654 protein-coding genes, 10 tRNA genes, 7 pseudogenes and 2 riboswitches (1 of these 673 only partly in view) are annotated in these 756,172 nt (G+C 63.7%); of the genes and pseudogenes, 338 read left to right on the top strand and 333 right to left on the bottom strand.

The window, feature by feature from the left end; translation table 11 throughout:
* The coding region (locus PCA20602_RS25800; RefSeq protein WP_217432350.1) for a hypothetical protein at nucleotides 1-217 on the bottom strand (217 nt) is incomplete at its 3' end.
* A gap of 503 nt (nucleotides 218-720) precedes the next feature.
* Between PCA20602_RS25800 and PCA20602_RS03595 the strand changes: the two genes are divergently transcribed.
* Nucleotides 721-1,506, top strand: a complete 786-nt coding sequence (locus PCA20602_RS03595; RefSeq protein ID WP_174980751.1) for a DUF3047 domain-containing protein — start codon at nucleotides 721-723, stop codon at nucleotides 1,504-1,506.
* A gap of 85 nt (nucleotides 1,507-1,591) precedes the next feature.
* Here PCA20602_RS03595 and PCA20602_RS03590 read toward each other — a convergent pair whose 3' ends face one another.
* Nucleotides 1,592-2,788 carry a M20 aminoacylase family protein gene (locus tag PCA20602_RS03590; RefSeq protein ID WP_150719959.1) on the bottom strand — a complete coding sequence of 399 codons (1,197 nt, stop codon included), beginning with the start codon at nucleotides 2,786-2,788 and terminating at the stop codon, nucleotides 1,592-1,594.
* Nucleotides 2,789-3,001: 213 nt separating this feature from the next.
* On the opposite strand from PCA20602_RS03590, the gene PCA20602_RS03585 reads away from it, so the two are divergent.
* Both PCA20602_RS03585 and PCA20602_RS03580 read left to right on the top strand, forming a co-directional pair.
* Nucleotides 3,002-5,077 (top strand): molybdopterin-containing oxidoreductase family protein, encoded by a 2,076-nt coding sequence (locus PCA20602_RS03585; protein WP_150719958.1) that lies wholly within the window; start codon nucleotides 3,002-3,004, stop codon nucleotides 5,075-5,077.
* 55 nt (nucleotides 5,078-5,132) lie between these two features.
* On the top strand, nucleotides 5,133-6,248 hold the full coding sequence (locus tag PCA20602_RS03580; RefSeq protein ID WP_150720030.1) for an aminopeptidase: 1,116 nt from the start codon (nucleotides 5,133-5,135) through the stop codon (nucleotides 6,246-6,248).
* A 317-nt stretch (nucleotides 6,249-6,565) separates the two neighbouring features.
* On the opposite strand, the gene PCA20602_RS03575 is transcribed toward PCA20602_RS03580, so the two are convergent.
* Nucleotides 6,566-7,045: a MarR family winged helix-turn-helix transcriptional regulator gene (locus PCA20602_RS03575; protein WP_150719957.1), complete on the bottom strand. Its 480-nt coding sequence runs from the start codon at nucleotides 7,043-7,045 to the stop codon at nucleotides 6,566-6,568.
* A gap of 376 nt (nucleotides 7,046-7,421) precedes the next feature.
* A complete protein-coding gene (locus tag PCA20602_RS03570; protein ID WP_150719956.1) occupies nucleotides 7,422-8,567 on the bottom strand; it encodes a porin in 1,146 nt (381 codons plus the stop codon).
* Between the two features lie 318 nt (nucleotides 8,568-8,885).
* On the opposite strand from PCA20602_RS03570, the gene coq7 reads away from it, so the two are divergent.
* From coq7 to lpxC, 17 genes are all read left to right on the top strand, one after another.
* The gene (gene coq7 / locus PCA20602_RS03565) at nucleotides 8,886-9,533 is read left to right on the top strand and encodes a 2-polyprenyl-3-methyl-6-methoxy-1,4-benzoquinone monooxygenase (protein ID WP_150719955.1); all 648 of its coding nucleotides are present in this window, start codon (nucleotides 8,886-8,888) and stop codon (nucleotides 9,531-9,533) included.
* A gap of 416 nt (nucleotides 9,534-9,949) precedes the next feature.
* Nucleotides 9,950-10,378, top strand: coding sequence for a division/cell wall cluster transcriptional repressor MraZ (gene mraZ / locus PCA20602_RS03560; RefSeq protein ID WP_010806918.1), 429 nt, complete (start codon nucleotides 9,950-9,952; stop codon nucleotides 10,376-10,378).
* Nucleotides 10,379-10,400: 22 nt separating this feature from the next.
* Complete coding sequence (gene rsmH / locus PCA20602_RS03555; RefSeq protein ID WP_069340936.1) at nucleotides 10,401-11,354, top strand: 16S rRNA (cytosine(1402)-N(4))-methyltransferase RsmH; 954 nt, start codon at nucleotides 10,401-10,403, stop codon at nucleotides 11,352-11,354.
* Nucleotides 11,351-11,695: a cell division protein FtsL gene (ftsL, locus tag PCA20602_RS03550; RefSeq protein WP_150719954.1), complete on the top strand. Its 345-nt coding sequence runs from the start codon at nucleotides 11,351-11,353 to the stop codon at nucleotides 11,693-11,695. The genes rsmH and ftsL overlap by 4 nt, the downstream gene beginning before the upstream one ends.
* Complete coding sequence (locus PCA20602_RS03545) at nucleotides 11,692-13,467, top strand: peptidoglycan D,D-transpeptidase FtsI family protein (protein WP_150719953.1); 1,776 nt, start codon at nucleotides 11,692-11,694, stop codon at nucleotides 13,465-13,467. The genes ftsL and PCA20602_RS03545 overlap by 4 nt, the downstream gene beginning before the upstream one ends.
* A 32-nt stretch (nucleotides 13,468-13,499) precedes the next feature.
* Nucleotides 13,500-15,038: a UDP-N-acetylmuramoyl-L-alanyl-D-glutamate--2,6-diaminopimelate ligase gene (locus PCA20602_RS03540; protein WP_150720029.1), complete on the top strand. Its 1,539-nt coding sequence runs from the start codon at nucleotides 13,500-13,502 to the stop codon at nucleotides 15,036-15,038.
* Complete coding sequence (locus PCA20602_RS03535) at nucleotides 15,035-16,468, top strand: UDP-N-acetylmuramoyl-tripeptide--D-alanyl-D-alanine ligase (RefSeq protein ID WP_246181995.1); 1,434 nt, start codon at nucleotides 15,035-15,037, stop codon at nucleotides 16,466-16,468. The genes PCA20602_RS03540 and PCA20602_RS03535 overlap by 4 nt, the downstream gene beginning before the upstream one ends.
* Before the next feature lie 15 nt (nucleotides 16,469-16,483).
* Entirely contained in the window at nucleotides 16,484-17,653 is a 1,170-nt protein-coding gene (mraY, locus tag PCA20602_RS03530) for a phospho-N-acetylmuramoyl-pentapeptide-transferase (RefSeq protein ID WP_044457166.1), read from the top strand.
* Between the two features lie 202 nt (nucleotides 17,654-17,855).
* Nucleotides 17,856-19,382, top strand: a complete 1,527-nt coding sequence (gene murD, locus PCA20602_RS03525; protein ID WP_150719952.1) for a UDP-N-acetylmuramoyl-L-alanine--D-glutamate ligase — start codon at nucleotides 17,856-17,858, stop codon at nucleotides 19,380-19,382.
* A complete protein-coding gene (gene ftsW, locus PCA20602_RS03520; protein ID WP_150719951.1) occupies nucleotides 19,379-20,647 on the top strand; it encodes a putative lipid II flippase FtsW in 1,269 nt (422 codons plus the stop codon). Before murD ends, ftsW begins: the two co-directional genes overlap by 4 nt.
* Nucleotides 20,644-21,747: an undecaprenyldiphospho-muramoylpentapeptide beta-N-acetylglucosaminyltransferase gene (gene murG, locus PCA20602_RS03515; protein WP_174980749.1), complete on the top strand. Its 1,104-nt coding sequence runs from the start codon at nucleotides 20,644-20,646 to the stop codon at nucleotides 21,745-21,747. The genes ftsW and murG overlap by 4 nt, the downstream gene beginning before the upstream one ends.
* 1 nt (nucleotide 21,748) lies before the next feature.
* A complete protein-coding gene (murC, locus tag PCA20602_RS03510) occupies nucleotides 21,749-23,158 on the top strand; it encodes a UDP-N-acetylmuramate--L-alanine ligase (protein ID WP_150719950.1) in 1,410 nt (469 codons plus the stop codon).
* 1 nt (nucleotide 23,159) lies between these two features.
* Entirely contained in the window at nucleotides 23,160-24,143 is a 984-nt protein-coding gene (locus tag PCA20602_RS03505) for a D-alanine--D-alanine ligase (RefSeq protein ID WP_150719949.1), read from the top strand.
* Between the two features lie 60 nt (nucleotides 24,144-24,203).
* Nucleotides 24,204-25,037 carry a cell division protein FtsQ/DivIB gene (locus PCA20602_RS03500; protein WP_150719948.1) on the top strand — a complete coding sequence of 278 codons (834 nt, stop codon included), beginning with the start codon at nucleotides 24,204-24,206 and terminating at the stop codon, nucleotides 25,035-25,037.
* A 22-nt stretch (nucleotides 25,038-25,059) separates the two neighbouring features.
* The gene (gene ftsA, locus PCA20602_RS03495; protein ID WP_150719947.1) at nucleotides 25,060-26,292 is read left to right on the top strand and encodes a cell division protein FtsA; all 1,233 of its coding nucleotides are present in this window, start codon (nucleotides 25,060-25,062) and stop codon (nucleotides 26,290-26,292) included.
* 128 nt (nucleotides 26,293-26,420) lie between these two features.
* The gene (ftsZ, locus tag PCA20602_RS03490) at nucleotides 26,421-27,611 is read left to right on the top strand and encodes a cell division protein FtsZ (RefSeq protein ID WP_150719946.1); all 1,191 of its coding nucleotides are present in this window, start codon (nucleotides 26,421-26,423) and stop codon (nucleotides 27,609-27,611) included.
* A gap of 556 nt (nucleotides 27,612-28,167) precedes the next feature.
* Nucleotides 28,168-29,082: a UDP-3-O-acyl-N-acetylglucosamine deacetylase gene (gene lpxC / locus PCA20602_RS03485; RefSeq protein WP_150719945.1), complete on the top strand. Its 915-nt coding sequence runs from the start codon at nucleotides 28,168-28,170 to the stop codon at nucleotides 29,080-29,082.
* Nucleotides 29,083-29,310: 228 nt separating this feature from the next.
* Here the strand turns inward: lpxC and PCA20602_RS03480 are convergent, their stop codons facing one another.
* The gene (locus PCA20602_RS03480) at nucleotides 29,311-29,778 is read right to left on the bottom strand and encodes a DciA family protein (protein ID WP_170836184.1); all 468 of its coding nucleotides are present in this window, start codon (nucleotides 29,776-29,778) and stop codon (nucleotides 29,311-29,313) included.
* A gap of 304 nt (nucleotides 29,779-30,082) precedes the next feature.
* On the opposite strand from PCA20602_RS03480, the gene secA reads away from it, so the two are divergent.
* From secA to PCA20602_RS03460, 4 genes are all read left to right on the top strand, one after another.
* Nucleotides 30,083-32,884, top strand: a complete 2,802-nt coding sequence (gene secA / locus PCA20602_RS03475) for a preprotein translocase subunit SecA (RefSeq protein WP_150719943.1) — start codon at nucleotides 30,083-30,085, stop codon at nucleotides 32,882-32,884.
* A 204-nt stretch (nucleotides 32,885-33,088) separates the two neighbouring features.
* Entirely contained in the window at nucleotides 33,089-34,318 is a 1,230-nt protein-coding gene (argJ, locus tag PCA20602_RS03470) for a bifunctional glutamate N-acetyltransferase/amino-acid acetyltransferase ArgJ (RefSeq protein WP_150719942.1), read from the top strand.
* A gap of 247 nt (nucleotides 34,319-34,565) precedes the next feature.
* Nucleotides 34,566-35,450, top strand: coding sequence for an ATP-binding protein (locus PCA20602_RS03465; protein WP_150719941.1), 885 nt, complete (start codon nucleotides 34,566-34,568; stop codon nucleotides 35,448-35,450).
* An 87-nt stretch (nucleotides 35,451-35,537) separates the two neighbouring features.
* Nucleotides 35,538-35,972: an NUDIX domain-containing protein gene (locus PCA20602_RS03460; protein WP_069340949.1), complete on the top strand. Its 435-nt coding sequence runs from the start codon at nucleotides 35,538-35,540 to the stop codon at nucleotides 35,970-35,972.
* Between the two features lie 224 nt (nucleotides 35,973-36,196).
* Here the strand turns inward: PCA20602_RS03460 and yacG are convergent, their stop codons facing one another.
* From yacG to PCA20602_RS03425, 7 genes are all read right to left on the bottom strand, one after another.
* Complete coding sequence (yacG, locus tag PCA20602_RS03455) at nucleotides 36,197-36,391, bottom strand: DNA gyrase inhibitor YacG (RefSeq protein ID WP_069340950.1); 195 nt, start codon at nucleotides 36,389-36,391, stop codon at nucleotides 36,197-36,199.
* A gap of 4 nt (nucleotides 36,392-36,395) precedes the next feature.
* Entirely contained in the window at nucleotides 36,396-37,151 is a 756-nt protein-coding gene (zapD, locus tag PCA20602_RS03450) for a cell division protein ZapD (RefSeq protein WP_069340951.1), read from the bottom strand.
* Between the two features lie 86 nt (nucleotides 37,152-37,237).
* Nucleotides 37,238-37,852, bottom strand: coding sequence for a dephospho-CoA kinase (coaE, locus tag PCA20602_RS03445; protein ID WP_150719940.1), 615 nt, complete (start codon nucleotides 37,850-37,852; stop codon nucleotides 37,238-37,240).
* Nucleotides 37,849-38,730 (bottom strand): prepilin peptidase, encoded by an 882-nt coding sequence (locus PCA20602_RS03440; RefSeq protein WP_150719939.1) that lies wholly within the window; start codon nucleotides 38,728-38,730, stop codon nucleotides 37,849-37,851. Before PCA20602_RS03440 ends, coaE begins: the two co-directional genes overlap by 4 nt.
* Nucleotides 38,727-39,953, bottom strand: coding sequence for a type II secretion system F family protein (locus PCA20602_RS03435; protein WP_150719938.1), 1,227 nt, complete (start codon nucleotides 39,951-39,953; stop codon nucleotides 38,727-38,729). The genes PCA20602_RS03440 and PCA20602_RS03435 overlap by 4 nt, the downstream gene beginning before the upstream one ends.
* A 195-nt stretch (nucleotides 39,954-40,148) precedes the next feature.
* Nucleotides 40,149-41,381: a GspE/PulE family protein gene (locus PCA20602_RS03430; protein ID WP_150719937.1), complete on the bottom strand. Its 1,233-nt coding sequence runs from the start codon at nucleotides 41,379-41,381 to the stop codon at nucleotides 40,149-40,151.
* A gap of 141 nt (nucleotides 41,382-41,522) precedes the next feature.
* Nucleotides 41,523-42,728, bottom strand: a complete 1,206-nt coding sequence (locus tag PCA20602_RS03425; RefSeq protein ID WP_246181994.1) for an HlyC/CorC family transporter — start codon at nucleotides 42,726-42,728, stop codon at nucleotides 41,523-41,525.
* Between PCA20602_RS03425 and PCA20602_RS25895 the strand changes: the two genes are divergently transcribed.
* A complete protein-coding gene (locus tag PCA20602_RS25895) occupies nucleotides 42,715-42,909 on the top strand; it encodes a hypothetical protein (protein ID WP_246181993.1) in 195 nt (64 codons plus the stop codon). The genes PCA20602_RS03425 and PCA20602_RS25895 overlap by 14 nt on opposite strands.
* Nucleotides 42,910-43,078: 169 nt before the next feature.
* Here the strand turns inward: PCA20602_RS25895 and PCA20602_RS03420 are convergent.
* A tRNA-Pro gene (locus tag PCA20602_RS03420) sits at nucleotides 43,079-43,155 on the bottom strand.
* A gap of 19 nt (nucleotides 43,156-43,174) precedes the next feature.
* The gene (locus PCA20602_RS03415) at nucleotides 43,175-44,104 is read right to left on the bottom strand and encodes a polyprenyl synthetase family protein (protein WP_240493455.1); all 930 of its coding nucleotides are present in this window, start codon (nucleotides 44,102-44,104) and stop codon (nucleotides 43,175-43,177) included.
* A gap of 327 nt (nucleotides 44,105-44,431) precedes the next feature.
* Between PCA20602_RS03415 and rplU the strand changes: the two genes are divergently transcribed.
* From rplU to proB, 4 genes are all read left to right on the top strand, one after another.
* Nucleotides 44,432-44,743, top strand: a complete 312-nt coding sequence (gene rplU, locus PCA20602_RS03410; RefSeq protein ID WP_010803930.1) for a 50S ribosomal protein L21 — start codon at nucleotides 44,432-44,434, stop codon at nucleotides 44,741-44,743.
* Between the two features lie 28 nt (nucleotides 44,744-44,771).
* Entirely contained in the window at nucleotides 44,772-45,032 is a 261-nt protein-coding gene (rpmA, locus tag PCA20602_RS03405; RefSeq protein ID WP_010803931.1) for a 50S ribosomal protein L27, read from the top strand.
* Between the two features lie 151 nt (nucleotides 45,033-45,183).
* Nucleotides 45,184-46,314, top strand: coding sequence for an Obg family GTPase CgtA (gene cgtA / locus PCA20602_RS03400; RefSeq protein ID WP_150719935.1), 1,131 nt, complete (start codon nucleotides 45,184-45,186; stop codon nucleotides 46,312-46,314).
* 175 nt (nucleotides 46,315-46,489) lie between these two features.
* Nucleotides 46,490-47,623, top strand: a complete 1,134-nt coding sequence (gene proB, locus PCA20602_RS03395; RefSeq protein ID WP_069340958.1) for a glutamate 5-kinase — start codon at nucleotides 46,490-46,492, stop codon at nucleotides 47,621-47,623.
* 141 nt (nucleotides 47,624-47,764) lie between these two features.
* Here proB and PCA20602_RS03390 read toward each other — a convergent pair whose 3' ends face one another.
* The gene (locus PCA20602_RS03390; protein WP_150719934.1) at nucleotides 47,765-48,340 is read right to left on the bottom strand and encodes a CNP1-like family protein; all 576 of its coding nucleotides are present in this window, start codon (nucleotides 48,338-48,340) and stop codon (nucleotides 47,765-47,767) included.
* Nucleotides 48,341-48,425: 85 nt separating this feature from the next.
* Nucleotides 48,426-49,133, bottom strand: a complete 708-nt coding sequence (locus PCA20602_RS03385) for an RNA pyrophosphohydrolase (protein WP_246181992.1) — start codon at nucleotides 49,131-49,133, stop codon at nucleotides 48,426-48,428.
* A gap of 237 nt (nucleotides 49,134-49,370) precedes the next feature.
* Here PCA20602_RS03385 and PCA20602_RS03375 point away from each other — a divergent pair, with 237 nt between their 5' ends.
* On the top strand, nucleotides 49,371-51,110 hold the full coding sequence (locus PCA20602_RS03375; protein ID WP_150719932.1) for a proline--tRNA ligase: 1,740 nt from the start codon (nucleotides 49,371-49,373) through the stop codon (nucleotides 51,108-51,110).
* Between the two features lie 189 nt (nucleotides 51,111-51,299).
* Here the strand turns inward: PCA20602_RS03375 and PCA20602_RS03370 are convergent, their stop codons facing one another.
* Together PCA20602_RS03370 and ffh are read right to left on the bottom strand one after the other, a co-directional pair.
* On the bottom strand, nucleotides 51,300-51,848 hold the full coding sequence (locus PCA20602_RS03370) for a hypoxanthine-guanine phosphoribosyltransferase (RefSeq protein WP_150670846.1): 549 nt from the start codon (nucleotides 51,846-51,848) through the stop codon (nucleotides 51,300-51,302).
* A gap of 59 nt (nucleotides 51,849-51,907) precedes the next feature.
* The gene (ffh, locus tag PCA20602_RS03365) at nucleotides 51,908-53,272 is read right to left on the bottom strand and encodes a signal recognition particle protein (RefSeq protein ID WP_069340961.1); all 1,365 of its coding nucleotides are present in this window, start codon (nucleotides 53,270-53,272) and stop codon (nucleotides 51,908-51,910) included.
* A 111-nt stretch (nucleotides 53,273-53,383) separates the two neighbouring features.
* Here ffh and PCA20602_RS03360 point away from each other — a divergent pair, with 111 nt between their 5' ends.
* From PCA20602_RS03360 to PCA20602_RS03340, 5 genes are all read left to right on the top strand, one after another.
* Nucleotides 53,384-54,268 (top strand): cytochrome C assembly family protein, encoded by an 885-nt coding sequence (locus tag PCA20602_RS03360; RefSeq protein ID WP_150719931.1) that lies wholly within the window; start codon nucleotides 53,384-53,386, stop codon nucleotides 54,266-54,268.
* 6 nt (nucleotides 54,269-54,274) lie between these two features.
* On the top strand, nucleotides 54,275-54,586 hold the full coding sequence (locus PCA20602_RS03355; RefSeq protein WP_069340963.1) for a PP0621 family protein: 312 nt from the start codon (nucleotides 54,275-54,277) through the stop codon (nucleotides 54,584-54,586).
* 228 nt (nucleotides 54,587-54,814) lie between these two features.
* Nucleotides 54,815-55,327 carry a DUF1269 domain-containing protein gene (locus PCA20602_RS03350; RefSeq protein ID WP_150720026.1) on the top strand — a complete coding sequence of 171 codons (513 nt, stop codon included), beginning with the start codon at nucleotides 54,815-54,817 and terminating at the stop codon, nucleotides 55,325-55,327.
* A gap of 548 nt (nucleotides 55,328-55,875) precedes the next feature.
* The gene (ampD, locus tag PCA20602_RS03345) at nucleotides 55,876-56,505 is read left to right on the top strand and encodes a 1,6-anhydro-N-acetylmuramyl-L-alanine amidase AmpD (RefSeq protein ID WP_150719930.1); all 630 of its coding nucleotides are present in this window, start codon (nucleotides 55,876-55,878) and stop codon (nucleotides 56,503-56,505) included.
* Nucleotides 56,506-56,907: 402 nt separating this feature from the next.
* Entirely contained in the window at nucleotides 56,908-59,859 is a 2,952-nt protein-coding gene (locus PCA20602_RS03340) for a ribonucleoside-diphosphate reductase subunit alpha (protein ID WP_150719929.1), read from the top strand.
* A 154-nt stretch (nucleotides 59,860-60,013) separates the two neighbouring features.
* Here the strand turns inward: PCA20602_RS03340 and PCA20602_RS03335 are convergent, their stop codons facing one another.
* Entirely contained in the window at nucleotides 60,014-61,003 is a 990-nt protein-coding gene (locus PCA20602_RS03335; protein ID WP_174980747.1) for an aldose 1-epimerase, read from the bottom strand.
* Nucleotides 61,004-61,570: 567 nt separating this feature from the next.
* Here PCA20602_RS03335 and PCA20602_RS03330 point away from each other — a divergent pair.
* From PCA20602_RS03330 to PCA20602_RS03320, 3 genes are all read left to right on the top strand, one after another.
* Nucleotides 61,571-62,713 carry a ribonucleotide-diphosphate reductase subunit beta gene (locus PCA20602_RS03330; RefSeq protein ID WP_069340969.1) on the top strand — a complete coding sequence of 381 codons (1,143 nt, stop codon included), beginning with the start codon at nucleotides 61,571-61,573 and terminating at the stop codon, nucleotides 62,711-62,713.
* Nucleotides 62,714-63,101: 388 nt separating this feature from the next.
* The gene (locus PCA20602_RS03325; RefSeq protein WP_150719927.1) at nucleotides 63,102-63,407 is read left to right on the top strand and encodes a hypothetical protein; all 306 of its coding nucleotides are present in this window, start codon (nucleotides 63,102-63,104) and stop codon (nucleotides 63,405-63,407) included.
* 23 nt (nucleotides 63,408-63,430) lie between these two features.
* Nucleotides 63,431-64,102: a histone H1-like DNA-binding protein gene (locus PCA20602_RS03320; protein WP_150719926.1), complete on the top strand. Its 672-nt coding sequence runs from the start codon at nucleotides 63,431-63,433 to the stop codon at nucleotides 64,100-64,102.
* Between the two features lie 295 nt (nucleotides 64,103-64,397).
* On the opposite strand, the gene PCA20602_RS03315 is transcribed toward PCA20602_RS03320, so the two are convergent.
* The 10 genes from PCA20602_RS03315 to PCA20602_RS03270 all read right to left on the bottom strand — a co-directional run bounded on the left by PCA20602_RS03315 (nucleotide 64,398) and on the right by PCA20602_RS03270 (nucleotide 72,651).
* Nucleotides 64,398-64,877 (bottom strand): outer membrane lipoprotein, encoded by a 480-nt coding sequence (locus tag PCA20602_RS03315; protein WP_069340971.1) that lies wholly within the window; start codon nucleotides 64,875-64,877, stop codon nucleotides 64,398-64,400.
* Nucleotides 64,878-64,896: 19 nt separating this feature from the next.
* Nucleotides 64,897-65,832, bottom strand: coding sequence for a carbohydrate kinase family protein (locus PCA20602_RS03310; RefSeq protein ID WP_069340972.1), 936 nt, complete (start codon nucleotides 65,830-65,832; stop codon nucleotides 64,897-64,899).
* A gap of 259 nt (nucleotides 65,833-66,091) precedes the next feature.
* Nucleotides 66,092-66,592, bottom strand: a complete 501-nt coding sequence (gene tpx / locus PCA20602_RS03305) for a thiol peroxidase (RefSeq protein WP_069340973.1) — start codon at nucleotides 66,590-66,592, stop codon at nucleotides 66,092-66,094.
* 32 nt (nucleotides 66,593-66,624) lie between these two features.
* Complete coding sequence (locus PCA20602_RS03300) at nucleotides 66,625-67,788, bottom strand: DUF3426 domain-containing protein (protein ID WP_150719925.1); 1,164 nt, start codon at nucleotides 67,786-67,788, stop codon at nucleotides 66,625-66,627.
* Between the two features lie 65 nt (nucleotides 67,789-67,853).
* Nucleotides 67,854-68,747 carry a 50S ribosomal protein L11 methyltransferase gene (gene prmA / locus PCA20602_RS03295; protein ID WP_150719924.1) on the bottom strand — a complete coding sequence of 298 codons (894 nt, stop codon included), beginning with the start codon at nucleotides 68,745-68,747 and terminating at the stop codon, nucleotides 67,854-67,856.
* A gap of 28 nt (nucleotides 68,748-68,775) precedes the next feature.
* A complete protein-coding gene (gene accC / locus PCA20602_RS03290; protein WP_069340976.1) occupies nucleotides 68,776-70,137 on the bottom strand; it encodes an acetyl-CoA carboxylase biotin carboxylase subunit in 1,362 nt (453 codons plus the stop codon).
* Between the two features lie 97 nt (nucleotides 70,138-70,234).
* Entirely contained in the window at nucleotides 70,235-70,693 is a 459-nt protein-coding gene (accB, locus tag PCA20602_RS03285) for an acetyl-CoA carboxylase biotin carboxyl carrier protein (RefSeq protein ID WP_069340977.1), read from the bottom strand.
* 73 nt (nucleotides 70,694-70,766) lie between these two features.
* Nucleotides 70,767-71,213 carry a type II 3-dehydroquinate dehydratase gene (gene aroQ / locus PCA20602_RS03280; protein ID WP_069340978.1) on the bottom strand — a complete coding sequence of 149 codons (447 nt, stop codon included), beginning with the start codon at nucleotides 71,211-71,213 and terminating at the stop codon, nucleotides 70,767-70,769.
* Nucleotides 71,214-71,346: 133 nt separating this feature from the next.
* Nucleotides 71,347-71,871, bottom strand: coding sequence for a TlpA family protein disulfide reductase (locus PCA20602_RS03275; RefSeq protein WP_150719923.1), 525 nt, complete (start codon nucleotides 71,869-71,871; stop codon nucleotides 71,347-71,349).
* Between the two features lie 132 nt (nucleotides 71,872-72,003).
* Nucleotides 72,004-72,651, bottom strand: coding sequence for a UDP-N-acetylmuramate--alanine ligase (locus PCA20602_RS03270; protein WP_150719922.1), 648 nt, complete (start codon nucleotides 72,649-72,651; stop codon nucleotides 72,004-72,006).
* Nucleotides 72,652-72,794: 143 nt separating this feature from the next.
* Between PCA20602_RS03270 and mpl the strand changes: the two genes are divergently transcribed.
* The 7 genes from mpl to mtgA all read left to right on the top strand — a co-directional run bounded on the left by mpl (nucleotide 72,795) and on the right by mtgA (nucleotide 80,847).
* Nucleotides 72,795-74,177: a UDP-N-acetylmuramate:L-alanyl-gamma-D-glutamyl-meso-diaminopimelate ligase gene (gene mpl, locus PCA20602_RS03265; protein WP_150719921.1), complete on the top strand. Its 1,383-nt coding sequence runs from the start codon at nucleotides 72,795-72,797 to the stop codon at nucleotides 74,175-74,177.
* 42 nt (nucleotides 74,178-74,219) lie between these two features.
* On the top strand, nucleotides 74,220-74,831 hold the full coding sequence (locus PCA20602_RS03260; RefSeq protein ID WP_150719920.1) for a YqiA/YcfP family alpha/beta fold hydrolase: 612 nt from the start codon (nucleotides 74,220-74,222) through the stop codon (nucleotides 74,829-74,831).
* A gap of 77 nt (nucleotides 74,832-74,908) precedes the next feature.
* Nucleotides 74,909-77,101: a ribonuclease catalytic domain-containing protein gene (locus PCA20602_RS03255; RefSeq protein ID WP_150719919.1), complete on the top strand. Its 2,193-nt coding sequence runs from the start codon at nucleotides 74,909-74,911 to the stop codon at nucleotides 77,099-77,101.
* Nucleotides 77,095-78,054: an energy transducer TonB gene (locus tag PCA20602_RS03250; RefSeq protein WP_246181991.1), complete on the top strand. Its 960-nt coding sequence runs from the start codon at nucleotides 77,095-77,097 to the stop codon at nucleotides 78,052-78,054. Before PCA20602_RS03255 ends, PCA20602_RS03250 begins: the two co-directional genes overlap by 7 nt.
* Before the next feature lie 163 nt (nucleotides 78,055-78,217).
* A complete protein-coding gene (gene lpxO / locus PCA20602_RS03245) occupies nucleotides 78,218-79,114 on the top strand; it encodes a lipid A hydroxylase LpxO (RefSeq protein ID WP_150719918.1) in 897 nt (298 codons plus the stop codon).
* Nucleotides 79,115-79,206: 92 nt separating this feature from the next.
* Nucleotides 79,207-80,079, top strand: coding sequence for a shikimate dehydrogenase (gene aroE / locus PCA20602_RS03240; RefSeq protein WP_425495632.1), 873 nt, complete (start codon nucleotides 79,207-79,209; stop codon nucleotides 80,077-80,079).
* A gap of 9 nt (nucleotides 80,080-80,088) precedes the next feature.
* On the top strand, nucleotides 80,089-80,847 hold the full coding sequence (mtgA, locus tag PCA20602_RS03235) for a monofunctional biosynthetic peptidoglycan transglycosylase (RefSeq protein ID WP_150719916.1): 759 nt from the start codon (nucleotides 80,089-80,091) through the stop codon (nucleotides 80,845-80,847).
* Here the strand turns inward: mtgA and PCA20602_RS03230 are convergent, their stop codons facing one another.
* Nucleotides 80,848-81,723, bottom strand: a complete 876-nt coding sequence (locus tag PCA20602_RS03230) for a mechanosensitive ion channel family protein (RefSeq protein ID WP_150719915.1) — start codon at nucleotides 81,721-81,723, stop codon at nucleotides 80,848-80,850.
* Between the two features lie 367 nt (nucleotides 81,724-82,090).
* Between PCA20602_RS03230 and corA the strand changes: the two genes are divergently transcribed.
* A complete protein-coding gene (gene corA, locus PCA20602_RS03225) occupies nucleotides 82,091-83,053 on the top strand; it encodes a magnesium/cobalt transporter CorA (protein WP_150719914.1) in 963 nt (320 codons plus the stop codon).
* Between the two features lie 203 nt (nucleotides 83,054-83,256).
* The gene (gene pyrF, locus PCA20602_RS03220; protein ID WP_150719913.1) at nucleotides 83,257-84,069 is read left to right on the top strand and encodes an orotidine-5'-phosphate decarboxylase; all 813 of its coding nucleotides are present in this window, start codon (nucleotides 83,257-83,259) and stop codon (nucleotides 84,067-84,069) included.
* A gap of 216 nt (nucleotides 84,070-84,285) precedes the next feature.
* Here the strand turns inward: pyrF and PCA20602_RS03215 are convergent, their stop codons facing one another.
* From PCA20602_RS03215 to thiL, 3 genes are all read right to left on the bottom strand, one after another.
* A complete protein-coding gene (locus tag PCA20602_RS03215; RefSeq protein WP_069340990.1) occupies nucleotides 84,286-84,789 on the bottom strand; it encodes a CinA family protein in 504 nt (167 codons plus the stop codon).
* 154 nt (nucleotides 84,790-84,943) lie between these two features.
* The gene (locus tag PCA20602_RS03210; RefSeq protein ID WP_150719912.1) at nucleotides 84,944-85,465 is read right to left on the bottom strand and encodes a phosphatidylglycerophosphatase A family protein; all 522 of its coding nucleotides are present in this window, start codon (nucleotides 85,463-85,465) and stop codon (nucleotides 84,944-84,946) included.
* Nucleotides 85,462-86,466, bottom strand: a complete 1,005-nt coding sequence (thiL, locus tag PCA20602_RS03205; protein WP_150719911.1) for a thiamine-phosphate kinase — start codon at nucleotides 86,464-86,466, stop codon at nucleotides 85,462-85,464. Before thiL ends, PCA20602_RS03210 begins: the two co-directional genes overlap by 4 nt.
* A 348-nt stretch (nucleotides 86,467-86,814) precedes the next feature.
* Between thiL and PCA20602_RS03200 the strand changes: the two genes are divergently transcribed.
* The 3 genes from PCA20602_RS03200 (at nucleotide 86,815) to PCA20602_RS03190 (ending at nucleotide 90,373) form a co-directional block, all read left to right on the top strand.
* Entirely contained in the window at nucleotides 86,815-89,118 is a 2,304-nt protein-coding gene (locus tag PCA20602_RS03200; protein WP_150719910.1) for an NADP-dependent malic enzyme, read from the top strand.
* 303 nt (nucleotides 89,119-89,421) lie between these two features.
* Nucleotides 89,422-89,817 carry a guanyl-specific ribonuclease gene (locus PCA20602_RS03195; protein WP_083253663.1) on the top strand — a complete coding sequence of 132 codons (396 nt, stop codon included), beginning with the start codon at nucleotides 89,422-89,424 and terminating at the stop codon, nucleotides 89,815-89,817.
* Nucleotides 89,818-89,866: 49 nt separating this feature from the next.
* Nucleotides 89,867-90,373 (top strand): barstar family protein, encoded by a 507-nt coding sequence (locus PCA20602_RS03190; protein ID WP_425495631.1) that lies wholly within the window; start codon nucleotides 89,867-89,869, stop codon nucleotides 90,371-90,373.
* 181 nt (nucleotides 90,374-90,554) lie between these two features.
* Here PCA20602_RS03190 and PCA20602_RS03185 read toward each other — a convergent pair whose 3' ends face one another.
* The 4 genes from PCA20602_RS03185 to PCA20602_RS03170 all read right to left on the bottom strand — a co-directional run bounded on the left by PCA20602_RS03185 (nucleotide 90,555) and on the right by PCA20602_RS03170 (nucleotide 93,359).
* Nucleotides 90,555-91,187: a YidB family protein gene (locus PCA20602_RS03185; RefSeq protein WP_150719909.1), complete on the bottom strand. Its 633-nt coding sequence runs from the start codon at nucleotides 91,185-91,187 to the stop codon at nucleotides 90,555-90,557.
* A 49-nt stretch (nucleotides 91,188-91,236) separates the two neighbouring features.
* Entirely contained in the window at nucleotides 91,237-91,974 is a 738-nt protein-coding gene (locus tag PCA20602_RS03180) for a 16S rRNA (uracil(1498)-N(3))-methyltransferase (RefSeq protein ID WP_150719908.1), read from the bottom strand.
* Nucleotides 91,975-92,062: 88 nt separating this feature from the next.
* Nucleotides 92,063-92,485, bottom strand: a complete 423-nt coding sequence (locus tag PCA20602_RS03175; RefSeq protein ID WP_069340996.1) for a VOC family protein — start codon at nucleotides 92,483-92,485, stop codon at nucleotides 92,063-92,065.
* A 145-nt stretch (nucleotides 92,486-92,630) separates the two neighbouring features.
* Nucleotides 92,631-93,359 carry a spermine/spermidine synthase domain-containing protein gene (locus PCA20602_RS03170; protein ID WP_281354620.1) on the bottom strand — a complete coding sequence of 243 codons (729 nt, stop codon included), beginning with the start codon at nucleotides 93,357-93,359 and terminating at the stop codon, nucleotides 92,631-92,633.
* Between the two features lie 422 nt (nucleotides 93,360-93,781).
* Here PCA20602_RS03170 and tkt point away from each other — a divergent pair, with 422 nt between their 5' ends.
* Both tkt and gap read left to right on the top strand, forming a co-directional pair.
* Nucleotides 93,782-95,794 carry a transketolase gene (gene tkt / locus PCA20602_RS03165; protein WP_150719906.1) on the top strand — a complete coding sequence of 671 codons (2,013 nt, stop codon included), beginning with the start codon at nucleotides 93,782-93,784 and terminating at the stop codon, nucleotides 95,792-95,794.
* Nucleotides 95,795-95,822: 28 nt separating this feature from the next.
* Entirely contained in the window at nucleotides 95,823-96,833 is a 1,011-nt protein-coding gene (gene gap, locus PCA20602_RS03160; RefSeq protein ID WP_044457102.1) for a type I glyceraldehyde-3-phosphate dehydrogenase, read from the top strand.
* A gap of 85 nt (nucleotides 96,834-96,918) precedes the next feature.
* Here the strand turns inward: gap and PCA20602_RS03155 are convergent, their stop codons facing one another.
* The gene (locus PCA20602_RS03155; RefSeq protein WP_150719905.1) at nucleotides 96,919-97,782 is read right to left on the bottom strand and encodes a GumC domain-containing protein; all 864 of its coding nucleotides are present in this window, start codon (nucleotides 97,780-97,782) and stop codon (nucleotides 96,919-96,921) included.
* A gap of 167 nt (nucleotides 97,783-97,949) precedes the next feature.
* The gene (fur, locus tag PCA20602_RS03150) at nucleotides 97,950-98,381 is read right to left on the bottom strand and encodes a ferric iron uptake transcriptional regulator (protein ID WP_039393197.1); all 432 of its coding nucleotides are present in this window, start codon (nucleotides 98,379-98,381) and stop codon (nucleotides 97,950-97,952) included.
* Between the two features lie 164 nt (nucleotides 98,382-98,545).
* Here fur and PCA20602_RS03145 point away from each other — a divergent pair, with 164 nt between their 5' ends.
* The 11 genes from PCA20602_RS03145 (at nucleotide 98,546) to PCA20602_RS03095 (ending at nucleotide 112,367) form a co-directional block, all read left to right on the top strand.
* The gene (locus tag PCA20602_RS03145) at nucleotides 98,546-99,259 is read left to right on the top strand and encodes an outer membrane protein assembly factor BamE (protein ID WP_150719904.1); all 714 of its coding nucleotides are present in this window, start codon (nucleotides 98,546-98,548) and stop codon (nucleotides 99,257-99,259) included.
* A 62-nt stretch (nucleotides 99,260-99,321) separates the two neighbouring features.
* Nucleotides 99,322-100,119, top strand: a complete 798-nt coding sequence (gene dapB / locus PCA20602_RS03140) for a 4-hydroxy-tetrahydrodipicolinate reductase (RefSeq protein ID WP_150720024.1) — start codon at nucleotides 99,322-99,324, stop codon at nucleotides 100,117-100,119.
* 372 nt (nucleotides 100,120-100,491) lie between these two features.
* Nucleotides 100,492-103,083 carry a leucine--tRNA ligase gene (gene leuS / locus PCA20602_RS03135; protein WP_150719903.1) on the top strand — a complete coding sequence of 864 codons (2,592 nt, stop codon included), beginning with the start codon at nucleotides 100,492-100,494 and terminating at the stop codon, nucleotides 103,081-103,083.
* Between the two features lie 124 nt (nucleotides 103,084-103,207).
* Nucleotides 103,208-103,723, top strand: coding sequence for an LPS-assembly lipoprotein LptE (locus tag PCA20602_RS03130; protein WP_174980744.1), 516 nt, complete (start codon nucleotides 103,208-103,210; stop codon nucleotides 103,721-103,723).
* Between the two features lie 57 nt (nucleotides 103,724-103,780).
* The gene (gene holA, locus PCA20602_RS03125) at nucleotides 103,781-104,860 is read left to right on the top strand and encodes a DNA polymerase III subunit delta (RefSeq protein WP_150719901.1); all 1,080 of its coding nucleotides are present in this window, start codon (nucleotides 103,781-103,783) and stop codon (nucleotides 104,858-104,860) included.
* Nucleotides 104,861-105,073: 213 nt separating this feature from the next.
* On the top strand, nucleotides 105,074-106,342 hold the full coding sequence (locus PCA20602_RS03120) for a glutamate-5-semialdehyde dehydrogenase (RefSeq protein WP_150719900.1): 1,269 nt from the start codon (nucleotides 105,074-105,076) through the stop codon (nucleotides 106,340-106,342).
* Nucleotides 106,343-106,432: 90 nt separating this feature from the next.
* Entirely contained in the window at nucleotides 106,433-107,068 is a 636-nt protein-coding gene (locus PCA20602_RS03115) for a HutD/Ves family protein (protein WP_150719899.1), read from the top strand.
* A 303-nt stretch (nucleotides 107,069-107,371) separates the two neighbouring features.
* Nucleotides 107,372-108,313, top strand: a complete 942-nt coding sequence (locus PCA20602_RS03110) for an AraC family transcriptional regulator (protein ID WP_150719898.1) — start codon at nucleotides 107,372-107,374, stop codon at nucleotides 108,311-108,313.
* Nucleotides 108,314-108,467: 154 nt separating this feature from the next.
* The gene (locus PCA20602_RS03105) at nucleotides 108,468-108,911 is read left to right on the top strand and encodes a (2Fe-2S)-binding protein (RefSeq protein ID WP_150719897.1); all 444 of its coding nucleotides are present in this window, start codon (nucleotides 108,468-108,470) and stop codon (nucleotides 108,909-108,911) included.
* 7 nt (nucleotides 108,912-108,918) lie between these two features.
* Complete coding sequence (locus PCA20602_RS03100) at nucleotides 108,919-111,171, top strand: molybdopterin cofactor-binding domain-containing protein (RefSeq protein WP_150720023.1); 2,253 nt, start codon at nucleotides 108,919-108,921, stop codon at nucleotides 111,169-111,171.
* Nucleotides 111,172-111,299: 128 nt separating this feature from the next.
* Nucleotides 111,300-112,367, top strand: coding sequence for a porin (locus tag PCA20602_RS03095; protein WP_150719896.1), 1,068 nt, complete (start codon nucleotides 111,300-111,302; stop codon nucleotides 112,365-112,367).
* 257 nt (nucleotides 112,368-112,624) lie between these two features.
* Here the strand turns inward: PCA20602_RS03095 and purH are convergent, their stop codons facing one another.
* The 7 genes from purH to PCA20602_RS03060 form a co-directional block, all read right to left on the bottom strand.
* Entirely contained in the window at nucleotides 112,625-114,190 is a 1,566-nt protein-coding gene (purH, locus tag PCA20602_RS03090) for a bifunctional phosphoribosylaminoimidazolecarboxamide formyltransferase/IMP cyclohydrolase (RefSeq protein ID WP_150719895.1), read from the bottom strand.
* A gap of 75 nt (nucleotides 114,191-114,265) precedes the next feature.
* Nucleotides 114,266-114,499: a Fis family transcriptional regulator gene (locus tag PCA20602_RS03085; protein WP_039393174.1), complete on the bottom strand. Its 234-nt coding sequence runs from the start codon at nucleotides 114,497-114,499 to the stop codon at nucleotides 114,266-114,268.
* Nucleotides 114,496-115,524 (bottom strand): tRNA dihydrouridine synthase DusB, encoded by a 1,029-nt coding sequence (gene dusB, locus PCA20602_RS03080; protein ID WP_083253654.1) that lies wholly within the window; start codon nucleotides 115,522-115,524, stop codon nucleotides 114,496-114,498. The genes PCA20602_RS03085 and dusB overlap by 4 nt, the downstream gene beginning before the upstream one ends.
* Before the next feature lie 120 nt (nucleotides 115,525-115,644).
* Nucleotides 115,645-116,991 (bottom strand): UbiH/UbiF/VisC/COQ6 family ubiquinone biosynthesis hydroxylase, encoded by a 1,347-nt coding sequence (locus tag PCA20602_RS03075; RefSeq protein WP_150720022.1) that lies wholly within the window; start codon nucleotides 116,989-116,991, stop codon nucleotides 115,645-115,647.
* 43 nt (nucleotides 116,992-117,034) lie between these two features.
* On the bottom strand, nucleotides 117,035-118,366 hold the full coding sequence (locus PCA20602_RS03070; RefSeq protein WP_150719894.1) for an aminopeptidase P N-terminal domain-containing protein: 1,332 nt from the start codon (nucleotides 118,364-118,366) through the stop codon (nucleotides 117,035-117,037).
* Between the two features lie 72 nt (nucleotides 118,367-118,438).
* Nucleotides 118,439-119,179 (bottom strand): N-acetylmuramate alpha-1-phosphate uridylyltransferase MurU, encoded by a 741-nt coding sequence (gene murU, locus PCA20602_RS03065; RefSeq protein WP_150719893.1) that lies wholly within the window; start codon nucleotides 119,177-119,179, stop codon nucleotides 118,439-118,441.
* A 10-nt stretch (nucleotides 119,180-119,189) separates the two neighbouring features.
* Nucleotides 119,190-120,275 (bottom strand): aminoglycoside phosphotransferase family protein, encoded by a 1,086-nt coding sequence (locus tag PCA20602_RS03060; protein ID WP_150719892.1) that lies wholly within the window; start codon nucleotides 120,273-120,275, stop codon nucleotides 119,190-119,192.
* Nucleotides 120,276-120,438: 163 nt separating this feature from the next.
* On the opposite strand from PCA20602_RS03060, the gene PCA20602_RS03055 reads away from it, so the two are divergent.
* The 4 genes from PCA20602_RS03055 to rsmA are packed head-to-tail and all read left to right on the top strand — an operon-like array spanning nucleotide 120,439 to nucleotide 126,161.
* Nucleotides 120,439-122,802, top strand: a complete 2,364-nt coding sequence (locus PCA20602_RS03055; protein WP_174980742.1) for an LPS-assembly protein LptD — start codon at nucleotides 120,439-120,441, stop codon at nucleotides 122,800-122,802.
* Nucleotides 122,795-124,171, top strand: a complete 1,377-nt coding sequence (locus PCA20602_RS03050; protein ID WP_150719890.1) for a peptidylprolyl isomerase — start codon at nucleotides 122,795-122,797, stop codon at nucleotides 124,169-124,171. The genes PCA20602_RS03055 and PCA20602_RS03050 overlap by 8 nt, the downstream gene beginning before the upstream one ends.
* Before the next feature lie 42 nt (nucleotides 124,172-124,213).
* Nucleotides 124,214-125,311, top strand: coding sequence for a 4-hydroxythreonine-4-phosphate dehydrogenase PdxA (gene pdxA, locus PCA20602_RS03045; RefSeq protein ID WP_150719889.1), 1,098 nt, complete (start codon nucleotides 124,214-124,216; stop codon nucleotides 125,309-125,311).
* A gap of 16 nt (nucleotides 125,312-125,327) precedes the next feature.
* Complete coding sequence (gene rsmA, locus PCA20602_RS03040; RefSeq protein WP_150719888.1) at nucleotides 125,328-126,161, top strand: 16S rRNA (adenine(1518)-N(6)/adenine(1519)-N(6))-dimethyltransferase RsmA; 834 nt, start codon at nucleotides 125,328-125,330, stop codon at nucleotides 126,159-126,161.
* Here the strand turns inward: rsmA and PCA20602_RS03035 are convergent.
* Nucleotides 126,136-127,026 carry a DMT family transporter gene (locus PCA20602_RS03035; protein ID WP_150719887.1) on the bottom strand — a complete coding sequence of 297 codons (891 nt, stop codon included), beginning with the start codon at nucleotides 127,024-127,026 and terminating at the stop codon, nucleotides 126,136-126,138. The two genes, rsmA and PCA20602_RS03035, sit on opposite strands and share 26 nt — an antisense overlap.
* 284 nt (nucleotides 127,027-127,310) lie before the next feature.
* On the opposite strand from PCA20602_RS03035, the gene PCA20602_RS03030 reads away from it, so the two are divergent.
* Nucleotides 127,311-127,754, top strand: coding sequence for a rubredoxin (locus tag PCA20602_RS03030; protein ID WP_150719886.1), 444 nt, complete (start codon nucleotides 127,311-127,313; stop codon nucleotides 127,752-127,754).
* Between the two features lie 171 nt (nucleotides 127,755-127,925).
* Here the strand turns inward: PCA20602_RS03030 and gloA are convergent, their stop codons facing one another.
* From gloA to PCA20602_RS02955, 15 genes are all read right to left on the bottom strand, one after another.
* A complete protein-coding gene (gene gloA, locus PCA20602_RS03025) occupies nucleotides 127,926-128,327 on the bottom strand; it encodes a lactoylglutathione lyase (RefSeq protein ID WP_150719885.1) in 402 nt (133 codons plus the stop codon).
* A gap of 133 nt (nucleotides 128,328-128,460) precedes the next feature.
* Complete coding sequence (locus tag PCA20602_RS03020) at nucleotides 128,461-129,354, bottom strand: M48 family metallopeptidase (protein ID WP_174980770.1); 894 nt, start codon at nucleotides 129,352-129,354, stop codon at nucleotides 128,461-128,463.
* 114 nt (nucleotides 129,355-129,468) lie between these two features.
* Entirely contained in the window at nucleotides 129,469-130,263 is a 795-nt protein-coding gene (locus PCA20602_RS03015) for a lysophospholipid acyltransferase family protein (RefSeq protein WP_150719884.1), read from the bottom strand.
* An 81-nt stretch (nucleotides 130,264-130,344) separates the two neighbouring features.
* On the bottom strand, nucleotides 130,345-130,929 hold the full coding sequence (gene gmhB, locus PCA20602_RS03010) for a D-glycero-beta-D-manno-heptose 1,7-bisphosphate 7-phosphatase (protein WP_150719883.1): 585 nt from the start codon (nucleotides 130,927-130,929) through the stop codon (nucleotides 130,345-130,347).
* Between the two features lie 27 nt (nucleotides 130,930-130,956).
* Entirely contained in the window at nucleotides 130,957-133,077 is a 2,121-nt protein-coding gene (gene glyS, locus PCA20602_RS03005; protein WP_150719882.1) for a glycine--tRNA ligase subunit beta, read from the bottom strand.
* Nucleotides 133,074-134,012, bottom strand: a complete 939-nt coding sequence (gene glyQ, locus PCA20602_RS03000) for a glycine--tRNA ligase subunit alpha (RefSeq protein WP_069341019.1) — start codon at nucleotides 134,010-134,012, stop codon at nucleotides 133,074-133,076. Before glyQ ends, glyS begins: the two co-directional genes overlap by 4 nt.
* 216 nt (nucleotides 134,013-134,228) lie before the next feature.
* On the bottom strand, nucleotides 134,229-135,785 hold the full coding sequence (lnt, locus tag PCA20602_RS02995; RefSeq protein ID WP_150719881.1) for an apolipoprotein N-acyltransferase: 1,557 nt from the start codon (nucleotides 135,783-135,785) through the stop codon (nucleotides 134,229-134,231).
* Nucleotides 135,786-135,802: 17 nt separating this feature from the next.
* Nucleotides 135,803-136,678 (bottom strand): CorC family transporter, encoded by an 876-nt coding sequence (locus PCA20602_RS02990; RefSeq protein ID WP_150719880.1) that lies wholly within the window; start codon nucleotides 136,676-136,678, stop codon nucleotides 135,803-135,805.
* Between the two features lie 172 nt (nucleotides 136,679-136,850).
* Complete coding sequence (locus PCA20602_RS02985) at nucleotides 136,851-137,546, bottom strand: gamma-glutamylcyclotransferase (RefSeq protein ID WP_150719879.1); 696 nt, start codon at nucleotides 137,544-137,546, stop codon at nucleotides 136,851-136,853.
* A gap of 56 nt (nucleotides 137,547-137,602) precedes the next feature.
* Nucleotides 137,603-138,106, bottom strand: coding sequence for an rRNA maturation RNase YbeY (gene ybeY / locus PCA20602_RS02980; protein ID WP_150719878.1), 504 nt, complete (start codon nucleotides 138,104-138,106; stop codon nucleotides 137,603-137,605).
* Nucleotides 138,103-139,188, bottom strand: a complete 1,086-nt coding sequence (locus PCA20602_RS25890) for a PhoH family protein (protein ID WP_343031976.1) — start codon at nucleotides 139,186-139,188, stop codon at nucleotides 138,103-138,105. The genes ybeY and PCA20602_RS25890 overlap by 4 nt, the downstream gene beginning before the upstream one ends.
* 108 nt (nucleotides 139,189-139,296) lie before the next feature.
* Nucleotides 139,297-140,640, bottom strand: a complete 1,344-nt coding sequence (gene miaB / locus PCA20602_RS02970) for a tRNA (N6-isopentenyl adenosine(37)-C2)-methylthiotransferase MiaB (protein ID WP_069342463.1) — start codon at nucleotides 140,638-140,640, stop codon at nucleotides 139,297-139,299.
* Between the two features lie 193 nt (nucleotides 140,641-140,833).
* A complete protein-coding gene (locus PCA20602_RS02965) occupies nucleotides 140,834-141,814 on the bottom strand; it encodes a metal ABC transporter substrate-binding protein (RefSeq protein ID WP_150719877.1) in 981 nt (326 codons plus the stop codon).
* Between the two features lie 11 nt (nucleotides 141,815-141,825).
* On the bottom strand, nucleotides 141,826-142,689 hold the full coding sequence (locus PCA20602_RS02960) for a metal ABC transporter permease (RefSeq protein ID WP_150719876.1): 864 nt from the start codon (nucleotides 142,687-142,689) through the stop codon (nucleotides 141,826-141,828).
* Entirely contained in the window at nucleotides 142,686-143,486 is an 801-nt protein-coding gene (locus PCA20602_RS02955; RefSeq protein ID WP_174980740.1) for a metal ABC transporter ATP-binding protein, read from the bottom strand. Before PCA20602_RS02955 ends, PCA20602_RS02960 begins: the two co-directional genes overlap by 4 nt.
* Before the next feature lie 1,085 nt (nucleotides 143,487-144,571).
* On the opposite strand from PCA20602_RS02955, the gene PCA20602_RS02950 reads away from it, so the two are divergent.
* From PCA20602_RS02950 to PCA20602_RS02935, 4 genes are read left to right on the top strand one after another with little or no spacing between them, the layout of a single operon-like run.
* Entirely contained in the window at nucleotides 144,572-146,494 is a 1,923-nt protein-coding gene (locus PCA20602_RS02950; protein WP_069342466.1) for a PrkA family serine protein kinase, read from the top strand.
* Nucleotides 146,495-146,512: 18 nt separating this feature from the next.
* Complete coding sequence (locus PCA20602_RS02945; RefSeq protein WP_150719874.1) at nucleotides 146,513-147,775, top strand: YeaH/YhbH family protein; 1,263 nt, start codon at nucleotides 146,513-146,515, stop codon at nucleotides 147,773-147,775.
* Between the two features lie 35 nt (nucleotides 147,776-147,810).
* Nucleotides 147,811-149,355, top strand: a complete 1,545-nt coding sequence (locus PCA20602_RS02940) for a SpoVR family protein (protein WP_150719873.1) — start codon at nucleotides 147,811-147,813, stop codon at nucleotides 149,353-149,355.
* A 30-nt stretch (nucleotides 149,356-149,385) separates the two neighbouring features.
* Nucleotides 149,386-149,802 carry a VOC family protein gene (locus tag PCA20602_RS02935; RefSeq protein ID WP_150719872.1) on the top strand — a complete coding sequence of 139 codons (417 nt, stop codon included), beginning with the start codon at nucleotides 149,386-149,388 and terminating at the stop codon, nucleotides 149,800-149,802.
* Between the two features lie 3 nt (nucleotides 149,803-149,805).
* On the opposite strand, the gene PCA20602_RS02930 is transcribed toward PCA20602_RS02935, so the two are convergent.
* On the bottom strand, nucleotides 149,806-151,173 hold the full coding sequence (locus PCA20602_RS02930) for a GGDEF domain-containing protein (protein ID WP_174980738.1): 1,368 nt from the start codon (nucleotides 151,171-151,173) through the stop codon (nucleotides 149,806-149,808).
* A gap of 916 nt (nucleotides 151,174-152,089) precedes the next feature.
* Here PCA20602_RS02930 and PCA20602_RS02925 point away from each other — a divergent pair.
* From PCA20602_RS02925 to PCA20602_RS02905, 5 genes are all read left to right on the top strand, one after another.
* Nucleotides 152,090-152,824 carry an ABC transporter permease gene (locus tag PCA20602_RS02925; protein ID WP_174980729.1) on the top strand — a complete coding sequence of 245 codons (735 nt, stop codon included), beginning with the start codon at nucleotides 152,090-152,092 and terminating at the stop codon, nucleotides 152,822-152,824.
* 21 nt (nucleotides 152,825-152,845) lie between these two features.
* Complete coding sequence (locus tag PCA20602_RS02920; RefSeq protein WP_150719870.1) at nucleotides 152,846-153,766, top strand: glycine betaine ABC transporter substrate-binding protein; 921 nt, start codon at nucleotides 152,846-152,848, stop codon at nucleotides 153,764-153,766.
* Nucleotides 153,767-153,811: 45 nt separating this feature from the next.
* Entirely contained in the window at nucleotides 153,812-154,459 is a 648-nt protein-coding gene (locus PCA20602_RS02915; protein ID WP_069342473.1) for an ABC transporter permease, read from the top strand.
* On the top strand, nucleotides 154,456-155,655 hold the full coding sequence (locus PCA20602_RS02910; RefSeq protein WP_150719869.1) for an osmoprotectant ABC transporter ATP-binding protein OsmV: 1,200 nt from the start codon (nucleotides 154,456-154,458) through the stop codon (nucleotides 155,653-155,655). The genes PCA20602_RS02915 and PCA20602_RS02910 overlap by 4 nt, the downstream gene beginning before the upstream one ends.
* 251 nt (nucleotides 155,656-155,906) lie before the next feature.
* Complete coding sequence (locus PCA20602_RS02905; RefSeq protein WP_150719868.1) at nucleotides 155,907-157,145, top strand: mechanosensitive ion channel family protein; 1,239 nt, start codon at nucleotides 155,907-155,909, stop codon at nucleotides 157,143-157,145.
* 51 nt (nucleotides 157,146-157,196) lie between these two features.
* On the opposite strand, the gene PCA20602_RS02900 is transcribed toward PCA20602_RS02905, so the two are convergent.
* The 3 genes from PCA20602_RS02900 to PCA20602_RS02890 all read right to left on the bottom strand — a co-directional run bounded on the left by PCA20602_RS02900 (nucleotide 157,197) and on the right by PCA20602_RS02890 (nucleotide 160,990).
* Nucleotides 157,197-157,757: a hypothetical protein gene (locus PCA20602_RS02900; protein WP_150719867.1), complete on the bottom strand. Its 561-nt coding sequence runs from the start codon at nucleotides 157,755-157,757 to the stop codon at nucleotides 157,197-157,199.
* Between the two features lie 587 nt (nucleotides 157,758-158,344).
* Nucleotides 158,345-159,469 (bottom strand): alkene reductase, encoded by a 1,125-nt coding sequence (locus tag PCA20602_RS02895; RefSeq protein ID WP_150719866.1) that lies wholly within the window; start codon nucleotides 159,467-159,469, stop codon nucleotides 158,345-158,347.
* A 234-nt stretch (nucleotides 159,470-159,703) separates the two neighbouring features.
* Complete coding sequence (locus PCA20602_RS02890; RefSeq protein WP_150719865.1) at nucleotides 159,704-160,990, bottom strand: MFS transporter; 1,287 nt, start codon at nucleotides 160,988-160,990, stop codon at nucleotides 159,704-159,706.
* 259 nt (nucleotides 160,991-161,249) lie between these two features.
* Between PCA20602_RS02890 and PCA20602_RS02885 the strand changes: the two genes are divergently transcribed.
* A complete protein-coding gene (locus PCA20602_RS02885; RefSeq protein ID WP_150719864.1) occupies nucleotides 161,250-161,894 on the top strand; it encodes a TetR/AcrR family transcriptional regulator in 645 nt (214 codons plus the stop codon).
* Nucleotides 161,895-161,962: 68 nt separating this feature from the next.
* Here the strand turns inward: PCA20602_RS02885 and PCA20602_RS02880 are convergent, their stop codons facing one another.
* Both PCA20602_RS02880 and PCA20602_RS02875 read right to left on the bottom strand, forming a co-directional pair.
* Nucleotides 161,963-163,573 (bottom strand): methyl-accepting chemotaxis protein, encoded by a 1,611-nt coding sequence (locus tag PCA20602_RS02880; protein WP_150719863.1) that lies wholly within the window; start codon nucleotides 163,571-163,573, stop codon nucleotides 161,963-161,965.
* A 326-nt stretch (nucleotides 163,574-163,899) separates the two neighbouring features.
* Entirely contained in the window at nucleotides 163,900-164,490 is a 591-nt protein-coding gene (locus tag PCA20602_RS02875) for a helix-turn-helix domain-containing protein (protein ID WP_174980727.1), read from the bottom strand.
* Between the two features lie 249 nt (nucleotides 164,491-164,739).
* On the opposite strand from PCA20602_RS02875, the gene kbl reads away from it, so the two are divergent.
* Both kbl and PCA20602_RS02865 read left to right on the top strand, forming a co-directional pair.
* Complete coding sequence (gene kbl / locus PCA20602_RS02870) at nucleotides 164,740-165,957, top strand: glycine C-acetyltransferase (RefSeq protein WP_069342481.1); 1,218 nt, start codon at nucleotides 164,740-164,742, stop codon at nucleotides 165,955-165,957.
* Nucleotides 165,958-165,959: 2 nt separating this feature from the next.
* Complete coding sequence (locus tag PCA20602_RS02865; RefSeq protein WP_150719862.1) at nucleotides 165,960-166,937, top strand: NAD-dependent epimerase/dehydratase family protein; 978 nt, start codon at nucleotides 165,960-165,962, stop codon at nucleotides 166,935-166,937.
* Nucleotides 166,938-166,988: 51 nt separating this feature from the next.
* Here PCA20602_RS02865 and PCA20602_RS25510 read toward each other — a convergent pair whose 3' ends face one another.
* On the bottom strand, nucleotides 166,989-167,132 hold the full coding sequence (locus PCA20602_RS25510; protein ID WP_170836233.1) for a hypothetical protein: 144 nt from the start codon (nucleotides 167,130-167,132) through the stop codon (nucleotides 166,989-166,991).
* 467 nt (nucleotides 167,133-167,599) lie between these two features.
* Here PCA20602_RS25510 and PCA20602_RS02860 point away from each other — a divergent pair, with 467 nt between their 5' ends.
* Nucleotides 167,600-168,499, top strand: coding sequence for a hypothetical protein (locus PCA20602_RS02860; RefSeq protein ID WP_150719861.1), 900 nt, complete (start codon nucleotides 167,600-167,602; stop codon nucleotides 168,497-168,499).
* Between the two features lie 140 nt (nucleotides 168,500-168,639).
* Here the strand turns inward: PCA20602_RS02860 and PCA20602_RS02855 are convergent, their stop codons facing one another.
* Entirely contained in the window at nucleotides 168,640-169,965 is a 1,326-nt protein-coding gene (locus tag PCA20602_RS02855; protein WP_069342485.1) for an ABC transporter ATP-binding protein, read from the bottom strand.
* A gap of 10 nt (nucleotides 169,966-169,975) precedes the next feature.
* Nucleotides 169,976-171,715 carry an ABC transporter permease gene (locus tag PCA20602_RS02850; RefSeq protein WP_150719860.1) on the bottom strand — a complete coding sequence of 580 codons (1,740 nt, stop codon included), beginning with the start codon at nucleotides 171,713-171,715 and terminating at the stop codon, nucleotides 169,976-169,978.
* Between the two features lie 598 nt (nucleotides 171,716-172,313).
* Between PCA20602_RS02850 and PCA20602_RS02845 the strand changes: the two genes are divergently transcribed.
* Nucleotides 172,314-173,924, top strand: coding sequence for a tetratricopeptide repeat protein (locus PCA20602_RS02845; RefSeq protein ID WP_174980725.1), 1,611 nt, complete (start codon nucleotides 172,314-172,316; stop codon nucleotides 173,922-173,924).
* A gap of 133 nt (nucleotides 173,925-174,057) precedes the next feature.
* On the opposite strand, the gene PCA20602_RS02840 is transcribed toward PCA20602_RS02845, so the two are convergent.
* Together PCA20602_RS02840 and PCA20602_RS02835 are read right to left on the bottom strand one after the other, a co-directional pair.
* Nucleotides 174,058-175,125 carry an AI-2E family transporter gene (locus tag PCA20602_RS02840; RefSeq protein WP_150719858.1) on the bottom strand — a complete coding sequence of 356 codons (1,068 nt, stop codon included), beginning with the start codon at nucleotides 175,123-175,125 and terminating at the stop codon, nucleotides 174,058-174,060.
* Nucleotides 175,126-175,195: 70 nt separating this feature from the next.
* Nucleotides 175,196-176,086, bottom strand: a complete 891-nt coding sequence (locus PCA20602_RS02835) for a LysR family transcriptional regulator (RefSeq protein ID WP_150719857.1) — start codon at nucleotides 176,084-176,086, stop codon at nucleotides 175,196-175,198.
* 200 nt (nucleotides 176,087-176,286) lie between these two features.
* Between PCA20602_RS02835 and PCA20602_RS02830 the strand changes: the two genes are divergently transcribed.
* Nucleotides 176,287-177,069, top strand: a complete 783-nt coding sequence (locus tag PCA20602_RS02830; RefSeq protein WP_150719856.1) for a TerC family protein — start codon at nucleotides 176,287-176,289, stop codon at nucleotides 177,067-177,069.
* 345 nt (nucleotides 177,070-177,414) lie between these two features.
* Complete coding sequence (locus PCA20602_RS02825; RefSeq protein ID WP_150719855.1) at nucleotides 177,415-177,783, top strand: TFIIB-type zinc ribbon-containing protein; 369 nt, start codon at nucleotides 177,415-177,417, stop codon at nucleotides 177,781-177,783.
* Between the two features lie 853 nt (nucleotides 177,784-178,636).
* Here the strand turns inward: PCA20602_RS02825 and PCA20602_RS02820 are convergent.
* Nucleotides 178,637-179,593 carry a LysR family transcriptional regulator gene (locus tag PCA20602_RS02820; RefSeq protein ID WP_150719854.1) on the bottom strand — a complete coding sequence of 319 codons (957 nt, stop codon included), beginning with the start codon at nucleotides 179,591-179,593 and terminating at the stop codon, nucleotides 178,637-178,639.
* A gap of 357 nt (nucleotides 179,594-179,950) precedes the next feature.
* Between PCA20602_RS02820 and PCA20602_RS02815 the strand changes: the two genes are divergently transcribed.
* The 4 genes and pseudogenes from PCA20602_RS02815 to PCA20602_RS26325 all read left to right on the top strand — a co-directional run.
* Nucleotides 179,951-181,387, top strand: coding sequence for an NAD-dependent succinate-semialdehyde dehydrogenase (locus tag PCA20602_RS02815; RefSeq protein WP_150719853.1), 1,437 nt, complete (start codon nucleotides 179,951-179,953; stop codon nucleotides 181,385-181,387).
* 13 nt (nucleotides 181,388-181,400) lie between these two features.
* Nucleotides 181,401-181,730: a carboxymuconolactone decarboxylase family protein gene (locus PCA20602_RS02810; protein WP_150719852.1), complete on the top strand. Its 330-nt coding sequence runs from the start codon at nucleotides 181,401-181,403 to the stop codon at nucleotides 181,728-181,730.
* A gap of 14 nt (nucleotides 181,731-181,744) precedes the next feature.
* Nucleotides 181,745-182,731, top strand: coding sequence for an NAD(P)H-quinone oxidoreductase (locus PCA20602_RS02805; RefSeq protein ID WP_150719851.1), 987 nt, complete (start codon nucleotides 181,745-181,747; stop codon nucleotides 182,729-182,731).
* A gap of 218 nt (nucleotides 182,732-182,949) precedes the next feature.
* Nucleotides 182,950-183,101 (top strand): annotated as a pseudogene (locus PCA20602_RS26325) (IS30 family transposase); the annotation flags it as partial.
* Between the two features lie 78 nt (nucleotides 183,102-183,179).
* On the opposite strand, the gene PCA20602_RS02800 reads toward PCA20602_RS26325, so the two are convergent.
* From PCA20602_RS02800 to PCA20602_RS02790, 3 genes are read right to left on the bottom strand one after another with little or no spacing between them, the layout of a single operon-like run.
* On the bottom strand, nucleotides 183,180-184,040 hold the full coding sequence (locus tag PCA20602_RS02800) for an SMP-30/gluconolactonase/LRE family protein (RefSeq protein ID WP_150719850.1): 861 nt from the start codon (nucleotides 184,038-184,040) through the stop codon (nucleotides 183,180-183,182).
* 39 nt (nucleotides 184,041-184,079) lie between these two features.
* A complete protein-coding gene (locus PCA20602_RS02795; RefSeq protein WP_150719849.1) occupies nucleotides 184,080-184,553 on the bottom strand; it encodes a DMT family transporter in 474 nt (157 codons plus the stop codon).
* A gap of 11 nt (nucleotides 184,554-184,564) precedes the next feature.
* Nucleotides 184,565-185,965, bottom strand: a complete 1,401-nt coding sequence (locus PCA20602_RS02790; RefSeq protein WP_150719848.1) for an amidohydrolase family protein — start codon at nucleotides 185,963-185,965, stop codon at nucleotides 184,565-184,567.
* A 143-nt stretch (nucleotides 185,966-186,108) separates the two neighbouring features.
* Here PCA20602_RS02790 and PCA20602_RS02785 point away from each other — a divergent pair, with 143 nt between their 5' ends.
* Nucleotides 186,109-187,011 carry a LysR family transcriptional regulator gene (locus PCA20602_RS02785; RefSeq protein ID WP_150719847.1) on the top strand — a complete coding sequence of 301 codons (903 nt, stop codon included), beginning with the start codon at nucleotides 186,109-186,111 and terminating at the stop codon, nucleotides 187,009-187,011.
* 129 nt (nucleotides 187,012-187,140) lie between these two features.
* On the opposite strand, the pseudogene PCA20602_RS25885 reads toward PCA20602_RS02785, so the two are convergent.
* The 5 genes and pseudogenes from PCA20602_RS25885 to PCA20602_RS02755 form a co-directional block, all read right to left on the bottom strand.
* Nucleotides 187,141-187,266, bottom strand: a pseudogene (locus PCA20602_RS25885) (site-specific integrase); the annotation flags it as partial.
* A gap of 144 nt (nucleotides 187,267-187,410) precedes the next feature.
* Nucleotides 187,411-187,487 (bottom strand) — tRNA-Met (locus PCA20602_RS02770).
* Nucleotides 187,488-187,688: 201 nt separating this feature from the next.
* The gene (locus PCA20602_RS02765) at nucleotides 187,689-189,347 is read right to left on the bottom strand and encodes an MFS transporter (protein WP_150719846.1); all 1,659 of its coding nucleotides are present in this window, start codon (nucleotides 189,345-189,347) and stop codon (nucleotides 187,689-187,691) included.
* A 171-nt stretch (nucleotides 189,348-189,518) separates the two neighbouring features.
* Nucleotides 189,519-191,132: a sensor histidine kinase gene (locus PCA20602_RS02760; RefSeq protein WP_150719845.1), complete on the bottom strand. Its 1,614-nt coding sequence runs from the start codon at nucleotides 191,130-191,132 to the stop codon at nucleotides 189,519-189,521.
* A 152-nt stretch (nucleotides 191,133-191,284) separates the two neighbouring features.
* Nucleotides 191,285-191,974, bottom strand: a complete 690-nt coding sequence (locus PCA20602_RS02755; protein WP_044457047.1) for a response regulator — start codon at nucleotides 191,972-191,974, stop codon at nucleotides 191,285-191,287.
* A gap of 202 nt (nucleotides 191,975-192,176) precedes the next feature.
* On the opposite strand from PCA20602_RS02755, the gene recA reads away from it, so the two are divergent.
* From recA to PCA20602_RS02715, 8 genes are all read left to right on the top strand, one after another.
* Complete coding sequence (gene recA / locus PCA20602_RS02750) at nucleotides 192,177-193,241, top strand: recombinase RecA (protein WP_069342508.1); 1,065 nt, start codon at nucleotides 192,177-192,179, stop codon at nucleotides 193,239-193,241.
* 272 nt (nucleotides 193,242-193,513) lie between these two features.
* Entirely contained in the window at nucleotides 193,514-194,059 is a 546-nt protein-coding gene (recX, locus tag PCA20602_RS02745; RefSeq protein WP_150719844.1) for a recombination regulator RecX, read from the top strand.
* A gap of 309 nt (nucleotides 194,060-194,368) precedes the next feature.
* The gene (locus tag PCA20602_RS02740; protein ID WP_150720018.1) at nucleotides 194,369-195,055 is read left to right on the top strand and encodes a DUF2889 domain-containing protein; all 687 of its coding nucleotides are present in this window, start codon (nucleotides 194,369-194,371) and stop codon (nucleotides 195,053-195,055) included.
* On the top strand, nucleotides 195,052-196,218 hold the full coding sequence (sucC, locus tag PCA20602_RS02735; RefSeq protein WP_150719843.1) for an ADP-forming succinate--CoA ligase subunit beta: 1,167 nt from the start codon (nucleotides 195,052-195,054) through the stop codon (nucleotides 196,216-196,218). Before PCA20602_RS02740 ends, sucC begins: the two co-directional genes overlap by 4 nt.
* Before the next feature lie 84 nt (nucleotides 196,219-196,302).
* Nucleotides 196,303-197,184, top strand: a complete 882-nt coding sequence (sucD, locus tag PCA20602_RS02730; RefSeq protein WP_069342512.1) for a succinate--CoA ligase subunit alpha — start codon at nucleotides 196,303-196,305, stop codon at nucleotides 197,182-197,184.
* 179 nt (nucleotides 197,185-197,363) lie between these two features.
* Nucleotides 197,364-198,092, top strand: coding sequence for a TerC family protein (locus PCA20602_RS02725; protein ID WP_150719842.1), 729 nt, complete (start codon nucleotides 197,364-197,366; stop codon nucleotides 198,090-198,092).
* A 271-nt stretch (nucleotides 198,093-198,363) separates the two neighbouring features.
* A complete protein-coding gene (locus PCA20602_RS02720) occupies nucleotides 198,364-198,885 on the top strand; it encodes a pilin (RefSeq protein WP_150719841.1) in 522 nt (173 codons plus the stop codon).
* A gap of 208 nt (nucleotides 198,886-199,093) precedes the next feature.
* On the top strand, nucleotides 199,094-200,890 hold the full coding sequence (locus tag PCA20602_RS02715) for an O-antigen ligase family protein (RefSeq protein WP_174980723.1): 1,797 nt from the start codon (nucleotides 199,094-199,096) through the stop codon (nucleotides 200,888-200,890).
* A 166-nt stretch (nucleotides 200,891-201,056) separates the two neighbouring features.
* On the opposite strand, the gene thiD is transcribed toward PCA20602_RS02715, so the two are convergent.
* Complete coding sequence (gene thiD, locus PCA20602_RS02710; protein ID WP_150719839.1) at nucleotides 201,057-201,893, bottom strand: bifunctional hydroxymethylpyrimidine kinase/phosphomethylpyrimidine kinase; 837 nt, start codon at nucleotides 201,891-201,893, stop codon at nucleotides 201,057-201,059.
* A 213-nt stretch (nucleotides 201,894-202,106) separates the two neighbouring features.
* On the opposite strand from thiD, the gene PCA20602_RS02705 reads away from it, so the two are divergent.
* From PCA20602_RS02705 to PCA20602_RS02675, 7 genes and pseudogenes are all read left to right on the top strand, one after another.
* Nucleotides 202,107-202,277 carry a rubredoxin gene (locus PCA20602_RS02705; protein WP_006400971.1) on the top strand — a complete coding sequence of 57 codons (171 nt, stop codon included), beginning with the start codon at nucleotides 202,107-202,109 and terminating at the stop codon, nucleotides 202,275-202,277.
* Between the two features lie 30 nt (nucleotides 202,278-202,307).
* Nucleotides 202,308-203,717 carry a hypothetical protein gene (locus tag PCA20602_RS02700; protein WP_150719838.1) on the top strand — a complete coding sequence of 470 codons (1,410 nt, stop codon included), beginning with the start codon at nucleotides 202,308-202,310 and terminating at the stop codon, nucleotides 203,715-203,717.
* A 177-nt stretch (nucleotides 203,718-203,894) separates the two neighbouring features.
* Nucleotides 203,895-204,464 carry a YqgE/AlgH family protein gene (locus tag PCA20602_RS02695; RefSeq protein WP_069342517.1) on the top strand — a complete coding sequence of 190 codons (570 nt, stop codon included), beginning with the start codon at nucleotides 203,895-203,897 and terminating at the stop codon, nucleotides 204,462-204,464.
* Nucleotides 204,461-204,889 carry a Holliday junction resolvase RuvX gene (gene ruvX / locus PCA20602_RS02690; RefSeq protein WP_150719837.1) on the top strand — a complete coding sequence of 143 codons (429 nt, stop codon included), beginning with the start codon at nucleotides 204,461-204,463 and terminating at the stop codon, nucleotides 204,887-204,889. Before PCA20602_RS02695 ends, ruvX begins: the two co-directional genes overlap by 4 nt.
* A 68-nt stretch (nucleotides 204,890-204,957) precedes the next feature.
* Nucleotides 204,958-205,911: pseudogene (locus PCA20602_RS02685) on the top strand (aspartate carbamoyltransferase catalytic subunit); the annotation flags it as partial.
* Between the two features lie 7 nt (nucleotides 205,912-205,918).
* Nucleotides 205,919-207,187, top strand: a complete 1,269-nt coding sequence (locus PCA20602_RS02680) for a dihydroorotase (RefSeq protein ID WP_150719835.1) — start codon at nucleotides 205,919-205,921, stop codon at nucleotides 207,185-207,187.
* 12 nt (nucleotides 207,188-207,199) lie between these two features.
* Nucleotides 207,200-208,030, top strand: a complete 831-nt coding sequence (locus tag PCA20602_RS02675; protein WP_150719834.1) for a lysophospholipid acyltransferase family protein — start codon at nucleotides 207,200-207,202, stop codon at nucleotides 208,028-208,030.
* Nucleotides 208,031-208,051: 21 nt separating this feature from the next.
* On the opposite strand, the gene PCA20602_RS02670 is transcribed toward PCA20602_RS02675, so the two are convergent.
* The 7 genes from PCA20602_RS02670 to PCA20602_RS02640 all read right to left on the bottom strand — a co-directional run bounded on the left by PCA20602_RS02670 (nucleotide 208,052) and on the right by PCA20602_RS02640 (nucleotide 216,097).
* Entirely contained in the window at nucleotides 208,052-209,122 is a 1,071-nt protein-coding gene (locus PCA20602_RS02670; RefSeq protein WP_343031973.1) for a symmetrical bis(5'-nucleosyl)-tetraphosphatase, read from the bottom strand.
* A complete protein-coding gene (locus PCA20602_RS02665; RefSeq protein WP_069342523.1) occupies nucleotides 209,119-210,210 on the bottom strand; it encodes an MraY family glycosyltransferase in 1,092 nt (363 codons plus the stop codon). Before PCA20602_RS02665 ends, PCA20602_RS02670 begins: the two co-directional genes overlap by 4 nt.
* A 55-nt stretch (nucleotides 210,211-210,265) precedes the next feature.
* Nucleotides 210,266-211,360 (bottom strand): MraY family glycosyltransferase, encoded by a 1,095-nt coding sequence (locus PCA20602_RS02660; protein ID WP_150719833.1) that lies wholly within the window; start codon nucleotides 211,358-211,360, stop codon nucleotides 210,266-210,268.
* A gap of 67 nt (nucleotides 211,361-211,427) precedes the next feature.
* The gene (locus PCA20602_RS02655) at nucleotides 211,428-212,570 is read right to left on the bottom strand and encodes a glycosyltransferase family 4 protein (RefSeq protein WP_246181988.1); all 1,143 of its coding nucleotides are present in this window, start codon (nucleotides 212,568-212,570) and stop codon (nucleotides 211,428-211,430) included.
* Between the two features lie 5 nt (nucleotides 212,571-212,575).
* Nucleotides 212,576-213,730 (bottom strand): glycosyltransferase, encoded by a 1,155-nt coding sequence (locus tag PCA20602_RS02650; protein ID WP_150719832.1) that lies wholly within the window; start codon nucleotides 213,728-213,730, stop codon nucleotides 212,576-212,578.
* Nucleotides 213,727-214,866, bottom strand: coding sequence for a glycosyltransferase family 4 protein (locus PCA20602_RS02645; protein WP_150719831.1), 1,140 nt, complete (start codon nucleotides 214,864-214,866; stop codon nucleotides 213,727-213,729). Before PCA20602_RS02645 ends, PCA20602_RS02650 begins: the two co-directional genes overlap by 4 nt.
* A 4-nt stretch (nucleotides 214,867-214,870) precedes the next feature.
* A complete protein-coding gene (locus PCA20602_RS02640) occupies nucleotides 214,871-216,097 on the bottom strand; it encodes an oligosaccharide flippase family protein (RefSeq protein ID WP_150719830.1) in 1,227 nt (408 codons plus the stop codon).
* Nucleotides 216,098-216,424: 327 nt separating this feature from the next.
* Between PCA20602_RS02640 and PCA20602_RS02635 the strand changes: the two genes are divergently transcribed.
* The 4 genes from PCA20602_RS02635 (at nucleotide 216,425) to waaA (ending at nucleotide 221,190) form a co-directional block, all read left to right on the top strand.
* Nucleotides 216,425-217,822 carry a phosphomannomutase/phosphoglucomutase gene (locus tag PCA20602_RS02635; protein WP_150719829.1) on the top strand — a complete coding sequence of 466 codons (1,398 nt, stop codon included), beginning with the start codon at nucleotides 216,425-216,427 and terminating at the stop codon, nucleotides 217,820-217,822.
* Nucleotides 217,823-217,975: 153 nt separating this feature from the next.
* Nucleotides 217,976-218,935 carry a lipopolysaccharide heptosyltransferase I gene (gene waaC / locus PCA20602_RS02630; RefSeq protein WP_246182008.1) on the top strand — a complete coding sequence of 320 codons (960 nt, stop codon included), beginning with the start codon at nucleotides 217,976-217,978 and terminating at the stop codon, nucleotides 218,933-218,935.
* 5 nt (nucleotides 218,936-218,940) lie between these two features.
* On the top strand, nucleotides 218,941-219,876 hold the full coding sequence (gene kdoO, locus PCA20602_RS02625; protein WP_150719827.1) for a Kdo hydroxylase KdoO: 936 nt from the start codon (nucleotides 218,941-218,943) through the stop codon (nucleotides 219,874-219,876).
* A gap of 3 nt (nucleotides 219,877-219,879) precedes the next feature.
* The gene (waaA, locus tag PCA20602_RS02620) at nucleotides 219,880-221,190 is read left to right on the top strand and encodes a lipid IV(A) 3-deoxy-D-manno-octulosonic acid transferase (protein WP_174980766.1); all 1,311 of its coding nucleotides are present in this window, start codon (nucleotides 219,880-219,882) and stop codon (nucleotides 221,188-221,190) included.
* Between the two features lie 124 nt (nucleotides 221,191-221,314).
* Here waaA and PCA20602_RS02615 read toward each other — a convergent pair whose 3' ends face one another.
* The 4 genes from PCA20602_RS02615 to PCA20602_RS02600 all read right to left on the bottom strand — a co-directional run bounded on the left by PCA20602_RS02615 (nucleotide 221,315) and on the right by PCA20602_RS02600 (nucleotide 224,892).
* The gene (locus PCA20602_RS02615) at nucleotides 221,315-222,796 is read right to left on the bottom strand and encodes a TolC family outer membrane protein (protein ID WP_246181987.1); all 1,482 of its coding nucleotides are present in this window, start codon (nucleotides 222,794-222,796) and stop codon (nucleotides 221,315-221,317) included.
* A gap of 63 nt (nucleotides 222,797-222,859) precedes the next feature.
* The gene (locus PCA20602_RS02610; protein ID WP_150719825.1) at nucleotides 222,860-223,183 is read right to left on the bottom strand and encodes a rhodanese-like domain-containing protein; all 324 of its coding nucleotides are present in this window, start codon (nucleotides 223,181-223,183) and stop codon (nucleotides 222,860-222,862) included.
* 148 nt (nucleotides 223,184-223,331) lie between these two features.
* Nucleotides 223,332-224,000 (bottom strand): protein-L-isoaspartate O-methyltransferase family protein, encoded by a 669-nt coding sequence (locus PCA20602_RS02605; RefSeq protein ID WP_150719824.1) that lies wholly within the window; start codon nucleotides 223,998-224,000, stop codon nucleotides 223,332-223,334.
* 160 nt (nucleotides 224,001-224,160) lie between these two features.
* Nucleotides 224,161-224,892 (bottom strand): TetR/AcrR family transcriptional regulator, encoded by a 732-nt coding sequence (locus PCA20602_RS02600; protein ID WP_150719823.1) that lies wholly within the window; start codon nucleotides 224,890-224,892, stop codon nucleotides 224,161-224,163.
* Between the two features lie 97 nt (nucleotides 224,893-224,989).
* Between PCA20602_RS02600 and PCA20602_RS02595 the strand changes: the two genes are divergently transcribed.
* The 4 genes from PCA20602_RS02595 to PCA20602_RS02580 all read left to right on the top strand — a co-directional run bounded on the left by PCA20602_RS02595 (nucleotide 224,990) and on the right by PCA20602_RS02580 (nucleotide 227,863).
* Nucleotides 224,990-225,772 (top strand): SDR family NAD(P)-dependent oxidoreductase, encoded by a 783-nt coding sequence (locus PCA20602_RS02595; RefSeq protein WP_150719822.1) that lies wholly within the window; start codon nucleotides 224,990-224,992, stop codon nucleotides 225,770-225,772.
* 140 nt (nucleotides 225,773-225,912) lie between these two features.
* Nucleotides 225,913-226,176, top strand: a complete 264-nt coding sequence (locus PCA20602_RS02590) for a YkgJ family cysteine cluster protein (protein WP_069342546.1) — start codon at nucleotides 225,913-225,915, stop codon at nucleotides 226,174-226,176.
* 243 nt (nucleotides 226,177-226,419) lie between these two features.
* Nucleotides 226,420-226,950, top strand: a complete 531-nt coding sequence (locus tag PCA20602_RS02585) for a DUF1439 domain-containing protein (RefSeq protein ID WP_246181986.1) — start codon at nucleotides 226,420-226,422, stop codon at nucleotides 226,948-226,950.
* Nucleotides 226,951-227,020: 70 nt separating this feature from the next.
* The gene (locus PCA20602_RS02580; protein ID WP_150719820.1) at nucleotides 227,021-227,863 is read left to right on the top strand and encodes an undecaprenyl-diphosphate phosphatase; all 843 of its coding nucleotides are present in this window, start codon (nucleotides 227,021-227,023) and stop codon (nucleotides 227,861-227,863) included.
* Nucleotides 227,864-227,952: 89 nt separating this feature from the next.
* On the opposite strand, the gene trmB is transcribed toward PCA20602_RS02580, so the two are convergent.
* From trmB to PCA20602_RS02540, 8 genes are all read right to left on the bottom strand, one after another.
* Nucleotides 227,953-228,777 (bottom strand): tRNA (guanosine(46)-N7)-methyltransferase TrmB, encoded by an 825-nt coding sequence (gene trmB, locus PCA20602_RS02575; RefSeq protein ID WP_150719819.1) that lies wholly within the window; start codon nucleotides 228,775-228,777, stop codon nucleotides 227,953-227,955.
* Nucleotides 228,778-228,994: 217 nt separating this feature from the next.
* Nucleotides 228,995-229,810 carry a DUF2894 domain-containing protein gene (locus PCA20602_RS02570; RefSeq protein ID WP_174980722.1) on the bottom strand — a complete coding sequence of 272 codons (816 nt, stop codon included), beginning with the start codon at nucleotides 229,808-229,810 and terminating at the stop codon, nucleotides 228,995-228,997.
* Nucleotides 229,811-229,943: 133 nt separating this feature from the next.
* Nucleotides 229,944-230,609, bottom strand: coding sequence for an OmpA family protein (locus tag PCA20602_RS02565; protein WP_150719817.1), 666 nt, complete (start codon nucleotides 230,607-230,609; stop codon nucleotides 229,944-229,946).
* Nucleotides 230,606-233,656, bottom strand: a complete 3,051-nt coding sequence (locus PCA20602_RS02560; RefSeq protein WP_150719816.1) for a DUF802 domain-containing protein — start codon at nucleotides 233,654-233,656, stop codon at nucleotides 230,606-230,608. The genes PCA20602_RS02565 and PCA20602_RS02560 overlap by 4 nt, the downstream gene beginning before the upstream one ends.
* Nucleotides 233,637-234,443 (bottom strand): DUF3348 domain-containing protein, encoded by an 807-nt coding sequence (locus tag PCA20602_RS02555; RefSeq protein ID WP_069342538.1) that lies wholly within the window; start codon nucleotides 234,441-234,443, stop codon nucleotides 233,637-233,639. The genes PCA20602_RS02560 and PCA20602_RS02555 overlap by 20 nt, the downstream gene beginning before the upstream one ends.
* Nucleotides 234,444-235,259: 816 nt before the next feature.
* Nucleotides 235,260-236,459: an MFS transporter gene (locus PCA20602_RS02550; RefSeq protein ID WP_246181985.1), complete on the bottom strand. Its 1,200-nt coding sequence runs from the start codon at nucleotides 236,457-236,459 to the stop codon at nucleotides 235,260-235,262.
* 128 nt (nucleotides 236,460-236,587) lie between these two features.
* A complete protein-coding gene (locus tag PCA20602_RS02545) occupies nucleotides 236,588-237,169 on the bottom strand; it encodes a TetR/AcrR family transcriptional regulator (protein ID WP_150719815.1) in 582 nt (193 codons plus the stop codon).
* Nucleotides 237,170-237,386: 217 nt separating this feature from the next.
* Complete coding sequence (locus PCA20602_RS02540; RefSeq protein ID WP_150719814.1) at nucleotides 237,387-237,962, bottom strand: TetR/AcrR family transcriptional regulator; 576 nt, start codon at nucleotides 237,960-237,962, stop codon at nucleotides 237,387-237,389.
* A gap of 97 nt (nucleotides 237,963-238,059) precedes the next feature.
* On the opposite strand from PCA20602_RS02540, the gene PCA20602_RS02535 reads away from it, so the two are divergent.
* Nucleotides 238,060-238,527 carry a nuclear transport factor 2 family protein gene (locus PCA20602_RS02535; RefSeq protein WP_069344679.1) on the top strand — a complete coding sequence of 156 codons (468 nt, stop codon included), beginning with the start codon at nucleotides 238,060-238,062 and terminating at the stop codon, nucleotides 238,525-238,527.
* A 178-nt stretch (nucleotides 238,528-238,705) separates the two neighbouring features.
* On the opposite strand, the gene PCA20602_RS02530 is transcribed toward PCA20602_RS02535, so the two are convergent.
* Nucleotides 238,706-238,779 (bottom strand) — tRNA-Gly (locus PCA20602_RS02530).
* A 134-nt stretch (nucleotides 238,780-238,913) separates the two neighbouring features.
* Entirely contained in the window at nucleotides 238,914-239,789 is an 876-nt protein-coding gene (locus tag PCA20602_RS02525) for a hypothetical protein (protein WP_150719813.1), read from the bottom strand.
* 894 nt (nucleotides 239,790-240,683) lie between these two features.
* Here PCA20602_RS02525 and PCA20602_RS02520 point away from each other — a divergent pair.
* Entirely contained in the window at nucleotides 240,684-241,778 is a 1,095-nt protein-coding gene (locus PCA20602_RS02520; protein ID WP_150719812.1) for a diguanylate cyclase, read from the top strand.
* Nucleotides 241,779-241,958: 180 nt separating this feature from the next.
* Here the strand turns inward: PCA20602_RS02520 and PCA20602_RS02515 are convergent, their stop codons facing one another.
* The 4 genes from PCA20602_RS02515 to PCA20602_RS02500 form a co-directional block, all read right to left on the bottom strand.
* Entirely contained in the window at nucleotides 241,959-244,982 is a 3,024-nt protein-coding gene (locus tag PCA20602_RS02515) for an autotransporter family protein (RefSeq protein WP_150719811.1), read from the bottom strand.
* A gap of 223 nt (nucleotides 244,983-245,205) precedes the next feature.
* Complete coding sequence (locus PCA20602_RS02510; protein ID WP_150719810.1) at nucleotides 245,206-245,820, bottom strand: pyridoxamine 5'-phosphate oxidase family protein; 615 nt, start codon at nucleotides 245,818-245,820, stop codon at nucleotides 245,206-245,208.
* A gap of 193 nt (nucleotides 245,821-246,013) precedes the next feature.
* On the bottom strand, nucleotides 246,014-246,340 hold the full coding sequence (locus PCA20602_RS02505; protein ID WP_069344265.1) for a DMT family transporter: 327 nt from the start codon (nucleotides 246,338-246,340) through the stop codon (nucleotides 246,014-246,016).
* Between the two features lie 4 nt (nucleotides 246,341-246,344).
* Nucleotides 246,345-246,995: a glutathione S-transferase family protein gene (locus PCA20602_RS02500; protein ID WP_150719809.1), complete on the bottom strand. Its 651-nt coding sequence runs from the start codon at nucleotides 246,993-246,995 to the stop codon at nucleotides 246,345-246,347.
* A 135-nt stretch (nucleotides 246,996-247,130) separates the two neighbouring features.
* Here PCA20602_RS02500 and PCA20602_RS02495 point away from each other — a divergent pair, with 135 nt between their 5' ends.
* A complete protein-coding gene (locus tag PCA20602_RS02495) occupies nucleotides 247,131-248,348 on the top strand; it encodes a transketolase-like TK C-terminal-containing protein (RefSeq protein ID WP_150719808.1) in 1,218 nt (405 codons plus the stop codon).
* Between the two features lie 39 nt (nucleotides 248,349-248,387).
* Here PCA20602_RS02495 and PCA20602_RS02490 read toward each other — a convergent pair whose 3' ends face one another.
* The gene (locus PCA20602_RS02490) at nucleotides 248,388-248,849 is read right to left on the bottom strand and encodes a MarR family winged helix-turn-helix transcriptional regulator (protein WP_150719807.1); all 462 of its coding nucleotides are present in this window, start codon (nucleotides 248,847-248,849) and stop codon (nucleotides 248,388-248,390) included.
* 138 nt (nucleotides 248,850-248,987) lie between these two features.
* Here PCA20602_RS02490 and aceE point away from each other — a divergent pair, with 138 nt between their 5' ends.
* Nucleotides 248,988-251,666, top strand: a complete 2,679-nt coding sequence (aceE, locus tag PCA20602_RS02485) for a pyruvate dehydrogenase (acetyl-transferring), homodimeric type (RefSeq protein ID WP_150719806.1) — start codon at nucleotides 248,988-248,990, stop codon at nucleotides 251,664-251,666.
* Between the two features lie 178 nt (nucleotides 251,667-251,844).
* On the opposite strand, the gene PCA20602_RS02480 is transcribed toward aceE, so the two are convergent.
* Both PCA20602_RS02480 and PCA20602_RS02475 read right to left on the bottom strand, forming a co-directional pair.
* Nucleotides 251,845-252,471 (bottom strand): LysE family translocator, encoded by a 627-nt coding sequence (locus PCA20602_RS02480; RefSeq protein WP_150719805.1) that lies wholly within the window; start codon nucleotides 252,469-252,471, stop codon nucleotides 251,845-251,847.
* A gap of 143 nt (nucleotides 252,472-252,614) precedes the next feature.
* The gene (locus PCA20602_RS02475) at nucleotides 252,615-253,391 is read right to left on the bottom strand and encodes an NAD(P)H-dependent oxidoreductase (RefSeq protein WP_150719804.1); all 777 of its coding nucleotides are present in this window, start codon (nucleotides 253,389-253,391) and stop codon (nucleotides 252,615-252,617) included.
* A gap of 145 nt (nucleotides 253,392-253,536) precedes the next feature.
* Here PCA20602_RS02475 and PCA20602_RS02470 point away from each other — a divergent pair, with 145 nt between their 5' ends.
* From PCA20602_RS02470 to PCA20602_RS02460, 3 genes are all read left to right on the top strand, one after another.
* Complete coding sequence (locus PCA20602_RS02470; protein WP_150719803.1) at nucleotides 253,537-254,430, top strand: LysR family transcriptional regulator; 894 nt, start codon at nucleotides 253,537-253,539, stop codon at nucleotides 254,428-254,430.
* 74 nt (nucleotides 254,431-254,504) lie between these two features.
* Nucleotides 254,505-254,879 (top strand): hypothetical protein, encoded by a 375-nt coding sequence (locus PCA20602_RS02465; protein ID WP_150719802.1) that lies wholly within the window; start codon nucleotides 254,505-254,507, stop codon nucleotides 254,877-254,879.
* A complete protein-coding gene (locus tag PCA20602_RS02460) occupies nucleotides 254,876-255,070 on the top strand; it encodes a helix-turn-helix transcriptional regulator (RefSeq protein ID WP_150719801.1) in 195 nt (64 codons plus the stop codon). The genes PCA20602_RS02465 and PCA20602_RS02460 overlap by 4 nt, the downstream gene beginning before the upstream one ends.
* On the opposite strand, the gene zapE is transcribed toward PCA20602_RS02460, so the two are convergent.
* Nucleotides 255,054-256,097 (bottom strand): cell division protein ZapE, encoded by a 1,044-nt coding sequence (gene zapE, locus PCA20602_RS02455; RefSeq protein WP_150719800.1) that lies wholly within the window; start codon nucleotides 256,095-256,097, stop codon nucleotides 255,054-255,056. The genes PCA20602_RS02460 and zapE overlap by 17 nt on opposite strands.
* A 378-nt stretch (nucleotides 256,098-256,475) precedes the next feature.
* Here zapE and PCA20602_RS02450 point away from each other — a divergent pair, with 378 nt between their 5' ends.
* Together PCA20602_RS02450 and PCA20602_RS02445 are read left to right on the top strand one after the other, a co-directional pair.
* Nucleotides 256,476-257,018, top strand: coding sequence for a glyoxalase superfamily protein (locus tag PCA20602_RS02450; protein WP_150719799.1), 543 nt, complete (start codon nucleotides 256,476-256,478; stop codon nucleotides 257,016-257,018).
* Between the two features lie 115 nt (nucleotides 257,019-257,133).
* Nucleotides 257,134-258,000: an arylamine N-acetyltransferase family protein gene (locus PCA20602_RS02445; RefSeq protein WP_150719798.1), complete on the top strand. Its 867-nt coding sequence runs from the start codon at nucleotides 257,134-257,136 to the stop codon at nucleotides 257,998-258,000.
* Between the two features lie 72 nt (nucleotides 258,001-258,072).
* On the opposite strand, the gene PCA20602_RS02440 is transcribed toward PCA20602_RS02445, so the two are convergent.
* Nucleotides 258,073-259,299, bottom strand: a complete 1,227-nt coding sequence (locus PCA20602_RS02440) for an MFS transporter (RefSeq protein WP_150719797.1) — start codon at nucleotides 259,297-259,299, stop codon at nucleotides 258,073-258,075.
* A gap of 98 nt (nucleotides 259,300-259,397) precedes the next feature.
* Here PCA20602_RS02440 and PCA20602_RS02435 point away from each other — a divergent pair, with 98 nt between their 5' ends.
* Nucleotides 259,398-260,393, top strand: coding sequence for a LysR family transcriptional regulator (locus PCA20602_RS02435; RefSeq protein ID WP_217432348.1), 996 nt, complete (start codon nucleotides 259,398-259,400; stop codon nucleotides 260,391-260,393).
* Between the two features lie 49 nt (nucleotides 260,394-260,442).
* On the opposite strand, the gene PCA20602_RS02430 is transcribed toward PCA20602_RS02435, so the two are convergent.
* A complete protein-coding gene (locus PCA20602_RS02430; protein WP_150719796.1) occupies nucleotides 260,443-261,432 on the bottom strand; it encodes a LysR family transcriptional regulator in 990 nt (329 codons plus the stop codon).
* A gap of 158 nt (nucleotides 261,433-261,590) precedes the next feature.
* Here PCA20602_RS02430 and PCA20602_RS02425 point away from each other — a divergent pair, with 158 nt between their 5' ends.
* The 7 genes from PCA20602_RS02425 (at nucleotide 261,591) to PCA20602_RS25505 (ending at nucleotide 268,504) form a co-directional block, all read left to right on the top strand.
* Nucleotides 261,591-262,829, top strand: coding sequence for an ABC transporter substrate-binding protein (locus PCA20602_RS02425; protein ID WP_150719795.1), 1,239 nt, complete (start codon nucleotides 261,591-261,593; stop codon nucleotides 262,827-262,829).
* 63 nt (nucleotides 262,830-262,892) lie between these two features.
* Entirely contained in the window at nucleotides 262,893-264,392 is a 1,500-nt protein-coding gene (locus tag PCA20602_RS02420) for a CoA-acylating methylmalonate-semialdehyde dehydrogenase (protein ID WP_150719794.1), read from the top strand.
* A 43-nt stretch (nucleotides 264,393-264,435) separates the two neighbouring features.
* Nucleotides 264,436-265,365, top strand: coding sequence for a 3-hydroxyisobutyrate dehydrogenase (gene mmsB, locus PCA20602_RS02415; protein ID WP_150719793.1), 930 nt, complete (start codon nucleotides 264,436-264,438; stop codon nucleotides 265,363-265,365).
* A 241-nt stretch (nucleotides 265,366-265,606) separates the two neighbouring features.
* On the top strand, nucleotides 265,607-266,518 hold the full coding sequence (locus PCA20602_RS02410) for a bestrophin family protein (protein WP_150719792.1): 912 nt from the start codon (nucleotides 265,607-265,609) through the stop codon (nucleotides 266,516-266,518).
* Between the two features lie 55 nt (nucleotides 266,519-266,573).
* Nucleotides 266,574-266,930 (top strand): ArsR/SmtB family transcription factor, encoded by a 357-nt coding sequence (locus tag PCA20602_RS02405; protein WP_150719791.1) that lies wholly within the window; start codon nucleotides 266,574-266,576, stop codon nucleotides 266,928-266,930.
* Complete coding sequence (locus PCA20602_RS02400; RefSeq protein ID WP_150719790.1) at nucleotides 266,914-267,861, top strand: SRPBCC family protein; 948 nt, start codon at nucleotides 266,914-266,916, stop codon at nucleotides 267,859-267,861. The genes PCA20602_RS02405 and PCA20602_RS02400 overlap by 17 nt, the downstream gene beginning before the upstream one ends.
* A gap of 232 nt (nucleotides 267,862-268,093) precedes the next feature.
* On the top strand, nucleotides 268,094-268,504 hold the full coding sequence (locus PCA20602_RS25505) for a DUF4148 domain-containing protein (protein ID WP_174980714.1): 411 nt from the start codon (nucleotides 268,094-268,096) through the stop codon (nucleotides 268,502-268,504).
* A 150-nt stretch (nucleotides 268,505-268,654) separates the two neighbouring features.
* Here the strand turns inward: PCA20602_RS25505 and PCA20602_RS02390 are convergent, their stop codons facing one another.
* Both PCA20602_RS02390 and PCA20602_RS02385 read right to left on the bottom strand, forming a co-directional pair.
* Complete coding sequence (locus PCA20602_RS02390; protein ID WP_150719788.1) at nucleotides 268,655-269,557, bottom strand: ferritin-like domain-containing protein; 903 nt, start codon at nucleotides 269,555-269,557, stop codon at nucleotides 268,655-268,657.
* Nucleotides 269,558-269,683: 126 nt separating this feature from the next.
* Nucleotides 269,684-271,021 carry a TIGR00366 family protein gene (locus tag PCA20602_RS02385; protein WP_425495630.1) on the bottom strand — a complete coding sequence of 446 codons (1,338 nt, stop codon included), beginning with the start codon at nucleotides 271,019-271,021 and terminating at the stop codon, nucleotides 269,684-269,686.
* Nucleotides 271,022-271,261: 240 nt separating this feature from the next.
* Between PCA20602_RS02385 and PCA20602_RS02380 the strand changes: the two genes are divergently transcribed.
* Nucleotides 271,262-271,687 (top strand): hypothetical protein, encoded by a 426-nt coding sequence (locus tag PCA20602_RS02380; RefSeq protein ID WP_150719786.1) that lies wholly within the window; start codon nucleotides 271,262-271,264, stop codon nucleotides 271,685-271,687.
* Nucleotides 271,688-271,779: 92 nt separating this feature from the next.
* Here the strand turns inward: PCA20602_RS02380 and kefC are convergent, their stop codons facing one another.
* Nucleotides 271,780-273,708 (bottom strand): glutathione-regulated potassium-efflux system protein KefC, encoded by a 1,929-nt coding sequence (gene kefC, locus PCA20602_RS02375; RefSeq protein WP_246181984.1) that lies wholly within the window; start codon nucleotides 273,706-273,708, stop codon nucleotides 271,780-271,782.
* Nucleotides 273,708-274,448, bottom strand: a complete 741-nt coding sequence (kefF, locus tag PCA20602_RS02370) for a glutathione-regulated potassium-efflux system oxidoreductase KefF (RefSeq protein WP_150719785.1) — start codon at nucleotides 274,446-274,448, stop codon at nucleotides 273,708-273,710. Before kefF ends, kefC begins: the two co-directional genes overlap by 1 nt.
* Before the next feature lie 326 nt (nucleotides 274,449-274,774).
* On the opposite strand from kefF, the gene PCA20602_RS02365 reads away from it, so the two are divergent.
* Nucleotides 274,775-275,068 carry a hypothetical protein gene (locus PCA20602_RS02365; protein ID WP_150719784.1) on the top strand — a complete coding sequence of 98 codons (294 nt, stop codon included), beginning with the start codon at nucleotides 274,775-274,777 and terminating at the stop codon, nucleotides 275,066-275,068.
* 90 nt (nucleotides 275,069-275,158) lie between these two features.
* Here PCA20602_RS02365 and PCA20602_RS02360 read toward each other — a convergent pair whose 3' ends face one another.
* The 5 genes from PCA20602_RS02360 to PCA20602_RS02340 form a co-directional block, all read right to left on the bottom strand.
* A complete protein-coding gene (locus tag PCA20602_RS02360) occupies nucleotides 275,159-275,617 on the bottom strand; it encodes a cupin domain-containing protein (protein ID WP_150719783.1) in 459 nt (152 codons plus the stop codon).
* Between the two features lie 283 nt (nucleotides 275,618-275,900).
* Entirely contained in the window at nucleotides 275,901-277,310 is a 1,410-nt protein-coding gene (gene bcaP / locus PCA20602_RS02355; RefSeq protein ID WP_150719782.1) for a branched-chain amino acid transporter BcaP, read from the bottom strand.
* A 750-nt stretch (nucleotides 277,311-278,060) separates the two neighbouring features.
* Entirely contained in the window at nucleotides 278,061-278,837 is a 777-nt protein-coding gene (locus PCA20602_RS02350; protein ID WP_246181983.1) for an SH3 domain-containing protein, read from the bottom strand.
* Between the two features lie 169 nt (nucleotides 278,838-279,006).
* Nucleotides 279,007-280,113: an S-(hydroxymethyl)glutathione dehydrogenase/class III alcohol dehydrogenase gene (locus tag PCA20602_RS02345; protein WP_010805175.1), complete on the bottom strand. Its 1,107-nt coding sequence runs from the start codon at nucleotides 280,111-280,113 to the stop codon at nucleotides 279,007-279,009.
* Nucleotides 280,114-280,358: 245 nt separating this feature from the next.
* Nucleotides 280,359-282,080 carry a putative bifunctional diguanylate cyclase/phosphodiesterase gene (locus tag PCA20602_RS02340; RefSeq protein ID WP_150719781.1) on the bottom strand — a complete coding sequence of 574 codons (1,722 nt, stop codon included), beginning with the start codon at nucleotides 282,078-282,080 and terminating at the stop codon, nucleotides 280,359-280,361.
* 496 nt (nucleotides 282,081-282,576) lie between these two features.
* Between PCA20602_RS02340 and yfiR the strand changes: the two genes are divergently transcribed.
* The 4 genes from yfiR to PCA20602_RS02320 all read left to right on the top strand — a co-directional run bounded on the left by yfiR (nucleotide 282,577) and on the right by PCA20602_RS02320 (nucleotide 286,829).
* On the top strand, nucleotides 282,577-283,107 hold the full coding sequence (yfiR, locus tag PCA20602_RS02335; protein ID WP_217432346.1) for a regulatory sequestration protein YfiR: 531 nt from the start codon (nucleotides 282,577-282,579) through the stop codon (nucleotides 283,105-283,107).
* Nucleotides 283,104-284,540, top strand: a complete 1,437-nt coding sequence (gene dgcN, locus PCA20602_RS02330) for a diguanylate cyclase DgcN/YfiN (RefSeq protein ID WP_246181982.1) — start codon at nucleotides 283,104-283,106, stop codon at nucleotides 284,538-284,540. The genes yfiR and dgcN overlap by 4 nt, the downstream gene beginning before the upstream one ends.
* A 78-nt stretch (nucleotides 284,541-284,618) precedes the next feature.
* On the top strand, nucleotides 284,619-285,239 hold the full coding sequence (gene yfiB / locus PCA20602_RS02325; protein WP_343031968.1) for an outer membrane lipoprotein YfiB: 621 nt from the start codon (nucleotides 284,619-284,621) through the stop codon (nucleotides 285,237-285,239).
* A 168-nt stretch (nucleotides 285,240-285,407) separates the two neighbouring features.
* Nucleotides 285,408-286,829: an SGNH/GDSL hydrolase family protein gene (locus tag PCA20602_RS02320; protein WP_246181981.1), complete on the top strand. Its 1,422-nt coding sequence runs from the start codon at nucleotides 285,408-285,410 to the stop codon at nucleotides 286,827-286,829.
* A gap of 39 nt (nucleotides 286,830-286,868) precedes the next feature.
* Here PCA20602_RS02320 and PCA20602_RS02315 read toward each other — a convergent pair whose 3' ends face one another.
* Entirely contained in the window at nucleotides 286,869-287,540 is a 672-nt protein-coding gene (locus PCA20602_RS02315; RefSeq protein ID WP_150719780.1) for a 2-hydroxychromene-2-carboxylate isomerase, read from the bottom strand.
* A gap of 244 nt (nucleotides 287,541-287,784) precedes the next feature.
* On the opposite strand from PCA20602_RS02315, the gene PCA20602_RS02310 reads away from it, so the two are divergent.
* The gene (locus PCA20602_RS02310; RefSeq protein ID WP_069342216.1) at nucleotides 287,785-288,846 is read left to right on the top strand and encodes a YeiH family protein; all 1,062 of its coding nucleotides are present in this window, start codon (nucleotides 287,785-287,787) and stop codon (nucleotides 288,844-288,846) included.
* A gap of 339 nt (nucleotides 288,847-289,185) precedes the next feature.
* Here PCA20602_RS02310 and PCA20602_RS02305 read toward each other — a convergent pair whose 3' ends face one another.
* The 4 genes from PCA20602_RS02305 to PCA20602_RS02290 form a co-directional block, all read right to left on the bottom strand.
* Nucleotides 289,186-290,079 carry a glycosyltransferase family 2 protein gene (locus PCA20602_RS02305; protein ID WP_150719779.1) on the bottom strand — a complete coding sequence of 298 codons (894 nt, stop codon included), beginning with the start codon at nucleotides 290,077-290,079 and terminating at the stop codon, nucleotides 289,186-289,188.
* Nucleotides 290,080-290,095: 16 nt separating this feature from the next.
* Entirely contained in the window at nucleotides 290,096-291,400 is a 1,305-nt protein-coding gene (locus tag PCA20602_RS02300) for an O-antigen ligase family protein (RefSeq protein WP_174980711.1), read from the bottom strand.
* A gap of 138 nt (nucleotides 291,401-291,538) precedes the next feature.
* Entirely contained in the window at nucleotides 291,539-291,889 is a 351-nt protein-coding gene (locus PCA20602_RS02295) for a hypothetical protein (protein ID WP_069342220.1), read from the bottom strand.
* A 58-nt stretch (nucleotides 291,890-291,947) separates the two neighbouring features.
* Nucleotides 291,948-292,160 carry a hypothetical protein gene (locus tag PCA20602_RS02290; protein WP_069342221.1) on the bottom strand — a complete coding sequence of 71 codons (213 nt, stop codon included), beginning with the start codon at nucleotides 292,158-292,160 and terminating at the stop codon, nucleotides 291,948-291,950.
* Between the two features lie 306 nt (nucleotides 292,161-292,466).
* On the opposite strand from PCA20602_RS02290, the gene PCA20602_RS02285 reads away from it, so the two are divergent.
* From PCA20602_RS02285 to PCA20602_RS02275, 3 genes are all read left to right on the top strand, one after another.
* Nucleotides 292,467-293,420, top strand: coding sequence for a LysR family transcriptional regulator (locus PCA20602_RS02285; RefSeq protein ID WP_069342222.1), 954 nt, complete (start codon nucleotides 292,467-292,469; stop codon nucleotides 293,418-293,420).
* 226 nt (nucleotides 293,421-293,646) lie between these two features.
* Nucleotides 293,647-294,300: a DUF4286 family protein gene (locus PCA20602_RS02280; RefSeq protein WP_150719777.1), complete on the top strand. Its 654-nt coding sequence runs from the start codon at nucleotides 293,647-293,649 to the stop codon at nucleotides 294,298-294,300.
* A gap of 75 nt (nucleotides 294,301-294,375) precedes the next feature.
* A complete protein-coding gene (locus PCA20602_RS02275) occupies nucleotides 294,376-295,728 on the top strand; it encodes an MFS transporter (protein ID WP_150719776.1) in 1,353 nt (450 codons plus the stop codon).
* A 25-nt stretch (nucleotides 295,729-295,753) separates the two neighbouring features.
* Here PCA20602_RS02275 and PCA20602_RS02270 read toward each other — a convergent pair whose 3' ends face one another.
* The 4 genes from PCA20602_RS02270 to PCA20602_RS02255 form a co-directional block, all read right to left on the bottom strand.
* Nucleotides 295,754-298,612, bottom strand: coding sequence for a hybrid sensor histidine kinase/response regulator (locus PCA20602_RS02270; RefSeq protein ID WP_150719775.1), 2,859 nt, complete (start codon nucleotides 298,610-298,612; stop codon nucleotides 295,754-295,756).
* Nucleotides 298,609-299,400, bottom strand: coding sequence for a response regulator transcription factor (locus PCA20602_RS02265; RefSeq protein WP_246182007.1), 792 nt, complete (start codon nucleotides 299,398-299,400; stop codon nucleotides 298,609-298,611). The genes PCA20602_RS02270 and PCA20602_RS02265 overlap by 4 nt, the downstream gene beginning before the upstream one ends.
* Nucleotides 299,401-299,863: 463 nt before the next feature.
* A complete protein-coding gene (locus PCA20602_RS02260; protein ID WP_069342225.1) occupies nucleotides 299,864-301,165 on the bottom strand; it encodes a UDP-N-acetylglucosamine 1-carboxyvinyltransferase in 1,302 nt (433 codons plus the stop codon).
* A 120-nt stretch (nucleotides 301,166-301,285) separates the two neighbouring features.
* Nucleotides 301,286-302,071, bottom strand: coding sequence for a GntR family transcriptional regulator (locus PCA20602_RS02255; RefSeq protein WP_246181980.1), 786 nt, complete (start codon nucleotides 302,069-302,071; stop codon nucleotides 301,286-301,288).
* 427 nt (nucleotides 302,072-302,498) lie between these two features.
* On the opposite strand from PCA20602_RS02255, the gene PCA20602_RS02250 reads away from it, so the two are divergent.
* Genes PCA20602_RS02250 through PCA20602_RS02235 form a run of 4 tightly spaced genes read left to right on the top strand, consistent with a single transcriptional unit; the run spans nucleotide 302,499 to nucleotide 306,743 of the window.
* Nucleotides 302,499-302,756 carry a DUF3311 domain-containing protein gene (locus PCA20602_RS02250; protein ID WP_150719773.1) on the top strand — a complete coding sequence of 86 codons (258 nt, stop codon included), beginning with the start codon at nucleotides 302,499-302,501 and terminating at the stop codon, nucleotides 302,754-302,756.
* Nucleotides 302,753-304,228 carry a sodium:solute symporter family protein gene (locus PCA20602_RS02245; protein WP_150719772.1) on the top strand — a complete coding sequence of 492 codons (1,476 nt, stop codon included), beginning with the start codon at nucleotides 302,753-302,755 and terminating at the stop codon, nucleotides 304,226-304,228. The genes PCA20602_RS02250 and PCA20602_RS02245 overlap by 4 nt, the downstream gene beginning before the upstream one ends.
* Nucleotides 304,225-305,442 (top strand): amidohydrolase family protein, encoded by a 1,218-nt coding sequence (locus PCA20602_RS02240; protein ID WP_150719771.1) that lies wholly within the window; start codon nucleotides 304,225-304,227, stop codon nucleotides 305,440-305,442. Before PCA20602_RS02245 ends, PCA20602_RS02240 begins: the two co-directional genes overlap by 4 nt.
* Nucleotides 305,439-306,743 carry an MFS transporter gene (locus PCA20602_RS02235; RefSeq protein WP_150719770.1) on the top strand — a complete coding sequence of 435 codons (1,305 nt, stop codon included), beginning with the start codon at nucleotides 305,439-305,441 and terminating at the stop codon, nucleotides 306,741-306,743. Before PCA20602_RS02240 ends, PCA20602_RS02235 begins: the two co-directional genes overlap by 4 nt.
* A 360-nt stretch (nucleotides 306,744-307,103) precedes the next feature.
* Here PCA20602_RS02235 and PCA20602_RS02230 read toward each other — a convergent pair whose 3' ends face one another.
* A complete protein-coding gene (locus tag PCA20602_RS02230; RefSeq protein ID WP_150719769.1) occupies nucleotides 307,104-307,316 on the bottom strand; it encodes a hypothetical protein in 213 nt (70 codons plus the stop codon).
* On the opposite strand from PCA20602_RS02230, the gene PCA20602_RS02225 reads away from it, so the two are divergent.
* Both PCA20602_RS02225 and PCA20602_RS02220 read left to right on the top strand, forming a co-directional pair.
* Complete coding sequence (locus tag PCA20602_RS02225; protein WP_150719768.1) at nucleotides 307,315-308,103, top strand: alpha/beta hydrolase family protein; 789 nt, start codon at nucleotides 307,315-307,317, stop codon at nucleotides 308,101-308,103. The genes PCA20602_RS02230 and PCA20602_RS02225 overlap by 2 nt on opposite strands.
* A gap of 8 nt (nucleotides 308,104-308,111) precedes the next feature.
* Entirely contained in the window at nucleotides 308,112-309,683 is a 1,572-nt protein-coding gene (locus PCA20602_RS02220; RefSeq protein WP_150719767.1) for an MATE family efflux transporter, read from the top strand.
* Nucleotides 309,684-309,699: 16 nt separating this feature from the next.
* Here the strand turns inward: PCA20602_RS02220 and PCA20602_RS02215 are convergent, their stop codons facing one another.
* Nucleotides 309,700-310,602 (bottom strand): LysR family transcriptional regulator, encoded by a 903-nt coding sequence (locus PCA20602_RS02215; protein WP_246181979.1) that lies wholly within the window; start codon nucleotides 310,600-310,602, stop codon nucleotides 309,700-309,702.
* A gap of 297 nt (nucleotides 310,603-310,899) precedes the next feature.
* Here PCA20602_RS02215 and PCA20602_RS02210 point away from each other — a divergent pair, with 297 nt between their 5' ends.
* The 3 genes from PCA20602_RS02210 to mdoH all read left to right on the top strand — a co-directional run bounded on the left by PCA20602_RS02210 (nucleotide 310,900) and on the right by mdoH (nucleotide 316,182).
* A complete protein-coding gene (locus tag PCA20602_RS02210; protein WP_150719765.1) occupies nucleotides 310,900-311,559 on the top strand; it encodes a LysE family translocator in 660 nt (219 codons plus the stop codon).
* Nucleotides 311,560-311,926: 367 nt separating this feature from the next.
* Nucleotides 311,927-313,480: a glucan biosynthesis protein G gene (locus PCA20602_RS02205; RefSeq protein WP_425495635.1), complete on the top strand. Its 1,554-nt coding sequence runs from the start codon at nucleotides 311,927-311,929 to the stop codon at nucleotides 313,478-313,480.
* A 137-nt stretch (nucleotides 313,481-313,617) separates the two neighbouring features.
* A complete protein-coding gene (gene mdoH, locus PCA20602_RS02200; RefSeq protein ID WP_174980761.1) occupies nucleotides 313,618-316,182 on the top strand; it encodes a glucans biosynthesis glucosyltransferase MdoH in 2,565 nt (854 codons plus the stop codon).
* A gap of 165 nt (nucleotides 316,183-316,347) precedes the next feature.
* On the opposite strand, the gene PCA20602_RS02195 is transcribed toward mdoH, so the two are convergent.
* The gene (locus PCA20602_RS02195; RefSeq protein WP_343031986.1) at nucleotides 316,348-317,070 is read right to left on the bottom strand and encodes a peptidoglycan DD-metalloendopeptidase family protein; all 723 of its coding nucleotides are present in this window, start codon (nucleotides 317,068-317,070) and stop codon (nucleotides 316,348-316,350) included.
* Nucleotides 317,071-317,666: 596 nt separating this feature from the next.
* On the opposite strand from PCA20602_RS02195, the gene PCA20602_RS02190 reads away from it, so the two are divergent.
* The 3 genes from PCA20602_RS02190 to PCA20602_RS02180 all read left to right on the top strand — a co-directional run bounded on the left by PCA20602_RS02190 (nucleotide 317,667) and on the right by PCA20602_RS02180 (nucleotide 319,857).
* Nucleotides 317,667-317,870: a cold-shock protein gene (locus tag PCA20602_RS02190; RefSeq protein ID WP_044456973.1), complete on the top strand. Its 204-nt coding sequence runs from the start codon at nucleotides 317,667-317,669 to the stop codon at nucleotides 317,868-317,870.
* Between the two features lie 268 nt (nucleotides 317,871-318,138).
* Nucleotides 318,139-318,777 (top strand): LysE family translocator, encoded by a 639-nt coding sequence (locus tag PCA20602_RS02185; protein ID WP_069342236.1) that lies wholly within the window; start codon nucleotides 318,139-318,141, stop codon nucleotides 318,775-318,777.
* Between the two features lie 312 nt (nucleotides 318,778-319,089).
* Nucleotides 319,090-319,857 (top strand): flagellar brake protein, encoded by a 768-nt coding sequence (locus tag PCA20602_RS02180; RefSeq protein WP_174980709.1) that lies wholly within the window; start codon nucleotides 319,090-319,092, stop codon nucleotides 319,855-319,857.
* A gap of 130 nt (nucleotides 319,858-319,987) precedes the next feature.
* Here PCA20602_RS02180 and PCA20602_RS02175 read toward each other — a convergent pair whose 3' ends face one another.
* The 8 genes from PCA20602_RS02175 to PCA20602_RS02140 all read right to left on the bottom strand — a co-directional run bounded on the left by PCA20602_RS02175 (nucleotide 319,988) and on the right by PCA20602_RS02140 (nucleotide 329,372).
* Nucleotides 319,988-321,109, bottom strand: coding sequence for a helix-turn-helix transcriptional regulator (locus PCA20602_RS02175; protein ID WP_150719762.1), 1,122 nt, complete (start codon nucleotides 321,107-321,109; stop codon nucleotides 319,988-319,990).
* Nucleotides 321,110-321,270: 161 nt separating this feature from the next.
* Nucleotides 321,271-322,629, bottom strand: coding sequence for a hemolysin family protein (locus tag PCA20602_RS02170; RefSeq protein ID WP_150719761.1), 1,359 nt, complete (start codon nucleotides 322,627-322,629; stop codon nucleotides 321,271-321,273).
* Nucleotides 322,630-322,732: 103 nt separating this feature from the next.
* Nucleotides 322,733-323,680 (bottom strand): LysR family transcriptional regulator, encoded by a 948-nt coding sequence (locus PCA20602_RS02165; protein ID WP_150719760.1) that lies wholly within the window; start codon nucleotides 323,678-323,680, stop codon nucleotides 322,733-322,735.
* Nucleotides 323,681-323,767: 87 nt separating this feature from the next.
* Nucleotides 323,768-324,595, bottom strand: a complete 828-nt coding sequence (locus PCA20602_RS02160) for a dioxygenase family protein (RefSeq protein ID WP_150719759.1) — start codon at nucleotides 324,593-324,595, stop codon at nucleotides 323,768-323,770.
* A 134-nt stretch (nucleotides 324,596-324,729) separates the two neighbouring features.
* Nucleotides 324,730-325,134: a DoxX family protein gene (locus PCA20602_RS02155; protein WP_069342242.1), complete on the bottom strand. Its 405-nt coding sequence runs from the start codon at nucleotides 325,132-325,134 to the stop codon at nucleotides 324,730-324,732.
* Nucleotides 325,135-325,353: 219 nt separating this feature from the next.
* Entirely contained in the window at nucleotides 325,354-326,622 is a 1,269-nt protein-coding gene (glcF, locus tag PCA20602_RS02150) for a glycolate oxidase subunit GlcF (RefSeq protein WP_150719758.1), read from the bottom strand.
* Nucleotides 326,623-326,640: 18 nt separating this feature from the next.
* Complete coding sequence (gene glcE, locus PCA20602_RS02145; protein ID WP_150719757.1) at nucleotides 326,641-327,831, bottom strand: glycolate oxidase subunit GlcE; 1,191 nt, start codon at nucleotides 327,829-327,831, stop codon at nucleotides 326,641-326,643.
* Nucleotides 327,831-329,372, bottom strand: coding sequence for an FAD-linked oxidase C-terminal domain-containing protein (locus tag PCA20602_RS02140; protein WP_150719756.1), 1,542 nt, complete (start codon nucleotides 329,370-329,372; stop codon nucleotides 327,831-327,833). The genes glcE (PCA20602_RS02145) and PCA20602_RS02140 overlap by 1 nt, the downstream gene beginning before the upstream one ends.
* A gap of 335 nt (nucleotides 329,373-329,707) precedes the next feature.
* Here PCA20602_RS02140 and PCA20602_RS02135 point away from each other — a divergent pair, with 335 nt between their 5' ends.
* A complete protein-coding gene (locus tag PCA20602_RS02135; RefSeq protein ID WP_174980707.1) occupies nucleotides 329,708-330,538 on the top strand; it encodes a FadR/GntR family transcriptional regulator in 831 nt (276 codons plus the stop codon).
* Between the two features lie 1,007 nt (nucleotides 330,539-331,545).
* The gene (gene oxlT / locus PCA20602_RS02130) at nucleotides 331,546-332,874 is read left to right on the top strand and encodes an oxalate/formate MFS antiporter (RefSeq protein ID WP_150719754.1); all 1,329 of its coding nucleotides are present in this window, start codon (nucleotides 331,546-331,548) and stop codon (nucleotides 332,872-332,874) included.
* A gap of 270 nt (nucleotides 332,875-333,144) precedes the next feature.
* Here oxlT and PCA20602_RS02125 read toward each other — a convergent pair.
* The 3 genes from PCA20602_RS02125 to fdxA all read right to left on the bottom strand — a co-directional run bounded on the left by PCA20602_RS02125 (nucleotide 333,145) and on the right by fdxA (nucleotide 333,812).
* Nucleotides 333,145-333,220, bottom strand: a tRNA-Asn gene (locus PCA20602_RS02125).
* Between the two features lie 86 nt (nucleotides 333,221-333,306).
* Nucleotides 333,307-333,382, bottom strand: a tRNA-Asn gene (locus PCA20602_RS02120).
* Between the two features lie 106 nt (nucleotides 333,383-333,488).
* The gene (fdxA, locus tag PCA20602_RS02115; RefSeq protein ID WP_150719753.1) at nucleotides 333,489-333,812 is read right to left on the bottom strand and encodes a ferredoxin FdxA; all 324 of its coding nucleotides are present in this window, start codon (nucleotides 333,810-333,812) and stop codon (nucleotides 333,489-333,491) included.
* Between the two features lie 320 nt (nucleotides 333,813-334,132).
* Between fdxA and pncB the strand changes: the two genes are divergently transcribed.
* From pncB to PCA20602_RS02090, 5 genes are all read left to right on the top strand, one after another.
* Nucleotides 334,133-335,338: a nicotinate phosphoribosyltransferase gene (pncB, locus tag PCA20602_RS02110; protein ID WP_150719752.1), complete on the top strand. Its 1,206-nt coding sequence runs from the start codon at nucleotides 334,133-334,135 to the stop codon at nucleotides 335,336-335,338.
* A gap of 191 nt (nucleotides 335,339-335,529) precedes the next feature.
* Entirely contained in the window at nucleotides 335,530-336,192 is a 663-nt protein-coding gene (locus PCA20602_RS02105) for a LutC/YkgG family protein (RefSeq protein ID WP_150719751.1), read from the top strand.
* 236 nt (nucleotides 336,193-336,428) lie between these two features.
* Nucleotides 336,429-337,847 carry a sodium:proton antiporter gene (locus tag PCA20602_RS02100; RefSeq protein ID WP_150719750.1) on the top strand — a complete coding sequence of 473 codons (1,419 nt, stop codon included), beginning with the start codon at nucleotides 336,429-336,431 and terminating at the stop codon, nucleotides 337,845-337,847.
* A gap of 38 nt (nucleotides 337,848-337,885) precedes the next feature.
* Nucleotides 337,886-338,878: a 2-hydroxyacid dehydrogenase gene (locus tag PCA20602_RS02095; protein WP_150720004.1), complete on the top strand. Its 993-nt coding sequence runs from the start codon at nucleotides 337,886-337,888 to the stop codon at nucleotides 338,876-338,878.
* Nucleotides 338,879-338,949: 71 nt separating this feature from the next.
* Nucleotides 338,950-340,413 carry a DNA recombination protein RmuC gene (locus PCA20602_RS02090; protein ID WP_150719749.1) on the top strand — a complete coding sequence of 488 codons (1,464 nt, stop codon included), beginning with the start codon at nucleotides 338,950-338,952 and terminating at the stop codon, nucleotides 340,411-340,413.
* 107 nt (nucleotides 340,414-340,520) lie between these two features.
* Here PCA20602_RS02090 and PCA20602_RS02085 read toward each other — a convergent pair whose 3' ends face one another.
* The 7 genes from PCA20602_RS02085 to PCA20602_RS02055 form a co-directional block, all read right to left on the bottom strand.
* Nucleotides 340,521-341,015, bottom strand: coding sequence for a GNAT family N-acetyltransferase (locus tag PCA20602_RS02085; protein WP_150719748.1), 495 nt, complete (start codon nucleotides 341,013-341,015; stop codon nucleotides 340,521-340,523).
* 114 nt (nucleotides 341,016-341,129) lie between these two features.
* Nucleotides 341,130-341,414 carry a hypothetical protein gene (locus PCA20602_RS02080; protein WP_039401268.1) on the bottom strand — a complete coding sequence of 95 codons (285 nt, stop codon included), beginning with the start codon at nucleotides 341,412-341,414 and terminating at the stop codon, nucleotides 341,130-341,132.
* Between the two features lie 150 nt (nucleotides 341,415-341,564).
* A complete protein-coding gene (gene moeA / locus PCA20602_RS02075; RefSeq protein ID WP_150719747.1) occupies nucleotides 341,565-342,848 on the bottom strand; it encodes a molybdopterin molybdotransferase MoeA in 1,284 nt (427 codons plus the stop codon).
* Between the two features lie 102 nt (nucleotides 342,849-342,950).
* Entirely contained in the window at nucleotides 342,951-343,589 is a 639-nt protein-coding gene (gene mobA / locus PCA20602_RS02070) for a molybdenum cofactor guanylyltransferase MobA (protein WP_150719746.1), read from the bottom strand.
* 9 nt (nucleotides 343,590-343,598) lie between these two features.
* Nucleotides 343,599-344,417 carry a hypothetical protein gene (locus PCA20602_RS02065; RefSeq protein ID WP_150719745.1) on the bottom strand — a complete coding sequence of 273 codons (819 nt, stop codon included), beginning with the start codon at nucleotides 344,415-344,417 and terminating at the stop codon, nucleotides 343,599-343,601.
* 220 nt (nucleotides 344,418-344,637) lie between these two features.
* Nucleotides 344,638-345,765 (bottom strand): GTP 3',8-cyclase MoaA, encoded by a 1,128-nt coding sequence (gene moaA / locus PCA20602_RS02060; RefSeq protein WP_150719744.1) that lies wholly within the window; start codon nucleotides 345,763-345,765, stop codon nucleotides 344,638-344,640.
* Nucleotides 345,766-346,009: 244 nt separating this feature from the next.
* The gene (locus tag PCA20602_RS02055) at nucleotides 346,010-349,309 is read right to left on the bottom strand and encodes an Rne/Rng family ribonuclease (RefSeq protein WP_150719743.1); all 3,300 of its coding nucleotides are present in this window, start codon (nucleotides 349,307-349,309) and stop codon (nucleotides 346,010-346,012) included.
* A gap of 91 nt (nucleotides 349,310-349,400) precedes the next feature.
* Here PCA20602_RS02055 and PCA20602_RS02050 point away from each other — a divergent pair, with 91 nt between their 5' ends.
* From PCA20602_RS02050 to PCA20602_RS02030, 5 genes are all read left to right on the top strand, one after another.
* A complete protein-coding gene (locus PCA20602_RS02050) occupies nucleotides 349,401-349,688 on the top strand; it encodes a hypothetical protein (protein ID WP_139133187.1) in 288 nt (95 codons plus the stop codon).
* A 243-nt stretch (nucleotides 349,689-349,931) separates the two neighbouring features.
* Complete coding sequence (locus tag PCA20602_RS02045; RefSeq protein WP_069342256.1) at nucleotides 349,932-350,936, top strand: RluA family pseudouridine synthase; 1,005 nt, start codon at nucleotides 349,932-349,934, stop codon at nucleotides 350,934-350,936.
* Nucleotides 350,923-351,585 carry an HAD family hydrolase gene (locus PCA20602_RS02040; RefSeq protein ID WP_150719742.1) on the top strand — a complete coding sequence of 221 codons (663 nt, stop codon included), beginning with the start codon at nucleotides 350,923-350,925 and terminating at the stop codon, nucleotides 351,583-351,585. The genes PCA20602_RS02045 and PCA20602_RS02040 overlap by 14 nt, the downstream gene beginning before the upstream one ends.
* A complete protein-coding gene (locus PCA20602_RS02035) occupies nucleotides 351,582-351,989 on the top strand; it encodes a Rieske (2Fe-2S) protein (RefSeq protein ID WP_150719741.1) in 408 nt (135 codons plus the stop codon). Before PCA20602_RS02040 ends, PCA20602_RS02035 begins: the two co-directional genes overlap by 4 nt.
* A gap of 59 nt (nucleotides 351,990-352,048) precedes the next feature.
* Nucleotides 352,049-353,101: a S49 family peptidase gene (locus tag PCA20602_RS02030; protein WP_150719740.1), complete on the top strand. Its 1,053-nt coding sequence runs from the start codon at nucleotides 352,049-352,051 to the stop codon at nucleotides 353,099-353,101.
* 104 nt (nucleotides 353,102-353,205) lie between these two features.
* Here PCA20602_RS02030 and PCA20602_RS02025 read toward each other — a convergent pair whose 3' ends face one another.
* A complete protein-coding gene (locus tag PCA20602_RS02025; protein WP_150719739.1) occupies nucleotides 353,206-353,922 on the bottom strand; it encodes an SAM-dependent methyltransferase in 717 nt (238 codons plus the stop codon).
* Nucleotides 353,919-354,539: a Maf-like protein gene (locus PCA20602_RS02020; protein WP_150719738.1), complete on the bottom strand. Its 621-nt coding sequence runs from the start codon at nucleotides 354,537-354,539 to the stop codon at nucleotides 353,919-353,921. Before PCA20602_RS02020 ends, PCA20602_RS02025 begins: the two co-directional genes overlap by 4 nt.
* A gap of 177 nt (nucleotides 354,540-354,716) precedes the next feature.
* Between PCA20602_RS02020 and PCA20602_RS02015 the strand changes: the two genes are divergently transcribed.
* From PCA20602_RS02015 to nagZ, 21 genes and pseudogenes are all read left to right on the top strand, one after another.
* Nucleotides 354,717-355,319 carry a DUF177 domain-containing protein gene (locus tag PCA20602_RS02015; RefSeq protein WP_150719737.1) on the top strand — a complete coding sequence of 201 codons (603 nt, stop codon included), beginning with the start codon at nucleotides 354,717-354,719 and terminating at the stop codon, nucleotides 355,317-355,319.
* A gap of 128 nt (nucleotides 355,320-355,447) precedes the next feature.
* Nucleotides 355,448-355,627, top strand: a complete 180-nt coding sequence (gene rpmF, locus PCA20602_RS02010; protein ID WP_023594409.1) for a 50S ribosomal protein L32 — start codon at nucleotides 355,448-355,450, stop codon at nucleotides 355,625-355,627.
* Between the two features lie 118 nt (nucleotides 355,628-355,745).
* Nucleotides 355,746-356,798 carry a phosphate acyltransferase PlsX gene (plsX, locus tag PCA20602_RS02005; protein ID WP_069342291.1) on the top strand — a complete coding sequence of 351 codons (1,053 nt, stop codon included), beginning with the start codon at nucleotides 355,746-355,748 and terminating at the stop codon, nucleotides 356,796-356,798.
* A gap of 37 nt (nucleotides 356,799-356,835) precedes the next feature.
* Complete coding sequence (locus PCA20602_RS02000) at nucleotides 356,836-357,822, top strand: beta-ketoacyl-ACP synthase III (protein WP_150719736.1); 987 nt, start codon at nucleotides 356,836-356,838, stop codon at nucleotides 357,820-357,822.
* Between the two features lie 139 nt (nucleotides 357,823-357,961).
* Nucleotides 357,962-358,891, top strand: a complete 930-nt coding sequence (gene fabD, locus PCA20602_RS01995; protein WP_150719735.1) for an ACP S-malonyltransferase — start codon at nucleotides 357,962-357,964, stop codon at nucleotides 358,889-358,891.
* 23 nt (nucleotides 358,892-358,914) lie between these two features.
* Nucleotides 358,915-359,664 carry a 3-oxoacyl-ACP reductase FabG gene (gene fabG, locus PCA20602_RS01990; protein ID WP_150719734.1) on the top strand — a complete coding sequence of 250 codons (750 nt, stop codon included), beginning with the start codon at nucleotides 358,915-358,917 and terminating at the stop codon, nucleotides 359,662-359,664.
* 135 nt (nucleotides 359,665-359,799) lie between these two features.
* A complete protein-coding gene (gene acpP, locus PCA20602_RS01985; RefSeq protein WP_069342266.1) occupies nucleotides 359,800-360,039 on the top strand; it encodes an acyl carrier protein in 240 nt (79 codons plus the stop codon).
* Nucleotides 360,040-360,183: 144 nt separating this feature from the next.
* Nucleotides 360,184-361,422, top strand: a complete 1,239-nt coding sequence (fabF, locus tag PCA20602_RS01980) for a beta-ketoacyl-ACP synthase II (protein ID WP_150719733.1) — start codon at nucleotides 360,184-360,186, stop codon at nucleotides 361,420-361,422.
* A gap of 168 nt (nucleotides 361,423-361,590) precedes the next feature.
* Nucleotides 361,591-362,190 (top strand): RNA polymerase sigma factor RpoE, encoded by a 600-nt coding sequence (rpoE, locus tag PCA20602_RS01975; protein WP_010805230.1) that lies wholly within the window; start codon nucleotides 361,591-361,593, stop codon nucleotides 362,188-362,190.
* 38 nt (nucleotides 362,191-362,228) lie between these two features.
* A complete protein-coding gene (locus tag PCA20602_RS01970; RefSeq protein WP_242558286.1) occupies nucleotides 362,229-362,921 on the top strand; it encodes a sigma-E factor negative regulatory protein in 693 nt (230 codons plus the stop codon).
* Nucleotides 362,922-363,980 carry a MucB/RseB C-terminal domain-containing protein gene (locus tag PCA20602_RS01965; protein ID WP_150719731.1) on the top strand — a complete coding sequence of 353 codons (1,059 nt, stop codon included), beginning with the start codon at nucleotides 362,922-362,924 and terminating at the stop codon, nucleotides 363,978-363,980.
* A gap of 130 nt (nucleotides 363,981-364,110) precedes the next feature.
* A complete protein-coding gene (locus PCA20602_RS01960; protein ID WP_150719730.1) occupies nucleotides 364,111-365,622 on the top strand; it encodes a DegQ family serine endoprotease in 1,512 nt (503 codons plus the stop codon).
* Nucleotides 365,623-365,630: 8 nt separating this feature from the next.
* A complete protein-coding gene (locus tag PCA20602_RS01955; RefSeq protein WP_150719729.1) occupies nucleotides 365,631-365,876 on the top strand; it encodes a glutaredoxin family protein in 246 nt (81 codons plus the stop codon).
* Nucleotides 365,877-366,108: 232 nt separating this feature from the next.
* Nucleotides 366,109-367,914: a translation elongation factor 4 gene (gene lepA, locus PCA20602_RS01950; RefSeq protein WP_150719728.1), complete on the top strand. Its 1,806-nt coding sequence runs from the start codon at nucleotides 366,109-366,111 to the stop codon at nucleotides 367,912-367,914.
* 18 nt (nucleotides 367,915-367,932) lie between these two features.
* The gene (lepB, locus tag PCA20602_RS01945; protein WP_150719727.1) at nucleotides 367,933-368,847 is read left to right on the top strand and encodes a signal peptidase I; all 915 of its coding nucleotides are present in this window, start codon (nucleotides 367,933-367,935) and stop codon (nucleotides 368,845-368,847) included.
* A 275-nt stretch (nucleotides 368,848-369,122) separates the two neighbouring features.
* A pseudogene (rnc, locus tag PCA20602_RS01940) lies at nucleotides 369,123-370,175 on the top strand (ribonuclease III); the annotation flags it as partial.
* 58 nt (nucleotides 370,176-370,233) lie between these two features.
* Nucleotides 370,234-371,127, top strand: coding sequence for a GTPase Era (gene era / locus PCA20602_RS01935; protein WP_069342273.1), 894 nt, complete (start codon nucleotides 370,234-370,236; stop codon nucleotides 371,125-371,127).
* Nucleotides 371,114-372,115, top strand: a complete 1,002-nt coding sequence (gene recO, locus PCA20602_RS01930) for a DNA repair protein RecO (RefSeq protein ID WP_343031965.1) — start codon at nucleotides 371,114-371,116, stop codon at nucleotides 372,113-372,115. Before era ends, recO begins: the two co-directional genes overlap by 14 nt.
* Nucleotides 372,112-372,873 carry a pyridoxine 5'-phosphate synthase gene (pdxJ, locus tag PCA20602_RS01925; RefSeq protein WP_150719724.1) on the top strand — a complete coding sequence of 254 codons (762 nt, stop codon included), beginning with the start codon at nucleotides 372,112-372,114 and terminating at the stop codon, nucleotides 372,871-372,873. The genes recO and pdxJ overlap by 4 nt, the downstream gene beginning before the upstream one ends.
* A 179-nt stretch (nucleotides 372,874-373,052) precedes the next feature.
* Complete coding sequence (gene acpS, locus PCA20602_RS01920) at nucleotides 373,053-373,505, top strand: holo-ACP synthase (RefSeq protein WP_150720003.1); 453 nt, start codon at nucleotides 373,053-373,055, stop codon at nucleotides 373,503-373,505.
* Nucleotides 373,505-374,539 (top strand): beta-N-acetylhexosaminidase, encoded by a 1,035-nt coding sequence (gene nagZ / locus PCA20602_RS01915; protein WP_150719723.1) that lies wholly within the window; start codon nucleotides 373,505-373,507, stop codon nucleotides 374,537-374,539. The genes acpS and nagZ overlap by 1 nt, the downstream gene beginning before the upstream one ends.
* Nucleotides 374,540-374,652: 113 nt before the next feature.
* On the opposite strand, the gene efp is transcribed toward nagZ, so the two are convergent.
* Entirely contained in the window at nucleotides 374,653-375,210 is a 558-nt protein-coding gene (efp, locus tag PCA20602_RS01910) for an elongation factor P (protein WP_069342277.1), read from the bottom strand.
* Nucleotides 375,211-375,350: 140 nt separating this feature from the next.
* On the bottom strand, nucleotides 375,351-376,583 hold the full coding sequence (gene earP / locus PCA20602_RS01905; protein WP_150719722.1) for an elongation factor P maturation arginine rhamnosyltransferase EarP: 1,233 nt from the start codon (nucleotides 376,581-376,583) through the stop codon (nucleotides 375,351-375,353).
* A gap of 546 nt (nucleotides 376,584-377,129) precedes the next feature.
* On the opposite strand from earP, the gene uvrC reads away from it, so the two are divergent.
* Nucleotides 377,130-379,235 carry an excinuclease ABC subunit UvrC gene (gene uvrC, locus PCA20602_RS01900; protein WP_150720002.1) on the top strand — a complete coding sequence of 702 codons (2,106 nt, stop codon included), beginning with the start codon at nucleotides 377,130-377,132 and terminating at the stop codon, nucleotides 379,233-379,235.
* Between the two features lie 159 nt (nucleotides 379,236-379,394).
* On the opposite strand, the gene kch is transcribed toward uvrC, so the two are convergent.
* Nucleotides 379,395-380,633, bottom strand: a complete 1,239-nt coding sequence (kch, locus tag PCA20602_RS01895) for a voltage-gated potassium channel protein (protein ID WP_246181975.1) — start codon at nucleotides 380,631-380,633, stop codon at nucleotides 379,395-379,397.
* Nucleotides 380,634-380,809: 176 nt separating this feature from the next.
* Here kch and pgsA point away from each other — a divergent pair, with 176 nt between their 5' ends.
* The 6 genes from pgsA to PCA20602_RS01865 all read left to right on the top strand — a co-directional run bounded on the left by pgsA (nucleotide 380,810) and on the right by PCA20602_RS01865 (nucleotide 383,532).
* Nucleotides 380,810-381,403, top strand: a complete 594-nt coding sequence (gene pgsA, locus PCA20602_RS01890; protein ID WP_150668652.1) for a CDP-diacylglycerol--glycerol-3-phosphate 3-phosphatidyltransferase — start codon at nucleotides 380,810-380,812, stop codon at nucleotides 381,401-381,403.
* 188 nt (nucleotides 381,404-381,591) lie between these two features.
* Nucleotides 381,592-381,667: transfer RNA gene (locus tag PCA20602_RS01885), tRNA-Gly, on the top strand.
* A gap of 49 nt (nucleotides 381,668-381,716) precedes the next feature.
* Nucleotides 381,717-381,792: transfer RNA gene (locus PCA20602_RS01880), tRNA-Gly, on the top strand.
* 116 nt (nucleotides 381,793-381,908) lie between these two features.
* A tRNA-Cys gene (locus PCA20602_RS01875) sits at nucleotides 381,909-381,982 on the top strand.
* 257 nt (nucleotides 381,983-382,239) lie between these two features.
* A complete protein-coding gene (locus tag PCA20602_RS01870) occupies nucleotides 382,240-382,791 on the top strand; it encodes a helix-turn-helix domain-containing protein (protein WP_150719721.1) in 552 nt (183 codons plus the stop codon).
* A 141-nt stretch (nucleotides 382,792-382,932) separates the two neighbouring features.
* The gene (locus tag PCA20602_RS01865; RefSeq protein ID WP_150719720.1) at nucleotides 382,933-383,532 is read left to right on the top strand and encodes an HD domain-containing protein; all 600 of its coding nucleotides are present in this window, start codon (nucleotides 382,933-382,935) and stop codon (nucleotides 383,530-383,532) included.
* A gap of 124 nt (nucleotides 383,533-383,656) precedes the next feature.
* Here PCA20602_RS01865 and PCA20602_RS01860 read toward each other — a convergent pair whose 3' ends face one another.
* Both PCA20602_RS01860 and PCA20602_RS01855 read right to left on the bottom strand, forming a co-directional pair.
* Nucleotides 383,657-384,355, bottom strand: coding sequence for a GNAT family N-acetyltransferase (locus tag PCA20602_RS01860; RefSeq protein WP_150719719.1), 699 nt, complete (start codon nucleotides 384,353-384,355; stop codon nucleotides 383,657-383,659).
* 38 nt (nucleotides 384,356-384,393) lie between these two features.
* The gene (locus PCA20602_RS01855) at nucleotides 384,394-384,819 is read right to left on the bottom strand and encodes an MAPEG family protein (RefSeq protein ID WP_150719718.1); all 426 of its coding nucleotides are present in this window, start codon (nucleotides 384,817-384,819) and stop codon (nucleotides 384,394-384,396) included.
* A gap of 100 nt (nucleotides 384,820-384,919) precedes the next feature.
* Here PCA20602_RS01855 and PCA20602_RS01850 point away from each other — a divergent pair, with 100 nt between their 5' ends.
* Both PCA20602_RS01850 and PCA20602_RS01845 read left to right on the top strand, forming a co-directional pair.
* Nucleotides 384,920-385,876 carry a GlxA family transcriptional regulator gene (locus PCA20602_RS01850; protein ID WP_150719717.1) on the top strand — a complete coding sequence of 319 codons (957 nt, stop codon included), beginning with the start codon at nucleotides 384,920-384,922 and terminating at the stop codon, nucleotides 385,874-385,876.
* Nucleotides 385,877-386,077: 201 nt separating this feature from the next.
* Nucleotides 386,078-386,410 (top strand): antibiotic biosynthesis monooxygenase family protein, encoded by a 333-nt coding sequence (locus PCA20602_RS01845; protein WP_069344444.1) that lies wholly within the window; start codon nucleotides 386,078-386,080, stop codon nucleotides 386,408-386,410.
* 24 nt (nucleotides 386,411-386,434) lie between these two features.
* Here the strand turns inward: PCA20602_RS01845 and PCA20602_RS01840 are convergent, their stop codons facing one another.
* Both PCA20602_RS01840 and PCA20602_RS01835 read right to left on the bottom strand, forming a co-directional pair.
* A complete protein-coding gene (locus PCA20602_RS01840) occupies nucleotides 386,435-387,397 on the bottom strand; it encodes an alpha/beta hydrolase family protein (protein ID WP_150719716.1) in 963 nt (320 codons plus the stop codon).
* Nucleotides 387,398-387,572: 175 nt separating this feature from the next.
* The gene (locus PCA20602_RS01835; RefSeq protein ID WP_217432344.1) at nucleotides 387,573-388,427 is read right to left on the bottom strand and encodes an AraC family transcriptional regulator; all 855 of its coding nucleotides are present in this window, start codon (nucleotides 388,425-388,427) and stop codon (nucleotides 387,573-387,575) included.
* A gap of 91 nt (nucleotides 388,428-388,518) precedes the next feature.
* Between PCA20602_RS01835 and PCA20602_RS01830 the strand changes: the two genes are divergently transcribed.
* Nucleotides 388,519-389,208, top strand: coding sequence for a pyridoxamine 5'-phosphate oxidase family protein (locus tag PCA20602_RS01830; RefSeq protein WP_150719715.1), 690 nt, complete (start codon nucleotides 388,519-388,521; stop codon nucleotides 389,206-389,208).
* A 50-nt stretch (nucleotides 389,209-389,258) separates the two neighbouring features.
* Here the strand turns inward: PCA20602_RS01830 and PCA20602_RS01825 are convergent, their stop codons facing one another.
* The 3 genes from PCA20602_RS01825 to PCA20602_RS01815 form a co-directional block, all read right to left on the bottom strand.
* Entirely contained in the window at nucleotides 389,259-390,005 is a 747-nt protein-coding gene (locus tag PCA20602_RS01825; RefSeq protein WP_083254233.1) for a FadR/GntR family transcriptional regulator, read from the bottom strand.
* A gap of 246 nt (nucleotides 390,006-390,251) precedes the next feature.
* Complete coding sequence (locus PCA20602_RS01820; protein ID WP_246181974.1) at nucleotides 390,252-391,424, bottom strand: porin; 1,173 nt, start codon at nucleotides 391,422-391,424, stop codon at nucleotides 390,252-390,254.
* Between the two features lie 278 nt (nucleotides 391,425-391,702).
* Complete coding sequence (locus PCA20602_RS01815; RefSeq protein WP_150719714.1) at nucleotides 391,703-392,977, bottom strand: glucarate dehydratase family protein; 1,275 nt, start codon at nucleotides 392,975-392,977, stop codon at nucleotides 391,703-391,705.
* Between the two features lie 403 nt (nucleotides 392,978-393,380).
* Here PCA20602_RS01815 and PCA20602_RS01810 point away from each other — a divergent pair, with 403 nt between their 5' ends.
* From PCA20602_RS01810 to PCA20602_RS01765, 10 genes are all read left to right on the top strand, one after another.
* Nucleotides 393,381-394,484, top strand: coding sequence for an ABC transporter substrate-binding protein (locus PCA20602_RS01810; protein ID WP_150719713.1), 1,104 nt, complete (start codon nucleotides 393,381-393,383; stop codon nucleotides 394,482-394,484).
* Between the two features lie 10 nt (nucleotides 394,485-394,494).
* Nucleotides 394,495-395,589 carry an ABC transporter ATP-binding protein gene (locus PCA20602_RS01805; RefSeq protein ID WP_150719712.1) on the top strand — a complete coding sequence of 365 codons (1,095 nt, stop codon included), beginning with the start codon at nucleotides 394,495-394,497 and terminating at the stop codon, nucleotides 395,587-395,589.
* The gene (locus PCA20602_RS01800; protein WP_150719711.1) at nucleotides 395,586-396,476 is read left to right on the top strand and encodes an ABC transporter permease; all 891 of its coding nucleotides are present in this window, start codon (nucleotides 395,586-395,588) and stop codon (nucleotides 396,474-396,476) included. Before PCA20602_RS01805 ends, PCA20602_RS01800 begins: the two co-directional genes overlap by 4 nt.
* A gap of 53 nt (nucleotides 396,477-396,529) precedes the next feature.
* Entirely contained in the window at nucleotides 396,530-397,429 is a 900-nt protein-coding gene (locus tag PCA20602_RS01795; RefSeq protein ID WP_425495634.1) for an ABC transporter permease, read from the top strand.
* Nucleotides 397,430-397,650: 221 nt separating this feature from the next.
* Complete coding sequence (locus PCA20602_RS01790; RefSeq protein WP_150719709.1) at nucleotides 397,651-398,037, top strand: DUF4148 domain-containing protein; 387 nt, start codon at nucleotides 397,651-397,653, stop codon at nucleotides 398,035-398,037.
* A 120-nt stretch (nucleotides 398,038-398,157) separates the two neighbouring features.
* Nucleotides 398,158-399,507 (top strand): TolC family protein, encoded by a 1,350-nt coding sequence (locus PCA20602_RS01785; protein ID WP_150719708.1) that lies wholly within the window; start codon nucleotides 398,158-398,160, stop codon nucleotides 399,505-399,507.
* 9 nt (nucleotides 399,508-399,516) lie between these two features.
* A complete protein-coding gene (locus PCA20602_RS01780; RefSeq protein WP_246181973.1) occupies nucleotides 399,517-400,815 on the top strand; it encodes an efflux RND transporter periplasmic adaptor subunit in 1,299 nt (432 codons plus the stop codon).
* Between the two features lie 18 nt (nucleotides 400,816-400,833).
* Entirely contained in the window at nucleotides 400,834-404,001 is a 3,168-nt protein-coding gene (locus PCA20602_RS01775) for an efflux RND transporter permease subunit (RefSeq protein ID WP_150719707.1), read from the top strand.
* Nucleotides 404,002-404,025: 24 nt separating this feature from the next.
* Nucleotides 404,026-404,709 carry a heavy metal response regulator transcription factor gene (locus tag PCA20602_RS01770; protein ID WP_150719706.1) on the top strand — a complete coding sequence of 228 codons (684 nt, stop codon included), beginning with the start codon at nucleotides 404,026-404,028 and terminating at the stop codon, nucleotides 404,707-404,709.
* The gene (locus tag PCA20602_RS01765; protein WP_150719705.1) at nucleotides 404,706-406,169 is read left to right on the top strand and encodes a heavy metal sensor histidine kinase; all 1,464 of its coding nucleotides are present in this window, start codon (nucleotides 404,706-404,708) and stop codon (nucleotides 406,167-406,169) included. The genes PCA20602_RS01770 and PCA20602_RS01765 overlap by 4 nt, the downstream gene beginning before the upstream one ends.
* Before the next feature lie 30 nt (nucleotides 406,170-406,199).
* Here the strand turns inward: PCA20602_RS01765 and PCA20602_RS01760 are convergent, their stop codons facing one another.
* Nucleotides 406,200-407,897 carry a methyl-accepting chemotaxis protein gene (locus PCA20602_RS01760; protein WP_343031963.1) on the bottom strand — a complete coding sequence of 566 codons (1,698 nt, stop codon included), beginning with the start codon at nucleotides 407,895-407,897 and terminating at the stop codon, nucleotides 406,200-406,202.
* Between the two features lie 433 nt (nucleotides 407,898-408,330).
* On the opposite strand from PCA20602_RS01760, the gene PCA20602_RS01755 reads away from it, so the two are divergent.
* The 3 genes from PCA20602_RS01755 (at nucleotide 408,331) to PCA20602_RS01745 (ending at nucleotide 410,496) form a co-directional block, all read left to right on the top strand.
* A complete protein-coding gene (locus PCA20602_RS01755) occupies nucleotides 408,331-408,723 on the top strand; it encodes a COG4315 family predicted lipoprotein (protein ID WP_083253935.1) in 393 nt (130 codons plus the stop codon).
* Nucleotides 408,724-408,922: 199 nt separating this feature from the next.
* The gene (locus PCA20602_RS01750; protein ID WP_069342779.1) at nucleotides 408,923-409,504 is read left to right on the top strand and encodes an RNA polymerase sigma factor; all 582 of its coding nucleotides are present in this window, start codon (nucleotides 408,923-408,925) and stop codon (nucleotides 409,502-409,504) included.
* Complete coding sequence (locus tag PCA20602_RS01745; RefSeq protein WP_150719703.1) at nucleotides 409,504-410,496, top strand: anti-sigma factor family protein; 993 nt, start codon at nucleotides 409,504-409,506, stop codon at nucleotides 410,494-410,496. The genes PCA20602_RS01750 and PCA20602_RS01745 overlap by 1 nt, the downstream gene beginning before the upstream one ends.
* Nucleotides 410,497-410,590: 94 nt before the next feature.
* Here PCA20602_RS01745 and PCA20602_RS01740 read toward each other — a convergent pair whose 3' ends face one another.
* Together PCA20602_RS01740 and kdgD are read right to left on the bottom strand one after the other, a co-directional pair.
* Nucleotides 410,591-412,165, bottom strand: coding sequence for an aldehyde dehydrogenase (NADP(+)) (locus PCA20602_RS01740; protein ID WP_150719702.1), 1,575 nt, complete (start codon nucleotides 412,163-412,165; stop codon nucleotides 410,591-410,593).
* A gap of 11 nt (nucleotides 412,166-412,176) precedes the next feature.
* A complete protein-coding gene (kdgD, locus tag PCA20602_RS01735; RefSeq protein WP_150719701.1) occupies nucleotides 412,177-413,088 on the bottom strand; it encodes a 5-dehydro-4-deoxyglucarate dehydratase in 912 nt (303 codons plus the stop codon).
* Nucleotides 413,089-413,475: 387 nt separating this feature from the next.
* On the opposite strand from kdgD, the gene garD reads away from it, so the two are divergent.
* The gene (gene garD / locus PCA20602_RS01730; RefSeq protein WP_246181972.1) at nucleotides 413,476-415,074 is read left to right on the top strand and encodes a galactarate dehydratase; all 1,599 of its coding nucleotides are present in this window, start codon (nucleotides 413,476-413,478) and stop codon (nucleotides 415,072-415,074) included.
* Between the two features lie 56 nt (nucleotides 415,075-415,130).
* On the opposite strand, the gene PCA20602_RS01725 is transcribed toward garD, so the two are convergent.
* Nucleotides 415,131-415,607 (bottom strand): nitrate reductase associated protein, encoded by a 477-nt coding sequence (locus PCA20602_RS01725; protein WP_150719700.1) that lies wholly within the window; start codon nucleotides 415,605-415,607, stop codon nucleotides 415,131-415,133.
* A 603-nt stretch (nucleotides 415,608-416,210) separates the two neighbouring features.
* On the opposite strand from PCA20602_RS01725, the gene PCA20602_RS25500 reads away from it, so the two are divergent.
* The 3 genes from PCA20602_RS25500 (at nucleotide 416,211) to PCA20602_RS01715 (ending at nucleotide 418,414) form a co-directional block, all read left to right on the top strand.
* Complete coding sequence (locus tag PCA20602_RS25500) at nucleotides 416,211-416,387, top strand: hypothetical protein (protein WP_174980705.1); 177 nt, start codon at nucleotides 416,211-416,213, stop codon at nucleotides 416,385-416,387.
* Entirely contained in the window at nucleotides 416,384-417,376 is a 993-nt protein-coding gene (locus PCA20602_RS01720; RefSeq protein ID WP_150719699.1) for a hypothetical protein, read from the top strand. The genes PCA20602_RS25500 and PCA20602_RS01720 overlap by 4 nt, the downstream gene beginning before the upstream one ends.
* A 144-nt stretch (nucleotides 417,377-417,520) precedes the next feature.
* On the top strand, nucleotides 417,521-418,414 hold the full coding sequence (locus PCA20602_RS01715) for a DMT family transporter (RefSeq protein WP_150719698.1): 894 nt from the start codon (nucleotides 417,521-417,523) through the stop codon (nucleotides 418,412-418,414).
* Nucleotides 418,415-418,521: 107 nt separating this feature from the next.
* On the opposite strand, the gene PCA20602_RS01710 is transcribed toward PCA20602_RS01715, so the two are convergent.
* The 6 genes from PCA20602_RS01710 to PCA20602_RS01685 form a co-directional block, all read right to left on the bottom strand.
* Nucleotides 418,522-419,349 (bottom strand): DUF4088 family protein, encoded by an 828-nt coding sequence (locus PCA20602_RS01710; protein WP_069342770.1) that lies wholly within the window; start codon nucleotides 419,347-419,349, stop codon nucleotides 418,522-418,524.
* A gap of 475 nt (nucleotides 419,350-419,824) precedes the next feature.
* Nucleotides 419,825-420,814 (bottom strand): L-histidine N(alpha)-methyltransferase, encoded by a 990-nt coding sequence (gene egtD / locus PCA20602_RS01705; RefSeq protein ID WP_150719697.1) that lies wholly within the window; start codon nucleotides 420,812-420,814, stop codon nucleotides 419,825-419,827.
* On the bottom strand, nucleotides 420,814-422,184 hold the full coding sequence (gene egtB, locus PCA20602_RS01700; RefSeq protein ID WP_150719696.1) for an ergothioneine biosynthesis protein EgtB: 1,371 nt from the start codon (nucleotides 422,182-422,184) through the stop codon (nucleotides 420,814-420,816). The genes egtD and egtB overlap by 1 nt, the downstream gene beginning before the upstream one ends.
* Before the next feature lie 160 nt (nucleotides 422,185-422,344).
* Entirely contained in the window at nucleotides 422,345-422,869 is a 525-nt protein-coding gene (locus PCA20602_RS01695; RefSeq protein ID WP_150719695.1) for a chromate transporter, read from the bottom strand.
* A gap of 22 nt (nucleotides 422,870-422,891) precedes the next feature.
* Complete coding sequence (locus PCA20602_RS01690) at nucleotides 422,892-423,575, bottom strand: chromate transporter (protein WP_150719694.1); 684 nt, start codon at nucleotides 423,573-423,575, stop codon at nucleotides 422,892-422,894.
* On the bottom strand, nucleotides 423,572-423,781 hold the full coding sequence (locus PCA20602_RS01685) for a hypothetical protein (protein ID WP_139133237.1): 210 nt from the start codon (nucleotides 423,779-423,781) through the stop codon (nucleotides 423,572-423,574). The genes PCA20602_RS01690 and PCA20602_RS01685 overlap by 4 nt, the downstream gene beginning before the upstream one ends.
* Nucleotides 423,782-423,874: 93 nt before the next feature.
* Between PCA20602_RS01685 and PCA20602_RS01680 the strand changes: the two genes are divergently transcribed.
* Nucleotides 423,875-423,959 (top strand) — tRNA-Leu (locus tag PCA20602_RS01680).
* A 134-nt stretch (nucleotides 423,960-424,093) separates the two neighbouring features.
* On the opposite strand, the gene PCA20602_RS01675 is transcribed toward PCA20602_RS01680, so the two are convergent.
* Nucleotides 424,094-424,744 (bottom strand): hypothetical protein, encoded by a 651-nt coding sequence (locus PCA20602_RS01675; RefSeq protein ID WP_150719693.1) that lies wholly within the window; start codon nucleotides 424,742-424,744, stop codon nucleotides 424,094-424,096.
* Between the two features lie 220 nt (nucleotides 424,745-424,964).
* The gene (locus tag PCA20602_RS01670) at nucleotides 424,965-425,876 is read right to left on the bottom strand and encodes an alpha/beta fold hydrolase (RefSeq protein WP_150719692.1); all 912 of its coding nucleotides are present in this window, start codon (nucleotides 425,874-425,876) and stop codon (nucleotides 424,965-424,967) included.
* A gap of 416 nt (nucleotides 425,877-426,292) precedes the next feature.
* Here PCA20602_RS01670 and PCA20602_RS01665 point away from each other — a divergent pair, with 416 nt between their 5' ends.
* Entirely contained in the window at nucleotides 426,293-426,916 is a 624-nt protein-coding gene (locus PCA20602_RS01665) for a superoxide dismutase (protein ID WP_217432354.1), read from the top strand.
* A gap of 833 nt (nucleotides 426,917-427,749) precedes the next feature.
* Nucleotides 427,750-429,237 carry a SulP family inorganic anion transporter gene (locus PCA20602_RS01660; RefSeq protein ID WP_150719691.1) on the top strand — a complete coding sequence of 496 codons (1,488 nt, stop codon included), beginning with the start codon at nucleotides 427,750-427,752 and terminating at the stop codon, nucleotides 429,235-429,237.
* A gap of 27 nt (nucleotides 429,238-429,264) precedes the next feature.
* Here PCA20602_RS01660 and PCA20602_RS01655 read toward each other — a convergent pair whose 3' ends face one another.
* The 5 genes from PCA20602_RS01655 to PCA20602_RS01635 form a co-directional block, all read right to left on the bottom strand.
* The gene (locus PCA20602_RS01655) at nucleotides 429,265-429,696 is read right to left on the bottom strand and encodes a c-type cytochrome (protein WP_246181971.1); all 432 of its coding nucleotides are present in this window, start codon (nucleotides 429,694-429,696) and stop codon (nucleotides 429,265-429,267) included.
* A gap of 158 nt (nucleotides 429,697-429,854) precedes the next feature.
* Complete coding sequence (locus PCA20602_RS01650; protein ID WP_150719690.1) at nucleotides 429,855-430,652, bottom strand: transporter substrate-binding domain-containing protein; 798 nt, start codon at nucleotides 430,650-430,652, stop codon at nucleotides 429,855-429,857.
* A 64-nt stretch (nucleotides 430,653-430,716) separates the two neighbouring features.
* Nucleotides 430,717-431,445, bottom strand: a complete 729-nt coding sequence (locus PCA20602_RS01645) for an amino acid ABC transporter ATP-binding protein (RefSeq protein WP_150719689.1) — start codon at nucleotides 431,443-431,445, stop codon at nucleotides 430,717-430,719.
* The gene (locus tag PCA20602_RS01640; RefSeq protein WP_039401077.1) at nucleotides 431,429-432,082 is read right to left on the bottom strand and encodes an amino acid ABC transporter permease; all 654 of its coding nucleotides are present in this window, start codon (nucleotides 432,080-432,082) and stop codon (nucleotides 431,429-431,431) included. The genes PCA20602_RS01645 and PCA20602_RS01640 overlap by 17 nt, the downstream gene beginning before the upstream one ends.
* Complete coding sequence (locus tag PCA20602_RS01635) at nucleotides 432,079-432,867, bottom strand: amino acid ABC transporter permease (RefSeq protein WP_150719688.1); 789 nt, start codon at nucleotides 432,865-432,867, stop codon at nucleotides 432,079-432,081. Before PCA20602_RS01635 ends, PCA20602_RS01640 begins: the two co-directional genes overlap by 4 nt.
* 429 nt (nucleotides 432,868-433,296) lie before the next feature.
* On the opposite strand from PCA20602_RS01635, the gene PCA20602_RS01630 reads away from it, so the two are divergent.
* The 6 genes from PCA20602_RS01630 (at nucleotide 433,297) to ubiA (ending at nucleotide 438,613) form a co-directional block, all read left to right on the top strand.
* On the top strand, nucleotides 433,297-433,758 hold the full coding sequence (locus PCA20602_RS01630; RefSeq protein ID WP_150719687.1) for an Lrp/AsnC family transcriptional regulator: 462 nt from the start codon (nucleotides 433,297-433,299) through the stop codon (nucleotides 433,756-433,758).
* 201 nt (nucleotides 433,759-433,959) lie between these two features.
* Nucleotides 433,960-434,589 (top strand): iron transporter, encoded by a 630-nt coding sequence (locus PCA20602_RS01625; protein WP_150719686.1) that lies wholly within the window; start codon nucleotides 433,960-433,962, stop codon nucleotides 434,587-434,589.
* Nucleotides 434,590-434,685: 96 nt separating this feature from the next.
* The gene (locus tag PCA20602_RS01620) at nucleotides 434,686-435,009 is read left to right on the top strand and encodes a cupredoxin domain-containing protein (protein WP_242559053.1); all 324 of its coding nucleotides are present in this window, start codon (nucleotides 434,686-434,688) and stop codon (nucleotides 435,007-435,009) included.
* Nucleotides 435,010-435,073: 64 nt separating this feature from the next.
* Entirely contained in the window at nucleotides 435,074-435,910 is an 837-nt protein-coding gene (locus PCA20602_RS01615; RefSeq protein ID WP_150719684.1) for an FTR1 family iron permease, read from the top strand.
* Between the two features lie 175 nt (nucleotides 435,911-436,085).
* Nucleotides 436,086-437,480 carry a 4Fe-4S binding protein gene (locus tag PCA20602_RS01610; protein ID WP_174980702.1) on the top strand — a complete coding sequence of 465 codons (1,395 nt, stop codon included), beginning with the start codon at nucleotides 436,086-436,088 and terminating at the stop codon, nucleotides 437,478-437,480.
* 260 nt (nucleotides 437,481-437,740) lie between these two features.
* The gene (gene ubiA / locus PCA20602_RS01605; protein ID WP_069342705.1) at nucleotides 437,741-438,613 is read left to right on the top strand and encodes a 4-hydroxybenzoate octaprenyltransferase; all 873 of its coding nucleotides are present in this window, start codon (nucleotides 437,741-437,743) and stop codon (nucleotides 438,611-438,613) included.
* A 50-nt stretch (nucleotides 438,614-438,663) separates the two neighbouring features.
* Here ubiA and PCA20602_RS01600 read toward each other — a convergent pair whose 3' ends face one another.
* From PCA20602_RS01600 to PCA20602_RS01585, 4 genes and pseudogenes are all read right to left on the bottom strand, one after another.
* Nucleotides 438,664-439,572 carry an N-acetylmuramoyl-L-alanine amidase gene (locus PCA20602_RS01600; RefSeq protein WP_150719683.1) on the bottom strand — a complete coding sequence of 303 codons (909 nt, stop codon included), beginning with the start codon at nucleotides 439,570-439,572 and terminating at the stop codon, nucleotides 438,664-438,666.
* Between the two features lie 184 nt (nucleotides 439,573-439,756).
* Nucleotides 439,757-440,242, bottom strand: a pseudogene (locus tag PCA20602_RS01595) (peptidoglycan-binding domain-containing protein); the annotation flags it as partial.
* Nucleotides 440,236-441,048: a pyrroline-5-carboxylate reductase gene (proC, locus tag PCA20602_RS01590; RefSeq protein ID WP_150719682.1), complete on the bottom strand. Its 813-nt coding sequence runs from the start codon at nucleotides 441,046-441,048 to the stop codon at nucleotides 440,236-440,238. The gene proC and the pseudogene PCA20602_RS01595, both read right to left, overlap by 7 nt.
* Before the next feature lie 133 nt (nucleotides 441,049-441,181).
* Nucleotides 441,182-441,895: a YggS family pyridoxal phosphate-dependent enzyme gene (locus PCA20602_RS01585; RefSeq protein ID WP_150719681.1), complete on the bottom strand. Its 714-nt coding sequence runs from the start codon at nucleotides 441,893-441,895 to the stop codon at nucleotides 441,182-441,184.
* A gap of 397 nt (nucleotides 441,896-442,292) precedes the next feature.
* On the opposite strand from PCA20602_RS01585, the gene PCA20602_RS01580 reads away from it, so the two are divergent.
* Entirely contained in the window at nucleotides 442,293-442,796 is a 504-nt protein-coding gene (locus tag PCA20602_RS01580) for a glutathione peroxidase (protein ID WP_150719680.1), read from the top strand.
* 132 nt (nucleotides 442,797-442,928) lie between these two features.
* On the opposite strand, the gene PCA20602_RS01575 is transcribed toward PCA20602_RS01580, so the two are convergent.
* Nucleotides 442,929-443,384, bottom strand: coding sequence for a hypothetical protein (locus PCA20602_RS01575; protein WP_150719679.1), 456 nt, complete (start codon nucleotides 443,382-443,384; stop codon nucleotides 442,929-442,931).
* Between the two features lie 177 nt (nucleotides 443,385-443,561).
* Between PCA20602_RS01575 and PCA20602_RS01570 the strand changes: the two genes are divergently transcribed.
* The gene (locus PCA20602_RS01570) at nucleotides 443,562-445,127 is read left to right on the top strand and encodes an aminotransferase-like domain-containing protein (RefSeq protein ID WP_246181970.1); all 1,566 of its coding nucleotides are present in this window, start codon (nucleotides 443,562-443,564) and stop codon (nucleotides 445,125-445,127) included.
* A gap of 104 nt (nucleotides 445,128-445,231) precedes the next feature.
* Here PCA20602_RS01570 and glcE (PCA20602_RS01565) read toward each other — a convergent pair whose 3' ends face one another.
* From glcE (PCA20602_RS01565) to PCA20602_RS01550, 4 genes are read right to left on the bottom strand one after another with little or no spacing between them, the layout of a single operon-like run.
* Nucleotides 445,232-446,314 (bottom strand): glycolate oxidase subunit GlcE, encoded by a 1,083-nt coding sequence (gene glcE, locus PCA20602_RS01565; protein ID WP_150719678.1) that lies wholly within the window; start codon nucleotides 446,312-446,314, stop codon nucleotides 445,232-445,234.
* Nucleotides 446,314-447,183 carry an ion transporter gene (locus PCA20602_RS01560; protein WP_150719677.1) on the bottom strand — a complete coding sequence of 290 codons (870 nt, stop codon included), beginning with the start codon at nucleotides 447,181-447,183 and terminating at the stop codon, nucleotides 446,314-446,316. Before PCA20602_RS01560 ends, glcE (PCA20602_RS01565) begins: the two co-directional genes overlap by 1 nt.
* 1 nt (nucleotide 447,184) lies before the next feature.
* The gene (locus tag PCA20602_RS01555; protein ID WP_246181969.1) at nucleotides 447,185-448,786 is read right to left on the bottom strand and encodes an FAD-linked oxidase C-terminal domain-containing protein; all 1,602 of its coding nucleotides are present in this window, start codon (nucleotides 448,784-448,786) and stop codon (nucleotides 447,185-447,187) included.
* 7 nt (nucleotides 448,787-448,793) lie between these two features.
* Nucleotides 448,794-450,215: an FAD-binding oxidoreductase gene (locus PCA20602_RS01550; protein ID WP_150719676.1), complete on the bottom strand. Its 1,422-nt coding sequence runs from the start codon at nucleotides 450,213-450,215 to the stop codon at nucleotides 448,794-448,796.
* Between the two features lie 307 nt (nucleotides 450,216-450,522).
* Here PCA20602_RS01550 and PCA20602_RS01545 point away from each other — a divergent pair, with 307 nt between their 5' ends.
* Complete coding sequence (locus tag PCA20602_RS01545; RefSeq protein ID WP_150719675.1) at nucleotides 450,523-451,101, top strand: cob(I)yrinic acid a,c-diamide adenosyltransferase; 579 nt, start codon at nucleotides 450,523-450,525, stop codon at nucleotides 451,099-451,101.
* A gap of 106 nt (nucleotides 451,102-451,207) precedes the next feature.
* Here PCA20602_RS01545 and aroG read toward each other — a convergent pair whose 3' ends face one another.
* The 4 genes from aroG to PCA20602_RS01525 form a co-directional block, all read right to left on the bottom strand.
* The gene (gene aroG, locus PCA20602_RS01540; RefSeq protein WP_069344375.1) at nucleotides 451,208-452,281 is read right to left on the bottom strand and encodes a 3-deoxy-7-phosphoheptulonate synthase AroG; all 1,074 of its coding nucleotides are present in this window, start codon (nucleotides 452,279-452,281) and stop codon (nucleotides 451,208-451,210) included.
* A 465-nt stretch (nucleotides 452,282-452,746) separates the two neighbouring features.
* On the bottom strand, nucleotides 452,747-454,207 hold the full coding sequence (tldD, locus tag PCA20602_RS01535) for a metalloprotease TldD (RefSeq protein ID WP_150719674.1): 1,461 nt from the start codon (nucleotides 454,205-454,207) through the stop codon (nucleotides 452,747-452,749).
* A gap of 85 nt (nucleotides 454,208-454,292) precedes the next feature.
* Nucleotides 454,293-455,150: a carbon-nitrogen hydrolase family protein gene (locus tag PCA20602_RS01530; RefSeq protein ID WP_150719673.1), complete on the bottom strand. Its 858-nt coding sequence runs from the start codon at nucleotides 455,148-455,150 to the stop codon at nucleotides 454,293-454,295.
* Between the two features lie 95 nt (nucleotides 455,151-455,245).
* Nucleotides 455,246-459,724: a YhdP family phospholipid transporter gene (locus PCA20602_RS01525; RefSeq protein ID WP_174980700.1), complete on the bottom strand. Its 4,479-nt coding sequence runs from the start codon at nucleotides 459,722-459,724 to the stop codon at nucleotides 455,246-455,248.
* Nucleotides 459,725-459,895: 171 nt separating this feature from the next.
* Between PCA20602_RS01525 and glnE the strand changes: the two genes are divergently transcribed.
* Complete coding sequence (glnE, locus tag PCA20602_RS01515; protein WP_150719671.1) at nucleotides 459,896-462,772, top strand: bifunctional [glutamate--ammonia ligase]-adenylyl-L-tyrosine phosphorylase/[glutamate--ammonia-ligase] adenylyltransferase; 2,877 nt, start codon at nucleotides 459,896-459,898, stop codon at nucleotides 462,770-462,772.
* A 9-nt stretch (nucleotides 462,773-462,781) separates the two neighbouring features.
* Here glnE and recN read toward each other — a convergent pair whose 3' ends face one another.
* Both recN and PCA20602_RS01505 read right to left on the bottom strand, forming a co-directional pair.
* A complete protein-coding gene (recN, locus tag PCA20602_RS01510) occupies nucleotides 462,782-464,446 on the bottom strand; it encodes a DNA repair protein RecN (protein ID WP_150719670.1) in 1,665 nt (554 codons plus the stop codon).
* Nucleotides 464,447-464,469: 23 nt separating this feature from the next.
* Complete coding sequence (locus PCA20602_RS01505) at nucleotides 464,470-465,378, bottom strand: NAD kinase (RefSeq protein ID WP_150719669.1); 909 nt, start codon at nucleotides 465,376-465,378, stop codon at nucleotides 464,470-464,472.
* A 117-nt stretch (nucleotides 465,379-465,495) separates the two neighbouring features.
* Between PCA20602_RS01505 and hrcA the strand changes: the two genes are divergently transcribed.
* The 4 genes from hrcA to PCA20602_RS01485 all read left to right on the top strand — a co-directional run bounded on the left by hrcA (nucleotide 465,496) and on the right by PCA20602_RS01485 (nucleotide 471,058).
* Nucleotides 465,496-466,524 carry a heat-inducible transcriptional repressor HrcA gene (gene hrcA / locus PCA20602_RS01500; protein ID WP_150719668.1) on the top strand — a complete coding sequence of 343 codons (1,029 nt, stop codon included), beginning with the start codon at nucleotides 465,496-465,498 and terminating at the stop codon, nucleotides 466,522-466,524.
* A gap of 221 nt (nucleotides 466,525-466,745) precedes the next feature.
* Nucleotides 466,746-469,295 carry a DUF6600 domain-containing protein gene (locus PCA20602_RS01495; RefSeq protein WP_174980698.1) on the top strand — a complete coding sequence of 850 codons (2,550 nt, stop codon included), beginning with the start codon at nucleotides 466,746-466,748 and terminating at the stop codon, nucleotides 469,293-469,295.
* A gap of 174 nt (nucleotides 469,296-469,469) precedes the next feature.
* Entirely contained in the window at nucleotides 469,470-470,660 is a 1,191-nt protein-coding gene (gene hemH / locus PCA20602_RS01490; protein ID WP_150719666.1) for a ferrochelatase, read from the top strand.
* Nucleotides 470,657-471,058, top strand: a complete 402-nt coding sequence (locus tag PCA20602_RS01485; RefSeq protein WP_069342011.1) for an RNA-binding S4 domain-containing protein — start codon at nucleotides 470,657-470,659, stop codon at nucleotides 471,056-471,058. Before hemH ends, PCA20602_RS01485 begins: the two co-directional genes overlap by 4 nt.
* Nucleotides 471,059-471,298: 240 nt before the next feature.
* Here the strand turns inward: PCA20602_RS01485 and PCA20602_RS01480 are convergent, their stop codons facing one another.
* Nucleotides 471,299-471,493, bottom strand: a complete 195-nt coding sequence (locus tag PCA20602_RS01480; protein ID WP_343031960.1) for a hypothetical protein — start codon at nucleotides 471,491-471,493, stop codon at nucleotides 471,299-471,301.
* A gap of 359 nt (nucleotides 471,494-471,852) precedes the next feature.
* Between PCA20602_RS01480 and grpE the strand changes: the two genes are divergently transcribed.
* The 5 genes from grpE (at nucleotide 471,853) to PCA20602_RS01455 (ending at nucleotide 478,389) form a co-directional block, all read left to right on the top strand.
* The gene (gene grpE, locus PCA20602_RS01475) at nucleotides 471,853-472,398 is read left to right on the top strand and encodes a nucleotide exchange factor GrpE (protein ID WP_069342009.1); all 546 of its coding nucleotides are present in this window, start codon (nucleotides 471,853-471,855) and stop codon (nucleotides 472,396-472,398) included.
* 203 nt (nucleotides 472,399-472,601) lie between these two features.
* A complete protein-coding gene (locus PCA20602_RS01470; protein WP_150719665.1) occupies nucleotides 472,602-473,030 on the top strand; it encodes a thioredoxin family protein in 429 nt (142 codons plus the stop codon).
* A 96-nt stretch (nucleotides 473,031-473,126) separates the two neighbouring features.
* Entirely contained in the window at nucleotides 473,127-475,052 is a 1,926-nt protein-coding gene (gene dnaK / locus PCA20602_RS01465; RefSeq protein ID WP_150719664.1) for a molecular chaperone DnaK, read from the top strand.
* Between the two features lie 126 nt (nucleotides 475,053-475,178).
* Nucleotides 475,179-476,324: a molecular chaperone DnaJ gene (gene dnaJ / locus PCA20602_RS01460; RefSeq protein WP_150719663.1), complete on the top strand. Its 1,146-nt coding sequence runs from the start codon at nucleotides 475,179-475,181 to the stop codon at nucleotides 476,322-476,324.
* 4 nt (nucleotides 476,325-476,328) lie between these two features.
* Entirely contained in the window at nucleotides 476,329-478,389 is a 2,061-nt protein-coding gene (locus PCA20602_RS01455) for a chorismate-binding protein (RefSeq protein WP_150719662.1), read from the top strand.
* 133 nt (nucleotides 478,390-478,522) lie between these two features.
* On the opposite strand, the gene PCA20602_RS01450 is transcribed toward PCA20602_RS01455, so the two are convergent.
* The 3 genes from PCA20602_RS01450 to PCA20602_RS01440 all read right to left on the bottom strand — a co-directional run bounded on the left by PCA20602_RS01450 (nucleotide 478,523) and on the right by PCA20602_RS01440 (nucleotide 481,373).
* A complete protein-coding gene (locus PCA20602_RS01450) occupies nucleotides 478,523-479,551 on the bottom strand; it encodes an ABC transporter substrate-binding protein (RefSeq protein WP_150719661.1) in 1,029 nt (342 codons plus the stop codon).
* Between the two features lie 104 nt (nucleotides 479,552-479,655).
* Nucleotides 479,656-480,516 carry an ABC transporter permease gene (locus PCA20602_RS01445; protein WP_139133167.1) on the bottom strand — a complete coding sequence of 287 codons (861 nt, stop codon included), beginning with the start codon at nucleotides 480,514-480,516 and terminating at the stop codon, nucleotides 479,656-479,658.
* Nucleotides 480,517-480,608: 92 nt separating this feature from the next.
* Nucleotides 480,609-481,373: an ABC transporter ATP-binding protein gene (locus PCA20602_RS01440; protein WP_174980755.1), complete on the bottom strand. Its 765-nt coding sequence runs from the start codon at nucleotides 481,371-481,373 to the stop codon at nucleotides 480,609-480,611.
* A gap of 339 nt (nucleotides 481,374-481,712) precedes the next feature.
* On the opposite strand from PCA20602_RS01440, the gene PCA20602_RS01435 reads away from it, so the two are divergent.
* Both PCA20602_RS01435 and PCA20602_RS01430 read left to right on the top strand, forming a co-directional pair.
* Nucleotides 481,713-482,375 carry a response regulator transcription factor gene (locus PCA20602_RS01435; RefSeq protein ID WP_150719659.1) on the top strand — a complete coding sequence of 221 codons (663 nt, stop codon included), beginning with the start codon at nucleotides 481,713-481,715 and terminating at the stop codon, nucleotides 482,373-482,375.
* Nucleotides 482,372-483,751 (top strand): sensor histidine kinase, encoded by a 1,380-nt coding sequence (locus PCA20602_RS01430; protein WP_150719658.1) that lies wholly within the window; start codon nucleotides 482,372-482,374, stop codon nucleotides 483,749-483,751. Before PCA20602_RS01435 ends, PCA20602_RS01430 begins: the two co-directional genes overlap by 4 nt.
* A 69-nt stretch (nucleotides 483,752-483,820) precedes the next feature.
* Here the strand turns inward: PCA20602_RS01430 and panB are convergent, their stop codons facing one another.
* The 6 genes from panB to hda all read right to left on the bottom strand — a co-directional run bounded on the left by panB (nucleotide 483,821) and on the right by hda (nucleotide 488,974).
* Entirely contained in the window at nucleotides 483,821-484,639 is an 819-nt protein-coding gene (gene panB, locus PCA20602_RS01425; RefSeq protein ID WP_150719657.1) for a 3-methyl-2-oxobutanoate hydroxymethyltransferase, read from the bottom strand.
* A gap of 120 nt (nucleotides 484,640-484,759) precedes the next feature.
* A complete protein-coding gene (locus PCA20602_RS01420; RefSeq protein ID WP_150719656.1) occupies nucleotides 484,760-485,416 on the bottom strand; it encodes a deoxynucleoside kinase in 657 nt (218 codons plus the stop codon).
* Nucleotides 485,413-485,925, bottom strand: coding sequence for a 2-amino-4-hydroxy-6-hydroxymethyldihydropteridine diphosphokinase (gene folK / locus PCA20602_RS01415; RefSeq protein WP_150719655.1), 513 nt, complete (start codon nucleotides 485,923-485,925; stop codon nucleotides 485,413-485,415). Before folK ends, PCA20602_RS01420 begins: the two co-directional genes overlap by 4 nt.
* Nucleotides 485,925-487,472: a polynucleotide adenylyltransferase PcnB gene (gene pcnB, locus PCA20602_RS01410; RefSeq protein ID WP_150719654.1), complete on the bottom strand. Its 1,548-nt coding sequence runs from the start codon at nucleotides 487,470-487,472 to the stop codon at nucleotides 485,925-485,927. Before pcnB ends, folK begins: the two co-directional genes overlap by 1 nt.
* Nucleotides 487,469-488,149: a histidinol-phosphatase gene (locus tag PCA20602_RS01405; protein ID WP_150719653.1), complete on the bottom strand. Its 681-nt coding sequence runs from the start codon at nucleotides 488,147-488,149 to the stop codon at nucleotides 487,469-487,471. Before PCA20602_RS01405 ends, pcnB begins: the two co-directional genes overlap by 4 nt.
* 105 nt (nucleotides 488,150-488,254) lie before the next feature.
* Nucleotides 488,255-488,974 (bottom strand): DnaA regulatory inactivator Hda, encoded by a 720-nt coding sequence (hda, locus tag PCA20602_RS01400; protein WP_069341994.1) that lies wholly within the window; start codon nucleotides 488,972-488,974, stop codon nucleotides 488,255-488,257.
* 146 nt (nucleotides 488,975-489,120) lie between these two features.
* Between hda and purM the strand changes: the two genes are divergently transcribed.
* Complete coding sequence (purM, locus tag PCA20602_RS01395; protein WP_150719652.1) at nucleotides 489,121-490,167, top strand: phosphoribosylformylglycinamidine cyclo-ligase; 1,047 nt, start codon at nucleotides 489,121-489,123, stop codon at nucleotides 490,165-490,167.
* Nucleotides 490,168-490,516: 349 nt separating this feature from the next.
* Here the strand turns inward: purM and PCA20602_RS01390 are convergent, their stop codons facing one another.
* A complete protein-coding gene (locus PCA20602_RS01390; protein ID WP_150719990.1) occupies nucleotides 490,517-492,079 on the bottom strand; it encodes an MFS transporter in 1,563 nt (520 codons plus the stop codon).
* A 290-nt stretch (nucleotides 492,080-492,369) separates the two neighbouring features.
* Here PCA20602_RS01390 and PCA20602_RS01385 point away from each other — a divergent pair, with 290 nt between their 5' ends.
* Nucleotides 492,370-493,251, top strand: coding sequence for a LysR family transcriptional regulator (locus PCA20602_RS01385; RefSeq protein ID WP_150719989.1), 882 nt, complete (start codon nucleotides 492,370-492,372; stop codon nucleotides 493,249-493,251).
* 47 nt (nucleotides 493,252-493,298) lie between these two features.
* On the opposite strand, the gene PCA20602_RS01380 is transcribed toward PCA20602_RS01385, so the two are convergent.
* The 9 genes from PCA20602_RS01380 to mutL form a co-directional block, all read right to left on the bottom strand.
* On the bottom strand, nucleotides 493,299-494,213 hold the full coding sequence (locus tag PCA20602_RS01380) for a LysR substrate-binding domain-containing protein (RefSeq protein WP_150719651.1): 915 nt from the start codon (nucleotides 494,211-494,213) through the stop codon (nucleotides 493,299-493,301).
* A 166-nt stretch (nucleotides 494,214-494,379) separates the two neighbouring features.
* On the bottom strand, nucleotides 494,380-495,621 hold the full coding sequence (locus tag PCA20602_RS01375) for a metal-dependent hydrolase family protein (RefSeq protein ID WP_150719650.1): 1,242 nt from the start codon (nucleotides 495,619-495,621) through the stop codon (nucleotides 494,380-494,382).
* A gap of 59 nt (nucleotides 495,622-495,680) precedes the next feature.
* A complete protein-coding gene (locus PCA20602_RS01370) occupies nucleotides 495,681-496,877 on the bottom strand; it encodes a M24 family metallopeptidase (RefSeq protein ID WP_150719649.1) in 1,197 nt (398 codons plus the stop codon).
* Nucleotides 496,878-496,936: 59 nt separating this feature from the next.
* The gene (locus PCA20602_RS01365; RefSeq protein WP_150719648.1) at nucleotides 496,937-497,860 is read right to left on the bottom strand and encodes an ABC transporter permease; all 924 of its coding nucleotides are present in this window, start codon (nucleotides 497,858-497,860) and stop codon (nucleotides 496,937-496,939) included.
* A 35-nt stretch (nucleotides 497,861-497,895) separates the two neighbouring features.
* On the bottom strand, nucleotides 497,896-498,960 hold the full coding sequence (locus tag PCA20602_RS01360; RefSeq protein WP_150719647.1) for an extracellular solute-binding protein: 1,065 nt from the start codon (nucleotides 498,958-498,960) through the stop codon (nucleotides 497,896-497,898).
* Between the two features lie 105 nt (nucleotides 498,961-499,065).
* Complete coding sequence (locus PCA20602_RS01355) at nucleotides 499,066-500,127, bottom strand: ABC transporter ATP-binding protein (protein ID WP_150719646.1); 1,062 nt, start codon at nucleotides 500,125-500,127, stop codon at nucleotides 499,066-499,068.
* A 1-nt stretch (nucleotide 500,128) separates the two neighbouring features.
* Nucleotides 500,129-500,989: an ABC transporter permease gene (locus PCA20602_RS01350; protein WP_425495633.1), complete on the bottom strand. Its 861-nt coding sequence runs from the start codon at nucleotides 500,987-500,989 to the stop codon at nucleotides 500,129-500,131.
* 341 nt (nucleotides 500,990-501,330) lie between these two features.
* Complete coding sequence (miaA, locus tag PCA20602_RS01345; RefSeq protein ID WP_150719645.1) at nucleotides 501,331-502,278, bottom strand: tRNA (adenosine(37)-N6)-dimethylallyltransferase MiaA; 948 nt, start codon at nucleotides 502,276-502,278, stop codon at nucleotides 501,331-501,333.
* Nucleotides 502,279-502,285: 7 nt separating this feature from the next.
* Complete coding sequence (mutL, locus tag PCA20602_RS01340; RefSeq protein ID WP_425495629.1) at nucleotides 502,286-504,394, bottom strand: DNA mismatch repair endonuclease MutL; 2,109 nt, start codon at nucleotides 504,392-504,394, stop codon at nucleotides 502,286-502,288.
* Between the two features lie 347 nt (nucleotides 504,395-504,741).
* On the opposite strand from mutL, the gene PCA20602_RS01335 reads away from it, so the two are divergent.
* Nucleotides 504,742-505,413 (top strand): VTT domain-containing protein, encoded by a 672-nt coding sequence (locus PCA20602_RS01335; RefSeq protein WP_069341982.1) that lies wholly within the window; start codon nucleotides 504,742-504,744, stop codon nucleotides 505,411-505,413.
* A gap of 134 nt (nucleotides 505,414-505,547) precedes the next feature.
* Here PCA20602_RS01335 and PCA20602_RS01330 read toward each other — a convergent pair whose 3' ends face one another.
* Together PCA20602_RS01330 and tsaE are read right to left on the bottom strand one after the other, a co-directional pair.
* On the bottom strand, nucleotides 505,548-507,023 hold the full coding sequence (locus tag PCA20602_RS01330) for an N-acetylmuramoyl-L-alanine amidase (RefSeq protein ID WP_246181968.1): 1,476 nt from the start codon (nucleotides 507,021-507,023) through the stop codon (nucleotides 505,548-505,550).
* The gene (gene tsaE, locus PCA20602_RS01325) at nucleotides 507,017-507,550 is read right to left on the bottom strand and encodes a tRNA (adenosine(37)-N6)-threonylcarbamoyltransferase complex ATPase subunit type 1 TsaE (protein WP_150719643.1); all 534 of its coding nucleotides are present in this window, start codon (nucleotides 507,548-507,550) and stop codon (nucleotides 507,017-507,019) included. Before tsaE ends, PCA20602_RS01330 begins: the two co-directional genes overlap by 7 nt.
* Nucleotides 507,551-507,558: 8 nt before the next feature.
* On the opposite strand from tsaE, the gene queG reads away from it, so the two are divergent.
* Together queG and xerD are read left to right on the top strand one after the other, a co-directional pair.
* A complete protein-coding gene (gene queG / locus PCA20602_RS01320; RefSeq protein WP_150719642.1) occupies nucleotides 507,559-508,869 on the top strand; it encodes a tRNA epoxyqueuosine(34) reductase QueG in 1,311 nt (436 codons plus the stop codon).
* A complete protein-coding gene (gene xerD, locus PCA20602_RS01315) occupies nucleotides 508,836-509,768 on the top strand; it encodes a site-specific tyrosine recombinase XerD (protein WP_150719641.1) in 933 nt (310 codons plus the stop codon). Before queG ends, xerD begins: the two co-directional genes overlap by 34 nt.
* Before the next feature lie 43 nt (nucleotides 509,769-509,811).
* On the opposite strand, the gene PCA20602_RS01310 is transcribed toward xerD, so the two are convergent.
* Nucleotides 509,812-511,386, bottom strand: a complete 1,575-nt coding sequence (locus PCA20602_RS01310) for a class I adenylate-forming enzyme family protein (RefSeq protein WP_150719640.1) — start codon at nucleotides 511,384-511,386, stop codon at nucleotides 509,812-509,814.
* Between the two features lie 146 nt (nucleotides 511,387-511,532).
* Here PCA20602_RS01310 and PCA20602_RS01305 point away from each other — a divergent pair, with 146 nt between their 5' ends.
* The 5 genes from PCA20602_RS01305 (at nucleotide 511,533) to PCA20602_RS01285 (ending at nucleotide 517,839) form a co-directional block, all read left to right on the top strand.
* Entirely contained in the window at nucleotides 511,533-512,021 is a 489-nt protein-coding gene (locus tag PCA20602_RS01305) for an aminoacyl-tRNA deacylase (protein ID WP_150719639.1), read from the top strand.
* Between the two features lie 396 nt (nucleotides 512,022-512,417).
* Complete coding sequence (locus PCA20602_RS01300; RefSeq protein ID WP_174980696.1) at nucleotides 512,418-513,116, top strand: fimbrial protein TcfA; 699 nt, start codon at nucleotides 512,418-512,420, stop codon at nucleotides 513,114-513,116.
* A gap of 85 nt (nucleotides 513,117-513,201) precedes the next feature.
* Nucleotides 513,202-513,714, top strand: a complete 513-nt coding sequence (locus PCA20602_RS01295) for a CS1 type fimbrial major subunit (protein WP_150719637.1) — start codon at nucleotides 513,202-513,204, stop codon at nucleotides 513,712-513,714.
* Between the two features lie 85 nt (nucleotides 513,715-513,799).
* A complete protein-coding gene (locus PCA20602_RS01290) occupies nucleotides 513,800-516,625 on the top strand; it encodes a TcfC E-set like domain-containing protein (RefSeq protein WP_150719636.1) in 2,826 nt (941 codons plus the stop codon).
* Between the two features lie 62 nt (nucleotides 516,626-516,687).
* The gene (locus tag PCA20602_RS01285) at nucleotides 516,688-517,839 is read left to right on the top strand and encodes a CfaE/CblD family pilus tip adhesin (RefSeq protein ID WP_174980694.1); all 1,152 of its coding nucleotides are present in this window, start codon (nucleotides 516,688-516,690) and stop codon (nucleotides 517,837-517,839) included.
* Here the strand turns inward: PCA20602_RS01285 and PCA20602_RS01280 are convergent.
* Nucleotides 517,788-518,738 carry a response regulator gene (locus PCA20602_RS01280; RefSeq protein ID WP_150719634.1) on the bottom strand — a complete coding sequence of 317 codons (951 nt, stop codon included), beginning with the start codon at nucleotides 518,736-518,738 and terminating at the stop codon, nucleotides 517,788-517,790. The two genes, PCA20602_RS01285 and PCA20602_RS01280, sit on opposite strands and share 52 nt — an antisense overlap.
* Nucleotides 518,739-518,765: 27 nt before the next feature.
* Between PCA20602_RS01280 and plsY the strand changes: the two genes are divergently transcribed.
* Nucleotides 518,766-519,368 carry a glycerol-3-phosphate 1-O-acyltransferase PlsY gene (gene plsY, locus PCA20602_RS01275; protein ID WP_150719633.1) on the top strand — a complete coding sequence of 201 codons (603 nt, stop codon included), beginning with the start codon at nucleotides 518,766-518,768 and terminating at the stop codon, nucleotides 519,366-519,368.
* A 119-nt stretch (nucleotides 519,369-519,487) separates the two neighbouring features.
* On the opposite strand, the gene PCA20602_RS01270 is transcribed toward plsY, so the two are convergent.
* Complete coding sequence (locus PCA20602_RS01270) at nucleotides 519,488-519,973, bottom strand: YajQ family cyclic di-GMP-binding protein (RefSeq protein ID WP_069341971.1); 486 nt, start codon at nucleotides 519,971-519,973, stop codon at nucleotides 519,488-519,490.
* 261 nt (nucleotides 519,974-520,234) lie between these two features.
* Here PCA20602_RS01270 and murB point away from each other — a divergent pair, with 261 nt between their 5' ends.
* Nucleotides 520,235-521,260 carry a UDP-N-acetylmuramate dehydrogenase gene (gene murB, locus PCA20602_RS01265; protein ID WP_150719632.1) on the top strand — a complete coding sequence of 342 codons (1,026 nt, stop codon included), beginning with the start codon at nucleotides 520,235-520,237 and terminating at the stop codon, nucleotides 521,258-521,260.
* On the opposite strand, the gene PCA20602_RS01260 is transcribed toward murB, so the two are convergent.
* The 3 genes from PCA20602_RS01260 to argF all read right to left on the bottom strand — a co-directional run bounded on the left by PCA20602_RS01260 (nucleotide 521,261) and on the right by argF (nucleotide 524,354).
* Nucleotides 521,261-522,664: a patatin-like phospholipase family protein gene (locus PCA20602_RS01260; protein WP_343031959.1), complete on the bottom strand. Its 1,404-nt coding sequence runs from the start codon at nucleotides 522,662-522,664 to the stop codon at nucleotides 521,261-521,263. It lies immediately after the preceding gene.
* Nucleotides 522,665-522,751: 87 nt separating this feature from the next.
* A complete protein-coding gene (gene ppnP, locus PCA20602_RS01255; RefSeq protein ID WP_069341969.1) occupies nucleotides 522,752-523,075 on the bottom strand; it encodes a pyrimidine/purine nucleoside phosphorylase in 324 nt (107 codons plus the stop codon).
* A gap of 352 nt (nucleotides 523,076-523,427) precedes the next feature.
* Nucleotides 523,428-524,354, bottom strand: coding sequence for an ornithine carbamoyltransferase (argF, locus tag PCA20602_RS01250; RefSeq protein ID WP_150719631.1), 927 nt, complete (start codon nucleotides 524,352-524,354; stop codon nucleotides 523,428-523,430).
* 373 nt (nucleotides 524,355-524,727) lie between these two features.
* Here argF and PCA20602_RS01245 point away from each other — a divergent pair, with 373 nt between their 5' ends.
* The gene (locus PCA20602_RS01245; protein ID WP_069341968.1) at nucleotides 524,728-525,042 is read left to right on the top strand and encodes a DUF3579 domain-containing protein; all 315 of its coding nucleotides are present in this window, start codon (nucleotides 524,728-524,730) and stop codon (nucleotides 525,040-525,042) included.
* Between the two features lie 313 nt (nucleotides 525,043-525,355).
* Here PCA20602_RS01245 and rpsT read toward each other — a convergent pair whose 3' ends face one another.
* Nucleotides 525,356-525,628, bottom strand: coding sequence for a 30S ribosomal protein S20 (gene rpsT / locus PCA20602_RS01240; RefSeq protein WP_069341967.1), 273 nt, complete (start codon nucleotides 525,626-525,628; stop codon nucleotides 525,356-525,358).
* 179 nt (nucleotides 525,629-525,807) lie between these two features.
* On the opposite strand from rpsT, the gene murJ reads away from it, so the two are divergent.
* Together murJ and PCA20602_RS01230 are read left to right on the top strand one after the other, a co-directional pair.
* Nucleotides 525,808-527,361, top strand: coding sequence for a murein biosynthesis integral membrane protein MurJ (gene murJ / locus PCA20602_RS01235; RefSeq protein WP_150719630.1), 1,554 nt, complete (start codon nucleotides 525,808-525,810; stop codon nucleotides 527,359-527,361).
* A gap of 53 nt (nucleotides 527,362-527,414) precedes the next feature.
* Complete coding sequence (locus PCA20602_RS01230; protein WP_069341965.1) at nucleotides 527,415-528,281, top strand: SirB1 family protein; 867 nt, start codon at nucleotides 527,415-527,417, stop codon at nucleotides 528,279-528,281.
* Between the two features lie 146 nt (nucleotides 528,282-528,427).
* Here PCA20602_RS01230 and PCA20602_RS01225 read toward each other — a convergent pair whose 3' ends face one another.
* The 8 genes from PCA20602_RS01225 to PCA20602_RS01190 all read right to left on the bottom strand — a co-directional run bounded on the left by PCA20602_RS01225 (nucleotide 528,428) and on the right by PCA20602_RS01190 (nucleotide 534,160).
* Nucleotides 528,428-528,922: an Mpo1 family 2-hydroxy fatty acid dioxygenase gene (locus PCA20602_RS01225; RefSeq protein WP_150719629.1), complete on the bottom strand. Its 495-nt coding sequence runs from the start codon at nucleotides 528,920-528,922 to the stop codon at nucleotides 528,428-528,430.
* A gap of 204 nt (nucleotides 528,923-529,126) precedes the next feature.
* Entirely contained in the window at nucleotides 529,127-529,885 is a 759-nt protein-coding gene (locus tag PCA20602_RS01220) for an SDR family NAD(P)-dependent oxidoreductase (protein WP_069341963.1), read from the bottom strand.
* Between the two features lie 170 nt (nucleotides 529,886-530,055).
* Complete coding sequence (gene adk, locus PCA20602_RS01215; protein WP_150719628.1) at nucleotides 530,056-530,721, bottom strand: adenylate kinase; 666 nt, start codon at nucleotides 530,719-530,721, stop codon at nucleotides 530,056-530,058.
* Between the two features lie 320 nt (nucleotides 530,722-531,041).
* On the bottom strand, nucleotides 531,042-531,833 hold the full coding sequence (kdsB, locus tag PCA20602_RS01210; protein ID WP_150719627.1) for a 3-deoxy-manno-octulosonate cytidylyltransferase: 792 nt from the start codon (nucleotides 531,831-531,833) through the stop codon (nucleotides 531,042-531,044).
* A complete protein-coding gene (locus PCA20602_RS01205; protein ID WP_150719626.1) occupies nucleotides 531,830-532,036 on the bottom strand; it encodes a Trm112 family protein in 207 nt (68 codons plus the stop codon). Before PCA20602_RS01205 ends, kdsB begins: the two co-directional genes overlap by 4 nt.
* Nucleotides 532,017-533,033: a tetraacyldisaccharide 4'-kinase gene (gene lpxK, locus PCA20602_RS01200; RefSeq protein ID WP_150719985.1), complete on the bottom strand. Its 1,017-nt coding sequence runs from the start codon at nucleotides 533,031-533,033 to the stop codon at nucleotides 532,017-532,019. The genes PCA20602_RS01205 and lpxK overlap by 20 nt, the downstream gene beginning before the upstream one ends.
* Nucleotides 533,034-533,083: 50 nt before the next feature.
* Nucleotides 533,084-533,530, bottom strand: a complete 447-nt coding sequence (locus tag PCA20602_RS01195; protein WP_069341959.1) for an ExbD/TolR family protein — start codon at nucleotides 533,528-533,530, stop codon at nucleotides 533,084-533,086.
* Between the two features lie 15 nt (nucleotides 533,531-533,545).
* Complete coding sequence (locus tag PCA20602_RS01190) at nucleotides 533,546-534,160, bottom strand: MotA/TolQ/ExbB proton channel family protein (RefSeq protein ID WP_150719625.1); 615 nt, start codon at nucleotides 534,158-534,160, stop codon at nucleotides 533,546-533,548.
* 447 nt (nucleotides 534,161-534,607) lie between these two features.
* Between PCA20602_RS01190 and xseA the strand changes: the two genes are divergently transcribed.
* From xseA to PCA20602_RS01175, 3 genes are all read left to right on the top strand, one after another.
* Nucleotides 534,608-535,981, top strand: coding sequence for an exodeoxyribonuclease VII large subunit (gene xseA, locus PCA20602_RS01185; protein ID WP_150719624.1), 1,374 nt, complete (start codon nucleotides 534,608-534,610; stop codon nucleotides 535,979-535,981).
* Nucleotides 535,982-536,182: 201 nt separating this feature from the next.
* On the top strand, nucleotides 536,183-536,761 hold the full coding sequence (gene sodB / locus PCA20602_RS01180; RefSeq protein ID WP_150719623.1) for a superoxide dismutase [Fe]: 579 nt from the start codon (nucleotides 536,183-536,185) through the stop codon (nucleotides 536,759-536,761).
* A 425-nt stretch (nucleotides 536,762-537,186) separates the two neighbouring features.
* Nucleotides 537,187-537,780 carry an HD-GYP domain-containing protein gene (locus PCA20602_RS01175; RefSeq protein ID WP_174980692.1) on the top strand — a complete coding sequence of 198 codons (594 nt, stop codon included), beginning with the start codon at nucleotides 537,187-537,189 and terminating at the stop codon, nucleotides 537,778-537,780.
* Between the two features lie 44 nt (nucleotides 537,781-537,824).
* On the opposite strand, the gene PCA20602_RS01170 is transcribed toward PCA20602_RS01175, so the two are convergent.
* From PCA20602_RS01170 to PCA20602_RS01155, 4 genes are all read right to left on the bottom strand, one after another.
* Nucleotides 537,825-538,304 (bottom strand): DUF192 domain-containing protein, encoded by a 480-nt coding sequence (locus PCA20602_RS01170; RefSeq protein ID WP_425495628.1) that lies wholly within the window; start codon nucleotides 538,302-538,304, stop codon nucleotides 537,825-537,827.
* A gap of 192 nt (nucleotides 538,305-538,496) precedes the next feature.
* On the bottom strand, nucleotides 538,497-538,700 hold the full coding sequence (locus PCA20602_RS01165; protein ID WP_069341954.1) for a hypothetical protein: 204 nt from the start codon (nucleotides 538,698-538,700) through the stop codon (nucleotides 538,497-538,499).
* Nucleotides 538,701-538,827: 127 nt separating this feature from the next.
* The gene (locus tag PCA20602_RS01160) at nucleotides 538,828-539,076 is read right to left on the bottom strand and encodes a hypothetical protein (RefSeq protein ID WP_150719621.1); all 249 of its coding nucleotides are present in this window, start codon (nucleotides 539,074-539,076) and stop codon (nucleotides 538,828-538,830) included.
* Between the two features lie 52 nt (nucleotides 539,077-539,128).
* Nucleotides 539,129-539,719 carry a pseudouridine synthase gene (locus PCA20602_RS01155; protein ID WP_150719620.1) on the bottom strand — a complete coding sequence of 197 codons (591 nt, stop codon included), beginning with the start codon at nucleotides 539,717-539,719 and terminating at the stop codon, nucleotides 539,129-539,131.
* Nucleotides 539,720-539,887: 168 nt separating this feature from the next.
* Between PCA20602_RS01155 and icd the strand changes: the two genes are divergently transcribed.
* Nucleotides 539,888-541,141, top strand: coding sequence for an NADP-dependent isocitrate dehydrogenase (gene icd / locus PCA20602_RS01150; RefSeq protein ID WP_150719619.1), 1,254 nt, complete (start codon nucleotides 539,888-539,890; stop codon nucleotides 541,139-541,141).
* Nucleotides 541,142-541,873: 732 nt separating this feature from the next.
* Here the strand turns inward: icd and PCA20602_RS01145 are convergent.
* Both PCA20602_RS01145 and PCA20602_RS01140 read right to left on the bottom strand, forming a co-directional pair.
* Nucleotides 541,874-542,302 carry a hypothetical protein gene (locus PCA20602_RS01145; RefSeq protein WP_150719618.1) on the bottom strand — a complete coding sequence of 143 codons (429 nt, stop codon included), beginning with the start codon at nucleotides 542,300-542,302 and terminating at the stop codon, nucleotides 541,874-541,876.
* 209 nt (nucleotides 542,303-542,511) lie between these two features.
* Nucleotides 542,512-543,456 carry a LysR family transcriptional regulator gene (locus PCA20602_RS01140; protein ID WP_150719617.1) on the bottom strand — a complete coding sequence of 315 codons (945 nt, stop codon included), beginning with the start codon at nucleotides 543,454-543,456 and terminating at the stop codon, nucleotides 542,512-542,514.
* A 108-nt stretch (nucleotides 543,457-543,564) separates the two neighbouring features.
* On the opposite strand from PCA20602_RS01140, the gene PCA20602_RS01135 reads away from it, so the two are divergent.
* Together PCA20602_RS01135 and PCA20602_RS01130 are read left to right on the top strand one after the other, a co-directional pair.
* On the top strand, nucleotides 543,565-544,308 hold the full coding sequence (locus PCA20602_RS01135; protein WP_150719616.1) for an SDR family oxidoreductase: 744 nt from the start codon (nucleotides 543,565-543,567) through the stop codon (nucleotides 544,306-544,308).
* A 342-nt stretch (nucleotides 544,309-544,650) separates the two neighbouring features.
* Nucleotides 544,651-545,766, top strand: coding sequence for a glycosyltransferase family protein (locus PCA20602_RS01130; protein WP_150719615.1), 1,116 nt, complete (start codon nucleotides 544,651-544,653; stop codon nucleotides 545,764-545,766).
* Nucleotides 545,767-545,779: 13 nt separating this feature from the next.
* On the opposite strand, the gene PCA20602_RS01125 is transcribed toward PCA20602_RS01130, so the two are convergent.
* Nucleotides 545,780-546,724 carry a LysR family transcriptional regulator gene (locus tag PCA20602_RS01125; RefSeq protein ID WP_150719614.1) on the bottom strand — a complete coding sequence of 315 codons (945 nt, stop codon included), beginning with the start codon at nucleotides 546,722-546,724 and terminating at the stop codon, nucleotides 545,780-545,782.
* A gap of 191 nt (nucleotides 546,725-546,915) precedes the next feature.
* Between PCA20602_RS01125 and PCA20602_RS01120 the strand changes: the two genes are divergently transcribed.
* The 4 genes from PCA20602_RS01120 to PCA20602_RS01105 all read left to right on the top strand — a co-directional run bounded on the left by PCA20602_RS01120 (nucleotide 546,916) and on the right by PCA20602_RS01105 (nucleotide 550,222).
* The gene (locus PCA20602_RS01120) at nucleotides 546,916-547,980 is read left to right on the top strand and encodes an FAD-binding oxidoreductase (RefSeq protein ID WP_150719613.1); all 1,065 of its coding nucleotides are present in this window, start codon (nucleotides 546,916-546,918) and stop codon (nucleotides 547,978-547,980) included.
* 203 nt (nucleotides 547,981-548,183) lie between these two features.
* Nucleotides 548,184-549,380: an aromatic ring-hydroxylating dioxygenase subunit alpha gene (locus PCA20602_RS01115; RefSeq protein ID WP_150719983.1), complete on the top strand. Its 1,197-nt coding sequence runs from the start codon at nucleotides 548,184-548,186 to the stop codon at nucleotides 549,378-549,380.
* Nucleotides 549,381-549,412: 32 nt separating this feature from the next.
* On the top strand, nucleotides 549,413-549,895 hold the full coding sequence (locus PCA20602_RS01110) for an aromatic-ring-hydroxylating dioxygenase subunit beta (RefSeq protein WP_150719612.1): 483 nt from the start codon (nucleotides 549,413-549,415) through the stop codon (nucleotides 549,893-549,895).
* A 12-nt stretch (nucleotides 549,896-549,907) separates the two neighbouring features.
* Nucleotides 549,908-550,222 (top strand): non-heme iron oxygenase ferredoxin subunit, encoded by a 315-nt coding sequence (locus PCA20602_RS01105; RefSeq protein ID WP_150719611.1) that lies wholly within the window; start codon nucleotides 549,908-549,910, stop codon nucleotides 550,220-550,222.
* A 605-nt stretch (nucleotides 550,223-550,827) separates the two neighbouring features.
* Here the strand turns inward: PCA20602_RS01105 and PCA20602_RS01100 are convergent.
* Nucleotides 550,828-551,034, bottom strand: a complete 207-nt coding sequence (locus PCA20602_RS01100) for a cold-shock protein (RefSeq protein ID WP_069341940.1) — start codon at nucleotides 551,032-551,034, stop codon at nucleotides 550,828-550,830.
* Nucleotides 551,035-551,475: 441 nt separating this feature from the next.
* On the opposite strand from PCA20602_RS01100, the gene clpS reads away from it, so the two are divergent.
* Both clpS and clpA read left to right on the top strand, forming a co-directional pair.
* Nucleotides 551,476-551,790: an ATP-dependent Clp protease adapter ClpS gene (clpS, locus tag PCA20602_RS01095; RefSeq protein WP_010807118.1), complete on the top strand. Its 315-nt coding sequence runs from the start codon at nucleotides 551,476-551,478 to the stop codon at nucleotides 551,788-551,790.
* Nucleotides 551,787-554,084 (top strand): ATP-dependent Clp protease ATP-binding subunit ClpA, encoded by a 2,298-nt coding sequence (gene clpA / locus PCA20602_RS01090; RefSeq protein WP_069341939.1) that lies wholly within the window; start codon nucleotides 551,787-551,789, stop codon nucleotides 554,082-554,084. Before clpS ends, clpA begins: the two co-directional genes overlap by 4 nt.
* An 84-nt stretch (nucleotides 554,085-554,168) precedes the next feature.
* On the opposite strand, the gene dut is transcribed toward clpA, so the two are convergent.
* From dut to PCA20602_RS01055, 7 genes are all read right to left on the bottom strand, one after another.
* The gene (gene dut, locus PCA20602_RS01085) at nucleotides 554,169-554,615 is read right to left on the bottom strand and encodes a dUTP diphosphatase (RefSeq protein ID WP_150719610.1); all 447 of its coding nucleotides are present in this window, start codon (nucleotides 554,613-554,615) and stop codon (nucleotides 554,169-554,171) included.
* Nucleotides 554,616-554,676: 61 nt separating this feature from the next.
* Nucleotides 554,677-555,732 carry an LLM class flavin-dependent oxidoreductase gene (locus tag PCA20602_RS01080; RefSeq protein ID WP_150719609.1) on the bottom strand — a complete coding sequence of 352 codons (1,056 nt, stop codon included), beginning with the start codon at nucleotides 555,730-555,732 and terminating at the stop codon, nucleotides 554,677-554,679.
* A 69-nt stretch (nucleotides 555,733-555,801) separates the two neighbouring features.
* Entirely contained in the window at nucleotides 555,802-557,022 is a 1,221-nt protein-coding gene (locus PCA20602_RS01075; RefSeq protein WP_150719608.1) for an MFS transporter, read from the bottom strand.
* 309 nt (nucleotides 557,023-557,331) lie between these two features.
* Nucleotides 557,332-558,546: a bifunctional phosphopantothenoylcysteine decarboxylase/phosphopantothenate--cysteine ligase CoaBC gene (gene coaBC, locus PCA20602_RS01070; protein WP_150719607.1), complete on the bottom strand. Its 1,215-nt coding sequence runs from the start codon at nucleotides 558,544-558,546 to the stop codon at nucleotides 557,332-557,334.
* 119 nt (nucleotides 558,547-558,665) lie between these two features.
* Entirely contained in the window at nucleotides 558,666-559,217 is a 552-nt protein-coding gene (gene lspA, locus PCA20602_RS01065) for a signal peptidase II (protein WP_069341934.1), read from the bottom strand.
* Nucleotides 559,217-562,054, bottom strand: coding sequence for an isoleucine--tRNA ligase (ileS, locus tag PCA20602_RS01060; RefSeq protein ID WP_150719606.1), 2,838 nt, complete (start codon nucleotides 562,052-562,054; stop codon nucleotides 559,217-559,219). The genes lspA and ileS overlap by 1 nt, the downstream gene beginning before the upstream one ends.
* Nucleotides 562,055-562,213: 159 nt before the next feature.
* Complete coding sequence (locus tag PCA20602_RS01055; RefSeq protein ID WP_150719605.1) at nucleotides 562,214-563,206, bottom strand: bifunctional riboflavin kinase/FAD synthetase; 993 nt, start codon at nucleotides 563,204-563,206, stop codon at nucleotides 562,214-562,216.
* A 218-nt stretch (nucleotides 563,207-563,424) separates the two neighbouring features.
* Here PCA20602_RS01055 and purN point away from each other — a divergent pair, with 218 nt between their 5' ends.
* The 6 genes from purN (at nucleotide 563,425) to nadC (ending at nucleotide 570,734) form a co-directional block, all read left to right on the top strand.
* The gene (gene purN, locus PCA20602_RS01050) at nucleotides 563,425-564,084 is read left to right on the top strand and encodes a phosphoribosylglycinamide formyltransferase (protein WP_150719604.1); all 660 of its coding nucleotides are present in this window, start codon (nucleotides 563,425-563,427) and stop codon (nucleotides 564,082-564,084) included.
* 185 nt (nucleotides 564,085-564,269) lie between these two features.
* Nucleotides 564,270-565,550 carry an RsmB/NOP family class I SAM-dependent RNA methyltransferase gene (locus tag PCA20602_RS01045; RefSeq protein WP_150719982.1) on the top strand — a complete coding sequence of 427 codons (1,281 nt, stop codon included), beginning with the start codon at nucleotides 564,270-564,272 and terminating at the stop codon, nucleotides 565,548-565,550.
* Nucleotides 565,551-565,641: 91 nt separating this feature from the next.
* Nucleotides 565,642-567,078 (top strand): mechanosensitive ion channel family protein, encoded by a 1,437-nt coding sequence (locus tag PCA20602_RS01040; protein ID WP_174980688.1) that lies wholly within the window; start codon nucleotides 565,642-565,644, stop codon nucleotides 567,076-567,078.
* Between the two features lie 328 nt (nucleotides 567,079-567,406).
* Nucleotides 567,407-568,603, top strand: a complete 1,197-nt coding sequence (locus PCA20602_RS01035) for a DesA family fatty acid desaturase (protein WP_150719602.1) — start codon at nucleotides 567,407-567,409, stop codon at nucleotides 568,601-568,603.
* 95 nt (nucleotides 568,604-568,698) lie between these two features.
* A complete protein-coding gene (gene nadA, locus PCA20602_RS01030; protein ID WP_150719601.1) occupies nucleotides 568,699-569,832 on the top strand; it encodes a quinolinate synthase NadA in 1,134 nt (377 codons plus the stop codon).
* Nucleotides 569,832-570,734: a carboxylating nicotinate-nucleotide diphosphorylase gene (gene nadC / locus PCA20602_RS01025; protein WP_242559002.1), complete on the top strand. Its 903-nt coding sequence runs from the start codon at nucleotides 569,832-569,834 to the stop codon at nucleotides 570,732-570,734. Before nadA ends, nadC begins: the two co-directional genes overlap by 1 nt.
* A 100-nt stretch (nucleotides 570,735-570,834) precedes the next feature.
* On the opposite strand, the gene nadB is transcribed toward nadC, so the two are convergent.
* From nadB to radC, 4 genes are all read right to left on the bottom strand, one after another.
* Entirely contained in the window at nucleotides 570,835-572,439 is a 1,605-nt protein-coding gene (gene nadB / locus PCA20602_RS01020) for an L-aspartate oxidase (protein ID WP_150719600.1), read from the bottom strand.
* Nucleotides 572,440-572,682: 243 nt separating this feature from the next.
* Nucleotides 572,683-572,850 (bottom strand): 50S ribosomal protein L33, encoded by a 168-nt coding sequence (gene rpmG, locus PCA20602_RS01015; protein WP_010807102.1) that lies wholly within the window; start codon nucleotides 572,848-572,850, stop codon nucleotides 572,683-572,685.
* A gap of 16 nt (nucleotides 572,851-572,866) precedes the next feature.
* Complete coding sequence (rpmB, locus tag PCA20602_RS01010; RefSeq protein WP_039400832.1) at nucleotides 572,867-573,100, bottom strand: 50S ribosomal protein L28; 234 nt, start codon at nucleotides 573,098-573,100, stop codon at nucleotides 572,867-572,869.
* Between the two features lie 281 nt (nucleotides 573,101-573,381).
* Complete coding sequence (gene radC / locus PCA20602_RS01005) at nucleotides 573,382-574,056, bottom strand: RadC family protein (RefSeq protein WP_069341925.1); 675 nt, start codon at nucleotides 574,054-574,056, stop codon at nucleotides 573,382-573,384.
* 161 nt (nucleotides 574,057-574,217) lie between these two features.
* Between radC and PCA20602_RS01000 the strand changes: the two genes are divergently transcribed.
* The 7 genes from PCA20602_RS01000 (at nucleotide 574,218) to PCA20602_RS00970 (ending at nucleotide 581,534) form a co-directional block, all read left to right on the top strand.
* Nucleotides 574,218-574,673 (top strand): FKBP-type peptidyl-prolyl cis-trans isomerase, encoded by a 456-nt coding sequence (locus PCA20602_RS01000; protein WP_150719599.1) that lies wholly within the window; start codon nucleotides 574,218-574,220, stop codon nucleotides 574,671-574,673.
* An 8-nt stretch (nucleotides 574,674-574,681) separates the two neighbouring features.
* A complete protein-coding gene (gene ispH / locus PCA20602_RS00995; protein WP_150719598.1) occupies nucleotides 574,682-575,656 on the top strand; it encodes a 4-hydroxy-3-methylbut-2-enyl diphosphate reductase in 975 nt (324 codons plus the stop codon).
* 849 nt (nucleotides 575,657-576,505) lie between these two features.
* A complete protein-coding gene (locus tag PCA20602_RS00990; protein ID WP_150719597.1) occupies nucleotides 576,506-577,714 on the top strand; it encodes a branched-chain amino acid ABC transporter substrate-binding protein in 1,209 nt (402 codons plus the stop codon).
* Nucleotides 577,715-577,926: 212 nt separating this feature from the next.
* A complete protein-coding gene (locus PCA20602_RS00985; RefSeq protein WP_150719596.1) occupies nucleotides 577,927-578,877 on the top strand; it encodes a branched-chain amino acid ABC transporter permease in 951 nt (316 codons plus the stop codon).
* A gap of 18 nt (nucleotides 578,878-578,895) precedes the next feature.
* Nucleotides 578,896-580,026 (top strand): ABC transporter permease subunit, encoded by a 1,131-nt coding sequence (locus tag PCA20602_RS00980; protein WP_246181965.1) that lies wholly within the window; start codon nucleotides 578,896-578,898, stop codon nucleotides 580,024-580,026.
* A 21-nt stretch (nucleotides 580,027-580,047) separates the two neighbouring features.
* A complete protein-coding gene (locus PCA20602_RS00975; RefSeq protein WP_150719595.1) occupies nucleotides 580,048-580,821 on the top strand; it encodes an ABC transporter ATP-binding protein in 774 nt (257 codons plus the stop codon).
* On the top strand, nucleotides 580,821-581,534 hold the full coding sequence (locus tag PCA20602_RS00970) for an ABC transporter ATP-binding protein (RefSeq protein WP_150719594.1): 714 nt from the start codon (nucleotides 580,821-580,823) through the stop codon (nucleotides 581,532-581,534). The genes PCA20602_RS00975 and PCA20602_RS00970 overlap by 1 nt, the downstream gene beginning before the upstream one ends.
* A 216-nt stretch (nucleotides 581,535-581,750) precedes the next feature.
* On the opposite strand, the gene PCA20602_RS00965 is transcribed toward PCA20602_RS00970, so the two are convergent.
* The 4 genes from PCA20602_RS00965 to PCA20602_RS00950 form a co-directional block, all read right to left on the bottom strand.
* Nucleotides 581,751-582,230 (bottom strand): GNAT family acetyltransferase, encoded by a 480-nt coding sequence (locus PCA20602_RS00965; protein ID WP_150719593.1) that lies wholly within the window; start codon nucleotides 582,228-582,230, stop codon nucleotides 581,751-581,753.
* On the bottom strand, nucleotides 582,227-582,724 hold the full coding sequence (locus PCA20602_RS00960) for a GNAT family N-acetyltransferase (RefSeq protein ID WP_150719592.1): 498 nt from the start codon (nucleotides 582,722-582,724) through the stop codon (nucleotides 582,227-582,229). Before PCA20602_RS00960 ends, PCA20602_RS00965 begins: the two co-directional genes overlap by 4 nt.
* 122 nt (nucleotides 582,725-582,846) lie before the next feature.
* Nucleotides 582,847-584,127, bottom strand: coding sequence for an acetylornithine transaminase (locus tag PCA20602_RS00955; protein WP_150719591.1), 1,281 nt, complete (start codon nucleotides 584,125-584,127; stop codon nucleotides 582,847-582,849).
* A gap of 325 nt (nucleotides 584,128-584,452) precedes the next feature.
* The gene (locus tag PCA20602_RS00950; RefSeq protein ID WP_150719590.1) at nucleotides 584,453-585,487 is read right to left on the bottom strand and encodes a CDP-6-deoxy-delta-3,4-glucoseen reductase; all 1,035 of its coding nucleotides are present in this window, start codon (nucleotides 585,485-585,487) and stop codon (nucleotides 584,453-584,455) included.
* Between the two features lie 81 nt (nucleotides 585,488-585,568).
* On the opposite strand from PCA20602_RS00950, the gene PCA20602_RS00945 reads away from it, so the two are divergent.
* A complete protein-coding gene (locus tag PCA20602_RS00945) occupies nucleotides 585,569-586,609 on the top strand; it encodes a Rossmann-fold NAD(P)-binding domain-containing protein (RefSeq protein WP_246181964.1) in 1,041 nt (346 codons plus the stop codon).
* Here PCA20602_RS00945 and PCA20602_RS00940 read toward each other — a convergent pair.
* The 3 genes from PCA20602_RS00940 to macA form a co-directional block, all read right to left on the bottom strand.
* Entirely contained in the window at nucleotides 586,572-588,032 is a 1,461-nt protein-coding gene (locus PCA20602_RS00940) for an efflux transporter outer membrane subunit (RefSeq protein WP_174980686.1), read from the bottom strand. The two genes, PCA20602_RS00945 and PCA20602_RS00940, sit on opposite strands and share 38 nt — an antisense overlap.
* A gap of 196 nt (nucleotides 588,033-588,228) precedes the next feature.
* On the bottom strand, nucleotides 588,229-590,370 hold the full coding sequence (locus tag PCA20602_RS26140; protein ID WP_150719587.1) for a MacB family efflux pump subunit: 2,142 nt from the start codon (nucleotides 590,368-590,370) through the stop codon (nucleotides 588,229-588,231).
* Nucleotides 590,367-591,554: a macrolide transporter subunit MacA gene (gene macA / locus PCA20602_RS00930; protein ID WP_150719586.1), complete on the bottom strand. Its 1,188-nt coding sequence runs from the start codon at nucleotides 591,552-591,554 to the stop codon at nucleotides 590,367-590,369. The genes PCA20602_RS26140 and macA overlap by 4 nt, the downstream gene beginning before the upstream one ends.
* Nucleotides 591,555-592,206: 652 nt before the next feature.
* Between macA and PCA20602_RS00925 the strand changes: the two genes are divergently transcribed.
* Genes PCA20602_RS00925 through PCA20602_RS00915 form a run of 3 tightly spaced genes read left to right on the top strand, consistent with a single transcriptional unit; the run spans nucleotide 592,207 to nucleotide 594,625 of the window.
* Nucleotides 592,207-592,428, top strand: coding sequence for a hypothetical protein (locus tag PCA20602_RS00925; protein WP_069341568.1), 222 nt, complete (start codon nucleotides 592,207-592,209; stop codon nucleotides 592,426-592,428).
* Between the two features lie 17 nt (nucleotides 592,429-592,445).
* Entirely contained in the window at nucleotides 592,446-593,303 is an 858-nt protein-coding gene (locus PCA20602_RS00920; RefSeq protein WP_150719585.1) for a response regulator, read from the top strand.
* Nucleotides 593,300-594,625, top strand: coding sequence for an ATP-binding protein (locus PCA20602_RS00915; protein WP_150719584.1), 1,326 nt, complete (start codon nucleotides 593,300-593,302; stop codon nucleotides 594,623-594,625). Before PCA20602_RS00920 ends, PCA20602_RS00915 begins: the two co-directional genes overlap by 4 nt.
* Here PCA20602_RS00915 and ppk2 read toward each other — a convergent pair.
* Nucleotides 594,619-595,539, bottom strand: a complete 921-nt coding sequence (gene ppk2 / locus PCA20602_RS00910; RefSeq protein WP_069341569.1) for a polyphosphate kinase 2 — start codon at nucleotides 595,537-595,539, stop codon at nucleotides 594,619-594,621. The genes PCA20602_RS00915 and ppk2 overlap by 7 nt on opposite strands.
* Nucleotides 595,540-595,877: 338 nt before the next feature.
* Here ppk2 and PCA20602_RS00905 point away from each other — a divergent pair, with 338 nt between their 5' ends.
* Complete coding sequence (locus PCA20602_RS00905; RefSeq protein ID WP_150719979.1) at nucleotides 595,878-596,894, top strand: transporter; 1,017 nt, start codon at nucleotides 595,878-595,880, stop codon at nucleotides 596,892-596,894.
* A 92-nt stretch (nucleotides 596,895-596,986) separates the two neighbouring features.
* Here the strand turns inward: PCA20602_RS00905 and PCA20602_RS00900 are convergent, their stop codons facing one another.
* From PCA20602_RS00900 to leuC, 3 genes are all read right to left on the bottom strand, one after another.
* The gene (locus tag PCA20602_RS00900; protein WP_150719583.1) at nucleotides 596,987-598,327 is read right to left on the bottom strand and encodes a 2-hydroxycarboxylate transporter family protein; all 1,341 of its coding nucleotides are present in this window, start codon (nucleotides 598,325-598,327) and stop codon (nucleotides 596,987-596,989) included.
* A 128-nt stretch (nucleotides 598,328-598,455) separates the two neighbouring features.
* Nucleotides 598,456-599,094: a 3-isopropylmalate dehydratase small subunit gene (gene leuD / locus PCA20602_RS00895; protein WP_150719582.1), complete on the bottom strand. Its 639-nt coding sequence runs from the start codon at nucleotides 599,092-599,094 to the stop codon at nucleotides 598,456-598,458.
* On the bottom strand, nucleotides 599,087-600,499 hold the full coding sequence (gene leuC, locus PCA20602_RS00890; protein ID WP_150719581.1) for a 3-isopropylmalate dehydratase large subunit: 1,413 nt from the start codon (nucleotides 600,497-600,499) through the stop codon (nucleotides 599,087-599,089). Before leuC ends, leuD begins: the two co-directional genes overlap by 8 nt.
* 126 nt (nucleotides 600,500-600,625) lie before the next feature.
* Here leuC and PCA20602_RS00885 point away from each other — a divergent pair, with 126 nt between their 5' ends.
* Together PCA20602_RS00885 and PCA20602_RS00880 are read left to right on the top strand one after the other, a co-directional pair.
* Nucleotides 600,626-601,546, top strand: coding sequence for a LysR family transcriptional regulator (locus tag PCA20602_RS00885; RefSeq protein ID WP_150719580.1), 921 nt, complete (start codon nucleotides 600,626-600,628; stop codon nucleotides 601,544-601,546).
* 456 nt (nucleotides 601,547-602,002) lie between these two features.
* Nucleotides 602,003-604,195: a putative bifunctional diguanylate cyclase/phosphodiesterase gene (locus PCA20602_RS00880; protein ID WP_150719579.1), complete on the top strand. Its 2,193-nt coding sequence runs from the start codon at nucleotides 602,003-602,005 to the stop codon at nucleotides 604,193-604,195.
* Between the two features lie 81 nt (nucleotides 604,196-604,276).
* Here the strand turns inward: PCA20602_RS00880 and PCA20602_RS00875 are convergent, their stop codons facing one another.
* The 3 genes from PCA20602_RS00875 to PCA20602_RS00865 all read right to left on the bottom strand — a co-directional run bounded on the left by PCA20602_RS00875 (nucleotide 604,277) and on the right by PCA20602_RS00865 (nucleotide 606,298).
* Nucleotides 604,277-604,693, bottom strand: coding sequence for a VOC family protein (locus PCA20602_RS00875; RefSeq protein WP_150719978.1), 417 nt, complete (start codon nucleotides 604,691-604,693; stop codon nucleotides 604,277-604,279).
* A 14-nt stretch (nucleotides 604,694-604,707) separates the two neighbouring features.
* Entirely contained in the window at nucleotides 604,708-605,232 is a 525-nt protein-coding gene (locus PCA20602_RS00870; RefSeq protein WP_150719578.1) for a helix-turn-helix transcriptional regulator, read from the bottom strand.
* A 139-nt stretch (nucleotides 605,233-605,371) separates the two neighbouring features.
* A complete protein-coding gene (locus PCA20602_RS00865) occupies nucleotides 605,372-606,298 on the bottom strand; it encodes an MBL fold metallo-hydrolase (protein ID WP_217432342.1) in 927 nt (308 codons plus the stop codon).
* Nucleotides 606,299-606,562: 264 nt separating this feature from the next.
* Here PCA20602_RS00865 and PCA20602_RS00860 point away from each other — a divergent pair, with 264 nt between their 5' ends.
* Nucleotides 606,563-607,174, top strand: coding sequence for a TetR/AcrR family transcriptional regulator (locus PCA20602_RS00860; protein WP_150719576.1), 612 nt, complete (start codon nucleotides 606,563-606,565; stop codon nucleotides 607,172-607,174).
* 87 nt (nucleotides 607,175-607,261) lie between these two features.
* A complete protein-coding gene (locus PCA20602_RS00855; RefSeq protein WP_150719575.1) occupies nucleotides 607,262-608,383 on the top strand; it encodes a 3-deoxy-7-phosphoheptulonate synthase in 1,122 nt (373 codons plus the stop codon).
* Between the two features lie 91 nt (nucleotides 608,384-608,474).
* On the opposite strand, the gene PCA20602_RS00850 is transcribed toward PCA20602_RS00855, so the two are convergent.
* Nucleotides 608,475-609,752, bottom strand: a complete 1,278-nt coding sequence (locus PCA20602_RS00850; RefSeq protein WP_150719574.1) for an autotransporter strand-loop-strand O-heptosyltransferase — start codon at nucleotides 609,750-609,752, stop codon at nucleotides 608,475-608,477.
* 144 nt (nucleotides 609,753-609,896) lie between these two features.
* Nucleotides 609,897-610,874, bottom strand: coding sequence for a LysR family transcriptional regulator (locus tag PCA20602_RS00845; RefSeq protein WP_150719977.1), 978 nt, complete (start codon nucleotides 610,872-610,874; stop codon nucleotides 609,897-609,899).
* 213 nt (nucleotides 610,875-611,087) lie between these two features.
* On the opposite strand from PCA20602_RS00845, the gene PCA20602_RS00840 reads away from it, so the two are divergent.
* On the top strand, nucleotides 611,088-613,376 hold the full coding sequence (locus tag PCA20602_RS00840; RefSeq protein WP_069341581.1) for an NADP-dependent malic enzyme: 2,289 nt from the start codon (nucleotides 611,088-611,090) through the stop codon (nucleotides 613,374-613,376).
* A gap of 142 nt (nucleotides 613,377-613,518) precedes the next feature.
* Here the strand turns inward: PCA20602_RS00840 and PCA20602_RS00835 are convergent.
* From PCA20602_RS00835 to PCA20602_RS00815, 5 genes and pseudogenes are all read right to left on the bottom strand, one after another.
* A pseudogene (locus PCA20602_RS00835) lies at nucleotides 613,519-614,253 on the bottom strand (amino acid ABC transporter permease); the annotation flags it as partial.
* Between the two features lie 86 nt (nucleotides 614,254-614,339).
* On the bottom strand, nucleotides 614,340-615,062 hold the full coding sequence (locus tag PCA20602_RS00830) for an amino acid ABC transporter permease (protein ID WP_150719572.1): 723 nt from the start codon (nucleotides 615,060-615,062) through the stop codon (nucleotides 614,340-614,342).
* 165 nt (nucleotides 615,063-615,227) lie between these two features.
* Nucleotides 615,228-616,124: an ABC transporter substrate-binding protein gene (locus PCA20602_RS00825; RefSeq protein WP_150719571.1), complete on the bottom strand. Its 897-nt coding sequence runs from the start codon at nucleotides 616,122-616,124 to the stop codon at nucleotides 615,228-615,230.
* Nucleotides 616,125-616,413: 289 nt separating this feature from the next.
* Nucleotides 616,414-616,785, bottom strand: a complete 372-nt coding sequence (locus PCA20602_RS00820) for a YXWGXW repeat-containing protein (RefSeq protein ID WP_150719570.1) — start codon at nucleotides 616,783-616,785, stop codon at nucleotides 616,414-616,416.
* Nucleotides 616,786-616,992: 207 nt separating this feature from the next.
* Complete coding sequence (locus PCA20602_RS00815; RefSeq protein ID WP_150719569.1) at nucleotides 616,993-617,394, bottom strand: tautomerase family protein; 402 nt, start codon at nucleotides 617,392-617,394, stop codon at nucleotides 616,993-616,995.
* A gap of 120 nt (nucleotides 617,395-617,514) precedes the next feature.
* Here PCA20602_RS00815 and PCA20602_RS00810 point away from each other — a divergent pair, with 120 nt between their 5' ends.
* Nucleotides 617,515-618,420, top strand: a complete 906-nt coding sequence (locus tag PCA20602_RS00810; RefSeq protein ID WP_246181962.1) for a LysR family transcriptional regulator — start codon at nucleotides 617,515-617,517, stop codon at nucleotides 618,418-618,420.
* On the opposite strand, the gene PCA20602_RS00805 is transcribed toward PCA20602_RS00810, so the two are convergent.
* Entirely contained in the window at nucleotides 618,407-619,276 is an 870-nt protein-coding gene (locus tag PCA20602_RS00805) for an MBL fold metallo-hydrolase (RefSeq protein WP_150719567.1), read from the bottom strand. The genes PCA20602_RS00810 and PCA20602_RS00805 overlap by 14 nt on opposite strands.
* A gap of 151 nt (nucleotides 619,277-619,427) precedes the next feature.
* Between PCA20602_RS00805 and PCA20602_RS00800 the strand changes: the two genes are divergently transcribed.
* The 3 genes from PCA20602_RS00800 (at nucleotide 619,428) to PCA20602_RS00790 (ending at nucleotide 620,768) form a co-directional block, all read left to right on the top strand.
* Nucleotides 619,428-619,808 (top strand): ArsR/SmtB family transcription factor, encoded by a 381-nt coding sequence (locus PCA20602_RS00800; RefSeq protein WP_150719566.1) that lies wholly within the window; start codon nucleotides 619,428-619,430, stop codon nucleotides 619,806-619,808.
* Between the two features lie 79 nt (nucleotides 619,809-619,887).
* Entirely contained in the window at nucleotides 619,888-620,334 is a 447-nt protein-coding gene (locus PCA20602_RS00795; protein WP_150719565.1) for a YeeE/YedE family protein, read from the top strand.
* Nucleotides 620,331-620,768: a DUF6691 family protein gene (locus PCA20602_RS00790; RefSeq protein ID WP_150719564.1), complete on the top strand. Its 438-nt coding sequence runs from the start codon at nucleotides 620,331-620,333 to the stop codon at nucleotides 620,766-620,768. Before PCA20602_RS00795 ends, PCA20602_RS00790 begins: the two co-directional genes overlap by 4 nt.
* A 44-nt stretch (nucleotides 620,769-620,812) precedes the next feature.
* On the opposite strand, the gene PCA20602_RS00785 is transcribed toward PCA20602_RS00790, so the two are convergent.
* On the bottom strand, nucleotides 620,813-622,147 hold the full coding sequence (locus PCA20602_RS00785; RefSeq protein ID WP_246182002.1) for an MFS transporter: 1,335 nt from the start codon (nucleotides 622,145-622,147) through the stop codon (nucleotides 620,813-620,815).
* A gap of 310 nt (nucleotides 622,148-622,457) precedes the next feature.
* Nucleotides 622,458-623,057, bottom strand: coding sequence for a GNAT family N-acetyltransferase (locus PCA20602_RS00775; protein ID WP_246181961.1), 600 nt, complete (start codon nucleotides 623,055-623,057; stop codon nucleotides 622,458-622,460).
* Nucleotides 623,058-623,950: 893 nt separating this feature from the next.
* Here PCA20602_RS00775 and PCA20602_RS00770 point away from each other — a divergent pair.
* Nucleotides 623,951-624,241 (top strand): H-NS histone family protein, encoded by a 291-nt coding sequence (locus PCA20602_RS00770; RefSeq protein WP_069341589.1) that lies wholly within the window; start codon nucleotides 623,951-623,953, stop codon nucleotides 624,239-624,241.
* Between the two features lie 337 nt (nucleotides 624,242-624,578).
* Here the strand turns inward: PCA20602_RS00770 and PCA20602_RS00765 are convergent, their stop codons facing one another.
* Together PCA20602_RS00765 and PCA20602_RS00760 are read right to left on the bottom strand one after the other, a co-directional pair.
* Nucleotides 624,579-625,853 (bottom strand): ATP-binding protein, encoded by a 1,275-nt coding sequence (locus tag PCA20602_RS00765; RefSeq protein ID WP_069341590.1) that lies wholly within the window; start codon nucleotides 625,851-625,853, stop codon nucleotides 624,579-624,581.
* Nucleotides 625,854-625,932: 79 nt separating this feature from the next.
* A complete protein-coding gene (locus tag PCA20602_RS00760) occupies nucleotides 625,933-626,652 on the bottom strand; it encodes a response regulator (RefSeq protein ID WP_069341591.1) in 720 nt (239 codons plus the stop codon).
* Between the two features lie 612 nt (nucleotides 626,653-627,264).
* On the opposite strand from PCA20602_RS00760, the gene PCA20602_RS00755 reads away from it, so the two are divergent.
* From PCA20602_RS00755 to PCA20602_RS00735, 5 genes are all read left to right on the top strand, one after another.
* On the top strand, nucleotides 627,265-628,626 hold the full coding sequence (locus PCA20602_RS00755; protein WP_246181960.1) for an MdtA/MuxA family multidrug efflux RND transporter periplasmic adaptor subunit: 1,362 nt from the start codon (nucleotides 627,265-627,267) through the stop codon (nucleotides 628,624-628,626).
* A gap of 113 nt (nucleotides 628,627-628,739) precedes the next feature.
* Entirely contained in the window at nucleotides 628,740-631,934 is a 3,195-nt protein-coding gene (locus tag PCA20602_RS00750) for an MdtB/MuxB family multidrug efflux RND transporter permease subunit (RefSeq protein ID WP_150719561.1), read from the top strand.
* Nucleotides 631,931-635,095: a multidrug efflux RND transporter permease subunit gene (locus PCA20602_RS00745; RefSeq protein ID WP_150719560.1), complete on the top strand. Its 3,165-nt coding sequence runs from the start codon at nucleotides 631,931-631,933 to the stop codon at nucleotides 635,093-635,095. Before PCA20602_RS00750 ends, PCA20602_RS00745 begins: the two co-directional genes overlap by 4 nt.
* 193 nt (nucleotides 635,096-635,288) lie before the next feature.
* A complete protein-coding gene (locus PCA20602_RS00740) occupies nucleotides 635,289-636,803 on the top strand; it encodes an efflux transporter outer membrane subunit (protein WP_246181959.1) in 1,515 nt (504 codons plus the stop codon).
* 421 nt (nucleotides 636,804-637,224) lie between these two features.
* The gene (locus PCA20602_RS00735) at nucleotides 637,225-637,863 is read left to right on the top strand and encodes a response regulator (protein WP_069341595.1); all 639 of its coding nucleotides are present in this window, start codon (nucleotides 637,225-637,227) and stop codon (nucleotides 637,861-637,863) included.
* 91 nt (nucleotides 637,864-637,954) lie between these two features.
* Here the strand turns inward: PCA20602_RS00735 and PCA20602_RS00730 are convergent, their stop codons facing one another.
* A complete protein-coding gene (locus PCA20602_RS00730) occupies nucleotides 637,955-640,177 on the bottom strand; it encodes an FUSC family protein (RefSeq protein WP_069341596.1) in 2,223 nt (740 codons plus the stop codon).
* Nucleotides 640,178-640,431: 254 nt separating this feature from the next.
* On the opposite strand from PCA20602_RS00730, the gene recC reads away from it, so the two are divergent.
* Genes recC through PCA20602_RS00715 form a run of 3 tightly spaced genes read left to right on the top strand, consistent with a single transcriptional unit; the run spans nucleotide 640,432 to nucleotide 649,993 of the window.
* Nucleotides 640,432-643,848: an exodeoxyribonuclease V subunit gamma gene (gene recC, locus PCA20602_RS00725; RefSeq protein WP_150719559.1), complete on the top strand. Its 3,417-nt coding sequence runs from the start codon at nucleotides 640,432-640,434 to the stop codon at nucleotides 643,846-643,848.
* Nucleotides 643,845-647,759: an exodeoxyribonuclease V subunit beta gene (gene recB, locus PCA20602_RS00720; protein ID WP_150719558.1), complete on the top strand. Its 3,915-nt coding sequence runs from the start codon at nucleotides 643,845-643,847 to the stop codon at nucleotides 647,757-647,759. Before recC ends, recB begins: the two co-directional genes overlap by 4 nt.
* Complete coding sequence (locus tag PCA20602_RS00715; protein WP_150719557.1) at nucleotides 647,756-649,993, top strand: AAA family ATPase; 2,238 nt, start codon at nucleotides 647,756-647,758, stop codon at nucleotides 649,991-649,993. The genes recB and PCA20602_RS00715 overlap by 4 nt, the downstream gene beginning before the upstream one ends.
* On the opposite strand, the gene paeA is transcribed toward PCA20602_RS00715, so the two are convergent.
* Nucleotides 649,965-651,380 (bottom strand): polyamine export protein PaeA, encoded by a 1,416-nt coding sequence (gene paeA, locus PCA20602_RS00710; RefSeq protein ID WP_150719556.1) that lies wholly within the window; start codon nucleotides 651,378-651,380, stop codon nucleotides 649,965-649,967. The two genes, PCA20602_RS00715 and paeA, sit on opposite strands and share 29 nt — an antisense overlap.
* A 476-nt stretch (nucleotides 651,381-651,856) precedes the next feature.
* On the opposite strand from paeA, the gene PCA20602_RS00705 reads away from it, so the two are divergent.
* Nucleotides 651,857-653,008, top strand: a complete 1,152-nt coding sequence (locus tag PCA20602_RS00705; RefSeq protein WP_174980682.1) for a hypothetical protein — start codon at nucleotides 651,857-651,859, stop codon at nucleotides 653,006-653,008.
* Nucleotides 653,009-653,143: 135 nt separating this feature from the next.
* Here PCA20602_RS00705 and thiC read toward each other — a convergent pair whose 3' ends face one another.
* Both thiC and PCA20602_RS00695 read right to left on the bottom strand, forming a co-directional pair.
* Nucleotides 653,144-655,060, bottom strand: a complete 1,917-nt coding sequence (gene thiC, locus PCA20602_RS00700; RefSeq protein WP_150719554.1) for a phosphomethylpyrimidine synthase ThiC — start codon at nucleotides 655,058-655,060, stop codon at nucleotides 653,144-653,146.
* Between the two features lie 73 nt (nucleotides 655,061-655,133).
* Nucleotides 655,134-655,232: riboswitch (TPP riboswitch) on the bottom strand.
* Between the two features lie 194 nt (nucleotides 655,233-655,426).
* Nucleotides 655,427-657,118 carry a hypothetical protein gene (locus tag PCA20602_RS00695; protein WP_150719553.1) on the bottom strand — a complete coding sequence of 564 codons (1,692 nt, stop codon included), beginning with the start codon at nucleotides 657,116-657,118 and terminating at the stop codon, nucleotides 655,427-655,429.
* A gap of 220 nt (nucleotides 657,119-657,338) precedes the next feature.
* Between PCA20602_RS00695 and blaOXA the strand changes: the two genes are divergently transcribed.
* Nucleotides 657,339-658,199, top strand: coding sequence for an OXA-62 family carbapenem-hydrolyzing class D beta-lactamase (gene blaOXA / locus PCA20602_RS00690; protein ID WP_150719552.1), 861 nt, complete (start codon nucleotides 657,339-657,341; stop codon nucleotides 658,197-658,199).
* Between the two features lie 134 nt (nucleotides 658,200-658,333).
* Here the strand turns inward: blaOXA and wrbA are convergent, their stop codons facing one another.
* The 3 genes from wrbA to PCA20602_RS00675 all read right to left on the bottom strand — a co-directional run bounded on the left by wrbA (nucleotide 658,334) and on the right by PCA20602_RS00675 (nucleotide 660,486).
* Nucleotides 658,334-658,966 carry an NAD(P)H:quinone oxidoreductase gene (wrbA, locus tag PCA20602_RS00685; RefSeq protein ID WP_150719551.1) on the bottom strand — a complete coding sequence of 211 codons (633 nt, stop codon included), beginning with the start codon at nucleotides 658,964-658,966 and terminating at the stop codon, nucleotides 658,334-658,336.
* 152 nt (nucleotides 658,967-659,118) lie between these two features.
* Nucleotides 659,119-659,412, bottom strand: coding sequence for a hypothetical protein (locus PCA20602_RS00680; RefSeq protein WP_069341604.1), 294 nt, complete (start codon nucleotides 659,410-659,412; stop codon nucleotides 659,119-659,121).
* A 138-nt stretch (nucleotides 659,413-659,550) separates the two neighbouring features.
* Nucleotides 659,551-660,486 carry a LysR family transcriptional regulator gene (locus tag PCA20602_RS00675; protein WP_150719550.1) on the bottom strand — a complete coding sequence of 312 codons (936 nt, stop codon included), beginning with the start codon at nucleotides 660,484-660,486 and terminating at the stop codon, nucleotides 659,551-659,553.
* A 234-nt stretch (nucleotides 660,487-660,720) separates the two neighbouring features.
* Here PCA20602_RS00675 and PCA20602_RS00670 point away from each other — a divergent pair, with 234 nt between their 5' ends.
* Nucleotides 660,721-661,797, top strand: coding sequence for a bile acid:sodium symporter family protein (locus PCA20602_RS00670; protein WP_150719549.1), 1,077 nt, complete (start codon nucleotides 660,721-660,723; stop codon nucleotides 661,795-661,797).
* A 274-nt stretch (nucleotides 661,798-662,071) separates the two neighbouring features.
* Nucleotides 662,072-663,565: a DEAD/DEAH box helicase gene (locus tag PCA20602_RS00665; protein ID WP_150719548.1), complete on the top strand. Its 1,494-nt coding sequence runs from the start codon at nucleotides 662,072-662,074 to the stop codon at nucleotides 663,563-663,565.
* Between the two features lie 203 nt (nucleotides 663,566-663,768).
* On the opposite strand, the gene gluQRS is transcribed toward PCA20602_RS00665, so the two are convergent.
* From gluQRS to PCA20602_RS00650, 3 genes are all read right to left on the bottom strand, one after another.
* Nucleotides 663,769-664,827, bottom strand: coding sequence for a tRNA glutamyl-Q(34) synthetase GluQRS (gene gluQRS / locus PCA20602_RS00660; protein ID WP_150719547.1), 1,059 nt, complete (start codon nucleotides 664,825-664,827; stop codon nucleotides 663,769-663,771).
* The gene (locus PCA20602_RS00655; RefSeq protein WP_150719546.1) at nucleotides 664,755-665,642 is read right to left on the bottom strand and encodes a sulfurtransferase; all 888 of its coding nucleotides are present in this window, start codon (nucleotides 665,640-665,642) and stop codon (nucleotides 664,755-664,757) included. Before PCA20602_RS00655 ends, gluQRS begins: the two co-directional genes overlap by 73 nt.
* A gap of 153 nt (nucleotides 665,643-665,795) precedes the next feature.
* A complete protein-coding gene (locus PCA20602_RS00650) occupies nucleotides 665,796-667,250 on the bottom strand; it encodes an anthrax toxin-like adenylyl cyclase domain-containing protein (protein WP_174980680.1) in 1,455 nt (484 codons plus the stop codon).
* A gap of 228 nt (nucleotides 667,251-667,478) precedes the next feature.
* On the opposite strand from PCA20602_RS00650, the gene dnaE reads away from it, so the two are divergent.
* The gene (gene dnaE / locus PCA20602_RS00645; RefSeq protein WP_150719974.1) at nucleotides 667,479-671,072 is read left to right on the top strand and encodes a DNA polymerase III subunit alpha; all 3,594 of its coding nucleotides are present in this window, start codon (nucleotides 667,479-667,481) and stop codon (nucleotides 671,070-671,072) included.
* Between the two features lie 74 nt (nucleotides 671,073-671,146).
* On the top strand, nucleotides 671,147-671,998 hold the full coding sequence (locus PCA20602_RS00640; RefSeq protein ID WP_150719544.1) for a glycosyltransferase family 2 protein: 852 nt from the start codon (nucleotides 671,147-671,149) through the stop codon (nucleotides 671,996-671,998).
* Between the two features lie 109 nt (nucleotides 671,999-672,107).
* On the opposite strand, the gene PCA20602_RS00635 is transcribed toward PCA20602_RS00640, so the two are convergent.
* Complete coding sequence (locus PCA20602_RS00635; RefSeq protein WP_425495627.1) at nucleotides 672,108-672,869, bottom strand: glycosyltransferase family 2 protein; 762 nt, start codon at nucleotides 672,867-672,869, stop codon at nucleotides 672,108-672,110.
* Between the two features lie 112 nt (nucleotides 672,870-672,981).
* Entirely contained in the window at nucleotides 672,982-674,793 is a 1,812-nt protein-coding gene (gene recQ / locus PCA20602_RS00630) for a DNA helicase RecQ (RefSeq protein WP_150719543.1), read from the bottom strand.
* 163 nt (nucleotides 674,794-674,956) lie between these two features.
* Between recQ and msbA the strand changes: the two genes are divergently transcribed.
* From msbA to rfbC, 5 genes are all read left to right on the top strand, one after another.
* Nucleotides 674,957-676,708, top strand: a complete 1,752-nt coding sequence (gene msbA / locus PCA20602_RS00625; protein ID WP_150719542.1) for a lipid A export permease/ATP-binding protein MsbA — start codon at nucleotides 674,957-674,959, stop codon at nucleotides 676,706-676,708.
* Nucleotides 676,709-676,821: 113 nt separating this feature from the next.
* On the top strand, nucleotides 676,822-677,406 hold the full coding sequence (locus PCA20602_RS00620) for a peroxidase-related enzyme (protein ID WP_174980678.1): 585 nt from the start codon (nucleotides 676,822-676,824) through the stop codon (nucleotides 677,404-677,406).
* Between the two features lie 28 nt (nucleotides 677,407-677,434).
* Nucleotides 677,435-678,499 carry a dTDP-glucose 4,6-dehydratase gene (gene rfbB / locus PCA20602_RS00615; protein ID WP_150719540.1) on the top strand — a complete coding sequence of 355 codons (1,065 nt, stop codon included), beginning with the start codon at nucleotides 677,435-677,437 and terminating at the stop codon, nucleotides 678,497-678,499.
* Between the two features lie 7 nt (nucleotides 678,500-678,506).
* Nucleotides 678,507-679,394 (top strand): glucose-1-phosphate thymidylyltransferase RfbA, encoded by an 888-nt coding sequence (gene rfbA / locus PCA20602_RS00610; RefSeq protein WP_150719539.1) that lies wholly within the window; start codon nucleotides 678,507-678,509, stop codon nucleotides 679,392-679,394.
* Between the two features lie 13 nt (nucleotides 679,395-679,407).
* Nucleotides 679,408-679,956, top strand: a complete 549-nt coding sequence (rfbC, locus tag PCA20602_RS00605; RefSeq protein ID WP_150719538.1) for a dTDP-4-dehydrorhamnose 3,5-epimerase — start codon at nucleotides 679,408-679,410, stop codon at nucleotides 679,954-679,956.
* On the opposite strand, the gene PCA20602_RS00600 is transcribed toward rfbC, so the two are convergent.
* The 3 genes from PCA20602_RS00600 to gcvA all read right to left on the bottom strand — a co-directional run bounded on the left by PCA20602_RS00600 (nucleotide 679,931) and on the right by gcvA (nucleotide 683,616).
* A complete protein-coding gene (locus PCA20602_RS00600; protein ID WP_150719537.1) occupies nucleotides 679,931-681,193 on the bottom strand; it encodes a cation diffusion facilitator family transporter in 1,263 nt (420 codons plus the stop codon). The two genes, rfbC and PCA20602_RS00600, sit on opposite strands and share 26 nt — an antisense overlap.
* 185 nt (nucleotides 681,194-681,378) lie before the next feature.
* A complete protein-coding gene (locus PCA20602_RS00595) occupies nucleotides 681,379-682,491 on the bottom strand; it encodes a methyl-accepting chemotaxis protein (protein WP_150719536.1) in 1,113 nt (370 codons plus the stop codon).
* A gap of 210 nt (nucleotides 682,492-682,701) precedes the next feature.
* Complete coding sequence (gcvA, locus tag PCA20602_RS00590; protein WP_150719535.1) at nucleotides 682,702-683,616, bottom strand: transcriptional regulator GcvA; 915 nt, start codon at nucleotides 683,614-683,616, stop codon at nucleotides 682,702-682,704.
* A gap of 118 nt (nucleotides 683,617-683,734) precedes the next feature.
* Between gcvA and PCA20602_RS00585 the strand changes: the two genes are divergently transcribed.
* Nucleotides 683,735-684,199, top strand: a complete 465-nt coding sequence (locus tag PCA20602_RS00585) for a RidA family protein (RefSeq protein ID WP_150719534.1) — start codon at nucleotides 683,735-683,737, stop codon at nucleotides 684,197-684,199.
* Nucleotides 684,200-684,290: 91 nt separating this feature from the next.
* Here the strand turns inward: PCA20602_RS00585 and rng are convergent, their stop codons facing one another.
* From rng to PCA20602_RS00515, 14 genes are all read right to left on the bottom strand, one after another.
* Nucleotides 684,291-685,760, bottom strand: a complete 1,470-nt coding sequence (gene rng, locus PCA20602_RS00580; protein WP_069341619.1) for a ribonuclease G — start codon at nucleotides 685,758-685,760, stop codon at nucleotides 684,291-684,293.
* A 40-nt stretch (nucleotides 685,761-685,800) separates the two neighbouring features.
* Nucleotides 685,801-686,400: a Maf family protein gene (locus PCA20602_RS00575; protein WP_150719533.1), complete on the bottom strand. Its 600-nt coding sequence runs from the start codon at nucleotides 686,398-686,400 to the stop codon at nucleotides 685,801-685,803.
* Between the two features lie 166 nt (nucleotides 686,401-686,566).
* Nucleotides 686,567-687,352, bottom strand: coding sequence for a glycerophosphodiester phosphodiesterase (gene ugpQ / locus PCA20602_RS00570; RefSeq protein ID WP_069341621.1), 786 nt, complete (start codon nucleotides 687,350-687,352; stop codon nucleotides 686,567-686,569).
* Nucleotides 687,349-688,443 carry a sn-glycerol-3-phosphate import ATP-binding protein UgpC gene (locus PCA20602_RS00565; RefSeq protein ID WP_150719532.1) on the bottom strand — a complete coding sequence of 365 codons (1,095 nt, stop codon included), beginning with the start codon at nucleotides 688,441-688,443 and terminating at the stop codon, nucleotides 687,349-687,351. The genes ugpQ and PCA20602_RS00565 overlap by 4 nt, the downstream gene beginning before the upstream one ends.
* 2 nt (nucleotides 688,444-688,445) lie before the next feature.
* Nucleotides 688,446-689,291, bottom strand: a complete 846-nt coding sequence (ugpE, locus tag PCA20602_RS00560; RefSeq protein ID WP_069341623.1) for a sn-glycerol-3-phosphate ABC transporter permease UgpE — start codon at nucleotides 689,289-689,291, stop codon at nucleotides 688,446-688,448.
* The gene (gene ugpA, locus PCA20602_RS00555; RefSeq protein ID WP_150719531.1) at nucleotides 689,288-690,184 is read right to left on the bottom strand and encodes a sn-glycerol-3-phosphate ABC transporter permease UgpA; all 897 of its coding nucleotides are present in this window, start codon (nucleotides 690,182-690,184) and stop codon (nucleotides 689,288-689,290) included. The genes ugpE and ugpA overlap by 4 nt, the downstream gene beginning before the upstream one ends.
* A 136-nt stretch (nucleotides 690,185-690,320) precedes the next feature.
* A complete protein-coding gene (ugpB, locus tag PCA20602_RS00550; RefSeq protein ID WP_150719530.1) occupies nucleotides 690,321-691,652 on the bottom strand; it encodes a sn-glycerol-3-phosphate ABC transporter substrate-binding protein UgpB in 1,332 nt (443 codons plus the stop codon).
* Between the two features lie 347 nt (nucleotides 691,653-691,999).
* Complete coding sequence (rlmH, locus tag PCA20602_RS00545; protein WP_069341626.1) at nucleotides 692,000-692,470, bottom strand: 23S rRNA (pseudouridine(1915)-N(3))-methyltransferase RlmH; 471 nt, start codon at nucleotides 692,468-692,470, stop codon at nucleotides 692,000-692,002.
* Between the two features lie 35 nt (nucleotides 692,471-692,505).
* A complete protein-coding gene (gene rsfS / locus PCA20602_RS00540; protein ID WP_150719529.1) occupies nucleotides 692,506-692,952 on the bottom strand; it encodes a ribosome silencing factor in 447 nt (148 codons plus the stop codon).
* A 63-nt stretch (nucleotides 692,953-693,015) separates the two neighbouring features.
* A complete protein-coding gene (locus tag PCA20602_RS00535; protein WP_150719528.1) occupies nucleotides 693,016-693,801 on the bottom strand; it encodes a nicotinate-nucleotide adenylyltransferase in 786 nt (261 codons plus the stop codon).
* A 13-nt stretch (nucleotides 693,802-693,814) separates the two neighbouring features.
* Nucleotides 693,815-694,750 (bottom strand): oxygen-dependent coproporphyrinogen oxidase, encoded by a 936-nt coding sequence (gene hemF, locus PCA20602_RS00530; protein WP_150719527.1) that lies wholly within the window; start codon nucleotides 694,748-694,750, stop codon nucleotides 693,815-693,817.
* Nucleotides 694,751-694,996: 246 nt separating this feature from the next.
* Complete coding sequence (locus tag PCA20602_RS00525; RefSeq protein WP_150719526.1) at nucleotides 694,997-695,896, bottom strand: mechanosensitive ion channel family protein; 900 nt, start codon at nucleotides 695,894-695,896, stop codon at nucleotides 694,997-694,999.
* Nucleotides 695,897-696,209: 313 nt separating this feature from the next.
* Nucleotides 696,210-697,487 carry a phosphoribosylamine--glycine ligase gene (purD, locus tag PCA20602_RS00520; protein WP_150719525.1) on the bottom strand — a complete coding sequence of 426 codons (1,278 nt, stop codon included), beginning with the start codon at nucleotides 697,485-697,487 and terminating at the stop codon, nucleotides 696,210-696,212.
* A gap of 1 nt (nucleotide 697,488) precedes the next feature.
* Nucleotides 697,489-698,214 (bottom strand): YebC/PmpR family DNA-binding transcriptional regulator, encoded by a 726-nt coding sequence (locus PCA20602_RS00515; protein WP_069341631.1) that lies wholly within the window; start codon nucleotides 698,212-698,214, stop codon nucleotides 697,489-697,491.
* Between the two features lie 466 nt (nucleotides 698,215-698,680).
* Here PCA20602_RS00515 and PCA20602_RS00510 point away from each other — a divergent pair, with 466 nt between their 5' ends.
* Nucleotides 698,681-700,141: a helicase HerA-like domain-containing protein gene (locus tag PCA20602_RS00510; RefSeq protein WP_246182000.1), complete on the top strand. Its 1,461-nt coding sequence runs from the start codon at nucleotides 698,681-698,683 to the stop codon at nucleotides 700,139-700,141.
* 152 nt (nucleotides 700,142-700,293) lie between these two features.
* Nucleotides 700,294-701,211: a DMT family transporter gene (locus PCA20602_RS00505; RefSeq protein WP_150719523.1), complete on the top strand. Its 918-nt coding sequence runs from the start codon at nucleotides 700,294-700,296 to the stop codon at nucleotides 701,209-701,211.
* 130 nt (nucleotides 701,212-701,341) lie between these two features.
* Here PCA20602_RS00505 and upp read toward each other — a convergent pair whose 3' ends face one another.
* The gene (gene upp / locus PCA20602_RS00500; RefSeq protein WP_069341546.1) at nucleotides 701,342-701,992 is read right to left on the bottom strand and encodes a uracil phosphoribosyltransferase; all 651 of its coding nucleotides are present in this window, start codon (nucleotides 701,990-701,992) and stop codon (nucleotides 701,342-701,344) included.
* 228 nt (nucleotides 701,993-702,220) lie between these two features.
* On the opposite strand from upp, the gene PCA20602_RS00495 reads away from it, so the two are divergent.
* The 3 genes from PCA20602_RS00495 to PCA20602_RS00485 all read left to right on the top strand — a co-directional run bounded on the left by PCA20602_RS00495 (nucleotide 702,221) and on the right by PCA20602_RS00485 (nucleotide 704,544).
* Nucleotides 702,221-703,000, top strand: coding sequence for an SDR family oxidoreductase (locus PCA20602_RS00495; protein ID WP_150719522.1), 780 nt, complete (start codon nucleotides 702,221-702,223; stop codon nucleotides 702,998-703,000).
* Between the two features lie 90 nt (nucleotides 703,001-703,090).
* Entirely contained in the window at nucleotides 703,091-703,504 is a 414-nt protein-coding gene (locus tag PCA20602_RS00490) for a methylglyoxal synthase (RefSeq protein ID WP_150719521.1), read from the top strand.
* 65 nt (nucleotides 703,505-703,569) lie between these two features.
* On the top strand, nucleotides 703,570-704,544 hold the full coding sequence (locus PCA20602_RS00485; RefSeq protein WP_150719520.1) for a quinone oxidoreductase family protein: 975 nt from the start codon (nucleotides 703,570-703,572) through the stop codon (nucleotides 704,542-704,544).
* A gap of 105 nt (nucleotides 704,545-704,649) precedes the next feature.
* On the opposite strand, the gene PCA20602_RS00480 is transcribed toward PCA20602_RS00485, so the two are convergent.
* Nucleotides 704,650-704,931: a YkvA family protein gene (locus PCA20602_RS00480; RefSeq protein ID WP_069341542.1), complete on the bottom strand. Its 282-nt coding sequence runs from the start codon at nucleotides 704,929-704,931 to the stop codon at nucleotides 704,650-704,652.
* Between the two features lie 593 nt (nucleotides 704,932-705,524).
* Here PCA20602_RS00480 and PCA20602_RS00475 point away from each other — a divergent pair.
* Nucleotides 705,525-706,832, top strand: a complete 1,308-nt coding sequence (locus tag PCA20602_RS00475; protein WP_425495626.1) for a gamma-glutamyl-gamma-aminobutyrate hydrolase family protein — start codon at nucleotides 705,525-705,527, stop codon at nucleotides 706,830-706,832.
* Nucleotides 706,833-706,928: 96 nt separating this feature from the next.
* Here the strand turns inward: PCA20602_RS00475 and PCA20602_RS00470 are convergent, their stop codons facing one another.
* Nucleotides 706,929-708,092: a porin gene (locus tag PCA20602_RS00470; protein ID WP_150719518.1), complete on the bottom strand. Its 1,164-nt coding sequence runs from the start codon at nucleotides 708,090-708,092 to the stop codon at nucleotides 706,929-706,931.
* Nucleotides 708,093-708,941: 849 nt separating this feature from the next.
* Nucleotides 708,942-710,078 carry a sigma-54-dependent Fis family transcriptional regulator gene (locus PCA20602_RS00465; protein WP_174980753.1) on the bottom strand — a complete coding sequence of 379 codons (1,137 nt, stop codon included), beginning with the start codon at nucleotides 710,076-710,078 and terminating at the stop codon, nucleotides 708,942-708,944.
* Between the two features lie 377 nt (nucleotides 710,079-710,455).
* On the opposite strand from PCA20602_RS00465, the gene PCA20602_RS00460 reads away from it, so the two are divergent.
* Nucleotides 710,456-711,400, top strand: coding sequence for a LysR family transcriptional regulator (locus PCA20602_RS00460; RefSeq protein WP_069341538.1), 945 nt, complete (start codon nucleotides 710,456-710,458; stop codon nucleotides 711,398-711,400).
* A gap of 75 nt (nucleotides 711,401-711,475) precedes the next feature.
* On the opposite strand, the gene PCA20602_RS00455 is transcribed toward PCA20602_RS00460, so the two are convergent.
* The 3 genes from PCA20602_RS00455 to PCA20602_RS00445 all read right to left on the bottom strand — a co-directional run bounded on the left by PCA20602_RS00455 (nucleotide 711,476) and on the right by PCA20602_RS00445 (nucleotide 715,232).
* Entirely contained in the window at nucleotides 711,476-712,231 is a 756-nt protein-coding gene (locus PCA20602_RS00455; RefSeq protein ID WP_150719517.1) for an SDR family NAD(P)-dependent oxidoreductase, read from the bottom strand.
* A gap of 103 nt (nucleotides 712,232-712,334) precedes the next feature.
* Nucleotides 712,335-714,197 carry a TRAP transporter large permease gene (locus PCA20602_RS00450; RefSeq protein ID WP_246181999.1) on the bottom strand — a complete coding sequence of 621 codons (1,863 nt, stop codon included), beginning with the start codon at nucleotides 714,195-714,197 and terminating at the stop codon, nucleotides 712,335-712,337.
* 15 nt (nucleotides 714,198-714,212) lie between these two features.
* Complete coding sequence (locus PCA20602_RS00445) at nucleotides 714,213-715,232, bottom strand: TRAP transporter substrate-binding protein (protein WP_150719515.1); 1,020 nt, start codon at nucleotides 715,230-715,232, stop codon at nucleotides 714,213-714,215.
* A gap of 715 nt (nucleotides 715,233-715,947) precedes the next feature.
* On the opposite strand from PCA20602_RS00445, the gene PCA20602_RS00440 reads away from it, so the two are divergent.
* From PCA20602_RS00440 to PCA20602_RS00425, 4 genes are read left to right on the top strand one after another with little or no spacing between them, the layout of a single operon-like run.
* Nucleotides 715,948-717,114: an acetyl-CoA acetyltransferase gene (locus tag PCA20602_RS00440; RefSeq protein WP_150719514.1), complete on the top strand. Its 1,167-nt coding sequence runs from the start codon at nucleotides 715,948-715,950 to the stop codon at nucleotides 717,112-717,114.
* A gap of 20 nt (nucleotides 717,115-717,134) precedes the next feature.
* Nucleotides 717,135-718,712 carry an acyl-CoA synthetase gene (locus tag PCA20602_RS00435; RefSeq protein ID WP_150719513.1) on the top strand — a complete coding sequence of 526 codons (1,578 nt, stop codon included), beginning with the start codon at nucleotides 717,135-717,137 and terminating at the stop codon, nucleotides 718,710-718,712.
* Complete coding sequence (locus PCA20602_RS00430; RefSeq protein ID WP_246181956.1) at nucleotides 718,709-719,245, top strand: PPC domain-containing DNA-binding protein; 537 nt, start codon at nucleotides 718,709-718,711, stop codon at nucleotides 719,243-719,245. The genes PCA20602_RS00435 and PCA20602_RS00430 overlap by 4 nt, the downstream gene beginning before the upstream one ends.
* Complete coding sequence (locus tag PCA20602_RS00425; protein WP_069341532.1) at nucleotides 719,242-719,655, top strand: PPC domain-containing DNA-binding protein; 414 nt, start codon at nucleotides 719,242-719,244, stop codon at nucleotides 719,653-719,655. Before PCA20602_RS00430 ends, PCA20602_RS00425 begins: the two co-directional genes overlap by 4 nt.
* Nucleotides 719,656-719,767: 112 nt before the next feature.
* Here PCA20602_RS00425 and PCA20602_RS00420 read toward each other — a convergent pair whose 3' ends face one another.
* Nucleotides 719,768-720,538, bottom strand: a complete 771-nt coding sequence (locus PCA20602_RS00420) for an alpha/beta fold hydrolase (protein WP_150719512.1) — start codon at nucleotides 720,536-720,538, stop codon at nucleotides 719,768-719,770.
* Nucleotides 720,539-720,640: 102 nt separating this feature from the next.
* On the opposite strand from PCA20602_RS00420, the gene PCA20602_RS00415 reads away from it, so the two are divergent.
* Nucleotides 720,641-721,417: an AraC family transcriptional regulator gene (locus tag PCA20602_RS00415; protein ID WP_150719511.1), complete on the top strand. Its 777-nt coding sequence runs from the start codon at nucleotides 720,641-720,643 to the stop codon at nucleotides 721,415-721,417.
* A 118-nt stretch (nucleotides 721,418-721,535) separates the two neighbouring features.
* Here the strand turns inward: PCA20602_RS00415 and alaC are convergent, their stop codons facing one another.
* Nucleotides 721,536-722,753 carry an alanine transaminase gene (gene alaC, locus PCA20602_RS00410; protein WP_069341529.1) on the bottom strand — a complete coding sequence of 406 codons (1,218 nt, stop codon included), beginning with the start codon at nucleotides 722,751-722,753 and terminating at the stop codon, nucleotides 721,536-721,538.
* A gap of 184 nt (nucleotides 722,754-722,937) precedes the next feature.
* Between alaC and PCA20602_RS00405 the strand changes: the two genes are divergently transcribed.
* Entirely contained in the window at nucleotides 722,938-723,267 is a 330-nt protein-coding gene (locus PCA20602_RS00405) for a DMT family transporter (RefSeq protein WP_150719510.1), read from the top strand.
* On the opposite strand, the gene rocD is transcribed toward PCA20602_RS00405, so the two are convergent.
* Nucleotides 723,215-724,468, bottom strand: a complete 1,254-nt coding sequence (gene rocD, locus PCA20602_RS00400) for an ornithine--oxo-acid transaminase (RefSeq protein ID WP_174980676.1) — start codon at nucleotides 724,466-724,468, stop codon at nucleotides 723,215-723,217. The genes PCA20602_RS00405 and rocD overlap by 53 nt on opposite strands.
* Before the next feature lie 194 nt (nucleotides 724,469-724,662).
* On the opposite strand from rocD, the gene PCA20602_RS00395 reads away from it, so the two are divergent.
* A tRNA-Arg gene (locus tag PCA20602_RS00395) sits at nucleotides 724,663-724,739 on the top strand.
* Between the two features lie 45 nt (nucleotides 724,740-724,784).
* On the opposite strand, the gene PCA20602_RS00390 is transcribed toward PCA20602_RS00395, so the two are convergent.
* The 3 genes from PCA20602_RS00390 to PCA20602_RS00380 form a co-directional block, all read right to left on the bottom strand.
* Entirely contained in the window at nucleotides 724,785-726,371 is a 1,587-nt protein-coding gene (locus PCA20602_RS00390) for an MDR family MFS transporter (protein WP_150719508.1), read from the bottom strand.
* A complete protein-coding gene (locus PCA20602_RS00385; RefSeq protein WP_150719507.1) occupies nucleotides 726,368-727,489 on the bottom strand; it encodes an HlyD family secretion protein in 1,122 nt (373 codons plus the stop codon). The genes PCA20602_RS00390 and PCA20602_RS00385 overlap by 4 nt, the downstream gene beginning before the upstream one ends.
* A gap of 84 nt (nucleotides 727,490-727,573) precedes the next feature.
* Nucleotides 727,574-729,103, bottom strand: coding sequence for an efflux transporter outer membrane subunit (locus tag PCA20602_RS00380; protein WP_246181955.1), 1,530 nt, complete (start codon nucleotides 729,101-729,103; stop codon nucleotides 727,574-727,576).
* A 243-nt stretch (nucleotides 729,104-729,346) separates the two neighbouring features.
* On the opposite strand from PCA20602_RS00380, the gene PCA20602_RS00375 reads away from it, so the two are divergent.
* The 3 genes from PCA20602_RS00375 (at nucleotide 729,347) to PCA20602_RS00365 (ending at nucleotide 732,312) form a co-directional block, all read left to right on the top strand.
* Nucleotides 729,347-730,135 (top strand): AraC family transcriptional regulator, encoded by a 789-nt coding sequence (locus PCA20602_RS00375; RefSeq protein ID WP_150719505.1) that lies wholly within the window; start codon nucleotides 729,347-729,349, stop codon nucleotides 730,133-730,135.
* A gap of 99 nt (nucleotides 730,136-730,234) precedes the next feature.
* Entirely contained in the window at nucleotides 730,235-731,116 is an 882-nt protein-coding gene (locus PCA20602_RS00370) for an RNA polymerase sigma-70 factor (protein WP_150719504.1), read from the top strand.
* Between the two features lie 146 nt (nucleotides 731,117-731,262).
* Nucleotides 731,263-732,312: a LysR family transcriptional regulator gene (locus PCA20602_RS00365; protein WP_246181954.1), complete on the top strand. Its 1,050-nt coding sequence runs from the start codon at nucleotides 731,263-731,265 to the stop codon at nucleotides 732,310-732,312.
* Between the two features lie 73 nt (nucleotides 732,313-732,385).
* Here PCA20602_RS00365 and PCA20602_RS00360 read toward each other — a convergent pair whose 3' ends face one another.
* Together PCA20602_RS00360 and PCA20602_RS00355 are read right to left on the bottom strand one after the other, a co-directional pair.
* On the bottom strand, nucleotides 732,386-732,865 hold the full coding sequence (locus tag PCA20602_RS00360) for a carboxymuconolactone decarboxylase family protein (RefSeq protein WP_150719503.1): 480 nt from the start codon (nucleotides 732,863-732,865) through the stop codon (nucleotides 732,386-732,388).
* A 194-nt stretch (nucleotides 732,866-733,059) separates the two neighbouring features.
* Complete coding sequence (locus tag PCA20602_RS00355) at nucleotides 733,060-733,293, bottom strand: hypothetical protein (protein WP_150719502.1); 234 nt, start codon at nucleotides 733,291-733,293, stop codon at nucleotides 733,060-733,062.
* Between PCA20602_RS00355 and PCA20602_RS00350 the strand changes: the two genes are divergently transcribed.
* Together PCA20602_RS00350 and PCA20602_RS00345 are read left to right on the top strand one after the other, a co-directional pair.
* Complete coding sequence (locus PCA20602_RS00350; RefSeq protein WP_150719501.1) at nucleotides 733,281-733,910, top strand: alpha/beta fold hydrolase; 630 nt, start codon at nucleotides 733,281-733,283, stop codon at nucleotides 733,908-733,910. The two genes, PCA20602_RS00355 and PCA20602_RS00350, sit on opposite strands and share 13 nt — an antisense overlap.
* Nucleotides 733,897-734,517, top strand: coding sequence for a cysteine hydrolase family protein (locus PCA20602_RS00345; RefSeq protein ID WP_425495625.1), 621 nt, complete (start codon nucleotides 733,897-733,899; stop codon nucleotides 734,515-734,517). Before PCA20602_RS00350 ends, PCA20602_RS00345 begins: the two co-directional genes overlap by 14 nt.
* Nucleotides 734,518-734,729: 212 nt before the next feature.
* Here the strand turns inward: PCA20602_RS00345 and bluB are convergent, their stop codons facing one another.
* The 5 genes and pseudogenes from bluB to cobA all read right to left on the bottom strand — a co-directional run.
* Nucleotides 734,730-735,413, bottom strand: coding sequence for a 5,6-dimethylbenzimidazole synthase (bluB, locus tag PCA20602_RS00340; protein WP_150719500.1), 684 nt, complete (start codon nucleotides 735,411-735,413; stop codon nucleotides 734,730-734,732).
* Nucleotides 735,397-736,710, bottom strand: a complete 1,314-nt coding sequence (locus tag PCA20602_RS00335; RefSeq protein WP_150719499.1) for a cobyrinic acid a,c-diamide synthase CobB — start codon at nucleotides 736,708-736,710, stop codon at nucleotides 735,397-735,399. The genes bluB and PCA20602_RS00335 overlap by 17 nt, the downstream gene beginning before the upstream one ends.
* Nucleotides 736,711-736,712: 2 nt before the next feature.
* Nucleotides 736,713-737,315: a cob(I)yrinic acid a,c-diamide adenosyltransferase gene (cobO, locus tag PCA20602_RS00330; RefSeq protein ID WP_069341508.1), complete on the bottom strand. Its 603-nt coding sequence runs from the start codon at nucleotides 737,313-737,315 to the stop codon at nucleotides 736,713-736,715.
* Nucleotides 737,302-737,808 carry a cobalamin biosynthesis protein gene (locus PCA20602_RS26255; protein WP_343031983.1) on the bottom strand — a complete coding sequence of 169 codons (507 nt, stop codon included), beginning with the start codon at nucleotides 737,806-737,808 and terminating at the stop codon, nucleotides 737,302-737,304. The genes cobO and PCA20602_RS26255 overlap by 14 nt, the downstream gene beginning before the upstream one ends.
* Nucleotides 737,806-738,528: pseudogene (cobA, locus tag PCA20602_RS26250) on the bottom strand (uroporphyrinogen-III C-methyltransferase); the annotation flags it as partial. The pseudogene cobA and the gene PCA20602_RS26255, both read right to left, overlap by 3 nt.
* A gap of 397 nt (nucleotides 738,529-738,925) precedes the next feature.
* Nucleotides 738,926-739,210, top strand: a riboswitch (cobalamin riboswitch).
* Nucleotides 739,211-739,403: 193 nt separating this feature from the next.
* On the opposite strand from cobA, the gene cobW reads away from it, so the two are divergent.
* The 5 genes from cobW (at nucleotide 739,404) to PCA20602_RS00300 (ending at nucleotide 747,240) form a co-directional block, all read left to right on the top strand.
* The gene (gene cobW, locus PCA20602_RS00320; RefSeq protein WP_281354613.1) at nucleotides 739,404-740,498 is read left to right on the top strand and encodes a cobalamin biosynthesis protein CobW; all 1,095 of its coding nucleotides are present in this window, start codon (nucleotides 739,404-739,406) and stop codon (nucleotides 740,496-740,498) included.
* A gap of 18 nt (nucleotides 740,499-740,516) precedes the next feature.
* Nucleotides 740,517-744,341, top strand: coding sequence for a cobaltochelatase subunit CobN (gene cobN, locus PCA20602_RS00315; protein WP_150719496.1), 3,825 nt, complete (start codon nucleotides 740,517-740,519; stop codon nucleotides 744,339-744,341).
* Nucleotides 744,342-744,379: 38 nt separating this feature from the next.
* Nucleotides 744,380-745,432 carry a magnesium chelatase ATPase subunit I gene (locus PCA20602_RS00310; RefSeq protein ID WP_150719495.1) on the top strand — a complete coding sequence of 351 codons (1,053 nt, stop codon included), beginning with the start codon at nucleotides 744,380-744,382 and terminating at the stop codon, nucleotides 745,430-745,432.
* A gap of 98 nt (nucleotides 745,433-745,530) precedes the next feature.
* Nucleotides 745,531-746,139: a vWA domain-containing protein gene (locus PCA20602_RS00305; protein ID WP_150719494.1), complete on the top strand. Its 609-nt coding sequence runs from the start codon at nucleotides 745,531-745,533 to the stop codon at nucleotides 746,137-746,139.
* 45 nt (nucleotides 746,140-746,184) lie between these two features.
* Nucleotides 746,185-747,240, top strand: a complete 1,056-nt coding sequence (locus tag PCA20602_RS00300; RefSeq protein WP_174980674.1) for a HoxN/HupN/NixA family nickel/cobalt transporter — start codon at nucleotides 746,185-746,187, stop codon at nucleotides 747,238-747,240.
* 82 nt (nucleotides 747,241-747,322) lie between these two features.
* On the opposite strand, the gene cobJ is transcribed toward PCA20602_RS00300, so the two are convergent.
* From cobJ to cobG, 4 genes are read right to left on the bottom strand one after another with little or no spacing between them, the layout of a single operon-like run.
* A complete protein-coding gene (gene cobJ, locus PCA20602_RS00295) occupies nucleotides 747,323-749,080 on the bottom strand; it encodes a precorrin-3B C(17)-methyltransferase (RefSeq protein ID WP_246181953.1) in 1,758 nt (585 codons plus the stop codon).
* A complete protein-coding gene (locus PCA20602_RS00290) occupies nucleotides 749,077-749,808 on the bottom strand; it encodes a precorrin-2 C(20)-methyltransferase (RefSeq protein ID WP_425495624.1) in 732 nt (243 codons plus the stop codon). The genes cobJ and PCA20602_RS00290 overlap by 4 nt, the downstream gene beginning before the upstream one ends.
* A complete protein-coding gene (locus PCA20602_RS00285; RefSeq protein WP_150719491.1) occupies nucleotides 749,808-750,434 on the bottom strand; it encodes a precorrin-8X methylmutase in 627 nt (208 codons plus the stop codon). Before PCA20602_RS00285 ends, PCA20602_RS00290 begins: the two co-directional genes overlap by 1 nt.
* Nucleotides 750,431-751,846: a precorrin-3B synthase gene (gene cobG / locus PCA20602_RS00280; protein WP_246181952.1), complete on the bottom strand. Its 1,416-nt coding sequence runs from the start codon at nucleotides 751,844-751,846 to the stop codon at nucleotides 750,431-750,433. The genes PCA20602_RS00285 and cobG overlap by 4 nt, the downstream gene beginning before the upstream one ends.
* A 261-nt stretch (nucleotides 751,847-752,107) precedes the next feature.
* On the opposite strand from cobG, the gene cbiE reads away from it, so the two are divergent.
* From cbiE to cobF, 4 genes are read left to right on the top strand one after another with little or no spacing between them, the layout of a single operon-like run.
* Nucleotides 752,108-753,346 (top strand): precorrin-6y C5,15-methyltransferase (decarboxylating) subunit CbiE, encoded by a 1,239-nt coding sequence (gene cbiE, locus PCA20602_RS00275; RefSeq protein WP_150719967.1) that lies wholly within the window; start codon nucleotides 752,108-752,110, stop codon nucleotides 753,344-753,346.
* Nucleotides 753,346-754,098: a cobalt-precorrin-6A reductase gene (locus PCA20602_RS00270; RefSeq protein WP_150719966.1), complete on the top strand. Its 753-nt coding sequence runs from the start codon at nucleotides 753,346-753,348 to the stop codon at nucleotides 754,096-754,098. Before cbiE ends, PCA20602_RS00270 begins: the two co-directional genes overlap by 1 nt.
* 14 nt (nucleotides 754,099-754,112) lie before the next feature.
* On the top strand, nucleotides 754,113-754,871 hold the full coding sequence (cobM, locus tag PCA20602_RS00265; protein WP_150719489.1) for a precorrin-4 C(11)-methyltransferase: 759 nt from the start codon (nucleotides 754,113-754,115) through the stop codon (nucleotides 754,869-754,871).
* Nucleotides 754,868-755,635, top strand: a complete 768-nt coding sequence (gene cobF / locus PCA20602_RS00260) for a precorrin-6A synthase (deacetylating) (protein WP_150719488.1) — start codon at nucleotides 754,868-754,870, stop codon at nucleotides 755,633-755,635. Before cobM ends, cobF begins: the two co-directional genes overlap by 4 nt.
* A gap of 3 nt (nucleotides 755,636-755,638) precedes the next feature.
* On the opposite strand, the gene PCA20602_RS00255 is transcribed toward cobF, so the two are convergent.
* Nucleotides 755,639-756,172 carry the 3' portion of an alpha/beta hydrolase gene (locus tag PCA20602_RS00255; RefSeq protein ID WP_150719487.1) on the bottom strand. 333 nt of this gene lie beyond the right edge of the window, so the window shows 534 of its 867 coding nt (coding positions 334-867); the start codon falls outside the window, past its right edge; its stop codon occupies nucleotides 755,639-755,641.

Below are 756,172 nucleotides of genomic sequence, written 5' to 3'. Positions count from 1 at the left end.
GACCGTGAAACGACTCCACGCCGATGATAGTGCGGATACCCGTGTGAAAGTAGGTAATCGTCAGGCTCCCCTTAAAACCCCTTGTAGCCAAAGCTGCAAGGGGTTTTTGCTTTACCCCCTCGCTTTGCATCCAAGCTTTACGTCCAGCTTTACATCCAAGCTTTGCATCAACGTGCTTAATCGAGGCTGAATCGATGCTTGGCGGCAGCCAGTCCACTGTCAAATGCCATCTATACACCGCTTCCGCTGTTCAGCCGATAGCTCGAAGACGATGCCCGGATCGGCGCCGTTTGTGCCCCAATCACTTTCCAGCGGTTATGTGACGCATGCCTGTGTGTCGAGACGACTTCCGCGCTTGGCGTGCACTGACTGCTGGCTGGTCTCAGAGGCGTTGCCACACAGCTTTCGAAAGCGGACTACGCATTTTGTTGTCATGCGATTTGTGCCCGATTAGGCAAACTGCGTTCGCTGCAGGCCGATTTCTTCAATTCCCCTCCTGTTTTTTGTTTCACGAAGCTTAGGGCTCATTGCACGGCATTGAGCATCGTCCATATCGCTACGTTGTTGCAATCTCATCACGGAGTGAAATTCCGGGTGGATGGACACCGACTTCTCGCTTAGGATTCGACCACGGGGTTAGTGGCAGTTCGAGGAGCAAAACGGGTGGGGATTCAGTATCGGGGGAAGCGTCAGGTGAGCTGGCGTGTAGGGATGGCATGCATGAGTGCCGTCGTTATCAGCTTGGTTGTTGCTGGATGCGCTTCGCAGCGGGCACCTACCACTGGCGAGTCAACGGCGTTGGTGCCGGCGCATCGCGAGGAAATCGCTCCGCTTTCAGCCGAAGTGAATTCGGACGGACTTCCGCCGCATTGGGAAACCTATCTCGTCACGCGAAATAAGCGGCTGACTCACTACGAGCAAACCACCGATAGCAATGGCATCGCAGTGATCCGGGCGACGGTAGACGCGTCAGCATCCGGTATTGCTCAGAAGCTGGATATTCCCGTATATCCGGGAGCGAAGCTGAGCTGGCGCTGGCGTGCAGATGCAATGCCGGTCAACGCAGACATTCGGACGAAACGTTTTGACGATGCCCCTGTACGCATCGCTCTCGCGTTCGACGGTGACCCAGGCAAACTCACCATGCAGGATCACATGCACCGTGAGTTGGCGCGTATGGTGAGCGGACGCGAATTACCCTTTGCAACCTTGATGTACACGTGGGATGGTGATGCGCTCGCTGCCAACGAGGTGATCCCAAATCCATATACAGGCAGGATTCGCTCCATCGTCGTCGAACGCGGCAACGGTAATCTCGGAACGTGGCAAACGTATTCCCGAGATATTGCCAAGGACTATGAGAAGGCGTTCGGCGAGCCACCGGGACGTTTGATCGGTATCGCCATCATGAGCGATGGCGACAACACACAATCCAGGTTCACTGCCTGGTACGGCGACATTCACCTCGAGACTGACGGCATTCCAACGACAACCGCCGCCAAATAAGGTCGTGCGTCTTCTAAAACGAAAAAGCCGGCAATTATGATTTGCCGGCTTTTTTCCTGATTCCGATGCTTCGGATCAACAGCGCTTACTTATGGCGTGCGAAGTAGGTTTCGACCAGTTTCGCCCAATAAGTCCCTCCAAGCGGCAGCAAATCATCGTTGAAATCGTAGCTGGCGTTGTGAAGATTGCAGGGGCCGAGGCCATGACCGGTGTCCCGGTGTGTTCCGTCGCCGTTACCAATGAAGACATAGGCGCCGGGCTTCTCCAGCAGCATGAACGAGAAGTCTTCGGCGCCCATCGTCGGCTCGACCTTGTCGTTCACATTCTCATTGCCCACCACCTGACGCATCACATCGGCGCAAAGTGCGGCCATCGCGGGCTCGTTGATGGTCGGAGGATAGTTACGGTGGAACTCGATCTCTGCCGAACAACCCAGCCCTTTCGCGACGAACTCGGAGACCTCGCGAAGCCGGCGTTCGATCAGGTCCAGGACCTCGATGGAAAACGTGCGAATCGTGCCACCCAGCCATGCGATGTCGGGGACCACGTTCGTGGTGTCGCCTGCATGGATCTGCGTAATGGAAAGCACGGCGGCGTCGATGGGACGCTTATTGCGCGTAATGATGCTCTGAAGCGCCTGAGCGACCTGAACGGCGGCAATAACCGGGTCGATCCCTGCATTCGGGATGCCCGCATGCGTACCCTTGCCACGAATCGTAATCTTGAATTCGTTACTCGACGCCATCATCGGCCCAGGAGTCACGGCGAACGTTCCGGTCGGAACGCCCGGCCAGTTGTGCATGCCGAACACGGCCTCCATCGGGAAACGCTCGAACAAACCGTCTCTGATCATTTCGCGCGCGCCGCCACCACCTTCTTCTGCGGGCTGGAAAATCAGATAAACGGTGCCGTCGAAATTTCGATGCTTTTGAAGATATTGCGCCGCAGCAAGCAACATTGCGGTGTGCCCATCGTGGCCGCAAGCGTGCATCTTGCCTTCGTGTTTCGACGCGTGCTCGAACGTATTGGCTTCGTGGATCGGCAAGGCATCCATATCGGCGCGCAGGCCAATCGCGCGGTCGCTGTTGCCGTTCTTGATGATGCCGACAACGCCGGTCTTACCGAGGCCGCGATGGATGGGAATGCCCCATTGCGTGAGCGTTTCAGCGACTACGTCTGACGTGCGCTTCTCTTCGAAGCAAAGTTCCGGGTGTGCGTGAATATCGCGTCGGATGGTCTGGATTTCGCCGCGTGCGGCGTCGATTTCTGGAATGAGCTTCATGACGGGGTTTCCTGCTGAGCGCAATGGCTCATCTTACCCCCTAATGGCAGGTCTGGCATCTTGCTCGGAATTGTCCGAACGCCCCGTCGGATGGGGCTGAAAAATGTCCGAAGTCCCCGTGTGGCGGGGCAGCCCGCGAACGAACGTAATACAATATCGCCAGCGTCGCACTATTGCCAGACGCTGAAATTCGGTAGAGAGAGGAGTAGTTTGATGACGACCAATACCCACGTCGTTCGGGCCGCGTGCCCGCATGACTGCCCGGACACGTGCGCACTGCATGTGACGGTGGAAAATGGCGTTGCGATCAAGGTACAGGGTGATCCTGACCATCCGACGACCAAGGGTGTCCTGTGCACGAAAGTCTCTCGTTATACCGAACGTACTTATCACCCGGATCGTTTGCTGCATCCGCTCAAGCGTGTCGGACCGAAAGGTAGCGGGCAATTCGTCCGTGTGAGCTGGGATGAGGCGCTGGACGAGATCGCCAAGCGGTTGAGCGCCATTGCTGCGCGCGAACCCGAGGCGATCTTGCCGTACAGCTACGCCGGCACGATGGGATTCGTTCAGGGCGAATCGATGGCGGCACGGTTTTTCAACAAGGTGGGGGCGTCAGACCTCGATCGTACGATTTGCGCGAGTGCCGGTGCGGCGGGGTTGCGATACACCTATGGCGCTGGCGTAGGGATGCACGTCGAACATTTCGCCGATAGCAAACTGATTCTGATCTGGGGCAGCAATCCGATTACGTCGAGTGTGCATTTCTGGGCCACTGCTCAGGAAGCCAAGCGCCGTGGTGCCAAGCTGATCGCCATCGATCCCTATCGATCGCTGACGGCAGAGAAGTGTCACCAGCACATTGCCTTGTTGCCTGGTACGGATGCCGCACTTGCCTTGGGCATGATGCACGTCCTCATTGCCGAAGACCTCGTCGATCACGAATACATTGCGCGGCACACGATCGGTTACGCCGAGTTGAAAGATCGTGTGCGTCGCTATACGCCCGATCGCGTTGCTGAGATTTGTGGCATCAGCGCAGAGACGATTACGACACTCGCCCGCGAGTATGCGAGTGCGAAACCCGCTGCGATCCGTCTGAACTATGGCATGCAGCGCGCCAAGGGCGGCGGCCAGGCGACGCGTGCGGTAGCCTGTCTGCCGGCACTGGTTGGTGCCTGGAGAGACCCGGCGGGCGGGCTGTTGATGTCGTCGTCCGGGTATGCGCCCGTCGATGCCGTGGCGCAGGCGCGTCCTGATCTGCGGCCGCGACAGGATAAGGCGGCTCGCGTCGTCAACATGAGTGCGATTGGCGACGCGCTTTGCCACGCAGGCGATGAAACCTTCGGGCCGAAGATCGAGGCACTGGTGGTCTACAACAGCAACCCGGTGGCCGTTGCCCCCGAGTCGGGCAAGGTCGCCGCAGGGTTTGGCCGCGAGGATCTCTTCACCGTCGTGTTGGAGCATTTCCAGACGGACACCGCAGATTACGCCGACTTCGTGCTGCCCGCCACGACGCAGCTCGAACATCTGGATATTCACAAAGCCTACGGTCATACCTATCTGTTGGCCAACAATCCGGCGATCGCTCCGCTCGGCGAAGCGAAACCCAATTCGGAGATATTCCGTTTGCTGGCCAAGCAGATGGGATGGACGGAGGCGTGCTTCTCCGACACCGACGATCAACTCGCCGCGCAATCGATTCGTTGGAGCGATGCCCGCATGGCCGGTAGTGACTGGGAGACACTCAAGCGTGATGGCTGGGTACGCTACGACTTGCCGGAAGCACCGTTTGCCAACGGTGAGTTCTATACGCCGTCCGGTAAGTGCGAGTTTTACTCCGAGCGCATGTTGCAGGAGGGCCTGGATCCTCTGCCGGATTGGGTGCCGCCGTACGAGTCGGTTGCCAGTAATCCCGAGCTGGCATCACGCTATCCGCTCGCCATGATCTCGCCGCCTGCGCGCAATTTCCTGAATTCAAGCTTCGTGAATGTCGATAGCCTGCGTTCATCGGTTGGGGAGCCGACGCTGGACATCCACCCTGCGGATGCCGCGATACGAGGCATCGAAGACGGTGTCGGTGTGCGTATTTTCAACGATCGGGGCACATTGAACGCAAAAGCGCGCGTGACGGAGAAGGCGCGCGAAGGTGTCGTGGTCGGTCTGTCGATCTGGTGGAAGAAGCTGGCGCCGGATGGAAAAAATGCCAACGAGGTCACGAGTCAGCAACTGACCGACCTTGGGCGCGCGCCTACGTTTTACGACTGTCTGGTCGAGGTTGTGCCGGCCTGAGGTTTGGCTGGAATCCCCCATCGCTGAGGAGCCTACTATGCCGTTCTCGCTTGCGATGCTCCTCACGTTCGCGCAGCGAGTCGCTGGTCGCAGCGTTGTCACCAGCGTAGTGATCGCGCTTTCGGGGTGCGGGCAGGTTGGCTATTACGCGCAGTCGATCAATGGACACTTCACTGTGCTGCATGACGCGCAGCCGGTATCCGAATTGCTTGCCGATCCGGCCATCGATTCGCGTCTGCGTTCGCGACTGATCGAGGCGGAGCAGATTCGCAGCTACGCGGTATCGGCGTTGGGAGAGCCCGACAACGGGAGCTACCGGAGCTACGCCGACCTCAAGCGGCCATTCGTGGTGTACAACGTGTTCGCGGCGCCCGCATTGTCGTTGAAGCTTCACGAGTCATGCTTACTGGTTGTCGGATGTGTCGAGTATCGCGGCTACTATTCGCGCGAATCCGCCGAGGCGTATGCAGCGGAGCTGCATCGCGATGGTTGGGAGACGTTCGTCGCGGGCATTCCCGCCTACTCGACGCTCGGCTATTTCGACGATCCGCTGCTGAACACATTTATCTATCTTCCCCGGGCCGAAGTTGCGCGCATGATTTTCCACGAGCTGGCGCACCAGATCCTGTTCGTTCGTGGCGATACCGCATTCAACGAGTCGTTTGCGGTGACGGTGGAGACGGTTGGTGTGGGTCGTTGGCTCGCAACGCATCCCGATGCTGCGATGGAGTATGAGCGATACGATGCGCATCGCAGGGAGTTCCGCAAGCTGGTGGATAGCTATCGAAAACGCCTTGAGGAGGTGTACGCCAGCACACTGCCGGATGCCGGGAAAGCGGAGCGCAAAGAGGCGCTATTTGCCCGCATGCGCACTGACTACGACGCGCTGAAAGTGTCTTGGGGCGGATATCAGGGCTTCGACCGTTGGTTCGCCACAGATCTGAACAACGCCAAGATCGGATCATTCGCAACGTATAACCAGTGGGTGCCGGCGTTCATGGCGCTGCTCGTGAAGGAGCAGGATGACCTGCCGAAGTTTTATGCGGCGGTAAAGGCGATGTCGAAGCGTCCTGAAGCGGAACGACGCGCCGCTCTCGTTGCACTCGATGCAACCCCGGCGGCCGCGATGGCGCGGCAGATACTGGATGCGCCGATGCGAGCGGGGCGCTAGCGGATGGGGCGGCGCCGGGCTCCAAGGTAACCGGCCGAGCGATGTGATACCGCGGTTAAATGGGCGCGATGTGGCGCGATATCAACCAGAATTGACGTTGCGCTGGAGGGTAATATGCGCTGCCTCACCGTGAAAACGAGTGTCAATGACAGCCGAAGCGACCTATTGCCCATGCTCTCTGGCTATGACTTGCCGCTTTGCATCTGACAACGTCAACATCCTCGTGTCATCCGGCGGCTTCATGATGTGCGTCTAATGCGCACGGCATCCATCGTTAGCTGAGCAGTTCGACGCCGATGCACAGATCCCGGATCTCGTCAGGCAATCACCGACTTCAGATCTCCGAGCAGTGCGTAGAGCTGTTGGCGTTGCGCCTCAGGCAGTTGTCCCAGGCGTGCCTCAATCCATCCTTCATGCGCGCGCGCCATGTTGGAGAAGGCTTTCTTGCCTCGTGGCGTCAATTTGATCAGAAAGGCGCGTCGATCATTGACGACCGTCTCGCGGGTCACCCAGCCTTCCTTTTCCAACTGATCCGTAATGCCGGTCACATTGCCCCCGGTCACCATCATCCGCTTGCTCAATTCCCCCATCTTCAGCCCTTCCGGGTGGCGATCCAATTGTGCGAGCAGATCGAAGCGCGGCAACGTGCAATCGAACTCCTGACGCAGGCGAGAGCGGATATCTGTTTCGATCATGTTGGCGCAGGTGAGTAGCCGCAGCCAGAGACGCAGCGCATCGTGCTCACGGTCGTGGGCTCGCGTTTCAAGATCGAGAGAGTCGGAGTCTGCGAGGCTCATGGTCGGCGGGGGAAAAAATTTACAGTATGGAAATTTTAGGTTTGAAATAAACGCACGGTCAAGCTGGAGGAGTTACTGGGGAACGATGGCGGAGAAAAGCAGAGGTGCAGAAGCGCACGCGAACATTCATGTTCATCCGTCCGCTATGCCGATGGGAGTCGCATCTTCAGGTCGACACCTCAGACCAATTTCTACGCCGATGGCGACATCGGTAGTCCGTGAGCCACGCTTCCCAATTGGGGTGCTGTTGCACCGACGTTGACGGTTTCGACTTGTCGGGAACCAGTCATAAGACCGCATAGAGGGAGCCCGAACAATAAAAAAGGGCACCCGAAGGTGCCCTTTTGCCAAAGCCTAAGTGACGGAAACTGTCAGCTTAGAACTTGTGACGGATACCGGCCGTGACTGCCACTTGATTCGTGCCGGTCGAGAACGGTTGGTTGGCCAGTGCTGCACCGCCCGGAGCGTCGTTGTTAGCATGTTGCCAGTTGACCACGAAGTACGTGTCCGTGCGCTTCGACAGGAAGTAGTCGACGCCAGCGTTGACTTGGTGGTACTTCGGCGACAGGCTGCCAGCTGCTTGGTTCAGCGTCGACCAAGTGTACGTGTACGACAAGCCCAGTTGCAGTGCCGGCGTCAGCATGTACTTGGCGTTGGCTTCGACGTTGTCGAACTTCCAGCTACCACCCGAGATGTAGTTGTACGCGCTGTGGCTGTACACGAGGCCAATCGTTGCCGGGCCGAAGGCGTACGAACCGCCAGCCGAAGCAATCCAAGCCTTATCGGTAGCGTTGCCGTTGAACGCCATCACTGCGTTCGCGTCAGCCGTCGTCAGAACACCCGAGCCGTTGCTGCTACCCGGCGACGACAGGTACAAGTAACCAGCGCCGAGGCTCAGAGGGCCGTTGGCGTAACCCAGGCCGACCGACCATGCGCGGTTGTTAGCGAAACCCGTGCCGTTACCCGTGTTGGATTGGTTCGAGAAACCATACAGAGCGCCGGCGCTGAGGCCGTTGTAGTTCACGCTCGTGTACTTCACCGAATTGTTGATACGGAACGAGTTGTTCAGGTTGTCGTTATCGAACGGGTGAGCGCCCATGTTGGCGCCCCACTGGCTACCCGAAGCGAACGGACCAACGAAGTCAACCACGGAGTCATACTGACGACCGATCGTGACCGTACCAGCCGTTGCGCTGCTGAGGCCAACGTAGGCTTGACGACCAAACATGCGGCCGTTTTGGCCCAGCGTGCCCGAACCCAGGTTGAAGCCGTTTTCCAAGACGAAGATTGCCTTCAGGCCGCCACCGAGGTCTTCAGCACCCTTCAGGCCCCAACGCGAACCTTGCAGGTTGCCATTGCTGAACTTGAAGTTCTTCGAAGCGGTGTTGCCGCCGAGCGTGCCTTCCTTGCTGTTGTAGGTCAGGCCAGCGTCGATGATACCGTACAGGGTCACGCTGCTTTGAGCGTGAGCAGCGCCAGCGAATGCGCCGAGCACACCCAGAGCGAGAAGCGACTTTTTCATTGAGTGATCTCCAAAGGATTGTGAGATTTGTTTAACAAGGTCACTAGTGATAACGTCCTTGCTAATCAACTTCGCGAGAAGTTGGACGTAATGTAACAAATTCACTTTAGGCGGCAAAGGAAAAGGCCGGTTTTACGCGGGTTTGCGACGGGTTTTGTTTCGTTTACGCAACATCCCGGAAACCGGCGTCTGGCGGGGATTTCGCGCGTTTGCGCCCGCGCAAGGCACGCCGGATAAAGGGGCGTATCATCGGCGGCGGACGCGAAAGAATCGTCCAGCGTTCCACATAGTGAAAGATTCAAGCGAGTTGAAAGTACGATGTTCTCCGACAGTCTGATTTCCGAACTTGACCGTGGCCTGCGTGCCATCGCAGGTGTCACCCAAGCCTCCCGTCCGACCCCCTTAGCGGCGCCCTCTATAAATAGTGAAGCTTCCGTTGGGGACGATGCGTTGACGCCGGAGGAGCGTCGTCACGTTGCCGGGCTGATGCGGGTCAACCACGTCGGTGAGGTGTGTGCGCAGGCGTTGTATCAGGCGCAGAAGCTGGCGACGAAGCGTCCGGAGCTACGCACGGCGTTTGAACATGCGGGCAAGGAGGAGGAGGACCACCTCGCGTGGACGGCGCACCGTCTGTCGGAACTGGGTTCGCGCCCGAGCCTGCTCAACCCGCTCTGGTATGCCGGCGCGTTCGCCATCGGTTTCGTGGCAGGCAAATGCGGTGATAAGGTCAGTCTCGGCTTCATGTCGGAGACTGAGCGCCAGGTGGAGCATCACCTCGATAGCCATCTCGACGATCTGCCCCCACACGATCTGCGCTCGCGCGCCATCGTCGATCAGATGCGTCTCGACGAGATCGAACACGGTCAGGCCGCCCGCGACGCCGGAGGCATCGAACTTCCCGCGCCGGTGCAGCGCGTCATGCGCGCTGCGGCCAAGGTCATGACCACGACCGCCTACTATATATAGAGCGTTAATCAGCCCCCCGAACGACCCCCACCTCCGAATCGACTTCCCTTCGCGTAGCTCACGCCAGCCCTGTGTGTAAGGGGGTGGCACGGCGTGAGCGCGCACTACCCGGTATCGATAGTGATTTCGGGCCTCCTGCGAGGCGACGCCCAAAATATGAGGTTCCACTTTCACTATCGCACTTATGTCATTAATTTTCCTGACAAAATTCCGTTTTGCTGCTTTAGGAAAGTGAGCTAAGTCATTGTTCTGTCTACCAAATTGCCCCCTAAAAACGGGTGAAACGCTTGACCGGCCATACACTCTCCTCTAAAGTGGGAAATAGTGTGAGAAAGTGTATTTTTGTGTGGCGTACGGCACAAAATCTTTCTCTTTCGGCATGACGGGCAGGCGGACGAAACCTCACGGGAGCGCACGTGTTTCAGGGAGCCTCGGCACTTTCACTGGATGCAAAGGGACGGATGTCGATTCCGGCCCGGCATCGTGACGTGCTTCAGGGCGACGCTGAAGGCAAGGTGACGATCACCAAGCACCCCGACGGATGTCTGCTGCTGTTTCCGCGTCCCGAATGGGAGATCTTTCGCGGCAAGATCGCCGCACTGCCGATGGACGCGCACTGGTGGCGACGCATCTTTCTGGGCAACGCAGCCGACGTCGAGATGGATTCGGCGGGCCGTGTCCTGGTGGCGCCCGAATTGCGCGCGGCTGCGGGCATGGACAAGGAAGTCATGCTGCTGGGCATGGGCAGTCATTTTGAACTCTGGGATGCCGCAACCTATGCCGCCAAGGAACAGGCGGCGATGGCGCAAGGCATGCCGGAGGCACTGAAGAACTTCACTTTTTGACAGATCAGGTGGTCCGACGAGCATGGCGCACGCGGTGGAAACGGTAATGCAGCACCGCACGGTCCTGCTAGAGGAGGCCGTGGATGCCTTGCTGTGGCGCGACGATGGCGTATACGTCGACGGCACATTCGGCCGCGGCGGGCACAGTCGCAGGCTGCTCGAGCGGCTGGGCGACAAGGGCAGGCTGATCGCGTTCGACAAGGACCCTCAAGCGATCGCGGAGGCGGCAAAAATTGCCGATCCGCGATTTTCGATTGAGCACGACAGCTTCGCGACGTTGCGCGAGGCGATGGCCCGGCGCGGTATCGAGAAGGTGTCGGGTGTTTTGCTGGACCTGGGTGTCTCGTCGCCGCAGTTCGACGACCCCGCACGCGGATTCAGTTTTCGTTTCGACGGCCCGCTCGACATGCGCATGGATCCCACGCGCGGCGAGTCGGCTGCCGACTGGCTGGCCCGGGCAACGCTGGAAGAAATGACGGAGGTCATCAAGGACTATGGGGAAGAACGGTTTGCTTTTCAGATTGCAAAGGCGCTTGTTGCTCGCCGGGCAGACGCCGACCGCCTCGGGCCTCTCGTCAGTACACGCGAGCTTGCCGCGATCGTGGCTGGCGCCGTCAAGACCCGTGAGAAGGGCAAGGACCCGGCAACACGTACCTTTCAGGCTCTACGGATTCACGTCAATCAAGAGCTTGCGGACCTGCAGATAGCACTGGATGTGGCGGCCGATGTCCTCGAAACGGGAGGCAGACTCGTGGCGATCAGCTTTCATTCGCTGGAAGACCGTATCGTGAAGCGCTTCATGCAAGCGCGCTCGAGCGCGCCGGCGGTGGATCGTCGCGTGCCTTTGCGCGCCCACGAAATTCCGGTGCCGCCGTTCAAGGCCGGTCGCAAGATCAAGCCCTCCGCCGCCGAGGTGGAGGCGAACCCGCGTTCGCGCTCGGCGATCATGCGGGTCATGGAGCGGGTGTCGTCATGAGCCGGCTCAATATTCTTCTGCTCGCGCTGCTCATCGGCTGCGCGCTCTCCCTGATCAATGCGCAGTACCGCGCCCGCGGCACGTTCGTCGAACTGAACCGCGAGCAGGCGCTCGAGCATCAGTTGCTTCAGGACTGGGATCGTCTCCAGTACGAGCAAAGCGCACAGAGCAAGAGCGCCCGGATCGAGAGCGTGGCCCGCAGCGACCTGAAGATGCAGGCCGTCTCGCCGGGCCGCACGCAGTATCTGTCCGCGCCGGCCGGTAGCTCGGGTGCGATGGTGGACGTGCCGGTGCCGACCGCGAGCGCCGCATCCGCCCCTGCGAGTGGAGGCCGCCGATGAGTCGCCGCAAGGACGCCAAGGCCAAGACCAAGGATGTGCAGTTCTCTGCCAGCCCGGTCCTGTCCGTGCGTCTGCCGATGTGGCGCTCGAAGATGCTCGTCTTCGTGATCTTCGGCGCGTTCGCGTCGCTGGTCGCGCGTGCCTTCTGGATTCAGGGTCCGGGCAATGCCTTCTACCAACGTCAGGGCGAGAGCCGTTACGAACGCACACTGGAGATGTCCGCCACGCGCGGCAAAGTGTTCGACCGTAACGGACAGGTGCTTGCCACCAGTCTGCCCGTCAAGGCGATCTGGGCGATTCCGGAAGACGTGCCCGACGACGTGTCGGCCGAGCAGGTGCGCAAGCTCTCGCGTCTGCTCGAGATGAGCGAGCCGGATCTGCGTCGCAAGTTCAATCAGGAAAAGAGCTTCGTCTACGTGAAGCGTCAGGTCCTGCCGGACGTGGCGAAGCAGGTGGCCGATCTCGACATTCCGGGCGTGTATCAGCGCAAGGAGTACAAGCGCTTCTATCCGGAAGGCGAGATCGCGGCGCACGTTGTCGGTTTCACGAACGTCGAGGACATCGGTCAGGAAGGCGTCGAGTTGTCGATGCAGAAGGATCTGGCCGCAACGCCGGGCAGCCGCCGGGTGATCAAGGATCGCCTCGGCCGCGTGGTCGAGGATCTCGACATTCTGGCCCAGCCGCGCGACGGCCACGACATCACGCTCTCGATCGACAGCAAGATCCAGTTCCTCGCCTACAGCGAACTCAAGGACGCCATCGAGCGTACCGGTGCCAAAGCCGGTAGCGCCGTGGTGCTCGACGTGCGCACGGGTGAAGTGCTCGCACTCGTCAATCTGCCGACGTACAACCCCAACAACCGTACCAATCTGACTGGCGCGCAACTGCGCAACCGCGTCATCACCGATACCTTCGAGCCCGGCTCGATCATGAAGCCGATCACCATCGCTGCGGCGATCGAAAACGGCTACGTGAAGCCGACGTCGACGGTGATGACCACGGGCCGCGCCAACTTCTTCGGCGCAAACATCACGGACACCCACGACTACGGTCTGTTGACGGTGGCCGGCGTCATCCAGAAGTCGAGCAACATCGGTACCGCGAAGATCGCGTTGCAGATGAAGCCGCAGGAAATGTGGGACATGTTCACTAGCGTCGGCCTCGGTCAGGCGCCGAAGCTCGGGTTCCCGGGCGCGGTGGCGGGACGTCTGCGCCCGGCCAAGAGCTGGCGCCCGATCGAGCAGGCGACGATGGGGTACGGCTACGGTCTGTCGGCGTCGCTGATCCAGCTGGCGCGCGCTTACACGGTCTTTGCGCATGACGGCGAGTTGCTGCCCATTTCCATCTACAAGACGGATGGCAGCGTCGTGAAGGGCACGCCGGTGATCTCGCCGGCCACTGCACGTGAAGTGCGCAAGATGCTGGAAATGGTGACGTCGCCGGGCGGCACTGCCACGCGCGCCCAGGTCATCGGCTATCGCGTCGGTGGCAAGACCGGCACGGCGTACAAGCAGTCGGGCAAGGGATACGACAAGAGCAAGTACCGCGCATCGTTTGTCGGCATGGCGCCGATGTCCGAGCCGCGCATCATCGTCGCCGTGACACTCGACGAACCGGGCCGTGGCTCGCACTACGGTGGCGTAGCCGCCGGTCCGGCGTTCGCTTCGATCGTGGGCGGCACGCTGCGTGCATTGAACGTGGTGCCGGATTCGCCGGTGACCAAGCTCGTCGTGAGTGACAAGGTGGAGGAGAGCGAGCCATGGGCACCGTGACCCCGACGCCGGGTAATCCCGTGACGATCTCCATGATCGCCGATGCCACCGACCGCGCCACGCTCGCGCAGGCGTGGGACTGGCTGCGCCGCACGGTGCCGGCGGGAGCCACGCTGCATGCGGATAGCCGTCGCGTTACGGCGGGCGACGTGTTCATGGCGTACGCCGTCAAAGGTGCCGACAGCCGCGGTTTCATTGCCGATGCCGTCGAACGTGGCGCCGCGGCCGTGCTCTGGCAGAGCGACGACTTTACGTGGCCGGCGCAACTGACCAGCCTCGCCAACGTGCCCCAATTCGGCGTGCCGCGTCTCGACTGGCTTGCCGGTCCGCTGGCGGCGCTGTGGTACGGCGAGCCGAGCGTCGGCATGACGATGCTGGGCGTGACGGGCACCAACGGCAAGACGTCGTGCAGCCAGTGGCTGGCGCAATTGCTGACGAAGACGAGCGTCCGTAGCGCCGTGATCGGCACGCTGGGCAGCGGTTTCCCGGGTCATCTCACGGTGACGGGCTTCACGACGCCGGATGCCGTTCAGTTGCAACGCAGCCTCGACGATCTGCGCGCGCAAGGCGCTGCGGCGGTCGCGATGGAAGTGTCGTCGCACGGTTTGTATCAGGGCCGCGTCAACGGGGTAACGTTCGACGTCGCCGTGTTCACCAATCTGACGCAGGACCACCTCGACTACCACGGCACGATGGCCGAGTACGAGGCCGCGAAAACGCGTCTGTTCGATTGGCCGGGGCTGAAGGCTGCCGTGATCAATCGTGACGACGCGATGGGACAACGCCTGCTCGCACGTCTGGCCGGGAAGACGCCGGTCTTCGAGTACGGCATTCACGGCATCGCCACGTCGAAGCATGGCAACCGCGTGTTGCGTGCCGAAGAGATTCGGGCGACCACTGCCGGTACGCGCTTCACGTTGCACATCGACGACCAGAGTCAGCAAGTCACGGTGCCGTTGATCGGTGAGTTCAACATCAGCAACGCGCTGGCGGTGCTGGGTGCGGCGCTGGCCGCCGGTGTGGCGCAGGACGCCGCGATCGCAGGACTCGCAACGCTCGCGCCCGTCTCCGGTCGGATGGAACAGATCGGACAGCCGGGGCAGCCGCTGGTCGTGATCGACTACGCGCATACGCCCGATGCACTCGACAAGACGCTTGCCGCGCTGCGGCCGGTGACCGAGGCGCGTGGCGGCAAGCTCGTCTGCGTGTTCGGTTGCGGTGGCGATCGGGATGCTGGCAAGCGTCCGCAGATGGGCACGGTAGCCGAGCGTCTGGCAGACGCGATCGTGCTCACGAGCGACAACCCGCGCACCGAGGTGCCGGCCGAGATCATGGCGCAGATCGCCGCCGGGCTGACGCAGCCCGATGCGGCGCGTCGCATCGAAGACCGCGCCAGTGCGATTCTTCAGGCGGTGCGCGGTGCGCAACCGGCCGACGTCGTGCTCATCGCGGGCAAGGGTCACGAAAGTACACAGGAAATCATGGGTAAGAAGCGGCCGTTCTCCGATCAGGAACACGCACGTCTGGCACTCGCAGCGCGCGCGACTACGGTACGCGGAGGTGGCGAATGACGCAGACGCCGACGTCGATGATGTCGCCGATGTGGCACCTCGGCGACGCCAACGCCGCCGTGGCCGACTCGCAAGTGGTCGGGGCGCCGTCGACGGCGTTCACGCGCATCGTGACCGATAGCCGCTCGGTGCAGCCGGGCGATCTGTTCGTGGCGCTCAAGGGCGAGCGCTTCGATGCGCACGATTTCCTGGCCGATGTGGCGCGCGCGGGCGCTGCCGCCGTGGTGGCCACCCGTGTGCCGGAAGGCTTCGAGACGCCGGCGCTGATCGTGCCGGATACCCGCATCGCGCTGGGCCAACTGGCGGGCGCATGGCGCCGTCGCTTCGCGATTCCCGTGGTGGCCGTGACCGGCAGCAACGGCAAGACGACCGTCAAGGAAATGATCTCGGCGATTTTTGCCGAGGCGGTGGGCGCGGATGCGCGTCTGGCAACCGCGGGCAACTTCAACAACGATATCGGCCTGCCGCTCACGCTGTTCCGTCTGAAGGATGGCGACAAGCTGGCCGTGCTCGAACTCGGCATGAACCACCCGGGCGAAACCGCGTATCTCGCGAAGATCGCTCAGCCGACGGTGGCCGTCATCAATAACGCACAGCGCGAACATCAGGAATTCATGGTGAGCGTGGCGGCGGTGGCCGAGGAGCATTCGGCCGTGCTGGCGGCGCTGAGTGCCGACGGCGTGGCGGTCTTTCCCGCAGAGAGCGAATTCGCGCCGATGTGGCGTGAGGTGGCGGGCAAGCGTCGCGTGCTGGACTTCGCGCTCGACGCGCGCGCTGCGGTCTCTGGACGCTACGACGTGGCAACGCGCGTGCTGCGCGTGACGTCGCCGGCCGGCGAGTTTTCGCTCACGTTGCCGCTGCTCGGCGAACACAACGCACGTAACGCGCTGGCCGCGATTGCGTGCGCATTGGGCGCGCATGTCGACATCGGTTCGATCGTGCGGGCACTTGAGGCGTTTTCGGCCGTCAAAGGCCGTCTCCAGGTGTCGACGCTCTCGAAGGGACCGCTCGCAGGTGTCACGTTGATCGACGACACCTATAATGCGAACCCCGATTCTGTACGGGCCGCGATCGACGTACTCGCTCAAACCCCTGCGCCGCGCGTTCTGGTGCTTGGCGATATGGGCGAAGTCGGCGACAACGGCCCGGCATTCCATCGCGAGGTGGGCGAATACGCCGCACAGCGCGGTATCGATCGTCTGCTGGCGTTGGGTGAACAGACGCCGGCCAGCGTCGCTGCGTTCGGCGACGGCGGCGAACATTTTTCGGATGTGACCGATGTCGCGCCGCTCGTGGGCAGGTTGAACGCCACGTTGAGTGCACCGGCCACGGTGTTGGTGAAGGGAAGCCGCTTCATGCGGATGGAGCGCGTGCTGGAACAGTTGCGCGCGACGACGGAAAGCGGGGGCGGCGACGCCCCGGCCAAGTGATAAAGGATTGATGGAATGTTGCTGACGTTGGCGCAATGGCTGCAAGCGGATGCGAGCTATTTGCGCGTGTTCAACTACCTGACGTTTCGGGCCGTGATGGCAAGCCTCACGGCGCTGGTGATCGGGCTCTCGTTCGGGCCGATGGTCATTCGCAAGCTCGCCGAAATGAAGGTGGGCCAGGCCGTGCGTACCGACGGACCGCAGACTCACCTCGTGAAGTCGGGGACGCCCACGATGGGCGGTGTGCTGATTCTCATCGGCATTACCGTCGCGACGCTGCTCTGGGCGGATCTGAGCAACCGTTTCATCTGGATCGTGCTGCTGGTGACGCTGGGCTTCGGCATCATCGGCTGGATCGACGATTACCGGAAGGTCGTCTACAAGGACCCGCGCGGCATGTCGTCGCGCGAAAAGTATTTCTGGCAGTCGATCATCGGTTTGTTCGCCGCGATTTATCTGGCGTTCTCGGTGTCCGAGACGAGCAACCTGAAGGTTTTCGAGCTGTTCATCAGTTGGGTGCGCAACGGCTTTCCGCTCGATCTGCCGCCGAAAGCGGACTTCATCGTGCCGTTCTTCAAGACGATGAGCTACCCGCTGGGCGTGTTCGGCTTCATCGCGCTGACCTACTTTGTCATCGTAGGCTCGTCCAACGCCGTTAACCTCACCGACGGCCTCGACGGCCTGGTGATCATGCCGGTCGTGCTCGTGGGCGCGGCGCTCGGCGTGTTCGCCTACGTGATGGGCAACGTCGTGTACTCGAAGTACCTGCTGTTTCCCCACATACCGGGCGCGGGCGAGTTGCTCGTGTTCTGTTCGGCGATGTCGGGCGCGGGGTTGGCGTTCCTATGGTTTAACACGCATCCGGCACAGGTCTTCATGGGCGACGTGGGCGCGCTGGCGCTTGGCGGCGCGCTTGGCACCGTGGCTGTCATCGTGCGTCAGGAAGTCGTGCTGTTCGTGATGGGCGGCGTGTTCGTTGCAGAGACCATTTCGGTGATGCTGCAAGTCACGTGGTTCAAGTACACGAAGAAGCGGTTTGGTGAAGGAAGGCGCATTTTCAAGATGGCGCCGCTGCATCACCACTTCGAATTGTCGGGATGGAAGGAAACGCAGGTGGTGGTCCGCTTCTGGATCATCACGCTGATGCTGGTGCTGATCGGGCTATCGACGCTGAAACTGCGTTGACATGTCGAGGTGCCGGGGTGCCGAGGTTCTGGCAAACGGCAAGTCGATAGAGATGGACAGAGAGCGACATCGCGCACCGCGAAGTCGCTTTCGCGCAAAGTTGGACTAAAGGTAGGGCCGCTCGCGCCGATAGCAGTAGATCGGTGTCATTGAAGCGATGCATTCGTAGGTTGTTTGAATCGACAAAAAAGGAAAGAGCGACGTGTTCGGCGAGAAGTTTGGTGAATCCTGGCAACCGCGTGTCCTGATCCTGGGTCTGGGAGAGTCCGGCCTGGCGATGGCGCGTTGGTGCGCGCGTTACGGCTGCCGAGTCCGGGCGGCCGACACGCGTTTTGCTTCGTCGGATACACCGCCGAACCTTGTGACGTTGCGCATCGATGCGCCGCAGGCCGAGTTCGTGGGTGGCCCGCTCGCCGACCAGATCGACACGTTGCTCGCCGATATCGAACTCATCGGTATCAGCCCGGGGTTGTCGCCGCTCGCGCCCGATGTGGCGGCGCTGCTGGCCGTTGCCGCCGAGCGCGGCATTCCGGTGTGGGGCGAGATCGAGTTCTTCGCGCAGGCGCTGCGTCACATGCAGACGACGAGCGGCTACGCGCCGAAGGTGCTCGCGATTACCGGCACCAACGGCAAGACCACGACCACCAGCCTGACGGGCCTGCTGTGCCGACGCGCCGGCAAACGCACGGCCGTGGCGGGCAATATCAGCCCGTCGGCGCTCGACCGTCTGAGCGAGTGCATTACCGATGCCACACTGCCCGACGTCTGGGTGCTCGAACTCTCCAGCTTCCAGTTGGAGACGACGCATTCTCTCGCGCCCGACGCCGCAGCGATTCTCAATATCACGCAAGACCATCTGGACTGGCATGGCGACATGGACGCCTATGCCAACGCCAAGGCGCGCATTTTCGGTGAGAACACGGTGCGTGTGCTCAATCGCGACGATGCGCGCGTGATCGCCTTCGCATCGCCCGAGGCCAATGTCGTGACCTTCGGCACGGGCAAGCCCGACGCCGTCGGCGACTTCGGCCTCGAGATGGAAGGGGGCATGTCGTGGCTGGTCGAGGGCTACACGCGCGACGACGCGCCGCCCGCCCCGAAGCGTCGCAAGGCAGGCACGCCGGAAGCGACGGTCGAGGTGCTGGGCAAGCGCCTGATGCCGGCCGACGCGCTGCGCATTCGTGGCCAGCACAACGCAGTGAACGCTCTGGCGGCGCTCGCACTCGCCCGTGCGATCGATCTGCCGCTCGCCAAGCTGCTGCACGGTCTGCGCGAATACCCGGGCGAGCCGCACCGCGTGCAGCTCATCGCCACGATCAACGAAGTCGAGTTCTACGACGACAGCAAGGGCACGAACGTCGGGGCCACGGTCGCGGCGATCACCGGGCTGGAGAAGACGCTGGTCCTGATCGTCGGTGGCGACGGCAAGGGGCAGGATTTCTTGCCGCTGGCCAATCCCGTCGCCCATCATGCGCGCGCCGTGCTGCTGATCGGCCGCGACGCGCCGTTGTTGCGTGAAGCGCTGACGGATTCGGGCGTCGATCTGATCGACGCCCCGACGCTCGAAGACGCCACGCGCGAAGCCGCACGTCTGGCGCAGCCCGGCGACGCCGTGCTGCTCTCGCCGGCCTGCGCGAGCTTCGACATGTTCCGCAACTACGAACATCGCGCACAAGTGTTTCGCGACACCGTGGTTGATCTGGCCGCCGACGCGGGGGTGATGCTATGAACCGTATCAAGTCGTTCTTCAGCAAGAAGCGTCAGGCCGGTTTCGCCGGCGCCGGCAAGGCCACCACGCCGGGCGCCGCGACGACGGCCGCGAGCCGCACGCTCGGCAGCATCAAGCCGACGCGCTCACGCATGCTCGAATACGATCACGCTCTCGTGTGGGTGGTGATCTCGTTGCTGTCGCTCGGCCTGATCATGGTGTATTCGGCGTCGGTCGCGCTGCCGGACTCGCCCAAGTACAGCGGCTATTCGACGTACCACTTCCTCGGCCGTCACATCGTGTCGCTGACGATCGGTCTGGTCGCGGCCATCATCACGTTCCGGATTCCGGTCAAGACGATGGACCGGCTCGCGCCCAAGCTCTTCCTGCTGGCGTTGCTGCTGCTGGTGATCGTGCTGATCCCGCACGTGGGCAAGGGCGTGAACGGCTCGAAGCGCTGGATTCCGTTCGGCGTGCTCAACCTTCAGCCGTCGGAAATCATGAAGCTCGCGGTCACGCTGTACGCCGCGAACTACACCGTGCGCAAGCAGGAATTCATGCAGAGCTTCGGCAAGGGCTTCCTGCCGATGGGGATCGCCGTGGTGTTCGTCGGCATGTTGCTGCTGCTCGAACCGGACATGGGCGCGTTCATGGTCGTGGCGGCCATCGCGATGGGCATTCTGTTCCTCGGGGGCGTGAACGGTCGACTCTTCGGCGGGCTGGCGCTCACGGCGGTCGGCACGTTCGCGCTGCTGATCTGGCTGTCACCGTGGCGACGCGAGCGGATTTTCGCGTACCTCGATCCATGGCGCGAAGACTACGCGCTGGGCAAGGCCTATCAGTTGACGCACTCGCTCATTGCGTTCGGACGCGGCGAATGGACCGGTGTCGGACTCGGCGGCAGCATCGAAAAGCTGCATTACCTGCCTGAAGCGCATACCGACTTCATCCTCGCGGTGATCGGCGAGGAGTTCGGCTTCGTCGGCGTGCTGGTCGTCATCCTGCTGTTCTACTGGCTGGTGCGTCGCGCGTTCGAAATCGGACGTCAGGCACTGGCGCTCGAACGCACGTTTGCCGGGCTGCTGGCCAAAGGCGTTGGCGTGTGGCTCGGGGCGCAGACCTTCATCAACATGGGCGTGAATCTGGGCCTGCTGCCGACCAAGGGGCTGACGTTGCCGCTGGTGAGCTACGGCGGCTCGGGCATCTTGCTCAACTGTATTGCCGTGGCGATCCTGCTGCGGGTGGATTACGAAAACCGCGTGCTGATGCGGGGAGGAAAAGTATGACCGAGCGCGCTACCGCGATGCCGGCACCGGAAACGAAGACACGCACGCTGCTGGTCATGGCCGGCGGCACGGGCGGTCACGTCTTCCCGGGGCTCGCGGTCGCCAACTTCCTGCGCGTGCAGGGTTGGCGCGTGGTCTGGCTCGGTAATCCGACCGGCATGGAAGCGACGCTCGTGCCGAAGTACGACATTCCGATGGAGTTCGTGAAGTTCGGCGGGCTGCGTGGCAAGGGGCTGCTCACGAAGCTGCTGCTGCCGCTCAATCTGCTGCGCGCGTTCTGGCAGAGCCTTGGCGCCGTGCGTCGTGCCAAGCCGAACGTGGTGCTAGGCATGGGCGGCTACATCACGTTCCCGGCGGGGATGATGGCGTCGCTGCTGGGGCGTCCGCTGGTGCTGCACGAACAGAACTCGGTCGCCGGCATGGCGAACAAGGTGCTCGCCCGCGTGGCGGACAAGGTACTGCTGGCGTTCCCCGACACCATTGCGGGGGGCGAGTGGGTCGGCAATCCGATTCGTGCGGACTTCGACGAGATGGCGTCGCCGGCCGAGCGCTACAACGCGCGTACCGGTGCGCTGCGCATTCTGGTCGTCGGCGGGAGCCTGGGCGCCACGGTACTCAACGAGATCGTGCCGAAGGCGCTGGCGAAGTTGCCGCGCGAGGAGCGTCCGCAGGTCACGCATCAGGCGGGCGTCAAACATATTCAGACGTTGCAGGCGAATTACGCCGCAGCGGGGGTGACGGTCGAAGCGGTGCCGTTCATCGACAACATGGTCGCGGCTTATGCCGGGGCGGATCTGGTGATCTGCCGGGCGGGTGCGATGACGGTGGCCGAAGTGGCTGCGGCGGGTGTGGCGGCGCTGTTCGTGCCGTTCCCGCATGCGGTCGACGACCACCAGACCACGAATGCGCGTTTCCTCGCCGACAAGGGCGCGGCAACGCTGATCGATCAGCGCGAGCTGTCGGTCGAGACCCTGGCCGAGTGGCTGCGCCGTCAGACGCGCGAATCGCTGCTCGCGATGGGAGAGAAAGCCAGGGCGCTCGCCAAGCCGGACGCCACCGAACAAGTGGCGCGCGTGTGCGCGGCTCTGGCCAAGGATTGAAATGAAACACATCGTCAAACATATTCACTTCGTCGGCATTGGCGGCTCGGGCATGAGCGGCATTGCCGAGGTGTTGCTCAACCTGGGATATCAGGTGAGCGGCTCCGATCTCGGCGACAACGCGGTGACGCAACGCCTCGCCAGCCTTGGCGCGCGCATCGCACGCGGCCATGCCGCAGGAAACATCGAAGGCGCGGACGCCATCGTTGTGTCCACCGCCATCACGGCAGATAACCCGGAAGTGCTCGCGGGCCGTGCCCGTCAGATTCCGATCGTGCCCCGTGCGCTGATGCTCGCGGAGCTCATGCGTCTGAAGCAGGGCGTGGCCATTGCGGGAACGCACGGCAAGACGACCACGACGAGTCTCGTCGCCAGCGTGCTGGCACAGGGCGGGCTCGATCCGACGTTCGTGATCGGCGGCCGACTGAACAGTGCCGGTGCGAACGCCAAACTGGGCACGGGCGATTTCATCGTGGTCGAGGCAGACGAATCGGACGCCTCGTTCCTGAACCTGAATCCGGTCATCGAAGTCATTACGAACATCGATGCGGATCACATGGATACGTACGGGCATGATTTCGCCCGCCTGAAGCAGTCGTTCGTGGCGTTCACGCAGCGTCTGCCGTTCTACGGGATCGCCGTGTTGTGCGTGGACGATCCGAACGTGCGCGAGATTCTGCCGTTCGTCTCGAAGCCGATCGTGCGTTACGGCCTGTCGGAAGACGCACAGGTGCGAGCCATCGACGTGCGCGCCGATGCCGGTCAGATGCGCTTCACGGTGCTGCGCCAGTTCGGCGCGGGCGCCGCGCCGCTCGACATCACGCTCAATCTGCCGGGCGAGCACAACGTGCGCAACGCGCTGGCCGCGATTGCGATTGCGACCGAACTCGAAGTGCCGGATGCCGCGATCGCGCAGGCGCTGGCGGAATTTAACGGCGTAGGTCGACGTTTTCAGCGGTATGGCGAGATCGCCCTGCCGAAGGCAAGCGGTGCGGGCACGTTCACGCTGATCGACGACTACGGTCATCACCCGGTCGAGATGGCGGCAACGCTTGCAGCGGCGCGTGGCGCGTTCCCGGGACGTCGCATCGTGCTGGCCTTCCAGCCGCATCGCTACACGCGCACGCGCGATTGCTTCGAGGACTTCGTGAAAGTGCTCTCGGATGCGGACGCCGTGGTGCTCGGCGAAGTCTATTCGGCCGGCGAGGCGCCCATCGTGGCGGCCGACGGTCGTGCACTGTCGCGCGCACTGCGCGTGGCCGGCAAGGTCGAACCGGTTTTCGTGGAAGACGTTGCGCAATTGCCCGACGCCATTCTGCAAGTCGCCCGTGCGGGTGACGTTGTGATCACCATGGGTGCCGGCTCCATCGGCGCGGTGCCCGGCAAGTTGCAAGTTCAGCAAGGAGTTTGACGTGAGTGCTTTCGATCCGAAACGTTTCGGCAAGGTTGGCGTCCTGATGGGCGGGCGCTCGGCCGAGCGTCAGATCTCGCTGATTTCGGGCAACGGCGTGCTCGACGCGCTGCGCTCGCGCGGCGTGGACGCACACGCGTTCGATACCGGCATGCACGACCTCGCGGCGCTTGCCGCGCAGAAGTTCGATCGCGTGTTCATCGCGCTGCATGGCCGTTATGGCGAAGACGGCACGATGCAAGGCGCGCTGGAGCATCTGGGCATTCCTTACACCGGCAGTGGCGTGTTGGCTTCCGCGCTGGCGATGGACAAGGAGATGACCAAGCGCATCTGGATCAACGAAGGGCTGCCGACGCCGCGCTTCGCGATGCTGCACGCCGACACCGATTTCGACGCCGTCGCGCGCGATCTCGGTCTGCCGCTCATCGTCAAGCCGTCGCGCGAAGGCTCGACCATCGGTTTGACGAAGGTCACGGAAGCGTCGCAACTGAAGGCGGCGTTCGAGAAGGCGGTAGCGCTCGATCCGGACGTGCTCGCCGAAGAATTCATCGATGGCGACGAGCTGACCGTGCCGGTGCTCGGTATGGGCACCAGGGGCGCGAATGCCGCCCGTTCGTTGCCGGTGATCCGTATCGTCGCACCGGACGCGAACTACGACTACCAGAACAAGTATTTCAAGGACGACACGCGCTACGAGTGCCCGCCGCCGTTGTCGGTATCCCTGCAAGAGGAAGTGCAGCGCCTCGTGTTGCGCGCCTACCTCGTGCTGGGCTGCCGTGGCTGGGCCCGTGCCGACGTGATGCTGCGCAAGCGCGACAACAAGCCGTACCTGTTGGAGATCAATACGTCGCCGGGCATGACCGGTCACTCGCTGGTGCCGATTTCGGCGCGTGCGGCGGGCCTGTCCTACGAAGACCTGGTGGTTGAAATTCTGGCAACTGCGACGCTCGATCTGCATCCGAACGCGCAGTGGAAGCCCGAGTAAATAAACCGAGCACAACATTGAACGCGTTGAAGAACGCCCTGATACGGAAAGCAAATCGCCATGTGGCACAACGTACGCCTGCTCAACGCCATCGCGAGTGCGCTCGTCGCACTCGTCGTGCTGGCGGCGCTCGCGGCGGGCGGGCATTGGCTGATTCAGCGTCCGATCTTCACGCTCAAGGCCATTCAGATCGATGGGGATGTGTCGCACATCAACGGTCCGACCTTGCGCGCGAATGCGGTCTCGCGACTGAAGGGCAATTTCTTCACGATCGATCTGGATGCCACGCGAGCGGCGTTCGAGGCGGTGCCCTGGGTGCGTCATGCGAGCGTGCGCCGGGTCTGGCCGAACCAGCTCGCCGTGACGATCGAGGAATACAAACCGCTGGCCACGTGGAACGACGGCCGTCTGGTGAGTGTGGACGGCGAACTGTTCGCCGCCAACCTGGCGGAAGCCGAGGACGAGGGCAAGCTGCCGGAGTTCGCGGGGCCGCCGGGCAGCGAGAAGGATGTAACGGCGCGGTACTACGACTTCGTGAAGTGGTTCGCGCCGCTGAATATGAAACCCGAGGCGGTCACGCTGTCGAATCGTTACGCCTGGGGCGTGCGACTCGCAGGGGGCGTGCAACTGGCGCTGGGACGGGAACGAAACCCCGAGACCCTCGCCACGCGCAGCCGACGCTTCGTACAGGCGTATCCGCAGGTAGCGGCACGCTGGGGGAATCAGATCGAGTATGCCGATCTGCGGTACCCGAACGGTTTTGCAGTGCGTGCCGCGGGCATGCGTTTCTTGAGCGAAGAACAGGCCAAGAAGCTAGCCGCGACACCCGTGCAAAAGCGGGATTCGCAGAAGCCGGCAGCGAAACCTGCCGCGCCGGTAAAGCGAAGCCAGTGAGACTTCAGGACTTACACACGCTATGAGCAAAGATTACAAGGATCTGTTGGTCGCCCTCGATATCGGCACGTCGAAAGTCGTGGCGGTGGTGGCCGAGCTGCGCCCTGAAGGCCGCTATGAAGTGATCGGCCTCGGCCAGAGTGAATCGCGCGGCCTGAAAAAGGGCGTCGTGGTGAACATCGAGGCCACGGTGCAGTCCATTCAGCGTGCGCTCGAAGAAGCCGAGCTGATGGCCGACTGCAAGATCACCAACGTCTTCACCGGGATCGCCGGCAGCCATATCCGCAGCTTCAATTCGAGCGGCATGGTGGCGATCAAGGACAAGGAAGTGACGCAGGCCGATGTGGCGCGCGTCATCGAGACGGCCAAGGCGATCAACATCCCGACCGACCAGCAGGTGCTGCACATCCTCACGCAGGAATTCATCATCGACGGTCAGGAAGATGTGCGCGAGCCGATCGGCATGAGCGGCATCCGTCTCGAAGTGAAGGTGCATATCGTGACCGGCGCCGTGTCGGCTGCGCAGAACATCGTGAAGTGCGTGCGCCGTTGTGGCCTCGAAGTGAACGATCTGATCCTGCAACCGCTCGCATCGAGCATCGCGGTACTCACGGAAGACGAAAAGGAACTGGGCGTGGTGCTGATCGACATCGGCGGCGGCACGACCGATATCGCGATCTTCAGCGAGGGGGCGATCCGTCATACGGCCGTGATTCCGATCGCGGGCGACCAGATCACGAGCGACATCGCCATGGCGGTTCGCACGCCGACGCCGGACGCAGAAGACATCAAGATTCAGCACGGTATCGCCAAGCAGTCACTGGCCGATCCGGACGAAATGATCGAAGTGCCGGGACTCGGCGAGCGCGGTCCGCGCACGCTGTCGCGTCAGGCGCTGGCGGCGGTGATCGAGCCGCGCGTCGAAGAATTGTTCTCGCTCGTGCAGCAGGTGGTGCGCGAGTCGGGATACGAAGAATTGCTGTCCTCGGGCATCGTGCTCACCGGCGGCGCGGCAATGATGCCGGGCATGGTCGAGCTGGGGGAGGACATCTTCCTCAAGCCGGTGCGCATCGGTGTGCCGGAGTACGCAGGCGGTCTTGCCGACGTGGTGCGCAGCCCGCGCTACGCCACGGCGATGGGGCTGCTGCTCGAAGGACGTTCCCAGCGCATGCGCGGCCGTAAGGTCGCCGTGCAGTCGGGGCAGGCGAATCAGGTCTGGACGCGTATGCGTGACTGGTTCTTCAGCAATTTCTGACGTGGTTTTGAAAAGTCGTTTTGATGAGTTTTTGAGGGGTGTGGATCTGGTGTTGAAAACATGCGCGGCTTACCCGAGCCGCATGTGACCCGCAGTACCGGATCTGCTTTTAATTCACTGGAGGCGCTATGAACTTTGAAATGTTGGAAACGGAAACCAACGGCACCATCATCAAGGTGGTGGGTGTTGGTGGCGCTGGCGGCAATGCTGTCCAGCACATGATCAACCGTGGTGTGCAAGGCGTGGAATTCATCGCCATGAACACCGACGCTCAGGCCCTGGCCCGCTCGCAGGCCAGCGTGAACATCCAGCTCGGCAAGACCGGTCTGGGTGCTGGCGCGAAGCCGGAAATGGGCCGTGCTGCCGCTGATGAAGCGCGTGAGCGCGTGACCGACGCCCTGCGTGGCGCGCACATGGTGTTCATCACCGCCGGCATGGGGGGCGGTACGGGCACGGGCGCAGCACCGATCGTGGCGCAGATCGCCAAGGAAATGGGCATTCTGACCGTCGGCGTGGTGTCGAAGCCGTTCGAGTTCGAAGGCGGCAAGCGTATGCGTGTGGCCGAGACGGGCGCGCAGGAACTGGAAGACAACGTCGATTCGCTGATCGTCGTGCTCAATGACAAGCTGTTCGAAGTCATGGGCGACGATGCGGAAATGGACAAGTGCTTCCAGTGCGCCGACGACGTGCTGCATAACGCTGTGGCCGGCATCGCCGAAATCATCAACGTCGACGGTCTCGTGAACGTCGACTTTGAAGACGTGAAGACGGTGATGGGCGAGCAGGGCAAGGCGATGATGGGTACGGCTACGGTGGCGGGTGTCGATCGTGCGCGCCTGGCCGCAGAGCAAGCCGTGGCAAGCCCGCTGCTCGAAGGCGTGGACCTGTCGGGCGCACGTGGCGTGCTGGTCAACATCACGTCATCGCGTTCGCTGCGTCTGTCGGAAACGCGTGAAGTGATGAACACCATCAAGAGCTACGCCGCCGAAGACGCGACCGTGATTTTCGGTGCCGTATACGACGACAATATGGGCGATGCACTGCGCGTGACCGTCGTCGCAACGGGCCTCGGCCGTGCTGTGGCCAAGAAGGCTGCTGCACCGATGACGCTGCTCAAGACCGGTACCGACAACATGCCGATCGCGACCGGTCACGTGCCGAACGTCGGTCAGGCCGCCGGTACGGACTACGGCGCGCTCGATACGCCGGCCGTGTGGCGCAGCACGCGCGAGACCGCAGCTTCGCACGTTGCAGCGTTGCAGGAAAAGGGTGTCGACACGTACGACATTCCGGCCTTCCTGCGCAAGCAAGCCGACTGACAGGGTTGCGCGGGCCGAGTGCCAGTGCTCGGCGCCGCTGCACCTTGGGAATCGCGAGACCTACGCAGGTCGTCGTGAGGATTCGCCGTCGCTCCCCCTACCATGCCTTGTGGCGTGGGGAAGGCGTGCCTCGGTACGAGTCCGGAACGACGATACGGCAAGGTTGTGATGTGCGTAGATGCCTTGTGGCTGCGACAACCAGAGTCGCAAGAGGTATCGATGCATCACAGATGACGGGCGCTACGGGTAAGCGTTCGTGATCCCGGACCCGGTCTCGCGGATCTGTCCCCCGACTGCTGCGGCTTGCCTCCGTCGCGGCGGCCGGGGTGCCCCGAACAAGATTCGACGCGCAGGTCTCTGGCCTGACGTCTAAGATGGAAAATGCTTTTTTCGCGAATAGGTTATTTCGTATCGCGGTATAGGCGGAGACAGACCGATGGGGCAACATCCGGAATGTTTAGTAACGAAGCGTTGTGTTTGTGGCACAGCGACGAAGGCGCCGATCTGATATAATTCGATCTATGATCCCTAGCGTCTGATAGTTTTAATAAATAGCATGCTTAAGCAGCGCACACTCAAATCCATCGCCAAGACAGTCGGCATCGGCTTGCACTCCGGTCGCAAGGTCGAGTTGTCACTGCGTCCGGCGCCGCCCGACACGGGCATCGTCTTCTGCCGTACCGATCTGAATCCTCCTGTGGAGATTCCGGCGTCGGCGATGGCGATCGGCGACACGCGTCTCGCGTCGGTGTTGCAGAAGGATGGTGCGCGGGTGTCCACGGTGGAACACCTGATGTCGGCATGCGCAGGGCTGGGTATCGACAATCTGTATGTCGACGTGACGGCCGAAGAGATTCCGATCATGGACGGCAGCGCAGCGACGTTCGTCTTCCTGATCCAGTCGGCAGGCATCGAAGAGCAGCCTGCGGCCAAGAAATTCATCCGTGTGACGAAGCCTGTCGAGATTCGCGACGGCGACAAGCTGGCGCGTCTCGAGCCGTACGACGGCTTCAAGCTCAAGTTCACCATCGACTTCCGTCATCCGGCAGTCGATCGCACGGGCCAGGCGCTCGAGATCGATTTCGCCGATACGTCCTACGCGAAGGAAATTGCGCGGGCGCGTACGTTCGGTTTCGCTCACGAAGTCGAAATGCTGCGTGAACTGGGGCTGGCACGCGGCGGCAGCATGGACAATGCGATCGTGCTCGACGAGTACCGCATCCTGAATAACGACGGCCTGCGCTACGACGACGAGTTTGTGAAACACAAGATGCTCGACGCCATCGGCGATCTGTACGTCATCGGGCACTCGTTGCTGGCGTCCTACACGGCTTACAAGTCGGGGCACGGTCTGAACAACCAGTTGCTGCGCGAGCTTCTCGCGCAGAAAGCCTACGAGATCGTGACGTTCGAGCGTGCGGAAGACGCACCGCGCGGCTTCCAGTTCGAACCGCAGACGCAGTTCGCGTAAGTTACGCAAATGCTGCGGAACGCCTGATCGAAGGCGACGCGGATGTAACAAAAAGAAAGCGCCGGTCATCCGGCGCTTTTTTATTTGACGCACGAGAGATATCGGCGTCCGAAAAAGCGGTTCGGCGATATCGACGTTAATTCGGCGTTCGCGGACAGTGCCGGTCATCGTCTTCGATGATCCGCCGGATGAGACCGGGCGTTAGCAATGGATGGCGCGATCCGGGGATCAGGGCTTGCGCGTACCGCCGTAAGAGTGGCGCGCGACGAGGCGGGCGAGGGCGTCGCGAAGCGGGGATGGCTCCAGCGAATCGCGCAGATCACGCAGGCTCACGAGCCCTTGTCGGGACAGATGCGCCTCCTTGGGCGGCTTCTGTGGCTCAGGCGCGGCAATGCTCACGCGAATCCTGATAGTCCGGATGAGCCATCCGCGCGTGGCGAGCCCCTCGATCAGCGATGGGGTCTGCTGACGCAGGCGGGCGGCGAGCGCATTATTTGACACGAGAAAGACCAGTGCCCCTTCGCGCGGCGGCGCAAGCCTGACACTGCTGGAAAGTGCGGCGGGCAACAGCGCATGGACGTCGCGCTCCAGCCGTCCGAGTTGTTCGGCGGCGACCAGCAGCGAACCGGCACCGTCGGATGCGGACAGCAGGTCGGTCAGAGGGCGGGCAACGCGGGGCGCTTTGGGTCGTTTCATATGATGAGACAGAGGTCGCCGCATATTTTACCCCGCGATCGGGCGTCGCCTCCCGCCGGCTTCCGAAAACACCGGTTTGTCGAGGTCGGGCGCCGCCGGGGCGTGCCACGACAGCATGCTAGAATCCATTTTTCAGTACAGGTATCGAACCGGCGTGCGGCCAGAGTGCCAAACACGGTGACCCGCAGCGCGCAGACGCCGCGGGCGGATCGTCACTCATGGGGCACGGCTCCGGGGTGAGGGATTCGTCCGTCGACCGACCGCGCGATTGCGAACGACATTTGCCGCCCTAACCAGTGATCCGATGATTCCCGGTCTTCTTAAAAAAGTATTTGGCAGCCGCAACCAGCGGCTCATCAAGCAGTACCAGAAAACCGTCGCGGCGATCAACGCCCTCGAGCCGCAGATCGCCCAGCTGAGCGATGAGCAACTGCGCGGCAAGACCGAGGAATTCAAGCAACGTATCGCCCAGGGGGCGAGCGTGGATTCGTTGCTCGTCGAAGCCTTTGCCGTCTGCCGTGAGGCGGGCAAGCGCGTGCTCAAGATGCGCCACTTCGACGTTCAGCTCATCGGCGGTATGGTGCTGCACTACGGCAAGATCGCCGAAATGCGCACGGGCGAGGGCAAGACGCTCGTCGCCACGCTGCCCGCCTATCTGAACGCGCTCTCGGGCAAGGGCGTGCACGTCGTGACCGTCAACGATTACCTGGCGCAGCGCGACGCCGAGTGGATGGCGCGGCTGTACAACTTCCTCGGCCTGTCGGTGGGTATCAACCTGTCGCAGATGCCGCATGACCAGAAGCAGTCTGCCTACGCCGCGGACATCACGTACGGTACGAACAACGAGTTCGGCTTCGACTACCTGCGTGACAACATGGTCTACGAGACCGATCAGCGGGTACAACGCACGCTCAATTACGCCATCGTCGACGAAGTGGACTCGATCCTGATCGACGAAGCGCGTACGCCGCTGATCATCTCGGGGCAGGCCGAAGATCACACCGAGCTGTACGTAAAGATGGATCGCCTTCCGGCGATGCTGGAGCGTCAGATCGGTGAAGAGAAGGCCGACGGGACGGGTGTCGAAGTGCCGGGCGACTACACGCTCGACGAGAAGGGCCGTCAGGTCTTCCTGACCGAGCGCGGCCACGAGAAGGCCGAGCAACTGCTCGCCGAGTGGGGCATGATCGCCGAGGGCGACAGCCTCTACGCACCGCAGAACATCACGCTGATGCACCACGTGTACGCCGCACTGCGCGCGCACACGCTGTTCCACAAGGACCAGCACTACGTGGTGCAGAACGACGAGATCGTCATCGTCGACGAATTCACCGGTCGTCTGATGGCCGGCCGTCGCTGGTCCGAAGGCCTGCATCAGGCCGTGGAAGCGAAGGAACACGTCAAGATCCAGCACGAGAACCAGACGCTCGCCTCGATCACGTTCCAGAACTACTTCCGTATGTACGCCAAGCTCTCGGGCATGACGGGTACGGCAGATACCGAAGCGTTCGAATTCAACGAAATCTACCGTCTCGAGACGGTGGTGATCCCGACGAACCGTGTGCCCAAGCGCATCGACCGTCAGGATCAGATCTACAAGACGGCCAAGGAAAAATACGACGCGGTCATCAAGGACATCCGCGAATGCGTGGAGCGTGGCCAGCCGGTGCTGGTGGGCACGACCTCGATCGAAACGTCCGAATATCTCTCGCAACTGCTCACGCGCGAAAAGCTGCCGCACCAGGTGCTCAACGCCAAGCAGCACCAGCGCGAAGCCGAGATCGTGGCGCAGGCCGGTCGTCCGGGCGTGATCACCATCGCGACCAACATGGCCGGTCGCGGTACCGACATCGTGCTGGGCGGCAATGTCGAGAAGCAATCGAGCTTCATCGAAGCCGACGAGTCGCTGGCCGAGGCCGACAAGGAAGCGCGCATCAAGCAATTGCAGGACGAGTGGCAAGGGCTGCACGAGCAGGTGAAGACCGCTGGCGGTCTGCACATCATCGGCACTGAGCGTCACGAGTCGCGTCGTATCGACAACCAGTTGCGCGGCCGTTCGGGCCGTCAGGGCGATCCGGGTTCGTCGCGCTTCTATCTGTCGCTGGAAGATCCCCTGCTGCGCATTTTCGCCGGCGACCGCGTTCGCGCGATCATGGATCGCCTGAAGATGCCGGAAGGCGAAGCCATCGAAGCCGGTATCGTCACGCGCTCGATCGAGTCGGCGCAGCGCAAGGTCGAAGCCCGTAACTTCGACGTGCGTAAGCAACTGCTGGAGTACGACGACGTTGCCAACGATCAGCGCAAGGTGATCTATCAGCAACGTAACGAACTGCTCGAAGCGCAGGACGTCTCGGAAACGATCGCGGGCATGCGTCAAAGCGTGTTCGAAGATATCGTGCGCAACTACGTGCCGGCCGGTACGGTGGAAGAGCAGTGGGATCTGAAGGGGCTGGAGACGACGCTGCGCGAAGAGTGGCAGCTCGACCTGCCGCTGCAATCGCGCATCGAAGGCACGGAAGAGATCGACGACGAGGACATCCTCAAGGAAGTGATGGACGCGGCCGAAGCGTCGTACAACGCGAAGGTCGAGCTGGTCGGACGCGAGTCGTTCTCCGGTTTCGAGCGCTCGGTCATGCTGCAAAGCGTGGATTCGAACTGGCGCGAGCATCTGGCGGCGCTGGATCACCTGCGTCAGGGTATCCATCTGCGCGGCTACGCACAGAAGAATCCGAAGCAGGAATACAAGCGCGAAGCGTTCGAACTGTTCGCGCAGTTGCTCGAGACCATCAAGCTGGAAGTCACGCGCGTCATCATGAACGTGCGCATCCAGTCGCAGGAAGAGCTTGAGCAGGCGACGGAATCATCGCTCGACGACAACGCCGGCGGTCTGGTCAACATCGAGTTCAAGCACGATGAGCTGGAAACCGTGGGCGGCGAAGGCGAGGTCGACGAGGACGCCGGTCGCCCGGTGGTCGCGGCGCTCGGGCAGGCTGCGGCAGCTGCCGGTGCCGCAGGCGGCGACTTCCTGCCGAAGGTCGGACGTAACGACCCGTGCCCGTGCGGCAGTGGCAAGAAATTCAAGCACTGCCACGGCAAACTGTCTTAAGATGTGAAGTGATCGATGCGGCGCCGACTTATGATCGGCGCCGCGTCGTTTATAGCGCCGGTTTTCGAAGCGTTTTGCAGCGTTTCACGACATTTCGCAATCCAGTCGAACCGGCCGCACCGATCAACCGCCGCCCCGGCGGGCTGTCGTGCCGACATCGCCAGGGCGGGAGCTGCAACCCTTACCTCTCGCGGGCGAACCCTCATGGCCGTCAATTTCCCCTCGATCGAAGCCTCCCAACTGCATGCCGTCCCGGGCGTGGAACTGGGCTGGGCCGAAGCCAATATCCGCAAACCGAACCGCAAGGACGTGCTGGTCATGCGACTGGCCGCCGGTAGCACGGTATCGGGCGTGTTCACGACGAACCGCTTCTGCGCCGCGCCGGTTACGGTGTGCAAGGAGCATCTGGCGGCCAAGGCCGGCATTCGCGCGCTCGTCGTCAACACGGGTAACGCCAACGCCGGCACCGGCGAACCCGGCATGCTCGCTACGCGCGCGACGTGCGACGCGCTGGCCAAGCTGCTGTCCGTCTCGTCCAACCAGATCCTGCCGTTCTCGACGGGCGTGATTCTCGAACCGCTGCCGGTCGATCGCCTGGTCGCCGGTCTGCCGCAGGCCATTGGCAATCTGGCGCCCGCCCATTGGTTCGAAGCCGCGCAGTCGATCATGACGACCGACACGCTGCCGAAGGCGGCCTCGCGTCAGCTCGTGATCGATGGTCAGACGATCGTGCTCACCGGCATCAGCAAGGGGGCGGGCATGATCAAGCCGAACATGGCGACCATGCTCGGCTTCGTCGGTACCAATGCCCGCGTGGCGCAGCCGGTGCTCGACGCACTGGTGAAATACGTTGCAGACCGCTCGTTCAATGCCATCACCATCGATGGCGATACGTCGACCAACGACTCGTTCATCGTGGCCGCCACGGGCCAGACCGAACTGCCGGAAATCGCGAGCACCGACACCCCGGCGTTCGCTGCTTTCCGCGATGCGCTGCTGTCGATCTCGCAGGAGTTGGCCCAGCTCATCGTGCGCGATGGCGAAGGCGCGACCAAGTTCATCACCGTGACGGTCGAAGGTGGCCGTGACGTGGCCGAGTGCCGCCAGATCGCGTACGCCATCGGCCATTCGCCGCTGGTGAAGACGGCGTTTTTCGCGTCCGATCCGAATCTGGGCCGCATTCTGGCCGCCATCGGCTATGCGGGCGTGAACGATCTCGACGTCAGCAAGATCGACCTCTATCTGGACGACGTGCTGGTCGCCCGCGCTGGCGGCCGCAATGCCGACTATCGTGAGGAAGACGGTCAGCGCGTAATGAAGCAAAGCGAAATTACGGTACGCGTGGTGCTCGGTCGCGGCGACGCGGCAGCAACGCTGTGGACGTGCGATCTCTCGCACGACTACGTGAGCATCAACGCGGATTACCGTTCCTGAGACCCGACGCGGCGGCCCGGATCGAGTGAGCATCCCACCGGATGCGAAGGGCCGTCGGCGCAGCGACGGATGTCTGACCGGCATCCACCCTGCGCCGGTAGACGTGGGTGCCCGATGGCACAGGCATATCGATATCGGGCGCATCGCCAGCCGGTGGCAAAAGCACCGGGGTGCACAGCGAAGGGAAACGACAACACCTCGAAGCATCGACACGAGCGCCCGATAGCGGCGCGGGGATTTCGAAGCAATGGACAAACTGGAACAGTTCCTGACGCGCGCTGAAGGCGTGCTGGCCCGGCTGGAGGCGATGCTGCCCCCGGCTGCCCCCGAAATCGACTGGAGCGTCGCGACGGCGTTCCGCTGGCGCAAGAAGCAGGGACGCGGTTTCCTGCAACCGGTCGCGCACGTCTCCAACATTACGCTGGGCGACCTTCAGAACATCGAGCGTCAGAAGGCGCTGATCGAGCAGAACACGCGTCAGTTCGTGCGTGGCGAGCCGGCCAACAATGTGCTGCTCACCGGCGCACGCGGTACCGGCAAGTCGTCACTGATCAAGGCATGCCTGAATCAGTACGCGTCGGAAGGACTGCGTCTCATTGAAGTCGACAAGGACGATCTGACCGATCTGGGCGACATCGTCGACCTGATCTCGCAGCGCCCGGAGCGCTTCGTCGTGTTCTGCGACGACCTGTCGTTCGAGGACGGCGAGTCGGGTTATAAGGCGCTGAAGGTTGCGCTCGACGGTTCGGTGGCCGCGCAGTCGGACAACGTGCTGATCTATGCGACGTCCAACCGTCGTCACCTGTTGCCCGAGTACATGAAGGACAACGAGAGCTATCGCCACACCGAAGACGGTGAGATTCATCCGGGCGAAGTGATCGAAGAGAAGATCTCCCTGTCCGAGCGCTTCGGGCTGTGGGTGAGCTTCTATCCGTTCAAGCAGGACGATTACCTGACGATCGTCAGCCACTGGTTGCAGCACTTCGGCGTGCCGGCGGACCAGACGGAAAGTGCGCGTCAGGAAGCGCTGATCTGGGCGTTGGAGCGGGGGTCGCGCTCGGGCCGGGTCGCGTTCCAGTTTGCTCGCGACTGGGCCGGCAAGCAGCGTGGGGCGTCGTCGCAGGCGTCGTAACGATAGGGACGGTGTGGCGTTCGGGGCGCGATGGCGCTGCCCGGGCGCCGTCCGTCCGAGTGGGAAATTCCGTAGGCGTGTAGTGATATGACAGACTCGAATCGAATGGCGCCGGATGGGCGTCCCGTCACGGAAGTGGCCGTAGGTGTGATGGTGCGCCCGGACGGCGCGGTGCTGCTCGGCCAGCGTCCTGCAGGCAAGCCGTATGCCGGCTACTGGGAGTTTCCGGGCGGGAAGCTGGAGGCCGGTGAGTCGGTGGCGGCGGCGCTGGCGCGCGAGCTGCACGAGGAACTGGGCGTGACGGTCGAGCGCTGCGCACCGTGGCGTGTGCTGGAGCACGATTATCCGCACGCCTACGTCCGTCTGCATTTCTGCAAGGTGACGGCATGGCAGGGCGAGCCGCATGGCAAGGAAGGTCAGGCGCTGGCGTGGGAGCACCCGCCGGTGAGCGTCGAGCCGTTGCTGCCGGCGGCGCTGCCCCCGCTGACGTGGCTTGCCGAGGAGTTGGCCGCGCGCCCCTGACGAGAGCACGCTGCGAGCGCTGCCGTTTGGCGAGCGCATGAAAAATGCCGCTTCGATGTCTACCGAAGCGGCATTTTTGTTTTTCCGGCTCGACGGGATCCGAGCTTGATGTCACTGACGATGGATTGTTCGGCGCCGTCGCCGTCGCCGTCGCCGTCTGTCGGCCCGGCATCGCGTAAAGCGTTCGATCGGTACTTCGGGACTTTGAGACTTCGATGCGTCGATCAGCGTTGGGTCGGATCGAGCGGCGATTCCTGAGACGGATCTTCCGGCGACTCGGCCGGGATCGTGTATTTCTCCGCGGCCCACGCGCCCATGTCGATCTGCTTACAGCGCTCCGAGCAGAACGGACGGAATTTGGACTTCGGCTCCCAGGCAACTTTCTTGCCGCAGGTCGGACAGTTGACGACGCTCGTCATGGTCTTACAGATTGCAGAGGGTGAGCAGGAACGGTACGTCGCTGTCGACCGGACGCGGCTTCAGATCACCGTCCTGCGTCGTGAAGCGTACCCACAGCATGTACTTGTTGGCGCTCGCTTCCGGAATCACGCGGAGGTCGGCCGCGACACGCACCTGCATCAGTTGATACACGCGCCCGGTGAGCATCTGCTGGTAGCTGCCCTGTTGTGCCATCGCCTTGCTGGCGTGGCCGGACTCGCGTGCCAGCCCCAGCACGATCGCGATGGCGTCGCGAATCGGGAAGAGCGGTCCGATCCACTTATCGATATCGTGACGACGCTGCTCGGCGTCGTTATGACGCCAGGCGTAATACGACGGCAGATCGAAACGGCAGGTACCCCCGGGGATCACCGAGCGGCTGCGAATGCTCGCGAGCCATTCGTTGTCGTTCAGGTGCTGACCGGGTTTGCCGGGAATCTGATTGAGGTTCGCGATGGCCAGCTCGACTTCGCCGATGAATTGTTCGAGCGCGTCGGAGGCGATATCAGGGTTGCCGCGATAGGTCTGGAGCGTCTGACGTTGGCGGTCGAGTTCCTTGACCAGCTCGTTCTTCAGATCGGTGCGACCCGCGATGTCGGCAATCTCGAACATCGTGATCAGGGCCGCATGATGATCGAGCGGCTGATCCTGTCCCACGAAAAAGGCAAAGCGCCCGAACAGCTCTTCTAGCCGAAGCAGCGTGCGAATGCGTTCGTTGAGCGGATATTCGTACAGGATCAAGCGCGTTGGCCCAAAAGTTGGCGCTTTTCAGCGTAATGGCGACATTCTAATGCGGGAATCTGTCGGGTGGCAACGCGAGCGGGCGCTCATTCGCCTCCCGAGCGCGTCGCCAGTTGGAGATAGGTGGCGTGCAAACGGTCGACTTGGGGCGCGAGCGGGGCGTGCTGCACGTCGTTGTCGATCACGTCGTCCGCCACGGCAAGCCGCTGGGCGCGCGAGGCCTGACGCGCCATGATCGCCTGCACCTGCTCACGCGTGAACCGGTTTCGGGACATGACACGCGCGATCTGCGTCTCCTGCGTGCAGTCGACGACCAATATCCGCTGCACACGCTCGCGCCAGGTGCCGGATTCAACCAGCAACGGCACTACGAAAATCAGATAGGGCCCTTGGGCTTCGGCCGCAGCGCGCTCGCATTCCGTGCGGATCAGCGGATGGGTAATTGCCTCCAAACGCGCTTTCGCGGCGTCGTCCGTGAAGACGGCTTCTCGCATACGTGCCCGGTCGAGCGAGCCGTCCGGCGCCACGAAGGCGTCGCCGAACTCGCGCCGTATAGCGGGCATGGCCGCGCCCCCCGGTGCAGTGATGCTGTGCGCAATGGCATCGGTGTCGATGATGGCGATGCCGTGCGTGGCAAACAGATTGGCGACGGTCGTCTTGCCGCTACCGATGCCGCCGGTCAGGCCGATGGCGTAAGTCATGGAGTTCCTCCGATCCAGAGCATCAGGCCGTCGCCGCCGAAGAGCGTGACGATACCTGCGGCGGCGAGAAACGCGCCGAAAGGAAACATCTGATCGCTGCGCAGGCGCCCCGTCAGCCACGCACTGCCGGCAACCACGATGGCAAGGACGCACGCGACGAGCAGAATCTGAGGCAGCGCCGTCCAGCCGAACCAGGCACCCAACGCCGCATAAAGCTTGAAGTCGCCGAAACCCATACCTTCGCGACGACGTATCCACCAATAGACCCAATACATCGCCCACAGGCTCATATACCCGGCTGCCGCACCGATGACGGCGGCAGGCAGCGCAGCGAACCAATGGCCGAGGTTGCAAAGCAGGCCGGTCCACAGTAGCGGCAGCGTCAGGATATCGGGCAAAAGTTGCGTGTCGTGATCGATGTACGCGAGCGCGACGAGCGTCCAGACAAGACCGAGTGCACCCACGCTTTGCCATGTCGGACCGAACCGCCATGAGATGGCGACGCTGAGTGCGCCGGTGAGCAACGCGAGTTGCCAGCGACGTGGCGGCGGCGCGTCCGTCGCCAATATGGGCAGGTCGGTCGCACTGATGCCCGACAGGGTGGCGGCGGGCGAGAGCGCAATCGGCGTCGTCTGGCGTGTGGCGTGAGGTGCTGGTGCCGCCGGTGCTGCCGGTGATAGGGACTCCGACGCCTCGGCGGCCTGAAGCTCTTCGAGCCAGGCGCGTTCGATCGCCGACGGCACGCGTCGCACGACGACGTCGAGCATTAACCCGGCAAGCATGCCGGTGATGGCGAATAGCGCGAGACGCCAGTGAGGGGCCAGTTGCGCGAGCCAATCGACGAGAAGGAATTCAGCGTAGCCATCGAGCGCGTTCATGCGACACCGTATCCGAGTTGGAACATCGGCAGATACATCGCGAGGACCATACCGCCGATCAGCAGGCCGAGAAACGTAATCATCATGGGTTCGAGCGTCGCGCAGGTACTGACCAGCGCCTGCGAAGCTTCCTCGTCGAGCAGGCCGGCGGCCTGGTTGAGCATGCGCCCGAGTGTACCCGATTCCTCCCCGATGCCGGCCAGTTGTGCCACGGCCAGCGGCCAGCGCCCATCGGCTTCGAGCGACGTTGCCAGACGCGCTCCCCGGGTGACCTGGCGGTGCACCGCATGTGCGGCTTCCTGCATGACGAGGCTGCCGCAGGCGCTTGCCGCGGCATCCATGGCATCCGGCAACGCGACACCGGCGTCAAGCAGCGTGCCCAGTGTCCTCGCCCATCGGGCGGCGCTCATCATCCGCACGATGTTGCCCACCCCCGGCAACCGCAATATCAGACGGTCTCGCCGGCGTCGCATACGCAGGCTTCTCCGAAGCGTGGCGGCGATGGCTAGACCCGCTGCGCCAGTGCAGGCCAGTATCCACGGGCCGCTCGTTAGCGACGCGCGTGAAAGATCGATCAGCGCGCGAGTCAGCGGTGGCAACGGCACGCCCCCGCCGGCGGCACTGGCGAACAGACGCTCGAATTCCGGAATCACCCATTGCAGCAACGCGATCACGACGGCCACCGCCACGACCAGTACCGTGAGCGGATAGGCAAGGGCGCGTTGTAGTTTGTCCCGCACGCTTTGCGCGTGATCGTAATGGGCACTCAGACGCATCAACGTTTGGCCAAGCTGCCCGCTCAGTTCGCCGGCGGCGATCAGTTGACAATCGACGCCGCTGAAGCGTCGGCTGGCGCGCGCCATCGCTTGCGCCAACGGGTGGCCCAGCGCGACGTCCTGTGCGATGCCGGACGCCAGCCGCTTGAGGCCTCGCGTGTGTGCGCCGCGTGCCAGCACGTTGAGCGCAGCCGTCAGCGGGACGCCCGCACCCAGCAGCGTCGCCAGCCGACGCACGAAGTCCGTAGCGTCGGACGACCGGGTGCGTGCCGCCGGCGCGTGACGGCGTCCCGGTCCCAGGTGCGTGATCGTCACCTGCGGGTACTGCTGCCGAAGCGCGAGTCGGGCAGTCGCTTCGCCGTGTGCGACGATATCGCCGCGTTGTGAGCGCCCGTCGGCGTCTCGTCCCTGCCAGTGCCAGCGACGTGGTGGCATCAATTGAGACATTCGGCACGCTCGATTCGATGGCTTGGGGAGATCGTTCGACGCCGGGAAAGGCGATGCATAGACCGCTTTGGACGAGCGCCATCCGATGACGCAAAGGTAGATACCTGTCGATGGAAATCGTCATCGAGGTGCATTCGCGTGAGTTGTTCACGCACAAACCGGAACGCATCGGCAGAAACATTCGGTGACGCAGCATCAGGCGGGAGTCGTCGCATCGACATCCTCCTCGCTGATGGTTCCTGTTTGCGCATGCCACAGCCCGGCTTCGCGCAGTGTCATGATCCCCTCGCTTTGCGCCTGCGCCGCCAGTTCGTGAGGACTACGTGCCTGAGCGATGTTGATGGCTTGTGTGGCACTGATCGGCATCACCTGGAAGGCGCCGATGCGCCCGGCGAAGCCGCTGCCGTGACAGCGCATGCACGATCGGTTGTTGCGCTCGATGTCGCTTGCCGCTGCGCGAGGTTCACAGCCGGCAGGGCATCTTCGCCGGAGCAGGCGCTGTGCGCTGATGAGCAGGAGCGTCGACGAGAGGTTGAACGGCGCAACGCCGAGGTCGAAGAGCCGCGCGAGTGTGCTCGGTGCGTCGTTCGCATGCACGGTTGCGAAAACCAGATGCCCGGTCTGTGCGGCCTGTACGGCAATCTGGGCCGTTAGCGCGTCGCGAATCTCACCGACGACGAGGACGTCCGGATCCTGACGGAGAAAGGCGCGCAGCGCGGTCGCGAAGTCGAGTCCGGCGCGTTCGTTCAGATTGACCTGTGTGATGCCCGGTAGACGGATTTCCACCGGGTCTTCGATGGTCACGATATTGCGTGACGCGTTGTTGAGCCGTCGCAGGCAACTGTACAGCGAGACGGTCTTGCCGCTGCCGGTCGGCCCCGTCAGCAGAATCATGCCGTGCGGCCGCGAGATTGCCTGCGTCAGTGCGAGATACTGCTTCGGCGTGTAGCCGAGGCCTTCCAGCGCCAGTGGTACCTTGGCGCCGTCAAGCAGTCGCACCACGAGTTTTTCCCCGTAGAGCGTGGGCAGCGCACTCACGCGACACTCCACCGGCTCTCCCGCTTCACGCCACACCATGCGCCCATCTTGCGGCAATCGCTTTTGTGCGATGTCCAGATTCGCCAGGACTTTCAGTCGCGACACCAGCATGTCGCGCCACGCGAGCGGCACCTCGCAGTGTTCTTGCAGGTAACCGTCGATGCGTAGCCGAACGCGAAAGCGTTGCGCCATCGGTTCGAAATGAACGTCGGAAGCACCTGCGCGAATCGCGTCGTTCAGGATTTGCTCAAGGCATTGCAGTGGCGTCTCGCCCTTGGGAGACGCATGAGGCGCGCCGGAAGATGACGTTGTCGAGACGAAGGGAGACGTCGTTGCCGACGACGTGCCATCAACGGATGGGGCAGGGAGTGGGGCGGTGGATTGCGACATGACGGGGTTCTGCGAGAGCTGCGTGAAGCTTCAGTCTCGCCATAACCCCGGCATCGCTCAATCGGAATAACCCGAAAAATGGAGGGGTGTGACCGGCAGTGATCGAGAACGACATCGTCGATTCACTGCGATCGCAAATCGTCAGTCGTGATGGGCGGCGCGCGGCCCCGGTTTGAACAACCGGACCGTTTTGATCGCCTGGTTGTCGATCTGCACGATCTCCATACGCAGGCCTTCGATTTCAAGGCTGACGGCCGCTTCCGGAATCTCGCGCAGCACTTCGAGAATGAGGCCATTGAGTGTCTTCGGCCCATCGGTCGGCAGATGCAATCCGAGCCGGCGGTTCAGGTCTCGCAGACCGACGCCGCCGCCGACCAGACATTCGCCGTCGGACGTCCAGCCCGAGCGGCTGCCACCGGTGCCCGGCACGCTCGTCGTGAACTCGCCGATGAGTTCCTCGATGATGTCCTCGGTCGTTACCAGCCCTTCGACTTCGCCGTACTCGTTGACGACCAGCCCCACGCGACGCTGATTCTCCTGGAAGTACTGCAACTGACGCAGCGCAGGCGTGTCGCTCGGAATGAAGTACGGATCGACGAGCAGCGCACGCAACGTATCGACGGAAAGATCGTCCGGATGACGCAGCGCGGACAACGTACGACGCACCGGCAAGATGCCGATGATGCGATCGATGTCGCCGTCATACACTGGCAACTTGTTGTGATAGCAGGTCTCAAGTTGCGTGAGGATGGTGTCGAGCGGGGCCGAGATGTCGAGCGCTTCGATGCGCGCGCGCGGCACCATCACGTCGTCGACAGCGATGTTCTCGAGATCGAGCAGGTTGAGCAGCACGCTACGCGGCTTGGTCGGCATGTAGTTGCCGGCTTCGAGCACGATGGTGCGCAACTCTTCGGTCGTCAGCCGGGCCTCGCTTGCCGCGCGACGCGTATCGATGCGCAGCACGCGCAGCATCCCGCGCACGAACGTATTGAGCACCCACACGAGCGGCGTCGCCGCGACTACGATGGGTTTGAGCGGCGTGCTGACCGACAGGGCGATGCGTTCCGGATACGTTGCGCCGACGATCTTCGGGCCGATCTCCGCGAAGATGATGATGAGCAGCGCAATCATCGCTGTCGCGATGGAGAGCGTGATGGCGTCGTTGCCGAAGTAGCGCACCGCGATCGACGTGGTGAGCACCGGCACGACGGTATTGATGACGTTATTGCCGACGAGAATCGTCGAGAGCAGGTCTTCCGTGCGGGAGAGCAGACCTTGCGTCGATCGGGCGCCGGAGACGTTCATGCGCACCAGATGCTTCAGGCGATGGCGGTTGAGCGCCATCATGCTCGTCTCCGAGATGGAAAAGAATCCCGAGCAGACGATCAGGAAGGCGACGGCGCAAATCTGCGCCCATAAGGGCAAGGCGTCCAAGCTTTTCGGTGCGCGAAGCGCGGCGGTGGCAATGAGTCGCCACTATAGCAGAGGGGATGTGGGGGCCCGTTTCGATGCCTGCCCCGATGCGTGATCGACGTAAGCACACCGTGGCGGATAGTGCAGGATGACGGGAATGGGCCGGAGTCCCAAGCGTTGAGTAAGAGGCAGGGGAATTTTGCGGCGGAAATAGCGGCAGAAATAAAAAAACCGACGGACATGTCCGTCGGTTTTTTTGCTTTGCATATGAGCAAAGTAAATCCTGGTCGGGGTGAGAGGATTCGAACCTCCGGCCTCTACGTCCCGAACGTAGCGCTCTACCAGGCTAAGCTACACCCCGCTTCGATACTGCTACTTCGCTAAGTGCGTCGCGCTATCGAGTAAGAACATAATTCTAGCAGGCTATTTTTGTAATGGGAAGAGGGGAGTGCAGAAATTATTTGAGCGGCTGCATCTGCTTCTTCTTTCGCGCGTGCCAGCGTGTAGTCGAGGGCGCCCGTGCGCGTGATTGCTGCGAGGATCGGTTCGAACTTGTCGGTGCCGCCATTCTCGATCGCTTCGCGCACGAGGGCACGTTCGGCTTCGGTGCCGTGCTGAAGCACGTGAATCAGCGGCAGCGTCGGCTTGCCTTCGCGCAGATCATCACCGGCGTTCTTGCCCATGGCATCGGTGTCGCCAGCGTAGTCCAGCCAGTCGTCCATCAACTGGAAGGCTGTGCCCAGACGTCCACCATATTCACGAACGGCAGCTTCGGTCTGTGCATCCGCATTCGCGAGCACGGCGGCGAGTTGCGTCGCCGCTTCGAACAGCGTGGCCGTCTTGTATTTGATCACTTGCAGGTAACGTGCCTCGTCCACATCGGGATCGTGCATGTTCAGCAGTTGCAGCACCTCGCCTTCGGCGATCACATTGGTGGCGCGCGCCAGAATCTGCATCACGCGCATGTTGTCCACGCTCACCATCATTTCGAAGGAGCGCGAATACAGAAAGTCGCCGACCAGGACCGACGCCGCGTTACCGAACAGCGCATTGGCCGTCTGCTTGCCGCGACGCAGATCGGATTCGTCGACCACATCGTCGTGCAGCAGCGTTGAGGTGTGGATGAATTCAATGACTGCGGCCAGCTCGAAGCGCGCTGGCGAGCTCACGCCCAGCGCGCCGGACACCAGCAACAGCAATGCCGGGCGTAGCCGTTTGCCGCCCGAATTGATGATGTACTCCGAGATCTGATTGATCAGGACCACCTCGGAGGCCAGCCGGTGGCGGATAAGCTGGTCGACGGCACGCATGTCGTCGGCGATGGCGGCCAGTACGTTCTGGGAAGAAGTCGAAGCAGTCAAGACGAGGCTCGGGTGAGGAAAAATTCGCCCCAAATTATATAGTGGGTGCGGCCACTTTCGGGCACCAGAGCCGCGGAATGACTGGCGTCACGGAAGTCTTTGACGCAAAAGGAGAAAGTCTGTATAATTCCCCGTTTTCGTGCGCGCATTCGTTGCGCCGGGTCCGAAAATACTTCGGTATGACGGCCCGCAGCGGTGCGATCGGCCGGTAAGTCGTGTCCTTTCGGGACCCTCGGTCTGCACGGAAATTCTCTTGTTTATGAGTGAGGTTCAACAATGTACGCGGTCATAAAAACCGGCGGTAAGCAATATAAGGTTGCTGCTGGCGAAAAGCTCAAAGTAGAACAGATACCGGCTGACATTGGCGCTGAAATCACCATCGACCAGGTTCTCGCCGTTGGCGAGGGCGAATCGATTAAGTTCGGTGCGCCGTTGGTCAGTGGGGCTTCCGTCAAGGCTACCGTTATCGCCCAGGGTCGTCACCCCAAGGTGAAGATTTTCAAGATGCGCCGTCGCAAGCACTACCAAAAGCGTCAAGGCCATCGCCAAAACTACACCGAGCTGCGCATCGACAGCATCAACGGCTAATCGATCGAGCTAGGTAAGGAGTTAAGTCATGGCACACAAAAAAGCAGGCGGATCGTCCCGTAACGGCCGCGATTCCGAGTCGAAGCGCCTCGGCGTGAAGGTGTACGGCGGTCAGGCAATCCTGGCTGGCGGCATCATCGTTCGCCAACGCGGTACTCGTATGCATGCTGGCGAAAACGTCGGCATCGGTAAGGACCACACGCTGTTTGCACTGGCCGACGGCCACGTGCAGTTCGCCGTCAAGGGCGCAGCGAAGAAGCAAGTGGTTAGCGTGGTGCCGGCAGCGTAAGCTAAGCCTTTTGCCACCAAAAGGCTCCGCTCTCATGCGGGGCCTTTTTTGTTTGTCCCGCCAGTGTGCAGCGCATCAGTCGCGCCCGGGGTGGGGCAGTGAACAGTATTCTGGATCGTCTGCGGACGGTCGTTAAGCGGGGCGGACCCACATGAAATTCATTGACGCAGCACGAATCGAGGTGATCGCCGGGGACGGCGGCAACGGCTCGGCATCGATGCGCCGTGAGAAATTCGTGCCGTTCGGCGGACCGGACGGCGGCGACGGCGGTCGCGGCGGCAGCGTGCTCGCCGTGGCGGATCGCAACATCAACACCCTGATCGACTACCGTTATTCGAAAAAGCATCTGGCGAAGGACGGTGAGCGCGGTCGCGGTTCGGATTGCTACGGCAAGGGCGGTGACGATATCACCCTGCGTATGCCGGTCGGCACCATCATCTCCGATATGGACACTGGCGAGACCATCGCCGATCTGACCGAGCACGGTCAGGAAGTTGTCCTCGCGCAAGGGGGGGCGGGCGGTCTGGGTAACATCCATTTCAAGTCGAGCACGAACCGCGCGCCCCGTCAGACGACGCCGGGCAAGCCCGGTGAGCGCCGTATGCTCCAGCTCGAGCTGAAAGTGCTCGCGGACGTCGGCCTGCTCGGCATGCCCAATGCGGGCAAATCGACGTTCATCTCTTCGGTGTCGAACGCGCGTCCGAAGATTGCGGATTATCCGTTTACGACGCTACACCCCAATCTGGGGGTCGTGCGTACTGCGCCGGGCCGTAGCTTCGTGATCGCTGACATTCCGGGCCTGATCGAAGGCGCTGCCGAAGGGGCGGGCCTCGGTCACCAGTTCCTGCGTCACTTGCAGCGTACTGGCCTGTTGCTGCACATCGTGGATATCGCGCCGTTCGACGAGGGCGTTGATCCGGTGGCGGATGCCAAGGCCATTGTTCTCGAGCTACAGAAATACGACGAAACGTTGTTCCAGAAGCCGCGCTGGCTGGTGCTCAACAAGGTCGACATGCTGCCGGAAGAGGAGCGTGCCGAGCGTGTGGCGGACTTCAAGAAGCGCTATGGCTGGGAGGGTCCGACGTTCGAAATCTCCGCATTGACCGGCGAAGGCTGCGAGAAGCTGTGCCTGGAGGTGCAGGAGTATTTGTATCAGCAACGTGGCGCCGTCGAAGAAGCGATTGAAGACGCGGCTGCCGACCCGCGTTTCCGCGCGGGTAGTGCTGCCCCTGCTGCCGTCGAAGCGCCACAAACCCCAACGGACGACGCGCCAAAGGCGTAAACTCCGTATCACTCAAACGCTGGCACCGTCGCGCCATGGACAACGTCCATCGCGCCCAGGCGCCAGCGATCCGGCCGCAGCGGCCAAATGAGCGACGACCGGCGCCCCGCGCCATCCATGTCTTCCTCGCCCGCAGCAGCCCCGTCTTCCCAATACCTCCGGAGAGTTCAGGTCCATGCGTTCGGTCATCGCCGATGCCAAGCGGCTCGTGGTGAAAGTGGGCTCCAGTCTCGTGACCAACGACGGTCGCGGGCTGGATGATGTCGCCATTGCGCGTTGGGCGCAGCAGATCGCCGCGCTGCGGCACGGGGGCGACGGGCGACCGCCAAAGCAGGTCGTGCTCGTGAGCTCGGGCGCGATTGCCGAGGGGATGCAGCGTCTGGGGTGGGCGCGCCGCCCGAAGGCCATCGACGAACTGCAGGCCGCCGCTGCCGTGGGGCAGATGGGGCTCGCGCAGGTGTACGAAACCCGCTTCGCCGAGCATGGCGTACGCACGGCGCAGATTCTGCTCACGCATGCCGATCTGGCCGATCGCGAACGCTATCTGAACGCCCGCACGACGTTGCTTACGCTGCTGCGTCTGGGCGTGGTGCCGATCATCAACGAGAACGACACGGTCGTGACCGACGAAATCAAGTTCGGCGACAACGACACGCTCGGCGCGCTCGTCACGAACCTGATCGACGGCGATGCGCTGGTCATCCTCACCGATCAGTCGGGGCTCTACACCGCCGATCCGCGCAAGCATCCCGACGCCGAGTTCGTTCACGAGGCCGAGGCGGGAGACGAGCGTCTCGAAGCCATGGCTGGCGGCGCCGGCACCAACATCGGCCGGGGCGGCATGCTCACCAAGATTCTCGCGGCCAAGCGCGCGGCGACGAGTGGAGCGCATACCGTAATCGCGTCGGGGCGGGAAGCCGACGTGCTCGTGCGTCTGGCCGGCGGCGAAGCCATCGGCACGCAACTGGTGGCGCGCACGGCCGTGCTGACGGCTCGCAAGCAGTGGATGGCCGACCATCTGCAAGTGCGCGGTCGTGTCGTGATCGACGCGGGCGCGTGCAAGAAGTTGATGGAAGAGGGCAAGAGCCTGCTGCCGATCGGCGTCATCGACGTGGAAGGCACCTTCGCGCGTGGCGAGGTCATCGCCTGTGTCGACGAGGCGGGTCATGAGGTCGCGCGCGGCCTGTCGAATTACAGCGCGTCCGAGACGCGACTCATTCGCCGTCACCCAAGCAGCGATATCGAGCAGGTGCTGGGGTTTGCGAACGAGCCGGAACTGATCCATCGCGACAACCTGATTCTGCGCTGAGACCGATACAGCCTCCTTGCAGAGGCGGGACAGCCAGAGACAAAAAACGCCGGCACGTGATTCGTGACCGGCGTTTTTTTCATCGCGAAGGTCGCAGCGGCATCAGCGTTTTCACGCTGGCGCGGCCTGCTCTGCAAGGCATCAACGATAGGCGGCAGGCGTCGTCGGATAGCGCAGGTTCTGCACGATGTCCTTGGCGGTGCCGTACGGTGTCTTGTCCTGGCAGAGGAAGTCGCGGAACAGGATGCCCTGATAGGCGGTCGCGCCATACGGGCGGATCGGGCGCCATTCGCTGTTGCGCGCCGGGGCCCAGGTGCCGTCAGGACGGCCGGTGGCGTACAGACGCGATTCGAACGACGAGCAGTGGATGCCTTCGTACGACACGTTGCGCGCCCCTTCCTTGCTGCGGATGACGGCGACGTAGCGGACCACGCCGTCGTCGCGGGTGACCTCGACGGACTTCGCGTCGATGGCGTAATCGAGGGTGGCATTGGGCAGCGTGGAGAAGCTGATCAGATCGGCATCCTTCGGTGCTTCGGTCGGGAGCTTGTATTCCGCTTCCTTCCACTTGCCCTTGGCGGCCTCTTGTTGCGCCATGTATTCGTCAAAGTCCTGAACGGGCTGCGACGTGCTGCTGCAAGCGGCGATCAGCGCGAGGGCGGCCAGGGAAACGAGCGTGACCAGGCGCGGGGCGCGGCGGGCAAAGGAAGGACGCATGGGAATGGGGTCGAGGAATCAAAAAAAAGCGGGCGCGGGCATCATGCCCGCGTCCGGTGTTGTGACAGGCCGGCGGCCGTCCGGTTCAGTGCTCCCGGCGGTGGTGACGGTCGGCATGGTTCGCCGTATCCGCCGTATCTGCGGTATCCGTCGTGCCTGTGCCGTCCGCACCATCGGATATCGCAGACGCGTCGCCGCAGTCACCGCTGCCGAAGCCGCCTTCCTGCTCATGCAACGCATCCGTGGCGCCCGGCGGCATTTCGCCCACACGTGCCCCGGCTCTCGGAAACCGGCGCCGGTCCTGCTGAGCGCGTGCGGCGGTGCGTCGCAGATAACGCGAGAGTTCGTTCAGCGCGAGCTGATACACCTCGCGCTTGAACTCGATCACCGCGTCGAGCGGCACCCAGTATTCGTTCCAGCGCCAGGCGTCGAACTCCGGATGATCGGTTGCACGCAAGCAGATATCGCAGTCGCGCCCGACCATGCGCAGCAGGAACCAGATCTGCTTCTGGCCCCGGTAATGTCCGCGCACTTCGCGTTTGATGAACTTGTCCGGCACCTCATAACGCAGCCAGTCGCGTGTGCGACCGATGATTTTGACGTGTTCTGGCTTTAGCCCGGTTTCCTCGTGCAATTCTCGGAACATGGCCTGTTCGGGCGTTTCGCCGTACTTGATGCCGCCTTGCGGGAACTGCCAGGAGTGCTCGCCCAGCCGCTTGCCCCAGAACACTTCATTGCGTGCGTTTAAGAGGATGATGCCGACGTTCGGGCGAAAGCCTTCACGGTCCAGCATACAACCACCCTTGAATCCTTTAAAATTGCTTCGATTATAAACAGATAATCACCGGCGCGGCGGCCGGCGGCGGCTCGGGTAACCGGGGCGGCGCGTATGGCCGGCGGGAGTCTCAGGGGCTGCGAAGACGTCACGCTACCGTCTCGGTACCATCTCGTTACGCGCCCGGCCCTGCTTTGGCGCAGCCGACCGAACCGCCGCGTGCGCCGTTGACCCTAATTTTTCCCGGAAATCTGCATGAAAGCCTCTCGTTTCTTCTTCGGCACCCTCAAGGAAGCCCCCGCCGACGCCGAAATCGTCAGCCACAAGCTGATGATGCGTGCCGGCATGATTCGCCGCGTCGCCGGCGGTATCTACGATTACCTGCCGATCGGCCTGCGCTCGATCCGCAAGGTCGAAGCCATCGTCCGTGAAGAAATGAACCGCGCGGGTGCGCTGGAGTTGCTCATGCCGGCCGTGCAGCCGGCGGAACTGTGGCAGGAGTCGGGTCGCTGGGTGAAGTACGGCCCGGAGCTGCTGCGTCTGAAGGATCGTCACGACCGTGAATTCGTCGTCGGGCCGACCCACGAGGAAGTGGTGACGGACATCGCACGCCGCGAGATCAAGAGCTATCGTCAACTGCCGGTGAACTTCTATCAGGTGCAGACGAAGTTCCGCGACGAGATCCGTCCGCGTTTCGGCGTGATGCGTGGCCGCGAATTCATCATGAAGGACGCCTACTCGTTCGACAAGGATCGCGCGGGTCTGGAAGTGTCCTATCAGAAGATGTTCGACGCCTATGTGCGCATCTTCACGCGACTGGGTCTGGAGTTCCGCGCAGTCGTGGCCGATAACGGTTCCATCGGCGGCTCGGGCTCGCACGAGTTCCACGTGATCGCCGAGACCGGTGAAGACGCCATCGCTTACTGCCCGACGTCGGACTATGCCGCCAACGTCGAAATGGCCGAAGCGCTCGCCCCGCAAGGCGAGCGTGCCGCGCCTGCCGAGGCCATGACCAAGACCGCCACGCCGGGCAAGGCCAAGTGCGAAGCCGTCGCGGAACTGCTCTCGATTCCGCTCACGCGCACCGTCAAGTCGATCGTCCTCGCGACGGACGACGAGAAGGCCGGCACCACCGTCTGGCTGCTGCTGCTGCGCGGCGATCACGATCTGAACGAGATCAAGGCGAGCAAGGTGCCGGGTCTGGCCGAGATGCGTTTTGCCAGCGAAGCCGAGATCGTCGAATGGTTCGGCACGCCGCCGGGCTACCTCGGCCCGATCGGCACGAAGAAGCCGGTGAAGCTCGTGGTCGACCGCACCGTTGCGAAGATGAGCGACTTCGTCGTGGGCGCGAACGAGACGGACTTCCACATCACCGGTGTGAACTGGGGCCGCGATCTGCCGGAACCGGAAATCGTCTTCGACCTGCGCGACATCGTGCCGGGCGACGCGTCGCCGGACGGCAAGGGCGAGATCGCGCTGTGCCGCGGTATCGAAGTCGGCCACGTGTTCCAACTGGGCACGAAGTACTCCGACGCCATGAACGCCACGTTCCTCGACGAAACGGGCAAACCGGCGCCGATGGAAATGGGCTGCTACGGCATTGGCATCACGCGCATTCTCGGCGCAGCCATCGAGCAGAACTTCGACGATCGCGGCATCATCTGGCCGGAAGCGATTGCCCCGTTCGAAGTGGTGCTGTGCCCGATGGGCTACGACCGCAGCGACGCCGTGCGTGCCGCCGCCGACAAGCTGTACGAAGATCTGGTGGCCGCCGGTATCGACGTGATTCTGGACGATCGTGGCGAGCGTCCGGGCGTGATGTTTGCCGACTGGGAACTGATCGGCGTGCCGCACCGCGTGGTGATCGGCGACCGTGGCCTGAAGGAAGGCAAGATCGAGTATCAGGGTCGTCGCGACACGGAAGCGCAGTTGCTCGACGCCGCGACCGTGGCAGAAGTTGTCACCGGCAAGGTGCGCGCTGCCAAGGCGATCTGAGTGGGACGTGCGCTGCCGGTCGATCCGGCCGGCGGTGCACGGAACGGCGACACCGTGCGTGTGACGGCCGCCGGGTAATCAAAGAAAAGGGACCTCGATGAGGTCCCCTTTTCATTGGGCGCGGGAGATTGCCCCCCCCCGGCGCCAATGCAGACATCCCGAAACGCTTGCCGGGATGTCGCGCCCCGATCAGCGAGCCGTCGTCAGCGCGCGGATCGCAGGTAGATTGCGCCAGTAACCCTTGGCGTCCATGCCGCAGCCGAAGACGTAGCGATCCGGCACGGTGAAGCCACAGAAATCCGGATGTGACGGCTTTTCCTTCGTCAGGATCTTCTCGCACAGCACGGCGCTGTAGAACTTCGACGCGCCCATCTCCAGAATCCGGTCGCGAATTGCGGCCATGGTGGCGCCTTCGTCCAGAATGTCGTCGAGCACGAGCACCACGCGGTCACGCACCGAGTCGCGCGGCGCGACGCGCCACTGCATGGCGCCACCGGTAGTGGTGTTGTTGTAGCGGGAGAGGTGGATGTAGTCGAATTCGAGCGGGAAATCGAGTCGCGGCAGGAGCATGCCGGTAAAGACGGCTGCGCCGCCCATGACCGACAGCACCATCGGAAATTCGTCGCCAATGGCTTCCTTGATGGCCTTGGCCATCGTGTCGACGCAGCGGTTGACCTCGTCGGCGGAGACGATTTCTTCGGAATTACGGAATACTTCGAGGGCTTCTTCGCGGTTCATATGGGGCGACCCTGTGGAACGGTGGTGCGGGGGATTCGCTAAATGCGGCCCGGAGTATATCAGCGCATGCCGGGCATCATGCCCTTCATGCTGCGCATCATCTTCATCATGCCACCGCCTTTGAGTTTCTTCATCATGGTGCGCATCTGGTCGTACTGATTGAGCATGCGGTTGACTTCCTGCACCTGAACGCCCGCACCGGCGGCAATGCGGCGTTTGCGGCTCGCCTTGATCAGCTCGGGCTTGGCGCGTTCGGCGGGCGTCATCGAGTTGATGATGCCTTCCATGCGGCGCACCTGCTTCTCGGCCTGATCCATGTTCGTCTGGCTGGCGGCAGCCTGGAACTGCGCCGGCAGCTTGTCCATGAGCGAGGACAGGCCGCCCATCTTCTTCATCTGGCCGATCTGCGCCTTGAAGTCGTTCAGATCGAAATCGCCGCCTTTCTTGACCTTGTCGGCGAGCTTCTGTGCGGCCTGAACGTCGACACCGCGCTGCGCTTCCTCGACGAGCGCGAGAATGTCGCCCATGCCGAGAATCCGGTTCGCCATGCGATCCGGGTGGAAGACTTCGAGGCCGTCGAGCTTTTCGCCGACGCCCACGAACTTGATCGGCTTGCCGGTGATGTGACGCACCGACAGCGCGGCACCGCCACGCGAATCGCCGTCGAGCTTGGTGAGCACTACGCCGGTGAGCGGCAGGGCGTCGTTGAAGGCGCGGGCGGTGTTGACGGCGTCCTGACCCAGCATGGCGTCGACGACGAACAACGTTTCGATCGGTTTCAGCTCGGCGTGCAGGGCGCTGATTTCCTGCATCATCGCTTCGTCGATACCCAGACGGCCGGCCGTGTCGACGAGCAGCACTTCGTGGTGATGGCGACGCGCCCAGTCCACGGCGGCGCGGGCGATGTCGACCGGCTTCTGATCGGGTTGCGACGGGAAGAAGTCGGCGTCGACCTGTTTGGTCACCGTCTCCAGCTGGGCGATAGCGGCCGGGCGGTAGACGTCGGTGGAGACCGTGAGGACTTTCTTCTTCTGGGCGCGCAGCAGCTTGGCGAGCTTACCGACGGTGGTCGTCTTGCCGGCGCCTTGCAGACCGGCCATCAGGATGATGGCGGGCGGGGTGGTGGCCAGATTGAGTTCGGCGGCGCGACCTTCGTAGTCGCCGCCCATGAGGGCCGTCAGTTCGCGTTGCACCACGCCGACGAGGGCCTGACCGGGCGAAAGGCTGGAAATGACTTCCTCACCGAGGGCCTTTTCCTTCACCTTGGCGATGAAATCGCGTACCACGGGCAGGGCGACGTCGGCCTCGAGCAGGGCGAGACGGACTTCGCGCAGCATTTCCTGCGTGTTGGCCTCGGTCAGCCGGGCTTCGCCGCGCAGCGTCTTGACGACTTTGGCCAGGCGCGTAGTGAGATTGTCGAGCATGAAACGTATCCTGTAAGACCTGAAGCGGCCTTGGTTGCCCGCCCATCGGCCGGGGACGGCGGATGGCAAGCACGGCAGCGCGCCCCTCATGGGCTGGTGTAAACTTCAAACATGACTATTTTACTGTATGCGCTGACCGCCATCCTCTACGCCGGGTTGGCGGTTTGTTCGTGGCAAGGTTACCGGCGCGACGCCGCGCTCGCTCTCGCGGGCGGCGTGGTCGCGCCTGCACCGGTCACGGGCACGCCCTCGCGCTGGCCGATGCAGCTTTCGCTGTTCGCCGCGCTGCTGCTGCACGGGGTGTTGCTGCATCAGACCATCTTCCGCGCGGACAGCATGCACTTCGGTTTTGCGTACATGCTCTCGGCCATGTTGTGGCTCTCGGTCGGCATCTACTGGATCGAAAGCTTCTTCTTCCCGCTCGACAGCCTGCGACTGATGGTCACACCCGTGGCCGCGGTTGCCTGCCTGTTACCGGCGATTTTCCCGGACGTGCGCATTCTCGGCTTTGCGGCGGAACCGATTTTCAAGGCGCACTTCATCATCGCGAACATGGCCTACGGGCTGTTTGCGCTGGCGGCGCTGCACGCGTTGCTGATGCTCTATGCCGAGCGTCAGTTGCATCCGTCGCGCAGCCATGACGCGAACGGCTGGCTGTCGCGCTGGCTCGAAACGCTGCCGCCGCTGCTCACGATGGAGAAGCTGCTATTCCGGCTGATCGGCGCAGGGTTCGTGCTGCTCACGCTGACGCTCATCTCGGGCGTGATGTTCTCCGAGGCGCTCTTCGGGCGCGCGGTGCGCATCGATCACAAGACCGTGTTCGCGGTGGTGTCGTGGCTGATGTTCGGCGCGGTGCTGCTCGGACGGCATTTTTATGGGTGGCGCGGTAAGGTCGCGCTGCGTTGGGTTCTGGCGTCGTTCGTGGCGCTGTTGCTGGCGTATGTCGGTTCTCGCTTCGTGCTTGAGGTGGTGCTGCATCGCATGACGGAGACTTGAAGCGCGATGCGCAATATCCTGCTGTTACTGTTGCTCTTGATTGCCGGGACGTGGTGGATGCGCCACAACGAGCGCAAGCGCATGGAGCGCCCCGAGCGGAATGAACGCAACGAACGTGACGAGCGCATGCGCACGTCGCCCGGTAGCGGGGGCCGCACCACGGCGCGTCAGTCGTTGCCGCCGGCCGAGCGCATGGTGCGTTGCAGCGAGTGCGATACCTATCTTCCCGAGAGCGAATCGCTCGCCGGCCCCGGCGACAAGCACTTTTGCAGCGCCGCGCATCGCGACGCCCATCTCGCGCGCGAACACCGCGCCTGATCCCGGCTGCGCGGGCGCACCGCGCAGCGATACCGCTCAGGTGCGCCACCGCGCGCATCGCGGTCGTCTTCCGTTCCTTGCTATCGTGTGCCGGCCGATGCCCAATCGGCCGCGTCGGCTTGCGCATGACTGTCGCATGCACTAAAACACAGTTACCTACCCCATCTAGAAGATCAACAACAAACAGGCGGCAAATCGGGGACGACGACAGGAGGGCGCAATATGCTAATGCGCAGACGGATGTATTTCCTTCTTCCCGATCTGGCGAGTGCGCAGCGCACGATGAGCGACTTGTTGCTCGCGCGGATCGAGGAACGTCACATCCACTTCATGGCGCGTGACGAAATGGACCTGGAGGGACTGCACGAGGCTAACCTGCTACAGACTTCCGATATCGTGCGCGGCGCCGAAGCCGGGCTCGTGATCGGTGGCTTCTGTGGTCTGGCAGTCGGTGCAGTCGCCGCGTTTTTCCCCATCGTGGGCACGCGTCCCCAGTGGGAACTGATGATCGTGACGGCGCCTCTCGGTGCGCTGTTCGGTGCCTGGGTGTCGAGCATGATCGGCGTGTCGGTGCCGAACTCGCGTCTCAAAGCGTTTCGTGAACCGCTGGAGCGGGGCATGATTCTGCTGATGGTGGATGTGCGCGAGAGCCGCGTCGACGAGATTCGCGAGATGCTCAAGGAGCATCATCCCGAGGCGCATATGGAAGGGGTCGAAGCTGCGATTCCGGCATTCCCCTGATCGGGTGCCATGCGATCGGAGGGACGTGACCGGTAGCGACAATGGAGGCCGTGGGGACAATGGGGTTAGCGCGGGAGACGCGTGTGCAGGGTTTTACCGGCCGGCAACGGCCATTGGCGCCGCACCTGTGAGCGGCGCGGGATGGTGTGCGTGTTCTGCGGGCAACGCAGGACGCGAGAGCGGCGCCATCCCCGGGCGTGGACACGCCCACGGAAGCCTCTCGGCCAAGTCGTGCGAGAGGCTTCTTCTTTGGGAATTTGCCTTTTATTTTTCGACTTGTTTCGGACGATGCCCCACGTGACACTGATCGCTCGCCACGTTGACGTGCGCATCGCAAGCCGGGCCGACGACCGGCGACGTCACGCCAAGTGGGCTACAATGCCACCCCTCGCTCTACGGGAGTTCGCTGTGCCCGTCATGCTCCAGTCATCTGCGTCCCTTAACGTTGCGCTCCGGTCGCCTGCGCTGCCCGTTCTGTCGGTCTTGTCGGGACAGGTCGTGTGCATCGACACGTTCGGCGTGTGCGTTGCGCCGGTGCGGGGTGACGCATGAACGCGCCGGACAAACTGCCGGCCCTCACGCTCGACGCCGAAGGCTGGATTCGGGAAGCGGAGCGTCTGCCGTCGCCGAACTTCGACGTGCGTCCGCACGACATGCCGATCGGATTGCTCGTGGTGCACAACATCTCGTTGCCACCGGGTCAGTTTGGCGGCGACGAGATCCCTGCGTTCTTTCAGAATCGGCTCGATCACGATGCGCATCCGTTCTTCGACGAGATTCGCGGTGTGCACGTCTCCTCGCATTTTCTGGTGCGACGCGATGGTGCGTTGCAACAGTTCGTATCGTGCGATGCGAGAGCATGGCACGCGGGCGCATCGTCGTTCGAAGGCCGTACGCGCTGCAACGATTTCTCAATCGGCGTTGAACTGGAAGGCACTGACGACCTGCCGTTCACCGCGGCGCAGTATGTGACGCTGGCGGCGCTCACGCGTGTCTTGCGTGAGCATTATCCGATTCAAGCGGTGGCCGGACATGCCGATATAGCACCTGGCCGGAAGACGGACCCGGGGCCCTATTTCGAGTGGCAGCGACTGCGCCGGATGGCCGGACTGGCATCCGAAGCGCTGCCGTTTCAGACGTCCGGTGCCGGTGACGCGGACGGCGACTCGCAGGGTTGAGCGGGGCACGGAAGGGGGACGCTGAGGGGGACGATTAACCCTCACCCCGTGACAGGTTTTGCTTGACACGGGCATGGCGCGGGCCTCCCGGGGAATGAAATTTTTGAGTTTGCGGAGTGCGTCATCTCCACTATACTTAGTGCCAATTCGGCCACCAACCACTACATGTAGTGGTTGTGAGCAACCATCTAACCGTACCTCCTTTCGGTATTTTCGGGAGGCGGTACAGCAGCAAAGCCGTGCAGCGGACACCTCGAACCCTTGGCCGTCCGTCGGTCGTGCGGTGTTCAGCACTTCGCTCCATCGGCGCCCCCAGGGCGTACTTTTTACCGACTGAATTCTTAGTGATTGGCTGGTGGAAGTGCGCTAACAGCACCATTTCATTGGAACGGGAGTTTTTACATGCAGACTAACGAAAACCTCACCCGCCCGAACCCGACGCCCGCCGCGAATGCCGGCAATGGCACGGGTGCGTCGGCGCCCCAGACGACGGGCGCATTCGAACCGGCGACCAACGCCGATTTCAAAGTGATTCGACGCAACGGCACGGTGGTGGGTTTCGAGCCGTCGAAGATCGCGATCGCCGTCACCAAGGCGTTCCTTGCCGTGAACGGCGGACAAGGTGCGGCTTCGGCGCGCGTACGCGAGCTCGTGGAACAGTTGACGGAGAACGTCGTGCGCGCACTGGTGCGCAGCCGCCCGAACGGCGGTACGTTCCACATCGAAGACATTCAGGATCAGGTCGAACTCGCGCTCATGCGTGAAGGCGAGCACAACGTCGCCCGCGCTTATGTGCTGTATCGCGAAAAGCGTTCGCAAGAGCGCGCCAGCGCCGTCGAGACCACGCAAGAAGCTGCAACGCCCGACACCCCGGTGCTGCATGTCACCGACAACGGTGTGACCCGTCCGATCGACATGGCTGCCCTGCGCGGCGTGGTGAATGCGGCGTGCGAAAACCTCGGTAGCGAAGTCTCCGCCGAGCCGATCCTTGCCGAGACCATCAAGAACCTGTACGACGGCGTGCCGCTGTCGCAGGTCTACGATTCGGCGATTCTCGCCTCGCGTACGCTCATCGAGAAGGAACCGGCTTACAGCCAGGTCACCGCCCGAATCCTGATGCACACGATCCGCCGCGAAATCCTCGGCGAAGAAGTGCCGCAGGGTGAAATGGCCGCGCGTTACATCGAATACTTCCCGCGCTTCATCAAGCAGGGTGTGGACGCCGAGCTGCTCGACGAGCAACTGCTCTCGTACGACCTGGGCAAGCTGGCGGCGGCGCTCGACGCCAACCGCGACCTGCAATTCAACTACCTCGGCCTGCAAACGCTGTACGACCGCTACTTCCTGCATATCGATAGCCATCGCATCGAAATGCCGCAGGCGTTCTACATGCGTGTCGCCATGGGCCTGGCGCTGAACGAAGTCGAGCGCGAAGCGCGTGCGATCGAGTTCTACCAGATCCTGTCGAGCTTCGACTTCATGAGCTCCACGCCGACGCTGTTCAACTCGGGCACGCGTCGCTCGCAGCTCTCGTCGTGCTATCTGACGACCGTCTCGGACGATCTGGAAGGCATTTACGAAGCGCTCAAGGAAAACGCACTGCTCTCGAAGTTCGCCGGCGGTCTGGGCAACGACTGGACGCAGGTTCGCGCACTCGGCTCCCATATCAAGGGCACGAACGGCAAGAGCCAGGGCGTGGTGCCGTTCCTCAAGGTGGTCAACGACACGGCCGTGGCCGTGAACCAGGGCGGCAAGCGCAAGGGCGCGGTCTGCGCCTACCTGGAAACGTGGCACCTGGATATCGAAGAATTCCTGGAACTGCGCAAGAACACGGGTGACGATCGTCGCCGTACGCACGACATGAACACGGCGAACTGGATTCCCGATCTGTTCATGAAGCGCGTGATGGAAGGCGCCGAGTGGACGCTGTTCTCCCCGTCGACCTGCCCGGATCTGCACGACAAGTTCGGCAAGGCTTTCGAACAGGCTTACACGGCTTACGAAGAGAAGGCCGCGCGCGGCGAGATCAAGCTGTTCAAGAAGGTGCCGGCCCAAGCGCTGTGGCGCAAGATGCTGGGCATGCTGTTCGAAACCGGCCATCCGTGGATCACGTTCAAGGACCCGTGCAACATCCGCTCGCCGCAGCAACACGTGGGCGTGGTGCACTCGTCGAACCTGTGCACGGAAATCACGCTCAACACGAGCGAGACGGAAATCGCCGTGTGTAACCTCGGCTCGGTGAACCTCGTGGCTCACCTGAAGCAGACGGCGAACGGCTACGAGCTGGATCACGAGAAGCTGCAACGCACCGTTCGTGTGGCGATGCGCATGCTCGACAACGTCATCGACATCAACTACTACGCGGTAGCGAAGGCACGCAACTCGAACCTGCATCACCGTCCGGTGGGCATGGGCATCATGGGCTTCCAGGACTGCCTGCACCTGCTGCGTACGCCGTATGCGTCGAACGCCGCCGTCGAGTTCGCCGACCGTTCGATGGAAGCAGTTTGCTACTACGCTTACTGGGCATCGACCGAGCTGGCCAAGGAACGCGGTCAGTACTCGTCGTACAAGGGCTCGCTGTGGGATCGTGGCATCCTGCCGCAGGACTCGCTCAAGCTGCTGGCCGAAGAGCGCGGTGGTTACGTCGACGTCGACCTGTCGAGCACGCTCGACTGGGACAGCCTGCGCAAGCACATCGCTTCGCACGGCATGCGCAACTCGAACTGCGTGGCGATCGCTCCGACCGCGACCATCTCGAACATCATCGGTGTCTCGGCCTGTATCGAGCCGACGTTCCAGAACCTGTACGTAAAGTCGAACCTGTCGGGCGAGTTCACGGTGGTCAACGAGTATCTGGTGCGTGACCTGAAGGCCCGCGGTCTGTGGGACGAAGTGATGGTCGCCGACCTGAAGTACTTCGACGGCTCGCTCGCTCGTATCGACCGCGTGCCGGCCGATCTGCGCGAGATCTACGCCACGGCGTTCGAAGTCGAGCCGAAGTGGCTGGTCGAGGCAGCATCGCGTCGTCAGAAGTGGATCGATCAGGCGCAGTCGCTCAACATCTATATGGCTGGCGCATCGGGCAAGAAGCTCGACGAGACGTACAAGCTGGCCTGGACGCGCGCACTGAAGACCACGTACTACCTCCGTACGATGGCCGCAACGCACGTCGAGAAGTCGACGGTGAGCCACGGCGCGCTGAACGCGGTGCCGAGCTCGGGCGGTGTGTCGGGTGGCTTCTCGGCCGAGCCGACCTCGCCGCTGGCCCAGCCGATGCCGGAAGCCGAAGGCGCGGTCTGCACGATGCGTCCGGGCGACCCGGGCTTTGAAGAGTGCGAGGCTTGCCAGTAAGCCGGTCGTGAAGCGATGCCGCAGGTGTCACACGGCGTCGCTCCATAGGGAAAACCCCGTCGGTCCGAGAGGACGACGGGGTTTTTCTTTGGCTTGAGAGAATCAGAAGAGCCGGAAGTGGCGGACGATGTTGACGATGTGGACGGCGGCGCGCTCAGCCCAGATCGATGCGCATCGACAGGTCGAGCGTCTGACCGTGCGCGAGCACGACGTGATCGCTGTCGAACTCGCCGACTCGGTGTGTCGACGGCTCAAGACAGAGGTAGGGGCGGCCGGCCGGGGAGTGCAGCACGAGCCAGGTCGCATCGTCGCTGCGGACCGTGGCGGAGCGCAGTCCGCCCGCGTAATCGATGCGGGCGTCGAAGCGTCCCGACTCGGAGGGGACTTCGGCGAACCAGGTCGAACGTCCGCCGGTGTCGAGGCCGCCGCCGACCGACACCACTTCCATTGGCCCGACGTGAACACGTTGTTCGCTCGGCCAGCGTATGTCTTCCGACGGCGAGCGCCAGAGCGCTTCGGATTCGAACGTCAGCCGCGCGCCCGCCGGCCAGCGGAAGTACGGATGCAGGCCCAGTCCCGCCGGCATCTCCTGCGTCGAGAGGTTGGTGAGCGAGAGCTGCATGTCGAGGCCGTGCTCGTCGAGCGTCACGGACAGGTAGGCCTGATAGTGCCAGGGCCACTCCGGCTGGGCAGGGCAGTCGAGTTGAAGCACGCAGCAATGCGAGCTTTCGTCGACCACTTCCCATTCGCGACGCAGCCCCCAGCCGTGCAGCGAACTCGATGCGACGGGCGCGTCGCGAACGGTGAGGGTGCGCTCGCGCCAGTGCAGCGTGTCGTCGCGCAACATATTGGTATACGGCAGCATTGGGAACGCGCCGGCCTTCGGCCATTCGTCGGAGGAGAATGGCTCGTTGCCGAGTGGCACGAGGTAGTCGAACAGATCGCCGCGCGTGTCGCGCCGCGCGAGTCGGGACAGGCGTGCGCCGCAGCCGGGCTGTACCTCGGCGATGAGGGCGCCTCGCGCGAGGCGGATCGGTTTGCCGGGTGTCAGTACGGATGGGGTGGCGGGGCCTGATGAGGCTGATGGGGCTGAGGGTGTCGGGCCGGCCGGTGCCTGTGCGCCATCGGCGTCTGAGGGTGTCATCGTCGATATCTCCTTCATTGGCGTCGGTGGATGGCGTTCGCCGGAGTCTGTCGCTCCGCTCTGGCGCCGTGACGCTTGCCGCACAGGATACGCCATTGTGGGTGCGCGTCATTTTGATGCACTGCAAACCCTGTCGTGCGGCCTCGTTTCATGGCAAGATGCCGGTCCCGCAAGGCTGGACGTACGCTGCGCCTCGTCTACTCGGAAACACTAGGTATTGTGGTGACTGTAAATCTCGACACAATATATGGTGTCGATGGGCTGGAACGAGTGACAGTATTGTGCTAAATTGGAGTCATTCGATCGACGTCGGGAGGTCATGATGTTGCAAGACAAAGATTGCAGCTTCCGAATCGGCGTCGTCGTTCAAATCAGCGCGAAAGCGACTCTGCGTTACCCCCAAAATCAAGCGTTACCCTCAGCGGATTTTTCGTCGTCATCGTTAGATTGACGGCTGCACTATCGGCAATTTTTTCGTCGGCCTTCATACGCGAACGGCTGATCTGTCACTTCGGCGATGTGCGCCCCAGGGCGTGAATCGCATCAACCTGAACGGACCGAGACCCTATGCTTAACTGGGAAGAAGACACCTCTACCGCCAAGTCCGCCGCGCCTGTTGCGCCGGCCGCACCGGCTTCGAACATTCTGGGCACGCAGGACGACACGCCGCACACCATCGCCTCGCAGTCGACGCGCCGCGTGAGCGCCTCGGACAAGCGCGTGATCAACGGCACGACGGACGTGAACCAGCTGGTGCCGTTCAAGTACAAGTGGGCGTGGGAAAAGTATCTGGCCGGTTGCGCGAACCACTGGATGCCGCAGGAAATCAACATGTCGCGCGACATCGCCCTGTGGAAGGACCCGAACGGTCTGACCGAAGACGAGCGCCGTATCATCAAGCGCAACCTCGGCTTCTTCGTGACGGCCGACTCGCTCGCCGCGAACAACATCGTGCTGGGCACCTACCGCCACATCACCGCGCCGGAGTGCCGTCAGTTCCTGCTGCGTCAGGCGTTTGAAGAAGCGATCCACACGCACGCTTATCAGTACATCGTCGAGAGCCTGGGGCTGGACGAAGCCGAGATCTTCAACGCGTATCACGAAGTGGCGTCGATCCGCGACAAGGACGAATTCCTGCTGCCGTTCATCGAAGTGGTCGCCGATCCGTCGTTCAAGACGGGAACGCAGGAAGCTGACCAGAAGCTGCTGCGTTCGCTGATCGTGTTCGCCTGCATCATGGAAGGTCTGTTCTTCTACGTCGGCTTCACGCAGATCCTGGCGCTGGGTCGTCAGAACAAGATGACCGGTGCTGCGGAGCAGTATCAATACATCCTGCGTGACGAGTCGATGCACTGCAACTTCGGCATCGACCTGATCAACCAGGTGAAGCTGGAAAACCCTAACCTGTGGACGCCGGAGTTCCGCGAAGAGATTCGCGAACTGTTCCAGAAGGCGGTCGAGCTTGAGTATCGCTACGCTGAAGATACGATGCCGCGCGGCGTGCTCGGTCTGAACGCGGGCATGTTCAAGAGCTATCTGCGCTTCATCGCGAATCGTCGCTGCGCACAAATCGGTCTCGAAGCGCTCTACCCGAACGAAGAGAATCCGTTCCCGTGGATGAGCGAGATGATCGACCTGAAGAAGGAACGCAACTTCTTCGAAACGCGAGTGATCGAGTACCAGACCGGTGGTGCACTGAGCTGGGACTAAGCGTTGAGTGAAAAATGGATGCTCCGCGCAAAGCGAGCATCCATGCGGGTTTCGAGAGGGTGATGTGAGCGTGCGTTGCACGCGTGACTGACGCGAAGAGAAGTCGAAGAAGCGGCGCAGATCACACGCATCATCCTCACTCGCACGATGAAGTTCTCGCTTCGCAAACGCATCGCACGCATCGACATGCGAGTGTGATGTGCATCAAATACAACAGATTGACTTCTTCGTTACGATTGATGTGCGCTTTTTTACGCACAAAGTATTAACATCGCATCACAAAAGAATTATTATTCGCTCAAATAAATTGCAGTCTCGATGAACACACGAAAGCACTCACTGCTTTCCTCCCGCGACAGAGAGCTGGTAGTTACGGAGCGTAAAAACCTTGGTGCATAGCAAGCAGTATCGCTTATCCGCTATCGCAATCTCCTCCATCCCGATGACGGGACAGGCAAGCTACCCCCCGAAGAATCTGGCGAACTCCCTTTCTCAAGACAATCGAATTGCTGGCGGCAATGTCGCCGGCAATTTTTTTGCGCGCGTGACCACTCACGGTCAGCGTCATGCGCGCAGCGCCGAATTCATTAGCGTAAGCCGTCGAAGTCCGATGCGTACGCCGATGAATAGCCCGCTCGCCGGCGGTTCCCGCACGGTGGTCGGGTTTCCTTCTCAGGTAGTTTCGTTTGAGTGATCTCTCACGTTAAGGAGTTTGTCATGGCTACGATCAAGAAAGCTGTTGCCAAGAAGCCGGCGGCCAAGAAGGCCGTTGCTAAGAAGCCGGTTGCCAAGAAGGCCGCTGCTGCCAAGAAGCCGGTAGCGAAGAAGGCTGTCGCCGCCAAGAAGCCGGTAGCGAAGAAGGCTGTTGCCGCTAAGAAGCCGGCCGCGAAGAAGGTCGCCGCCAAGAAGCCGGCAGCCAAGAAAGTTGCAGTGAAGAAGGTTGCCGCTAAGAAGCCGGTCGCCAAGAAGGCAGCGGTGAAGAAGGTTGCCGCCAAGAAGCCGGTCGCCAAGAAAGCCGCAGTGAAGAAGGTTGCCGCCAAGAAGCCGGCCGCGAAGAAGGCAGCAGTTAAGAAGGTTGCTGCCAAGAAGCCGGCCGCGAAGAAGGCTGCTGCCAAGAAGCCTGCTGCGAAGAAGGCTGCTGCTGCGAAGAAGCCCGCTGCCAAGAAGGCTGCTGCGAAGCCCGCCGCTGCGAAGAAGCCCGCTGCCAAGAAGGCTGCTGCGAAGCCTGCCGCTGCGAAGAAGCCTGCTGCCAAGAAGCCGGCAGTGAAGAAGGTTGCTGCCAAGCCTGCTGCTGCTCCCGCAGCCGCACCGGCCGCTGCACCCGCAGCACCGAAGACGGCGTTGAACCCGGCAGCGGCATGGCCGTTCCCGACCGGCAGCCGTCCGTAATCCGAGTGCCGATGCAGGAACCAAGGCACTTAGGTGTCTTTTGATCGAGTAGGCCTACTCGATCCGAAACCCGCTGTGATGAGCGATCGTCACGGCGGGTTTTTTCATGGCGCCAAAGAAAACGGGCGACCGTGAAGTCGCCCGCCGGGGTGATGCTCGCGTTTGAAGCGGTGTCGTCGGTATGCCGCGACAGCCGCTTCTCCGGCATGTCTGCCGGGGATGCTTCAGGACACCGTAACGTTTTCGATGTGTTTCGATGGGTTCTCGATGTCCCGAGGCGAAACGCGTGGTGAACTCAGTGCGTCACACGTGTCACGCCGCCGCTCGAGAGCAGGCGCACGCGCTGTCCCGGCTGGAATGCCTCGTCGGCATCCTGCGTGATGGCGCGCAGCTCGCCGTTGTCGAGGCGAACGGTGATCTCCAGGCCAGCCTTCTTGCTCACCCGGCTTTCGATCGCCTGTCCGGCAACGGCGCCGAGCAGACCGCCGACGATACCCGTCGCGATCGAACCGCGACCGCCACCGATGGCGCTGCCGCCGATCGCACCCAGTGCACCGCCGCCGGCGATACCCAGAATGCCCGGGTCGCCATTGCTGCTATCGATCGTGACCGGACGCACCGATTCGACCGTGCCCATGCGCACAACTTGCTCGCGTTGTGCCTGACGGCTGCTGTAAACGCTTGCCGAATTGCTCGGACCGAACGCCGTACAGGCGGACAGAGAGAGCGACGCCGCAGCGGTGAGAATAATGAGCGGTGTGGTAAGTCGTGCCATCGTTGTGCCTTTCCTTAAATCATTCGAAGCGGTGGCCGAACGCTTCTTCATATTGCGCTTCGATCTCCGGGCGCGTCGGTGCATAAGTCTGCGGACCCTGCTCGGCAATCTTGAGCGACCCCATCAGACTGGCCAGGCGGCCGGTGGTCGGCCAGTCGAGGCCCTTTTCGATACCGTACAGCAAACCCCCACGGAATGCGTCGCCGCAACCTGTGGGGTCGACGACACGCTTGGCGGTCACGGCAGGAATGTCGTGTTGCTTGCCGCCGGCGAAGATCTGGGCCCCGTGCTCTCCGCGCGTGACGACAAGTGCCTCGACACGCGACTGGAGGTCTTCCATCGACAATCCGGTCTTCGTGCAGAGGAGCTTGGCTTCGTAGTCGTTGACCGCAAGATACGTTGCAAGTTCCACCATGCGACGCAGTGCCTCGGGCGTCAGCAGCGGCAGACCCTGACCCGGATCGAACACGAACGGCACCCCAGCGGCGGCGAACCCTTCGGCGTGCGTGAGCATCGCGTCGGGGGCGTCCGGCGCGACGATGCCGAGCGTGGCGCCCTTGGCGTCGCCCACGCGGTTGCGCGACGAAAACATCATCGCGCCCGGGTGGAAGGCGGTGATCTGATTGTTGTCCAGATCGGTGGTGATCATCGCGTTGGCCGTCATGCTGTCCGTGACCGTGCGCACGAATTCCGTCGTCATACCGAGCGACTGGAAGCGCTCGAGGTAAGCCGCGCCATCTTCACCCACCGTGGCCATGACGACCGGCGAGCCGCCCAGCAGATGCAGGCTGTAGCCGATGTTGCCCGCGCAGCCGCCAAAGTTACGGCGCATGGTCGGCACGAGGAAGCTGACGTTCAGGATGTGCACCTGATCAGGCAGGATGTGCTCGCCGAAGCGGCCTTCGAACGTCATGATGTTGTCGTAGGCCAGCGAGCCGCAGATCACGGTAGTCACGGGAATGTCCTTGCGAAAAGTAAGCGGGGGAGAGCCAACGGAAGACGGCTGACGAGGACGTGCCGTCGTCATGCCGCAGGCCGCCGGACAAAAAACAGGCCGGTGCATCGTCTGCATCGGCGCGGGAATTACGCGTTGCACAAAGCGTACCAATTGCATAGGAATTGCACGCGTCGTACGGGGTACAGCCATCGCTGCGATCCGGGGTGGCACGTATGCGCGGTCCCGAATCGCGGCGACGAATTACGTCATCGCGAGATCACGAGAGTGCGGCGAGCGCAGCGTCGTAATTCGGTTCGTTCTTGATCTCCGGTACCAGCTCGGCATGCACGACGCGGTTGTCGGCGTCGAGCACCACGACGGCGCGAGCCGTCACGCCTGCCAGCGGGCCGGTCTTGATTTCCACGCCGTAGTTGTTGAGGAACTCACGACCGCGCATGGTCGAGAGCGTCACCACGTTGTTCAGGCCTTCGGTGGCGCAGAAGCGGCTCATGGCGAACGGCAGGTCGGCCGAGATGACGAGCACGACGGTGTTGTCGAGCTTGCCGGCGGCTTCGTTGAACTTGCGCGTGGACGTGGCGCAGGTCGGCGTGTCGAGGCTCGGCACGATGTTGAGGACTTTGCGCTTGCCAGCGAAGTCGTCGAGCGTGACGTCTGCGAGCTTGGCGTTGACCAGCTTCAGTGCCGGTGCGGTCTGACCCTTCTGCGGGAACTGACCGCCGACTTCGATGGGGTTGCCCCCGAGCGTGACTTGGGACATCTATATCTCCTAGGTTGAGTGCAACAGCGCTATCAGGGATAGAACGCGAGCACCCGGTAATTACTGGCTAGCGCTGCCTGCGCCGACAATCGTAACCGAATCGTGCGTTCGTTGCGTGGCGTCAGCCCCGCTTCGCGCACGGCCGGCTCGACGACGTATTCGTTCGCTGAAAAAACGCGACGTACGATCGGTTTGCCATCGAGATCCGAGAGCGTGAGTTCGAGCGAGGGCCAGGCCAGCGCGTGAGCGGCCTGATTGCGCATGAAGACGGTGAGCGTCATGGGCACGGTGTCGGCAGGCGCTGCCGTGACGCCGCTGGCAGGCGCATCGGCGGTGGTGTCCGGAGCGGATGTCGATGCGTTGGCGGCGGTGTCGTCGGTGACGAGCGTCACGCTGGATATCTGAATCTGGTCGGGCTGACGCGGCAGACCGATCGTCACGTGCATCGGACGTCCGACCGCGGCGAACACGTCACGCAATGCCGGCATGCGGTCGACGAGCGCCGCACGCTCGATCCACGCCCATTGTCCGAGTACGGCGATGACGGCCAACGTCATCAATACGCGCCAGATGACGCGTGCCGCACCGGGGCGCTTCGGCGTCACCGCAAGGGTGGACGCAGACGTCGCCTGCGCACGCGATGGCGACGCCGTGGGTGCGCTCAGCACGGTGGGATCGTCGTCATCCATATAGCGCCCCGGGCCATGCTGCATCCGCGCGCGGCTTTCGTCCGGCGAGCCGAGCAGGGCCGCGATGGCCTTGGGGGCGAGCATCTCGGGGACCGGTCTGTCGCCACTTGGGGCGGCAGCGCTATCGCTGGACGACGCACGGTCGGCGGCTGGCGATGCGGAGAATCCTGTCGTTGCGGGAGCGATGCCGGAGGTCGCGCCGACGCCGGGCGTCGTAGTCAGACCGGGCGGGATGGCGGCGGTGGCAGAAGCGGTTGCCGAGGCGGTAGCGGATGCGGTGCTCGCATCGGCTGCGCTGTCAGCTTGCCCGACGCTCGACGCGGAAACGGTCAGCGTTTCGTTGTCTTCCGCGGGGGGATCGCACAGATAGGCGCGTCCGTCGAACACTTCCCGGCAGTGGCCGCAGCGCACGAGGCCGTCGCGCAGCTTGAGCTGGTCCGCGACGACGCGAAAGACCGTATGGCAGTGAGGGCAGCGAGTGGCGAGAACGCGTGAGGACTGGGTCATGTGGCCTGGAAGACTCTGTGGACTCGGCGCCTCATGCGACACGCAGTGGTGACAATCGGCGCAAATTAACCGGTCGCCTGCCCGTGCAGGCAGACCCAGCCGTCGTGAGCGCGCCAGACCGACATCTTCATATAGGGCGCGTAAGCCGCGATCACCTCGTCAGCCTGTCGTTCCAGCACGCCGGACAGCGCGAGCCGTCCGCCCGGCGCAACGCGCGACGTCAACATCGACGCGAGCAGCTTGAGCGGATTCGACAGGATGTTGGCGACCACGATATCGAATTGACCGTCGCGCAGATCGTCGGGCAACCCGTACTCGACCGGCGCGTGATTGCGTTCGCTGTTGTAACGGGCGGATTCGACGGCCTGCGGGTCGATATCGATACCGATGACCGGGTCGGCGCCGCACTTGCGCGCAAGAATCGCCAGAATGCCCGATCCACAGCCGTAGTCGAGCAGCGAGCCGCCCGGTTGCACGTGCTGCTCCAGCCACTCCATGCAAAGGCGCGTGGTCGGATGGCTACCCGTGCCGAACGCCAGACCCGGATCGAGTTCGAGAATGAGGGCGTCGGCGTCAGGCGCGTCGTGCCACGACGGCACGACCCAGATGCGCTGGCCGATCTGCATCGGCTCGAACTGCGATTGCGTGAGACGCACCCAGTCCTGCTCCTCCACGTCACGCAACGTGAAGGCGGGCGACTCGGCGAGTCCCAGTTCGTTGACCGCCGCCGCGAGCAGCACGGCGGCGTCCTGATCTTCCCCGACCAGCGCCACCACGCGCGAGCGTTGCCACGCGGTGTCCGGCGGGGTGAGACCCGGCTCGCCGAACATCGGTTGCTCGTCGGGCGTGTCGGCGTCCGCATCTTCGACGGAGACCGACAGCACGCCCAGATCGAGCAGGGCGTCTGACAGGGCCTCGGCCTGGGCGCGGGCAACTTCTACGACGAGTTCGCGATACATGGCGAGTGATTCCTGCTGATTGACTGACTTAATTGCCACCGACGGCAGACTTCTGCGCCAGCTTGTGTTCCAGATAGTGAATGCTCGTGCCGCCTTCGACAAACTTGGCGTCGAGCATCAATTCGCGGTGAAGCGGAATGTTCGTCTGGATACCTTCGACCACGATTTCCGACAGCGCCACACGCATGCGGCGGATCGCCTGTTCACGCGTTGCGCCGTAAGCGATCAGCTTGCCGATCATCGAGTCGTAGTTGGGCGGCACGAAGTAGCCGTTGTAAGCGTGCGTGTCGACGCGAATGCCGGGGCCCCCCGGCATATGCCAGGCGGTGATGCGACCCGGCGACGGCGTGAACTTGAACGGATCTTCGGCGTTGATACGGCACTCGATGGCGTGACCCTGGAACTGGATGTCGCGCTGACGGTAGGCGAGCTTCTCGCCGGCCGCGATGCGGATCTGTTCCTGCACGATATCGACGCCCGTGATCATTTCCGTGACCGGATGCTCGACCTGCACGCGCGTGTTCATTTCGATGAAGTAGAACTCGCCGTTCTCGAACAGGAATTCGAACGTGCCGGCGCCGAGGTAGCCCATCTTCTTGCAGGCGTCGGCGCAGCGATCGCCGATGCGCTCGATCAGACGACGCGGAATCAGCGGTGCGGTCGCTTCTTCGATCACCTTCTGGTGACGACGCTGCATCGAGCAGTCGCGCTCACCCAGCCAGATGGCTTGCTTGTGCTTGTCGGCGAGCACCTGGATTTCGATATGGCGCGGGTTCTCGAGGAACTTCTCCATATAGACTTCCGGGTTGCCGAAGGCGCGGCCGGCTTCTTCGCGGGTCATGTTGACCGCGTTCACGAGCGCCGCTTCCGTATGCACCACGCGCATGCCGCGACCACCGCCGCCACCTGCGGCCTTGATGATCACCGGATAGCCGACCTGACGTGCAATTCGCACGATTTCCTTCGGATCTTCGGGCAACGCGCCTTCCGAACCCGGCACGCACGGCACGCCGGTCTTGATCATGGTCTGCTTGGCCGACACCTTGTCGCCCATCAGACGAATGGTTTCGGGGCGCGGACCGATGAACGTGAAGCCCGATTGCTCGACGCGCTCGGCGAAGTCGGCATTCTCGGAAAGGAAACCGTAGCCCGGGTGGATGGCCTGGGCGTCGGTGACTTCCGCCGCGCTGATCAGCGCGGGCATGTTCAGATAGGAGAGCGGCGACGGGGCCGGTCCGATACATACCGCTTCGTCGGCGAGCTTGACGTACTTCGCTTCCTTGTCGGCTTCGGAATAGACCACGACGGTCTTGATGCCCATCTCGCGGCACGCGCGCTGGATGCGCAGAGCGATTTCGCCGCGGTTGGCGATGAGGATTTTTTCAAACATTATGTGCAGTCCTGCCCGTAAGGGGAGAGGAGCGGGGCCGGACGCCCGGTGTCGCGGCGGCGCACGGCCGCGCGAGCGAAGCGTCCGACAACCGGCATTAGCCGATCACGAACAGCGGTTGACCGTATTCCACGGCTTGACCGTTCTCGACGAGGATTTCCTTGATCACGCCGGCCTTGTCCGACTCGATCTCGTTGAGCAGCTTCATCGCTTCGATGATGCACAGCGTCTGGCCTTCCTTGACCGAGTCGCCGACTTGCGCGAACGGATCGGCGCCCGGCGACGGGGCGCGGTAGAACGTACCGACCATCGGCGACGTCACGATATGGCCTTGCGGCACTGCCGGCGCTGCCGGTGCAGCAGCGGCGGCCGTGGCGGCGGGAGCTTGCGCAGCGACTTGCGGCATGGCCGGCATGGCCATCTGCATCGGGGCGGCGATCACTTGCGGCGGCGCCTTGACGATGCGGACCTTGCCTTCGCCTTCCGTGACTTCGAGTTCGGAAATACCCGATTCGGCCACGAGGTCGATCAACGTCTTGAGTTTGCGCAAATCCATGAAGGAAGCTCCTTGATTCTGTATCGACGCGGGCGCAACGTCCCGCGAGAGGAAATGGGGGTGTGGAAGAGGACTACCCGCCGGCGAGTCGCCGCAGGGCAAAATCGAGTGCATAGGTATACCCGCGCCAGCCCAGGCCGCAGATCACACCTTGCGCGATATCGGAAAAGTACGAGTGATGCCGGAAGGCTTCGCGCGCATGGACGTTCGAGAGGTGAACCTCGACGAACGGGATGCCTACCCCGGCCAACGCGTCGCGAATGGCCACGCTGGTATGGGTGTAGGCCGCAGGGTTGATGACGATGAAGTCGATCGACTCACCGCGTGCCGCCTGAATCCGGTCAACCAATGCACCTTCGTGATTGCTTTGAAATGTCGCCACCTCGGCACCCGCCGTCTGCGCCTGCGCTGTCAGCGCGGCATCGATGTCGGCCAGCGTCGTGCGGCCGTACACCTCCGGCTCGCGAGTACCGAGCAGGTTCAGGTTAGGGCCGTGGAGCACGAGAATGCGGTGAGGCATCGGCGAATCAAATTTCACGAAATTGGGCGCAATTAAACGCCAGTTGGTGGATTTTGTCCAGTGGGGCGAAAATGGGACCCCGCCAGTCACGTCCGGCGGGGCTTCCCGGGAGCCCTCGATTCCCGCAGTAGGGTCAGATCAGCGGTTTGAGGGCGCTGCGCACCTCGTCCGACGTAATGCGGCCCAGCTTTTCATAATGCATACGGCCTTGCGGGTCGATCACCACGGTGAACGGCAGGGCGCCCGCCTTGTTGCCTAATGCACGGGCGAGATCCGTACCTGCATAACCTGCCACGAGCAACGGATAGTCGACTTTCACCTTTTGCTCGAAGGCGATCATATTCTGAGCCGTATCGATGCCGATGCCGATGAATTGAACGTTTTTCCCGCTGAATTCGGCCGATAACGCCTGCAAATCGGGCATTTCCTCGACGCAGGGACCACACCACGGCGCCCAGAAGTTGACGACCAGCGTCTTGCCCTTCCATTGCGAGACGGCCTGGTCGTTACCTTTCAGGTCGGGCAGGCGTGTGGCGAGCAGTTGAGCGACGGCGGCGTCGGAGGCATCGGGCGTCGGCTGGTTTCGATGGCCGAGCCAGAAACCGGCCGCCAATCCCGCGAGCGCCAGAATCACCAGAATAACAATGCGTTTTGCCATGATGAGCGAGGGGCCGGAGGTTCCGGACTAGACAGTAAACGAAAGACGAAGGGTAATTGCGAAGAATTAGTGGCGATTTTGCCGCGATTCGGTCGTTAATGTGCGGTGATCACGCTGTTATCGGCCCGAAGGTCAGTGACTTTGGGCAGCCTCGGACTCTGCGATCAGCGCACGCAGGCCGTCTGCGTCGGTCCGTACCGGACGCCCGTTGCCGTCGGAGGCCTTGAGCGCGCCGCGCATGTCATCCATGGAGTACAGCGACAGATGCACGCCGGCCGGTTCGCCCGCCTGACGACGCTCGCGCCACAGGAAGCTCAGCGTCTCGACCATCCCCCGGCCATTGAAATGGCGGCTTTCGGACACGTCGTAATCGATTCCTCTATTGAGTAGATCGATCGCGACATCCTTCGGGTTATCGCAAAAAGCCTGCAAATAGATGTCCGATAGCGCCGTGGCGGTGCCGTTGTAGACCGCGCCAGTAATGTACGGCCGATAGCGGGCCAGCTCCGTCATGACCGTGAGGGCGACCTGACGCAGGTGCGCCAGCTCGGCCGGCTGCGTGTCGGAGAGGAACGTCTGCACATATTCCCGGACTTCCGCTTCGATCTGGTCGTTATCCGGCAGCAATTCCCCCGCAATGCGCGTCTCACCCGTGACCTGCTTGGCCGCTTTGCGTTTGGCACTCGCGTAGTCGGCTCCCTCCTCGGCGATGAGGCGGGCAGCCGCCAGGGCGATTTCTTCGCGCAGGCGTTGGGCGTCGGTCCAGGATTTGCGTGTCATGCGGACGATGATACCCGAAAGGCATTGCCGTTCGCGCCGCAGGTACAATGGAGACCTTGGCGTTCGGCACTTCGCTGGCACCACTCCCTTGGCACTCCCATTTCCCGCACGGGTTCGGCCCGTTCTCACCACGCTCCCCATCCATGCATATTCATATTCTTGGCATCTGCGGCACGTTCATGGGCGGTCTGGCGGTCCTCGCCCGTCAGGCCGGTCACACCGTCACGGGTTGCGATGCCAATGTCTATCCGCCGATGAGCACGCAGCTCGAGGCGCAGGGCATTCGTCTGATCGAAGGTTTCGACGCCGATCAGGTGTCCCTGGAGCCCGACCTGTTCGTCATCGGTAACGTCGTGTCGCGCGGCAACCCGCTGATGGAAGAGATCCTGAATCGGAATCTGCCCTACACGTCGGGCCCGCAATGGCTCGGCGAGCATGTGCTGTCGAAGAAGTGGGTGTTGGCGGTGGCCGGCACGCATGGCAAGACGACCACGACGTCGATGCTGACCTGGATTCTCGAAGACGCGGGTTACAACCCCGGATTCCTCGTGGGCGGCGTGCCGATGAACTTCGGTATCTCGGCGCGGCTGACCGACAGCGATTTCTTCGTCATCGAAGCCGACGAGTACGACACGGCGTTCTTCGACAAGCGCTCCAAGTTTGTCCATTACCACCCGCGCACGGCCATCCTGAACAACCTGGAATTCGATCACGCCGACATTTTCCCGGATCTGGCGGCCATCGAGACGCAATTCCACCATCTGGTGCGTACGGTGCCGGGCCAAGGCCGTCTGATCGTCAACGGTCGGGAGCCGGCGCTCGACCGTGTGCTGGCCCGTGGCTGCTGGAGCGAGGTCGAGCGTTTCGGCGTGGCGGACGGCTGGCACGTGTCGCAAGCCAACGAGACGCTGGCGCCGGGACAGGAAGCCTTCTGGGTTCATCAGGGCCCGAAGGCGGCCGGTGAAGTGAAGTGGTCGCTGCAGGGCGAGCACAACCGGATGAACGCGCTGGCGGCACTGGCTGCCGCCCGCCACGTGGGGGTGCCGACGGAGCAGGGCGCGGCGTCGCTGGGCAAGTTCCAGAACGTGAAGCGCCGCATGGAAGTGCGGGGCGAAGCCAATGGGGTGACGGTCTACGACGATTTCGCCCATCACCCGACCGCCATCCAGACCACGCTCGCCGGACTTCGCCGCCGGGCGGGCAACGCACGCATTCTGGCCGTGCTGGAGCCGCGTTCGAACACGATGAAGCTGGGTGTGATGAAGGCACAGTTGCCGGCGAGTCTGGCCGATGCCGACCTGGTGTTCGGCTACGGCGCGCCGTCCGGCAAAGATGCCCTCGGCTGGAATCTGGCGGAAGCCCTCGCCCCGCTGGGCGCGCGAGCACAGGCGTTCAGCGATATCGACGGACTGGTGCGCGCGGTCACGGCGGCGGCACAACCGGGCGACCAGATCGTGGTGATGAGCAACGGCGGCTTCGGCGGCATTCATCAGAAATTGCTCGACGCGCTTGCCGCGCGAGTCTGAGCGAGTCGTCGCATTCACCGAATGGATTTTCCCGGGACTCACATGATTCTCTATCTGCACGGCTTCCGTTCGTCGCCGCGATCTTTCAAGGCGCAGTTGATGGCCGCCCGCATGCACGGGCTTGGCCTCGGTCACGCCTGGGCGTGCCCGCAACTGCCGCCGTCACCGCTTGCGGCCGTCGTCGATGCCCAACGCCTGCTCGCGGGGGTGGTGCCCGATGCGCTGACCATCGTGGGAAGCTCGCTGGGCGGTTACTACGCGACGTATCTGGCGGAGAAGCTCGGATGCCGGGCCGTATTGCTCAATCCGGCAACGCGCCCGTACGACGACCTCGGCAAGTGGCTCGGCGAGCAGCCGATGTGGCACGGCGGCGGCTCCATCGTTGTCGAGCCCCGTCATCTGGATGAACTGCGCATGATCGACGTGGCGCAGATCACGCGTCCCGAGCGCTATTGCCTGGTGGCCGCGACCGGTGACCAGACGCTCGACTATCGCGACATGCTGGCGAAGTACCCCGGGGCCAAGCTCACGCTGATTGAGGGCAGCGACCACGGGATTTCCGATTTCGCCAACTATATGGACGACGTGCTGCGCTTTGCCGGCATCGACGTACCGTCTTCCCCAGGCGCAGCAAGCCCGTCCGCGGGCGAATAACGCGTTTGCCCGTTCTGCTCTAAACCGCCGTACATTGGCGGGCTACAATATCGCCTATTGTGATCGATGGCTGTTTCATGAACATTTTTTTTGAGGAATCCGGCGGCTTCAAGGCTGGCACGGTGTTGTCGCAGCAGGGCGAGTCGTATCAGGTGGAACTGCCTGGCGGGCGTCGCAGCAAGATCAAGGGACGCGATGTCCTGTTGCGTTTCGAGTCGCCCACGCCTGCCGAGCTGATCGCGCAGGCGCAGGCCGCAGCACAGGATATCGACATGAGTTTCCTGTGGGAATGCGCGCCGGCCGACGAATTTCCGTTTCCCGTGCTTGCCACCGAATATTTCGGTGAAGGCGCGAGCGTTGCCCAGCAGGCCGGTCTGGCGCTGGCGTTGCAGGCGTCGCCCATCTATTTCCGCCGCAAGGGCCGTGGTCAGTACCAGCGTGCTGCGCAGGAGCAACTGGAAGCCGCGCTCGCCGGGCTGGCGCGCAAGCAGCAGCAGGCCGAGTTGCAGGCGTCCTATGCCGATCAGATGATTGCGGGTGAATTGCCGGACGCCCTCAAGGGCAAGGAATTGCAGTTGCTGTTCCGTCCCGACAAGAACGCCATCGAATGGAAGGCGCTCGACGCCGCCGCCATCGCGCTGGGCAAGACCCATGCCGAGGTGATGCTCGCGTGCGGCGGTATCGCGTCACCGCGCGCCTATCACGAGGCCGCGTTCCTCTACGAACACTTCCCGCGCGGTACCGGTTTCCCCGATCTCGGGCCGACGCCTTTGCCGGCCGACGATCTGCCGATCGCCGACGTTCAGGCGTTCTCCATCGACGATTCGACGACGACGGAAATCGACGACGCCCTCTCGGTGCAACTGCTCCCCGACGGGCTGCTGCGCGTGGGCATCCACATTGCGGCCCCGGCGCTGGGGATCACGCGTGGCGACCCCATCGACGAGATCGCGCGCGTGCGACTGTCGACGGTGTACTCGCCCGGCGAGAAGATCACGATGCTGCCCGACTCGGTGGTCGAAGCCTATACGCTCGCCGAAGGGGGGGCGCGTCCGGCGCTGTCGCTGTACGTCGTGGTCAAGGCCGACACGTATGAAATCGTGACGACCGAGACGCGTGCCGAGCGGGTGCCGATCTCGGCAAACCTGCGTCACAACGAACTCGACGCGATCATTACCGCCGAAGCACTGGCCGACGGCAGCGGTGAATATCCGCACAAGGAAGAACTGCGTTTGTTGTGGCCGTTCGCGCAGTCGCTGTACGACAAGCGTCAGGCCGCGCGTGTGGGCTATGGCCTGCGTCCGGAAACGCAGAACAAGACCGACTTCAATTTCTACGTCGACGGCGAACATGTGACGATCAAGCAGCGTCTGCGCGGCGCACCGCTCGATCTGATCGTTGCCGAAATGGCGATTCTCGCGAACAGCCGCTGGGGTCGCCTGCTGGCCGAGTGCGGCGTGCCGGGCATCTATCGTGCGCAGCGTGCATATGGCGTGAATCGTACGCGCATGCAGACGTCGCCTGCGCCGCATGAAGGCCTCGGTGTCGAGCAGTATGCGTGGAGCACGTCGCCGCTGCGTCGATACGTCGACTTGGTCAATCAGTGGCAACTGATCGCCTGTGTGCGTCACGGCGTGACGGCAAAGCTTGCAGCGCCTTTTAAACCGAAAGATGCCGATCTGTATGCCACCGTGTCGAGCTTCGAAGCGGCGTACGCAGCATACGGCGAGCATCAGAGCCGCATGGAGCGCTACTGGTGCATGCGCTGGCTGATTCAGGAGAACAAGTCGCAAGTGCAGGCGAGCGTGCTCAAGGGCGATACGGTTCGTCTGAACGACATTCCGCTCACGCTGATCGTGCCGGGACTGGGTCTGCACGCACGGGGTACGCAGATCATGCTCGACGTGCTTTCGTTCGACGTGGTTACGCTCAGCATTTCGGTGCGCATCGCGCAGGTGCTCGGCGCTGTGCCGTCCGCGCTTGCCGACGACGATGACGAAGGCGACGGCGGTGCGGGCGACGGTGGTGAAGGCGGTGAGGGCGGTGAAGGTAACGACGGTGCCAACGGTGCTGAAGGGACTCCCGATGGCACTGAAGGCGCCGACGGCACGCAAGGCGACGTGAGCGCTCAGGCTGACGCGGAGTCGGCGGCGGCCGACGATGCACCGCAGGCTTCGTCGTCCGCCAATGCTACCGATAGCACTTCTCCGATGGCGGCTGCATTGATGGCGGCAGGTGCGCACGACGCGTCGGCCAGCCCCGCGTGCTGAAACCCGCACTTCCTTCGGGCAATCTGGTCGCGGCGCGTCGCCGCGGCTGGTCGCTCATGCGCGAGCATCCGCTGGCCACCGGCCTGATCTTCTCGGCGGTGGTGCATCTGCTCGCGCTGGCCGTGCATTTCGTGGCCCCCGACAGTTTCCGTTTGCATAGCGCGGATACGCCGCTCGAAGTCGTGCTCGTCAACGCGAAGTCGGCCAATGCGCCGGACAAGGCGACCGCGCTCGCGCAGGCCAACCTCGTGGGCGGTGGCGAGCATGACGGTGAGCGCGCGACGTCGCCGCTAACCTCGCGTTCGGTCGATCGCGATGGGGCGCCCATCGCGCAAATGCAGCGCAACGTGAGCGATCTGGAGGCTACGCAGGAGAAGCTGCTCTCGCAGCTTCGCAGCCAATACGCGGCCACGCCGGAAGCGCAACGCAACCGGACCGATTCGCCACAGCGCGGGCAGGGTCTTGACGACCAGACCGTTGATCAGCAGATCGCGCGCTTGCAGGCGGAAATCGACAAACAGTTGCGGGCTTATCAGACGCGCCCCAAACGCGGGCAGGTCACCGCGAATACGCGAGAAGTGGCTTACGCGCGTTACTTCGACACCTTGCGTCATCGCATCGAACGATACGGTACCGAGCATTTTCCGCAGATCGGCAACGATCGCCTGTACGGTGAGCTGATCGTCACGCTTAACGTCAATCAACGTGGCGGACTCGGGTATCACAAGGATGGCTGGAACGTTGTCGGCGTGGAGGTCACGCGTAGTTCCGGCAATCGTGATCTGGATCGTCGCGCGGTCGCCATCGTGCAGGCGAGCGCGCCGTTCGGCGATTTCTCGCCAGAAATGAAGCAGCGATATGACATTCTCGAAATCGTCACGCGCATGACATTCACGCGTCAGGGCGTCCTGGCGCAAACGCTTGCCGCACCGGCGAGCGGCGCAGCGCAGTGAGCCTTCGCCGACACCGATAGACGGTGTCGCGTCAACGGCGAGTGGCACCACCCTCGCGTTTTCTTTTCATGACGCCGGATATCGCATTACCTTGGGACCTGCCCAGTAAAACTTTCCAAACATTTCTATAATTGCTGGGTTTTCCTGAACCGGAAAGTCCGCCATGAAATGGATCATCCTGGCGATCATTGCTGCTTGCGCTATGTACGTGCATTTCCGCGGTAAGGTCCGCCACAAATTCTTCCGTCAGCTCTCTGACCACTCCACGTTTTTGTCACCGCTGAACGTGTTCATGTACGCGTTTTCTCGCGTACCGACGACGCCCTATCTGAAGACCGACAACTTTCCCGAGCTCGAACCGTTGCGTCAGAATTGGGAAGTCATTCGTGCCGAAGCGGTGACGCTGCTTGAGGCGAGCCGCATCAAGGCGTCCGACAAGTACAACGACGTTGGCTTCAATTCGTTTTTCAAAAGCGGCTGGAAGCGCTTCTATCTCAAGTGGTATGACGATGCGCATCCGTCCGCCAATGACCTCTGCCCGGTGACGACCCGCCTCGTGAGCAAGATCCCCACGATCAAGGCCGCCATGTTCGCCGAGTTGCCGCATGGCAGCCGTCTGGTGCGTCACCGCGATCCGTATGCCGGGTCGTTGCGCTATCACCTTGGGCTGATCACGCCGAACGACGATCGTTGCTACATCGACGTGGACGGCCAGCGATACAGCTGGCGCGACGGCGAGGGCGTGGTGTTCGACGAGACGTATATCCATTACGCCGAGAACCAGAGCGGCCAGAACCGTGTCATTCTGTTTTGCGACGTGGAGCGTCCGATGAAGTATCGCTGGTCACAGGCGATCAACCATTGGTTCGGACGTCATCTGGTCGGTGCCGCCGCCTCGCCGAACGATGCGGGCGACCGAACCGGCGGGCTGAACAAGGCTTTCAAGTATATTTACTCGATCCGCATCGTCGGCAAACGCCTCAAGGCGTGGAACCGGCACGTGTACTATGCGGTGAAATGGGCGTTGTTCGGGGGTATCCTGCTGTGGATACTATGGTGACCGGCGCCCGCTGAATCACGGCCCAACGCCTGACTTTGCTGCATGACATCACGGCGCCTGAGCGAAAGCCAGGCGCCGCGTCTTTGAAAACGATGACAAACCAAATGCCTGCCGGGGACTTGCCCGCCGATCGCTACGCTGTGATCGGCCATCCAGTCGAACATAGCCAATCGCCGTTCATCCACGCGGAATTCGCGCGCGAGACGGCGCAGCGCCTCACTTATGAGCGCTTGCTCGCGCCTCTCGACGCGTTCGCTGCAACGGTGCGAACGTTCATCGAACACGGTGCGCGCGGCGCCAACGTCACCGTCCCCTTCAAACTCGAAGCGCACGCGCTGGCAGATCGGCTCACCGAGCGTGCCCAGGCGGCCGGCGCGGTCAACACGCTGGTGTTCGATGCGGATGGGATTACCGGCGACAACACCGACGGTGTCGGGCTGGTGCGCGACATCGAAGGCCCGCTTGGCGTGTCGCTGGCGGGGCGTCGTGTGCTGTTGCTCGGTGCGGGGGGCGCATCGCGCGGTGCGATGCTGCCGCTGATCGAAGCGAAGCCGGCGACGCTGTTCATCGCGAACCGCACGGCCTCGCGTGCCGACGAACTCGTCGGCCGTTTCACCGATGCGGCCAAACGCCAGGCGGTGTCGCTCGCCGGCGGTGGCTGGGATGCGGTTCCGGGCAGTTTCGACGTCGTCATCAACGCGACGGCAGGCAGTCTCCAGGGAGACGTCCCGCCGTTGCCCGCCGGCACTTATACCGCCGGGGCGCTGGCGTACGACATGATGTATGGCGCACAGCCAACGGTATTCATGACGCACGCGCTGTCAGCAGGTGCCGATCGCGCGGCGGATGGCCTGGGCATGCTCGTCGAGCAGGCGGCGGAAGCGTTTGCCGTGTGGCGCGGTGTGCGTCCGTCGACTGACGTCGTGCGCGCCGCGTTGCGCGCCCGGCTCGCGGCAAAAGGCTGATTCGCGCCGATGGCCGCGCAACGACGCACGTCGCACACGCCGCGCACGAAAGGCTCGGGCCGCAAGCGTGCCTGGGGACCGTGGCAATGGACGGGTTACGTCATTACGTTGCTGATTGTCGGCGTGCTCGCGACGCAGCTCTATTATTTCCTGCAAATCGGCTGGTGGGTGCGCTTCAATCCGCAGTCGACGGCGTTCATGCGGGCGGCACAAACGCGTTTGCGCGAGACCGATCCCAATGCCACACTCAAGCATCAATGGGTGCCGTACGACCAGATCTCGCGCAATCTGAAACGCGCGATCATCGCCAGCGAAGACGCGAATTTCGTCAATCACGACGGTTACGAAATCGACGCAATGCTCGGCGCGTGGGAGAAGAATCAGAAGAAGGGACGTATCGTGGCGGGCGGTTCCACGCTCTCGCAGCAACTCGCCAAGAACCTGTTCCTCTCGAGCGAGAAGAGTTATCTGCGAAAAGCCGAAGAATTCACCATCACCTGGATGCTCGAATTCTGGATGGACAAGCAGCGGATCTTCGAGATCTATCTCAACTCGGTGGAGTGGGGCGAGGGCGTCTTCGGCGCTGAAGCCGCCGCGCGCTACTACTACGGCATTCCTGCATCGAAGCTCTCGCCGTGGCAGGCGGCGCGGCTGGCGGTGATGCTGCCGCGTCCGCGCTACTTCGATACCCACCGCAATTCGCCGTACCTCGCGCAGCGCGCCGGGGTGATCGCGCGCCGCATGGGGGCGGCGGAGTTGCCGCAGTGATCAGTGTCGCGGTTGGGCCGAGTCCGGGATCGTCTGCGTCGGCACCTGCATGACGGTGCGTGTCGGATAGGGCAACGAGCAACCGACACCCTCGACCGTCTCCTTCACGTTACGTTGCAGGTCCCAGTACAGTCCCCAGTAATTGCCAAGCAGCGACCACACGCGAACATTGACGATGACGGCGCTGTCGCTCACTTGCTTGACCATGATCTCCGGCGCCGGCGTGCTGAGTACGCGGTCGTCGTCGGTCACGTGCTCGCGCAGGGCGTTCATTGCGGCGTCGAGATCATCGTCGAGCGCAATGCCGACGGTGATTTCCATGCGACGCGTGGCGTTGCGACTGTAGTTCGTGATCGGCTGACCCCAGATCTGGTTGTTCGGTACGCAGACGTAGATGCCGTCGGCGTTCGTCAGCGTCGTCGTGAACAGGCCGATCTCTTCCACGGTACCCGCGACAGCCGACCCGGCCGTCACGTAGTCGCCATTGCGAAACGGACGCAGCACCAGCAGCATCGTGCCGGCCGCGATGTTTTGCAGTGTGCCTTGCAAGGCGAGCCCGATGGCAAGACCGGCTGCGCCGAGTACCGCAATGATGCTCGCCGTCTGCACACCGAACTGCGCAAGCACGGCAATGATCGTGATGATGCGCACCGACCACAGCACCACCGACTCGATGAGCGGCTTGAGCGTGGCATCGAAGTGCTGCGAACGACTGAGGGTCTTGTGGACGAAGCGTGACAACCGTTTGGCAATCCAGAAGCCGACCAGCAGAATCAGCACGGCTTGCACGAACGACAGGCCGTAGTGAACCGCGTTGGCGGCGAGGAAGCCGGTGACGGCGTCGAAGGATGTAAGCGGGGCAGTGACTTCCGCCATTGTTCAATTCTCCCTGTCGCGTGACGTCCCGGTACAAGAAGGTGCCGGCGCGAACGTCGATGAATGTATAAGCAGAAAAACGCAGATCTGGGGCGCACGATGCAGCGCGCTCACCCAAGCGTCGACATCAAAATTGACGCAAAGTGCGTAGATTGGTTCGCCCAGCTTGCCATCGTTTCCGCGCGAAACCGACAGATTCAACGGTTTTAGGAATATTCCTACGAACGATTCCGGTACCGACCGACACGGGCGGCACCGGGGGGGGCGCCCGTGTCGTAGCGGGCGATGGTGGCAGATGTGCCGCCATTGGCGTGACTGTGGCGCGGCTGCTACACTTGGCGTCGCCTTGTCGCAGGGAGAACCTCGTTTGATCAATGCCTTCGTCATCCATCACGGCCGCCTGCAACAGGTGACTTGTGACCATCCCAGTGATCTGGCCAGCGTTACGCCGGTCTGGGTCGATCTTCACAGCGAATCCGAAGAGGAACGCCGCTGGGTCGAAGAGGCCTACAAGGTCAAACTGCCCTCACGTGACGAAGTGACGGATATCGAGGCGTCGGCGCGTTATTACGAAGACGACGACGGCGTGCTTCACATTCGCACGGACTTCCTGCTCGACGACGAAGAGCAATCGCGCAACGTGCCGGTCGCGTTCGTGGTGGTCAAGGATCTGCTGATTTCGGTGCACGACGAAGACCTGCCGGTCTTCCGTCTGGTGCGTATGCGCGCCCGGATTCGTCCGGGTTCCGTGCGCGACGCGATGGACGTACTGCTCGACCTCTATTCCACCGACGCTGAATACTCGGCGGATTCGCTCGAAAGCGTTTATGCCGCGCTCGAAGAGGTCAGCAAAAGCGTGCTCGGCAAGAACCTCACCGATGCCGATGCCGCCAAGGCGCTCGAGAGCATTGCCGCGCAGGAAGACTTGAACGGGCGCATCCGGCGTAACGTCATGGATACGCGCCGCGCGGTGTCGTTCCTCATGCGGGCGCGAATGCTCAAGGACGAGCAGTATCAGGAAGGCAAGCAGATCATGCGAGATATTGAGTCGCTCGATAATCACACCGCCTATCTGTTCGACAAGATCAACTTCCTGATGGATGCGACCATCGGTTTCATCAACATCAATCAGAACAAGATCATCAAGATTTTTTCGGTGGCCGCCGTGGCGTTCCTGCCGCCGACGCTCATCGCCAGTATTTACGGCATGAACTTCCGGATGATGCCGGAACTGTCGTGGGAAGCCGGTTATCCGTTTGCGATCGGGCTGATGATCCTCTCGGCGATTGCGCCGTTCCTGTACTTCCGTCATCGCGGCTGGCTCGATTGACCGTCGCGGGCGCGTGACATCGTGCGGTACGCCGCGTGTCGGAAAGATGTCGTCTTCGGCGTCGCTTCGGACGTGAAACCGTTGGTGTGATGCCTCGCGATAACGACAGCGCAGGGCCGGGGCGCCAAGCAGGTAAAATGGCGGCCTTGCCCGAAACATCCTCCGTCGGATTACCGCCGTCGGAATCCCGCCGGAACCTCGTCATGACATTCACCCAAGTTCTCAACGCCGCCTGGACGCGCAACAACTCGCTGCTGTGCGTGGGCCTCGACCCCGAGCCGTCGCGCATTCCCGCGCATCTGCAAGGCAAGCCGGACGCGATTTTCGAGTTCTGCCGCCAGATCGTGGACGCCACCGCGCCCTACGCCAGCGCCTTCAAGCCGCAGATCGCCTATTTCGCGGCGCATCGCGCCGAAGACCAGCTCGAACAACTGATTGCGCACATCCACGCCGATCATCCGGGACTGCCGGTGATTCTGGACGCCAAGCGCGGCGACATCGGCAGCACCGCCGAGCAATATGCGCGCGAAGCATTCGAGCGCTATCGTGCCGACGCCGTGACGGTGAACCCATACATGGGCTTCGACTCGCTGGAGCCGTATCTGGCCCATGCGGACAAGGGCGTGATCGTGCTGTGCCGTACGTCGAATCCCGGCGGCAGCGACCTCCAGTTTCTCGACGTCGACGGCAAGCCGTTGTATCAGACGGTCGCACGACTGGCGGCGGGGCCGTGGAATACGAGCGGTCAGATCGGGCTCGTGGTCGGCGCGACTTTCCCGGCGGAAATCGCGACCGTGCGCAGCATCGTGGGCGATATGCCGTTGCTGATTCCGGGTGTCGGTGCCCAGGGTGGCGATGTCGAGGCGACGGTCAAGGCGGGTCGTACCGGCAATGGCACTGGCATGATGATCAACTCGTCGCGCGCCATCATTTACGCGGGCCGTGACGAGAACTTCGCACAGGCCGCAGCCGAAGCTGCCCAGAAAACGCGTGACAGCATCAACGCTTATCGCTGATTCTGGCGCCGGACGCCGGCGTCACCGTGTGACAAAAAGACAGCGCCTCGCGACTTCGCAGGTGCTGTTTTTTTATGGGCGGGCAAGACGCCGTGTGCCGTCGTTCACGCGCTGTCCGTTAGCGTTGCCGGATGAGCGACAGCTTGATGTGACGTCCGGGGCCAGTTTCGCCACGTCGTAGCGGCAACACACGCGATACCCGGCGAGCGAGCGTAATTACGCTTCCGCTTTATCGAGCAATTCAATGACGCCACGCAGGGCGTATTGCGCTGCCTGACTGCGGACCTGGGTGCGATCGCCCTTGAAGTGCTTAGTCTCGACGATGGTCGTCACACGGTTGCTCCATCCGAAGCAGACCATGCCCACCGGTTTGTCGGCGGTGCCGCCACCCGGGCCGGCAACGCCCGTGATCGACAGAGAGATTTGCGCGCGACTGTTGAGCAGGGCGCCTTCTGCCATGGCACGCGCGACGGGTTCGCTCACCGCGCCGTGCTTTTCGATCAGCTCGGACGGCACGCCGATCATCTCGGTCTTGGCCTGATTCGAGTACGTCACGAAGCCGCGTTCGAACCAGTTGCTGCTGCCGGAAATATCGGTGATTGCCGCGGCGACAAGGCCGCCGGTGCACGATTCGGCCGTCGTCAGCAGCAGGCGCTCGTCGCGCAGACGATTGCCGACTTTCACCGACAGTTGGGCCAGAAGATTTTGTTCGGAGACCACGGGACGACGCCTTCAAGAAGTCTATGCAACGAATACGAGCCAGGTACGACGCACGCCAGCGAGCATCGGCGCACTACCGTGCAGGGCGCTTGCCGCAACGCGACGACGAATCAGGTCGACACCATCAGATCGAGAGTGTCGCGCTGTCCGGCGATCAGATCGAACGCCAGAGCGCAATCACGAGTAACGTACAGAACGCAGCGACGAGGTCGTCGAGCATGATGCCGAGTCCACCCTTGACCGTGCGGTCGAAGTAGCTGATCGGCGGCGGCTTGACGGCGTCGAAGAAACGGAACAGCACGAACGCGACGAGTTGGCCGACGAAGCTCGACGGCGTAATGAGCAGCAGCACGATCCAGAACGCGACGATCTCATCCCACACGACTGCGCTCGGATCCTGAACGCCGAGCTTGCGTGCCGTAAAGCTGCAAATCCAGATGCCGCCGAGGATGGACGCTGCAATCAGCACGGCCCAGCCTGTGACAGTCAGATACAGGTTGAGCACCAGATACGACGCCCAGCCGAATAACGTTCCCACCGTACCCGGCGCAAACGCCGACAGACCCGTGCCGAAGCCGAGCGAAAACAGATGTGCGGGGTGCGACAGCAGGAAACGCGAGTTCGGCCGGCGCGGGCCGCTGCCCGGATTGACGGCGGCCGTTTGATCAGTGCTCATTGGAAATGGTCGAAACTTTTGAAGTCGGCAGCGACGCTCGCGCCAGTATTGTCATGGAGATGCAGCATCGTGTGGCGCGCGTCGGGAAGCGCTATTGTACCGATACGCGTGACCCGTATGCCGAGTTCGTTGCCGATCGCCTCGATCCGCGTGCGCTGCGAGGGACCGGCACAGAAGCAAAGCTGGTAATCGTCTCCGCCCGCGAGCGTGCACAGTCGTTGAATTTCGCTCGGTTGTGCAGCGAGCAATGCGGATCGGGGCAACGCGTCGACATCGATGCGTGCGCTCATCGTCGAGCGCTCGAGAATATGACCGAGATCGCCGATCAGACCGTCGGAGATATCGAGTGCAGCCCGCGCCACGCCACGCAGCGCGAGACCCAGAGCGATTTGCGGTTCGGGCACATCCATCGCGCGGCGTGCCAGCGCGAGATCGCTTTCGGATAGGGGCCACTCATCGCGTAACGCACCGAGCGCGAGCCGCGCATCTCCCAACGTTCCTGAGATCCAGATGTCGTCGCCGGGGCGCGCCGCGTCACGGCGCAATGCCTGCGCGCCGGGCACGCTGCCAAAGACCGTCACGCAGAGATTGCGTGGCCCACGGGTGGTATCTCCCCCGATCAGCGGGCAGGCATAGCGGTCGGCGAGTTCGGCGAGACCTTGCGCGAAAGGGCCGAGCCAGGCCGGATCGCTGTCGGGTAATGCGAGCGCCAGCGTGAATCCGAGCGGCCGCGCCCCCATGGCCGCCAGATCCGAGAGATTGACGGCAAGGGTCTTGTGGCCGAGTGTTTGCGGGTCGACATCGGCGAGAAAGTGTCGGCCTTCCACCAGCATGTCCGTCGAAATCGCCAACTGCTCTCCGGCGGGAGGACGCAACAGCGCGCAATCGTCGCCGATGCCGAGCGTGACATGCTCGCCCTGTCGCGTCGCCCGGGCGAAGAAGCGATCGATCAGCGAGAACTCGGACAGTGATGACGAAGCGGTCGGGGAGGTCGTGGTCATGAGCAACGAGAAGGGGTGGGCGAAGCAGCCGGTGGTGCCACGCAAACCCCTATTCTAAGAGGCCGCTGCGGCTTTCCCAAGCAGGCATAGCGGTTTGTTCGCGGTTTTCAGGCAGCGTCTCATGCCGTATTCAGACAACACCTGACCCGTAACGCATCTGTTGTCTGAAAATGGCGGCGATGGTGCAATGCAGCGTTGAATTCACGCTGATTTTTCGCCACTATCGGCATGGAATTGCTTCAGTGCGGGTGTGACCCTTATCCGTTTTTTGCATAAATCACGTGAATAAATAGGGCTACAATTCGCACTGAAATTCTGATCTCTCCTGTTCGCCAAGAGCTTCCCCTCATGCCCACGCCGATCGACCCGAAACTGCGCGAAGCTGCGCTCGAGTATCACGAACATCCCACCCCCGGCAAAATCGCGATCGCGCCGACCAAGCAGTTACTGAACCAGCGCGATCTGGCGCTGGCGTACTCGCCGGGCGTTGCTGCCGCGTGTGAGGAAATCGTCATCGATCCGCTCAATGCGTCGCGTTACACGGCGCGGGGCAATCTGGTCGGTGTGATCACGAACGGCACCGCCGTGCTTGGGCTGGGCGACATCGGTCCGCTGGCTTCCAAGCCGGTGATGGAAGGCAAGGGCGTGCTGTTCAAGAAGTTCGCCAATATCGACGTGTTCGATATCGAAATCGCCGAGAAGGACCCGGAGAAGCTCGTCGACATCATCGCGGCGCTCGAGCCGACGTTCGGTGCCATCAATCTGGAAGACATCAAGGCGCCCGAGTGCTTCATCGTGGAGCGCAAGCTGCGCGAGCGCATGAAGATTCCGGTCTTCCATGACGATCAGCACGGCACGGCCATCGTGGTGGCGGCAGCGCTTATCAACGGCCTGAAGGTGGTCGACAAGGATCTCGCCTCGGTGAAGGTGGTGACGTCCGGTGCCGGCGCGGCTGCGCTGGCGTGTCTGGACCTGCTCGTGGACATGGGGCTGCCCATCGAGAACATCTGGGTGACGGACCTGGCGGGTGTGGTGTATGAGGGCCGTACCGAATTGATGGACCCGGAGAAGATTCGCTTCTCGCAAAAGACGGATGCGCGCGGTCTGGCCGAAGTGATCGGTGGCGCCGATGTGTTCCTCGGACTGTCGGCTGCCGGCGTGCTCAAGCCGGAAATGGTCAAGACGATGGCCGACAAGCCGCTGATCTTCGCACTGGCCAACCCGAATCCGGAAATCACGCCGGAACTCGCGAAAGAAGTGCGCCCGGATTGCGTGATGGCGACCGGTCGAACGGACTATCCGAACCAGGTCAACAACGTTCTCTGCTTCCCGTTCATCTTCCGTGGCGCCATCGATGTGGGTGCGACCACGATCACGCGTTCGATGGAGATCGCCGCCGTGAACGCGCTGGCGGAGCTGGCGCGTCAGGAGCAGAGCGATATCGTGGCTTCGGCGTACGGCATCAAGAATCTGTCGTTCGGCCCGGAATATCTGATTCCGAAGCCCTTCGATCCGCGTCTGCTGGTCAAGGTGGCCACGGCAGTGGCCGAAGCGGCGATGGCGGCAGGCGTCGCCACGCGCCCGCTCGCGGACATCGACACCTATTCGCAGTCGCTCCAGCAATTCGTGTATCACAGCGGCGGTCTGATGAAGCCGCTGTTCTCGGTGGCGCGTAGCGTTGCTGCCGACAGGAAGCGCATTGCCTTCGCCGAAGGGGAGGAGGAGCGCGTGCTGCGCGCTGTTCAGGTCCTCGTGGACGAACGCGTCGCGACGCCGGTGCTGGTGGGTCGCCCGGCCGTGATCGAGCATCGTATCCAGCAATACGGCCTGCGTCTGACGCCGGGGGTGGACTTCACCGTCGTCAACCCGGAGCACGATGAGCGCTATCGCGATTACTGGGAGACCTATCACCGTCTGACGAATCGCAAGGGCGTGACGGCGTCGTATGCACGCGTCGAAATGCGTCGCCGTACGACGCTGATCGCCGCAATGCTGGTGAGCAAAGGGGAAGCGGACGGCATGATTTGCGGCACGGTGTCGACACCGGGCCGTCACCTGCACTTCATCGATCGCGTGATCGGCAAGCGAGACGGCGGGAATGTCTACGGCGCAATGAACGCGCTGGTGCTGCCGAATCGTCAGATATTCCTGGTCGACACGCACATTAATCAGGATCCGACGGCAGAGCAACTGGCGGAAATCACGCTGATGGCGGCTGAAGAGATTCGCCGTTTCGGCATTCAGCCGAAGGTTGCGCTGCTGTCACACTCGAACTTCGGTACGAGCGATGCCAATTGCGCCCGCAAGATGCGCGAAACGCTGGCAATCCTGCAAGAACGTGCACCGGATCTGGAGGTTGACGGTGAAATGCACGGCGATTGCGCGCTGGACCCGGAATTGCGTGCACGCATCATGCCGGATTCGACGCTGACGGGGGCGGCCAATCTGTTGGTCATGCCGAACATCGACGCTGCCAACATCGCCTATAACCTGCTCAAGACGGCGGCCGGTAATAACGTGGCGATCGGGCCGATTCTGCTGGGAGCCGCCAAGCCGGTACATATTCTGACGGAGTCTGCAACGGTGCGTCGCATCATCAACATGGCGGCACTCGTCGTGGCTGATGCGGCAGCGCAACAACAAGGTCTGTGATCGGGTTGGTGCGGTGACGGATTTGGCGCCGTTTCGCGCACGTTAGCCGACGAAGTAAACAAAACGCCGCCCTGAAACGGGCGGCGTTTTGTTATTCCAGTGACGCTTTTTGTGCATCGTATATTCCCATGTGGGCACTTACTGTCGTGAAAAAGCGTGTGTTATCGTGAATTCTCTCAGGCCTTTGGTTGCAAAATGTAAGCTGGCATTGATTCTCGCGACCAATAGCGATAACCTTACGGCTTCACCCACCAGAACGGGCCTGCAGCGCAAGACCGCGCCGGGCGACAGCTAGCTATGACAATGGCACGTTGGCTTCACCGGAGCATCGTGGCACTGACTGCGGCGGGTAGTGTCTTTCTGGGGGCCAATGCTGTGGCGCGTGAAACCGCGCCATACGTCACGGATCAAACGGCGACGGTCTCCGTTGCCGAGTTACCTCGCGAAGCGCAGCGTACGCTGTCGCTGATTGCCCAGGGCGGGCCGTTTCCCTATGCCAAGGATGGCATCACGTTCGGAAACTACGAAAAGCGTCTGCCCAAAATGCCGCGTGGCTATTACCATGAATATACGGTGCCGACTCCCGGTGCCCGCAATAGAGGTGCCAGGCGCATCATCTGTGGGGGTAACCAACGCATGGTCGAGCCGTGTTACTACACCCAAGACCACTACAACAGCTTTAGACGCATAAGGGAATGACAGCAGTATGAGTGAGCCGGTTTTCGCACAAGAACACGGGAAAGATCTTATGGCAGATCCATTCGGTGCGGGCGATGGCAACTTGTTCAAGCAGGTGCTGGGCCTGCATGCTGTTGCGCGGGCCGGCCATCGCCGTAGCCTATCGGAAGAGGGAGATATGAGTCTTTTCCAGGCCGTGAGGCCGAATATCGTGCAGTCGATCCGCGCATTCCGCGTGGCGGACCTGGCGGCGGAGGCAGAGCGACTCGGGCAACACTTCCTGTACGCCAACTGTGCGAATGCACAAAGCAAGGCCGAAGTGCTGGACACCATCGCTTCGTCGTTCCTGTTCCCGAAACACTTCGGGAAGAACTTCGACGCCTTGCGCGATTGTCTGACTGATCTCGTGTCTCACTGTGGTCCGCAACCTGGATTCGTCGTGGTGCTTGAGGGACTGCCGGTCGTGACAAAGTTTGATAAGGACGGGCGCGAGACGCTGCTCGACGTGTTCCGCGATGCCGCTGAGTTCTGGGGCGAGCGGCGCGTGACCTTCCGCGTTTTTTATTCGTTTGCCTGATCGGTATCTGAATCAGGTATCTGAATTGCATTGAGCGTGAGGTTGACGATGCCGGCGTGATCGCGGCGCCTATTGTTGGCGAGTTCTTGTATTTGCGTATTGCCCGATAGCTGTTCATGAAAAAAGGTCCGCATTGCGGACCTTTTTTGTTTTTCGCCAACCGACTGAGGACCGACTGCGATTAACCGTTGTGCCCGCCGCCGAGGAACTGCTGCGCCAGCGAGGCCAGATCGAATTGCCCTTGCGGTACCGAGCCGTTCGGCGTGAGGTGGTTGACCACCTGTGGCAAGAGGGCCGACAACTCCTGCGCGGCTTCGCTCTCGGAGACACCGGCCGTGCTGGCGAGCTGTTGCAACTGACCGCCCGGGCCGAGCGCCTGTGTGACCTGATCCGGGCTGACGGCCTGATTGTTGCCGGTGCCGATCCACGAATTCACGGCCTCGCCGAGCCCCCCCTGATTGAGAATCTGCGTCAGTCCGCCCAGACCGCCAAGCGAACCGATCAGGTCGCCGGGCGACGTCGCGGGCGCGCCAGCCCCTGCGGCCGGGGCTTGTGCGCCGCCGAGCAACCCGCCGAGCAGGCCACCAAGGCCGCCGGCCCCTGCTGCGGCACCGCCACCGCCCAGCATGCCGCCGAGGGCGCCGCCGAGCGAGCCGAGCAGACCGCCGCCTTCGCCCTCTTGTCCCTGAGCGTTACCCGAACGGCTGGCGATCATCGCCAGCAAGCCCATCAGGAGCAAGGTCTTCGTGTTGAAACCGCCACCACCGGCCTGATTGCCGGACCCACCACCGAGAATGCTGTCCAGGATACCCATGACGATTACTCCTTTAGGCTTGTGAGGCCATTTTCTCGATCATCGATGCTTACCAACCGCCCCAGCGAGCGGCCAACGCAGCGAGCACGGCAATGCCCGCTGTTTCGGTGCGAAGGATGCGTTCACCCAGACGGATTGCCGTGAACCCGCGCTGTCGTGCGAGCGCTTCCTCCTGCGGTGCCAGCCCGCCTTCCGGGCCGAAGAGCAACACGCCGGGCTGAGACGGCGCTTCCAGCGGTAGCGAATCGAATCCGCTGTCTGCTCGAGGTGACAATAGCACACGCCATACGTCACTCCTGGAGACGTCCTCATCGCCCAGCCATGCCCCGATGGGGCGAATCGGCAGCACGCGCGGCACGCGGTTTCGTCCGCATTGCTCGCATGCCGCTTGCACGAGCGCTTGCCAGTGCGCAACGCGCTTTGCTGCACGTTCCCCGTCCAGGCGAATCACCGAGCGCTGCGTCGCCAGCGGCTGAATTTCCGTCACCCCCAGCTCGATAGCCTTCTCGATCAGCCAGTCCATCTTGTCGCCACCCGCGATGCCTTGGGCCAGCGTAATGCGGTAGGGAGGCTCGGCTTCGCGAGTGTCGTGCTCGCCGAGCTGTGCGGTCGCATGACGTTTTTCCAGTGTGCGCAGCACTGCCGGATATTCTCCGCCCGTACCGTCGAATAGCGTGAGGGAATCGCTAGTCTTCAGGCGCAACACCTGAACGTGACGAACGACGGACTCGGGTAGATCGAGAAGGGCGCCGGCATGCAGTGGCGCATCGATAAAAAAGCGAGGCATTCGGAGAGGGCGGACGAAAGATGACCGGAGGGATGGCGCTGGGGACAGAAGCATACCCCAACGCACGCGGGACACACGCCTGGCGTGGTCAGCTTCGTGGCGCGACCGGTCTGGCGAATCCCCAACGGTAGCCGTCGGGATCTTCCAGTTGGCAGAAGCGATCCCCCCAGAACTGGTCGCTGGGCGGCATCAAGCCTTTGGCGCCGGCGGCCGTTGCGCGGGCGTACAGGGCATCGACGTCTTCCGTGTACACATAGAAGCTCTGCGGCGCTTCGACGCCCGACGTGCGTGGCGTGCGAGCGGTCGTCGCAAAGGCTCCCTCGGGGGCGAACATCAGGATCAGTTGGCCCTGATAGAACATTTCGACGTGCATGACGGCGCCATCGTCGTCCACCATGTCGTGTACCGCGAAGCCGAACGCCTGCTCATAGAACGTGGCCGATGCTCTGGCGTCGCGCACGGTCAGATAGGGGGTCAGCCACGGCACATGGGATGGGCGGGGGTCGGACATGACGGTGCTCCGTTGAGTTCGCCGGTGGTGAGGATCGAGGGGGGAGGCCGGCGAGTCGTCGTGACAAGTTCTCAATATACAAGGAACACGTGGATGGTTCACCTCCGTCGCGATTCCGGTGCGGGCGCGCGAATGCGTCATGACGTTAGCGGGACCGGGGCGCCGACGGCGTGATATCGCCGAAGATGCCGCGCAGTTCCGGGGATATGTCGAATAACGCGGCATGGCGCGATGGTGAGTAGTGCCGCAACCCGTCCAGCGTAGGCGGCAACGCGAGGGACGTCAACGCATCGAAGTCATGGGTGTCGAGCGTGTCGCTTGCGAGCGCAAGCGCCCATTGCGTACCGTAGAGCGGCACGTAGGTCGTCATCGGCGAGACATGGCGGAACACCGAGCGCAGCGCATCGAGGATGCGGCGCACTTGCGCTGCCTCGAACCACGGTGCGCCAAGTTGCAAGGCGATGCCGCCGCGGGGTGCGAGCAGCGCGCGGATTTTTTCGAAAAAAGGCGCATCGTGCAGCGACGCTGCGTCGCCGTCCGCCTCCGTCAGATCGAAGATGATCGCGTCGAACCGGTCACCTTTCGCGAGGGCCGCTTCGACGAGATCCCGCGCGTCGCCGATGACGAGCGTCGTGCGCGCATCGTCGAACGCGCCGCCGGGCAGCGACGGCATGTATTGCAGGACGACGGCGGGGACCTGCGGGTCCAGCTCGGCGACGACGACCTCCCTCACGGTGGCATGCCGCAGGGCTTCGCGCGCCGAGCCGCCATCTCCGCCGCCAAGGATCAGCACGCGTTGCGCGTGGCCGTGCGCGAGCAACAGCGGGTGCACCATGCATTCATGGCAAATGTGCGCGTCGGCCAGTGACGCCATGAAACGACCATCCAGCCGATACGCCCGGCCAAGGTCGCCGAACGCGGGCAGATCGACGATCTCGATGTGCTGATGTGCCGAGGTCGTGGCGTAGACGGCACGCGCGGCGAACGCATAGCGAGCCCACGCGCCGAGCGGCGCCCAGGCTGGGGTGGCGTCAGCGGGTGTCAGGGGCGGTGTTTCTTGTCCGGATTCATGCGCGGGGTTGGGGGTTTTGGCGGTCATTGGCGAGGCAACTCCCTCTAATTTGTGCCGATCACATCACTTCTTCGCATGATTCCACGTTCCCGTCGACTGAGGAAGTTCGCCGTTACCGACCCGGGCGATGGTCGATTCTGGTAAAATCTCGGTCTTTTCCTGCATTTGAATTTCGCGCGGCGGCTCGCGGCAACGGGGCACGCCCGCTCTTCCGGCTGGTCACCATGACGAACTCCTCTCCTGCTACGGCTGCGCTGATGGCTTCCGCCATCCGCGTCCTCTCCATGGACGCGGTCCAACAGGCCAACTCCGGTCACCCTGGCGCGCCGATGGGCATGGCCGATATCGCGGTCGCTCTCTGGGGCCGCCATCTCAAGCACAATCCCGTGAACCCGCACTGGGCCGATCGCGACCGCTTCGTGCTGTCGAACGGTCACGGCTCGATGCTCATCTACTCGTTGCTGCATCTGACGGGTTACGACCTGCCGATCGAAGAGCTCAAGCACTTCCGTCAACTGCACAGCAAGACGCCGGGTCACCCCGAAGTGGGTATTACCCCGGGCGTCGAGACGACCACGGGCCCGCTGGGTCAGGGCATTACCAACGCCGTCGGTTTCGCCCTCGCCGAAGCGTTGCTCGCCAAGGAATTCAACCGCCCGGGCAATGACATCGTCGACCACTATACGTATGCATTCCTCGGCGACGGTTGCCTGATGGAAGGCATTTCGCACGAAGCCTGTTCGCTGGCGGGCACGCTGCGTCTGAACAAGCTGATCGCGCTGTACGACGACAACGGTATCTCGATCGACGGTGACGTCGAGTACTGGTTCGCCGACGATACCCCGAAGCGTTTCGAAGCCTATGGCTGGAACGTGATCCGCGGTATCGATGGTCATGACGTCGACGCCATCGACGCCGCCATCGCGCAAGCCAAGACGTCGGATCGTCCGACGCTGATCTGCTGCAAGACGCTGATCGGCAAGGGCGCACCGAATAAGCAAGGCGGTCATGACGTACACGGTGCTCCGCTGGGCGCTGACGAAATCGCCGCGACGCGCGCTGCGCTGGGCTGGAATCTGCCGCCGTTCGAAGTGCCGGCCGATGTCTACGCTGCATGGGACGCCAAGGCTGCCGGTCAACAGGCCGAAGCTGCCTGGAACGAGCGTTTTGCCGCGTATCGCAGCCAGTTCCCGGCCGAAGCTGCCGAGTTCGAGCGCCGTATGAAGGGTGAATTGCCGGGCGACTTCAAGTCGGCCGCCGCCGCCCTCATCGCCAAGACCAACGAGAAGGCCGAGACGGTCGCTACGCGTAAGGCGTCGCAACTGGCCATCGAAGGGCTCGCCGCCGTGCTGCCGGAATTCCTGGGCGGCTCGGCCGATCTGACCGGCTCGAACCTCACGAACTGGAAGGCCAGCAAGGCCGTGCGCGCCAACGCAGAGGGCGTGCAGTTCGGCAATCACATCAACTACGGTGTGCGCGAGTTCGGCATGAGCGCCATCATGAACGGCATTGCGCTGCACGGTGGTTACATCCCGTTCGGCGGCACGTTCCTGACGTTCTCCGACTACAGCCGTAACGCGCTGCGCATGGCCGCGCTAATGAAGCTGCGCTCGATCTTCGTGTTCACGCACGATTCGATCGGTCTGGGCGAAGATGGCCCGACGCACCAGTCGATCGAGCACGTCTCGAGCCTGCGCCTGATTCCGCAAATGGACCTGTGGCGTCCGTGCGATACGACCGAGACGGCTGCCGCCTGGGTGGCTGCGGTCGAACGTCACGACGGTCCGTCGAGCCTGGTGCTCAGCCGTCAGAACCTGCCGTTTGTCTCGCGCAGCGATGCGCAGATCGCCGACATCCGCCGTGGCGGTTATGTGCTGCGCGACGTTGCCAATCCGAAGATCGTGCTGATCGCGACCGGTTCGGAAATGGATCTGGCGCTCAAGGGCGCCGAAGCACTGGCCGCCGAGGGTATTGCCGCGCGTGTCGTGTCCATGCCGTCGACCAACGTGTTCGATCGTCAGGACAAGGCCTACCGCGAGAGCGTGCTGCCGCGCGGCGTGCCGCGTGTGGCCGTTGAAGCCGGTGTGACGGCGTTCTGGCACAAGTACGTCGGCCTGGAAGGCGGCGTGGTCGGCATCGACACCTTTGGCGAGTCGGCCCCGGCCGGCGTGCTGTTCAAACACTTCGGCTTCACCGTCGACCACGTGGTCGCGACGGTCAAGTCCGTGCTTGGCTGATTTCGTTAGACCTTACGGAGATACCCCCATGACCATTCGCGTCGCTATTAACGGCTACGGCCGTATCGGCCGCAACGTACTGCGTGCTCATTACGAAGGCGGTAAGAAGCACGACATCGAAATCGTCGCCATCAACGATCTCGGCAACGCACAGACGAACGCCCACCTGACGCAATACGACACGGCGCACGGCAAGTTCCCGGGCACCGTGACGGTCGACGGCGACTACATGGTCGTCAACGGCGACAAGATTCGCGTGCTGGCCAACCGCAACCCGGCAGAACTGCCGTGGGGCGAGCTGGGCGTGGACGTCGTGCTGGAGTGCACGGGCTTCTTCACCACAAAGGAAAAGGCCAGCGCTCACCTGAAGGGCGGCGCGAAGAAGGTCATCATCTCGGCCCCGGGCGGCAAGGATGTGGACGCAACGGTCGTGTTCGGCGTGAACGAAGGCGTGCTCAAGTCGACCGACACGGTCATCTCGAACGCTTCGTGCACCACGAACTGCCTGGCACCGCTGGTCAAGCCGCTGCACGACAAGATCGGTCTGGAAACGGGCCTGATGACGACCGTTCACGCTTACACGAACGACCAGGTGCTGACGGACGTCTATCACGAAGACCTCCGCCGTGCCCGTTCGGCCACGATGAGCATGATCCCGACGAAGACGGGCGCTGCCTCGGCCGTCGGCCTGGTGCTGCCGGAACTCAATGGCAAGCTGGATGGCTACGCGATCCGCGTCCCGACGATCAACGTGTCGATCGTCGACCTGTCGTTCATCGCCAAGCGCGACACGACGGTGGACGAAGTCAACGCGATCCTGAAGGAAGCTGCCGAAGGCTCGCTGAAGGCGATCGCCACGTACAATACGGCACCGCTGGTGTCCGTCGACTTCAATCACAACCCGGCATCGTCGAACTTCGACGGCACCCTGACGAAGGTCTCGGGGCGCCTGGTGAAGGTGAGCTCGTGGTACGACAACGAGTGGGGCTTCTCGAACCGCATGCTCGACACGACCGTCGCGCTGATGGCTGCGAAGTAAGTCGCGGTTGTTTGTCGACGAAAAAAAGCCGCTGTCGAAAGACAGCGGCTTTTTTCTTCAATGCATCTCGCGGAAAGTTCTCGCGTTAAGCTTCGCGAGTGCGCGATTTTCGTGCAAGCCCAAGGATCGTACCCACGATACCGCCCAAAATCAGGCCGCCGATGCCGAAATACAGCTTGCGCGGGAATTCCGGGTTCGGGTCGACCTGAATATCACTGACGATGCGCGTGTTGTACGACTGATCGGGTGCCAGCGCCTGCGCCACGCGGTAGCGGCTGTCGTTGAGTGCGGCCCGTTCCGTGCGGCTACTTTGCAACGCGCTCAGCGCCATCAGCGAGTCTGTATTCTTCGAGCGCGCCAGCGCGGCGTTCAATGCTTCCTGTGCCTTGCTGTTGGCCTCGATGGCCGCGTCGATAACGATCAACTGTTGTTTGGGAAGCGCGCGCACACGATCAAGGATCGCGGCGTGCTCCGTAGTGATCTCCCGTGAGGCAGCCGTCAATACGGCTTCCGCTTGCATGGGCGACGTGCCACGAGCGCTAATCTCGATGTAGGCGGTACCAGGCAATGCACGTGCCTTCAATTTTTTCCACGCGACAGACTTGCGTAGCGCCGGCAGGTTGTCTTTCAATTCCGGCTCGATCTCTGCCGCGACCTTGTCGCGAAACGTACTGAGCTGGATCCGACCGACCGTTTGCTGAATCGACTCGATCAGCGGACCGTCGGGCCCAGCAACGGGGGAGCCGGCGGCTCGCCCGATTTGTACCGTCACCGTTCCTTCCCACTGCTTGCCGATGAAATAGGTACTTCCGATCCCGATCGCAGCGCCAAGCACAGCCAGCCCTGCAATCGCCTTCAGGTTGTCGCGGATAAAGCCAAGAACATCCGCGAACGAAACTTCGTCTGCGTCACTCTGTGCCATGTCGTTGGGCAAATCTTTGGTAGTCATAAGAGGGCCGGGCTTGATGCGATCGTGCAGAGGCGATGGTGCACCTCGACGTAATTGACGGACGGCTATTGTAGACGACGCGTGCCCGCATCTAATCCAAATGGGCAGCAAGCAGAGGGAAGAATCCCAGAATGTCTTCGCTCGAAGACATTCTGACAAACTCTTTTTTAATTTTTCTGACGGTGTGGGCAGGGGTCCTTCGTGCAGCTGCCGTACATCGCGAGCGAGTGCTCCTGGAGCGCGAAACCGCGTTCCTTGGCGATCAACTTCTGACGGCGTTCGATCTCGGCGTCGAAGAATTCCTCGACGCGCCCGCAGTCCATGCACACGAGGTGATCGTGGTGATGGCCTTCGTTGAGTTCGAAAACGGCCTTGCCGGATTCAAAGTTGCTGCGCGACAATAGCCCGGCTTGCTCGAATTGCGTCAACACACGGTAAACCGTGGCCAGACCGATATCGAGATTTTCGCCGAGCAGATGACGATATACGTCTTCAGCGGTCAAGTGGCGCACCTCACTGTTCTGGAAGATTTCCAGAATCTTGAGGCGCGGAAGCGTGGCTTTCAGTCCGATATTTTTCAGATCGGCGGGATTCGGCATCGCTCTACGTCCCTAGAGTACAATACAGCCCCAATAATAATGCCTTTTTGCCTTGCCCGGGCGCAAACCGGGGCAAACGGGACGGTAGTGCCGTCAACGGGGGCGATGTGGCGGCGCGCACGGCGTGCCGGATCAAGTTCGATTTTTTTGAAAGCGAGTCAGATTTGCGTCGTTATCTCTCCCTTCCGTTCTCCGTCTGTGCCGCGGCGGCATTCCTCGTGCTGGCCGGCTGCTCGACGTATGACAGCGTGACCGACAAAGTGATCGGCGTGGTCACGCCGTATCGAATCAACATCGTCCAGGGCAACTTCGTGTCGAAGGAAGCCTACGATCAGCTCAAGCCCGGCATGACGCGCGATCAGGTCCGTCAGTTGCTCGGTACGCCGCTGCTCACCGACATCTTCCACGCCAATCGCTGGGATTACGTCTTCTACTTCAAGCGGGGCAACGCGTCGGTGGTGCAAGAGCGTCACCTGAAGGTGTATTTCGAAGGCGATACGCTGGCCCGTTGGGAAGGCGGCGAGAATCTGCCGACGGAATACCAGCTGGTGCAGGAAATCGATGGCCAGAAGGGCAAGACCGTGAAGACGGACGCGCCTGCCCCGTCGACGGCCAGTGCCGCAGCCGCCGAGGGCGCCGCACCGGCGCCCAATGCCGCAGGCGCTGCCTTGACCGCTACGCCGGCGCCGACCGATGTCGCAACGGTGTCGACGGATGCCGCCGCCAATGTGGCTGCCGCTGCAAAGCCGGCTCCGCAACCGGCACCGTCCGCGACACCCGCCCTCAGCGTTCCTGCCGCAGGTACGGCAACCGGCACGGGATTGGTGCCGTCGCCGCGCGTGACCTCCGGCGGTGGCCTGTTCTCCGCACCGCAATAAGTTGCGGTAAGGTGCGGTAAGCCGCGCAAAGCCAGCAGAAAGAAGACGAAAGACTCACCATGATGAAGATTGTGATTGCAGGCGCCTCCGGCCGTATGGGCCGGATGCTGATCGAAACCGTGCTCGCGGCGGACGACGCCGAACTGGTCGGTGCGCTCGACCGTGAGGGCAGTCCTGCGCTGGGCATCGATGCCGGCGCTTTCCTTGGCCGCGATACGGGCGTCAAGATCACGTCGGATCTCGATGCCGCGCTTGCGAACGCCGAGTACCTGATCGACTTCACACGTCCGGAAGGCACGCTCGCGCATCTGGCGGCGGCGGAAAAGCACGGCGTGAAGATGATCGTCGGCACGACCGGTTTTTCGGAGGAAGACAAGGCCCTGCTGGCCAAGGGCGCCGAGCGCGTGGCCGTCGTCTTCGCGCCGAACATGAGTGTGGGCGTGAACGCCACGTTCAAGCTGCTCGAGATCGCTGCCAAGATCCTGAACACGGGTTACGACATCGAAATCATCGAGGCGCATCACCGTCACAAGGTCGACGCGCCGTCGGGCACGGCACTGCGCATGGGCGAAGTCGTCGCCGAAGCGCTGGGCCGCGATCTGAAGGAATGCGCCATTTACGGGCGTGAAGGCGTGACCGGCGAGCGCGATCCGTCGACGATCGGTTTCGCGACGGTACGCGGTGGCGATATCGTCGGCGATCACACGGTGCTGTTCGCCGGAATCGGCGAGCGTATCGAAATCACGCACAAGTCGTCGAGCCGTCTATCGTATGCACAGGGTTCGCTGCGTGCTGCCCGCTTCCTCGCACAGCACAAGACGGGCCTGTTCGACATGCAGGACGTGCTGGGCCTACGCTGATCCAGCGCGAGTTTGCACCGGGTGACGGGGGGGCGGCCGGGCGCCGTTCGAGGTATTCCCTCGAGACGTCGCCGGCCTCACCGGCTCCCTTCGGGGCGCTTCGGGGCTTTTCATCCCCGGACGACATCTCCGGTGTGCCTACGCCTTTATTGAGGCGCGCATCGTGCCAGCCCGATCGCTTCGCCCGCCCCGTGAGCGAGTGAAAGCTGCGCAAAGACCTCACCCCCTCGCCGACATGACGCCGAATCGACTCCCGGCGGCGTTATAATCATCGTTTTCCCCGGATCCGCCCCGCAAATCCTGCGTACCGCGCACCATGTGACGCGTACGCGCGGGGCCGAAACCGAGCCGAATCCTATCCGCCGACCCATCATGCAAGAAAAATACGTTCCCGCCGACGTCGAAGCCTCCGCCCAGTCTCACTGGCAGGCGATCGACGCCTACAAGACCACCGAGCGCGCGGATAAACAGAAATTCTATTGCGTCTCGATGCTGCCGTACCCGTCGGGCAAGCTGCATATGGGGCACGTGCGCAACTACACCATCAACGATGTGATGTACCGCCAGATGCGCATGCGCGGCTATAACGTGCTCATGCCGATGGGCTGGGACGCGTTCGGCATGCCGGCGGAAAACGCCGCGATGGCCAACGGCGTACCGCCGGCCAAGTGGACGTACGACAACATCGATTACATGAAGAAGCAGATGCAGGCCATGGGCCTGGCGATCGACTGGTCGCGCGAAGTCGCCACCTGCAAGCCTGACTACTACCGCTGGAACCAGTGGCTGTTCCTGAAGATGCTCGAAAAGGGCGTCGTCTACCTGAAGACCGGTACGGTGAACTGGGATCCGATCGATCAGACCGTGCTCGCCAATGAGCAGGTGATCGACGGTCGCGGCTGGCGCTCGGGCGCGCTCGTCGAAAAGCGCGAAATCCCGATGTACTACATGCGCATCACGGAATACGCCGATGAATTGCTCGGCGACCTCGACGATCTCGGCTGGCCCGAGCGCGTGAAGGTGATGCAGCAGAACTGGATCGGTAAGAGCTTCGGCGTGAACTTCGGCTTCCCGTACGAACTCGACGGCGAACAGAAGCTGTTGCGCGTGTTCACCACGCGCGCCGACACGATCATGGGCGTGACGTTCGCCGCGATTGCGGCCGAGCATCCGCTGGCAACGCGTCTTGCGGCCGATCGTCCCGACTTGCAGGCCTTCATCGCCGAGTGCAAGCAGGGCGGCGTAGCCGAGGCCGATATCGCCACGATGGAAAAGAAGGGCATGCCGACGGGCTTCTTCGTCACGCATCCGCTCACCGGCGACAAGGTCGAAGTCTGGATCGGCAACTACGTGCTGATGGGTTACGGCGAAGGCGCCGTGATGGGCGTGCCGGCGCACGATGAGCGCGACTTCGCGTTTGCGCGCAAGTACAACCTGCCGATCCGTCAGGTCGTCGCCGTGGAAGGTCAGACGTATTCGACCGACGCCTGGCAAGCCTGGTACGGCGAGAAGGAAGGCACGCTGATCAACAGCGGCAAGTACGACGGTCTGGGCTTTGCGGCCGCCATCGATGCCATCGCCGCCGATCTCAAGGCAAAGGGCGCGGGCGACAAGCAGGTCACGTTCCGTCTGCGCGACTGGGGTATCTCGCGTCAGCGTTACTGGGGCACGCCGATCCCGATCATTCATTGCGACTCGTGCGGCGCGGTGCCGGTCCCCGAGAAGGACCTGCCGGTCGTGTTGCCCGAGGATCTCGTGCCGGACGGCACGGGCAATCCGCTCGCCAAGTCCGAAGCGTTCCTGAAGTGCGATTGCCCGAAGTGCGGCAAGCCCGCACGCCGCGAGACGGACACGATGGACACGTTCGTGGATTCGTCGTGGTACTTCTCGCGTTACGCCTGCCCGGACGCCGAGACGATGGTCGACGAGCGTACCGACTACTGGATGCCGATGGATCAGTACATCGGCGGCATCGAGCACGCAATTCTGCACTTGCTCTACTCGCGCTTCTGGACCAAGGTCATGCGCGATCTGGGACTGGTGAGCTTCAAGGAACCGGCGCAGAACCTGCTCACGCAGGGCATGGTGCTCAACGAGACCTTCTATCGCGAAGACACCTCGGGCAAGAAGACGTGGTTCAACCCGCTCGACGTTCAGGTGCAGTTCGACGACAAGGGCCGTCCGCTCGGCGCTACGTCGAAGGCCGACGGCTGCGATGTGGCGCTCGGCGGCATCGAGAAGATGTCGAAGTCGAAAAACAACGGGGTGGACCCGCAGTCTCTGATCGATCAGTACGGTGCCGACACGGCCCGCCTGTTCGTGATGTTTGCCGCGCCGCCTGAGCAACAACTCGAATGGTCGGGGGCCGGTGTGGAAGGCGCGAGCCGCTTCCTGCGTCGCCTGTGGGGTTTCGGTCAGTCGCAGGCTGCGTTGCTGCGTCAGGCGGATGCGGCCATCGATACGGCGAATCCCGCGGCTCAGGCACTGCGTCTCGAAATTCACAGCGTGCTCAAGCAAGCCAACTACGACTACCAGCGCGTGCAGTACAACACGGTCGTGTCGGCTGCGATGAAGATGCTCAACGCGATCGAAAGCGACAAGGGCGCGGCAGGCGCCGGCGCGGTGCGCGAGTGCTACGGCATTCTGCTGCGCGTGTTGTATCCGGTCGTGCCGCACGTCACGCATGGTCTGTGGGTGGAGCTGGGATACGCTACCGAAGCCGGTGATCTGCTCGACGCGGCATGGCCGGAAGTCGACGAAGCGGCGCTCGTGCAGGATGAGATCGAGCTCGTGTTGCAAGTGGCCGGCAAGGTGCGCGGCGCGGTGCGCGTGGCGAAGGATGCCTCGCGCGAGGCCATCGAGCAGGCTGCACTCGCACACGAGATGACGGCGAAGTTTGGTGAAGGCAAGCCGGTGAAGAAGGTGATCGTCGTGCCGGGCCGACTCGTGAACGTGGTGGTCTGAGGCATTCGCGATCCGTGCAATCCGATAAACGGGGCGGTGGCGTGCCGCCCCGGACGATTTGACGACGTTTGGTGAGAAGAGGGCACATCACGTGCAAATGACATCCGCGCAACGAGGCGTCGGCATGACGCGCAGGGTTTTCGGTTGGGTCGCATTGCTGGCGACTGCATTGGCGCTGAGCGCCTGTGGCTTCCAGTTGCGTGGCGCGAGCGAGTATGCGTTCCAGCGTCTGTACATCTCAGGCGGCGGGCAGATGGCTGTCGATATCTCGCGCTACATCCGTTACGGAAGCAAGGGCACGGTCGTTGTGTCTGACCCGAAGGACGCGGATGCTCGTCTGGAAGTCATCGGTGTGACGAACTCGCGTACGGCGGTGAGTCTGGATGCCAATGGTCAGGCGCGTGAATATGAAATGCGCAGCGCGTTCACATTCCAGCTTGTCACGCCCGATGGCCGACCGATCATTCCGTTGACGACGATCCGCCTCGTCCGCAATCTCCCGTATAGCGATAGCGAATCGAATGCGCGCGACGCGGAAGCTGCGCTGCTCAACCGCGATATGCAAAAAGATGCCGTCGATCAGATCATCCGTCGCATGGAAGCTGTGAAGGAGATGCCTGACGTCAAGCCGGAAGAGTAACGCCCTAACGCTCGAATCTTTCGCTCGAATCTTTCTCAGGACGATATCCCCGCCGCCATGCAACTGCGCCCCGACGCGCTCGACGCGCACCTCGCCAAGACCCTCTCGCCGATCTATACGATCTACGGCGACGAGAGCCTGCTTGTGCAGGAGGCGGTAGATCGCGTGCGCGCTGCGGCGCGCGCCGGCGGCTATACCGAGCGCGACGTGCTCAGCGTGGAGCGCAGCTTCGACTGGGGCGCGCTGGCCAACGCAGGGCAGTCGATGTCGCTCTTCGGCGATCGCAAGCTCATCGAACTGCGTATTCCCGGCGGCAAGCCGGGCAAGGACGGTGGCGCGGCGCTCAAGGCGCATGCCGACGCCGCCAGCAGCGACGTGCTCACTATCATCACGCTGCCCCGGCTCGATGCCGCGGCCAGCAAGTCCGACTGGTTCACGTCGCTCGATCGTGTCGGCGTCACGGTGAAGGTCGATCCCGTCGACCGGGCCCGACTGTCGGACTGGATTGCCCAGCGTCTCGGTGCGCAGGGGCAACGTGTCGAATCCGGCGAGCCGGGGCGACGCGTGTTGCAGTTCATTGCCGATCGCGTCGAAGGGAATCTGCTCGCGGCGCATCAGGAAATTCAGAAGCTGGGTCTGCTGTATCCGTCGGGTGCGTTGACGTTCGAACAGGTGCAGGATGCCGTGCTGAACGTGGCGCGTTACGACGTCTTCAAGCTCAGCGAAGCCGTGCTGGCGGGTGACGTGGCGCGTCTGGTACGTATGCTCGACGGCCTGCGCGGTGAGGGCGAGGCGGCACCGCTCGTGCTGTGGGCGCTGACGGAGGAAGTCCGCACGCTCGCCAAGATCACGCGCGGTATGGCGTCAGGCAAACCGCTTGCGATGCTGCTGCGCGAATATCGCGTCTGGGGGCCGCGCGAACGGCTGATGGAACAGGCGGCCAATCGCGTCACGGCGCCCATGCTCGCACAGGCGTTGCAACTGGCTGCGCGTCTGGACCGGCAGGTCAAGGGGTTGCGCGCCGACGGTTTGCCGGGTGATCCCTGGGACGGCATGCTGCAACTCGGTCTGTTGCTCGCCGGCGAGCGACCGCCGATGGCGCGCTCTACCCGTGCCGGGCGTCCGGCACACGCGTAGATCGCGCCCATCCCCTGCAAATCCCCGCAAGCCTTGCGAGGTCTCCGCTCTCGGACGACGGGAGATGCGTCAGCAAGGTTGCCGCAATTGATGGACAATCTGGCGCATAGCCGGTGACACGCGATGCAGCGTCGCCCGAATTGACGAGCTCAGCTCGCATCGATAGTCCGCAGAACACTCTGGCGATACGTTCGCCGAACCGAAACCGACGACATGGATATCAAAGCCTACATGCAATCGCTGGGCCAACGCGCCCGCGAAGCATCGCGCGCAATGGCGCGTGCCGACACCGCTGCCAAGAACCGCGCGCTGCTCGCGATTGCCGACGCCATCGAGCGTGACGGTGCGAAATTGCAGGAAGTGAACCGCCGGGATCTCGAACGCGCTCGCGCCAACGGTCAGGATGCGGCGTTCATCGACCGCCTCACGCTGTCCGACAAAGCGCTGCGCACGATGATCGAGGGCCTGCGCCAGATCGCCGGTCTGTCCGATCCCATCGGCGAAATCAGCAACGTGCGTGTGCAGCCGAGCGGCATTCAGGTGGGGCAGATGCGTGTCCCGCTGGGGGTGATCGGCATCATTTACGAGTCGCGTCCGAACGTGACCATCGACGCCGCCGCACTTTGCCTCAAGTCGGGCAACGCGACCGTTCTGCGCGGCGGCTCCGAAGCCATCGAGAGCAACACGGCGCTGGCGGCGCTCATCGCCGATGCACTGGCCGCGACCGGTCTGCCCGGCGACGCCGTGCAGGTCGTGAGCACCCCGGATCGTGCTGCGGTCGGCGAGCTCATCACCATGACCGAGTATGTCGACGTGATCGTGCCGCGCGGTGGCAAGAGCCTCATTGCCCGTCTGATGCAGGACGCGCGTGTGCCGATGATCAAGCATCTCGACGGCATCTGCCACGTCTATGTCGACGGTCGCGCCGATCCGGCCAAGGCGCTGGCGATCTGCGAGAACGCCAAGACGCACCGCTATGGGACCTGCAACACGATGGAGACGTTGCTCGTCGATCAGCAGGCGATCGACCAGTTGCCGGTCATCGCGCGCATGTTCCAGAGCAAGCAGGTGGAGCTGCGCGGTTGCGAGCGCACGCTCGCCGCGCTTCAGGACGCCGGCGTGAGCGGCGCCGTCGCCGCCACGGAAGAGGACTGGTCGACGGAGTATCTGGCACCAGTGCTCGCGATCAAGATCGTCGACGGCATGGCCCCGGCCATTGCGCACATCAATCGCTACGGATCGCACCATACGGACGCCATCGTCACCGAGAACTACACCGACGCCATGCAGTTCCTGCGTGAAGTCGATTCGGCCAGCGTGATGATCAACGCGAGCACGCGTTTTGCGGACGGCTTCGAGTTCGGCCTCGGCGCGGAGATCGGTATCTCGAACGACAAGCTTCACGCGCGCGGCCCGGTTGGTCTCGAAGGGCTGACGAGCCTGAAGTACGTCGTGTTCGGTCACGGCGAAGTCCGTCAGTAACTCGACACGACCGCCGACGCCATCGTCGACACGATCAACGATCCCCTCGTCGGCCACCGCGTCGATCCTTTCGTTTTCCAGATACGTCGAATGAAACTGCAAGCACTCGGCCCGGCCGATTTTCTGAAGATGCCGTGGAAGAACGGTCAGGGCGTGACGACGGAGTTGGCGGTATCGCGTCGCGCGGGCGAGGACGGCTTCGACTGGCGCATCAGCACGGCGACCGTCGCCGTGCCGGGTCCGTTCTCGGTGTTCGCGGGCATCGATCGCTCGCTTGCCATCGTGCGTGGCGGCACGTTGACGCTGGCGGTCGAAGGGCGTCCGGGCGTCACGCTCACGACGCGCACGCCGCCGTATGCTTTCCCTGGCGAGTTGGCAGTCAGCAGCACGCCGTCGCTCGAAGTGGACGGCGTGCCGATCGACGACTTCAACGTCATGACGCGTCGCGACGGCTGGCAGCACACGCTGGCGCAGCATCGTCTAGAAGGCGAAGCGCTGACGTGGACGCTACCGAATGCCGTCGATGCCGTCGCGTTTCTCTACTGCCCGCACGGCGACGTGCAGGTGTCGTTCCGCGATGGGCCGACGCTTGTCGTGCCGGTCGGACACGCCCTGCGTATCGACGCCGGCGCGACGAATGAGATTGCGGATGACGCCGATGTCTGCGAACTGCGCGCGATCACCCCTTTGGCAGACGTCTTCCTGACGACGGTCGCCCGCCGCTAGTCTTCGATATCCGGCGGCCTTGCCGGAGCGCCCATGCGGCGCCATAGCGATGGCACGGGCCGATGCTGCGCAACGTGACTGCCCAACGTCACTCGCCGCTCGGCCGCTTTCCCGACTCCCCGACTCCACCTATCCTGACCCCGAACACATCAGCCGCTTCGGGCTGTGGGCTCCTTTGCGCCCCTCAGGTCAATCCCAATACTTTTCCGGCCAGCAAAACGGCATACTTTGATTTATCCACTGATAAATCAAAGTTCCACCTATGAAACAACGAAGCGATGACTTTGCGCGAGGCAGGGCGCGATGGACCCGCTGAGCGACGTCCTCGGTGACCTGCGCGCGGACGCTGTCGTCACCGGCCGTTTCACCTTCGGGGCGCCGTGGTCGCTGCGCAAACCGGCAATCGACGGCGCGCCGTTCCGCACGGCAACGGGCGAGCCGTTCTATCTCGTCGTGGCGGGCATGGCGCCGGTGCGCGTCGAACCGGGGGATTGCGTACTGCTGCCCCACGGCCATGAGCATGTGATGTGTTCGTCGCTCGACGAGGCCCCCGTCGTCTTCGAAGCCATGATGTCGGCACAGGGGATCGAGCCACGCCTCGACACGCCACTGGCCTTTCGCGCAGGTGGCGACGGCGCAGTGAGCGATCTTTACACCGGCGTCGTGATGTTCCGCGAGCGGGTGCGCAATCCGCTGCTGGCATCGCTTCCGCCGGTGATCCACATTCGTGCAGGCGACCCCGCCGTGCCGGCATTGCTGACGACGACCATCGCCGGGTTCATCGAAGAGTCGATGCAGCGCGGCGCCGGCTGGCGGGTGGCCGTGGCGCGTCTGGCCGACGTACTGTTCGTGCAGATTCTGCGCGCGTATCTCGGCAAGCACGGCAGTGCGAGCACGCATTGGCTGCGCGGGATGACGGATCCGCAATTGGGGCGGGCCATCGCATGCATGCACGAGGCGCCGCAGCGCTCGTGGACCGTCGAACAACTCGCTGCCATCGCGGGCATGTCGAGATCGAAGTTCTGTCTGCGCTTTCGCGAACTCGTCGGCGAGTCGCCGATGACGTATCTCACCACGCACCGAATGTATCTCGCCGCAGAGCGTCTGGCAGGCGCCGGTGCGCGTGTCTCCGATGTGGCCCATGCCGTTGGCTACGCCTCCGAGAAAGCCTTCACGCGGGCCTTTCGCCGGTGCTACGGCCTGCCGCCGCGCGAATATCTCCGGAGCTGCGAGCTGGAGCATTGAGCGTCTGAGGGTTTTCCCGTCTCTGGACGAACGGCATCCTTTTCGGGCCGCACGGCCGTTGTCCGGCAATTTCCTCGTTGTGAGAATTCACTCGCCATCTGTCAGCGCCCCGAGCGTTCGGGCGTAGCCGGCGGCAGTCACAACGGGAGAGTCAATGGAATTGCAGCTCAACGGGCGACCCTTCGTCTTCGACGGCGAAGACGACACGCCATTGCTATGGGTGATTCGCGACGCTGCGGGCCTCACCGGCACCAAATACGGTTGCGGCATCGGCGCGTGTGGCGCCTGCACGGTACATCTCGACGGCGTGGCGACGCGCACCTGCGTACTGCCGGTCTCGGCAGTGGCGGGCAAGCGCATCACGACCATCGAAGCCCTGTCGCCTGCGCGTTCGCATCCGATCCAGCAGGCGTGGATTGCCAGAGATGTGCCGCAATGCGGCTACTGCCAGTCAGGCATGGTGATGGCCGCCGCTGCGCTGCTCGACAAGCATCCGCACCCGACCGACGCCCAGATCGACGAGGCGATGACCAATCTTTGCCGGTGCGCCACCTATCACCGTATCCGCGAGGCGATCCATGACGCAGCCAAACGCTGAACCGACGATGATCGCCGCCGCGCGCGCGACGACGAATGCCCCGGCCTCGCCGTCGCGACGTCACTGGCTCAAGGGGATGTCGCTGACTGCCGGCAGTCTGATGATCCCGATATCCGCATCGTGGCTCGCCAGCCCGGAAGCGCGTGCCGCCGGCGAAGCCCTCGTCGAGATCAACGACTGGATTCGTATCGATGCCGACGGCACGACCGTGCTCGGCCTGTCGCAATGCGAAGTCGGGCAGGGCGTGTACACCGGATTGCCCCAGGTGCTGGCCGACGAACTGGATGCCGACTGGCGGCGTGTGCGCGTTGAGTTCGTGACGGCGCGCGATGCATATCGCACCGCCGCTGCCAACGAAGCCTTGCAGCAATTCGTCGGAGCATCGATGTCGGCGACATTGTTCTACGAGCGCCTGCGCATCGCCGGGGCGCAGGCGAGGGAAGCGCTCGTCACGGTGGCTGCGCGGCGCTTCGGCGTTCGCACGACCAACTGCGTGACGAAAGACGGCCGCGTGCTGCACCCGCAATCCGGCCGTTCGTTCGGCTACGGCGAACTGGTCACCGAGGCGGCGAAACTGCCACTCAACCCGCATCCGCGACTGAAGAACGATAGCGCGCATACGTTGATCGGCAAGTCGGTGGCGCGTCTCGATACCCCCTCGAAAGTCGACGGCTCGGCCGTCTTCGGCATCGACGTGCAAGTGCCGGACATGTTGTGCGGCGCGATTCGCATGGCGCCCACGTCCGGTGGCGTGCCGCTGTCTGTACGTAACCGCGACGAGATCCGGTCGCGCAAAGGCGTGCACGACGTGGTGCTGGCCAAGGATGCCGTGATCGTGGTGGCCGACGATTACTGGCGCGCGAAGCGGGCCTGTGATGCGCTCGACGTCGAATGGAAGGCCGGCCCTGCCGCCGACAGCACGACGATTCTCGCGCAGCGTCGCGAGGCGCTGATGCGTGCCCGGGGCGGCGTCGCCACGAACATCGGCGACGCGCCAGGACGGATCGCTGCGGGTGGCAAGGTCGTGACGGCGGAGTATCACACGCCGTACATCGTCCACGCGACGATGGAACCCGTGAATGCCACGGTGCACGTACGCAAGGACAAAGGGGAAATCGAAGTCTGGGGCCCGATTCAGGGGCAGGACAAAGTGCGCTGGGCGCTCGGCGGCATCTTCAAGCTGCCGCCGGAGAAAGTCACCGTGCACACGACGTTCCTCGGCGGCAGTTTCGGACGCAAGTACGTGCCCGACTTCGTGATTCACGCGGCGGTGGCTTCGGCGGCCGTGGGGCGACCCGTCAAGGTGATTCGCTCGCGTGAGGATGACATTCGTCACGGCTTCTATCGCCCCTGTGCCTCGGGCCGCTTCCAGGCCGTGCTCGGCAACGACGGATTGCCCAGGGCGATGCACCTGCGCGTGGCCGGACAGTCGATGTACAACGTGATCAAGAAGGATCACTACGAGAAGGCGGGTTACGACGAGACCATGCTCGACGGGCTTTACGACCTCGTCTATGCGGTGCCGAATCTGTTGGTCGAAGGTATCGACGTGCCGCAGCCGAACATCCCCGTGAGCTTCATGCGATCGGTCGGGTCGACGTCGAGCGTCTTCTTCCTCGAGAGTTTCATCGACGAGATGGCGGACGCGGCGGGCATCGACGCCATCGACTATCGCAAGCGTCTGCTCCGGCACGATCCGTTGGCCACCCGTGTCATCGAGACAACGGTGACGTCCGCCGGATGGCATGCGAAGCCCAGACCCGGCGTGCATCGCGGCTTCGGTTACTGCACGTACACCGGGCGTGGCGCGGCCTTCTCAACGTACGTCGCGGTCGCTGTGGAGCTGTGCGTCGTGAACGATCGTTTCAAGATCGAGCGCGTGGTGTGTGGCGTCGATTGCGGCCGGTCGATCAATCCCAACCTCATCCGCGCGAACATCGAAGGCGGCATCGGGTTCGCGCTGACCAACACTTTCAAGAGCCAGATCACGTTTGCGAACGGCGGCGTGGAGCAAAGCAACTTCGGCGATTACCCGCTGCTGTATCTCGTGGAGATGCCGAAGATCGAGACGGTGATCCTGCCCAGTGACCGTCCGCCACAAGGTTGCGGCGAGGTATCGCTGCCGCCGATGGCGCCGGCGGTCGCACAGGCGATTCGCCGGGCCACGGGCGTGCGTCCCCGCTCGATGCCGTTGCCGCAGACCGTGACCGAAGCCCGTGCATTGGCGAGCGCCGGCGTATCCGAGAACGCCCCGGCGTAAAACACGTTTATCGCAATCCCCCCCCATTCGGCAGGGCGTGACGCGCACTCATGAGGCGTCGCGCAATGCCGGGCTCGCAGCGCATGACGGCAGTGTGGTTCGTAGTCCAATATAAATAAGGGAATGTCATGAAACGCAAGGTTTGGATGGCAGTGGCAATGGCGATGGCGTCAACGCTCGCGGCAGGCGGCGCCAAAGCGGATGGGTTGCAGGTCTACGGGATCCTCGATAACAGTGTGGAATACCTCAGCAACGCGGGCGTGACGGCGAACGGCAACAAGTCGTCGCTCTTTCGGGTGAGTAACGGATCGCAGGCGCCGAACCGCTTCGGCTTCAAAGGCTCGGAGGATCTCGGGGGCGGGCTCAAGGCGATCATGCAGCTCGAAGCCGGTTTCAACCTCGATTCGGGGCAGTTGCAGCAGGGCGGACGGATGTTCGGACGTCAGGCGTATGTCGGGCTTCAGAACGGCTGGGGCGCGCTGACCATCGGCCGTCAGAAGAATCTGATTTACGACGCGTTCCTCGAACTCGACCCGCTCTCGTATTACAGCTACTCGTTACCGGCGCTGGACGCCCAGTTCGTCGGCAAGGCCGACAACTCGATCAAGTACGCGGGCAGCTTCAACGGTTTCAAGGTTGCGGGTCTGTTCTCGACGGGCTACGACGCCACGATTACCAACGGCGCACAGGTGCCGGGCGAATGGCGTGTGGGCAAGGAGTACAGCGTGTCGGTGGGCTATGCCAACGGACCGCTCAACGTCTCGCTGGTGTATGACCAGCAGCAGGGCACGTCCGTCGCGACGCAGGGCAGAACGACCCAGCGTGTGGCCGCCGGTGCGAGCTACGCACTCGGCAACTTCAAGCCGTATGTCGGCTACCAGTGGTATTTGAGCGATGTGCCGGGGGTGGCCGGACGTAACGAGTTGTACTTCGCGGGCCTGCAATACCGGCCGGTGACCGAGGTGATTCTGTCGGGCGCGATCTACTACAACAACATCACCTCGTCGAATCAACATCCGTATCTACTGGCGGCCAATGCGGCATACCTGCTGTCCAAGCGTACGCAGCTGTTTGCGGAGGTCGGATTCTCGCGCAACCAGAATGGCTCGAATCTCGGCGTGACAGGGTACGGCATGAGCGTGGTGCCGGGAAGCAATCAACTGGGTGTGGCAGTGGGGCTGTCGCACTTCTTCTGATCGCCACAACCACAGACTTCAGAGGCGGAACCGTCACCGCCTCGTTGTGCGACGTCGACCCGGGGGGGAGGGCGTCGCAGGAAGCATCGGACGCGCCCGGTGCCAGGCACAGTGCCGGGCGCGGGTCCGATGCCGACGTGACGTCACTCGACGCCGCTATGCCGCGTCCAGCCACAAAAAAAGGACATCCGGAGATGTCCTTTTTCGTCTCGGCCGATGACCCGTTGCGGGGTCATCGAAGCGACAGACTTAGCCGCTTAGTGACGGAAGTGGCGCGTGCCCGTCATCAGCATGGCGACGTTGCGTTCGTCGGCAGCGGCGATGACTTCGTCGTCGCGCATCGAGCCGCCCGGGTGGATCACGCAGGTCGCGCCCGCGTCGACCACCACGTCGAGACCGTCACGGAACGGGAAGAACGCATCCGACGCCACGGCCGAACCGTTGAGCGACAGACCGGCGTTCTGCGCCTTGATGCTTGCGATACGTGCCGAATCCACACGGCTCATCTGACCGGCGCCCACGCCGAGGGTCATGCCGCCGGCGCAGAACACGATGGCGTTCGACTTGACGTACTTCGCCACGCGCCAGGCGAACAGCAGGTCTTCCATTTCCTTGGGCGTCGGGTGACGCTTCGTGACCACGCGCAGTTCGTGCGGCGCCACGTTCTTCGCGTCCGGCGACTGGACGAGCAGGCCACCGCCCACGCGCTTGAAGTCGTACTGGTTCACGCCGTTGCCCAGCGGCACTTCGAGCAGACGCACGTTCTGCTTGGCGGCGAAGATTTGCTTGGCGGCGTCGGTGAACGACGGCGCGAGCAGCACTTCCACGAATTGCTTGGACACGGCTTGTGCTGCGGCTTCGTCGACTTCGCGGTTAAAGGCGATGATGCCGCCGAAGGCCGACGTCGGATCGGTCTGGAAGGCCTTCGCGTAGGCGTCTGCCGGCGATGCCGCCACGGCCACGCCGCACGGGTTCGCGTGCTTGATGATCACGCAGGCGGGCGCTTCGAACGTCTTCACGCATTCCCACGCGGCATCGGCGTCGGCGATGTTGTTGTACGACAGTTCCTTGCCCTGCAACTGACGGTAGTTCGCCAGTGCGCCTTCCGGCGTGACGATGTCGCGGTAGAACGCCGCGCTCTGGTGCGGGTTCTCGCCGTAGCGCATGTCCTGCACCTTGGTGTACGCGAGGTTCAGCGTGGCCGGGTAGGCCGAGCGCTCGCTGTGACGCAGCGATTCGCCGAGGCTCGTCAGGTAGTTCGTGATCGCGCCGTCGTACTGGGCCGTGTGCGCGAACACCTTCGTGGCGAGACGGAAGTTCGTGGCGTAGCCGACGGTGTTGCCGTTCGCCTTCATTTCGTCGAGCACCACGGCGTAGTCGGCCGGATCGACGATGACGGTGACGTCGCGATGGTTCTTGGCCGCCGAGCGCAGCATGGTCGGGCCGCCGATGTCGATGTTCTCGATGGCGTCTTCGAGCGAGCAGTCGTCCTTGGCGATCGTCTGCACGAACGGGTACAGGTTCACCACGAGCAGGTCGATCGTCGGAATGGCGTGCTTGTCGAGTGCCGCCATGTGCTCAGGCAGATCACGACGCGCCAGAATGCCGCCGTGCACCTTCGGATGCAGCGTCTTCACGCGGCCGTCGAGCATTTCCGGAAAGCCGGTGTAGTCGGCGACTTCGGTCACCTTCAGGCCCGCGTCGGCCAGCAGTTTGGCGGTGCCGCCAGTGGAGAGAATCGACACGCCTTGGGCGGCGAGCGACTTGGCGAAGTCGACGATGCCGGTCTTGTCGGAGACGGAAATAAGAGCTTGCTTGATCATGACGGACGGTAGTGAAGCGGCAAAAACGGGCGGGTGGACGCGAAGGCGCGGGATCGGCCGGGGACGGTGAACCCCTTACAGCAGACCGTGCTGCTGCAACTTCTTGCGCAGCGTGTTGCGGTTGATCCCCAGATACTCCGCGGCGAGCGACTGGTTGCCGTCGGCCTTGCCGAGCACGAACTCGAGCAGGGGTTTTTCGACGACCGAGACGACCATATCGTAGACATCGTGTGGCCGTGCGCCGTCCAGATCGCGGAAATACATATCCAGACTGTCGCGCACAGATTGTTCTATGTTTGCTTTGCTCATGCGGCTAATAGCTCCCTCGGAGATTCTTGTTCATAGCAGAGACGGTCCGAGTGCGCCTTCTGCTCTTCGAAAAACTCGTTGACCGCAGCCAACTGTTCCTGCGTGGTGTCGAGCGTATTCATACGCTGGCGGAACGTGGCTGCCCCCGGCAGGCCACGCGAATACCACGCGATATGCTTACGCGCGGTCCGTACACCGGTGTACTCCCCGTAGAACTCGTAATGGTCTTCGAGGTGTTCGTTCATGATCTGCTGGATCTCGTCGACGCGCGGCGGCAATGCGATCTCGCCCGTCGTGAGAAAGAGTTCGATGTCGCGGAACAACCAGGGGCGCCCCTGCGCTGCCCGGCCGATCATGATGGCGTCTGCGCCCGTGACTTCGAGCACGTGCTTTGCCTTCTGCGCCGACGTGATGTCCCCGTTGGCCACGACCGGAATGCGCGCGGCTGCCTTCACGGCGGCGATGGTCTCGTATTCGGCGTCGCCGTGATAGAGGTCGGCGCGCGTGCGGCCGTGTACCGTCAGCATGCTGATGCCGCAGTCTTCGGCGATGCGTGCGACGGTGAGCGCATTCTTGTGCTCACGATCCCAGCCCGTGCGAATCTTCAGCGTGACCGGTACCACGTCGCCCACGGCGCCCACCACGGCAGACACGATGCGTGCGACCAGCGGTTCGTTCTGCAACAGGGCCGAACCGGCCGCCACGTTGCAGACCTTCTTGGCCGGGCATCCCATGTTGATGTCGATGATCTGCGCGCCGCGCTCGACGTTGTAGCGGGCCGCCTCGGCCATCATGGCCGGATCGGCGCCCGCGATCTGCACGGAGATCGGCGCGACTTCGCCCGCGTGATTGGCGCGGCGCATCGTTTTCTCGCTCTTCCACAACTGGGCGTTGGAGGCCACCATTTCCGACACGGCATAGCCCGCGCCCAGTCGTTTGCACAACTGGCGGAACGGACGATCCGTCACGCCTGCCATGGGGGCGACGAACAGGTTATTGCGGAGTTCGTGGGGACCGATACGCACGATGAAGGGGAAAAGTCGGGAAAAAGATCGCTATTTTACTGCGAAAACCCGTCCCCGTCGCCTAAAAATTGTGCAATCTTTCGGGCGGCCCTGTCCGAAAAGGCCTCTCTGCGCAACCTCTTAGCCGCGTTGGCCGAACATCATCTGCCGTGCGAAAGCCGTTTTCAGTGGCGGAACGAGGTCCAGACTGGCGAGCGCCATGCCACGCAGCACGGCCACCGGCGTGGCGTCGATGCCGAACACCCGGGGCAGCAGATCGGTAATGCGGATGGTCAGCCCCCGGTCGGTGCGGCGACGACGCGCGAAGGCGGTCAGTGCCGCGGGGCCGGGAACGCCCCGGTGGGAGGTGGTCGCGCGGCTGTCGCGCACGAGCGCGTCGGCAAGGTCGAAGGCGTCGCGCAGGCCGAGGTTGAGTCCCTGTCCCGCGACCGGATGCAGCGTTTGTGCCGCGTTACCGATGGCGGCGACGCGCGCGTCGACCACCTGCCCCAGTGCGTTCAGGCCGAGCGGGAAACCCGCGCGTGCGGCAATCGATGTGAATTTGCCCATTCTGTCGCCGAATGCCTGATGGAGTTCGGCGAGGAAGGCGGCGTCGGCCAGCTCACGACGGCGTTCGGCCTGCGCGTGCGAGCAGCACCACACGAGCGCGTAGCCGTTTTCCTGCGGTAGCAAGGCGAGCGGGCCGTCCGAGGTGAAGCGCTCCCACGCCCAGCCGATGCGCGGCCGTTCGCAGGTCACGAAGCCGACGAGCGCCGTCTGCCCGTAATCGCGGGCGCGCGGGCGTGCCGTCTGCCCCTCGAACAGGCCGCCTTCGGCATTCACCGCGAGCGTGGCGTGCAGCGTGTGCGCCTGATCGTCGAGCGACGTGCCGAGGGTGATGGTGACTTGCTGACTGTCCTGACGCAGAGCGATCGCGCGATAGGGACGGAAGTGATGCAGACCCGGCGTATCCGAGTCGAGCACGTCGTGCTGTCCGGACCTGGCCGAACCGGCCTGCGGCGCGTGCGCGAAGCGGGCGGGCAACTGCGCGGTCGCGGTGTCGAGCGCACGCATGAGGGCGCCGTACCGGACAACGTAGCCGAGCGCCGGCACGCCGTGATCGAGGTAATCGATTTCGGTGCTGCCGAAGCGCTGCGCCTGCGACACGTGAATGTGCTGGATCGGCGTGCCCGGTAGCGCAGGTGGGGCACCGCGCTCGTGCGGCCACGCGCCGGCGCGCGCGAGGATTTCACGGCTGCCGTGCGAGAGCGCGAGCGTGCGCGGGTCGTCGTAACCCGCTTGCGGGCCGCGCCCGTCCACCAGGGCGATTCGCAATTGCGGTGCGCGTTGCGCCAGCAGCAGCGCAAGCGTGGTGCCGACCGGGCCGGCACCGACGATGGCGACGTCGAACCGGCCGACGGCGCGCGGGGGCGTCGTCTGTGCGTCGGTGGGTGACGTCGCTGAAGTAGCGGAAGCCTGAGCGTTCATCATCGGTCGTCCATACGGTCGCCTGCGCGTTGCACGTGGCCCATCAGCCGCGCATGAGCGCTTCGATCTCGTCGGCATCCACGGGCACGTCGCGCGTGAGCAGCGTGCAACCGCCGGCGGTCACGACCGCATCGTCTTCGATGCGGATGCCGATGTTCCAGTAACGCTCGTCGATGTCCGGGCCGGGACGCACATAAATGCCCGGCTCGATGGTCATCACCATGTTGGCGGTCAGCGTGCGCCACGGACGCTCACCGTCCGGGCCGTCTTCCCGATACTCGCCGCAGTCGTGCACGTCCATGCCGATCCAGTGGCCGGTGCGGTGCATGTAGAAGCGGCTGTAGGACTTGTTGGCGATGACGTCGTCGAGGCTGCCCACGGTGTCGCGTTTGAGCAGGCCGGTGTCGAGCATGCCCTGTGCGAGCACGCGCACGGCAGCGTCGTGCGGCGCGTCGAAACGCACGCCGGCACGGGTTGCGTCGATGGCCGCCTGCTGCGATGCCAGCACGATGTCGTACAGCTCGCGTTGTGCCGGCGTGAACTTGCCGTTGGCGGGGAACGTGCGCGTGATGTCCGACGCGTAGCCGTCGAGTTCGCAGGCGGCGTCGATCAGCACGAGGTCGCCGTCGCGCAGTTCCGTGTCGCCTGCGCGGTAGTGCAGCACGGTCGCGTTAGCGCCCGTTGCGACGATCGAACCGTATGCGGGGAACTGGGAGCCGTGGCGGCGGAATTCGTACAGCAATTCCGCTTCGAGATGGTATTCGCGCAGTCCCACGCGCGACGCTTTCATCGCCCGCACGTGTGCATCAGCGGAAATCTTGCCGGCGCGCGCCATGATGTCGAGTTCGGTGCTGTCCTTGACCAGACGCATCTCGTCGAGAATCGTGCGGACGTCGCGGGCGACCGATGGGGCCGACACCCCTGTGCGGCTCTGGGCGCGCACGGCGCTCAGCCAATGACGCACCTGGCGGTCCTGTTGCGCCGAGGCGCCCAGCGCATAGAACAGGGCCGGTGCGTCGGCCAGCAGTTGGGGCAGACGCGTGTCGATTTCGTCGATGGGGTACGCGGCATCGAAGCCGAAGGTCTCACGCGCGGCTTCCGGACCATAGCGGTAGCCGTCCCAGATCTCGCGCTCTTCATTCTTCGCGCGGCAGAACAGGATCGACTGACCGGTGCGGCTGTCGAGCACGACAACCGCTTCGGGCTCCGTAAAGCCCGAGAGGTAATAGAAGTAGCTGTCGTGACGGTACGGGTAGTCGCTGTCGCGGTTGCGCGGCACTTCCGGCGCCGTGGGCAGAACGGCGACACCGCCACCGGCCTTGCGCATCTGTTCGATGACTCGCTCGCGGCGGGCACGGTACGGAGAATCAGACATCGCGGGCTCCATTTCGGGGAATTGGTTCTAATTCGGTCGTGAGGTCGTGGGTTTGGGGACGTCACGACCCGTTCAGGCGATTCTACTGCCGGGGGCGAGGTCGTGCCGGGCGCGGACTTCGGCGTCGAGCGCGGCAAGCTGCGCCGGTGTACCGACGTTTTCCCAAACGCCGTCGAAGCGCTCGCCGCTCGCCTGCCCTGCGGCAATCGCGCGGCGATACAGCGGCGTGAGCGCCAGGCAGGTGCCGGGGGCAATGCCGTCGAACAGACGCAGGTCGTAAAGCGCGATGTTGCCGAACGTCAGCGGCATGGCGTTCGAAGGTGCATCGTCGGGCAATGAGAGGTGGCCCGTCGCGTCGAGCGCAAAGTCGCCTTTCGGATGAAACGGCGGATTCGGGACCATCACGAGATGCATGCCGGGCTCGGCCTGCGTAGCAAGACGCGCCGCTTGCGGGCGAAGCGTGGCGTAGTCGTAGGCGGTGAAGATATCGCCCGATACGGCGAGAAACACGTTGCCGTCGCCTTCGAGCAATGTTCTGGCGTTCGCGATGCCGCCCGCCGTCTCCAGTGCCTCGGCTTCGGCGGAATACGCGAGACGCGCGCCGAAGGCACTGCCGTCGCCGAGCGTGGCTTCGATCTGCGCGCCCAGCCACGCGTGATTGATGACGATGTCGGTGAAGCCCGCGCGGGCAAGCGCCTCGATCTGCCAGACGACGATCGGCTTGCCGCCGACGCTCAGCAGGGGCTTGGGAGTGGTATCCGTGAGCGGACGCATGCGTTCGCCGCGTCCTGCGGCGAAGATCATCGCCTTCATGCGCCGGGCCTCAGAACGTGTAACCGACATCGACCTGCTGGCCGGTCAGTTCGTCGAGCAGCCCGGCCAGCGGACGCAGCGGCGCGTAGCGGTCCGCGACCTTGCGGGCGTAATCGATAAAGCGTGGCGTATCGGCGAGATAGCGCGGCTTGCCGTCGCGGTAGTTGATGCGCGCGAAGATGCCGAGCACCTTGAGGTGGCGTTGCAGCCCCATCCACTCGGCCTGCCGGTAGAACTCGCCGAAATCCGCGTCGACCGGCAGACCGGCCTTGCGTGCACGCTCCCAGTAATACGCCAGCCAGTCGAGCTGACGCTCCTCGTCCCAACTGAGGAACGCGTCGCGCATGAGCGAAATGACGTCGTAAGTGAGCGGGCCGTAGACGGCATCCTGAAAATCGAGAATGCCCGGGCCGGTCGTGCCCGGCAGACCCGGCATCAGGTTGCGCGGCATGTAGTCGCGATGCACGAACACCTTGGGCTGCGCGAGTGCGCTCTCGATGAGCAACTGGTTGATGCGATCGAGCGTGGCGCGCTGCGTGTCGCTCAGCGCCACCTTCAGATGCTTGCCGACGTACCAGTCCGGGAACAGGTCGAGTTCGCGCTGGAGCAGCGCCGTGTCGTAGGCGGGCAGCACCTCCGGGCGCGAGCTTTTCTGCCAGACGATGAGCGCGTCGAGCGCGGCGCGCATGAGCGGGCGAGCATTATCGTCGTTGAGCACGTCGAGATACGTCTCGCGTCCCAGATCCGTGAGTAGCAGGAAACCCTGCGCAAGATCCTCGGCCAGTACCTTCGGGGCTTGCAGGCCCGCTTCGGCCAGCAAGCCGGCGATGTGCACGAACGGACGGCAATCCTCCTGCGGCGGCGGCGCGTCCATCACGATCAGGCTCGGATGCGCCGGATCGTGGCTGCCGATGCGGAAGTACCGCCGGAAGCTCGCGTCCGCCGAAGCGGGGGCCCAGTTCGTCATGTCGAGCGAGAACGCGCCGGACACGCTGGAGAGCCAGTGGTGAAGGGCTTGCAGGCGGGGATCGGTGGTGTCGGCGAGGGCGCTGGAAGCGTTGGAAACACTCGCGGATGCGGTGGGGTGTGCTGTCATGATGGGGGCGGTAAACGTCTTGCCATATAATACCCGATCATGTTTTCCAGACGCCCTGTTTCTCGACCTCGATCGACCGTCCCGAATGTCCCGGCAAAGCCGTCTGGACAGGCGGGATTGGCTGCCCGCAAGCGGCGCCTCGATTGTCACGCTGTTTGCGTACATGCCGGATAAACAAGTCCATACGAATGAAGTCTCGTCGCTGCGGCGCATGATGCGCACGCGACGCAAGCCACTGGCGCTCCTGCTCTCCCTCCCGGGCGTGTGGTGTTCGCTCGCCGGTGCGCAGGAAGCTCCCCCGCCCGATATTGCCAAGAGCGACGGTCTCGTACTGAGAACGGTGCCGGCGCTCGTCGACAACCCGCTTGGAGACGGCAACGACGTGCCGATGTACGTGCGGGGCATGCATCTCTCCGGTCGGACCAATGTCGATGCGACGGTCGATGACGACGCCGAGGCGCGCAAGTACCGCTCGTTCGTGAAGGGCGACCGCCTGACCTACGACCAGGACACGGACGAGGTCGTGGCTCACGGGAACGCCCGTCTGTCGCAGGGCGGCAATCTGTTCACCGGCCCCGAGGCCCATATGTATACCGGCGCGGGCGATGGCTACATGCTCACCCCGACCTACCGGCTTGTCTCCGGCGGCGGGGGCAAGTCGGAGCGCGCGGATATCGAGGCGAACAACGTCATCACGCTGCAACGGGGTACCTATTCGGGGTGTAGCGCCTGTGCGGAAGAGGGCAAAACCCCGGCGTGGTACATCAAGGCGTCGGAATTCGAGTTCGACCAGGAGCAGCAGGAAGGCACGGCGTACAACGGCATCCTGTTCTTCCAGGGCGTGCCGATTCTCGCCAGTCCGTACCTGTCGTTCCCGACGTCGAACGAGCGCCGTTCGGGATTTCTGGCGCCGACGTTTACGCAATCGAGCCGCACCGGCTTCGAGCTGGCCACGCCGTATTACTTCAATATCGCGCCTAACCGGGACCTGACGATTACCCCGCGCTTCATGACGAAGCGAGGTGTGATGGGCGTTGCCGATTTCCGGTACATGGAGCCAACCTACGGCGGCCTGTTCCACATCGAATACCTGCCGAAGGATCGTGTGACGGGTGACGCCCGTTACACGTTCACGTTCCAGCACAGTCAGTCGCTGGGCTATGGCGTGAACGCCTACGTCAACTTCACGAAGGTGTCCGACGATACGTATCCGGACGATTTCGGCTCGGGCACGAACTTCCAGACCGGAGTTCAGCGCGTGTACAACCGCGAAGCGGGTCTGACGTGGAGTTACGGCGACTGGTCGTTCCTCGCGCGCGTGCTGAAGTATCAGACACTGGCGCCGAGCACGCCGCAGTACGAATCCGTGCCGGAGCTGTCGGCGACGTATAACAAGCTTGACTTCCACGGCTTCGATTTCACGATGCCGATCCGGTATAACCGTTTCCAGATCGCTTCATGGACGGGGCAGCCGAACGGCGAGCGGATCTACGCGCAGCCCACATTGAGCTACCCGATCCTGACGCCCGGCTATTTCGTCGTGCCGAAGGTCATTTTCAATGCCGCGTCGTACAACGTTGACTATGCGAGCGGATCGACGATGCAGTCGTCGATCACGCGTACGGTGCCAACGGTCAGCCTCGATACCGGATTGACGTTCGAACGCCCGCTCACGCTGTTCGGCACAGCCATGAAGCAGACGTTGGAGCCGCGGTTGTTCTACGTCTATACGCCGTACCGCAATCAGAGTTCGATTCCGATTTTCGACAGCGCGACGGCCGACTTCAACCTCGCGGAAATCTTCAGCGAGAACTCGTTCATTGGCGTCGACCGTATTCAGGACGCGAACCGTGTCACGGCAGCGCTGACCTCACGCCTGATCGACGCCGAAACCGGTGTGGAACGCGGGCGTATCTGGTACGCACAGCGCTACAACATTCAGCAGTCGCGCGTGACCATGCCGGGCGGGGTGCCGGAAGACGCCGGCGTATCCGACTTCCTGGTCGGCGGCTCGGCCCTGCTATACCGGAACGTCACTTTCAGTTCCGCCGTGCAATACAGCCCGAGCACATCGCAGTTCAACCGCTCGGACGTTGGCGTGACGTGGCGTCCCGGCGAGCGCAAGGTACTCAACCTGTACTACCGCTATCTGCGCAATCCGCCGCCGGTCGTGGGACAAACCGCATTGACGGTCTCGCCGATCAATCAGATCGAACTTTCCGGGCAGTGGCCGATCACACCGCGATTCGGCATCGTTGGCCGCCTGAACTACAGCATCACGGACAAGACGTTCATCGATGCCCTGGCGGGTTTCGAGTATGATGCCGACTGCTGGGCCTTCCGGGTGGGGCTCCAGCGCTACGCGACCAACGCTACGACGACGACCTCGCGCATCTTCGCGCAGTTGGAGTTGAAGGGCTTGACCAAGTCCGGCAACAGCGCCACAGAAGCCTTCAAGGTCGGGGTGCCGGGCTATCAACCGCCGCCGACGAACCAGATTCCTTCTCGATTCAGCAACTATGAATGACATGTTTGTGAAGCGTGCCTCGCTGTTAGCGGGCCTGTCGGGCTTGTGCCTCGCCGCCGGGGTGGCGGTGGCTCAGCCGGCGCCGGTCAGCGCCAGAACGGCAGGCGCGCCCGCGTCGTCTGCACGGGCGGTCGATTCCATCGTCGCCGTGGTCAACGACAGCGTGATCACCCGCAAGGAACTCGACACGCGTATCGAGGAAGCCAAGCACCAATTGACGCTCGCCAAGCGCCCGATCCCGGATGCCGACCTGCTGCAACGTCAGGTGCTCGAGCAGATGATCGTCACGCAGGTGCAGCTCCAGCGTGCCAAGGAAGACGGTATCGTCGTGAAAGACGCCGACGTCGAGCAGGCATTGCAGCGTATCGCCGCCGACAACCGTCTGAGCGTCGATCAGTACAAGGCGCGTCTGTCGCAGGCCGGCGTACCGTGGGACGCCTTCCGCAAGGAAGTGCGCGAGCAGATCACCATGGCGCGTCTGCGCGATCGCGAGGTCGACAGCCAGGTGCAGGTGAGCGACTCGGAAATCAATTCGTATCTCGCCGCGCAGCGCGGCGCGACCGCCACACCGACGGAAACGGAATACCGCCTGAGCGAGATTCTGGTGAAGCTGCCGGACGGCGCAACGCCCGATCAGGTCAACGCAGCCCAGAAAAAGGCGGCCGAAGCGCTCGACAAGGCGAAGGCCGGTGGCGACTTCGCCGCACTCGCCAAGCAGTACTCGGATGCCTCCGATGCGGCGAACGGCGGCGACATGGGCTTCCGCATTCCCGAACGTATTCCCGATCTGTACCTGAATCAGGTTCAGAAGCTGCAAGCGGGCACGGTCGTGCCGCAGGTGCTTCGCAGCAACAACGGTTTTCACGTCATCAAGCTGGTCGAAACCCGCAAGCAGGGCGGCGATCAGGGCATGACTGTGCCGCAGATCCACGCCCGTCACATCCTGATTCCGGTGGGCGACGGCGTTTCGGAAGAGGCAGCACGCAAGAAGCTGCTTGATCTGAAGTCGAAGATCGAAGCGGGGCAACTCGACTTTGCCGTGGCAGCGCGCGAGAACTCGAAGGACGGCTCGGCGTCGCAAGGCGGCGATCTCGGCTGGATTTCGCCGGGCGAGACGGTGCCTGCATTCGAGCGTGCCATGTCGGAACTCAAGGACGGCCAGATCAGCGATCCGGTGCGCTCGGAGTATGGTTACCACCTGATTCAGGTGCTGGGCCATCGCGAGTCGCAAGTCTCCGGCGATCAGGAGCGCAACCTTGCCATGCAGGAACTGCGTGGACGCAAGGCCGAGCAGCAATACCGCGACTGGTTGCAACAGCTGCGCGACAGCGCTTACGTCGACTACCGTCTGAGCAGCGCGCAGCAGTAAGCGCCGCGTGAGACGTTCCTCGACTCCATTCTCTTTTCAGGCATGACTTCGGACCGGTCCTTCGTTCTCGCCATCACCACGGGTGAACCGGCGGGCGTCGGGCCGGAGTTGACGGTGCAGGCGCTCGTGAAGTGCCTCGCTGTCCCGGAGACTTCCGCCGCTTTCCCGGCTTCCTCGCCGGCTTCTTCCCCGCCCGACGCTTTGCTCGCCCGATGCCGGTTTGCCGTGCTCGGCGATGCCTCGTTGCTCGCCACGCGGGCGCAGGCCGTGGGGTTGGGCGACGCTTGGCAGCAGTTGCTCGCCGATGGCCGTGTGCGCGTCGTGCATCACCCGCTTGCGGTGCCCGTCACGCCGGGGCAACTCGACGCCGCCAACGGCCGTTACGTACTGGCGTTGCTCGACGACGCCATCGACGGCGCCATGGCCGGTGCCTACGATGCTGTGGTCACGGCGCCGCTGCAAAAGAGCACGATCAACGATTGCGGCGTTGCCTTCACCGGACACACCGAGTATCTCGCTGAGCGTACGGGCACGCCGCGCGTGGTGATGATGCTCGCCGGGGGCGGGCTGCGCGTCGCGCTGGCCACCACGCATCTGCCGCTGGCGCAGGTGCCCGGTGCGATCCGTCGCGACGAACTGCTGCAAACGCTCGTCATCCTCCATCAGGACCTGATGCGCTATTTCGGCGTGACACGTCCGCGCATTCTCGTGACCGGCCTCAACCCGCATGCGGGGGAGTCGGGCTATCTCGGGCGCGAGGAGATCGACGTCATCACCCCGGCGCTGGACGATGCGCATGCCGTCGGCATCGACGCGCGTGGCCCGTATCCGGCCGATACGCTGTTTCAGCCGCGTCACCTCGAAGGGGCCGACGCCGTGCTCGCCATGTACCACGATCAGGGCTTGCCGGTGCTCAAGTACGCCAGTTTTGGCGCCGGCGTCAATATCACGCTGGGCTTGCCGATCATCCGCACGTCGGTCGATCATGGCACCGCGCTCGATCTCGCAGGCACGGGGCAGGCCGAAAGCGGCAGCCTTCTGGAAGCATTGCGCACCGCCGCGACGATGGCGGCCAATGCCGCAACACACGCACAACTGACCGCAGGTGCGAGCGGCGACCCGCACGCCGCCCAGCCGTAGTCATAAGGAATTTCACATGAGTAGCGCATCGAAGCGCACGGGCGTCCAACAGGGCCACGTGGCGCGCAAACGTTTTGGTCAGAACTTTCTCGTCGACATGGGCGTGATCGACGCGATCGTGAGCGCGATCTCGCCGCGCCCCGACGACCTGATGGTCGAAATCGGACCGGGTCTCGGCGCGCTGACGACGCCGCTGACCGAATGGCTCGCGCATCTGCATGTGGTCGAGCTCGACCGCGATCTGGTCACGCGCCTCACGCGCAAGTTCGGTGAGCGCGTGAGCGTTCATGCGGGCGACGCGCTCGACTTCGACTTCGGCTCGCTCGTCCAGGCCGATCGTCGTGACGAAGCGCCGCTGCGCATCGTCGGCAACTTGCCGTACAACATCTCCAGCCCGCTGCTATTCCATCTCATGCGCTACGCCGCGCTCGTGCGCGACCAGCACTTCATGTTGCAGGACGAAGTGGTCGAACGCATGGTGGCGCCCGCGGGCTCGAGCAACTACAGCCGCCTGTCGGTCATGCTTCAGTATCGCTACTGGATGGACAAGGTGCTGGATGTGCCGCCCGAGGCGTTCAATCCGCCGCCGAAGGTCGATTCGGCCGTGGTGCGGATGATTCCGCGTGCGGTGGCCGATTTGCCGGAGGTCGATCTGGACGTGTTCGAAGCGGTCGTCGCGCAGGCGTTTTCGCAGCGTCGCAAGATGCTGCGCAACACGCTGCACAGCTATCGGGATCGCGTGGATTTCGACGCGCTCGGTTTCGACCTCACGCGTCGCGCCGAAGATGTGCCGGTCGACGAGTACGTGAATCTCGCACGCGCCATCAGCGGCGCCGGTTCACAAGGCTGATCCCGACGAAGACGAGCACGACGGCGCCGCCGAAGCGCCAGCCGACCGACTCGCCGAGAATCAGCACGCCGAACGTCACGCCGAAGAGCGGGCTCAGGAACGAGAACGACGCGAGGCGGGCGGCGCTGTAACGCGTGAGCAGCCAGAACCAGATCAGATAGCTCGCAAACGCCACGCCAATGGACTGATAGACGAGACTGATCCACGTGGTGGCCGTCATCGGTCCGATGGCCACATTCCCGGTCGCCAGCGCCAGCAGACACAGCAGCACGGCCGAGACCGCGAGCTGATACAGCAGTGTCTTCGACGGCGCAGCCGTTGCCAGCCGAGACGCCCGTACCACCACCGTCGTCATCCCCCAGAAAATGCCCGCGAGGATCGCCAGCAGATCGCCGGGCCAGGTCTTCGCGATATCCGCGCTGCTACCGTCCGAGAACGCCACCACGATGCCGCAGAACGCGATGGCCATGCCCAGCCATTGCGCCGGTCGCAGCCGCTCGCTCGGCACGGTCCAGTGCAGCCCGATGGCGGTAAAGCACGGCGCTGAGTAGAGGAAGACCGCCATGCGCGAGGCGGTCGTGTGGGTGAGACCGACGAAGATGCAGAGGAATTCGAGCGAGAACAGCACGCCGGCGAGGATGCCGGCGGGCAGGGTGCCGTCGCCGGTGATCAGGCGCTGACGCCGCAACACCATCCATCCGCCGACAAGCAGCGTGGCAATGACGGAGCGCAGGCCCGCCTGCAAGACGGCCGGCACGACCGGTACGGCGAGTTTGACGGCGACCTGCTGGCCGCCCCAGATCATGCACAGGCCCAGCATGATCGCGAGTGCGGTGGCGTCGACCGGACGCGGCGTGGTTTTCATGGAATTGATTCGGATGGCGATGTATCGCGCACGCGGTGCGCAGTGCCGACCATTGTCACCGATCCTGATAGGGCATGCATGATTCTGGTGCTGCCAGTGCGGGTAATCTCGGCTGTCGTTCGATTTTGATCTGCACATTGTTCTGCCAGACGGCACAATGTCTCCCCGAATCCCTGGTTTATTCGCCTGGCACGCGGCGCTAGAATCCTCCGCGAGGCCGTGTTTGCCTCCCGATTTCGTTTTTCGTTACCGCCGTATTCAGCACCAGATCAGCACCGAAGCTCATGTACAAGAAAGGCTCAGCCGTTGAATTGCAGTTCTCCCCGTCACGACTCAACGACGGAGCCGGCGATCCGTTCTGGATCGATCTCACGCGCGAAGAAGCGCAGGCATTGTCCGATGCGCTGCAAAGGCATCTGGCGCGCCCGGCCGACGACGCCTCGGGAACTGACGCGCCGCTGACGTTCTCGCTGCTCGATCCTCAGGTGCCGCCCGCCGCAGAGGTGACACACGCAGACGCTGGCACGACGCTATCCCATGCCATCGAGCCGCCGGCGCTCGCGTCACGCCAATGGGTCTGCGTGATATGCGGATGGATTTACGACGAGGCGACAGGCTACCCCGAAGATGGGATTGCGCCGGGTACGCGCTGGGAGGATGTGCCGCAAGACTGGCGTTGCCCGTTGTGCGACGTGGGGAAAGACGATTTCGCGATGGTCGAGTTCTGAGACGCTGCGCAGGACGCGTGCGATCGCCGACGTTGCAAACGACACGGCCGCCCGGGCAGGGCGGCCGTTTTCACATCGGCCACATCCGCAACGCTCGACGTCGCCGGTGTGGCCTGCCTGTCGGCTCGACCGCAGGGCGTGTTCCCGCCCCGTCGGCCGATGGCGGCTGTCTTACAGACCGCCCTTGCTCGAGTGCTTCTGGATCAGTTCGATTTTGTAGCCGTCCGGATCTTCGACGAAGGCGATGACCGTGGTGCCGCCCTTGACCGGACCGGCTTCACGCGAGATTTTGCCGCCGGCCGCGCGAATCGTATCGCAGGCGAGGTAGGCGTCTTCGACTTCGATGGCCAGATGGCCGAACGCGGTGCCGATTTCGTACTTTTCCACGCCCCAGTTGTACGTCAGTTCGAGCACGGTGTTCTCCGACTCGGAACCGTAGCCGACGAACGCCAGCGTGTACTTGTACTCAGGGTTCTCGCTCTGACGCAGCAGTTGCATGCCGAGCACGCGCGTGTAGAAATCGATCGAGCGCTGCAGGTCGCCGACGCGCAGCATGGTATGGAGCATTCGCATGGTGTTTTCAGTGTGGGGACAACGAAAACTTAATTGTACCCGTCGCCATGAAAATGAACACCATTCATGTTGCGTTGAGCGATTTTTGAATTTGAAAAGCGAGAGATTGCGATATTTGCGTGCCGTCGCCCACTCAGAATTCCGGCAGCCACTCGGGCGCGTGTGATTTGAGCGTGTCGCGCGCCGCCTCGAATTCCGGGAAGATCGACGCCACGGCCTGCCAGAAGCGGGGTCCGTGGTTCATCTCCTTCAAGTGCGCCAGTTCGTGCGCCACGACGTAGTCGATCACGCCGAGCGGGAAGTGGATCAGACGCCAGTTCAGGCGAATGCGTCCGTCGGCGCTGCAACTACCCCAGCGCGTGGTCGCAGACGACAGCCCCAGCGCCGTATAGCGCACGCCAAGACGCTCGCCGTAGACCTCCAGCCGTGTGGTGAAGAGCTTGCGGGCTTCCTGTTGCAGCCAGCCTTGCACGCGGTCGCGCATCTGTTCGGACGCGGCCTGCGGCGGCAGATCGAGCCACAGCGTGTGCGTATGGATGTCGTATTGCGCGGCGCCGGCGCGACCGCCCAGACGCACGGTCAACGTATGGCCGAGGTACGGCAGCGTCGCGCCGTCGACCCATGTCACGCGGGGAATCACCCGTCGCGCCGCGCGTTCGCGAAACTCGGCGATCTTGCTGAAGATCCAGCGCTTCTTCTCGACGACAGCGGCTTCGACATCGGCGATCGTCACCCAGCGAGGGGCCGTCACGGCCAGTCCCGATTCGTCGATCATGAAACCGATGGTGCGGCGTGAGGAGCGCTTGAACCGGTAGTAGAGGGCGTGGCCGTCGAGCATGATGACGCGCTCGCCCGGGGCCGGTGCGCGTCGCGGACCACTGCCTGGCGAGGTCGTCAGATGCGTGTCGGCGGTGCTGGGGTGGGCGGACGCGCTCACCGGCGAGGCCGGCGGGGCAGACGCCGCAGGGGCATCCGTGGCGACGCCGTTGGCTTCGGCGGCAGGACTGCCGAACAAGTCGAGTTCCATCTGGGGTGCCGAGGTCTCATGCCGGTCCCGGCTGTCGCGTGCGTTGCCGGTCTGGCGGGGGTCGCGAGTGGCAGGTTGGGCTTTCGACATGAGACGGTCTCGCGTATTGCGCAGTCAGGTCCGGGGCTTCACGTCGGAGGCCTCTGAAGCGTCTCCCGCGTCGGAAGCGCCAGCCCTCGGTTTCGACGTATAGGCCGCCGGGTCGATCCGTATCATCTCGCGTTCGATCCACTCGGCGACGTCGGCATTGACGGCTTCGGCGGTGCGGCCTGCCGTCTCGATGACCGGTCCGATGGAGACGATCACTTCGCCGGGAAACTTCAGGAACGAGTTGCGCGGCCAGACACGTCCTGCATTGTGGGCGATGGGCACGACCGGCGTGCCGGTGGCCGTCGCCAGACGGGCGCCGCCCGACTTGTACTTGTTGCGCGAACCGGTCTTCGTGCGTGTGCCTTCCGGGAACATGATGATCCAGTTCCCTTCGGCCAGTCGATCACGCCCTTGCTTGACGACCGAGGCGAACGCGTCGGTGCCCTTGCGTCGATCGATGTGAATCATGCTCAGCAGACCCAGCGCCCAGCCGAAGAACGGCACGTAAAGCAGTTCACGCTTGAAGACGTAGCACAGCGGCCGCGGCATCAGCGCCGGCAGCGCCACCGTCTCCCACGCCGACTGATGCTTCGAGAGCAGAATCACCGACGTCTTCGGCAGGTTCTCCCAGCCGATCACGCGGTAACGCATGCCACAGAGCTTGTCGCCCACGCGCGTGACCACCTTGCACCAGCCCACCGCAAACCAGTAGCGCTGGTGACGCGTCAGGAACGGGAACGACACGATGCACGCGATGGCATACGGAATCGTCCAGACGATCTGGAAGATGAAGAAGAGAGTCGAGCGAAGTTGCTGCATGGGCGTCGGGTCTGAGTCGGGCGTCGCGGCGGTTGTCTTGGTGGGCTTGCGGGCGAGTACGGGAGATCGTGACGATGGCGCTCAGGCGTCTTCGTCGGCGAGCAGATCGTTGACGAAAGCCGCGAGACTATCGTGCACGCGCGTGCCGTCGGGCAGGTTGCCTGCGGCGAGCGTCTTCTTGCCTTTGCCGGTGAGGACCAGATGCGGTTGTGCGCCCACGGCGGCGGCGGCCTGAAGATCGCGCAGCGAGTCGCCCACGGCCGGCACGCCGGTCAGATCGACTTCGTAGCGACGCGCAATTTCCTGGAACAGACCGGGCTTCGGCTTGCGGCAATCGCAGGCGTCGACCGAGGTATGCGGGCAGAAGAAAACGGCGTCGATGCGTCCGCCGGCGGCAGCCGCCAGCTTCGACATCTTCGCGTGCATGGCACCGAGCGTCGCCATGTCGAAAAGACCGCGCCCCACCCCCGACTGGTTCGTCGCCACGACCACGCGGTAGCCCGCCTGATTGAGCCGGCCGATGGCCTCGAGACTGCCGGGCAGCGGCACCCACTCATCCGTCGACTTGATGAATTGATCCGAGTCGACGTTGATGACGCCGTCCCGGTCGAGAATCACGAGTTTGCGGGCGGCGGGGCCGAGGGTGCGATCTTTGCGCGAATCCATGAGTAGCTCAGTTGACTCGTTGGAACATCACGCGGCGAGCTTCGAGAGATCGGCCACGCGGTTCATCTGGAAGTGCAGGTTCTTGAGCAACGCGAGGCGGTTGTTGCGCAGTGCCTCCTCGTCGGCCATCACCATTACGTCGTTGAAGAAGGCGTCGACCGCGTCGCGCAGTTCGGCGAGCGCAGAGAGCGCTTGCGCGTACTCGCGTGCCTCGAACTTCTGCTCCACGGCCGGCGTCACCTTTTCAAGCGCCGCCGCCAGGGCCTTCTCGGCCGGCTCCAGCAGCAGGTCCGGCGAGATCGTGCCGTCTGCGGGCGGGGCCGTCTTCTTCAGGATGTTGCCGATACGCTTGTTCGCCGCGGCGAGTGCTTCGGCTTGCGGCAGCGCCGAGAAGGCGCGCACGGCGTCCAGACGCTCGATCAGATCGCCCAGATACTTCGGCTGATCGGCCAGCACGGCTTCGATCTCGTTCGCGGCGTAGCCTTGCTCACGCAGGTAGCCGCGCAGACGGTCGAGCACGAACTGGTAGACGTCGCCCAGATACGCGGAATCGGCCACGCCCGTCGTGAACTGCTTGTACGTGACGTGCAGCAGTTCCGGCAGCATGGCCGGCAGACGCTTCTCGATGAGCATGCGCACGATACCGAGTGCATGACGACGCAGTGCGAACGGGTCCTTCTCACCCGTCGGTTGCAGGCCGATGCCCCAGATGCCCACGAGCGTTTCGAGTTTGTCGGCCAGCGCCACTACGGTGCCGGTCTGGCTGGCGGGCAGGGCGTCGCCGGCGAAGCGCGGCTGATAGTGTTCCGAGCAAGCGAGCGCGACGTCGGTGTCTTCGCCGTCGTGACGCGCGTAGTACGTGCCCATCGTGCCTTGCAGTTCCGGGAACTCGCCGACCATGTCGGTCAGCAGGTCGGCCTTGGCGAGCAGCGCGCCGCGCTCAGCGAGCTTCACGCCGTTCGCGTCGGCGCCGATCATGTGCGCGATCGCGCCGGCGAGCTTCACCAGACGCTGCGTGCGCTCGAACTGCGAGCCCAGCTTGTTGTGATAGACGACGTTCGCGAGCAGCGGCACACGATCGGCGAGCGGCTTCTTCTTGTCCTGCTCGAAGAAGAACTTCGCATCGGCCAGACGCGGGCGCACCACACGCTCGTTACCCGTCACGATCTGCTCGGGCTGGCTCGTCTCGATGTTGGAGACGATCAGGAAGCGGTTCGTCAGACGGCCGCCGTCGGCGAGCGGCTTGTCGGTGAGCGCGAAGTATTTCTGGTTCGTCTGCATCGTGAGAATCAGACATTCCTGCGGCACGGCCAGGAATTCCTTCTCGAAATGGCAGGCGTAGATTGCGGGCCATTCGACGAGGGCGGTCACTTCGTCGAGCAGCGAATCGGGCATCACCACGTGATCGTTGCCGGCAGCGGCGAGCAGACGCTCGCGAATCGCGTCGCGACGGCCCGAGAAACTGGCGACGATCTTGCCTTCGGCCTCCAGCGTGGCAGCGTAGGCGTCGGCGTTCGCGACCGTGACTTCACCCTTCGACAGGAAGCGGTGGCCTTGCGTCTTGTTGCCGGAGGCGAGGCCGATGGCCGTCGCCGGCACGATCGTGTCGCCGTGCAGGGCGATCAGACCATGCACCGGCCGCACGAACTGCACCGTCTCGCCATCGGGACGCTGATAGCTCATCACCTTCGGAATCGGCAGCTTGCCCAGCGTTTCGTCGAGCGAGGCTTGCAGCGCGTCGGCCAGTTGGGCGCCGGCGGCGGTGTAGGTGTGGAAGAAGGCTTCGGCCTTGCCGTCCATGGCGCGTTCCAGGCTTGCGACCGGCAGGTCGGCGAAGCCCATCGCAGCGAGTTTCTTCGCGAGCGGCGGCGTGGGGTTGCCGTTGGCGTCGAGCGCGACGGACACCGGCAGGACCTTGGCGCGAATGGTGGCGTCCGGGGCGCGGTCGAGCACGTTCGTGATCGACACGGCCAGACGGCGCGGCGTGGCGAACGACGTGACGACGCTCGCTTCGGTCACGAGACCGCGCGAGCGCAGGCCGTTGGCGATACCGTCGGCAAACGCGTCACCGAGACGCGCCAGTGCCTTCGGCGGCAGTTCTTCGGTCAGCAGTTCGACCAGCAGGGTGCGTTGTGCGGTGCTCATCATGCGGCTTGCGTTTGAGTTTTTGCGGCGGGGGCGTTCAGCATCGGGAAGCCGAGCTTTTCGCGCGAAGCGTAGTAGGCCTGTGCGATCAGACGCGACAACGCGCGGATACGGCCGATGTACGCCGCACGCTCGGTCACCGAAATGGCGCCGCGCGCGTCGAGCAGGTTGAAGGTGTGTGCGGCCTTGAGAATCATCTCGTAGGCGGGCAGCGCCAGTTCGGCTTCGATCAGACGCTTCGCTTCGCTCTCGTAGTTGTCGAAGAAGCTGAAGAGCATCGGCTGGTTCGAGTGCTCGAAGTTATACGTCGACTGCTCGACTTCGTTCTGATGGAACACGTCGCCATACGTCAGGCGGCGCTTGACCGGGCCGTCGACCGTTTGCTCTTCCCATTCCGTCCACACGAGGTCGTAGACGTTCTCGACCTGTTGCAGATACATGGCCAGACGCTCGATACCGTACGTGATTTCGCCGAGCACCGGCTTGCAGTCGAGGCCGCCGACTTGCTGGAAGTAGGTGAACTGCGTGACTTCCATGCCGTTGAGCCAGACTTCCCAGCCCAGACCCCAGGCGCCGAGCGTGGGATTTTCCCAGTCGTCTTCGACGAAGCGCACGTCGTTTTCGGTCAGGTCGAGGCCGAGCGCGCGCAGCGAGCCCAGGTACAGGTCGAGGATGTTTTCCGGGGCCGGCTTGAGCACCACCTGATACTGGTAGTAGTGCTGCATGCGGTTCGGATTCTCACCGTAACGGCCATCCTTGGGACGGCGCGACGGCTGCACATAGGCGGCGCGCCACGGCTCCGGGCCGATCGCGCGCAGGAACGTGGCAGTGTGCGAGGTACCGGCGCCGACCTCCATGTCGTAAGGCTGGAGCAACGCACAGCCTTGCTTGTCCCAGTAATCCTGCAACGTCAGGATGACTTGTTGAAAGGTAAGCATGATGAATTCGCGCGGACGAACAGGAAAATATGCGGATTTTGCGCAGTCTTCCGGCCCGGCCGCGAGCGCGGCCGAAAGACTAAAACGTTGAATTTTAGCGGGAATTCGACCCGCGCGGGGCGCTGATGGCCCCGGGATGTTACGACGGGGAGATTTTCACATCCCCCGATGTCGTTTCCATGGATGGCGCTGGCGCGTCGATGCCCGGATCGCCGCTCAGCGCGCGCGGCGCGTCATGGCCAGACCGAGGCCGAGTGCGATAAGGGCGAGCACCAGTGCGGGCACGTTGCCGAAGCGCACGTACGGGGTGAGGCCGCTGTACGGTTGTACGTTGCCGGTGAGCGTACCCACGGTCATGGCGGGCAGACGTCCCTGCACCTTGCCGTGCGCGTCGATGATGGCGGTGGCGCCCGTGTTCGTCGCCCGCAGCATCGGACGCCCCGTCTCCAGCGTGCGCATCCGGGCGATCTGCAAATGCTGGTCGAGCGCGATGGTGTCGCCGAACCACGCCAGATTGGTCGAGTTCGCCAGCACTGTGGCCGGTTCCGGCATGTTGCGCAGCGCCTGCGCAATTTCCTCGCCGAACAAGTCCTCGTAGCAGATGTTGAGCGCCACGCGCTGATCCCGGATCGGGAAGCCGCCCGGCGTTGCCGTGCCGCGCAGGAAGTCACCCAGCGGGATGTGCATCATGTCGACGAACCAGCGAAAACCCCACGGCACGAATTCGCCGAAGGGCACGAGGTGGTGCTTGTCGTAGCGATAGAGCGTCTGATCGCGCGGCGTCACACCGAACAGGCTATTGGTGAGATCGGTCGGGCCGCGATCGGTGATCGTGGCGCCGACAGCGCCCAGCACCACATGCGAGCCGGTACGGTCCACGAATTCGCGAATCGGCGTGGCGACCTCGGGCGGAATGCCTTGCAGCAGCACCGGAAACGCGGTCTCCGGCGTGATGATGAGGTCGGCCGGTGCGGCCACGATCATGTCGCGGTACATCGCCATCGCGTGGTCGATGCCCGCGCGCTCGAACTTCATGTCCTGCGCCACATTGCCTTGCAGCAGACGTACCGAGAGCGGCTTACCCGACGGCGTCGTCCAGGCGTGACGCGCCAGTCCCGCGCCCACGCCCATCAATGCGAGTACGCCCACGACCGCCACGAGACGTCGCATCGTACGTGTTGCCGCCACGACGGGAACGAGCGCGCGAGCGAGCCATGCTGCGGCGAGCGCTGCAAGGCCGGCGATGCCGTACACGCCGAGCAGCGGCGCGAAACCTGCGAGCGGGCCGTCGACATGCGCGTAACCGGGGGAGAGCCAGGGAAAGCCGGTGAAGACGGTGCCGCGCAGCCATTCGGCGAGCGTCCAGGCGCCTGCGAAGGCGAGCACACGCCAGGGGCCGGTCGCCGTGACCGAGCGCGTGACGAAGGCGGCGAGCGCGGGATAGATCGCGAGGTAGATCGAGAACAGCACGACGGCGGCGCCGGCCATGGCGCCGGGCATGCCGCCGTAGGTATGCATGCTGATGTAGAGCCACCAGATGCCGGAGACGAACGACGTGAGCCCGAAACTGCCGCCCAGCCAGAGCGCGTGACGTCGCGAGGCGCTGCGCTCGACGAGCGCAAACAGACCTGCCATGGCGAGCAGTTGCAGCCACCAGAGATCGCGCGGGGCGAAGGCCAGGGTTTGCGCGATACCGGCCAGACCGGCGAGCACTCGGGCACGCCAGGCCAGCCACGAGCGCCGCTCGGGCGCGTGGACGGTCATTTCCTGCATGGATCGATGAATGGGAGTTACTCGGCTTCGATGGCCGGTGCCGGTTCCACGCGCCGCAACAGCAGCATGTGGACCTGACGGCCGTCGGCGCGCAGCACCTCGAACACGAGATTGCCGATGCGCATACGCTCACCCCGGCGTGGCACACGGCCGAACTGGTGCGTGATCATACCGCCGATCGTGTCGTTCTCGTCATCGTGGAACTGGGTGCCGAACGCTTCGTTGAACTGCTCGATTTCCGTGAGCGCGCGAATGCGATATGTCCCGTCGGGCGCAGCGATGATGTTGTCTTCTTCTTCATCGAAGTCGTACTCGTCCTCGATGTCGCCGACGATCTGTTCGAGCACGTCTTCGATCGTGATGAGACCCGCCACACCGCCGTATTCGTCCACGACGATGGCGATGTGATTGCGATTGACGCGGAAGTCGTGCAGCAGCACGTTCAGACGCTTCGACTCCGGAATGAACACGGCCGGGCGCAGCATGTCGCGCACGTCGAAATCATGATTCGCGTAGTAACGCAACAGATCCTTGGCGAGCAGAATGCCGATGATGTTGTCGCGATTGCCTTCATAGACCGGATAGCGCGAGTGCGCCTGTTCCAGTACGAACGGCATGAATGCTTCGGGGGTCTGTTCGATGTTGATGGCGTCCATTTGCGCGCGCGGCACCATGATGTCGCGGGCGCACAGATCGGCCACCTGGAATACGCCCTCGATCATCGCCAGAGAATCGGCGTCCATCAGGTTACGGGCGTGGGCGTCTTGCAGAATTTCGAGCAACTCTGCGCGCGACTCCGGCTCCGGGGAAATCAGATCGGTGAGGCGTTCGAGCAGAGAGCGAGGTTTTTCGGTGTTTTTTCGACCGGGTCGACTGGGATAAGGGTCGTTCATGACGGCGCGTCCAAGTTGGGCGGACGCCGAGCTGTTACAGGAAGCTCAAGGATACACCAGATGTGCGGCATCGCCGCGTCAGGCGGTGTGTGGGAGGGCGTCGTCCGGGCGTGCTGCGCCGTTGCGCATATTTCAGGACGTTTCCGTCGCCCGCTCGCGACAATCCGGGGGCTTATCTTGCACCGCAGCGGTGCAGCAACGCCTCTAGCGCGAGGTCGGGCATGCCCGCTTCGCGCAGCGCCTTGACGGTCCGGGCGACGTAATCGTGCGTGGTGCCGTAGCGTCCCTGCGCCTGATCGAAGACCTGCCGCACGATGTCGTCGGACAGGCGTCCTGCGTAGCTCACGGCTTCGCGCCGCATGACGAACGCCAGCCCCGGCTTGGCGCGGCCGTCCGCCAGTTGGCAATTCAGCCACATCGGACGGTACGACCCCATGGCCATTTCGCGATACCAGAGCGTTTCGAGTTCGGTGCGCGCGTGACGCGCGGCCAGCCGCATGGCCACGCCGGCGCACGAGCCGCCCCGGTCCAGTGCCAGCACCAGCCCCGGTTGTTCGGGCGTGCCGCGATTGACGCGCGACCACAGATACAACCCCCGGTGATAGCCATGCACGCGCGCGTGATGGCTTTCTTCGACGGGCATGCCGGGATTCCAGATGAGCGAGCCATACGCGAAGATCCAAAGGTCCTCGCGGCCGTCCCAGTCGACGAGCGCGGCGTCGAGCGACTGGCTCATTTCTTCTTGTGTCAGATGACGGGAGGCGCCGAGGTCCGGCGGATAACGCGTGCATCCCGGGCCGCTCGACGTGCTGGTCTGCGCGCTGTCGCTGGCGTCAGGGGCGTCCGGTCGGTCGGGAATGCGGTCCATAGGGCGTATTGGGGGGCTTAAGGAGCTTGGAGGGGGGGCTGGGGGCAGGGGCTCGGTCAGGTGCGACGGGCTTTTGTCGCCGACTTCTCCGACGCATACGGATCGGCGTAACCGAGTCCGGCGAGAATCTCCGTCTCGAGGCCTTCCATCTCCTGCGCTTCGTCGTCTTCCTCGTGATCGTAGCCTTGCGCGTGCAGCACGCCATGCACGATCAGGTGCGCGTAATGCGCTTCGAGCGAAATGCCTTGCTCGTTTGCCTCGCGCTCGACCACCGGGCAACACAGCACGATGTCGCCCGTGACCGGATCGCTTTCGTCCTGCGCGTAGGCGAACGTCAGCACATTGGTCGCGTAGTCCTTGCCGCGATAGCCGCGATTGAGCGTCTGACCTTCGTCGGCGTCGACGAAGCGCAGCGTCAGTTCGGCGTCGGCGAGCAGCGCGGCCTGCACCCAGCGGCGCACGGCGGTGCGCGAGAGCAGCGCCTTGTGCGACGCGAACGCGGGCCCCGCCACGAACTGGTTCGTCAGCGTGAGCGAGTGGCGGGCGGGCCGACCGCTCATGCCTTGCCTCCGGCCGTGCTTGATGCACGTGAGGCGCGCGAGGCGTGACCCGTGCGATCACCGCGCGACTCCGAGGCCGGCAGATCGAGCCCGGCTTCCAGATGTTGCGCGTGTTCGTCGTACGCTTCGACGATGCGTGCGACCAGCGGGTGACGCACCACGTCCACGCTGGTGAAGCGCGTCATGGCGATGCCGCGAACGTTCTTCAGGATCACCTGCGCTTCCATCAGGCCGCTCTTTTGCCCGCGCGGCAGGTCGACCTGCGTGGTATCGCCGGTCACCACGGCTTTGCTGCCGAAACCGATACGCGTGAGGAACATCTTCATCTGCTCGGGCGTGGTGTTCTGCGCCTCGTCGAGAATAATGAACGCATGATTGAGCGTACGGCCGCGCATGTAGGCCAGCGGCGCGATCTCGATCATCTGCTTCTCGAAATACTTCTGCGTCTTGTCGAAGCCGAGCAGGTCGTACAGCGCGTCGTACAGCGGGCGCAGATACGGATCGACCTTCTGTGCCAGATCGCCGGGCAGGAAGCCCAGGCGCTCGCCCGCTTCCACGGCCGGGCGCGTGAGCACGATGCGCTTGACGGCGTCGCGCTCCAGGGCGTCGACGGCGCAGGCCACGGCGAGATACGTCTTGCCGGTACCGGCCGGGCCGATGCCGAACGTCACGTCGTGCGACAGGATCTGCTTGAGGTAGTCGCGCTGGGCGGGCGTGCGGCCGTGCAGGTCGCTGCGACGCGTGTGCAGCACGGGCGAGCCGTCTTCCGTCTCACCGGCGGCGAACGGGTTGTCGTCGCCATGACGCACGCTCGGCGCGAGGCCCTGACGCGTTTCCACGAGTCCGAGCTGGATGTCGTCGACAGAGAGTGCTTCGGTTGCGCGATTGTAGAAACTCTCGAGCGCCTGCGTGGCGACGGCGGCACTCTTGCCTCGAATGGAGAAACGATGGCCGCGACGGGTGATCGAGACGTCGAGCGCCTGTTCGATCTGACGCAGGTTTTCGTCGAGCGGGCCGCAGAGATTGGCCAGACGGCGATTGTCGTCGCGCGGAGCGGTGAATTCTTGGACGGGTGCTTTCAAGATGATCCGGTCGTTTGCCTGTTCAGGTCGTTCGATGGCTTGGCGGTGACGGGGCAGCGATGCCAACCGTGGCTTGTGGTGGCTTGATACGCCCCGCCGGTCCCATATTCAATGCGTGACGACCAGTTCGCCGCGCAGCGAGTGCGGATAGGCGAACGTGATCACGACGTCGGTCATCTGACCGATCAGGCCCGCGCGTTGTGCCTCGGGCGCCGGGAAGTTGACCACGCGGTTGTTTTCGGTGCGGCCTTGCAGTTCGTTCGGGTCCTTGCGCGAAACGCCTTCGACCAGAATGCGCTGACGCGAGCCGACCATGCGCTGGCTGATGCGTGCTGCGTTTTCTTCGATCACGGCCTGCAAGTGCTGCAGACGGCGCAGTTTCACTTCGCGCGGCGTATCGTCCTGCAGGTTCGCGGCGGGCGTGCCGGGGCGCGGGCTGTAGATGAACGAGAAGCTGGTGTCGTAGCCGATGTCGTGGATCATCGCCATGAGCTTGTCGAAATCCTCTTCCGTCTCGCCGGGGAAGCCGACGATGAAGTCCGACGACATCGACATGTCCGGACGCACCTGACGCAGGCGACGGATGATCGACTTGTACTCCAGCACCGTGTAACCGCGCTTCATGGCCGAGAGCACGCGGTCCGCGCCGTGCTGCACGGGCAGGTGCAGATGGCTCACGAGCTTGGGCACCTTGGCGTAGGTGTCGATCAGACGCTGCGTGAATTCCTTCGGGTGGCTGGTCGTGTAGCGAATGCGCTCGATACCGGGCACTTCGGCCACGTATTCGATGAGCAGCGCGAAGTCGGCGATCTCGCCGTCGGCCATCAGGCCGCGATAGGCGTTCACGTTCTGGCCCAGCAGCGTGATTTCACGCACGCCCTGTTCGGCCAGCCCGGCAATCTCGGTGAGCACGTCTTCGAACGGACGCGAGACTTCGTCGCCGCGCGTGTAAGGCACCACGCAGTAGCTGCAATACTTCGAGCAACCTTCCATGATCGAGACGAACGCCGTGGCGCCTTCGACCTTGGCCGGCGGCAGGTGGTCGAACTTTTCGATTTCCGGGAAGGAGATGTCGACCTGCGAGCGGCCGGTCGAGCGCCGCGCTTCGAGCATCTGCGGCAGACGGTGCAGCGTTTGCGGGCCGAACACCACGTCCACGTAAGGGGCGCGCTGCACGATGGCCGCGCCTTCCTGACTGGCGACGCAGCCGCCGACGCCGATCACCAGATCCGGCTTGATTTCCTTGAGGGCGCGCATGCGGCCCAGATCCGAGAACACCTTTTCCTGCGCCTTTTCGCGCACGGAGCAGGTGTTGAACAGGATGACGTCGGCGTCTTCGGGGGTGTCGGTCTTTTCGAGGCCTTCAGCCGCGCCGAGCACGTCCGCCATCTTGTCGGAGTCGTACTCGTTCATCTGACAGCCGAACGTCTTGATGTAAATCTTTTTTGCCATGGAGTGTGCGCCGTTCGCAGTGGTTGACCTGGGGGCGTCGGTAATCATGAAATTCGAGCGAAATTCAAACGCAACCAAACGCAAAAGCCGGCATAGCCGGCCTGTCCGGACCTCCGTCGTGGGGCCGGTGTGTGGTGCACGCATTATACCGCGTGCACCGAGGAGGAGCGGGGAAGGGCGCGCCCGTCAGGGCTCAGCGGTTGTCCTTCATCGCCGTGGCCAGCGCCCGGATGTTGTACTGGAACAACTGGAGGTAGGTCGTCGCTTCCGGATTCTTCGACAGGGCGTCGGAGTACAGCTTGCCGTCGACCGTCACCTTGGCGTCGTGCGCAATGCGTTCGACCAGTCGCGGATTGGAGATGTTCTCCATGAATACCGCCTTGATGCCCGTCTTGCGGATCACGCGGATCAGGTTGGCGACGTCGCGGGCGCTGGCTTCGCTTTCCGTCGACACGCCTTCCGGGGCGAGGAATTTGATGTCGAAGCGCATGCCGAGGTAGCCGAAGGCGTCGTGCGAGGTCAGCACCACGCGGCGTGACGGCGGAATCGAGGCCAGCTGCTTCTTGGCCCAGGCGATCACCTCGTCGAGCGCGACACGGTAGTTTTGGGCGCGCGCGGCATAGTAAGGCGCGCCGGCCGGGTCAGCTTGCGAGAGGGCGGCCGCGATGTTGTCCACCATGGTCTTCACGCGCTCGGGATCCTGAAACATGTGCGGATCCGTGATCGTCTTGCCGTCGTCCTCCATCGTGCGGGGCTTGAGGCCCTTCGTGACCGTGACGAGCTGGCCGGAATAGTGGCTCGACTTCATCAGACGGGGCAGCCAGCCTTCAAAACCCAGGCCGTTCACGAAGAACAGCTTGGTGCCGGCAAGCTTGGCAACGTCAGCCGGGGTCGGCTCGTAGGTGTGGGTGTCCTGATCCGGGCCGACCAGCGTGGTGACGTCGATCCGGTCGCCGCCGACGGCTTTGACGATGTCCGACAGAATGCTGAAGCTCACGCCGACCGGCAGGCGCGTGTCCTGCGCCCGCGCCGGGCCGGCGAATGCCAGGGTCAGCGCGAACAGGGCGGCGAAGAGGCCTGCGCCGAACCACGACTTGCTACGGAGACTGCCGCTGACACTACTGGCGCCGCTGATGCCGCTAAAGCGTTTGGCGCCCTTACCCAATCCGAACATGTTTCCCTCTCTCAAAGCGCCGGCGCTTTGGCAGTACTTGCACCGCCCGGCGAAACAAGCAGCGCGCCCAGATAGGCGACACCTGCCGTCAATACGATGGCCGGCCCGGATGGGCAAGCCAGGTAATACGAAATCAGCAGCCCGATCACGCTCGATGCGCTGGCCACCAGCCACGCGCTCAGCAACATGCCGGGCAGGGTTCGGGCGACGAGGCGGGCCGTGGCGGCCGGCAGCATCATCAGCCCCACGGCCATGAGCGTGCCCATCGCCTGAAAGCCCGCAACGAGGTTCATCACCGTCAGCACCGTGAAGCCGAGGTGATAGCGCATCACGCCGCGCCCGTTGCGCTGGCCGAGGAAGGTCGGGTCGGCGCTGTCGAGCACGAGCCCGCGATAGTGCCAACCGAACCAGAGCAGCGTCACGGTCGTGATGGCGGCCACCAATATCAGCGACGGGTCGTCGACCGCGAGCACCGAACCGAACAGCAGGTTCATCAGGTCGACGCTGTTGCCCCATTTGGAGACGATCACCACGCCGCCGGCGAGCGCCAGCAGGTAGAAGCCGGCGAACGACGCCCCTTCGTCCAGCCGTGTGCGACGGCTCGACAGCCCTGCGAGCAGGGCGACGAGCAGGCCCGCCACCATGCCGCCTCCGGCCATCCACGGCAGCGACAGGCCGCCGATCAGATAGCCCACGGCGGCGCCGGGCAACACGGCGTGCGAGAGCGAGTCGCCCATCAGGCTCATGCGGCGCAGCAGCAAAAACACGCCCACGGGCGTGCAACCGAGCGAAAGCGCCAGACTCCCGACGAGGGCGTGCCGCATGAAGTCGAATTCCGCGAACGGTCCGACGATGAGGTTCAGCAAGGCGCTCACCGACGACCTCCCGGCGCAGAGAGGTTGGCGGACGCCGCCGGGCGCGCCTGCGCCCCTTGATTCGCAGCGAACGCGGTGTAACCGCCCGCGCCCGACAAGCCGACGTGCGTGCCACCGCCGGTACCACTGGCCGCGTCGGCCGATGGAAATCCGGCGTGCAGACAGTCTGCGGGCGCGCCCGAGGCGACCAGCCGACCAGCCATCACGGCGACATGCGCGAAACGCTCCAGCACCAGCGGTAGATCGTGAAGGACGGCAACGACGGTGCGTCCCTCGTTGCGCCATTGGTCCAGCAGGGCCAGCAACAGTTCCGCCGAGGGCACGTCGATGCCGGTGAGGGGTTCGTCCAGCAAAACGATCGGCGCGTCTTCCACGATCAGACGCGCGAAGCGGGCACGCTGCCATTGTCCGCCGGACAAGGCTTCGAGCGCCTGCGCCCGCTTGTCGGCGAGGCCCACGCGGGCCAGTGCGTCCAGCGCGCGATCGAACTCGTCGCGTCCCAGGCGGCGGGCGTCGCCGGTGCGACGCCACGTGCCCGTCAGCACATATTCTTCCACGCACATCGGAAAGCGATGATCCGTTTCGGGCCGCTGCGACAGGTAGGCCACGGGGCCATCGCTGACGATGCTGCCGCTGGATGCCTTTTGCAGCCCCGCAAGCGAGCGAAGCAGGGTGGTCTTGCCGCCGCCGTTCGGGCCGACGACGGCCGAGAGCACGCCGGGCGCGAAGGTGGCGCTCACGCCTGCGAGCGCGACGTTCGGGCCGAACTGGACGCAGAGATCCTGGCAGCCGATCACGAGGCGACCCCTCTCAGCGCCCAGAAAACGAGCGCCCAAAGGGGGATGAGCACGAGCAGCGTAAGTGCCGTGCGCTCCCAGCCAGCGAGACGGTAGAGCCAAACGGAGAAGCGAATCATGGATAAGGGAATGGGCGAGGCCCCGACACAGTCTGCAACTGTGTATCAAATAGGACGCAAATGCAACAAAGTTGCATTATTGCATGAAACCGCCCGGGGCATGCGGACGCCCGTCGGCGGCGCTGCGGGATGCGCGCGAGGGCATCGCGGACAGGGTCACATCACGTTACATATCCGCGCAGCAGATTTTGGCGAACCGGCGTAACATGGTTTCGAACTCGGTCGTCTGGCACGTTGTTCGCTTCATTCCAGAGATCGGCGATTTGCAAGGAGGAGGTGAGCCCGCTCAGACATCCATCCGCTTTTGACTTTCCGCTTGCGACGAACATGCCGTTGCAGATGCATTGGCGCATGTCGATCGCACGACCTTCGCGACTTCGCGCAGCCGCGACGCTTCGACAGGAAAGCAGGCCTCTCGCGCCCACGTCTTCGGCTTCGTCGACGTCGATGGGCCACCCACTTTTTTTCCCGAAAACATTGCACGTCAATCATCGTGTCGCAGTAAGAAATTCTATTGGATAGATAGGATTCCTTAGTAAGTAACGCAGATGCGCGAACGTGATCGAATGCAGGCAAACCCGAGTGCGCAATGCGTGGGTGAAGACGCGAAAAGTCGCTCGAATTTTGACCTGTCTGGCGTGACGTGCGCAATGCGTAGAGGTCGTGGAAACCCTTGCTGCATGCGGGTTATCGAGAATGCTTAGCGCTGCGGAAAATATCTAGCGACAGTTTTTTTGTTTGTGCATATGATGAGTTAACGGTTGCAATTTTCAGTGACAAGTTTAAAGTCAACCTAAACCGATTTTGAGTCGTTCATGTGAGGGAGGGGACAGTGCGAAAGGTTTCGCGTAAGTCGCTCCGGCATGCAGTGAGCCAGGTCGAAACCATTGCGCAGTCATCCGGGTCTTAGGCAACAGAGCGGGCATCGCATCGCGATGTTTTCCGATGAAGCGGGGGGTGAGGCATATGGATATTTTCAGCCACTACACGACACGTTTCGAAGCACGCAGGGAAGAGGAATACAGCATCCAGGAATATCTGGAGATCTGTAAGAAGGACTCGACTGCGTACGCGACGGCAGCCGAGCGCATGTTGCGCGCCATCGGTGAGCCTGAGCTGATCGATACGCATCACGACCCGCGACTCTCGCGGCTGTTCTCCAACAAGATCATCAAGATCTATCCTGCCTTCCGTGACTTCTACGGCATGGAAGACACGATCGAGCAAATCGTCTCGTTCTTCAAACACGCGGCGCAAGGACTCGAAGAACGCAAACAGATTCTGTATCTACTCGGGCCCCCGGGCGGCGGCAAGTCGTCGCTGGCCGAGAAGCTCAAGGTATTGATGGAAGACGTCCCCATCTATTGCCTGAAGGGATCGCCAGTGCACGAGTCGCCTCTGGGCCTGTTCTCCTCAGAGGAAGACGGCAAGATTCTGGAAGAGGACTTCGGTATTCCGTTGCGCTATCTCAATACGATTCCGTCGCCGTGGGCCACCAAGCGTCTTAACGAGTTCAACGGCGATATCACGAAGTTCCGCGTGGTGAAGGTGCGCCCGTCGGTGCTCCAGCAGATCGCGATTGCCAAGACCGAGCCGGGTGACGAAAACAACCAGGACATCTCGTCGCTGGTCGGCAAGGTCGACATCCGCAAGCTCGAGGAGTACCCGCAGGACGATCCGGACGCCTATTCCTACTCCGGCGGTTTGTGCCTGGCCAACCGTGGGCTGCTCGAATTCGTCGAAATGTTCAAGGCGCCGATCAAGGTGCTTCACCCATTGCTGACTGCGACACAGGAAGGCAACTACAAGGGGACGGAAGGGTTCGGTGCGATTCCGTTCGACGGTATCGTGCTCGCTCACTCGAACGAAGCGGAATGGCAGAGTTTCAAGGGCAACCGCAACAACGAGGCTTTCCTCGATCGTATCTACATCGTGAAGGTGCCGTACTGCCTGCGCGTGACCGACGAGGTGAAGATCTACGAGAAGCTGGTGAAAAACAGTTCGCTCGCCAACGCCCCGCGCGCGCCGAACGTGCTCAAGATGCTCGCCCAGTTCGCGGTGCTCACCCGCCTGAAAGAGCCCGAGAATTCCAACATCTTCTCCAAGGTGCGTGTCTACGACGGTGAAAACCTCAAGGACATCGACCCCAAGGCCAAGTCGTATCAGGAGTACCGCGACTACGCTGGGGTGGACGAAGGGATGACGGGCATGTCCACGCGTTTCGCCTTCAAGGTGCTCTCTAAGGTCTTCAACTTCGATAACACCGAAGTCGCGGCCAACCCAGTGCACATGCTGTATGTGCTCGAACAGCAAATCGAGCGTGAGCAGTATGCGGGCGAAGTCGAGAAGCGCTATCTCTCCTACATCAAGGAGTATCTGACCGCGCCGTTCGTGGAGTTCATCGGCAAGGAGATTCAGACCGCTTATCTGGAATCGTATTCCGAGTACGGTCAGAACATCTTCGATCGGTATGTGAACTTTGCGGATCTGTGGATTCAGGATCAGGAGTATCGCGACCCGAACACCGGCGAAATTCTCGACCGTACCGCGCTCAACGACGAACTGGAGAAAGTCGAAAAACCGGCCGGGATCACCAACCCGAAGGACTTCCGCAACGAGATCGTCAACTTCGTACTGCGCGCGCGCGCCAACAACGCGGGCAAGAATCCGCTCTGGACGAGTTACGAGAAGCTGCGGGCCGTCATCGAGAAGCGCATGTTCTCGACCACCGAGGATCTGCTGCCGGTGATTTCGTTCAATGCGAAGTCGTCCAAGGAGGATCAGGAAAAGCACGCCAACTTCGTCAACCGTATGGTGGAAAAGGGCTATACCCCGAAGCAGGTTCGCCTGCTTGTGGAATGGTATCTGCGCGTGCGCAAATCCTCGTAGCAACCAATCGGGGCCACTATGTCAGCAATCATCGACAGACGGCAAAACGGCAAGAACAAAAGCGCCATCAACCAGCAGCGCTTTATCAAACGCTACCGCGATCAGATTCGCCGCGCGGTAGCGAAGGCGGTGTCTGGGCGCAAGATCACCGATATCGATGGCAGCGGACAGGTCTCGATCCCGGTCAAGGACATTTCGGAACCGTTGTTCCACCACGGGCCCGGCGGGCGACGGGAGATGGTGCACCCCGGCAATCGCGAGTTCGTGGTGGGCGACAACTTCGAACGTCCGCCATCGGGCGCAGGGGGCGGCGGCAGCCGCGCCAGCGACTCGGGAGAGGGCGAGGACGATTTCGTTTTCAACCTCTCGCGCGAGGAGTTCCTGAAATTCTTCTTCGAGGACATGGCGCTGCCGGACCTCGCGAAACGCCGGCTCGCGCAAATTCCGGAGTTCCGCAAGGTCCGCGCGGGCTATTCCATCGACGGCACGCCGTCGAACCTCAACGTCATTCGCACGATGCGCAGCTCGCTGGGCCGCCGCATCGCGCTTACCGCCCCGTATCGCAAACAGTTGCGCGAGCTTGAGGCCGAGTACGCGGACATCGTCTCGCGCGAGGGCGATACGTCGCAGCGCGCCATGGCGCTGGCCCACGAGATTACGCATCTGCGCACGCGTGTCGAGGCGATCCCGTACATCGAAAAGCTCGATCTGCGGTATTCGAACCGGATCATGCAGCCGCGCCCGCAAGCGCAGGCCGTCATGTTCTGCCTGATGGACGTCTCGGGCTCCATGGATCAGAGCCGCAAGGATCTGGCCAAGCGTTTCTTCATGCTGCTCTATCTGTTCCTGCGGCATAACTACGAGCGCATCGATCTGGTGCTCATCCGTCACCACACCACGGCCAAGGAAGTCAATGAAGACGACTTCTTCTATGCGCGGGAATCGGGCGGTACGGTGGTCTCCAGCGCGCTCAAGCTGATGAACGAGATCATTGCAGACCGGTACTCGCCGAGCGACTGGAACATCTATGGCGCGCAGGTTTCCGACGGCGACAACTGGGACGGGGATTCGCCCATCTGCCGCGACATTCTGATGCAGTCGATCATGCCGGCCGTGCAGTACTTCGCCTACGTGGAGGTGGCGAGCGCGGAGCCGCAGAATCTGTGGAACGAATACCTGTCGGTCAAGCAGCAGCACCCGAATTTCGCGATGCAACGCATCATGGAAGCCGCTGAAATCTATCCGGTGCTGCACGACCTGTTCAAGAAGAAGGCGGCCTGAAAACCGTCCCGCCGGTACTACAACGAGGACGCATCATGGCGTATATCTCCACCGGATCGGAATGGACGTTCGAACTGATTCAGCGATACGAGCATGAGATCGCGCGTATCGCGTCGAACTTCAAGCTCGACACGTATCCGAATCAAATCGAGATCATCACCGCCGAGCAGATGCTCGACGCCTACGCGACCGTCGGTCTGCCCATCGGCTATCACCACTGGTCGTACGGCAAGCACTTCCTGTCGTCCGAGCGCGGATACAAGCGCGGGCAGATGGGGCTCGCGTACGAGATCGTCATCAACTCGAATCCCTGCATCGCGTATCTGATGGAGGAGAACAGCATGACCATGCAGGCGCTGACCATCGCGCATGCCAGCTACGGTCACAACTCGTTCTTCAAGGGCAATTACCTTTTTCGCACGTGGACCAGCGCCGACGCTATCGTCGATTACCTGCTGTTCGCGCGCAACTACATCACCGAGTGCGAGCAACGCTACGGCGAGCAGTCCGTGGAGCTGCTGCTCGACTCCTGCCATGCGCTGATGAACTACGGCGTGGATCGCTACAAGCGACCCAAACGGTTGTCGCTCGCGCAGGAGCAGGCGCGGCAGAAGGAGCGCGAGAACTATTTGCAGATGCAGATCAACGATCTGTGGCGCACGCTGCCGAATCACGCGCTGCACGACGACGATGAAGACGACGGCCTCGATCCGACCGATTCCGACGAGCCGCCATTCCCGGGCGAACCGCAGGAGAACCTGCTGTACTTCTTCGAGAAGAACGCCCCGAAGCTCGCGCCGTGGCAGCGCGAGATCGTGCGCATCGTGCGCAAGCTCGCGCAGTACTTCTATCCGCAGCGTCAGACGAAGGTCATGAACGAAGGCTGGGCGACGTTCTGGCATTACACGATTCTCCAGCAGCTCTACAAGGAGAAGCTCGTCAATGACGCCTTCATGATGGAGTTCCTGCACGCGCATACGAACGTGGTCTATCAACCGTCGTTCGATAGTCCATACTACAGCGGTCTGAATCCGTATGCGCTGGGCTTCGCGATGTTCCAGGACATTCGTCGCATGTGCGAGGAACCGACGCAAGAGGATCGTCAATGGGCGCCGGATATCGCAGGCTCGGACTGGCTGAAGACGCTCGACTTTGCGATGCGCAACTTCAAGGACGAGAGCTTCATTCAGCAGTTCCTCTCGCCCAAGGTCATTCGCGACCTCAAGCTGTTCTTGGTACTTGATGACGATCGTGACAGTCGGCTGCGCGTGACCGCCATCCACAACGATACCGGCTATCGCGAGATTCGCGAGATGCTCGCGCAGCAGTACAACCTCAGTCAGCTCGAACCGAACATTCAGGTCGCGCACGTCGATCTGCATGGGGACCGGTCGCTCACACTGCGTCACGTGCAGAGCGAGCGTAAGCCACTTGACGACAGCTTCGAGGAGGTGCTCAAGCACGTGGCGCGTCTGTGGGGATTCACGGTGCGGCTGGAGACTGTCTTTGAGGACGGTCGCAACGAGATGACGCATGAGACCAAGGTCGAGAAGCGGCGGCGCTATGCGCTGAGTGCCTGACGCTCGAATGATGTCGCTGCGAGACAAGGGATGAAGATACCGTTCGTCGCCCTCGATCACGTGGTGCTGCGCACGGCCGACGTCGCCCGGCTCCAGCATTTCTACATCGACGTGCTCGGCTGCACGCTGGAGAAGGTGCAGGCCGATCTCGGGCTGGTGCAACTGCGGGCGGGCGATTCGCTGATCGATCTGGTGGATGTGGAAGGAACCATCGGTCGTCAGGGCGGTGCGGCCCCCGGTCCCGAAGGCCGAAATCTCGATCACTTCTGCTTGCGGGTCGAACCGTTCGACGACGACGCGATGCGCAAGGGGCTGGCATCTCACGGCGTGACGTTGGGCGAGGCGGTGCAGCGCTACGGCGCGCACGGCGAAGGACCGTCGTGCTATCTCAATGACCCTGACGGCAATACCGTCGAGCTGAAAGGGCCGCCGTCTTCATCACGCTGAACCTTACGCTGCCATCTGCCCCAGCACGCTCTGATCGCGACCCTTGTGCTTCGCCTGATACAGCGCCTTGTCTGCACGGTCGAGCATGGCGCTGATGACGAGCGGCTCGCCCGGCTGCCATGACGCAATTCCCACACTGATCGTGATCGCTTCGCCTTCGTCGCGTGCCGTTTGCGGCAGAAGATCGGAGCTCGCGCGTTTGACCGATTCGCGAATCCGGTCGGCCACGCGCAATGCCGCGTGCTGATCGATTTCCGGCAGCACGACGGCGAACTCCTCGCCACCGAGACGCACCGCAAAGTCGCTCGGCAACCGGATGCAATGCTGGATCGTGGTGGCAATGCGCTGGAGCACGGCGTCGCCGAACGGATGACCGTAGCGGTCGTTCACCCGCTTGAAATAGTCGATGTCGATGAGCAGTACCGACAGCGGAATCGCACGCTGCTGCACGCGCTCGGCCACGAGGCGGATGCGGTTGTCGAAGTAGCGGCGGTTATAGATGTGCGTGAGCGGATCGATGAATACCTTCTCGACCAGATCGGTGTTGGTAAGCGCGAGCGACTGGTACTGCCGCGTAATTTCCCAGACGAGTGCGAGCGTCGCGACACCGGGCGACGCCAGCGCAAGCAGCCGCGCCGCATACCACTGATATGACGCCTCGCTCGGCGCGGTGAGCGAGAGCAGCAACTGACACAGCGAGATCGTGACGACAACCCATACGAGCAGGAACAGCTTGTGAGACAAGCGCGTGACCGCTGCAATGCGCCACCACAGCGCGACGTATGCGACGAACAGCGCACCCAGCGCAAGCGCCTCGATGTCGATGCCCCCCGCCAGGTGCGGTGTAACGAGCGTGCGTCCTGCGCCGACGAGCGTGAGCGACACCGTCACCCAGATGATGAGCACGGTAGCGCCATAGCGTGCGGCTTCCGAGTAGCCGGGACGTGTGTGCGGGTCCATGCGCGTGCGCGAATAGCTACGCACGCTCAGCATCACGTACGCCGCGAAGCTTGCTTCTGCCACCAGCCATAGCCAGAAGGGTGCGCGCGTGATGTGCGTCGAGATGCCGGCGAGCTGATTCGCGAGCAGGACCCCTTCGGTGAACATGAAGAGTCCGCGTAGCAAAAACGCACAGCCGAACTGCGCGAAGTAACGCTTACCGTTGTAGAGATACTGAACGCCGAGCAGGCACGCCGTCGATAGATTGAGAATGCCGCCTGCGGAGACGAGAAAGAAGGTGAGCAACGGATTCACTGCGCCTTCGAAGGCGCGTGCAAGGAATCCTGCGAGCGTGAGCGCGGCGCACGCGGCCAAAATGGTGGTCGCGGCAACGCGATTGCCCTGTTCGGTACGGCTGATGGTACTTTTCATAGTTGTTATTCGCCATTCAACGACCTCGCGCCCGCGCACGATCGCTTTCATACCGTTCAATCATCGCGCCCGCAGATCGCCGCAAGGTCATGGCCTCGCGTTACGCTCGCGTTTCCCCGATTTTTCGCTAAATGATTGAAAACTAAGATAAACCTCCGAGAATACACGAGTTTTTCCGGGTTGGCATCCGTTTCCGGAGAAGGACTCTAATTTCCTTTTCGACGCTAGAAAACATGCGGATTCCGGCCCGCTGACGCACCGGATTTGCACCGGTTTGGGGCGGGAAAAACGCACGTACGTCGTCCCGGAAAATAAATCGATGCGGCACACCGATCCGCAGGGCGAACAACGAAATGCAAGTTTTCGGGACATCCCGGTGCGATCGGCCGATGCGTCATCACTGACGGCTGCAACGCCAGTGATGACGGGGGATTTCGACGTGCGCAATTAATTAGTCATCCTATTGATATGAAGAATGTTGCGTGTAATTACGTGTAAATACACCGGATTCTTCACTAAAAACGTGCTACGGGTTGGCATCGACGCACTATCTGTACTAGAATAAAAAAAGCCAATCGCTGCGGTTGGCCCATAGAAACAAAAGCGTTGCCGGTGTTCCTCGTTGCGCCGGCGTCCTTACCATCACGCAATGAGTTTGTGCAGTAAAACTTTCGCGCGCTTTCAATAAGCGTGCACCGAGAGGCCCAGGCGCCCACGGCGTCGAAAGCTCGTCTCTCATGTCGCATTCCGCGACGCCTTGTTCGTCACCGTCGTCTTCCACAGACCTTCGGATCGAACACATCACAATTCGCAAGGCAGCTAACAGTTGTCATGCTTGATTGACCGCGTTGTCACGCGGGGCGATGGCTATTGCTATTGCCTCGCGCGCAGCGCTGCCAACCCATTCAAAGGGAGCATGAACGTGGCGAAGCAGTATCGCATTCTCTATCTGGCCGGCTTCGGACTGCTCGGTGTCGCCGCCGCAGTCACCGGTCTGGTGTATTGGCTGGGCGTTGATTCGCTCGTCAAATACCGGGGCGACCTGGTGTATTACACCCAACAGCATCTCAAGCTGGTGGCAGTTTCGATGACATTGGCCATTCTGGTCGGCGTGCCTGCGGGCGTACTGATCTCGCGTCCGATGTTCGAGAAGCACGCCGAGCGCGCGGTGCAAGTGTTCAACATCGGTAATACGCTGCCCTCGCTCGCCGTGCTGGCGCTGTCGATGGCGGTGCTCGGCATCGGCGACCGCCCGGCCATTCTGGCGCTGTGGCTCGCATCGCTGCTGCCCATCGTGCGCAACGCCTACGAAGGCTTGCGTCAGGTGCCGCCCGCGCTGCGGGAGTCGGCACGCGGCATGGGCATGACGCCGGCGCAGGTGCTGTTTCGCGTCGACCTGCCCAACGCCATGCCGGTCATCGTCGGCGGTGTTCGTACTGCGCTCGCGATCAACGTCGGCACGGCGCCGCTCGCGTTTCTGATCGGCGCGGACAGTCTGGGGCAGTTGATCTTCCCTGGCATCTATCTCAACGATCCGACCAAGCTGCTGCTCGGGGCCGGTGGCACGGCGCTGCTCGCGCTCGTGCTCGACGGCATCGTCGCCGTCGCGAGCGGCCTCTGGTTCGCGCGTCACGGCGCCGCCGCGCGCTAAGACTTCAGGAGATCCACACGTATGCAAGTTTCATTTCCTCGCTTCGTTGCGTCCTGCGCACGCCTGCTGAGTGCCACGGCACTCGCGCTGGGCATGATGGCGACGAGTGTTTCAGCGCAGGCCGCCTCGCTCACCATCGGCGGCAAGAACTTCACCGAACAACTGATCCTCTCCGAGATGACGGCGCAGTACCTGCGCAGCAAAGGGTACGACGTCGAACTCAAGAACGGGCTGGGCAGCGTGGTGATGCGTCAGGGCATGGAGAGCAATCAGCTCGATGTCGTCTGGGAGTACACGGGCACTTCGCTCATCGTCTACAACAAGGTCACGGAGAAGCTCGATCCGCAGCAGACCTATGAACGCGTGAAGGAACTCGACGGCAAGATCGGTCTCGTCTGGCTGAATCCCGCCGCGTTGAACAACACGTACGCGTTCGCCATGCCGGGCAAGATCGCGCGTGAAGAGGGCATCGAGACGGTGTCGCAACTCATCGAGAAATTCCGCACGCATCCCCGGATGCAGTTCGCGTTCGACATGGAGTTCGTCGGTCGTCCTGACGGTCTCGACCCGATGGAGCAGCTCTACGACTTTCATCTCGAGCGCAGCAACATCAAGCAGATGGATCCGGGCCTCGTCTACACGGCGCTGCGCAACGAACAGATCGATGCCGGTCTCGTCTATACGAGCGACGGCCGCAACAAGGGCTTCGATCTGAAGGTGCTGGACGACGACAAGGGCTTTTTCCCGGCCTATGCGGCGACGCCTGTCGTTCGCAAGGAAATCCTCGACGCCAACCCAAAACTCGCCGACGAACTCAACGCGCTGTCGGCGAAGATCAACGATGAAAACATGCGTGACATGAATGCGAAGGTCGATATCGATCATCGCGCGGTGTCGCGCGTGGCAAGCGACTTCCTCAAGCAGGAAGGACTGGTGCAGTGACGGCGCGCGTTCGCTGTCGCACCCTGTTACCGATTGAGGAGTCCCATGATTGAATTTTTGACGCATAACTGGCATCGCATCCTGACCCTTACCGGTCAGCATGCGTGGCTGGTGGCCGCCTCGGTCGGGGCGGCCATCGTGGTCGGCGTGCCGCTGGGCGTGCTGGTCACGCGTTTTCGCTGGTTGTCGGGCGCCGTGCTGGGTCTGGCGACGGTCGTGCTCACGATTCCGTCGATTGCCCTGTTCGGCCTGATGATCCCGGCCCTGTCCGTCTATGGCATGGGCATTGGCCCTGCGCCTGCCGTGGCCGCCGTCTTCCTGTACTCGCTGCTGCCGATCATGCGCAACACGAGCCTCGCGTTGCAGCAGATCGACCCGAGCATCCGTGAAGCGGGTATCGGCATCGGCATGACGTTCTGGCAGCGATTGCGCCTCGTGGAACTGCCGCTGGCCGTGCCGGTGGTACTGGGCGGTGTGCGCACCGCTGTCGTGATGAATATTGGCGTGATGGCCATTGGCGCCATCGTCGGGGCCGGCGGTCTGGGGGTGTTGATCACCCAGGGGATCAGCCAGAGCGATACCCGGCAGCTTGTCGTGGGTGCGGTCATGGTGAGTCTGCTCGCCATCGTCGCCGACACCCTGTTGCACCGCCTTCAGCGCGTGCTGACACCGAAAGGAATCCGAACCGTATGATCAAACTCGATAATCTCACCAAAAGCTTCGTCCAGAAGGACGGCACCCGCGTGACCGCCGTGAACTCGGTCAGCCTTGAAGTGCCGCCGGGCGAAATCTGCGTCTTCCTCGGCCCGTCGGGCTGCGGCAAGACGACCACGCTCAAGATGATCAACCGGCTGATCAAGCCGACGTCCGGGCACATTCTGCTCAACGGTGAAGACACCGGAAAGATCAATGAAATCGAACTGCGCCGCCACATCGGCTATGTGATCCAGCAGATCGGTCTGTTCCCGAACATGACCATCGAGGAAAACATCACGGTGGTGCCGCGCCTGTTGGGCTGGGACAAGAAGCGTTGCCGCGAGCGCGCGACCGAGCTCATGGGCATGGTGGCACTCGACCCGAAGCGCTATCTGTCGCGTTATCCGCGTGAGCTCTCCGGCGGTCAGCAACAACGTATCGGCGTGATTCGTGCATTGGCGGCCGATCCGCCCGTGCTGCTGATGGACGAACCGTTCGGTGCCGTCGATCCGATCAACCGCGAATCGATCCAGAACGAATTCCTGCAAATGCAGCGTCAGTTGGGCAAGACCGTCATCATGGTCAGCCACGATATTGATGAGGCGATCAAGCTGGCGGACCGCATCGCGATCTTCCGTCAGGGCAGTCTGGTGCAGTACGCACAGCCGGACGCCTTGCTGGCTCGCCCGGTCGACGAATTCGTCGCGAGCTTCGTGGGACATGACCGAATTCTCAAGCGTCTGCTGCTGGTGCGCGCGGAAGATGCGGCGACCCCGCAACCGACCGTCAAACCGCAGACGTCGCTTGCAGAAGCCTACGGCATGATGGACGAGCTCGATACGCGTTCGCTGGTCGTCGTCGACGAAAGCGCGCGCGCGTTGGGGTACATTGCACGTCGCGACACGCGTCACGCGCAAGGGACCTGCGGCGAGCGGGTGCGAGACTTCAAGGCGTCGGCCGTCGCCGGCGACAACCTGCGGGTGCTGCTCTCGCGCATGTACGAGCACAATCTGGCGTCGTTGCCTGTGCTGGGGGACGACAATCAGTACCTCGGCGAGGTCACGCAGGATTCCATCGCCGACTACCTGAGTTCGGGCAAGTCGCGTGGCAATGGCGGCGGTACGATCATCGCGCCGTCGCTGCCGGGCACGCCGAGCGTTGTGGCGAGCGTGCCGTTCGGGGCGCCGGTGTGACCAGCACTCGTGGCACCCGCGCGGTCGGCATCGATGCGTTCAGGGCGTGAGGGCGGGTGAGCATCCCTGACAATGCGTGATGTCGTGTGAGTTTCAATGGCCGGATGGGAACGACGTCCGGTCGGCGCATCAGAAGATGACGGCCCATCGTGGTCGTCATTTTTGCGTTTATGGTCGAGATTTGGCGACGCTGGATGCGGATGATCCTGCGGTGGCGTCGGCAGGGCACAAGTGAATCAAGGAGTGGCGGGATGACGTGGGAAGTGGTGACGGCGTGGTTCGATAACACGCCCTGGGCGCGAATGGCGGTAGCGTTGGCGATCTTGGTGGCAGCAGCGTTGCTGGTGCAGGCCCTGGCGCAGTTCGTGGTTGTCCGGGTGGTGCGCATCGTGGTGCAGCGCACGGCCAATCGCTGGGACGATGCGTTGCTCGCCCATCGGGTCTTTCATCGGGCCGCGCGCATTCTGCCGTATCTGGTGGTGCAGTTCGGCATCGAACTGGTGCCGGACCTGCCGGCGAAGGTGTTGCTCGTCGTGAGCAATGTCGCACTCGCCACGACACTGCTTTATGCCACGCTTGCCCTCGCGGGCATTCTGGATGCGGCGCAGACCGTCTACGCGATGTCTGAACATGCGCGCACGCGGTCGATCAAGGGCTACGTCCAGCTAGGAAAAATCGCGCTTTACGTGGTCGCGGCCATCGCCATCGTCGCCACCATCATCGACCGCTCGCCGTGGCTGCTGCTCTCCGGACTGGGGGCGATGTCGGCAGTCCTGTTGCTGGTGTTCAAGGACACGATCATGTCGTTCGTCGCGAGCGTGCAGCTGACGTCGAACGACATGCTGCGCGTGGGCGACTGGATCGAGATGCCGCAGGTCGGCGCCGATGGCGACGTGGTGGACATCGCGTTGCATACCGTGAAGGTTCAGAACTGGGACAAGACGATCACGACGATCCCGACGTGGCGTCTGATCTCCGAGAGTTTCCGCAACTGGCGCGGCATGCAGCAGTCGGGCGGACGTCGCATCAAGCGCACGCTGTGCATTGACGCGGGGAGCGTCGGTTTTCTCGACGAGGCGGAGATTGCCCGTCTGTCGAAGCTGCATTTGCTTGGGGATTATCTGTCCGAGAAGCAGCGTTCTCTGGCCGACGCCAATGCCGCATTGGGACATGCGGCGGGCGTGCCGGCGAATACGCGGCGCCTGACGAACATCGGCACCTTCCGCGCGTATGCGCTGGCTTATCTGAAAGCTCATCCGAACATTCACGAAGGCATGACATGCATGGTGCGTTCGCTGCAACCGACGGCGACCGGCATTCCCGTGGAGCTTTATTGCTTCACGAACACGACCGTCTGGGCGGAATACGAGCGCGTGCAGGGTGACGTCTTCGATCACCTGCTGGCCATCCTGCCGGAGTTCGGATTGCGCATGTATCAGAACCCGGCAGGGGCGGATCTGGTGAGGTGGCAGGGCAAGGTTGCGGCGTGAACGTGTCAGACCGACGTTCGGGCGCAAGCCGTTAGCGAGGTCGACGACGCATCATTTCTGCGTCGACCAGCCAGCGATGCGTTCCCCATCGTATGCGGCTTCGCTGAATGCATACCCGCCCCCTTTCTCGTAAATGCGGGCCATCGTTTGCTTGTGATTGGAGCCCAGATAAGTGTTTGCGAAACCGCAGATGACAAAGAACATTGCCCACTGAGGGAAGTATTCCTTCTGCACCGTCGCCCAATAGGCCTCGCAGCGCCGGACTGCGTCTGTAAATTCCTTCCAGTACATCTGAAGCACAGGTTCTTCCGATGTCACGTTCTCGTATTCAATGTGACGGGCGCAAACCGACGCGAGCGCCGTTCGCATCCCATTGCGCGTTTCTTCCGGGATCGCGCGCATGAGAGACGGGAAATCCGTGACGGGGGCGTGTGCCGTTCGTAATGTTAAGGCTCGCGTTGTGACGGCATGTGGGGTGGTGATGTTGTCCGGCGGCAAATGATGAGCACTCTCGAACGATCCTGCCCATTCGCCCGTCTCGGCCGGTGAGGTTTCGTGACTCGTCGGAGTCAAAGATCTTGCGTTGGCTGTGTGAGCGCGATCGATATCCATGATTTATCTCCATTGGTTGAAGGAGATTCCAATATGAAACTTATCGAACGGCGGACTTTGCGTAACGTGCTGCTGCGTTCCGGTTTTCGACCGCAGATGGGATTTCTCGTGTGACGTCGGTGAGGTGTTGCCCCATGCGTCGAGTTCTTCTGTGATTCGCAAATGTCGCCCGACTGCTTCAGGAAAATTCCGGAATGCTTTCGGTTCTGTTTACTTCGATGTGTCGCGCTGCGAACATGTCTCGGAATCCACGGGAGAGGGAGGGCGGGGTGAAGTTTGGGGCACGTCTCTCGGTCCTGCGGCCATGCGACTCAGTCAGGTCAGGTCAGATCGATTGATCGCAGGAGATTGGTCCGACGTTCAGGTGAGTTGGATCGCCAGGCGTTGAGATACGCCATGACACGATTGAGCGAAGTGTTCTCAGAGGGGCTTTGCGACGCGGAAGATTGATGGGTTGCCGACGCATATAAGGAAGGGCTCCAGCAGGAGCCCTTCCGAGGATTACGTCATCGCAAGACGCATCAATTCGATGACATTTTCCGTGTCTGACGCCCCTGACACATCAGAGGCGTCGTACCGTAGCGACGTTACGCCGCCGACTCGTCCAGCGTCGGGTAGTCGACGTAGCCGCGGGCATCGCCGCCGTACAGCGTGTCGCGGTCCAGTTCGTTGAACGGGCCGCCGCGCTTGAGGCGCTCCACGAGGTCCGGATTCGCGATGAACGGCTTGCCGAACGCAATCAGGTCCGCGAGGTTTTCCTTACGTGCCTTCAGCGCCAGTGCGAGGTCATAGCCGTTGTTGGCCATGAACGTGCCCTTGAAGATCTTGCGCAGCTTCTGAAGATCGAAGCCGCCTTCCACTTCACGCGGGCCGCCCGTCGCGCCTTCGACCACGTGCAGGTATACGAGGCCGAAGCGGTTCAGTTGCTCGACGGCATAAGTGAACACCGGTTCCGGATTGCTGTCGCCGCAATCGTTGGCCGGGCTGATCGGCGACAAACGAATGCCTACGCGATCGGCGCCCCAGACATCGACGACGGCTTGCGTCACTTCAAGTACCAGACGCACGCGATTCTCGATGCTGCCGCCGTACTGGTCCGTACGGTGGTTGGTCTTGTCGCGCATGAACTGGTCGAGCAGGTAGCCGTTCGCGGCATGGATTTCCACGCCGTCGAAACCGGCACGCTTCGCGCATTCGGCGGCGTGACGATACTGGTCGATGATGCCCGGAATCTCGGACGTTTCCAGCGCGCGAGGCACCGGATGCGGCTCGAAGCCGTGTTCCGTGAACGCCTGACCCGCAGGCTGGATCGCCGAAGGCGCGACCGGCAGCGCACCGCCGGGTTGCAGCGACGGATGAGAGATACGGCCTACGTGCCACAACTGGCAGAAAATCTTGCCGCCCTTGGCGTGGAGCGCGTCCGTAACCTGCTTCCAGCCGGCGACCTGTTCGTCGGTATAGATGCCGGGCGTGAATGCGTAGCCTTTGCCTTGCTGCGAGATGTTGGTGGCTTCACTGATGATGAGCCCGGCCGATGCACGTTGCGCGTAGTACTCGGCGACCATCGGGCCCGGCACGTCGCCCTTGCCCGCGCGGCTGCGGGTCAGCGGTGCCATGACGATGCGGTTGCTCAGTTCGAGCGGGCCAAGCGCGTACGACGAAAACAGGTCGGTATCGAGCGTGGCGAGTTGGGGATGTTGCGAGTCCGTCATTGCTGAAGGTCCTGTGAAAGTGGGGGTTGCTGTGCTGCACAAAACTTGCACAGGTTACGGCAATTCTCCTGGCTTTGCTGAGCACCGCCACGTCCTTCCGGCCATCGACGCCGGAAACGAAAACTCGCCGGACACCCTGCACCGGAACAGGGCGTCGCGACGAGTCATCGTGAAGCGTAGCGGAAACTGAATTTATGGCCGAATTCGCCTGGAAGCTGGTCGAAATCCGTGGTTTCAGGCGTTTGCGGCCATCGGACGCTTCGGCGCGTGCGGCGCAATGCGCAGCACCATGATCGCGCCGATGATGCACACACCGCCCGAGAGCATCGAGGCCATCGTGTAATTGCCGAGCGTTGCACGCAGCGAACCGGCCACAAGCGCCGCCGTTGCCGCGCCAAGCTGGTGACCTGCCACGATCCAGCCGAACACGATCAGGGCCATCGTCTTGCCGAACACGTCCGTCGTCAGGCGCACCGTCGGCGGTACCGTCGCAATCCAGTCGAGCCCGTAGAACAGCGCGAAGAGCGGAAGGCCGAAGAAATCGAGGCCGAAGGCATACGGCAGATAGAGGAGCGACAGCCCGCGCAGGCCGTAGTACCAGAACAGCAGCACACGGCTGTTGTAGCGGTCGGACAACCAGCCCGACGCCGTGGTGCCCACGAGATCGAGAATGCCCATCGCCGCCAGAATGCCTGCACCCTTGACTTCGGAGAGACCGTAATCGCCGCACATTGCGATGAAGTGCGTGCCGATGTAGCCGTTGGTGCTCGCGCCGCAGATGAAGAAGCTGAAGAACAGCAGCCAGAAGTCGCGCTTGCCGGCGGCCATGCGCAAGGCCGACAGCGCTGCGGTGAGCGGATTGCCTTGCGTGAGCTGGACATCGGGGGCGTCTTCGGGCGCGCCGACGGGACGCAGGCCGACCGAACCCGGCCGCTCCGGCACCAGCAATGCCACGAGCGGCAGCACGATCGCCGCGACGACCGCCACGATCAGCACCACCGGCCGCCAGCCGTAGTTTTCCGTGATCGCTGCCATGAGCGGCAGGAACACCATCTGGCCCGTTGCCGAGCTGGCGGTGAGAATCCCCATCGCCAGGCCGCGATGCGTGTGGAACCAGCGGTTCGACACCGTGGCCGCGAGCGTCACGGCGGCCACGCCCGTGCCGCCACCGACCATCACGCCCCAGATCAGGACCATCTGCCAGGGCGCGGTCATGAGCGACGACAGGGCGGTGCCGGAGGCCAGCAGCAACAGCGCCACCATCACGGTCGGACGAATGCCGAAGCGCTGCATGGCGGCCGCCGCGAACGGGCCGGTCAGGCCGTACAGCGCCAGATTGACGGAGATCGCCAGCGAGATCGTCGCGCGGCTCCAGCCGAAGTCGTGTTCGAGCGGCACCATCATCACGCTCGGTGTCGCGCGAATGCCCGCCGAGGCGAGCAGGACCAGGAAAATGACGCCGACGACGATCCACCCGTAGTGGAAGCGTCCGTCGATGCGCTTGGCAAGTGCAGCCTTCATGGCGGAAATCCTTGCTGGGATTCGGTTTTCTTTGCCGAACCGGGAACGTTTGCGAGAACCGCGCAGTCTACCGGGATCGATAGCTTGTGACTGCTCGGTAACATGAGGTTGCCATGTTATGAACCGATCGGTAACATGTCAAGTATTCCTTTGTGGCGGCAGGGCTTTGCCCGTGACGCCGGTGTGCGCACCGGACACAGCGCTTCGATGAAGCGAGGGCACGATCACCGTCCAGATTCAGTTTCAGGGAGGGCCGGAAATGGCCAAAGCGACAACGTCCGCCACGCGTGCGGGTAAGCCGGCGCGACACGTCACGCCCGCGCCGATCGCTCAACAGCATCTGCTCGATGCTGCCGTCGAGTTGTTTCATTCGGAAGGCGTGCGTGCGGTGGGTGTGGATGCGGTCGTCAAGCGCGCCGGCGTCAACAAGATGAGCCTGTATCGCCAGTATGCGTCGAAAGACGAACTGATTCTGGCGTACCTCGATTGCATGCAGACGGCGAGCCTGGGGCGCATCGACGAGAGCATCGCCAAACGTCCGGGCGAACCGCGTGCGCAGATGCTGCAAATCTTCGTGGATCTGGCCGAGCGGGCCAGCAAGCCCGGCTATCGCGGGTGCCCGTTCGTGAACGTCGCGGCGGAATTTCCGGACCCGACGCACGCCGCGCGGATCTCGGTGGTGAACTACAAGGCGGAAGTGGTGAAGCGCTTTACCGCGCTCGTCACAGCGGCGGGGTTGGCGGAGCCCGCGCCGCTGGTCGACGCACTGTGCCTGATTCTGGAAGGCGCCTACGCGGCGAGCCAGACCTTCGGGCCCGGCACGCCGCCGCTACGCATCCTGCCGACGGTCGCGCGTCAGATCATCGAAGCGGGCCTCGCGGGCGAACTGACAGCAGCGGCTTGAAGATTTCCGCTCAGGCTCGGCAGCTCGAATCGGAAGCGGGAGTCGGCGGCTTGCGTTGGCCTCCGCCGTCAGGCCGCCAGTCGCTGGAGTGCGACGGCAGCCGTCCCGCGCGTAACCGGCGTCTCGGCCGTCGTCCCATTCATCCGGAACGCCGCCACCGCCTGATCGAGCAAGCGTGCCTGATCTTCCATCGACGCCGCGGCGGCGGCAGCTTGCTCCACGAGCGCAGCGTTCTGCTGTGTGACTTCATCCATCTGCGTCACGGCCCGGCCGACTTGCTCGATGCCGTGACTCTGCTCGCTCGATGCCGCCGAAATCTCGCCCATGATGTCGGTCACGCGTCGCACCGCCTGCACCACGTCGTGCATCGTCTGACCGGCTTGTGCGACGAGCACCGAACCGTCCTGCACCCGGCCGTTCGACGATTCGATCAGTTCCTTGATCTCCTTGGCCGCCGCCGCGCTGCGTTGCGCCAGCGTGCGGACCTCACCGGCGACGACTGCGAAGCCGCGTCCCTGCTCGCCGGCCCGCGCGGCTTCCACGGCGGCGTTGAGCGCAAGAATGTTGGTCTGGAATGCAATGCCGTCGATCACGGCGATGATGTCGACCACCTTGCCCGAGCTTTGCGAGATGCCTTCCATCGTCTCGACGACCTGATCCACCACTTGCCCGCCGCGCACCGCAATGGCCGAGGCGTTCTCGGCCAGTTGGCTGGCCTGACGGGCGTTGTCCGCGTTCTGGCGGACCGTCGACGTCAGTTGTTCCATCGACGACGCCGTCTCTTCCAGCGCCGCTGCCTGCTGTTCGGTGCGCGCCGACAGATCGGTGTTGCCCTCGGCGATCTCGCGCGAGGCCAGTGTGATGGCGCCCGTGCCGCTGCGAATGCGTCCGATCATTTGCTGGAGGTTGCCCTGCATGCGTTGCATCGCGCAAAGCAGGCTGGTGCTGTCGCCCTGGCGAAGACGCACTTGCGTGAGCAGATCGCCGTCCGCAATGCGCGTTGCAATGTCGGCCGCGTATTCGGGCTCGCCCCCCAGACTTTGCTGGACGTTGCGAATGATGAGCAGCATGACGCCCGACACCGCGAGGCCGACCACTGCCAGCATTGCGCCCCAGCGCAGCAGCGCGCCGAGGAATGCGGCGTTGATGTCGTCGACGTAGACCCCCGTCGTCAGATACCAGTCCCACGGCGAGAACACGCCCACGCGACTGATCTTTTCGACGGGCTTGTCCGAACCGGGCTTCGGCCAGAGATACGTGACAAACGGATCGTTGGTGCGTGCCGCGGCCACGATGTCCGAAAACATGAGCTTGCCCGACGGGTCGCGGAACTGGCTCATGTCTTTGCCTTCGAGCTTCGGATTGACCGAGTTCAGCACGATGACGCGCTGCGAGTTCAAGATACCGAAATAGTTGTCGCCGTCGTATCGGATCGCGCCGATCTGCTCGCGAGCGAGCTTCTGGGCGTCGGCTAAGCTGATTTCGCCTCGTTCGGCGCGTGCCGCGTAGTGCCTGGCCAGACTCAGTCCCGATTCGACGACGTGGGTCAGACCCACGCGTCGCTCGGCCAGCATGGTGTCGCGCTGGGCCCAGGCGCCCCAGATCGCCATCGCCAGCAGGCTCACCCACATCAGTGCGACCGCCGACCACAATTTCGCTTTCAGACTCAAACGCTGCATTCCTTCGTCATCCCCACTGATTCCGCGCTGGTGTTGCGCTGGCGGCCGCGCGTGACGTGGTAGTACGTCCGGGCGGTCCGGTTATTGATCGGCTATGGACCGGCTATGGACCGGCTGTCCGTGCCTTCGGTGAAGGCACGGACCGAACGTGTGGTAACGGCAGTTTGGAGAGGGACTTGAGCTTTGGCGCGGTCCGGCCGGGCTTTGGCGGGATATCGCGGGCGTGGCGAGTGAGCAAACAGGCAAGCGGACGAACGAGTGAACAAGCGCCCGACGACGGCGCTTCACCGGGCGCCATCGGGCGCCATCGGGCGCCAGCGAGCGTGTTACCCGTGGATCACGACCATCAGCCCGCGTGCGACCGACTTGCCGGGGTTGCGGATGGCGTGGGCGCGGTCCGCCGGATAGCGGGCCGTCTCACCCGATTTGGCGCGCCGCGCGATGTGATCGACTTCGACGTCGACCTGACCGTCGAACACGGTGAAGTGCTCGCGGGTGCCCGGATCGTGCGGCTCGGAGACGAGGGCGGCCCCCGGTTGCAGCGTCAGTTCGTACCACTCGAACTTTCCGGCCAGCTCCATCGGTCCGAGGATTTTCAGCTGATAAGCCTGCTCGGCACCGGCCAGCGTAGGGGTTTCGTGCTTGCCGAAGACCCGCACCGGCTCGGGATCGCCCGCCGGGGCGCCCAACAACTGGTCGAGGCGCACGCCCAGTGCGTTGGCGAGCCGCCACGCCACGGCGATGGTCGGGTTGGCCTTGTCGCGTTCGATCTGCGAGAGCATCGACTTCGAGACGCCGGACGCGCGCGAGAGCGTCTCCAGCGTCATGCCGCGCTCCTTGCGCAACTGCTGAATCATGTCGCCGACCGGCGGCGGCGCGACGGGCGTCACTGCGGAAGTTGCGGGAGTACTTGCCATATGAATTCCGGGATATTAGAATTTTTCAATATATTGAAACTAGTTCAATATAAAGTATAGTTTCCGATAAGCTGTATGTCGTGATGGTAGCAGAGCGTGCCCGCAGGCATGCGGGGTTCCGGCCCATACCGCACGATTTCCACGATATCGAAGCCGGCCGACGCCCGAAAGCGCCGGCGGCATTCCCGGGCGGCGCCTCACGATGGTGCCGCTCGACGTATGAATGGCATAAATGAGGAGATGCGCCCGATGACCGCACATACCCCGGAGGCCCGCGAGGGCTTCTACCGTCAACTGACCGAACGACTTGAAGACACGCGCCGTCAGGGCCTTTTCAAGCAGGAACGCGTGCTCATGTCGCGGCAGGGACCGGAGGTCATGTGCGACGACGGACAAACGCGTATCAACCTGTGCGCCAACAACTACCTCGGCCTGTCCGGCAGCGAATCGCTCGTCAAGGCGGGGCAGAAGGCGTTGGAAGACTTCGGCTTCGGTCTGTCGTCGGTGCGTTTCATTTGCGGCACACAAGGCCCGCACAAGGAACTCGAAGCCCGCATCGCGGCGTTTCTCGGCACGGAAGACGCCATCCTGTACGCCGCCGCGTTCGATGCCAACGGCGGCGTGTTCGAACCGCTGTTCGACGAGCAGGACGCGATCATTTCCGACGCCCTGAACCACGCCTCGATCATCGACGGCGTACGGCTGTGCAAGGCGCAACGTCTGCGCTACGCCCACAACGACATGGAAGACCTCGAGCGCCAGTTGCAGGCGGCGGCCGGGGCGCGTCATCGCATCATCGTGACCGACGGCGTGTTTTCGATGGACGGCACGATCGCTCAGCTCGACCGCATCGTGGCGCTCGCCGAACAATACGGCGCGTTGATCATGATCGACGAATGTCATGCGTCGGGTTTCATGGGCCCGACGGGGCGCGGCACCCACGAACATCACGGCGTGCTCGGCAAGATCGACATCATCACCGGCACGCTGGGCAAGGCGCTGGGCGGGGCGATGGGCGGTTTCACGGCCGGGCGTCGCGAAGTGATCGAAACGCTGCGTCAGCGCTCGCGTCCGTATCTGTTCTCGAACAGTCTGGCACCGGCCATCGTGGGCACGTCGCTCGCCGTGTTCGACGAACTCGAACATTCGTCGGCGCGACGCGAGCAACTCCATGCGAATACCGCGTTCTTCCGTCAGGAAGTGGCGGCGCTGGGCTTCACGATCAAACCGGGCACGCACCCGATCGTGCCGGTCATGTTGTTCGACGCCACGCTCGCCCAGCGCTTCGCGCAGCGGCTCTACGAACTGGGCGTGATCGCCACCGGCTTCTTTTACCCCGTGGTCCCGCAAGGTCAGGCGCGCGTGCGCGTGCAACTCTCGGCGGCGCATACCCGCGAACATCTCACCCGTGCGCTGGCCGCGTTTGCCCAGGCCGGTAACGAACTCGGCATTCTCAAGCAAGGTTGATCATGGAACGAATTCTCATCATCGGCGCCAACGGGCAGATCGGCAGCGAACTCGTCGAAGCGCTCGCGGCGCAATACGGCAACGAGAATGTCGTCGCCACGGACATCGCGCCGGGGCCGTCGCGTCACGCGGTGCATTACGAGACGCTGGACGTGCTCGACGCGGCGCGTCTGGCTGCGCTGGTCGAGCGCTTCGGCATCACGCAGATTTTCCATCTGGCGGCGCTGCTCTCGGCCACGGGCGAGACCCGTCCGCTGCAAGCGTGGACGCTCAACATGAACGGCCTGCTCAACGTGCTCGAACTGGCGCGCGAGCATCAAGGCAAGGGACGTGGGCTGCGCGTGTTCTGGCCGTCGTCGATTGCCGCGTTCGGACCGCACACCCCGGCCGTCGAAACACCGCAGCTCGCCATCATGGACCCCACCACGATGTACGGCATCAGCAAGCAGGCGGGTGAGCGGCTGTGCGAGTACTACTTCACGAAGTTCGGTGTGGACGTGCGCAGCCTGCGCTATCCGGGCGTGATCAGCTTCAAGACGCCGCCCGGCGGCGGCACCACGGACTACGCGATCGAGATTTTCCAGGCAGCGCGCCGCGGCGAGACCTACACGTGCTTCCTGAAGGACGACGCCACGCTGCCGATGATCCACATGCCCGATGCCGTGCGCGCCACGCTCGAACTGATGAATGCCGACGCTGCGAAGCTGCGTGTGCGTTCTTCGTACAACGTGGCAGGTGTGAGTTTCGATCCGAAGACGCTGGCCGAGGCGATTGCGCGGCGGGTGCCGGGCTTCACCGTCAAGTACGCGCCGGACTTCCGCCAGGCGATCGCCGAGACGTGGCCGCATACGCTCGACGACACCCATGCCCGCTACGACTGGGGCTGGAAGCCCGCGTTCGATCTGGACGCAATGGTGGACGACATGCTCGCCAACGTACCGCTGGACTGGCATGCGCCGGTGCTGGGAAACGCGGCCTGAAAGACTGGGGAGGCCGCGGGGACCGCAGAGACTGAAGTCTTGCGCTGACGCTTACTTCGGGTGGTGCACCGCGTAGTAAGCCAGCGCGGCCACGACCGCACACGTGACGGCGAATGCCCGACGGCGCCAGCGGTAAGCCGGCGTGAGGCTGATGGCGCGTGCGCGGCCTTCCTCTTTCGAATGGTAGTAGCTCATATTGCACCTTCCGGATCTGGTACACGGTCTTCGCCGCGGAAAGAACCTGCTGACGTTTCTGCCGATGCGCCCCCCGGCACACGGCAGATCCCCGAACGGCTTCGGTTTGCGGCAGGTTCTGAATCGATTATGCGACCGCACAAAAACGACCGCTAATCAGTATCTATACCGATAGGTGTCGCCTTTTTGACACGCTCCCTCAATGGGCGAATCGTTTCGACGAGCACTTCCAGAGCGACCTGCCGTCTCTCATCCCACCTTGCTCGCCCGTTGCCACGGCCCGCGCGCGGGCGTTCCCCGTTTCGGTGCCTCGCCGCGCTGAAATCTCAATCGTCGAGGCATGCGAAGAATCCACATTTCTCCGCTTGCGCGGCGTCGTACGCACTGAAACAATGCCTGAAAACGGTGGCCACGCCGATGGTCGCTGCCAAGTCGTCGTTGAGATCACGCCTGGGGAGGGACGTGCCATGACGCCCGATACACGCCGCACCATCGTTTGCGGCCATCGCGGAACTGCCTTCGGGCGCACCGCGCGACTCGCTGTCGCTACCGTCGCCACCGTCGGCCTGTGTGGGCTATCGACGGCCTATGCGCAGGAAGCCATGCTGCGCGCCAACAATCAGGTCTGGCTCGGTGTCGGTGCCCAGCAGTTGAACTACTGGGAGACGATCGGACCGGGCAAGAGCGATTCCGAGAGCGGGACTACGGCGGCGTTTGCCCTGACCGCGTCCACGCAACGCCAGTTGTTCGGCATCTCCAATCTCTATTTCAGTGGTTCGGTGCGCGTGGCGCATGGCAACGTGAACTACGGCGGCTATTTGCAGGACACCGCCGGTCGCGTGATCCAGCCCGACTATCAGATGTCGACGCGCTCCACGGCCACAGACGTCACGCTCAAGGCCGGTAAAGCCATTCCGTTCCACCTCGGCACGTGGAATGCGCAGGTGATTCCGTATGTCAGCTACAGCTATCGCGACTGGATTCGCGACAGCAGCCGCGATCCCTATGGCTTCTACGAGCGATATCGTCACCACGTGGTCGGCGGCGGGTTGATGGGGCAGATGGAACTTACCTCGAAGCTGGTCGCGACGGCCGACATTCGTGCCGGTGCCATGCTCGGCGCATCGATGACGCTGGCGGGCTCGCAGAACAACTTCAGCCTCGGTAACAAACCGGTCGTCGTGGCCGGTTTCGGGCTCGACTATGCGATCGCCCGCAACTTCCACATCAATGCGACCTATGAATGGTCGCGCTTCCAGTACGGCCGTTCGGCGGCCACGCAGGTCGGCCCGGGCGTGAGCGCCTACGAGCCCGACTCGAAGACCATCAATCAGACGTGGATGATCGGCGCGGGATACGCCTTCTAGTCTTCCATGGGGGGGGGGCGTGATGAAGCTGACTGCGACGCCCTCGCTCAACCGATCCACAAACGACAACGCCGCGCGGCCGGATGGCTCGCGCGGCGTTGCTCTTTCAGCCGACGCTCATGCGTTCGTGCTGACGCGCATCAGGTCGCGCCTTCCACGTCTTCCAGACTGAACGTCTCCGTGTGGTCGTTGTACGAGAAGATCTCGGCGTAACGTCCCCAGTTGATGGCGGTGTCGAGCGTTTCCTGCGCGAGATCGTCCGACATCGAATCTTCCAGCTCCTGCTCGAAACGCACGCGCGGCGCGCGTTGCCCGCGACGCTCCTGCAAGACGGCCCGGATCTTCGCGGCCAGCGGCACGTGACGCAGCAGATGCTCGGCGAACAGCACCTTGCGCTCCTGCGTGCTGACGTCCACGAAGCGCTTGCCCGCAGCGGTCAGCAGAATGTCGCCTTCCTTGAGTTCCGCGAAGCCCAACTGGTCGAGAATTTCGGCCACCGGGAAGAGGTCGTCGACCTCCAGCAGCAGCGTTTGCGCGATGTCCGGCAAGTCGGCGCGGCCGTTGTAGGGCGGCACGGCGAGCGCTTCGAGCAGACCGGCCATCAGGTTGGTCGACACTTCATGCAGCGGACTGGAGAGTTCCAGCGGCATCTTCTGCGTGGTGTGGGCGTTGCGGCGCGAGGTCATCAGCGCGTAGATATCGTCCACCATCTTGCGGAAGGCCGGGTCGAGACGGTTGCGGCGATGCGCGAACGGCACCTTGATTTCGGCGACCACGCGGCCCGGATTCGACGACAGCACCAGAATCCGGTCGCACATGAACACCGCTTCCTCGATGTTGTGCGTGACGATCAGGATCGACTTGATCGGCAACTGACGCTGGCTCCACAAGTCGAGCAGGTCGGTACGCAGCGTTTCGGCCGTGAGCACGTCGAGTGCGGAGAACGGCTCGTCCATGAGCAGCAACGTCGGGTTCACGACGAGCGCGCGGGCGAAGCCCACCCGTTGTCGCATGCCGCCCGAGAGTTCGCGCGGATAGGCGTTCTCGAAGCCGTCCAGACCGATCAGATCGATGGCGGCGAGTGCGCGCTTGCGGCGCTCCTTCGGCTCGACGCCGAGGGCTTCGAGCCCGGCTTCCACGTTCTGCAACACGGTCAGCCACGGGAACAGCGCGAACGTCTGGAACACCATCGCCACGCCTTCGGGCGGCCCTTCGAGCGGCTGGCCCATGTAGCGGATGTCGCCCGAGCTTGGCTGAATCAGCCCGGCGATGATGCGCAGCAACGTCGACTTGCCCGAGCCCGAGCGGCCCAGCAGACCGACGATCTCGCCTTCATGCAGTTGCAGGTTCACCCCGTCGAGCACCTGACGCTCGTCGCTGCCCTTGCGAAAGCCACGGCTGACGTTGGCAAGCGAGAAGATCTCTTTTCCGGCGATCGGTTGGCCAGCGTAAGTATCGTTCGGCATCACGGTCCCTTCAATTCAGACGAAGCTTGTTTTCAGCGATGGCGTACATGGGGCGCCACAGCAAACGGTTGAACAGTACGACGAACAGCGCCATCACCGCGATGCCGAGCAGAATGCGCGGATAGTCGCCGGCGGCCGTCATTTGCGCGATGTAGGCGCCCAGCCCGTGCGCCGCGACCTTGTCGTCGCCCCATTGCACGTATTCCGAGACGATGGACGCGTTCCACGCGCCACCGGACGCCGTGATCGCCCCCGTCACGTAATAGGGGAAGATGCCCGGCAGCATGACCTGACGCCACCACTGCCAGCCGCGAATACGGAAGTTGGTGGCGGCTTCCTTGAAATCGTTCGGGAAGGCCGTGGCCCCGGCAATCACGTTGAACAGGATGTACCACTGCGTGCCCAGCACGATCAGCGGCGAGAGCCAGATGTCCGCGTTGAGGCGGAAGTGGACGATCAGCACCACGAAGATCGGGAACAGCAGGTTGGCCGGGAAAGCGGCGAGGAACTGCGCCAGCGGCTGGATACGCTCGGCGAGCTTCGGCCGCAGCCCGATCAACACGCCCAGCGGTACCCAGATGACCGAGGCAATGGCGATCAGCACGATCACGCGAACCAGCGTGATCAGACCGAGGCCGAACACGCGCAGGATCTCGGGGCCACCGACTTCGGCCAGCACGAACGAGCAGATTTTCCACGCGGCGGACACGCCCAGCACCACGAGCAGCGCGGCCCACAGCCAGTCGATTACGCGCGAAAGCGGCGAATTCGACTCGGAGTGGATGGCGGCCGGCAGCGAGACCGGCATGCGCATGCGCGCGATCGTGCGCAGCAGCTTGCCCAGCGGACGCAGCAGCAACTGGATCGCGCGCGTACGCTGAATGACGTTGAGCACCCACGACTCCGGCGCGGCCTGCGAGACCGTGTCTTCCAGGCGGAACTTGTCCGACCACGCGACCATCGGGCGGAACAGGAACTGGTCGTAAATGACGATGACGACGACCATCGCCAGAATCACCCAGCCCACGGCGCCCAGATCGCGCTGGAGGATGGCGGTGGCGAGGTAAGCGCCGATGCCCGGCAGCGTCACGGTCTTGTCGCCCACGGTGATCGCCTCGGAGGCCACCACGAAGAACCAGCCGCCCGACATGCTCATCATCATGTTCCAGATGAGGCCCGGCATCGAGTAGGGCACGTCGAGCTTCCAGAACCGCTGCCACGGCGAGAGGCGCAGGTTCACGGCGACTTCGGAGAGATCGCGCGGCTGGGTGCGCATCGACTGGTAGAACGAGAACGTCATGTTCCACGCCTGACTCGTGAAGATCGCGAAGATGGCGGCGCATTCGGCGCCGAGCACGCGACCCGGGAACAGGGCGAGGAAGAACGTGACGGTAAACGAGATGTAGCCCAGCACCGGCACCGACTGGAGGATGTCCAGCATCGGCACCAGCAGCTTTTCGGCGCGACGGCTCTTGGCGGCGAGCGTGCCGTAGACCAGCGTGAAGATCAGCGACGCCACCATCGCGGCCAGCATGCGCAGCGTGGTGCGTAACGCATACTCGGGCAGGTTGGCCGGATCCAGCGAGATGACCTCGGTATGCAGATCGGCCAGCGGGGCCCAGGTCTGGCGAATGCCCATCGAGCTGACCATCAGAAAACCGATGATGATCGGAAACGCAATGAAGTCCCAGCGATTGGGCAGCAGACGTCGCGCGGTGGCGGGGATGAACGGACGGGCTACGCGCGTCATCAAGACCTCGGTTGGATGAGGGTTCGGACGGACAACAGGACTGAAACGTCGGTGTGCGGCGCGGCAGCACGGCAACGACAAGCGACCAGCGACGTGATGCACGTGCAGCGACGGCAGCGGATGCTACCAGATTGCCCCGTAAAAAGATGTTAAAGCCGGTGTCATACATTGGCAAACCTCGCCGCCGGCAGGCGACTGTGGTTTTTATGCTGCACTGCGGGAAGAAGTGGTTTCATCGAGCGATACCGAATCGGCGTTATGGCCGAGGTGGACGAGGCGGGCGATGTGGGCGATGTGGGAGATGTGGGAGATTCGTGCCCGTGCTTTCGGAAAACGCTTCAAAAAATGCCGCTTTCCCGCTCGGGTAACGAGGGGGAAATTCGCGGTTCCGGACACCGCTAAATGGAACGTTGATGATGTGAACTTTATTAGCGTTGCACAGACCAATTCCCGCGGCTTGCTTCGCGCCGTGCGGTCGTGTAGTGTGCACCGCTTGCTCGGGCTACGGCGCCTGTTGCCGAGGGGGATCACGCCCCGGCGTTCGAATGGCTTGCCGGTCCGTCTCCCTCCAATTCCCAGACAAGCAAGGATGCGCCGCATGACGACGCCATTAGACGCGCGTTGCGAGCGTGCACGACAACTGAGTGCCGCCGGCCGGCTCGACGAGGCGATCGCCGAGTTACGTCAAGTTCTGAAACAATCCCCCGAATTTCTGCCCGCGCTCGAAGGGCTTGCCTATGTCTCGCTGCGCATGAGCGCCTTCGAATCGGCGGCAGACGCCTTCGATCGGCTGCTGGCGCTCGTGCCGCGCCCCGGGGCGCAGGCCACGTTCGACGCTGCCATGGCCAGTCTCCAGGCCGGCCGCCCGATGCGGGCCGAGGCGCTGTTCGAAGCCACGGTGCAGCAATCGCCGGACGTCATCGGCACGCTGCACACCATCGGCCTGACGTGGGCGCAGGCGGGCGACAACGCCCGTGCGCTCGTCTGGTTCGAGCGCACGGCGGCCAAGGCGCCTGCCCTGTGGCAAGCGCACTTCAACCGTGGCCGGGCACTGGGCGCGCTGGGTCGCTTCGACGAAGAAATCGCCGCCTACCGGCTCGCCAATGCCATCGCGCCGGCGCAGCCCGATCCGCTGGTCAATCTCGGCGTGGCGCTGCGCGAGCAGCATGCGTTCGACGACGCCCTGCAATGCCTGCATCAGGCCGTGAAGCTCGCCCCCGATCATGCTGGCGCGCGTACCAACCGCGCACAGACGAATCTCCTGCTGGGCGAGTTCGAGCACGGCTGGCACGATTACGAATGGCGCTGGCAGGATGGCGCTCAGCAACGGCGTTTCAACGACCGTTTGTGGGACGGCAAGGCGCCGCTGGCCGGCAAGACCGTGTTCGTCTATAGCGAACAGGGGTTCGGCGATACGTTGCAGTTCGTGCGTTTCGTGCCGCGTCTGGTCGCGATGGGGGCGACGGTCGTGCTGTCGGTGCAGGCGCCGCTCGTGACGTTGCTGGGCGGTTTCGCGCGCGGCGTGACGGTGCTCGGCGAGCATATGCCGGTGCCGTCGTTCGACTGGCAGATGCCACTGCTCAGCTTGCCGCACCTGCTCAAGGTGGGGGGCAACGTGGCAGCGCATTCGCCTGCGCATGCCTCCCCGCACGCGTCTTATCTGCGCGCGAGCGCCGGGCGCGAGATGATCTGGCGTTCGATGCTCGGTCACAAGCCGGAAGGCGCATTGCGCATCGGTTTCGTGTGGCGCACGCGGCCGTTCCCGCCGGGCCGCGATATTCCCCTCAAGCACTGGGCGCCGCTGTTCGCAACGAATGCGCAGTGGTATTCGTTGCAGGTCGACGCCACGGACGAGGAGCACGCCGAGCTGGCGAGCTATCGCAAGGCACACGCCAACGTGCATGACATCGGCGCGAAGCTCAGCGATTTCGCCGAGACGGCGGCTGTCATTGCCCAGATGGATCTGGTGATCACGGCCGATACGGCGGTGGCGCATCTGGCTGGCGCGCTGGGCAAGCCGGTGTGGGTGCTGTTGAGTTTCACGCCGGACTGGCGCTGGCAACTGTCGCGGCGCGACAGCGACTGGTATCCGTCCGTTTCGCTTTATCGCCAGCCGGCGCGTGGCGATTGGGATGCGGTGATGGCGCAGGTCGGTCAGGACGTCGCCGCGATTGCCTCGCGGGAGTCCGACGTGGTTGCCGCGCCGTAAGGGAAGTCAGGGAATCTCGCAAGGCCGACATCGGCCGGAAACGACGACGCAGTTCGATCCTGAGCGGCGTCGTCCAGTTTCCGGTGCGGTGCAGCCGATGCAGCCAGTACGGCCAATGCGGTATGACGTCGGCTCAGCCAGCGTCGGCGTCGTCGTCATCTCGCAGTCGGGTGTAGATGTTCCAACTGGCGATGAACAGGGCGGCGACGAGCGGTCCGATCACGAAGCCGGTCAGGCCGATGAGCGACATGCCGCCGAGGGTGGAGATCAGCACGACCCAGTCGGGCAGCTTGGTGTCCTTGCCCACGAGGATCGGGCGCAGCACGTTGTCCACCAGACTTACGATGGTGCCGCAGAAGGCGAACAGAATGACCGCCTTCCAGATCGCTCCCGAGAGCAGCAGCCAGATGCCCACGGGCACCCAGACCACTGCCGCGCCCACGGCGGGCAGCAGCGACAGAAAGGCCATCACTACGGCGGCCAGCACGAACCCCTGAATGCCGAGCACCGCGAAAATGAAGCCACCGAGCACCCCTTGTGCCACGGCCACGGCGATGTTGCCCTTGACTGTCGCGCGCACGACCGTGGTGAACTGGCGGATCAACTGACTCTTGTGACGCTCGTCGAGCGGCAGCGCGCGACGCACCATCGCGCCGAGAGCGGTGCCGTCGCGCAACAGGAAAAACAGCAGATAGAGCATCACGCCGAAGCTCACGAGCAACTGCGCCGTATTCTGGCCGATGCTCACGAGGTAGACGGCGACGAGGCGTCCGATCTGCGCGGCGCCGTCGGCGAGCTTCTGCTGAATGGCGTTGATGTCCTGCACGCCGGCCAGGTCCATGATCCGGTGAACGCCGGCGGGCAGGCGGTCGAGCAATTGCTGGAATTCGACCGTCAGTTGCGGCAGATCGGTGCGAAAGCGCAGGAGTGCGGTACTGATTTCCTGCGTCATCATGCCCACGACCAGCGTGAGCGGCAGAATCACGATTACCAGAATCAGGGCCAGCGTAGTGAGTGCGGCGAGGTTGGGGCGTCCGCGCATGCGCGCCAGCATGCGGCGCTGCACCGGCTGGAACAGCACGGCGAGGATCGTCCCCCAGAAGACGGCGCCGAACAGGGGAAACAGAATCCAGCCGAACGCGACTGTCACCACGAACAACATCAGGTGGAAAAACTTGCGTTGGTCGCTACGACTCGACATGAGGCTTCCTTGCAGATGACGACGGACCGGGTGGCACGTCACTCGTTCTTATAGCAGAACCGGACGTCGGTTACCCGACGGTGCCCTGAGCGTGATGGATGATGCGCGCTACGAGCGGGTGGCCTTCGCCACGTCGCGAGCGAATGGCGTGGATGTCTTCGTGCACGCCGTCGGGGCGTCCCAGCCAGCGCAGCCCGCGCAGCACCGAGACATCTCCCGCACCGGCTTCACTGAGCGGAAACACGCCCAGACCGCGGGTGGCGAACACGGCCATCAATGCGCTGTCTTCGAATTCGCCGACGATATTCGGACGAATGCCCTGTACCTCGAACCACTGATCGAGCCGGGCGCGCAGGGCGGAGTGTCCCGTCGGCAATAATACGGGCAGTGCCGTCAGACATTGCGGAAAGGTGTCGCGCGAGGTGTTACGCACGATCGACGCCGGTCCGTACCAGTCGACGGGCGAATCAACCAGCCGTTCGCTCGCCAGTCGCAGGGTCGGGTTGTATGGCGCGGGCTGACTCGCCAGGACGAGGTCGAGTTTGTGCAGGGCGAGTTCGGCGAGCAGTTGCTCGTGCTCGCCTTCGTGGCAAACGAGTCGCAACGAGGGCGTGTCGAGCACCGGTGCGAGAATGGCGTGAGCGGCGAGTTTCGAGATGCCGTCGGCGAGACCTACCGACAGGCGCGCCACCCGGCCGCTTGCCGCTTCGCGGACTTCGTCGGGGATCGACTGGCCGAGGCGGAAGATTTCTTCGGCGCGGCGAAAGGCCGCCTGACCGGGCTCGGTCATGGTCACGCCGCGCCCGAGGGGTTTGAGCAGTTGGTGGCCGAGCGACTTTTCCAGTTCGCGGACTTGCGCGCTGATCGTCTGCACGGCCATGTCGAGGCGCTCGGCGGCGCGGGCGAAGCCGCCTTCCTTGACGACCACCCAGAAGTAGTAAAGATGGCGGTAATTGAGCATAGTTGGGGTGCTTCGGAAAAACCGAACTGAAGTGAAGTATATAGCTGGTTTTTGCGAAGCATGAGTTCGACGATGATGCTGTCCTGAGCCCGCACCCGTGGATTCACGTCAGGTGGGGGATATGAAGGGAGGTCCGCAGCCCATTGAATGGCGAGGCTGGCGGATGCACCAATAACCATACGGAAAACTCTGGCGCATATATGGACTATCTACTTGCTTTGGCGGCTGACCCGGCGGTGTGGGCAGCGCTTGTCACGCTGGTGGTCATGGAGGTCGTGCTCGGCATCGACAACCTGATCTTTATCTCGATCCTTACGAACAAACTGCCGTTGTCGATGCGTGCGCGCACGCAGAAGATGGGTATCGCGCTGGCATTGATCATGCGGCTGGCCTTGCTGGGCACGGTGGCCTGGATCGCCAAGCTCACGGCGCCGCTGTTCGAGATGTTCGGACACGGATTCTCGTGGCGCGACCTGATCCTGATCGCGGGCGGCCTCTTCCTCGTGTGGAAGGCGACGAAGGAGATGCATCACCACGTGGCGCTGGGCAGCGGAGACGACGACGCGCATGGCGAGGGCGGCTCGGGGGCGGGCGCGCTTGCCACGATCACGGCGCGTGCGGCTGTGCTGCAGATCATCATGCTGGATATCGTGTTCTCGATCGACAGTATTGTGACGGCCGTGGGCATGACCGAACACATCCCGATCATGTTCATTGCGGTGATTGCGGCAGTCACAGCGATGCTGTTCATGGCGGGTCCGCTCTCGCGCTTCATCGCGGCGAACCCGACGGTGGTCATGCTCGCGCTCGGCTTCCTGCTGGTGATCGGGATGACGCTGATCGCAGAAGGCTTCGGCTCGCACATCCCGAAGGGTTACATCTACGCGGCCATGGCGTTCTCGGCCTTCGTCGAAGGACTGAACATGCTCACACGCCGGGCCAAGGCACGTCGTGACGCGGAGAAGGCGCGGGTGGTGCACTAAGTCATGCGATAGGTCCGGTGCCTCCGGGCACCCGATAGCAGTTTGCTGTCGATGGGACGCGGTCAGTGAGTGATCGCGGAAGGGATCAGCGGTGCCGGCAAACGTCGGCACCGCTTTTTTACGTCCAGAGGAAAGACGCGCTCAGTGCCGCCCTCGCGCATTCGGGAGGTTCGCGCACGCACGTTGTGCGCACGGTCGCACGCCAGCAACGGCGCAGTCGGCGCATGTCGTCCCATGGAAGGCGGTTCGAAATTCCCGAAGTTAAGTGAATGAAAATACAGGTTTTTCAGTCGCCACATGCCCGATACATTGAAGGCGTTGTCTTTTACGTGACGGAGCGAAACGATGAAATGTCCTGTGTGCGGTATCCCGGATCTGCTGATGACGGAGCGTCAGGGAGTGGAGATCGATTACTGTCCGAGCTGTCGCGGTGTGTGGCTCGATCGGGGTGAACTGGACAAGTTGATCGAGCGCACGGATGGCGGGGCGGGAGCATCGGCCCATACGGCGCGCGGTGACCATGACAGGAGCCGTCGTGAGTCCGACGGGCGCTCGAACGGCCACGCGAATGCGCAGGAGTATCGCGATGACGATCGCGAGTATCGGGAGGGCCGCGACAATCGTGACCGCCACCATGGCTACGACGACCGTCGCCGCTATCACGACCGCCCGCGCAAAAAGAAATCGCTGTTCGAGATGTTCGACTTCGATTGATCGGGCCGCAAGACGTAAAGGCCTTTGCGGATACTCTCGCCAGACGTTGTTTCTTGCATCGGGGACGTGCGTGCAGTCCCCGATGCATCAGTGAGCGGCGCAGCCGAAATAGCCGACTCCGTGGCACCTTTGTGGTGACGTACTTTGCGTTACGAGGCGTTGGATTATCGAAAGCGATGCCGGGCTTGCCGACCTACGAGGTATGGCCTAAGAGTGGGTATGGGAATTGACTGCGGATGGCAGTGAGAATCTCGCCAAACGACGAAGCAGATCGTGTTCGATCGATGTTCGGAAGGCAATAAAAAAACGGCTTCCATCGCTGGAAGCCGTTCTCAAATTTGGTGGCGAATCAGGGACTCGAACCCCGGACCTGCGGATTATGATTCGGCGTGTGACGCGGTAAGTTTTTGAAAAATAACGCAATCTGACCGTAAACGATCGAAATCAAAAGTTGTTTAGTGTCAGTAGTTTAGCGTAATTTCGGGCAAGCGAAAAAACTGGCTACTGCACTTCCGGTGCACTGAGAACAGGGGACGAAGGAGTGTGTATGGCCGGATATATCAAACGTCACTGATCGACCCGAAGCGGTCGGCCGCCGCCGCGGCACGAATGTCGGTCGAGGTCCTGCTAGGCGACAGATGAACAGATGCGTCGGCAGTTTTACACGGTGCGGCGCGCTACCGTCGACGATCTCTCGAGTTCTGAGTTGCGATCGGCCGAGGAAGGTCTCGGGAAAACGTCAAACTGCATCATACAACGGAGCAGGGATCGCCCAGTTCGTCAGCACCGTCGGGTGAGTGCTCGCCAGATACAGCGACTCGGCGGCTTTCGCGCAGTCTCACGGTACCTAAATTTAGCGACCTGCGGACAGGATTGTGGCCGGAGCGAGGCCGAGCTCTCTCGCGTAAGCGTCCAGATGCTCTCCGACATGGACGTTTAACGTCTCGATGAATCGCTTAATTTTCGCGTCAACGAACTGGCGCGACGGATACACGGCGTAGACATTGCGGACGTGTGTGTGGTACTGCGGCAGCACGCGAACGAGCGCGCCGCTGCGCAGGTCATCCATCGCTGAGAACGCTGCAAGGAGGCCGATGCCGGCCCCATCTCGAAGGGCTTGTGACATAGCGTCCATATCGTTGACGCTGAAGCTTGGCCCGGTCGGGCGGAAGGTAGCGTTGCCAGCAACGCTCTCGAGGCGCCACTCGTCGGGCGCGTAATCGACTGTCCCGAGCAGAACGCAGTGATGGTCGATAAGGTCTTCCGGGCACGTCGGCGCCGGATGCGCTGCCAGATACTCAGGTGATGCTGCGAGGATGCAATGGCTGGTGCCTATGTTCTGGCTGACGTAGGCTGAATCGGGCAGCGTTCGTGTAATCACAATACCGACGTCAAGTTGTTCCTCGAGCAGATTCGGCATGCGCTGGGACAGCAGGAGGTCGACCGAGACCTCCGGATACGAGTTGCGGTAGGCCATAACGGCGCGAGTCACCAGGTGGCGTCCAAGTCCGGGCACCGAGTGAACGCGCAACGTGCCGCGCGGCTCCAGCAGGGCGTCCCGCGCCTCGGCCTCAGCATGCTCCACGTCGGTCAGGATGGCCACGCACCGGTCGTAGAACCGCCGTCCTGCGTCGGTGATGACAAGACGACGCGTCGAGCGCTGCATGAGCCGGGTGTCCAGCGACTCCTCGAGCACCGAAACAGCGCGCGAAATGTTTCCTACAGTCGTGTCGAGGTGGTTCGCAACCGCAGTGAAGCTCCCCATTTCGACAACCTTTGCAAAAACCGACATGTTATATAACTTGTCCATCTTATCCGTCCCATTCGTCTTAATTCATCATCTCGGTTCCGCGCCGTGCGGTCCACGTGCCACGGTGTACGGGCGCCCGCCCATCATCGGCAAGCGCCGCATGATGTGTCGGTAAGCGTAACCGGTCAGAGTGCACGGATTTTCCCTCTCACGGAAAGAATCATTCTTTCTGCCCTGCCTAAAACCGGGGAGGCATCTCGCCTAGACTTGGTTCCGCAGACAGGCACTCATTGACAGCCGTAAGCCAAAGCCACTTCTCTAGCGTCGCATGACCTTACCATGCCGGGAGAAGCCAGTTATCCGCCTAGGCATCAATGTTAATTAATTCGAATTACTAAGTATATTGAGGTTGAAAAAATGACCGCTCACTACGACTCCCTCTTTCTTTTCATCAATGGTGAATGGATTGCTGCCAGCGAACGCGATACCGCTCCTGTCGTTAATCCCGCTACGTTGCAGGAACTGGGCCGCGTACCGCTTGCAACGGCGTCTGACCTTGAGCAGGCGTTGCAGACAGCGAAGCACGCGTTCGACGTGTGGCGCAACACTGTGCCGGCGGAGCGCGCACGTATTCTAAAAGATGGCGCGAACTTGATTCGTGTGCGTGCCGCTCACATTGCCGAGCTGCTGACGCTGGAAGAAGGCAAGCCTCTCGCCGAGAGCCGCGATGAAGTGCTGCGTGCAGCCGAATACTTCGAATGGTTCGCGGAAGAGGCGCGTCGTATCGATGGTCGCGTTGTCCCGTCGAATCGCCCGGGCGTGCAACAACTGGTGAAGAAGCAGGCCATCGGGCCGGTCGCCGCCTTCACGCCGTGGAATTTCCCGGCAATCACGCCTGCCCGCAAGCTTTCGGCGGCGCTGGCTGCCGGCTGTAGCGTCATTATCAAGCCGGGCGAGGAAAGCCCCGCAACTGCGCTCGCGCTCGCCCGCGCACTCGACGATGCAGGTTTACCCAAGGGCGTGCTGCAGGTGGTCTTCGGAGTACCAGATGAGGTGTCGAAGACTCTGATTGCATCGCCGATTATCCGCAAGGTGACGTTCACGGGCTCCGTTCCTATTGGCCGACTGCTCGCCGCGCGGGCCGCCGAAGGCGTCAAACCTATTACGCTTGAACTCGGCGGCCACGGCCCCGTGCTCGTGTTCAAGGACGCCGACGTCGAACGTGCTGCTGTCGAAGGCGCTGCGAACCGATTCCGCGGCACCGGCCAGATCTGCATCTCGTCGACGCGCTTCCTGATTCAGCGCGAGGTCTACGACGAGTTCGTTGGCCACTTCGTGTCCGCGACCCAGGCGCTCAAGGTGGGCGATGGCATGCAGCCCGGCACGCAGGTCGGCCCGCTCGCGAATCCGCGGCAGGTTGCAAAGATGGAAGAACTCGTCGCCGATGCGGTGGCGCGCGGCGCAAAGGTGCTGGTCGGCGGCAAGCGCATCGCGGGTGACGGCTACTTCTTCGAACCGACCGTACTTGCCGATGTGCCGATGGACGCCCGCGTGATGCACGAGGAGCCGTTCGGTCCCATCGCGCTGCTGATGCGTTTCGACCAACTGGGAGACGGCCTCGCCGAAGCGAACCGCCTGCCGTATGGTCTCTCGGCTTATGCGTTCACGAACAACGCGCGCACCGCCCTCGACGTTGGCGACGGGCTGGAAGCCGGGATGATTGGCATAAACCAGTACCGCATCGTGTCCACCGAACTTCCTTTCGGCGGGCTCAAGGAAAGCGGAATTGGCTCCGAAGGTGGCGCCGAAGGCATCGAGTTCTATCTCACCAACAAATTCATCAGCCAAATCTGAGGAGCACCCAATCTTGTCAAAAGCTAATTTCGACAGCCCGCGTGAAGCCGCACGCGCATTCACGCCGAAGCTTGCAGCGCTCGTCGACGACGTGCTGTTCCCGCAGGTCTGGGCCGATCCGGCGCTTTCGTCGCGCGATCGCAGCCTCGTGACCGTCGCCGCCCTGATTGTCGGCGGCCACCACGACGAGCTTCCCGCTCATTTGCGCCGTGCTGTGAGCAACGGGGTCAAGCGCGAGGAACTCGCAGCAACCATTACCCACCTCGCGTTCTACGCAGGTTTTCCGGCCGCTATCTCGGCATCCGCCGCCGCGCAATCGGCGCTCGGCAACGTACAGGCATAACAGGACAAGCAATCATGAAAGCCATCACCTTCAACGAATTCGGCGATGCCGACGTTCTCAAACTCGCCGACGTTCCCGACCCGGAATTGCGCCCCGACGACCTGCTGGTCCGTGTCCATGCGGCCGGCGTGAACCGCGCCGACATCACGCATCGCCGCGGCGGATACGGCCGGCCGAATTTCGGCGACTCAACCATCATGGGGCTGGAAATCGCGGGCGAGGTACTGGAGGTCGGCGCGTCGGTCGAAGGCTATAAGGTTGGCGACCGCGTCATGGGCGTGGTCGGCGGCGGCGCGTACGCCGAAATTGCCCGCATCGACTGGCGTATGGCGATGCGGATTCCGGAGCAGCTTGATTACGTGCATGCGGCGGCCATCCCCGAAGTGTTCGTCACCGCGCATGAAGCGATGATGCATCTCGGCCGCCTCAAGCAAGGAGACTCCGTGCTCATTCACGCGGCGGCAGGCGGTGTTGGTTCCGCTGCGGTCCAGTTCGCATACGCAACCGGAGCGAGCGTGTTCGCGACCGCTGAGGCGTCGAAGCTCGAACGCGTTGTGCAACTGGGCGCCGATCATGTCATCGACTACCGCACGCAGGATTTCGCAGCCGTCGTTGCCCAGAAGACTGGTGGGCGGGGCGTCGATGTTGTAATTGATTTCGTTGGAGAACCGTATTTCGCACGCAATATTGCTTCCCTCGCGCACGGAGGGCGTCTTGTGCAAGTGGGGATTCTGGGTGGGGGTGGGCAGGTGAGTGTCGACCTTGAGACCATTTTGTACCGCCATATCCAGATTATCGGCACGGTCATGAAGTCGCGCGCCCAGGCTGAGAAGCACGCTATGGTCCGGCGTTTCCGTGAACATTGGCTCAACCGCTTCTCCGGAGGCCGGCGCCTCGAGCCTGTCGTCGACAGTACGTATCCTCTGGCGCGAGCTGCCGATGCCCATCGACGCATGGAATCGGCGGAAAATGTGGGGAAAATTATCCTGACGACGAACTGAGCTGCGGCGACTGGCTTTGGGATACGCTCCGACATGGGTGGCTGGGACTTGTCGAGTTTCAGCCACCTATCGCTGCCGATTGAGTGTCGCATCTTGGCCGACCTCGGCCATTTATGCAAGGCTGTTTTCGACCCTGAGGCGACTATAGACTTGACCAAGATTGCATAGGCTGTTCCGAGAAGAAACCATGGTGGCGATTCGCTACTTTCGTGCATTGATTGCTACGCCAATACTTGCCAAAGGGCATTGATCCGTCTTTGTACTCACAAGCCAAGCGCCGTGGCACGACGTTTGAACGAACGCCTCGGAAAGACTAGTCTACGAGACACTGGGGCAACGATTTCTTCACTCAGTTGCATTGACCGGTTGAACCACAGCCATAAGCGGTCAGTCCGATGCGTCTAAAATATTGGCATTTAGAACGATGCGCTAGGCTGGAACCCTTCATTCAGTTGAGTCGCCCGGTAAATCGCTCTTCTGGAAGTCCCGCAGCGACAACGGCCTCGGCTTTTATCAGCGCGCCATCGGAATCTGTCGGCTTATCCAGCCCTATCCGCGCGCTGGTGCTGTACAGCGTTGCATAACCGGGGCCCGCTAACACTGGGCAAGTGGTTTGTACACACGGTGATTCGATAACACGGTCAACACTGCCGTCTAGCGCGTAACGCACCACTCTGCTGCCGCCCCATTCGGCATTCCAGAGGAATCCTTGAGCATCAATGCAAGAACCGTCAGGAGCGCCCTGACCGTCGACTGTCGTGAACACACGCTGGTTTTCCAGCGAAGGGTAATCGCAGCAGGAAATGCATCCCTGTAGAGAATCCGCGTAGTACAGGGTATAACCGTCCGGACTGAAACAGATGCTGTTCGGGATCGCTACTGCGGGAAGGTCGAGCGTTTCTGTTTCGAGCGTCACCGCATTGAGCCGGTGAAATCTGCCTATGGTTTGCATCCGCTCATTGGCGTCCATCGTGCTGAATACAAAGTTACCCATGCGGTCGCAGCGGCCATCATTGATCCGGGTTCCGTGCACACCAGGCGTGACTGCAATTTTGCTGAAACGGCCGGTGTTCAACTGGTAGTAGCCTAGGCAAGATGCCAACCCCATCAGCAATACATCTTCGTCTGCCGTGAGGGCAAATGAGCCTAGCGGCTCGGGTAATGACCAGCGCTGCACTTGACCAATTGTGGGGTTCAGAGCACGCAACTCGCAGCAGGGGATGTCGGTCCAGAACAGGCGTCCGGTTCTTTCACACCAGACAGGGCACTCGCCAAGCAGGCTGGTGGTGTCGGCTAGGAGTTTAAACATGGCGGCGTCCTAAGAAACAGGATGAGGTAAACAAGACAGTCAGTTGGAGAAAAGCGCGGACCACCTGTCACCGAACAGGGCGATGGCCAAGCCTGCGAGCATCACCATCACCCCGGCCAACTTGACGAAAGACACCGGTCTTTCCAATGCCCCCATCAAGCCGAAATGATCGATAACCAAAGACGAAATGATTTGCCCGGCGATAGCGAGGCCAAGCAGGGCTGACAGACCGATTTTCGGCGCAAGCACCACATAGCTAAGCAAGGCGCCGGCACCCAGCAAGCCGCCCAGCAGGCTCCACAAAGGCTGGGCAGGGATAGCCGCCAGCGAGACCAATATCCCGCCGCGCATCGATGAAAAAATACCCAGGCATACCGCTCCGGCAGTAAAAGAAAACAGCGCCGCCGCTACGGAATCTCCACCCAGACCTTTAGCGAGTTGGCCATTAAGTGTGGTCTGCAGGGTGATGCCAAGCCCCGCACAGATGGCCAGCAGATAGTAGGCTGCGTTCATCTCACGCCACCTTACTGGGCTGACTCAAGCGGCAGGAATGTCTCGGCAAACACATCCGGCTGATAGCCTGCAGCAGCAAACAGATGCTCACGCGACTCGTCGATCGCAGCACGCAGCTTTTCGCTATCTACGCCCAGCACCTTGCCGCCGCGCTTGACGATACGCCCGCCAATCATGACCGTGTCGACATTGCTTCGCTCTGCTGCGTGTACTACGGTGCCAAAGGCATTGCCTGACGGGTAAAGGTTGATGTCCTGTGCGTTGATAAGGATCAGATCCGCCTGTTTGCCGGGAGCCAGGCTGCCGACTTTGTCCTGCAAGCCGGCACAGGTGGCGCCGTCGACAGTCGCGGCTTTGAGCAGGCCATGGGCGGGCAGGGTCACCACTGGACTATGGCCTTCACCGCAGCAGCGCTGCTGGTGCATGCCCATGACGCGTTGCAAGTAGAACGCCACCCGCATCTCCATAAACATGTCGCCGCTGTAGGAGGTTTCGTTATCGACGCTCAGCCCCGGACTGATGCCATGACGCTGGGCCGACTGCAAGGCAAACATTCCATCTTCAATGCCGTAGTGGGCATCGGAACGTGGGCATACGTTGACCCGCACACCAGCCTCGCGAAGGATTTTCCAGCCGGCGTCCGGCAGCGCGGTGCAGTGGTTGAAGATGTTGTCGGAGCGCAGCAGGCCCTCGCTATGCAAGCCCTCTAGTTCATTTGCCATGTCCCCACCAAAAAACTCGGTGATGATCGGTAGCCCCAGGCGTCTGGCCTCAGCCCACAGGTCAGGTTCCAGCTGCGCCATCACTGCCAGCGAGAGCAGCGGGTTGTCACCGTTCTTGATGTATTTTTTCTGCAGACGCTCCAGGTTGCCCGGCCAGTGGGCTTGGTCCCACTCACCCGCAACCGGCGCCCCCGAGGCGTGTACGGCGCGTATGCCTGCATCGAGCAGGGCCTCGACCGCGGCATCGGAGTGCTCACCGGTGCGGCTGTTATGCGAATTGTCCACCAGGGTTGTGATGCCCGCATCGATGCAACCCAATGCGCTCAGGAGGTTGCCGATATACATATCGGCCGGGCGATAATACTTGGCGAACGAGAAGTGGGTTGCGTTGCAGTAGTCCTCCAGAGTGGCGGCGTTCGGGTTTATTCGCCGTAATTGCCCTTCCCAGGAGTGGCGGTGCGTGTCGACCATGCCCGGCATGGCGATCATGCCGGATGCCTCGATCACGACAGCGTCGTCGGCTTCGAGATTTTCGCCGATGGCCATGATGGTGCTGCCTTCAATAAGGATATCGCCGCGCGCCAGATTGCCGATATCTTCGTCCATGCTCAGCACAGTGGCCCCGCGGATAACTGTGCGGGCGGCCGGAGCGGCCGGGGCCTGCATGATGCTGCGGTTGTATTCAGCCATTTCGGTACACCTCGTCAAATTTCGTTGGAAGAAATATACGCAAGGCGATACTGCGGGAAAAAGATGGTTAAACTGTTTTTATTATTCAATTTTTGCGAATAATAAAGTCTTTCCAGATCACCGCTTTGAGGCTGATAACCGTCATGGATCGTATTCAAGCGATGCAGGTTTTCGTACGTGTGGCTGAGGCAGGAAGCTTTATCCAGGCGGCGCAGACGCTCTCTTTGCCAGCCTCGACGGTCACCAGCAGCGTCAAAAATCTTGAGAAGTACCTGCAGGTGCGCTTGCTGAACAGAACCACGCGTCGAGTCAGCCTGACACCTGAGGGCGCTCAATATCTGACGCAGTGCCGAGAAATACTTGAGCTGATCGAATATACAGAGACCAGCCTGGCGGATTCCGTAAAACGGCCGCAGGGCCGCTTGCGGGTCGATATGCCGGGTGGCATTGCACACTTCATTGTCATGCCCAACCTGCAGGATTTTTACCGGCGCTACCCGGATATCTACCTGATGATAGGCGTCAATGACCGGCAGGTAGATCTGGTTCAGGAGGGTATCGACTGCGTTGTTCGGACAGGCGAGCTTGATGACTCAACGCTCGTTGCGCGCCCACTCGGACGGTTTCGCTGGGTAACCTGTGCGTCTGCCGCCTATCTGGAAGAGAACGGTACTCCGCAAACACCACAAGATTTGTCTCACCACCGAGCCATCCATTACTTTTCGGGTCGCGCAAGACAAGCAGGTGAGATGCGCTTTGCCCGCGGCACTGAAAAGATCTCAGTCCCAGTCAACGGCACAGCAGCCGTCAACGAGACTGGGCTCTACATCAAAATGTGCCTTGAAGGCTTCGGGCTGGTGCAACTCGCCGAGAACGTGGTCAGCGAGCATCTGAGAGATGGGCGGCTGATCGAAGTGCTTGCTGACTGGCAGCCGGCTTCGGTTCCTGTGCACCTGTTATACCCGCATCAGCGCTTTCTTTCGCCAGCCGTGAGTGCATTCGCTGACTGGATTGCCGGGCTCGTTCGTGACGGCGATTCAGCTTGAGGTCAGTGGCTGCAGGGCTGAACGAACGGGTTCGAATATTCCGCTGGCATGCCGATAGCGACGACAGTTCAAAGAAAGCATTGATCGAGATGTCGGCGATAGTTGGCGATATCTTGCTCAATCTGGGGGTTCTTCTCGACGGGCCCAATCCTCTGCGTCGCGTTTTGTTCGGAATGTCTTGGCTGCGGTGGGCCAACCCACTCGACGAATCGTCGCTTTCCAGGTTCCTGAGGGCGTTTTTGTGAGTGCGGCCATGGTGCTCCTTCCTTGAGGTCTGCACCGCGTATTGCAGCGAATTTGCACCGTGAGGAGCCGGTAAAAGAAAAGGGCTCGCAGCGAAGCCGCAGAGCCCTTAGTGAAAAAGCCCTGTAAATCAGAGATTTACAGGGCTTTCGCATTTGGTGGCGAATCAGGGACTCGAACCCCGGACCTGCGGATTATGATTCCGTCGCTCTAACCGACTGAGCTAATTCGCCGTAGAAGAAAGATTATAGGTAGACCCCTATAGGCTGTCAACAGGTATTTTGCAAAATCACGAAAATAGCGCGGTCGACGTCGGGCCGGGTCTGAGTGGTCGATCGAGAGCCGCCTCACAAACGACAACGCCGGGACCCGACAGCCCCGGCGTTGCGATTCATATCGACTGGCCTCCCGTAACGAGGCCGGTCACGCCTTCGTCAGTCGTTGGCGTAGATGTCGACGTCCTTCGTCTCCTTGATGAAGAGCATACCGATCACGAAGGTAATCAGCGCGATCACGATCGGGTACCAGAGGCCGGAGTAGATGTCGCCCTTGGCCGCTACGATGGCGAAGGCCGTGGCCGGCAGGAAGCCGCCGAACCAGCCGTTACCGATGTGATAAGGCAGCGACATCGAGGTGTAGCGAATGCGGGTCGGGAACATCTCCACCAGCATCGCCGCGATCGGGCCATACACCATCGTCACGAAGATCACGAGGATCGCCAGCAGGACCACGACCATCGGCTTGTTCATCTGCGCCGGGTCGGCCTTCGCCGGGTAGCCGTCCGCCTTGAGCGTGGCCGACATATCCGCTTCGAATGCCTTGGTCTTTTCCTTCGCGTCCGCCGCCTTGCCGTCAACCGACTGGATCACCTTGTCGCCGATCTTCACCGACGTCATCGTGCCCGCCGGCGCCGCTTCGTTCTGATAGTTCAGACCGGCGCGCGACAGGAAGCTCTTCGCGATATCGCACGAGCTGGTGAACTTCGACGTACCCACCGGGTTGAACTGGAACGAGCACTCCTTCGGATCGGCGATGACCGTGATCGGCGAACGCGCCGTTGCAGCTTCCAGCGCCGGGTTAGCGTAGTGCGTCAGCGCCTTGAAGATCGGGAAGTAAAGCAGCGCGGCCAGCAGGCAACCCGCCATGATGATCGGCTTGCGACCGATCTTGTCCGACAGGGCACCGAAGAACACGAAGAACGGCGTGCCGATCAACAGGCCCAGAGCGATCAGGATGTTGGCGGTATTGCCGTCGACCTTGAGCACCTGAGTCATGAAGAACAGCGCGTAGAACTGCCCCGTGTACCACACGACGGCCTGACCCGCAGTCAGGCCAACCAGTGCAAGGATCACGACCTTCAGGTTCTTCCACTCGCCGAACGATTCCTTGAGCGGCGCCTTCGAGCCCTTGCCTTCGGCCTTCATGCGCTGGAATGCCGGCGACTCGTTCAGTTGCAGACGGATCCACAGCGAAACCAGCAGCAAGACGAGCGAAAGGATGAACGGAATACGCCAGCCCCAGTCGCCGAACGCCTCTTCACCCATTGCCATACGGGTGCCGAGAATCACGAGCAGCGAGAGGAAGAGACCCAGCGTGGCGGTCGTCTGAATCCACGACGTGTAGAACCCGCGACGGCCGTGCGGCGCGTGCTCGGCCACATAGGTGGCGGCACCACCGTATTCGCCGCCCAGCGCCAGACCCTGAAGCAGACGCATGGCGATGAAGATCACCGGTGCGGCGATACCCCACGACGCGTAGCTCGGCAACAGACCGACGACCAGCGTGGACAGACCCATCAGCGTGATGGTCACCAGGAACGTGTACTTACGACCGACGAGGTCGCCGATACGACCGAACACGATGGCGCCGAACGGACGCACCGCGAAGCCAGCCGCGAACGACAGCAGTGTGAAGATGAAGGCTGCCGTCGGATTGATCCCCGAGAAGAAGTGACGGCTGATGAAAGCGGCCAACGAACCGGCCAGGTAAAAGTCGTACCACTCGAACACCGTGCCCAGCGACGACGCGAAGATGACCTTCCGCTCTTCCTTGGTCATCGGTGCATGGGTGGTGGCTGTCGTTGCAGTAGCCATGCGGTTGTCTCCTGTAATGTAAGCACGCCCCTGGGACGCACCCGGGCCGTTGCAACTGATTATTGGAGGACAACCTTACCGCCGTCTGACGCCAAACTGACTCGAACCTTACGTGGCTAGGGACTTACCCTCGACTTTGGCCCGAAATTGGCCGTATTTCGCGCGATTCCGTCACGCATGAGGGTTTTCGATAGGCAACTCGGCGAGCGGCAACGTGACCCGGATCAACGTGCCGGTTGCTTCGGGGTGCTGTGCATCGACATGGTCGAGCACGCTGACGTCGCCGCGATGGATCTGCACGATCTCGCGCACGATGGCGAGGCCCAGACCGCTGCCGTCGCTGTCGCTGCCGAGAATGCGGTAGAAGCGCTCGAACACGCGCGGCCGCTCCGACGCGGGAATGCCCGGCCCGGTGTCTTCGACTTCAAGATGCACGAAGCCGTCCGACGCCTCATGACGCAGGCGCACCGTGATTTTGCCGCCGGCCGGCGTGTAACGGATCGCGTTGTCGATGAGGTTGTTGAGCAACTCGCGCAGCATCACCGGCTGACCGGACAGATGCACAGGAAACGGCGGCTCCTCGAAGCCGAGATCGATTCGTTTTGCGAACGCGGCCTGGAACCAGTCCTGCATGGCGCTACGCGCGAGCAGGCTGAGGTTGACGGGGGTGAATGCGGCAGCGTCGTTCGCACTGTTCTCGGCGCGCGCCAATGCGAGCAACTGGTTGACGAGGCGTGCGGCCTGCTCGGAGCTGACCGCGATCTGCGAGAGCGAACGCCGCAGTTCGTCGGGGGACGTCTGACGCAAGGCGAGCTCTGCCTGCATACGCAATCCGGCGAGTGGTGTCTTGAGCTGATGGGCGGCGTCTGCAATGAAGCGTTGCTGAAGTTTCATGTTCTGTTCGAGACGTCCGAGCAGATCGTTCAGCGAGTTGACGAGCGGCGCGATCTCCGGCGGCGCCTGACGCGCTTCGAGTGGCGACAGATCGTCCGGCCGGCGCGCACGAATATGTTCCTGCAACGCATGCAGCGGTGCGAGGCCGCGCGACAGCCCGAACCAGACGAGCACGATGGCCAGCGGCAGAATCACGAACTGCGGCAGGATCACGCCCTTGATGATCTCGTTGGCCAGTTGGCTGCGTTTGTCGAGCGTCTCGGCGACCTGTACGAGCGCCATGCTGCCGGGTGGTTCCATGCGCGGCAGGTCGACGTACGTGAACGCAACACGGATGTCGTTGCCGCCGACCGTTTCGTCCCGGAACTGGACGACGCCGGGCTGCGGCCGGTCGTCTTCATGGGGCAGGGGCAACTCGGCCGTGCCGCCGACGAGTTCCCCCTTCGCGCCGAGGACCTGGAAGTAGATGTTGTCGGTGGCGTCGGCGCGCAGCAGATCGCGTGCGGGCATCGGCAGGGTGAGCGTGACCTGTCCGCGATCCGAATGGACTTGCTGGGCGAGCACGTAAGTATTGGTTTCCAGCGCCCGGTCGAACGGGCCGTTGGCAATCGACTTCGCAACGAGGTACGTCACGGCAATGCTCATCGGCCAGAGCAGGAGCAGCGGCGCGAGCATCCAGTCGAGAATCTCGCCGAACAGCGAGCGCGGCGGCGGCTCGGCCTCGCGCTCCAGCGGTGCGCCGAAACCCGGGCGCACGAAAGGATCGGCGTAGGGATCGAACGGATCGGTGGCGTCTGCGGCGTGCGGGGGCGGCCCGGCATGTCCTGCGTGGCGAGCCGCGTCCGGATCCGCAGGCGTGGCGCGATGGGGGTGACGAAAGCTCAGACGCATCGGGCGGATAGGCTAAAGAGGCTGAGGCGGCGGGCGTGCCGGGTCGACTGGGCGTGCCCGGCATCACGCGTCGGTTCGGGCGTGACCGGCTTCACGCATCGGTGAAGACCGCAAGGGCGGCCGGCCTCGCGTGTGTGCCCGACGTCCTTTTGTCAGGCGGCGTTCGCAGGTGTTGCCGCAGGCTTTTCCAGACAATACCCCAGTCCGCGAATCGTGGCGATGCGCACGCCGCTCGGCTCGATCTTCTTGCGTAGCCGGTGCATGTAGACCTCGATGGCGTTGTTGCTGACTTCTTCGCCCCAGCCGCACAGATGGTCGACGAGCTGTTCCTTGGAGACGAGGCGCCCGGTGCGCAGGAGCAGCACTTCGAGCAATTCGAGTTCGCGGGCGGACAGGTCGAGCATCTGCTCATGAATATAGGCGGTGCGCCCGACCTGATCGAAGCTGAGCGGGCCGTGGCGGATGACCGTCGAGCCGCCGCCGGCGCCGCGCCGGGTCAGGGCCCGCACGCGCGCTTCGAGTTCGGCGAGCGCGAAAGGCTTGGCCATGTAGTCGTCTGCACCGAGATCGAGGCCCTTCACGCGGGCGTCGACGCTGTCGGATGCCGTCAGGATCAGCACGGGCAGATGGGAGTTGCGGGCGCGCAGGCGGCGCAGGACTTCGTGGCCGGGCAGGCGGGGCAGACCGAGATCGAGAATCAGCAGGTCGAACGTCTGGGCGGAGAGCGCGGAGTCGGCTTCGAGCCCCGTCTTGACGTGATCGACGGCGTAGCCCCCCTGACGCAACGAGCGGGTCAGGGCGTCGGCCAGAATGCTGTCATCCTCTGCGATGAGAATTCGCATGGGCGTGATAGGCTTGTGTAGGCACCGTCGCCTGACGGCAGCGGTGTGTCTCCTGTGATGTTGCGGCGCGTGGTTCGCGGCTTTTTTTGTCGTTTCGGCGCTTTCGGACAACAGGCACTTGCAAAGAGCACTGGTTTTTTATACAGTACCGGCAGTCACGCCTCACTCGAGCCGTCTCGCTCATCATATCAAAGGACGATTCATGGAAGAAAGCAAGAAAGGGTCTGCCAATCTGTCGGCCGAGAAAGGCAAGGCGCTCGCCGCCGCCCTCGCGCAGATCGAGAAGCAATTCGGCAAGGGCTCGATCATGCGTCTGGGCGACGGCGAGGTCGAAGCGGACATCCAGGTCGTCTCCACGGGCTCGCTGGGTCTGGACATCGCGCTTGGCGTCGGTGGCCTGCCGCGCGGTCGCGTGATCGAGATCTACGGTCCGGAATCGTCGGGTAAGACCACGCTCACGCTGCAAGTCGTGGCGGAGATGCAAAAGATCGGTGGCACCTGCGCGTTCATCGACGCAGAGCATGCCCTCGACGTCGGTTACGCCAACAAGCTGGGCGTCTCGGTGCCGGAACTGCTGATCTCGCAGCCGGACACGGGCGAACAGGCACTGGAAATCGCCGATGCGCTGGTGCGCTCGGGTTCGATCGACCTGATCATTATCGACTCGGTCGCGGCGCTGGTGCCGAAGGCCGAAATCGAAGGCGAAATGGGCGACTCGCTGCCGGGTCTCCAGGCACGTCTGATGTCGCAGGCGCTGCGTAAGCTGACCGGCACGATCAAGCGTACGAACTGCACGGTGATCTTCATCAACCAGATTCGTATGAAGATCGGTGTGATGTTCGGCAACCCGGAAACGACGACCGGCGGTAACGCGCTGAAGTTCTACTCGTCGGTGCGTCTGGACATCCGTCGTATCGGTTCGATCAAGAAGGGCGACGAGGTGGTCGGTAACGAAACCCGCGTCAAGGTCGTGAAGAACAAGGTATCGCCGCCGTTCCGCGAAGCGATTTTCGACATCCTCTACGGTCAGGGCATTTCGCGCGAAGGCGAAATCATCGATCTGGGGGTCAATGCGAAGATTGTCGAGAAGGCCGGCGCCTGGTACAGCTACAACGGCGAGAAGATCGGTCAGGGCAAGGACAACGCGCGCGAATTCCTGCGTGAGAATCCGGACATCGCCCACGAGATCGAGAACAAGGTACGTGCATCGCTGGGGGTTACGGCGATCAACGAAACCGGTGAGATCGAAGAAGAAGACGAGGCTTAAGCGCTTGTTGAGCGCCTGAGTTGTCGCAACGGCAGCGCGAAGCCAGACGGCGTCGCGCTGCCGTTTTTGTTTTCTCTCGGTAGTTCTTCTATCTGTACCGGTTCTCGCGCGCCTTTCGTTTTCATTTGACGTCTTTGGGCGTTGTTTGACCGTGGTTTGCCGGTCATCCGCGTGTCTCACGTGTTGTCCGCTGACTCTCCGACTTGCTTCCAGGCTCGCCCTTGGTGCCGGTGTCTCTCATGCACTGCCGCCGATGGCGTTACGATGACTCCATGATCCACCGTCGTCCTCCCCAAGATCCGAACGCACCGCCGCCCCCGCCGGGGGATGAGGCCGTTGCGGCCAAGCCGTCGCGCAAGCCTGTGCTCAGTCTGAAAGGACGTGCGCTGTCGTATCTCGCGCGTCGTGAGTACAGCCGGGCGGAGTTGCGTCGCAAGCTCATGCCGTACGCCGATGCCGAGGGCCCCGAAGCACTCGATCGCCTGCTCGACAGCCTGGAGCAGGAACGCTGGCTATCCAACGAGCGCTTTGCCGAGAGCGTAGTGAACCGGCGTGCGTCGCGCATGGGGACTACGCGGATCATCGGTGAGCTCAAGCAGCATCAGGTCGATGCGGAGACCGTTGCCGCCATTTCGGAGCAATTGCGCGAAACCGAGATGACGCGAGCCCGTGCCGTCTGGCAGAAGAAGTTCGGGGAAGTCGCCACCACACCGGAAGCGCGCGCCAAGCAGATGCGCTTTCTTGCGGCGCGCGGCTTTTCTCGTACCGTTATCAGCAAAATCGTAAGAGGCGCCGACGAGTTTCTGGACGATGTCTGAGGTGCGCCTCATCGCATTCGTCATGGATGAGGGCGCATTCATCGTCAGCAGATGAATGACACGCTGCATCGTGTCATCCGCTTCAACGCGGGCATGACACGTCGATGGATCTCATGTGACGCGTCATTACTCGGTTATCGCGTTATGGCGTCGCACCATGCGCGCGGCAATCGGGTGGCATTGATTTCCCGACCGTTGGGTCGGGTTATTCACCCTTATGCGGTGGGCTTCTGCTGCGCTGCGGCAGACGGTGCTGTCGCCTATGCTAGAATCAAGATCTTTCTGCGTTCATGCATTGCACACTTCCGCATGCCGCTCTCCGCGCCTGCCTCTCGTACCTTGCGTCACCGTCGCACGATCGCTGTTGAAGCGTTTTCGCGCGACGATGGCCTATGGGACATCGAAGCCCGTCTCACCGATCATAAGGATCGGGATTTTGCATTGGCGACGGGCCTTCGCAAGGAAGGCACGCCGATTCACGAGCTCTGGCTGCGGTTGACGATCGATGAGTCCTTCGAGGTGCATGACGCCGAGGCCGTTTCCGATTGGGTGCCTTATCCGGGCATTTGCGACCAGATCGGCCCAGAATATCGTCAGTTGATCGGTCTTAACCTGCGACAGGGCTTCCGGCGCGGGGTTCGCGAGCGCCTTGGCGGCGCGGCGGGCTGTACCCATCTGACCGAACTTTGCAGTGTCCTGCCCACGGCAGCGATTCAGGCCTTTGCCGGGGTGGTGATCCACACGCCCGATACGGCACTCAAGGCCGCCAATGACGCCAACGATTCGGCGCCACCTTTCCAACTCGGACATTGTCACGCCTTGCGGTTCGATGGCGAGGCGGTGCGCCGGTTTTACCCGCGCTGGTTCAACGGCCGCGCAAACGATCGAGCGAACGAGCCCACGACGCCCGTCACATCAGAAGCGGTGCGCGATGAGGCCTCGACTCGCAAGCTCGAACCCAAACTTCCAACTCAGCAAGAAGGGAATCACGCATGAAGATTCATGAGTATCAAGGCAAGGAAATCCTCCGAAAATTCGGAGTCGCGGTGCCCCGCGGCATTCCGGCGTTTTCCGTGGACGAGGCCGTGAAGGCAGCCGAAGAACTCGGCGGTCCGGTTTGGGTGGTTAAGGCCCAGATTCACGCAGGCGGTCGCGGTAAGGGCGGCGGCGTGAAGGTTGCCAAGACGATCGAGCAAGTGCGCGAATACGCCAGCCAGATCCTCGGCATGCAACTGGTCACGCACCAGACCGGTCCGGAAGGTCAGAAGGTCAATCGCCTGCTGATCGAAGAAGGCGCCGACATCAATAACGAACTGTACGTCAGCCTGGTGGTTGACCGCGTCACGCAGAAGATCGTGATGATGGGTTCGAGCGAAGGCGGCATGGACATCGAAGAAGTCGCCGAAAAGCATCCGGAACTGATCCATCACGTCGTGATCGATCCGTCGGTTGGCCTGACCGACGCACAAGCTGATGACTTCGCCAAGAAGATCAGCGTGCCCGACGCTTCGGTGCCGCAAGCCCGTACGATCCTGCAAGGTCTGTACAAGGCCTTCTGGGAAACGGACGCTTCGCTGGCCGAAATCAACCCGCTGAACGTGAGCAAGAACGGCACGGTCACGGCGCTGGACGCCAAGTTCAACTTTGATTCGAACGCCCTGTTCCGTCATCCGGAAATCGTGGCTTACCGCGATCTGGACGAAGAAGATCCGGCGGAAGTCGAAGCCTCGAAGTTCGATCTGGCTTACATCTCGCTCGACGGCAACATCGGCTGTCTGGTGAACGGTGCCGGTCTGGCCATGGCCACGATGGACACCATCAAGCTGTTCGGCGGCGAGCCGGCCAACTTCCTGGACGTGGGCGGTGGCGCCACGGCAGAGAAGGTGACCGAAGCGTTCAAGATCATGCTGAAGAACCCGAACCTGACGGCCATTCTGGTCAACATCTTCGGCGGCATCATGCGCTGCGACGTGATCGCAGAAGGCGTGATCACGGCATCGAAGGCCGTGTCGCTGAAGGTGCCGCTCGTCGTGCGCATGAAGGGCACGAACGAAGACCTGGGCAAGAAGATGCTCGCCGAGTCCGGCCTGCCGATCATTTCTGCTGACAGCATGGAAGAAGCTGCCCAGAAGGTTGTCGCGGCCGCCGCAGGCAAGTAACCAGAACAGTCGAAGCCGTCGCGGCGCGCCACTCCGAGAGGGGCAGTGCGCACCGCCAGGCAACAGGACGAAGGAAATCAAGCAATGTCGATTCTGATCAACAAAGACACCAAGGTCATCACCCAGGGTATCACTGGCAAGACCGGCCAGTTCCATACCCGCATGTGCCGCGAATACGCGAACGGCAAGAACGCGTTCGTCGCTGGCGTGAACCCGAAGAAGGCCGGCGAAGACTTCGAAGGCATTCCGATCTACGGTTCGGTGAAGGACGCCAAGGAACAAACCGGCGCTACCGTGTCGGTGATCTACGTGCCGCCCGCAGGCGCTGCTGCCGCAATCTGGGAAGCTGTCGAAGCCGACCTGGATCTGGCGATCTGTATCACGGAAGGTATTCCGGTCCGTGACATGATCGAAGTGAAGGACCGTATGCGTCGCGAAGGTCGCAAGACCCTGCTGCTCGGCCCGAACTGCCCGGGCGTGATCACGCCGGACGAACTGAAGATCGGCATCATGCCGGGTCACATCCACAAGAAGGGTCGCATCGGCGTGGTGTCGCGCTCGGGTACCCTGACGTACGAAGCCGTGGGTCAGCTGACCGCCCTGGGTCTGGGCCAGTCGAGCGCCGTCGGTATCGGTGGCGACCCGATCAACGGTCTGAAGCACATCGACGTCATGCAGATGTTCAACGACGATCCGGAAACGGACGCCGTGATCATGATCGGTGAAATCGGTGGTCCGGACGAAGCCGCTGCCGCCGAGTGGATCAAGGGCAACATGAAGAAGCCGGTCGTCGGCTTCATCGCAGGCGTGACGGCGCCTCCGGGCAAGCGCATGGGCCACGCCGGCGCGCTGATCTCGGGCGGTGCCGATACGGCCGAAGCCAAGCTGGCCATCATGGATGCCTGCGGCATCAAGGTGACCAAGAACCCGTCGGAAATGGGCCGCCTGCTCAAGTCGGTGCTGTAATTCCCGCCGGACGATCGTGTTATCGCCGCCGGAACCGGCGGCGGTGTCAGCGGTCATGAAAGAGGGAGCCCAGGGCATCGGGCTCCCTCTTTTGCTATTGCGTTTGCGCAATCCTTTGCTGTATTCGTCTTACCCGACGCCGTCGTTTCGTCTCCATCGTTCCCAAGGATATTTGCGCCATGCTTGCGTTTTTTGCCGAGCTGAACTGGGCCGCCGTGGCACAGATCATCATGATCGACATCCTGCTGGGTGGCGACAATGCCGTGGTGATCGCGCTCGCCTGCCGCAATTTGCCGGCCAAGCAACGCCTGCAGGGCATAGTGTGGGGGACGGCCGGGGCCATCGTGCTGCGCGTGATTCTGATCGCATTCGCCGTGACGCTGCTCGCCGTGCCGTATCTGAAGGCCGTGGGCGGATTGCTGCTGCTCTGGATCGGTACCAAGCTGCTGGTGCCTGACCATGACGCGCACGACAGCGTGAAGCCGGCGGACAAACTCTGGACGGCGGTCAAGACCATCATCGTTGCCGATCTTGTGATGAGTATCGACAATGTGATTGCGATTGCCGGGGCAGCCGAAGGCGCCGCCGAGCATCATCAATTGCCGCTCGTGATTTTCGGTCTGCTGGTGAGCATTCCGCTGATCGTCTGGGGGTCCCAGCTCGTGCTCAAGGCGCTCGACCGGTTCCCGGTCATCGTAATGGTGGGCGCCGCGCTGCTCGGCTGGATCGCAGGCGGTCTGATCGTGTCGGATCCGGGCGTCGGCCATCTGCTGCACTTGCCGGGCGATGCTGCCCAATACACGCACTACGTGGCGTCCGCGATCGGCGCGCTGCTGGTTCTCGCTGTGGGACTGGTGCTCAAGCGTCGAAGCGAGGCACGTCAAACGCGTGCAACCTCTTCGAAATAAACGGGTCCATTGCGGGGCCGGACATCCCGGTGCGGGATGTCTTGCTCCGATGTCCGCACGTCATGGCGGACCGGGACACATCGCGAGCGCTGCGATCGACCTTCTCAATCGATGAATCGTCCAGCTTCGGCTCGGACGATTCCGACGGCCCCATGCGGCGCCGCCCGATTTTGATCTGCGGCAGGGCATTCGTCGGGAGGGCTATGGCATACTCCGCCCACTTCCCCCCGATGTCCCTTTTGTTTTCATTGCTTTTGCAGGGAGTTACACAATGCGTCGTTTCGGCCACCGGACTACCGGTCTCGCCAAATCCCGGGGTTTCACCCTGATCGAACTGATGATCGTGCTGGCGATCATCGGCGTGCTGGTCACGGCAGGGGTTCCGTATCTGCAGAATTATCTGGTGCGCGCACGTGTCGTCGAAGGGCTGGGCGCAGCAGCGTCCGCCAAGGCGCTCGTGAGCGAGAACGCCATGCACGGTGCCCCGTTCAACAGCGGTTGGCAGGCGCCGAGCGCGACTGACAACGTGAGCGGCGTGAGCATCGATTCCGTGAGCGGCAACGTGACCGTGGCCTACACGCAGCGTGCCGGCGACGGTGCGATGGTTCTGGTGCCCACGACCACCGGCGTGACCGGCAAGCCCGAAGCGCTGACCGTCGGCAAGGCCCCCGAAGGCCAGATCGTCTGGACGTGCTACGCACAGGGCCGCGAGGGTGCACCGAACGGCGCCACGCTGCCCGGCAAGCTGGCACCGCCGGAGTGCCGTGGCGAGACCGCGACCAAGGGCGCCTGAGTCCGATGAGCGGTTGGCCGGATGACCTGATGTTGCATCACGCGATACCACGTCCGGCCCCGACGTCACCGAGGATTTGCTGACCGGAACCGGGCTGGAATCCGCTGGCGTCGAGCTACGCGCGTCAGGCATGAAATGGCTGCCCCCGGGCGGCCGTTTTTCGTTATGCTTGCGCATCTTCCAACCGGTGCATTGCACGGCGGCGACCTTGTTTCCTCCTCTGCTTCTCTCGATGATCGGGCTCACGATGGCCCTGATCTGGGCCTTGCCCTACAACCTCGTCAAGCACACCTATCCGATCTCCACGTTTTACTCGGAAGCGTTGACGTTTTCGCTCTTCGCGTTGCTCGGCGTGCTCTCGATGATCGCCGTGTGGCAGCGCGATGCGCGCGTGCTGCGCATGCCGCGCGTGACCTGGATGCCGCTCGCCTTCGTTGCGGTCGTGCTCATCCAGCGCGCGACGATGCCGACCGAGTTGCCGCAGTTGATGATGACGGCGCTGCTCTACGGCGTGGCGATGATCGTTGCCGTCAATGCGGGCTACTGGCTGGCGCAACTGGGCTGGCGTGGCGTGCTCATGCGCTGGAGTGCCGTCGCGCTGACGCTGGGCGGTTTGTATGCGGTGGGCGCTCAGCTCGTGCAGGCGTTTCATCTCGAAGCGCATGTGCCGTGGCTCGTCGCGAAGTACACGGTGACCGTGGCGCGGCGTCTGTTCGGCAACATGTATCAGCCGAATCATCTGGCGACGTACCTGTCGCTGGCGAGCGCCGGTGCGTTCTACCTTTGGTATCAGCGCAAGCTGCCCGCGTGGGCATTTCTGGTGGCGTCTGCGGCCTTCGACATCGGCATCTGCCTGACGGGTTCGCGTACGCCGTGGTTGCAACTGGCGTTGCTCTCGGCGTTCGGATTGTGGCTCGTCTGGATGGAGCGAAGCGAGGAGACGCGCAACATGCGTCGCTCGATGCGCTGGTTCGTGCCGGCGACGATACTCCCGATGCTTGCCTTGATGACGGTGTGTGTCGGTTGGGCGAATATCGCCTGGGGATGGCATCTCGAAGGCAGTGCGGTTGCGCGTATGCAGCACGCGGGGCAGGTAACGGGCCGTGTGATCCTGTGGGAGTATGGGCTGACCATCTTCCGCGAGCACTGGTTCTTCGGCGCAGGTTGGTCGAATTACATCGATGCGCAATTCGCACTGGTGGACAAGCTGGGCCCGGTCGAGATGGCGGACAACGCGCATAACGTGTTGATCGACCTGCTGGCAAAGATTGGTATTGTCGGCGCGCTCGCCGTGTTGTTGCCGTTGGCGTTCTGGTTTGCGCGTGCGGTACGCAATATCAAGACGGCACCGATTGCGCTCGCTTTCGTGTTGCTGGGCATGCTCGCGATTCATTCGCTGCTGGAATATCCACAGCACTATGCATTTTTCTTGCTGCCCGCGATGTTCCTGCTCGGGTTTTGCGAGACGAAGTCGATCGAGAGCGTGTCGTCGGCGGCCACCGGCGCTATCAACGGCGTGATCGTGTTGTTTGCATGCGTCGCGATTCCCTGGCTGTACGGCGACTATCAGCGCGTCGAGGTGGCTTACCGCGCGGGCAAGATCGAAGCGTATCGCACTGATCCGGCGTTGTTCTTCGCGCCTTACGGCGATTACGCAGTGACGGGGGCGCTGTACCTCAGCAAGGATCAGCTCGACGAGAAGCTCGCCGCGCATCGCGAAGCGCTGGCGCTGGGCGCCGGACCGACGATGATCAAGCGCTATGTCGTGCTGCTGGCTTTGGCTGGACGCGACGACGAAGCCTTGCAGGACGTGCAACGTTTGAAAAACTACAACACGCTGATCTGGGAAGGGCAATATGCCGCACTCGTGCGCATGTTGCGCGAGCAGGGCGATGACCTGAAGCCGTTCGTCAAGCGGGTCATCGATACGTATGGACGGCCGACGGGCGAGACGGACACGGATGCGATGGCTGCGCCGCGAGGTAATGTGCGGCGGCTGTCATAACGACGTGTAACGACGCCGCGGCACAGCGGCACGAAGGCATCACGCCACGCCTGTCCGCCACATCTGGCGCATCTGTCGCAGCCGACACATCCGTCAGAAACGAGATCGCCCGCGACATTCGCGGGCGATTTTCATTGCAGCGCCGATCGGCGAACCGGGGGGAGCGTCAGGCCTCCGGCGGGCTGCTGTCCTGCTCGGTGTCTTCGGTGCGTGCCCAGAAGAAGCGATCGGGGAAGTGACGTCCCATGCCCGGGCGGAAGGCGTTTTCCAGTACCTGCTGCAAATACTCCTGGGCCTCGCGAACGGCTTCCGGCACGGCCAGACCGTTGGCGAGCATGGCGGTAACGGCCGCAGCCAGGGTGTCCATGGCCCCGGCCACGTTGTGCGGCGGACGGTCCCAGGCGTCTTCACGGACCATGCCGCCGTCGCTGTACAGCGTGTGCGTGAACTGCGGCGCGTTGCCGTCGCTCACGAGCACGAACTCGCAGCCGTTTTCCAGCAGGATCGAGACGGCCTCGTCGAGCGAAAGGTTTTCATTCTCCGTAATCGTCTGCGCGAGCGCGACGGCGCTGGCCGGGCTCACGACAAGCACGCTGGCCTGCGGCACCAGCAGGCTGGCCGTGGCTTCGCGTAATTCGTCCGCCGAGAGCAGATGCTCGCCGGCCAGGCCGAAGTCCGGGGCGACGACGAGCGGTGTTTCGTCGTAATCGGCCACGATCTCGGCGATGGACGCGACGTTCTCGGCATTCACGGCGCTGCCGACCTTGAAGGCCGCGACCGGCATGTCTTCAAGCAGCATGCGCGCCTGATCGGCAATCCAGTCGGGGTCGATGGGCTGCACGTCGTCGCACGCGCGCGAGTCTTGCGAGGAGTAGCCGGTGAGCACCGACACGCCGTAGCCGCCCATGCTCGCAAAGGTGAGCAGGTCGGCCTGCACGCCGGTTGCCGAAGTGGGGTCGGAAAGCCCGAAGGTCAGGAGAATGGGTGGGGATTCAGTTTGCATGGAAGCAGGATAGACGGCGATCTGGTCAGGCCTTGGGTTCGTTGGTACCATCACGCCTTAAATGCCCGTTTCGGAGCGCTTGAAAGCGCCGTGGGCAGCGCCCGCCGGACAATGCACCGGCAGGGTTCCCACAAGACCGTTCGGCATCTCTGCCGACGGGACCCGAAGCGGTTGACAAGCCATTGTAACGGAACGCTCGTCGCTGAAGAAAGCATGGAATACAAGAGCTGGATGTGCCTCATTTGCGGTTGGATCTACGACGAAGAGGCAGGATTGCCCGACGAGGGCATCGCGCCCGGTACGCGCTGGGAAGACGTGCCGATCAACTGGACCTGTCCGGAGTGCGGGGCCCGCAAGGAAGACTTCGAGATGGTGCAGATCTGAGGCCGAACGGCCAGGAGACGCCCTATGGTGATGTCTGAATCGTCTGGTGCGCCCAGCGTGCCCGGCGCATCTCAATCATCTCCCGACTCCCCCGATAACGTGACTGCCGGCGCCACGCGCGACACGCGTGAGGCGCCGCTGTGGCGTTTGCCGGAGGTGGCCGAAGCGCTGACCGAGGCGTCCGACGCATGGTCGAACGGCCCGGCGGCGGCGCTGGGTCCGCTGCGTCGAGCGAATCGTCTGCTTCAGACGAGCGGTCATGCCGACTGGGCGCTCCAGGGTGAGCGTCTCGTTCAGGCGATTGCCGAGGCGGCGTATGGCGGATCGGGCAGTCAGGACGCCCAGCGCAATGCGCTGCGACAGTTCGAGCGCGATATCTGGCAGGCGGGTGTCGTGCCCGCGCCGTTAGCGTCCTCGCCGTCTTCTCAGACGGCCGCGACTGCCGATAACTGGGCCGGCGCGCCCACGCCGGGCGAGCTTCGCATGGCAGGATGGGTGATCGCACAGCCGCGTCTTCACGGACTGCCTGCGGGCACTGCGCCGCTGCGCGCCGATGTCGAACGCGTGCTGCTGCGCCTGTTGCGCCCTGACGCCGACGCGACCGATACCACGGCCGCTTTGGGCCAATTGGCCGATCTGGCGGCAGACCTGCACCGTGCCGGGGCTACCGCGCCGCTGGATTACTGGCGTCTGGCCGCCGCCTGGCTGCGCTTTGCCCGGGCACCGCTGAGTCTGGCCGACAAGCGTCAGATCGGGCGGATGAACATGGCATTGCGCAAGCAACTCACCCGGCCGAGCGGCCCGGATGACGTTCGCGCCGCGCCGGCCACGTCGTCTGCCGCCGCCAGAACGGCTGCCGAAGCGGTGCCGGGACACGATCTGCTCGAAGCGCTCGCTACGTGGCACGCCGAGGCGCCCGACACCTGGCTGGGAACGCTTTTGGCCGATTTCGGCGTATTGCGCCGTCCCAGCCATTTGCCCGAGCCGTTGGCGGACGCCGCCCAAGCGGGTCAGAAGCAGGGCGCCGGCACCAGTTCGCGCGACTGGCTGCGCATCGGCCCGTTGTCGGTGCGGCAGGACGTTTGCCAGACATTCCTCAGTCTTGCGGATGAGGCGCTTCCGAATTTGAACGATCCGGCCGTGGCCGCACAGGTGGCGCAAAATGCGGCGGCCATCGGGCTGGCGCCGGTCGCGCGGCTGGCGGCTGCGGTCGCGGCGACGGGCGAGCGTCTGGCGGCGTCGCCCCCGGCGGAGCCGGGCGGCCCGGCTGCGCTGGCGATGACGGTCAGGGCGTTGCGCGGCATGCTGCATCAGTTTGCGGCGGACACCTACCCCGAGGCGCGCCCTGACCTGATCGCCGAGATGGCCATGTGGCGCGAACGGGCGCTGGACGCCAGCGTGTTCGGGCAGCGGCTAGTCACCGGGCGCGACGTTCCGTGATACAGTCGGCCCAAAGGCTGCCACTGGCGGCCGATGGCCGTATCACGATGCGGAAAAAGTTCGTCCACCGACCGGCCGGCGGCAGGTGACGCGAGGCTCTCACGGGGCCTCGACGCCCGCTGCGGGACGAGGTCCGGCGGGCAGACCGTCAAACAGGTTCCGATAAACTCTGGCCCTATGCCGAACGACCGTATCAACCTTACGAATCAGTTCCTTATCGCCATGCCCGGCATGGCCGATCCCACCTTTTCCGGCACCGTCGTCTACCTGTGCGAGCACAGTGAAAAAGGCGCGATCGGGCTGGTCATCAATCGTCCTACCGACATTGACCTCGCGTCGCTCTTCGAGCGGCTCGACCTCAAGCTCGAAATCGATCCGCTGGCGCATCAACCGGTCTTCTTCGGCGGCCCGGTGCAGACCGAGCGCGGCTTCGTGCTGCATGAGGCGACAGGGACTGCGTACAGTTCATCGCTGTCGGTGCCGGGCGGGTTGGAGATGACGACGTCCAAGGACGTGCTCGAAGCCGTCGCAAATGGGCAAGGCCCCAACCGTTTCCTGCTCACGCTCGGTCATTCGGGCTGGAGCGCAGGGCAACTGGAAGACGAAATCAGCCGCAACGGCTGGCTGACGGTCGCGGCCGACCCGGGCATCGTGTTCGACGTGCCGCCGGCCGAACGCTTCGACGCCGCGCTGGCGTTGCTCGGCGTGACGTCGTCGATGCTCTCCGCCGACGCGGGTCACGCATGACGGCTGGCAGTCGCACGGTGCTCGCCTTCGATTACGGCGAGCGCCGCATCGGCGTCGCGATGGGCAATCTGATGCTGCGCGAGGCCCGCGCACTCACCGTCGTCGCCAACCTCAATCGTGAAGTGCGTTTTGCCGAGATGGGCAAGCTCATCGCCGAGTGGCAGCCCGAGCTGATCGTCGTCGGTCTGCCGTGTCATCCCGATGGCACGCCGCATGAAATGACGCAGCAGGCCAAACGCTTCGGTAACCAGCTCAATGGGCGGTTCAGCGTGCCGGTCGTCTGGGTCGACGAACGCTATTCGTCGGTCGCGGCGGCGGCGGCGCTGGCCGAAGCCGGCGTCAAGGTGTCGCAGAAGACATCGCTCGACGCCGAGGCCGCCCGCATCATCCTCCAGCAGTATTTCGACGAGCATGTGCCCGCCTGATTTCCCCTTGCACCACGTGACTTCGGTCCCCTCGGAGCCCCGGCATGGCTAACGGCATTCTCGGCCGTCGCGGTCACCCTCAACTCAATCGCAATGGCGAGCTCCGGCACTTGCTGACGGTAGAAGGTTTGCCGCGTGCCGTGCTCATGCACATTCTCGATACGGCCACGCAGTTCGTCAGCGTGAACGATGCCGATGTGAAGAAGGTGCCGCTGCTCAGTGGCAAGTCGGTCTTCAATCTGTTCTTCGAGAATTCGACGCGTACGCGAACGACGTTTGAGATTGCCGCTGCACGCCTGTCTGCCGATGTGCTCAATCTGAATATCAACGCGTCGTCGACTAGCAAGGGCGAGACGCTGCTCGACACCATCGGCAATCTCTCGGCGATGCACGCGGACCTGTTCGTCGTGCGGCATGCGCAGTCGGGGGCGCCGTATCTGATCGCCGAGCATTGTGCGCCGCACGTGCACGTCATCAACGCGGGCGACGGACGTCATGCGCACCCCACGCAGGGGCTGCTCGACATGTACACGATTCGCCATCACAAGGGCGAATTCCAGAACCTGACGGTCGCGATCGTCGGCGACATTCTGCACTCGCGCGTGGCGCGCTCCGACATTCACGCACTGACCACGCTCGGCGTGCCCGAAGTGCGTGCCATCGGTCCGCGTACGCTGTTGCCTACAGGGCTGGAACAGCTTGGTGTGCGTGTGTTTCACGACATGGACGAAGGGCTTCGCGACGTCGACGTGATCATCATGCTGCGCTTGCAGAACGAGCGGATGAACGGCGCATTGCTGCCTTCTGCGAGTGAATACTTTCAGTATTACGGTCTGACGCCGGAGCGGCTCGCGCTGGCCAAACCTGATGCCATCGTGATGCATCCCGGCCCGATGAATCGGGGCGTGGAGATCGATTCGGCCGTCGCCGACGGGCCGCAGTCGGTCATTCTCGAACAAGTCTCGTTCGGCATTGCCGTGCGGATGGCGGCGATGAGCATCGTCGCCGCGAACAACGGGTAAGCGCGCCATGAAACTGCATCTGAAGGGTGGCCGCGTCATCGATCCCGCAACGCGTACCGATCGCGTGCAGGACATCTTCATTGCCGACGGCAATATCGTTGCGCTGGACGCAGCGCCCGCCGACTTCACTGCCGGGCGCACCTTCGACGCGAAGGGCATGTGGGTCGCCCCCGGGCTGATCGATCTGTCGGCGCGCCGGGTGACGGCGGCGAGCGAAGCGACCGCGGCGCTCGCCGGTGGCGTCACACGGGTGGTCTGTCCGCCGGATACCGATCCGGTGCTCGACGAACCGGACCTCGTGGAGATGCTGCAACTACGTGCGCGCGCGACGCACGCCGTGCAGGTCCATCCGCTCGGCGCGCTCACGGCCGGTCTTGCGGGACGCGAACTCACCGAGATGGCGCAACTGACGCGTGCGGGCTGCATCGGCTTGTCGCAGGCGAATGCCGCGATGGCGGACAACCGGACGCTGCTGCGCGCGTTGCAATATGCGGGCACCTTCGGGCTGACGGTATGGCTGCGTGCGCAGGATGCCGCACTGGCTGCCGGAGGCGTTGCCGCGAGTGGTGCGGTCGCCTCGCGTCTCGGGCTGGCCGGTATTCCGGTGGCGGCCGAAACCATCGCGCTGCACACGATTCTCGAACTCGTGCGGGTGACCGGCACGCGCGTGCATCTGTGTCGTCTGTCCTCTGCGGCCGGTCTGGCATTGGTACGTGCGGCGAAAGCCGAAGGATTGCCGGTGACGTGCGACGTTGCCGCACATCACCTCCATCTCACCGACATGGATATCGGGTATTTTGACGCCCAGTACCGACTCGATCCGCCGCTGCGCTCCGGACGTGACCGCGAGGCCGTGCGCGACGCTGCGAGGGACGGTACGATTGACGCCATCTGCTCGGATCACACGCCGCTCGCCCCCGACGCCCGTCTTGTTCCCTTCGCGGAAGCTGCACCGGGCGCCACAGGGCTTGAATTACTCCTGTCGCTGGTGCTGAAGTGGGCCGAGGAGTCGCGCGTGCCGCTGGTCGATGCGTTGGCGCGGGTCACGCATGGGCCGGGGCAGCGTCTTGCGGCAGTCGCGCCGGGCGCGGGCCGCTTGTCGCCGGGACAGCCCGCCGACGTATGCGTGTTTGCGCCGTCGACGCATTGGACCGTGTCCGCGCAGCAGTTGCGCAGCGCCGGTCACAACACCCCGTTTCTGGGATACGAATTACCGGGCCAGGTACGGCTCACGCTGGTCGGTGGCCGCGTGGCGTACGAAGCCCTCGCCGTCTAGGATGCGATTGCCGTGCTGTTGATCAGAAAACTTCGTCTGGGCCTGCACCTCGCGCGCGGTATGTTGACCGCGGCGATCCTGTTCCCGTTTTTGTCACAAGCGCAGAAGGACCGTCGCATTCGCGCGTGGTCGCAGAAGCTGCTGAAGCTGTGCGGCATGCGTCTCGAAGTCGAGCAGCATGCCCCGGTGCCGGAAAGTGGCGTGATGCTGCTGTGCAATCACGTCTCGTGGATCGACATCTTCGCGCTCAATGCGTGGCAACCGGTGCGCTTCGTCGCGAAGGCCGAGATTCGTCACTGGCCGCTGGTCGGCTGGCTGTGCGTGCAGACGCGCACGATCTTCCTGCAACGCGAGCGTCGTGCGGATGCGCGTCGCATCATGCACTACCTGTCCGATTGCCTGCGTGACGGCGACATCATCACGGTCTTCCCCGAAGGCACGACGACGGACGGCCGCAGCCTGTTGCCGTTCCACGCGAATTTGCTGCAAGCCCCGGTGTCGACGGGCAAGCCGGCGCAGCCGATGTGCCTGTTCTATACCGACGCGGCGAGCGGACGTCATACGATGGCGCCGGCGTACATCGGCGAGACGAGCCTGATCGAGTCCATCGACATGATTCTGAAGGCGCCGCCGATGACGGTACGCCTGTCGATCGGCGCACCGCAGTATCCGCAGGAGGGACAGCATCGCCGCGAGTTCACGCTGGGCGCACAGCAGGCAGTCGGTGCGGCGTTGCAGGGTTTCCTGCCCGAAGCGGTGCTGCCGGAGACGGGCGCTGTCGGGTCACGTACGTCGACGCTGGGCGACGAAGAAGACGACGCTGCGCGGGCGCTTCAGGTCTGAAATACAGCCGCACTCCGGCGATCACTCGCCTTTGCGTTTCGCGGCCTTCTCCAGCTTTTCCTGCTTTCGCGCCGCCTTGCCAAACTTGTCGAGCTTCTCGGCCTTGGCGGCCTTGAAGGCGTCTTCGGCCTTGTCGGCCGTCTTCATCTTGCTGCGTTTCTTGTCGCTCGACGCGAGCGGATCGCGGATCTGCGGGCAGTCGATCTGAATCAACTCCCGATCCGCAGGGGATGCCGTGAGTTTCACGGCCGTGAGCTTGCCGCCCCACACGCACCCCGTATCGAGTCCGAGCACGTTGTCGCGCATCACCAGTCCGAGGGCCGACCAGTGGCCAAAGACCATCGTGACGTTGGACGTGCGTCGGCCCGGCACATCGAACCACGGCTTCAGGGCGTCGGTGGCGGCGTCCGCGCCTTCCTTGATCTTGAAGTCGATGCGTCCGTCGGCACTGCAAAAGCGCATGCGCGTGAGCGCGTTGATCGTGAGACGCCGACGGTCTTCGTCGCTGAGGTCCGCCTGCCATTGATCCGGCTGGTTGCCGAACATACGCGAGAGAAACGTCTTCCAGTCCGGGCCGCGCAATTGCGTCTGCACATCGCGTGCGAGCGAGACGACTTGCTCGGCATCCCATTGCGGCAGCACCCCGGCGTGCACCATCAGGTGCCCGTGTGCGAAGTGTGCCAACGGTTGCCGGCGAACCCAGTCGATGAGAGCGTCGCGGTCGGGGGCGTTGAGAATGTCGTCGAGGGTATCGCTGCCGTGTGCTTGACGCACCCCGGCTGCGACCGCCAGCAGATGCAGATCGTGATTGCCGAGCACGGCGGTGACGCGCTCGCCCAGGGCGATGACCTGACGCAGCGTGTCGAGCGAGCGCGGGCCGCGATTGATGAGATCGCCGGCGAGCCAGAGATCTGCCTCCTGCGGCAGGCGCGCAAGCAGTTGTTCAAACGACGTTTGGCAACCTTGCAGGTCGCCGATGGCATAGATGTCACGCATCGCGTTGGTGGCGCTGTCTTGTCTGGTTGTCCCGATCAGGGGGGGGCGTGTGCCGCGCTCGCGCACCTTCGGTGCGTCGCCCCCGAGGTCGTTCATTTCTTGTAGATCAGCCAGCGCGGCGCTTTGAAGCGGACGATGCTCAGATACAGCCACACGTACGTCACCATGAAGGCGACGCAGCACAGTGCCAGCACCACGCTATGCCGCCAGAATACCGTCGCCGGGATCACTGCCAGCAAGCATAGCAGCCAAAGATAGGGAGAGGTCAAGGAATTGCGCTGGGTCAGCGCGCTGGCCGTGCGGGCGCCCGCAGCCCAGCGCATCAACCGCTTGTAGACGAGCATATGCAGATGCACGCCGTCGGGAATGCCGGGCGAAATGCCCCGGACAAAGCGCTTACGATAAATCGAGAAACAGACTTCGAACGCGGGATAGATCACCATCAGCGCGGGATACCACGGCGACACCTGCGGATTGCGCATGACCAGCAGAATGGCGATTTCCGCCAGCATGAAGCCGAGGAAATACGCACCGCCGTCTCCCAGGAAGATCAGCCCGCCGGGGAAGTTGAAGATGAAGAAGCCGAGGATGGCGCCGACCATGATCATCGACGTGGTGAGCACGATCGGGTCCTGCACCTGAAAGCCGACATACCCGAGCGAGGCGAACATGATCATCGCGACCATCGCTGCGAGGCCGTTGAAGCCGTCGATGATATTGACGGCGTTGGCCATGCCGGCCACACACAGCACGGTGAGCGGCACGGAGATCGCGGCCATGACCAGCGCCCGGTCGGCCATGCCGATGTCGACGCGGGTGATGTGGATGTCGAGCACCAGCCACGCCAGCAGGGCGGCGAACATCGTGCAGACCAGTCGGACCGTCGGCGTGACCTTCTTGGTCAGATCTTCGATGAAGCCGGACAGAAAGGCAGGCAGGCCGCAGGCCACGAGCAGAAGGATGTCACGCGACACCGTGGGGTATGACAGCCCGAGCGCGGTGGCCGAGACGAGCAGACCGGCGAGAATGCCCACGCCGCCGATGCGCGGCACAGGCCGCACGTGAAACTTCTGCACCCCGGCAACGTCGCTATCGCCGGAGAAGCGGGAGTGCACGTGCGCGTAGCGGACGATGAGCAGCGTCGCGACAAACGACACGACGAGGGCGATGGCGAGACTCAGCATTGAGAGGTGCGATAGCCGGTGGCCTGACTATCGAAAAGAGAATTCGGTAGACCGCTTACTTTTTGGTGAAAATCATCCAGCGCGGCGAACGGAAGCGCACGATTCGCTGATAAAGCCATACATAGGCCACGATGAACACCAGGCAGCAGGCCGCGAGCAGCCCGCTGTGACGCCAGAAAATCGTAGCCGGAAGTACTGCCGACAGACAGAGTACCCAGAGATACGGTGATGTCATTGAATTGCGGCGCGCCAGTTGCGCCGCCACCTTCGAACCTACCGCCCAGCGCAGCACCCGCTTGTAGATCAGCATGTGCAGATGAACACCATCGGGCATGCTGGGCGAGACACCGCGCACGAACCGACGACGGTAAATCGAGAAGCAGACTTCGAAAATTGGGTAAATCAACATCAGTGCCGGGTACCAGGGTGAAACCATCGGATTACGCATGACAAGCAAAATCGCGAGTTCTGCCAACATGAATCCGATGAAATAGGCGCCCCCATCTCCGAGGAAAATCAGGCCATTCGGATAATTAAGGATGAAGAAACCGAAAACGGCACCCGTCATTATCAGAGAAGCGGAAAGCACGACATCGTCGCCAACCTGAAATGCAACGTAGCCTAGCGAGACGAACATGAAAATACTGACCATTGCAGCCAGACCGTTAAACCCGTCGATGATGTTGACGGCATTGGTCATGGCAGCGGTGCAAATGACTGTCAGTGCGACCGAAATTGCCGGAATGGCGAGAAGCCGGTCAATCGGGCCGATATCGATTCGATTGATGTGAATGCCGAGTACCCAGTACGCGACGAGTGCAGACACCATCGCACAGATCAGGCGGGTCCGGGGCGAAACCCGTTTCGTGACGTCTTCGATGAATCCGCCGATAAACACAGGCGCAGCACTGGCGGCAAGCAGCAGAATTTCTCGCAGGCGGCCCGGATAATAAGAAGCGGCGAACGTGCCGGCCACGAGCAGGCCGAGCATAATGCCTAAACCGCCAATGCGAGGCACTGGATGCGAGTGGACCTTCTGAACCCCTTTCGTATCACTGTCGCTGGAGAAATGGGCATGCACATGGGCATACCGCACAATCAGCAGCGTGGTGATAAATGAAACTACCAATGCCAATGTCAGGTTCAGCATAGTACGGACAAGTTAACCGCGTTACTTAGTTTTTTATGGGCGAATGGCGCTCTCGCGTCATCTCCGTTTAAACGTGGGTAGGAAATGAAGGAGTTCCCCGATAAACTTCGCCAAGTATTCTGAAATACTCGGCGATGACCAATCGCTCGTCGAAATTTTGCGCTACTTTAGCACGCCCGGCCCCCCCGACCGCCGCTAATTCACATGACGGCATCTTGGCCACAAGCGCCATGCGCGCGCCCAACGCCGATGCATTCTGTGCCGGGACGACCCATCCGCTGGACGCTTCGTCGACGACTTCACGGCACCCCTGTACGTCCGTCGTGATGACCGGACGTCCCATCGCGCCGGCCTCCAGCAGGGTCCGGGACAACCCTTCGCGGTAAGACGGCAGCACGATACAGTGGGCTTGCGCGATGAATGGACGCACTTCCTGCGTGATGCCGAGATATTCGATAAGTCCCTCCTGCTCCCATTGCGCCACCTGCTCGCGCGAAATTGCCGTGGGGTTCTCGACGTCGGACGGCCCAAGAAGCTGGAAGCGCACATGGGGCATCGATGCCTTGATCGTCCGGGCCGCTTCGACGAACTCCAGCACCCCCTTGTCACGCAGCAGCCGGGCGATCAGCAAAAATCGGAAAGTGCCGTCCTCTTCCGGCCAGGGGGCGAGGGAAAAATGATCCAGATTGACGCCTTCTCCGGGCAACAACCGCGCTTTGCGGATATCGACCAGCCCCCCGCGCACCATGGCGTCGAAATCGGCGTCATTGAGCAGCCAGTTTTCGAGCGTATGCCGGAACGCATAGCGATATAGCAGACGTACGATGTGCGTAATCAGTGACTTATTGATGAACACCGTTCCCATGCCCGTCGTGATCGAGACTGAGGGAATCCCTGCCCAGTGCGCCGCCACGGCGCCGTAGATGTTCGGCTTGATCGTGTAATGAAAACAGACGGCAGGACGGATCCGGCGATAGAGACGGTAAAGGCGGAGCGTCAGCGCGATGTCTTGCAAGGGGTTCTGTCCCTTCGAGGCCATCGGCATGAGGTGAACGTGGCAGCCCATCTCGCGTAGCAGCGGGACGTAGTCGTCGTCGGGGGCGACGACGTGCACCGGATGTCCGTCGGCCAGCAAGGCCCGGATCGGGCCGCCGCGGAAGTTGTGGATCGACCAGAATGAGTTGGAGCAAAAGAGAACGGGTGCTTGCATAGCATTCAGCGGAGAGTTTCGCGCGGCGCGGCCAGGCGGGCGTATATATCCAGCCATTGCGCCACAATGGCGTCGAGGGAATAGCATGCAACGATGCGCTCGCGATTCGCGGCGCCGATTGCGCGGCTCTCGTCTACGGTATGGCTAAGGTGGCGAATCAGGGCGTTGCCAAGCGCCGAGGCATCGCCGATGGGCACTAGCGTGTTGTCCTGGATATCCCCGAGCAGTTCCCGTACACCGCCGCAGTCCGTGGAAACGACTGGCAAACACGTGGCCATAGCTTCGCCGATAACCAGCGGCAAACCCTCCCAGGCGGAAGACATGACGTACACGTCGGCCGCACACATCAATTGTGCAACGTCGTTGCGACGCCCCAGCAGTGAGACCGATCGCGCGAGCCCGCGGGTGTCGATCAGCGTCTGCACCGACGCCCGCGATGGCCCGTCACCTGCGATGAGTAGCCTGGCCTCGGGCATCAAGTCGAGCACGCGTTCAAAGGCCTTGACCAACGTTGGATAGTCCTTCGCTTCGGCGATCCGGCCTGCGGCGAAGACAATGGGCGTTGCGGCGTTGGCGTTGGCGTCGACATCGGTTTGCTTATGCCCTAGCAGCATTTCGCGCCAATGCGAGCGCACTTGCGCGTCCGGACGGTAACGCCGTGTGTCGATGCCGTTGGGCACGCTCACGATGCGTTCGGCGGGGGCTGCGCCTTGTGCGACGAACGCGGCGACGGCGTCGTCGCTGACGTTGGTCGTCAGGTCCGTCCACCGGTCGGTCAGCCGATAGGCCAGCATGCGGGCGCGACCGCCTTCGTTGCGGCTGTGCGCGCTGCTCACGAGCACGGGCATCCTGACGAACCATCGGGCCACGCGCGCCATCAGATTGGCGTGAACCATGTGCGCGTGCACGACATCGGGTTGCCATGCGCGCAGATAGGCCACGAACCGGAACATCGCGCCGAGCAGTGCGCCCGGCGATTTGCCCGCCTTGAGCTCGACGAGCGTGAAGCGCGGCGATTGCGGCAGCGCGATCGTGCACGGACCGGTCACGGAGATCAGCGTGACGTCGTGCCCACGAGCGAGAAAGCCGCGCGCGAGATCGGCGACCTGCGTCTCCGCGCCGCCGAGTTGCAGACCGGTCACGAACAGAACGATTTTCATCGCGCCTCCGCGAAGGGGCGTCCGGCGTCTTGCCACAAGGCTTCCCAGCGTGCCGCGATGGCATCTGCGCGGAAGTCCTGCGCGTGCGCGTATCCCGCCAGTCCCAGTCGACGGCGCAGTGCCGCGTCGCCCATCAACCGGTGCAGTGCGTCGGCCAGCGAGGGAATATCGCCGTCCTGCACGACGAGACTGTCGGTCTCGTGATGCAGCAGGGCGCGCGGTCCGGCATCGGCGGCATAGGCCACGATGGGCAGCGCATAGGCCTTCGCTTCGATCAGCACGAGGCCGAAGCTCTCGCGTCGCGACGGCAGGCAGTAGATCGATGCCGTCGCGTAGTGCTGCCCGATATCGGCCACGGCGGGCAACACCTGCACCGAGTCGGCAACGCCCGCGTCGCGCGCCTGCGTGAGCAGTGCGTCGCGCAGCGGGCCGTCGCCGACGATGCGTACTTGCCAGCCCGCCGCGTCGTGCGCGATACGCGCCCATGCGTCGATCAACCGGTCGAAACCCTTCTCCGGCACGAGACGACCGACAGCCAGCACGCAGCGTTCGTCGCCATGTTCGGGGGCGGCCTCCGGCATCGGGATGCCGAGGGGATTCGGGAGCGTGACGAATTGCGCGCGGGCGCGGGGATGATGCGCTTGCCAGGCATGGCGGTCGGCGTCGGTGAGCACGACGACGGCGTCGTAGCGACGCGCCGCGAGCGCACGCGCCCATCGACGGGCACGACGGCCGAGGTCGCTCGCGTAGGTGCTGTGTTCCCAGGCGATGCGTCGGATCGGCAGGCCGAACGTGGCCGGCACGGTGTAGAGCGCGAGCATCGGATCGACGTCCACCATGACCTCGACGCCATGCTCGCGCACATAGCGCCTGACCTGACACACGATCGACAGGTAGTGATGTTTGAACGCGACCCGCTCGGCAAACATCGCGTGGTGCGAAACGGCGGGCGATAGCGGGAAGACGGGCGCATTGCCCCACAGCGACAGCACGTGCACGCGATGTCCGCGCGCGGCGAGGGCATTGGCGAGCGTGGCGGTCGCGCGTTCTGCACCGGCAAAGGCCGCGAGCGTGCCGGTGAACAGGCAGAGGGTGCGGGTGCCGTCCGGCGACTTGAGCGAATCGATGGGTGTCATCGTGTCAGTCCCGTCGCAGGAGCCATACGCCGAGCACAAGTGCTGCGGCATAGCCCGCGCCATAGCCCAGCGCCCCGGCGAACGCGCCGAGCTGCGGCGCCAGGCTGCGCACGACCACGAACGCGACCACGGCGGCGCACAGCCATTTCGCGATGACCCATCGCCCGGCGCCGCGCCGGATGAGCGTGAGGTTCAGTGCGGCGTCGGCGAACACGAGAATCCCCATCAACGCAGAGACGCGCAGGATCTGCGCCGATTCGGCGAAGCCTGCACCATAGATCAGATGGACGATCCACGGCGCGAGCAAGGCGATCGGCACGGCCAGACTCGCCCCTGCGGCGACCATCAGCCATACGGCGCGCACGGTGTTACGGCGGGCCGTCGCGTTGTCCGTCGTCTGAAAGATGAGTTGCGGGGCGAGCGAATTCGCGATGATCGGCGCCACGAGCACGAAATTTTCCGTGATCTGCATGGCGGCGGCGTAGGCGCCGAGTTCGGCCAGCGGAATGATCGGTTTGAGCACGAGCTGATCGATGCGCTTGAACAGAATCATGAGCATCAACCCGCCCCAGAACGTGGCGCCGCTGGTGAGCAGTTCGAGCAGCAGCGAGCGACGCCAGACGATCGGCGTCTTCGGCGAATGCTTGAGGTAATAGCGTACGAGCAGCGCAGCGGCGACGACGGCCTCGACGGCGTAGACGACGGCGAAGGCCGTCACGTCCGCATGCGTGACGAACAGCACGCCGACGAGCGCGAGCTTCACGCCGAGACCGCAGAGGTTGGCCGTCACGCTGGGCCGGTTGAAGGTGCGCGCTTGCAGCCAGGCGATCACGATGCCCGAGGGTTCGCGGAACCAGAGGGCGACGCCGAGCCAGAGTGTTACGGCCACCAGATTCGATTCGGCGAATCCGACGACGTAAATCGTGAGGATCGTATAAGCGACCGCTGCGGCCGCCAGACGCAGCACGAACGCGTGCGCGATGACCGTGCGTTGTTCGCCTTCCGGTTTGCCGACAAGACGCGGTACCACGACTTCGCTGCCGCACAGCAACGTGAGCGAGGCCGCGAGGAAGACGAGCGATTGCGCGTACTGAAACAGGCCGAACTGTGCGGCGCCGAGACTGCGGGCGAGCAGGCCGGAGACCGCGATGCCGCCGGCGATCTGCGCGCCGCGCTCGGTCAGCATCCAGAGGATGTTGCGGAAGATGGTCCGGTACGTTCGGTAGGGCATGCGGCGCTCGCGCGTCTCACTCGTTCTCAAGATAAGCAAAACCGGCCTGGTGAGGCCGGTGCGGGGTGACACGAAACCGGGCTGTCGGGGCTTGTGCCATTCGTCGGATGACGACGCTTCAGGCGAATGTAGGCGCAGGCTGACAAGGGTTTGGGGAAATGCCGCAGTGCGGCGAAGTCCCGTATAATTTTAACGTAATGCAGCCGCTCCCGGCCGGGCTTCCCGCCGGGATTCGATGTTTGTGGCGTCCTTGCACGTCCTTGCATTTTTCGGGCTTTGCACTTTTCAAGCCAAAATCTCCCCCTCGTTTCCGAGAGACGCTTTCCCATGACGCAAACCACGCAAGTTTCGCCTGCGATTTTCAAGGCATACGACATTCGCGGCATCGTCGGCAAGACGCTGGATGCCAACGTCGCGCATCTGATCGGACGCGCCTTCGGCACCGCACTGCGTCGCGAGGGCGGCAATGCCGTCGTCGTCGGCCGCGACGGTCGCCTCTCTGGTCCGGAACTGGTCGGCGCATTGGCCGACGGCCTGCGCGCAGCGGGCGTCGATGTGGTCGATATCGGCGTCGTCGTCACGCCGATGGTGTATTTCGCGACGAACGTGACGCTGCATGGCCGCGTCGTCGACTCCGGCATCATGGTCACGGGCAGCCACAACCCCCCGGACTACAACGGTTTCAAGATGGTCCTGCGCGGCCGCGCCATCTATGGCGACGCGATTCAGGGCCTCGCCAAGCTGATCGAGGCACAGGACTTCGAGACCGGGCAGGGCACCTACACCGCTGACGAGATCGGCGAATCGTATCGCTCGCGTATCGCCAACGACGTGCATCTGGCGCGTCCGATGAAGATCGTCGTGGACTGCGGCAATGGTGTCGCAGGCGCCTACGCACCCGCGCTGTTCCACGCGCTCGGCTGTGAAGTCATCGAACTGTTCTGCGACGTCGACGGCACCTTCCCGAATCACCATCCGGACCCGGCCCATCCGGAAAACCTTCAGGACCTGATTCGCACGCTGCAAACGACGGACGCGGAAATCGGTCTGGCGTTCGACGGCGACGGCGATCGTCTCGGCGTGGTCACCAAGGACGGCCAGATCATCTATCCGGACCGCCAGTTGATGCTCTTCGCCGCCGAGGTGCTGAGCCGCAATCCGGGCGAGAAAATCATCTACGACGTGAAGTGCACGCGTAATCTCGCGAGCTGGGTGCGGCAGCATGGCGGCGAGCCGCTCATGTGGAAGACGGGCCACTCGCTGGTCAAGGCCAAGCTCAAGGAAACCGGCGCACCGCTAGCAGGTGAGATGAGCGGCCACGTGTTCTTCAAGGACCGTTGGTACGGTTTCGACGACGGCCTGTACACGGGCGCACGTCTGCTCGAAATCCTGTCGAAGTCGGCCGATCCGAGCGCAGTGCTCAACGCCCTGCCGAATTCGATCTCGACGCCGGAGTTGCAGATTCCGCTGGCCGAAGGCGAGAACTTCGCGCTGATCGACAAGCTGCGCGAGACGGCCAAATTCGAGGGCGCACAGGACGTCGTCAAGATCGATGGCGTGCGTGTCGAGTACCCTGACGGTTTCGGACTGGCGCGTTCGTCGAACACCACGCCAGTCGTCGTGCTGCGTTTCGAGGCCGACAGCGATGCGGCGATCAAGCGCATTCAGGACGATTTCCGCCGCGCCATCCTGGCCGTCAAGCCGGACGCCAAGCTGCCGTTCTGAGGCCGTCCGCCGGACGACGAGGACAATCATGATCGGCAGGCCGGGTCGGGGTAAAATCGCGGTTTTGCTCACGAGGCCCGGCCGAACCGCCGGGGCGTTCGGTTGCAGGTTCTGATCGTCAAAGTCTCGTCGCTCGGCGACGTCGTCCATAACATGCCCGTGGTGCAGGACATCCTGCGCCAGTACCCCGATGCCCAGATCGACTGGGTCGTGGAAGAGGGATTCGTCGACCTCGTCAAACTCGTGCGCGGTGTGCGCCGGGTCATTCCCTTTGCCCTACGCCGCTGGCGCAAACAGCCGTTCGCCGCGCGTACCTGGCAGGAAATCGGCACATTTCGCCGTGCCCTGCGCGAAACCCCTTACGACTACGTGATCGACACGCAAGGTCTGGTCAAGACCGGCTGGATCGCGCGCACCGCACGCGGCGCCGTCTGGGGACTGGGTAATCGCACCGAAGGCGCCAGTTACGAGTGGCCGGTGCGGTATCTGTACCAGCATATGGTGCGCATCGAACCGCACACGCACGTGGTCACGCGCTCGCGTTTGCTCGTGGCGCAGGCGCTGGGCTTCAAGGTGCCGGGCGAGATCGACTTCGGCATTGCGACCGAGCGGGCGGACCACAGCCAGTGCCCCGATCGTCCGTATGCGGTGTTCGTGCACGCGACGTCGCGCGACGACAAGACCTGGCCGGAAGACGACTGGATCGCGCTGGGACGCGATCTGGCGTCACAGGGTTTCCTGATCGTGCTGCCGTGGGGCAGCGCCGCCGAGCGTGACGTGTCGCTGCGACTGGCGGCGGCGCTGGGCGATGCGGCGTGGGTGCCGCCGAAGATGAACCTGTCGCAGGTCGTCGGCCTCATCGATCGCGGGGCGATCACCGTTGGTGTGGATACCGGTTTGGTACATATTGCCGCAGCGCTGAACCGTCCCACCATCGAGCTATACAATTTCAGCACCGCGTGGCGTACCGGGGGATTCTGGTCGCCGCGCATCGTCAATCTCGGCGACGCCGAACACAAGCCGACGCTCGCGCAAGTGCGCGATGCCGTGCGCGAGCTGGCGCCATCGCTTGCGCCGGTAACGGCTGGCGCCGCCGCGTCCGAGGAGGACTGACTCGCATGAATCCACACGTGAATACGGAAAACGAGGCTCGCCCGGCGGTTGCCACCGATGAGGGCAGCCAGATCGTGACCGTGGCGTCCGGCGACTGGCAGGGCGGACAACTGCCGGTCTCGCGCGAGGCGCTGGTCGCCGATGTCGAAGCGGGCAAGGTGTTGTACTTTCCGCATCTGGCCTTCGCGCTCGACGCCGCCGGGCAACGTCTGCTCGACCCGGCCATTGCCGACCCGAAGCGCAAGAATATCAGTCTGGATCCGAAGACCGACGTGCTCGTGGGTGTGGCCGCCGACGACGCCACACAGCGTGCCGTGCACGCACTGGTCAAGCGCTACTACACGCAGGCGTGCAGTCTGATCGACGGGTTGATGCCGGAGTATCGCGGCAAGCTGCGCGCGGCACCGACGAGCCTGCGCCTGCATCAGGTCGAGACGCGTCAGACGTCGTGGCGCAAGGACGACAGCCGTCTGCATGTCGATGCCTTCCCGTCGCGGCCGAATTACGGTGAGCGCATTCTGCGCGTGTTCACCAACATCAATCCGGCCGGGCAACCGCGCGTGTGGCGTGTGGGCGAGCCGTTCGAGGATGTGGCGAAGCGCTTCTTGCCGAAGGTCCCGACGCAATGGCCGGGTTCGGCGTGGCTGCAAAATGCCGTGGGCATCACCAAGCGTCCGCGCAGTGGTTACGACCACATCATGCTGCATCTGCACGACGGCATGAAGGCCGATATGGAGTATCAGCGCGACGCTGGTCAGCAGACCATGCCGTTCCCGCCGGGTAGCGTGTGGATCTGCTTCTCGGACCAGACGTCGCACGCCGTGATGTCGGGGCAGTTCATGATGGAGCAGACCTTCTTCCTGCCGGCCGAAGCGATGGTGCATCCTGAATGCTCGCCGCTGGCTGTCCTGCAACGTCTCACGCATCGGGCGCTGATCTGAATGTTGCTGCGTCTCGTCTATCGCGCGCTCTGGTGGATCGTCGCACCGCTGGCGGTGATTCGTCTGTGGTGGCGCGGCCGCTTCGAGCCAGGCTATCGCCGTCACATCGGGGAGCGCTTCGGCTTCTACCGCACGCCGCCCTACACCGGCCGACCGCTCATCTGGGTGCACGCCGTCTCTGTCGGTGAGACGCGCGCCGCGCAGCCGCTCATCGACGCGCTGCTCGAACGCTATCCTGCGCACGGCGTGCTGCTCACGCACATGACGCCGACGGGCCGCGCCACAGGCGAGAGCCTGTTCGGCGATCGCGTGCTGCGTTGCTATCTGCCCTACGACATGGTCGGTCCGATCCGGCGTTTCCTGAAGCACTGGCGGCCGAGCGTGGGTGTCGTGATGGAGACGGAAGTCTGGCCGAATCTCATCTTCACGTGTCAGGAAGACGGCGTACCGCTGGTGCTGACCAATGCCCGCATGTCGGCGCGTTCGTTTCGCCGTGCCGCGCGCTTTGGCGGAGCGGCGCGACCTGTCTTCGGCGGGTTCAGCCGCGTGCTGGCGCAAAGCGATGCCGATGCCGAACGCCTGCGCATGCTGGGGGCGAGCGACGTCGACGTGATGGGCAACCTCAAGTTCGACATGACGCCGCCGCCCGCGCTGCTCGCGTTGGGCGCGCGCTGGCGCGAACGCTTCGGCGAGCGCAAGGTGTGGCTCGCGGCCAGTACGCGTGACGGCGAGGAAGCGCTCGTGCTTCAGGCGCGCGCGATGCTCTCCGCAGCTTCCGACGTGGGTCGCCGTTCGTTGCTGGTGCTGGTGCCCCGTCACCCGCAGCGGTTCGACGAAGTGGCCGCAATGCTGGAGAAGGTGCGTCTGAACTATGTGCGACGCAGTGTCTGGCCGGACGACGACACGCCGTTGCCCGCCGATGTCGATGTCGTGCTTGGCGATTCGATGGGCGAGATGGCGGCTTACTTCTCGGCGGTCGACGTGGCGTTCATCGGCGGCAGTCTGCTGCCGTTGGGCGGTCAGAACCTGATCGAAGCCTGTGCGGCGGGAACCCCCGTCGTCTTCGGTCCGCACATGTTCAATTTCACGCAAGCCAGCGACAATGCGCTGGCGGCAGGGGCGGCACGCCGGGTGAGCGATGCCGGCGAGCTCGCGTCGACCATCGCCGAATTGCTGATCCACGACGACAAGCGACTCGCGATGCGTACGGCGGCGTTGTTGTTCGCGAAGCAGCATCAGGGGGCGACGGCGCGCACCGTCACCGCACTCGGACGCTGGCTCGATACCGCACGCATCGTCGTGCCGCAGGAGTGATGCCTTGCCGACGCCACATCGGGCGTCGGCGCATCAAAAAAGCCTCGCATGCCGCAATGGCGATGCGAGGCTTTTTTGTCGGCGTGCGGATGACGGGGAGAGCGTCGCCGGGCCAGTGCGACCGTCAGCGGCGCAGCGGTGCTGTCGTCCCGGGGCGCACGCCGCGTTCCGGCAATCCCGCACCGGCGTTGGCTGGTGTCGCCTCGCCACGCGCGCCTGCCATGGCGGCGGAGGCGTCCGGGTTCTCCGTGAGCAGCGCGTTGAGCAACTGCAAATCGGTATCCACGAGCGTGGCGGCGCTGGCCTTCAGTTGCAGACTGGAGAGCAGCGTGCTGTAGCGTGCCTTGGCGAGATCGCGTCGGGTGGTGAACAGTTTGTCTTCGGCGTTGAGCACGTCGGCGTTGATACGAATGCCGACCTGATAGCCGAGCTTGTTCGACGCGACTGACGATTGCGCCGATTGCTCGGCCGCTTCCAGCGCCTTGACCTGCGCCAGCCCGCTCGACACGCCGAGATACGACGTGCGTGCACCGAGCACGGCGAGCCGTCGCGCATCGTCCAGATCACTCTGCGCCTTGTCTTCGAGCGCGAGCGTCTGGCGCATCTTGCTCTGCACCGAGCCGCCCGAGAAGATCGGGATACTGATCTGAATGCCGATCTGCCCGGCAGAACTCGGCCCCGTTCCCTGACTCGACGGACTCGACATCGCGGAAGTGAGCAGGCTGTTGGCGTTACCGACGTTCGAGTGCGCGCCGGCCGCGACCAGATCGACCGACGGCATGTAGCCCGACTTGGCTTTGGACGTCTCGCGTCGCGCAATCTCCAGCGTGAGCGCTTGCAACTGCACGCCGTAATTGGACTGCTCGGCCTGCGTGACCCAGTCGGCGACGTTGTTCGGTTCGGGCGACGGCAGCGTGGAACCTGCGCGCAACGTGGCGAGCGAGCCGACCTGATGCCCCACGATGCGAGCGAACGCCGCGCGGCGTACGTCGAGCGTATTCTGCGCGGCGATTTCCTGCGCGGTGGCCTGATCGAAGCTCGCCTGTGCTTCGTTGGCGTCGACGATGGTCGCGTTGCCGACTTCAAAGTTGCGCTTCGCGGACGCCAGTTGCTCGGCAATGGCCTGCTTGTGCGTGCCGGCGAGCGCGAGATCGTCCTGTGCGGCGAGCACGTCGAAGTAGGCAGTCGCCACGCGCAGAATCAGATCCTGCTGCGCTTGTGCGAATGCCGCTTCGGCGCTCGCGACCGTCAGCTTTCCTTGCTGATACGACTGCCAGCTATCCCAGTGGAAGAGGGGCTGCGTCAACGCCAGACTGTAGCCGCTGCTGCCAAATGTGTTCGAGATGTTGCCCGAGCCGTAGTGCGTATTGACGGACCCCCAGCGCGCGGTGACTTGCGGCAGCAGGGCGGCACGCGCTTGCGGCAACGCTTCGAGGTTGGCGAGGTAGGCCGACCGAGCGCTGGCAATCAGGGCGTCGCGATTTTGCGCTTCGCTGTAGAGATGGAGCAGGTCGGTGGCGCCGGCGGGTGCGGCGTGGCCCATGAACGCAATGAAGGCCGAGAACGCCATCGTGCAGACGACGGCGCTCGCAGAACGGGTGCGCAAGGCAGGCGCATGGCTGGCCGCGCGCTGTCGCGCGGCAAACCTCGGGGGGCGCACGGCCCTGGCTCAGTAGGTCGGCATCGACGGATCGACCTGGCGAGCCCAGGCATCGATACCGCCGTCCAGATTGAACAGTTGAGAAAAGCCTTGTTGTTCCAGAAACATTGCGGCGCGGGCGCTGCGCATGCCGTGATGGCAGATGCACACGATGGGCGCGTCGGCGTCCAGTTCGCTCAGACGGGCGGGCACGTCGCCGAGCGGCACGTTCTTGCTCTGGGCGATGTGGCAGGTCTGCACTTCCCAGTCCTCACGCACGTCGAGGAGCGTGGGTTGGCCGCGTTCCCCATCCGCGAGCCACTGGGCCAATTGCGCCGGTGTAATGTTTTGCATGATGTTCTACGTGTGACGAATCGATGGCGTCCGGTTCTCGTTCGCTCGTACTTTCGTCCCCAAACGAAGGTACGCGGAACCGGTCCGCTCGCGGCATCCGGGGGCGTGCAGTCCGTGAACGAACCGCCCGCCTGCCCGGTCGCCGGGCTTAGAACTTGAAGCTCGACGGATGCGGCGCGACCAGATAGGTCACTTGCGTCTCGAACAGGTTGTCAGTGCGGTATTCGGTCTCGGACACGCGCGTGATCAGCAACGCTTCCATGACCGGGCTGCCGCCGATGAATGCGGCCAGACGGCCCCCGACCTTCAACTGGTTCAGGAACGCTTGCGGCAGTTCGGGCAGCGCGCCGGAGATGGCGATCACGTCGTACGGTGCGGCAGCGCTCCAGCCCTGCGCGCCGTCGGCGTTGACGACTTCCACGTTGGTCACGCCATTGGCGCGCAGCGTCTGCTGGGCGGTCTGTGCGAGGTTTGCGTCGAATTCGACGGTCGTGACGTGATGCGCGTTATACGCCAGCAGCGCGGCCATGTAGCCCGAGCCCGTGCCGATTTCGAGCACATTCTCGTTCTTCTTCGGCGCGAGCGCTTGCAGAATGCGGGCTTCCACGCGCGGGAACAACATATGCTGGCTTTCGTTGGGAATCGCGGCGCCCGGGAGCGGCAGTTCCACATCCGTGAACGCGATCTCGCGCAGTGCCGCCGGCACGAAATCTTCGCGCTTGACGACTTCCAGCAGCTTGAGCACTTCCTGGTCGAGCACGTCCCAGGGACGGATCTGCTGCTCGATCATGTTAAAGCGGGCCTGTTCGTAATTCATTTCGATTACTCGTGGGTAGTATGGCAAACGAGGCAAACACAACCCGGCATTTTACCAGTTCCGGGCGGCGGTCATGTTGATGCGTGAACTTTTGCCGCAATTCGGAACGATTGCGGGGGAATCTGTTGGTCAACCAACGACGATGACGTGACGGTCTGACTCAGGCGGCAGGCTCGGGCAGGGGCGGCACTTCAATCGTCACTCCCGGCGTCCCATCGGGTGCAACACCGCGTGAATCCTCGGCGGCACAGCGGGCGACGCACTGCAAATAAGCACCGCACATCGTCGCCATCTGGTCGGCGATCTGGCGGGAAAGCGTCTCATGGCAGGTGCCGGCCGGCGCACGATTTTCCAGAATCGCCTTGATCGGGCCGGTCATCGAGTTCAGAAAGACGAAGGCGACCGTCTCGGGATCGTCGAAACGCGCGTTATGGGCTGTCCGGAGCATGCCGACGACCGCCGCGTGCATACGCGCCGCCGCATGCGAAAACACCTCGCGTCCGTCCAGATCCTCGGAAAGCCGGTACAACGCCTGCGCTTCCTCGATATCGCGCATCTTGGCGCCGACGTACGCCGTCGCCAGCTCGCGCGCCATCACGTCCAGCGCCTGGCCGTGCGCGCCCTGACACGTCTGCTCGACCGTCTCGACGATCCGGTCGATGTGGCGCTCCAGCACGGCGTACAGCAGCACCTGCTTGTTCTGGAAGTACTGATACAGGGTGCCCACGGACACGCCCGCACGCTCGGCAACGCGCGTCGTGGTCAGTTGACGCCCGCCATCGAGCAGCAAAACCTGAAGCGCGGCTTCGAAAATGGCGTCGATGGTGACGCGCGAACGCGCCTGCTGCGGTGATTTACGGGGCGTTGCGGGGGATCGGCCGGCCGGTTTCATATGCGAATAGAAAATCTGAAGGATTCTTCATAAACTCGATGCTAACAAATTTGCGTGCGGTCGGGCGCAGAACAAAGGGAATTCGACGGGAGCAGTGATGAAACGGGACGCTATCGAGAATGCGGTGCGCGAGGACGCCGAACGCCATGTGGGAAAAGTGGCGCTGGTGACCGGCGCGACCCGGGGAATCGGGCAGGAAGTCGCGCGCGAGCTGGCCGAGGCGGGCATGACGGTGCTGGTGGGCGCGCGCGAAGAGGCGAAGGGCGACGAAGTCGTCGCGCCGCTGCGCAAGGCGGGTTTTCAGGCGGAGACGCTGGTGCTGGATCTGCTGCGTCCGGAGACGCTGCATGCGGCGGCGTATCGAATCGGCCGCTATCACGGGCGTCTGGATGTGCTGGTGAACAACGCCGGCGTGACCGATCCGCGCGACGACACGCCGGAGAAGGCGTCCATCGAAGCGGTGGAGCGGGTCTTCCAGACCAACTTCTTCGGCACGCTGCGCGTGACGCAGGCCATGCTGCCGTGGCTGTCGCGCTCGGAAGGCGCGCGTATCGTCAACGTGTCGAGCGGTCTCGGCTCGCTCGCGCAAAACAACGATCCGGCGTGGGAGCATGCGGCATTCCGGCAAATCGGGTTCAACGCCTCGAAGGCGGCACTCAACATGCTGACGGTGCAGTTGTCGCAGACGTTGCGTGAGACGTCGATCACGGTGAACTCGGTCGATCCGGGCGCGCCTGCCGATCTGACAACGGACGCGAGCGGCAAGCGCGCGCGTCAGGGGCTGGCGGACGGCGTGCGCAGCGTGGTGATCCTCGCGCTCGGCGAGCGTGGCGCGGTCACGGGAGGCTTCTTCGATCTCAAGGGCGATCTGCCCTGGTAAGTTCTTGCATGACCGTGTCGACAGCATTTGCCGCCTTCCGACGTCCCACGCAACACTCGCGGTAAAATGCGCGGCCCTGAGACGTCGTCCCGAGCGGACGGCGTCATTCGCCTCACCGCCCAGCATCCCCTGTACTGTTCATGAACTGCCGACCCCATTGCGCGGCCTGCTGCATCGCGCCTTCGATCTCGACGCCCATTCCCGGCATGCCGAACGGCAAGCCGGCGAACACGCGTTGCGTGCAGCTCGATGACGACGACCGCTGCCGGATCTTCGGCAGCCCGCAGCGTCCGGCCGTTTGCGGTTCGTTGCAGCCGTCGCGGGAGATGTGCGGCGAGGATCGCGCGCAGGCCATTGCCTGGTTATCGGCACTGGAAGCGATGACCGCGCCGATGGCCGCCTGAGCGTATCTCTGGCGCACCGTTGATGGTTATCAGGACGACATCAGGCTGGCTTAGGTCGACGTGGAGCCGTGTCACAGGCGAGTGCTATAGTCGCGCGTGTCGGGCGCTGGACGCCCTGAAGCGGAACGCCTCATGCCGGGTAACACTCCTCAAACTCCTCAAGCTCCTCAAGACTCGAACGATCGTCGGCAGTGCGATGGGACTGCGTCCCACACCGTCCACGCCCGCCGCCGCTGGTTGACGATGACCGGCGCTGCGGCGCTCGCCATGGGCCTTGCCGCGTGTGCGGGCCTGCCGTTCGGTAACGATTACACCTTCTCCGAGAGCCAGTTGCAGCGCGCGCTCGAACGCAAGTTCCCGTTCGACCGTCGTGTGCTGGCGGTGCTCGACGTCAATCTGTCGCATCCGCGCCTGACGCTGTTGCCCGAGCGCAACCGTCTGGCCGTGGCTGTCGATGCGACCGTCACGCATCCGCTCGGTGGCGCACCACTCACGGGCACGCTCGCCATCGACAGTGCGCTCGCGTACGACCCGGCCACGCTGTCCGTCGTGTTGCAGGACCCGGAGGTCGAGACCTTCACCATCGACGGTTTGCCGGAGCGCTGGGCGCGTCAGATGAACGCGGCGGGCGCGCTGATCGCGACGCAGTTGTTGCAAGGCGCCCCGATCTACACGTTCAAGCCCGAGCAGCTCAACATCGGCGGCGCGATGCGTCAGCCGGGGGCGATCACCGTGCTGTCGCATGGCGTGAACGTCAAGTTCGACACGCGCTGAGACTTCGCTGTCCTTTCGCCGTCCCCTCACACAGGTTTCCCTCTCTCATCACTCTTCAGGAACGCATTGCATGGACTTGTTGCTGGCGCTCAAAGCCGTCATTCTCGGTGTCGTCGAAGGCCTGACCGAATTTCTGCCGATCTCCTCGACCGGGCACCTGATTCTTGTCGGCAGCCTGCTGAACTTCAACGACGAGAAAGGCAAGATCTTCGACATCGTGATCCAGTTCGGCGCCATTCTCGCGGTGTGCTGGGAGTTTCGCGTGAAGATCGCGCAGGTGGTGTGCGGGCTGGGCAGCGACGCGAAGGCGCGGCGTTTCGCAGTGAACGTCATCATCGCCTGCGTACCGGCCATCGTGCTGGGGTTGCTGTTCGGCAAGCACATCAAGGCGGTGCTGTTCAATCCGCTGGTGGTGGCGACGGCATTCATCGTCGGTGGCGTGATCATTCTGCTCGTGGAGCGTCACAACCGTAGTAACGTCGAGGCCGGCAAGCCACCGCGCGTGCGTTCGATCGACGACCTGAGCGCCATCGATGCCCTGAAGGTCGGCTTCGCACAGTGCCTCGCGCTGGTGCCCGGCACGTCGCGCTCGGGGGCGACGATCATCGGCGGCATGATGTTCGGGCTGGAGCGTCGCGTGGCGACCGAGTTCTCGTTCTTCCTCGCGATTCCGATCCTGTTCGGCGCGACGATCTACGAACTCTACAAGTCGCGTTCGATGCTCGAAGTCTCGGACTTCGGGCTGCTCGGCATCGGCTTCGTCTTTGCGTTCATCAGCGCCTTCATCTGCGTGCGCTGGCTGCTGCGCTACATCGCGTCGCACGACTTCACGGCGTTCGCCTGGTACCGGATCGTGTTTGGTCTGGTGGTGCTGGCGTCGGCGTACAGCGGGTTGGTGGCCTGGGCGGACTGAGTTTCCGGACGCTGAGTGTCGAATGCATGAAAAAAAGGGCACCGGTGAGGTGCCCTTTTTCGTGGTGTGCGAGAGGTGTCCGGTCGCGTTCAGCCGCGCTTGCGGAAGACCAGATCCCACACGCCGTGACCGAGGCGCAGGCCACGGTTCTCGAACTTCGTCACGGGACGATAGTCCGGGCGTGGCGCGTAACCGCTCGCGTCGGTGGTGGTGTTCTCCAGCGACGCTTCACCGCCGAGCACTTCGAGCATCTGCTCGGCATACTCCTGCCAGTCCGTCGCGCAGTGCAGATAGCCGCCCGGCTTCAGACGCGACGCGAGCAGCGCCACGAACGGCGGCTGCAGCAGGCGGCGCTTGTGGTGGCGTTTCTTGTGCCACGGGTCGGGGAAGAAGACGTGCACGCCGTCGAGCGAGCCCTCCGGGAGCATGTGCTGGACGACTTCCACCGCATCGTGCTGGATGATGCGCACGTTGGACAGCGGGGTCGTACCGATGAGCTTGAGCAGTGCGCCCACGCCTGGTTCATGCACTTCCACACCGAGGAAATCGTCGTTCGGGCGCAGCTTCGCGATGTGTGCGGTGCCGTCGCCCATGCCGAAGCCGATCTCGAGGATGCGCGGCGCATCGGCGCGTTCGAATGCGGCCGGCCAGTCGAGCGTCTGGGGGGCGTAGGGCAGCACGAACTTCGGGCCGAGTTCGTCGAAGGCGCGCTTCTGCGCTTCCGAGCTGCGTCCGGCGCGGCGCACGAAACTGCGGATGCGGCGCGGATGGGCCACGCCGTCCGGGCCAACGTAGTGCGAGTCGTGCGCGTCGTCTTCCGAATCGGGAGAGGCGTGGGTCGACGAGGCGTCGAGATCGGCGTCGTCGTGGGCCGGGAGCGCGTCGTCAGCCGGCGGTTGTCCGTGGTTCGTCATGGAAACAAAAAGCCGTCAGGGACGACGGCTTGTCGAGGAGTGCTGCGTGCGGCGCGTGTGATGCGTAGCGTCCAACACGATGATTTTTCAAAGGATTTTCCCGCGCGGTTCGTCACTCTGCGGCGTCGGGAACGGGCTCGATTATCCACCGGAACCCCCTTGACTGGCAAGTTGACGGCCAGCAGCGTCCTCGGCGCGCCGCAGCGCCTGTCGTGGCTTAGCGTGCCTTGGCGCGCGACGGCTTGGCGCTCGCCGCCACCCGTGCAGCACTCTTGTTGCCGAAAACGCCCGTGGTTTCCATGTCTTCGAGCCACGAGAGCGCGTCGGCGTGGCGCAGAAAGTGACGCAGGTAGTCGGGGGAAACGTCGTGCATGAGCGATAGCGCACGATGCACGAGATGGCTGGAATTGAGCGGTCCGGCGTTTTCGGGCACCTGCGCGAGCGACTGACGCAGATTGCCGTCGGTACTCAGCTTCGACCACGTCTCGCGGAAGTATTCGAGCACGTCGAGGTCTTCGAACGCGTCGTCGGTCGCAATGACCGTGGGCGTGATCGCCACAGGCGCCGGCGCGGGCGGTGTGACGGGGCGCTTCGGGGATGCCGTTGCGTTCGCTTGCGCTTGAGCGGGCGCAGGCGTGTGCGCAACTGTGACGCCCGGCGCTGCGGGGCGACCCGGGCGGGGGGCTGTCGACGGGGCAGGGCGCTCGCTCACGCCGATGCGTTGCGTGATCTGCGTCGTCAGCACGGCGAGCGGCGAGGCTGCGTCAGGTGCCTCGCTGGTTGCAGACGACGCCTGCGTGTCGCCAAGCGACTTCGCGAGTTCCGCCGCCAGCATGCCCAGACGCGTTTCCAGCACGCGGCGCACATCTCCGCGATAGGCCTGCAAGCGCTGCGAGAGCGCTTCGATGCGATGAAACCGCACCGGATCGCGTCTGTCGACACCGCCGTCACGCCATGCGGCGAGTTGTGCGTCAATCGCGTCGGGGGCGAGGGGGACCAAGGGGACCAAGGGGACAGCTTGATCGTCGGACATTGGTGCGTCCGCACACGCTGGCGTCCCGGCGTCCGACGTCAGCACATCGTCCGGACGATCGGGTGTCGCCGTGTCGTCGGCAGTCGTTGCGGCTGCGTGCATCGGAGGTTGTGCCTTGGCGGTATCGGGCATGTCAGGCCTTCGGCTTGCCTGCGCTACTGGCGCTGCTGCGCGGCATCGGCGCGATTTCCACGCGACGGTTCTTCGCGCGTCCCGCTTCATCGGCGTTCGACGTCACCGGCTGTTCCGAGCCGAAAGCGGCGGAGAAGACGGACGCCGGCGGCACACCGGCGGCGATCAGTTCGCGCGTGACGGTGAGTGCGCGCTGTGCCGAAAGCTCCCAGTTGTCCGCGAATCGACGATTCGTCTCGCGCACCTGCTGGTCGTCGGTAAAGCCGCTGACCATGAGAATCTCGTCGCTCGCGCGCAGATAGGCGGTGAGCGGCGCAGCCAGACTGCGCAGCACTTCACGGCCCTGCGGCTGCAACTGGTCCGAGTTCAGCGCGAACAGCACGTTCCCGCTGATGCCGATACGCCCGTTCACCAGCGTGACGCGACCGCCCGCAAGCGGCCCCGCAAGCGCCTTCTCCAGCGTCTCGCGGCGTTGTGTCTCGACCTGACGCTCCTTCACTTCGCGATCCAGCTTGGCAGACAGCTCGATCTGCACGCCGATCACGCCCAGCATGATGAGCACGAACGCGCCGAGCATCACCGACATCAGATCGCCGAAGACGGCCCAGGTCGGCGCGGCGGCACCGACGTCGCCGTCCGCGATATCCGCGTCGAATTCGTCCCTCATGCTGCCACGCTACCCGGTTGCGCGTTCGCCTGCGACGCGGCTTGTGCGCGCGTTTGCGCCATGTCCTGAAGGTTCTCGAGGATTTGCTTCTGCGACATCACGCTCAGTTCCACGACTTCGCGAGCCTGTGCGACGTAGTAGCCGAGTTGTTCGTCGCTGCGCGCCATCGACTTGTCGAGCGCGGCCTCGATGCGTTGCAGATGGTCGAGCAACTGTGTGTTCGATTCGCCGAACGACTGCACGGCCGCCCCGAAGGCGTCGCCGAGGCTGGCGATCTCGATCACGCTGCCGGTGACCTGCGCCGATGCCTCCGTCAGCTTTTCCGTCTGCGCGGCGATGGCGTCGCCCAGATTCGCACCGGCGCGTTCCAGCAGTTGGGCGGACGTCGTCACCAGTTCGTCGACGGCAGCGCGTTGTTCGTTGCCCGCGTGCTTGACGGTGTCGAGCAGCGTGCCCAGCGTGTCGAGCAGACGCGAGCGTTCTTCCAGCATGGCGTTGTCGCGCACCATGCTGTCCGAGAGCTTCTGACGCAGTTCGCCGATGATCTCGGCGGCCGCCTTCGGGGCTTCCGATGCCGTCTGCACCAGACGCGAGATTTCCGCGATGGTGTCGCTCGCGTTGGCGCGCGTTTGCTCCGACATTTCCAGTGCCGTGCGCGCGAGCGTGTCGCAGATCGCTTGTTGCTGACTTGCCGTCTGCGCACCGACCTGCTGCCATTCCGAGCGCAACGTGGCGAGCGTGCCTTCGAGCGTTTCGGTCCAGGCGGACAGACGCTGCGTCTCGCGCTCGGCGGTGGCGTCGTGATGCGCGGTGTTGGCGGCGCTGAGCGCTTGCAGCAGTGAGGCGCTGTGCTCGGTGAACGCCTGCGTCGTTGCCGTCACGAGTTGTTGGTTGCCGTCGGCCAGACGCTCGTTCGTGCGGGCGTGTTCCGCGACCGCGTCGCGCCACGTCTGTGCGACGTTGGCGGACGTCGAATCCATTTGCGACGAGACGCTTTGCAGCAACTGCGACGCGCGCGATTCGAACGTCTCGGCGAAGCGGCCAAGGGCGTCGGCGAGATCACGGGCGAGGGTGTCGTTGGCGGACTGCTGCGCCGTGATCGCCTGCTTCCATTCGCCGGATACGACAGCCGCCGTCTCCGACACGCTGTGCATCGCGCCCTCGGTGCGCTGACTCACGCCGTCGATCAGATGGACGGCGCGCTGCTCGAAGGTGTCGGTGAAGCGGGTGAGCGCGGCGGAGAGTTCGGCGTTCAGCGCGGCGTTGGCCTGTTGCTGCAACGCGATCGACTGGTCCCACGCCTGCGCCACGCGCTCGTGCGCGCCGCTCAGGTTGCCGCTCGCCGCGTCGAGCTTGGTGGCCACATCTGCCAGCAGTGCGCCCGAGCGGGCTTCGAACGTTTGTGCGAAGCGCTCCAGTGCGGCGCCGAGCGATTGCGTGAACGTATCGTGCGACTGTTGCTGCTGGCCGAGCGCCTGTTGCCAGGCTTCGGCCACGGTGGTCTGCGCGGTGGCGATGCTGCCGGTGGCATTGTCGAGTCGCGTGGTGACGTCGGCCAGCAGGCCGGCGGAACGCGTCTGGAACGAGTCGGTGAATTGCGCGAGCGTGGCGCTGAGGGCCTTCGCGAGCGCGTCGTTCGTCTGTTGTTGTGTGGTGAGTGATGTTTCCCACGTCTGCGCAATGCCCGCATGCGCGGTGCTGACCTGCCCCGTCGTCGTCTCCAGACGCACGGCGATGTCGTCGACCAGCTTGGCCGAACGTGTCTCGAAGGTCTGTGCGAATTGCGTGAGGGCGCTGTCCAGCCTTTCAGCCAGCGCGTCGTGGCTGCGTTGTTGCGTGACGAGCGACGCTTCCCACGTTTTGGCGACGCCGGCATGGGCGTTGCCGACGTGTTCCGTGGCCGTTTCCAGACGCGTAGCGACATCGTCGACGAGTCGCGACGAACGGGTCTCGAACGTTTGCGTGAAGTCGCCGAGGGCGCTGCGCAGATCGGTTGCGAGCGATTCATTGGTGCGCAATTGAGCGTCGAGCGAATCTTTCCAGACGCTGGCCACACGCGCCGTCGTGGCTTCGAAGCGGTCCGACAGGCCATCCATGCGGTCTTGCACGGCGGCGGAGACGGTCTGGTGCCATGTGGCGGTTTCACGTGCGAGGCTGGCCATCGTCGCCTCGACTTCCGGACGAATCGCGGCACCGGCGGCACTTGCCGTGGTGGCGACGCTGTCCTTTAGATACTGCTGCATCGCGCTGGTCAGTTGCGCGTAGGAGGCATCCGTCTTGGCGTGAAGCGCGTCCTGATTCGCGACCAGACGTTCGCCGAGCGCCTGACTCTGGCGCTCCATCGCGGCCATCATGTCTTGCAGACGGTCGACGAGCGCGGGCATGACCGTCGCTTGCTGCTGAAGCAGTTGCAGCGTGGTCTCGCGTTGATGTTGCTGGGAGAAACCGCGCAATGTCGTGACGATGCGGGCGTCGAGCGACTGGACGACCTGCGCGCGTTCCTTGCGGGCGAGGGCGGCGAGCAGGCCGAGCATGGCGGATGTGGCGACCCCGGCGACGGACGTCCCGAAGGCGAAGCCCAGGCCTTTGACCGGCGAGGCGAGCGAAGCGCGGATCGCTTGCAGATCGGTCGCGCCTTCGAGCGCGATACCGGTGCCGCGCAGCGTGGCGGCCATGCCGAGGAAGGTGCCGAGCATGCCGAGCAGCACGAGCAGGCCGACGAGGTACGGCGTGAGGGCCGGGCCGGGCAGGCCGACGCGTTCGCCTTCCACGCGCAGACGCACGGCGGTGCGCAGTCCGGCCGGCAGCGTGTCGAGCCACGAGGGCAGCGAGGCGGGGGCGGCGTTCAGGCTGCCGACGGCACGGGCGAGCGCGTTCGTCGATTGATGGAAGCGTTTGAGTTCGAGCGCTCCGATCAGATACACGGCGGCGATCAGCAGCGCGACGGCGAGTGCGAGGGTATTGGTGCCGGCATAGCCGATGGCGATCCAGCCGACGACGGCCAGACCTGCGACAAAGGCGACGAGATCAACGAGGTAACGGGTCATGTTGTCCGGGTTCACTAACGTTTTCGCCGGGAGTCACCGAGGCGAGGGCGGCGATCAGCCCTTCGATCGGTTCCAGGCGTATATCCAGTTCCGCGAGCAAAACGCTCTGCATATCCCGGTGGAAGGTGTCGAGCCATGTGCCGGCCGGCGGTAGCGCCGGGGCGCCGGGCACGCGCGGGGCGGCCATGGCCGCCTGTTCCGTGTCACGTAGCCGCACGAAATGCCCTTCGAGCAAATTCGGCACGCTGGCAAGCAGTGTGCGCTCACGTGCGCCCATCACACGCTCCATGACGGCGTCGACGCTGGCGAGTCGGGCGGCGTCCGGCGACTGCGTGGCCAACTGGGCCCGCAGGCGGGTGCGCAGGGCGCTGATCGCCGTATCCATCGTCTGCTGCGAGGTCGCGTAGCGCTGTCGATACGCCGGAAATTCGGCGAAGGACGCGGCGCGCTGACGCTCGGCGGCGCTCAGGGCGCGGATCTGCCCGCCGGGGGCGGCGGCCAGCCCGCAATCGCGGGCGATGGCGGCGGCCAGCTCGGCGCGCACACGGGCGAGTGTGGCGAGCGCGCTCGCCGGGTCCTGCGCAGCCGAACGCGCGCCGGGCGTTGCCGCCGGCGGGTTGGCTTTCAGGGCCGACGAGAGCGCGATGGCGTCGGTCCAGCCCAGCCACTGGCTCATGCGGTCCGAGAGCGACGGCGCGGCCTCCGGGGGCGCGAACGAGCTCAGGCGGGCCAGCGAGCGTATGAGTGTTGGGGCGCTGATAACGGGACGCCGGGACACTTGCACCATTCCACTGGGGGGGTCGAAAACCCAGCAGTTTACACTGCGCGCGCCTTCCGACCGCCGACTGCCCGGTATGCCGGGGCTTGACGGGCGTGAAGCGGGCCATTTGGACATCTTTTGGAAGACGCCGTGGCGGACTTCCGCCGTCCGGCGCATCGACTGTGATTTATCTCAGTTTTCAGGTCCGGACCCGAGGTTTATCTTTGACACAACTCGCGGCAAACGCGAAACGACGAAACAAAGACCCAACAACGACGAAGCGAAACTGGAGGTGTGAAATGGCTCTGATTGGACCGATCTGCGACGGACTGGTGGTTGTCGGAACGTGGGCTAGCCGGGCAGCCCCGGTAGCAAAGTTCATCAACGACGTGATGGCGCTGTTCTGAAATAACCCGATACGAATTACAAACCGAACCGAATCGACTGGGGGTGTGACATGGCTGCAATTGGACCGATCTGCGACGCACTGGTAACCGTAGGCACGTGGGCAAGCCGTGCTGCTCCGGTAGCGAAGTTCTTCAACGATGTGCTGGCGCTGTTCTGATTAACGCGCGACGAAACGCAAACCGAACTGAATCGACTGGAGGTGTGACATGGCTGCAATTGGACCGATCTGCGACGCACTGGTGACCGTAGGCACGTGGGCAAGCCGTGCTGCACCGGTAGCGAAGTTTTTCAACGACGTGCTGGCACTGTTCTGATCGGTGCGCGCTGAACGTCTGAAGGTGCGAGATGCGTTGGGGATCTATCGGGTGAGGCAGCCATTCCGATGCGGTAAGCGAGTGCTTCCCGGACCTGGCTGCCCCCTCATCTAAGACAGCATCAGGAAGCGGAGCACACCGTTTCGGGGGCCTGAGCGAGACCCGAGCGGAGGTAAGGTAACAAACTGGCGAGCCCCAGGGCCGCCATCGCGGCACCGATCCAGAGTGGTGCACGCATGCTGTACCCGGCGTCGATGGCAGCACCACCCGCCCACGTCCCGAAGGCGAGACCGGCCGTAATCACTGACGTATGCATCGTATTGACGAGCGGCCCGGGGGCTGCGGCCCGCATCACACGCGCGACCATCGCCGGATTGAGCGACACGCCCGTCAGCCCGATGGCAGCGAACGCGGCGATACCGACCGGCGTCAACTCGGCCCAAAGCGCGAAGCTGATCAGCGCGAGTGCGAGCACTGACAAACCCGCAATCAGCACGGTGAGCGTATGACGGTCGGCGAAGCGCCCGACGACGGCGTTGCCGATGATGTTGGCGATGCCGTACATCGCGAGCAGATTCGGAATGGACGTGGCCGACACGCCGGCGACATTCAGAAAGATCGGCGAGAAGTAGCTGAACGCGGCGAACGTCGCGCCGATGATCAGGCCACTGGTCGCAAACGCGGCCCACAGCGGACGATTCAGCAGCGAGCGAAATTCCGCCGCCAGGCTGACGACTTCCTCTTCCTGCTTTTCACTCCTGGGTGCCCAGAGCGCAACCGCCACCGTGCAAAGCGCAGCGAGCACGGCGACGAGCCAGAAGCTGGCGCGCCAGCCGTAGTGCTGCTCGATGAAGGCCGTGAGCGGCACACCGACCACCGGCGAGAACATCAGCCCGCCCAGCACGAAGGACGCCGCGCGCCCGCGAACCGACGGCGCCACGAGATCGGCGCAAAGCGTCAGCGCAACCCCGAACGTCGCCGAGCTGGCTACCCCCATGATGATCCGGGCGAGGGCCATCACTTCATAGCGGGTCGAGACGGCAGCCAGCACGCCGCCGGCCACATTGATGCTCAGCAACCAGATGAGCGCCCGCTTGTGCGGGGTACGCAGCGCGAGCAGTAGGGCCGTGAGGACCGGGCCGCCGATGGTCATGCCGAGGGCGTAGAGCGAGATCAGATTGCCGATGTCGCCGATACCGACGTTCATTGCGTGGGCGAGCGCGGGCATCATGCCGGCGACCATGAATTCTGCGGTCGTCATCGCGAAGACGGTGAGTCCTAACAGGTAGACGACAGGCGGCATTGTCGATTTTTGCGTCATAACTTTAACGATCATTCCATAATCGCGGATGTGAATGGAATCCGCGAGGGGGGATTTAGGGTGTCAGGTGTTTTGGATGGTGTGTTGCGCGAGAAAGTCAGCGATGAAGCGACAGGCGGTGCCAAACGTCACAGTTGATCGAGCGTGCCCTGCATGACGCCTTCGAGGAAGGCGCGGTCGTGGACGGTGCGTCCGAGGGCGCGCAGACCGTAGTAGCTCGACATGAACGTACGGGCGACGACAACGGGCGAGCGCTGGGTGGAGAGTTCGCCGTTGTGCTGGCCGATCGCGATCAGGTGCACGAGCACTTGTTCGATGCGGGTGAAGTAAGCCTGACTGATTCTACGAACCTTCTCGTCCTTGGCGCCGCGTTCGAATGCGGCGAAAAGGGCCATGCAGCCGCGTTGCTTGTCGGGATCGAGGTCTTCGTCGATGCCCCATTGCATCATGGCGCGCAGCCGATCCTTGACGGGACCGGGGGTGTTGAGAATGTCGGCTTGCTTCTGAAGGCCGAGCGTCTGATAGCGTTCGAGCGCTTCGTGATAGAGGTGGAGCTTGCTGCCGAAGGCGTTATACAGACTGCCACGGCCCAGCCCTGTGCATTCGACGAGTGCCTGCGCGGAGGTGCCTTCATAGCCGTTCGTCCAGAAGACGTCCATGGCGGCGTCGATGACGGCCGCGTCGTCGAATTCTCTGGGTCTACCGCTCATGATGGGCCTCGTCGAATCGTGAGGATGGGAAACGGCCGGTGCGCAAGACGCAACGGTGGATGGCGTGACTATAGGCTATTTTTGACTCATCGTTCAAATAACCGGACGTGGGATGTGGGTTTGGCGAGTGCCGGGATCGGAGTGCCTCGCAAAATGCCGCGAAGCCGTCACAGGGACGGCTTCGGCGGGTGCTGCATCCGTTCGCGGGGACTTGGTGTTACTTCGCGAACATGGGAGAGATGAGCGTTCTAAGGCTATCAAGCACGAGGGGCAGCGGATGTCCCATCTGCGCGTGCACGATGGCGCCGTCGACGGCCAGGGCGAGGGCGCGTGCTTTCGCTGTGCGAGTGTTGCCCGGAGCGACGAGCGTTTCGATGGCGGACGTCATGTCGTCCTTATGCTCTCGCACGATTTCCAGAATCTGGGGATCGGCGGTCCCGAGTTCGGCCGACGAGTTCAGGAAGGCGCAGCCTCTGAAATCGTCCCGCGAGAACCATTGCGCGAGCGTGGCGACGAGCGCGTCGGCCGGTGATTGGCCGGTGGCCACCTGCGCGTCCAGCGTCGTGCGAAACCAGTGGATCCAGCGCACATGCCGATAATCCAGATAGGCGCGGATGAGATCGTCCTTGCTCGGGTACTGGCGATAGAACGTGACCTTGGCGACCTTCGACTGCTCGATGATCTTGTCGATTCCCGTCGCCCGGACGCCGTCACGATAGAACAGATCGTGCGCCGCGACGAGGATGCGATCGCGCGGCGATGATTGGGCAGGGGAGTCATGAGTAGGATTCATAGGGGAATTGTAGACAGATCGTTCTACTGCGTCTACACTCCGTCATGTAGACAGGTCTGTCTACTTGTTTCACCTTATCTCACTGTCAGGAGTCGTCATGGAAACACGTCCCCCTCTGCCGCCGTTCACGCGAGAAACCGCGATCGAGAAAATCCGTTTGGCCGAAGATGGCTGGAACACGCGCGATGCGGCCAAGGTCGCGCTGGCATACACGCTGGATACGAAATGGCGTAATCGGGCGGAGTTTGCGAGCAACCGTGCCGAGGCGCAGGCCTTTCTGGAGCGCAAGTGGCGCAAGGAGCTGGACTATCGCCTCATCAAGGAGCTTTGGGCATTCGACGGCAACCGGATTGCGGTGCGTTACGCCTACGAATGGCACGACGACGCGGGCAACTGGTTCCGGTCGTACGGCAACGAGAATTGGGAGTTTGCGGAGAACGGGCTGATGCAGCGTCGCTATGCGAGCATCAACGACATGCCGATCAAGGAAAGCGAGCGCAAGTACCACTGGCCGCTCGGACGACGTCCCGACGATCATCCGGGGCTGACGGAACTGGGCCTCTGAAATTGTGAGAGATGTACTTGCTCCGGCGCCCCATCGCGCGGCGCTGGAGTGATTGCGACTGGGCGAAGCAACAGATCGCTGTGACGTTGTGCGTCAGGGCGCTAGCGGAAACTTGCCGGGAAGGATGAAGACTTGCAGATCAGAACGTATTGAGAGCGCCGAGGGGCGTGAAGCGTTCTGGAGCGGGCGATGGGAATCGAACCCACGGCTCTAGCTTGGGAAGCTAGGGTATTACCATTATACGACGCCCGCGAAGGGTGCCATTTTACGCGGGGATTGTGGCGTTTGGCAATCTGCGCGTTTTGGCGGTGTGTACGATTCTGGGGTGAGAGTCTTGGGATCGATTCCCATCGCAGGCGCATTTGGGGATTCCCTTTGGTCCGGTTTCAGGACGGTTTCGGACTTTCTTGGTCGCCGTTTCCCCCAACGCGGGTGACCACCTCGTTCATGGTGTAGTGCACGAACTGTTTGCCCAATTCGGTCAGAACATACGGCTTTGTTTGCTCGAACGCCGATTCCATCGTGGAGGATGTCTGCCCACGAGGGGTTGGGGTCGGGCGTTTCTTCAAATATTGCCCGTCATCCGTGGTATCCCGTGCTTGGCGAATTACGCCACCAGTGCTTAGATCCCGAATAAGCAGCTTGTACAGATCCGCATCCGCCGAGTCCTCGCGGACAAGCTGCCCACGTATGGCTACCCAGATGTCATATCGAGTGGAGCCGGGGTTCGTGTAGATCTCGCGAATTACAGCGAAGTGTGCTTCGTGATAGGTGTGAAGCCAGTCTATGAAGAGACGAATCACGTCGTCTGAACACAGGCCCGTGCCTGCGGCGTTCGTCACGAGGTTCGCGACGTAGCGTCGCTTTTCTTCTGTGTCAGCTTCGTCCCACGTCCGAAACGCCTTCCTCACAATGTCGAGATACTGATCGCTTGATAGGCGCTCGTTGATTTCTTCTCCTAGCGCCTCGAACCGCTGCCCGATCTGAATCATGGTTCGGCTCAGATCTCCCATGCGTCGTTCGTGCTCTTCAATCCACTGCGTTTGCAGTGAGTCGGTCTTGAGCGTGCCTTCTTCTGTCTTGTAGTTAGCGAGGGCGCTAAGAAATCCACCGACCCACGGAATCGCTCCAAGCGCGGCAAGGGCAAACTTCTCAAGGATTCGTCGTTGTGCGCTGGGGTTAAGCTTTTCAAGCTGAGATCGCAAGCTGTCCACGTCTACGATAGACGATGGCTGCGAGGTCGGATCGGGAGATGTGCTCATCGATGATTCTCGTTTCAGGGTTGCGAAGCGAAAACACGAAATCTGGGCGACAACATGCCCCAGTATCATACCCCGGAGACGTCGATCCGAAGAAAACACCACTGAATACGCGGATCTACCGATCTACGCTTGCAGCTAATCTATCTAAGGACGTACCTGCGCCTGTGGTCGCGGTGACCAAAACTGGTGGTCAGCGTGAGCGGTCCTGCCCTGCGGGATAACGAGAAGAAAAAATATAACTATTATGCGTTCTGTTATCTCACGTTCATGGGTTCTGTAAGCAACGTATTGTTGACGGGGTATGTATGAAGATCAGAGCCAGTATGGGTGGAAAAGCGCGCGCCAAAATCCTCTCACCCCAACAACGCAAGGAGATTTCCCGTATTGGCGGTCGAGCTCGAGTATCAGCATTGACTTCTGAGGAGCGTTCGGCGTTGGCTCGCATCGCAGCACAGGCGAGATGGTCGAAACGAAAGATCGAACCGAAGCTGTAGCGGAATCGCAACTTGCGGTTGGATGGCGGTTTCTGAGACTCGCCAGTGATACGATCACCGAGAGTCTTAGGGAGGTCTCGATGCCTACAGTTGAATTTCGTGACTTTCCAGAAGAGGAAAAGCAAGAATTCCGGCGCGTATATTCGGCGTTGGGGGTGGATTTCGTTGCTTACTCCGTCGTGGGAGTGATTCCGATAGGGACGTCATGGAAGCACCGGATTATTTTCGTGAGACAGGTGGGGGCGCCAGATGATGGCGCAGTCTTGGAACTGAGGGGTCGGGACTGGGTTGGGGATTTCAGGGCGCAGATCGGAAAACTCTTGTAGTTGAAGTGAATACAAAATACAAGATCGGGTTTCAGGTCGCCTGAAGCACTCACGACGGCGGGACGAGGAAAGGAATGGAGTCAAGGTTTGAGAAGGGACTAGGGTTCTCACGGAGGGTGTTGGCCCTCCGCTCAATCGGGTGCGCTCTCAGTGCGCTCCTTGTGTTCGTAACCGTTTTCCCGTTGCGAGGGGCTCCGATCGTAATCGTACTTTTGGCAGTAAACGCTTTTGTTTGGCCGACTGTGGCGCACATGCTTGCCGTAAGGGCAATAGACCCTATAGAGGTGGAGCACCGCAACTTGCTTTGCGACTCGCTGTTCGGTGGAGCATGGGTAGCGGCAATGCATTTCGCAGACGCTCCGTCCGCGGTGCTTATTTCGATGCTCCTCATGCATAACGCGGCAGTTGGTGGATACCGCCTGATGTTTAGATGCGGTGCGGCGATGTTACTTGGCTCAGTGTTGGTTGGGTGCTTGACCGGATTCAAAATTGCATTGGGTACCGAGGTGCGGCAAGTAGCAGCGTGTTTTCCTATGCTCATGTTTTACCCCGCGGCGGTAGGGCTTTCAAGTCATAAACTTGCGCAACAGCTCTCTCAAAGCAAGCGGGCTATCCGCGAGATGAGTGGCCAAGACGAGTTGACACGCCTGAAGAACCGACATCTTTGGATGAAACTGTTCACGGAGAGCTTTGAGCGTAACCGGCGAGCGAGCTTGGGCAGTGCGTGTGTTGCCATCATTGATATTGATGAATTCAAACGCGTAAACGATACCTATGGACATCTCAGGGGAGACTCACTGCTCAGGCTGCTTGGCGTCATATTGGGGAAACATCAATCCACCTATGTTAGTGCCGGGAGATATGGTGGAGATGAGTTTTGCGTACTACTTGATGAGCAACGGCTTTCGAGTGCCTGTCAAATGCTTGAGGAAATTCGGGGGGAGTTTCTGCGTGAGGCTTGTTGGGATTGGGATGCGTCGCCTGTGACTGTGAGCATCGGCGTTGCAGAACTCCGGACGGAATTCAAAACCCCATCGGACTGGCTGGCCGCTGCGGATGCGGCCTTATATGTGGCGAAGCGTTCAGGCAAGAATTCAGTAATTACTTGGGCACCAAGTCTGTCACAAGTAGCATCAAGTCATGAGTTAATGTCGTCAACTGAGTGCTGAGAGAGCTGATTCACGGTCGGTCAGGTTTTGACGGATCCGGCGACGTCGCAGCTTGCCCATGTGCCAATGACAACCTTTAGTCTTGTCTAAAAAGAAAGGCTCCCGAAGGAGCCTTTCTCTACTGCACCCAATGCAAGCAAACATCACCTCGATGCCGCTCGCAGAGGCAACCCGCCCCCATCACCACCGATACCGATACCCCACCTGTCCGTAAATATTGCGGCGGTAATCGCCGCCCATGTTGCGGGCGTACTTCGCGCCGGCGTAGAGCGATGAGGCGCGTCCGAGGGTGGCTTCGACGCCGGCGCCGATTTCATACCAGGTCTTTGCCAGACTGCTGTCGAACGTCGCACCGCCGACGTTCGTCGCGCCCGGCGACAGGAAGTCGTGTACGACATCGACCGTCAGGTACGGCGCAGCCGACCCGACACCGACCGAATTGCCCAGATCCGGCGTGTTGAGCTTGAAACCCACGCGTCCTCGCAAAGCATTCGTCGTATTGCCCGACACCGACGAAACGCTGTCGCTGAACCCGTTCAGATGCAGATACTGATAGGCCAACTGCATCTGCGGCTCGATGGTGAAGCCCGAACCCAGGATCGAGAACTTGTGCCCGATCTCGCCCGACAACGCGGCACCGAAACCGTTTTGCGTCGCACCCACACCCGACACGTCGCTGTACTTGTTGCGATAGTGCGAGAACTGCGTCGTCACGTCGATGAATGCGCCCTGCGGCAAGATGCGCGTCCAGTATGCCCCGACCGACTGCGCCTGCATCGACACCGAACCGGTCGCCGATGAGAGCGTCGGGTCCTGCGTACGCGCACTGTCGGAGAACGACGCCGACGCCGAACCGAACGTCGCCGTCAGCCCCGCCAGTACACTGCCGCCCATGCCCGAGGCATCGGTATTCAGACGCCAGTCACGCCCGAACTGCGCCGCGAACAGGCGCTCATCCGCCCCGAATCGACCCGACATCGTGCTGTCCATCGTCTTGCCGTACACGCGTCCCCACACACTATTCGACGCATCGTCGCCCACACCGCCATTCGTGCGCACGCTGCCCAGACGCTCCTGCATCCGGCCCAGCATCGTGAAGCCGAAGTCGGCGTTCAACTGCGGCGTCATGGCGTACGCGACCGTCGCAGCACGGTACGCCGTCTCACCCGACGCGTACGACGTCGACAGGAACCAGCTCGGATCGCCACCGACCGGGCCGACCTTGCGAAGCAGATACTGATACGCGCCCGCCTGCACCGGCGAATCGAGCTTGAACGCGCCGTCTGACGCCGTGCCGTTGACTTGCACCAGTTCAAGCCCGTTGCCCGAGGTCGGTACGCCCGCACCGGACACCTTGAGCTTCAGGAAGGTCGTGCCGCTCGCGTTGCCGTTGATGACCAGTTTGTCCGACGCGACCGAGCCGTCAGGGCTGATCGTCGCGCCCATGAGCGCCGTGCCGTTGTTGCCGACGTAATTGCCCGCAATCGTGAACGTCCCGAGGTTGCCCGCCACCGCGCCCGGCGACGCACTGCCGACCGCGATGATGCCCGCGTTCGTCACGCTGCCCAGCGTGCCGCCGTAGCCTGCCAGCGTCGCGCCGCTGGCCACGGTCGTCATGCCGCTGCCGAGCGTGGCGCTCCGATGCGACGCATCGCCGACGATCACCGTGGCGCCGCTCGCGAGCGACGTCGGCCCTGCGTACGTGCTCGCACCATTAAGCGTGGTCGTGCCGGCGCCCAGCGAGACGGACGAGAAGTTCGAGATGGCGCCGTTGTAGCTGAACGCGTTGCCCGCCCCCGGCGTGATCGTCAGCGTGCTGGTGCCCGTGCCGCCCGAGATGTCGCCGTTCACTACCGCCAAGCCGCCCAGAATCTGGAGGCTGCTGTTGCCGCTGCCCAGATCCACGGCCTTGCCGCTCTGATCGGCGGTAATCGTGCCGTAGTTGATCACTGTGGCATCGTTCGCACCGGTATTGACCGCTGCGGCCGTTGCGCCGCCGCCTTCCAGCGTGCCGCCGGCCTGGTTGACGATGGTCACCGTGAAGGCGTTGCGTGCGCCGGTCACCGCAATCGCCGAATCGCTCTGGCCGCGAATGAGACCGCTGTTGACGATGGTCGTGTTCGTATAGATGCCTTGCGGCGCAATGGGCAACCCCGAGACCGGATCCTTGTCGACGCCGGCGAGCGTAATGCCGCGTCCGATGCCGCCGGGCGTGTTCTCGCCGACGATCGTGCCGCTGTTGACGATGGTGCCGCCGCCGACCGTGACACCTTCGCTCACGTCGTTGTTCGCTCTCGCGCCGCGAATCACGCCGGAGTTCGTGATGTTGACAATGCCGTCGACATCCACCCCGTCGCCGTCAGCCGTCACGCCGTTTCCGATGATGGTGCCCGCGTTGACGATGGTGACGACTTCCTTGGCGTTGAAGCCGTCGATGTTGATGCCGGACCCGTTCATGCCCTGAATCGTGCCGCCGGCATTGTTCGTCACCGACAGCTTGAACGTGCCGTCGGTCGTGGTATCGACGCCACCGGTAATGCCGTGACGCGCGCCCTGAATCACGCCGGTACCGGCGTTGACGATGGTCACACCGCTGTTGGACTGCGCGTCGACACCGTCGCTGCTGCTCGTGCTGCCCGGATTGTTGGTCGAGCGGATGATGCCCGCGTTGTTCACCACGCCGTTCACCCCGGGGCGAACCGCATCGGCTTCGTTTGCCTGAATGATGCCGCCCGCGAAGTTGTTCAGGACGTTGGTGCCGGTCGTGATCGCGTTGAAGTCGATGGCCTGACTGCCACCGGCCGACGTGTTGGTCGACGTGAGCGTGCCGTAGTTGTTGAAGACGATATTGCTGTTCGCCTTGTTCATCTGGATCACGTCAGCGTCGAACGTGGTCATGCTCGCACCGACACCGTTCGTGATGGTCAGCGTCAGACCCCCGGTGTTGTCGCGAATCGCGCGACCGGTGCCGGTCATGTTGATCGTGCCGTTGTTGACGAGGGTGGCGTTGCCCGTCATGGTGATCCCGACCGCGCTGCCACCGAGCGAGAGCGTGCCGCCCTGATTGATGGTGCCGGTCTGGCCGCTCGACAGCGTCTGTGCGGTCGTGAGCGTTTGCCCGTTGACGATCTGGAAGTTAGCGGCGAAGGCGTTTTGTTCGGCGAAAAGCGCGATGACGCCCGCAAGAATGGCGATAGGTTTCATAAACCCCGATGTCCTCTTTGGAACTTGTTCGAAGTCGCCAAGTATTGGAGGGCGTCATGACGAATTCATGAAAGGAAACGAAAGGTCGTCAAATTGACGGTAAATGGGACAGATGAGCGAAACAGATGAGGAGGCGAATGGACGGCACAAAAAAATGGCCCGCGAAGCCGGTCGGCGCTTCATCGGGCCATTCGAATGCGGCTCGCGCAATCGATGTCGGCCGTCAATACAGACCGGCCTGCGTGTTCTTCTGCAAATCCCGGTCATACGTTTCGGCGTCGAAATGTCCGCCGCTCAGGCGTCGGTGCATCGCGCCGGGGCTTGGCAGGCATTCACGAGGAATTTGCGTCTGCGCCTCCCAAAGACCCGAGCGAACGATCGCTTTCGCGCAGTGGTAATACACGCGATCGATGGACACGACGATGGCAGTTTTCGGCGACTTGCCATTGACTTGGAATGACGCGAGCAGCTCCGGGTCGACCGAGATACGGGCGCGGCCGTTGATGCGCAGCGTCTCGCCCACGCCCGGAATCAGAAACAACAACGACACCCGTGGATCGGCAAGGATGTTGCGCAGATTGTCGATCCGGTTGTTGCCAGGACGATCGGGCACGACAACCGTGCGCTCATCCAGAATTCGGACGAAACCGGCAGGGTCGCCCTTGGGCGAACAGTCGGTGCCTTCTTCACCCACGGACGCCAGCACCACGAAGGGGCAGGCTTTGACGAAGGCCTGATAGTCCTCGTTGAGATAAGTCAGTTCCTTCCAGAGCGCGCGCTCGCTCGGCTCGCCATAGATGGCTTCCAGTTGATCCACGCTCGTGACTTCATGATTCATGTCGTGCCCCTGCCTTTGTTCATGCCGATGCCGGGGATGTCCGGCGAGCTTCGGCGATTCGCTGCGGGCAGTATAGATTCGGTCGTCACGGGCGTAAATCGCGCTGTCCCGGTGGCGCCTCCCGGTGCGCGATGTCGGCATCGCATCGGGATCACATCGACATCACATCGACATCACATCGACCTCTTGCCCATCAGGCCGCGCCGCCTTCGGAGAATCGCAGCCCCGCGATACCGACGATCGTCAGCGCCAGAAAGCCGATGCGCGTCCACGGCAGCGATTCGCCGAACCACAGCACGCCGACGACCACCAGACCGACCGTGCCGATGCCCGTCCAGATCGCATACGCCATGCCCACGGGCAGGGCGCGCAGTGCCAGCGCGAGCAGGTAGATGCTGGCCAGCGCCGCGGCAACGGCAAGGCCGCTGGGCACCACGCGAGTCCAGCCTTGATTGAGCTTCAGGGCTAGCCCCATCCCGATTTCCAGCGCGGCGGCCAGCAACAGATAGATCCAGGCCATGGCCTCACGCCTCCTGCTTTTCCCGTGTCCCCCGATTGGCCACAATCGCGGCCTTCACCGCCGGACGCGCCTCGATCTGCGCCAGCCAGCGTTGCACGTTGGCGAACGATGAGATGTCCACGTTCAGTTCGTGATACGTCCGTAGCCACGCGAACGCGGCGATGTCGGCAATCGAGTACTCGTCGGTCGCGAGATAGGCCGACGTCGCCAACCGGTCGTCCACCACGCCGATCAGCCGTAGCGACTCCTTGCGATAGCGTTCGATGGCCTCGGTGTTGGTCGTCTTCGAGCCGTGGAGGAACCACCACAACTGCCCGAGCATCGGGCCAATGCCGCCGATCTGGAAATGAAGCCACTGATTCACGGCAATCGCCTTCGCTTTCGTCATCGGTTGCAGCACGCCGGTCTTTGTCGCGAGATACGACAGGATTGCGCCCGACTCGAAGACCGTTAGCGCCCGCTCATGATCCACGATGACCGGAATCTTGCCGTTTGGATTCAACGCGAGGAAGGCCGGTTGCTTCTGTTCTCCAGCAGAGAGATCGACATCGATCTGTCGATGCGGCAACCCGCATTCGTGCAGATACAGGCTGACTTTGAGGCCGTTCGGTGTGTCGGCCGTGTAGACGGTGAGGGGCAAATGCGTCGGTGTCATGGATTTCCTCGGAACGTTGTCTTGTCTTTCAATTGCAAATACAATGATTGCAATTGCAATCGTATGTCAATCGTATGTGTTTCCGAGACGAATCACAAGCCGTACCGAATCGTGACGGCGCATGAGGGAGAGGCCATGATGGGGATGTCGGGACGGGGCCGTTCGGCGGTCGAGAGCGCAACGCGACAGGCGGCGCTGGCTTGTATCGGCAAGCTGATGGCTTTCCGTGATGGCGGGGAGCGCGAGGACGGCGGCGGGACGGCGACGTCGCCGTCGGGGGCGCTGGCCCATATCGCCGATGTGCTGGCTCAGGGCGACACGTCCGAGCAGGTGTGGATCGTGGATTCGGCGACACCGGCGCAGGAGACCCCGGGCCGAAAGTCGCGCAGCAAGGCCGCGTCGTCGTCCAGCTTGCCCAGCGCCATTGCGACCTGGTTTCGCTCGGCGACGGCGAGCGAGCGTCCGCTGCTGTATTTGCTGCATTCACCGACATTGCGTGGCGTGCTGATGGCGGGTGTCGAAGCGTCGGGCCTGCGCGCACCGCAGCAGACCGATCCGTTAAGGCGCGGCATCTTCCTCAACGACGCCTCCGTCTGGTCGCCGGACCGGTTGCAACGTGTGCGCCCCGAACTGCCGCTATGGCTCGCGGCCCAGTCCGAATGGCTGCCATACGACCCGGCATCGGCACAGGAACTGCAAGCGCTGCTATGTGCGGCGCTTGACGCGTTGTACGTTCGAGGCGAATTCGGTTTTTGCTATCTGAGCGCGCACGACATGCCGTCCATCCCTTCACCGGCGCTGGGACCGGGCGATGCTCACGACGCCTACCGGGGCATGTACCGTCTGCGCACGCTCCCTGACACGAATCCGCCCTACGTCATCCGGCTGTGCGGTGCGGGCCGGGCGCTCGCGAACGTGCTCGAAGCGGCGCGATGGCTGCAACTGGATTGGGGCGTGGCCTGCGAGGTGTGGAGCTGTCCGAGCTATACGCGTCTCGCGCGCGAGGCCGGCGAAGCCGAGCGGATGTCGATGCTGCGTGCAGACGCACCCGCCGACGTACCGCATCTGGTTCGGTGTCTCGGAGACGGACGCGCACCGGTGCTCGCCGTGACGGGCTATGCGCGCCACATTGCGAATCAGATCGGTGCGTTCATTCCGGCGCGTTTCGCCGCATTGGGCAGCGACGACACGGATGTGCAAGGCGGGAAGGATGAAAACGGCGAGAGCCTGAAGACGGGCGATGCGCCGGGCGTGCGCTGGATTGTCCTGAACGCGCTGCGCCTGCTGGTGAACGACGGCATGCTGCCGCGCTCGCGCATCGCAGATGCCACGCGTCGTTACGGCGTGATCTGATGCCCGACGTCGCGGCGAACGCCGTCAATCCTACCCGCTTCAGCGTGGCTTCGTCTCCACCAGAAACGCCCGTGCCGCCGTGCTGGCGCGGTCGAGCGCCTCGGCCACGGGAGCGATGTCTTTCTCGCGAAACTGACTGAGGAAAAGCTCGGCGACGGTGGACTGGTAGACCTTCCACATCTTCTTGCGAAGCGCGCGCCCCTTGTCCGTGATGGTCGCGTAGGCCGCACGGCCGTCGTCCGGATCGCGCATGCGCGTGACGAGTTCCTCCTGTTCGAGGCGATCGATCAGACGCGTCAGGTTGTAACGCTCGATGGCCAGCACATCGGCCAGTTCGTGCATGCGACGCGTGCCCTGCGGGCCGCTTTCCAGCCCCCACAGCGCGTCGTACCAAGCGTAGGCGGGCAGCCCGGCCTGCGCCAGACGGCGCTCGATCTCGCGAATCATCGTGCGATGTGCGCGCACGAAGGAGAACCAGAGATCGGGATCGGTCGTGCTCATGAATGTCCTTGTCGTTTTCATGGGTGAGTTGCAGATGCAATTGTACATCGCTAGAATGACCGGCAATACGATTGCATTTGCAATTCACTCGATGCATTTTGGCAATCGCCCCGTTCCGTGATCTCAAGGAGAGATGTCATGACCCAATTGCCTGTGGTGGCGAGCGCCGACACCGATATTCAGGAAACGCGTGAGTGGCTCGACGCGCTCGAAGGCGTCACCGCTGTCGAGGGCCGCTCGCGCGCGCACTTCCTGATCGACCGTCTTGCGGCATGGGACTTTGCGCAGCACGGCGACTTCCACACCCGCGTGACGACCGACTACGTCAATACGATCACGCCGTCGCGCCAGCCGGCTTACCCGGGCGATCTGGCCATCGAGCGCCGTCTGAACGCGTTCATCCGCTGGAATGCGATGGTGACGGTGCTGCGCGCAGGCAAGCACTCGAACGTTGGCGGCCACATCGCGACGTATCAGTCGGCAGCCGTGCTGTACGACGTGGGTTTCGATCACTTCTTCCGTGGCCGTACGGATACGTTCGACGGCGACATGATCTACGTGCAGGGCCACTCCGCGCCGGGTATCTACGCGCGTGCTTATGTCGAGGGACGTATCACCGAAGCGCAACTCGACAATTACCGCCGCGAAGCCGGTCGCGAGGGCATTTCGTCGTATCCGCACCCGCGCCTGATGCCCGATTTCTGGCAATTCCCCACCGTGTCGATGGGCCTCGGTCCGATCACCGCCGCGTATCAGGCGCGCTTCATGCGGTATCTGGAATACCGTGGCCTGAAGCAGCATCAGGGGCGCAAAGTGTGGGCGTTCCTTGGCGACGGCGAGATGGATCAACCGGAGTCGCTGGCCGCCATTTCGCTGGGCGGACGCGAGCGTCTGGACAACCTGGTTTTCGTCGTCAACTGCAACCTGCAACGGCTGGACGGCCCGGTGCGCGGCAACGGCAAGGTCATTCAGGAACTGGAAGGCACCTTCCGTGCGGCGGGCTGGAACGTCATCAAGGTGATCTGGGGCAGCGGCTGGGATGCACTGCTGGAAAAGGACGTCCACGGCCTGCTGCGCGAGCGCATGATGGCGTGCGTCGATGGTGACTATCAGACGTTCAAGTCGCAGAACGGCGCTTACGTGCGCGAGCATTTCTTCGGTGCGTCGCCCGAATTGCTGGCGATGGTCGCGCATCTGAGCGACGACGACATCTGGCAACTCGCCCGCGGCGGCCACGATGCGCTCAAGGTCTATGCGGCCTACGCGCAGGCGATGAAGACTGAAGGGCGTCCAACCGTGATTCTCGCCAAGACCGTGAAGGGCTTCGGCATGGGGGAAGCGGGCGAAGGGCAGAACGTCAACCACCAGTTGAAGAAGATGAGCGCCGACGCCGTGCGCGCGTTCCGCGATCGCTTCGACCTGCCGGTGCGGGACGATCAACTCGCAGAGATGCCGTACCTGCGCCCCGATCCGGACAGCCCGGAAGGACGTTACTTCGCGGCCCGTCGCGCCGCGATGGGCGGTCATCAGCCGGCACGCTTCGGCCTGAGCGCACCGCTGGCGATTCCCCCGCTGAGCACGTTCGCCGCGCAGATGAAAGACACGGGCGAGCGTGAAATGTCGACGACGATGGCGTTCGTGCGCATTCTCACGGCGCTGCTCAAGGACAAGGAGATCGGCAAGCGCGTGGTGCCTATCGTGCCCGACGAGTCGCGCACCTTCGGCATGGAGCCGCTGTTCCGCCAGATCGGGATTCACTCGTTCCAGGGGCAGCGCTACACGCCGCAGGACGCCGGTCAACTGAGCTTCTACAAGGAAGCGCTCGACGGTCAGATTCTTCAGGAAGGGATCAACGAGTCGGGGGCCATGGCGTCGTGGATCGCGGCGGGTACGTCGTACAGCACGCACAACTACGCCACGATTCCGTTCTACATCTTCTATTCGATGTTCGGACTGCAACGCGTGGGCGACCTCGCCTGGGCGGCGGGCGACGCACGCACGCGTGGCTTCATGCTGGGCGCGACGTCCGGGCGCACGACGCTCATGGGCGAGGGCCTGCAGCACGACGACGGCCACAGCCACGTGCTCGCGTCGGTCATCCCGAACTGCGTGGCCTACGACCCGACGTTCCAGTACGAACTGGCCGTGATTCTTCAGAACGGCATGCAGCGCATGTACGTCGACAACGAAGACGTCTACTACTACGTCACGCTGCTCAACGAAAACTATTCGCACCCGGCGATGCCCGAGGGCGCAGAGGCGGGCATCCTGAAGGGCCTCTATCTGCTACGTGAAGCGCAGGCATCGGACGCCGATGCCCCGCGCGTTCAACTCATGGGCAGTGGTTCGATCCTGCGCGAAGTGATTGCCGCGAGCGAATTGCTGCGCGACGACTTCGGCGTGCAGAGCGACATCTGGAGTGCGACGAGCCTGACGGAAGTGCGTCGCGAAGGGTTGGCGGCCGAGCGCTGGAACCTGCTGCATCCGGAGCAGACGCCGCGCGTGCCGTATGTCCAGCAATGTCTTGCGGACCGTAAGGGCCCGGTCGTGGTTGCCACGGATTACATGAAGATCGTCGGCGATCAGATTCGTCCGTTCGTGCACGATCGCCGCTTCGTGACGCTCGGCACCGATGGCTTCGGTTGTTCGGATACGCGCGAGTCGCTGCGCAAGTATTTCGAGGTGGACCGTCACTTCATCGTGCTTGCCGCGCTGGGCGCACTGGCCGATGCCGGCGAGCTGCCGCGCGAGCGCGTGGGTGAGGCGATCCGCAAGTACGGCATCGATCCGGAGAAGCTGGATCCGACGACGGTTTGAGGAAGTCAGCGGGGGGAGCAGCAAGCAGGAGAGAGGCCGGATAGGCCAGATAGGCAGGAGAGGCCGGAGAAGCAGGAGAGAGGGGGTAGAGAGGGGGAAAGGTGAGGCGCGGGGCGGCTGGCGCACCGCGCCTCACCTGTAGTTTTTCCTGTGATTCCCTGATGCGTTCCTTAACGCTTCAGTTGCCGGTCTTGCGATACAACGCCAGCCCGCCGGCCAGCGAGAACATCACGACCGCGCAGACACGATTCAACTGTTTGAGACTGCGCGCCGTCATCAGACGGGCGGCTTGCACGCCGCCGGTCGCATAGAGTGTCATCACGAAAATATCGACGCCGGCTGACACGATCGCCAGCACGGCGTACTGCGGCGCGAGCGGCATCGACGTATCGACGAACTGCGGCAGGAACGCCGAGAAGAACAGCAGAATCTTCGGATTGGTCAGACCGACGCCGAAGCTGCGCAGGAAGACACGCCCGGCGCTCAGGTCGGACTTGATCCGGACCTGACTCAGATCCTGCGGATGGCTGCGCCACAACTGGATCGCCAGCCACACGAGATAAACGACACCGACCCATTTGACCGTCGCGAACAGCGCCGCAGACGCCATCAGCAACGCGCCGAGCCCGGCGCCGACGGCCGCCACCACGAGCAGGTCCGACAGCGCGGCGCCACACATCCCGACCAGTACCACACGCCAGTTCCCGGAGATGCCGTTCGCGAGCGCGAGCAGTGTCGTGGGGCCGGGGATCAGGCCGCCGATCAGGGCGGCCGTCGCGTAAATCGCGAGCGTGGAGAGGTGCATGACGAGAGATCGGTGTTGGCGCGCCGACAGCGCGAAGCCGTCAGTCTTGCAGATACCGTCTCGCGCGACAAGCCGACCGGCGAAACCCCCGGCAAACGCTTGTGCCTTGGGGGTTAGCCGCAGCGCCGATCGGCATCGCGTCGTCAGGCGACGTGAGCGGCGTACCCGGTCCGACCTTCGGCGATTTCGGGCTTGAGCGTGAGCGCCGGAATGTCGTAGTCCCCGTGGTTTTGACGGCGGTAGGGAATCGGCGGCGTCGTTGCGAGCGTATCGAGACGTTCGCCGAGCGCATCCGTGAGCGCGGCGAAGCCCTCGGCATCCACGCGCGACGTGCGGTAAGCGACGAACGGCGGCAACACGTCGAAGCCGGGGTAGAACAGCATGCCGTGCTGGATCGGGAAAAGCACGTCCTCGATCGGGCCGTTGATGCCGCGCGCACTGTAATGCGAATCCCAGCCGCCCGTCGTCACCATCAGCATGGCGCGCTTGCCGGTCATGCTGCCTTCGCCGTAGCGATCCCCCCAATGCGAGTCCGAGTGCTCACCCACGCCGTAAGCGAAACCATACGCATACACGCGGTCGAACCAGCCCTTCATGATCGCGGGCATGGAGAACCACCAGAGCGGGAACTGGAAAATCACCGTGTCGGCCCAGCGCAGCTTGTCTTGCTCGCGCGCGATGTCGGCGCTTTGTGTGCCGCTCTGAAACGCCTTCTTCGAATCGAGCGATGCGTGGAACGGCTCGCTCGGGTCGCGTTGCGGCGCGTCCTGCTCGTCGATGGTGGTCTTCCATTGCATAGCGTACAGATCCGAGACCTGCACGTGATGACCGGCAGCTTCCAGATGCTGCACGGTGAAATCGCGAAGTGCGCCGTTCAGCGAGCGCGGTTGCGGATGGGCGTAGACGATCAGGACATTCATGGTCAAACTCCGGCGCCGGTCGGCGCATTCGATTCGGTGAGGCGAAAAGATGTGGCAAAAGAAGAGAACGAATGCAGCTTAGGTGCGGCAAAGGTATATTGGAAATGAATTCCTGATATGTCAGGTATAACTATGGATTATCTCGATGGTTAATTTACGCCGCATCGATCTGAATCTGCTCGTCACGCTCGACGTGCTGCTTTCGGAGCTGAACGTCACACGCGCTGCCGAGCGGTTGCACATCTCCCAGCCGGCGGTGAGCGTGCATCTGGCGAAACTGCGGGATCTGCTGAACGATCCGCTGCTGCTACCGGGGCCGCGCGGTATGCGACCGACCGCGCGCGCGGAGTCGTTGCGCGAACCGCTGCGCGAGGCGCTCGAATCGCTCTCCCGCGCGGTGGCCCCCGCAGCACCATTCGATCCGGGCAGCGCCGAGCTGACGTGGCGAATCGCCGCGACCGATTACACCGAATCGACCATCGTGCTGCCGCTGCTTCAGGTATTGCGGGCGCAGGCGCCAAAGGCGCGTCTGGCGGTGCTCGATCTTGAGCCGTCGCGGCTGGAGCGGCAGGCGGAGCAAGGCGCAGTCGACGTCATTTTTCATACGACAGAAAACGCGCCCGAGGCACTGCATCGCAAGGCGCTATTCACCGAGCGCTACGTGCTGGCCGGACGGCGCGGGCATCCGAAGTTGACGCGGCGTCCCACGCTCAAACAGTTTTGCGGCCTCGATCACACGATCGTCTCGCAGGACGGCGGGGGTTTTCACGCCAGCACCGACGACGCGCTGGCCGCGCTCGGCATGTCACGTCGCGTGGTGTTCTCCGTGCCGCACTTCCTGTTCCTGCGCGCGGCGCTGGCGCAGACCGATCTCGTCGCCATGGCCCCGGAACGCCTCGTGCGCGACGATCCGGCGTTACAGATCACGGCGGCCCCGGTCGATCTGCCCGGCTTCGAAATCTCGATGTACTGGCACGAGCGCGTGCATCGCGACCCGGCGCATCGCTGGCTGCGGGAGTGCATCGCGAGCGTGATCTGAGTCGTGTAAAAGAAACTTTACACGTGGATCGGTTTCGCTTATCGTGTAAAGCATGCTTTACATGAGGATGCACGATGACGCGTTATGTGAAAGAGATGGGCGGAGCGTTGCTCGCCTACGTGGTGGTGCTGGCGGGATCGATACGCGTGTTGCAGGCGATGCCTGATCTTCCCCTGAGCGCCCGGGTGCCGATCGCGCTGCTGCCGATGTTGCCGGGTTTTGCGATGTGCTGGGCCATCGTGCGTAATCTTCGTCGCATGGACGAATTGCAGCGACGCATTCAGCTGGAATCGTTTTCCGTCTCGTTCGCGGGCACGGGGCTGATCACATTCGGTTACGGTTTTCTCGAAGGCGTGGGTTTCCCCAAGCTGTCGCTGTTTGTCGTGTGGCCGCTGATGTGCACGCTGTGGGTCGTCTCCGGTTTCCTTTGCGCGCGACGTTATCGATGAAAAACGAGATCAAGGCATTGCGTCTGGCGCGCGGCTGGTCGCAAAGTGATCTGGGAACAGCGCTCGGCGTCTCGCGTCAGACGGTCAACGCCATCGAGAACGAGCGCTACGATCCGAGCCTGCCACTGGCATTCACCATCGCGCGCGTGTTCGGTCTGCGCATCGAGGATATCTTCAGCGAGGACGAATGAGCGTGCGGCGTTCGTAATCGCGCGAGCCCATCTCGGCCAGACGGCTGATCGTGCGCGACAGGTCACGCCAGTCGCTCAGCGCATCGAGTGCGGGGATGAGCGGGGCATCGGAGGCGATCAGCAGCGTGCGCTGCCGGTCGTAGGCGATATCGACGAGCCAGAGAAAGCGCTGCAACGTGTCCGGTCGACGAAGCTGCTCGACGTGCAACGCGTCGACGATCAGCGTCTGCCATCGCTCGGCCAGTCCGAGGTAATCGAGATGGGAGCGGTGCGCTACGCACAGCGCGTCGAAGTCTGCCCACAACACACGATCTCCTGCGCTGCGAACTGCCAGCGCGCGCCCTGCGACCGTCACTTCCGACGGTCCGGTCGGGGGCAGTCCTTCCAGCTCGGCGTAGCGGGCCGACAGGGTCTCGCGCGCATCGATCAACGGCGAGATCCAGCGCGGAATCGATGCGCTATCGCCCCCCATCCGGTAATCGGTCGCGCCGTCGAAATGGACGATGGCGAAGCGTTGCAGAATCACCGCGATGGTCGGCTCGAAGCGTTCGTGAAACTCCGGGTCGGGCAGCAACTGCTGTGGTGCGTAGTTCGACGTGAGCACCAGCCGCACGCGGCGTGCGAGCGCGATGTCGAGGAAGCGGCCGATGAGGAACGCATCGGCGATATCGTGGACGTGGAATTCGTCGAAGCAGAGCAGTTCGACGCCATCGAGCCAGCGATTCGCCACCGCAGCGAGCCGGTCGTCGCACTTCGGTTCGCGCACGAGCTGCCGGTGGATGTCGCGCAGGAATTCGTGGAAGTGCACGCGGCGCTTTTCGCATGCCGCCACGGCGAAGGCCGCATCGACGACCAGACTCTTGCCGCGCCCGGGCAATCCGTAGCAATACACGCCGTCGTAGGTGGCGGTCGTCGCGTTGGCGGATGCGCCGAGGCGCGCGAGTATGGCGATGGCGTCGCGTTGGCGCGCGTCGGGGGCGATGGGGCGCTCGGCCAGCGCTTGCATCACGCGCGCAGCATCGATCATGAAAAGCACTCCGGATGGCTTCGGCCGGCATAGGCGTGCGGCCAACGAGCGCCACTATACCGGCGTGGCGACACGCTCGCCAATATGGAATTCCGAAGGCACCCATCGCGTTTCGGCATTGCGCGGGCGCCGGGCAGGCGTCCCGGCCCTTGACTCATGATCCACGGCCCACGACGTGTGATGTCGCAGCAAGGCAATGCTGCTAGAATCCGGCGAAGGCCGATGCTGCCTGCCGCTCGCCCCTCGTCAAACGCTGCCGGGGGATGGTGAAAGCATCGCAGGCAAACGCATGTCCGTCCCGTTCATCAGGCGACGCGCATCAGCAACGCGGGCACTGATCGAATGCGTCGCCCACGAACGCTATCCAGGATGGCCAACATGCGAACCTATCTCGACGCCAAAATCATGGCAAAGTCCCTGCGCGAACGTCTCGCGCGCGAGGGCATCGACATCTCCCACGCTCAGGCACTCGAATCCGTCGCCGCGCAATTCGGCTTCGCGGATTGGAACGTGCTCGCCGCCAAGGTCGCTTCTGCGGCCAGCGACGGTATCGTCTTCGACACCGTTGCCCCGATTCACCGGATCTTCGACGAAGCGAAGGCGCGTGAATTCTACGTGGACTTTCTCGGCTTCAAACTCGACTGGGAGCATCGCTTCGCCGATGGCATGCCGCTCTACTGTCAGGTCTCGCGCGCGGGAATGACGCTGCACCTGTCGGGCCATTTCGGCGACGCCAGCCCGGGGGCGACGACTTTTGTCTTCATGCGAGGCGTGGAAGCGTATCAGCGCGATTTGTCCGGCAAGCGTTATCCCAATATGAATCCCGGGATCGAGATGCTCGATTGGGGCAAGCAAATGACGGTGACCGATCCGTTCAACAACCGCATTCGCTTCTGCGAATCGAACAACGGATCGCGATAGGGGCGATGTCCCCCGCTTGTACCCCCGCTTCCGCCGGCACTTTATGCACGGCGGCGGCGGATGCGCTAACGTATGTGCTCTGCGTATGTCCGCATCCCGTGAGAGGAAGTCCGGCATGTCCCAATCGTTCGATCCGGCGCGCTATTTCCGGCGCATCGGCTACTCCGGCCCGCATGAGGCCACGCTCGACGTGTTGCGCGCAGTGCATGCGCTGCATCCGCTGGCGATTCCCTTCGAAAACCTCGATCCCATTCGCGGCAAGCCCGTCAACGTCGATCTGCCGTCGGTCGTCGGCAAGCTGGTCGACGCCGGGCGCGGCGGGTATTGCTTCGAGCAGAACGCGCTGTTCGCCAGCGCGCTCACGTATCTCGGTTTCCACGTCACGCCGTTGATCGGACGCGTCGCCTGGGGTCGCGCCTTCACGGACGAAGCGCCACTCACGCACATGCTGCTGCGTGTCGAGCTGGACGGCGAGTCGTGGCTCGCCGATGTCGGTTTCGGCTCGGTGACGCTGACCGCGCCGCTGCGGTTGGGCACGTCGCGAGAACAGACGACGCCGCTCGAAGTCTTCCAACTGGAACCCGTGCGCGCAAGCGATGGCGAAGCGATTGGCGAATACCGCCTGAGCGTGAAGTCGGCGCAGACATGGCTGCCGACCTACCGTTTCACGCCCCGGCCCGCCGAGTGGATCGATTACAAGCTGGGGAACTGGTACACGTCCAGTGCGCCGGAGTCGATCTTCACCAACCATCTGATGGCGTGCCGCGTATTGCCGCAAGCGCAAGGGCGTCTGGCATTGCTCGACACCAGACTCATCGAGCGCGGGCCGAAGGGGGATGTGACGGCGCAGACGGAGATCGCGTCGGCATCTGCGTTGGTGGACGTGCTCGAAGGGCGTTTCGGCCTGGATCTCTCAGGCATCGACACCCACGAATTGTTCGAGCGGGCGCTGGCCGGCGCGGCGAAACCTGTCGTTCGCTGAACGTCGTTGCCCCAAAAGAGAAAGGGCCTTGCAGACGGCCGACTGTCTGCAAGGCTCTTGTTTCGTCAATACTCAGTGTGCCGACGTCGTTCCCGGCCACATCCGCACGGCCAGTGCGCCGAGCGCGGCCAGCGTGGAGAGCGCGGCGACCCCGGTCCAGCCCCAGTGAGCCAGCGCCTGAGAGCCGAGCACCGAGCCGAGCGACATCCCGATGAACACGCAAACGAACAGCACGGCGTTCAGGCGGCTGCGTGCGGCGGGCTCGATGCCGTACACGATGGTCTGGTGCGAGATCAGTGCGACCTGAACACCGAGATCGAAGCCGATGGCGCCCAGCCCGATCAGCCACAGTTGCGCATGAGGGCTCAACATCGGGGCGAAGAGCATCGCCGCGAACGAGACGGCCACCATCGCGGCGCCCAGACGTGTCACCACTTGCGGGCCTTTCTTGTCGGCGATACGCCCGGCAATCGGCGCGCCAAGCGCACCCGCGGCCCCTGCCAGACCGAAGGCGCCCGCAGCGGCGGCCCCCAGATGGAACGGTGCGTCGTGCAGCATCACGGCCAATGTCGACCAGAACGCGCTGAACCCGACCGACAGCAACCCTTGCGCGAACGCCGCGCGGCGCAATGCCGGATGACGACGCCACAGACTCGCCACCGAGCCGATCAACTGACGGTAGGTCATCTGCGTCGTCGGGTGGAAGGACGGCAGACTGCGCCACGCCACCACGCCGAAACCGGCCACGCTGACGGCGGCGACAACGTACATCGCCCGCCAGCCGAAGTTCTGCGCGACGAAGCCGGACACGACCCGCGAGAGCAGAATTCCCAGCAGCAGACCGGTCATGACGGTGCCCACGACGCGTCCCCGGATCGACTCGGGGGCGAGTGTGGCGGCCGCCGGTACGATGTCCTGCGCCATCGTCGCCGTGAGGCCAATGGCGAGACTCGCGACGAGCAAGGTACCGATGCCCGGCGCGAAGGCCGCGAGCAGCAGCGCAAGCGTCAGGATTGCGCCCTTGACCAGCACGATGCGGCGACGGTCGATGATGTCGCCCATCGGCACGAGCAGCAGAATGCCCAGCGCGTAGCCGAGTTGCGTCAGCGTGGGCACCCAGCCGACGGTCGTGTTGGCCGCGTGGATGTCGTCGGTCATGATGCCGAGCATCGGCTGCGCGTAATACAGCGAGGCGACCGTGAGGCCGGTGCCTGTTGCCAGCAGCAGGATCAGCCGGGCGGATAGCTCGGGCTGAGGCCGTGCAGGCGCGGCGGAATTGGAGAGTTGTGCGGAACTCATGGGGTGAGGCTCCAGTAGCGAAGTACGGCGCGTAGTGTCTCGCTTGGTGCGGTGCAGCGGTAGACCTATAATCCGTACAACCTTTATACGCGTGACGTATGACAGAGCCCCTCGATCCCCTTCCATCGACTTCTCCCCAATCGACCACCGGCACCCCCGCTGCCCGGTCGACCGGCGCCGACCGCGTCGAGCTGATGCAGACCTTCGTGCGCATCGTCGAATCCGGCAGTCTGTCGGCGGCAGCGGCGCTGCTCGGCACCACGCAGCCGACCGTGAGCCGCCGGCTGCAAATGCTGGAGCGCTCGCTCGGCTTGCGCCTGCTCCAGCGCTCGACCCATCGCATGAAACTCACCGAAGACGGCGAGCGCTGCTTCGCGCGGGCCAAGGAGCTCGTGACGAGCTGGGAGGCGTTCGAAGCTGATCTGCGAGGCACGGGCGACGAGCCGGAAGGCACGCTGCGGGTGCACGTGCCGCACGCGTTCGGACAGGACATGATGATCGGGCCGCTCGCCGATTTTCTGGAGCGCTACACGGGAATGAAGGTGCATTGGTTCTTGCAGGACCGGGAGCCGGACTTCATCGCCGAGGGGGTGGATTGCGCGATTCACGTGGGCGAGCTGCAAGACCCGTCGAATGTGGCGATCCTGCTCACGGACGTGCCGCGTATCGTCGTGGCATCTCCCGAATTGTTGAGCGGGCGCGCGATGCCCGAACGTCCTGCCGATCTGGCGACGCTCCCGTGGCTTGCGCTCACGGTCTTCTACCGGACCGAGTTGACGCTCACGCATCGGCAGACGCACGAATCCGAGCGTGTCACATTCGATCCGCGCATGAGCACCGACAATCTGTTCGCTTTTCGCAGTGCGGCATTACGCGGGCTGGGGGTGGGCGTGGCGTCGGCCTGGGTGATGGCCGAGGACATTGCGCAGGGGCGTCTGATTCAACTGGTGCCGCAATGGCGTTCGACGGCGCTGCCGATGTACATCATCTACCCGTACGCCAAGTATTACCCGGCGCGTCTGCGCCGCTTCATCGAGGCGATGCGCACCGCGATTCCTGCCGTCATCGACGAAGAGCAGCGCAAGATCCGGTGAGGCCGCACGGCGCCGCCGATTCTCCGAAACCCGTCATCCGACCCGCCCGTCAGGTCAACTGCAACCGCCCGGCCTTGCCTTGGAGCAGGGCGTCGTTGCGCTGCGCCGCGTCGCGCAGGTAATCCCACAGCACCGTAATGCGTTTGAGCGTGCGCAGTTCCTCGTGGCAGTAGATCCAGAAGCTGCGCGTGACGACCACGTCGTCGACCAGCAGCGGCACCAGCCGGGCATCCTGCGCGGCCATGAAGCACGGCAGGATGGCCAGCGCCTCGCCCTGCAACGCCGCCTGATATTGTGCGATTACGCTGGTGCTGCGCAGCACGACGTTGCCCCCGGGCACGATGTCCTCCAGATACCGCAGTTCGTTGCTGAAGGAGAGTTCGTCGACATAGCTGATGAAGCGGCGTCCGGCGAGATCGGCGAACGTCTGCACGTCGCCATATCGGGCGAGGTAGCCGGGCGTCGCGTACAACTGCAAACGGTAGTCGCACAACTTGCTGCATACATAAGGCCCGCGCTGGGGGCGCTCGATCGTGATGGCCAGATCGGCCTCGCGCTTGGACAGGCTTACGAAGCGCGGTACCGGCAGCACGTCGAAATCGATGGCGGGGTATTCGCGCTGGAAGTGTGAGAGCACCGGCGTCACGAAGTAGGTGCCGAACGCTTCGGTCGAGCCGATGCGCACATGACCCGAGAGCGTCTGCCCGAGACCCGCGACCTGTTCGCAGGCCGATTGCAGGGCCGTTTCCATCTGCTCGGCGTGAACGAGCAACTGCTGGCCCTCCGGGGTGAGCGCGAAGCCCGCGTTGCGCGACTTGTCGAACAGCAGCGTGCCGAGCGCCTGCTCCAGCGCCCGCACGCGCCGCGAGACGGTCGTGTGATCGACCCCCAGACGCAGCGCCGCGGCACTCACCCGCTGCGTTCTCGCCACTTCCAGGAAGTACCGAAGGTCGTCCCAGTCGGGCCTCGGCTCCGTGCCCGGACTGCGGACTGCCGCGCCCGCCGACCCGATCGGACGTGCTGCGCCGGTGCGTGCCATGCGCTGTCTCCTATGTGCATTTCTGCACAAAGTAGATGCAGCGATGCGCTATGTAAAGCAAATTCGCACAAATACAATTTATGAGCGCCGCGCATAGACGGCGGCAGCGCAAACATAAGACAAGAAGAGATCGATTAGACCTCAAGGAGACAAAAGCGATGAAGATCAAGCCGTGGCTGCTCGCGCTGGGACTCGGTGCGGGTTTGGGATTGTCGTCTGCCGGTGCATTGGCGCAGTTGCCGGATCGTCCTGTGAAGGTGGCCGTGCTCACCGATATGTCGGGGACGTACTCGGCCATGGGCGGTGCTGGGTCGGTCGTAGCGGCCCAAATGGCTATCGACGACTGTCTGGCCGCCGAATGCAAGGGCATGAAGGTCGAACTGGTGTCGGCCGACAACCAGAACAAGGCCGACGTTGCCGCCAACAAGGCGCGCGAATGGTTCGATCGCGATAACGTCGACGCGATTGCCGACCTGACGAACTCCGCCGCCGCCCTCGCCGTGCAGAAACTCGCCATGGACAAGCAGCGCGTGGTGCTGTTCTCCGGCCCGGCAACGACACGTCTGACGAACGAGGATTGCTCCCCCACCGGCTTTCACTGGATGTTCGACACGTACTCGCAATCGGCCGCCACGGCGCGCGCCGTGGTGGGCAACGGCGGGAAATCCTGGTACTTCATCACCGTCGATTACGCCTTCGGGCATTCGCTGGAAAAAGACGCTGCCGATATCGTGAAGACGCTTGGCGGCACGGTCGTCGGTCAGTCGCGGCACCCGCTCAATGCGTCCGACTACGCGTCGTTCCTGTTGCAGGCGCAAAGCTCGAAAGCACAGGTCGTGGCGCTGGCCAATGGAGGACAGGACACGGTCAACGTTCTGAAGCAGGCGCGCGAGTTCGGCATCGTGCAACGCGGGCAGAAGCTGGCGGCGCTGCTGGTGTTCCTCTCGGACGTTCACGCGCTGGGTCTGAATACCGCGCAGGGACTGCTCTTTACCGACGGTTTCTATTGGGACTACGACGACGCCTCGCGCCAGTGGTCCGACCGCTTCCAGAAAAAGTACAAGAACCTGAAGCCGACGATGGTGCAGGCGGGCGTGTATTCGAGCGTGTTGCACTACCTGCGCTCGGTAGCGGCCGCGAAATCGGTCGACGCCAAGGTCGTTGCGCAAAAAATGCGTGAATTGCCGATTCGCGATCCGATCATGCATAACGCGTCGATTCGCCCGGACGGACGCGTGATTCACGACATGTATCTGTTCCGCGTGAAGTCGCCCGCCGAGTCCAAAGGCCCGTGGGATTACTACACTAAAGTGGCCACCGTCCCCGCGACGGAAGCCTTCCAGCCGCTGTCGAAATCGACCTGTTCGCTCGTGAAGACGAACACGGCAGCGAAGTAATTTTCAGCCCCGAATTCTTTCATCCGTATTCGTTCGTATTCATATCGATCTGGAGAGCGTGTCATGTCCCTACCTACCATTCCGCTGCTCATCGACGGCAAGCGTGTTGAATCGAAGACGTCGCAGTGGCGCGATGTCGTGAACCCCGCCACGCAGGAAGTCGTCGCGCGCGTGCCGTTCGCCACCGCTGAAGAACTCGACGCCGCCGTGGCGTCGGCGAAGGCCGCTTACAAGTCGTGGCGCAACACGTCGCAAGCCAACCGCATGCGCGTGATGCTGCGCTTCCAGCAATTGCTGCGCGATCACACGGGCGAGCTTGCCGAGCTGATTACGCGCGAGCACGGCAAGACGCTGCCCGACGCCGAAGGGGAAGTCGGACGCGGCCTCGAAGTCGTTGAACATGCGTGCTCGATCGCGTCGCTGCAACTCGGTGAGTACGCGCAAAACGCGGCTGGTGGCGTCGACGTCTACACGCTCATCGAACCGCTCGGCGTGTGCGCGGGCATCACGGCATTCAACTTCCCGGTGATGTTGCCGTGCTTCATGTTCCCGCTGGCCGTGGCGACCGGCAATACGTTCGTGCTCAAGCCGTCGGAGCAGGACCCGAGCGCCTCGCTGCGTCTCGCGGAACTCGCGCTCGAAGCGGGACTGCCCCCGGGCGTGCTCAACGTCGTGCACGGCGGGCCGGACACGGCCAACGGCATTTGCGATCACCCCGACATCAAGGCAGTGTCGTTCATCGGCTCGACGCACGTCGGCACGCATATCTATCGTCGCGCATCGGAAGCGGGCAAGCGCTGTCAGGCGATGATGGGCGCGAAGAACCACTGCGTGATCCTGCCGGATGCCGATCGCGAACAGGCCATCAACCATTTGCTCGGCGCGGCGTTCGGCGCGGCAGGGCAGCGTTGCATGGCGACGTCGGTGGCCGTGCTGGTGGGCGAAGCGCGCGAGTGGGTGCCGGAGCTGGTCGAACGTGCGCGTGCGCTGAAGGTCGGTCCGGGCACGGACCGCAAGGCAGACGTCGGGCCGCTCGTGTCGAAGCAGGCGCGTGCACGTGTGGAGAAGCTCATCGGCGCCGGGGTGGAAGAGGGCGCGAAGCTGCTGCTCGACGGGCGTGGTCACGCGGTGAAGGAAGCGCCGGACGGCAACTTCGTCGGCCCGACCATCTTCGACGGCGTGACGGCGGAGATGTCCATCTATCGCGATGAAATCTTCGGACCGGTGCTGTGCATGGCAGGCGCCGAGACGCTCGACGAGGCGATCGCTTTCGTCAACGCGAATCCGAATGGCAACGGCGTGGCGCTGTTCACGCAGGACGGCGGCGCGGCGCGCCAGTTCCAGAACGAGATCGACGTCGGTCAGGTCGGCATCAACCTGCCGATTCCGGTGCCGGTCGCGTGGTTCAGCTTCACCGGTTCGCGTGCGTCGAAGCTTGGCGATCTGGGGCCGAACGGCAAGCAGGCGATTCTGTTCTGGACGCAGACGAAGACCGTGACCGCACGCTGGCAAGCACGCGGCACCGGCCCGGCGGGCGTGAATACGACCATTACGCTGAAGTAAGCGCATCCCGCTAACCTCAGATCGCAGATTTCGGAGACAGACGATGGCTACGGAAACGCAACAAGGGACGCTGCGCATCGGCTTCATCGGCCTGGGCAACATGGGCGGGCCGATGGCGGCGAATCTCGTGAAGGCGGGGCACGCGGTGCGCGGCTTCGACCTGTCGGACTCGGCGGTGGAGCGGCTCGCAGCGGCGGGCGGCAAGGCCGCGAAGTCGATTGCCGATGCCGTGCGCGACGCACAGGTCGTCATCACGATGCTGCCCGCCGGTGAACATGTGCTCGCCGCCTACGACGGACCCGACGGCGTGCTCGCGAACGCGGCACCGGAGGCGGTGCTCATCGACAGCAGTACGGTACCGCCGGAGATCCCACGTCAACTGGCGAAGATCGCCCGCCCGGGCACGCTGTTGCTCGACGCGCCGGTCTCGGGCGGCACGGCGGGCGCGGCGGCCGGCACACTGACGTTCATGGTGGGTGGCGACGCGGCGCTGGTCGAACGCATGCGTGCGCTGCTGGGCAACATGGGGCGGGCGATTCACCACGGCGGCCCGCTCGGCGCCGGTCAGACGCTCAAGCTATGCAACAACATGCTGCTCGGCATTCTGATGGCGGGCACGAGCGAGGCGCTGCGTCTGGGCATCGCCAACGGGCTCGACCCGAAGGTGCTCTCGGCCGTGATGCAGCAAAGCTCAGGGCGCAACTGGACGCTGGAGGTGTACAACCCGTGTCCGGGCGTGATGGAGAATGCGGCGTCGTCGCGGGGGTACACCGGCGGGTTCGCCACGGATCTGATGGCCAAGGATCTGCGCCTGGCGCACGGGGCGGCCGAGTCGAGTGGCGTGGTGACGCCGTTGGGCGATCTGGCGCGCCGGATCTTCGAAGTGCATCGCGCGAACGGTCACGGCGGGCTCGACTTTTCCAGCATCTTCCAGGATCCGGTCACGCTCGCGCAGGCGCTGGAGGTGAAGTAAGCGTCTCGCGGGCGGTGTTCGCAACGAAGGTGTCCGCACGCCCGTTGGCTCGCCGCCGTCGGGCGTTCGTCGTTTCATGGCGTGTCGCTGAGCGCCGGTCCCGCCCATTGCGACGATTTGACGCGGGCTGCCTGTTCGGGGCGTCGAAGCCGTTTCAATGCCGAGAATATCGGCGTATCATCCGGCCCCAACGGCTACCCCCACCGCCGGTTTTCCAGCGCTTGCAAGCGCCTTCGTCACCATGATCGTCCGTCCCAACCTGCATTGGCTGCGCATGCTATTCGTCGTGCGCGGCTCGATCTTGCCCAAGATCGCTCCGCAGCTCGTTTTCACCACGATCATCTCGATTGCCGTCACGCTCGCGCACGGGCGCATCTTCGAATGGAAGATCCCGCTCACGTTCATCCCGTTTTCGCTGATCGGCATTACGCTCGCGATCTTCCTCGGTTTCCGTAACACCACCAGCTACGCCCGTTACTGGGAAGCGCGCATGCTCTGGGGCAGTGTGCTCAACGAGACGCGTGCGCTGTCGCGTCAGTCGATGACGCTGGTCTCGGATACCTCCGATTCGCCGCGCTTCGTCGCCTATCTGATCGCCTTCGTGCACGGCATGCGCCATCAGTTGCGCGGCACCGACCCGAAGGCGGACTTCGAACGTCTGCTCGATAAGGAAGACGTGGCGTGCCTCAGGCGCAAGCAGTTCAAGCCGATCACCCTTCTCCTGATGGCCGGTGAGTGGCTGCGCGAGCGCCGCATGCGCGGTCAGCTCGACGGCCCGCTGGCGCAGGTGATGGAGATGCATCTGGACCGTCTCGGTGAAGCCATCGGCGGCTGCGAGCGTATCGCCACGACGCCGATTCCCTTCACCTACGGCGTGATCCTGCACCGGGTGACGTATCTCTACAGCCTGTTGCTGCCGTTCGGGCTGGTCGACTCCATCGGCCCCATGACGCCGGTGATCGTCGCCTTCATCTCGTACACGTTCTTCGCGCTGGAGGCAGTAAGCGCCGAGATCGAAGAACCGTTCGGGCTGGAGCCGAACGATCTGGCGCTCGACGCCATGTCCGAGACCATCGAGCAGTCGCTGCGGGAAATTCTGCATCGTCAGCACACGGCGAAGGTGCGCGCCCGCGAGCACCACATCATCACCTGACGTTTTTAATACTAAAGTCCTTGCTTTAGTTTCTGTCGCGACTATACTCAAGCACATGCTTGACCATGACAACACCCTCAATCTGACTTTTCAGGCACTGGCCGACGCTTCGCGTCGGGCCATGCTCGTGCGGCTGGCACAGGGGCCAGCGTCGGTGAGCGCGTTGGCGCAACCGCTGTCGATGTCGTTGCAGGCGGTCATGCAGCATCTGTCCGTGCTGGAAAACGCCGGGCTGGTGCGTACCGAAAAGGCCGGACGTGTACGCACGTGCCGGATCGAACCCCAGGCGCTGAGCCTTGCCGAGCGATGGATCAACCAGCGCCGTCACGAGTGGGAAGGCCACCTCGACCGATTGGGCGAGTATCTGGCCAGCCTGCCGCCCGAAGGAGACCTTCATGACGACCGCAAGTGAAGCAAAAGCAACAGGACAACCCCGACCGCTGACCGTCGGCCGCACTTACGCCGTGGCGCGCGAGGTGGTGTTCTCGGCATGGACCTCGACCGAAGCGGTCAAACGCTGGTTCTGCCCGGCCGGTTACACGATTCCCGAGGCGCAGATCGAGGCGCACGAGGGCGGCGTATTCGCGTTGCGCATGCAGTCGCCCGAAGGCGAGTCGCACTGGATTCGCGGGCGCTTCGTGGAAGTCGATGCCCCCGCACGCCTCGTCATCGACATGACCGTGACCGATGCGAAGGGGCATGCACTGTTCGGCGCGTTGACGACGGCGAATTTCACCGACGTGGCGCAAGGCACGCAACTGGACGTCGAACAGCGCTACACGGTGCTCGATCCTGCGTTCGCCTGGATGCCGGAAGGTGCGGGACAGGGCTGGACGCAAACGCTCGACAAGCTGGGGCGCGAAGTCATGCGCGAAGCTGAGGCGCCGACGGCCCGCAGTGTCGTGCACGGGACGTTTCGCATCGAACGTCAGTACCCTGCATCGCCCGCACGCGTGTTTCGCGCGTTGGTCGAACGCGAGGCGAAGGACCGATGGTTCGCGCGCAGCGATGGGCTGACGCTGATCGAGCGCACGATGGATGTGCGTCCCGGCGGACGCGAGGTCGCGAAGGGCAAGTGGGAAAGCGGCATGGTGTCGACGTTCGATGCGCTTTACTACGATGTCGTCAAGGACACGCGCGTGGTCTACGCCTACGAGATGCATCTCGACACGCGCAAGATTTCGGTGTCGCTGGCCACCATCGACCTCAAGGCACGCGATGGCGGCACGCATCTCGTCATGACCGAACAGGGCGCATTCCTGGATGGGTACGACGACGCCGGTTCGCGCGAACGCGGCACGAATTTCCTGCTCGACGCGCTTGGCGCATCGCTCACCGACTAAGCATCCGTCCCCCGATTCCCGTGGCTTCAGACGCCGCAGTTCACCGGTCTTTCCGGTCACTGCGGCGTTTTGCATTTTGATCGCACCAATGTTGTGCATTCGATTCTCATCAAAACACACAATAGTTCGTCGACAAATATCGCGTTTTTCATCGCGATGGCGAGTTCTAGACTTCCTTCCATCGACGGCGCAATTCAAAACAAAGTCGTCGCAACTGACAGGAGTTATCAAAATGAACCGCAAGAACATCGCTATCGCCCTTATCGCTGCTGTTGCCTCGCTGGGTGCTGTTGCCAGCAACGCTGCCGAAAACGCTAACAACTACCCCGACGTCGCCTCGCAAGGCCAACCGCTTACGCGCGCTGCCGTGCTGGCCGATCTGGCCCAGGCCCGCGCCAACGGCCTGATCCCCCAAGGGGATGCCGACTATCCGGTGTACGTCGCCTCGGGCGCGAGCAAGACCCGCGTCGAAGTGAAGACGGAACTGGCTCAGGCGCGTGCTGAAGGTCTGCTGGCCGAAAACGACACCGACTACCCGGTTGCCGCCGTGGCGCACAGCTCGAACGTGTCGCGCGCCGACGTCAAGCAAGAACTGGCCCGCGCGCGCGCTGCCGGTCAACTCGACGAATTCCAGGGCAGCTGATCGCCACACGGCTGACGACATCGTCGCCGCCGTCGCAGTACAAGTCGCTGTAGCAAGATAGAAAAAGCCGCCCCGGGTGCGAAACCCCGGGGCGGCTTTTTTCGTTTGTCGTCATGTGTCGTCACGTTTGCGCGACGACGACGTTGCTCGTCATGCCTTCATGAAGCGCAGCGCGATGCGGGCGAGTCTCGGCACGAACGTCGGGCGCAACAGCCGCTTGTCGTAGCCGTCCATGCGCCGTGTGTCCTCTTCGAGACAGAGCAGAATCAGGTCGCGCGGCTTGAGCGACTCGCCGATGTCGGCGGTGCCGGTCGCCGGAAAGTTGGCGTCGCGCGCCACGCCGTCGGTGTCGATGCCACGCGCGATCGCCATGCGATCCCAGATCAGCGTAACCCACACGGCCGCCACGCGCGCATAGAACCACGGGCGTTTCCAGAACGGCAGCGTGCGCCGGTACCACGCGACCCAGTTCGCGAAGAACAGGATGTGGCGCGCTTCTTCCTGAATCACCGGCTCGAACGTTTCCACCAGCGCTTCGGGGAAATAGCCCGAGCGCTGCGCCGACCGGAACAGACCGAAGGCGACAAAGCTGTCGATGCATTCGCTGAAGCCCGTTTTCATCCACGCCCATTCGGCGTCTTGGGGCGGCGGGTAAGGGGGCTCCTCGGCGAGTTCGATGCCGTAGGCCTCCACCAGCTTCGAGAGCACGACCTTGTGGCGGGCTTCTTCGTTGCCATCCATGACGAGCGCTTCACGCAGCAGCGGGTCGTGAATCGTGGCGGCGTACGTGGCCACGCGAATGGACGCACGGCCTTCCGTCTGCACGGCAATGTCCCAGATGGGCAGTGCGGTCAGACGCTTGAGGGCATCGGGCGGCAGCGTCGGCCACTCGATGACGGAAGGCTTGTAGGGATTGTGCGACTCCAGCAGCATGCGGCAGAACATGCGTTTGTGGGAGTCCGAACCAATTTTCACGGGGCCATCGACATCGTATTGCCAATGGCGCATGACATGGTCGGCCTGCGCAACGGCTGCCGCTAGCGTGTCGGACATCTGGTCGGGATATCGCATACGGTATGAGTCATGTTGTCGGCAAAAATCATACCATTGGCGTTGCGCGCGCGCCGTGCAGACCGGCGAATGTCCGGTCTGCCTGCATGGCGCGCGAGGGGCGAAACGTCAGAACAAATACATCCCGGCGACGAAGATGACGCCGGAGAACAGCAGCGCCGTCACGCAATACCCCATGATGTCGCGCACGCCGAGCCCGGCAATCGCGAGGGCGGGCAGCGCCCAGAACGGTTGCGCCATGTTGGTCCAGGCCTCGCCGTAGGCGATGGCCATGGCCGCTTTGCCGAGGTCGGCGTGCAGCGCCTGTGCGGCGGGCATGACGAACGGCCCCTGCACGACCCAGTGACCGCCGCCCGACGGCACCGCGAAGTTGATCACGGCCGAGCTGAGGAAGGCGAGCAGCGGGAACGTGTGCGCGTTGGCGATTTCGATGAACCAGTTCGTGATGACACCGGCGAGCCCCGAGTGATCCATCGTCGCCTGAATACCGGCGTAGAACGGAAACTGGATCATGATGCTCGACGCGCCACGGGCCGCATTCGCGATCGCCCGGGCATAGGCCATCGGCGTGCGATGCAGCAATATGCCGATGCCGAGGAACGCAATGTTCACGGTATCGATGTCGAGCGTGAAGCCCTTCGTGACGGTGCGCAGCACGAGAAAGCCTGCGATCAGCGCGAACACCAGCAACGACAGCAGACGGCTTTCTTCGAGCTTCTCGGCGAACGTCGCGTTCGGCCCGAGCACGCGCTCATGCGTCGGTTCGTCGACGAGCAGCTTCGGATCGACCGTCACCACTTCGTTCGGACGCGGCATCATCGCGCGGGCGAGCAACGGCAACATCACGATCAGGCCCACCGTGATGAACGCGTTGTAGCCGGTAAACAGCGTCTGCGAGACGGGGATCAGGCCGACGACCTTTTCCATCGGATTGCCGTGCGTGGCCGCGACGAGCGGCACCGAGCCGGACAAGCCGCCGTGCCATGTCAGAAAGCCCATGTACGCGCAGGCGACGAGCAGACGATAGTCGGTGCCCTTCACGCGGCGTGCGACTTCACGCGCGAACATCGCGCCGAGCACGAGGCCGAAGCCCCAGTTGATCGCGCAGGCCACACCGGCGAGCAACGCGACCATCATCGTGGCTTGCGCCGGGGAGCGTGCGGCACCGGCAAGTGCGGCCATTGCGCGCTTCATCGGCCCGGAGCTGGCGAGGGCGTGACCCGTCACGAGAATCATCGCCATCTGCATCGAGAACGCCAGCAGATTCCAGAAGCCCGATCCCCAGAGCAGCACGAGATCGCCCGGCGTCTTGGGCGTGAAGCTCAGCGCCAGTGCAAAGGTAATGACCGTCAGGAAGATGGCGAAGATGAGCGGGTCGGGCAAAAAGCGGTGCACGACCTGCGTGAAAAAACGGGAAATACTTTTAACCACGACTGTCTCTTCCATTGTTAACTTATTAATCGATGCATTGTGTCATCGCACAGCCGTGCGGGCATGACGTAAAACTGCGTAATGGCAATGCGTCGGAAGTTGTGGCAGGAAGCGAGAGGCGTTTGAAATATTTGGTAATTGTTGCGGCGCGTGCAACGCAGGTATTCGCGCGACGCGCTATATCGCGTGCGCAGACGTGACTAGACTGTAGAACCGCTGCCGCAGTTTTTGCAGCTACTCCGCAATGGACTCATCATGTCGCTGACCCTTGAGCAACTTTTTCCGCAGCATCGTCCCGAAGGTGAAGCCGTGGCTACGGCGCTCGACAGTCATGCTGTCGTACAGGCACTCTCGCTCGCGGTCGCCGATCATCCGCTCGCCTTGCTTCGCATGATGTACCCGGCCACCGATGCGAATACGCACCGCAGCCGCGACGAACTCACGGAAGTGCTGCACCGTCACGGCCTGCATCAGGTCGCCGGGCTGATCGAAGAAGAATCGCCGTATCTGATGTTCACGTCGGCCGAGCATGCGTATCTCACGCTCGTCGAAATCCGCCGGTATTCGGCAGCCATTGCCGTGCATCTCTACTATCGCGGTCTGGCTGGTGTGGACGCCGAGACGCGTCTGCGCGCCGATGCCCGTGTGCCGGCCGACGGCCATTTCAAGCCGTTCGACTGATCACGCACGGATCGCACGATCCGCATACACCGTTGGCATGAGGGAAGTGTTCCCTATCGGCGCGATAGGGAACGTCGATGCCTGTCTGACGCTCAGGGGCGGGGCTCGTGCGCCGCGCCGTTGTGCTGATCTGTCTGCGCTTGCGCTGCCGCTTGGTCGGCGTCGGCGGGCGCAGGTGTCTTGTCGGGCGCACGGTCGCCATCCCAGCCGAAGGTGACCTGATGCTGCGCCCGGCGCGTGGCACGCTCGCGCGCCATTTGCTCCTCGAACTGACGACGCCCTTCCTTCGCGGTGGCGATCATCTTGTTGCGATCCTGGTAGGAGGGATACATTTCGTCCGTCAACTGCACATTGGCGCGTCTGAACGCCATGGTCGCCTCACGGGCTTCGGCAGCCGGCCACCCGAGCGTTTCGAGCACCGAGCGCGCGCTGCGCAGCGAGGCGTCGAAGAGTTCGCGTTCGACGTGCTGCACGCCGCGGTCGCGCAACTGGAACAAGTGTCCGACGTTGCGCGCTCTGGCCACGACCGGCACGTCGGGGAAGTGCTCTCGCATCAGATCGACGATCTCCAGCGACTGATCGATGTCGTCCACCGCGACGACCACCGCCCGCGCATTCGCCACGCCGGCGATACGCAGCAAGTCGAGACGCGTCGCGTCCCCGTAGAACACACGAAAACCGAACTGACGCAGACTCTCGATGGTATCGGGGTCATGGTCGAGCACCGTGACCGACACCCCTTGCGGCACGAGCGCACGGCCGACGATCTGTCCGTAACGGCCGAAGCCGCAGATCACCACATTCGCCGACTGCGGCTCGGAGATCTCCTCCATGCGCGGTGATCCCTTCACGCTGTAGCGTGGCAGCAGCCACTTGTCGATGGCCACGAGCAGCAGCGGCGAGAGCAGCATCGACAGCGCCACCGCGCCGATCAGGAACGACGACACGGCGGGCGGTAACACTTGCGGGCCTGCCGACTGGAACACCACGAAAGCGAATTCGCCGCCCTGCGCGAGCAGCAGCGTGAAGATGGGCCGCTCCTGATAGGGCAGTTGCATCAACCGCGACAGGCTGTAGATTGCCAGCCCCTTGAGCGCCATGAAGCCGACCACGACTGCGAGCATGCGCAGCGGTTGTGCGAGCAGCACGCCGAAATCGATGCTCATGCCCACGGCGATGAAGAACAGGCCGAGCAGCAAACCCTTGAACGGTTCGATGTCGGTTTCGAGTTCGCGACGGTATTCGCTCTCGGCGAGCAGCACGCCCGCGAGGAATGCGCCGAGCGCCATCGACAGACCGACCAGCTGCATCAACGTCGCAATCGACACGACGAGCAGCAGCGACGCCGCCGTGAAGATTTCCGGCGTCTTGCTATTGGCGATCCAGCGCAGCAGCGGGCGCAACGCGAGTCGGCCGCCGAGGATGATGGCCGCGATCACGCCGACGATCTTCAACGCTTCGAGCGCGCGCGTCGTGCCAGTCATCGTGTGGCTGTCGAACGAATTTGCGAGCAGCGGCAGCAACGCGAGAATCGGAATGGCCGCGACGTCCTGAAACAGCAGGATCGAGAAGCCGGCCTGACCGCTCGCGGTGGCGAGCATGTTGCGCTCGGCCATCACCTGCAAGGCAATGGCGGTGGACGACAGCGCCAGACCCAGCGCCGCGACGAGGGCGATGCGCCACGGCGCGCCGAGTGCCACGCCGGCGGCGAAGAGGAGCACGGCGCAGCCGATGACCTGCGCCGAGCCCCAGCCGAAGATCGGTCGTCGCAAACTCCATAGCCGTCGCGGCTCCAGTTCGAGACCGACGAGAAACAGCATGAGCACGACGCCGAACTCGGCGAAGTGCAGCACGTCTTCCACGCGGGATACGAGACCGAGACCCCACGGGCCGATCGCAATGCCGGCCGCGAGGTAGCCGATGATCGCGCCGAGACCCAGTGCGCGCGAGAGCGGCACAACGATGACGGCGGCTGCCAGATAAATCAGACTGGCGAGTAGCCACGACGGGACATGTTCCATCAGACGGCCCTCCCGGCGGTGGTGTCGATGCCTGCGTCGCCGACGTTGGCGGGGGCCTCGGGGATGTCGCCTGTCGCACAGCGCGGACGGTCGGTCGACGGGATCGCCTGACACTCCGGCGCGTCGGCCATCGAGATCAGTTCCGGCCATTGCGGGTACGTGGCCAGACGCCCGGCGAATTCGCCGACGTGGGCGTCGAGGGCGGCGGCGTCGCAGCGTCGCGCGCCGTAGAGCACGTGCGGCGGCAGAAAGCGCATGCCGCACAGGTGAGCTGTCTGTTCGTAGCCGGGCAGGAACGCGGCGAACTCGTGCTGGTTGTAGCCCTCGGGACGATAGCTCTCCAGCGGCCCGCCGGTGCTGGCGACCAGCCAGAGATCCTTGTTCGCGAGCGCGTGTCCGTCCTGACCATAGGCCCAGCCCCACGACAGCACTTCGTCGAACCAGAGCTTTTGCAGCGGCGGCATGCTGTACCAGTAGATCGGATGGACGAGCACGATCAGGTCGGCGCGCGCGACACGTTGCTGCTCGGCGGCCACGTCGATGCTGAAGTCGGGATAGGTCGAGTAAAGGTCATTGACGTCGACGCCGTCGATGCCGCGCGCGGCTTCGAGCAGGCGCCGGTTGACGCGTGAATCGCGCCAGCGCGGATGCGCCACGATGACATAGACGGCGCGCTGTGGCGCCCTGTCGGGGGTGTCCGGCGCGGCGTGCTGGATACGGGTAGAGGCGGGGGCTGTCATGCGGGGGAGGATACCCCATTCATATGACGCCGGGCATCGGGCGTGGTGGCGTGGTGGCGTGGGCGGTACCGTGCAACGGCCTGTTCAACGCGGCACGTCATGCAGCACGTCATGCAGGACGTCATGCAGGACGTCATGCAGGACGTTATGCGCAACGTCATGCGGGAGGTTAAAGACTCCGGTGGCAAAAGCCGTTAAGTGTGGATAAGCTTTGCTCAGCTTTCGAGGGCCGCGATGCGCCGTGAGGCGTGTTGCCGGTCAAAAGACAAATAACAAGACCTTTCGCGCAGGCGGTGCCTCCATGCACACGTCAGTGCTTTTCCGACATGTCGCCGCAAGCCTTTCGCAATACCGTCAATCTGATCTATCACGGACGCAACGTGGCGCTCACGTTGCTGCTCGTTGCGCTGCTCTACAACCAGACGTTCTGGGTGTTCGCCAGCGCGGTGGCGGCGGCGCTATGCACGGGAGCGTTGCATGAGGCTGCGCGTGCGCCGCAGGACGAAGACCTGCCGCCGCGTCCGCTCGTCATCCAGATCATCCGCATCTCGGTGCCGCTGCTGCTCACGATGTTCGCGCTCGGCTACGGCGCGGTCTGGCTGAACCGCAATTTCGGCTGACGGCGGTTCACGTCTACCCATTCATCAATGTCCCCATAGGCCGCATGGCGGGACGTGCGCCCGCCATGACTGGCTATCCCGGCATGTCCGTCACTTCACGAACTGGATATCGTTCGGCGCTTGCGGCGGCAGCTTGATCGCGAGCACCTTGAATTCACCGCTGGTGTTCTGCGACCCTGCGTGCACGGTGCCGCGCGGAATGATGATCAGATCGCCCGGATGCACTTCGCGTTGCTGGTCGCCCAGCCAGAAGGTGCCGCTGCCGGAAATCACATACTGAATTTCATCGGCATCCTGATGGGTGTGGCGCGGCACGTTGCCGCTCTGCACGGCGACGGTGCCGTTCTGTGTCGCGACCAGCGTGCGGCTGCGCAGCGTGCCCACGTTCGGCACGAGTTTGCCGATCTGCTCGTCGGTCATGGCGCCGACATCGATGATCTGCGGGGTGAGCGGGGCGGCCTGCGCCATGGCGCTGGGCACGAGATGGGAGGCAACGATGCCGGCAGCGAAGGCGGCGGGTACGGCGGCAAGCAGGACATAACGGCGCATGTTCTTGTTTCCTCGGCAAAGACGTAGTGAGACGACGGCAAACGGAAGCTCGGACGAACGATTTGCGTGATGCGGAACACGTGATGCGTGGTGCTTGGTGCGAGTGATGCAAAGGGGGTTGGCGATACAGATGATGCGGCGGATGGGCAAAGGGCCCGGAGAACATCATGTGTTCTCCGAGCCCTGCGTTTCCTGAACCGGACTATACGCGCACTCGCGCCGGTGCGCGAGTGAGTGCGAGAGTGGACGAGCGGGCGCGTCGGTTTGTCCCGTGTCCCGGGGATCAGACCTGTGGCGTGTCGCCGTGCTTGTGCAGCAGCGCGTTGCGGCGCGCGTAGGTGAAGTAAATCACCATGCCGATGGCCAGCCACACCACGAAGGCGATCCACGTGGCGGCTTGCAGATGCGCCATCAGGAACAGGCACAGCCCGGCGGAGATCAGCGGCACGACCGGTGCGCCCGGCACGCGGAACGCTCGCGGCAGGTCGGGGCGCGTGCGGCGCAGCACGAGCACCGCGACGGACACGAGCGCGAACGCCGACAGCGTGCCGATGTTGATCAGCTCGGCGAGCACGCCCAGCGGCACGAAACCTGCGATGACGGCGAACACCACGCCGATGATCCAGGTGCCCGCGAACGGCGTCTTGTGCGTCGGATGGATGCGCGAGAGCAGCGGCGGCAACAGTCCGTCACGCGACATGGCGTAAGTGATACGGGTCTGGCCGTAGGTCATCACGAGAATGACGGTGGTCATGCCGAGAATGGCACCGAGATCGACGAAGCCTGCGACCCAGTTCTGTCCGGCGTATTGCAGCGCGAGCGAGACGGGGTGATCCACACCGGCGAACTGCGCGAACGGCACGATGCCGGTCATGATGGCGGCCACGGCCACGTACAGCAGCGTGCACACGATGAGCGAGCCGATGATGCCGATGGGCAGATCGCGTCCCGGATTGCGGACTTCTTCGGCGGCGGACGTCACGGCGTCGAAGCCGATGAATGCGAAGAAGACGAGCGCTGCTGCATTGAACATGCCGCTGGTGCCGAAGGGCATGAACGGCGTCCAGTTGGCGGGTTTGACGTGCCAGACGCCGACGGCGATGAATAGCAGCACGACGCCGATCTTGATGGCGACCATCAGGTTGTTGATGCGCGCGGACTCGCGCACGCCGTACGACAGCACCCAAGTAATGAGCAGCATGATGACGACGGCCGGCAGGTTGATGAAGGTCGTCACGCCCGGCACGCTGCCGGGGGCTGCGGTGATGGCCGCGGGCAGGTGCAGGCCGAAGCCGGCGACGAGCGACTGGAAGTAGCCGGACCAGCCGACGGACACGGCGGACGACGCCAGCCCGTATTCGAGCATCAGATCCCAGCCGATGATCCACGCGACGATTTCGCCGAGCGTGGCATAGCTGTAGGTGTAGATGGAGCCGGAGACGGGGATGGTGGACGCGAACTCGGCGTAGCACAGCGCGGCAAAGCCGCAGGCCATGGCCGCGATGATGAAGGAGAGCGTGAGCGCCGGGCCGGCCGTCAAGGCGCCGGTGCCGGTGAGCACGAAGATGCCGGTGCCGATGATGGCGCCGATGCCCATCAGCACGAGGTCGACCGGGCCCAGCACTTTCTTGAGACCGCCACTGCGGCCAGCCGCCAGCATGTTCTCGATGTTTTTGGTTCGAAAAAGACTCATTGCCTGCAAAAGGTTCCTGCAACGTGTGCCCGTGGCCTGCGCTTGGCGCGCGCCATCGGGGAATCCACGGGAGACGTGTCCCGCGACCTGGCTGCAAGGGCGCCCCGGGCTTGTGGCCGCTCGTCCCCCATGCGTGGCGGACACCCGCAGGGTTTGACGAACCACGTCGATGCGCTAACGCTGCCCACGCGCGAAGCCGGGCAAATCGGCCGCCACCGGCGAGCGTGGATGGCACGCGCCGGATGCGGCAGGGCGATAGGCATGCCACGACGCGCCGTTGGGCGCATCGAAGCGGGACGAACACGATCGAGACTTACTGAGGATCCTGCCGGACTGTCGTGACCGTCGCGATGGCTCGGCATCACGGCGGCACACCGGAGATAGGTCTGCTGAAGGGTCTGCTACGTTGGTGCACGGCGACGTCGTTCGACGTCATGTGTGCAAGGGCTCGCTGTCCTGCGGTCCGGCCATCGGCGCCAGTTCGGCACCTCCGCCTGGCCGGAATTGCTCACATTTTAAGCGTTTTTTGCGAAGTGGGTGCAGGGCGTGCTGAATTAGGGGCGGATATTGGGGCTTGACTCAACTCAAATCAACTTAATTCACACCACATCCCGGGATCACCGCTTCGTTCTGTCTGACTTCCGGGCAGCGGGGTTACCGATGCCCTGACTGCGCTCCACCTGAAAGTCGCTCCGTCACGGCACCGATAACCCCGCCACACCATTGCCCGAATGAAAACCCTCGCGGATGTCAGCGATTCGGTCCTCCAGAGCCCCCCGGGCCACCGCCCGGCGGACGACCCCCGCCATGACCTCCCCCATGACCACCCCCGTGCCCGTCGCCACCGCCCGGCGGACGTGCCCCCGGACCCCCATGTCCCGGCGGTCTCGAGCCCGGACCCGCACCATGCCCCGGCGGCTTCGGGCCCGGACCCGGTCCGGCGCCATGTCCCGGGGGGCGCGGACCCGGCCCAGCGCCGTGCCCCGGCGGCCTCGGTCCCGGTCCCGGATAGTGACCACCCGGCGGCCGCGGTCCCGGTCCCGGATAGTGACCGCCCGGTGGCCTCGGCCCCGGACCCGGGCCCCAATGCGGAGGGCGAGGACCCGGCGGCGGACGATGCCAATACCGCTGGTCGTTGTACCAGGGACGGTTACGGTAATAGTTGCCCCAGTAATTGCCGATGGAGAAGGTGATGATCGGCAAGCCGATCATCGTCCCGTAATTGAGCACGGGCACCGGATTGCCCTGATAGGGATAGCTGAGCAGCGCGCCGTAGATCCATCCACGTGCGCCCGGCAGGCCGATGTCGCACCACGAGTAGCCGGCGATGCAGCCGTAGACCGTTACCGGCATGCCGGGCGCCGCCTGTGCGACGATCGGGTAGTCGGAGGCCGGGCCCGCCCGCACATTGGCCGCCGAGTTGATGACGGCTTGCCCCGACTGCGCCGACGCGACTTCGGGCAGGGCCGCGAGCGTGGTCAGCATGGCAGTCCCCGCCAGAATGAGCGGCAAGGTTCGTTGGTTCATGGTCTTCTCCCTGTTGTGACGAGGTGCAGCCCCAAACCTCTGCATGCCGGTTCGACCGGTCGTGTCGCTGGTTGGTTTGCAGTAACGCGTAACGAAACGTTGCAGCCATATTCTCACGTGTTACAGCATCGACAACCCGATCCCACGCTCAGAACCACAGGCGAAAGCCTCAGTACAGCACGACCGAACGGATGGACTCGCCGCGCTTCATCAGATCGAAACCTTCGTTGATCTGATCGAGGCGCAGCGTGTGCGTGATGAGATCGTCGATGTTGATCTTGCCTTCCATGTACCAGTCGACGATCTTCGGCACGTCGGTCCGGCCACGCGCGCCACCGAAGGCGGAGCCCTTCCACTCGCGACCCGTGACCAGCTGGAACGGACGCGTGCTGATTTCCTGACCGGCAGCCGCCACGCCGATGATGAACGACTGGCCCCAGCCCTTGTGGCAGCACTCCAGCGCCTGACGCATGGTCGTCACGTTGCCGATGCACTCGAACGAGTAGTCCGCGCCGCCGTCGGTCAGTTGCACGATGGTGTCGACGACGTTCTCGACCTCCTTCGGGTTGATGAAGTGCGTCATGCCGAATTTCTTCGCGAGTTCGACGCGACCCGGGTTGATATCGACACCGATGATCTTGTCGGCGCCGACCATCTTTGCGCCCTGAATGACGTTCAGGCCGATACCGCCCAGACCGAAGACGACGACGTTCGCGCCCGCTTCGACTTTCGCCGAGTAGACGACGGCGCCCACACCGGTCGTCACGCCGCAGCCGATATAGCAGACCTTGTCGAACGGCGCGTCGGAGCGGACTTTCGCCACGGCGATTTCCGGCACGACGATGTAGTTCGAGAAGGTGGACGTGCCCATGTAGTGGAAGATGGGCTTGCCGTCGAGCGAGAAGCGCGACGTGGCGTCCGGCATCAGGCCGCGGCCCTGCGTGCTGCGGATCGCCTGACACAGGTTGGTCTTGCGCGACAGGCAGAACTTGCACTGACGGCACTCGGGCGTGTACAGCGGAATGACGTGGTCGTCTTTCTTGAGCGTGGTGACGCCCGGGCCGACGTCGACGATCACGCCCGCGCCTTCATGCCCGAGGATGGCCGGGAAGATGCCTTCCGGATCGGCGCCCGAGAGTGTGTAGTAGTCCGTATGGCAGATGCCGGTGGCTTTGACCTCGATCAGCACCTCGCCGGCGCGCGGCCCTTCCAGATCGACTTCTTCGATGGTCAGGGGTTTGCCCGCTTCCCAGGCAATGGCGGCTTTGGTTTTCATGGCGATGTTCCTCGTTGCTACGTCGTTCGGGGGAATCCCTTCGCGACGTACCATACCGCGTTCTAAAGTCACGCGCGAGTCTTGACACGCCATGTCGACAAAAAAGGCGGCACCGGATACATGATTCGCCGGGGTGGGGGCGTCAGCGGCGGGGCGCCGCTGCTCTATCAAACGACGTCAGCGACGTGCGCCGCGGCTTGATCAAACGATGTCAGCGACGTGCGCCGCTGCTTGATCAAACGATGTCACCGGCGTGCGCCGCTGCCTAGGGGCGCAACGATGTGATAAAAGCCCTGAGCGTCGACGGGGCGGGCGAACCAGTAGCCCTGCGCCTCGTCGCAGCCCAGTTCGGTGAGCCGCTGCGCCTGCGCCTGCGTCTCTACGCCCTCGGCCGTCACCCGTAAGCCGAGCGAGTGGGCCATGGCGATGACGGCGCTCACGATGGCATGGCTCGGCGCATGCGTGAGCATGTCGCGCACGAAGCTCTGGTCGATCTTCAGGCGATGCACGGGAAAGCGCGTGAGATACGCGAGGCTGGCATAGCCGGTGCCGAAGTCGTCCACGGCGATCTCCACGCCCATATCGTGCAGCGAACGCAGGCATCCGATGGCGGCGCTGGAGTCGCCCAGCAGCACCGTTTCCGTAATTTCGATCTCGAGATAGCGCGGCTCCAGCGCATTGACGTTCAGTGCCCGCTCGACCATCCCCACGACATCCTGCCGCGCGAACTGCTGCGACGAGACGTTCACCGACACGCGCGGCAAATAGCCGCAGCGCCGCAACAACCGGCTCGCCTCGCGACAGGCCGTGCGCATGACCCATTCGCCCAGCGGCAGGATCAGCCCCGAGGTCTCGGCAATCGGCACGAACTCGGCTGGACCGACAGCCCCGAGCGTCGGATGACGCCAGCGAAGCAGCGCCTCCGCGTTACGGATCTCGCCGGTCGAGAGCGTGACCTGCGGCTGATAGACGAGATGCAACTGCGAGTGCGCCTGCTCGTGCACGGCTACGCGCAACAGGCTTTCCAGCTCGTTGCGTCGCCGTGTCTGCGAATCCATCTCGCTGCTGAAGAAGCGCAAGCCGCCACCGGCGGCGCTGGCGATGCCGAGCGCGACATGGGCGCGCCGCAACAGCGTCTCCGGCGTGTTGCCGTGATCGGGGTAGCTGACCGCGCCGATGCTCGCGTCGAGTGCGACGGTGTTGTCGTCGACGTCCACCCACTGTGCCAGCCGCGCCTGAATGCGCGCGGCGAGCAACCGGGCGCCGTCGCCGGTCTCGTTGGTGACGATGACGAACTGGCTGCCGCCGAGACAGGCGAGCGCGTCTTCCGGTCCGCTGGCTTCACGCAGGCGTTCGGCCGCGATGCGCAAGGCCAGTTCGGCGGTCGGCGGCCCGAAGGTGCTGCGCAGTTTGCGCAGGTGATCGAGTTCGACGAGCATCACCGTCAACCCGACCCGCTGATTCGCGCAGCGGTGGATCGCCAGTTCCAGCCGCTCGTTGAGCAAGGTCTGGTTGGGAAGGTTGGTGACCGGGTCGTGATGCGTGACGTACCACAGGCGCGAGGCCACCTGCACCTGTTGCGAGAGATCCAGCACGATCCCGACCCAACGCCGCTCGCCCCGCGCGTGCTCGACGCACGAGAGTGCAAGACGGACCGGCAGCCAGCTGCGGATGTGGGTGAGCAGGTGCCACTCGTCATCGTACGGCACTGGTTCGATGGCCGACAGGCTGGCGAGGGCCGGCAGGCGACGGCGGGCAAGTTCGGAGGGATCGAGCAGCGACAGGAAGCTGCGCTTGCCCAGCAGGTCGTTCGGCTGGTAACCGGTCAGGCGTGTGAATGCCGTGTTCATGCGTTCGAGCATGCCATCGTCCGTGCACACGAACATGGCATAGGGCGCGCTATCGAGCGCGGCGCGGCTCAATTCGGCTTGTACGTCAGGCACCCGACGAGGCACGGGATCGTTCACGTCCGCACCTCCCGAAAGCCGGTCCGGCCGGAATTCAGGAACGTCATGCAACACCTCCCTGGCGTCGCGATTTTTATCTCGAAAATCGAGCGATCGAATGGCTCGATTTCCTTTGATTTTCAATTGGTTATGAGCGCCATTCTGCCACGATGCAAGCCCTTTCGTGCAAGGGAAAACGCGGGGGCGGAAGGGGTTTCGAAAATGTGCCGGGACGCGCATGCTGTGAACTTGTGGCCCGGCGTGGGGGCCGGGGCTCCGGCGCCGCATCCGGCCCTGGACCCGGGGCTGCATCTGGCCTTGTATCTGGCTCGACGCAGAGCCCTTCGGTATCATGCGGCCTGATTCCGGCGAAGAACGGACATTTCAGCAAAGAGGAAAGACGGCATTGCATAGCGTCTCGATCAAGACGAGCGGCACGACACGGGGCCCGCGGCGAGCGTACCGCGCGGTTCTGCATTGGCGCGCGCGTCTGATGCTGTGTTCGCTGATGTTGTGCATGCTGATGCCTGGCGACGCGATGGCGCAGACGTCCGCCAGTACCGGTGCGGGCGCAGCGCCCTCGCCGGCGGGTACCCGCGAAGCCAACGTGCGACAGGTCGTGCTGGGTATCGTCAGCTTCACCCGCTGGCCCACGCCGCCCGCGAAGGTGCGCCTGTGCGTGGTCGGCAACACCGACTACGCGCGCGACCTGCTCGCACCGCCTGCCGGGCAACCTTCAAGTAATACGCCGCCCGTCGATGTGCAGCGCGTGTCCGCGGCAGAACCCGCCATTGGTTCGTTATGCGATGCGTTGTATCTCGGTGCGGTTAGCGACACCGAACGCCGTGCGGTCCTGGCCGCACTCGCCGGTCACCCCGTGCTAACGATCAGCGAGCGCAACGACTCCTGCACGCTCGGCACGATGTTCTGCCTGAACGTCGATGCCGACCGGGTGACCTTCGATATCAACCTCGACACCGTCGCGCGCAGCGGCGTACGTGTCCACCCGAACGTGCTGAAGCTGGCACGAAAGCCGGGGACACCATGACAACTCAATTCCCCCCAGCCCATCCCCCACCGAACGGACCGGGTGCGCCCGTTGCCAGATTGATGCCGCCGCACAGCGCGGTCGACCTGGCGTCGGGTGCGGCGGCGCATGAGTCGCCGACCGCAGCGCCTGACACCGGACCCGACGCCGCGCCCAATAAGGGCGCCGAGGCATTGGCGGCATCTCCCCCGGTGCGCCGCCGCCGACCTTCGCTGCAACGGGTGCTGCGGCGCACGCACCTGCGTCTGGCGGTCTCCGCCGTGGTGCTTGCGGCACTCTCGCTCTCGATCGTCGCGTGGATCGCACTGCGCGCCTACGCCGAGAACAACCTGCTGCTGATCGGACGCTCGCTTGCCTACACGGCCGAAGCCGCCGTCGTGTTCGGCGATCGCGTGGCTGCGCAGGAAGCCATTGCCCTGATTGCGAACGACGAGGACGTGGTGCAAGTGCGGGTGCTCGATGCGCGCAACGTCCAGTTCGCCATGTGGCGCCGCCCCGACGGCGGCACGTGGTCGCGGATCGAGCGTACCGTCGCCGATGTCGCGATGCCGGGGCCCGTGACGCTGCCGATTCGTCACGACGGCAATGTCGTCGGGCAGATCGAAGTGCAGGGGCAGGGCAACCAGTTCTTCGTGTTTCTGATGAGCGGGGTCGGCGGCGTGCTTGTCTGTCTGCTGGTGACGTTTGCGGTGGCGAACCTGCTGGCCAAGCGCATGCACCGCGATATCGTCAAACCCCTGCGCGCGCTGGCGGAAGTCGCCCACGCGGTGCGTCAGGAACGAGCGTTCCATCAACGCGTGGCCGCCACGCCGATTGCCGAGCTAAAGGAGCTGGGCGACGACTTCAACGCGCTGCTCGACGAATTCGAGGGCTGGCAGAACCACTTGCGCGCCCAGAACGCTACGCTCGCCCATCAGGCGAATCACGATCCGTTGACGGGCCTGCCGAACCGCGCGTACTTCGAGTCGCGTCTGGCGCAGGCGCTTGCAGAGGCGAGGGAGCTGGGCACCCACGTCGCACTCCTGTATCTCGACGGCAATCGTTTCAAGGACATCAACGACCGGCTCGGGCACGACGCCGGCGACGCCGTGCTGGTGGCCATCGCGGGGCGGCTGCGTCAGCCGTTGCGTGAGGGGGATCTGGTGGCGCGTCTCGGTGGCGACGAGTTTGCCGTGATGCTGCGCGGCGTGCGTCAGACCTCCAATGCCGTGCGCCTCGCGCAGACGCTGCTCGCCTCGATGGAACGACCGATCGCACTGCCTGATGGCATCAATGGCGGCGAACTCGTCACCTCGATGAGCATCGGTATCGCGTTGTACCCGACGCATGCCGACGACGCGCCCGCGCTGTTGCGTGCGGCGGACGCGGCAATGTATCAGGCCAAGCGTGCCGGCCAGGGCACCTGGCATGTTGCGGAAAGCCCCAAGAGATAAGGCGGCTGGCAACACCTAAGCTGAACAAACGACAACCAGAAACGACGACCGGATTTCACACCGCAATGGGGATTGGTTTTGAGCACTCATCACACACGTGAACGCGCTTCGACTGGCGCTTTCATCCTCCACGCCCGCCGCCTCGACGAAGGGTTCGAAGCATTCGAAGGTTTCGCCGCCACGCTGGTGCGCACCGTGACGTCATTGAAAGCGTCCGTTCGCGGGATGCTCCTGCTGGTCTGCCTGCTCGGCGTCGGCGCGCTGGCCGGCTGCCAGACCGCGCCGGTGCACGGCCTCACGCCCGAGCAGATCGCCGCGCTCAAGGCCGAAGGCTTCAAGCAGACGGACGAAGGCTGGGAGTTCGGGCTCTCGGACACGGTACTGTTCGACACGGACAAGTTCGTGGTGCGCGATACGGCCCGCGACACCGTGTCGCGCATCGGTCACACGCTCGTGAAAGTCGGACTGGATGCCGTGCGTGTCTACGGTTACACCGACTCGGTCGGCAGCGACACCTATAACGAGCAACTCTCCGCGCGCCGTGCCGATGCCGTCGCCGGCGTGCTGGTGGACGCCGGCATGCAGCGGGCCGGCATTCAGACGATCGGTGCAGGCAAGCGCAACCCGGTGGCCGATAACGGCACGCCGGCCGGACGGGCGCAGAACCGGCGTGTCGCCATCGTCATTTCGACGCGCTAGGCATTGCAGGCGGTCTCTTCTGCCTCTTGCGGTGTTTCGCTGAATAAAGCAAAACACTGCCGGGTCGGCGCGAATGGCCCGAAAGGCAACGTAAGCCCTTGCCAGCGGCCACAATGAGGCACAATGGCGGCTGCTGCCCCGACTCGCGGATCGCCTCCGCTGTCCCTGATGCTTTCGATGTTCCCGACGTTCCTGAACCACCGGTTCCAGCGGTTTTCCGCTACCGAGGGCTTGCCGCAAAGGCCTCGCGCCCGGCATGTTGCTCTGCGCACCGTCGCGCGCTTCACGCTGACCTCGCTGACGCATGTCGTCGCGGCTTGCGCCGTTGCTGTGGTTGCCGGTGCGGCATCGTCGGCGTTCGCACAGGGCGCGCCGAACGGGGCGACGTCTGCGGTTGCCGGGAACGCCCGGGTCGGCGCCTGGGCGACGGCGCCGCAGGCAGTCGCACAACATCCCGCTGCGCCGTCGTTCAATCGTGCCCCGGCAGCCGGCGGGCGCACCGTGCGTCAAATCATTTTCCCGACGCTATCCGGTAACGAAGCGCGCGTGCGTTTCTCGAACACCTTCGGCACGCAGCCGCTGGTCATCGAGCGTGCAACGCTGGCGGTCTCGGCGCGCGGCGCTGGCATCGATGCCGCGAGCCTGCGACGTCTGACGTTCGGCGGCCAGCCGGTCGCGCGCATTGCGCCGGGCGCATCGCTCGAGAGCGATCCGGTGCCGTTCGCCGTGCGCGCCGGTACGCCGCTGGCGATCAGCCTCTTTACCCGTGAATCGAAAACCCCCACGACGTGGCACAAGATCGCCCAGCAGACGGCGTTTCTGAGCGGCGCGGGGGATTTCGTTGATGACGCGCAGGCGTCGGCCTTCCCGACGCGTTTTACGAATACGTTGTGGCTGGCCGGACTGAGTGTGACGCCGGATATGCCGTCGCATGCCATCGTCGCCATCGGCGATTCGATTACCGACGGCATGCGCAGCACGCTGGGCGCGAATCGTCGCTGGCCCGATGGACTCGCGCGGCGTCTGGCCGCCGCCGGGCGACGCGACGTGGCCGTCCTCAATCTCGGCATCAGCGGCAACCGGCTGCTGCACGATTCCGCCTGCTACGGCGAGCGGCTCGTGGCTCGCTTTCATCGCGACGCGCTGGAGCAGCCGGGCGTGAAGACGGTCGTGGTGCAGATCGGCATCAACGACATCAATTTCGGTTACGTGCCGCCGCACGCCGGGCTCGATTGCGACGTACCCCATGTGATCGTGACGGCGCCGGAGATGATCGCCGGATATCAGTCGCTGATCGCCGCGGCCCATGCGCGCAACGTGCGCATTCTCGGCACTACGATTCCGCCTGGCAAATTGCCGCCCGAGCGGGAGGTGGTTCGCGAGGCGGTCAATCGCTGGGTCCGTAGCAGTGTCGGCAATGGCGGCTTCGACGGTGTCATCGACTTCGATGCGGCGCTACGCGATCCGTCGCAGCCGACGCGCATGCTGCCGCGTCTGGACAGCGGCGACGGCACCCATCCGAGCGATGCCGGTTACGCCGCCATGGCCGAGGCCGTACCGTTACCGCTGGTGCTGGGCACCGGCAAATAATGCCGGATTTGCCCGCCTGCCTGACGTGGCACGAGCGCTTCAGCGCTCGCGTCGCACGCCGACCGTCACCTGTTGCAGACGTTTGACGTCCGGCGATTGCAGCCACTCGGGGTGCGCGAGGCAGTGACGGAACATCGCTGTCGCATCGTCGCCCCAATACAACTCCCCCTCATACGCAAACGTCGGCACGCCGAACACGCCTGCGGCGATCGCGGCTTCGGTGTTCTCGCGCAAGGCGGTCTTGACGTCCGGTGCTTCGGCACGGGCGAGCGCTTCGTCAGCGGACAGTCCGAGCCGTTGGCTCAGGTCGGCCCACCCCTGCGCGTCGGAGACATCGCGGCCCTCCGCCCAGATGAAGCGGAAGATCGTGCGCACGACATCATGCGTCGCCCCCAGCGAGACGGCGAGCCTGAGCACGCGAATCGGATGGAACGGGTGCACCGGTGGCATCTTGTAGGGAATGCCGTCCTGCTCGGCGCGGAATTGCGCCATCCGGTAGGTGAAGATGCGCTTGTGCGGAGTCTCCGCCGGCCCCTGCGTCTGTAGATGCACGAGGATCGCGCCGAGCACGATCGGCTTGAGTTCGACGGACAGCGTGCGTGGCAGCGTGTCGAAGCGCTCGAATTGCAGGTACGCGAAGGGGGAAGCGAAATCGAAATACCACTGGGCGCGGCGAACGTGGGTGTCGGCGGTAGACGTGGCTTGCGACATGGGGGCGCGGTCTCCTTGGTCTGGTTGTCTGATCGGCACGGCGTCGTGTCGTGCCCTGGCGCTCGAGACAGTGTAACGGGCGCTGCCGTCACGCTGTAGGGGAGGCGAGAAAACCATACAAATCAATGCATTACGACGGGTCGTTATAAATATCGGAAATATGGATATTCTGTATCCGATATAACGATTTTTATTATTGAAGCGGAGTTTTTAGACTTGCAGTCATTCGAAAGGAGTGCCTGCAATGACAACAAAAACCCACACCGCTTCATCCGCCGGATCCACTGCCGCCAGTCGGCCGGACACGCTGGTCCCCGATCAGCACAACCCGTGGGCAGGTCTGATCCTTTCGACCGCCATCGCTTTCGTTGCACTGCTGCTGGGTCGTCAGATGCCGCTCGTCGGCGGCCCGGTGTTCGGCATCCTGCTCGGCATTCTCGTGCGCAACCTGTTCTCGCCGGGCGCACGGTACGAGGCCGGTATCAAGTTCGCCTCGAAATACGTGCTTCAGTGGTCGATCATCGCGCTCGGCTTCGGACTGAGCCTGTCGCAAGTGGCTCACACGGGGCTCGAATCGCTCGCCGTCACGGCGGTGACGATTACTGCTGCCGGCTTGTCGGCATGGGGTCTGGGGCGTTTGTTGGGCGTGCCCGACAAGCTCAAGCTGCTTATCGGCGTGGGCACGGCGATCTGCGGCGGGTCTGCCATCGCTGCGGTCACGCCCATCGTCAAGCCGGACGACCACGAAACGGCGTTCGCCATCTCGACCATCTTCCTGTTCAACATTGCCGCCGTGCTGCTCTTCCCGGTGCTCGGCCATGCACTTCACCTGTCGGATCTCGGCTTCGGGATGTGGGCTGGTACGGCGATCAACGATACGTCGTCGGTGGTGGCCGCGGGTTACAGCTACAGCAAGGCGGCGGGCGACTATGCCACCATCGTCAAGCTTACCCGTGCCACGCTGATCATTCCGATCTGCCTGACGCTCGCGGCCATCGTGGCCTACCGCGCCAAGCGCGCCGGCGCCGGTAACTTCAGCCTCGCCCGTATTTTCCCGTGGTTCATCCTCGGCTTCCTGATCGCTTCGGGGATCCGTACGGCAGGGTTCGTTCCGGCGTCGCTGCAACCGTGGATTCACGACGCCGCCGAGTTCCTGATCATCGTGGCGCTGACCGCCATCGGCCTGTCGTCGAACCTGCGCCGTATGGCCTCGACGGGGGTGCGTCCGATCCTGCTTGGTCTTGGCGTGTGGGCCGCCGTGTCGGTGAGCAGCCTCGTGGTGCAACTCACGATGGGGCAACTCTGATCCGGCAGGCTTGCTGCGGCTTAGGGCAGACCCGGCGGGCAAGCCGGGTTTCGTCACCTAGAATGCAATCACGGACGACGGTTTGTCGTCCGTGAAGCGTTTTCGGGAGGCCAGGATGACAACCTCGTTCGGTGAGCTCTGGTACACGATCGGCGCGCTGGTGGTGATCGCCGTACTCGCAGGGATGGTGTGGGAGCTGGGGGTGTGGTGGACGCGTCACCCGGATAGCCCAGCTGTGAAGCGTCTTGAGCATGCGTGGGCGCGAATCCGCCACCCACGGCATCACCCACCGCATTAAGGTTGCACTGACGACCGTCAGGCCGCCAGCGCGGTGACCGCTCAGTCCAGTTTCAGATGGCGCGGCACGGCGGTATCCCAACGCGCGAGGTCTTCGAGCGGGTAGGGCTTGCTGCCGTGCAGTGCGCGTTTGATGCGGCTCTTGCCGCTGGGCGTCGGCACGTTCGGTAGGGCGGCGCCCTCGGGCGTTCCCGCCAGGTCGAGATAGTCGCGCTTGAATTCCGCCTGCGTCATCCCCCACTTCATCAGGAACTCGCGGCTACCGCGATTCTTCACCACGCGCCCGGTCGAGCGGCAGCCGAAGTGGTAGACGACGCTCTTGCCGACGATCCGGAACGTGCGGCAGCCGACCAGCCACAGCTTCATCAGGAAGTCGTCGTCGCTGCTCATCCCCGGTCCGAACTCGATGCTGTAGCCCCCGACGAGGTGCCAGAGACTCCGGCTCACGAGGGTGGGCTGCGTGGGCACACCGTTGACGTCTTCCCGGCCCAGTGAGGCGGCAAAGGCGATCAGACCCGCTTCGTCGAAGGTTTCCGTCGTCGTGCCGAAATCCTTCGAGACCACCTGCTTGCTGACCCCTGCGTTGGGTTCGATCATCACCGACGAGAGGTAATAGATCGGCGTATCGAGCGCACGGGCGGCGTCGATGAGCGCGGTGTCCCAGCCAGGGGTGACGAACATGTCGTCGTTCAGGAACAGCAACTGATCGTGCGAGGCGAGCGGTGCGAGCTGGTTGAGCGCCAGGCAGACGCCCACGTTACCGCTGCTGTGTGTGTGACGCAGACCCTGCTCGCGGACCCATTCCAGCGTTCCATCGCTTCCGTCGTTCACGTGAACGAGGATCTCGTGCGCCTCGCTCGAATGGCGGCGAACACTATCGATGCACAGTTTGAGGAACGGGAGATTGTTCCAGGTAGGGATCAGGATGCTTAGCATGTCGTGAGCGCTGCGATTAACGGCGGGCAGGGCTGGCGGGCGTTTCGTCGTCTGCCGGAGAGTCGACAGGATAGGCGAACGCGGCAAACAGGGCCAGCATCGTCGCGTAGAACGCGACCGTTACCTTGAGATTGAACGTCTCCACGGTCAGGCCGAAGACGGCAAACGCTACGACCGTCATCAATCCCATCAAGGCGGCTCGATGCTCCGTATCGCTATGGCGCAATTGCGCGGCGCGGATAAAGAAGTACGCCGGGCCGAAATAGACGCCCAGAATGCAAAGCAGGCCAAGCAGGCCGTAATCGGCAAAGTAGGCGAGGATCTGATTATGGACTTCGCCCTTACCGTAATCGGCTGTGAGCGGTGTCAATTCGCCAGAGGCTGCCATGGCTGGCATGGCGTTACGGTAACCGTGGGCGCCGAGTCCCAGCACGGGATGTTCCGCAATGAGCTTGCCCGCGACTTTCCACAATTCGAGGCGAATGCCGACAGAGGTGTCAGTGTGCCCGGCGGCGAGGCTGGTCAGATCGGTCCGGATGGATTCAAAGCGATCCCGGACCATTTTCGACGAAAAAGTGCCGGCAAGCAGAGCGATCGCCACGAGCGCGATTGCGCCGCGTCGGGCCATGCCGCTCGAATGCTTGTGCCACAGGAACCAAACGATCAGCAGGCAGGGGAGTGCAATCCAGCCACCGCGCGACTGGCTCGCCCATGAGGCATAGCAACCCGCTGCGGCGCCCAGAATCTTGAATGCGATGGTCCATGGGGTATCGCGGCGCAGCCAATGGATCGATACCACGGAAAGAATGCCCAGCAACAACGCGATGTCGCCAAAGTGGATCGCGTTCAGAAAGGAGCTTTCAGCGCGATAAGCCAGCAGGTCTGCGGTGGCGTACCACGCCATTAGCGCTGCACAGACGGCGCCGATGCCGAATGTCAGATCGGTCCATTTGGGGACGACGCTGACGATGCGGCGCAATCCGAGGAAAACGATGACGGCAAGGAAGAATCGCAGCGGGGAGTCAAGCGTATTCGCGACCACGTGGCCGTGTAGTACTTCTACGAGGAGAATGGCGAGAAAGGGGAACAGCAACGAACCGATCAGGATCCGGACGTGAGCGCTCGTTTTGAGCTCGCGCACGAGGCACGACAGGTCTCCCCGTTGGCGTTCGACGAGCAGAATGGCGGCACCTAGCGCGACTGTCAGAAACATGACGGTGTTTCCACCACGCGGCACGACCAATGTGGCAGCGGGAAACAGCAGGATCAGTGCACCGAAAATCTTGGCGAAAAAGAGTCGGCTTGGGGCTTTTGCCGACATGACGGACTTGCTCATTGGGTACCAGGCAAACTGCGGGAATTTTCTTTGCACGAAGTATGCCAGAAATGCCCGCCACGCCGAGTTTTCCGTCGGCGCGGCGCAACGCCCGACGGCCCTCCCCTTCAAAAATTCACATTCTTACAGGTTCATCGCGCCAAGGACGCCGCAAAGGTGCAGCGCGACGTGTGTCCAGGCGGCTTCGTCGTAGCCGTCCCCTTCCCGGGCGAGTTGTTGCGCTTCGTGGAACGTGCGCCAGATGGCGGCTGCGCTTGATGGCGTGCCCCCGGACAACCGGTACTGGCGCTGCAAGGCTTCGGCCAGCCACGGTTGTTGTTCGGCGCAGGCTTGCGCGTAAGCCTCGACGGCGACCCGGGCGTACGGATCGGCCGCCGGGTCGAGGACAACCGGCTGGCATGCCGACGGGCGGGCCATCGAAGCGGCCATGGCGTGGCGCTCGGCGGCGCTCTGACGGGTGTGGTGGTGTTTCATATCGGTCTCGTCTCGTTGGCCGCGCCAGGCTTGCCGGCGCGGGATCACTTACGTGGACTCACTCGTTTTCCATATTGCGGATGAACAGCATGGCCGCGTGCTTGGCCTGATCGATGCTCGAGAACGTACGGCCGTCCATGGGCCAGATGTCGACCAGCACCGCATAGCTGCCGGGGTACTCGGCCTGCATGATGCGGATGTAATGCTGCCGGAACACACAGCGCGCGAGTTCCACTGTCGGATGCGGTCGGCGGAAATGGGCGGTTGACATGACAGTCTCCAGAGATTTGGCCCTCCGGCCTCGACGGGCCGTTGCACAAGATTCAGCAATTCCCGTGCCAGTCCTCTTGAGACGATTAACTGCTTGATTCGTAAGGAGATGGGGAAGATGAGGCGCGCCGCGTCGGCGAAAAACGTTACGAAAACGAAACATCACGAAACACGATGGGAACGCCAGGCCGTAACAGGCCCCCTCAAATGACGGTTGTCGACGATACGCAGGATGCGTTTAACGACGTCTTTTGTGTTCCCGCTAAAATGGGCCTTTCCCCAAAGGTTGTCCGCATCTCCCGTAAGCATGAACCTGCGTTTTCTCGAAACCTTCGTCTGGCTCGCCAAGCTGCGTAACTTCCGGTTGACGGCGGAACGCCTGCACACGACGCAGGCGGGGGTCTCGAGCCGGATCGCTTCGCTGGAGCAGAGTTTCGGCGTGCGGTTGTTCGACCGCAGCGCGCGCGAGGTCACGTTGACGGCCGCCGGGCAGAAGGCGCTCGCGTATGCCGAGCGCATCGTCATGCTCGGGCAGGAGATGAAGCGCGAACTGAGCGACCCGGACATGCCGCCGGGGGTGCTCAAGATCGGTGTGGTCGAGTCGATCGTGCACAGCTGGTTTCCCGATCTCGCGGCGCGCATTCACCGCGAGTACCCGCAGCTCGAAATCGAGGTGACCAGCGAGACGACCATCAATCTGTGCAAACAGCTCGAAGCGGGCACGCTCGATCTGGTGCTGCAGACGGACATGCAGCACGGCACCGGCGTGGAAAACCTGCCGCTGGCCGAGTTTCCGATGCGCTGGGTAGCCAGTCCCAAGCTCAATCTCGAAGGGGAAACGCTCGACGTGGCCGATCTGGCCGCCTACCCGCTGGTGAGCTTCTCGCGCAATTCCGGACCGCACAAGACGCTGGAGCGCATGTTCTCGGTCGCGGCCGAACGCCCGGTGCGGGTGAACTGCATGACGTCGGTCGCGGCGATCATCCGCCTTGTGGCGGATGGTTTCGGCGTGGCGATGCTGCCCCCGGCGATCATCCAGCGCGAACTGGGCGAGCACAGCCTGCACCTGCTACGCGTGAACGCCAATTTCCCCAATCTGCCGCTCGTCGGGTCGTTCCGCACGGGCGCGTTGCTTGCCGAGAACGTCGCCCGTCTGGCGCAACGCACCGCCAGCGAGTTCGCCCTGAACATGGGACCGGACATCGCCATTCCGCCTGCGGCTGCCATGACGGCCCCCGTGTGGGGCGCCGGCGATTCCTGATTCGTCCGGGTCTCATCCCCGCGTCATCTGGCACGAAGCCTCGCCCGGCAAGGGTTTGGGCGGTCATAAGAATTTGCTGTCGCGGCGAATTTGATTTCTTGTTGGACGCATTTTCCGTCGTTTTGCACACTCGGCTGGACGGTCGGCCTATAGCGCATGCTTTCGTCTTCGTTGCGAAGCGTGCACCGGCCGGCCTCTCCGATTGTCGAAAACCGATGGATGCCTCATGACTGTGACTGCCCCGCGCGCCCAACTTTGTATCTGGACGAATATCGATCCGGCCTCCGAAGCGGATTTCAACCGCTGGTACGACCGTGAACACATGCAGGAGCGTGTGGCGATTCCGGGCTTCCAGTTCGCCCGCCGCTTCAAGGCGCTGCATGACTGCGCCCGTCCGTACCTCGCACTCTACTGCACGCAAGACGCCGCTGTGTTCACGAGCGAGCCGTACGCCCAGGCGTTCAATCACCAGACGGAATGGTCCCTGCGCAACTTCGCGCGCATGCAGGGCACGCAGCGCCGTGTCGGCACGCTCGACGTCGAAGCCGGTGAAGGTCAGGGCGGCATGCTCGCGGCCTTCGTGCTGACGGAAGCGGTCGTGACGCAGGCCCGCTCGCGTCTGAACGCCCAACTGGCCGAACTGGCTCAGGGCGACGGGATCGTGCGCGCCACGCTGCAAGTCACGGTGCCGACGCTGTCCGTCTCGCTGACGGCCAAAGGCGCGCCGCTGCCGCCGGCCGATGCCGTCGTTCTCATCGAAGGCACCGACCCGGACGCCGTGCGCGCCGCCGCCGAGACGCTGGCCGCCGCTCACGGTGTACCGGCCGCCGACGTGACCCGCTTCGCCATGCTGTGGCGCCTCGGCGCCAGCGGCGACTGACGTCCCAACGCTCATTCGCGAGGCCGGTCGCTCCGGCGGGTCTCGTGCAGATCTCGCGCACTTCTGGAGACATTCATGACAACGTATTCGAATACCCGCGATGTACGGGAAAACAGCGGGGCAGAGGGTGCGGTCGACAGCGCCGCGACCGCGAAGCCAGGCGCCAACAAGGGACGTCTGGCGACTGCCAGCATGGTCGGCACCACGCTGGAGTGGTACGACTTCACCGTCTACAACACGCTGGCTGCGCTGGTCTTCAACCACTTGTTCTTCCCGTCGGTCGATCCGCTGGCCGGCACCATCCTCGCGTTGTCGACGTACGCCGTCGGTTATATCTCGCGTCCGCTCGGCGGCTTCGTGTTCGGTAACCTCGGCGACAAGATCGGACGGCGTGCCGTGCTGGTGCTCACGCTCGTGGTGATGGGCCTGACCACCGGGCTGATGGGCCTGCTGCCCACGTACGCGTCGATCGGCATCTGGAGTCCGGTGCTGCTCGTGGCCCTGCGCTTCGTGCAGGGCGTGGCGCTCGGCGGCGAATGGGCGGGCGCGGTGCTGCTCTCGGTGGAGCATGGCGATCAGAAAAAGCGCGGGTTGAATGCCTCGTGGACGCAGGTCGGGCCGTCGTTCGGCACGCTGCTGGCGACGGGCCTGATTGCGCTCATTACGCTTTCGATCTCGCCCGACGACTTCCTCACGTGGGGCTGGCGTGTGCCGTTCCTGCTGAGCCTCGTGCTCGTGGCCTTCGGTCTGTGGGTGCGTCGTGGCGTGGAAGAAACGCCGATGTTCGAAGAGATGCAGCATTCGGACCGTCAGGCGGAGATGCCGATTGCCGACGTTTTCCGCAAGCACTGGCGCAATCTGCTGGTCGCCGGCGGCTCGCGTATCGGCTCGGACGTGCTCTACGCACTCATGGTCGTCTTCACGCTGACGTATGTGACCGGTACGCTGCATCTGTCGCGTCCGCTGGCGCTGAGCGCGGTGCTCGTGGGCACGGCCTTCAACGCGCTGACGGTGCCGCTGTTCGGCGCGCTCTCGGACAAGCTCGGCCGCCGTCCGGTGTATGGCTTCGGCGTGCTGTGCGCCGTGATCTGGGCGTATGGCTTCTTCGTGCTGCTCGATACGTCGAGCCCGGCGCTGATCGTGCTGTCCGTGGTCATCGGTCTGGTGATTCACGCCATCATGTACGGCCCGCAGGCGGCGTTCGTCACGGAACAGTTCCCGACGCGCGTGCGCTATGCCGGTTCGTCGCTGGCTTACACGCTGGCGGGGATTCTGGGCGGTGGTTTCGCGCCGCTGATCATCGTGAGCCTGTACAAGGAATACGGCACGACGTTCGCGGTGTCGATGTATGTGACGGCAGCGCTCGCGGTCACGGCCATCGCGCTTTTCGCCGCGCGCGAGACGGCACACCAGCCGCTGCGTGATTGATCTAACGAGTGATCTAACGAATGATCTAATACGGCGCCGCGCACAACGTCTCCAGCCCGGCAAGGTCTCCGCGCTGGGCAAGCTGGTGGACGTGGTGCGCGAAGCCGTCGTACTGCGGCGCGAGCGTGCTCAGGTGACGCGCCCAGTCCATCAGATCGGTGATCGCGCCCATGGCGATCAACTGTCGGGCTTCCACCAGCAGATCGCGTGACGGTCGTACGAGCGCAGCGCTGTCGGCGTCTGCCTCACCATCCGCGTCGGCGGCGAGCGGGGCGTCGATGCGTTGCAGGTCGAGCAGCCGCGCCAGCGTGTGACGCAGGTCCGCGAGTTCGACCGGCTTGAGCAGGCAGGCGTCGTACCCTCTGGCGTCGTCGTCCGCTTCGCTGCCTTCCTCTCCCGCGGCACGCCCGACGCCGCTGCCTGCCACCACCTGCGGTGAGGCGGACACGGCCAGCACGGGCACGTCGGGCCAGCGTCGGCGCACGGCACGTGCTACGGCCAGACCATCGGCATTGGGCATCATGTGATCCGTCAGCACCAGATCCGGCAGCGTCTGCCTCGGATTGCCCAGCGCGGCGATGAGCGCCACGCCGTCACCGAAGGTCCGCACGGAGAAGCCCAGACTGGCGAGTTCGTCGTGCAGGAACTGCCGGATCTCGGGCGAATCCTCGGCAAGCCAGATGTGATAGCCGGTGCCGTCGAGCGGGGGGAGCGCATGCGTGGCGCCCGCGAACGATTGCGCGACGAGGTCGGTCTCGCGCGCCACGTGCAGCGGCAGCGAGAACGTCACCCGTGTGCCGACGTCGGGCGTGCTGTCGATGGCGATGGTGCCGTTCATGCGCTCGATCCACTGCTTGACGATCGCGAGCCCGAGCCCCACGCCCGGCAAACGGCGTGCGCCGTCGAGCCGCGCGAACGGTTCGAACACGCGGGGGAGGTCTTCCTTCGCGATCCCGCAGCCGGAATCCTCCACGCCGAAACACACGTGCACGATGTCGGCGCGCGTGGCGTCCGGAGTGGCCGACAGTGACAACGTGATGGTGCCGTCGGTGGTGTACTTCGCCGCGTTGTCCAGCAAATTCCCCAACACCTGACGCACCCGCTTGGCATCGAAGGCGAGCAGCGGCGGCAGCGGCGCGCGCACGTCGAGCAGGAACGCGTTGTCGTGCTTGCGCGCGAGGCTCATGCCTTCGTGCGCCATGTTGTCGATGAAGGCGTGGGTGTAGACCGGGGCGACGTGTAGCGCATCGGCCGCGCCGCCGCCTGCGTATTCGATCAGATCGTTGACCATCGCGAGCATGTGATGCGCGCTGCGACGAATGATGCGGCCACGGTCGGCGTCTTCGCGTCCGCCGGACTGGACGAGGTCCGCGAAACCGATGATCGACGTGAGCGGCGTGCGCAGGTCGTGGCTGATGCGCGCTAGGAAGTCGCTCTTGGCGCTGTTGGCTTCGTCGGCCGCAATCAGGGCCGCCTGCAATTCGCGCGTGCGCGTGTCGACGGCGTTGGCCAGCCGCGCCTGTTCTTCTCGACGCGTTTGCAACACCTCGCGCTGCGCAGCGCGCTGCTCGCGCACGAGTTCGCGCGAGCGTCCGGCCACGATGATGGTGAGCATCAGCAGTACGGAGATGTTCGTGCTCCACGCCATCGCCGTGTTGGCCAGCCACTCCTCGGGCAGCAGGCCGTTGATGATCGCCAGCCGCCAGAACAGCACGACGCAACCCGGCGAGAACGAGAGCAGGCTCAGGCGCGCGTTCTTGCAGCCGCGTCGCCAGCCGTCGATCAGCGAGACGACCCAGATGACGTTGAAGACCGTCAGCAATTGCAGATGGGTGAAGGCCGCCACACGGTGGTCGCCGAACAGCACCCACACCGCCATGAAGCCCATGATCCCGATCATGACGCGGTACGTCCAGCGCCACAGCGCAACGCCGTTCAGACCTGCGAAGGCCAGCAGCATTGCGCTGAACGCGCCGGCCGTCAGTGTCGAGAAGAAGCTCGGCGCCCGGACGATGAACTCGCCGCCTTGCGGCAGAACATAGCGATACAGAAAGCCCTGAAACGCCATGTCCTGCGCGACCTGCGTGATGGTGGTGAGCGCGAGAAGAACGAAAACCGGATCGCGTCGCGCGATGCCGAGCACGAGAGCGTAGAGCCCGATGGAGATCATCGAGCCCGCGAGCAGCATGGCGATCATGGCGTTGTGCGCCTCGGCCATGCGGAAGTCGTCGGGACGCCAGAGATGCGGCACGAGACTGACCGATGAGCGCGTCTCCACCCGGACGAGGAACGTCATGCGCTCGCCGGGGGCGAGCGTGATGGGAAAGACGGAGGTCTCGGACGCAATGGGGTGCTGCGTCAGCGGCACGGTGTGTCCCGCGCGCCAGCTAACGCTCGGCTGCGTGGCGCCGAACGGCATGGCATAGAAGCGGATGTCCTCCAGCCGCACGATGCCCACGCTCAGCCAGCGCGTGACCGGCGCCGCGCTCAGGTTCTCGACGTTGCCGGTGAGCCAGAACGCCGAGCGGCTGTAGCCGGCGTTGAGCATGCGCGGGACGACCTGGCGCCAGCCGGGCGCGGCAAGTGCCTGTGTCGCGTCGAGCCGGCGCGTCGGGTCTTCGAGCATGCGCAACTGCGTGTCGAGCTTGAGCGGCGACGGGGCGGTTGCGAGGTCGATGGCGACGGAGGTGGCGACTGGCTTACCGGAAGGCGTCGGTGCAGTTGCCGCGGCAGCCGCGACGGCGCCGGTGGGCAGCCAGAGCGCGATGAGCACGATGAGCGCCATGAGCGCCAGACAAAAGAATCGGGCGAAGTGGCAGACGTGGACGATGGGGAAGACGCGGGCGAGGACTGTGCCGGGAGTGCCCGATGGCGCAGCACTCATGGCGTGGACGGCATGGGCGGGGTGTCGGCACCGTCAGTACCGTCGGACGCGAGATAGGTCTGCGCGCCCTGCTCGCGAAAGCCGCTGGGCGGCATGCCGAAGCGCTCGCGGAAGGCCGTCGCGAAATTGGCCGCGCTGGCAAAGCCCACGGCCGCTGCAATGTCCTGCACGTCGAGCGACGTCTCCGAGAGCAGGCGTCGCGCTTCCTTCATGCGTTCTTCGCGCAGGAAGTCGAAGACCGTGACGCCGACGCAGCGCCGGAACGCCAGATTGAGGCGCCGCGTGTTCGTGCCCACGGCGCTTGCCAGTCCGGCAAGTTCGGGCGTCGTGCTCAATTGATCGAGCAGCAAGGCGCGCGTCGCCCGAAACAGCACGGCGTCGAGTGTATGCGCCTGCACGGGCAGCGGCGTGAGTCTCGTACCCTCGCTGCCGGGATCGGACGTCGCCTGAGCGGGCGAGGGCGTCGTCGCCTTGAGATGGATCGACAGCCGCAGCCGCACTTCTTCGAAGTCGTACGGTTTGGCGATGTAATCGACCGCACCGGCCGTCAGTCCTGCAACACGTTCGCCGGGCAGGGCGGCCGCCGTCAGAAAGATCAGCGGGATGTGGCGGGTGCCCGGGTCCGCCTTGAGCAGACGGCACGCGCCGAGGCCGTCGCAGACCGGCATGCGGATATCCATGAGGATGAGATCGGGCTGCACCGTGCGGGCCTTGGTGTAGCCGTCGCGACCGTCTTGCGCGATGTAGACCCGGCAGCCCTGCTGACTGAGGAAGTCCATGAGCAGCATGCGGTCTTCCTGATTGTCGTCGACCACGAGCACACGCACGCCCGACAACTGCCGGGCATGGGGCGAGGCGGGCCATGCGCCTGCCGGACGAGACGACGTCGCGGTGGGGGCGGCGGAGGCGGCAAACGACTGCGGGGGCAGGTGACGATCGCTCATGATGGTCGTCATTCTTTCACATTCGCCCGGACACGCTGCGTCAATTCGGTGCGAATGCCGGTGGGCGGGAAATAATTTTCCGTCAGGCAAACGTGGGATGCCGTCGGGCAAAGGTGCGGCAAGCGCGTGCCGGATCGGCTCAGGTAAGGTCAACCGTCGGGTTCGCAGCGGCGACGACCGGCGTGTAGGTGATCGGGGGGTCGTCTGCCGTCAGGGGTGCCGCAGCGCGAGCCCGGCCCCCCCGGGGGGGCCGGATCGTACGACTTCAAAGACATCGAAGATCTCGACGCCGCCGCAGCGACGCCAGTTACTCCGGGTTCGTCCAGACGACGTTCGCGCCGACCGAGCAGAGATTCTCGACGAAGCGCGGATGCGCACGACGGATCGGCAGCGCGTTCTTGATGGTCGACTGTCCGTCGATGCTCGCGGCCACCATCAGCAAGGCGATCGCCACGCGAATGATGTACGGGCTCTCGACGACCGCCGGCGAGAGCGGCACGCCACCGAACGTGATCAGACGGTGCGGGTCCGACTGGAACACGTGTGCGCCGAACTTCGACAACTCCGTCGACCAGCCCATCGCGCCGTCATAGACCTTGTTCCAGAACATGGCGCTGCCTTCGGCCTTCACGCCCAGCGCGATGAAGATCGGCAGCAGGTCCACCGGGAAATACGGCCACGGCGCCGCTTCCACCTTCGTCAGAATGTTCTGCGTGAACGGCGCCTGCACCTTGAGCTTGCCTTGCGCGGTCGCCGTCGACCAGCCGTCGCGGTGCTCGACCTTGATGCCGAACTTCGCGAACGTACGGTCGATCAGCGGGAACTGCTCCGGCGCCGAGTTCTTGACGGTGATCTCGCCGCCCGTGATCGCGCCCAGCGCCAGGAACGTGGTGATCTCGTGGAAATCCTCGGCGAAGCGGAATTCGCCCCCGCCGAAGCGCTCGACACCTTCAATGGCGAGCTGCGACGTCCCCACGCCTTCGATCGGCACGCCGAGCATCTGCATGAAACGGCAGAACTCCTGGACGTGCGGCTCGGACGCGGCGTTGTTCAACTGCGAGCGTCCGTTGGCGGTCGCCGCGCACAGCACGAAGTTTTCCGTGGTGGTCACCGACGCGTAATCGAGCCAGTGATGGATGGCCGGGCGTGCTTCGTCCGCGTGGATCAGCAGCGAGCCGGCGGTGCGCTCGACACGTCCGCCGAAATGGCGCAGCACTTCGATGTGCGGATCGATCTCGCGCACGCCGAGCGTGCAGCCCTTGATGTTGTCTTCGATGCGCGCGACGCCGAACCGCGCGAGCAGCGGCGGCACGAGCATGATCGACGAGCGCATCTCCTCGGGCAGATGGTCGGTGCGCGGGTCGAATCGGGTGTTCAGGTGATGGACGTCCAGGATGCCGGCGTCGAAATCGACGCTGACATCGCTGCCGAGCTGACGAAAGATGTCGAGGATCTTGCGGACATCGGTGATCTCGGGCACGCCGATGAGGCGCACGGGCTGATCGGTCAGCAGCGTGGCGCACAGCACCGGGAGGACGGCGTTCTTGTTGGCGGAGGGGGTGATGCGGCCGCGCAGCGGCTGGCCGCCATGGACTACCAGATGGGACATGGGCTTCCTTCGGGCTTCGTGCTTCGTAATGGCTTCGTACTCAAGCGGGGGGCGGGATTGGCATGCGGGCCGTGGGCTCCTCGCGATCAGGCGCAATATACCCCGATTTGGGCATTCGCCTCATGCACCTCCCGCAAACGCCTCGGCGAAGATGGCGCGGAAGTCCGGCGTCTCGGCCGCCGCCGCACGCGTCAGCACACGGGTTTCGAGCTCGTCGAGATGCGCCGTCGCGAGCGCAATCGCCGCGTCGGTCTTGCCGTCGCGCAATTGCCCCACGAGCTGCGCGTGTTCGGTCGGCGCGCAGTGCATGAACTCGGCCGGGTCGTACAGCGCTTTATATAGCTCTGTCTTGGCGACGAGCGCACGCGCGAACGCATCGAGTTCGGCGCTATCGGCCATGCCGATCAACTTCAGATGGAATTCGCCCGCGAGCTGGATGGAGCGCTCGTGCGTGCCGTCGGCATGCGAGCGGGCTTCGGTCGCCACGTGGGCGTCGAGCGCCGCGAGTTGCGCGTCGCCCAGCCTGCCGCAGATGCTCGCGATCACCCCGGTCTCCAGCACGCGCCGCGCACGGTACGTCTGACGAATGTCTTCGAGCGACGGCTGCGGCACGAACGCGCCGCGATTGGGTTCGAGCACCAGCTTGCCTTCGAAGCCGAGCCGCGCGAGCACCTTGCGCACCGCGCCGCGCGTGCAGTCGAACGCCTGCGCCAGATTCCGTTCACGCAGCGGCATGCCCGGCCGGAGCTTGCCCGAGAGCAACGCCTGCGAGATCGCGGCGTAGACGCGCGCTTCGATCTGCTGGCCGGCGCTGCCCGGCGTACTGTCGTCGTCAGCCGACATGGCAGTCGAAGCGGCGGTGGCGGGCGGGGACGAAGGCGAGGGCGGTGCTGCGGTGCGGCTCAAGCCGGTTCTCCTGGAAATACGCGGATCGCGATCCGTCGTGAGCGATCGTGCTTGATTGTGCGTGATCGCGCGGGTGTGGGGCGCATTGTACCTGCGCCCTCGCGTTCACCGTCAGGGTTGCACCCTCCCATGATGTCTGGCCGATCGAAGGTATCGGAAACCCTCGATTTCGGCCCGTCGGCGCTCGCGACCTTGCATTTCGGCAAATCGTTACCGATAATGGTCAACAAAAATGGTTAACCATTTTGCGTTATTTGGTTGATGATATGGCAATTCGAGATGACATGCCACCGCGTCGACTGCTCGCGAAATGGACGAAACCATCGGGCTGCCGCGATTGCCGACTGCCTTGCGCGCATCACCCGATGCGAACGACAGCGCGACAACGCGTGACTGCCCTGTGAATCCCTTTGGGTCTGGAGACGTCATGAAACCTGTACATTGCCTGGCCGCGCTTCCCGTCGCGGCCTTCTATAGCGGCGGCTGGCTTGCCGAACACGTGGGTACCCGGCTGGCCGGGCTGCCTTTTCTGATGACGTGGAACATCGTCTGGTTGCTGCTCACGTCGCTGGTCATGGTCGTGATGTTCCGTTTCGACGGGTCGCGCGACGCCGCCCGCCGTCAGGCGTTGGCAGCCGATGTTGCCGACGCCGGTCGTCGCGATCACGACGGAGCCGCATCATGAACGCCGCGCTCGCCGTCATCGCGGCATTTCTCGCTTTCGCGATTTTCGTGGGCTTGCGCGCACGACGCGGTCGCACCATGAGCCTCGAACAATGGGCCGTGGGCGGACGCGGCTTCGGCACGCTGCTCGTCTTCCTGCTGATGGCGGGCGAGGCCTTCTCGACCTTCACATTCCTGGGGGCGAGCGGATGGGCCTACAGCAAGGGGCCGCCCGCGTTCTACATCCTCGCTTACGGCGCCCTCGCGTATCTGCTCGGTTACTGGATGTTGCCTGCGGCGTGGCGTCATGCGACGAAGCACCACTGCGTGTCGTTCTCCGACTTCTTCGCCACGGCATACCACTCGCGCGCGCTGGGGGTGGTGGTCTCGCTGGTCGCCGTGCTGGGCATGAGCGCGCTGCTCATCATCCAGTTGCGCGGGCTGGGCATCATCGTGTCCGAGGCGTCGTACGGCACGATCCCGCCATCGGTCGCGATCTGGTGCGGAGCGATCGCGATGGTGGTCTACATCACGGTGTCGGGCATCCACGGTTCCGCAAGCATTGCGATCTACAAGGACATTCTGATTCTCGTGATCGCCGTGTTCCTCGGCATCTACCTGCCGCTGCATTACTTCGGCGGTTTCGGCGAGATGTTCGACCGCATCGAGGCGGCGCGTCCGGGCTTCCTGGAAATGCCCACGAGCGGGCTCACCCTGTCCTGGTACAACTCGACGATCCTGCTCACGTCGCTCGGCTACTACCTGTACCCGTACGTCTTTACGTCGGTGTATGCGGCGAAGACCGAGAGTGCGGTGCGCAAGAACACGATCCTGATGCCGCTGTATCAGATGGTCATCGCCTTCATGTTCTTCGTCGGCTTTGCGGCGATTCTGCAAGTGCCGGGGCTCTCCGGCGCCGATTCGGATCTGGCGCTGCTGCGCATCGTCAAGCAGACGTTCTCGCCCTGGTTCGTCGGCGTGATCGGCGGCGTGGGGGTGTTGACCGCGTTGGTGCCCGGTTCGATGATCTTGCTCAACGCATCGACGCTGATCGCGAAGAACATCTATCGCGACGGCTTCGCGCCGCATGCGAGCGAAGCGTTCGTCGGCAAGCTCGCCAAGCGTGTGTTGCCGCTGTTCGGGCTGGTCGCGGTGTTCTTCGTGCTGCGCGGCGGTGCGACGTTCGTGGCGCTGGCGTTGTTCGCGTCTAGTCTGCTCACGCAGTTGTTCCCGTCGTTCGTGGCGAGTCTGCTGCCGCGTCCGTTCGGTAACAAGTACGGCGCGTTCGCGGGCATCGGCGCCGGTGCGCTCGTGCTGCTCGCCGCCGTCGGGTTCGACGTCAACCTTCGCACGTTGATGCCGGGCGCGTCGGATACTGTGGCGTCGATCAACATGGGACTGGTCGCGCTGGCGGTCAATGCGGTGACGTTCGTGGCGGTGAGCGCGCTCACCCGTTCGCGCAACGTGGAAGCCGGAATCTTGAGGAAAGTATGACAACACTGGAAATTCGCAACGCACGGGGGCTGGACGGTTCGCCGGTCGACGTGCGTGTCGAGCAGGGCAAGATCGCGGCCATCGGATCGGCGCTACCGCCGTATCCGGCGGCGGCCGATGGTGTTGATGGTGCTGACGGTGCCGTGCATCGCATCGACGCAGGCGGGGCGCTGCTCATGCCGGGCTTCGTCGAATCGCACACGCACCTCGACAAGACCACGTGGGGCATGCCGTGGTACGTGAACGAGTGCGGCTCGCGGCTCATCGACCGGATCGACAACGAGCGCGCGTGGCGCGCGGCCAGCGGGCACGATGCGGGGGCGGCGTCGCTGGCGCTCGGTCGCGCGTTCCTCGCGGCAGGCACCACGCGACTGCGTACGCACGTCGACATCGACACGGATGCGGGCTTGCGGCATCTCGACGGCGTGCTCGCCACGCGTGAGACGCTGGCCGACCGGCTCGACATGCAGATCGTGGCGTTCCCGCAGTCGGGTGTGCTCGATCGCGCGGGCACCGTGGAACTGCTCGACGCGTCGCTCGCCCGTGGGGCGGACGTGCTCGGGTGGCTGGATCCCTGCGCCATCGACCGCGATCCGAAGGCGTCGCTCGACGCCATGTTCTCGCTCGCCGACAAGCACGGCTGTCCCGTCGACATCCATCTGCACGAACCGGGCGAGATGGGCGTGTTCTCGTTCGAGTTGATGCTGGAGCGCATTGCGGCGCTCGGCATGCAGGGCAAGGTGGTGGTGTCGCACGCCTTCTGCCTGGGCGAACTCGATGCCGCGCGTGCCGACGCGTTGCTGGCGCGTCTGGCGGATGCCGGGGTGGCGCTCATCACGACGGCGCCGCCGTCGCGTATCGTGCCGCCGCTCATGGCCTGCCGTCGTGCCGGGGTGCCGCTCGCCGGCGGCAACGACGGCATTCGCGATACGTGGACGCCCTACGGCTCGCCCGACATGCTCGAGCGCGCGATGATGATCGGTCTGCGCTACAACCTGCGGCGCGACGACGAACTCGACATCGCGCTCGATTGCGTCACGCATCAGGGCGCGCGTGCGTGCTGGTTCGAGGACTACGGGCTTCACGTCGGCGCTCGCGCCGACCTCGTGCTGGCCGATGCCCGGAACGCGGCGCAGGCGATCGTCACCCGTGCGCCGCGCCGTTGGGTTGTCGCGAACGGTTACGTGGTGGTGAGCGAGGGCGTGGCGGTATGACGCTTTGGCTGGCCATCGTCGCGGTGGGGCTTACGCTGCGCCCGACGCTCACCTCCATCAGCCCGCTGCTGCCGCAGATTCGCGGGGCGACGGGCATGAGCTATCCCGTCGCCGCCTTGCTCACGTCGTTGCCCGTGCTGGCGATGGGGGCGGGCGCGTTCGCCGCGAGCGGGCTGACGCGGCGCTTCGGTGAGCGAAGCGGTGTGCTGCTCGGACTGGCCGCGCTGGCGCTGGCGTGCGGTGCAAGGTTCGTGGCAGACGATACCGTCACGATGATCGCGACGGCGCTGGTGTCGGGCGCCGGCATCGCCATCATTCAGGCGTTGTTGCCCGGCGTGGTGAAAGCGAACTACAGCGCCGCGCGCATGACGTCGATGATGGGGCTGTACTCAGCGGCGCTCATGGGCGGCGGCGGCCTCGGGGCCGCCGCGAGTCCGTGGATGGCCGCCGAGGCGGGCGACTGGCGCGCGGGGTTGGGAATGTGGCTGGCCGTCGTCGGTCTGGCCGCGTTCGCGTGGTGGCGCGCGCCGTTCGCGCGCGCGGCGGCTTCGGCCGCAACCCTGGCGACACCCACAACACCGGCGACGGCGGACGCACTGCGTGCGGCATGTCAGGCCGCAACGGCGCGCATCGAAGATAAGGCGCCGTCGATGCTCGAGCTGTTGCGCAAGCCTCGCGCGTGGACGCTGGCCGTCTACTTTGGTCTCATCAACTGTGCTTACACGACGATGGTCGCGTGGTTGCCGCCGTTCTATCAGGCGCGGGGCATGAGCGCGACGCACAGCGGCGCGTTGCTCGCCGGGCTCACGGCGTGTCAGGTCGCGGCGGCATTGATGTTGCCGTGGCTTGCGCGCGCTCACATCGATCGCCGCCGCTGGCTGACGTTGGCGCTCGCGGCGACGCTGGGCGGTCTCGTCGGGCTGGTCATCGCGCCGGACGTCGCACCGTGGGTGTGGATCGGCGGCATCGGATTCGGTCTGGGCGGCACCTTTTCGCTGGGACTGGTGCTGGCGCTGGACCATCACGCGCATCCGCGTCACGCGGCGGCGCTGGCGGCGTTCATGCAGGGCGTGGGCTTTTGCATCGCGGCGCTCGCCCCGTTTGCGGCCGGCGCGATCGTGGCGGCGACGGGGAGCTTCCTGCCGTCGTGGATCGGGCTCGTCGTCATCAACGTCGCGCTGATCGCGTTGACGTGGCGCTTCGATCCGCAGGGGTACGCGTCGGCGCTCGGCCTGTCGCGAGAGGTGCATGAGGTGCGTGAGCTGCACGAGGCGAGAGAGGGCGGGCATCGGCACGCCTAAACGGACATCGTCACTACGACGAATGCCCGCCAAAGGCGCGTGAAAAGGCAACGCATGTGAGTCCGAATTGCAAGACATGCGTTGCGCACGCGAGACACGTCAGGACGATGCAAAATTCATGCGAGCGCATACGCAATCCGCGCTAAGATGGCTCATCGTGTGATGTCGCAGCGGGGCGTCGTCGCGAGACCGTTGCCCCCGGCTCAACCTGATCCCTCGGTCCTTCAGATGATTTCGGACTAGCACCCTTCGGGCCCGGGTTGGCTGCGTGCTGCCGGATACCAGGGGAGAACGGATGCTCGGAAAGGCGCGCAGGGCGGTGGGACGATCGTTCGGGACGTTACGCGTCGCGAGTGGTGTCTACCGCGTCGGCACGTCCACTGCCGCGACGATCTTCGCGGCGTTCATCACGACACTGGTCGCCACGTTTGTCTCGACATTCCCTGCGCATGTTTTGGCTGCCGACACTGCGGTGTCCGCCACCGCTGCGAAGCCCGCGTCGGCACCCTCGGCCCCTGCGGCCTCCGCTTCCAGCGCATCGTCTTCTTCCTCGTCTTTCGCTTCCGCCTCCATGTCCACTGGCACCGACCAGCGCGTGCTGCGCAGCGACGGCGCGTATGCGAACCTTCACGTCTTCCGGCCTGCCGGGGCCTGCAACGGCGTGGTCGTGCTCAGTCCCGGTGCGGGCGACGACCGCGATGCGCTGTCGTGGCTTGGCCGTGCGCTCTCGAAGTCCGGCTGGCTGGCGGTGACGATGGCGCATAAGGAAAGTGGTCGCGACTCCTTGCGGGACCGGGTGCGCAATGGCGGGTTGCGCGACGGTTTGCTTGCGCTCACTACGGACCCCGAAGCGTACGACGATCGTCTCGAAGATGCCGGGGCGGCATTGCATTGGGCGCGCGGTCAGTGTCATGCGGGACCGGCGGTCCTGGCGGGGCACTCGATGGGGGCGGTGACCGTGATGATCGAGGCGGGGGCGAAGAACAAGCTGGGGCTCGATAGCGACGATCGCTTCGACGGTTACATCGCGCTCTCACCGCAGGGAAAGGGTGCGATCTTCCCGGCGGGCGCGTGGCATGACATCCGCAAGCCGGTGCTGCTGGTGACCGGCACTCGGGACGAGCCGCTCGAAGGCAAATGGCAGACGCGTACCGAACCGTTTGCCGATATGCCGCCGGGATGTCACTGGCTGGCGGTCGTCGACGGTGCGACGCATTTCAACTTTGCGGGCTTCGGTTACGGGCACGGCGATATCGAAGCCAAGATCCTGCCGCTGATCCAGCGATTCCTCGACAACGTGCGTGGCCATCGATGTAGCGTGCCGTCGCCGGCGGCCGGCGTGAAGTTCGACACCAAATAAGGCGGACCATGGCCGAACAGGATCTCACGCGCGGCCCCATCGGCAAGACCCTCTTCTGGTTCTCGCTGCCGGTGCTCGGCAGTAACGTATTGCAATCGCTCAACGCGTCGATCAACGCCATGTGGATCGGCCATTATCTCGGCGAGTCGGCGCTCACTGCCGCGTCCAACGCCAACATCCTGTTGTTCTTCCTGCTCGGTGTCGTCTTTGGCATCAGCATGGCCAATACCATCCTCATCGGTCAGTCCATCGGGGCGAAGAATCATGTGCTGACACAGCGCATCGTCGGCACGAGCGCGACGTTCTTCGTCCTGATGTCGGTCGCCGTGTCCGTGTTCGGCTACGTCTTCACGCCCGAGTTGCTGGGCGCATTGGGGACGCCGGGCGATGCACGCGAGTTTGCGGTCGCGTATCTGCGCATTATCTTCGTGGCGTTGCCGGTGATGTACTTCTACAACTTCGTCATGATGGCGCTGCGAGGCGCGGGCGACGCGCGCACCCCGTTTCGCTTCATGCTGTTGTCGGCGGGACTCGACATCGCACTCAACCCGTTACTCATTTTCGGCTGGGGACCGATCCCGCCGTTCGGCATTGCGGGCTCGGCGGGCGCGACGCTCATCGCACAGACGGTGAGTCTCGCGGCGCTCATGTACACCCTGTACCGGCGGCGCGATCCGCTGTGGCTCACGCGTCGCGACTGGAAGTATCTGCGCATCGATCCGGGGCTGTTGCGGCTGATCGTCGTCAAGGGATTGCCGATGGGATTGCAGATGGTGGTGATCTCGTCGTCGGCCATGGTGATGATGGGGTTCGTCAACGGCTACGGATCGCAGACCACGGCGGCCTACGGCGTCGCGTCGCAGTTGTGGACGTACGTGCAGATGCCGGCGCTGGCGATCGGCGCGGGCGTGTCGTCGATGACCGCGCAGAACGTCGGCGCGGGGTTATGGGATCGCGTATCGAAGATCGGACGTGTCGGCGTCGGACTGAACTTTGTCATGACCGGCGCGCTGGTCATCGCCATTCTGTTGTTCAACAAGCAGTTCATGAATGCCTTCTTGCCGGGCGATGGCTATGCCATCTCGGTGGCGCAGCACATCAACGCGGTCGTGGCGTGGTCGTTCGTGCTGTTCGGGGTGACCATCGTGCTGTTCGGCGTCGTGCGGGCGACGGGGGCGGTCACGGCGCCGCTCGTCATCCTGTTCGTCTCGCAGTGGGTGATCCGCTTGCCGTTCGCGTGGCAGATGCAGAAGACGTGGGGGGCTGAGGCGATCTGGTGGAGCTTCCCGCTCGGCTTCGCCGTGTCGCTCCTCATGGCGCTGTCGTACTACAAGTGGGGCAATTGGCGTGGCGTGCGAATGCTGCCGAAGGGGCCGCCTGCCGTTGCCCAGACCGAAGATGCGGCGAGCGCGGCGGCGGGTCCTGCGCCGGTGCCGGTGCCTGTCGCAGCTGCGCAGTCGGCATCGCCGTCGTCTTCGTCGGCTTCACCGCCTGCGGAGTCTCATCCGTCTGCTTCCCGCTCCGCGGCCACGGGTCCCGCCCCCGATTCCGGTAACGCGCCGCGCGACCCTCGCGCCTGATGGCGCCTGCTCCAGTTCACTGCGAGTTTTCGATCCATGGCGACGCGGCGTCTGCCAGCGCGTGGCGCAGCCATATCAGCAGGGCTTCCTTGGCGGGGTTTGCGGCGAAGGGTTCGCGTGAGAGCGCGACATAACCCGAGCCGTCACGGATAAAGCCGTAGGGGGCGACGAGGCGGCCTGCGCTCAGTTCGTCGCTCACCATGTAGACCGATCCGATGGCGGCACCGAGTCCGGCACCGGCGGCTTGCAGGCTCAGATAGAAGTGTTCGAACGGTGGCGTCTTGCCGTGCGCTTCGAGTGAAGGGAGCGTGGGCGGTGAATCGCGTCGGGTCGATTGCATGGCGCGCAGCCAGTCTTGCCAGACGCTGGGGCGGGTGCGCGTGCCGAGCGGATTCAGACGTGGAGCGGCGAACGAGGCGGGCAATCCGACCGGTCCGATCCATTCGTCGGCGAGCGGTTCGGCGGCGAGGGTATGGCCCCAGAAGAAGTCATTGCGTCGGATGGCGACATCCACACCGGTGTTTTCGAAGTCGAGCGGGCCACCGGCGGAGTGAAGGTGGAGGGCGATGTCGGGGTGTGTCTGAGCGAACGTGCCGAGGCGGGGAATGAGCCAACGCATGGCGAGGGTGGGTTCGCAGGAGACGACGAGTGTGCGCGAGGCGGCGCTGGCGTGGAGGCTGGCGACGGTGGAGGCGAGTTGGTCGAACATTTGCCGGGTGGTGGCGTGGAGGCGGGTACCGGCGGGGGTGAGGAAGACGGCGCGGTTGCGGCGTTCGAAGAGGGGAAAGCCGAAGGCGAGTTCGAGCGTGCGGATTTGCCGGCTGACGGCGCCGTGCGTGACGAAGAGTCTGTCGGCGGCGCGGGCGAAGCTGAGTTCGCTGGCGGCGACGTCGAAGACTTGGAGGGCGTTGAGAGGCAAGGGGCGCGTCATACGTGAGAAATTATCACGGATGAGGGGGCAAAAACATCGTTTTTCGGGCGAGAAAAGACCAAGGAAAATACCGCCGAAATGACGAAAAGGCGTCAGGACCCAAACGCTAAGAGTGCGATGAGCGACGGATCGGGGCCCTGTTCTGAACCGAGTTGGGTCTATGTCTGAGGGGCGGAATAGGGCCCCGGTCCGTCGCGGCGTGGGCATCGGTTCAGAGGCTAATTCCGGCCAGGACAGCGCTCTCACTCAGACCGTCGTCCTCAAATCAATCAGTGAGAATTCATCATGCAAGAGTTGTTGGCGGTAATGACGATCACGGTGCTGGCGGTAATCAGTCCGGGTGCGGATTTCGCGATGGCGACGCGTGAGAGCTGGCGTCACGGTCGCAGGGCGGGGTTATGGGCGGCGTTGGGTATTGCGGCGGGAGTGCAGGTGCATGTGGCGTACACGTTGGTGGGCGTCGGCTTGTTGATTGCGCAACTGCCGTGGTTGTTCACCGGCATCAAATGGGTCGGGGCGGCGTATCTGGTCTACATCGGCTGGCGGACGTTGAAGGATCGGTCGCCAGTCGTCGATGTCACCGAGGAGTCGCCTTCGTCGTCGGACGCAACGATCGATTCGAATGAACAGACATCCACTCGCTGGCGCGAAGACCTGCAAGCCTTCCGCACGGGCTTTTTCACCAACGCGTTGAATCCGAAGTGCACGTTGTTCGTCGTGAGTACCTTCACGCAGGTCGTTCATCCGGGCACCGGGTGGGAATTGGGACTGGCGTATGGCGCATTCATGTCGTTTGCCCATTGGGTGTGGTTCAGCCTTGTGGCGCTTGGCTTCTCGGCGGGGTGGATGCGTGCGGCGATGGTCCGGCGGCAGCATCTCGTGCGACGCACCATTGGCGGCGCGCTGATGACGCTGGGGGGATTGCTCGCGATGGCGAGCCGCTAGCGGGCGGCAGATGATGGCGGAGGGCGTTTGCGTCGGGGCGCAAACAAAGTCGTGAGCGAAGTTGTGATGCTTCGCGCGAAATTCGCCCCGAATGGCAGGGAAATGGCGCAGGAATGTCGAAAAAATGACTGAAAAGTGGCAGGAAAGGCAGGGAAATCCTTTCAAATGCCCCTTTGGTCACAAATAGTCACAAATTTATGACGCGCCGGAAGCACCGTCACAGCAGACGATAGGGGTAATGTGAGTGCCCGCTTCGAAGGTTTTGCCGATGCATCTTTAGTCAATCGGTGAATGAACGGGTAAAATTGCGCGTTCGGCGCACGCTGGCTACGGTCGGCACGCGCGTTACATGCCCTTCCCACTGCCGATGGAATTCCTGCCCAACGCGGTTTCCCGCATGATTGCCCACCGTGCCCTGCGCCTGGCGATCGCCAGTGTGCTCAGCGTCTGCGCGCTCGTCTCGGGCGCCGCGCATGCTTTCTCGTTCGACGACGTCGCCAAACAGGCCCGCACGCTCGCGAACAGCCGTTACAAGCCGAAGGATCCGAACCTTCCCAAAGACCTTCAGAACCTCACCTACGACCGCTATCGCAACATTCGCTTCAAGCCCGAAAAGGCGCTGTGGCGTGCGCAGAAGCTGCCGTTCGAGCTGATGTTCTTCCATGAAGGCTCGTACTACGACCGTCCCGTCAAGATCAACGAACTGATGGGCAACAGCGTGCGCGAAATCCGCTACAGCCCGGACATGTTCGACTTCGGTGCGCTCAAGGTCGACCCGAAGCAACTGCGAGGCTTAGGCTTTGCCGGGTTCCGGATCCACTACCCGGTCAACACGCCGAAGTACAAAGACGAAGTCATGGTCTTCCTCGGCGCGAGCTATTTCCGTGCGCTGGGCAAGAACCAGACGTACGGCCTGTCCGCACGCGGTCTCGCGCTCGACACTGCGCTGAACTCCGGTGAAGAGTTTCCGCGCTTCACCGAATTCTGGATTCAGCGTCCCGCACCGGGCGCCAAAGAGCTGATCATCTACGCGTTGCTCGACTCGCCGCGCGCTACCGGCGCGTATCGCTTCACGCTGCGTCCGGGGGTCGACACGACCGTCGACGTCAAGTCCGAACTGTTCCTGCGTGAGAACGTGACCAAGCTGGGCATTGCCCCGCTGACCAGCATGTTCTTCTTCGGCGAAAACCAGCAGCCGCCGGCACCCGACTATCGTCCCGAAGTGCACGACTCCGACGGCCTCTCCATTCAGTCCGGCACCGGCGAATGGATCTGGCGTCCGCTCGTCAATCCGAAGCGTCTGCTCGTGTCGTCGTTCTCGCTGTCCAACCCCGGTGGTTTCGGGCTGGTGCAACGCGATCGCGACTTCAACAATTATCAGGACCTTGAAGACCATTATGAGTCGCGCCCGAGCGCCTGGGTCGAACCCAAGGGCAAATGGGGACAAGGTCGTGTAGAGTTGGTGCAGATTCCTACACCGGACGAAACCAACGACAACATCGTCGCCTACTGGGTACCCGATGCACCGCCGAAGCCGAAGCAGCCGTATGGGCTGGAGTACCGGCTGACGTGGCAAAAAGATAATGACAAACGCCCGCCTCTCGCGTGGGTGACGCAAAGCCGCCGTGGTCACGGCTACCGGGGAAAACCAGACGACAGTCTGCTGTTCGCGCTCGATTTCGAGGGCCCGGCGCTCAAGAAATTGCCGGATGACGCCAAGGTCGAAGGCAATGTGTCCATCGATGGTAACGGCAAGATCCTTGAAGTGCAGACGCAGCGCAATGACGTCACGGGAGGCTATCGCGTCATGCTTCGCATGCGCCGCCTCGATTCCGAGAAACCCGTCGAAATGCGCGCTTACCTGCGCAACGGCAGTAACACCCTATCCGAAACGTGGAGCTACCTGTTACCCCCCGAGTGAGCGAGCGCTCCGATATTCCGGTCGACGAGCTTTATGTCGACCGGCTGCCCCTGCCCGCCGAGAAACGTCGCGCCCTGCTCGCGCAGGCCAAGCGTGACGGCGGCGATTCGCTCGACATCCTGACTCGCTTGCAGCGTTTGCTCGCCGCACGCGGGACGCATGTCGCCGGCGAGGGCACACCGTCTGCTGACACTGAACCTGCGTCGGCGCTCCTCCCGTCGACGCTTGCGTCGACCGACGTCGGCAAGACGTCGCAGATCGACGCCCAGACCGACGCCCAGATCGACGCCCAGACCGACGCCCAGACCGACGCCCAGACCGACGCGACTGTCGCACCGACGGCGGTGGCGACGGCGGCATGGCACGCCCACGATCTCGCGGAAATCGAATCCGACAGCGATGCCGTGCTGGCGTCGCAACCGGTGCGCCTTTCGCTGACCGAAGGCGGCTCGCTGGCCGCTGCGGCCGGGCTGAGTGACGTGCGCGGCGTGCAGACGTTGCGCGTGGCGCCGCCGGTACGGCGCACGTCGCTGATTCCACGTCCCTGGTCGCTCAATCCGCTCGCCCGCTTGTGGCGCAAGATCACCGGCCGCCAAGACCCCGATCCGCTCGTGCGCGATGCGCCCGATCCGAAGGGCAAGTGGTCGCAAGCGGGGCGGCGTCGCCGCTGGATGTTGCTCGCGCTGATGATCGCGCAGACGGCGCTCGCTACGCACTTCATGGCGTCCGTGCTGCCGTATCACGGCGCCGATCCGCTCGAATTCTCCGTGCTCGTGCTGTTCGTGCTGCTCTTCGGCTGGGTGTCCGCCGGATTCTGGACGGCCATCTTCGGCTTCTTCGTCCTGCTGTTCGGCGGCGAGCGTCACATGATCTCGAAGATGGCGGCGGGCGACGCGCCCATCGCACCAGATGCACGCACCGCCATCGTCATGCCGATCTGCAACGAAGACGTCGGCCGTGTGTTCGCCGGTCTGCGCGCGACCTACGAATCGCTCGCCCGGACCGACTCGCTGGAGCGCTTCGACTTCTTCATCCTGTCGGATTCCAGCGAGGCCGATAACTGCACGGCGGAAGTCGATGCCTGGCAGGCGTTGTGTCGCGAGGTCGGCGGCTTCGGTCGCATCTTCTATCGTCGCCGGCAACGTCGCGTGAAGCGCAAGAGCGGCAACCTCGACGACTTCTGCCGCCGCTGGGGCAGCGATTATCGCTACATGATCGTGCTGGACGCGGACAGCGTCATGAGCGGCGAATGCCTGACGAAGCTGGTGCGCATGATGGAGTCGCACCCGAGCGCAGGGCTGATCCAGACGGCACCGCTCGCAGCAGGACGCGAAACCTTCTATGCCCGCCTGCAGCAGTTCGCCGGACGTGTTTACGGCCCGCTGTTCACCGCCGGCCTGCACTACTGGCAACTCGGCGAATCGCATTACTGGGGGCACAACGCCATCATTCGTCTGAAGCCCTTCATGGAGCACTGCGCGCTCGCGCCGCTGCCGGGCAAGGGCGCGATGTCGGGCGCGATCCTGTCGCACGATTTCGTCGAAGCGGCGCTCATGCGTCGTGCGGGCTGGGGCGTGTGGATCGCCTACGACCTGCCCGGCAGCTACGAAGAAATGCCGCCGAACCTGCTCGACGAACTCAAGCGTGACCGTCGCTGGTGTCAGGGCAACCTGATGAACTTCCGTCTGTTCCTCGCGGAAGGCATGCACCCGGTGCATCGCGCGGTGTTCGTCACGGGCGCAATGGCCTACGTGTCGGCGCCGCTGTGGTTCATCTTCCTGATTCTCTCGACGTGTCTGCTGGCCAAGCACACGCTGGTGGTGCCCGAATACTTTACGGCGCCGCGTCAGTTGTTCCCGGTCTGGCCCGAGTGGCATCCGGAGCGTGCGCTGGCGCTGTTCTCGGCCACGGCCACGTTGCTGTTCCTGCCGAAGATCCTGGCGGTGCTGCTGATTTGGGTGAAGGGCGCGAAACGCTTCGGCGGCTGGTTCGCCGTGACGGTGAGCATGTTCATCGAGATGGTGTTTTCCGCAGTGCTCGCCCCGGTGCGCATGCTGTTCCACACGCAGTTCGTGCTGGCCGCGCTCACGGGCATTGCGATCCAATGGAAGTCGCCGCCGCGCGAAGATGCAGAAACGCATTGGGGCGAAGCCATTCGCCGCCATGGGTTGCAGACCGTGATCGGGATGGCGTGGGGCGGTATCGTCTATTGGCTCAACCCTGACTTCATCTGGTGGCTGATGCCGATCGTGGGCTCGATGATGATCTCGATCCCGGTGTCGGTGTTCTCCAGCCGGGTCTCGCTCGGACGCGGTCTCAAGCGCGCCCGTCTGTTCCTCATTCCGGAAGAGTCGTGGCCGCCGAAGGAATTGCGGATGACGGAGAAGTACACCGCCGAGGCAGGCAAGCATGTCGGGTTCGTCGACGCCGTGATCGACCCGATGGCCAACGCGCTCGTCGCGTCGAGCGTGAAGCCGACACTCGACGATGCGAAGCGCGATGCGCTGCGTGCGGGACGTGTCGAGACCGCGTTGCTCAAAGGCCCGACCAAGCTGACGAACACGCAGAAGTGGGAGTTGCTCAACGATCCACGTGCACTTGCGGCGCTTCACTTGCTCGTGTGGACCGATCCCCGTGCGCACCCGGAGTGGTGTGATGCGCGCGCCAACGGACTGTCGCAGGGATTTCTGGCGTCGGCATGAGGTCGGTTGAGGCGGCCTGACGCCACTTCGATTGCACGATAAAAAACGGCAAGGCTTCGCGCCTTGCCGTTTTTGTTTGTGCCGATCGGCTGACAGGACCGAGAACGTCCGGCGTGCCGTTGCGTATCGGGTGTCTGCGCGTTGTCTGTGGGGTGCTGCGATTTGTCAGCGCGGCGGCAGGAAGTCGCTCGGATTGAACGGCGTGCCTTTCTGACGGACTTCAAAGTGCAGCTTCACGACGCCATGCGAGTCCGTGTCGCCCATCTTTGCGATCTGCTGTCCCTTCGTGACGGCCGCTCCTTCCTTCACGAGCAACGCGCTGTTGTGCGCGTAAGCCGTGAGGTAGCCATTCTCGTGCTGCACCATCACGAGGTTGCCGTAGCCGCGCAGCCCGTTGCCCGCATAGACCACCTTGCCGGCCGCCGCCGCGTAAATCGGATCACCGGCCTTGCCGCCGATATCGATGCCCTTGTTGCTGCTGCCGTTGTAGTTCGCCAGCACGTTGCCGGTGGCGGGCCACGTCATGGGGATCTTGTTCGTGGCCGTGCGCGGTGCGGCGGGCACCGGCGCAGGTTTCGGCGCGGGGCGGGTTTGCGCACGCGGACGTGACGCCGTCGACGGCGAACTCCGGCCGGCCGATGCCACCGGCGCCGGCGTGCTCGCAGCCCCCGGCGGCGGCACGACACGCAGCACCTGCCCGACCTCGATCTTGTCGGCGTCGGCCAGACTGTTCCAGTTCACCAGATTGGCCGTGCTGGTGTTGTTCGCGCGAGCGATGCCATAGAGCGTGTCACCGGACTGCACACGATAGCTGCCGGCGGGTACCGGGCCATACGTCGGCGAACCGGCACAGGCGGCCAGCGTGGCGCACACGGTCAGGCTGAGCAGATGGGTGCGACAGCGCGCGAACCTGTGAGACCAGGCGGGCGTGCCGACGTCGGCTTGCGATGGCGAAGTTTGCAGCAAAGGCAACAGTCGCAGAGGTCGCAGAAGAGGTAGCGGCCTCAAAAAGCGGAAAAGACGATTAGGCTCCATCCGTGGGCAGGTAAAAAATTCTGAGGGTGGAGACCCGCTGGCGGTTGCATGGCGTGCCAGCCATGGCACTTTTCGGGTGTGTGCGTCGAATAGGGGAAAAACGTCGGAAAACGGTTCCGGACAGCACAAAACTCGGGCTGGACGCGCGACAACGGCATAGGCGCGGGACAAAACGCCCATTGTACGGGCGTCGACAGGCCGTCGGACATTCGAAGAGCGCCCAAATTCCCGCCTATTTGCGGAATTTGTTACTTAATTTGCGGTATTTCCCCTGTTGACAAGCGTCGGCGCGACACGTATAAAACCAACTGCAGATTGTCAAGCCGCGAAGTTGTTGTCAGACGTAGTTTTCCTGCTTCTCGCTGGTTTCTAGTCCTTCATTTTCCCTTGATTGTCAGCGCTTCACGAGGTCATTCCGACCTCAAGCTATTGTTTTATTAGGAAAAAACATGGAAACCGGTACTGTTAAGTGGTTCAACGACGCAAAGGGCTTCGGCTTCATCACCCCGGACGCCGGCGGTGAAGACCTGTTCGCTCACTTCTCGGAAGTGAAGGTCGACGGCTTCAAGTCGCTGCAAGAGAACCAAAAGGTCTCGTTCGAAGTCAAGGTTGGCCCGAAGGGCAAGCAAGCTGCGAACATCAAGCCCATCTAAGGGCTGACCGCTTCTCGTGATGTCGCGCTCGCTTTCGGGCGAGGCGATGTCCCGCGATCAACAGGCTCGATGACGAAAGTCATCGGGCCTGTTTGTTTTCTGCCTGTCGTATTTCCCCGTCGTATTTTGACTGCCTGACGCATACGTTCCCAGAACATGCAGAATCGTATCGGACGTGCACGCGGACGATGCCACCGTCACGGTTCGACGCTACAATGCCTGATCCCATTTCCATTCGCGCACGCATACGCATTTTTCCGGGGCAATCATGAGCCTGCAAACCTGGTGGCTGTTCATAGTCACCACTTTTTTTGTCTCGGCAACGCCGGGGCCGAACATGCTGCTCGTCATGACGCACGGCGCACGCCACGGATTGCGCGCGTCGCTGGGGACGATGGCCGGCTGCATGACGGCGCTCATCGCCATGATGTCGATCTCGGCGGCTGGTCTGGGCGCACTGCTCAAGGCCTGGCCGATGCTGTTCGACACGCTGCGCTATATCGGCGCGGCCTATCTCGTCTATCTCGGTTACAAGAGCTGGCGCTCGCCGGTGAACACGCAGGATGAGGCGGCGAAGCTCGCTACGCCGGCGCTGGCCGCCGATTCGAGCTTCGGCAAGCTGTACAAGTCCGGTTTCCTGGTCGCGGCCAGCAACCCGAAGGCGATTCTCTTCGCAGCGGCTTTCCTGCCGCAGTTCATCGATCCGACGGCTGCCAAGCTGCCGCAGTTCGCGATTCTGCTCAGCACCTTCGCCGTCATCGAGGTGAGCTGGTACATGGTCTACGCGACTGGCGGCCTGCGCATTGCGCCGTATCTGCGCGAAGCGCGCGTGCTCAAGGCGTTCAACCGCATCAGCGGCGGCGTGTTCATGGGCTTCGGCGCGTTGATGGCAGCGGTGCATCGCTGATCGGCTTCGGGGAGTGCGCGGGTGATGCAGATGTGACGGCGGCTTGGGTAACGGCGCCGGGCAATAAGGATGTGAAGGCGATGGCAGGGCTCTGGAAAGGCCCGGGTGTGGCGCGCGGCACGGGGAGCAGTATGCTGGCGCACCGGAGCACTCAATATTTCCGGTCGGTGACCGTTAACGTTCATGACCCGATACGCGGTGCCGGAGCCAATGGGCGGGGAGTTGCCTTGGCGTTGCGCATCGCAGCGGCTTTATTACGTACGGATCGCGTGGTTGCGCGCGGCCGTCACGGGGACAAATAGAAGATCAGGTATGGAAACGACAGAACCGCAGGTGACACCGGCGCCCACGGACGAAGAGTCTCAACTGCATGACTCGTATCGCATCAGCAACCCGCTGGAGATCGGCGGCGTGCTGCGTCATCTGGCGACCCGCGGCGACTTCATGACGGTGTACTTCGCGAACGGCCAGCGTCAGCTCGTCACGCGTCTGCTCAAGGTCGAGCCGCAAGCCCGCGGTTTCTACTTCGACTGGGGCGGCATCGAGACGGAGAACCGCGCATTGCTCGCCAACAAGCGCGCGCTGTTCGTCGGTGTGCCCGAAGGCATTCAGGTGCATTTCCCCATCGGCGATGTCGAGGAACGCGAATACGAAGGCTATCCGGCGTTCTATTCGTCGTATCCGGAAACGCTCGTGCGCTTGCAGCGCCGCGACTATTTCCGTGTGAAGACGCCGATCCTGGATCCGTATCAATGCACGGTCAAATTCCCGGACGACACGCCGATGCGTCTGGCGGTGTTCGATCTTTCGCTGGGCGGTGTCGGTCTGCGTACGAAAGCGGAGGCGGCTGCCGAGATTCCGAAGGGCTCGATGCTCATGCACGTGGACATCGAGCTGCGCGACTACGGCACGGTGCAGGTCGATCTGGAAGTCTGCGCGGTGCGTGCCGTGCCGCTCGCGAAGGATATCGAGTACCACATCGGTTGCCGCTTCATTGCGCTCTCGCGCACGGCCGAGTCGCGCCTGCAAAAGCTCATCACGCAGCTTGAACTCAATCGCAAGGCGTTCGCGCGCGGATAACGGTTAGCGGCTAACGACTAACGGCCAAGCGAAGCGACGCCACTGATCCCCGCGATCGGCAAAAGCAAGAAGGGCGACCCTCGGTCGCCCTTTTGTCTTTGCCGCAGCGCTTCGCAGACGCTGCCGAACGTCAACCCGCCGCCTGTATCCTCAGTGCCGGAATCGCGTGCAGCAGTCGCAGCAGATCCGCCTGCCGGCGGCAGCCCGTCTTGTCGAAGATGTGACGCAGTTGCGTTCGTGCGGTGTTGATGGCGACATTGGCGTCCTGCGCGTACTGGGCCAGTTCGCGGCCTTCTGCCAGTGCCTGGGCGAGGCGAGCCTCCGCCGGCGACAGACCGAACAGCACCTTGAGCGTGTACGGGCCGAGCGTCATGCGACGGTCCAGTTCACCGATCGTCAGCATGGCCATCGGACGTTGCCACGGCGCCGAGCAGGCGTGCGACTCGCGCAGCGGCAGCACCGTGACCACCCAGTGGTGCTGGTTGTCCCCATGCAATCGATGGCTTCCTGCCACGGGCATCGCCGCCGTTGCGTTGGTGATCAGGCGTCGCACCGCCTGATCGTCGCTCGGCAGCAGCGCCGAGAACTTCCCGCCACGAATGCCGACGTTGCGCGTCTTCCCGAGGATCTGGTGTGCCGCGACATTCAAGTAGTGCGCGTGACTGGTGTCGTCGGTGATGACGATGGCCATCTCGAGATGATCGAGCACGGCCATGCCGATCGCCGCCTGGGCCTGCAGATGCCGTGTGCCGGCCCGCAAGCGCGCAGCGCGTGCGATGTGCTTCGTCAGGATTTCCAGTTCAGGCGCGTTGTCGGCTTCTTCGAACGGCGCGTGATCCGGGCTGCGCAGGATGGCGAGCAACTCGCTGGTACCGTCCGCGCCATCGAGATGCAGGCCGTAGGTGTAGCGCACGCCGTTCGGAATGAGGAAGTCGTTGAACAGCTCGCTGCGCGCGACGTAGCGGTCGCTCAGGTGATGGTGGCACCGCAGGGCATGCCCGACGGGCTGACGCAGCATGAGCGCGACGCGCGGGTCGGTAGGCGCGAGCTTCTCGACGAACTCGCGGATGAGATCTGGTGAGGCATCGAGCGAATTGGAGTCGCGCGTGGCACAGTGACGCGCGCGATCCCATGTGACCGAGTGGAACCCCATGCCGCCGGCCCACTGATTGAAATCGCGCAACGCCTGATCCCAGCGCGCGTCGTCGAGCACCCCGTCATAGCAGGTGCCGATCAGCGCATCGAGAGACATCTTCCCCGTGCCGTCCACCATCGCCTCCCCTGGCTCTGTTTCGACGAACTACCGTTGCCGTGTCCAGTAACGCCTTGCGTAACCTTTACGTTGGCCTCTGTCGGGCGATGTCACGCATAGTGGGTATTCTGGCAAGCGATATCACGGCCATCAATCGGGGATCAATGCTCGCGTTGTTGCACCGCCACATCGTGAGCGACGGGGGCCTCGCCGCGCGCCTCACGTACGCCGTCGGGGTAGATGCGAACGAGCACGATGCGCGGGCCTTGCATCTTCTTGACGACCACCGAGAAGCCGTCGAAATCGACCTTCTGCCCCTCGCGCGGCAGATAGCCCAGCGCGTTCATGATGAGACCGCCCACGGATTCGGCATGCTCGCTCGGAATGTCGAGGCCGAGCGCGCGTTCCAGCGTCAGGATCGGCAGACTGCCGCGTCCGATGAGCGTGCCGTCTTCCATGCGGGTCCAGTCGTCTTCCGTCTGACGGAATTCGTCGCGGATCTTGCCGACCAGCGCGGAGAGCAGGTTATCGAGCGTGAGGAAGCCGATGGGTTTCTGGTCCGGCCATCCCACGATGGCAAAGTGCGGCGCACCCCGGCGGAAGCGGCTGAAGAGCTCGCGCGCCGGCATATCGGGCTTCACGCGTTCGACCGGACGCGCCATGCTGCCCAGATCCTCGATGGACTGACCGTGGTGTTCGGCAAGGAACAGATCCTTCAGGTGGACCACGCCGAGCACGGTTTCGCCGTCATTGTCGAAGAACGGATAGCGGCTGTAGCGATGGCGATAGGCCGTGTCCATGTTCTCCCGGAACGTGGCGTTGCGACGGAAGGCTGCCACTTCGCTCATCGGACGCATCAGGTCGGACACCGTCAGATCGCTGAAGTCGATGGCGTAGGCGACTACGTTCCAGTCGTCGCGCGAGAGCTTTTCGCTGGAGGCGCCCCGGCGCACGATCAGCTTGATCTCGTCGGCCGAGTAGTGCGCGTCGGTGCCGTGCGACGGATCGAGCCCTGTCCAGCGCAGCAGACGGTTGGCACTGTGGTTGAGCACCCAGATGGCCGGATACATCAGCCAGTAGAAGCCGTACAGCGGCGCGGCTGTCCATACGGAGACGGCTTCCGGCATGCGCAACGCCATCGATTTCGGCGCGAGTTCGCCCACGACGATGTGCAGGTACGAAATCGTGAAGAACGCGATGAAGAACGCCAGCGCGTGAATCAGCTCCGGGGAGCTCACGCCCACGAGTTCGAACAGCGGCGTGAGAATACGTGCGAAGGCGGGTTCACCGATCCAGCCAAGACCGAGCGAGGCGAGGGTGATGCCGAGCTGGCACGCAGAGAGATAAGTATCGAGTTGGCCGTGGACCTTGGCCAGGATACGGCCGCGCCAACCCCGTTGGCGGGCAATGACATGAACGCGCGTCTGGCGCAGTTTGACGAGGCCGAATTCCGCCGCCACGAAGAAGCCGTTGAGCAACACCAGCAGGATCGCAGCGACGATCAGTAAGAAGTTTTCCAAAATATCAGTGATGGGACGACAGGCCCACCAGTATAAGTGACAAACGCCGTCGCCAATAAATATCCGTGGTCTCGCGGTGTTTTGCCAACCGTTCGCAGGTGATTCAAGGGGCTTTCGCGGTGGATGCAGGCAGGTTTGCGACAGGCCGGTCCAGCGCCAGCCAGCCGGGCATGGCGAACGCCTCGACGAGGAAGTCGATCATCGCGCGGACCTTCGCACTCAGGTACTTGCGCGACGGGTAGACCACATAGATGCCGCGCTCACCCTGCGTGTACTCGGGCAGGAATTCGACGAGGCGACCGTCGCGAACGGCGTCCTGCACCAGAAACGCCGGTTGCAGGATGATGCCGCTGCCCGCAATGGCCGCCGCCACGCACGTGTCGCCATTGTCGGCAATCAGCCGGGCATGTGTCTGTACGGAGACGGGGCCGTCCGGACCGTCGAAATGCCATTCGCGGCGGTGCAGGAAGTTGCTGTAGCCGACGGTCTCGTGACGGGTGAGTTCGCTGGGATGCGCCGGTGTGCCGTGCTGCGCGAGATAGCCCGGTGATGCGCATAGCAGCAAGCGGGTGCCGGCCAGCCGCCGATGCACAAGGGACGAATCCGGCAGGCGTGAGATGCGGATGGCGAGGTCGTAACCTTCGTCGACGATATCGACGAGCCGGTCGCTCAGCGTGATGTCCAGGGAGACCTGCGGGAACTGCGAGAGAAACGTGGGCCAGAGAGGCGCGAGATGCAGCACGCCGAAGGTGTGGGGCGCGTTGATGCGTAGCGCGCCGGCGGGCTCGCCGTCCTGCTCGCCAGCCATGGCGTCGGCTTCGTCCAGCTCCGCGAGGATCTGGCGGCAGCGCTCGACATAACGTTGGCCGGGCTCGGTCAGCGACAGGCGTCGCGTGGTGCGCTGAAGCAGGCGCGTGCCCAGACGCGCTTCGAGGTCGGCAACGTAGCGCGAGACGGCCGTCTTCGAGATGCCCAACGAATCGGCCGCCTTCACGAAGCTGCCCGATTCGACCACGGCGATGAAGCACTCGATCTCGCGAAGTTTGTTCATGCCGGGGCGATGCTCCTCTGAGTCGTGCGATGAGATGGCACGACAGCGATGGCGGACAACCCACGTCCGCCGTCGCTGTCATTGTCGCTATTGTGCCAGCGCGTTTGCGCGCGCGAGCGACGGCGCCGCGTTGCCGAAGGCAAAGGCGTCCATGCGCAGCGCGCCGTAGGTCGAGCCGGTGTCGAAGTGCGTCTGGCTGAGCGCATTGTCGGCCGCGCCCATCGCGATGTAGATCGGCAGCAGGTGCTCGTCGGTCGGATGGGCGCGCTCGGCGTGCGGCGCGCGTGCCCGGTAGTCGAACAGCGCGTCGAGATCCATCTTCGCCAGATGCTCGGTGAACCAGGCGACGAATTCGGCCAGATACGGCGCTTCGGCGCGATCCTCCGACGGCGCGCGGAACACCTCATGCAGATTGTGCGTGAAGCTGCCGGACGCCACGATCAGCACGCCGTCGTCGGCGAGCGGAGCTAGCGTTTGCCCGAGCCGATACTGATATTCCGGACGCATGTGCCGCTGGAGCGACAACTGCGTGACGGGGATATCGGCGTCCGGGAACAGATAGCTCAACGGCACCCATGCGCCATGATCGAGTCCCCATTGATCGTCGGTCACCGCTGGCAGTCCGACGTCGCGCAGGCGTTGCACCGTGCGCTCGGCCAGCGCCGGCGCGCCCGGCGCCGGATATTCCAGTTCGTAGAGTTCGCGCGGGAAACCGCCGAAATCGTGGATCGTGCGTTGCTGCGCGAGGCTACCCACGCGCGGTGCGGGCGTCGACCAATGCGGGGAAATCACGAGAATTTCCTTGGGACGCGGCACCGCACGCCCCAGCGCCGTCAGCAACGGGCCGGTGCGGCCCGGATCGACCGCGAGCAGCGGCGAGCCGTGGGAGACGAAGAGGGTCGGAAGGGCAGACATGGCAATCACTCCTGCAAAACAGCGAATCGACGTTGCGACATGACGTCGCGAATCAGCGGTAACGACGGACTGGCATCGCCATCACCCCGTCATCCCCTGACGGGGCAATGAAGGGGCGATGGCATCGGCCTGGATCACTCGGCGCGAGCGCGGCGAATGGCGAAGGCGCCATCGCCCAGCAAGGCGACCGACAGCAGGCCGACGAGCCAGAACGCCGGGAATTCCCAGCCGCCGCCCTTGTTGGTGAACAACCAGCCGTTGTGGCCATGCACCGAGACGATGGTACCGAGCATCAGCGCGGCGAGCGGCAGGGCGGCCCAGCGTGCATAGAACCCGGTGATCAGCATCAGCCCGCCGATCAGCTCAAGCGCCATCGTGACATAGGCGAGCACCGGCGGCAGACCTAGCGAGCCCATGAAGCCGACGAAGCCGGGAATGGTGAAGACGAACACCTTGAGCGACAGGTGGGCGAGGAACAGGATACCCAGCGAGACGCGCAGCAGCAGGGCGGCGTACGGGGCAGTTTTGGTATCGATCATGACGGGCTCCGGTGAGGGAATCGGTAGTACGGGCTAAGGGTCGGCTCAGCCGTGCGGCGTCTTCAACGACGCCGACGACTGACTTAGCCCCGATTCTAGGGAGCGGGATCGTACAGATAAACGGGCGGGGGAGGGATTGATTGTCCCGATCATCGGGACAATCAATCGGGGATGACACACACCGAGCAGGGAGGCGGGCGGCGTCGCCCGTTCGGTCGCTCAGGCCGATGCGATCATCCGGTCGAGCAGTTCGACCCAATGCTGCACCGGCGCGTGGTCGCGGGCGTGTTCGCCCTTGGCGGTCGCCTGCAAATGGCAGATGCAGCCGACGTTGGCCGACACGACGAGTTCGGGATCGAGCGCGTCGAGCGACTTCCACTTGGCATCGCGCAGTTGATGGGACAGTTCCGGCTGGGTGACGGAATAGGTGCCTGCCGAGCCGCAGCAGATGTGACTGTCCTGCGGCAGCATGACGCTCACCCCCACACCGGCGAGCACCTTCTCGACCACGCCCTTCAACTGCTGGCCGTGTTGCAACGTGCAGGGCGGGTGATAGGCGATCTTGCCGGCCTTGCCGTTCTTGCTGTTCTTATGATTCGGCACACGCTTTTGCAGCGCTTCGAGATTGTCGAGCAGGATTTCCGACAGGTCTTTCGCGAGTTCAGAGACGCGTTGCGCCTTGCCTGCGTACTGGGAATCGTGGCGCAGCAGATGGCCGTACTCCTTGACCGTCGCGCCGCAACCGGACGCATTGATCACGATCGCCTCGGCGCCCGCTTCGATCTCGGGCCACCAGGCGTCGATGTTGCGGCGAATGTCGTCGAGCCCGTCGTCGTGATAGTTCAGATGCAGACGAATGGCGCCACAGCATCCGGCCGACGAGGGGCGCAGCATCTCGATGCCGAGGGCGTCGAGCACGCGCGCGGTTGCCTTGTTGACGTTGGGCAGCATGGACGGCTGCACGCAGCCTTCGAGCATCAGCATGCGGCGCGTGTGTTTCGTCTGCGGCCAGCTCCCCGAACGCTGGCGGTGCGGCACTTTCTCGCGCAAGGCGCGCGGCAGCAGTCCACGGAACTGCTGACCGAGGCGCAGCGCGGGCGAGAACAGCGTGCGGTTGGGCAGCACGTGGGCGAGTGTCCAGCGCACGGCGCGTTCACGGGCGGGGCGGCCGACCTTGGCATCGATGTGACGGCGGCCAATGTCGGCCAGACGGCCGTATTGCACGCCCGACGGGCAGGTCGATTCGCAACTGCGGCAAGTCAGGCAACGGTCCAGGTGACGCTGCGTCTCGCGCGTCACGCTCTGGCCTTCGACCATCTGCTTGATGAGATAGATGCGTCCGCGCGGGCCGTCGAGCTCGTCGCCGAGCAACTGATACGTGGGGCAGGTCGCGGTACAGAATCCGCAATGCACGCATTTGCGGAGAATGGCTTCGGCTTCGTCGCCGTCCGGTGTCTGACGGAGGAATTCTGCGAGGTTCGTTTGCATCGTTTTATATCTGGCGATTTACCGGTACAACCGATGACGGTTGAAGATGCGGCTCGGATCGAAGGCTTGTTGCAGACGCTCGCCGATGGCGCGCAGCGCTGCCGGTTGCGGTGTGAACACACGTTCCGCGTCGGTCGACATGCCGGTTGCGCGACGGCCATGGCGAAACAGCGTAGCATGCCCGCCGACCGCTGCGGCGATTGCGCGAATTTCGGACGCCGAACGCCGCGTGATCCACCATCGCTGCGCGCCGCCCCATTCGATGAGATGCTCGTCGCCGTGCGCAAGCGGCGGTGTCGTCGGCGGAACCGACAGGCGCCACAGGGGCTGTGCGTCATCTGCCACATCGATCGGCGCCACCGGCACCGGCGCTGCCGCAAAGAACGCGTGCGTCTGTTCGCGCAGTGACACCCAGAAATGATGCGCTTCGATGGCGTCGACATGGCGACCGCCCATCGCGGCACGTGCGGCGTCGATGGCAGCTGCGGCGCCGCCCAGACGCACACTCAGCACGCCGTCGTGCCACGCCGAGCCCATCAATGGCAGCGGCTGGCCGCCCCACCGATTGAGCTGGTCGATGGCCTGCGCCTGCGGTAGTTCGAAGCGCAGCGTGGCTTCGGCCACCGGGCAGGGCAGCACCTTGATCGAGAGTTCGAGCAGCACGCCGAGCGTGCCGAGCGCGCCCGCAAGTACACGTGAGACGTCGTAACCCGCGACGTTCTTCATCACTTGCCCGCCGAAATGCAGGACCTGTCCCTGACCATTCATGACGACCGCGCCGAGCACGAAGTCGCGCGGCGCGCCCACATGGGGGCGACGCGGGCCGGCGAGTCCGGCGGCGATGCAGCCGCCGAGCGTGGCGCCGGAGCCGAAGTGCGGCGGCTCGAACGGCAGGATCTGGCCGCGTTCGGCCAGCGCCGCTTCGATCTCGGCGAGCGGTGTGCCCGCGCGTGCCGTGATCACGAGTTCGGCAGGGTCGTACGAGACGATGCCGTGATACGCACGCATGTCGAGCGGTTCGCCCATCGGCGTCTCGCCGTACCAGCGCTTCGTATTGCCGCCGTGGATATCGAGCGGCACACCGCTGGCGGTGGCGGCGATCACGCGTTCGCGAATCCCGGCGAGCGCCTGCGCGGCGGCGCTCGCTTCGCTGTCGGCGCACGTGGACACGGACGATGCCGGTGTCGTGGCTTGGAAGGCTTGCGACATCAGAACCTCGGCAAATCGGGATGGGGCAGCAGCCCGCCGCGTACGTGCATCTTGCCGTACTCGGCGCAGCGCGCCCGTGTGGGGATGGCCTTGTCGGCGTTGAGCAGACCGGCCGGATCGAAAGCGCGCTTGACGGCAAAGAACGCATCGCGCTCTTCGGGCGAGAACTGCACGCACATCGAGTTGATCTTTTCGATGCCCACGCCATGCTCGCCGGTGACCGTCCCGCCGAGTTCCACGCAGGCCTCGAGAATGTCGCTGCCGAAGGCTTCGGCGCGATGCCATTCGTCCAGATCGTTGCCGTTGAACAGGATCAGCGGATGCATGTTGCCGTCGCCGGCATGGAAGACGTTGATGCACCGCAGGCCGTATTGCGCTTCCATCGCCTCGATGCGTTTGAGCAGGGTGCCGATGGTCCGGCGCGGGATCGTGCCGTCCATGCAGTAGTAATCGGGGGAGATGCGCCCGGCGGCCGGGAAGGCGTTCTTGCGTCCCGACCAGAAGCGCAGGCGTTCGGCTTCGGAGGCGGAGACCTGGATGCGCGTCGCGCCCGAAGCGCGCAGCACTGCGGAGACGCGTGCGATTTCTTCGGCGACTTCTTCCGGTGTGCCGTCCGATTCGCAGAGCAGGATGGCGGCGGCGTCGAGGTCGTAACCGGCGTGCACGAACTCTTCGACGGCTTGTGTGGCCGGCTTGTCCATCATCTCCAGCCCTGCCGGAATGATGCCCGCCGCGATGATCGCCGCAACAGCGTTGCCGCCGGCTTCCACGTCGTCGAAGCTCGCCATGATGACCTGCTGGACCTGCGGCTTCGGTACGAGCTTCACGGTCACTTCCGTCACCACGCAGAACATGCCTTCGCTGCCGATGAAGACGGACAGCAGGTCGAGGCCCGGGGTGTCCAGCGCGTGGGAGCCGAACTCCACGATCTCGCCGTCCATCGTCACGGCGCGCACGCGCAGAACGTTGTGCACCGTCAGGCCGTACTTCAGGCAGTGCACGCCGCCGGAGTTCTCCGAGACGTTGCCGCCGATGGTGCAGGCGATCTGCGACGACGGGTCCGGCGCGTAGTAAAGGCCGTAAGGCGCGGCGGCTTCCGAGACGGCGAGGTTGCGCACGCCCGGCTGCACGGTGGCGGTACGGGCGTAGGCGTCGACATCGAGAATACGTTTGAACTTGGCCAGCGAAAGCACGATACCGTCGGTGATCGGCATGGCGCCGCCGGAGAGCCCCGTGCCGGCGCCACGCGGCACGACCGGCACGTTGTTCGCGTGGCAGGCGCGCAGGATGCGGCAGACCTGATCCTCGTCGGCGGGCAGCACGACGGCCAACGGCAACTTGCGGTACGCAGCGAGGCCGTCGCACTCGTACGGCGTGATCTGCTCGCGGTCGGTGAGCCAGTGAGCGTCCGGCACCGCAGCGCGCAAGGCGGCCAGTCGGGCGTCGCGAGTGGCGGCGCTCAGCGCGTCGAAAACCGGCTCGTCGGTACGCACCGCAGTGGCTGGGAGCGACGACGGTGGTGACAGAGGAACGGGCGGCATCGCGCTAGTGGACGGTGCAGTCGGCGCAGAAGTCAGGGGCGACGCATTCGATGTCATCGGGCTTGCTCTCGGACGATCGTTGACGTGATGGGACATTTGACCATTATTGGTCTACTGGTAGACTGGTCGACCAGTTGTCGGATGACGTCATCGTAAAGGGAATGATCCGATTTCAACTACAGGGTTAACCCGTAATTTGAGGGAGATCCTCTAGCGGTGCTGGAGGCGAGGCCGTGTGCCTGCCCTGAGCGAAGCCGCATCCTGTATCGTGGCGTCTGTGATTTTTCCGTCGAGAACCGAAGCCGACTATGCCGTCCAACGAGTCGTCCCTGCCTATGTCCTCTCTCTCGTCTTCTTCCCCGACTTCGCCGACTGCCGGCGATTTGCCGGGCGCCGTCGCAAGCTTTGCACCGGTCACGCCACCGCCGCGTCTGCGTCTGTCCGACATGGTGTACGAGCAACTGGAGACGATGGTCGTCGAAGGTCGGCTGGCGCCGGGCTCGGCGCTGCCGTCGGAGCGCGATCTGGCGCAGCAGATGGGCGTGTCGCGTCCGTCGTTGCGTGAGGCGCTGCTGCGGTTGGAGTCGCGCGGGCTGATCGTCGGCCGCGCCGGGGGCGGGTATCTGGTCGCCAACGCCAGCCAGCCGCTGCTGGCGGAGCCGTTGTCGCAACTGATGTCGCGTCACAGCAAGACCGTCGACGACGTGCTGGAAATGCGCGAAGTGCTTGAAGCGAAGGCCGTGGAACTGGCCGCCGAACGCGCCACGCCCGAGGATATCGCCCGTCTCGCACAGGCGCTCGAAGCGCTGGAAGCCGCCTTTGCGGCGGGGCGTGACGGACGCGACGGCGAGGGCGACGCCCGCGGGCAGTCGTTGCTGACCCGAGTGCCTGAACTCGACGCCCACTTCCATCTGGCGCTGGCCGAGGCGACGCATAACCTCGTGCTGGTGCATCTGATGCATGCGATCTTCGAGCTGCTGCGTGGCTCCGTGGTTGATAACTACCGGGCAATCGTCGGGCATGGCGCCGATCTGGCCGAACTGATCGATCAGCATCGTCGTATCTTCAATGCGGTGGCATCTCACGATGCGGCCAGCGCGCAGCGATCGCTGCATGAGCATCTGACCTTCATCCGCAACAATTCGGGCGACGTCGATCCCGCCTGATCCCGTCTGACCCCGATTTTTCCTGCTGGCGGGCCCTCGCCCGAGGGCAAAAGAATCCCGCCAAACCCTCATCGTTTTCCCTGACTCGCGCATCCGGCGACGCCCGTCGCCTGAATGCCGTCCCCTCGTCTCCCAGGGGTGTCGCACCCCGCAATGGCACGGTTTACCTCGGTTTTCAAGTTATCGAGCGCTTACCAGCGAACGCGCAGTCGCCCTCGCGTGCCCGGCGTTTGTCTCCCGTATGCGGGCGCTCTCGGGTTGACAGTGGTTCGGCCATGGACTAATTTTGGAACCATAAAAAATACTTAATTCGATATATTGAATCTTGTATATCAGATTCAAAGTGACGAACCGGCCCCTGGAAGTGCCCGTGAAATTGCCGGGTGGTGGTCGAGTCGGCACGGCATTCATCGGAGACATCAGTTGGGTAAGCACGCATTTTCTTTCGGGCAGTCCTCGTGCGACGGTTGTGACGCACCGGCTGCCCTGTCGTATCCGCCTTCAGTGTTCACGGAAGTCGTTCGTGCGCTGGGGTGTTCCTCACCGGCCTGCTGCCTGTCCCGGGCAGGCGATCTGGCGATCACGCGTCCGCGAGGCGCGCCCGCCTGAGTGATGGGATCTGGCTTGCGATGCGATCTATGCGATCCATCGTGATACGCCGACAGCGCAAGCCGGTCCGCACTCGAATTTATTTACCAGTCACCCCTTGGCAGCCGGCAACTTGCCGGCGCGGACCCTGAAAAGTCTGCGTCGCCGCGCCGAGGTGGGGGCCGGAAGTGTCCTTTGGCACTTCCGAGAGTCAGTCAGCCGGGGCTTAAGCCCTGCGAGCCTGCCGCCAGGCAGTGCTCCGCGATCAAGCGGCCAAGCATGAGCCGCACGCAACGCCAGGAGGCGTGCCGTCTGCGCATATCCCCGTCGGGGACGCGCGGCAGCACGCGATGACGTCGGGCACCGCACAACGAATCGCGGGTCGGCGTCAATCGTCTGACAGGAACAGGAGGCAAGTCATGCAAGCAGCTGCGCAACCGGAGGAGAAGACCTCTTTTCTGGGAGGGCGCTGGTCACAACTGGTGATCGGCATCATCTGTATGGGCCTGGTGGCCAATTTGCAGTATTCGTGGACGTTGTTCGTCGAGCCGATGCAAGCCAAACACCATTGGGGTGTGGCGGCCATTCAGGTGGCATTCTCGATTTTCATCGTGGTGGAAACGTGGCTGGTCCCGATCGAGGGCTGGCTGGTCGATCGCTTCGGGCCGCGCCCGGTGGTCGCGGGCGGCGCGATTTGCGTGGCGTTGTCGTGGATCATGTACTCGTACGCCGAGACGTTGACCGTGCTGTACACGGCCGCTGTCATCGCCGGTATCGGTGCGGGTTGCGTGTATGGCACCTGCGTGGGTAACGCGCTGAAGTGGTTCCCGGACAAGCGCGGTCTGGCTGCCGGTCTGACGGCAGCAGGCTTCGGTGCCGGTGCGGCCATCACGGTGATTCCGATTGCGAACATGATTCGCGAATCGGGTTACGAAGCGGCCTTCTTCAACTTCGGTATCGTGCAGGGTGTGGCGATCTTCATCCTCGCGCTGTTGCTGGTCAAGCCGCGTGCACCGAAGGGTGTCAGTGCGTCGCGCCGCAATCTGGCGACGAAGCAGGATTACACGTCGGGCCAGATGATTCGCACGCCGGTGTTCTGGGTGATCTACGTCTGCTTCGTTGCCGTGGCCGCTGGCGGTCTGATGGCGACGGCACAGATCGGGCCGATCGCGAAGGACTATGGCATTGCATCGATGCCGATGACGCTGTTCGGCGCCACGCTGCCGCTGCTGACGATGACACTGTCGATCGACAACCTGTGCAACGGCTTCACGCGTCCGCTGTGTGGTTTCGTCTCGGACAAGATCGGCCGTGAGAACGCGATGTTCATCATCTTCCTTGGGGAAGGGGTGGCGATGCTGGGCCTGATGCACTTCGGTCAGAACCCGTACATGTTCGTGTTCTTCGCTGCGATGACGTTCCTGTGCTGGGGCGAAATCTTCTCGATCTTCCCGGCGCTGTGTGCCGATACGTTCGGTAGCAAGAATGCGGCATCGAACGCGGGCACGTTGTACACCGCGAAGGGCACGGCAGCCTTGCTGGTGCCGCTGGCTTCGGTGCTCGCCGTGGGCGGTCACTGGGATCGTGTGTTCATTGCGGCTGCGGTGATCAGCATCACGGCGGCGGTGGCGGCGAAGTTCCTGCTCGCACCGATGCGCCGTCGCTGGATCGAGTCGGAGAACAGCAATAGCGCTGCACAAGCGTCCACAAGCCCGTCGGTTGCCATCGGCGCACCGGCCAGCGAGTGAGTGTCACGCTCGACATCGGACAGATTGCCGTGAGGCATCTGGCCGGTGATTGAGATGAGGTAAGACGTGAGTCCGTCGGAAGGACAGAAGCGGGGCGCCAGCGATGGCGCCCCGTTTTCGTTGGGGTGATGAGGCGCCGTTGTGTGGCCGTCTCATCCATCGATCGGATAGACGTCAGATAGACGATGGGCCAGCTAGAAAACTCATCTCGCTCGCTGCGCGGACGCAGAAAACGAAAAAAGCCCGTCAAAGACGGGCTTTTTCGTGTTTTGGCTCCTCGACCTGGGCTCGAACCAGGGACCTACGGATTAACAGTCCGGCGCTCTACCGACTGAGCTATCGAGGATCAAACTTGGCAGTCGCACATCGCCATCGCGGTATGTCGACTAAAACAAAGGCCTCGCTGTAGCGAGGCCATCGCTTCGGTATTCTTGGCTCCCCGACCTGGGCTCGAACCAGGGACCTACGGATTAACAGTCCGGCGCTCTACCAACTGAGCTATCGGGGATCAAAAGAGAAAGCGATTATAGTGGCGGTTTTTACACACTGTCAACACCGGGAACGCATTTTTTCTGCGTTCACAGCGAGAAAGCCGCCAGAGTCACGCTCGCGGATCAGCGCTCGAGCAGATGGAGCTTTTCCTTGACGTCCTTCCAGTCGTCGGCGTCGGCCAGCGACGGTTTCGTCTTGGTGATGCTCGGCCAGCCCGGCGTCAGTTCGGCGTTCAGCGCGGTGAAGTGCTGTTGGTCGCCCGGCACGTCTTCTTCGGCATAAATGGCATTCGCCGGACACTCGGCCACACAGACCGCGCAATCGATGCACTCGTCCGGATCGATGACGAGGAAGTTCGGGCCTTCGCGGAAGCAATCCACGGGGCAAACGTCCACACAGTCGGTGTATTTACATTTGATGCAGCTTTCGGTGACAACGTGCGTCATGCCAACAACTCCGGAGTAGGGCGCGAAACGGCTTCGATCGGCCGTTAAAACGGGTATTGTAGCGCAGCCCGCGTTCACAGGTGCGAGAGCTGGGCGACGAAGCCGGCATTGCGTTTCATTCCGGCACAAACGGCACCGGCACCATGTCGGATTGTACGAAATGGGCCATGACGTCATGCGTGACACCGCTTTGCGGTACGATGTTCGATGTTCCTGTGCGCTGCCTCGCGCCGTATGAACGTGCGAATCCCGCATCCGCATGTGCGCACCCGGCAGCGTCCGATGCTTTCTCGTGAGCGCTCCTCGCGGAGCCTGTCGTCATGATCATCACGTCGCTGCTCGATACCGATCTCTACAAGTTCACGATGATGCAGGTCGTCCTGCACCATTTCCCCGCCGCGCAGGTCGAATATCGCTTCAAGTGCCGCACCGACGGCGTCGACCTCACTCCCTACGTCGATGAGATTCGCGACGAAATCCGCCTGCTGTGCGGGCTGCGGTTTACCGAGTCGGAATTGCGCTATCTCGGCGCCATGCGCTTTATCAAGAGCGATTTCATCGACTTCCTCGATCTGTTCCACCTGAACGAGAAGTACATCACCGTGCAGCCGTCGCCCAAAGGCAACGGCGAGATCGACATTACGATTCGCGGGCCGTGGCTCCACACGATTCTGTTCGAGATTCCGGTGCTTGCCATCGTCAACGAGGTGTATTTCCGCAATACCCAGCGTACGCCGGCGTATGAGGAAGGCCGTCAGCGACTCAGGGACAAGATCTGCATGCTGGCCGAGCGGCCGGACTTCCGTGACTGCAAGATCGCCGATTACGGAACGCGTCGACGCTTCTCCAAAGAGTGGCACCAGGAAGTCATTCAGACGTTGTGCGACGAACTCGGTGAGCAGTTTGCGGGCACGAGCAATGTGTATTACGCATCGAAGCTCGGCCTCACGCCGCTTGGCACGATGGCGCACGAGTATCTTCAGGCGTGTCAGGCGCTGGGCCCTCGTCTGCGCGATTCGCAGATATTCGGCTTCGAGACGTGGGCGAAGGAATATCGCGGCGACCTTGGCATTGCGCTCTCGGACGTCTACGGCATGTCCGCCTTCCTGCGCGACTTCGACATGTACTTCTGCAAGCTGTTCGACGGCGCGCGTCACGACTCCGGCGACCCGTTCGCCTGGGGCGAGCGCCTGCTGGAGCACTACGCGCAAAACCGCGTCGACGCTCGCACCAAGACCATGATCTTCTCGGACGGCCTCGACATTCCCAAGGTGTTGCAACTGTTCGAACGCTTTCGCGATCGATGCAGGCTGGCGTTCGGTGTCGGCACCAACCTCACCAACGATCTGGGCTATCGACCGCTGCAAATCGTCATCAAGATGGTGCGTTGCAACGGCCAGCCGGTGGCAAAGCTGTCCGATTCGCCGGGCAAGAACATGTGCGACGACGATGCTTATCTGGCCTACCTGCGGCAGGTCTTCGACATTGCGCCGGAGCCCGCGCCGATCTCGTCCAAGGGAAACTGACGGCGTGGACGCCTGGGGTGCGGTCCGAGCGCACGGGCAGACGATTCCGATAGTGCGCGAACGCCGGTCGCGCGGCGTTGCCCAGCCGCTATAATTGCCCATCGCCCGCCGGACCGAGTGCCGGCGGCCTCGAGAGACGACACGTGACGACGTCGGCCGCAGACCGGCGCGTTGGCTTCACAGGACAGCTCATGGATACCTCAGACGCCCGCAATCGCATCTTTGCCCGCATTCGCAACGCACAACATCGCCACGATGTCGCACGTGCGAACGAGCAGGCGGCGGCTGAGGATTATCTGGCGCGACACCCGCAAGGGCCGCGTCCGGCGATGTCCGCCGATCTCATCGCGACCTTCATTGCCAAGGCCGAAGCCCTTTCTACGACGATTTCCCGCGTGCCCGCCATGCAGGACGTACCGGCGGCTGCCGCCACGTATTTGCAGGCGAACGGTCTCACGACGCAGGCCGTCGGCTGGCCGACGCTGCGAGAGCTGGACTGGACCGGCGCCGGATGTCACGTCGAATTTCGCAAGCCGCACGGGGACGATCTCGTCGGCATTACCGGCTGCTTCTGCGCCATTGCTGAGACCGGCGCACTCATGATGATGTCGGGCCCCGAGACGTTTGCGTCAGCCACGCTGTTGCCCGAGACGCACATTGCCGTTGTGCCTGCTTCGCGCGTCGTGGCCGGGCATGAAGACGGATTCGCGCTCATGCGCAGCGAGCGCGGTCAGCTCTCGCGCGCCACCAATTTCATTGCGGGACCGTCGCGTACCGCAGACATCGAACAAACGCTGGTGCTCGGGGCGCATGGCCCGTACCGCGTTCACCTCATCATCGTCGACGGCGCCTGATTGACGCTGCGCCGCCGCGGCGGCGCTGATCGGCCACGAAGCTTTTCCGCTCGCGCGCTTACACGATCGCGGGATGCAAGGCTTTCGGAAAACGCCCCAAGGTCGATGGGTTCGACGTTTTCGGGCGATTCCTTACTTTGCTTTGGGATATCTCCCAAGCTAACGCGACGATGGGCACTCTTGCGCGGATGACGACTCGTACGCAGTCGACCATCAATCACTAGGAACCAGAAACAATGCATAAGGGGATTTGGGGGGCATTGGCTGTGGCCGGGCTGGCATTGGCGAGCCCTGCGGCGTTCGCTGCGGGACCGGACGGCGCACAACTCGTCGCCTGGTGGGGCGCGCCGTTCGCGGGGCTGCTGCTCTCGATTGCGCTCGGGCCGTTGCTCGCGCCGGCGTTCTGGCATCACCACTTCGGCAAGATCGCCGCGTTCTGGGGCGCGGCATTTCTGCTGCCGTTCGCGCTGGTCTTCGGCGCGGGCGCTGCCTGGTATGGCGCCGTTCACGCCGTTGTCGCCGAGTACATTCCGTTCGTCGTGCTGCTCACGGCGCTGTTCACCACTGCGGGCGGTATTTGCGTGCACGGTAACCTGCGAGGTGGCCCGTGGCTCAATACCGGATTGCTGGCGCTGGGCACCGTGCTCGCGAGCATTATGGGAACGACCGGGGCCGCCATGCTGCTGATTCGTCCGCTCATTCGTGCGAACGACAACCGCAAGCACAACGTACACGTCGTGGTGTTCTTCATCTTCCTGGTGGCAAATGCGGGTGGCTCGCTCACGCCGCTGGGCGATCCGCCGCTATTCCTCGGCTTTTTGCAAGGCGTCGATTTCTTCTGGACGACGGCGCATATCTGGCCTGAGACGCTGTTCATCTGCACGGTGTTGCTGGTGCTGTTCTTCGTGATCGACGCGTATTACTTCCGTCAGAAGACCGAGCGTCAGATCGACGCGCTGGATCCGACGCCGCATGCCGCGCCCGTGCGACTCGAAGGCAAGCGCAACTTCATTCTGTTGGCAGCGGCCGTGGGGCTGGTGCTGATGAGCGGCATCTGGAAACCGGGCATCGAGTTCGACGTGTTCGGCACCCCAGTGGCGCTGCAAAACCTCGCGCGTGATGCCGGTCTGATCGTCGTGACGCTGATGTCGCTGGCCATCACGCCGCGCACCGCGCGCGAAGGCAACGGGTTTAACTGGGAGCCGATGAAGGAAGTGGCGAAGCTGTTCGCCGGCATCTTCCTGACGATCATTCCGGTGGTCGCGATCCTGCGGGCGGGCGAGGCGGGGGCGCTGGGCTGGGTGATCCGTCTGGTGACGGGGCCGGGCGGCGCGCCTGACAACGTCATGTATTTCTGGGCGACCGGGCTGCTGTCATCGTTCCTTGATAACGCGCCGACCTATCTGGTGTTCTTCAATACGGCGGGTGGCGATGCCGCAACGCTGATGACGACCGGCGCCGCAACGCTGGCGGCGATTTCGGCGGGGGCGGTGTTCATGGGCGCCAACACGTATATCGGCAATGCACCGAACTTCATGGTGAAAGCCATTGCAGAGCAACGCGGCATTCGCATGCCGAGCTTCTTTGGCTATATGCTGTGGTCGGGCGCGATTCTGCTGCCGCTGTTCGTCCTGATGACCCTCATATTTTTCTGAGCCGCGATATTGCCACGCGGCCAATCTCTGCGAGACAACTGGTGAAACCGAAGATCCTGGTAGCCCGAGCCATTTTCCCGGACGTGATCGAGCGTCTGGCGCAGTACTTCGATGTCGAGCGTAACGATGCCGACACGGTGTTTTCGAGCGACGAACTCCGCGTACGGCTGGCCGACAAGGCGGGCGCGATCACCACGGCGAGCGAGCGTATCGATGCCGCCGTGCTCGCTGGCGCGCCGAATCTGCGTGTGGTGGCCAATATGGCCGTGGGCTACAACAACTTCGATATCGACGCGATGACGGCGGCCGGTGTGATGGCCACGAATACGCCCGACGTTCTCAACGAGACGACCGCCGATTTCGGCTGGGCGTTGTTGATGGCGACGGCGCGGCGTGTCACCGAGTCGGAGCGTTGGCTGCGCGAAGGGCATTGGGATAAGTGGGCATACGACATGTTCCTCGGCGCCGATGTGCACGGCAGCACGCTGGGCATCATCGGCATGGGGCGCATCGGGCAGGCGATTGCGCGTCGCGCGATGGGCTTCAACATGCGAGTGGTGTATCACAACCGCTCGCGTCTGGATGCCGAGACGGAGGCCGCATGCAAGGCGAGCTACGTCGATAAGGATGTGCTGCTGCGAACCGCCGATCACGTCATTCTCGTGCTGCCGTATTCGGCGGCGACGCATCACACGATCGATGCCGAAGCACTGGCGCTCATGAAGCCGACGGCCACGCTGATCAATCTGGCACGCGGCGGCATCGTCGACGATACGGCGCTGGCCGCAGCGCTGGCGAAAAAGCAGATTGCCGCTGCGGGGCTCGACGTGTTCGAAGGCGAACCGAAGGTGCATCCCGACTTGCTCAAGGTTTCGAATGTCGTGCTGACGCCGCATATCGCCAGTGCGTCGGCGGCAACGCGTCGTGGCATGGCGAGTCTCGCGGCCGACAATCTGATTGCGGCGCTGGGCTTCGGCGCGGCGGCCGGTAAGCCGCCGTGTCTGCTCAACCCTGCTGCGCGTCGGGCGTAGGTCGGTAGATTCGGGGGCCTCGGAAGCGTCGGAAGCGTCGGAAGGCAAGAGTCAACGGGAGTCGCAAGGCGATGGTCGAGATGGTGTTGGTGGCGCTGGCGGCGCTGAATTTGTTGGTGATGATCGCGCTTGCGGTGAAGGTCTGGCAACGCGGCGGCGACGCGTCGTTGCGCGACACGCTCGTCGATTCGCTCGCTCAGGTGCGCGACGATCTGCTGCACGCGGCGGATCGCAGCGAGCGAGGGCTGCGTCAGGAGTTCGCAGAGACGGCCCGCGCGGGACGGGGCGAGCAGAGCGCTCAAATGGCGCAGTTCCAGCAGACACTCGCCGCACAGATGACGAGCGTGGCCACCGTCCAGAACAGTCAGATCGACGGCTTCGCGCAGCAACTCGCCAAGCTCACCGAGTCGAACGCCACGCAGATCGAGGCCGTACGTCAGAGTCTTGTGCTCAACGCTCAGCAGATGCGCGAGGAACAGGCGTCGACACTCCGGCGTTTCGGTGAGGCGCAGCATCAGCAACTCACGCAACTCGCCGAGGGCAACGAACGTCGTCTGGCCGAAGTGCGCGCAACACTCGAACAAAAACTCAAGGACATCGAAGTCAACAACGCGACGAAGCTCGAAGAGATGCGCCGCACGGTCGACGAGAAGCTGCACGCGACGCTGGAGCAGCGTCTGGGCGAGTCGTTCAAGCTGGTCTCGGATCGTCTCGAACAGGTGCATCGCGGGCTGGGCGAGATGCAGACGCTGGCCGCCGGGGTGGGCGATCTCAAGCGTGTGCTGACCAACGTGAAGACGCGAGGGACTTGGGGCGAGGTGCAGTTGCAGGCGTTGCTCGAACAATTGCTCACGCCCGAGCAGTTCGCGAAGAACGTGGCAACCCGACCGGGCAGCACCGAGCGGGTGGAATTCGCTATTGCGCTGCCGGGGCAGAACGGCGAGAGCCATCAGCCGGTCTGGCTGCCGATCGACGCCAAGTTCCCGCGCGAAGATTATGAGCGTCTGCTCGACGCGCAGGAGCGTGCCGATCCGGTCGCGGTCGAGGAGGCATCGAAGGCGCTGGAGACCCGCATTCGTCTGGAGGCGAAGACGATTGCCGACAAGTATCTGGCGCCGCCGCACACCACGGACTTTGCGCTGCTGTTCCTGCCGACGGAAGGACTTTACGCGGAAGTGTTGCGGCGCCCGGGCCTCTCCGATCTGCTGCAACGTGAATATCGCGTGACGGTGGCCGGGCCGACGACGCTGACGGCCCTGCTCAACAGTCTTCAGATGGGGTTCCGCACGCTGGCGATCGAACGTCGCTCCAGCGAAGTCTGGCAGGTGCTCGGCGCAGTGAAGACGGAGTTCACGAAGTTTGGCGACGTGCTCGCCAAGACGAAATCGCAGTTGGAGACAGTCACGCGCTCCATCGACAAAGCCGAAGTCCGTACCCGTGCCATGGCCCGTCAACTCAAGGCCGTGGAGGCGTTGCCCGGCGATCAGGCCGTGGAATTGCTCGGTGTGGAACTGGACCCGGACGAGGACGCCTGAGCGGTACGAAGGCCTCGGGAACCTCGATAGTCGAGGCTCTAGAGGACTTCAGGACGGTTCGCGGTTGAGTCAGGTGGCGTCTGCATGCGCACGACGCCACTAAGCGCTCACTGCGCGCCGTCGTCCTGCTTCGCGAATTGCGTCAGCGCATCGCCGGTCATACGCACCACGCGCCAGTCGGGCAATACCGTCGCGCCTTGCGATGTGTAGAAATCGATCGCCGGCTGATTCCAGTCGAGCACCGTCCACTCGAAGCGTCCGCAGTTGCGCTCGATGGCGATGCGGGCGAGCCGACGCAGCAGCGCTTGTCCCACGCCACGACCTCGCATCGTCGGCTGCACGTAGACGTCTTCCAGATACAGACCTCTCCGTCCGAGGAAGGTCGAGAAATTGTGGAAGAACAGCGCGTAGCCGACCGGCTGCCCATCCCACTCCGCCATCAGGCATTCTGCGGCCGGCGTCTTGCCAAACAGCGCTTCGTGCACGCTCTCGGGCGTGGCTTCGAAGATATCCAGCAGCTTTTCGAAGACGGCCAGTTCTCGCATCAGGCCATGAATGGCGCCGACGTCGTCGGCAGTGGCAGTACGCAGGGTCAGGGACATGGTCGGAGCGCAAGAGACGTGGGAGGGGGCTGAAAAATGAGAAAAGCGGCGCTGCGGCGGGGATGAGGCCGCCGTCAGTCGCCGCCGGAACGACGTGGATCGACGTCGGGACGCTCAGTACTCTTCTTCGGGAGCGTCGCTCAGTGCGATTTCGATGCCGCCGAATTTGACCGCCACCCAGTTGTAAAGGTGGCAGGCGATCCAGAGCAGCACGAAGCCCACGATGGCGTTAAGCACCAGTGCGGAGATGATCGCCAGGCCCGGCAACTCACCGTAGCGGATGAACGCCGCGAGGAATGCCAGCAGAACGAGCGGGATGCTGAATGTGAGGTAGACCAGCACCAGTGCTTTGGCCGTCTGGCCGGGACTGATGTACGTGATCTGTTTTTTCGTTGTCATTGACGTGTGTGCTTTCGGCTTGTGTGGCGCCCGTGTCGTCGAAGCGCCGACGCGGGCAATGTTTTGCTGATTCGTTGCTTCGCTTTTGGGGTGAAATTCGTGTACAGACTCGCGTTCGGTGGATCTAGTCGATTCGAATAAGGGCGAACGTCAGACCAGCCCGTCGAAGGCAATGACGTCGACCAGTTCACCGGCAGCCACGTCACCACGCTCGGTGCCGAGCGTCACGAAGCAGTTCGCTTCGCTCATCGTGCGTAGAATGCCTGCACTCTGTGCGTCGGCGACGGTGACTTGCCATCGGCCCTGAGCATCGACGGCCAGAATGCCGCGCAGGAATTCGGTGCGCCCGGGGCGCTTGGCAATGGCGGTTGCCGTCGGCACGGGCAGGCTCGGCGTGATTTGCGGTTCGGCGCCCATCAGCACGAATAGTCCGTCGCGCACGAGATGGTAGAACGACGCCATCACTGCGGCCGGATTTCCCGGCAGACCAAACAACAAGGCGCGCTTGCCTTCACTTTCCAGTTCGCCAAATGCGAACGGCCGGCCCGGGCGCATCGCCATCTTCCAGAACACCACGTTGCCCAGACGCGTCATCATTTCGCGTGTGAAATCGGCCTCGCCGACTGACACGCCACCCGAGGTGATGACGGCGTCGGCTTCACGACATGCCGTACGTAGTGTGTCTTCGATGGCTTGCGGGTCGTCGCGCACGACGCCCAAATCCAGCACTTCCACGCCCAGCCGTTGCAACATGCCGAAGAGCGTGTAGCGATTGCTGTCGTACAGATTGCCGGGCACGAGCGGCTCACCCACGGAGCGCAGTTCGTCGCCGGTCGAGAAGAAGGCCACGCGTATGCGACGGCGCACCGGCACTTCGGCGATGCCGAGCGATGCGAGCAAACCGAGGGCGGCCGGACGAAGACGCTTGCCCGCGTGCAGCGCCGGATGACCGGCGGCCAGGTCTTCCCCGATATGGCGTACATGACGGCCGGGCGTAACGGCACCGGCGTCGAAGCGAATGAATTCGGTGTCGCCTTCGCGTTGCACCTGTTCTTGCGGGATGACCGTGTCGCAACCGGCCGGCAGCAGCGCACCGGTCATGATGCGCACGCACTCACCGGCAGCGGCGACGCCATCGAACGGACGGCCCGCGAAAGAACGCCCCGCCACGCGCAGACGCACTTCGCCGCCAGCCGCCAGCGCGCTGCCGGCGAAGGCGTAGCCATCCATGGCGGCGTTTTCGAAAGCGGGGACGTCGAGCGGAGAAACGACATCGCGACCGAGCACGCGGCCCAGCGCACTGCGTACCGCCACCTGCTCGATGGCGGACACCGGGCTCGCGGTGCGCGCAATGACGGCGCGCGCCGCTTCGACCGTCATATGGTTGGGGTCGTAGTCCGGCAAGCCGGCCAAGGCGTCGTCTAGTGTTGTCATCGGTATGGCGTCGTCATCCGGCACATGTGCTGCATGCATCACATGCATGGATCTCAAAAATGCGGTGGCGACGAATCGGGCCGCGTCGGTGCCCGGAATGTCTTAGCGGGCGCGCGGCGAATCGGTATGGAGGTCGTCCAGCGTGTTGACATTGTAAAACGGACGCTCGTCACCGAAGTTAACTTGTACGGCCTTGTGGCGCGCGAGCCACGCTCGCACGCGATGCTCCCCGGCGCGCAGTGTGGCCGCGAGATCGTCGGCCAGCGAGCGGTGCAAAAGAGCAAATACCGGATGCGGGCCTTGTGCCGTCGCGGCATAAGCGGCCAGCGGTCGCGCTGCCGGGATGCCGGGAGAGACGTCGCGTCCGTCCGATACGTCGAGTGCGGCGCTGAGCCGAACGCCGAGATCGGTCGGCAGGTAGGGCGAGTCGCACGGCACGGTGAGGACATATTCCGTACGTGCCGCGCGCAAGCCGGCCAGCATGCCCGCGAGCGGTCCTGCGAAGTCCTGCGTCTCGTCGCTCACGACGTCTGCGCCGAATGCCGCATAGGCATCGAGATTCCGATTCGCGCTGATGAGCAACGCACCGACCTGCGGACGCAGGCGCTCGATGACATGGGCCGCGAGCGGTCGGTCGGCGAGCCGTTGCAGGCCTTTGTCGCGTCCGCCCATACGCTGCCCACGCCCGCCTGCGAGGATCAGGCCGGTGATGTCGCTGCGCAGGATGGACGTTGTCGTCATGGGAAGGGGTTAGGGGCGGTTAAGGGCGATGACGCGACCCGCCGCGTCGAACCAGACGGCGCCGTCGCCAAGCATCACGCCCTGATCGCGCGCGAACATCAGTCGAGGCACGGCGGCACCGATGGTACGAACGAATCCGTCGGAAAAGATTTCGTTATAGCGGGCGAGCAACGACTTCGGGTTCCGAAGGATCAGTGTCTTGCCCCGCAGAGAGACATGCAACGGGTAACGGATCGATTGTGCGACGACATCGCGCCGGTCGTCGAGCACCCCTTTGCGGAATTGCGTGGCGGCGCGATTGACGGTTTCGTCGTCGCTCACCCCGGCAACGCCGTACAGATGGTCGATCTTGCCCGTCTGAATGCTGGACAGCGCAAGCTCGAACGGCACCGTGCGGCCGCTGCGCAAGTCCTTCCATTGGCCCGAAATGACTTCGCATGCCGCCGATGCACCTTGCTGGCGATTGACGTCGTCCGCCGAGGCGAATTCGCCGTCGAAGGTCGCGCGCGGCATGCCGCCGGCGTCGAACTCGGTCAGGTGCACATGCGACTTGCTATCGATCTTGCCGGTGAGCTGCGTATCGCTTTGCGACGACGCGTTGGCGTAGCGCCCTTCCAGTTTGCCGCCGGAGGTGGGGCGCAGCACGAGTCGCAGCGGATTGCGCTCGCCGAGCTGACCGCTGTACGTCATCAGGTGATTGGCGATGTTGCGATCGGATGGGTCGCAATCAGCGTAGGCCGCAGTGGACGCGAACGCCGCTAACAGCAACGTCAGCGCGCTCAGACTGGCGGCAACGAGGCGCTGCATGCGATGCGAAGGGCGGCTCACGCGTGTGTGACGCACGCCTTGATGGGGGGCGGACGCGGCGCTGGACGCTGGGACGGTGAGGGTGTCTCGGGCGCGGCTGGCGCCCGGGGCAAAAGCAATCATGAGTCGAGAAGGAATTCGGTAAATCGAAAGGGGTGCGGAAGCGTCGACGATCGCGGGGTAACCGGGCAATCAGATCACTGAGGCATGTCTGGTCGCGGTCCGGCCGTGTCCCGGACTTTCATCCGCCGATGTAAGACATCTCCACTTTCGGTGGTGCGTTTTCCGGCAGGCCGGTGGCCGCCGTACGCAAGGCCGAGTAACGGTCGGTGCGGGCGTGCCAGATGTCGCCGATGACGGTCGAGATCTGCGCGTCGCTCGCGCCGCTACGCAGCAGCGTTCGCAAGTCATACCCCGAGCTGGCGAACAGACAGAGATACAGCTTGCCTTCCGTAGACAATCGGGCACGCGAACAAGTGCCGCAAAATGCACGGGTGACGGACGAAATGACGCCGACTTCACCGCCGCCGTCGCGATATTGCCAGCGTTGTGCCGTTTCGCCGGGGTAATTCGGCTCCATGGGCTCGACTGGCAGGGCGTCGTTCAGACGCGCGATGACCTCGGCCGACGGCAGGACTTCGTCCATGCGCCAGCCATTGGAGGTGCCGACGTCCATGTATTCGATGAAACGCAGCACGACACCGCTGCCATGAAAATGACGCGCCATCGGCACGATGTCTGAATCGTTGGTGCCGCGCTTGACGACCATGTTGACTTTGACCGGCCCGAGGCCGACGTGCTGCGCCTGGGCAATTCCTTCGAGCACGTTCGCGACGGGGAAGTCGACGTCGTTCATCTGGCGGAAAATCTTATCGTCCAGACTGTCCAGGCTGACGGTAACGCGCGTGAGGCCCGCATCTTTGAGCGATTGCGCCCGGCGTGCCAGCAACGAGCCGTTGGTCGTGAGCGTGATGTCGAGCGGCTTGCCCGACGGCGTGCGCAGACGGGCCAGCATTTCGATCAAGCGTTCGATGTGCTTGCGCAGCAGCGGCTCTCCGCCCGTCAGACGCAGCTTCTCCACGCCATGTTCGACGAACAGGCGCGCAGCACGCTCGATTTCTTCGAATGACAGCAGGGAGGATTGCGGCAGGAAGGCGTAGTCCTTGTCGAACACGTCCTTCGGCATGCAGTAGACGCAGCGGAAGTTGCAACGATCGGTCACCGAGATCCGCAGGTCGTGCAGGGGCCGCGCCAACGCATCTTCGAGATGGCCGGTGGCGGTGCGCACTTGTGCGGGGATCTGCGGCGAGTGCGTCGCATAACGGGCGTCGCTACGCAAATCGGTGAGTCTGATGATCGTTTCAGTCATGGTGGGGCCTTAGCTTGCGTCTCCATTCTAACGAATTGGCCCAAATGTCGCCGAGGCGACCCCATCGGGCATCGGATAACGGTACCGAGAATTCGTTGTGAGACGTCAAACCCGTACTGAGGCAGACGATACGGGGCGTGTGCGGTTGGCACAAGTCGGGACAATGCGGGTTGTATCGCGTGACGTCGCCCCCAAAAGCAAAAAAGGAGGCCGAAGCCTCCTTTTTCTACCTCACACGTGCCTGTCAGGCAACGTGATTGGCCGAGCGTGTTTCCACTTGCTCCATCGGACCGCTGTTGAGCGGCGTCGACGCACGGCGCTCACGCGGCACGTGCGGTGCCGGTGCGACTTGCGCAGCGGCTTCCTTGGCGGCGCGATGCTTGTCGGCATCCGTGTGAACCCACACCAGCCCGACGCTTGCCAGCGTCGATTCCAGTGCACCGCGCTCCAGCGTCGGAGCAGCGGCGGCCGGTGCGACGGCCTGCGTCACGACTTCCGTTGCGGCGGCAGCGGCTTCCGGGGCGACCGGCACTGCCGTACTCACCTGCACCGGTGCTTCGGGTGCGGCCTGCACCGGCTTCGCGGTCTCGACCATTTCGATCGGGGCAGCGGCGGCTTGCGCAGGTTGCGTTGCCGGTGCGACATCTGCCGGGGCGCTTGCGACAGCGGCCGTGGCGGCAATCTCGGCGAGGGCCCCGGCCGGCACCGTCGGTTGGGCCGGCGCAGCCGACGTGACCGGCAGCGGGGCACTGACCTGCGGCACGACCGGTGCGGCGGCCACTTCGGCCGCGGGCAGCGGGGCAACGTTGATCGGTGCGACGGGCGCACCCACCTGCGGTGCTTGTGCGACCGGCTCGGCGATAACGTGCGACGGCACTTCCGGCGTAGCGACAGGGGCGGCTTCGCTCACCGTGGCGACCGGCGCTGCCGGGGCTTCCATGGGCTCGGCACGCACCGGCGTCGGTTCGGCATGAGCCGCCGGTGCCGTCGGTGCCGGCGTGGCGGCGGCTGCAAACTCAGGCGCTGCTACCGGCGCTGCGGCACGGGCGAGGGTTTCGGTCGAAGCATTCTCAACTGCGTTGTCGCTCAGCACCAGGGCGTGCGGACCTTTCTCGGCTTCCAGCGCTTCTGCGCCTTCCGTCTCGATGTGCTCGCCGTCGGCATTCAGTTGCTGCTCGCCGGCTTCACGCTCACGACGGCCGCCACGACGACCGCGACGACGGCTGCGGCGGCGCTCTTCACCCCCTTGTTCGCCTTCTTCGCCCGCCGTTTGCGGTGCGCCTTCGACCTGTGCCGTGAGACGATCCTGATCCAGCGGTTCTTGCTCGGCGTTCAGCGGTGCTGCGGCCTGAGCGACGCGTTGCGGTGCGGCTTGTTGGCCTTCAGCGCCTTCGCCCTGACGGCGGTCACGGCGCTCGCCGCGTTCACGGCGGCTGCCGCGCTCACGGCCTTCACGCGGCTCGCGACCTTCCTCGGCACGCACGTCCTGTGCGGGTTGACGCTGGGCGTCGTCGCGCTCGCGCTTGTCGCGGTTATCCCGGCTATCGCGGTTGTCGCGGCCTTCCTGACGCTCATTGCGTTCGTTGCGCTCGCCACGGTCTGCACGCTCCGCGCGTTCCGGACGCGTGCCGCGACCTTCGCGCACCGGCTGACCGGCGTTGTCCTTGCCCGACTTGTTGTCGTCGCGGGCGTTGCCACGACGATTGCGGTTTTGTTGATGCGGACGCTCGTGACGCTCACGCGGCGGGCGAGCCGTCGGCTTGGCCGGCTCTTCGGCCTTCGCGGGTGCCGGTGCGGCAGCACCGCCGCCGAACAGACGCTTGAGGAAACCGAAGAAACCGCCACCGCTGGACTGTGCGGCTGCGGCAGGCGCCGTTGCGGCAACCGGTTCCGGACGCGGCTGTGCGGCCGGTGCCGGCTGCTCGGGCGTGATGCCCTTGACGGCCGCTTCCTGACGCGGACGCGTATCTTCCTTCTTCTTGCTGTAACCGGCCGGATCTTCTTCCAGCGAACGGGCCGCCTCTTCGGCGAGCGCGTAGCTGGCCTTCGGGGCATCCAGACGCGGGTCGTCGAAACGCAGACGCTCAAGCTTGTAATGCGGCGTTTCGAGGTGCTTGTTCGGGATCAGCAGCACGCCAACCTTGAAGCGCGCTTCGATCTTGTTGATTTCCTGACGCTTTTCGTTGAGCAGGAACGCCGAGACTTCGACCGGCACCTGGCAGTGGATCGCTGCCGTGTGCTCCTTCATCGCCTCTTCCTGGATGATGCGCAGGACTTGCAGCGCCGACGATTCGGCGTCGCGGATGTGGCCGGTGCCGTTGCAGCGCGGGCAGGTCACGTGCGTGCCTTCCGACAGCGACGGACGCAGGCGCTGACGCGACAGCTCCATCAGGCCGAAACGCGAAATCTTGCCCATCTGGACGCGCGCACGGTCGTGCTTGAGCGCATCCTTGACACGTTGTTCGACTTCACGCTGGCTCTTGGCCGACTCCATGTCGATGAAGTCGATCACGATCAGGCCGCCGAGGTCGCGCAGACGCAACTGGCGCGCGACTTCGTCGGCAGCTTCCAGGTTGGTGCGCAGGGCGGTTTCTTCGATGTCGGCGCCCTTGGTGGCGCGTGCCGAGTTGACGTCGATGGAGACGAGCGCTTCGGTGTGATCGATCACGATCGCGCCGCCCGAGGGCAGCGGCACCTGACGCGAATAGGCCGTCTCGATCTGGTGTTCGATCTGGAAGCGGGAGAACAGCGGCACGTCGTCACGGTACTGCTTCACGCGGTTGAGGTGGTCGGGCATGACCACCTGCATGAAGTTGCGTGCCTGTTCGGAGATTTCTTCCGTATCGATGAGGATTTCACCGATATCCGGCTGGAAGTAGTCGCGGATGGCGCGAATAACGAGGCTCGACTCGAGATAGATCAGCGCCGAGTCGCGCGGCAGTTCGATGTTATGGGCGGCGCCTTCGATGGCGTGCCAGAGTTGCAGCAGGTAGTTCAGATCCCACTGGAGTTCTTCGGCCGAGCGGCCGATACCGGCGGTGCGGGCGATGATGCTCATGCCTTCCGGCAGTTCGAGCTGACCCATCGTCTCGCGCAGTTCCTGACGGTCTTCGCCTTCGATACGACGCGAAACACCACCGCCACGCGGGTTGTTCGGCATCAGCACCAGATAGCGGCCGGCCAGGGAAATGAACGTGGTGAGGGCTGCGCCCTTGTTGCCGCGCTCTTCCTTTTCGACCTGAACGATGAGTTCCTGGCCTTCGGACAGGGCGTCCTGAATGCGCGCATTGCGCACATCGGCACCTTCGCGGAAGTACGCGCGGGCGACTTCCTTGAACGGCAGGAAGCCATGGCGGCCTTCGCCGTAGTTGACGAAGCAGGCTTCGAGAGAGGGTTCGATACGGGTGATAATACCCTTGTAGATATTGCCTTTACGCTGTTCGCGTCCGGCCGTCTCGATATCGATGTCGATGAGTTTCTGCCCATCGACGATTGCCACGCGCAGTTCTTCCTGCTGCGTGGCGTTGAACAACATGCGTTTCATGAAAACGACTCCCACCCGCCGCAGTTGCCAATGCGCAGTGCGTCGGGCACGTATCACTCGAGTTATCCAACACGCGAGGTTCGAGCCGGGGGTGGAAGAATTGCCGGGGGGTCCGGGCGATGAGGCCGACGGACGCTATGGCGCCAGGAATACGTTTTCGCGCTCACCCGGATCCGCCGGGCCACCGGAAAAATTCCGGCTCGGCGCGGATCACTTCGGGCTTGCAGTCCATACCAAGAGAAACTGGACGAGAAACTTCATCAGCGTTTTCTCGGGGCGCCTGCCGACACTTATTCTTCTTGTGACGGCGCCTCACTTCGACTTTTTGCGCGAACGATATTCACAAAGCGATCAGCTCGGGCAATGTCGTCCGGGCTGATCACCAAAAAATTCTATAACCACCAACTCTATCCGCGTCCCGCGCGCTGCGACCGAAGCGGCCTATGGGCCGACTTCCTGCCGACGCTGCGTGACGTGCGTGCGCTCGCTGCTCCAGGGTCACCGGACGAGCAGCCTGCCCGGGGTGCAAGTAAAATACCGTTTTGGGGTATGCACCGGACAGAGGTGGGGATTTGGCATGATTCCCGCTACCGCCATCTCTGTCGGACAAATTATATTCATAATGAATGAGTTAGGCAAAAGTCGGCAGAAAATGGTTGCGCCGGCGTCCGCGCCGCAGGTCAAGCTCGTCGAAGTCGACGATGGTTCGGCCGGTCAGCGCATCGACAATTTCCTCCTGCGTGAGTGCAAAGGGGTTCCCAAGAGCCACGTTTACCGCATTCTGCGTAGCGGTGAGGTCCGCGTAAATAAAGGAAGGGTAGACGCAGCCTATCGACTCGTCCTTGGCGATATCGTCCGCATACCGCCCGTCCGGATGGCGACGCCCGATCCCGAGGCGAAAGCCCACGTACCGGCCGCAAGTTTCCCGATCCTCTTCGAAGACGACTATCTGATGGCCATCGACAAGCCGGCCGGCGTGGCTGTGCACGGCGGCAGCGGGGTGTCGTTCGGGGTAATCGAGCAACTGCGCCGGGCGTTGCCTCATCTGAAATTCCTGGAGCTGGTACACCGGCTGGACCGTGAAACGTCCGGCATTCTGCTGCTCGCGAAGAAGCGGGCGGCACTCGTTGGCATGCACGAGCAGATTCGTCACAACCGGATGGACAAGCGCTATCTGGCTTGCGTCACCGGCGAATGGCGCGACCGTCAGCGCGCAGTGAAAGCACCGCTATATAAATATGTCACGGCGGAGGGCGAGCGCCGGGTGCGGGTGCAGGAAGACGGCCAGGCATCGCACACCGTATTTCGCATGGTGGAATCGTTTCCGCCTTATACGTTGCTCGAAGCGGAACTGAAAACGGGGCGCACCCATCAGATTCGCGTTCACCTGGCGCATTGCGGCACGCCCATCGTGGGCGACGACAAGTACGGCGACTTCACGCTGAACAAGAATCTGGCGCGTCCGAATGCGCGCCCGGGCATCAAGCGGATGTTCCTGCATGCTTACCGGTTGAAGTTCACGCACCCGGTACTTGATACGCCGATTGCCTTGGAAGCGGCGTTACCGCCAGAATGTGAGCAATTCCTGAATCAACTTCGAACCACCACCGCCGATGCCAAGCCCTGAATTTGACCTGGTCGTGTTCGACTGGGACGGGACGTTGATGGACTCGACGCCCACGATTACCCGCTGCATCCAGGCGGCCTGCCGGGATCTCGGTCTGCCGGTACCGACTGACGAACTCGCGAGCCATGTGATCGGCCTCGGGCTGCGTGACGCCCTGCAAATGGCCGTCCCGTCGCTCGATCCTGCGCACTATCCGCGCCTATCCGAGCGCTACCGCTTCCACTATCTCGTGGGCGACAAGGAGACGGTGCTGTTCACCGGCGTTCGCGAGCTGCTGGAAGAATTGCGCTCGCGGGGACGTTTTCTGGCCGTCGCCACGGGCAAATCCCGTGTGGGCCTGAACCGCGCACTCGAATCGGCAGGGCTGATGCGGATGTTCGACGCCACGCGTTGCGCGGATGAGACATTTTCCAAGCCGCACCCGGCCATGTTGCAGGAACTGACGCGCGAACTGGGTCAGGATCTGCGCCGTACGGTCATGATCGGCGATACGACGCACGATTTGCAGATGGCGCGCAGCGCCGGGGCTGCCGGCGTGGGCGTTGCCTACGGTGGCGCGCATCCGCGTGAGCAACTGGTGGCGCTCGAACCCGCCTACTGCGCGGCAAGCGTGGCCGAGCTGCGCGACTGGTTACTGGAGCGCGTGTGAGCGACGTTGCCGTACCGTTGCCGATCTGTCCGGGTGACGTCCTCGAAGACGGCGGACGCGGCGTGCGCTTCGAGGTGCGCGTGGGCGGGCGTCCTACGCCAGCGTTCGTGATCCGGTATGACGGGCGTGTCTACGGTTACCTCAATCAGTGCGCACATGTGCCGATGGAGCTCGACTGGTCCGAGGGGCAGTTCTTCGAGACGGGCGGCTTATACTTGATGTGCGCGACGCATGGCGCGACCTACGAGCCGGACACCGGGTTGTGTGTCGGTGGTCCGTGTCGTGGTGGCGCCTTGCAGGCGGTTCGCGTCGAGGAGCAGCCCGCTGCGGCACCGGGCGAGGCCACGACCGTGGTCTGGTGGCCCGACACTTATATTGAGGCCCCGGCAGCGGCGTCTTCGTGAGCGCGCGGCATCCGGTCTCACACGTCTCTAACGTCAATTTCCCAAGTCCTGGATAACGTATGGCCGACTCTCTGCCGCCCGATTCCCCTCGCACCGAACCCGGTTTTCCGCCGCCTGGCGGGCGTCCGCCCACCGGTGGCGGTGCGGTCCGCGATCCCCATGAGGTCAGGCCTTGGGAGCGCGAGATGCTGGAAAAGGTCTTGATGGCGGGTATCCGCGAACAGCGGGCGGCGCGCCGGTGGAAGATTTTCTTCCGGCTGCTGATTCTGGCGATCATCGCGTTCGCCGTCTGGTCGATCTTCGATTTTGACGGCGGCAGTACGACGTCGGCCGGATCGGCCTCGGGCAAGCACACCGCGCTCGTTTCGCTGAGCGGTGAGCTTTCGGCGGACGGTCAGGCCAGCGCGCAGAAAATCAACGCGGCACTGGAGTCGGCGTTCGAAGACAAGTCGGCTGCCGGAGTGATTCTGCGGATCAACAGCCCTGGCGGCAGTCCGGTACAAGCCGGCATGATCTACGACGACATCACCCGTTTGCGCACGAAATATCCTAAGAAGCCGATTTATGTCGTCGTCGAGGAAATGTGCGCTTCGGGCGGTTATTACGTGGCAGCGGCGGCCGACAAGATTTACGTGGACAAGGCGAGCATCGTCGGGTCCATTGGCGTGCTGATGGATGGTTTCGGCTTTACCGGCCTGATGGACAAGCTGGGCGTGGAGCGCCGTCTGCTGACGGCGGGCCGCAACAAGGGCTTCCTCGATCCGTTCTCACCGCAGACGGATCAGCAGAAGACGTACGCCCTCGACATGCTTGAGCAGGTGCACCAGCAATTCATCGGTGCGGTCAAGAAAGGGCGTGGCAACCGCCTGAAGGACGATCCGGATCTGTTCAGCGGCCTGTTCTGGACGGGGCAGCGTTCCGTGGAGCTTGGGCTGGCGGACGGTCTGGGTACGGTCGATTCGGTGGCTCGCGACATGCTCAAGGCGCCCGATCTCGTCGACTACACCGTCAAGGAGAATCTGCCTGAGCGCATGGCGCGTCGCTTCGGTGCGGCCGTGGGCACGGCAGCCATGAAGACGATGCTCATGGGCACTGCCTTGACAATGAAATAATGCGGTTTTCGCCTGATCGATGGCGAAGATGCCGGTAATAGACGCAAAACCCCACGGAAATTCGGATGTCCGTGGGGTTTTTGTTGGTTGTTCGGTTCGGGCTGTTATTGCGCCAGAAACAGGAAGATCGCGGGCCGTTTGTGCAGATCGACGCTCGCATGCGGCCAGCCTTTTACGCGGTGCGCCACGATTTGCTCGCCATCTTGCGTGACATCGACCGCCACGCACAGCAATGTCGAGGCGTCGCAGCTTTGCAGCAGCGCGTCGAGCATGGCTTTATTGCGATAGGGCGTTTCGATGAAGATCTGCGTCTGCTTTTCCTTGCGCGAGCGCTGTTCCAGTTCTCGCAGACGCTTGCTACGCTCGCCCGCATCGGTCGGCAGGTAACCGTGGAAGGCGAAGCTCTGGCCGTTCAGGCCGCTGGCCATCAGGGCGAGAAGAATCGAGCTGGGACCGACGAACGGTACGACCCGGACGCCCTTTTCGTGGGCGCGTCGCACGAGCAATGCGCCCGGATCGGCCACGGCCGGACATCCCGCTTCCGACACGAGGCCGCCATCTGCGCCGGCGAGAATGGGCGCGAGCAGGGCATCGATCGCCGCGTTCGGCGTATTGACGTTCAGTTCGCGGATGTCGATTTCCTGAATCGGGGTGCTCACGCCCACCAGCTTCAGGAACGCGCGCGTGCTTTTGGCCTGTTCGCCGACGAAATACTTCAGGCCGGCGGTCACGGCGCGCACTTCCTCGGGCAGCACGGCCGGCAAGCCGCCGCGGGTGTTCGTGCCGAGAGTGTTGGGGATCAGATACAGCGTGCCGCTCATGCCGTCGCTCCGTTCAGACCGGGGCCCGGAAGGGCGATGCCGACCTGCATCAGCATCGTCGTCAGGGCGATCAGGGGGAGACCGATGAGCGCCGTCGGATCGTCGTTTTCGATGGTTTCGAGCAACATGATGCCCAATCCTTCGGATTTGGCGCTGCCCGCGCAGTCGTAGGGCGTTTCGGCATGGAGATAGGCGGCGAGCACGTCGTCAGGCAGATCGCGGAACTTCACGCGTGTGACGACGTCTGTGGCTTGGCTCTGAGCGGTGCGGGCGTCGTGGACACAAAGCGCCGAGTGGAATTCGACGACTTTGCCGCGCATGTCGCGCAGTTGCGTCATGGCATTCTCGAAATTCCCGGGCTTGCCGATCTGGCGACCCTCGAAGGTGGCGACCTGATCGGAGCCGATGATGACGGCGCCCGGATGGCGGATCGCCACGGCCTGTGCCTTTTCGCGCGACAGGCGCAGCGACGTCTCATGGGGCGTTTCGCCGGGAATGGGGGTTTCGTCGATGTCCGGAACATCGACCGAGAACGGCAAGCGCAGGCGCTCCAGCAGTTCACGGCGATAGCGCGATCCGGAGGCCAGGATCAGCGGTGGCAGGGGCTGTACGGTCATCGGGTTTAAGTGTTTGACGAGAAACGAAAAACTATTTAGAATTCACGGCTTTTGCAATCTGGCGCTCGGTCCCGCCAGTCTGCGCGATACCGATTCGAACGCTCGAAAGTGGCGTCGGATCAAGGCGCTGCGAGTGGCAGGGGACGTTGAAATGCGGCCAGATGCGCCAAGGCAAGGATGAGCGTGATGAACGAATATATCGTCGATCTGTTCGAATTCGCGCGTACCGGCCGGGTGGCGGAAGGTGACGTGCAACTTGCGGCATTGCCGCGCATGGTAACCGAAGTGCCTGCCGAAGTCTCGGCATCGGGGCGTGCGCAGGGCATGTTCCACTGGCGCGCCGAAGGTTCGGAAAAGCCGGTGCTGCGCGCGGATGGCAAGCCGACCGTGGTGCAGTTTCTGACGCTCTCGGTCGAAGGGCCGATGTGGCTCGAATGCCAGCGCTGCCTGACACCGTACGAAGCGCCGCTCGCCTCGGAAACGACTTTCGAGATCGTGCACGACGAAGCGGCCGCGGAAGATCGTCCGCTCGACGAAGATGAACTCGAAGCGCTGGTCGGCTCCAAACATTTCGATTTGCGCGAGTTGATCGAAGAAGAATTGCTGTTGGCTTTGCCTATCGTCCCGAAACATGAGGTTTGTCCGAGTGTTCACGATAGTCTGGCCACCGGTAGCGACGGGTTGGCGGAACCGCCCCCGGCACCGGAAGAAGAGGATAAGCCGTCTCCGTTCGCGGCGCTGGCAGCGCTCAAGCGCTCGCCGGACAAGGACGGAAAGTAATGTGCGGCCGGATTTCCGGCTCACCAAAGTACATGTTTGCGTTAGTCGCACAGGTCGGGCCGACAGGCCGACACCGTAGGGCGGCGCTCGAACTGTGTTAAAATTTCGCGATATTTTGAGGAGTTATCATGGCCGTTCAACAGAACAAGAAGTCGCCGTCGAAGCGCGGCATGCACCGTTCGCACGATTTCCTGACCGCACCGTCGACCGCCGTCGAACCGACGTCGGGTGAGACGCACCTGCGTCACCACATCTCGCCGAACGGTTTCTACCGTGGTCGCAAGGTCATCAAGACCAAGAACGACTAATTCGGCCCTCCAGGCGATACGCGCCCATCATGGCGCAGTTTGATCGTCCGATGTGGCAAAAGCGGCACTCATCCTGCCGCTTTTTTTGTTACCTGTACCGCAAGCCAATCACGTCGACATGACAGTCACCCTGACGATCGATTGTATGGGCGGAGATCACGGCCCATCGGTGACGGTGCCGGCTGCGGTTCGCTTCGTGCAATCTACCGACGATGTCGAACTTGTGCTGGTCGGGCAGCAGGAGATCATCAACGCGCAGCTCGCGAAGTTGCGTGTGACGGATCACCCGCGCCTGTCCGTCGTCAATGCGAGCGAAGTCGTCGCCATGGACGACTCCGTCGAGACCGCGCTGCGCAAGAAGAAAGACTCTTCGATGCGCGTGGCACTCAATCTGGTCAAGGAGGCGCGCGCGCAGGCTTGCGTGTCCGCCGGCAATACCGGCGCGCTGATGGCCGTTTCCCGTTACGTGCTCAAGACGCTGCCTGGTATCGAGCGCCCGGCGATTGCCACGGTGCTGCCGAATCAACTGGGCGGCTACACGACGATGCTCGATCTGGGCGCGAACGTGGACTGCGAGCCGACCCACCTGCTGCAATTCGCCGAGATGGGCCATGCGCTCGTTGCGGCGGTCGATGGCAAGGAGCGTCCGTCGATCGGTCTGCTCAACATCGGCGAAGAAGTCATCAAGGGCAACGACGTCATCAAGCAGGCAGGCGAGCTGCTGCGTGGCTCGACGCTCAACTTCTACGGCAACGTGGAAGGCAACGACATTTATCGCGGCACGACCGACATCGTCGTATGTGATGGTTTCGTCGGCAACGTCGCACTCAAGACTTCCGAAGGCCTGGCGCAAATGCTCGGCGACATGATCCGTGAAGAGTTCACCCGCACCTGGTGGACGAAGGTGATTGCCGTCATTGCGCTGCCGATTCTTACCCGCTTCAAAAACCGCGTCGACCATCGTCGTTACAACGGCGCTGCGTTGCTCGGGTTGCGTGCGCTCGTCATCAAGAGCCACGGGTCCGCCGATGCCTACTCGTTTGAGTGGGCCATCAAACGCGGCTATGATGCAGTTCGCAATGGCGTGCTGGACCGTTTGTCGCGCGCCATGCAAGAGAATCAGAACCAGCTCCAGGACACCAAGCCGGTGAGCGCCATTCCGGCGCTCTGAAACCGGTGCCCGCCCCGGTGCGCTAACCGATCATAAGATGACCCAGTCCGCGATTTATTCCCGTGTCATCGGCACCGGCAGCTATCTGCCGGCACGACGCGTGACCAATCAGCAGTTGGCAGACGAGCTTGCCGCCCGAGGCATCGAGACGAGTGACGAGTGGATCGTCGCGCGTACCGGCATTCAGGCACGTCACTTCGCCGCGCCCGACCAGACCAGCAGCGACATGGCGGTGGAAGCCGCCAGGCGCGCGCTCGACATGGCCGGATTGAGCGCCGACCAGATCGACCTGATCATGGTCGCCACGTCGACGCCGGACTTCGTGTTCCCCAGCACCGCCTGCCTCGTGCAGAGCAAGCTGGGCATCACGAACGGCTGCGCGGCGTTCGACATTCAAGCGGTCTGCTCGGGCTTTGCCTATGCAATGGCGACGGCCGACAACTTCATTCGCTCGGGCGCGTATCGCAACGTGCTCGTGATCGGCGCCGAGACGTTCTCCCGCATCCTCGATTTCAATGACCGTACGACGTGCGTGCTGTTCGGCGACGGCGCCGGCGCGGTCGTGCTGCAAGCGTCCAGCGAGCCGGGCATTCTGTCGAGCGCCTTGCATGCGGACGGTAGCCATTCGAACATCCTCTGCGTGCCGGGTAACGTAAATGCCGGTGCGGTTCAGGGCGAAGCGTTCCTCTATATGGATGGTCAGGCGGTGTTCAAGCTGGCCGTCAAGGTGCTCGAGAAGGTGGCTCACGAGGCCCTCGAGAAGGCCGGGCTGGAGGCGGAGGCAATCGACTGGCTGATTCCGCACCAGGCCAATTTGCGCATCATGACGAGTACCGCACGCAAGCTGGACGCCGAAGCGAAGATGGTCGTGACCGTCGACCAGCACGGCAACACCTCTGCGGCTTCGATTCCACTCGCGCTCGACGTCGCGGTTCGCGATGGCCGCATCAAGGCGGGGCATAACGTCATGATCGAAGGCGTGGGCGGCGGTTTCACGTGGGGCGCGGTGCTGTTCCGCATGTAACTTTCCCGGCGCGGGAGCGCCGTGCGAACCGGCTGCGCTCCCTTGAGCGCGCGGTTCGTGGCGAGGCTCTCGTGCGCGTTATGTCGGCGCGCGACTATGCGCCGACATGTTTCTGAATCTGACTGCAAAACCAGGCGCTATGACATTCGCTTTCGTTTTCCCGGGACAAGGCTCCCAATCGGTGGGCATGCTCGACGCGTTCGCAGATAACGCGGCCGTGCGCGAAGTGCTCGCCGAAGCTTCGGACGCCCTCGGGCAGGACGTGGCCAAGCTGATTGCCGCTGGCCCGGCCGAAGATCTGAATCTGACCACGAACACTCAGCCGGTGATGCTCACCGCCGCCTACGCGATGTACCGCGCATGGCTGGCCGACGGCGGCGCCAAGCCGGCATTCGTCGCAGGTCATAGCCTCGGCGAATACACGGCGCTGGTCGCCGCAGGTGTGATCGCATTCAAGGACGCCGTGCCGCTGGTGCGCTTCCGCGCGCAAGCCATGCAGGAAGCGGTGCCGGTCGGGCAAGGCGGCATGGCTGCTGTGCTCGGTCTGGACGATGACGCTGTGCGCAACGTCTGCGCCGAAGCGTCGGTCGCAGGTGTGGTCGAGGCGGTCAACTTCAACGCCCCGGCGCAGGTCGTGATCGCTGGCGCGAAAGCTGGCGTGGAGAAGGCTTGTGAACTGGCCAAGGCTGCCGGCGCGAAGCGCGCGCTCGTGCTGCCGGTGTCGGCGCCGTTCCATTCGTCGCTGCTCAAGCCGGCGTCGGATCGTCTGCGCGAGTATCTGGCGAACGTGACGTTTAACGTTCCGCAGATCCCGCTCGTCAATAACGTCGATGTGGCCGTCGAATCCGACGTGGCCCGCATCAAGGATGCGCTGGTGCGTCAGGCTGCCGCGCCCGTGCGCTGGGTCGAATCGGTGAAGTGGCTCGCCGCGCAAGGCGTGACCCAGGTCGTCGAATGCGGTCCCGGCAAGGTGCTGACTGGCCTGACCAAGCGCATCGACGGCAATCTCACGGGTTTGGCGATCACGGATCCGGCGTCGCTCGCCGATGTGCGCGCCCAACTCTCGTAAGCTATAGCAAGGGTATTTTTTTCATGAGCAAGCAACTCGACAACCTCGTGGCTCTGGTGACGGGCGCCTCGCGCGGCATTGGCCGCGCCATCGCTCTCGAGCTCGCTCGTCAGGGGGCAACGGTCGTGGGTACCGCCACCAGCGAAGCCGGCGCGCAAGGAATCGACGCCTACTTTGCGGAAGCCGGCGTTGCCGGTAAGGGCATTGTCCTGAATGTGACCGACCCCGAGGGCGTGGCCGCAGCACTGGACGACATCCTGAAGCAACACGGCAAGCTCGACATTCTCGTCAATAATGCAGGCATCACGCGCGATAACCTTGCGATGCGCATGAAGGACGACGAGTGGGACGACGTCATCGACACGAATCTGAAGGCGATCTTCCGTCTCTCGCGCGCGGTGATCAAGCCGATGATGAAGGCTCGCAGCGGCCGGATCATCAATGTGACGTCGGTTGTCGGTTCGGCCGGCAATCCGGGGCAAGCCAATTACGCTGCCGCCAAGGCGGGCGTTGCGGGCATGTCTCGCTCGCTGGCCGCCGAAATCGGCAGTCGGAACATTACGGTCAACTGCGTTGCCCCCGGCTTCATCGATACGGATATGACGAAGGCGTTGCCCGAAGCGCAGCAAGACGTGCTGAAGGCGCGGATTCCGCTTGGCCGACTCGGTGCGCCGGAAGACATCGCAAATGCGGTGGCGTTCCTTGCGTCCCCGCAGGCTGGCTACATCACCGGCGTCACGCTGCACGTGAACGGCGGCATGTTCATGAATTAAGGAAGATGTGCGCGGATATGTGGAAATTGCACGTATTTGCGCGACATTGAACATTATTTGGCGCATGCTAACTTTGCTTGGCAAACCTGTTAAAATGCGCGCACTTGTCTGAACTAACTACCCCGGAGGGTTTGAATGGATAACATTGAGCAACGCGTCAAGAAGATCGTCGCGGAACAACTTGGCGTGGCTGAAGCCGACGTTAAGAACGAATCCAGCTTCGTGAACGATCTCGGCGCTGACTCGCTCGACACGGTTGAGCTGGTGATGGCTCTGGAAGAAGAGTTCGAGATCGAGATCCCGGACGAAGACGCAGAAAAGATCACCACCGTGCAGCAAGCCATCGATTTCGCCCAGGCTCAGTCGAAGGCCTAATACGCCTACGGATCGCCTGACTGGCCGGGATGCCGACCGGCTCCTGGCGTCAGGCCTGCCTGTCAGCCGCAGGGAGCGCAGGGTCGGACCTTGTCGCCTCTGTGGCTTTTGTTTTGTATGACCCAGCAGAAGAAGGGGAGTATCGTGAGTCGTCGTCGCGTCGTCATTACCGGTCTGGGCCTGATCTCGCCGGTCGGCAACACCGTTGCCGAGGGTTGGGAGAATCTGGTCGCAGGTCGTTCGGGCATCGCCAACATCACGAAGTTCGATGCGAGCAACCATAAGGTTCGCTTTGCAGGCGAAGTCAAAAACTTCGATACCGAGAAGTATCTGTCGGCCAAGGAAGCGCGCCGCATGGATACGTTCATCCATTTCGGCCTTGCAGCCGGCATTCAGGCGTTCGAAGACAGCGGCCTGCAAATCACCGCAGAGAACGCCGAGCGCGTCGGGGTGCTGGTCGGCTCCGGCATCGGCGGCCTGCCGATGATCGAGGATACGCAGACCGATCTGCTCAATGGCGGTCCGCGCAAGATTTCCCCATTCTTCGTGCCGGGTTCGATCATCAACATGATCTCCGGCCATCTGTCCATCAAGTACGGTCTGAAAGGCCCGAACCTCGCCATCGTCACGGCTTGCACGACCGGTCTGCACTGTATCGGTCAGGCAGCGCGCATGATTCAGTATGGCGATGCGGACGCAGTGCTCGCCGGCGGTGCCGAATCGACGGTGTCGCCGCTGGGCATTGGCGGTTTTGCCGCGATGACGGCTCTGTCCACGCGCAACGACGACCCGGCGACGGCGAGCCGTCCGTGGGACAAGGATCGCGACGGTTTCGTGCTGGGCGAAGGCGCTGGCGTGATGATGGTCGAGGAGTATGAGCACGCCAAGGCGCGCGGCGCGAAGATCTATGCCGAGATCAAGGGCTTCGGCATGAGCGCGGACGCCTACCACATGACCGCGCCTTGCGAAGATGGCGACGGTGCGCTGCGGGCCATGACGAACGCGCTGCGCGATGCCGGTATCAACGCTGATGCCGTCAATTACGTGAACGCACACGGCACGTCGACGCCGCTGGGCGATATCGCCGAGACGGTCGCGGTCAAGCGCCTGATGGGCGATGCAGCCAAGAACGTCGTGGTGAACTCCACCAAGTCGATGACTGGCCACTTGCTGGGCGGCGCCGGCGGTCTGGAGTCGGTGTTCACCGTGCTGGCCGTTCACCATCAGAAATCGCCGCCGACGATCAATATCTTCAATCAAGACCCGGCTTGCGACCTCGATTACTGCGCAAACACGGCTCGCGATATGAAAATTGATGTCGCGTTGAAGAACTCTTTCGGATTTGGCGGGACTAACGGCACGCTGGTCTTCCAGCGCGTCTAAGTTCGCGGGACGCCGCGCAGGCGTCCCGTCCCGCTGACCCACGCTCCGGTGAGTGTGCCCGGGCGTGCGGCGTCAAAGACACTTCCAGCTACGGTGGCGATTGCCGCCGTGGTGCAATCGGGCCCGACCGGGGCCTGGCAGGCCAGAGAAAATACGGATCCATATCAGGTGAGTGAACGAGAAATCGACCAGGCGCTCGTTGAGCGCGTGCAAAAGGGCGACAAAGCCGCCTTCGAGCTATTGGTCGCGAAATATCACCGCAAAATCATCCGCCTCGTATCGCGGCTCGTGCGCGACGCCGCCGAGGTCGAGGATGTGACGCAGGAGGCCTTTATCAAGGCCTACCGCGCCTTGCCGCAATTTCGTGGCGAGTCGGCGTTCTATACCTGGTTGTATCGTATTGCTGTCAACACGGCGAAAAACCACCTGGCAACGCAGGGACGCCGTGCACCGACTTCGACTGAAGCGAACGCTGAAGAAGCGGAAACTTTTGCCGAGGCCGATCAACTAAGGGATATCAACACGCCTGAGTCGATGCTGATGAGCAAGCAGATTGCTCAGACGGTCAACACAGCGATGGAGGCTTTGCCCGATGAACTTCGGACGGCGATCACCCTGCGAGAAATCGAGGGTCTGAGCTACGAAGAGATCGCCGAAGCCATGGGGTGCCCGATCGGAACGGTCCGTTCGCGAATTTTCCGGGCGCGTGAAGCGATTGCCAGCCGGCTGAGGCCGCTGCTGGACACGCCTGACGGTAAGCGCTGGTGAGCGCGCCGCCGGGAAAGTTATTTTCGTTGGGGGATATCATGGGATCAGCGACGGTGCAAACGCAGCGGGGGCTGCAAGCCGAGCGGATTTCCGCGTTGATGGACGGGGAATTCGATCCGGACGAACTGGCCGCCCTGCTGGACGAGGCTGACACCTCGGGCCGGCCTCTGTGGGACGACTACCACCTGATCGGGGACGCATTGCGCTCCGATGAATTGACGCTGCCGCGTTCGGAGTCTGCCTTCATGGCGTCCTTCGCAGCGCGTCTCGACGCTGAGCCGCACCTGCTCGCACCGGCCGCGCTGGCTGATGCGCAGGCTGTGGCCGCGCCGGATGCGAAAGCTGCCGGCTCGCGCGTTACGCGTATCAATCCGTTCCTGCGGGTGCGCCGCGTTCTGCCGACGGCTGCGGCCGCTGCGGCCGTCGCTGCGCTGTCGTGGGTCGTGGTGCCGCGTTTGCAGGACCACCCGGCCGGTGGCGCACAACCGCAGGTGCTCGCTCAGGCGGCTCCCGCAGCCGGTGGCTCCAGCCTGACGCGTGTGGCGCTCTCGCAGCAACCCCAGGCCGCCGTGGCTGCCAACGGCGCCGCCACCGGCGGGCCGAACGATCTGATCGTGCTGCGCGATGCGCGTCTCGACCAGTATCTGGCGGCTCACCAGCAATACGCACCGGCCCCTATCGGCCAGAGCGTTTCCCCTTACATGCGAGCCTCGGCGCAAGCGGACGAATAAATGCAGCGCCTGAGTATCGAATCCTTGCCGCGTGCGCCCATCGGGCGCACTTTCTTCCTGTTCGCTTTCCTGTTGGCGACCACGCTGCAAACGCAGGCGTGGGCCCAGGCGTCCGCGCCGTCCACCGATCCGTTGATCGAGAAGCGTGAAGTCAGCGCCTGGCTCAACAAGATCCACCGCGCGGCGCAGACGCAGAACTACATCGGCACCTTCGTCTACCAGCGTGGCTCGACCATGCGTTCGTCGAAGATCAGTCATTTCGCCGATAAGGGGAACGAGTACGAAGAACTCGAAACGCTCGACGGACGTCAGCGCCGCATTCTTCGTCAGAACGACGACGTCTACACGCTGATTCCCGAGCAGAAGACCGTTTTCCAGGAAAAGCGCGAGAGCAAGGATTCTTTCCCCGCGTTGCTCGCCACGCCCAATCGCGACGTACTCGACTATTACGCACCGAAGCTGCTGCCGAACGAGCGGATGGCGGGCTTCGACTGCATGGTGATCGAGCTTTCGCCGAAGGATGAGTACCGTTTCGGGTATCGCCTGTGGGCCGATCGCAATACCGGCCTGTTGTTGCGTGCGCAGACGCTCGACGCGGAAGGTCATCTGCTGGAGCAGGCGGCGTTTTCGCAAATTTCGATCGGCGTGCCGAACGACAAGGCGCGCGTCGTTCACGCGATCCAGGCGACGCACGGGTGGCATGTCGTCAAGCCGCAAATCGCCTCGACGCGGCTGTCCGATGCCGGTTGGAGCATCGACGTCGACAAGAAGGTGCCGGGATTCAAGGCTGTGCGCGAAGTGCGCCGCACGATGCGTTCTTCGGCGGACAGCAAGCCGCTGGAAGTCCAGCAGGTGGTATATTCCGACGGCATGGCGGGACTTTCGGTGTTCATCGAGCCGGCCACGCGTGAGCGCAAGGAAGGCCACGGTAGCGCGGGGGCGACGAACATCCTCATCAAGCGCTATGGCGACTTCTGGCTGACCTTGCTCGGCGAAGTGCCGCAGACCACTCTGCAACAATTCGCCTCCAGTATCGAGTACAAACAGCCGGCGAAGTGACCGGCTGTCGGGTGGGCCGCGACCGGTAACGGCGCGGTCCGGGTAGCGAGGCGCTTATGAGACGCGATGATGCGTCGGGTGCCGCACTGCCCTCAGGGATTCCGAGACTTTCGCGCACCACGATCTTCCAATGAAGAAGACTCTCCTGCTTCGTGTCATCCTCGGCGGCGCCATTGCCGTTCAATTGGCGGGAGTGCCCGCCGCCTATGCCGCACCGGCTTCAGCGCCGAGCAGCGGTTCAACGGCGTCCAACGCACCCCTCGTCAGCAATCTTCCCGATTTCACGCAACTCGTCGACCGTGTCGGGCCGGCCGTCGTGAACATCCGTACGACCGAGCGTGTCAGCCGTTCGCAGCGAGGCTTGCCACCGGGAATGGACGACGATATGGCCGAGCTGTTCCGTCGATTCTTCGGCGTGCCGATGCCGCAGCAGCCGGGCCCGAAGGGCGGCACGCCGCGCCGTGGCCAGCCGCAGCCGGATGAAGAGCAGAACAGTGGCGTGGGATCCGGCTTCATCGTCTCGAACGACGGCTACATTCTCACGAACGCGCACGTCGTCGATGGTGCTGACAGCATTTACGTCACCCTGACCGACAAGCGCGAGTTCAAGGCGAAACTGATCGGGGCCGACAAGCGTACCGACGTGGCGGTGGTCAAGGTCGAAGCCAAGGATCTGCCGACGGTGCCCGTCGGCGACTCGAACAAGCTGCGGGTCGGCGAGTGGGTGGTGGCCATCGGCTCGCCATTCGGTCTCGAAAATACGGTAACGGCGGGCATCGTGTCGGCCAAGGGCCGTGATACTGGTGACTATCTGCCGTTTATTCAGACCGACGTTGCGGTGAATCCGGGGAATTCGGGCGGCCCGCTCATCAACATGCGCGGCGAGGTCGTGGGCATCAACTCGATGATCTACAGCCAGACCGGCGGTTTCATGGGCATTTCGTTCGCGATTCCGATCGACGAAGTCATGCGTGTGGTCGATCAGCTCAAGAAGACCGGTAAGGTCGTGCGCGGCCGTATCGGTGTGGCGATCAGCGAAGTCAGCAAGGAAGTGGCCGATTCGCTGGGCTTGCCGCGTGCGCAAGGCGCGCTGGTGCGCAGTGTCGAGCCGGGCAGCCCTGCCGAGAAGGCGGGCGTGCAGCCGGGCGACATCATCATGAAGTTCGAGGGCCGCCCCGTCGACCATGCCACGGACCTGCCGCGTATGGTCGGTGAGACCAAGCCGGGTTCCGGCGCCACGCTGCAAGTGTTGCGTAAGGGCAAGAATCAGGATCTGAAGATCACGATTGCCGAGGCTGACGCCGATACGCCCAAGGCGTCGAAGGCGCAGGGTGGGGCCGCGGATACGCCGCATCCGAATGCGCTGGGCCTGGTCGTCTCCGATCTGACCGAGGCGCAGAAGAAGGACTTGAAGCTGCGCGGCGGCGTGCAGGTCGAACTGGCAGAGGGTCCGGCAGGGCGTGCGGGGCTTCAGCAGGGTGACATCATCCTGCGCGTCGGCGACGCCGATATTGCCAACGCCAAGCAGTTCGAGGAAGTGGTCAAGGCGCTCGATCCGAAGCGTCTGGTCCCGATCCTCGTGCGCCGTGGCGACGCTACGCAGTTCGTGCCGCTGCGCCCGCGCGCGCCCAGCGGCAAGTAATTCTGCCCATGACCGCGCCGGCGTTCACGCTTTACGGCCGCAAGTGGTGTCATCTATGCGATGACATGCTTGCGGCGCTCGAAGCGATGCGTCCGGCGTGGGATTTTTCGGTAACGGTCGTCGATGTCGACAGCGACCCCGTGCTCGAGGCCCGGTACGACGAGATCGTGCCGGTGCTGGCGCTGGGGGAGCGGGAGGTGTGCCGGTATCGATTCGATGTCGATGCCGTCGCGACGGTGTTCCAGTCGGCTTGACGCTACCGACCCCGCCTGCCACGCCTTCCACGGACGTCTCCCATACCTTCCCGCCATTTCCAGCGTATTGCCGCGAAACATTTGCAACGTCAACGACGTGCGAAACATGCAATAGCGACGTGATTCCGGGCGGCATCGGTGCGCTTTCGGCTAAAATGTCGTGTTTGCCGATTCTCTCGAAAGCCGCTGCCGAGCCGAATCCGATGGCACCGACTTTTCTATAGCCCGTCTCATGGACCATATTCGCAATTTTTCGATCATCGCCCACATCGACCATGGGAAATCCACCTTGGCCGATCGCATCATCCAGCTTAGCGGCGGTTTGTCCGATCGTGAAATGGAATCGCGGGTCCTCGACTCGATGGACCTCGAACGCGAGCGTGGCATCACCATCAAGGCGCAGACCGCCGCGCTGCAATACAAGGCGCGCGATGGCAAGGTCTACAACCTCAACCTCATCGATACGCCGGGACATGTCGACTTCTCGTACGAAGTGAGCCGCTCGCTGTCCGCATGCGAAGGTGCGCTGCTCGTGGTCGACGCCTCGCAGGGCGTGGAAGCGCAGACCGTTGCCAACTGCTACACCGCCATCGAGCTGGGCGTGGAAGTGGTGCCGGTGCTCAACAAGATCGATTTGCCGTCGGCGGAGCCGGAAAACGCGATTCAGGAGATCGAGGACGTCATCGGGATCGAGGCGACCGACGCCGTGCGATGCTCGGCGAAGACCGGTCTCGGCGTAGAGGATGTGCTCGAAGCGCTGATCGCCAAGGTGCCGCCGCCCAAGGGCGATGCGAACGCACCGCTGCAGGCGCTGATCATCGACTCGTGGTTCGACAGCTACGTGGGCGTGGTGATGCTGGTCCGTGTGGTCAACGGCACGCTCAAGCCGAAGGACAAGATTCATCTGATGGCTACGGGTTCGAGCCATCTGGTCGAGCAGGTGGGCGTGTTCACACCGAAGTCGCAGCAGCGTACGTCGCTGTCGGCCGGTCAGGTGGGCTTCATCATCTCGGGCATCAAGGAGCTGGGCGCAGCCAAGGTGGGCGATACGGTGACGCATGCCGTCACGACGACGACCAAGCCGGCCGACGCGCCGCTGCCCGGTTTCAAGGAAGTCAAGCCGCAGGTGTTCGCCGGCCTCTACCCGGTCGAAGCGAACCAGTACGACGCGCTGCGCGAATCCCTCGAAAAGCTCAAGCTCAACGATGCCTCGCTCCAGTACGAACCGGAAGTGTCGCAGGCGCTGGGCTTCGGCTTCCGTTGCGGCTTCCTGGGGCTGCTGCACATGGAAATCGTGCAGGAGCGTCTGGAGCGCGAGTTCGACATGGACCTCATCACCACGGCGCCGACCGTGATTTATGAGGTGACGGAGCGCGACGGTACGGTCGTGTCGGTGGAAAACCCGTCGAAGATGCCGGATCCGGGCCGTATTGAAGAAGTTCGCGAACCTATTGTGACCGTGAACCTCTATATGCCGCAGGAGTACGTCGGCTCGGTCGTGACGTTGTGCCAGCAGAAACGCGGCATTCAGATCGACATGCAGTATCACGGCCGTCAGGTCCGTCTGATTTACGAAATTCCGATGGCCGAAATCGTGCTCGACTTCTTCGATCGTCTGAAGTCGGTATCGCGCGGTTATGCGTCGATGGACTACGAGTTCAAGGAATATCGCGCGTCGGATGTGGTCAAGGTCGACATGCTCATCAACAGCGACAAGGTCGACGCGCTGTCGATCATCGTTCACCGTTCGGAGAGCCGTCGTCGGGGTGCGCAGGTCGCATCGAAGATGCGGGAAATCATTCCGCGCCAGATGTACGATGTGGCGATTCAGGCGGCGATCGGTGCGAACATCATTGCCCGTGAAAACATCAAGGCATTGCGCAAGAACGTGTTGGCAAAGTGCTATGGTGGCGACATCACGCGTAAGAAGAAGCTGCTCGAGAAACAGAAGGAAGGTAAGAAGCGCATGAAGCAGGTGGGGAGCGTTGAAATTCCCCAGGAAGCGTTCCTTGCCATTTTGCAAGTCGAAGATAAATAACGTAGCGACGGGTCCCGCATGAATTTCGCCCTGATTCTTTTGATCCTGGTGCTGGTGACCGGGGTGGCCTGGGTGGCCGACAAGTTGGTGTTTCAACCGGCGCGCCGCCGGGCAGCACAAGACGCTGTGTCGCAGTTCGATCAGCAGCAACTGGCCTTGCAGGGTTCCGGCATTCAGGGCTCTGGCGCGCAGGAAGGCAATGCACTGGCGAGCGCCCGTGCAAAGTTGCGGGACGAGAAGCTCCGTCAACCGTGGTGGCTGGAATATTCGGCCAGCTTCTTCCCGGTGATTCTGGCGGTGTTCGTGCTGCGCTCGTTCGTGGTCGAGCCGTTCAAGATCCCGTCCGGGTCGATGATTCCGACGCTGCTCGTCGGCGATTTCATCCTCGTGAACAAGTTCGACTACGGCATTCGTCTGCCGGTGGTGAACAAGAAGATCATCGATCTCGGCGAGCCGAAGCGTGGCGATGTCGTGGTGTTCCGTTATCCGAAAGATGAGTCGATGGACTACATCAAGCGTGTGATCGGTGTGCCGGGCGACGTCGTGGCGTATCAGAACAAGAAGCTCACGATCAACGGTCAGCCGGTGCCGGAAACGGCCTTGCCGGATTTCTTCGACGACGAACACATCGCTTACTTCAAGCAGTTCGAGGAGACCGTGGGGGGCGTCAAGAACCGGATTCTGAACGATCCGAACGTGCCGCCGTACATCATGGGCGCCGACGACTTCCCCAACAAGCAGAACTGCCAGTACAACAGCCAGGGCGTGATCTGCAAGGTGCCGCCGGGCAACTATTTCATGATGGGCGACAACCGCGACAACAGCGCGGATAGCCGCTACTGGGGCTTTGTGCCGGAGCAGAACATCGTCGGCCGCGCATTCTTTATCTGGATGAACTTCTCGAATCTGAAGCGTCTGGGTAGCTTCCAGTAAGTCTTGATGTCCCGGAGGAGATCGTCTCCTTCGATATGCATTGAATTGATGCGGAAATTGACGTAATTTCGTCGATTTCCGCATTATTATTTTTAAATAAGAAATAAAAGATGCGACGGGGGATGACTACCGGTGGGAAGCGTCTGTCCTGACCTCGGTATTGTCCGATCCACTGCCCTCACGTGAGTCCGAAAAGCCCGCTGGACGGGGGTAAAGCCCGTCGTTTCTTGGCGACGACGCACGCCGGGGCGGGAGCGTCGCGCTATACTTGCGCCATGCCTCAATCACTGAACCAACTGGAAGAACGCCTCCAGTACCGTTTCCACGATGCGGAATTGCTTTGCCAAGCACTGACGCACCGTAGCCATAGTGCCGCCAACAATGAGCGGCTGGAATTTCTCGGCGATTCCATTCTGAATTGTTCGGTCGCAGCGATTCTGTTCCGTCGCTACGGCAAGCTCGACGAAGGCGACCTCTCTCGTGTGCGTGCCAATCTCGTGAAGCAACAGTCGTTGTACGAGATCGCGCAGACGCTTGGTGTTTCCGATTTCCTTCGCCTGGGCGAAGGCGAGCTCAAGAGCGGCGGTTTCCGTCGCCCGTCGATTCTGGCCGATACCCTCGAAGCCCTGTTCGGCGCCATGTACCTCGACGGTGGATTCGAAGCGGCCTACGCGGTCATCGAGCGTCTGTACACGCCGGTGCTCGAACACGTCGATCCGAAGACGCTCGGCAAAGACGCCAAGACGCTGCTCCAGGAGTACCTGCAAGGGCACAAGATCGCACTGCCGCAGTACACGGTGATCGCCACCCATGGCGCCGCACACAACCAGCAGTTCGAGGTGGAGTGCACGGTGCCGAAGCTCGACATCAAGGTCGGTGGCTCGGGCGCGAGCCGCCGGGCGGCGGAGCAAGCCGCTGCCAAGAAGGCGCTGGAAGAGGTACAGAAGATGCCCGCGCTGGCCAAGCCGAAGGCCGAGAAGAGCGCCAAGGCCGCCAAAAAGCGTGCGGCCAAGGCTGCGGCGTCCGAAGCGAAAAAGGCGGAGAAGGCGGCGAGTGCCACGAATGCTACGGGGGCACAGCCAGTCGAAGCGAAAGACGCGAAGGACCTCAAGGACATCAAGGAGTCGCGAGAGCCGAAGGACGCGCGTGATGTCGCGACGGGATCGTCGGCGGCACCGGCGATGACGGCGTCGAGCCACGCTGCGCCGCGCGGCACGGCAGCGCCCGCGGAAAAATCTTCGGAGAAGCCCGCCGAGAAGGCTGCCGAAAAAGCTGCCGACAAGCCGGCAGAGAAGGTCGACGCCGCCAAGCAGCCTCCGGCAGCAGCCTGAGTCCCATTTGGGGGCGAGCGCAACGCGCTGCCCCTTTTCAAGAGAGTTTCCAAACATGAACGATAAGACGGATTTTCGCTGCGGTACCGTGGCGATCGTCGGGCGTCCGAACGTCGGCAAGTCGACGTTGCTCAACGCCCTCGTCGGTCAGAAGATCAGCATTACGTCGCGCAAGGCGCAGACGACGCGACATCGCATTACCGGCATCAACACCACGGAAGATGCGCAGTACATCTTCGTCGACACGCCGGGATTCCAGACACGTCACGCCACGGCACTGAACCGCTCGCTCAATCGTGCGGTCACTTCCACGCTCTCGAGCGTCGATGTCGTGATGTTCGTGATCGAGGCGGGTAATTTCGGGCCGGACGACGAGAAGGTGCTCAAGCTGTTGCCGGAGACCACGCCGGTGCTGCTCATCGTGAACAAACTCGATCGCATCAACGACAAGGCGGAAATGCTGCCGTTCCTGCGCAAGGTGGGTGAAGTGCGGGATTTCCGGGAAATCGTGCCGCTGTCCGCGAAGCGTGCGGATGACATCAAGCGCCTGCTCGGCGTGCTGCGCCCGTATCTGCTCGAAGGCGATCCGATCTATGGCGAAGATGATCTGACCGATCGCAGCGAACGCTTCATGGCGGCAGAGATTTTGCGCGAGAAGGTGTTCCGCTGGACCGGCGACGAGTTGCCGTACACGAGCACCGTCATCATCGACAAGTTCGAGGTAGAAGGGAATCTGCGCCGTATCTTCGCGACGATTCTGGTCGACCGCGATAACCACAAGGCGATGATCATCGGCAACAAGGGCGCGAAGCTCAAGCAGATTTCGACCGATGCGCGTCTGGATATGGCGAAGCTTTTCGATGGGCCGGTGTATCTGGAAGTCTGGATCAAGGTGAAGGGCGGCTGGGCCGACAACGAAGCCGGCCTGCGGGCATATGGCTACGAGTGAGCTCGAAACTTCACACGACGACATCGCTGCACCCGCCGAGGTAACCCCGGCGGGCAACGCGTCGCGAACGTCGCGTGGGTCCTCGTCATCGGCGACAGGGGCGCGGCCCACGCGTCAGTCCCGTAGTCCGCGCTCACGCGCCGTGGACGACGAAGCCTCGGAAGCTTTTCAGCAGGCCGAGGCCAATGTCGAGAACGCCGGTCGTGATGCCAAACGCGAAACCAAGCGCGTTCGGCGTGCGCCGTCACCCGCCCGGGTGGCTGAGCGCGAGCAGAGCCGGGTGACGGAACAACCCGGCTTTGTGCTCCACAGTTATCCCTACCGCGAAACCAGCCTGATCATCGACGTGCTCACGCGAGATCATGGCCGTATCGCGTTGGTTGCGAAGGGCGCGAAGCGTCCGCATTCCGCCTTGCGCGGCGTGCTTCAGACCTTTCAGCCGCTCTCGCTGGCCTGGCTGGGAAAAGGCGAGCTGCGTACGCTGACGAAAGCCGAATGGGTGGGCGGGTTGCGTCCGCTGGAAGGCGACGCGTTGCTCTCGGGCTTCTATCTGAACGAACTGCTGGTGAAGTTTTGTGCGCGCGACGATCCGCACGACAAACTGTTCCAGCACTATCTGACGACACTCCATCATCTGGCACACGGCGAGCCGGCAGGCATCATCCTGCGTGCGTTCGAGCGCGTGCTGTTGCGCGAGACCGGCTATGCCGTGGCGTTCGACCGTTGCACGCAAACGCGCGGCAAGGTCACGTCGGATCGCCGTTACGTGTTTCATCCCGACTGGGGCGTACGCCCGGCGCGTGGCGACGAGCCGTCAGACTGGCCCGTGGTCATTGGCCAGACACTGCTCGACATGGAGCAAGACGACTATTCACGGGCGCAGACCGTGCAGCAAAGCAAGCTGCTCATGCGCTTTCTTCTCAACCACCATTTGGGCGGCGTGCCGCTCAACACCCGGCAGATCCTGCTTGATCTGCAAAAACTATGAGCCTCTTCTTCCAAGGCAACCCCATCGACCTCGGGGTGAACATTGATCACGTTGCGACGGTGCGCAATGCGCGCGGTACGCGGTATCCCGACCCGATCCGGGCCGCATTGCTGGCTGAAGAGGCGGGCGCCGATGTCATTACGCTGCATTTGCGCGAAGACCGTCGCCATATTCGCGACGCGGACGTGACGAATCTGCGCGACAAGCTGATCACGCGCATGAACCTCGAATGCGCGGTCACGGAAGAGATGCTGAAGATTGCGTGCAGCGTGAAGCCGCACGATGTCTGCCTGGTGCCTGAGAGCCGTCAGGAGTTGACGACCGAAGGCGGTCTGGATGTCGTGGGTCTGTATGACCGTATCGCGGCGGCAACGCAGCAACTTGGCGAAGCGGGTAGCCGCGTGTCGCTCTTCATCGATCCGGATGCGGCGGCGATCGAAGCTGCGGCACGCATGGGCGCACCGGTGGTCGAGCTGCATACGGGGCGTTACGCCGAAGCGCACGACGAAGCGACACGCGAGGCGGAGTTCGCTCGCATCGAGCGCGCGGTCGCGCTGGGCGTTTCGCTCGGGTTGCGTGTCAACGCCGGTCACGGTCTGCATTACGAAAACGTGCAGCCGATCGCCGCGATCGAAGGCATTTCCGAGTTGAACATCGGTCACGCCATCGTTGCGCATGCCCTGTTCGCCGGCTGGGAAAATGCGGTGCGCGAGATGAAGGCCATCATGGTGGCCAGCCGTATCGCGGCGCGCGGTTGAGCGTGCGACTTTTCTTTTCGCCAGCGCCAAATTCGCGATAACGCGACGCGATACTCATGAGCGATACGACACCCTCGTCCTCCCGGCCCATTTCGTCGGTTCCGTCGGCTTCGTCGGCCTCGTCCGACGTGTCTGCATCGCCGGATACGTCGGTGCAGCGCGGGCACGTTGTCGCCCCGATGCAAGGCGCGACAGGGATCTACGGTGTCGGCACCGACATTCTGCAAATCAGCCGGGTGGTCGGCGTCATGACACGCACCAAGGGCCGATTTGCCGAGCGCGTGCTGGGGCCCGAGGAACTCAAGGTTTATTACGCCCGTCAGAAGCGCTCCGAGGTACGCGGACTTGCCTACCTGTGCACGCGGTTCGCCGCGAAGGAGGCGGTGTCGAAGGCTATCGGCCTCGGCATGCGCTGGCCGATGACGTGGCGCGCGGTACAGACGCTCAACGCGCCGTCGGGCAAGCCGGTGGTCGTGGCGTCCGGCGAGTTGGTGCAGTGGCTGGCGGACCGGCAACTGTCGATCGAGATCTCGATCACCGACGAAAAAGACTATGCGGTCGCGTTTGCGATCGCCTCGCGCCATTTGGATAACTCAAGCAACGCAAGCCATATTGCATCGGAGAAAACGTAATGACGAAGCGCAGGCCGGGCCCGGTGATGCTGGACGTCGTCGGGCTGACCCTCAGCGAAGATGACATCCGTCGCATCGACCATCCGTTGACCGGGGGTGTCATTCTGTTCGCCCGCAACTTCGACGATCGTGCACAACTGTGTTCGCTCACGAAGCAGATTCGCGACGTGCGCGACGACATTCTGATCGCGGTCGATCACGAAGGCGGACGCGTGCAGCGCTTCCGTACCGATGGCTTCACGCATCTGCCCGCAATGGGCAAGCTGGGCAAGCTCTGGCATGACGACGTGTTCAAGGCGACGCGCGTGACGACCGCTGTGGGTTACGTGCTGGCGTCGGAACTGCGGGCGTGCGACATCGACCTGAGTTTCACGCCGGTGCTGGATCTCGATTACGGCACGTCCACCGTGATTGGCGACCGCGCATTCGACAGCGATCCGCGCGTTGTGGCCATGCTGGCCAAGAGCCTCAATCACGGATTGCTGCTGGCCGGGATGGCGAACTGCGGCAAGCATTTCCCGGGGCACGGTTTTGTGGCGGCCGATTCGCATCACGAGATTCCCGTCGACGAGCGTTCGCTCGACGAGATTCTTGCCGTCGACGCGCAGCCGTACGACTGGCTGGGGATGTCGCTTTCGGCCGTGATGCCGGCGCACGTGATCTATCCGCAGGTCGATCCGAATCCGGCAGGTTTTTCGGCCAAATGGCTGAAAGAAATCCTGCGAGGCAAGTACGGGTTCGACGGCGTGATTTTCAGCGACGATCTGTCGATGCAAGGGGCGAGCGCGGCGGGTGATGTCGTGACGGCGGCGCATGCAGCACTGGATGCCGGCTGCGACATGGTGCTCATCTGCAATAGTCCGGAGAAGGCGGATCGCCTGCTGCGCGAGATGAAACCGGTTGCCGATACGGTCTCGCAGCGTCGTATCAAACATCTCCAGGGCCGTGGCAAGGTGCATGGCTGGGAGAAGCTGCTGGCGCAGCCGGAATATCAGGCGGCGAAGCGTCTGATCGCGGAGACGTTCGGCGGGTAACGAAACGCAAATCCGGGCACTCAAACAAAAAGCGCTCGACCCCGAAGGGACGAGCGCTTTTTTGTTACCTGACGAGCCCGACACCCGAAGGCGCCGCGCTCGCAAGCCGTCGATTAGACGCGGCTCTTGTATTCGTCGGTACGCGTGTCGATTTCGATCATGTCGTCGGTGTTGACGAACAGCGGCACCTGAATTTCCAGCAGGTCGTTGATCTTGGCGTTCTTCAGAACGCGGCCCGACGACGTGTCGCCCTTGACGGCCGGTTCGGTGTACTCGACCTTGCGCACGAGCGTGGTCGGCAGTTCGACCGAGATAGCCTTCTCGTTGTAGAACACGACTTCGCACGGCATGTCGGCTTCAAGGTACTTGATCGCGTTGTCCATGTTTTCCGCTTCGACTTCGTACTGGTTGTACTCAGCGTCCATGAACACGTACATCGGATCGGCGAAGTACGAGTACGTCACTTCCTTCTTGTCGAGCGTGACGGTGTCGAACTTTTCGTCTGCCTTGTACGTGAATTCGCCACGGCCTTCCTTCAGCAGCTTCTTGTACTTCAGCTTGACCATGCTGGAGTTGCGGCCCGACTTGACGAATTCGGTGCGGAGCACGACGTTCGGTTCATTCTCGAGAATGAAGACGTTACCGACGCGGAGTTCTTGAGCGGTTTTCATAAAAAACGAGATCCTGTGACGAAATAAGCGATTTGCCGCTTGTTGAGCGCTTCCATACGCCCATTCGCCGCTTGATTCCCGCGTCCGCCCGGAACGGTCTCCGGGGCAGCAGGTTCAGCAGCAAAGCGTTGAAAAACCAGCTATTTTACCTGATTTTCCGCGAAGCTTGCCAACTGTCGCGCAAGGTCCGGGAGGCTCGCCTGAGCCTGCGCCCATGCCTGCGCATGGCGATGCAGCGCGGGTAAGGCCGACGCCAGCGCTGCCCAGTCGGGCGCCGTGCTCGCGTAGCCGTTCCAGAGGTGCCAGAAGGTGCGCAAGGCCTCTCGCGCACCCTGTTCGAGCGGGGGCGTCGTGCCGTCCAGGTAGCGTTCGAGGAACGCGTCGAGCTTCACGTGATGCGCATTTTCGTCCTGCGGATAGATATGCCAGACGAATGGCTTGGCGGCCCATTGCGCCCGGACGAACGAGTCCTCGCCGCGTACGAAATTGAGATCGCAGGCCCAGAGCAGGGCGTCGAACTCGGTTTGCGGGACGAAAGGCAGGCCATACACCGTGAGCGCCCCGCGCGTGGCCGATTCTCCCGGCGCAAACGCCGCGCGGCCGAACCACTCGCCAACGGCGGGGGCGATACGTCCCTGGGGCACGAGGCAGACAATGGGCGTCTGGCTGGCCGCCCACTGGGCGAGCAGTCCCGGCAGCGCCGCGTTTTCGTACGCGAAGAGCGAGACAATCAGCGCATCCTGCGGGGCGGCGGGTAGCCCCAGCGTGCGTTGCCACCATGCGTTGCGAAGGTCGTCAGACGCGAGAAAAGCGTCACGACGAGAGAACAACTCGCGCTCGCGGGCGAGACCACCCGTACGGGGCGTAAAGCCGGGCAGGAAGAACGTTTTGACGAGCCCCAGTTGCGGATGGACCGACTTCTGCAAATGAAAGTCGTCGACCCATGCTTCCGCGCTCAGGTATTCGAGGTTGATCCAGATCGGCGCGCGACCGGCCTGCTTGCGGGCGTGCATCGCCTGGATGTAGTTGTCCGGAAGGTAGCAGGCGAAGGCTTCGATGACGATGTCGCCGGGAGCGTTGTCGTCGGTGATGGCACCGAAGTCGGCATCCCAGCGACGCACGTCGATGCCGTCGCAGCGCTGCCGGGGCGACGTCGGATCGATGTCAGGGCGCAGATAACGGAAGCTTGCGAGGTCGTCGACCCACAGCCGGACCGACCAGCCGTGCTCGCGCACGAGTTGACGCGCAAGCCGCCAGCACACGCCGATATCGCCGAAATTGTCGACGACCGTGCAGAACAGATCGCAGCGCGGTACCGGAGGAAGGGCGCCTGAGATCGGGGCGACGGAGGACGGCGTGACAGGCAGGGACATTGAGAAGCGGAAACGCGGATTGGTCTAAACTCCTGATTTTAGTCCCTGTGACGCGTGACGATGTCATCTTGCGGCGACGCGCCCGGTGCAAACACCGGTGTCGACGTCACCGCTGCCGTCGTATCGCGCCGTTTCCCGGGGACGCACCGATCATCACAGTTCATGACCGAAGACGCCCACGACGTCACGCCGCCGCGCAAGTCCCGCAAAGCCAGAGCCGCTCAAGCCGAGTCGGGGAAGACCGTCGCTCAGCCGACGAAGACGTCGGCGTCGGTCGACGATTCCGTCGCGCAGTCTGGCACCGGCGTAGTCGAACCGGGAGAGGGCGTCGCGCCGCGAGTATCGGCGCCGGCTGACGAACCCACCGGGACCGCTAAGGCGACCGACGCGGCCGAAGTGGACACGAGCGGCACGACGGCCGCGGCGAGCGACGCACCGGTTACCACAAAACCGGCCAAGGCCAGCAAGACGACGCGCGCCCGCAAAGCCGGTAACGTCGATAGCACTGACACCGCTTCCCAAACCGGCGACGCCAACGACGCCCCACTGTTCGATGCCCGCAAGGTCCTCGCACAATTGCCGAACCTGCCGGGCGTCTACCGCTACTACGACGCAGCGGGCAACGTCCTCTACGTGGGCAAAGCGCGCAATCTCAAGAAGCGCGTATCGAGCTACTTCAACAAGACGCAGCTCTCGCCGCGCATTGCGTTGATGGTCGCGCGTATCGCGAAGCTCGAAACAACCGTGACGCGCTCGGAAACCGAGGCGCTGCTGCTTGAGAACAATCTGATCAAGGCGCTGCATCCGCGTTACAACATCCTGTTTCGCGACGACAAGTCGTATCCGTTCCTAAAACTCACGCAGCACAAATATCCGCGCATGGCGTACTACCGGGGTTCGGTGGATCGTCGTGGACAGTATTTCGGACCATTCCCGAGCGCATGGGCGGTGCGCGAAAGCATCCAGATTCTGCAAAAGGTCTTCCAACTGCGGACATGCGAAGACTCCGTCTTCTCGAACCGCACGCGGCCTTGTCTGTTGAATCAGATCGAGCGATGCAGCGCGCCATGCGTGGGGGCGATTACGGACGAGGACTACGCGCGCGACGTGCAAAACGCTGCGGCATTCCTCTCCGGACGCCAGAACGAGGTGCTCGGCGCGCTGGAAGCCAAGATGATGACGTATGCCGAGGCGCTTCAGTTCGAGCAGGCGGCGGTGGTACGCAATCAGATGCAGGCGTTGTCCGGCGTTCTCCAGCAGCAATCCGTCGAGACGGCGGGGGATGTCGATGCCGACATTCTGGCCGTCGCGTACGCGGGCGGGCGCGCATGCGTGAACCTCGCGATGGTGCGCGGCGGGCGTCACCTGGGCGACAAGGCGTATTTCCCGGCGCACGTTGAGCGCGGTGTCGAGGGCGGCATTGCCGACGAGTTCGAGGAAGACGAGGTGCTGGCGCAGGATGCCTCCGGCGACCCGCCGAAGGACGCGACCCTCAACGAAGGCGAGATCGCTGGCGAGATGCCGTCGGATACGCCATCGGCGTCGCTCGAATCGCGACTGCTCGAAGCCTTCGTCGCGCAGCACTATCTGGGGCAGTCGGTGCCCCCGGTGCTGGTCGTGAGCCACGCACTGCCCAACGACGAGTTGCTGGCCGCGTTGTCGGAGCAGGCCGGCCGTCGTATTGCGATGGTGCGGCAACCGCAGGGACAACGTCGCGCGTGGCTTGACATGGCGCAGCAGGGGGCGCAACTGGCACTGACGCGTCTGTTGACCGAGCAAGGCAGCCAGCAGGCGCGAACGCGTGATCTGGTGCAGACGATCGGGCTCGATATCGACGATCCGGCGTTGCTGCGCGTCGAGTGCTTCGACATCAGCCATACGCAGGGCGAAGCCACGCAGGCGTCGTGCGTCGTCTTCCATCATCACAAGATGCAGACGAGCGAGTACCGGCGCTACAACATCGCTGGCATTACGCCGGGCGACGACTACGCGGCGATGCGTCAGGTGCTCACGCGGCGGTATGGCCGTCTGATGGAGGCGGCGTCGGCGGCTTCCGTGACGTTGGCCGATGCGGCCGACCCGTCATCGGTCGCGGCCGATGTGGCGCGTGCCGAGGCCGAGACTTCGGTCGTTGCGGATGGCGAGGTGACTGAAGTGACGGCATCGACGGCATCCGGTAAGCCGGACGTCTCCGATGTCGAAGCCAACCTGCCGCAACTGGTGCTGATCGACGGCGGCAAGGGGCAGGTGGAGGTCGCGCGTCAGGTGTTCGTCGAGTTGGGTATCGACATCGGCCGTCTGGTCGGCGTGGCGAAGGGAGAGGGCCGCAAAGTGGGTCTCGAAACGCTGATTTTTGCCGATGGCCGGGCGCCGCTGGAGCTGGGCCGCGAGAGCGCCGTGCTGATGCTGATCGCGCAGATTCGTGACGAAGCCCACCGCTTCGCGATCACCGGCATGCGGGCCAAGCGTGCGAAGGCGCGTCAGACGTCGCGACTTGAGGAGATCGAGGGAATTGGCGCGAAGCGACGTCAGCGCCTGCTGATGCGCTTCGGCGGTTTGCAGGGCGTGGCGTCGGCCAGCGTCGACGAACTGGCCAGCGTCGAAGGCATTTCCACGACGCTCGCCGAACAGATCTACCGTCAGCTTCACTGATCGCCGTCGGCGTCAGTCGATAGAACGCGTACCGCGAATCCGTGGAGGCACACCGGAACCGCCTCGCCGTTGCGCGCAACGCCAACGGTGCGGGCGCGATCACGGCGCTGGCTGCGTCGTCGGCTCGAATTGCACGACGCCACGCCACGCCACGTCACATCACGTATCGCCGTGAAACAGCAGGCGCATGACGGTCTCGTTGTCGACCGTCTCCCCGGAGAGCGTGCGTGCGAGGAGTTCACCACCGACGACCGGCGGCGCGAAGATCATATCCGGCTGCACGCGCTTGAGTTTGCTCAGATGCTTGCTGTCGTTGACCGACGCAATCGTGCGAACTTTCGGCGCGATCTCCTTCGCGGCAAGCACGATGAAGGCGTTTTCCGAATCGTCCGCCCGCAAGGCGAGCACGGCTCTCGCGTGATCGATCCCGGCTTGCGTGAGCACGGTGTTATCGCTGGCGTCACCGTGCATGACATCCGCGCCTTCCGGATACGGGTTGTCGACACTGCTTGAGATGATGACCGTCACCGGCCAGCCGCGCTTGGTGAGTTCGTGGTGCACGTTGACGGCAAGCGGCGAGGCGCCGGCCACGATGAAGTGGTTCTTTCGTATCACGTGTGTGAATCTCCCGGCGAGAATTTTCTTGAGGTTGCCACCGACCAGCGGGCCGATGACGACCGTGAGCGATGTGGCGAACACGCTGATCCCGAAGATGATGACCGAGGCGGTGAACAGGCGCGCGTCTGTCGAGATGGGCACGATGTCGCCATAACCGACGGTCGTCATCGTGACGATGGCAAAGTAGAAGGCGGTCGCCAGATCGGCGACGTTCGGCTTGAATTCGCGCCCCAGATACATCGTGCCGAACGTGGCATAGACCACTAGCGCGAACACCGCCACGAGCGTGTAGAGCGTGGCGGCGGCAAAGCTTGCCCGGTCAAACTCACGCCAGTACCAGAGCAGCAGGCCGAAGCAGGCGAGCGAAAGGACGAACGTCAGATCGAAGCGGATGTTGAGGTGGAAGTTGATCGTGGCGGCGAGCACGAGCATCACCAGCGTGAACGCCCAGGCGGTGCGTGCGCGGATGACGAGCCCGCAGGCGAGTGCGACCAGCGCCAGACCGACGAGCGCGCGGGGCAGATGCGAGAAGTCAATGCGCTCGATGGCGTTCAGGCCGAACAGCAGGCGGGGCAAATGGGTGGCTTCGATGCGCTCCAGCGCGGAGATGTCGCCGCGCACGAACAGGTCGATGAGCAGCGAGCCGGGCACGCGCAGAAGGACTGACGCGACGAGCAGCAGGCCGTCGATGCCGACCAGCGCCGCGATGACGATGTGCGCGGAGAGCACGGGGCGGTGCAGGGCACCACGCAGGGCGGGCAGGGGCCGGGGCAGTTTCACGAGATCGACGCTATTGGCGGGATGTTGCGAGCAAGATAGGGGCACACCGGCGCACATGTCAACAGGCGTGAGGTGCCCCGGCCTTGTCGCTGCGGGGCAGACACGGCACAATGCGGGTCTGGTACGGCTGCCGAGCGCGCCGTGTGTCGACCGCTGTTTGCCGAACTCATGCTGCCATGCCTTTTAATGTCCCCATCTTCCTGACCTGGCTTCGGATCGTGCTGATCCCGCTGGTGGTCGGCGTCTACTATTTGCCGACGACCTGGTTGTCATCGGTCGAGATGAACTGGGTCGCGTGCGCGGTGTTCGTGCTGGCGGCGCTGACGGACTGGTTCGATGGGTTTCTGGCGCGTCGCTGGAACCAGACGTCGGCATTCGGCGCATTCCTGGACCCGGTGGCCGACAAGCTGATGGTGGCGGCGGCGCTGCTGATGCTGTTGCAGATGGGCCGGATCAATGCGCTGGTGGCGCTGATCATCATCGGTCGGGAAATCACGATTTCGGCGTTGCGCGAATGGATGGCGCAAATTGGCGCGTCGCGCAGCGTGGCGGTGCATCAACTGGGCAAGATCAAGACGGCGGCGCAGATGGTGGCGATTCCGCTGTTGCTCTTCAACGGCACGGTGGCATGGAACGGTCTGCGTTTCGACTCGCGCTTCTGGGGCACGTGGCTCATTTACGTGGCGTCGGTGCTGACCTTGTGGTCGATGCTGTACTATCTGCGCCGCGCGTGGCCGCAGATTCGCGAGCGTGGCGGCGCGCAGATGTGAGCGTAAGTTCCTGAAAATGCGGGATAGACGCGCGAACTGCGCGGTGAAGGAGAAAATACTTCACAAATTTTCAGTGCAGGTGCTTGACACTGAATCGACGTTTAGACATAATCTCCTTCTCGCTGCTACGGCACTAGCCCGGCAGCGAAGTTTTAAGAAGTTGATGGATTGGTAGTACGCATGACAATGCGGGAGTAGCTCAGTTGGTAGAGCGCAACCTTGCCAAGGTTGAGGTCGCGAGTTCGAGACTCGTCTCCCGCTCCAGTTTTTACACTGGACATTAAGTGAGTTGATCCTTGGTGTTCGGTGTCATGCGGGAGTAGCTCAGTTGGTAGAGCGCAACCTTGCCAAGGTTGAGGTCGCGAGTTCGAGACTCGTCTCCCGCTCCAAATCCAGAGGGAAGCCTGGCTTCCCTTTTTATTTGCCGAAAAGCCCACGGCGATCGATCCGAAGGGCGCCCTCGATGGCAACAGCGAGCGGTTACAATGCGGCAGCATATCCCGATGGCGGGATGGCAGAGTGGTCATGCAGCGGCCTGCAAAGCCGTGTACGCCGGTTCGATTCCGACTCCCGCCTCCAAATTCAAAAGCCCTGACTTGTCAGGGCTTTTTCTTTTTCCGCTTCCTGTTTCCGCTTCCTGTTTCCGCTTCCCGTTTCATTTTCACCAAAGCCCGCTACAAGTGGTCAAAACCCGTCTCGTCCCCCCGGGAAAGGGCGATTTGCCACCCGGAATTCAGTAAGATTTGCCGTGTACGCAAGTGGATAACGGGCGACAAAACGGAATCGGAGAGAGGGTTGTGAGTACACCTATTAGGCCTTTTGTATCGGCGCCCGACATGACGTCGCCGAAACTTCCGTACGCGCCTGCGGCTACACTGCGGCGCTGGCGCACCTTGCGGCGAATCAAGCAAACGCACGCGGCGGCATTGTTCGGCGTATCCCAATCGACCGTGTCGCGTTGGGAGGCCGGAACACTCGCGATCGGCGCGGACGAACTGGCGCGGATCGAGCCGCTGCTGGCTGCAAGTCTCGACTCGGCTGCGGACAGAGCGCTGGCGCCACTCGTGAACTTCAATGCCCTGCCCGTGCATCTCGTCTGCGACCTCACGCACCGGTTGCTCGCCTGTTCGCCGTCGCGGGCGATGGAGTTCTCTGCGCCGGTTGCCACGCTGATGGGCAAGTCCTTGTGGCCGTTCGCGACGGATGCGATTCGGGCACGCGAACACTCGCTCAGAGTTGCGGGATGGGGTGAACATCCAACGCAGTCCGTCGAATTCGACACGGGCTGCAATGCTTCGACACTCGTACCGATTCGGGACAGTCGCTGCCGATGGACCCGCTTCACGCTGTCCGACGGCACCGTGGCGCGACTCGTCGAAACACTTTGAATCAACCTCGAACCCGCATTGCACCCATGCCCTCGCGCCAACGTGATCGAATCGGCCACGCATAATTTATGCGTAGATGGCCGTCTCGCTGACGCATAGACTGATTCATCGACACAGGATGAGCGCGAGGCGGGAGGGGCGATGAAAGCGACGACGGATGGAGCGACAGGCACACCGACAATCGACGGGCGACTGAGTTTCCTGCGCGCGTGCGAACGTCTGAAAGACGTGCTGCGAAGCGCACACACCTCGGCCGGACGTCGCGAGAGCACCGCCGAACACAGTTGGCGGCTCGGCCTCATGGCGATGGTCTTCATGGATCGGCTCGGTGACGTCGACCCGTTGCGGGTCATGGCGCTATGTCTGGTACACGACCTGGGCGAAGCGCTTCACGGTGACGTACCCGCACCTGCGCAACGCGCTGATGTCGACAAAGATGCCGCCGAGCGTCGCGATCTCCTGACAATCTGCGCATCGCTCGACGCGCCGCTGCGTGACCAGATCGTCGCGCTCTGGGACGAATACTCGCAAGCGGCAACGCCCGAAGCACGCGCGGTCAAGGCGCTGGATAAGCTCGAAACGATGCTGCAACACGCGCAGGGCGATAACCCGCCCGACTTCGATTACGCCTTTAATCTCGAGTACGGACGAAAAGCCACCGATGCGGTTCCATCGCTTCGCGACGTTCGCCAGCGGATCGATGACGCGACGCAAGATCGCCTGCTGCGAAATGCGTCATAACGATACGCTCGCCCGTACAGCCACACGCCACACGCCACACGCCGACACGACCATGCGAACCGTCGCCTGAGCGTGCGCCCTACGCCGCGCGTCTGACTGCGCCCGGCGCACGCCGCATCTCGAATCACGTTTCGTGCGCAATGCGATGCATAACAAGCGTTTGCCTCCGCACGAACCCCATCCGTTCGTAGAGCGCGATGGCGGTGTCGTTGTCGTCCTTCACATGAAGAAACGGGATGTCGCCTCGTGCGCGGATCTCCCGGCGGAGCCGGTTCATCAGCCGTCGGGCGATCGATTTACCGCGATGGCTTTCGTCCACGCACACCGCGCTGATTTCCACGTAACCGTCGAAACACATGCGCTCTCCGGCCATCGCGATCAGTTCGCCGTCGACGCGAATGCCAACGTAATCCCCCATCTCGATCGTACGTTTGCAGAAGGGACCGGGGCGCGTGCGTCCGGCTAACGCCATCATGTCGGGCACGTCCGTCGTGCCGAGTTGCACGATGGTTGCGTCGTCCTCGTCAGTGCCGAGGGCGTCTGCGCAATCCACCATTTGAATCACCGAAAACACGTGCTCGTGATGGATGCCCTCCATCGGCGGCAACGCCGTCAATGTCGGCACGAACGCGAAGCCGCCTTGCGGGATCAGGGGCATGAGTGCCTGAAACGCTTCCAATGTCGTGTTCTCGATGCCGGCGAACGGCGCGACATCCGGGTGATAACGACGCGCCAGAGGTGTCCCCTCGCCGAGCGCCGATTGCGTTGTCGAAAGCGCATGCCACACGGGGCTGTCGAGATGACCGGGATTCTGCTTTTCCATGATCGGTTTCCTGAAAGATGTGCTGCCGAAATCCCGGCTCAAACCGCGTGGGCGAGTATCGCTGTGGCGAACGACACCGTTGCCCCGAAGCCGACCAGAAACGCGAGCGTTCTGACGACAGGAATGCCCGCGACATAGACGACGTAATGGACGATGCGCGCCGTCAGATAAAGCTTCGCCGCAAAGACCGTCGACGGCGTAGAGATGCCCGACAACGCGGCGATCAATACCAGCGGCGCAAATACTGCGAGGTTCTCCACCGCATTCGCGTGGGCGCGCTTCGCCCGTTGCATCCATGCAGGTGCGGGCGCTCCTGCCGCGGGCGCTGTCCCTTCCAGTGCCGGATTCGCCATCGCGCGCATCGGTCCGCGCAGCACGATGCCGCCAACGATGTAAGGGATCCACATCGCGGCAGTCATCGCCGTCACGCAGGTCAGGTAATACAGTTCGGGCGTGAGCTTCATCGTGTCTGGCCTCGGGAAGTCGTTGAATATGCGGCGATTCTAGACAGGCGCAGCCGACGGAGATATAGTCGTAAATGACAATTTTAAGGCGATTTGCGACATGAAGGTTTGCGTCTTTGCACTCGACGGCATGTTCGACACAGGCATCACGGCGATCCTCGATACCCTGTGCACGGCCAACGAGATCGCGAAGTTAGGCGGCGCCGACACCGAACCGTTTCAGGTCACGGTCATCGGCGTGAAGCCGAGAGTGAAAACTGCGCTCGGCCTGACGATGGCGGTCGAACCGGCGCGCGAAGTCGACCGTCCCGACTGGGTCGTCGTGCCCGCGTTGAACGCCAAGATGGCGAATGTCCTCGTGCCCGCGCTGGCGCGACGCGACGTCGAGGCCGCCAAGTCGCATCTGCGCGAGTGGCGTGCGCAGGGCATCGGAATTGCGGCGGCGTGTATCGGCACGTTCGTGCTGGCCGACAGCGGACTGCTCGACGGCGAGGAGGCCACCACCACATGGTCGCTCTCGCCGTTGTTTCGCGAGCGTTACCCCACGGTGCGGCTCGACGACTCGCGCATGATCGTGACGTCCAATGGCCTCGTGACAGCGGGCGCCGCGATGGGGCATCTCGACCTTGCCTTGTGGTTCGTGCGACAGGTCAGTCCGGAACTGGCGTCGAACGTCGCCCGGTTTCTGCTGATCGACAATCGCGCGTCGCAGGCGCAGTACGTGATTCCCGACTATCTGGCGCACGCCGATCCGCTCGTCGAGCGGTTCGAGCGATGGTCGCGCGAGCACATGTCACAAGGGTTTTCGCTGGAGAGCGCGGCGAGCGCACTGCATGTTCACGTGCGCACGTTGCAACGTCGCACAGAGCAAGTGCTCGGCAAATCGCCACTCGCGTTCTTCCAGGACCTGCGCATTCAACGCGCGCGACAACTCGTGTCGAACGGTTGCGATCTCGATACCGTCGCGGCGCAAGTCGGGTATGCCGATGCGTCGACGTTGCGAAGCCTGCTGCGGCGAAAACTCGGACGCACGGTCAAGGAACTGCGCAAGGATTGAACGCAGACGTCTGACGCTGTTCGCAGATTCAGCGTCTCAGCAACCTGCCGTCTGTGCGCGCTTCACGTGTCACGCGGGCGAGACGTGCGATACGTGCAACGCCCTCGGCCGACCATGGACATGGCGAAGGAAATACCCGAGAATCGCGGCGCAAACCTCACCCCGTCCGCCGGGCCTCTCTTTGCTCACAGCCTTCCCTCCATGACGTATTCCTCCACATTCATCTTCGCTGCAAAGCCGTTCGACGACGAGTTCCATCGGCTCGATCAGGCGATCGCGCAGGCGGCGCGCAGCATTCCCGGGTACCTCGGCGAAGAGGCGTGGGAGAACGCTGCGACGGGGCAGGTCTCGAATGTGTATTACTGGGCGTCGCTCGAATCGCTTGAGCAATTGATTCGGCATCCGACGCATATCGAAGCGAAGGCCGCGCAGTCGAAATGGCTCGATGGTTATCAGGTCGTCATCTCGCAAGTGCTGCGCAGTTACGGTGACGGCAAGCTGCCTCACGTGCTCGTCCCGCACATCGTGAAATGATGCGGGACGTCGGCCGACGACACCTCAGAAGCCGATCTGTTTGAGGAACGCGTTCACCGGCGCCGACCACATCTTGCCGCCGTAGGTGAGCAGCATGTGACCGTCGTGGCCCGGGATGTCTTCCGTGTGAACGAACTGCGCCGGGCTGCCTGACGCCGCGAACGCGTCGAACCATTGTCTGGGCGCGTCCGGGCCCCAGTACTGGTCGTTATGCGCGTACAGCCACAAGCCCGGAATCCTGGTGCGCTTGCCGAATTCGCCGTACACCGCTTTCATCTGCTCGGGGTCGCAACTGTGCTGCGGCGCGCGCTCGGGCGAGCCGCCTGCGCCGCCCGAGAAGTTGATGTAACCGACGACGCCCGGCGGGTTGGTCGCCGCAGTGGAGACCGTGGTGAAGCCGCCGACCGAGCGTCCCTCCAGCACCACGCGGTTCTTGTCCGCCCATGGCTGCGCCTGCGCCCACTTCAGCACGGCGAGGTTCGCCTCTGCCGTCACCTTGGCCAACGTCTCGAAGTCCGGGCGACGCGTGCATTGTCCCGACTGATTGAACGACGCCCCCGAGTTCTCCCGATCCGGTCCGCCCGTCAAGCCGTACCCGACGCGAATCGGCGCGACGATCGCGAATCCCTTCGCGAGCCAGAAGCGCACATGGCCCGGCAAAATCGGCGCGGTGAGCTTCGCGCGCGTCTGCGGATCACCCGCTCGTCCATGCTCGAAGATCAGCACGGGGAAGGGGCCGTCGCCGGCAGGTTTGTAGACCTCCGTGTGCATGTCGACGTCGCCCCCGAACGTGCCCGCGCCGGGCAGCTTGATGGAGACGATCTCGGGCTTGACCGGCGCATGGGCGGCGCTCGCGGGCGACGCATCGTCGTCTGTCGCCGCGTATGCCGCAGGCGTGGCGAAGACCGTGGCAATGAGCGAGGCGACAAGCGCGGCGACGCAGAGGCATCGAGCGTGCAAAGCAGAACGTCCGACGAGGGGTGTCATGGGATGGATGGCGTTCCGGTGGCGATCCGAGGTTCGGGCTCTCACTCACAAATCGACGCTCATGCTACTTCGCGCCCTGACGTTTGAGCAATCCTCCGAATCATGGATGTTGCGGGGGCATGAAGTCTCGATGAAGTCATGAACCTATGGCCATGAGGTCCCCGCGCAAACGACGTCAACCTGCCGCGTCGTCATCGGCCACCAACGTTCCGGCGGCGCGCGCATCCGCGATGTCGGGCGATGCCATGGCGAAGTAACGGCCGGGCGTGGTGTTGAACGTGCGCTTGAATACCGCGATGAACGCACTGGCGTTGTCGTAGCCGAGATCGAGCGCGACGGTGCCCACCGGTTGTCCGGCGGCGAGCAGTTCCAGCCCGCGCAACAGACGCGCCCGCTGACGCCACGCCGTGAACGTCAGCCCGGTCTCTTCGACGAAACGACGGCTCACGGTGCGCGGCGCGGTGTTCGCCCAGGCGGCCCATGCGTCGAGGGTGCGCGCATCGGCGGGGTTGTCGACGAGCGCGGTGGCGATGCGTTTCAGGCGGGCGTCGCCGGGCATCGGCAGACGGAAGGCGTCGGCGGGACTTAGCGCGATCTCGTCCAGAATCACTTGCATCACGTGCGTTTGCGCCCGGTCCGGGGGACCCATGTCCCATTGCGCGGCCCTGACCACCGCTTCGCGCAGCAGTCCCGAGACCTCGATCGCACGCGGTTGCTCCGGCAGTCCCGCGCATCGGTCCGGGCGGACGTACACCGCCCAGCCGTTGAACGGCCCGTGAGAGAACGCGGCGTGAGGACAATGCGGCGGCACCCACACGGCGCGCGTCGTCGGCACGACCCACGCGCCGAGACTCGTGCGCACGGAGATCAGACCGTTGAACAACCCAAGCAACTGACCGGACGCGTGATGATGCGTCTGCGACACGCGCGGCGTGCTTTCGCGACCGACGAGCGCGATCAGCGGCGGATCACTCGCGTCCATGTGCTGAACGCGCGCCATCTTGGCTTTGAGGTGTTTCGGTAAATTCATGGCGTCATTTCGCTATTGAATGGCGCCGATAGTCTATCAGCGCCACCCAATGCCGGGATATGCTCGGCGCGTGTTCTTGAAGGAGCGTGCCATGTCGCAGCCCATCCCTCCCGCCGGGTCCGGCGATCTCCCCAATACCGCCGATGACCGCGCTTGCGAGCCGCCGACGCCAGCGGTCGCATCTCATGTCGATCTCACTCAGCTTTACGACCCGCCATCGGAGATGATCACGAAGGGTGTGTTACCGCACCTGCTCTCATTTCACGTGGCATATCTCAACGTCGCCACGTTCTTCTGCGTGGCGACGGGCAGCGCCGAGGGGCTCGATGCCTCGCCGCGTGGCGGTGAGCCGGGCTTCGTCAAGGTGCTCGACGAGAAGACCGTGATGTTCGCGGACTGGCCGGGCAACAACCGTATCGCCTCGTTGCGCAACCTGTGTGAAGACGATCGCATCGGCATGCTGTTTCTGTTCCCGGGGCTGGAAGTCTTCATGCGGATCAACGGCCATGCAAGGATTGCCACCGATCCGGCCTTGCTGGCGACGCTAAAAGAGGGCGAGCGCACACCGAAGACGGCCATCGTCGTGCACATCGACGAAGTGTTGTTTCATTGCGGCAAGGCGATCAATCGCGCGAAGCTCTGGCGCGCCGAATCGCACGTCGACCGCAAGGCGGTGCCGTCAATGGGAGACATGAAGACGGCGCTCACCGGAATGGACAAGGCACGCGCAAGCGAGATCGATGCCGGCTACTACCGTGCGGTGCGCGGCGATCTTTATTGAGTGAGGCAGGGGAAGGCAGACGAGCGCGCGGTCAGCCCTCGCTCATCTTGTCAGCTTTGCGTGCCAGCCGATTCCTGCGCACGGCGCAGACGTTCGCGGCTGTTCGTCAGGTGCGTGCGCATGGCCGCACGTGCGGCTTCCGGATCGCGTCGGGCGATCGCGTTGTAGATGTCTTCGTGTTCGCGATTCACGCGGTTCAGATACGACACCTGATCGTCGTCGGCCAGCGCGGCCGAGTTCACGCGCGTGCGCGGGATGATCGTGTTGCCGAGCTGTTCGAGAATGTCGTGGAAGTAGCGGTTGCCGGTCGCGCTCGCCACTTGCAGGTGAAAGGCGACGTCGGCGGTCACGGCATTGCCGGTGCGCTGACGCACGTGCATTTCGAAGTCGTCGAGCGCCTGACGCATCGCCTTGAGCTGCGTGTCGGTGCGACGGTTCGCGGCAAGACCGGCAGCTTCCGTTTCCAGCGAGATACGCAGCTCCAGAATCGCCATCACGTCGAGCATCGTGAGAATGCTGTTGGTGTCGACTTGCAGCGCATTCTCGCGCGGCGCTTCGAGCACGAAGGTGCCGATGCCGTGACGCGTCTCCACCAGTTGCGCTGCCTGCAATCGCGAGATCGCCTCGCGAACCACCGTACGGCTCACGCCGAGGCTTTCCATGATGGCCGACTCGGTCGGCAGCTTGTCGCCCGGGCGGAACGTGCCGGCGCGAATCTGCTCGGACAAGGCGCTCACCACCTCCTCCGTGAGGCTGCGAGACTTGCGGCGAGGACGTGCGGGCAACGGGCTGGTCATGGACATGGCGTCGGTTGGCATTGTGGGTGACGATAAATGGCGAAAAGCACCCCCAGTTTACCTTATCGACCGTCGCATACATACGACAACCGATAAGAATCGACCGCCAGCGCCACAACCCAGACGATATCGGGCGCTGGCGGCCGAGAGCACTGCATTGTGCGACTTCTCGCGACCACTCGGAACTCCCCGGACCGGCACGCGCACGGCGCCGCTCCGGACAGCCTGACTTCAGACGGACGAACGTCAGAAATCGACGCGAATCCCCAGCATGCCGACGAACTGCGAACTCGTTGCCGACGGCGTGCTGTTCTGCGAATCGCCGACCACCGGACCCGCGTTGATGATGCTCACGCCGTTGGCCGAGAGTGACTTGCCGTTGGCGTGCTGCCACGCTTCGAGCGCATAGAGCGACGTGCGCTTCGAGAGCGAATACACCTGCGCGAGCGACACCTGATGGTACGTGGCGGCGTCGGTGATGCCGTTGGCCTTCGAGGCGGCGGTGTAGCTGTACGCAGCGGCCAGACGCCACTGCGGTGCCACGATCCACGACGCATGCACGCCGGCCGTATTGAAGACCGCGGAGTCGTGGAACAACGACGCGGCGCCCGGCTTGTATTGCACGTTGCTGTAGCTCGCGCCCAGCGTCACGCTGCCGATCGTGTAGATACCGGCCACGGCGATGTGTTGCAGTGAGTCTGCGGTGACATAGCCCTGATTGACGGCGGACGTGCCCGGCGTGCCCGTCGACGCGCCATTCCACGTCGTGCCGCCGCCTACGTTGTTCATGCGAAGGTAACCGGCTGCCAGCGACAGCGGACCGCCGTCGTAACGCAGCGCACCGGAGAACGTGTTGCCCTTGCCCATGGCGCCGGGCTGACCGCCGAAGCCGTATTGCACGCTGGCCGTCACGCCCCACAAAACGGGCGAAGTGTACGTCACGGAGTTGTTGATGCGGATGGTCGTGTCGAGACCGTCGATATCGCCGGGGTGAGCGCCGGTCGCGCCCGTTACGTAGGCGACCGGACCGATCGTGCCCACGAGCAGGTAGTACGGCGAATACTGACGACCGATGGTGACCGTGCCGGCCTGATCGTTCTTCAGGCCGACGAAGGCCTGACGGTTGAACATCACCCCCGACGAGCTCAACGCGCCGTTGTTCACGTCGAAGCCGTTCTCCAGCTGGAAGAGTGCCTTGGTGCCCCCACCGAGATCTTCCGTGCCGCGCAGGCCCCAGCGGCTGCCCGCGAGGTTGCCGTTGCGCAGGTAAGTGTTCGATTTACCGTTCTGGTTGCTGCTGTAAGTCAGTGCATCGTCGACGATCCCGTACAGCGTCACGTTCGACTGGGCAAACGCCGGCACGGCACCGGCGGCGAGACCGGCCAGTACCAGCCCGGCAAACAGTTTCGAATGTCTCACGACTTCTCCTCTTGTGATGTATTTTCCTGGACTTCGCCTATTGGGCGGATCGCACACCGGGGTGTGCGTCTGAGGCTTGCGCTGCTTCGCTTCCTTCTCTTCGCTTCGCTTCTTCTTGCTTCGTTCTCGTGTTGCCTCTACTCAAGGTGCTGCCGTGGTGTTCTGTCGCCGCGCGCGAGCGGCGCTGACGTGATCGTCCTCATGGGGTCGTGCGCAATCACCGTTGAGCCATCGCCCTGACGTCATCGCCTTGACGTATCGCCGCTACGCAATCGCCGTTAATAACGCGGTGCCTTGCCGCTCCAGTCGGGGCGGTATTTGCGCATCTGCACGGCGTCGTTGCGCGTGCGCAATCCGCAGCGCAGATACTGTTCGTGCAGCTTCGCCAACTGGTCCGGGTCGATTTCCAGCCCGAGGCCGGGCGCTTTCGTCACAGCGACCGCGCCGTTGCGAATCGCGATCTTGCCCCCGCGCACGACCTCTTCGTCGGCCTCCTGCCACGGGTAGTGCGTGTCGCACGCGTATGAGAGACGCGGCACGCTCGCGGCCAGATGCGTCATGGCCATCAGGCTGATGCCGAGGTGTGAGTTGGAGTGCATCGACAGGCCGAGATCGAACGTCTCGCACATGCGCGCGAGCAACTGCGTGTCACGCAATCCGCCCCAGTAGTGGTGATCGGAGAGGATGATCTGCGCGCCGTTCAGGCGCACGTTCTCGCGAAACTGCCGCAGGTCGGTGACGACCATGTTCGTGGCGAGCGGCATGCCCGTCGCACGATGCAGCTCGGCCATGCCTTCGAGCGTGGGCGTGGGGTCTTCGTAGTATTCGAGATCGCCCGCGAGTTCGCGTCCCATCGCAATGGCGGTGGCGAGCGACCAGTTGCCGTTCGGATCGATGCGCAGCGGCGTGTCGGGGAATGCGCGCTTGAGCGCCCCCAGGCACTTCACTTCTTCCGTCGGTTCGAGCACCCCGGCCTTGAGCTTGATGCTGCCGAAGCCATAGGTGTCGATCATGAAGCGCGCCTGTGCCACGAGTTGCTCGGCATTCAGTGTTTCGCCCCAACTGTCCGGCGCATAGGGCGAATCGATGTGCTGGCCGTACTTGAAGAACAGGTACGCGCTGTACTGCACTTCCTGACGCACCGCGCCGCCCAGCAGTTCGACGAGCGGGATGCCCAGATGCCTGGCCTGCAAGTCGAGAAACGGGACTTCGAACGCGGAGTAGATTTTTTCGGCGTCCTTGCGAGGGTCGGTGCCGGGGGCAAGTTCGTACTCCACGCGCTCGCCGCGCACGCCCTGACGCACCACCGCCGCCACGCGCTCGCGCAGCCCATTGGTATCGAACGGGTCCATGCCGATCAGATGCGGCCGGGCGTTTTCGAGCAGCGCGAGCACCGGCGCATCGCCGTACGTCTCTCCGAGGCCGACATGCCCGTTATCCGTCTCGATTTCGATGATCGAGCGCAGGGCATACGGCTCGTGAATACCCGCGGCGTTGAGCAGCGGCGGGTCGCGAAAAGCAATCGGGGTGATCGTGATGCGCTGGATTTTCACGGCAACTTTTCCTCGGTCTCCACCAGGGACGTGACGTCGGCGGCAACGCCATCTGCGACGTCCATATCGCGGCTCATGTTGTGCTTTATGTCACTTTTACGTCATCGTATGACTGGCCGTAATTTAGGTGACGCCATGGCCCCTCTCTATCGGTGAAATCCCTAGTGAAATGATCGGCATCCTGATGAAATATGGCTTTAAAGCCCGATTAAACAAGGATATCAGGATCACTTAGGGAAACCACTGGGGTGATTTGGCATGTCTCCCAATTGCAAATCTCATATCTCAGTCATATGATGACTTACGAGAAATTTAACCAAAAGGAGACAGCATGGCCTTCAGCCGCAGGGGATTCTGGCAACGCACTTTTGGCGCAGTGGCATGTGCCGCAGGACTCGCGAGCATGGCAAGTGCCGCAAGCGCAGCGCCTGTCGCGCTGAACGTCGTGGACGTAGCGGGCAATCTCGCGCTCACGCAAAAGGGCTTTGAAGCCTTCCGCGACAAGTACCCGGATCTCGTCTCCAAGATCACGTTCACGAACGCTCCCGCGCCGCAGTTGCCGGGCAAGATCAAGGCCATGCAGGCGGCCGGCCGCTCCGACATCGACATCGTGCTGACGGGGACCGACGCGCTGGCCGCAGGCATTCAGCAAAACCTCTGGCAACGCCTGCTGCCCGACTACAGCGCCAAGTTGCCCGGCGTGCTCGACAAGTACGCGCCGAACGTGCGTGCGATGCAGGAACTCTCGAAGGGATACGGGCTGGCCGTGACGTTCATGCCTGCCGGTCCGCTCGTCGAATACAACCCGGCGAAGGTGACGCACCCGCCGAAGACGCCGGCCGAACTGCTCGCCTGGTGCAAGGCGAATCCGGGCAAGCTGATTTATGCGCGTCCGGCCAACTCGGGCCCGGGGCGCACGTTCCTGATGGGGCTGCCGTACCTGCTCGGCGACAAGGATCCGCACGATCCGATCAAGGGATGGGACAAGACGTGGGCGTTCCTGAAAGAACTCGACACGTGCATTCCGTACTACCCGGGCGGCACGTCGGCGGTGATGAAGGAGTTGGGGGAAGGCAGCCGCGACATGACCGTCACCGTTACGGGCTGGGACATCAATCCGCGTGCGCTCGGTATCGTGCCGGCAACGTTCAAGGTGCAGTCGTTCGACAAGTTCACGTGGGTGAACGACGCGCATTACATGGTCGTGCCGAAGGGCGTGCCGAAAGAGAAGATGGACGTGATCGTCAAGCTGATCAACTTCATGCTCGAACCGGCGCAACAGGCGCTCACGTACGACGACGGCTACTTCTATCCGGGGCCTGCGGTGAAGGACGTGCCGCTGTCCGCCGCCCCGGCGAAGAGTCAGGAAACGATCGCGAAGTATGGCCGTCCGGAATACGCGAAGCTCATCGCCGACTTCCCGCACGCCGTGCCGCTCGATGCGACGGCGATGGTCGCCGCGTTCCAGAAGTGGGATGCGGAGATCGGTTCGCAGAAGTCGAAATAAGGGTCTCGTCATGAAGCACAACTTCCAGCAACTGCGGCTCGATCACGTGGCGCGCAGCTTTACCAACGCCGAAGGACAGTCGGTGGCCGCGCTCAACGGCCTCGATCTGAGCATCGAGCGTGGGGAGTTCATCGCGCTGCTCGGCCCCTCGGGCTGCGGCAAGTCGACGGCGCTCAATTGCATTGCCGGACTCACGCCGCTCACGGGCGGCGCGATCTGGCTCGACGACGAGCGCATCGACGTGCTGCCGAGCGAGAAGCGCGGCTTCGGCATGGTCTTCCAGAACTACGCGCTGTTCCCGCACATGAGCGTGCTGGATAACGTGGGGTTCGGGCTGCGCATGCGCGGCGTGTCGCGTGCCGAGATCGAGAAGCGCTCGCGCGAAGCGTTGCAACTCGTGCAGCTCGTGGGCCACGAGCGCAAGTTGCCGGGACAGTTGTCGGGCGGTCAGCAACAGCGCGTGGCGATTGCTCGCGCCATCGTGATCGAACCGCCGGTTGTGCTCATGGACGAACCGCTGTCGAACCTCGACGCGAAGCTGCGCATCGAAATGCGTGCGGAAATCCGTCGCATCCACGGCAAGCTCGATCGCGCGACGATCTACGTCACGCACGATCAGGACGAAGCGTTGTCGATGGCCGATCGTATCGTCGTGATGAAAGAGGGCGTCGTGCAGCAGATCGGTGCGCCGCGCGATGTGTACGGACGTCCGCGCAATCTGCACGTGGCGCGCTTCATGGGCTATCGCAACGTGCTCGATGTCTCGATCACCTCGGCGCAGGGCGAGCGTGCGCGCGTGTCTTGCGGCGGGGCGTCGTTCGACGGCGTGCTGATGGAGCCGCCCGCCGCCGGCGGAAAAGTCGAGGGCAAGGTGAGTGTGGCAATTCGTCCCGACGATTTCGAGCGCGCGCCCGCTGCCAATGACAATGCCTTCGAGGCGGTCGTGGAGACGGTCGAGTATGGCGGTCGCGATTCGCTGTTGCGCATGGCGTCGCCGTTCGGGCCGCTGTATGCGCGGCTGCCGGGCGATTACGCCGTCGGTGAGCGCGTGCCGCTGCGCGTGCCCGCCGAGCGCACGCTCGTCTACGCCGGAGAGCGCGCATGAGTGCCGCAGCTTCCGCCGCGATCAACACGACGCCGGCTGCACGTTTCGACGGGCGCGGGTGGCTCGTCGCACCGGCGCTCGTGTGTCTGGTCGCGATGTTCGTGTATCCGTTCGCCTACGGCCTGTTCCTGTCGTTCCAGCCGATGGAGGGGGGCGGTGTCCTTGCGAACTACCTGAAGTTCTTCACCGATCCGACGTTGTGGCCGACGGTGCTCATCACGCTCAAACTCGCGGTGCCTGCGACGCTCATCAACGTCGGCGCGTCGATCCCGGCAGCGTTCGCGCTGCGCAAAAGCACGCGCGCATCGAAATTCGTGACGATGCTGCTTGTCGTGCCGGTCACGCTCGGCACGGTGCTGATCGCCGACGGCATGCTGACGTACTACGGCCCGAACGGCTGGTTCCCGCAGGCGTTGCATGCGCTCGGGCTGTATCACGACGAAGTCCGCCTGACGCATAACTACTGGGGCGTGCTGATCTCGCTGGTGATATCGGGTTTTCCGTTCGCGTTCCTGCTGATCCTGTCGTACGTGACCGGCATCGACCCGACGCTCGCGCGCGCCGCCGGCACGCTGGGCGCCGGGCCGTGGCAGCAGTTCCGTCTGATCTATCTGCCGTTGCTGGTGCCGGGGCTGACGATGGCGGCATGTCTGTCGTTCGTGCAGGCGTTCTCGGTGTTTCCGTCGGCAGTGCTGCTCGGTGTACCTGCCGGGGCGACGCGTGTCGTGTCGATCGCGGCGTACGAGGCGGCGTTCGAGAGTTACGACTATTCGCTCGCCTCGTGCGTGGCGATCGTGATGGGTTTCGTTCAGTTGCTGATCGTGGCGGGCATGCTCGGCGCACGCCGGGCGTTCTATAGCGGTCCGACCACGGGAGGCAAGGGATGAGCGTCGCAGACAAGCATCCGGCCGGCACGCTGGCCGCGCAAAACGGAGAGTTCATGGCAACGAAGGGAGCCGCAAGCCAGACGGCGGTCGCGCCCGAAGCGCGGCGCAAGCTGCGCCGCGAGGGGCCCGGTTCGCGCTTGTGGCGCGTGCTGGTGTGGGGCGCGATGATTTTCTTCCTCGTGAACGTGGCGTTGATGATTGCCACCGTCACGATGAACTCGTTCGCCACGCGCTGGTTCGGCACGCCGCTGCCCGAAGGCTTCACGCTGCACTGGTATGCGCAGGCGTGGCGTGATTTTCAACTGGCCGACGTGCTGTGGGTGACGGTCGAGGTCGTGGGCGCGGTCGTGCTGTTGTCGATCGCGCTGGGGGTGCCGGCGGCCTATGCACTGGCGCGCGCGCAGTTTCCCGGCAAGAAACTCGCAATGCTGGTGTTTCTGTTGCCGCTGATGGTGCCGCCGGTCACGTACGGCATTCCGATGGCGACGGTGCTCTACAAGGTCGGTCTGGGCGGCACGCTCACGGGGGTGATTCTCGCGAACCTCGTGCCATCGTTGCCGTTCGTGATTCTGGTCATGACGCCGTTCATCGAACAGATCGATCCGAATCTGGAATCGGCCGCGCGCATCTTCGGGGCGAACACGCTGAAGTACTTCCGTTACGTGTTGCTGCCGCTGCTGGTGCCCGGCATTCTCGCGGCGGGGTTGCTCGTGCTGGTGCGCACGATCGGCATGTTCGAGCTGACGTTCTTCACCGCGGGGCCCGACACGCAGACGCTGGTCGTGGCGCTGTACTACGCGGTGTTCTCCACCGGCGTGCGTGCGCCGCAGTCCATCGATGCGATGGCGATGATCTACATGGCGATCACGCTGCTGTGGGTGCTCATCGCGCTGCAATTCGTGAGCCCGACGCAGCTTGTCAGCCGTGTGAAGGAAGCGCCGAAGGGAGAGTGACACCGGGGCGGATACGGGGGGCGCATACACGAGGGCGACGCCCCTCGGCGCCACCGTCGGCAGGACCACCGAAGGCCCGCATTCGTCATGAGTGCGGGCCTTTTCCACATGACAAAAATGTAATCTGCGTTTCATGTTGGTGTAGGCGCGCGCTTCCTACGATGGGTACCCAACAGGCTTCGATGTCCAGCCTTCCTTAGCCAAGCAAAAGGGGTACTACCATGCAAAAGCGCCTAGCGCTCTACGCCGCCGTCGGCCTGATGGCCCTCATGTCCACCGCGGCCCGCGCCGATCACGTCTACGACGACGCCAAGCCTTTCTTCCCTCCCGCCGGTGACGCCAATCGCGCCACGCCGCAAACGATTCAGTCGGATCTGAAGCAGGCGCACGCGCAAGGCGTGCCGGTGCCGTCGAATCTCAAGGCCATTCAGTCGACGCAGGGTGCGTCAGGCAAGACCCGCGACGAGGTGTATCGCGAACTGGTCGAGGCCCAGCGTCTGGGGTTGATGAATCAACCCGATTCGGTCTATCCGCGTATGTCGCCCACAGTATCGCCCGCTGTCTCGCCCGCTGTCTCGCCATTCCCGTCGCGACAGGCCGCCAACTGACCTGATTCACGCGGCTCCCGCATTGGCCCGAGCCGCTTTTCGCATTTTTTCGCATCTTCTCCCCGTTGGGCACGTTGCCGGAAGCAGCGCACGCTCAGGGGGATTCCTGGTGTCGCTTTCATGAAGAACCTGATCGTCACGACCTGCCTCGCGATGAGCGCAGCCGTGATGGGCAACAGCTATGCCCAATCGCAACCCGCCTCCGCCTCCGCCACCGTCACGGCATCCGGCCAGACGACAGGCCTCACGCTCGCGCAGGCCATGCAACTGGCGTTGGACAACCACCCCACGTTGCGCATCGCGCGACGCGAGATCGATGCGCAAACCGGGGCGCTCATGCAGGCCGGGGCGCGCCCGAACCCCGAGTTGTCCGTGTTGCAGGAGGACTTCCGCAATGCGTCGCGTACAACGACCTTTCAACTGACGCAGTCCATCGAGCTTGCGGGAAAGCGTCACTACCGGGTCGAGGCGGGGGAGGCGGCGCAGCGTGTCGCCTCGCTGGACGCGCAGACCGCCGAGACGACGGTGCGCAGCGAAGTCGTCACGCGCTATTTCGAAACGTTGTCGGCGACGGCGCTCGTGGCGCTGGCCACCGAGACGCAGGACATCGCGCAGGACACCTACGCCGCCACCCGGCGACGCGTGCAGGCCGGAAAGATTTCACCGGTCGACGAGGGGCGCGCGCAGATCGCGTTGAACAACGCGCAGATCGAAGTCGCGTCCGCGCGCGCGTCGCTCAGTCGCGCACGCGGCCGTCTCTCGCAGGCGCTCGGCGTGTCCGACACGACGCTGCCCCAGCAACTCGCGGGCGATCTCGACGCCTTGCCGCAACTGCCGGTCTGGTCATCGCTGGTATCGGCCTTGCCGACCACACCCGCGATGCGCTCGGCCAGCGAAGAGATCAACCGGCGCGACGCCATGGCCCGGCTCGAACGCGCGCAGCGCGTGCCCGACGTGAGCGTGAGCCTCGGGTTGAAGCGTGTGACGGACAGTGGCCGTACCGACAATCAGGCGGTCGTGGGGCTGTCGATTCCGCTGCCGATCTTCGACACGCGTGGGGGGGCTGCGATGGAAGCGGCGCAACGAGCCGACATGGCGCGCGATGCCTATGACGGTGTGCGTCAGCAACAGCAGGCGCTGCTACAGGCGTCTTATGCAGAGTTCTCGGCCGTGCGCGAAGCCACGCTGAGCCTGCGGGACAACATCCTGCCGCAGGCCGAGCGCGCGTATGACGCCACCCGGCGGGGATTCCTGCTGGGCAAATTCGGCTTCCTCGACGTGCTGGATGCGCAGCGAACGCTATCGCAGGCGCGCTCGCAGTACATGACGTCCATCGCCAACACCTATGCCGCGTATGCCACGGCCAGTCTGGCCGTGGGCGGCACGGTCGACGGCGTCGCGCTGTTATCCCCCGAATACCTCTCGTCCGCCTTATCCACGTCCCCTAATCCGCCAACGTCTGCCAAGTAAGGATCTGCTGTGCAACGAATCAGAAAACTGCAAATCGCCGGCGCGGTCGTCGTGCTGATCGCCGGCGCGGCCATCGGCCTGTTCGCCTTCGATCGGTCTGCGAGGGCCGTTTCGGCGTCTGTCTCGGCGCCCGCGGGCAGCCAGTCGGCATCGTCGGGGGCATCACACGCGCATGACGGCGCAGACGACGGCCATGCGAGCGACGAAAAAGGCGCACACGGCGACACCGCACGCGCGTCGGGCGAAGCGAAGGATCACGACGACGAGGGGCTGGTCAGTCTCAGTGCGGACCAGCAGTCCGCCGCCGGTATCGAGGTCAGGGCGGCAGGCGCGGCACAGATCGTCGAATCGACGCAGTTGCCGGGCGAAGTGCGTTTCAACGAGGACAGGACGGCGCACGTCGTGGCGCGCGTGGCAGGGGTGGTCGAGCGTGTGAACGTCAATCTCGGTCAGCAGGTCAGGCGCGGCGACGTGCTGGCCGTCATCTCCAGCACACAGGTCTCGGAGCAGCGGGCCGAATGGCTCACGGCACAGGAGCGTCGCGCGATGGCGCTCAAGACGTTCGAGCGCGAGAAGTCGCTGTGGGAAGACAAGATTTCGGCCGAGCAGGATTTCCTTCAGGCACAGCAGGCGCTGCGCGAGGCGGACATTGCGTTGCGCAACGCGCGTCAGAAACTCAATGCGTTAGGCGCTGACAAAGGTGCAGGCGGCACGGATGGCGGCGGCCTGAACCGATTCACGCTCAGAGCGCCTTTCGACGGCACGGTCGTGGCGAAGCATGCCGCCATGGGCGAAGCGGTGACCGAAGCCGGGGACCTGTTCACGATCTCCGATCTGAACGCCGTCTGGGCCGAAATCGCAGTGCCGCCGCAGTGGCTGGGCGCAGTGCGCGTCGGCACGCCGGTCGAGGTGCGCGCCACGGCGTTCGACTCGAAGGCGACGGGGCGTGTGTCCTATGTCGGCGCGCTGCTCGGTGAGCAGACACGCACGGCGGTCGCACGCGTCACGCTGGACAACCCGCAGGGCGTGTGGCGCCCCGGTGTGTTCGTCAACGTGGCGCTCACCACGAGCGAGGTCACGGTGCCCGTCGCCGTGTCGCTCGACGCGGTACAGACGATCGGCAACGACACGATGGTCTTCGTGAAGTCGCCCAAGGGCTTCGTGGCAACGCCGGTGCAAACTGGTCGCCGCGACGGCGCCTCGGTCGAGATCGTCAAGGGACTGTCCGCTGGCACCGAATACGCCGCATCGAACAGCTTCCTGCTCAAGGCGGAGCTCGGTAAGAGCACCGCAGAGCACGGTCATTGACAGACGGGGACGCCAAGCATGTTCGAACGCATCATTCAATTTTCCATCCGGCATCGCTGGCTGATGCTGGTCATGACGCTGGCGGTGGCTGTCGCCGGTGTCTTCGCCTATCAGCGTCTGCCCATCGACGCCGTGCCCGACATCACCAACGTTCAGGTGCAGATCAACACCAACGTGCCGGGGTACTCGCCGCTCGAAGCCGAGCAGCGTGTCACGTATCCCATCGAGACGGCCATGTCGGGATTGCCGGGGCTGGAGCAGACCCGTTCGATCTCGCGATACGGTCTCTCGCAGGTCACCGTCATCTTCAAGGACGGCACGGACATCTATTTCGCCCGGCAGCTCGTGAACGAGCGCATCGCGCAGGCGAAGGGGAAGCTGCCCGACGGCATCAATCCCGAGATGGGGCCGATCTCGACCGGGCTCGGGGAGATTTTCCTGTGGACGGTCGAGGCGACGCCGCAGGCCCGCAAGCCGGACAACACACCTTATACGTCGGCGGATCTGCGCGAAATTCAGGACTGGATCGTCAAGCCGCAATTGCGCAACGTCCCGGGCGTGACGGAGATCAACACCATCGGTGGGCTGGCCAAGGCGTATCAGGTGGCGCCAGACCCTGCGCGCCTCATCTCCTACGGCCTCACGTTTGCCGATGTCGTGCGTGCGCTGGAGCGCAACAACGCCAACGCCGGGGCGGGCTACATCGAGCGACGCGGTGAGCAATACCTCATTCGCGTGCCGGCACAGGTGCGCAACACCGACGACATCGGCAACGTCGTGCTCAACAACGTGGGCGGCGTGCCGGTGCGCGTGCGCGATGTCGCGCAAGTGTCGATCGGACAGGAACTGCGCACGGGCGCGGCGACGGAGAACGGCCGCGAGGTCGTGCTCGGCACCGTGTTCATGTTGATCGGTGAAAACAGCCGAACCGTCTCGCGCGCCGTCTCGGAGAAGATGGTCGAGATCAACAAGCGTCTGCCGGAGGGGGTCTCCGCGATTCCCGTGTACGACCGCACGGTGCTGGTGGACAAGGCCATCGCGACGGTGAAGAAGAATCTGCTCGAAGGCGCGGCACTCGTCATCGCCGTGCTCTTCCTGTTCCTGGGAAATCTGCGCGCCGCGCTCATTACCGCCATGGTGATTCCGCTGGCGATGCTCATGACCTTCACCGGCATGGCGGCCGGTCGCGTCAGCGCGAATCTGATGAGTCTGGGCGCGCTTGACTTCGGCATCATCGTCGACGGGGCCGTCGTGATCGTCGAGAACTGTGTGCGCCGTCTGGCGCATGCGCAGCAGGCATCGGGACGCCCACTGTTGCTGCGCGAGCGTCTGAAGGAAGTGTTCGCTGCGGCGCGCGAGGCCCGTCGGCCGTTGCTGTTCGGTCAGGCCATCATCATGGTGGTGTATGTGCCGATCTTTGCCCTCACCGGTGTGGAAGGCAAGATGTTCCATCCAATGGCGATCACGGTCGTGATGGCGCTGGCCGCTGCCATGGTGCTGTCGGTCACGTTCATTCCTGCGGCGATTGCCGCGTTCATCGGCCATCGGGTGTCCGAAAAAGAAAATCGGTTGATGACGCTGGCGCGTCGTGCGTACGAGCCGGCGCTGGATTGGGCACTGGCGCACAGCCGTGCGGTGGTGGCCGGTGCCTGCGTCACCGTGCTGCTGACGTTCGCGCTCGCCACGCGACTGGGCAGCGAGTTCATGCCGAGCCTCAACGAGGGCGATCTGTCGATTCAGGCGCTGCGCATTCCCGGCACGAGCCTCACGCAGTCGGTGGCGATGCAGCAGCAACTGGAGAAGGCGCTCGTGGCGAAGCTGCCGGAGATCGAGCGTGTGTTTGCGCGCACGGGGACGGCCGAGGTGGCGTCCGACCCGATGCCGCCGAACATCTCGGATGGGTACATCATGCTCAAGCCGAAGTCCGAATGGCCCGATCCGGGCAAGTCGCGCGAGCAGTTGATCGACGAAGTCACGCGTATCGCCCAATCGATCCCGGGCAGCAACTACGAGTTCTCGCAGCCGATCCAGTTGCGTTTCAACGAACTGATCTCGGGCGTTCGCAGCGACGTGGCGGTGAAGGTGTTCGGCGACGACACGGCCGTGCTCGACGATGTGGCGGGGCGCATCAGCGCACGTCTGCAATCGATTGAAGGCGCGACCGAAGTCAAGGTCGAGCAGACGTCGGGCCTGCCGATGCTCACGATCAACGTCGAGCGCGAGAAGATCGCCCGCTACGGCGTGAACGTGGCCGACGTGCAGGACACCGTCGCGGCGGCGCTCGGCGGCCAGACCGCAGGCACGCTGTTTCAGGGCGACCGCCGGTTCAGCATCGTCGTGCGCATGCCCGACGCGTTGCGCAGCGATCTGGACGCGATCCGTCGTCTGCCCATCGCACTGCCCCGGGCCGAAGGGGCGGGCGGTGGCGCGTCGACAGTCGCAGGTGCCGCCCCGCGTGTCGCGTTCATCCCGCTGTCCGAAGTGGCGACGCTCGATCTCTCGCCCGGTCCCAACCAGATCAGCCGCGAGAACGGCAAGCGGCGCGTCGTGGTGAGCGCCAACGTGCGCGGGCGCGATCTGGGTTCGTTCGTCGAAGACGCTCGCAAGCAGATCGAGACGGTAGCGGTGCCGCCGGGTTACTGGACCGCGTGGGGCGGTCAGTTCGAGCAACTTCAGTCGGCCTCGGATCGTCTGAAGATCGTTGTGCCGGTGGCGTTGCTGATGGTGTTCGGCCTGCTCTTCGTCATGTTCAACAACGTGCGCGACGGTCTCATCGTCTTCACCGGTATCCCGTTCGCCCTGTGTGGTGGACTCGTCGCGCTGTGGCTGCGCGGCATCCCGTTGTCGATCACGGCGGCCGTGGGGTTCATCGCGCTTTCAGGCGTTGCCGTGCTGAACGGGCTGGTCTTGATATCCTTTATCCGCAATTTGCGTGATAACGGACGTCCGCTGGCCGAGGCGGTGCGCGAAGGTGCGCTCACACGCCTGCGGCCGGTGCTGATGACGGCGCTCGTCGCGTCGCTGGGCTTCGTGCCGATGGCGATCGCCACGGGCACCGGGGCGGAGGTCCAGCGTCCGCTCGCGACGGTCGTCATCGGAGGGATTCTGTCGTCGACCGTGCTGACGCTGCTGGTGTTGCCGGTGCTCTACCGCATGGTGGGGCAGCGCAGTCGCAAGGGAAGTTAACTGGAGAAGGCGGTAGGAGGAGGTATGAGAATTCTTGTCGTCGAGGACGAGTTCAAGACGAGTCAGTACCTGAAGAAAGGATTGACGGAGGCCGGTTACGTGGTCGATGTCGCCGGTGATGGCGTCGACGGCCTGCACATGGCGGTGACCGGCGCCTACGATCTCGTGATTCTCGACGTGATGCTGCCGGGCAAGAGCGGCTGGCAGGTGCTGGACCAGTTGCGCGCGCAGCAGGATACGGCGGTCCTGTTCCTGACGGCGCGCGACGATCTCGGCGATCGGGTCAAGGGGCTGGATCTGGGGGCGGACGACTACATGACCAAGCCGTTCGCCTTTGCGGAGCTGCTTGCCCGCATCCGCACGATCCTGCGACGAGGGCGTACGCGAGAGTCAGACGTGCTCGTCGTCGGCGATCTCGAACTGAATCTGCTGGGCCACAAAGCCATGCGTCAGGGAACGAGCATCGTGCTCACCGCCAAGGAGTTCCTGTTGCTTGCGTTGTTGATGCGACGTCAGGGCGAGATCCTGCCGCGCAGTCTGATCGCCTCGCAGGTGTGGGACGTCAATTTCGACAGCGACACCAACATCGTCGACGTGACCATGCGGCGCTTGCGCGCGAAGATCGACGATCCGTTCGAGCCCAAGCTGATCCATACCGTCAGAGGCATGGGCTACGTGCTTGAACGCCGCGAGGGCACGGCGTCATGAATTTCTCGTTGCGTGCGCGGCGCACGCGCTCCTTGCGCGCGCGTCTCACGTTCATTATCGCCGCGTGCGAGTTCATGGTGCTCGCGCTGATTCTGCTCTATCAATACTTCGCGCTCTCCGAGCAATTGCGGGTGCGCGCGCATCAGGATCTGCTGGGCACCGTCACCGCGCTGCGCCACGAACTGGGCAGCATCTCGACGAAGGCCGAGATCGGTGCGGACCCGCGTCGCTGGTACGACGCGACACACGGCCATCAGAATCTCGATTTTGCCGTGCTCGACACCGACGGCAAGACGCTCGTGGCGAGCCGGGGGTATCGATCTGCCACAGGCGAACTGACGCGTGTCGGCTCCGGCAAGACGCCCGGCGACGACGATGTGCACCGGCTCGGCAGAGGCAAGCCCGGCGAGCGTCTGCAATACGTCGCGGCAGATGCCGTGATCGGCGACGGTGGCGCTGACGCCGCGCACGTCGTCCTCGTCGTGCAGTTGGATTCGACGGAGCGGCTGGCCGTTCTCACGCAGTTCGCGCTGACCGCGCTGGCGGTGCAAATCGCGGGCACCGTGCTTATCGGGGCGTTGACGTTCTGGCTGGTGACGCTCGGTCTGCGTCCGCTGCAACGGCTTACCCGCGCCGCTGAACAGGTGTCGGGCGAGCGGCTCGGCAACGAGGGCGAGCCACTGCCGGAAGACGACATCCCTGCGGAACTTCGCGACCTCACGCATGCGTTCAACCGCATGCTTGCGCGGCTGAACGAGTCGTTCACGCGGCTCTCGCAGTTCTCGTCGGACCTCGCGCACGACTTGCGCACGCCGATATCGAACATGATGGGAGAGGCGCAGGTTGCGCTCTCGCGTGAACGTCCGCCAGCGGAGTACCGGGCGGTACTGGTGTCGGCCATCGAGGAGTGCGAGCGTCTGTCGCACATGATCTCGACAATGCTGTTTCTCGCGCGTGCCGAATCGGCGCATACGGAAATCCGACGTGAGGCGAGTTCGCTGGCGGCTATCGCGGTCTCGCTGGTCGAGGACTTCTTGCCGATGGCGGAGGAGGCAGGGCTTGGGCTGAAGGTCGAGGGCGACGCTGCCGCAGCGGTCGATCGGGCGCTGGTGCGGCGTGCGCTGGCGAACGTGCTCGTCAATGCCATCCGGCATTCGCGCGCGGGCAGCGTGATCTCGGTGTCTTGCACTACGACGCCCGGACACGCGAGGATTCGCGTACATAACGTGGGCGACGTGATCGCGCCGGAGCACTTGCCGCGTATCTTCGATCGGCTCTACCGTGTCGATCCGTCGCGGCACAACGAGGAAGACGCCAGAACCGGCGGCACCGGCCTCGGTCTGGCGATCGTCAAATCCATCGTGGAACTGCACGGCGGCGAGGTCACCGCGAGCAGCGACGCGCGCAATGGCACGTCGCTGGTCCTCAGCTTTCCCTTGCGCGCGGACGTGAAGGGGTGAAGGGGAAGGGGACGGTGATAGAGAGGCGCGTCAGCTTGCGCGCAGCACCTTCACCGGGCGAGTGGCCGCGCCCGCGTCGTGCCCGGCGTCGTTCGAGGCCTGTGCCGACGTTGCATAGGCGGCCGGTGTGGCATCGAGACCGGCATCGTCGGCTTCCAGATGGAAGCGGCCGACGGCCAGTGTGAGCGCCTGCGCCTGCTGTTGCAGCATCTGTGCGGCGGCGCCGGCGTCTTCCACCAGCGCGGCATTGTGCGACGTCACCTGATCCATCAATGCAATCGCGCGGTTCACTTCCTCGATCCCCTGCTTCTGCTCGTGGCTGGCGGCGCTGATCTCGTCCATGGCGTTGCTGACCTGCTTCACGCGCGCGACGATCTCACGCATCGTATTGCCCGCGTTCTGCACGAGTGTGGTGCCCGAGGCGACTTGCGAGACCGAGGCGTCGATCAGTTGCTTCACTTCCTTGGCGGCGGCCGAGCTGCGTCCTGCGAGGCTGCGCACTTCCGCTGCCACCACGGCGAATCCCTTGCCTTGCTCGCCCGCGCGTGCGGCTTCCACGGCGGCATTGAGCGCAAGGATGTTCGTCTGGAACGCAATGCCTTCGATGACCGCGATGATGTCGACGATCTTGCGTGACGACGCATCGATGGACGACATCGTCGTGACCACCTGTTCGACCATCGACCCGCCTTGCTCGGCCATTTCGGCGGCACGGTGTGCGAGGTCGTTGGCCCCGCGCGAGTTCTCGTCATTCTGACTGACGGTCGAGGTCAGTTCTTCCATCGCCGCTGCCGTCTGTTCCAGCGAGCTGGCCTGCTCGGCCGTGCGCGCTGCGAGGTCGCGGTTGCCCGACGCGATGCGATGGCTGATCTCGATGACGTCATGCGAGGCGTGGCGCACTTGCGTCACCGCGCGGCGCAGGTTGGTCGCCATCTCCGCGAGCGACGCCATGATGCTCGTGTCGCGCTCACGGTTCGCGCCGTTGGCGGAGGCGCCATGGCCCAGGTCGAACTCGTGATACAGCTCGCCACGGTCGACAGCCAGTGCGAGTGCCTTGACGTCGTCCGGCTCGGCGCCGAGCGCGCGTCGCAACTGGCGCGTGATGAGAAACGCCATCACCGCGCCGCACGTCAGCGCCACGATCACCAGCGCGAGCATCACGTTCTGGAACCCGTGCGCGCTCGCGACCGCTTCCATCGACTCCGTATGACTGGTGCGGTCTTCCAGATCGATCATGCGGTTGATCGCGGCCAGCCAGTCCACGAATGCCGGGCGTGCCTGATCGAGCACGAGACGTCGTGCGCCGTCGAGATCGCCCGCGCGGCGCAGCGTGATCACCTGCGCGATGATCGGCTGCGTGCGCGCTTCGATCGCCTTGATCGCGGCGAGGTCTTCGCGTTCTTCGGGGCGGACGTTGCCGGCGTTGGCCGGGGTGAAGAGGGCGTCCATCGGCCCGGCGGAGCGCTGGTAGTCGGCGTTCAGGCGTTCGATGAGCGAGACGATTTCATCGACGTGGCTATCGTCGGCCAGGGTGAGGTCGCGTACGGCGATGGCGCGGTCGTGCACGCTGCCGCGAAAGTTCACGGCGTACTGCTGCTTGACGTTGTTGTTGTCGCTGATGTTCGTGAGCGTGCGCTCGATGCCATGCACGCGCAGCACGGCGAGTGCGGCGAGGGCCAGCATCATGACGAGGATCACGGTGAAGCTCAGCCCGAGGCGGGCGGCCACGCTCAGGCGCGGCTGATGCGATAAGTGCGGTGAGTGTGGTGAGTGCAGTGAGAGTGACGGGCGGGAGGGCGCTTTCATATCGGTGTCTGGTCTGATCGTTCTTATTGGTCGTCAATGCGCGCACCGGAGGGGGCGCGAAAGTGTGCCGGGCGCGTGCATTGCCCACAGGGCAAACCCCGTGAAGACGTCGATTATTCCGCCTGGCGAGCGTGGATAGAGATCAACGGTTCGTTGAAAGTTTGCGATTGAGCTTGCGTTGTGCCGCGCTGACCGAGGGGCGGACGAGTGCATGACGGCGTGGTGACGGCGCGAGGATTGTCGTCACGACGTGCTGCGGCGCAGCAAAAAATATCGATAAAAGCGTGCGGAATAAAGCGTCGGCGCCAAGCGTTCAGAGAGTGTCGACAACGACATTTCACTCAGGAGCCAAGTCATGAACCAACGTCAATCGATGTCCGCTGTGCTCACCAGCCTCGTGGCTGCCGCCGGTCTGTTCGCTGCCGCCGCCGCCCACGCGGAAGTCCCGCTCAAGACCGCCGACGGCGTGCTCGTCGACGCCCAGAGCCGCACCGTCTATACGTTCGATAACGATGTGGCAGGCAGCGGCAAGAGCGTCTGTAACGGCCAGTGCGCCACTGCCTGGCCGCCGGTCATGGCCGACGCAGGTGCGAAAGCCGAAGGCAACTACTCCATCGTGACGCGCGATGACGGCATGAAGCAGTGGGCCTACAAGGGCAAGCCGCTGTATCTGTTCGTGAAGGACGCTGCCGCGGGCGACAAGAAGGGCGATGGCGTCAAGGACGTGTGGCACGTTGTCAAGCCCTGAGCGGCCGCCAACGAGGCGCAAGCCAGGCGTTTAGGGAATCCTGACGGGGAGCGAGAGGGTGTTGGCATATCGGCCTGCCGGGTCGGACCGCGCAAAATCGCGGCGGCTCAGTATAATTTCGCAGCAAGCGCCGGCGGCATTCGCCGGCGATGCTTCGGACTGGCTTGCCGCCAGGCACCCTCCGCCAGGAAATTCGCCGATGACCGGTCAGGATTTACCCAGCTTGCTTCCGGGCTTGCTGCCACGCCTCTGGGCGTTCGCCTTGCGTATTACGGGCGATCGTCATGATGCCGAGGATCTCGTGCAACGCGCTTGCGTGCACGCGCTTGAGCGCGTGCACCAGTGGCAGCCGGGCACCTCGGCGTTGAGCTGGATGTTCAGTATCGTGCACACGACGTGGATCAACGAGATCCGCGCGCGTCGCGTGCGTTCGCGCGGCAGTCTCGCGTGGGACGAGGCCGACGTCGAAGCGATTCCGGATCTTCAGGCGTCCACGCCCGAGGATCTCGCGAGCTATCGCCAGGTCTTCGGCGCGGTGGACAGTCTGCCCGAAGCGCAGCGCCTCGTGCTGCTGCTCGTGGCAGTGGAGGGAATGAGTTATCAGGAGGCGGCAGATGTGCTCGACGTGCCTATCGGCACCGTCATGAGCCGTTTGTCGCGAGCCCGCCGAACCATCGGCGATCAGTTTCGTAACCCCGAGGGGCAACCCCGCCTTGCGGATCGCGCACAGCGCGAGCATCGCTCCGGTCCCGCAGCCGGCGCACGTGAGGAGGACGCGTGATGAACGAAGACGATATCCGCCTGCTCGCTTACGTCGACGGCGCACTCCCCGTAGCGGAGCGCGCGGAAGTGGAAGCGGCCATCGCCGCGTCGCCCGAACTGGCCGACGCGGTCGAGTCGTTGCGCGCGTCGCGTCTGCCGTACCGCGAGACCTTCGCGGCGCAGGCGATCCCGCCCGTCCCCGAAAGCCTCACGGCCAGCCTCGATGCGCTGCTGCGCTCGCACGCGCAACGTCAGACGGCGGGGGCACAGGACATGCAGGAAGTGCCCGCAACGCTCAGGGCTGCCGATCCGGTCGCACCGGGTCATCCGGTTCAGGTCGATGCTATGCATCAGGCGCCGGCCGCCAACGATGCCCCGGCCGGGCGACGCGTGCGCCTGTGGTGGCTCGCCGCCGCTTTCGCGGCGGGTGTTGCCGCCACCGCCGTCACGTTGCCGTTGCTCTCCGGCGTGCTGAATCAGGGCGGCACGGGCGGGTTCATGACCGCGTCAGTCCCGGCGAAGCCCGAACAGGGCCGCACGTGGGTGCGCGCGGCGGCTGAGTATCAGCAGTTGTATGCGCGTGACACCGTCGCTTCCATCCATGTGGACGACGGCGACACCGAGCGTACCGTGAGCGACATCCGTCAGAACGACAAGCTCGACATCAGCGTGCCCGATCTGCGCTCGCAAGGGCTGACGTTCAAGCGCGTGCAACGTCTGCGCTGGAAGGACAGCGCGCTGGTGCAGATGGTGTATCTCCCGGCGAAGGGCGATCCCGTGGCGCTGTGCGTGGTGCGCGATACGCGTCCCGATCAGGGTGTCGCGGAGCAGAAGGTCGATAGCATGGGCGTGGTGACGTGGCGCAAGGGTCAGATCGGCTATGCGCTGATCGGCGCGCCCGGATCGACGGATCTCAAGGCGGTCGCCAAGGCGCTGGCAGACGGTCCCGTCACGCCGCTGTACGGCATGCTGATGTTGCCGGAGCTGCGGCCGGATCGCGCGGCGTCCTGACGTCGTCGCAATCATCGCTGTCTTCGCCGAATCAAAACAAACGCCCTCGAAACCGAGGGCGTTTGTCATTACAGCGTGCGTTTCGCTTACGGGCTTACTGCTGCGCAAGCGCGCCGTCACGCAGTCGCCACAGGTTCAGCGGGTTGCCTTCTTGCAAGGCTTCCGGCAAGAGCGTATCCGGCAAGTCCTGATAGCACACCGGACGCAGGAAGCGATCGATGGCCGAAGCGCCGACTGACGTGAACATCGCATTCGACGTGGCGGGGAACGGACCGCCGTGGACCATTGCGTGACACACTTCGACACCGGTCGGGAAACCGTTGGCGAGAATGCGTCCGGCACGACGCTCCAGACTCGGCAGCAGACGACGCGCCGTCGCGGTGTCGCCCGTGTCGAGTTGCAACGTCGCCGTCAGCTGGCCTTCCAGACGTTCGGTGATCGCAATCATCTCGTCGACGGTATCGCAGGCAATCACGACCGACGCCGGACCGAACATCTCGTCGTGCAATGCGGGCGTAGCGAGGAATTCGGCGGCCCTCGTGCGGAACAGCGCAGCCTGACCCTGACACGCGCCGCCCGACTGACCGCGTGCGACCAACGTCACGTTCGGTTCGTCGACCAGACGCCCCACACCCTTGTCGTACGCTTGCGCGATGCCCGGCGTGAGCATGGTGCCGGCGGCTTTGGCTGTGAGTGCGTCCGATGCCGTCTGGCAGAAGCGTTCGAGCGCGTCGCCCGCAATCCCCAGCACCAGCCCCGGATTCGTACAGAACTGGCCGACGCCCATCGTCAGCGAATCGACGAACCCCCGGGCGATCGCTTCGCCCCGGGCCGCCAATGCTTCGGGCAGCAGGTACACCGGATTGATGCTGCTCATCTCGGCATACACGGGAATCGGCACGGCGCGCGATTGCGCGATGCGTTGCAGCGCGAGACCGCCGTTGCGCGAGCCGGTAAAGCCCACGGCGGCAATCGCCGGATGCGCGACCAGCGCTTCGCCGACGGCACGCTCACCCACGAGCAGCGAGAACACGCCTTCCGGCAAATCCAGTTTCTGCACTGCGGCGCGCACGGCGCGTGCGACGAGTTCCGAGGTGCCCAGATGCGCCGAGTGCGCCTTGACGATCACCGGGCAACCGGCGGCAAACGCCGATGCCGTGTCGCCACCCGCTACCGAAAACGCCAGCGGGAAATTGCTTGCACCGAACACGGCCACAGGGCCGAGGCCGATCTTCGCCAGACGCAGGTCGCTGCGCGGCAGCGGTTCTCGTGCCGGTTGTGCGGGGTCGATGGTGGCATCGAGGAAGTGGCCGTCGCGCACCACGCGGGCGAACATCCGCAACTGGCCGACGGTGCGTCCGCGCTCGCCTTGCAGGCGTGCCACGGGCAGACCGGTCTCGGCGTGCGCACGCTCGATGAGCGCGTCGCCCAGATCGAGAATCGCCTGCGCCACGGCTTCCAGAAACTCGGCGCGTTTGGCCAGCGGCAGCGAACGGAACGGATCGAACGCGGCGCGCGCGAGGTCGCACGCCCGTTCGACGTCCTGCACCGTGCCTGCGCCGAACGTCGGCGTCAGACGCTCGCCATGCGACGGATCGAACGCTTCGAGCGTTCCGGCGCTGCCGCGCACATCGGCGCGGCCGATCAACATCTCACCGGTGATCTGCATGAGCGGTCCCCTTAGCCTTCGACTTGCTTGATGAGGGCGTCGAGCGCTTCGAGCTCATTCGGCAGCAGATCGGTCAGCGGTGCGCGCACCGGACCGGCATCGTGACCGACCAGCTTCGCGCCTGCCTTGACGATGCTCACGGCGTAGCCCGCGCGACGGTTGCGAATCTCCAGATACGGCAGGAAGAACGTGTCGAGCAGATGCCCCAGCGTCTGCTGATCGTTGTTGCACACGGCGTGATAGAACTTCATCGCGGTCTTCGGAATGAAGTTGAACACGGCCGACGAGTACACCGGCACGCCCAGTGCACGGTAAGCGGCGGCATAGACTTCCGCCGTGGGCAGACCGCCCAGATACGAGAAACGATCGCCCATGCGGCGACGAATCTGCACCATGCGCTCGATGTCACCCACGCCGTCCTTGAAGCCGATCAGGTTCGGGCAGGTCTCGGCCAGACGTTCGAGCTGGTCGGCGCCGAGCTTCGAGTTCGCACGGTTGTAGACGATCACGCCGATGTTCACGGCCTTGCAGACCTGTTCGACGTGCGCAGCGATGCCGTCGAGGCTCGCTTCGGTCAGGTAATGCGGCATGAGCAGCACGCCCTTCGCGCCCAGACGCTCGGCTTCCTGCGCATATTCGATGGCCAGACGCGTCGGGCCGCCGGCACCTGCGAGAATCGGCACTTTGCCGGCGCAGGTGTCCACCGCCGTCTTGATGACGGCGCTGTAGTCCTGCGGGGTGAGCGAGAAGAACTCGCCCGTGCCGCCCGCGGCGAAGAGCGCCGTCGCGCCGAACGGCGCCAGCCACTCCAGACGCGCCGCGTAGCCGCGCGCGTTGAAGTCGCCGTTAGCGTCGAAGTCGGTCACGGGGAAAGACAACAAGCCGTCGGAGACGATCTGCTTGAGTTCTTGAGGTGCGGTCATTTCAAGAGTTCCTGTCGGCCACAGGGCCGGATTCGATGAATAAAGATGGCGCTCAACCAGCGCTCGGCGCTGAGTTATATGTCATCGTATAACATGTGATGAGGTCGGACAAGAGGCTGACCCGTCGAATGGCAGTGGGATAAACCCGCAAAAGGCCACGGAAGGGTTTTTCCTGATTCTGCGAGAACCCCGGAAGTCCGCGCATAGCGGGGTATCTAGATGTATGATGACGCATAAGTGACGGGTGGTTGAGCGAACATCAACGACTGCCGCCGGTTTTTGTGCCTGTGTCGGTATGGCGCGACAGATCGTACGCATTCAGACGTGCGAGCGTGGCCTGAGACGGATGACGCCGGTGCGGGAAAGTCAAGGGGAGGAGGGAGCGAAATGACGTCGAAGGGATCGATGAACGACAGCGGCGGTGTGGGGCAGGCGGTGCCGCGCTATATCCGGATGCAGGCGGACGACAACGTCGCCATTGTGGTGAACGACGGTGGGCTGCCCGCTGGCAGCCGGTTCGCGGACGGTCTCACGCTGGTCGACGCCGTGCCGCAAGGCCACAAGGTTGCGCTGACCGATCTGGCCGAAGGGGCCGCGGCGATCCGCTATGGCGTGGTGATCGGCTATGCCGCGCGTGTGCTGCCAGCGGGAAGCTGGGTCAACGAGCGCAACCTGACGATGCCCGAGGCGCCGTCGCTGGATCGTCTGCCGATCGGCACGCGTGTGCCGGCCGAGTTGCCGCCGCTCGAAGGCTTTACGTTCCAGGGCTATCGCAATGCCGACGGTTCCGTCGGCACGCGCAACATCCTGGCGATCACGACCACGGTGCAATGCGTGGCGGGCGTGGTCGAGTTCGCGGTCAAGCGCATCAAGGAGACGTTGCTGCCGCAGTATCCGAACGTCGACGACGTTGTCGCGCTGGAGCATACCTACGGGTGCGGCGTTGCCATCGACGCACCGGATGCCATCGTCCCTATCCGTACGCTGCGCAATATCGCCACGAACCCGAACTTCGGCGGTGAAGTGATGGTGGTGAGTCTGGGCTGCGAGAAGTTGCAGCCGGAGCGCCTGTTGCCGGAGGGCAGCATTCCCATCGGCAGCGCGGGCGCCGACGGCAAGCCCGACACGGTCTGCTTGCAGGACGACGCCCATGTCGGCTTCCTGTCGATGATCGATTCGATTCTGTCGACGGCGCGCACGCATCTGGCGCGGCTCGATGCGCGCCGGCGCGAGACCGTGCCGGCGTCCGAACTGGTGGTCGGCGTGCAGTGCGGCGGCAGCGACGCGTTCTCCGGCGTGACGGCCAATCCGGCCGTAGGCTTCGCCACCGACCTGCTCGTGCGGGCGGGGGCGACGGTCATGTTCTCGGAGGTCACCGAGGTGCGCGACGGCATCGATCAGCTGACGTCGCGCGCGGCAACGCCCGAGGTGGCCGAAGCCATGATTCGCGAGATGGCCTGGTACGACGCGTATCTGGAGCGCGGCCGTGTCGACCGCAGCGCCAACACGACCCCGGGCAACAAGCGCGGCGGTCTGTCGAACATCGTCGAGAAGGCGATGGGGTCGATCGTGAAGTCAGGCAGCGGGCCGATTCACGGGGTGGTGTCGCCGGGCGCGAAGCTCGACCGGGCGCATCAACGCGGGTTGATCTACGCGGCCACGCCGGCCAGCGACTTCATTTGCGGCACGCTGCAACTCGCAGCAGGCATCAATCTGCATGTATTCACGACGGGGCGGGGCACGCCGTATGGACTTGCCGAAGTGCCTGTCATCAAGGTGGCGACACGCTCGGATCTGGCGCGTCGGTGGCACGATCTGATGGATGTGGATGCCGGACGCATCGCAACCGGTGAGGCCACGATCGAAGACATCGGCTGGCAGTTGTTCCACCTCATGCTCGCGGTGGCCAGCGGTGAGAAAACGTGGGCCGAGCGATGGGGCCTGCACAACGCGCTCACGCTGTTCAATCCGGCGCCGGTGACCTGAGCGCGGGGCAAGCGACGCCGGAGGGTGTGAGACACCCAGGTGTTGCTCAAAAGGGCTCAGAGTTCGGCCAGTGTCTGCGCCAGCCCGAATTCGAGCATCGCCGGCACGAAGCAGTGATTGAGCGTGTCGCGGCGCGAAAGCTTCGTGAGCACATAGCGTCGGAAAGGCGTCAGCGTGCCCCAGTTGCCGACGTCCGGCGGCAATAGATCCGCCATTTCGCATTGTTTCAGCAACCCCGGCGGCAAGGCGTTCATGTCCTGCCACGCCGTCGGCGCGGGATCGACACTGCGCTCGACTTCCTGCCCGAGATGCTGGCGGGCAATCTCGTCCAGACGCGCCGCAAAGTCCTCGTCGCCCGGCACGCACGAGGCCAGCGTCTCGCGCGCTTCCTGCGGCAGCCGCTGCCAGTCCGCCAGCGACAGATGCTGGCCGTTGCGATCCAGATTGAAGCGAATCGCCATCGTGATGTACTTCAGGTTTTCGCAGGCTTCGATCTCGAAAACAAAGATCGGCAGACGCTGATAGAGATGCATGGCTGTCACTCCTTGAATGGCGACGTATGGCGTGCGATCGATTGTACTCGCGCTCCGGCGTGCGTCGCGCAGGTGCCGGTGCGACATCGGGACGCGATTCGTCTGCACGATATGACAACGGTGAGAACGCCTTCGACGTTGCAGGCGAGCGAAGTGTCTTCTTGGGATCGCCTTTTGTTCTTGGGATATTTCTCAAAATTGACGCGATCGACACTTGGGAAATCGTCCGTTTCGTGTGACATCCCACGGCACGGAAAGGCTGGCGGTTGGCTGCTCGACGGGAATTTCGGACGGATCACAATCCACTTAATGTGAATCGTCCTAGAGTTTGGGCTCCTTCCGCACCCGGCCCGGATTTTCTAAGGTAGTCGCTCTCCCCGCCGGTCGCGTCGTCGATATCCCGCTTTGCGAGCCGGTGGTTGCCTCTGCGGGTGCGCCATTGCCCGAGTCCATTGCGCAGTCGTTCAACAGCCGACAGGAGTCGACATGTCGTCCCATTCGTCAAATCCATCGCCCATGCCCTTTCCGTTTCTCCCCGTCGTTCTGGATGCACCGAAGGCGGCGCCCGCCCGCGGGACGCCGTCCTCGCCGGACGCCGCTGACGTGTCACGCCATGCCAGTGCGGGACGTGGCAAACCACGCAACAGTCGGCGCGGCGGTGTGGCGCAGGCGGCGCAACCGCCGGGGATGGATGCCGCCGCGCGCGAGGCGTTGCGCATCGAAGTGGTGCGCAGTGTCTCGCCCGAATGTCTGACCGTGCTGGGAGCCATCGTCCGATGAGCGTCGCATCCGTCGTGTGTGGTGCCGCCGAGGCAGGGGGCAAGTCGACGGTATCGGAGGCGTCGTGCGCGTCGGCCGGTACTGCCGTTTGGGTGATCGCGTCGCCGCATGCGCAATGGACGTGTGCGCCGGACACGGTGACCGTCACGTCTCACGAAGTGTCGTGCACGTTGCACGATGCCCCCGCCGATACCGCCCTGTGGCTGGAGCGCGTGAAACACGGCGTACTGCTCGCCGAAGCGCCGATGCCCGGCACGTGGCTGGCGACGCTCGTCGACGAGGCGCTGGTGCATGTCCTGCCCGCGACGCGTCGCGACATCGTGCCGGCGTTCGGCCGGATTTGCGACGACTGGGTGCGAGGCATCTTCGCGGCGCCGTTCTGGGCGCGCTTTCTCGCCGGTGAGTCGAGCGACATCCAGGTGCTGGCGTTTCTCGCGCAGCTTTATCATCGTGCGGCGGGGGCGGACGTCCACAACCGCATTGCCGTCGAGCGTTGCACGGACACCGCACTGCGGCCGCTGCTGTTGCGTCAGTATCGCGAGCAGCGCGGGCAGTCGACGATGCTCGCAGCCGGGTTGCTGCGATGCGGTCCTGCGGCACGGACGTTTCTCGACAGCGGCGCGTTCGACGCGACGCACGCGCTCATCGACTTCATCATCGGCGCGGCGGGCGACATGCCGGCCTATGTCGGTTGCTGTGCGCTGTGTCAGGCGCCGTCGACCGTACGGGCGGCCAGCGAGATCGAAGCGCAGTTCGACGCGCTCGCACAGCGATATCCGTCGGCGGCAGACGGCTTCGCCGCCGTGTGCGCGCATGCCCGGCACGACGCGAGCGTTTGCGGGGGCACGGCGCTGTTGTCGCAATGGGTCGAAGACGCAGGCGAGCCGGATGTGGCGTCGCGCTTGCGGATGCTGCGGGGGGCCTATGGGGTGGCGGCGGCTTATCGTGTGATGTTCGACGCGTTGTATCGGCTCGACGAGGCGCTGTGACGCCAGCGGGTTAGCGCGGACTGGCTCGGGGAGCGATAGCGAATCGTCACGCGCAATTCATGCCCCCGAATGGGGCATGTGACTCGTATAATGGCGTCCCAACGGCGGGGGCGGTTGCGGCTCTGCGCCGTCCGCCCCCTGACCATGACAACCCAACTCGCCTACCTCGCCGCGCTCGGTGCCGCCCTCTGCTGGGCTTGCAGCGGCATGATCGCCATCACGCCTGTCCGTCAGGCCGGTTCGTTCCCCTTCAATTACGCCCGGATGTTGCTGGTGTTCGCGATGCTGCTGTTCGCGCTCGCGGTGCTGCGCGGCTGGCCGTCGCTCACGCTGGAGCAATGGCTGCGACTCACGGCGTCGGGGCTGATCGGCATTCTCGTCGGGGACACGATTCTTTACACGTCGCTCGGCCGGCTCGGGCCGCGACGTAACTCCATCGTCTTCGCGACCAACGCCCCGATGACGGCCGTGCTCGGCTATTTCTGGCTGGGCGAGGCGCTCGGGTGGCGGGCGGTGCTCGGTGTGGCGTTGGTGACGGCAGGCGTGGCGCTGGCGATCGCGTTCGGTGGCCGTCGCGAAGATGCCCATCACTGGGAGTCGGTGCGAGGCGACGTGCGCGTGGGTGTCGCCATCGGCCTGACGGCGGCGCTGTGTCATTCCATCGGGACATTGATCGCCAAGCCGGTCATGGCGGCGGGGGTGGATCCGGTCGGGGCGTCGGCGGTGCGCGTGGGTGTCTCGGCGCTGGGGCTGACGATCATCGCGGCGCGCCGCGGTCGCGCGATCTTCTCTGCGTTCACGCCGGGCACGCTGGCACTCACGGCGGCGTCCGGCTTCGTCGGCGTGGCCGTCGGCATGACGTTGCTGCTGTACGGCATGGGGCACGGCAATACGGGGGTGATCGCAACGCTCTCGGCCACCACGCCGGTGATGGTGCTGCCGCTGTTGTGGATTCGCACCCGGCAGCGTCCGGCGGCGGGTGCGTGGTGGGGCGCGCTGATCGCGAGCGTTGGTGTGGCGCTGATCTTCAATCGGTGAGATTGGCCGCGCGTTGTGATGTGCGCCATCGCAGCGCTGTGCCTTGATGGGACACCCACCCCTCATCGACCTCGGGCGGGCGCGATATGCCAGCCGCCGTCCGGCGATTAGCGTGCGACGGGCGTTTGCAGCGGCTCTGCGTTCTGATGCGGGACTTCGGTGCCGAGCGTGGGCACCTGGACTTCAGGGGCTGGCGTGGCGCGCGGGATGCTCGGCGTGAGCAGGCGTCGCAACCAGGCGGCGAGGCGCTCGAAGATGCCCGGGTCGTCGTTGAACAGTTCTGGACGCAGCACGCCCAGATACTCAAGAATCTGGTCGGCTTCCTGAGCGCCGACCGAACCGTAGATGACGGCGAGGTCGAGTAGCGCTCGCAATTCACCGAGCTTTTCCCGGGCCAGCAGTGTGCGGGCGGTTTCCACGCTGCGCTTCGCTTCGAATACTCGCTCGCGCAGCACCGAAGCGGTGCGCCATGCCGGCGTCTGCAAGGTCGCTTCCAGCGTGCGCAGGTCCTGCGCCGAGGTCACGATCTGCCCGGCGAGCGACTCCACGATGCGTTCTTCCCCCTTCGCTTCGCGCACGATCCCTTCGGCCCAGCGGCTGGCCTGACGCGCCATGTCTTCACGCGACCATTCCGGGCGCGATACGAAGTAGAACCCGTGCTGACGCGCCTGATTCAGGATGATCGAGACGACATCCGGAAACTGCTTGTCGAAGGTGCGTTTGGCCCATGCGTAGTGACCGCCGGCGAGCAACTGCGCCACGGCGGCTTCCGTGAGCGGCACGGTGCTGTCGAGCAGGCGGGCGCGCAGGAAGTCGTCGAACGACGGGGGCGTGAAATGACGATCGACGGCGGACGAGATGCGCACGAAGGCGTCGAAGTCCTTTTGCAGATCCGCGAGTGCGGTGTCGGAGAGGGTGAGAGCGACGCGACTCATCGGCACGGCTCCCGCGTCGCGATCGCCATGATCGTCGCGCTTTCGTCGGCAACGGCGATGCGCGCGCGTTGCACGAGCGAAGTCGTGCCGGGCGGCCCGGCGTCCGTATGAGTGCATCGAGCCACAGGCGCTGCCGCCGAAGCTCGTGCCACGTGCATCCCCATTGCGCGTGAAGTCATGTGCAGCGATTCGTATAAACGGTGCGCTGCGGTCATGGCCGTGCGCTGTGAGATGGTCTGCGTCGCACGGAATTGGTGATTCGCGTTACGCGCAGCATGAGTCTGCATGCATCAACGGCAAAACGATGCAAAAACTTTAGCGTCCGGCGCACATTTTCTTTCAACGACTTGTGGCGTCGGCGTCTGGCCGTGCCGGGAGCATCGCGAGGATGACATCGGGTGTCCGGTGTCATCCTCATAGGGCGGGGATTCCGATGGCGTTCGGCGCTCTGACGAGCGCGTCGGCTCAGCGGGAATTAGTCGCTGACGGGGCGTAGCAAGTAGACGGCGAAGCGGGAGCGGGCGTCGAGCCAGACGCGTTCGATATCCCAGCCCGCAGAGTTCGCCAGTGCGCGAAACTCCGTCTGTCCATATTTGTAGGAGTTCTCAGTATGGATGGACTCGCCTGCGGTGAAGCGAAAGGACTTGCCGAGCACCGTTGCCGTGAAGGGGCGCTGCGCGACCAGATGCATTTCGATGCGGCTCGCCCCGGCGTTGAAGCGGGCTTCGTGCCGGAAGGCATCGAGGGGCAGGTCGCCGTCGAGTTCGCGGTTGATGCGCACGAGCACGTTCAGATCGAACTGCGCCGTCACACCGCGCGCGTCGTCGTAGGCGGGCAGCAACACGGCGGGGTCCTTGCAGGCGTCGACACCGACCACCATGCGGCGTCGCGGGCCGAGCATCTTGCCCACGTGCGCGAGGAACGCGGCGGCTTGCGCGGGCGCGAAGTTGCCGATGGTCGACCCGGGGAAGAAACCCAGTCTCGGACCTTGCGTGTTCTGCAACTGCGGCGGCAGATGGAACGGACGCGTGAAGTCCGCCCGCACCGGCAGCATCGGAATGCCCGGGCAGCGGCGTGCGAGCGTGGCGACGGCATCGTCGAGAAACTCGTCAGCGATGTCGACGGGCACGTAGGCCCGCGGGGTGACGAGTGCGTCGAGCAGCAGCGGGGTCTTGCGACTGGAGCCGCTGCCGAACTCGACAACGACGGCGTCGGGCCCGATGACATCTGCGATGGCGGCGGCGCATTCCCCGAGCAGGGCCGTTTCGGTGCGCGTCTGATAATACTCGTCGAGTCCCGTGATCTCCTCGAAGAGTTCACTGCCGCGCTGGTCGTAGAGCCAGGCGCTCGGCAGGGTCTTCGGGGTATGGCCGAGACCGGTGAGGACGTCGGTGGCGAAGGCGTTCTCCGGCAGCGACGGGCAGACGAACGCTGCGGCTTGATTGGATTGCGTGGCTTGCAACATCAGCGGTCCTCCGCGAGCCTCAGGCCGCAGAACTGCCAGCGCTGATGCGGGTAGAAGAAGTTACGGTACGTGGCGCGTGCGTGTCCCGGCGGCGTGGCGAGCGAGCCGCCGCGCAGCACGAACTGTCCACACATGAATTTGCCGTTGTACTCGCCGACGGCCCCCGATGCCGTCCGGAATCCCGGGTAGGCGACGTACGGGCTTGCCGTCCATTGCCATACGGGGCCAAAGCGTTGCTCCATCGTTTGTTGCGCGGGTGACGAGACGTTGGCCGCCACCTCCCATTCCTGTTCTGTCGGCAGACGCTTGCCGGCCCAGCGCGCGAAGGCATCGGCTTCGAAGTAGCTGACGTGTTGCACGGGCGCGTCGTCGTCGACGGGTTGCATGCCCGCGAGCGTCATCGATTGCCATTCGCCCTGATGCAGCTCCCAGTACAGCGGGTGTCCCCAGCCTTCGCGTTGCACCGTCGCCCAGCCATCGGAGAGCCAGAGTCCTGCCATGCGGTAGCCGCCGTCCTCGATGAACGCACGCCATTCGCCGTTCGTCACCACGCGCGAGGCGATGGCGAAGGGGCGCAGCAGCACGTCATGCGAAGGGGTTTCGCAATCGAAGGCAAAAGCGTCGGAAGGGCCGCCCGCGTGGCTGGCGTCGCCCGGATGCCCGATGCGATGCTGCCCGCCGTCGTGTTCGATCCACTGCAACGGGGCTGCGGCGTGCAATACGGCGGACGGCTCCAGATGCGCGGGCCGCAGCGGGTTCTGCGCGAACAGGTGCAGCAGATCGGTGTGCATCAGCTCCTGATGCTGCTCTTCGTGATGCAGGCCGAGGGTGACGAGCGCAACGGTCTCAGGCGCGAGGTCCGCGTGTAGCAGGCGCTCGTGCATCGCGGCGTCGACGTGGCGGCGATAGGCCAGTACTTCGTCGAGCGTGGGGCGGGAGAGCAGTCCGCGCTGCGGGCGCGGATGACGCGGCCCGGCGGCTTCGTAATACGAGTTGAAGAGGTAGGCGAATCGCGGATCGTAGGGACGATAGCGTCCGCCGGCCGGGGTGTTGGCTTCTGCGAGCAAAAACGTCTCGAAAAACCAGGTGGTGTGTGCAAGGTGCCACTTGATAGGGCTGGCGTCCGGCATCGACTGCACGGTGGCGTCGGCGTCCGACAGGCCCTGTGCGAAGGCGACGGATGCGGCGCGCACGGCGTCGAAGCGGTCATGCAGGGCCGCGGGCGGCGCTAATGCGTGCTGAGGTGCGTGTGTTGATGGATGCGTTGATGCGGGCGTCGACGGGCCGTCGCGTGCGATCCGCGAGCGGGTGACGTTGGGTGAGGTGCCGGCGGGCGCCTCGGCTTGCGACGTACAACAGGGGACGGTCATGGGGATTCCCGGGGGACACACCGTGTTGTGAAACGTGTTGCCTATTGTAGACCCGTTGTCCGGGCGTCATACACCCCCAGTGTGGGGCTACTGTGTGACGGTTCGTAACGAGGGTTGACGGGGCGTTGAAGGCGCGTTGACGGATGAGAGCGCGGACTGCCTACATCAGCCAGCCGGTGAGGCCGAGCAAGCTACCTCCGGCGATCAGCCAGAGGGGATTCCAGCGGGTGCGCAGTGTAATGACGACCGCGATCAGCGTGACAATGCCGCGTGCGACGTTGATATCCACCTCCCGAGCGAGCAGGGCGCTGCTGGCGGCGAGCAGGCCGACGGTGATGGGCGCGAGGCCGGCGCGCACGGCCCGCACCCAAGGCGAGCGCTCGTGCCGGTCGACCCATCCGCCGACCAGATAGGCGAGCAGCGAACTCGGGGCGCACTTGGCGAGCGTGGCGGTGAAGGCGCCGGGCAGCCCGGCGGCCTGAAGCCCGATCAGGGTGACGGCCATGCCGTTGGGGCCGGGGGCGGCCTGGGCGAGCGAGAAGAAGGTGACGAACTGCGCGTCGGTAATCCAGTGACGCGTCTCGACGGCGTAGCGGTGGATATCGGCGAGAGTGACGTTGGTGCCCCCGACGGCGAGCAGCGACCAGAGCGAGCCGTGCAGAAAGAGATCGATGAGTGTGTGCATGGGCGACGTCGTCTTCTCGGCCTTACTGGCCCTCTTGACCCTTCTGTCCGCTCTGTCCGCTTTGACCTTGAAGGTCGTGGTCATCTCGCGGCTGCGACCGGCCACGCCGGTAGGCTGTGAGGATGGCGCAGGGGCCGAGAACACCGAGCACGAGCAGCAGCGGGAGTCCGAAAAGGAAACTGCCGACGAAGGTGGCGGCGGCGAAACCGAGTGTCGTCCAGTGGCGCTCCAGTCCACCGAGCAGACGCACCGACGTGGCGATGACCAGCCCGGTAGCGGCGGGCATGAGCCCGGAGAGCAGGTGCTGGACGAGTGGTGTTTGCCCCCATTGGGCGTAGGCGTAGCCGATCAGGATGATGACGAGCGTCGGGCAGAAATAGAGGCCGGCGACGGCGGATGCGGCGCCGCGCGGGCCACGGAACCGGCGTCCGAGGACGGTAGCGATATTGGCGACGTTGGGGCCGGGCAGGAGTTGCGCGAGCGGTAGCAATTCAGCGAATTCCCGGTCGGTGAGCCAGCGCCGCTGGTCGACTACCATCCGTCGCGCCCAGGGCAGGACACCGCCGAAGCCGGTGGCGCCGATGGTGCCGAAGGCGAGGGCGAGGTCCCAGCAGGTGGGGGGCTCGGTGGGGTTTGGGGTAACGGTGTGTGGCGCAGGCGACTCGGGGGAGGAGACGTCTGAAGTGTCGGAGGCGAGGAATGTCACGATTGCCCGTTGCCGGAGGGGTTATGGCCGTGGAGTTCGTGTTCGAGGCGGACGACTTCCTGCGCGACGAGTGCGATGGCGTTACGGATTTCCATGAGCGCGGTGTAGAGGGCTTGCGCGTTCTGGGGGGAATGCATGGCGACGTCGCGGGCGGCGGTTTCGATGGCGTCGAGCGACAGGGCGATGCGGTCGAGATTCTCCAGCATGGGATCGATCTCCGTTGACGCGCACAGTGCGTGCATACCCCCATGATACCCAACTGACGTATCTCGGTGGGGGATGTTAGAATGCGTGCCCTTGCCGGGGTGATGAAATTGGTAAACATAGCGGACTTAAAATCCGCCGCCTTAGGGCTTGCCGGTTCAAGTCCGGTCCCCGGTACCACTTAGGCTTCGAGCCAACTCATGTCCTACAACGCAAACCCTTTGATTTCAAGGGTTTGTGTTATGTCTTCCTTCCGCAGAGCGGTGCGGGAACGTGGCCCTCTCGATAAGGGATGAATACCCAACTGGGCGCATTCAATCGGGATATCCCTTGATACTTAATACATATCGTGGACGACCGCCCTGTTGGGTGCACCACTCCTCGTATTCGACGGGCGTAATCAAAGATTTCGAATGAATAAAATAGACATTTGCCAGCTTGGGGATTTCTGCCAATTTATCGCTTAGACGTATTCCGATGACATGGGGGGTGCCCTTCTTTTCATGAAGAACGGGATCTATGTATGCGGATGGCTCTTGCGGCGATGCAGTCGTTTTGATGTCGAATAATGCTTCGAAGCCCGTGTACCTGACCACGAAGTCTGGTCTTGACTCCGGGGCAAGCGACACCAAACTCACTGGCTTTACGGACGAATGAAGCGCCAGAACGCGAAGCAATGCCCACTCTCCCAGGGCACCCACTATGTCCTGTTCTGTGGGAGTTGAGTCAATCGTAAAAGCGTTGGCCCGAAGCCAGGCAATACGCTCAGCCGCCGCCAGGTCGTTTGGAGAAACCTCAATCGAGGCAATGTAAACGAGGCCATGCGGTGGCTGCGTCATGATTGCCGTTTCGAGGGCTTGTAGAAATGCTTCTCGCTCTGCTGGTTTTCTGAGGTCGCAGATAACACGCCGAATCAGATTTTTTTCGGCGGAACGGGCATCGATAAATTCGGTGTTGACTGGCAAAAAATCGCTCCGGTGGAATTCTGCTCGCCCCTACGCAGTCATTGTTCGATGACGGCAAGTGGCTCGCCACAGTCTGTCGCGTGAAGCCATTCTGCGACGTTTGTGCAGAAGTGGTCTTCGGCACGAATCGACATGGGAATGTGTATGGTTGCCAATGCTCCACGACGCAATCGGATGTCGCTAGCCATCATTACGCGAAATCGCCAGCGGTTAATCCCCCTCACTGAAGAAACGCCATAATCGCCGCCATCGTCGCGGCCGGTTGTTCTTCCATCAGCCAATGACCGGCGTTCGGAATGACGACGCCTTTCACATTCGTCGCCGCAGCGCTCGCGACCGTCGCCATCGTCGTGGCGAACGATTTCTCGCCACCGATGGCCAGCACCGGCATCGGTAGCAGGCCCTTCGCGAGAAACGCCTTGTTGTCGATGGCGTCCTGATCAAACGCATGGAATTGCTCGAAGCCGGAATGCATCGCGCCGGGCAAAGCGTAAAACCGCGTGTAATGCCGGCGTGACGCTTCGTCGAAATGCTTGGGGTCTGCGGAGAACTCGTTCCAGAAACGGTCGAGGTAAATGCGTTCGCGTCCCTTCACCAGACGCTCCATGTCCGGTCCGCCAAACCGGAAGTGCCAGAGCAGCGGGCTCTTCAATATCTCTTCCCAGGGACCGACGCCGGGAATCGGTGCGTCCATCAGCACCAGCTTCGTGACCCGATCGGGCTGCTCCGCAGCAAACGCATACGCCACCATATTGCCGATGTCGTGCGCGACGACATCCACGCGGCCGATATGGAGCGAATCCAGCACACCGGCGATATCTCTGGCTTCGTTCTTCTTGTCGTAGCCACCGGCCGGATGGTCGGAGAGCCCCATGCCGCGAAGATCGGGCACCACCACTGTGTGATTCGTCGCGAGCTTCGCCGCCAGCGGCGCCCACATGTCGCCCGTTTCACCATAACCGTGCAACAGCACGACCGCCGGACCCTGCCCGCCGACGCGCACGTAAATCTTCGCGCCATTGGTCGCAATGGTCTGGTGCCGGAAATCCGAGGGGAAGCTGAATTTGTCCGCGAACGCGGGGAAGGACTGGAACGACACAAGCAACAGCAGGAAAGCAAGCAGTTTTCGCATTTCCGACTCCCGAGGGTTGGCCCGACCGATCTGGCTGAATTGCTCGATTCGCGGATAGTCTCATACTTTCTAGCGGCAATTCATTTCGACGGGATGCGACGCCCGTCACGCATCGTCGCCACGCGTGACGCTGACCACACCCCCGACTTGCGCAACTCCCTTCGCTGAAAAATTCTGAAAAGCGCGGAATAAGTCGACGCGACGAATCGTTATGGGAGTGAGAGGTGCTACTGATATCCCTCACACTCCCCCCAACGAATCGGAAATGATCATGTCTCAAACGCTCCTGTCTCGCCGTCGGATGCTCACCAGCGGTTCGCTCGGCGGTGCCGCGCTCGTCATGTCGAACCTGGCCTTTGCGCAGCCGCAGTCGTCTTCGCCGAAGAAATCGGTCAAAAAAGCTCGACGAAGCCGCGCTGCTCGCGTATCTCGGTGCGTCGCCGCAATCGCTGCCCAATCTGCCCTACGCGCAGGACGCGCTCGAACCCGTCATCTCCGCTCGAACCATCGGTATTCACTACGGCAAGCACCACCAGGCGTATTTCACGAATCTTCACAAGCTGCTGGCCGATTCGCCGCTCGCCAACGCCACGCTCGAACAACTGATCCTGAAGTCGCACGGTCGCGAGGACATGGAAGACATCTTCAACAATGCCGCACAGGCGTGGAATCACAACTTCTACTGGAAGTCGCTGAGCCCTATGCAGACGCAGCCGGACGAGCGTCTCGCCAAGGCGATCGTCGCCAAGTTCGGTTCGGTCGAAGCGCTGTCGAAGCAACTGATGTCGGTGTCGGCATCTCAGTTCGGCAGCGGCTGGGGATGGCTCGTCGTCGACGACAAGCATGAGCTGGCCGTCGTGAAGACGGGGAACGCGCAAACGCCGTTCACGCGTAGCGGACAACTGCCGTTGCTCACGGTCGATGTGTGGGAGCACGCGTATTACCTCGACTATCAGAATCGCCGTCCGGACTATCTCGCCGAGACAATCGCGAAGAAGTTGAACTGGACGTTTGCCTCGCAGAATTACGCACGCATCTGAGTCCGGCCGAGCACAACAAGTGAGCGAGAAATGCGAATGCCCCGATTCGTCGGGGCATTTCGTCGTCCTGCAACGCTGTGTCGCAACCCCGTGACTGCGACCGAATATGCATATGCGCAATTCAACTAAGCCCATGGCCGATCACGTCGCATAATCGAAGGCTCCTCGCGCCTATCGATCGTCATGCAACCGCTGTCTCTCGCCCCTCTCGATCAGTTTTCTTCCGTCCGGTTCGTGCTGACGGATATTACTCGCATCGCTTGCCGTGTAGCGCATGACGCTCGGTGGCGCGTCGCAAACGGAGAGAGCCCTGACACGTCAGGGCTTTCTTCATTTGCGTTGGCCATCGGCCATCGGCGTAGATCCGCTTGATGCACTTATTGCCAGAAGGGCGATGCTGCGGAAATAAGGCCGGTGAGATACAGAGCGCCTTCAGCGAACAGGGGGAGCAGGGGCATGGTGTTTCTCCTTCAGTAAGTCGGATGATGGTGAGGGTGATACGTCGGTGGTGTCGTCTTATTGCCAGAACGGGCTGGTCGCCGAGAGCAGGATCAGGCCTTGGAAGGCGTATTCGGCGGCATACATCAGGGCGGGTACGATCGGCATGGTGGTTCTCCTGGTTGGGGCTTTCGCGGTGTTGCGTGAGCCGTTGAATGAAGTATCCGACTTCGTGCTCGATGGCGAAACTGCGATTAATACAGGTGCGTTCAGCATGTCTGCGCAGGCGTTTGCCCCACGACGGTATCGACCTGTTCGCGAAACGCCCGAAGTGGCAGCGCGCGCACGGCTGGTAAAATGCGCGTCCGCCGCATCTTTTTGCTTCAACGTCATTCATGAAGTCTCCAACGCTTCGGGATCAGTGGTTCCCGAACCTCCCCGGTAACGTCCTTGCCGGGCTCACCACCGCGTTCGCGCTGGTTCCCGAGTGCATCGCCTTCGCACTGGTCGCACAAGTCAATCCGCTGATGGGGTTGTACGGCGCATTCATCATCTGTGCGCTCACGGCCATTTTCGGCGGACGCCCCGGCATGATCTCCGGCGCTGCCGGGTCGATGGCTGTCGTGATCGTTGCGCTCGTCGTCGAGCACGGCGTGCAGTATCTGCTGGCGACGGTCGTGCTCAGCGGCCTGCTGATGATGGGCTTCGGTATGCTGCGGCTCGGCAAACTGATCCGCATGGTGCCGCATCCGGTGATGATCGGTTTCGTCAACGGACTGGCCATCATCATTGCGATGGCGCAGCTCGAACACTTCAGGCAGGCCACGCCGCAAGGCGACGTCTGGCTGCACGGCACGCCGCTCGCCATCATGTGTGCGCTGGTTGCCGTCACGATGCTGATCGTCTACGTGTTGCCGCGCGTCACCAGGGCGGTGCCGCCGGCGCTCGTCGCCATTGTCGGTGTCGGTGTCGTGAGCCAGTTGTTGCATCTGCCCACGCGCACGCTGGGCGATATGGCCCATATCGCTGGCGGTTTCCCGACGCTCCATCTGCCGCAAGTGCCGATGAATCTGGACACGCTGCGTGTCGTCTTTCCTTATGCACTACTCATGGCGATCGTCGGTCTGCTGGAGACGTTGCTCACGTTCAATCTGACGGACGAGATTACGCAGACGCGCGGCCGTCCCAACCGCGAATGCCTCGCGCTCGGCGTGTCGAACGTGGTGTCGGGAATGTTCGGCGGCATGGGCGGTTGCGCCATGATCGGGCAGACGATGATCAACCTGAGTTCGGGCGGGCGCACCCGTGTGTCGGGCGCTACCGCCGGGATCATGATCCTGCTGTTCGTGCTGTTCCTCTCACCGCTGATCGAGCGGATTCCGCTCGCGGCGCTCGTCGGTGTGATGTTCGTCGTCGCGCAACAGACCTTCGCGTGGGGATCGCTGCGGGTGCTCGGCAAGGTGCCGCGTAATGACGCCATCGTGATCGTCGCGGTGACGATCATTACCGTCTTCACGGATCTGGCGGTGGCGGTGCTGTGCGGCATCGTGATCGCTGCGCTCAACTTCGCCTGGCAGCATGCGCGGGAGATTCGCGCCGATATCGAGGACAACGCGCACGACGCCCGCACTTACGTGCTGCACGGCACGCTGTTCTTCGCGTCGACGGCGAATTTCCAGGAACTCTTCGCACCGCTCACCGACCTGCACGACGTCACGGTCGATTGCCGTCATCTCCACGTTGCCGATCACTCGGCCATCGTGGCGTTCGAGACGCTGGTCGAGCGCTACCGGAAAGCCGGTCGGCATCTGCGCTTCGTCCATCTCTCGTCACGCAATCAACGCTTGCTCGAACGGGCGGGCGTGCGTCTTGCCGGGGTGTGACGATGGTCGGGGGCGATCCCCTGACGGTTACTTGAACGTGTGAAGGTAAGCGATCAGATCGGCGACCTTGCGTTCGTTGCCGATGCCCCAGAAGCGCATCTTCGTGCCCGGTACCGTGTTGCCGGGATTCGCGATGAAGGCGGCGAGGGTCTTGTCGTCCCACACGATGCCGGACTGCTTCATGGCGGCGGAGTATTCGAAGTCCTTCAGGCTGCCCGCGCGGCGCGTCGAGAGTCCGTTGAGTTGCGGGCCGAAGCCCGACGCGGCCATCGGCCCGACCGAATGACACGATGCGCAGCGCGAGACGAACAGCGCCTTGCCGGCTTCGATGTTGCCAGCGGCAAAGGCGGGTGCCACCGTAGCGGACAGCGTCAGGGCGAGAAGGCCCGTGCGCAGGCAGGCGGCGCACGAGAGTTGAAATGCGGACAACGCGTTAAGCGCCTTCATCGGAAGCAGCATGAGAGAGAGGTCGCGAGGAAAGATAACGAAAGCAAGCCGCTAACTTACCCCTTTCCGCGAAGGACTGCCAGTAAAGAGATCATGAAAAAAGGCCGTCCCTGCCGAGGCAGAGACGGCCTTTCGCGATGTCGCTATCGGCCCTGCAAATGCTGGCGTGCTTATGCGCCGCCCTTGGTCACGCTCTCCGGCAGATCGCGGCCATGGTACTTCTTGTAGATCTCGTTGAGCTTGCCGTTTTTCAGGTTGGTCTTGACCCAGTTGTTGACCCAATCCTTCAGGCCCGGCTGGTTCTTGTTCAACGCGATACCCAGATCGAATTCCTTCTGCGCGAACTTCAGTTCCAGGTTCTTGCCCGGAGCGCGCTTCTGCATTTCGCCGAGATTCGACGGCGTGCTCGAGAAGATGTCGACCTGACCCGTCACCATGGACGTGATCAGCGTGGCGTCGTCTTCGTAACGCACGATCTGCGCACCCTTGGCGTTCGCCGTAGTGAGCGTGTCGTTGACGGTGGCGCGCGTGAGACCGATGCGCTTGCCGTCCAGATCGGCGTAGCCCTTGATGTTCATGCTCTTCGGCGCGCCCACGATGATCGAGATCACGGCGTAGGGGATCGAGAAGTCCACCACCTGGGCACGTTCCGGCGTGATCGACAGGTCGGCCACCACGAGGTCGGCACGGTTCGCTTGCAGCGTCGGCACGCGCGCGGCGTTCGTCACGGACACGATGTCGAGCTTCACCCCCAGATCCTTGGCGAGCAACTCAGCGGTCTCGACGTCCGAGCCGACCGGCTTCAGATTCGCATCGGCATACGAGTACAGCGGCGTACCCATCGCGATGGCCACGCGGATCTTGCCTGCCTTCTTGATGTCGTCCAGTTGATCGGCAAACGCAGCGTGTGCCATCACGCCCAGCGCAACGGCGGCACAGGCTTGGGTAAGGAACGTCTTGAGTTTCATGCAATGGTCTCCTTCGGGTGATTGTTGTCTTGCTTGAACGGGCGTCGTGAATCGTGGCCGCGGCTTACAGGCCGTTCGCCAGGAACGCACGCAGTTCGGGGGTCTGCGGGTTGTCGAGCATCTCGCCCGGACCGACTTCCCAGACCTTGCCGTGATGCATGTAGATGATCTGATCGGCCACCCGCTTGGCAAACGCCATTTCGTGCGTGACGAGCAGCATCGTCATGCCGTCGGCCGCGAGGTCTTCCATCACACGCAGCACTTCGCCCGTGAGTTGCGGATCGAGTGCGGACGTCACTTCGTCGAACAACATGACCTTCGGCGACATGGCGAGCGAGCGTGCAATCGCCACGCGCTGCTGCTGGCCGCCCGAGAGTTGTTCGGGATAGCTGTCCGCCTTGTCGGACAGGCCAACCTGTGCGAGCACGCGCCTGGCGACCTCTTCGGCTTCGCTGCGCGCCATGCGCTTGACGTGACGCAGCGCGAGCATGATGTTTTCGCGCACGCTCAGGTGCGGGAACAGGTTGTAGCTCTGGAAGACGATGCCGACTTCGCGACGCAACTGATGCAGGTCGATGGACGGATCTTCCACGCGGATGCCGCACACTTCGATGGAGCCTTCGTCGATGGTCTCCAGGCGGTCGATGCAACGCAAGGCCGTGCTTTTGCCCGAGCCGCTGGCGCCGATGATGGCGACCATCTGACCGCGCTCGACTTCGAACGACACGCCCTTGAGCACAGGGTTGTCGCCGAAGCGCTTGTGAATCTCTTTGACCTTAACGATTGCCGACATTGAGCCTGTCCTCCAGTGATGCGCTCCAGCGCGAGAGCGGGTAGCACAGCACGAAATAAAACACCCCTACCAGCGAGAAGACGAGGAAGGGCTGGAAAATCGAGTTGTTGATGATCTGTCCGGCGCGCGTCAGTTCGACGAAACCGATGACCGAAGCGAGCGACGTCATCTTGATGATCTGCACCAGGAAACCGATGGTCGGCGGCAGCGACAGACGCACCGCCTGCGGAATGATCACCAGACGCAGGGTCTGCCAGCGGGTGAACGACAGGCACTCTGCCGCCTCCCATTGCGCACGCGGCATCGCTTCCACGCAACCGCGCCAGATATCGCCGAGATACGCGCTCGTGTAGACCATGAGCGCCAGTGCGGCCGCCACGATCGAGGGCAGCTCGAAGCCGTACACCGACAGACCGAAGTAGACGATGAACAGCAGGATCAGCAGCGGAATGCCCTGAATCGCTTCGATGAAAACCTGTGTGGGCAGGCGCAGCCAGCGGCGCGGCGAGATACGTCCGAGCATCACCAGAAAGCCGCCGGCCATGCCCAGCACGAAGGCGAGGGCAGACAGCACCAGCGTCCAGCCAATGGACTGCACCATGTAGCCGAGATACGTGAACGAGAAATTGCCGATCATGAAGCGCTCCGTTGTGCGGTGTTGCCCGCCGACGTGCCGGAGGCGTTCGTGTTGCCCGCACGCGCAGCGGCGGCACGGCGGCGTGCGGCCTGCGCGGTCTGTGCTGCGGCGCGTCGCACGGTGCGGCGGCGCTTGAAGAAGTATTCGCCGGCGGCCCATGCCACGAGCTTCACGAGCAGCGAGAGCGCGAGATAGAGCGCGGCCACGACGATGTACGTCTCAAGCGAGCGGAACGTATCCGACTGCACGGTGTTGGCAACTGCCGTGAGTTCTTCGGCGGAAATCTGCGAGGCGATGGCCGAGGCCTGCATCATCAGAATGAACTGCGTGGTGAGCGACGGGTACACCTTCTCGATCGACGGTTGCAGCATCACGTGCCACGCGATGCGCCACTTCGACAGCCCCAGACACTCGGCCGCTTCGATCTGGCCGCGCGGCACCGATTCGAGACCGGCGCGGATGATCTCGGCCGCGTAGGCGCCGATGTTGATCACCATTGCGAGCACGGATGCAGTGAACGTCGGCAAGTGCACGCCCATGCTGGCGAGGCCGAAGTACAGCAGGAAAATCTGGACGAGGAACGGCGTGTTGCGCACCGACTCGATATAGATGCCGCACAGGCGCGACAGCCAGCGGTGACGGCTGCGTTTGGCGAAGGCGACCAGCGTGCCCAGGGCCGTGCCGATGACGACCGAGAATACGGTCATCTTCAGCGTGAGCCACGCGCCTTCAAGGAAAACTGGCCAGTAAGGAACCAGCGGGGCGAAATTCAACGAGAAATGCATGGCAAACGCCTGTCTCCGGTGACGTTCGGGGCCGACGCGCCAGGCAGCCATCGTTGCGGTTATGACATCCGTAGCAGCCGTGGTGGGTCTTTCTTGTACGTCGTCATATAAGTGATGTGATTTTGCGCATCGCCCCTCAGCATTGTCAATAGCAATCGCTTGGGGGGATACCCTTGGCTATTGCCTTTATAGGACAAGGGTTAAAGGCCGTTTTGAACCGTGGGGCGGTGCCCCGCAGGTTGCGTGAAGCGTCCTCAACGATGGGTTGACGGCGGGCGGCTTCAGACTCTTGTCATCGTATCTCTTGGTGTGGGAAATCGACGGATCGGGGGATCGACGTTCCGGCATCTGCGGGACGGCGCGGCTCTATAATCAGCGCTTGCCCAGGCGACCGGTTCGACGTACTCGACCCCCACTTCCCGATATCCGATGACGCTTCTTGCCACCGCGCTCGACGAACTCGACCGTAATCTGCTCGCCCTGCTCCGCGTGAACGCCCGTGAGAGCACGGCCAATCTGGCGCGACGTCTGGGCGTGGCGCGTACCACGGTCGTGGCCCGTCTCGGTCGTCTCGAACAGGCCGGGGTCATTGCCGGCTATACGGTGAGACTGGGCCAGGACGCCGCCGGCGGCGGGTTGCAGGCGTGCGTGAGCATCGCCGTGCAGCCTCGCTCGGGGCGCGACGTGCTGCGGCGCCTGAACAAGATGCCGGAGATCCATCTGCTGTGCTCCGTGAGCGGGGAGTTCGACTACGTGGCATGGCTGCATGCGGCGTCTGCCGACCAGCTCGACGCACTGCTCGACACCATCGGCGAGATCGATGGTGTGACCCGCACGACGACGTCCGTCGTCCTTGCCCGCAAGATCGACCGGGGCGGCGTGCTGCCCTGATAGACGCCGGTAATTATCCGTAACCGACGCCTAAGAATCCGTGCTCAGGGGGCGAGCGCCCCCGCCGATGCTCGCGCAACCCTCAAAACTCCCAAATTTCCCCGTGTTCCCTTGACTTGGTCGGTTTGTCTGCAATTGGCGATAGTGCTAAAATTATTGAGAATTGTTTGCATTAACTAATCGACCAAATCTGGAGTGTGTATGCGTGTGAAATCCCTCGCAGCAGCGATGCTGCTTGCCGGTGTGGCCACCCTGGCCCAGGCCGCTGAGTTTCCCATCGGCAAACCGCTGAACACCGCGGGCATGGAAATCAACACGGTGTATCTCCAGCCGATCACGATGGAGCCGGCCGGCATGATGCGCGACGCCGCCAAGTCGGACATCCACCTGGAAGCCGACATCCACGCGATCAAGGAGAACCCGAACGGTTACGCCGAGGGCGACTGGATTCCGGGTCTCGAAATCACTTACAAGCTCCAGAAGATGAAGTCGGACGGCAAGACGCCGGACGGCCCGATCGTTCAGGGCCTGATGATGCCGATGGTGGCGAGCGATGGCCCGCACTACGGCGATAACGTCAAGCTCAACGGCGTGGGCAAGTATCAACTGACGATGGTCGTCAACGCGCCGGGCACGCTCAAGGAATTCGGTTGCGTGGTCGACAAGAACGCCAAGCCGATGGCCGGCGGTCATATGGATCACGGCGGCGCGGGTCCGTGGTGCTTCGGCCGTCACGTCGATAAGGAAACCGGCGTGGGCGCATGGTTCAAGCCCATCACCAAGGTCGTCGATTTCACGTTCGCGACCGTGGGCAAGAAGGGCGGCTACTAAGCCGCATTAATCTGATGCAGCGTTGGTCAGCCGACCAACGCTGTTTTCCTTTGGAGTAGAAGGATGATTCAGCGCATCGCGCGCCTGCTGGCCACGATGACGGCCGTGGTGGTGACCTTGTTGGCCATGGGCGGCCCGTCGCTCGCCCGCGCCGACGACCTGCCCACCTTCAAGCTGGAAATGAACAACGGCAAACTCAATCCGGCGCGTATCGAAGTGCCGGCCGGCAAGCGCATCAAGATCGAGGTGCACAACACCGGAACGAACGCCGTCGAATTTGAAAGCCTTCAACTGCGCAAGGAAAAGGTGCTCGCACCCGGTGCGCAGTCGTTTGTCGTGATCGCACCGCTGCAACCGGGCGAATACAAGTTTTTCGACGACTTCCATCAACAGGCGCAGGGCGTGATCGTCGCCAAGTAAGCCGGGCGTAGCCCAGGTCGTTCCAGTCACACCGCAGTACACGCATTACAAAAGGAATTACACGATGGGTCAGGTCATGTTCATCGTCTGGCGCGAAAGCGTCGAGGCATTGCTGGTCGTAGGTATTCTCCATGCATGGCTGGCCAATCCGGATCACGGCGCCAAGCGTGGCCTGCCCTATCTGTGGGCCGGCGTCGTGCTGGGTATCGCAGCCGCCATCGGCCTGGGCGCCGCCCTCGTCGGCTTCACCGAAGTGCTTTCGGGCGACGCGCAGGATTACTTCCAGACCGGCATGGTGCTCGTTGCCTGCGTGCTGATCGTGCAGATGGTCTTCTGGATGAAGCGCAACGGGCGCACGCTCAAGCGCGACATGGAGTCGTCTCTGCAGAAGAATCACGATCAGGGGACATGGTGGGGTGTGCTCGTGCTGGTGGCGCTGGCGATTGCCCGCGAAGGCAGCGAGACCGCGATCTTCCTGTACGGTCTGGGCTTCGGTCAGGGCGGCAGCGTGCCGATGTCGATGTGGCTGGCGGTGGCGATCGGCTTCGTGCTCGCGCTCGTCACGTTCTGGTTGCTGCAACTGGGCGGCAAGGTCTTCTCGTGGCGCCTGTTCTTCCGCGTCACCGAAATCATGCTGCTGTTCCTCGCGGCCGGTTTGCTGGAGTCGGGACTGGATCGTCTGATCTCGCTTGAGCTCGTGCCGACGCTGGTCGATCAACTGTGGGATACTTCCGCGGTTCTGGATGATGCCAGCCCGTTTGGCAGCCTCGTCGCGACGCTGACCGGCTATCGCGCCCATCCGTCCGGCATGAATCTGCTGGTGTATGCCGTGTACTGGCTGTTCATGTGGATGCTGCTCAAGCGAGCGGGCGCCCCGGCCAAGCAGGTCAAGCCTGCCTGAGCGAGATGACACGATATTGCGCGACATTGCGCGATATCGCATGACGTAACGTAGCGTGTGGCACCGGGTGGCAATCCCGCCCGGCGCGCACAACGGACTGAACGGACGCGCAACATACGAGATCCGTCAGCCCGCAAGGTAATCCCCCGACGCAAGACCGACGCAAGCACCGAGCATGAGTATCGCCATTACTGTCCCGAACCGACTGGCCCGTCTGGGCCTTTGGATGCAACGCCACGGCAAACTGATTCGTGGCGTGCAATGGGTTATCGTGCTCGTTTATGCGTTTCTCATCTGCGTGCCCGTTCTGCTGCCGTTGCCCGATGAGACGGCACACATCCTGAACAATCTCACCGTCTTCGCGCAATTCACGTTCTGGGGCATCTGGTGGCCGTTCGTGCTCATCAGCATGGTGCTCATGGGGCGTATCTGGTGCGGTGTGCTGTGCCCCGAAGGCACCCTCTCCGAATTCGCCAGCCGACATGGCAAAGGCCGTGCGATTCCGCGCTGGATGCGATGGGGCGGCTGGCCGTTCGTCGCTTTCGCCGGAACCACGCTGTACGGTCAGATGGTCAGCGTCTACCAATATCCGAAAGCGGTGCTGCTGGTGCTCGGCGGCTCGACCATCGGGGCCATGGTGATCGGCTACTACTACGGGCGCGACAAGCGCGTGTGGTGCAAGTATCTGTGCCCGGTCAATGGCGTGTTCTCGCTGCTCGCGCGTCTGGCGCCGTTCCACTTCAAGGTCAACGAAGACGCCTGGCGTCAGTCGTACAACACCAAAGGTCACAAGATCATCCCGATCAATTGCGCGCCGCTCGTGCCGCTGCGCAACATGAAGGGCGGTGCGCAGTGCCATATGTGCGGCCGCTGCGCCGGACATCGCGACGCCATCGAGCTCACGGGCCGTTCGCCGAGCGAAGAGATCGTGACGTACGGGGCGACCGAAAACAACAGTCTCTGGGATAGCGTGCTGGTCAACTTCGGCCTGCTGGGCGTGGCCATCGGCGCATTCCACTGGACGGTGAACCCGTGGTTCGTTGCGACCAAGACGTTCCTGGCCACGTGGCTGATTGACCGCGACATCATGTGGCCGTTCGAGACGAACGCGCCGTGGTTCATCTTCACCAACTACCCCGAACAGAGCGATGTCTTCACCTGGCTCGACGGTGCGATGGTCGTCACGTACATCCTCGGTAACGGTCTGGTGCTCGGCCTCGCGTTCTCGGCCATCTTCGCGCTGGCCAACCGGGCGATGGGCAAGTGGAACACGTCGCGCTTCAACCACCTCGTGCAGTCGCTGATTCCGATTGCCGGCGCGGGCGTGTTCATCGGTCTGTCGGCCACGACGGTCAGCCTGTTGCGCGCCGAGCATCTGCCGATCTACTGGGCGAACGACGTGCGCGCGACCATTCTCGCGACCACGACGTTGTGGAGCCTCTGGCTGGGCTGGCGCGTGACGGGGCGGCATGCCACGTCGCTGCTGCGGCGTCTGGCCGGCATGGCCGGGATCGTGGCGGCGCTGGCGCTCGTGAACTGGCTCTGGCTGCTGATGTTCTGGATCTGGTAACAGTCAGAGATCCACGAGCGTGCATGACGTAGGGCGTTTCCCGGTCGGTGCGAATCCGCACTGCCGGTGAAATGGCCGGGATTGGCGAGCCGAAGGCCGGTGGCCTACAATGACGCCACACGTCGCCCGGTCTGCCGGGGCTTGCCGACCTCACGGCCCCGTCGGCGCATCGCCTTTCGGTGTCTCGGTGCCCCGGTGCCCCGGTCTTCCGGCCTCGCAGCTTCGCCGGTCCTCTCGGTCTTTCCAGTCTCAAGACGCCCATGTTGCTCGCTCAACGTCTCCCGCTCTATTTCCGCCTCGTCCGTCTGGACAAGCCGATCGGCACCGTGCTGCTGCTGTGGCCGACGCTCTCGGCGCTGTGGATCGCGTCGAACGGGCATCCCGACCCGTTGCTGCTCGTCATCTTCACGCTCGGCACATTCCTGATGCGCTCGGCGGGTTGCGCCATCAACGATTACGCCGATCGCGACTTCGACAAGTACGTCAAGCGAACGAAAGAACGCCCGATCACGTCGGGACGGATTCGGGCGTGGGAGGCGGTCGCCGTGGCTGCGACACTTGCGCTCGTCAGCTTCCTGCTGATTCTCCCGCTCAATGCGCTGACCAAGTGGCTCTCGATTCCGGCCCTGTTCGTGGCGGGCACCTATCCGTTCACCAAACGCTTCTTCGCGTTGCCGCAGGCGTATCTGGGCGTGGCGTTCGGCTTCGGCATTCCGATGGCGTTTGCCGCCGTGCAGGATCAGGTGCCCGTGATTGCGTGGGTGCTGCTGCTCTCCAACGTGTTCTGGTCGCTGGCCTACGATACCGAGTACGCCATGGTCGATCGCGACGACGACCTGAAGATCGGGATCAAGACGTCGGCGATCACGTTCGGCCGTTTCGACGTGCTGGCCGTGATGCTTTGTTACGTCGGCGCACTCGGCATTCAGGCGCTGGTCGGTGCGTATCTCGGCTTCGGCTGGCCGTTCTGGCTGGGCATGGCCGTTGCGGTGAGCTTTGCCATCTATCACTACTTCCTGATTCGCGGCCGCGAGCGCATGCCTTGCTTCGCGGCGTTCCGTCACAACAATTGGCTCGGCGCAGCGGTGTTCGCCGGTATCGCCGGGCACTATCTGCTGACTGCGCAGGGCTGACGGCGGACGCGGGGCATCGACATGCCCCGCGTGAACCCCGCTTTGCGTGCTCATCGCGCCGTCATGGCGCGGTCGGTCTCGCCGTACTTCTCCAGCAATGCGTCGAGCACGGCGACCGTTTCCACGTCGGGCACGCCGTCATAGCGTGCCGGATGGAAATGCATCTGGAACGCGGCAATGACATCGGTCGTTGAAGCGTCCAGTTCACCTGTTTGCGGCGTGTCGAAACCGTAGGCGAGCAGCTTCGCCTGTAACGCCGGAACGTCTCCCCGATACGGTCGATGATCGCGGTAATGCGCGACCCTCGCGTCGTCGGGCCATGCGCCGACCCCAAATTGCTCGTGCAGCCATCGCCACGGAAACCGCGGTCCGGGGTCGTGCGTGCGCCCGGGGGCGACGTCGGCATGACCGAGTACCCGATCCGGTGCAATGCCGTATCGCATCACGATGTCGGCGACGAGTCTGCCGACGACGGCGATCTGTGGCATCGGGAAGGGATGCCAGCGCCGGTCCATGAGCGGGAGCCGCGCGTCGTCTGCCGGATAGCCGGGATTGACGATTTCGACGCCGATGGAGGTGCCGTTCAGCAGACGTTCTCCCCGCCAGCCGCTCACGCCAGCGTGCCGGGCCAACTGCCGTTCGGGTACCAATTGATAGACGACGAAACGATTGTCGTCGTCGGCCGTCTCGGGCACGACGTAATGCGCGCTGGCATCGCCCGCAGGATTCGTCAGCGTGCTGAGCGAGCGCAACAGCGAGGCAGCGGTGTAATGCAGCACGAGCGTGCGAATGCGGGGCTCGCGTCTGGCCGGCGTCAGCCCCTTGTCGATGAAGTAGCCGTTGCACTCCCGAACCATCGGCGGCACCTTCCCAGGCCGCGCAAGCAAACCGGCTTGCCGCGCCAGCGGGCGGCCCAGTGCGTTGACGAGAAATTTCCGGTACTTCTCGTCGTCACTCATTGGGACGGTTGCCGCTCGGTTGCCGCTTAGGCACTGCCGCGCTGTTCGGGGCGAGGCGAACGTTGTGCATTGGAATTCCATGACGTCGCTGAGACTTGACCAGCGTAGTCGTCGGCGGACGTCGGGGACTCCAAAAAAGGTTCACGCCGGAATCGTTTGGGCCGATTCCGGCGTGCTGCACTGCCTATGGATGCAGGTAGACGGCGCTGGCAGCGTCGTCCGGTGAGTTCGGTCCCGTCGCTGCGCTGCGGTTTTTCGCGGTAACGTCGGCGGACGGACGCGGCACATCGAGGTATTTCTCCAGCAGTGCGTCGAGCACTGCGACCGTTTGTGCGTCGGGAACCCCGTTGTAGCGATGGCTCGCACAGAAGTGCATCTGAAACGACTCGATGACGTTCGTCGTCGCCGGGTCCAACTGGCCGGTTTGCGGGGTGTCGTAGCCGTAGGTTCGCAGCTTCGCCTGCACGGTCGCGACGTCGCCGGCATACGGCATATGATCGCGATAGAAGGGCGCCGTTGCCGTGTCCGGCCAGGCGCCGATCCCGCGTTCATGCAGCGTCTGCCAGGGAAACAGGGGGCCCGGATCGAGCTTGCGACCCGGCGCGACATCGGCATGACCGACCACTCGATTCGGTGCGATGCCGGCGTGTCGGACTGACGCAATCAGGCGTCGCCCAGTTCGTCGCCGAGTTCCTTGGCGCGATGGTTGGCCGCCTTGACGCCGCGCACGATGGCGTCCTTGATGGCGTCTTTTTCGAACGAGCTGATGGCCGCGAAGGTGGTGCCGCCCTTCGACGTCACGCGATCGCGCAGCACGCTGGCCGGTTCGGTCGAGTCTGCCGCGAGTTGCGAGGCGCCGGTGAACGTGGCGATGGCGAGCTGGCGAGCCTTGTCGGCCGAGAAGCCCAGTTCCTGTGCGGCCTGCTCCAGCGCTTCGATGAAGTAGAAGACGTAGGCCGGGCCGCTGCCCGAGATGGCGGTGACGGCGTCGAGCTGATCCTCTTTCTCGACCCACACGATTTCGCCGGCGGCGCTCAGCACGGTCTCGGCGCGCTTGCGCTGATCCGAATCCACGCCCGAGAGCGCGATCAGGCCGGTGATGCCCTTGCCGATCAATGCCGGCGTGTTCGGCATGCAGCGCACGATCTGGTTGTGACCGCCGAGCCAGCGCGCGAGATCCGAAGCGCGGATCCCTGCGGCAATGCTGATGACCAACTGACCGTTCAGATGCGGCTGGAGCGCTTGCGCGACATCCTTGAGCACTTGCGGTTTGACGGCCAGCACGAGCGTGTCGTAATCGCGCAGGCGGTCGTTCGGGGCGCTGGCTGTCTCGATGCCGTGGTGCTTGACGAGACTTTCGCGGGTCGATTCGTTGACGTCGATAGCGAGAATGTCGCGCGGGGCCGTGCCACGCTTGACGAGTCCGCCGATCAAGGCATTGGCCATATTGCCGCCGCCGATGAATGCAATTCTCATAACCATCCTTTGCGTTGCGTGTGTCGTTACTCGTTACCGTTACTGCTATTCGTGGCGAGTCCAGTGCGTGGCGTGGCGCATCGTTGCGGTGGTGCGTGGTCGTGACGCGCTCACCGCGGGACGCATGCCGCGCTCAGGCCTTGGCGCCGTAATCTCGTGCACCGAAAATCGCCGTACCGATGCGCACCATGGTGGCGCCCTCGGCAACCGCCGCCTCCAGGTCTCCCGACATCCCCATCGAGAGCGTGTCCAGCGCCAGCCCGTCGGCGCGAAGCGCATCGAACAAGTCGCGCACCGCCTTGAAGGGCTCGCGCTGACGTGCCGGGTCGTCTTCGGGCTCGGGAATCGCCATCAGGCCGCGCAGCGTCAGATTCGGCAGTGCGGCGATGGCGCGGGCGACAGCGAGGGCTTCGTCCGGTGTCACGCCGCTTTTGCTGGCCTCGCCGCTGATGTTCACCTGCAGGCAAACCTGCAAGGGCGGCAAGTGTGTCGGGCGCTGTGCGCTCAGGCGTTCCGCGATCTTGAGCCGGTCGACGGAATGTACCCAGTCGAAATGCTCGGCGACCGGCCGTGTCTTGTTGCTTTGCAGCGGCCCGATGAAATGCCATTCGAGCGGTTCGTCGCCGACGCGCTCACCGGCGAGCGCTTCGATCTTGTCGAGCGCTTCCTGCACATAGTTCTCGCCGAAAGCCCGCTGGCCGGCCGTCACCGCTTCGCGCACGGCGTCGGCGCCGAAGGTCTTCGAGACGGCGAGCAGGCGCACACTGCCGTCGGCTCGGCCGGCAGCGGCGGTGGCGCGGGTGATCCGGGAGAGGACGTCTTCGAGATGTGCTGCGATGGGCGACATAGAAAGGATTCGGCGGGTTCGGGCGTAGCGAAGCGGTTGGACGGTGTCGGCGGTTCCGGGCAAATGAAGCGAATCGGGCGAATCGGGTGAATTGAGTGTCCGGGTTGTCGTAACGGCGCGGGGACGACCTGTCGTCGATATCGGGGATCTCGCGGGTTTCGAACCAGCGTACACCGGGAAGGCCGGGCGCGTCCGAAAGACCCCTTTGGCCCGTCGGTCAACGATTATAGCCGTGCTCCGGGCACAGGTGCTACCCGATAAAAAAGGAGGTGCTACCTGGGGTGCACTCGTCGGGCAATCAAGGATAACCGGCAGGTGGCTACGGCGCGAATCGCCCGCCGGGCCGGGGTTGTGGCAGACTGCGCGGTGCCAACATCCACAGGGAAGGGAGCCGCCGATGAGCGTGAATCCACAGCACACACAGCACGTGTACGATTTTTCGGTCCAGACGCTGGCGGGGGAGTCCGTCAGCCTGTCGCAGTATCGCGGCAAGGTGCTGCTCATCGTCAATACGGCGAGCGAGTGCGGGTTCACGCCGCAGTACGCCGGTTTGCAGACGCTCCACGAGCAACTCGCGCCGCGTGGCTTCGAGGTGCTTGCGTTTCCGTGCAATCAGTTCGGCAAGCAGGAGCCGGGCGATGCGCAGGCCATCCGCAGCTTCTGCGACCTGCGCTTTCACGTCACCTTTCCCATGTTCGCCAAGATCGACGTCAAAGGGCCGGACGCCGCGCCGCTCTACCGCTATCTGACGCAGGAGAAGCCCGGGATTCTGGGCACGAAGGCGATCAAGTGGAATTTCACCAAGTTCCTCGTCGATGCGTCGGGCACGGTGGTGGAGCGCTACGCCCCGACCGCGAAGCCCGAAGCGATTCGCGCCGATATCGAAAGGTTGTTGGCGTGAGTCGATGAATCCGCGGGTGCTCAGGCACCTTGGCAATTGAACGGTTCAGCACCTAAGCACTTAAGCACCCGAGTACGTAAGCACTCGGGTACTCGGACGCTCACGCACCAGAGCGCCCGTGTCAAAGGCCGTTCAGAGGCCGAAATATCGAAGGATGGCTTGAAGGCGTCCGGTGGCCGGGGGGCGCTGGTCGTCTGAAAGCCGGAGGTCGCTTGCACTGACCCGGCAGGCGATGGATGCGCCGCTATCGCTCGCGATCGCGAACCAGCCGGACGTCTCCACGACATACACCTGCCCGGCCGCCAACGGCACGGTCGTGCGCCACACGCCTGGGGCAAGCCAACGGGCGGGGGGCGTCAGCATGACATTTCCGCCACGAACGTGAAGCACCGTGCCCCGGCTCGCGTAGGTATGAAACGACTGCCCGCGCGTGAGCTTGAGCAAGGTGGGTGAGGGTGTCCCGAGATCGGTGCGTTCGCGGGAGGTCACCGGCACATCGACTCGCTCAGCACGCGCTGCACGGGGCTTCGCGACCGGGCTGCGGATGAGCGAAGCGTACTCGGGTGTGGGGGCGGGATGTGTTTCCATGACGAAGCTCCGGGGCGTTGAACAGATGACTACAGCGTATCGACCGCCCCATCGCCCCGGTAGGCACACCCGCGCACCGTTTAGTGTGAAACAGATGGGCATCGGACAACCTGTTACGATGCCAAATTCTCAAATCTGTATCTGTTGCGGTGCGATCCGATGCCCGATGATCTGCGCATGGACGCCCCCACCCCCGACCTGATGGTCACCGACACGACCGACCCCATGGCTTCGACGCCCGTTTCCACGCAAAGCGCCCCGGAAGCGGCGAGACCAGCGGTGTTTCCCGTCATTCCCGAAGAGCGCACGCCGATTTACCGCCAGTTGGCGGATCACTATCGTCTGGCAATCGAAGCCGGGACGCTCGTCTGCGGCGCGCGCATGCCCAGCGTGCGTGCGTTGATGGAGCGCCACCAGATCAGCCTGTCGACGGCGCTACAGACTTGCCGCCATCTGGAGGCACAGGGTCTGCTCGAAGCGCGTCCGCGTTCCGGGTACTTCGTGCGCACGCCCGCCCGCGCGAGCGCCGTACCGGTGGCCGAGCCGCGCCCGTGGGTGCCTGACCTGATGCAGTACGTGGGCATCAATCAGCGTGTCTCGTCGATTCTCGCGCGCGGCCTTCAGGCGGACATCAAGATCAATTTCGCGATCGCGCACGGGTCCCCGTCGCTCTACCCGGTCAACGAGTTGCGGCAGGCGACGATCCGCGCACTGCGTGACCACCCGCTGCTCTACGGCATGCCGCCGCCCGGCGGCGGTGAAGCCCGGTTTCGCGGCGCGATTGCACGCCGTGCGCTGGAAGCACGGATGAACATCAACCCGGATGAAATCATCGTCACCCACGGCTGCATCGAAGCGATCAACCTGGCGCTGCGTGCGGTGGCGAGCACCGGCGACGTGGTCGCGGTCGAATCGCCGACCTACTACGCGCTGTTGCAGACGCTTGAGAGCATGGGCATCCGGGCGCTGGAAATTCCGACGAGCCCGCAAACCGGCATCTCGCTCGATGCGCTGGAACTGGCCTCGCAAACGTACGACAACATCAAGGCGGTGATCGTCGTGCCGCATTTCCAGAATCCGCTCGGATCGGTGATGCCGGACGCCAACAAGATGCAGCTCGTGAAGTGGGCGGAGTCGCGAGGCATCGCCATCATCGAGGACGACACGTATTCCGCGCTGGGTGACGACGGCAACATGCCTGCGGCCATCCGTTCATGGGATACGACGGGCAACGTGATTCACTGTGCCTCGCTGCACAAGACGCTTTCCCCGGGCATGCGGCTCGGCTGGATTGCTGCCGGCAAGTGGCAGCGGCGGGTCGACATGCTGAAATATGCGCAGACGCGCCCGAACGAAGCGCTCGCGCAGATCGCCATGGGCGAGTTCATGGACTCGCCGCGATTCGATCGTCATTTGCGGCGTCTGCGCTCGCAGTTGCGCGAACACCGCGCCGCGATGGCCGAAGCGATCGCGACGTACTTCCCGGCCGGCACGCGTCTGACGCAACCGGCGGGCGGTCTGAGCCTGTGGGTGGAGATGCCGGGCGGTGTGAGTTCCGAGCGACTGTTCGACGCGGCGCTGGAGAAAGGCATTCGCATCGCACCGGGCAGCCTTTTCTCCAACTCGGCGCGCTACGACAACTTCCTGCGTATGAATGGGGGGCAGCCGTTCACGCGCGACGTCGACAAGGCCGTGCGGACGCTGGCCACCGAAGTCACCCGCCTGCTCGACACGAACGGCTGAGCGGGTCCTGGTCAGCCGGGCCGTACCTGCGGCGGCATCTAATGCCGGACCTACGGTCGCACGTCCGGCCGTATCCCGGACTGGCGGTGCGGACAAGGGTAGGCTCAGAACTCCGGATACATTCGTCCAGGATTGAAGATGCCAGCAGGATCGAACACCGACTTCAGATTTCGGTGGATGCGCATGACGGGCGCGGGCAACGGGGTGAAGACACTGACGCTCGGCTCGCCGTAACGGAACAGCGTGGCGTGTCCGCCATCCTGACGTGCGGCGGAGCGCACGATCTGCGCGTCGGCGTCGGTGATCCACCAGCGCTGTGCGCCACCCCACTCGATGAGTTGCTTGCCCGGCAGACGATGCGGTTCGGCTGTCGACGGCACGGCCAGACGCCACAAGGCCTGCCCCGGTCCCGCATCGGCGAAGAAGTTGTCGGTCTGCTCGCGAATGGCGTGCCAGAACTTGGCCGCATGAATGGCATCGACCAGCTCGCCGCCCATCTTCACGCGAGCGGCCTTGATGGCTGCCGACGCCCCCGCCAGACGAATCACCAGCAAATCGCTGCGCCAGGCGCTACCGGTAATCGGCAGCGGCTGGCCGCCCCATTCGTTGAGCTTGCGCACCGCATCGACGGCATTCATTTCGAATTGCAGCGTCAATTCCGCGAACGGCTGCGGCAGCACCTTGAGCGACACTTCGAGAATGAGTCCCAGCGTGCCGAGCGAGCCGGCGAGCATGCGCGAGACGTCGTAACCGGCGACGTTCTTCATCACCTGACCGCCGAAGTTCAGCACATGTCCCCGACCGTCCATCAGCTTGGCGCCGAGCACGAAATCGCGCACTGAGCCCACGGCACTGCGACGCGGGCCGGCCAGCCCGGCGGCCACTGCGCCGCCGATGGTTGCCCCTGGCCCGAAGTAGGGAGGCTCGAACGGCAGCAACTGATTGCGCTCCGCGAGCGCGGCTTCGACTTCAGCCAGCGGCGTGCCGCAACGCGCCGTAATGACGAGTTCAGCGGGATCGTAAGCGACGATGCCACTGTATGCACGCGTGTCGAGCACGTCGCCCACACGCTGCTGTCCGTACCACGCTTTCGTACCGCCCCCGCGCAACTGAAGCGGGGCACGGCGAGCGGTGGCCTGTTCGATGACGGCGCGGAAATTCTCGAGGGTGTCGTTCGTGTCGGTCATCAGCTCGGTTCAGGCGGCGGTGTCGCATCGGATTGATAGGGATCCAGCTCGCTGCCGCAGTGCTTGCAGAAGCGGGCGTTCGGCTCGTGTCCTTCGGTCTGACATTGCTTGCAGGTGCGTGTGGTGACCGGCGCGCGGCGCATGGCCGAATGAATTTCGGCGCCCATGATGCCGGTGGGAATGGCGATCACGCTGTAACCGAGCAGCATCACGAAACCGGTGATCGCCTTGCCCAGTCCGGTGACGGGGACCACGTCGCCATACCCGGTCGTCGTGAGCGTGACGATGGCCCAGTAGATGCCGACCGGAATGCTCGTGAAGCCATGTTCCGGCCCCTCGATGATGTGCATCAGCGTGCCGAAGATCACCACGATGATCGAAATGAAGCCGAGAAACACGAGGATCTTGCGCCGGGCGTTGTACAGCGCAATGCTGAGAATACCGGCTTCGTTGACGTATGCGGTGAGCTTCAGAATCCGGAACGCACGCATCAGCCGCAGCAGACGCACATCGATCAGTCCGTGCAATTCCGGTACGAGGATCGCGAGATACGTGGGCAGGATGGCAAGCAGGTCGATGATGCCGTAGAACGACAGCGCATAACGCATAGGCCGGTGCGCGCTCAGCAGGCGCGCAATGTACTCCGCCGTGAACAGCAGCGTGAAGAACCACTCCAGGATCGCCATCGGTATCGGCATGGTGGCCTGTACCGCCGGCACGCTGGAGACCACCACCGTGAGGACGGACAACACGATGGCGGCGAGCAGCGCAATGTCGAATAGCCGTCCCTCGCGGGTATCGGCCTCGAAGATGATGATGTAGAGACGCTGCCGCCAGTCGTGCGGCAGCCATTCCGACAGCGGGCGCATGTCAGAACCTCGGCAGGTCGGGATGCGGCAACAGGCCGCCGCGCACATGCTGCTTGCCGTATTCGGCACAGCGCGCCCGTGTCGGAATGCCCTTGTCCGGATTGAGGAGTCCGACCGGATCGAACGCGCGTTTCACGCCAAAGAACGCGTCGCGTTCCTGCGCCGAGAATTGCACGCACATCGAGTTGATCTTCTCGATGCCCACGCCGTGTTCGCCCGTAATCGTGCCGCCGAGTTCGACGCACGCTTCGAGAATGTCGCAACCGAACGCCTCGGCGCGATGCCATTCGTCCAGGTCGTTGCCGTTAAAGAGAATGAGTGGATGCATGTTCCCGTCTCCCGCGTGAAAGACGTTAATACAGCGCAACCCATATTGTTGTTCCAGACCTTCGATGCGTTTGAGTAATGTCCCAATCGCGCGGCGTGGAATCGTCCCGTCCATGCAGTAGTAGTCGGGCGAGATGCGCCCGGCGGCAGGGAAGGCGTTCTTGCGTCCGGACCAGAAGCGCAGGCGCTCCTCCTCGCTGCGCGAGATCTGCAAGCGTGTCGCCCCCGACGTACGTAGTACGTGCGAGATGCGCAGGATCTCCTCGGTGACTTCTTCGGGCGTGCCGTCCGATTCGCACAGCAGAATCGCGGCGGCGTCCAGATCGTACCCGGCGTGTACGAACTCTTCCACGGCCTGCGTGGCGGGCTTGTCCATCATTTCAAGGCCCGCCGGAATGATGCCCGCGGCAATGATCGCCGCGACGGCATTGCCGCCGGTCTCTACGTCGTCGAAGCTTGCCATGATGACCTGCGCCGTCTGCGCCTTCGGCACGAGCTTGACGGTGATTTCGGTCACGACGCCGAACATGCCTTCGCTGCCGATGAACACGGAGAGCAGATCGAGGCCCGGCGCATCGGGGCCGAGCGAGCCGAACTCGATGGCCTCGCCCGACATCGTGATGGCGCGCACACGCAGTACGTTGTGCACCGTCAGCCCGTACTTGAGGCAATGCACGCCGCCCGAATTCTCTGCGACGTTGCCGCCAATGGTGCAGGCGATCTGCGACGACGGGTCTGGCGCGTAATACAGCCCGTAGGGCGCGGCGGCTTCCGAAATCGCGAGATTGCGAACGCCCGGCTGCACCGTGGCCGTGCGTGCGTAAGGATCGACTTCGACGATCTTCTTGAACTTCGCGAGCGACAGCACCAGACCGTCTGACATCGGCATGGCGCCGCCGGAAAGACTGGTGCCCGCGCCGCGCGGCACGACCGGGATGCCGAGTTGGTGGCAGGCCTGCAAAATGCGCTGGACCTGCGACTCCGACTCCGGCAACACGACGGCGAGCGGCACGCGACGATACGCGGCGAGGCCGTCGCACTCGTATGGCGTGGTGTCTTCGCGCCGATGCAGGATGCAATGCGGCGGCAGAATCCGCGCAAGCGCTTCGAGCAACTGGCGCTGACGCGCCGCGAGCGCGTCGGCGTCCCCGCTGTCATGGCCGGGTCCGCCATGCGGCGAGGCGCCCGTCTGAAACGAACCGGACGAACCGGACGCACTAGACGAGCCGGGCTGGCCCTGCGGCGACGGCATCTGTGGTGTCTGGGGCGCGTTCATGCGGCGCTCAGCCCGCGGCGCGCAGCCGGAAAATCTTGCCCGGATTCAGGAGGTTATGTGGGTCGAGCGAGGTTTTGATCGACCGCATGACATCGATGGCATCCTCACCGTGCTCGGTTACGAGGAACCCCATCTTGTGCAGGCCGACGCCATGCTCGCCGGTGCAGGTGCCGCCCATGCGAATGGCGCGCTCGACGATGCGCTGATTCAGTCGCTCCGCTTCATCCATATCTTCCTGCTTATCAGGATCGATCAGGATCGCGACGTGGAAGTTGCCGTCGCCCACGTGACCGACGATCGGGCACAGGAGCCGGGAACCCTTCAGATCTTCTTCCGTTTCGCCCACGCACTCAGCCAGGCGCGAGATCGGCACGCAGACGTCCGTCGTCACGGCGCGGCAACCCGGCTGAAGCTGAAGCATGGCGAAGTAGGCGCTGTGACGCGCACTCCACAAGCGGTTGCGGTCCTCGGTGCGCGTGGCCCATTCGAAGCCGGTGCCACCGTTGTCCCTGGCGAGTTCCTCGACCGTCTGCGCCTGCTCCTTCACGCCGGCCTCGCTGCCATGGAATTCGAAGAACAGCGTTTGCGTCTCCGGCAGCTCCATCTTGGAATGCTTGTTGATCGCGCGCACGGCCAGTGCATCGACGAATTCCACACGAGCGACCGGCACGCCCAGTTGAATGGTCTGGATGGTGCAGTTCACGGCGTCCGTCATGCTCGGGAACGAACAGATAGCGGCCGACACGGCTTCCGGCTGCGGATACAGACGCACGGTCACTTCGGTGATGATGCCCAGCGTCCCCTCGCTGCCGACGAACAGACGCGTGAGGTCATAACCGGCCGACGACTTGCGCGCGCGCGTACCGGTGTGGATCACGCGGCCATCCGCCAGCACGACGGTCAGGGCCAGCACGTTCTCGCGCATCGTGCCGTAACGCACGGCATTGGTGCCCGACGCGCGCGTGGCGCACATGCCGCCAATGCTGGCGTCGGCGCCCGGATCGATCGGGAAGAACAGGCCCGTGTCGCGCAGCGCTTCGTTCAGCGCCTTGCGCGAGATGCCCGGTTGTGCGGTGACGGTCAGGTCTTCGGCGTTGATCGAAACGATCTGGTTCATCTCCGACAGATCGAGCGACAGACCGCCTTCGACCGCGAGCAGATGACCTTCGAGCGACGAGCCGGCGCCGTAGGGAATGATGGGAACGTCGTATTTCGCGCAGAGCTTGACGATCTGCGAGACCTCCTCGGTGCTATGCGCGAAGGCGACGGCATCGGGCAGCATGGGATCGAACGGAGACTCGTCACGGCCGTGATGTTCGCGTAGCGCCTCCTTGGTGCTCACGCGCTCGCCCAGCAGGGTCTGCAAGTCGGTGAGCAGGGCGTCGGGAAACGGACGCTTGGCGGCGAACGGCAGGTGGGGGTGATTCACGGCTTTCTCCTTCGGGTCTCCGGGCCGCCGTTGCCGGTAGGCGAGGGCGGACACCATATCGGGCGGGGTCTCGGGCGCGCGGTGCACTCCCTGACACCTCATGAGCGGGGATTTTACGCCGACGTCGCGTTTTTCCCCACACTTTGCGTCATATCATACGGACTTGCCGTGTATCGACGCTATCGGAATTGCCTGAAAAATGAGCAATCGATGGCGATACCGTCTATTTCAATCAAAAAGGCAGGTCGTCCGGCGGCTTGAGAGGCGCCGGCAGGCAAGATGTGCCGCAAGGGGTAGGTGTCAGAAGATGGGTAATCGTTTGAGCAAGATCGTCACGCGCACGGGCGACGGAGGCAAGACGGGGCTGGGAGACGGCGCGCGCGTGGACAAGTTCAGCCTGCGTATCGTCGCCATCGGCGAGATCGACGAAACCAACTCGCACATCGGCGTATTGCTGTGCGAAGACCTGCCGCAGGACGTGCGCGCCATGCTGATCGACATTCAGCACGACCTGTTCGATCTGGGCGGCGAGCTGAGCATGCCGCGTCACACACTGCTGGGGGACGCCCACGTCGTCAAGCTCGACGAGTGGCTGGCCCATTACAACGCCGATCTGCCGCGTCTGAAGGAATTCATTTTGCCTGGCGGCACCCGGGCGGCGGCGCTTGCGCACATCGTGCGGACCGTGGCGCGTCGCGCCGAGCGCGCGATGGTGGCCCTGGGCGCCGAGGAGACGGTCGCGCCGGCGCCGCGTCAGTACATCAACCGCTTGTCCGACCTGATGTTCGTGCTGGCCCGTGTGCTCAATCGTGCGGGCGGCGGGGCCGACGTGCTGTGGCAGCGTGAGCGTTCCGGCGGTGCGCCGCCGGAAGGCGAGGCACAGTAAAAAGCAGGTGAGCCGGTGAGCCGGTGGCCGGTGAACCAGTCAACCGGCCGTCCGACGGTACGCCGGGCAGCTTTTCGTGCATCGCGCACCCCGGCCGCCCGTGGTTTCAGTTACCTGCGCCGCGTGCCACGCGACGCGCACGCACGGCGTCGGCCAGCGTGTCGAGCACCTTCAGGCTGTCTTCCCAGTTGATGCAGGCATCGGTAATGCTCTGACCGTAGGTCAGTTCCTTGCCCGGCACGTGGTCCTGACGACCGGCCACGAGGTGCGATTCGACCATCACGCCGATGATGCGGTCGTCGCCGCCAGCGAGTTGACGGGCGATGTCTTCGCACACCGGGATCTGGTTCTCGTGCTTCTTCTGGCTGTTGGCGTGCGACGCGTCGATCATCACGCGTGCGGCCAGGCCCGACTTGGCGATGTCGTCGCAGGCAGTCTGTACGCTCGCGGCGTCGAAGTTCGGCGCCTTGCCGCCACGCAGGATCAGGTGGCAGTCCTCGTTGCCGGCGGTCGACACGATGGCCGAGTGCCCGCCCTTCGTCACCGACAGGAAATGGTGCGGCTGCGAGGCGGCCTTGATCGCGTCCACGGCGATCTTCACGTTGCCGTCAGTGCCGTTCTTGAACCCGACCGGGCACGACAGGCCGGACGCCAGTTCGCGGTGCACCTGCGATTCCGTAGTGCGAGCACCGATGGCGCCCCACGACACGAGATCGGCGATGTACTGCGGGCTGATCATGTCGAGATACTCGGTGCCGGCCGGCAGCCCCATTTCGTTGATCTGTGCGAGCAGTTCGCGGGCCAGACGCAGACCGTCGTTGATCTTGAAGCTGTTGTCCATGTGCGGGTCGTTGATCAGACCCTTCCAGCCCACCGTCGTGCGCGGCTTTTCGAAGTACACGCGCATCACGATTTCAAGCTCGCCTTTCAAACGTTCGCGTTGCTCGACGAGACGCGACGCGTATTCCAGCGCGGCCTTAGGATCGTGAATCGAGCACGGGCCGATGATGACGACGAGACGGTCTTCCATGCCGTGCAGCACGCGGTGAATGGCGCCGCGCGTGCGATGGATGAGGTCGGCGCTCTTTTCCGAGCACGGGTATTCGCGGATCAGGTGCGCCGGGGGCGTCAGTTCCTTCAGTTCGCGAATACGGACATCATCGGTATTGTGGGGAGGCATGGTTTTTCTCCTGGGCAGTTCGGACTGCGGTTCGTTTCTCGGGATTCGGGGCAAAAAAAAACCGCCAGACTCGCTGGCGGTTTTTCAGGATTCGTTCGGTGCTTACTGCTGCAACTGTCCCTCTCCATCCGCCAGCGGTGTGAGATACGCAAAAAAGTAAAAGTAAAACTTATTGGCGTTCATGAAGGATGTCTAGGACGTTGCGTTGCCGGCGGTTCGCCGTGCACAGAAACAACTTTATACGCCGAATCGAATGACGCTGCAACCGCGTGAGGACGCCAGATGGGTGAAAAACGCGCGGAATCTCCGCGTTTTGTATCGGGTATTTGCGTTAATAATTCTTTGATTTTTAAAATCATGCGAAAACGCCCGGTTTGAGCCGGGCGCTTTGCTATGCTTGACGCATTTTTGCAGTGCGGAATTTCACACCGTCGGACATGGCATGCCGTTCGGCATACCGACGTCTCAGGCCGTACCGCCGACCGTCATGTTTTCCATGCGCAGCGTCGGCTGGCCCACGCCCACCGGCACGCTCTGGCCTTCCTTGCCGCACACGCCCACGCCCGAGTCCAGCGACATGTCGTTGCCGATCATCGTCACGTCCTTGAGCGATTCCGGACCGTTGCCGATCAGCGTTGCGCCCTTGACCGGGTACGTGATCTTGCCGTCTTCGATCATGTAAGCCTCGGACATCGAGAACACGAACTTGCCGTTGGTGATGTCCACCTGCCCGCCGCCGAAATTCACGGCGTACAGGCCACGTTTGACCGACGCGATGATTTCCTCGGGATCCTTGTCGCCGCCGAGCATGTACGTATTGGTCATGCGCGGCATCGGCAGCGCGGCGTACGATTCGCGACGGCCGTTGCCGGTAACCGGCATCTTCATCAGGCGTGCGTTCAGGCTGTCCTGCATGTAGCCCTTCAGAATGCCGTCCTCAATGAGCGTGGTGCACTGCGTCGGGTTGCCTTCGTCGTCGATGTTCAGCGAGCCGCGACGGTTCGACAGCGTGCCGTCGTCGACCACCGTGACGCCCTTGGCCGCCACACGCTCGCCGAGCCGTCCGGAGAACGCCGACGAGCCCTTGCGGTTGAAGTCGCCTTCCAGCCCGTGGCCCACGGCTTCGTGCAGCAGCACGCCGGGCCAGCCCGGTCCGAGCACCACGGTCATCGCACCGGCAGGCGCCGGGCGGGCGTCGAGCTTGACGATGGCGCCGTCGACCGCTTCCTTGACGTACTTTTCGAGCAGATCGTCCGTGAAGTAGGCGTAATCAAGACGAGCGCCGCCGCCGCTGTTGCCGATTTCGCGGCGTCCATTGGATTCGACGATGACCGTGACCGACACACGCACGAGCGGACGCACGTCGGCGGAGATCACGCCGTCGCTGCGCGCCACGAGCACGACGTCGTACTCGCCGGCCAGCCCTGCCATGACCTGCGACACGCGCGGATCGCGGGCGCGGGCGAGCTTTTCGATGCGTTCGAGCAGCGCGACCTTGCCGTTGGCGTCGAGCGACGCGAGCGGGTCGGACGGCAGATACAGCCCGTGGCCGCTGGCGCTTGCGAGCTTGCTGCCGACCTTGACGCGTCCGCGACCGGCCGTCGCAATGCTGCGGGTGGCCGCGGCGGCGTCTTTCAGCGCGATCTCGGAAATGTCGTCGGAATAGGCGAACGCCGTGCGATCACCCACGATGGCGCGCACCCCCACGCCCTGATCGATCGAGAACGAACCCGATTTGACGATGCCTTCCTCCAGGCTCCACGCTTCGCTGCGTGTGTACTGGAAGTACAGGTCGGCGTAATCCACGCGGTGCGTGAAGATATCGCCGAGAGCCCGTTGCAGATGGCTTTCGTCGAGGCCGTACGGCGTGAGCAGCAGCTCGCGGGCCGTGGCCAGGTTCTGGATGCCGGTGTCGATGATTTTCATGCGGTGTCAGGCCAAGGAAATGTATTCGGTAGATGAGGGCGAATGCCAGGATATCAACATGGCAACATGGCGAAGTCGTCGGACGTCAACCCTGCAATACGCGGTGCCGCCATGCGGGCAGGCTTTGGCGTACGCCGGCCAGCCGGGCCGGGTCGATCTCGCCGACGATCACGCCGGCGCCTTCCGAGTCTCGCTGGGCGACGATGTCGCCCCAGGGATCGATCAGCATGGAGTGCCCCCAGGTGCGCCGCCCGTTCTCATGATGGCCGCCCTGCGCGGACGCCAGCACGTAACACTGGTTCTCGACGGCCCGCGCGCGCAGCAGCAACTCCCAGTGCGCGCGGCCCGTGGTGTAGGTAAAGGCGGCGGGTACGACCATGAGCGTACAGTCGCCCATGGCACGGTACAACTCGGGAAAACGCAGGTCGTAGCAGACCGACAGGCCCACGCGCCCGAACGGCGCTTCGAACGTGCGCACCGCATCGCCGGGGCGAATGGTGCGTGCCTCGTCGTAGGCTTCCTCGCCTTTGACGAAGTTGAACAGGTGGATCTTGTCGTAACGCGCGGCCGGCGCGCCCTCCGGCGAGAAGACGAGCGTGGTGTTAAGCACGCGCTCGGGTTCCGGCGCCGCTAGCGGCAGCGTACCGCCGATCAGCCAGACGCCGTACCGACGCGCCGTTTCCGCCAGAAAGTCCTGAATCGGGCCGCTGCCCGGCGTCTCGCGCAGCGCGAGCTTGTCGGTGTCGCGCTGCCCCATGTAGCAGAAATACTCGGGCAACAGCACCAGTTGCGCACCGGCGTCCGCTGCCTCGGCCACCAGACGCGCGGCTTCCTGCAGGTTTCGCGCGACGTCCGGCGCGCTCACCATCTGCGCGGCGGCCACGCGCACGGGGGAATCCGTGGGGGCGTTCGGGGCGGCTGACTTCGTGTCGGGACTCGTCATGAAATGGCTGAATTCGGGGCGATGATCGTGGCGTTATCGAGACTTCCGGGGCTGCGGGTATCGCATTCGCGTGCTTTCGTATCCTGCCGTTGCGCTCAGTTGCCGCGCATACCGGCCGGTTGGGCGCGGTTTTGCGCCTCTGGCCGGGTTTCCGGGGATGCATCGATCTTACTCTTATTGCCGCCGCCCTGTCCGATGACCGGATTGTCCCAGGAGCCGGTGACGTGATAGGTCGTCGAGAGCGTGCGCGAGAGCTGGTCGCCCAGCGCCAGTTGCGCGAAGAACGATCCGATGCCCAGCGCCGGGTTGACGATCGCCCACGCGAGCGATGCCGACGCCGCATTGATCTTCGGCAGCACCAGCACGTTCAGGTCCTGTGTTTCGTGGGCGAGGTCGGTGTGACCGTCGATCTTGATGGTCGCCGCATTCGCATTGATCGTCAGGTCGCTCGTATTCGCCACGCCGCCCTGCATCGCGACGTTCCCGTCGATGCTGTCGAACGGCAGGCCGCTGCCGATCACGCTGTTGAAGTCGAACGTCAGGATCTTGGCGAGCGTCTGCACCGACAGGATGTTCAGTAGTTTGGCCAGTCCCGGATCGGCTTTCAGGATCTGCCCGCGCTTCAGATCGATCGCCACGCGACCGCCGAGCGTCGGGTAGTCGATGGCGTCGGGGCCGCCGCGCCAGCCGAAACGGCCGGAGACGGTGCCGGAGCCGTCCTTGAGCGTCTTGGGCAACCCGAGCCGGTCGAGCAGCCCGCCCGCGTCCTTCACGTCGAGGTTGAAATCGAGCACGGTGCGGCGCGGCACGTCGTCGTCACTCGTTTGCAGTGTCTGTGCAGCCTGCGCCGCCCGGCGGCGCGACGTGCGCCAGTTGCCCTTCACGTCGAGCGTGGCCGTGTTGTTGCTCAATTCCAGCTTGGTGAGCTGCCACACCGGCACACCGTCTTCGATGTCGTTGTGGGCGTTCAATTGCAGACGACCCAGCGGCTTGTCGCGCAGCACGAAGTCGTTGGCGATCACATCGATGGCCGGGAATTCGTCGCTCGGCTCGTCGAGCACCTGCGTGAGCACGTCGTTGCCGTGGTCCTCGCGCGGGATCACCAGCTTGGCCAGGCGCGCACGCACCGCGCCCGACGGGTTCTTGTCGGTCGGCGCCTGCCATTCGGCGAATCCGGAGACGAGTTCCGAGGCGAGACTGACCTGCCAGTCGCGATCGCTGCGCTGCGCGCCCACGACCAGCTCCGGCCATCCGCGCGACATCAGACGCACTTGTTTCGCGTGCAGTGCGAGGCGTGTGGGCAGGTACGGCGTGAGTGCGCCGAACTCGTCGCGCGCGGCGGCGGCCGTGGCAGCGGGGGCGGGCGGTGTGCCTTGCGTGCCCGGCGTGACGGCGTCGGAGCCGAGCGACGCGATGACACTGCGCCAGGCGTCCACGTCGAGCGTGTCGAATTGCGCCGTGGCCTGCACGCCTTCGCGCGGCGCAGGCACCGGTTGGTTGATGCCGATGCCGCCGCGCAGTACCTCGACGCGTCCCCCCGTAGTGCGCTGCTGCACGTAGTTGGCCTGCACGCTGCCGATGGCGAAGTCGAGCGTATCGATGCGGCGTCCGCCCGGACTGGCCTGCGGACGCATCGTGAAGCGCGCCGGCAGAGACGCCTCCGCACTCTTGCCCAGCGGGGCTGGCAAGTTCACCGCGAGACCGGCCAGCGTTGACTGCACCGCCACATCCGTCATGCCCTGACGCACCGCCACCGTCGCCGTGTACGGCGTGCCGCCCGTCATGCGCTTGGCCAGTTGCGCCAGCGTGGCGTTCTCCCGGTTCTCGCGCAGTCCCTGCGCGCTCATCTGACCGTTGACGTTCAGGACGATGGTGCCGTCGTCGCGACTGCCGCCCGAGGCGCGCACGTCACCGCCGAGGAACGTGCCGCGCAGGTTGTCGAGCGAAATACCGCGCTCGGTGAAGGCCAGTTCGCCATCCACCGCGCCGAACGTCGGCAGACCGTTGATGAGCGTGATGTCGTTGCGCAGGAAGCGCGCACGGCCCGTGACCTTCGAGCGATCGGTATGGTCGAGCGGCATCGACAACTGCATGGCGAGCTGTGTGTTGCCGTTCGCCCGCGTGTCTTCGGTGAAGTCGCCGATCCAGTGGCCGACCGGGCTGTTGTTCAGATACTTGACGAAGTCCGTCGCGGGGCCGCGGGCGTCGCCCTTGAGCGTGAGCGTGGAGTCGTCCTGACCGATGTCGTTGATGTCGCCCTGCACCTGCGTGAGCGTGACGCCGAAGACTGTGCCGCTGTCGATCGCGATGTGCAGCTTGTCGGCATCGAAGCGCAGATTGCCGCGTACCTTCTCGAAGGGCGGCCAGACCTCGGTATGACCGGGGCGCAGCGGCGACGGATTGAACGTCACGTCCACCAGCGGAATATCGATGCGGAACTTGCCGCCGCCCTTGCCGTACGGGAAGTCTTCGAGATCGCCCTGCACGGCGAACGGCGCGTTCTGCACCGTGCCGGCGAGCAGCGCCCGTTGCAGATAGTCGCGCACGGCGGCGCCGATGTCCGTGGGCAGGTAGCGCGGCACGGCATTGGCGTTCGCGCGCACGATGCTGCCTTTCAGATCGACGATGCCATTGCCCTTGCCGCCGTTATGCCAGGTGCCGCTCACGTCCCCTGTGAGTTCGCTGTTTTGCAGATGGACGGCATCCACACGCACTTGCACGTTCGCGGGGGCGTCGCGTTGCGTCGCCGAATGCGAGATGCGCCATGACGTGCGCGCCGTGAGCGTGTCGAGATCGATGCGCGGCTGGTCGAAGCGACCGGGGAAGTCGAGCGTGGCGTTCTTCGCGTTGAGCGAGAGGCTGCCGCGCGACTGATCGGCGTCGATGTGACCGCTCAGATTGGCGAAGCCCGGGCGCCCTGCGTTGGGCGCATTCGGCCGTACGGGCGGATGCTGGCTGGGCTGGCTGTCGATGCCCAGACCCTCGAAGTCGGCCACCACGCGGTAGCGATCGCGCTCCGGCGGCAACTGTTTGATGCCCGGCAGGTCGCGCCAGTTGGTCGGGCCATGCGGCTTGGGCGCCTGATAGTTGATGTCGAAATTCGTCAGACGGCCACGCGGACGGACGCTGGCGAGTGTGTCCCGCGTTTGCTGATCGATGGGCAGCGACGGCACGACGGCCATGGCCGCGCCGATGTCGAAGCGTTGACCGGCCACGGCGACGTGCAGGCCCTGCGTGTCGGTGCCGGGCGTGAAGCTGCCGCGCAGGTCCGGGATGTCGAGCGTGGGACGCCCGGCCGCCTGTAAGCTCAGCTCGCGCGCACGCACGTTCCAGCCGGCGTCGGCCTGTGCGCCGATGCGCGTGACATCGATGCGGCCCTGTGTGGCATCGAACGTCAGCGGCGGCAGGTTGTCGGCCAATTGCACCGAGGTGTCGGCGCCCGCCATGCGTAGCGTCGCCCCCGTGAGCGCGCCGTTGTCGAAGTCGACCCAGGCGCGCCCGGCGACACGGCCGCGCGAGTTCTTACCCGGCAAATCGACGTAACGGGCGAGTTCGGTCAGATCGAGCGTGCCCACGTCGGCATAGATCTGCCCGCGCCAGCGTTTCACTTCGCCGGGGCGTGCGAACAGCGGATTCGTGAAGCGCGCACGAATGTCCAGCGGCGCCACGACGCCCTGCGGCGGATTCGCCTGCATGCCGAAGCGATGCTCGAAGCCGCGATTGCGCAGCATGGCGTTGACCTGCGTGACGACGACTTCGGGCACATCGCGCGTGGCGTCGCGCCAGCGCACGGTGCCGTTGCGCACCACGATGCGCGCCTGACGCATGAGCCAGTCGGCCCCCGTGGTATCCGTCGTCTTGCCGTTGCCCGCGACCGGCATGCCGGCGACGAGGATCGAGCCATCGACGCGGCGCTCCACGGTCAGGTCGGGCTCATACAGCGTGAGGTCCGACAGGCGCAGGTCGAAATGGAGCAGGCTGGTCCACGAGAGTACGGCGTCGAGCCGGTGCAGTGTGAGGCTCGGTTCGACCGGCGGTGGTGCGCCCGGCGGCGCGTAAGTCACTGTGGGGTTGTCCGTCGCGGAGGGCTGGGAGGCCACCGCCGCAGACGCCAAAGGTGCGGCGGATGCGGCAGAAGCTGCCGATGCCGCCGATGCCGCCGATGCCGCCGATGCCGCCGATGCCGCCGATGCCGCCGATGCCGTGTGCCGGCGCAGCGGCGCGACCACGCGGGCGATCGTCGACGCCTTGGGCTGCGCCGCCTGCGCGGGCGGCGTGATGCGAACATCTTCCAGCGACAGGTAGGGGTGCCAGCCGCGCCAGACGGCGTCGATCTTGCCGATGGTGACGGGCAGCCCGATGGCGCGCGTTGCCGCCGCTTCGATCTGCGGGCGGTAGTCGGACACACGGGGAAGGATGACGTAGCGCGTCGCGAGGATCACGGCGCCCAGTCCGAAGTAGACGATGACGACGAGCGCCAGCAGCCATTCCAGACCCAGTCGCAAGCCACGCGGCAGTGACGAGAACCAGGACCGGGTCGCGGTGGGCGAGGCGGGCGGCTTGCGGTCGGTCATGCTGCGCGTCTACGAGGTAATGTGGTAGTTTCTGTGGCAAAGACTGTAACACAAGCCCAAGGCCGTCCGATGGCCCGGCCGTAGGACAATCAGACGTGTGATCCGGCGTTTCATCGCGCCCGGGTAAGCATGCGAAAGTCTCTCCATCCTTTGCTGACCGGAACCCCGCCAGTGAGTTCACCCGAAATCCCGACCGATATTCAGTCCTACTCGCGATACGCCGCCCGCATGCTCGCGAGCCGTCCGGCGCTGGCCGAGGCGTTGCCCACGCTTGCCGAGCATCCCGTGGACGCCCGCTGGCTCGCCCGCCGCTTCGAAGCCATCACCGGCACGCTGCTCTCGCCGCCCGACCAGGCGTCGGGTGTGAGCGGGGTCGACGAGGCCGGACTGGCACGGGCCTTACGCGTGTTGCGCGTCGAGGCGCTGTGCGCTGTCATGCAGCGCGATCTGGACGGCCGCGCCGAGTTGTCCGAAGTGACCGAGGCCATGACCGCGCTCGCCGAGTTCGCCGTGCAGTCGGGCATCGCGGTGCTGTCGCGCGAACTCGAAGCGATTCACGGCGTGCCGCGCAATGCCGAAGGCGAGCGTCAGACGCTCGGCGTGGTCGGTATGGGCAAGCTCGGCGGTCGCGAACTGAACGTCTCGTCCGACATCGATCTCATCTTCCTGTATGAAGACGATGGCGACACCACTGCGCCCGACGACGCCGATCCAGCGCTCGCCAACCGCCTGCGTCTGCTCTCGAATCACGAATTCTTCACCAAGCTCGGCCGCAAGCTGATTGGTCTGATCTCGGAGCTGACCCCGGACGGTTACGTATTCCGTGTGGACATGCGTCTGCGTCCTAACGGTGACTCCGGGCCGCTCGTGTGCAGCCTGCCGATGCTCGAAGAGTATTTCTACGTGCAGGGCCGCGAGTGGGAGCGTTACGCCTGGATCAAGGGACGTCTCGTGTCCGAACTGGCGAGCGAGCCGGGCAAGCGTGTCGAGCGGTTGCTGAGTTCGCTGGTCCAGCCGTTCGTCTTTCGTCGCTATCTGGATTACGGCGTGATCGGCGCGATTCGTGCGCTGCACGAGCAGATCCGCCACGAGGCCGAGCGTCGTGCGCGCGCCAAACCGGCCCGCATCAACGATATCAAGCTCGGACGCGGCGGCATTCGCGAAGTCGAGTTCTCCGCGCAGGTATTCCAGTTGATTCGCGGCGGTCAGGAGCCGGAACTGCGGGTGCGTCCGACGCTCGCCGTGCTGGGCGTGGCAGCCCGGCGCGGTTGGCTGGCGCAGAACGTGGCGGAATCGCTCGCGAACGCCTACGTCTTCCTGCGCAAGCTCGAACACCGCATTCAGTATCTGGACGACGCGCAGACGCACATCCTGCCGCCGCCGGGTGACGACCGTCTCGCGGTCGCGCGCGCCATGGGATTCCCCGACGAGGCGACGTTCATGACGGTGCTCGACGAGCATCGCGAATTCGTCGCCGGTCAGTTCGACGAGATATTCGCCGACAAGGCCAATGGCGGCGCGCAGAAGGGCAAAGGCGGCGCCGGCGCCTCGGGGTCGGGCGATTGCGAGTGCCCGCCGGAACTGTGGAGCGAATGTCTGGCGGACGAAGCGCAGACGGGCGACCTCGGCAATCAACTGACGCGTCTGGGCTTTGCCGATGCCGAAGGGGCGCTCGACCGTCTGCGCGCCGTGTGGACGTCCTCACGTTACAAGGCGCTCGGCGAGATCAGCCGACGTCGCTTCGACCAGCTCATCCAGCGTGCTGTCGAAGGCGCGGCGGGGACCGGCGAAGCGGATGCCGTACTCGCCCGCATGCTCGACCTTCTCTCGACCATCAGCCGTCGCAGCTCCTATCTCGCGCTGCTCACCGAGTATCCACGTGCGCTGGAGCGCGTGGTCAAGGTGCTCGCGGGGTCACGCTGGGCGGCGGGTTACCTGATCAGCCACCCGCAACTGCTCGACGAACTGCTCGACGACGAAGCGCTCGCCGCGCCGTTCGACTGGCCGTCGTTCAAGACGCAATTGCTGTTGAGCCTGAACGCGGCGGGGGCGGCGGGCAACGTCGAAGTGCAGATGGATATTCTGCGGCGCGCCCATCACGCCGAAGTCTTCCGTATCCTGCTGCTCGATTTGCAGGGCACGCTGTCGGTGGAAGCCATCGGCGACCGCCTCTCGGAACTCGCGGACATCATCGTCGACGTGACGATCTCGACCGTCTGGCCGCACGTGGCGACGCGCCATCGCGAAGTGCCGCGCTTCTCGGTCATCGCATACGGCAAGCTCGGCGGCAAGGAACTGGGCTATGCCTCGGACCTCGACCTGATCTTCCTTTACGACGATGACGACGACCGCGCGCCGGACGCCTACGCCGCGCTCGCCCGCCGCTTCGTGACGTGGCTCACCACCCACACGGGCGCAGGGATGCTATTCGACGTGGATCTGCGGCTGCGGCCCAACGGCTTGTCCGGTCTGCTGGTGACGAACATCGAGAGTTTCCGTCAGTACCAGTTCCGCGAAGGCAATGCGAACACGGCGTGGGTCTGGGAGCATCAGGCGCTCACCCGCGCGCGGTTCTGCGCAGGCGACGAGACCATCGGCGCGGCGTTCGAGAATATTCGGGCACAGGTGCTGGCCACGCCGCGCGAGGCGCTGCCGCTCGCGCAGGAAATCGTGGCGATGCGTCGCAAGGTGCTTGAAGGGCACCCGAATCCGACGAAGCTGTTCGACCTGAAGCATGACCGGGGCGGCATGGTGGATATCGAGTTCACCGTGCAGTATCTGGTGCTGCTGCATTCGGGCGCGCATCCCGCGCTGCTGCGCAATGCGGGCAATATCGCGTTGCTGCGCGAAGCGGCGCAACTCGGCTTGATCGACGCAAGACTTGCCGACGATGCGGGCGCCGCTTATCGGACGTATCGCAAGCGTCAGCACAAGTTGCGTCTGGATGGCGTGGAAGCGGCGCGCGTGCCGTGCGCCGACATCGAGGCAGAACGCAATGCGGTGATGGCGTTGTGGGATTCGGTCTTCGCGGACGCCGGGCCGGTCTGACGGGACGCGTCAAAGCGCCAGCATCTCGCGCGCATGCTTGCGTGTCGTCGCCGTAATTTCGACACCGCCTAGCATCCGCGCAATCTCTTCGACACGTTCGCTGCGTCCGAGCGGTTCGATTTCACTCATCGTCGTGTCGCCGTCGCTGCGCTTGCTCACACGCAGATGCTGATGGCCGAGCGCGGCGACCTGCGGCAGGTGCGTGACGCACAGCACCTGCCGTCCCTGACCCAACTCACGCAGCAGACGGCCGACCACTTCTGCGACGGCGCCGCCGATGCCGGAGTCGACTTCGTCGAAAATCAGCGTCGGCGTGAGGCTTGCGCTGCTGGCGATGACCTGCAAGGCGAGGCTGATGCGGGCGAGTTCGCCGCCCGAGGCGACTTTGGCGAGCGGGCGCGTCGGCACGCCCGGATGACCCGCGACGAGGAATTCGACCGTCTCCAGACCGAACGACTGCGGTTCGGGCGTCGGCGTGAGGGCGACTTCGAAACGGCCGCCGGGCATGGACAGGTCCTGCATCGCGCGCGTGACTTCGCGCGAGAGCGACGCCGCCGCCTTCGCCCGCGCCTTCGACAGATCCTTGGCGAGCTTGAGATACATGGCGTGCGCCGCGTCGGCCGCCGCCTGCATGGCAGCGGTGTCCGCCGACGCCGTCAATTCTTCCAGTTGGGCACGGCGTTCCGCGAGTTCGGCGGGCAACTGCTCGGGCGCGACGCGGAACTTGCGTGCGGCTGAATGCAGCGCGTCGAGACGCTGCTCGACCACAGCGAGACGTTCCGGATCGAGGTCGATGCGCTGCGCGTAATGCGTGAGCGAGTGAACCGCTTCGCGAAGCTGAATCTCGGCGGGTTCGAGCGCGGCCAGCGTATCGGCGAGCCCGGCGTCGATCTCCGCCAGTTCGCGGATCTGATGCACGACATGCCCGAGCGACGGGACGACGGCGCCATCCGCTTCGGCGAGTACGTCGAGCGCGCCCTGTACGCCATTGATGAGACTCGCGGCGTGCGAGAGGCGACGATGCTCGGCACTCACTTCATCCCACTCGCCTTCCTGCGGGTTGAGCTTGTCCAGTTCTGACGTCTGCCATTCGAGACGTTCGCGCTCCAGTTGCAGTTCGCGGTCGCGTCCGTGCGCTTCTTCGCAACGTTTCACGAGGCGTCGCCATTCCTTATGGGCCGTGGCGGCATCGGTGGCAAGCGCGGTGGCGCCGGCGTGGGAATCGAGCAGGCGGCGCTGGGCGTCGGGGCGCAGCAGTTGCTGATGCGCATGTTGCCCGTGAATGTCGACGAGCATTTCGCCGAGTTCGCGCAACTGCGTGAGCGTGGCGGGCGTGCCGTTGATGAACGCGCGCGAACGTCCGCCGGCATCGAGCACGCGGCGCAGCAGCACTCCACCATGTTCTTCGAGCGTGAGCGCCTGCGCTTGCAGCCAGGCTTCGAGGTCGGGGCGCGCTTCGGCGTCGGCGGCAAACTCGGCGGTGATGTCGGCGCGCGTCTGCCCGTTGCGCACCATGCTGGTGTCGCCGCGCTCGCCCATCGCGAGCGCCAGTGCATCGATCAGAATCGATTTGCCCGCGCCGGTCTCCCCCGAAAACACGGTGAAGCCGGCGGAGAATTCCAGGTCGAGACGATCGACGATCACGAAATCGCGAATCGAGAGACTGCGTAGCATGGGATGTCGGGTGAGGCGTGAAGTCAGTTCTGCGGCGTATCTTCGTCGGAGATATGCTCGTTCCAGTGCAACTTGCGGCGCAGCGTGGCGTAGTAGTTGTAGCCGACCGGATGCAGAAACGTCACCTGATGTTCGGAGCGGCCAACCAGAATCCTGTCGCCCTGACGCAGCTCGGCAAACGACTGCATGTCGAAGTTGGCGCCGACCTCGCGCCCGCCCGTGATCGTGATGACGATGTCGCTCGAATCGGGCAGCACGATCGGACGGTTCGACAGCGCATGCGGCGCGATCGGCACGAGCACGACACCGCCAAGGCGCGGATGCAGGATCGGGCCGGTCGCAGACAGCGCGTAAGCCGTCGACCCGGTGGGCGTGGCGACGATCAGCCCGTCCGAGCGCTGCTTGTACATGAAGCGGCCATCGACGTCGACACGCAGCTCGACCATCCCCGAGATCCCCGAGCGGTTCACGACCACGTCGTTGAACGCGAGGGTCTCGAAGAGCGTCTGGCCGTCGCGCTCGATGCGCGCGGACAACAGCGTGCGCTGCTCGGCTTCGAAGTGACCTTCGAGCATGGCGGGCACGACCTGTCGCATGTCGTCGAGCGGGATGTCGGTGATGAAGCCCACGCGCCCGTGGTTCACGCCGATGAGCGGCACCTTCGAGGCGGCAAGCTGACGGCCGACGCCGAGCATCGTGCCGTCGCCGCCGACGACCACGGCCACATTGGCCTGGACGGCGATCTCCTGAATGTCGAGCGTGCCGTACGGATCGGCGCCGGCGCCGATGTTGTGCGCCGTATCGCGCTCGAAGACGACGTGATGCCCGCGCTGGGCAATGCATGCCGCAAGCGTGAGCAGTGGTTCGGCAACGCCGTCGGCATGGTACTTCCCGACGAGCGCCACGGTCTTGAAGGGGCTCCCAGTTTTCATGCCGCCATTACACCATAAGTCGATGACAGCAACCATCGGCACGCACGGCCTGCAACGGTTCTCGTGTCAGGGTTCACCGTGCGCCGCGTACCTACGTTTCGCGTTACAATTTTTGCCATGCTAGATCAACGTGCGCAAACGCTTCTCAAAACCCTGATCGAACGGTACATCGCCGATGGCCAGCCGGTCGGTTCGCGCACGCTTTCGCGTTATTCGGGACTCGATCTCTCCCCGGCGACCATCCGCAACGTGATGGCCGACCTCGAAGCGCTGGGGTTCGTCGCCAGCCCGCATACGTCTGCGGGCCGTGTGCCGACGCCGCGCGCCTACCGTCTGTTCGTCGACACGATGCTTTCGGTGCGCCCGCTCGAAGAGGCCGTGCACCATCTGGCGTCGCAAGTGCAGACGAGCCTGCAACCGGCCGGGCCGCAGCAACTGGTCGCGTCTGCCGCGCAGGTGCTCTCGCATCTGTCGCAGTTCGCGGGCGTGGTGCTCACGCCGCGCCGTAGCCAGACCTTCCGCCACATCGAATTCCTGCGCCTGTCCGACAAGCGCGTGCTGCTGATCATCGTCACGCCCGACGGCGACGTGCAGAACCGCATCATCCTGACGGAAAAAGACCACTCGCCGGCGCAACTGGTCGAGGCGGCGAACTATCTGAACGCCAACTTCGGCGGCCACAGCTTCGACGACGTGCGCACTTACTTGCGTGGTGAACTCGACGCCCTGCGCTCGGACATGAGCGCGTTGATGCAGGCGGCGGTGCAGGCCGGCAGCGATGCGATGGCCGATACCACGCGCGAGAGCGTGCTGATCTCGGGCGAGCGCAATCTGCTGGGCGTGGAAGACCTGTCGTCGAACATGGAGCGGCTGCGCAAGCTGTTCGACGTGTTCGAGTCCAAGACCGGCCTGTTGCAATTGCTCGACGTGTCGAGCCGGGCGTCCGGCGTACAGATCTTCATCGGCGGCGAGTCGAGCCTCGTGCCCATCGAAGAAATGACGGTCGTCACCGCGCCCTACGAAGTCGACGGTCAGGTCGTGGGTACGCTCGGCGTGATCGGGCCGACGCGCATGGCCTACGAACGCGTGATCCCCATCGTCGACATCACCGCCAAGCTGCTCTCGAACGCACTGAGCCAGCACTGATTCGGTTACAACCCCGTAGCATTCCTTTACACGCTGTCACACACCGTGGGCTTACGCTCAAGGTGTCCCTCGTGGTGCGCCGGTGAGCCGACGGTCCGATGCCCGCCCGAGGATTCGGACAGAACCACACGGTGGCGAACCGACCCCATGACCGACGATGTGACCGATGTCATGGCGAACGCCACATACGGTGCGCCTATCGAAAAGAGCTCGGAGTGTTTATGAAATCCTTGATTTCCTGGCGAACGATGGTTCGCTCTCTCGGCGTCGGGCTGGCGCTGGGCGTGCTTGGGGCGGCGGGGTTGCCTGCACTAGCTCAAGCGCAGAGCGCCGATCCTCCGGGGCGGGTGGCCCGCCTGAGCGCGTTCGACGGCACCGTCACCTACGCGCCTTATTCATCTTCCGGCAACAGCGAGTGGCGCTACGCCGACCGCAACCGGCCGCTCACCACGGGCGACGCCATCTGGGTCGACCGCAACAGCCGTGCGGAGATGCATGTGGGTGGTACGGCGGTGCGCATGGGCGCTTCGACGAGCGTCACGCTCTCGGCGGTGACCGACCAGAATGTGCAACTGAACGTAACGCAGGGCACGGTGGGCGTGCGGCTGCGCAACCTCGATCCGAATCAGCCGTATGAGATCGATACGCCGAATCTGGCGTTCGTGCCCTCGCAGGCGGGTGAATACCGCGTCGACGTCGATCCGAATGGCGTGACGACGGTGAGTGTCTGGCGCGGCGCGGGGACTGCTTACGGGCAGGGGGCGTCGGTGCCGCTGCAACAAGGGCAGCGCGTGGCATTCGTCGGCCAGAACCTGACGCAGCAACAGACCGGGCCGCTTGTGGCCGACGTCTTCGATCAGTGGATGCGCGATCGCGATGCCCGTGAGGACGCCTCGGTGTCCGCGCGCTACGTGCCGCGTGACATGACCGGCTTCGAGAGCCTCGACGACTACGGTTCGTGGCAGGAGACGTCGAGCTACGGCTCGGTGTGGGTGCCGTCGAACGTGCCGTCGGGCTGGGCGCCGTATCGCACGGGCCATTGGGTCTGGGTCGATCCGTGGGGCTGGACCTGGGTGGACGAGGCGCCGTGGGGCTTCGCGCCGTATCACTACGGGCGCTGGGCTTACGTCGATGCGCGCTGGTGCTGGGTGCCGGGGCCGGTGGCGGTGCGTCCGGTCTATGCGCCGGCGCTGGTCGGCTGGGTCGGCGGCAACAGTGGCGGCAACCCGTGGGGCGTATCGTTTGCGGCCGGCGGTGTCGGGCTCGCATGGTTCGCGCTCGGGCCGCACGACCCGTATCGTCCGGCGTACCACGCCAGTTCGTCGTACGTCACGAACATCAATCGATCGACGATCGTGCGCACGACGAATGTCACCAACAACATCACCAATATCAATAACGTCTACGTGAACCGGAACGTGCGCGGCGCCGTGTCGACGATGCCTGCACAGGCATTCGTGCAGGGACGCGCCGTCGGCGCCCCGGCGGCGCTGGCGGCCCCGCCGCGCGGCACGCAGACGTGGCGTGTGGGCAATACGCCGGGCGTGGCGCCGGTGCAGCAAAGCGTGTTCGGCAATAGTCGTCCGGCAGCAGGTGCGCCGCCGGCGGGCGTGTTCAACCGGCAGGTGCTGGCGACGCGTGCGCCGGTCGTGCGCGGCGCCCCGTCGCGCGAGCTGACGAGCAATCTGCATGCGGTACCGAACGCTGGCGGTGCGCCGCTGGTGTTCGGCCAGAACGGTCAGCAGGTCCGCAATCCCGGTGCGGGACGGCCGAACGGGCCAGCGCCTGTCGCGCCGCGTGTCACGGTTGTCAGTACGCGTGGCCCGGTCGGTGCGCCGATCGGGGCAAATGGGGCGCTCCCTGCGCAGCCAGCCTTGGGGCCGACCGGCGCGTTGGGTGCGACGCCCGCGCACGGCGCACTTCCTGCGACGGGGGCTGTCCCGCCGATGCATGGCGCGCCCGGCGTACCCGGCCAGCCAGGGGCACCGGGTGCGCCCGGTCACGCCGGGGTTCCGGGGCAGCCCGGTGTGCCGGGAGTTCCGGGGGCACCGAATGAACCCGGCTATCCCGCCTATCCGGGGCACGGTAATTATCAGAATCATCCGGGACAGCCGACGGTGCAGGCCCAACCGAATGACCGCAATGACCGCAATGACCGCAATGACCGCAATGGGCGGACAGGGCAGGCGGCGCCATCCGGCGTACCTCATCCGCCGGGCGTGAGCGTCCAAGGTCAGCCGGGGACACGTGTCGAAGCGCCGCAGGCCGTTCCTCAACCGGGACACGAGGCCGCGCAGCGCGACATGCAGACCCGCCGCCAGTCGCCGCCACCGGCCGTGGCGCAACCCGAAGCGCGTGGCGCGCAGCCTGCGCCACAGCAGCAGCGCGTGCAGCCTGAATCCGCCGAGCCGGCGCGCCGTCCTCAGCAGTGGCAGACGCAACCACGCGCGGAACCGCAGCCGCTTCAGCAGCGTGCGCAACCGCAACCGCCGGTCGAGCGCGTGCAGCCGCGTCCCGAGCCGCAACGCGCACCGCCGCAGGAACGTGCCCAGCCGCGCCCCGAGCCGCAGGTCGAGCGGGCGGCGCCGGCACCGAGGCCCCAGGCGCAACCGGAGCGTCCGCAGGCTCAGCCGCATTCGCATCCGCAGGAGCGTCCGCAACCGACTCCCCGGGAGAACCGGCCGGAGGGCACGCACGGGGCGGTTCATCATGACGAACACCCCAGCGCGGACCATCGTCCCGCCCGTGACGACGCGCCTCGGCACGGCTGATGAATCGCGAATCGTCGTGATTCGTGGTGATTCGCCGCGATCCGCCGACATCTGCCTGATATCCGTTATATGAGCCAAGGGCCGGTTGTTGGCCGTCCCCATGGCCCATGCTGGCGGTCATTTCGCGTATCTCTCCCACCGGATTTGCGCCGTGTTTGCGGTAAAGTACGCTCCATGCGCTTCGATCCCGAACCCATTTCGCATGGCCAGTCCGGCAAGACCGCCGTACTGCTGATCAACCTCGGCACGCCCGACGAGCCGCGTCCTGCGGCCGTGCGCCGATACCTGCGCGAGTTCCTCTCGGACCCGCGCGTCGTAGAAATCCCGCCGTGGGCGTGGCAACCGCTGCTGCGGCTGGTGATTCTGCCGTTCCGTTCGCGTTCGTCTGCCCAGAAGTACGCCACGGTCTGGACCCGCGACGGCTCGCCTCTCAAAGTCAACACCGAACATCAGACAAACGCCCTGCGTGCCTTGCTGCATGCGAACGACTACGACGTCGTGGTCGATTACGCCATGCGTTATGGCAACCCGTCGATTCCCGAGCGCATCCGTGCCCTGCGCCAGAACGGCGTCGAGCGAATTCTCGTCCTGCCGCTCTACCCGCAGTATTCGAGCAGCACGACGGCGACCGCCAGCGACGCCGTATTTCGCGTGCTTGGGCGTTTGCGTAACCAGCCGGACGTGCGCACTGTGCGGGACTATCACGATCACCCGGCGTACATCGAGGCGCTGCGTCAGCAGGTCGAAGGCTACTGGCAGCAACACGGACGGCCGGATTTCGCGGCGGGTGAGCGTCTGCTGCTGAGCTTCCATGGCGTGCCGCGCCGCACGCTCGACCTCGGCGATCCGTATCACGATCAGTGCGTGAAGACGGCGCGTCTGCTCGCGGCGGCGCTTGGTCTGGACGAGACGACCTGCCGCCTCACGTTCCAGTCACGTTTCGGCAAGGCCGAATGGCTTCAGCCTTACACCGCGCCGACGCTCGAAGAACTCGGCCGTGGCGGTACGCCGCGTGTGGACGTCTTCTGCCCGGGCTTCACGTCCGACTGTCTCGAGACGCTCGAAGAAATCAACATGGAAGGCCGCCATGCGTATCTGACCGCCGGTGGCAAGTCGTTCCACTTCATCCCTTGCCTGAACGGCGCGAGCGCATGGATCACGGCGCTGGGCGAGATTGCGGCACGCCATCTGCAAGGCTGGCCGGTGCTTTCGCCGCAGGGTGAGGCCGAGGCGTCGGCGGCAGCGGTGGCGTCGACTCGTCAGCGTCAGGTCGCCGCCGTGGCGGCGTTCGAGGAAGCCAGTGCGGCGGCGGCCGCGGCACAGGAACAGATGCAGAGTCAGGGTGAGCAAGGAGCACGCACGTGACGGTCAAGGTCGACGATTCTCCGCACGCAGCCACGCGGATCGACAAATGGTTGTGGGCGGCACGCTTCTTCAAGACGCGCTCGCTCGCCACACAGGCCGTCGACCGGGGCCGTGTGCTGTGCAACGAAGCGCGGGTCAAACCGGCGCGTGACGTGCGTCCGGGCGACGTGGTGTCCGTGGACAACGGCAGCACGCGCTGGGAAGTCCGGGTAAAGGCCATCGCGGAGGTTCGCGGCTCGGCGCCGGTGGCGCAGTCGCTGTACGAAGAGACCGAAGCGAGTGTTCAGGCCCGTGCCGACGAGCACGAGCGCCGGCGTCTGTATCAGGAGCCCGCCGCGCAGATGCATGGGCGTCCGACGAAGCGGGACCGGCGGCGTCTCGGCGGCGTGGGCGAGTAGGCCGAAGCACCGTCTCGTGTCGGTCTCACGCCGGTCGTCGTCGCCCTCAACGGGGGGATGAGCGCCGCAACGATCGCCGAAACGCGCGCCTGAATGAACGCCTGAATGAACGCCGCCGCTGGCGAAATGCGCAGCGGCGGGCGGGGGAGGGAGCGAAAATCAGTGGTTCCGCGTTGGGCGGAACCGCCCGGGGAACGGCACCGCGCACGACCGCAAAAGGGTCATGCACCCCGGAGGCGATCAACGCGATGGGATTCCGGAATTCGAACTCGACGAGTGTCCCGGCATGCCCGGCATTTCCACAAAGTGATGCAGCACGGCCCGCACGCCACCGTACTCGGTGTCGCGCCGGGTCACTGCGCCGGACAGGCAGATCGTGATCGTTACCGTTGTCACCAACGCAAGGATGAAGACAACAGCCAGTGGCAGCTTCATGATGCGCTCCTTAAGAACACTTCACCGGACGCGAGGTTGCCCGGTGAGCGGCCGGGCCCGGAGATCGAGTGAGCCAATGGCATCGACGATGTCATCGACCAGGGCAAGCGACAAATCCAACCAAGGCACTTCCATCAACCAGACCGTTATTTATGTTAGGTCGCAGCAACGGCCGATACAATAGAGGACTCGTAACGCGTGTAACCGGATATTTACCGGCACGCCGCGCGCACCGACATGGCGCACAGAATGCCCGCCAGCTCTTGAAATCGGTGTGAACGCCCCTACTATCCAAAGGGATTTGAACCGGCGGCGCATCGTCGTGGTGCGCTGCAAGAACCTTTTGACGACTCAAGCTCATGACTGAACAGCAAAACACCCCCGATCAGCCGATTCCGTCCCAGGCCGAAGCGGCCCCGACCGACGCTGCGGGCGCGAACGACGCGCTGCCCTCGGTCGAGGCGCAGCTCCAGGCGGCTCAGGCTGAAGCGGCGGGACTGCGCGACGAAGCGCTGCGCGCCCGCGCCGAGATGGAAAACATCCGCCGCCGTGCGGAAGAGGAAGTGTCCAAGGCCCGTAAATTCGCGGTCGAGAGCTTTGCCGAGAACCTCCTGCCGGTCATCGACAGCCTGGAAGCCGCTGCCGCCGACAAGAGCGGCGACGTGGCCAAGCTGCAGGAGGGCGTCGCCCTGACCCTGCGCCAACTGGTCTCGGCGCTGGAGCGCAGCAAGGTCTCGGTCATCGATCCGGCCGGCGCGAAGTTCGATCCGCATCAACATCAGGCTATCTCGATGGTGCCGGCCGATCAGGAGCCGAATACCGTGGTGGCCGTGCTGCAAAAGGGTTATCTGATTGCCGACCGCGTACTGCGTCCGGCACTCGTGACCGTCGCGGCAGGTAAGTAAGCACGACGCTGTCCGGCCGTCCGGTCCGGCCAATCGACGTCGGACGCCGGGGTTTCATGTCATGACATCATGGCAAGCTTCGGACTTCCGGGAATGGCCGGAGCAGGCTGGAACGAGGCGGGACGGCAGGCGCGGGCGGCCGGGGTCAACACCGACGCGGCGGGCGGAGCAGACGGGCAGACGGACATTCGAGACTTACCATCATGGCAGGCGATCTTCCGGGCATGAAAGGTGTGGACGGCACGGCATTCGAGGCGTTTTCGATGCGCGAGCTGACCGCCGGGACGTTCGACGACGGGCTGCGCGAGGCGGGGGATGACCTCGCCGTCGTGTTTTTCTGGGGCGTCGACTGTTTCAACTGCGAGGTCGCCAAGAAGACCATGCTGGCGCAACGCGAAGCCATCGAAGCACTGGGGCTGCGTTGGTTTCACGCCAACGTGTACGCCGACATGGCCCTCGGGCGCCGCTTCGCCCTGCATGGGGTGCCCACGTTTTTCTTCTTCCATGCAGGGAAGAAGCTCGGCCGGGCGACCGGCTGGCAGGGCCTGCCCCAGTTCCGGCTGGCGGTGGCCGCGGCGCGCGACAGGATCGCGGCAGCGGGGGGCAAAACCGGGCAGCAAGAAGGGTCTTGAAATGTTCCTGGCTGCACCCATATCTCGTGCAGATCAATGAATTGAATGGGCAACACGCCCAACGGAAAGACGCAAAGGACGCTAGGAGAAATTAACATGGGCAAAATCATCGGTATCGACTTGGGCACCACGAACTCGTGCGTGGCCGTCATGGAAGGCAATCAGGTCAAGATCATCGAAAACGCGGAAGGTGCTCGCACCACGCCGTCGATCATCGCCTACATGGACGACGGTGAAATCCTCGTCGGTGCACCGGCCAAACGTCAGGCCGTGACCAATCCGAAGAACACGCTGTACGCAGTCAAGCGCCTGATCGGCCGCCGCTTCGAAGAAAAGGAAGTGCAGAAGGACATCTCGCTGATGCCCTACAAGATCGTCAAGGCCGACAACGGCGACGCCTGGGTGGAAGCGCGCGACCAGAAGCTGGCCCCGCCGCAGATTTCCGCTGAAGTGCTGCGCAAGATGAAGAAGACCGCCGAGGACTACCTGGGCGAGCCGGTCACGGAAGCCGTGATCACGGTGCCGGCCTACTTCAACGACAGCCAGCGTCAGGCCACGAAGGACGCCGGCCGTATCGCCGGTCTGGAAGTCAAGCGCATCATCAACGAGCCGACGGCTGCCGCACTGGCATTCGGTCTGGACAAGAAGGAAGGCGGCGACCGCAAGATCGCGGTGTATGACCTGGGTGGCGGCACGTTCGACATCTCGATCATCGAAATCGCGGATGTGGACGGCGAACACCAGTTCGAAGTGCTGTCGACCAACGGCGACACGTTCCTGGGCGGTGAAGACTTCGACCAGCGCATCATCGACTACATCATCGGCGAGTTCAAGAAGGAACAAGGCGTCGATCTGTCGAAGGATGTGCTGGCGCTGCAACGCCTGAAGGAAGCTGCCGAAAAGGCCAAGATCGAACTGTCGTCGAGCCAGCAGACCGAAATCAACCTGCCGTACATCACGGCGGATGCCTCGGGTCCGAAGCACTTGAACCTGAAGGTCACGCGCGCCAAGCTCGAAGCGCTGGTCGAAGATCTGATCTCGCGCACGATCGAACCGTGCCGCACCGCCATCAAGGATGCCGGCGTGAAGGTCAGCGACATCGACGACGTGATTCTGGTCGGCGGTATGACCCGTATGCCGAAGGTGCAGGAGAAGGTGAAGGAGTTCTTCGGCAAGGATCCGCGCAAGGACGTGAACCCGGATGAAGCCGTGGCCGCAGGTGCCTCGATTCAGGGTTCGGTCCTCTCGGGCGACCGTAAGGACGTGCTGCTGCTCGACGTGACCCCGCTGTCGCTCGGTATCGAGACGCTGGGCGGCGTGATGACGAAGATGATCACGAAGAACACCACGATCCCGACGAAGCACTCGCAAGTGTTCTCGACGGCGGACGACAACCAGCCGGCCGTGACGATCAAGGTGTATCAGGGTGAGCGCGAGATGGCCGCCGGCAACAAGTCGCTGGGCGAGTTCAACCTCGAGGGCATTCCGCCCGCCGCACGTGGCACGCCGCAGATCGAAGTGACCTTCGACATCGACGCGAACGGCATTCTGCACGTCGGCGCGAAGGACAAGGCAACCGGCAAGGAAAACAAGATCGTCATCAAGGCGAACTCGGGCCTGTCGGACGCTGAAATCGAGCAAATGGTGAAGGACGCCGAGCTGAACGCCGAAGAAGACAAGAAGGCGCGCGAGCTGGCCGATTCCCGCAACCAGGGCGACGCGCTGGTGCACAGCACCCGCAAGGCGCTGACCGAGTACGGCGACAAGATCGAAGCTTCGGAGAAGGAAGCCATCGAATCGGCCATCACGGCACTGGAAGACGCCCTGCGCGGTTCGGACAAGGCGGACATCGATGCCAAGGTCGAAGCGCTGGGCACCGCCAGCCAGAAGCTCGGCGAGAAGATGTATGCCGACATGCAGGCGCAAGCCGGTGCTGCGGGTGCCGCAGGCGCCGAGCAAGGCAAGCCGCATGACGATAACGTCGTCGACGCCGAAGTGAAGGAAGTCAACGACAAGAAGTAAAGCGTGCATGGCGCGCGGGGCCCCGCCGGGGCTTCGCGTGTGGGCCGGGTATCGAGGTTCTCCGCTAGGGGAATGTCGACCCGGCTTTTTGCCTGATGGCGACATGCGCCAACATTGGAAAGAGTTATGGCCAAACGTGATTACTACGAAGTCCTTGGCGTCGCCAAGAACGCCTCGGACGACGAGATCAAGAAGGCGTATCGCAAGCTGGCGATGAAGTATCACCCGGACCGCAATCCGGACAGCAAAGACGCCGAAGACAAGTTCAAAGAGGTCAAAGAGGCCTACGAGATGCTCTCCGAGCCGGAGAAGCGTGCTGCGTACGACCAGTACGGTCATGCGGGCGTGGACCCGAGCATGGGCGGCTTCGGCGGTGCCGGCGGGCAGGGCTTCGGCGGCGGCTTCGCCGATGCGTTCGGCGACATCTTCGGCGACATCTTCGGTCAGGGCGGCCCCGGTGGCCGTGGCGGCCGGGGCGGTCCACAGGTGTATCGCGGTGCGGATCTGCGCTACAACATGGAGATCACGCTCGAGCAGGCGGCAAACGGCTTCGATACGCAGATTCGCGTGCCGAGCTGGGAAGAGTGCGAAGTCTGTCACGGCAACGGCGCGAAGCCGGGCACCAAGCCCGAGACCTGCCCGACCTGTAACGGTGCGGGTTCGGTGCGCATGTCGCAGGGCTTCTTCAGCGTTCAGCAGACCTGCCCGAAGTGCCACGGCACCGGCTCGTACATTCCTGAGCCCTGCACGAACTGCCACGGCTCGGGCAAGATCAAGAAGACCAAGACGCTGGAGATCAAGATTCCGGCGGGTATCGAAGACGGCATGCGTATCCGTTCGTCCGGCAACGGCGAACCGGGTGTGAACGGCGGTCCGGCGGGCGACCTGTATGTGGAAATCCACATCAAGGCGCACAACGTGTTCGAGCGCGACGGCGACGATCTGCACTGCCAGATGCCGATTTCGTTCGCCACGGCGGCGCTGGGCGGCGATATCGACGCACCGACGCTGCACGGCAAGGCGACCTTCGAAGTGCCGGAAGGCACGCAGACGGGCAAGACGTTCCGCCTGCGCGGCAAGGGCATCAAGGGGCTGCGCGCGAGTTACCCGGGCGATCTGTACGTTCACGTGCAGGTGGAAACGCCGGTCAAGCTCAACGACGCCCAGAAGCAAATGCTGCGTGACTTCGATGCATCCCTGAAGGAAGGCGGTGCGCGTCACAGCCCGCAGTCGAAGGGCTGGTTCGACCGCGTGAAGCAGTTCTTCGAGTAATTCCATGCAAACCGAAGCGCCTATGGCCGCGTTCGCGCTGTTGGACGACAGCGCGGACCCGGCCGGTGGGGCGCGTCTGTATACCGGGCTCGTACGCGAGGTAACTTGCGACGAGCCCGGTGTGCTTTCCGACGCGCTTCGCGAAGTGGAAGACGCCACGCGTCACGGCTTGCATGCCGTGCTGCTGGTCGATTATGAATTCGGTGTGCGTGCGAACGGCGTGCACACGGTGGCGACGCGTCGCGCGCCGGGGCAGTTGCGTGCGCTGCTGTTCGCAGATTTGCAGCGGCTCGACGCGATGCAGACGCAGGCGTGGCTGGCGCGTCAGGAAGCGATGCCTGCGGGCGACGATGGCAGTGTGGAATCGCCGTCAGTGACCGGTACGTCGGGAACGTTGAGCACGGCGAATCCAACGCTCACGCAGAACACGCAGAACACGCAGAACACGCAGAACACATCGAACACATCGAACACATCGAACACATCGAACGTGTCGAGCATGTCGAACACTGCGGCGCTCGCATCACCCGGTGTCGCCGGGATTGGCGCTTTGCAGGCGGACGTCAGCGACGCGGCATTCGACGACGCCATCTCGCGCATCCACGAATGGCTCTCGCAAGGCGAGTGCTATCAGATCAACTACACCTATCGCCTGAACTTCGACACGTTCGGCTCACCCATTGCGTTGTACCGCCGCCTGCGCGCGCGTCAGCCGGTGCCGTATGGCGCGCTGGTGATGTTGCCCGGCGCACGGGGCTTGTCGGGACGTGCGATTCTCTCGCTGTCGCCTGAGTTGTTCCTCCGTCATTCGCGCGGACAGGTCGAAGCGCGTCCGATGAAGGGCACGGCGCCGGCATGCGGCGACGCCGCCATCGATGCGCAACGCAGTGCCGATCTCGCGGCGGACGACAAGAATCGCGCCGAGAATCTGATGATCGTCGACCTGTTGCGCAACGATCTCGGACGGCTCGCCCTCCCCGGTTCGGTCAAGGTGCCGAAGCTGTTCGAAGTGACGCGTTTCGCGAGCGTTCTGCAAATGACGTCGACGGTCACGGCATCGTTGCCGAACACCACGACCTTCGCCGACGTGCTGCGCGCGCTTTTCCCTTGCGGTTCGATCACCGGTGCTCCGAAGCATCGCACGATGCAGTTGATTGGCCAGCTCGAAGCATCGCCGCGCGGTCTCTACACGGGCGCCATCGGCTGGCTCGACGCTCGCACCGACGACCCGCAGGCGCTGGGCGACTTCTGCCTGTCGGTGGCCATTCGCACGCTCGAACTCGACGCCCCCGATGTGCGCGGCATGCGTCGCGGCAGGCTCGGCGTGGGCGCAGGCATCGTGCTCGACAGCCAGGCGGCGGAAGAGCGCGAGGAGTGCAAACTCAAGGCGCGCTTCCTGAGTGCGCTCGATCCGGGCTTCGAGATCTTCGAGACGATGCAGGCGATGCGTGCGTCCGGTGTGGCGCATCTCGCGCGTCATCTGGCACGTTTGCAGGCGTCGGCACGCTACTTCGGCTTCCGGTTCGACGAAGCCGCGCTGCGTGCGCAACTCGACGCGGTTGTCGCGACGCTGAATGAGGACGAGATGCATCGGGTGCGTCTTGCGTTGTCCCACGACGGCACGGTGTCGATCACGCACGGTGTACTCAACCCGCTTCCGGGCAACGGCGTGACCGTGTTGCTGGCCGATGCCGCGAGCCCCACACGGGCGGACGATCTGTTCCTGCGCCACAAGACCACGGTGCGCGCACGGTACGACGCCGCATGGAGAGCTGCCGAAGCACAAGGCGCGTTCGACGTGCTGTTCTTCAACGACCGGGGCGAGTTGACCGAAGGCGGACGGAGCTCCGTCTTCGTCAAGCGTCAGGGCATCTGGACGACGCCACCGTTGTCGTCGGGTGCGCTGCCCGGCGTGATGCGCAGCGTCATGCTGCACGATCCGGCGTGGGCCGCGGTGGAAGCCGTGATCACGCGCGAGGATCTGCTCTCGGCGCAGGCCATTGTCGTCTGCAATGCCCTGCGCGGTGCCTTGCCCGCCACCCTCTCGGGGACGGTTGCTGCTTAACGACGTCGGGGTCGGTGGCGGCGTCCCGACACCCTCGGGAGACCGCTTATCCGCCTCAGCCAGCATCTCAGCCGACCTCAGTCGTCAACCAGCCCCAGCCAGCCCGAACCAACGCCACAAGCTTAAACGCGCCTCAGCTCCCCTGACGCGCCGCCATTTGCGGCACGAACAGGTCGCTCCATTTCGTCGGGCGCGTCTTGATCGTGCCCGCGCGTCCCATGAACTCCACGTACTGCATCAGGCCGTTCGGCGTGGTCGTGAATTGCAGTCCCGGGTCGGCCAGCATCTGCTCGATCTCGGCTTGCGGCAGGTTCATCTTCGACACGCGCAGGAACGTTTGCGCAGCGCCCACGTGATCCTTCGCGATGTAAGCCGCAGCTTCCTCTTGAGCGGCCAGAATCGCCTGCACCAGCTTCGGATTCTGCACCGTGAACTGCTTCGGCGCGAACACGACGTCGATCGTGATGTTGCCGAGCACGTCCGTTGAATTCAGCACACGCTTGATGCGCGGGTCCTTCGCCTCCTGATACGAGAACGGCGGCGAGGTGAAGTGCGCGGTGATCTCCGTCTTGCCCGAGAGCAGCGCGCTCACGGCTTCGGGGTGACTCAGGCTGACCGTTTGCGGATCGAGCTTCGCGTAGTTCTCGATGCCGAAGGTCTTCGCCACGGCCATTTGCAGCAGCACGGCGGAGAGCGACGTCTTGATGCCCGGAATCGCGATCTTGTCCTTCGGCGTGAAGTCCTTGAGCGACTTGATGTTCGGATTGTTCGTGTTGAGCCAGAGCGGTCCGGTCGACAGGGCCGACAAGCCGATCACCTCCGAGCGCGGAATGCCGTGCGCCTTCGACCACAGCGTAACGAAGCCCGGCGCACCGGTGCCCGCGACATCGAGGTTGCCGGCGAGCATCGCGTCGTTGATGACATTGCCGCCATCGAGAATCGTCCAGGTGGTCTTCACGTCGCCGAGCCCCAGCGCCTTGGCGTGTTTCTCGACGAGATGCTGGTCGCGCATGACCATCAGCGGCAGATAGAGGATGCCGTAGCCGTGCGACAGTCGCACGGTGCTGGCTTCGGCATGCGCGACGTTGCCGAGCGTGGAGAGCGCCGTCGTGGCGGCGAGCGTGAGGGCGCTGGCCCAACGGGCGAAGTTGCGTCGATTCATGGTGAGGTTGTCTCCGGTCTTCTTTGACTCAGGTTGGAATTATTCATCAAGCGGCTAAGGGGGCGTCAATCGGACGAAGCCGAAAAATCGGCCTCATCCGGGTGTCAGTGCTGCATCCCCCAGCGATGCAACGTGCGTTTTTCGATGCGCGCGAACAGCAGGTTCTCGACCGCAAGTCCGATCAGAATCACGAAGAACAGTCCGGCGAAGACGTTGGCCGTCTCCAGCGAGTTACGGTTCTCGAAGATGTACCAGCCCAGACCGCCGGAGCCCGACGACACGCCGAACACGAGTTCGGCCGCGATGAGCGTGCGCCACGCGAAGGCCCAGCCCACTTTCAGGCCGGTGAGAATGCTCGGGAACGCTGCCGGAATCAGTACGTGCTGCACGAGCGCAAAGCGCTTGAGTCCGTAGTTCTGCCCGACCATGCGCAACGTCTTCGACACGCCACGGAAGCCGCTGTGCGTGTTGAGCGCGACCGCCCACAGCACCGAGTGCACCAGCACGAAGATCACGCTGCCGTTGCCAAGGCCGAACCAGATGAGCGCGAGCGGCAGCAGCGCAATCGCGGGCAACGGATTGAACATCGCGGTAAGCGTCTCCAGCAGATCGTTGCCGATTTTCGAGCTGATGGCGACCGTAGTGAGCACCGCAGCGAGCGCAATCCCGATGCCGTACCCGATGAGCAACGTCTTGAGCGAGACCGCCGCACGCAGCAGCAGCACGCCGCTCGTCAGCCCGCTCGCGAAGGCGGCAACGGTGTCGGTGAAGCTCGGGAAGAGCAAGGCGTTATCGAGCCAGCGGCCGTAGATTTCCCAGATGATGGCGAGCACGCAGAGAATGACCGTCTTGCGCAGCCAGCTCAGACGGTAGAGCGTCTCGAACGTGGAGAGCGGGCGTTGAATCGACGACAGTTCGGCCTGCACCGGCTCCAGCACGAACTCCGGGCGGTAGACCGGCTCGATGCGGGCATTCGACGCCGTGGAGGCGCTGGCGGTGTTGGACGACGACGCGTGTTGCGAAGGATGCGAAGGAATAGCGTTCACGGCCGTCATCCTCAGTGAGTGGCGAACAGGAGTTGGTCGATGCGTGCTTCAAGTTCGCTTTGCTGCGCGGTGCCGAGGTGTTCGGGGGCGATGCTGTTGAGCTCGGCCTTGACCTGTCCGGGGTGCGGCGAGAGCAGCAAGATGCGCGTGCCGATGCGAATCGCTTCGTCGATACCATGCGTGACGAACAGCACCGTGAAGCGCGTGTCGTCCCACAGGCGCAGCAGTTCGTCCTGCATCTTGCGGCGGGTGAGGGCGTCGAGTGCGGCGAACGGTTCGTCCATGAGCAGGACGTCCGGCTCCATCGCCATGCCGCGTGCGATGGAAACGCGCTGCTTCATGCCGCCCGAGAGCGTGTGCGGATAGCTGTCGATGAACTTCGCGAGGCCGACTTTCTCGATGTAGTGCGCGGCGCGCTCGGCGGCTTCGCGTCCCTTCAGCCGGCCGCTGGCGGTGAGCGCGAATTCAACGTTCTGGCGCACCGTCTTCCACGGCAGCAACTGATCGAATTCCTGAAAGACCATCATGCGGTCCGGGCCGGGTTCGCTGATCGCACGACCCTTCAATCGGATCTCGCCGTGAACCGGCGGCAGGTACCCGCCGATCGCCTTGAGCAACGTCGACTTGCCGCAACCCGATGGGCCGAGCAGCACGAACCGGTCGCCCGGATAGACGTTGAAGCTCACTTGCTGGGCTGCCGTGACGAGATAGTCGTCGGTCTTGTATTGCAGCGTTACGCCGTCGATTTCGAGCAATGGCGGCACGGCGGACGACATCGTCCCGGCAGCGCCCGCACGAGGGGCTGCATCATGTGCATGAGGCATTGCGTGTCTCCTGAAAGGTGCTTTTATAATCGGCTCGATACTAAGTACCAAACCTGTAGCCAACCTGACATCGCGCGTGCGGAGCGCCTGAATTCAGGGGAAACACTGAGGAAGACGCAGGCGAATTGCTAGAGAATGCCGGGGAACGATCCCGCTGTGCGGCAACGCCCGAGGTGTGTCGGCGGGCTGTTCATCAGGCTCGCGCAGGACGCTGGATGACGTCATGCACGCGCGACGAAAAAAGGCGAAAGCGGCACACAAGCCGAGCCGAAGGAAGGAGACAGATACCCCATGCGCATCATGCTGGTGGAAGACACCGCCGATGTCGCCGAAGCCATTGCTACCCAGTTGCGCAAGCTTGGCCATGCCCTCGATTGCGAGACGGATGGTGCGGTAGCCGCCAAGCGCATCGGCGACGATTACGATTTGCTGATCCTCGACGTCATGCTGCCGCACGTCGACGGCTTCGAACTGCTCAAGCGTGTGCGCGAGCGCGGCCTGTCCACGCGCGTGCTGATGCTCACCGCGTGTGCGGAGATCGAGGAGCGCGTACGGGCGCTCGATCTCGGCGCAGACGACTACCTCACCAAGCCCTTCGATTTCCGCGAGCTGGAAGCGCGCGTGCGGGCGCTCATGCGTCGCACGGGGCAGGACGCCACCAACCGTCTGACCTGCGCCAATCTCACGCTCGACCGCAAGAGTCGCGGTGTCGAAGTGGACGGGCAGCCTGTCGAGCTGACGCGTCGCGAAGTGACGTTGCTGGAAATTCTCGCGGGGCGTCCGGGCCGGATCTTCGGCAAAGACGAACTGATGGACCGTCTTTACGGCGACGACCCTGCGCCGAACGCCAACGCCATCGAGCAATACGTCGCCCGTCTTCGCAAGAAGCTGGCGACGGCGCAATTCCAGATACGTACGCTGCGCGGTCTGGGTTATCAACTCGTGCTGTCATGATCGTTCCGGGCCGTTCCCTTTATCTGCGTCTGGTCATCCGCATGGGCGCGGTGCTGGCGTTTGCCGTGGTTGCGGTGCTGCTGGGGATCTGGTTCTCCACGCGCTCGGCCGTCGACCGTGCTTACGATCGCTGGTTGCTCGGCAGCGCGTTGCAGGTCGCGGAAAACACGTGGTACCAGAACGGCGAAGTGAATGTCGACGTGCCGCTCGCCGCGTTCTCCGCGCTCGCGCCCGGCGATCAGATCTTCTACACCGTGCTCGATCCGAATGGCCGCTCGGTGGCGGGAGACTCGGAGTTCCGTCCGCCGATTCCGTGGGACAAGCTCGCGGACGGCCCGATCGTGGTCGACGGCACCTATCAGGAGATGCCGATTCGCATCGCCATCGTGGGGCGTCGCATGCCGGTGACCGCCGCGCACCCGTGGGCGGTCGTCGCGCTCGCGCACACGCAGAACGCGCGCGTGCGTTTCACACGCGGGCTGGCTGACAACACGCTGCTCATCACCATCGCGACCGGGGTGCTGACGATGCTCGCCGCGTTGTGGACGTTGCGTCAGGCGCTCGCACCGCTCAAGCAGATCGAAGCGGCCATCCGCGAGCGCGATTCCAACGATCTCGTACCGCTTGCCGTCACAGTGCCGGCGGAGACGCTTGCCCTCGTGAGTGCGATCAACGACTTCATGCGCCGGCTGGCAACGTCGCGCGCGTTGATGCGTCGCGTCATCGGCGATGCCGCGCATCAATTGCGTACGCCCGTCACGGCGCTCACGGCGCAGGCGGAAATGCTGAGCCAGACGCAGGACGAAGCGGCGCGTCAGACGCACATCGCACGCATCCAGAAGCAGGCGCGCGGGCTGGGCGGTCTCATCCACCAGTTGATCAGTCACGCGATGGTCCAGCATCGGGCCGAGAGTGTCGCGCCGGTGCCGGTCGATCTGAACGAGCTGTTGCAAACGGCGATGCGCGAGACGCTGTCGTATGCCACGCGCGATATCGATGTGGCGCTCAATGCACCCGACGAACCGTGCATGATCGTCGGCGACGCGCTGAGCCTGCGCGAAGCGATCAAGAACGTGTTGATGAATGCGCTGGCGTACGGCGCACCGCATCGACTGCACGTGGACGTGATGCGTGTAGACGACCAGTGGCGTTTGCGCTTCTTCGACGACGGCCCGGGCATTCCGGAATCCGAATGGCAGCGCGTGCGAACCCCGTTCTCATCGCGCGCCGATGGACGCGAAGGCGCCAGCCTCGGTCTGGCGATGGTCGCCGAAGTGATCCACGCGCATGGCGGGCAGATGACGTTCGAGCACGTATCCGGTGAGGGGTTCGCTGTCGTGCTGACGCTACCGGTCGGTTACGCGGTCGAGCGTTAACAAAAAAGCGGCGCATCGATGCGCCGCTTTCGTCTTGCTTGGCCGCTGCGTGCGACGTATCCCGTTGCCTCAGAAGCTATGTTCCAGCGTCGGGAACGTGCCGTGCTTCACGGCCTGCACATAGGCTTCGATGGCCGCAGCGATGCTGGGCTGGCCGTCCATGAAGTTCTTCGAGAACTTCGGCGACTTGCCGGGGAACACGCCGAGCATGTCTTGCAGCACGAGCACCTGACCGTCGCAATCGACACCGGCGCCAATGCCGATGGTCGGCATCAATGGGACTTCCGGCGTCACGCGCGCGGCGAGGGCTGCCGGAATCGCTTCGAGCACGACCAGTTGCGCACCGGCCGCTTGCAGCGCACGGCAGTCGTCGAGCAACTGCGCCTGTGCGGCATCTTCACGCGCCTGCACCTTGAAGCCGCCGAAGGCATGCACGGACTGCGGCGTGAGACCTACGTGCGAGCACACCGGAATGCTGCGCTCGACGAGGAAACGCACCGTTTCCCCCAGCCATGCGCCACCTTCGATCTTCACCATCTGTGCGCCGGCCTGCATGACGGCAACGGCGCTTTGATACGCCTGTTCCTTCGTGCCATAGGTGCCAAACGGCAGATCGGCCAGCACCAGCGCCTTCTCCACGCTGCGTGCCACACATTCGGTGTGATAGCAGATGTCGCGCAGCGTGACGGGCAACGTCGTACGCTGGCCCTGAATCACGTTGCCTAGCGAGTCGCCGATCAGAATGGCGTCGACGCCCACACGATCGAGCAGTGCAGCGAAACTCGCGTCGTAAGCGGTGAGCATGGCGATCTTCTCGCCGCGCTCGCGCATCTGGGCAAGACCGGGAACGGTCACGGCCTTGCGGTTGGATTCTTGCAGATAACTCATGTCAGCCTCGGTTCAGGAGGGGTTGCCGGCAGGGCACTCACGCCGCGCATTGCCTCGCATGGATCACTCGACGAATCGGCACATCGACGTCGGTGCAGGCGGGCAGAAGCGTGTCGGCGGTCAGAGGCGAGCGCCCTTGACGAAGACTTCCTTGCGCCCGCGCATCTGGTCGATGCGTTCGACCAGCAGGGCGAAGTCGCTGTCGTTGTGCGCCGGATCGAATTGTTCTGTGTCGACTGTCAACACCGGCGCAGCCGCGTAATGATAGAAGAATTCGCCATAGATGTCGCACAGCGCGCGCAGATAGGTGTCGGGAATCTGCTGTTCCATCGGAATGGCGCGTTTCTGGATGCGCGAGAACAGCGTCTCGGGACTCGCTTGCAGATGAATCACGAGGTCCGGCGCGCGATGCGCCCGCTCGATGTGCGCCACGAGCCGACGGTATAGCGTCAATTCGTCGGCAGACAGCGTCAGGCGCGCGAACAGGCCGTCTTTCTCCGGCAGGAAGTCGGTAAAGATCGGCTTGCCGTCGATTTCACGCCGCGCGATTTCCGTCGCCTCATCCACTCGTCGCAGACAGAACGACAACTGCGCGGGCAACGCGTAACGCGCGCTGTCGCGATAGAAACGTTCGAGAAAGGGATTGAGTGCGGGCTGCTCCAGCATCACGTCGGCGCCGGCGGCGTCAGCCAGCCGCTGCGTGAGCGTGGTCTTGCCGACCCCGATGGGGCCTTCGACGGCGACATAACGGAATCGCCCGAGCGCGGACGATCTCATGATGTGCAGACCCGCTTCGTCATGCAGCAGCCGTGCGCGAGGCGCTCGATGCGCTGATCGGCAACGCCGGGCAGCAGGGCGCTCACGCGTCCCACGCCGGGAATGTCGAGTTCGGGGGCAATGTCTGCGAGCGGGTGCAGCACGAACGCGCGCAACGCCATACGCGGATGCGGCACGATCAGATCGGGTTCGGCAATGCGCTCGTCGCCGTACAGCAGGAGGTCGAGATCGAGCGTGCGCGGCGCGTTCTTGTACGGCCGCTCACGTCCGAAATGCAGCTCGATCTTCAGGCACAGCGTGAGTAACTGGCGGGCAGTCAGGCTCGTCTCGACGGCCACTGCGCAGTTGAGATAGTCGTCACCGCTCGACTCGATGGGAGCGGTGCGATACAGATCGGACTTGGCCGTGATGGTGACGCCGATTTGCTGCGCCAGACAGACGATGGCGTCCTTAATCGCTTGGCGGGCGTCGCCGAGATTCGCGCCGAGCCCGATATAGGCAACAGTCATTAGGCACCTTCGGAACCATGCTGTCGCGATGATACCCGCTTGCCATGATTCTCGCTGGTAGCGTTCTCACGTCCGCCGCCACCCTCGCCACCGGTGCTTTCGCCGCTGCCACCACCGCCTTCACCACCCTCACCGCCTCGTCCGCCGGACGGTTTGCGACGGCGACGGCGGCGCTTCGCGGCGGGCGTCGAACCCGACGAACCGCTGCCTTGCGAGAGCAATTCATCACGTCTGACCGAGTCGCCTTCGAGGAAGTCCGTCCACCATTGCCCCACGTCGGCCGGCACTTCGCCCGACTCGCAACGCAACAGCAGGAAGTCGTAACCGGCGCGCAGACGCGGATGCTCCAGCAAACGCAGCGGCGTGCGGCCGACGCGCTTGTCCAGGCGCACCTGCAAGCCCCAGATTTCCTTCATGTCGGCGACAAAGCGACGCTGGATCGCCAGCTTGCCGGTCTGGGCGTCGAGCACGTCGTCCATGGCCAGATGCAGTGCCGGAATCGGATACTCGCCGGCGCTCTGATAGGCCTGCCACTTTTCCAGTACGAGATGCCAGAGCAGCGCCGCGAACAGGAAGCCCGGCGATACCGGCTTGCCTGCGCGAATGCGCGCGTCGGTGTTGGCGAGTGCGAGCGTGACGAATTTCTCGCCCAGCGGTTGCTCCAGCACGACGTCGAGCAACGGCAGCAATCCGTGATGCAGACCCTGCGAGCGCAGTTGCTGCACGCACGCCCAGGCATGGCCGGAGAGCAGCAGCTTGAGCATCTCGTCGAACAGACGTGCGGCAGGCACGTTATCGATGAGCGGCGCGAGTTGCGGAATCGGCGCGGCGGTCGCTTCGTCGATCTTGAAACCGAGCTTCGCAGCGAATCGCACCACGCGAAGCATGCGCACCGGGTCTTCGCGATAACGCGTCGCCGGGTCGCCGATCATGCGCAGCACGCGCTTCTGGATATCTTCCCAGCCGCGATGGTAGTCGTGCACCGTCTGCGAGGCCGGGTCGTAATACATCGCGTTGACGGTGAAGTCGCGTCGCGCGGCGTCTTCGTCCTGCTCGCCCCAGACGTTGTCGCGCAACACGCGGCCCGATTCGTCGGTCACGTGCGTCTTGCGGTCGAGTTCGCCCTTTTTCGGACGGCGCGCGCCGATCTGCTCGCTATCGACGGCATCGACCAACGCGCGGAACGTAGAGGTCTCGATGATCTCCTGGCCGAACTGCACGTGAACGATCTGGAAGCGGCGACCGATGATGCGCGCGCGGCGGAACAGGCGCTGGACCTGTTCGGGCGTGGCGCTGGTCGCGACGTCGAAGTCCTTGGGGGCGATGCCGAGCAGCAGGTCGCGCACGGCGCCGCCGACGATGAACGCCTTGAAGCCGGCTTGCTGCAACGTATCGGTCACGCGTACGGCGTTCTTCGAGAGCAGGCTCGGATCGATGCCGTGAACGGATACCGGAATGACGACCGGCGTGCCGGGCGGCGGACTGTTGGCGCCGCCTTCGGACTGGGCATCTTTGCCGAGCAGCTTCTTGATGAGTTTGCGGATCACTGGAACAACTCGAGAATGGGCCAGCGACGCGCGAGTGCGATTTCGCGCAGCGCCTCATCGGGATTCGTTGCCACCGGATGGTTCACCTTCTCCATCAGGGGGACGTCGTTGGCGGAATCGCTATAGAAGAAAGCGTGGTTGAAGTCGCCCCAGGTCTTGCCCAGGCTGGCGAGCCACGCTTCGGTGCGGGTGATCTTGCCTTCGCGGAAGCTCGGCGTGCCGACGTATTCGCCGGTGAATCGTGCGTTCGGGTCGTCCCCCGCCGTGGCCGGTTCGGTGCCGATCAGGTGATCGATGCCGAACGCGCGGGCGATCGGGCGCGTGACGAACGTGTTGGTCGCCGTCACGATGGCGCACAGGTCACCGGCCTTGCGGTGCATGTCGAGCAGTTCCAGCGCTTCGGGACGCACGTGCGGCAGGATCGACTCCTGCATGTACTGCGCGTGCCAGGCGTCGAGCTGATCGCGCGGATAGCGGGCGAGCGGCGCGAGGCAGAAACGCAGATAGGCCGGCATGTCGAGCCGGCCTGCACGGTAGTCCTGATAGAAGGCCTCGTTGGCCTGCGCGTACGAGTCACGCTCGACCGCGCCCTGGCGCACGAGGAAACGGCCCCACTCCTTGTCGCTGTCGGTCGGCAGCAGGGTGTGGTCGAGATCGAAGAGAGCTAAATTGGTCATTGCGCGAATTTTACCTGAAGCGAGGGGCCGTCTTATGGGGTTCGGTGATTTAGGGGCATCGGAGGCGCCGGTCGACTCGCGTAGTGTGGGCCGATCGGTCTCCGGTCATGGTTTCCCGTCCGGCGCGGCCGGGTCGGCCAGATCGGCATGAATGAGCATCTGGCGCAGCAACGGCAGCGTCACCGCGCGTTTCTGTTCCATCGAGAACCGGTCCAGCCGGTCGAGCAACGCCATCAGACTCGACATGTCGCGCTCGAAATGGGTGAGCAGATAGGCGGGCACGTCCGCCGCCAGTTGCAGGCCGCGCTCACGCGCCGCACTTTGCAGCGCCTGTTTCTTGCCGTCGTCGTCCAATCCCACGATGTGAAATACGAGGCCCCAGCCGAGGCGGGTGCGCAGGTCTTCGCGCAGCGGCATGTCCACCGGCGGCTGCGAACCGGCGGCCACGAAGGCGCAGTGCGGACGGGCGCGGGTTTCGTTGAACAGATTGAAGGCGGCGATTTGCTGGGTGGGAGAAAGATTGTCGCAGTCGTCCACGCAATAGACGGTGCTCGCGTCGTCGAACGTGAAGGCGGCCAGCGGGCTGTTCGGGCGCAAATACCGGGCGCTCGGCCCGGTGGCGTGGCACAGCGCCTCCATCAAATGGGTGCGGCCGGACCCGGCAGCTCCCCAGAGGTAGATGCCGCGATCGCGCGCCGTGCCCGCTGAGAGTTCGGCTGGCAGGTCGGCAAGCGTCTGCGCCGCCTCGCGATTGGGCCCGACAATGAAATTGTCGAACGTGGCGGGCGGCGGCGTGCCGAGGTCGAGATACAGTTGCTGAATCACGAACGAAGAAAGCCGGCGGAAGGCCGGCAGAGTACGGTTTACAGGGCACGCCGACCATTGTCGGCGTCCGATATCCGGATTGCGTTCCGAAAGGACACGCGCATCGGGTAAAATCGCATTTTACCGAACCTTGATGCATTCCCGTCATGTCACACCCTAACGAAACTTCCGGCCTTTCCTATCGCGACGCTGGCGTCGACATCGAAGCGGGCGACGCACTGGTCGAAGCGATCAAGCCGTTTGCCAAGAAAACCCTGCGCGACGGCGTGCTGGGCGGCATCGGCGGCTTCGGCGCACTGTTCGAAGTGCCCAAGCGCTACAAGGAGCCGGTGCTTGTTTCGGGGACCGACGGCGTGGGCACCAAGCTCAAGCTGGCCTTCACGCTGAACAAGCACGACACGGTGGGCCAGGATCTGGTCGCCATGAGCGTGAACGACATTCTGGTGCAGGGCGCCGAGCCGCTGTTCTTCCTCGACTACTTCGCTTGCGGCAAGCTGGACGTGGCCACGGCGGCGACCGTCGTCAAGGGGATTGCCGAAGGTTGCGAGCTGTCCGGTTGCGCGCTGATCGGCGGTGAGACGGCTGAAATGCCGAGCATGTACCCGGACGGCGAGTACGATCTGGCCGGTTTCGCAGTCGGCGCCGTCGAGAAGAGCAAGATCATCGACGGCAAGTCGATCGTGCCGGGCGACGTGGTGCTGGGTCTGGCCTCGTCGGGGGCGCATTCGAACGGCTACTCGCTGGTGCGCAAGATCATCGAAGTCGCGAAGCCGGATCTGGATGCCGACTTCCACGGCAAGCCGCTGCGCGACGTGCTGATGGCGCCCACGCGCATCTACGTCAAGCCGCTGCTCGCGCTGATGCAGACGCTGACCGTCAAGGGCATGGCCCATATCACCGGCGGCGGCATCGTGGAAAACATTCCGCGCGTGCTGCAAGACCATCTGACGGCCGACATCAAGCAGGACGCCTGGACGCTGCCCCCGCTGTTCCAGTGGTTGCAGGAACACGGCAAGGTGGCCGACGCCGAAATGCACCGCGTCTTCAACTGCGGTATCGGCATGGCTGTGATCGTGTCGGCTGCGGATGCCGACGCCGCCGTGAAGCACCTCGAAACGTCGGGCGAGACGGTCTACCGTCTGGGCACGATCCGCGAGCGCAAGGAAGGCGAAGCACAGACGATCGTCTCGTAAGACGCCGACGTCAGACCGTCGCTTCAAAGCAAGCGAAAAGAAAGCCCGTTCGGCATGGCCGACGGGCTTTTTTCATGGCTGTGTCCCGTCCTGAAATAGGTTGACACTTTTTCGTCGAAACGAGGAGGTGGCAAATGGAGCAAGGGATCAAGCGGACACAGCGAGACTACAGCCTGGCTTTTAAGCTGTCAGTGGTCGCGCAGTCGATGCTCGTCACCGCGTGGAACGTGGCCATTGCGGGCGGCGGCATCATTGGCGGCGTGCTGCTTGATCGTCTCGGCGTTGCGGCCACTGCGGCAAGGTTGCCGCAGCGGGCATTTGACGACAGCACGGCACAAAGCGAAAGACGTCAGATCGCGACGCACGGTTCATCCGGGGCGACATGCGACGTACGGGGCGGCTTTCCGAGGCAGAAGAGCACGACGGCGGCGCACAGCAGCGTTACCCCGGCGAGGCGGTCGAGCAACGTGGCGAACGCCTGTTCGTAAGCCGCTCGCAGCGCCGCTTTGCCCCATGCCGGCACACTCGCCACCGCGCCATGCAGGTCGCCCGCCACCAGCCGGTTCACGGCGTCGCGCGCGACGTCGTCGGGCACCGCCCCGTGGACCTCCGGCAGATGCGTGCCGATCAGCGCAATCAGCACGCCACCCACGAGCGCGAGCGCCAGTCCTTCACTCGCCACGCGTGTCGTGTTGAAGATGCCCATCGCCATGCCTGCGCGCTCCGTGGGCACCACGCTCACCGACAAGCCATCCATCAGGCCCCAGGGCATCGCACTCCCTGTGCCGATCACGAGCATCGGCCAGAGCGACGGCCCCAGCACGCCGGTGTCCGGGGCGTTCAACGCGCGGGCGAGCCACACCAGCCCGGCCGCCGCGATCACCAGCCCTGCGCTGCATAACACCCCGGCGGAAATGCGTCGCGCCAGTTGCGTGGCGACGAACGGCACCACGAGCATCGGCAGCGACAAGGCCATCATCTTGAGGCCCGCAACGACTTCGCTGTCGCCGTGCACGCCGATGAAACGCAGTGGCAGCAACACGAGCAGCACGATGTAGCAAAGGCACGTGGCGATCGGCAGCATCTGCACGCCGATAAAGCGCACGTAGCGAAACAGCGTCAGGTCCAGCATCGGATGTGCCACACGTCGCTCGACGATGACGAACGCGACTGCCAGCACTAGTGCGAGCGCGAGTGCGCCGACGACTTCCGGTGCCCGCATGCCGAGCGCCGGGGCCTGAATCACGCCGTAGGTGAAGCACGACAGCGCGCCCGTGAACGTGAGCGTGCCGGGCCAGTCGAGACCTGTCGCCGCAGGGTCACGTGACTCGCGCATGCAGCGCGCACCGACGATCAGCGCCAGCGCGGCGACGACGGCCGTTGCGCCGAACACGCCCTGCCACCCGAAGCGGGCGATCAGCACGCCGGCGAGCAACGGACCGAACGCGAGCCCGACGCCGAACGTCGTGCCGAGCAGGCCGTACGCCCGGGCGCGCGCGTGGCCGTCGAAGTCCTGTGCAAGCGACGCGCCGCCCCCCGCGAGCGTTGCGGCAGCGGCGACGCCTTGCAGCGCACGTAACCCATCGACGACCAGTGTCGAACGTGACAGCGCTAGCGCCAGCGACGTCAGCAACAAGGCCCCCACGCCGAGTAGAAAAACGCGCTTGCGCCCGAAGGCGTCGGCACAAGCGCCTGCCGCCATCAGACAGCCGCCGAACGCGAGCATGAACGCGCTCGTGATCCAGCGCATTTCGAGCGCCGTGCCGTGCAGCGCCGCACCGATGGCGGGCGTGGCGACCGCGCCGCCGGAGAAGCTCATCGGCAGCAGCAACGCCGCGATGCACACGGAGAACAAGCCCAGCAACCGGCGGCGCAACGACGCGTGCGCTCGCGGTGCGGGCCGGGAAGTCATGATCGACATGGAGAAATTCCTGAGGGAAGGCGCGCGCAGGGCGCGCTGGAAACGACGAGCGGAACGCCGGTCGACGTCACGTCATACATGCTAAAAAATCGTCAATCGACGATAAACAGGCGTAGAGTTCGCAGATTGAGGAGGTAAATTCCGTAATCTGCCGACAGATGATCGAGCCGCCGCTTCCGATGACTGGGAGCGGGCAAGCGAACAGGTCAAGGTGGCAGGCGGGCACGCCCACACTTAGCGTGAGCGAACACGCATCGACCGCACTTCAGGATTTGATGACGATGGACAATCTGGCGGAAATCACGGCCTTCGTAAGGGCGGCGGAAACGTTGAGTTTCGTGGCGGCGGGGCGGGCGACGGGCGTGTCGGCATCGGCCGTCGGCAAGCAGATCGCCCGGCTCGAGACGACACTCGGCGTGCGCCTCTTTCAGCGCAGCACGCGACGCGTCAATCTCACCGAAGCCGGTCAGATGTACTACGAGCGTTGCCGTCGCGTGCTCGACGAACTCGCGGATGCCCGCGCGATGCTCTCGCAGGTGTCGCAAACGCCACGCGGCAAGCTGCGCGTCGGATTACCGGTGACCGCCTATCGGTTCCTGATGCCGCTGCTGCCGGCCTTTGCGCAGCAATATCCGGACATCGAACTCGATCTGGACTTCGACGACCGCATCGTCGATCTCATCGACAACGGACTGGACGTGGTCATTCGCAGCGGCGATCTGCCCGACTCCACGCTCATGTCGCGGCGCGCGGGGCCGTTTCGCTTCGTGTTGTGCGCGTCGCCGGGCTATCTCGCAACGCACGGCACGCCGCAGACGCCGCAAGCCCTCGAAGCGCATCGGTGCATCCGCTTTCGCTTTCCGACGTCGGGCAAATTGCAGCCGTGGGCGTTCGTGGCCGATGTCGCTCACGAGCCGAAGCTATCCACGAGCCTGACCTGCAACAACATGGAAGCGCTACTGAGTGCGACCACGCACGGCCTGGGCATTGCCTACATGCCGGACTTTCTCGCGCGCGATGCGCTGGCCGACGGACACCTACAAACGTTCCTCGGCGACTATCTCGTGAATCCCGGTCAGTTCTGGATGCTCTGGCCGTCGAGCCGTCATCTGTCGCCGAAACTTCGGGTGTTCGTGGACTTCATGTGTAACCGCATGCTGTGAGCGTCGTGCACGTGTCGTGCCTTGGCGCACGTTCGCACATCCATGCATCAGCGCTTCATGCGGGATTCCACGGCGTGCATCACGTCGTCGAGCGTGGTTTCCATCACGCGCACGAGGTCATCGATCTGTGCGGTGGGCGCCGCGCCGCGCGGGGTGATGCGAAGGGTGTGAAACGGCATCGACGGCTCGAAGCGGCGCAGCACGAGATCGGAGTCGAGGAAGTCGTAAGCGGCAACGGGATGCAGCAGGCCGATGCCGACATTCTCCTTGACCATCGTCGCGATGTTCACCGAATAGCGCGCGGTGGCGACGACCTGCTCATGCAATTGTCCGTCGATGAACAACTGATCCATGCCCCAGCGCACCATATCCGTCGGTTCGTACGACAGAATCGGTTGCCCCTTCAGATCGGCCAGACGCACGACCTTCTTGCGCGCGAGCGCATGCCCGGCGGGCAACGCGCAGATCGCATCGAGTTTCGCGAACGACACGGCATCGGTGGCGGCCACGTCGCGCGTATCGGTCAGCAGGCCGAGTGCGAGCTGACGGGTGACGACCTGATCGCGAATCAGATCCGACGCGCCGGTAATGAGCGCGAGTTGCACGCTCGGATGCACCGCACGATAGCCGGCCATGACGCGAGCGAAATACCCCAGCCCGAACGACACCACTGAACCCACGCGAATGAGCGCCTTGTCGGGATTGCGCAGATTCAGCGCAAATTCGCGGATGTTCTCCAGCCCGGCGTAGCGCCGCTCGACTTCCTCGAACAACGCAAACGCCTCCACCGTGGGTTCGAGGCGGCCACGGGCGCGGTCGAACAACGTGAGGCGCGTCGAGCGTTCGAGATCGGCGACGAGACGGCTCACCGCAGACTGCGACGTGCCGAGCACCTGTGCCGCTTTGGTGGTCGTGCGCGTGAGCATCAGCGCACGAAAGGCGTCGATGTGCCGGAAATCCATCGATTCTCCACGGAAGGGTTGGCGTGAGAGTGCGTGCCGGAAAGGACGTACGGGGGCCGTCGCACCGACGCGCCCAACTGCTGCGCGCCGTGGCCTGTGCATCGTCTTGCCCGTTGTCCTGACGTCCGCGTGCCCAGAATGTCCGAACGCCGTTGCAGCACGCGCCTTACAGCGCGAAAGCGTGGATTTTACCGCCCTTCATCACCATCGGAATCCGTTCGCCCTGTCCGAGCAGGCAGTCGAGCGAGGCGAGGGGATTGCCATCGACGATCAGCACGTCGGCGTGCGCGCCGGGCACGATCTCGCCCAATTGTCCCGACTGGCCGAGCACCTCGGCGCCGACCACCGTCGCACTGCGCAGAATCTCCGCCGGCGAGAGCACCTCGGCGCGCAGACGGAATTCGTCGCTTTGCAGACGTTGCGACTCGCCGAGCAGGTCCGAGCCGTAGCCCATCTTCACACCCGCCTCACGGAAAATCTCCAGCGAGCGCAGGCCGGCGGCGTGCACGTCGGCGATCTTCGCGACGCTGTCGTCCGGCAGACCGAGCGACTTGCCTTCGTTCGCGAGCGCGTCGTAGGTCACGAGTGTCGGCACCACATAAGCGCCTTGTTCGGCCATGTAACGTGCCGTGGGTTCATCGACGAGATTGCCGTGCTCGATGGTGCGAACGCCGCAACGCACCGCGCGTTCGATGGCCTGCGCCGTGTAGGCATGGGCGAGTACGTACGTGCCGCGTGCACGCGCCTCGGCGACGATGGCGCGAATCTCGTCTTCGGAGTAGCCCCAGGCGCCTACGGGATCGGTGGGCGACGCCACACCGCCTGACGCCATGATCTTGATCTGGTCCGCGCCCATTTGCAGTTCTTCGCGCACGGCGCGGCGCACTTCGTCCACGCCGTCCGCCACACGCGACAGCGCGCCGACGCGCACGCAACACGGACACGGCCCATCGGTGCCGATGTAGTCGGTGCGCGGGCGTCCGTCGCCGTGCCCGCCGGTCTGGCTGATGGCGCGGCCCGACACGAACAGTCGCGGCCCCTCCGCCAGACCGCTCTCCACCGCGTGCTTGATGGCGTGACCGGCGCCGCCGGCATCTCGCACGGTGGTGAAGCCGCGCCGCAGCATGCCTTGCAGAATCGGCACGGACTTGAGCGTGACGAGCACGTTCGGCAGATGCGCCTGTGCCGACAGATTCAGTTGTGTGGCATGCACGTGCACATGCAGATCGATGAGACCCGGCATGACGGTACGCCCGTGGGCATCGATCTCGCGGGCAGACGTCGCCCGGATCGGTTTGTCGGACACTTCCTTGATGCGGCCGTTTTCGATCAGCACCGCATGGTCTTCGCGAAGCTCGCCCTTGACCGGGTCCAGCAACGCACAGTTCGACAGCAGAATCGACTCCATGACCTCTCCTCCGGGACCGTAGGGTCTCGCTAGTTCTTGTGGGTACGGGGCGGCGCGACTTAAGCGATGGTGGCGTGCGCGAGCGTGCGCGGTGTGTTCGTGAGCATCACCGGCGTATCGCCCGTAACGACCGAATCGTCGAGACGGAAGCCACCCAGGCCGTACACGTAGATGCCCGGCTCCGCCGAATAGACTTCGTTCGCCAGCAGCGGCCGATGGTTGAACGCCATGTCGTCGGGATACTCGTGACCGATGATGCCCATGCCGTGGCCCGTGCGATGGCGGATGTACTCGCCGCACCCCGCCTTCTCGATGACGGCCTGAGCGGCGGCGTCGATGCCCGACACCGGTTTGCCGGTCACGGCGGCGTTCACCGCAGCGTCGTTGGCGGCCCGCGCCACTTCGAAGAAGCGCGCCTGATCGCTCGACGGTTTGCCGCAGAACCACGTGCGCTCGTTCTCGATGACGAGGCCATTCAGGCGCGGGATCACGATGTTGACCATGCCGTCGCCCTCGCTGAAGCGCGCGCCGCACGATGCGCCGTCGCCATGGGGCGATGCGGATGCCGGGCCGGAGAGTGTCCAGCAACGCATGACTTCGAGGTTCTCGCCGGGAAAGCGCTTCGCCCCTTCGGTGACCATGAGCGCGGCCATCGAGTAATCGAGTTCCTGCACGAGGCGCCCGGGGCGGATGTTCTCGCGATACCGGTCCTGCACCCAGTCGGCCAGCTCGGCGGCAGCGCGCATGATGGCGATCTCCTCCGCGTGCTTGACCCAGCGCAGGCCGCGCATGTCGGCGAGCATCGGCACGAGCTTCGCGTCGGGCAGCATCGCGCCTGCGCGGGCGAGCGGACCGCCCGCGGCGTCGACACCGATGCGCGATCCGCCGAGACCCGCCGCACGCAACGTGTCGGCAATGAGTGCAGGGACTTCGGCCAGCAGCGGTTGACGTTGCGTCACGCGCGGATGCTCGGCGTACAGCGTGACGCGATCCAGATCGAGCCACAGATGGTGACGCTCGCGCGCCATCATCAGATGATGCGTGGAGAGTTCGTTCATCACGGCGAACGGCTCGCCGTTACGCGGCACGCAAACCGCGATGGGGCGCTCCCACGTCTGCACGTCGACGTGAAAGTTGGTGGCCCATTGAAAGAAGTCGGCAGCGGTGAACACGAGCGCATCGACGCGCGTGCGGTCCATCAGATCGTTCATCAGCGCGCGACGATACTGACGTGTGGCATCGGAGAGAGTCGGCATGGCGAAGTCCTTGATTCCTTGATGTCGAATGGGGGACAAACGGGGCAGTGTGCGTAGCGTCAGGTCATCATCGTTTTCGCATAACGGCGTTGGATGACCCAGTGCGAGGCGATGGCCAGGGCGAACGTCACGACCATCGACACGATGGAGAGCACCGCGCCGAACGGCCAGTTGTTGGCTTTGGCGATCTGGTCGTAGATCGAGGGCGTCATCATCGTGATGCCGGTACCGCCGAGCAGCACCGGCGTGGCATAGGCGTTCATGCACAGAATGAACACGAGCATGGTGCCCGCCGCGATGCCCGGCGCGGCCATCGGCAGGATCACGCGGGTGAGCGTCTGGCGGAAGGTCGCCCCGAGATTGCGCGCGGCTTCCTCGACCGAGAAGTCCATGCCTTCGAGCACGCTTTGCAACGTGAGGATCATGTACGGCAACACCACGGCCGTGGTGCCGATGACGACCGCGAACGGCGTGTACAGCAGACGCACCGGCTGCGACACGATGCCCAGCGACACGAGCAGCGAATTGACGAAGCCCGCGTTGCCGAGCATCACCATCCAGCCCGCCGCCCGCACCACGTTGCCCACGAGCAGCGGGAACACCAGCAGCATGACGAGCAGACTCTTGAAGCGACTCTGCGTACGCGCGAGCACGTACGCCACCGGAAAGCCGAATACGAGCGCGAGCCCGGTGCACAGCGAGGCGATCTTGATCGTCGTCCACAGCACCGACAGGTAGTATGGGTCGGTGAAGAACTTGACGTAGTTCGCGCCGGTGAGCGCGGCCTGCATCATGTCGACGGGATCGAACCGGTTGAAGCTGTAGCGCACCAGTTGCAATCCCGGCAACACGATCACCAGCAGCACGACGAGCGTGGCGGGCGCGGCGAGCGACCCGCCAGTGAACGCGCCCTTGAGGGCGCGTCGTGCACGCGCGGCGTCGGCCCTATCGGCGGAGGCGGCTTCGTTAAGACGCGAAGTCATCGCGGGTTCCGGTGACGATGGGGAGTCGGCAACGCTCACAGCCCCACCTTGAATTCCTTGTTCCAGAAGTCGAGCAACGCGGGCTTGTCGGCAGTGAAGCGTGCGTAATCGAGCTTGACCATGCGGTCGAGTTCGGCGTTCGTGAAGCCCACCGTCTGCGCCAGCGCCGGGGGCAGATTCGCATTCTTCACCGTCGGGGCATAACCCATCGTCTCCGCAAAACCGATCTGCGCGCGCGGATCGAGCATGGCGTTCAGATAGTTGAAACCGCACGGTTTGGACTGGGAGTTCTTCGGCACGGCGGCCTCGAACGTCACCGGCACCGCGCCTTCCTTCGGCACCACGTAATCGATGGGCACGCCCGCCTTCTTCCATTGCAGTGCGCGCGCTTTCCACATGCACGTGAACCAGATGTCACCGCTCTTGAGCGCCGATGCCACGGCTTCGTTCGACGGATAGACCTTGGGCTGTTGCGTCTTGCGCAACTCGCGCAGGAACTGCACGCCGCCGGCCATGTCACCGTCTTTGTGACCTGCCGCGAGCGAGCTGCTCACCACGTTGAAGTTGTAGAGAATGTCGGAGAAGCCGACTTTGCCCTTGAGCTTCGGATCGAGCGCTGCCGTGAACGAGTCGGGCTTCGTGCCGAGCTTCTCCGGGTTGTAGACGATCACCATCGCACTGAAGATGTGCGGGATCGAGTACGGACGGCGCAGGGCGTCGAGCGTGTTCGCCAGATTCGGCACGAGCTTGGCGTCGACTGTCTCCAGAATGCCCGAGCGGTTGATGTCGTACATGTCGAGGTCGGCCAGACAGGCGACGTCGAGCGAGCCGCGACGCGACGCCTTCTCCGCGCGCAGCTTGGTCATGCGCCCGACCTGATCGGCCGAGTCGTACGTGACCTTGCCGCCGGCGGCTTCGATGATCGGCTTGCCGATGTTCTGTTCGAGCAGGTTCAGATAGTCGCCGCCCCAGGTGCCGACGACCACGTTCGGACACGCGTCGGCCGCGTAGGCCGAGAGGGCGTCCAGCCCGAGCGTGGGGGCGATCACCAGACCGGAGGCGGTCTTGAGGAACGTGCGGCGGTTCAGGGCGTGCGTCATGTCGTCATCCTTCTAAACGTTGGCCGTCGGGGCCAAGGCATGGGTCGAAGCGTGAATGCAGCGGGTATGAAGCGGGTATGAAGCGTGAATGCGGTAGCGGCGTCGTCAGGCGTTGAAAAACAGGCAGTCGCTGCTCGCGAAGCAGGCCTTGAGTGCGCTACCGGGGGCGTAGCGTCGGGCGTCGTCGCGGGCGGTGTTCTGTACGTGAGCGACGAGCGTTTCGCCTTGCGCGCTCTTGAGCCGAAGCTCCAGCGTCGAGCCGAGATAGATCGTCTGGTCGACGGTGACGGGCAGGGCGGTGTCCGTGGGCGCAGGCGCATCGGTGAGCCGCAGACGTTCGGGCCGGATGCCCAGCGACGTCGGCTTTGCACCGTCCGCCGTGGTGCCCGCCAGCGCCAGACGCTCTCCCTTTGCGGTCACGAAATGTCCGTCCTGCATCTGCCCGGCGAGGAAATTCATCTTGCCGAGGAAGTTGGCGACGAACGGATTGGCGGGGCGCTCGTAGAGGGCGTCGGCGGTGCCGATCTGCTGCACGCAGCCGTCGTGCATGACGGCCAGACGGTCGGCAATCGCGAGCGCTTCTTCCTGATCGTGCGTGACGAAGATCGTTGTGAGGCCCAGACGTCGTTGCAGCGCGCGGATTTCTTCGCGGACTTCGGTGCGCAGCTTCGCATCGAGATTGGAGAGCGGTTCGTCGAGCAGAAACACATCGGGACGAATCGCGAGCGCGCGGGCGATGGCCACGCGCTGCTGCTGACCGCCGGAGAGCTGGCGCGGATAGCGATCGGCCAGTGTGCTGAGTCGCACCATGTCGAGTGCTTCACGAATGCGCGTGGCGCGATCGGCGCTGGACACGCGTCGCATCTCCAGCCCGAAGGCGACGTTTTCCGCTACGGTCATGTGCGGAAACAGCGCGTAACGCTGGAACACCATGCCGGTGTTGCGACGATGCGGTGGCAGGCGCGAGACCTCCTTGCCGCCGATCCAGATCTCACCGGCCGTCGGTTCGACGAATCCCGCGACCATGCGCAGCGTGGTGGTCTTGCCGCAGCCGCTGGGCCCGAGGAACGCGACGAGTTCGCCTTCGTCGATATCCAGCGAGAAGTCCGCAACGGCAGCGGCGTTGCCGTATTGCTTGCGCAGCGAGCGAAGCGAGACGTTGGCCATGTCAGATCACCTGGCTGAGTTTGACGAAGCGATCGGTGATCAGCATGACGATGCCGAGCAACACGATCTGCGCGGCGGACACGGCCGCAATCGTCGGGTCGAGATTGAATTCGAGGTACTGCATGATCGCGATGGGCAGCGTCGTCTTGCCCGGGCCCACGAGCGGCAGGGTGAGTTCGAGGTTCTCAAACGACACGATGAAACTGAACAACACGGCCGCGACGATGGCCGGACGCAGCATCGGCAGTGTCACGCGCCACAGCGTGCGCCACGGCCCTGCGCCGAGGTTGCGCGCGGCTTCTTCGATGGTGCCGTCAATCTGCGCGAGGCTGGCGCCGACAAGCCGCATCGTCCAGGGAATGGTCAGGCAGATGTGCGCGATCACGAGGCCGCCGAACGTGCCCACGATGTCCATGTCGAGTGCGTTCTCGGCGCGCAGATAGAACAGATAGGTGGCGATGCCCGCCACGATGCCGGGCACGACGAGCGGCAGCAGCAATACGTTGCCGAGCGTGCGCCGCCCCGGGAAACGGTAGCGGGCGAGAGCGAGCGACGCGGCAACGCCGAGGATCACACCGCCGATGGCCGCGCAGGCGGCGAGTTGAACCGAGAGCAGGAAGCCGTTGGCGAACGCAGCATTGCGCCATGCGTTGACGTACCAGGACAGCGTGTAGCCGCTCGGCGGGAAGGTGATGATCGCGTCTTTGAAGAAGCTCAGCCAGACGACGAAGATCAGCGGGCTGAGCATGAACAGATAGATCAGCGCGATGCCTGCACGCATCGCCCATTTCGCAAGCGGCACGCGCCGGGGGCCGCCTGTCGGCAACCTCGGCACATCGCTCGCCACCCCACTCGGCTCCATCGAAGTCTGCATCATCGGCACCCTTCCCGGTATCGTGGATTCGATGCAATTTTGCATTGATCGAAACGTTGATATGCAAATTAGCATATCAAAATCGGCATGCAAACTGGAAAGCTGTCAGGGTTTCAACGGATGCGCGCACGCGCATCGGCGCGGGCTGGCGATGAGATTTCGACGCGTGCGACGGGCCGGGCAGCCGTGATGGAGACTGGCGTGTTGCGGCGCTCGGAGGCGGGCGGGAAAGGAACGGGAAAGAGGCGGAAGCAGGCGGGAAGGAGCGGGGCAGGAGGCTTCACCGCCGGGGCGGTGAAGCGTGCGACATCAGGTGATCTTGCCGACGATCAGTCTTGCCAGAGTGCGCGGACGGTGGCGAGCGCGCGCTGTGGCGCGTCGGCGGCCGTGCAGTCGACGATGTGACGCTCGGGCATGGAGCGCAACCAGGTGAGTTGACGTTTGCATAACTGGCGCGTGGCGAAGATGCCTTTGTCGCGCATCGTGTCGTAGCCGGTTTCGCCGTCGAGGTATTCCCACACCTGACGGTAGCCCACGCAGCGCATCGACGGCATGCCGGGATCGAGATCGCCGCGTGCGCGCAGGCGCTCGACTTCGTCGATGAAACCGGCGGCGAGCATCAGGCGAAACCGCTCGGCAATGCGCGCGTGCAGCACCGAACGGTCGGACGGTTCGAGGGCGACGGGCACGAACGCGTGCGGTGACGACGTCAGTGGCGTCTGCGCCTGTTCGGCGAGCCATTGGGACATCGGCTTGCCGGACAATTCGTAGATTTCCAGCGCACGTTGAATGCGCTGCGAATCGTTCGGTGCGAGGCGCGCGGCCGTCACCGGATCGACACTCGCCAGTCGTGCATGCATCGCGGGCCAGCTGTCGCGCGCGGCGTCTTCGTCGAGCCGGGCACGCACCTCGGCATCGGCCGACGGCAGCGGCGAGAGGCCTTGCGTGAGCGCCTTGTAGTAGAGCATCGTGCCGCCGACGAGCAACGGGCGACGTCCGCGTGCGGCGATGTCGTCGACGAGCCGCAGCGTGTCTTCGCGAAACTGTGCGGCTGAGTAGGCGTCGCGCGGATCGATGATGTCGATCAGATGATGCGGCACGGCTGCCAGCTCGGCGGCGCTGGGTTTCGCGGTGCCGATATCCATCTCGCGATAGACGAGCGCGGAGTCGACGCTGATGATCTCGATGGGGGTGTCCTGCGCCAGCGCGAGGGCGGCGGCGGTCTTGCCGGAAGCCGTCGGGCCCAGCAGACAGACGATCGGGGAATTAGCCTTCATGAACCGCTCAACGTCCGCGCATGAACAATTTGTCGAGGTCGCCGAGCGTGAGCTGGTACCAGGTCGGACGTCCGTGATTGCACTGATCGGCGCGCTCCGTCGCTTCCATCTGACGCAGCAGCGCGTTCATCTCTTCGTGCGTGAGACGCCGGTTCGCGCGCACCGCCGTATGGCAGGCGAGCGTGCCGAGCAACTCGTGCTGACGTTCGGTGAGCACGCGCGAGCCGCCGTACTGACGCAGGTCGGCGAGCACGGCGCGGGCGAGTGCCTGGGCGTCGGCGCCGTCGAGCAACGCCGGAATGGCGCGCACGGCGAGCGTAGTCGGGGACATGGCGGCGAGATCGAAGCCGAGCGCCGTGAGCGTCTCCTGATGTTCCTCCGTCGTGCCGATTTCCACCGGATCGGCGAAGAACGTCACTGGGATGAGCAACGGCTGGACGGGGACGCTGCGCTCCACGAGGGCCTGCTTGAAGCGCTCGTAGAGAATGCGTTCGTGCGCGGCGTGCATGTCGACGAGCACGAGGCCATAGGCGTTCTGCGCGAGGATGTAGATGCCGTGCAACTGGCCGAGGGCGAAGCCCAGCGGTTGTTCCAGTTGCATGGCGTCGACGGCATTGACGCTGCTGGCGCCACCGGCACCATTCGCACCGAAGACCTCGGCGAGGCCGCTGGCGAACGTCGCGCCGTCCTGTGCGGCGCCCGTGTTGCCGTAGGCGGGCGAGGGCGCATCCGTCACGCCCGGCTGGCCGTAGGGGCGCGCGGCTGGCGGCGCCGTGCGTCCGAACAGGTTGTCGTAGACCGATAGCGGCTGCGCCACGGGCAATGCGCCCTGCTGCGCGCGCGCGTTCCAGCTACTGCCGCCCGGTGTGCCGAAGCCGCCGGACGGGCGTGCGCCGGAAAACCCGCCGCCTGATCCACCGAAGCCACCCAGGCCGCCGGGCGCCCCACCCGCAGCCCCCGGCCCGGCCGCGAGGCCGCCGCCCTCCGTCAGATGGGCGGCGTGTGTCGCACCGCCGCTGCCTGCGGCACGTGCGAGGGCACGCTGCACGGCATGGAACACGAACTGGTGAACGCTGCGGGCATCGCGGAAGCGGACTTCGATCTTCGACGGGTGCACGTTCACGTCGACCAACTGCGGCGGCAGCTCGAAATACAGCACGTACGCCGGATAGCGGTCGCCGTGGAGCACGTCTTCATAGGCGGCGCGCACGGCGTGCGTGAGCAACTTGTCGCGCACGAAACGGCCGTTCACGAAGAAGAATTGCTGGTCGGCACGGCCGCGACTGGCCGTCGGCAGGCCGACGAAGCCCGACAGGCGCAATTCGGCCGCGCCTTCGTCGAGCGCCAGATGGGCGTCGGCAAAGTCGTTGCCCAGCACGCGCGAGACCCGCGTTGCGGCGTCGGAGGCATTCCAGTGCTCGACCGCGCGGTTGTTGTGCAGGATGGAGAAGCCGACATCCGGGCGCGCCAGCGCGCTGCGACGGATGACGTCCATGCAATGACCGAACTCGGTCTGCTCGGTCTTCAGGAATTTGCGGCGCGCGGGCGTGTTGAAGTACAGATCGCGCACGTCGACCGTCGTGCCGACCGGGCCGGCCGCCGGGGTGAGGGCGCCGGTATTGCCGTCGATGGCGGTGGCATGCGGCGCGTCGATCTGGCGGCTCGAAAGCGTGAGCTGGGCCACCGAAGCGATGGAGGCCAGCGCTTCCCCCCGGAAACCGAGCGTCAGCACCGATTCGAGCTCGTCCAGCGTGCGGATCTTGCTCGTGGCGTGGCGGGTGAGCGCCAGCGGCAACTGGTCGGCGGACATGCCGCCCCCGTCGTCGGTGATCGCAATGCGACGCACGCCGCCTTCTTCGAGCTTGATCTGGAGCGCCCGGGCGCCCGCGTCGAGGGCGTTTTCGAGCAGCTCCTTGACCACGGAGGCGGGACGCTCGACCACCTCGCCGGCGGCGATCTGGCTGATCAGCTGATCGGGAAGGACACGGATGGCGCGTGCGGGCGCGAGGCCCGCCGGCATTGGGCCGGGGCGGCGCTCGGGGGCGTCGGACGGCGCATCGCCGGACATGAGGGCCGGGTCTTGCGCTTCGGGAGCGGGGGTCGGGGTGGCGGACATGGGAACCATTATAAAGGTTGCCCTCAAAGACATAGGTTTAGCGCGGTTTCGGTGTTCAATACCCGTTTAATTCGATGCAATCGCCTTTAATTGGCAACTAATTCCGTTATGAGATCTTATTGGGACGAAAACGGTGAAAGTGCCGAATGCGGGCGCGAAGCGCATCGACCGGCGCGTGCCTGAAGGTGAAACGGCAAAACGTGACGATTGGGGATGCACCGCAACTGCCATGACGCAGGGTGTTACCGTCACGCAGACTTAACGACGCACGACGGCCGCACTGGTATGATGCGACTCGTCGCGCGCCCGCAGGGACGGGCCGGCGTCCTTTATCTTGAGGAATCGACTTGGATACTTTGGTGCAATTGCTGGAGATGGTGCTCCACATCGATAAACATCTGGGGGTGTTTATCGATCAGTATGGAAACTGGGTATATCTGTTCCTGTTCATGATCGTATTCGTCGAAACAGGACTGGTGCTGTTCCCGTTCCTTCCGGGCGATTCTCTGCTGTTCATCGGCGGCGCATTTGCTGCCACCGGCGCCATGGATCCGTGGCTGCTGGGCGTACTGCTGTTTATCGCGGCGGTGACGGGCAACACGCTGAACTACTGGATCGGCTCGCAGATCGGGCCGCGCGTGTACGAGAAGAACTGGCGTTTCCTCGATCGCGACGCGTTGCGCAAGACGCACGACTTCTACGAGCACCACGGCGGCAAGACCATCGTGATGGCGCGTTTCGTGCCGGTCGTGCGCACGTTCGCTCCGTTCGTGGCCGGTGTGTCCGCCATGCCGTGGGCGCGCTTCCAGCTCTATAACGTGCTGGGCGCGCTGATCTGGGTGGTGCTGCTCGTGGGCGGCGGCTACCTGTTCGGCAACCTGCCGCTGGTGAAGCAGTACCTGAACGTCATCGTGCTGGTCGGGATTTCGGCCGCTGTGGTGCCCATCGCGCTCGGTGCGCTGTGGAAGCTCTTCTCGCGCGGTCGTCGTCGTGGCGAGCCGCAAGGGCAGGGCAAGTAACGAAACAAGGCGATGTGGCGGCCTGTGCCGCCCCGTCTGCCGACGAAAAAATGGCGCGTCCGGGTTCGGGCGCGCCATTTTTCGTGGGTGACTTTCGTTGGTGACGGCGATGGGGCCCGGCGGGACCGCCGCGATCAGGCCGTGCGGTTTTTCGCGATGGGCGGATTCTTGGCGAAGTAGGCCTTGATACCCTTGAGCAGCGCCTCGGCCAGCCGGTCCTGATACGCGGGATCGATGAGATTGCGCTCTTCGTTCGGGTTGCTGATGAAGGCGGTCTCGACGAGCACCGACGGAATGTCCGGCGCCTTGAGTACGGCGAACGAGGCCTGCTCGACGTTCCGGCTATGCAGACGCGGTGCGACCGTACCGATCTGCGCGAGGAGCGCGGAGCCGAACACTTTGCTGTCGCGAATCTGCGCCGTGGTGGACATGTCGAGCAGCGCGTGCGCGACCGTCCGGTCGTTGGTCTTGATGTTGACGCCACCGATCAGGTCGGATGCGTTCTGCGTCTTTTCCAGCAGACGTGCCGTTGCACTCGTGGCGCCGCGTTCGGACAACGCGAATACCGATGCGCCGTTTGCCGAGGGCGAGGTGAAGGCGTCGGCGTGGATCGACATGAACAGGTCGGCTTCCACGCGACGCGCCTTCTGCACGCGCACCCCGAGCGGGACGAAGAAGTCGGCGTCGCGCGTCATCATCACGCGCATGTTCGGCTCGTTTTCGATCTTCTGACGCAGGCGCTTGGCAATCTGCAACACCACGACTTTCTCGTAGGTGCCGGCGCCACCGATCGCCCCCGGATCTTCCCCGCCGTGGCCGGGATCGAGCGCGATGGTCAGCAGGCGCGCCGTCTTCGGGCCGCGCGGGGGCGACACATAGGTGTCGTCATCATCGTCCTTGCGCTGGGCGAGCGGCGGTGTTTTATCAGGTGTTGCAGGTGAGGACGGCGTGGCCGGTGACGGTCGCGACGGACGCTGTCCCGGTTCGCGTTGCGCATAGCGCTGGAAGAACGCTTCGCTTTCCTCGGTGCTCGGTGTGCCGGCGCCCGACGAAGGCTGTGATGTATGCGGCGGTTGCGAGTTCTGCGCCAGGGCCTGTGCCTTGTTCGCCGTTTGTGCGAGCAGCTCCATGAGTGGATCGGGCTCGACGGCCGGGTACAGATCGAACACCGTGCGGTACTTGTAGCCCGCGACCGGCGGCAACGTGAACGACTGCGGCTTCACGCCCGCCTTCAGGTCGAACACCATGCGCACGACACCGGGCTTGAACTGCCCCACGCGCACCTGAGCGATCTGCGGATCGTTCGGCTGGATCTTGGCAACGAGATCGCGCAGCGCAGGATTCAGATCCACTTCGTCGAGATCGATGACGAAGCGGTTCGGACTTTCCATCAGTTGCTGCTGGAATTTGACCGGGTTGTCGGTCTCGAGCGTAACGCGTGTGTAGTCCCTGGCCGGCCAGACACGCACCGCGACGATGGCGTTGGCAAAGGCGAGACGCGGGCCTGTGAGGGCGAGGATCAGTGTCGATGCGCCGGCGCGCAAGGCGCGGCGGCGGCCGGCGTTGAGCGATGAGGCGTCGTCGGTACGGGCGAAGCGTTTGATCAGCATGAGTTCAGGCAAGCAAGACCGGCCGGCGTGTAGGCACTCGTCGTGAGACGGCGGCTATCGCCGACAGGTTCCAGCCAAAGGCGTAAATCGGGGGGGCCCAGCAGCCCTTCGGCTTTTTCCGGCCACTCGACCAGGCAGAGGGCGTCGCCCGCAAAATGCTCGCGAAAGCCCGTGTCGTGCCATTCGGCCGGATCGGCAAAGCGGTACAGATCGAAATGATAGACCGGCAACACGCCTTGTGGTGTGTCGATGTTGTATGGTTCACACAGCGCGTAGGTAGGGCTTTTGACGCGTCCCGTGTGGCCCAGCGCGCGCAACAACGCCCGCACGAAGGTGGTTTTGCCCGCGCCGAGGTCGCCCGAGAGCTGCACGTGCAGCCCCGCGTGTGCGGCGTCGGTATGTGCCATGCGCTCGACGATGACGCGTGCGAACGCCGCAGCGAAGGCCTCGGTGGCGGCTTCGTCAGGTAGCGCGAAGATGCGTTCGCCCAACAGGGGCGGCGCCGATGGATCGTGCGTGACGGGCATTGCGTAAAATGGAGTCGATGAAAGCTTCCGTGATTTTCCCCGCTACCGCCGCACAAGTCGAGCCATCGACGCCTCCGAACGCTTCGGAAGTGTCGTCCTCGCGCGACAATGCGTCCGGCGTGACGTCTTCCGGCCTCGATCCGGCGGGACTGGCGGCGCTCGCGGTGCAGATCCGCGCGTGGGCCAGCGAACTCGGTTTTGGCGACGTCGGCATCACGGATACGGATCTCTCGCATGCCGAAGCGGGCTTGCAGAAGTGGCTCGACGACGGCTGTCACGGCGACATGGACTACATGGCGGCCCACGGCATGAAGCGCGCACGGCCCGCCGAACTGGTGCCCGGCACGGTGCGGGTGATCAGCGCGCGCATGAACTATCTCCCCAGCGATGTCGATCCGGCGCGTTGGCGCGAGCGCGAAATGGCACGCTCGGCCATGCCGTCCGAGGCCGTGGTATCGGTCTACGCGCGCGGACGCGACTATCACAAGGTCATGCGCAACCGCTTGCAGCAACTGTCCGATCGCATCACGCAGGCCATTGGCCCGTTCGGCTATCGCGTATTCACCGATTCGGCGCCGGTGCTCGAAGTCGAACTCGCGCAGAAGGCAGGGCTCGGCTGGCGAGGCAAGCACACGCTGTTGCTCTCGCGTGAGGCGGGGTCGCTCTTTTTCCTCGGCGAGATTTTCGTCGACGTGCCGCTGCCGACGGACAGCGAAAGTGCGGCGCGTCTGGGCAGCATCGCGCCGTCAGGCACGCCCGGTGACGATCAGCGCAACGTGCAAGGCAGCCCGATCATGGACCGGGGCGAGCACTGCGGCCAGTGCCGCCGCTGCCTCGACGTCTGCCCGACCGGCGCAATCACCGAGCCGTTTCGTGTCGACGCGCGGCTGTGCGTGTCGTATCTGACCATCGAACACAAAGGCGCGATTCCCGAAGCGCTGCGCGCGAAGATGGGCAACCGCATCTATGGTTGCGACGATTGCCAGCTCTACTGCCCGTGGAGCAAGTTCGCGCAACCGTCGCCGTTGACGGATTTCGCGCCGCGCAACCGGCTCGACAGCGCATCGCTCGTCGAACTCTTCGCATGGAGCGAAACGGATTTCATGACGCGGCTCGAGGGCAGCCCGATTCGCCGGATCGGCCATGAGCGCTGGCTGCGCAATCTGGCCGTAGGCCTGGGCAATGCGCTACGCGAAACGACGCAGGCCGAGGCTCGCACGCCGCTGCGCGATGCGTTGCTCGCGCGTCGCGATCATCCCTCTGCGCTCGTGCGCGAACATGTCGAATGGGCGCTCGCCCAGGAAGGAGTGAAGGTTTGAGCCGTTCCGCCGATCGCAGCACCACGCTCATCGACCAGTTCTGCGACACGATCTGGCTCGAAGACGGTCTCTCACGCAATACGCTCGACGCCTATCGTCGTGACCTGCGTCTGTTCGCCGAATGGCTGACCGACAAGCACGAGATGGCGCTCGATGCCGTCGACGAAGCGGCGCTCTCCGAGTATCTGGCATGGCGTCGCGAGAGTCTGGCCAGCAGCGTGAACCGGCGGTTGTCCGTCTTCAAACGCTTCTACCAGTGGGCCTTGCGCGAACACATCGTGCAGCAGGACCCCTGCCTGCGCATCGCCTCGGCGAAGCGCGCACAACGTCTGCCGTCGACCTTGTCGGAAGCTCAGGTCGAGGCGCTGCTCGCTGCCCCGGACCTGACGCAGCCGCTCGGATTGCGCGACCGGGCCATGCTCGAACTGATGTACGCGAGCGGCCTGCGCGTGTCGGAGCTGGTCGCGCTCAAGACCATCGAGGTGGGCCTGAACGAGGGGGTGCTGCGGATTTTCGGCAAGGGGGCGAAGGAACGGCTCGTGCCGTTCGGCGAGGAAGCCAATGGCTGGCTCGCGCGCTATCTCGACGAGAGCCGTCGCGTGCTGCTCAACGGCCGCGCGTGCGACACGCTCTTCGTCACGCAGCGCGGCGAGGGCATGACGCGTCAGGCGTTCTGGTATCTGATCAAGCGCTACGCGTTGCTGGCCGACATTCGTGCGCCGCTCTCACCGCACACGCTGCGCCACGCGTTTGCCACCCATCTGATCAATCACGGCGCCGATCTGCGGGTGGTGCAGTTGCTGCTCGGGCATGCCGACATCTCGACCACCCAGATCTACACGCACGTCGCGCGCGAGCGTCTCAAGTCGCTGCACGCGCAGCATCACCCGCGCGGATAGCTTGTTCAGCCCGCCCGCGCGTGTGCGGGGCGCGCCGCCAGACTCAGAGCAACGCCTTGAGCTTGTGCTTGAGCACCTTGCCGGTCGATGCGGCGGGCAGGGCATCCATCACGCGAATCTCCCCGGGACGCTTGTACGGCGCCAGACGCCCGGCCGCCCACGCGGCAAGCGCATCGACATCGATCACATGTCCGGGGCGCGCTTCCACGAAGGCGATCACGTGCTCGTTGCCGTCAAAGGGGCGTCCGAGCACGGCCGCCTGAAGCACATCGGGATGGCTGGCGAGCGCCTGTTCGACTTCGATCGGATAGACGTTGAATCCGGAGTGAATGATGAGTTCTTTGGCGCGCCCGGCGAGGAACAGCGCCCCGTCTGCCGCGCGCCGCGCCAGGTCGCCGGTGCGTAGCCAGCCATCTGCCGTGATCGTGGCGGCCGTCAGGTCCGGCGCCCGGTAGTAGCCGAGCATCACGTTCGGGCCGCGCACGCAGAGTTCGCCTACGTCGCCCTCGGGCACGTCGTTGCCGTCGCTTCCCACGATTCGGACCGCCACGCCCGGAATGGCCGGGCCGACGGAGCAGTCGTCGCGTGGCGCGTCGAGCAGGGTCTGGGAGACGGTCGGGCTGCTCTCGGTCAGTCCGTAGCCGTTGTGGATCGGCATGCCGTAGAACGCTTCGACGCGCGCCTTCAATGCGGCGTCGAGCGGTGAGCCGCCGGAATAGACGAAGCGCAGACGCGGTGCGACAAGCGATGTGCCTTGCGTTGCCACATATGCCATCAGGCGTGCGTGCATCGCCGGCACGCCTTGCAGAATGGTCAGGCCGTCGTGGGCGAGCGAGTCCAGCACGGCGTCGGGCGTGAAGCGTGCCGCCAGTCGCAGCGTGCCACCCGCGTATAAGGTGCCCAGACAGACCGACGTCAGCCCGTAGACGTGCGAAATCGGCAGCACGCCGTACGCGACATCATCGGCGCCCACGCGCCGCAGCGTGCTCGACACGGCCGCGATGAACATCAGGTTGCGATGCGAGAGACGCACCCCCTTGGGCGCGCCCGTCGTACCCGTCGTGTAGATCAGCGCTGCACACTGCGTCGCCGGGTCGCCCGTGACCGGCTCGACCGCGCTGTCGGCGGCCACGTCGGAGGCGGCGATCGCGCCGAGCGCGAGTTCCGTCCAGACGATCCTGGCGGCGTCCGTGCGGGCGTGCGCTGCCGCATCGGGCGACGCATCGATCGTATAGATCGCGCAGCGCGGATTCGCGTGCTCGCGGATCACGTGCAACTCGGCCGGCGACAGGCGGGCGTTGCAGAGCAGGGGCCAGGCGTCGAGCGATGCGACGGCGAGCAGCAGCACCACGTAAGCGATGCCATTCTCGCCGACGATCATGACGCGGTCGCCGCCTCGCACGCCATGCGCACGCAGACGCTCGGCGCTGGCCGCAACCGCATTCGCCAGTTCGCCGTAGGTCAAACGACCGAAGTCGTCGACGAGCGCCACGCGGTGCCGTGTGAGGGCGGCAATGCGCGCCGGCAACGTGTCGATGCGTGCCGGCAGGCCAGCGAGGAAGGTCGCTACGCCGGCGTCGGTCGACAACGAAGGTAAGTCAGAGTTTGAGGCAGACATGGCGGCATTGTAATGCGCGATGAAGCGATTGCTTACAATCCGTATTTTACGGAAGCTATGGCTGAGTCACCGCCCAGCCGTCGCGAACCCTGGGCGAGCGCCGGGCCTGCCGCCTGCCGTCGCCGCCTTCACTGCTTTCTGACGATATGAAATCCAAGGCCACTGCCGAAACACCCGCGACCAAACAGCTCCGCGAAGCCAGGGTTGCATTCCAGAATCATTTCTACGACTACCAGGAGCACGGCGGCACGCGCGTGTCGGCCGAGGCGTTGCAGGTGCCGGAACACAGCGTGATCAAGACGCTGGTGATGGAAGACGAAGACGCCAATCCGCTGATCGTGCTCATGCACGGCGACTGTCAGGTGTCGACCAAGTCGCTGGCGCGTCAGGCCGGACGCAAGCGCATCGAGACGTGCAAGCCCGAAGTCGCCAACCGTCACTCCGGCTTCCTCGTCGGTGGCACGAGCCCGTTCGGCACACGCAAGCGCATGCCGATCTACATGGAAGCGTCGATTCTCGAACTCCCGGAGATCTACATCAACGGCGGACGTCGCGGTTACCTCGTGTCGATGGCGCCCTCCGAAATCGTGCGCGTGCTCAAACCCACGCTCGTCAACGTCGCACTCGTCGACTGAGCGCCGCGCTCACTGCCCTTAACCATTGCCCCGCCCGGGGTGGCATCCGCGACTTGCCATTCGGTCTCGCGGACGTCTTCAAGAAAATACCCATTGCCACACTGTTGAGCGAAATCTGACTTGTCAGATTTCGCTCGTCTGTCGTCGTCTCTACGATGTTCCCAAGGATTCAGGCACCGGTGATCCATGCAGACGGATTCGCCGTGTTGGCCGGCAAGGACAACGGGAGAAGTGGAGATGCAGGAGACGAGAGGAGATAGCCAGAGCGAACGGTCGGGAAGACACGACCGCGGGCAAAGCCGGGGGCGCCGCAGGGGAGGCGAGAGGAGACTTCACGCAGCAGGCGGATGCGATCTCGACAGGCATCGACGGTGGCGGCTAACGACGGCCATGTTCGTGGCAGCGCTGGCATCGATGTCGGCGCCGGCCATGGCCAACGTCACCATCTCGCCGATTGCGAGCGTGATTGCCGGCGAGCGGTCGACCTCGGGTGTCATTCGTGTCACCTCACAGTCGCCGCAGACGCAGTATGTCGAGGTCACCGTCAAGCGAATCGTCGCCCCCGCAACGGAGGGCGAGCACGAGGTGCCGGTGAGCCTTTCCGAGGGCGACGGCCTTGTCGTCTCTCCGGCGAAATTCGTACTCGCGGGCGGTGCGACCCGTCAGATACGTGTCGTCCCGCTCGGGCGGCCCGACATCGAAACCGCCTATCGCGTTTATTTCCGGCCAGCCGCAACGCCGGACCCCGTGCAGGATGCCCCGGGACCGACCGACTTCGATCCCGACGTGCAGGTGAGTTTCGTCTGGGGCGCGCTCGTCCGGGTCGCCCCGCAAAGACCTTCACCGCGGCTCGCGCGAAGCCGTGACAACGGCCTCATCGAAAACACGGGCAACGTCCGGGCGCACGTGAGCGCCGTGGGCCGATGTACCGGCGAGGCCGATACGACCTGCACCTGGGAGGACATCGGCCGCAGCGTGTATCCCGGTCAGACACAAGCGCTTCCCGGCACCCTGCGCGACGCAACGGTGCGCATCCGATATCTGGTCGACGGCACAACGCAGGCGCAGGTCCTGAATCTGCCTGTCGTGCCTTAGCCAGATCCGATGAGACCTGAGAGTCTCACGTGCCTCCGCTGTCCCGGAGTCATTTCCCTTCCAACCAGATAAGGAAACCAACGATATGAAGACGTTCAAACAATTGGCCGCAGTTGCCGCACTGGCACTCCCCGTGGCCGCTGCCAATGCCGCGGAAGTCGTGATCGATCTGAGCGCGAACATCGATCCCACGCTGTCGGTCCTTCAGGCGAACGGCAGCCCGATGCCGCAGAACCTCGAACTGGCCTACAACGCGGCGACGCGCGACGTGGTCGCGCCAACGATCCATACGCGGTTGTACACCAACGACATCACGCAAAACGTGGGCGTCCGTCTTGGCTCGGTGCCGTCGCTGATCCATACGACGAACAGCGCGACGCCCCCGATTGCGCTCACCGTTCAACTCGATGGCGTGAACATCGCGGCGACGGACACCACATTTGACGCGGCGGATATCTGGACCGGCGTGCAGACCGGTGAATCGAAGACGTTGCCGCTGGTCGTGTCGGGCCGGGCGCCGGGCGCGGGGTTGCCCACTGCCGGCCGGTATGCCGGACGGCTCGAATTGCTGATCGTGGCTTCGGCCTCCAACAACTAAGTCCCGGCAACGTTCTCGACAGCTAGACGTCTGTGAGCGGCGAAGGGGTGCCCTGAGGTGCGCCTTCGTCGATCGCACTCGCACCATGTCAAAGATCCGTCGCACCTATCTCGTCTGCCTGTGCTCGCTTCCGGTCTGGGGGCATTGGGAAGAGGCCAGCGCCACGACCCAGGTGCCGCCGGGATTCGAAGACATTGCGCTCGGTCAGGTGGAGCACCTCGAAGTCAGGTTGCTCGGGCAGTCGCTCGGCTTGTTCCCGGTATTTGTCGATCCGCAGATCGTGCGTCTTGAAACACCCGAATCGGTGGCACGGGCCATCGAGGCGGTGGTGGATGTGGCGCCGGGGGACCGTCAGGCCATGCGACTGGTCGAAGCCCTCGCCAGACCCATGCCACGCAATGGGCATCTCGCATGCGCGGGCGGCGCGCAGTCCTCCGGCTGCCGATATCTCGAAACCGGGTCGGCCGATGTGATCTTCGACGAGGGGCAGGGTGTCCTCGACCTCTTTCTCGCCAAGGACTGGTTGCCCGCGCGAGACCCCGCAGGTCCGGCTTATCACATGAACGTCGCGGGCAGCGAAAATGCGCTGGTGCATTCGCAGATCGTGAACGCCTCCGCGCGCGACCGGGATCGCAATCTCACGGTGTTGGGGCAAGGGGCGCTGGGCGTTTCACCCGAGAGCTACGCCGGGTTCACGTGGTCGCTCGTGCACGCGAGCCAGCGCGCGGACGTTTACGATACCTCTGCCCGATCGGGCGGTACGCGCGCAACCATCGACAGTCTCTATTACCGGCACGATCTCGGTGCGACGCACTACGTTCAGGCCGGACGCATGGATCAGCGCAATCTCTCCAGCGCGCAGGGCGGGAGCTTCGGTTTCTCGCTGCTGCCTGTGGAACGCTTCGACGGCGCACGCATCGGCACGTCGCAGGCGTATCGCAACGAAGCGAGTGCCGCGCAGGGATCGCCGCTGACGGTCCTGTTGACCCGGGATGCGCGCGTCGACGCCTACCGGGGCAGTGAACTGCTGGGCAGCGCCTATCTGTCCGCAGGTGTTCAGCAGTTCGACACGCGTTACTTCCCCGAAGGGAGTTATCTCGTCACGTTGAGAATCTTCGAAGGCGATGCGCTGATCCGGTCGGAGATCGAGCCGTTCACCAAAGTGGGTGGCGGCACCCACGGACGGGGCACGCAGTGGTTTGCTCAGGCGGGACGTACGGTGAACCGGCGTCGATTCGACGACACCCGCCAGCGCGAGCGATTCACGGTGCAGACGGGCGTGCGCACCGCGGTCGGACCGGGCGTGACGCTGACCTCGGGGTTGGTGGCGTTACCCGCGCAATGGTTCAACGAGACACAGATCGGCTGGCAGCACACGTTCGCTTTCGGACGTCTCACGACGACCGCTGCGTTGCTCACCGGGACTGGCGGCGCACGCGGCAACACACAGGCGATTTCGTTTTCCAACGGGCTGGGCGTCAGTCTCTACCGATATCAGATGCGCCAGGCGAATTGCCGTGGCGGCGCATTCGCGTCAGACGTCAACGCCTTCCAGCTCGGCTGCTATGACTCGCTCAATGCCAGCGTGGCGCTGCCGCTGGGCAAATGGCAGGCGTCTGCCGGCTACAGCGAAAGCCGTACCTATGGCCGACGCGCGTCGACCGTTGACCCGTTGCAGGACGAGTTCTGGCAGGGCAGCGAACCGCGCGACGGCGTATCGCGGACTTTGCAGGCGGCGCTGAGCCGGTCGTTCCGTTGGCAACGGTATGCCGTTAATGCCCGCGTGGGGGGATTTCATCGGCATCACGTCGACATGGGCCGACCCGACCGGGGGGGGTTCGTCAACGTGTCGCTGACGCGGCATCGACCCGCGTTGCCGGGCACGCCTCTGTCGACGTTCTCGAGCGCGGGCGTTGAAGTGCGTGGTGGTCTCGGCAACGGTCGCGAGGGAGAGCGTGGCGTGCGGGCGGACTATCACGCGTCGCATACGTGGACGTGGGACGACACGTCGCGTCGCGAGATTGCGCTCGCCGTGACAGGCACCGAGTCTGGCGGCGGCACTGCGAATGTGCGGGGGGCCGTGGACGGCCGGTACGGTGACGCTCAGGCGATCTACTCGCGGAGCTTCGGTCACCTGGGCGACGGCCGTGCGAATGGCGCGTTCGCCGGCAGCTATGCATCGAGTTTCGCCGTGATGCGCGACCGGGTCGTGATCGGTCCGGCCATGCTCGCCGGGGAACCGCCTGCGGGTGTCGCGCTCGTGGTGGGCGATGCGCAGGCGGATCGCGTCGCAGACGGTGAGGCAGACGACGAAAGTGCGAGCGCGTCGGGTGGCGCTGCGGCGACCTTGCAGGTCGGGGGACGTTCCGTGACCGTCAATTTCGGCGCAGCGGCCATGGTGCCCATCGGCGGGTATCGCGTTCAGCAGGGCGAGGTGGCCGAGGCCTGGCAGGGGCTTGGCGACTACAGCATCGGGTTGCTGCGCGGTGCCGGTGTGCAGGATTACTTCCTGACGCCGGGCCGCGTGAAGGTCCACCGCGTGACGGCCAAACGCAGCTACACCTACGTAGGAAGGGCTGTCGGCGTCGATGGTCTCTCGCTCGACAACGCGCGGGTGCTGAGCGTGGCCGCCGCGCCGCTCGACGCACGCGGTGAGTTCATGATCGAGTCGCCGCAGCCGCTCTCCGCGCTCTATCTGCTGGATCGCGGGCAGCCGGTGCGCTGCGAAATTCGCAGCGTCGAACGGCGCGATGTGATTCGGCTGACCGGCACCATGCAATGCGAGATCGTGGCGCAGCACACGCTGCCGGCATCGTTGCGATCCCAAACGCGGGTTCAGCGGTTACTCAGCGATGCACAGGCGTCGTCGGATCATCGCGCGGGATTGGCGATGGAGGATCCAATGAGATGAGAGAGGAGGCCAGACGGAATATGGCAGGCGAGTGGGTAAGTGTTGCCCGAGGTATGACTGCGATGCTTCGGTCCGTGTGCGGCATGTGCGGCGTGTTCACGATGCGCCTCTGCCTGAGCCTCGGCGCGCTGTGCCTGCCGTTCTCCGTCGGCGCACAGTCGGTGCCGTCTGACCGGCACGAGAGCGTTTCGTTGACGTTCGACCGGGCGTCGGTGCCACAAGGCTGGGAGTTTCGCCGACAGATTGCCGCGCATTACACGCCGGGCCGTATCGAGGGTTCGCGAACCTGGTTCGCCTGCCGTTCGACCACCGACACAACGCTGGGGGCCTGCTCGAGAACGCCGTCCAACGCGAACCACCCGTCATCGACGGACGTCGCGTTACGCTTTACCGAAAACCGATCCCAGCTCACTGTCGATCTTCGTATCCGGGCAACCAAGGTGGTTACCGTGGCCAGCAGCACCTGCGTCCACCGGCTTGTCGCGCTCAACTCCACGAGAAACTTCGGTCAGTGCGCGGGGCGGTTCTACGACGTTGCCCGATACATGCTGACCATAGAGCGTGCCGAATTGCAGAAGATTCCCATTGGCGGCATCTGGCGGGGGCGGTTCGAATTCGATGTCCGGGAATATCAGAGTCAGGCGCCGAGCGCCGTGCACAGCTACGACATCGAACTCAATGTCACGGACCGTCAAAACGCGCAGATCTACTTCCCGACGCTCTCCAATACGGCGCCGCGCGTCGCGTTCGATCTGAAAACGCGGCCCGGTCCGGGCTTTCAACCGGTGGTCTACGGGGGAAGGGCGGTGGACGTGTGCTTCTACGATGGCTTCGGTTCGAATTCCGCCGGCGCGCTGAGAGTGCGTGCTGCCGATGTGCGCGGCGATTTTCCGGGCAGACCGCCCGGGCAGGCGTCGCTGGTGCTGCGTAACGCCAACGGCCTCCTGCCGTCGCAACGGATCGATTATCGGGTGGGATACACATACGCCGGTGCGCATCGCTGGCTGACGGTCGGGGGACCGGCCGAAAGTTTCACGCCGGTCGCGCAGTCGGCGATTCGCATCGTCCGGTTACCCGGCATGCCCGTGGCCGTCGCGTGCTCCCCGGCGCTGCTCACGTTCGAGGTGTCGCCGTTTCTTCAGTCGTCGAAGTTCGCGGGAGGTTACGAAGGTCGGTTAAGGATCGAGATGTTTGTCGACGCGGCATTGTTTTGACGTTGCAAGGCGTCGGACAGGCCGGTTTGCAGGGCGAAGCGGTGCAGTTCGGCGTCGGAGCCGATGCCGAGTTTGCGCATGGCGTTGCGTCGTTGTGCGCTGACGGTCTGCTTCGTCCGATGGATCTTTGCCGCGATGGCGCTGATCGACATGCCGGACACGTACAGGTGCAGGACCATGACCTCGCGCTGACTCAATAGTGTCGAACCGATTTCGCTCGCCTCTTGCGCCCTTGTCGGGGGGGGTTGCAGATGAACTCTGCCGTGGTGCAACGCGTGGATGGCAGTCACGACATCGTCGATGTCGCTCGACTTACAGAGTGTGGACGCGACACCAAGCTCGTAGATCTGCCGGGCAATGGCGGGGTTCGGGGCCGCGGTGAGTACCAGTATCCGGACGTCGGGAAACATGCGTCGAATCTGGGCAAGCAGCGCTAGCCCCTCGCCGTAAGCGCCACCCGGCACGGTGCAGCCGGTCACCAGCACGTCACACCGCGTGTGGCGCAACAGGTCGACGATCTGCGTGGCGGTGCGTGCGGTGCCGATGACCGCAAGCGATGTCCGGTTGCCTAATTCGTGGGTCAGTCCGGCGACGACGACAGGATGCGGGTCGGCGATGGCGACGCGGATTTTCTTCATGTTCCAGGGGCTCCTCCCGAGTGCGCGCGTTTGTGATGGACGTTGCGCGCTTGGGGCAAAGACCCCTATGCCCCGGACGCGGTTCCGCAATCTGCGTTGTTGTGGCCGACTTGGAGCCATTTCCCAACGCAGACCGTGCGTCTTGGATGGGAAGTCGAGCCAATCGGGAGCGCGTTCGGGCGAGTCGTGGGCCGGTCCGGCGTGCAACCCCGTGTTTGCCAGAATGGGGCGGCGCGGCGTCTCAAGTAGAATGGCGGCCATTACAAATTCTCCACTCGCTCGAAGTTCATGGCCACACTGGTGTTTATCGTTCTTGCGTATCTGATCGGGTCGGTGCCGTTTGCGGTGATCGTCAGTCGCGCGATGGGGCTCGCGGATCCGCGCAGCTATGGCTCAGGCAACCCGGGGGCGACGAACGTGCTGCGCTCCGGCAGCAAGAAGGCCGCCGTGCTGACGCTGCTCGGCGATGCCCTCAAGGGCTGGCTGGCGGTTTATCTCGCGGAACGCTTCGCCGACGCCTGGGGCGTGGGCGACTTCGGTCTGGCAGCGGTAGCGCTGGCGGTTTTCCTCGGCCATCTGTACCCGATCTTCCTGCGCTTCGCGGGTGGCAAGGGCGTGGCCACGGCCGCCGGCGTGCTGTTCGCCATCAGCCCGATCCTGGGGCTTGCCGTGATGGCCACGTGGCTCATCATTGCGATCTTCTTCCGCTACTCGTCGCTGGCGGCGCTGGTCGCGGCGGTGTTCGCGCCGCTTTACTACGTCTTCATGTTCGGCTTCGGGCCTTACTCGCCGGCGGTGATCGTCATGGCGATGTTGCTGATCTATCGCCATCGCGCGAACATCGGCAAGCTCATCGCCGGCAAGGAAAGCCGCATTGGCCAGAAGAAGTAAGCGAACCCCGGATCCGCCAATAAAAAACCCGCAGCGAGTCTGCGGGTTTTTTCTGTCCGCCCGCCTTGCAGGGAAGTGCGGCAAGGCAGGCGGGCGCGGCGGCGATGTGAGCGGGGGGCTCAGTCGCGGAAGTTGTTGAAGTCGAGCGGCGTGTCGGTCACGTCCTTGCGCAGCAGTGCCATCGCGCTTTGCAGATCGTCGCGCTTGGCGCCGGCCACGCGCACGCTGTCGCCCTGAATGCTCGCCTGCACCTTCATCTTGCTGTCCTTGATGATGCGCACGATCTTCTTCGCGAGGTCACCCTCGACCCCCTTCTTCACTTTCACGACCTGCTTGACCTTGTCGCCGCTGATCTTCTCGACCTTGCCGTAGTCGAGAAAACGCACGTCGACGTTGCGCTTGGCCATCTTGGCGATGAGCACCTGCGTGACCTGATCGAGCTTGAAGTTGTCGTCGGCGAACAGCGTGAGTTCCTGCTCCTTGTGCTCGACGCGCGAGTCCGATCCCTTGAAGTCGAAGCGCGTCGAGATTTCCTTGTTGGCCTGCTCGATGGCGTTCTTGACCTCGACCATGTTGGCTTCGCTAACCACGTCAAACGATGGCATCTGGTTCTCCTGAATTACTGAGGGTTCGTGAAAGGCACGCAGGGCGTGCCGTGACGTTGGGGGACAGTCGTCTGCCCGTGCACGCCATACGGTCCGGTTTCCTGCGACACGACGGGCGTGGCCGGGGCGGCCCGGGGGAGGAAAGCACCTGCATGGCCGGTATAATGGCGCGCATCATTCTTTCGCCCGACATTGTAATTCAGCCGTCGGTCCCGCGTCCCTTCGGGACGTCGGCGGCACCCCCGGACCCGCCTACATTTCATGCCTGAGCTGCAACGCGACGTCAGTCTGCGCGAATTCAACACCTTCGGACTGTCCGCCAAGGCCCGCTATGTCGTGACCATCGACAGCGAAGCGGCGCTGACGGACGCCCTCGCCATGCCCGAACTGGCGGGGCTGCCGCGCCTCGTGCTGGGCGGCGGCAGCAACGTCGTGCTCACGCGAGACTTCGACGGGGTGGTGCTGCGCATGGCCATTCGCGGCCGTGACCGGCTCCCGGATGATCCCGCCGATCCGCATGCGCGCTATGTCCGTGGCGGCGCGGGCGAGGTCTGGCACGATTTCGTCGACTGGACGCTCTCGCAGGATTGCCCCGGGCTCGAGAACCTGGCATTGATTCCCGGCACGCTGGGCGCGGCGCCGATTCAGAACATCGGCGCTTACGGGCTGGAACTGGCAGAGCGTTTCGCCGAGTTGCGCGCGCTCGACACCACGACGGGCGAATTCGTCACGTTGTCCCGCGACGTCTGCGCGTTCGGCTATCGGGATTCGCTATTCAAGCGCGAGCCGGGGCGTTACATCATCGTGGCCGTCACCTTGCGGCTGCCGCAGCCTTGGCAGGCCGTGACGGGGTATGCGGACGTATCGCGCACGCTGGGCGAGGCGGGCGTCGAGCACCCCGAAGCGCGGCAGATTTTCGACGCCGTGGTCGGGATTCGACGTCGCAAGCTGCCCGATCCGGCGGTGCTCGGCAACGCGGGAAGTTTCTTCAAGAATCCCGTGGTGGATGCGCAAACCTTCAACGCGCTGCGCGCGCGTTTCCCCGAGGCGGTCGGCTATGCGCAGCCTGATGGCGCGTGGAAGGTCGCCGCAGGCTGGCTGATCGATCAGTGTGGCTGGCGCGGCAAGTCGCTCGGCCACGCGGGCGTGCACGAGCGTCAGGCGCTGGTGCTGGTCAATCGCGGCGGCGCGAGCGGTGCGGACATCGTGGCGTTGGCCCGCGCAGTGCAGAGCAGCGTGAAGGAACGCTTCGGTATCTCGCTCGACCCCGAACCGCTCATGCTTTGATCACGCCTTGATCGCGGTGGCGTCGGGCAAACGCTGCAAGTAGTCACGCTTCAGGTCGACCGTGGAGCGCACGCCCACGTCGTCGTAATACGTTTCCAGCCAGCGCGCAGCTGCGTTGCGTCCGCGGTCGCGCAGCGTCGTGAGGAAATGCCAGTCCGTCACGAATTTCGTCGACGACGACAGATCGTAAAGCGCCTTGTCGGCGCGAATCGAGTGAATCAGCGGGTACTTCAGCCGCTCGCGAAACTCCGGCTTGAGCCATCCCTCGTCGATCAGTTTGTGGACGAATGAAATGGCGCGGAATTCGCGTTGCAGCGAGGCATTGAACGTGATCTCGTTCACGCGATTCATGATCTGCCCCGGCAGCACGGGCTTTTCTTTGCGCTCGATCGGGTTGATGTGCACGATCAGAATGTCGCTCGTGACCGTCTCGTAATAGAACGGATATAGCGCGGGATTGCCGAGATAGCCGCCGTCCCAGTAAAAGTCTTCGTCGATCTTCACCGGTTTGAATAGCCACGGCAGGCAGGCTGACGCCATCGCCACGTCCAGCGTAATTTCGTGCGTGCGGAAGATGCGGATGTTGCCGGTACGGATGTTGGTCGCCGAGACGAAGAGATGCGTCGCCGTGCTCTCGCGCAGCCGCTCGAAGTCGACCTGCGCTTCGAGCACGGTGCGCAGAGGATTGATCTCGGCCGGAGGCTGCGAGAACGGCATCATCCATTGCTGCATGCTCTGCATCCAGTCGTGCCAGACCGGGTATTCGGTCGGACGCCCGTTGAGCCAGCTGAAGACGGTCTGCGCCCACGCTGTGGCGGACGAACCCGCCTGAGAGACACCCAGCCAGAAGCTGTGCAGCGCTTCACGCGCCTTCTCGCGCGGATCGACACCAGGTCGGTCGAGCAGCCCGTGCGCCAGCACCACGGCGTTCATGGTGCCCGCTGAGGCGCCGCTGATGCCCTCGAATGCCAGCCGTCCGTCTTCCAGCAGCTTGTCGAGCACGCCCCACGTGTACGCCCCGTGGGCGCCACCGCCTTGCAGGCCCAGATCGATTCCCTTGCGCTTCGCGTCGCCGCTAGTGCCTGCACGCGCGCGTGACGATCTGGCCTTCGCACCATTGCGCTTGTCCTTCGGGGGAAGTAGCGGGACGTCCGTCGGTTCGAGGTCGGGATTCGTGTCCGAAGGCTCGGGAGTGTCGGGCGGGTCTGAGGGAATGCGTGCGGTGGGCGGGGAGGGCTCGGTTGGCGCCGCAGCGGGCGTCACGGCGGCATCGGGGGCGGCTTGTGGCGTGTCTGGCGCCGGACTGGCAGATAGGCTGGCGGCGCTGTCGTTGGCGTTGTCGGAAGCGCTATCGATGGGAGCATCGATGCGGTGATCGAAGGAACCGGGAGGCAGTCGCGACATAGTGAGAAGCGGCGCCGGGCCGCGCTGAACCGGCCGAGAGGGCGATGACGCGGAAAGTCCCGCGCCGTCGCGATGCTGGCCGTACGGTTAGCCGTAGTGGCAAACGTAATCGAGCGTCTCCACGACCTCGATATCGAACTTACTGTTGCCCGGCACGGAGAACTCCTGACCGGCGGCGTATTCCTGCCATTCGGTCTGTCCTGCCAGACGGATGCGGCAACGGCCGCCCGTGACTTCCATGATTTCGGGAGCATCGGTGCCGAACTGGAGCGTGGCCGGGAAAATCACACCCAGCGTCTTGCGCGTACCGTCCGGGAACAGAACGGTGTGCGAAACGCACTTGCCGTCGAAGTAGGTGTTGGCGCGCTTGATTACGGAAACGTTGTCGAACTGCGTAGCGTTTTGCGTCATGACCGAATGCTGTGTCGAATGCGAAGAAAGTCGCGTTGGAGAGTCGATATGTCCGGCCTTTCCGGCCAGACGGTTGAATTCATGCTAGCACGTTTCGAGCGTCCACCCGTCTGCATTTTGTGCGATGCACAACGGAATTGCCCCATGCTGGTGCGAGGCGGTGCAAATTCCGAAATGTTCTGATGAGCGCGACGCACTGCGCGATGCTGCTATGAAACGCCAGCCGTCACGCAATGCGGGCGACGGTGGCGCGTCAGCGATGATAGCGGAACGCTAAACGCGTAGGTTGGATGAAAAACGCCCGGACCATGCTGACGCGGTCCGGGCGTTGATCGTGAGCGGTGCCGGCGTCTTACACGCGGCCCAGCATCAGAAACTCCATGAGTGCCTTCTGCACGTGCAGACGGTTTTCGGCTTCGTCCCACACGACGCTCTGTGCGCCGTCGATGACGTCTGCCGACACTTCCTCACCGCGGTGCGCGGGCAGGCAGTGCATGAACAGGGCGTCGGGCTTGGCGCGTTGCATGAGATCGGCATTCACGCACCATTGCGCGAACGCGGCCTTGCGTGCCTCGTTCTCCGCTTCGAAACCCATGCTCGTCCAGACGTCCGTCGACACGAGATCGGCGCCTTCGCAGGCCTCGCGCGGATCGTCGAACTCACGCACGAACGGGCGGCTCGATTCCGCGACCATCGCCTGATCGAGGCGGTAGCCCGGCGGCGTGGAGATGTTGAACTGGAAGCCGAAGATCTCGGCGGCCTGGATCCACGTGTACGACATGTTGTTGGCGTCGCCGATCCACGTCACGGTCTTGCCCTTGATCGGGCCGCGATGCTCGTAATACGTAAAGATGTCCGCCAGCACCTGACACGGGTGGTATTCATTCGTGAGGCCGTTGATCACGGGCACGCGGGAGTGCTGCGCAAAACGCTCGAGGATCTCCTGGCCGAACGTGCGGATCATGATGATGTCGGTCATGCGCGAAATCACCTGTGCGGCGTCTTCGATCGGCTCGCCGCGGCCGAGCTGGGTGTCTCGCGTGTTCAGGAACACGGCGTGACCGCCCAACTGGTGAATACCGGCCTCGAACGACAGGCGCGTGCGGGTCGAGCTCTTCTCGAAGATCATCGCCAGCGTGCGGTCGTGCAGCGGGTGGTAGGTCTCGTAGTTCTTGAATTTCTTCTTGAGGATGCGGGTGCGCTCGAGCACGTAGTCATACTCGTCGAGCGTCAGATCCGAAAACTGAAGGTAATGCTTGATGGGTTTGGCGGTGGTCATTTGGATGTTCTGCTGGAGGCCGATATCGCGTGAATTCTCCGCAAGGAAGCTAAGCATTCGCTGGGAACTCGGACGCGTTCGGCACGACGAACAAGCCTTGAGGCCTGTCCCCCGGTCAGGCTCGTGAAGGTGTTCTACCGGTTGCTGGCTACAGGGGAACGGCCCCTAGTCTACCAAATCGTTTTGTCGTCACACGAAAAGCGTATTATCGAGCCCGCTGCTGCACAGCCAAAATCGGCTGGCAAGACCGAAAAAAACATCCGCAGCTATGGTGGGGGACAGGTTCCAGTCTTATATAAGATATAATACTGGCTCTGTCAGCAACGCTACCCGCGTACGGCTGGCCAGGTGTTTTTTGAGGTGATTGAGCGATATGACCGACCAGGTTCCCGCGCGTGAGTATTTCATCCAGGGCCTGACGCTGGATGGCAAGAAGTTTCGTCCGAGTGACTGGGCGGAGCGTCTGTGCGGCGCCGTGTCGTTCTGCGGCCGAAGCAATTCTGGCCCGAACGCATACATGCAGTACTCCCCCTACGTGCGTCCGACGATGGTGGGCGACGTCAAATGCGTCGTTGTCGACGAGCGACTGCGCGAGATCGAGCCGCGAATGTTCGATTTCGTGATGAGTTTTGCCCGTGACAACGGTTTGCAGATGACGGAAGCCTGCTTCGTTCCCGACGTCAAGTAATTCCCCTTCGGCCGTTTTCGGCCAGACGTGAGTGCCGGGCCTTTGGCCCTGACTCACCGTCGAGCTGTCACATCGCTGCCGCTCCGGCACGTCTGCATTGCCTTCTCCCTGTGTATTGCTACGAAGAACGTTCATTGGGACGCACGGTGTCCGCGCGCCGGACGGGTTTCATGCCGTGCAACGTTTGACGGAGCGGAATTGGTGGTGAAGAATGCGCACCAAAGAAAAAAGCCCGCATAAAGCGGGCTTTTTAGTGTCCCGACCGTAGTCGGAACCGGCAAGCAACTTGTTCTGCTTTGCAGCTAGTGCTGTCTTAGGCAGCAGCCGACATCGCCTTGATGGCGGCCGACAGGCGGCTCTTTTGGCGAGCAGCGGTGTTCTTGTGGACGATCTTCTTGTCAGCGATGATGTCGATCGTCTTTGCCGAAGCGCGCAGCACTTCCTTGGCAGCAGCCTGGTCGCCCGTGGCGATGGCCTTGCGAACAGCCTTCACAGCCGTGCGCAGACGCGAACGCAGCGCCGAGTTGTGGGCGTTGATCTTAACGGTTTGACGCGCGCGCTTGCGTGCTTGTGCGGTATTTGCCATGTTCTGTGAATTCCTTGAATTGCTCCGCCTGATGCGGCTTCTATGCAGTTTGGCTCGGCTCCCTGGGAGACACGGTGGCCAGGAAGCAATCCATTGACTTCGAAACCGTCGATTATAGCCGAAGCGAAACGGAAATTGCAACTTCTTTGCTGCACTGCTGTGCGTATAATACGCGCAACATGAATTTGCTAAAAGCTCTCGCTACGGTCAGCGGTTTTACGATGCTCTCGCGCATCACCGGCCTGATTCGTGAAATTCTAATCGCCCGCATGTTCGGCGCCGGTCCCATGACCGACGCCTACAACGTGGCGTTCCGTATCCCCAATCTGCTGCGCCGCCTGTCCGCTGAAGGGGCGTTTTCGCAGGCATTCGTCCCAATTCTGGCCGAATTCAAGACGCAACGTAGCGAAGCCGAGACCAAGACGCTGGTCGACTCGGTCACGACGGTGCTGTTCTGGGTGTTGCTTTCCATCACGATTGCGGGCGTGCTCGGCGCGTCCGGGGTCGTGTACGCCGTGGCGACGGGCCTGTCGCGCGAGAACGGCACGTTCGACGCCGCCGTCTTCATGACGCGCGTGATGTTCCCCTATATCACCCTGATTTCGATCACCACGCTGGCCGCCGGGGTGCTCAATACCTGGCGCCAGTTCTCGATGCCGGCGTTCGCCCCGGTGCTGCTCAACGTCAGCTCGATCGTGGCGTCGCTGTGGGTGGCCCCGCATCTTGAGACGCCGGTCTACGCGCTGGCTTATGCCGTGATCGTCGGCGGGGTGCTGCAACTCGTCATTCAGTTGCCGGCGCTCGCCCGCATCGGCATGTTGCCGCGCATCACGTTCAACGTTCTCGCGGCCCTGCGCAATGCCGGCGTGAAGCGCGTGCTCGCCAAGATGGTCCCCGCTACGCTCGCGGTGTCGGTTGCGCAGGTGAGCCTCATCATCAACACGAACATCGCCTCGCGACTGGCGCAGGGCAGCGTCTCGTGGCTGGCCTATGCCGACCGTCTGATGGAATTTCCAACGGCGTTGCTGGGTGTGGCGCTTGGCACCATCCTGCTGCCGAGCCTGTCGCGGGCAAATGCCGACGGCGATGCCGCCGAGTATTCGGCGCTGCTGGATTGGGGGCTGCGTCTGACATTCCTGCTGGCGATGCCCAGTGCCGTGGGCCTGTTCGTCTACGCGGAACCGTTGACCGCAACGCTCTATCAATATGGCCGCTTTGATGCGACCGACGTTGCGATGACCGCGCATGCGCTGACGGCGTATGGCGTGGGTCTCGTCGGCCTCATTCTCATCAAGATCCTCGCGCCGGGCTTCTACGCCAAGCAGGACATCAAGACGCCGGTGAAGATTGCCATCGTGGTATTGATCGCCACGCAACTGTCGAACCTGCTTTTCGTGCGCTGGTTCGCGCATGCCGGGCTGTCGTTGTCGATCGGCGTGGGCGCCTGCATGAACGCGGCGCTGCTTTTCGTCGGCCTCTACAAGCGCGGCATTTACCGCCCCGCGCCGGGGTGGCGCTTGTTTTTCGTGCAACTGCTCGCCGCGTGCCTGATTCTGGCTGGTCTGCTGCTGTGGTTCACCCAGAGCTTCGACTGGGTGGCGCTTGGTGCGCGTCCGCTGGCCCGAATTGCGTTGCTCGGCGCGAGTCTGGTGCTATGCGCCGTGGTGTATTTCGGGGCATTATTCCTCATGGGTTTCAACTTCTCGTTCTTCCGCCGCCGAACCCTCTCCTGATCCGCCGGGATTGCGGGACGGGCAAGTGACGCGGAAGAAATCACGGATACCGCATGGCGAATCGAATTCTCGAGTACTTTGCCGCGCTGGTGGCGTCCGACGACGGTCTGCCGTTGACCGAGGCCGCCATCGCCATCGCGCAGGACGTCTATCCCGATCTCGACGTGCAGGACACGCTGACGCAGATCGACGCGCTTGCCGCCCGTCTGGCCAAACGTCTGCCGCCTGACGCCGGACCGTTGCAGAAACTGCAACTGCTCGACCACTTCTTCTTCCGTGAACTGGGCTTCACGGTCAATCAGAACGACTATTACGACCCGGACAACAGCCATTTGCATGTGGTGCTGGACCGGCGTCGTGGCATTCCCATTTCTCTGGCCGTGTTGTGCATGGAAATCGGTCACCAGATTGGGTTGCCGTTGCGCGGCCTCTCGTTCCCCGGTCACTTTCTGCTTCGGCTCGCCGTGCCGGCCGGTGATGTCGTTATCGATCCGATTTCTGGTAACTCGCTTTCACCGCAGCGCCTGCTCGAAATGGTGGAGCCTTACCTGAAGCACTATCGCGACGAGAGCGCGGAGCCCATCCAGGAGCTTGCCTTGTGGGCGTTGTTGCATCCGTTCCTGGAGCCGGCGTCGCCGCGCGAGATCCTGGCGCGCATGCTCCGTAATCTGCGCGCGATCTATACGCAGAATGAACGATGGGAACGTTTGCTGGCGGTACAGGAGCGTATGGTGCTCGTGCTGCCCGATCAGCCGATCGAGAAGCGCGACCGGGGGCTGGCCTATGCGCGTCTGGGGCTCGTGCGACCGGCGCAGGACGATCTGGAGCTCTATCTGAGCAAGCGCCCCGATGCCGACGATGCCGACGCCATCCGCCAGGTGCTCGACGACCTGAGCCGTCGCCCGGGGAGTCACGGGTAGTCCTGACGAGGCCTAACGGGGCCCGATGTCGCGCTCGCCAACGCTTTACCGATGAAAAACGCCAGCCGGAGTTACCGGCTGGCGTTTTGTCTTGCGTCGTCTGCTGTTCGCCGACCGCCGTCGGGCGTCGACCGACAGACTGCGGGTTATACCGACTGCATCGACAGTTCCTGCACTTCCCGTTGCAAACCGGGCTTGTAGCCGAAATGGAAAAACACTTCGGCCATCAGGAACATCGGGGCGATGAATATCTGAAAGAGATTGTCGAGCAGCGCCGGCTTGCGGCCTTCGAAGTGATGGCCGATGAGTTGCACGATCCAGCCACCGACGAAGAGCACGCCGAAAACGGTCAGCGCCCAGGGCCACGGTAGCCGGGCAAGATGTTGCGTGACGGCGAGCATGACCGCGAAGAACGCCGTCATGGCAAGCGTGAGCGGCACGTCGAGCAGGAAGTAGTACATCAGCAGTACCAGCACGATCACATGCGTCGCATTCAGTCCGCTGGGGCCGAGCGGCACCCATGAGAACGCCTGCATGACGGCGAGGATGATCATGGGAACGCCGAAGAAATGGGTCAGGCGATTCTTGGGACTGCGGTGATAGCGCTGATAGAACGACATCTGTTGCGCCAGTGATTTCATGCCAGCCTCCTGCCTCGGGGGACGACGGGAAGAATGCTCGGGCACCGGTCGGGGAGCATGAATACCGGTGTCTGGTGCCGTCCGCAAGGTGCGGTCGGCATTCCATTGTAGTCATAGTCGCTACGACATTTTGCTGCGGTGCGACAACGTGTCCGGGGAGGCGCTTTAGGCTCGCCGCCCGGCGGTACACCTCTGATTTTGGTGTTACTTCGGCTGCATCCGGATGGCGCCGTCCAGACGAATGACTTCGCCGTTGAGCATGGGATTGCGCACGATCTGTTCCACGAGCATTGCGTACTCTGCGGGCCTGCCCAGCCGTGGCGGGAAGGGGACCATCTGACCGAGCGATGCCTGCACTTCGGCCGGCATGCCGAGCATCATCGGCGTTTCGAAAATCCCTGGAGCGATGGTCATCACGCGAATCCCGCTGCGCGACAGGTCGCGGGCGACCGGGAGCGTGAGGCTCGCGACACCGCCTTTCGATGCCGCGTAGGCGGCTTGCCCCATTTGCCCGTCGAACGCGGCCACGGATGCGGTATTGACGATCACACCGCGCTCGCCCTCGCCATTGGGTTCGCCCTGGCTCATGGCAGTCGCCGCCAGGCGGATCATGTTGAACGTGCCGATCAGATTGATCTGAATGACGCGCGCGAAGGCGTCGAGCGGATGCGGCCCGTCGCGGCCCACGGTCTTGCTGCCGATGGCGATGCCCGCGCAATTGACGAGACCGCGAAGCGTGCCCAGCGATTGGGCCGCCGCCACGGCCGCCTTGCCGTCATCTTCACGCGTGACGTCGCATTTGACGAACTTGCCGCCGAGCTTCTCGGCAAGCGCTTCGCCTTCATCGACGTTGACGTCGGCGAGCGTGACTTTCGCGCCAAGTCCGGCCAGCCAGCGCGCGGCCGCTGCGCCGAGCCCCGAGGCGCCACCGGTGATCAGAAACACATTGCCCTGAATTTCCATGCGTCATCCTCCTTTGGCAAAAAAGGCGGCGCAGTGGAAACTGGCCGCCTTTTCTGTGGCGTTACTTATGCAGTACTCGCGTCACGCGTGTCGAATACACCTCGAACCGACATCGGCTTCGGCGTAACCGGCGAGTGGTCACCCCCGATCACACGGCGACGGCGACTGAATTACTTCAGTGCGTCGAATGCACGGGTGCGGATTTCTTCCACGCTGCCCTGACCCGAAATCTTGCGGTACTGCGGGGCTTCGACGATCGCGCCCGGGCTGCCGTGCTTGGCCCAATCCGAATAATAGGCCACCAGCGGCTTGGTTTGCGATTCGTACACGGCGAGGCGCTTCTTGACGGTCTCTTCCTTGTCGTCGTCGCGCTGCACGAGCGGTTCGCCGGTCACGTCGTCAACGCCTTCGACCTTCGGCGGATTGAACTTGACGTGGTACGTGCGGCCCGATGCCGGATGCGTACGACGGCCGCTCATGCGGGTGATGATTTCGTCGAACGGCACGTCGATTTCGAGCACGAAGTCGATGGCGACGCCCGCTTCCTTCATGGCTTCCGCCTGGGCGATGGTGCGCGGGAAACCGTCGAACAGATAGCCGTTCTTGCAGTCGTCGGCGGTGAGGCGTTCCTTCACCATGCCGATGATCACGGCGTCCGGCACCAGATCGCCGGCGTCCATGAAACGCTTGGCTTCGAGGCCGAGTTGGGTGCCTTCCTTGATCGCGGCGCGCAGCATGTCGCCGGTCGAGATTTGCGGGATGCCGAATTTTTCTTTGATGAAAGTTGCTTGGGTGCCCTTACCGGCCCCGGGTGCCCCCAACAAAATCAGACGCATCGATGACTCCTGAAAGTTTGTGATTTGTAAATGCTGTGCGTGCGGCAGGCGGGTGCGTCCCACGGGTGTCTTGCGGCGGTTGCGGGTCCGGTGACCGGCCAACCGCGCGGCGCGCAGACGTCGCGCTCGGCATAGCGCGACGCGTGCGGGACCGAGGTCTGCTCGCGAGAATCAGAGCGATTATGCCACGTCATGCCCGCCCGGCGGCGTTTTGCAGACTTGCTAACGCCACGCCGATGCGATTTCCGGGACACACCCGTTACCGCAACAGGGGCGTGCCGAACCTCGGATTTGCACCGAGCCGCGAATGGGGGTACGCGTCAGTTTTTCAGCAATGCGCGCACGCGTTCGAGATCTTCGGCGGTATCCACGCCCGGTAGCGGGGCATCGTCGGTAACCAGCACGGCGATACGTTCGCCATGCCAGAGCGCACGCAACTGCTCAAGCGACTCTGCCGTCTCGACCGGCGCCTGCGGCAAGCTGGGATAGCTGCGAAGGAACTTGGCGCGATAGGCGTACAGCCCGATATGACGGAAGATCGGTGTCGTCGCGGCCGGCAGCGTGGCCGCATGGGCCAGGCCCGCAGCCCACGCGTCGCGCGACCAGGGAATGGGGGCGCGGGAAAAATACAACGCACGGCTGTGCGCGTCGAGCACGACCTTGACGACGTTCGGCGAGAAGATCTCGGCGTTGTCGGTGATCGGATGCGCTGCCGTTGACAGCGCACATTCAGGATGTTCGGCCAGATGCCCGGCGACGGCATGCACCAGCCGCGGGTCGATCAGGGGTTCGTCGCCCTGCACGTTGACGACGATGGTGTCGTCCGACCAGCCTTGCTGGGCGGCGACTTCGGCAAGACGGTCGGTACCGGTCGGGTGATCGGCACGCGTGAGCACGACATCGAAGCCATGGGCCGAGACGGCGTCAACCACACTTTGCGCGTCCGTGGCCACGACCACCTGACGCGCCCCCGACTCGCGCGCGCGCTCAGCGACACGCACGACCATCGGTTTGCCGCCGATGTCGGCCAGCGGCTTGTTGGGCAGGCGCGTCGACGCGAGACGCGCGGGCACCACGGCGACAAAATCGAGGGTGACTTTCGTATCGCTCACGATGCGGACTTGTTGTCGTTCAGCGGGACGGGCGTACCCTCGACGGACTGACGTGCTTCATCGGCCAGCATGACGGGAATCCCGTCGCGAATCGGGTACGCGAGCTTGTCTGCGTGGCAAATCAGCTCCTGGGCTTTCTTATCCAGCGCCAGCGGGCCCTTGCACAACGGGCAGACGAGAATCTCAAACAGTCGGTTGTCCACGCAATTTCTCCACTACCAATGATACGAGACGCGCATCGAGCGCTGCCTCGGCAGGTACGGCCCACACACGCGGGTCGGACCAGGTGACGCATTTTACTGCATCCTTTTCGGTGATCAGGATGGCGTCGGCGGCAACGCCGTCGAACGGATTCACCGCAAAGTCGTAATGATCGGGCAGCGCCAGTGTCTCGATCTGCAAGCCTGCTGCGCGCAATGCCGCGAAGAATCGCTCCGGCGCTCCGATGCCGGCGGCGGCCAGCACGCGTTTGCCTGCGAAGTGCGACAGCGCCCGGGTGAGCGAGGGTTGGCTCACGCACCACGCATCACCGAGCGTGAGCGTCAGGCGCCACGTGTTGGGCCACTCGGGCAGCGTCCTGCCGTAAGGGTCGTTGATCAGATTGATGTCCCGACGACGCGACAACGGTTCACGCAACGGTCCGGCGGGCAAGAGAAAGCCGTTGCCGCCAAGGCGGTGATCGAAGACGGCAATCTCGACATCACGCGCCAGCGCGTAATGCTGAAGCCCGTCGTCGCACACGATGACATCGCATTCCGGGTGTGCCGCGAGCAACGCCTGGCCGCCTTCGACGCGCGACGGCCAGACCCACACAGGCGCGCCCGTGCGTTTGGCGATCAGCAACGGTTCGTCGCCGGTCGCTTCGGGGCGCGCGGTGACACTTACCTCGGTCGGACGGGAAAGACTGGCGCCGTATCCACGCGAGAGCACGCCGGGCGTATAGCCGCGGGCGCGCAAGGCCTCGACAAGGGCGATGACGGTCGGTGTCTTGCCGGTACCTCCCACGGTGAGGTTGCCGACGATAACGACCGGCACCGGCAGGCGCGTCGACCGCTTCCCACCACGACGAAAACGCATGCGCCGCCACGCGGCGATGGCGCCAAAGATCCACGACAGGGGCCACAACAACCACGCCACGATTCCGCGACGTTGCCACTGCGCGCTCACCCAATGCACCAGCGATCCGGACAGGCGAGGCACGAGCGCGCGTGCGCGCGCCCCGTTCGCGTTGTCCGGGCGAGTGGGGTGGGTCATCGGGCCGGCTGCGCCGTCGTCGATCGCGCGGCGAACGTCAGGCGCGACAGGCCGGCTTCACGCGCGGCTTCCATCACGTTGATGACCGATTGATGAGCGCTCTTGGCGTCGGCATTGATGATGATGACGGGCGGCTCGGCTCCCGTGTTCGCCGGGCCGGCTGCCTGACGCAGTGCCGCCGTCAGGCTCGCTACGTCGCGTTGTGCGAGCGAGTGCCGATCAATGGCGTAACTGCCATCTGCGCCGACCGAGACGACGATCTGACGCGGCGGCACCACGGCCTTTTCGGCATCCGCCGTCGGCAGATTGACCTTGAGCGCCGTGTAGCGCGTGTAGGTCGTGGTGACCATCAGGAATATCAGGATGACGAGCAGCACGTCGATGAGCGGAATCAGATTGATCTCCGGCTCGTCGCGCGTGGAGAGACCTCGACGGAAATTCATCGCGTGTCTCTCGAATCAATGCCGCGGCAGCGTGGCATCGAGAAAATGGACGGCTTGCGTCTCGAGCTCGACGAGGAAGGCGTCGACACGCGTGCGGTAATAGCGGTAGAAGATCATCGCGGGAATCGCGATCATCAGCCCGAAGCCGGTGTTGTAGAGCGCAACGGAAATGCCGTGCGCCAGTTGGGCCGGGTCGGTGCCTGTTGCATCCTGCGAACCGAAAATCTCGATCATGCCGATCACCGTGCCGAACAGCCCCATCAGCGGGGCGACCGAGGCGATGGTGCCCAGAGCGGGCAGAAAGCGTTCGAGTTCGTGAGCGACGGCACGCCCCGTTTCCTCCAGCGCATCCTTCGCACCTTCGCGCGGGCCCTGCGGATTATGGGCGACGTACCGGACGCCGGTCGCCAGCACCCGGCCGAGCATCGAGCCACGGGCCAGCGCTTCGGTGGCGTCCTGCTTGGCGGCGCCTCGGCGGGCGAGCGTGATCGCGTTTTCGAGCACACCCGTCGGCAGCACGCGAGTGCGGCGCAACGACAGTGCGCGCTCCACGATCAGAGCGAGGGCGATGACGGATGCGATGAGAAGTGGCCAGATGGGCCAGCCGGCGGCCTGGATGACGGCGAACAAAGACGACCTCTTGCTTGTTGCGGGGATGGGCAAACGAGTCCGAACTGTAGCGTGCAGGGGGGGGATGGGCAAGCACCGTTTTCCACACCTGACGAGCACAAGGATGTGGACAACCTTGGGATACGTTCGACAACTCTTTGACGCGACGGCTCTTTTTAGTTCGTGATGAAAAAATGGGCAATGAGCGGTTTCAGAAATGAACACCACCGCAAGCTCACAAATCCCAAGACTTTTCCATCAGCCTGTGGATAACTATGTGCACATGTCGTCCAGCGAAGATATATCTGGGTGCCGTCGCCTGATTCGTGACACGCGGGACAGCAGATGTCCCCTGCAAACCCTGATAAATCAAGGATTTGTTGTCTCAGTGCAGGAAATATGGGGCGCCCGGACGAGAAAACCCTTAAATTAGCGGGCCTGTGGACAGTTTTTCGTCAGCGCATACGCATGAACCTATCTTTCGACGATGCACGGCCCAACGGTGGTGCAGATCGCGTGCTAAGTGTTTCGGATTTGAACAAGGCCGTTGCCGGCGTGCTGGAGCGGAGTTTCCCTCTGGCCTGGGTCAGCGGTGAGATATCCAACTTTACGCGCGCAGCCAGCGGCCATTGGTATTTCTCGATCAAGGACGCGCAGGCGCAGATGCGCTGCGTGATGTTCCGTGGGCGCGCGCAGCACGCGGACTTCTCGCCGAAAGAGGGCGACCGGGTCGAAGTCCGGGCCTTGCTCTCCATGTATGTGCCGCGCGGCGAGGTGCAGCTCAACGTCGAGGCGATTCGCCGGGCGGGGCAGGGCAACTTGTACGAAGCGTTCCTGCGGCTCAAGGAAAAGCTCGCCGCCGCCGGGCTGTTCGATGCCGAACGCAAACGCCCCTTGCCCCGTTATGCGCGCCGGGTGGGGGTCGTCACGTCGTTGCAGGCCGCAGCCTTGCGCGACGTGCTGACGACGCTGGCCCGCCGCGCCCCGCACATCTCCATCGTGGTCTACCCGGCGCCGGTGCAGGGCGTCGACGCAGCGTCGCGGCTGGCGGCCGCGCTCGACACGGCCAACACCCGTAACGAGGTCGACACGATTCTCCTGTGCCGCGGGGGCGGTTCCATCGAAGACCTGTGGGCATTCAACGAGGAAGTGCTGGCGCACGCCATTGCCCGCAGCAAGCTGCCCGTGGTCTCCGGCGTGGGACACGAAACCGATTTCACCATTGCCGACTTTGTGGCGGACGTGCGCGCCCCCACGCCCACGGCGGCTGCCGAGCTGATCACGGCTGCGCGCGATGAGTGTCTGCGTGACGTGGACCGCGAGCGCCAGCGCCTGAGCCGCGCGATGCGCCGCACGCTGGAGCAGCGTGCCCAGCAACTCGACAGTCTGTCGCGCGGGCTGGTATCGCCGCGTGAGCGTCTGGCGCGTCAGCGCGGCGAGCTGGCGCATCTGGCCGACCGCATGCGCCATGCGCTGGAGCGCCCGCTGGCCCAGCGCCGCAGCCGGTTCGAGATGTTGCGCCTGAGACTGGCCCGTGCGGTACCCGATGTGGCGTCGCAGCATGAGCGGCTGGCATTGCTCTCGCAACGCTTGCGCACGGCGATGTCACGTCGCGCGGAACGTTCGACCCAGCGCCTGCTCGACGCGAACGCTCAGCTCGAGTTGCTCAACCCGCGCCGCACGCTGCAACGCGGTTATGCCGCAGTGCTCGATGCGAAGGGGCACCCGCTGCGCGACCCGAAGAAGTTGCAGCGAGGCCAGCAGGTGACGATGCATCTGGCCGACGGGGCGGCGGATGTGGGCATTGGTGACGTTCAGGTCAGGCTAGACGATACTTTTTAGTCGACCCTGTTGGGCAAAGCTGGCGAATCGCAGGCATCGTGCATCGATTAGTCGGGATCGGCAAACAATCGTCACATTCGTCGGGCAGATTGCGTAAACCAAGTACCCGTTGGGTTTGCGGGGTTATCGCATCTGCCCTAGAATCGATGGCTCCGGATAACGCAAAATCGGGTTCCCCTCAGAGCACAAAGGACAATTGCCATGGAACACAAGCTCCCTGAACTGCCGTACGCCATCGATGCACTGGCACCGACCATCTCCAAGGAAACGATGGAGTATCACTACGGCAAGCATCACCAAGCCTATGTGACGAACTTGAACAACCTGATCAAGGGCACCGAATTCGAAAACGCCAGCCTCGAAGACATCATCAAGAAGTCGTCGGGCGGCGTGTTCAACAACGCAGCACAGGTGTGGAACCACACCTTCTTCTGGAACACCCTGTCGCCGAACGGCGGCGGTGCGCCGAGCGGCGATCTGGCCAAGGCCATCGACGCCAAGTTCGGTTCGTACGACGCTTTCAAGGAAACGTTCTCGAAGTCGGCCGTGGGTAACTTCGGTTCGGGCTGGACGTGGCTCGTGAAGAAGGCCGACGGTTCGGTCGACATCGTGAACACCAGCAACGCTGCCACGCCGCTGACCGGCGCCGACAAGCCGCTGATCACGATCGACGTGTGGGAACACGCGTACTACATCGACTACCGCAATGCCCGTCCGAAGTTCGTCGAGGCATTCTGGAATCTGGTCAATTGGGAATTCGCTGCGAAGAACTTCGCGTAATCGAGACTCCCGGAATTTGCCGGTCGGCTTCGACGCCTCTTCGTCGAAGCACAACGTCAGTTACCCGACCCGAGTGCCTGACGGCACCGGCAAAACGAAAGCCCACTGCGTGCAGTGGGCTTTTTGTTTTTCAGCGCTCGCAGAGTCATCAGGATCTTCGGCCTGCTTGATCCGCGTCAACGTTTGCGCAAGTGGGCATGGTTAGAGTGGACGCTTCAAATCGTCTTCAGCCGTTTTCAGCCGTCTTAAGCCGCTTCACACTTTCCGGACAGCCCATGCCAGACCCTGCGCCAACGTGCACCGCGCCATCTCCGTCACCTGCCTTTGCCTTCCCGCCGGTCTTCCATGCCCCGGTCACGCGAGAGGTCCACGCCCCGCAAGACCCTCGCGCAACGCATCGAAACTGGCTTGCCGACGCGGGACTCATGCGAAGCCTGCCGCCCGCCGCCTGGACCCTGTTCCGACTCGCCGAATACAAACGCGGTGGCACGGCAACGCACATGTGGCGTGTCGGCGCGCTCGCCTGGCGATTCGCGCAAGCGTTGGGCATGTCCGCTATCGAGTCGCAGGCCCTGGGGCTCGCCGCAGCGCTGCACGACACGGGCAAACTATGTATTCCGAATTCGATACTGGAGAAGCCAGGAAGGCTCACGCCGGACGAAATGCAGATGATGCGAATGCATCCGCAACTGGGCGCCGATATGTTGAGCGCCATCGGTGGCGCGGCATGTGAACTGGCTGCGACGGTCGCGCGCACGCATCACGAGCGTTATGACGGCGGCGGATATCCTTATGGGCTGTCCGGCAATCGCATTCCTCTGGCCGGACGCATCGTCGCACTGGTCGACGTCTTCGACGCGCTGGCGAGTCACCGCCCGTATCGTGCCGCGTTGAGTTCCGCGCAGATCGTCGGCGCCATGCTCGCCGAGCGCGGACGTCATTTCGACCCGTGGCTGCTGGATCGATTTCTCGAGCGTGCGCTGGGTGCCGCGCTGGAGATATCGAGTGGCGCTCGCTAGCGCCACTCGTAGCAGTGCGTCTGTGTGAGAGAGGTTGCGTGCGCTTAGCGCGGCAGACCGGAGATCTTCGAGCCGGGCTTGAGGTTCTTGCTCTTGAACCAGCCGAGATTCATCTCAAGTGCGTATCGCACTGCGGCACGGGGGCAGTGATTGTCTTCCGTTTGCGGCGCCATGTCTTCGATGTTCACGATCGTGCCGTCATCGGCGAGAAACGCGATGGACAACGGCAGATTGGTGTTTTTCATCCAGAAGCAGTGCCCGGCGCTTTGCTCGAACACGAAGAGCATGCCGGCGTTGGCGGGCATGCTCGTGCGATACATCAGCCCTTGTTCGCGATCGTGCTCGTTGGCAGCGACTTCGGCCTTGATGAGGTACATGCCGGCGGAGAGTTGGACGGTCGGGAATTCTCCCGGCTGTTTGATCTGTGCCGTAGCGCTGACCGGGGCGATCGCCATGACGGCGGCAACGCTGGTGAACGTGACGCTGGCAGCAAGCGCGGCCAGTTGACGTGAAATCCGGATCACGAATGACTCCTGGAGAAGATCGGGGGAACGTCAGGAATGCGGTCGAAATGACGCCGAAATGTGCTCAACACCATGAGGAGGGCAGTCCCGCGAGTCGCGGGTCATTGTAGCCGCCGGACGAAAAAAAAGCAGGTTGCATGCGCAACCTGCCTGTTACCGTCCGTTGCGCAGCCATGCTGCGCGACGCGGTACTTACTTGCTTGCGGCAGCCGGAGCTTCAGCAGCAGCGGCCTTCTTGGCCTTCTTGTGCGACGACTTCTTGTGGGTCGACTTCTTCTTTGCAGCCGGCTTGCTTGCAGCGGCCGGAGCAGCGGCGTCAGCGGCCGGAGCCGAAGCTTGGGCGAACACGCCCGTTGCGAACAGGCCAGCGACCAGGGCAGCGATCAGTTTTTTCATGAGATTCCTCGTTGAAGCTCGATGTTTGGGTGGTGTACTCGTTGACCCGAGAAGTGAGTCATCTCCTTTAACGTCCGTTCAGGACATCGGTTGACAACCCACTCGCGGAATTTTGCGACCGCAAGTATTACGGCTTGTTACCGACCGGCGGCTGGTTCATGGTCTTCTTGCCGGTCTTCTTGTGGTGATGCTTCTTGTGCTTGGTAGCCGTCTTCTTCGCCGGTGCGGCATGGCCAGCCGCCGGTGCCGCCGTAGCAGGCGCTGCTGCTGCAGGCGCTGCCGATGCGACAGGTGCCGTTGCCGGCGCCGATTGTTGGGCCATCGCGGCACCGGATACGATCAGGCCGGCGGTCAGTGCGAGCAGCAGTTTGTTCATGACTTGGTTTCCTCGTTTCAGTTAGCGGTGCATATATTGCGCACCTGTTCCCTCAACGAGGTGAGCGACGACTGCGTTGACCGGAAAGTGTAAGTATCTGTTGCGGTAGTTCGCCCCACTGTCCGGGCGCGAGGTTCAACGAAAAGACGTCGACCGGACCGATGGCGACGCGCACAAGGCGAAGTGTCGGTTTGCCGACGGCGGCCGTCATGCGTCTGACCTGACGATTCTTGCCTTCGACGAGTTTGATTTCGAGCCAGTGCGTCGGGATGCTCGCGCGATAGCGGATCGGGGGATGGCGGGGCCAGAGATGTTCCGGTTCGGGGATGCATCGGGCTTCGCACGGCAGCGTGACGAAGTCGCCGAGATCTAGTCCGCCACGCAGACGCGTGAGGGCCGCTTCGTCGTATTCACCTTCGACCTGCGCCCAATAGGTCTTGGGCAATTTGCGCTCCGGTTCGGCGATGCGTGCCTGAAGGCGTCCGTCATCGGTGAGCAGCAACAGTCCTTCGCTGTCGGCGTCGAGTCGTCCGGCCGGATAGACGTCCGGCAGGTCGATGCATTCTGCGAGCGTCGGGCGTGTCGGATGCGGCGAGAACTGGCAGATCGTACCGAAGGGTTTGTTCAGGGCGAGGAGTGTCATACGGGGTGAGGGAAACTATTCAGCGTCGACATGTTAATGCATAATCGGAAACGTCAGTCTTGTGTCTTATATAAGACTTGCGTTGTGTCATATCCATAGCCGGATGCTGTGACTACAATAGGCGACACCGTGCGCAGCGCCATCTGATTCCCCCATTGGAGCCCCATCATGTCGTATCAGCACATCAAGGTCCCGGCAGGCGAGAAGATTACCGTCAACAAGGATTTCTCCCTGAACGTGCCGGACAATCCGATCATCCCGTACATCGAAGGCGACGGCACCGGCGTGGACATTACGCCGGTGATGCTCAAGGTCGTCGATGCGGCCGTGGAAAAGGCCTATGGCGGTCAGCGCAAGATCCACTGGATGGAGATTTACGCCGGCGAGAAGTCGACGCGTATCTACGGTCCGGATGTATGGCTGCCCGACGAAACGCTTCAGGTCGTGAAGGACTACGTGGTGTCGATCAAGGGGCCGTTGACGACGCCGGTCGGTGGCGGCATCCGTTCGCTCAACGTGGCGTTGCGTCAGCAGCTCGATCTGTACGTGTGTCTGCGTCCGGTGCAGTACTTCAAGGGCGTGCCGTCGCCGGTGCGTCAGCCGGAGAAGATCGACATGGTGATCTTCCGCGAGAACTCCGAGGACATTTACGCCGGGATCGAGTGGGAAGCCGAATCGGCGGGGGCGAAGAAGTTGATCGCGTTCCTGCAAAACGAAATGGGCGTGAGCAAGATTCGTTTCCCCGACACGTCGGGCATCGGTGTGAAGCCGGTGTCGCGCGAAGGGACCGAGCGTCTGGTGCGCAAGGCGATCCAGTACGCGATCGACAACAACCGCGATTCGGTGACGCTCGTGCACAAGGGCAACATCATGAAGTTCACCGAGGGCGCATTCCGCGACTGGGGATACGAACTCGCGAAGAAGGAATTTGCCGCCACCGAGATCGACGGTGGTCCGTGGTGCAAGGTGAGGCATCCGAAGACGGGCAAGGACATCATCATCAAGGATTCGATCGCCGATGCCTTCTTGCAGCAGATCCTGTTGCGCCCGGCCGAGTACGACGTGATTGCGACGCTGAACCTCAATGGCGACTATGTTTCGGACGCGCTGGCGGCGCAGGTCGGTGGCATTGGGATTGCGCCAGGCGCTAACTTGTCGGACTCCGTAGCAATGTTCGAGGCGACTCACGGCACGGCGCCGAAGTATGCCGGCAAGGATTACGTGAACCCGGGGTCGGAGATTCTGTCGGCAGAGATGATGTTGCGTCATCTGGGATGGAAGGAGGCGGCGGATCTGATCATTGCGTCGATGGAGAAATCGATTCTCTCGAAGAAGGTGACGTACGACTTTGCGCGCCTGATGGAAGGCGCGACACAAGTGTCGTGCTCCGGCTTCGGCGACGTGATGATCGAAAACATGTAACGATGTGCGGGCCCGACGCACGAGACATTCGAGCGTTCTTCAAACCCCGGTATAGCGACGCTTGCCGGGGTTTTTCATGTGGACAGCGCGCTTGGTTAGGACCGCTTGCGCCGGCCATGCACGCGACTGGAGCGTTGTGCTTCCCACATTGCGCCGAGTGCATAACTGCCAGCGACACAAAGACTGATGCGGCTCGCATTCGCTAGCCCGTCGACAATGGTCGACGACGTCACGCACAGCAGCAAGAGCCATTGAGGAAAAAAGGCCACCCCGAACGCGAACTCATGGGACATCGCGAGTGGGCTGCGCATCTTGTCTCTGCGCGCTTGCCACGTTCGCCAGGCTGCGTAACCAAAGCCACTGATCACTGCGCCGCAATCCACCCAGTTGGCATCGAATTGAAGATATGGCCACATCCCGTGTCACCGTCGGCGAAAAATCCATATCGCGGCAACGACTGCCGTGATGACACCGACGATGTCCCGCGGGTCGTATGGCAGCCCCGTGCGGCCGACTACGACGCCAGTCAGGGTGGCGCCAATGAGGGCAAAGTTTGCAACGTGTCGAATTTTTTCACGGGTATCAGGTGTCAGGCGGATCATTGGAAGTCGAAATATTCATTGGACGTAGCGGGGGGCGTGAGAGAAATTGTATTTCGCCCCAATACGTCGGACGCAAGCGATTTGCCGCGTGTCGACTCGCAAATCCGAAAAATCCCGGGAGTAGGGGGCGCTAGCGGATCAGGATCTTTGTCGTGACGCGATGCTCACCAGTGTTCGGCGTATGACTGCCGAATTCGCGGGGGAAGCCGACTGTCCAGATCACCACGTCGGTGCCCGGCGTCGGCCCGGCCTGATACCAGACGATCATGCCGGAGAACTTCATCTCCTCGCAGCGCTGACCGACCGGCACGGTGTAGCTGATCCATTCCGGTATCACTTCCCCCAACGATGGCTTCGAATCGAGTTCGAACGTCGGGGTGCCGAGGTCGCGGCAAAGTACGCTGTGATTGGTCTGCTGCCAGATCGCAATTCTCTGGTTGACGGCCGCTTCGACCTCGATGGTCGGTGGCGGATAGGTGGGCGCTGCGCATACCGTGCCCACGCCAAGCACGCCGGCGGCGAACGCCGCCGCGCGCAACGCGTTTCCGGTGGTGTCCATGATGGATCTCCCACCCCCTGTGCAACCGACGCCAGGGCGTTCTCATCCCCACATGCGGCGTCGGCAAGACGCTTTCATTACAGTGCACCCGGCGGAACAACGCAAGGAGCAAAGTACGCGCGTCCGCATGCAAGTCCGGGCTGTCCTTGGGGCCCGTGATGCCCGTGATACGCAAGATCGCGCGGCGTGATCACCGAGATCGCGTCACGTTACTTGCCGTCGGCGCCGTCCCATCGCCAGTCGAAGCGTGCGGCGAGTCGCTGCTGTTCGAATGACTGCGCCACGTGATCGACGAACACGCGCGTACGCAGTGGCAGTTGCTTCTTGTTCGAGTAGTAGATGGACACGCCGCCGTACTCGTCGAACCAATCGGGTAGCAGTCGCAGAATGCGGCCTGCCGCGAGCATCGGCGCGGCATGCGGCATCGGTAGCAGCGCAACGCCGTAGCCGAGCGCGACGGCATGCGCCATCGCCTCGGGATCGTCGAAGATCATGCGGGTGCGCGCCTCGACATTCACCCGCTCGCCTTCGACATTGCGCAGATCCCACGCGCGCAGGCGCCCGGACATGCCCGAGCGACGCATGATGGCGTCCAATGCCGTCAGCGCCGAGGGGTGCTCAGGCATCTTGCGTCCCGCCATATAGGCCGATGAGGCGCACATCACGGCGTAGGTTGGCGCGAGCCGTCGCGCGATCACGCCTTGCGTAAGTTCGATGCCACCGCCGATGGCTGCGTCGAACCCTTCGCCCACGACGTCCACGCTGCGGTTGTCGAACCGCCAGTCGGGCACGATGTCCGGGTAACGCACGAGAAACTCACCGAGCATCGGTATGAGGTACTCACGCCCGAACGAGTGCGCGACGCTCACCTTGAGTGTCCCCGACGGCGCACTTTCGCGCTCCGACGCTCGCGAAAACGCATCCGTCAACGCCGCGAACGGGCCATCCACCTCGAGAAGGAAGCGCTCACCGCCCGCCGTCAGCGTAAGGCTGCGCGTGCTTCGGTGAAATAACCGCAAGCCGAGCTGCGTTTCGAGACGCGCCACGTTCTTGCTCACCGCCGCAGGCGTCATGCCCAGCCGCCGGGCGGCCGCTGAGAAGCTGCCGGCGCGCGCGCTCAGGACGAACGATTCGATCAGATGCAGGGCGTCCATCGCTTATCTATTCCGTTTGGTTGAAAGTGATGATCGACATTATGGTCTAGTTGCGACGTAATCGAACGCCGATACTGCATTCACTTCCTAACCCAGTGGAGCAACATCATGGCAACGAACTTTCAAGGCAAGGTGGCATTCGTGACGGGCGGCTCGCGCGGTATCGGCGCTGCCGTGGTGCAGCGACTCGCCGACGGCGGCGCGGCAGTCGCTTTCACGTATCACGGCTCGAAGGCCGCAGCGCAGGAACTGGCCGCACGTATTCAGTCGGCCGGGGGCCGCGCCATCGCGCTGCAAGCCGACGCCGCAGATGCCGCCGCACTGACCCGCGCGGTGAACGACGCCGCCCGTCAGCTCGGCAAGATCGACATTCTCGTGAACAACGCAGGGGTGCTGGCGCTGGCGTCGGTGGCGGATCTCCCGCTGGAAGACTTCGACCGCCTGCTGAGTGTCAACGTCCGTTCGGTATTCGTGGCCTCGCAGGCGGCGCTTGCCCATATGGGCGAAGGTGGCCGCATCATCAATATCGGTTCGTGCAACGCGGAACGCATGCCGTTTCCGGGCGGTTCGGCCTACGCCATGAGCAAGTCGGCGCTGGTCGGTCTCGTCAAGGGCATGGCCCGTGATCTCGGACCGCGCGGCATCACCGTGAACAACGTGCAGCCGGGGCCGACGAATACGGACATGAACCCGGCGCAGAGCGACTTCTCCGCTTCGTTGCACGACTTGATGGCGCTCAAGCGTCATGCGCGTCCCGAAGAAATTGCGGCGATGGTGGCTTACGTCGCCAGCGAGGAAGCGGCTTTCGTGACGGGCGCGAGCCTGACCATCGATGGCGGTTTCAACGCCTGATCGCGACCCCACGCCGCCCCCACGCCGATCTCGCGACAGCGCGGGGCGGCGTGGGAGCGCGTTGGGAGGCGTCGGATTTTCGACGTGCTCGACGTGTCACCGTAAGCGTAAGAAATGCAACGTCGGGACGCCCCGCGACCGGGGTGCGGCGAGGCGTCGCCATCCACGTCGATGCGCAGAAATCGCGCGATGCGCCGCGTCGTTGCTGGATGTGAACGACGGGACGGCGGAACCATGCCAACGTGGCAGCGCCCGAATAACGTGTTACCGGCGTAACGGCGCGTAAGCATACGCACCGGCGACCGTAAACTCGCGCGGGTAGTGGCGGCATAGACTGCGCGCATGAAGGTCGTTCACCTCTCCCATACGCCGGTCGCGGGCAGTCCGGGCAACATCGTCGCCGCGCTGAACCGGCACACCGACATTGCGGCGCGCCACGTCGTCTTCAACGCGACGGCTTACGCGTCACGCACGTTTGCCGTCGATCTCGACTGGCAACGCCAGCGAGAAGAAGCGCTCGATGTCGTTGCCGCAGCAGACGTCATTCACATCCATCAGATTTTTCCGATGGAAACCACGTTCGGCGCGGACTTCCCCAAGCGTTTCGGCAACAAGAAGCTGATCCGTCAGTTCCATTCCGCCCCGGAGCTTTGGTCTCGCGACGATGCCGCGATGCGCGAACGCATCGTGACCGATCCGCTACCGCAACTCGTGATCGCCCAGGGGCCTGAGCGCTTTTATCCGTTCGCACGTGTGGTGCCGAACATCGTGCCGCTCGACGATGCGCGCTACCGCCCCCATCCGGAATGCGTTGGTGAGACGGGCCTTCCGGTCGTCGTTTTCTCTCCGAGCGGACGATCGTCGGGATGGCGTAAGCGTTGGGAGACGAAAGGCGCGCCGCAGACATTGCGTCTGTTGCGTAAGCTCGAACGCCGGGGACTCTGCGAAGTGCGATTGATCACCGGCACGCCGCATGACGAGTGCCTGCGTCTGAAGCAGCGTGCGGCCATCGCCCTCGACGAATGCGTGACGGGTAACTACCACCTCTCCGGGCTCGAAGCGCTGTCGCAGGGCAAGCCGACGCTCGGCCATCTCGACAACCGGGTGCAGTCGCAGTTGCGGCGTCTCACCGGAGCGTGTGAGCTGCCGTGGGTCGACGTACCGCTGGAAGCCGCCGAAGGGCCACTCGTCGAGTTGCTCACGAACGCCTCGCTGCGTGCGGAAATCGGTGCGGCATCGCGTCGATGGATGGAGACGTACTATCACGACGCCGCCATGGTGCAGCACTACCGGCAGGCGTATCTCGATCTCTTCAATGCGCCCGAGCGCTTCGGCGAGCGGCGCATCGACGACGCAACGCAATGGCTGGCCGTCGCACTGCCGAACCTGCGATGGCGCGCACGTCGCAATGCCAACGCGTTCTGGCGTGACCTTTGGGAAACCTGGCACGGTCGCTAGACAGCGTACATCGTCACTCCGAGAACAACTCGAACAGCAGCGTTCGCATCCACTGACTCGCGGGTTCGCGGTGATAGCGCGCGTGCCAGAACAGATTGATCTGGACGTCCGGAATATCGATGGGATGATCGACGTAGCGCAAGCCGAAGTGCTGGGCGCTGCGCTGCGCGAACTTCTCCGTCACGGTCGCGATGAGGTCGGTCGTGTGGAGGATGTCGGCGAGCGCGACGAAATGCGGCACGCGCAGGCGGATGTTGCGCTGCACGTGCGCGCGTGCCATGAACTCGTCCACCTGCCCGTGACCGGTGCCCGCGGCCACCACCATCACCTGCTCCGACCGCTCGAAATCCTCGCGCGTCATTTGTCCCGCTGCGGCAGTCGTCGCCTTCGATCGAGGGGATTTGGCGGCACGATCGAGCGGATGTCCGGGGCGGAACATGCACACGTACTTCTGCCGGAACAGACGCCGCTGAAAAAATTCGGCTGTCAGGTCTGGCAGATGCCCCACGGCGAGATCCACCTGGCCCGCCGCCATTTCCTCGCGCAGATTCACGGCCGTATTGCGCACGGTGCTGATCGTGATGCCCGGCGCGCGCTCGCCCAGCGCATGCATCAACTTCGGCAGGAAGTGCACCTCGCCGATGTCCGTCATGGCGATCTGAAACGCCCGTCGGCTCGTGGCCGGATCGAATGCCAACTGACGGTTGAACACGCTGTGTAACGCGTCGAGCGCAGCCGCCACGGGTTCGGCCAGTTCGGTCGCCATCGGCGTCGGCAACATGCCCCGTGAGGTGCGGATAAACAGCTCGTCGTTGAACAGCTTGCGCAGGCGGGCCAGCGAGTTGCTGACGGCGGGTTGCGTAACGCCGAGCGCCTCCGCGACGCGGGAGACGCGTCTTGCGTTGTAGAGATGCTGGAAGACCACCAGCAGATTCAGATCGACAGCGTGCAGGTCCATGGAGCGTCCTTCGTCTTGCTTCAGTCACGTTCGCTCGTACGAGTAACATCACTGAAATTTATAGTCCATATAAACGAGATTCTATTGGTTTATATCGATCGTTGCGCGATGCTTCCTGCAAACGGCGTCAGAAGCCCTATGCGGTGCCCGAACGGCACCGACACAAAGAAGACATCACGGAGACGATCCCCATGCAAGTTCACGTGCAGCCGCTCGGCGAGCGCCTTGACGTCGCCTCGGGCGACAATCTGCTCAAAGTGCTCACCGACCGCCAGGTACCGGTGTCCTACAGTTGCCTGTCCGGACGCTGCGGGACGTGCCGGTGCCGTGTCGTCTCCGGGGATGTGCGCGAGGCGCCGGGCGTGGAGTACCGTCATCACGACGAAGCGAATGGCGGCATTGGCGGCATCGATGCCCAGGGCGTCGACGGTACGCGCTTCGTGCTCGCCTGCCAGTCGACGATCCACGGCGATTGCGAAATCGAGTTGCCGGAAGTGGACGAAGTCGTGGTACATCCCGCAAAGATTCTCAAGGCGACGGTGCTGGCCATCGAACCGCTGACGCACGACATCAAGCGCCTGATACTCAAACCGGCCAAGCCGCTCAGCTATTCGCCGGGGCAATACGCCACGCTGCAATTCACTCCTGCCCATATCCGTCCGTATTCGATGGCCGGCCTCGATGCCGACGACACGCTCGAATTCCATATTCGTCGCGTGCCGGGTGGCGCGGTCACGGGGTACGTCGACGAGCAACTCAAAGTCGGCGATGCCGTGCGCGTGTCGGGGCCGCTCGGCACCTCGTATCTGCGCACACGCCATGACGGGCCGATGCTCTGCGTGGCCGGTGGCACAGGGCTGGCGCCGGTACTGTCGATCGTGCGCGGCGCACTGGCGCGGGGGATGTCCAATCCCATGGAGATATACGTCGGCGCACGCTCCCCGGCGGACGTCTATGGCCTGACGTGGCTGCGTGAGCTCGCGTCGCGTCACGACGGGATTCGTCTGCATGTCGTGACGACGCTCGATGCACCCCACACCTTCGACGCGCTCGGACAGGACCTGCGTACCGTGCGTACCGGTCATGTCACCGAGGCGCTTGCCGCCGACTACGCCGCCGCTGATGCGTTGACCGGCTGGCGCGCCTACCTGTGCGGTGCACCGCCGATGGTCGATGCGGCCACGCGGCTATTGCGCGAGCGCGGTGTCGACGGCGCGCACATCTACGCCGACGCGTTCTACGCCAAAGCCGCATAACGCCAGCGCGGCGGTCGGCGTGAAGGGTCATGCCCGGCACTCGCGCCTTCATCCGCGCCATCCCCTGCACCCCCGCATTTCCTGCCATTCCGATTCCCCATCAGGAGACGATCGTGACGACAACACCGCAGACCGGATTCGATCCGGCGCCGTCCGCAGGCTTCGAGCCGTCGGACCTCTGGCCTACCGAAGGGTCGAGCCGCATTCCGTTTCGTGTCTACACGGACGAGCAACTGCACCGGCGCGAGCTGGAGCAGTGCTTCTACCGCAACCACTGGAACTACGTCGGGCTGGAGGCTGAAGTCCCGAACCCGGGCGACTTCAAGCGCACGGTGATCGGCGAGCGCTCCGTCATCGTGACGCGCGATGCGGGCGGCGTGATCAACGTGGTCGAGAACGTGTGCGCGCATCGCGGCATGAAGTTCTGCCGCGAGAAGCGCGGCAATCGCACGGACTTCCATTGCCCGTATCACCAGTGGAACTACGACCTCAAAGGTAACTTGCAGGGCGTGCCGTTCCGGCGCGGGGTGAAGCAGGACGGGAAGGTCAACGGCGGCATGCCGAAGGATTTCAAGCCCGAAGACCACGGTCTGACCCAACTGAAGGTCGCCACGCGCGGCGGGGTGATCTTTGCGTCGTTCGACCATGACGTCGAGTCGCTCGAAGCCTTTCTCGGACCGGACATCTGCACCTATTTCGACCGGCTTTTCGACGGCCGCAAGCTCAAGCTGCTCGGCTACAACAAGCAGCGGATTCCGGGCAACTGGAAGCTGATGCAGGAAAACATCAAGGACCCGTATCACCCGGGGCTGCTGCACACGTGGTTCGTCACGTTCGGGCTCTGGCGGGCGGACAACAAGTCACGGCTGGTGATGGACGCTCACGGGCGTCACGCGGCCATGGTGTCCACGCGGGGGCAGGGCGGTGGCGGGGAGGTGACGTCGGGCGTGTCGAGCTTCAAGGAATCGATGTCGCTCAACGACATGCGCTTTCTCGACATCGTGCAGGAAGACTGGTGGAAGGGGCCGACGGCGGTGCTCATGACGCTTTTCCCCAGCGTCATCCTCCAGCAGCAGGTCAACTCGGTGTCGACGCGTCATATCCAGCCACGCGGTCACAACGCCTTCGATTTCGTCTGGACGCACTTCGGCTTCGAGGACGACACCGAGGAAATGACCCAGCGCCGTCTGCGTCAGGCCAACCTGTTCGGGCCGGCGGGCTTCGTGTCGGCCGACGACGGCGAGGCCATCGAATGCTCGCAGGAGGGCTTTGCCCAAAAGCCGTGGCACCGGGTGCTGGCCGAACTGGGCGGCACGGGGGTGGAGAACACCGAGCACATGGTGACGGAAACGCTGATTCGCGGCATGTACGCCTACTGGCGCCGCGTGATGGGTGTCTGACGATGCCGCGTCACGTTCGAGGAGACGATTCGATGGTGGATTTCGCAACATTTCAGGCCGTGGTCGAACTCAATGCCGCCTACGCGGCGGCGCTCGACACGCAGGATTGGGACGCCTGGCCCGAGTTTTTCCTGGACGCTTGCGTCTATCGCATTCAACCGCGCGAGAACTTCGAGATGGGCCTGCCGCTGGCGACGCTGTCGTTCGAGAGCAAAGGCATGCTGCGCGACCGGATCTACGGGATTCGCGACACGCTGTTTCACGATCCGTACTACCAGCGTCACGTGATCGGGTTGCCGTCGATACGGGCGCTCGATGCCGACGCTGCGAACACGCTGCATGTCGAGGCGAACTACGCGGTGTTCCGGACGAAACCGGACCAGTTGACCGACATCCTGTCCGTCGGCCGCTATCTGGACGTCGTCAAACGAACGGACGACGGCTGGAAGTTCGCGTCGCGCCAATGCATTTTCGATAGCGAGATGATTCCCAACTCGCTCATCTACCCGATCTGAGACGAGGACATCATGAGCGGTAACTGGATTGAGGTGGCGTCGCGCGATGCCATTCCCGAAGACGACGTCATCGGCGTGATCGTCGGTGGGCGTGATATCGCCCTCTATGGCGTGGACGGTGAGGTCTTCGCGACCGACAACGTCTGTACGCACGGTAACGCCCGTCTGTGCGACGGGTTCCTGGAAGGCCACGAAATCGAATGCCCGCTGCATCAGGGCAAATTCGACGTGCGAACCGGCGCGGCCATGTGTGCGCCGCTGACCGAGGCAGTGAGGACCTATCCGATCCGTATCGAGGCGGAAAAGGTGTACGTCGACTTGGGCTGATCGGCTGGCGCGCCGCAGAAATCGCATTGCGATCGATGGGGGCGCCACTTTAGGGGATTTTTTCCAAACGGGCCGCCAAATGATGCGTCATCTGGCGGCCCGTCGCGTCTGTGCGGCAGGGGCGGGCGCTTTCGGTGGTGCGGCAGGCGAACCGTCGGGAAGGAAATGAACCGGTCGATTCGATAAATTCAACGATGAAACAGGTGATGCGCCGGATGAGCGGCACTTAAGCGACGTGCACGGCTTTCGAAATCGTTAAAGAGCTATTCCTTTCGGTGGCTTATCGCGTTGTATTTATGGTATTGGCCGACCGGCTGGCTGCGTAGGATTACTTAGCCAATTCAGGTAATTGCGTAATTGATTTCCGCAACCAGAGACTGCTAAGAGGTATTTTAATAACTGAGTGGAATGTTGCGATGAATATAGTTTTATAAGGTATTAAGCGCAGTTTAATACTGAAAAGATTCGCAGCCTGAGTGGAAAGTTGCGCTGCTTTTTGCATGCAAAAACGGATCCAAAAACAATGCGTCTTTTCACACGCATTGTTGCGACGCAACAAAAAACCCGGCCGAGGCCGGGTTCATAAAGCTACGAACTGCGCAGAATCAGCTCGGATTCTGGATGTTCGACGCCTGCTTGCCCTTCGGGCCCTGGACGACGTCGAACGTCACCTTCTGACCTTCCTTCAGGGTCTTGAAACCGTTCATCTGGATCGCCGAGAAGTGCGCGAACAGGTCTTCGCCACCCTCATCCGGCGTGATGAAACCAAAACCCTTGGCATCGTTAAACCATTTGACCGTACCGGTTGCCATACAAACTTCCCCTAAACAATTACGACTACTACATATCACCGCAACAACGAGCACATCTGAAAAACCCGCCGGCTGGCGGCGGCTTCCTAGGCTCACCCAGGCATCTTTTCTTTTAAATCACTTATAGAGGAAAAGTGCCACGTCGATTGTTTTCGCTAACTACCAATAGTGTCAAGCCCTTTTTGAACGATAGAACTTACGTTCGATCAGGTTTTACCCTTATATCTCGGAGGGTATAAGACGTGCGGAGACACGGCCTTGAAATTTGGGTTAAGCTGACTCATATGGGTGTGGCACCCCCGGTGGTCGGGGTTGCGGCGCCTTGCTGGACAACGCACGCGCTGATCGACGAGTGTTGGCACTCCGGTGGACAACCGGACGGCAGGCGGCAATAGGAGCTCCGATTGCTTCCTGCACCCGGGAGTTGTTTAGAATCCACGTATGGCAACCTTACCGACAACGCATGACGACACCGTACAGGAGCGGCAGGAGCAACAGCTCAAGCCGCCGTCCATGTACAAGGTGGTACTGTTGAACGACGATTTCACCCCGATGGAGTTCGTGGTGATGGTCATTCAGGAATATTTCAATAAGGACCGGGAATCTGCCACGCAGATCATGCTCAAGGTTCATCGCGAGGGCAGGGGAGTTTGTGGGGTCTTTACGCGCGACGTCGCGGCGACCAAAGTTGAGCAAGTTGTTAGCCATGCAAGGCAGTCCGGGCACCCGCTGCAGTGCGTGATGGAGGAAGCATGATTGCCCAGGAATTGGAAGTCAGCCTGCACATGGCGTTTATGGAAGCGCGCCAGGCACGACACGAATTCATCACGGTCGAGCACCTGTTGCTCGCCCTGTTGGATAACCCGACCGCAGCCGAAGTGTTGCGCGCCTGCGCGGCGAATCTGGACGATTTGCGCCAGAATCTGCGCAACTTCATCGCCGACAATACGCCGACGGTGCCGGGCAGCGACGAGGTTGACACGCAGCCCACGCTCGGTTTCCAGCGCGTGATTCAACGCGCCATCATGCACGTGCAATCCACTTCCAACGGTAAGAAGGAAGTGACGGGCGCGAACGTGCTGGTCGCCATCTTCGGCGAGAAGGACTCCCACGCCGTCTACTACCTGCAACAGCAGGGCGTGACGCGTCTGGACGTCGTCAACTTCATCTCCCACGGCATCACCAAGACCGGCGCGTCCGGCGAGTCGGCCAAGGCCGGCGAAGGTGGCGCGGAAGGGGAAGAAGGGGCGAACGCCAAGGAAAGCCCGCTGGCCCAGTACACCCAGAACCTCAACCAGATGGCGCGCGACGGCAAGATCGATCCGCTCATCGGACGCGAATCGGAAGTCGAGCGCGTGGTGCAGGTGCTGTGCCGCCGTCGTAAGAACAATCCGCTGCTCGTCGGCGAAGCCGGTGTGGGCAAGACGGCGATTGCCGAAGGCCTCGCCTGGCGCGTCACGCGCGGCGAAGTCCCCGAGATTCTGCAGGACGCCACCGTGTACTCGCTGGACATGGGCGCGCTGCTTGCCGGTACGAAGTATCGCGGCGACTTCGAGCAACGCCTGAAGGCGGTGCTCAAGGAACTCAAGGAGCGCAACAATGCGATCCTGTTCATCGACGAGATTCACACGCTGATCGGCGCGGGCGCCGCGTCGGGCGGTACGCTCGATGCCTCGAACCTGCTTAAGCCGGCATTGTCGTCAGGGCAGCTCAAGTGCATTGGCGCCACGACCTTTACCGAGTATCGCGGCATCTTCGAGAAGGACGCCGCCCTGTCGCGTCGTTTCCAGAAGATCGACGTGAACGAGCCGACCGTCGAGCAGACCGTGCAGATCCTGCGCGGCCTCAAGTCCCGATTCGAAGAGCACCACGGCGTGAAGTATTCGTCGAGCGCACTCTCGGCCGCCGCCGAACTGTCGGCGAAGTTCATTACCGATCGTCACCTGCCGGACAAGGCCATCGACGTGATCGATGAGGCCGGCGCCGCACAGCGCATCCTGCCGAAGTCGAAGCAGAAGAAGACCATCGGCAAGGGCGAAATCGAAGAGATCGTCTCGAAGATCGCCCGGATCCCGGCGCAAAGCGTGTCGGCAGACGACCGCGGCAAGTTGCAGACGCTCGACCGCGACCTCAAGAGCGTGGTGTTCGGACAGGATCCGGCCATCGACGCGCTGTCCGCCGCGATCAAGATGTCGCGTGCCGGGTTGGGCAAGACGGACAAGCCGATCGGCGCGTTCCTCTTCTCGGGCCCGACCGGCGTCGGCAAGACGGAAGTCGCCAAGCAGCTCGCGTTCACGCTGGGCATCGAGCTGATCCGTTTCGACATGTCGGAGTACATGGAGCGTCACGCAGTGAGCCGTCTGATTGGCGCGCCGCCGGGCTACGTGGGCTTCGATCAAGGAGGTCTGCTCACCGAGGCGATCACGAAGAAGCCGCATTGCGTGCTGTTGCTCGACGAAATCGAGAAGGCGCATCCGGATATCTTCAACGTGCTGCTTCAGGTGATGGACCATGGCACGCTGACGGACAACAACGGTCGCAAGGCGGATTTCCGCAACGTCATCATCATCATGACGACGAACGCGGGCGCCGAGACGATCAACCGGGCGAGCATCGGCTTCACGAACGAGCGTCAGGCCGGTGATGAAATGGCCGACATCAAGCGCATGTTCACGCCGGAGTTCCGTAACCGTCTGGATGCGATCATCAGCTTCAAGCCGCTCGACGAGCAGATCATCCTGCGCGTGGTCGACAAGTTCCTCATCCAGCTCGAAGATCAGCTGCATGAGAAGAAGGTCGAGGTGGTGTTCACCGACAAGCTGCGTGCGTATCTGTCGAAGAAGGGCTTCGATCCGCTCATGGGCGCGCGTCCGATGCAGCGTCTGATTCAGGACACGATCCGTCGTGCGCTGGCCGACGAACTGCTGTTCGGGCGTCTGACCAGCGGCGGTCGGGTGACCGTGGATCTCGACGAGCACGATCAGGTGCAACTGTCCTTCCCCGAGGACGGCAACACCAAGGCTCAGCCGGAAGCCGCCGAAGTCGAGTGATCGACGGTTCGCCTGCCATCGGGCAGACAAAAAAAGCGCCGCAATTGCGGCGCTTTTTTCATGGCGTTGCGGTGAGCTACGCGCTTAGTGCTTGCCCGTGCTGCCGAAGCCGCCGGCCCCACGATCGCTTTCAGGGAATTCGTCGACGAGGTTGAACTCGGCTTGCACGACCGGCACGATCACCAACTGTGCGAGACGCTCGAACGGGTTCAGCACGAACGGCTCGTTGCCACGATTCCACGTCGACACCATCAACTGGCCCTGATAGTCCGAGTCGATCAGGCCGACGAGATTGCCCAGCACGATGCCGTGCTTGTGACCGAGCCCCGAGCGCGGCAGGATCAGCGCGGCGTAGCCCGGATCGGCGAGATGCATGGCCAGACCCGTCGGCACGAGCACGGTCTGGCCCGGGGCGATGGTCATCGGCGCATCGAGGCAGGCGCGCAGGTCGAGCCCGGCGCTACCCGGCGTGGCGTAGGCGGGGAGTTGCGAGCGCAGGCGTTCGTCGAGAATCTTGACGTCGAGTTTCATGGCGTGATGGCGTTGAATTAGGGCAAAGGATCCGGTTGGCGTATGGCTGAGCCGAGGACGATCAGTCTTCGGCGCGTAGCGAAAATGCTTGCGCGAGTAACTCGTGAGACCGCAGACGGGCGCGATAGCTGCCGGCGACCGTCAGCACGATGATTTCGTCGGCTTCGAACTGCGCTTGCAGCTCCTGCACGCGTTCGGTCACGCGCTCCGGGGTGCCGATGATACTACGCGGCTTCTCCCGCGCGATCACGGACAGTTCCCGATCCCGATATTGCGGCCTGGCCTGCGCGCCTTGTTCGAGGCTGGGAATCGGTTCGTTCATGCCATACGCCATCTGCACGCGACGCAAGTCCACGCCCGCCTCCAGCGCTTCGGCCTCGGCGTCGGTATCAGCGCAAATGACGAACAGCGCCACGGCGCAGTAAGGCTTGTCCATCTGCCCCGGCGTGAAACGTTCGCGATAGGCCTGCGTGACCCGGTGCCCGTAGTGCGCATTGATGAAATGCGCGAAGCAATACCGCAGACCGAGTTGTGCCGCGAGCAGTCCGCCGAATTCGCTGGATCCCAGCACCCACAACTCGGGGCGCGTCGGCACTGCGGGTTGCAGCAGCACGCCGCGATACGGATGGTCGTCGGCCAGTGTGTCGCCGAACAGGCCCGCCAGCTCGGCGACCTGCTGAGGGAAGTGCTCGCCCGCATCGTACGGGCCTTTCGCGACGGCGCGCGCGGTGCGCATGTCGCCCCCGGGTGCGCGGCCGACGCCGAGGTCGATCCGATTCGGAAACAGCGCTTCGAGCATCAGAAATTGCTCGGCCAGCTTGAACGGACTGTAGTACGGCAGCATCACGCCGCCCGAGCCGACGCGCAGACGCTTCGTCACGCTCGCCAGCCGCGCGATCATGACCTCCGGCGCAGGGTTGGCGACGCCGCGCAGCCCGTGGTGCTCAGCGCACCAGTAGCGCGTGTAGCCGAGGTCGTCTGCTGCCTGTGCCAGTTCGACCGTGGCGGCGATGGCGTCTGCCACGCTATGGCCGTGAATGACGGGCGTCTGGTCGAGCACCGACAGCTTGATGCGCTGTCGGGCGTGATCGGTAGTGGGGTTCTTAGGTTGATCCATGGGTCTAGGCTCCATCGCCGATGACCGAACCCGGCGGTTCAGCGTCATCGACGTGCATCGTCGTACCGGTCAGTGACCGCTGTGGGCGGACGCATCCGCCGGCGGCGTGCCGGGGCCTGCATGCGGCAGGCGCGCAATCATCAGAATCGCAACGATGCCGCCGATGGCACCGCAAAGGAAAATCGAGGCATAGCCGAAGAAATTCGCGACCAGCCCGGCCATTGGCCCGATCAGGCCGAGCGCCAGATCGAAGAACGCCGAGTAGGCCGCGAGCGCCGCGCCGCGATTCTGTGGCGGCACCTGACGCAGCGCTTCCACGCCGAGCGCCGGGAACACCAGTGCGAAGCCGAGACCCGTGAGGCCCGCCCCCGCCAACGCCATGTGCGGATTGACGGCGCCCCACAGCAGAAACTGACCAATGGCGCTGAAGACGAGCGAGCTCATCGCGACGCGGCGTCCGCCGAAGCGGTCGACGGCATGCGACATCAGCACGCGCATCGCGATGAACGTGCCGCTATAGAGCGTGAGCGCGAATGCCGCACCCGACCACCCGTGGCTGGCATAGAACAGCGTAATGAAGGCGGCGATCACGGCGTAGCCGATGCTGCCCAGCGTCATTGCCAGGCCGGGGCGCCAGACCAGACCGACCACCTTGAAGAACGACAGCCGCGTGCCGCCCACGGGGACCGCCGCCGGCAGTCGCAGGGCAATGGCGAACGCGATGGCGGGCAGGCCGATGTTGACGAGTGAAACGATGGTGAAGCCCGCCGCTTGCAGCAGGTAGGCGCCGAACGGCGCGCCGACGGCCAGCGCGGTGTACATCGACACGCCTTGCCAGGAAATGGCCTTGCTGGCGTGCGCCGCACCGAGCAGGCCGATGCCCCACGACATGCCGCCCGTGAGCAGCAGGCTTTCGCCGAAGCCGAGGACGACACGTCCGGCGAGGAGCACGCCGAGCGCGAGCGAGGGGCTCGGCATGATCGACGCGACGAGATACAGGATGCCCGCGGCCGCGCAGCCGCACAGGCCGGTGAGCACCGCGTGACGCGGGCCACGGGTGTCGACGGTGCGTCCTGCGTAGGAGCGCAGCAGCAGGGTGACGACCGACTGAATGCCGATCGTCACGCCCACGACGAACGAGCCGAAGCCGAGCGTTTCATGAACGTACACCGGCAGCACGGGCAACGGCATGCCGATCGTCATGAAGCCGAAGAACATGATCGCAGCGAGCATGCTCAGTGTGCCGTAGACACTGACGTCTGGGCGCGCGGCGGAAGGAGGTTGTGTCATCTTGATTGTTATCGTGTGCGTTGGCCCGAAGGCCGGAATACCGGTGGCGGCAGGGGGCTGGCACCGGGTGTGCCTTGCCGCAGATCCCCGCCAGTCTGTCAGTGTCGCCGGACAACGACAATGACAGACGGACTGACGGTAGGGGTATTGGCGGTGGCGCAGGTCGCGCTGCACCGCATCCCGCTGTGCTTTGCTGCCACCCCTGGCTAACTAACGCTCGCTGCCAAGCGAGGCCAGGCGGCACTAAGCGGTGCTAAGCGGCGCAGGTGCCGCGTCGCCCCCGGCGCGACCGGCAAGCCTGCCGCCGAACTATCGTGTCGGCCGACGAGCCGGTAGCCGTGCGGCGATTTCGACGATCAGGCTGCGGGCGAGCGACTGCTTGTCGGCGCGCGGCAAGCGCTTCTGCCCCGTCTCGTCGAACAGAATGACTTCGTTGTCGTCCTGTCCGAACGTGGCCGGGCCGAGATTGCCCACGAGCAGCGGCACCTGTTTGCGCTGACGTTTTTGCGCGCCGTGCTTTTCGAGATCGCCCGATTCGGCGGCGAAGCCCACGCAGTACGGCGGAGTCGGCAACTGTGCCACCGCGGCGAGAATGTCGGGATTCTGGACGAATTCGAGCGTCGGCACGTCGGCGTCGCCCGTCTTCTTGATCTTGTCGCGGGCCACGTCGCGCACGCGCCAGTCCGCCACGGCGGCGACCGCGATGAAGATGTCGTTTTGCGCGACGTTGGCCATCACGGCGTCGTACATCTGCTGCGCGGTCTGCACGTTGCTGCGGATCACGCCGTAAGGCGTGGCGAGCGACGTCGGCCCAGCGACGAGGTGCACGTCGGCACCGGCTTGCGCGGCGGCGCGCGCAAGCGCAAAGCCCATCTTTCCGCTCGACAGGTTGGTCAGGCCGCGCACCGGATCGATCGGCTCGAAGGTCGGCCCGGCCGTGATCAGCACGCGGCGTCCCGCCAGACGCTTCGACTGGAAGAACCCGGCAATGGCTTCATAGAGGTCTTCCGGTTCGAGCATGCGACCGTCGCCGATCTCGCCGCAGGCCTGATCGCCGCTGCCCGGACCGAGGATCGTGACGCCGTCGCCACGCAGGGTGGCGGCGTTGCGTTGCGTGGCCGGATTGGCCCACATCTGACGGTTCATCGCCGGGGCGACCAGCAGCGGACAGTCGCGCGCCACGCACAGCGTGGAGAGGAGGTCGTCTGCCATGCCGTGGGCGAGCTTCGCGAGGAAGTCAGTGGAGGCGGGTGCGATGACGATGGCGTCGGCCTCGCGGGAGAGGTCGATGTGCGCCATGTTGTTGTCGATGCGGTTGTCCCACTGACTGGTGAAGACGGGACGCCCCGAGAGCGCCTGCATCGTGAGCGGGGTGATGAATTGCGTGGCGGCTTCGGTCATCACGACCTGCACCGTCGCCCCGGCCTTGATGAACAGCCGCGTGAGTTCCGCAGACTTGTAGCAGGCGATACCGCCTGTCAGGCCAAGAACGATGGTCTTGCCAGCGAGTTCACCGCGTTCCATAACAAATGCCTCCTCCAAAGTGCCGCGCGGCGCCTCCAGGGCGCCGCGACGGTATTTGCTGCTTGCCGATCCGCCGCACGGACAACGCCGTGCGAGCGTTCGCGCCACGCCTGCCGGCGCTATTTGCCGCGCCGCACGCGTCGCAACTCGTCGATCACCAGCAGCACCGCGCCCACGCAAATGGCCGAGTCGGCCACGTTGAACGCCGGCCAGTGCCAGCCGCCGACGTGAAAGTCCAGAAAGTCGATCACATGCCCGTAGATCACGCGATCGATCACGTTGCCCAGCGCGCCGCCGAGAATCAGCGACAGCGACAGGCAGAACATCTTCTGGCCGTTGTGACGCTTGAGCAGCAGGATGATGACCGTTGCCGCCACTACGCCGAGCAGCGTGAAGAACCAGCGCTGCCAGCCACCGGCCGAGGCGAGGAAGTTGAACGCCGCGCCCTTGTTGTACACCAGCACGAGATTGAAGAACGAAGTCAGCGGGCGGAATTCGCCGTACTGGAACGTTTTCAGAATCGTGAGCTTGGTCACCTGATCGAGCAGGATCGCAATGACCGCGATCCCCAGCCACGGTGCCAGCCCGAAGGTGGCGCCGCTGCGGGCGCTGCCGCCCGATCCCGATCCGCTACGCTTTGCACTCGTACGTGCACCTGCTTTGCTTGCCATTATGCCGCGCTCCGGTGTTCGCCGCTGCCGAAGAGGTTCGACACGCAACGTCCGCAAAGGGTCGGGTGAGCGGCGTCTGCGCCCACGTCCTCACGATAGTGCCAGCAGCGCTCGCACTTCTGATGCGTCGACGGCGTCACCACCACGCCTTCCTCCGCTTCCGAAGCGACTTGCGTGACCTTGGCGGCCGAGGTGATCAGCACGAAGCGCAGATCGTCGCCGAGGCTGGCCAGCACGTCGTACTTGCGGCCCGAGACGCGCACGTCCACTTCCGCCTGCAACGACGAACCGATCTGCTCGGCGGCGCGGGCTTCTTCGAGCGCCTTCGTGACGTCGCCGCGCACCGTGCGCAACAGGTGCCACTTCTCGAGCAGACGCGTGCCTTCCGCCACTTCCGGGTAAGCGTAGTACGTCTGCGTGAAAATCGTGTCGTTGCCCGGCTGGAACACCTGCCACGCCTCTTCCGCCGTGAACGACAGGAACGGGGCCATGACCTTCAGCAGACCGTGCGTGATGTGATACAGCGCGTTCTGGGCGGCGCGACGTGCGGGCGCATCGGGTGCGCTCGTGTACAGACGGTCCTTCAGGATGTCGAGGTAGAAGCCGCCGAGATCTTCCGAGCAGAACGTCTGGAGCTTGGACACGACCGGGTGGAACTCGTAACGGTCGTAGTGGCCGAGCACTTCGGTTTGCAGCGATTGCGCCAGCGCCACCGCGTAACGGTCGATTTCCAGCCACTGGTCCGCGGGCATCGCGTGCTTCGCATGGTCGTAATCGGCCAGGTTCGCGAGCAGGAAGCGCAGCGTGTTGCGGATACGACGGTAGCTTTCGACCACGCGCTTGAGAATTTCGTCCGAGATCGATAACTCGCCCGAGTAGTCGGTCGATGCCACCCACAGACGGATGATTTCAGCCCCCAGCTTGCCCGCGACTTCCTGCGGCACGATGGTGTTGCCGACCGACTTCGACATCTTGCGGCCCTGACCGTCGACGGTGAAGCCGTGCGTGAGCAGCGCCTTGTAGGGCGCACGGCCGTCGAGCATCGAAGCGGTGAGCAGCGACGAATGGAACCAGCCGCGATGCTGGTCCGAGCCTTCCAGATACAGGTCGGCCGGGAAGCCCAGCTCATGTGCGTGCGAGCCGCGCAGCACGTGCCAGTGCGTGGTGCCCGAGTCGAACCACACGTCGAGCGTGTCGCGGTTCTTTACGTAATCCTTGGCCTCGTCGCCGAGCAGTTCGACCGGGTCGAGCGTCTGCCACGCTTCGATGCCTTCAAGCTCCACGCGCTTGGCCACGGCTTCGATCAACTCGGGCGTGCGCGGGTGCAGCGCGCCGGTTTCCTTGTGGACGAAGAACGCCATCGGCACGCCCCATTGGCGCTGGCGCGAGAGCGTCCAGTCCGGGCGGTGAGCGATCATGTTGTGCAGGCGCTGCTTGCCCCACGACGGGAAGAACTCCGTGGCTTCGATGCCGGCGAGCGCGATTTCGCGCAGCGTCTGACCGTTGCCCGGCGCGCCGTCGACCGGCTTCACATCCATACCGGCGAACCACTGGTTGGTCGCGCGGTAGATGATCGGGGACTTGTGACGCCAGCAATGCATGTAGCTGTGCGTGTACTTGAACGAGTGGAACAGCGAGCCCGCGTCGCGCAGCGCTTCGACGATCTGCGGGTTGGCATCCCAGATCGACTGACCGCCGAACAGCGGCAGGCTGTCCTGATAGCGACCGTCGCCGAGCACCGGCATGCGGATTTCCGAGTCCGGCATGTCGTGCGCCTTGCACGACACGAAGTCTTCCACGCCGTAGGCCGGCGCCGAGTGCACGATACCGGTACCGGTATCGGTCGTCACATAGTCGCCGAGGTAGATGGGCGACGTGCGGTCATAACCGGCATCGGCGCTCGCGAGCGGGTGACGGAAGCGGATCAGCGAGAGCGCTTCGCCCTTCGTGCGGGCGACGATCTCGCCGTGCAGGCCGTACGTCTTCAGGCAGTCTTCGACGCGATCGGTCGCGAGGATCAGCAGGCCGCGTTCGGTCGAGACGAGGGCGTACTCAACTTCCGGATGCACGTTGAGCGCCTGGTTCGACGGGATCGTCCAGGGGGTCGTCGTCCAGATGACGATGTAACCGTCTTCACGCGGCAGCTTCGGCAGACCGAACGCCTTGGCGACCTTCTCCGGTTCCGCGAAGGCGAAGCCCACGTCGATGGCCAGATCGGTCTTGTCCTTATACTCGACTTCCGCTTCGGCCAGCGCCGAGCCGCAGTCGAAGCACCAGTTCACCGGCTTCAGACCGCGATACACGTAACCGTTCTCCAGAATCTTTGCCAGCGCGCGAAGCTCGTCCGCTTCGTTGGAGAAGTTCATGGTCTTGTACGGATTGTCCCAGTCGCCCAGCACGCCCAGACGCTCGAAGTCCGCCTTCTGGCGCTCGATCTGCACGGCGGCGTAGGCGCGCGCCTTTTCCTGCACTTCACGCACGGGCAGGTGCTTGCCGAACTGCTTTTCGATCTGGATTTCGATGGGCATGCCGTGGCAGTCCCAGCCCGGCACGTAGGCGGCGTCGAAGCCCGCGAGGCTGCGCGCCTTGACGATCATGTCCTTGAGGATCTTGTTGACCGCGTGACCGATGTGGATGTCACCGTTCGCATACGGCGGGCCGTCGTGCAGGATGAACTTCGGACGGCCTTTGCTGGCCTGGCGGATCTTGTCGTAGATCTTCTTTTCCTGCCATTGCTTGACCCACAGCGGCTCGCGCTTGGGCAGGTCGCCACGCATCGGGAACGGCGTGTCCAGCAGGTTGACGGGGTATTTGCTCGGGGCTTTCTTTTCGCTCATGGGTGCAACGCTTCGAATTTGGGATGTCGGGTGTGGGGCGCTCGCGCCGGTGACGTTGCCGGGCCTGTTTCGTGGCCGACGGTGCAACGTCCGGGCGGGTGCCAGAGACGGCGGCGGGCCGCGCGCGTGGCGCTGGGCGCCGGCGCACGCGGGCGAAGATCAACTAATTCGGTCGGTGGCCGAGGTGGCGAAGTCGCGTCGTGCGCTCGGGCCGTTGGCGTCGAGCGCATGGGCGAAATAGGCGCGCGCCTCGCGCGTGTCCTGCGCGATGGCGGCTTCGAGTTCGGCCAGTCCGTCGAATTTCGCTTCGTCCCGCAGCTTCTGCAGGAATTCCACGCGCACCAGCTTGCCGTAGCAATCACCCGAGAAATCGAGCAGATGGACTTCGAGCAGTACGCGGCCGGAATCGTCCACGGTCGGGCGCAGGCCGAGACTCGCCACGGCCGGCAGCGGTTTGTCCGCCAGGCCGTGAACCTGCACGACGAAAATGCCGGTGAGGGCGGGATGCTTGTGGGCGATGCGCAGATTGAGCGTCGGGAAGCCGAGCTTGCGCCCCAGTTTCATGCCGTGCACGACGTGGCCGGTGATCGCGTACGGACGGCCGAGCAGCGCATGCGCGCGCTCGAAGTTGCCGTCGGCGAGCGCGGCGCGCACTTCCGAGCTGGAGATGCGCACGCCGTCGTGCGCGATGGTCGGCATCTGTTCGACGACGAAGTCGAAGCGACGGCCGGCGTCGCGCAGGTATTCGATATCGCCCGCGCGCTTGGCGCCGAAGCGGAAGTCGTCGCCGACGAGCAGCCAGCGGGTGTGCAGGCCGTCGACAATGATGTTGCGCACGAAGTCTTCGGGCGACTGACCGGCGAAATGCGCGTTGAAGTGCTCGACCACCAGACGGTCGACGCCGTGTGCGCGCAGCGCTTCGAACTTGTCGCGCAGGTTCGAGATACGGGCGGGCGCACGGTCGGGGGTGAAGTATTCGCGAGGATGCGGCTCGAACGTCATCACGCACACCGGCAAGCCGCGCGCAGCCGCCGCCGCGCGCACGCGCGCGAGCAGTGCCTGGTGGCCCAGGTGCACGCCGTCGAAATTGCCGATCGTCAGCACGCAGGGCGCTTTGCTTTGCGCGTTGGGTAGACCCCGGAAGACTCGCACGATAAGGAAGCGTCAGTACAGGACGTTGATATATGGGATGAACCGCGCGGCGTGGCTGGGAAGGCCCGGCGGCCTGTGACGGCGGGGCAGGGCCCGGACCGCGCAGGACGGCCGATCCGACATTGCGGCGCCGCAGAACGTTGAATTATAAACGCTTCGGGGCCATCGCGGCGCGCATCGCGCTGTCTGGTGCGCCGCGCCAATGATAAAATCCGGCGATGAAGAACATTGTCATCCTGATTTCCGGACGAGGCAGCAACATGCAGGCCATCGTCCGGGCCTGTACCGCAGAAGGCTGGCCGGCCCGCGTGGCCGCCATCATCGCCAATCGTCCCGAGGCCGACGGCCTGGAGTTCGCGCAGGAAAACGGCATTGCCACGGCCATCGTGCCGAGTCGCGGCAAGACCCGCGAGGCGTTCGACGCCGAACTCGCCGCCGAGATCGACCGTCATCAACCCGATCTGGTCGTGCTCGCCGGGTTCATGCGCATTCTCACGCCGGCGTTCACCGAGCGCTACGCCGGGCGGCTCATCAACATTCATCCGTCGCTGCTGCCCGCTTTCCCGGGCCTGCAAACGCACGCCCGCGCGCTGGAAGCCGGCTGCAAGATCGTCGGCGCCACCGTGCATTTCGTGACCGCTGAGCTCGATCACGGCCCGTACGTGCTGCAAACGGCCGTACCCGTGCGCGACGGCGACACGCCGGAGACACTGGCAGAGCGCATTCTGCCGCTCGAACACATCATTTACCCGCGCGCCGTGCGCTGGTTCGTGGAAGATCGTCTGGTCGTGGCCGATGGCCGCGTGACGCTCGCCCCGCGTGCCGACGGCACTTCCGATTCGCAAGATTCGCAATGGCTTTTTGGTGAGGACGCATGAGCACCCGCCCGACCCAGCGCCGCGATGGCGCCAATCAATCCAGTCACCGCTCCGGCGGCCGTTCGTCCGATGCCCGTCATCCTTCCAAAGGTGGCAATGATCGCGGCTATGTCCGCCCGGATCGCTACGACCGTTCGCGCAACGATCGCCGTCAGGACGCGCCGCCCGTCGTCGGCGGGACCGGCATGCGCGGCGAGCGTCTGCCGCCGGCACTCTTCGAACATACGCAACGACTGCTCGGCAGCGTTCTGACGTTCACCGGCCCGGCCGATACGCTCGTCAGCACTTACTTCCGTGCCAACGACAAGCTCGGACATCGGGAGCGCGGTGTGCTGGCGGAGACGGTATTCGCCATTCTGCGCCGCAAGCTCGAATTCGGTCAGCACGCCGTGAGCGGCACGGGGTCGCAGGAACGCCGTCTGGCGCTGCTCGGTCTCGCCTTCACGCGGGGTATCGCGTCGGTGGAACTGGTGGCGACGCCGGACGAAGCGGCCTGGCTCGAACACGTTGGTCAGATCGACCCCGCCAGCCTTGCACCGCGAGTGCGCACTAACTTGCCGGAGTGGTTGTACGACCGTCTGGCCAAGCGTTTCGACGGGGCCGAGCTCGAAGCGCTCGCTGCGTCGCTGAATCAGCCCGCGCCGCTCGACTGCCGTGTGAACCTCATCAAGGCGACCCGGGACGATGTGCTCGCCAAGCTGCGCGAAGACGGCTTCTCGGCCGAGCCGACGCCGCTCGCGCCCAATGGCATCCGTCTGTCGGGCAAGCCGGCGCTGCAAAAGCATCCGCTGTTCATGTCCGGCGCGATCGAGGTGCAGGACGAGGGTAGCCAGTTGCTGTGCCAACTGGTCGCGCCGCGTCGTGGCGAGATGATCGTCGACTTCTGCGCCGGTGCCGGCGGCAAGACGCTCGCGATCGGTGCGCAGATGCGCTCGACCGGGCGTCTGTATGCGTTCGACGTGTCGGAAAAGCGTCTGGCGAAGCTCAAGCCGCGTCTGGCGCGCAGTGGTCTGTCGAACGTCTATCCGGTCATGATCGACAGCGAGAACGATAGCAAGATCAAGCGTCTGGCCGGCAAGATCGACCGTGTGCTGGTCGACGCGCCGTGCAGTGGGCTTGGCACGCTGCGCCGGAATCCGGATCTGAAGTGGCGCCAGTCGCCGCAGTCCGTCGAGGAACTGACGCAGAAGCAAACGTCGATTCTCGCGAGTGCCGCGCGTCTGGTGAAGCCGGGCGGTCGTCTCGTGTATGCGACTTGCAGCTTGCTGACGGAAGAGAACAGCGCGATTGCCGAGGCCTTCGCCGCCGCCCATCCGGACTTCGTGCTGCTGCCCGCAAACGAGTTGCTCGCGGCGCAGAAAATCGGACTCGACACGGGCAAGTATCTCGAATTGCTGCCGAACCGAAACGCGACGGACGGCTTCTTTGCGGCCGTATTCGAGCGTCGCGCCGCCGCGAAAGCGTAAAGTGTATTTCGACGGGCGCCCGTGTGGCGCCCGGAAGCGCCGCGCCGGCTAGTCCCGGCGAACGACAAGAAAAGATAGAAGGGATATGGCGATGCAGGAAAGTCCGGCTTTCGCGAGGTTGGTGCGGGATGTCGTGCGTGACTTCGGCGATACGCAGATCATCTGGCAGATCGTGGCGCTCGTCGGCGCGCTCGCCGTCGCGTTCGTGCTGCGTCGCTGGATGATCGGTCGTCTTGACCGTCACTTCGAACGTGTCGCGCCGGCCCGCCGCGCGGGATCGTCGAGCCTGCGCCGCTCCTTCTTCCCGATGTTTGGCTGGATGTGCGTGGCGCTCACGCGTGTCGTGCTTCAGGAGTACATGCACGTCTCGCTGCTGATGCTCGCGGAAGTCCCGCTGTTCGGCACGGCGCTCATCTATCTCGCGTTCTACTTCGCACGTCGGCTGTTCGCGTCATCGCCCCACGCCTCTGGCTTGCTGAAGGTGTTCGAGCGGGTGTTCACGACGCTTGCGTGGCTGTCGATGCTCGCCTACGTGCTGGGCGTGCATGACGACATCCTCAAATGGCTTGCCAGCGTGAAGTTCGCCGTCGGCACGAGTCATCTGACGTTGCTCTCGATACTCTCGGGCGTGCTCTGGATCGGTGTGACGCTGGTGCTGGCGATGTGGGTCGGCTCGCTGATCGAAGACCGGATCATGCGCACGACCACGCTCGACGGCAACCTGAAAGTGGTGCTCTCGCGGCTGATCAAAGGCTTGCTGACGCTCGTCGCCGTGCTCGCGACGCTGTCGTTCGTGGGCATCGATATCACCGTGCTCGGTGTGTTCGGCGGGGCGCTTGGCGTGGGGTTGGGCTTCGGCTTGCAGAAGATCGCGTCGAACCTCGTGTCGGGATTCATCATCTTGCTGGATCGCTCGGTGCGGATCGGCGACCTGATTACGGTGTCGACGTATCACGGCACCGTGTCGCAAATCAACACGCGGTATTCGGTGGTACGCGGGCTGGATGGCGTTGAAGCGCTGGTGCCGAACGAACAGCTCGTGACGAACGTCGTCCAGAATCACTCGTTCACCGAGACGCGCGGCCGGGCGAAAGTGAGTGTTCAGGTCGCTTACAGCGCCGATGTCGAACTGGCGATGTCGCTGATGCTCAAGGCCGCGGAGGGCATTCCCCGCGTGCTGTCCGATCCGGCGCCCTCGGCATTGCTGCTGAATTTCGCTGCCGATGGGATGGATCTGGAAATGGGCTTCTGGGTGCAGGATCCGGCGCAGGGCAGCGGCGCCATCCGTTCCGAGATTAATTTACGGATTTGGCGCGCATTTCGTGAGCAGGGTATTGAAATTCCGTATGCGCAGCGCGAAATACGCATTCTGAACGACTGGGCGGACGGCATTCCTGCGGAAGTCCCCCATCCCCCGGTCGACCGCCCTGATTTGCCGGTGGACGCCTTGCCCGCGTCTGCGTCATCGCCCGCCGTGCCGCCCCAACTGGCGTCACCACAGGCGGATGACGCCGGAAAGAAGGCCTGATAGACCGATTTCTCTACGTTTTTCCCGGACGCCGGGTTGACCTGCGACAAAATGCGTGGCTGACAGGCTACACACGGGCGTCGGTGCGTCGGGTAAAATGCGTCCCAAACCATAAAAACCAGACGTTCACTGGCACGTTTTCCGCCCATATCGCACGGCATCCGCAACTTGCCGACCTCCAGCGAATCCAAGCGTCAAGCGAGCGCAAGAACGAGACCTGACGCGACGGCCTATGTCCACATCGGCCGCTTCGGCCCGACAAGACAAGACACGGCTTCGCTGGACCTTGCCGTGATGGCTACCGTATTGATTAGTTTGGAGTGATATTTTGCTGGACAGTCTCCTTGGATTTCTCTCGACCGGCCTGCTCGACTGGAGCGGCTGGGAGATCTTTTTCTTCACGCTGGCCGTCACCCATGTGACGATTGCCGCGGTCACCATCTATCTGCATCGTTGCCAGGCGCACCGCGCCCTCGATGTGCATCCGGTCGTCGCCCACTTCTTCCGCCTCTGGCTGTGGATGACCACGGGCATGATCACCAGCGAGTGGGCTGCCATCCACCGCAAGCACCACGCCAAGTGCGAAACGCCGGAAGATCCGCATAGCCCGCAAACGCGCGGCCTGTGGAAGGTGCTGGCCGAAGGCGCCGAACTCTATCGCGCTGAAGCGAAGAACGAAGAAACGCTGCGCAAGTTCAGCCACGGCACGCCGAACGACTGGATCGAGAACAACATTTACAAGCGTTTCCCGATTCTCGGCATCAGCATGATGATGATCATCGACATCGCGCTGTTCGGCGCCATCGGTCTGACCGTGTGGGCCGTGCAGATGGTGTGGATTCCGTTCTGGGCGGCCGGTGTCGTCAACGGTCTGGGCCATTACTGGGGCTACCGCAACTTCAACTGCGCCGACGCGTCGACGAACCTGCTGCCGTGGGGCATCATCATCGGCGGCGAAGAACTGCACAACAACCACCATACCTACGCGACGTCGGCCAAGCTGTCGAACAAGTGGTACGAGTTCGATATCGGCTGGCTGTACATCCGTACGCTGTCGTTGGTGGGGCTGGCCAAGGTGAAGAAGATCGCGCCGACGCCGAAGCTCGCGAAGGTCAAGGCGGCCTGCGACGACGATACGTTGCAAGCCGTGCTCTCGAACCGCTACGAAGTGATGGCGCGTTATGCCAAGACCTTCAAGCGTGCCTACGGCGAGGAACTGGCGCGCTTCAAGGACAAGCGTCAGCACGGCGAATACCAGTTGCTCCGCGGCGCGCGCAAGTGGCTGCATCACGACGAAGCCTCGCTGCAAGAGCCGCAAAAGCAGCAACTCGGCGAGATCTTCGCACACAGCAATGCCGTGAAGACGTACTACGAACTGCGCAACGAACTGGCCGGTATCTGGGATCGTTCGAATGCCTCGCGTGAGCAGTTGCTGGGTCAGTTGCAGAACTGGTGCCATCGTGCAGAGCAGAGCGGTATTCACGCATTGCAGGAATTCGCGACGCGTTTGCGCCGCTACGCGTGAACAGGCGCAGCCAGAAATCTGTTTTTGACGCATAATCGAAACCCCGCCACGGCGGGGTTTTGTCATTCCCGGCCTATCCCACGGGCCACGCAAAAATGAATGCCTCACTCAAATCCGTAGAATTCGAGCGCCCCGCACCGAGCGGCGCCACGTGCGTTGCCCATGCCTGGGCACGCGTCCCGGATGCGCCGTCGCAGGAGGAACGCGCGGCGCTCAAGGCCAAAATCAAGCACTTGCTCGTCGAGCAGGATGCCGTGCTTGTGGCCCACTACTATGTCGACGCCGACTTGCAGGACCTCGCCGAGGAGACCGGTGGCTGCGTGGCCGATTCGCTCGAAATGGCGCGATTCGGCCGGAATCATTCGGCCAAAACGCTGGTGGTGGCCGGCGTGCGCTTCATGGGCGAGACGTCGAAGATTCTCAGTCCCGAAAAACGCATTTTGATGCCCGATCTCGACGCGACGTGCTCGCTCGATCTGGGTTGCCCCGCCGACGAATTCGCCGCATTCTGCGATGCGCATCCTGACCGTACCGTTGTCGTCTATGCCAATACCAGCGCAGCCGTGAAGGCGCGTGCGGACTGGATGGTGACGTCGTCCATCGGCCTGGAAATCGTGGCGCATCTGCATGCACAGGGCAAAAAGATTCTGTGGGCGCCAGACCGCCATCTGGGCAGCTACGTCCAGAAGCAGACGGGCGCCGACATGTTGCTGTGGCAGGGCGCATGCCTCGTGCACGACGAGTTCAAGGGCACCGAACTCGAGCTGCTGCGTCGCGCGCACCCGAACGCCAAGGTGCTGGTGCACCCGGAGTCGCCGGCGGCAGTCGTCGCGCTGGCGGATGTCGTCGGGTCCACGTCGCAGATGATTGCGGCGGCGCAGACCATGGACGCCACGGAATTCATCGTCGCCACTGACAACGGCATCTTGCACAAGATGCGCGCCGCAGCACCGGGCAAGCATTTCATCGAAGCGCCGACAGCGGGCAACAGCGCCACCTGCAAGAGCTGCGCGCATTGCCCGTGGATGGCGATGAACAGCCTGCGGAATCTGGCGGAAGTGCTGGAGTCGGGGGCCAATGAAATTCACGTCGATCCGGACATTGGCCGCCGCGCGCATACCTGTATCGATCGTATGTTGACGTTCGCCGAAGCGCGCAAGCAGAACGTGCGCGCCAGCGGTGATTTTGCGCGCGACGGCGCGCTGTTCTCGGGCGTGGGCCCCGCATAATGACGCAATCGAAAACGTTGAACACTGCCGAAGCGCTGTCTCCCGAATTCACGACGTTCGGCGAGCCGCTCGAAGCGGCGCTCTCGCGCAACGTGCAGGACGCACTGGCAGAAGACATCGGCAGCGGTGACCTCACGGGCTTGCTCGTGCCGTCGGACGAAATGGCGCATGCGCGAATCATCGTGCGTGAGTCGGCGGTGCTGTGTGGCGTGCGTTGGTTCGAGCGCTGCATGCTGGGCGTCGATGCCTCGGTGCGTGTGCAGTGGCACTACCGCGAAGGCGAGCGCATGACGCCCGATTCGCCGGTCTGCGACATTTACGGCCCGGCGCGCGCACTGCTGACCGGCGAGCGTACGTCGATGAACTTCCTTCAGTTGCTCTCGGGTGTCGCGACGGCCGTGCGTCGTTACGCGGACATCGTCGAAGGGACAAAGGCGCGCGTGCTGGATACGCGTAAGACGCTGCCGGGGCTGCGTCTCGCGCAGAAGTTCGCGGTTCGCGTGGGCGGCGGGGCGAATCAGCGTCTCGCGCTCTACGACGGCATTCTCATCAAGGAGAATCACATCGCGGCGGCAGGCGGCATTCGTCAGGTGCTGGCGAACGCCGATCGTCTGTCGGACGGCGCGCCGGTGCAGATCGAAGTGGAGTCGCTCGAAGAACTCGAGACCGCTCTGGCGTGTGGCGCGACGTCGATCCTGCTCGACAACTTCACGCTGGAAATGATGCGCGAAGCCGCGCGTGTGGCCGATGGGCGTGCCGTGCTGGAAGCGTCCGGCGGGATCAATCTGGAAACGCTGCGAGCGATTGCGGAGACGGGCGTCGACCGTATTTCTGTCGGCGGCCTCACCAAGGACGTTCGCGCAGCGGACTTCTCCATGCGCATTCTGGAGACGGTGGGATAAGCGTCACGATGTGATGGATTGGCTTGCGAAGCCTCAGACGCTTCGAAACGACAAGGCCGCGGGGTAATGCCTGCGGCCTTGTCGTCTTTTGCGAAAGCGATCAGCGCGTGCGACGCGGTAGCGCTGGCGAAAGCACCGTCGGGAGGGCTTTCGGCAGCGTGTCCGGGAAGTCGCGCGAGAAATGCAGGCCACGGCTCTCACGACGCGCCAGGGCGCTATCGACGATCAGTGACGCGACGTCGACCAGATTGCGCAATTCCAGGAGATCGCGACTGACGCGGAAGTTGGCGTAGTACTCGGCAATCTCCTCGCGCAGCAGGGCGATGCGATGCTGTGCCCGTTCCAGTCGCTTGGTCGTGCGCACGATGCCGACGTAGTTCCACATCATGCGGCGCAGTTCATCCCAGTTGTGCGCGACGACCACTTCTTCGTCGGCATCCGAGACACGGCTTTCGTCCCACGCGGGAACGTCCGTGGCGGCGATCTGGGTGGTTTCGCCGCGCTGAATGTCTTCGGCGGCGGCCTTGCCGAGCACGATACATTCGAGCAGCGAATTGCTGGCGAGACGGTTCGCGCCGTGCAGGCCGGTGTACGTCGCTTCACCCACGGCATACAGCCCGGGCAGATCCGTGCGCCCGTGCATATCGGTGACAATCCCGCCGCACGTGTAATGCGCCGCCGGCACGACGGGAATCGGTTGCTTCGTGATGTCGATCCCCAGTTCAGCGCAGCGAGCCAGAATCGTGGGGAAGTGTTCGCGCAGGAATTCCGGACTTTGATGGCTGATGTCGAGGTACACGCAATCGAGCCCGTGTTTCTTCATCTCGAAGTCGATGGCGCGCGCAACGATGTCGCGCGGCGCCAGTTCGGCTCGAGGATCGTGCGCAGGCATGAAGCGCGTACCGTCAGGGAGCACCAGACGTCCACCTTCCCCCCGAACGGCTTCCGAGATCAGGAACGACTTCGCGTAAGGATGATAGAGACAGGTCGGATGGAACTGGATGAACTCCATGTTCGCGATCCGGCAGCCCGCGCGCCAGGCCATGGCGATGCCATCGCCCGTCGCGGTATCGGGGTTCGTCGTGTACAGATAAACCTTCCCGGCCCCGCCGGTAGCCAGCACCGTGTGTCGGGCGGTCACCGCGTGGACTTCACCGGTACCGAGATCCTGGATGTACAGGCCCTGGCAATGACGTCCGGCTGTCGGCGCCGCGTCGGCACGATCGGACGTAATCAGATCGACGGCGAAGTGATTCTCGAAAAGGGTGATGTTCGGGTGCTGGCGCACGCGCTCGGTGAGCGTCGTAATGACGGCATGCCCCGTGGCGTCGGCTGCGTGAATGATGCGGCGATGGCTGTGACCGCCTTCGCGTGTCAGATGAAAGCCGAGTTCGGCTTGTGCGTCGCGCGTGAAGGGCACACCTTGCTCAATGAGCCACTCGATGGCTTCGCGGCTGTGTTCGACGATGAAGCGCGTTGCCGCCTCGTCACACAATCCGGCACCGGCGACGAGTGTGTCGGCGACGTGTTCGTCGACGCTGTCGGTGGAGTCCAGTACCGCGGCGATGCCGCCCTGAGCCCAATCGCTCGCACCTTCGGGCATGGGGCGCTTGGCGACCAGCGCCACGCGGCAGGTGTTGGCCAGATGCAAGGCGACGGACTGGCCGGCGAGCCCGCTGCCGACGATGACGACATCGAAATTCATGGTACGCGCGCTGTCTGGGATCGACGCATTTTCGGTGGCGCGATCCTCGTGATGAGAGATGAGCCAGTATAGCGAGTCAACACACCCGTGACACATGCCCCTATGCGCAGATCGGAGATATTGTGCTGCGCCGGACTACGCAACGCGTAGCGCTGCAATTTTCGAGACGCTGAAATGAAAATACCCCGCCAGAGGCGGGGTATTGAACGCAGTAGCGAACCACTGCGATGAAACCTGTTGATCTTATTTGATCTTGGTTTCTTTGTACGGTACGTGCTTACGAGCCACCGGATCGAACTTGCTGATTTCCATCTTTTCCGGATGGGTACGCTTGTTCTTCGTGGTCGTGTAGAAATGACCCGTACCTGCGGTCGATTCCAGCTTGATCTTGTCGCGAGCGCCTTTTGCCATGATGAGCTCCTAAAACTTAGATGGCGTTACGCGAACGCAGGTCCGCGAGAACGGCATCGATACCGACCTTATCGATCAGGCGCAAGCCGGCGTTCGAAAGGCGCAGGCGCACAAAACGGTTTTCGCTCTCAACCCAGAACCGGCGATTTTGCAAGTTCGGGAGGAAACGGCGCTTGGTTTTGTTATTGGCGTGGGAAACGTTATTGCCGACCATCGGCGCTTTCCCGGTCACTTGACATACGCGTGCCATGAAGCACTCCTAACCCAGAATTCTGTGTAAAAAAAGGTGAGTCGAAAAGACAGACCGCGATAATACCACAAAAATCCCAGACAAATCAATCGCTTTAGTCGATGTAGGACGTGAGTCCCTGGCGGGAAACGTCTGTCGGAGATTCGGGGAAGGGACGGATCATAGCGTAAACGCCGCTCAAATGCGAACGGCGTGCCGAATTTATGTGCACAGTGTTGTTCCGCGTCACACTGCGTCACGAATTTCCTCGTGTCCCGACGCATCTGCGGCTCGCCTTCGACTTACATGTCGCCGCCTTCGGCCAGCGAATAGACGGTATCGCCGGCCACGATGAAATGATCGAGCAGGCGAATTTCCAGCAGCGCGAGCGCGTCGCCTAACTGACGTGTCAGCGCAAGATCGGCGGCGCTGGGCGTGGGGACGCCGGACGGATGATTGTGCGCGACGATGATGGCAGCCGCATGAAGGTCCAGTGCGGCGCGTACGATTTCTCTCGGGTAGACGCAGGTCTGCGTGAGCGTTCCTTCGAACATGATCCGCGTGCCGATCAGCCGGTGCGCGGCGTCCAGAAACAGGCAGACGAAGCGCTCGCGCGAGGTGTCCTGCAACGTGAGACGCAGATAATCCCGAACCCGGGCGGGAGAATCGAGCATGCAGCCGGATTGCAGGCCTTCGCGCAACATGCGGCGCGCCACTTCCAATGCGGCCTGAAACTGAAGGGATTTGGCCTGACCGAGGCCGGGGATCTGCCGCAATGTCTCGAACGGTGTGGCAAGCAGTCTGCCGAGCGATCCGCTGCGGGCCAGCAGCTCGCGCCCGAGATCGACGGCATTGCGGCCATGCGAGCCGGTGCGCAGCAAGATGGCGAGCAACTCCGCATCGGACAGGGCATTGGGCCCATGGGCGAGCATTTTTTCGCGGGGGCGCTCGGCGGGTGGCCAGTGAGCGATGGACATGACGGCTCCGGAAGGCGGACACGGTCGCAGGCATGATCGCGGGTGTCACTAATAAGAAACACAGCCGCCGAATGGAAAAATTCGGGGCTGCTTTGATGGGGAGCCGGACGCGCAACGCGTCGTCGCTTACAATAATAGCTTGACCTTGCTGTGAGACCCCCATGAGTTCTGTTGTAACCCCCGTGGTTCAAGACGATTCCTATCTGACGCTCCACTACCGGATCGGCGCGCCCGACGGCGCGGACATTGTCAACACTTTCGAAGGCACCCCTGCCACGTTGCAACTCGGCGGCGGCCAGATGGCGCCGACGCTGGAGCAGGCGATGCTGGGGATGGCCGTGGGGGAGCGTCGCCGGATCGAACTGGCGCCGGAGCAGGCTTTCGGCCCGCGCAATCCGGAACTGCTGCAACGCGTCTCGATGAAGACGTTGCAGGAGAACAGCAACTTCGGCGAGGAATATAGCGTTGGCGATCTGGTCGAGTTCAACGCGCCGAGCGGTGGCCGCTATGCGGGCATCCTGCGCGAACTGGGCGACGGCTGGGCATTGTTCGACTTCAACCATCCGCTGGCGGGCCAGCCGATCGTGTTCGAAGTCCAGATTATCGGCATTCTGTAGGAATCGAAATGAGCGCCACCCAAGTCGTAGCACCGACGCTGTCGGATGCGGAAATCCTGCTGGCTCAGCCGCGCGGCTTTTGCGCGGGCGTCGACCGTGCGATCGAAATCGTCGAGCGCGCGCTGGCGATGTACGGTGCACCGATTTACGTGCGCCACGAAATCGTCCACAACGTGTACGTCGTCGAGAATCTGCGCAAGAAGGGCGCGATTTTCATCGAGGAACTGTCGGATGTTCCGCCGGGCAACACGCTGATTTTCAGCGCGCACGGCGTGTCGCAGGCCGTACGTACCGAAGCCGAATCACGCGGTCTGCGCATTTTCGACGCGACCTGTCCGCTCGTGACGAAGGTCCACGTCGAAGTCGCGAAAATGCGCAGCCAGGGGCTCGAGATCATCATGATCGGCCACAAGGGGCACCCGGAAGTCGAGGGCACCATGGGCCAGTCGGGCGAGGGCATGTTCCTCGTCGAGACGATCGAAGACGTGCTCGCGCTGCAAGTGGCAGACGAGAGCAAGCTCGCCTTTGTGACGCAAACGACGTTGTCCGTCGACGATGCCGCCGAAGTCATCAACGCGCTCAAGAAGCGCTTCCCCGAAATCACCGAGCCGAAGAAGCAGGACATCTGCTACGCCACGCAGAACCGTCAGGACGCCGTGAAATTCATGGCGCCGCAGTGCGACGTGGTGGTTGTGGTCGGCAGCCCGAACAGCTCCAATTCGAACCGTCTGCGCGAAGTCGCCGAGAAGATGGGCGTACCCGCCTATATGGTGGATTCGCCGGATCAGCTCAAGCCGGAATGGTTCGACGGCAAGCGTCGTATCGGGGTGACGGCGGGCGCATCGGCACCCGAAGTGCTGGCGCAATCGATCGTCTCGCGTCTGCGCGAACTGGGCGTCAATCAGGTCAAGGTGCTCGACGGTGTGGAAGAGAACATCGCGTTCCCGTTGCCCAAGGGCCTCACGCAGGCGGTCGCAGGCTGAGGTCTATCGAAGCCCCTCGGTCAATATCGAACCGTATCGATACGGATCGGCCCCTGGTGGGCCATATTGACCGCGCTGCCGCAGCGACTGTGCAACGCCGTCGCGCATAGCATCACAGAAAGTTCACGGTCGGTGGCAATGCCCGCACGGCCGTCAAACCGGGGGCCGTCGTAGACGGTCCCGGTTTTTTTCCCCTCCATGATTCGGGCCGGTGCGCTCAGACGCACGACACATTGCCCGCAGGCACGGCATCGACGCGCCCTTTTCGCCATCAGGCACCCTGACGTCCACGTCGATCATCCGCCGAACTCCCCCCGACTTTTCCAGGATCGCCCCCGCGGATCTTTCGCATTGACGAACGAGATTTCGCAGAATCCACGCATATCCGATTTTGTAGCTTTTAACGTCTCGGCAGCCAAAACCGAATGTCGTTCTCGTTAATTCAACGGATATAGAATTAACAATAAGGAATGTCGTCTGGTTTTCCGGAATTTAATTATTTATATGCCTGCTTAATTAGAAAGATCATTCCAAATCTAATAGGCATGCTAATTGCTTACTAGATTGCCATGGCATCCGGGCCCATGAATGGTGCACCGGTTGCACCATGAAGCCACTCGGGAAGCTGCGCCCGGGTGCGTAAAACCTTTCACAATTCCGGGGTTGCGCTTTTGAAAAATTAGGGTTGCACAAGTCGGTATAAAACCTTAGTCCTCCATTATGGAAAACCCTGTGGCTGCGGGCGTCGCAGCCGCAAAGAATGGAGTTACAATGCGCGCGTTTCGCATACGAAACATCGATTTGGCGTTATTGGCGTTATTAAATCGCCGACAATCAGGAGATCATCACATGCAACTCAAGTTCGCGAAGGTACTGCCCGTAGTCGCCGCAGTGACGCTGTTGGCGGCATGCGGTCAGAAGGAAGAAAAGCAGGCCGATTCGGGTGCCGCTTCTGCACCTGCCGCGACGACTGCCGCCAGCGGGGGCGGCGATGCGGTTGTCATCAAGATTGGTCACGTTGCACCATTGACGGGCCAAATTGCTCACTTGGGCAAAGATAACGAAAACGGTGCACGCCTCGCCGTTGAAGAAGCCAACAAGGCTGGTCTGACCATCGACGGCAAGCCGATCAAGCTGGAACTGGTGGCAGAAGACGACGCCGCCGATCCGAAGACTGCAACGCAGGTCGCCCAGAAGCTGGTCGACGAGAAGGTCGTTGCCGTGGTGGGTCACTTGAACTCGGGCACGACGATTCCGGCATCGAAGATCTATAGCGATGCAGGCATCGTGCAGATCTCGCCGTCGGCAACCAACCCGGCGTACACGCAGCAGGGCTTCAAGACGACCTATCGTGTGGTCGCCACCGACGCTCAGCAAGGTCCCGCACTGGCCAACTACGCGACGAAGGCACTCAACGCCAAGTCGGTGGCCATCGTCGACGACGCCACGGCGTACGGCAAGGGTCTGGCCGACGAATTCGAGAAGACCGCCAAGGCCAACGGCCTGAAGGTGCTCTCGCACGACGCGACCAACGACAAGGCCACGGACTTCCGCGCCATTCTGACCAAGATCAAGGGTGAGAAGCCGGACATCATCATGTACGGCGGTATGGATGCCACCGGTGGCCCGTTCGCCAAGCAATCGAAGGAACTGGGTATCGGTGCCAAGGTGCTGGCCGGCGACGGCGTGTGTACTGACAAGGTGGCCGAACTCGCTGGCGACGCCATCGACAACATCGTCTGCTCGGAAGCAGGTATGGCCCTGTCGAAGATGGAAAACGGTGCCGATTTCTCCAAGCGTTACGAAGCCCGTTTCAACCAGCCGATCCAGATCTACGCCCCGTTCACGTATGATGCCGTCAATGTGATCATCGACGCCATGAAGCGTGCCAACTCGACCGATCCGGCCAAGATTCTGGCAGCCATGCCGGCAACGGATTACAAGGGTGTGATCGGTCACATCGCGTTCGACAGCAAGGGCGACATGAAGGAGCCGGTGATCACGCTCTACAACTACAAGGATAAGAAGAAGAGCGTGCTCGACGTGGTGAAGATGTAACTCCCAGGCTCTCGCGCCATGATGCGGCACCGTTGCCTACCCATTCGGTGCCGCATCGATATCTGCGGAAAGACGCTGTGCCTGCATGACGGGCACGGCCCCCCCTCCTGACACAGGATTACGCCTCATAACCCGCAGTTCTCTCGACCCCCTCGCATGCCCTATCCGGCTTGCGTGTCGGGAGCCCGTTCCCGGGACAAGGAGTTAGCTTCATGGATATTTTTATCCAACAAATCTTGAACGGCCTCGTGCTTGGTAGCGTCTACGCGATCATTGCACTGGGCTATACGATGGTCTACGGCATTCTGGGCATCATCAACTTTGCCCACGCCGACGTGATGATGATCGGTGCGATGGTCGCGCTGTCCACCATCAACCTGCTTTTGAAGATCGCGCCGGATATGAACCCGGTGCTCATGCTGGCCATTGCGACGCTCGTGTGTATGCCCGTGTGTGCACTGACCAACTTTGTGATCGAGCGCGTGGCTTACCGGCCGTTGCGCAATGCGCCGCGTCTGGCGCCGCTGATCACCGCGATCGGCGTCTCGCTGCTTCTGCAGACGATCGCCATGCTGATCTGGTCGCGTAACCCCCTCTCGTTCCCGCAACTGCTGCCCACCGACGCCATGACCGTCATTCCGGCGCGCGGCAATCATCCGGGTGCGGTCACCAACGGCACGGGCATCGTGATCGTTGTCGTGGCGTTCCTCGTCATGTTCGGCCTCACGCAGCTCGTGAACCGCACCAAGCTCGGACGCGCCATGCGTGCGACGGCGGAAAACCGCAACGTCGCCGGTCTCATGGGCGTGAACCCGAACTTCGTGATCTCCGCGACGTTCGCGCTCGGCGGCGGTCTCGCTGCGCTGGCGGGCGTGATGATGGCGTCGAACTACGGCAACGCGCACTTCTACATGGGCTTCATCCCCGGCATGAAGGCGTTCACCGCCGCCGTGCTCGGCGGGATCGGCAACTTGCAGGGCGCCATGGTCGGCGGCGTGCTGCTGGGCCTCATCGAAGCGCTGGGCGCGGGCTACATCGGCGATCTGACCGGTGGCGTGTTCGGCAGTAACTATCAGGACGTGTTTGCTTTCGTCGTGCTGATCGTGGTGCTGGTGTTCCGTCCGAGCGGTCTGCTCGGCGAGCGCGTGGCAGATCGTGCATAAGCGGGGAGGATCGACATCATGAATCAACCCGTGCAAACGTCGCCGGCGACGCAGATTTCTGCCGCCGCCGCGACCCGCAAGGCCTATCGCGGCCTCGCGTTCTTCCTGATCGCCGCGATCGTCGCGCCCATGCTCGTCGGCTACGCCGGCGGCAACTACTGGGTGCGCGTGCTCGACTTCGCGCTGCTCTACATCATGCTCGCGTTGGGCCTGAACATCGTGGTGGGCTTCGCCGGCCTGCTCGATCTAGGCTACATCGCGTTCTATGCCGTGGGCGCGTATGTCACGGCGTTGCTGAGTTCTCCGCACCTGACGGTGCACTTCCCGTGGATTGCGTCGATGTTCCCCGGCGGTTTGCATGTGCCCGTGTGGCTCACGATTCCGATCGGGGCTGCGGTCGCGGCGGTGTTCGGCATTCTGCTCGGTGCACCGACGTTGCGGCTTCGCGGCGACTATCTGGCCATCGTGACGCTGGGCTTCGGTGAAATCATCCGTATCTTCATGAACAACCTGGACCGGCCGGTGAACATCACCAACGGCCCGATGGGGATCACGGCGATTCAACCGGCCTCGTTGTTTGGCTTCGATTTCTCGAAGACGCACAATTTCTTCGGGATCCAGGTCAACTCGGTGTACATGTACTACTACCTGTTCGTGTTCTTCGCGTTGCTCATCGCGTTCATCTGCGTGCGCTTGCAGCACTCGCGCATCGGACGCGCCTGGGTCGCCATTCGTGAAGACGAAGTCGCCGCCAAGGCGATGGGCATCAACACACGCAACATCAAGCTGCTCGCGTTCGCGATGGGCGCGTCCTTCGGTGGCGTGGCGGGTGGCATGTTCTCCGCGTTCCAGGGCTTCGTCTCGCCCGAGTCGTTCACTTTCTGGGAGTCGATCGTCGTGCTCTCGATGGTGGTGCTCGGCGGTATGGGCCACATTCCGGGCGTGATTCTGGGCGGTGTGCTGCTTTCGGCTTTCCCGGAACTCCTGCGCTCGACCCTTGGGCCGTTGCAGATGAAGTTGTTCGGTAGCGTCATCGTCGATCCCGAAGTGATCCGGCAGTTGCTGTACGGTCTGGCCATGATCCTGATCATGCTGTACCGTCCGGCCGGCCTGTGGCCGTCGCCGCGTCCGGAAGAACGGACTCTGTAAGCCGAGGGAGATGACCTGAACATGAGCGAACAAATTCTTCTGTCCGTCAAGGGCGTGAACAAGCGCTTCGGCGGTCTGCAGGCCCTCACCGATGTGGGCCTGGAGATCAAGCCGGGGCAGATTTACGGGCTGATCGGCCCGAACGGCGCCGGCAAGACCACGTTCTTCAACGTGATCACCGGTCTCTACACACCGGACTCCGGCGAGTTCCGGCTCGACGGCACGGCTTACAAGCCGACCGCCGTGCACGAAGTGGCGAAGGCCGGCATTGCGCGCACCTTCCAGAACATCCGTCTGTTCGGCGGCATGACCGTCGTCGAGAATGTGATGGTGGGCCGTCACGTGCGCACGAAGATGGGGGTGATCGGCGCGATCGTCCGCTATCCGGGCGCGAAGGCCGAGGAGCGCGCGATCCGCGACCGTGCGATGGAGTTGCTGGAGTATGTGGGCGTGGCGAAGTATGCCAACTACACGGCGGCGAACCTCTCGTACGGCCACCAGCGGCGTCTGGAGATTGCACGTGCACTCGCGACCGACCCGAAGCTGCTGGCGCTGGACGAACCGGCCGCGGGCATGAACGCCACGGAGAAGGTGGAGCTGCGCGGTCTGCTCGACAAGATCCGTAGCGACGGGCGCACGATCCTGCTCATCGAGCACGACGTGAAGCTGGTGATGGGGTTGTGCAACCGCATGACGGTGCTCGATTACGGCAAGGTGATTGCCGAAGGTTTGCCGCAGGATGTGCAGAAGAATCCGGCGGTGATTGAAGCGTATCTGGGTTCGGGAGGCCATTGATGAGCGCAATGTTGACGATCAAGGGCCTGAAAGTCGCGTACGGCGGGATCAAGGCGGTCAAGGGGATCGACCTGAGCATTCAGCCGGGCGAGCTGGTCACGCTCATCGGCGCGAACGGTGCGGGCAAGACGACGACCATGAAGGCGATCACGGGCTTGCTGCCGTGGGCCGATGGCGACATCGAGTATCTGGGCAAGTCGATTCGCGGGGTGAAGGCGTTTGATCTGCTCAAGCAGGGGCTGGCGATGGTGCCGGAAGGTCGCGGCATCTTCACGCGCATGACTATCCTCGAGAACATGCAGATGGGGGCGTATCTGCGCAACGACAACGCGGGGATCAAACAGGACGTCGACAAGATGTTCGGCATCTTCCCGCGTCTGAAGGAGCGTAAGGATCAGCTTGCCGGTACGCTCTCGGGCGGTGAGCAGCAGATGCTGGCCATGGCGCGGGCGCTGATGAGCCAGCCCAAGCTGCTGCTGCTCGACGAGCCGTCGATGGGGCTCTCGCCGATCATGGTGGAGAAGATCTTCGAGGTGGTGCGTACGGTATCCGGCGAAGGCGTGACGGTGCTGCTCGTGGAGCAGAACGCGCGTCTGGCGCTGCAAGCCGCCCACCGTGGCTACGTGATGGACAGCGGCCTGGTCACCATGACCGGCGACGCCAAGGACATGCTCGACGATCCGAAGGTGCGCGCGGCGTATCTCGGGGAGTAATTCGAGACGTCAATCAAGGCGCGGGCAGGGATCGGTCGATGCCAGTCCATCGATCCCCACCCGGTCGGATGGTGTGTCACGCAAAGGGCGCCGGAGGCAACTCCCGGCGCCCTTTGTGTCTTGTGGCGCAGCGTGTTGTCGTCATCACGAACGGCGGCGCTTGCCGATGGCGATCACGCCGACGCACATGCATCAACGCATCGGCGCATCGGCGCTTCAGGCCGCCACATGCGGGCCGGCGCTGGATGCGGGCGGCAGTCGCTTGCCGAGAGACACGACATCGTCCGCGGCATACCCATGCGCGTTGTAGAACGCCAGCGCCTCCCGCGACTGCGTAAGCACTTGCAGGTTGAGCTTGAGGCAACCCCGTTCGGCCAGCGCAATCTCCGAGTGCCGCAGCAGCGCACTCGCCACGCCGCGACGACGCAGCGCTGACGTCACCGCCAGCGAATAGACCCAGCCACGATGGCCGTCGTACCCGGCCATGACCGTGCCGACGATCTTGCGCTCGCGCACCGCGACGAAGAACAGACCGTCGCGCATGGCCACCTTGTTGGCGATCGAGCGACGCGGCTCGCGGTGCGGCTTGTCGGCCCGGTTGTATTCCGGAAACGCTTCACGCCAGAGCGTGATGACGGCGTCGGTATCCGCTTCGTCGAACGTGCGGATGTGAATGTCGGCGGATAGGCGGGTCATGGCGCTTCCTGCTGGCCCGTGTAGATGTCGGGCCGATGGATCTGCATCATCTTGTTCACGGGGCCGAGCGGCTCGAAGCCGTAACGGGCATAGAGGCTGGCGGCGTCGGTGGTCGCGAGCAGGAAGCGGCGCAGCCCCTGCAATGCCGGATGGGCGAGGACGTTCTCGCACAGACGCTTGCCGATTCCGAGCCCACGCATCGAGGGGGCGACGAACACATCCGCCAGATACGCGAACGTGGCGTGATCCGTGATCACACGCGCGAAACCGACCTGTCGCGAGACGCCGCCTTCGATTTGCGTGGCGTAAGCGCCGAAACACAGCGAGTGACTGATGGCGCGCATGAGCGTGGTGCGCGGAATGTCCTGTGCCCAGTGCGTCTGCGTCGACAGGGCGTGATGGATGAAGCCGATGTCGAGCCGTGCCGGATCGGCGGAAATTTCGACGATGGCGTCGGCGGGCGGTGTCGGGTGCCCCTGACTCAGGTCGTTCATCGATGGGTTCTCCTGAGATTGTCATAGGCGCTCGCCGAAGCGAGGTCCGGGCGAGCGTCGTCGATCAAAACGTTGCCAGCGAACGTTGCCAGCGGGGCTGGCGCACGGTCGGTGAGCCGCGCTCAGACGTGTCTGGCGAGCAGCGTGTCGAGCATCGAAAGCATCTGGTCGATCTCTTCGCGGCTCACGTTCAGTGCGGGCATGAAACGCAGCAGGTTGGGGCGCGCCGAGTTGAGCAGCAGGCCGTCCGGCGTCATGTCGCGGGCGGCTTCGACCAGTTGCGGGCCGATGTCACGACCGAGCAGCAGCGCACGCAGCAGACCGGCGCCGCGCTCGCCCTGACCTCCGTAGCGCGACGACAGATGCTGCAACCCCGCGCTCAGATAGTCTGCCTGTGCCCGAACGAACTCGAGGAAGCCCGGCGAGCTGACCGTGCGCATCACCGCGAGGCCGACGGCGCACATCAGCGGATTGCCGTTGTAGGTGCCGCCCTGATCGCCCGGCTGGAACACCGCGAACTCGTCACCGCAGAGCATTGCCGCGAGCGGCACGCCGCCGCCGATGCCCTTGCCGAGCGTCATGATGTCGGGAACGATGCCGTTCTGCTGGTGCGAGAAGAGCGTGCCGGTACGGCCGCAGCCCGTCTGCACTTCATCCACGATCAGCAGCAGGCCACGCGCCTTCGTGAGCTCGCGCAAGGCCTTCATGAACGCGTCGGTGGCGGGCACGACACCCGCTTCGCCCTGAATCGGTTCGAGCATCACGGCGACCGTATCCGGGCCGATGAGCGCCTCGACCGACGCGATATCGTTCAGTTCGGCCTTCGGGAAGCCCGGCACCTGCGGCGCGAAGATCTTGTCCCAGCCGGGTTTGCCGCTCGCGGACATGGTGGCGAGCGTGCGGCCGTGGAAAGCGTTGTTGAACGTAATGATCTCGTAACGCGCACCGCCTGCCGGGTTCGGATGCAACTGCCCCCACTTGCGCGCGAGCTTGATCGCGCTTTCGTTGGCTTCCGCGCCGCTGTTGGCGAAGAAGACCTTGCCGAGGCCGGAGAGCTTCGCGAGCAGATCGGCCAGCTCGATCATCGGCACGTTGTAGTACGCGGGGCTCGGGTTGAGGAGCAACGAACCTTGCGTGGCCAGCGCGTCGCGCATCACCGGGTGGCAATGGCCGAGGCTGTTCACGGCCCAGCCCTGAATGAAATCGAGATATCGCTTGCCTTGGTGGTCGTACAGCCAGCCGCCCTTGCCATGCGTGAACACGAGTTCCGGGCGCGTAGTAATGGGTAGCAGCGCCTGCGTCGGGTACTCGGAGAACCTGGCGTTACGGACATTACGAACATTAGGGGCGGTAGCCGCTTCGTTGGAAGGGTTGGCGGCGGCGGACGATTGAGCAAGCGACATGACGGTCTCCGGAGGCAAAGGGAAAAGAGACGAGGGAATAAAAAAAGCCACGGGGGTTGCCCGTGGCTTCGCTGTGCTTGAGAACTTGCGTTGTTATCGCAGTCGATAGCGTGCCGCGCGGCATCCCGGTTGGGGCAGCGTACGGCGACGTCGGATCGAGGCGATGGCAATCAGGTTCATGTCGGCAAGCATAAGACGGTGACGCGGCGCTTGTCAAAGGGAATGCACGGACTGTGGTTTGCGTGCATCTTTTGCGCATTCCCCTGACGGGCACGTCGATCAGCGAGGGCCGGATGCCATGACGGCGTCACGGCGTCCTGTCAGGTCACTCACCGCCGCCAGGGTTATCGGCTTCGGTCGTGAAGGCGTCGGCGTAGAAGGCGTCTTCCGGCAGTCCGTGATGCGCGATGAAGTCGCGCCGGGCCGATTCGACCATCACCGGCGCCCCGCAGGCATAGACCTCGTAACCCGACATGTCGGCAAGGTCTTCGGCCACGGCGCGATGCACGAAGCCCGTGCGTCCCTGCCACTGGTCTTCCGGCGCGGCGTCGGAGAGCACCGGTACGAACCGGAAGCCGGGGATCTCGCGTGCCCACTGCTCGGCCAGTTCGCGCAGGTAGATGTCCTTCAACCGACGCGCGCCCCAGTAGAGCGTCATCGGCCGGTCGAGCCCCTTGTGCGCGGCATGCTCGACGATGGCCTTGATCGGTGCGAAGCCGGTGCCCGAAGCGAGTAACACGATAGGCTTGTCGGAATCCTCACGCAGGAAGAACGTGCCCAGCGGTCCCTCGAAGCGCAGGATTTCGCGCTCCTTCATGTTGTTGAACACGTGATCGGTGAACACGCCGCCGGGCATGTGGCGCAGGTGCAGTTCGAGGAAGCCTTCCTCATGCGGCGCGGTCGCCATCGAATAGCTGCGACGCTTGCCGTCCTTGAGGATGAATTCGATGTACTGCCCGGAGAGGTATTGGAAGCGTTCGTTGGCGGGCAGTTGCAGACGCATGACGATGACGTCGTCGGCGCGGCGTTCCAGCGCGTTCACGCGGCACGGCAGGCGTTTGACCGGGATATCGCCGATGCCCTTGACCTCGCGCGACTCGATCACGAGATCGCCCTTGGTGTGGGCGCAGCACAGCAGGGCGAAACCGCGCGTTTCTTCGTCCTTGGTGAGGGCCGAACTGGAGTGGGCGCCGTGTTCGACGGTGCCCTCGACGAGCTTGGCCTTGCACGACCCGCAGCCGCCGTTCTTGCATCCGTACGGCAGACCGATGCCCTGACGCAGCGCCGCGGAGAGCACGGCCTCGCCGTCTTCGACCTGGAACTCGCGCCCGCTCGGCACGAGGGTAACGTTGTAAGCCATACTACAATCCGAAAAATGAAAAAACCGTCCAAATCCTTCGGTCGCCCGCGCCTCTTGATCGTGGGCTGTGGCGACGTCGGCATGCGTGCCCTGCCGGCGCTCGTCAAACGCTTTCGTGTCTTTGCTGTGACGTCCAGCGATGCGCGTCATGCAGCCTTGCGGGCGGCGGGTGCGGTGCCTGTCGTCGCCAATCTGGACGACGCACAGCGGCTGCAACGCATCGGCCATCTGGCCCCACGGGTCCTGCATCTGGCGCCGCCTGCGGCCGTTGCCGGCAACGGTACACAGGATCTTCGTACCCGTCGATTGCGCGCCGCGCTGACCCGACCATACAAACGCAATATTGTACCCGAGGGGGGGTATCGCGCCCGGGCAGGCGCGCCCGCGTCACGTCCTTCGCCTTCCCGGATTCTCGTCTACGCGAGCACCAGCGGCGTCTATGGCGATTGCGGCGGGGCATATGTCGATGAGACCCGCACGCCCATGCCGCGTTCGCCGCGCGGCCAGCGCCGGGTCGACGCCGAGCGCACCGTGCGCAGCCTCGGCCGTCCCGCCTTCCACGCACGCAATCCGCGACGCTCGGCGGCGGCGGGGGCCCCGCGAGCGCGGGGGCCGCAGGTAGCCGGGACGTCGGGCACGCGTGCGTCATGGCGTCATACCGCCCGGGGCCGGGGGATGTGGCGCGCGTCGGTGGTGCGAATTCCGGGGATCTACGCAGCGCAACGTCTGCCGCTCGCACGGTTGCAGAAGGGCACGCCCGCCTTGCAGGCGTCGGACGACGTCTACACCAACCATATCCATGCCGACGATCTCGCCGCGATCCTGATTCGCACGATGTGGCGCGGCAAGGCGCAGCGTGTCGTGCACGCGAGCGACGACACCGACTGGCGCATGGGCGAGTACTTCGACCACGTGGCGGATACCTTCGGCTTGCCGCGCGCGCCGCGCATCTCCCGCGACGAGGCGAAGCAGGTGCTCGAACCGACATTGCTGTCCTTCATGTCGGAGTCGCGACGTCTGGTCAACACGCGGCTCAAGCGCGAACTCGGCTACCGTCTGAAGTATCCGGACGTGGCGGCGCTGCTCATGACGCTGTCCCCAGCGTACCGCCGAGCGCCTTGACGAGCGTGAGCGTCGCGTCGATCTGATCGAGCCGCGACTGCGCGGCGTTACGACGCGCCTGACGTGCGAGTCGCTGCGCGTCGAGCCACGTTTGCAGGTCGATGTCCCCGGCGCGATAGCGCGCGCCCGAGAGGTCTGCCGCGCGTTGCGCCAACGTGGCGGCGCTGGCGAGCGAGGCGTATTGCGACGCCGTGCGCTCACGCGCCGCGAGGGCGTCTTCCACTTCGGTCAGTGCAGTCAGCAACGTACTGCGGAATGTGGTGACGGATTGCGCGTAATCGTTGCGTGCGAGCGCCGTGGTGAAGCGCGCCGTTTGCACCTGAAGGAAGGGCATCGCAATTGTCGCGGCGAGTGTGCCGACGGGATTGGCGAGCAGACGGGAGAGCGCGTCGCTGCTGGTCGCGGCCGTGCCGGTCAGCGTGAGCGACGGATAGAACGACAGACGGGCGGCGTCGACGTCGGCCAGACGGGCGCGAACGCGCGTCTCGGCCGCTGCGAGATCGGGGCGCTGTGCGAGCAGCGATGCGGGCAGTCCCGGCGCGACGTCGGGCAACTGCACGGGGGCGAGCGAATCACGCTCGGCGAAGCGGGTTTGTGCCGGACGCCCCAACGCATTCGCCAATGCATGTCGCGCGACGTCGCGCAGACGTTCCCATTCAGCCAGCGCCCCGGCCACCGCGTCGCGATCCTGCTGCGCCTGCACCGGATCGAGCGCCGACACGGCCCCCGCCCGGCGACGCGCTTCGACGACCGTCACCACCCGATTGGCGGCGTCGAGGTCTGCCGTCGCACTGCGCACGTTCTCGTTCAGATAGGCCACTCGCCAGTACAGCGACGCTACCTGACTCGACAGCGACAGTGCTGCGGCGCGCCGCTCCCATGTACTCGCGGCAGCTTGCCAGTTGGCGGCGTCGCGTTGTGCACCGAGCTTGTTCCAGAGATCGATTTCATAGCTGATGCCGAGATTCGCGCCGGACGTCGTGCGCGTTTGCCCGTCATACGCGAGCGCGGCGCGGCCGCCGTCGAGCGCGCGCGACTTGGCGCCGCTGAGGCTGGCGGTGAACTGCGGCCAGCGGTTGGCGTGCGTCAGTCCGGCCTGTAGCGCGTCGCGATCCGCCTGCAATGCCTTGAGTGCGAGCCCCGGGTTGCCGGCGAGCGCCTGCACGACGAGGGTATCGAGTTGAGGCTCGCGAAACGCCTGCCACCACGGCGCGATGTCTGCATCGGGCGGGTTCTGCGCATTGGCTGACCCAGCGGCGTCAGGCGCTGCACCCTGCTGTGTGCCGTCGATGGGCGTACCGAAGTGGGCCGGCACCGGCAACGCCGGGCGCTCATAGTCCGTGCGCGTGAGCGCGCATCCCGAGGTGATCAGGGCTACGGCGACAGATACGGCAAGGGGGACGATGCGTACGCTCTGCGACAAGGCAAGCCATGATGGGATCGGACGGGAGGGGCGTGGGAGACGAATCATCGGAGGTATTGCATCGGCGCACGCGAGGCTACCGGTGCGCATGCGCGTGAATTGGACAAAAAGACCCCCGCGCGCGACACCGAATCGCGCGCGGGGTGTAAAAGCCATCCCGAGCCTGAGGGGGGCGCCGCGGGACGGCGGGGGGCAATCATTCACGGGCGAGGGCATCGACCGGATCGAGGCGGGCCGCACTGCGCGCGGGCAGCCAGCCACTGAGCATGCCGATGGCACACGCGCAGGAGAGCGCTGCGGCGAACGTTTTCGCGGAGAACACCACGGCGACTTGCGGCACGAACGTCGACACCAGCCAGCCGATCGCATACGACAGCGCGACGCCGACCGCGCCGCCCATCAGGCAGACCAGCACCGCTTCGATGAGGAACTGCCGGAGAATGTCCTGACGCCGTGCGCCGATGGCGCGTCGGATGCCGATTTCGCGCGTGCGCTCCGTCACCGAGACCAGCATGATGTTCATCACGCCGATGCCGCCGACAACGAGCGAAATCAGCGCGACGAACGAAAGCAGCAGCGTGAGCATCTGGCTCGTGCGCGAGATCGACTTCACGATCGTGTCCATGTTGAACGTGAAGAAGTCCTTCTGGCCGTGCGCTCGCGTGAGCACGCGAACGATGCCGGCTTCGGCCGCCGCAGGCGGATGTCCGTCGAGAATGCGCACCGTGATCGACTCCAGATGCTGCTGTCCGGCCAGTCGGCTCGCGACCGTCGTCCAGGGCACATAGACGTTGAGCGCGCGGCTCACGAACATCGACGAGCGATCTTTCACCACACCGATGACGCGCAGCGGCAGCGACCCGGCGAGCACGATTTGACCGACGGGGTCGCCGCCGTTCGGCATCAGCTTCTTGAGCGTGTTTTCGCCGAGCAGCGCGACTTGCGCCTGACGCTCGACTTCGGCGGCGTCGAAGCTGCGTCCACGGGCCAGCTTCAATCCGTTGGCCCGCAGGAAGTCGGCGCCTTCGCCGTGAACCTGTGCGTCGGTGTCAAGACGTCCGAAGCGCATGCGGGCCGTGCGCGGACCGACCTGCGGCGACACGCTGTCGGTGTAGGGCTGCGCCGCGAGCAGCGAGGCGTCGCGCGGCAGCAGCGTGCGAATCTCGGCAGCCTTGTCGTCGTTGAAGTCCTTGCCGCGCAGCACGGTGATCGTGTTGGGGGCGATGTTGCCGATGTCGTCGAGTACGCGCCGTTTGGTGCCCTCGCCGATGGCCGAGAGCGAGACGACCGACGTGATGCCGATGATGATGCCGAGCATCGTCAGCCCGGTGCGAAGCCGGTGCGACGCGAGCGCGTGCCACGCCATCGACAGACTCTCCGCGAACGTGGGCCAGCCTTGCAGCCAGCGCGCGAGCGTGTGACGACGGCTGGCACACAACGACGCTATCGCGGGCGATGAGACCGACAGTGTCGACGAGGCCTCTCGTGACGCGGAGCGTTCCGGATCGCCAGACAATTGGCCCGCCGTCGATGCCATTGATGCCAGTGATGCCGGTGATGCCATTGATGCCAGTGATGCCAGTGATGCCGGTGATGCCGGTGATGCCGGTGATGCCGGTGACGGGGGCGATGCTTGCGGTGTGTCGTTGATGCGATCGCGCTGAATGCGTCCGTCAGCGATCTCAATGACGCGTTGCGCCCACGCCGCGACACCGGGATCGTGCGTCACGAGAATGATCGTGTGTCCGCGCGCGTGAAGTTCGCGCAGGATGTGCATGACTTCCAGCCCGCTGTGGCTATCGAGTGCGCCGGTCGGTTCGTCGGCAAGAATGATGTCGCCGCCATTCATCAGCGCGCGGGCGATGCTCACGCGTTGCTGTTGTCCGCCTGACATCTGCGCCGGGCGATGCGCGTGGTGCCTGTCGAGTCCGAGACGGTCGAGCAGGGCTACGGAGCGCGACGCACGCTGCGCGCGGGAAGTCCCGGCGTACACGGCAGGCACTTCCACATTGCCCTGCGCCGTGAGATGCCCCATCAGGTGATAGCGCTGGAAGATGAAACCGAAATACTCGCGTCGCAGTTGCGCAAGTTCGTCATCGGACAGCGAGGCGACGTCCCGTCCATCGATCTCGTAGCGTCCGGCGCTGGCGCGGTCGAGGCAGCCGAGTACATTCATCAGCGTCGACTTGCCGGAACCGGACGGCCCCATGATCGCGACCATCTCGCCGCGCCGGATGACGAGGTCGACGTCGCGCAGCACGCTCACGGCCCCCACGCCCTCGCCGAACGTGCGCGAGATGCCGGTAAGGCACAGGAGGGGGGCGTCGGCGTGCGTCACAGCAGGGTCCCCGAGTCGTTGCTGCCAGGCGGCGGCGCGTCGGTCGGATCGGCGGTCACGACGCGATCGCCCGCCGACAGACCGTCGAGCGCTTGCGCGGTGAGACGGTTGTCGAGCCCGACCCTGACCCAGCGCGCGTGAGCGTTGCCCTGCGCGTCGAGCACGCGAACACGATAACGGCCATCGGCACGTTTCTCGCCGAGCGCGACCGACGGAAACGTCAGCGCGTTCGCGATCCGTGAGCTGACGATCGACACCTGCGCCGTCATGTCGGGACGCAGCACGCCGCTCGGATTCGGCACGTCGAAAAGCGCGTTGAAGAAGATCGCGTTGTTGATCTTTTCCGGCGACGGCTGAATCACGCGCAGCTTGCCTTCGTAGCGCTTGTCGGGAGCGCCGAGGATCGTGAAGTACACCGGCTGCCCGGCGCGAATGCGCACCACGTCGGCTTCCGAGACCTGCGCGCGCACCGTCATCATCGACAGGTCGGCGACTTTCAGGATCGTCGGAATCTGATAGATCGCCGTCACCGTCTGGCCTTCCTGCGTGGTGATGGCGGTCACGGTGCCGTTGATGGGGGCGGTGATGCGCGTGTAGGAAAGATTCGTGCGCGCCTTGTCGACCTTGACCTTTTGCTGGCTGATCTGCGAATCGAGCGAGGCGAGTTCGGCGGTGAGCGCTTCGGCTTCGGTGCGCGCCTTCTCGAGATCGCGTGGCGAGGTCGCGTCGTCGCGTGCCAATTGACGCTGGCGTGCGAGTTCGCGATCGGCCTGCGCGTGACGAATGGCCTTCGCGCGCCGGTCGGCCGCGAGCGTCGTCAGTCCGGCGCTGGCTTCGCGCAGGTCGTTATCGCTGGAGGTCGGATCGATTTCCGCGAGCAGTTGTCCCCTGGTGACGGTATCGCCGAGCACGACCTTGAGCGAGCGAAGCTGCCCGTTGGCCTGCGAGCCGACTTCGACCTGCTTGATGGGCTGGAGCACGCCGGTGGCGAGCACCGCATCTTCGAGATCCGCATGTTTGACGGTGGCGAAAAGATAAGCGGGGGGCTTCGCACGCGGCCAGAGCCAGAGCGCCAGACCACAGGCGACGACGATCGCGACCGCTACGCCCATAAGGCGACGCGACTTCCGCAGACGGGATAACAAGGCAATTAGCAAGGCAACGAGCCGCGGGAAACGCTTCATCGATCGGGAAATAGGCCAATGTCTGCCGCAAACCAACCGGGATGCGGACCTGTGGCGATCCTAATCAAAGGACGCCTGACAAACTGTTTTCAGTTGTTGGGACTTTGTGAACAGAGATGACCGGCGCGAGACATTGGGAATCGACCCAGCACGAACGAGCGAATCGACGCCCACGGCGAAATGTGGAGAGCGCGATCCGGGGCGAAATCACGCCGTGCGGCGGTCGCTTTAGTCCCCGTGGACGGTTCGATAACGGCTTCGACCCGCACTGGACAAGGCGCTCGGCGATGCGGGCGCTGCGATGGCCCGTGTGCGGCGCCGTCGGCCATGCCGGGGTGCGCCGGCTGCACAGTGTGAAGATTGCGAGGGTGATCCTTCGCGCTGAGCAACGTCCGGTATGACGCGAGCGGCGCGGTAAGGCGAGGGGTATGTGACAAAATGGCTATAATTTCGCCTTATGTCGTCCAACGTCGACGAAATTTGTACTTTTCGGCATATTTCTCAATGATGATGCCGGCGAAACGTCTCAGTGCACCTTACGAATCCTTTCTGAAATAAGGATTGGGCGCCATTCTGTTGGATGCTTCGGTCAACGGTGCACTGGACGGGCGCGCAAACTGCGGTGTATCTCGTCACAGAGGGAGCACAAAGCATGGCCATCACCATTGGTTCACCCGACACGGCGGTGCATCGGGCCTGGCGTTTGCCGGGGCAGGGGTCGGCGTCGACGATTGGCACGCATCGCGCGCAATCGGGCGCGGACCGCTATTCGAACGCGCTGCGGGCGCTCTCCAGCACCCCGGAGACGCCGTCTGTGACGCAGGACGATGCTGTGAAGTTGTCGCAAAGCGCGACCACGCCGCGCGGAATTTAAATTACCGAGAAATTTTCATGAGTCTGCATGTTCTTCTGGTCGACGACGATCCTGTCGTGCGCGACCTATTGCGCGAATTGCTGCACGCCAATGGCATGCAGGTCTCGGTGCTTCACAACGGCGCGTCGCTGCTGCGTCGGCTCGAACTGGAACGGCCGTCGGTCATCCTGCTCGACATCATGATGCCGGAGCGCGACGGGCTGCGCGCCTTGCAGGACCTGCGTGCCGCCGGCGAAGACATTCCCGTCATCATGCTGTCCGCGCGTGGCGGCCCGCTCGACCGTGCGCTCGGCCTCGAACTGGGCGCCGACGATTACCTCGCCAAGCCGTTCGATCCGCGCGAGTTGCTCGCCCGCATTCACGCCGTGCTGCGCCGTCGCGGCCCGGTGGCGGCCAGCGCTCCCGACGCACGCGCTCCGTACCGCTTCGGGCCGTTCGAACTCGATTACTCGCTGCGCACGCTTCAGCGCGCGGGCGAACGTCTGCCGCTGCGCGACACCGAGTTCGCGATGCTCAAGGCGTTCACGCAACACCCGATGCAAGTGCTGCCGCGCGTGAAGCTGCACGCCATGCTTTACGGCGACGGCATCGCGTTTCGCGACCGCAGCCTCGACGTGCCGGTGTGGCGTCTGCGCCGTCTCATCGAGGTCGATCCGTCCGAGCCGCGCTACATCCAGACCATTCGTGGCAAGGGTTACGTCTTCGTGCCGGGCGGCGAGCTGTCCGAAGGCGCGACGTCCGATGCGAGGGAACGCGGCATGGGTGACGTGGGTAACCTGAGCGGCGAAGGCGACGACGGCCTGTCGCTCGCCACGACGGCATCGGCGTCGGCAGGCAAGCGTGCGTTGCGCGGCTGGCGGGAGTCGGTTGCGTGACGTTACGTTGGTTGCTGCGAGACTCCCTGTTTCGCCGCATGGCCTGTCTGGGCATCGCTGTCTTGCTGGTGATGCATCTCGTGTGGAGCGCGCTGGTGTTCTACCAGCGCCCGCGACAGCAGGTCGACGGCTTCGCCCGCGGTCTGCTGGTCGCCATTCAGAGCGTGGATCAGCGCGCTGTCGATCCCGGTAGCCTCGCGCCGCCCCATGCGCTGCGTCGCGTACCGGTGGCGCAGACCCCGACGTTTAGCGGCGAGTCTGACGACGAACGCAGTATCCGCTTGCGTCAGGAACTGCTCTCGCGACTGCCGACCGGCACGCAACTGCATATCGTCAACGATCGCAAGCGCGGCAACATCTGGGTGTTGCTGCCGCAGCGCACCGAGTGGATCGTCATCGGCCTCGATCTGCCGCCGATGCCGCCGTTCATTCGCGAGACGCTTGGCATTCTGATCGGTGCAGTCCTGCTCGCATTGCTCGTTGCGTGGCAGATGCAGCGGCCCATCGCCCGGCTGGCGCACGCGGCACGAGTGATCGCGCGTGGGCGCCGCCCTGCGCTATTGCCTGAGCAGGGACCGCACGAATTGCGTGATCTGACGCACGCGTTCAACGACATGGCCAAGCGTCTGGCCGAAGCCGAAGACAACCAGGCCATCATGCTCGCGGGCATTGCCCACGACCTGAAGTCGCCGCTCACGCGGTTGCGCCTGCGCGCCGATCTGATCGACAGCGAAGGCTCGCGCGACGGCTTCGTGCGCGATATCGCTTCCATCGATCACATCGTTCAGCAATTCCTCGCCTACGCGCGCGACGAGGCCGACACCAGTCCGCTGGTGAGCGTCGACGAATTCCTGCGCGAGCAGTTTCCGGCGAACGAGGAAACACCCGACAGCCCCTCAACCGCACGTGGGCCGACGGATGACGCCTCGCTGTTCGTCAGCAGTCTGCGTGCGGGGCCGGACTTTCTGCTGCCGCGCACGCTGCTCGATCGCGTGATGTCCAATCTCGTCGACAATGCGCTCGAACACGGCGAGCCGACGGTGCGTCTGGCCACGTGGCGCGAGGGCGCGACCGGATACATCGAAGTGAGCGACTGCGGGAAGGGGATTCCGGACGATCAGGTGGCGCTGGCGATGCGGCCGTTCGTGCGGCTCGACGCGTCGCGCGGCGGCGAAGGGCACTGCGGCCTCGGCCTGTCGCTGGTCGTGCGTCTGGTGGAAGGTCTGGGTGGCGCGGTGCGTCTGGGCCGGTCGCCGGGTGACGGGCTACGCGTGACGCTGACCTTGCCGATCGGCGCCACGCAGGACAGCGTCGCTCAGTAAATCTCCGGCACGATGATCTCGGACGGCACCGGGTGACGGATGTAGCTTTCGCTGCGTGCGCGCTCGGGCAGCACGACCTGCGAGCGCTCCACGTCGTGATAAGGCACTTGCTGGAGCAGGTGATGGATGCAGTTCAGACGCGCGCGCTTCTTGTCGTCGGCCTGCACCACCCACCACGGCGCTTCCGGAATGTGCGTGCGCTCAAGCATCACCTCCTTGGCGACCGTGTACTTCTCCCAGCGCGTCCGGCTCTCCAGATCCATCGGGCTGAGCTTCCACTGCTTGAGCGGGTCCTGAATGCGCGCGAGAAAGCGCGCTTCCTGCTCCTCATCCGAAATCGAGAACCAGTACTTCACGATCTGGATGCCGCTGCGCACCAGCATCTTCTCGAAGTCCGGCACTGAACGGAAGAACTCTTCGTACTCGTTTTCCGTACAGAAGCCCATCACGTGTTCGACCCCCGCGCGGTTGTACCAGCTACGGTCGAACAGCACGATCTCGCCGGCGGCGGGCAGGTGCTGCACATAACGCTGGAAATACCACTGCGTGCGCTCGCGATCGTTCGGCGCGGGCAGAGCGGCCACCCGGCAGACGCGGGGATTGAGTCGCTGCGTGATGCGCTTGATCGCGCCGCCCTTGCCTGCGGCGTCGCGGCCTTCGAAGATCACCACGAGACGGTGACGGCTGCGGATCACCCAGTCCTGCAACTTCACCAGTTCGCCTTGCAGACGGAACAGCTCGCGGAAGTAGTGCAGACGGTCGTCGCGCGCTTCGGCGCTCAGATCGTTCAGACCGGGCAGACGAAGGTCGTCGATTTCCATCTCGATCTCTTCGTCATAGCTGTCGATCAGGTCATCCTGGAGACGACGCGTGAGCATGGCGTCGTGGTTGGCGTCGGAATCGAATTTGGTCATGGCGACGATCTCTTGCGGCCAAAAAACACGAAAGGCACCCGTACTGCGGGGGTGACGACGGACGCGCTGACACGGCGTCCGGTAGTGAATCCGAGTATGCGACGATTTTATGACACCCGCATGGCGTTGACGAATCACTGCCCGGCAGAGTTCCCGTCGGCGCCCGGCAGGCAGGCGTCCCGGCCGTGCGGTTAGCGGATGGCGGGGGGGTACGCCATGTCACAAAAATGAAATATGACATTGTCATGATGGCAAGTCCCGCCGTCATACCGCGCGAATCGCGTGATCGCCACGCCATCGCCCGGTTGTCCCCGCCCACGTTCGCCCAGACAGCGCGCATGTTCGCCGACTTAGTTCACAACACCTATGGCTGCGATCAGGCTGGCCTGATCTACGGCTATCGCTTTACTGAGGGCGCGCCTCCCCAGCCGGTCGATTCCGGCGAGGCGCTGGCGTGGCTGATGCAAGGCGAACGGGCCGAAGGCTTTCTCTGGCTGCACTTCAACTTTGCTCACGCGGCTTGCGAGAAGTGGCTGCGCCTGCAAATGAACCTGCCCGACGAGTTCTACGAGAACCTGGCGGAAGGGTCGCGCTCCACGCGCATCGAACATTCCGACGATTGGCTGCTGGCCGTCATCAACGATGTGATCTTCGCGTTCGATATTGCGCAATCGGAGATATCGACGTTGCGAGTCGCGGCCAATGCGCGTCTGCTCGTGACGGGGCGCGTGAAACCGCTGCGCTCCATCGACAAGCTGCGAGCGTCCGTGAAAAGGGGCGACGCCTTTCGCACGCCGCTCGCGCTGCTCGTGCATCTGCTGCGCGATCAGGCGGACGTGCTGGAGCGCATCGTGCGCGAGACGAGCCGCCGCGTGGATATCGTCGAAGACCGGTTGTTGCAGCAGCGCATCGAGAGCAATCGGGCCGATCTCGGCTCGCTACGACGGGTGCTGGTGCGCTTGCAGCGTCTGCTGGCGCCGGAGCCGGCGGCGCTCTTTCGACTGCTGAGTCGTCCGCCGGCATGGGGACATGCAGACGACGTGCAGGAATTCCGTCAGGCGACGGAAGAGTTTGCCGTCGTGCTCAACGACCTGTCGGCGTTGCTCGAACGGATCAAGTTGCTTCAGGAAGAAATTGCGGCAATGGTCAGCGAGCGCACGGAACGCACGATTTATACGCTGACCGTCGTGACCGTGCTCGCGCTGCCGATCAACATCGTGGCGGGCTTTTTCGGGATGAACGTCGGCGGCATTCCGCTCGCCGATCATCCGCATGGCTTCTGGGTGCTGGTCGCCATCGTGGCGACGGGTACGGCGGCCGCCGGCTGGTGGGCGTTCCGGCGGCGACCCGACTGACGTTATCGTGCTACCCATCTACCGCCGCCACAGCCATCACCACCGAAGCCGGTGCCGCCCCTCGGGCAAGCACCCGCTTCGGCAGCCGTACGTCAATGCCAGAACTTCATGAGCAGCGTGGCGATGACGACCATACCGGCGCCGCCGATGCGCGTCGAGATCTGCGCGAACGGCATCAGCCCCATGCGATTCGACGACGACAGGATCGCCACGTCGCCCGTGCCGCCGAGCCCGCTGTGGCAGGCCGTCACAATGGCCGACTCGACCGGGAACATCTTCAGCCACATGCCGACGAAGAAGCCCGAGACGACCATGGCGATCACCGTCGACGCGCAGATCACGAAGTAGGCGGTGGAGAACGCGCCGACGAGCTTGTCCCATGAGACGAACAGCGTGCCGAGACCCACGAGGATCGCGAACGTCAGGTTCGTCGACATGAACTTGTACATCTGATACGCGCCGGTCTCCATGCTTGCCGGAATCACGCGAGCCACCTTCATGAGCGCTGCGGCCACGATCATCAGCACCGGCCCGGGAATGCCGGTGATCGGCGCGAGCAATGCGCCGAGGATGAACAGCGTGCAGGCGAGCAGCAGACCGTGTCCCATCAGGCGCAGGTCGAGCGCCGGTTCGACGTGCTGTCCTTCGAGCAGCGCGCGGTCCTCTCCGCTGCGCACGAGCATGCCGTTGCCGTTGTAGTGGGGGCGCTTCTCGGCGAAGCGCTTGAGCAGCCCCGCCGACAGAATCGCCACGACGTTACCGATGAGCGCGGCGGGCACCATCGTCGCGATCAGATGACCTTGCGCTTCGCCCGTGATCTCCGAGTAACCGATCGACAGCGGCAGAATGCCTTCGCCGATACCGCCGCCGAGAATCGGCATCACGATGAAGAAGAACGTGTGACGCGGGCTGAAGCCGAAGAGCAGCCCGGCCAGACACCCGGCGGCAATCGCCGCGAGCGTGCCGATCAGCAAGGGCACAAACATCTTCAGAAAGCCCTGGATCAGGATCTTCCGGTTCATGCCGAGCATGCTACCCGCCACCAGACAGGCGATGTAGAGGTATTGCAGGTTCGCCGTCTTCATCGTGACGGTGATGGCCTTGAGGATCGCGTCGTCCATCAGGCCGTTGCCGAGTAGCGCGGCGGGCACGAACAGGCACAGGATGGCCGGGCCGCCGATGTGCTGGAACACGGGAATCGCGCCGCCGATTTCACCGAGCAGCATGCCGGCGATCATCAGCACCGCGAAGCCGCCGATCATGTCGGCGGGCAGGCGGCTTGTGACGGCGGCAAGCCCCGTGATGACGACAATCGCGGCGAACATCGGCAGCGGGGCGCCGCCGACGGTGAATTTCGTCCAGAACGATGTGGGCGATGACTCGGACGCGTTGGCGAGCGACGTCGCGCTCGCCTGAGGGGTTTGGCTTTCCATGGGGTGTCTCCTGAAAGTCCTGAGGGTTTGCTTTTCAGCCCGACCGGGGCGCTGGATGCGCCTCTTCTCGGTCGTGCCGGGTGGTGCGGGTGATTGGGGTGTCGGTTTTCCCGGTTCGGCGGTGGGCGTCAGGCCTGACGTTGTTGTCGCGGCAGATCGATCTGCATCCAGGGCGCGGCTTCGCGATGACGCGCTTCGAACGCCGAGATGGCGTCGCTGTCACGCAACGTCATGCCGATCATGTCGAGGCCTTCCATGAACATGTGCTTTTGACGCGGCGGCAACTCGAAGCTGAACGTCATGCCGTTGGCCGTCGTCACGCATTGACGTTCGACGTCGATCGTCAATTGACTGCGTGCCGGATCGCCGACCATCTCGGAAATCTGCGCGACCACGAGCGGGTCGAGCACGATCAGCAACAGACGGTTGTTGAGCGCATTGAAGTAGAAGATCTCGCCGAAGCTCGGCGCGATCACGGCCTGGATGCCGGCCTGCTGCAACCCCCAGACAGCGTGCTCGCGGCTCGACCCGCAACCGAAGTTCGCGCCACCGACGAGAATGCGCGCGTCGCGATAGGCGGGGCGATTGAGCACGAACGCTTCATTGGGCGAGCCGTCGGCGTTGGTGCGCAGGTCGTAGAGCACGCCGCGCGCGAGGCCTGACTTGTCGATGCCGAGCAGGAACTGCTTCGGCATGATCTGATCGGTGTCGAGGTTGCCCAGCGGCAGCGGCGCGGCGATACCTGCGACGGTCGTGTGCTTAGTCATGAGCGATCTCCTTGCGAATGTCCACGATGCGACCTGCCAGCGCCGCAGCGGCGGCCATCGCCGGGCTCATCAGATGGGTGCGTGCGCCGCGTCCCTGACGGCCTTCGAAGTTCCGGTTGGTGGTCGACGCGCAGCGCTCGCCGGGCTTGAGAATGTCGTCGTTCATCGCGAGGCACATCGAGCACCCCGGCTGACGCCATTCGAAGCCCGCGTCGATGAGCGCGGCCGCAATGCCCTCGCGCTCGGCCTGATCGCGCACGCGGCCCGAGCCGGGCACGACCATGGCGCGCACACTCGGTGCGACCTTGTGACCACGGACGATGTCGGCGATGGCACGCAGGTCTTCGATCCGCGCGTTGGTGCACGAGCCGATGAAGACGTGGTCGATGGGCAGACCGTCGAGCGACTGACCGGCGTCCAGACCCATGTAGTTCAGCGCCTTCGACGCGTTGTGCCGCTCGGTCTCATCGGCCGACAGCGCCGGAATCCGGTGGTTGATCGCAATCGCCTGATCGGGGCTGGTGCCCCACGTCACGAAGGGGCCGACGTCGCTCGCGTCGAAGCGGTGCGTGACGTCGAACTTGGCGTCGTCATCGGAGCGCAGCGCGAGCCAGCGGGCTTTCGCGTCGTCGAGCGCTTCGCCCGACAGATCCTTGATGTGGGCGCCGCCGTATTGCAGCGTGGTGGCATCGGGGGCGATGAGCGCGCCGCGCGCACCGGCTTCGACGGTCATGTTGCACAACGTCATGCGCGCTTCGGCGGACAGCGCTTCGATGGCCGGGCCCGTGTACTCGACGACGAAGCCGCGTGCGCCTTGCGCGCCGATGCGGGCAATGATGTAGAGCACGAGGTCTTTCGACGTGGTGCCGCGGGCGAGCATGCCGTCGACATGAATGCGCATATCGCGCGCGACACGGTAGATGAGCGTCTGCGTCGCCAGCACGTGTTCGACTTCGGAGGTGCCGATCCCGAATCCCAGCGCGCCGAGTGCGCCGTACGTCGTGGTATGGCTGTCGCCGCACAGCACGACCATGCCCGGGCGGATCAGACCCAGCTCGGGGGCGACCACGTGTTCGATACCCTGCTCGGGGTCCGTGACGTCGAACAGATGAATGCCGTGCTTCTGGCAGTTACGCGTGAAGTTGGCGGCCTGATGCGCAGCGGCGTCGATCACGATGGTGCGCTGACCGACCGGTACCGGATGCGTGGGAATCACGTGATCCACCACACCCATCTGCTTCTCGGGGCAACGCACCGGCAGGCCCTTTTCCGCGAGCCCGGCGAACGCCTGCGGGCTCGTGTACTCGTTCATGATGTGCAGATCGGCATACAGCGCGACGTGCTGCGCGTCGACCTCGAAGACCGTGTGGCCTCGTACGATTTTCTGGTAAAGCGTTTGTCCCATGGGGTGACTCCACGAAGGGGGCGGTCGTCGATTTCGTCATGTGTCGCAACCTTGCGTGCAGTCTAATTCGTTCATAGAATCGCAAAATGCATATTCGCTTAACCTATTTTTAAGTTGAATTTAACAATGGATGCCATCGCCGATCTGGAGTTCTTCGCAAGGCTGGTCACGCTGGGGAGTTTGTCGGCGCTGGCACGCGATCTTGGTGTGACGCCGCCGGCGATCAGTGCGCGACTGAGTCAACTGGAGCGGCGTCTCGGGGTGAAGCTCCTCAACCGCACCACCCGCCGGCTCGCAATGACCCACGAGGGCGAGCTGTATCTGGGCACCGGATCGAAGATCATCGAGCAGGTGCAGGAGCTGGAGCGCATGGTGTCGAGCAGCCGGGATCTGCCGCGCGGGCTGCTCAAGGTGAACGCCACGTTCGGCTTCGGGCGCCGCCACGTCGTACCGGCGCTATCCGAGTTTCGTGAGCAGTATCCGGAAGTCGAAGTGCAACTGGATCTGACGGATCGCCCGATGAATCTGGCCGAATTCGCGTTCGACGTCGGGATTCGGTTCGGCGAGTTGCCGGATCAGCGGGTGGTGGGGCGTCGCATTGCTGCCAACCGGCGTCTGGTGTGTGCGTCGCCGAAGTATCTGGAACGTCACGGCGTGCCGAAGGTGCCCGACGACTTGCGCAATCACCTGTGCATCGTGCTGCGGGAGAACGATACCGCTTACGGCACGTGGCATTTCACCAAGGGCCGCCGTCACGAACTGGTGAAGGTGCACGGCGCCATGAGCAGCAACGACGGCGAGGCGACCCTGCGTTGGGCGCTCGATGGGCATGGCGTGCTGGTGCGATCGGAGTGGGACGTGCAATCCGCGCTGGCATCGAAGGCGCTGACGCAGTTGCTTGCCGACTGGGCACTACCTGCGGCAGATGTTTATGCGATCTATCCCGAGCGTCTCAATCTGTCGGCGAAGGTGCGGCTTTTCGTCGATTTCATGGAGCAATATCTGATGCGGGAATTAAATCGCGATGGCACGGCGATTCCCCGCTGACATGAATCGGTTTGAATGGATTGTGAGTGGATGGTGAGCTGGTGATTAAAGCGATTGCATGCAATCGCATCAGTCAATGCGTAATTCCAAACAATCGTATCAATCGATGGTGGCGCGCACCATGCGCGCTGGATGAGCCTGTCGTACGGGCTTGTCGTCATTGGCGAGTCATCCGGAAAAATTAAAAACCGCACTCGAATCCCGGGCTTTCGACATGTTTTGCATAACGAACAAACCGAAGGCATCTTTTGCGGCGTTGCCTTTATAATCCGCTAAATCGGACGTCGAATATCCGGAGTCTGGCAAGCAGGCACGCGCTACGGGGTGAAGTATGGTGCGTGCGGCTCGCTTGAGGGCCCGGTTCAAACGGTGCGGACAGCCAGGCTTTGCGCGCATCGCACATCAGGCTTCCGACGTTGTCCATCAAGCTGTCTTTCATGGGCGAGGAGACCGACGATGAAGTGTCCCGCTGTATTGCCGACGGAAAAGGAAAGGCTGGCTGCACTGGCGGATTACGGCCTGGGCAGCGAACGTCCGCTGCCGAGTCTCGACGCGGTCGTGCATATTGCTGCTCACATGTTCGGTGTGCCGGTCGCCGCCGTGAACATGGTCGGCAACGATCACGTCTTCTTTGCGGCCGCCACCGGCTTTTCAAGCACGGACAAGGACGTCGACATGAGTCGCGACGCCTCGTTCTGCGCGCATGCGATCAATGGCGAAGGCGTCATGGTCGTGCCCGATGCCACGCTCGACGAGCGCTTTTACGATAACCCGCTGGTCACTGGCAACGCGCAGGTGCGCTTCTACGCGGGCGTGCCGCTCAAATCGGTAGACGGCCATGCGCTCGGCGCGCTGTGCGTCATTGATAGCAAACCGAATCACACATTCACCGAGGTTGATCGCGAGCGCTTGCGCGAGTTGGGGCGCATGGCGTCCGACCGGCTCGAATTGCGGCGTGTGGAACTGTTCATCGAGCGTGAGCGCCACACGTTCGCGGAGCCGGAGCGGCACTCGCCGACGGCGATGATCCGCTTCGATGCCGACGGCGAAATTCTCGACTGGAATCATGCTGCGGCGGCGCTGTTCGGTCACGATGTCGCCGACGGCCCGGGACGCTCCGTCGAGACGCTGCTGGCCGGACGCAGCCGCGCCGCGCTACGCGATCAGATCACGCAAGCCGTCAGTGCCGGATCGGTCGACGGCATGACGATGCCGGCCGAAGTGCACGGCCAGCGTCGCGATGGCCGCGAGTTTCCGATGAGCCTGTCGCTGTTCTGCTGGAAGGAGAACGACTCGCAGACATTCAATGCCCACGTGCACGACCTGAGCACGTTGCGCGACGGTGGTGAGATGCTGAGGCGTCTGGCGAGCACCGATGTGCTGACCGGCATCGCGAATCGCGCGAGTTTCTATCGCGATGCCGAGGTGGCGTCGGTGTGTCTCAACGGCGCAGCCGTTGCCATCTTCGATCTCGACGGCTTCAAGGACATCAACGATACGCTCGGGCACGCCGTGGGCGACGGCATGCTTTGCGAGGTGTCGCGGCGCTTGACCCGCCTCGTACGCACAGTCGACACCGTGGCGCGCATCGGCGCCGACGAGTTCGCCTTGTTGCTGTGGGGTGTCACGGATGCCGTGGAAGCGCGCCGAAGGGCGGACGCCGCACTTGCCGCCATCGCGGAGCCGATGGTGGTTGGGGGATTCGACGTGCGGGTGAGCGCGTGCTGCGGCATTGCCGTGGCGCATCAGCAGACGGAGGAGGCGCTTAGTCTGATCAGCAACGCCGATCTCGCGCTTTCCCGGGCGAAGCAGCACGGCGCCGGGCAGACGTTCGTCTTCATCGAGGCATTACGTGTGGAAGCGACCGCACGACGTGTGTACAACATCGAGTTGCATCGCGCGGTCAACGACGGCGAGTTCGTGCTGTTCTATCAGCCGCAGGTGGATTTTGCCGACGGCTCGCTCACGGGGGCGGAGGCGCTGATCCGGTGGCGGCATCCGCAACGCGGCCTGCTCTCGCCGGCGGCGTTCCTCCCCGCGTTGGAGCGTGGGCCGCTGGCGGCGTCCGTCGGGGCATGGGTGCTCGACGAAGCGTGCGCGCAGGCGGCGTACTGGCGTCGCAACGGCGCGCCCGGCTTCCGTATCGGCGTGAATCTGTTCGGTCTGCAATTTCGCATCGGGAGCATCGTCGACGAGGTGAAGTCGGTGCTGGCGCGACACGGTTTGCCGCCGCAGGCACTGGAGCTGGAAGTCACCGAGAGCATCGTGCTCGATGACGATGTCGTGCTCGATGCGTTGCAACGTCTGCACGAACACGGCGTGAGCATTGCCTTCGACGACTTCGGCACGGGCTATGCGTCGATCAGCATGCTGCGCCGCTACCCGCTCAGCCGCATCAAGATCGACCGTTCGTTCGTGCAGGGCATGATGGAATCGGAGCGCGACGCATCGGTGGTGCGCGCGCTCGTGGACATGACGCGAAGCTTCGATCTGCGCACCATCGCGGAAGGTGTGGAAACGCCTCAGCAGCGCGACAATCTGCGCCAGCTCGGCTGTGACGAAGGGCAGGGGTATCTGTTCGGTGTGCCGATGCCCGCAGTCGAGTTCGGGGCGATGTTCGATGTGGGACGCCAGTTGAACCGGGCGTAAGCCTTTGTGCCGATGGGCACGAGAGGCTGCGCCGCCCATACCGTTATCACGGGAGGGCGGCGCTTTGCTAACCGAGTTCGCCTACTGCGCCGCTTTCGGCGGCTGAATCATCTTCCAGCCATTGCCGGCGGGATCGCGAAAACCGGCGTCGACACTGCCGTAGCGGTCCACGGGTTCTTGCGTGAATTCGACGCCCCGGGCCTTGAGCGTGTCGTAAGTGGCGCGGCAATCGTCGACATACAGCACGAGCGGCGGCATGGCGCCTTTGGCGACCATCGCCCGCAGCGTTTGCGCGGTCGCCTCGTCATGGATCGGCGGGCCGGGCACGAACAGGCCCAACTGAAAGTGCGGCTGGTCCGGATGCTGGACCGTCAGCCACCGATACGTGCCGTTGCGCGCGTCCGTGTGCACGCGAAACCCGAGTTTGTCGACGTAGAACGTCAGTGCTTCGTCCTGATCGTCCACGTACAGCCCCACTACGCCAACTCCCTGATTCATCCCGCTCATAACGCTCATAAGGCCTCCTTGGTTGATGGATGGACTGTATCGTCTGCCAGACGGCGGCGCTTCTCCAAAACTGCGATGTTGAGATCGGGCCGCTGCACGGCTTTGAGCACGCAGGCGGGCACAAGATCGAGCGGCGCCGGGTTCTCCCGTGCCTGCTTTCGGTACGCGCCGGGATTCTGCCCGGTGATGTCGCGAAAGATACGCCCGAACGTGCCCACGCTCTCCCAGCCCGTGGCGAAGGCAATATCGGTGATGTTGAAGTCAGTGTCGCGCAGGAGCGTGCTGGCCTGCTCGATGCGGCGCGTGAGCAGGTAGCGATGCGGGGGAAGCCCGAAGGCTTGCTTGAACGAGCGCGCGAAGTGCGCTTCCGAGGTCCCGCTGACAGCCGCCAGCCGCTTGACGGGCCAGGCTTCGTGCGAGGCGGCGTCCATCCGGTCCCGGGCGCGCAAGAGCCGACGCAGCAGCGCTGGCGATAGCGCGGGTCCGCTGTCGGACGGTGTGGCGGCGGGGCGACGTGCGGGAGACGACATGGCGGACTCGGGGATCGAAGAACGAGGATCGGATAGGGCCGACGGGCGCAATGAACGCCCGCCTAGTGTAAAGCCCAAACCCCCGCCCTCCCCCGAATCCGGGGAGCGCGCGCAAGCGACGCGCGACTCTCCGGCCGTGTCAGACCATGCGCCACCACGCGGACCCGCTATGCGGGGCGCGCATATCCACGTGCTCGCCCATCTCCGGCGTGATCAGCGACACGCCCTGTGCGGCGGCCAGCGCGGCGATGCGCTCGAACGGCTCCTGCCAGACATGCATCGACAGATCGAACGTGCCGTTGTGGATCGGCAGGAGGAGGCGTCCCTTGAGGTCGAGGTGCGCCTGAAGCGTTTCCTCGGGCTGCATGTGCACGTAAGCCCAGCGCTCGTTGTAGGCGCCGGTTTCCATAAGCGTGATGTCGAACGGACCGAACTTCTCGCCAATCGCCTTAAAGCCGTCGAAGTAGCCGGTATCGCCGCTGAAGAACACGCGCAGGTCGTCGTCACGAATGACCCACGACGCCCAGAGGCTGCGGTCGCTGTCGGTCAGCCCCCGGCCGGAGAAGTGCTGCGCCGGCGTGGCCGTCAGATGCAGGCCCTCGACCGTCGTCGACTGCCACCAGTCCAGTTGCTCCACTTGGCTCGCGTCGATGCCCCATGCAATCAGTTGGTCACCCACGCCCAGCGGCGTGATGAAGCGACGCGCTTTGTCCGCCAAGGCCATGACGGCGTGGCGGTCCAGGTGGTCGTAGTGGTTGTGCGAGAGGATGACGCCGGCAATGGGCGGCAGATCGTCGATGCCGATGGGCGGCGCATGAAAGCGGGCTGGGCCGAGCCACTGGAACGGCGAGGCGCGCTTCGAGAAGACCGGATCGGTAATCCAGAACTCGCCGCGCAGCTTCATGAGCACGGTCGAGTGGCCGAGCCGGAACAGGCTGCGATCCGGGGCGGCGTCCAGTTGGCTGAAGGTCATCGCGCGCACCGGAATCGGCTGGCTCGGCACCGTGCCGCGCGGCTTGTCGAACAGTACCGTCCAGAAGAGCTTCAGGCCCGCCAGGAAACCCATAGCGGGCCGTGGCGACGGGTTGCGAAAGCGCCCGTCGCGGTGTTGGGGAGATTCGGCGTAAGCCGGCCGACGGCGTTGGGGGCAACTGGAGACGGCGGTCACGGTAATTCCTGGATCAAGGGGGAGGGCAGGACGCGATTCGGAAAAACTACACCGATGAGTGTAGATTCAAATTTCGGAAAAGTATACTCATCAGTGTAAAATTGCCCGTTCGCAGGTTTTTGCCGGTCCCTGGTCCCTCCCTTTTACCCATTCCTCCCGCTCATGACTCAAGCCCCGAAACGCCTCACCGACCGAAAGCGCGACGCCATCATGGGCGCGGCGGTGAAGGAGTTTCGCACCGCCGGCTTCGAGGCCACGAGCATGGATCGGATTGCAGCGGCGGCGGGCGTATCGAAGCGCACCGTTTACAACCACTTCCCGAGCAAGGAAGAGTTGTTCGCGGTGATGCTCGAACATCTCTGGGACAGCAGTGCGGCGGGCGTGGACGTCGTCTATCGTGCCGATCAGCCGCTGGACGTGCAGTTGCGTCACCTGCTGATGCAAAAACTACAGTTGCTGGCAGATCAGAGCTTCATTGACTTGGCGCGCACGGCGATGGCCGAGATAATTCATTCCCCCGACCGCGCGGAGCGTATCGTTCGCCGGATGGGAGAGAAGGAAAGCTGTGAAACGGCGTGGATCCGCGCCGCGATGGCGGACGGACGTCTGGCGCAGGGCGATGCGGACTTTGTCGCCCATCAGTTGCAGGGACTCGTGAAGAGCTTTGCCTTCTGGCCGCAGGTCACGCTCGGAAAGGCGCCGCTGACCGAAGCCGAACGGGTGCGTGTGGCCGAAGCCGCGCTCGCCATGTTCCTCAGCTATTACGCGCGTTAGTCCTGGCGCCAGTTCCGTATCGGACGGTTGAAACACTGCAACACCGCATTACCCCCACATACACGAATCGCAAGTTGGAGCCCCGTCTTGAGCCAAATCGACGATCCCAAGCAGGCACAGGCCACCGGCGTGGCCGATGCCACCCATGACACCACGCGCATCGACGACGTTCGTATCGGCGCCGTGCGTCCGCTCATCTCTCCCGCCTTGCTGCTCGACGAACTGCCCGTACCGGCGCAGACCGAGACGCTGGTCGAGACGAGCCGCCGCGAAATCGCCGACGTGCTCGCGTTTCGCGATGACCGCCTCGTGGTCGTCGTCGGCCCGTGCTCGATTCACGATCACGATCAGGCGATGGAATACGCCCGCCTGCTCAAGGCCAAAAGCGAAACACTGCGCGACGACCTGCTGATCGTCATGCGCGTGTATTTCGAGAAGCCGCGCACGACGGTCGGCTGGAAGGGATACATCAACGATCCGCGTCTGGACGGCAGTTTCCGTATCAACGAGGGACTGCGCGCGGCGCGTCAGTTGCTGCTCGACATCAACGCGCTCGGCCTGCCGACCGGCACCGAATTCCTCGATCTGCTCAGCCCGCAGTACATCGCGGACCTCGTGGCATGGGGCGCCATCGGCGCACGCACGACCGAGAGCCAGAGCCACCGTCAGCTCGCCTCGGGGCTGTCGTGCCCCGTGGGCTTCAAGAACGGGACCGACGGCGGTGTGCAGGTCGCGGCGGACGCCATCGTGGCCGCCCGCTCGCCGCACGCGTTCATGGGCATGACGAAGATGGGCATGGCGGCCATCTTCGAGACGCGCGGTAACCGCGAGTGCCACGTGATTCTGCGTGGCGGCAAGCATGGACCGAACTTCGACGCGGCGTCGGTCGCGGCGTGCTGCGCGGCGCTCGCGAAGGCCGGGTTGCCCGAGGAAGTCATGATCGATTGCTCGCATGCGAACTCGAACAAGAATCATGAGAACCAGATTCCGGTGGCGCGCGATATCGGCAAGCAACTGGCCGGTGGCGAAAAGCGCATCGTCGGCGTGATGATCGAGAGCCATCTCAATGGCGGCCGTCAGGACCTCAAGCCCGGTGTGCCGCTCCAGCGCGGCGTGTCCATTACGGACGCCTGCATCGGCTGGGATCAGACCGCCGCGACACTCGACGAACTCGCACGGGCCGTGCGGGATCGTCGCAAGGCGGCATAACGATATCTGGCGAAGGCCGATGCAAAACGCCGCCATGTCGATACGACACCGGCGGCGTTTTGCATTCCGGACGGCGAGTTGCCTGTGACCGTCAGGCGTCAGCGGCTTGCCGTTGTCCGAGACCGGGAATCCGGTCGACGGCTGACAGCACCGCCTCCGGGGCAATCGTCCGTGTGCATTCGAACGCGCGCCCGGTGCCCTTGTGGCGCGGGCAGAAGTGAAAGTCGTCGTGGTTGTAGCGAATGGCAGGGTCGTGCCAGCAGCCGGTGCAGACGTCCGGATTGATGACGCGGTAGGGGGTCGCGAACTCGTTGTGCGGCAGCGTGAAGCCGGAGATGAGGACCGTTGGTGTCTGCATCGTCCAGGCGAGCCACGACAGGCCGCTCGACAACCCGACGAACGCGTCGGCATGCTGGAGCCAGCGGGCACGCTCGGTCAGCGGCAGATCGCCCGTGGCGTCGATGGCGCCGTCGGGAATCGACTGCCAGAAATCGTTCTTGCCGTGGCGCGGCTTCTGATCGATGCACACCACTTGCAAGCCGCGCTCGCGCAAACCCGCGACCACCGCCTCCCATCCTCCCGGCCGGTTCCAGTACTTGCACTGTGCCGTGCTCTGCACCGCGATGCACACGTACGGTTGTGCCATCGGACGCGACGTGTCCGGTAACGCCGTCCTCGCCGGGGCCTCACTGTCGTCCACGCCGAGAATGTGCGCCGCCGTCCGATGCAGCCCCGTCTCGCGAAAATCGCGCGGCTGCTGGATCAGCGTCGTGTCGTCGAAGAACAGGCCGACGTTGTACGTCGCGTAGTACTTGCGACGCTCCACCTTCTCCTGCTCGACGAAATCGATCTGCGGATGCGCGTCGCGAAACAGCGCCGCGACCGCCGGCGTGACCACGCATGCCAGCCGGCATCCATGCACCTCGGCGAAGCGCAACGCATATGGCAGCCAACCCAGCACGTCGCCCAGCGCGGCGAGCGGGAACTGGACAAGCACGTCCTGATCCCGAAGCTCAAAACGATGCTCGAAGACCACCACATCGTTGAGCCAGATCGTGATGCCGTAGGGTACGTAGTACTTGGCCGGGCTGCGCACCACGCCGGAGGATAGCGAGACGTCGTTCAGCGTGCTGTCGTCGCGCAGGTCGCTGATGCGTACACGCCACGGCAACGGCTGACCGAAGTCGGGGATCACCACGCGGGCGCCGTCGTTGAAGTCGAAGCGCAGGCCAGCCGGGCCGACCTGCGTCGGCAGCAGGGCGGGCGCGAGAAAGATCTGGCGCGGGGATTGGGCGAACGGCGTCACGGCCGGTGCGTTGCCGGCGGACGTCACGTTGTCGGGAGATGTGGGGGAGACGGCGTCGTTCATGGACGACACATTACGATGCCCGGCACGCGGGCAATCGCGCAGGAAACGAGCGGAAAAGGCCGTATTTCATGGAATTCGGCGATTTTGGCGGCGAAAGACCTTTCCGTCCCTTTCTTGCGCCAATGGCTTCCGCCTCGTTGTCCGTCACGTTTTGGCGTCGGAAGGGGCGCCCGCCACCATCTGATACTGCGTTCGCAACGCTTGCGTGAAGAGGCGGTGCGTTTCCCGCGGGTTTTCGCGACGGGTGAACATCGCCACGGGCGGCAGCGTCCACGTGAGCGACCACGGCACGATCGCCACGCCGGCAATGCGCACCAATTCCTCGGCGATGTCGGCGGGCAGCAGGGATACGGCGCGCTCGCTGCTGGCGAGCAACTCCCCGGTCAGCCGCGACGAGAAGCTCTCCACCACGGGCACGGGCGGCACTACGCCGGCATGCAGGAACAGGTCGGAAAGCTGATCGCGCAGGGGCGTGTTCGGTGCGCCCATCACCCAGTCGAGTTCGGCCAGTTGCGCCCATACCGGCGCGCTGCGGCCCAGCCGGGCGGCCAGACGGCGGCTCGCGACCACCCGCGGCATCTGGTGGTGCAGCACTTCGAACTGCACTTGCGTGGGGTCGACCGACGCCGCTGCGCGGGCGATCACGACGTCCAGCGTGTGATCGCGCAACTGCGCCATCAGGGCCTCGCTCGTGCCCTCATGCAGCGTGACGGTCAGGCGTTGGGGAATCTGGGCCAGGGTCTGCTGGATGGCCGCCGCGAGCATCGTGCCGGAAATGTAAGGAATCACGCCGACCTGCAAGCGCGCGGCATGTCCGGCCATCACGGCTTCGATATCGCGCGTGAGATGGTCCAGATCGTGCACCATCGCCTGCGCGCGGGCCAGCACCACGTCGCCGAGCGGCGTGGGGGTCATGCCGCGCGGCGTACGGTCGAACAGCGGGCCGCCGAGCATGCTTTCCAGCTCGGCAAGGGCGCTGGTCACCGCAGGCTGGCTGGTCGCCATATGCTCGGCCACCCGTGTGAGCGAGCCGTGCTGCTGAATTTGCAACAGCAACACGAGATGACGCATCTTGAGCCGGGTCGTCAGCCGCCGGACCACTTCCCCCGTATCGAAAGGCACCGCCACCATCTGTTCTCGATCCTCTGAAACCCCCGGTGCTCCGGGCTTATAACGAAAATATGATGCCCCCATAGTAATTCAGAATCGTCCCCCGCTGGCGGCTCCCTAGAATGGCCTCACCTCTGATGCGCCGGGGCGGTAGCCGTCTCCAGAACGGTTCGCTGCGCAAGACAGAGTCAGATAGCCGAGACATCCAACGAGGACGACATTGCCATGAGCAACAGCAACGATCACCAGGCCGCCCTGGAGTATCACCAGTTCCCGACCCCGGGCAAGATCTCCGTGACGGCCAGCAAGCCGCTCGTCACGCAGCGCGACCTGGCGCTCGCCTACACCCCGGGCGTCGCCATTCCGTGTCAGGAAATCGCGGCCGACCCGTCGGCCTCGTTCAAGTACACCGGCCGTGGCAACCTCGTCGGCGTGATCACCAACGGCTCCGCCGTGCTGGGGCTGGGCAACATCGGTGCGCTCGCCTCCAAGCCGGTCATGGAAGGCAAGGCCGTCCTCTTCAAGAAGTTCGCCGGGATCGATGTGTTCGACATCGAAATCACCGAGAGCGACCCGGACAAGCTGGTCGACATCATCGCCAGCCTCGAAGCCACGTTCGGCGGCATCAACCTCGAAGACATCAAGGCGCCGGAGTGCTTCACCGTCGAGCGCAAGCTGCGCGAACGCATGAAGATCCCCGTCTTCCACGACGACCAGCACGGCACGGCCATCACGGTGAGCGCTGCGTTCATCAACGGCCTGAAGGTGGTCGGCAAGGACATTCGCGAAGTGAAGGTCGTGACCTCGGGCGCCGGCGCCGCTGCGCTGGCTTGCCTGGACCTGATGATCGACCTCGGTCTGCCCATCGAAAACATCTGGGCGACGGACATCGACGGTGTCGTGTACGAAGGCCGCACCGTGGGCATGGACCCGGACAAGGCCCGTTTCGTCCAGAAGACCGACAAGCGCACCCTCGCCGAAGTGATCGAAGGCGCCGACGTGTTCATCGGCCTGTCCGCCGGCGGCGTGCTCAAGCCTGAAATGCTCAAGACGATGGCCTCGCGCCCGCTGATTCTGGCGCTCGCCAACCCGACGCCGGAAATCTTCCCGGAAGACGCCCGTGCCGCCCGCGACGACGTGGTGCTCGCCACCGGCCGCTCGGACTTCCCGAACCAGGTCAACAACGTTCTGTGCTTCCCGTACATCTTCCGTGGCGCACTCGACGTGGGCGCGACCACCATCACGCGCAACATGGAAATCGCCGCCGTGCACGCGATTGCCGGCCTCGCGCAGGAAGAACTCAACGACTCCGTCGCCAACGCTTACGGCGCGTATGACCTGTCATTCGGGCCGGAATACCTGATTCCGAAGCCGTTCGATTCGCGTCTGATCGTGCGTATCGCACCGGCCGTGGCACGTGCTGCCATGGAAGACGGCGTCGCGACGCGTCCGATCGAGGACTTCGACGCCTACGCCGACCAGTTGCAGCAGTTCGTGTACCACTCGGGCGCGTTCATGAAACCGATCTTCTCGGCGGCCAAGCAACTCGTGCGTGACGGCGGCAAGTCGCGCATCGTGTTCGCCGAAGGCGAGGAAGAGCGCGTGCTGCGCGCCGTGCAGGTGATCGTCGACGAGAAGCTGGCGCGTCCGATTCTGGTGGGACGTCCGGAAGTGCTGCTCGCGCGCATCGAGAAGTTCGGTCTGCGTCTGCGTCTTGGCGAAGACGTCGAAGTCACCAACCCGTACTACGACGAGCGCTTCCACCAGTACTGGACCAGCTACTGGGAACTGCGTTGCCGCGATGGCATCACCAAGGAGATGGCGCGTGTCGAAATGCGTCGTCGTCTCACGCTGATCGGCGCGATGATGGTGCGTCTGGGCGATGCCGACGGCATGATCTGCGGCACCGTGGGGGCGTATCACGATCACCTGCGCTTCGTCGACGAAGTCATCGGCAAGCAAGCGGGCGCGAACACCTATGCAGCGATGAACATTCTGCTGCTCGACAAGCGCACCGTGGCGCTCGTGGACACGCACGTCAACGATGATCCGACGGCCGAGCAGATCACCGAATTCACGTTGGCTGCGGCCAAGCAGATGACGCGTCTGAACCTCAACCCGAAGGTCGCGCTGCTCTCGCGTTCGAACTTCGGCTCGGGCAGCGCCGCGTCGGGCACGAAGATGCGCCGTGTGCTGGAGATGGTGACGGCTCAGGCGCCGGATCTGGAAATCGACGGCGAAATGCACGGCGATTGCGCGCTGGACGAAGGTCTGCGCAGCCGCATCCTGCCGCACTCGCGTCTGAAGGGCGCCGCCAACCTGCTGGTGTGCCCGAACGTCGACTCCGGCAACATCGCCTACAACCTGCTCAAGACGGGCGCAGGCAGCAACGTGGCCGTCGGTCCGTTCCTGCTGGGCGTAGGCGCGCCGGTCAACGTGCTGACGTCGAGCTCGACCGTGCGACGCATCATCAACATGACGGCACTGACGGTCATCCAGGCCAATCGTGACTGAAGTCCACCCGGCGCTCGTGCTCCGGGAGATGTTCCGGCGCGCGACGCCGGTCGCGATGCGCCAGACGGCGTAAGCGATCGAAGGTACGTGTGAGCCCCGGCGGGGTCGGCAGCAGCATCGACACGATGCGCTGCCGAAACCGCCGGGGCTTTTTCGTTGCGTACGGGGCTGCGTCCTGCGCATCGTCTTCATCGAGTGGCACACGACGTGGCTTGCTCAGCAATCGCGTGCACAGCCATTCCAGCGCGCTGCACATCACAAAGTAGATCAGTGCGACGAACGCGAACACTTCGGCGGGATACACCATCAGCCGGTTGTTGACCTGCGTGGCGACGAACGACAGTTCGGCCACGCCGACGATGTACGCCAGCGAGGTGTCCTTCACGAGCGATACCCACTGATTGATGAACGATGGCGTCATGATGCGTAGCGCCTGCGGCAACACGATGTGCCGCAGCGTCTGCGCGCGCGTGAGACCGAGCGACATGCCGGCCTGCCACTGCGCGATGCCCACACCGCGAATCCCGGCGTAGACCGTGTGCGAGAGATACGCGCCGCCGATCAGCGCGAGCGCGCACGCCACGGTGGCCAGGCCGGGGACATTCACGCCGAACAGGATCGGCAGCAGGAAATACGTCCAGAAAATCAACATCAGCACCGGGATCGCGCGAAAGAAGCCGATCACGAACGTGAGCGCCCATCGCGACGGGCCGCTGAGCATCGCCAGTGCGATGCCGCCCGCCAGACCGAGCACGCCCGAGGCGAGCGCGCTCACGCTCGCGAGCAAGAGCGTGAGTGCTGCACCCGAGAGCGGGCCGTCGGGAAAGGCGCCCCAGAGCAGGTAGGGCAGGTTGTCGACTACGGCGGAGAAATTCATGGCGGGTTCATGACGGATGGGTGGCGCTAGCGCGGGCGCGGTTCATCGGCAGGCGCAGACGAGTCAAGGGGCGTAGCACGCGGTGATCAACGCGATGGCGCGGCGGCATGGCGATGCGTTGTAGCCATGCTGACGGCTTCGATCAGCGCGATGACACCGATATAGAGCAGCGTGGCGATGCCGAACGCCTGAAACGTCTTGAAGGTTTCCGTCTCGACCTGACGCGATGCGTACGAGAGTTCCGCCAGCCCGATCGCCATCGTCAGCGAGGAATTCTTCACGACGTTCATGTATTGCCCGAAGAGCGGAGGCAGGGCGATGCGCACCGCTTGCGGCAAGACCACGTGACGGAAGATCGCGAAGCGGGTGAGACCGAGGGCGGCGGCGGCATGCGTTTGCCCCGCGGGCACGCCGCGCAGTCCTGCGCGAATCTCTTCACCGATGAAGGCCGTGGTGTAGATCGTCAGGCCGACGAAGCCTGCGAGGGTTTCCAGCGTCGGCCAGCGGATATCGAACAGCACGACGTGCCAGACGTGCGCCTGCGACAGCCATTGCACGGCATCCGGTGGCAGCAAGGCCGCCACGCCGAAATACCAGAAGAAGAGTTGTACCAGCAACGGCGTGTTGCGCATGAGCGCAACGAACGTGGCGGCAGGGCGGGAGAACAGCGGGTTATCCGAGTTGCGTGCGACGGCCAGCACGAAGCCGAGCAACGTCGCGGCGGCGCTCGCGGCGGCAGTCAGCGCGAGCGTGACACCGAAGCCGGTCAGCAGCCAGCCGAGAGACTTCGGGGCGAGCCAGTCGATCATGGCAGGAGTTCCGATGGGGGCATGCAAGACGCGACTCAAGACGTGATGCGAGACGCCGTGCATGAAGCAATGCAACAGGCCGGGCACGCACGGGGCTCTCATCCCATGCGCCCTGGCCGGGGCCGACGGGCAAGCGTCAGACGGTGACGGCTTACGACTTGCGCCTTACGCTTTGTCGCCGATCTTGAACAGACGCGGCAGCGGCTGAGCCGACTTCGGACCGAACCAGCGGTCGTAGATGTTGGCGGCGGTGCCGTCCTTCTCCAGATCGCGAAGCGTGTCGTTGACGAAGGTGGTCAGACGCGGCTCACCCTTGGGCACACCAACGCCCATGTAGTCGTTGGAGATCGTGAAGGCGGGGATCTCATAGTTCTGCTTGTCCGGCACGTTGGCGAGCAGACCGATGAGCTTCGGTCCGTCCTGAGTGATCGCCTGCACGGTGCCCGTGCGCAATGCGGCGAAGGCGAACGGCGTGTCGTCGAACGCGACGATGGTCGCCTTCGGGAATTTCTCGCGCAGCGTGATCTCGTTCGTCGTGCCCTTGTCGGCGCCGATGCGCAACGCGCTCAGTTGGTCCGGCGACGACAACGTGCCTTTCTTGGCGAGGAACTGCTGACCCGAGGAGAAGTAGGGAATGCTGAAGTCGACCTGCTTGGCACGCTCGTCGGTGATCGTGAAGTTGGCCAGCACGAGGTCGACCTTCTTCGAGGTGAGGAACGGAATGCGGTTGGCCGGGTTGGTCGGTTGCAGTTCCAGCTTCACGCCAAGCTTGTCGGCGAGGGCTTTCGCGTAATCGACATCGAGGCCGACGATCTTGTGCGACTTCGCGTCCACGTAGCCGAACGGCGGGTTGCTGTCGAACGTGGCAACGCGCAGCACACCGGCCTTCTTGATGTCGTCGAGCTTGTCGGCATGCGCGGCGAGCGGGGCGAGGGCGACGGCGCCGAGCAGTGCTGCGGCGAGGGGCTTCGCAAGGGAAAGGCGTGCGGTGAAGCGCGCTGCGAGATGTGTTGCGAGAGGTGCTGAGAAAGGTGCGCGTGGTTGGCGATTCTGTTTTTGCATGGCCTGTTGGGCTCCGTTTTTCGTTGATCCGTGATGAGTCCCGAAAGCGTCGACGCATAAAGGCACGGCGTGGACAGACATCGACGGGGACCTGGCTGCGGGTAGCAGCGAGCGGGCATCAACGATAACGGGGCGGGCACGCGCGCCCAACCAACCGATTTTTCTTAGCAAAACGCCGACGCTGATAAGCGCCGGCGCTTTGTCACAACATCACTGCTTTACAGCATCAACTACGGCTTTACAGCTTCGCGGTCAAACGTACAACGAGAGCTACAACGAGAAGCGGCGATCAACCGTGGTGGCGGTCGTGGTCACGACCGCGATTGTCGTGACGATCCGGACCCGGGCCCGGGCCGTGATCCCATCCGCCACGGTTCAACTCCCAACCGTGCGGTCCCTGATGCCAGGCCGGTGCGCGATAGGCATAACCCGGGCGGGCACGTTCCCAGTGACCGGCACGCCACGCATGGCGGTGACCGTCCCAGTCCCAGAAGCCCGGTGCCCAGACATAGCCTGCACGCGGCGGCGGCACCGGCTCATAACGAGGTGCCGGCGGGGCGCCGATGCTGATCGAAACGCCCACCTGAGCGTGAGCCGGTGCAACAGCAACGCCGCCGAGCGTGGCAGCGACAAGCGCGATGGTCAAAGTCAGTTTTTTCATTTTCGCCCCCTTGAAAGCGAAGTTCTTGGTACGCCTTCATCGTACGGGGCAAAGGGACAATGACTAAGCAAATAGTCGTAAGAAAATGTTGAAAATGTTTCGTTTCATTCCACGAAAGTTCGCGTGTGCAAAGGATTCGACGCCATCCGCAATCGGTCGGGATTGCCGATGGCGCACGGGTTTTCCGGGGCAGCGACGACGCTTCGATCAAAGCGAAGACGCGCGCTGATGCCGGTACTCCTGCGTGCGTCCGCCGTAACCGTAAGCCGCGGCGCGCGCATCGATCCCATGGATGTACGAGCACTGGTGAACGTTACCGAGTAGTCCCGACAGCGCTTCGAAAACCCGTGAAATGAATAGCGCCTTTTCCGCTTTCGTATTCGTCTCGTCCGTCACGCTGATATCGAGATGGAATGCGTTCTTGCCTTGCTCCGAGAGCGGCGTGCCGCCGATGAACCAGCGCTCGTGCGGAATGTAATCGACGGTCACGGCAATGACTTCCGGCGCCTTGTGCAGCGTGTCGACGGTCAATTGCGAAACGGCGCGTACGGCGTCGCGGCTGAGGGTGTCGTTGGGCGTGCCCGAGAGTTGCAGGACGATGTGCGGCATGGTGAGGCTCCTGAAGAATGAGAGTCGATGAAGACGACGAGTTCAGTCTAGGGAGTTGTTTGACATCGGAAAAGCGGGAATATACGATTCCATCCATCGGTTTCATCAATGGATGATGTCATGGTCCCCGGATTCGATTTCGATCAGTTGCGCACCTTCGTCGTGGTGGCCGAGGCGGGCAGTCTTTCCGCTGCGGCGCCGCGCGTATTTCTGTCGCAGTCTTCCGTCAGCGAGCAGATTCGCAAGCTCGAAGAGCGCATCGGCGTGACGCTGTTCACGCGAGGCAAGCAGGGCGTGTCGCCCACGCCGGCGGGCGAGCGTCTGCTTGGCCATGCCCGGCAGTTGATCGCGCAGTCTGAGCAGGCGTGGCAAGACGTAGGCGGCTTCTCGCTCGCGGGGGAATTGCGGCTGGCGATCACCGATTACTTCCGTCCTGCCGAGGTGGCGCGCATGCTGCGGCATCTTGGTGTGGCCTACCCGTCGCTGCGTATTCACGTGACGATTCTGAAAAGCGGCGTGATCGAGAGTGGTTACGACGCGGGCGATTTCGACATCGGGCTGTCGATGCGTGTGCTCGGCAAGTCGCTAGGTCGAGATGCCGTAGCAGGCACGCGAACGCTCGGGCGCGAGTCGCTCGATTGGGTGGCATCTCCCGATTTCGTGCTGGAAGACGGCGCGCCGCTACCACTGCTGGTGCTGCCCGACACCTGCGCGCTGCATCGCTTCACCACGCAATGGCTCGACGAGCAGCAGGTGCCGTACACCATCGCGCACGTGGCGTCGGGCGTGGCGGGGCTGCAATTGGCCTTGAATGCGGGACTGGGGGTGGCGTGTCTTAACGCGTCGGCGGCCGGCGCATCGCTCGTGCGCATCGAGACATTGATGCCGGGGCGGCGTCTTCCCGCGCTGCCTGACGCCGAATTTCACTTGCTGCCCGCGCGTCGCAGCGAACCCGAGTGGGTCACGCAGGCGCGCGATGCGCTGGCGGAGCAGTTGACGGCGTCCGCCGGAATTACAGCGCGTTGAGCGGAATCTTCAGATAGCGCGTGCCGTTCGCTTCCGGCGCGGGCATGTCGCCTGCGCGAATGTTCACCTGCACGGCGGGCAGGATCAGCGTGGGCATGTCGAGGGTGCGATCACGGGCTTCGCGCATGGCGACGAAAGCGTCTTCATCGATGCCGTCATGCACGTGGATGTTCGCGCGTCGCTGTTCGCCCACGGTCGTTTGCCAGTTCGCGGCGCGCCCGGCCGGCGGGTAGTCGTGGCACATGAACAAGCGGGTTGACGCTGGCAGCGACAGCAGACGTCGAATCGACCGGAACAGCGTGTGGGCGTTGCCGCCGGGGAAATCGCAGCGCGCGGTGCCGACGTCCGGCATGAAGAGCGTGTCGCCCACGAAGACCGCATCGCCCACCAGATAGGCCATGTCGGCCGGTGTGTGGCCCGGCACGAACATCGCCTTCGCCTGCAAGGTGCCGATGGCGAACGTCTCGCCGTCTTCGAACAGATGGTCGAATTGCGAGCCGTCCGGGGGCACGTCCGCACCGAGATGGAACAGCTTCTTGAAGACGTGCTGCACGTCGCGGATGTGCGCGCCGATGGCGATGCATCCGCCCACACGCTCCTTGAGCCAGCGCGCCGACGACAGATGGTCCGCGTGCGCGTGCGTCTCCAGAATCCAGTCGACGGTGAGTTGCTGCGCAACGACGAAGGCGAGCACGCGTTCAGCCGAGCCGGTGTGCGTGCGACCGGCCTTCGGGTCGTAGTCGAGTACCGGATCGATGATCGCCGCATGGCCGCCGGGCGCATCGAACACGACATACGTGACCGTGGCGGTGACGGTGTCGAAAAAGGCTTCGATGTGTGCTGGCGTGGCTGACATGACCGTCTCCTGCAAGAATTTATCGACTCATATATTATAAATCAGTAAAGTGTCCGCACTACACGTGACACTCCATGACATCGCGCAAAGCGGTGCGGCATGTTGTCGCTCCCGCTTTGTTCGGGTGTCCTGATTCGCCATCGATCCTGCCATGCCACGAGCCACTGCGCTATCCCCCGTCGAGCCGTTTGTGTCGGCGCCGTCTGCCGAGTCCGCCGCATCTGCTGCTGCGCTCGACGTGGCCCATCTGCGCACGGCCGCTCAGGGGGCCACGGCCTTGTTGCGCGCGCTCGCCAACGAAGACCGTCTGCTGATTCTGTGTCAGCTCACGCAGGGCGAGCGATCGGTGGGGGAACTGGAAGCCCAGCTCGACATCCGGCAACCCACGCTCTCCCAACAGCTCGCCGTGTTGCGTAGCGAGGCGCTGGTGACCACGCGACGCGACGGCAAACGTATCTATTACGCCGTGGCCGATGGGGCGGTCCTTGCCGTGCTTGCCTGTCTTTACGATCAGTTTTGTCCGAAACCTTGACGTCATCCGGCGCGCAAGGCGTACCCGGTCCGCCGGACTACATCGATTTCCTCCGATCTCGCTGCGGGAGCTGGTTTTCATGACACTCGACACACTTCATTTCACTCCCTGGGCATCGCTTGCCGGCGGTGTGCTGGTCGGGCTGGCGGCCGTCTGGTTAATGCTGTCCTCGGGACGCATTGCCGGCATCTCCGGCATCGTGGGCGGCTTGTTACGGCCGCGGGCGGGAGACGTCGGATGGCGCGTGGCGTTCATCGTCGGGTTGATGGCGGCGCCGTGGGGGTATCGCGCGGTGGCCGTCGTCCCCGAGGCGCAGATCGAGGCGAGCACGGCGATGTTGCTCGGCGCGGGGTTGCTGGTTGGCTTCGGCACGCGTCTGGGGTCGGGATGCACGAGCGGCCACGGCGTTTGCGGGCTATCGCGTTTATCGTGGCGCTCGCTCGTCGCCACGTTGTGTTTCATGGCGACCGGTTTCTTGACCGTGTACGTCGTGCGTCACGTGCTGGGTATGGGGGGCTCGGTATGAAGAAGCTGATTTTCGCGTTGATCGGCGGTCTCGTCTTCGGCGTGGGGTTGATTCTCGCGGGCATGGCGAATCCGGCGAAGGTTCTCGGCTTTCTCGACCTCGCGGGGAAGTGGGACCCGTCGCTCGCCTTCGTGATGGGCGGTGCGGTGGCTGTGGGTCTCGTAGGGTTCCGGCTCGCCCGGTCGCAGCCGCAGGCATGGACGGGGGAACCACGTGTCTGGCCGTCGTTGCGTGGCCTGGGGGACGTGGACAAGCGTCTGGTGATCGGTGCGTTGCTGTTCGGCGTGGGGTGGGGCATCGCCGGCATTTGCCCCGGCCCGGCACTGGTGTTGCTCGGCGCCGGCTCGGGCAAGGCGGTGCTGTTCGTCGCCGCGATGGCCGTGGGCATGGCAATCCACGCCGTGGTCATCCGGCCCGAAGCGAAATCGACGTGACCGTCGCAGTCACAGTCACGTTCGGGCGTGTAAGCCCATGGCTGTCAGTGCTTTCGCGCTAACTCCGTGCCCGCGTCGGCGGGTAGCTGACGCGTGACCGGGATCGACAGCAGCGAGAACAGGCCGATGACCAGAAACGCGGGCAGGAAATCGCTTGCCATCAACTGGTCATGGCCGGCCAGTCGGCTGCTCGCCTGCAAGACCATCCCGGAAATCGTCACGCCCAGACCCAGCGACAGCTGTTGCACGACGCTCGCGAGGCTGGTGGCGCGGCTGGCATCCTCGCTGCCGATGTCGGCGTAGACGATCGAGTTCAGGCAAGTGAATTGCAACGACGGGAAGAAGCCGCCGAACGCGACGACACCGAGCATCACGATGACCGGCGTGTTATGCGTGAAAAGGCCGTAGGAGGCGAGCGCCAGTCCCGCCAGTCCGGCATTCACGATCAGCACCTGACGGAAACCGAATCGGGCGAGCACTCGCTGCGCAATCGCTTTCATGAAAATCGCACCGAAGGCCGAGGCGCACGTGATCATGCCTGACTCGAACGGGTCCATGTGCAAGCCTTCCTGCAACGCCAGCGGCAGCAGAAACGGCACGGCGCCCAGACCGATCCGGAAGAGTGAGCCGCCCACGACGCTCGCATGGAACGTCGGAATGCGCAGCAGCCGGAAGTCGAGCAACGGGGTTTCCACGCGATTGGCGTGCAGCCAGTAAGCGTAGATGAACAACGCGCCGAGCACGCACATCACGATCATCACGGTGTCGCTCACCTGATGCTCGCCGATCAGCGCGAGCCCGAGCATGAGCAGACCGCTGCCGAGGGCGGAGAGCACGAAGCCGCGCGTGTCGAGTGGCCCGGCGTCGCCGCCGCGTTCGTTATCGATGTACTTGCCCGCGAGATAGATGCCGAGCAGGCTCACGGGAATATTGATGAAGAAGATCCAGCGCCAGTGAAGGTAGGCGGTAATCGCACCACCCAGCGGCGGACCGATGACTGGGCCGAGCAGGGCGGGCATCGTCAGATAGCCGATGGCCTTGACCAGCTCGTGCTTGGGCACGGCGCGGAAGATGACGAGGCGTCCGACCGGGACCATCATCGCGCCGCCTACGCCTTGCAGGAATCGCGCGAATACGAACGTCGGCAGCGTGAACGACACCGCGCACAGGATCGATCCCGCCATGAAGATACCGATCGCCGTGCGGAATACGTTGCGCGCGCCAAAGCGGTCGGAGACCCAGCCGCAGATCGGGATGAAGATGCCCAGCCCCACCACGTAGGCGGTGAGCGCCATCTTCAGCGAAATCGGATCCTGATGGAGGTCGCGTGCCATGGCGGGCAGCGAGGTGGTGATCACCGTGGCGTCGATGTTCTCCATGAACAAAGCGCAGGCGATGATGAGCGGAATGATGACGGCGCGCGACACGATGGGGGGAAGACGGCTTGCGCAAAGACTTGGATTTTCCCACGATTTAAGCGCTTGCTTCAATCGCCAAGGCGACGTTGATCGATGTTTTGCCGCCAATCGGGGTCCGGTGGCGATCGACGAGCGTCCCGACATCCGATCGGTCAGACTGCCGGCGATCCGGCGATCCGGCGATCCGGCGATCCGACGATCCGACGATCCGACGATCCGACGATCCGACGATCAGGCGATCAGGCGATCAGGCGATCAGGCGATCAAACGATCAAACGATCAGGTCGCCGGCATCCAAGCGGTAAAGCACGTGACGGCGCAGGCGATGGCCCGGCGGAATCAGCGGGTGCAGGAAGTCTTCGTCGGGACAATGATGCATGCCGATGCGTTGCATCACAGCGCGCGAGCGGACGTTGGCCGGCACGGTGAAGGACACGAGGTCGTCCATGCCGAGCGTGTCGAAGGCGAAGTGTGCCGCCGCCGTGGCAGCTTCCGTCGCATACCCTTTCGACCAGAATGCCTTCGCGAGACGCCACCCGATTTCGACGGCCGGCGCGAAGGGCGCTTCGAAACCCACTCGCATCAACCCGACGAAGCCGGCGAACGGTGTTACGCCCGGAATCTCAAGTGCCCACGGGCCGTAACCATGCGTCTGAAGATGCTGCGCAAGACGTAGCGCGACGGCGTCGCTCTGCATCCGGTCCAGCGTTGTGGGGAAATGACGCATGACTTCGCGGTCGGCATTGAGCGCCGCGAAGCGCGGCAGATCGTCGGTATGCCACTGCCGCAGAATCGTTCGCGGTGTGACGATCGTGGGCGCCTCGGTGTCGAAAGGCGAATGAGGATCGGAAGCCGTCATCGATGGGGGCATGCGTTCAAGTCCGTAGAGAATCGGCGCCAATTCCGACCGCAAATGAGAAATGTCATTTATCAGCAAAAGCTTAATTACGCCATCGACACGAGACCGAATCCACCGGAAAGCCTCGATTTTCGGCGATCGGTCCGGGACTGACCCATCGACCGATTTGCTTATCTTACGAAAACTTATTCGATTCGTGAAATCGGATTGGCGTATGAGTTTGACGTATACGTCAACAAAATCGGGTCTGCGGCTCCCGCGTCCCGATTTATCGCTATTCCGACTGGTAGACGCGCTTCGATAGATATTGTGATGGCGTTCATTGGGGCGAACAGTGATCAGTTTGACAGATGCGCCCGACGAAAATGACGAAATACGACGAATCCTCAAGCTAAATCCTCAACTGAACTTATCCGTAAATTGCGGAGCCTCATTGAGAATTGTCCGATTGATTGATCTGTCTCCGGAGTGTTTCGGATAACAGAATGATCGGAATGCGCTTAAATATTTGTGATCGTATATTTTGATGCGTCGAATTATGTGTGAAGTTGTCCCGCGTTGGATTTCCTCCCGTTAGCCCGAAAAATCTTTCCCATCCTTGCAGTATGGTGCGCGAACCGATAGTGCCGCGTGGAGTCCTGAGCAGTTGGCAGCGAATTCCTCTCATATGGCAAGGGAATTGACTGGGTGTTCGGGACGATATGGACAGGCTTATCGGGGGGTCGCCGGTTGCGATAATCCGGCATTGCTGCCCCGCTGTTGTGCATTGTCTGAAGTGTCTCTCGCACAATTCAATGAGATTTGTGCTTCCTCAGACTCATTTGATGGAAATGCGGTTTTCAAATTATTAAAACTCGTGTTATTTTAAGTGGCGATCCATTTTTAACAATGTAAGGACACGCCAGATGGCAAGCTATAAGGAACTCGTCGCGCAACGCGACAAAATCGAAAAGCAGATCGAAGAGGCCCGCGCCCGTGAAGTGGCGGAGGTCATTGCTCAAGTCAAACAGAAGATCCAGGAATACGAACTGACCGCGAAGGATCTGGGTCTTGCCACGACGGACGGTCGTCGCCGCGCCGTTCGCGCGCAAATCGCTCCCAAGTACATGAATCCGGCCACCGGTGAAACGTGGTCGGGCCGCGGCCGCGCGCCGAAGTGGGTCGGGAAGAACAAAGAGAAGTTCCTGATCAAGTAATTCGCCGGCGTCAGCCGGACTGGCATTGCCGGTCACATGCCAGGGTGGTTGGGGAGCAGACGTTGCTGTGTCTCACGCGCACAGCGTTGCCATCTGCCCAACGTGTCCCTGTGAGCAGTAGAGCACAGCCCAGTAGTCGTATTGCCCCCCAACCCGGATCGCCTGGCTGTGGCTTGATGTGATGCAGTGCCGAAAAAGACAAAAACCCGCCGTTCGTTCATCGATGGCGGGTTTTTTCATTGGGCGAGAATCGAATGGGCGCTTTGCGATGCTAACGAGGCGCTAACGATGTGCTGACGGGGTGCTTTCGGGACGTTTCCGAGGCACGGGCATCGTGTTATTCGGCGCCAGGATCGTCCGGCGGGAACATCAGCGTCACCTGCAAGCCGCCGGCCGGGCGGTTGGCGAACGACACGCGTCCGCCCAGTTGCTGGGTGAGCTTGTCGACGATGGCGAGTCCCAGTCCGCAATGTGCGTTGCCGCCTCGGGCCGGGTCGAGTCGTACGAAAGGCCGCACGATGCGATTGATGTCTTCGTTGGGGATTCCCGGGCCGCTGTCCTCGATCACGAGACGCCAGCCGCTTGCATCCTGCGAGGTACGGATGGCCAGCGGTGCGCGCCCGTACGTTACGGCATTGTCGAGCAGGTTGTTGACGATGCGCTCCAGATACGTCTGACGCAGCTTGAACCCCGGCCCGGCCTGCAAATCCAGTTCGACCGCGTAGCCCTGATCGAGGAATGGCGCGGCCAGCGCAGGAAGTCGCGCCTCGACCGGCGACGCCGCACTGTCGACCTCCACGCCGCGCGCGAACAGCAGGAACTGATCGACGATGCGTGTCATGGACTCGGCGTCACGCGTGATGCCTTCACTCATCTGGATATCGTCGAGCATCTCGGCGCGCAGTCGCAGACGCGCCAGCGGCGTCTTCAGGTCATGGGCAATGCCGGCGAGCATCGTATTGCGCTCGCGATCGGTTTGCACGATGTCCTGACTCATCCGATTGAAACGCTCGGTGAGCTGACGTAGCTCCAGCGGGCCGCGTTCCTTGACCTGCGTTCGAACGCGATGGGTCGCCAACTGCTCGGCAGCGGCGGCCATATCCCGCACCGGGCGCTGCAACTGCCATGCGGCGAACAGCGCGAAGATGACCGTAATGCCGAGCACGGCGGCCAGCCCCGGCAGAATCGTCGCGGTCCCGGGCGGGTTGCGCACGGACAGTACCGGCGTGGCGATCCAGTAGTCACGGCCCGGCAGGCGGGCCCAGATGCGCGGCGGCGGCGTACGTTCCACACGCAATTGCGTGCCGGCGGGCAAACGGCGGGCGAGCTCGGTCGTCAGTCGCGCATTCTTGCCGGGCGGCTCGAAGACATCACCATGCGCGAACGAGACGGGCACCACTTGCACGAGATCGGGCAACGTCAGATTCGAATTGCCCTCATGTACCTCGGACGCCGCCTTGATGATGAAGGCCATCTGCTCGGCGGCGTTCTGGACGCGCGTCTCGTCGTGATCGCTGCGAAGGATCGTGAGATACGAGAAATGGCTGATGACCAGCGCCGCAATGATGAGTACGGCAAGCCGGCCGAAAAGCGTATCGAAACGGCCTTTCATGCAGGGCTCCGCCTGTCGGCCGTCAGGGGAAACGAAAACAGAATCGGCTGCATGCCGGAGTCCTTGTCAGACCGGTGCATCAACCGGTCGCCATGTCGGCTCGCTGGCCGTCGGGAACGAAGATATAACCGCGTCCGCGTACTGTCTGGATGAAGCGTGGGCTCTGTGCGTCCTCGTCGAGCAGACGGCGCAGACGCCAGATCTGTACGTCGATGCCGCGGTCGTTGACGTCGCTGTCGGCGCCGTAGAGCAATTCGATGATGCGTTCGCGAGACAGCACCTGCATCGCGTGATTCACCAGCAGACGCAGCAACCCGTATTCGCCGTCCGAGAGCGTGAGCAACTGCGAGTCGCGCGTGAGCGTGCGGCTGCGGAAGTCGAGCATGAATGGGCCGAACGCATAGTTTTCGCGTTGTTCGGGCACGGCGGCATCGGGCGTCTTGCGACGGCGCAACACCGCATTGATGCGCGCGAGCAGTTCGCGCGGGCTGAACGGCTTGCCCAGATAGTCGTCGGCGCCGATTTCCAGCCCGACGATACGGTCGATCTCATCGCTGCGCGCCGTGAGCAGGATCACCGGCACGTCGTCGTTGCGGGCGCGCAGGTCGCGCAAGGCCGTGAGGCCGTCGACCTTCGGCATCATGAGGTCGAGCACGATCAGGGCAGGGCGCTCGCGCTCAAGGCGGGCGGCCAGCCCTTCGCCATCGTGCATGACAGCGACGGAGAAGCCATGGCGGCTCAGATACTCGCGCAGCAGGTCACGCAGATCGGGATCGTCGTCGACTACAAGAATCTTCATATTCGCTCGGACAGGTTGTGTCGTCATGATAGTGGTCTCCCTGCTCTGCTTTACACGTGTTTTGTTTCCGGAAATTACAGTCTTGGTTGCCTGTAACGATGCGTAATAATAGAGCGAGCTTCGATAACGCACGAATTTCGTTCGCGTCACGTAAGCTTCGGTCTCTTAATCAGACTCCCTGATGCCTGTTAGATGTCTCGCTGATTCGTCATTATCAGGACGTCTGACGCACACCCAGCCGCACGCCCGACGCGCATGTCTCACGTCGCGGGAACGCTGTGGCAAGGCAATGCACGGCAATGCCCCGCACTACCTTAGCGAAAGTGACTCGACGCGATCCGCGCATGCTCGCCCGGACCGTCGTCCGAACCTTGGCGATTCAGTCGTGTCTTTCAGCAACGTCGGATGTTTCCGAGCGAGAACACAGAGAAAGCTGATGTAACGAGCCATCTCGTTGAGCTGTTACAACCGTCTGCTATGCTGATCGGCCATTGAGGTGTGTGCCGTCGTTCGGGGCTTCCGGGCGATTTGCCGCGTTGCAGCAATCCGATAAAAAAGAACGTCGTCCGTATCGGACGAATCCGCCAACTACTCCGCTGTTAAGAGGAAGTCATGACCGAGCACGGTCCCCACGGTTCCGACAAGCCGAACGGTTCAGAGCGTTCACCTGCCCCGCAGGTGCCGCCGACACCACCGGTTTCGACATCTCCCGCGCCGTCGCGCAAGCGTCGCTGGCTCGTGCCGGGCGTCATCGGGCTGATCGTCGTGCTCATCGCCGGGGGAGTTTACTACCGCCTGCATTCGCAGAACACGCAGGGCCCGGCGCAAGCTGGCGGACGCCGTGGCGGGCCGCCGGGCGGCATGCCTGGCGCGGGCGGGCCAGCTACGCCGGTCACTGCCGTCGAGGCGAAAACCGGGGATCTGCCGGTATTCCTCAATGGACTGGGTACTGTGACTCCGACGCGTAGCGTCACCGTGCATTCGCGGGTAGATGGTCAGCTCATGAAGGTGCATTTCAAGGAAGGCGACATCGTCAAAGCCGGGCAGTTGCTCGCCGAGATCGACCCGCGTCCGTTCCAGGTGCAGGTCACGCAGATGGAGGGGCAACTGGCGCGCGATCAGGCGCTGCTCAAAAACGCCCAGCTCGACCTCGCCCGTTACGAGACCCTGCTCAAGCAGGACTCGATCGCCACGCAGACGGTCGATACGCAGCGTGCCCTCGTCAAGCAGTACGAAGGGACGGTGAAGTCCGATCAGGGCCAGCTCGATAACGCCCGCCTGCAACTGACCTATGCGAGCGTCACGGCGCCGGTGTCCGGCCTTGCGGGCCTGCGTCAGGTGGATCCGGGCAACATCATCCACGCGTCGGATACCAACGGTATCGTCATCATCAACGAAGTCACGCCGATCACGGTCGTGTACACGATTCCGGAAGACAACCTGCCCAAGGTCGTCAAACGCACGCGCGGCGGGGAAACGCTGCCGGTCGAGGCTTTCGACCGGGCGGGCAAGATCAAGCTGGCCGCGGGCAAGCTCGCGTCCATCGACAACCAGATCGATACGACGACGGGCACGGTGAAGCTCAAGGCCGAGTTCGCCAATGCCGACGGCATGCTGTTCCCGAACCAGTTCGTCAACGTAAAGATGCTTGTGGACACGCTCAAGGGCGCCACTTTGATTCCGACGGCCGCCGTGCAGCGCGGCACGCAAGGCAGCTTCGTCTATACCGTGCAGCCGGATCAGACCGTCAAACTCAAGACGGTGAAAGTCGGTCCGACCGACGGCACCAACATGGCGGTCGAGTCGGGCATTGCGCCGGGCGAGAAGCTGGTGATCGACGGCATGGACAAGCTGCGTGACGGCGCCAAGGTCGAAGTGATCACGGCGGAGAGCCGTGCGGCGGCCGTCGCGCCGCATGCGCCGGGTGAGAAGCGCAACGGCAACGGTGGCGGACACCGTCGTCAGGCGCAATAAAGGGTGCCCGGGGCGCTCGCCGAAGTCGCAAGACCGATGCTGATGCGCCCTTTGCCCCTGTTGTCCCGCTTACGTATCGCCACGCCCCAAAGAGACGCCCTTCGACGTAGCCAATGAATCCGTCCCGCCAGTTTATTCTTCGACCGGTCGCCACATCGTTGCTGATGCTGGCGATCCTGCTTGCCGGCTTCGTCGCCTACCGGCTGTTGCCGCTCTCGGCACTGCCGGAAGTCGACTATCCGACCATTCAGGTGGTCACGCTGTATCCGGGCGCGAGTCCGGATGTGATGACCTCGTCGGTGACCGCGCCGCTGGAGCGTCAGTTCGGGCAGATGCCGGGGCTCAATCAGATGTCGTCGACGAGTTCGGGCGGCGCATCGGTGATCACGTTGCAGTTCTCGCTCGATCTCGGGCTCGACGTTGCCGAACAGGAGGTGCAGGCCGCGATCAATAGCGCCAGCAACCTGTTGCCGAGCGATTTGCCGATGCCGCCGATCTACAACAAGGTCAACCCGGCGGACACGCCGATTCTGACGCTGGCGATCATGTCGAAGACCATGCCGCTGCCGAAGCTTCAGGATCTGGTCGATACGCGCGTCGCACAGAAGATATCGCAGTTGCCGGGCATCGGTCTGGTCAGTATTTCGGGCGGACAGCGTCCGGCCGTGCGCATTCAGGTCAATCCCCGTGCCATCACATCGTACGGATTGAATATCGAAGACGTGCGCACGTCCATTGCGGCGGCCAACGTCAATCAGGCGAAGGGAAGTTTCGACGGCCCGCTGCGCGCGTCGACCATCGATGCCAACGATCAACTGGCGTCTGCTGACGAGTATCGCAACCTTGTGATTGCGTACAAGAACGGCGGTCCGATCCGTCTGTCCGATATTGCCGACGTGATCGACGGTGCGGAAAACACCAAGCTCGCCGCATGGGCCGACACCACGCCGGCGATCGTGCTCAACGTGCAGCGTCAGCCGGGCGCGAACGTGATCGAGACCGTCAACAAGGTCAAGGCGTTGCTGCCGCAGTTGCAGGCGGCGCTGCCGGGCAGTATCGACGTGCAGTTGCTGACCGATCGCACGACGACGATTCGTGCGTCCGTCTCCGACGTGCAATTCGAACTAATTCTCGCCGTCGCCCTCGTGGTGATGGTGATCTTCCTGTTCCTACGTAACGTCTCGGCGACCATCATTCCCAGCGTAGCGGTGCCGCTCTCGCTGGTCGGCACTTTCGGTGTCATGTATCTCGCCGGGTTTTCGATCAACAACCTGACGCTCATGGCGCTGACCATCGCGACAGGCTTCGTGGTCGACGATGCCATCGTGATGATCGAGAACATCGCCCGCTACATGGAACAGGGCGAGAAACCGTTGCAGGCGGCGCTCAAGGGCGCCGAGCAGATCGGCTTTACGATCATTTCGCTGACGTTCTCGCTGATTGCCGTGCTGATTCCGTTGCTGTTCATGGGCGATGTGGTCGGGCGGCTGTTCCGGGAATTTGCCATCACGCTGGCGGTATCGATTCTGATTTCGGCGGTGGTCTCGCTGACCCTGACGCCGATGATGTGCGCCAAGCTGCTGCGCCACGTGCCGGAAGAGAAGCAGGGCAAGTTCTACCGCAAGACCGGCGAGATGTTCGATCGCATCATCGCGAAGTACGGCGAGTGGCTGACGTGGGTGCTCGATCGTCAACGCGCGACGTTGCTCGTCGCACTTGGCACGCTGGTGCTGACCGTGCTGCTGTATCTGTGGGTGCCCAAAGGTTTCTTCCCGGTGCAGGACACAGGGGTGATTCAGGGCATTTCCGAAGCGCCGCAGTCGATTTCGTTCGCCGCGATGGGCGAGCGTCAGCAAGCGCTGGTGGCTGCGGTGCTCAAGGATCCGGCAGTGCAGTCGGTGTCGTCGTTCATCGGCGTGGACGGTGTGAACGCCACGCTCAACAGCGGACGTCTGCTCATCAATCTGAAGGACAAGGAAACGCGCGGGCTCGACGCATCGGAGGTGATTCGCCGTATCCAGCCCGAGGTCGCCAAGGTGCCGGGCATCGCCCTCTACATGCAGCCGGTGCAGGATCTGACGATCGAAGACCGCATCAGTCGCACGCAGTATCAGTTCACGTTGCAGGACCCGAGTCTGGACACGCTGGGCGTGTGGGTGCCGAAGCTGGTCGACAAGCTGCAACATGTGCCGCAACTGGCCGATGTGACGAGCGATTTGCAGGTCAACGGACTGCAAGCCTATGTGGACATCGATCGCGATACGGCGAGCCGATTGGGCGTGACGCCGGCGGCTGTCGATCAGACGCTTTACAGCGCTTTCGGGCAACGTCTGATTTCCACCATCTACACGCAGGCCTCGCAGTACCGCGTGGTGCTGGAGGTGGCTGACGATTTCCAGCGAGGACCTGACGCCCTCAAGGGCATCTACGTCGCTTCGACGTCCGGCGTGCAGGTGCCGCTCACGTCGTTCGCGAAGATCGTCGAGAAGCCGACCCCGCTGGCCATCAACCATCAGGCGCAATTCCCGGCCGCGACGATCTCGTTCAATCTGGCGAAAGGCGCGTCGCTCGGCGATGCGGTGAAGGCGATTACCGAGGCCGAGCAGTCCATCGGTCTGCCGGTGAGCACGCAGACGACGTTCCAGGGGGCGGCGCAGGCCTTCCAGGCCTCGCTCTCGAACACGCTGTGGTTGATTCTCGCGGCGGTCGTGACGATGTATATCGTGCTCGGCGTGCTTTACGAGAGCTACATTCACCCGATTACGATTCTCTCGACGTTGCCGTCCGCCGGGGTGGGGGCATTGCTTGCGCTCATGGTCTCGGGGAACGACATCAGCATCATCGCGATCATCGGCATCATCTTGCTGATCGGTATCGTGAAGAAGAACGCGATCATGATGATCGACTTCGCGCTCGAAGCGGAGCGCGAGCATGGCATGGCGCCGCGCGAAGCCATCTATCAGGCGTGCTTGCTGCGTTTTCGCCCGATTTTGATGACGACGATGGCCGCCGTGCTGGGCGCGTTGCCGCTGATGCTCGGCTCGGGCGTCGGTTCGGAGTTGCGTCAGCCGCTCGGTATCACGATGGTCGGCGGTCTGATGGTCAGTCAGGTGCTGACGCTGTTCACCACGCCGGTGATCTACCTGTGGTTCGATCGCTGGGCGCTGCGTGCGCGTGCCTGGCGTGAGCGACGCTTCGGCCCGTCGGATGACGCGTCGCATGGCGACCACGACGATCGGGGCGGCCCGGGCGGCCCGGGCGGCGGTGGCGCGGGTCCTGCGGTCACGACGGACGGCCCGGTACGATGAACCTGTCAGCCGTCTTCATCAAGCGCTCCGTCGCGACCGTCCTGCTCACCATCGGGGTGACGCTGGCAGGTATCGTCGCCTTCGGGTTGCTGCCTGTCTCGCCGCTGCCGCAGGTCGATTTTCCGACCATCTCCGTGTCGGCGTCGCTGCCCGGCGCAAGCCCGGAAACGATGGCGGCGAGCGTGGCGACGCCCTTGGAGCGTTCGCTCGGGCGTATCGCCGGCGTGACGGAAATGACGTCGAACAGTTCGCTCGGCTCGACCCGCATCACGCTGCAATTCGATCTCTCGCGTGACATCAACGGTGCGGCACGCGACGTGCAGGCCGCGATCAATGCGGCGCGCAGTCTGCTGCCGACGGGGCTGCCGAGCAATCCGACCTATCGTAAGGTGAACCCGGCCAGCGCACCGGTGATGATCATTGCGCTCACGTCGGAGAGCATGACGCGCGGGCAGATGTATGACGCGGCGTCCACGATTCTCGCGCAGAAGATTTCGCAGCTCGAGGGCGTGGGTGACGTGACCGTGGGCGGCAGTTCGTTGCCGGCAGTGCGCGTCGAACTCAATCCGACGGCGCTCAACAAGTACCAGATCCCGCTGGAGACGGTGCGTACGGCGATTCAGGCCGTCAACGCGAACCGTCCGAAGGGCGCGCTCGAAGAGGGTGAGCGTCGCTGGCAGATTCTGGCGAACGATCAGGCGAAGACGGCCAAGGAATACCTGCCGGTCATTGTCAGCTATCAGGACGGTCGTCCGGTGCGCCTGTCCGACATCGCGGACGTGGTCGATTCGGTTCAGGATCTGCGCAACGCCGGTTCGGCCAACGGCAAGCCGTCGGTGCTGCTGATCATTACGACGCAGCCCGGCGCGAACATCATCCAGACGGTCGACGGCATCAACAAGATTCTGCCGAACCTGCGTGCGTCGATTCCGGCGGCCATCAACCTCGACGTTGTGATGGACCGCACGCCGACCATTCGCGCGTCGCTGCGGGAGGTCGAGCGCACGCTGCTGATTTCGATCGGGCTCGTGATCATGGTCGTCTTCCTCTTCCTGCGGAACTGGCGCGCCACCCTGATTCCGAGCGTGGCGGTGCCGGTCTCTCTGATCGGCACGTTCGGGGTGATGTATCTGTGCGGCTTCAGTCTGGATAACCTGTCGCTCATGGCGCTCACCATTGCGACCGGTTTCGTGGTCGACGACGCGATTGTCGTGCTGGAGAACATCTCCCGGCATATCGAAGAGGGGCTGAGTCCCTTCGCGGCTGCGCTCAAGGGGACTCGCGAAGTCGGCTTTACCGTGCTGTCGATGAGTATTTCACTGGTGGCCGTGTTCATTCCGCTGCTGTTGATGGGCGGCATTGTCGGGCGGCTGTTCCGCGAGTTCGCCGTCACGCTGTCGGCGGCCATCATGGTCTCGCTGGTCGTCTCGCTGACCACGACACCGATGATGTGTGCGCGTTTGCTCAAGGGAAAGCCGGCGCCGGGTGTGCCGGTGGGCACGGCACCGCTCGCGCCGGAGCCGCCAAAGCGGCCCTCCATCTGGACACGCCTGGGCGAGCGGACCGAGCGCATGTTCGAGGCGATGCTGCGCGAGTACGAACGCTCGCTCGCGTGGGCGTTGCGTCACGGGCCGCTCATGCTGCTGATTCTGCTGGCGACGATTTGCCTGAACGTCTGGCTCTACATGGTCGTGCCGAAGGGGTTCTTCCCGCAGCAGGACACGGGGCGGATGATCGGTTTCATTCAGGCCGATCAGGCGATCTCGTTCCAGGCGATGGAGAAGAAGCTCGCAGACTTCATCAAGATCGTGCAGGCGGACCCCGATGTCGCGACCGTGACCGGCTTTACCGGCGGCTCCAACCGTAACGGCGGGTCGATGTTCGTCACGCTCAAACCGCTGGGCGAGCGCAAGCTCACGGCCGATCAGGTGATTGCACGCCTGCGGGGCAAACTGGCGAGGGAGCCGGGCGCCATGCTCTATCTGCAATCGGTGCAGGACATTCGCGTCGGCGGGCGATCGAGCAATGCGCAGTACCAGTACACCTTGCAGGCGGACGACCTTCAGCAACTGCGCGAGTGGGAGCCGAAGGTGCGCAACGCGATTTCCCGTCTGCCGAATCTGGCCGATGTGAATACGGACCAGCAGGACAAGGGCTTGCAGACGACGCTGGACATCGATCGCGATCAGGCGTCGCGCCTCGGGCTGACGATGAGCCAGATCGACAACGTGCTCAACGACGCCTTCGGGCAGCGGCAGGTCTCGACCATCTACAACCCGCTCAACCAGTACAAGGTCGTCATGGAAGTGGCGCCCCAATGGTGGCAGAGCCCGGAGTCGCTCAAGGATATCTATGTGGTGACGTCGGCGGGCGCGCAAGTGCCGCTCTCGGCATTCGCGCGGTATCGTCCCACGAACACGGCGCTGGGCGTATCGCATCAGGGGCAGTTCGCGGCGAGCACGATTTCGTTCAACTTGCCGGCAGGCGTGTCGCTGTCGCAGGCGCAGGCGTCGATCAACGATGCCGTCGGCCGGTTGGGGATGCCGACGTCGGTGCAGGGCAGCTTCCAGGGTACGGCGCAAGCGTTCCAGTCGGCGTTGTCGTCACAGCCGATTCTGATTCTGACGGCGTTGCTTACGGTGTACATCGTGCTCGGCGTGCTCTATGAGAGCTATATCCATCCGCTCACGATTCTGTCGACGTTGCCGTCCGCAGGGGTGGGGGCACTGCTCGCGCTGCTGCTCTTCAACACCGAATTCAGCATCATCGCCTTGATCGGCGTGATTCTGCTGATCGGCATCGTGAAGAAGAACGCGATCATGATGATCGACTTCGCCCTGGAAGCGGAGCGGCGTCAGAATCTACCGCCGCGCGAGGCGATCTTCAAGGCGTGCGTGCTGCGCTTCCGTCCGATCATGATGACGACGATGGCGGCCATGCTCGGGGCGATTCCCCTGGCGCTGGGCACGGGAGACGGCGCCGAGTTGCGCCAGCCGCTGGGGATTTCCATCGTGGGCGGCCTGCTCGTGAGCCAGGTGCTCACGCTCTATACGACGCCGGTGGTGTATCTGTATCTCGACCGTTTGCGTCTGCGTTGGGCGCGTTGGCGCGCACGTGGCCAGAGCGGTCACAGCGATGTTGGGGAGGTGGGCCATGGTTGATGCGATACGCGATGTGCGCTCGTCGCCGCAGTCCCTCTCATCCACGTGCGCCCGTTCGTCTTCCGAAACCTTTGTTGCGGCCGAAGGGCCGATGTGTGCCATGTCCCGTACCCTGAATCGTCAAGTCTCCAGCGTTCGTTCCCAGGCAGCAGTCGCGGCGGGGCAAGAGAAAGGGCATGGACGTGAAACCGGCATGACGCCTCGTATGCGTCGCTCGGCGACCTTTCTCGCGGCGAGCGCGGTGCTGTGGCTCGCGGGCTGCGCGCTGGGGCCGGACTATGTTCGTCCGGAGATCGATACGCCCGCCGCATTCAAGGAAACCGGCGACTGGAAGCTGGCCGAGCCGAGCGACGCGGTGGCCAAGGGCGATTGGTGGGCCATCTATCAGGACCCGGTATTGACCGACCTGATGGCGCAAGTCGACATCAACAACCAGAACGTCAAGGTTGCCGAGGCCAACTATCGTCAGGCACTCGCGGTGGCGGGGCAGGCCCGGGCCGCTTTTTTCCCGACGATCGGCGCCGATGCGGGCCTCACACGCAGCAGCTCGCGGGTGAGTAACACGGCGGTGAGCGGATCCGGCGTCGGCGGCATCTCGAACAGCTACAGCCTGTCAGGCACGGCAAGCTGGGAACTGGATCTGTGGGGGAGCGTACGCCGCTCGGTCGAAGCGGGGAATGCCAGTGCCGAGGCGAGTGCCGCAGATCTGGCGAATGCCCGCCTGTCGGCGCAGGCGTTGCTCGCTCAGAATTACTTCGACCTTCGCGTGACGGACGCCCAGAAGGCGTTGCTCGACCGCACCGTTACGGCGTATGAGCAGACGCTCAAGCTCACGCAGAATCAGTATGCCGTCGGTGTCGCGCAGCGCTCGGACGTGATTCAGGCGCAGACGCAATTGCAGCAGGCGCAGGCGTCGTCGCTCGACATCGAGGTGACGCGCGCGCAGCTGGAGCACGCAATCGCCCTGCTCGTGGGCAAGGCGCCCGCTGTCTTCTCGCTGGCACCTTCGCCATTGCGTGCGGCATTGCCGCCGGTGCCGGTCAGTCTGCCGTCGCAATTGCTGGAGCGACGCCCCGACATCGCGTCCGCCGAGCGCTCGGTGGTAGCGGCCAATGCAAAGATTGGCGTGGCCAAGGCCGCGTTTTTCCCGACGCTTTCGCTGTCGGCGACGGGCGGCTTCCAGAGCAACAGCTTTGCGGACTGGCTGACGCTGCCGAGCCGCTTCTGGTCGGTTGGCCCGGCGCTCGCGGCGACACTCTTCGACGGCGGGCTGCGTCGTGCGCAGACCGATGCGGCCATCGCGGCATACGATGCGCAGGTCGCCACGTACCGTCAGACCGTGCTCACGGCGTTCCAGGCGGTCGAAGACAACCTGGCCGCCCTGAACTATCTGGGACGTGAGGCGGCTGTGCAGAATCAGGCGGTGCAGTCGTCGCGAGAAGCCGCGCAACTCATCCTCAACCAGTACAAGGCCGGTACCGTCGGATTCCAGAATGTGCTCACGGCCCAGGCCACGGCATACACCACGGAACGTACCGCGCTGACGATCCTTGGCCGTCAGTTCACGGCGAATGTGTTGCTCGTCACGGCACTCGGCGGTGGCTGGCACGGACTGCCGCACGAGGGCGGAGCATCGAGCGGAGCCGCGGCGGACGCGGCGAATACGACGGCGGTAGGCGTTGCTTCCGGTGCGAGCGCGCAGGAATAACTACGCATATTCCGAGGCGCAGAGCGGCTCGATCATCAAATCCAGCGGCGGTGTTTAAGGTATTTCTGACTTTCACGATCAGAATGCCGGAAACCCGCGCTGCGAATCCTCCGAATGCCGGTGACGCGAGTAGCACAAACTCCGTCGCTGCGCGTCTGTGCAATTTCATCTGTACGCGAGTCCCGTCAAGCAGTTAGGGTGCAGTATCCGCTCTATCGGGCAGCATGCGGGCTTTCCGGCCGTTGACCACACCGCGTGGCAAGCGAGCTGCTTCGGCATGACTATGTGACGTTTCCCATTCGATTGGCATCGCCCCTTTTTGCCAGAATGGACCCGCTTCGTTGTGACGGCCGGCGCGAAGCACCGCGTACGCGCGCGGTCACCACGGTCAGCCGGATGACGAATCGAAAAGGGGGCAGGGATGACGATCAATGTCGTGGTCGCAGACGACCATCCGATTGTGCGCTTTGGCATACGACGTCTGCTCGAAGAGCGGGAAATGATCCATCTGGTCGGGGAAGCCGGCAATTCGTCGGAATTGGTCAATTTGCTGGCCAAATCGCCGTGCGACATTCTCGTGACCGACTTCTCCATGCCGGGCGGGAATTTCAAGGACGGGCTTTTTCTCATCGGCTACGTCCGCCGATACTTCCCGCACATCAAGATCATCGTGGTGACGATGCTGGAGAATCTCGCGATTCTGCGCGGCATGCTCAAACTCGGCGTGCATTCGATTCTCTCGAAACTCGATGAGCAGAGTTCGATCGCCGATATCGTGTGTGTGGTCGCAGACGGCAGCCGTTACATTCCGGCCGGACTGGCGACGCGCCTGCACGATTCCGTTGCCGACGATACCGAAATCGATGCGTCGAAACTCTCGGGACGTGAAGTCGAAGTCGTGAGGTTGTTCGTGTCGGGGCTCACCATCAGCGAGATTGCGTTTCAGCTCAGCCGCAGCGTCAAGACCGTCAGTTCGCAGAAGACGAATGCCATGCGAAAGCTCGGACTGGATCGCGATGTCGACCTTTATCACTACGCTACGCGCACGGGGATCACCTGAGCCGTCGTTGGCTAATCAGGCAAACCCGTTTGCTACCGATTGAGGCGGGGCGGGCGGGTTCCGGCGGACTTCGCTGGGCTTCCCGCCGGCCTCACGCGGGCAAGCGAATCGCCCGCATGTCGCGCAGAATCAGCTCGCCCGCGCGCAGCATCTGCTTGAGTTGATGGACCACTTGCTTGATCTCCTGCACGTGAGCCTCGGCCGTGTCGGGTTGCTGTTCCTGCGCGACCACCAGTGCATCCAGACGCCGCGTGTAGTCGCGCATCGCCTCGGTCGCCGCCTGCGTGTCCGTCGGTACGGACGCCGCAGGCGCCGCAAGCGCCTGTGAGAGCAGATCGCTGATGGCTGCGACGACCTGCCCCAGCTCTCCGCTCTTGTCCGCCGCAATCTGACGCGGCAAGACATCCGCCAGTCCGGTGATGTACGACGCCATCACATGGTTCTGCACCAGCAAATCGTTGAGTTCCGCCACGCAGACTTGCTTGGACTTCGGTTCGAGCATCATCCGCCGGAAAGCGGCACCGAAATTCCCGAAGGCAATGTGCATATCCTTACGCGCCAGGCGATAGGCCAGACCGTCGCGCTTGCCGTCGAGACCAGCGCTGGATTCGAGATAGGTCCGCGTCGATTGCACGGCGTTGCGGATCAGCGGCCCCATCAGACGATATTCCCAATAAGGGAAGAGGTACGAGCACACCAGCGCGATCGCCGAACCGATCAGCGTGTCGATCGCGCGCTCACCGATGACCGACAGCGATCCGGGCAGCAGGAAGTGGAAAAGCAACAGCACATACGACGACATGAACACGACCGACAGGCCGTAGTTGAACAGCGACAGGCTGTTGCCCATCACCATGCAGAAGAACATGAGCGCCAGCAGAATCCACGCCTTGTGCACGAACGACAGAATGATCAGCACGCTCACGCAGCCGACGAGGGTGCCTGTCAGGCGCTGGGCATTTTTCTGTTTGGTCAGGCTGAAGCCGGGCTTCAGAATCACGATGATCGTGAGCAAGACCCAGTAGCTGTGGTCTTGTCCGGCGAGCAGCGACCAGTTTTCGCAGATGAGCAGGCCGGCCGAGATGGCGATCGTCACACGTAACGCGTGCCGGAAGCTCGGCGAGGAAAAAGTCAGATTTTTCCACAGCAATTTAGGGGAAAAGCTCTGTCGCGACGTGAAGCGGACCAGGGCCTGGTCGATTTGCATCTCCGTGGCCGTGCCCGCGGTGCTCACGTTCGTGTTGCGGTGCATGCGCTCCACGATACGCGTGGTGCTCCACACGCGGCGGAACGTACTGGTGAGCGCTTGATAGGCCTCGGGCGAGCGCTGCTGGAGCGACTGCTTGCGCATGAGCTCGATCTCGTACTCGATAGCCCGGAACTCCGCGCGCCAGCTACGTTGTGCCCGCGACGGCTCGTTCGTGGCAATGGCATATCCGATGGCATCGACCTCAATGGCGATCTTGCGGATCATGTCGCGGAAGAACAGAAGCACGTCGTTATTCGCAAACTCCCGGCGCAGCATCGGGTAATCGGTATGCACCGACACCACCGTCTCATGCAGGTCGACGATGTTGATGAACAGATTGAACAGCATCGTGCGGCGCGGCTCCAGCGCCCCGATGCGCAGTCGCGGCAGATTGCGCAGGATGATTTCGCGCGCCGCCTGCTGCTTTTCCACGACGTTGACCTGTGCGGCAATCAGACGCCGATAGCAGTCGTCGATATCCGTCGAAGTATCGTAGAAGGCCGCCTTGGCCTCCAGATATTCCGACGTGACGAAGAAGCACTCGGCGAGTGTCTGCTGTTCGATGCGAAACCACCAGATCCGGCAGACGAAAAGACTGAAATAGGTGTACCAAAGCCCGCCCGCGAGCACGGCGCCTGCGTCGAGCACCGCCTGATGGCGCGTGAGGTCGGCCTCGACATTGAGCACCATCATCATCAGGCAGGCGAAGCTGACCAGCGACGCACGAAAGCCATAGACCACGAGCATCGACAGCCCGAAGGTCAGAATCAGCGACGTGATCCATAGCTGCCACGGCTGCGCGGCGGTGGCCATGCCCGTGATCAGCACCGTCAGGGCGCCGAGCAGCGTGCAACTGAGCAGTTCGGTGTGCTTGTGACGCAGCGGCCCGTTGATGTCGACCACGCTCGCGCACAGCGCCCCCGAGGCGACCTCGATGCCGAGCAGGTGCTGATCCATCCCCCAGAAGAGGACGAGCGCGGGCAGAATGACGCCGACTGCCTGCCGGGTGCCGCTGAAAAAGTAATGGCTATATAGGAACTTCTTGATATCGGTCTGGTAGTCCATGCGTCGGGTGCGAGGGTTCCGCAGCAAAGCCGGCCGCGCGACGGGTAGGGCGCGGCGCAGTGAGAGTCTAGCCGAAGCCCTGCGTGCCGCGAAGTGGGGATACCGCCGGTTACACGCGGCGCGCGGACGTGGCCTGCCGCACCTGCCCGGTGGCCGACACCCATGGCGGGGCAAGCTTTCGGATCTGTCCGATGGGCTTTGCCATGGGGCATTTGCTATGCTTGCGAACAGACTCGCTAAGCCGCCACGCCCGCATGCTCCATCTATTCTTCTCCAACCGGTTCACTACGCTCGAAGCCGCGCTGCTGCGCGATCTCGCACAAGCGCCCGGCGCTTCGACGGGACCGGTCGACCCCTTCGAGACGGAAACCATCGTCGTGCCAAGCGTGGCCGTGCGCCGCCGGCTCGAACTGGACTATGCGGATGTCTTCGGCGTGTGTGCGAACGTTCGCCTGACCTATCTCGCCCAGTGGCTGTGGGATATGGCGGGCAAGCTGTTGACGGTGCCCGAGAGTTCGCCGTTCGCGCCTGACCGGCTGGTCTGGCCGCTGTACCAGTGTCTGGCGCAGCCGTGGGTGCAGACATCGCCACGGCTGGCGGGTTATCTGTCTGGCGCAGACGATGTCATGCGCTTCGAACTGGCGGACCGGCTCGCCCATATCTACGATCAGTATCTGACTTACCGGCCTGGCTGGCTGGAACGCTGGCAATCCGGTGAAGCGATCCTGCCGGGGGCGGCAGAGACCTGGGGCGATGTGCAACGGGCCGATGAGGTTTGGCAAAGCGCCTTGTGGCGGCAGGTGCTCGCGCACCTCGATATCCGTGAGCGTCATCCTACGCTGCGTGCCATCGACCGGATCGAGCAACTGACGCCGGAGACCCTCCCCGCCGGGTGGCCTTCGCGTGTCTCGGTATTTGCGCTGTCGTCGATGCCGCCGTTGTCGATGGCGTTGCTCAAGGCCATGTCCCGTCTGATCGACGTGCATCTTTATGTGCTCAATCCCTGCGAGAGCTACTGGTTCGATATCGTGCCGCCGTCGCGGCTTTCCTATCTGACCCGGCGAGATGGCGCGGCACATCGCGAGGTGGGCCATCCATTGTTGGCTGAATGGGGCCGTCAGACGCAATCGCACATCGACGCGTTGTATGCCGACCTTGCACCCCAGGCGGTGGAGGATCGGGCGCTGTTTCAGTCGAATCCCGCGCCGACACTGCTGGCAGCGTTGCAAAACGGCATTCTCTCGCTGGATGACGGTCGTCACGGCGCGCCGGACGGTGTCGACGCCGACGGCTCGGTGCAGGTGCATGTCTGTCACAGTCTGGCCCGGCAGATCGAAGTGCTGCACGACCGCTTGCTGGCGTGCTTCGATGAAATTCCCGACCTGCGTCCGGACGATGTGCTGATTACCGTGCCGGATCTGGGGCGCGCAGCGCCGCTTATCGACGCGGTGTTCGGTACGGCAACGCCTCGCATCCCCTATCTGGTGACGGGGTTGCCGCCGACGCGAACCAATCCGGTCGCGCGCGCCTTTGCCTCGATTCTGGCGTTGCCGCAGCAGCGCGTGGCGGCGTCCAGTCTGGTGGAGCTCGCTCGCACAGAGGCCGTGGCGCAACGCTACGATCTCGGCGGTAATGTGCTCGATGCGATTCAGAACTGGCTGCATGCGGCGGGAGCGCGTCGCGGGTGGCGCGGGGACGCCTTGCTACGCCTTGACGGGACCGGTGTGGACCGTACCCCGGGGGCAGAGGCCGCGCCGGCGTTGGAGCGTCACACGCTGGGCGACGCCATGATGCGGCTGTTCCTCGGCTATGCGCTACCCGACGACGCGATGCCGGTCGACGATTGGCTCCCGGTCGGCGGTATCGAAGGGGGGCGCGCCGAGTTGCTTGGACAACTGGCGCGCCTGATCGACGATCTCGACATGACGGCAGTTGCGCTGCAAAACGAACGTACCGGGTTGGCGTGGCGCGATCAGCTACTGGGGATGCTGGAGCAGTTTTTCTCCGATGAGCCACGGTTCGCCGACGATGTCGCGGAGGTCCGCATGGCGATCGAACAAATCGGCTCGGCGATTGCCGACGGCGCCCCCGAGGTGCGTGTGCCGGTGGATGTGGTGGCGCGCGTGCTGGCCGACGCGCTCGACGACCCGACACGCGGTGGTGTGCCGTCGGGCCGGGTGACGTTTGCGGCGATTCCGAGCTTGCGTCTGCTGCCTTATCGCGTCGTCTGCATGATCGGCATGGACGACGGCGTGCTGCCGGGCCGGGTGCGTGCCGACGAGTTCGATCTGATGCGGGCATTACCGCAGCGCGGCGACCGCCAGCGACGCGACGACGAGCGCAATCTGTTCCTCGACCTGATGCTCAGCGCGCAGGATCGTTTCCTGATCACTTACACGGGACGAAGCGTGCGGGATAATGCCCCGTTGCCGCCGTCGACGGCCGTAGACGAGTTGCTCGACTTCACGGGGCAATTGCTGGCGCCGGTGTCGCAAGGCTTCGGTCTGGACGAACAACGCGAGGCGCGCGAGCGCCTGATCGTGCTGCATCCGTTGCAACCGTTCTCACCTGCCTATTTCGATGGTCATGCTGCGTCGCTATACAGCTACGACGTATCGAATGGCGAGGCGGCGCAGCAATTGGCCGATCAACTGGCGTCGCCGGCACCGGAGGCGCTGGCGGCACCGTTCGTGCGGGAGTCATTGCCAGCCGTCGCGCAGACACATCTGACGCTGGACGATCTGCTGCGCTTCTGGCGTCATCCCGGGCGCGCCTGGGCACGCGACCGCCTGGGTCTGTCGCTCAACGAAATGCTGACGGAGGTCGAGGACGAGGAGCCGTTCGTGCTCGATTGGGCCGGGCGTGACGCGCTTGCCGCGCGACTGTTGCCGCGCCTGCTACGCGATGGTAGCGGGGATGCACGCATGCAGGCAGAAGCGATTGACCGTATCGCGAGCGTGAGCCATGAGTTGCCTGGCGGGGCGACGGGCGCAGTTTGGCGTCGGCGGGAGCTGGGCGGCCTACGCTCGCTGGCGGCGCAGGTGAGGGAGGCGCAAGCCGAAGGCACGCAGGAATTGCTCGTGACGCTGCCTATGACGCCAGCGTTGCCGCCTGCCTGGACGGCATCGACGGATGCTATCTGGCATGGTGACGCGACGTTGTCTGCCGAATGTCTGCTACAGGGCCGCCTCGCGCCCGTGTCGCGTCATGGGCTGGTGATGTATCGCTACGGCAGCATGCGTCCGAGCGACCTGCTGGCGGCGTGGCTCGCACACCTTGCGCTATGCGCTCATCTGCAACAGCCCGAGCATGCGGGACAAGATATCGCGGCCAGAACCCTCTGGTACGGCGAAGACGAGACTTTCGCGTTGCGGCCGGTGGACGATGCGGTGACCTTGCTCGCGCAGTGGATCGGGTTGTACCGTCTCGGACAGACGCGTCCGTTGCCGTTTTTCGTCCGTAGTGCCTGGAAGCTCGCGAGCACCGGCAAACCGGCGGATGCGCAAAGCGCATGGCAAGGGTCCGCATTCGCGCGCGGGGATGCCGATGATCCTTATACCAAGCTGATCTGGCGAGGCGTGGAAGATCCTCTCGCGTCTCCTTTCGATTTGCTTGCGAACACGATGTTCGGCCCGCTGGTGCAGCACCTTGAACTCGTGGAGGGCGCATGACTCAGCTCATCGATCTCGACGTTTTCGGCTGCGATCTCGACGGCATCTGCCTGATTGAAGCGTCCGCCGGCACCGGCAAGACCTGGAACATCTGTGCGCTCTACGTTCGTCTGCTGCTGGAAAAGCAGCTCAGCGTCGAGCAGATTCTCGTGGTGACCTTTACGAATGCGGCGACGGCAGAGTTGCGCGAGCGCATTCGAGGACGTCTGGCGGGACTCGTCGCGGCGATCGCACCCGTGCTCGGCGACGACGGTGATGAAGGCGACGTGAGCGACGCGGACGACGCCGATGACTTCCCCGATTTCGACCCGGATGCGAGCGACGATCCGCTATTCAACGTCATGATCGCCGGCCTGATCGAGCGCGGCGACATGTCGGTAAAGGCGATTCGCGAATGCCTGCAAAGGGCGTTGCGCGGTTTCGATCAGGCATCGATTCACACGATTCACGGCTTCTGCCAACGTGCGCTCGCGGAAGTGCCGTTCGCTGCAGGCCTGCCGTTTGCCTATGAACTCGTGCCGGACGACAACGGTGTGCGGCACGATCTGGCGGTGGAGTTCTGGCGGCGTGTCGTGGAGCCGTTGGCCGCGCAGGACGACAGCTTTGCTGCGTGGCTCGTCGACCGGAAGCGCTCGCCTGGCACGCTCACCGATCAGTTGGCGCGTCGCCTGAAGAAGCCGATGTCGGAGTTGCGTTGGCCCGAAGCGGTTCAGCGCGATTTGGGTCATCCGAGCCCTCCGAGTGATGTGCAGGAGGCGCAAACGTCCGCACCTTCAGCGTTACTGACGACCTATTCGGCGGCTCGCGATTGCTGGGAAGCCGAGGCCTCGATGATTGCCGACCTCATGCGTCGGGCATTGCCGTCATACAAAAAGAACATCTACAACGAGACATCGCTGCCGCAGGCCGTCTCGGCGTGGCAACGCTACCTTGGCGCACGCGATGCCGGAGCGCTACTGGGGGCCAAGGCCGAGTTGCTGACCACGACACGTCTCGCCAAAGACATCAAGAAAGGTGAGACGCCACCGAATCACCGTTTCTTCGACATGGCGGACGCGCTTGTGCAGGCGCGAGCCGATGCCGACGAACGTTACGAGATGCAATGGCTGCGAATCCTTCGTGACTGGTTAGCGGAGGCACCCGAGCAACTTGCGCTGCGCAAGCGGGAGTTGCGAGTCGTTTCGTTCGATGACCTGCTGGGCAATATCGCGCGTGCCTTGCAGCAGCATCCCGATCTCGCACAAGCTTTGCGCGAGCGGTACCCCTGTGCCCTGATCGACGAATTCCAGGATACCGATCCCCTGCAGTTTGCGATCTTCAGTACGGTGTATGGCCAGCCATCGCCGACCGATGATGAGGTGGCTTCGGACGAGGCGCACCGTGGCCCAATGTTCATGGTCGGCGATCCGAAGCAGGCCATCTACAGTTTCCGGGCGGCGGATCTGCATACCTATCTGGCGGCCCGGAAGAATGCGGACGCGGCATATACGCTTGCCGTCAACCAGCGCTCCACACCCGCCATCATCGATGCCGGCAACCGTCTATTCGGTGCCAACGATCGTGCATTCGTGCTCGACGGCCTTGAGTATCCGCCGGTACGGCCAGGGGCGCGCCGTCGCCCGCCATTGTCGGACGTGCGCGACGTGGCCGACTTCACGGTCTGGTGGTTGCCGGACGACGACGAGCCGCTGTCGAAAGATGAGGCGCAACAGGCCTGTGCGAGGGCGACGGCGGCCGAGGTGGCTCGACTGCTGGCGGGAGCGTCGCGCCGTGACGTGCTTGTCGGCGACAAGCCACTCGCGCCGGGTGATATTGCGGTCATCGTCCAGACCCATCGTCAGGGCGCGCTCATGAAAGCCATGCTGGCCGAGCACGCGGTGGGCAGTGTAGAGCTGACGCAGGATTCGGTATTCGCAAGCGAGGAAGCGGAGACGCTATTACGCGTGCTGCGGGCAGTGGAAGCGCCGGGCGATGTGCGAGCACTGCGCGCTGCGCTGGCAACGGAACTCTTCGGTCTGGACGCCACTGCGCTTTATCGCATGCAGACGAGCGAGGCGTCCGATGCAGAGGCGATTGCCTGGATCGAGCGTCTCCAGCGTTACCGTCAGTTGTGGATCGATCGCGGTTTTTCCGCGATGTGGCGCACGCTCATGCGGGAATTGGGATTGGCAGCACGACTGGTGGCGCAAGCGGGCGGCGAACGGCGATTGACGAACTTCATGCATCTGGCCGAACTCGCACAGGCTCGCTGGGCCGAGCAGCCGGGCATGCCGGCGTTGCTGCGCTGGCTGGCGTCGCAACGCAGCGCCAGCGGTGGCGAAGAGGCGCAGTTGCGTCTGGAGTCGGACCAGAATCTGGTGCAGATCGTGACCGTTCACAAGTCGAAGGGGCTGGAGTATGGCGTCGTGTTCTGTCCGTTCCTCTGGGACGGCGCCGTGCGCGATGGTGGCGGTCTGGACGGGCTGGAGTATCACGACGGCGCCACGGCCGTCATCGATTTCACCGATGCCGCAGCGAAAGGATCACCCGCGACGGCGGCGCTGCGTCAGGAGCAGTCGGCTGAGCAGGCGCGTCTTCTGTACGTGGCACTGACGCGTGCGGTGTACCGTTGCTATCTCGCGGCGGGGATCTATTCGTCCCGACGCAGCGTGAAGGAGGCGTGTGGCGGCATGCTTAACTGGCTCGCGGCGGGTCAGGGCATCGCGTTCGATGCGTGGATTTCCTCGTCGGTCGATGCCGACGAACGTGTCGAGACAATCCGGAGCGCATGGAAGGCGCTCGTTGGCGGACCGCTCGATGTCGTGCCGCTGCCGGTCGGCGACGCGCTGGCGAACGATACACGCATCGTGCACGACACGCCGCCCGAGCTGACGACGCGCACGAGCACGCGTGCGCTGCGCGAAGTCTGGCGTATCGGTAGCTTCTCCGGCCTCCTGGCCGGCATGCACACGGGGCCGCAGTTGGGCGGCGGGCAACTGAGTGCGCCGGAGCGCACCCGTCCCGACTACGATGCTCAGGCCAATGCCGGGCCGAGTTTCGCGCTGCCGCCGGAGGGGGACGACGCGTGGCCGCCGGCCGACGACATTCTGCGTTTCCCGCGCGGGCCTGCCGCCGGGGAGAGTTTGCACCGCGTGTTCGAACTGGCCGACTTCCAGTCGCGTGTGCAATGGCCGCACGCGGTGTCGAGGGCGCTGCGTGAGCGTCCCCCGGGGCGCGGGGCTGAACAGAACGACGCCTGGCGCGCCATGATGATGAACATGCTGTCCGACACGCTGGTGACGCCATTGCGGCCCGGTATGCAACTGGCGGACGTCGCGTTGACGGAGCGCCTCACGGAAATGGAGTTTACGTACCCGGCGGATGCGGTGTCGCTCGACGCATTGCGAGGGCTGTTGCGTCAATTCGGCTATCCCGATCTGCCGCTCGACGCCACCGTCCTGCGCGGTTATCTCAAAGGCTTCATCGATCTGGTGTTCCGCCATGGCGGACAGTGGTGGATTCTCGACTGGAAGTCGAACTATCTCGGCACCGCGCCGGAAAACTACGGCACTGAAGGATTGCGCGAAGCCATGGCCGAGCACGGTTATCACCTTCAGTATTTGCTCTATACGCTGGCGCTGCACCGCTTCTTGCAGCGTCGTCTGCCGGACTACGACTACGAACGCGACATGGGCGGCAGTCTTTATCTCTTCGTGCGGGGCGTGCGTCCCGACTGGGCCAGCGCGCATCTCGCCGGCGACGACGTTCCGGGCGTGTTTTTCGACAAGCCGTCGCGCGAAATGGTCGACGCGCTTGACGGGCTCTTCGCGGCGGGCGAGAACACCGCGCTTGCCGAAGCACTCTCGCTCAATGCCCGCAGCGATGGCCCGGCAGGCGAAGATGTCGCCGCCATCGATGGGGAGGGCGAATGACGGATAGACGTCATACCGGCGACGCGTCCGGTGCGCCGCTGGCCGACAGTGGCGTCGTGCGACTGGCGCAGGGTTTCGCTCGCCGCATGGGATTGCTCGCACGCGGCAACGGTGCAGACGAAGTGACGTGCCGTTACGTGCGGCGAGCCGCGCTGGAAGTCAGCCTCGCCACGTCGGAGGGGCATGTGTGCGTGCCCCTCGGCAACCTGCTCGATGGACAGGCGAGTGGTGAACTGTTCCCCGGCGATGCGCCCTCGCTGTCCGTCTGGCGCGACGCACTCTTCGCGAGTGGCCTGTGTGCGCCGGCCAGCCTCGCGCGCGCGTTGACGACGGATGCGCAGGCGGATGCCTTTCCGCTGCTGCTCGACGATCACGATCGTCTGTATCTGGCGCGCTACTACGGCTACGAAGCGCGACTGGCAGCGGCGCTCGGGCGCAAGCTGTCGATGACGTCGACGGCCGATGCGTCGACGACAGCGATTACCGACGAAGACCGAAAGCGCTTACGGCGCTATTTCCGTGATGGCGTTCTGCGCTCACCGGATGGCGAGCGAGAGCCGAACTGGCAGATGGCGGCGGCAGCATTGGCTTTGCAGCGCTCGCTGGTCGTGCTCAGTGGTGGCCCGGGAACCGGGAAGACGACCACGGTTGTGGGTCTGCTGGCGTGCTTGCTCGAACGTGATGCCAACTTGCGCGTGGCGCTTGCCGCCCCGACCGGAAAGGCGGCACAGCGCATGCAGGAAGCGCTGACGGCGCGTCAGGACTTGCCCGACACCGTACGTCTGGCCCTGCCCGAAGCGGCGCTCACGTTGCATCGGCTCCTCGGCGTACTTCCTGAGTCCGCCGAGCAAGTCGGACGGCGCTTCCGTCACCATGCCGGCAATCCGCTGCCCTATGACCTGATCGTGGTGGACGAGGCATCGATGATCGATTTGTCGATGGCGACGGCATTGCTCGAAGCCGTGCCGGACGGCGCGCGTCTGATTCTGCTCGGGGATAAGGATCAACTGGCAGCCGTTGAAGCGGGGGCGGTGTTCGGGGAACTGAGCGCACAGCGAGCGTTTTCACCCGACATGCGGGCGCATCTGCTGTCGGCACTCGACTGGCCTGCCGAGGATTTGCCCCGCTCTGGCCCGCTGGCGCTCGGTGCGGGTGGTGTGGCCCTGGCTGCAGCCCCAGCCACAACGCCAACCCTTGCGGCCGGTACAGGCCCCAAACGCGCCGTCGCTACGGCGGCCACCCAAGCCGCTGCTGCTGCCACCGTGGGCACGGCAGCCACCGCCCGCGTGCGTGCAGCCAGCGGACTCGAAGACACCGTCGTCTGGCTGGAGCGCACCTATCGCTTTGGGGCGCATTCTGCGATTGGCCGGTTGGCGACGGCGATCAAGACGGGGAAGGTCATCGACGCGCGCAAGGCGCTTTCCGTTGGCGACAGCGAACGAGAGCCTTCGAACGAAGGCGGATCGCCCGACGCCACTGCGGTTGACCGGGTGCGACTGAGCGAAGACGGTGGTATCCAGTTGTCCGCGCCCCATCTGAACGCCTTGGCCGATGGTTACGCCGAATACCTCGACGCGCTCGCCCGGGCCGTCGATACCATCGAACAACTCGGCGACCCGGCGGCGGCGGCATCGGCTGACATCGCGATGGTGGCGCAACCGGTCTTCGCCGCTTTCGGCCGATTCCGGGTGCTGTGCGCGACGCGTGGCGGGCGTCGGGGCGTCGAATTTCTCGGTGCGCAATTGACCGCGCTGTTGGCACGACGCGCAGGCGTAGCACTTGGCGCCGGCGGAGGGGCATGGTTTGCGGGGCGTCCGGTGCTGGTGACACAGAACGAGTACGCGCTGAACCTGTTCAATGGCGACATCGGCATTGCGTTGCCGCTCGGACCGTCAGGCACGTTGCGCGTCGCGTTTGCCACGCCTGACGGCGGGTATCGTCTGTACTCACCTGCCAGTCTGCCGGCGCATGAGACGGCATTTGCCATGACTATTCACAAGTCGCAGGGCTCCGAGTTCGAGCGGGTCGCGATCGTGCTGCCGGAGCAGGCGAGCCGGGTATTGTCGAGAGAGCTGGTCTACACCGGTGTGACGCGTGCGCGCCGGGAGGCGTGGCTGTATGCGCCGTGGCAAGTGATCGCGTCGGCCATCGCACGGCCGACGCAGCGCGATGGCGGTCTGACCGACCGTTTGACGGAGGTGATGGCTACGATGTCCGATCCGTCGACGAATTAGCCGGGTTCTCCGGGTCCGACGGGTTCGGCGGCGATGCCGGATTCCCCTGACTTGCCGCCAGCTTCGCGGCCGCGATAGCCGCTTCGGCCACCGCACCGATTCGGGTCACGAGCAACTGGTCGATCTTGTAATTGTCGATGTCGACCACTTCGAATTTGTAACCCGCCGCTTCGGTAGCTTCCGACTTCTTCGGAATGCGCTTGAGCTGATAGATCATGAATCCCGCGATGGTCTCGAACTCGCCTTCGCCGGGAAGCTCATCGATATCGAGGGCCTTTTTCACGTCTTCAACCGACGTGACGCCGTCGACGAGCCACGAGTGTTCGTCGCGCTGCACGATCTGATCTTCGTCGGCCGGGTGAACGACATCGCCCATGAGCGCACCGACGATGTCGTTGAGCGTGACGACGCCAACGACCAGACCGTACTCGTTGATGATGACGGCAAAGCCTTCCCGGGTCTCCTTGAAGCGCGCAAGCGCTTCAGAGAGGTTGAGCGTATCGGGAATCACCAGCAGCTTTTTCGCGTAGAGGCGATCGAGATTCCGGATCACGCTCGACAGATCTTCACTGGCAATGCGCTGGAGCAGATCCTTCGAGTCGACATACCCGAGCACGTTGTCGATCTCATCGCGGCAAACGAGATACTTGGAATGCGGGCTTTCGGTGATTTTCTGACGGATGCTGCGCTCGTCCTCGGCGATGGTGAAGTACACCACGTCGTCGCGGAAGGTCATGACCGAGCCGACGGTGCGCGATTCGAGTTCGAAAACGTTCTCGATCAAATGCAGTTCCTGCTTGCGCAACACGCCGGCCTGAGCGCCCGCGCCGACCATGGCGGCAATGTCCTCCGACGTGATGTTGTCGATGGCATGCGTCGGCAGCTTGAACATGCGCAGAAACAGGTTTGCGACGCCGTTGAAGAGATAGACGAGCGGGCGCAGCACCTTCAGGCAGAACAGCATCGGGTCGATGATGGCCATCGCCACGCGCTCGGGGTTCACCATGGCGAGCCGCTTGGGAATCAGGTCGGCAAACTGAATGAAGGCGATCGTGATGAAGAGGAAGGAGCCGATGCCGGCCAGTCGCAGCGCCAGTGCCTGATCGGTGAACGGGCTGAGCCATTCGAACAGATAGCCGGTAAGGAAGCTCTCACCGAGCACCCCGCCGAGCACGGCGACGGCGTTCACGCCGATCTGCACGACGGTGAAGAAGTTACCGGGCTGCTCCTTGAGCGCAAGCACCTTGACGGCCTGCTCGTCGCCCTTTTCCATGAGCACCTGGAGTTTGGTGCGCTTGGCGGCCGTCAGTGAAATTTCGGAAGCGGAAAAGAAGGCGCTTGCCAGCACCAGCAAGAGAATACTGAAAAGAAATCCGTAACCACTCATATTGTTATCCCTGTAAGTGCGAGTGCGGGTACATCGCCGCGACGCAGGCCGGACCGTTTCGCACGGGAGTAAGTCCGGAGAGCAGGGAGACATTTCAAAACAAGGCCTGCCGGCCATCATTTTGAGATGCCTTCGGGAGCTGGAGACGCCGTATCGACGTGCCGCGTCAGCCGCGTCGGCTGCACCGCTGTCCGATAGCATGCCATAACTTCGGGGCACTTCGACAGCGCGTGCCTGGCGTGCCGGACGCGCGCAGGCCGCAAACGCTGTCCACTCCTGGACGGTCGCGTGCACGAGCTGTGAGACCCAGTGTACAGAACCGACAATTCCCGAACGATCGTTCGGGCATCGTGGATGCCGCTTCGATACCGCCTCATTGCCGCTTCAATGTCGTGTCGAACCGGTGCCGGAGCCGCGGGGACAAGCCGCGACGCTTCCTTTTCCTTCTTTCAAAGGATTTCTCGATGACTTTCGGTATGCAGCCCTTGAATCAACCGCCCGGTGTCGGCGGCCTTGCCTTTCTCGCACCCGTTGCCCTGAATCCCGATGCCGGGATGGTCGACGCGGGCGGAATGCCGCTGATCCGGATCGTCAATGTTGCCAAAGAGATGAATACGGCCAGCGCCCGCGCTCAGGCGCCTGCGCACCCGTGGCGCGTACTTCGGCCCTCGCCGAGCGGTGAGGTGTCCGGTCGTGCCAACGATGCAGGCAGCGAGGCCAGGACGGATTTCCAGGCGGTGTTTGCCTCGGCCTCATCGGCATCGTCGGAGAGCGACGCCTCTGGTGAAGCGCTGTTCGGTGCGTTTCTGACGTCACCGGCCGATGTCGACAGTGTCGATGTGGAAGATGTGTCGTACGCCAGATCCTTGTTCGAGGCGCCGCGCGTCGCACAACCGGTCTTGTCCGCTGCATCGCTGGCAACGCTGCACGTCTGCGCGAGTTCGCAGAACGTCAACACTCGCGTCGCCTCGCTCGAAGGCCGCAATCACCCGGTCGTCATGCCGGACGGACGCAGCGAGCGTGCGCAGATCTGTCGTGACATCGTGAACGGTTCGCTGCTCGGCACGGACGGCCGAAACGGCACGGTGCCTTTCGACCCGAGCCGGGCGGATGTGACGAAGACGGTGGCGGACACCGCGCGTCGCTGGACGGGAAAGCCGTCGCTGGCGGGCAAGAAGGAGTGGACGACCGCATGCCTGATGAATACTCCACCGGAGAGGTTCATCGCGGGTCTGAACGAGAGATTGCAGGCCGGTGGGCGCCTGCTACCGGCACCCGAGAGCACCGAATGGATGCTCCGCGTAGGGTTCTCCGACGGTTTGCCGATGCATCAGGCATTCGTGCGTGGCGACCTGCCCGCGACCGTGGGGCTCGGCACCGATGAGTGGGTCAAGCTGGCATTGGGCATCGAGCAACTGGGCGAGCGTCACTGGGACATGCGCCACGTGGAAGTCGTCGACGCGGCGGCGCTGCCAGCCACCAACACCAAGGCGTTCACGGCATTGGCGACGTCGCTGTCGTCGACGGCGCCTCACATCGCCACGCAGCGCTTGCGTAACCAACTGACGATGCGCGGTATTCCGACGCTGCCGGCCGAAGCGACGAGCCGTGCGCCCGTCAGCGGCTGAGGGCGTGTGATCTGACGCGAACATCGACCGGTGTCATACGCCGCCGTCGTCACCATCGCAAAGTGCCACGTCAATAAAAAACGCGCCCGGAATCTCCGGGCGCGTTTTGCGTTCAACGAACAGCGAGTGCCGGCATCAGGTGCGGCGATAGATCTCCGCACCGCTCTTCACGAACTCGACCGCCTTCACTTCCATCCCTTGCTTGAGGGCGGCTTCGTCGGTGATGCCCTGCTTGGCGGCGTAGTCGCGCACGTCCTGCGTGATTTTCATCGAGCAGAAGTGCGGTCCGCACATCGAGCAGAAGTGCGCCACCTTGGCGGAGTCCTTCGGCAGCGTCTCGTCGTGGAATTCACGCGCCTTGTCCGGATCGAGACCGAGGTTGAACTGGTCTTCCCAACGGAATTCGAAACGTGCCTTCGAGAGCGCGTTGTCGCGAATCTGCGAGCCGGGGTGACCCTTGGCCAGGTCGGCGGCGTGCGCAGCGAGCTTGTACGTGATGATGCCTTCCTTCACGTCGTCCTTGTTCGGCAAGCCGAGGTGTTCCTTCGGCGTGACGTAGCACAGCATGGCCGTGCCGTACCAGCCGATAGTGGCGGCGCCGATGCCCGACGTGATGTGGTCGTAACCCGGAGCGATGTCCGTGGTCAGCGGTCCGAGCGTGTAGAACGGGGCTTCGTCGCAGTACTCGAGCTGGAGATCCATGTTCTCCTTGATGAGCTGCATCGGCACGTGACCCGGGCCTTCGATCATCACCTGGACGTCATGCTTCCACGCGATTTGCGTGAGTTCGCCCAGCGTCTTGAGTTCGGAGAGTTGCGCTTCGTCGTTGGCGTCGTAGATCGAGCCGGGACGCAGACCATCGCCCAGCGAGAACGCGACGTCGTACGCCTTCATGATTTCGCAGATCTCTTCGAAGTGCGTGTACAGGAAGCTTTCCTTGTGGTGTGCGAGGCACCACTTGGCCATGATCGAGCCGCCGCGGCTGACGATACCCGTCATGCGGTTGGCGGTCATCGGCACGTACGCGAGGCGTACACCGGCGTGGATCGTGAAGTAGTCGACGCCTTGCTCGGCCTGCTCGATGAGCGTGTCGCGGAACATTTCCCACGTCAGGTCTTCGGCCTTGCCGTTTACCTTTTCCAACGCCTGATAGATCGGCACCGTGCCGATGGGCACCGGGCTGTTACGCAGGATCCACTCACGCGTTTCGTGAATGTGCTTGCCGGTCGACAGATCCATGACCGTGTCGCCGCCCCAGCGGATGGCCCACGTCATCTTGTCCACTTCTTCGCCGATCGACGACGTCACGGCCGAGTTGCCGATGTTCGCGTTGATCTTCACGAGGAAGTTGCGGCCGATGATCATCGGCTCGGATTCCGGGTGGTTGATATTGTTCGGGATGATGGCACGGCCGCGGGCGATTTCCTCGCGCACGAATTCCGGCGTAATTTCGGCGGGAATGCTCGCGCCGAAGTGTTGCCCCGGGTGCTGGCGCGAGAGCAGCTTGGCCAGACGCTCGCCTTGCGGGCCGGCAGCGCGCACGCTCTCGATGTATTCCTGACGGCGCAGGTTTTCGCGGATGGCGATGTATTCCATCTCGGGCGTGATGATGCCCTGACGCGCGTAGTGCATCTGCGTCACGTTCTTGCCGGCCTTGGCGCGGCGCGGCGTGCGATGCAGGCCGGGGAAGCGCAGGTCTGCGGTCGCGCTGTCGTCGGCGCGCTCGCGACCGTAGGCCGAGGACAGGCCCGGCAGCGATTCGGTGTCGTTACGCTCTTCGATCCACTTGGCGCGCAGCGCCGGCAGACCCGAGCGGATGTCGATGCGGGCATTCGGGTCGGTGTACGGGCCCGAGGTGTCGTAGACGTAGATCGGCGGGTTCTTCTCGCCGCCGAAGCTGGTCGGCGTGTCGGATTGCGAGATTTCGCGCATCGGGACCTGAATGTCCGGACGCGAGCCTTCTACGTAGATCTTGCGGGAATTGGGCAGCGGAGCGATCGCGGCTTCGTCCACGCGCGCGTTGGCTGAGAGGAACTTCGGATTGGCGTTCATGCAATGTCTCCTGGCGGGGCACGTGTTGACGCCGACTAATTCGGCGCAAAGCGGCTCAGGAGCATGAACGGGGGCGAGGAATTTCTACGCTCCCTGCGCTGGCATTATCCAGATCAGGTTCTAAGGGTATTTCTCACCCACAACTCACGTTGCAGGACCCCTGCGCTTAGCTTTGCGGCAACGATACACCGACATACCCGGCCAACACAAGCGCGACGTGTCCCGAAAAACGTGAACGGCGCATTGCTGCAACGCCGCATGCGGCGGGTCGCCCAGCGCTCGTCATCTCGTCGGGACGATCGGTGTCAGGATCGGGAAAATCGTTCAAGTTTTGCCAACGGCGATCAACACGTGCCGATGTCCGCGCTACTGCGCCAGACGCACTTCCCGCTGGAATTCGCGCGGCATCAGACGGAGCGCGTCACGGAAAAAACGCCGGTCCGGTGGCGGCAGCATCGGCATGACACGTCCCAGTGAGTGGGCCGCATGCAACGCCTGAGGCGAGTCGCCGTCCTGGTGCAGCGCAAACCACAGCATCTCGAACCACAGATTCGCGAGTTGCAATGGCTCGAAACGCACGCGTCCCTCCTCATGGTCGGCCAGCGTGGTCATGACGACGTCGGTCCAGCGCAGGAACCCCTTGGCCCGCGAGAATGGCGCGCCGAACGGTTGCACGGCGTCGAGAAACGCGTCGACCGCGAGCGGTGTGCTCGCCCGTAGCGTCTTCAGATCGGGGTCGCGCCGCACCGGCACCGCGCCGCGCGCGATGCGTAACAGGAAGACGGTATTCCAGACGGAGTTCCCGCCGACGCCGAAACGGTCGCATATCCACTCCGACAGGCCGATCCAGCGCAATGCCTGACGCTGCACCTCGGCGGCGGCCAGTCGTCTGCCGGGGTCGATGAGCGCGCCTTGCCAGAACAGCCAGAGCGACAGACCGATGTTGGCGGCCACGTGCTGTGCCAGTTCGATGGAGTCGGCTTCGAAGGCGGCTTGCAGGGCGTCGGAGAAGGCGGCGAGGGCGTCGGCGGCCGATTGGGCACGCGCAGGCAGCGGACCGTTGCGTGCGGCATGCGACTTGTACAACAGCGCCTGGAGATTGCGGCTTTCGAAGCGGATGCGGGGGTTGTAGAGCAGGCAGGGGGCAAGCGAAGCGTCGTCGCTGATGCGCTGCAAATGGGCGAACGCGCCGGCTTCGTCGCGCAATGCGTACGCTTGCCACGCCTGCACGATCCAGTGCATGGCGCGTAACGTCGGCGAGCCAGTCTGATGGGCGCCGAACGTTGCGGCGAGCGTAGCGAGTGACTGTTTCGTGCGCGTGGCATCTCCCATGCGGCGCCACACGATCGTCTCCGCGAGCAGGGCAATGCCGCGTTGCACGTCGTCCACCGCGCAGACCTGTGCGGCATGGAACGACGGAATCGCCCCGGTGCGTTGCCGTCTGGCTTCGCCGGGCGACGACATTTGAGGCGGCGCGAAGAACACGCCGTCCTGCATGTCGCGTTTGCCCAGCGTCAGGTGATGCCAGAACGCGATGTCCTGCATGACGTAATCGAGGGCGGGCGACTGCGTGTCGGGGACGGCGCCTTGCGGCAACCCGAGGAAGGTGGCAATGGCGCGACGCGAATCGTCGGGCGCGGTGTCGCCGATCATGACCACGAGACGCGACATCTCGTGTGTCGCGAGCCAGAAGGGGCCTTTGCCGCGCCCCCGGGTGGGCAGCAGACGGACGTCCATGTGACGGTCGTCACCCCAGCCGACAGCGATGCCCCATCGCGCAAAATCCGAAAACGCCCGGCTGATGAGCATGCGCAGATCGCCCGCGATGGCCGCATGACCGAAGCGGATCTTCAGCGAAGCGAGCGAGACCGCGGTGTTTTCGTATAGCGCCGCGTAGTAGACGCGCATCAGCAGCCAGAGGCTCTGATAGCGCACGGGCTGACCGTCGACCTTTTGCGGCGTGTCGAGTCGCACGACAAGCGGGGCATGCGGCGGTGCACCGGAAGCGGTGTCGGAAGCAGTGTCAGAAGCGCGCGGCGGCGCAGGCATGTCGGACATGGCGTCGAGAGAAATCGATTCGCTCCGGGGGCGGAGGGGCTCCGCGAGTTCCTCGGAAATACACAGAGGGGCGTGCCGATGATACGGCGGTTACGTCGGTTACGGTAGCGGTACTTTGCATCTGACGAAACGCCCACTAAGCTGCAAACGCTTTCGAAATGCGGTGCCCGGCCAGCACCATCGACAACGTGTGTGTCATTCATCCAATCAGGATAACGAAATGAAAAAAATAATTTCTCGCTGGCGGCGTGTCGCGTTCGTATTGCGGCTGGCCTCTGCGCTTGTCTCCCCCACGATGCTCGTTGCCCCGGCGCATGCCGCCGAGGCCGCCAAGGTCGCCGGATCGGCGCCCGTGCGTATCACCGAGCGTGCCGATTGGGGCAAATTCTTCGCAGCCGAGAACGTCAAGGGCACGATCATCGTGCTCGACGGCAAGACGCAGACCTATCAGGCGTTCGATGCGGCGCGTGCCGAGCGTCGTGTGTCGCCGGCGTCGACGTACAAGATATTCAACAGTTTGCTCGCCCTCGAATCGGGCGCGCTGGACAACGAACGCGAGATGATTCCCTGGGACGGCAAGCCCCGTCGCGTCAAGGCGTGGAGTGCCGCGATGGATTTGCGCACCGCATTCCGTGTGTCGTGTCTGCCGTGCTATCAGGTGGTGTCGCACAGGATCCCGCGCGAATACGCACTGGCGAAGCTCGCTGCCGTGGGTTACGGCAATCACACGATCGGTCGTGCGGCCGACGCCTACTGGATCGACGACAGTTTGCAGATTTCGGCGCGTGAGCAGGTCGACTTCCTGCAAAAGCTGGCGCGCGGCACGCTGCCGTTCTCCGCTCGCACGCAGGACATCGTGCGGCAGATTTCGATCGTTGAAGCGAACGCCGACTATGTGTTGCACGGCAAGACCGGCTGGTTTGTCGACAAGAAGCCGGACATCGGCTGGTGGGTCGGCTGGCTGGAGCGCGACGGCAATCTCACGATGATCGCGATGAACATCGATATGGGCGGCGACGCCGACGCACCGAAGCGCGCCCGCATCGTGCGCAATGTGCTCAAGGACATGAAGCTGATCTGAGCGTGATGCCGTGAAGGTCGCGCGGCGTGTCGGCAATGCCGGGCGTCCGCGCGATCGCGATGGGATGTTCGTGGCGGTGCGATGGCGCCGCTAGTCTTGTCGACAAGTGTCTCGCGACTGACGGCGCCGGTGGATCAGAGCGCGCGCCCGTGTTTGAGGGCGGCGGCGATTTCCGCGACGTGACGGCCTTGTGTCTTCGCGATCTTCAGTTCGTTCTCGCTGGGTTGTCGGGAGCCGTCGCCAGCGGCGAGTGTCGTGGCGCCGTAAGGCGTACCGCCGGTGATCTCTGCCATGTTGGTCAGCCCGGGCTCGGTGTAGGGCACCCCGACGATCACCATGCCGTGGTGGAGCAGGGTGGTATGGAAACTGGTAATCGTCGTTTCCTGCCCGCCGTGCTGCGTGGCCGTGCTGGCGAATACGCTGCCGACTTTACCGACGAGCGCGCCCTTCGCCCACAGGCCCCCGGTCTGGTCGAGGAAGTTGCGCATCTGTGCGGTCATGTTGCCGAAGCGTGTCGGCGTGCCGAAGACGATCGCGTCGTAATCGGCCAGTTGATCGACGCGGGCGACGGGCACGTTCGCAAACGCTGCGCGCGCGGCTTTGGCGCCGCTCTTCTCGAGCACGTCGTCGGGTACGAGTTCAGGGACTTGCATGAGCGTGACGTCGGTACTGGCGACGCTACGCGCGCCTTCGGCAACCGCTTCGGCCATCTTGTAGATGTGCCCGTACATGCTATAGAACACCACCAGGATCTTGGCGTTGGCCATGTGAATCTCCTAAGGGGGTCAAGAGGCGCTGGCGTCGCGGACCGTCTGGCGCGCGAGGCAAGCCGTTCCATCATAGTCGACGCACGTGACGAAACCCTTAGCCGACGCCGCGGGCTTTGATTCAGTGTAAGAGGCAGGTCTTAATGCAGGTCTTAACGCAGGCGTGAGCCGATGAGGCAGCCGAGCGCCAGCGCGGCCATCAGCACCGTGACGCTCGCCGACAAGCCACCGGCCAGCGCGAGGCCCGTTGCCGCGAGGCCATGGGCCATCACGGCGGCCGGCACGAGCAGCGTAGCGCTCACGACACACCATCGCATGACGTAGCGCCACATGAAGCGGCTCACGATCCGCATACGCGCGTCGAGTTGATGCCGCTGCCAGAACGACAGATCGGCCGCCGCGTGGAAAAGCCACAGCGGACTGAAGTATTTGATGAGCAAGTCCATGACGCCGTACCGGAAACACAATGCCCGCAGGGCGCGGGCATGGCGTCGAGGCACGATGGCGGGGCAGGCTGACGCCCGTTCGCTAAGTCACGCACTTTCGGGGGGAGTCGACGCGCTCGTATTGTAGCAAACGCTCACTTACTTTGTTTTCGGTGGGGCGTTCGACGGGCGGTGGGCGGCCGTGATCTGCTGGATCAGCTCCCAGACGGACTGGGCGGCGGGCGAGAGGGTGCGGTTTTTTCTGCGCACGAGCATGATGGTGCGGTCGATCTGCGGCGTGAGCGGCAGGGCGACGAGGCGGCTGCTCGGCTCCTGAAGTCCAGGCATGGTGGGCAGCGCCAGCGCGGGCATGATGCTGATGCCGATTCCGGCTTCGACCATCCGGAAGACGGTAATCGCATGCCCGACTTCCTGCGCGATCTGGCAGTAAGCGCCATGCTCGGCCAGCGCCCGGTCGATCAGCGGACGGCTGCCGGACGCATAGTCCAGCAGCACCAGCTTCTCACCATTGAGTTCCTTCCACGTCACCTCGGTTTGCTTCGCGAAGCGATGTGAGCGGTCGCACACCACGAGAAACGGCTCGACCATGATGGGTTCGCCGACCAGATCTTCCGTGCCCTCCGAGGCGACGATCACTCCGAAGTCCACTTCCCCGTGCCGGACGCTGTCGGTCGCCAGCGTCTGCACCTGATCGCGCAACATGAGCGTGATGTCCGGATAGCGGGCTGCGCAGGCGGAGATGCATTCGGGCATGAGGTTGGCAGAGATCGTCGGGGCGCTGGCGACTCGCACCCGGCCCCGCCGCTCCTCGGCGAGTCCGTGGGTGTCGCGCAGGGCGCTCTCCAGCTCGTCGAGCACCCGGGCGAGCGTGGCCGAGAGGCTAGCGCCCACTTCGGTCAGGGTGACCTCCCGGGTGGTGCGGTCGACCAGTTTGAGTCCGAGTTCTTGCTCCAACTCCCGAATACAGCGGCTCACGGCGGGCTGCGTCAGGCCGATATCCTCGCCAGCCCGGCTGAAACTGCCGTGCTCGGCCACTGCGAGGAACACTTTGAGCTGCCGGAGCGAGATGTTCATGCGTTTTTGGTATGAATAAAATTTTTAAATGAATTTGTATTTTAACTACCCTTGCGCTCTAATACGTAAAAACCCGTAGCGCGAGCGCACACTTCCGGTCATTTTTCGCCTCCTTCCTTCGCTGGAGGGGGCCGATGGCCCTCGCTGACGGCCCTCATGCCGTCGCGTCCCGTGTTCTGGCGGACGGGCTTTGTCATTTCAGACGTATTCGAGAGAGAGTATTCGAGATAGACGATGGCCAGACCGCGTTTCCTTCCCGACAATTTCACGTTGATGCTGGTCGCCACCGTTGCGCTGGCCAGCTTCCTGCCGGCGCATGGCGAGGGCGAAGTTGCCTTCAACCTGCTGACCAACGTGGCGATTGCCGCATTGTTCTTCCTGCACGGCGCCAAGCTTTCGCGTGAGGCGGTGCTCGCCGGTGCCACGCACTGGCGCCTGCATCTGCTGGTGTTCGCCAGCACGTTCGTCATCTTCCCGATCATCGGCGTGGCGCTCAAGCCCGCGCTCTCGTGGATGGTGACCCCGGAGCTGTATCTGGGCATCCTCTTTCTGTGCACGCTGCCCGCCACGGTGCAGTCGGCCATTGCCTTCACGTCCATGGCGCGCGGCAACGTGCCGGCTGCCGTGTGCAGCGCGTCGGCGTCGAGCCTGTTCGGCATTTTCATCACGCCCGTGCTCGTCGGCCTGATCGTGGTGCATCACGATGGCAGCGGCGGGGCGTCGCCGTTCGACTCGATCGGCAACATCATGCTGCAACTGCTGGTGCCTTTCATCGCGGGCCAGCTCTCGCGCAAGGCGATCGGCAAATGGGTCGAGCGCAACCGGGGTCTGCTCAAGGTCGTCGATCAGGGCTCGATCCTGCTGGTCGTCTATACCGCGTTCAGCGAAGCGGTGAATACCGGGCTGTGGCATCAGATCCCGCCGCTGGCGTTGCTGGGGCTGCTGGGCTGCTGCGCGGTGATTCTGGCGATCATGCTCGCCATCACGACGTATTCGGCGCGCTGGCTTGGTTTTTCGCGTGAAGACGAGATCACCATCGTCTTCTGCGGTTCGAAGAAGAGTCTCGCGAGCGGTATCCCGATGGCCAAGGTGCTGTTCGCCACCGGGCCGCTGGGTGCCATCGTGCTGCCGCTGATGCTGTTCCATCAGATGCAACTGATGGTGTGCGCGGTGCTTGCGCAGCGCTACGCCAATCGCCAGCGTGCGGCGCAGGCGGCCGGTTCGGTCAAGGCCGGCGCGGGCAAGGCGGTTCCTGGCGCCAAGCCGGGAAAGTCCGACGGCAGCAGCGCCAACGCCGGTGCGGGCCGCTGAGCGCCCGATTTCGCCTCGTTACCCCCCATACAACGGCCCGGCAAGGGCCGTTGTCACACGTTGGTCGTGCGCAAGTGCTAGAATTGCGTCTGTTTCGCTTCTTGACGACCACCCTGGTCCGGCTGCGCCCGACGCATCTGTCACCCGACAGACCCCTCTCGCGTCAGCCTCGAGCATGGCGCGCAGCGCCCCTTGAATCTTCGCGAGTGAGCTTTGATGCGGAAACCCTTCCGCGTGGCGGCCCCCGTTTTTTTAAAAGAGATGTCCCTTCATCATGGCTGATGTAAATGCTGTTCCGATCCCCGGCTTCGATAGCTTTGGGCTGCATGCGGACATCTTGCGGGCCATCGCCGCTCAGGGCTACACCCAGCCGACGCCAATTCAGGCACAGGCCATTCCGGTCGTGCTGTCCGGCCGCGACGTCATGGGCGCCGCGCAAACGGGGACCGGCAAGACCGCCAGCTTCTCGCTGCCGATCATCCAGCGCCTGCTTCCGGACGCCAACACGAGTGCATCGCCCGCCCGTCACCCGGTGCGCGCGCTGATCCTCACCCCGACACGCGAACTCGCCGATCAGGTGGCCGACAACGTCCGCTCGTACGCGGCGCACACGCCGCTGCGTAACACGGTGGTGTTCGGTGGCGTCGACATGAATCCGCAGAAGGATGCCCTGCGCCGCGGCGTCGAAATCCTCATCGCCACGCCGGGCCGTCTGCTCGATCACGTCGAACAGAAGACGGTGAACCTGAGCCAGGTGAAGATGCTGGTGCTCGACGAAGCCGACCGCATGCTGGACATGGGCTTCCTGCCCGATCTTCAGCGCATTCTGAATTTGCTGCCGAAGCAGCGCCAGACGCTGCTGTTCTCGGCCACGTTCTCCAACGACATCAAGAAGCTCGCATCGAGCTATCTCACGAATCCGGTCACGATCGAAGTGGCGCGTCGCAACGCGACGGCCGACACGGTCGAGCAGGTCGTCTACGAAGTGAATGAAGACGACAAGCGCGCCGCCGTGGTGCAGATTCTCAACGAGCGCGACCTCAAGCAGGTCATCGTGTTCGTGAACAGCAAGATCGGCGCGAGCCGTCTGGCGCGCCAGCTGGAGCGCGACGGTGTCGTGACGGCGGCCATTCACGGCGACAAATCGCAGAACGAGCGCATGCAGGCGCTCGAAGCGTTCAAGCAGGGCGGAATTCGCGCGCTCGTGGCGACCGACGTGGCCGCTCGCGGTCTGGACATCTCCGATCTGCCGGGCGTGATCAATTACGACCTGCCGTACAACGCGGAAGATTATGTGCACCGGATCGGCCGTACGGGGCGTGCCGGTGCGTCGGGTGTCGCGCTGTCGCTGTGCGCGCCGGACGAGCGCAAGCAACTCGTGGAAATCGAAAAGCTGATCAAGCGCGAACTCAAGCGTGGCGAGCTGGTGATGGAGCGTCGCAGCCGTTCACGTGAGGATCGCGGTGACCGATACGAGCGCAGTGATCGCGGGGAGCGCAGCGAGCGAGGCGATCGTCATAGCCGTCACGACGGCGGCCTGCGTGCCGGTCGCAGCGGCGGCAGCCCGGCGCCGCGGCGCGTGCGTCCGGAAGACGAATTCTTCTACAAGCCGTATGAGCCGTCGCCGTCGGCAGGGGATTCGCAGCGCGATAGCCGCGCGTCGCACGACAGCGCAGCGCCGACCGCCTTTGGTGTGCCCGCCGAGAAAGCGCCGAAGCGTCAGGTGGCAGCCTTGCTGGCGGGGTTCCCGCGTAAGGCCGGTAGCTGAGGATGTGAGGATATCGCGCGTCAGTTTGACTGACGTAGTGGTGACGAAGAGGCCAGCGTGTGAGCGCTGGCTTTTTTCGTTTCGGCGATGCGACGAGGTCGACGATGGGCGCGTGTGTGGGCATCCGATTCGCCCTCACCGTGCGCGAATTGCAGCAGAAGCAAGGCCGAAGTGACGAGCGCGGCTACCGGAACGCCCTGAGCTCAGCCGCCGAACCGTTCCCGCCACACCTGTATCGCGGCTGCGTAGAAATCGTCGCGATGCGCGATGGCGTTCAGCGCCGCAGGCAAGCCGAGATGGGCGGCTGCCGCTTTCAGCGCAGCGAGAATTGCCGCAGGCGTATCGAGTGTCAGCGGGGCAGCGCCGTTTTGCTTGCTCAGCTTCTCGCCGTCGTCGGCCATCACGAGCGGAACATGCAGGTAGCGTGGCGTGGGAGCGCCCAGGCAGGCTTGCAGATAGATCTGACGGGCCGTCGAGTCGAGCAGGTCGGCGCCGCGCACGATATCGGTGATGTCCTGCAACTGATCGTCGACGACGACGGCGAGTTGATAGGCCCACTGCCCATCGGCCCGTTTGAGGACGAAATCCCCGACTTCGGTGGCCAGGTCCTGCGTCTGCGGTCCCATCCAGCGATCGTTGAAGTGCATGCGTGCGGCGTCGGCATCGGGCACGCGCAGACGCCACGCACGCGCCGTCTTGCCGTGCAGGCCGTCGCGGCAGGTGCCCGGATAGGCCAGTGTGCTGTGACGCGCATGCACGCGCGTGAGCGAGTCCGCAATTTCGCGACGGGTGCACCCGCACGGATAGACGAGTCCCCACGCGGTCAAGTCGGCCAGCGCTTGCTCATACAGCGCATGACGACGGCTTTGCCAGACGATGGGTTCGTCCGAATGCAATCCGAGACGCGAGAGGGTATCGAGAATGTCGTCCGCCGCACCGGGCACGCATCGTGGCTCGTCGAGGTCTTCCATGCGCACGATCCAGATACCGTCGTGCGCGCGCGCATCGAGCCAACTGGCCAGTGCGGTGACGAGTGAGCCGCGATGCAGCGGCCCGGTCGGCGAAGGCGCGAAACGCCCGCGGTAGCGAGGGGCTACCGGCGGCGTGCTGTCGTGAGTGGTGAGGGGATGGGCGGCAGCATCTGCGGGCACCGTCGCACCCTGCACCGAGGCGAGCGCCACCCGCGTGCTCAGGCCGACGGTGCCGCGAGCGACGTGGCAGAGGCTGCCCCGGTCGCCGGTGCGTCGGCCGGCGTCGCGCATGCCGGGCACTGTTGGCCTTCGACGTAATCGGGGCTGCGCTGATCCTCGGCCGTCACCACGGCGCGGCAGGCAAAGCACTGTTTGGTCGTCGACGGCGCCAGCTCCGGCGTGAGCGCCGTGCGGTAATCGAACACGAAGCAGTCGCCCTGATAGTGCGCACCGCCGACGTCTTCGAAATACTTGAGGATGCCGCCGTCGAGCTGATACGTATGTTCGAGGCCGATGTCGCGCATGTAGATCGCAGCCTTCTCGCAACGGATACCGCCCGTGCAGAACGATACGATGGTCTTGCCCTCGAAGTCTGCGCGATGTGCGGCGATGACGTCAGGGAATTCCGAGAATTTGGTGAGACGGTAATCGACCGCGTTATCGAACGTGCCCACGTCGACTTCGAAGTCGTTACGCGTGTCGAGCATCACGACCGGACGGCCCTCGTCGTCCTGACCCGCATCGAGCCAGCGCTTGAGCGTGGCGGGATCGACCCCCGGTGCCCGTCCGTCTGCCGGCTTGATGACCGGCATCTTCATGGTGATGATTTCTTTTTTCTGACGCACCAGCATCCGGCGGAACGGCTGGTCCTCCGAGAGGCTTTCCTTGACTTCGAGGTCGGTGAAGCGGGCGTCGGCGCGCAGTCCCGTGAGGAAGGCGCCGATCGACTCACTCGCGCCCGCCAGGAACAGGTTGATGCCTTCCGGCGCGAGCAGGATGGTGCCTTTCAGGTCGAGCGCCTGGCAGCGTTCGAGCAGGGCCGGACGCAGGGTCGCGATGTCGTCGAGCGTGACGAACTTGTACGCAGCGATGTTGACGATAGACATGGCAACGAAATTCCGCAAAAGCGTGAAGCAATAAACCGCCATTATCGCCGATTCGATGCCGGTTCGTGCTTGATTCAGGACAAAGCGCCCCGATGACGCGGGGCGGACGCTGCGCACGGCAGATAGCTCGAGGCGCCAGTGTCCCCCCCGCGATCAGGCGTTGACAGCCAGACGTGGGCTCAGTTTCGCGGCATATCCGAGCGTTTGCAGCCGGTCTATCACGCCGTTCAGATCGTCCAGGGTCGAGGCCGTCATGGGATGGGGCGTGCCGGGCACGAAGAACAGCGGGGCGTCATCGCTTGCGAAACCGGGCGAGAACGGATTCCCGTTCTCGGCGTTGTGCCAGAAAAGCTTGCCGCCCCGGTAACCGTCGTCGGTCACGGCGACGTTCAGGGCGTCGACGATGGTGCGGTGAAAGAACGGAATATTGCCCATGTTCGGGTCTTCCGGCCGGGTTTGTCCTGTGGCGACGGCGTCCAGATATTGCGAGGCACGATTGCGGGACCGATCCCGGGGACCGGCCACGACATGCGGCTGCACCGGCATGGGAAAGCGATCGACGTCGCGTTCCCGGCGCGAGAACAGACAGAACAGGTCGTAATCGGCCGTCATCGGCAGCGGGCTGGCCGTCAGCGCCTTGTCTTTGGCGAAACCGCCGGGCAATTCAGGTGGATTGGTCAGAACGGTGACGGGACGGCCGGCGGTATCGAACACCGTGAGGGTGTCGGGGCTGTCGGGGCTGGAGGGGCGCAGTGAGAAAGTCATGGCCCCGCCGGGGTAGGTGGCCCGATAGGTTGCGCCGCCAGCGTGCGTCATCGCGCCCAGCGTCACCAACTCCTTCACGCGAGCCGGGCTCAGCCGCAGATTCACGGCTTTTGCGCCGGATTTCAAGGCGCTGGCAATGGCGTTTGCCTGCTTAGCCCATTGCTCGACGCCGATCTTGGCGTACTTCGGCTCGATGGGCACGAAACCGGCGGTCGGCCCTGCCGCGCTCGACTTCGCCTTTACGTGAAAATTCTTCGTGGGGAAGCCTTCGCGCAGCAGCGATTGCCCCATCGCGTTCGGACGTCGCAGACCGATAACCACTCGATATTGATTCGAGACACGCTGAATCGATTCGGCGAACGCCGGCATCGACGATTCGCGCCGCTTGCGTGCCAGCGCCTCGGTGGCCTGCGTCGTGGCGATCTTGTCGGTGTCCGCGCTGGGAGGGGCGTCGACGGCCATGTTGCGATGGGCGTTGCGCGCACCGATCAGCGAGCGTCGCAGTTGATCGAGCGCGGGGCTGCCGATGCGCCAGGTATCGCTTGGGATGTCGCCATCCGGGGCGTCATGGTCGTCGTCTGAAAGGCCTTCGTTGCCCCCATCGTCATGCTTGCGCTTCGTCGGTGCGATGCGTGTGCATAAGCGGGCATGTGCCGCATCGGTAGACGACAGGACGTCGCCGGCGTCGCAAGCGTCGCGCGGCGTGCCTGCCATACCGGTGTCGTCTGGCAGATCGGCGGTCTCGGCCGGTGAGCGATCGTCACGGTTTGGCCGGGCAGAGGGCGTGGGTGTCGCGGTTTGCGACATCGGGGGCACGGGTGGCCCGTAACGCAGGATTTGCATGGACGGTCGGTGTTTTGAGTGGGGAAGGCGCGGCGAAGACATGGTTCGCCGGATTTTTGGGACCGCGTAGTCCGGATAGTCTGGACATCGGCGTGCTGTGGGGGATATTCGAATTCGCTCATGAATGACGCCGGATCCCGGGCGCGGTCAGCGCGATGCCCGCCGCCGCGCTTTCCTTGCGCTTTCATCCGTACTCGAAGCCGGTCAATCCGGGGAGGCCGCGTTACAATACGGCCCATGTCAGAACCTCGTTTCGTCCACCTCCGTCTCCACTCCGAATATTCGATCGCCGATGGCATCGTGCGGCTCGACGACGTCGTCAAGGCCGCCGCCAAGGACGGCCAGGGCGCGCTCGCGCTCACCGACCTCGCGAACATGTTCGGGGCCATCCGTTTCTACAAGGAAGCCCGTGGCAAGGGCGTCAAGCCGATCGTCGGCTGCGACGCCTGGATCACGAATCCGGCCGATCGCGACAAGCCCTCACGCCTGCTGCTCCTCGCACGTGACCGGGAAGGCTATCTGAACCTGTGCCAGTTGCTGTCCAAGGCCTGGCTCGGCAATCAGTACCGTGGACGGGCGGAAATCGAGTCGTCGTGGCTTCAGCCCGATGGCCTGGCGCGCGGCCTGCTCGCGCTGTCGGGCGCGCAGATGGGCGACGTCGGCGCTGCGCTGGCCGCCGGCAATCCCGATCTGGCGCTGCAATGCGCGAAGCATTGGGCGAGCGTGTTCCCCGGGGCGTTCTACATCGAACTGCAACGCACCGGTCAGCAGGGCATGGAGACGTACGTGCAGCACGCGGTGCAGTTGGCGGCGAAGGCCGGCCTGCCGGTCGTTGCCACGCACCCGATCCAGTTCATGACGGCCGACGATTTCACCGCGCACGAAGCGCGCGTGTGTATCTCGGAAGGTGAAATGCTCGGCAATGCGCGCCGGGTGCGGCGTTTCACGCAGGATCAGAGCTTCCGCACGCAGGACGACATGATCGCCGCGTTCGAAGACGTGCCGTCCGCGATTGCCAACACCGTCGAGATCGCCAAGCGCTGCAACCTCACGCTCGAACTCGGCAAGCCGAAGCTGCCGCTCTTCCCGACGCCGGACGGCATGTCGCTCGACGACTATCTCGTGCAACTCTCCAAGGAAGGCCTCGAGACGCGTCTCGCGCTGCTCTTCCCGGAAGAGGCGGAGCGCGACAGGCAGCGCCCCGAGTATTACAAGCGTCTCGACTTCGAGACCGGCACGATCATCAAGATGGGCTTCCCCGGCTACTTCCTGATCGTGGCGGACTTCATCCAGTGGGCGAAGAACAACGGCGTGCCGGTCGGCCCGGGCCGGGGTTCCGGCGCCGGTTCGCTCGTCGCCTACGCGCTGGGCATTACCGACCTCGACCCGCTCAAGTACAACCTGCTGTTCGAGCGCTTCCTGAATCCGGAACGCGTCTCGATGCCCGACTTCGACATCGACTTCTGTCAGGACGGCCGCGATCGCGTCATTCAGTACGTGAAGGAAAAGTACGGCGCTGACGCCGTCTCGCAGATCGCCACCTTCGGCTCGATGGCCGCCAAGGCCGCGGTGCGTGACGTGGGCCGCGTGCTCGATCTCGGGTACAACTTCGTCGACGGCATTTCCAAGCTGATCCCGTTCAAGCCGGGCAAGCACGTCACCATCGACGACGCCCTCAAGGAAGAGCCGCAACTGGCCGAGCGCTTCCAGACGGAAGACGAAGTCAAGCAGTTGATCGAGCTGGCGCAACGTGTGGAAGGGCTCACGCGTAACGTCGGCATGCACGCGGGCGGGGTGCTGATCGCCCCGGGCAAGCTGACCGACTTCTGCCCGCTCTACACGCAGGGTAGCGGCGAAGACGCCAGCGGCGTGGTGAGTCAGTACGACAAGGACGACGTGGAAGCCGTCGGTCTGGTGAAGTTCGACTTTCTGGGCCTGACCACGCTCACGATCCTGAACTGGGCCGAGCGCTACATCAAGCGTCTGCATCCGGAGATGGCGGACTGGTCGCTCGATCAGGTCTCGCTCACCGACCCGGCGGCGTTCAGCATTCTCAAGAAGGCCAATACGGTCGCGGTGTTCCAGCTGGAAAGCCGGGGCATGCAGGGCATGTTGAAGGATGCCCAGCCTGACCGCTTCGAGGACATCATCGCGCTGGTGGCGTTGTATCGTCCGGGCCCGATGGACCTGATTCCAAGCTTCTGCGCGCGTAAGCACGGCCGCGAGAAGACGGAATATCCGGATCCGCGCGTCGAGCCGGTGCTCCAGGAGACCTACGGCATCATGGTCTACCAGGAGCAGGTGATGCAGATGGCGCAGATCATCGGCGGATACTCGCTCGGTGGCGCCGACCTGTTGCGTCGCGCAATGGGTAAGAAGAAGGCCGAGGAAATGGCCGAGCACCGCGAGATTTTCGCCAAGGGTGCCGCGGAGAACGGTCTGACGCGCGAGAAGTCGGACGAAATCTTCGACTTGATGGAAAAGTTCGCAGGCTACGGCTTCAACAAGTCGCACGCCGCCGCGTACGCGCTGCTCGCCTACTACACCGCCTGGCTCAAAGCCCACCATCCCGCCGAATTCATGGCCGCCAACATGAGTTTGGCCATGGACGACACCGACAAGGTCAAGATTCTCTACGAAGACTGCCTTGCCCCGGCGAACGGATTGGGCGTGCTGCCCCCGGACGTCAACGTCTCGGCCTATCGCTTCGAGCCGGCCGATTCGAAGACCGTGCGTTACGGTCTCGGCGCCATCAAGGGGAGCGGTCAGTCGGCCATCGAAGAAATTCTGCGTGCCCGCGAAGAGCGTCCGTTCACCGATCTGTTCGACTTCTGCGCGCGCATCGACCGCCGCGTGGTGAACCGTCGCACGATCGAAGCGCTGATTCGCGCCGGGGCGTTCGATTCGATTCACGACAACCGGGCGCAGTTGATGGCGTCCGTGCCGATGGCGATGGAAGCCGCCGAGCAGGCCAGTGCCGCCGCCAATCAGGTCAGCCTGTTCGATCTGGGCGACGAAAGCCTGCAAGCGCCGCTGGAACTGGCGGACGAGCCGGCATGGACCGACAAGCGCAAGTTGCAGGAAGAGAAGCAGGCGCTCGGCTTCTATCTGTCGGGGCACATGTTCGATTCGTACGCGGACGAAGTGCGTCGCTTTGTGCGTACCCGCATCAAGGATCTGTCGGAAGGGCGCGACCGGCTTGTTGCCGGCGTGATCTCCGCCATGCGCACCATGATGACGCAGCGCGGCAAGATGCTGATCGTGCAACTGGACGACGGCACCGCCACCCTCGAAGTCACGATCTTCAACGAGCAGTTCGAGGCGAACAAGCATCTCTTCAAGGAAGACGAGCTGCTGATCGTGCACGGCAACGCGCGTCCCGACAGCTTCACCGGCGGCCTGCGCTTTACCGTCGAAAGCCTGATGGACCTCGGCCGGGCGCGCGCACGCTTTGCGCGGGCGCTGAAGCTCTCGTTCAACGGTAATGCCGACTGGACGCGTCTGCGCGCCACGCTGCAACCGCATTGCACGATGTACCGTGTGGCCGCAACGGCCGGTGCGGGCGGCGGCGGTGGGTTCAACGGCGGGCACGGTGGAGGCGGCGGTAACGGCGGTGGTGGTGGCGGCTTCGGCCGTCGCAACGGCAACGGCGATGGCGATGCCGACAAGCAAAACGGCCTGCCGGTGCACATCGTCTATCGTCGTCCCGATGCCGAGTGCGAGTCCCGTCTCGGCGACGACTGGAAGGTGCAGCCGGGTGATGAACTGCTCGGTGAGCTTCGTCAGTGGCTGACGACCGACTCGGTACAAGTGATCTATTGATGTACGGCAGCGGATTGCGTCGCAAAACCGACGTCATCCGCCAGCCCGACGGTCGATAAAACAAGGAAATCCGGATGTTCTCCATCATCGTTCCGACCTGGAACAACCTCGCCTTGCTGCAACTCTGTGTGCGCAGCATTCGCCAGAATTCGCGCTATCCGCATCAGATCATCGTGCACGTCAATGATGGCTCGGACGGATCGCTCGACTGGGTCAGGGCTGAGGGCATCGAGCACACGGCATCTGCCGAGAATATCGGTATTTGCTTCGCCGTGAATCAGGCGGCGGCACTCGCGCGCGAGAAGTACATCGTTTTCCTCAACGACGACATGTACTGTTGCCCCGGCTGGGACAGTGCGCTGATCGAGCGTGCCGAAGCCATGCCCGACAAGGCGTTCATGCTCTCGGGCACGATGATCGAGCCGGTCGACACCGGCAATCCGTGCGTGCTGGTGCAGGATTTCGGCCGTGACGTCGACCAATTCGACGAAGCGGGGCTGCTGGCTGCCGTGCCAACGTACCGCAAGCCCGACTGGTTCGGTGCGACGTGGCCGCCGACGCTCGTGCATCGCGACTGGTGGTTCCTCGTGGGCGGCTACAGCACGGAGCTGAGCCCGGGCATGAGCAGCGACAACGATTTTTCGATGAAGATGTGGGGAGCGGGCGCACGCCGTTTCGTTGGTGTGGGCGCGAGTCTCGTGTATCACTTCCAGTGCAAGAGCACGGGTAAGGTCGTGAAGAACGACGGCCGCACCCAGTTCCTGCGCAAGTGGGGCATGACGCAGTCGATTTTCGATCGGTACTATCTGCGTCGCGGCACGCCGGTGCCGGCCGGCAGCGACGGCCGTCTGGCCGAGCCGGTCGAAGACAGCAAGCTGCGCTGGCAGTTGTTCCGCTCACGCATCAAGCGCGCGCTGGCGAAATAACGACGTCAGCATGTCATGTGAAAACGGACGCCTCGGGCGTCCGTTCTTGTTTCTGCGTGATTTCTCGGTATCAAGGCCGAACGTACACGAGGCCTCGGGCATACCTTTCTCAAACCTCGCCGCTTCTGAGCAAGGCGTACTTGAGAAAGGCGCTGCGGGCGTTCATGCGCGCAATGGCTGCGCCGGTCGCGCCATCGAGAAAGCCGCGACGCAACACGTAGGTGCGCACGAAAGCCCATCCGCCATTGATCCACGGCTTGAGGGGGGAGACACGCTTGCCGCGCATTGCCATCTCCTTCGCTCCCGCCCGCGCATAGCGCTGTACCTTGTCATCGACCTGACGGACTTCGGTGTAGCTGTAATGCAGAAGGTGGTGGGCGAGCGTGCCGATCTCGCCGTCGACGATGACACGCTCATGCACGAGATTGTCGGAGAAGCGTCCGGCATCGCGACGGAACAGCCGCAGTACGTAATCCGGATACCAGCCGCAGTGCTTCACCCAGTGACCGAGAAATTGCGACAGGCGAGGCATGCGGTAACCCGCATGGGTGCCCTGTGCGATAGCGGCGGCGATATCGGCAGCCAACTCGGGCGTGACACGCTCGTCGGCATCCAGCGACAGCACCCACGGCTGTGTGGCATACGACAGCGCGCGATTCTTCTGCGGGCCGAAGCCGGGCCAGTCGGGCGTGACATAGACCTCTGCGCCCGCGTCGCGCGCAATCTCTGCCGTGCCGTCCGTGCTGGCGTTGTCGACCACGACGATCTGCATGGCGAACGACGCCACCGACGCAATGCAGTCGGCAATGTTGTGACGCTCGTCGCGCGTGAGAATCGTCACCGAGATCGGCAGGCGTTGCATGTCAGACATGGTCGGGGCGGGCCGTTGGGTGGGCTAAACAGTGGGTCATCAAAGGGCTGGCGGGTATTCGCGGTGCGTAGTGAGCCGTGAGCAACGCAGCGGTATCGATGCGCCGCACGGCTCAAGCATTCAGCAGCTCGACCAGCGCTTCACCGTAGCGCTCGATCTTCGCCTCGCCCAGACCGGTGATATCCACCAGTCCGTCGCGATGACGGGGGCGGCGCTGGGCCAGTTCCCGCAACGTACGGTCATGCAGGATAACGTACGCGGGCACCGCCTGAGTCTTCGCCATGTCCTGCCGCCAGGCACGAAGTTTCTCGAACACCTGTTGGTCCGCCACATCCAGTTCGATGGCCTGCGACGACGCATAGCCGGCAAAGCGGCTTTTCTTGCCGGCGGTCGGCCGCTGCTGACGTCGCAACGACACGGTCGTTTCGCCCTTGAGCACCGGACGCGCTGTCGCGTTGAGCGTGAGTGCGCCGTACTGGCTGCTGTCCGGTTCGATGATGCCGTGGGCGATCAACTGACGAAACACTGCGCGCCAGCCCTGATCGTCCATTTCGCCGCCCACGCCGAAGGTCGGCAGGCTTTCGTGCCCGAACTGACGGATCTTGTCCGTGCTGCGCCCGCGCAGCAGATCGACGAGATGGCCTGCGCCGAAGCGCTGGCCGGTGCGCAGAATGGCGGAGAGCGCCTTCTGGGCCGCGACGGTGCCGTCGAAAACCTCGGGCGGGTTGAGGCAGACGTCGCAATTGCCGCACGGCTCGCTCTGTTCGCCGAAATAGGACAGCAGCACGGTGCGACGGCAGCGGGGCGCCTCGCAATAGCCGAGCAGGGCGTCGAGCTTTTGGCGCTCGATGCGCTTTTGCAGCTCGGAGGCGTTCGATTCGTCGATTCGGCTACGGTGCACGACGACGTCGTTCAGGCCGTAAGTCATCCAGGCTTCGGCGGGCTCCCCGTCACGACCGGCACGGCCCGTCTCCTGATAATAGGCTTCGAGGCTCTTGGGCAAGTCCAGATGCGCGACAAAGCGCACGTCTGGCTTGTCGATACCCATGCCAAAGGCGACAGTCGCCGCCATGACCAGCCCTTCTTCGCGCAGGAACCGTTGCTGATGGGTGCGTCGCACCTCGGCATCGAGCCCGGCGTGATAGGGCAGCGCCGCGATTCCCTGCGTCTCCAGCCAGGCTGCCGTTTCTTCCACTTTCTTGCGTGACAGGCAATACACGATGCCTGCCTCGCCGCGATGCCGGCTGAGAAACGCCAGCAATTGCTTGCGTGGATTGTCGCGGTCGACGATCTCGTAGCGAATGTTCGGCCGGTCGAAGCTGGAGACGAACAGGCGCGCGTCGGTCAGCCCGAGCCGGGTCTGAATTTCTTCCCGCGTCGCGGCGTCTGCGGTCGCCGTCAGCGCAATGCGCGGCACACGCGGGTAGCGTTCGTGCAGCGCCGAGAGCTGAATATATTCGGGACGGAAGTCATGGCCCCATTGCGAGACGCAGTGGGCTTCGTCGATGGCGAAGAGCGCCAGTTGGCCGCGCTCGTCGAGCCGGTCGAGCAGATTGAGAAACCGATCGGTCAGCAACCGTTCCGGCGCGACGTAAAGCAGGTCGAGTTCGCCGCGCGCGGCGCGCCGTTCGATATCGACCGCTTCGTCGAAGGCGAGGCTGGAATTCAGATAGGCGGCGCGCACCCCCGCTTGCAGCAGGGCGTCGACCTGATCCTGCATGAGGGCGATGAGCGGGGAGACGACGATACCGATGCCCGGGCGCAGCAGCGCGGGGATCTGATAGCAGAGTGACTTGCCGCCGCCCGTGGGCATGAGCACGAGTGCATCGCCCCCGTCGGCTACATGGTCGACGATGGCGGCCTGATCGCCACGGAATGCGTTATAGCCGAATACGGTACGGAGGACTTCGAGTGCGCTTGCCATGCGCCGGAGTATACCGGTTCCACCCGGGGTTCGGCGCGCCGAAGGCCACGGATATCGGGCATTGTGGAGATTTTTACGGCGGCGTCCTAGTCCGGTTCGGACACGTCCCGGCGGGACCGGCCGGTACGTTAGAATAGCGGTTTTCCTGCCGTCCCCGACTTACATGAGCGCACCGCACAAGCCCACCGGACCGATCTTGCGACGTCTGCTGGGCTATCTCCAGCCTTATTGGCACATGGGCCTGTTGGCCGTTCTCGCCATGGCGCTGGTCGCAGCGACCGAAGCGGCGATTCCGGCAGTGCTCAAACCGGTGCTCGACAAGGGCTTTTCGGGCGGCGATCCTTGGAAGCTCTGGTATGTCCCGGCCGCCGTGATCGGTCTGGCGGTCATTCGCGGGCTGGCGCAGTATTCGGCCAACTACATGCTGTCGTGGGTCTCCAACCGTGTGCTGCTCGATCTGCGCGTGCGCATGTTCGAGCGTTTGCTGCATGCGCCGGCGTCCTACTACCAGCGCGAGACGACCAGCACGCTGATCAACGCCATCGTCTATGAAGTCAATCAGGTGCTTGGCGTGCTCACCACGGTGCTGATCACGCTCGTGCGCGATTCGCTCACCGTCGTTGGCCTGCTAGGTTACCTGTTCTACCTGAACTGGCGCCTGACGTTGGTGGTGGCCGTCATTCTGCCGCTGATCGGCTGGCTGGTCGGCAAGATCAACCGTCGCCTGCGCCGCCTGAACCGCGAGCAGCAAACGCTGACCAACGCGCTGTCGTACGTGGTCGAGGAGGCGGTCGGCGGCTACAAGGTCGTGAAGATCCACAACGGCGAAGAGTACGAAAAGGGCCGCTTCGACAAGATGACCAGCACGCTGCGCGGCTATGCCATGCGCGTGACGGTCTCGGGCGGTCTGGCACAGCCGGTGACGCAGGCGCTCGCCTCGCTGGCGCTGGCGATCGTGATCACCGTGGCGATGATCGAATCGTCCTCCGGCGAAATGACGGTGGGCGGCTTCACCGCGTTCGTCACGGCGCTGTTGCTCGTCGTCTCCCCGCTCAAGCATCTGATGGACGTGAACCAGCCGTTGCAACGTGGCGTGACGGCCGCGGAACTGATCTTCGAGGTCATGGACGTCGAAGTCGAACCCGTAGGCGGCGAGCGTACGCTCGAGCGCGCGAAGGGCCGTGTGACGTTCGATGACGTGAGTTTCAACTACGGCGCGAGCGAGCGTCCGACGCTCGACCGCATTTCACTGGATGTCGCGCCAGGGGAAATGGTCGCGCTGGTCGGCCCGTCCGGCAGTGGCAAGACAACGATGGTCAATCTGGTGCCGCGCTTCTTCGATCCGACCGGCGGACGTATCCTGCTCGACGGCATTCCGCTCACCGATCTGCGTCTGGCCGACCTGCGTCGTCAGATCGCGTTCGTGAGTCAGGACGTCGTGCTGTTCAACGACACCATCGCCGCCAACGTGGCCTACGGTCAGGAGGTCGATGCCGAGCGCGTGCAGGCCGCCCTGCGTGCGGCCAATCTGGCCGATGCGGTGGCGGCGATGCCCGACGGCGTCGCCACGCTCGTGGGCGACAATGGCATGCGCCTGTCGGGCGGTCAGCGTCAGCGTCTGGCGATTGCCCGCGCGATATACAAGGACGCGCCGATCCTGATTCTCGATGAAGCCACTTCTGCACTGGATTCCGAATCCGAGCGCCACGTGCAGGCGGCGCTGGAAGTGCTGATGGAAGGCCGTACGACGCTCGTGATCGCGCACCGTCTGTCGACCATCGAACGTGCGGACCGGATCGTCGTACTGGAACATGGCCGGATTGCGGAGCAGGGCTCTCACCAGGCACTGGTGGCGCATAATGGCCTCTACGCGCACTTGCACCGCATTCAGTACGCGCAGCAGCAAGAGGCGTAATTTCAAGCGCCGTTTCAGCAGGAGGTAGGCAAGCGTTTGCGAGGTGTCGTGATACGACCTGTCGCGACGCAGGCCACCGCCCGACAACACTGCCCGCCTTTGAGGAGACCATGATGAGCCAGCCGCCGATCAGTCGTTTTCCCGTGCCGGATCTCGCCGCATTGCCGGACGATATCCGTGCGCGCATCGACGAGGTGCAGGAGAAGGCAGGCTTCATTCCGAACGTTTTCCTGACGCTGGCGCATCGTCCTGACGAATTCCGCGCTTTTTTCGCGTATCACGATGCGCTCATGCTCAAAGACGGCAATTTGAGCCAGGGCGAGCGCGAAATGATCGTGGTGGCAACCAGCGCCGTGAATCAGTGTCTGTACTGTGTGGTCGCGCATGGCGCGCTGGTGCGCATCTATGAAAAGCAGCCGTTGCTGGCCGACCAGATCGCCGTCAATTATCTGAAGGCGGACCTGACTGAGCGTCAGAAGGCGATTCTGGCTTATGCGCTGAAGGTTTGCGAACGCTCGCAGGACGTGGGCGATGACGATTATGCGAACCTGCGCGGACACGGCCTGAACGACGAAGATATCTGGGACATCGCCGCGATCACGGCATTCTTCGGCATGTCGAACCGCATCGCCAATGCGATTTCGATGCGTCCCAACGACGAATTTTTCCTGATGGGGCGCGTGCCTCGCACCCGTTAAACCGACTTCTCACAAAACTTCGATACCTATGATCTTCGTGACTGGCGGCGCCGGATTCATCGGCGCAAACTTCGTTCTCGACTGGCTTGCGCAACACGACGAACCGGTCGTGACCATCGACAAGCTCACTTACGCCGGTAACCTGGCGAATCTGGCGAGTCTCGAACGCGACCCCCGTCACCATTTCGCGCAAGTCGATATTTGTGACCGTGCCGCGCTGGACAAGCTCTATGCGGCGCATCGTCCGCGTGCGGTGCTGCATTTCGCAGCAGAGAGCCACGTCGATCGTTCGATTCACGGCCCGGGCGAGTTCGTGCAGACGAACATTGTGGGCACCTTCACGATGCTCGAAGCGGCACGTGCCTATTGGGGCGCACTCGAAGGCGCCGCCCGCGACAACTTCCGTTTCCTGCACGTGTCGACCGACGAGGTCTATGGTTCGCTGAGCCCGACGGACCCGGCCTTCACCGAAACGACGCCGTACGCGCCGAACAGCCCGTATTCGGCGTCGAAAGCGGGCTCCGACCATCTCGTGCGTGCCTATCATCACACCTACGGCATGCCGGTGCTCACGACCAACTGCTCGAACAACTACGGTCCGTACCAGTTCCCGGAGAAGCTGATTCCGCTGGTCATCGCCAACGCGCTGGCCGGCAAGCCGTTGCCGATCTACGGCGATGGCAGCAACGTGCGCGACTGGTTGTACGTCGGCGATCACTGCTCGGCGATTCGCGAAGTGCTGGCCAAGGGCGTGACGGGCGAGGTTTACAATGTCGGCGGCTGGAACGAGCAGAATAACCTGTCGGTCGTGAAGCATCTTTGCACGCTGCTCGACGAACTTTCGCCACGCGCCGACGGTAAGTCGTATGTCGATCAGATCACGTTTGTGACCGACCGTCCTGGACATGATCGACGTTACGCCATCGATGCGCGCAAGCTCGAACGCGAGTTGGGCTGGCGCCCGGCGGAAACCTTCGAGACAGGCATGCGCAAGACCGTTCAGTGGTATCTCGCGAATGGCGAGTGGGTACGTCAGGTCCAGTCGGGCGAGTACAAGCGCTGGATCGAAACGCATTATCAGAAGAACGATTGAGGCACCTATGAGTATCAAACGCAAAGGCATCATTCTGGCCGGCGGTTCCGGCACGCGCCTGTATCCGGCAACGCTGGCCGTTTCCAAGCAACTGCTGCCGGTCTACGACAAGCCGATGATCTACTACCCGCTGACCACGCTCATGCTGGCGGGGATTCGCGACGTGCTGATCATCTCTACGCCGCAGGACACGCCGCGCTTCGAGCAACTGCTCGGCGACGGCAGCCAGTGGGGCCTTAACCTGCAGTATGCCGTGCAGCCGTCCCCGGACGGTCTTGCACAGGCTTTCCTGATCGGCGCCGACTTCATCGGCAACGATCCGTGCGCGCTTGTGCTCGGCGATAACCTGTTCTACGGGAACGATTTTGCCGGCCTCCTGGCCAAGGCGAATGCCCAGACGGAAGGCGCCTCGGTCTTTGCCTACCCTGTGCACGATCCGGAGCGTTACGGGGTGGTGACGTTCGATGAGCACGGCAAGGCCGTCGAACTCGTTGAAAAGCCCAAAGATCCCAAGTCGCGCTACGCGGTCACGGGACTATATTTCTGTGACAACGACGTGATCGAAATTGCCCGCTCGATTAAACCTTCCGCACGCGGCGAGTTGGAAATTACCGACGTCAACAACGAGTATCTGAAGCGCGGCAAGCTCAATGTGCAGATGATGGGACGCGGATATGCGTGGCTCGATACCGGCACGCACGAGTCGATGCTCGAAGCCAGTACGTTCATCCAGACCATCGAGAGTCGTCAGGGATTGAAGGTGGCTTGCCCGGAAGAGATCGCCTACCGCCGCGGCTGGATCGACGCCGCAGCCATCGAGAAGCTGGCACAGCCGCTCGCCAAGACCGGGTACGGTCAATATCTTCTGACGATGCTGCGCGAACGTCTTTTTTGATGGATAACGAGTCATGCAACTGATCGCAACTGCTCTGCCTGACGTCATGCTTGTCGAGCCCAAGGTGTTTGGTGACTCCCGAGGCTATTTCTTCGAGAGTTTTAACCAGCGTAATTTCAACGAGGCGCTCGGCCAGACGCATACATTCGTTCAGGACAATCAGTCCAGCTCGGTACGGGGGGTGCTGCGAGGCCTGCACTATCAGGTCAGGCAACCGCAGGGCAAGCTGGTGCGAGTGTTGAGCGGTGAGATTTATGACGTCGCGGTGGATCTTCGTCAGGGCTCGCCGACGTTCGGCAAATGGGGCGGAGAAGTGCTGAGCGCCGAGAACAAGAAGCAACTGTGGATTCCCGCAGGCTTCGCGCACGGTTTCGTGGTGACGTCGGAGACGGCCGAAGTGCTGTACAAGACCACGGACTACTGGGCGCCGCAGTTCGAGCGCTGCATTCGCTGGGACGATCCGACGCTGGCGATTCCCTGGCCGCTCGACGGCATCACGCCGATCGTCTCGGACAAGGACAGGCAGGGCATGCTGTTCACGGATTATCGGCACGAGGACTGACGGCAGTGGACGTCGTCGCCGTCGTCTCCCCCATCACGCGAAGCACGCGCACATAGCGCAAGCCCAGCGGGGCGAAGCGCGCGGCGAGGGCGTCTGCTACGTTTTGCGACGCGGCGTCCATGCCGCCATCCACTAGACCCGCACGGCTGACTCCTTCGGCACGCGCGGGTTCGCTCAATCCCTCGACGATCACGTCGGCTTCCAGTTCGTTGTCGAGGTAATGCAGCTTGACGTCATGCAGCGCGAGCGCGTTCGCCCGGCACAGCAGCTCGGCCGCGCCGACGACGGCCGCGCGGGCGGGCCATTGTTGCAGGGCGGTGCCCTTGGTATCGCTCTCCGGATCGACGTGCACCAGCACGTCCAGAATCTGCGATTCACTCATGACGGCGGCACGCGCCTGTTCGGCGATGTAATGCCCTTCGGAGACGGACAGACGGGCGTCGACAAGGATATGGACGTCGACCACGATCTCGTCGCCCATGCGTCGCGTGCGCAGCATGTCGATGGCGCGCACGCCGGGCGTGTCGAGCAGCCGCTGGCGGATCGCTACGGTGGTGGCATCGTCCACGCCACGATCGATGAGGTCCTGCAAGGCGTTCCAGCCGAACTTCCAGCCGGTGCGCCCGATCATCAGGCCCACGAGTGCGGCGGCGAGCGGGTCGAGTATGCGATATCCCGCCAGGTTACCCAGAATGCCGCATGCCACCACGAGCGACGACAGGGCGTCTGAGCGCGCGTGCCATGCGTTGGCGACGAGCATCGCGGAGCGCACGCGCTGCGCGGCGCGCAGCATATAGCGAAACAGCCCTTCCTTGCTCACGAGCACCACGACAGCCACGACCAGGGCGATCGTGTGGACTTCCGGAATGTCCTCCGGGTGCAGCAGTCGCTCGATACCCCGCCACAACATGCCGGCGCCGACGACCAGCAGAATCACGCCGAGAAACAGCGACGCCGCGTTTTCGTAACGGCTATGACCGTACGGATGATCGGCGTCGGGCGCGCGGGCGCTGCCACGGGCGGCGGCGAGTACCACGAAATCGGAGACGATGTCCGAGAGCGAGTGAATGCCGTCGGCAATCAGTGCCTGTGAACGCGCGAAAATACCGATGACGATCTGTGCCGTCGTGAGCACGACGTTGACCCAGATGCTGACCCAGGTCGAATGGCGCGCGACGGCGTGTTTATCGAGCGCCTCGCTCGATGCCGCCAGATTGTCGTAGTTCAAGTAGGGCATGAAGTCGGGGCGCGCGTGGGAGGCGCCGCTGTGTCGGAATGATCTCGCATTCTAATTTAGCGGATCGCCGGTTGTCTCGGGGCGAACGCCGGGATTCGCCGCCGCAGACGTCTACGGCCCCCTGATGCGTCTCTCCGAGTCCCCATCCCGGGCTTGCTGTGACGAGACGGGGATACCTCAGCCGCTTAGAACGCTACGCGACGCAACGTTTGAGGCATCGGCACGGCCTCTGGCATCTTCCCCAGCCCCTTTGCCGCGTCATCGGCCACCGCCCGCTGACACACGACGCCATACCAGCCGAGCCCCTTGTAGGTCTCGTAGCCGGGCGTCGCGGCGAACGAGACGGTCGTCTGGCTGGCGTCGGTATAGAACCCCGTGGACGCGCCGTCGGTGCGCAGCGCGAAGGTCTCGCCCAGCACGCCCTGGCCATCGGAGCTGGCAATCACGCGAAACGAGGAGTCGACGATCATGCAGCGCGTGCGCGACCATTCGTCCTCGCTCAGACGTACCCCCTTGACGACGGCTTCGGCCTGCGGCGCCCAGTCGAAGAAGATCACCAGTGCGCCGAGCACGCGGCCGTTGGGCGCGCCGTCTTCGCGAATGGCTGTCGAGTATGTCGCGACTTGTGCGTGCTTGAGGTGCGCAAGCGTTTGCACGTCGCTCGCGACATAGTCCGCGCCGCTGCGTGTCTTGAGTGCGGCCTTGAACCAATGGGCGTCGCCGACCTGGCTGCCGATCACGGGGTAGGTCGAGCGGCGGCCGTTCGCCACGACCACGCCCTGTGCGTCCACGACCCAGAGGTCCTTGTAGACCGTGTAGCTGTCGAGAATGACGCCGAGCCGGTCCGACGCATGGGACGCCGTTTGCGGATGCGGGTTCGTCAGGCAGTCGACGACGGCGGAGTCGGTCGCCCACCAGCGCACGTCGCATGAGCGCTCATACAGGTTGCGGTCGATGACGTCGATCATGTTGAGCGCCAGATCGGCGCAGCGCTGACCGTCGAGCCCGCGCATTCTTTCGATCATCAGATCGCCAAGCTCCGTGAGCTCCTTGAGTGAGCCGGTGAGTTCCTTGTTGAGGGTGTCGGTGACTTCGCTGATGCGCTTCGAGACGTGTTTGACCTGATTGGCGACGACAGCGAAACCCTTTCCCGCATTCCCCGCTCGCGCGGCTTCGATCAGTGCGTTCAACGCGAGGAAGGTCGTCTCCCGATTGATTTCGTTGATGTCGCCGATCTTGCTGACGGCGAGCTTGCGCACGGTATGTGTGAGTTCGACGATTGCTTTTGGATTCGCCATGCTTTTGCCCCTTTTGATTTTATTTAAGTGTTTAAGCATCAGGAGCAAGAATCAGGCCTGTCGTCTCGCACGCTGTGATTCGCCGGAAAAACCGATCAAAGGAATGAAGGAGGACGATTCGTAAGGAGTGCTTCCCAATAAAGGTGCGGCCGTGCACCACAAAAGGGATGGGCGGTCGGGGCCTCGGGGATCGCCGGTGCCCTTGGACCCTTACGCCGACGTTATCTTGGCGCGGACTTCCTGATCGGCGTCGAATGAGGCTCGCAACCAGTCCGAAAAGGCGAGAATGTTGTCGTCGTCGCGCCGCTCTTCCGGATAGACGAGCCAGTACGACTTTTCCAGCGGCGCGCCTGCCGGGAACGGTGCGCTCAGCAGGCCCCGATCCAATGCCAGCGCGACAAGGGACCAGCGGGCGAGTGCCATGCCCTGTCCGGCGACGGCGGCGTCGATGGCGGCGCTTTCGTGGTTGAAGACGATTCCCGGCGCATCGCGCCATTCGGGCGGCGTGAGACCTCGCGCGGCGAACCACTGCGCCCAGGCACTGCGATCGTGAACGTGCAGCAGCGGCATGCCGTCGAGCGTTGGCTCGCTACCGTCACCCGCCAGAGCGGGCGCACACACGGGCAACAGGAATTCGTCGGTCAGATGCATGCAGGTCAGTCCCGGCCACGGACCGGCGCCGTAGCGGATGGCCGCGTCGATGTTGTCGCCGACGAAATTGACGTGCCGCTCGCTCTGTTCCAGTTGCAGTTCGAGTTGCGGGTGACGCAGCGTGAAGTCGCCGAGTCGCGGCACCAGCCATTTGGCCGAGAAGTTAGGGGAGCAGGAAATCGCGAGACGTTGTCGGGCGGCATGCGTATCGAAGGCGGCCGTTGCGCGCTCGATACGGTCGAAGGCTTCGCCTATCGCTTCGAGATACGTCTGGCCCTGTCGCGTCAGTCTGAGCTGGTTGGCGAGGCGGTCGAACAGTGGGCGGCCAAGGGCCTCTTCCAACGCCTTGATCTGATGGCTGACCGCGCCCTGCGTCACATGCAGTTCCTGCGCTGCCAACGTAAAGCTGCAATGCCGCGCGGCGGCCTCGAAGGCACGCAGGGCATTGAGAGAGGGGAGCTTACGGGCAACCATGATGAGATGAGCTGAATTGGGGCTAGCCTGAGAAAAGATGCTTTGCCGGGGGCCGCAGGCGAAAAATATTATAGGGCAACGTTTCCCCGATCTTCTTCAATCATGACAAGGAATCATCATGGATCTTGAACAGCGTCTGCAAGCCCTGTCGATCACGTTGCCTGCATCGTCCGCCCCCGGCGCCAGGTACGCAACAGGCACCGTGCATCAAGGCGTGGCATGGATCAGCGGACAGTTGCCGCGAGAGGGCGACCGGGTACTCGTCGCGGGTAAGCTGGGGCGCGATGTCTCGATCGAGGCAGGTCAGGAAGGCGCGCGTGCCGCGATGATCCGCGCGCTGGCGGCCCTGCGCGACACCGTGGGCAGTCTGACGCACATCGACCGGATCCTGCGACTGAATGTCTACGTGAACAGCACCGACGAATTCAGTCAGCAAAGCGCTGTGGCCGATGGCGCGTCGTCGTTGATCTATGAGATTTTCGGCCCGGAGCGCGGCGCCCATGCGCGTACCAGTGTCGGCGTGGCGCAGTTGCCGCGTAATGCCTGTTGCGAACTCGATATCGTGGTGGCGCTCTCGGACTGAGCGGCGGGTCACACGCGAGAACCGTGTGAGGAGAAGTGCGAGGCGAAGTGCCCGCCAGCGCCGTGCGGCGGGCAGCTTCGGTGGGGGCAGGTTACATCAGAATGATGTCGTACTGCTCCTGATGGAACGACGATTCGACCTGAAGTGAGATCGGCTTGCCGATGAAGTCGATCAGCATGGCGAGATGTTGCGATTCTTCTTCGAGGAACAGATCCACGACTTCCTGCGAGGCAATCAGACGGAACTCGCGCGGATTGAACTGACGCGATTCGCGCAGGATCTCCCGCAGAATGTCGTAGCAAAGCGTGCGCGGCGTCTTGACCTGTCCCTTGCCCTGACACACGGCGCACGGCTCGCACAGCACATGCGCCAGCGATTCACGCGTACGCTTGCGGGTCATCTCCACGAGTCCGAGCTGCGAGAAGCCGTTCACGGTGATGCGGGTGCGATCGCGCGCGAGCGCTTTCTTCAACTCGGCCAGCACGGAATCGCGATGCTCCGCGCTTTCCATGTCGATGAAGTCGATGATGATGATCCCGCCCAGATTGCGCAGACGCAACTGACGCGCAATCATCAGCGCCGCTTCGAGATTCGTCTTGAAGATCGTGTCGTCGAAGTTACGTGCCCCGACGTAGCCCCCGGTGTTCACGTCGATGGTCGTCATCGCTTCGGTCTGGTCGATCATCAGGTAGCCGCCGGACTTCAGATCGACGCGACGCGACAGCGCCCGCTCGATTTCCGTCTCCACGTTGTACAGATCGAACAGCGGACGCTCGCCCGTGTAATGCGTGAGCTTGCCGAGTACGGCCGGCGTGTACGTGGACGCGAATTCGGCCAGCTTCTGGTACGTCTCGCGCGAGTCGACGAGAATCTTGCCCGTCTCCTCGTGCACGAAGTCGCGCAGCACGCGCTGCGCGAGGTTCAGATCCTGATACAGCAGGGCGGGCGCCGGCACGCGCGTGCTTTGCTCGCCAATGGTCTGCCACGACTTGCGCAGATAGGCGATGTCGTTGGCCAGCTCGGCGTCGGCAGCGTCTTCGGCAATCGTACGCACGATGAAGCCGCCCTTTTCGTCGGCGGGCACGAGCGCCTGAATCTTGCTGCGCAGCGCTTCGCGCTCGGCTTCGCTCTCGATGCGCTGCGAGATGCCGATATGCGGCTCCTGCGGCAGATAGACGAGCGTGCGTCCGGCAATGCTGACCTGCGTCGACAGGCGCGCGCCCTTCGTGCCGATGGGGTCCTTGATGACTTGCACCATCAGCGTCTGCCCTTCGAAAACCGTTTTCTCGATGGGCGGCTGCGGATGCGGCACGGACGTGTCGTTGCTGGTGCGCGGATGCCAGATATCGGCCACGTGCAGGAACGCAGCACGCTCAAGCCCGATATCGATGAAGGCCGACTGCATGCCCGGGAGCACGCGCACGACCTTGCCCAGATAGATGTTGCCGACCAGACCGCGCGAGAGCGTGCGCTCGATGTGCAATTCCTGCACCGCACCGAGCTGCATGAGCGCCACACGGGTTTCCTGTGGCGTGATGTTGACCAGAATGTCTTCGTTCATATAGTGTCGACCAGACTCGAATGCTCAAATTCGGTAGGCGTCAGAAGTCGACGCCCGCCTGACGCAATAGCGCGGCGGTCTCGCACAGCGGCAGCCCCATGATGCCGGAATAACTGCCGTCGATGCGCATCACGAATTCGGCGGCCTTGCCCTGAATGCCATAGGCGCCGGCTTTCCCCTTGGGCTCGCCCGACGCGACGTAACGCTCGATCTCCTCGCGGCGCAGCGGCCGGAACCAGACGTGCGAGATGTTCACCGCCTGATGGATCTGCCCGTCTGCGCACACGGCCACGGCCGTGAGCACGCGATGGCGGGTGCCCGACAGGCGCGCCAGCACGGCACGGGCGTCGGCGTCGTCGAACGGTTTGCCGAGGATGGTGCCGTCGAGACAAACGGTCGTATCGGCCGTGAGAATCGGTGCGGCGGGCAACCCGGCGCGCGCCAGGCGTGCCACGGCCGCCTCGGCCTTCGCGCGTGTGACGCGCTGCACGTAATCGTCGGGCGGCTCCCCCGGCAGCACGGCTTCGAGCGCTTCGGCGTCCTCGTCGGCATGAGGCAACAGCAGCTCGAAACGAACGCCGAGCTGCTGTAACAGTTCCTGACGGCGGGGGCTTTGCGAAGCGAGATAGATGTACGGCATGGCGGCTTGACTTGAATTCGTCCAGCCCGGCACACGGCATTGCAGAAATCTGCGGCGCGCGCACCGGGCCGCTGGATGGGCTGGGCGAGGGGAACGCCCTATTATGCCGCCTTGCGCGCGCCCCCGCCAGCATGCGGCAGGGGCGCGGAGTGCCGTTTATTGCGACTCAGAGGTCTGCAAGGAAGTCTGCGCCGATCAGATCGATGCGGTCGGTGCAGATGGCGTCAACGCCCCACGCGGCCAGCTCACGTGCCCGCGCCGGTTCGTTGACCGTGTAGACGAGCATGTGCAGGCCTGCGGCCTTGATCTCGGCGACCTGCGGGCCGTCGAGATGCTTGTGGCTGGCATGCAGCGTGACCGTGCCGAGCTTGCGGGCATCGTCCCGCCAGTGAGCCGGCACCGCCTCGTACAGCATGCCGCGCGGCAACTCCGGCACGGCAGCAGCGGCCGCTTCGAGCGCCTCGTAGGAGAACGACGAGAGCAGCGGGGGCTGCGCCTGACCGGCCCACAGCGTTCTGACCGCCTCGGCCACCCGCTTGCCCGTTTCGGCTTCGCGCCCCGGGCACGGCTTGATTTCGACGTTCGCCGCCAGACCCAGCGCGAGGCAGCGTTCGGCCACCTGCGCCAGTGTCGGCATTACCTGGCCCGCAAAACGGCCGTCAGCGCCGAACCAGCTACCGGCATCGAGCGTCTCGATCTCGGCGTAGGTCATTTGCGCCGCGGCGCCATGACCATTGCTGGTGCGGTCGACGGTATCGTCATGCAACAGAAAGACGACGTTGTCTGCGGAGAGTTTGGCGTCGAATTCAACCATGCGCAGGCCGAGCGACGCGCCCATCTCGAACGCCGCCAGCGTGTTCTCCGGTGCGAGCTTGCCGCCGCCGCGATGCGAGACGATGCGCGGATACGGCCAGTCGCGCCACAAATGAGAGGGTACGGGAGCGTCGCTCATGCTTCGACTCGCTTGCCGGTCGACGGATCGAACAGGTGCAGCGCCTTGGCCGAGATGGCCAGCGGCACGACCGTGCCCGCTGCCGGTCGCATCTCATGCGGCAGACGCACCGTCACCTGCTGCTCGCCCCAGCGGCCATGCAGCAGGTTGTCGGCGCCGAGCAGTTCGAGTTGATCGACGTGGATGCTGGTCTGTGCCGCGAACGCCCCGAGGCCGTTCTGCTGCTCGGCCGGCACCAGATGTTCCGGACGCACGCCGAGCACGAGTTCGCGATTGGCGTGCGCCATGCTCGTGGGCGGCAGACGCAGTGCCGGGCCACCTTCGATCTCGAACGTACGGCCTTCCGGGTCGACACGGCCCTTGAGCAGGTTCATCGCGGGCGAGCCCATGAAGCTTGCCACGAACAGCGATGCCGGGCGCTCGTACACGTCCGTCGGCGTGCCGATCTGCTCGGCGTAGCCCTTGTTCATGACGATCACGCGATCGGCCAGCGTCATGGCTTCGACCTGATCGTGCGTGACGTACAGGCTGGTGGTCTTCAGGCGCTTGTGCAGACGCTGGATTTCCAGACGCATCTGCACGCGCAGCTTGGCGTCGAGGTTCGAGAGCGGTTCGTCGAACAGGAACACGGCCGGTTCGCGCACGATGGCCCGGCCCATCGCCACACGCTGACGCTGACCGCCCGAGAGTTCGCGCGGCTTGCGTGCGAGCAGGGGTTCGAGTTCCAGAATGCGCGCGGCGGCGAGCACGCGCTCGTCGATGAGCTTCTTGTCGATGCCGCGAATCTTCAGGCCGTACGACATGTTCTGACGCACGTCCATATGCGGATACAGCGCGTAGTTCTGGAACACCATCGCAATGTTGCGATCCTTCGGCTCCAGCTGATTCACGACCTGCGAGCCGATGAGGATGCTGCCTTCGCTGACTGATTCGAGGCCGGCGACCATGCGCAGCAGCGTCGACTTGCCACAACCCGACGGACCGACGATGACCACGAACTCGCCGTCTTCGATGTCGATGTCGACACCGTGCAGCACGTAGTTGTTCTGGTCGTAGGTTTTCTTGACGCTATGGAGTTTGAGATTTGCCATGATTACTTTTCCGAATCGACCAGACCGCGCACGAACCAACGTTGCATCAGCAGCACCACCGCCAGCGGCGGCAGCATGGCGAGCAGCGTAGCGCTCATGACGAGTTGCCATTGGGTGGCGGTGTCACCGCTGCCGATCATGCTCTTGATGCCCACGACGGCCGTTGTCATTTCCGGCGCATTGGTCACGAGAATCGGCCACAGGTACTGATTCCAGCCATAGATGAACGTGATGACGAACAGCGCCGCGATGTTCGTCTTCGACAGCGGCAGGACCACGTCGAAGAAGAAACGCATCGGACCGGCGCCGTCGATGCGCGCGGCTTCGACGAGTTCGTCGGGCAGCGTCATGAAGAACTGCCGGAACAGGAACGTGGCCGTGGCCGACGCGATCAGCGGCACCGTCAGACCCGCATAGCTGTTGATCAGCCCCAGGGTCGAAATCACCTGCACCGTGGGGAAGATACGCACTTCGACCGGCAGCATCAGCGTGACGAAGATGAGCCAGAAGAACAGATTGCGCAGCGGGAAGCGGAAGTACACGATGGCGAAGGCCGACAGGATCGAGACCGAGATCTTGCCGATCGTGACGACCAGTGCCATGAACAGGCTGTTGCCGAGCATCAGACCGAACGGCATGGCGGCGTTACCCGTACCGGTACCCCACACCGTGGCGAGGTTTTCGAACAGGTGGGTGCTCGGAATGAGCGACAAAGGAACGTTGAAGACTTCGCTCTCGTTCATGGTGGCGGCGACGAACGCCACATAGAGCGGAAAGACCACCAGCAGCACGCCGATAATCAGCATGACGTGGCAGAAGATATCCAGGCCGCGACGGTTCTCGATCATGCGTATTGCACCTTGCGTTCGATGAAGCGGAACTGCACGACCGTGAGCACGATGACGATCACCATCAGCACCACCGACTGGGCAGCCGAGCTGCCGAGGTCGAGCCCCTTGAAGCCTTCCGAATAGATCTTGTAGATCAGCGTCATGGTCGACTGGCCCGGGCCGCCGCCGGTCGCCGCATCGATCACCGGGAAGGTGTCGAAGAACGAGTAGACGAGGTTGACCACGAGCAGGAAGAACGTCGTCGGCGAAATCAGCGGCAACACCAGCCCGAAGAAACGCCGGATCGGACCTGCGCCGTCGATGGCGGCGGCTTCCACGAGCGAGCGCGGAATGGCCTGCAAGCCGGCGTAGAAGAACAGGAAGTTATAGCTGATCTGCTTCCAGATCGACGCGAGCACGACGAGGAACATGGCCTGTCCGCCATTGAGCGCATGGTTCCACTCGATGCCGAGCTTGGCGAGGCCGAAGGTGACCAGACCGATACTCGGGTTGAAGAGGAAGGCCCACAGCACGGCGGCGATGGCGGGTGCGACGGCGTACGGCCAGATCAGCAGCGTCTGATAGACGCGCTTGCCGCGCGTGACGCGATCGGCCATGGCCGCGAGCAACAGGGAGATGACGAGACCGCAGACCGTGACCAGTCCGCTGAAGATCATCGTCGTGCGAAACGATGCGAGGTAGAGCGAGTCGCCCCACAGCGCTGTGAAGTTGTCGAGTCCGACGAATTCGCTCGAAAGGCCGAAAGCGTCTTGCGTCGATGTCGATTGCCAAAGGGCTTCGCCCGCCGGCCACAGGAAGAATACGACAGTGATGAAGAGCTGCGGGGCTACAAGAGCGTAGGGCAGCCAGCCGGTGCCGAAGCGAGGGCGTTCTCTGGAGTTGTGCGCCATAACGTAGTGACCAAAAAAAACCAACCCGGCCCGCGTTTCAGGCGAGCCGGGGTGGTGTCATTGTAACGTCACGATTCATGCTGCGAACGCAGGAAAAGCCCCTGCATTGACGGCGTAATCGCGCGTTCGAGGCGGTTTAGCTGCCTTGCTTCGCGAAACGAGCCAGCAGGTCGTCGCCACGTTGCACAGCCTTGTCGAGCGCGGCTTTAGGCGTTTGCTTGCCGCTCCACACGCCTTCGAGTTCTTCGTCGACCACGGTACGGATCTGCGGCATGTTGCCCAGACGCAGGCCACGCGTGTACGGCAGCGGATCCTTGTTGAGCATCTGCTTGATGGCCGTGTCGGCGCCCGGGTTCTTCGCGTAGAAGCCTTGCTTCTCGGTCAGCTCGTAAGCGGCCTTGGTGACCGGCAGGTAGCCGGTGTCCTGGTGCCACTTGGCGGCCACGGCCGGCGAGGCGAGGTAGTTCAGGAACTTGGCCACGCCCTTGTACTCGGCGGGCGACTTGCCGGCGAGCACCCACAGGCTGGCGCCACCGATGATGGCGTTCTGCGGTGCGCCCTTCACATCGGCGTCGTACGGCATCATGCCCACGCCGTAGCTGAACTTGGCGTACTTGCCGATGTTGGCCAGTGCGCCCGACGTCGTCATGGCGATACCGCAATCGCCGCTGTAGAACTTCGAGGTCACTTCATCCTTGCGGCCCACGTACGTGAACGAGCCTTCCTTGGCCATGTCGGCCAGGAACTGGATGTGCTTGACCTGTTGCGGGCCGTTGAAGCTCAGCTTGGCGTCGAGGCCGCCGAAGCCGTTATCCTTCGTGGCGAACGGCAGGGCGTGCCAGGCGCTGTAGTTTTCGAGCTGCGTCCAGCCTTGCCAGCCCATCGTGAAGCCGCACGACATGCCCGAAGCCTTGAGCTTCTCGGCGTCGGTCTTCACGTCGGCCCACGTCTTGGGCGGGGTGTTCGGATCGAGGCCCGCCTTCTTGAAGGCGTCCTTGTTGTAATAGAGCACCGGCGTCGAGCTGTTGAACGGCATCGAGATCAGGTGATTGGTCTTGCCGTCGGCGTAGTAACCGGCGATGGCGGGCACGAAGGCCTTTTCATCGAACGGCTCGCCGGCGTCCTTCATGACTTGCCACACGGGCTTCACGGCCTTCCTGGCCTGAATCATCGTGGCGGTGCCCACTTCGTACACCTGGAGAATGGCCGGGGCGTTACCGGCGCGGAAGGCGGCGATACCCGCTGCCAGACCCTGCTCGTAGTTGCCCTTGTAGATCGGGACAATCTTGTAGTCGCTTTGCGAGGCGTTGAAGTCGGCAGCGATCTGGTTCACGCGATCGCCGAGGGCCGATTCCATCGAATGCCAGAACTGGATCTCCGTGGCGGCCAGGGCCGAGGTGCTCATGCCGAGTGCCAGTGCAGCGCCCACGCCAGCCAGGGCAAAGGTGCGCAGGGAAGGTTGCTTCATACCAATCTCCGGGGGTTCACGAGAAGTCCAGGGCCTGTTGAGTGAGCGGCCCCTGCTTGTTCGCGGTGCGAACTGTGTAGCGCCGCGTAGACTAACACGTCGTTATGATTTTTCCACTCGCACTGCACAACGGGTGTTGCACGCGAGTGCAACGGGGGGATTGACAACGCCCGGAACGGGCCGGTGGGCAAGGCGCGACGCGGCATCGGCAGCCTGATACAACGATGCATTGCGCCGCACCAAAGCCTTGTGACTTATGGCTGACTTATTGATTTGTCATACAGAGGGGGGGCGCCCGCTGCGGAGGCGCTGCGGTGATGCTGCGAGAGCGCCCCTCACGCCAGACCCTACACCCGATGGTACGGATGATTGGCGTTGATGCTCCACGCGCGGTAGAGCTGTTCGGCGAGCAGCACCCGCACCATGCCGTGCGGCAGGGTGAGGCTGGACAGACGGATGAGGGTGTCGGCACGCGCCTTGAGGCCCGGATCGAGCCCGTCGGCACCGCCGATCACGAAGGCCACATCGCGCCCGTCCTGCTGCCAGACGGTAAGCGACTGCGCCAGACGCATCGTGGTGAGATCCTGCCCGCGTTCGTCCAGACACACGAGACGGCAGCCGCGCGGCAGCGCCGCGTCGATGCGCTGCGCTTCGGCGGCCATGACCGTCTCGGCGGTGCGGGAGTTGGAGCGTTGCTCCGGCTTGATTTCCTTGAGTTCGATGCGCAGCTCGGGCGGCATGCGCTTGGCGTACTCGGCGAAGGCGGTCTCGATCCAGCCGGGCATCTTGTGCCCGACTGCGAGAATGAACAGACGCATGGCGGCGGCGTGTCGGCGAAGTCGCGCGCGGCGTCTTACTTGCTGCTCTTGCGGCGAGCCGGCGCGGGGGCGGGCGCCTCGTCATCTTCGGCGTCTTCAGCGTCGTCTTCTGCGCTGGCCTTGGCGCCTGCCTTGGTGCCGGCGGCCTTCAGGCGAACGGGCTTCTCGCCCCAGATTTCTTCGAGGTTGTAGTACTGGCGCAGGGCTGGCTGCATGATGTGCACGATGGCGTCGCCCGTGTCGACCAGCACCCATTCGCCGACATCTTCGCCTTCGATGCTGACGATATCGCCACCGGCGGCCTTGACCTTGTCGCGCACGCTGGCGGCGAGCGCCTTGGTCTGGCGGTTGGACGTACCGCTCGCGATGACCACGCGCTCGAACAGTGCGGTGAGGTGTTCGGTGTTGAACACCTTGATGTCCTGGGCCTTGACGTCTTCGAGAGCGTCGACGATCAGGCGTTGAAGTTTACGAATATCCATAGTGCGTCTTTTGGGTGAAACAGGGGTGCGGCACAGCGGCCCGCCAACGTCATACGGGGGCCGTCAGGCGCGATACAGGTGTTGCGCGCGGATGTACTGCCACACAGGTTCGGGCAGGTTTTCCGGGGGCGTGGCCGCGTCTTGCGCGTGCGCCAGCGTGGCGCGCAACTCGGTGGCGGATATGTCGACGGCCAGTGAGTCGTCGATCAGGATGCCGCCGCATGGCGTGGATTGTACCCCGAGCGCGGTCTCTTCCCGTTGTGCGAAGACATCGCGCAGTTGCGCCGACGCCGTATCGCGGCTGAAACCGGGCCTTGCCGCGGCGCAGACGTGCGCGTAATCGAACAGTTCGCGCCACGCGTGCCAGGTGTCGAGCCTTACCAGTTGGTCTGAGCCGATGAGCAGCGAGAGCGAGACGTCGGGACCGATATCGCGGCGCATGTCCCGCAACGTATCGACGGTGTAGCTCGGCCCGGCGCGCTCGATCTCGCGCGTGCTCACGATGACCTGCGTCGACGGATGCGTGACGGCCAGCTCAGCGGCGAGACCTTCGGCGGCCAGGCGCGTCATGGCCAGCCGATGCCCGGCGTCCGTGCTGCCTTGCTTCTGCGGCTGCTGACCGGCGGGCATCAGGATCAGTTCGTCGAGCGCGAGCGTGCCGGCGAACAGCGCGCCGAGCGCGAGATGACCGGTGTGAATCGGGTCGAACGTGCCGCCCAGCACGCCAATGCGCCGCACGGCCGGAATGGCGCGGTCGGCGCTGTCGGGGCGGTTGGTGGGATTCGGGCGATTCGCTGGCGTGGCGCTCTTGCCGGACGGTGCCGACGTCGCAGTTGAGGTGACGGTCATGCTGGCTCGGCCTTCACACCCACTCGCGGCGCACGAGGAAATCGGTATAGAGCTTCGCTTCCGGCGTGCCCGGTTCCGGCTTCCAGTCGTAGTGCCATTTCACGACCGGCGGCATCGACATCAGAATCGATTCGGTGCGTCCGCCCGATTGCAGGCCGAAGTGCGTGCCCCGGTCCCAGACCAGATTGAATTCGACGTAACGGCCGCGGCGGTGCGCCTGAAAATCGCGCTCGCGCTCGCCGTACGGCATGCCGCGACGGCGTTCCACGATGGGCACATAGGCGTCGAGAAAAGCGTCGCCCACGCTTTGCATGACGGCAAACCCGGTGTCGAAGCCGCCGCCCGAGAAGTCGTCGAAGAAGATGCCGCCGATGCCGCGCGGCTCCTGACGGTGCTTCAGGTAGAAGTAGTCGTCGCACCACGTCTTGAAGCGTGGGTACCACGTGGCATCGAACGGATCGAGCGCGTCCTTGCAGGTCTGATGGAAGTGCTTGCAGTCGTCTTCGAACGGGTAATACGGCGTGAGGTCCATGCCGCCGCCGAACCAGAAGGCCGGTAGTTCGCCCGGGGCCGTGGCGATCAGGATCCGCACGTTGAAGTGCACGGTCGGGCAATACGGATTGCGCGGATGCAGCACCAGCGAGACGCCGAGGGCTTCGAAGCCGCGCCCGGCCAGTTCGGGCCGCGAGGCGCTGGCCGAGGCGGGCAGCTTGTCGCCGATCACATGGGAGAAGTTCACGCCGCCACGCTCGAAGAAGTCGCCGTCGTCGAGCACTCGGGTGCGGCCGTCACCGCGCAACGGGCTGTCGGCGGGGCGTTGCCAGTCGTCGACGAAGAAGCGTTTGCCATCGAGGCGCTCCATCGTGGCGACGATGTTGTCCTGAAGCCCGAGCAGATACGTGCGTACCGCCGCCGTGTCCGGCGCCTGTGCGGTGTCTTGCGCTGTCATTCTGTGACGTCCCTTGCGTGGTCGATGTGTCCGTCGGCAATTTCTTTGCGAATACCGTCGGCAATATCGTCGGTAATACCGTCGTCGATATCGTCAACGAGGCCGGTAAAGGGGCCACCGATTGGCGGGTCGACGCGTTCGATTTACCCGAGATTGTACCGGGACGCAGCAAGACGCGGGCGGCCGGCCATCTTCGCCGGTGCCGCCCGGATGACCTGAGTCAAGTCCTGAGCCAACGTGTGACGCTCAGGGCGCCGGCGAGTTGGGCAGGGTGCCTGCGGGGGCTGCGCCGCCGGCACCGGGCACGATAGACGGGGTGGCGGCGGGAACCCCGGCGGCTGCCCCCGGCGGCGGCATCAGGATCTGACGCGTTGCGGGTACCGGCCAGTGCGCCGTGCCGCCGACTTCGGCAATCGCACGGTTGGTGTCGAAGTACACCTGCCAGTAATCGCGGTTGTGGCAGTACGGCCGCACCGCCAGCACCGGCCCGGACGGATTGAATTCCAGAATCTCCACATCGACGCCGGGCTTCTCAACCACGTTGGGAATCTGGGCGACGCGGGCTTTCAGTCTCGCGACGGCATCCTGCAAATCGACCGTATGGGCAAGCTGTGCGGTGAGATCCACGCGCCGGAAGGCGTTGGCGTCGTACACGGTGATGTTGTCGCCGAAGACCTTGGTGTTGCCGATGTACACGCGCAGATTGTCCGCCGTGGTGAGGGTGGTGACGAACAGGCCGATCTCGTCGACCACGCCCGTCACGCCGCCCGCGCTGATCATGTCGCCGGACTTGAACGGTCGCAGCACGATCAGGAAGATGCCCGACGCGAAGTTGGACAGCAGTCCCGACCATGCGGCGCCGATCGCGATACCGGCGGCGGCGAGCAGGGCGGCGAACGACGTCGTCTCGATGCCGCAGACACTGAGGATGGAGAGAATGAGTGCGATGCGCAACGCGATGCGCAGCGACGACTCGGTGTAGCGTACGAGCGTGGGATCGATGTTGCGGCGGGTCATCGCGCCGCGTACGAGCCGCGCGACCAGATTGATGACGATGCCGCCGATGATCCAGATGACGATGGCCATCAGGATCTTCAGGCCGAACGGCACCAGATAATCGTTGACCAGCTTGTCGAGGTCGAACATGTGAGTCTCCGTCGAGCGAGGGGTCTGTCGGGAAAACTGCATGAATTCCGCCGGGGCTGGCCGGATGCGCATGCTGGCGAGTGAACTTCCAGTGTCACGCGTCGCCAGCGTGCCAAGTTGGCCTGCGCTTGTCAATCGCGCCGCACACAGGATGTGAGGCAGCCCAAACGATCGGATGCAAAGGCCCGGAAACGACAACGGCCCGGGAGACTTGGGGTCTCCCGGGCCGCGCTTTCAACCGTTCCAACCATTCCAGCCGGGGTTGCCGTCAGGCGTTCGACCGCACCGGCTTGACCTCGGCCTGCCGTCTGCCTTACTCCGGCTTGCGCGCCAGCGCGCGATTGCCGATGTCGTGGCGATACTGCATGCCGTCGAAGTTGATCTGGTTGACGGTCTGGTACGCCACGCTCTGCGCGCCACGTACCGTATCGGACAAGCCGACCACGCACAGCACACGACCGCCGGTGACCTTGAGCACGTCGTTCTCGAGCTGGGTACCCGCATGGAACGTTACGCACTCCTCAGTCTCCGCCGGGACTTCCGAGATGCGGTCGCCCTTGCGCGGCGTATCCGGATAGCCGTGAGCGGCGAGCACCACGCCCAGCGCGTAGCGACGATCCCAGTCCAGTTCGACCTTGTCGAGCGTACCGGCAATGGCGTGTTCCACCACCACCGAGAAGTCGCCCTTCAGACGCGCCATGATCGGCTGCGTTTCCGGGTCGCCCATACGGCAGTTGAATTCAAGCGTCTTGACGTTGCCGTCGGCGTCGATCATCAGACCGGCGTACAGGAAGCCGGTGAAGCGGATGCCGTCGGTTTCCATGCCGCGCACGGTCGGCATGATGATTTCGCGCATCACGCGGGCGTGGATCTGCGGCGTGACGATCGGCGCGGGCGAGTAAGCGCCCATGCCGCCCGTGTTCGGGCCCTGATCGTTGTCGAGCAGACGCTTGTGATCCTGCGAGGTGGCCAGCGGCAGCACGTTCTTGCCGTCGACCATCACGATGAAGCTGGCTTCCTCGCCTTGCAGGAACTCCTCGATCACCACACGGGCGCCGGCGTCGCCGAGCTTGTTGTCGGCGAGCATCATGTCGACGGCGTTGTGCGCTTCGTCGAGCGACATCGCCACGACCACGCCCTTGCCGGCGGCCAGACCGTCGGCCTTGATGACGATCGGGGCGCCCTTGGCGTCGATGTACGCGTGCGCAGCGGCCGCGTCGGAGAACGTTTCGTAATCGGCGGTCGGAATGCCGTGGCGCTTCATGAACGCCTTGGCGAAGTCCTTCGACGATTCGAGCTGTGCGGCTTCCTTCGTCGGGCCGAAGATCTTCAGGCCGCGGGCGCGGAAGATGTTGACGATACCGGCGGCGAGCGGCGTTTCCGGACCGACCACGGTCAGGGCGATGCCTTCGCGCGCGGCGAATTCGGCGAGCACGTTCGGGTCGCTGATCGGCACGTTGCGCAGGCGCTCGTCGAGCGCCGTGCCACCGTTACCCGGGGCGACATAGACCAGTTGAATACGCGGCGATTGGGCAAGCTTCCACGCGAGCGCGTGTTCGCGGCCGCCCGAGCCGACAACCAGAATTTTCATCTTATTCCTCGATGACGGCGTTGGTGAATACGTCCTGCACGTCGTCGAGGTTTTCGAGCGCGTCGAGCAGCTTTTGCATCTTCACGGCGTCATCGCCGGTGAAGACCACTTCGGTTTGCGGCTTCATCGTGACTTCCGCGACTTCGGCCTTCAGGCCGGCCGCTTCGAGCTTGTCCTTCACGGCCTGGAAGTCGTTGGGCGGGCAAACGACTTCGAAGCTGCCGTCTTCATTGGTGATCACGTCGTCGGCGCCGGCGTCGAGCGCCACTTCCATCAGCTTGTCTTCCGGGGTTTCCGGCGAGAACAGGAACTGACCGCAATGCGTGAAGAGGAACGACACCGAGCCGTCGGTACCCATGTTGCCGCCGAACTTGGAGAAGGCGTGACGCACTTCGGCCACCGTGCGCACACGGTTGTCCGTCATGGTGTCGACGATCACGGCCGCGCCGTTGATGCCGTAGCCTTCGTAGCGGATTTCTTCGTAGTTGGCGCCGTCCAGACCGCCCACGCCGCGATCGATCGCGCGCTTGACGTTGTCCTTGGGCATGTTGGCGTCTGCCGCCTTTTCCACGGCCAGACGCAGACGCGGGTTGCTGTCGGCGTCACCGCCGCCCAGACGGGCAGCCACGGTAATTTCCTTGATCAGACGTGTCCAGACTTTACCGCGCTTGGCATCTGCCGCAGCCTTCTTGTGCTTGATGTTGGCCCATTTGCTATGACCCGCCATGAATTTCTCCGTCGTGCCGCGCTGTGCGGCGAAGTATGCTCTGCCGGCCCGCGCAGTGCGGCGCGGCCAACCGTTGAAACGGGAGCGCCCGCCACCACCGGGGTCGCGGGCGCCGATTGTCCAGCCGCCCCGTCGCGTCACACGGGGCCGGTCGATCACGGGTCCGTGTGGGGTATTTCGGGGCGGTGCAGTCCGAGCGGCAACGCGTGCCGCTATAATCGGAAGCAATTTTATCATGCCGCCGCACCGTGCCACGGGTGTTTGCAGCGCCGTGTCACGAGTCGCCCCGCGTTCACCGCCGAGGTCTCTCATGCCCAAGAAGCCCGTGCCGTCGCAAGTGCCTTCCGCCCCCGCCGCCACCGATGTCGATTCGCCGGCCGCCGCCTCGGCAAGTTCGGCTCACGATGCCGGTGAACGGCTCACGATCGCGCGCAACGCCCAGCATGTTCTCGGACTGCTGCCGGCAATGGGCAACCGCCACGGCCTCATCACCGGGGCGACCGGTACCGGCAAGACCGTCACCCTGCAAGTCATCGCCCAGGCCTTTTCAGATATTGGCGTGCCGGTTTTTCTGGCAGACGTCAAAGGCGATCTGACCGGCATCACGCAGTCCGGTGTCGAGACCCCCAAACTCAAGGAGCGCATCGCCAATCTGGGATTCGACACCCCCGACTGGCACGGCAGCCCTGCCACCCTTTGGGATGTCTTCGGCGAGCAGGGCCACCCGGTGCGCGCCACCATCTCCGATCTCGGCCCGCTGCTGCTCGCGCGCCTGCTGGGGCTCAACGAGACGCAGACCGGCGTGCTCAACCTCGTGTTCAAGATCGCCGACGACAACGGCCTGCTGCTGCTCGACAGCAAGGACCTGCGCGCCATGCTCCAGCATGTGGGCGACAACGCGTCGAACTTCACCACGCAGTACGGCAACATTTCGGCGGCGTCGGTCGGCGCGATCCAGCGCGGGCTGCTCACGCTGGAGCAGCAAGGCGCGGACAAGTTCTTCGGCGAGCCGATGCTCAATATCGAAGACTTCATGCAGACGGACGCGCAAGGGCGCGGCGTCGTCAACATCCTCGCGGCCGACAAGCTGCTCGCGGCCCCCCGTATCTACGCCACCTTCCTGCTGTGGCTGCTCGCCGAGTTGTTCGAGCGTCTGCCGGAAGTCGGCGATCCCGATAAACCCAAGCTCGTCTTCTTCTTCGACGAAGCGCACCTGTTGTTCAACGAAGCGCCCAAGCCGCTGTTGGAACGAATCGAGCAGATGGTGCGCCTGATTCGCTCGAAGGGCGTGGGCGTGTACTTCGTGACGCAGAACCCGGTCGACGTCCCGGACACGGTGCTCGGCCAGTTGGGCAACCGCGTGCAGCACGCCTTGCGGGCGTATTCGCCGCGCGATCAGAAGGCGGTGAAGGTGGCCGCGCAGACGATGCGGGCGAATCCATCGCTCGACATCGAGACGGTGATCGGCGAGTTGGGGGTGGGCGAAGCGCTGGTGTCGCTGCTCGACGAGAAGGGGCGTCCCGAGATCACCGAGCGCGCGTACATTGCACCGCCGGCGTCGCGTATCGGGTCGATCACGCCGCAGGAGCGCACCGCGTTGATGGCAGCATCGCTCGTCGCGGGCGTGTACGAGAAGGTCGTGGATCGGGAGTCGGCGTATGAAAAGCTCGTCGGCCGGACGCAGGCACGCCAGCCGGACGGCACGCCTGTGCCCGCAGGCAATGGCGGCAGCGCACCGTCGGCCGGTGGCGGCGGTCTGCTCGATTCGCTGGGCGGTCTGTTGGGCGGCTCGGGCGGGTCGCGCAGCAAGGATTCGCCGGTCGAAGCGATGGTCAAGAGCACGATGCGCACCGTCGGCAGTCAGTTGGGACGCGAGATCGTGCGCGGCGTGCTGGGCAGCATTTTCGGGGGCAGCAAGCGCCGCTGAGCGCGCCGTCCGGTCGGGCGGGCCGACCTCCAATCGCCCCTGTCGAATCGCCCCGCCTATCGATCATCGGACCCGCTCGCCGTCCTGATCAGGTGCATCGCCGGGCAATGCCCGCCAGATAATAAAAAGGGAAAAGGACCTTCCACTCACCGATGTCTCTGAAATCGTCGCTGGATCCGGTACGTACCGGTGTGGCCCACGATCCGCTGTGGTTGCGTGCCGCGCCGCTCATCTTTCTGTTCCTGTGGTCGGTCGGGTTCACCGTCGCCAAGATCGGTCTGGCCTACGCCGATCCGCTGACTTTCCTCGCATTGCGCTACGGTCTGGTGCTCGTGCTGCTCGCACCGCTCGCGCTGGTCATGCGCCCCCCATTGCCGAAGACGGCAGCGGCCTGGGGGCATCTCGTCGTCATCGGTCTGCTGATTCAGGCGCTGTACTTCAGCATGACGTATCTGGCGCTGCGTCTCGGGGTGTCGGCGGGCAGCGTGGCGCTGATCACGTCGCTGCAACCGATTCTCGTGGCGCTGGCCGTGCCGCACCTGGTCGGCGAGCGCGTGAGCGGCATGAACTGGATCGGACTCGGTCTGGGGCTGGCGGGGGCGGCGCTCGTCATCGTGGCGCGCTCGGCGGTGGAGGCGACCTCGGCGCTCGGCCTGTTGCTGACGTTCGTGGCGCTCGGAGCGATCACTTGCGGCACGCTCTACGAGAAACGCTTTGGCCTGGGGCAGCATCCGGTCACGTCGAATCTCGTGCAGTACGCCGTCGGCTTCGCCGCGACGCTGCCGCTCGCCTGGTGGCTCGAACCGATGCGTGTCGACTGGACGTGGCAACTCGGACTGACGCTCGTCTATCTGGTGATCGGTAATTCGATCGTTGCGATCTCGTTGCTGCTGGCGATGATCCGACGCGGCGAGGCGTCGCGCGTGTCGGCGCTGTTCTTCCTCGTGCCGCCGGCCGCAGCGCTCGCAGCGTGGTTGATGGTCGGGGAGCACATGCCGTCGCTGGCCTGGGGCGGGATGGTGCTAGCGGCCGTCGGGGTCGCCATGGCTACGCGCCGCAAGGGGACATAGGCCGACGCCATCGGTAAGCGACCTAAATGACCTAAGTGACCTAAGTGACCCAAGCGGCCGTACAAAGCAAAAGCCCCGGGAATTCCCGGGGCTTTTTGTCTTGCGCAATTTGCGTGACGACGTCAATCCGTCAGTTCTTGGTGCCGAACAGGCGGTCGCCCGCGTCGCCGAGACCTGGAATGATGTACGCGTGATCGTCCAGACGCTCGTCCAGCGATGCCACATACAGCTTCACGCCCGGATGCGCGTCGTGCAGCACCTTCACGCCTTCCGGAGCCGCCACGAGGGCGAGGAACGCGATGTTCTCCGGTTCCACGCCGCGCTTGATCAGCACGTCCACGGCATGAACGGCCGAGTAGCCGGTCGCGACCATCGGGTCGCAAAGAATGAAGCGGCGGTCGGCCACATCCGGCAGACGCACGAGGTATTCGACCGGGCGATGCTGATCGTCGCGATACACCCCGATGTGGCCGACGCGTGCAGAGGGCACCAGATCGAGCAGGCCGTCGCTCATGCCGACACCGGCACGCAGCACGGGCACCACGGCGAGCTTCTTGCCGGCGATGACGGGAGCGTCCATCGGGACCATCGGCGTGTCGATGCGCTCGGTCGTGAGCGGCAGATCGCGGGTGATCTCGTAACCCATGAGCAGCGTAATCTCACGCAGCAGGCCGCGGAACGTGCGCGTCGACGTTTCCTTGTCGCGCATGTGCGAGAGCTTGTGCTGGATCAGCGGATGATCGCAGATGAAAAGGTTCGGGAATCGGGAGTCTTGTTTCATGGCAGGCAATTCGAGGCTGGGCTATCGGACCGGTATGTCGCGATTAAAGCCCGCATGGCCGCGATTTTAGCCGAAGCGGACGAGGCCGGTCCGGGTTTCGACGTCACGCCCTCGCAGCGGCGCGCGGTCGATTCCCTTAGAATCGCTGCAAGACGGCTGCCGGGCGCTGACTTTCGCGTCTCCTCGCAGCCTCCGCCAATGCATCACTTGTCTTCTTGAAGGCTGAACATGGATCTGGGAATCAAGGGCCGCACCGCGCTGGTGTGCGGCGCGAGCAAGGGGCTGGGGCGCGCCTGTGCGCAGGCGCTGGCCGACGCCGGTGTCAACGTGGTGATCGTGGCCCGCACGGCCGACGCCCTGAATGCCGCCGCCAGCGAGATTCGCGCCGCGACAGGCGTGACGGTGACTGCCGTGGCCTGCGACATCACCACGCCGGAAGGCCGCGCGCAGGCGCTCGCGGCATGTCCGCAACCGGACATTCTCGTGACGAATGCCGGCGGGCCGCCCCCGGGCGACTTCCGCAACTGGCAGCGCGACGACTGGATCCGCGCGATCGACGCCAACATGCTCACGCCGATCGAGCTGATCAAGGCGACGGTGGACGGCATGATCGCCCGCGGCTTCGGGCGTATCGTCAACATCACCTCATCTGCCGTGAAGGCCCCCATCGACATCCTCGGGCTGTCCAACGGCGCCCGCTCGGGGCTGACGGGATTCGTGGCCGGCGTTGCGCGCACGACCGTGGCGCACAACGTCACCATCAACAACCTGCTGCCGGGGGCGTTCGACACCGACCGGCTGGCGGCAACGCTGGAAGCGTCTGCGGCGAAGAGCGGACAGCCGGTCGACGACATGCGCGCCAAACGTGCAGCCGCCATCCCGGCCCGTCGCTTCGGCCGTCCGGATGAGTTCGGCGCGACGTGCGCGTTCCTGTGCAGCGCACAGGCGGGCTACATCACCGGGCAGAACGTGTTGATCGATGGCGGCGCCTATCCCGGGACTTTCTGAGCGAGCACGTTCCGACGTCGCGCGGGCGACGTTCGGGCGTCGTTTCTCGTGCATCATCCATCACCCATTTCACGTTCAGGGATCGCATCAATGACGGTTTCGACAGTACCGAAGGTCCGCATCGCACTCATCGCACACGACAAGAAGAAGGACGAGATCCTGGCGGTCGCGCGCGATTACGTCGACGTGCTGCGCCAATGTCAGATCGTGGCCACGGGCACGACGGGCGGGCGCATCGCCACCGAACTGGGGCTCGACGTCGAGCGCATGCTCTCCGGGCCGCACGGCGGCGATTTGCAGATCGGCGCGCAACTGGCCGAGGGGCGCGTCGACATGGTGCTGTTCCTGCGCGACCCGATGACACCGCAACCGCATGAACCCGACATCAACGCGCTGGTGCGCGCGTGCGACGTGCACAACGTGCCGTGCGCGACCAACAGCGCCACGGCGCGTTTGCTGCTGGAACAACTGATTGTCAGGCTGGCGGCGCAGCCGTCGGCCTGACAAGTACGACCAACACGCACGATCAACATGACCGATCGACTACCCATCGAGGGGAAGGAGCGAGGATGACAAAAGCAATCCGCATCGAACAGAACGGCGGCCCGGAAGTGATGCAATGGGTCGACGTCGAAGTCGGCGAACCGGGACCGGGCGAGGCGCGCGTGCGTCACAACGCCGTGGGCCTGAACTACATCGACGTGTATTTCCGCACGGGCCTGTATCCGCAGCCGCTGCCTGCCGGTCTGGGCATGGAGGCCGCCGGCGTGGTCGAGGCCGTGGGCGAGGGCGTCACGCATGTGCAGCCGGGCGACCGCGTTGCCTACGCGAGCCGTCCGTGCGGTGCGTATTCGCAGGCGCGTGTGATGCCGGCCGCGCCGCTGGTGCGTGTGCCCGACAACATCAGCGACGATCAGGCCGCCGCCATGATGCTGCAAGGCATGACGGCGCAGTATCTGCTGCGTCGCACGTACTCGGTCAAGGCGGGCGACACGATCCTGATTCACGCGGCTGCCGGCGGTGTCGGGCTGATCGTGTGCCAGTGGGCCAAGGCGCTGGGCGCGACGGTGATCGGCACGGTCGGCTCGGACGAGAAGGCGGCGCTCGTGCGTCAGTACGGTTGCGATCATCCGATCGTCTACACGCGCGAGAACTTCGTCGAGCGCGTCAAGGACATCACCGGTGGCGAGGGCGTGCCCGTGGTCTACGATTCCATCGGCAAGGACACGTTTATCGGCTCGCTCGACTGCCTGCGTCCGCTGGGCACGATGGTGAATTTCGGCAGCGCTTCCGGTCCCGTCGCGCAGATCAACACCGCCGATCTCGTGTCGCGCGGCTCGTTGTTCTTCACGCGTCCGACGCTTTTCAACTACACCGCCAAGCGCACCGATCTCGAAGCCACGGCGAACGAGTTGTTCGATGTCGTCGGTAACGGCACGGTGAAGATCGAGGTCAACCAGCGTTACGCACTGGCGGATGTCGCGCAGGCGCACCGTGATCTGGAGTCGCGCAAGACCACCGGGTCGACGTTGCTCATGCCCTGAGCGGCCCCGAGCGTTTCGCGGGCTGAAAAGGACAGGGACGCCGAGGCGTCCCTTTTTCGTTCCCGTTTGTTTGTGTCTACGGCTGGCGATGTGCGTGTCAGGCGTTCAGGCGCGCTGCGTGAAGACATGAGCGCGCGCGTCTTCGCGCACATCGACCGGCAAACGCTTGATGAGCCAGTGGATGACCATGCCGATGACGACCACGTCGTCCAGCAGCCCGAACACCGGGACGAAATCGGGGATCAGGTCGATGGGACTCAGCAGATAAACCGCGAGGAGTACCACGGCGGGCAGCAGCCAGCGCGGACGTCGCGGATCGCGGGCCGCATGCCAGAGCACGCGGAAATCATGACGGGCGATTTGCCACAGACGAAGAAAACGCTTCACTTGCAAACTCCTGGTACCAATGAGCTTGCCATGAGCGGCAAGCAATTTCTCGCAATCATGGATAACATCGCTCAATATTGGTTTAATATCGCGCAACTTGTTTCGATTGTACGCAACGATTGCATGCGGCGCTGAAGGTGATTCACGGCCGGAAACCGGCGCCCGATGCGTAACAAGTAGCTTCGACATCATGGGGTCGAGACGGTTTCATCGCGCGATCGGCGGGTCGGAATGCGTATCTGGCAGGTTGGGAACGCCTTCGTCATGACGTCCGGTCGAGTGCTGGCGTTCCGGGCACTCCGGTTGCGGTTGGATAATGGCAGCGGGATAATTCCCGGGCCGACCTGGTCAATCCATCTTTCCCCCTTCGTCCTCCCGTTCTTTTTAGGACGCATTTCAAAGCCATCATGACCGACGCTCAAGATCCGAAATCGCCGCAGCCGCCGTCCCAGCCCGAATCCGATAAGAGCAAGCCCACTTCCCCGTCGACTGCGACAACGCCGTCCACGCCCTCTACGCCTGAATCCACGAAAGCTGCCGGGGCTTCTACGGGCTCGCCCGCGGATTCGCCTGCGACCCGCGCATCGGACTACGTGGAACCCGCCACCCCAGCGACTCCCCGTCCGACCGCTAAGCCCGTTGCCGGGACCGCTGAAGGGGCTTCGGGCATGCCGCCGAATCCCGACACGCTGACGCGCCCCGCGCCGCCGTCCGATGCCGCCGCTTCGGCGGACGCGCAGGCGGAAACGCCTGCTGCGAAGCCCACAACGCACGCGTCGGCCGCCGCCGTGGCGTCCGACAGCAACCCGATTGGCGCATCTGCGCCGAAATCGGGTGACGATGTGAAGGCCGCTGGTGTGGGCAGCGCTGGCGGCAACATCGGTGAGGCGGGTACGACCGCCGGTGCCGGTGGTGGTGCGGGAGGCGGTGGTGGAGGCGATGGTGGTGGTGAACCGCCGCATCAACCGGCCTTCGGTTCGAGTGCGCCGCGCCCGGGCAGCCCGGCCTCGATGGGCGGTCAGCCGTCCTATTTGCAGGCGGGCGATTCGCCGTGGTCGGTACTGCGTCGCATCATGTCGGCGCGTTTTCGTGCGTGGTACGACCGCGCGGGACAACGCATCACCCAGCGCACGCTGAAAATCGGTATCTCGGCGCGTATCTTCCATCCGGAACCCGGCTCGAAAGGTTTGCGCAGCAAAACGTTGCAATACCTGGAAGAGTCGATTGCCCACTGGGTGATGTCCCGCGACGTGCTCGTTTTCATGATTCCGACGGTCGACACGCAGGGGTTGCTGCACCCGAGCCACATTCGTCTGCACGATTACGCGAAGCATCTGGACGGTCTGGTCCTGCAGGGCGGCGCCGACGTTTCGCCGCTGACCTATTCGGAAGTGGCGACGCGTCACGAATGGCAGGGCGACCGCATGCGCGACATGTACGAACTTGAGCTGCTGCATGAGTTCGTGGAGCAGGGCAAGCCGATTCTCGGCGTGTGTCGTGGTTGCCAACTGATCAACGTGGCCTTCGGCGGCACGCTGCATCAGGACATTGCGACGGACTTGCCGCAAGCGATCCCGCACGTGACTGAAACGTACGAACACAACCGTCACACGCTGACCTTCCCTGAAGGTTCTTCGCTCGCGCAGATGCTGGCGCCGGTCGACGTGCCGATCGTCAACTCGATTCACCATCAGTCGGTGAAGACGCTGGGCCGCGATCTGAGCGTGGAAGCGGTGTGTGCGGAAGACGGTGTGGTCGAAGCGATTCGCTACCGCAAGGCGCCGTTCGTGATGGGCCTGCAATGGCACCCGGAATTCCATCGCGCGGGTGGCCCGGAGTTTCTCGACTGCACGCCGGTGCTGGATAACTTCCTGCGCGCGGCGCGCGAGACGCGCTTCTGATCGATTCACCGCACCATAAAAAAAATGGCAGCCCGAGGGCTGCCATTTTCATGTCAGGAACACCGGATCACTACCCCGGTGTTCACGCCGCCTTGATTAGAAGCGGTGACGGATACCCGTGCCGACGACGGTTTGCGAGCTGGTCGACGACATACCGCCGGCAGCGCCGACACCGGCTGCGAGGCCAGTACCTTCGTTGTCGGAGATGTGCTGGTACGAACCCGTCAGGTACACATCGGTGCGCTTCGACAGACGGTAGTCAGCTTGCAGCGTCACGGTGTGGAACTTCGGCTTCTTGTCCGTCGAATCTTGCTTGGCCATCGTGTACGTGTACGCGGCCGACAGCGAGACTGCCGGGGTCAGCATGTAGCGACCGTTGACTTCGAAGTTGTCGAACTTCAGGCCGTCGTTGGCGAACGACACAGCGGTGCTGTTGTAGTTCAGGCCCGTCAGACCTTGCAGTTGGGTGTGGGTGTACACCAGGCCGACCGTTGCCGGGCCGAAGGCGTAGTTACCACCGATACCCCAAACGCGTTGCTTCGACGATTGGAAGATCGAATCGCCGCCGGTCGACGTGTCGACAGCGCCGCTACCGTTGTTGTTACCCGGATTGCCTTGACGCTCCAAGTAAGCAGCAGCCACCGTCAGCGGGCCGTTTGCGTAGTTCACGCCGGCGCTGAATGCACGGTTGTTGGCGAAGTCGCCAGCCTTGTTCGAGAAGCCATACAGGCCGCCGAACGTCAGGCCGTTGTAGTTGGCGCTCGAGTACTTGACCGAGTTGTTAACACGGAACGAGTTGTTCGTGTTGTCATTGTCATACGGGTGCGAGGCGATCGTGCCGCCGAACGACGAACCGTTCAGGGTCAGCGGTGCCAGGTAGTCAACCACGGAGTCGTACTGACGACCGATGGTCACAGCGCCGAAACGATCGTTCTGCAGGCCGACAAAGGCTTGACGACCGAACATGCGGTTGTTTTGGCCCAGGCTACCGTTGTTGATCGAGAAACCGTTTTCCAGCACGAAGATGGCCTTGTTACCGCCACCCAGGTCTTCCGAGCCCTTCAGGCCCCAACGGCTGCCGTTGACCAGACCGCTCGTTGCACGGAAGTTCTTCGAACCCGATGCACCGACCGTGTTCGTCGAATTGCTCGTGTAAGCGACGCCGGCGTCGATCAAGCCGTACAGGGTGACGCTGCTTTGAGCGTGCGCGGTCATCGAGAACGCGCCGACAACGGCCGCGGCAAGAAGAGTTTTTTTCATGGTTTAAGCTCCAGTAACGTGACACGAATCGCAGAATTCGCGTGTAAACAGAACGCGGCGAAACAGAACATGTCGAGGTGACGATGCGTCACTCGCGGACCCGAACAGCTATCGGCACTGCTCTGTTGACAGGGGGCAGTGTATGAGTCACCGCTACTCCCGCCTATTTCAGAATCCGCAAGAATCTATTTCAGATATGAAAAGAATCTGCGAGACACGTCCCAAAGCATTGCCTGACAAGGGATTGGCTTGATTAAGCGTAGGTGAGAAATCGCCGTGCAAGCGATGTGTGTTGCGCTTGGGACACAGTGTGATGTGCAGAAGAAAGCGCGCGCGAAGCATTGCCAGCATTGAATTTGCGCGCGACACGCATGATCGGATTTGGTTCCGTGAGTGTGTGAGCATGCCGCATGAATGATTGCGCACGCCTCGCATCGAACCATCGCATGTTGTGACAGTCATCGTCTCGCGCATCGATGACGAGATGTTTCACCTCATCACTTCATCACGACGATCGCGCGTGTCGTTTCTCATCATGTTGGATGGCTGCCATGTGGCTGTCATCTATGACGCGTGCACGTGCGCAATGGGATAAATCGGAGATGTTGGCAAGCGCACGAAAGCATCGCGTGCCGAAAAGTGCTTTATTTATGGGGTTTTACGGACTATTGCGAGTCACCGAATAATTCATTGCGTCGAATGATGACAATGATTTCGGGATGCAGACCTATACTACGTTCCGCGAGAAGTAGACTTTTGCGTTGAGTGAAAAGTCTCCAAACCTTGGCGCGGCCTCATCGGCCGCGCTTTTTTTTGCCCGCGATTTTCAGCGTACTGGCGCAGGTGTCGTCAGGCGTAATAGCCGGTGGTGAGGGCTTCGCCGCAATCTCGCACGTGGGGAATGCTCAACTGCTTGAGCTTGCGATACAACGACGCACGGCAGAAGCCGAGCGTGCGCGCGGCGGCGGAAATGTTCCAGCGATGTTGGGCGAGCGCTTGCAGAATGCGTTCGCGTTCGGCGTCGTGATGAGCGTCATGCGTGAGGGATTCCGCATGCAGTGCGACCGCCTTCGATGCAGCGCTCACATCCTTCGCATCCTTGCCTTCCCCAAGTTCCTTCGTGCGCAACACGTCGTCGCGAGATAACGCTTGCGTCATCCGCATCGACGTTGCCGAGTGCAGCGCGCCGGCTTGCAGACACTCCGGCGGCAAATCGCTCGCGCACAGCACGTCGTCGCCCATCACGGCGCACGCATAACGCAACGCGGCGCGCATCTGACGCAGATTGCCCGGCCATTGGTGTGAGAGCAAACGTGAGAGCGCATCCGGCGACACGCGCGAGAGTGCCTGATCGACGCGCAGTCCGGGCCACTCGTCGCACAGCATGCGCGCAATCAATTCAGTCTTGTCGTCGCGCTCACGCAGCGTGGGCAGTGTGAGCACGCCGACCGCGATCCGGTAATAGAGATCTTCGCGGAACGTGCCTTGCGCGACCGCACTCGCGAGATCCTGATGGGTCGCGCAGATCAGTTGCACATCGACCGGGACCGGCTGGCTTGCGCCCAGCGGTGTGACCTCGCGCTCCGACAGCACGCGCAGCAAGCGCGTTTGCAACGCATGCGGCATGTCGCCGATCTCATCGAGAAACAGCGTGCCGCCGTCGGCCTGTTGCAGTTTTCCTTTCATGCCGCCGGGCAATGCGCCCGAAAATGCGCCGCGCTGGTAGCCGAACAACTCGCTCTCGACCAGATGTTCCGGCAGCGATGCCGTGTTGATCGCGACGAAGGCCTGCGCGCGACGTTCGCTGTACGCATGCAATGCCCGCGCGAGAAATTCCTTGCCGGTGCCCGTCTCGCCGAGAATCAGCACCGGCAGACCGCGGTCAACGAAGCGCTTGCCGCGCGCGAGCAGATCGCGCATGCGGGCGTCGGTGCCGCACAGGTCGTCGATGTCGAGGTAGTCGGGGCGCAAATGCCGGGCATGCATCGGTGCCGGGCGGGCGGGGGCGGCCGCAGGCACACGTACGATGCGCTCGGCGAGCGCGGCAAAGTTGTTGAAGGCGGTGTTGACGTTGTTGACGGTGCCGACAGCACCGACGGTATTCGCATTGGCGGCGCCGAGGGGGCTGGCGAGGCCGACAGGTCGAGCGGGGGCGTGCGCTACGGCTAGGTGAGCGGGCATGACTTGTCTCCTTCTCGTATTGGTACGAAAGGGGCGCCGTCGGTGGCTTGTGGCCTGGCGATTCCTGACGTCTCTTTATGTCGCGACCGGCTCGGGTGGCCAACCGCCAATGCAGGATACGACCGCTGAGTCATAACATCCAATACAATATTGATGTGCCAATAATACCTTTGGGGTATCAAATGATCGAATTGCGCCATTTCCAGTACTTTGTCGTGCTCGCGCAGACGCTTCACTTCGGCCGCGCGGCCCAGCAACTGCATATCTCGCAGCCGCCGCTATCGCGTCAGATCGCGTTGATGGAGGCCGAGCTGGGCGTGCAACTGTTCGAGCGCACGAATCGCAGCGTGCGGCTCACACGGGCCGGCACGCGCTTCTATCAGGACGCGGTGGAAATCCTCAATTCGGTCGACCGGGCGCGGCGCAATGTCGTGGCGGCCAGCCGAGGGGAGGACGGTGCGATCACCGTCGGCTTCATGATGTCGTCGGCCTACAACATCCTGCCGGCGCTTACCCGGACGTACGCCGCTGCGTATTCACGCGTCGACATGAAGCTGGCGGAAACGCTGCCCAATCTGCTCGCGGAGTCGGTGCGGGCCGGGCAGACGGACGTCGGCATCATGTACCGCCCGGAGGATCTGACCGGGCTGGATACGGCGACGGTGTTTCGCGAGGAGATGGTGGCGGTCATTCCGCGCACGCACCCGCTCGCGAAGGTGCGCGTGCTCGACGCCGAGCATCTCGCCGAAGAATCGTTCGTGAGCATTCCGCGCGAGATCGCGCCGCTCGTGTACGACCTGATTGTCACGCATTGCCGGCGCTCGGGCTTCTCGCCGCACATCCGTCTCGAGACCAACTTGCAGCAGACGATCATCAACCTTGTCGGAGAGGGCCTTGGCGTGGCCATGGTGCCGATGTCGATGAGCAGTGCCAGTGCTTCGGGCAACGCCGTGTTCAAGCCGCTCAGGAACGCGCCTGTGGCCGAGGTGGCGCTGCTGTGGAGCCGGGACAACCACAACCCCTGCGTGGCAACGTTCGTGGAGAACGCGCGCAGTGTGTGGCGGGAGATGCAGCGCGCGCCGGGCGCGCGGCTGGTGCCCGATCTGCCGGACACCAGCCTGCGCTGAGCGCGTCATGCGTGGGGGGAATGATGGGGGGAGTTGGGACGTTGAGACGAGGAAAGCCGGGGCGCGAGCGCGCCCTCAGATTTCCAGAATCCCGGCGGCCACGAAGCCGCCGTCGACCGGCAGAATGTGGCCGGTCACATACGAGGCGTCGTCCGACGCCAGAAAGCTCACCGCACCGGCGATTTCACCCGGCTGCCCGTAGCGCCCCAGCGGGGTCGTCTCGGTATAGTGACGACGCGAGATGTCCGAGTGCAGCACCTTGGTCAGCGGCGTGTCGATCGGCCCCGGCGCGATGCCGTTCGCAGTGATGCCGAACGGCGCGAGTTCGATCGCCATCTGACGCGTCAGTCCGATCACCGCCGCCTTCGACGTGCCGTAAGCCGTGCGACCCGCGCTGGCCAGAATCCCCGCGACCGATGCCAGATTGACGATACGTCCCCAGCGCTGCTCGCGCATGAGCCGCGCGGCGTGCTGTCCGCACAGCAGCGTGCCCGTGAGGTTCACGGCCATGACCTGATGCCAGTGTTCGAGCGGATAGTCCAGGAACGGAAACGTCTTGGCGATGCCCGCATTGTTGACGAGCACGTCGCACCGTCCGTACCGTTTCGCCACCTGCGCAAAGCCGTCGGCGATCGACGCTTCCTCACCCACGTTCATCCCCAGCGCCCACGCGCGGCCACCCGCTGCGCTGAGCGCTGCAGCCGTCTCCGTTGCCGCGCCTTCGTTCAGATCGGCCACGACCACGGTCATGCCATCCTTGATCAATCGTTCGCAGATGGCGGCACCAATGCCCATGCCGCCGCCCGTGACTACTGCTACCTTCTCCGTCATGCTATGGACTCCTAAATTTACTGGCAGTTACAGCTCGGGCTCCACCGCCTGCTTAAGCGGCGGAGCCCGTCGGTGATATCGCGAAACCGTTAAGGGGTTGGCGTTACTTCAGGAAACCGATCGAGATCCAGGGGATGAAGACCACGATGAGCAGCGCGATGAGCAGCGCCCCCATGTACGTCCACATCCGGTTGAAGACCTTGTCGGGCGATGTCTTGCCGATGGCGCACGCGGCGTAGAAGCCGACACCGAGCGGCGGGGCGAACAGGCCCATGCCCATCGACAGGATCACGACCATGGCGTAATGCACGTCGTGAATGCCGAGCGAGCGCGCGACCGGGAACAGGAGCGGTCCGAACAGCACGATGGCGGGAATGCCTTCGAGCACGCTGCCGAGCACGATGAACACGACCATCGAGATGAGCAGGAAGCCGACCTGTCCGCCCGGCACGCCGTGCATCAGACCGACGAGCTTGGACGAGAAGCCCGATTGCGTGAGCGCCCATGCCATCGCGGTGGCCATGCCGATGATCAGCAGGATCGCGCCGGACAGGGCTGCGGTCTCGGTGAGCAGCGGATAGAGACGCTTGAAGTTCAGATGTTTCTTGAAGGCGTGGACGATCAGGCCGATCACGATGGTGTACGCGATGCCGATGGTCGACACTTCCGTGGCCGTTGCTGCACCTTCGATCACTGCCGTACGGATGAGGATCGGCAGCGCCAGCGCGGGCAGCGCAACGATGAAGGTCTTGCCGATCACGCTCCACGGTGCGCGACGCGCGGCGTTGGGCGCTTCCTTACGCGAGCGGGCGAAGCACACCACGACGATGGCCAGCGTGGCGATCACGGCGGGCAGCAGGCCACCGACGAACAGTGCGGTGATCGACACGCCGCACACGGCGCCGATGGTGATGAGTACGAGGCTCGGCGGGATCGTCTCGGTCATCGCGCCGGTGGCGGACAACAGGGCGACGAGGTCTTCCTGTTTCGAACCGCGTCGCTGCATCTCAGGGAACAGCGCCGGGGCGACGGCGGCCATGTCGGCCGCCTTGGAACCGGAGATGCCCGACACCAGGAACATCGCCCCGAGCAGCACGTACTGAAGGCCGCCGCGCACGTGGCCGAGCAGCGAGGCCATGAATTCGATCAGGCTGCGCGCCATTCCGCTCATTTCGATGAGCGCGCCGAGCAGCACGAACAGCGGCACCGACAGCAGCACGAGCCCGGACATGCCTTCGTCCATGCGGCTCACGACGATCTGCAATGGGGCATCGGTCACGAGCGCGAGATAAGCGAGGGTGGCCGTGCCGAACGCGAAGGCGATCGGAATGCCGCCCGCCACGCACGCGCCCACGATCAGCACGAAGAAGATGAGCAGGTTGTAGTTGCCCATGGCGATGAGCGCGGGGCGCCCGAGCCAGAGCGCGGCGCCGAGCGCGGCGACGAACAGCACGCCGAGCCCGAACTGACGCAGGCTGGAGCAGCGTGCCATGCGCGAGATCGCCGCGATGAGCATCAGCGCGGCGCCCACCGGCAGCGCTGCTGCACGCAGGCCGTCGGGAATTTCGAGGGCGGGCGTGGTGATGTCCATCTGTTCGATCGCATGCGTGTACGCCGGCATGATGATCAGCGCGACGAACACGCACACGGTCAGCGCGGCCATGGTCTGGAACCAGTCGCGCCATGCAGCGGGAAGTTTGTTGACGATGGCGGAAAGACGCATGTGTTCGCCCCGATCGAGGGCGAGCACGGCGCCGAGCATCGACAGCCAGATGAAAAGGATCTGCGCAAGCTCATCCGACCACGTGAGCGGATTGTCGAACCCGTAACGCGAGATCACGCCCGCGAGCAGGATGAGAGTTTCCGCCACCACCAGCAGCACGGCAGCCGCTTCGGTGACTTTCATCACCGCGCGGTTGACGTGGCAGAAGAGGCGGGCGAGCGCGTGCGTCGGCTCGGCCGTCATCGTCAACGTTTCCATTTACGCGAGCTTCCCTGTGTACTTTTCCAGCATGGCCCATGCTTCGTCGCCGAACTTCTTGTGCCATTCGGCATAGAAGCCCGCGGCGCGCAGCTTGTCGCGGAACTGCTCGTTGTTCGGTGCGTTGAACACGAGACCCTTCTGCTTGAGCTCGGCCGTCACGCCTTCATTGAGCTTGCGCACGTCCTCACGCTGGGCGACGGCGGCGGCATTCACGTTGGCGGTCACGATGTCCTGCAGGTCCTTCGGCAGCTTGTCCCACTTCTGCTTGTTGGCGAGGAACCAGAAGCCGTCCCACATGTGGTTCGTCATCGACACGTACTTCTGCACTTCGTAGAGCTTGGCCGTGGTCAGCAGCGCCAGCGGGTTTTCCTGCGCTTCGACGATGTGCGTCTGCAAGGCGGAATAGACCTCGGCGAAGTTGATCGACGTGGGCGACGAATCGAACGCGCGGAACATCGACGTCCACAGCGGGCTCGTGGGCACGCGAATCTTCAGACCCTTCAGATCGTTCGGCGAGTTGATCGGACGGCTGCTCGTGGTGATCTGGCGATAACCGTTTTCCCAGATCTTGTCGAAGGCGAACACCGTGGTCTTCGCGATCTGACCGCGCACGTGCGCGCCGAGACCGCCGTCCATGGCCGCCCACACCTGGCTGTAATCCTTGAACGCGAAACCCACGCCCGAGATCTGCGCGGCCGGCACGAGCGTGCCGAGAATCAGCGGCGAGAGCGTGAAGTAATCGATCGCGCCGGAGCGGATCTGGCTCAGCATGTCGCTGTCCGAGCCGAGCTGGTTGTTCGGATAGATCTGGAAGTCGATACGTCCCTTCGACTGCTCCGCGATCTTCTGCGCCATCTCCTTGGCGCGGATGTTCATCGGATGGCTGACGGGCAGGTTGTTGGCGAACTTCAGCGTGAATTCGGCGGCGTGGGCCTGCGTCTGATACAACCCCGTAGCGGCGGCTGCCGATGTTGCGGCCACGACTTTGATGAAGTGGCGACGATCCATGGTGCTCATACTGCATGTCTCCTATTTATAGGTTTGGTGACTGCGTCTGATGCGCAAGACGTGTGAGGTTGATCGCCTCGCAACGTCCCGGCCAACTCGACTGGCGATGCGCAAATTCATCGATTCGCGTCATCTGCCGGACATTCGGCTCGCAAGTGGCTGGGTCATCTTACGCAAATCGAATGCCAGTTCGGGCCCTGAACGGGAAAACCCTTACGTTGTTAAGCATCAGTGAAATCCCGCGTGGCGTGTCGGCATCCTTTCGTCATGCGCAACAAGGCTTCGCGGCGAACTGGCCCGATGTCGGGCGTTTGCTGCATGTGCGAACAGCGCCGGGACGCCCCGGCGACCGGGGTGTGACACCTGTCGCATTTCGCCAATGCCTTGCGACACCTGTCGCATGCCCGGCCACGCGCGGTGCGACAGGTGTCGCATCGATATCGACCCGGCGATTTCTGTTGCGGCACAGCAAAATTTCCGCGTATTACAAGCCTTGGCGATTTTCAAATTTCACTTGATGCGGCGACAAATCCCGCTTTACGCTTGCGTCAATTGCGAATGCGCCAAAAGCGCGTGAGACGGATGGAACTCGCAACGACGACTGACCGAGCCGTCGATGTCGCAGACCTGGCCCTGTGCGGACCGCGCGCAGACACGCGGCAGAGGTCTGGCATCGAAATTGCTCACCGGAGTCTGGATGACCCCATTTTTCCGGAGACACTTCATGGTTGCTGCATGCCTTACCGGCTGGGCCCACTCCCAGTTCGGCAAACTCGATAACGTCGATGCCGAAGTTCTGCTGGCCGACGTCGCACAAGCTGCTCTCGACGACGCGGGCCTTTCGCCCGAACAGATCGACTCGATTCACGTCGGCACTTTCAATGGCGGTTTCCTGTATCAGGACTTCCCGTCGTCGCTCATCTTCAACCGGATTCCCGGGCTGCGCTTCAAACCGGCCACGCGCTACGAAAACGCCTGCGCCACGGGCTCGGCTGCTGTGCATGGCGGGCTGCAATCGATCGAAGCAGGCAAGGCCACGCACGTGCTGGTGATCGGCTTCGAGAAGATGACCGAACTCGCTACGCCGCAAGTCGGCGAAGTGCTGCTCAAGTGTTCGTATGCGCGTGAGGAAGCCGGTATTCCCGGTGGCTTCGCCGGGGTGTTCGGCACGATCGCGCAGACGTACTTCGACCGTTACGGCGACCAGTCCGACGCCCTCGCCCAGATCGCCGCGAAGAACCATCGCAACGGCTCGGTCAATCCGTACGCGCACATGCGCCGCGATTTCGGCTACGACTTCTGCCGCAATGTCTCCGAGAAGAACCCGTACGTGGCCGGTCCGCTCAAGCGCACCGACTGCTCGATGGTGTCCGACGGCGCAGCCGCCCTCGTGATCTCGAAGGCCGATGTGGCGCGCGCCATGCCCAAAGCGGTCGGCTTCCGCGCGGCCGTGCAGGTCAACGATTACCTGCCGCTCTCGCGTCGCGATCCGCTGGCGTTCGAAGGCGGTCAGCACGCGTGGCGTCAGGCGCTGGGTGTTGCGGGCGTGTCGTTGAAAGACCTCTCGCTGGTCGAGACCCACGACTGCTTCACCATCGCCGAGCTGATCGAGTACGAAGCGATGGGGCTGGCCAAGCCGGGGCAGGGCGCGAGCGTGCTGGCCGAAGGGCTGACGCAAAAAGACGGTCTGCTGCCGGTCAACCCGTCGGGCGGTCTCAAGGCCAAGGGTCACCCGGTGGGTGCCACGGGCGTGTCGATGCACGTCATGGCGGCGATGCAACTCACGGGCACGGCCGGTGAGATGCAGATTCCGGGAGCGAAGCTCGCAGGCGTCTTCAATATGGGCGGCGCGGCGGTAGCGAACTACGTGAGCATTCTCGAAGCACGCTGAGTGCATACAGGAGACGAGAGATGCTCAAGAAGGTCATGAACCTCGGCCGACTACTGGCCGACGTCGCCCGCCGTCATCCGGACGAACCCGGTCTGATCGTGGGCGACAAGATCACCACGTGGGGCGAGATCGACGCCCGCGTGAACGCTGCCGTCGATGCCCTGCGCAAGCTCGGCGTTGGCAAAGGCGACAAGCTGCTGGTGCATTCGCGCAACAACCTGCCGATCTTCGAGAGCGCGTGGATCGCGTTTCGTCTGGGCGCGGTGTGGGTGCCGACGAACTTTCGCATCACCGCCCCGGAGGCCGCGTATCTGGGGCAGTCGAGCGGTGCCTGCGCCATGATTTACGACGCAGGATTCGAAGGTCATGTCGATGCCGTGCGCGCCGCCTCGCCGGCGTTGCGTCATGTGATCGCACTGGGCGCGCCGCGCGAAGGCGAACTGCACTACGAGACGCTGGTGGCCGAACATCTCGGTGCACCCGGTTTCGAGGAAGAGGTCGAGTACGAGGACCCGCTGTGGTTCTTCTACACGTCCGGCACGACGGGGCATCCGAAGGCCGGCGTGCTCTCGCACGGGCAGATGGCGTTCGTCGTCACCAACCATCTGGCGGATCTGATGCCGGGCATCACGTATCGCAGCCGCTCGATGGTCGTGGCGCCGCTCTCGCATGGCGCGGGCATTCACGCCATCGTCAATACGGCGCGAGGCGCGGCGAGCGTGTTGCTGCCGGGCGAGAAGATGGACGCAGCGCAGGTCTGGCAGGCGGTCGAGCGTCACCGTGTCGACAACATGTTCACGGTGCCGACCATCGTCAAGATGCTGGTCGAAGATCCGGCAGTGGACGAGTACGACCATAGCTCGCTGCGCTTCGTGATCTACGCGGGCGCACCGATGTACCGCGCCGATCAGAAGTATGCGTTGCAGAAGCTGGGGCGCGTGCTGGTGCAGTACTACGGCCTGGGCGAAGTGACGGGCAACATCACGGTGCTGCCGCCGTGGCTGCATAGCGACGACGATGACGCGCCGGACGCCCGCGTGGGCACTTGCGGTCTGCCGCGCACGGGCATGGAGGTGGCGATTCTCGACGAGCAGGGGCAGCGTCAGCCGGCGTTCGCGTCGGGGGAGATCTGCGTGCGCGGGCCGGCCGTCTTCATGGGGTATCACAACAATCCGGACGCTAACGCCAAGGCGTTCAAGGACGACTGGTTCCACACCGGCGACCTCGGTCATGTGGACGCGCAGGGCTTCCTGTACATCACGGGTCGAGCGTCGGACATGTATATCTCGGGCGGCTCGAACGTCTATCCGCGCGAGATCGAAGAAGCGTTGCTGACACACCCGTGCGTCTCCGAGTGTGCCGTGCTCGGCGTGCCCGACCCCAAGTGGGGGGAGAGCGGGCTCGCGGTGGTGGTCGCCCGGGAAGGCATGGCCGCACAGGCCGATGAACTGCTCGGACATCTCGAAGCGCGTATTGCCCGCTACAAGTGGCCGCGCCGCTTCGTATTCTGGAGTGCCATGCCCAAATCGGGCTACGGCAAAATCGTGAAAAAGCAAATCAAGACGATGCTCGAAGAGCAAGGAGACTATCGACTATGAAACCTGCGCTTTCACGGGTCTATCAGCATGCAGGCGTCCCCACGTTACCCCGTGTGGAAGACTGCGTGTTGAGCGGGCAGCACGAACTGCGCGTGACGATCCGGTCTGGTGCGAATCTCGGCGAGTCCTTACGCGCGGCGTTATCCCGCTATGCGTACGGTGGCGGCGTCGGGCGTTTCTGTGCGGGTACCGCGCGAGGGCTGCGGTATCACATGATCGAGAACACGACAGACGTGGAGCGCCCCTTCGGGTACGGCGCGCCGATCGACGAGATGCGCGAGGTCGATCTGATCGGCGGCGCGATCACCGTCGGTCGCACGGCTGACGGCGCCACGCTGCTGCATTGCCATGCGGGGTTCTCCGACCCGTCCGGCGAGTTGCACGGCGGGCATCTGATCCTCGATCACACCTGGGCCGGGGACGAGCCTGTGGTGATTCGTCTGTGTCTGTTCGAGCATGGCGGATACGTGACGGGCGACGACGAGGAGACGCGGTTTCATCTGCTGCGTCCGGTGGTGGGAGATTTCTCATGAGCGTCGCACTGGATGTTCCGGTCGCCATCGAGAGCGGCACGCTGGGCCGGTTGGTGGTGGCGCGCCTGAAGCCGAATCAGGATCTGACGGAAAGCATCGAGGCGCTGTGTGCCGAGCATGCCATCTCGCGCGCCATCGTGCGGGGGGCCGTCGGCAGTCTGATCGACGCACGACTGGCGTTCCGTGCGGGTGACGGCTGGCGCGAGCAAGTGGTGAACGGCCCCGGCGTGGAGATCCTCAACGTGTTCGGCGAGGTCGATGCCCGGCCCGGTGCGGCGAACGCGCTGCCCATGCTGCATGGCATGGTGGCCGACACCAACGGGCGCATGTTCGCGGGTCGCTTCGTTCGCGGTGGCAACCTGTCGTTCATCACCATCGAAGTGACGCTGCAGGAGTGGTTGCCGGCCTGACGCCACAACGACAGCACCGATCGTCGGTATACGTGAAAGCGCATGGGGAGTCTTCGGACTCCCCATTTGCGTTGGTTGGCACTGGTTGGTAACTAGTCGGCTCCAGTCGGCACTAGTCGCCGCTGCCGAGGAACGACTCGATGGCATTCACCAGCGCGAGCGGCGTCTCGTTCATCGGATAGTGACCGGCGTTGCGGATCACCCCGACGCTCGCTCGCGCGTAGCGCTTCCCATAGGTCTGTGCCATCAACTCGGCGGTGAACACCGGATCGTGCTCGCCGACGAGCGCTTTGACGGGCACGTCGGCGTGGATCTCGTTGCTGAAGTCGGTATCGGCCCATGCCGGGAAATACGCGGCGAAGGCCTGTGACGACGAACCTGTCGCGGAGGCGTTGGCCTTCCAGTCGATCCACGACGATGGCAGCCGGTTGCCGGTGCTACGGTCGATGATGACCTTGCGGGCATCGAGCGAGGTGGCGGCGCTCTCGAACAGGGCGCGACGGGCGGCGTCGAACGCCACACCGCCACAGGGCACCGGCGCGACGGCGACGAGCTTGCGCACGCGGTGCGGCACGAGTGCGGCGACCTTCTCGATTGCCATGCCGCCCATCGAATGACCGATCAGGCTGAACGTCATGAAGTCGAGCGAATCGGCGAGGGCGATGGCGTCCGTGGCGATCTCGGTAATGGTGTGCTCGCCCGCGACATCCAGCATGCCGCCATAGCCGCGATAGTCCATGAAGACGTAGCTGAAGTCGCCTTGCGAGAGCCACGGCTCGCAAGCCGCGAACGAGCAGGCGTCGCCGAACCAGCCGTGCAGCGCGATGATGGCGTGCGGGCCGTGGCCGACGCGGTGAAACGTGTTGGGTTTGCGATCTGGCATGTCGAATCCTTCGGGACAGCGGGAATTGCCCGGACGCTCATCGTAGCCACGGCGGAGATTGCCCACCGTCGATGACGGGTCAATCGCTGTAGAATTCGGGCCATGCGAAATACGTTGATCGATCCCTACGAGCATTTGCCGCGCAGCGTCGTCGTCACGGCCAACGACTACCCGGCCGGGCTCACCTTCCCGGAACACGCCCATGCGCGCGGGCAGTTCGCGTTCGCGTCGCGCGGCATGATTACGGTGTCGACGCCGCAGGGGCGATGGTTCGTGCCGCCGCAGCGTGCCTGCTGGGTGCCCGCGCAGGTCTCGCACGACATGACGATGACCGGGCCGGTGACGATGCTCAACACGTTCGTCACGCCCGAGGCGTCGCGGTCGGCAGGCTTGCCGGACCGATGCTGTGTCTATGGCGTCTCACCGCTGCTTCGCCAGTTGCTGGACGACGCCATCGACTTGCCGCCGCTGTACGACGAGCAGGCGCGCGACGGCAAGCTCATGGCGTTGCTGCTCGCCGAGATCGCGGCGATGCCGCGTCTGTCGCTACATGCGCCGTTGCCAACCGACGCCGAGTTGGCGCGCGTGTGTCGGGACGTGTTCGCGGCACCGTCGATGACGTTGGAACTGGATACCGTTGCGGCGATGGCGTCGATGAGCCGCCGCACGTTCACGCGCCGCTTTCGCGAGGCGACGGGGGTGAGCTTTGCGCAATGGCGCCAGCAGGTGTGCCTGCTGGCGGCGGTCGAGCGGCTGAGCGACGGACAACCGGTCACGCGTGTCGCACTGGATCTCGGCTACGGTAGTCCGAGCGCGTTCACGGCCGCGTTTCGCCGGGTGCTTGGCGAGCCGCCGAGCCGCTATCTTGCGCTCGCCTAGCGCCGTGCATCGGGCGGTGACGGGGGGCGTGCGAGCGGGAAACGCGCGACGTTCCAACGAAAAAGGGGCGCCGTCGAGGCGCCCCTTTTGCTTTGCGTGCCGTACTGGCTGCGATGCCTTATGCCACCGTCGGTTGCACGAGTCCGTCTTCACGGAACATGTGCTTGATGCCGCGCACGGCTTGCCGGATACGCGACTCGTTTTCGATCAGCGCGAAGCGCACGTACTCGTCGCCATATTCACCGAAGCCGATGCCGGGCGAGACCGATACCTTGGCTTGCGCGAGCAGCTTCTTGGCGAACTCCAGCGAGCCAAGCGCGCGATACGGTTCCGGAATGCGCGCCCAGATGTACATCGACGCCTTCGGCAGATCGACCGTCCAGCCCGCTTCCGTCAGGCCTTTGTAGAGCACATCGCGGCGTCGCTGGTATTGCTCTCGAATCTCTTCGACGCATGTCTGATCGCCTTCGAGCGCGGCGATGGCGGCGACCTGAACCGGCGTGAACGTGCCGTAATCGTGATAGCTCTTGATGCGCGCGAGTGCGGCGACCAGTTCGGCGTTGCCGACCATGAAGCCGATGCGCCAGCCGGCCATGTTGTAGCTCTTCGACAGCGTGAAGAACTCGACGGCGACGTCCTGCGCGCCGGGCACCTGCATGATCGACGGCGCTTTGTAGCCGTCATAGACGATGTCGGCATAGGCCAGATCGTGCACCACGAGAATGTCGTGCTTGCGTGCCAGATCGACGACCCGCTCGAAGAATTCGAGTTCGACGCACTGCGCCGTGGGGTTCGACGGGAAGCCGAGAATCACCATCTTCGGCTTCGGATGACTCTCACGAATGCCGCGTTCGAGTTCGGTGAAGAAGTCGATACCGGGCGTCATCGGCACGGAGCGGATGTTGGCGCCGGCGATCACCGCACCGTAGATGTGAATCGGGTACGACGGGTTCGGCACGAGCACCGTGTCGCCCTGATCCAGCGTGGCGAGCATCAGGTGCGCGAGGCCTTCCTTCGAGCCGATGGTGACGATCGCTTCGCGCTCGGGGTCGAGTTCGACGTCGTAGCGATCCTTGTACCAGCGGGTGATGGCGCGACGCAGGCGGGGAATGCCGCGCGAGGTCGAATAGCCGTGCGTGTCGGGGCGTTGTGCGACTTCGACGAGCTTGCTGACGATATGCGGCGGTGTGGCCCCGTCGGGATTGCCCATCGACAGATCGATGATGTCCTCGCCACGACGGCGCGCCGCCATCTTCAGCTCGGCGGTGATGTTGAAAACGTACGGGGGAAGACGATTGATGCGCGCAAAGCTGCGCGAGCCCTGAGAGCTGGACATGAGAAATCCTGGAACGTAAGCGCCCGGAACCGTCCGAGCGACGCCGGTGTGCTGGCCACACCGTGACGGCGAATGTAGCGCGACGGCGATCGCTTAGGCAAGTGATTTTTGCAGCGCGTTGCAGAGGGGACGTCGGGTAAGATGGGCGCCCGTGTGTTGGCAAGTCCGGAGCAAAGGAGGGACGATGGCGTATCTGTATCTGCTGGTGGCAATCGTGGCGGAGGTGATCGCGACGTCTGCGCTGAAGGCGTCTGAGGGTTTTACGCGGGTCGGTCCGGTCGCGCTGGTCGTGGCGGGTTACGGCATCGCGTTCTACATGCTCTCGCTCACGCTGCGCACGATCCCCGTGGGCATTGCCTATGCGATGTGGTCGGGGCTGGGCATCGTGCTCATTTCCATCGCGTCACGGGTGTTGTTCGGACAGAAGCTCGATGCGCCGGCCATGCTCGGCATGGCGCTGATCATCGCCGGCGTGCTGGTGATGAATCTCTGGTCGAAGACGTCGGCGCACTGACATCGTGTTCCGCTTCGGCGAGCACGGCCTTGAGTGCAGAGATGCAGGTATCGATCTCCGTACGTTCGATGACGAGCGGTGGCGCGAGACGCAGCACGGTCGAGCGCGTCTCCTTGGCGAGCACACGACGGCGCAGCATGCGCATCGACAGGTCGTGCGCATCGGCGCGCGCCGGGTCGATTTCGATGCCTGCCCAGAGGCCACGTCCCCGCACTTCCCTAATGAGCGGCGAGTGAATCGCGTGCAGACGCGAGAGCAGATATTCCCCCATTTCCGCACTTCTGCCCGGCAGGTCTTCGTCGGCCATGACGTCGAGCGCTTCGAGCGCGACGGTGGCGGCGAGCGCATTGCCGCCGAACGTCGAGCCGTGGCTGCCGGGTTCGAAAAGGTCGATGATGTCGCGCCGTGCGACGAAGGCCGACACCGGCAGCAGGCCGCCGCCCAGCGACTTGCCGAGCATGATGCCGTCCGGCACGATGCCTTCGTGCTGATAGGCGAACCATCGGCCTGTGCGTCCCAGGCCGGACTGGATTTCGTCGAGCAGCATCAGCACATTCTGCTCGGTGCAGAGTTGACGCAGCCCGCGCAGAAAGCCGTCGGGCGGCACGACGATGCCGCCTTCGCCCTGAATCGTCTCGAACAGTACGGCGCAGGTGTTGGGGGTGATGGCGGCGCGCACGGCGTCGATATCGCCGTAGGGCACGCGCACGAAGCCGGGCGCGAACGGGCCGAAGTCGGCGCGATAGGCGGGCTCGGAGGAGAAGCCGACGATGGTGGTGGTGCGTCCGTGGAAGTTGCCGTCGGCGACGATGATTTCGGCTTTCTCGGCGGGAATGCGTTTGACGCTGTATCCCCAGCGTCGCGCGGCCTTGATGGCCGTCTCCACGGCTTCGGCGCCTGTGTTCATGGGCAGGGCGCCGCCAAGCGTCGTGAGGTCGCAGAGGCGTTCGAGAAAGGCGCCGAGCCGGTCGGTGTAGAAAGCGCGGGAGACGACGGCGAGTCGCTGCGCCTGCGCGGTGAGTGCGGCGACCAGACGCGGATGCGCGTGGCCATGACTGACGGCGGAATAGGCGCTCATCATGTCGAGGTAGCGGTTGCCCTCGACGTCCCAGACCCAGACACCTTTGGCGTGCGAGAGCACGACGGGCAGGGGAGCATAGTTGTGCGCACCAAAGCGTTGTTCGCGTTCGATCTCGTTCATGAGCGCGTTCCTCCACGTCTGAAGTCTAGATGCGAACGCGCTGGCACGCAAAGGGGGAGAACTCCCGAAGGGCCGCGCATGAATTTGGCATGCACGTGCGCTATAATCGCCGATTACCCGGATGTGACGTATCGCGTCGCGTCCGGGCTTCTCCGGCAGCGGTATCAGATCGCCGCCAGCATGTCGCAAGCGCACTGCCCATAGCTCAGTTGGATAGAGCATCGGCCTTCTAAGCCGACGGTCGGGGGTTCGAATCCCTCTGGGCAGGCCAACCACGCCAACGCGCCGTGCCATAGCGCGTGCGTTCAGCACCTTCTCATGATTTGCCCCGCAACGCGAATGCCGCCACCGTACAGGCGAGCATGGCGATGCCGGCAAGCAGGAACGTGTCGCTGTACGCCATGAACAGCGCCTCTCGCATCACACGTTGCTCGATAAGTCTGAGCGCCGCGTCGCGCGCGTCGTGTGCCGATATTCCCATGTGTCCCAGCCAGTGTTGCATCGCGTAGATCCGTTCGTGCAGGGCCTCGGTATAGGGCGTGACGGACTCGCCGATGCGCATAGCGTGCAACTTCTGCCGCTCGACGACGATCTGGCTGGCCACCGCAATGCCGATGGCGCCGCCCACGTTGCGCACCATCGTGAAGAGGCCCGATGCCGAGCCCACCTGCGCCTTTTCCACCCCTGCGATCGCCATCACCGACAACGCCACGACGACCAGCGACTGACCGATGCCACGCACCACCAGCGAGGGTTCGATGACGTTGACTCCCGCGTCGATGTTCAGATGCACATTCATCAGACAGCCCGCAGCGACCAGTGCGAAGCCGGCAATGATCGTCAGGCGCGGTCCGATACGGCGCATGAGCGGCGGCGTGAGAAACGACATGACGAACTGCACCGCCCCGTAGGGAATCATCGTCATGCCGATATCGCGTGCGCTGAATCCCTGCAACTCGGCGAAGTAGTTCGGTACGAGAAACACGACGCCGAACACTACCGCGCCGAACAGAAACTGCATCAGACTCGCTACACCGAAGTTGTATCGCGCCAGCAGCCGCAGGTTGATGAACGGTTGCGCGCGATGCCACTGCGTCCAGAGAAACGCCATCAGTCCAAGCACCGCAACGACCGAAAGCTGCACGATTTCCGTGGACGAGAACCAGTCCTTGCGGCCGCCTTCCTCAAGCACGATCTGCAGCGCGCTCAGCCCGATTGCCATCGCGCCGATGCCGAACCAGTCGGCTTTTCTCAACTGATCCAGATGCACCGGCGTCGCCTTGATCGACCAGCCGATCGCCGCCAGCAATGCAATGCCGGGCGGAATCTGCAAATAGAAGATCCAACGCCATGAGTACATCTCGGTGAGCCATCCGCCAAGGGACGGCCCCGCCGCCTGTGCGACATTGTTGGCCACCGCGAACAATGCCATGCCCAGCGGGTGTCTGGACGGCGGCAACTCGGACACGATCAACTGGAACGACAGGGGAATCAACACGCCGCCGAAAGCGCCCTGTAACGCCCGTGCGACGATCATCGTCGAGATATCCGGCGCCAGCGAACACGCCAGCGAGAACACGAGAAACCCCGTGGTGCCGACCAGCAACACACGCCGTGCCGAGAACACCTTCACCAGCCAGCCTGTCAGGGGGATCACGATGATCTCGGCCACCAGATACGCCGTGGTGATCCACGACCCCTCTTCGAAGCTGGCGCCGAGCGAGCCCCGGATGTCCGGCAGCGACGCGTTCGTGACGTGCACGTTCATCCCCGCCATGAAACATCCGAACACCCCGCCGAGCACGGCCACCCACGCACGCAACGATACGGTGTCGGCGGCTGGAGGCGGCGCGGCTGCCGGCTCCGCCTCATGCGACGCGCTACGCTCGGCAGCCGCGCTCATTGCACATCTCCCGGCGTGCTGCGCGTGTCGACCCGCGCGACGACCGACATGCCAGGGCGCAGCGCCGGCGAGTGTGCGGCACCGTGATCCAGGCGAATTCGCACCGGGATACGCTGCACGATCTTGGTGAAGTTGCCCGTCGCATTGTCGGGGGGCAACAGCGCGAACTGCGCTCCCGATCCCGGCGAGAAGCTCGCCACCGTGCCGTGCAGCACATGATCGGGATAGGCGTCGACGTCGATCTCGACGGTCTGCCCCGGACGCATATGACGAACCTGTGTTTCCTTGAAGTTGGCCACGACGTAGACGTCGTCAAGCGGCACGAGCGCCAGCAACGGCGTTCCGGCGTCGACATACTCGCCCACGCGTGCGCGTCGCTGCCCGACGACACCGTCGGCCGACGCTCGCACCACGGTGTGCGCCAGTGTCAGCTCGACCTGCGTTTGCGCTGCCCGGGCGGCAGCCAGAAGCGCTTGTGCCTGTTCGATGGCGGCATGGCGCTCGACGCGTTGACGGTGCAGCACCTTCAACTGCTCAACCTGCACCTGACTGGCGGCTTGCGCGTGGGCGAGCGCGGCACGCGCCTGACGCGCCTGCGCATCGGCCTGCTCGGTGCGCTGCTCGCTGGCCGCGCCGTCGGCGAGCAACGAGCGATAGCGATTGGCATCGGCGACCCGACGGCCGGTTTGCGCATCGGCGCCCTCCACGTCCGCTCGCGCCTGAGCGATGACGCTCGCCTGACGCGCAACTTCCGCGTCGAGCGTTGCCGCTGCATCTGTCTGTGCCTGCACGTCGGCCGTCGCGGAGCGTACGGCTGCCTTCGCCTGCACCAGACGTGCCTGCACTTCGCGGTCGTCCAGACGGACCAATACGTCGCCCTTGTGCACATGCTGGTTGTCTTGCACGTCCACCGCGCTGATGTAGCCCGCCACGCGCGGGCCGATGCTGGTGACGTCGGCGCGCACGTAAGCGTCGTCGGTGCCTTCGATAAAGCGCCCAACCAGCCACCAGCGACCGACGGATACCATAGCGATGACGGCAAGCGCGGCACCTGCCACGACCATCCATGTCTTGCGACTTGCACGCAACGGCGTGCCGGGCAAGGTAACTGTACTCATGACAATCTCTCGATAACAAACGAACCAATGGGAACAGGGGGTGCGATACCGCGTGAGGCGGCATCAGCGGGCAACGGTCCTGGGTCAGCGCACGGACCCGGGCGCTTGGGGAGATAGCGGGGTACGGGGCGATGTTGCAGGAGCAGAGGCCGCCGCGATGCTCGACGCAATCTCGCCAGCCTTCGCTGCAACGTCACCGGACGACGTCGTGTGCAGCGATTGCCAACCGCCGCCCAACGCCTTGAAGACGGTGACCTGATCCAGACCGACCTGCGTCGTACTGCGGGCCAGGGCGGCGTCGGCATGCGCAAGCGAGCGCTGTGCATCGAGCAAACCGAGAAAGTCGATCGCGCCTGCCTTGTACAGGCGCGCGGCCAATTCGAGTGCGCGCGCGTTACCCTCGCGCGAGGCTGCCAGCGACCGCGCTTGCGACCAGTCGGCACCATAGTGCGCGAGCGCCTGTTCCGTCTCCTTTAGTGCGACGAGCACACGGCCCTCGAATGCCGCCAACGCCGCGTCTTCGTCAGCATGAACGGCGCGCAGGCGGGCACGGCTGGCGCTGAGGTTGGGAAACTGCCACTGGATCAGCGGGCCGACGCTCCAGGTAACGGCGTGGCTGTCCCCGAGCGACGCGAGGCTGCCCGTGCTCGATAGCCAATCGACGGAGGCGCCGAGCGTGATGCGCGGATAAAGATCAGCGCTTGCAACGCCGACGCGTGCGGTGGCTGCCGCCAGACGTCGTTCGTAGGCTCGCAGATCGGGCCTGCGCTGCAACAGGCTCGCTCCGTCGCCGACAGGGAATGGCGTTGCGAGCGTCGGCACGCGCTGGCATTGCGCCGCCGACGACGGCAGATCGGTCGGCGCGCGCCCCGTCAGCACGGATAACTCGAATAATGCGGCGCGCCGATTCCCTTCGATGACCGGCAGATTCGCCGCCGTGTCGTCCACGAACGCCTGTGCTCGTGTGACTTCAAGGTCGGAGACCCGTCCGTCAGCGCGCTGTCGACGTGTCAGATTGGCGATACGCACGGCGATCTCGAGTGTGCGATGCGTAACGCTCGCCTGATCGGCCAGCCCGCAGGCCTGCAAATACGCGCTCACCGTTTGCGCAGCCACGCTCACCCGCATGGCATCGCTTTCGGCGGCGGCGGCCTCGGCATCGGCGCCCGCTGCATCGATCGCGTGCTCGACACGCCCCCAGAGATCGACTTCCCACGACAGCGAGAACGATGGCGCCCAGGCCGAGCGCGCCGCCGGGCTGTTCGTATTCCGACTGGCCGACACGGTCTGATCGGCTTCGGCTTTGCCGTAGCGCGGACCGAACGATGCCGAGGTCTCGGGCAAGCGCTGCGTCTGCTGTTCGCCGAGCACGGCACGCGCGCGTCGCATGTGCGCTGCCGCCACGGCAAGGTCGCGATTCTCCCGGAGTGCATCGGTAACCAGCGAGTCAAGCGCGGTGTCGCCATACAGGCGCCACCATTCGTCGGCGGGGGCATTGGCTGTCACAGGGGCGGAGGAGGCGGCGTCGAATTGGCCTTGCATCGTCGCCGGCGTTTGCGGTGTTTCGTACACCGGACCGACGCTGCATGCGCCTAGCCAGAGCGAGGAGGTCACGCAGGCAAGCCAAACAGGAATACGGCAAAGCGAAAGGGATCGGTAAGGCGTACGGTGCGATGGCGGGAAATTCCGGGAGGCCAGGACGGCCGATGCGGACGAAGCAGACGAAGCAGACGAAGCAGACGAAGCAGACAAATCGGCATGCATGACGAAGCGAGTGATCGGACAAGGCGGGAGTTCCGATGGTATGGTGTCGGCGTCGAATTCCTCGTGCGCAGAGTGCACAACCATCGTCGTAAAATGGACAGCTTCATCGATGCGTTGCATGCTGGCGACGCCAGTTTCCCGGTTGCCATCGTGGCGACCAATCCACCCTCGCGCACGGTTTACCCCGAACATTCCCATCGACACGGGCAACTGATCCACGCGATCGCCGGCGTGATGATCGTGCGCACGACCGCGGGGAACTGGGTCGTGCCCACCGGTCGTGCGGTCTGGGTGCCCGGTGCGACGTCGCATTCGATCGAGATGGCCGACGACGTGGAAATGCGCACTGTGTTCGTCGATCCCGACGTCCGTCACTCGCTTCCTGCGACATGCTCTGTGATCACCGTGCGCCCGCTACTGCGCGAGTTGATTCTCGAGGCCTGTGAATTGGCTCAAGGCAACGCCAGCCCGGATGACAGCACGCGCGACGGTCGCGTGCTCGGGTTGATTCTCGACGAGATCGAACGTGCACCGCCGCTGTCGCTACATGTCCCCTTGCCGCGTCATCGGGCCGTGGCGGCGTTGTGCATCGAACTCCTCCAGGACCCCTCGCAGCCGGCAGTGCTTGCGGACTGGGCCAGGCGCGCGCATATGAACGAGCGCACGCTTGCCCGTGTACTGAAGCGCGAAACGGGGATGACGCACGCGACGTGGTGCCGACACGCGCGTGTCTTGCTGAGCTTGCCACGGCTGGCCGCCGGCGCATCGATCCTGACGCTGGCGCTCGAACACGGCTACGACAGCCCGAGTGCGTTTTCCACCATGTTTCGCAAGATTCTCGGCGTGCCGCCGAGCGAGTACTTCAGCTCACGTCGGACGTAAGGGCGGTGTTCCCACCTCCCTTGCCGCGCTGTTCAAGCTGCGGCAAAATTGGTTTCCTTTCGCGCAAGCCTGTGTGCGCCCTCTGGCCTTCGCCACGACATGACCGACTCCGCACTCACCTTCGAGCGTCACCGTGCGCGCCTGCAAGCGATTGCGTATCGCATGCTGGGCGCCGTCGCGGAAGCCGAGGACGTCGTGCAGGATGCGTGGCTGCGCTGGCACAACACCGACGTGCATGCGGTGGAGAACGCCGAAGCGTGGCTGGTCACGATCACGACACGCCTTTCCATCGACCGCCTGCGCGCGGCCAAGACCGAGCGCGAGCACTACACCGGCGTCTGGCTGCCCGAGCCGGTGCTGATGGCCGAAGCGCCACCGACGCCGGAGCAGGTGCACGAGTTCGCCGAAGATGTTTCCGTCGCCTTTCTCTACACGCTGGAACGTCTCTCGCCGGACGCTCGCGCTGCCTTCCTGATGCGCGATGTGTTCGACGCCGAGTATGACGACATCGCGCAAACGCTGGAGAAGACGCCCGCCGCCGTCCGCCAGCTCGTACGACGCGCGCGAGAGACGTTGCGCGACGGCAAGCCACGCGAGTCCGTGCCGCGCGCCACGCTGCATCGTTTGCTGACAGCCTTCGCCGACGCGATGCAGCGCAGCGACTTCCATGCGCTGCACGCGCTGCTGAGCGACAACGCAGAACTCATCGGCGACGGTGGCGGCAAGGTCTCGGCTTTCAGCAGCCTGGTCGGCGGGAAGCGGCTCGCACAGCTCTTCTTCGCGGGCACGCGTCGTTATGGCGACGCGCTGCGGGTCGAAGTGGCACTCGTCAACGGCGAATGGGCGCTGCTACGCTTCATCGAGGGGCAACTGGAGTCGGTGCTCGCTTATGAGACCGACGGCGAACGCCTGACGCGCATTCTCGCGCAACGCAACCCGGACAAGCTGGCAGGGATCGCGGCGGCGCTGGCACGGCGCTGAGCGGCAAGCGTCCCGTCTGCTCGATTCATGTCATGCGACGCGCCTGACACGAGGTAAGGCCTCGCAAGATTTTTTTCATGCGATGTCACAAATCGATCCGGTGGCTCGTCTTAGCGGTATGGTCAACAAACCGCGGGTTCGCCATCATGTCGACATCCCTCTCAATGCTGCCGGTCAAATCCCCCGTCACGGCGCGGAGCACGCTGCCCGACCGGGCAGCCACCCATCGTGCCCATCGCGCGGACTCGCTGGCGGACAGCTTCGCTACGAGTTATGCCGGTGTCGTGGCGTTTCTCGCCGTCGCGGCGGAAGGCAACTTCGTGAAGGCCGCTGACCGGCTGGGCATCGGCCGCTCGGCGGTCAGTCGCAGCGTACAAAAGCTGGAGGCGCAGTTGGGCGTCCGGCTATTTGTGCGCACCACGCGCAGCACCTCGCTCACGCCCGAAGGACAACGTTTCTACGATGAATGTCATCCCGGCGTGACGCGCATCGTGCAGGCGCTCGACGACATGCGGGAGCTACGCGAAGGCCCACCGTCCGGGCGATTGCGCGTGTCGTCGACGGTGAGCTTCGGCCGGCAGGTCGTAGCTCCACTCCTCGCCGGATTCCGTCGTGCGCATCCGGATATCGCTATTGAATTGTTGCTTGACGACGCACCTGTCGACCTGGCCGCCGACGGCGTCGATATCGCGTTTCGCAACGGCCGCATGGAAGACAGTCAGGTCATCGCGAAGCAGGTGATTCCCATGCAGATGGTGTTGTGCGCGTCGCCCGAATACGTCGCCAGACATGGATTGCCGACGAGTCTTGAGACGCTTGCCGATCACAGTTGCGTGAATTACCGGCTGGCGTCCGGTCGATTATGCGAATGGGAGTTCAGGAAGGACGGCCGTCCGCTCAAGGTCGCGCCGAACGCCATGCTGACGTTCAACGATGCCGATCTGGTCCTGCAATCGGTGCTGGACGGTCAGGGGGTTGCGCAGATGGCGGCCTATCAGGTGAGCCACCATCTGCGTGCCGGGACATTGGTGGCATGCCTTGCGCAACACGCGCCCGACGACTATGGGCACTACTTGTGTTTCCTGAGCCGTCAGCACCTGCCGGCCCGGATGCGCGTGTTCATCGACTACATGACCGAGCGCATCCGTTCGCTGGACCTGCAAGTCTTCGACGGGGTGCTGCTGAAGCAGGCGTAAGTCGCGAGCTGGCGCGTCGTGCGGGCGACAACCGCCGATAGCCAGTGTCGTCGCCGGTCGCCGTGACGCGTGTTCAACCGAGATTCGCCTTGTCGAGGCCGTATGCCTTGTCGGCCGAGCCGGGCACAGTGCGGAAGCCGACGTTCAACCGATTCCAGCCGTTAATGGCCATGACAGCGAAGCTGAGATCCGAAATTTCTTTCTCGGACAGGTGCGCACGCACTTGCTCGTAGACGTCGTCGGACACCCCGTGCGGGGCCAGCGTCGTCAGGGCTTCGGTCCATGCCAGGCAGGCGCGCTCGCGCGGGGAAAAGAGGGGAGACTCGCGCCAGATCGCCACGTGATGCAGGCGAAGCTCGCGCTCACCGCGAATCTTCGCCTCCTTCACGTGCATGTCGAGGCAGAAGCCGCAGCCATTGATCTGCGATGCGCGAATCTCGATCAGGCTCAGGATGGAGGATTCGATGGTGCTCGACTTCAGCAACATGCCGAACTCGACGAATTTCTTGAAAAGCTCGGGCGACTGGGCGAAGGCGTTCAGACGTTGACTCATGGTGGCGACCTCGATGGGTTGACGCGTCCCGACGCGGTTCGGTCAGGGCGCAAAGGCATGAAACAGCCTCTTCATCTTAGATGTCGACACTGAATGACGGAAGATCCGGCGTGGGGCGCACCATGTTGCCCCGGAGGCAACAATCACCCGCCCGAAGCCTGTCACAAACCATACCGGGATAACGACTTGCCTTCCTAAGCCAGCGCAGTGCGCAGAAACTCGCCATATTTCCCGACGCTGCGGATACCATCATGATTACGGCTGCACGATGGGGCGCGCCATATTTCAACCGCATCAAACATTTCCGTCGGGTCTCCACTCGTCACGATAAGCTCGCGGGCATCGGCCAGTGGTGCAAAGCCGTTTTCGTCGTTGACCCGCCTGATCGAAGATTCCAGACACGGAGAATCCACGCTTGCCTGCTCCATCGAAACTGCTTTTCCTGCCGGGTGCGTCCGGAAACACTGCGTTCTGGCAACCGCTCGCAAATCTGCTGAGCACCCCCGCCCGGAAAGTCATCCTTCCCTATCCGGGGTTCGGTCAGGAGCCACCGGCGCCTGATGTCAACGACATCGACGGCCTCGTTAGAAGGGTCGTCTCTCACATCGACGAGCCCACGGCCTTGATCGCGCAATCGATGGGAGGGGTGTTGGCGATTCGCGCAGCGCTGGAAAGGCCTGATCTGATAACCCATCTTGTTTTGACGGTGACGTCTGGCGGCATCGATACACGAGCGCTGGGTGCGGTAGATTGGCAAAGCGGATTTATCAATGCCAATCCGTCTTTCCCGAACTGGTTCACATCGTTTACCGCTGACCTGACTGACGAACTCAGCCGTATTGCACAGCCTGTCCTCTTGCTTTGGGGGGATGCCGATCCCATCAGTCCGTTAGCGGTCGGCCAGCGGCTGCGCGAACTGCTGCCTGACGCACAGTTGCACGTCGTCCCGGGTGGTAACCATGATCTGGCGCATGAGCACGCGTCGGAACTCGCAGGCCTTGTCGATGCTCACCTAACGCGGACCCGCGCGGGTGACCGGTCCTGATCACTGGATCGATTCGAAAGATTTCATATCTGAACACATGGACGCCCGACTTCCCGCTCCCGGCGCAGTACTGCTGCTGATCGACTTGCAGCGCGCGATTGACCATCCCAGTTGGGGCGAGCGAAATAACCCCGATGCCGAGCGGCAAGTCGGCCGATTACTGGCTCACTGGCGTTGCCGAGGGTGGCCGGTCTGGCATGTTCGGCACGACTCCAAAAATCCCGCGTCTCACTACCGGCCGGGCCAGCCAGGGCATGCATTCAAGCCAGAGACAGCGCCGGTAGCAGGGGAATTGGTTATCCCGAAGCATACGAACAGTGCGTTCATCGGAACCGATCTGGAAGATCGGCTTCGGGCTGGAGGGCTCGACGCGTTGGTTGTGGCGGGCGTCATCACCAATAATTCAGTGGAAGCCACGGTCCGCATGGCCGGTAACCTCGGTTTCCAGACATGGCTCGTGTCTGACGGCTGTTTCACGTTTGCGCGGACCGACTGGAACGGGGCGCCACGAAGCGCCGACGATGTTCACGCGATGTCACTCGCCAACCTGGACACCGAATATTGCACTGTTACGACTGCCGATGCGCTATTAGGCACGGTTAGATAAAGCAGGTTTGCAATGGCCGTTCGACGTCCGGAAAACGATACTCGAAAGTTGACTTACCGTACGTCAAGTCGGGGGGGAAAGCGGTTTTCAGAAATGACCAAGATCGGCTGTGGATTCAACCGGTCGACGCAACAGAGTTAAGAAATCGTTGTGCCGGTGTCTCGTAGTCTAGTGTCTTTCTGGGGCGTTCGTTCTAGACGGCATCACCCACATTATTCCGCTGCACTACCGGGATCGCTCGCCGCGGCGTCCTTTTCCGACGGCCATCGGTTTTCGAAAACGTACTCGTCCAGCGGGGCGCGAGACGCCCAGCCTTCCTGTTCCAGCATCGGGGCCTCGTAGAACTCCGTCACGTGTCCGAGGCAGAGAATCGCGACCGGCTTTGCACCCGCGGGCATTTGCAGCAGTTGCGCAACTTCGTCGGGATCGAAGATCGACACCCATCCCATGCCGAGGCCTTCCGCGCGGGCGGCCAGCCACAGGTTCTGAATCGCGCAGGATACCGAGGCCAGATCCATCTCCGGTAACGTGCGTCGGCCGAAAACGTGCCGCTCGCGTCCGTCCATCAGCGCCATCACCAGGATCTCGGCGCACTGCTGCATGCCCTCGACCTTGAGCTTCATGAATTCGTCGCGGCGGGCACCGAGCGCGTCGGCCGTCTTGCCCCGCTCACGTTCTACCGCGTCGCGCAATGCCGAACGTAAGGCGGGCGACGTTACCCGTACCACGCGCCAGGGCTGCATGAATCCGACGCTCGGGGCGTGATGCGCAGCGTCGAGCAGTCGTGCGAGAACCTCGGGATCGACGGGCGTCGGTACGAAATGGCGCATGTCGCGCCGCTCGTAGATCGCGCGGTAGACGGCGGCGCGTTCGCGCTCGCTAAAAGGCTGTGCCATGAAAGAGTGCGGCAGTGAGCGCCGGGTTCGACGGCCAGTAGCCGTGCAGATAGCTCGCCACGATCGCGCCTTGACGGTACACCGGCTCACCCGTCGTGCTGGAAGCGCTGCCGGGCCGTGCCGAGTGGTAAATCGGCGCCATCGACGTGGCCATGCGCGTGTAGTGAAAGGCGTGCCCCCTGAGCGTGCCGTGCGATGTCTCCAGCGCCTGCATGCCGAGACCGGCGAGGCGCTTTTGCAGCGTGGCGTGCCCGGGCAGAATGCCCAGCATGGATGTCGAGACGCCGTCGGCATCCGTCAACTTTTCCAGCAGATACAGCATGCCGCCGCACTCCGCCACGATGGGCTTGCCTGCCGCCGCATGCGCACGCACGCTCGCAGCGCTACGCGCATTGCCTGCAAGCCGCGCCGCATGTAGTTCGGGATAGCCGCCGGGCAGGAACAGGGCATCCGTCGCGTCGGGAACGGCGTCGTTCGCGAGCGGCGAAAAATACGTCACATGTGCACCCATCGTCTCCAGCAGACGAAGGTTCTCCGGGTAGATGAACGAGAAGGCGGCGTCACGCGCAACTGCGATGCGCTTGCCGTCGAGTCGTCTCGGGATGTCCGGCATCGCGTCCAACGTCGGCGCATCGAAGCTGACCGGGGGCGGGAGGTCGGCGAGTGCGGTGCCGGCGAGCGCCTGCGCGGTCGCGGCAATCCGGGCATCGAGCCGATCGATCTCATCGGCCTGATGCAGGCCGAGATGTCGTGCGGGCAGCGTCATCTGCGCCGATGTCGGGAGATGCCCAAGCCATCGCAAGTCCGCCGGCATGCCCTCCTGCAATAACTGCGCATGACGCGGCGAACTCACGTGATTCGCGAGCACGCCATGCATCGCCAACCCCGGCCGGTAGTGGGCGAGTCCCGAGGCAATCGCACCGAACGTCTGCGCCATCGATTTCGCGGAGATGACAGTGACGACAGGCACACCGAACGTCATCGCCAGATCTGCACTGCTCGGGGTGCCGTCAAACAATCCCATCACACCTTCGATGAGAATCAGGTCGGCCTGGCGCGCAGCCTCCGCCAGCAGGCGACGGCATTGCGCAACGCCGACCATCCACAGATCGAGCGTCAGGACGCACGCCCCGCTGGCGCGCTCGAGAATCTTCGGGTCGAGAAAGTCGGGACCGGTCTTGAAGACGCGAACGCGGCGTCCCTGCTCGCGATGCCATTGCGCCAGACCAGCCGTGACCGTGGTCTTGCCCTGACCGGACGCAGGCGCACTCACGAACAGCGCGGGGCATGACGCCATGATCAGAACTCGACGCCCTGCTGCGCCTTCACACCCTGCTCGCGATACGGATGCTTCACCAGACGCATCTCGGTGACGAGGTCCGCCGCTTCGATCAGTTCGTCCGGCGCATGACGGCCGGTGACCACGACGTGCTGCATTTCGCCACGTGCGGTGAGCACACCGAGCACTTCGTCGAGCGGCAGATATTCGTACTTCAGGACGGTATTGAGCTCATCGAGAATCACCATGCGGTAGTTGCCGCTCTCGATCATGTCGACGGCCGCTTGCCAGCCCTTGCGCGCGGTGGCGATGTCGGCGTCGCGGTTCTGCGTGTTCCAGGTGTAGCCGTCACCCATGGTGATGAAGTCGCACTGCGGGTGGCTGCCGAGGAAGTCGCGCTCGGACGTATGCAGCGCGCCCTTGATGAACTGCACCACGCCAATGCGCTGGTCGTGACCGAGCATGCGCACGGCCATGCCGAACGCCGCCGTGCTCTTGCCCTTGCCGTTGCCCGTATGCACGATCAGCAGGCCCTTTTCGGTCGTCGCAGCAGCTTGCTTCTTTTCGTGTCCTTCGCGACGTCGCTGGGTCATGCGCAGGTGGGATTCGCTATCTGTCTTCATCGTTTCGTGACTCCGGTTGAGCGTCGTGCTGAGGGTTGTCTGAGGCGGCGATGGTGGTCGTCTCCGCGATGGCGACGGTGATGCCGTCGTCGGCGTATTTTTTCGCGAGCAGCGTGCCGCCGGACGATGCCAGCAAGGCGCAAGGCTCGCACACCGCGCGCACACCCACGTGGGCGAGCACGGTGTCGGAGCGGGACAGTTGGGGATGCGCGTCGAGACACGCATCGATCTGCGCAGGCGCATAGCCTGCCAGACAAATGCCGTGGCGCTCGCAGAAGCGCACGAGCGCCGGATCGCTGGCCTTCTTGTCGAGCGTCGCGAGGGTGGCGACCTCGGCAAGCGAACGCGCGCCCAGTGCAGCGAGTACCGCGGCTTCGATCTGCGCTGTCGTCACGCCTTGCCGAAAACCGATGCCGAGGCTGAGCGGGCGCTGCGCCGTGGGGCGTCGGGAAATCCCGGCGATCTCACTGCCGGCATCATCACCGTCGATCATGCCGGGGCGCTGCGCGAGCGACACCACGTCGCCGATCACGATGATCGACGGCGATCCGATGGCCGCCGCACGAACCTCGGCAGACAAGGTGTGCAGCGTGGCAATGACGTGACGTTGCGCCGGGAGCGTTGCCGACTCGATGGCCGCGCACGGAGTGTCCGGCGACATGCCCGCTTGTTGCAATTGATCCGTGATGTCTTGCAGACGGCGAATGCCCATGTAGATCACGAGCGTCAGGCCCGTGGCCGCGAGCGCTCGCCAGTCCGGCTCGTCTTCGCCTGCGCTGTGCCCCGTCACGAAAATCACGCCCTGTGCCAACCCCCGGTGAGTGACGGGGATGCCGAGCGTCGTCGGTGCCGCAATGCCGGCGGTTATCCCGCCCAGGATCTCGACGGGCACTCCCGCCGCCTGCAACGCTTGCAGTTCCTCGCCGCCGCGCCCGAACACGAAGGGGTCGCCGCCTTTCAGGCGCGCCACGCTTCGGCCTGCACGAAGGTGCGAGAGCATCAGCGCGATGATCTCGCGCTGCGGCGTGGACGCATGCCCGCCGCGTTTGCCGACGTAGACGATCTGCGCGTGCGGCGCGGCCATCGCCAGGATGCCGGGATTCACGAGATCGTCGACCAGTACGACATCCGCCTGGCCGAGCGCGCGCATGGCCTTGACGGTGATGAGTTCGGGGTCGCCCGGTCCGGCGCCGATCAGCCACGCACGGCTCATTGCGGGCCTCTTTCGGCGTAATCGTGGTGGGAGACGTGCAGGTCGAGCAGGTCGTGCATCGGGCCGCACGAGACGAAAACAGCGCCCGACAGGGAACGCGATGCAGGACGCAGACGGGCCACCGGGACCGGGGCAGGACGATGACTCATAAGCGGGACGACGGGGGAGGGCATGAGCGGTCGGCTACGGTGCGCGAAGCGAATGCGCGGTAACGCCCTTCATGCCCCTCATCGAGGGAGCAGGGGGACCGAAAATTTGGTGGCGAGGATACCACAGGCCTTGCGCGGCTCGCTTCGCGTCCGTCCGCCCCGCCGGGGCCCCGATTGTGGGCACCGGCGGGGCGGCTGAGGGAGGACTGGAGGCGGCCTCTCGCCTTGACGGAGCGGTATCCGGCACCTACACTCGCGGCTAATCTGGTGCTCGCGCACACGTTCAGGCGTGCGCAGTTAAACGGGAAACAGACGGGCGGCGCGCCCCCTCATGGGTTCGACGCGACGCCCCAGCCTGTGCTGCCCCCGCAACGGTGAAACGAAGGTGCCGCAGTCATGCGGCGCCAGGCCGACTTCAACCCCGCACGTGTTTCGCGGGGCGAGACCACTGCGCTAATGCCCTCACGGGCGGCGTGGGAAGGTGAAGCGGCCATTTCGTCAGCCCGGATACCGGCCGGAGAAGACGATTGGCACTGCGGGTAGGCGGTGTGCAGTCAAACCTTCAGTTTCGCCACGTTTCCTCCGCTTTCCCGATGCAGCCGTCACCGGCGGCGCGGCCGTGTCCTGCCGGACAGGTCGAATGCCATGCCGGCAATACCGGCAGCACCGACGACCGGGCCGGAAGAGGCGTGTCACCACGCTTTGCCTTATTCCATGTCGACTTCCATGCGCAAGATCCCCGTGACCGTGATCACGGGCTTTCTCGGCAGCGGTAAAACCACGCTGCTGCGTCACATCCTGTCCAACAACAACGGCCTGCGCGTCGCGGTCATCGTCAACGAATTCGGCGAACTGGGCATCGACGGCGAAATCCTCAAGGGTTGCGGCATCGGCTGCGACGACAACGGTCAGGAGACCGAGGGCCAACTGTACGAGCTGGCCAACGGCTGCCTGTGCTGCACCGTCCAGGAGGAGTTCTTCCCTGTGATGGAAGCGCTGGTGGAGCGTCGCGACCAGATCGACCATGTGCTTATCGAGACGTCCGGCCTCGCGCTGCCCAAGCCGCTGGTGCAGGCGTTCAACTGGCCGTCGATCCGCAACAGCTTCACCGTCGACGCCGTGATTACCGTGGTCGACGGTCCTGCCGCCGCCAGCGGCCAGTTCGCCGAAAACCCGGTGGCGGTCGACGAACAGCGCAAGGCCGATCCGAATCTCGACCACGAATCGCCGCTACACGAACTGTTCGAAGACCAGTTGAGCGCGGCGGATCTGGTCATTCTCAACAAGACCGATCTGCTCGACGACGCGGCGCAAGTCAGCGTGTCGGCCCTGATTCGCGAAGAGCTGCCTGCGCACGTGAAGATCGTGCCGGCGAGCAACGGCAACCTCGATCTGAGCGTGCTGCTCGGTCTGAACTCGGCCTCCGAGGAAACCATCGATCAGCGTCACGACCATCATGGTTCGGCGGACGATGCGGACCACCATCACGACGAGTTCGATTCGGTCATGGTGTCGGCATCGCTCACGGCACCGGCGTCGCGCGACTCGGTCATCGCCGCGTTGAGCCAGTTGGTGCAGAACCACACGATCTACCGCGCCAAGGGGTTCGCGGCGTTGCCGGGCGCACCGATGCGTCTCGTGATTCAGGGCGTCGGCAAGCGTTTCGACAGCTATTTCGACCGTCACTGGCGCGATGGCGAAGCACGCGGCAGCCGCTTCGTGCTGATTGGCGAAGACCTTGACGCCGAAGCGCTCCAGCGCGAATTCGACGCGGCACTGGGCGTGAGCGCCACGTCGGCCACGTCTACCGCGGCGGCCTGAGCCCGGAAGACACGTCGCATGCATCTGTTACGGACAGTCCCCGGCGGCTTTGTCGATGACGCCGCCGGCGTGATCCGCATCGATCAACAACCCGCCGACATCGTGGTGCTCAGCTCGGCCGACACCACGCTGTCGTTGCTCGCGAGCGTGGTCGAGCGGCTCGGCGACGATTTCCCGAGCCTGCGGCTTGCCAACGTCACGTATCTGCGGCAACCGGCGTCGGTCGACTTCTATGTCGACGATGTCTTGCAGCATGCGCGCGTCGTGGTGGTCGACCATCTGGGGGGCGAAGCTTACTGGCCGTATGGCATCGAGCGGATCGTCGAACTGGCGCAGCGTCGCGCTCAGATGCTGGTGATGTTCTCCGGCGACTTGCAGGAAGACCCGAACCTGACGGCGCTGAGCACGGCAAGCCCCGAGTTCTGTACGCGCCTGTGGCGCTACCTGCGTCAGGGCGGACCGGTCAACGCCGAGGCGTTTCTGCGTGCCATCGCGTGGCACGCGCTCGGCTGGGGCGACGAACCGCCGCTGCCGGTCGCGGTGCCCAATGCCACGCTGTACCACCCGAATCCGCGATCGCCGACCCGAGTCGCCACGATGGACGACTGGCAGGCCTGCTGGCATGCCGGGGCGCCCGTCGTCGCCATCCTGTTCTACCGCGCGCACTTGCAGGCGGCGAATACCGGCGTGTTCGACGCCCTGATCGATGCACTGAGCGCGCGCGGTCTGAATCCGCTGCCGATCGCGATTACGTCGCTCAAGGACGCCCTCAGCCGCGACGTAGTGCAGCAACTCTGCGACACCTACGACGTCTCGCTGGTCCTCAACACCACGGCCTTCTCCACCTCGACGCCGGAAGATCCGCGCCAGTCGCAGGTCTTCGGCAGCGACGCGCCGGTGTTGCAGGTGATTCTCAGCGGCGGTAATCGCGACGATTGGGTCAAGGACAATCAGGGCCTCAACTCCCGCGATATCGCAATGCACGTCGCGCTGCCGGAAGTCGACGGCCGCATCATCACGCGGGCGATCAGCTTCAAGGGCCTCGACTATCGCTGCCCGCGCACTGAAGTCGATGTCGTGCGCTACCAGCCTGACAAGGAACGCGTCGCGTTCGTGGCCGAACTCAGTCGCCGCTGGTGCCTGCTGCGCACGAAGCCCAACGCGCAAAAGCGTCTTGCGCTGGTGCTGGCGAACTACCCGGCGAGCGAGGGACGCATCGGCAATGGTGTCGGACTCGATACCCCGGCGTCGGTCGTCGAGATACTGACCTTGCTGCGCGACGAAGGCTACCGCGTCGATGAACTGCCCGACGACGGCGAGGCGCTGATGGCGCGACTGACGCGCGGCGTGACGAACGATCCCGAGACGCGTGCGTTGCGCCCGGCCTTTCAGAGCTACGCGCTCGACGACTATCTCGCGGCGTTCGCGCAGTTACCGGCAGACGTGCGCGACGCGCTGAACGAACGCTGGGGGCCGGCAGATCAGGACCCTACCGTCCGGCAGGGACGCTTCATGATCGCCGGCTGGCGATGCGGCAATGTGTTCGTGGGCATCCAGCCGTCGCGCTCTCGCATCGACGGCGATTACGCCAGCTATCACGACGCCGAACTCGTCCCGCCGCACGCCTATCTCGCGTTTTACTTCTGGCTGCGCCATACGGTCGAGGTCGATGCCGTCGTGCACGTGGGCAAACACGGCAGTCTCGAATGGCTGCCCGGCAAGAGCGTGGCGCCGTCCGACAGTTGCTGGCCGGATCTGACGCTCGGCCCGCTGCCCCATCTCTACCCGTTCATCGTGAACGATCCGGGCGAGGGCAGTCAGGCGAAGCGTCGCGCGCAGGCCGTGATCATCGATCATCTGATGCCGCCGCTCACGCGCGCGGAGTCGTATGGCCCGCTTCAGGATCTGGAGCGTCAGGTCGACGAGTATTACGAAGCGCTGATGGTCGATGCGCGCCGCGCCAGACTACTGCGCAGCACGATCCTCGAGACCATCGTTCGTCATCGGCTGCACGAGGAACTGAGCCTCGACGCCCCGAACGATACGGACGCGGAAGACGAACTGCTTACCCGCGTGGACACCTGGCTGTGCGAGCTGAAGGAGACGCAGATTCGCGACGGTCTGCACATCTTCGGTCGCTCGCCGACGGGGCGCGAACGTCGCGATACGTTGCTCGCGCTGATGCGTTTCCCCGTGCGTGGCGGGCAGGGCCGCGACGCCAGCCTCATCGATGCGCTGGCGAAAGACTTGCAGATCGACGACCGGTTCGATCCGCTCAAGGCCGAATGGTCGGCGCCGTGGGACGGACCGCGTCCGGCGTTGCTCGCACAGGTGAGCGATGCACCGTGGCGTCATCAGGGCGATACGCGAGAGCGGTTGGAGTTGCTGGCGACGAACTTGCTGGAGACGTTGACCGGTCAGGATGCAGCGCCTGCCGCGTCGCTCGAAGGCAAGACACTGCATCTGAGCGCGACGCGCGAAGTGCTGGCGCGAGCGCGGGACGAAGTGCTGCCGTCGCTCGATGCCTGCGGCAGCGAGGAGCTAAGGCATCTTCGGCGCGGTCTCGAAGGGCGCTTCGTGCCGCCGGGACCGAGCGGCGCGCCCTCGCGCGGACGCCCGGACGTGCTGCCCACGGGGCGCAACTTCTACTCCGTCGACACGCGCGCGATTCCCACGCAGACGGCATGGGCGCTCGGCGTGAAATCGGCGCGCCAGTTGATCGAGCGTCATTTGCAGGATCACGGCGATTACCCGCGTGCTATCGGCCTGTCGGTGTGGGGCACGGCCACGATGCGCACCGGCGGCGACGATATCGCGCAGGCATTCGCGTTGCTGGGCGTGCGTCCGAAGTGGGCTGCCGGCAGTCACCGGGTGACGGACTTCGAAATTCTGCCGCCGGGCGGCATGGAGCGTCCGCGCATCGACGTCACGCTGCGGGTGTCCGGCTTCTTCCGCGACGCCTTCCCGAATGTCATGCACCTGTTCGACGCTGCCGTGCAGGCCGTGGCGGCGCTCGACGAGCCGGAGGACATCAACCCGATCCGCGCGCGTGTGCTGCGCGAGCGCGACGCCTGGATGGCGCGCGGACTCGACGCCGACGAGGCACGCAAGCGTGCGGGCTGGCGCGTCTTCAGTTCGCGCCCCGGCACTTACGGCGCGGGCTTGCAGGAGATGATCGACAACGGCCTGTGGCAGACGGACGAAGATCTCGCGCAAGCCTATCGTGAGTCCGGCGGCTATGCGTATGCGCAGGCGAGTGCCGGAGAGCAGGCACATGGCGTGTTTGCGACGCGTCTGGCGAGCATCGACGTCGTTTTGCAGAATCAGGACAATCGCGAGCACGACGTGCTCGACTCGAACGATTACTACCAGTTTCAGGGCGGCATGACGGCGGCCGTGCGCCACTTCTCGGGGCAGCAGCCCGAGGTGTACCACGCCGACCACAGCCGCCCGGATGCGCCGCGCGTGCGCCCGCTGACCGAAGAGATCGCCCGCGTGATCCGTGCGCGTGTCGTCAATCCGAAATGGCTCGACGGGGTGAAGCGTCACGGTTACAAGGGCGCGGCGGAGATTGCCGCAACGGTCGATTACCTGTTCGGTTACGACGCCACGGCGCGCGTGGTGTCGGACCATCAATACGGACTCGTGACCGACGCCTGCCTGAACGATGCGCACACGCGCGAGTTCATGCAGCGCCACAACCCGCAGGCACTGCGCGGCGTGTGCGAGCGTCTGCTCGAAGCCATCGGCCGGGGCCTGTGGCAATCGCCCGGCGCCTACCGCGAGCAAATCGAAAATCATCTCCTGGCCGTCGGCCAGGAAATCGAACGGAGCGTGTCGTGACATCGCCCAACGAACCGAGCGCGTCTGAGACGTCGCCAATGCCGCCGCCTTTTCCTTCATTTCCCCTGACTGCGCTCGTCGGTCAGGTGCCGCTGCGCGACGCCTTGTTGCTGATCGCCGTCGATCCGTCGATTGGCGGCGTGCTGATCACCGGCCCGCGCGGCACCGCGAAATCGACGGCGGCCCGCTCGCTGGCCGATCTGCTGCCCGACTGTCCTTTCGTGACGCTGCCGCTGGGCGCGACCGAGGAGCGCCTGATCGGTGCGCTGGATATCGACGAAGCGCTGCGCGGCGGCGGCGTGAAGTTCTCGCCGGGCCTGCTGGCGCGCGCGCATCAGGGCGTGTTGTATGTCGACGAAGTGAACCTGCTGGCCGATGCGCTCGTCGACGTGGTGCTGGACGTTGCCGCGAGCGGCATCAACGTCGTGGAGCGCGACGGGGTATCGCACCGGCACGCAGCGCGCTTCATGCTCGTCGGTACGATGAATCCGGAGGAGGGCGAGCTGCGGCCCCAACTGCTGGACCGCTTCGGCCTGACGGTCGTGCTGGAGAACTGTTTCGATCCGCAGGTGCGTCAGCAAATCGTGAAGACGCGGCTGGCGTTCGATCTCGATCCGGCGGCGTTTCACGAGCGACACGCACCGGCGCAGGCCGAGCTTCGTCAGCGCATTCTCGACGCGCGCGCGGCGCTGGCCGATGTCGGCATCGACGACGACGCGCACGATGCCGTGAGCGCCCGATGTATCGAAGCGCAGGTCGACGGCATGCGCGCCGACCTCATCATGCTGCGCGCCGCACGGGCACTGGCTGCGCTGGAAGGTTCGCCGGCGGCCACACGCGCGCATGTCGAGCGCGTGGCGGAGTCGGTGCTGGGGCATCGTCGTCACGCACCTGTGCAAGGCACGTCGTCCGGCCGTCCGTATCAGGACGCCGGCGGCACCGCACAAGAGGCCCGTGGGGCTGACGCAGGGGACGCGCCGCAGAGCAGTGGAACCGGCGACGCTGCGCCCGATTGGGGCTATCTACCACCCGAGCCAATCGGAACGACTCGCGTGAAGGGCGTGGTCCCGCTGTCGTCAAAAAAACGCTGAACCATCGGGAGCGCGCCGCCGTCGGCTCGTCCGGCGGTTCCCGGTGGTTACACGGTGCAGGGCAGGCAAGACGCGCGAAACCTCGCAGCGAGACGTTCGTGCCGGGACGACGCATCGTCTGGAGCGCGACGCTATTGCGCAAAGGCCCGCAGCCGCTGGACAGAACGCATCTGCGTTACGCGGGGGACGAAACCCCCGGCGGCGAATTGCACTGCTTCGTGCTCGACGCTTCCGCATCGATGCTCGGCAGTCTCGCGCAGGCGAAAGGCTGGTTGCTCGATAGCTTCGACCGCCTGGCGCGGGCGCGATCCGAAGTCGCGCTGATTCGCTTCGGCGGCGATCGCGCCGAGGTGCTGTTCGGTCCCGCCGTGCCGCGATGGTGGAACGAGCGCTGGATCGAGCCGATCGGCGGTGGGGGCGGTACGCCGCTGTCGGCCGGTGTCGCCGCCGCGGCACGACTGCTCGCGCGGGCAAAACGCGCCAAAGGCGCACAGGCATCGCAGTTGCGGGTGTTGTGGCTGCTGACGGACGGACGCACCCGCGACATGCCGTCGAAGCCCCCGGGCGTCGACCGCGTTGTCGTGGTCGATTGCGAGCAGGCGCGTATCGGACATGTGGCACATATCGCGCTGGGTGGTTGCGAACGTCTCGCTCGCGCGTGGGCGGCCGAATGCGTTCGTCTGGATGAGATTGCACCGCGTGTTTAAGGATTTCCCAGTTGCACGGACTCACTTGATTTAAGGATCGACCGTATGTCCATGTCTCTTACCTCCTTGCCGCCGGCGGGACGCTTGCGCACTCGCGTCGGCGGCATGTATGCCTTGCTCGCGGCGTTCAATATCGGCGCGTGGGTCTGGGCGTTCGTCGCGTTCCGTGGCGACCCGCTGCTGCTGAGTACCGGCGTGCTGGCGTGGGGCTTCGGCCTGCGTCATGCGGTGGATGCCGATCACATCGCCGCCATCGACAACGTCACGCGCAAGCTGATGCAGGACGGGCAGCGCCCCGTCTCGGTCGGCTTCTTCTTCGCGCTCGGGCACTCAGCCGTGGTGCTGATCGTGGCGGCCGGCGTGGCGCTTGCAGCGGTGGCGCTGCAAAACCGTGTCGAGGAATGGCGGGGTGTCGGCGGCATCATTTCCACCAGTATCTCGGCAACGTTCCTGTTCCTGATCGCTGCGATGAATATCTTCATACTGCGAGGGGTGTGGCGTGCGTTCGACAAGGTGCGTCGCGGTCTGCCCTACGACAACGACGATCTCGATATCCTGCTGAACAATCGTGGCTTCGTGGCGCGCCTGTTCCGTCCGATGTTCCGGCTCGTGTCGCATCCGGCGTGGATGCTGCCGCTGGGGTTCCTGTTCGGCCTCGGGTTCGATACGGCCACCGAAGTGAGTCTGCTGGCGCTGTCGGCCAGTCAGGCGGCGCATGGCGTGTCGCTGGGCACGGTGCTGGTGTTCCCGGCGCTGTTTGCCGCCGGTATGACGCTCGTCGACACGACGGACGGCATTCTGATGCTCGGCGCCTACGAGTGGGCCTTCGTTCGTCCGATTCGCAAGCTGTATTACAACCTGACGATCACGCTCGTGTCGGTGCTCGTCGCCGTGCTCATCGGCGGGATCGAAACGCTCGGCATGTTCCAGAACAAGTACGAACTGACGGGTGGGTTCTGGGATGTCATTGCCGAGCTGAACGAGAACTTCAACAACCTCGGCTTCGCCATCATCGGCGTGTTCATCCTGTCGTGGCTGCTGTCGTTCGTCGTCTACCGGATCAAGGGGTACGACAAGCTCGGGCCGGCCGAGGCGGTTTAGCCACCTAGCCGCCTAGCCGCCTGGCAGCCCGGCGGCGCAACGTCTTCTTCGACCTCGTCGCGCCGCGCAGCCGTGACAATTCTCAGCGCTTCGGCGGCTCGCCGTACCAGCGGGGCGTGTAGATCCACTCCCCGTTCGGGCCGCCATCGATGCCTCGCGTGGTCGACGAGCCGACGATGACCATCGTGCGCATGTCGACCTGCTCCGCACGCAACTCGCCAAGCGTGGTGTTGACGAGCGTGGCGCCGGGGCGGCCGACGTCGCGTCCGAGCACCACGCGCGTGTCCGGCGTGCGCCATTCGCGCACGATGTCCAGCGCTTCGCCCAGTTGCCACGGACGCGCCCGCGAGATCGGGTTGTAGAACGCCATGACGAGATCGGCTTGTGCCGCGTGTTGCAGGCGCTCGCGAATCACCTGCCACGGCTTCAGATTGTCCGATAGCGACAGCACGCAGAAGTCGTGACCGAGCGGTGCGCCTGCGAGTGCTGCCGTTGCCATCGCCGCCGAGATGCCCGGGACGATGCGCAGGTCGACGGTCTTCCAGTGCGCATGCTCACTCACGTCCAGCGCTTCGAGCACGGCACTTGCCATCGCGAACACGCCCGGATCGCCCGACGACACGACCACGACATGCCTGCCCGCGCTCGCGAGCTCGAACGCGTGGCGCGCACGCATCAATTCCTCGCGGTTGTCGGTCGCGTGCACCTGCTGGTCGTCGCGGAACGGGCCGGCCATGGCGACGTACGTGGCATAGCCGAGAATGTCGGTCGCCGCCGCCAGCGCGGCAGTGGCATCGGGCACACGCAGGCCGACGTCGCCGGGGCCGAGCCCGATGACGGTCAGCGTGCCGCGTGCCTGACCGATCCGCGCGGGATCGATCGGCGCCCGCGCTCGTGCGAGTACGATGCCACTGGCATCGTGATGAAAGTCGACGTCCGGGCCAAGCGTCGTCACCAGCCAATCGATGGCGGCGGAGGCTTCAGAATCGTCGAAGTTGGCAAAGCGCAGCGGCACCGCAAGTTCGTCGGCCATGGCTTGCACGGCGGCGTCGCCCATCGACGAGATGGGTGCAAGCACAGCCGCCAATGCCTGTGGCGAGAGCGCCTGCGCAGAGAGCCTCGCGCGAATCTGTTGCGCGTCGACACCTTGCGGCTGAGCGACGACGGCGAGCAGGCTGCGCGGATGAATCACCAGGGCGTCGCGATGCGAGGTGCCATGCGCGTCATCGACGAACGGCGTGATGCGAATCGTCCGCGCCGCACCGTCGGCTTTCGGGAGGTCGGCGTCGTCGAGCCACGGGGCGTCACCTTCGATGCGCACCGTTTCCCCGGCGAGCAGATCCGAGACGAAATGCTTGCTCTGCTCAAGATCCGCGAGCACGTAGCCCTCTGGCGGATTCAGCAGACAGGTGCCGAAACGCAGTTCGCCGCTGGTCGTGATGGCCGGGGCGATCCCCAGCGTTTGCGCGAGGTGACGCGCCAAAACGTTGACACCCGCCAGACCGCCGAGCAGCGGCACCACGGCGCTGCCGTCTTCGGCGACGGCCAGCACCGGCGGCTCCGTTCCCTTGTTGCTCAACATCGGGGCGACACAACGGATGACGATACCGGCCGCGCACAGGGCGACGATCGGCGTGCCGTCGGCATACAGCGCCTGAAGATGTTCGCCGAGTTGCGTGAAGCTCACGTCCGCGTCGTGCCCGACGCGGGCTTCGAGACCGTGCACGGTCGCGCCCGCCAGGCCCGCCTGAAGACGTCGCGCGGTGTCGAGCGCGCTGCGTCCGAGCACGACGATGGCCGGTGCCGGCGCGATGGCCTGACTCGTAGTCGAGCGGTTCATCCCTGCCATTTCTGCCCCGGCACGACGAGCAGCGAGAAGTACGGCGACGCGCTCGGGTCCACGTCCGCCAGCGGCACGATGCGCTGGTTCGCCATCGTCGCCCGCTCGACGTAGAGCGCACGGCTGGCGAGTCCTAGCTCGTCGAGCACACGCCGCACCTTATCGAAGTTGCGCCCGAGCTTCATGATGACGGCGGCGTCCGTGTCGGCGAGCTTGCGGCGCAGTTCATCTTCGGGCATCACGCCCGAGAGCACCGACAGGCTCTGATTGCGATAGACGAGCGGCGTGCCCAGCACGGCGGCCCCGCCAAGCATCGAGCACACGCCCGGGACCACGTCGACGTCGAACCGTCCGGCCAGCCGGTCGTGCAGATACATGTAGGAGCCGTAGAAGAACGGATCGCCTTCACAGACCACGGCGACGTCGCGTCCCGCTTCAAGATGCTCGCCGATCAGTGCGGCGGCCGTGTCGTAGAAGTCCGCGATGATCGTCTCGTACGACAGCGGCGGTTCGAGCGCTTCGGTCGTGACCGGATAGACGAGCGGCATGCGCGTCTGCGAGTCGAGCAAATGGCCTTCGATGATGCCGAAGGCGTTGCCTTTCTTGCCCTTCGCCACGAAGTACGCGACGACCGGGGCGGCTTGCAGCAGACGCAAGCCTTTGAGCGTGAGCAACTCGGGGTCGCCCGGGCCGACACCGATGCCGAAGAGTTTGCCGGAGGTTGTCATTATTCGATCTCCGATGCCAGAGCGTTGATGGCCGCCGCCGCCATGGCGCTGCCGCCTCGGCGGCCTGAAACGATGACGTACGGCACGCCGCGACTGTCGGCCGCGAGCATGGCTTTGGACTCGGCGGCGCCGACGAAGCCGACCGGAAAGCCGAGGATCAGCGCGGGACGCGGCGCGCCCTGATCAAGCATGTCGAGCAGATGAAACAGGGCGGTCGGCGCGTTGCCGATGGCGACGACGCTGCCCTCAAGTCTCGGTCGCCACAGTTCCAGCGCCGCTGCCGAGCGTGTGTTGCCCATCGTGCGGGCAAGTTCCGGCACGGCGGGATCGGTGAGCGTGCACACGACATCGTTCGCGGCGGGCAGGCGGGCGCGGGTCACGCCGTGCGCGACCATGTTGGCGTCACAAAGGATCGGAGCACCGGCGCGCAGGGCGTGGCGTCCGGCCGTGCCTGCGCCGTCCGAGAATTGCAGGGCATCGACGATATCGACCATGCCGCACGCGTGGATGACGCGAACGGCGAGCTTTTCGAGGTCGGCAGGGATGCGCGAGAGGTCGGCTTCGGCGCGGATCGTGGCGAACGATTCGCGGTAGATGGCCTGTCCGTCGCGGACATAATCAATCATGGCTGGGCAATCCGGTCTTGCGAGTTGAGTCGAAGCGCAATCGCTTCGAGCGTCAGGTGAGTGGCGACGCGCGCGCCGAAGCGGGCGGCGCCGTCCCGGCGAGTGCCGGGGGTGTCGATGTGGTCGAGGGGGGCTACGTCTGACGCCGCGTCGCGGTATAGGTCGTACTGTCCCGGGCCGACAGCAAGCAAGGACCACGGCGCGCGATGCGCCGACGCGCACGAGCGGACACAGCCGCTGACGTGAACTTCGACACCGGTTTGCAGACGTTCGGCCAGTGCACGCGCGTCGGCCTTCGTGTCGGAGAGCGCCTTGGCGCATCCCGTCGATCCAGCGCAGGCGATCATGCGACCCAGTGGCGTGTGTGCGTGGCGAATCATGCCGAGACCGTCGAGGGCTCGCTCGACCTGCGCCACATCGCGCTCGGCGACGTCAGTGATCAGCAGACCTTGCCACGGCGTGACGCGGAAACTGTCTTGCGCATGTGAGCGCGACAGCATCGCGATGGCGTGCAAGGTGGCGGCGTTGAGGCGTCCGAGCGGCGCCTGCGCGCCGACGTGCCACCGGCTTGCATCGGCATCGCGCTGCGGCCATGCGCCGAACCGGCGCAGCGGATCCGCCGGCGCGCGTTGCCAGCCGCTCACCGCTGCGTCGCGATGCAACGTGACCCCGGCGCGCGCTGCGGCGCGATCGGCGACGTCGTCAGCGCGGTGCACCCGCAACAGGTCGCGCATCCGTTTGTGGTCGTCGTCAGCCAGATCGATGAACGTGTGCAGCAACGCGTGCACCAGTGCGGGAACGTCGCTCGCCCGAACCGCTGCGATGGCGCCGCCGGGCGTGGTGGGCGTGGTGAGCGGATAGCCAGCGAAACCGAGTGCGAACATCGGTTCGCTGGCAACGGTGGCCGCCATCGGCGACAGCCAGATGTCATGCGGATGATCGAGCGCGGCAAGGTGTTCGCCGCCGTCGAGCAGCACCGAGAATTTCGGCGACAGCGCCGCGAAGCGCGGTTCGTTTTCCAGCCGGAGGAGGATCGTATCGGCGAGTGGCGTGGTGTCGTACAGCGCGCCTGCGTCGCAGCCGGCGGTGGCGCTGAGCATCAGGTTGCGCACGTCGTCCGCAACGGCGGTTTGCCGGGCCAAATCTTCGTCGCCGGTCAGTTCGCGGCTATCGTCCCCTGCAACGGCGCAGCGCTGGACATGTGGCCCGAGTCCGGCGTCGATCAGCCGTCGATGCAGCGCGGCTTCGGCGCCTGCCTGCACACCGCGCAGTTGAAGATTCGCACGGTTCGTCAGCTCGATCACACCGGTGGCGAACGTCCGGGCGGCTTCGGCAATCGCGATGGCCTGTGTGGCGCTCAGTTTCCCGCCGGGCAGTTTGACCCGGCATAGCCCGCCGTCGCGGCTGGCCACGATGCGTCCGAGCGCCGGGCAGGCCGAAGGCCGGGGAGAGGGAAATGAGACGAGATCCAAGGTTCGATGAATGGCAGGCGCGACCGTGGCACGGCCGTCTGTGCGGGCGGTCGCGGCGGCTGTCGCATTGCCGTCGTGTCCTCTAGGGCCCCGGGGGGCTTCAGCAAAGCGGTATTATGCCTGCTTTGCGGTTTCCGGCCCCGATTTTACGGCCGTGAACGAGGGATGGAGAGAGGATCGAGAATGACGACCGGCGATGCGATGACGCCCTGGCTGACGGTGATCGGCATAGGGGAGGACGGGTTTGCCGGTCTGGGCCGCAACGCCCGTCGCGCTCTGCTCGACGCCGAGATCGTGACCGGGGCCGCGCGCCATCTGTCGATGCTTCCCCCACGCCTGCGCGCGCGACGTGAACCGTGGCCCAGGCCGTTCGACGTCGAGCCGCTGCTGGCATGGCGCGGCCACCGCGTCTGTGTGCTCGCCAGCGGCGATCCGATGCTCTTCGGCGTAGGCGCAACGCTGGCCCGTCGTCTTCCGTCGGGCGAGATGCATGTGATCGGCGCGCCGTCGTCGCTGTCGCTGGCCGCCGCCCGGCTCGGATGGGCGTTGCAGGATGTGCCGACGGTCTCGCTCGTCGGGCGGCCGCTCGCCACACTGAACGCGCACCTGCGAGATGGCGCGAGGCTGCTGGTGCTGAGCCGCGACGGCGCATCGCCTGCCGATGTCGCCGCCCTGCTGTGCGCCGGCGGTTTCGGCCCGACGCACATGAGCGTATTCGAATCGCTGGGCGGGCTGCGCGAGCAGCGCATCGATGCCGTTGCCGCCGACTGGGGCGACCGGCAGGTCGAGGCGCTCAACCTCCTGGCGCTCACGTGTCGTGCCGACACGGGCCGCTCCCTGCCATTGGCGACCGGTCTGCCCGACGACGCTTTCCTGAACGACGGCCAGTTGACCAAGCGCGACGTGCGCGCGATCACACTGGCGCGTCTGGCGCCGTATCCGGGCGCACTGTTGTGGGACGTCGGTGCAGGCTCCGGTTCCATCGGCATCGAATGGATGCGCGCGCATCCGGCATGTCGCGCCATCGCCATCGAAGCGTCGCCCGAGCGTCAGGCATTCATCACGCACAATCGGGAGGCGCTGGGCGTGCCCGGGTTGGAACTGGTGGCGGGACGTGCGCCCGAGGCCTTGCAGGGACTTGCCGCGCCGGACGCGATCTTCATCGGCGGCGGCGTGACGGTGCCGGGTGTGCTCGACCTGTGCTGGTCGCGACTGCGCTCGGGCGGCCGCCTCGTCGCCAACGCCGTGACACTGCAAAGCGAGGCGGCGCTGGTCGACTGGCGCGAGCGTCATGGCGGCACGCTGACACGTCTGGCCATCAGCGAAGCCCGGCCGCTCGGCGGGTTCGATACCTGGCGGGCGGCGCTGCCGATCACACTGCTCGAAGCGATCAAGCCGTCCGACGATCCCGGCGCGGCACCTGAAGGGACGCTGTCGTGATGCGCGTTCTGCTGCTCGGTGGCACCGGCGACGCCCGCAAGCTCGCGCGCCAACTCGCGTCGCACGACGTCTACAGTCTGGCCGGACTCGGCCGCGTACCGGACGACTTGCCGTGCGAGGTCCGTGTCGGCGGTTTCGGCGGTAGCGAAGGGCTCGCGAACTATCTCGTTACCGAGAGCGTCGAGCTGCTGATCGACGCCACGCATCCCTACGCCGCGCAAATCAGCGCCAACGCGCGCACTGCCGGGCAACGTTGCGATGTGCCGGTGTGGGCACTGCGCCGTGCGCCGTGGCAACCCCGGCCGGGCGACGACTGGCGTGCGGTGCACGGCTGGCCCGCCATGTGCGATGCCCTCGCAGCCTTCTCGCGGCCGTTATTCACTTCGGGACGCGAGCCGCTCAACCATCTGAACACGATCCCCGCGCATCAGCGCTGGGTCGTGCGCTGTCTCGACGATCATCCGGGCAACGCACAAGCCCTCGTGATCGGCGCACGCGGTCCTTTCACACACGAGAGCGAGCGCGCCTTGTTCGCGCAGCATGACATCGACGTGGTCGTCAGCAAGAACAGCGGCGGCGCGGCGACCGAGGCGAAGCTCGACGTGGCGCGTGAACGCGGCCTGCCCGTGGTGATGCTGGCGCGGCCCCCGGTCGTCGAGGCGGATCGCACGTTCGAGACGGGAGACGCCTTGCTGGCCGCACTCGATGCGTGGCGAGCCGGGGCGCCTATCCAACACAACCCGACCTCCTGACGAGGGAATGAAGCATGACGGTCTACTTTATTGGCGCCGGACCGGGCGACCCTGACCTGATCACGGTCAAGGGGCAGCGTCTGATTCGCACGTGTCCGGTAATTCTCTACGCGGGTTCGCTCGTGCCCGACGCCGTGCTGGCCGGTCATACGGCCGAGCGCGTGGTCAACACTGCCGACCTCGATCTCGACGCCATCGTGGCGATGCTGTCCGAGGCGCATGCGCAAGGGCAGGACGTCGCCCGCGTGCATTCGGGCGATCCGTCGCTGTACGGCGCAATCGGCGAGCAGATCCGGCGGCTGCGCGCGCTCGGCATCCCGTACGAGATCGTGCCGGGGGTGACGGCAACGGCCGCCTGCGCGGCGACGCTCGGCTGCGAACTCACGCTCCCGGGCATCTCCCAGACGCTGATCCTCACGCGTTATGCAACGAAGACGGCCATGCCGGAAGGCGAAGCGCTGGGCGATCTGGCGCGTCACCGCGCGACCATGGCGATTCACCTCGGCGTACGGCATCTCGCGCGGATCGTCGCCGAACTCAAGCCGCATTACGGCGACGATTGCCCGATTGCGGTCGTGTACCGCGCCAGTTGGCCGGACGAGACCCGTGTGACTGGCACGCTGGCGGACATCGAAACCAAGGTCGGTCAGACGGGGATCGAGCGTACGGCGCTCATTCTGGTCGGTCAGGTGCTGGCCGCCGACGGCTTTGCGGATTCGTCGTTGTATTCCACGCTGGGCGCGACGGCCCGGCAACAGGAGATCGGGCGATGAAGCACGTCCTCATCATTGGCATTGGCGCCGGCAACCCCGATTACCTGACGGTGCAGGCCATCGACGCGCTCAACCGCGCCGACGTGTTCTTCGTGATGGACAAGGGCGTCGCGAAGGAGAAGCTGATCGCACTGCGCCGGCACATCATCGAGCGGTTCGTGAAGGATCGGGACTACCGGATTGCGGAAGCCACGAGTCCGGAGCGTCGGCGCGACGAATCGGATGCCGACTACCGCTCGGCCGTCGACGAACTGAATCGCGACAAGCAGGCAATTTTCGAACGGCTGATCGACGACGAATTGAAGGACGGCGAAGTCGGCGCGTTCCTCGTGTGGGGCGATCCGTCGCTGTACGACAGCACGATCCGCATTCTCGACGCCATTCGTGCCGAGGGCAACGACACCTTCACGTTCGACGTCATCCCCGGCATCAGCAGCGTGCAGGCGCTCGCTGCGCAACATCGCATTCCGCTGAACCAGATCGGGCGATCGATCGAGATCACCAACGGACGCGGCATCGTCGACGGCTTTCCGAAGGGCGTGGATACCGTCGTCGTGATGCTCGATTCGAAACACTCGTACAAGCATCTCGCGCACGAGGATCTCGACATCTTCTGGGGTGCTTACGTCGGCACACCCGACGAGATCCTGATCTCCGGACGTCTGCGCGACGTCATGGACGAGATCGAGCGCGTGCGCGACGAGGCACGCCGCACGCACGGCTGGATCATGGATACCTATCTGCTGCGCAGACGCGCGTCGTAACGGTTACGGGCGAGCCGTCACGCCGATCATCTCGAGAATGGCGTCTGACAGTTCGTTACCGGCTTGACCCACGCGGTCGACGGCATCGAAGTGATGCCCGTCGCGCTGACGCGCGATCTTGACGTTCAGGCCGTGGTCGTCCAGCAGCGTCTGAAACTGCGCCTGTAGCCGATGGAATTCGTCCGACTCGTCGCCACCCACGCTGAGGATGTACGGCAGCGGCACTTTGGGAAGATGGTGAATCGGGCTGAAATCCATCACTTCACCGCGATCGAGCTGAACCGCCTTGTTCAGATAGCACAGACGGATAGGCTCCAGATCGTAAAGCCCGCTGATGGCGCAAGCGCCCTTGATCAGATTGGCGGGCGCATCGTAGGCGGCCCAATCCGTGCCGGCCAGTGCCGCCGTCAGGTGACCGCCCGCCGAACTCCCGCAGACGAACAGGGCATCGCGCTCGATGCCGAGCGACGCGGCATTGCGATAAAGATGCAGTACCGCCTGACGATTGTCCTCGACGATGTCTCCCATCCGCACGTC

This window comes from Pandoraea capi, from assembly GCF_902459735.1.
In the GTDB taxonomy this organism is placed as follows: domain Bacteria; phylum Pseudomonadota; class Gammaproteobacteria; order Burkholderiales; family Burkholderiaceae; genus Pandoraea; species Pandoraea capi.
This window is presented reverse-complemented; position numbering and strand designations above follow the sequence as displayed.

Excerpts from the sequence above, each read along its gene's own strand:
- PCA20602_RS03595 (WP_174980751.1), top strand. The coding sequence starts at position 721 with ATGAGTGCCGTCGTTATCAGCTTGGTTGTTGCTGGATGCGCTTCGCAG.
- PCA20602_RS03590 (WP_150719959.1), bottom strand. The coding sequence starts at position 2,788 with ATGAAGCTCATTCCAGAAATCGACGCCGCACGCGGCGAAATCCAGACC.
- PCA20602_RS03585 (WP_150719958.1), top strand. The coding sequence starts at position 3,002 with ATGACGACCAATACCCACGTCGTTCGGGCCGCGTGCCCGCATGACTGC.
- PCA20602_RS03580 (WP_150720030.1), top strand. The coding sequence starts at position 5,133 with ATGCTCCTCACGTTCGCGCAGCGAGTCGCTGGTCGCAGCGTTGTCACC.
- PCA20602_RS03575 (WP_150719957.1), bottom strand. The coding sequence starts at position 7,045 with ATGAGCCTCGCAGACTCCGACTCTCTCGATCTTGAAACGCGAGCCCAC.
- PCA20602_RS03570 (WP_150719956.1), bottom strand. The coding sequence starts at position 8,567 with ATGAAAAAGTCGCTTCTCGCTCTGGGTGTGCTCGGCGCATTCGCTGGC.
- coq7 (WP_150719955.1), top strand. The coding sequence starts at position 8,886 with ATGTTCTCCGACAGTCTGATTTCCGAACTTGACCGTGGCCTGCGTGCC.
- rsmH (WP_069340936.1), top strand. The coding sequence starts at position 10,401 with ATGGCGCACGCGGTGGAAACGGTAATGCAGCACCGCACGGTCCTGCTA.
- ftsL (WP_150719954.1), top strand. The coding sequence starts at position 11,351 with ATGAGCCGGCTCAATATTCTTCTGCTCGCGCTGCTCATCGGCTGCGCG.
- PCA20602_RS03545 (WP_150719953.1), top strand. The coding sequence starts at position 11,692 with ATGAGTCGCCGCAAGGACGCCAAGGCCAAGACCAAGGATGTGCAGTTC.
- PCA20602_RS03540 (WP_150720029.1), top strand. The coding sequence starts at position 13,500 with ATGATCGCCGATGCCACCGACCGCGCCACGCTCGCGCAGGCGTGGGAC.
- PCA20602_RS03535 (WP_246181995.1), top strand. The coding sequence starts at position 15,035 with ATGACGCAGACGCCGACGTCGATGATGTCGCCGATGTGGCACCTCGGC.
- mraY (WP_044457166.1), top strand. The coding sequence starts at position 16,484 with ATGTTGCTGACGTTGGCGCAATGGCTGCAAGCGGATGCGAGCTATTTG.
- ftsW (WP_150719951.1), top strand. The coding sequence starts at position 19,379 with ATGAACCGTATCAAGTCGTTCTTCAGCAAGAAGCGTCAGGCCGGTTTC.
- murG (WP_174980749.1), top strand. The coding sequence starts at position 20,644 with ATGACCGAGCGCGCTACCGCGATGCCGGCACCGGAAACGAAGACACGC.
- murC (WP_150719950.1), top strand. The coding sequence starts at position 21,749 with ATGAAACACATCGTCAAACATATTCACTTCGTCGGCATTGGCGGCTCG.
- PCA20602_RS03500 (WP_150719948.1), top strand. The coding sequence starts at position 24,204 with ATGTGGCACAACGTACGCCTGCTCAACGCCATCGCGAGTGCGCTCGTC.
- ftsA (WP_150719947.1), top strand. The coding sequence starts at position 25,060 with ATGAGCAAAGATTACAAGGATCTGTTGGTCGCCCTCGATATCGGCACG.
- ftsZ (WP_150719946.1), top strand. The coding sequence starts at position 26,421 with ATGAACTTTGAAATGTTGGAAACGGAAACCAACGGCACCATCATCAAG.
- lpxC (WP_150719945.1), top strand. The coding sequence starts at position 28,168 with ATGCTTAAGCAGCGCACACTCAAATCCATCGCCAAGACAGTCGGCATC.
- PCA20602_RS03480 (WP_170836184.1), bottom strand. The coding sequence starts at position 29,778 with ATGAAACGACCCAAAGCGCCCCGCGTTGCCCGCCCTCTGACCGACCTG.
- secA (WP_150719943.1), top strand. The coding sequence starts at position 30,083 with ATGATTCCCGGTCTTCTTAAAAAAGTATTTGGCAGCCGCAACCAGCGG.
- argJ (WP_150719942.1), top strand. The coding sequence starts at position 33,089 with ATGGCCGTCAATTTCCCCTCGATCGAAGCCTCCCAACTGCATGCCGTC.
- PCA20602_RS03465 (WP_150719941.1), top strand. The coding sequence starts at position 34,566 with ATGGACAAACTGGAACAGTTCCTGACGCGCGCTGAAGGCGTGCTGGCC.
- PCA20602_RS03460 (WP_069340949.1), top strand. The coding sequence starts at position 35,538 with ATGACAGACTCGAATCGAATGGCGCCGGATGGGCGTCCCGTCACGGAA.
- yacG (WP_069340950.1), bottom strand. The coding sequence starts at position 36,391 with ATGACGAGCGTCGTCAACTGTCCGACCTGCGGCAAGAAAGTTGCCTGG.
- coaE (WP_150719940.1), bottom strand. The coding sequence starts at position 37,852 with ATGACTTACGCCATCGGCCTGACCGGCGGCATCGGTAGCGGCAAGACG.
- PCA20602_RS03440 (WP_150719939.1), bottom strand. The coding sequence starts at position 38,730 with ATGAACGCGCTCGATGGCTACGCTGAATTCCTTCTCGTCGATTGGCTC.
- PCA20602_RS03435 (WP_150719938.1), bottom strand. The coding sequence starts at position 39,953 with ATGTCTCAATTGATGCCACCACGTCGCTGGCACTGGCAGGGACGAGAC.
- PCA20602_RS03430 (WP_150719937.1), bottom strand. The coding sequence starts at position 41,381 with ATGTCGCAATCCACCGCCCCACTCCCTGCCCCATCCGTTGATGGCACG.
- PCA20602_RS03425 (WP_246181994.1), bottom strand. The coding sequence starts at position 42,728 with ATGATGGCGCTCAACCGCCATCGCCTGAAGCATCTGGTGCGCATGAAC.
- PCA20602_RS03415 (WP_240493455.1), bottom strand. The coding sequence starts at position 44,104 with ATGCGTGCCGTCGACCAGCTTATCCGCCACCGGCTGGCCTCCGAGGTG.
- rplU (WP_010803930.1), top strand. The coding sequence starts at position 44,432 with ATGTACGCGGTCATAAAAACCGGCGGTAAGCAATATAAGGTTGCTGCT.
- rpmA (WP_010803931.1), top strand. The coding sequence starts at position 44,772 with ATGGCACACAAAAAAGCAGGCGGATCGTCCCGTAACGGCCGCGATTCC.
- cgtA (WP_150719935.1), top strand. The coding sequence starts at position 45,184 with ATGAAATTCATTGACGCAGCACGAATCGAGGTGATCGCCGGGGACGGC.
- proB (WP_069340958.1), top strand. The coding sequence starts at position 46,490 with ATGCGTTCGGTCATCGCCGATGCCAAGCGGCTCGTGGTGAAAGTGGGC.
- PCA20602_RS03390 (WP_150719934.1), bottom strand. The coding sequence starts at position 48,340 with ATGCGTCCTTCCTTTGCCCGCCGCGCCCCGCGCCTGGTCACGCTCGTT.
- PCA20602_RS03385 (WP_246181992.1), bottom strand. The coding sequence starts at position 49,133 with ATGCTGGACCGTGAAGGCTTTCGCCCGAACGTCGGCATCATCCTCTTA.
- PCA20602_RS03375 (WP_150719932.1), top strand. The coding sequence starts at position 49,371 with ATGAAAGCCTCTCGTTTCTTCTTCGGCACCCTCAAGGAAGCCCCCGCC.
- PCA20602_RS03370 (WP_150670846.1), bottom strand. The coding sequence starts at position 51,848 with ATGAACCGCGAAGAAGCCCTCGAAGTATTCCGTAATTCCGAAGAAATC.
- ffh (WP_069340961.1), bottom strand. The coding sequence starts at position 53,272 with ATGCTCGACAATCTCACTACGCGCCTGGCCAAAGTCGTCAAGACGCTG.
- PCA20602_RS03360 (WP_150719931.1), top strand. The coding sequence starts at position 53,384 with ATGACTATTTTACTGTATGCGCTGACCGCCATCCTCTACGCCGGGTTG.
- PCA20602_RS03355 (WP_069340963.1), top strand. The coding sequence starts at position 54,275 with ATGCGCAATATCCTGCTGTTACTGTTGCTCTTGATTGCCGGGACGTGG.
- PCA20602_RS03350 (WP_150720026.1), top strand. The coding sequence starts at position 54,815 with ATGCGCAGACGGATGTATTTCCTTCTTCCCGATCTGGCGAGTGCGCAG.
- ampD (WP_150719930.1), top strand. The coding sequence starts at position 55,876 with ATGAACGCGCCGGACAAACTGCCGGCCCTCACGCTCGACGCCGAAGGC.
- PCA20602_RS03340 (WP_150719929.1), top strand. The coding sequence starts at position 56,908 with ATGCAGACTAACGAAAACCTCACCCGCCCGAACCCGACGCCCGCCGCG.
- PCA20602_RS03335 (WP_174980747.1), bottom strand. The coding sequence starts at position 61,003 with ATGACACCCTCAGACGCCGATGGCGCACAGGCACCGGCCGGCCCGACA.
- PCA20602_RS03330 (WP_069340969.1), top strand. The coding sequence starts at position 61,571 with ATGCTTAACTGGGAAGAAGACACCTCTACCGCCAAGTCCGCCGCGCCT.
- PCA20602_RS03320 (WP_150719926.1), top strand. The coding sequence starts at position 63,431 with ATGGCTACGATCAAGAAAGCTGTTGCCAAGAAGCCGGCGGCCAAGAAG.
- PCA20602_RS03315 (WP_069340971.1), bottom strand. The coding sequence starts at position 64,877 with ATGGCACGACTTACCACACCGCTCATTATTCTCACCGCTGCGGCGTCG.
- tpx (WP_069340973.1), bottom strand. The coding sequence starts at position 66,592 with ATGTCCCAAGTCACGCTCGGGGGCAACCCCATCGAAGTCGGCGGTCAG.
- PCA20602_RS03300 (WP_150719925.1), bottom strand. The coding sequence starts at position 67,788 with ATGACCCAGTCCTCACGCGTTCTCGCCACTCGCTGCCCTCACTGCCAT.
- prmA (WP_150719924.1), bottom strand. The coding sequence starts at position 68,747 with ATGTATCGCGAACTCGTCGTAGAAGTTGCCCGCGCCCAGGCCGAGGCC.
- accC (WP_069340976.1), bottom strand. The coding sequence starts at position 70,137 with ATGTTTGAAAAAATCCTCATCGCCAACCGCGGCGAAATCGCTCTGCGC.
- accB (WP_069340977.1), bottom strand. The coding sequence starts at position 70,693 with ATGGATTTGCGCAAACTCAAGACGTTGATCGACCTCGTGGCCGAATCG.
- aroQ (WP_069340978.1), bottom strand. The coding sequence starts at position 71,213 with ATGCCTCACCGCATTCTCGTGCTCCACGGCCCTAACCTGAACCTGCTC.
- PCA20602_RS03275 (WP_150719923.1), bottom strand. The coding sequence starts at position 71,871 with ATGGCAAAACGCATTGTTATTCTGGTGATTCTGGCGCTCGCGGGATTG.
- PCA20602_RS03270 (WP_150719922.1), bottom strand. The coding sequence starts at position 72,651 with ATGACACGCAAATCCTGGACCGACGCCCAACGCCTGCGCGAAGAAATC.
- mpl (WP_150719921.1), top strand. The coding sequence starts at position 72,795 with ATGCATATTCATATTCTTGGCATCTGCGGCACGTTCATGGGCGGTCTG.
- PCA20602_RS03260 (WP_150719920.1), top strand. The coding sequence starts at position 74,220 with ATGATTCTCTATCTGCACGGCTTCCGTTCGTCGCCGCGATCTTTCAAG.
- PCA20602_RS03255 (WP_150719919.1), top strand. The coding sequence starts at position 74,909 with ATGAACATTTTTTTTGAGGAATCCGGCGGCTTCAAGGCTGGCACGGTG.
- lpxO (WP_150719918.1), top strand. The coding sequence starts at position 78,218 with ATGAAATGGATCATCCTGGCGATCATTGCTGCTTGCGCTATGTACGTG.
- aroE (WP_425495632.1), top strand. The coding sequence starts at position 79,207 with ATGACAAACCAAATGCCTGCCGGGGACTTGCCCGCCGATCGCTACGCT.
- mtgA (WP_150719916.1), top strand. The coding sequence starts at position 80,089 with ATGGCCGCGCAACGACGCACGTCGCACACGCCGCGCACGAAAGGCTCG.
- PCA20602_RS03230 (WP_150719915.1), bottom strand. The coding sequence starts at position 81,723 with ATGGCGGAAGTCACTGCCCCGCTTACATCCTTCGACGCCGTCACCGGC.
- pyrF (WP_150719913.1), top strand. The coding sequence starts at position 83,257 with ATGACATTCACCCAAGTTCTCAACGCCGCCTGGACGCGCAACAACTCG.
- PCA20602_RS03210 (WP_150719912.1), bottom strand. The coding sequence starts at position 85,465 with ATGAGCACTGATCAAACGGCCGCCGTCAATCCGGGCAGCGGCCCGCGC.
- thiL (WP_150719911.1), bottom strand. The coding sequence starts at position 86,466 with ATGACCACGACCTCCCCGACCGCTTCGTCATCACTGTCCGAGTTCTCG.
- PCA20602_RS03200 (WP_150719910.1), top strand. The coding sequence starts at position 86,815 with ATGCCCACGCCGATCGACCCGAAACTGCGCGAAGCTGCGCTCGAGTAT.
- PCA20602_RS03195 (WP_083253663.1), top strand. The coding sequence starts at position 89,422 with ATGGCACGTTGGCTTCACCGGAGCATCGTGGCACTGACTGCGGCGGGT.
- PCA20602_RS03190 (WP_425495631.1), top strand. The coding sequence starts at position 89,867 with ATGGCAGATCCATTCGGTGCGGGCGATGGCAACTTGTTCAAGCAGGTG.
- PCA20602_RS03185 (WP_150719909.1), bottom strand. The coding sequence starts at position 91,187 with ATGGGTATCCTGGACAGCATTCTCGGTGGTGGGTCCGGCAATCAGGCC.
- PCA20602_RS03180 (WP_150719908.1), bottom strand. The coding sequence starts at position 91,974 with ATGCCTCGCTTTTTTATCGATGCGCCACTGCATGCCGGCGCCCTTCTC.
- PCA20602_RS03175 (WP_069340996.1), bottom strand. The coding sequence starts at position 92,485 with ATGTCCGACCCCCGCCCATCCCATGTGCCGTGGCTGACCCCCTATCTG.
- PCA20602_RS03170 (WP_281354620.1), bottom strand. The coding sequence starts at position 93,359 with ATGGCGTCACTGGCCGACGCGCACATTTGCCATGAATGCATGGTGCAC.
- tkt (WP_150719906.1), top strand. The coding sequence starts at position 93,782 with ATGACGAACTCCTCTCCTGCTACGGCTGCGCTGATGGCTTCCGCCATC.
- gap (WP_044457102.1), top strand. The coding sequence starts at position 95,823 with ATGACCATTCGCGTCGCTATTAACGGCTACGGCCGTATCGGCCGCAAC.
- PCA20602_RS03155 (WP_150719905.1), bottom strand. The coding sequence starts at position 97,782 with ATGACTACCAAAGATTTGCCCAACGACATGGCACAGAGTGACGCAGAC.
- fur (WP_039393197.1), bottom strand. The coding sequence starts at position 98,381 with ATGCCGAATCCCGCCGATCTGAAAAATATCGGACTGAAAGCCACGCTT.
- dapB (WP_150720024.1), top strand. The coding sequence starts at position 99,322 with ATGAAGATTGTGATTGCAGGCGCCTCCGGCCGTATGGGCCGGATGCTG.
- leuS (WP_150719903.1), top strand. The coding sequence starts at position 100,492 with ATGCAAGAAAAATACGTTCCCGCCGACGTCGAAGCCTCCGCCCAGTCT.
- PCA20602_RS03130 (WP_174980744.1), top strand. The coding sequence starts at position 103,208 with ATGACGCGCAGGGTTTTCGGTTGGGTCGCATTGCTGGCGACTGCATTG.
- holA (WP_150719901.1), top strand. The coding sequence starts at position 103,781 with ATGCAACTGCGCCCCGACGCGCTCGACGCGCACCTCGCCAAGACCCTC.
- PCA20602_RS03120 (WP_150719900.1), top strand. The coding sequence starts at position 105,074 with ATGGATATCAAAGCCTACATGCAATCGCTGGGCCAACGCGCCCGCGAA.
- PCA20602_RS03115 (WP_150719899.1), top strand. The coding sequence starts at position 106,433 with ATGAAACTGCAAGCACTCGGCCCGGCCGATTTTCTGAAGATGCCGTGG.
- PCA20602_RS03110 (WP_150719898.1), top strand. The coding sequence starts at position 107,372 with ATGGACCCGCTGAGCGACGTCCTCGGTGACCTGCGCGCGGACGCTGTC.
- PCA20602_RS03105 (WP_150719897.1), top strand. The coding sequence starts at position 108,468 with ATGGAATTGCAGCTCAACGGGCGACCCTTCGTCTTCGACGGCGAAGAC.
- PCA20602_RS03100 (WP_150720023.1), top strand. The coding sequence starts at position 108,919 with ATGATCGCCGCCGCGCGCGCGACGACGAATGCCCCGGCCTCGCCGTCG.
- PCA20602_RS03095 (WP_150719896.1), top strand. The coding sequence starts at position 111,300 with ATGAAACGCAAGGTTTGGATGGCAGTGGCAATGGCGATGGCGTCAACG.
- purH (WP_150719895.1), bottom strand. The coding sequence starts at position 114,190 with ATGATCAAGCAAGCTCTTATTTCCGTCTCCGACAAGACCGGCATCGTC.
- PCA20602_RS03085 (WP_039393174.1), bottom strand. The coding sequence starts at position 114,499 with ATGAGCAAAGCAAACATAGAACAATCTGTGCGCGACAGTCTGGATATG.
- PCA20602_RS03075 (WP_150720022.1), bottom strand. The coding sequence starts at position 116,991 with ATGAACGCTCAGGCTTCCGCTACTTCAGCGACGTCACCCACCGACGCA.
- PCA20602_RS03070 (WP_150719894.1), bottom strand. The coding sequence starts at position 118,366 with ATGTCTGATTCTCCGTACCGTGCCCGCCGCGAGCGAGTCATCGAACAG.
- murU (WP_150719893.1), bottom strand. The coding sequence starts at position 119,179 with ATGAAGGCGATGATCTTCGCCGCAGGACGCGGCGAACGCATGCGTCCG.
- PCA20602_RS03060 (WP_150719892.1), bottom strand. The coding sequence starts at position 120,275 with ATGACAGCACACCCCACCGCATCCGCGAGTGTTTCCAACGCTTCCAGC.
- PCA20602_RS03055 (WP_174980742.1), top strand. The coding sequence starts at position 120,439 with ATGCCGGATAAACAAGTCCATACGAATGAAGTCTCGTCGCTGCGGCGC.
- PCA20602_RS03050 (WP_150719890.1), top strand. The coding sequence starts at position 122,795 with ATGAATGACATGTTTGTGAAGCGTGCCTCGCTGTTAGCGGGCCTGTCG.
- pdxA (WP_150719889.1), top strand. The coding sequence starts at position 124,214 with ATGACTTCGGACCGGTCCTTCGTTCTCGCCATCACCACGGGTGAACCG.
- rsmA (WP_150719888.1), top strand. The coding sequence starts at position 125,328 with ATGAGTAGCGCATCGAAGCGCACGGGCGTCCAACAGGGCCACGTGGCG.
- PCA20602_RS03035 (WP_150719887.1), bottom strand. The coding sequence starts at position 127,026 with ATGAAAACCACGCCGCGTCCGGTCGACGCCACCGCACTCGCGATCATG.
- PCA20602_RS03030 (WP_150719886.1), top strand. The coding sequence starts at position 127,311 with ATGTACAAGAAAGGCTCAGCCGTTGAATTGCAGTTCTCCCCGTCACGA.
- gloA (WP_150719885.1), bottom strand. The coding sequence starts at position 128,327 with ATGCGAATGCTCCATACCATGCTGCGCGTCGGCGACCTGCAGCGCTCG.
- PCA20602_RS03020 (WP_174980770.1), bottom strand. The coding sequence starts at position 129,354 with ATGGAACTCGACTTGTTCGGCAGTCCTGCCGCCGAAGCCAACGGCGTC.
- PCA20602_RS03015 (WP_150719884.1), bottom strand. The coding sequence starts at position 130,263 with ATGCAGCAACTTCGCTCGACTCTCTTCTTCATCTTCCAGATCGTCTGG.
- gmhB (WP_150719883.1), bottom strand. The coding sequence starts at position 130,929 with ATGGATTCGCGCAAAGATCGCACCCTCGGCCCCGCCGCCCGCAAACTC.
- glyS (WP_150719882.1), bottom strand. The coding sequence starts at position 133,077 with ATGATGAGCACCGCACAACGCACCCTGCTGGTCGAACTGCTGACCGAA.
- glyQ (WP_069341019.1), bottom strand. The coding sequence starts at position 134,012 with ATGCTTACCTTTCAACAAGTCATCCTGACGTTGCAGGATTACTGGGAC.
- lnt (WP_150719881.1), bottom strand. The coding sequence starts at position 135,785 with ATGCAGGAAATGACCGTCCACGCGCCCGAGCGGCGCTCGTGGCTGGCC.
- PCA20602_RS02990 (WP_150719880.1), bottom strand. The coding sequence starts at position 136,678 with ATGAACGACCCTTATCCCAGTCGACCCGGTCGAAAAAACACCGAAAAA.
- PCA20602_RS02985 (WP_150719879.1), bottom strand. The coding sequence starts at position 137,546 with ATGGACCGCATTCCCGACCGACCGGACGCCCCTGACGCCAGCGACAGC.
- ybeY (WP_150719878.1), bottom strand. The coding sequence starts at position 138,106 with ATGAGCGGTCGGCCCGCCCGCCACTCGCTCACGCTGACGAACCAGTTC.
- miaB (WP_069342463.1), bottom strand. The coding sequence starts at position 140,640 with ATGGCAAAAAAGATTTACATCAAGACGTTCGGCTGTCAGATGAACGAG.
- PCA20602_RS02965 (WP_150719877.1), bottom strand. The coding sequence starts at position 141,814 with ATGTTCGGATTGGGTAAGGGCGCCAAACGCTTTAGCGGCATCAGCGGC.
- PCA20602_RS02950 (WP_069342466.1), top strand. The coding sequence starts at position 144,572 with ATGGATATTTTCAGCCACTACACGACACGTTTCGAAGCACGCAGGGAA.
- PCA20602_RS02945 (WP_150719874.1), top strand. The coding sequence starts at position 146,513 with ATGTCAGCAATCATCGACAGACGGCAAAACGGCAAGAACAAAAGCGCC.
- PCA20602_RS02940 (WP_150719873.1), top strand. The coding sequence starts at position 147,811 with ATGGCGTATATCTCCACCGGATCGGAATGGACGTTCGAACTGATTCAG.
- PCA20602_RS02935 (WP_150719872.1), top strand. The coding sequence starts at position 149,386 with ATGAAGATACCGTTCGTCGCCCTCGATCACGTGGTGCTGCGCACGGCC.
- PCA20602_RS02930 (WP_174980738.1), bottom strand. The coding sequence starts at position 151,173 with ATGAAAAGTACCATCAGCCGTACCGAACAGGGCAATCGCGTTGCCGCG.
- PCA20602_RS02925 (WP_174980729.1), top strand. The coding sequence starts at position 152,090 with ATGAACGTGGCGAAGCAGTATCGCATTCTCTATCTGGCCGGCTTCGGA.
- PCA20602_RS02920 (WP_150719870.1), top strand. The coding sequence starts at position 152,846 with ATGCAAGTTTCATTTCCTCGCTTCGTTGCGTCCTGCGCACGCCTGCTG.
- PCA20602_RS02915 (WP_069342473.1), top strand. The coding sequence starts at position 153,812 with ATGATTGAATTTTTGACGCATAACTGGCATCGCATCCTGACCCTTACC.
- PCA20602_RS02910 (WP_150719869.1), top strand. The coding sequence starts at position 154,456 with ATGATCAAACTCGATAATCTCACCAAAAGCTTCGTCCAGAAGGACGGC.
- PCA20602_RS02905 (WP_150719868.1), top strand. The coding sequence starts at position 155,907 with ATGACGTGGGAAGTGGTGACGGCGTGGTTCGATAACACGCCCTGGGCG.
- PCA20602_RS02900 (WP_150719867.1), bottom strand. The coding sequence starts at position 157,757 with ATGGATATCGATCGCGCTCACACAGCCAACGCAAGATCTTTGACTCCG.
- PCA20602_RS02895 (WP_150719866.1), bottom strand. The coding sequence starts at position 159,469 with ATGACGGACTCGCAACATCCCCAACTCGCCACGCTCGATACCGACCTG.
- PCA20602_RS02890 (WP_150719865.1), bottom strand. The coding sequence starts at position 160,990 with ATGAAGGCTGCACTTGCCAAGCGCATCGACGGACGCTTCCACTACGGG.
- PCA20602_RS02885 (WP_150719864.1), top strand. The coding sequence starts at position 161,250 with ATGGCCAAAGCGACAACGTCCGCCACGCGTGCGGGTAAGCCGGCGCGA.
- PCA20602_RS02880 (WP_150719863.1), bottom strand. The coding sequence starts at position 163,573 with ATGCAGCGTTTGAGTCTGAAAGCGAAATTGTGGTCGGCGGTCGCACTG.
- PCA20602_RS02875 (WP_174980727.1), bottom strand. The coding sequence starts at position 164,490 with ATGGCAAGTACTCCCGCAACTTCCGCAGTGACGCCCGTCGCGCCGCCG.
- kbl (WP_069342481.1), top strand. The coding sequence starts at position 164,740 with ATGACCGCACATACCCCGGAGGCCCGCGAGGGCTTCTACCGTCAACTG.
- PCA20602_RS02865 (WP_150719862.1), top strand. The coding sequence starts at position 165,960 with ATGGAACGAATTCTCATCATCGGCGCCAACGGGCAGATCGGCAGCGAA.
- PCA20602_RS25510 (WP_170836233.1), bottom strand. The coding sequence starts at position 167,132 with ATGAGCTACTACCATTCGAAAGAGGAAGGCCGCGCACGCGCCATCAGC.
- PCA20602_RS02860 (WP_150719861.1), top strand. The coding sequence starts at position 167,600 with ATGACGCCCGATACACGCCGCACCATCGTTTGCGGCCATCGCGGAACT.
- PCA20602_RS02855 (WP_069342485.1), bottom strand. The coding sequence starts at position 169,965 with ATGCCGAACGATACTTACGCTGGCCAACCGATCGCCGGAAAAGAGATC.
- PCA20602_RS02850 (WP_150719860.1), bottom strand. The coding sequence starts at position 171,715 with ATGACGCGCGTAGCCCGTCCGTTCATCCCCGCCACCGCGCGACGTCTG.
- PCA20602_RS02845 (WP_174980725.1), top strand. The coding sequence starts at position 172,314 with ATGACGACGCCATTAGACGCGCGTTGCGAGCGTGCACGACAACTGAGT.
- PCA20602_RS02840 (WP_150719858.1), bottom strand. The coding sequence starts at position 175,125 with ATGTCGAGTCGTAGCGACCAACGCAAGTTTTTCCACCTGATGTTGTTC.
- PCA20602_RS02835 (WP_150719857.1), bottom strand. The coding sequence starts at position 176,086 with ATGCTCAATTACCGCCATCTTTACTACTTCTGGGTGGTCGTCAAGGAA.
- PCA20602_RS02830 (WP_150719856.1), top strand. The coding sequence starts at position 176,287 with ATGGACTATCTACTTGCTTTGGCGGCTGACCCGGCGGTGTGGGCAGCG.
- PCA20602_RS02825 (WP_150719855.1), top strand. The coding sequence starts at position 177,415 with ATGAAATGTCCTGTGTGCGGTATCCCGGATCTGCTGATGACGGAGCGT.
- PCA20602_RS02820 (WP_150719854.1), bottom strand. The coding sequence starts at position 179,593 with ATGGACAAGTTATATAACATGTCGGTTTTTGCAAAGGTTGTCGAAATG.
- PCA20602_RS02815 (WP_150719853.1), top strand. The coding sequence starts at position 179,951 with ATGACCGCTCACTACGACTCCCTCTTTCTTTTCATCAATGGTGAATGG.
- PCA20602_RS02805 (WP_150719851.1), top strand. The coding sequence starts at position 181,745 with ATGAAAGCCATCACCTTCAACGAATTCGGCGATGCCGACGTTCTCAAA.
- PCA20602_RS02800 (WP_150719850.1), bottom strand. The coding sequence starts at position 184,040 with ATGTTTAAACTCCTAGCCGACACCACCAGCCTGCTTGGCGAGTGCCCT.
- PCA20602_RS02795 (WP_150719849.1), bottom strand. The coding sequence starts at position 184,553 with ATGAACGCAGCCTACTATCTGCTGGCCATCTGTGCGGGGCTTGGCATC.
- PCA20602_RS02790 (WP_150719848.1), bottom strand. The coding sequence starts at position 185,965 with ATGGCTGAATACAACCGCAGCATCATGCAGGCCCCGGCCGCTCCGGCC.
- PCA20602_RS02785 (WP_150719847.1), top strand. The coding sequence starts at position 186,109 with ATGGATCGTATTCAAGCGATGCAGGTTTTCGTACGTGTGGCTGAGGCA.
- PCA20602_RS02765 (WP_150719846.1), bottom strand. The coding sequence starts at position 189,347 with ATGGCTACTGCAACGACAGCCACCACCCATGCACCGATGACCAAGGAA.
- PCA20602_RS02760 (WP_150719845.1), bottom strand. The coding sequence starts at position 191,132 with ATGCGTCTGAGCTTTCGTCACCCCCATCGCGCCACGCCTGCGGATCCG.
- PCA20602_RS02755 (WP_044457047.1), bottom strand. The coding sequence starts at position 191,974 with ATGCGAATTCTCATCGCAGAGGATGACAGCATTCTGGCCGACGCCCTG.
- recA (WP_069342508.1), top strand. The coding sequence starts at position 192,177 with ATGGAAGAAAGCAAGAAAGGGTCTGCCAATCTGTCGGCCGAGAAAGGC.
- recX (WP_150719844.1), top strand. The coding sequence starts at position 193,514 with ATGATCCACCGTCGTCCTCCCCAAGATCCGAACGCACCGCCGCCCCCG.
- PCA20602_RS02740 (WP_150720018.1), top strand. The coding sequence starts at position 194,369 with ATGCCGCTCTCCGCGCCTGCCTCTCGTACCTTGCGTCACCGTCGCACG.
- sucC (WP_150719843.1), top strand. The coding sequence starts at position 195,052 with ATGAAGATTCATGAGTATCAAGGCAAGGAAATCCTCCGAAAATTCGGA.
- sucD (WP_069342512.1), top strand. The coding sequence starts at position 196,303 with ATGTCGATTCTGATCAACAAAGACACCAAGGTCATCACCCAGGGTATC.
- PCA20602_RS02725 (WP_150719842.1), top strand. The coding sequence starts at position 197,364 with ATGCTTGCGTTTTTTGCCGAGCTGAACTGGGCCGCCGTGGCACAGATC.
- PCA20602_RS02720 (WP_150719841.1), top strand. The coding sequence starts at position 198,364 with ATGCGTCGTTTCGGCCACCGGACTACCGGTCTCGCCAAATCCCGGGGT.
- thiD (WP_150719839.1), bottom strand. The coding sequence starts at position 201,893 with ATGCAAACTGAATCCCCACCCATTCTCCTGACCTTCGGGCTTTCCGAC.
- PCA20602_RS02705 (WP_006400971.1), top strand. The coding sequence starts at position 202,107 with ATGGAATACAAGAGCTGGATGTGCCTCATTTGCGGTTGGATCTACGAC.
- PCA20602_RS02700 (WP_150719838.1), top strand. The coding sequence starts at position 202,308 with ATGTCTGAATCGTCTGGTGCGCCCAGCGTGCCCGGCGCATCTCAATCA.
- PCA20602_RS02695 (WP_069342517.1), top strand. The coding sequence starts at position 203,895 with ATGCCGAACGACCGTATCAACCTTACGAATCAGTTCCTTATCGCCATG.
- ruvX (WP_150719837.1), top strand. The coding sequence starts at position 204,461 with ATGACGGCTGGCAGTCGCACGGTGCTCGCCTTCGATTACGGCGAGCGC.
- PCA20602_RS02680 (WP_150719835.1), top strand. The coding sequence starts at position 205,919 with ATGAAACTGCATCTGAAGGGTGGCCGCGTCATCGATCCCGCAACGCGT.
- PCA20602_RS02670 (WP_343031973.1), bottom strand. The coding sequence starts at position 209,122 with ATGAACGACCTCGGGGGCGACGCACCGAAGGTGCGCGAGCGCGGCACA.
- PCA20602_RS02665 (WP_069342523.1), bottom strand. The coding sequence starts at position 210,210 with ATGCTGAGTCTCGCCATCGCCCTCGTCGTGTCGTTTGTCGCGACGCTG.
- PCA20602_RS02660 (WP_150719833.1), bottom strand. The coding sequence starts at position 211,360 with ATGCTGAACCTGACATTGGCATTGGTAGTTTCATTTATCACCACGCTG.
- PCA20602_RS02655 (WP_246181988.1), bottom strand. The coding sequence starts at position 212,570 with ATGCAAGCACCCGTTCTCTTTTGCTCCAACTCATTCTGGTCGATCCAC.
- PCA20602_RS02650 (WP_150719832.1), bottom strand. The coding sequence starts at position 213,730 with ATGAAAATCGTTCTGTTCGTGACCGGTCTGCAACTCGGCGGCGCGGAG.
- PCA20602_RS02645 (WP_150719831.1), bottom strand. The coding sequence starts at position 214,866 with ATGACACCCATCGATTCGCTCAAGTCGCCGGACGGCACCCGCACCCTC.
- PCA20602_RS02640 (WP_150719830.1), bottom strand. The coding sequence starts at position 216,097 with ATGCCCTACCGAACGTACCGGACCATCTTCCGCAACATCCTCTGGATG.
- PCA20602_RS02635 (WP_150719829.1), top strand. The coding sequence starts at position 216,425 with ATGACGCAAACCACGCAAGTTTCGCCTGCGATTTTCAAGGCATACGAC.
- waaC (WP_246182008.1), top strand. The coding sequence starts at position 217,976 with ATGCCCGTGGTGCAGGACATCCTGCGCCAGTACCCCGATGCCCAGATC.
- kdoO (WP_150719827.1), top strand. The coding sequence starts at position 218,941 with ATGAATCCACACGTGAATACGGAAAACGAGGCTCGCCCGGCGGTTGCC.
- PCA20602_RS02610 (WP_150719825.1), bottom strand. The coding sequence starts at position 223,183 with ATGCAAAACATTACACCGGCGCAATTGGCCCAGTGGCTCGCGGATGGG.
- PCA20602_RS02605 (WP_150719824.1), bottom strand. The coding sequence starts at position 224,000 with ATGAATTACGAACAGGCCCGCTTTAACATGATCGAGCAGCAGATCCGT.
- PCA20602_RS02600 (WP_150719823.1), bottom strand. The coding sequence starts at position 224,892 with ATGAAACCGGCCGGCCGATCCCCCGCAACGCCCCGTAAATCACCGCAG.
- PCA20602_RS02595 (WP_150719822.1), top strand. The coding sequence starts at position 224,990 with ATGAAACGGGACGCTATCGAGAATGCGGTGCGCGAGGACGCCGAACGC.
- PCA20602_RS02590 (WP_069342546.1), top strand. The coding sequence starts at position 225,913 with ATGAACTGCCGACCCCATTGCGCGGCCTGCTGCATCGCGCCTTCGATC.
- PCA20602_RS02585 (WP_246181986.1), top strand. The coding sequence starts at position 226,420 with ATGACCGGCGCTGCGGCGCTCGCCATGGGCCTTGCCGCGTGTGCGGGC.
- PCA20602_RS02580 (WP_150719820.1), top strand. The coding sequence starts at position 227,021 with ATGGACTTGTTGCTGGCGCTCAAAGCCGTCATTCTCGGTGTCGTCGAA.
- trmB (WP_150719819.1), bottom strand. The coding sequence starts at position 228,777 with ATGACGAACCACGGACAACCGCCGGCTGACGACGCGCTCCCGGCCCAC.
- PCA20602_RS02570 (WP_174980722.1), bottom strand. The coding sequence starts at position 229,810 with ATGTCCGACGATCAAGCTGTCCCCTTGGTCCCCTTGGTCCCCCTCGCC.
- PCA20602_RS02565 (WP_150719817.1), bottom strand. The coding sequence starts at position 230,609 with ATGAGGGACGAATTCGACGCGGATATCGCGGACGGCGACGTCGGTGCC.
- PCA20602_RS02560 (WP_150719816.1), bottom strand. The coding sequence starts at position 233,656 with ATGACCCGTTACCTCGTTGATCTCGTCGCCTTTGTCGCAGGTCTGGCC.
- PCA20602_RS02555 (WP_069342538.1), bottom strand. The coding sequence starts at position 234,443 with ATGGTGCAAGTGTCCCGGCGTCCCGTTATCAGCGCCCCAACACTCATA.
- PCA20602_RS02550 (WP_246181985.1), bottom strand. The coding sequence starts at position 236,459 with ATGACGCAAAAATCGACAATGCCGCCTGTCGTCTACCTGTTAGGACTC.
- PCA20602_RS02545 (WP_150719815.1), bottom strand. The coding sequence starts at position 237,169 with ATGAGCGGTAGACCCAGAGAATTCGACGACGCGGCCGTCATCGACGCC.
- PCA20602_RS02540 (WP_150719814.1), bottom strand. The coding sequence starts at position 237,962 with ATGAATCCTACTCATGACTCCCCTGCCCAATCATCGCCGCGCGATCGC.
- PCA20602_RS02535 (WP_069344679.1), top strand. The coding sequence starts at position 238,060 with ATGGAAACACGTCCCCCTCTGCCGCCGTTCACGCGAGAAACCGCGATC.
- PCA20602_RS02525 (WP_150719813.1), bottom strand. The coding sequence starts at position 239,789 with ATGAGCACATCTCCCGATCCGACCTCGCAGCCATCGTCTATCGTAGAC.
- PCA20602_RS02520 (WP_150719812.1), top strand. The coding sequence starts at position 240,684 with ATGGAGTCAAGGTTTGAGAAGGGACTAGGGTTCTCACGGAGGGTGTTG.
- PCA20602_RS02515 (WP_150719811.1), bottom strand. The coding sequence starts at position 244,982 with ATGAAACCTATCGCCATTCTTGCGGGCGTCATCGCGCTTTTCGCCGAA.
- PCA20602_RS02510 (WP_150719810.1), bottom strand. The coding sequence starts at position 245,820 with ATGAATCATGAAGTCACGAGCGTGGATCAACTGGAAGCCATCTATGGC.
- PCA20602_RS02505 (WP_069344265.1), bottom strand. The coding sequence starts at position 246,340 with ATGGCCTGGATCTATCTGTTGCTGGCCGCCGCGCTGGAAATCGGGATG.
- PCA20602_RS02500 (WP_150719809.1), bottom strand. The coding sequence starts at position 246,995 with ATGACACCGACGCATTTGCCCCTCACCGTCTACACGGCCGACACACCG.
- PCA20602_RS02495 (WP_150719808.1), top strand. The coding sequence starts at position 247,131 with ATGATGGGGATGTCGGGACGGGGCCGTTCGGCGGTCGAGAGCGCAACG.
- PCA20602_RS02490 (WP_150719807.1), bottom strand. The coding sequence starts at position 248,849 with ATGAGCACGACCGATCCCGATCTCTGGTTCTCCTTCGTGCGCGCACAT.
- aceE (WP_150719806.1), top strand. The coding sequence starts at position 248,988 with ATGACCCAATTGCCTGTGGTGGCGAGCGCCGACACCGATATTCAGGAA.
- PCA20602_RS02480 (WP_150719805.1), bottom strand. The coding sequence starts at position 252,471 with ATGCACCTCTCCACGCTCGCGATTTACGCGACGGCCGCCCTGATCGGC.
- PCA20602_RS02475 (WP_150719804.1), bottom strand. The coding sequence starts at position 253,391 with ATGAATGTCCTGATCGTCTACGCCCATCCGCAACCGCGCTCGCTGAAC.
- PCA20602_RS02470 (WP_150719803.1), top strand. The coding sequence starts at position 253,537 with ATGGTTAATTTACGCCGCATCGATCTGAATCTGCTCGTCACGCTCGAC.
- PCA20602_RS02465 (WP_150719802.1), top strand. The coding sequence starts at position 254,505 with ATGACGCGTTATGTGAAAGAGATGGGCGGAGCGTTGCTCGCCTACGTG.
- PCA20602_RS02460 (WP_150719801.1), top strand. The coding sequence starts at position 254,876 with ATGAAAAACGAGATCAAGGCATTGCGTCTGGCGCGCGGCTGGTCGCAA.
- zapE (WP_150719800.1), bottom strand. The coding sequence starts at position 256,097 with ATGATCGATGCTGCGCGCGTGATGCAAGCGCTGGCCGAGCGCCCCATC.
- PCA20602_RS02450 (WP_150719799.1), top strand. The coding sequence starts at position 256,476 with ATGCGAACCTATCTCGACGCCAAAATCATGGCAAAGTCCCTGCGCGAA.
- PCA20602_RS02445 (WP_150719798.1), top strand. The coding sequence starts at position 257,134 with ATGTCCCAATCGTTCGATCCGGCGCGCTATTTCCGGCGCATCGGCTAC.
- PCA20602_RS02440 (WP_150719797.1), bottom strand. The coding sequence starts at position 259,299 with ATGAGTTCCGCACAACTCTCCAATTCCGCCGCGCCTGCACGGCCTCAG.
- PCA20602_RS02435 (WP_217432348.1), top strand. The coding sequence starts at position 259,398 with ATGACAGAGCCCCTCGATCCCCTTCCATCGACTTCTCCCCAATCGACC.
- PCA20602_RS02430 (WP_150719796.1), bottom strand. The coding sequence starts at position 261,432 with ATGGCACGCACCGGCGCAGCACGTCCGATCGGGTCGGCGGGCGCGGCA.
- PCA20602_RS02425 (WP_150719795.1), top strand. The coding sequence starts at position 261,591 with ATGAAGATCAAGCCGTGGCTGCTCGCGCTGGGACTCGGTGCGGGTTTG.
- PCA20602_RS02420 (WP_150719794.1), top strand. The coding sequence starts at position 262,893 with ATGTCCCTACCTACCATTCCGCTGCTCATCGACGGCAAGCGTGTTGAA.
- mmsB (WP_150719793.1), top strand. The coding sequence starts at position 264,436 with ATGGCTACGGAAACGCAACAAGGGACGCTGCGCATCGGCTTCATCGGC.
- PCA20602_RS02410 (WP_150719792.1), top strand. The coding sequence starts at position 265,607 with ATGATCGTCCGTCCCAACCTGCATTGGCTGCGCATGCTATTCGTCGTG.
- PCA20602_RS02405 (WP_150719791.1), top strand. The coding sequence starts at position 266,574 with ATGCTTGACCATGACAACACCCTCAATCTGACTTTTCAGGCACTGGCC.
- PCA20602_RS02400 (WP_150719790.1), top strand. The coding sequence starts at position 266,914 with ATGACGACCGCAAGTGAAGCAAAAGCAACAGGACAACCCCGACCGCTG.
- PCA20602_RS25505 (WP_174980714.1), top strand. The coding sequence starts at position 268,094 with ATGAACCGCAAGAACATCGCTATCGCCCTTATCGCTGCTGTTGCCTCG.
- PCA20602_RS02390 (WP_150719788.1), bottom strand. The coding sequence starts at position 269,557 with ATGTCCGACACGCTAGCGGCAGCCGTTGCGCAGGCCGACCATGTCATG.
- PCA20602_RS02385 (WP_425495630.1), bottom strand. The coding sequence starts at position 271,021 with ATGGAAGAGACAGTCGTGGTTAAAAGTATTTCCCGTTTTTTCACGCAG.
- PCA20602_RS02380 (WP_150719786.1), top strand. The coding sequence starts at position 271,262 with ATGTCGCTGACCCTTGAGCAACTTTTTCCGCAGCATCGTCCCGAAGGT.
- kefC (WP_246181984.1), bottom strand. The coding sequence starts at position 273,708 with ATGGAACATGTCCCGTCGTGGCTACTCGCCAGTCTGATTTATCTGGCA.
- kefF (WP_150719785.1), bottom strand. The coding sequence starts at position 274,448 with ATGACAGCCCCCGCCTCTACCCGTATCCAGCACGCCGCGCCGGACACC.
- PCA20602_RS02365 (WP_150719784.1), top strand. The coding sequence starts at position 274,775 with ATGTCGCCGCAAGCCTTTCGCAATACCGTCAATCTGATCTATCACGGA.
- PCA20602_RS02360 (WP_150719783.1), bottom strand. The coding sequence starts at position 275,617 with ATGCGCCGTTATGTCCTGCTTGCCGCCGTACCCGCCGCCTTCGCTGCC.
- bcaP (WP_150719782.1), bottom strand. The coding sequence starts at position 277,310 with ATGAGTCTTTTTCGAACCAAAAACATCGAGAACATGCTGGCGGCTGGC.
- PCA20602_RS02350 (WP_246181983.1), bottom strand. The coding sequence starts at position 278,837 with ATGAACCAACGAACCTTGCCGCTCATTCTGGCGGGGACTGCCATGCTG.
- PCA20602_RS02345 (WP_010805175.1), bottom strand. The coding sequence starts at position 280,113 with ATGAAAACCAAAGCCGCCATTGCCTGGGAAGCGGGCAAACCCCTGACC.
- yfiR (WP_217432346.1), top strand. The coding sequence starts at position 282,577 with ATGCTGATGCCTGGCGACGCGATGGCGCAGACGTCCGCCAGTACCGGT.
- dgcN (WP_246181982.1), top strand. The coding sequence starts at position 283,104 with ATGACAACTCAATTCCCCCCAGCCCATCCCCCACCGAACGGACCGGGT.
- PCA20602_RS02320 (WP_246181981.1), top strand. The coding sequence starts at position 285,408 with ATGCTTTCGATGTTCCCGACGTTCCTGAACCACCGGTTCCAGCGGTTT.
- PCA20602_RS02315 (WP_150719780.1), bottom strand. The coding sequence starts at position 287,540 with ATGTCGCAAGCCACGTCTACCGCCGACACCCACGTTCGCCGCGCCCAG.
- PCA20602_RS02310 (WP_069342216.1), top strand. The coding sequence starts at position 287,785 with ATGACAACAAAAACCCACACCGCTTCATCCGCCGGATCCACTGCCGCC.
- PCA20602_RS02305 (WP_150719779.1), bottom strand. The coding sequence starts at position 290,079 with ATGCTAAGCATCCTGATCCCTACCTGGAACAATCTCCCGTTCCTCAAA.
- PCA20602_RS02300 (WP_174980711.1), bottom strand. The coding sequence starts at position 291,400 with ATGTCGGCAAAAGCCCCAAGCCGACTCTTTTTCGCCAAGATTTTCGGT.
- PCA20602_RS02295 (WP_069342220.1), bottom strand. The coding sequence starts at position 291,889 with ATGAAACACCACCACACCCGTCAGAGCGCCGCCGAGCGCCACGCCATG.
- PCA20602_RS02290 (WP_069342221.1), bottom strand. The coding sequence starts at position 292,160 with ATGTCAACCGCCCATTTCCGCCGACCGCATCCGACAGTGGAACTCGCG.
- PCA20602_RS02285 (WP_069342222.1), top strand. The coding sequence starts at position 292,467 with ATGAACCTGCGTTTTCTCGAAACCTTCGTCTGGCTCGCCAAGCTGCGT.
- PCA20602_RS02280 (WP_150719777.1), top strand. The coding sequence starts at position 293,647 with ATGACTGTGACTGCCCCGCGCGCCCAACTTTGTATCTGGACGAATATC.
- PCA20602_RS02275 (WP_150719776.1), top strand. The coding sequence starts at position 294,376 with ATGACAACGTATTCGAATACCCGCGATGTACGGGAAAACAGCGGGGCA.
- PCA20602_RS02270 (WP_150719775.1), bottom strand. The coding sequence starts at position 298,612 with ATGAGTGCTGCGCCATCGGGCACTCCCGGCACAGTCCTCGCCCGCGTC.
- PCA20602_RS02265 (WP_246182007.1), bottom strand. The coding sequence starts at position 299,400 with ATGCTGCTCATGGACTTCCTCAGTCAGCAGGGCTGCCGGGTCTACATC.
- PCA20602_RS02260 (WP_069342225.1), bottom strand. The coding sequence starts at position 301,165 with ATGTCCCATCTGGTAGTCCATGGCGGCCAGCCGCTGCGCGGCCGCATC.
- PCA20602_RS02250 (WP_150719773.1), top strand. The coding sequence starts at position 302,499 with ATGAAACCTGTACATTGCCTGGCCGCGCTTCCCGTCGCGGCCTTCTAT.
- PCA20602_RS02245 (WP_150719772.1), top strand. The coding sequence starts at position 302,753 with ATGAACGCCGCGCTCGCCGTCATCGCGGCATTTCTCGCTTTCGCGATT.
- PCA20602_RS02240 (WP_150719771.1), top strand. The coding sequence starts at position 304,225 with ATGACAACACTGGAAATTCGCAACGCACGGGGGCTGGACGGTTCGCCG.
- PCA20602_RS02235 (WP_150719770.1), top strand. The coding sequence starts at position 305,439 with ATGACGCTTTGGCTGGCCATCGTCGCGGTGGGGCTTACGCTGCGCCCG.
- PCA20602_RS02225 (WP_150719768.1), top strand. The coding sequence starts at position 307,315 with ATGTCCACTGGCACCGACCAGCGCGTGCTGCGCAGCGACGGCGCGTAT.
- PCA20602_RS02230 (WP_150719769.1), bottom strand. The coding sequence starts at position 307,316 with ATGGAGGCGGAAGCGAAAGACGAGGAAGAAGACGATGCGCTGGAAGCG.
- PCA20602_RS02220 (WP_150719767.1), top strand. The coding sequence starts at position 308,112 with ATGGCCGAACAGGATCTCACGCGCGGCCCCATCGGCAAGACCCTCTTC.
- PCA20602_RS02210 (WP_150719765.1), top strand. The coding sequence starts at position 310,900 with ATGCAAGAGTTGTTGGCGGTAATGACGATCACGGTGCTGGCGGTAATC.
- PCA20602_RS02205 (WP_425495635.1), top strand. The coding sequence starts at position 311,927 with ATGGAATTCCTGCCCAACGCGGTTTCCCGCATGATTGCCCACCGTGCC.
- PCA20602_RS02190 (WP_044456973.1), top strand. The coding sequence starts at position 317,667 with ATGGAAACCGGTACTGTTAAGTGGTTCAACGACGCAAAGGGCTTCGGC.
- PCA20602_RS02185 (WP_069342236.1), top strand. The coding sequence starts at position 318,139 with ATGAGCCTGCAAACCTGGTGGCTGTTCATAGTCACCACTTTTTTTGTC.
- PCA20602_RS02180 (WP_174980709.1), top strand. The coding sequence starts at position 319,090 with ATGGAAACGACAGAACCGCAGGTGACACCGGCGCCCACGGACGAAGAG.
- PCA20602_RS02175 (WP_150719762.1), bottom strand. The coding sequence starts at position 321,109 with ATGTCTCTCGATGCGCTGATCGGCACCTGCTATGACGGGGTGCTCGAC.
- PCA20602_RS02165 (WP_150719760.1), bottom strand. The coding sequence starts at position 323,680 with ATGAACAAACTTCGCGAGATCGAGTGCTTCATCGCCGTGGTCGAATCG.
- PCA20602_RS02160 (WP_150719759.1), bottom strand. The coding sequence starts at position 324,595 with ATGTCTGCCCTTCCGACCCTCTTCGTCTCCCACGGCTCGCCGCTGCTC.
- PCA20602_RS02155 (WP_069342242.1), bottom strand. The coding sequence starts at position 325,134 with ATGATCGATACCAAAACTGCCCCGTACGCCGCCCTGCTGCTGCGCGTC.
- glcF (WP_150719758.1), bottom strand. The coding sequence starts at position 326,622 with ATGCAAACGAACCTCGCAGAATTCCTCCGTCAGACACCGGACGGCGAC.
- glcE (WP_150719757.1), bottom strand. The coding sequence starts at position 327,831 with ATGTCGCAAGCCTTCCAAGCCACGACACCGGCATCGTCCGTGTCCACG.
- PCA20602_RS02140 (WP_150719756.1), bottom strand. The coding sequence starts at position 329,372 with ATGCCGCCCGTTCCTCTGTCACCACCGTCGTCGCTCCCAGCCACTGCG.
- PCA20602_RS02135 (WP_174980707.1), top strand. The coding sequence starts at position 329,708 with ATGTCCTCTCTCTCGTCTTCTTCCCCGACTTCGCCGACTGCCGGCGAT.
- oxlT (WP_150719754.1), top strand. The coding sequence starts at position 331,546 with ATGCAAGCAGCTGCGCAACCGGAGGAGAAGACCTCTTTTCTGGGAGGG.
- fdxA (WP_150719753.1), bottom strand. The coding sequence starts at position 333,812 with ATGACGCACGTTGTCACCGAAAGCTGCATCAAATGTAAATACACCGAC.
- pncB (WP_150719752.1), top strand. The coding sequence starts at position 334,133 with ATGATCATCACGTCGCTGCTCGATACCGATCTCTACAAGTTCACGATG.
- PCA20602_RS02105 (WP_150719751.1), top strand. The coding sequence starts at position 335,530 with ATGGATACCTCAGACGCCCGCAATCGCATCTTTGCCCGCATTCGCAAC.
- PCA20602_RS02100 (WP_150719750.1), top strand. The coding sequence starts at position 336,429 with ATGCATAAGGGGATTTGGGGGGCATTGGCTGTGGCCGGGCTGGCATTG.
- PCA20602_RS02090 (WP_150719749.1), top strand. The coding sequence starts at position 338,950 with ATGGTCGAGATGGTGTTGGTGGCGCTGGCGGCGCTGAATTTGTTGGTG.
- PCA20602_RS02085 (WP_150719748.1), bottom strand. The coding sequence starts at position 341,015 with ATGTCCCTGACCCTGCGTACTGCCACTGCCGACGACGTCGGCGCCATT.
- PCA20602_RS02080 (WP_039401268.1), bottom strand. The coding sequence starts at position 341,414 with ATGACAACGAAAAAACAGATCACGTACATCAGTCCCGGCCAGACGGCC.
- moeA (WP_150719747.1), bottom strand. The coding sequence starts at position 342,848 with ATGACAACACTAGACGACGCCTTGGCCGGCTTGCCGGACTACGACCCC.
- mobA (WP_150719746.1), bottom strand. The coding sequence starts at position 343,589 with ATGACGACAACGTCCATCCTGCGCAGCGACATCACCGGCCTGATCCTC.
- moaA (WP_150719744.1), bottom strand. The coding sequence starts at position 345,765 with ATGACTGAAACGATCATCAGACTCACCGATTTGCGTAGCGACGCCCGT.
- PCA20602_RS02055 (WP_150719743.1), bottom strand. The coding sequence starts at position 349,309 with ATGAAACGCATGTTGTTCAACGCCACGCAGCAGGAAGAACTGCGCGTG.
- PCA20602_RS02045 (WP_069342256.1), top strand. The coding sequence starts at position 349,932 with ATGAATGAGTTAGGCAAAAGTCGGCAGAAAATGGTTGCGCCGGCGTCC.
- PCA20602_RS02040 (WP_150719742.1), top strand. The coding sequence starts at position 350,923 with ATGCCAAGCCCTGAATTTGACCTGGTCGTGTTCGACTGGGACGGGACG.
- PCA20602_RS02030 (WP_150719740.1), top strand. The coding sequence starts at position 352,049 with ATGGCCGACTCTCTGCCGCCCGATTCCCCTCGCACCGAACCCGGTTTT.
- PCA20602_RS02025 (WP_150719739.1), bottom strand. The coding sequence starts at position 353,922 with ATGAGCGGCACGCTGTATCTGATCCCCAACACTCTCGGCACGAACACC.
- PCA20602_RS02020 (WP_150719738.1), bottom strand. The coding sequence starts at position 354,539 with ATGACCGTACAGCCCCTGCCACCGCTGATCCTGGCCTCCGGATCGCGC.
- PCA20602_RS02015 (WP_150719737.1), top strand. The coding sequence starts at position 354,717 with ATGAGCGTGATGAACGAATATATCGTCGATCTGTTCGAATTCGCGCGT.
- rpmF (WP_023594409.1), top strand. The coding sequence starts at position 355,448 with ATGGCCGTTCAACAGAACAAGAAGTCGCCGTCGAAGCGCGGCATGCAC.
- plsX (WP_069342291.1), top strand. The coding sequence starts at position 355,746 with ATGACAGTCACCCTGACGATCGATTGTATGGGCGGAGATCACGGCCCA.
- PCA20602_RS02000 (WP_150719736.1), top strand. The coding sequence starts at position 356,836 with ATGACCCAGTCCGCGATTTATTCCCGTGTCATCGGCACCGGCAGCTAT.
- fabD (WP_150719735.1), top strand. The coding sequence starts at position 357,962 with ATGACATTCGCTTTCGTTTTCCCGGGACAAGGCTCCCAATCGGTGGGC.
- fabG (WP_150719734.1), top strand. The coding sequence starts at position 358,915 with ATGAGCAAGCAACTCGACAACCTCGTGGCTCTGGTGACGGGCGCCTCG.
- acpP (WP_069342266.1), top strand. The coding sequence starts at position 359,800 with ATGGATAACATTGAGCAACGCGTCAAGAAGATCGTCGCGGAACAACTT.
- PCA20602_RS01970 (WP_242558286.1), top strand. The coding sequence starts at position 362,229 with ATGGGATCAGCGACGGTGCAAACGCAGCGGGGGCTGCAAGCCGAGCGG.
- PCA20602_RS01965 (WP_150719731.1), top strand. The coding sequence starts at position 362,922 with ATGCAGCGCCTGAGTATCGAATCCTTGCCGCGTGCGCCCATCGGGCGC.
- PCA20602_RS01960 (WP_150719730.1), top strand. The coding sequence starts at position 364,111 with ATGAAGAAGACTCTCCTGCTTCGTGTCATCCTCGGCGGCGCCATTGCC.
- PCA20602_RS01955 (WP_150719729.1), top strand. The coding sequence starts at position 365,631 with ATGACCGCGCCGGCGTTCACGCTTTACGGCCGCAAGTGGTGTCATCTA.
- lepA (WP_150719728.1), top strand. The coding sequence starts at position 366,109 with ATGGACCATATTCGCAATTTTTCGATCATCGCCCACATCGACCATGGG.
- lepB (WP_150719727.1), top strand. The coding sequence starts at position 367,933 with ATGAATTTCGCCCTGATTCTTTTGATCCTGGTGCTGGTGACCGGGGTG.
- era (WP_069342273.1), top strand. The coding sequence starts at position 370,234 with ATGAACGATAAGACGGATTTTCGCTGCGGTACCGTGGCGATCGTCGGG.
- recO (WP_343031965.1), top strand. The coding sequence starts at position 371,114 with ATGGCTACGAGTGAGCTCGAAACTTCACACGACGACATCGCTGCACCC.
- pdxJ (WP_150719724.1), top strand. The coding sequence starts at position 372,112 with ATGAGCCTCTTCTTCCAAGGCAACCCCATCGACCTCGGGGTGAACATT.
- acpS (WP_150720003.1), top strand. The coding sequence starts at position 373,053 with ATGCAAGGCGCGACAGGGATCTACGGTGTCGGCACCGACATTCTGCAA.
- nagZ (WP_150719723.1), top strand. The coding sequence starts at position 373,505 with ATGACGAAGCGCAGGCCGGGCCCGGTGATGCTGGACGTCGTCGGGCTG.
- efp (WP_069342277.1), bottom strand. The coding sequence starts at position 375,210 with ATGAAAACCGCTCAAGAACTCCGCGTCGGTAACGTCTTCATTCTCGAG.
- earP (WP_150719722.1), bottom strand. The coding sequence starts at position 376,583 with ATGTCCCTGCCTGTCACGCCGTCCTCCGTCGCCCCGATCTCAGGCGCC.
- pgsA (WP_150668652.1), top strand. The coding sequence starts at position 380,810 with ATGCCTTTTAATGTCCCCATCTTCCTGACCTGGCTTCGGATCGTGCTG.
- PCA20602_RS01870 (WP_150719721.1), top strand. The coding sequence starts at position 382,240 with ATGACGTCGCCGAAACTTCCGTACGCGCCTGCGGCTACACTGCGGCGC.
- PCA20602_RS01865 (WP_150719720.1), top strand. The coding sequence starts at position 382,933 with ATGAAAGCGACGACGGATGGAGCGACAGGCACACCGACAATCGACGGG.
- PCA20602_RS01860 (WP_150719719.1), bottom strand. The coding sequence starts at position 384,355 with ATGGAAAAGCAGAATCCCGGTCATCTCGACAGCCCCGTGTGGCATGCG.
- PCA20602_RS01855 (WP_150719718.1), bottom strand. The coding sequence starts at position 384,819 with ATGAAGCTCACGCCCGAACTGTATTACCTGACCTGCGTGACGGCGATG.
- PCA20602_RS01850 (WP_150719717.1), top strand. The coding sequence starts at position 384,920 with ATGAAGGTTTGCGTCTTTGCACTCGACGGCATGTTCGACACAGGCATC.
- PCA20602_RS01845 (WP_069344444.1), top strand. The coding sequence starts at position 386,078 with ATGACGTATTCCTCCACATTCATCTTCGCTGCAAAGCCGTTCGACGAC.
- PCA20602_RS01840 (WP_150719716.1), bottom strand. The coding sequence starts at position 387,397 with ATGACACCCCTCGTCGGACGTTCTGCTTTGCACGCTCGATGCCTCTGC.
- PCA20602_RS01835 (WP_217432344.1), bottom strand. The coding sequence starts at position 388,427 with ATGAATTTACCGAAACACCTCAAAGCCAAGATGGCGCGCGTTCAGCAC.
- PCA20602_RS01830 (WP_150719715.1), top strand. The coding sequence starts at position 388,519 with ATGTCGCAGCCCATCCCTCCCGCCGGGTCCGGCGATCTCCCCAATACC.
- PCA20602_RS01825 (WP_083254233.1), bottom strand. The coding sequence starts at position 390,005 with ATGACCAGCCCGTTGCCCGCACGTCCTCGCCGCAAGTCTCGCAGCCTC.
- PCA20602_RS01810 (WP_150719713.1), top strand. The coding sequence starts at position 393,381 with ATGGCAAGTGCCGCAAGCGCAGCGCCTGTCGCGCTGAACGTCGTGGAC.
- PCA20602_RS01805 (WP_150719712.1), top strand. The coding sequence starts at position 394,495 with ATGAAGCACAACTTCCAGCAACTGCGGCTCGATCACGTGGCGCGCAGC.
- PCA20602_RS01800 (WP_150719711.1), top strand. The coding sequence starts at position 395,586 with ATGAGTGCCGCAGCTTCCGCCGCGATCAACACGACGCCGGCTGCACGT.
- PCA20602_RS01795 (WP_425495634.1), top strand. The coding sequence starts at position 396,530 with ATGGCAACGAAGGGAGCCGCAAGCCAGACGGCGGTCGCGCCCGAAGCG.
- PCA20602_RS01790 (WP_150719709.1), top strand. The coding sequence starts at position 397,651 with ATGCAAAAGCGCCTAGCGCTCTACGCCGCCGTCGGCCTGATGGCCCTC.
- PCA20602_RS01785 (WP_150719708.1), top strand. The coding sequence starts at position 398,158 with ATGAAGAACCTGATCGTCACGACCTGCCTCGCGATGAGCGCAGCCGTG.
- PCA20602_RS01775 (WP_150719707.1), top strand. The coding sequence starts at position 400,834 with ATGTTCGAACGCATCATTCAATTTTCCATCCGGCATCGCTGGCTGATG.
- PCA20602_RS01770 (WP_150719706.1), top strand. The coding sequence starts at position 404,026 with ATGAGAATTCTTGTCGTCGAGGACGAGTTCAAGACGAGTCAGTACCTG.
- PCA20602_RS01765 (WP_150719705.1), top strand. The coding sequence starts at position 404,706 with ATGAATTTCTCGTTGCGTGCGCGGCGCACGCGCTCCTTGCGCGCGCGT.
- PCA20602_RS01755 (WP_083253935.1), top strand. The coding sequence starts at position 408,331 with ATGAACCAACGTCAATCGATGTCCGCTGTGCTCACCAGCCTCGTGGCT.
- PCA20602_RS01750 (WP_069342779.1), top strand. The coding sequence starts at position 408,923 with ATGACCGGTCAGGATTTACCCAGCTTGCTTCCGGGCTTGCTGCCACGC.
- PCA20602_RS01745 (WP_150719703.1), top strand. The coding sequence starts at position 409,504 with ATGAACGAAGACGATATCCGCCTGCTCGCTTACGTCGACGGCGCACTC.
- PCA20602_RS01740 (WP_150719702.1), bottom strand. The coding sequence starts at position 412,165 with ATGCAGATCACCGGTGAGATGTTGATCGGCCGCGCCGATGTGCGCGGC.
- kdgD (WP_150719701.1), bottom strand. The coding sequence starts at position 413,088 with ATGACCGCACCTCAAGAACTCAAGCAGATCGTCTCCGACGGCTTGTTG.
- garD (WP_246181972.1), top strand. The coding sequence starts at position 413,476 with ATGACGTCGAAGGGATCGATGAACGACAGCGGCGGTGTGGGGCAGGCG.
- PCA20602_RS01725 (WP_150719700.1), bottom strand. The coding sequence starts at position 415,607 with ATGCATCTCTATCAGCGTCTGCCGATCTTTGTTTTCGAGATCGAAGCC.
- PCA20602_RS01720 (WP_150719699.1), top strand. The coding sequence starts at position 416,384 with ATGAGCGTCGCATCCGTCGTGTGTGGTGCCGCCGAGGCAGGGGGCAAG.
- PCA20602_RS01715 (WP_150719698.1), top strand. The coding sequence starts at position 417,521 with ATGACAACCCAACTCGCCTACCTCGCCGCGCTCGGTGCCGCCCTCTGC.
- PCA20602_RS01710 (WP_069342770.1), bottom strand. The coding sequence starts at position 419,349 with ATGAGTCGCGTCGCTCTCACCCTCTCCGACACCGCACTCGCGGATCTG.
- egtD (WP_150719697.1), bottom strand. The coding sequence starts at position 420,814 with ATGTTGCAAGCCACGCAATCCAATCAAGCCGCAGCGTTCGTCTGCCCG.
- egtB (WP_150719696.1), bottom strand. The coding sequence starts at position 422,184 with ATGACCGTCCCCTGTTGTACGTCGCAAGCCGAGGCGCCCGCCGGCACC.
- PCA20602_RS01695 (WP_150719695.1), bottom strand. The coding sequence starts at position 422,869 with ATGCACACACTCATCGATCTCTTTCTGCACGGCTCGCTCTGGTCGCTG.
- PCA20602_RS01685 (WP_139133237.1), bottom strand. The coding sequence starts at position 423,781 with ATGCTGGAGAATCTCGACCGCATCGCCCTGTCGCTCGACGCCATCGAA.
- PCA20602_RS01670 (WP_150719692.1), bottom strand. The coding sequence starts at position 425,876 with ATGCGAAAACTGCTTGCTTTCCTGCTGTTGCTTGTGTCGTTCCAGTCC.
- PCA20602_RS01660 (WP_150719691.1), top strand. The coding sequence starts at position 427,750 with ATGAAGTCTCCAACGCTTCGGGATCAGTGGTTCCCGAACCTCCCCGGT.
- PCA20602_RS01655 (WP_246181971.1), bottom strand. The coding sequence starts at position 429,696 with ATGCTGCTTCCGATGAAGGCGCTTAACGCGTTGTCCGCATTTCAACTC.
- PCA20602_RS01650 (WP_150719690.1), bottom strand. The coding sequence starts at position 430,652 with ATGAAACTCAAGACGTTCCTTACCCAAGCCTGTGCCGCCGTTGCGCTG.
- PCA20602_RS01645 (WP_150719689.1), bottom strand. The coding sequence starts at position 431,445 with ATGTCGGCAATCGTTAAGGTCAAAGAGATTCACAAGCGCTTCGGCGAC.
- PCA20602_RS01640 (WP_039401077.1), bottom strand. The coding sequence starts at position 432,082 with ATGATCGGCAATTTCTCGTTCACGTATCTCGGCTACATGGTGCAGTCC.
- PCA20602_RS01635 (WP_150719688.1), bottom strand. The coding sequence starts at position 432,867 with ATGCATTTCTCGTTGAATTTCGCCCCGCTGGTTCCTTACTGGCCAGTT.
- PCA20602_RS01630 (WP_150719687.1), top strand. The coding sequence starts at position 433,297 with ATGACGCTTCTTGCCACCGCGCTCGACGAACTCGACCGTAATCTGCTC.
- PCA20602_RS01625 (WP_150719686.1), top strand. The coding sequence starts at position 433,960 with ATGCGTGTGAAATCCCTCGCAGCAGCGATGCTGCTTGCCGGTGTGGCC.
- PCA20602_RS01620 (WP_242559053.1), top strand. The coding sequence starts at position 434,686 with ATGACGGCCGTGGTGGTGACCTTGTTGGCCATGGGCGGCCCGTCGCTC.
- PCA20602_RS01615 (WP_150719684.1), top strand. The coding sequence starts at position 435,074 with ATGGGTCAGGTCATGTTCATCGTCTGGCGCGAAAGCGTCGAGGCATTG.
- PCA20602_RS01610 (WP_174980702.1), top strand. The coding sequence starts at position 436,086 with ATGAGTATCGCCATTACTGTCCCGAACCGACTGGCCCGTCTGGGCCTT.
- ubiA (WP_069342705.1), top strand. The coding sequence starts at position 437,741 with ATGTTGCTCGCTCAACGTCTCCCGCTCTATTTCCGCCTCGTCCGTCTG.
- PCA20602_RS01600 (WP_150719683.1), bottom strand. The coding sequence starts at position 439,572 with ATGAGTGACGACGAGAAGTACCGGAAATTTCTCGTCAACGCACTGGGC.
- proC (WP_150719682.1), bottom strand. The coding sequence starts at position 441,048 with ATGAGAATTGCATTCATCGGCGGCGGCAATATGGCCAATGCCTTGATC.
- PCA20602_RS01585 (WP_150719681.1), bottom strand. The coding sequence starts at position 441,895 with ATGTCGCCCATCGCAGCACATCTCGAAGACGTCCTCTCCCGGATCACC.
- PCA20602_RS01580 (WP_150719680.1), top strand. The coding sequence starts at position 442,293 with ATGAGCGTGAATCCACAGCACACACAGCACGTGTACGATTTTTCGGTC.
- PCA20602_RS01575 (WP_150719679.1), bottom strand. The coding sequence starts at position 443,384 with ATGGAAACACATCCCGCCCCCACACCCGAGTACGCTTCGCTCATCCGC.
- PCA20602_RS01570 (WP_246181970.1), top strand. The coding sequence starts at position 443,562 with ATGGACGCCCCCACCCCCGACCTGATGGTCACCGACACGACCGACCCC.
- glcE (WP_150719678.1), bottom strand. The coding sequence starts at position 446,314 with ATGACCGACACGAACGACACCCTCGAGAATTTCCGCGCCGTCATCGAA.
- PCA20602_RS01560 (WP_150719677.1), bottom strand. The coding sequence starts at position 447,183 with ATGCGCCCGCTGTCGGAATGGCTGCCGCACGACTGGCGGCAGCGTCTC.
- PCA20602_RS01555 (WP_246181969.1), bottom strand. The coding sequence starts at position 448,786 with ATGAACGCGCCCCAGACACCACAGATGCCGTCGCCGCAGGGCCAGCCC.
- PCA20602_RS01545 (WP_150719675.1), top strand. The coding sequence starts at position 450,523 with ATGGGTAATCGTTTGAGCAAGATCGTCACGCGCACGGGCGACGGAGGC.
- aroG (WP_069344375.1), bottom strand. The coding sequence starts at position 452,281 with ATGCCTCCCCACAATACCGATGATGTCCGTATTCGCGAACTGAAGGAA.
- tldD (WP_150719674.1), bottom strand. The coding sequence starts at position 454,207 with ATGAAAATCATCGACACCGGCATCCAGAACCTGGCCACGGCCCGCGAG.
- PCA20602_RS01530 (WP_150719673.1), bottom strand. The coding sequence starts at position 455,150 with ATGACGAGTCCCGACACGAAGTCAGCCGCCCCGAACGCCCCCACGGAT.
- PCA20602_RS01525 (WP_174980700.1), bottom strand. The coding sequence starts at position 459,724 with ATGACCGACCGCAAGCCGCCCGCCTCGCCCACCGCGACCCGGTCCTGG.
- recN (WP_150719670.1), bottom strand. The coding sequence starts at position 464,446 with ATGCTACGCAGTCTCTCGATTCGCGATTTCGTGATCGTCGATCGTCTC.
- PCA20602_RS01505 (WP_150719669.1), bottom strand. The coding sequence starts at position 465,378 with ATGAAAACTGGGAGCCCCTTCAAGACCGTGGCGCTCGTCGGGAAGTAC.
- hrcA (WP_150719668.1), top strand. The coding sequence starts at position 465,496 with ATGCTAGATCAACGTGCGCAAACGCTTCTCAAAACCCTGATCGAACGG.
- PCA20602_RS01495 (WP_174980698.1), top strand. The coding sequence starts at position 466,746 with ATGAAATCCTTGATTTCCTGGCGAACGATGGTTCGCTCTCTCGGCGTC.
- hemH (WP_150719666.1), top strand. The coding sequence starts at position 469,470 with ATGCGCTTCGATCCCGAACCCATTTCGCATGGCCAGTCCGGCAAGACC.
- PCA20602_RS01480 (WP_343031960.1), bottom strand. The coding sequence starts at position 471,493 with ATGAAGCTGCCACTGGCTGTTGTCTTCATCCTTGCGTTGGTGACAACG.
- grpE (WP_069342009.1), top strand. The coding sequence starts at position 471,853 with ATGACTGAACAGCAAAACACCCCCGATCAGCCGATTCCGTCCCAGGCC.
- PCA20602_RS01470 (WP_150719665.1), top strand. The coding sequence starts at position 472,602 with ATGGCAGGCGATCTTCCGGGCATGAAAGGTGTGGACGGCACGGCATTC.
- dnaK (WP_150719664.1), top strand. The coding sequence starts at position 473,127 with ATGGGCAAAATCATCGGTATCGACTTGGGCACCACGAACTCGTGCGTG.
- dnaJ (WP_150719663.1), top strand. The coding sequence starts at position 475,179 with ATGGCCAAACGTGATTACTACGAAGTCCTTGGCGTCGCCAAGAACGCC.
- PCA20602_RS01455 (WP_150719662.1), top strand. The coding sequence starts at position 476,329 with ATGCAAACCGAAGCGCCTATGGCCGCGTTCGCGCTGTTGGACGACAGC.
- PCA20602_RS01450 (WP_150719661.1), bottom strand. The coding sequence starts at position 479,551 with ATGAATCGACGCAACTTCGCCCGTTGGGCCAGCGCCCTCACGCTCGCC.
- PCA20602_RS01440 (WP_174980755.1), bottom strand. The coding sequence starts at position 481,373 with ATGTCGTCCGCCGTGCCGCCATTGCTCGAAATCGACGGCGTAACGCTG.
- PCA20602_RS01435 (WP_150719659.1), top strand. The coding sequence starts at position 481,713 with ATGCGCATCATGCTGGTGGAAGACACCGCCGATGTCGCCGAAGCCATT.
- PCA20602_RS01430 (WP_150719658.1), top strand. The coding sequence starts at position 482,372 with ATGATCGTTCCGGGCCGTTCCCTTTATCTGCGTCTGGTCATCCGCATG.
- panB (WP_150719657.1), bottom strand. The coding sequence starts at position 484,639 with ATGAGTTATCTGCAAGAATCCAACCGCAAGGCCGTGACCGTTCCCGGT.
- PCA20602_RS01420 (WP_150719656.1), bottom strand. The coding sequence starts at position 485,416 with ATGAGATCGTCCGCGCTCGGGCGATTCCGTTATGTCGCCGTCGAAGGC.
- folK (WP_150719655.1), bottom strand. The coding sequence starts at position 485,925 with ATGACTGTTGCCTATATCGGGCTCGGCGCGAATCTCGGCGACGCCCGC.
- PCA20602_RS01405 (WP_150719653.1), bottom strand. The coding sequence starts at position 488,149 with ATGACCAATTTAGCTCTCTTCGATCTCGACCACACCCTGCTGCCGACC.
- purM (WP_150719652.1), top strand. The coding sequence starts at position 489,121 with ATGTCACACCCTAACGAAACTTCCGGCCTTTCCTATCGCGACGCTGGC.
- PCA20602_RS01390 (WP_150719990.1), bottom strand. The coding sequence starts at position 492,079 with ATGACTTCCCGGCCCGCACCGCGAGCGCACGCGTCGTTGCGCCGCCGG.
- PCA20602_RS01385 (WP_150719989.1), top strand. The coding sequence starts at position 492,370 with ATGGACAATCTGGCGGAAATCACGGCCTTCGTAAGGGCGGCGGAAACG.
- PCA20602_RS01380 (WP_150719651.1), bottom strand. The coding sequence starts at position 494,213 with ATGGATTTCCGGCACATCGACGCCTTTCGTGCGCTGATGCTCACGCGC.
- PCA20602_RS01375 (WP_150719650.1), bottom strand. The coding sequence starts at position 495,621 with ATGGAGTCGATTCTGCTGTCGAACTGTGCGTTGCTGGACCCGGTCAAG.
- PCA20602_RS01370 (WP_150719649.1), bottom strand. The coding sequence starts at position 496,877 with ATGCCGACTCTCTCCGATGCCACACGTCAGTATCGTCGCGCGCTGATG.
- PCA20602_RS01365 (WP_150719648.1), bottom strand. The coding sequence starts at position 497,860 with ATGACTTCGCGTCTTAACGAAGCCGCCTCCGCCGATAGGGCCGACGCC.
- PCA20602_RS01360 (WP_150719647.1), bottom strand. The coding sequence starts at position 498,960 with ATGACGCACGCCCTGAACCGCCGCACGTTCCTCAAGACCGCCTCCGGT.
- PCA20602_RS01355 (WP_150719646.1), bottom strand. The coding sequence starts at position 500,127 with ATGGCCAACGTCTCGCTTCGCTCGCTGCGCAAGCAATACGGCAACGCC.
- PCA20602_RS01350 (WP_425495633.1), bottom strand. The coding sequence starts at position 500,989 with ATGGAGCCGAGTGGGGTGGCGAGCGATGTGCCGAGGTTGCCGACAGGC.
- miaA (WP_150719645.1), bottom strand. The coding sequence starts at position 502,278 with ATGAAGGCTAATTCCCCGATCGTCTGTCTGCTGGGCCCGACGGCTTCC.
- mutL (WP_425495629.1), bottom strand. The coding sequence starts at position 504,394 with ATGTCCGCCACCCCGACCCCCGCTCCCGAAGCGCAAGACCCGGCCCTC.
- PCA20602_RS01330 (WP_246181968.1), bottom strand. The coding sequence starts at position 507,023 with ATGCTGATCAAACGCTTCGCCCGTACCGACGACGCCTCATCGCTCAAC.
- tsaE (WP_150719643.1), bottom strand. The coding sequence starts at position 507,550 with ATGCCCGTCACGCACGATCCATCGGCGCCGCCCCTGTTGGGCGAACGC.
- queG (WP_150719642.1), top strand. The coding sequence starts at position 507,559 with ATGGAGTCGATGAAAGCTTCCGTGATTTTCCCCGCTACCGCCGCACAA.
- xerD (WP_150719641.1), top strand. The coding sequence starts at position 508,836 with ATGGGCGCTCGCCCAGGAAGGAGTGAAGGTTTGAGCCGTTCCGCCGAT.
- PCA20602_RS01310 (WP_150719640.1), bottom strand. The coding sequence starts at position 511,386 with ATGTCTGCCTCAAACTCTGACTTACCTTCGTTGTCGACCGACGCCGGC.
- PCA20602_RS01305 (WP_150719639.1), top strand. The coding sequence starts at position 511,533 with ATGAAATCCAAGGCCACTGCCGAAACACCCGCGACCAAACAGCTCCGC.
- PCA20602_RS01295 (WP_150719637.1), top strand. The coding sequence starts at position 513,202 with ATGAAGACGTTCAAACAATTGGCCGCAGTTGCCGCACTGGCACTCCCC.
- PCA20602_RS01290 (WP_150719636.1), top strand. The coding sequence starts at position 513,800 with ATGTCAAAGATCCGTCGCACCTATCTCGTCTGCCTGTGCTCGCTTCCG.
- PCA20602_RS01285 (WP_174980694.1), top strand. The coding sequence starts at position 516,688 with ATGCTTCGGTCCGTGTGCGGCATGTGCGGCGTGTTCACGATGCGCCTC.
- PCA20602_RS01280 (WP_150719634.1), bottom strand. The coding sequence starts at position 518,738 with ATGGCCGCCATTCTACTTGAGACGCCGCGCCGCCCCATTCTGGCAAAC.
- plsY (WP_150719633.1), top strand. The coding sequence starts at position 518,766 with ATGGCCACACTGGTGTTTATCGTTCTTGCGTATCTGATCGGGTCGGTG.
- PCA20602_RS01270 (WP_069341971.1), bottom strand. The coding sequence starts at position 519,973 with ATGCCATCGTTTGACGTGGTTAGCGAAGCCAACATGGTCGAGGTCAAG.
- murB (WP_150719632.1), top strand. The coding sequence starts at position 520,235 with ATGCCTGAGCTGCAACGCGACGTCAGTCTGCGCGAATTCAACACCTTC.
- PCA20602_RS01260 (WP_343031959.1), bottom strand. The coding sequence starts at position 522,664 with ATGTCGCGACTGCCTCCCGGTTCCTTCGATCACCGCATCGATGCTCCC.
- ppnP (WP_069341969.1), bottom strand. The coding sequence starts at position 523,075 with ATGACGCAAAACGCTACGCAGTTCGACAACGTTTCCGTAATCAAGCGC.
- argF (WP_150719631.1), bottom strand. The coding sequence starts at position 524,354 with ATGACCACCGCCAAACCCATCAAGCATTACCTTCAGTTTTCGGATCTG.
- PCA20602_RS01245 (WP_069341968.1), top strand. The coding sequence starts at position 524,728 with ATGACCGACCAGGTTCCCGCGCGTGAGTATTTCATCCAGGGCCTGACG.
- rpsT (WP_069341967.1), bottom strand. The coding sequence starts at position 525,628 with ATGGCAAATACCGCACAAGCACGCAAGCGCGCGCGTCAAACCGTTAAG.
- murJ (WP_150719630.1), top strand. The coding sequence starts at position 525,808 with ATGAATTTGCTAAAAGCTCTCGCTACGGTCAGCGGTTTTACGATGCTC.
- PCA20602_RS01230 (WP_069341965.1), top strand. The coding sequence starts at position 527,415 with ATGGCGAATCGAATTCTCGAGTACTTTGCCGCGCTGGTGGCGTCCGAC.
- PCA20602_RS01225 (WP_150719629.1), bottom strand. The coding sequence starts at position 528,922 with ATGAAATCACTGGCGCAACAGATGTCGTTCTATCAGCGCTATCACCGC.
- PCA20602_RS01220 (WP_069341963.1), bottom strand. The coding sequence starts at position 529,885 with ATGGAAATTCAGGGCAATGTGTTTCTGATCACCGGTGGCGCCTCGGGG.
- adk (WP_150719628.1), bottom strand. The coding sequence starts at position 530,721 with ATGCGTCTGATTTTGTTGGGGGCACCCGGGGCCGGTAAGGGCACCCAA.
- PCA20602_RS01195 (WP_069341959.1), bottom strand. The coding sequence starts at position 533,530 with ATGAATTTCCGTCGAGGTCTCTCCACGCGCGACGAGCCGGAGATCAAT.
- xseA (WP_150719624.1), top strand. The coding sequence starts at position 534,608 with ATGAACCTATCTTTCGACGATGCACGGCCCAACGGTGGTGCAGATCGC.
- sodB (WP_150719623.1), top strand. The coding sequence starts at position 536,183 with ATGGAACACAAGCTCCCTGAACTGCCGTACGCCATCGATGCACTGGCA.
- PCA20602_RS01175 (WP_174980692.1), top strand. The coding sequence starts at position 537,187 with ATGCGAAGCCTGCCGCCCGCCGCCTGGACCCTGTTCCGACTCGCCGAA.
- PCA20602_RS01165 (WP_069341954.1), bottom strand. The coding sequence starts at position 538,700 with ATGAAAAAACTGATCGCTGCCCTGGTCGCTGGCCTGTTCGCAACGGGC.
- PCA20602_RS01160 (WP_150719621.1), bottom strand. The coding sequence starts at position 539,076 with ATGAACAAACTGCTGCTCGCACTGACCGCCGGCCTGATCGTATCCGGT.
- PCA20602_RS01155 (WP_150719620.1), bottom strand. The coding sequence starts at position 539,719 with ATGACACTCCTCGCCCTGAACAAACCCTTCGGTACGATCTGCCAGTTC.
- icd (WP_150719619.1), top strand. The coding sequence starts at position 539,888 with ATGTCGTATCAGCACATCAAGGTCCCGGCAGGCGAGAAGATTACCGTC.
- PCA20602_RS01145 (WP_150719618.1), bottom strand. The coding sequence starts at position 542,302 with ATGGACACCACCGGAAACGCGTTGCGCGCGGCGGCGTTCGCCGCCGGC.
- PCA20602_RS01140 (WP_150719617.1), bottom strand. The coding sequence starts at position 543,456 with ATGGACGCCCTGCATCTGATCGAATCGTTCGTCCTGAGCGCGCGCGCC.
- PCA20602_RS01135 (WP_150719616.1), top strand. The coding sequence starts at position 543,565 with ATGGCAACGAACTTTCAAGGCAAGGTGGCATTCGTGACGGGCGGCTCG.
- PCA20602_RS01130 (WP_150719615.1), top strand. The coding sequence starts at position 544,651 with ATGAAGGTCGTTCACCTCTCCCATACGCCGGTCGCGGGCAGTCCGGGC.
- PCA20602_RS01125 (WP_150719614.1), bottom strand. The coding sequence starts at position 546,724 with ATGGACCTGCACGCTGTCGATCTGAATCTGCTGGTGGTCTTCCAGCAT.
- PCA20602_RS01120 (WP_150719613.1), top strand. The coding sequence starts at position 546,916 with ATGCAAGTTCACGTGCAGCCGCTCGGCGAGCGCCTTGACGTCGCCTCG.
- PCA20602_RS01110 (WP_150719612.1), top strand. The coding sequence starts at position 549,413 with ATGGTGGATTTCGCAACATTTCAGGCCGTGGTCGAACTCAATGCCGCC.
- PCA20602_RS01105 (WP_150719611.1), top strand. The coding sequence starts at position 549,908 with ATGAGCGGTAACTGGATTGAGGTGGCGTCGCGCGATGCCATTCCCGAA.
- PCA20602_RS01100 (WP_069341940.1), bottom strand. The coding sequence starts at position 551,034 with ATGGCAACCGGTACGGTCAAATGGTTTAACGATGCCAAGGGTTTTGGT.
- clpS (WP_010807118.1), top strand. The coding sequence starts at position 551,476 with ATGGCAACCTTACCGACAACGCATGACGACACCGTACAGGAGCGGCAG.
- clpA (WP_069341939.1), top strand. The coding sequence starts at position 551,787 with ATGATTGCCCAGGAATTGGAAGTCAGCCTGCACATGGCGTTTATGGAA.
- dut (WP_150719610.1), bottom strand. The coding sequence starts at position 554,615 with ATGAAACTCGACGTCAAGATTCTCGACGAACGCCTGCGCTCGCAACTC.
- PCA20602_RS01080 (WP_150719609.1), bottom strand. The coding sequence starts at position 555,732 with ATGGATCAACCTAAGAACCCCACTACCGATCACGCCCGACAGCGCATC.
- PCA20602_RS01075 (WP_150719608.1), bottom strand. The coding sequence starts at position 557,022 with ATGACACAACCTCCTTCCGCCGCGCGCCCAGACGTCAGTGTCTACGGC.
- coaBC (WP_150719607.1), bottom strand. The coding sequence starts at position 558,546 with ATGGAACGCGGTGAACTCGCTGGCAAGACCATCGTTCTTGGCCTGACA.
- lspA (WP_069341934.1), bottom strand. The coding sequence starts at position 559,217 with ATGGCAAGCAAAGCAGGTGCACGTACGAGTGCAAAGCGTAGCGGATCG.
- ileS (WP_150719606.1), bottom strand. The coding sequence starts at position 562,054 with ATGAGCGAAAAGAAAGCCCCGAGCAAATACCCCGTCAACCTGCTGGAC.
- purN (WP_150719604.1), top strand. The coding sequence starts at position 563,425 with ATGAAGAACATTGTCATCCTGATTTCCGGACGAGGCAGCAACATGCAG.
- PCA20602_RS01045 (WP_150719982.1), top strand. The coding sequence starts at position 564,270 with ATGCGCGGCGAGCGTCTGCCGCCGGCACTCTTCGAACATACGCAACGA.
- PCA20602_RS01040 (WP_174980688.1), top strand. The coding sequence starts at position 565,642 with ATGCAGGAAAGTCCGGCTTTCGCGAGGTTGGTGCGGGATGTCGTGCGT.
- nadA (WP_150719601.1), top strand. The coding sequence starts at position 568,699 with ATGAATGCCTCACTCAAATCCGTAGAATTCGAGCGCCCCGCACCGAGC.
- nadC (WP_242559002.1), top strand. The coding sequence starts at position 569,832 with ATGACGCAATCGAAAACGTTGAACACTGCCGAAGCGCTGTCTCCCGAA.
- nadB (WP_150719600.1), bottom strand. The coding sequence starts at position 572,439 with ATGAATTTCGATGTCGTCATCGTCGGCAGCGGGCTCGCCGGCCAGTCC.
- rpmG (WP_010807102.1), bottom strand. The coding sequence starts at position 572,850 with ATGGCAAAAGGCGCTCGCGACAAGATCAAGCTGGAATCGACCGCAGGT.
- rpmB (WP_039400832.1), bottom strand. The coding sequence starts at position 573,100 with ATGGCACGCGTATGTCAAGTGACCGGGAAAGCGCCGATGGTCGGCAAT.
- radC (WP_069341925.1), bottom strand. The coding sequence starts at position 574,056 with ATGTCCATCGCTCACTGGCCACCCGCCGAGCGCCCCCGCGAAAAAATG.
- PCA20602_RS01000 (WP_150719599.1), top strand. The coding sequence starts at position 574,218 with ATGAGTTCTGTTGTAACCCCCGTGGTTCAAGACGATTCCTATCTGACG.
- ispH (WP_150719598.1), top strand. The coding sequence starts at position 574,682 with ATGAGCGCCACCCAAGTCGTAGCACCGACGCTGTCGGATGCGGAAATC.
- PCA20602_RS00990 (WP_150719597.1), top strand. The coding sequence starts at position 576,506 with ATGCAACTCAAGTTCGCGAAGGTACTGCCCGTAGTCGCCGCAGTGACG.
- PCA20602_RS00985 (WP_150719596.1), top strand. The coding sequence starts at position 577,927 with ATGGATATTTTTATCCAACAAATCTTGAACGGCCTCGTGCTTGGTAGC.
- PCA20602_RS00980 (WP_246181965.1), top strand. The coding sequence starts at position 578,896 with ATGAATCAACCCGTGCAAACGTCGCCGGCGACGCAGATTTCTGCCGCC.
- PCA20602_RS00975 (WP_150719595.1), top strand. The coding sequence starts at position 580,048 with ATGAGCGAACAAATTCTTCTGTCCGTCAAGGGCGTGAACAAGCGCTTC.
- PCA20602_RS00970 (WP_150719594.1), top strand. The coding sequence starts at position 580,821 with ATGAGCGCAATGTTGACGATCAAGGGCCTGAAAGTCGCGTACGGCGGG.
- PCA20602_RS00965 (WP_150719593.1), bottom strand. The coding sequence starts at position 582,230 with ATGACCCGCCTATCCGCCGACATTCACATCCGCACGTTCGACGAAGCG.
- PCA20602_RS00960 (WP_150719592.1), bottom strand. The coding sequence starts at position 582,724 with ATGAACGACCTGAGTCAGGGGCACCCGACACCGCCCGCCGACGCCATC.
- PCA20602_RS00955 (WP_150719591.1), bottom strand. The coding sequence starts at position 584,127 with ATGTCGCTTGCTCAATCGTCCGCCGCCGCCAACCCTTCCAACGAAGCG.
- PCA20602_RS00950 (WP_150719590.1), bottom strand. The coding sequence starts at position 585,487 with ATGGCTTACAACGTTACCCTCGTGCCGAGCGGGCGCGAGTTCCAGGTC.
- PCA20602_RS00945 (WP_246181964.1), top strand. The coding sequence starts at position 585,569 with ATGCGTGCCCTGCCGGCGCTCGTCAAACGCTTTCGTGTCTTTGCTGTG.
- macA (WP_150719586.1), bottom strand. The coding sequence starts at position 591,554 with ATGAAGCGTTTCCCGCGGCTCGTTGCCTTGCTAATTGCCTTGTTATCC.
- PCA20602_RS00925 (WP_069341568.1), top strand. The coding sequence starts at position 592,207 with ATGGCCATCACCATTGGTTCACCCGACACGGCGGTGCATCGGGCCTGG.
- PCA20602_RS00920 (WP_150719585.1), top strand. The coding sequence starts at position 592,446 with ATGAGTCTGCATGTTCTTCTGGTCGACGACGATCCTGTCGTGCGCGAC.
- ppk2 (WP_069341569.1), bottom strand. The coding sequence starts at position 595,539 with ATGACCAAATTCGATTCCGACGCCAACCACGACGCCATGCTCACGCGT.
- PCA20602_RS00905 (WP_150719979.1), top strand. The coding sequence starts at position 595,878 with ATGTTCGCCGACTTAGTTCACAACACCTATGGCTGCGATCAGGCTGGC.
- PCA20602_RS00900 (WP_150719583.1), bottom strand. The coding sequence starts at position 598,327 with ATGGAAAGCCAAACCCCTCAGGCGAGCGCGACGTCGCTCGCCAACGCG.
- leuD (WP_150719582.1), bottom strand. The coding sequence starts at position 599,094 with ATGACTAAGCACACGACCGTCGCAGGTATCGCCGCGCCGCTGCCGCTG.
- leuC (WP_150719581.1), bottom strand. The coding sequence starts at position 600,499 with ATGGGACAAACGCTTTACCAGAAAATCGTACGAGGCCACACGGTCTTC.
- PCA20602_RS00885 (WP_150719580.1), top strand. The coding sequence starts at position 600,626 with ATGGATGCCATCGCCGATCTGGAGTTCTTCGCAAGGCTGGTCACGCTG.
- PCA20602_RS00880 (WP_150719579.1), top strand. The coding sequence starts at position 602,003 with ATGAAGTGTCCCGCTGTATTGCCGACGGAAAAGGAAAGGCTGGCTGCA.
- PCA20602_RS00875 (WP_150719978.1), bottom strand. The coding sequence starts at position 604,693 with ATGAATCAGGGAGTTGGCGTAGTGGGGCTGTACGTGGACGATCAGGAC.
- PCA20602_RS00870 (WP_150719578.1), bottom strand. The coding sequence starts at position 605,232 with ATGTCGTCTCCCGCACGTCGCCCCGCCGCCACACCGTCCGACAGCGGA.
- PCA20602_RS00865 (WP_217432342.1), bottom strand. The coding sequence starts at position 606,298 with ATGGGTTTCCTGGCGGGCCTGAAGCTCTTCTGGACGGTACTGTTCGAC.
- PCA20602_RS00860 (WP_150719576.1), top strand. The coding sequence starts at position 606,563 with ATGACTCAAGCCCCGAAACGCCTCACCGACCGAAAGCGCGACGCCATC.
- PCA20602_RS00850 (WP_150719574.1), bottom strand. The coding sequence starts at position 609,752 with ATGAACGACGCCGTCTCCCCCACATCTCCCGACAACGTGACGTCCGCC.
- PCA20602_RS00840 (WP_069341581.1), top strand. The coding sequence starts at position 611,088 with ATGAGCAACAGCAACGATCACCAGGCCGCCCTGGAGTATCACCAGTTC.
- PCA20602_RS00830 (WP_150719572.1), bottom strand. The coding sequence starts at position 615,062 with ATGATCGACTGGCTCGCCCCGAAGTCTCTCGGCTGGCTGCTGACCGGC.
- PCA20602_RS00825 (WP_150719571.1), bottom strand. The coding sequence starts at position 616,124 with ATGCAAAAACAGAATCGCCAACCACGCGCACCTTTCTCAGCACCTCTC.
- PCA20602_RS00820 (WP_150719570.1), bottom strand. The coding sequence starts at position 616,785 with ATGAAAAAACTGACTTTGACCATCGCGCTTGTCGCTGCCACGCTCGGC.
- PCA20602_RS00815 (WP_150719569.1), bottom strand. The coding sequence starts at position 617,394 with ATGCCGCACATCGTCCTGCAACTCTCGGGCACGCCCAACGACACCCTC.
- PCA20602_RS00810 (WP_246181962.1), top strand. The coding sequence starts at position 617,515 with ATGGTCCCCGGATTCGATTTCGATCAGTTGCGCACCTTCGTCGTGGTG.
- PCA20602_RS00805 (WP_150719567.1), bottom strand. The coding sequence starts at position 619,276 with ATGTCAGCCACGCCAGCACACATCGAAGCCTTTTTCGACACCGTCACC.
- PCA20602_RS00800 (WP_150719566.1), top strand. The coding sequence starts at position 619,428 with ATGCCACGAGCCACTGCGCTATCCCCCGTCGAGCCGTTTGTGTCGGCG.
- PCA20602_RS00795 (WP_150719565.1), top strand. The coding sequence starts at position 619,888 with ATGACACTCGACACACTTCATTTCACTCCCTGGGCATCGCTTGCCGGC.
- PCA20602_RS00790 (WP_150719564.1), top strand. The coding sequence starts at position 620,331 with ATGAAGAAGCTGATTTTCGCGTTGATCGGCGGTCTCGTCTTCGGCGTG.
- PCA20602_RS00785 (WP_246182002.1), bottom strand. The coding sequence starts at position 622,147 with ATGGAGAACATCGACGCCACGGTGATCACCACCTCGCTGCCCGCCATG.
- PCA20602_RS00775 (WP_246181961.1), bottom strand. The coding sequence starts at position 623,057 with ATGCCCCCATCGATGACGGCTTCCGATCCTCATTCGCCTTTCGACACC.
- PCA20602_RS00770 (WP_069341589.1), top strand. The coding sequence starts at position 623,951 with ATGGCAAGCTATAAGGAACTCGTCGCGCAACGCGACAAAATCGAAAAG.
- PCA20602_RS00765 (WP_069341590.1), bottom strand. The coding sequence starts at position 625,853 with ATGAAAGGCCGTTTCGATACGCTTTTCGGCCGGCTTGCCGTACTCATC.
- PCA20602_RS00760 (WP_069341591.1), bottom strand. The coding sequence starts at position 626,652 with ATGAAGATTCTTGTAGTCGACGACGATCCCGATCTGCGTGACCTGCTG.
- PCA20602_RS00755 (WP_246181960.1), top strand. The coding sequence starts at position 627,265 with ATGACCGAGCACGGTCCCCACGGTTCCGACAAGCCGAACGGTTCAGAG.
- PCA20602_RS00750 (WP_150719561.1), top strand. The coding sequence starts at position 628,740 with ATGAATCCGTCCCGCCAGTTTATTCTTCGACCGGTCGCCACATCGTTG.
- PCA20602_RS00745 (WP_150719560.1), top strand. The coding sequence starts at position 631,931 with ATGAACCTGTCAGCCGTCTTCATCAAGCGCTCCGTCGCGACCGTCCTG.
- PCA20602_RS00740 (WP_246181959.1), top strand. The coding sequence starts at position 635,289 with ATGACGCCTCGTATGCGTCGCTCGGCGACCTTTCTCGCGGCGAGCGCG.
- PCA20602_RS00735 (WP_069341595.1), top strand. The coding sequence starts at position 637,225 with ATGACGATCAATGTCGTGGTCGCAGACGACCATCCGATTGTGCGCTTT.
- PCA20602_RS00730 (WP_069341596.1), bottom strand. The coding sequence starts at position 640,177 with ATGGACTACCAGACCGATATCAAGAAGTTCCTATATAGCCATTACTTT.
- recC (WP_150719559.1), top strand. The coding sequence starts at position 640,432 with ATGCTCCATCTATTCTTCTCCAACCGGTTCACTACGCTCGAAGCCGCG.
- recB (WP_150719558.1), top strand. The coding sequence starts at position 643,845 with ATGACTCAGCTCATCGATCTCGACGTTTTCGGCTGCGATCTCGACGGC.
- PCA20602_RS00715 (WP_150719557.1), top strand. The coding sequence starts at position 647,756 with ATGACGGATAGACGTCATACCGGCGACGCGTCCGGTGCGCCGCTGGCC.
- paeA (WP_150719556.1), bottom strand. The coding sequence starts at position 651,380 with ATGAGTGGTTACGGATTTCTTTTCAGTATTCTCTTGCTGGTGCTGGCA.
- PCA20602_RS00705 (WP_174980682.1), top strand. The coding sequence starts at position 651,857 with ATGCAGCCCTTGAATCAACCGCCCGGTGTCGGCGGCCTTGCCTTTCTC.
- thiC (WP_150719554.1), bottom strand. The coding sequence starts at position 655,060 with ATGAACGCCAATCCGAAGTTCCTCTCAGCCAACGCGCGCGTGGACGAA.
- PCA20602_RS00695 (WP_150719553.1), bottom strand. The coding sequence starts at position 657,118 with ATGTCCGACATGCCTGCGCCGCCGCGCGCTTCTGACACTGCTTCCGAC.
- blaOXA (WP_150719552.1), top strand. The coding sequence starts at position 657,339 with ATGAAAAAAATAATTTCTCGCTGGCGGCGTGTCGCGTTCGTATTGCGG.
- wrbA (WP_150719551.1), bottom strand. The coding sequence starts at position 658,966 with ATGGCCAACGCCAAGATCCTGGTGGTGTTCTATAGCATGTACGGGCAC.
- PCA20602_RS00680 (WP_069341604.1), bottom strand. The coding sequence starts at position 659,412 with ATGGACTTGCTCATCAAATACTTCAGTCCGCTGTGGCTTTTCCACGCG.
- PCA20602_RS00675 (WP_150719550.1), bottom strand. The coding sequence starts at position 660,486 with ATGAACATCTCGCTCCGGCAGCTCAAAGTGTTCCTCGCAGTGGCCGAG.
- PCA20602_RS00670 (WP_150719549.1), top strand. The coding sequence starts at position 660,721 with ATGGCCAGACCGCGTTTCCTTCCCGACAATTTCACGTTGATGCTGGTC.
- PCA20602_RS00665 (WP_150719548.1), top strand. The coding sequence starts at position 662,072 with ATGGCTGATGTAAATGCTGTTCCGATCCCCGGCTTCGATAGCTTTGGG.
- gluQRS (WP_150719547.1), bottom strand. The coding sequence starts at position 664,827 with ATGCGCGACGCCGGCCGACGCACCGGCGACCGGGGCAGCCTCTGCCAC.
- PCA20602_RS00655 (WP_150719546.1), bottom strand. The coding sequence starts at position 665,642 with ATGTCTATCGTCAACATCGCTGCGTACAAGTTCGTCACGCTCGACGAC.
- PCA20602_RS00650 (WP_174980680.1), bottom strand. The coding sequence starts at position 667,250 with ATGCAAATCCTGCGTTACGGGCCACCCGTGCCCCCGATGTCGCAAACC.
- PCA20602_RS00640 (WP_150719544.1), top strand. The coding sequence starts at position 671,147 with ATGTTCTCCATCATCGTTCCGACCTGGAACAACCTCGCCTTGCTGCAA.
- PCA20602_RS00635 (WP_425495627.1), bottom strand. The coding sequence starts at position 672,869 with ATGTCTGACATGCAACGCCTGCCGATCTCGGTGACGATTCTCACGCGC.
- recQ (WP_150719543.1), bottom strand. The coding sequence starts at position 674,793 with ATGGCAAGCGCACTCGAAGTCCTCCGTACCGTATTCGGCTATAACGCA.
- msbA (WP_150719542.1), top strand. The coding sequence starts at position 674,957 with ATGAGCGCACCGCACAAGCCCACCGGACCGATCTTGCGACGTCTGCTG.
- PCA20602_RS00620 (WP_174980678.1), top strand. The coding sequence starts at position 676,822 with ATGAGCCAGCCGCCGATCAGTCGTTTTCCCGTGCCGGATCTCGCCGCA.
- rfbB (WP_150719540.1), top strand. The coding sequence starts at position 677,435 with ATGATCTTCGTGACTGGCGGCGCCGGATTCATCGGCGCAAACTTCGTT.
- rfbA (WP_150719539.1), top strand. The coding sequence starts at position 678,507 with ATGAGTATCAAACGCAAAGGCATCATTCTGGCCGGCGGTTCCGGCACG.
- rfbC (WP_150719538.1), top strand. The coding sequence starts at position 679,408 with ATGCAACTGATCGCAACTGCTCTGCCTGACGTCATGCTTGTCGAGCCC.
- PCA20602_RS00600 (WP_150719537.1), bottom strand. The coding sequence starts at position 681,193 with ATGCCCTACTTGAACTACGACAATCTGGCGGCATCGAGCGAGGCGCTC.
- PCA20602_RS00595 (WP_150719536.1), bottom strand. The coding sequence starts at position 682,491 with ATGGCGAATCCAAAAGCAATCGTCGAACTCACACATACCGTGCGCAAG.
- gcvA (WP_150719535.1), bottom strand. The coding sequence starts at position 683,616 with ATGGTTGCCCGTAAGCTCCCCTCTCTCAATGCCCTGCGTGCCTTCGAG.
- PCA20602_RS00585 (WP_150719534.1), top strand. The coding sequence starts at position 683,735 with ATGGATCTTGAACAGCGTCTGCAAGCCCTGTCGATCACGTTGCCTGCA.
- rng (WP_069341619.1), bottom strand. The coding sequence starts at position 685,760 with ATGAACGAAGACATTCTGGTCAACATCACGCCACAGGAAACCCGTGTG.
- PCA20602_RS00575 (WP_150719533.1), bottom strand. The coding sequence starts at position 686,400 with ATGCCGTACATCTATCTCGCTTCGCAAAGCCCCCGCCGTCAGGAACTG.
- ugpQ (WP_069341621.1), bottom strand. The coding sequence starts at position 687,352 with ATGAGCGACGCTCCCGTACCCTCTCATTTGTGGCGCGACTGGCCGTAT.
- PCA20602_RS00565 (WP_150719532.1), bottom strand. The coding sequence starts at position 688,443 with ATGGCAAATCTCAAACTCCATAGCGTCAAGAAAACCTACGACCAGAAC.
- ugpE (WP_069341623.1), bottom strand. The coding sequence starts at position 689,291 with ATGATCGAGAACCGTCGCGGCCTGGATATCTTCTGCCACGTCATGCTG.
- ugpA (WP_150719531.1), bottom strand. The coding sequence starts at position 690,184 with ATGGCGCACAACTCCAGAGAACGCCCTCGCTTCGGCACCGGCTGGCTG.
- ugpB (WP_150719530.1), bottom strand. The coding sequence starts at position 691,652 with ATGAAGCAACCTTCCCTGCGCACCTTTGCCCTGGCTGGCGTGGGCGCT.
- rlmH (WP_069341626.1), bottom strand. The coding sequence starts at position 692,470 with ATGCGTCTGTTCATTCTCGCAGTCGGGCACAAGATGCCCGGCTGGATC.
- rsfS (WP_150719529.1), bottom strand. The coding sequence starts at position 692,952 with ATGGATATTCGTAAACTTCAACGCCTGATCGTCGACGCTCTCGAAGAC.
- PCA20602_RS00535 (WP_150719528.1), bottom strand. The coding sequence starts at position 693,801 with ATGACCGTCACCTCAACTGCGACGTCGGCACCGTCCGGCAAGAGCGCC.
- hemF (WP_150719527.1), bottom strand. The coding sequence starts at position 694,750 with ATGACAGCGCAAGACACCGCACAGGCGCCGGACACGGCGGCGGTACGC.
- PCA20602_RS00525 (WP_150719526.1), bottom strand. The coding sequence starts at position 695,896 with ATGTTCGACCTCGACAAGCTGGTCAACGATTATCTGGTGCCGTTCGGC.
- purD (WP_150719525.1), bottom strand. The coding sequence starts at position 697,487 with ATGAAAATTCTGGTTGTCGGCTCGGGCGGCCGCGAACACGCGCTCGCG.
- PCA20602_RS00515 (WP_069341631.1), bottom strand. The coding sequence starts at position 698,214 with ATGGCGGGTCATAGCAAATGGGCCAACATCAAGCACAAGAAGGCTGCG.
- PCA20602_RS00510 (WP_246182000.1), top strand. The coding sequence starts at position 698,681 with ATGGGCAACCGCCACGGCCTCATCACCGGGGCGACCGGTACCGGCAAG.
- PCA20602_RS00505 (WP_150719523.1), top strand. The coding sequence starts at position 700,294 with ATGTCTCTGAAATCGTCGCTGGATCCGGTACGTACCGGTGTGGCCCAC.
- upp (WP_069341546.1), bottom strand. The coding sequence starts at position 701,992 with ATGAAACAAGACTCCCGATTCCCGAACCTTTTCATCTGCGATCATCCG.
- PCA20602_RS00495 (WP_150719522.1), top strand. The coding sequence starts at position 702,221 with ATGGATCTGGGAATCAAGGGCCGCACCGCGCTGGTGTGCGGCGCGAGC.
- PCA20602_RS00490 (WP_150719521.1), top strand. The coding sequence starts at position 703,091 with ATGACGGTTTCGACAGTACCGAAGGTCCGCATCGCACTCATCGCACAC.
- PCA20602_RS00485 (WP_150719520.1), top strand. The coding sequence starts at position 703,570 with ATGACAAAAGCAATCCGCATCGAACAGAACGGCGGCCCGGAAGTGATG.
- PCA20602_RS00470 (WP_150719518.1), bottom strand. The coding sequence starts at position 708,092 with ATGAAAAAAACTCTTCTTGCCGCGGCCGTTGTCGGCGCGTTCTCGATG.
- PCA20602_RS00465 (WP_174980753.1), bottom strand. The coding sequence starts at position 710,078 with ATGCATGCCCGGCATTTGCGCCCCGACTACCTCGACATCGACGACCTG.
- PCA20602_RS00460 (WP_069341538.1), top strand. The coding sequence starts at position 710,456 with ATGATCGAATTGCGCCATTTCCAGTACTTTGTCGTGCTCGCGCAGACG.
- PCA20602_RS00455 (WP_150719517.1), bottom strand. The coding sequence starts at position 712,231 with ATGACGGAGAAGGTAGCAGTAGTCACGGGCGGCGGCATGGGCATTGGT.
- PCA20602_RS00450 (WP_246181999.1), bottom strand. The coding sequence starts at position 714,197 with ATGACGGCCGAGCCGACGCACGCGCTCGCCCGCCTCTTCTGCCACGTC.
- PCA20602_RS00445 (WP_150719515.1), bottom strand. The coding sequence starts at position 715,232 with ATGAGCACCATGGATCGTCGCCACTTCATCAAAGTCGTGGCCGCAACA.
- PCA20602_RS00440 (WP_150719514.1), top strand. The coding sequence starts at position 715,948 with ATGGTTGCTGCATGCCTTACCGGCTGGGCCCACTCCCAGTTCGGCAAA.
- PCA20602_RS00435 (WP_150719513.1), top strand. The coding sequence starts at position 717,135 with ATGCTCAAGAAGGTCATGAACCTCGGCCGACTACTGGCCGACGTCGCC.
- PCA20602_RS00430 (WP_246181956.1), top strand. The coding sequence starts at position 718,709 with ATGAAACCTGCGCTTTCACGGGTCTATCAGCATGCAGGCGTCCCCACG.
- PCA20602_RS00425 (WP_069341532.1), top strand. The coding sequence starts at position 719,242 with ATGAGCGTCGCACTGGATGTTCCGGTCGCCATCGAGAGCGGCACGCTG.
- PCA20602_RS00420 (WP_150719512.1), bottom strand. The coding sequence starts at position 720,538 with ATGCCAGATCGCAAACCCAACACGTTTCACCGCGTCGGCCACGGCCCG.
- PCA20602_RS00415 (WP_150719511.1), top strand. The coding sequence starts at position 720,641 with ATGCGAAATACGTTGATCGATCCCTACGAGCATTTGCCGCGCAGCGTC.
- alaC (WP_069341529.1), bottom strand. The coding sequence starts at position 722,753 with ATGTCCAGCTCTCAGGGCTCGCGCAGCTTTGCGCGCATCAATCGTCTT.
- PCA20602_RS00405 (WP_150719510.1), top strand. The coding sequence starts at position 722,938 with ATGGCGTATCTGTATCTGCTGGTGGCAATCGTGGCGGAGGTGATCGCG.
- rocD (WP_174980676.1), bottom strand. The coding sequence starts at position 724,468 with ATGAACGAGATCGAACGCGAACAACGCTTTGGTGCGCACAACTATGCT.
- PCA20602_RS00390 (WP_150719508.1), bottom strand. The coding sequence starts at position 726,371 with ATGAGCGCGGCTGCCGAGCGTAGCGCGTCGCATGAGGCGGAGCCGGCA.
- PCA20602_RS00385 (WP_150719507.1), bottom strand. The coding sequence starts at position 727,489 with ATGAGTACAGTTACCTTGCCCGGCACGCCGTTGCGTGCAAGTCGCAAG.
- PCA20602_RS00375 (WP_150719505.1), top strand. The coding sequence starts at position 729,347 with ATGGACAGCTTCATCGATGCGTTGCATGCTGGCGACGCCAGTTTCCCG.
- PCA20602_RS00370 (WP_150719504.1), top strand. The coding sequence starts at position 730,235 with ATGACCGACTCCGCACTCACCTTCGAGCGTCACCGTGCGCGCCTGCAA.
- PCA20602_RS00365 (WP_246181954.1), top strand. The coding sequence starts at position 731,263 with ATGTCGACATCCCTCTCAATGCTGCCGGTCAAATCCCCCGTCACGGCG.
- PCA20602_RS00360 (WP_150719503.1), bottom strand. The coding sequence starts at position 732,865 with ATGAGTCAACGTCTGAACGCCTTCGCCCAGTCGCCCGAGCTTTTCAAG.
- PCA20602_RS00355 (WP_150719502.1), bottom strand. The coding sequence starts at position 733,293 with ATGGAGCAGGCAAGCGTGGATTCTCCGTGTCTGGAATCTTCGATCAGG.
- bluB (WP_150719500.1), bottom strand. The coding sequence starts at position 735,413 with ATGGCACAGCCTTTTAGCGAGCGCGAACGCGCCGCCGTCTACCGCGCG.
- PCA20602_RS00335 (WP_150719499.1), bottom strand. The coding sequence starts at position 736,710 with ATGGCGTCATGCCCCGCGCTGTTCGTGAGTGCGCCTGCGTCCGGTCAG.
- cobO (WP_069341508.1), bottom strand. The coding sequence starts at position 737,315 with ATGAAGACAGATAGCGAATCCCACCTGCGCATGACCCAGCGACGTCGC.
- PCA20602_RS26255 (WP_343031983.1), bottom strand. The coding sequence starts at position 737,808 with ATGATCGACGGTGATGATGCCGGCAGTGAGATCGCCGGGATTTCCCGA.
- cobW (WP_281354613.1), top strand. The coding sequence starts at position 739,404 with ATGCGCAAGATCCCCGTGACCGTGATCACGGGCTTTCTCGGCAGCGGT.
- cobN (WP_150719496.1), top strand. The coding sequence starts at position 740,517 with ATGCATCTGTTACGGACAGTCCCCGGCGGCTTTGTCGATGACGCCGCC.
- PCA20602_RS00310 (WP_150719495.1), top strand. The coding sequence starts at position 744,380 with ATGCCGCCGCCTTTTCCTTCATTTCCCCTGACTGCGCTCGTCGGTCAG.
- PCA20602_RS00300 (WP_174980674.1), top strand. The coding sequence starts at position 746,185 with ATGTCCATGTCTCTTACCTCCTTGCCGCCGGCGGGACGCTTGCGCACT.
- cobJ (WP_246181953.1), bottom strand. The coding sequence starts at position 749,080 with ATGAACCGCTCGACTACGAGTCAGGCCATCGCGCCGGCACCGGCCATC.
- PCA20602_RS00290 (WP_425495624.1), bottom strand. The coding sequence starts at position 749,808 with ATGACAACCTCCGGCAAACTCTTCGGCATCGGTGTCGGCCCGGGCGAC.
- PCA20602_RS00285 (WP_150719491.1), bottom strand. The coding sequence starts at position 750,434 with ATGATTGATTATGTCCGCGACGGACAGGCCATCTACCGCGAATCGTTC.
- cbiE (WP_150719967.1), top strand. The coding sequence starts at position 752,108 with ATGACGCCCTGGCTGACGGTGATCGGCATAGGGGAGGACGGGTTTGCC.
- PCA20602_RS00270 (WP_150719966.1), top strand. The coding sequence starts at position 753,346 with ATGCGCGTTCTGCTGCTCGGTGGCACCGGCGACGCCCGCAAGCTCGCG.
- cobM (WP_150719489.1), top strand. The coding sequence starts at position 754,113 with ATGACGGTCTACTTTATTGGCGCCGGACCGGGCGACCCTGACCTGATC.
- cobF (WP_150719488.1), top strand. The coding sequence starts at position 754,868 with ATGAAGCACGTCCTCATCATTGGCATTGGCGCCGGCAACCCCGATTAC.